This is a genomic window from Bacteroides zhangwenhongii, assembly GCF_009193325.2.
Lineage (GTDB): Bacteria > Bacteroidota > Bacteroidia > Bacteroidales > Bacteroidaceae > Bacteroides > Bacteroides zhangwenhongii.
This window is the reverse complement of sequence record NZ_CP059856.1, coordinates 3,628,940-4,551,685: the sequence shown is the minus strand read 5'-3', so window position 1 is coordinate 4,551,685 and position 922,746 is coordinate 3,628,940. Positions and strand designations below refer to the sequence as shown.

Sequence of the window (922,746 nt, the reverse complement as noted above, 5' to 3'; positions counted from 1 at the left end):
GGTGCGTTTCGACAATGCATCTACTGTAGTATATTATTGCTTAATCCAAATGAATATTATAAATTTAGGAATTCTTGCTCACATTGATGCAGGAAAAACTTCCGTAACCGAGAATCTGCTGTTTGCCAGTGGAGCAACGGAAAAGTGCGGCCGTGTGGATAATGGTGACACCATAACGGACTCTATGGATATAGAGAAACGTAGAGGAATTACTGTCCGGGCTTCTACGACATCTATTATCTGGAATGGAGTGAAATGCAATATCATTGACACTCCGGGACACATGGATTTTATTGCGGAAGTGGAGCGGACATTCAAAATGCTTGATGGAGCAGTCCTCATCTTATCCGCAAAGGAAGGCATACAAGCGCAGACAAAGTTGCTGTTCAGTACTTTACAAAAGCTGCAAATCCCGACAATTATATTTATCAATAAGATTGACCGTGCCGGTGTGAATTTGGAGCGTTTGTATATGGATATAAAAACAAATCTGTCGCAAGATGTCCTGTTTATGCAAACTGTTGTCGATGGATCGGTTTATCCGGTTTGCTCCCAAACATATATAAAGGAAGAATACAAAGAATTTGTATGCAACCATGACGACGATATATTAGAACGATATTTGGCGGATAGCGAAATTTCACCGGCTGATTATTGGAATACGATAATCGCTCTTGTGGCAAAAGCCAAAGTCTATCCGGTGCTACATGGATCAGCAATGTTCAATATCGGTATCAATGAGTTGTTGGACGCCATTTCTTCTTTTATACTTCCTCCGGCATCAGTCTCAAACAGACTTTCAGCTTATCTCTATAAGATAGAGCATGACCCCAAAGGGCATAAAAGAAGTTTTCTTAAAATAATTGACGGAAGTCTGAGACTTCGAGACGTTGTAAGAATCAACGATTCGGAAAAATTCATCAAGATTAAAAATCTAAAGACTATTTATCAGGGCAGAGAGATAAATGTTGATGAAGTGGGTGCCAATGATATCGCGATTGTAGAAGATATAGAAGATTTTCGAATCGGAGATTATTTAGGTGCTAAACCTTGTTTGATTCAAGGATTATCTCATCAGCATCCCGCTCTCAAATCCTCCGTCCGGCCAAATAAGCCCGAAGAGAGAAGCAAGGTGATATCCGCTCTGAATACATTGTGGATTGAAGACCCGTCTTTGTCCTTTTCCATAAACTCATATAGTGATGAATTGGAAATCTCGTTATATGGTTTGACCCAAAAGGAAATCATACAGACATTGCTGGAAGAACGATTTTCCGTAAAGGTCCATTTTGATGAGATCAAGACTATCTACAAAGAACGACCTATAAAAAAGGTCAATAAGATTATTCAGATCGAAGTACCACCCAACCCTTACTGGGCCACAATAGGGCTGACTCTTGAACCCTTACCGTTAGGGGCAGGGTTGCAAATCGAAAGTGACATCTCCTATGGTTATCTGAACCATTCTTTTCAAAATGCCGTTTTTGAAGGGATTCGTATGTCTTGCCAATCTGGTTTACATGGATGGGAAGTGACAGATCTGAAAGTAACTTTTACTCAAGCCGAGTATTATAGCCCGGTAAGTACACCTGCTGATTTCAGACAGCTGACCCCTTATGTCTTCAGGCTGGCTTTGCAACAGTCAGGTGTGGACATTCTCGAACCGATGCTCTGTTTTGAGTTGCAGATACCCCAAGTAGCGAGTTCCAAAGCTATTACAGATTTGCAAAAACTGATGTCTGAGATTGAAGACATCAGTTGTAATAATGAGTGGTGTCATATTAAAGGGAAAGTTCCATTAAATACAAGTAAAGACTATGCCTCAGAAGTAAGTTCGTACACTAAGGGCTTAGGCATTTTTATGGTTAAGCCATGTGGGTATCAAATAACAAAAGACGGTTATTCTGATAATATCCGCATGAACGAAAAAGATAAACTTTTATTCATGTTCCAAAAATCAATGTCATTAAAATAATGGAGCGGTCAGGAAATTTCTATAAGGCAATACGGTTGGGATATATACTTATCTCCATTCTTGTCGGATGTATCGCATATACCAGTTTCTATGAATGGCAGAAACTGGAAGGACTTGAAGAAGAAAACCGACAGATAGATAGGTTCCGCCTTCAGTTACATTCTGCATATGTTCAAATGATAGAGTTTTCTCTGCTTGGGGAAACCATATTGGAATGGGATGCCAATGATTTGGAGAACTACCACTCCCAACGTATGGTGATGGACAGCATATTGTGCGGTTTTAAGAAGACCTACCCGTCTGAACGGATAGACAGTCTGCGCTTTCTACTGGAAGATAAAGAAGTGCAGATGCGGAAAATCGTGCAAGTTCTTGAAAAGCAAGATTCCATTAACAAGAAGATTGCCGGACAGGTTCCGGTCATTGCAAAAAAGAGTGCGCAGGAGCAGCCTGTCAAGCCAAAACGCAAGGGATTTCTTGGCATTTTCGGCAAAAAAGAAAAGCCGAAGCAGACAACAGCCACGACTATGCTCTATACGCTCCACCGCGATGCAATAGCACAACAGCGTACACAAAGCCGCCGCCTGTCGGAACACGCCGACAGCCTTGCCGCCCGCAACGGAGAATTGAATTACCGGTTACAAGAACTTATCTCCCATATGGACACAAAAGTATATCAAGACCTGCAAAATCGTGAGGCCGAGATAATGACCATGCGGGAGAACTCGTATATGCTTGTCGGGAGCATGACCGCCATTGCCTTGGTATTGCTGCTCATATCCTACATCATAATACACCGCAATAACAGAAGAATCAACCGTTATGAAAAGGAAACGGAAGAACTGATAGGGCGATTGCAACAGTCTGTCCGTGCAAATGAGGAACTGATAGCTTCCCGTAAGAAAGCCGTGCATACCATTACCCATGAGCTGCGCACACCATTGACAGCGATAAACGGCTACGCAGAGCTTATACATGAAAACGATGCAGAATGTGCCGGTCGTTATTCAGTGAATATGTTACAGGCATCCCGGCATATGACAACCATGCTGAACTCGTTGCTTGAATTTTTCAGGCTGGAAAACGGGAAGGAGCAACCAAAAGTATCTCCGTTTCGCCTGCAAAGCGTGTCCGAGATGCTTAATGCGGAATTCCTTCCACAAGCAGAGAAGAAAGACCTTAAACTGACAATCGAATGTGATTCGGACGTTATTTTGGCAGGTGATAAAGAACGTGTCATTCATATCGGCAACAACCTGTTGTCCAATGCTGTCAAGTTTACACAATCCGGAAGCGTATCATTCCGTCTTTGCCATACAGAAGGCTACCTTGTGTTAAGCGTGGAAGACACCGGCAGCGGGATGAACAAAGAAGAGCAACAACGGATATTCGATCCATTTGAACGCCTGTCCAATGCAGCCACACAAGACGGATTCGGTCTGGGTTTAAGTATCGTGAAACGGATTGTTGATATGCTTGGCGGAACAATACGGGTTGAAAGCGAGAAAGGGAAAGGTAGCCGTTTTACAGTACGAATACCTATGTTGGTTGCGGATGCCATTGCCGAAAAGCCGGAATTACGGTCAGAACAACGCCTTGAAAAGACGTATTCGGTTGTCGCACTTGATGACAACGAGATAGTGCTGGGCATGGTAAAAGAGATGTATGCCAGTGTCGGAGTGCATTGCGACACCTTCAGCAATGTCGGTGATATGATGGAGGCGTTGCGCACACGGCATTATGATTTAGCAATCGTGGATTTGAAGATGCCGGAGATGAACGGCTTTGAGGTATTGGAACTGATGCGTTCATCAAGCGTCGGCAACTCAAAAGAGATACCCGTCATTGTGGCAACTGCATCCGGCAGTTGCGAAGCTGAGGAACTGACAGCGCAAGGTTTTACAGCCTGCCTGTTCAAACCATTCTCACTGTCAGAACTGATTGAGGCATCGGAAAAATGCCTTTCAGCCAACACCAGCAAAGAGGAAATACCTGATCTGGCCTCCCTTCTTGCTTACGGTGACAAGGCGGCAATGCTTGACCGCCTGATAACCGAAACTGAGAAGGACGTGCAGGACGTAAGGAATGCCGGAGCAAGAGGCGACCGCATGGCTTTGGGCGAATGGATACACCGCCTGCGCAGCTCTTGGGCTGTAATTCATGCTGATAAACCGCTGTGGGAACTATACGAATTGTTGCATCGGGAAAATGAATGTTCGGAAGCGGAGTTGCAACGTGCGGTATCATCCATATTGGAGAAAGGTAATATGATCATCAATGTCGCCAAAAACGAAAGGAGGAAGCTCAATGAAAATCTATGTGATTGAGGACAATACCGTCTATAACGAATATGTCTGCAACCTTCTGAAAAAAGGCGGCTTCAAGACCGAGCAGGCATACCATCTCAATACAGCCAAGAAGTTGTTGACCAAGATTGGGGATGATGACATCGTGCTTGCCGACCTGCGTTTACCCGAGGGTGACAGTATAGAACTGTTAAGATGGATGCGCAAAAATGAAATGCGTCATCCGTTCATCGTAATGACAAACTACGGTGAAGTCGGTTCGGCAGTAGAGAGTATGAAACTCGGGTCAAAAGATTATATACAGAAACCTCTGCTGGAAGACAAACTGCTACCGCTAATCCGTTCCATACAGGAAGAACGGGACAGACTGGCGCAACGCCAAGTGCCGATATTTATTCGACAAGGCGCAGCATATCAGAATATAAAGAAGCGGGTACGCCTTGTCGCTGCCACACGTATGAGTGTGCTGATACTTGGAGAAAACGGGACAGGGAAAGAGCATATCGCGCAACACATCCATGCCCAAAGCAAACTGTCTGACAAACCTTTCGTTGCGGTGGATTGCGGGGCGTTATCTCCGTCATTGGCGCAATCCGCTTTCTTCGGGCATCTCAAGGGGTCATTTACCGGAGCTGATACCAATAAAACCGGGTATTTCCAAGAAGCCGAAGGCGGAACGTTATTCCTTGACGAAGTCGGTAACCTGACGCCGGAGATGCAGCAGATGTTGCTCCGTGCCATACAGGAACGACGTTACCGACCGATAGGGGCCAAAGAGGACAAGGCAGCCAACGTGCGTATAGTTGCTGCAACCAACGAGGACTTGCATAAAGCCGTTGCCGAGAAACGCTTCAGACCGGATTTGCTATATCGTTTGCAGGAATATGTGATAACAGTACCTCCTCTGCGCGATTGTCCGGAGGACATAATCCCGTTGGCTGAGTTTTTCCGCGAAATAGCCAATCAGGAACTGGAACGGAACATACAAGGCTTCAGCACATCCGCCTGTAAAACCTTGCTCGCCTATCCGTGGCCGGGCAATGTACGTGAGCTGAAACAGAAGATTCTGTCAGCCGTACTGCACACAGAAGGCGATATCATAACGGAGAATAGTCTGGAACTTGACAATGAACAAACAGCTTCATCCATCGGTTTTACGCTAAAGAGTGATGAAGAAGAGAAAGACCGCATACTGCGGGCTCTGAAACAAACTGACGGGAACAAAAAGCTGGCGGCGATACTATTGGGCATTGGCAGGACAACGCTGTACAACAAAATCGAAGAATACGGAATTGACGACGCAAAAGAATGAACAAGCCTTATGTGTGTACATTTTCTGAACAATAACCGTGTTCAGAAAATGTACACGTGTTCAGATTGTGAACACATTTTGTCCTTCAGAAAAATCAGTCTAAAAATATTTTCGCTGTTTATGTCGCTATAAATCAGTGTAAAACATATCTAGCTTCACGATTTCCTATTTGAGGGAGCGCATTTTGCATTGTATATCAGTGTGCGCACAACGACAAGCAACTATAAACCCTCAAATGGAAAAAGAACATGAACTACCTCATATTGGCGGAAACAGAATTTTTCGCCATGATTAACGAAGCCGACAGCGGCTGTCTGAAGACCGCATACGGTGGTTTCATAAGCTCAGTCATATCGTTATGCCATGAATGTGCTGACCGCAACCAAGCTGCCATTACACTGGCATATACCGAGAACGAATTGCAGTATCATAACACGCTGTATACAGCTGCCGGAAAAAGCATGACCGACTTATATGTACGCAAAGCCCTTGCCTTTGTGCGCAAGATGCAGAAGTTCCTTGCAGCTCCCCAAGTGCCACCACTCACATCCAACATCCATCCCACCGTTATCCCCACAGCAAAAAGCAAAACACAGAAGTCCCTGCAATGGACGGGCAACACCCTCGACCTTGTGGAGCTGGTTTACGGGCTGAGCGAGATGGGCTGTATAGACAACGGCGAGACTCCCTTGAAGGTGCTCGCCCCTGCCCTCTACGAGTTCTTCGGACTCGACACCAAGGAGTGTTACCGCTACTACTCCGCCATCAAACTGCGCAAGAATCCCAGCCGCACCTATTTCATCGACAAGATGCAGAAGAAACTCAATGAGAAGATTCGACGGGATGAGGAATTGGAGCGGATGAGGCGGTAAAAGGATGTGATTTAGCCAAAAAAGCATAAATTATCACCTATTTTTGAATAACACTATCTGTTATTTGAAAATAAAGTTGTAACTTTGCAGCAGAAAAGTATAATAGAATATGTAAGTCAAATATAGACAGCCAATGGATATATTCTTTCAGAGCAAGAAACTGGAGAAGATAGCATCTGACCCACGAAAATGCTTAAAGGAACTTGGTCAGACAAGAGCTGAATTGTTCCAGAAGCGTCTTCGAGATCTCTATCGAGCCGACACCTTGGAAGATGTGCGTTACCTGCCAGGACGCTATCATGAACTGAGCGAAAACAGGAAAGGACAATGGGCTTGTGACCTCGACCAGCCGTATCGGCTGATATTTGAGCCTCATGAAGACCCTATTCCGACCGACGAAAACGGCAAGTATGTCTGGATAGAGATAAAAGGAGTAGAAATTGTAGAAATAGTGAATTATCACGGTAAATAGTATAGTATTATGGCAACTTTAAAGAAATTCGTTCCGCCGGTGGAGTTTCATCCCGGTATCACCCTTTCAGACAAACTGAAAGAGATGGGGATGAGCGTAAAGGAGTTTGCTGTGCGCACTTCAAAACCGGAGAAGACCATCTTTGCCGTCATTGGCGGCAAGAGTAGTGTGACCTCTGATATGGCTGTGGCGTTCGAGAGTGTCACAAAGATTCCCGCACATTTCTGGCTGAACATACAGCGCGGGTATGATGAGTATGTTGCTCGACAGAAAAGAGAAGAGCAACTGGCCCTGGCATACGAATGGGCATGTTCGTTCCCCTTGGCAAAAATGATGGAACTGGGCTGGATTCCCATGGTAAAGACGGTTGAGGAGAAAGTCAAGGCATTGCTCTCGTTCTTTCAGGTCAGCACGGAAAGGGCATGGGAAGACTACTACCTGAACCAACAGTTGAAAGTGGCATTCCGTATATCCCTCAATAACACCAAAGAGCCGCACGCCATATCCGCATGGCTGCGTCAGGGAGAAGTGCAGGCAGCAGAAACGGAAGTCTGCGAGTTTTCCGAGAAGGCACTGCGTGAAGCTATCCCTGCCATGAAAAGCCTCTGTGCTGAGCATCCTGCTGATTTTGCCGTGGCATTGCAGGAACTGTGTGCCAAGGTGGGCGTCAAGCTGGTTTATACACCTTGTCTGCCCAAGGCTCCCATCAACGGCTCCACAAGATGGATCAATGATGCGCCCTGCATTCAGATGACGGGAAGACATAAGAGAAACGACATATTCTGGTTCACATTCTTCCACGAATTGGGACACATCCTGCTACATGGCAAGAAAGACATATTCTTGGAAGACATTGAATATGCGGACAAACAGAAGGAAAAGGAGGAAGAGGCCGATGCTTTCTCTTCACGCACCTTACTGTCTCAGGCAGAGGAAAACGAGATAATCAGGCAGGGAGATTTTTCTGCTGATACGATTCGATATTATGCAGAAAAGTTCAATGTACATCCCGCAATCATTGTCGGAAGATTGCAGCACAAGAAGGTAATTCCATTTACCGCACATTCAACTCTGATAGAAAAGATAGAGCTTTTCAATTAGCACGATATAATAAGCCCTCCAGGCGAGCCGCAAGGCAGCATACTTGGAGGGCGTTCTTCATTTTAGGCGGTAGCGGAATCATTGTCCACTACTGCCTTTTTCTTACTTATTCTGCAACAGATGCTTCAGGCTTTCATCGCTGGCAATGCGCTCCAGCTCGTCCTTGACTATCTGCTTCACCTCGTCCTTGATGCGGTTGTAGTTTTCCTGCACCTTCTCCTTCATGCAGTCGTTGCCATGCTCGTCCGTGAAGTCCGTGATGACGGGAATGGGCTTGTAGGCTTTCGTCTCGGCGGCGACCTTCGCATTGTCCACCACAATCTCCGCATGGAAAATCTTCTGCTCGATGCGCTCGTCGAAGTTGTCGGAGACAGCACCCACGAACATGCCCTGCGTGAGGCCGGAAATCTTGCTGGGCGGGATGAGTGAATCCATCTGCGTGTTGATGGAGGTGGAAACGTCCTGACGGTTGATGGAGATGGACTGCCGCTTCTGCAACACCTTACCGAAACGCTCCGAAAGCGTCTTGGCCGTCTCGCCCACCACCTGCCCGGAGAAGATGTTGCCTACGGTGTTCATCACCACCTTCGCCTCCTTGTCGCCATAGTCGCGCACCAGCTGCGAGAAGTCCTGAAATCCCAGACACACCGCCACCTTGTTGCTTCGTGCCGTGGCGATGAGGTTGTCCAGTCCCTTGAAATAGATGGTGGGCAGCTCGTCGATGATGACCGACGATTTCAGCATCCCCTTCTTGTTGATGAGTTTCACGATGCGGGAGTTATACAATCCGAGTGCCGCGCCATAAATGTTCTGTCGGTCGGGATTGTTGCCCACGCAGAGAATCTTCGGTTCTTCGGGGTTGTTGATGTCGAGCGTGAACTCGCTGTCCGACATCACCCAGTAGAGCTGTGGCGAAATCATGCGTGAGAGCGGAATCTTCGCGCTGGCAATCTGTCCCTGCAGCTGTTCCATCGCTCCTCCCTGCCAAGCGTCCATGAAGGGGGAAAGGTAGTTCTCCAGTTCGGGATAGCTCGTCAGAATGGGAAACACATCCTCGTAGCGGCGGTTGAGCAGTTCGATGGCATGGGGAAAAGTGCAATACCTGCCGCCCTCGTAGATGCGCAGGAACCAGATGATGGCAGCGAAGAGGATGATGGGCGATTCCACGAAGAAGTCGCCCTGCTTCTGCACATCGGGTAAGTCAAGGGCATTGCTGCCCCCTTCTCCCCTAAGAACCGTACATGAGAGTTTCCCCTCATACGGCTCAAGCAACTCAATATTTCTATTTGTTGTTAGAAATCGGCTCATACTTTCAACATTTTCGTTTATTTCGCTTGTAGCAGTTGTTGTGGACAAGTTGCCGTACAATCGAACCACCAACAGATATTTCGTTGACGTTCCATGCTTTTGTACAATCTATTTCCTTGCCACATAACGGACAAATCCGGTTCTGCTTGTTCCATAAATATAAGAGAGACTTATATGGGGCATAGAACGAAGCGGTTTTTTCAATGGTCGGGAAAAATGGGCGAAAGGTTTTGAAAACCAAAGGGTTTAGGCATGATCGGGAAAATGGGCTGAATATTTCGAAGCGGTTTTTCTCTTTACATGGCTTACATCTGCTTTACGTTTGAGGGGCTTTTCTTCGGATATTCGGGGGATTGCTTTACATCGGGCTTGCAGATGGGGCTAAAACGGCCTGGAAGGGTTTTATTTTCGGCTGTGTGGCCGTTTTATGGCTGGGTTGATGGATTTTGTTATATGATGGTGTGAACGGCTGTGTGGCCGTTTTTTTGTGCCTATTTTTAAAGATGTTGCCTTAAAATTCTTCCAAATAAGTATTATTTGGTATATTTGCAGCATAATAGAAACGAATATGGCAAAAGTGATTCATGTGCATTTGCTGCATAAAATAGACGGGACGAAGCAGAAAGATTGGTATTTCAGCAGTATATCGGCTGTTTATACGGTTCTGACGGCAGATCAGGTGGGGGCAACCAAGAATTACCTGCTTCATGCCGGGCTGTCTGGTAACGGCACAATATGCACGAAAAAGGCTATAATTAAGCAATCTACGCTCATCTCGGGTGGTAGTAAGGGAATGGTTAGAACGATATAATAGCGCCGTTAGAAAGGCTTGTAGGCGTTATTTCTTTGAATGCTGATTGGGGAGCTTATGGCTCCCTTTTTTTATGCCCCTACGGTTGGTTTTATTTGGTTAGGGGTTACTATTGGGGTTACTGTTAGGGGTTACTACTTCTTTAAGTTAGGGGTTACTTTAGGGGTTACTTTTTCAGTTCTCAGAGGGTACGCCCGAAATAGGAAACTATGTTATAAATGAAAGCAAGTGCCGTTTTTCTCTGTTTTCAGAGAGGAAAAACGACACTTGTTTGTGTGATATACCTTATTATAATAAAATAAATCCTTTGATTTACAGTGTATTTACGAGTTTGCTTCAGGTAAATTCCTTCAAAAGTGTGTGCGTGCGTCCTTTTTTAGCCTTCTGTAGGAGGCATGCGTGTACCACTTAGAAGAACTTGCTGATACTTCCGATTACTTCAAAGACATTGATGATGCGTGATTTGTCGAATTCCTGTTCATCGTAGTCATTGGTGTTGATGGGGATGAAGCGCAGCTTGTCCGGATCCGGCGACCTGCGGAGGATTTTAATGGTGCGGATGGTATCCAACACCACTGCATAGATTTCGCCATATTGGATGTCGTTGAGTGTGCATTGGTGCAGGGCAATGATGTCGCCATGGTTTATTTTGGGTTCCATGGAGTGCCCGGTGACATTGCACCAAAGGCTGGTTTTTTCGAATCCCCTTATTACAATGTTGGTGGCAGGTATGTTTACCTGTGAATTAAACACTTCATCAAAGCCCCCGATAAAGTCCACATCGTAGTATGGTGTACCGATGGATGGGTTCATAGATGTGGTAGGCAGAGTCGAAGAATTTGCTTCGTCTATTGTTTTAATGCCGTTCAAATCATCTTTCAACATGCTTCCTGCACCAGTAAGTAACCAATCGGCAGATAATTCCGGATAGGCTAATAGAATTTTTTCAATATTCATTGAGCTCATGCCTTTGCCAGACACCTTTGCTTTCCCAATAAGTCCAACAGAAAGACCGGCATTAACAGTCATTTGATTGTCATTTATGCCCTTTTTCTCCATGAAATATTGAAGTCTTTCTATAAAATTCATATCCTTATATTGATTTTCTTCCATATTTAGTTTGATGTATTGAAATAATTCTATATATTTGCAGCGTGTTTAAGATGTAAACAGCGCGCCAAATATACAAAAAAGGCGTGTGATTAGCGAATTTTAAGGATTAAAGAAAATGAAAGCAAAAGTAATTATAGCTCAAGCAACAGCCGAGACCGCCGAAGCTCTTTACGGACTGGTCAAGAAGATGGTAGATACAACAGCAATCAAGGCTTATCCCAGTGTAGATTATCAGGCAGTTTTCTTTTCAGCTGATAGATACGACTTAGACTTTGTAAAAAGAGTATTGGCGGATAAGTGCTTTTCTTTCAAAATTGAAGATGCAGAATAATACAATAAAATAAGTGAGTTTATGACACAGCAAGAATTTATGGAACGGACGGGGATAACCCCTACAGCAGAGGATTTTGATTACATCCATGCGGTTTATCTGAACACTTCGATGAACAAGGATGAGTTCTGCAAAGATTTCAAGAAACATGGGGACAGCCGGATTATCCGCGATGTTCATGTGCGAGTGCTGAACTATGAAATGAAATGTGAACGTCAAAAGGAAGTTATCGACAACCTGACCGATTTTCTGATTGGCAAGGCACATGCGTATGACGATACCGATTTCCGCAAAGAAGCGGTAGGGCTGGTCGGTGAGATGGAAGTGGTGAAACGGACCATTGAATTGGGGCTTCCGCTTTGGGATGAAGACAGGATGGTTGTCCTTTCGATGATAGAAGAACAAGGCAAATAGATTGCCGGATAACTGGCAGCCCGGAAAGACGGGCAGGGGCGGCAGGCACGGCCGGAGAGTTGGTAAATCGAAATAAGAAAGCGTAGAAAGCCGTCGGGGTTCGATTCCCCGCGCCCCACGATATAAACTTTTAAAATTTAGAGTTATGGCAAAGAATTTCAATCCGAGAACAGCAGAGAGTCTGTTCAAACAGAAGTTGCGCACGATGATAGGCAGTACGGCACATACGCAGAATATTGCCGACCAGGCGATGGAGCTGGCTGGACAATTCATGACGGAGGATGAGATAAGCAACTCGGATGCCTACCGGGTGATAGAGAATGTGAGCTGTGTGTGTGAGGAAGCGATGCAGGTGCTGGTCGAAGAACTGCAGAAAGGGACACGCCTTCATGAAATACTGACGGGTGATTAGGAAATAGCGGAAGCCGTTGAAAACCTTTGAACGAACGATAACGATTAAAAAGTATGACGATATGAGAAAGCAGATTTTGACAGATAACGAGACCAAGACCTTCTTGATGAAGACATTCGGATGCAGCCGTCAGGCTGTGTGGCAAGCACTGAATTTTGTCCGTGACAGCGATCAGGCGCGCCGGATACGCACTCTTGCCCTGAAGCGAGGCGGCAAACTGACTGACGGGAACTTCATCCCGAACTGCGAAACCACCTTCGAGGAGTGCGAGAAGACCATGACCTGCACTTTCGGTCCCCGTGTAAAACTCGTGGTCCACAGAAAGACCAATGATGTGGATGTGTACGTGGACGGAAAACGGACTGAAACCTACCAATGTGAATTTGTATCGGATTTCATGCAGCTGCAGCACGAGACCCAACAGATGGCATCTGCCTTATAAATAGAAATGAAATGGAGTATTATGGAAAGATATTGTGCATATCCTACAATGACCTGACTTACGATGACCGACCGGTGATGGTGAACGGAAAGGCAGACTACAGCAGAAGCCGCACGCTGAAAGGAGTTCATCCTTCCACTCTTTCCGAAGAAGAACTTGCTCCCATCATGTCGATACCCAATTACAAGAAGTTAGCGGCAAAGGAGAAAATCAATGTAGTTCGATCCGGAAGAGGTCTGGGAGGTTACGTTTTGGTAGAAATAGCCACCATGCCCCTACGGTTTCAGGAAAGGATAAAACTAAAATACGGAGATATGAAAGAAGACGTAATAAGAAACTGGCTCGGCAGCCATTACCACATCGATGCGAAAGCCCGGGAATTTTACACCCGGTTCCGTTTTGACAACGGAGATACACTGCCACCGGAACACATCCAAGAATATACGGTAAACGCTTCGGTAATTGAGGCAGTGATGCGTGCCATGGAGGATGCCACGTTTATGCGAAAGGCCATGAAGGCCGGGCCGGTGAACTGGGGCGAACTGGCAGGAGCCATCAGTTACTACCAAGCAGAGTTCGGACATACCTTGCCTGTCAGTTCCAACCGCTTCAAGAAGCGTGTGAATGACTTCAAGGCCAACGGCTATGAAAGCCTTATCAGCCGCAAGTTCATGAACCAGAACCGCCGGAAAGTGACCTATGACATTGAACGCCTGCTGCTGAGCATCGATGCCCAACCGGAGCAGCCCTTCAATACCACCGTGTGGGAACAGTACAATCTATTTGTGCAAGGAGAACTGGAGCTATATGACCCCGAAACCGGCGAGGTGTTGAATCCGGCAGACTTTACCGACAAGGATGGAAATCCGCTGGTATTGAGCCCGGCCACAGTAGCCAACTACCTGAACAACCCCAAGAACAAGGCCCTTCGCGGTAAGCTGCACATGAGCCAATGGGATTTCAACAATGCCTACCGTCCTTATCATCTGCGCAGCATCGGTGAATATTCCTTGAGTAAGGTTTCTCTTGACGACCGCGACCTGCCGCGCCCAATGAAGGATGGCAACCGAGTGAAAGCCTATTATGCCTACGATGTGGTGAGCGGTGCTGTGGTGGGATATGCCTACAACCGGTACAAGACTACCGAGTTATTTTTAGACTGCATGCGAAACATGTTCCAGACCCTGGACCGGAACGGCATGTATATCCCCGCCGAGTTAGAAGTGGAACACCACCTGGTAAGCGACTTTGCCGACGGATTGATGCAAGCCGGTACCGTCTTCCCCCTGATCCGCTGGTGTAACCCCGGGAACTCGCGTGAAAAACGTGCCGAGCACAAGAACCGCGAAAAGAAATACGGTGTGGAGAAACGCACGCAGGTAGGTATCGGCCGATGGTATGCCAAGCTGGAGGCCAACCGCCCGAAGGAAGAAAAGGTGTATGACGAAAAGAACAACACCTACAAGGTGAAGACCTATAGTTATGAAGAATTGGTAGCCGATGATATACGCGCCATTGAGACCTTCAACGCACAGCCTCACCCCAACCAAAAGCGCTATCCGGGCATGAGCCGTTGGGATGTGCTTTGCGCCCATCAGAACCCGAACCTTGCACCTTGGGACAAGGCCGTTCTTTACCGGTTCATCGGACAGCACACCGAAACAACCATCCGGCAGAACACCTACTGCACGGTGATGTACAACCAATACGGACTGCCCAGCCCGGAAATCATCGAAAAGCTGGAGCCGAGGAACTACAAGGTAGATGCCTATTATCTGCCCGATGCCGACGGAACCATCAACGAGGTATATATCTACCAGAACGGACGATATATCGCCACCTGCAAGCCCGTAGCCCGTTACAATGAGAATACAGCCGAGCAGACCGAGTACGACAAGGCAGCCTATACCGAACAGTCCAAGTATGTAGCTCAATTCGACAAGATGATGAAGGACGGCAAGATCAAGCGTGTGGGCATCCTTGCCAAAGAGGAAGCAAAGCTGATAACAGAGGTACAGGCGGAAGCCGTTCCCCTTCCTGCACAAGCCGAGGAAGAAGATTACTCAGCCTATATGGACATCAGTGCCTTCGAGCATGATGCAGTAGCCAAGATATAATTAACGACGTTAGAACGAATTTAAAACAGCATTCAAATGGAAATAACAAATGAAGTAAAGCAACGTATTGTGGCAGCGATAGCCACCGACCGTGAAAATTATCCCAGTGACAACCGCCATGCCACGGCACTGGGCATAGCCCCCAGCGTTTACAATGCCATCAAGCGGGGCAATTATGAAAAGCAGGTCAGTGATGCCAACTGGGTAGGTATAGCCCGAAGATTAGGCGTGCAACTGCGTACAGAAATACCTTGGCTGGCAGCACAGACCCCGACCTACGTGTTTGTGAGCAAGCAGCTGGAAGTGTGCCAGGGAAGCGGGCTGAGTGCCATCCTGTGCGATATGCCCAATATCGGCAAGACCTTTACAGCGAAAGCTTACGTGAAGCAGCACAAGCACGCCGTATATGTGGACTGCAGCCAGGTGAAGACCAAACTGAAGCTGATACGCTACATTGCCAAGGAATTCGGTGTGACCAGCAACGGACGCTATAGCGACGTGTATGAGGATCTGGTGGCCTACCTGCGCACGATTGATACGCCCCTGGTTATCCTGGATGAAGCCGGGGACCTGCAGTATGAAGCCTTCCTGGAGTTAAAGGCGCTTTGGAACGCTACGGAACGCTGCTGTGCCTGGTATATGATGGGTGCCGACGGATTAAAGGAGAAGATCAACCGCGCCATCGAAGGCAAGAAGGTGGGCTATACCGAAATGTTGAGCCGCTACGGTGACTCCTACAGCAAGGTGACCCCGGACGATGCGCAGGAACGCGAAAAGTTTCTGAAGGCACAGGCTGCCATCGTCGCAAAAATCAATGCCCCGGACGGTGCCGACATTGCCAAGATTGTTCATAGCACCGGAGGCGGCTTGCGGCGCGTATATACCGAAATCGAAAAATTAAGGAGGATGCAGGCATGATAAGCAAGATAGAAATGCAAGCGATGGATGCTGTTATCGGTATCCATCGCGAGATGAGAAAAGCGAATGAGATAGACTGGGAACAGCGCAGATATGAAATTGCCAAAAGCATGCTTCCGGTAGTAAGAAGCAATTCATCAGGTATAATGTCTATAAAACAAGTTGCCAGACTTGCTGTGGACTATGCTGATGCTCTTATTGAAGAATTGAAAGGAGGTAACCGTGAAACTGAAGAGAGCCTACAGTCCCGGTGAGGTGCTGAACATGAAGATTCCCCGGTTCGAGTTTTCCGGGGACTGGCAAACCTCGATAGGCAACCCGGCCAAGAGCGGCGTGTGGATTATTTGGGGAGCCAGCGGAAACGGTAAGAGCAGCTTTGTGATGCAGCTGGCCAAGTACCTGTGTAGCTTCGGACGCGTAATTTATGACAGTTTGGAAGAAAGTACCGGTTTGTCGTTCCAGATGAGCCTGAAACGGCACAAGATGGGTGAAGTGAAAAAGAAGCTGATTATCCTTGACCAGGAACCGATGGAGCAATTGGAGGAACGGTTACGGCGCAGAGGCAGTCCCGGAATCGTGATTATCGACAGCTTCCAATACAGCGGCTTGAACTACAAAACCTACAAGGAGTTCAAGGAACGTCATCCCAAGAAACTGTTTATCTTCATCAGCCATGCCGAGGGGCTTCATCCGGCAGGTAGAAGCGCCCGCAAGGTGGAATATGATGCCGATGTGAAAATCATGGTAAGCTGTTTCAAAGCCTGGTGCAAAAGCCGCTTTATGGAGCGGCCCGGTGAGCCCTACGTGATATGGGAAGAAGGTGCTGCCAAAACATTGAAGGACGATAATATGGAGGATTATTTGAATGATGGAATGGGAGAATAAGCTGTACCAGATACTCCTGAAAGAACAGGAAGCGGAGGCCGTGGTGGACGATTGGGTAGAACGTAACATACAAAGCGACCTCCGTCTGCGCAGGGCCAAGACAAAGGGACACGTAGTGATAGAAACCAGGGATGTGATGTTTGCTCGGAATATTCAGGTATGGCATCCGTCCTGCCAAATAAACATTAAAGATTTGAAGTGATGGAAAAGAAAGAAGAAAAGAAAGTGTGCTGCATCTGCGGCAAAGAGTATGAGGGCTACGGATACAATCCGTTCCCGGTGAAAGAAGAAGGCTGCTGCTGCCAATCGTGCAACTACAGTGTGGTGGTTCCGGAACGGTGGGAACGACACAAGGCTTTTCAACGTGGTGAAGCGACCGGTGCCGGGAAAGTGTACATCAGCGGAGCCATCGCGCACTATGATATGAATGAGCGCAAGGAAGCCTTCAGCCGTGCCGAGGAGAAACTGATGGCACAAGGCTATGATCCTGTAAACCCTTTCAGGAACGGATTGCCGGATGAAGCTCATTGGAGAGCCCACATGCGGGCCGACATTGCCCTGTTGCTGGCTTGTGACTATATCTACATGCTGAAGGACTGGGAACTGAGCAAGGGAGCCAAACTGGAGCTTGACGTAGCCAGTTCGTGTGGCATTAAAGTATTGTTTGAATAACCTTTTAATAGTGAATGTATGGAAGAAAAACAGAAAGTTCAGGTCGTATTTGAATTTGACCGTTCCGAGTATGACGCGTATCTCTTTTTGATGAATCAAAAGAAGACGAAAGAGGTAGAGCAAATATGGAACACCATGAGCGGTGAGCCTGTGGTTGCGGATATTGATTTGTTTGAAGAGGACAGCCAGTCTGTAAAACTTATGATGATAAGTTTGGCAATTCTTTCAGTGGAGAAAAAAGTGAAAGGATGATATGGCACAGGAAGTAACCAATTTCGCCCGGTTCTATGCATTGTTCAACAAACTGCCTTATCAGGGCGATCGGGAGGAATTCAAAAAACAAATCGTGCTGCAGTACACGTGGAACCGGACAGACAGTCTGAAGGAAATGACGGCCAAGGAGTATGAAGTTTGTTGTACTGCTCTGGAGAAACTGAGCGGACAAGACGAATGGCGGCAGAAACTTCGCGAGGAACTGCGACGGAAACGCAGCGTCTGCCTGAAGCTGATGCAACAGTTGGGTATAGACACCACCGACTGGAACCGGGTGAACGAATTCTGCAACAACCCCCGGATAGCCGGCAAGCCCTTTGTTCAGGTTAGTACAGCCGAGCTGGAACAACTGGCCATCAAACTGCGGGCTATCCAACGAAAAGGAGGTTTAACCGATAAATAGAGCAATATGGATAAAAAAGCACATGAAGCGCTTGAGCGCATAAGAAAAGACGTGACCCTTACGACATCCGATATGGAGAACCAGGATGCAGCGGAGTTTTTCAACGAACTGGCCGACTGGGCGTATGCCAATGGGGAGGCCATGCTGATAGACGATGAACCGGAAAAGCAGGATGATTATGAGGATAGATGACCAAGACAAGCTGATAAAAGCGGGGTTCTGTATAATACGAAAGGATGATTATCCAGGCCCGAGGATAAAGATGTGTACCGGCATAAACGGTGGCTGGAAGACATACAAGAAGTTTGAAACCAAAGCAGAAAGAGACAGGACATTCGCTTTGCTGCTGAAGGATGACAAAGTAATAGCTGATTAACAACTAAAATGATTTAAAATGGAAAAGAACAATCAAAGTGTGGACATCAAGTCCCTGAGTAAAGAACAGCGAGCAGCCCTCATGGCCCAGCTGCAGCAAGAAGAGAAAGAAGACCGCATCGCCCGTCGTGAAACTTACGAGGCATTACGCGGTGAGTTTATGCACGAAGTAAAGACCAACGTTCTTGAGATGGTGAATGCCGTGACCGGGTTCCGCGGATGGCTGGAAAAAGAAGCCGATGCCTTTACCAAGGTGATGAAGGAATACGGCCAGGTGAAAAGCGACGAACAGCGCAGCTATACCATTACGGACGGAGACTTCCGTCTGGAAGTGAAAAGCAACAAGGTGAAAGGCTTCGATGAACGAGCCGACATGGCAGCCGACCGTCTGATTGACTATTTGAAGCGCTACATGCAGAACAGCGAGAAAGGTTCTGATGATCCGATGTATCAGATGGCCATGACCCTGCTGGAGCGCAACAAGATGGGCGACCTGGACTACAAGAGCATTTCAAAGCTGTATGAACTGGAAGATAAGTTCGATGAAGAGTATGCAGACATCATGCGCCTGTTCAAGGAAGCTAATGTAGTGCAGCGCAATGCCACCAACTACTACTTCAGCCGCCGCAACCCTGAAAACGGCGTATGGACCCGCATTGAACCCAGTTTCTGCCGTTTGTAGCCGAAACCCGTTAACCCTATAAACAGAAAGCGCCGCAGTTGTTATAATTGCGGCGCTTTTGTTCTTAAAATAGATGGAAATCAGTTATTTTTGTAAGAGAAATAAAATGTATGGGCAAAGGACGGGATAAAGAACTGATCAAGCTGCGTGACGAGGCACTATGCCGTCGTTACTACTATTGGACAGAAATACAGCGGTTGCGGTTCGACGATGCTTTAAAAGTGTTGTCGGAGCGCGAATTCTTTATATCCGAGGAACGTATCATGACCATCATCCGCCGGAAATCACGTGAGGGAACAGACTACAATCTGAAGCCTGTTCCCAAGGTGAAAGCCCCCCGTCTGACTGCCGCCCAGCTGGAACTATTCCCCATAAGATGACGGCATGGCCGATTCATCGTGCAGTGTGAATGAGAACGTCATTTCATAGACCTTGATGTAATGCGGCATGGCATACGAACGGCTTTTCTCGCGTACCAGCGGCGAAGCGTTGTCCGTGCATTGCAGACACTGCAGCGACTTGTATAATTTCTTGGCCAGCTGCTGCCTTTCCCTCACCTTGTCATACGTGCCGGATGCGTAGCTTGTATCGTCGTAACAATCGATGGCCAGCCGGACGGTCAGTGCGGATTCGCTTTTCTGTGCCCCGTATCCGAGGTCGTGCCAGTCGGAGTTTGTATTTCCGATTAATACACAAGGGAAAGTGACCGGGTACTGGTCTTCTTCTGCTCCCATTTCCAATTGTCCGTAGTCCTCGTCGATGAGAGAGAGTTCCGGCATTTCCTGTGCAATCTGTTCCATGATTGCGATAAAAATTTCGTCCATATCGTTATTGGTTTAAAATGTTGGTAATTTCCTGGTCCACCTTTTCCCGGATACGCCGGTTCAATTCTTCGCTTTCGCCCATGAACTGGCGCTGCGGGATGCGGATGTGCAGTTTCTTTTTTTGGGTAAGCGCCATGTTCCTCCAGAACTGTGCCTGCGGATTCAGTTCCTTCGGCTTGGAACGTCGTTTGACGCGTTTCTTTTGCCCTGTGCCGGTTTTTTTTCTTTTTCCCGAAGCCTTGTAGAACTTGGCCCATGCAAAGCGCCTCATGCGGTCTGTGACGGTGACATCGATTTCCCCGCCCCAGTTGTTGATGGGTGCATAGACCACCTCGTTGAATACCCTTACCCGGTAGTCTGCAGGTGTATATCCGACCGATTTGAACAGATGTTTCCTGCCGGAGAGCAGCGTTCCATAATTGCTGGCGGCATCGAAACCTCCCGAGGACAGCCGTTTGGCTTTGGGCCAAGGGTGAAGACCGCCATTGACAAATCCACCCTGCCGGAAGTTATCCTGAAAATGGTCTTTGGCCATTCGTCCTACCATGACTGGCATTTTGCGGCGCATCATACTGTCCAGCCTGTCACGTTTCCGCTTTATCATTTCCGTAAAATCTTTTATGTCCATAATCATCAGTAATTCAAGAATAATTTATAACTTTGCAACCGAGGCTTCCAATATGCCTTTTATGCGTTATGAATATACCGGAACAAGTAAAGAACGAGGCCCGTGTACTTATTGAGCAATACGGTGACACCTTCGAATACCTTGGTATTTATGAAGGCCAGGAAGCCTATGTGTTCAAGTTTCCGGGGGACTCCTGTACCGGTTATCCTTTCGTCTATCTGTATGACGGTAAAGACGCAACCGAAATAACCGGTCCGTTATCCCTTGACGTTATCGATTCATGTATCGAAAATATCGAGGAAGGAGACATCGAATAGCTTATTGTCAATTCTCAGGACTCCCCTGCAGTTGTGGGAAGTCGCAGCTCCTATTTCACATAAATATTTTACGTCTTTCCATTCCATTCCTGAACCGGCAGAATTATCGCTTTGGGGTTCGATATACCTTAGTTCACCATCCGCAAACCGTTGCAGGATTGTAGCATGACCTCCTCCACTTTTCCAGCCGATGCACAATTCATACACGCCTTCTTCCTTACATACCTCATTGAAATACTCCATGTACCTTTTAGGGGTCATTTTCAGGTATCCTTTGTGCGCAAGCCAGCTGTTTATACTTATATGTTGCGCCGGAGTACCGTCGGTGTTTTTCCAGACTTCAAAAGCACGTCCATTACTCAGATATTCAAGTTTAGACCCTGCGACATTGCCTTTGGCGGTAATATCCCATCCACGTAATCGTAAAGCGTATGCCGGTGCGCAAGTCTGGCAGTTGATACTGTATGGAGTATCCCGTTTTTTATCGTAATCGCTGTTCTTCCGGTATCTGTTTCCCCTTTTATCGCGGTATATTCCTTTGGAATCCAAAATATACTCTTCCACATGTTTGGGATTTGCATTCTGTTTGTCCGCCTTATCCACATCCATAGGTTTTCCTTTTTTGATTTTAAGAGCCTTTTCCATTTCGAGGTTGTTCCGGGCAATGGCCATTTTTTCCTCCCCGGTAAGGTAGTCCGGCATTTCCGCAATCATCTCGTCAATACGGGCCATAAGTTTATCCACCGCTTTTTGGGCACCCTTGTGGGCTTCTGCCTGATATGGATGATTGTCGGAAAACAGTTTGCCGTCCGTTCCCGGATTGTTATCCAGTCCGGGCTGGGGCTTGTTCTTGTCGTCTTCGTCCGGAAGTGGTGTCGGCTCCTCGTCGGTGGCAGTGAGGTCGCACTTGCAGTTCCACCGGTCGCCCGGTCGGTGGATGTTCCAGAACGTGTCATCAATCGGCCGGATGGTATTCCAGAACGGGCGGTGGTCAGCCCCCGGATGAATGGAGGTGGACGGTAGCCATTTGAGGTTGGGCAGAATATCGCGTTCGCGCAGGAACTGTTGCCAGTCAGCCGCCTGATGCGCCCGGATGACCGCCGTATCATACTCCGTCCGCAGCCAGTGACGAACCTGATGGGAAGCAATGGGCAAGACTTCCTGTACCCATTTGTCGAACGGTTTTAAAATGCCGTTTGAATCCAATAAAAGTCGTGCCATGTCATTCTGCATACGATGTACCTTGAATGCCGAGAATACGGCATTGTTCCGGAGTATGGCATTTCTGAAATCCTCGTCCGGAGTAATGGCCTTGGATTTGCTGAACCCTTCCTTTGCCGCCTTGTCCATCTTTGCCCATATTTCATTGAACAGGTTGATTTCGATTTCGGTTGCCGGATGAAAGTCCCTGCTGTATATGTTCAGCAAGGCACGCCGCAGCACCTCTTCGGAGAAGTCAAACTCCATGGAGATGCTGCCATTATCAGCCGCATACAGTCTGTCGACTACCAGTCTAAAGCTGCCCCGTCTGCCGGGGCTTTCACGAAAAAACCTTTGAGCCAGTTCCGGAAGTTTCTTTTCTGTTTCGGTGTCGGTTCATCATCCCGTCCCTTATTCGCTGGCTCCGGCTCCTTCTTCGGGCTTGGAATCTGGTCGGCTTGTTCAGCCGTCTTTTGTTCCGCCTTCAGCTGCTCGTAATTGGCCGGTTTGTCGATACCGAATTCCTCATAGAGATAGTCGTCGTCGATGGGGATGTTGAAGTTCTTCTTCAGCTGCGTGAGGATGGATATTTTGGTACCGGCATCCGTTTCCTTCGGTTCGGGGAAACAGAACGTACCCCCTTCGGTGTTGATGCCCATGCGCAGCAGAATGTCCGTCATGTCGTAATTCAGCACGTTGAGCACGTACTTCCGGTCGGCCTCCAGTACCTTGTCCTCTACTTTCTTATGAACCGTACCCAAAGCCTGCGTGCCTTTTTCGGACGATTCGGTGGTCAGCGTATTGCCCAGTATCAGTTTGGAAATTTCGTTGTTGCACCGCTCGCAGAGGCGTTCATAGACATCGGCAGACCCTGTTTTGTTTCCGGCTTCCGTGAGTTTGAGTTCCGTGTCCTTGGCATGGAAGAACTGCGCCAGACTTCCGGCATTGGCCGCATCCTCCATGGCCCGCTGGCGTGACTCGTCGTCGTCGGAATCATAGATATATTCCTGGATAGGCATGCCGAATACCTCGGAGAACTGTGCCCAGTCGCCCGTAGTGTTACGTTTGTAGATGACCCAAGGTGCAGCCTTGGCCAACAGCCCCAAATCGGACGGTGAACCCACAAACAGCAGGTCGGTATATTCATTCCAGGAATGGCCGGTAATGTCCGTCTGGTGGCGCAGGATGAGTTCCCTGACCGGATCCACATGCTTGCGTGGTACCAGGTCATAATCCACCCACTCCTGCAGCTTGTAGAACTGGCAGAGCGAGAAGCCCCAGAATTTCGCATCAAGGATGTCACCCACCAGCCGGTTGAACCAGGGCGACTGTATCTGTTCGTTGATTTTATCGTCGGGCTTCCCGTCCACCCGGAATTCCATGTTGGAGCACAGCACGGCATTCTTTCGCTTTTCGAGCACACAGGAAAGGTGGGTATCCATCAGAATGTCCTCGTAGAGGTCATAAAGTTTGTAACGTCGCGAGAAATCGACATTCTCGGCCACCCTTACGGCTGCCATGTAGTCGGAAATGTCCAGCCCGAAGCGTTTGGGCTGTGTGAGCACAATCACATTCGGTCTCTTTTGTCCCGGCAACGTGAAGTTTCCCCCTACGGTGATGATGCCGGCTTTGCCAGTTTTTCTGTTTTTCTTTTTCATGATGCTTGCTTTTTACCAGTGGTTCGTTCGTTTGCGGTTGCTTTGAATGCGGAAATCCGACCTGCCCGCCCTTTGTTCCTCGGGCAGCAGCGGAGCCCCTTCGATTGAAATGTCCTCGTCGGCCACCGCCTTCATCCATTCCACCGCCCGTTCGTAACGATCCTTGCGTACCTGGGAAAGTTTCTGCGGGTTGTGGATGCAGAAGATGTGATAGACCGCCATGTCGATGACCATCATCAGCACGAGCTGGTTACGGTTCTCGCCGGTGGCTGCAAAAATCTTGTTGCAGTCGTAGCGTTTGCCCAGATAACACCGCATTTCGGCAATGGCCCTGTCCTCGCAAACCTCAATGACCGTTTCGTCTTCGCGAACCAGTGCGTCGAGGATGTCTCGGTGGATGCTCGCATCGTAATCGGTAAGTTCAACAAATTTGCTCATAGTCCTATTGTTTTAGAGTTGTCATAATCTTTTCTTATTCCGTTTTCTTACATCCTTCCGTGATCGGAATACGGGCGGTTCAATGCGCCTGATCAGTTCGTCAATGATACGGTTCGCCCCTTCGACCGCATCCGGTCCGTCGGCCGGATAGCGCATGGTCAGGGTGAACAACTTGAATTGATCCTCCAGTTCCTTCATGTGCGGATTGTCCCGTTCAGCCTCGTTGAGGATGAGGTTCCCCTCGCGGTTGAGCGGTTCAAGGTTGGCCTCGATGCGCGTAGCCTTGTCCGTCTTCTTCTCCTCGTCGCCCCGGATGAACAGCGCAATCTTCTGTTCGCGGCGTACTTTTGCCACCAGCGGTTTGAACACCTGTTGGAAGAAAGGGTCCTGCAGCTTGTTGTTCTCCATGTAGCAATAGACATTGGTCTTGCCCCCGACAAATTCAAGCATCCGGACATACCAGTCAATGAACTCCGCATTGAGCGCCTGTGCCAGGAAAGTCTTGATGACGTAAAGCCTGCCACCCAATTTGCCACAGAGCGAAACCGTCTTGAAGGATTTGCCTTTCTTACCCTTGCTTTCGCCCGGTGGGGTCGCCATACACCACGAGGAACTTGAATTTGGAGAGTGCCGGAACCTTGCCGTATGCAATGTTTTCGAATACCTCTCCCACGGAAATCGGGTTGTTGAAATATTCTCCCTGTGCCGCCTTTTTGGATATTTTGGACAGTGTGCGGTCGATGTCCTCTTCCGAGTTCTTTTCCGGCCATGTGGAAAAACCGTTTTTGTCGCGGATGTTCACGATGTCCCAGGAGTCGGCCATTTCGCCCGCCCTCACCACGCAGCAGTCCTTGGCGATGATGTTTCCGCAGAAGATGACCAGTGTAGGTTCGGAAATGGACCTTGTGGGATACAGCGCATTTTCCCACCAGTCCCAGCGCTTCTGGATGATGTCCGGGTTCTTGGTATCCTCGTCCGTATCAAAGTCATCGACCAGCAGTACGTCGGGACGTATGGCCTCGTTTCGCGAACCACGCGGAGATTGTCCGGCACCCAGTGCGCGGAAAGAGACCTTCCCTTTGGTGGTGAATTCATCCTCGGTCCATGAGCCCGGCAGTTCCTGTTTGCCGTAGTATGCCATGATGCGTCCGTTGGCTTCGAGATTGGCCCGGTAGGGATCGAGCAGGCGCACCGCATTGTCCTTGCTGTTGGAGGTCAGAATCACATTCTTTTTGCGTCCGGTAAGCGTGAGATTCATGACGATGAACATGGTGACGGTGGATTTGGCCAGCTCACGGCTCCAAGAAAGCACCTCAAACCATTCATCGTGTGCAATGATCCGCCGGATAGCCTTTTTCTGGAAGTCGGCAAATTCATATTTGACATAATTCGGAAAAAAGAACTTGATCCATTCTATGGGATGTTTCTCAAGATATTCCCGGTGTTTTTCCCGTTCGGCTGCCGTCATGTTCCTATCGACCGGTGTAGCCCTTGCGATGTCTTCTTTGTACTTCTCCCAATCGAGGAGAGCGAGTCTGTCAGTCTGTTTCATTGTCTATCCCTTTATAATTTGTCTTTAATGTACGCATCGGCCAGGCGTGTAATTTCCTTTGCCTTTTCGAGGTCGGCCGCCCGTACCCAGTCGATGAGCCCGGTGAGGACACTGATGATGTCGGCAATGCCCACTTCCTGCTCCATGTTGCGTATGGTCGCCGACAGTTTCCCGAGGATGTCAGCCTCCTTGGATGAGGGGAACCGTTCCCCTTCGGGCCGTTCGGCGATGGCCTTGTTTATTTCGGCCACCTGCCGGTAGAGGTTAGCCACCTGTTCCTGCCTTGTGAGCGTAAGCCCCACCTTCTGTTCCTCCCACTTCCCGGCCCGTACCCAGTTGGACACGGACACCCGTGACACGCCCACCCGGTCGGCGATTTCCTGCTGTGTGAGGTTTTCCTTGAGGTACAAAGTTTTTGCCCATTCCTTTTTCTGGGCATTCGTCAAATCTGCCATAAATCGTCCTTTTTAGTTGTAAATCACGTTACAAAATTGCATGAAAAAGCGGGGTTTGTAAAAGCGCGTACGCATGATGACGGGTTACAGCGTTATGATAACGCCAGAAAACGTTATGATGCGGACGCGGTTTCTTGGTGCCATGGGAATGTTCTATTTTCGCACCATCGAAAGGCGGGGAAACCGCTGGTAAAGACATGACGATGAGCAGATTTTTCAATATTACAACGAGTGACGACGGCACCAGTACGATATTCCTGTACGGGGACATCGGAGACTATACGGAGGTGCAAAGCGGGCGCATAGCCCAGGAACTGATGGAAGCCGAACGCGTGAGCCGACGCATCCATGTGCGTATCAACAGCAACGGCGGGGAAGTGTACAGCGGCATTGCGATATTCAACGCCCTGCGCCATAGCCAGGCCGACATCCGCATTTATGTGGATGGCATAGCCGCCAGCATGGCCAGTGTGATAGCCCTTTGCGGCAAGCCCGTAGAAATGAGCAAATATGCCCGTCTGATGCTGCACAGTGTGAGCGGCGGGTGTTACGGCAACAAGCAGGACCTGCAGCGTTGCATGGAAGAGATAGAAAGCCTGGAAGGCAGCTTGAGTGAAATCTATGCCGAGCGGCTGGGCATGAGCAAGGAAGAAGTGAAACAGACCTATTTTGACGGCGAGGACCATTGGCTGACCGCCAAGGAAGCCCTGGACCTTGGTTTCATAGACGACATCTATGATGCAGACCCCGTGCCGGCAGACAGTACACCGGCGCAGATATATACTTTATTCAATAACCGGCTCGTTGAGCCACAAAAAAACAGAGAAGACATGAATCTGGAAGACGTAAAGAAACGCCCGCGCTTCAAGGACTGCGCGAGTGATGCGGATGTGTTCCGCCTGATGGACCAACTGGAGGAAGAGGCAGGCAAGGTACCTATCCTTACGAAAGAGAACACCGACCTGAAGGCCAAGGTGAAGACCTACGAAGACAAGGCTGAAGCCGAAGACCTTGCCGCCCGCAAGCAGCTGCTTGACGCAGCCGAGCAGGACGGTCGCATTGATGCGACTACCCGCCCCATCTACGAAAACCTTTTGGCCAATGACCGCGAGAACGGCGAAAAGGCCCTGGCCCAACTGCCGGTAAAGCGCCGTGTGATGGAAGACCTGCATCTGGAACCGAATGGTGAAGAAAGCCCCTGGAACAGGCGTATGCGAGAAATTAAGGACAAACGTAAAAAGTGATTGAACTATGGCAATAATTGTAAGAAACACGAATTACAGCGGCGAGGTACTGGAACAGTTGCTGACGCTTGCCGCTACGAGCAATGAGATTGTGGAAAAGGGGCTGATCATGGTGATTCCCGGTGTGGAGAAGAAAATCAGCCTGCCGCGCCTGAAGACCGGCAAGATGCTCCAGAAGCGCAAGGAGAACCCCGGCGTGGAGGATTCGAAGGGCAACTTCAACTACGACGAAAAGAGTCTTGACCCGGTGGACTTCATGGCCTTTACGGTGTTTAACCCCCGCACGTTCGAGAACATCTGGCGCAAATGGCAGCCGAAGGGCAACCTGGTATTCTCGGAACTTCCGCCCGAAGCGCAGAACGCCCTGCTTGCCGAGTTGGCCAAGCGGGTACAGTTTGAACTGGGTGACCACTATGTGAACGGTGAATATGGGGATGATGACGACCACTTGTTTAACGGCATCCTGACCCAGATGGCCAAGGATACTGAGGTGATTGTGGTGGACAGCGCAGAATCGACCATGCTGGGCAGACTGAAAGCCATGCGTGCGAAGATTCCCGTGGCCATCCGCAACAACCCGGACCTCCGCATTCTGATGAGCGTGAACGACTTTGACAAGTATGATGACGAGCTGACCCAGCGCGAGTCCAAGAACACGAGCGAAACCGATGTGAATGCCCGTCGCTACAAGGGCATTACCATTGAGACGCTTGCGGCCTGGCCCGATCTGATTGTGTGCACCCTCTGTTCGCCCCGGCGGCAACCTGTTTGCGGCTGTGAACCTGCAGGACGATGAAGACGTGATTCAGATTGACAAGATCTCGAACGCGAGCGAACTGTACTTCTTCAAGATGCTGATGAAGGCTGACACGAACATTGCCTTCGGTGAAGAAGTGGTGGTGCTGGACAAGCGAAGCAACCCCGTGTTCAAGGCGAGCGAGAAGAAGATTTCAGTTGACCCTGCCAGTGTGACCCTTGAGGCAACCGGTGGCAGTGAAGAAGTGACCGTGACCGCCAGCGGAGAATATGAGATAGGCAGTGCCCCTGCCGGCTTCAAGGTGGAAGCGACGGATAAAGGCGTGAAGATTTCGGCCGGTGCAAACAGTGGCAGTCAGAAAACCGGTACACTGACCCTTACGCTCAATGCCGACCGCAGCAAGACGGCCAAGATTACCATTACCCAAAACCAGAAAGAATAAGATGGTATGGCAAAATTGAAGTATCTGGTAATTCACTGTACGGCAACCCCGGAGGGGCGTGAGGTATCATCGGCGGACATCCGGAAGTGGCACACTTCGCCCGTAAGCCAGGGTGGCAGAGGTTGGAAACAGGTGGGCTACACCGACCTGTTCCACCTGCAGGGCGGTGTGGAACGCTTGGTGAACAACAACGAGGATGCGCAGGTGGATCCCTGGGAAGTGACCAACGGAGCCAAGGGGTACAACAGCGTGAGCCGCCACATTGTGTATGCCGGCGGTGTGGCCAAGGACGGCAAGACCCCGAAGGACACCCGCACCGGCTGCCAGAAAAAGGCACTGGAGAAGTATGTGAAGGACTTCCATCGCAGATTCCCGGATGTGCGCATTGTGGGACACAACGAGCTGGCGGCCAAAGCCTGCCCCAGTTTCGATGTACAGAAATGGCTGAAAGAAATAGGTATTAACCAATAATAAAAGAAGCAATCAATGAAACGAATTATGCTGTTTATGATGCTGATGCTGGGAACAGTATCGGCTGTGATGGCCCAAGGGGCCGATGTTCCGGCAACGGACTATGACGCAATGATTGGCACCTTTGCCGGTTTCGTCGGCGGTGTGGTGGTGCTTACTGAAGGGTTGAAAGGTTTGTTCCCCAACATGAAAGGCTGGGTGACGCAGCTGGTGAGCTGGTGTGTGGGCTTGGTGTGCGCGATGCTACTGTGGTGGCTTGATGCCGGATTTGTGAGTGATGTGAGCTGGGACATTGCCTTGCTCTATGGTTTTGGTGCCTCACTTGTAGCCAATGGGGTAGCCGACACGGGACTGGTGCAATGGGTTATCGGACTATTCCGAAAGAAACGCGAGGAAGCAGAATAAAAGGTTGACTGACTAAAAAACGGGTGGTATGGACTTTAGCGAGATCATGAACATTATTCTTAGCGGCGGCCTTGTGGGCACTGCAGCAGCCATCGGTTCCCTGCGTGCTACGGTGAGGAAAGCGAAAGCGGAAGCGATGAAAGCCGAAGCCGACGCAGAGGGTGTGCGTGTGGATAACGCAGAACATGCCACCCGCGTTTTGGTGAGCAATATTGTGGTACCCTTAAAAGAAGAACTGAATGCAACAAGAAAAGACCTGCAGGCCAACAAGCGCGAAATGGCGCGACTGCGCAAGGCCATTGACACTGCCAACAGTTGCCGCCATCATGATGACTGTCCTGTGCTTGGCGGGCTGCGCAAGCAGCAGGAAGAGCACGACGGTGGAGAAGATACAGACGGAATCGGCAAGCACCGACAGCGCGAGCGGAAGCCGACGGGCGGGACTGGTGATGGCGGGTATACCGGCGAGTTCGGTGAAGCTGTCTATACCTGCGGACAGCCTCCGTAAACTTCCTGAAGGTGCCGTGTACCGTGGCAAGAGCGGACAGGCGAATCTGACCGTAGGCAGCGACGACAGCGGGAACATCGTGGCCGAAGCCTCGTGTGACAGTCTGCAGCAGCTGGTGCTATGGTATGAAGAAGAGCTGGCGCGCATCCGTAGCGAAACCAAGAGCGAAATTTCAAATGACGTTCAAACAGTAGAAAAACGCCCTCCGAACCGGATGCGGACGTTTATCACAGGTGTATTGGCCGGCTTATTGGCCGGTGTGTTATTAACCATCAAACTTTATAAACGATGAACAAGAATTTCATGTACGGCATAGGAGCCGTAAAGTATAAGGATTTCACAATCGGGTATATTGAAAAGAACTCGTTTGACCTGGGCGGCAAGAAACCCGAGGCCGCGAAGATCGAGGCCGAACAGGTGCAGGGTGCCCCGGTGCTGGTCATCCCACAGAGTAACGGCGGCATCGCCCCGACGTTCAATGTGATCCAGATGAACTATTCGAACCTGCACAAACTGCTTGGCGGCAGCCTGCATTATAAGAAAGAAGACTCGGAAAAGAAAACTCCGATCGGCTGGACAGCCCCGTCGGAGGTGCTTGTCATGCAGGGACCATGGGAACTCTCCCTCGTGTCCGGACAGAGTGTACTGATTCCCAACGCCACGCTGCTTTCCAATCCTGCAGGCAAGCTGACCCTTACAGAAACCTCCAAGATAGAGGTTACGCTCGAAGTGGCGATGCCGGAGGACGGTTCGCAGCCTTACGGCGTGTTCGATACGGAAGCAATACCGGACGAGTGGGGGCAGTACAAGCTGCCGCCGGCGGAAGCCGCGGCTGCAGCATCGCTCCAAAGTGAGGAGGGCTAACGTATGGCTGACCGTTTGGAACAACTGATAGAGATGGAGTGTGCGGACGCGCTGCTTGACAGCGGCGTGTCCGTACCTCTTAAAAGGTGGAAGCTTCCGTGGCTGAAACGCCCGGTGGAGGTGCGTGTGACGATGAAGCGTCCGAGGCTGCGGGGTCAGATTCTGCTGGCGCGGGAATACCTGAAGACGGGTGTCAAACCCGATTGGCAACCGAAGGACAAGACCGAGGAACTGGCCTTTGTGGCGGAGCATGGTAAGGCTGTGAGCCGCCTGCTGGCCTATACGGTATGCCGGGGATACGTGTCGCGGCACGTGGGCATCGGGGTGACAGCGTGGGTACTGCGGAACTTTGTGGAGTGGCGTTATCTGACGGCCATGTTCCGAACATTCGAGCGTCTGATGGGCACGAAGGATTTTATGCGTATTATCAGCTCGACAGCGCGGGCGAACCCGATGACTCCGAGACTGAGCCAGGCAAGGAAGGGGAGTTAAGAACCCGGTATGAAGGTTCCCATAGCCCTTTCGGCTTCGTGTGGCAGATTGCATCGGCGACCGGCTGGAGCGTGGATTACATCCTTGATGGGGTGAATTACCAGACGCTGATCATGATGCTGAGCGACGCGCCGCGGTATGTGCGGAAAAAGCAAGGCGGCGGAAACGGTGCTCCCAGACCGGAACACAGCGCCGAGGATGAAGCGAACGATATAGTAGGATTTTTTCAAAGCAAACTGGAATGAGCAAACCTGTAGAAGTTGAATTTTTGATGAAGGACAAACTCACGCCCGGCATGAACAAGGCCGAACGTGAGGCGCTGGAACTGCGTAATACCGTCAGGCTGCTGGAGGCTGAACTGGAAAGGCTGCGCCTTGCCGGGGAGACGGCTGCCCCCAATCTGGACCAGAGTGCCAATATCGCGCAGATCCATGCACTGGAGAAGCAGCTTGAGGAATTGCGCGGCAAACTGAAACTGCTGCAGGAGGAATCGGAATCCGTGCAGGTCACCCCTGCAGACATGCCCAATGCACAGCGCCAGTTCAACGGGCTTCACAACAGCATCCAGCAGATGGCCCGTGAAATGCCTTCCTTGGCCATGGGACCGCAGATGTTCTTTCTGGCCATATCCAACAACCTGCCGATTTTTACGGACGAACTGGCCCGTGCCCGTAAGGAATATGATGAGCTGCAGAAGTCAGGCAAGAAAGGCACACCGGTATGGAAACAGGTCCTGTCCTCGCTCTTTTCCTGGCAGACGGCCATGACCACCGGCATCATGCTGCTGGTAATGTACGGTGATGAAATCTGGGATTGGACGAAAAACCTGTTCAGTGCCAAAAAAGGCGTGGATGAATTCAACGTATCAGTCAAGGAAATGACCGAGATAGAGAAGGACGGCCGTGCCCAGATGGTGCGTACCCGCTTCGAACTGAAATCGGTCATCGATGAAATAAAGAACTTCACCGGCAGCAAGGAACAGGAAAAGGCGAAGGTAGAGGAACTGAACCGCAAGTACGGGGAATCTTTCGGGTATTATAAAACACTTTCCGAATGGTATGATACCCTTATCCAAAAGAGCGAGGACTATGTACAGGTCCTGCTGCACCAGGCCAATGTCCAGAACCTTGTAAAAAAAGCTGCAGAAGCCGATGAAGAGGTGAATAAAATCAAGGCGCAGAAACCGGAAGAGGCGGAAAGCGCCATGGGTTTTTTCGGGAAATGGGGACAATATATCATGCAGTCAAGCATGGCAGAATCCGGGCAGTTCTATGATGCACAGGCTGCCATTAAGAAACATGATCAGGAAGCTTATGACATACTGTTGAAAAATGCCGAAAACAAACGCGACGGTTATCTGAAAAAAGCGGAGGAAGAGGTAAAGAAAGCGGCAGAAGCAGCCAAAAAAGGAAATATCGGCGGACATACCGACCCCGAACAGTCCGGGAAGAATCCGGAAGCGGAAGCCAAGCAACGGCTTGCCACAGAGCGCAGGCTGGCGCAGGATCTTGCCGCCCTGCAGGCCGAGAACCGGAAGGAAGAGATAGACCGTATGCAAGCCGGTACCGAAAAGAAACTGGCACAAATCGAATATGACTATAACGCCCGGAAAGAAGAAATAAACCGGCAGGAAGCCGACTGGAAGCGTGAGAACAAGGAAGCCGGTCTTTCCACCGGAGATAACGGACTTACCGGGAGCAACAGGATGAACTTGAAAAAGCCCGTGCCTCAAACACCGAGTCAAGGAAAAAAGCGGAGGCGGACGTGTACAGGGAAGAGGCGGAAGCCATGCGTGACTATCTGAAGGAATACGGGACCTTCCAGCAGCAGAAACTGGCCATCGCTGAAGAATATGCCGAGAAAATCCGCAAGGCACAGTCCCAGGGCGAAAGGCTGACTTTGGAGAAGCAGCGTGATGCGGCTGTGCACAAAGTGGACATGGAAGCCCTTACCCAGAAGATAGACTGGGGAGCAGCGTTCGGGGATTTGACCGGTCTGCTTGCAGACCAGATGAAGAACCTGCTTGGCGAGCTTAAACAGTATGTCAAGACGGATGAGTTCAAAAAAACGGGAGCCGCAGACCAGCAGGTCGTTTACGATGCCATCGAACGGATTCAAAGCATGCTCCCCGGTGGCAACGGGACATTGGATTTTGCCCGGCTGCAAACGCAGATGCACGCTTTGGGGGATGCCGTAACACGCGTGCAAAATGCGGAACTGCAGCAGGAAGCGGCATTCATTCGGTTAAAAGCAGCGCAGACCGATTACAACAAGGCTCTTGAAAGCGGTAACCAGGCAGAAATAGAACGTACTAAAATCGCTCTTCAAATGGCCCAATCGTCCAGCATTTCAGCTGACGAAGAATACCTGAACGCCACCTCTGAAATGAAGGCGCTTGCCGGGAGGTGAAAAGTGCCTCCCGGGACACGGTTGACGGGTTGAACATGGTATCCGACGGGTTGCACGGCTTTGCGAGCGGAACCTTGCAGGGATCATTTGAAGGAATCCAGAACATGCTTACCGGTCTTTCAAAACTGAATATCGGAGGCAAGGTCGGCGATGCCATCAGCCGGATGTCCGAAACCCTGTCAAGTGCCGGAGTCATCGGACAAATCATATCGGCCATTCTCTCCATACTGGATTTGCTGAAAGACGGTATTGGCCCGATTATCTCATCATTGATAGATACCATTTTCAATGCGATAACCGGAATACTCGACAATATCCTCAGCGGAGACCTGTTCAAACAGATAGGCGGTTCCCTTGTGAATGGTATCGGAGGACTGCTGAACACGGTGTCTTTCGGAGGTTTCAACAAACTGTTCGGCATCGGCGGGAACGCCAGGGAAGTGCAGGCGGCTATAGACCGTCTTACGGACCGGAACGAGAAACTGCAGACTTCCATCGAAGACCTGACCGATACCATTAAGGCAAGCAAGGGGACAAAATCGGTGGAAGCTTACCGGGATGCTTACAAATACCAAAAAGAAACGAATGCAAACTATCTGCAGATAGCAAAGGAACAGGCACGCTACAGCGGAAGTCACCACAGCTGGAACTACTACTGGGGCGGTTTCAACCAGGCACAGATAGACAAACTGAGCGGACAGATCGGCCGCCAGTGGGACGGGAACCTGTGGAGCCTGAGCCCGGAGGAAATGAAGGCACTGCGCAGCAACGTGGATATGTGGACGCAAATCCAGAATACCGGTAAGGGAGGCTATGGCGGGCGACTGACCGAGAAACTGGATGACTACATAGACCAGGCCGGCAAGCTGGAGGAACTGACCGACCAGCTGTATGAAGGGCTGACGGGCATTTCGTTCGACGGTATGTACAGCAGCTTCATCGACAACCTGATGAACATGAAGTACGGTGCCAAGGATGCGGCGGAGGATATATCCGAGTACTTCATGCGGGCGATGCTGAGCAACAAGATCGGTGAGATGTACAGCGACAAACTGAAAGGCTGGTGGGAGAAGTTCGGCAAGGCCATGGAGGACAACGAACTGACCGAGGCGGAACGGAAACGCGCTGATGGAAGAGTACATGCAGTATATGGATGAAGCCCTTGCCCTGCGTGACAACCTGGCGGCAGCCACCGGTTATGACAAGCGCAGCAGGGCGGTACGAGCCAAAGTGCGAAAGCGGGCGGCTTTACGGCCATGACGCAGGACCAGGGCACGAAACTGGAGGGCATGTTCACCGGCGGGCTGCAGCACTGGAGCAGCATGGACGACCGGCTGGAAAGCGTGGTGGAGAAGATGGACGGCTGAAGGGCATCTGGCCCGGATAGCCGAGAACACCGGTGTGAGCGCCGGACACCTGGGCGAACTGAAGGAAGTGATAAAGAAAATGATACGTGACGGACTAAAAGTGAAGTGATATGGGCAATATACTGAGCGGACTGGTGCTGGTGAACGGCACGGACATCTGGACGGAATACGGCGTGTTCCTGGTGGAAGACCGGCGCGGGGGCATGGAGAACCTGACGGCCATCCTGACCCCGAGCAAGGCCAAGAAGGATACGGCTGTGGACATACGGGAAGAGCACGGGGAAAAATACAGCCCCGTGCTGACCCCACGGAATGAAGCGCGTGACGTGACGCTGCATTTTGCGCTTTACAACAAGACCCAGGCAGGCTGGATGAAGCAGTACTTTGCCTTTGTGAATTTCCTGAAGCAAGGGAAGGACGGCTGGCTGGAGATCCGTTTCCCCCAGCTGGATCTGCAGCTGCGGGTGAAGTATGCCGACTGTACGAAGTTCACCCCGCTGACCTATCTGTGGACGGAAGGTGTGCATGCCGGAAAGTTCCGGGTAAAGTTCCGGGAACCGAAACCGATTATATACCATTCAAACGCTATTGGAATATGCTTATAACGATATATGATAAAGCCGGAACCAAGCGTGCGGATGTGGCCGTGAACGACAGCTCGACGCAAAGCAAGGAAGTGCAGGGAGACAATGTGCTTTCCCTGTCGTTCAGCTATTATGCCTTCCTGCCCCTGGACGTGAACGACTACACGGACTATCTGGGCGAACGGTACTGGCTGACAGAACGCTACACGCCGAAGCAGGTGAGCGATGGTGAATGGGAGTATAACCTGAAGCTGTACGGTATCGAGAGCCTAATCAAGCGGTTCCTGGTGCTGGAGACGACGGACGGGGACACCAACCCCCTGTTTACCCTGACGGCCACGCCCCGCGAGCATGTGGCGATGGTGGTGAAGGCTATCAATAACGGCATGGGCCACATTACTGACTGGAAGACGGGTACGGTGGAAGGTACGGAGCTGATCACGATAGACTACGAGGGGATGTACTGCGACGAAGCGCTGAAAGCCATCGCGGAAAAGGCAGGCGGCAAGGTGGAATGGTGGGTTGAGGGGCAGACTGTGAACGTGTGCCGCTGCGAACACGGGGAAGAAATCACCCTTGGCTATGGCAAGGGGCTGACCTCCCTGGAAAGAGATACGAGCAACACGGCCAAATTCTATACGCGCCTGTTCCCGGTAGGCTCGACCCGCAACATCGATGCGGAGAAATACGGCAGCCCGCGTCTGATGCTTCCCGGCGGCAGGAAGTACATCGAGCAGGGCGTGGAGGAATATGGCATCTATGACCATTACGAGCAGGATGCTTTCAGCGGCATCTTCCCCCGTCGGGTCGGTACGGTGAGCTCGGTTCGCAGCGAGGAGGTGGCAGACGATGAAGGAAACAAATTCACCGTCTATTATTTCCGGGACGGGGAACTGGACTTTGACCCTAACCTGTACGAGCTGGCCGGAGAAACCAAACGTGTGTCGTTCCAGACGGGCGACCTTGCCGGACTGGGAGAAAGCGATGACCACTACTTTGAGGTGAACTACGACAGCGCGGCACGTGAATTCGAACTGATCACCATCTGGCCCTACGATGACGACACCCAGCTGCCGGGCGGCAAGCTGGTGCCCCGAGCAGGCGACACCTATATCCTGTGGAATATCCGGATGCCGGATGAGTATTACCGGCTGGCCGAAGAGAAGAGGAGTTTGCGTGCGGTGGACGAGTACAACCGGGACCCTGGCTGGACATTGCCGCCTACAAAGCCCCGACAGACCCGGTATACATCGAGGAGCACGGCATAGACCTGTTTGTGGGCAGACGGGTGAAGCTGGAGAGCCGGAAGTATTTCCCGGAAAAAGGCTACCGTCAGAGCCGTATCACCAAGATCAGCCGCAAGGTGAACGAACCCGGGCAGATGGACATCGAGATAAGCGATGCGCTGCAGGTGGGCAAGTTCGACAAGGTGACGGACAGCATCGGTGCGCTGAAAAGCTATACGAAATCAAAGACGGAAGGCGCTGCCCTTCCGGACATCATACGAAGCTGGGACAAGACGCTGCCCACGGACAACAACCTGTTTTCCGCCCGGCGCAGCCAGAAAGAGTTCCTGAGCAAGAACCAGCCGGACACAGCCAAAGAGTCCATCCGCTTCCTGAAGGGTGTGAGCTTTGGCGAGGCTGCTGGCGGCAAGCCCTGCGGCATCGTGGATGGTGAGGGCAATGCCGAATACTTGACTGCCGTGATCCGCGAACTGCTGCGCAGCACGGAGTTTGTGGACGGGCTGACCGGTGAGGGCTGGCAGCTGTGGATTGACCAGCTGACCGGACTGACAAACCTGACGGTGGACAAAGTGACTGCCCGGCAAAGCCTGGTGGCGCTGGAACTGCTGATCGAGAAGGTGCGCAGTGTGTGCGGCCAGCTGGTGGTGTCCGCTGCCAACGGCAAGATCAAGGACGTGGTGAAGCAGGGCGACAACTACCGCATCGTGTTTGAGCAGGATCGGGCTTTGTGGCCCATGACCTGATGCGCTGTGCGGTTACGGGTGGTAAGAAACTAAAAGCATACTGGGTGGAGGTGGCTTCGGTGATAGCCGGCGGTGTACTGGTCCCGGTAAGCGAGTTTGGCGGGGTGAAGCCGGAGGCAGGCGATTGAGTGCGTGCTGATGGGCAACACCGAAACCCCGCTCGGCAGAACCTTATATCCATTGCGGCCACGGAGGACGGACAGCCCCGTATCGACATTCTGGACGGTGTGAAGGCCAAGAACTTCAACGGCTGCCTTCGTTGCCGGCTGGGTAGCTGGACGGCATCAGGAGCAGCGCTCTTTCCCGGCAGACAAACAGCGAAAGGAAACGGCCTGTATGCCGACAACGTGTGGCTGAAGGGTACGTTCGTGTTGATGACGGGCGAGGACATCCTGACGCGGTTTGAGATAACCGAGGGGAAAATCCATTCAGCCGTGGAAAGCTTGCGCAAGGAAATACGCGAAGAACAGAGTTATCTGGACAACAGCAGTTTTGCCGACGGCATGGACAAATGGAAGACGGGCAGCAAGGCTACGCTGTTCACCCTGGGCGGACGCTGGATCTGGGCGAACGGCGGTCCTTACGGTACGAAGCCGGACGGCCATGCCGAGATACGGACCGACGGCAAGGTGCCTTATGCCTATATCCGGAACAGCTATATCATGCAGAAACTGGAGGACTTCCGGCTGGTACCGGAGTACCGGCAGACGAACAGCCAGGGCGAACGGGTGCCCGGCGTGGTGTATCTGTCGTTCAGCTACCGGGTTATCAAGGCCGGAAGGTTGAAAATAGAATTTGTGAACGCTGATAAGACCGGGTTTGAGAACTTCAACATGTTCGGCCATGAAGAGGACCTGCCCGTTGGCGGTGAGAAGATGTTCACGTTGGACGGACTTTGGAACGGCACTGGCGACTTCAAGCTGTCGTTTACGGGCGTGATTTACATTTCGCTGCTGGTGTTCAGCACCAACAAGGCGGACGCACTGGCCTATAAGTACCGTACACTGTTCGAACAGAGCGACCGGCTGGTAAAGATTTCAGCGGCGGTCTTCGACAAGGACGGTAATGCGCTGAAAGAGACCGGGCTTGTCATAAAGCCTGAAGGTTCCGGTCTGTATGCGCAGGACAATACAGGAAAGATTGCCCTTATCGGGGTGAGCGTGGAGGAAGAGGACGAGTACGGAAATACCGTGAGCAAAATCAAGCTGACAGCCGACCATATACAGCTGGAGGGACTGGTAACGGCCAACGGCAACTTCAAGATACTGGAAGACGGCAGCATTGAAACGACCAACGGTAAGTTTACCGGAGAGATAGACAGCAGCAAAGGGAAAATCGGCGGCTTTGAGATAGGGAACGGCCGTATCGGTTCTGTGGCCGACTCTCACGGGAGCGGTGGCGGTCTTGCCATTTATGATGATTTTTTCCGTGTCGGCGGCAGCAAAGGATATGTGATGTTCGGTGATGATGTGATACCGTCTTCTGCAGGAGGAGCTTTTACCGCTGTCGGTCGTATCGTGAACTCAGCCCCCAATATATACGGGAATTACGGCTTCGACCAAGCGAACTATGGATTGTTTATAGATGTTACCGGCGGTACGAAGAACTACGGTATCAGCAGCAATGCGGCATTACTTGCCCCGGCGTTTATCAATACGAAAGCCAAGCTGCTTACCTTCGGAAGTGGAAACTACACGGTGGATTTCTCACAACACAATATCATTTTGATGTATTACAATGAACCCAACTACAGTAAGGTAGAGGTTACGCTGCCGTCGGAAAGTTCTGTGGCATACATACAAGTTCGGCATGAGTTACTTGCCTACCGATTTTGCAGCCATTGTCACGTTCAGGGTCAGACCCGGTTCAAAGAATATCATACTAAAAGGTATCTATAACCACAATGAAGATTTGCAAAACTACGAGATGGCATCCGGGGACTCCGTAACGGTACTTATTACAAAAGCGGACGGATTCCGTTACCAGATATTGAATCATTCATCCTAAAAAACAGATATATATGAAAAAGTTAGATTTCAGGAATTTCAGCGTTCCCACCGGAATAACCCGTCAGACGAGGGAGGTTTTCGATGCACGTGAGCAGATAGCCGATTTGCTGTATACGCGTGTCAGTGGCATCAAGGCCCATCGGCTTGCGTTCAAGATTTTCGAGAGTACCGGCGAGACCGAGTTCAGCGATGAGGAAACCGGGATGATACACATGGCGGTGGAACGCTATTGTCTTCCCAATGTGATAGATGCCCTGAACGAAATCCTGGGCGGGTCAGAAACCGATAAAAACGAATGAGTATGGCAGAAATGACACAAGAAGAACTGGTTCAGGAAGTGCTGGACCGTGTACTCCAGAGTTCTACCGGCGTGGAGGACTTGGAGACCGTCACCTCGCTGAGCGGTGTGAAATCACTGCCCGGGGAGAAGGACGGCAAGATGGTGAACGTCCCCCTGGAACTGATAGGGAAGCCTGCGAGCGATGCCGCCGCCCGTGCCGAGGCTGCCGCCAAGAAAGCGGAAGGAGCCGTAGCCGGACTGGAGGAAAAGACCCAGGCCGCCACGGAAGCGGCCACCAAGGCCAACGAAGCGGCAGCCAAGGCAGAAAACGCCGCTGCCAAGGTGGAACAGACTACGGCAGCAGCCATCGGCGGGGCTACCGCACGCTTTTCCTCATGGATGGAAACAGGCAACGTTTTACCTGACAAGAGTACCAAACCGGGCGGCAGCGTAGTGTATGTAGCGGATGCCGGGAAGTTCGCCTACCACATGGACTCCACCCTGTACGGGGACTGGGATGTGGCGGGTGTGCCTCCTGCCGGCATATTCATGAATGCGGACCGGACAGCCATCCTGCCGGACAAGCTCTACCTGCTGGGTGATGCCGTATATACCGGAACAGGCGGCAGCCTGAGACTGCTGGCCTACCGGCATGAGGTGATGAGCGGGGAAGCTTACGAGGCGCTGCAGGACAAGGATGCGAATACGCTGTATCTGATTTATGAGGAGGATTGACGATGATAACCATAGGCGGTAAGGAAATAACGGCTGCGTATGTGGGGAAACGTGCCCTGTCGGCAGTCTATGCCGGGGCAAGACTGGTGTGGTCTGCGATAAGCAGCTGTTTCGGACTTGGATACTGGAAAGGCGACGAGCCGTGGAACGGATCGGACGCATGGAACGGTAGCAGTAAAACTGATAAATGAATGATTATTATAAAAGGACAGTATTATGGCAAAAAGGAAAATAAGCGGAATCATCAACGCGACTGAACATCCGATGAATCTTGAAACACCATGGAATCAGAAACAGCCGGACGGCACCTATCATGCCTATGCAGGCGATGACATCGAAGCGTTCCTGAAGAAGGAACTGTCAAACCGTACCCCTACCGAGGAACTGGTGAGCGGCGAGACGAAACCTCCTACATCCGGAACGGTGTTCGATGCGATGGTGGGTACGGTGACGGACGTGGATGTGCAGGACAGCGAGGACGGCACCCAGTACGTGATGACCGTCAAGCAGAAGGACAACCAGGGCGGCGAGAGCTCGAAGGAAGTGCGCTTTTCCAAGTACACGGACGATGACAAGGTGGTGGTGAACATCGACCTGACGGACAGCGGCGGTGCGGGACTTCCCGCCTCGCAGTATCTGGCACTGGGCAGCGGCTTTGTGGTGAAATACTCCGTAGGTGTGGGCACTGCCGGTGGCGGTACGGTGGACGGCTACAGCGACCTGAAAGCCCGCGTGATCGTGAAACGCGGTTCGACCGTCATCAGTGAGTTCCGGGATGCGGAGTTTGTGGGTGTTACAGCCGGACAGAGCTATACCTTTGACGCTTCGCCCTACCTGAAGGATGCCACTGCCTATACCGTACAGGTGGAAGCGCAGGCAACTTACCAGGACGGCACGCTGATGAAGACGGCCACGGCCAAGGTGACCATGGTGGCCATGGAGCTGGAGACCACCTACTCGGCGGGCAACGGGCTGGCCGACGGGGGATATAAAAATGACGTGAACATCCCCTTTACTGCCAAGGGCACGAGCGGTGAGAAGAACATCTACTACCGCGTGAACGGCGGACAGGCCTTTACCCTCGGTCTTTCGGCCGGCAGCGGTGTGCAGCAGAAGAACGTGACCATCCCCCTGACACAGATGCAGGAGGGTACGAACGTGGTGGAAGCCTACGCGCAGCATGAGAACTCCGGTGTGGTGAGCCGGGTGCATTACATTACGCTGCTGAAGGCAGGCGGAGGTGTGACAGCGTATGCCGGCCTGATGTTCAGCCACCGGGCAGCGGGGTTCCAGCGTGACTGGAAACACCCGGTGCTGGAGGCAGAGCAGTTCACGGCATGGAACTTCACGTATGCCGGCTATGACCGCGATGCGTATACGGCCCGTGTGAAAGTGACCGACCGGGGCAGCGTGGTGAAGGAAGACCTGCTGCAACGCGGTGAGACCGGCAGCTACGGACGGACGAACGTGAACGTGGAACCGTTGGACTACCGTGTGTCATGCGGCGATGCCGTGCTTGAGGTGCAGGTGAACACCACATCGCACCCGGACATTGAAGCCACGCTGGCACCGGATGCCGTGTGTACGTTTGACGCCTTCGGGCGAAGCAACACGGAAAACAACCCGGCAAGCTGGGTGAGCGGTGACAAGCGTATGGAGTTCCGGGACGTGCTGTGGAGCGTGAACGAATATGGTGCCGGTAGCGGCTGGCACAAGGACCGCCTGCTGCTGGCCGGTGGTGCAGGTATGACCCTGACCGCTGACGGCGGTTACCGCCCCTTCAACGAGGCGGACAAGCCCGAGGGATTTGCCATCCGTGACGTGGGCATGACGCTGGAGATAGAATACAGCACGGCCAACGTGACGGATACGGATGCCGAGCTGATCACCTGCCTGGGGCAGCTGGACAACGGCAACCGGTACGGGCTGATTGTGACTCCGGAAGAGGCCAAGTTCCTGACCGGTGTGGTGACCGAGGCGATGGATGCCGGACAGGTGCTGCGCTATGAAGACTCGGTGGGTACCAAGTTCCAGCCGGGTACGAATATCCGCATTACCTACGTGTTCTATCCGAACGTGCAGACCAACGAACAGCGCACGCTGATCGGTTTCTATGTGAACGGTGAAGAGTCGGCTGCTTCCAAGTGGCTCGACAAGGTGAATTTTGACATTCAGAGCCAGTTGGAATTTAAGTCGGCAGGTGCCGACTTGAACGTGAAGAGCGTGCGTATCTATAACAAGGCGCTGACCTCGGACGAGGTGCTGAACAACTACATCGTGGACCGCAACCACCTGGAGGATGCCGACGGGGAACCGGGCGTGCGCTCACTGGATGAGGACAACCGCGTGCTGAATGAAGGAGATACGGTGAGCATGGAGAAGCTGATGGGGCTGATGAAGAAGCGCCGGAACTCGATCCTGGTACTGATAGGCACGGGCAGCGTGGGCAGTGAGGTTCCGAGCGAGAGCGACACGCTGAACGTGGTGGATGCACTGGCCCAGCTGAACGACAAGAAGGCCAATAAACTGGTAAGGGAGGTCCGTTTCTATAACGGAGAGGACAGGACGCTTGACTTTATCCTTACCAACGTATATGTCCGTATTCAGGGTACTTCTTCCGTGAACTATGCCAGAAAGAACTTCCGTTTCTACTTCCAGAAGACGGCAAGCGGCTGGACGGTTACATTGAGCTACGGGGAGATTGACGGAAACGGCAGGCAGAAGAATCCGGTGGTAACTACCGGCAAAAAAAATCTCTTCAAGTTACGCAGGAACTCGGTAGGCGCGAAGCTGGCATGTTCCAAATGCGACTTCTCGGACTCGTCCATGACCACCAATACCGGAGGTGCGAAGCTTATCAATGACGGACTGAAAGAGATGGGGCTGCTTACGCCTGCCCAGCGTTACGCCAAAGACCATGGGCTGGAGGATGATTACCGTTCGGCCATCGACGGCCTGCCGTGCGACCTGTTCGTAGCGAAGAGTGCCGACGAAGACCTGACCTATTACGGCCAGTACAACATGAACAACGAGAAGAGCGACAGCTACCCCATCTTCGGGCAGGATGAGACCATCGGCGGCGAGAAATGGGGCGAGGGCGACACGCTGAACTACCTGGAAGCCGACGAGGAAGGACACAAGCAGTACCTGCCCGTCTGCTTCGAGACGCTGAACAACTCCAATCCGCTGTGCCTGTTCCACTGGTTGCCGAGTACCGAACCGGAGCATAAGGATTTCATGGACTACAACTTTGACGGAGGACTGGAATTTAATCATCCGAAAGATACCTTCTGGTCGGACGGAGGCGGTGACGCGGAGGAAGAACCGAACCTGAAAGACCACCTCGGTACCGGTGACAAGTACGACAAGATGTACAAGGCCACCGACCGCATGATGAGTTTCGTCTACCGGTGCGTAAAGGAAACGCCTGCGGGCAGGAACATGGTTTACAGCACGGAATCCCATTCGTTCGAGGGGGTGGACTATGAGGACGACGGCGACAAGTTCCCTACCGCCAAGTGGCAGAGCGATACGTTCAGGAAAGAGGCCGGGAAGTATTTCGACCTTCCCCACCTGATTGCCTACTATCTGTACGTGCAGTTCAACCTCGGCGTGGACCAGCTTGCGAAGAACATGCTTATCCGCACATGGGACGGTGTGAAATGGTCGATTGACTATTATGACGGCGACTGCCAGCTCGGTTCTGACAACAAGTCGTTCCTGACCGGGAAGTATGACGACAACCGCCAGACGAAGCGCGACGGGGCTTATGTGATGCAGGGTCATAACTCGTGGCTGTGGAACCTCATCGTGGCCAATTGCTGGGACATGATTGTGGAGATTATGGTGAGCGGATGGAACGGGGGCGCAAGCTTCATGAGTGCCTTCAGTATCCAGAAAGCCATTGACCATTTCGATACCGAACAGATGAAGAAGTGGTGCTCGCGCCTCTATAACAAGTCCGGCATCTTCAAATACATCTACCCGTTCCTGAACGAAATGCCGGTGGGTGCTGACGGTGCCAAACAGACCTATCCGCAAATCTACGGTCTGAAGGGTTCGTTGAAAGCACACCGGAACTACTTCATCCAACGCCGGTATGACCTGAAGCAGGTGGAGTACGGCTATGTATCCACGCTGGGTGCCCAGTTCTACCAGAGTACGGCATCGCTGGACAAGGCTTATAAACTGAAACCGATGCAGTACCGGCTGACCATCCCGTACCGTGTGCAGCTCTCCACCAGCAACGGCGTGCAGGCCGACAGCGGCGTGGTGGATGCGGACGTGCTCCATTCCCTGCAGCTGACCCGTGCCTTCGGTGAGAACGACCCGCTGAAGATTATCGGTGCAGCCAAAATCAAGGAGCTGGTATGGCACGAGGATGCGTTCGCAATCGGCTTCAACTTCGGTCTGCTGACCTCACTGGTAAAACTCGACATGAGCGTGGAGAAAGCCAGCGGTTACCGGAACGGCTCGTTCATGGCTTCGACCAATGGTATGCTGCTTCTGGAAGAAGTGAACATGCGGAACAACCGGCTGGCCCGGAACGGGGACAACGGGAATGTGGCCACTTTGGACTTGAGCTGGCAGGGCCGCCTGAAGAAACTGGACGTGAGGGGTACGGGGCTGACCCGTGTGAAACTGGCCACCGGTGCGCCCGTTGTGCAGTTATGCCTGCCGGACACGATTGAGGAACTGTTCCTGGAATATCTGACCAAGCTGTCCGATAGTGGCCTGATACTGGAAGGGATCAATAATGTGCGGGGCTACCGCTACACCAACTGCCCCGGCATCGACGGGTTCGCTATGCTGGAACGCCTGCACCAGGCCAGACTGAACGGCAGCGGCAAGCTGGAGCGCTTCGTGCTGGAGATAGACCGGGAAGACGACGGAACCCTGCTGAAGAAGTATTACGACTACGGAACGTATACACAGACGGGTGCCGTGGATGACCGGCATTCGGGACTGAGGGGCAAGCTGACCCTGACGAAGTATCTGGCCGATGAGGAACTGGAGAAGTATGCCGCCCGTTATCCGGAACTGACCATCAAGCAGCCGCCCTATACGATGATCGAGTTTGACGACAGCGTGGCCGACGATGCCAATGTTTCGAACCTGGACAACAAGACGGGGTACAAATTCGGCAATACGTACAAAATGAGCGGGCATGTGAATGCCATCCTGTCCAAGCGCCACCGCGTATTGGCCAAGGTGACGAAGATGCCCACGAGCCGGAAGGTGGAGATAGCCGGGCAGCAGGTGGAAGTGAACAACCCGGACGGGGAGATGACCTATTTCCCCCTGCATGACGAAAGCTCGAACTTCTATGCCGATGCGGAGGATATGAACGACTGTACGGTGGCGAAGCTGGACGGCAGCGAGGGAGACTGGATGATGTATGAGCCGTTTTACTGGAGCAAAGGCATCAACGATTATTTGAACAACAAGAAGTACGCCTGCTACAGCAGTTATCCGGAGGACGAAATGCCCCCGGTGCCTGAGGCGACGGTACTGACACTGGATGCCATCAAGGAGACACAGGGCGGCTGGCTGGGTGAACGCAAGATCATGAGCGGCAAGCCCACGCTGATGGAATCCTATACGACGGACAAGGCTTATTCCGTGTGCAAAGTGGACGTGTCGGGTTACAGACGTGTCCGCTTCCCGAGCGTTCCAGGAACAGGGCTTATCGGCAGTGTGTTTGCTGATGCGGAGGGAAACATCCTGAAGAGTATTGTGGTGCCGACCATCGGCTTGAAATTTGAAGCCGGCATGTATCTGATAGCAGACGTTCCGGAACGTGCTACAGCCCTGCATTTCTCCATTCTGAACACGGCAGAGTTTGACTGCGTGGTACTGAGCCACAGCGACAAGATAGAGGACATGGAACCGGATTGGGTGGCCAATGAGGAGCATCTGTGTGCCGTTGTGGGCAGTTCGGTGGTGGGCAGTAAACTGCGTGCCTGCATCACCGGAGCTTCGACCACGGCAAGTATGACCTGGACGGACTTCCACTACTACAGCCAGCAGCGGGGTATGCAGCAGATAGATGCGCTGATGCACAGCCGCATCGCGAACCTGAGCTATGCAAAGTACGGGCGCAGGGATATGCAGGAACAATGCGGTGCCGGTCAGCATAACAATAACCGCACAACAGGCGGAACGGCCGAACACGGGATGACAGACACCATCGGCTACGATGAAGCGTATGTCATTAACAACAAAATCACGAATTCGCTGATTGACGGCCTGGTGCACCAGTATGCCTGGTATAAGAGTCGGGACGAATACGGACAGGCGACTGTGGTGCAGGTGAACAATATCTGCTGCCTGGGCTATGAGGACATCTACGGCAACAAGTATGACATGATGGACGGCGTGGATCTGCCGAACGACAGCGGTAACGTGGGCAAATGGCGCATCTGGATGCCTGACGGCAGTATCCGTATGGTACAGGGCAAGAAGGACAGCGGTCAGTGGATTACAGGCGTGGCGCACGGCAAGTATATGGACATGATTCCGGTAGGTAATCTGAACGGATCATCTTCTACTTACTATACCGACATGTACTGGATAAGCACCGCTACGGTCCGTGTGGTCTATCGCGGGTACTACTATGCGTATGCGGGTGGCGGTGTGTCGAATGCGAGTGCGAATAGCGATGCTTCGAATACGGTGCGAGTGTCGGCTCGCGTCTGGCCTTCCGCGGCAAAATCGTCCGGGCGCAAAGCGTGGCAGCGTACAAGGCGATACGCGAGGTGGCGTAAGCGCAAAGCGCCAAAGCGTGGAGCGAAGCGACTAAAACGAAAGAACGGGATTCGGATGGTTTCCGAATTCCATTTAAAAGGTATTCAAATACCGGCGAAGCCGGTCGAAAAAATAGAATTTTGAGGTATATGAAAAAGATTATCGCATTTTTAAAAATGAGTAACCGTTACAAGCATCTTATCGGTGGTTTGATGGTAGGTCTATTGGGATTTACTCCTTGGACGGCCTTTTATGCTGCGGCCATTGCAGCTTCCTGTCTGGAACTGAAAGATACTCTTCGGGGAAGTCCTTGGGACTGGATTGATTGGGGGCTCACCGTCGCGGGTGGCAGTATATCCGTTTTATTTTGGATGATAGTGTAATTCGTTTATCTGTTTTGCCTGTTAAATCAGTAACTTTGCAAGCGGTAGAGTTCCCCAATAGTCCGTGTGGTCTATCGCGGGTACAACAATGCGAATGCGAATGGCGGTGTGTCGAATGCGAATGCGAATAACGATGCTTCGAATACGAATGCGAATGTCGGCTCGCGTCTGGAAATCTAACAAATCGGCGTACAGCAGCGGGGACGTGTCCCCGAAGCGGTGCCGAGGGGAGCAAGCCACAGCAACAGCACCAGAAAAGGTGGAAAGCTGAAAAATCACGCGTCGGGTGGAGTTTGGTAGGCTGTTATCAGTTCGAAGAAGTCAGACCCGGGGAAAGGAAGGCCCTCATCTTCCATGTTTATTAACCAATAGCTTATGCGCAGGGAAGGATATATTATCGAGGAAATCATCGAATACTCCAATATGTCGGAGGCATTCGATTCGGTACTTCGCGGAACCGATCGTAAGAGGTCAAGGCAGGGACGATTCCTGCTTGCCCATAGGGAGAAGATTATCACCGAACTGACGGCTTCCATTGCGGACGGCTCATTCCGGCTGGGCGGCTACCATGAGAGGGAAATTGAAGAATACGGTAAAAAACGTATTTTGCAGATCCTGTCCATGAAAGACCGCATCGCTGTGTTTGCCATCATGAATGTGGTGGACCGCCACCTGCAAAAACGTTATATCCGGACAACCGGTGCAAGCATCAAAAGGCGCGGTACTCATGACCTGATGAACTGCATACGTACCGATTTGCAAAAAAATCCGGAAGGCACGCTTTACGCATACAAATTTGACATCCGGAGGTTTTATGACAATGCGCGGCAGGACTTTGTTATGTGGTGCTTCCGGAGGGTGTTCAAGGACAAAAGGCTGTTGGTCTTGTTGGAGCGGTTTGTTAAGCTGCTGCCGGAAGGTATCAGTTTCGGACTGCGCAGTTCACAAGGGGCAGGAAATCTGCTTCTGTCTGTATTTTTAGACCACTATCTGAAGGATAAGTACGGGGTTCGTTATTACTATCGCTATTGCGATGACGGACTGGTACTCGGTAAAACGAAAGCGGAATTGTGGAAGATTCGTGATGCTGTTCACGGGCAAATGGGAAAAATAGACTTGGAAATAAAGCCGAATGAACGGGTGTTCCCTGTGGAAGAAGGCATTGATTTCCTTGGCTATGTTATCCGTCCCGACTATGTAAGATTGCGGAAACGCATCAAACAGAAGTTTGCCCGGAAAATGCACGAGGTAAAATCGAGAAAAAGACGGCGGGAACTGATTGCCAGTTTCTACGGCATGACGAAGCACGCCGACTGTAATAAGTTGTTTAAAAAATTAACAGGCAAAGAAATGAGAAGTTTTAAAGACTTGAATGTCGCTTACAAGCCGGAAGACGGTAAAAAGCGATTCCCCGGAGTGGTGGTAAGCATCCGGGAACTGGTAAACTTACCCATTGTAGTGAAGGACTTTGAGACCGGTATCAAAACCGAGCAGGGAGAAGACCGCTGTATTGTGGCCATCGAAGTGAACGGCGAGGCAAAGAAGTTCTTCACCAACAGCGAGGAAATGAAGAATATTCTCGCACAAGTAAAGGAAATGCCGGATGGTTTCCCGTTTGAAACGACCATCAAGACAGAGACATTCGGCAAAGGTAGAACCAAATACGTGTTTACATGAGAAGAGTTGAAGGAAGTTCCGGGGTTTCGCTGATGGAATGCACGAACCCGGTTAAAGACAAATGGCGCATCCGATGGGATGTGCAGGAAAAAGAGAACGGCTCTGCCTCCTACATGGAAGAGGAGTTCGGGCATAAGCCTACTGATGAGGAAATCCACACATTGGTTATGTCCTGGTATAACAGCCAGACTGATGCGGCTATCCTATCCGGATTCGCCTATAATGGTGCCCATGTATGGCTTTCTGTGGAGAACCAGTACAACTATAAGGCAGCATACGATTTGGCCGTTCAGACGGGCGGAGAAACCCTGCCAGTGACGTTTAAGTTTGGTTCGGATGAACAACCGGAATACCATACTTTTACTCAGTTAGAAGAACTGAAAGATTTCTATACAAAAGCAGTAGGATTCATTCAGACAGTTCTGGCTGAAGGCTGGGAAAAAAAGGACAAGTTCAATTTGGAATTATATCGGATTGAGTGATTGACAATCCCTTCGGGGGAGGGATAAAAAAAGCCCCCGGCCTGTTAATATAGACGCCAATCATTTATTAACACAAAACGCCACGAGAGTGCGCGACCGGGGGCAATGCCCTCTGCCGCACTCTCGTGGCGTTTTTACGCATTAAATAAATGATTGGCATTGCAAAAGTACAAAAATGATTGGATATGACATTGTTTGAAGCACTTAAATTTAACAGAGAACCGCTTGAAATGCTTATAAGTTTGGGCGGCAAGCAGGATGACCTTCGATTCATAGACTTATATACGGAGTATGAGGTCATGAAAAAACAAGGTGAAAAGACCACTTATGCAGTGGCGTTTTTGGCAAATAAATATTCGGTAAGCGAACGTAAGGTGTATGATGTTATCAAACGGTTTGGAAAGCACTGCACGCTCGGTGCAGTGTGATTGATGTGCCGGGGATGCCTTGTGTTGTCCGGTAGAGCTACCTTTGTACAACCAAAAATAAAGCTCATGAATAAGTATTACCAGACATTAGACAAGATACTCCAAACGGGCAAAATCCAGACCAATAGGAAAGGGCGTATCAAGTATCTATTAAACGAAAGGCTCATGCTAACCCCCGCTGATTTACTTGACATATTTGAAAGCCACGGGATAGCCAGGAAAAAGCTGAAAGAGGAATTGAAACTGTTTATGCAAGGAGTCCGGGATGTGGAAAAATACAAAGAGGCAGGGATTACCTGGTGGGATTATTGCGGCCATACCCTTGTAAACAGCTATCCAACTTACTTTGAAAAGCTTCCACCCCTCATAACCAGGATTAACCGGGAAAAGCGCAACAGCAAGAATTATGTCCTGTTTCTTGGAGAAACCGGGGTGGAAAGCAACCAGGCACCCTGCCTGAGTCTTGTGCAGTTCCAAATTGATGAGGGAGAATTGGTGCTATCTGCATATCAGCGTAGTTCTGATGCGAACCTTGGGCTTCCGGCTGATATTTATCATCTTTATCTGATGGCAAGGCAGGTGGAGCTTCCCCTGAAGTCCATAACCCTTGACCTTGGAAATGTGCATATATATGAAAATAACATTGACCGGACTCTGGAACTGTTATCCGGAGTTGAAAACATTAAATTTGACTTGAACGTATGAAGAATATGAATTTATCTGCACCACTGCCATTTGTAGGCCAAAAAAGAATGTTTGCTAAAGAGTTTATTAAAGTTTTGGAACAGTTCCCTGAAGATACCGTGTTTGTGGACTTGTTTGGCGGTTCCGGACTTCTTTCGCATATAGCCAAAAGAAGCAAGCCCGATGCTACTGTTGTCTACAATGACTTCGACAACTACCGGTTCAGACTGAAAAATATCCCACAGACAAATAAACTGCTTGCCGATATTAGGGAGCTGGTGGGTAATTCGATACCCAAACATAAACCAATTAAAGGGGAACTTAGAGAACGCATTTTTAAACGTATCGAGGAAGAAGAACTAAATGTTGGGTACGTGGATTTTATAACCTTATCATCCTCACTTATGTTCTCCATGAAGTATAAATTGTCTGTAGCCGAAATGCGCAAGGAAGTCCTTTATAACAACATTCGCAAGACCGGTTATCCGGAGTCTTCTGACTACTTAAAAGGGCTTGAAATTGTATCATGCGACTACAAAGCAGTATTCAACCAATATAAGGATGTTCCCGGAGTCGTCTTTTTAATTGATCCGCCTTATCTTTCCACTGATGTTGGTACGTACAATATGTATTGGCGCTTGTCTGATTATTTGGATGTTTTAAAGATACTCGAAAAGCATTCCTTCGTTTATTTCACATCCAATAAATCCTCCATACTTGAACTGTGTGAATGGATTGGAGCAAACAAAACCATTGGCAATCCTTTTGAGGGTTGTACAAAAAAGGAATTCAATGCCCACATGAATTATTCTGCCGAATATACAGACATGATGCTGTATAAGAAACAGGAAAAATTAGTTCATAAAACAGCTGCTTAGCACTGAACAAAGATACAATTTTTCAAGTAGAAGGCCAAACTTTTGAGCCTTATTTTAATGCCGTTATAAAGCCATTTTTTATGAAATTATAAAGCCGAAACAGAGGTCATTACAAAACTTTTGTTTCGGCTTTTTGAGTGTTGCGCGCTTTCCTTTTTTGAACGCTTCGTTTTGTCCTTTTCCCTGAAAATCGAACGCTTCGTTTCGGATTCTGCGGAAATTTGGATTTGCGGATTATACATTAGCGATCTTCTTTCACGTAGGAACACAAGTAATAGCCATTGACACTATCATTAATTATGCCAATTCTATGGGTATGGATTTACTGGAAGCAAAAGCATTTCCCTCATATACTCTGGCATGTACAATGATCGGCTACATATTGGGAATCATCGTAATCCCCAAATATATCTCACAAAAGAACGCACTGATTGTGTGTACAGTACTAGGATTATTCCTCTCATTTGGAGTTGTATTGGCTGACTTTAATGTAACTCTTTTCGGCCATCAAGCCAATGCCTCCATCTTTTTTCTCAATGCACTAGGCTTTCCCAATGCACTAATTTATGCAGGTATCTGGCCATTATCCATTCATGGATTAGGAAAGTTTACGAAAACAGGTTCCTCACTGCTAATCATGGGACTTTGTGGAAATGCGATCCTACCGTTAGTTTACGGTCATTTTGCTGAAATATACGATTTGCGTATCGGCTACTGGGTATTAATCCCTTGCTTCCTTTATCTTGTATTCTTTGCTGTTAAAGGGCACAAGATCACTTCATGGAGATAAAAAACAAATGATGAATAAACCTCAAACAACATAAAATGAAGAGACTAATCATTATAAATGGACAACTCATCTTTCCGGACCATATTGATACCGGTAAAGCATTGATATGCAACAACGGAAAGATTGAACAAATCGTCACCAATGAAATGCTTGAAATAAACCCGGACGACCAAATAATAGATGCGAAACAGCAGTATGTATCTCCCGGTTTTATTGATATGCATGTTCATGGTGGTGGCGGGCACGACTTTATGGACGGAACAGTGGAAGCATTTCTAGGAATCGCAGAAGTCCATGCGAAGTACGGAACAACAGCTATGGTACCTACAACGCTAACCTGTACTGATGAAGAGTTAATGAATACTTTTACCACTTACAAAAAAGCGAAATGCCTCAACAATAAAGGTGCTAAATTCATAGGGTTACATCTTGAAGGTCCTTATTTCTCACCCTCCCAGTGTGGAGCGCAAGACCCTAATTATCTTAAAAAGCCATATCCAAAGGAATATAACCATTTTATCAATGTCTCACAGGATATTGTGCGCTGGAGCGTTGCTCCAGAACTGGAAGGAGCTATCGAAATGGGTAAAGAGTTGCAAAGGCAGCATATCCTCGCTTCCATTGCACATACCGATGCAATCTATGAAGAAGTGGAAAAAGCATACAAAGCCGGGTATACCCATGTTACCCACTTATATTCGGCCATGTCATCCGTAACACGCAGAAATGCTTTTCGATATGCAGGAGTAGTAGAAGCGGCCTATTTGATTGACGACATAACAGTGGAAATCATTGCTGACGGTATACATCTCCCAAAACCGCTTCTTCAGTTTGTCTATAAATTCAAAGGACCCGATAAAACTGCACTTTGCACCGACGCAATGCGAGGAGCAGGAATGCCGGACGGAGAATCCATTCTGGGAAGTCTGACCAATGGTCAGAAAGTAATTATCGAAGACGGAGTTGCAAAAATGCCGGACCGTTCAGCTTTTGCAGGCAGTGTAGCCACTACCGACCGCTTAGTCAGAACTATGATACAAGTAGCCGATGTCCCTCTCACCGACGCTGTACGCATGATGACGCTTACCCCCGCCCGCATCTTACATATAGATTCATCTAAAGGTTCTCTTGAAATAGGCAAAGATGCTGACATCGTCATTTTCGACAATCAAATCCATGTTATTAACACAATATCAGAAGGCCATGTTATCTATAGTAAATGAATCAGAAACCAAAGTATTTCAACAAGAGCTGTTGACCGTTAAAATTTATCCCACTCTCCAACAGATGGGCAACGAAGCAGCAAAAGAAGTAGCTGACAGAATCTGCAAACTCTTGGAAGAAAAGGCTGAAATCAATATGATCTTTGCCGCCGCTCCCTCACAAAACGAATTCTTAAATCATCTAATTCACGATAAGCGAATTGACTGGACCAGAATTAATGCCTTCCATATGGATGAATACATCGGTATTCATCCGGACGCGCCACAAAGTTTCGGTCATTTCCTCCGCATCCGTATTTTCGATAAAGTTCCTTTCAAAAAAGTGAACTACCTGAATGGACGTGCAGAGAGCCTTGAAGAAGAATGCAAACGATATGCCAATCTACTTACTAAGTATCCGGTAGACATTGTCTGTCTGGGTATCGGAGAAAACGGGCACATTGCTTTCAATGATCCGGATGTGGCTGATTTCAATGATCCCAAACTGGTGAAGATCGTAAAACTTGATCCGGTATGCCGCCAGCAGCAAGTCAACGAGAAATGCTTCGAGAGACTGGATTTAGTACCCAAAGAAGCATTGACACTAACAATTCCCGCCTTGCTAAAAGCAGAATGGATGTTTTGTATTGTACCTTTCAAAAATAAGGCCCATGCAGTATATCGAGCTATTTACGGTGAAATTTCAGAAAAATGTCCGGCTAGTATATTGCGAAGAAAAGAAAAATCTTCGTTATATTTGGACGCAGAAAGTGCAGAACAGATAAATCTATAACCAATCATGAAAAACAGAATCGCTTTTTTCTTTATATTACTGATGATCAGCACCAGTATATACGCACAAAAAATAATGAGAATAGGAATCATCGGTTTGGACACTTCCCATTCTACCGCTTTTACAGAATTGATCAATGGCGGTTCCGATGAAACTTTTTCTAAAGGGTTCCGGATAGTAGCCGCTTATCCGTATGGTTCTAAAACAATTCAATCCAGCTACGAACGTATTCCCGGATATATTGAAAAAGTAAAAGCACAAGGAGTAGAAATCGTTTCTTCCATAGCAGAGTTATTGGATAAAGTAGATTGTGTACTTCTGGAAACAAATGACGGACGACTTCATTTGGAGCAGGCAATGGAGGTATTCAAAGCCGGTAAGATTTGCTACATAGACAAACCTATCGGAGCTACATTAGGAGATGCTATTGCTATCTACGAGATGGCGGAAAGATACAACATACCGATCTTTTCATCCTCTGCCTTGCGGTTTACTCCCCAAAATCAGAAACTGCGGAATGGGGAATTAGGCAAAATTTTAGGAGCAGACTGCTATTCTCCACATAAAGTGGAACCTACCCATCCGGATTTCGGTTTTTATGGGATTCACGGAGTTGAGACTCTGTACACTGTTATGGGTACAGGATGTGAGTCTGTCAACCGTATGTCTTCTGACAGAGGGGATATTGTAGTGGGGCGCTGGAAAGACGGAAGAATCGGCACATTCCGAGGAATCACCAAAGGACCGCAGATTTATGGAGGTACAGCCTTTACACCCAAAGGCGCAGTAACCGTCGGAGGATATCAGGGATATAAAGTACTCCTCAAACAAATCCTAACATTCTTCCAAACAGGAGTTGCACCTATTTCAAAAGAAGAAACAATTGAAATATTCACTTTTATGAAAGCTTCTAATATGAGTAAAGAGCAAAATGGAAGAATCGTCACATTGGAAGAAGCTTATCAAAAAGGTAGAAAAGATGCACAGAAATTAATTAAGGCTTATAAGTAAGAATAAAGGATGAAACGCATATACAACAATATCGGTTTTTTAATACTTTCATTGGCGATTGCCTCATGCTCCTTATCTAAAAGACAGGCTGACAATGAAGCAGACACGAACGAATCTCGTAAAATAGAGCTGATCGTTTTAGATCCGGGACATTTCCATGCCAGTTTACTCCAAAAAGACACGCTGACAGATGTCAACGATACAATCCACATATATGCTCCCGAAGGGACAGGACTCAACCAATATATGGAAAGTATCAACTCTTATAACCAGCGTGCAGAGGCCCCCACCTCATGGGTAAGCCAAGTATATACAGGAGATGATTATCTCTCCCGGATGCTCACCGAACAGAGAGGAGATGTTGTTGTTTTAGCAGGAAACAATCAAAAAAAGACACAATATATAATAGAATCCATCAAGGCTGGATACAACGTTCTTTCGGATAAGCCTTTAGCTATCACCCAACAAGATTTCGACTTACTGGTTGAAGCTTATCAGTTGGCGAAAGAAAAAGACCTTCTTTTATATGATTTGATGACAGAGCGATATGATATTCTCAACATCATAGAAAAAGAATTATTACAAAAGAAGGAACTGTTCGGCGAACTACAGCAAGGTTCACCGGAGAATCCTTCTATCACTATGGAAAGTGTTCACCATTTTTTCAAAAACGTATCCGGCAAACCATTGATCAGGCCTGCCTGGTATTACGATACAGCGCAACAAGGTGAAGGTATTGCTGATGTAACCACTCATCTTATTGATCTGGTGCAATGGCAGTGTTTTCCGGACAAAACGATCCATTATCTGTCGGATGTGAAAGTAACCAAAGCTACACACTGGCCCACTCCAATCACATTGCCAGAGTTCTGCCAATCAACTCAAATGGATTCTTTTCCTCCTTATCTTCATAAATACGTAAAGAATAACGTATTGGAAGTACTGGCAAATGGAACATTAAATTTTACGATTAAAGGAATCCATATAGGAATGAAAGTCATTTGGAACTATACTCCTCCAACTAATGGTGGAGACACCTTCACCTCTATCAAAAAAGGTAGCAAAGCCACATTAAAAATAGTCCAGAATAAAGAGAACGGATTTATAAAAGAGCTCTACATCCAAAAAGCCCAAAATACCGAAAATGCCACATTCAAGACTCAGCTGGAGAAAACCATTAAAGAATTGCAAGATACTTATCCGTTCTTATCTATAAAAGAAAGAAATAACGGACTTTATCTGATTGATATTCCACAAGCATGCAGATCAGGACATGAAGCTCATTTCAGCAAAGTTGCCAAAACATTCTTGCATTATCTTCAATACAAGGATATGCCGGAATGGGAGAATGAAAACACAATCTCTAAATACTATATTACTACCACTGCAGTAGAAATGGCTAAGTCAAGAGATAAATAAATGAATCAATAGAATGTCAGCAACAAGATACCAATATTATGATAATGAATCCATGTTTCATGGATTCATTCCTCATATCATGGGGACACGATTTGATATCTTGATCATTCATCCTGATGTTACTTTATTACACCGGATATGGGTAACTATCACAAATGAACTGGAATACCTGGATAGAATATTAAATCGCTTTGACCCGAAAAGTGAAGTTAGCAAAATCAACGCCTTACATTCTCAGAACCCCATTCCTATCAGCGCTGAATTAGGTAATATTCTTCAACTCTGCCAGTACTACTATGAACACACGTTCCATCTCTTCGACATTACGTTGAAGGATTTCTCGGAAATACAATTCTGCAACCGACACATTTCTTTGCCTGCCTCCGAACTCACACTCGATTTCGGAGGATTCGCGAAAGGTTATGCACTACAAAAAATCAGGAATATCCTCCAACAAGAAAATTTGCAGAATGCTTTTATAGATTTTGGCAACAGTTCGATACTAGGCATGGGACATCATCCTTACGGCAATTGTTGGAAAGTAAGTTTTCTGAACCCATACAATCAAAGCATTTTAAAAGAATTCAACCTGAAAGACTGCGCATTATCAACTTCAGGCAACACGTTACAATACAATCGGCACATCATCAATCCACTTACCGGGATATATAACGGTGAACGGAAAGCGAGTACCATATTATCCCCCGATCCTTTGAAAGCGGAAATACTCAGTACAGTCTGGATGATTGCCGACCACAGGCAACGGGAGCATATTGCAAAGAACTTTAAAGATATACAAGCAACTCTATACGATTTATAATATGAAAGATAAAAACAAAAAGGGAGTAGATCTAGGCCTCAGACAATTCATAAAGAATCTGGGATACGTAGCCGGAGGGACCGCTTTGTTAGCAACGACTCCATGGCTTACCTCTTGCACTCCGGAAAAACTAAAAGAGATCAAACATGAGAAAGCACGGGTAGCCCTAATCGGTACCGGCTCCAGAGGGCAATATCATATTCATAACCTAAAAGAGATACCTCATGCGCAAATCGTCGCTTTATGTGACAATTATGCTCCAAACCTTCAACAGGCGTTGAAACTTTGTCCCACTGCCAAGCCATATACGGATTATCGTAAACTATTAGAATCCAAAGACATTGACGGAGTCATTATCTCCACTCCATTGAATTGGCACGCTCCTATGGTACTAGACGCACTAGCCGCCGGGAAACACGTCTTTTGTGAAAAAGCAATGGCACGCACATTAGATGAATGCAAAGAAATCTACGACACTTACATACATACCAACCAGGCACTTTATTTTTGCATGCAACGTATGTATGATGAAAAATACATCAAGGGAATGCAAATGATTCATTCCGGCCTTATCGGAGATGTGGTAGGCCTGCGCTGCCACTGGTTCCGTAATGCGGATTGGCGTCGTCCGGTTCCCTCTCCCGAACTGGAACGGAAGATCAATTGGAGACTATACAAGGAAAGCTCCGGAGGATTAATGACCGAACTAGCCTGCCATCAATTGGAAGTTTGTAATTGGGCAGCCGGAAGGATTCCAGAATCCATTATGGGTATGGGGGATATCGTATATTGGAAAGACGGACGGGAAGTATATGACAGCGTCAATGTAACCTACAGATACTCCGACGGAATCAAAATAGCATACGAATCACTAATAGCCAACAAATTCAACGGTATGGAGGACCAGATACTCGGAAGTAAGGGGACAATGGAAATGGCAAAAGGTATTTATTATCTGGAGGAGGATCATTCAACATCGGGTATCCGACAGTTGATCGGGCAGGTAAAAGATAAAGTTTTTGCAGCCATACCAACCGCAGGACCGAGTTGGAGACCGGAAACAAAAATGGAATATACACCACATTTTATCATCGACGGAGATATTCATGTAAACAGTGGGCTAAGTATGATCGGAGCAGATAAAGACGGTTCGGATATTATCCTGTCTTCTTTTTGCCAATCCTGCATAACCGGAGAAAAAGCACAAAATGTAGTGGAAGAAGCATATTGCTCAACTGTTCTATGCTTGCTTGGCAATCAAGCCATGGATGAGCAACGCAGCATTCTCTTCCCCGACGAATATAAAATACCTTATATGAAATTCTAAATCATGAAAGATATTATCATCACATCAAAAAAACTGAAACGAGAAAGAAATATCTATCTTTTAAGTTTCATACTGGCATTTATCATCAATATCATTGCCGTCATTGTCTACACCCGGCCATGGATTGAATTAATATCCCAAATCGGATATGTGATTGTCATCAGCTTTCTCATTTACTTCCTACTATGGATTCCTCGAGGAATTTACAATGCTTTTTTCTACCTTTTCCGAAGGAGAAAATAAAAGAATTACGTTTTTTGAAGGAAAAATGACGGAAAAGCCCATTCATATATCCCAATAACCACCTAATTTTGAGAAAAAATAAATACTATGACTACAAGAAGAGATTTCATCAAAAAAACAGTGGCAGGCACAGCTGCCCTTTCTTTAGGAAGTATTCTTCCGGGATTCGGTTCCAACAGGTATCAAGATATTCTGGGAGCTAACGAAAAAATACGTATCGGAGTTATTGGTGTAAATTCCAGAGGCAATGCTCTCGCTCAAGGATTTGCCAAACAACCCGATTGTGAAGTTACATACATTTGCGATGTTGACTCCCGAGCACTTGAAAAATGCCAGGCCGCTATCCGCAAACTGACCGGCCGAACTCCCAAAGGAGAAAAAGATATACGCAAGATGTTGGAATCCAATGAATTTGAAGCGGTAGTAATTGCCACTCCGGACCATTGGCATGCCAAAGCCGCCATCATGGCAATGCAAGCAGGCAAACATGTCTACCTGGAAAAACCTACCAGCCATAATCCGGCAGAAAATGAAATGTTGGTACGGGCAACATTAAAGTATAATCGGGTTGTTCAAGTAGGCAACCAACGCAGATCGTTCCCGAATGTAATCAAAGCGATGGAAGAAATCAAATCGGGCACTATCGGCAAAGTGAGATATGCCAAATCATGGTATGTCAACAACCGCCCATCTATCGGAACCGGCAAAGTAATTCCCGTACCGGATTATCTGGACTGGGATTTGTGGCAGGGCCCCGCTCCTCGTGTACCCGATTTCAAAGACAACTTTATTCATTACAACTGGCATTGGTTCTGGAACTGGGGAACCGGAGAAGCTTTAAACAACGGAACGCACTTTGTAGATATGCTACGCTGGGGATTGGGAGTAGACTACCCCACAAAAGTAGACTCTATCGGTGGACGTTACCGCTATCAGGATGATTGGCAAACACCGGATACCCAACTCATCACTTTCCAATTTGGCGACGAAGCGTCTTTCTCATGGGAGGGACGTAGTTGCAACACAATGCCGGTAGACGGATATGGAGTAGGAACAGCATTCTATGGAGATACGGGAACCATCTTTATCGGTGGCGGCAACGAATATAAAATAACAGATATCAAAGGTAAGACAATCAAAGAAGTAAAGAGTGATTTAAAGTTTGAAACCGGCAACCTGCTAAATCCTTCGGAGAAATTAGATTCTTTTCATTTCCGGAACTGGTTTGACGCTATCCGCAAAGGTACTAAGTTAAACTCCGGAATTGTAGATGCCTGTATCAGTACCCAGCTAGTACAATTGGGTAATATTGCTCAGCGCGTCGGCCATTCATTACAAATCGATCCGGGAAGCGGCCGTATTCTCAACGACCTTGAAGCCAATAAGCTTTGGGGAAGAGAGTATGAGAAAGGTTGGGAAATACGTGTTTAAACCATATCTACATTTCCCGTTTTCATTAGGTCTATAATTTCACATAAAGGTATATCTAGTCCAAGATATGCCTTTATTCTTTTCTTTCATAAGCTGATTTATACCCTTTTAACATTCGGAATATCCCCCTTTCTTTTCCGAAATCTCTTTTATTTTTGTATTTTTGCCTGCGTATGCGTTAAAATAATAGTATATACAAATTTATGAGTGACGAAATCAACGAGATACCGGAAGGACATTCAGATTACAAACCGGCGGACGCACGGGACGAAAGCGTAAAACATCAGCTCACAGGCATGTACCAGAATTGGTTTCTGGACTATGCTTCGTACGTTATTCTGGAACGTGCCGTGCCTCATATCAACGATGGTTTGAAGCCGGTACAACGCCGTATCCTACATTCCATGAAGCGTCTGGACGACGGACGATATAACAAAGTAGCTAACATTGTGGGACACACCATGCAGTTCCACCCTCACGGTGATGCTTCTATCGGAGATGCCCTGGTACAGTTGGGACAGAAAGACCTGTTGATTGATTGTCAAGGTAACTGGGGTAATATCCTTACCGGAGACGGCGCCGCTGCTCCCCGTTATATAGAAGCACGCTTATCCAAGTTTGCGCTGGATGTTGTCTTCAATCCTAAAACAACTGAATGGAAACTTTCTTATGACGGACGAAACAAAGAACCGGTCACTCTTCCCGTGAAATTCCCGTTATTGTTGGCACAAGGCGTGGAAGGTATCGCCGTGGGACTTTCTTCCAAAATTCTACCGCATAACTTCAACGAACTTTGCGACGCCTCCATCAGCTACCTGCGTGGAGAGGAATTCCAGTTGTATCCTGATTTCCAGACAGGAGGTTCTATCGACGTAGCCAAATACAACGACGGAGAACGCGGCGGAGCGGTGAAAGTACGTGCCAAGATCACTAAGATTGATAATAAAACACTTGCTATCACAGAAATTCCATACGGAAAGACGACTTCAACAGTAATCGACTCTATCTTGAAAGCTGTTGATAAAGGAAAGATCAAAATCCGTAAGGTAGACGACAACACGGCTGCCAACGTAGAGATACTGGTACATCTTGCGCCCGGCACTTCTTCGGACAAGACTATCGATGCACTGTATGCATTCACTGATTGCGAAGTAAGCATTTCCCCCAACTGTTGTGTCATTGATGACAGCAAGCCACATTTCCTAACCATCAGTAAAGTACTGAAAAAGTCGGCAGACAACACGTTGGATTTACTGAAGCAGGAACTGGAAATTAAGAAAAGTGAAATACTGGAAGCATTGCATTTCGCCTCCCTCGAAAAGATATTTATCGAAGAACGCATCTATAAAGATAGAGAGTTCGAGCAGTCCAAAGACATGGATGCAGCCTGCGAACATATCGACAAGCGTCTGACACCTTATTATCCGCAGTTTATCCGTGAAGTGACCAAAGAGGATATCCTCAAGCTGATGGAAATCAAAATGGGACGTATCCTGAAATTCAATTCAGACAAGGCGGATGAACTGATCGCCAAGATGAAAGAGGAAATTGCCGAGATTGATAACCATCTGGCTCACATCGTAGATTATACCGTCAACTGGTATCAAATGCTGAAGAACAAATACGGCAAGAATTTCCCGCGCCGCACGGAACTCCGGAACTTTGACACCATCGAAGCTGCCAAAGTAGTGGAAGCGAACGAAAAACTTTATATCAACCGTGAAGAAGGATTCATCGGAACAAGTTTGAAGAAAGATGAGTTCGTGGCATGCTGTTCGGATATTGACGACGTTATCATCTTCTTCCGCGACGGTAAATATATTGTTACTCCCGTCGCCGATAAGAAGTTTGTCGGTAAAAACGTACTCTATGTCAATGTATTCAAGAAGAACGACAAGCGCACAATTTACAACGTGGCATACCGTGACGGAAAAGAAGGGACAACGTATGTCAAACGCTTCGCTGTAACCTCCGTTGTCCGCGACCGTGAATACGATGTCACTCAAGGAACTCCGGACTCACGTATCACTTATTTCAGTGCCAATCCGAACGGGGAGGCCGAAATCATCAAAGTGACACTGAAACCGAACCCGCGTGTCCGCCGTATTATCTTTGAACAGGACTTTAGCGAAGTAGGTATCAAAGGAAGACAGGCACGAGGCATTATCCTCACCCGGCTCCCGGTACATAAGATCGCCTTGAAACAGAAAGGCGGTTCTACTCTCGGAGGACGTAAAGTCTGGTTTGATCGGGATATACTCCGCCTCAACTACGACGGAAGAGGAGAATATCTCGGAGAATTCCAAAGTGAGGACACCATATTGGTTGTCTTGAACAACGGTGATTTTTATACCAGCAACTTCGACCTGAGCAACCATTACGAAGATAATGTAAGTATTGTCGAGAAGTTCGATCCCAACAAGGTATGGACTGCCGCACTATATGATGCAGACCAACAGAATTATCCATATTTGAAACGTTTCTGCTTTGAAGGTTCCAACCGCAAGCAGAACTATCTGGGAGAGAATAAGAACAATCGCCTTATTCTGCTGACGGACGAGTACTATCCGCGCCTGGAAGTTATATTCGGAGGACACGATAGCTTCCGTGATCCGCTGGAGATTGAAGCCGAAGAATTTATCGCAGTCAAAGGTTTCAAAGCGAAAGGCAAACGTATCACCACCTACGCAGTGGAAACTATTAACGAGCTGGAGCCTACCCGCTTCCCCGAGCCTGTACAAGAGAGTCAGGAGGAGCCGGAAGAAGAACCGGAGAATCTGGATCCGGACAGCGACAAGAGCGAAGGCGATATTATTGATGAAATCACGGGGCAGATGAAGTTATTCTGATGAAGAAACAAACACTATATCTAGGGCTGGCAGGATGCATCCTGTTCGCCCTTTGCACAAGATTACAAGCGCAGACAACAGACAGTCTGCAAATCCACCGTTATGTAACACGTGCAACGATGTACGGTGTCGGATTTACGAACGTGTTCGATACTTATCTTTCGCCTCAGGAATACAAAGGAATCGACTTCCGTGTTTCCCGCGAAACAATCCGTATGACTAAACTTTTCGACGGGAATGTGTCTGTACAGAATTTCTTCCAAGCGGATATCGGCTATACACATAACCGTGTCGACAATAACAATACATTTTCCGGATTGGTGAACTGGAACTACGGGCTCCATTACCAGTTCCGCCTGACAGAGAACTTCAAGCTGTTGGCAGGAGGATTGATAGACGCCAACGGAGGTTTTGTCTATAATCTTCGGAACACAAACAACCCGGCTTCGGCACGGGCATATATCAATCTGGATGCATCGGGAATGGCTATCTGGCACTTGAAAATCAAACGTTACCCGATGGTATTGCGCTATCAAGTGAATTTGCCGGTAATGGGAGTCATGTTTTCCCCTCATTACGGACAATCTTATTATGAGATATTCTCGCTGGGAAATGCAGGAGGAGTCATCAAGTTTACTTCTTTACATAACCAACCTTCACTCCGGCAAATGCTCTCCGTCGATTTCCCGATAGGATATACTAAAATGCGTTTCAGTTATCTGGCTGATTTGCAGCAATCCAATGTAAACAATATCAAGACACACACCTACTCGCATGTGTTTATGGTAGGATTTGTGAAGGAATTATACCGTATCCGAAACAAAAAAGGAGCTAGTGTTTTACCGTCATCGGTAAGAGCTTATTAAGTTGAGAGTTGAAAATTGAGAGTTGAGAGTTAATACAAGATTAAGAATGAGAAATAATATTAGACAAATACTTTGGCTGCTCTGTTGTCTTCCGGTAGTGACCGGATGTATCAGGGAAGAGGAATACGCCAATGATCCTGTAGGAAACTTCGAGCAACTATGGAAGATTATTGATGAACGGTATTGTTTTCTGGAAGAGAAAGGCATTGATTGGGACGCTGTTCACGACAAGTATGGAAAACTGGTGAAACCCGGAATTTCGGATGACGACCTGTTTGATATACTAAGTCAAATGCTATATGAGTTGAAAGACGGGCACGTCAACCTCTCCTCCTCCAGTCGTATTTCATATTACGATGCCTGGTATCAAGGATATCCTTGGAACTATAGAGAGGATATCTTATACAATTACTATTTGGGAAGTGCCAGTTCCGGTTATCGTACATCCGCCGGTTTGAAATATAAGATATTCGATAATAATATAGGTTATATCCGCTACGAAAGTTTTAGTGCCGGAGTTGGAGACGGTAATTTAGACCATGTACTCGATTATTTGAAGCTCTGCAACGGATTAATCATTGATGTACGCGACAACGGAGGAGGAAACCTGACTAATTCCACCCGTATTGCCGCCCGTTTCACCAACGAAAAGACATTGACCGGATATATCCGGCACAAAACCGGTCCGGGACATAATGACTTTTCTGAAATGGAGCCGATCTACCTGGAACCCTCTAATAGCATCCGTTGGCAGAAAAAAGTAGTTTTACTTACCAATCGCCGTTGCTACAGTGCCACGAACGATTTTGTGAATGCCATGCACAGCCTAAACAACGATAACGAAGAGCAAAGAATTTTTCAGGTAGGCGACCAAACCGGAGGCGGTTCCGGGCTACCTTTCTCTTCAGAATTACCCAATGGTTGGAGTGTTCGCTTCTCAGCCAGTCCTCACTTTAACAAGTATAAAAAGCCTCTGGAAAATGGAATAGAGCCAGATGTATACGTAAATATGGATAAGATTCTGGAAGAGGGAATAGAGCATGGAGATGCAGAATCACAAAAGAAGGATGCACTGATTGAAAGGGCATTTGAAATATTAAGTGAATAACTTTATTACCGAATTATTTGTCAAATCAGAAAATCTTCCTATCTTTGCACCGCTAAACAAAAGCGACGCATGCGGATGTGGCGTAATTGGTAGCCGCGCCAGACTTAGGATCTGGTGCCGTGAGGCGTGTAGGTTCGAGTCCTATCATCCGCACACTAAAAGATAGAAGCCTTCAAGAATTCTTCTTGAGGGCTTTTTTGTTAAAAACAAGTATTCTTCCCTTTTTCATAATCTTTTTTGAATTTGGTTTGTTTCCTTTGTTACTTTCGCCGACAGGCGACAGAATAGATACTTCAACCTAAATAGTAACAAATGGAAAAATTTAATGCAATGAGGACTAGACTTTCACAACATCTTCAGACAAAAGCCATCAGGCTAAAGGGCTTCATTATGCTCACTTGCCTGTTACTAGGTTCTATCTCTGCCTTTGCACAAACAAAGACGGTGACAGGAACGGTAACAGATGCCGCCAATGAGCCGTTGATCGGTGCATCGGTACTCGTACAAGGGACTTCTACCGGAACCATTACGGATATGGACGGTAAATATTCAATCTCCGTCACTCCGGAGGATGTATTGGTATTTTCATACGTGGGAATGACCACACAGAGTATCAAAGTAGGAGCACAAAGCATAATTAACGTCACCCTAAAAGAAGACTCGCAAGTACTAGCCGAAACAGTCGTTATCGGATACGGTAGTGCAAAGAAAAGAGATCTGACAGGTTCCATCACCAACGTCAAAGGAGAAGAAATAGCCAATAAACCGGCTATGAACCCACTTTCTTCCTTACAGGGAAAAGTGGCAGGTGTGCAGATTGTAAACTCAGGACGAGCCGGGGCCGATCCGGAAATCCGTATCCGTGGTACCAACTCCATCAATGGATATAAACCGCTGTACATTGTCGACGGTTTATTCAATGATAATATCAACTTCCTTAATCCGGAAGATATCGAGTCGATGGAGATTCTGAAAGACCCGTCGTCTCTAGCCATCTTTGGTGTTCGCGGCGCAAACGGTGTTATCATCATCACCACCAAGAAAGCAAAAGAAGGACAGACCTTGGTCAATATAAATACCTCTTTCGGTTTCAAGAAAGTGGTAGACAAAGTAAAATTAGTCAATGGCGCGCAATTCAAAGAACTGTATAGCGAACAGCTTGCCAACCAGAAGGATGACCCGTTCGATTACACCGGCTGGGACGCCAACACCGATTGGCAGGATGAAATCTTCCAGACTGCCTTTATCACGAACAATAATATCAGTATCACAGGAGCTTCTCCCAAACATAGTTTCTATCTGGGTGTCGGCTACTCTTACGAACAAGGCAACATCGAGCATGAGAAATTCAGCAAGGTGACCATCAATGCCAGCAATGATTATAAAATCACCGACTTCCTGAAAGTAGGCTTCCAGTTCAACGGCGCACGCCTTCTCCCTGCCGATTCGAAACAAGTGTTAGGCGCCCTCCGCTCCACCCCTATCGCTCCTGTATATAACGACGAGTATGGATTATACAGCGCTTTGCCCGATTTTCAGAAAGCACAGATCAACAACCCTATGGTAGATGTCGATTTAAAAGCGAACACCACGAAAGCTGAAAACTATCGTGCGTCGGGTAATGTCTATGGCGAAGTGGACTTCTTGAAGCATTTTACCTTCAAAGCGACATTCTCTATGGACTACGCTTCCAACAACGGACGTACCTATACTCCTATCATAAAAGTATACGACTCCACCGTCAAAGGAGATGTTTCCACTTTGGGAACAGGTAAAACAGAAGTCAGCCAGTTCAAGGAAAACGAGACGAAAGTGCAGAGTGACTATGTGCTGACCTATACCAACAGTTTCGACAACGGCAATCATAACCTGACAGCCACTGCCGGCTTTACCACTTATTATAACTCACTAAGCCGCCTGGACGGAGCGCGCAAACAAGGAGTAGGCCTTGTGATTCCGGACGATCCGGATAAATGGTTCGTCAGTATCGGAGATGCCGCTACGGCAACCAATGGAAGTACCCAATGGGAACGCAGTACCGTGTCTATGCTTGCACGTGTCATCTACAACTATAAAGGAAAATATCTGTTCAACGGGTCATTCCGTCGGGACGGTTCTTCCGCATTCTCTTATACAGGCAATGAGTGGCAGAATTTCTTCTCGCTAGGCGGCGGTTGGCTGATGACCGAAGAAGAATTCATGAAGGACATCAAGTGGCTGGATATGTTGAAGATTAAGGCCTCTTACGGAACATTGGGAAATCAGAATCTGGACAAGGCCTATCCTGCCGAACCGCTATTGACCAATGCCTATTCGGCTGTATTCGGTAAGCCGTCCATCATTTATCCGGGATATCAACTTGCCTATTTGCCTAATCCTACCCTCCGCTGGGAAAAAGTAGAGGCATGGGAAGCCGGATTTGAAACGAATATGCTTCGCAACCGCTTGCATTTCGAAGGTGTGTATTATATGAAGAACACTAAAGATTTGCTTGCTGAAGTTCCCGGAATCTCCGGAACAATGCCCGGTATCGGTAACTTGGGACAGATTCAGAATAAAGGTGTGGAAATGGCGATCACCTGGCGCGACCAGATCGGCGAATGGGGATATTCCGTCAGTGCCAACCTTACCACAATCAAGAATAAAGTAAAAAGCCTTGTTCAGGACGGTTATTCCATCATTGCCGGAGATAAACAGCAAAGTTACACAATGGCAGGTTATCCTATCGGATACTTCTATGGCTATAAGGTAGCGGGAGTCTATCAATCGGAAAACGATATCAAATCGTCCCCTGAGAATACACTTGCTACAGTTACTCCCGGTGACTTGAAATTCGCCGATGTCAATAACGACGGAAAGATCACTCCCGCAGACCGTACCATGATAGGTGATCCGACACCGAATGTCACTTACGGTTTCTCGCTCGGCGTGGACTACAAGAACTGGTCTTTTGGTATCGATATGATGGGACAAGGCGGAAACCAGATCTTCCGTACATGGGACAACTATAACTTTGCCCAGTTCAACTATCTGGCACAACGCATGGACCGCTGGCACGGAGAAGGAACATCCAACAGCCAACCGTTATTGAACTCCAAACATTCCATCAATACGTTGAATTCCGAATACTACATCGAAGACGGCAAGTTCTTCCGTATCCGTAACGTACAGTTAGCATATTCTTTCGACAAGAGCCTGCTCGCAAAGATACGTCTGCAAGCCCTGAAAGTCTATGTCAACATTCAGAACCTAAAGACATGGAAACATAACACCGGCTATACTCCCGAACTGGGTGGTACCGCTACCGCATTCGGAGTGGACAACGGCAGTTATCCCGTACCGGCAGTCTACACCTTCGGAATCAACTTAACCTTTTAAAACGATAATTGTATGAAACTGGATAAATATATATTTTCAACCTTTATTGCCGCTACCACACTGCTTCTGAGCAGTTGCAGCGACTTTCTGGACCGTAGTCCGCAAGGACAGTTCACAGAAGATGACAATCCGAACGCACTAGTGAACGGTAAGATCTATAATGTATACACCATGATGCGTAGTTTCGACGTAACCTCCGGTACACCCGCCTTCGCCATCCATAGTTTCCGCTCCGAAGATGCGGAGAAAGGAAGTCTTGCCAGCGACGGTTCCGATGTGGCCGAAATGTACGACGACTTCATCTACACTCCTTCCAATGGTCAGTTAGGTGCTTATTGGGGCAAAAATTACGCCATCATCTATCAATGCAATGACATTCTCGACGCTATCGCCGAAAAGGAAACAACGGGACAGACGGAAAGTGAAGACATCATCAATAAAGGAGAAGCCTCCTTCTTCCGTGCTTATTGTTACTTCAATCTAGTAAGAGCCTTCGGTGAAGTGCCTTTGGTGACTTATAAAATCAACGACGCTTCGGAGGCCAATATTCCGAAAACGACCGCTGATAAGATATACGAGCAAATAGACCGCGACCTGAAAACAGCGGAAGAGTCATTGCCTGAAACATGGAGTTCCGATTATACAGGACGGCTGACTTGGGGAGCCGCACGTTCTTTACACGCGCGTACCTATATGATGCGTAACGATTGGGACAATATGTACACCGCCTCCACCGACGTAATCAAGAAAGGCCTTTATAACCTGAACACCCCGTACAATAAGATATTCACAGACGAAGGTGAAAACAACAGCGGTTCCATATTCGAACTACAATGTACCGCTACTGCCGCCCTGCCGCAAAGCGATATTATCGGTAGCCAGTTCTGCGAAGTACAAGGTGTCCGTGGAGCCGATCAGTGGGATTTAGGCTGGGGATGGAACATGGCAACCGAACACATGGCGGAGGCATACGAACCGGGCGATCCGCGTAAGAATGCCACTCTGCTTTATTTCCGCCATTCGGACAGCGACCCTATCACTCCGGAGAATACGAACGAGCCTTACGGCGAATCTCCTGTTTCTCCGGCGATAGGCGCCTACTTCAACAAGAAAGCATACACCGATCCGGCTTTGCGTAAAGAATATACCAATAAGGGCTTTTGGGTAAACATTCGTCTGATCCGTTATGCGGATGTATTATTGATGGGAGCCGAATCAGCCAACGAAAAAGGAATTCCGGGAGAAGCTATCGACTACCTGGAGCAAGTTCGTGCACGTGCCAGGGGTTCTAATGCCAATATACTGCCCAAAGTGACAACTACCGATCAAGGAGAGTTGCGCGAGGCCATCCGTCACGAACGCCGCGTGGAACTAGGAATGGAATTCGACCGTTTCTACGACCTTGTCCGTTGGGGGATTGCCAAAGATGTGTTGCATGCGGCAGGAAAATTAAATTACCAGGACAAGAACGCCTTGCTTCCACTTCCGCAGACGGAAATTGATAAGTCAAAAGGAGTATTGGTACAAAATCCGGATTATCTATAAATAAATATAATAACATGATATACAAAAAGTTAAGTTTACTCATCCTATTGTTTGCCACAGGTCTTCTGACTGTATCGGCACAAAAGTCTCCACAGGATATGGATCGCTTCATCGACGTACTGATGAACAAAATGACTTTGGAAGAAAAAATTGGGCAGTTGAATCTTCCCGTCACCGGGGAGATTACCACCGGTCAAGCCAAAAGCAGTGATATTGCCGCCAAAATCAAAAAAGGCGAAGTGGGAGGACTGTTCAATCTAAAAGGAGTAGAGAAAATACGCGATGTACAGAAACAGGCAGTGGAAGGTTCCCGCTTGGGTATCCCATTGTTGTTCGGCATGGACGTTATTCATGGTTATGAAACCATGTTTCCCATCCCGCTCGGTCTATCCTGCACTTGGGATATGTCCGCTATTGAAGAATCCGCCCGTATTGCAGCTGTAGAAGCCAGTGCCGACGGCATTTCATGGACGTTTAGTCCGATGGTGGACGTCTCACGCGACCCTCGTTGGGGACGTGTATCCGAAGGTAGCGGTGAAGACCCGTTTCTGGGAGCCATGATTGCCGAAGCGATGGTACGCGGTTATCAAGGAAAGAATATGCAACGGAACGATGAAATCATGGCTTGTGTGAAACACTTTGCCTTATATGGCGCAGGAGAAGCCGGTCGTGATTATAACACCGTAGACATGAGTCGCCAGCGAATGTTCAACGACTATATGTTGCCTTACGAAGCTGCCGTCGAAGCAGGTGTAGGCAGTGTGATGGCGTCATTTAACGAAGTAGACGGAATACCCGCCACCGCCAATAAATGGCTGATGACCGATATTTTGCGCGGGCAATGGGGCTTCAACGGTTTTGTTGTAACCGACTACACGGGGATTTCCGAAATGATCGATCACGGAATCGGTGACCTTCAGACAGTATCGGCACGTGCCATCAATGCCGGAGTCGATATGGATATGGTAAGCGAGGGCTTTGTGGGAACACTGAAAAAGTCCGTTCAAGAAGGTAAAGTTTCGATGGAGACACTGAATACAGCCTGCCGTCGTATTCTGGAAGCCAAATATAAACTCGGATTATTTGATAATCCTTATAAATATTGCGACCCAAAACGTCCGGCACGTGACATCTTTACCAAAGCCCACCGTGAAGCCGCCCGCAGGATTGCAGCAGAAAGCTTTGTCTTATTAAAGAACGACAGCCCCGACGGGAACCCTAACGGAAATCCGCTATTGCCTTTCAATCCCAAAGGCAATATTGCCGTAATCGGTCCGCTCGCCAACAGTCGGACGAATATGCCCGGCACATGGAGTGTGGCTGCCGTGCTCGACCGCTCTCCTTCATTGGTGGAAGGTCTGAAAGAGATGACAGCAGGAAAAGCGAATATCATGTACGCCAAAGGGAGCAACCTGATCAGTGACGCCGCATACGAAGAACGGGCAACGATGTTCGGCCGTTCGTTGAACCGTGATGGTCGCACAGACCAACAGCTGTTGGACGAGGCACTCAATGTAGCACGCCGTTCGGATATTATCATTGCCGCTTTAGGAGAGTCTTCGGAAATGAGTGGCGAGAGCAGCAGCCGTACGGATCTGAATATCCCCGATGTACAACAGAACTTATTGAAGGAACTGCTAAAGACAGGAAAGCCTGTGGTACTGGTATTATTTACCGGCCGACCGCTTACGTTGACTTGGGAACAGGAACATGTACCCGCTATTCTGAACGTGTGGTTCGGAGGCAGTGAAGCTGCATACGCCATTGGCGACGCACTCTTCGGTTATGTCAATCCGGGTGGTAAACTCACTATGACTTTCCCTAAGAATGTCGGACAGATTCCTCTTTATTACGCACATAAGAATACCGGACGCCCGTTAAAAGAAGGCAAATGGTTTGAGAAGTTCCGCAGTAATTATCTGGATGTGGACAATGATCCGCTTTACCCATTCGGCTACGGACTGTCCTACACTACCTTCTCTTACAGCGACATCGACCTGAGTCATTCATCAATGGACATCACCGGCTCACTGACCGCAGCAGTAGAAGTTACCAATACCGGCACATGGCCCGGCACAGAAGTGGTACAGCTCTACATCCGTGATCTCGTAGGCAGCAGTACCCGCCCTGTGAAAGAGCTGAAAGGTTTCCAGAAGATATTCCTGCAACCGGGTGAGATGAAGATTGTCCGTTTCAAGATTGCTCCGGAAATGCTGAGATATTATAACTATGACTTGCAACTGGTAGCCGAGCCGGGTGATTTTGAGGTGATGATCGGCACAAATAGCCGGGATGTAAAATCTGCGAAATTTACTTTAAACTAAAGCGAAATCATTATGAAAGATAAATATCGAAGAATGTCAGAAATGGGTGCATTACCTCTCACACTTGTGTTTCTTGCGGCCATCATCCTGACTTTCGGAAATTGCAAAAACAAGGGTAACCAATCGGATGCGTCCGCTGCCGACACACTGACAGATGATGCCTTAATGGACACTGTCCAACGGAGAACTTTCCTTTATTTCTGGGAAGGTGCGGAACCGAATAGCGGCCTGGCTCCCGAACGTTACCATGTAGACGGGGTATATCCCCAAAATGACTCCAATGTAGTCACGTCCGGTGGCAGCGGTTTTGGTATCATGGCTATCCTTGCGGGGATAGATCGTGGCTATGTCACCCGCGAAGAGGGATTGGCCCGGATGGAACGTATCGTTTCCTTCCTTGAGAAAGCCGACCGTTTTCACGGCGCATACCCTCATTGGTGGTATGGTGACACCGGAAAAGTAAAGCCTTTCGGTCAAAAGGACAATGGAGGCGACCTGGTGGAAACCGCTTTCCTCATTCAAGGTCTCCTTGCCGTACACCAATATTATGTAAACGGAAATGAGAAAGAAAAAGCGATCGCCCAACGCATCGACCGTATCTGGCGCGACGTAGACTGGGACTGGTATCGGAAAGGCGGGCAAAATGTGCTCTACTGGCATTGGAGTCCGACGTACGGCTGGGAAATGGATTTCCCCGTACATGGCTATAACGAATGTATGATTATGTATATCCTTGCCGCTGCTTCGCCCACGCATGGAGTACCTGCCGCCGTTTATCATGACGGATGGGCACAGAACGGCGCCATCGTTTCTCCGCATAAGGTAGAAGGAATCGAACTGCATCTCCGCTATCAGGGAACGGAAGCCGGACCGCTCTTTTGGGCTCAGTACTCTTTTCTGGGACTCGATCCCGTAGGACTGAAAGATGAGTATTGTCCCAGTTATTTCCACGAAATGCGCAATCTGACATTGGTTAACCGGGCTTATTGCATCCGCAACCCCAAACATTACAAAGGGTTCGAGGCAGACTGCTGGGGACTGACAGCCAGTTATTCCGTAGACGGATATGCCGCTCATTCTCCCAACGAGCAGGACGATAAAGGCGTCATTTCTCCTACCGCCGCACTGTCATCCATCGTATATACTCCGGAATATTCGATGCAAGTGATGCGTCATCTCTATAATATGGGAGATAAGGTATTCGGTCCCTTCGGGTTCTACGACGCTTTCAGCGAAACGGACAACTGGTATCCGAAACGTTACCTCGCTATCGATCAAGGTCCTATCGCAGTCATGATCGAGAACTACCGGACAGGATTGCTTTGGAAACTCTTCATGAGCCATCCTGACGTGCAAGCAGGACTCACCAAGCTCGGTTTCAACACCAACAAGCAGGATGTGAGACAACAATAAAAAGGAATTACGGTTGGCGGGAGCGGGCTATTGAGCCCCTCCCCCACCGGTATTTCCATTTCCACCTCCTCCACCTTTGACATCGTTGTTGTCAATGCTTCGGGCAGCTTTCTTCACGCTCGCCTTCAGTTCTCCAATCCGATAGCTGATACTGAATCCATAATACCGGCTCGGATATTTACTGGAGCTCTTCGACATAAAGTTTTGTCCCTCAGTATGATTATTGTATGTCCTGTATTTCTCCACAAAGTTGTTACAATAGACATTCAATGACAGACGGTCTTCTTTCAAGAAAGAACGGCTCAAACCTAAACCATAGTAATTATAACCCGAACCTTTTCCTTGCAGACTAATATATGGTGTACTCCCTCCTCCATTCAGGCTCAGACGGATTTTCCAAGGCAAAGTATGCTGTATTCCTCCATAAGCGGAACCGCTCCACCCATAATTATGCAAATTCTGTGAAGGACTTCGCAAATCCCTGTAGTTTCCACGCCCGTTAATATAGATCCGCGTCTTGGAAGAAGCATTCCAGTTCACATAAAAGCTCAAACCGGTTTCCCTACTCTTCCCGATATTATCATAAGTACTGTACAGAGCACCTTGAGGAGCTTTATGGTCTCCATCAAAGATTTCTCCATTCGGGTCGGTAACCAAATGGCTGACCCTTTCGATACCATTATTATTGAAAGAATGGCGCAACGAAAGGTTGACATTGAATTTCGCCGTGAAATTGCTATAAGACAAATCGAACGAATGGCTTTTCTCACTCTTCAGGTTCGGATTACCCTGATTAATAAACATCGGATTCTGATTGTCAAAGTAAGGATTCAAGTTCCAGATTCCCGGTCGCCAAATACGCATATTATATCCTCCACGCAGATTCTGCGTCTTTCCAAGCTTGATACCTAACGAAACGGAAGGTACCAGATCGCTGAAATTCGTATTGAAATCCTCTCCCTGACCTACAATATACTTCACCCGTTGCACGGTCTGTTCATAGCGAAGTCCCGGTTTGAAAGTAAGCCCCTTATATTTCAGCGTATATCCGGCATAAGCCGAAATAATATGGTTCAGATGTCGATACTCGCTACTACGATCCTCGGTATATACATAATTTTCACTTCCTCCTTCGGCTTCATAAAACTTATTGTCGCTGGAATTACGGCGGACAATATACTTGGCACCCGTTTCAATCGTATGCAATTTCCCAATCGGAGTCGTGAAGTCCACTTGGAAAGTCTGTTCCATCGTATTCGTTTTTCCATCCGAATGGAAGTTCTTTAACAGGAGATTATCTACGATTTCCTGTCTGTCCGCCTCCGGTTCGATGTCCAAGTAGGTGTTATATGAATCATTTGTTTGAGGCTGTGAGTTTATTTTATAAGAGAGGGTAATCATCCGTTCCTTATTCTTCTTCGAGGTACGTTGGTAATCTACATTACCATTGATGGAATACCAAGAGCCTTTTCCATGATTATCCGTATTATACCGATAGGCAAAACTCTGATGGTCGGCTCCATACATGATGGAACTTCCGTCACTATTACTCTTATTATTACTGCCGTACATTCCGAAAGCCACCGTCAGCAGCCGTAACGTATCTATTTCGTAACTAGCCTCCAGATTTCCATATTGAAAGTTCCCTTTCGACTTGGAGCTGCTTCCCGATTCCAGATACTTCTCTTTGTCCGATTCATAATTTTCCCGGTAACTGTCGGAATAGCTACGCGGACTGTTGTTATAATTATAGTTGTAATTGGCGGAGAGGGTCAGTTTTCCTTGTTTTATCATGGCATAGCTACCCGCACCCACCCCGTTATTATTGGCATTTCCTCTAAAAGTAGCCGTATATCCTTCAAATCCGCTACCCACCGTAACAATATTCAGAATACCTCCGATCCCCTCCGCATCATATTTAGCGCCCGGTGAAGTAATGACCTCAATATACTTGATTGTATTTGCCGGCATACTTTTCAACACCTCTTTCGGATTGTTGCTCATCATATTGTTAGGTTTCCCATTCACGTGTATCTTGAAACTGCTGCTACCGTTTACCTGCACATTATCCTCTCCGTCCACCGTTACCAGAGGAACTTTCCGAAGCATTTCCAATATACTGTTCGATTTTGAATCCGGATCATCTTCAATGTTGTATTCAATCTTATCCACATCCACTTTAACCAAAGGCTTTTGTGCGACGATTTCCACACCTTTCAACACATTGTTAGCCTCCGAAGAGTATAAAGTCCCCAAATCAACCACCCTCACCGACGGTTTTAAAGCAAATTCTTTCACGATAGGAGATTTGCCAATAGAGGAAATCGTAATAACATACTCACCCGAAGCCACATTCAGTTTTTCCTGAAAGTGTCCGTTCGCTCCGGTCACCGCCATTTTCACGGCCTTATTCGGAGCATTCTTCTTTGTAATCCTGATTGTTGCATACGGTTCTCCTTCCTGAGTTAAGGAATCCAATAGTATCCCTTTAACAGTAAAAGAAAGAGGAGCAGATTTCTGGGCCCATCCCAACGCAGATGTAACGAACATGAATAGTAATAGTAGCAATAGTCTGTGTTTCATGACTAGAATTATTTAGTTTTTTATTAATCTTCCCTTTACTGTTTATTTGTTTTAAAGCCTCTTCCGGAGTACCGTCCACCTTAAATTCAAAAACATAAATGGCATCTTACATCTTTAATTCCGTCTTATCTACATAGACGTTATTATTATTGCGTAACTGCTCAAAGTTTTGTATTCCTATCGGATATATTCTAAAAGTATTATCCATGTCTGTCTTTATTAAAGTGAATCACAGGCAAATATAGGTATTTACAGACAGACCGCAAACAGTAGATAAAAAAATAAATGCACAGATTCGAAATAACATCAAGTTATTCAAATCTATGCATTTACATTGCAATATACGACAATAAAATTAACGTATCTCTTTCAAAAAATAAATCAATACGGGGAAGTGATCACTATATCCATTAATAAAAGTATTACTGGAGAACGTACGCCACGGATATCCTTTACGTTTTCCTTCCTGTGTTGTCAGGAAATCACGATTAAATATTTCCGCTTTCCAAAATTTTAGAGTCGATCGGTCTTTACCCAAAAGATTACCTGAAATAATCAACTGGTCAAACAGATTCCATTTGTCCTGATAACATAAGGAACCAATACCACGGTCAAACAAAGGCCATGTGGCATTAAAATACCCGTCCAGTTCTGTATCTTTTGCTTTCCGACGAGCTTGCAATACATCTTTTGTGCTTTTATTATTCGGATCATCGTTCATATCTCCCACGATTACCACTTTAGCATTAGGATCAGCAGCATGAATGGAGTCTGCTATATGTTTAGTTATAGCAGCAGCGGCCTCTCTATAAATTGAAGAGCGGTCACCACCATAACGAGAAGGCCAATGATTCACAATCATGTGAAAAGACTCTCCCGCCAATAATCCACTGACCAACAACTGATCGCGTGAACGGAAATTCGGTTGTGAAGGCATTACAAAAGGATACGTCTTTGACGAAAGCAAAGTGAATAATTTAGGATTATAAAGACATCCCACATCTATCCCACGACGGTCAGGAGAATCATAATGCACAATCTCCCATCCCATTGAAGCAAGCGGCTCAGTCTTCACCAAGTCTTCCAGCACTCGACGGTTCTCTATTTCGGAAACACCAAGAATAGCCGGTCCACCCGGACATTTCTCACGGGCCAACTTAGCTATGACCTTTGCCATATTCTTCAGTTTCTGCTGATATTTCTCCGGTGTCCATGCATAAGGACCATCCGGCAGAAACTCATCATCACCCGGATTGTTGGGATCATCTTCCGTATCAAACAGGTTCTCCAAATTATAAAAGCCTGCGGAATACACACCCAAACGAGTTTGCCCCATCAGTCCTACCGATAGAGCAAACAATAAAACATTCAATAATACAAGTTTCTTCATTAGCTATTGTAATTATTGGAATCTAAACTCTTTGTTTCCAACTTTACTTAGTTGGCTCCGGCTTGATAGTATCACCGCCTCCACCACTTCCGGGAACTACTAATTTCACATCAAACAGACGTAAACCTACTGTATTCTGTACTGATGAAGAGAACTCTAGTTCTGTCGAAGCGCTAACAGACACATTCTCTATTTTCAGTTCAAACGGTTTGTTCGCCTCTCCATTAGATTGCGACACAACTTTGGAGGGAACAGACAATTCCACCCCATTGCATTTCACTTTCAAAGCAGCTAGGTCCTGAGTAGTACCCGCATCATACACATTCGCTCCCACATTATAGATCAAAGTAGCCGTTGTAGCTCCACTTATCACAATATTCTTGATGATAAGTTTTACAGTACTACCTTGAAACCATATATTGCCATCACCGCTATTAGAACGTGCACTCAACTCATCCAAATCACCATCGAACATGGAATTAGGATTATCAAATGTATTGGAAGCCGCAGCGTTCCACCATTCGGTTACTGATACCCATTTACCATTAATTTTATCAGGTGACTTAAACGTTTCCTTGAACAATATCGTTTCACCGGTTTCTCCACCTTCGCCACCGCCTTCCTCCGGATCAATTCCATCAAAGCCGAACACGTCTGAACGGGCAGGAATGGAAATCTGCCACGTGCCTTTAAAACGTCCGAGAATACCCACCACAGTTCCTGTTCCAACCGGCAGTTTTTCTGCCGCAAAAGAAGCATAACTACTTGTACGCACCATAATCACGTTACCATGAGCATCTTTCAGATTTTCCTCTCCATACTCTTTTGTTTCTACTTTGGCAAATGTATTCTTGCCACCATTTTCGAAATGAACACCTTCCAATTGCACCAAGCGGTACGTCATGCGGTCCACATCTAGATTCACCGTACTAATATCCGTTATCACTTCCGGTTTCACATTATCTGCAGACGGCCACCCGTTCTTCTGTACACGTTCCTTAAAATCGGTCATAGTCAAACGATACGCGCTACCACCATTCGGATCGCCCAATTGCTGCTGCTCGCCATACACAGACACACACAATCCTTTCAGATTAACAAATACTTCCTGCCCACGACGATAGAAATTGCTGACATTACTTTCGTCCACTTGTATTGGTATAGCTCCTGTTTCATCCTGTACGATAACCTGTTTGTAAATATTGCCAGACTCATCGTTTCCAGATATATACGCACGTAATATCCAATCGTTATTAATTGTTTCCGGCTTATCTTGCGTAGCGTTTTTGCTGTTCGCTTTCAGATCAGCAATTGTAATGTTCGCCGGTGCTCCGGTATAAACGGGCTCATCCAATGGAGGAGCATCATAATCGCGTTCACAACCGGTCAACACTGCGGCAGCCAACACTAAAAAGGAGAATATTTTCTGAGTCATTTTCATATTTGTTTCTATTTAAATCGTTATACTCTTTTTGCTCCGTTTAGTTTAAAAACGGTAGCTGATGTTCGCAAAACAGTTGATACCCTGCATATAATAATATTTATTAGGGAACAACAACGGGTTCACCAAAGTTCCATCGGAACCAAACACACGTGCCTGTTCGTATCCTCCCGTACGAATATCACGCTTATTGAGCACGTTATTGACCGAGAGGTTGAAGTTAATAGACTGCCGATTACGCAGATAGAAGATCTTACCTACTGAAAGGTCAAGCGTGCAAGCACTCCCGATGCGTTCCTGTGTGGTCATTGTCTGATAAGTATTCCATTGCTCCGGAATCGTAGGATCCACCGAGTCATACACACCTTCCATGCGACGAGCTGGTGCCACATCAATATAGTTACGTCCAAAAGCATTAAGATTAGCGCCCAAGAACCAGTAGTCAATGAAATAGCGCACTCCAAACGTACCGGCAAACTGTGGCGTGCCGGATACATATAAGTTCTTCATATATACTCTCGAAGTCTTATCACCCTGTGTAGCCTCGTAGTTTTCCACAGCCATTGGATTGTTGTTATAATAGTATTCCGAAATAGTACCTGCTAAATCAAAGCTCCAGTGATCATCCAACTTATAAGTGGCCCCCAATTCAATACCACGATGTATACGGTCCACACCATAAAGCACGTGATTGAAAAAGTTGGTTCCGTTAAAATAACTACTACGCTCCATTTGATCATAGAAGTTGGTCTGATAGAGAGAAACACGTCCCGTGAATGACGGCAATGAGAAAATATAATTGACATCGGCAGAAAATACTCTTCCGCTCTTTAATTCCTGCCCATTTTCCACATCTTCGGAAGTAAAATCAGAAATACGAGGAGAAAGGTAAGCGTTGTTAGCCAACGGAGCTTCCGTACCATAACTTACATTGGCGGTCAAGAAATGACGACCGTTGAACTTATACGTCAATCCGGCTTTCATTGCCATATCTACAAACGAATGTGTTCGTCCCTTGCCGTAAGAATTCTCCGGGTAGCGCCCGTTCTTCATCTTACCATCACGATAGAAGCTTGTATAGCTGACTTTCGCTCCATAATAGAAGTCTACTTTAGCATACTTGTGCTGATTCATTATCCACGCATTCGCTTTGAAGATGTTCAAGTTGAAGTTATAGCCGAAGATACCTCCTTCATACACTTTACGATCGGGGCGGTTCAAGTCGTTCTGCTTACTGTCAAGATTGTCGTAAATGTCTCGCTCGGCATACTTGTCATAGTCCATCACATACGATGCACCCAATAAGTCGTCTACCGTCTTGAACTGGCGTGAGAGAGTGTGGCGCAGTTCTGCACCTGCTGTCAGCCAATTATGTTCACCCAATTTCGTATTGAAAGTGGAGTTTAAGGTTGTCTCAAACAAGTCGCTGCGACGTTCTTCCACCATATATTGCGCTCTTCCATCAGGCTGTGCGTAATTAGCAAGGTACATTTCATCCCAATTGACCTGTGTGACACTTGTATTATTACGTCGCCATAACAGTTCTACATCTTCTGCTGCTTCGGTAGATACCATAATTTCTTTAGCAAACGGAAGTTTACGGTAATAATCCGGACGAGGGTCAGAAGCATTGTACCAGTTCAACGCCGTGTTACCATAGCGTCCGTAGTGTACCCCCAATCCCGTGACGAGTGAAGACTCGTCATCAATCTTCCATACGTGCGAAAGCACCAGTGTAGGGTCGAAAGCCATTACGACTTTCGCATTTCTTTTCTTTCCGTTCTGGTAACCCCAGTTCGGATTGTATTGGTAGTTGTCCACCAACTCACACGCCTGTTGGTAGGTGGCACTCTGCTGACCACGTTGCACGGGAGAGCCGAAAGTAACGATAGAGAAACTATGTTCCCCATCTTTCCATTGTTTTTCAGCAGAGAGGGCATAAGAAAAATTGCGATAAAACGTTCCGTCTACGGCTCCTTCATGCGAGTATCGTCCGCCCACAGAAGCGGCAAAAGCCCACCCGTTGTCAAGCAAGCCCGTAGAGTGAGTTACCATTGCCCGCAAATAATAATTTCGGTTGGCATAGGAAAGTGTAGCCTTCGTGCCGGGAGAGATTGAAGAAGCACGCATATTAATATTTTCCGTACCTCCGATAGAACCATAGGTGAAAGCGGAAGGACGATTATAATTCACCACATCGCCATTGCGAGTCATATCGTTCAACGCTCCTATGGATGAATAGTTGAAAACACCTCTCAACTGGTCGTTGAAATTAACTCCATTGATATATCTTTGCTCGTAGATGTTCTCGTATCCTCTGACACGAAAACGCATAGGGGATAACTGATAAGAAGCCTTATTCAGATAGACATCATTAGAAAGTATGACTTTCGAACTAATTTCCTGCGAACCGCTCTCTACATCATCGTCCACCGATGCCTCGTCGAGCACTCCAATCAATGAAAGATTATCAGTGATGGTCAGTTCCACCACCTCAATGTTGCCAAGATCGGTCACCATGCCTTCGGTCACTTCCGCCAATATGTTTTTTGGAGTGATGCCTACAGAATTGAAGATTAGCACATCTTTCCCTGGTGACACTTCATCAAAGAAAAAAGCTCCTTTCACATCAGTTCGTGTTTGACGATTCTCCCCGTTTAGAGTGACAATAACTCCGGGAACGGGACGCTTACTATCCGCACCAATCACGCAACCTTTTATCCCTGTGCCTGTTCGCTGGGCAAAAAGAAAGGAGGGGAAAAGAAGTGCCAGTAAAAGCACTAAAGTTTGTTTCATATATGAACTATTAATTTGTTTGCAGAGAGATAAAGCCGCTATTTTCATTCAGAGCCATTTACGCTTATATCATCACTCTCTTTATGTATGAATAAAAGAGGGTGTACCGACAGGATTTAAAACACATCCATTAGCACGCCCTCCGATAAATTTAAGATTTATTTACCTGTACCTAGCAGTTTTATACTGTCAATACGGAAGCCCACCGTATTAGCTGCATCCGAAATAAATTCAATATAAGAAATTCCATCGGGTACATTCAATTCTACTGTCTGATATTTGTTTCCGGTAGTTATGGCTACATCGGGCACTGTCATCATCGTACCGCCACAATCCACTTTAATGATATTCTGATTAGAAGTATTATTTGCAGCAATAGAATAGCTTAACTTAAGATTGGTATAATTAGTCACGTTGAAACCGGAGATTCTCAACGCAGCTGGTTTTTCTATGGTAGTGGTATAAGCCGGGAACCATACATTATTGGTTGTAGTAGCAGTTGCTCTGACATCTCCGTTTTGATATTGACCGGCAAAACGGTCATTAAAAGTCAAGTTCGGATTATCCCAACCAGTATAATCATTAATTTTGGACTTAGTTGAGCCTAAAGGTTTAGCGTCTCCGCATGTCTCCAAAAAGATTACCTCTTCTTTTCCTGGTTCCGGAGTCGGATCAGGATTCGGGTCTACATTACCACCTTCGCCACCATCGGCCACCACTTTCACATTCTGAATCTGCCAAGTTGCAGAAAATGTTCCATTACAAACATACTTAAAAGCAAACTTAATTGACTTTCCTGCATATTTAGATAAATCAATATCACCAGAAGCTACATAATTATAATCAGCACCAGTTCCATAAGCAGGAATTGTCAACTGCTCCCATTGTTCAGCAGCAGCTTCTGTAGCCCATAAAGTAAGTACCCCTTGACGCTGTGTCAAATCAACCTTGCTATAATTATCACAATGCATAAATGTCAAAGTAGCTTTAGTAGCTTTACTCAAATCAACAACAGGTGAAATCAACCAACTTTCGCAAGCATTACTTGTATTATTATAAAAACCGGAAGCTTTCATATAGCCTACATTTTGATATGCATTATGTGCCCAAACAAAATTCATTCCGCCCAAAGCCTTATTGTTAATAGTAAATGCTCCCTGACCTGCATTGAACGATTCATCAAGTAGTACTACCTCTGACGGTTCCGGAGTATCCGAACCCTCACCAAAGTCCACATTGATGTCACCGCCAGTCACTTCATTCCAAGGTGAAATAGTAGCCGCATCCATCGTAATGACCGGCTGACCATTTTGGTCACTCAGCTTCACATTGTGCGTATATTTGCTACCACCCACCAATTCAGTCTGTGGATAGTCAGCTTCAAACGTCTTGCCATTCAGTACAAACACCACCTTCACGCCTGTCAACGCAGCAGCAGGAATCATAATTGCGCTGGCTTCTGCTCCGTTCACCAAAGCCCTGATATCAGTAGGAGCTGCTTCATTTGTCAATGTTCCGTCTGCCAAAGCAAAATCGGCAGTCGTATTCAACCCCTTGAAAGTAATAGTTAGTCCGTCAAGCGAAGGAACCGTAGCGTCTTTTGTGATGTTAAATACAATTTGACTCAACTTGTGTGCAAACTGCAATTGCGGATTATTAGTCGTACCTTTGGCAAAGCCCGTAGCATTGTTAGAGTAAAGCAGGTCGATATCCGCCGGTTTGGTCTGGTCCGTCACGTTCACCTTATATAGATTACCAGTCAGCGAAGCAGCATACGGATAGTAAGCCACAAAATCCACTGTACTTCCATCGGAAGGGTAATACAACGCACTTTCCGCATTACCAGCAGTCAATATTCCATTCGCATCAGTAGTATGCAATTTGTTGGCAGCCAACGCCGCATTCAAGTCACCTCCGGCAGCCTTCATGAAAATTCCCACTTTGTCGCCTACCGTCCATTTGTTTTCCACGGCCCTCGTCATCCCCTGAATAGAGGCATTAAAACTAATAGGCTGACTTCCGTCATTCCATACACTTTTATCATCATTGTCCACACAGGCTGTGAAAACAAGGGCTGATAATGCGCCCATACATAAAAGATTAGTTAGCTTCATAATCATCAATAATTAGTTAAACGTATATAGGTCTAAACTTTTGTTGTTATCTCCATTGGCTCGTATTCAGTGTAGCCTTAATGTCTGCCGAAATAGACGGAAAGAAGGTAAAACCTGTTTCTTTTTCTAAAGTGCTCACAGACCTTGCATAATTCATATAATTTTCTTTGGATACAGTTCCATCATTTGGTATTTTAAACGCAATAGTATAAAAAACGCCACCTAATTTACGTGCTATCGCTTTGTAATAGTATTTGGGGACAGCCACATCATTTCCAGCAGCATCCACTTCATATTCAACAGCTTCACTTTCTGTATTTCTAGCCATAGCCCCCGTCACCACAAAAACAGTGTCTACATTGCTTCCCCACCCGCGAACGGCAGCTTCCAAATCTCCCCAAATATCTCCATTCATATCTTTATTTTGTGGGGTAGCATTGGTATAATAGAAAGTTGTCGCATTCATCGCTCCATTGCCGGTTCTATCTTTGCTCGGAATCTGATGTCCTCTATTATAGTCTCTACTATACATATCTCCAGCCTTCTTAAAATTAGCTTGCAATGAAGACGAAAGTTCCGGATCGGGTATCCAATTATCCTGTCTTTGGAAAGTCCCTACACATCCGTTATAGATTGGATATGCTACCCAATAAGCCATTCGCAAATCTGAATCATAAAGCAAAGAATAATTTCTGGCTGTGGGCTTATCGGGCATATAATGATTAAGATAATGAACATTCGCCTTATCCATCATAGTCTTCGTAATGACTGGCGTTTCTCTCCACTTAGCATAACCGGTCGCTTCATCAGGAACGATTGGCGAACCTCCCCCCTTCACTGTAACAGCAAAGACATATTTTTTTCCGCTATCCAGCGACTTAATAGTAGTAGGCAATGCAAATTTATGCGTTTTACCGCCTAGTCTCAGTGTTATTTCAATGCCGGAAGTTGTGGCAACCGGTAACAGTATAGCTTCCGCTGCATTTCCTGCACGACGCATAGCTATTGTACCGACAGAAGCTTCATCTACAGTCAGCTGCCCATTGGTCAGATTAAAATCAGCCTTTGTTTTCACACCCGATATGGAGGCAGTGAGTCCCGAGAAGTCCGTACCATCCGAGCTGCTGATGTTCATCACCAAACTCGACAATTTATGATAGAATTGGAGATTACCCGTAGGAGAATCAGCCGTACGTCCCGTCAAGTTGTCTGCATAAAGTAAGTCAATGTTCTCCGGCTTGGCCTGATTAGTCACGTCTACCTTATATATATAGGAATTTATTGTACTTTGATAGGGATAATAAGCAATAAAATCCACAGCACTCCCGTCTGTCGGATATTCTAACGTTCCACTAGCAGGGCGAAAATAGCCATCATTCTTGGCAGTTACAAAAGAGATATTGTCAGCTCCATTCACTATCGCATCGGGATTCAAATCCATACTTTCCTTTTTCATATAAATACCGATATGATCTCCCGCTGCCCATGAAGAACCTCCAGCACGGGTTAATGCTTCATCTTCCACCACCGAGAAGAAACGTACCTGTTGCGATTTCACGCTTTCCGCCTGTGGCAAACTTTCTTTCTCACAAGAGCCTAAAACCATTAGTAGCACTAAGCCCCACAAAACATTACTCTTTTTCATCTGTCTTTATTTAAGTTATCTTTATTCAAACTTAACCCAAAAGGGAAAACGCCATATTACATTAAGATTACAACTACGGAGCATATACGCCTTATTTATCCGTTATTTCCCTCTTTTCTAAGCTCCTGTCCAAATGCAGAAGAATCGAAAACAAATATAACAAACACTAACGAAAGAAACAACATAAAAAGCAAAAAAATCACATAAATATAAGAATTGATAGAAACCACTCATTATATAACAGTAAGATCCACATCAGATTCATCGGCTATCATCCTATCGGGAGAACTTAAAGTGGGCAGATCAGCAACGTTTATAAATCATTGCATATTTATGACGAGACTTCTCAGCCAGGTTAGGTATCGAACTAAAGTTAATGGTTAGCAGCAATGTATATTAATGTAAATCTCAGCAGCCTTCACCTTTTCGCTACAACGCCCTACCCATAGGCTATAACGGGTGAAGGGCAACTCTTTCACCCACTTCTTCAATGTTCCGCCCATGCTTCCTCTTAACAATATGGATATAACACGATTATATTTTACAGATACTTGCCCTTCCTCTTCGCATTTTATATTTATCACAGCTATGATAAGTACTTATCATAATAATGACACTTACTTATCACATACATGATGAAATATTATCATATATGTGATAAGTAAAAGATACGGGTAGCGAATACAAAGCTTGCCCAAGAGACAAACAAAACTTAGCTAATAAAAGTAGATAAAATGCTTTTAATAATTTCAAAAGAAAGAGAACGCAGCAATTTGCAACAGGAACCGTTGAAAAGTAGGTGAAGATACCACCCTTCACCCGCTAACACCGATAAATAAAGCGTTGCAGCGAAAAGGTGAAGGGGAAAACAAACTTGCAATATCGTCCTGACTTTATCAATACGCCAATCACTGCCGGGTCACTCTGTTTTCCATGTTCATCATCAGTACACTAAATTCAATGGTGGTCTGCCAGCCATTATAATAACACAATCCAAATCGCCAAACAAATGTACGTTAGAACTAACAGCAATACGGATTTTGTTTTTTGAGTGGAAAAGTGGTAAAGTCTGGAAAAAAATCGTAGCTTTGCAATAACTAAATAAACAGATAGATATGGAACAGCAGGACAGATATATACGGTTTGACTGGGCGGTGAAGCGCCTTCTCCGTCAAAAAGCGAATTTCGACGTACTCGAGGGATTCTTAACGGTCCTTTTGGGTGAAGAAGTGAAAATCATTGAACTGCTGGAAAGCGAAAGTAATCAGCAAAGCGTAGATGACAAGTTCAATCGCGTGGATATCAAAGCCAAAAACAGCAAAGGCGAAATCATCATAGTAGAGATTCAAAATACGCGTGAGTTGTATTACTTGGAACGTATCCTTTACGGTGTCGCCAAAGCAATCACAGAACACATTTCTCTTGGCGAACGCTACTACGAAGTGAAAAAGATTTATTCCATTAGCATTCTGTACTTCGACATCGGAAAAGGAAATGATTATTTATATCATGGACAGAATAGTTTCACCGGAGTACACACCGGAGATCGGCTTGAAGTAACAACAAAAGAAAAGGACGCTCTCGTCCATAAACTTCCTGCTGAGATTTTCCCAGAGTACTTCCTTATCCGCGTAAACGAGTTCAATAAAGTAGCAGTCACTCCTTTAGAGGAATGGATTGAGTACCTAAAAACCGGCTGTATCCGTTCAGACACCCAAGCTCCCGGTTTGGCGGAAGCTCGCAAAAAGCTGATTTATTATAATATGTCTCCTGCAGAACGCCATGCTTATGACGAACACCTGAGTGCCATCATGATACAAAATGACGTGTTGGATGGAGCTAAATTGGAAGGGCGTATGGAAGGGCGCATGGAAGGAAAAATGGAAGGGTGTATAGAAATAGCCCGAAATCTGAAATCAATGGGATTGGACACAGAGACAATCCAAAAAGCGACAGGATTATTACCGGAAGAAATTCAGAAGTTATAAATGACCTCTAAGCATATAATTAAAGTAAGACTGTCTTCTTTTTACCTATTAGAAGACAGTCTCTTTTTATATCTAAGAAAAGTGAAATTATTCATTCTTCATTTAAATAATCTCTATCCCCTTCTCCTTGCAAAGTTTCAAGCCAAGATCTTTCAGTCTGAATTTCTGAATCTTGCCACTGCCCGTCATCGGGAATTCATCCACAAAGAAAATATATTTGGGGATTTTATAACGAGAGATTTTATTTCTGCAGAAGTCACGCACATCTTCTTCCTGCATTGTCACACCTTCTTTCAGAATGATAAATGCACCGACAGCCTCTCCGTATTTCTTTGACGGAACACCGGCTACCTGCACATCTTTCACTCCATCAAGTTTATAAAGAAACTCTTCGATTTCACGTGGATAAATGTTCTCTCCACCACGAATAATCATATCCTTGATACGCCCGGTAATCCGATAATTTCCATCTTCATCCTTAATGCCCAAGTCGCCCGAATGAAGGAAATTATTCTCATCAATGACTTCCGCCGTAGCTTCCGGATTCTTATAATATCCCTTCATGGTGTTATATCCACGATTACACATCTCACCCTGTACACCAACCGGACATTCCTCACCCGTCTCCGGATCAATCACCTTCACTTCCGTAAACTCAAAATCACGCCCTACCGTATTACAGCGCACATCAAATGAATCATCTATACGGGTAGCCGTCATACCGGGAGCCGCTTCCGTCAATCCATATACACTGGTCACCTTCATATACATCTTTTCTTCTACCTGCTTCATCAATTCGACAGGACACAACGAACCCGCCATAATACCGGTACGAAGACAGGACATATCAAAGAGGTCAAACATCGGGTGATGTAGTTCGGCAATAAACATAGTAGGTACTCCATAAAGAGCCGTACAGCGTTCCTTGTGAATGGAAGCCAGTACAACCAACGGATCGAAACGCTCCACCATTACTTGCGTACAACCATGAGTCAGACAGTTCATGGTAGCCAGCACAACTCCGAAACAATGGAACAACGGCACACAACAACAAAGCTTGTCATTTGCCGTGAACTTCATGTGTTCACCGGTCAGGAATCCGTTATTTGCAATATTATAATGTGTCAACATCACTCCTTTCGGGAATCCGGTAGTACCTGACGTATATTGCATATTGACCACATCGTGGCAGTCAACCTTGCTTTTGAGCTCATTCAAACGGTCATCTTCCACATTCTCTCCCAACAAAAGAATCTCCGCCGTATTATACATTCCGCGATGTTTCTCCTGACCGACATATACTACATTCTTCATATACGGAAAACGCTCGCTCTTCAAATGACCACGTTCGCAAGTCTTCAATTCCGGAAGCATGGTATAAGTCATCTGTACGAAGTCGCTATCCTTCTCGCCATTTACAATACAAAGGGTATGCATATCCGAGTTCTGGCAAAGATATTCCAACTCGGATTGCTTATAGTTCGTATTTACCGTAACATATACCGCACCAATTTTGGCACAAGCATAAAGCAACGTCAGCCAATCCGGAACATTAGCCGCCCAAATGCCAACATGGGTTCCCCGTTCCACGCCGATAGAAATAAGTCCTTTCGCCATATCATCCACACGGTGATTGAACTGGCTCCAGGTGAAACGGAGGTTGCGGTCGGAATATACGATATATTCCTTATCAGGGGTCTCTTCAGCCCAGTGTTCCAGCCACTGGCCCAAAGTACGATCAAATAATTGCATGTAATTAGTGATTAATTGATTAGTAATTAATGATTAACCGTATTTCGCTAAATCGGAGTGTAAATCACTGCCAGAATCTTAGCGGCCTGCCCCTCGTAAGCATGCACATGATGAGGAACAATGGAATCGTAATAAATGCTATCTCCCTCTTCCAGCAGATAGGTATTTTTACCATAACTGATTTCCATGATACCTTCCATCACCATAATAAACTCCTCTCCCTCATGAGAAGACAGCACAAAGTCGGTATCCTCAGTCGGCATTACGTCGATAATAAACGGCTCCATGTGGCGATCCGCTTTCGACTTCGACAGAGAATGATATTCCATGTGCTTGCGGGAATGAATCGCATTATTAGAGAAACTAATCGCATCTTTAGCTTCTTTCTTACGGCATACCACCGGACCGACTTCATCTTGGTCGTCAAGGAAAGTACCCAAACGCACTCCCAGCACGCGCGCAATCTTAATTAGCGGTGCAAGAGAAGGAATATCGATATTATTCTCGATACGTTCAATCTGTTCAATGGCCAGACCGGAACGTTGCGCCAGTTCTTCTATGGTTATTGTTTTATCTTCTCGCAGAGCTTTAATTTTTTCGCCGACAATTTTACTTGTATCCATATTGAAAGCATTTTAGTTATCAAAGGTGATAATTTATAATAATTAAACTGCAAAAATAGCAAATTCTTTAGATGGACACAATTATAAGTGAGAAAATATGCTCATCAGCCCAAAAGAAGAAATAAAAAAGCCGTTCCCCCTAACAAGGAACGGCTTTTCAATCTTTTCGCAGCAAGTAAATTACTTACGCAAACCGAGTTCTTTAACGATTGCACGATATCTTTCGATATCTTTTGCTTTCAGGTAGTCAAGCAAACGACGACGTTTACCTACCAACATTGTCAAAGCTCTCTCTGTACTATAATCTTTTCTGTTGAGCTTCATGTGCTCAGTCAGATGAGAAATACGGTAGGAAAACAAAGCTATCTGCGCCTCAGATGAGCCAGTATCAGTGTTAGACTTTCCGTACTTTCCGAAGATTTCTTGCTTTTTAGCAGCGTCTAAATACATAACTTTTAGAATTTTAATATAGTAAATTATTCTTTTGAGCGTGCAAAGATAGGTATTATCTTTATATCCCACAACGTTTTACAAGAAAAAATTGCTATCATTGCACATATTTCTAATCCTATTTTCGTACCTTTGCAGCCAAATAATAGGTATTATATGCAAAATATTCGAAACATTGCAATCATTGCCCATGTAGACCATGGGAAAACAACGCTGGTTGACAAGATGCTATTGGCGGGAAACTTGTTCCGCAACAACCAAAATAGTGGTGAACTTATACTGGACAACAACGATCTGGAACGTGAACGTGGTATAACGATTCTTTCTAAAAACGTTTCCATCAACTACAACGGTACCAAAATTAATATTATTGATACTCCGGGACATAGTGACTTCGGTGGTGAAGTAGAACGTGTGTTGAATATGGCCGATGGCTGTATTCTGTTGGTAGACGCCTTTGAAGGTCCCATGCCTCAAACCCGTTTCGTACTGCAAAAAGCATTGGAAATCGGTTTGAAACCCATTGTCGTAGTCAATAAGGTGGATAAACCGAATTGTCGTCCGGAAGAGGTTTACGAAATGGTATTCGACTTGATGTTCAGTCTTAATGCGACGGAAGACCAGTTGGATTTCCCCGTTATCTACGGTTCTGCCAAAAACAACTGGATGAGTACCGACTGGCAAAAGCCAACCGATACAATCACTCCACTGCTGGATTGTATCATCGAAAACATTCCGGCTCCACAACAGTTGGAAGGTACTCCGCAGATGTTGATTACTTCTTTGGATTATTCTTCCTATACCGGCCGTATTGCCGTAGGCCGTGTACATCGCGGTACTTTAAAAGAAGGTATGAACGTAACGCTTGTAAAACGCAACGGCGATATGTTCAAGACTAAAATTAAGGAGCTTCATGTTTTCGAAGGTCTGGGCCGTGTGAAAACGACAGAAGTCTCATCGGGAGATATTTGCGCATTGGTAGGTATCGACGGATTTGAGATCGGAGATACTGTTTGCGACTTCGAAAATCCGGAAGCTTTGCCGCCAATCGCTATTGATGAACCGACCATGAGTATGCTGTTCACCATTAACGATTCTCCGTTCTTCGGCAAAGACGGTAAGTTTGTGACTTCACGTCATATCCACGACCGCCTGATGAAAGAGCTAGATAAAAACTTGGCTCTTCGCGTAAAGAAAAGTGAGGAAGATGGTAAATGGATCGTTTCCGGACGTGGTGTACTTCACCTTTCCGTACTGATCGAGACGATGCGCCGCGAGGGATATGAACTCCAAGTGGGACAGCCGCAAGTTATTTTCAAAGAGATTGACGGTGTCAAATGTGAACCGATTGAAGAATTGACTATCAACGTACCGGAAGAGTATTCAAGCAAGATCATTGATATGGTGACACGCCGTAAGGGTGAGATGGTCAAGATGGAAAATACCGGTGAACGTATCAATCTTGAGTTTGACATGCCCTCACGCGGTATTATCGGCTTACGAACGAATGTATTGACTGCTTCTGCCGGTGAAGCGATTATGGCTCACCGTTTCAAAGAATATCAGCCATTCAAAGGTGAGATAGAACGCCGTACCAACGGTTCCATGATCGCTATGGAAAGCGGAACAGCTTTTGCTTATGCAATCGACAAATTGCAGGATCGCGGCAAGTTCTTTGTATTCCCGCAAGACGAAGTGTATGCCGGACAAGTGGTAGGCGAACATTCTCACGACAATGACTTGGTTATCAACGTTACCAAATCGAAGAAGTTGACGAATATGCGTGCTTCCGGTTCCGATGAAAAGGCACGTTTGATTCCTCCCGTTCAATTCTCTCTTGAAGAAGCGTTGGAATATATCAAGGAGGATGAATATGTAGAAGTTACTCCGAAAGCAATGCGTATGCGTAAAGTAATTCTAGACGAGATAGAACGCAAACGTGCAAATAAGAACTAATTAACAGTATCTCAATATAGTAATCCCGACGAAACGATCAAAGTTCCGCCGGGATTTCATTTTCCGTACACTCAGAAAAGACTATACTCTCATTTCTCTTTCATCAATCCTTTAGCCACATCATATTTTAGCTGATAACTTTGCCCTTTTATGGTTTTAAAGGACAACATTTTATCCCCATACTTTATCACACAATTTCCTCCCGCACCGGAATGTACCGTGGCTTCTTTCAACTGATTATTCTCCCATATCATATCAACCTCAAAATTTCCTTTTGCACAGATACCACTGACAGAACCGTCTTTCCAGGCATTCGGCAAAGCCGGTAATAACTGGATAAAGCCCATGTGACTTTGAAGCAGCATTTCAGTAACTCCTGCTGTACCTCCGAAATTTCCGTCAATCTGGAAAGGCGGATGTGTATCCCATAGATTATCCATCGTTCCATTTTTCAGCAAATTGCCAAACAATGTATAGGCATGATTGCCATCCTGCAAACGTGCCCATTGATTTAACTTCCACCCCATGCTCCAACCGGTAGCCCCGTCTCCCCGATGTAACAAGACGACTTTAGCGGCTGTCGCAAGTTCAGGAGTGGTGACCGGAGATACTGTATGTCCCGGATGCAGCCCAAACAAATGATTCAAATGACGGTGTTCATCCTTCGGGTCGTCAATATCCGTCGACCATTCCATCAGCTGACCATAACGCCCTATTTTATAGGGGACAAGCTTAGATAATACATCGTTCCACTGCTTACGTTTCTTTTTATCAACACCCAACACTTTACTGGCCTCAATGGCATCCAATAATATTTCACGGACCACAGCATGGACAAAAGTAGCCCCTTGGTCAACAGGACCATGCTCGGGAGAAGTAGAAGGCGCCGCCATATAAGTACCGTCCGGCTTATGCCATAAATAATCAACCGCAAAATCCGCACTACTCTTGATCAGTTCATATCCCGTCTCTTTCAAAAAATTCAAATCCCTTGTATAGTCATAATATTCCCAGATATGAGTAGCCAACCAAGGTCCTGCCATCGGGTTGAAGTTCCAAGACATATCCTGACTTTCCAATGGCGTAGTGAAACCGAATATATTGCTGGAAATAGATGCCGTCCAACCTCGTGCACCGAAATAAGATTGTGCAGTCTTTTCTCCCGGTTTCACCAAAGTACGGATAAAATCGACCAAAGGCAACATACATTCGCTCAGATTAGTGGGGCAGGCAGGCCAGTAGTTCATCTGAACATTAATGTTATTATGATAATCTACACGCCAGGGACCATCCACATCATTATGCCAGATACCTTGCAAGTTAGCCGGCATATTACCAGCACGAGAACTGGCAATCAACAGATAACGTCCAAACTGATAATACAGCTCTTCCAAATAATAATCCGGTTGTCCGTTCCGGTAGTTTTTCAAACGTTGCGGAGCCGGTATATCAGATGTCTTTACAGTGGGATTCAGATTCAACCGGACTCGATTAAAAAGAGCGGCATAATCGCTATAATGTTGCTGGAACAAGGCGGTATATCCTTGCATCACCGCATTATTTATCCACTGGCAGGTTGTCTCAGCCGGATCGACACCGACATAAGTCTTAGGGTCCTTAAAATCCGGATTGAAGTTCATCTTGTAATCAGTATCCGCCGTAACATAAAACACGACCTCGTCAGCCCCCTTTACGGTCAGCCTGCAACCCGTATTCGATAAAGTCCCACCTTTTGTCTCCGCCTGAATACGGACTACATATTTCATACCATTATTATTCAAAGAGGCGGAAAAGACCAATCCTTTATCCCCGTCACCGGACAGACTCCCTTGAGATATCGAGTTAGGCGCATAGCTAAAGACAAGATTCTGCATCCCTGCTCGGTCTGCACTAAAACGCATCACCATTACATTGGCAGGATAAGAAATGAAATAACTACGTTGATAAGCCACATTGTCCTTCTTGAACTGCACGACGGCCAATGCTGAATCCAACGAAAGAATACGCTTATAATCACTTATTCCCAACGTATCAAGTCCGGTTTCCACATAAAATTCACCCATGATGGTAAAATTGCCGAAACGGAACGGCTTCTCTCGATTCGCCTCATAAGGTACTTCACTATTGAAGTTCTGACGTGTCAGCATTTCCGCCTTCTGCTGGTCCCCTTCCGTAAACGCCTTACGTATCTCATCCAAAACATGAGCGGATTGTTTATTAACATTCCAATAATACTCCGCTCCTTTCGCCGTATTAGGACCACCCCGCCAAAGCGTCTTTTCATTGAAAGTGATACGTTCGGTGTCCACTGACCCTATAATGTTAGCACCCAGACTACCATTTCCAATGGGCAATGACTGCGATTCCCAAGCTGTGTGTTCTTCCACCACATTCGGAGTATCAAACCAGATTGAAAGCCCTTTGGTATACTCTGTTTCGCCCGCAAAAATACCAGAGACTAGAAATAAAGAATTGATAAACAAGAAACAGAACTTTTTCATGATTGTCGCATTATTATTCAAGGATTAATCAAATGCCTATATACTTTATACAAAAGTAATGAAAAAAACTCTATGTACAATCAGACTATCTGATAAGTTTCCCTCCACAACCAATTACCTTCAAGATCAAAAAAAGGAGCAACTACCTCATCAGGCAATCGCTCCTCCTTTATCTAGTCAATTGAATTGTATTATTCTACTTCATTGTAGTCGAGTACTGTTTTCTTATTAGCCAAGATACGGTCATACTCTTCTTTTGAACCAACAATAAGTTTTTCAAATTCACGCTGGCCTGTACCTGCCGGAATCAAGTGACCGCAAATAACGTTCTCTTTCATACCCTCCAGTTTATCAACCTTGCCGTTAATAGCAGCCTCATTCAATACCTTCGTTGTTTCCTGGAAGGAAGCAGCCGACATAAAGCTTGAAGTCTGCAAAGCAGCACGTGTAATACCTTGAAGAATCTGAGTAGAAGTTGCGGCTACCGCATCACGAACCTCAACAGGTTTCAAGTCACGACGTTTCAGCATACTATTCTCATCACGCAACTTACGGGCAGTCACAATCTGACCGGCTTGCATATTTTGAGAATCACCTGCATCAACCACGACTTTCTTACCCCAGATACGATCGTTTTCCTCCATGAACTCAAGCTTATCTACAACCTGTTGTTCCAAGAAACGAGTATCACCCGGTTCGTCAATCTGTACCTTACGCATCATCTGACGCACGATAATCTCAAAATGCTTATCATTGATCTTCACACCCTGCAGACGGTATACATCCTGAACTTCATTCACGATATATTCCTGTACAGCCGTAGGACCTTTGATAGCCAAGATATCCGCCGGAGTAATAGCACCGTCAGACAACGGAGTACCTGCACGTACATAGTCATTTTCCTGTACAAGGATCTGCTTAGACAATGCTACCAAATATTTCTTAACCTCACCAGTCTTAGAAGTTACGATAATCTCACGGTTACCACGCTTGATCTTACCCATTGTCACCTCACCGTCGATTTCAGAAACGACAGCAGGATTGGACGGGTTACGAGCTTCAAACAATTCAGTAACACGAGGAAGACCACCCGTGATATCACCCGCCTTACCTACGGCACGCGGAATCTTCACGATAACCTCACCAGCCTTCACTTTCTGACCATTTTCGATGATCACGTGACCACCTACCGGCAAGTTATAAGTACGAATCAGATCACCGTCTTCTGTCAAGATATGAGCCGAAGGTACTTTTGTCTTATCTTTGGATTCAATAATAATAATTTCACGAAGACCTGTAGCTTCATCCGATTCAACCTTATAAGTAACGTTTTCTATTACGCCCTCAAATTCAATCTTACCGGTTGCTTCAGTAATGATTACAGCGTTGAACGGGTCCCACTTAGCAATCATCTTGCCTTTTTCTACCAATTCACCATCGCCTACATACAGCGTTGAACCGTAAGGAACGTTATGAGTAGAAAGAACGATACCGGTATTTACGTCTACAAAACGAACTTCAGCCAAACGACCTACTACCACTTTTGCAGATTCACCCATCTCGTCTACAATATCTACCGTACGCAACTCTTCAAATTCAAGACGTGCATTGTTTTTAGCAACGATACTTGCATTGGCAGCGATATTGGCGGCAGTACCACCGGCGTGGAATGTACGCAATGTCAACTGTGTACCCGGCTCACCGATAGACTGAGCAGCGATTACACCGACAGCCTCACCCTTCTGAACCATGCGGCTCGTAGCCAGGTTACGTCCGTAACATTTAGCACAAACACCCTTCTTAGCCTCACAAGTCAGTACCGAGCGGATTTCAACACTCTCGATCGGAGAATCCTGAATCTTCTTGGCAATCTCTTCTGTGATTTCCTCACCACCGGCAACAAGCAGTTCTCCTGTTGTAGGATGAATAATATCATGTACGGAAACACGTCCCAAGATACGTTCGTACAGAGTAGCAATAACTTCATCGTTATTCTTAAGGTCTGTACAAACCAATCCGCGAAGTGTACCGCAGTCTTCTTCTGTAATAATCACATCGTGTGATACGTCCACCAGACGACGAGTCAGATAACCGGCATCGGCAGTCTTCAAAGCTGTATCCGCCAAACCTTTACGAGCACCGTGGGTAGAGATAAAGTACTCCAACACCGAAAGTCCTTCTTTAAAGTTCGACAAGATTGGGTTCTCGATGATCTGACCACCTTCTGCACCTGCTTTCTGGGGTTTTGCCATCAAACCACGCATACCTGACAACTGACGAATCTGTTCTTTAGAACCACGGGCACCGGAATCAAGCATCATATATACAGAGTTGAATCCCTGGTCATCCGAAGAAATAGTCTTCATCAGGATATTAGACAACTCGGAGTTTACATGTGTCCAGATATCGATCACCTGGTTGTAACGTTCGTTGTTGGTAATGAAACCCATGTTATAGTTGTTTACGACTTGTTCCACTTCGTCGTAACCTTTCTGTACCAAGGTTTCTTTTTCCTCCGGAATGATAATATCACCCAAGTTGAATGACAAACCACCCTTGAACGCCATCTGATAACCCAAGTTCTTGATTCCATCCAGGAAGTCGGCAGCCTTAGCCACACCACATACCTTGATTACATCACTAATAATATCACGAAGAGATTTCTTAGAGATGATTGTATTGATATAACCGGCTTCAGGCGGAACGATTTCATTAACAATCACACGTCCTACCGAAGTTTCGCGCATTACGTCTACAATGTTACCATTTTCATCAACGTCTTTCACGATAACTTTCACCGGAGCATGAATATCTACCTTACCTTCATTGTAAGCGATCAACGCCTCTTCCGGTCCGTAGAATGTCAAACCTTCACCTTTCGCACCGGCACGCAACTTAGTAATATAGTACAAACCAAGAACCATATCCTGCGCAGGCACAGTAATAGGCGCACCGTTTGCCGGGTTCAATATATTGTGTGATTGAAGCATCAACATTTGCGCTTCCAGAATTGCTTCGTTACTCAAAGGCAAGTGAACTGCCATCTGGTCACCGTCAAAGTCGGCGTTGAATGCCGTACATGCCAACGGGTGCAACTGGATAGCTTTACCTTCGATCATCTTAGGCTGGAAAGCCTGAATACCCAGACGGTGCAATGTCGGAGCACGGTTCAACAGTACCGGATGTCCCTTCATTACGTGTTCCAGAATATCCCAGATCACCGGTTCCTTGCGGTCAACGATCTTCTTGGCAGACTTCACAGTCTTAACGATACCGCGCTCGATAAGTTTACGGATAATAAACGGCTTGTACAATTCGGCAGCCATCAATTTAGGGATACCGCATTCACCCATCTTCAATTCCGGACCAACGACGATTACCGAACGGGCAGAGTAGTCAACACGCTTACCCAGCAAGTTCTGACGGAAACGTCCTTGTTTACCTTTCAAGCTGTCAGACAATGACTTCAACGGACGGTTGGCGTCTGTCTTCACAGCACTTGACTTACGTGAATTATCGAACAAAGAATCTACAGATTCCTGAAGCATACGTTTTTCATTACGCAAGATCACTTCCGGAGCCTTGATTTCGATCAGTCGTTTCAGACGGTTATTACGGATAATCACACGACGATAAAGGTCGTTCAAGTCAGAGGTAGCAAAACGGCCACCATCCAACGGAACCAACGGACGAAGTTCGGGCGGGATAACCGGTACGATACGTACAATCATCCATTCCGGTTTGTTGCGTCCACGTGATGCACGGAACGATTCTACTACCTGAAGACGTTTCAAAGCTTCATTCTTGCGTTGCTGTGAAGCATCGTTACCTGCACGGTGACGCAATTCGTAAGACAAAGCATCCAGATCCAAACGGGCCAGCAAATCATAGATAGCTTCAGCACCCATCTTTGCAACGAATTTGTTCGGATCATTGTCTTCAAGATATTGATTGTCTTTTGGAAGTGTATCCAGGATATCCAGATATTCTTCTTCAGAAAGCAAATCATATTCAGCTACACCGTCTTCAGCTTTTACACCCGGCTGAATAACAACGTAACGTTCGTAGTATATAATCGAATCCAGTTTCTTTGTCGGCAATCCGAGCAAATAACCGATTTTATTAGGGAGCGAACGGAAATACCAGATATGAGCCACCGGCACAACCAACTGGATATGTCCCATACGTTCACGGCGTACTTTCTTTTCAGTAACTTCCACACCACAACGGTCGCAGACGATACCTTTATAACGGATACGCTTGTATTTACCGCAATGACATTCATAATCCTTGATAGGACCGAAAATGCGCTCGCAGAACAAGCCATCACGTTCGGGTTTGTACGTACGGTAATTAATGGTTTCAGGCTTCAAAACTTCACCACTCGAATTCTCAAGGATTTCTTCCGGAGAAGCCAGACCAATTGAGATCTTCGAGAAATTACTTTTCGTCTTATTTTCTTTTCTAAAAGCCATACTCTATATTTAATTGAAAATGGAAAATTAAAAATTAAAAATTAAGAAACCGAAGAATGAAAACTGAAAACTAAAAACTCTCCATTTCCAGTTCTCAATTTTCAATTCCCAATTTATTAATTATTCCAAGTTGATACTCAAACCTAATCCTCTCAACTCGTGCAACAATACGTTCAAGGATTCCGGAATACCAGGTTGCGGCATCGGTTCACCTTTCACAATTGCTTCATAAGCTTTCGAACGTCCTACCACGTCATCAGACTTGATAGTAAGGATTTCCTGCAGGATATGAGCAGCGCCAAAACCTTCGAGTGCCCAAACCTCCATTTCTCCGAAACGCTGACCACCGAACTGTGCTTTACCACCAAGAGGTTGCTGAGTAATCAATGAGTACGGACCGATAGAACGAGCATGCATCTTGTCTTCAACCATGTGGCCCAACTTCAACATATAAGTTACACCTACAGTTGCCGGCTGGTCAAATTGCTCACCTGTACCACCGTCACAAAGATACGTTTTACAGTAACGCGGCAGTCCTGCTTTGTCTGTCCATTCGTTCAGATCCTCCATTGTAGCACCGTCGAAGATAGGAGTAGCAAATTTCACACCTAATGTCTTTCCGGCACGTCCAAGTACAGCTTCAAAAATCTGACCGATATTCATACGAGAAGGCACACCCAACGGATTCAATACAATGTCGACCGGAGTACCATCTGCCAAGAACGGCATATCTTCCTGACGAACGACACGAGATACAATACCCTTGTTACCGTGACGACCTGCCATCTTATCACCCACGCCGATCTTACGTTTCTTAGCAATATATACTTTTGCCATCTGGATAATACCGGCAGGAAGCTCATCACCAATGGTAATAGCAAACTTCTTACGCTTCAGTTCCGCATCCAGTTCTTTATATTTCTTGATGAAATTCATCACCAGGTCACGAATCATACCGTTAGCATGCTCATCACTGGTCCAGTTACTCAACTGGATAGAAGTAAAGTCAAGTGAATCAAAATCAGATGCACTGAACTTCGCTCCCTTAGCAATCACTTCCGCACCCAAGTAGTCTTTCACGCCCTGAGAAACCTTGCCTTCTGTCAAAGTCATCAGTTTCTTAACTAGAATACGTTTCAAGTCTGCAACCTTAGATTCAAACTCATCATCAATCTTAGGCAACAGTGCCTTGTCCGCCAACTTAGAGCTACGGTTCTTGATCACACGTGAGAACAATTTCTTATCGATAACAACACCTTTCAGAGAAGGAGATGCCTTCAAAGAAGCGTCCTTCACATCACCGGCCTTATCACCAAAGATCGCACGAAGCAGTTTTTCTTCAGGAGAAGGATCAGATTCACCTTTCGGAGTAATCTTACCGATCATGATATCACCCGGCTCGATACGGGCACCGATTCTTACGATACCGTTTTCGTCCAAGTCCTTAGTTGCCTCTTCACTGACGTTCGGGATATCGGAAGTCAATTCTTCCATACCACGTTTCGTTTCACGAACTTCGAGAGAATATTCTTCTACGTGAACTGAAGTCAATAGGTCTTCACGTACAACGCGCTCGTTCAATACGATAGCATCCTCATAGTTATATCCCTTCCAAGGCATATAAGCCACCAACAGGTTCTTACCCAATGCCAGTTCACCCTTTTCTGTAGAATAACCTTCGGTCAAGATATCACCCTTCTTCACCCGTTGTCCCTTGTCGCAGATCGGACGCAAGTCAATCGTCATATTCTGGTTAGTCTTGCGGAACTTAGGTATTCTATATTCCTTCAAAGCAGGTTCGAAGCTTACGAACTCTTCGTCTTCCGTACGGTCATACAAAATACGAATAGTAGTAGCATCCACGTAGTCAACAACACCATCTCCTTCTGCAGTAATCTGCGTACGGGAGTCTCTTACCAACTGACGTTCGATACCTGTACCTACAATCGGCGCTTCACTTCTCAACAAAGGAACTGCCTGGCGCATCATGTTAGATCCCATCAATGCACGGTTAGCATCATCATGTTCCAAGAACGGAATCAATGAAGCGGCAATAGAGGCAATCTGCTGAGGAGATACATCCATCAGGTTAACTTCAGACGGTTCAACAACCGGGAAGTCAGCATCCTGACGAGATTTAACTTTATTACGCACAAATGTACCGTCGTCATTCAACGGAGCATTACCTTGTGCAATAATCTTTTCTTCTTCTTCTTCGGCCGTCAGATAAACCAGACCGTTTTCAGAAAGATCCACTTTTCCATTTTCTACCTTACGGTAAGGAGTCTCAATGAATCCAAGATCATTAATCTTAGCGAATACACACAATGAAGATATCAGACCGATGTTCGGACCTTCAGGAGTCTCGATCGGACAAAGACGACCATAATGTGTGTAGTGAACGTCACGAACCTCAAATCCGGCACGTTCACGGGAAAGACCACCGGGACCTAACGCAGACATACGGCGTTTATTCGTAATTTCAGCCAATGGGTTTGTCTGGTCCATAAACTGAGACAGTGCGTTCGTTCCGAAGAATGAATTGATTACAGAAGAAATAGTCTTCGCGTTAATCAAATCAATCGGAGTAAACACCTCATTATCACGAACGTTCATACGTTCACGAATCGTACGGGACATACGAGCCAAACCAACGGCAAACTGGTTGGAAAGCTGTTCGCCTACTGTACGCACACGACGGTTACTCAAGTGGTCAATATCATCTACATCTGCCTTTGAGTTAATCAACTCAATCAGATACTTAATGATTTCAATAATATCTTCCTTAGTGAGGACACGCACATCCATATCAGTCGTCAGATTCAATTTCTTATTGATTCTGTAACGACCTACATCACCAAGGTCATATCGTTTTTCCGAGAAGAACAGGTTGTTGATAACTTCACGTGCACTTGCATCATCAGCCGGATCGGCATTACGCAACTGACGGTAGATATACAACACAGCCTCTTTTTCCGAGTTACTCGGGTCCTTCTGCAATGTATTATATATGATAGAATAATCGGACTGGTTCGGCTCATCCTTATGCAACAGAATGTTCTGAACTCCCGATTCAAGAATTTCATCAATATGCTCCTCTTCCAGTACGGTTTCACGGTCGATAATAACTTCGTTACGTTCGATAGAAACCACTTCACCGGTATCTTCATCAACGAAATCTTCAATCCATGTTTTCAAGACACGTGCAGCCAGTTTACGGCCCAGCACTTTCTTCAGATTTGTCTTGTTAACCTTCACGTCCTCCGCAAGGTTGAAAATCTCAAGGATATCTTTGTCATTCTCGAAGCCAATCGCACGTAACAAAGTAGTTACCGGCAATTTCTTCTTACGGTCGATGTATGCGTACATCACATTATTGATGTCAGTAGCAAACTCGATCCACGAACCCTTAAACGGAATAATACGAGCCGAATAAAGTTTCGTACCATTGGCATGTACGCTCTGACCGAAGAACACACCCGGAGAACGGTGAAGCTGCGATACAACTACTCGTTCGGCGCCGTTGATAACGAAAGTAGCCTTATCAGTCATATAAGGAATAGGGCCGAGGAATACGTCCTGAATCACTGTATCAAAATCCTCGTGATCAGGATCGGTACAGTAAAGTTTAAGTTTCGCTTTCAAAGGAACACTATAAGTGAGCCCACGCTCTATACAATCATCGATGGTATAACGCGGCGGATCAATATAATAATCCAGAAACTCAAGAACAAAATTGTTTCTAGTATCGGCAATAGGGAAGTTTTCAGCAAATACTTTATACAATCCCTCATTCTTACGTTTTTCGGGCGGGGTATCTAATTGTAGAAAGTCTTGGAATGACTTCAATTGTACTTCCAGGAAATCCGGATATTCGAGCGGATTCTTAGTCGAAGCAAAATTAACTCTTTGATTTACAGTATTTGAAGACATCTATTAATGAATTTGGAGAACTTAATTTGAAATATATACACAAAAAGGTTAAGAATCCTCTTGCGAAGGATTCCTAACCGAATTACCTGATTACCAGGCCAATGTTATTTAAGTTCAACTTCAGCTCCAGCTTCTTCCAATGTTTTCTTCAATGATTCTGCTTCGTCTTTAGCCAAACCTTCTTTAACTGTGCTAGGAGCACCGTCTACCAAGTCTTTAGCTTCTTTCAAACCAAGACCACAAGCTTCCTTAACGGCCTTAACTACTTGAAGTTTAGCTGCACCAGCGCTCTTCAATACTACGTCGAAAGAAGTTTTTTCTTCTGCGGCAGCAGCACCAGCTGCAGGACCAGCAGCAACAGCTACAGCTGCAGCAGCAGGTTCAATACCGTATTCTTCTTTAAGGATAGTTGCAAGTTCATTAACTTCTTTTACTGTCAAGTTAACTAATTGTTCTGCAAAAGCTTTCAAATCTGCCATTTTTTGTATGATTTTAATTGTTTAAATACTTTGTTGTTTTTGAAAATTATTCGGGTCTCTCACCAAGAGTCTTGAGAACTCCGTGAAGGGTGTTACCACCTGATTGAAGAGCAGAAATAACATTCTTGGCCGGAGATTGCAACAGTGCAACGATATCGGCGATAACTTCATTCTTACTCTTGATTGCAACGAGAGCATCCAATTGATCTGCACCAATGTAGAAGCTTTCTTCTGCATATGCAGCTTTCAGTCCGGGAATACCGTCTTTCGCTTTATCCTTGATAAGTTTTGCAGGAACGTTTGCAGTGTTGCAAAACATAACAGCAGTAGTACCCTTCAAAGAATCGTAAAGAGGTGAAAAGTCTTCTTCCAGGCTTTCAAGTGCTTTGTGAAGCAAGGTGTTTTTAACCACCATCAATTTGATGTCTGATTTAAAACAATCTCTTCTCAGTGCGCTTGTAGCAGTAGCGTCCATCGCTGTAACGTCTACCAAATAGAAGTGACCATATTCCTTTACTGTAGCAGCAATTTGCTCTATAATCGTACTTTTATCTTCCTTTCTCATTATTTCTCTGTTTTATTAGATTTCATCCACTGATTTCGGGTCGATTTTGATACCCGCACTCATTGTACTAGAAAGATAAATACTCTTAATATATGTACCCTTTGCTGCGGTCGGTTTCAGCTTGTTCAGTGTAGAGATGAACTCCTTCGCATTGTCGCGAATCTGATCAGGACTGAATGATACCTTACCGATAGAAGTATGAACGATACCGCTCTTATCAACTTTAAAGTCAATCTTACCTTGTTTTACTTCTTTTACAGCTTTAGCAACATCCATAGTTACAGTACCACTCTTCGGGTTCGGCATCAATCCACGAGGACCAAGTACACGACCGAGTGCACCAATTTTACCCATGATAGATGGCATAGTGATAATCACATCAATATCAGTCCATCCACCTTTGATCTTTTCAATATATTCGTCAAGACCAACATAGTCAGCACCAGCTTCTTTTGCAGCAGCTTCAGCATCCGGTGTACAAAGTACCAACACACGTACTTGTTTACCAGTACCATGAGGAAGTGAAACAACACCTCTCACCATCTGGTTAGCTTTACGTGGATCAACACCTAAACGTACATCAATATCCAATGAAGCATCAAATTTGGAAAAAGTGATTTCCTTTACCAAAGATGCAGCCTCTTTCAGTGAGTATGCTTTCCCTGCTTCAATCTTTTCTGCAGCTAACTTTTGATTTTTTGTCAGTTTACCCATTACAATTGAAGTTTATTAGTTATTAACCGGGAACTCCCCTTTTACAGCGATACCCATACTTCTAGCTGTACCTGCAACCATTCTCATGGCAGCTTCCACAGTAAAACAGTTCAAGTCAACCATTTTGTCCTGAGCAATCGTACGAACCTGTTCCCAAGTAAGCTCGGCAACTTTCTTACGGTTAGGCTCAGCAGAACCACTCTTTACCTTAGCCATTTCAAGCAACTGAATGGCAACGGGAGGAGTCTTGATTACAAAATCGAAAGACTTATCTGCGTAGTAAGTAATGATAACAGGTAAAATCTTACCTGCCTTGTCTTGGGTTCTGGCATTGAATTGCTTGCAAAATTCCATGATATTGATACCCTTAGAACCCAAAGCAGGTCCAACGGGAGGTGATGGATTTGCAGCGCCTCCTTTAATCTGTAATTTGATTAGTCCAGCAACTTCTTTAGCCATTTTTTTATTGATTTATATATAAACATTAAACGAAGAACAACAACAGCGTAACAATTCCGTGTTATTCCTTTTCCACTTGCATAAAGCCCAATTCAAGCGGTGTTTTACGCCCGAATATCTTTACCATGACCTTTAGTTTCTTTTTTTCGCTATTCACCTCTTCAATGATACCACTGAATCCGCTGAAAGGACCAAAAGTAACTTTAACAGTTTCACCAACCACGTACGGAATATTGAGTTCTTCACCCGTTTCCTGCAATTCGTCCACTGTACCAAGTATACGATTCACTTCTGATTGTCTGAGAGGCACCGGTTTCTCGGAGCCGCCTAAAAAGCCTATCACATTCGGAGTATTGCGCAAGTGATGAGAAACCTCACCAACCAAAGCAGCCTCCACCAAAACGTAGCCAGGAAGATAACTTCTTTCCTTCACAATTTTCTTACCATTGCGAACCTGGTAAACTTTTTCAGTCGGAATCAATACCTGAGATACATATTCACCAAGGTCGCTGTTTTTAATGTCAGCTTCAAGGTATTCCTTAACCTTAGCTTCTTTTCCGCTAATAGCACGCAGAACGTACCATTTCTTCTCAATCTCAGCCATTTTCAATTCCTAATTTTTAATGTGGATAAACAATTTTTTCCATGAAGTTCTGGAAACAGACATCCATACCCCATACTACCAATGCAATAAGCAGGGAAGCATATAAAACAACTACTGCACTGTTAGCAAGTTCAGAATACGTAGGCCACGAAACTTTATGAACAAGTTCGTCGTAAGATTCTTTAATATAAGCTATTACCTTTTTCATTTCAATAATATTAGCACGGGAGGAGAGGCTCGAACTCCCGACACCCGGTTTTGGAGACCGGTGCTCTACCAACTGAGCTACTCCCGTGTGTACATAATCAGTTCCCGATAAAGAACCGGGAACTGATTAATTATTGTGTATTAGTCAAGAATTTCTGTAATCTGACCAGCACCTACCGTACGTCCACCTTCGCGGATAGCGAAACGAAGACCCGGATTCAATGCTACAGGGTAGATCAACTCAACTGTGATAGTTACGTTATCACCCGGCATTACCATTTCAGTTCCTTCCGGCAAAGTGATTTCACCTGTACAGTCCATAGTACGCAAGTAGAACTGAGGACGGTATTTGTTGTGGAACGGAGTGTGACGACCACCTTCTTCTTTCTTCAAGATATAAACCTCAGCTTTGAATTTAGAGTGCGGTTTAATCTGACCCGGTTTACAAAGAACCATACCACGTTTGATTTCGTTCTTGTCGATACCACGAAGCAACAAACCTACGTTATCACCAGCTTCACCCTGATCCAACAGTTTACGGAACATTTCAACACCAGTTACAACTGATTTCTTATCTTCACCCAAACCAAGGATTTCGATTTCGTCACCTACGTGGATAACACCTGTTTCGATACGACCTGTTGCTACAGTACCACGACCTGTGATAGAGAACACGTCTTCAACCGGCATCAAGAATGGTTTATCAACATCACGCGGAGGCAGTGGAATCCAAGTATCAACAGCTTCCATCAATTCCATCACTTTATCTTCCCACTTTTCAACGCCATTCAATGCGCCAAGAGCAGAACCACGGATGATAGGAGTATTGTCACCATCGAAATCATAGAAAGAAAGAAGTTCTCTCATTTCCATTTCAACGAGTTCCAACATTTCTTCATCATCAACCATATCGCACTTGTTCAAGAATACAACCAGACGAGGTACGTTTACCTGACGAGCCAACAAGATATGTTCGCGAGTCTGAGGCATCGGACCATCAGTTGCAGCACAAACGATGATAGCACCGTCCATCTGAGCAGCACCAGTAACCATGTTCTTTACATAGTCGGCGTGTCCCGGACAGTCAACGTGTGCGTAGTGACGGTTAGCTGTTTCGTACTCAACGTGTGAAGTATTGATAGTAATACCTCTTTCCTTTTCTTCAGGAGCGTTGTCGATAGAATCGAAAGAACGCAACTCAGAAAGACCTTTCTTTGCCAACACTGTAGTGATAGCAGCTGTCAACGTTGTCTTACCGTGGTCTACGTGACCGATTGTACCAATGTTTACGTGCGGTTTGGTACGTTCAAATTTCTCTTTAGCCATAGCTTTACTTGTTATTTATTTGATTAATAATCAGCATTTACATCTTTATGAGCTGTTACCGGGATTTGAACCCGGGACCTCTTCCTTACCAAGGAAGTGCTCTACCACTGAGCTATAACAGCAAGAAAAAGAGCGGAAGACGGGGCTCAAACCCGCGACCCTCAGCTTGGAAGGCTAATGCTCTATCAACTGAGCTACTTCCGCATTCTTGCCAAAGTTGTCACTCTGATCGTGGGCAAAGATGGATTCGAACCACCGAAGGCGTAAGCCAGCAGATTTACAGTCTGCCCCATTTGGCCACTCTGGTATTTGCCCTTAAACAAGTGGAGAATGTAGAGTTGAAAGTTGAGAGTGAATTCTTTCCGTCTCAGTTCTCCTTATTATTTTCAATTGAAGTTTCAAATTTCGCATGGAACTCTCAATTTTCCATTCTCAACTTTCCACTTCTTTGAGCCTCTTGTCGGATTCGAACCAACGACCCCGAGATTACAAATCACGTGCTCTGGCCAACTGAGCTAAAGAGGCGTTCTAGCTAAAAAATGCAACCGTCACGTTCTAACGCGAGCGAAACGGCTGCAAATTTAGTTATTTATTTCTTTCCCGCAAAATATTTGGGATTTTTTTATTTGCTACGCTGTTTTTCCTTGTACTTAACCAGTTGTTTTTCGAGTGCTTCCACATCCAAATCAATCGCTTCTTCAAACGTATCACACACTTTGCTGGCATAAAACTCCCCGTTAGGGACAAGTATTTTAATACCTGCTTCTTTATTTGCAGCAACTTCCGGTTTAACTACCTTTAATGACACCTCTACTTTCTTTATATCTTCGTAATATTTTTCCAACTTAGACACTTTTTTCTGAATAAATGCCTGCAATTGCTCTGACGCATCAAAGTGAATTGATTGAATTCTAATATCCATACTTACCTCCTTTTTTTAGGCTCTTGGATGAGCCTGTTTATACACTTTTTTAAGTTCTTCAAATGTGGCATGCGTATAGATCTCGGTTGTTGTTATACTCTCGTGACCCAAAAGTTCCTTTACTGCGCCCAACTCCGCATTATTATTCAGCATTGTGGTTGCAAAAGTATGCCTCAACACGTGAGGACTCTTTTTTTTCAGCGTCGCCACCTTTGACAGGTTCCGTTTCACTAAATTATAGACCAGATTCTTATAAAGCCGTTCGCCGTTCTCTCTTACAAAAAAGGCCTCCGACCTTTCCGGAATCATTTCGTTTCTTACATCAATATACCCAAGCATCCAATCCCGCAGTTCATCACCAAACGGAATCAACCGCTGCTTGTTTCTTTTCCCGGTCACTTTCAGGCAAGATCCTGAGAAATCCACATCTTTATCATCCAAATCTATCAATTCCGAAAGTCTCATGCCGGTAGCATAAAACATTTCAATAATCAATCGATCCCGACAACCTTTAAACCCCTCGCCAAAGTCCGTCTCATCCAGCAATTTATTCATTTCATTTTCTTTCAGGAATACCGGCAACGGTTTTTTATTTTTAGGTCCCACTATTTTTCGTAATGGATCTACCGTCACCTCTCCTTTCTTCAAAAGAAACTTATAAAATGTCCGAAGCGTACTTAGCTTGCGATTTACAGAAGTTGAGGTATATCCCTTATCCATCAATGAAACAATCCATTCACGAATCAGTTCAGCCTCGACCTCCAACGGATCAAATTTCCCATACTCTTCCTGAGCAAACTCCTGTAATTGCCTTATATCCTCACCATACGCAAGAACGGTTTTATCAGAATAATTCCGCTCATACCGGAGATAATCAAGAAAAGATTCTATCAACATAATCGCTACATCTAAATCGTGCAACGAATGTATGAAAAGAATTCAATAATTCAAAGGAAATTACGAATTATTAATCTTCTATTTGCTGAAGTTGTTGTACGTAAACTGCACGTTCCTTCTTAAGTCTTTTAGTTACAGACGGTTTGTCAAACTGCTGTCTGCTTCTCAATTCTTTCACAATGCCAGTTTTCTCAAATTTTCTTTTGAACTTCTTCAGCGCTTTTTCAATGTTTTCGCCTTCTTTTACAGGTACTACAATCATTTTGTTACTATTAATATGTTATGATTAAAAAAATTCCGCAGTCAAATTGCGCCGCAAAATTACACATACTTTCTTTATTCACAAAACTTTCGGCAAATATTTCTCAAAAACTATTCATAAACAGGTCATTAAATACAGAAAGTTAGTACCTTTGAAACATTTATATGTCTATAATAATATAATAAGGTATGAAACAGAATATAAAAGAACGAGTACATGCTCTGCGCATGACATTCCATCCCAATTACATCAAAGCATTCATTATCCCCAGCACCGACCCTCACCTTAGTGAGTATGTGGCTCCCCACTGGATGTCACGCGAATGGATTTCCGGTTTTACGGGTTCTGCAGGAACAGCGGTCATCCTGATGGACGAAGCGGGATTATGGACCGACTCACGTTACTTCCTTCAGGCAGAGAAAGAGCTGGAAGGTAGCGGCATCACACTCTACAAAGAGATGCTGCCGGAAACTCCAAGCATAACAGAGTTTCTCTGCCGGCACTTAAAACCCGGAGAATCCGTAAGCATCGACGGGAAAATGTTCTCTGTGCAACAGGTAGAACAAATGAAAGAAGAACTAGCGGCACATCAGTTACAGGTAGATATATTTGGAGATCCATTAAAAAACATCTGGAAAGACCGTCCCTCCATACCTGACTCTCCAGCCTTTATTTATGATATCAAATATGCAGGAAAAAGCAGCGAAGAAAAAATATCCGCCATCCGTGAGGAGTTGAAGAAAAAAGGCGTCTACGCTTTATTCATATCTGCACTGGACGAAATAGCATGGACTCTCAATCTACGAGGAAACGATGTACATTGCAATCCAGTCATAGTGAGCTACCTGTTAATTACACAGGATGAGGTGACTTACTTTATTTCACCGGAAAAAGTGACGCCGGAGGTCGAGACTTATCTAAAGAAACAACAAATAGGAATACAGAAATATGATGAGGTAGAGACATTCCTGAATTCCTTCCACGGAGAAAATATTCTTATTGATCCACGGAAAACGAATTATGCGATTTACTCGGCCATCCATCCGAAATGTTCCATTATTCGTGGCGAGTCTCCCGTCACATTATTGAAAGCCATTCGCAATGAGCAGGAAATAGTCGGCATCCATGCTGCCATGCAACGGGATGGAGTGGCACTTGTCAGATTCCTCAAGTGGCTGGAAGAATCTGTATCTGCCGGAAAAGAAACTGAATTAAGTATAGATAAAAAATTGCATGAGTTCAGGGCAGCACAACCTCTCTACATGGGAGAAAGTTTCGACACCATTGCAGGATATAAAGAGCACGGAGCAATCGTGCATTATTCGGCAACACCGGAAAGCGATGTAACTCTTCAACCTAAAGGATTCCTACTCTTAGATTCAGGAGCACAATACTTGGACGGAACCACTGACATCACTCGTACCATCGCATTAGGCGAACTGACGGAAGAGGAAAAGACGGATTATACCTTAATATTAAAGGGACACATAGCATTGGCTATGGCCAAATTCCCAGCCGGAACCCGCGGTGCGCAACTCGATGTACTGGCTCGTATGCCTATCTGGAATCACAGAATGAACTTCCTCCATGGCACAGGGCACGGTGTCGGGCATTTCTTGAGTGTACACGAAGGGCCACAAAGCATTCGCATGAATGAAAACCCTGTAATTCTCCAGCCCGGCATGGTTACATCCAACGAACCCGGTGTTTATAAGGCAGGCAGTCATGGGATACGTACGGAAAATCTGACGTTAGTCTGCAAAGATGGAGAGGGAATGTTTGGAGAATATCTTAAATTTGAGACTATCACTTTATGTCCTATCTGCAAAAAGGGGATCATCAAGGAGATGTTGACAAAGGAGGAAATCGAATGGCTGAATAATTATCATCAGACTGTTTACGAAAAGCTATCTCCGGATCTTAACGAAGAAGAAAAAGCTTGGTTACAGGAAGCCACTACTTCTATTTAAAGATAAGATGTCTGACACCCGGGTGTCGGACAACATAACATAGTATCAACTAAAAACATTATTAAATCAAACAAATCCCATGGCTTTAATAAAATCAGTACGCGGATTCACTCCCGAAATCGGAGAAAACTGTTTTCTCGCAGACAATGCAACTATTATAGGAGATGTAAAGATAGGAAATGACTGTAGCGTCTGGTTCAGTACCGTGCTACGGGGAGATGTCAACTCTATACGAATCGGTAATGGCGTTAACATCCAAGACGGAAGTGTCTTGCATACATTATACCAGAAATCGACTATTGAAATTGGCGACCATGTTTCTGTGGGACATAATGTTACCATTCACGGAGCGACCATCAAAGATTATGCATTAATCGGCATGGGCTCTACTATTTTAGATCATGCCGTAGTGGGTGAAGGAGCAATCGTAGCAGCCGGATCGCTGGTATTAAGCAATACCGTGATTGAACCCGGAAGCATCTGGGGCGGCGTACCTGCCAAGTTCATCAAGAAAGTAGACCCGGAGCAGGCAAAGGAATTGAACGAGAAGATTGCCCACAATTATTTGATGTATTCGCAATGGTATAAAGAAGAATAAGTCAGTTTCACAGATGACTTATAAAAAGATAGCGGGAGACTCTTTTCGGAAAGAGTTTCCCGCTATCTTTTTATAGAAACATCAAAAATTAATCATATTCATGATTTTTTCCGTCGCACCGGACTTACTGGTCACATAATATCCGGCATTCTTTCCCGTCTCGTCTAAAAAGTCCTTGTCTGTCTGGAAACGGTCTAACAGGCTTTTCAGTTCTTCGTAATCCTTGATGGAGTAAGCACCTTTCGCTTCCAGCAGTTGCACGGCTTCCATAAATTTCTGATACTTCGGTCCGAAAATGACAGGGATACCATACACGGCAGCTTCCAGCGTATTATGAATACCAACACCAAAACCGCCACCAATATAAGCAATCTCTCCGTAGCGGTAGATGGAAGACAGTAAGCCGAAGCAATCGATAATCAGACAATCCGCTTTCAATACATTTTTTTCATCGGCACGAGTATAGCGCACATACGGACGTTTCAACTTACCAATAATCTCCACCAGATGATTCTCGTCAATCACATGCGGAGCGATAATCAGTTTCATTTCCGGATGATTATTGAAATATTCGAGAAACAGATCTTCATCCGGTCCCCACGAACTGCCGGCAACAAAAGTGAAAGCATTGTTTCCTTTGAACTTCTCCACCAGCGGAAGGTCTTTCGCCTCCTCACGTATTTGCAGTACCCTGTCGAAACGGGTATCTCCCACCACTGTTACACGGAGAATGCCAATCTTCGACAAATAACGTTTGGAAGCCTCGTTTTGCACAAACAGATGGTCGAAATCTTTCAGGACATTGCGATAGGTACCGCCATACCATTTAAAAAACACTTGGTCACGACGGAAAATAGACGACACACTATATACCGGAATCCGGCGCTTGTGAAGCTCATCCAGATAATTCTTCCAAAACTCATATTTGATAAAGAACGCCATACACGGATTAGTGATATCAAGGAACTTCCTCACATTCCGGGGTTTATCAAACGGCAGGTAGCAGACAATATCCGCTCCCCGATAATGCTTGCGCACCTCATAGCCCGAAGGAGAAAAGAAAGTCAGCAATATCTTATAAGCAGGATATTTTGCCCGAATCATTTCTATCAACGGACGCCCCTGCTCAAATTCTCCCAATGAAGCGGCGTGGAACCAGATATACTGTTCCCCCTTTTCCACCTGCTGGCGCAAAAGTTCGTACACCACCCAATGCCCCTTCATCATCTTACGGGGCTTGCGACTGAACGGTGCGGCCAAATGAACGATAAAGTCATAAATGACTATTGCCAGGTTGTAAAGCATAGCACTATGTCGATTACTTCAAAACCTCAACCGCACGTTTGATACGAGCTATTGTTTCTTCTTTACCCAATACCCAGGAAATATCGAACATATGCGGGCCTTTTCCTTCGCCCACCAATGTCAGACGGAAGGCATTCATGATATTACCTGTATGGTAACCTTTCTCTGCAATCCAGTCCATAACGACTTTCTCCTGTCCTTCGATACTGAAGTCCTCGATACCGGCAATGACTTCCGCCAGTTCAGTCATACATTTTGCAGAATCCTCTTTCCAGCGTTTCTTCACCGTCTTTTCATCATATTCGGTAGGGGCTACGAAGAAGAAGCTACATACACCCCATAATTCTTTAATGAAACTGACACGGTCTTTCATCATGCCAACCACTGTCACCACCTTTTCGAAAGGAACTTCCACGCCTTGTTCTTTCAAAAATGGCAAGAACAGTCCCGCAATTTCTTCATTAGGTTTCTGCTGTATATATTGATGGTTGAACCATATACCTTTTTTATAATCAAATTTGGCTCCCGACTTGCTGCAACGATGAAGATCAAACAGCTTTATCAGTTCCTCCATCGACATTACTTCCTGATCGTTACCCGGATTCCAACCCAACAAGGCAAGGAAGTTGATTACCGCTTCCGGCAAATAACCGGACTCACGGTAGCCCGAAGATATTTCTCCGGATTTCGGATCGTGCCATTCTAACGGGAACACAGGGAATCCCAAACGGTCACCGTCACGTTTGCTCAATTTTCCATTTCCTTCCGGTTTCAACAACAAAGGCAGGTGAGCAAATTCCGGCATTGTATCTTCCCAGCCGAAAGCACGATACAACAACACATGCAATGGTGCGGAAGGCAGCCATTCCTCACCACGGATCACATGAGAAACTTCCATCAAATGGTCGTCAACGATATTCGCCAAATGATAAGTAGGCAGTTCATCAGCCGATTTGTAAAGGACCTTATCATCAAGAATGGATGAATTGATGATAACTTCTCCACGAATCAAGTCGTTCACACGAATATCTTCATTCGGCTCTATCTTGAAACGGACAACATACTGCTTGCCTTCTGCAATCAGCGCATCTACTTCTTCTTTCAACATTGTCAATGAATTGCGCATCATGCCGCGCGTAGACGCATCGTACTGGAAGTTCGCAATTTCCGCACGTTTGGCATCCAATTCCTCCGGAGTATCAAAAGCAATGTATGCTTTTCCGTTCTCCAACAGAACCTGCACATATTTTTTATAGATATCGCGACGCTCCGACTGACGGTAAGGACCGTGTTCGCCACCGAAACTCACTCCTTCATCAAAGTGGATACCCAGCCATTTGAAAGATTCGAGGATATACTCTTCCGCTCCCGGAACAAACCGGTGAGAATCAGTATCCTCAATACGAAATATTAAGTCTCCGCCGTGTTGACGCGCAAATAGATAATTATACAAAGCTGTACGCACACCACCAATGTGCAATGCTCCCGTAGGACTCGGAGCAAAACGAACTCTTACTTTTCTTTCTGCCATAATTTGGGTTAGTATAGGTAAATCGCGGCAAAATTAAACCTTTTTTTCCACACTATTGTTTTTTTTTGTACTTTTCGCAAAAATTTCAGTGGATATGGAACATTTGAAGAAAAAAAAGAGCTTTTCATGGAAAGATTTGTTATATAAATCGCTGCTATTCATAGGTACTGTGGCATTGATTGTCTATTTCCTACCGCGCGACGGCAAGTTCAACTATCAGTTTGATATAAACAAGCCTTGGAAATACGGACAGTTAATCGCAACTTTCGATTTTCCTATTTATAAAGATGAAGCGATAGTGAAACGAGAGCAAGACAGCCTGATGGCTCTCTTCCAGCCCTATTATGAACTCGACAAGAAAGTCGAGAAGGAGGCGATAGCCAAACTGAAAGAGAACTATCATACGAACCTGAAAGGGATTCTTCCTTCTACAGATTATTTACGCTACATCGAACGTACGCTGAAAGAGATTTATCAGGCGGGCATTGTATCTACCGAAGCTATACAGCAACTTTACAAAGATAGCACATCCGCCATCATGGTAATAGATGACAAGTTGGCCAATTCGCACCCCATCGAAGGAATTTACACGGTAAAGAAGGCATACGAATATTTACTTACGGCAGACTCCGTTCACTTCAACAGGGAAATTCTACGGCAGTGTTCGCTGAATGAATATATCAGCCCGAACCTCACTTTTGACGAACAACGGACTCAGACAGCCAAAGAGGAGGTACTGAACAACTATTCTTGGGCAAACGGCTTGGTTGTAAGTGGTCAGAAAATTATCGATCGGGGCGAGATCATCAGTCCGGAAACTTATAATATTTTGGAATCCCTGCGCAAAGAGTCCATCAAGCGAAACGAATCCATGGGACAAAGCCGTCTGATTCTTGGAGGACAAATTCTGTTTGTCGGCATGTTAATGCTTTGCTTTATGCTCTATCTTGATTTGTTCCGAAAAGATTATTATCAGCGAAAGGGCAGTCTGTCACTACTCTTTACATTGATTGTATTTTATAGTATTGTTACGGCTTTTATGATGACACATAACCTATTCAATGTGTATATCATTCCGTATGCAATGCTACCTATTATTATCCGTGTGTTCCTTGATTCGAGAACTGCGTTTCTGACTCATGTCATCACAATATTAATCTGTTCCATATCACTACGCTTTCCACATGAATTCATTCTCACTCAGCTAGCTGCCGGTATGGTTGCGATATTCAGTTTGAGAGAACTGTCACAGAGATCACAGCTTTTCCGAACGGCATTATTAGTCATACTGACCTACGCCGCTGTTTATTTCTCTTTTGAACTGATGACAGAAAACGGACTTGCCAACGATTTCTCGAAGTTGAATATACGGATGTATACCTATTTCTTTATCAACGGAATTTTATTGCTGTTCGCCTATCCATTATTATTCCTATTGGAAAAGACGTTCGGATTTACTTCCAACGTTACTTTGGTAGAGCTTTCAAACATTAATAACGACTTACTGCGTCAAATGTCCGAGACTGTGCCCGGAACATTCCAACACTCCATGCAGGTAGCCAATCTAGCAGCGGAAGCAGCTATCCGTATCGGCGCCAAAAGTCAGTTGGTGCGTACCGGAGCTTTGTATCATGATATCGGGAAAATGGAGAATCCGGCTTTCTTCACCGAAAATCAATCAGGAGGAGTCAACCCGCATAAAAATCTAGGTTATGAACAAAGTGCACAAGTAGTCATCAGTCACGTGACAGATGGATTGAAACTTGCCGACAAACATAATCTGCCTAAGGTTATTAAGGACTTTATCAGTACTCACCATGGACGGGGAAAAACAAAATATTTCTATATTTCCTGGAAGAACGAGCACCCGGACGAAGAACCGAATGAAGAACTGTTCACCTATCCCGGTCCGAATCCGTTCACCAAAGAGCAAGCCATCCTGATGATGGCAGACGCTGTAGAAGCCGCATCACGTAGTCTTCCGGAATATACAGAGGAGACAATCAGTAACCTGGTCGACAAGATTATCGATTCCCAAGTCACTGAAGGTTACTTTAAAGAATGTCCTATCACTTTCAAGGATATAGCCACTGTGAAAGCTGTATTCAAAGAAAAACTAAAGATTGCTTATCACACCCGGATCAGTTATCCTGAGTTAAAGAAGTAAGCAGCCCCGCACAAGCGTCTTCAAGTATGTCAAGCACATATTCAAAGCCCTCAGCCCCTCCATAATAGGGGTCGGGGACATGATCTGCCGGGATACGAGTACAGTACTCCGTCATACGATGAATCTTCTTCCATTCTTCCGGAGAAGGAGCTTTGTCTTTCAGATCATCTATGTTCCGGTCGTCCATACCGATTATCAGATCAAAATTATAAAAATCTTCCGTACGGACAGGACGCGAACGATGTACCAATTGATAACCGCGACGAGCCGCGTGAGCACGCATCCGACTATCCGGTAATTCACCCTGATGATAAGACAAGATTCCGGCAGAATCTATCACAAACTCTTTCTCCAGTCCTGCTTCTTTTATCAAATGAAGCATTACACCTTCAGCCGTAGAACTACGGCAAATATTTCCTAAACAGACAAATAATATTTTCTTCATTTTCATTACATAGGGTCTACATCATAATACACAATCAAAGATTTATAGCGTTCGTCCGCCAACATCTCGCGCTGGATACGTAACAACAATTCCCGTGCACGTCCCATCGGGGCATTCTGCTCAATCTTGACGACGATCTTCTTGATAAATAAAGTCTGGATACGGGCAACAGGAGGTTTATCCGGGCCTAATACCCGATTGCCAAATACAGCCCGCAACTTATCCGCCATCACTGCCGCCATCTGATCCAGCAACGCTTCATTATGATTTTTCAGATAAACATATACCAGCCGGTAATAAGGAGGATAATGGAACATCTGACGTTCCACCAATTGTCCGCCTACCATATCTTCATAATCATTGGCAATGACCTGATGAATGATAGGATGATCGATACTCTTGGTTTGCAATACCACCCGTCCGCGTTTGTTCTTACGTCCGGCACGTCCCGCTACTTGTGCCATCAACTGAAAAGCACGTTCATAGGAACGGAAATCGGGATAATTCAACATGGTATCGGCATTCAATATACCTACTATACTTACATGATCGAAATCCAATCCTTTTGATACCATTTGCGTACCAATCAATATGTCCGTCTTTCCCTGCTCAAAGTCTGCAATAATCTTCTCATAAGCTGAGCGGGTACGTGTAGTATCCAAGTCCATCCGGGCTACGGCAGCTTCCGGGAAAAGGATTTTGATGTCATCTTCAATCTTTTCCGTACCGAAACCACGGTTCACCAGTTCTGTTCCCTCGCAGGCAGGACAGGATTTCGGCAGTTGATACGTATAACCGCAGTAGTGACAGGTTAATTGATTAATTCCTTTATGATAGGTAAGGCTTACGTCGCAATTCTTACACTTAGGCACCCAACCGCAGGTACGACACTCCACCATCGGAGCAAACCCACGACGGTTCTGAAAAAGAATCACTTGTTCCTTCTGTTCCAAAGCCTCTTTCATATATTGTATCAGGAGTGGCGAGAATTGTCCGACCATCCGCTTTTTACGATGCAGTTCCTTGATATCCACCGGAATAATCTCCGGCAACTGGATTTCTTTATATCGTTCTTTCAGTTGTACGAAACCATATTTTCCCTCTCTTGCATTCTGCCATGACTCGATAGAGGGAGTAGCCGTACCCAACAAAGTTTTAGCTCCGTACATGGCAGCCAATACAATAGCCGCGCTACGCGCATGATAGCGGGGAGCGGGATCTTGTTGCTTATACGTATTTTCGTGCTCTTCGTCCACAATCACCAATCCCAGATTTCGGAAAGGCAGGAAAATAGAAGAACGAACACCCAGAATAATATCATACCCGTTCTCTCCCAGTTGCTTCCGCCATATTTCAACCCGTTCGGCATCGGGGAACTTAGAATGATAGATACCCAGACGAGCACCGAAGACCCGTTGCAAACGCTCCGTAATTTGAGTGGTCAATGCAATTTCCGGCAACAAATATAACACCTGCTTTCCCTGACGAATCACTTCTTCTATCAGATGGATATAAATTTCAGTCTTACCACTGGACGTTACCCCATGAAGCAGACAGACATTTTTCTCCTGAAAAGACTGCACGACTTCATCAAATGCACGCTGTTGAAACTCATTCAAAGGATTTAATTCGACAATCTCCTTCTCCTGCTTATCCAACCGCCCGATTTCATGGTAGTAGATTTCAAAAATCTTCTTATCCACCAATCCATTCAATACAGAAGGGGCCACATTAGCCCGTTGCAACAGTTCTTTCTTGGAGACTTCTTTCGGAGTTCCCGCTCCTAAAACACCGGAACACTCCACATACTTCATGAGTAATGCCAACTGCTTCGGAGCACGAGACAGAATATCAAACAGGATATGAAGCCGCTTTTCATCCGCTGTACCCGCAAGCCGAACCCGTGCCTCTGTTTTAGGTTTATAAGTACGCCTCAACTCCTCCTTTACGAAAATCGCTTCTTTATCGAGCAGAGACTTGATGACCGTAAGAATATTTTTGATACCACTGTCCTTCTCCAGTTTAGTGACGCACTGTTGCGAATCTACGGCAAGTAAATCCAAAATGCGTTGCTCACGTTCCGGCAATGGCGCATCCGCTTCAAAATCAGGATTATATTCAACAATAGTTTCACTCTCCAGTTTCAGACCGGAGGGAAGTGCCGCTTTATAGACATCGCCTTGTGTACAGAGATAATAATCAGCTATCCACTCCCAAAATTTGAATTGAGCGGGTAACAGAATGGGAGAAGCATCTAGCAATGCAGATATATCTTTCACTTCGTACTCCGTTGGAGCACAATAATGAACGTTAAGGACGATAGCCGTATAAAACTTCTTCCGCCCGAAAGGAACTACCACACGGCAGCCTATCTTCACATCTTCCGCACATTCATCCGGCAAAGAGTAAGTAAAACTCTTCGGAAGCGGAAGCGGTAATATGACATCTACATACTTTTTCATTGCAGCTACAAAAATACAATAAAAAAACGGGGATTTAAAAGAAGGGAGAGAGAACACTTAAAAAGAAAACTCTACTTCATACAAGAATTGGAAGAAATATATTCGAGAGCGCAACAGGACAATCCCAAACAAAAAAGAGTTTCCGGTTATCGGAAACTCTTTTTCATATACTATGTAAAGTGATAGACTACTTAAAAAATATAGGCCACAGATACTTGCCAAGTCTTAGTTTTATAAGAACCGCCAGTGTCAATATCAGCTGTATCGCCCAATGGGATATTGTAATTAGCACCCACCTGCAAATGGTTCAGCAACTTCAAACCAGCGCCCACATTGATACCTACTTCAGCTTTCTTCTTATCAATTCCCGATTTCTTTTCAAAATCGAAATAAAAGTCAGGACCTGCAGCCAGATAAATACCAGCCAGGCTTCCCAAACCAATGGTATATTTCAGGTTTACAGGAATATCAATACCGTTTTGTTTAACAGTAATATCTTCATTTCCTTCTGAAACTTTGATACCTCTTTGAGCAAAAAGCAAAGAAGCATCTACCCCCAATCCTACGATTGGAATATTAAACTCGGCCATCGGACCGATAAAGAAACCTGTGAAATTATCCTTTTTAAAGTTTTCGCTCACATTAGAGAAACTCGCCTTTGACAAGTTCAAACCTCCCTTTACACCAAAGTGTATCTGCGCCTGAGCAGGCATTGCCATAGCTATACATATAGCAATCATTAAAGCACCAAAAATCTTTTTCATAAATTTACGTGTTTATAATTCGGGACAAAGATATATATTTAGATTAAATAAACACAATTTATCGGTTGTTTGTTCATTTAAAGACGTCGTTGCCCTTCCTGACGAACTAACAAGCATTTCTTATTAATTCGATTTTACTTCCTGATTTTCATACAGATTCTTTTCAGCCAACAGGTACAGCAAGTAGTCTGCCCCAAGACGAGTTCTTTTTCCAACTTCTGTACTCGGTCACATTGTTTCAGCCATTTGATTTGTAAGGTATCATAGAGGATTCCGGCTGCTTTATATCTTGTGATTTCTTTATCTTGTTTTCCCAAGAGTGATAGGTATATTGAACAAAGTTTTGATTTATCTATGCAATATCGTTCCAGTTTTTCGATATACATCAAGGTAGCCCCTTTTTCATTTCGACTCATAAACTCCTGAACACTGTCATCACTGATGATGTCGATGCCCGACCTTTCGTAGTCCACGGTGATTTCTCGCATTTCTATCAAGACCCAGATATATTCTGTCTCGAATCCATACTTTGCGGCTGCCTCTTCTATACTAATCCATTGTGCCATAGCGTTTGTTTTTTCATGTGTGATACAAATAAGGGATGAATAATATTTTATTCATGTATATTAGTACAACGAGCATCCACGCTTTTTGCAATCCGTCGGGTGGGGATGGCTAGGTTAAAATTGGGGCAATTTATTACCGGCCGAATACAAGAAAGACGCAGATGCTGCTGTACCATTATCCGATTTCAAGGCTAGCTACACCCTCCAGAGAACAATGATGACAGCAGACACCCACGTCAATCGTTTATATATAACACATCTCTTACGAATATGTTGATATACATCCGTTCACGTGGAGTATCTACCGTATCATCTCCCTCTGTTTGAATTAGCTATTTCGAAATCGAGAGATAATACGCTTTTACTCCATATAGGAAATAAAAACCGCTTTCTGCCTATTCCATCACGCTGATGGGCTGAAAGCGTACCGCAAAGATATATGTTTTTTCTGAAACGCAGTCGAAATATGGAAATAAATACTGGAAGTTATGTATTAAAATGAATCTGACAAAAGACGACTCTACTTCTCGTTCTTGATTATCGAAATATTTCTCACAAATAAAAGTTATAGCAGTTTTTACCCTCACACTCTCACACCTTCGCTCAATTCCTTTATTCATCGTGGTTACAACGTGTGAGGGTAAGTGCGGTAGTAGGGTGAGGGTAACTTTCTACCCTCACTACCGTCACGTAAACGCTTCCACTAATCGGCACCTACGGAGAGGCGTTATCATCTGATATACAGAGCATTAATTGTTTTCACAAGAAGTATTAACAGCTATCACCCCAAGTATTAACACTTTAGACTTCAGCCATTAATAATTGAAAAATCAGGTATTAACACATGAAAAATGGTGTGATAATACCTGATCAATGGTTTAATGTCATCTGAAACAACAGGTGAAACGAGCGTATAGATACAGATGAAAGAATCATGCCATATAAGTTTGCAAATGGCTTATCCATTAGGAAAGTTACAGTTTCCAATAGGACGAATTAAAGTTTCATGTAATGATACTAACTGTTTCCCGGTGAGAGACTATAGTTTCCCCGTAAGGAAACTACATTTTCCCCGTAGGGAAACCATTGTTCCCCCATAGGGGAAACTTCAGTTTCAAGCCGGCAAACAAATTGTTTCAAGCCTCTAAACAGATTGTTTCATGCCGGTAAACAAATTCAAGCTGCCGCTGACCGGAAATTAACCAACCAGTAATCACGAGAAAAACACAACTTACCTGACAGCTGAAATCAGGATGGCCCACACACAGCGCATACGACTAGAAAGACGTATTCTTACTACTCTATGAGAACAAATCATTCAACGCTTCGCTCATGCTGGGATGAGTAAAGATGAAATCACGCAGGAAAGTATAATCCTGACCTGTTTTCATTGCCATGGCAACTATATTGATGACTTCGCTGGCATCAGGCGCAAACAGCATACAACCTACTATTTTTCCCGTATTCTTATCAATGACAGCTTTCAGCAAACCGTCCGTCTCTCCCAATGTCTTCGCTCTCGGTATCGCCATAACAGGCAACTTCTTGATAATCACATCCAAATTCTGTTTACGAGCCTCATCCTCATTCAATCCGATACGCGCCAACGGAGGATCAATAAATACGGAGTAAGCAACCGGATTACGGTCACTTGTTTTCCGCTCCTTATCTCCAAACAAATCTTCACGAATAATCCGATAATCATCCAATGAAATATAGGTGAACTGCAAACCACCTTTCACATCACCCACGGCACGTATATTCGGATTAGTTGTCTTCAGATATTCATCCACAATGATCGCTCCACGTGCATCCGTCTCCACTCCGGCAACTTCCAGATTCAGATCTTTCGTATTGGGTCTGCGCCCCGTAGCCAACAAAACCGCATCAGCTTCAAGTTCGAACACTTCACCTGTTTGTGAATCAGAAAAAACAACGACAGCTCTATTTTCAACATGCTTCACAGATTGTACCTTCGCGTTCATCCGAAAAACAACGCCTTTTTTCTCTAATGTCCCCTTTACACTTGCAGCAATATCACGGTCTTCACGAGCAATCAGTTCCGGATAACTCTCAAGCACTGTCACCTGCGAACCGAACGAAGCATACATAGACGCAAACTCTAAACCAATATAACCGCCGCCAACAATAACCAACCGACGGGGAAGATCGGCCAATTCCATGATTGAAGTACTGGTATAAACCAAAGAATTGTCCGCAACTCCTTCAATAGGCGGAATAATTGTTTCCGCTCCGGTGTTGATAATTATTTGCTTTGATGTCAACCATATTTCTTCAGTAGATGTACGGACGGAAACCACATCGGCAGATACAAAAGAACCTACACCTGTATAAACTGTTACATTAGGATGATCTGCCAGATTATGGTAATTCTTGTCTCTCAACGCACTTGTCACAGACTCCTTCACAGCAATAGCATTGCGATAAAACGCACTTCTTTCTTCAAATGTGGAGTCTTTCATACCGGAAGCAATTTTAGCCTGATGAACCAGCGTCTTTGTCGGAATACAGCCGATATTGATACACGTTCCTCCATACATTTTATCAGAACGTTCAACAATGGCGACTTTCCGCCCACGTTTTGCAAACTCTGCCGCAAGGGTCTTTCCTCCCTTACCGAAACCGATAATAATAACATCAAATGTATTCATATCTATATAACTTTTAATGGGTTCAAGACTTGCTTATTAGGTTAACAATGAATGATATTGCAAAGTTCGTTGCTTTCGAAGTAATAAACAATAACCATTTCGCCGGATAAATTAGCAATTATTCCCGTATAAGGTCAAAGTAATAAATAATCAAAAATCGCCGGAACAGATCAATGATCTGCCCGGCGATTTCTCATCTTAAACCAATCTCCACTTACTATATATCAATCAACGATTCGGGTGAATGTCCAACTTCACCGGCTTAATCATATTTTCCGGCTTTAAGATAGTATCCAAGTCTTCTTTGGAAAGAATGTTATGTTCCAAAACAAGTTCATAAACTCCCTTCCCGGTTTCCAATGCTTCTTTGGCTATTTTAGTAGAGTTCTTATATCCGATCACCGGATTGAGGGCTGTCACTACTCCAATGCTGTTATGCACATCTCTCCGGCATTTTTCTTCATTAGCCGTAATGCCGTCGATGCATAAGGTGCGCAAAGTGTCAAAACCATTCATCAGTAAATCGGCAGACTCGAAACAGCATTGTGCCATCACCGGCTCCATTGCATTCAGTTCCATTTGAGCTGCTTCACCGCTCATGGCCACACAAAGGTCATTTCCTATTACCTTGTAGGCCACCTGATTCATCACTTCAGGGATCACCGGATTCACTTTTCCGGGCATGATGGATGAGCCCGGCTGCATTGCCGGCAGATTGATTTCTCCCAATCCGCAACGCGGACCGGAAGCCAGCAACCGCAAATCGTTACATATCTTATTCATTTTAACAGCAATACGCCTCATCGCTCCCGAATAACCTACCATGCAGGAAGTGTCCGAAGTGGCTCCCACCAAATCGTCTGCTAGTTTGATATCCAATCCCGTAATCTTGCGCAAAGCGGCGATGCACTTCTCCGCATATTCCGGTTCGGCGGTGATTCCTGTTCCGATGGCCGTTGCTCCCATATTGACTGCCAGAAAATCCTGTGCAGCAAAATCGAGATTCTTTACTTCATGTGACAAAATACTTGCAAAACCATTAAAGGTTTGCCCAAGAGTCATCGGTACGGCATCTTCCAGTTGGGTACGCCCCATTTTGATGACATGTGCAAACTCATTCGCTTTCTTCCGGAAAGACTCGATCAGAACCTCCAAATGCTTAACCAATTTCAAATGAGTATAATACAGTCCAATGTGGATGGCTGTAGGATAAGCATCGTTGGTAGATTGCGAACGGTTGACGTGATCGTTAGGCGAACAGAATTGATATTCTCCCCGCTGATGCCCCATCAGTTCCAATGCCCGGTTGGCAATCACTTCATTGGCATTCATGTTGGTGGTCGTACCGGCTCCTCCCTGAATCATATCTACGGGGAACTGCTCGTGATGCTTTCCTTCAAGTATTTCTTTACAGGCTCTCAAGATAGCATCCGCTTGTTCTTCAGTTAATAAGTCCAGTTCACGGTTGGCAACGGTGGCTCCCATCTTGGTAATAGCCAATGCCTGAATGAACAAAGGATATTCATTCAAATGAAACTTGCTGATGCGAAAGTTTTCAATGCCACGGAGTGTCTGTACTCCATAGAGTGCACTTTCCGGCACTTCACGACTACCTATCAGGTCACTCTCTGTACGAGTTTTTTTTGATAAATTTTGTTCCATATCGGTTGTTTTATAGTAATAACGTTTTCGTTAGCTCTTATAATAACCAACCAGCGATGTTATTGTTTTAATAAATATGCAAAAACTATTCAAAGACTTTTTTGTTGTAAATAGAAGAAAAAGAAAATACAAAGACAAGAATCGCTTATCTTTGTTTTTGAACTTAAAACAGCAATCTATGATATTACAATTAGCATTTGTTCTGACAGCCATTATTATTGGCGCACGCCTGGGAGGTATCGGACTTGGCGTAATGGGAGGCGTAGGGTTGGCAATACTCACGTTCGTTTTTGGTTTACAACCCACTGCGCCTCCCATCGACGTTATGTTAATGATTGCCGCCGTAATCTCTGCCGCTTCCTGTATGCAGGCAGCCGGAGGTTTGGACTATATGGTGAAACTGGCAGAACATTTGCTTCGTAAAAATCCTTCACACGTCACTCTGCTTAGTCCGCTGGTGACTTACCTCTTTACTTTTGTAGCCGGAACCGGACACGTGGCTTATTCCGTGCTGCCGGTGATTGCAGAGGTTGCCACCGAAACAAAAATCCGTCCGGAACGTCCGTTGGGTATTGCCGTCATCGCTTCCCAGCAGGCCATTACGGCAAGTCCGATCTCTGCCGCTACCGTGGCACTTCTCGGACTTTTAGCCGGATTCGACATTACCCTGTTCGACATTCTCAAAATTACGATTCCCGCCACCATCATCGGAGTGTTGGTAGGTGCTTTGTTTTCCATGAGAATCGGTAAGGAACTGGTGGAAGATCCCGAATATCAGAAAAGATTGAAAGAAGGTTTATTCAACAATAAAAAGGTGGAGATTAAAAATGTCAAGAACAAACGTTCGGCAATGATTTCCGTTATCATCTTTATACTGGCAACTGCTTTTATCGTGCTTTTCGGTTCTTTTGAAGGAATGCGCCCCAGTTTCCTGATTGATGGGGAAATTGTCACCTTGGGAATGTCTTCCATCATCGAAATCGTGATGTTGTCGGCTGCCGCAATTATCCTGTTAGTAACGAAGACGGACGGAATCAAGGCAACGCAAGGTTCTGTATTTCCGGCAGGTATGCAGGCGGTGATTGCCATCTTCGGTATTGCCTGGATGGGAGATACCTTTCTTCAGGGAAATATGGGACAGTTGACTCTCTCTATTCAGGGAATTGTGCAACAAATGCCGTGGCTGTTCGGTGTCGCCCTGTTTGTGATGTCTATCCTGCTATATAGTCAAGCTGCCACTGTACGGGCACTCGTCCCTCTGGGCATTGCGTTGGGGATTTCTCCTTATATGCTGATCGCTTTATTCCCGGCCGTGAACGGATATTTCTTTATTCCGAATTATCCTACCGTGGTGGCTGCGATTAATTTCGACCGTACCGGGACAACAAAAATCGGCAAATATGTGTTGAATCATTCGTTCATGATGCCCGGTCTGGTATCGACCGTTGTGGCTATTGCACTGGGTTTGCTTTTTATACAAATATTCTAATAGATTCATATTATTAACCTAAACATCATTCAGTTATGAAACAATTCAAAAGCTTTGGACTGGTAGTAGTCACACTACTGTTTTCCGTAACTATGGCATTCGCCGCAAAACCGAATATTCATATTCTTGCTACGGGAGGAACCATCGCGGGTACGGGAAGCTCGGCTACCGGAACCAGTTATACGGCAGGACAAGTTGCCATCGGCGCACTGCTCGATGCTGTACCCGAAATTAAAGACATCGCCAACGTAACCGGAGAACAGATTGTAAAAATCGGTTCGCAGGACATGAACGACCAGGTTTGGTTGACGCTTGCCAAGAAAATCAATGAACTACTGAAACGCCCGGACATTGACGGCATCGTGATTACTCACGGAACAGACACCATGGAGGAAACTGCTTACTTTCTGAATCTGACTGTCAAGAGTGACAAACCGGTGGTATTAGTAGGCGCCATGCGTCCGTCTACCGCTCTAAGCGCCGACGGCCCGTTGAACCTTTACAATGCCGTTGTTACCGCAGCCGCAAAAGAATCGAAAGACAAAGGGGTATTGGTTGCCATGAACGGCCTTATCCTCGGAGCGCAAAGCACGGTTAAAATGAATACGGTCGATGTACAAACTTTCCAGGCTCCCAACTCCGGCGCACTGGGTTATGTACTGAACGGAAAAGTGTTCTACAACCAAGTAACGCTAAAGAAACATACTACCCAGTCCGTTTTTGATGTCACTCATCTGAACGCGCTTCCGAAAGTAGGTATCGTGTACAGCTATTCCAATATTGAGGCCGATATGGTAACTCCGATGCTTAGCAACGGATACAAAGGAATTATCCACGCAGGAGTAGGAAACGGAAATATTCACCAGAACATCTTCCCGGTACTGACGGATGCCCGTCAAAAAGGTATTCTTGTCGTTCGTTCTTCCCGTGTCCCGACCGGACCCACCACACTGGATGCAGAGGTGGACGACGCCAAATATCAGTTTGTGGCTTCGCAGGAACTGAACCCGCAGAAATCTCGTGTTTTGTTAATGCTTGCACTAACAAAAACTACAGACTGGAAACAGATTCAGCAATATTTCAACGAATACTAAAAACCTGACTTACTTATGAAAAAATGGATATTCATGCTGCTCCTCGCGGGTAGCATACAGGGAATATATGCTCAAAAAACAGAGAAAAAGGAGAAATTCAATCCGAACACTCCCCTGTTTGAAGAGCTGACAGACGTGAAAAAGAAAACAGATAAATTCAATCTTTATCTGAATATGCAAGGGAGCTTTGACGCTCATTTCCAGAATGGTTTTCAGGAGGGTGACTTTAATATGCACCAGCTTCGTATCGAAGCCAAAGGAAATATCAACAACTGGCTGTCTTACCGCTATCGTCAGCGCCTCAACCGCTCGAACGATGCAAACGGCATGATTGATAATCTCCCGACTTCTATCGACTATGCCGGAATCGGTATCAAGCTGAATGACCAGTTTAGTCTTTTTGCAGGAAAGCAATGTGCCGCATACGGTGGTATCGAGTTCGACCTGAATCCGATTGACATCTATCAATACAGTGATATGATTGATTACATGAGTAATTTCATGACCGGATTGAATGTGGGTTATAACATTACTCCCGAACAGCAACTTAACCTGCAAATATTGAACAGCCGTAACAGTTCTTTCGATAATACTTACGGAATCACAGAGGATGCCGAAGGCAATCTCCCCGATCTGAAATCGGGCAAAATGCCACTGGTTTATACATTGAACTGGAACGGTAATTTCAATAATGTATTTAAAACCCGTTGGTCGGCTTCGGTCATGAACAAGGCTAAAAGTCACAATATGTATTATTATGCTTTAGGTAACGAGTTGAATCTTGGAAAATGGAATGCTTTTGTCGATTTCATGTATTCAAAAGAGGATATTGACCGCAAAGGAATTATTACCAGTATCGTAGGTCGTCCGGGCGGACATAATGCTTTTGATGCGAACTATCTTTCGGTTGTTGCCAAATGTAATTACCGCTTTCTTCCGAAATGGAATGTTTTTGTGAAGGGTATGTATGAGACGGCTTCCGTAGGCAAGGCGTCCGAGGGAATAGAGAAGGGAAATTACCGTACTTCCTGGGGATATCTGGGCGGTATCGAATATTACCCGATGGAAACCAATCTGCACTTCTTTATTACCTACGTAGGACGTTGCTATGACTTTACTTCCCGAGCCAAAGCATTGGGACAAACGGATTACACTACAAACCGGGTATCTGTAGGTTTCATCTGGCAAATGCCCGTATTCTAAATACTGTAAGATATAAAAAATACCCGATAGCTTTTTTGTATAGTTATCGGGCATTTTATATGTTCAGTTCTCAGTTAAAACTAATACTCTTCCTCGTTGAAGAAAAAATCCTCCTTACTAGGATAATCCGGCCAAATATCTTCGATACTTTCATAGATTTCGCCCTCATCTTCCATCTCTTGGAGATTCTCAATAACTTCAAGAGGAGCACCCGAACGCATGGCATAATCAATCAATTCATCCTTGGTTGCCGGCCAGGGAGCATCTTCAAGTTTTGATGCTAGTTCCAATGTCCAATACATAATTTTGAGTATTTAAAGTGAATACTAAATTTGTCTTGCTTTCTATTTTTCGGCAAAAGTATAATAAAATCTATCATTTCCAACTATTATCCCAAAATATTTCGTTATTTTGTTCATCAAAATTAATTTTCCGGGATAATACAAACAAATAATCTGACAATCTGTTGACAAAAGCTAATACTTCGGGCGAAATTGTACAAGTTTCGGATAAAGCCAAAATACGTCTTTCGGCCCGTCGGCAGACTGTCCGGCAGATGTGGCAAACAGATGCGCCCCGACTTCCACCCGGAATAATAAAGGAACAAAGCTCCGGCAATTGTTCGTCCAATTTATCAATTTCATGTTCAATACTTTCTATGTCTCCGGAAGTTATAATACTCGCAGGTTTCAACTGCATTTTCTCCTGATCGGTAGCGAGATGGGAGCCGATAGCAAACAACTTATGCTGAACTCCTAAAATAAAGTGACGGTCCGCCTCATCCAACAGATAGGTGTACAACCAGCCCAAATTCGAATTCAGTTCGTCCACTGTCCCATAGGCTTCCAGGCGGATATGCGTTTTCGGCACACGACTGCCGCCAACCAGGCTGGTAGTCCCCTTGTCACCGGTTTTTGTATATACAAGGCTCTTTTTCATAATTTTCTTTTTTAATCATCTATATAAGGTTAACGTACAAAGGTTCTCAGAAGTTGACGATATAGTGCTGTTTTATCTTTGTTTTATCAAAAAAGAGTAAACCCAAGTCATACAAATCAAAAGTAACCCCAACCCGCTCGTCCTCCTTCAATTGATTCCAAAGCGTTTTCATCTTCTTTGAATAGCAAATTCCCTGCACCACAAACACACTTTTCAAAGTAACCCGCTGCGCACAAATATGAAAAACTTCTTCTATCAGTTCAGGATTCTGATAATTATTCATATATAAAAAATCGACCGGAGTATCTGCATCCAAAAACAGTTCCGAGAGGTCGGAAGCAAATAGATAAGAAGCGGAGGGTTTAGCCGATTGCAAATAAAGTGAAGCCGTCGAAGGCTGTCCCACTTCTATAACAGTGGCAGGTTGTACTTTATTCACCAACCGGAACAAAAAGCGGTTTATTTTTCCTCTACTCTTACTCCACCCACATTCTCTCACTTTCTTTCTCTGCTCTTCTTGCAAAGCATGATATGCATAATAGGGTGTATTCTCATAAATCACATCCGTTATCAGACTGAAAGCAAAAGGGGAATGCACACCATATCCGCAACGATAGCGAAAACGGGAAAGCCAAATAAAAGGTCTTTTTATAGAAAGTAGAAGATTCATAAAACAAACGTTCGTTTTTTATTCTCGGATACAAAGATATGTTTTTTATCGCAAAGACAGAATAGTGGCGCGAGAAGAATTCAACAACTGAATATACCCCGATTGTCTAAAATTTATCTACTTTTGTAACGTCTAAAAATATTCGAAGAATATGGAAAACAAGAATATGCTACAAAAGTTGTTTGGATTCAATTCGCATTCCATGCAGGTAAGAACTGAGATTCTTGCAGGTATTACTACATTTCTGACTATGTCATACATTCTTGCCGTGAATCCTAGCATACTGGGTGTCACAGGCATGGATAAGGGGGCGGTATTCACCGCTACCGCCACAGCTTCCTTAATAGCCACTCTTATTATGGCGGTATGGGCCAAACTTCCGTTCGCGCTTGCTCCCGGCATGGGACTAAATGCTTTTTTCGCTTTCACAGTCTGTCTGGGTATGGGCAATACTTGGGAATTTGCATTAACAGCAGTGCTTATCGAAGGCCTCCTGTTTATCCTGCTGACCCTTTCCAACTTACGTGAAGCCATCCTCAATGCCATACCAGACTCCCTAAAGAACGCCATTGGGGCAGGTATCGGACTTTTTATCGCCTTCATCGGATTGCAGAATGCCGGAGTTATCACCAAGAACGATGCAACCTTAGTGACACTCGGCAATATCACTTCCGGCTCTCCGCTTTTGGCGCTTATCGGACTTGCCATCACTTCCGTGTTACTTATAAAAAAGGTAAAAGGGTCTATGCTATGGGGAATCCTTTTGACAATGTTGATCGGCATTCCGATGGGAATTACCGAATTTAACGGAATCGTCAGTATACCTCCCTCATTGGAACCGGTATTTTTCAAGTTCGACTTCTCAAAAGTGCTCACCACTCAAATGGCTTTTACTGTGTTTACATTGTTATTTATTGATATGTTCGATACCATCGGCACATTGGTCGGCGTATCCAACAAAGCCGGAATGTTGGTTAATGGGAAAGTGCCCCGTGCCAAACAGGCATTTATGGCCGATGCTATCGGGACTACCGTAGGGGCAATGTTAGGAACCAATACGGTAAGCACATTTGTAGAGAGCGCATCAGGCATCGCTCAAGGAGGCCGTTCCGGAATCACTTCTTTTGTAACTGCTATCTGCTTCGGAATAGCCTTACTTTTCGCACCGCTTTTCCTCTCCATCCCAAGTGCGGCAACCTGCCCTATCCTGGTATTGGTCGGTTTATTCATGATGTCACCTATCAAAGACATTGATCTGGATGATTTCACGGAATCAGTTCCGGCATTCATCTGTATCATTATGATTCCAATGGCTTATAGCATTTCAGACGGTATTGTTCTCGGGCTTATCAGTTATGTACTGACCAATCTGCTATCGGGTAAGTTCAAGAAAATATCACTCACCATGTATATTCTCGCAGCCCTCTTTACTCTCAAATATCTGGTATGACCGAAAAAGATAAAAAACAAATATAGAAAAAGAGGGTATGTCAATGGCTCATTCGATTCCGAATCTTGACATACCCTCTTTACACTCATCCATTTCAAGCAATTACCGAAGTCTGAACATTACAGGCACAGTATATTTTACTCGAACTTTCTTACCGTTCTGCACTCCGGGTTTCCACTTCGGCATAGAACTGATCACACGAACAGCCTCTTTATCCAAATACGGATCAACCCCTCGTACCACTTCAGGATTCGTTATCGTCCCGTCCTTGTCTACAACAAACTGAACAATAACCTTTCCTTGTGAGCCGGTTTCCTGTGAAATCGTCGGATACTTGATATTACCGCTTAAATATTTCATTAAAGCAGCCGTACCACCCGGAAACTCCGGCATAATCTCAACGCTGACATGAATAACGTCTTCAACTACCGTTTCGGTTTCCACCACAGGCGGTATCCATACAATTTCATGAACTGCATTCATATCCTCTGATACTGTAGAAACCTCGTCCGTCACCTCTATATCGTTCTTTACTATTTCTAATATGTCTACGACCTTATTTTCGGGAGGTGGAGGCGGTTCCAGTTTCTCCTCAGGGAATGTGATTGGAACTAGCTCTGTCACAAAGATGGATTCATCATCTGATGATAGTGCCGCAACCCTGACATCATGTTGTGTCCATTCGAACGAAACGAACATGAAAGCGAGCGCAACAACCAAACCCATCAACAACCAAGAACCCCGTTGATTCTCAATTGCAGCCTTTTTTGATTTCTTGGCTTCCATAAAAAAATGTGTTTAAGTAATTAATAATAGAAAATATATAGTATATATACTACTTCTCATTTTTCCTCTTAAGCATTACTTAAAGTGCTCTCTAGCTGCAATAAATATAGTATTTTTATTGACAGGGTGTTACGCTTCCGCTTGTTTATTCTATTCTTTTGCCTTCTTTTGGATAAAATTTATGAATTCAACTTACAGCTTTTACCTCAAAAACAGAATAAACAGGAAATTTCAGTCAGTCTTGCGAATTGCCCATCGCCTTTTAACAAACAGCATTTGCATATCTATTTTTCAGAATGCAACAGTTCCTCAGAATACATCTTTATCTATTCTTCTTACCTATATTAGTTTTTCGATTGCCTAATTGGTTTTCGTTCAACAGTTGTTGAACGAGCGCTTGACAATTGTTGAACTATCGTTCGACAGTTGTTGAACGAAAACTGATTAGGTAACGAAATACATATCCATAGGAAAGGATACCCTTGCAGATACCACACTCCTAACAACATACAGAGAAATACACCCGTGTAGTGGATAAATTAAAAGAGGAAGCAACAAACAACTTGACCGAACTAAAGTTTTAATCCTAAAATACTTATTTTGTAACTATGAATTTTGAAACATTAGTAAAACATATCAGCACGATACAGAACACGTTGCAGACACAAGCCGCACACGCTGTAAACCTTGCCCTTACTTCCCGTAACTGGCTTATGGGTTGCTATATCGTGGAATTTGAGCAGAACGGAGAAGACCGTGCCGCATACGGTGAACAATTGTTGAAGAAACTGGAACAACGGCTGAAAACAAAAGGTCTGAATGAACGTAGATTCCGTGAATTTAGGCGGCTGTACCTTATTTATCCACAGCTAAAAGAACAAATATTGCACTACATAATATCAGGAAATGAAATTCGGAACACACTGTCCGCCGAATTCACAGAACCAATTCGGCACACGATGTGTGCCAGATTAAATACAGCAGACAATCAGATTAATAACTGGAATATACCTGCCGAAAAGCTATTTAACAGGCTGCCATATTCTCACTTAAAATTTATATCCAAAATTGAAAACCCAGTCAAACGTGCTTTTTATGAAATGGAAGCAATGAGAGACTGTCGGTCTGCAAGAGAATTGGAACGACAAATAGTGTCTTTATTGAAATACAGGAGAACCCCAACCGTAGTAATATCGAACCAAAGTTAGATTACTCTATCAACCTGATTAACAATATAGATAGCTATATAAGAGATGCACCTGTAGGAATTAAAATCAAGCTAATTAGTTCGATGTTTCCCGAAAAAATCGAATTTGACGGAAAAACATATCGAACCAATTCTTATAACAAAGTGCTTGATTTAATCTATCAGCAAACCAACGAGTTACGGGGAGTAGAAAAGAAAAGCGGAGAGAGTTTTTCAACTTTCTCCGCTTCAGTACCCAGACCCGGTACAAGCCATAGAAATCATAGGAAAATAAAAGAACATATCTTCTTTATTATCAATCACTTGTATATTTCCTATTTTCTCTATTTTTGCCATATTTTGCCCATTTTCCGTTATTCAGTACACTTTTAGTACACTTTGAAATATCATTTTCTTTTGTACCTTTGCAATATCGGAAAACAAAAGAAAATCAACTATTTAGCGTAATCACCCGGTTATGGTACCTAAATCGGGATAAAACCTCTAAACAATGGCAAAGTTAGAAAATAAAACGAAAGAAAACCCCAAGTTAGAACAAAATAAGCTCTCGGATGGTAGAATTAGCCTTTACTTAGAGTATTATTTAGGTAGAGAGGAAAAGCCCGTATTAGATAAAAACGGCAATCAAGTGTACTATGATAGTGGAAAGATGCAAGGTAAGCCCAAGTTTGCAGTAAAGCACAACAGGCGAAAAGAAAACCTTAGTCTGTATCTGATAGATAAGCCCCGTACCCCTGCAGAACGTCAGCAGAACAAAGAAACGTTGGAGCTTGCTACAAAGATACGTGCGGAGCGTGAACAGGAGTTTAAAGAAAGTATGTTGGGCTATCGGTTAAAAAAAGATAGAACGGTCAATTTCTTAGACTATTTCCAAGCCTATATCAACAGTTATACCAAGAAAGATATTCGCATGGTACAAATTGCACTTAGCCGTTTTAAGGACTTCTTAAAAGAGCAATACCCCATGAATGAGTTTAGTATCAAACCGGAACTTATCACCAAAGAAATGATGGAGCAGTTTGTAGCCTACCTGCAATCCCGAAGTGTAGGTGAAGGGGCTAAAAGCATTTACCAGCGTTTCAAGAAAGTTATTCGATATGCGATTGACCACGATGTAATGTTGAAAGACCCATGCAAAAGTGTTACCTGCAAAGTGGATAGCCAAATGCTTCGGAAAGATGTTCTTTCTCCCGAAGAAATACAAAAGTTGGCGGCTTGCCATTATGACAACGAGAACCCGAATGTCAGACGTGCTTTTATCTTCTGCTTATACTGCGGTCTGCGTTTCTGTGATGTAAAAGACCTTACCTATAAGAATGTGGATTACGCTAATCGGTTATTGAAATTTGAGCAAAGTAAGACAAAGGGACATTCTGCCAGTAGTGGTGTAGTTATTCCCCTGAATGATGGTCTATTGTCTATCATTGGTGAAGCCCCGGCAGATAAAAACTGCTTGATATTCGATTTACCTACTTACGAAAGCTGCTGTAAATCAGTAAAACGTTGGGTAAAGAGAGCCGGAATAGACAAACATATAAGCTGGCATTGTGCCCGACATTCGTTTGCCGTGAACATTCTGAACAATGGGGCAAATATCAAAACCGTAGCCAGCCTTTTAGGGCATAGCGGATTGAAGCATACGGAGAAATACACCCGTGCGGTGGATAAATTGAAAGAGGAAGCAATAAACAGCTTGCCCGAACTAAAGTTTTAACCATAAAAGACTTATCTTTGTAACTATGAACTTTGAAGCATTAGTAAAACATATCAGCACGATACAGAACACGTTGCAGGCACAAGCCGCACACGCTGTAAACCTTGCCCTTACTTCCCGTAACTGGCTTATGGGGTGCTATATCGTGGAGTTTGAGCAGAACGGAGAAGACCGTGCCGCCTACGGTGAACAATTGTTGAAAAAACTGGAACAACGACTGAAAACAAAAGGTCTGAACGAACGTAGATTCCGTGAATTTAGGCGGCTGTACCTCGTTTATCCACAACTAAAAGAACCTGTTACACAATACATTGCATCACAAATTCAAATTCGGCAGTCATTGACCGCCGAATTCACTGAACCAATTCGGCGGTTGGTGACCGCCGAATCTGAAAATGGCGTTTGGAAACTATCAACAGAATACCCACAAACCGAAACGTGGATGATTCCGGCTGATAGATTATTCAACAGATTATCTTCCACCCATTTAAATACCATATCGGGAATTGAGAACCCGGTAAAACGTGCTTTCTATGAAATGGAAACCATGCGTGGCTGCTGGTCTGTAAAGGAGTTAGAGCGACAAATCGCATCTTTATATTACGAACGTAGCGGACTATCCAAAAACAAAGAAGCCCTCTCCGCTTTAGTCCAGCAACAAGCAACCTTATTACAACCTAAAGATGTTATCAATACCCCTGTTACTTTGGAGTTCTTAGGGTTGAATGAACGTGCATTAGTGACGGAAAACGATTTGGAACAATCCATTCTTGACAACTTGCAACGCTTCCTATTGGAAATGGGACATGGCTTCTGCTTTGAAGCCCGGCAAAAACGCATCTTGATTGATGAAGATTATTTCTTTGCCGACCTTGTGTTCTATCATCGTATTTTGAAATGTCATGTTATTGTAGAATTGAAGATAGACAAGTTCCACCATGAGTATGCTTCGCAACTAAATATGTATCTGAACTATTTCAAAGCGGAAGTGATGCAGCCGGATGATAATCCACCTATCGGTATTCTGCTTTGCACTGAAAAGGGAGATACATTAGTAAAGTATGCCACTGCCGGATTAGACCCAAATATCTTTGTACAGAAGTATAGGATAGAACTTCCAACAGAAGAAGAAATAAAAGAGTTCATTTCTTCCTCAAACTATGAGAGTTACAAACTTTAAAATTGGCGAAAAGAAAAGGTTATTTCTTCTTTCGAAACTCTGCCTTGCGAAGTTTCACGGAAACACGGGTGTGGGATAGAGATTTCTTCATAAGGATGCTTATTTATAGAGATTGTCTATTCCCTTTTTGGGCACATATACGAAATTGCCGATTTGCCGAGTAGGAATTGAAAACTTTCTGATTTGAAGATAGAGTGTACTGTCATTCATGTGATATTTCTCACACGCTTGCTGTATCGTGTAGCAATCCTTTGGTTCCAAACTATACAGCTTGGGAATGGGCTTGGACTGCTTTTTAAGCAGACTCTTCCTTAGAGGGTACATCTCCATAAGCGTTTCTTTGCTTACCCGTGTTTGGCGTTGCCCTACATTAACACTTGGAATAACGCCCTTTCGGATTTGGCGATAAAGGGTTTCCTTACTGATGCCAAACAAAGAATAGGCTTCGGGAACTGTTATGTACTCCTGGTCATTGGGAATAGCTTTGGCTATAGCATCCAAACGTTCATTTCTTTTCTCTTCATCTTTCCTGCGCTTAAATGCAACTTTAGAACATCTTGGTGAGCAATACCAAGACGTGATAGTCTTTGCGACGAATGGCTCACCGCAAATCTTGCATTTCCTTGTTATCTCAAACTTTGCTGCACCCATACAATTCTACTTTATTATTACTTATGCTTGTTAAGTGTCACATTATCTACCAATAAGTGTTGGTACAATTATGGCACAATAATACAGCTAATATCCGAATATAACAAAAGAAATACAAAGTTTAACTAAAAAGAAAATCCGCATAACTCATTGAGCTATGCGGATTTATCTATCTATACCTTTCGGTAGTTATCTATACCTACTTAACTTTGTATCATTTAATTCGTAGAAGTATAGTCCTACGAATTAAATGATACAAAGTCGCTATTTTATTCGAAAGAATGATAACCTATACTTCCCAAAGAGAGTATAGCGTACAAAATTAAACAGGACCTAAGAAGCTTTCGGTACAAGTGAAATAGCAAAACCTCCACCAGATGCAGTGCTAATTTTCAACGTTGTTTTATTAGTGACAGTCTTTGTCTCAATCACATAATCTGTGGGATTATTACGATAATGAGCCTTCTTACCATCACGATAAATCGTAGCAATATACTTTTGCCCTGTAGGAAGAAATGAAAAATCAATTGTCGCAATACGAGGAACTTCACCGTTAGTACCACCTACAAACCAATTGTCAGTATTCTTTGCACATCGAGCTACAGTTATATATTCCATTGGTTCAGCTTCAAGGTAATAACTTTTATCCCAATCAAGGGCCACATCTTTAATAAACTGAAAAGCGTCGAGATATTTCTCATAAGTTTCCGGAAGATCGGCAGCCATCTGAAGCGGACTTGACATTGTGACATATAACGAGAGCTGGTGGGCAAGTGTAGTATTCACCCACGATTTTTTATCAGAATTATATTTTGTTATATCATTCTCAAACAACCCCGGAGTATAATCCATCGGACCACCAATAAGACGGGTAAATGGTAGTATCGTTGTATGGCTCGGCTTACTTCCTCCAAAAGCCTGATACTCAGATCCACGTGCAGACTCATTACTAATAAGGTTGGGCCATGTTCGGCAAAGACCAGTAGGACGTACTGCCTCATGAGCATTTACCATAATCTTGTAATCAGCAGCCTTTTCAACAGCATACTGATAATGATTAACCATTCGCTGAGTATAATGATGTTCACCTTTGGGTATTATATCACCAACATAACCACTTTTAACAGCCTTATATCCATTATCCACCATAAACTGATATGCTTGATCCATACGACGTTCATAATTGCGTACAGCACCAGATGTTTCGTGATGCATAATCATCTTTATGCCTCTGGACTTGGCATAATCCCGTATTTCAGGCAAATTAAAATCAGGATAGGGGGTAACAAAATCAAATACATCTTCCTTAAAATTACCAAACCAATCTTCCCAACCGATATTCCATCCCTCAACTAGCACGGCGTCAAAACCATGTTCCGCTGCAAAATCTATATATCGTTTCACTTTCTTTGTAGTAGCCCCATGACGTCCATGAGGCTTAGCATGGGTATAATCTGTTTTTCCAAGATGAATATTAGGAAAATCCCATGTATAGCTCCAATCGCTTTTCCCAGTAATCATCTCCCACCAAACACCAATATACTTGGTAGGAAATATCCATGAAGTGTCCTTGAGTTTACATGGTTCATTAAGATTGAGCGTGATACGGGAGGCGAGAATGTCACGGGCATCATCGGAGACAATGATGGTGCGCCAAGGTGTATAGCAGGCACTTTGCATATATGCCATCTCCCCATTGACATCGGGCGTAAGCCATGACTTAAATACATAATTTTTATCATCAAGATTGAGGTGCATAGCCGGATAATTAACTAAAGCAGCTTCATGAAGATTAATATATAAACCATCATCGGTCTTTAACATCAATGAAGTTTGTACTCCAGTAGGCGAAAAAGACGTCTGTGACAAGTTGTCAGAAATCGATTTTTCCATTAATCCACGTATTTCCGAAAGCCGACTACGTGTGTAATCATATTCCTGTGTATCATAATCTCCTGGAATCCAATAGGCCGTCATATCACCCGACATAGCAAACTCCGTGCACTCGTCTGTGATAACAAAATAACTTAATTCGCGCTGCTGTGGGAACTCATATCGAAAACCGAGTCCATCATTAAAAAGTCTAAAACGTATAGACATTAGACGATTGGTATCCGCTTGCCTGAGATCTACTAGCACTTCATTGTAATGATTACGTATGACCGATTCTTCTCCCCATACAGGTTGCCACGTTTCATTCAACGAATCATTTGTTACAGCAGTCATTTTAAACTTTTCAAATAATTGGTCTGAGTTTTTTAGCATAAATCCAAGTCCACTTGGCTTTATAACAGTTTTCCCCTTATAATACAACGCATAAGTCGGACGCCCTTCTGAAGATAAAGAAAAATTCATTTTCAGATTGCCGTCAGGCGATGAAAATAGCTGTTCGGCAAAAGCTGAGGTTGTACATGCCAAGCAAAATGCCAAACTTAAAGATTTAAATAGTTGAGTTATCATAAATGTCAAAATAATACAAAGATTATATTTTAAATAATTTTGCAACAGCACCACCGCCACGAGCAACAGGAATTGAAAGCGTCGTATTAGCAGTTACTTCACGAGTTTCAATCTCTACCGGATAAGGATTCCTTTCCCAATCAGCATCACATCCATCGCGATAAATAATAGCCTTATATTTACTGTTAGCATCTAGAAAAGAAAGACTGATATTAGCTATACGGGCTTCTGCACCAGTAGCAGTAGCCAAATACCAAGAATCATGACCTTTACTTTTACGGGCAACAGTTATATATTTCCCAATCTCAGCTTCCGGATAAGTCGTTTTATCCCAATCGGTAGGACAATCACAAACAAATTGAAATGGACCAGGATTATTCTCGTAATTTTCAATCATATCAGCAGCCATTTGAAGCGGCGAATAGAGAATCACAAACAGTGCCAGTTGCTTGGCAAGTGTTGTATTGGGATGTGTCTGTGGCATTGCGTCATTCTCAAAATTGAATATAACCGGAGTAAAATCCATAGGGCCAGCCAATCCCCGGGTGAATGGTAAAGTCACTGTATGTTCCGGCGGATTACCACCTTCTTCATTCCATGCATTCCATTCTTGTCCGCGTACTCCTTCTTGAGTCATTAAGTTCGGCCAAGTACGTTGTAACCCTGTGGGAATGACAGGCTCATGATTGTCGATGGCAATCTGATATTTGGCGGCAGTCTCAATCACCTTACGGTAATGTCTCACCCCAAACTGACTACTATGGTATTCTTTATTATCTAGCAAATCTCCAACATAACCGGTTTTGACATAGTGCATTCCATTTTGCCGATAAAGTTTAAATGCATCTTCCATCTGCCTTTCATAATTAGCAATTCGCCCACCCGTTTCATGATGGCCAATAAGTGCAACTCCTTTACTACGTCCATAATTATTAATATGTGTAATGTCAAAATCCTTATACGGATGTACATAATCAAAATTCCATGACTTCCAATCTGGATTCCAACCTTCCACCAATACTCCACCAAAATTATTTTTAGCAGCGAAATCCATATAACGAATAGTATTTTCTGTTGTAGCTCCATGCTGTGGTCCATCATACCATGTGTGAGTTTTCATGTGGTAACACCACCAAACACCAAGATAGCGTTGCGGCTTTATCCACGAAGTATCCATTATCCGACAAGGTTCATTCAAATTAAGCATGAGACGTGAAAGCATCATGTTACTGGCATTGTCAGCGATTATCAGTGTACGCCATGGACTTACCCGTACACCAGTAACAAATACCTTTTCACCACTACTCCATGGTGTAAGCGCAGCACGAAGTACATTACTTCCCGGTGTAGCTCGTACATTCATAGCAGCGAAATCTGTCAAATTAGCTTCATGAAGTGCTATATGCAATCCTTTGTCAGTACGTATGGTGACCGGAGTACTCGCCCATCCTATCTTATCTATAGGGAGTTCACGAAATAGACCTTCGTAAAAACGTATCCCTTCTACTGGAAGTGACCAACTCGTATGGTTATCTGCAAAAGTAAATTCGGTAAGTTCATCCATGATTACAAAGTCACCCAATTGTGCTTGACGCGGAAATTCATAACGAAATCCGACACCATCATTAAATACGCGAAATACAACACTAATCTCACGACCTGGAGCTATTTTCTTCTGCACGAGATCAAGCGCCATCTCATTATAGTTATTTTCAATTACCGATTCTTCACCCCATACCGGATTCCACGATTCCGAAACAGTATTACGCCGAATACTAGCAACTGAAAATCCGGTAATCATGTCAGGAACGTCTTTTAGCTTCAAGCCCAATCTCGATTGCGACAACACTACTTCTCCGCCACGAACAATCCGATAAAAGATCTCCCCTTTTTTAGAAACCTCGAACGTCACTATTATATGCCCATCCGGGGATGCTATATGATGGGTATTACTACCCATCATCAACATGCTCGAACATAATACAAAGAAGCAACTAATAAAAATTTTATGTATCATTTCAATTCAATATAATCAATAAAGAACATACCATTACCACTACCCTTACAGATATCAACATCATTCACGCCTTGGTTAAGTCTTACAGTTACAGTCTGATCTTTCCAAACATATTGTTCATCAAAAGAAATCTGCTTCTCATCTCCGTTTACCTTAAAAACACCAGCACCCGGAATATCAGAGGAAGCACGTCCTCGCACAATAACTGTATAATCGCCAGTCACAGGTACCTCAACAGCAAAGAGCACAGAAGCGCCTTCACCCGTAAAATTACCCACATAACCAAACCCGTCAGAGTTCTCCGCTATCGGCGGTAAATCCGCATCGTCTATTGTCCAATCGTTTTTGCAAGACATCAGTCCTACTGTTATCGCTATAAAAAAGGAAAATATAATCTTTTTCATTTCAGTCATTTCTTACAAATTAATAATCGGTTGTTACTTTTGAACTTTTACACTGCCACGTAGAGCAGCAACTTCAGCCTGATAACGTTTGCATGAAGATGTGATACGAAGAATACGACATCCATGTGCAGGTATGTTAACTTTATAAGCACCTTCAAAAGCACCTAAATCAGAATGAGTCCAAAGATCACGTATATTACTAACTTTTCCTTCTTTAATACCTAAATCACGCAAAAAGTTAATAGACATATTTGAAGCTTCTTCCTCTCTGTTGAACAATCCAACAATCCACTCACCATTAGGCAATTGCCCCACCCATTTCGAGCTTGCAATTTCTGATGGATTACCCGACATTGGACGTGCACTAAATCCCATTTTATTAAGTGCCAGAATTTCCTCGTTTTGATAAAAACGCTCACACCCATTAGCTGTATCATACTGATCGGCAATAGCTATGGGCGAACCGGTTATAGCCATTAGTGATACCCAAAACTGACGTTCTGTATCACTTTCACAAGTATTTAACCTAATAAAGTCGCCATCCATCATGATTTGCCCACGGGCGGCTACATCACTAAATCCAACAAAACCATCAAAAGCATTGCCCCACTGTGCCCAACGGTCTTGTTGAATGCCACGACGACGATTACTGATAAAATCCCATCCCCCACCGAAAACATCCTCACTAATACGAAAAAGATCACCGTATGGAATTTCGTTAGCGGCATGATCGAAACAATTGGGCATTACCAAAGAGATAAAAATTTCATCACCCGCTTCTTCCTTAATCCAACGAAGAGCCTTCACATAACGTTCTGTACCATAAGCATCTTCGTAATAGTTCAGAAAATCTATTCTAAGAAATGAGAATCCAAGATCAATAAAATAACGTACATACCCTTTAATCCACTGTTCAGCACCCTCCTTATCTGTATCTACCCAATAAAGATAATCATTAAAATTAACATTTCCCTTGATATCACGAGTGGTCTTTGTAGAGCCTTTCACTGGTAAATTGTTCTCATAAGCTTTTCTCGACATCCACAACGGATCGTAATAAATCCCTGTTTTCAAACCTTTCTTCTTGTTATAATCGATCCAATAGGCAAAATCATGACTCCAAGCGTCATTATACTTCGTTATATATCCATTTTCATTTACAGTTTGTGCTCTTTCAATCCAACCATCAGTGCATACCATATCATAACCGTAAGAGAGAAAATTCTTGGCTACCCAATCTACCGATTTTTGATAACGATCCTCGGCCAATGGGCTATCAGTTACAAAACACTGTTCGTAGGCCATCCAATAAAGAGGACCAGCGCCATGTCTCGTAAATCTACTATCACGAGCACTGACTACTACTGAAACAAAAACAAGTCCACACAAAAATATACTTCTAATATTCATATCATTTTGATTTAATAGTTTATTACTATAATTACAAATTTACTCTATCTTGAACACGTAAAGTGTCATTCCCTCGACATCGACTTCGATTCGATATTTTCCACTGTTTTCTAGAGAAATACCCCATGACGCAGCCAACGGATTACCAGGTCCCTGAACTTTCTTCATCCTATAAATGCCACTGTCTTCTACTAACTCACGATATCCATCACTATCGCCTTTTTCTGGTATAAGGAAAACCACTTGATCCCAATTTCCTTTAGATGTAATGAAATTGAATTGACGATTTCCTTCTGCCTCAGTATAATAAAGTTCACCTTCCCAACTAAAACGTTTGGATGCCTCATCATATATCAATTGTACTCCCGGATCATTTGAATCAGTACCAGAATTACCCGCAACCCCCTGTATATACAATTCGTTAATCTCTGGTTTGTCAAGATCGCGAACCTTTTCTAACGTAACTGTTAAGGATTCAACATCCACTATAATTTTGTATACGGCACTACCTTCTTCCGGTATTCCGAAAAATGCATCTTTTAGTGTACCTTCACCTTGTGAGCAACGTTGCAACCTATAGGTTCCAGGCTGTATGACTTCGATATACCCGTCAGCAGTAGCATTTTCCGGAACAAGAAAATCAACTTGGTCCCATTCACCTTTTTCTGTACAAAATTTGAACTGCTTATTTTCTGTATTATAATGGATTTCTCCCTCCCAAGTGAAGATATTCCCATCGGACGAATCCATATATAGCCCATCAGGTGAATTCCATTTGCCAGATGCATTTCCAAGCATATAAAGTTCTGGTCCTAATTCAATTTCACTAAGCCAAGTCGCAGTAATAGTAATGTTCTTTTTACCCTTCGAAGCGTCTACTATAATTCTATAATTGCCGGGGGTCTCAATGTTCCATTTGCTATCAGGATTACCGGTAGGCACATACTCCACAGCTACGTCAGCAACACCCGATTTATTTATGACTGTTCCCGCTACAACAGGCATAAGAAACTCATCTTCATATTTTCCATTATTATTAATAGGGCATTTCATCTCCCCCTGTCTAAGCGCTCCTTCATACTGAAACACATTTGGTGAAATATTTTCCATTGGATAGGGATTATTAATATCCCAACCAGCCGGGGTAGCATCTCCAATAATAAAAAGTTGATTTAGTTCAAACTCTTTTTCATCAAGTTTCTTTACTAATACAACAGTTACCGTCATATCTTTCACATTAATAGTGATATCGTAAATACCATCTTCTCCTTCATGAATACCCCAAAAATGGTCTTCAAGATCTCCGGTCAGTTCTGAACAAAGACGTGCATTATTAGGTGCATTCTCTCCAAATGTAGTATAAGCATAAGATTTTCCACCCACCACGCCTGAGGAAGGGATGATATAATAAATTTTATCCCAATCACCTCGTGCAGTACAAAATTTAAATTGTTTATTGTCACCGTAATAACGCAATTCTATTTGACAAGTAAATATATTCGGATTAGATGTTTTTTCCATCGGAACAGCCAAATTAGAATCAAAATTGTTTTCTGCCCCATAACCAAGAATATAAATCTGTTCATAGAGTGAAGCATCACCCGTTTCAACAACCTTTAGTTCCTTTTCTGCATCACAGCTATTCAGCAACACTGTGAAGAAGAATCCCACTATCAATAATAGGTAATTATATATTGTCTTCATCTTTTGTTTCATTGTTTAAAAGTTCAAATAAGTTTGCGGCATCAATAGCCAGGATTTTGTTTAAGATTATGGTTTGTATCCAATGATTTACGCGGAATGGGGAAAATCTTTGTATGATCATCTTCATCGGGCGTCTTATCCCACCATGAACCTGTATTGAATTTCCCGAAACGAATCAAATCGACACGACGACGTCCTTCACCAAGAAACTCGCGTCCCCACTCATCCAAGAGTTCCTGTTCATCAAGTGCAACACCTCCTTCCGGAACATAAAGATAATCACTCCATCTCTCTTGTGGATAATTGCGTTTACGCACGGAATTGAGTAAAATTCCAGCTTTCGACAATTCCCCCAAACGAAAACGACACTCTGCTAAAGCATATATGATTTCCGGAAGGCGTATTTCCACAAAATCCGATTCCATTTGACCGGATTCATCATCACTATAGAATGGATACTTTACATAATGCCATCCGGACTGATGGTCTCCTGAACGGAGATTACTAGTTTTGTTTATAGGCCATTGATTAGGACGTAGTCCCTTAAATTGTCCGACAGCATCACGAATATACAATTCATAACTACCATCAGGGGAGGTCATATTCCCCCTCACCCCATCTTTTACAACAGGAATAGAACCAAACAGGAACAACCCCTCACGTTTGTTGTTACCAAGATTTTTGTAAAGTTTCAATCTGACATCTTCAGGATAATTACGAAATTTCTGAGCAGTATTACCGAGTGTATAACTGTAAAGTTTACCATTCAGATCATAGCTTGGAGTAAGGGCATATTTGCAGTTATGATCACCACCTTCGCTTTTGGAATCATTAACGTAATATTCCATCTGTTGTGGGACGCTCCACCAAAACGTATCACCTTTGTAAAGCCAAAAAGTATAATTCTGACTACTGGGAAAAGCGAAGAGAACCTCATCAGAAATATCATTATTCCAGTCAAATACTTCATCCCAACGGTCTGCTACCTGATAGGGTCCATATTCTCCATCAACTATTTTCTGGGCATACGTAATGCACTCTGTCCAACGTGCTTCTCCAATATATACTTCAGCATTCAGATATAAGCGTACCAATAATGCCGCAACTCCAGCTTGGGTCCATTGCCCTTGTTCGTTACCGTTGCCACCAAGCCCCGATTTAGCATTGATTAGATGGAGGATTTCTTTTAGTTCATCTTCTATAAAAGTAAACAGCTTTTGGGAAGAGACTTGTTCGCCAGATCCACTTTTAGGATCAGAAGAAGTATAGAGAGGAACATTTCGGAACTTATCAAGTAAACGCAGATACAGCCAAGCTCGAAGAGCACGATTCTGAGCTTTCAGATTACTGAATTCCTGCTCGGAAAAGCCAAAATCAGCAGGATCCAATCTACTAAGATCATCTATTATGTAATTACTTTGCATAATACCTGTGTAGCAACCATCCCATTCCATATCAAGATATTTACTTTCAGGAGTTAACTCATGGTATTGAAGAGCCCGCCATTGTCCAGCATCATCCCACCACCCATCACGTGTACAGGTCATTATTTGGTCTGCCGTTAGTTCGTTAAGAGGAATATTTGATTGAATAGACCAATAAGCATGTTCAAAGGGGCGAAGAGCTGCTCGTATAACATCTGTCTTAGTGTTATAGTAATTATCACTCATAACATCACTATATACAGTCTCACTCAAATCCGTGCATCCAGTTGTAATGACAGTGAAAACGAATCCGCCTATAATGGCCAATATTTTAGATTTCATGATTTTAAAATTTTATAAGTTTAGAAATCAAGTTGTACGCCAAGAATAAACTGACGGCAACTCGGATAATATGTACGTGAACCAGTAGCTCCCGGTGTCAATCCATTAGTTTGTATAGAAGAAGGGTCTACCCCACTGTAACGGGTAAAAGTTGCAAGATTCTTTGCTGTAAACGAAAATTTGACAGATTCTAGAAAATGAGATTTAACGGGCCATGTATACCCTAACGAAAGCATATCAAGTTTCACATAATCTCCTTTTTCCAAATAATAATCAGTCACCACATTTTTACCTTTTATTTCTGCATTTTTTGTATATGCTTTTTGCAAGACATTTCCTGTAAAACTCTGAGTACCATAGTAGAAATCATGTACATTGAAAATATCATAACCAAATGCACCACGAAAGAAAATGGAAAGATCCCAATTGCGCCAATGAAAATTGTGTGTCATCGATGCGGTAAACTTTGGAAGTCCATTACCAACAATTTGCTTGTCATCATTTGTTCCGTTAGCAGCAGGTTTTATATTACCTTCCCGGTCATAAATCATAAAATTACCGTTTTTATCAATACCAGCATATTTCCACATATAAAAATTACCGATACGTTCACCAGCAGAAATACGTTGTAAGGTATAGAGCGGATATGGATCAGAAGTTTCAACCATATCATAATAATCCTGTCCCACATAATCGGAATTACTGAAATTAACAAACTTGTTGTCCATAGTAGCCCCAACAAAATCGATAGAGTAGTCAAAATCTTTCAACTGTATCGCAGTAAAATGAAGGTCAAACTCAAATCCCGAATTTTTCATCGTTCCAACATTGACAAAAGTTGTAGAATGCAAATAGGGTGGAACAGGAACATTATAGTCTCCCAAAAGATCCTGCTGTTTACGATTATAATAATTGAAAGAACCGGAAATACGATTGTTTAATAGCGAAAAATCGATGCCAATATTCCAGTTTTTTGCCTTTTCCCAATGCAAGTCATTATTCACATTTTTACCTGGCCCCCACACTTGTAACCACTGTCCGTTATAATAGTAATAACCAAACCCTGACATAGTACTGAGTGACCTGTAGTTGCCGAAATCCTGATTACCGGTTTCACCGTAATCACCACGAATTTTCAAATCATTAATCCAACTAATATCCTGCATAAATGACTCCTCCGATATACGCCATCCGGCAGAAACAGCAGGGAAGTTCCCCCACTTATGATCTTTACCAAATTTTGAAGAACCTTCATGCCGTAGTGAAGCAGTTAGCAAGTAGCGGCTTTTCCAGTCATAGCTGACACGACCAAAGAAAGCTATCAACTTGGAATCTTCAGCCCATGAACCCACTCCCACATGGCCTTCTTCCTTATCCCAATCGCCAGTACCGAGATTATTAGAACCAATACCGTCATTTATAAAATCTTTGTTCTCACCAGAGAGATTCTGATCTTTTGTATACTGATAAGAATAACCAACCATGGCTTTTACATTATGCCCGCAAAATGAACCATTGTAATTAGTAAGCCATTCCAGAATACGTTGAGACTGCTTTGCATATTTGCGCGATCCTTCACCAGAATATCCTTGGGCGATAGCTAGTGTAGAAGTAGAAGGACGAAACCAAGAATCGAAATTCGATGATTCGTGTCCAGCAAACGTAATCTGTGTATTTAAAATCTGCCCATTCTCAGAATCTTTCCATAATAAAGGTAATAAGTTAAGTTTGGCAGTAGCATCATAGTCTAAAAGTTTCGTTTCCGAAGTATTATCTTCAAGGTTAATCAACTCAACAGGATTGTATCCAGCAGCCTGACCAGTAATTGCAGTATATTGACCTGGATTGTCTACATCCATAATAGGAGTCGTGGGATTAATCTCCAACGTATTGCGAAATACATCCCAAGATGAGTTTTTACGTTTAATAAGCCTTGGAGCTACATTAGCTGTAAAAGTGAATAGTCCGTTTCGTGTCGTCTGCTGTATGCCTGCTCTTCCACCATATTCCTCCCGTGACGAGTACAAATCCACTCCCTCAGCTTTACGATAATCTATCGATACACGGTAATTGTTTTTATTGTTTCCGCCACTAAGCGATAATGTATGCTGATGCATCCAACCCGTTCTCGTCACAGCATCTAACCAATCATCATTTCCACCAAGATCATTACCATAACCACCCGGAATACGCAATGCGCGATATTGTTTGGCAGTAAGCATATCCAATTCATGATTTGCAACACTTGCTGAAACCGTTCCCATATAAGAAGTATGTATCTGCCCGTCACGCGTTCCTTTTTTGGTTGTCACAAGAATCACCCCGTTAGAACCACGTGTTCCATAAATAGCTGCTGCTGCACCATCTTTAAGTATGTCAAAACTGGCAATATCGTTGGGATTGATGTTCGTTAGATTTCCACCGGGAATCCCATCAATCACAATTAACGGACCGGTTCCCGCACTTCTCGACGATACGCCACGAATCTGGATACTAGCCTGATTATTAGGATCGGCTGCACCGGTATTAGTAATTGATACACTGGGTACTTTACCTTGAATCATCATAGATACATCAAGAGAGGTAGACTTCAAAAAATCTTTCTCATTGATATGAGAAATTGAAGAAGTCAATTCTTTCTTATCCATGGTACCATAACCGATTACCACAACTTCATTAAGCTGTTCACTATTCTGTAATAACTTGATAGTGAGCCTCTTCATTCCATTAACTGAGATAGTCTGATTTTTATAACCGAGATAACTGACTTCCAATACTGCTTCAGGCAAAATCCCAGTAAAAGAAAAGTTGCCATCGACATCCGTAGTGCAACCTTTTGAGGCTACCCCTTTTAGTCTGACAGTTGCTCCAATGAGCGGCTCATCGGTTTCCGCATCCACAACTGTCCCCGAAACATTGATTGCCTGAGCAAACAACATAGTTGTCCAACCAGACATAACTAACAATGTTAATAACACAAATCTTGATAGTAAGTTTTTCATGGATATGATATTAAATTAATTGAGATTAAAATTCTATCACAAAAATAGAATGCAATTATACAAGATAAAAATACAAAACTGATAATTAAGAAAAACAAAATGGATAATAAGATGATAATCAACTTATTACCCATTTTACAGATATGAAATAATTAAGGTCAAATAAAGATTTTCTCAAATGCTATAATCTGATTTTATCCCTTATACTTTGGGAATTGCCATAATGTAATCATCAAATTCCTCTTTAGGGACAAGTGCTTTAGCTTTGGTTTTGGCTTTATATACATATATCGTATTGGTAGACAGATTTAAATATTTAGCCACATCCGTCGGATTACTAATGCCAACACGCATCAGGGCAAAAATTCTTATTTCAGTGGACAATTCTCCAGAACTATCGATGCTGACCTGATATTCTTTTGGAAATAACTTGTTGTATTCATCAACGAAGTTAGGAAACAATTTCATAAAAGCTTTATCAAAAGCTGAAAACAGCCGCTGCCATTCCTTTTTAACCCCCATATCATACAACAAATATTTTACTTCATCATATTTCTTATCATTCAACTTACGTATGGCGGTATTACTCATCTCAGCAACCTCGTTTACATATTGATTGGCTTTGATAGATTCAATAATGTAACGGTCCTTGATTTCATTCACTTCTTTCAGTTTCAAGTTCAGCTCAGAAAGCTGTTCATTTGATTTATCGAGTTCTTCAGTTTTACTACGAATAGCTGCATTCGACTCACACAAACTTCTATTACGTCTTCTAATTTTAGCATACATTAAAAACAGAAGAAGAAGCAACAGCCCAAATAATGAAATGGCATATATTAACATGGTCTTTGTATTACGAAGCCATACATAACGTGCATTTTCTATTGATGGAAGTACAGAATTAACCTCAATCTGACGAATTCGTGAATTATAGGTTTTGGCATCATCAAGAGCTAAATGAATATATCGACTTGCTCGACTAAGGTCACCGCGTTGCTGCATTAATATAGCAAGGTCTTTAGCAGCTGTATTTTCTCTAGTTAACGAGCGAATATCATAAATTACTGCAAGGGCAGCAAAATATATTGCAGAATCTACTTGCTCCACACCTTTATATGTATTACTCAATATAGAATAGTTGATTGCTTTTTCATGATCGTTCAAATGGTGAACCCTAAGTAGTCGGATGCGCTCATCAATAGATTCTCTCGGTAGATACTTCCACATCACCTTTTTCTCAATAGCTGCATAATCATGCTCATAGCTGCCAACAGGAGTCAGGGACAAGATACTATCATAACACGTTTCCCTTGAATGAGCATAACGAAGCCCCAATTTAGATTCACGACCTACATACGACTCCAAATTTTGAAACATACGTGCTTTTAAGGTATAATAGTGTGGCAGAACCGCTTTGGGAATAGCAGTAACTTTAATCAACTTATCCACTTCAGCGGCTTCCTTAAAGAAACCCACCGAAGTGTAACAGTCGAGGAGAGCCACATGCGCTAGAACGAGCTCTGACTGATTGTTGTTTTCAATAGCGATATCATACATCTTGTCAGCATAGGCATACACTGAATCAAATTGATAATTTCGATATTCGCTATACAGAATACTACATAAATCAAAACGGGATTCTCCAGTAGGTAGGTTAGCCAATTTGTTTTTAAGCAGAATCAACTGCTTTTCCTTTGCCACAATGTAACTGTGACGATTGTCTATTTCAGTATCAAGTGCAGATAATACCGAATCTATTTGCATGGACGTTACTGCGGCAACCGGCATAATAACAAAGCTAAACACCATACTCAGTAAAACAGACCTGATAACTTGACAATACAGTGAATATAAAATTGAATATGCATCCATATAGATAGTTTTTTCGTGGAAATGGTTAACACATTAATAAAAGAATACTGCAAAATTATACAATTTCGGATATATACACCAATTATAGAACAGCATTTTGTAAAAAACGCCAAGCATTGTTTTGGAACATAACAAGCATTGTTACGCCTTATAAGGATATATTCTCAAATAGGTAGGTATCTTCTCAATCGCATAGCGTAAAGTTGTTTGTGACATAGCATTCTTATAGTGTACGACGAAATCAAAAACTTCATCCCAATGTGATTCACTCACTACTTTAAGCATCCAACCGCAATCTTTTCACACCATCTCATCTTGATCGCACAGCATAGCTGTAGTAATCTCAAGTATATCTTCAAAACACAAACCCTTTCGAGCAGGGATAATCAGAGTTACTGCAACATCTTGATGTACCCAACAATTATCCGATTTTATCCATGCTTCCAGATAAAATACATACCGAGAAATCTTTCGGTTCATAACACTTTTTTAATGAATAGGCACACGCCACTACAACTTCTCAGTTATCCAACTGCCATAACTGTTCACACTGTTCGAATATCTCTGTTTTCGATTTAACACAAACCTTCTTATAAAATTCGAGACTATCCAATAAATTGTATAAATAAAAAAAACTAAATCTTGGAGTTTTCTATCACACAAAATTGTGGACAATGACGTATATAAAAAGAGAATAGCTATAAATCATTGATTTATAGCTATTCTCTTTTTATATACGTTTACTTATCGATTTTACTTCACTTCCTCAAAATCAACAACATTAGAGGCATCAATCAATTTATTCATTAAATTTACCCATGTAATATTAGCATTACTGTGCGCAAACTTTCCTTGCACATACGCATTTTGAAATTCTTTCAACAGCGTGTCATAATAAGATAAACTAATATAAAATGTACAACTATTATCATCCGAGTAATTGGATTTTGAATAAATATCTCCCTTTTGAGGTCTGGAAAATATTCTTTTTGAAAAAGCTTGAAACAACATAGCCAATTCTTGTCCATTAAAAACTTGTTTTTTCTTCGTTTCCATAATATTATTTTTTAAGATGAAAAAAGCGTGGAACATCCCCTACGCTTCTGAGACTTTGGCGAGCCTGTACTGCAAATAAGGAAAGCCCACGCTATAGCGCAGGCGTTCACTTAAATTCATTGCAGTACTTAAAATCGCCAAATTTCAGAAGCAAGAATAAAAGCTAACGCTTTAATATATACATTTATAGACTTCAATAAATCAAAGTCCATGCAAAAATAACAATTTTCAGATTTAAATTCGCAAAAAATATTTTTTTGTTCTTTTCAACATCAATATTTTATCTAAGTCAAACTAATTTAGATAAGCCGAAGTTATGAATACGGTTCATAACTTCAGCTTTACTCCGCTTATAGTTTACCCAGTTTATCGGCTTCTTTTCTCAATTGTTCGGCTTGCTCGTTCAACAGCCTTGCACGTTCCAGTGCTTCCGCCTGCTTTTGGATGCGGTATTCAAAATCCATCACTGAATCGGTCAGCCTTCGGATAAAACCATTATCCCGTTGCCACTTGAACTTGTTTTCCAGCATATCAAAAGTTTCTCCGTCTGCCTGTCCTTGCATCAACAAATAGCGGTATTTCATATCGTTGTCCTGCAACTGCTGCATACGTTCAGCCAAACGAACATTCAAGAATATGGAAACGAAACAGATAACCAGCACTGCCGAAAAAAGAAACAATCCCGGACAAATCCAAGAAGCTACCTTGTTGTAAATCCGTTGATAGAGCGGTAAGGGCGTAGCTTCCTCTTTATCCGTCTTGCAAGAGCCCAAAACATCAATCATTACCTTGAAACAACGGTAGGTTTCCAATACTATTTTCTTGGTGTCCTCGATATGTTTCTGCTGACCTTGCATCCTGTTCCTTATCTCGTCAAGCTGGCTTTGGATAGCCTGCAAATCCTTTTCGGGAACAGCCGGGTTACTGTGCAGTTCCGACAATGCCTGTTCGATTGCGTTCAGTCTTTCGAGAGTTTCCCCCCGACTGGCTGGCGTTACCTGTGCTTCCTGCTTCTCTTTCAGTTCTGTAACCATTGAGAGAAGCCCCTCTAAAATCAAATTTTCCTCCATACGCTTATAACTTTAGTTGTTTTTTCTTTTTTTTCTTCTTCTTTCTCAAAAAGGAATCATCGGGCATTTCATCAGCCGGGGCTGACAAACCGGAAAACAGACCGCCTAAACCTGTTATAAAAGAATTATCCGCTTTGTCGGGTGCTGATACTGATTTCTGAACAGGTGCGGTAACCGTCTGCTTATTGCTTCCGACTGTCATCTGCCCTACATCCCCAAAACATTTATCCAGTTTGGAGAAACTGAAACTACGGTCTATCTCCGAACCCTTGAACGTGTATTCACCTTTGGAAAAGGAAACGCCTTGTATCTCGCCTGTCTGTCCCTTGTACTTGAACCGGATAGTAATACCCTTTTCCGCTAACCGCTCCTGTAACTGCTGCCAGTTTCGGGATTTCCCGATTTCATTCTTTACAGCGTTGTAAATCTCGTATTTCGATTTGTCCAGCTCTTTCAAGCGGTGCTGCTTCACCTGTTCTTTTCCACCAGCGAAATAAAGCCCGTGCTTGGCTTTCAGCTTCTTGCATACCTGCTCGTTACGGTACATATCGTTCCTGTCCGAAATGGTCTTGCCGTTGTTGTCAATACGGTTGAATACGATATGCACATGTGGGTGTTCCCGGTCTTGATGGCGCACGATGATATACTGCGTATCGGTGATTTTCATTTCACGCATATACTCCTGCGCAAGCTGTATCATCTTCCCGTCTGTCAATTTGGGCGCATCCACTGCCGAATAGCTTAGCGCAATATGTCCGACTGGCTTTTTTAAGTCGGGATTCATCCCGGTCTGCATACAGAAGCTGCGGATTATATCTCCCCGGCTTTCTGTTAGTACCCCCTCCGCATGGAGCAAAGCCGCCTGTTCCTTGCCAAGCACATAGTTCACGCAGCCCTTAAACCCGCTTCCCTTTTTTATTTTTCCAATCATCCGACAACTGGTTTATAATTTCGACAATCCTGTTTTTCAGTTTCACTAGTTCCACCGCCACCAGTGCGAAACCTCCGGCATTCGCCCGGTGCGCCAACTGGTTGATGTTGTTGGCTTCCCCTGCCAGTTTGCGAATGGTGTCCGCATCCTTCCTGTTCAGCCGGGGTATGACCTCTGCCGAAACAACTGCCTGCCGTACATACTCACTGACACGCAACCCGGCTTCTCCGGCTCGCTTTCTGATGGCGTAATACTGCAACTCGGTCAGTTTCGTACTGACAACCCGTTGCTGCTTCTCTATCCGTTTCTTTGCCGGACGTCCCCCCGGCTTATCCTTTATATTCGTCATAAGTTTTTACGTTTAAATAGTGTCTTAAAAATTGCGACCAACGGGAGAAATTTTCTTTGCGATGAGCAAAGCAAGGTAGTTTCGGTTTACCGAAACATAACCTTGCTCTCCAAATTAAACCGCCTGCCGTTGGTAATCCTGCCGGACTAAATCCCCCTGCCCCTTTTCTGTCTTGGGGCGGCACGTTGTCCGGTTTCCTGCTTTATCTCCTGCACTTGGCTGGTGCTGTTCTTCTGTTCCTGCTTCTTGCCGCACAGGTAATCGTTCAAGTCCGAATAGCCCCTATAATTGCCCGAGAAGTCACGCACATGGAAGGAGTATTCCAATGCAATAGCCTGTGTCGCCTTATACCCCGTCTCGTCATTGTCAAGCATACAGTGGATGCGTTCATACGGGTACAGCACGTCAATGGCTTTCGGCACGTTGACAGTAGAGTTGAGTATGACATAATCCTGTCTGTCAAGGTCGGGCATGGTCGGACAGTTCTTCATCCGGAACGTGAGGAAAGAAAGATAGTCCATAAAACCCTCGAATACCAAACATTTCTCTCTCGGCTCTCCCTGCTGCCGTATATGGGTGATGTCTTTCGGGGCGATGCAACCCTTAAAAAAGGAATTGCGAACCTCGTAACCTCCTGCCATGTTCGGGAAACCGATAGCAAAGAATGGTCTGCCGTTATTGATAAAATGGAGTTCCTTGCATTCTCTTTTTGCCAGTTCGACATTGATACCTCGTCCCTGCAAGTAACGGAGCAATGCCAGATGGGTCAAGTCACGGACTTCCAAATGTTGGAAACTCGGTTCTGTCCTACGCTGGGGAAAAGAAAAACTGACCGGACGGATGTGCGGTGTCTGTTCTGCTATCTGGTTTAAAAGGTATGGCACGCTGCCGGAGCAATAAAGTTCCTTTGCCAGTGCAATGATGTTGCCGCCCTTACCTGCGCCAAAGTCATACCAAAGGTTGCGGTCAGTGTTCACCTTGAAAGACGGTTCGTGTTCCTCCCTTAACGGTGATTTGTACCATAAGCCGTTGCCCTGCTGCTTGACAGGAGAGTAGCCTAAACTGTGCAGATAGTCTGCGATGGGTATTTGTTTCACATCTTCGATATTCATAACATTTTCTTTTTGGGGGATTAAAAAATAGTTGAAAAGTGCGCCAGTCCTGTTTAGTCCGTTATATATATACCCGTACCATACTAAACCTGCTTGTTCCGATACAGGGAAATAGTAAGTCCGTTCCTCTTATATATACACCCGGACTAAACCAAACGGACTTTTAATAATGGAAATCGGGATTATAGCGGTAGCCCTTGCCCTCTTTCACAATCATGCGCTTGTTCACAAGAAACTTGTTAAGTGACACAAGGACATTGCGTCCACGCTCGTAGCCGATACTCGCATAACCCTGCTTCAATGCCGCTATGACATTGGAATAGCCTTGTACCACCTGCTTGCCGAAACCGTTCTCCAACGCTTCCCGGTGTTGCTGTTCAGTCAGTTCCGTAAGCGGAAAATTCCTGTCCTGCTTAGGTTGTTGGAATACATAATCATCCACGATTTCGGGTAAAGCGTTGTCATTGATACGGAATGCGAACGGGTCAAACTCCCGGTCACGTATGTGCATTGCCTTTACCTCGCTTATGTTGCCGTCCTGCCGGCTTTTCGTGATTTGCAGGACGGTTTCAGCCTTGTTGTTCAGTTCCGTGCCGATATGCCCCCTTGTGTTGTCATCCCCCTTATTCAAATGTAGAACAGTATGGATATGCAGGTTATATCCGCTTGACCAGCGCATCAAAAGGTTGATTAGGTCGGTTGATTCGCTGGGACTGTTGATGTCGTACATCAAGTCACGGATTCCGTCAATGATGAGCAACCCCACATCGGGCATATTTTCAAGCATATAGCCGATAATCTGTTTCCGCTTGTCGGGGGTCTGCTCTCTTAGCACGATGAAAACAAAATCGTCCCTGTCCTTGTCGGTAGGTAGTCCGGCAAGCCGTAAAATACGCTCCATGACCTTATGGCAATGGTATTTGCTCTGCTCGGTATCTACATAGAGGATTTTCCGCTTGTTCGGTGGCAGGTATGCCGAATACTTCAGTACCTCGTCATTCTTCAACGCTGCCGCAACGATAGCGGAGATGTTGAATGTCTTTTTGCTCTTGGCTTTACCCGTGGATGCGCTGAAATTACCCAGCGTGCCAATGGTAGAGCCGTTCACCCAGAGTATTTCGGGCGGCACTTCGTAAGTGTCCGTTACCTTTAAATGAATGGTTTTCCAAAGGGCTGCGAAATCCTCTTTCTGTATGGTAACACCCTGCCCGGCTTCTGTCGCTTTTCTATTTTCCATAGCCGTTATTTCTTTAGAGGACGGTTAAGGATATACTTCTGCGCTTCCTGCTCTATCTGCGCCTGCGTCTTGACCGGGTTCTGACGTAACCATGCTTCCAACTCCGCTTTCTCAAAATAAAGCATTTTGCCCTGCGGCTTGTAATGGGGTATCAAGTTACCCGAAGTCAACTTGTACAGGTAACTTTTAGAAAGGTTCAAGAACTTGCTCGCTTCATCGAAGCTAAGCACACTCTTTGAAAGGAACAACATCTTTTCGAGTTCGGAAACTCTTAACTCTAAATCTCTTTCCATATTGTTTAGGAATTTAGGTGAAACAATATGAAGGTGCGCACCCTCGTTTTTTTGTTAACGGGGGCAAAGTTAAGAGGTTGAAAATGAAGTCTAATTGACCTTTGTTTGAGCGTTCAATCTATGCTCAACCTTTTTTCAGTTGTTTGATGTATTTGTCTATGATTTCATATCCTTTCGGATAGATGTTTTTTGCTTGGTCTGTCGCACTCGACAGGTCAGTACGTGTAAGCGGTTCTCCTTTTATCTTCTTCAATATCAGCTTATTGTTTGCTATGACAGACTGCCATTCATAAACGATGTAATTATAACAGCTAAGTTGCATCATAAGATAGGCTAACAGACGAGTATTATTAACTTTCAATACCCCATTCAGTTTGCAGTTGAAAAAATCGGTAAGTATTTTGGCACTGACGGTAGTAGTAAACATATTCGCTTCATTCACACAGTCGGTCAGAAGTTTGATTTCATTGGCTTTCAACGTGGACTTGAAAGGATTGCTTTTGCCCACAATCTTGGTTGGATTAGTATCTGCACTTTCCTCTTTCTCTTTTGGCAAGACTTGCTCTTGGATGGCAACCGCATCTGTATGGTAATTGCTTTCCTGTTCTTGCAGATAGCGCAAATACTTGGAAAGCACGACAAGATTAACGATAATAGACAAATAGGGAAGCCGCCCATCATAACAGGACGGTTCATGCAAATATGCGTCCATATCAAAATCAGAGCAGCGGAAACCGATATACTTTTTTCTTTCATCAGAATTCAAGTCCTCAAAATAACCGCTTTCCCACAAAAAATCGGGAATATCCATATCCAATACAATGTTACGCACGACACGGTATTTTTGTTGGATGGCTACAATATTTTCAGTCACACGGAAAATTTCTTGCCGCAAATAATCCTTTAGCTGAGCTTGCGTCAAATATTCACGTTTTAAAAATAGTGCATCTACTTTAGTTTTATAGTCATGAGCTATACAACTATCTAATATCTTCTGTATTTCTCTGAAATTGTTTTCCATATGATTTTCCATAATCGTGCGCCTTTAAACGTTCTTACTACAAATATAAGGTAAGAATCTCACTTTTCCCGAAAACATCGGCAATAATAAGGTAGATAAAGATAGGATAAGCGTTAAGAAATTATAAAGATATGGGGAAGAAAACTATTAAAGTACACCTTTTCTTTGTATTCGTCATTCAGTACACGTTTAGTACGCCCTATAAAAGCAGAAAACCCTAATAATCAAGTGATTATCAGGGTTTATTCGTACCCAGACCCGGGGTCGAACCGGGATGGAAGTGAATCCACTGGTGTTTGAGACCAGCGCGTCTACCGATTCCGCCATCTGGGCATACTTGATTTCTCAATTGCGGTGCAAAGATACGACATTATTTTGAATCTGCAATAGTTTGGTAGAAAAAAGGAGAAAAAAATAATAAAACATATCTCAAACACTTCTATATTCAGAGAATAAACCGTACATTAGCAGAAACTTTTAAATAGAGTCTCTATTATGACAAACAAGGATAATTATTGCGTGATTATGGGTGGCGGTATTGGAAGCCGCTTCTGGCCGTTTAGCCGCAAAACATTGCCTAAACAATTCTTAGATTTCTTCGGAACCGGTCGTTCACTCTTACAACAAACGTTTGATCGTTTCCAAAAGGTAATACCAACAGAAAATATTTTTATCGTTACCAATGCAATGTATGCAGACTTAGTTAAAAAGCAGCTACCCGAAGTAAACGAAAAACAAATACTGCTAGAACCTGCACGAAGAAATACCGCTCCATGCATAGCTTGGGCCTCCTATCACATCAGGGCACTGAATCCAAATGCCAATATAGTAGTGGCCCCCTCAGACCACCTTATTTTAAAGGAAGATGAATTTCTTGCCGCTATCGAAAAAGGACTGGATTTTGTCTCACACTCTGAAAAGCTACTGACACTAGGAATTAAGCCTAATCGACCGGAAACCGGATACGGATATATACAAATCGCCGAGCCTGCCGGAGATAACTTCTACAAAGTAAAAACATTCACCGAGAAACCGGAACTGGAATTAGCTAAGGTATTTGTAGAAAGTGGAGAATTTTATTGGAATTCCGGACTGTTCATGTGGAATGTAAATAGCATTATCAAAGCGAGTGAATCCTTATTGCCCGAGCTGACTTCTAAACTGGCGCCCGGAAAGGAAATTTATGCCACTGATGGAGAAAAAGCATTTATTGAAGAAAATTTCCCGGCATGCCCTAATGTATCCATCGATTTCGGCATTATGGAGAAAGCAGATAATGTATATGTATCATTAGGAGATTTTGGCTGGTCTGATCTTGGAACCTGGGGATCACTTTATGATTTATCAGACAGAGACCAAGAAGGTAACGTCAGTTTAAAATGTCATTCACTTTTATATAACAGCAAAGACAATATGGTAGTATTACCGAAAGGAAAACTCGCTGTAATTGACGGATTGGAAGGATACCTGATAGCGGAATCCGAAAACGTCCTACTTATTTGCCGTAAAGACGAAGAACATTCCATCCGCAAATATGTCAATGACGCCCAAATTCAACTGGGCGATGACTATATTTAATAAATAAGGCAACTTCTTCATTACGAATCAGTTGCCTTATATTTTATTATTTTAGGAATATCCCTAAAAAAGCTTGCAATACTTTGAGTACACGTTATACTCTCATAAATCAAAATCTGTAAGAGGTTCCCACCGAGAATGATGCATGAACAGGAGTCAAATCTCCACCCGACCATATATCTTTAGTGTATAGTCGCAAACGAGGTTCGGCAAAAACACCGAATCCCTTAAGCAGTTTATAATAAAAATGTACACCGCCCTCCGCACCGATATTCGTTTTATTAGGCTCTTTTCCGAATGAAAAAACAGGACCTGCAAGCAACTCAACACCAAATTTACGGTTCGGATTATAACCTCCCATAAAATGAGTCACATCAAAGAGATAATCTGCCGATAAACTAATCAGCTTACGGGCATCCGATCCGTTCTTTCCCGGCAAAGCAACATAATCCAAGCCTACCCGTGCACCGGAACAAGGGAAGAACTGCCGTCCCCCAGACACTCCTATTAAAACTCCAAGACCGGAACCGTCATCTAGTTTCACCCGATGAATAGGCATATTTCCACCTACATTCCATGAGGCAAAATAGTAAGGTTCGAATTCACTTCTGCGAGCAGCCAGCTCTTTCAACGTCTTACCACCTGCACGACGGAATTCCAGTCCGACCTGCACACTCATCACATTATCTGTCGTAGAGATGCGAGGACCCACATAATTATCAATAACGTTGACATCTCTGTAAGAATAAGGAATACGAGAGAAACGAGGTTCTATAAATAATGCCGTATGATCGGAGAAGTAATATTTACATTGCAGCCCTGCCGTCACACCGGCATATGCAGCACCTGCCGCACTAACCTTTATATTTTCATTTTGCCTCCGTACCTTACCTAGTTCCAGACCTAACATCGGAACAATTCCCCAACGTTGTTCATTATCATGCTGCCAGAAAGAAAGAAGATTCAACATACTCTCTATCCGGACTCCTCCTTGCATCGTTCGCTTGTCAGCAAGAGTTCCATCTTCACGCGCAGCCTGTCCCCAACTACTTATGCCTGCAAAACCGGAGAAACGTAATCCCCAGAAAGGTAGAAACCATTTACCGGCAGATACACTCATAGTAGGCCCTACCGAAGCTAAAGCTCCCATAGAACGTCCCGAACCACTTAGGAACTGAAAGCCGACACCTCCACTGATGAAAGTATTTCCCCAGAATGTTCCATCACCAAAACCGCTTTCTAACAATCTCTTACGATAAGAAGGGCTGAACCGATACGAAGTACCCACCGCAAAAGAGAGCTGTAAAGGAGTTCCCTTACCCTCACGCGAATTGATATAACGTTGCGTATACAGTCGCAATTTAGACTCAGCAAAAACATCAAATTGCTCACCTAGCCTCCAATAAGGACGTACACCGCCTTCTCCTCCCAAATAGGTCTTTCCCGGTTCAAAGCGATGGGTAATGACCGGACCGGCAAAAACTTCCGTACCAAACTTACGTTCCAGATCATAACCGATTACCCAATTGGATATATCAAACATATAATCCAAAGAAAGGCTCGTAAAAGTGTAACGGTCAATCTTAGCATCCGCCAAACGGGTAGCCGCATTGTTGAAGTCAAGTCCTAAACGGAATCCGGAAAGCGGACTAAACTGCCGTCCGACCGCAGCTCCGGTAATGAAACCCGGGCGGCGTGAAGTAGGGCGGTTCAACTGTTGCGGCATTGTCATGCCGACAGCATAAGAAGTATAATAATAAGGAGTAAAATCTTCCCTAAGTTTGGCTAACTGCTGCCATTGCGGACGAGTAGGACGACGCAATTCGACCCCTACACTAATATTCATCAGCTTATCCATAAAAGAATACTCATTCACTTTTCCGGAAATCGTCTTCTCTGTAAAGGTATAAGGTACGAACGACATACGTGGTTCTACGAAGAAAGCCAAGTTCTCTATCGGATAATACTTAAACTGTACTCCGCCTGTCCATCCCGTATATGTTTTAGAAATAACCTCCTGCTCATCCTGTTTCTTCATCATCCCCAACTCGACACCGAACATCGGGACAACTCCCCACCGCATAGAACGCGCTTCTTTCTTGAACAACGCAAAAGGATTCAACATCACTTCTGCCCGTCCGCCTCCATACAGAGTCATTCTGTCCATACCTGCCTTTTGATTCTCTTTCCACGCATCATACGATCCAAATGCAGATAAGCGGAAACCAAACAGATCCAAGAACCATTTACCTATGGACACATTAAAAACAGGTCCTGTAGAGCCTAGCAGTCCTTGTTCCCTGGCCAATGAGGAATTCTGCGCTTGAAGTCCCATAGCCGCACTGATGAAAGTATTATCCAAGAAATTCTCCTCTCCTGCTTCCGTACTTCCACGCTGCTTGAAGGTTCCTAAACGATAATTCATCCCCACACGGGCATTAAATCCCATATCATATCCGTGCCAGTTATTTTCTCCGGAGATATCGATATTATCGGTATAAAAGGAGATTGCCGGTTCTACAAACACGTCCAGACGCGTCCCGGTAGCCAACTTCATCTGTAAGCCCAGATGGAAATCGCCCGCTCTTTTTTTCTCTCCAGCCAAAGAAGCGAGATGTACACCCAGCCCTTCAACCGTAGAAATCTCGAACATACGATAAGGATTATATCCGGCAAAAGCCGTACTAAGATTGAATATATGATCTATACCGAACGAATAATTGCTCCATTTTTCATTATCACTCTGGCGACTGGCGCTTTGCCATGTTCCATAGAGTCGCATTCCGTTTTTAGAAGAAAAGAATTTAGTGGCAGACAGTCCGATTTCCGGTCCGCCGGAAAGATTCATATCCCCTTGTGGAATAATACGGTTGTAACCACCCCAAAAACCGAAGAAGAAGTTATCAAGGAACTTTTTATTGTTGAACTCCATCCCTTTAGGCTGATAACGTTTCTGCATTGAATACTTCATTGCATTGAACTTCACACGATAGGCTGTATCGGCCTGGCTTCTTCGTTGCATTGCGGAATCCTGAGCAGCTGCTGCATCTCGCATCTTTGCAATGGAATCTTGCTGCTGGGCAAGTACGCCGCCCGCAAATATTCCACAACAAATACACGTCAATATATATCTTTTCATCACCATTATTTATCTATTTAAGCTATTCATTTCCTCCCGTAGTCATTGCATCTTCATACCCCATCTTAGCATATTTGAAACAGTCTTCACTGATATCTCCATCCCATTCGGCTATTGAGATATAACTGCTGTCCTTCTTGAAACAGTTTGTCAACGCCTCTTCTGCCTGCATGGCATAAAAGTCTCCTTTACGACAATATAACACCGCTTTCAAGTACATCGTCTTCGGATCGTCTGCGGGTAAATCCTCCAATGCTTTCTCCGCTTTTTCATTCCATGCGTGTGTCTTCATCGCCAGACACATCACGACATTATTAAGAGGCGAACTATTCTTGACCAATTCAAATGTTTCCAAACGACGGGCTATTTCCGTATCATTCAATCCGCTGGTCACTTTATAATATCCTCCCAAGCAGAACGCAAATGCCTTTATCTTCTTGTTCTTCTCATTGTCGGGCAGTAATTGTGCCAGACGACTGGCCTCCGAGAAATCTCCCTTCTTCAAATACATGGCAAGTTGATTGGCTACCACCTCCTCAACATTATCAATACCAATCACACGTCCGTCAAACGTACGCTCCACATTACAGCCTCTCACTGAGAAATCAATTAATGGCTTCAATACTTCCGTATCCACCGTATCGCGTTTCAAGTAAGCCACCGCTAAATTATTAGCAGCCAGCACCCACGGCTTTCCTCCCGTCAATTCTTGAGAATAGTGATATGCACGGCGATACAGCTCCTCCAATTCCTTAGGATCTTTCACCATATTGAATAAGTGCCAGTATTCATACAAAGCAAAATTCTTTTTTCCCGAATGATAATCAGGATCATTCCGGTAACGATTCAATATTTCCTCCTTCGTCAAGGCACGATAAATTTCTGCGGTATATTCGCACTTCATTGAACGCAATTTGGGAAGATGGCTTTTTATAATGGTGCTATAATAAGGTAAAGCAGCTACTTGCCGAAATTGCTGGTCTTGGTTCTTCGGGTATTTCTCTACAATTTCGCGAATAGCGGCAGCCTCCGCAGGCAGCGTATCTTGCTCCAGCAAATCCGCTACCTCCAACCAAGTAGCAACTCGCGAATCATTAGGTGTATAAGTATACAAACGTTGCATCGTATGAGCCGGAATAACAGAGTACACCAACGAACGTGCATACGCCAGACGACGTTGCGACAAAGCCATATTAGACGCATAAGAACCTTCCGGTGACGAAACGCTATACAAATGAAGTTCTTTCAAAGTAGAACTTTCGCCATTTACCACCTCCAACAGCTTCGCTTTCAGTTTATTCAACTGTACTTCATTATTAGGATCTTCAGGATCCAATTCCGCCTTCCCCAGTAAGAAGCTCAAAGAAATGTCTTCCACACCGGTACGGCGTTCAACTTTCGGTTTTTCCTCATATTTCTTAGGGTCCAGTTCATACTGGTCGAGCGAATATTCGAGGAAACGTAACGGACGTCTGGGGCTACGGGTGGAGAGCTCCAACAAGCGTTCGTAATAAGGACGCGTATAATCTTCCATCTGCATAAGAGCCAGCACTTGGAAGTTATCTTGCGCATTGGATAGTTTGATTGTATCATTCCACATATAGGAAGCCTTCTCCGCCGAGAGGGGTTCGTTTTCAATGATAAAAGCGTCCAGCGAATCCCGGGTTATATCATATCCCATACGACGGTCCTGAGTCAGATAATATTGCGAACCATCGTATACACGAGGCAGACGATACATTTCAACTTTCTTTCCTTTACTATTATTTATCACGTATGGCTGTACGATCATTCGGGCATTGTCCTTTCCAATACGTGGAGGAACTGCAACTTTTGCCCCGTTCAAAATAATCATATCTCCATACTGGTCGGGTGTTTCGGGCATGGACGTTACCTCTGTACGTTGCCCCACAACGGTTACCTGACTAATCATGTGTCCCATATCTACATACGTAGTAATCTCCCGTCGACCACTGATTGCTTCAAATACGGCGGGCGCCGTACTTACTTTGATAACCAATGAACCGGTCTCCGGTAAAGTAATCTGATAAGCTCCCGTCGCATCGGGTACTTCGTACATGGCTGAAAGGGTCAAACTGATATTGTCTTTGTTCAGTGCCGCTTCCATATCCTTTCCTTCTTGAACGGTATTGAAATAATAAATCTTTATGTCACCAATAGAAGAAATATCAAACGGGACAGGTTTTCGTTTCTTCTCGGATGCTTCTTTGTCCAGAATACGTCCCATCACTAATTTGGGAGCTTGCGCATTCAACTGAACACAAGTAGCTAAATAACATATCAATAGAAAAGCTATTCTCATAGCTCCGTTCACCCTTATCAAATTTACTTTCATATCTACAATCTCACTTTCTAACTATCTAATAATATAAGAAATAGAAACCGCTAACTTGGCTGGAAACAATTTATATCCATGCGCATTCGTCTTTCCCGGATTATTGATCAGATAATCCTCAAAATTATCATTCTCATAGTATTGTTGGTGCCAGAAACAAACGGCTCCGAAACCTGCCGAAAATTCAAGGTTCAGACGTTTTCCCAATACCATCGAATATCCCATCGTTATACCAATGCCTATGGCATCTCCATCGTAAATATGTTTTCCCAGATGCATATCATAGCTCGCCCCCAAAGCGGATATACCGATGTATTCACGCACCATAGGACGTCCGTTAAACCAATATCGATACTCCGGCTGTACTCCGATAAGCTTGATATCTGTCCCCCAAGGTTTGTATCCTCCATAGAAACTTAAATCAACACTGGAGCGTTCTCCCACTACAAGTTCACATCCTAAGTTAGGCACTCCTGCCAAAAGTGACAAGCCATTGGTTTTCACTGCTATTTGCTGGGCGCACACCTCTTGTGCTCCAGCCCCAAGCAGCAAAATAAAGAAGAACAGATATTTTACGATTCGTGTCATGCTTTCAATTACTGTAACTTAACATCCTTATCTATTGTCGTACCGTTAGTCCAAGAATCCACATTTGCCGGTCCTGAGAATGTAGCATCCTTTGGCAAGAAATTTATACGCATCAATGTAGTCTTTCCCTTTTTTATCGGTATCTTATACCCATAACTAGAAGTATAAATAGTATATTCACGTTCATTATTTCCCCCATCTTTAACCAGACAAGTGATTTTTTTTATCAATGTTTGCTCAGGTGGAAACATGAACTTCGCAACAGATTCTCCTGGCATATTATAAGCTATCCCTACGTTATCTACAGGATGGAAACAAGACAATAATTTGGGAGAAGAAAAAGATAATGTTCCGTCCGTTAAAGACATCCAGCCAGTTTCAGGAGTATCACACTGTACTGTCACAGATTGAACCCGATAATTAGCCTCACAGACCTCTGCACTTGTCGAATAAAAACAAAAATCCAGTCGTCCAAACGCATGTTTAAAATTCAGAACAATAGGACTAGTTCCTACTTCTGAATACCATGTTGGTGTTTGAGATGTATACATATAATCTTTAGTAAGAGACATATCAGCAGTATTCAGCTTCCATGGTATAGCCCACTGAGCCACACTCTTTATCTCGCGCCACTCCACATCTTCAGTAAAAGGATAATAACCGTATAACATTAATCCAGCATTACTCGTATTAGGAAAAGTTGCCAAATTTTCTGTTTGCAAAGTCTCATATCCAGGCACATAAGTATAGCAAGCATTAAACAGATTCTGCTGAAAATCACTTTCACGTTTTTTATTAAACAAGTCACAATCTGAATTCGAAGCACCCTGAATTGCGGGAATACCAAAAATGCCTACCTGAGCATTCGGTTCAAGGGTCGTTAATGGCGCACGAGTTCCAGGTCCTATCACATCTACAACAATAGAAGCAGAAATGCTGGAGCTGAAAGATAACACAGCTCCACCATTCATATTATTGTTATTATTACCCGATTGAGACGTACCATCATCATCCTTACTACATGCTGTAAAAAATAATAATGATACGCCTACTATCATCCATCTATTCATATAAATTAGTTTACTTCTTGATCAATAGCACCTTCACTTGTCCACGGTTCTAATGACGCATCCAAATCAACTAAACGTAAGCCATATATTGTCAAATTAACGGTATAAATTTTACCAGCTTCAAACGGAGCTACAGCACCATCTTTCTTATATGTTATAGTAATTATATTTTCTTGCGTTTTATCTTTACCATTAACATTAGCAACCAATGTTACTTTAACCTTATAAGTACCAGTTGTTGAAGGCAACACCATTGTAGTTCCAGCATTTGCTCCTGTATTTTCCACTGGAGATACATCCGTAGCCGTAGAATTACTATATGGTATATCTCCTTCAAAATACACAGGAATATCATCATCAGCAGCGGCAGCAGTTAAAGTTCCTTTATTAGCACCAGCCACAACCAAGCTAGCTTTTGGAGCTGAAATAACCTCTATATTCCTAATACTTACAGGCCAAACTACACCATCACCTGTGGTATATCCTCCTTCGTCACCTTTAATACCCTTAAATTGTAATTGAGTTAATAAGTGTTTGAACTTCAGCACAGGAGTTTTACCTCCCTTACGAAAATAACGAGCATTATACCCATTATACTTTATACCATCTACTATTACCTCTCCTTTTTCAGCTTCAGCATCAGCAGCAATTGCTTCTCCCCAAAGAATATCTTGGGCACCCGTAATATCATATGTGGCCAAAACAGCATTTTGCGTAATTGTAGACTGCGGCTGAGGGCTACATGAATAAAAAGAAAAGTCTACATCACTATTCAAGGGATAAAAATAAACTTCTGAACCATCAAAAACAACATTACCGTTTGAATCAACTACGCCATTTGCATAATGGTTTGGTCCCGGAAATAAACAAGAATCATCAGTGTCCCAACCAGTACCGGTATTATTTAACCCCCATACACGAATAGGAGTATCAGTCCATCCAGTTACAGCCGCTCTCGTCTCAGTAACAGAAATTTCAGGACTTGCACTTAAAGCTATTCTTCCATCAAAAGGTATATCTATAATAGAACTATCCTGTCCCTTCTGATCACCCATTTCTCCATTGGAACAACTCGCCATCATCGCTATTATTCCAAACACAAATAAATTATTTTTTTTCATATATAAATTAGTCATTATTGTACATCTGTAAATTCATCCGGATTCATACTAGCAGAACCACCTTCTCCCCACGCACCAAGTACAGCCTCAATTTCAACTTTCTCTACACCATAAACACTTATAGTAATATTGTAAGAATTAGAGGCCTTAAATTTATCAAGTTTAGTACCATCTTTTGTTGTTACATCAGAGGCTTTCAATATTCTAGTAAATGTATCTTCGGGCTTATCTATAGGATTACCATTCGCATCCTCTTCTTGACGAATTGTTACTGTAATTTCATAAGATTCCACTTCTGGCTCCACCAATAATGCTTCACCAATCGTTTTGGCAGGATCATCTTTTCGAGGAGCATAAGAATTAGCTGGCACTAGATCTATCATTTGACCATCATCACCTCTTTCTTTAAGAGCCAAAGGTACCCTATCGGCATCATTAGTTGTCCAAACAATCCCCTTATCATCTTCATCAGAATAAACAACAGCTAACTCACCTGTCGTTTTTGACTTTACTGTAACAGACTTTACATAAGCTTTCTCCGGTGCCGCATTACCTTCTCCATCTACAAAAAAGACTAAACGAGTTAATAAATGTTCAAATGTCATAGAAGGTTGAACGCCTCTACGAGCGGTATATGAACTAAATGCTTTATTATAATCAATTTGATCAAGATTAGGCTTTTGTTCATCAGTCAATTTAGCTTTAGCAACCATCAAATCTTCCGCACCAGTAATCGTAAACTCTTTAAATAGAACTTTGTTTCCATTGCCACTTTTTCCATCTTTCACTTGTGCAACTGTACCATCCGATATTGCATTATCAGCATAATAGCCAAAAAAGTCATAGGCTCCATTACGAGGAAAATAACGAGAAGGAGTTCCTTCCAGCCAAGTTATATCTCCCCTATCAGATCCACCAGTTGCTTTCGCTTTTTCATCAAATAACACATAAGTATCCTGAGTTGTAGTAATTTTGTCAGCACGAGTTATTCCCGTCTCTGGATCTTTTTGGCAGGCATAAATATGAAGTATTTCATTATTCCATTTGCCGTGTAAATCATCTTTATCAGCTCCAATAGAGCCAGAACTTCGAGTGGGAGTTGCATCTATTTTAGCAATTGGAGCAGATGCAGAAATCAGGATTTTGTCTGCACTCGGAAGCATATCTGTTTCATCTCCAGATAAGCCTTCGTTTTCACTTTGCGAGCAAGAAGCCAGTATCCCGGCTGTCATCATTGCATAAAGAAAAAATCGTTTCATAAATCACATAATTTTTAGATTAATAATATATTTAATTTCACATTTCATCTTCAAATTTATCATTCGGGTTTATAGTTCCACTTCCACCATCTTCCCACATCCCCATTGTTACCTTCGGCGTAATATCAGACAGACTATTAACCGTCAGATAAATAGTATAAGCTTTTCCTGCACTGAATACTTCATCATTTTCTAGTTTAACATCTACTTCTGTATATAATGACCCTTGCAATCCATTTTCTGCACTCAAACTAATTTTAGCCTCATAAAAATCAGCAGGTGCCACTAATAAACTTGTACCAGTATCACGATCATTATCTATATCTTTGTCAAGGACATAAAGATGATCCCGTTCATCCCCATATACAGGACATTTAGCTACTACGCACCAACCATCACTCCCTATCAATTCTCCATTCTTCTTTCTGAGTTCGATATACTTATATTCTTCATTATTAAATGAGATTCCTCTTTGAGGTTTCGTTTGATCAGTAGGATCATTCACCGCCACTATAAAACATCCTTTATATTTTGAATTTACCTCAATCTTTTTTACAGTTAAACTAGGATCCAAAGGGGGAATGTTCTTTTTTTCATCTTTGTCCTCATTGGGACTATTATCCGGTTTACAAACCACAAAGCGAAGAAGTACTAAATGATGTTCAAACTGAAATACCGGATTTAGTCCATGATTAGCAGAATATGCACTATATGCGCGTCCCAAGATCTTATCTTTATATGGATTACCCTCGTATTTATCTTCCTGTTTGTCAATATTTGCCATAGATGACATAAAGTCTCTGCGCCCATCCAGTTCGATGTCGTAATAGATATAATCTTTCTCACGGTGACACTCACTAACATAATCATCTAAATAGTAAGCAAAGAAATTGTATGGCCAATCGGTATGTCTCATATTATAATAGATACTCTGCGACTCTTCATCTGGATAGAAAAGCATTAAATTGGAATCTTCCTTCTTCACTCCTACTTCTTTCCCGTGGTTAGAAACCTGTGCATTCACTCCTCCTGTTCTAGAACCATCCAACAAACAGAAATCTTCGTTCGTCGCACTCCAAGGTTTGGACAAGTCTGTCTGCGGATCCTTATTGAACGCATACACATAGAATCTTACTTGATTCCAAAAATCGGCATCATTGCCATTATTGACTTCACCACTACCACGTGTCAGTATATCAAAATCAGACATTCCTAAACTCAACACAATAGGAACTGGCTCCACTAAAGGCGCATCATCGTCTGTCGGCAATTCCCCAACATACGTATCTCTGGAACAATTAAACAACAGTATCGAACAAAACCCGATTAATAAGTATTGTTTAATCCTCTTATATGTTATCTGTCCTTTTTTCATCATCCCATTATATTTCTACATGAATATCATCATCTACCGGTATCCATCCACAGATGCCATCACTTCCCATTTCAGGATTCAAACCAACAATACGAAAAGGTGTCTCAATTTTCAATACAGCCTGATCTTTCGCCTTCTTTCTTTCATTGACTTGCCCTGTTTCTACCGTAATTGCCTGTTCCTTGATCTGCTTCGACAAATTTGATTTCGCATGAATAGCACGAGTATCCGTACCTGTCTTCACATATAAAACTATACAACAAACACCGGGACCTGTAATCGTATAACTATCTACACTCCCTACTAAACCAAATACCTCCAAAGATGCTTTACACGAAAGAGTCACAGTAGGCTTCTCTTCTTCTACAGACCGAGAAACCTCCGGGTCAGTAACTTCTACAATTGTTCTCTTCAACTCTGCGATATTTAAAATGCCGGTAGATAGGGAAACCTCAGGAGCGATACCCGCCATTTCTATATAGATATCTCGAATATCTTCCTCTGTCAACTGATTTCCATCTTCATCCGCTACTAGTTGAACAGTAAAGTTTATATCAATATGTTGAGTTAAAGAAACAAAATCGAAAGGTTGCGTATAATTCTTCCCTGCATCCAATTCTAAATAGTCACAACGGGCAACCAACAACTTTCGTCCCGCTTCCCGCACATAACCGATACCGGGATTTAGATCCGCCCATTTCCAATTATTTACAAATTCTTTGCTAACATCTTTGTGTTCCACTTCCTTATGGCGCATTTTAACTTCTTTCACCGGAATCGCCTCATTAGTCTTAAATTCATCCAGATTAACTAATTCAACTCTTGTATCCTCTTTTTCAACCTGTACGTCTCCATTTGCTTCATCCTTCTGCGTCACTGTCACCATCGGATATGCAGGATTAGTAAAAGCCATCATAAAATATTCACCTCCAGGCAGCTTAATATCAGGCTGATACTCACTCTGAGGTTCGGACTGGTCATCGGGAGGCGTGGTGTCAGTATTATCACGAGTGGTTGAACCGTCACCCGAAGTTTCAGTATTTCCGTCATCAGGAGTTATTGCCGTTTCTTCTTTGCTCTTCTCCACTTTAAAGTTTCCATTTTTATCTGTCTGATAAACTATATGGCGTGTATTCAAGATACGAGTAGCCACAAAATATAATTTCTCAGGCGTTTCATCGGCAGATAAGCCCAGTTCATTCCAATTATATGTAACCGAGAACCCATCCACCACGTGCGGATGTGTAGTTTCATCACACAGATCTACCTTTGTACAACCGACCAAAAGCAAGGAAGCCAATAGAATTTGATATATAACAGTCACTTTCATTACGCTTCACCTCCCTCATTAGTCGTTAGTGGCACGATTCCCTGATCTTTCAAAGATTGTGGTTCGACGGCCTGCGGTTCAGGCGAATCAGACTTAGCAGGCTGTTTCTCCTGAGCAGGTTGCTGTTCCTCCGTTGATTGTTGTATCTCAGGTGTTTCCACTACTTTTCCAGCTTGCTTCTTCTCTTCTTTTGAATTTTTCTTCTCCAACTTTTTCACTTGTTCCAAAGAATCTTTCATCAACTTATCTTGTCTCTTAAGCGAGTCCTTTATCTGGTCCAAAGCTTCTTTTGCCAATCGTATAGAGTCTTTCTGCAACTCTTTCAGATGTTTCGCCTTATCCCGTGCTTCACTAATAGAATCACGCCTCAATTGCTTTTGACGCTTAGCTTCCGCACGCGCATTTATCTTATCATAATCAATTAGCTTATACTTGTTCTTGACAGAAGTAGAGAAACGATAAACAAAAGCTACCCGCAAATCACTGACAACCGGGAAAGGAACTAAATGGCCTCCCTTACTTTTTTCAGGTAAGCGAGGATAACAATTACTTTCAGCATCATGCTTATACGCATCATATTTAGTGTATACAAATCCGACACTGGCACCTAACTCCAAATCAATGAAGTTCTGGCGATAACCATATAAAGGAATGCTGAATCCACCGGATACACCCAAACCGTAAGCAGAACCCTGCATTCCTGTCGAACCAAATTTAAAATTATAGTTAGCAACGTCAGCATACACCCCCCAATAATAGGCACGCCAATAACGAGGATGGAAACGTTTAATAGTGAACACTTCCTCTTTCATCCGTTGAAAGAAAGAAGCAGAATCCAGATGATGGAAGTTACGTTGAGTAGTACGGAAATATTTCCGGAACTCCATACGGGCATCAACCAGATTATATACAATGCTAGGTTTGTAATTTTGAGAAGTATTCCAGTTGCCTTTGATACCGAGACTTAATGTGTAGTGTTTGTAAGGAGAGCCGAACAAATCGAATTCGGCAGTAACATTAGGTAACAATACAAGCCACTCGACAGCATTTGTTTTAAATGCCCATCGAGATTTAAAAGGCATGATAGAATCTTTGTTTTCTACTGCCTTCTTACGCATAGAAGATTGAGCATAGCATTCTACCCCTAAAAAGGAAAAGAATAAAAACAATACACAAAATAGTAGTTTTATTCTAGAAATATGCCAAATCTTTTTGCGTTTACATATAAACGACACCGGCTTTCCTTGTACAAGGAAAGCACTATGCCCTTCGCCCTCATTTCCCATAACCTGCGTCTTACGCGTTTATTTTTGCTTATTTGTCTACATTGTTCCCTAATACAATGCTAATCAGGCACAAAAATAGATTAAATATTATGAGATAACAAATATAAATCTAACTTTTTAATAAAACACAAAAAGAAAAAAGAAAAACAAAGTTTTTCAATCTTTTTATTAGCAGAAAGCAAACGAAAAAGAAGATGTTTGTATGACAAATAGAAAAAAGGAGACTTTCTTAAAGATAAAAGAATAATAGCAAAACAAGGTTGCAGGCAATCACTGCTCCGAAGCCTCCCAAAATCCAAGGACGAAGTTTACTTCTTTTCCCGGCAAAGAATAAGGCATAAAACATATTCACCAGTATATTACTTACAATCGCCTGCATACTGCAAGCTGTAATAATCAGTACGGCAACGCTCCCCGTGTTTTGCAATAAGTTCAAAATAAAAGGGGTTATATCGCTGAAACCGGATACAAAAGAGAGCAAATTCAATCCGCTTGTACCGGCGTAAACCAAAGTATAATGTGTCAAAACCGTAAATACGACAAATAATACGGCAAAGATCAACGCAACCTTAAATTCCAATGGATTGCTACTATCATCCTCTTCCGACTCGACAGAAGTATCTTTAGGAAGTTTCTGCCGTGAATGAATAAACCAGCCTACTATCGCAGATACCACTGACATTATCAACAGGTACGGATAAATAGAAAGAAAGATCTCCCTGCTAAAAATAAGTATCAGTATCATAAAACGCAGAAACATCATACTGACCGCCAATAACATGGCTGCGACGTACTCCGTAGCCTCTTGCTCCGAAGCTTTCCGACTTTTACGTGCAAGTACCGAAATAGTGGCTGTACTACTATACAACCCACCTATAATACCGGACACCAAAGTGCCGGATTCATGAAACACATACCGCTTCAGCAAATAAGAAAGGTAGGAAATACCTGAGACGACCACTGTTGCCAACCAAATAGAATAAGGAGTCAGATTTATATCCGGAATCAGGTTTTTATGTGGAAGCATAGGTAATATAATACCACTAATAGCCAAAAACTTTGCCAACGTAATCATTTCATCATTTTTCATCCGCTGGGCAAATTCCGTAAAGGTATGCTTTAGTTCTGTAAGCAGAAGTACCGTCACAATCACCATGACATAGAACCAGGAAGGTTGGGTGGACACAATGGGAGCCAGACAATAGGTGATTAAGGCGATAATAATAGTCGTCACGCCAAAAACATGAAATTGAGCCTGCTTCACATAATAGTTCAGTCCCAGCAACAGTCCCAAAACGGCGCCTCCTCCCATAAACAAACGCATACTCGTAGGGTCCAATATATAAAGAAGATAGCCTAATATACCGATGAAAGTAAATGTGCGGTCAGTACCGAAAAGAGTCGTCTCCCCTTCACGCTTCAGACTGATACGGCGCTGTGAGAGTCCGATTAACAAGGAGAATAAAGTCACCAGAATAAAGGTTACCAATTCGCGTGGCACATAACCATATAACTGTTCCATATCCATATACTACCCTTTTTATTATAAGAACAAATATACGGTTTATTTGTTAACGTTCACCACATCTTATACGGTTTTTTCATTAGCCGGGAATTGTAATAACGTATATCGCCCGTCACTTCTTCACCGATAAAGTCCGGCTTCACAAAGGCCTCATCTTCAGAAGCCAGCTCGACTTCCGCCACCACAAGCCCCTCATTCTCACCATAAAACTCGTCAACTTCAAATATATGCCTGCCGCTACGCACCAGATAACGGGTCTTGTCAATAATTCCCGGTTCACACAACTTCATCAATTCTTCCGCCTCCGGCAAAGACAGTTCCTTTTCCCATTCATAACGGCTTGTACCAGAAGCGTTGGAAGCCCCCTTGATAGTCAGGTATCCCTTATCATCCCGGATACGTATCCGGACAGTCCTTCCACGAGCACTGCTGATATATCCCTGCACAATACGACTTTTCGCAAATGCCAACGACTTATACTCTCCGATAACTAAAAATTTACGTTCTATTTCTTGTGCCATGCCGCAAAAGTAATCATAAAAATCAGAACCTTGTCATAAATTCAATTACGATTTTATCCTGCTCCGATTCTTTCGGGATACCGGTTTTCTTATAGAAATACTTTTCGAAGTTCAAACGAAGGTCGGCAATGAAAGCTTTTGAAAGGCTAAGTGTGATCCCACCCGTGACACGATGGCGTGCATAATCGTTTATAACCAAAGCATTTGTCGTCTTATCTATTTTGCCGTCACTATGATCCGTCATCATGTCATAACGTGCAAGAAAAGAAATTTTATTGAATACTTTCTTCAAAGGTAAGTCGTAATTGACAAAGCTATTCACAGCGTGCACATCTTTAAACGTCTCATGCCCGTACATTTTATATAGATATTCCGCTTCAATATGAAAACGATTATTTTGATAGTAAATACCGGCATCATACATATTAATCCGTACGGATTCCGGCTTTATCATCTGGGTGCTGAGTGTTATATTCCAATTTTTGCCGGGTAATAACTGAGCTTTAACCGAGTAGTTCAATGTTTTATGCCATTCTTTCTGATTGGTAAGCCCCGAACCGTTAAATAATCCGGCCTCAAGAATAAACGGAAAGCCACTCGTATGTTTATAAGCAGTAGTGAACCCAACATCACGGACATTTCCTACTTGCTTGGCTATGAATGAACGATTGGCAAAATACTGTTGGTGAGGAGAACGATGAGCATCAATCGTAAAAGGTACCCGCATTTGCCCAATCGTGAAATTAAGATCTTTCATCGGAAAGACACGTACATACGCATCCAGCATTTTAATAGAGCCCTCGTCAGAAAGGTCGATTTCCGCTTTATAAGCAACCAAAGGATGCACATTTCCCGAAACACTAAAGCGCGCATTACGTACTTCAAAACGACTTTCCTCTGTTTCTGTCTGGAATTCGTATTTTCCCCGAATCGTTCCATGAATCTCGGGCAAATAGTCTTTCCATTCCATCGTCTGCTTATCTAATTTTTTGCCATCTCCGGCGTCTTCTTTAGCCTGTCCGAAAGCTGTTGCCGCCAACAATAATGTTACGACTGTTGTTGTAATTCTACTCATTTCAGTTGTTTGCTACTTAATCCGCAGCAAAAGTACAACTGCAAGGATACACAAGAATGACAATCCGGTTACAGTAGTATTACAAAAAAACTCACCACAGATTACATAAACCTGTGGTGAGATTATCAGCCGAAAAAGGAAAAGGCAATCAGCATAATCAGTGCCAAAATAATTAATGAGACAAACACTATTTTGACAACCTTCTGGGCCTGCTCTTCTTCCTTCTTACTAATCGCTACTTTTTTCTTACCCTTGCCCATAATAGTTAGCTTTAAAGTTCAACGCTAACAAAGTAAGGACAAATCTTTTAACTTTCCAAAAATAACAGTTGCTAATTTTGTATTTTATGATTCCTGTGAAGAGAATTCCATCAGATAAGCCTTAATAAAATCCTCTATCTTGCCATCCATCACTCCGTTTACATCCGAAGTCTGATAGTTGGTACGATGATCTTTCACACGGCGGTCGTCAAATACATAACTTCGGATCTGCGAGCCCCATTCGATCTTCTTCTTTCCCGCTTCCACCTTCGCCTGTTCTGCCATACGGTGCTGCAACTCTTTATCATATAAGATAGAACGTAACTGGCGCATTGCATTTTCACGGTTCTTAGGCTGGTCGCGGGTTTCCGTATTTTCAATCAGAATCTCCTCTTCCTCACCTGTATAAGGATCTTTATATTGGTAACGCAGACGAACTCCGGATTCTACCTTGTTCACATTCTGACCACCGGCGCCACCGCTTCGGAAGGTATCCCAAGAGATACGTGCCGTCTCAATATTCACCTCAATACTGTCGTCTACCAACGGGGTGACAAAGACAGAAGCAAAAGATGTCATACGTTTACCCTGCGCATTGTAAGGAGAGACACGTACCAAACGGTGCACCCCATTTTCTCCTTTCAGATAACCGTAGGCAAAATCCCCTTCAATATTGATCGTACAGGTTTTGATTCCGGCCTCATCACCTTCCTGAAGGTTGGCAATAGTAGCCTTATAGCCATTTGTCTCAGCATAACGCAAATACATACGCATCAACATAGAAGCCCAATCCTGACTCTCCGTACCACCGGCACCGGAATTGATCTTCAACACACAATCCATTTGGTCGGCCTCATCACGAAGCATATTCTTGAGTTCGAGCGCTTCTACCGCCTCACGCGCTTTCGCATAAGCAGTATCCACATCTTCCTCTGTCACCAATTCCTCTTTATAGAAATCAAATGCCAGCTCAAGTTCATCTGCCAGCGTTTTGACCTCATTATAGCCGTCAATCCACTTTTGCAGGTCTTTCACCAACTTCATTTGGGCTTCAGCTTTCTTCTGGTCATCCCAAAATCCCGGAGCCTGCGTTCTTAACTGTTCTTCTTCGACTTGAATTTTCTTCCCGTCAACGTCAAAGATACCTCCTCAGCGCATCCGTGCGCTCTTTCACGTCTTTAAGTTGTTCAATAGTAATCATCTTCTTAAATTAGAAATTAAAAGTTATAAATTATAATCGTACACTTATCTCACATCGAATCTCAAGCCTGGCTCTCAACTCTCCTCGTACATCTTCTCAATCAAGTCTTTATAATTTTCAGAAACGACCGAACGTTTCAGTTTCAATGTATTGGTAAGCTCTCCACGCTCCATACTAAATGGTTCGGGAAGCAAGGTGAAACGTTTGATTTGCTCATAATGCGCAAACTGTTGTTGCAAGGTTTCTATCCGCGCACGGAACAACCCTACAATCTTAGGATGTTGCAACAATTCACTCATATCCTTATACTCAATACCTTTTTCTTTCGCATACTCTTTCACATATCCATATACGGGGACAATCAAAGCAGAGACGAACTTACGCTGATCGGCAATAATAGCAATCTGGTCAATATAACGGTCGATAACCAACTTTGTTTCCAAAGCCTGCGGAGCGATATATTTTCCATTCGAAGTTTTGAATAGATCTTTAATACGCTCTGTCAAGAACAACTGACCATTCTTAAAATAGCCTGCATCGCCCGTATGGAACCATCCGTCCGGATCAATAGCAGCAGCCGTAGCTTCCGCTTTCTTATAATATCCTTTTGTAATGGTTTTACCTCGAAGAAGAATTTCATTATCCTCACCGATCTTCACTTCAACTCCCGGCAACACAACACCTACCGAACCGATATCATATCCCACCGGCAATGTGCAAGACACAGTAGCCGTAGACTCTGTCAGTCCATAACCGACAACCATATTAATGCCTACCGAATGGACAAACTCATTGATTTCATCAGGCACGGCAGCACCGGCAGTCGGAAAGAAATTCCCGTTTTCAATACCGATGGTCTTCTTCAGTAAAGAATAAATTGTCTTTTCGTAGAACTTATATTTCAATTGATTCATCACAGGAGGCGTCTTCCCTTTCCGCAGATAATCAAGATTGTGAATCTTACCAACCCGAATAGCATCCAACATCAATGCCTTCTTCATTCCTGTGGTCTCATTGATCTTCTCTTGTACTCCGGCATACACTTTTTCCCAGAAACGAGGAACGCTACACATCAATGTCGGACGAATTTCCTTAATGGTTGTCTGTATATCCGCCGGACGGAGATTGATACAGATCTGTACCCCTTTATGAATACAGAGATAGCACCAAGCTTTTTCAAATACATGCGTCAATGGAAGGAAGTTCATAGAAACATCCTTATCCGACATCGTGGTCAGGCGGTCGTCATGAGTGCGAAACTGTTCCAAATAACAGGAATGATGAAGCATGACCCCTTTCGGTTCACCTGTCGTTCCGGATGTATAAAGAATATTAGCCAAATCGTCATAAGAGGCACGTCCCGTACGCTCTTCCACCACATCATTGTGCGGAAGTCCTTCTCCCATCGCCATAAACTCATCAAAATAGATGGACGACACATCACGGGGGTCTTTTACGACCGAACGGTCAAAGATAATCAGTTGTTGCAGTGAGGTGCAAAAGCCAAAGATACTGAATGCAGCGTCGTATTGAAATTGCTCACCTACAAAAAGATAGCGTATTTGTGCGTCGTTGATAATGTATTGTGCTTGTGCCGGTGAACTGGTCGCATAAAATGGAATGGTCACAGCACGATTGGCGAATGCACCAAAATCTACATAAAACCATTCAGGCTTGTTTTGCGAAAAGATACCGATATTCTCTTGTTCTCCCACTCCCAACGCAACGAGTGCATTGGCAGCCTGCCTCACAGTTCCGGAGAATTGATTCCAGGTGATCGGAATCCATTGAGCTGTCTCATAGTCACGGTACCTTAAGGCTACCTTGTCGCCATACTTTTCAGCCTGACGATGGACTAAGACAGATAAATGATGATAAGTCATACTCTTTGTATTAGTAAATATGGTACAAAGGTATTAGTTTTATTTGAAACAATTGCTCAAAACGACTATCTTTGTGCAAATATTAAGTAATAGACAAAATATTTGCAGTATGAAATATGATATTCCGACTATGGCAGCAGAGGCTACAAGCCTTCTTAAGTCGTTAATCAGTATCCCTTCTCTTAGCCGGGAAGAGACTCAGGCCGCAGACTTCCTGCAAAATTATATTGAAATGGAAGGTATGCAGACCGGACGCAAGGGTAATAATGTATGGTGTTTTAGCCCTATGTTTGACCTGAAGAAGCCGACTATCCTGCTCAATTCCCACATAGATACCGTCAAACCTGTCAACGGCTGGCGGAAAGACCCGTTCACGCCACGTGAAGAGAACGGAAAATTGTATGGACTGGGAAGCAACGATGCAGGCGCAAGTGTTGTATCTCTATTACAGGTGTTTCTGCAACTATGTCGTACTTCACAGAGATATAATTTGATTTATCTTGCTTCCTGTGAAGAAGAAGTATCGGGCAAAGACGGAATTGAAAGTGTATTATCTGGACTCCCCCCCATTTCATTCGCCATCGTAGGCGAACCGACGGAGATGCAACCTGCCATTGCCGAAAAAGGGCTGATGGTATTAGACGTTACCGCCACAGGCAAGGCAGGACACGCCGCCCGCAACGAGGGAGACAATGCCATTTATAAGGTATTGAATGATATTGCCTGGTTCCGCGACTATCGCTTTGATAAAGAATCGCAGTTACTAGGACCGGTAAAAATGAGTGTAACTGTAATTAATGCAGGTACTCAACACAACGTAATTCCCGATAAGTGCACTTTCGTTGTTGATATCCGTAGCAACGAGCTTTACTCGAATGAAGATTTATTTGCTGAAATCAAGAAACATATCTCTTGCGAAGCCAAAGCCCGCTCGTTCCGTCTCAACTCCTCACGGATCGACGAGAAACATCCGTTTGTCCAAAAAGCAATAAAAATGGGGCGTGTCCCTTTCGGTTCCCCTACTCTATCCGACCAGGCATTGATGTCTTTTCCATCGGTAAAAATAGGACCGGGACGTTCTTCACGTTCACATACGGCAGAAGAGTATATTATGCTGAAAGAGATAGAAGAAGCTATCGGACTATATCTGGAATTATTAGACGGACTTCTGCTTTAATACAGAAGTCCGCTCGCTATACTCTAGTATCTTCAACTATCACTTTATCGATTGAGCCAAGGCTCCGGATTCAGTTTCTCCTTTTCACGACGCAGTTGGAAATGCAACACCGTCCGCCCATTATCCGTCCCATCCGAAAAGACCTGTCCGATGTGCTGTTTAGTTTTCACCGTATCACCGGACTTCACAGAAGCGGAAGACAGATTACAATAAACAGAAATATAATTCCCATGCCGGATAAGAACATTAAATAATCCGTTCAGTTGGAATACGGCCGCCACTTTTCCGTCAAAGATGGCACGTGCTTGAGCACCCGGCTTTCCTTGTATATCTATTCCTTTATTATCAAGTTTCACATTGCGTAGCCCCTCTACCGCATATTGCCCATAATGACTGGTGATGATATAAGCACCGGATATAGGCATAGGAAGCTTTCCACGATTGGCGGCAAAATTGCCGGATAGCTCCCGATCCGCCTTACTCATTGTATACACCTCCAAAGGCTTCGACTTCGTTTTCGCTCCGGTTCCAGCCGATTGCCCTTCCTTGCCTTGCGCCTTCCTGCGAGCCGCCTCCTCACGACGGGCTTCCTCCTGTGCACGCTTGCGGGCACGTTCAATCTCTTCCGCAATCAGCTTGTCAATACGGGCATTCAGTTGATTAGCCTCTCTCCGTTTCTTATTAATCTCATTCTGCAATCCTCTTTGTTTCTTTTGCAGATTGGCAACCAAAGTCCGTTTTTCTTTCTCCTGTGCTTCCAACTTCACTTTTTCGCCTTCACGTTCTTTCAGCAAATTCTCTTTGGCAGCCTTTACCTGCTGCCGTTCCGCCTTCTTCTTACGTATCTGTTCCTGTTTTTTCAGGATTTCTTCTCCTTGCAAACGCTGATAGGTAGCATATTCGCGAACATAACGCATACGGCGATAAGTTTGCCCCAAGTTCTTGGCAGAAAAAATAAACATCAGTTTTTCCTCTATCGATTTGTTCTTATACAGGTATTGGACAGAAGCTTCATATTTCTTTTTCTTATCTCTCAAATCTCTTTCCAAGCTCCTCAATTGCCGTTGAAGAGAAGCCAACTCACGCTCGATAGCCTCTACATCATTGTTAATAGCCATGATATAACGTTTCCTCTCTTCAATCTGCCCGGTCAATGCCGCCAGACTATTCAACTGGCTACCTACATCTTTCTTTGTATTCTTCAATATCGTTTCCGACTCGGCAATCTGTTTTTGCAGCGCACCACGTTTGCCCTCCAACTCACGAATCAGTTTGTTCGATTGAGCGAAAAGCGGAACTGCCAGCCAAAGGCAACCGATAAGAATAACAAAAAAACGTTTCATCATAACAAAGCTACCAACATTTTTATTAATTCTTCCAAAGGAACCTGTCTGTACTTAGAACTCAACTCAGTCGGAGTCATTGAAAACTCTTTCGTAGAAAACTCATAAAGTTGCACCTTTGCTTTTTCCAACGAAGAAATTCCTATATCCTTTCCTGTCAGTTCTGTCTTACCACCGGGTAAAGACGCATCTGTCAGTATCTTCTCCAAACGAGAGAACTCCGCATTCTTAGGTAATATACCTTTCAGTTCTTCTTTACTTGCACGAACAAATCTTCTGTTCATCCTGTCCACTAACAATACCTCTTCAGGAGTCACTTCGATACGTGCTACCTCTGTACGTAGAATAGGCATCAGCAAAGAGATTTGCACCCGTTCATGAGTTTTCATCTTCATGGTTCCTCCTACCGACAGGCTTCCTCCTTTTTTATCGGGAATAGTCAGTTGGAGCTTGGAAGCCAGATAACTGGATACAGGCGCCTTTGTCTCCGAAGTCACCAAGCGCTTCGAACTCTTACAACCAGCCAACACAACCACAACCAACAATAGATAAACTATTCTTTTCATTCTGCTATAAATTTCTTCTTTTCTATTTTCTGCTTCAATGTTTTCGACTCACTACCCATCTCCAATGCCTTCTTCCAATATCCCAGTGCGCCTTCCACATCACCCGTCATAAAATAAATATCCCCGCAATGCTCCACTATCACATCACTTTTCCCTCCATCACTCTTCATTGCATTATCAATATAAATACGAGCCTCAGCATAGTTGCCTTTCTCAAAAAGAATCCAGGCATACGTATCGAGATAAGTCGAATTATTAGGTTCTGCCTTTACGGTCTTATAACTCATTTCTTCCGCTTTATCCAAATCACGCCGTTCCACAGACAGATAATAGGCATAATTATTCAACGCACCGATGTTGGAAGGGTTATACACCAAAGCTGAATCGTAGGCAGCATAAGCTTCCTTCATTTGCTTTTTGGTATGATAGATATCCCCCATAATTGAATAGAAATCCGAAATGACCTCTTTTCGGGTATCGGGTGTAATATGCTCTAATGCCCTACTACAAATACTCAACACACTGTCTGTCTGCTCTGCCTGATGATAGGCAATAGCCAGATAATAATAAAGTTCCAATGCATCCGGAGTAGCTTCAATGCCCGGCTCGCAGACTTTTATAATCTGCTTGTAGTCTTCCTTTTTCACGGCAGCGCTGACCAACATCAAGCGGGCAGCCTTATTCGTGGGATCTAAATCAACCACCTGTTCCAATACAGGCACTGCTTCCGGTTCCATATTCTTCGACAATAGATACTGTGCATAAAGCATGGGAATCTGCGGATCATCCTGGTCCAGTTCCATAATCCGATCAAACAGGGCTATCACTTGAGTACTGTCTTTAGCGGTCGATTGCTCATTCTCCACAATAATCTGACGCATCACATTAATTTTAGTATCAGGCGCCACTTTCTTATTCAGCAATAATGTGTCCAATTGTTGCTGATACAATTCTTTCTGTCCGGTCTGCTCATAATAGGAAGCCATCGAGAAAAGCGCCATCGGATTATCCGGTTCCACAGCCAATACCTTCTGGTATGCTTCGTATGCCTCCTGCTTCTTTCCGTTTTGCAGATATACATCCCCCAGTATCACTTGATAGCGCATATCCATCGGATATTCCTGCACCAGACTTTCTATCTCCCTGAATGCTTTTTTATCATCTTTCATCTGAAGATAAATACGGAATTTCTCCATAGACAACTGTTCGTTCTTTCCCAAACGTTTCTCCAAACGGTTCAATGTGGAAATCACATCATTATATTTCTCCTGACGGCTGTAAATATCAAGCAAATTGAACAAAGGGTCTTGCTTCGCCGGAAAACGAGTAACCATTGTTTCAAGCAAAGTCACAGCCTTATCCAGTTCATTCTGCTGCTGATACAGGCTGACTAATCCCTGACTATACCAATAATTGTCCGGAGCATAAGCTACCGCTTTCTCTAAAGCAGCCTGTCCCTGAGGCACCTGACGGAGAAACATATAATATTGAGAAATTTCATAAAGGGCGGACGGAGCGTTCGGATTGATTTCCAAGCAATGTTGTAACAGACCAAAAGCCGTAGCATATTCTTTCTTTTCCTTCATCCGTATAGCTTCAAGAAAGAAATAGTCATATTTACGTTGCTGCTCTTCCGTCAGTTGCAATACAACAGTTTTGTCCTCCTTCCTCACCTTTTTCTTTTTACCTTGCACAGTCGTGCAAAGAGGAAACAGTAAGGCATTTATCAGCAAGAATAGTATTATCTTTTTCATTTTTCCCCTGTATGACCGAAGCCTCCGGCTCCACGTTCTGTTTCATCAAGCACCTCCACTTCCTGCCACACGGCTTGTTCATGCTTGGCTATCACCATTTGGGCGATACGTTCTCCATCTTCAATCACAAACGCTTCGGACGATAGATTGACTAAAATAATGCAAATTTCTCCCCGATAATCCGCATCAATCGTTCCGGGAGAATTGAGAACGGAGATTCCTTTCTTGATAGCCAGCCCGCTACGGGGACGTATTTGCGCTTCGAATCCTTTCGGAAGAGCTATATATAATCCGGTAGGTACCAGACAACGCTGTAACGGTTCCAATATAATAGGTTCGGAAAGATTAGCACGGATATCCATTCCTGCAGATAATTCTGTGGCGTAAGCCGGAAGCGGATGCTTCGATTTATTGATAACTTGAATATTCATAAAATACACGTTTACTATATTAACAGGCGAAAATACACATTTTGAACTGAAAAATAGTTAAGTTTGCAGTTAAATAATAAATAATGCACACATTTGCCATGAATTGGAACCAATTAATATCAGCTAAACGCTTCGGAATGGAAGAATTCCACGAAGTACGACAGGAGAACCGCTCGGAATTTCAACGGGACTATGACCGTCTGATCTTCTCCGCTCCTTTCCGCAGGTTACAGAATAAGACGCAGGTATTTCCCCTGCCGGGCAGTGTCTTTGTACACAACCGGCTCACACACAGTCTCGAAGTTTCTTGTGTCGGCCGTTCTCTAGGCAATGATGTAGCCAAAGCCATCCTGCAACGCCAACCGGAGCTTCAAGAATCCTTTTTACCGGAGATCGGTTCTATTGTCTCCGCCGCTTGTCTGGCGCATGACTTGGGAAATCCTCCCTTCGGACATTCCGGTGAGCGGGCTATATCCACATTCTTCTCTGAAGGGAAAGGACTCCGCTTGAAAGAAATACAGCCGAACGGAGAGCAACTTTCTGCGATGGAATGGGAAGATCTGACACATTTTGAAGGAAACGCAAACGCATTCCGACTCCTGACCCATCAATTTGAAGGCAGGCGGAAAGGAGGATTTGCAATGACATACACGACATTGGCTTCCATTGTGAAATACCCCTTTTCATCGAGTCTTGCCGGCACAAAATCCAAATTCGGATTCTTCGTCAGCGAAGAAGAAAGTTTCCATAAGATAGCAACCGAGTTGGGATTAACCTTATTTAATGAACATCCGTTGAAATATGCACGTCACCCATTGGTCTACTTGGTAGAGGCCGCAGATGACATCTGCTATCAAATGATGGATATTGAAGATGCGCATAAACTGAAAATCCTCACTACCGAAGAGACAAAGGAACTGTTAATGGCCTATTTCAGCGAAGAACGCCGGGAACGCATCCGACAAACCTTCCTCATTGTCAGCGACACGAATGAGCAAATCGCTTATCTGCGTTCTTCCGTCATCGGATTACTGATTCGCGAATGTACCCGTGTATTTCTGGAGCACGAAGCGGAAATTCTATCCGGCACTTTTGAAGGAGCGCTTATCAAACATATATCCGAGCGTCCGGCAAACGCATACAAGCACTGCGCCGAAGTATCCCTGAAAAAGATCTACCGGTCAAGGGATGTACTGGACATCGAGTTAGCCGGTTTCCGCGTCATCAGTACCTTGCTGGAACTGATGATAGATGCGGTAACCTCTCCCGGAAAGGCCTATTCCGAGTTGCTCATCAACCGGGTTTCAAGCCAGTATAATATAAAAGCGCCTGCACTCTATGAAAGAATACAGGCGGTACTTGACTATATATCGGGTATGACCGATGTCTTCGCTCTTGATCTTTATCGTAAAATTAACGGCAACAGTCTGCCTGCGGTGTAACAACTTTCGGAGCGAATGCTTCATCATTATCACAAGGCATTTTCATCGCATCCGGATGGCTTTCTATAAACGTCTGGATGTGTCTCATCCGCTTATCCTCCAATATCTCATCTACCGCAATCAGGATTCCGGTTTCTTCCACATCGCCAAATTCATAGTTGATGGCGGTTCCGAACATCCGCATCGTAGGACTCAAACTCATATAAGCATTCACCAACGGCGGGATGTTATATCCCAATTTGCGAATCTCACAATTCAATATCTTATAGTCCTCCTTGAAAGTATCCTTACAGAACAAAGCCTTTAACTCTTCTTCGGAAGTCTCCGACTTCAAAGGCTCCATTGGAGTAACCAGTTCATCTTTATCATAGAAGTGCTTTTTGAGGAAATAAAGAATCATATCACGTCCCCGACGATGATAACTAGGATACATGGTCACTTTTCCAAAGAAATACTTCACATTCGGCATGACCACCGTTAACGCGCCCAACCCATCCCACAAATTATCCAAAGCAAACAATCCTTTGCTACCGGCACGTGTAGACTGATATTCGAGCGTAACGAACGAACGCCCCAGTTCAATGGTCTGAGGAAGATATTCTTTAATAAAAGTTTCCGAGAAATGAAACATATGAGAAGTAGCCAGAATCGGAGCGCCTTTCTCATCGAAACGCACATCCGTTCCAAGCAAATACCGATAGCCGCCCAATATTTCTTCTGCTTCCGGATTCCATACGATCAACTGTTTATATGGATGTTCCATAGTGTCATATTCATCTATATCCATCGACAGCCCCGTTCCTCCACCGGCAGCACGAAAAGCAATTTCACGCAAACGACCGATTTCCCTCATTACATTGGGGGCATTCTGATAAGTAATAATATAAATCTGATTATTACTTTTATTCGTCATTCGCAAGCGTTTGTCTTCCGTCAACTCCGCCTTCAGCAGCTCTTTGCTTACCGGTTTAATAATCTCTTCCATATTTCTTGTTATAGTTGTTCTATCAGTTACAGTTTATATACAATGTCTTTCACGTACTCCGCCCACTGTGCCGGAGTTTTCGATTTATCGAAAGTCTTCCAGGGTATCGGCTTACCGAAAGTTACAGTAAAAGTCTGGTGTCGGTTCTTGAACATTTCATCCGCAAGGTACAACATGGCGATATTGAACTTAATGCCTAATGCTTTGCAGAAGTTTGCCAGATTATAAAAGAAATCGGAGTTCCGACCTCCAAAATGCACGGGGATTACATCACGTTCCGCCTGTATACTCTTTACTACAAATGTCTTCTTCCATTCCAGATCGCGAATCACTCCATTACGCCGACGCGAGCAGAGACCGGCAGGAAACATGATCAGCTGATCGTCGGACTTAAATCCGGCCTCCACCATCTTGGGGAAGTCCTTTGCCTGTTTACCGGTTTTATTGATAGGTATGCAAAGCGGAGCTAATCCGTGAAGATTCATCAACAAGTCGTTCACCAGATATTTCACCTTCCCGTCATAATGCCGCCCCAGCACATAACCAAGCGCGACACCGTCCTGTCCTCCCAGCGGATGATTGGACACAAAGGTGTACAATCCGTCTTTAGGCAGGTTTTCGATACCTTTCACATCCACCTTCGCATCCAGAAAGTCCATACATGCCTCCAAGAAGTCTACCCCTACTTTATCTTTCGATTCATTCAGGAATACATTGATCTCATCCTGATGAACTATTTTCTTCAAATAAGAAATCACGAACTTAGGGATGTACTTATATTGCTTCGGAGCTTTTGTCCGAAGAATCTTATCGACATCAATCAAAAATAAAGAGTCATCAGTCATTCTTTTCAAATAAAAATGATGGCACAAAATTAACGGTTCTTTTTTATTAATCGCAATAATTTGGTAGAAAATGCAGGATTAAAGTTCATAACACAAAAAAATAGCACCCAAAAACTATCAAATACCACCTAAAAACTATCAGCTGACAATTTTTAGGTCAAATTCAGTCTGATTTTCCCCCATCGGATTCCTGAAAATACCGTAAAATTGCAACATCGAAATTTACGAACGAATATTCACAATTTAAAAGCAACACAGTATGAAAAGTTTAAGCTTCAGAAAAGATTTAGTAGGAGTACAAGAAGAATTATTCCGCTTCGCCTACAAACTGACAACTGATCGTGAAGAAGCAAACGATTTGTTGCAGGAGACATCATTAAAAGCATTAGATAACGAAGATAAATATATGCCTGATACTAATTTTAAAGGATGGATGTACACCATCATGCGCAATATATTCATCAACAACTACCGCAAGGTAGTCCGCGATCAAACATTTGTTGACCAAACCGACAACTTATACCACCTGAACTTGCCGCAAGATGCAAGTTATGAAAGTACAGAGAGAGCATACGACCTGAAAGAGATGCACCGGGTAGTCAACAAACTCCCTAAAGAATACAGAGTTCCGTTTGCAATGCACGTTTCAGGATTCAAATACCGAGAAATTGCGGAAAAACTGAACCTCCCTTTGGGTACAGTAAAAAGCCGCATCTTCTTCACACGCCAGAAATTGCAGGAAGACCTGAAAGACTTTCGCTAGACCTTAACTAAAAAGATACTAAACTGTACGAGCCCCGAGTGTTGAGCATACTGACACTCGGGGCTCTTTTTTTCAAGTAAATCAACATTTAACACTCTGTTGAAAACTTCTCTAAAAGTTTTTGTGGAAAATCGTGGGGAATTGTGGGGAATTTCATACTTTTACGGTCTCTTATTATAATAAGGTAATGATACGTTTTTTAGGTAATATTGAAGCCAAAGCAGACACTAAAGGAAGAGTGTTCATTCCCGCTATCTTCAGGAAGCAATTACAAGCTGCTTCTGAAGAAAGGCTTATTATGCGTAAAGACGTATTTCAAGACTGCCTGACTCTATACCCAGAAAGCGTGTGGAACGAGGAGTTGAACGAACTTCGCAGCAGACTTAACAAGTGGAACAATAAACATCAACTCATTTTCAGACAGTTTGTGAGCGACGTTGAGGTGGTGACACCGGACAGCAACGGACGCATATTAATCCCCAAGCGGTATTTACAGATCTGCAATATACATGGGGATATACGCTTCATCGGCATCGACAACAAGATAGAGATCTGGTCGAAGGAGCGGGCAGAACAGCCGTTTATGTCACCCGAAGAGTTTGGAGCGGCATTAGAAGAAATTATGAACGATGAAAATAAACAAGATGGAGAAAGATGAACTGACATATCATGTGCCTGTACTGCTGAAAGAAAGCGTTGACGGGATGAACATCCGCCCTGACGGAACGTATGTAGACGTTACCTTCGGCGGAGCGGGACATTCACGAGAGATTCTTTCACGGCTCGGGGAAGGCGGACGACTTTTGGGATTTGACCAAGATGAAGACGCCGAACGGAATATCGTTGATGATCCCCACTTTATTTTCGTACGCAGCAACTTCCGTTACCTGCACAATTTCCTGCGTTATCACGATATCGAGCAGGTAGATGCGATTTTAGCCGATCTAGGTGTGTCTTCCCATCATTTTGATGACAGTGAACGCGGTTTCTCTTTCCGTTTCGACGGAGATCTGGATATGCGCATGAATAAACGTGCAGGACTTACGGCAGCCGATATCGTAAACACTTACGAAGAGGAACGCCTCGCCAACATTTTCTATCTCTATGGAGAATTAAAGAATAGCCGTAAACTCGCTTCTGTGATTGTCAAAGCACGGAACGGGCAGGCTATCCGTACCATCGGAGAGTTTTTGGAAGTCATCAAGCCACTTTTTGGCCGCGAAAGGGAAAAGAAGGAATTGGCAAAGGTATTCCAAGCACTGCGGATTGAAGTAAACCAAGAGATGGAAGCCTTGAAAGAAATGTTACTGGCAGCAACAGAGGCATTGAAACCGGGTGGCAGACTAGTAGTGATCACCTATCACTCATTGGAGGACCGCATGGTGAAGAACATTATGAAAACCGGAAATGTAGAGGGAAAAGCAGAAAGCGATTTCTTCGGGAATCTGAATACCCCCTTCCGCCTTGTCAACAACAAAGTGATTATTCCTGACGAAGCGGAAATAGAAAGGAATCCGCGTTCAAGAAGTGCTAAATTACGAATTGCAGAAAAGAAATAAAGAGAAATGGAAGAGGAAGTAGTAAATAAGAAAACAGAAGAGGGAAAGAAGAAAAAACGCACCTCACTAAAAAGTATTCTGGGTGGAGACATTCTGGCTACCGACTTTTTCCGCCGTCAGACGAAGTTGCTGGTACTGATCATGGTATTCATCATCTTCTACATCCATAACCGCTATGCCAGTCAGCAACAGCAGATCGAGATAGACCGGTTGAAAAAGGAACTGATAGATATAAAATACGATGCGCTGACACGTAGCTCGGAACTGATGGAGAAGAGCCGCCAGTCACGTATAGAAGACTATATTTTTAGTAAGGAGAGTGATTTGCAGACATCCACCAACCCTCCTTACCTTATTAAATAGGTGGAGATCTGGGAGTTTTAAAAGAGAAGCACTGTGGCAGTTAATAAAAAGAATATAATGACCCGCTATTTCTTCGTCATCCTCGTGATGGCGTTGATAGGTGTAGCAATTGTCGTAAAGGCAGGAATCACTATGTTCGCCGAGCGTCAGTATTGGCAGGACGTAGCCGATCGCTTCGTGAAAGAGAACGTAACGGTGAAGCCTAATCGTGGAAACATTATTTCCTCCGACGGTAAACTAATGGCCAGTTCCTTACCCGAATACAGGATATATATGGACTTTATGTCCGGTGAGAAGGACGAAAAACGAAGAAAGAAAGATCAGGCCAGACGCGATTCCATTCTTAACGCCAACATGGATTCAATCTGTATCGGACTGAACAAGATTTTCCCGGATAAGAGTGTCGCTCAATTCAAGGCACATCTTAAAAAAGGACGCCAAGCTAAGAGCCGTAACTATCTGATTTATCCGAAACGCATCTCCTATATACAATATAAAGAGGTAAAGAGATTGCCTGTGTTCTGCCTGAACCGATACAAAGGAGGATTCAAAGAATTAGCCTACAATCAGAGGAAAAAACCGTTTGGCTCGTTGGCCGCACGTACGTTGGGAGATGTTTATGCCGATACGGCAAAAGGAGCCAGAAATGGTATAGAGTTAGCTTTTGACACCATCTTGAAAGGACGGGACGGACTGACACATCGCCAGAAAGTGATGAATAAATACTTGAATATAGTAGACGTACCACCGGTTGACGGTTGCGACCTCCTCACTACTATTGATGTGGGTATGCAGGATATTTGCGAAAAGGCATTGGTAGACAAGTTAAAAGAGTTGAATGCAAGTGTTGGTGTAGTCGTTCTGATGGAAGTGGCTACGGGAGAAGTAAGAGCAATCGTCAATATGATGCAGGGCAAGGACGGAGAATATTACGAAATGCGCAATAACGCCATCAGTGATATGCTTGAACCCGGTTCTACCTTCAAGACGGCCTCCATTATGGTAGCTCTTGAAGATGGGAAAATCACTCCTGATTACGTAGTGGATACAGGCAACGGGCAAATGCCGATGCATGGTCGCGTGATGAAGGACCACAACTGGCATCGCGGAGGATACGGCAAACTAACTGTCACCGAAATATTAGGGGTGTCTTCCAACGTGGGCACATCGTATATCATAGACCACTTCTACGGAAGCAATCCGCAAAAATTTGTCGACGGACTAAAACGGATGAGTATTGACCAACCTCTCCATCTGCAAATAGCCGGAGAAGGGAAGCCGAACATTCGGGGACCCAAAGAAAGAAGTTATTTTTCAAAGACCGCCTTGCCATGGATGAGTATCGGTTACGAGACACAAGTACCACCGATGAACATCGTTACTTTTTACAATGCAATAGCCAACAAAGGCGTAATGGTGCGTCCCAAGTTCGTAAAAGCAGCGATAAAAGACGGAGAGGTAGTAAAAGAATATCCGACCGAAGTTATCAATCCGAAGATATGTTCGGACAAGACATTGGCAGACATACAGATGATATTGCGTAAAGTAGTAGGCGAAGGACTTGCCAAACCGGCAGGAAGCAAACAGTTCCATGTTTCGGGAAAAACGGGAACAGCGCAAATCTCACAGGGAGCAGCCGGATACAAGACGGGGAGAACGAATTATCTAGTCAGTTTCTGCGGGTATTTCCCATCAGAAGATCCTAAATATAGTATGATTGTTTCCATTCAGAAACCGGGACTACCGGCCTCAGGAGGTTTGATGGCAGGTAGCGTATTCAGCAGGATTGCCGAAAGAGTATACGCCAAAGACTTACGTTTGCCGCTCACCAATGCGATTGATACGAGTTCCGTAGTCATTCCGAACGTAAAAGCCGGAGAGATGAGGGAAGCTCAGCGGGTATTGGAAGAACTGAATATTCAGGTGCAAGGTAAAATAGCCAACGCAGGAAAAGAAGTGTGGGGAAATACCCACCTGGCTCCACAAGCCGTAGTGCTGGAGAGTCGGAGCAATATGCAGAATTTTGTACCGAGTGTCATAGGTATGGGAGCTAAAGACGCTGTATACCTGCTGGAAAGTAAAGGGTTGAAAGTGCATCTTGTCGGAGTGGGCAAGGTAAAAAGTCAGTCGATAGCCAACGGAAGCATTGTTAGAAAAGGACAGACAGTGACGCTTACGCTAAAATAGTGAATGATTAAAAAATAAATAGAGTAATGTTATTAAATGAGCTACTGAAAGCAATCCAACCGGTACAGATAGCCGGAGATTCAAATATAGAAATTGCCGGAATCAACATAGATTCCCGTTTGGTAGAAGCCGGACAACTGTTCATGGCTATGCGCGGTACGCAAGCCGACGGTCATGCCTATATACCCGCCGCCATCAGTAAAGGCGCCACCGCTATCCTCTGCGAGGATATGCCCGAAAAACCGGTGGCGGGAATTACCTATATACAAGTAAAAGACAGCGAGGACGCGGTAGGCAAGATTGCCACCACCTTCTATGGAGATCCGACTTCCAAACTGGAGTTGGTCGGTGTCACCGGAACGAATGGAAAAACAACCATCGCTACCTTATTATATAATACCTTCCGCTATTTCGGATATAAAGTAGGACTTATCTCTACAGTCTGCAATTATATCGATGACGAGCCGATTCCAACGGAGCACACCACACCTGACCCTATCACGCTGAACCGTTTATTGGGACGGATGGCAGACGAAGGATGTAAATACGCCTTTATGGAAGTCAGTTCCCATTCGATCGCACAGAAGCGTATCAGCGGATTAAAATTCACCGGAGGTATCTTCACCAATCTCACCCGTGACCATCTGGACTATCATAAGACGGTAGAGAATTATCTGAAAGCTAAGAAAAAATTCTTCGATGACCTACCGAAGAATGCGTTCAGTCTGACCAATCTCGATGACAAGAACGGACTAGTAATGACGCAAAACACACGTTCCAAAGTCTATACTTATTCGCTGAGAAGTCTCAGTGACTTCAAAGGACGGGTGTTGGAATCCCATTTTGAAGGAATGCTACTTGATTTCAACAATCACGAGCTGGCAGTTCAGTTTATCGGCAAGTTCAACGCTTCCAACTTATTAGCGGTATTCGGTGCCGCTGTCCTGCTTGGGAAAAAAGAAGAAGATGTGTTGGTTGCCCTTAGCACACTGCATCCGGTTGCAGGACGTTTCGACGCTGTGCGTTCAAAAGACGGAGTTACCGCAATTGTCGACTACGCCCATACTCCGGACGCCCTTACTAATGTGCTGAATGCCATACACGGGGTATTGGAAGGGAAAGGAAAAGTAATCACCGTAGTAGGTGCGGGCGGCAACCGTGACAAAGGCAAGCGCCCCATCATGGCAAAGGAAGCCGCCAAAGCCAGCGACCGTGTTATCATCACTTCGGACAATCCCCGTTTTGAAGAGCCGCAAGACATCATCAACGATATGTTGGCCGGACTGGATGCGGAAGACATGAGAAAAACATTAAGCATCGCCGACCGCAAGGAAGCCATCCGTACGGCCTGTATGCTGGCTGAGAAAGGAGACGTAATACTCATTGCCGGAAAAGGGCACGAGAATTACCAAGAGATAAAAGGAGTAAAACATCACTTCGACGACAAAGAAGAAGTGAAGAGAATGTTGAACGATTAGACACCAACCACTGAAGAAATGTTATATTATTTGTTTGAATGGCTGCATAAGCTCAATTTTCCCGGAGCGGGAATGTTTGGATATACCTCATTCCGTGCACTGATGGCAGTTATCCTCGCCCTACTTATTTCGAGTATCTGGGGAGATAAGTTTATCAACCTGCTTAAGAAAAAACAAATCACGGAGACACAACGGGATGCGAAAATCGACCCGTTCGGCGTCAACAAAGTAGGCGTACCAAGTATGGGAGGCGTCATCATCATTACAGCCATCCTGATTCCTTGCCTGCTTTTAGGCAAGTTGCATAATATATATATGATACTTATGTTGATCACCACCGTATGGCTGGGATCACTCGGTTTTGCCGACGACTACATCAAGATTTTCAAGAAAGATAAAGAAGGACTGCATGGCAAGTTCAAGATCATCGGGCAAGTAGGTCTGGGACTGATTGTCGGACTTACTTTATATTTAAGTCCGGACGTGGTCATTCGCGAAAACATCGAGATACACAATCCGGGACAGGAGATGGAAGTGGTACACGGAACAAATGACTTGAAATCTACCCAGACAACCATCCCTTTCTTTAAGAGCAACAACCTCGACTATGCAGATCTGGTAGCTTTCATGGGCGATCACGCACAAACGGCCGGATGGGTACTGTTCGTTATCATCACCATCTTTGTCGTTACCGCCGTATCCAACGGAGCCAACCTGAATGACGGAATGGATGGAATGGCGGCGGGCAACTCCGCCATCATCGGAGCTACGCTAGGGATATTGGCTTACGTATCATCACACATCGAGTTTGCCGGCTATCTGAACATTATGTACATTCCGGGATCGGAAGAACTCGTAATTTACATCTGCGCCTTTATCGGTGCATTGATCGGCTTCCTCTGGTACAATGCCTATCCGGCACAAGTATTCATGGGAGATACCGGCAGTCTGACGATTGGCGGAATCATTGCCGTATTCGCCATCATCATTCATAAAGAATTGCTGATACCGATTCTCTGCGGTGTATTCCTCGTAGAAAATCTGTCGGTCATTCTTCAACGGGCTTACTATAAAGCCGGGAAACGAAAAGGAGTGAAACAACGGCTGTTCAAACGGACGCCGATTCACGACCATTTCCGCACTTCCATGAGTTTGATAGAACCGGGATGTACGGTGAAGTTCACCAAGCCCGACCAACTGTTCCACGAATCAAAAATTACTGTCCGTTTTTGGATTGTGACCATCGTGCTGGCAGCCATAACGATTATAACGCTGAAAATAAGGTAAACGCTGAAGATAACTGAGGCGTGAATTAACAATAAAGATTCAGAGAGTATTAACCCGATTATTAACTTTTAAAGGATGTGCACAACTAATAGGCAATTCAGCATATTGGAGACAAGAGCACATTAGTGTAAATGAAAAGAATAGTAATTTTAGGAGCTGGCGAAAGCGGTGCAGGTGCAGCCGTACTCGCTAAAGTCAAAGGATTTGAGACGTTTGTTTCGGATATGTCCGCCATCAAGGACAAGTATAAGGAACTTCTCGACAGCCACCACATTGACTGGGAAGAAGGCCGCCATACCGAAGAACTCATTCTGAATGCCGACGAAGTAATCAAAAGTCCGGGTATTCCGAATGACGCTCCCCTCATTCTGAAACTGAAAGCTCAAGGAACGCCGGTTATATCAGAGATTGAGTTTGCCGGACGTTACACGGACGCCAAAATGATCTGTATCACCGGTTCGAACGGAAAGACGACTACGACTTCCCTCATCTACCATATCTTCAAGAGTGCAGGTCTGAATGTAGGTTTGGCAGGTAATATCGGCAAGAGCCTGGCTTTGCAGGTAGCCGAAGACCACCATGATTATTATATTATCGAACTGAGTTCTTTCCAATTGGATAATATGTATAACTTCCGTGCGAATATAGCCGTATTGATGAATATTACTCCGGACCATCTGGACCGCTACGATCATTGTATGCAGAATTACATCGATGCCAAATTCCGTATCACCCAGAATCAAACTCCGGACGACGCTTTTATCTTCTGGAACGACGACCCTATCATTAAACGCGAATTGGCAAAGCATGGTCTGAAAGCACACCTCTACCCTTTCGCAGCCGTAAAGGAAGACGGAGCGATTGCATACGTAGAAGATCACGAAGTGAAAATCAATGAGCCGATTGCTTTCAATATGGAACAGGAGGAATTGGCTTTGACAGGACAGCATAATCTGTACAATTCTTTGGCTGCCGGTATCTCAGCCAATCTGGCAGGTATCACCAAAGAAAACATACGCAGGGCCCTCTCCGACTTCAAGGGCGTGGAACACCGGTTGGAGAAAGTGGCACGTGTCCGTGGAATTGATTTCATCAACGACTCCAAAGCGACGAACGTCAATTCGTGTTGGTATGCCCTGCAAAGCATGACTACCAAAACAGTATTGATTCTCGGTGGAAAAGATAAAGGAAACGATTATACGGAAATTGAAGACCTGGTACGCGAAAAGTGCTCGGCTCTTGTATATATGGGACTTCACAACGAGAAGCTGCATGATTTCTTCGACCGTTTCGGTTTGCCCGTAGCAGACGTGCAAACCGGCATGAAAGACGCTGTAGAAGCCGCCTATAAATTGGCGAAGAAAGGTGAAACCGTATTATTGAGTCCTTGCTGCGCTTCTTTCGACCTCTTCAAGAGTTACGAGGATCGTGGCGAGCAATTTAAAGAATGCGTCCGCGCCCTTTAATTTTTAATTTATAATTTTTAATTTCTGCAAGATTGGATTTATTAAAGAACATATTCAAAGGCGACAAGGTAATCTGGATTATTTTCCTTTGTCTCTGCCTCATCTCGATAGTCGAGGTGTTCTCGGCAGCGTCGACACTGACTTATAAAAGTGGCGACCATTGGGGACCGATTACACAGCACTCTGTTATTCTGATGGTGGGTGCAGTAGTGGTGGTAATTCTACACAACATACCCTACAAATGGTTTCAGGTATTTCCGGTCTTCCTGTATCCGATTTCTCTGGTACTGTTGGCATTTGTCACCCTGATGGGTATCATTACAGGCGACCGTGTCAACGGAGCTGCGCGTTGGATGACCTTTATGGGATTACAGTTTCAACCGTCGGAGTTGGCAAAAATGGCGGTTATCATTGCCGTCTCATTTATCTTGTCCAAGAAACAGGACGAATACGGAGCCAACCCGAAAGCCTTCAAATACATCATGATTCTTACCGGACTGGTCTTTCTGCTTATTGCACCGGAAAACCTTTCAACAGCCATGCTGCTATTCGGAGTTGTATGTATGATGATGTTCATCGGGCGGGTATCTTCCAAGAAACTGTTCGGTATGCTGGGGCTAATGGCACTTGTAGGCATAGTGGCTGTGGGAATACTAATGGCCATTCCCGGAAAGACACTGCACAATACACCGGGACTTCACCGTTTCGAGACCTGGCAGAACCGTGTTTCCGGCTTCTTCGAGAATGAAGAAGTACCTGCCGCCAAGTTCGATATTGATAAAGACGCGCAGATAGCACACGCCCGGATCGCCATTGCTACCAGCAATGTAGTCGGCAAAGGTCCGGGCAACTCAATACAACGCGATTTCCTCAGTCAAGCCTTCTCCGACTTTATCTTCGCCATTGTGATCGAAGAGATGGGATTGATAGGGGGGATATTCGTGGTATTCCTCTATCTATGCTTGCTGATGCGGGCCGGACGAATCGCCCAGAAATGCGAAAGGACTTTTCCCGCCTTCCTTGTGATGGGGATTGCCTTGTTGTTGGTATCGCAGGCAATACTGAACATGATGGTTGCCGTCGGACTATTCCCCGTCACAGGACAACCGCTACCTCTAGTCAGCAAAGGAGGAACAAGTACATTGATTAATTGCGCTTACATCGGAATGATATTAAGCGTCAGCCGATATACCGCTCATCTGGAAGAACAGAAAGCGCACGATGCGCAGATTCAGTTGCAGATCGCGACAGATGCGGCCGCCAATTCGGAAGCTCAGACTGCTGCCGAGCCAACTGCACAGATTTTGAACAGCGATGCAAAATTCGAGGATGAGAGTGACAAGCGATGAACGGTCAGTAGCACGAAACGGTCAACTGAACGAAACGGATAGGAGAAAAGAACTATGATGGAAAAAGAACTTAGAATTATTATTAGTGGTGGAGGTACGGGAGGGCACATCTTTCCCGCCGTCTCTATTGCAAACGCGATAATGGAGTTACGCCCTGACGCCAAAATCCTCTTTGTAGGAGCGGAAGGCCGTATGGAAATGCAACGGGTTCCCGATGCGGGCTATCAGATCATCGGTCTTCCGATAGCCGGTTTCGACCGCAAGCATTTATGGAAGAATGTATCGGTAATCATCAAACTGATACGCAGCCAATGGAAGGCGCGCAGTATCATCAAGAACTTCCGTCCGCAAGTAGCGGTAGGCGTAGGCGGTTACGCCAGCGGTCCCACGTTGAAGACTGCCGGAATGATGGGAGTGCCTACCTTGATACAGGAACAGAACTCGTATGCCGGAGTCACCAATAAACTATTGGCACAGAAAGCCCGGAGAATCTGTGTAGCTTATGACGGTATGGAGAAATTTTTCCCAGCCGATAAGATTATCATGACGGGAAATCCGGTACGTCAGAACCTGACAAAAGATATGCCGTCCAAAGAGGACGCACTACGTTCTTTCCATCTGCAACCGGACAAGAAAACGATTCTTATCGTAGGTGGCAGCTTGGGAGCGCGCACCATCAATAACACGCTGACTGCCGGATTAGCGACAATCAAAGAAAACGGAAACATACAATTTATCTGGCAAACCGGTAAATATTACTATCCGCAAGTGACAGAAGCCGTGAAAGCGGCAGGCGCACTTCCCAATCTATATGTAACGGATTTTATCAAGGATATGGCAGCTGCCTATTCAGCGGCCGACCTTGTTATCTCCCGTGCAGGAGCAGGCTCCATCTCCGAGTTCTGCCTATTGCATAAACCTGTCATTCTGGTACCTTCCCCCAATGTGGCCGAAGACCATCAGACTAAGAATGCCCTAGCACTGGTAGACAAACAGGCAGCTATCTACGTCAAAGACAGCGAAGCGGAAAAGACATTGATAGATGTGGCTTTAGCCACCGTCAATGATGAGCGGAGATTAAAAGAATTAAGCGAGAATATAGCCAAGCTGGCTTTACCCGATTCTGCGAAAATCATCGCGCAGGAAGTGATAAAACTGGCGGAAGCAAAGAACTAATCGATTCATACAAATACTAAAGATAGAAGAAATGAATATCGAAACTATAAAATCAGTCTATTTCGTAGGTGCCGGCGGTATCGGTATGAGTGCCCTTGTACGCTACTTCCTCTTCAAAGGCAAGGTAGTAGCCGGATATGACCGTACTCCCACTCCATTGACTGACGCTCTGATTGCCGAAGGCGCACAGATACATTACGAAGAAAATGTGGATTTGATTCCGGATGCTTGTAAAGACAAAGAAAGTACGCTCGTCGTATTCACCCCCGCCGTCCCACAGGAACACGAAGAACTGGTTTACTTCCGCAACAACGGATTCGAGATACAAAAACGCGCTCAAGTATTGGGAACGATTACACATTCGAGCAAAGGCTTGTGTGTAGCCGGTACTCATGGCAAGACCACTACATCCACCATGACGGCACACCTGCTCCATCAGTCACACGTAGAATGTACCGCCTTTCTCGGAGGAATCTCGAAAAACTACGGAACAAACCTCTTGCTTTCACAGAAAAGCCCTTACACGGTAATCGAAGCCGACGAATTCGACCGTTCCTTCCATTGGCTGTCCCCGTTTATGTCTGTCATTACAGCTACCGATCCGGATCACTTGGATATTTACGGAACAGAAGCAGCTTATCTGGAAAGTTTCGAACATTACACAACCCTCATCCAGCCGGGCGGCGCATTGATCATCCGCAAAGGCATCTCACTACAGCCCAAAGTGCAACCCGGTGTACGCGTCTACACCTATTCACGTGACGAGGGCGATTTCCATGCAGAGAATATCCGCATCGGAAACGGAGAGATATTTATAGACTTTGTGGCGCCGGATACCCGTATCAATGATATCCAACTCGGAGTGCCGGTGAGTATCAATATAGAAAATGGCGTAGCCGCTATGGCATTGGCACACCTGAACGGAGTAACTGATGAAGAGATTAAAAGAGGCATGGCTAGTTTTCGGGGAGTAGACCGCCGGTTCGACTTTAAGATCAAGAACGACCGGATAGTCTTCCTGAGCGACTATGCCCATCACCCCTCAGAAATCAAGCAGAGTGTACTGTCTATGCGGGAGCTTTACAAAGACAAGAAAATCACAGCTATCTTCCAGCCACACCTTTATACCCGTACGCGCGATTTCTATCAAGACTTTGCCGACAGCCTGTCGCTGCTTGACGAAGTGATTCTGGTAGATATCTATCCGGCACGCGAAGCCCCGATTCCGGGAGTTACCAGCCGGCTGATTTACGACAATCTCCGTCCCGGTATCGAAAAAAGTATGTGCAAAAAGGAAGATATACTGAACATTCTGAAAGATAAAAACATTGAAGTATTAATAACTTTGGGAGCAGGAGATATAGACAACTATGTCCCCGAGATAAAGAAAATACTGGAAAGGAAGAATGATTAATAATTTATGGTAAAGAGAATCCTTCTGTCCATCGTCATGTTGGTGCTCATAGCCTACCTGGTCGTAGCTGTCAGCGCCTTCAACCGCAAGCCTGCCGACCAGACCTGCCGTGACATGGAATTAGTTATTAAGGATACCGCTTATGCCGGTTTCATCACCAAAGACGAACTGAAAGGTATCCTTCAGAAAAAAGGCATCTACCCCATCGGGAAAAAGATGGAACGCATCTCTACCAAGTCATTGGAACGGGAACTGAGTAAACACCCGTTGATTGACGAAGCGGAATGCTACAAGACTCCTAGCGGCAAAGTCTGCGTGGAAGTGACACAACGCATTCCCATCTTACGGGTAATGAGCGCCAATGGTGAGAATTACTACCTTGACAACAAAGGAACCGTCATGCCTCCCGATGCAAAATGCGTCGCTCACCGGGTAATTGTCACCGGAAACGTAGAAAAGTCGTTTGCAATGAAGGATTTATATAAGTTTGGTGTATTTTTGCATAACAATAAGTTCTGGGATGCGCAGATAGAACAGATTCATGTATTGCCCGACCGCAATATCGAATTAGTGCCACGTGTGGGAGACCACCTTGTCTATCTCGGCAAACTGGATGACTTTGAAGACAAACTGGCACGCCTGAAAGAATTCTATAAGAAAGGGCTCAATAAGGTAGGCTGGAACAAATATTCACGCATCAACCTTGAATTCAGCAATCAGATTATCTGTACGAAAAGAGAACGATGAGTGATAAGTGATGAGATATAAGTGACAGATCTCTCCAAATAGTAAATTGTAAACAATTAAATAGTAAATAAAGAGATGGCAACAACAGAATTTATCGCCGCTATTGAACTTGGTTCATCGAAGATAACCGGTGTGGCCGGAAGAAAGAACAGTGACGGAAGTATGCAGATACTGGCGTATGCACAGGAAGACTCTTCTACGTTCATCCGTAAAGGAGTTATCTTTAACCTGGACAAGACGGCACAAAGTCTGACTTCTATCATCAACAGACTGGAAGGTGAGTTGAAAAACTCAATTGCTAAAGTATATGTAGGTATTGGCGGTCAATCACTTCGCACAGTACGCAACGTGGTAAGCCGCGATCTGGAAGAAGAAGCCATCATATCGGAGGAACTTGTCAGCGCTATCGGCGACGAGAACATCGCCATCCCGGTGGTAGACATGGACATACTGGACGTAGCGCCACAGGAATATAAGGTGGGAAATAACCTGCAAGCCAATCCGGTGGGTCTGGTAGGAAGCCATATCGAAGGCCGTTTCCTCAATATTGTCGCCCGTGCTTCCGTGCGGAAGAATTTGGAGCATTGCTTCCAACAGGCAAAAATAGATATAGCCGAACAACTGATTGCCCCGCTCGTGACAGCCAACGCGGTATTGACAGAAAGCGAACGCCGTTCGGGCTGCGCTTTGGTCGACTTCGGTGCAGATACGACTACCATCTCCGTTTACAAAAACAATATCCTCCGCTTCCTGACTGTGCTGCCGCTAGGAGGTAACAGTATCACACGAGATATCACCACCTTGCAGATGGAAGAGGAAGAAGCAGAACGTTTGAAGAAAACCTACGGTGACGCTCTTTATGAAGAAGAGCCCGAACAAGAAGAGGCTACTTGCAAACTGGACGATGACAGTCGTACCATTAAAGTAGCCGACCTCAACAATATCATCGAAGCCCGTGCCGAAGAAATCATTGCCAATGTATGGAATCAGATACAACTCTCCGGCTTTGACGACAAACTGCTGGCAGGAATTATCATGACAGGAGGAGCTGCCAACCTAAAGAACCTGGAAGAGATGTTGCGCAAACGTAGCAAAATAGAGAAAATCAGAATGGCAAGACTTCCACGTAATACCGTTCATGCCCCTAGCGATATCCTGAAAAAAGACGGCTCGCAGAATACGTTATTCGGGCTTCTGTTTGAAGGGAACCAGAATTGCTGCCTGATAGAAACAGTTTCTCAACCTGCTCCGGCCACTCCTAAACCGGAAGCGGAAGTTCTCAAGACAGGCGATATATTCGAAAACGACCAGGAACTGAAAGAACAAGCCCGCATCGCCCGACTCAAGAAAGAGGAAGAGGAACGAGAAGCCAAACTGGCTGCCAAAGAAGCCGAGAAACTTCGCAAGCAGAAAGAAAAGGAGGAGAAAGAAAGGCGGAAAAGAGAAGCTAAGCCCGGTTGGTTCACAACAAAAATGAAGAAAACGATTGAGGAAATGACCAACATCTTCAATGAAGATGATGAAATGAAATAACTTCCGGAGACATAGCTTGTAATTTGTAAATAGTAACTAGTAATTAGCATAAGATTATGGACGAGATAGTACAATTCGATTTCCCGACAGATTCACCGAAGATCATCAAAGTGATTGGCGTAGGTGGTGGTGGTGGCAACGCTGTAAACCACATGTACCGGGAAGGTATTCATGATGTAACGTTCGTTCTTTGCAACACGGACAACCAGGCATTGGCCGAATCACCGGTTCCGGTGAAACTGCAACTGGGCCGTAGCATCACACAAGGTCTTGGAGCCGGCAACCGTCCCGAACGGGCACGCGATGCCGCCGAAGAAAGTATAGAAGACATTAGAAACCAACTGAACGACGGCACCAAGATGGTATTCATCACTGCCGGAATGGGTGGTGGAACAGGAACCGGCGCAGCCCCTGTCATTGCCCGCATCGCAAAGGAGATGGATATTCTGACAGTCGGTATCGTTACCATCCCCTTTATCTTCGAAGGGGAAAAGAAAATTATCCAAGCGTTGGACGGTGTGGAACGTATCGCTCAACACGTTGACGCTTTATTGGTTATCAACAACGAACGCTTGCGCGAAATATATGCCGACCTTACCTTTATGAATGCATTCGGCAAGGCCGATGATACACTCTCCATCGCTGCCAAAAGTATTGCCGAGATTATCACCATGCGCGGTACGGTCAATCTGGACTTTGCCGATGTGAAGACTATCTTGAAAGATGGTGGAGTAGCCATCATGAGTACCGGATTCGGTGAAGGAGAAAATCGGGTAACCAAAGCAATCGATGATGCGCTGCATTCTCCGCTACTCAACAACAACGATATCTTCAACGCCAAAAAGGTGATGTTGAACGTTTCCTTCTGTCCGTCATCCGAATTGATGATGGAAGAGATGAACGAGATACATGAATTCATGAGTAAGTTCCGCGAAGGTGTGGAGGTTATCTGGGGTGTCGCCATCGACAACTCTTTGGAAACAAAAGTGAAGATTACCGTACTTGCAACCGGATTCGGAGTAGAGGATGTTCCCGGCATGGACAGCCTGCACGCTGCGCGCAGCCAGGAAGAAGAGGAACGCCAACTGCAACTGGAAGAAGAGAAAGAGAAAAACAAAGAACGCATCCGCAAAGCATACGGAGAAAGCGCCAGCAATATCGGAAGCAAGAGCCTGCGCAAACGTCGTCACATCTACCTCTTCAATATGGAAGACCTGGACAACGACGACATCATCGCTATGGTAGAGGATTCTCCCACATATATGCGCGATAAGACAACCCTCACCAAGATACGGACCAAAGCCGCTCTGGAGGAGGAAGTCGCAACGGAAGAAGCAACAGACGAGAATGGCGTGATTACGTTCTAAACAAAGAACTAAGAACGAAGATTATAAACTCGCAGAATCAGGCTTCGGTTATAATTCTTAATCTTTAATTTTTAAATATAATAGTATGGATTTATTTGATAAAGTCAGCGAAGACATAAAAAACGCAATGAAGGCAAAGGACAAAGTAGCCTTAGAGACTTTGAGAAACGTTAAGAAGTTTTTCCTTGAAGCAAAGACTGCTCCGGGAGCTAACGATACACTGACAGATGATGCGGCACTTAAAATCATCCAGAAACTCGTAAAACAAGGAAAGGACTCTGCCGAGATCTATATCGGACAAGGCCGTCAGGACTTGGCTGACGCAGAGCTAGGACAGGTAGCCGTTATGGAGAAGTATCTGCCGAAACAAATGTCTGCCGAAGAACTGGAAGCGGCATTAAAGGAAATCATTGCCGAAGTGGGTGCCACCAGCGGAAAAGACATGGGTAAAGTAATGGGAGTAGCTTCCAAGAAATTGGCAGGACTTGCCGAAGGCCGTGCCATATCAGCAAAAGTAAAAGAGCTTTTGGGATAATTCATCCACTCTCTACTGAGAAGTTTTTACTTTCGATCTCTCATCTCTCATAAGTCAGAGATAAAAGATTAAATATCAGCAACATACTTTATGAGAGATAACTCACGATGAGTTATCTCTCATCATTTCTCCCAGTATCTCTCATCATTTCCTCAAAACATCTCTCATCATCCTTCAAGTACCGGCATTCATCTATCAAAGTACCGGCATCCATCTATCAAAGCACTGGCATAAGTTTACAAAACTACCGACATTGTTCTGTTAAAACACCGACATAATTAATTCGTCACGGCCGTGACGAGATCTCTTCATGGCTGTGGTAGGATCTCGTCACATCCGTGAGAAGAAGTCACCACAGCCGTGACGAATCATCTATATCGGCATCCGATATGAACAATGCAGGGAATAAACACATTGTATCCCTACTTCTTTCATCTACTAAATCAGTGCCTATCAGCCGAAAAGAGCTAATCAAACAGTTCTTTCAACACTTCTAATGATTTCAATACCGGGAAGTCCGGCAAATGCAGACTATAATAATCATTGATAGTCGTCAGACAGCGAGTACGTTCGGCACGACTCATACCGAAAAGATGCATAGTCTCATAATTCATACGCATCAATTGCCGAAGACGTCCCGCATCTTCAGGATTGATATAGGATGAATGCAGCTGGGGACGAGTAGAAGTAAAACAAGCATTCAGCAAATCGAAGTAATCACCGGCATGATAGTCTTCCAGATTGGGATAAAGGCCCAAAAAACGGGAAAGACGCATTAGAAAAACAAGATGGAAATTAGAGAATCCTTCCCTGCACTCATCCAACCAAATGATGGAATGCTGCAAATAAGCAAACAGCGGACGGTTCTCAGCCTCCTCCCGAATAGCCCGATAAAGGAATTCCGATAGAAAAAGCGCCATCGCAGATTTATAAGGATCATAGGGAATGGAAGAAAAAGGATAAAAGGATTTCGCCTCTTTCACCCGATAAAGAGTCGCATTCGGTCTGTAATCCGCCTCAAATTCAATAAAAGACAACGGCTGGAAAAGAACGGATTTCACCGCTGCTTTTCGTGAACGGGGAACCGCCACAAGAAAAGAAGCCCTGCCGGAAAGCTCCGTGTATATATCTACAATGATAGAAGTATCATTGTACTTTAATGTATGAAGAACGATTCCTTTCGTTTTTTGCAGCATAACCAATCACAAATTTCCATTCCGGAACAAAACTACAAAAAATCTTCTAAATAAGAATCCCGTTGACTGCCGAATAAAAGAAAATAAGCGATTCCGTTCGCAGAGAGAAAGAAGACGAAAAGAGCACCCTTTATATATAATAAGGTATAGGCAAAAGTACATCCGATATTGGCAAAAGGAAAAATGAAGTTTTCTCACGAGAAACAGAGAAGTATAATCACCTGAATATCAGGAAGAAAAGAAAGCTAAAAGAAGGCAACCGGAAAATTTATACTATTTTTTTCAGCAAATTGTTTGTCAGTTTCAAAAAAGTTCCTACCTTTGCATCCGCAATCGAGAAACAAACACAGATTCGAGAAAGCAAAAGCAGAAATGCAACACAGGATGGCCCGTTCGTCTATCGGTTAGGACGCAAGATTTTCATTCTTGAAAGGGGGGTTCGATTCCCCCACGGGCTACAAGTTAAAAGAATAAACGAACTAAAAAAACAGATTAGTCGAGATGGCAAATCATAAATCATCACTGAAAAGAATCAGACAAGAAGAGACTAGAAGACTTCACAACAGATATTATGGCAAGACCATGAGAAACGCTGTTAGAAAGCTTCGTGCAACTACTGATAAAGCAGAAGCAGTTGCAATGTATCCGGGCATTACAAAGATGTTGGATAAGTTGGCTAAAACAAATGTGATTCACAAAAACAAAGCTAACAATCTGAAATCTAAGTTGGCTATTTACATCAACAAGCTCGCTTAATAAGAAGAATTCAATAATTCTATATAGCATCAGGCTGAACTTTTAAGTTCGGCCTTTCTTGTTTATAATTATCTGTATACCAGTTCACCCAAGAAAACGGAGAATCCTCTTCCATTCTTAATTTTTCACGGTTTATTCTTCGTCAAGTCGACAAATTTCACTATATTTGCTCTGTTATTAAAGTTAGAAAGGCAATTATGAGCGAAGAACAAATCACTCCCAATAACGGGTCTTATTCTGCGGATAGTATCCAGGTATTGGAAGGTCTCGAAGCAGTAAGAAAACGCCCTGCGATGTACATCGGTGACATCAGCGTAAAGGGACTTCACCACTTAGTATACGAAATTGTTGATAACTCCATCGACGAAGCGTTGGCAGGATACTGTACGCACATAGAGGTGACAATCAACGAAGACAACTCAATCACAGTACAGGACAACGGACGCGGTATTCCGGTAGACTATCACGAGAAAGAAAAGAAGTCGGCATTGGAAGTAGCCATGACCGTACTGCATGCTGGAGGTAAGTTCGATAAAGGATCCTACAAGGTATCCGGAGGTCTGCACGGTGTAGGTATGTCTTGTGTGAACGCATTGTCCACGCACATGACTACTCAAGTATTCCGGGGTGGTAAGATTTACCAACAGGAGTATGAAATAGGTAAACCACTTTATTCTGTAAAAGAAGTCGGTACTTCCGACATTACCGGTACCCGCCAACAATTCTGGCCGGATGGCAGCATTTTCACGGAAACGGTGTATGACTACAAAATATTGGCTTCACGTCTGCGCGAATTGGCCTACTTGAATGCAGGACTACGTATCTCACTGACCGACCGCCGCGTGGTAAATGAAGACGGCAGTTTCAAAAGCGAGCAATTCTATTCGGAAGAAGGTCTGAGAGAATTTGTACGCTTCATCGAGTCTTCTCGCGAACACTTGATAAACGATGTTATTTATCTCAATTCAGAGAAGCAGGGAATTCCTATTGAAGTGGCTATTATGTACAATACCGGATTCTCCGAAAACGTTCACTCATACGTTAATAATATCAACACCATCGAAGGTGGTACGCACCTGGCCGGATTCCGTCGTGCATTAACCCGTACATTGAAGAAATATGCCGAAGACAGCAAAATGCTGGAAAAGGTGAAGGTGGAAATCTCGGGAGATGACTTCCGCGAAGGTTTGACTGCTGTTATTTCTGTAAAAGTAGCCGAACCTCAATTTGAGGGACAGACTAAAACGAAGTTGGGTAACAACGAAGTAATGGGTGCCGTAGACCAAGCGGTAGGTGAAGTGTTATCCTACTATTTGGAAGAACATCCGAAAGAGGCCAAAACAATTGTTGACAAGGTGATTTTAGCCGCTACCGCCCGTCACGCTGCAAGAAAAGCCCGTGAAATGGTACAACGCAAGTCTCCGATGTCCGGAGGCGGTCTACCGGGTAAACTAGCCGACTGTTCGGACAAAGATCCGTCTAAATGCGAACTGTTCCTTGTCGAGGGAGATTCGGCAGGCGGTACTGCAAAACAAGGCCGTAACCGTATGTTCCAAGCCATCCTCCCGCTACGCGGTAAGATTCTGAATGTGGAGAAAGCCATGTACCACAAAGCTTTGGAAAGCGAGGAAATCCGTAATATATATACCGCATTAGGGGTAACAATCGGAACGGAAGATGACAGCAAAGAAGCAAATATCGAAAAGCTGCGTTATCACAAGATTATCATCATGACCGATGCCGACGTCGATGGTTCTCACATCGACACATTGATTATGACTTTCTTCTTCCGCTATATGCCTCAAATCATTCAGAACGGATACCTGTACATTGCTACTCCTCCGCTCTACCTTTGTACGAAAGGCAAGGTAAAAGAATATTGCTGGACAGACGCGCAGCTTCAGAATTTCATCGACACTTACGGCGGTGGTTCCGAAAGCGCCGTACACATCCAACGATACAAAGGTTTGGGTGAGATGAATGCGGAACAGCTATGGAGTACGACTATGGACCCCGAAAACCGTATGCTGAAACAAGTAAATATAGATAATGCAGCGGAAGCCGATTATATCTTCTCCATGCTAATGGGTGAAGACGTAGGTCCGCGCCGCGAATTTATTGAAGAGAACGCAACGTATGCAAATATCGATGCATAGTTGTCATATTACGTTTTTATAAACCAACCTCACATCTTACAACGAGGAAACGCCTGCCGGAGAGTAATCTCACAGCAGGCGTTTTTCTTTTCATCTTACTATCCCGTGGAACCGGGAATCAGAGAAGATGTTGTTTTTTCAGTTCCTCAACCGCTATTTCCAGTTCTTTATACCATTCCTCACCGAACTTACGGATCAAAGGTTCTTTCAGGAACCGATAAACCGGGAGATTTTCCTTTTTACCCAGCAATACTGCCGCCTTGCATACATCCCAACGATGATAATTGACAGCCTTGTAAGGTCCGTAATCTCCGATACGGATAGGATAAAGATGGCAGGATACCGGTTTATAGAAATCTGTTTTCCCTTCACGATAGGCTTTTTCAATAGCACAGTAGCAACATCCCTTCTCATCATAACAAGTAAAGACACAGTCTTTATTATTAACAATAGAGGTCACCAGATCTCCTTCCTCATCCGTATATACCACTCCTTGCTTTTCTATTATCGCGCGGGCTTCGGGTGCCAGCTCATCCCAAATAACCGGCAACACTTCTTCCAGTTTCTCCACTTCCTCCAACTCTACAGGCGCCCCTGCATCTCCCTCAATGCAACATTCACCTTTACAAGCGTCCAGATTACAAAGGAACTTTTCCCGAAGCACATCCAGCGATACAACTACATCATCAATCTGTATCATTTGCAATATTTATATCAGACAAAAAAGGCGGAGTTCTACCCCCGCCCTCCCAATTATAAGAATCTAAATTACTTAATCAACACGCTACCGTCCATTTCAGCCGGAACTTCCAATCCCATAATCTTCAGGATAGTCGGAGCGACATCAGCCAGACGGCCGTTCTCTACTTTCGCAGCCTTATTTTCTGTCACGTAAACACAAGGAACGGGATTCAGAGAGTGAGCCGTGTTCGGAGTACCGTCCTCATTCAAAGCGTGGTCAGCATTACCATGATCGGCAATGATGATTGCTTCGTAATCCTGTGCTTTAGCAGCTTCGATCACATCTTTCACACAAGCATCTACAGCAACAACAGCTTTCTCGATAGCTTCGTAAATACCCGTATGGCCTACCATATCACCGTTGGCGAAGTTCACTACGATGAAATCATATTTGTTTTCGTTGATAGCAGCCACCAGTTTATCTTTCACTTCGTAAGCGCTCATTTCCGGTTTCAGGTCGTAAGTAGCTACTTTTGGAGACGGAACGAGGATACGGTCTTCCTTGTCAAACGGAGTTTCACGTCCACCGTTGAAAAAGAACGTCACGTGAGCATACTTCTCCGTTTCAGCGATATGAAGCTGGCTCATACCCCTAGCAGAAAGATACTCGCCCAAAGTGTTAGCCACATTTTCTTTGTCGAACAGGATATGTACACCTTTGAAAGAAGCGTCATACGGAGTCATACAGTAATATTGCAATCCCGGAATGGTGTGCATGCCTGCTTCCGGCATATCCTGCTGGGTCAACACAACGGTCAGCTCTTTGGCACGGTCGTTACGATAGTTGAAGAAGATTACCACGTCACCTTCTTTGATTGTTCCGTCGACATTGGCATTTACAATCGGCTTGATAAATTCGTCCGTCACACCTTCATCGTAAGATTCCTGCATTGCCAGAACCATATCGGTTGCCTTCTTTCCTTCACCGTTCACCAACAGGTCGTATGCTTCTTTTACACGTTCCCAACGTTTGTCACGGTCCATTGCGTAATAACGGCCGATGATGGAAGCGATCTTTCCTGCCGATTTCTCACAGTGAGCAGACAGTTCCTCAATAAATCCCTTACCGCTCTTCGGGTCTGTATCACGACCGTCCATGAAGCAATGGATGAATGTATTGTCGATATTATATTCCTTAGCGATATCGCAAAGTTTGAAAAGATGAACAAGTGAGCTATGTACGCCACCGTTGGAAGTCAGTCCCATGAAATGCACATTCTTTCCGTTTTCCTTTGCATAAGAGAAAGCCGAAATGATTTCCGGATTTTTCAGAATACTATTGTCAGCGCACGCACGGTTGATTTTCACCAAGTCCTGATAAACTACGCGTCCCGCACCGATATTCAAGTGTCCTACCTCAGAGTTACCCATCTGTCCGTCGGGCAAACCTACATTTTCACCGCTTGCCTGGAGCTGAGAGTGAGGATAAGTGTTCATCAGATAATCCCAATAAGGAGTGGGAGTGTTGAAGATTACGTCGTCTTTCTTTTGGTCACCTAGTCCCCAACCGTCGAGGATCATTAAAAGGGCTTTCTTACTCATAATATTTCAATATTTAAATTATCACTCTGATTTTCGGGCGCAAAGGTACAAAAAAGATGGTTACGACGACGCTTAATCTATGTTAAGCCAGTTGATTATCAACGGGCAATCCAACTATTTTCTTTACCTTTGCAACGCTTTTAAATTAAAATCATAGAAATATGGACGATTCAAACCCGCGAACGTGCACAACTAGTATTAATTAAAGCGAACAGAGTCATTAATATCCGATGTCTCTGCTCGTACTAAACAACGAAAGGAGACAATAAGATGAGAACGTATCTTTATTGTGAGGCCGGCTTTGTGGAAAAAGCACAATGGCTGCCGAATAGCTGGGTCAACGTAGTATGCCCGAACAATGATGACTTTGAATTTCTGACTAAAACACTAAATGTTCCCGAATCATTTCTTGACGACATAGCTGATACCGACGAACGTCCGCGTACAGACACGGAGGGGAATTGGCTGCTCACCATTTTACGTATTCCAGTGCAGAACAAGCAAAACGAGAATCTGCCTTTCGGCACTGTCCCCATCGGCATTATCACCAATAATGAAATCATTGTATCCGTCTGTTATTACAACACTGATTTGCTGCCGGACTTTATCGAGCATACTCGCCGGAAAGGTATCATCGTCCGCAATAAGTTGGATTTGATTTTACGGCTTATCTATTCTTCTGCCGTATGGTTTCTGAAATATCTGAAACAGATAAATCTGGACATCAGTGCTGCGGAAAAGGAATTGGAACGCAGTATCCGTAATGAGGACCTGCTTCGCTTGATGCGATTGCAGAAAACACTGGTTTATTTCAATACTTCCATACGGGGCAATGAAGTGATGATCGGCAAACTGAAAACTATTTTCCAAGACACGGACTACCTGGACAAGGAATTGGTAGAGGATGTTATTATTGAATTGAAACAGGCACTCAATACCGTCAATATTTACAGTGATATCCTTACAGGCACAATGGACGCTTTCGCGTCCATCATCTCGAACAATGTGAATACAATCATGAAACGCATGACCAGTTTATCCATTGTATTAATGCTCCCGACATTAATTGCCAGCTTCTATGGTATGAATGTGGATATCCACCTAGAAGAAGTACCTTTCGCTTTCTCGTTGATTGTGCTCTTCTCCATCGGATTGTCAACATTGGCGTTCGTGATATTCAGGAAGATCAAATGGTTCTAAATTCCTGTTTCAAAAACGTATACTAGTTTAAGGAAGCACTTCCAAATATAACGGATCGGTATGTACCGATTCGTTTCTTTTTTCTAAACGCACAGGAGATGTTGACACAACAGTCACTGCAGCTCCTATTACACCCAATAAACCATGCGCATTCCCTATGCCATTTGCAAACTTTGGATTAGCTCCCCATCTGCTAAGCGTACAATCATACCAGAAATGGGGAATCTCGACTTTACCGGCTTTCATTGGAGTCAGTTGAAACTTTTTATATTCGCCTACATGATACGTCACATCCTCAAAAGAAACCGGTTTCCATATTATGCTGTCAACAGGAATCTCCATAACTGTACACGAAGACACCTTTGGTTGAGATAACCGGACAGAAGTTACTTTCGTATAGGTAGTACATAGCTTTAAAGATAAAAAAGCACTTTCCCCCATACGGACTGTATCTTTATTCAATGTCGCTACAAGTCTTACCACCGGATTATAATCCTTCTTTGCAAGCACACTCTGCGCATTCACCACTACAATATTCAAAGGGGCTGATATATTCAGTTTCCCTCCGAACCTTGCTTTCAAAGAAGGTAGTTCCAAATTTCCCTTTTGTTTAGCCTTTAACTTAAACAGCAATTGATATTGCGTTACTGTATCCCCTGCAACCAACAATGTATTCGTACGAAATTCGTAGCTTTGGGAACCATAGTTCAGCGGTTCAAACTGTTCCGTAATGTTGACTCCCACGTCTTTAGGTCGCCGTTTCATATCAAACACTATTTCAAACTCTTCTCCTACCTCTACTTTTTTCGGGGCCGATAACTCAATATTTTCTTTTCCACGATCATAGGCCGCTTGCTTGTCTTGCTTATTAATATTGAGTCGATCCGGGTCGTAACTGCCAAATTTCACTTCTCCTTTCACGGAAGCGATAAGATTAACCGGAGCGAGATCATACTTCAATCTACGAGTTTCCACATACATACGATTGATTGATATATCCTTTCCACCAGACACTTTCACTGACCGTTGCAACCAATTACCAGCCTCATCCGTCTCCAAATAAATATAGTAATAAGTCAATGCACCCGACGGGATTGTATCACAATGAAATATCTCCTTACAAGGCCATTTTTCCGTACCCTGATAAAAGTATTGATGTTTACAAAACGGATAAGAATGAACAAGATATTCTTGTAAACGCCCTTCCGCATCAAAAATATATTCTTCAGTATTACTCCCCGTATCACAAGAGATTTCTCGACGCATAGTTTCCGAACATTCCAACTTGGCTGCTGTTACAATACCTTGTTCCAGCATATATTTACAACTATCCTGATAAGCAAACTTCTTACCATTTAGCCGAATAAGCTTCCCCGTTTTGTCAAACTTCATCAATGTTCCATCAGAATATCTAGCCTCAACCACTTTGCCTGTCAGACCATACATCTTCCTATCGTCTATCTTATCAAAGATATTTGTCCGGGAAGCATTTGCACTTTGCATACAAAGACTCAACAACAAACCGGAAAGAAAGCACACTAATCTTAGTGCTGTAAATATCTGCCGTTTCATAAAATATCAATTATCAATAATAAGAAAAACTTATCTGAGTATCATAATCCTCTCCGGTTGAACCATCGCTGTTATAACTGCTATGTTCATATATACGAGCCAAACGATTATTACTCCACTCATAATTAAAACTAAAGATATTTTGCCCATCATCATTCTCATTCTTTAGTACACTCATCAGCTGATGAGGTGCTTTCCCTAATATATTCAAGAGAGAAGCATAACATAAAATGACATTATCCCCACCGCAAGAAACCATATCGTCATCATTTCTAAACATCATAAAATATGGAAGATTAATAGAAGATTCAGGTAGTTTGTCTGTCTGATAACTTATATCAGCCTGATAATCATCCCCCGCTCCTTTCATTGTCGTCATCAAATTATTTGACCATGTCATCTCAACACGTCCCGATTGAGTTCCACTCGATGTAGACGAATAAGAGTAAGAAATACTTTTCAAATGTTCATTTGTATCATAAGTAAAGTTCAACGTACCGGTTCCTGAATAATCATTCTCTGCATGTCGATAAGTGCAAACCGCTTTCTCAGCCCAGCCTTTGTAATTTAAAGAAAAATCCACAGTATATAAGGTGTGATCGGACAAAAGAGCATTCTCCACATGAATCGTTTTGGAAGTATAAGATACGGCTACAGTACCTTGTGCATCATCTTCCTCTCCATCTGTATCTATCAATTTATAATCAATCGCCTGAATGCGCAACTGGTCATCATAATAAGGTAAAAAACTTTCAACATATCCTTCTGTTGCGGACACTGTTATATCATGAAGCGAGTCTGCACGTTTTAAATGCATAGTCACACTATTTCCACAACTAGCACAGGTTTCTACAAAAGTCAGTCGGTCATTCGTTAATTCATCATACTTCAATTTTCCATATCTACCATCTCCAAACACAAAAGCCACAATTTTAGTTTCTACTATTACCTCATAATTAAAAGTAGCCGGTTCTTCTCCAGTCTCAACAAATACTCCCGTACCATCTCCTGCAAACGAAATCGTACCTTTCTCTCCTTGATGTTCTCCGTTGGAACAAGTATAGCCTATTTCCCCTGACCAAAGTCCCACTAGCATAGATGCCATACCCTCGTCATCTTTTTCATCATTATTGTCTGAACATGAACTTGTCCACAAGGCCAATAAAAAGAAAAGTAATCCACTAATAATTCTTTTGTACATAATATATTATTCAATTCGTTTATAATGTTCCAAAGCTACATCTTTTTTATTAGCCTAAAAAACATATAATTACGCAAACATATCTAAAGCCCACTTTACTATGACTATCTTATCTAAAAATGCGACTATATGACCAAAATTATATTTAGAACAGAAGACATAAGCCTAGCCCATTGCCTTTTAAGCAAAATCCTAATTGACAGGAATTATTATAAGAATGTCGCTGCTGCAAATTATATTGCCACACAGCCTTCTTTATTTTATTCCTACCGGCAATTCTCATATAAATTCCACTGCCGACTCCTGTAGCCATAATCAGACCACCTACCCCTATCAGTGTTTCATCCTCCCAAGAGCCTAACTGTCCCATAACTACAGCTCCCATGATTATCCCACCTACCATCGGCAACCAAGCCCTGGCAACTTGTTTCTTTCCTCTCTTATACTGAAAATATAAATCAGGATTTTCAACAAAAGCCAATTGTATACCATCCTTATCTAGTTTCTCAGTTCCCATATAAAGTTTACCCTTTCACAGACATTTCTTGCCCATAATTACTAAATCCGCTCGCACTTCCAACCACTTTTTTATCTGTATTCCCATTAAAAAAGCTATTTAAGTTATTACCTATCGTTATAAAAGCTTTTTGTATAGCTTTTCCCGTAATCGTTTGCTTAAAACCTTCCGCACCGCCATTCAATTCCGCCCCACCTAAGGCGCCATATTCTAACGAGAGTTGTGATTTACCCTGTGATTTACCAGTTCCGCTACACATGAAAACAACTTCACTCGTTTGTAAATCAATTACACGAGTCGTTATGCTAACCGCTGCTTTTAATGTCCCCACTTGGGCATTAGAAGCATATTGCGCTCCTACATTCTTACCCATGATTCCTTGAACAGCCCCCATGATAGAAGCTAAAGGAATCCCAGTACGAATATTAACTACATCCGGTTTCTGCATTGTTACCTGAATAATATATTGAGCACCTTCGATCTTACCTTTTTGAATAGCTGTCGCAGGATTAATATATTCTCTCGACAAATTCAGTTCATCCATTTGGGCATTCAATACAGAACGGTCCAATAAACGCACCTTATCACATAACATCAACTGTTCCATTAATACATCTGCAACATATCCGCCGAAATGACCGATTCCAACAACATCATTAACTTCTGCAGGAGAAACTATAACCCTTATTTTATCAGAAAGGTTATCCTTATGAGTTGTAGTGAGCGACATCTTTTCTTCTGACCTCACGACAGATTTATCCAAATCTTTCTCCGGGCGAACTTCCATACGACTACCTAAAGTACCCTCTTTTACAATCATTCCCACTTTTATGTCCTCTATTTGCCCAGAAATAAATTTAGCAACAGAATAACCATCATAGACTCCAGTAACTTGGATCTCAGCACAGGCTTCTGCCTCTTTCCTTATTTTTTGTTTTGTCACAGGATGGATCATATATCCACTGCTACCATACACCAAAAGTTTCGTTCCATTCTTCACTTTAGGAGTTGACAGATCAATATAGATGTTAGTCTTCTCAACATTAATCACATAACCATTTTTTGTAACTTGTCCCCAAAGCCCGATAGGCAAGAGTAACAAAAATAATCGTAAAAAGATTTTCATATAAGTTCTACTTTGTTTTCCAAATACAATCTAGCATAAATCTCGCATCGCAAAGATACAACGCCATATACAACAATGTATACACAATTATTATTTAGGCATATCTGTTATTTGATGACTATTCTCCATATTTCTACATTTAATTCTCAAGATAAATAGCCACAATTTAGATTATATCTATCATATTTATTACATTTGCCATAATAATCAATCATAACCCTACTTCATATGACAACAGAAGCCGACTTAAAAAAAATTGTAGGCCAACGTCTACAAATGCTCCGTTTAGAAAAATGCTTAACGCAAGAACAAATGGGAGAAAAACTGAATTTATCTACAAGTGCCTATTGCAAGATTGAATATGGAGAAACGGATCTAACATTGACCAGATTAAATAAGATTGCAGAAGTCCTCAATATGTCAGCCGTAGAATTATTCAGTAAGATTGATGGAAATACTTATTTCAATCAGCCTAAAGACTGCGGTTTTGTTGGCATTGCCCGAGACAGCAGTACTATTAAAGTAGAATCAAATGAGAGCCTACGAGAACTCGTGAACGCTAATACGCAGCTAATTAAAATGCTATGCAAGCGTATCGAGATTCTTGAGAATAAAAACCTATGAAGACTTAATAAACGCGAGGTGTTGTATTAAAACTCGTTTTAAACACAACACCTCACACAAAATACAGTATCTACTGATATTATTATTCTACTGACAGGAACGGAACTGTGACTTTTGTAGTCATAACATAATAAAAGTTCAATTCACCAGCATCCTGGTCTCCTAACAAAGTAGTATAGATAGAGCAGGATAAAAAACTCTCTACAGTTTCCCCAAGATCACCGGCAAAAAAACTGGCATTAAATGACCAGACTTTAGTATCCGGATCCTGAAAAAGATTTCTCTTCTGATAGCTTACACCTCTACGCGCTAACTTTCCTACCTTATCTTCATCTATTCCCAACATTTTGCGCTCATCCTCGATAGATATAGTATAATATGATCCATCCGGCATATTATCCACTTCAGTGAGAGACACTTCCTTTGCTTCCGCCGTATAACTACTTATCCTATAATAACGCATTGATAATGGTTTCTCGATAATTAATTCTTCATTCTTGCCAAACAACTGTAAAGTGAAATTAAAGTCAATGTATTCTCTATCTGAATTCTTAAAATCCGCCCACTTAGTATCAAGCATATTAGGTTCCAAGAACACTCCTCCCCTATTAAGCCTATTTTTAACAAGAACGAACAATGCTCCTTCTCCATTTTCAAAGACAACTTTCGCATCTGTAAATTGGTTATAGTCATAGCTCCAATATTTTCCATCCTTGTTTTGATAATAATAATGGTCGATCAAAACAACATAAGGCAGAGTAGAAGTTTCTTCAGCTCCCAAGAAATCTAACGTCTGCGCTTGCGGACAATAGATGTGCAGACACTCTTCTACCGTAGGCCGGATATTCAACACGCAAGCTGATGTAGCGGTAATCAATTGTTGCTTCCCATTAACATCCCGATAACTAATCACCGGCGCTACATGATCAAAAGATACCATATCCACGTCAACCGACGCCTTCATATGAGCCACCCATTGTCCGTCCAAGACTTCGCCCGAAGCATTCTTATCGGGTTCCACCGACAGACATTCATAATACAAAGGATTAATATAGGAAGCACGTGTCTCCGCTTTCCCCTCATCCTCTTTCTGACGGATGTACACGTCACTTTTCAACACATCCAATGCAAAGTTTCCTTTAGATACCTGAAAGCCGGACGGATTCACCCGAAAACGGATCTTAAACTCCTCACCCTTCAGAATTTCCATCGTATCGGTATCCAGCATTACAATACCGGTTAATACGGTTTTCTGCAAATCCTGTATATCATCTTTCAAGTCCTTCGTACACGAGAAGAATGAAAGACACATTCCCGTCAGAAAGCCCAACCAACTGACAATCAAAAGTTTTCTTTTCATAAGCATTCTATTTTAATTTAGTGTATCCCCCCGAGACACTTCTACGAATCGGGACTTTTTACTTCTAATATCAAGGCATTACATCGCAGCTTTTCGAATTCTTTTGTTTCAGATTTCCATACTACCGGCCTCCAATCATTTATCTTCAAGAAATTATGCCACCCTGCTGCCTGTGCAAATACATAAAGCAGCCAAAACTCAATTCATACTGACTACTCACTTCTTCTTTCCAGACATAAATGCAACATAACAGAAAACGCTCCCAGCACCACTCCTTTGCTTTTTTAAGTTCTATTAATACAAATATAAGCATATTAATCAACAATAAAGCAGCACTACGACTATTTATTGCAACTAAACAATAAAATACGTCAATTACCCATATAATAATTAAGACTATGGAATGTTATTGCAAAAAAGAGTGTACCAATTAGAATTAGGCACACTCCTTCCACTTTCCTCATTATATATAATGTACAACTAAAATCTGAATCCGATACCGAATTGAACGGATGAATATCTGATTTTAGGCTGAACGCCCAGCGCATCTTTCATTTTAACCGAAGTTTCCCCGCTGATAGTCCCCTCCATTCCTTCGAAACCGTTCACATAATCCGTAAAGGCGGAGTAATCCAGGTCTTTCTTTAGTTTGTTGATAAAACTTATATTATAGCGCGCATCAATGAATAAGCCGTTCTTAAATGCGTACTCAATACCCAATGTCGCACCAACATCAAACTTCTTCAGGTTATCACCCATCAAATCGGAACATACATCCTTAATATCATCATACTTAATCGCTCCCGGCAAATTATTCTCTTCCATCGCACCTTTAATAAGCGTCTCTACATTGTCATTCGGTTTCAATTTACCACCCATACGGAAGGCAAAATACGGTCCGGCTAATACGCTTAGTCCACCTACCGGCTGAAACTTCGCCAAAATGGGCAGACGGAGTGTATGCGTATTGTACGAAATCTTCATATCACCCGTATTCACCGGCTCCGCAGCCGGGTCTTGAGAAGCGTTCATCGCATTGATGAAATCTTCACCCATACCAATCTTGGCTCCGGCATAGTTATAAAGAAGTTCGGTTTGTATTCCCCATTGTTCGGCAAACTTAAAGTTGTTCACTACTCCCAAATAGAAACCGGTTTTGTTACCCGGATTGATTTTAAGACTTACATCCTCGACACCCAACTTATAGAAAGTCATATCAATACCTCCCTTAATACCCCATGTACATTCCTGCGCATCCGCCATCATCGCAGATGATACTACCGCTAAAACCAAAAGAATCTTCTTCATACGCTTTTCTTTTTTAAATTTAACATAAGCTAGTTTAGTGGCAGTAAAGATATGATTATTTATTAAATATATCAAAGAATAGTTGTACATTTGTGACCAATGTACGTTAAACGAAACATAGTGAAACCATTCTATCTTATTATTCTCCTTTTGTACAGTTGTATTCATATAAATGCACAAATCAGCCAAGATACCTGCCGCCAGCATACGGCAAAGAATCTAGCCGACTCGATATGGAAACTGGAGGAAGTTGAAGTCACCGCCGGACGAACACGCAAAGCGATAACCGGCACCATGTCCGGCCGGTTGGTTCTGCAAGCCGACGCACTCAAGAACTTACCGCAGTTTCTGGGTACTGCCGACATTATCCGGACAATGCGGCTAATGCCCGGAGTACAAACAACCGGTGAGGGCAACTCCGGACTATACATTCGCGGAGCAGAGCCCAGCCACAATCTTCTCCTCCTTAATGATGCGCCGATATACAACCCTATGCACTTGATGGGATTCTTTTCCATCTTCAACGGCAGCCATCTCAACCGGGCTACGCTTCTGAAATCATATATCAGCCCCCAATACGGAGGACGGCTGGGCAGCACACTCTCCATCGGAACCAGAGACTCCCTCACACGGCGAATAGGCGCAGAGGGGAATATCGGGCTGATTTCTTCACAAGGTACCCTGTCTATTCCCGTCAGCAGAAAGAGTTCGCTTTACTTATCCGCACGAGGTACTTACCTGAATCCGATACTTGGTCTTTTCAATTCAGCAGAAGACGGAAGTAAGCTACGCTACGGCTTTCAGGACTATAACCTGACTTATATCTATGCCCCTTCCGAGAAAAGCAAGATTATCATTAACGGATATTTCGGAAATGACAAACTTACCATCAAGCAAAATGACTACCAAGTGGATGCAGGTATTCAATGGAGTAACTTAGCGTCCTCTATTCAATGGCAACTGAATTTAAGGAAAAACAGAAGACTGGAACAGACTCTTTTCTTCTCTGAATATGAAAATAAAATAAATATAGACCAAAGCGGAGCCGTCATCAGACTACCGTCCGACATTAAAGACATGGGCTACAAAGGGAATTATTCATTCTATTGCCTGAAAAGCCATTGGACGATAGGCGCAGACTACACGTATCATCAGACACATCCCCAATATCCGGAGGTTGACAATTTATATGGAACGAGTCTCACTTCCACAGTAGAAAAATATAAAACACACGAGACAGGAGCATACCTGAACTGCGATGCTGCGCTTTTCGCTAATATGACTGCGCATATCGGTTTAAGATACAGCAGTCTTTTTCATGTTTCTCCCAACGGGCAGTTATCCAAATACTATGGAGGACTGGAACCTCGTTTTTCTTTGGAGTATGAACTACATACTAATCAAAAGGTGATCCTATCTTATGCGCTGCAACGCCAATACATGAATCAAGTTGCCGTATCCACACTAAGTTTTCCGATAGATTTCTGGGTTCCTGCCTCCCAAAATATCTTACCGCAACTAGCACACTCTTTTTCTGCCGGATATTTTCAATCCATATTCAATGACAGTTATGAAATATCTGTCGAAGGGTATTACAAACGGCTAACCAACCAGTTGGAATTTAAGGGGGGATTGTTCGACATGATTAATCAGCAATATATCATTGAAGACCGGTTGCTCTCCGGAGACGGCTATACGTATGGAGGAGAATGGATGATAAAAAAGAATAAAGGACGGCTCACTGGATGGATTAGCTATACTCTCGGTTGGTCAAGACGCAAGTTCCCGGCGATTAATAACGGAAGATTCTTTCCGGCCAAGCATGACAGGCGTCATGACTTATCGATTGTCACCAATTACCGGATTAATACGAAATGGGACTGTTCCGCAGTTTTTGTATACGCTACAGGAAGCGCGCTTACAGTTCCCATATCCGTATATATGATCGGAGAAAATGCAATCAGTGAATATGGTCCGCACAATGGTGCGAGAATGCCGGCATACCATCGCCTTGATCTTTCAGTCAACTATTGGTTTAACAGAGGCGCTACTCGTGAAAGCGGTTTGAACTTTTCACTTTATAACGCTTATGCGCGCAAGAATCCTATCTCCTTAGGGTATAGCATTCATACGGATAAAGAGAATAAAACTGCCGAGCTCGAAAAAAGAGGTCCGGGACTTTACCGGTTGATTCCTTCAATTAGTTATATGTTTAAATTCTAGGCCATGAAGATTCAATACTATATCATAAGTATGTTTTGCCTGTTATTAATTGGCTGTAATCCGAAATGGGATTTCGATTCCGAATTGTTTGAACCGCAAATTGTAGTGGAGGGGTGGATTGAGAACGGACAGTTCCCCTTAGTTTGCCTCACTCAAACTAAATCATTAAATAATTCCATTGGTGAAAATGACTTGAACGATCTTGCCATCCGATGGGCAAAAGTCAGCGTGAGCGATGGAACAAAGACGGAAATCCTGACCGGAAGAATAAACAAGAATTATATTCCTCCTTTCATCTATACCGGTTCCGAGATAAGAGGTGAAGTAGGGAAAACATATACACTGACCGTAGAATATTCCGGCAGAACCGTTACAGCGGAAACTTATATTCCTCAACCGGTCAACTTAGATCGCATTGAAGTGGATAAGTGCGAAGACAGCGATACCCTGTTCCAAATCAGAGGATATTTCCAAGATGACAAAACAGCCCATAATTATTATAAGGTTTTCACACGTACCCTCCCCGATGACACACGTTTCTTCGCTCCTTTTTTAGGGACATTCAATGATAATATTATTTCGGAAGATATGTCGGAAGCTTCGATTTCCATATATAGAGGTGTACATTTCATTACTACAGAAAAGCATACTCCTTTCTACAAAAGGGATGAAACCGTAATGATTAAGTTTGCTCAAATGTCCGAAGAGGGTTTCCTTTTTTGGAGTGATTACGAGAATGAAGTAACGAACAAGAAGAATCCCATTTTTCCCAATAGCAGTAATCTGAGAAGTAATGTGAAAGGAGGGTTGGGGGTCTGGTGCGGATACGGAGTAAGCAACTATACTGTCAATATTGCGGAGGAACTTACAAAAAAAGACAGCGCATCAAAAGAGAGGTAATGCCCTTTCTTCTTGATGCACTGTCTTTTTAAAACTTATATCATCATTTTCTTACTTCAACAACTTAACGTATTTGTTGACCAAAGCCTCACACTGTTCAAGCAAAGACTGGAATTTCACCTCGCTGAAGTAATCGTCGAAACTATATTTAGAACCGTCTTGAGAGAATACAATAAGCGGTTCTATATTCCAATCGTCATTATCATTAATAATTCCATCCCCATTATCATCCTCAGCATACGCTTGGAAAGCAATATTTGCTACTACGTATTCACTCTCGGCATAACGCAATTCTCCGTGAATATATTGATTATAGACATCTGCCATACGCTTATGATATGCTTCATACGTCGGATCATTCTTTCTATCTTCTTCTATAATCTTCTGTAAGTCCGAACAAGACAGATTTACCCGCAGATCATCCATGATCCGTAACTCGCCTGCCGCACTCTTCAATGGAGGGTCGAATCGCAAATTCGAATCAAAGATTCCATTGGCGTCTAATGAGACTAATACTTCTCCATCCTTAGAGAAAGTAACAACGGCCATTGATTCACTGTTATTATTATTTATATCGGCAACAACTCCAAAAAGATATCCGCTAGCAGACAAAGAACTATTAACACTAATCTGAGTTTCAGCTTCATTCATGTTAATACTGGAATTCAATTCTGCCAATGTATCCGTTCCTAAAGTTACCTTCATACTTACCCCTACCGGTACAGTCCGACCTTCAAAACGAATCGTTTTATCTGAATAAGTAGCATGTATAGTGGCGGCAGTGCCATCAACTTTAAACTTATAAATTACTTCTCCCTTCTGTCCGGTCTCCTTATTATCCCACTGACTAGTAGATTCATTATATTCCCATGTTCCATAACTCATATCAACTACAGCAAATCTGGTAGAAGCCAAAGAGACCATTTCACTTAAATCCGTATCTGCACAGACCTTACCAACGCTTTTCAAGACGCTATATATTTCAGGAGATGGTATAATTTCATCAAACCGAGCAATTGTCTTCAACAGTACAGCATGATCATCCGGATTAATTTTCGATAAGAGATTCATTCCAATGTTCTCGAGTTCTTTTTTGTTTTCATCCGGAGTTAGCTCCGTGATAGGTTTTCCCTGACGTTCCGGAGTTCCCTCTCCATCACTATCGCTACAACCGGTAGCTAATGTAACCAAGCAAATGCACGGCAATAACCATTTCATAAGTCTTTTCATAATTTGTTCCTCCATGAGTTCCTGGTTTTTATTATATTAGCCAACTAAGACGAAACTCTTGCTTCTTAGCCATCCATCATTAATTTATAATACAGATCACAAAAACATTAAAAAAGAATAAAAGCAGCTGTCGCCTTATATCACTTTGAACAGATTATAAGCGACAAGCTGCATATTATACGTTTTTTCTTCTAGAGAAATTAATTAAAAGAGAATGTTTAGAGAGAGAAATTATTTTTTATCCTTGTTTACAGCAGGCTTTTCTTTTATTCAATGGAATAGAAACTCCCAAGAATGCATTACAGCATTTTGTATTATTTCCAAAGAACATATAGTCAGTACCTACAAAGAGAGGTCCTAATTTCAAAGCCAATCCTAATGACTTACCTGCACTCTGAATCATTGAATAACTAACCGCTACATTGAAGTAGTTCTTCGGACGAATATTAGCAGAGAAAGTCAATTCAGACATTGTTTTAGGTTTTGTAAAACGTGTAGTGGAAAGAGCACCTACAACCAACCAATTATTCAACAATGCGTATTCTGCACCAAATACTAGCGTAGAGTTCAACCATGTCTTACGAGATTTTGCACCTGTTTCGTCCATCTCCATATGCAACATATCATAATTCAAGACTTCACCACTACTCACAATATTTGCAAACTTTTCCATATCACCCGGAACATTACTGTCAAAACTAAGTCCATCTGTATTAGCTCTTGCAATGCTAGTACTCCCTTTTGACCAAGAAATGAATCCTAAATCCAATATTGCCGCCGATACTGTCAAATTATCAAGTAATTTATAGGAAGCTCCTAAATCGATAGCAGCACCGTAACCGGCAATTCCCATATCACCTGCTTCAAAATCAAAGTCATCAATATATCCTTCCTCGCCTTTCTGTAGATTCAGCCCTTTAAAAGAACTTTCCAAAGAAGCTTCCACATCAATATTAGCTGAGCCATGAATTTGATTTGCCAATTCCGGATTATCAACGATAGCACCAATATTAGGCTTGCCGTCACTATCTAAAGGTATTCCTTGCAACTGTGCATCTACACCAATGCTCTTTACGTCCAATTTCAAATTACCAATACCAAGCAATGCTTTAACCTTACCACCTACCGTCAAACGGTCATTAACCTGACGGGCATACCCTAAACCGATTTCTGTATAGGCGTTAATCTCCAGACTCTCCTTTCCTACATTACGACTAAAGTCTGACCAATCAAGAGATTCAAAATCAATACCATTCATCTCACGCATAAAAGTGAACATTGATTTTGGAATAGAAGCTCCCATATCCATACGTACACCTACATTAAACGACCAGAAATTTTTTCCTTTATACCAACCGGCAGACAATATATCTGTGCTTAAATTAAGATTAAGTTGATTGTCACTCTTCAATCTATTCATAAACTTATCACTTGTGAAGAAGTCACTATCAGAACTACTATCCACAATATCCATAATATCCTGATAACCTAATGATTTAGAAGAGACTGAAGCATTAAAAGCACCAATCACAGGAATATTAATATAACCACGTCCCGGTGATAAAGCAGGATTTAATTGTTGACGATAATGCACTCCTTCCATAAAATAAGAAGTACGTAAGAACTGCGCATTCGCAGGAAGAGTAATAATTGTCATAATGAAGGTCATCCCAATGAACTTCATAAAAGAAAGTAGCTTGTTCGTTGCCATGATTTTATACTTTTTAATTCTTGTTATTGTTTGCAAATATATAGTATTTCAGTAACAAAAAAAAGCATTAACCAACAGTTTTTCAGCCTAAACAGAACATTTTTGCGGTTATACATAACAAAAACGTGTCTATTCTGCAAAAAAATGTAGAACGGATAAGAATAGAAGAAGCCCAAACTGATTTAAAAACCTAAAGTCAGTTGTCCATCTCCCAACAAATTGAAGGTCATTCGATGGTAAGGAGTTGTTCCCCGTTCGGCAATAGCCGCACGGTGCTTTTTAGTCGGGTAGCCTTTATTGTGATCCCAATCATAATAGGGGAACTCCTCATGAAGACGATTCATATAATCATCTCTGTATGTCTTTGCCAATATAGATGCGGCCGCTATTGAAAGATACTTTCCATCCCCTTTCACAATCGTTGTATGAGGAATGCCGGGATATTTATTAAAACGGTTTCCATCGATTAGCAAATGTTGGGGACGAACAGCCAATTGATCAACGGCACGATGCATGGCCAGAAAAGAAGCGCGCAAAATATTTATCTCATCAATTTCTTCCGGTGAGACAACACCAACCGCCCAAGCCACCGCTTCCCGTTGTATGACCTCACGCAATGCATAACGCTGTTTTTCCGTCAGTTGTTTGGAATCATTCAACAACTCATTCTTAAAATCTCCCGGAAGAATAACCGCAGCAGCATATACCGCTCCCGCCAGGCAGCCACGACCGGCCTCATCGCATCCTGCTTCAATCAGATTCTCATTTAAATAAGGTAATAACATCTTTATCGTTTTTATTTAGCTGCAAAATTAAACGAAATAAAAAAGGAGACCGTATTTCGCCTCCTTTTTCTTCCTTATTTCTCACTTTTTAGAATAAACTCCAAGCAACAGTAAGCCCTGCCATCACAATAGCTACCATACTCATAAGCTTTATCAAAATATTCAAGCTCGGACCGGACGTATCCTTAAAGGGGTCACCCACCGTGTCACCCACTACCGTCGCCTTGTGAACCTCACTTCCCTTTCCACCGAAGTTACCTTCTTCCACATATTTCTTTGCGTTATCCCATGCTCCTCCGGCATTAGCCATAAAAATAGCCAATACAAAACCACTACTTAAACCGCCAATCAACAACCCAAGCACACCGGGAACGCCAAAGATGAGCCCGGTAAAGATAGGAGCGATAATGGCAATCAAGGAGGGAACAACCATTTCCCGTTGAGCGCCTTTCGTAGAGATGGCAACACAACGTTCGTAATCCGGCTCCGCCTCTCCTGTCAGAATACCTTTAATCTCACGGAACTGCCGACGTACCTCATCTACCATGTGTCCCGCCGCACGCCCAACAGCATTCATTGTCAGTCCACAGAACAGGAAAGCCATCATCGAGCCAAGGAACATACCTGAAAGAACTTTCGGGTTCATCAGGTTTACTTCATAATAATTCATGAAATCTACAAATGTGGCATTTGCCACACTGACAGTTCCACCATCCGGGAAAGTAAGCTCCACGCTTCCAAGACGTGTCAAGCCGATTCGTATTTCTTCAATATAAGAAGCCAGCAAAGCCAAGCCGGTCAGTGCCGCCGAACCTATCGCAAAACCTTTACCGGTAGCCGCAGTCGTATTTCCCAACGAGTCGAGCGCATCAGTACGCTTACGGACTTCAGCACCCAGCCCGGACATCTCGGCATTACCACCTGCATTATCCGCAATCGGACCGTAAGCATCGGTCGCCAGCGTAATGCCCAACGTAGAAAGCATGCCGACAGCCGCAATGCCGATTCCGTACAATCCCATTCCGACATTAGTGAAATCACCACCGGAAGCCAGCAGATAGGAAGCAATGATACCAACCACCACAGCAATTACAGGAATTGCCGTAGAAAGCATACCCAACCCTATACCGGAAATAATGACAGTTGCCGGTCCCGTCTTACCGCTCTCGCTCAACTTTTGTGTAGGACGATAGGATTGGGAGGTGTAATATTCCGTAGAGCGTCCGATGACAATACCGACCAGCAAGCCGACTACTACGGCACAGGAAATCAAAATCCAATTATCCAACTGCAAAAGCCATAGTATCAAGAAAGTGGCAACAACAATAAGTACCGAACTAAGATTTGTCCCAAACGCCAATGAGCCAAGCAAATCTTTCATCGTCGCATTCTCCTTAGTACGGACAGCGAATATACCTATAATAGAAAGAATGATTCCGACAGCCGCAATCAGCATCGGCGCAATCACTGCCTTAAACTGCATTGCCGTATCCGCCGAATGGATAAAGGCGGCAGCACCCAGCGCAGCCGTTGCCAGAATAGAGCCGCAATAGGATTCGTATAAATCAGCTCCCATACCTGCCACGTCACCGACATTGTCACCGACATTATCGGCAATAGTAGCCGGATTACGAGGATCATCCTCCGGGATTCCGGCTTCTACCTTACCTACCAGGTCAGCCCCGACATCGGCAGCCTTCGTATAGATACCTCCGCCTACACGGGCAAAAAGCGCTTGCGTCGAAGCTCCCATCCCAAAAGTAAGCATGGTAGTGGTAATCACACAGAGTTTATGAGTAGGTGTCAGTGCATCAGCAGGAATCACCGCATTCAGCAACAGATACCAAAAGGAAATATCAAGTAAACCGAGACCGACAACCACGAGTCCCATCACCGCACCACTCCGGAAAGCGATTCTTAACCCCGCATTCAGTGAATTGCGAGCTGCATTAGCGGTACGTGCCGAAGCGTAAGTAGCCGTTTTCATTCCAAGAAAACCGGAAAGACCGGAGAAGAAACCACCTGTCAGGAAAGCAATGGGAACCCATGCGTTTTGTACGTGGAAACCGTATGCCATAATCGAAAACAAAATCACCAATCCCAAAAATACGCAACCTACTATTTTGTACTGTTGTTTCAAATAAGACATAGCTCCCTTGCGCACAGCAGCAGCTATCTTTATCATTTGAGGTGTACCCTCACTCTCTTTCATCATTTGCTTATGAAAGTAATAAGCAAAACAGAGGGCCAACACGGAAGCGACCGGAACCAGCCAGAAAAGAATGTCATCCATAGATCCAAAATTATTAAAGGGTTTACAATCGCTAAAAATATGGAAATCAATCGAAAAAAGCAAGTAAAAAAGAAAGAAAATCAAAAAGGGATGAATAGCAGTATCCATGAAAAAGTTGCAGCTATACCGCATGTATTTTACGATATAGCTGCCATTAATGTTAAAGAGAGAGAATTTATAATATAAGCATAGTCTCACGACCCTCCAAATATTCGTTTTATATATTAGACGCATCAAACTCCAAATAACTGCACTCGGAGGGAACTTTTTTTAGTTAAAGAATAAAAAAAACGCCATTCCTTCAAGGAACAGCGATTTAATATATGAGACTACTTTGTTTTTATGGACTAAAACATATGGCTGACACGTTCGATTCCTGCCACCAATGCATCTACTTCAGCTTTCGTATTGTACATAGCAAACGAAGCTCTGACGGTACCTTCAATACCAAGTCGCTGCATCAAAGGTTGTGCACAATGATGTCCTGTGCGGACAGCGATACCCAAACGGTCTAATAATGTCCCTAAGTCAAAGTGATGAATATTACCTACCAGGAAAGAAATTACAGCTCCCCTGTCGGAAGCTTCACCGAATATACGCATATCGGGAATTTCCTTCAATCGTTGCAAAGCGTAAGTAGTCAGTTCATGTTCGTGATCCGCAATCCGTTCCATGCCGATACCGTTCACATAATCAAGGGCTTTCGCCAATCCGGTCGTACCGATATAATCCGGTGTGCCGGCTTCAAATTTGAAAGGAAGTTCATTGAACGTCGTTTTCTCGAAAGAGACATATTGAATCATCTCTCCTCCTCCTTGATAAGGCGGCAGACGGTCCAACCACTCTTCTTTTCCATACAGCACGCCGACTCCTGTCGGTCCGTATATCTTATGGGCAGAGAACACTAGAAAATCGGCTTCCAAATCCTGCACGTCCACCTTCATGTGAGGAATGGACTGGGCAGCATCTACCAGAAAAGGCACACCATGGGTATGTGCTGTCGCAATCATCTCCTTGACCGGATTCACAGTGCCCAAGACATTGGAAACCTGAACTACACTGACAATTTTAGTACGTTCGGAGAAGAGTTTCTCATATTCATCCAACAATAGCTCACCTTTATCGTTCATCGGGATTACTTTGATGGCAATACCTTTGCGGGCTGCCAACAACTGCCAGGGAACGATATTGCTGTGATGTTCCATCACCGAAAGGATAACCTCATCTCCTTCTTCCATAAATTCATCACCGAAACTGGAGACAAGCAGATTAATGCTTTCCGTTGTTCCCCGAGTGAAAATCACTTCGTTAGTAGTACGGGCATTAATAAACTGACGTACCGTCTCACGGGAAGCTTCATGCAGTTCCGTAGCCTGTTGAGAGAGATAATGTACGCCGCGATGCACATTTGCATTCACGGAGTAATATTCATCTACCAACGAATCGACCACCAGACGAGGCTTCTGCGTCGTCGCACCGTTGTCGAAATAAACCAAAGGCTTACCATAAACCGTACGGCTCAAGATCGGAAAATCCTCACGTATCTTTTGAATATCCATTTTTATGTTCATTTACAGATTGCACATCCCTGACATCTGTTCAACTCACCACGAAAGCGTTTTTCCACCAACAGATGAAGGCGGTCCTTCAACGCATCCAGACGAATCGTATCAATCACTTCATTGACAAATGCAAACATCAACAGCAACCGCGCTTCTTTCTCCGCAATTCCACGTGCACGCATATAGAACAATGCATTTTCATCAAGCTGCCCCACTGTCGCTCCGTGCGAACACTTCACGTCGTCCGCATAAATCTCCAACTGGGGTTGTGTATACATCCGCGCATCACGGGTGGCGCAAAGATTACGGTTGGTTTGCTGGGAACTTGTATGCTGCGCATCAGGACGCACCAGTACCAATCCGGCAAAAGCACCTACCGATTGATCATCGAGCACGTATTTAAACAGCTCATTACTCGTACAGTTGGGCACTGCATGGTCAATACTCGTGTTGTTATCCACATGCTGGTTCTTATCAGCGATAGCCATGCCGCAAAGATTTATTTCAGCTCCCTCACCTGCCAACAACACTTCGGTTGTATTACGGGTTGTACCGTTATGCAACGTCATGCCATTCAGAAGTACATTGCTGTTTGCTTCCTGCTTCACATACAGGTTGCTGAAACGCACCGTGCTGGTATGTGTCTCTTCCAACTCATACATATCGAATACCACATTCTCTCCGGCAAAAATCTCAATCACCTGCGTTGCCAGAAAATTCACGTTATCCATTGCATGGTCGCAAAGCAATAAACGTGCCTGTGCACCGTCTTCCAGAATAATCAGCACACGGCGGTTGACCATAAAGTTGACATCCGCACGCAGGATGTTCACCAACTGAATAGGTTTTTCCACAACCACATTCTTCGGTACATAGAAGATAACACCATCCTGTGCAAAAGTCGTATTAAAAGCTGTCACACCATCTTTGGAGGTATCCGCCAACTTACCATAATACTTCTTCACCAACTCGGGATACTGTTCGGCCACCTCTTTCAGACTGCCGAAAATAACGCCCTCCGGTAAATGGGTTTTAGGGAGTGCCTTATTATAGAATGCGTCATTGACCACAAAATAAAGAGCTGTGCTCATGTTCGGAACATCGCACTTAAACACCTCATACGGATTGACCGGAATAGCAAGACGGTTCAGATTCAGACCGAAATCCGGTTCAAAATACTTGCTTACATCCGTATATTTGTACTTCTCCATCTTACGGGTCGGAAATCCGATTCGCTCAAAATCGGCAAAAGCAGCAGCACGAGGGGCATTTAACACCTCAGCGCTATGTTTGCAGATCATGGCTTCCGTTTGTGAGAAGAGATCTATGTATTGTTGTTCAGCATTCATCGTCATTCTCCTACTTCTTTCTTAATCCAGTCATAACCTTTATCCTCCAATTCCAGAGCAAGTTCCGGTCCGGCAGTTTTCACGATACGACCTTTGTAAAGCACATGCACAATATCCGGTTTGATATAATCGAGCAGACGTTGGTAGTGGGTAATGACAATCGTACTGGTTTCGGGAGTCTTCAGTTTATTTACCCCTTCGGCCACAATACGGAGCGCATCGATATCCAAACCGGAATCCGTTTCATCGAGAATACTCAAACGCGGTTCCAGCATTGCCATCTGGAAAATCTCGTTCCGTTTCTTCTCTCCACCGGAGAAACCTTCGTTCACCGAACGGTTAGCGAGCTTATTGTCCAGTTCAACAACCGCACGTTTCTCGCGCATCAGTTTCAAGAATTCACTGGCGGTCAGTGCAGGCAGACCTTTATATTTGCGTTGTTCATTCACAGCAGCACGCATAAAGTTTACCATGCTCACACCCGGAATCTCTACCGGATACTGGAAACTAAGGAAAATACCCTCATGGCTACGGTCTTCCGGACTCAGTTCCAACAGATTCTTTCCATAAAAAGTAACCGAACCTTTCGTTACCTCAAAAGCAGGATTACCCACCAATACGGAGGAAAGCGTACTTTTACCGGAACCGTTCGGTCCCATAATCGCGTGTACTTCGCCCGGCTTTACCGTCAGGTTAATGCCTTTCAATATCTCTTTGCCATTAATGCTGGCATGCAGGTCTTTTATCTCTAACATAATCTTGATTAAAATTCATTTATCCTACGCTTCCTTCCAACGAAATAGTAAGCAACTTCTGTGCTTCTACCGCAAATTCCATCGGAAGCTTATTCAATACTTCTTTTGCATATCCGTTCACAATCAGCCCGATAGCGTCTTCTGTCGGGATACCACGCTGATTGCAATAGAAAATCTGATCTTCACTGATCTTGCTCGTCGTAGCTTCATGCTCCACTACCGCCGTCTCATTGTGAATGTCCATATACGGGAACGTATGCGCACCGCATTTATCCCCCAGCAACAGCGAGTCACACTGACTGTAGTTACGGGCATTATCCGCTTTTTCCGCCACACGCACCAACCCGCGATAGGAGTTCTCGCTATGTCCGGCAGAGATACCTTTACTTACAATCGTACTACGGGTATTCTTCCCTAAATGAATCATCTTCGTACCGGTGTCCGCCTGCTGAAAATTGTTTGTCACAGCTACGGAATAAAACTCGGCCGTCGAATTATCACCAGTCAGAATACAGGAAGGATATTTCCAGGTAATTGCCGAACCGGTCTCCACCTGCGTCCAAGAGAGTTTGCTGTCCACCCCTTTGCAGTTACCACGCTTCGTCACAAAGTTATATACACCGCCCTTACCTTCGGAATCTCCCGGATACCAGTTCTGAACGGTACTGTATTTCACCTCCGCACGGTCGTGTACAACAATTTCTACAATAGCGGCGTGCAACTGGTTCTCATCCCGCATCGGAGCCGTACATCCTTCCAGATAGGAAACATACGAATCATCATCCGCTACTATCAATGTGCGTTCAAACTGTCCCGTGTTGCGGGCATTGATACGGAAATAGGTGGAAAGTTCCATCGGACAACGTACTCCCTTCGGTATATAGACGAATGAGCCGTCCGAGAACACTGCCGAATTCAATGCGGCAAAGAAATTGTCACGGTAACCCACTACCGACCCCATATATTTCTTTACCAAATCCGGATGTTCGCGCACTGCCTCACTGAACGAGCAGAAAATAATTCCCTTTTCCATCAGTGTTTCCTTGAATGTCGTCTTTACGGATACGGAATCCATTACCGCATCCACCGCCATCCCGCTAAGAGCCATCTGTTCTTCCAAAGGAATTCCCAGTTTATTAAACGTCTTTATAAGTTCAGGATCTACTTCTTCCATACTTTTCGGTCCTTCTTTCTTCTTCGTCGGGTCAGCATAGTATGAAATAGCCTGATAATCAATCTCCGGAATACGGAGATGTGCCCATGTAGGCATTTCCAGCGTCAGCCAATGGCGGTACGCTTTCAGCCGGAACTCCAGCAACCATTCAGGTTCGTTCTTTTTCGATGAAATCAAACGAATCACATCCTCATTGAGTCCACGCTCAATGATATCGGTATGCACTTCCGTGGTGAAGCCATATTTATACTTCTCCTGCGTCAGTTCCTTTACATATTTATTGGGTTCTTCTTGTTGCATCTTTATTCTCTAATATATATTGTTGAGTCATATTCTTTGCAGCAGGGAAAAAAATTCCCGCAAACGTCTCCATCGGATAATATAACAAGGATTCTTCCTTTTTTGTTGCACTAATTAACTTATTATCGCCATCCACAAACTCTATCGCTCCAATCACCACACTTGTCAATAACAAAAATTTAAGCGCTCCCAACCCGCTTCCCAGCCAACGGTTCAACCAGTTCAGCGAAATGGCTTTCATCGCTTTTGTCAACAAGGAGGCAATCAGCACAAAAATCAACGGAATGGCAATCCATATCATTATGAAAGCCAATACCTGCGCAACGGTCATCGAATCTGTCACTGCCGGACAGAGCTTCTCCGCCAAAGAAGCATACAAAGCCTTTGCCGCCAGCAAACCGACTATCAATCCCAAGATAGAGGCCAACTGACGGATAAAGCCCTTTATAAAGCCTACAATCGCCCCTGCACCCACTACTATAAGGATTATTATATCAATCGTTGTCATATTCCTTTCTATAAAGAAAAAAGAGGCACGGAGTTATAATTCACTCTGTGCCTCCGTTTATTCTCAATACAGTACAGTTTATAATGTCTGTTTCACTTCTATTTCCTCGAATGTCTCGATCATATCGCCCACCTTCATGTCATTGCAATTCACCAGACTGATACCACACTCGAAGTTTGTACCCACTTCCTTCACATCGTCCTTGAAGCGTTTCAAAGCGTTGATGTTTCCGGTAAAGATAACGATACCATCGCGGATCAAACGAGCCTTGTCGCTGCGTTTCACCTTTCCGGTCTTCACCATCGCACCTGCTACAAGTCCCACCTTCGTGATGTTGAATACTTCACGCACTTCGATCGTAGCTGTCACCTGTTCTTTCAGTTCCGGTGCCAACATACCTTCCATAGCGGCTTTCACCTCCTCGATTGCATCATAGATGACAGAGTATTTGCGGATATCGACACCTTCCTGTTCCGCCATCTTAGCGGCAGCACCCGAAGGACGTACCTGGAATCCGACGATAATCGCATCTGAAGCGGCAGCCAGAGAAACATCCGACTCGGAGATTGCTCCCACACCCTTATGGATTACATTAACCTGGATCTGTTCGGTAGACAACTTAATCAAGGAGTCGCTCAATGCTTCGACAGAACCGTCCACGTCACCCTTCACAATGATGTTCAATTCCTGGAAGTTACCCAAAGCGATACGACGACCCAGCTCATCCAATGTAAGGATCTTCTGCGTACGCAAGCCCTGTTCGCGAGCCAGCTGCTCACGTTTGTTGGTAATTTCACGGGCTTCCTGATCGCTTTCTACCACGTGGAATGTGTCACCTGCGGCAGGAGCGCCATTCAATCCCAGAATCAATGCCGGTTCGGCAGGTCCTGCTTCCTTGATACGCTGATTACGTTCGTTGAACATAGCCTTCACACGTCCGTAGCTTGTTCCTGCCAATACGATGTCTCCCACTTTCAAAGTACCGTTAGATACCAGCACAGTAGCTACATATCCACGTCCCTTGTCCAATGAAGACTCGATAATGGAACCTGTAGCATTACGGTTCGGATTTGCTTTCAGATCAAGCATTTCCGCTTCCAGCAATACCTTTTCCAACAAATCTTCCACACCTATACCTTTCTTGGCAGAGATATCTTGTGACTGATATTTACCACCCCATTCTTCAACAAGATAGTTCATGGCAGCCAGTTCTTCCTTAATCTTATCCGGATTTGCCGTCGGCTTATCAACCTTATTAATAGCAAAGACAATAGGTACACCTGCCGCCATCGCATGGTTGATTGCTTCCTTTGTTTGCGGCATGACGTTATCATCGGCAGCTACAATAATAATGGCGATATCCGTAACTTTCGCACCACGGGCACGCATAGCGGTAAACGCCTCATGACCCGGAGTATCGAGGAATGTGATACGGCGTCCGTCCTCCAACTTCACATTATATGCACCGATATGCTGTGTGATACCTCCGGCCTCACCGGCAATCACATTCGCCTTACGGATATAGTCAAGCAATGAAGTCTTACCGTGGTCAACATGTCCCATCACCGTAACAATCGGAGCGCGCGGTTCCAGATCTTCCGGAGCGTCTTCCTCTTCCACAATAGCCTGAGCAACTTCCGCACTTACATATTCGGTCTTGAATCCGAATTCTTCAGCCACCAGATTAATTGTTTCAGCATCCAGACGCTGATTGATGGAAACCATGATACCGATACTCATACAAGTGGCGATTACCTGGTTGACAGAAACATCCATCATCGTTGCCAGTTCATTAGCCGTAACGAATTCGGTCAGCTTCAATACCTTGCTGTCCGCCATTTCCTGATCTTCCAATTCCTGCATACGGTTGGAAGCCATCTCGCGTTTCTCTTTACGATATTTGGAAGTCTTATTCTTACCTTTGGTTGTCAGACGAGCTAGAGTTTCTTTTACCTGCTTTGCTACATCTTCCTCGCTTACCTCCTGTTTGATAACCGGTTTCTTGAAGCGATCCTTATTATTATTTTTACGGTTATTATTGCCACCCTGGTTGTTGCCGCCACCATTGTTACCGCCTTTGCCTTGCACATTCGGTCTCGGAGCAGCAAAGCCCGAAGTAGCCACGTTGTTCACGTCCACCTTCTCTTTGTTGATACGGTTCCGCTTTTTCTTGTTTCCGGCCGCGTCAACATTATCTTTCACTCCACCCTTCTGCAGTTTCGAGTCATCCTTGCGAATCTCTTTAATGATAGCTTCTTTCATCAACTTCTTCTGATCCTGACGGATTTTCTCTTTCTCTTCACGTTCGCGGCGTTTCTCTTCCTTCGATTTTTTCTTAGGACGGGTAGACTGGTTCAATGCAGCCAGGTCAATCTGACCGATTACATTGATTTTCGCACCCAATTCCGGTTGACGGATCTTGAATATCTCTTCTTCTTTAGAAGTTTCTTTCTCTACCTCTACCGTTGTCTCCGGAGCTATTTCCGCCGATACTGCTTTCACAGGTTGTTCCATGCTGTTATGTTCTTCCGCCTTCACAGGTGCAACTTCTACCTTCGGCTCTTCTTTAATCACTTCCTCCACTACTTTTTCAACTTCTGCCGGTTGCTTTTCCACTATAGGTTCCGGTTCTTTCACCGGTTCCGGTTTTACAGCCTCCGGTTGCTTCACCGGTTCTGCCTGTTTGACCGGTTCAACTTGTTTAGCCACAGGTTCCGCCTGAACAGGCGCTACCACCTCTTCTACCTTCACCTCAGGTTCCTTCTTCACTTCCGGTTGAGCTACTGGACGTTCTTCAACAGTTTCTTTCTTCTGTTCCGGTTCTTTCTCAACTTTCTCAGTTCTACGACCGTTCAATTTATCCAAGTCAATTTTCCCGACAGGTTTAAACTTCGGGCGTGCATCCTCCGGTACGACTGTTTTGATCACATCTTCCGACTTCGGTTTTTCCGGCTGCTTTTCAAAGCCTTCAATCGATACCGACGCCTTATTACGATCCTTATTCTGACGTTCCTGAATGAAACGCTCCGACTCAAGTCTAAGGTTCTTATCTGTACTAAACTCTTTTACGAGTATAGCGTATTGCTCCTCGCTAATTTTTGTATTAGGATTAGCCTCAACGGTATACCCCTTCTTTTGCAGGAACTCAACTACCGTCGCGATTCCTACGTTCAAATCTCTTGTAACTTTGTTTAACCTTATCGTCATATTTTAAATTTAATGAATAAATGGAGCTTTAAGAAGTGGAGAGTGGAGAATTGAGAGTGGAGAGTGGAAGAAAATCCACATTCACTCTCAACTCTCAATTCTCAATTCTCACTTTCTTCAAACTCCGATTTCAAAATGCGTATTACCTCGTCCACCGTCTCTTCTTCCAAGTCCGTCTTTTCAATCAACATCTCACGAGGAGCATTCAACACAGCCTTCGCCGTATCGATGCCGATAGCTTTGATAGCGTCGATCACCCATCCGTCGATTTCGTCTCTGAATTCATCGAGATAGATATCCTCATCAGCTACACTCTCATCCAACTCACGGAACACGTCGATAGTGTACTCAGTTAACATACTGGCCAGTTTGATATTCAAACCGCCTTTACCGATAGCCAACGAAACTTCTTCCGGTTTGAGGAATACCTCCGCTTTTTTCTCCTCCTCGTTCAGACGGATAGAAGAAATCTTAGCCGGGCTCAAAGCACGCTGTATAAACAATGAAATGTTCGATGTATAATTGATTACATCAATATTCTCATTGCGCAATTCACGAACAATGCCATGAATACGACTACCCTTTACACCTACGCAGGCTCCTACGGGGTCGATTCTGTCATCGTATGATTCCACCGCAATCTTGGCACGTTCGCCGGGAATACGGGCAATCTTCTTAATGGTAATCAAACCATCATTAATTTCGGGTACTTCCATCTCGAACAGACGTTGCAGGAAAACGGGAGAAGTACGTGACAAGATAATCTTAGGATTATTATTCTTGTTGTCCACGCGGGCAACCACCGCACGGGCCGTTTCACCTTTACGATAGAAATCGCTTGGGATTTGCTCCGTCTTCGGCAACAGCAACTCGTTTCCTTCATCGTCCAGAAGCAACATTTCCTTTTTCCAGATTTGATAAACTTCTGCATTGATGATTGTACCTACCTTATCTATATATTTATTATAAATACTGTCTTTTTCCAATTCCAGAATCTTGGAAGCCAATGTCTGGCGGAGATTCAGGATAGCACGACGACCGAATTTGGCAAAGATCACTTCGTCAGTCACCTCTTCACCCACCTCATAGGAAGCATCGATTTTCTGCGCTTCACTCAATGAGATCTGCATATTCGGGTTCGTCAGGTCTTCATCGGCCACAACTTCACGGTTACGCCATATCTCGAAGTCCCCCTTGTCCGGGTTCACGATCACGTCGTAATTCTCATCGGTGCCAAACATTTTCGCGATAACACTACGAAACGACTCTTCCAGTACGCTAACCATCGTCGTTCTATCGATATTTTTCAGTTCCTTAAATTCCGAAAATGTATCAATCAAGCTGATTGTTTCTTCTTTTTTGGCCATAACTATTTAAAGCTAATTAAGTATTTAGTATATTTTATTTGCTCGTAAGTGAAGGTTTCGTCCTCTTCCACCAGTTTCGGACGCTTAGCACCTTCCATTTTCACTTTCTTCTGTACAGACACTGTAAATTTCTCTTCATCCGCATCTTTCAGAACACCGGTCAGTTTCTGTCCACCCTTAGTCATCACTTCCACTTCCTGTCCGATGTGGATGTAATACTGTTGCAGCACCTTAAAGGGCTGTCCGATACCGGCCGAACCCACTTCCAGTTCATAATCCTCCTCTTCACGGTTCAGTTTCGACTCTATGTAGCGGCTAAGCTCCACACAATCTTCAATCCAAACACCTTCCGCATGGTCTATCTCAACCACGATCTTGTCATCCGGGCTCACGGTCACTTCTACTAGAAAGTAGTCTTTTCCTTCCAGCCACTCTTCTACAATCTGACAAACAGTTTTCTTTTCTATCATTTATTAACTATATAAGAACAAAAAAAGGAGCTTAATCGCCCCTCCACCTTTCATCCGTTTTCGGTTGCAAAGATATAAATAATCTGTTCGACTACAAAACATTAAAGAAAAAAAGTATGAATTAACAGCCTTATCTTTGTATCTTTACACCGCAATTAAAAAAATAAGCACTATGGCACATCGTCTAAACACCAATAAACAGTTCATGGTAGGCAACGGAATCCTGGCTTTTGCCGTCATCTTTGTCGTTGTTATTTTTATTTATATGAGTATGCGCCTGCAACGGGAAAAGCAGGAAGAACGACATTTCATCGAAACCTATACCATCAGCCTGGTCAAAGGATTTGCCGGAGATTCCATTTCCTTATTTGTCAACGACAGTCTGATTTCCAACCGAACCATGCCCGAAGAGCCGTACACGGTGGAAGTCGGTCGTTTTGCCGAACAGAGCGCATTACTGATTGTAGACAATCAAACGGAACTGGTATCCACTTTTGACCTTAGCGAGAAGGGAGAAACTTACCGGTTTGAGAAAGAGGCGGATGGCATCAAGCAACTGGCACGATAGGATTAAGCCTTATATTTCTGTACGATATTTCTTCAGTTCTCCTCGAAGCGCCAATGCCTTGCCTTCCGTAAATTGATTCAGAAGCGCCCAGAAACGTTCGCCGTGATTCATCTCGCGGGTATGGCACAGTTCATGCAGAAGTACGTAGTCTATCAGATGAGAGGGTAGTAACACTAGATAATAGGACAAATTAATAGTTTTCCGACCCGAGCAACTCCCCCATCTGCCTTGGCTGGAATTTATTTTCACGCTTGTGTAAGACAGCCCATGTTGCCTGGCCAAGCGTTCCAAACGTGGTGGAAGAATACTTTTCGCATTCCTCCTCATTGATTCTTCAATCACCTTACGCAGCCAATCCTGCAGATTTTCGTCCGCAAAGTCCGCATCAGGCGGACAAACGATTTGCATAAAGCCCAATCGTGAATTTGCCAGAAAGCGGTCTTTCTCTCCGGATACCAGAGACAGTTTGAAAAACTCAGCTTCAATCTTATAATTCAAATCAATCAACGGCCGACCCATCTTTTGACGGGAAGCCAGAAGTTTTCCACGAAGATTCTCGATCGCCTGCTTTACTTCTTTCAATGTAGTGCCCGGAGGAACCGAGACATAGACAGCTTCTCTCTTTGTACGGAACACCAGACTTCGCGCACGCGGATTAACACGCACGATCAAACATCCCAATTCACTATCTTCTATAATTGTTTCCTTCATCATAATTGAGACACAAAATTAATAAAAAAAGTAAGGTGATACATAAAAGGGCTACTGCATCACGCGGTAGCCCATTTATTTAGTTAGTTTTAATCTAAAAAATTGAGAGAATTGAAAACTTCACAGTTTCGCCTTCGTTGTTGTTTTAATTAAGCACACTAACTATATTATATGTTTAAAGCAAATGAAAATGTCTATTCGTTCATAACGTGCGCCTTATGATCAATCCTCGCCAAACTGTCGACGAGTGCCTGATCCGCTTTCACGTCATTCGAGATTGCGACCGACGGTGCGGTTACCTGTTTACCAATGGTATCTGCCGCCAATACACTTCCGTCATCTCCGGAAAAAGAATGTTGCGCCACATTCCCCAACGACAGGATAATTGCAATTACGGCAGCCGCCTTGAACAGAGGAACGAAGCGACCGACCAGCGTCAAGCGTTTTGCTTTTACCACCACCGGCTCTACCTCTGCCAGAATACGCGCGTCAAAGTCTTCGCCCAGCCCTACCTCTTGCTGAACCTGTTGATAAACGAACAAGTTCTTATAACGGAGCAGATGAGCCGGAACCTCTTCTTTTAAGAAGAAGTCACGCAATGCCGCTTCCTCCTCAACAGAAGTCTCGCATTGCCAATATCGCTCCAAGAGCTGTTCTATATCTTTATAATCCATATTCGTCAATTTCTAAATACCTTTGTTTTACCTTTTGTCTGGCTCTGAACAGATTTACTTTTACCTGTTCCTCGGTCAGATTCAGAAGGGCTGCAATTTTTTTATAGCTTTCACCTTCAATGTCCCTCAGTTGCATGATAAGCCGCTGTTTTTCGGGAAGTTCATCGACCAGTCTGTTAATGATCCTCATTTTTTCATCATGAACCATCCGGTCATACGGACTATTGGCATCAGGCTCCTCCTCCATTTCCGGAGTGAGTTCCACATTCTGAGCTTCTTTCTTCTGACTCCGGTCTATCGCCAGATTCTTTGCCACAATCAGGCAATAGGCTTCGACCGATTCGAATTGCGACCACTCATCACGCTTGTTCCACACTCTTATCATGGTATCCTGAACGACATCCTCGGCTTCGGCTCTATCCAGAGTAATTCTGAGAGCCAATCGAAAGAGTTTATCTTTCAACGGCAAAATATCGTTTCGGAAGCTGATTTCTTGCATCTCTATAATAATGACGGGCTAGGATACGAAAAGTTACAGGCGCCCACTACTTTTTTTTGAATTATTTTTTTATCCTTGTTCCTCCATTGTCGTTAATCGCTGACGCTAAGGTGATTATCACTTCCGACACCCCCGCATTTATTGCTTCAAAAGAGTTCTCCAACTTCGGAATCATACCGCCTTGAATAACGCCGTTGGCTACGTATTGTTCGAATTCGGCACGGGTAATCTGCGGAATCACACTATCGTCATCGTTCTCGTCACGCAGCACTCCTTTCTTTTCGAAACAATATACCAACGTCACATCAAACAGTGCCGACAAAGCCTTAGCCGTCTCTCCGGCAATCGTATCCGCATTGGTATTCAGCATATTTCCCTGTCCGTCATGTGTCAATGGAGCCATCACCGGAACAACTCCTTTGTGTATCAAATCCGACAGTAAAGTTGCATCTACCTTTTCCACATCCCCAACAAATCCATAATCCACATCCTTGACCGGACGTTTCACCGACCGGATCACATTCATATCCGCTCCGGTCAATCCGAGTGCATTCACTCCGCGTGCCTGCAGTCCGGCAACAATACTCTTATTGACCAAACCGCCATACACCATAGTTACCACTTTCAATGTCTCCGCATCAGTAATACGGCGACCATTCACCATTTTGCTTTCAATGCCCAGTTGTGCGGCAATCTTTGTAGCCGAACGACCGCCGCCGTGAACCAGCACTTTGTGTCCTTCAATGGCAGCAAAGTCATTTAACAACTGACGAAGGGTGGCTTCCTCTTCTACGATTTTGCCACCCACCTTAATTACTGTTAGTTTTTCTCTCATTATTATTCCAAATACGTATATCCATAAAGTCCCGAACGGTAGTTGGAAAGAAATTCTTTTCCTTCTTCCAAAGAGATCTTACCCTCTTTCACCGATTTCGTCACCCAAGTTTCGAGTGTACGTACCAGTTTCTTCGGACTGTATTGCACATAGTCCAGTACTTCCGCTACCGTTTCTCCATCAATAATCTGTTCGATACTGTATCCCTTCTCATTCACCGAAACGTGTACGGCATTCGTGTCACCGAATAAGTTATGCATATCTCCCAAAATCTCCTGATAAGCCCCCACAAGGAAAACAGCGACATAATAAGGCTCCGTTTTCTTCAAAGCATGTACAGGCAGATAATGAGCTACATTACGCGTAGAAATAAAGTTGGCAATCTTACCGTCCGAATCACAGGTTATATCCTGCAAAGTAGCCGAACGTTCGGGCTTTTCATCCAACCGCTGTATAGGCATAATCGGGAATATCTGGTCAATCGCCCAAGAGTCCGGCAATGACTGGAACAATGAGAAGTTACAGAAGTATTTATCCGCCAACAACTTAGACAATCCCCGGAATTCATCAGGCGCATGTTTCAAACCACCGGCAATCTGATTGATCTCACGAGTGATCGACCAATACAGACGCTCGATCTGCGCACGGGTCTTCAAGTCCACGATTCCATGACTAAACAAATCCAACGCCTCTTCCCTGATCTGCTGCGCATCATGCCAAGCCTCCAACATCTTATTCTGGTTCAGTGTATCCCAAATGGCATACAATTCCTGCACCAGTTCATGTGCATCCGGAGCAATCTCCTCTTCATCGTCCCATTCGGGCAAGGTAGCCGTTTCGAGCACCTCAAAGATAAGTACCGAATGATGCGCCGTCAAGGCACGGCCACTCTCTGTTATGATGTTCGGATGCGGGATACCGTTCTTGTCACTCACGTCCACCAAAGTGGAAATCGAGTCGTTCACATATTCCTGGATCGAATAATTGACACTCCCCTCACTGCTGGATGAACGTGTTCCGTCATAATCGACTCCCAATCCGCCGCCGATATCGACAAACTCGACCTTGAATCCCATCGAATGAAGTTGCACATAGAACTGTGAAGCCTCGCGCAAAGCGGTCTTGATGCGGCGGATCTTCGTCACCTGACTTCCGATATGGAAATGAATCAACTTCAGACAATCCTTCATGCCCTTACTTTCCAGAAAATCGAGTGCTTCGAGCAACTCACTGGAAGTCAAGCCGAACTTGCTGGCATCTCCTCCCGACTCTTCCCACTTTCCGCTACCGGAAGAAGCGAGTTTGATACGGATACCGATGTTGGGTTCCACATTCAGCTGTTTTGCCATCTTCGCTATCAGCTTAAGCTCGTTCATCTTCTCCACAACGAGGAAGATACGTTTACCCATTTTCTGGGCAAGCAAAGCCAGCTCTATATAACTTTCGTCTTTATAACCATTGCAGACAATCAATGAGTCGGAATCCGTATTGACGGCAATCACCGCATGGAGCTCAGGCTTGGAACCGGCTTCCAGTCCAAGATTGAACTTCTTTCCGTGACTGATAATTTCCTCCACTACAGGGCGCATCTGGTTGACCTTGATCGGATAGATAATAAAGTTCTGCGCTTTATACCCGTATTCCTCAGCCGCCTGTTTGAAACAAGACGACATCTTTTCAATACGGTTGTCCAGAATATCCGGGAAACGTACCAGCATAGGGGCTGCCACATCCCGCAACTGCAACTCGTCAACCAATTCTTTCAGATCGACAGTCACTCCGTCTCTACGCGGTGTAACAACGACATGTCCTTTGTCATTAATACCAAAGTACGAGGTCCCCCAACCCGTGATGTTGTAGAGTTCCTCAGAATCTTCAATACGCCACTTTCTCATTTTTCTGTAATTCAGTGTTTTTAGTAAATAATTGGAGGGCAAAAATACAGATTTATCTACATCTTGCCAATTAATTGCCTATTAATTCGTTCAATTATGTTATAATCCGAGAAGTTGTTGCAAACGTTGCACCGATGTTTCAATCTGCCATCGGTCTTCCAATTCGTCCGCATTAAAGATATAATGTGCCTGATGATAAAAAGGCGCGCGTTTTTCAAGTGCCTGTATGATAAAAGTCTTCAACTCGTCATCTTCTTTTCCCTGAAGGATGGGACGCTGCTGCTTGGCCACACGCAAGCGTCTGAACAGCACATCGGGATGCACATCCAGAAAAACCGTCTTACCTGCCCGATTCATAAACTCCATATTATCAAAAAAACAAGGCGCTCCCCCACCCGTAGAGATTACCACATTTTCGAACTCGGCTACCTCATGAAGCATATTCCTCTCCAGCTCCCTGAATCCGGCCTCACCCCGTTCTGTGAATAACTCTCCCACCGTTTTGTGGAAACGCTCTTCGATATACCAATCCAGATCAATGAACGGTATATTCAACTTGCGGGCAAAAGCCTTGCCCAATGTCGTTTTTCCGGCGCCCATATAGCCGGTAAGGAAGATACGAATCATAAATGACTAATTTTACCTGCAAAATTAGTCATTTATTTCATTATTTAAAGATTTTCACTCTTTCTTCGAGCGGTTGGAATTCTTTTTCTCCCGGTTTTCCGGCAGGAAGCCCGAACGGCATTTCGGCAATCAAGTGCCAATGCTCCGGCAAGTTCCATGTCCGACGCACTTCCTCGTCAATCAACGGGTTATAATGTTGCAATGACGCTCCGAAGCCCACATCTTCCAGCATTGTCCACATAGCCAGTTGGTGCATGGCGGAAGTTTGCAGCGACCATCCCGGAAAGTTTTCCTGATAGGAGGGGAAAGCTTCCTGAAGCCCTTTGACTACTTTCTGATCTTCAAAGAACAACACAGTGCCATATCCACAGGCAAACGAGTGGTCTATCTTCTCCTCTGTTTTCACAAAGGCGTCTGCCGGCACAATCTTCTTCAAAGCGTCTTTCACGATTTTCCACAATTTTTTGTGAGACTCACCCAGCAGTAACACCACGCGTGTGGACTGGGAATTAAATGCCGAAGGCACATGACGAACAACCGTACTCACGATACACTCGATTTCCTGATCGGATATAGGTGACTGATTAGTAATTGAATAGTAAGTCCGACGATGTTTTAATGCTTCACTAAAAGATCTTTCCATAATATTTCCTTTCTTATATATGATATTTCTTAAACTCTCTTTTTTTTATAACAAGTAACTCTACTAACTTGTTCAGTTAGAGAATATATTCGTACCTTCGCAGCCGAATAAACCATTATCTTTTATGGCTAAACAGAAATTCTACGTAGTATGGGAAGGCGTCACTCCCGGAGTTTATACCTCCTGGACGGATTGCCAGCTCCAAATCAAAGGGTATGAAGGCGCCAAATATAAATCTTTCGACACCCGTGAAGAAGCCGAACGCGCACTCTCAGCCTCACCATACGCTTATATAGGAAAAAACGCAAAAAAGAAAAATGAAAAGATATCCTCCGATCTGTTGCCTCCTTCCGTGATAGACAATAGTCTGGCGGTAGACGCGGCTTGCAGTGGAAATCCCGGCCCTATGGAATATCGCGGCGTACACATAGCCAGCCGACAAGAGATCTTCCATTTCGGTCCGATGAAAGGAACGAATAATATCGGAGAATTTCTGGCTATCGTGCACGGACTGGCGATATTGAAACAGAAAGGATTCGATATGCCCATTTATAGCGACAGTGTCAATGCCATCAGTTGGGTACGACAAAAGAAGTGCAAGACCAAACTCCCCCGAAATGAGGAAACAGAAGCACTGTTCCAATTGATAGAACGGGCGGAAAAGTGGCTGAACACGAATACCTACACTACCCGTATCCTCAAATGGGAAACGAAAGAATGGGGAGAAATCCCGGCGGACTTCGGAAGAAAATAAATATGATATAAAATTCAAAACAAGTAAATATGAAAACATTGACTTCTAACAAAGCTTTCTGGCTACTATTAGTCATTTGCGTAGTAACGATCCTTCCTTTTCTCGGGCTGCCGGAGTATCACACCAAAGGCGAGCCCCGCGAATCGATTGTATCCTATTCTATGTTGGAAAGCGACAACTGGATTTTGCCGAGAAATAATGGAGGAGAGATACCCTACAAACCACCTTTCTTCCATTGGACTATTGCAGCCGTTTCAACATTGAACGGCGGTCAGGTTACGGAGATGACTTCCCGTTTGCCATCGGCCATCGCGCTAATCTCCATGACTCTTTTCGGCTTTCTTTTCTTCGCCAAAAGAAAAGGAACGGAAGTGGCGCTGCTCACCGCATTCATCACCTTGACCAACTTCGAGTTACATCGTGCCGGAGCCAACTGCCGGGTGGATATGGTGCTGACAGCCCTCACCGTCTGTGCGTTATATTGTTTTTACAGATGGTACGAGAAAGGGCTTAAAGGCATTCCCTGGCTAGCCATCCTTCTTATGAGTTTGGGAACGTTGACCAAAGGTCCGGTAGGTACGATCATTCCCTGTCTGGTTACAGGTGTATTCCTTCTGCTCAGAGGAGTAAACTTCTTCAGGGCTTTCCTTCTCCTTTCCGCATGGGCCATCCTTTCACTCATCTTGCCGTTCTGTTGGTACATAGCCGCTTACCAACAAGGGGGAGAAGAATTCCTTGCATTAGTCATGGAAGAGAACTTCGGACGTATGACCAACACAATGAGTTACGACTCCTGCGTGAATCCCTGGCATTACAACTTCGTAACCCTGTTTGCCGGTTATGTACCTTGGACGTTATTGGCAGTGCTTTCTCTTTTCAGTCTCACCTATCATAAATTCAGTATCCAGCCGGCTGCCTGGTGGAAACGCTTTACCGCATGGATCAAGAATATGGATCCGGTGGATTTGTTCGCTCTTACCAGCATAGTTGCCACATTCATATTCTACTGCATACCGCAAAGTAAACGTAGCGTATACCTAATGCCTATTTATCCTTTCATCGCATACTTCCTGGCCAAATATTTATTCTATCTGGTGAAGAAACGCTCTAAAGTGATAAAAGTATACGGTAGTATCCTCGCCGTACTGAGTTTACTATTATTTGCCTGTTTCATTGCCGTGAAATGCGGTCTTATCCCGGAAACAATCTTTCAAGGCCGTCATGCGCAGAACAACATCAATTTCCTGCGTGCCATACAGAACATTAACGGAATCGGCTCTTTCATATTAATTGCCATTCCTACGTTGCTTGGCATCTGCTGGTGGTTCTATCAACGCAAATATACACTCAGCAACCGATTCCTCTATGCCATCGTTGCCCTGACTATGGGAATGTATATCGCACTGGACGGAGCTTACCAGCCACCTATTCTCAATTCAAAATCGGTAAAATCCGTTGCTGCGGAAATAGACCGGGTAGTACCGGCAAGTGCAGGCACGCTTTACGAATTTATCGAAGCCGGTGTACGTTCCATAGGTGACCCTGTACACTATTTTGAGATCAACTTCTATCTGGGAAACCGGATCGGAAACTTCTACAAAGACCGTCCTTCGGAAGGGTTCTTGCTAATAGGAATGCAGGATGCAGAACGGAATCTTCCCGAGTTCGAAAAGGAAGGCTACCAATTCGAACGGGTCTATCAATCACCCAAACCCGTTCTTCGCCAGACTGCCGAGATATACAAATTCATCAAAAAGTAGTCTCGGATGAATTCACTGTTTTTCCATGCTTCACCAGATATTCCGCTGACTGGAGCATGGAAAAACTATATTCTTTCAAGGGCAGAAAACTATCATCCATCGGAACGTGAACCAGCTTTCCATTATCGGTATGATAGGCAAATTCCTGATTCGTCTCATAATTGTACATATACAACTGAGTCGCATTACGGCCTACAATCATATTATCGGCTGTATAAAACATACACGGACGTTCTTCTTTCAACAAGTCCACTCCGAAATTATTCTGCAAATAATCAATACCCAACAGTCCCAATACCGTAGGCTGTATGTCTATTTGTCCGCCAAAAGCCGTATGTTCCGCAGGAGTTATACTGTTGGAATAAATCATCAACGGGATATGATTATACGATTGCGGAAGCTCACACTCCGCATCCCCAACCAATTTGCCATGATCTCCCTCCAACACGAATATCGTATTCTCAAACCACGGCTGCTTGCGCGCTTCTTCGAAAAATTTACGCAAAGCCCAGTCCGCATATTCCACAATCTGAGTTTCCGGTTTGTCCGTTCGGGGATGGAAATAAGGAGGTATTACATAAGGCGGATGATTGCTGATTGACAATAAGGTAGCGAAAAACGGTTGCCCTTCGTCTGCCGTCCGATTCAAAACCGGAATAGCATAGTCGTATAAGAAATCATCCTGTACTCCAAAACTATTCACAACCTTCTCAGACGGATAATCTTCCTGAGCAAAGACCTCATCAAAACCGTTCGTCCTGAAAAAGGCATTCATATTATCGTACTGCCCTTCATGTGTCATAAAAAACAGATTATGATATCCATTCTCCTTCAATACCGTAGGCAATCCCGAATAATGGGGAATCACCGAACCTTTCATCAAGTTCCGTTTCATCATGGCAGGAAAAGAATATAAAGTAGCGTACAAACCATGATTGGTGTGAATCCCCGCCGAATAAAAGTTGGGGAAACTAAGGGAACAGGCATACAGGCTATCCAAAAAAGGAGTCAGATTCTGTGACTGCCCGAAACGTTTCATAAAATTGGACGACATCGACTCCATCATAATCAATACCACATTGGGACGGCGTTGCGATACACTATCCTGTGAATTATGCCGATAAACCGCCAACGGAGAGACATCCGGTTCACCCGGCCGTGCTAACAAAGCTTTTACTTTTTCCAACGCTTCCTGTTCATCCATCAGATGCAGATATCTGTTTTCCGGCCGTCGGTCGTCCAGCACGCTCGTCAACAAATTAAAAGTCGGACTGACTCCCAACTGATTCAAAAAGGCATCCTGACAGAAATAAGCGGCACTTACCTTGATCGGATTATAGCCTGTACGTCCCCTAATGCCAAATACACAGAGCCCGATCAAGCCAAGCCCTACCAAACCCGCAACACTTCGTTCCAAGCAAGGGAATGAACCGGGAGCAAACAGGCAACGGTGACGGAAATACCGGCCAAGAAAGGCAATCCACACAATAAAGCCAATCAAAAAGAGCAGGAATAAGGCAATGGACAAATAATAGGAAGTCTCTCCCAATATCATCCCCGCAGTAGTACCCGCATAACCGAACCATTCGAAAATGGAAGAATTGATATGCTTGAAAAAGTAGGCGAAATAAGGAATATCGGCCGCACTGATCAGATAAACCAACCCATAAAAGACACTGAAGAAGATAGTGAAGAAACGGAATAAAGCCTTCCCGTAACAGTTGCAAAGCCCACAGACTACAGCTACCGTCAGCGGAAGCAGTAATATGTAACAACCTATCACGTTATCGAACCATACTCCATGTATAAATGCTATCAATGACAGACTTTTATCAGACAGTGCTTCGGCAGTCAGTTGATGGTGAGAAGAAATGAACAATACCCCTCTGAACAATCCGGTGATTATCAGAGCGGAAAGATGCACGGAAAGTATATATACAATAAGATTTAGAAAACGTTTCATAATAGCTTTTTCTTTTTATGAATAGTTCTGAAAGCAGCCCTACTGTTTATTTTTATAAGTATATACGAAGTGAAGAATCAGGAAATTGATGGGAACGACTACGATAAGCACCAATATAGGAGCGAGAAACTCACCGAATCCGATCCACAGGAAAAGGTTCAGCAAACCTACCTCAAGCAGATAATTGAGTAAATGACTAAAACCAAACCCGACGGCGTTGCGCGATGAGGGTTTGGAACGGAATGTAAAGAATGTAGTTAGAAAATAGTTACAGACAAATCCGACTGCATAACCTGCCGTAAAAGAAAGCGTCGGATTGGCTGCCAACAGCACCAGACAATATACGCCATAGTGAATCGCCGAAGATATCGTACCGACGATGCCAAAACGCATAAACTGCCAGAATTTCTCCTGCCAGTCCGGGTGTTGTTCCCATGTCTCTTTAATGACTTTGTTTATCCTCATCGCATAACACCTCTTCTACATTATAAAGCGGACGATGTTTCACCTCTTTATATATCTTTCCGATGTACAGCCCTACCGCACCGATTGACATCAGGACGACACCGCCTACAAACCATACGGATAACATCAGAGAGGCCCAGCCATGTTCCGCCGTTCCCGCAATCAACGAATAAAGGACATAAAAACCGATCAGAATGCTGATAAAGACAAAGATAATACCCAAATAGACAATGCCATAAATCGGCTTCACCGAGAAGGAGGTTATTCCGTCGAGAGCCAGTCCCAGCATTTTCCGCAGAGTATATTTAGAGCTTCCGGCTGTGCGTTCCCGAATCACGTCGTCCACCGTAGTAGAAGGAAAGCCCAACAGAGGAATAATGCCGCGCAGGTATAGATTACGCTCTTGATAATGTGACAACTGTTCCAGTACCCTCCGGCTCAGAAAGCGGAAATCGGCATGGTTATAAATGGATTCCACTCCCATCCTGCGCTGCAGTTTGTAGAAAGCCGTAGCGGAGAGACGTTTCAACAACGGGTCGGCCTGGCGGGAGACCTTCACTCCGTACACCACATCGTAACCGGCTGTATAAGCATCAATCATTTCCTCTATCGCATTCAGGTCATCCTGCAAATCCGCATCAATGGTAACAACGGCGTCACTCCAGTCTTTGGCAGTCATCATCCCTGCCATGATAGCGCTCTGGTGACCTACGTTCCGCGCCAGATTCATTCCTTTCACGTAAGGATTCTCCTTATGCAGCTTCTTGATAATGTTCCACGTACGGTCCTTGCTACCATCATTTACAAAAAGCACGAAGCTGTCCGCACTGATCTTTTCCTTCCCAACCAGCTCATCAAACAAGGCTGTCAAACGGGCGGCTGACTGTTCCAACACTTCTTCCTCATTATAGCAGGGAGACACAATTGCCAATTTAATCATTTCTCGTTCTATTTAGTTAGTTCTGTCCGTTTCATTTTCGCAAATTCCGAGTACGTCAGGAAATTGGCTTTCTTCTCCTTGAAGTTACGGATCAGCAGATCCAGCCGTTCTTCCATCCCTTTGCCGGAATGATTACGGATAATAAACGGCATTTTAAATTCGGGATGTTCATTCAATGGATAAAACTCCCACGGGTGAAAATAGGTCACAAAATAGCCGTCGTGCTTCAGCACCCTGTTTGCCATCCATTGGTACAACTTCACCGGGAGATTATGGCAAGACAACCAGAATAGCGGAAAACGTATCCACGGAGTCACCGACGCAGGAATTTGAAGAACCTTACCCGTCATAAAGCAAGTACGCGGCTCGGAAAGATGCATATATCTGCCGGGAATAAACGCCGGATTCAATGAAGAATTATACAGATATCCCATCCGCTCTATCTCTTCATCGGACACCGGAAACATACGAGGCTGGCGATACCCCTCTATCTTCCTCCCCGTCAACCGTTCGAGTATCTCTTTGGAACGACTGACATCCGAAACCTGAGGCTGCCAATGGTCACACCCATGAGCCGCCACTTCATGCCCTTCATCCATAATACGGCGCATCACCTCCGGAGCATTCTCCGCAAAGTTGCTTGTACAGAAAAAAGTAGCCCGCACCCCATTCTTTTTCAGACAGTCCAGTATCTTGTTCGTACCATAAACCGATACTTCCATTGCCTTATCCAGCGGAAAGTCCACTCCATGTTCACGGGGTACATCAAACTCCTCTGTGTCAAAACTTAATAATATCATTGTCAATTAGCTTTCTAATCAGATTTGAATAACATTCAATAAAAATTGTTTTAGAGGAAGTAAATACTCAGCCTCTAAATTCCAATACTTAGGATTATCGAAAAAAAACTCTTTTTTGTTCTTAAAACGTTCAAGTTCTTTTTTTGATTTCTTTATAGACTCTAAATAAGCATATATTTTGGCTTTTCTATTTGGAGTAATATATTGAGAATTACCTTCGTTATCTACATGTCCAGCAACACACTTTTCATAACCCTCAAAGCATTTTAGAAGGCATGTATGCTCTTCATTAACAATATGTTCTAATAATAATTCAAAATCGCCATCTTCTTTGTCATTTGGAAATAAAAATAATTCAGCAGATATAGATAGTTCTTCCAATCTCTCTTGAAGATAGCTTTTCCTGACAATATATCCTCCCCCATTATCAGCAGAATCCGCATCAAAGATTATCAAATTAACACCCCCTCGTTCTGTATTTTCTTTAAACTGCTGATCTAATAAGTGCAGCTTGCTATACCCTCCAGCTTGAATAATTTCCCACATTCCTTTGTTTTCCCCCAAAAGGAAAAGGAGGTACTTGTCTAAAAACTCTGAATCTCTCCCCTCTACAAAAATTCTAATCATCGTATTTCAATTTCTTGATTAATAACATACTGAAACTTTTCATAGGGATATTGATAAGCTTTCAATTCGTCTGTTGGCATATGCCTCAATGAATAACACATTATATCATTTTGAGATTCAATACATTCACTATCAGATAATACTTTATTTAAGGACTGCAAAGATTCAATATTATGTGTAGTTGCAAAAACCTGAACATCCAATAAGTTCGCAGTTTTTATAATAGCTTTCCATAAAGAAGATAAAGAAGAAAAATGCATCCCATTATCTATTTCATCGATAAGAACAAGTCCTTTCTTACATTCATAGAGAGATGTTATTATCGCTAATAATTTCCTTATTCCATCCCCTAACATATTAATAGGAACCAATCTATTCAACCCTATGTCAACATTAACGCCTGATTTTAACACTGCAATAGACTTTATTCTAGGTTCTATATGTTGCAATATTTCCACTATTACTTGCTCCTGTTTTTCTTCTATTATACGTGTCAAGTTATCAACGGCAATATTGAATGCAAATTTAGAATTAATATATACCCCGGATAGCGTCTCTTTGTATTCCTTAGAGGACCTTACTTTTATATTGCCATCAACTCCTTTCGAGGTAATGATAATTGCCGCGCTATCACTTTTCTTTTCATTATCAGCTTTGGTATAGCTAAAATTCATTGTCAAGCCGGTACTTATATTAGCTTCTTTATTTGAAAGAGCCTGAGTAGAAATATCCTCTTTAGATATAACGATTTGAGATTCGGAAACGATAGGAGTGATTTTCAATTCTCTAATAGTTCCATCCATCATATTACCAGATATTTGAATATGATTGTCAGAAATCATATTATAAAAGTTCAAAGCAAGATCTTCTTCATTGAACCTATTATAATCTCTAAATTGATTGATTCTTAAGTTAAGAAGAGGATTTGAAAATCCAGACAATAAAAATATACCATCAAGCACTGTCGATTTACCGCAATTATTTTTACCTACCAGCAAATTTATTTGCCTTAAATCAGAAAGAACAAGATGTTTTATTCCTCTAAAATTATTTATTTCAACCTCATTAAAAACCATATTATTCTGTTATTTAGCGGGTAAAGTTACAATAAATCTGTTATATCTTGATGCTTTTATATATTATTTTAATAATGCAGCAAAGATAGAAATTTCAAATTTAAGTCCCTAATCATTAACATTAGCCAAATACCTGCTTCTACAATAGGAAATAATAAATGTTTTACGCGCAAAACAAATCACTCCAAAGCCACTACATGATAATAAACCCCATGTGTTTTCCTGAACGACTCTACTCCCAACCGTCGCAGGATACGCCCGAAATGAGTGGCTTGTCCGAAGGAGAATTTCATTTTGGCGGCTTTCTGTATACGTTGCAATATATCCGCAGCAAGCAACCATTCGCCTTCTTCCTCCTTTCCTGCCGCCCGATAATACACCTGAAACAACTGTTCAATAGCGGGCGACTGCTCAAATTCCTGATTGGCTTCCGTCATGATGGCCTCATCCCGCTCGTCAAACCAATACCGTTCATTCTTATATAATGCCGCCATCGCTTGCGCGTAAAGCTGTTCGTAATCAATAGGACGGACGACATCTATCACTCCCGTCACCTCGACAGCGATATAGCGGCGGCTGCCGGAAGTGTCCGTCAACAAGTCCTTATGATTACTCGTACCGATAAAAGAAGCATAGCGCCGAAGTTCCTCCACCGCCGAAGCATTGGGACGCCTTGTGTTCACAACCGGTTTTTGAAGAATATGCTTTAGGAAAGGCTGTTGAGTAATGCTGATCTGGTCGAATTCATCCATATTAATCAACAGGAAACGATTCAGATACAGTTCCGCATCCCGCTTCCGGCTGAAATCAATGCTATCCGTATAATAAGCCTGCAGACACGGTTGCAGAATCAAACGGCAGAACGTAGATTTTCTGTATGCCTGCGGGCCAACCAATATCGGCGAAGTGCTATTCGCATAATTCTTCCTCATCATTCCACGCCAATGCGCTACCATGCTGAGAAACCAACGGCGAAACAAATGCGGCCAATGAGGATTGTCGCAAGGCACCCGTTTTGCCAGATCCCCAATATGATCCTTTCCATCCCAATGGGGAAGGTCATAAAGAAATTCCTCAGCTGGTTGATACACAGGAACATGATCGGAATTCAGATAACGCACCACATCCTTGTCCCAAAGCTTAAGCCCCTCGTACTGCGCATTCATCGTAATGCTTGCCATCTGCCGTTTGTCCACCGGATGAAAATAGAAATTAAAGGTATTCCGCTCCCGACATTCCACCTGTGTAGTCAACTGGTTGAAACGAAACTCATAGCGGCGTTTCATAAACTCATCCATCTGCATAACGAATATCTGCTCGGGAAGCAGACTGCTCTTATCGGCAAACCCACGTCCGGAACGATAGACATTCTTCACCGTCTCCCGAATCAGAAAATCATCCTTCGGCAAGTGATAATGAGCGCGCGACCACCGTACCGTATCCTCTTCGGGAATACCTGCACGGAAACAATGTCCCGCAAGGGCAACCAGCAACGAATGTATATCTCCGTCCGGCTGAAATTCCTCCTGTTCCTCCAGCGCCCGCGCAAAAGCCGCTTCGAACAGAACGGAAAGCGCTTCATGACTTTCATATCCGGGCGCAAGCCGTTGTAAAGGGGAAGTCTCCGTCTGTACCTGTTCACGATAAGTCGTTTCACCGGGCATAGATGCGGGCTGCTTCATGTAAATCGGCATTGATTCGGGATTGAAATACAGCTCCGGATCGAAAGTCAGGCGACAATACTGTTCCAACGAAGGCTCTTTCAGTTCAATATGAAAAGGAAGTTGAGGTTGGTAGAACTTCACCGCCAACCGATAAGCGTGCGCATGAAACAATTCCGCTTGTTCGCGGGTGACCGGCAAAAGATCGTCAGGATAAGTAAAACGTACCCAGATCTTGACAGACTTCCCGGAAGAACCGACAAATGCCAGATACGTTTGCGGGAGTTCCTTCACCCACTTCTTCACTTCATCGGCCTCCATAGGCCCCGACAGATTATTCACCTGAATCATTACAATACCATTGTATTCCGCCATAACCATCACCCCGTTTCTACGGACAAAGGCGGCAGCAGGAAGCAGTTTCGGCACTTTCTGAACATAGTCGTTTTTATCACCGGGAAGCATATAGGGCAGGACTTCTCTCATTTTTGAGACGGGCTGTGCTTTGGTTTCCACTTTCATCAGCTCCACGAGCTGCTCAATTCTCAACGTACGCAGTGTATTCACCTTGCCATCGTCTCTTACTTGTGTTATTCTCATTATTTTATTTATTTGTCCTGCATGTGTGGTGTAGGGCTGTTGTTTACAGACACAAATGTACTGCAAATATTTCACAGAAGCAAATGTATCGTCTCGACACCTTGTATGCAATATTTTAGCGGCAGGAAGTTTTTTATGTATTCAATTTGTGGCATTGTCCCATTAAATTATTAGCCAATAAATTTACTTCCTAAATTTAATATCTAAAATTTCAGCCAAGGCAGGCTTGATCTTCTCCAACATTCGTTCAAACCCTAAATCGCTAGGATGAACACCATCAACAGTACCCTCATGATCTGTTCCTAGAAAATGATTTTCTTTTATTAAGTATAAGTTTTTAAAACCGAGTTCGTGAAGGATGTGTATTTGATCTTCTATTGCTCTATTTTGTTCTTTTACCATCTTACATATTTTCATGTTAAAATTCCCTTTCTCACGAATAACGGACTGAATGACAATTATGGGAGCATCGGTATGTTTGTCACGGATCGTTTTTATGAAATTGATAGTTCTATCACATATCTCATCGACTGAAGGATTGGGAATACAATCCAAAATAAAAGCATCAACATCATTTATTTGAGATAACATTTTTGCAACAGGTAATTCCATCTTGCCATTTCCACTTAACCCCATATTAATAAACTGATATCCACTACTACGTGATAGTTGAGACGGGTAAGCCAGTCCAGGTCTACTGGCAGATGCTCCTTGGGTAATACTCGACCCATAAACAATGATTTTTCCTTTAAATGGATTATCCATCTTTTTCAAATAGGATTTTTTTGATACTCCTATCTCTAAATGTGTAATTTCATCATATAAAGGTAAATATATCAAACATTCTTTTTCTGATTCATCCATATTTTCTGCTAATATAGAAGATGAATCTATGCCTTGGGGAATACCGACCCCTGCATACTGCCATATTCCATCTTTTCTAATGTATAAATCAAGTCCTTTTTGCATAATGGGAGTCATATTGGCATTTTGTTTTTTATTAGGCACTCTCCATTTCACCTTTATCACTGAACTATTTGTTTTAAAAGCAATGGCAAGTCCCGCCGAATAAGTATACAGTTGTTTTACAGTCAATGGCAGATTTTGATAATGAGCCGTGTCAATGCGATGAAAAAAATCTCCTTCCACAGTAGCTTTACCAATTAATTGTAAATTGCTGGCATTTGTATAAACTATGTTTTCTTCATTGGCTGCTTGTAGCCATAAACCAGCATAAAAAGCAAATAGAATCAAAATATGTCTTTTCATATATAAAATATGATTACCTAATTAAATTGGGGATTCAGACTCACCGTTACACTCTTTTTGTTTCCTACAAAAAGCTTGGCTTTAACTTCATTTGTCCTGCATTTCACTGGCTTATTCCAAATCTTGGAATTTTTAGTAGGCTCTTTCCCGTCAGTGGTATAGTGGATTTCTCCACCCAAAATAGGAGTGTTTGCAAATAAGAAACCATCTTTGTCAATATATAAACCTGGAAAAGGTAGCCTATAGTTTATATTCATTTTATCCCAATAAGGGATTTCTTTTTGGGATATACGCTTGTAATAAAATGCCAGATCCTTTTCAAAAGCAAGCTGCTCGTCTATGCCTGTCATAGGTTCCCATATGGGAGAAGAGTGCCATCCACGTTCGGCAAGCCCCATAATTTTAGGAAATAAATAATATTCAACTCCTTTGTAATTGCGAATAGTTTCACTCCACAAGGCAGATTCTACTCCTTTAATGTTTTTACGTCCTTCGGCTGTCAAGGATGTTTTTTCCTCTTGTATTTGATTAGCGAGGAGGTGAGTACGTATTGAGCGGTAGATGCAATAAGGAAGTAGAGCGAAGGATTTTGATTCATCAACGTATCCATTCCAATTATGTCCTGGTTCATCTGGATGTGCATCATACGCCAGATCGAGATAAAAATTAGTGGCATTACTCAAAATAACAGGATACCCTTTATTGGCAAACTTATAGATTAATTCATCCGAATGATTATTGGCAGAGGTTCGCCAACAAGAAATGCCAAAAGCATTATCAGTTAAATACTGCTCGGAGATTTCATCATGTCCTAGAACAACCTCTTGCCAACCTGAAAAAGGTATTTTTTGTTCTTTTAAAAAATCGACCATCCTCATTATAAAATAATCAGATAGTTCTTGTACATCGGTCATACTATATTCCAGCATGAAATCTTTGCAAATTGGAGATCCTTGCCAAGCACCTTCGGCAACTTCATCTCCACCTATATGGATAGATTTTAATGGTACACCAGCTTCTTCATACATAAGTTGAAGTTCTTGTATCACTTTCTTCATAAAACGATAAGTAGAAGGCATCGCTACATTCATTACATTGTCCGAATACCCTTGTGCCGACACATAATGGGAAGCATCGTGAATGTCGTTCAATAGGTATTCATGTGCTTTAATAGGATCTGTCTCAAGATATCTCTCATAACGGGCCTTCATGGCAACAATGGCAGCACGGGCATGTCCTGGAGATTCAATCTCCGGGATTATTGACACATGCCGATCAGCTGCATATCGAAGCAAGTCAATAAATTCATCACGAGAATAAAAGCCATTACCTGATGTCTCTGACTGATAATCGAAATTCCCATTATATGCAGGATACAAACATTCGGATTCATCATAAGTATGTCCCCTGTGAGAGGCTATTTCCGTCAATTCCTCTAACCCTGGAATTTGTAGGCGCCATCCTTCATCATCTGAAAAATGAAAACGAAAAACATTTAGTTTATAAGAAGACAATATATCTATTAATTTCTTTAAATCAGTTATCCCTATGAAGTTACGTGCTACATCTTGCATATGTCCTCTATAGGAAAAATCCGGATAGTCCTTGATGAAAACAGATTTTATGGAATAAGGGACCTCCTGCCCTTTCAATAAGGACAAGAAAGTTTGTATTCCATTGAAGATACCGTGCGGAGTTATTGCTGAAATATGTATTTTATCGTTTGTCACATTCAATTCATAATATTCTTCGTTGACGGCATTTTCTTTCTGCTGCAAGTAGTCTAGTGTCAATTGGACTTCTGATAGAGAGTCTTCTACAATCGCATATAGGGAAGCTAATTTGTCTTTCATTATGGCTACTTCCGTATGAAAATCCGGATGGGCAACAATATGTATTACATTCTTTAGTTTCAGATATGACTGAGAATATGATACGTGTTTCACTGCAGGTATCACTTCTATACCATTTGCATGCTTCATTGCACTCTCTATACGTTTATTGTCTTTATACACTTGGATAGCTTTTTCATTTTTTGAGTATATAAATGGTAGCGAACGAGTGACTAATTCTATAGGTAATGGAGTCGAGCTATGAGACTCATCTACCCAATAAACTCCTTCTGGTTTCATTGAGTATCCCGGCATTTCTCCGCGTCCACTTATAATTAGTATAATAGAATCACCTGGATTTAAAGGTTTGTAATTTTCTTTAGGAGAGATACGGTGAAATGTTCCTTTCACATTCTCTACCTTTACCATATTTGATTGTTGCTTGCAACTTTTCATTGGAAACTGGGAATAAAAAAGGCTCCAATTGCGACCAAGAGGAGTGTTGGATATGTTTTTAATAACAAATCTATGTTCATTGTTATTACTCTTGTTTATATCTGGTACACTCACTTGCCACGACACAGAAACTGGAGCTTTCCTATTTGACAGCTCACAACCTATTACAACCATGAATGTACATAATATTAATGATATATTAATTACCTTACTCATAATTCTCTTTTATTTCATCTCACTATTAATAAATCAAATCAACGCCCATTACTTATGTAATTTTCTTTTTCGAAGATATTGTAATAAATAGGCTGGGCGGTCGGTTTGGATGATGCGTGCTCCTAATTTATCTATCAAATATCCATAACCTGCATCTGGATTTGATAGTGAAAGGTCGTCATCATGTCCACCTGCCATCGTGTCCCATAGTGTATTATACCAAATCAAAGATTTTCCTTTCAACATAGCAGGAATTCTTTTAGGCAATTCGTTGTTGTCTTTTATAAACAATAGTTCGAAAGCAACAGGATTAATATCCTTACAAAACTGTTCTATTTGTTGTTCCGCATTAAGTTTATCCAAGCTCACAATAGGCATATAGATGATTTCACAGAGATATTTCTCATATTGTCCTTTGACTTGTTCAACAGATTTACCTCCTTTCATTATAACCTGATTGACGGTTCCCGTCTTTTTTAATAAAGCGTAAACTTCATCAAAGTAACGATCAGCCTTGTCGAGATTTATCATAATTTTCCCCTTGGTTAACAGTAATGCTTCCTCCAAAGTTGGAACTTTGTGTTTTGTTCGAATTGCACAGCCATTTCGAAGGTATAAGTTTGATATGTAATCCATTGTAACCTCTGACACCTTCCCCTTTCCGGTTGTCGTACGATTCAAAGTTTCATCGTGCATTAAAATAAGGACTCCATCTTGGGTTCGTTGCACATCTAATTCTACGATATCTACTCCCATTTTTATTGCATTTTCAATTCCTTCAAGAGAATTCTCAGGAAAATTGCGCCAATCGCCTCTGTGAGCAACAACCAATACACTGTTAGTAGAACGAGACATTAATTGCTCGCGAATTTGGCTCACTCGATTTTGTGCATAAAATTGAGTCGATAATAAGGTAATTATGAATGATAAAATAATTCTTTGCATGATTTTTGTTGATTATATGATGGAAAGGGCGTATTTAGAATTATACGCCCTAATTTGGTTTAACTATAGCCCGGCATCGTATGCGCCTGCCTGCATTTTCTCTACATTACGGGATTTGCCACGCCCATCAATGCTGAACGCTGATTCACCGCACCATTCCAAAAAACTAACTCCTATTGCCTTATCATCTACTTTGAAATCTCTTACAACGTCTATTACTTCTCGTGTAGTGGCAAAATTTTTAATTTTTTCTTCTGATACATTCCATTGGTAAACGCCATCTGTAAGTTCTGGCTCCGGCATTTGGACATCGCTATAATCAGTGTCTTTCTCTGTAGCTCCCCAGCCTTGATCAGCTGCTTGGTAGACATTGTAGCCTTTGGAAAGATAGGAAGACTTATCGAGGTAAATTGTTCGAGTTCCTTTCCCTTTGCTAAATAGAGAATTTACTAAAACTGCAGAATAACTAGGACTTCTAAGTACACCATAATTATTTTTTTCGTTACCTATAATAGTTGTATTCGCAAATAAAAAATAACCGTCCCCATTAACAACAATGTTTCTGTCGTCATTACCAGCCGCTCCCCAGATGGTTGTATTATTCATACACATAATAGCCTTGCCGCCTGTATGAATCGCTGTACTCCATTGTCCTGTGACATAGTTCTCATATAAGGTACATGTATTCATAAATAATTGACAGTTACCATTTGCTACTATCAAGGCACCACCACGATCTCCTGCAATGTTATCATGTATTTCTACATTATTCATAAACACATTACCTTGATTGATAAAGATGGCACCACCACGAGGGGGCGTTGCCTTTTTTACATTAAAATTTTTAATTACACAATCTGTTAGGTATAATGAGCTGATTCCATTAGAGTAAAATGCTCTCACAGCTCCATCTGTTTCCTTGTCATATTTTCCATCGAACACACAACCATTGAAGTATAAGTTCATTTGATTGCCCAATTGAAAAACTGAATTGGTAGTTTTGCCTGCATTGCTATCCGTATTTCGTATCAATGATGTGATAAAACGTTTGGTATCCCTTTTGCTTAAATCGCCACCAGTGCTCTCTGGATCATAGCCGCCTTCTATATAAATATCTACAGAGCTGTTGTAACTAGTGTAATCCATTCTTATTCCAGCATCGTTTTTTACTAACTTATATTCACCTGCAGCCAAATAGATGTTCTTTCCATCCAGTCTTTCTGCATTTTCAATTGTGATATCTGCGTCGCTGTTTGCACTTAGCAAGTTACAGAAATAATCTGCACTCATTGCATTGTCCCATGAACTGCCATCAAGACTCCCTTTTCCTGTTGGAGAAACATAATAGCACTCCAGATCTTCTGGCATAATCACTTCCTCATCCAAATCATCTGTTCCTGTTACCAATGGAGGGTCTACCATTTCATAGTTCTCTTGGCAAGCCTGATTCATAAACAAGGCACAAGCTATCATTGTCAAATATGAGAGTATAAATAATATTTTTTTCATTGCATCTTCTTTTTTAAAGTTCAACTGTTTATTTTCTTTTGTCAACGAATGATATCTGGATAGCCCGGATTTTGTTTCAAATATTTATTCTGCTCCAAAACTTTCTGAGGAATGGGAAATAATTCATAATGGTCATCTTTATCTTTAGGCTTATCCCACCATTCTTCTTGAAAACGTCCAAAACGTATGAGATCTGTGCGACGACGAGTTTCATTTAAGAATTCACGCCCCCATTCATCCAACATTTCTTTTAGGTCAATTTTTACATTGCCTTCAGGCTTATAAGCAATGTCTGCACTGAAAACTTCATAATTACGTTTACGAACACTGTTCAACAATTTTCCTGCTTCATCTACCCTGTTTAAACGAATTAAACATTCTGCTTGGGAATATATGATTTCGGGCAAACGCATAATGGTATAATCCGACTCAGCAAAATATCCACCAGTAAATGAATAAAATGGATATTTCACACAATAGAGTCCTGAGTTAAAGTCTCCATTCTCATATTTGGACTCTGCATAATTGAGATTGGATATAATTCCCTCCGGAGCTTTTCCTTCAAAACGCCCTACTTGATCTCTTAAATAAATAACGTATTGATTGAAGGGATCATAGGCATATCCGCCATTCATTCGTGCATTGGGCACTCTGCCTTCCAAAAAAAACATTCCTTCGCGTGATTTATTGCTTGTATTTTTGTATTGTTTGTAACGTACATCTCCTGGATATTTCAAGAATTTTTGCGTTACCATACCTAACTCATAAGTAAATAATTGAGGTGGATTTTGATTGTCATAACTTGGAGAAAGAGCAAACTGTGGATTTCGCTCACCATCTCCTTCAATATCCAAATAGTTGGCAGATCCATAGGGCATACTACGTCCATATACTGTACGGTGGTTCTGAAGCATATGCCAATGATTCATTCCATACGAAGAGGGAAATGCAAATATTACTTCATTGGATGTATCATTGTTCCAATCGAAAGCTTCATACCAATTTTGAGCAACTGCATAATATCCAAAATCTCCTTTTGTAATGCGAGCACACATCTCTTCACAAGCATTCCACTTTGCTTCACCAATCCATTTTTCTGCATTTAAGTACAAACGTACCAACAGTCCTGCAGCAAATGCTTTAGTACATTGTCCCTGTTGTATCCCATTGCCTGATTGACCATTTTTGGTAGGTAAACTAGACAAACAATCAGTCAATTCCTTTTCTATAAAATTGAACAAAATTTTCGGTTCAACCTGTTTCTGATTTTCAGGTAATTTATTTATGGCTTGATCGGAAGATGTACAAAGTACGGCATAACGATAGACATTGAGCAAACGTAAGTATTGATAAGCACGGATACAACGCAATTGCCCTTTGAAGCCGTCCCATTCTTCACCCGTGAATCCAAAGTGGTCTGGAGATAAACGATTTAAGTCATCTAAAATAACATTGGCTTGAGCAATCGTTAAATAAATACTATTCCATTCTTGATTCCAGCGTTCTTCAACTAAATCATCATACTGATGACGATGAAACTTAGCCCACACACCACCATCAACCCACCATGTTCCACGGCTAGGAGTTATTAATTGGTCAGCACAGCACTCTTCACTCCAATTCGCCTGATTTACAGTGGAATAAATTCCTTCAAATGGGCGAAATACAGCATTGATAATATCTTGTTTTGTTCTATAATAATTATCAGACATTACAGAACTATATACTGCTTCATCCAAATCCGTACACGATGAGAAACTGTATACTGCAATAGCTATAAGTCCTAATTTAATGATATCTTTTATTTTTCTCATACTATTCTTATCTTAAAAGTTAACTTGTAAACCTAAAATGAATTGAAAAGCGGATGGATAATAGTTTGCGTTACCCCCAAATGTTCCAGGGGTTAAACCATTTATCTGATAGGTTGAGGGATCTACACCAGAGAATTTTGTAAATGTGTACAGATTGTTAGCAGTACCAAAGATACGAATTCTATCTATGTACTTTTTCTTTATGTCGAGCGTGTATCCTAATGTAATATTATCAATTTTTAGATAATCTCCCGGCTCAATAAAATAGTCGCTCAATATATTAATTCCTTTTTTAATATGTGCATTTTTTGAAAAAGCTGTAGTCAGCAAATTGGTTGTTCCACTTTGCAATCCATAATAAAAATCATGTACATTAAAAATGTCAAACCCACATGCTCCGCGCAAAGCAATGGTCAAATCAAAGTTTTTATAAACGAAGTTGTGAGTCATTGAACCTGTAAATTTAGGTAGGCCATTACCTGTGATACTTTTATCATCTTCAGTTGCCTCTGCAATTGAAATAGCTTTGCCATCCTTGTTGTACACCATCCAATCTCCTTCTTTATCTACGCCAGCATAACGGTAAGTAAAATAGTTGCCTATCCGTTGCCCTTCTTCAATTCGCTGCAGATATCCTGGATTATTGGGGTTTGCCATCTCACAGGTTGAATAATAGCTCTGCCCTTTGTAAATATCATTGGAGAAACTAACAAACTTGTTATTGTTCGTTGCACCAACCACAGTCATATTCCATGTAAAGTCCTTCATTCTAATAAGATTGGCTGTGATATCGAATTCAAACCCTGTATTGCGCAATGTTCCTACATTAGCATAAATAGTACTATACAAGTTAGGAGGTGTAGGAACATTGTAGTTCCCTAGCAAATCTTCTTGCTTACGAATATAATAGTTCAGTGAACCACTGATTCTGTTCTTAAACAATGAAAAATCTAATCCTATATTTTGATTGCGTCCCTGCTCCCATCTAAGTTCAGAATTAACGTTCTTACTTGGTCCCCATACGTGGAAACTATTTCCATTATATTGATACCAGCCAAAAGCTTGATAGGTTGCTAATGATTTGTAATTGCCTATTTCCTGATTGCCGGTCATACCATAGTCATAGCGTATTTTTAGATCGTCAATCCAAGAGATTGAGTCCATGAACTTTTCATCTGAAATACGCCAACCTAGCGAGAATGCCGGAAAATTTCCCCATTTATGATTTTTCCCAAAACGGGAAGAGCCCTCATGACGTAAAGAAAAAGTTAGCATATATCGTTCTTTCCAATCGTAGTTGACACGTCCGAAAAAAGATATTAGCTTATGGTCACTTTTAGATGATCCCATCATTGTTTTCCCTTCTATAGAGGCGTATAAACCCGCTCCTAAATTATTGTATCCTAAAGCATCCGAATCAAAGTTCCAATTTTCAGCATCAAACCCTTGACTGACACCGTACATATAGCTATATCCTAACATCGCACGAATCTGATGATTTTTTATCCGAGTTGAGAAATTCGTTATCCATTCAAGGTTTGTGTCTGAACTTTTAGCAAAAGAACGTTTCGCCTTGCCATCTATTCCTGCATTCACATTTGGACCATAAGTAGAAGGTGTAAATGTACCAATTAATTTGTCTACCTTATATTGCGATACTGTTATTTGAGACTTCAGTACCATATTAGGGTTTTGCGGATTAAATAGCGGAAGTAAATTGACACCTGCAGAAGCATTCCATTCTAGAATGTCAATTTCTGTATCATCCTGTTCTTCTGTGAGTCGCTCGACAATGTTATATAACCCACTACCTGAAGGAAAGCGATAATACCCATTTTTTTCTTTTGGATCGTAAACAGGTACTGTTGGATTATTTTGGATAGCACCTGTAAAAACATTAGCTGCGACTTGACGTTTGATATCACGAGGACTAATATTGGCTGAAAATGTAAAAAGTCCATCTTTCGTTGTATGATTTATGCTTGCACGTGCCCCATATTCTCGGCGGTCAGAACGAAGGTCCACTCCTTCCGCATTCCGGTAATCGACCGTCAAACGGTAGTTTGTACGGGCAGTACCTCCAGATAATGTTAATGTATGCATGTGTGTGACTCCTAGACGAGTGATTTCATCGAACCAGTCTGTACTAGAACCTAAATCATTCAGAGGGTTGGATGGTATACAATATGCCCGATATTGTTCTGCATTCATGATATCTAACTCATTTTTCACTTTATTGAAGGTAACAGATGTACTATATGTAGTATGAATTTGTCCATCTTTACTACCTTTCTTAAGATTGACCAAAATAACCCCATTGCTACCACGAGTACCATAGATAGCTGATGCTGCTCCATCTTTCAGCACATCAATCGATTCAATATCTGCAGGATTAATATTGGTTAGGTCACCTCCAGGTATGCCATCAATAACAATGAGTGGACTGAGACTTGCATTGCGTGATGATATACCACGTATTTGAATACTGCCCGTACTGTTAGGGTTTGCTAAGGCTGTGTTGGATACAGATACACTGGAGACTTTTCCTTGTAATAGCATTGATGCATCTAAGCTTGAAATTTGATTTAAATCTTTGGCACTGACGTGTGAAATAGCAGAAGTCATTTCTTTGCGCTTCATTGTTCCATAACCGACAACTACTACTTCGTTTAAGAGTGTGTTTTCTTCCTTTAGGACAATACGTAACAGCTTTTGTTTTCCTATTGCTATTTTTTGAGTCTCATAACCAATGTATGAAACTGTAAGGTAACTATTCTGTGGTACTGCAATAGTGAACTCACCATCCATATTTGTTACGGTTCTTTCGTGTGAATCAATTACTTGAATTGTGGCACCTATTATGACCTCGCCTTTTTCATCTACAATAATTCCTTTTACTTTCTGGTCTTGTTGCATTTTTATGGTTGTTGCATAAATATCTGTTCCACTCCAAAATGTAATCATTAGAGCTAATATGCAACAATATAGGTTGTGTAATTTATTGATCATAAATGTTATTATTTAGTATAAGACATAGGGTTAACGTTTTCCTCGTTGTTTCAAAGCTTTAATAAGTTCCTTGGGAACATCTGTCATAATCATTTTTACGTCTGGGAAAATGGTGAGCAAATCATCTAAATATTCTTCATTCAGTTCATATTCAGAAACATCGCTACCTGTCCAGGCAAGCATACCAATGGAAACAATCATACCATCTGCTATGCCCTTGGACATATCAGTACTCTTGCCATTTGTCATATAACTGCCTTGAATAAAGTAGGCCCCCGGTAAACCAACCAAGGCTTTGTGTGCACCGACCCATGGATATGCATGTGCATCCTTATCCAGATCCAACACTTCTTTTACTTTCTGTTCACTATTGCAGTAAAAGAATACAGATTCCATCATTTCCATTTTTTTGACGATATCAAAAACTTGTTTAGTAGATGCAGTACGGGGTGAATAATCCAGATTGAAATATATTTTCCCTCGACCGGCTTTCAAGAAGGCTTCTAGAGTTGGAATTTTTTCATCTGTCAAATTTCCATTTCTATCTTTTAGGTAATATTTCTGAATTTCTTCGAAAGTCATCTTTGTAATATCACCACTGCCATTAGTGGTCGCATTAATTGTCTGATCATGGCATACAACAACCACGCCATCTTTAGTTACATGAGTATCACATTCTATGATTTCCGCACCTGACTTGATAGCCGCTGATACAGAAGAAATCGAGTTCTCGGGAATAGTTAAATCGGTTGTATGTGCCCGATGAGTCATAGCCCATACTTTTTTATAATTAGGATCTTTAAACTGTTTCATCGCTTCGGTTAAAGCCAACAAGTTATAAATCCTTATCCGCTTTTGGATTTTATGCTCTCCAGCCGTAATATTCATCGTATAATCTCCGCTCTGGGTATATTTATGTGTTATCACATCAGTAGACATACCTTCTTTTATAGTTCCATCTCCGAAATCAATATGAATATTGATCTTCTTATCAAGATTCAGAAACCTTACTTCTACTACTTCCTTCAACATGGCTCTCGTACATGTGGAAAGATACGGATTCTTTTTTACTGAGTCTTCGTCTGAACATGCTGTAAAGATACTACCTATATATAATAGCAATATCCAACAACAGTTCATCGCCAACATTTTAATAGTTATCCCTTTGCTATGGGACAAGGAAAGCAAATAATTTTTCTTCATTAGCGTTATATTTTATGATTAACAATTACAATACAAATGATATTTTCATTTGCGGTGATAAAATTAATAATAAAGAGAAAGCGTTAAATCGGTGAAATTGAAAGAAGTAGATTTCAAAACATCACCTTACACATAAAACACTGATTATCTACTAATTAGTACACATCACATAGACTAAGAAAGTAGAATATATAACCGTAGATGGTAGAGTATTTTTCTAGCAGAAAATCTCTATGATACTTCTTGTAATTACTTTGTAATGCTATTGTTATTGTATTTGCATCACTTTTTCTTCGAAGACATCACGTGATAGTGCTTTTTCACGTAGACGTGTTCGGTAATTGTAGATGGTAGTTGGAGAATAATGTAATAATTCAGCAATCTGAGCGCTCTTTACAAAACCCAAGCGAATTAAAGCACAGATACGAAGTTCTGTATTTAGTAGTTCTCCTTCTTTCAGTATAAATTGTTCATCGGGAAGAAGTAAATCATTTACAGAGGTTACAAAATTGGGAAATATATGTAGAAATGCTGAGTCAAAATGCTCGTATAGTTCTTGCTGCTCCGTGACAAGTAGATCGCTGGCACATGAGGTCATTTTCATCAAGTCAGAATACTCTTTCTTAAGCAACTTTTTATTGACTTGTTTACGAAAATTGTGCATACGGTCTACATAAGTAGAACATAACTTAAAAAATCGGGAGATATATACTTCTTTAATATTATTGCTGTCTAAAAGTTCCAAATTGGCTTTTTTAAAATTGTTATTGGCAACTGTTAGGTCCTTGTTTAAACTTTGTTGTTTTTCTTTAGCCACCTTCAGGTTCATCATTTGACGATAAACATACATCAATGTTACTCCCAACAGGAATGACAATAACGTAATTAGTAATAAATAAAACTGAAGTTTCTCATTCTGCTTGCTTATTATACCTTGAAAACGACTATTAATCATAGAATAGGGTATAATATGTCTCCAATTTCGCATACGAGTTTTATATGCCTCAGTCACACTCCATGAAAAATTGATATAAGTATTTGCCCGAGTGATATCCCCCCTTTCATACATTATTTGTGCTAAATTCATAATTGAAGACTGTTCCTTTATGGCTGAACGTACGTCTGAAATAGCTGAAAGAATAAGATAATATAAAGATTCATCGTCTTTGCCCATTGTTCTCAAAATGCCGGATCGGTCATAAGTAACTAAGGCATAAAAAGATGTGCCAAATGTGGCTGATTCCATACGTTTGTCATTCCAGTATAAAGCTTTTTGATAATCTCTTATTTCTTTAGCTTGAAACATTTTTTCTGACAAATAGGCATCATCAGCAGGAGATAATACCTGTAGTATGGAATCACGGTATGTTAAACCTATATTTCGATAATGCATCGAGGTGTGCTTGTTTCTAGGCAAACTTACTCCTGTTTCAAAGTACAAACGTTTACAATACATATAGTATCGTCCTAAGAGAGAAAAGGGAAGCGTGGAACGGTCTATCTTTGATAACATATCTTTAGCCTCCAGATACATTCCTACACATGTCAGCAAATATACTTCTTCCAATAAAGTCTCAACTTCACAAGTAAAATTATGTAAGTGTTTTGCTAAAGCCAAGTTTTTGTATAGATAATGAAATGCAGAATCTGAACTATATGTCTTATATTCATTATAAATTGAAAAGTTCAAAGCATAACGATCTATTGAATTAGGGGCAACAGTCATAGATTTTAAATTTTCTATGCGTTCCTTCTTATTTTTTTCATATATGCTGTAATTATTAATATCATGATCCAAAACATTGAGTAATGAATCTATTTCTTTATTAGCATATATCCAAGTGGATAATAAAAAAAATGTGATTGATAAGATATAACGCAAAGAATTCATTTTCTTCAACTATAATTGATTGTTTAGTACAAAGATAACGATTATTTAATAATAATCAACTTTCTAAGAATATTGTACCAAGAGACATACTAGCAAGAATATTCGTATCCTCTTTCAAACTTCCTCTTCCCCCTCTCCCAACAAGCTGTATTCCACAAAACAACTTACAGTATTTTATATGAAAACAACTGTCTAATCTCTTGTTTTCCAGCTCCAAATGTCGTATCTTTGATGAAGCATTGCAACCGTTCCACTCCAGTGATCAGATCCGTCTACTCTAGTGAACAGTACCGTTCACAGTAGTGCACAGAACCATTCACTAGAGTGGAACGGTTGCAATGCCGGTAAATTATCCGAAAACAAAGGCAAGATATGCCAACAACATAAGTAGCCTGACATATAAATCACCATTAAATCAAAACAGAAATGGCAATACAATTCGAGTTTTACAAGAATCCCCAACCGGAAAAAGAAGAGGAAGAACCAAGTTACCACCCAAGAGTGGTTAATTTTCAACACGTCACTTCTCAAAGGTTGGCAATGGAAATTCATCAGGCAACTACTTTCGGAAAATCAGAAGTAGAAGCTATGTTGATGGAATTGAGCAGATGCATGGGAAATCATCTCCGCGAAGGAGAAAGAGTACATTTGGACGGAATCGGTTATTTTCAAATCACTTTGCAAACAACCGAACCGGTACATTCACTCAGCACACGTGCTGATAAAGTGAAATTTAAATCCATCCGCTTCCAAGCCGATAGAGATCTAAGAAGTGCATGTATAGCTACTCATGTGCGACGCTCAAAATACAAACCACACTCCGCTTCCCTTTCCCAAGAAGAAATAGATAATAAATTGACGGAATATTTTGTAACCAATGTCGCCCTGACACGTTCCAGAATGCAATCGCTTTGTGAATTCACCCAAAGCATGGCGGCACGGCAACTCCGCCGGTTGAAAGCGGAAGGCAAGTTGAAAAATATCGGAAAACCGACACAGCCCATCTACGTTCCGGCTACAGGATATTATGAGAGATAAATCGGAAATCTATGAGAGATGAAGGAGAAAAGTATGAGAGATACTTTGGATTTCTGCATCTCTCATAATATAACCATCTAGTAATTAACGGTTTATATTAATTTATGAGAGATATGAGAGATGAAGAATCAAAATGCATCTAGTATGAATCAATAATTCTCTCTTAACAAATGAATATTTTATATCCAGTTCAGGCAAAGTTTCCGTTTAAGCCACATAGCTAAAAAGCGATCGCTAATGGAATAAAAGTTATTGTTTTCTGTCGTAATTAAATCACTATCCAACAACCTTTTTGCCGCTGACTGTACAGAACTGGCAGAAGACAAATTATACTTCTTGATAAATGCTCCAGACTGAATCCTTTCTGCCTTTCCCTCGCAAGCCAAAGCCTTAAGTAATCCACGTTGTTTTTCAGGAATACCATAAAGAATTGACTCATAGATCTCTCCGCTATCATCCAGTTTCTTTTCAATGGCGTTGCGAATAATTTCAGCAGTACAAATATCCGTAGTCATATAATAAGCCAGATAAAAAACACTCTGTATATACCATGTATGCCCTTCAAATAATTCATAAACATACGCTACTTCCTCCGCACTAATCCGTTTACCCGATTCACGAAAATGCCGGATAATAAAATCGCTGTATTTCTCCAGTGGAATAGGCTTCAAACTCAATACGGAAGCACTATGATAGAATGGCTTCGAAGCACTGAAAAACATATTTTGCAGCATATGTCTCTGACTACCGGCAAAGATAAAAGATGCATTAGGACAATGCTGAACATACGTACGAAGCAGAGCTTCCGTGTGAGCCTCCGGATACTTACTAATTTGTTGAAACTCATCAATCGCTACGACACATCGTTTACTTGCAGTATTGATATAAGAGAATATTTCATCTAATGTCCGCTGAGGATCTTTGATATCTCCAATTCCGAAGGAGGCTTCCAGTAACCCTTGAGAATCAAAGCTAATGCGGAATTCCAAAGAACGGACAATTCGGCAGAATGCTTCTACGGCATTCTTTCCTTTGGGTTTCAACACCTCACAGATTTTATTACCCAGTAGTACAATAAAATCAGAAAGATTCAGCGTAGAATAAATATCAATAAAGAAGCAATAATAGTTCTCGCTAAGTTCAGGCTTATGAAAACAATGAAGTATCAACCCAGTCTTCCCCATTCGTCGGGGAGAAATCATGACTTTATTATTCCTACCCTCTATATCCATTATAATCTCGGCACTCTCTTGTTCTCTATCGCAAAAATATTCTGGTGATACATACCCAGAAGTAATAAAAGGATTCTGATTCATAATGATACAACAATTATTCTTTGCACCAAAGATAACAATTCTTAGCCATCATGCAAAAAGAATGATGCAAAAAGAATGATTATATAACAATAAATATATTCGTCTATAAAAAAGATTCATAATCACCGGAATAGGATTAGCAGATTCAGAATCTATGCTGTTCAGTACTTGTGAATCAATTTCTCCATTTACCATCCGATGAAGAGCAGGATGACCCTAGCAAGTAGTAATTCCCCATCTTTACCAATTGATAAATAAACGCCGTTTTATCAATATAAAAAGCCATCGCTACGAATCTTCTCAAAGTTCTATATACTGGAAATTCCATTTCCATTAAAAAAAATCCCAAAAACAATCGTTGTAAGTAAAATAATATTATATATGTTCCTAATCACAAACAGCCTAGACAAATATCTACTAAACGTTGACTTCTTCCGAAAAATCGGAGATATATTATATTACAAGAACAAACACTTTTATCGTTGCAAGAATAGTATTGAGGACTTATTTGCCAGTTGGGGATATGACATAAAAGATGTAATTTTCAGTTACTGCTATAACCTAGGAATGACAAAAGAACAGACGAGTAATATCCTTTACTTTTTCTGTAAGAGTTCTCTTAGTATGCCCACAGTCGGGATCTCCACTTTTGAACAATTTACAACCCATATCGAAGCTAGCTGTAAGGATAGTAACATCAAGACACACATCCGTACAATATTAGAGAATACTCCTAATACTATACAAATACGGATATCATCAGTCATCAATTGTGCTCATCGCCGTAGCACAGAAAAATCGAATAATATTCCATGTTTCTCATGTAGATATTACAACCGTAGTCTCACCATACTTAAAGCAAACCTAATAGACCACGAAAGTACGCCTTCTGATATGCCTAAAGCTATTAAATTTCTTCGTGCTATCCGTAATAAAGAATTAAAATCATACCGTCACAGCGAACTAACGCAAGCAGCATTAACATTGGATGCTATGGGAAACGTGCAACTAAGTTGTTCGCAAAAAGAAGATTCTATCACGGAGGATTTAATAATGTTTATCCTCACTAATGACGAATCACAACTAAGGTATTATTCCTTCAGCCGAATAGAAAAAGCTATATTATACTATATGGCAGCAATGGAGTATCATTATAAAGCAGCAAACAATAAGGAAGGGACGCAATGTATAGTAAAAATATTCAATATCATTTCAGCATATATACGCACTCACCCAAATTCACTGCCCTCTTTTAGAAATATTATAGGTTTTGACATCGAACTTCAAAGGAGATTTGTATGTACAGCTATCGAAGAAACATATTCAAACCGAGACTATGACAATATAGTTAAAATAAATGAATTTAGGAGAAATATCCAGACTACAGAAAACATAAAACCCAAGTTCAACCTTGGGCTGACATCTATCATGCCCGACATAGAAGAGGTACTACTAGCATATTACGAAATAAAACTCAAGCTTAACCTAATACAACCCGATGAATTCTTTGATTTATATAATAGTCCATCACTCACTTATTTGCGATGTGATTCACTTACTTATAATCGAGTAATATCTCTACTTTTTAAGGTGAACCTGAATGAGTGCATGATGAATATTTTATTACAAAATGATTATATATGCAAGGATCACGCCATATCAATCAACAAAAGTCTCTACGAACAATACTTATTAAGCAAAGATGGAATAGACCCAGATAAAATTGAAAAAGTGCAGAGTTATCTTTCCAAATCAAAAGTATCCGACCACAAAGAATTAGTTGAGTTTTTCATTTCCGATTCTATTCTAGCTCTAACCTATATCACCGATTTCTTATCTCCGACAATCCGCTCCACCCTATTCACGAACAGCTTCTGTGGAGGAATATACCGTAATCTTTATATATGGACTTTACGAAAAGAAGCCGTGGAGAATATTTATAGAGAAAAAGTCATAAACGATTATAAAAGATTCAGAGATTTGCTTTTACAGAAACTCGAAAGTCATGCATGGAATATGTTACGAACCACATACCTTAGCGAGACAGCAAATATGTTTTACAATAATGCAATCGAGACGCACACTGAAGGCCAGACATACCAGAACTTTATAAAAGGATTTTATATCCTGGATGACGACCTACAAAATAATACATGCCAGTTCTATCTTGCTCTCGAAAGATATAAAATGAATATAGGTGATCTTATAAATGACCGTATTGAGAAACCAGCAGCTGAGAATAAATATTATCAACCGATAGAATACTTTAAATGGCCCAAACAAGGATAAAAGTAAGCAATCAGTAAACCCCGTATTGCATAAACTTTAAAGATATTTGGATGTCTCTTAAAAATTTCGACTTTTCTCTGCAAAAGTCCCAGTTTCTAAGAGACATCTCTTATTTTTTGAAGATTCTTAAATGATAGTTCTTGCGTCCCAAAGCTACGGGAGGGACACTATTTTCGATGAGATTGTTGTCGAGCATATATCGGCCATCCATGGTATAGCGCACCAGCTGACGTGAGTAATTTAAGAAGTAGCCGATGGCTTTGCCGATTGGACTCTTGGGAAGCACCTTGCTCTGCTCACATATACACCACTTCTCAAAAGCACGGATAAGATACGGGGGGGACTGATTGCTTACATCCAGACTTGGTAACTCCTGTCAACAAAGCAAACTTTTGCCAAAACAACGAGGACGACTCAGGAAATAGTAACTTCAATCTGTTTAAGTCCACATCGTACAAACATACATATACCATCTCAATATAAAAAACCAAATGCCCAGAGAGGAACCACATTACGCATTCCGTACTCAATATCATCTTTCACAACATACGCATTCTCCACATCATGCACCTGCTTCTGCGATTTATTCTTTCCACCTACTTCAAAAGTATAACCACCTACCGTAAAATCAGAAACATTCGATGTAGTTACCGGACAAACAACTCGCAGAGCAGAAAAGAAAAACGTTTCGCGCACGTTACCAATATCCGGTGTATTGTCAGAAAGTGCATAAGCCAAATTCGTATTATTCAGATACACCTTGTCCACTTTGCCTAAAAGTCTGACACCTTCCGTCTCTGCCCGAAGCTGATTAATTATTCCAGCCTTTTCCAGATAACACATCAAATCGGAAACCGTATTTCTATTCATATCAAGCAAAGTCGCCAACTTGGTAAGATTTGGTTTAAACGGAACACTTTTCGCTATGATATATAACAGTCTTTTCAACTTTAATGCTGTCGCTATATTCATATTCGCAAAAGTCGGTATATCATTTTCCAAAGTCTGCTTAATGATACTTTGCAAACGGAGCAAATATCCCTTTTCTTGAAAGAAAGGGTAATAACCATGCTGTAAATACTCCTTAAACAATAAAATAGGGCGCACCTCGGCATAAGGAAAATCTACTTTATGTTTCAGTATATCTTCCAAAGAATAAACTGGTAAATGATAACCATACGAAATGGCAAGGTATTCGCGGAAAGACAATCCTACCATACGATATTCCAACTTTCTACGACTCAAATCAGCCTCTCCGACTTCCAAATCCAATATAGAGGAACCACTATACACGACTTGCAGTTTTGGAATCAGATCATATATATTCTTTATCTCCCGAGCCCAACCAGCATACTTATGTATTTCGTCAATATAGAGTTTTTTTCCCCCATGCTGATAGAAGTCCATTGCCAGATCAAACAGTTTATGTTCCGCAAAATACAAATCATCAGCTGTCACAAACAAGGTCTCGTCAATATTATCATACAGCTTGATATGTTGCAAAAGCATAGTTGTTTTACCAACACCGCATGGGCCTAAAATAGCAATAAGCCTACTACTCCACTCTATCTCATCATGGAGATAACGGATAAAATCAGTGGATATGTTGTCAAGCAACATTCGGTATGACCTATAAAGCGTATCCATCATTTCTTGTTTTGGGGTTATACAGACAAATATAGAGTAAATCGCTGAATAAAACTAGCACTTTTTAGAAAAACTGCAGTTTTTATTCTGCAATCTACTCTATATTTACAACATTTTTTACAGAACTAAATGATAACATCTAATGAATTGTTCTATATAGGATGCAGAGAATAATATAAAAAGCCAAATAGTTTGCATATCAACATTTAAAGCCCTGCATTTGTTAGTATGAAGATATAAGTTTAATCGTGTAGAAATGCTTGCAGAAGACACGAATGGAGAACTACTAATTAGGGATATTCAGTAAATGTTCCTCTTTCTCATAAATCAAGAGAAGAGTTTTACCTTACGTGAGCTTTTCTCTTAATTTTTTCTGTCAACTCCCCATTCCTTCATCCTTTTTTATAGAATATTATTTACATATTCTTATGTTTTCTCTTCCAACCTTGCATTATGTACATGTCTTTTTTAGGGGAAGTTAAAACCTCTCCTGTTTACCTCTCATTTTAGTCAGATTATGCTGCCTTTCTTATTTTCTTTTCAACCTTTTCTATCATACATACCGCATTGACCGTATGTATTCCAAAGAAAATCCAAAGCATTTCCGTTTTCCTGTTTCTGGCTTTTATCCTGGCCAGTGAGTAATGTTGTTTCTGTGTTCCAAAGCTTCCTTCCAGGCGGGTGGCTCTTTCACGGCCGAGTTCCGACCGTAAGATCTTACGAAGCGGCTCGTCTTTGGCAGCTCTGCCCTTACGCTTAAAGGAAGTACTGATGTGATATCTTGTACAAAATTTCCGGTTGGCATTATTAGCATAGATTGAATCCGCTGCAAGCGCCTTCACTCTAACCCCGGTCAGTTGTTGTTGCAGACGAATACAGTCCTTCAAACGTATTCCTTCGTTGAAAGCCTTAAAGGAGATATGTTCTATGAAGGAGATCCCATCTATCTGTATATTGTTGACTTTGGCGCCGAATTCAACGGATTTGGTTTCCTTGCCTCTGATAATGGGACGAAGGTAATGACGGTCGATACTTACAATACGGTCGGACACTTTTTCACCTGCAAATAAATACTTTCCTTGCTCAAGGACCCTCTGTATGACCGAGAAACGTCTTTGGTAATCGGAGGATAGTGTAAGCCTGTCCCTGTAGGAGGAATGAAGCAGCTTCAGCTGCTCAAGTAACTTTTCCAACAACTGAAGTAACCTGCGTTTAATCATACGGGTCTGTGATTTCCTGCGTTTACGAAGTTTGCTATAAGTAAGGTAGGCGCGGCTTACATCAAGATACTTGTTACGGGGACGTTGTATGTGCAATGTACGGCAATGTTTGCACAGATGACGGTGAAGCCATACAATACCTTCCCATAAGAGTTTGACATCGGTAGGAAAGCGCAGATGACTTTCATAACAGGTGGCATCGGTCATACAGACATGAAGGTTTTCAAGGTAAGGTTTCCAGTGCTCAGCCAGAATAAGCTGGAGGGACTCAATATCAAGATGGGCCGCCAGTTCCTGACGGATTGCACTGACGATTTTTGAATTGGTCAGTGGATGAAGAGGATCAATCTGAACACCACAGAATATCTGGTAATGAATATTACCGTTTAAATGTTCGATCAGTTGTGAATCGGAGAAGTTGGTATAGGACTTCAAGACCATCAAGGCTATTTTACCTTCAGGAGAAAAATAACTTTTACGACCCAAAGCGGAAGACTTCAAATGCATTTGGCGGGCCAGTGCCGAGAAAGGAAACAGAGAATGGAGCCGACCTAATTCACTCGTTGCAAAACTTTGACGATATTTTTTTAGTATATCGAACTCGGTAAAACCTAAACTAGGTTCGATTTCTGAAATTTTTTGTATCTTTACCATGTGTTTTTATATTTAATTACCCCCGTTTTGGCCGTCAAACCGTTTTTTGGGGGGGGAGTGCTTAAAGATACAAAAAAGGCAACTAATTCGCAATGAAGTAGTTGCCTTTAATTTTATTATTTTAGGAATATCCCTAATTACATCGAGTTTTTATCGGGAGCTAAAATAGTATTAGTCTTAAAGTAATTCATTCGAAGAATAATATCCGACAGTCTCCAACATTCTTCCCGATGTCTCTTCACCGAATCCGAGACATTCACTCCTCCTGCGGAAATTCCTGTTCTATAAGTTGCAAAATCGCTTATTTCATCACTAAAGACACTTTCACCCAAACCAGTAAATGAATAATCAGTACACCCCATCAGGTCTAATAAGGAAGGATATATATCCACTTGCCCAATAACTTTATCAGTATGTTCCGAAGAAAGTGGAGAATTCAGAATAATAAAAGGAACAAAACAATCCTCTCCTTTCAACTCTTCACGGTCCTCATACTCATTAAAAGGAAGAGCATCATGATCACCCGTTATCACAATAACACTATTATCATATATTCCCTCTTCTTTTAACTGTGTCACAAACTTCCATATACACTGATCAACATACTGCAATATCACCATATAATTCCTTACATCCTCATTCTTTATTTCTATACTATCAAGAAGAGTTTTCATATGTGGTGGTCTAATCCATGGATCATGAGAAGACATAGTAACAATCTGTGCATAAAACGGTTGCGGAAGTTTTAGTAAGAGAGGAAGTGCCTTTGCGAATAACTGTTCATCAGCTTCTTCAAATCTCTCCGAATCTCTAAGTCGGTCATATAAACATTCAAACTGATAAGCTCGAGACATCGCTTCTTGATTCCAATAGTTTTTATCATCCCACAGAAAAGAAGCAGTTGTATACCCTTTTTCCTTCAAAGCAGCAGGAAGAGAAGGAAAGGTATTAGCGGCATAACAAGCTGATACAGCTCCAGTAGCCAAAGGCAATATTCCTGTATTAATAATCAATTGTGCATCACTAGATCTACCATCTTTTACCTGAGGCATTTCTTTTGAAAAGTAAATTGTCTTATCTTGCTTTAACAATTGATTGATATGGGGAGTAATTTCAATACCATCAATATTCATTCCAATCGGCCAAGAATGCAAAGACTCTACCAATATCAAAATCAAGTTCTTACCACCCTCAACCTTTTTCTTTGCACAATTACTACCATTTTCTATACTACACATAAAATTTTTCGCATACTGCTCTTCCTTTTCAGAAATACCTTGAAAGATTCCAATCTGATAGATCCAATAATGAACGATACCAAATTCCTTAAAAGCTCGTACGGGCTCTATAGTATAAAGTCCATTTAACGTTGCATAACCAGGAGTAGGATTTCTCTTACAAGCATAATATACAACAATACCACCAAACAACAACAAACAAAGAAGTGCAATTTTGATTCTTGACAAAAAGAAACATTTTAATTTTCTATATACACAACAATAATATATACACCCAAAAACAGAAGGAAGGACGACCAATATATCCCTAAATTTAATGAGTCGGAAAACACTAAGCGATAATCCATCCAAATTATAAACCATCAAATAAGATGACAGAGGCATTATTGTAGAATAAACACGATAATACCAGATTATAGATAGAAAATACACATTGACCAACAATAAATAAGGAAAAACTAGAATTTTCTTTCGCATAAATAACAAAGGAAAAGCTATCAACATTGCATCTCCCCATCTTCGAAATAGTGCGTAATCTTTGATATAATGTATCTGAATATTATGGAACATTTCTCCCATACTCAAATAAAGTAACATTGTCAATATCAAATAGATAATAGCTCTATCATACAAAAGAAACATTAAATTCTTTTTTGGAATATTATTCATTATCGCCCGATTTATAATATCAACCTATATCATAACAAAACTTTTACTAAGATAATAGCTCTTCTATAAAAACAAAAATAACCAAAACAGTTTATAACCTGCCCCTCATTCCCCCATTATTAATGCTTTAATATTCTTCTCAAAAATTTCCATTGTAAAATTATCATCATATATTTTTCTAGCAGCCTTACCCAACATCGGCAGTTTATCCTTATATAATACCATTCTTTCTATAACTTCGGCCAGTGCTAAAGGATCACCAGCAGGAACCTTATACCCATTTTTTCCATTTTCAATGAAACTTGCCGTACCTGTATTCTCACTCACAATCACTCCTTTTTCCAAAGCCATTGCTTCAGTACAAACAATAGGCATAGGATCATCTAATGAAGGAGATAACGCTATATCCACATTAGTAAACAATTGCAATAGCTGCTCATGTTCCAGTTCGCCAATATACTTCACACAAGAATAATGACAATGTTTGACTGCCCTTTCAACTTTCTTCTCTATCGCAGCCCCCACAATATATATATCTATCTGTTCACGAACCTTCTTGGACAACATATCCAAAGCCTGCAATAGAATAAGCTGTCCCTTCCTGTCAGAAAGTGTTCCTGGCAACAAAAGCTTAATCTTATTATCCAAAGTTTTATTCGCCAATTTGATTTCAATATCAGGTATGCCATATAATAAAACACCTAGTTTATTTTTGTCTAGAATATAAGGATCTGCAAATGACTTAGAATACTCTCCCACAGCATAAACTTTATCAAACAAAGAGAATAATACTGACAGATCCTTAAATCTCGTCCACCCAGCATAAGAATAGCGCCCTTCATGTAACCAACAGATTTTCCTTGCCTTTATTTCTGAGAAGTGCTCAATAAGCCATACAGTTTCCAATGTATTAAAGACAACAACATCAAAGTTTGACAAAAAACCAGAAAGGGACCAATGTCTCAAATTATAATTCATTAATAAAAATGGCTCTACTAACAACTTGATACCCAATTCAGAAATTTCCTTTTCCATAGGTCCGTGTTTCAAAGATAGAATCACTGGTGTTGCTCCTATTTTTTTTAGCATTATAGCCATATTCAACAAAGCGCGTGGAGCTCCTGTCAAAGATAATTCATGACTTATAAGCAAAACAGTTTTAGTCTTTTCTCTCCATTTCCCGACCATCTCAATATCTGTTTCTTGAATTTCCAGAAGTTCTTCCGTTCCCACAGGAAATACTTTCAGCCTTTGTTTCTTTCCATAGCGTTCATAATGAATCAAAGGATTAACATTATTCAACCATACATCCACATAATTGCTTAAATAAGCATTATTATTAAAATAAGGCGACGGATTACACCCTTTTTTCCAGCCCACTAATAAATAATGCATTGTTGGATCAGCTCCATCTAGCAAATCAGCATACTTCTCACTATAATAAGAAAGTTCAAACAGGTGTGATTCTTTTAATATTTTTACATTTTTCAAAATCCGCCGCGAAATTTTAAAACCATTCAAACGATCACTCATGTAAATAAACCAATCACGTTCAGCAGTATACTTTTCTGCATTATTTATATTATTAAACGAGCTATGCTGCCTCCAATACGTAAGTTTGTCCGTCGTATAAAACAGAAGCTCATTTTTTAGTATCTGCCTATATAGCCAAAAATCAATCCAAGCGGGAATCGGTGTATTATAATCTAAATTTTGGAAAACGTCCTTTCTAATCATGACAGCAGAAAATGTAGGAATATAATTCATTCCTTTATGCCCGTTAATATCCAGATTATTTCCTCCTACAGATAAAAAGGCATCTAAATCCTCCACATATTTTTTGCGAGCATTCACCATCTTTTCTTCACCAAACAGTTCTACGTTATTAGATATAATCTTTACTTCTTGATAACGATTGATTATATCTACTTTCTTCGATAAATGCTGAGAGTCCCAAAAGTCATCACTTTCACAAAATGCAACAAATTCTCCCTGAGATTTTATTACCCCCAAACGTACCGTTTCAGGTAGTCCCCTATTTGCATTTCCTGGATGTCTATAAAGCTTAATATTATCATTTTTAGATAAATATCGATTGATAATATCCATAGAATTATCTGTCGAGCCATCATCAACAATTACAATCTCATAATTAGTATACGTCTGCGACAGTATAGAGTCAAGAGTTTGAGGTAGCAAATCCGCATAGTTGTAACTTGCCACAATTACACTAACCAAAGGTCTATTATTTGTTTTTTTAGCTTTCTCAATTCCAACCTGACCTACATTAAAACACAACCGTCCTCTTTTCTTTCCATGGAATAAATAATGTTCAAGAGGATTCATATTCCTGTCTTGTACATCTGGATATGCATACAGATATTTATTTGTAGAGAACTTCTCTGACGGATTTTTACCTTCGCGCCATCCTTTTTCCAAATAATGTTTAACAGGATTAACTTTACCTATTTCTGGATATTGACTTAAATACCACTTTTTATCAAAAAGACTAGAATTAGATATACCATAGTACATCATTCTATTAACAAAAGACTTTTTTATTTCTCGAAATATTTTCATATATAGTTTAGGAATAAAATTATTTTTTCTTACAAGCTCTGCATATCATTCAATTTTTTATAATATCCGTTTAGAGCTATGAGTTCTGCATGCTTTCCCCGTTCCACAATTTCTCCTTCATAAAGCACGCATATTTCATCTGCGTTCTTAATAGTACTAAGACGATGAGCAATAGCAATAGTTGTACGTGATTTCATTAAACGCTCCAAAGCTTCTTGAACTAAACGTTCTGATTCAGTATCCAATGCAGAAGTTGCTTCGTCAAGAATTAATATCGGAGGATTTTTCAAGATCGCACGAGCTATACTGACACGCTGGCGTTGACCACCAGATAAACGACCGCCACGATCACCAATCATTGTATCATATCCCTTCTCTGTCTCCATGATGAAGTCGTGAGCGTTAGCAATTTTCGCAGCCTCAATAACCTGATCCATAGTAGCATTCTCCACCCCAAATGTAATATTGTTATAAAAAGAGTCATTGAAAAGAATTGCTTCTTGGTTCACATTTCCAATTAACGAACGCAAACTATGTATAGACACAGCATTTACATTTTTCCCATCAATCAGCAATTCACCTTCCTCTACATTGTGATAACGAGGTATTAAATCAACCAATGTTGATTTTCCAGATCCTGATTGTCCCACCAAAGCTATAGTTTTACCTTTCGCTACTTCTAAGTTTATATGCTTCAATACAGGTCTACCCTCAACATAACTAAAGCTAACATTCTTAAAACTCAACTTATCCTCAAAGCTATCCAAAGGTAAAGGATTAACAGGATCTTTTATATGGCTCTCGGCTTTGAGTATCATATCAATACGATCCATACTAGCAAGTCCCAAAGGTATATTGTAAAAAGCCTTAGAAAACTCTTTTAGAGGATTGATTATACTATAAAGGATGACTAAATAAAAAATAAAAGTTGCAGCATCCATAGGAGCATAAGAACTATTCAAGATCAATGCACCACCAAACCATAACACAATGATAATTACACACGTTCCCAAAAACTCACTCATAGGATGAGCCGAACTTTGACGTATCACCATTTCATTCATCGCATCTCTAAAATCATTATTAGTTTTAGTAAAACGAGCCAACATTTTACTTTCAGCGATAAAAGCTTTTATAACTCGCAGACCTCCCAATGTTTCATCCAATTGAGACATAATATCACCCCACTGCGACTGAGCTGTAGCCGATTGTCGCTTCAGTTTACGACTGACAACTCCCATAACCCATCCTGCTAAAGGTAAAATGACAATTACAAATAAAGTCATTTGCCAACTCACCGAAAACAAAGTAATGAAACATACGACTAACGCTATAGGATTACGAATAAGCATATCAATAGAGCTCGTCAAAGAATTCTCAACAGCTGTAACATCAGCACTCATACGAGCAATAATATCTCCTTTCCGTTCTTCCGAGAAGAAACTAAGAGGTAAATTCAACACCTTCGCATATACCTGAATACGAATATCACGTACAATACCAGTACGAAGCGGAACCATTATAGCAGAAGATGCAAAATAGCCAACTGTTTTCAAAAGAGTCGCCAATATTAATATACATCCCATAACAATAAGTACGACGAATGCACCATGCGATTCTACTATTTGGTTTATCCAATAGGAAGCGTTGTTCATCAATACATCCTTGTTTAAATGTGCCAAATCCATCGGCTGATATTCATAAACCTTCGTGTCAATCTTGAATAATATATTCAAAATAGGGATTATAGCTAAAAAAGAAAACACATTAAGCCATTGAGACAAGAAGTTCAATATCAAAGAACCCACAAGATACTTGCGATACGGTTCAATATATCGCTTCATTAAAGTAAAGAACTGTTTCAGCATAAATTTAGTTATTATATATAAAATGCAAAATTAATCATTTCTAATTACTCAGCAAAAAAGAATGACACAAAAAAACAAACCATTGACGGTTATACCGAATATAAGCCTACCTACTTGCAATATTTAATTTTCAGGATAGGAATAATACCCAATAATTTATATTCCCATTTCCCATTCAAACACGTAACATTCAAAATGTTGAATATTCCGAACAAATAATAGCTATAAATACTATTCTGAAACGATATTTGAAGAGCAGGAATAAAGCCAAACAGATAGTACTTCTTTTTCTCCGGCTGCTTTCCACCAAGCGGATTACGTTTTTTCAGTTCAGCATATATGTAGTCGCGTCCAAACTCTTCTGGCACTTTATGAACAAGCACCAGCTGTTCCTTATACGTTTGCTCAGCAATAAAATTCAGTTGCCAAAGTTGAAAACAATCCTCCTCGCTTAAACCAATATGACAACCTATATGATGAAAGAAAGAAGTAGAATGATCCTTACGAGACTGAGCATCATAGTGAAAAGAATATCCACCATATCTATATGTTACAAAACAGTGTGGAACATATTGGTGTTTATACCCCTGAGCATAAAGACGAATCATCAGATCCGAGTCTGCAGAAACACGATAAGACAAATCGAAGCCACCCATATCTCTTAAAACTTTCGTTTTAACCAACATGGTCTGATGGCAATAATGCTCTCCAACAAGCAACTTTGACAAATCTCCTTTCCACTGAAATTTTCTACCCGACTTCTTAAGAACACGAGCATCCGCATAGGAATAATCAGCTTCATTATCTTCCAACAACTTAACACTAATTGCGATTCCTTCTGGATTGTGAAAAAAATCATCTGAATTTAGAATACTAACATACTTACCGTTAGCCTTTAAAATTCCTTTATTCATCGCATCATATATGCCTGTATCTGGTTCAGAAAACAGTTTTATCCAACCTAGACTCTCATATTTTTTAAGTAACGGTAAAGTGCCATCATCAGATGCCCCATCAATAACGATATGCTCAATATTCGAATAACGTTGATTATGTACACTCTCCAAACATTGAATAATAAATTTCTCCCTCTTACCTTTAATTAAATTATAAGTTACAGTAATCACTGTGACCAAGGGGATACTACTTCCATTTTTCTGTTCCACAAATTTACGCATATCTCATATATTTTATAATGCCGGAAATACTATTCTTCAAATGCTTCCATGAGAAAGGACGCCATAAGAACATTTTAAGAACTTTTCTCTTAAGTAAAATATCACAACTAGACATTAATATCCGTTTTAAAAAATCATAAGATGCCAATTCTTCGCATTTATGAATCTTTTTGTCTGAAATATTAAGGTCGGAAGTTTTCATCGGCAATAGATGTTTCCATTTCTCATGTAAACGCAAAGTTGTGGAGAACCAACTTGCATCACTAAAGTTTCCCTGCGAAAAATGTTCGATCAACATTTGATTAGAGCAACACACATAATTCTTATAATTTGCAGACGCTATCTGCAATGAGAAGTCAATATCATAACAATGAAATCCGGTTAATAAATTCTCATCAAATGGATATTTTTTCCAAATTTCCGTTCTCACAAAGAATCCCAAACCATCTAATGTTATGACCTCTTGAAAAGGCTGGTTCAGATCAGCATTCTCTACCAAAAACAGGGTCTTTCCTTCTTTTATTCTCTGATAGAAATAGCTAATTTTACTCATATCACAATACTGATACCAACCACTACAACACGAAAATCTTGCTTTGTCCCCGACAAAACCCACAACCCCACAATCCGGTTCTGCCAGTTTAGAAATTATAAGCTCTCCCCACTTATCAGACAGTAGCCTAATATCTTCATGCACAAAAAACAAATATGGATACTTTGCTTGCTGTGCTCCATAATTATACACTTTTGCTATAGGCCAATGTTTTTCACGATTATCAATTGCAATAATTTCATATTCCACGCCTATGGTTTGTGCTATATTTTGTTGCAAATCTTTTAAAAGATGAGGAGAAACAGAACAAATAATAATTGATACCATATCTTTAATACTTTTCTATCAAACGAGACCAAAACGGATAATACTCTTCATGATACCAAGCATGACAGCCGAAAGGCAGTCGCCGTTTATTATAATCAAATGCCCATTCTGCACCTACTTCCATTGAGAATTGCAGTGCTTTATCATAACGGGGAGTCCTCAAACGATATTGTTTCTCCCTAATTTCAACAAAAAGCAAAACATCCTCCGGATAAAAAGGCTTTGCATCGTCCAGCCATTGAGTTATTTTATCTTTATATTTATGAGTAATCGCTATCATCTTGGTTATATTCCTTAATGAAAAGCCACCATTTCCCACTTCGTATGTAAAATATTTCCATCGCCTCAACTTTGGACTATTTATCAACCTATAAAAGAAACGCTTTAACAAAAGATATTTACTATTTCCTATCTTACCTTCCATTTGTTCTGGCAACCACGGAGCACCGATATAATCATATCCTTGTCTCGCCCAATCCAATAGCTCATCGCGAAATACATATGCATCTAACTGAAAAATAAGCATATACTGATAGTTGGCAAATCTCTGATAAAAGTCCTCCTTGAGAACCAACTTGTTATATGCCCTCAAATCAGAGAAGCAATCGTCTGAAAAGTTTTCAACTTTCAGCAACGAATACCGTGACAACAACTCATTTATATCCAAGCTTACCGGTTTAACTACTACAAGGGAATAATCAGCCAAGACCTTTACACATTGATTTAGCGACATTTCCTCATATTTCGTCAAAGTAGTTTTATAAACAGGAATAACTACAACTATATCCTTTTTCTCCATCATTTCAATGTATTTCAACAGTCCATTCACACTGATTCAATTGCCTTTTTTAATCGTTCCATTATCACACTCCACGAATAATATGTTTCCACATATACCTTCCCCTTTCTCCCCATCTCCATACGAAGTTCGCTTGAAGTCTCCAAACTTGCCAATTTAGATATAAAATCATTCTTATTCCAATAGGCAAGAGCCGCCTTTCCACTCTTACTACAATGCTCTTTTAAAACTTCGCATTTTCCATTCACCAACATCGGCTTACCAAGATACATTCCTTCTAAAAGAATTAACGACAAGCTTTCAAATTTTGAAGGATTTACCATAATCTTTGCATGGCGAATGATTGCATATTTCTCATTTTCGCTAACAAACCCTGTATAAATCAAGTCTGAATGTGAAACAGGTGCTGAAAATAATCCACCTACTAATACAAATTTAAGTTTAGAGTTCGTGTATTTAGCTTTATAACGAAGGAAATATTGAACAATATGGTTCAATTTGCCTTTATCTATCCTACCAACATAAAGCAAATATTCTTCGGGTAAATTATACTTTTTCTTAACATCAACCCAATCAGCATCTGCAACTGCGTTAATGCCAACACTTATAATTCCATGAGGGGACATTCTCCTACCAAAGATATTTTCTGCAAGGCGTTGTTCTGAAACTGTATTAAAGCCAATATAAGCCACACTCGTAAATACTTCAGTATAGATAGCTCGAAATGTAGAACTTTCATAATGCATAGTAGGAATCAGAATCGTTTTATCCGGAGCACACAATGACGTATAATAAGCAAGAGGATAAGATATATTTATCGGAATAATCGCTTTATACTCATTTTTATACTTTTGTATATGAGCTATCAAACGAGGGGAATAAAACATATAACTTTGCATCACTCGTTGCTCCATCTCACTCACTTGTCGCCAGATAGGATATACATCAGCTATAAAATGCAAAACATTCAATTGATAAAGTATCTTTCTAAGTTTTCGGATCCATTTGGACTTACGTACATAAAAACGATGTAACTCCGAGTGAACCGGTTCCGCCATAAATCGCCTCACAAGCACTCCATTTATCCATTCATCTCCAGCAGGTGCATCATTATCCCCTTTGACGTAATTCTGCACACATGTCGACAATACTTCAACATCATAGTTCACAACAAGTCGTTCTGCCAGCATTTTACAGTGCTGTTCAACGCCCCCATTTACTTTTTCTCCATATCCTGTGACAACAAATACGACTTTCGCCTTCATGACAGCTTAGTACTTTGCTTATCTTTCACTATTCCATTTTCACACCATACTGTTTTTTCCTCGATAACCTTTTTCAGAACTTGTTCATGATATTCTAAATTTTCTCTAGAAGCAAAATTATGATAAAGGTGAAATTGCACCCCTCCCATCTTCAATTGTTTCTTTTGAATGCCAGCATGAATCAACCGATAAGAAATTTCCACATCTTCCTGTCCCCACATTTCCAAAGATTCATTGTAGCCGTTTACACGAAATAAATCTTCTTTCCAAAATGCCATATTACAACCTCTTATCCGCAACATAGTATGTTTTGCATACCGATTAGACAAATAACGTCGAAGTATTCGAGAACGAAAAGCATTTAACACAAACCTAAGATTCTGTTTTAGAAGGGCCGGATATTTTTCAATTCCTTTTAAAAGACGAGTCGTAGACATCTTTCCCAAGAGCACACGACTACCACAAACAAAATATCCTTTCTCGGCCAACTCTAAATGGTCCGCAATAAAATGCCTGTCTAAGATTATATCTCCATCAATCTGGATAATATAATCCCCCTTCGCCTTTTCTATAGAACGATTACGAATCGCTGAAAGACGAAAGCCCTTATCCTCATGCCACACATGCACAATAGGAATATCTGTTTTCGCACGCATTTCATCAATCAACTGTCGTGTGTCCTCACGTGAGCCATCGTCTGCAATCAGGATCTCAGCAGGCTTCACTGTTTGCACAAAAGCACTATAAAGACAAAGAGACAGGGCCTCTTTCCAATTATATGTGGATATTAATAATGAGACTAACATTTCATTAAGATTTAAATTCTACTTTCGTTACTTTTTCTCATCTTCCGGCCAATTATAATCCAACTCAACCTCCCGTTGCAACGCAGCCGCAATAATCTCATTTGTACTCTCTATAATTCTCTTCTTAATACCCGTCGTACTAACACCGGGGGTATACGGAAAATATACCACTCTCTTCCCGGGTTGCTGCTTTATCCATTCCAATCCTTCCAAATATTTGTCTTTCCAATCATCTCCTATAGTTACAATATCAATATTTTCTCTCTCTAATTGAGCAATCTCTGTCAATTTCACCTGCTTCACCACTTTCGTCACGCATTTGATAGACGAAACAATCCGTATACGTTGCTCAAAAGGAATAATCGGCGGCATTCCTTTATAGTGCTGTATCAGTTCATCCGTACTTACCCCTACTATCAATTCATCACCCAATAAGGCTGACTTCTCCAAAATATTCAAATGGCCAATATGGAACAAGTCAAAACTGCCGGATGTAAATACTCTAACTTTCTTTTCTTTCATAACTATATAGATTTATCGGTTTTCTATTTCTTTAATTCTCCTTGCCAAATCATCCAGATCTTCATTAGTCTGAACACCCAGATGGGACACACGGAAATAGTTCGGAGTTCCTCCAGGCATAATAAAAATCTCCTGTTTCAGCAATTCCTTAAAAAGAATATCACCATTTTTCCGAACAAAGAAACCTGTTATGCAATTTGAAGGTACTTCAGCCGGTACTTCCCAATTATTCTGTTTACATAGTTCACGGAAATAAAGAGCTTTCGCCCGTACGGATGCAATGATATTGTCCACACCTATCTTCATATCACTCTGCAAACGTGCATGTAACTGAAGGAATAAGGTAGTAGCAGGACTATAAGGAGTTTGACCGCGTTCTAAATTCTTCAGATTCTCTTCAAAATCAAAATAATAAGATTTATGCGAAAAAACTGTCTGAAGCACTCGGGGAGAAAGAAACAAGAATGACAATCCCGGAGCTATGTTCAAACCTTTCTGGCTACTTGTGATACAGATATCAATGCCCCAGCCAGACATATCCAATGTATCAGATAAGAAAGAACTGATGGCATCTACCACCAAAGATACCTCATACTTCTTACAGATAGCAGAAATCTTCTCCATATCATAAAGTTGTCCGGTAGAGGTCTCGTGATGTTGACATAAAAAGACATCAGGACGAGAAGTACGTACCCGTTCTTCCAGTTGCGCATAGTCTATGTCACGAGCAAAAGGAACCTCAAATATTTCGTTCGGACAGTGATAATAATCACAAAGACTCTTCCAACGGTGTCCGAACGATCCGCCTACCAGAATAAAAGCTTTCTCACATTGAGAGACATAATTAGTCACCACCGCATCCATCGCTCCTGTTCCTGAGGCCGTATAGAATATCACACGTCCCTCCGGACAGTTTATCAGATGCAATAACATTCTCTCCGAGTCTTTCACAAGCTCAGAGAATTGCGCTGTGCGCATATAAGGAAAAGGCTTCCCTCCTATTTGGAGGATCGAGTCTTCTATATTTCCAGGAAAAACATACGACTTCATATTTCACTCAATTAAAAATTTAACATTTATTCTCTCACCTCTTCTTTATTCTCCCAAATTTCTTTATGCTTGTATATTTCCGCCACAAGTTAAGCTTACGCTTTTCGGGTACTCCGTGACGATGAATATAATCGGCTACTGCATCCAGCATTCGCCTGCAAACTTTCCCATCCAAGTAAGGATCGTAATTATCTACAATCCAACGACGTTTGGCGATGTCTTCTTCATTATATTGCGCTCTTTCAAACGCTTCCATCAACTGAGCGACATCGGTTATATTAGTCCAATAAACATCTTTTGCAATAGTACGATAGGTAATGACCGGTCGTCCTAAAAGAAGAAATTCATAAACGGTGGAAGAGGTGTCACTTATCATCACATCCGACATCAACTGATATTTCGTGACGTTAAAACCATCTACCCATACAATATGTTCTTCTTGTTCCGCTAGTTGCTTGTATTCATCAATCCATTCCTTCCGTGTCAACGGATGAAATTTCAGAAGCAATACAATGTCCCTCATCTTTACTAAATGCAACAAAGCTTCTTTTAATGCAGGAAGAGATGTTAAAGATGGTGAAAACGTCGGCGCATACAGCACTATCTGCTTTTTACCATGCTCTCTCAATAACTTCTCCCGTTCCTGATCAAAATCATGCCAATGGGTTTTAATCCAATCCTGTTTGGGCCATCCTGTCTCCACCACTTCAAAATCACCATACTTTACCGCCAGTTCTTTAAACTTCTTAGTAAAGAAAGGGCCTTGCGTAAAATAGGTATCAAAATACCGGCGGATCACCCAATGATCTTTCTTCTCTGCAGCATATCCGTGAAAAACCTGCACCTTTACTCCTGGCAGATAATATGGAACAATATTGCCCGGAACAAATATTGCTTCCGGAGAGAAATCATAAACTTCCTGTATAGAATGCGTATAGGTAACTTCTTTCTGTAAAGGGAATACCGGAATCTTCGGAAGATGAATATACCACAACAGTTGGTTATCTTCCGACTTCAATGCTTCCTGATAAATGGGATACAATATATCAATAGCATATTTGTTTTCGCAAAACAGAACAATACGCATAATTCTATAGTTCCAATTTATATTTTACTATATGTTTCTTCGCAAAATAAGTCCAGAATTTCTTCCGACATGCCAAAACACGTTCTACACAATGGGCTTCATTAGCATGACGGGCTTTCGCATATTCTTTAGCCAACATTTCGAAAAAAGCTTTCTGTCCCCACAACCGGGCAAAATTAGCGCAACCCATATCGACACTGATCTCTCCAAAAGTCATTCTATTAATATCGACCAACATGAAATGGTATTCTCCGTCGATCTGATCAAACAGGATGTTGCCCGGTGAGTAATCACGATGCATAATACCCGCCTGATGCAGATTGGCCGTATATTGTGCAAATGCGATAATGACATCTTTACAACGTTCGACATCTGCATTTCCAAATTCATAGAAATTCCGTTGATAGGGTGACTGCATACTAATAAAGTAAGAGTAATTTATCAACCCGCATTTCCGTTCTTCAATATAAGCAATTGGAACCGGTGTTTCAACACCTTTCTGAAGCAGCATCTGGGGATACTCAAAGGCACGCTTCCCCTTCGGAGTACGGAAAAAAGAATAGACGATACGGTTAGCCAAAGCCGGAATTCCATAGCGTTTCACATTTATCTCTATCCCGTCGACTTCCATCACTTTTATCAGATTCCTGCCGGAGTAGATGATTCGCCCTTCCCGCTCAAAAGTATCAGGAACACTCTCTATAAACTTGCGCAAATGCTCGTATGTAGGATTCACTACTATTTTCATATTTCATCTTTTATCTGTCCTGTTACCCTAAAATACTTGTCCAATACAAGAAGAGAAATCAATTCCTCTCGATTTCTATCCTTAAACTGAGCAACATATTCATGAGCATGATTTATAATTTCCTGTGCCTTATCTATATGTTTTATATAATAATTAGCTTTCTCTTCTAAATCAGAGAAATCAGGTTTGATTTCAATATAATGATAATCAGGAATTAACATTCCTTCCATGAACCAAGTCTCACAAGTTGGTCGAGGCATTATCGCAATAGAATTAGAAGACATCACCCACTTCAAATTACTAGCAACATCATTCCCTTCAAGTGCCATAATAAATTTGTAGTTCAAATGTTCGCGAATTGTTTTTTTCTCAGTTTGCCACGCTACGGGATCAGGCGTATTCTTACTCACATCCCCCAAATCACACATCGGATTCCCGAAATACATCTCCATAAATTTCTTTCGGGAAGGCTTTCCCTTCACTTTTCCACGGAAAATAATCATATCCTTCTTTTCTGCAAACTTTTTCTTATCATTGACAAAAATAAAGTGCCGTACCTTGTCTAATTTCAGAATAACAGAATTTTCATTATCGCTCATCAATGGACGGCTTTTTACAATTGAAGGATACTTTGGGACATAAGTTACATCACCTGGACAAAATTCCCACTGAAAAGAGTTCGGGAACCAACGAGTGTATTGATAAGTATCAAAAAAATACACTTTTTGTTTACCCATTTTATGTTCTGCAAGACGGGGTGCAGAAAAAGGTAGTTTCACTCCCGCTGATAACTTAATATAATAATCTACACGCTGCTTTATGTATTCATAATCTTTCCGACGAGAAACGGACAGTAACTTAGAACGTAATCTCATTTTAAAGAAGCATGTGGGCACTAATAATCGTAGCATGTTCACCGAATAATAAACAAACTTAGGATTTTTACCGCTACACAACTTATATAAAAACTTATTCTTCATATCATCTAAGTACTAAATACATAACTGTAAAAAACGACACACCATTATAATCGGCAAAGTTAGTTTTTTTTAGGGATTTATCCTTAAAAAAAGATATCTAAATCTGCACAAGCTCGTTTTATTGCCTCAAATGTATAAAATCCCCGGCTAAGCCTATCATCGATTTTTTTTACGTTTCGTTTCATTTCCTGATATTCTTCCACCGTCATCCGAGTAAAAACATCTTCCAATTCTTCTAAAGAAGAAATACATATTCCTATCTTATTATCCCTTACAAAAGATGATAGTCCTGCTTTTTCCCATATTATAACAGGAAGCCCACAACGTATATAAAGAGACATTTTATGAGGGGCATTATATTGCAAATACTCTCCCAAAGGACCTTTTCCTCCCTCCAAAGCCGGTCCGTACCATACGATTCCAAAATCACCTTCCGCTGTTGCAATCAAATCATCAGAGGATACAAACCCTTTAAAATTCACTTCTGCGTGTAATCTGTCCGGTTCAAAGCCACTTCCATAGAATATCAACTCATAAGAACGAGGCGCATTAGCCATCTGATATAAAAAATCATTATGGCAGGAGGCCAAGACACCCGCAAACATCACACGATACGGACGACCAGGCCCAAGACCAAGAGATTTTATTTCTGTTCCTTGACGATTTGCCGATAAATAATCAAAGATTTCCAGTATCTGCAATTTCGCCTTAATCCCCTTTTTTTCTAACCACTCTTTCATCGCTTCACTATGCACAATGATGCTATCCGAATGATTCAATCTTGATATTTCCTGTGAGACAGTCAGTCTCTTACTTCGGAAACAGCCCAGATCATGAATCAATGTAACCACTTTGCATCCACGCCAATGAGCCACATTACATACGAAAGTATAATACTTCTTCAATGGGTACTGTAAAATTAGAACATCTCCCTTTCTCAAACAAAAAGCGCTCTTTACAACACTAAATAAAGTATAACAAAAAGCTACAACTGTATGAGTATAGCGTGCCTGCTTCAATCCGACATTGTGAAAGCCATGCAGTTCCATAATCTGTTCAATGTCCGTTTTCGCTTTATTACCGGCGCCACTTACACCTTTATAATTTCTTGACAAATAGCAAATCATAATTTATTTTCTTAATTCATTGTTAACCAAAGCCAATACAGCCTCCACCGTGTCATCCATATCAAAATAAGCATATTGAGCCAAACGCCCGCCAAACAAAACATTCGCCGTAGTATTCGCCAAATCTTTATATTTCTTTAAAAGCGTCATATTAGTATCATCATTCACTGGATAATAGGGTTCGTTTTCAGCAGTAAAAGCCGCAGGATATTCACGGGTAATCACCGTACAAGATTGCGTACCAAACTCAAAATGTTTGTGCTCAATAATACGAGTATAAGGAATCTCTCTTTCACAATAATTTACGACAGCATTACCCTGATAATTATCAATTTCAAGACGTTCATGTTCAAAACGAAGACTACGATACTCTAAACGCCCAAAACGATAATCGTAAAATTCATCTATACAGCCGGTAAATAAGATTTTATCAGCCAATTTATCCAATTCTTTACGGGCAGAAAAATAATTCGTATTTAAACGTATCTCAACATTTTCAAGCAACCTATTTATCAATTCATTATATCCTCCTTTGGGAATTCCCTGATATTCATCATTGAAGTAATTATTATCATAAGTAAAACGGAAAGGAAGCCTCCTGATAATAAAGGCAGGAAGTTCCGTTGCCGGACGTCCCCATTGTTTTTCTGTATAACCTTTTATCAATTTCTGATAAATATCTTTTCCACAAAGCGTCAAAGCCTGTTCTTCCAAATTGGCCGGAGATTTTATATATGCATACTCTTTACGTTGCTCTTCAATCTTGGCTTTCGCCTCTTGAGGAGTATTAACGCTCCATAACTTATTAAAAGTATTCATATTAAAAGGCAGATTATATAATTCACCTTTATAATTTGCTAATGGAGAGTTAGTATAGCGATTAAAGACAACAAAACGGTTTACATAATCCCAAACTTGCTTATTGCCCGTATGAAATATATGAGCTCCATATTGATGCACATGAATGCCATCCACATTCTCGCAATAAATATTTCCACCTATATGACTACGTTTATCAATTACCAAACAACGTTTACCAGCATTCGTCATCTGATGTGCAAATACAGAGCCAAACAGTCCTGCGCCTACCACCAAGTAATCATATTTCTTATTCATCCATGTCCTGTTTTAAAAATTCAGTACTTCTTTATAACTCCGTTTAGTATCAAAATGTAATTTTCCATGCAATGTCGGTTGATGAACAGGAGTCATATAATCACCAAAATCAATTTTCAGAATCTGATCATATCCACTTGGTACGGGTATTTTTAGATTCTCAAAATCCATATATTCAGTTCTATCATAGCATGAACGATTTTTTATCCTCGTTTTATAATTTAATGACAATGTAGACACTAATTCCGTTTCAGACACAGGGGCACTTCGTAAGACCTCTTCATATCTAGCGTAAAGCATCTTATCCCAACGACATTTTCGATATAAAGTTTTCGGGAAATGAGATATTAATTTAGACACAGACTTCAACAGTTGCTTGTATACTTTCACTTTACGTAGATGTTTCTGTAAAGTCCGGGGCACATCGGGGACTCCATCCAATACAAATATGTCAATAAATACACCTTGATTAAAACGAGATTTAGGATTCGCAATAGCAGCTGTCTCACTATTTCGTATTTGAGCATGACGATTGCCATAATATTCATCTGAATAAATCGTCTGAAAGAAATAAGGATATGTAAATTCTTTATCGGCAACTTTTACAAGCTTATCATAATCATCCCTAAACATTACCATATCAATATCATCATCCCAAGGGATAAACCCTTTATGCCGAACAGCACCAATCAGAGTTCCGGAGTCGGCCCAACACTTCAAATCATATTTCAGGCAAACAGCAAGTAAACGTTCCAACATATCCAGTTCACAAGCCCAAACCTCCTTCATTTCTTTCGACACCAAATATCCGGAGATATTTTCTTCTTTTAAAAAGTTTTCATTCAACATATCATACTTTTATTGCCTCTAGTTTTATTTTTATTCAAGAAAAGCAATTAACCTACAATCGCCTCTATTTTCTCTATCACCTGTTCAGGAGTAATATTTTTCAGACAAGCATAATCTCCCCTCCAACAAGGCTTTTGCCCGTAAACCGAACAAGGTCGGCAAGGCAAATCCAGCTGTACCGTATTAATGGGTAATTGTTTCCACCCCATAAACCCGGCGTATGGATGGGTAGCCCCCCAAATAGAGACGACAGGTATATTGACCAGCGACGCCAGATGCATATTGGCAGAGTCCATTGAAAGCATTACATCCAAATGGCTCATCAGATTTAACTCGGTACGCATATTCAACTTACCGATCATAGATACGATGGAGGGATATTTGGCTATCCAAGCATCAAACACTTCCTGCTCTTTCTTGCCTCCTCCGAACAGAAAGACCTTCACCGTAGGATCTGCCGCAAAATGGGCAACGACCTGCTCCTGCAGTTCCAACGGATAAATCTTGCCGGTATGTTTGGCAAAAGGAGCAATGCCAATCCATTTCTGTCTCCCTTTTGGACCGGTTACAAGCTCTATCTCTGCAAAATTTCCTTTTCCTTCACCATAAATAGAAGAAAAGTTTAGCAGAACCGGAAGTCCCAGCTTTTCCAACACATCCGCATAACGGCGAAAAGAACTTTTCTGGTTCTCCATCACCTTATGGTGGCGGCGAACCAGTTTCTGTTTACCTGCCCGCCCTTTACAGATAGAAGCCACCGGTACATTAGCAAGCCGAAACCGCAAACATAAATATCTGGAACGGAGCACATGATGAAAGTCCGCCACATAGTCAAACCGCATTGCTTTCAACTCCGAGTAAAGGCTGTTCAATCCCCAAAAGCCTTTATGCTTGCCTGTCAGATCTGCTCCTACAAAACTTACATTCTCCGGCAATTCCTGAAAAAGCGGTTGCCACACGGAACGGCTCAGTACAGTTATCTCATGCTGGGGATATTGCACTGCCAGCGAATGTATTACGGGCACTGTCATTGCGACATCACCAAGAGCCGAAAAACGGATAATGAGAATACGCGCCATTCGTTATTTCTTTGCATAAAGCACCGGATTCAATGCCGGGTCGTTATACATCTTCATCTGTTTATATACTTTCATATATTTCTTTCCGGCTTCGATGTCAGCCAATAACTGATCAATAGCCGACGAAAGATCCCTGCGTTGCTCTAACAAAACATTCAGTTTGGTCTGGCATTGTGTACGATGTTCTTCGCTAGTATCCGTACGTTCCACCTCTTGCTGCATGTGGTAGATTTTCAAAGCAAGGATAGACAAGCGGTCTATAGCCCATGCCGGGCTTTCCGTATTGATTGTCGCATTGTCAAGGGGGATTACCTCTTTGTATTTGTCAAGGAAGTAACTATCAATCAACTCTACCAGGTCCGTACGATCCTGATTGGACTTATCGATTCTTCTCTTCAAAGTCAAAGCAGCCGCCGGATCAATCTGGGGATCACGGATGATATCTTCGAAATGCCACTGAACGGCATCTATCCAATTTTTCAAATATAAATAATACTCAATCGACTTCAACTCGTAAGGATTGTTCATCTGAGCGTCTACACTATCCGTTACATGGTAATCATTAGTCGATTTCCAAAAAATCTCGTTGCAAAGGTTACTAAATGTCATAATCTTAACTAGCTATTAGATATATAATAGGGCAAATCTATGTAATATTTCTCAGACAAGCAACCCTTTCTTACTTTTTTATTTAGTACCTTTGTGGATACCAAAGATAAATTGTATATGAAAATCATTATAGACAACAAGATACCTTATATAAAAGAAGCCGTCCAGAGTATAGCAGATGAAGTAGTTTACGCTCCCGGAAAGGATTTTACACCGGAACTGGTACGGGATGCGGATGCGCTTATTGTCCGTACCCGTACACATTGCAACCGTGAATTATTAGAAGGAAGCCGGGTAAAGTTCATAGCGACAGCTACGATTGGCTTCGACCATATCGACACGGAATATTGCAAACAAGCAGGCATAGAATGGACTAATGCACCGGGATGCAACTCAGCTTCCGTCGCGCAATACGTACAAGCTTCGCTTCTGGTATGGAAATCTATGAGAAACAAAAAGCTGGAGGGACTGACTATCGGTATCATAGGTGTTGGAAATGTAGGAAGTAAGGTAGCAAAAGTAGCAAAAGACTTTGGGATGCGGGTCCTATTGAACGACCTGCCTCGGGAAGAGAAAGAAGGGAATCGTTTCTTTACCTCTTTAAATGAAATAGCTGAAGAGTGCGACATCATCACCTTTCACGTACCTTTATATAAAGAAGGGAAATACAGAACCTTTCATCTGGCAGATACAAATTTCTTCCGCTCACTAAAACGCAAGCCCGTCATCATCAACACCTCTCGGGGAGAAGTCATTGAAACGGGAGCTCTTCTGGAAGCATTGGACAATAAATCGATTTCGGATGCCATCATTGATGTATGGGAACACGAACCGGAAATCAATCTCGAACTGCTCAAGAAGGTCATCATAGGCACTCCACACATTGCCGGATATTCTGCTGACGGGAAAGCAAACGCAACACGTATGTCTTTAGATGCTATCTGCAGATTCTTCCGGATAGAGGGGGATTATGAAATTCATGCACCGATACCGGATTCTCCTGTCATCCATGCAGAAAACTACGAAAATGCACTTCTCCAAATATATAATCCGGCTGAAGACAGCGACCGGTTAAAAAATCAACCAGAGCTATTCGAAACCTTACGTGGAGACTATCCATTAAGAAGAGAAGAGCAAGCTTATATAATTAAATATAAAGAATAAGGCGTACCATCTCCTACGTCTTATTCTCCACACAATACTCTCTCTATAATACGGGGGAAATGTTCATACTCCAAAGCATGTACTTTCTTGGCTACATCCTCAGGAGAGTCGGTCGGAAGCACCGGGCAAGCAGTTTGAAAAACAGTGTTTCCTTCATCATAATGTTCATTTATATAATGTATAGTAATGCCGCTTTCTTTCTCGCCCGCAGCCACCACCGCTTCATGAACACGGTCGCCATACATCCCCTTTCCTCCAAACTTGGGCAAAAGAGCCGGATGTATATTTATAATTTTATTGGGATAAGCATGCAAAAGTAAATCCGGAACCCGGACCAAGAAACCCGCCAACACCACAAAATCAATGTGATATTCCTGCAAAACAGCCAGAATCTCATCTCCAGCCATCCAATCTTCCTTTGGAAACACGTTACAAGGTACTCCCAGACGGTGTGCACGTTCCAAAACGTATGCATCACTTCTGTTTGAAAGTACCAACGAAACCTGAATGGCTTCGCTTTTTCGGAAATACCGGATAATGTTCTCTGTATTAGAGCCGGAACCGGAGGCAAAAATTGCGATGTTTTTCTTCATAACTCTCAAATTCAATGCACAAAACAGTGAAAAATGTGCAAAACTTTGCATTTATTTAGTCAAATATTTGCGCAAAACGATAAATATTCATTCCTTTGCACCGCAAATTTAAAGAAATAAAACTAATTATTAATTAAAAACTTAAAGTTATGTCTGAAATTGCATCAAGAGTAAAAGCGATTATCGTTGATAAATTAGGCGTAGAAGAATCAGAAGTTACAACCGAAGCAAGCTTCACTAACGACCTGGGAGCAGATTCTCTTGACACTGTAGAACTTATCATGGAATTCGAAAAAGAATTCGGTATCTCTATTCCTGATGACCAAGCAGAAAAAATTGGTACTGTAGGTGATGCTGTATCTTATATCGAAGAACACGCTAAGTAATCCGATTTCATCAATATGGAATTAAAAAGAGTGGTAGTAACAGGTCTTGGCGCCATTACTCCCGTTGGCAACAGCGTTCCTGAATTTTGGGAAAACATCGTGAACGGGGTTAGTGGAGCAGGACCTATTACTCATTTTGATGCGTCGCTATTCAAGACCCAATTCGCATGTGAGGTGAAAAACTTCGATGCAACAAAATACATCGACCGCAAGGAAGCAAGAAAGATGGATTTGTATACTCAATATGCCATCGTTGTAGCCAAGGAAGCGGTAGAAGATTCTGGTCTTGACATAGAAAAAGAAGACTTAAACAAAATCGGCGTTATCTTTGGTGCCGGTATTGGTGGTATACATACATTTGAAGAGGAAGTGGGCAACTACTATACCCGTCAGGAAATGGGTCCGAAATTCAATCCGTTCTTCATTCCCAAGATGATCTCGGATATTGCTGCCGGACAGATTTCCATCATGTATGGTTTCCACGGTCCTAACTATGCGACTTGTTCAGCATGCGCTACTTCTACCAATGCCATTGCAGATGCTTTCAATCTGATTCGTTTGGGCAAAGCAAATGTAATTGTATCCGGTGGTTCGGAAGCAGCTATCTTCCCGGCAGGCGTAGGCGGTTTTAACGCTATGCATGCATTGTCAACCCGCAACGACGAAGCTTCTAAAGCTTCACGTCCGTTTAGCGCAAGCCGTGACGGCTTCATCATGGGCGAAGGTGGCGGTTGCCTGATTCTGGAAGAACTGGAACACGCTAAAGCTCGCGGTGCAAAAATTTATGCAGAAGTTGCCGGTGTAGGTATGTCTGCAGATGCACATCACTTGACTGCTTCTCATCCGGAGGGTCTTGGAGCTAAACTGGTGATGAAGAATGCATTGGAAGATGCAGGAATGGATCCGAAAGAAGTAGACTACATTAATGTGCATGGTACATCTACTCCGGTAGGTGATATTTCAGAAGCAAAAGCAATCAAGGAAGTATTCGGCGATCATGCCTTTGAATTGAACATCAGTTCAACGAAATCAATGACAGGTCACTTGTTGGGTGCTGCCGGTGCGGTAGAATCTATTGCAAGTATTCTTGCCATCAAGAACGGCATTGTTCCTCCGACTATCAACCACGAAGAAGGTGACAACGACGAGAATATTGACTATAACCTTAATTTCACGTTCAATAAAGCACAAAAACGCGAAGTTAATGTTGCCTTGTCCAATACATTCGGATTTGGCGGTCATAATGCGTGCGTTATCTTCAAGAAATACGCTGAGTAATATCGTGTTACGTAACAAAATAGATAAGATAAGGCTCCTATTCCGCAAGGATAGAGAGTCTTATCTTTGTTTTTACCGGATACTCGGGTTCTATCCACGCAATATTCAGCTTTATGAGCAGGCTCTCCTGCATAAATCAACCTCCCTCCGTTCGGAAAAAGGGCGTCCGTTGAATAATGAGCGACTGGAGTTTTTGGGGGATGCCATCCTTGACGCTATCGTAGGCGACATCGTCTACAAGCATTTTGAAGGAAAGCGGGAAGGATTTCTTACAAACACGCGTTCCAAGATCGTACAACGGGAAACCTTGAACAAGTTAGCCGTAGAAATCGGACTGGATAAACTCATAAAGTATTCCACCCGTTCGTCTTCTCACAACAGTTATATGTACGGAAATGCTTTCGAAGCATTTATCGGGGCTATCTATCTGGATCAAGGATATGAACGCTGCAAGCAGTTTATGGAGGAACGAATCATCAACCGTTACATTGATCTGGACATTTTATCCCGTAAAGAAGTAAACTTCAAATCCAAATTGATTGAGTGGAGCCAAAAGAACAAGATGGAAGTCTCTTTTGAACTAATCGAACAATTCCTCGACCGGGACAGTAATCCTGTATTTCAGACTGAGGTACGGATCGAAGGATTTCCTGCCGGAACCGGAATCGGATATTCCAAAAAAGAGTCTCAACAAAACGCCGCCCAAATGGCAATCAAAAAGGTAAAAGATCCTGTATTCATGGCAACAGTCGATGAAGCTATCCAAAGCAAATTCCCATGCGACGACCTTGAATCACCAGATCATGATCTTCTGTAACTAATTTTAATTTCCCGGCTACTTCAGAGAGAGGAATAGACGATATACCATCTCCTTTCAAAGCTACCATACGTCCGAATTCTCCATTGGCAATCAATTCTGTTGCATGACCACCCATCCGCGTAGAGAGATTACGGTCGAAAGGAGTAGGTGAACCACCACGCTGAATATACCCCAGTACCGTTTCACGGGTTTCGATACCGGTCTCATACTCAATCTCTTGAGCGATATATTCTGCGGCACGCTTACGGCCGTCTGTCTGAATCCCTTCGGCCACCACCACGATAGAATAAGGTTTTCCTTTTTTCAGTCTCTCCAAAATCGTATTGCCGATATTCTTAATACTATAAGGAATTTCGGGAACAAGAATCACATCTCCTCCACCTGCCATGCCGGAATATAAAGCAATCCAACCTGCCTTATGCCCCATTACTTCAATAACCATCACTCTTTTGTGGGAACTGGCAGTAGAATGCAGGCGGTCAATAGCATCGGTAGCAATGCTTACGGCCGAATCGAACCCGAAAGAAATATCCGTTCCCCAAATGTCATTGTCAATCGTTTTAGGAACAGAAACAATATTCACCCCCATCGCAGCAAATTTGGCAGCGGTCTTTTGCGTTCCGTTTCCTCCAATACAGACAACACAATCCAGTCCCATTTCACGAATATTCTGAAGAATCAGGGCAGGCTTGTCCACATCGGATACAACACCTCCTTTTTTGAATGGCTTTTCGCGGGAAGTACCCAACATGGTTCCTCCAAGATTCAGTAACCCGGAGAGAGATTTATCCGTAAAAGATTCCACATCTTTAGTCAACAACCCTTGAAAACCACTATGAATACCTATCACTTCCATCCCATAATAATTGATGGCAGTCTTGCACACGCCACGAATGGTGGCATTAATACCGGGACAGTCCCCACCGGAGGTTAAGATTCCAATTCTCATTGTCTTATTTATTAGTCAAAAACTCGGAGATTTAGTGAAACTCGAAGATTTTAACGATTATTTCCGTCGTAAAGATAGAAAAAAAAGATAAATAAGGTTACTTTTGCACGAATAAACATTATCATGTTAAAGCAGAAATGAATATTACAAAAATTATCAGCAAGACTTTCGACTCCCGTTTAAAACAAATAGATTTATATGCCAGTGAAGCCAGCGAGATACAACACCGTGTATTAAATCGTTTAGTGCAACAGGCTTCCCAGACTGAATGGGGGAAAAAGTACGACTACTCCTCCATCCGCAGCTATGAAGATTTCAGAAAACGTCTCCCCATTCAGACATACGAAGAAATAAAACCATACGTGGAGCGTTTACGGGCGGGAGAACAGAATCTGCTTTGGCCATCAGAGATACGCTGGTTTGCCAAATCATCCGGAACGACGAATGACAAAAGTAAATTTCTTCCTGTCAGCAAGGAAGCATTGGAGGATATTCATTACAGGGGAGGAAAAGATGCGGTAGCCCTTTATTTCCGTATCAATCCGGACAGTCATTTTTTCTCCGGGAAAGGACTGATACTGGGAGGCAGCCACAGCCCGAATCTGAATTCCAACCACAGTCTGGTCGGAGATTTGTCGGCCATCTTGATTCAAAATGTAAATCCGCTTGTTAATTTCATTCGTGTTCCAAGCAAAAAGATTGCATTGATGAGCGAATGGGAAACAAAGATAGAAGCAATTGCCAACAGTACGATTCCGGCAAATGTAACTAACCTTTCCGGTGTTCCGTCTTGGATGCTGGTGCTTATCAAACGAATTCTTGAAAAAACCGGGAAACAGACTTTAGAAGAGGTATGGCCGAATTTGGAAGTATTTTTCCATGGCGGAGTAGCCTTCACACCTTACCGTGAACAATACAAGCAGGTGATACATTCACCGAATATGCATTATGTAGAGACGTATAACGCTTCCGAAGGATACTTCGGCACTCAAAACGATCTTTCTGATCCTGCCATGCTGCTGATGATTGATTACGGAATCTTTTATGAGTTTGTTCCATTGGAAGAAGTGGGAAAAGAAAATCCGCAGGCGTATTGTCTTGAGGAAGTAGAATTAGGCAAAAATTATGCTATGGTGATTTCTACTTCTTGCGGTTTATGGAGATATATGATTGGCGACACGGTGAAATTCACCAGCAAAAATCCTTATAAATTTGTTATCACAGGAAGAACGAAGCATTTTATTAATGCATTCGGTGAAGAACTTATTGTCGATAATGCCGAGAAAGGACTGGCTAAGGCTTGTGCGGAAACCGGAGCACAGGTCAGCGAATATTCTGCCGCACCGGTATTTATGGACCAAAACGCCAAATGCCGTCACCAGTGGCTGATTGAGTTTGCCAAAATGCCTGATTCGGTTGAGAAATTCGCAGCGATATTAGATGCGACTCTGAAGGAGGTTAATTCCGATTATGAAGCAAAACGCTGGAAAGATATTGCATTGCAACCGTTGGAGGTGATCGTTGCCCGTCAGGGATTGTTCCATGACTGGTTAGCCCAAAAAGGAAAATTGGGGGGACAACATAAAATTCCCAGATTAAGTAATACCCGGGAATACATAGAAACAATGCTATTGCTAAATCAATAATAAATCACTCGCCTGAGACCCGGGTATTGTACATCCCGACACCCGGATCTCAGGCATACCGACACCCGGATCTCAAGATGCCTGACACCCGGGTGTCATACACATCATCTTTCCTCCGAAATTAGCGGGCATTCACTATTATCCCTCCTCCCAACAATAAACCATCTCTATAAAACGCAGCAGCTTGTCCTGCCGCAATTGCAGTTAAGGGCTCATGAAGTTGTACATGAAGTAAATTATCCGGTGTAACAGTGACCGTGCAATGGTTTTCTTGCTTACGATATCGTATTTTCACGATGACATCATTGTAGCCCAGAATCTTTTGGGGATTTACAAGATTCCAATCTTTCAGCTGCATTTCTGTTTTTTCCAAAGCAGAAAGAGAAGACAACACAACTTCGTTCTTTTCGGGATATATCTCTTTTACAAAAACAGGGCGATTCAGATGAATGCCTAAACCACGTCTCTGACCGATGGTGTAGAAAGGGTACCCTTCATGCCAACCCATAAAATTCCCCTTTTCATCGACGAATTTTCCCCGTCGGACCATTTCGGACCAACAGCTGACATTTTCAGACCAATGGCTGACATTTTCGGACCGCAACTGACCATTTCGGACTAACCATTCTTTTAGGAAGCTCCGATAGTCCATCGGACAGAAACAGACTCCTATACTATCTTTTTTTGTCGCAACTTTTTGGAAACCACGTTCGGCAGCCCAAATACGAGCCTCAACTTTTGTAATATTCCCCATCGGCAACAGTATCCGCCGAAGTATATCTTGCTTCAGCCCCCATAGAAAAAAAGACTGGTCCTTATCCGGATCAGCGGCATAGGTTATATAATAGGTATCTTCCAACTTTACTTTCTGAACATAATGTCCGGTCGCTATATAAAAAACACCCATTTCATCGGCAACTTTAGCAAGCAAAGGCCACTTCAGATAGTTATTACAGAGTGTACAAGGGACCGGAGTACGACCTTCCATATATTCCTGTACAAAGTATTCTATGATTTGCTTACGAAAAACATCACGGGCATCATACGTGATATGACGAATACCCAAACGCTCCGCCAAACTACGTGCATCCTCCAGATATTCTGTCGAGTCGTTCAACTCATAGAAACGGAAAGTAATTCCGGTTACTTCATAACCGGCCTCCAGTAGTCGCATGGCAGCAACAGAACTATCCGTGCCACCGCTCATACCCAACAATACTCGTCTATTTTCTTCTATCATACTGCAAAATTAAGGATTTTCCCGTATCTTTGTCAGTTAAAGCCTAAAGAGAATGAAAGAGAAAACATCTGATGGACAAATTATAATTGTATTGACAGAGCATCCCGTACTCGGCATATTGCTCATCCCTTATATAGCTGAAAGATTAAGTGACAACACATTACAATTAGTAGAACAAGCATTTCACGCCTCTGCCGAAGCTATGAGCCGGATGAGTGAAGCGGAAAGGCAGGCTATTGACATCGCGTCACACTATACGGAAAAGTATTTGATGGGAGTATACTCCCGAGAGAAAACAGTCTCCCGCTTCCTACATAAATTATCCGAAGACCCCGAACGGATAAAAAACAACGTCCGTCCATTTATTGAAAAAAAATTGCAGGAAATGCTGACTCTGATACGTGAAAAGAAGTTAGCGCTTTATCAGAAACAAGGGGGAAGTAAACTGCTGTATGCCCATCACGCCTACCACGTACATCCACATGACGCTGAGGTTCGTTTCATGTTTCAGGTAGATGAAAAAACTTTCCGCTATCAACTGCAATGTTATTACAAAGGCGAGCCATTCTCTCTCAGTGAGCAAAAGCCTGTCAATGTGTTAACATCCATGTCGGCCACCTTATCATTGGGAATGGAGTTGTATTTTTTTCCAAACATTGAAAGTAGTCGGCTTTTGCCTTTTACAAAAAAAGAAGTCATCAGCGTAACGACTTCCGAAACCGAAAAGTATATTGACAACATTCTCATTCCCATAGCCCGTTATCATAAAATCAAGACTGAGGGACTGAACCTGACCGAGAAGAAACAAAATTGTGAGGCAATGTTAATCATCGAAAATACAATTTACGACAAACAGTTGCTACAGCTTAGTTTTCGTTATGGCGACCAGACCTTTACTCCGGACAGCAATACCGGTATGAAAAGAATCATTTACCGAAACGAATCCGGAAAGATATGCTGTTTCCGGCGAAATGCCAATGCAGAGAAAAGAGTGATACACTTCTTGACAAATGCCGGACTACAACGTATCAGCGATGCCCACTTTCAGTTATCGCCCGATATTCCCGAAAGAACACTCTCCGAATGGATCAGCAACCACCGGGAAATATTACAACAATCTTTTATATTATCCGGTAATATGGGGAGCACACCTTATTGTTTGGACGAAATACGTATCGAACAAAGTTGCGATGATAATCCCGACTGGTTTGAATTACATATTACCGTCGTCATCGGTGGCCTACGTATTCCCTTCACACGTTTCCGGAAACATATCCTTGAAGAGAAAAGGGAGTTCCTGCTACCGGACGGGCGAATGATTTTATTACCGGAAGAATGGTTCAGCAAATACACGAATATGCTGGAAATGGGAGTCCAGACAGAAAAAGGATTCCGCTTAAAGCATACATTCATAGGCGTAGTAGAGACTATCTTGAATACACCTGCATCCAAGACTCCTACATTCAAGAAAGAAATACGTAGCATTCATCCGCCCAAAGGACTAAAAGCACAGCTACGTCCCTATCAGGAAAAAGGATTCTCGTGGATGGTACATCTCAACAAAGAAGGATTCGGCGGATGCCTGGCAGACGACATGGGATTGGGAAAGACACTTCAGACACTTACCCTGCTACAATATATCTATAAGCCAATATCCCCAACCGCCCGTCAGACTGCGGATATTACCGTCTCTTCTCCCGCCATCCGGGAAGCAAAAGCGGATACCGACGGACAGTTCTCTTTATTCTCTTTCGACTCCGAAGATGAGTTACTGCCCCAGCCACACGAGATTCGTGGAAAAGAAATGAATCCGGAAAATGTATCACAACCACAAGCACGAAAGCCACGAAAACCCGCTACACTTATTGTGGTCCCCACGTCGTTACTTCATAATTGGCGTCGGGAAGCAAAACGTTTTACCACGCTTTCAATGGTAGAATACACGAGTACCAGTATTCTCAGCAAGACACATCCGGAGAAGTTTTTCGGACGTTTTCATTTAGTGTTCACAACTTACGGGACAATGAGAAAGAATATTGACATACTCCGCTCCTACTGTTTTGAATACATCGTACTCGATGAGAGCCAGAATATCAAGAATAGCGAATCGCTCACCTTCCATTCGGCTATCCAACTGCAAAGCAAGTACAAACTAGTACTTACCGGTACTCCGATTGAGAATTCCCTTAAAGACCTGTGGGCGCAATTCCACTTCATACAACCGGACCTGCTAGGTTCGGAAAGCAGTTTTCAAAAGCGATTTATGTTACCAATCCGTCAAGGGAATACCCGCATAGAAGCACAACTGCAACAGTTGATCGCTCCATTCATTCTCCGCAGAAGTAAAAGAGAGGTTGCTCCGGAACTTCCTCCGCTTACGGAAGAGACAATCTATTGTGATATGACGGAAGAACAAAACACCTGGTATGAGCAAGAGAAAAACAGCCTGCGCAATATTCTGCTTCAACATCCTCAAAGTACGGACAAACTGCACTCATTCAGTGTCTTGAACGGAATTCTACGCTTACGCCAATTGGCGTGTCATCCTCAACTAATCTTTCCTGATTTCACGGGATCTTCCGGGAAAACCTCACAAATCATTGAGACTTTCGACACCCTACGGAGTGAAGGACACAAAGTATTAATATTCTCTTCATTCGTCAAACATCTGGAAGTACTGGCAGAGGCCTTTCAGGAACGTGGCTGGAAGTACGCCTTACTGACAGGAGCTACCAACGACCGACCTTCCGAAATAGCCCATTTCACCGAACAAAAAGATGTGCAGGCTTTCCTTATTTCTTTGAAAGCGGGAGGAGTAGGACTTAATCTGACACAGGCCGACTACGTATTTATCATCGACCCCTGGTGGAATCCTGCCGCCGAATCACAAGCTATAGCCCGTGCCCATCGCATCGGGCAGGATAAACAAGTGATTGCCTATCGTTTCATTACTCAAGGCAGTATAGAGGAAAAAATCCTTCAACTTCAAGACGAAAAACGAAAACTGGCAGAGACATTCGTTACTGATAGCGAAACATTGCCAGCATTGAGTAGTGAACAATGGGTGGACTTGCTAAAATAAAACGCTCAAAAACTATCAATAATAAAAAGTATTATTATCTTTGTTATCATATAATAGAAATGTTATGAAAACTACGAATGAATACCTCCAAATACTACGCAATTATATGCATAGCCGCGCTGCTGAATATGGTATCACACACATGGGGATTTTCGGCAGTGTAGCAAGAGGAGAACAGCATGAAGGTAGCGACGTAGACATCTGTTTCGAAGGTACCGCCCCCACTTTGTTTACTTTAGCTCGTATAAAAAACGAATTAGAGGCATTATTTGGTTGTCCGGTAGATCTTGTTCGTCTCCGTGAACACATGGACGAGTTCTTAAAACATGAAATACAGCAGGAGGCACTCTATGTGTAATGATAATGCCAAAGTAAAACACTTAATTGGCAAAATAGCCGAATCACTTGAAATTATTCTTCAACGTTGTGAAAATATTCATACGGTAAATGATTTCTTAGATACTCCCGGAGGTACCTCTCTACTTGATGGAATTTGTATGAAACTTATAGCTGTAGGCGAAAGTATCAAGAATTTAGATAAACTGACTAATAAGCAATTATTTCCTAAATATCCACAAATTCCATGGAGAGAAGTAATGGGTATGAGAGATATCATTGTCCATCATTATTTTGAAATAGATGCAGAAGTAATCTTTGCGACGGTTAAAGAAAGCATTCCTGAGTTATTAACAATAATACAAAAGATCGGAAAAGAGTTGTAATTTTCCCAACCATACAGCATGAAATACAAACTTATCGTGCTCGACCTTGACGGCACACTGACCAACTCCAAGAAAGAAATCACCCTCCACAACAAAGAGGCATTGATACGTGTACAAGAACAAGGTGTACGACTTGTCTTAGCCTCCGGACGACCAACCTATGGTATCGTACCTCTAGCCAATGAATTGCGGATGAACGAGTTCGGCGGATTCATCTTGTCCTATAACGGAGGAGAAATCATCAACTGGGAAACGAATGAAATGATATACGAGAACGTGTTGCCTAATGATATCATTCCCCGACTTTATGAAGCTGCCCGCACATACCATCTGACTATATTGACTTACGACGGAGCAGAGATTGTGACTGAGAATTCCCATGACCCATACGTAGAAAAAGAAGCGTTTCTGAATAAAATGGCGATTCGTGAAACCAACGATTTTCTTACTGATATCACCCTGCCGGTAGCTAAATGTCTGATTGTGGGAGATCCGGACCGACTCATTCCTTTGGAATCGGAACTATGTCTTCAGCTACAAGGACGTATCAATGTCTTCCGTTCAGAACCTTATTTTCTTGAATTAGTCCCACAAGGTATTGACAAAGCACTGTCTCTTGGTGTTTTATTAGAAGAGACAGGTGTAAAACGTGAAGAAATAATAGCAATGGGGGATGGCTACAATGACCTTTCCATGATAAAATTCGCAGGACTGGGTATTGCTATGGGGAACGCTCAGGAACCGGTGAAAAAAGCGGCTGACTACATTACCTTAAGCAATGAGGAAGATGGCGTTGCCGAAGCCATTGAGAAGTTTATCTATCAACAATAGCCTACATATCCGGATTTTATACTAACTTTGCGATTCCAATAAAACAAATATAAAAGGTTATGGAACATCAACTTACAATTTACAACACTTTAAATAGAAAGAAAGAGTTGTTCGTACCGCTTCACGCTCCTCATGTAGGAATGTACGTATGCGGGCCGACGGTCTACGGTGATGCCCATCTCGGACACGCGCGACCCTCTATTACATTCGACGTTCTTTTCCGATATCTCACTCATCTAGGATACAAAGTGCGTTATGTACGCAATATTACCGACGTAGGTCATTTGGAGCATGATGCCGACGACGGCGAGGACAAGATCGAAAAGAAAGCGCGTTTGGAAGAGCTGGAGCCAATGGAAGTTGTACAGTATTATCTGAACCGCTACCACAAAGCAATGGAAGCACTCAACGTACTTTCGCCAAGTATCGAGCCGCACGCTTCAGGGCATATCATCGAACAAATCGAACTGGTACAGAAGATTCTCGATGCCGGTTACGCTTATGAGAGCGAAGGTTCCGTATATTTCGATGTAGCCAAATACAACAAAGACCACCATTACGGAAGGCTTTCCGGCCGCAATCTGGACGATGTACTGAATACGACCCGTGAACTGGACGGACAAAGTGAAAAGCGTAATCCCGCCGACTTTGCCCTTTGGAAGAAAGCGCAACCCGAGCATATCATGCGTTGGCCGTCTCCGTGGAGTGACGGTTTTCCCGGATGGCATGCCGAATGTACCGCTATGGGACGCAAATATTTGGGCGAACACTTCGATATTCACGGTGGAGGAATGGATTTGGTTTTCCCTCACCACGAATGTGAAATTGCACAGTCGGTCGCTTCTCAGGGGGACGATATGGTTCACTATTGGATGCACAATAACATGATTACCATCAACGGAACAAAGATGGGCAAATCACTCGGCAACTTTATCACGTTGGATGAGTTTTTCAACGGTACCCATAAGTTGTTGGCGCAAGCCTATACGCCCATGACTATCCGTTTCTTTATTCTGCAAGCGCACTACCGCAGTACGGTGGACTTCAGCAACGAAGCATTGCAAGCATCGGAGAAAGGATTACAACGCCTGATGGAAGCCATCGATGCATTGGAGAAAATAACTCCAGCCGCCGCTACTTCAGAAGGAATCAACGTTAAAGAGCTACGTGCCAAATGCTACGAAGCAATGAATGACGATTTGAACACTCCTATCGTCATCGCACAACTTTTCGAAGGTGCCCGTATCATAAATAATATCATTGCCGGCAATGCCACAATCTCTGCCGAAGACTTGAAAGATCTGAAAGAGACTTTCCATCTGTTCAGTTTTGACATTATGGGATTGAAAGAGGAAAAGGGTTCTTCCGATGGCCGTGAGGCGGCATACGGGAAAGTAGTAGATATGCTGCTGGAACAACGTATGAAAGCAAAAGCCAATAAAGACTGGGCGACATCCGACGAGATTCGCAACACGCTGACAGCACTCGGGTTCGAAATCAAAGATACAAAAGATGGTTTCGAATGGAAATTGAATAAATAAAAAATACAGAAGACCGGTTCACCACGAACCGGTCTTCTCTTCTTTCATAGAAACTAAAGCAACTAATACCCTTTCTTAATATTCACTAATCACTTATTTTCCATGAGCATCTCAACAGGTTGCCCATGTTGGCAAATCACTGTCAATACGGTATTTTCTCCCTGTTGCCTCAATGTTACATTTTCCATCGGACTCTTTAGCGTCCAACGCCCTTTAAGGCATATCTCTTTACGAATGGGGCGGCTAGGCTCTTTCGTTGTATATGTTTTCTCTTCTATGTTTAAGTTAGGATCACATACGCTCAGGCGAATGCTCTTGTCCGACTCTTGTGCAACCATCACCATCGTTTCGGCCGGAATGGAAGCAACCACTTTGTCATTTGCAGATTGATAGGTTTCAAAAGCAGCATAACCCGTAATACCCGTTTCCTTATCATAAACGACGTGAGCTGTTTGATCACGTTGCAAGACTTTATATGGCAGGGTCTTACGAAGTTCCTCCAAATCGGAAGAAGAAGGTTGTATAAGAATCATATATTCGTATGTTCCATCTTTCGGAGCCTTACCATGTGCTATCCAGGCAGAAGAGAATTTTCCTTTCGTCACCGCTCGGGTCTTCTCATGGCGCGACTCCTGTTCCGCCACTTGCGAACGGACTGCCCCATCTACTACATGATAATAATTATCATAACCATCATGCAGCCAATAGCCATCATCTCCCACCTTACTGTCTTTACCATTATATTTCGTCTGAAAAAGGGTAGTTTCCGTTGGGTACTCAGTATTACTGTTCGTGATACCCGTTCCCAGACAAACCATTCTGTTATCGAAACAGAAAACAGACTTACGGGCTACAAAGTCGGGCGTAAAGTTCTCATAATCACGTTCCATCAACTTCATAGCGAACATTCCGTTTTTACCGTCCAAAGAAGTACTTCCGGAAAAGTTCTCTTTGGAACGCGCCATAGTAGTTCCCTTCAACGGACTATCAAGCAACTCAAAGGGTAAATGAATGGTAGTCGTACCCGGTAAACGATTCCAGTCCCATCCTTCCTGCACAAAACCACTTCCGGCACGGGAAACAGGATTTCCTTTACCCATAATCTGCACAGAGCCATAACTCTGATAACGCCCGTAGCGATTATCTTTCGCATAAATCTCGACTCCCCAGACATCAGTTGTATATCCTTTCAATGTCACCATCCAATCCGCACGACGGAATATTCCCGCTGAACCATAGTTGTAAACAAAGAATCCTTGTGGAGCTTGGGCTGCCTTGACACCCTCTTTCTTAAAAAAACGTGCATTCGGAGTATCTTTGCCACGTACCAAGCGCAAATAATCAGCAGCCAGATTACGGTCGAACGCATTCCCTTGACCGGACAAGTCACCTGACAGAGCAATATTGGCAAACGCTTCAATATCATCACTACCCATCTTTCCACCGAAAGGATGACGTCCACTGATACCGATTCCCCATTCATAAAGATTACAATAATTACGCATGGCCATAAAAGCAGACTTTATATGCTGGCGGGCTTCTTCCGTCAACTCGAAACTCGTTCCATTCGTGAAAGCGATGAATTCTCCTACTGTTGCCAATACTCCGGTGGTATAGCCGGGATAAAAACCTCCGTGATGGAAAGTAGTCCCATCCACTTTTATACCGCCAATTGTTCCGGAGGTATAGCGTAACGAAGAAGACAGCCAACGGGACAAGCCGCTCAACGCCTGTTCCTGTTCTCTTGCATCCGGAAACATCATGGCCGAAACGAATTTCGCCATCAGCAGTGTATGCCAGGAGTCTAATAGTTCGTCCCGCGTGGGCGAACATGGCTGGCGGGTTTCCTGCAAAGCAGCCCAAAAACGCAATGTAGAGAGATATGCATCCCGATGAGGATGTTTATAAATCGCATCACGCATCAGCCAGGCAGTCGTATATATCTTACGAATCTGATAACCATAATGATGATTGGTTCCCATACCGCTACCAAAGGCAAATCCCTGGTCAATAGCATAATCGAATACCGTAAAGTAATTCTTCTTTGAAGCCTCGTTCTGATTACAGAGATAATCGTATGCAAAACCTGCAAGCATGGTCTCAATATCATTCCATGACATTTCCCCTTTCTTCTTATTCTGCTCGTCGGGAGCGACAATAGGAGTTCCCACAAATCCCGTTCCGGCAGCAGAAGGTGTGATAGCTGCTTTTTCAAATGTCTTATAAGCTGCATTAATCTGCCCTTGCGGAGCTTTTTTCACTTCCAGAAAATCCGTTAAACGCTGTTCTATCGTTTTCAATTCTTTCTTTCGCTTATCGGTCAACTTAGTTGCCAACGGGATATCATACGACTGCTGTTCCCATTTCCACACAAGGCACCAATGCCAAAGGTCACGATTGGACAAACCGTTATTAGCCGGTAACTGTTGGTCGGGAGTCGTCCTCAGGTTCATTTTCTTCTCCGGGAAAATCAAACGGTCAAGAAAGACACGTCCTTTCCGTCCGGGAGCAACGAGCCGATACCCAACAATATTCTTATCCTTCTTATTACCTTGCATATATGCGAAAGAAATCCAGCAAGCACGCCAACCGACTGCTTTCAAGTGATACGAAAACCAATAGGAGACCTCACCCGCTTTATTCAGGAACTCGAAACGAATAGAATCCTGCTGCGGCTTTTCATTATAAATCCACAACGTAATACCAAACTGCTGTTCTTTTTTCGCATTCAGAGACAACGGATTGATTTGGACATCCAATGTAGAACCGGGATGAAAATCCCATTCCAGGCTATTCTCCCCTTCTTTGTAGAAAAGAGAAGAAACCTTGACATCTCCCTTCCCTGAAACCTTAAACGTTTCGGGAACTCCGTCTTCGAAACCGATAAGTTGAGCAAAAGCAGAAGAAATTCCTCCGAAAAGGAAGAATAATATCAGAGTTATATTTTTCATTGCTATTCTTAATTTAAACGCAGATTAACGCAAATTATCGTAAACTTAAGGATTCAATCTCTGCGATAATCTGTGTTAATCTGCGTTTTATAATTACTAGTCATTTAATAAGGAATCCGATCCGACAAAATTTTCTCTGTGTACCAAGGATCATTTATTTCTTTCAGCATGGCTCCCATTTCGCGATAGAGTTGCTCCACCACTTCCTTATTTTCTTCCAAAGGCAAATTGTGCAATTGATAAGGGTCTTTTACATCATCAAACAAAAGGCTCTTTTTCAACTGTTTCGTATTACGGTCGATATATAAAGCTAGTGTATACTGCGCAGTTTTAATACCTCTTGAAGAAGGGAAGTAGGTTTGCACCAATCCGTTCTCATCTTTTTCGCCATCCAAGTTCTGAATATAGAGTGCACCGGTGGGACGTACGATCTCCGCTTTCTCATCAAAGAAAAGAGGAGCGAAATTACGGCCTTGTACTTCGGCAGGGATTGAATCCCCCAATCCGCACAGTCCAAGAACAGTAGGCATAATATCCGGTGACGATAACAGCAGATCATCCACTCTCGGCTGAATTTTACCGGGGAAACGTACCAAGAAAGGTATATTCATAGATTCCGAGTAAGGCGAATTCTTCGGATCTTCCGTACGTTGGCTACACATGGTCTCGCCATGATCGGAAGCAAAGATAACAACCGTATTCTTATCCAATCCCAAGTCTTTCAAAGTCTCCAAGATCTGGCCGAAAGCACGGTCTACTCCCGTCACAGACGCAAAATAATAACGGACAGACTCTGCCTTCTTCATTTTCAGATCCACGTTCGGACGAACCAGCAGGCTATCCAACGGTTGGCTACGGTAAAGGTTGAAATCCTCTTCCTCGCAATCATCCAAAGAACGATACGGACTGTGAGGCGGATTCATTCCTACCATAATGAAGAACGGTTTCTTTGTATCGCGTACATTCCCTTCATTTCTCAGATAAGAAACGACCTTGCCCGATTCATGCAAAGGCGACCACTCCTTCGGATCATGTCTTTTACCATCCGTATCCCAATAATGCGGATTCTTATGTTCATCGAAAGTTCCATAAGAATACCAGTAATTAAAACCATGACGACGGTCTTTCGGTGTATAGGCGTCCCATACCGGACGCTTAGTCTCTACATATTGTCCCGGATGTTCGGGATCGTTCGGAGTCGGGAAGTCAGCATGGAGCTTGCCGAAATACGCACAATCATAACCAGCTTTGCTGAATACGTCACCAATACATTCCGCATCTTCACGCAAAGAACTGATAGGCCGTGTAGAATTACAATTCAAAGGTACACCGCTACGGTTCGGATACATACCTGTCAGCAGCATTCCACGATGCGGACTACTTAACGGACAGTTACTTTGTGCCGAAGTCAACACTATTGATTCACGTGCAAAGGCATCCAGATTGGGAGTATGCACGGGATCACCCTTAAAGTTTACCTTATCCTGAAACCCGTTCTGACTCCAGATGCCCAATGCCTGGTTACGGTATTGATCAGGGAATACATAGATAATATTCGGATGTTCGACTTGCTCTGCTACCTGTTTCGGAGCTTTGCATCCTTGTGCGGCAAACAGCGTCAAGCCGCCGACCAGAAGGTTGATAGGTTTATTCATATTCATTTCTCCAAATCTCTTTTACGCATCAATGCTTCCAAGAAATAATAGTCGGCATAGTTCAGGGGAACATCTATTTCCTGACCGTGAGGAATACTACCTACCGAGTGCATCAGGATAAAGTTCCCGTTTGTACCCACTTCGGCACGATAAGCAGGAGAGCCCAAACTTTCCATGATCTTATCAGCAATTTCTTTATAATGATTACCCGGTCGATAACCATCCAATTCGTAGAGTGCAGAAGCTGTACATGCAGCAGCGGAGGCATCACGAGGTTCGTTCGGAATATTCGGAGCATCGTAATCCCAATAAGGAACGAGATCTTCCGGCATATTCTTATTATTAAAGATGAAATTATATACTTTTTGTGCTTGGTCGAGGTACTTTTCGTCTTTCGTATAGCGGTAGCAAGTAGTATATCCATAGAGAGCCCAAGCTTGTCCGCGAGCCCACGATGATTCGTCCGCATATCCCTGTGCTGTCTGTCTCTTGCGTACTTCACCGGTTTCCGGGTCATAGTCTACTACATGATAGCAACTGTTATCCGGACGGAAATGGTGTGCCATTGTCGTATTGGCGTGTTTCACAGCGATATCATAGAAAGTGGAATCTCCGGAAAAGGCTGTTGCCTCAAACAGCAGTTCAAGGTTCATCATATTGTCTATAATTACCGGACACTTCCATCCACGCGTTCCTTGCCAACCTCTATCAGCATCCCATGACTGGATCACACCTGCTCCGGGACGGAAACGGGTAGATAAGGATTTGGCAGCCTCCACCACTACATCTTTATATTCTTTCTTATCTGCCAGGCGATATCCGTTCAGATAACTACAACCAATCATGAAACCTACATCATGATGCCATTTCAAATGTTTCACAGAGTCTAATGCTTCTGTATATTTTTCAGCCAATGGTAACCATTTTTTGTCTCCGGTCAGATTATAAGTCAACCACATACTACCGGGGAAGAAACCGGAACACCAGTCATCAATAGGGATATAAGAAATACTACCATCTTTGTTAATTGTTCTCGGATTCAGAATCTTACCGGATTTCTCGATAATATCTGTTTGAATAGTGTTTTGTGCTACCGCGTTGTCAATGTTGTCCTGAATAAAGTCTACTTCAGCTTTTTTTTGTCCACCGCAACTCGTAAAAACCAAAAGGGAAAGTCCTAATGCGCTAAGAATTGTTTTCATAATACACGGGTTATTTGTTAAGTGATTAATTTTCTTGATGGCAAAAGTAGTGCATTTGAATAGAATTGACCGGCCTAAATAATCCAAATGAAGGACAAATTTGGTACATTTGCAGAAGAAATATACATATCAAATTAAAAAAACAAATATTATGACGCCACAAGAGTTTTTCAAGAATGACATATTCGCCACAAAGGCAGGTATAGTACTACTGGAAGTACGAAATGGATACAGCAAAGCCAAATTAGATATCAAACCGGAACATCTGAATGCGGGAGCACGCACACAAGGAGGAGCTATCTTTACTTTGGCAGATCTGGCACTTGCCGCAGCCGCCAATTCACACGGCACACTCGCTTTCTCTCTTTCATCTACCATTACTTTCGTTCGTGCAAGCGGCCCGGGAGATACTCTTTATGCTGAAGCACACGAACGTTACATCGGTCGGAGTACAGGTTGCTATCAAGTAGATATTACCAATCAAAATGGAGACTTAATTGCGACCTTCGAATCCAGTGTGTTCCGAAAAGAGCAAAAAGTTCCTTTTGAGATAGAAAAAGAAAAATAAAATCCCTTTGAGAGTTATTATTCCCCCCACCTATCTCATTTTACAATAGAAGTCAGCGGATGACGGTTACCTCTAACGTCGTTTAGGAATGCTTTGGCAGAACCGAAGTTTAAATACAAATCCAAACGTACGGGAAGATGATTCAGGTCATCTGTTATAAAAAAGGTAATCACCTCTTTTTCCTTACCTTTCTTATCATATTCCACTAATGAGAAGATCAGACAGCGATAGGTTGTTCCATTCTCCGCCTTTACATTCTCCTTTCCACGATAAATAAGCGTCTGTTCTTCTACCTTTCTTCCGGTAGCCATCGGAAACTTGATTTTATCCCCTATCTTATAATCCGCAGGATCGTAAGAACGCGCCTGTGCCAGAATACTCAACATATCATATATACAACGGCTATCACTTGCAACTGCCTCATCAAAATTTCCATCTCGATATGTGCGCTTCTGATTGACAAAACAAAGACCATCCTTATAAGAGAACCAAGCCTCATCTACCGTATACCGTTTCCCTTCTTCAGCACCTTTGCGAAAATAACGAGGTTCCAACTTCTCCCCGATCACGCAAGTCAGCGTGTCACGCATCTTGAAAAAGAAGTCCGCCCGTTTACTGCCTAGAGCAAGCAGATTGATCCGGAACGCAGGTTCCGAATGATAAGTTGTCGCATTTGTTGTCAAACTGGCAAGCCCGGCTTTCACCCAAACAAATTTCCAGTTAAAATACAAATCATACATTACATGTTCACCGGTCTGAAACGCATCATTTTTCGCCTCACATTGGGCACTTGCAGGAAGGGCAAAAGCACCCGTCATTAATGCCACTAATCCAATAATGAGTTTACGTCGGACGTTAACGACGCCGGTTCTGATTATTTCGTTCTTTTTTCTTCTTGTCTTCATCTGGTTTTTGTTTTTTAAGTTCATCCGGTTTCTGCTTATCAACAGGAGTCGCATGAATATCCCATGGTTGTGTCACATCCCACAATGCTTTATATTCCAAGATAGTAGGGTAATAGAAAACTTCTTCCGGTTGTATGCCCTTTTCAAAGTCTCCCGTATCCCACTCGCCATTTCCATTCCTATCATTAATCAACCGAGCAGCATACTTTCCAGGATTCAAGAAATAGAAATCAACCATTCCATCCTCCTCTACTCTCCGTTTACGAACGACTTTATCTTGGGCATCAAGTAATTCTACAAAAGCCAACGAATCCGCTCCACTAACATTAAAATGAAGTGTGAAATACTCATCTTCGCTGCGAACCTTGAACCCTTGTTTTATTTTATCAGTAAACAATCCGTATATACCATGAAAAGCAGTCGAATCTACCGAAAACTCGTACTCCAGAGTCGGCTCCCAATCATAATAGAAATTGAACTTTTTCAGATTTATCGAATCCTGCTCAAACTCGAACGGTATATCCTTCCAAAGCGTATCGACTTTCTGCCGCAAATGAATTGCCGCACTATCAAAGCTGGCTATCGGCTCTTCAAAATCCAAAGAAATGTACCCATACACATCCATTGATGAAGGGACATTGACTTTTACAGGTAAGAACTTTGTAGGTTCCGGTTCTTCTTCCTCATCTTTCTTTTTCTTCTTTTTCTTTTTGGGCTTTTCCGGTTCTTCTTTCTTATATTTCTGCTTCGACACCAAATTCAAAGTATCCGTACGAGGCACCAATTGATTCAACGTATCTGTATAAAGATAAGTCAGACTCATAGCAAGAGTATCCTGCTTGAAGAGCAGAGAATCTTTCACCCAATAATGAATCGTATCGTTCCGTTGATTCTTCTCGATAACAAAAGCATCCTTTTCATCGAAGTTCAACCCTTTCAGCACAGGCAAAGTGTCCGCCTTACCGGCAAAATAGAACGTAAACTTGTGTGGGATAAGCCGCTCGGACTTAATCAGATACTGTGAATAATTAAATTCCTTAAAAGCACGGAGAATTACATCATCCGGCAAATAATGCATATATTTCTTTTCAACAATCGTATCATACGTCAGAGAATCCACCCAAGCTGTGTCCATACGGGTACGTTCTTCCATACGAGGAATAATCAGAGAATCATGAAAAGCGATCATTTCACTCTTCTGATTAAAAGTAAAGTTCTGGTCTGCATCCATCAATCCGTAAATACGGTATTTGCCGGGAGCCACACCACGAATAGAAAAACGTCCCCGACTGTCAGTACGTGCCACACGGTCGAAAGGTAATTTGTTGAAAGCCGAATCGTTCAAATTGGAATGTAACCCGACAAGCATACCTTTGATCGGCTCCAAGTTAGAAGCATCAAGCAAAGTTCCTGCAACTTCCATCGTATCGATTTCCGTACCCGTAGAAAAGGTAAAAGCGAAATTACCCAACGGATTACCTTCATTATTGTCGACAATAGCATCCGAAAAGTCGATTGTATAAGTAGTATTAGGCTTCAAAGAGTCAAGCAGATTCACTTGTATCCTCTTGCCGGAAGCCTTTATTTCAGGCTGCTGTATCTGAGGAGGGGAAACAACCACCTTTTCAGTCGCCTTTTCCAGTTTTATAAATTCGTCAAACACCAAAGAGACTTTAGTCCTCTTATTATTTAAAGCACCTGCAACAGGAGTGCTACCTATAAAACGGGGTGGTGTCTCGTCAATAGGACCACCGTCCGGTCGTCCGATACTGGCGCAGGAATATAGCATGACTACCAGCGTTATTACCGGAAGTACCTTGCGTACTATTTGTTTTATCTTTTGATTCTCAAACTGTAACATGGTGCAAAAATAAGTGTTCTTTACCAATAAATACCATACTTCTAGCTAATTTATTGAAAAACGAAGCGATGGATTCCTGTAGAAATCATTATCTATGCTGTTTTTATTTCTTTTTCTCACTAATCTTACTACCTTTGTTAGCTGATATTATTTCGTATGACTATAGTTATGCGTAAAGTAGACTATAGTTATCCTTACGCATAACTATAGTCATACGCAAAGGAAACTATAGTCAAACGAAATAAAAACAGTAAACGAAACACATCCGAACAGGCAAACGGATATTAAATATGCCTACATAATATAATTACGCAAATGAGCATACGTTACGACCTTTACGAAACTCCAGATATTCAACAGACAGGCGAACAACAACCACTTCACCCCCGTGTAGTTATCAATGGAACCGTCGACCAGAACGAATTTCTGGATCGCGTACACAAATTCACCGGAATAAGCCGCAGTTTATTGTCAGGTGCCATGCAGTCTTTCCAAAACGAGTTAAGAGATTTACTCGCTAACGGATGGAATGTGGAACTAGGGGATATCGGTTACTTTTCCGTTTCTCTGCAAGGCCCTCCCATCATGAAGAAAGAAGAGGTACGTGCACAATCTATCAAACTGAAGAATATCAATTTCCGCCCAAGCGCTCAATTCAAAAAGGAAGTAGGCTGGCAAATGAGATTGGAACGCGGAGAGTCTTTCACCCGTCCGCATGGAAAAGGACACAGTGAAGAGGAATGTCTGGCTATAGTCAATGACCATCTTGGGAAATATCCCTGCCTTACGCGTGCCGATTATTGCCGGTTGACAGGACATGACAAGCAGCGGGCGCTCAATGAACTGAATGCTTTTATCGAACAGGGGGTGTTGATGCGTTACGGGGCGGGGAAACAGGTGGTTTATGCGAAGAAGTATCCATGTTCGGTATGATTCCCGGGAATGATGGTATTTCGTTAGGTAAAAAAGCTTATAATACAATCAATTTATTAAAAACCAGCCCTAATTGAATGATTTTTTGCCCTTCATTGAATAAAATAATCCTTATCTTTGGCTCCCGAAATTCAAACCTAATACAAAAAACCCATGAAGAAACAACTACTTTCCTGCTGCCTGGCGGCATTGGGACTGACGGCAATTCAAGCGCAAAGCTTCAATGAGTGGAAAGACCCGGAAGTGAATTCCGTAAACCGCTCTGTCATGCACACTAATTATTTTGCTTACGCATCGGCTGATGAAGCTAAAGCCGGTATCAAAGAAAACTCAGCGAATTTTATGACTTTAAACGGTCTTTGGAAATTCAACTGGGTGAGACACGCAGAAGCACGTCCGACAGATTTTTACCAGACTAATTTCAACGACAAGAGCTGGGATGACCTTCAGGTTCCCGGTGTATGGGAATTGAACGGCTACGGCGACCCTATCTACGTAAATGTAGGATATGCATGGAGAAGCCAGTTCAAGAACAACCCACCGTACGTTCCGACAGAAAACAATCACGTAGGTTCTTACCGGAAAGAAATCATCGTTCCTGCCAACTGGAAAGGAAAAGAGATTTTCGCCCATTTCGGTTCGGTAACTTCCAATATGTATCTTTGGGTGAACGGACGCTACGTAGGATATAGCGAAGACAGCAAACTGGAAGCTGAATTCAATCTGACCAACTATCTGAAACCGGGTAAAAATGTGATTGCTTTCCAAGTATTCCGCTGGTGTGACGGCAGTTACCTGGAAGATCAGGACTTCTTCCGCTACTCCGGTGTAGGACGCGACTGCTATCTCTACGCACGCGACAAGAAATACATTCAGGATATTCGCGTCACTCCTGATCTGGACAGCCAGTATAAAGACGGTACGCTGAATATCGCCGTTGACCTGAGAGGAAGCGGTACAGTTGCCTTAGACCTGACAGATGCTCTAGGCAACAGTGTGGCTACTGCTGATTTAAAAGGTTCAGGTAAGTTAAACACCACTTTAAACATTTCCAATCCTGCTAAATGGACGGCTGAAACACCTAATCTTTATACACTGACCGCTACATTGAAAAACGGCAACAATACAATAGAAGTAATCCCCGTTAAAGTAGGTTTCCGCAAAATTGAACTGAAAGGCGGACAGATACTCGTCAACGGACAACCGGTACTCTTCAAGGGAGCCGACCGTCACGAAATGGATCCGGACGGCGGTTATGTAGTTTCTATCGAGCGTATGTTGCAGGACATCAAAGTGATGAAAGAACTTAATATCAATGCCGTACGTACCTGTCACTATCCGGACGACAACCGTTGGTATGATCTCTGCGACCAATATGGCATCTACGTGGTAGCTGAAGCGAATGTAGAGTCTCACGGAATGGGATACGGTGACAAAACATTGGCCAAGAACCCGATCTATGCCAAAGCGCATTTGGAACGCAACCAACGCAATGTACAACGTAGCTACAACCATCCGTCCATCATTTTCTGGTCATTAGGCAATGAGGCCGGTATGGGACCTAATTTCGAAAAATGTTATACATGGATTAAAAATGAAGACAAGACCCGTGCCGTACAATATGAGCAGGCACGTACCAGTGAATTCACAGATATTTTCTGCCCGATGTACTATGGTTATCAGGACTGTATCAAATATTGTGAAGGAGATATCCAAAAGCCTCTGATCCAGTGTGAATACGCACATGCGATGGGAAATTCGCAAGGAGGATTCAAGGAATATTGGGACATCATCCGCAAATATCCGAAATATCAAGGTGGCTTCATCTGGGACTTCGTAGACCAGTCTTGCCATTGGAAAAATAAAGACGGAGTGGCCATCTACGGTTATGGAGGTGACTTCAACAAATATGACGCTTCGGACAATAACTTTAATGATAATGGTTTAATCAGCCCGGATCGCATACCGAATCCACATGCTTACGAAGTGGCTTATTTCTATCAGGATATATGGACAACTCCCGCCGATCTCGCCAAAAGTGAAATCAATATTTTCAATGAGAATTTCTTCCGTGACCTGTCTTCATATTATCTGGAATGGCAATTGCTGGCAGACGGGGAAGTTGTGCAAACAGGCATTGTGCCGGATCTGAAAGTGGCACCCCAGCAAACCGTCAAAGTGCAGATTCCGTTTGACACAAAAAACATCTGTCCGTGTAAAGAGTTACTGCTCAATGTCAACTATAAACTGAAAGCAGCCGAAACATTGTTACCCGCAGGAACAACCATCGCATACGAGCAACTGAGCATTCGTGACTATAAAGCTCCGGAGCTCAAGCTGGAAAACCGGCAGGCTTCCAATCTGGCAATCACCGTGCCCGGTATTTTGGATAACGACCAAAATTACCTGATCGTCAAAGGCGAAAACTTCTCTATGGACTTCAACAGGCACAACGGCTATCTCTGCCGCTACGATGTGAACGGAATGCAAATGATGGAAGACGGTAGCGAATTGACTCCCAACTTCTGGCGTGCACCGACCGATAATGATTTCGGAGCAGGCTTGCAACGCAAATATGCAGTTTGGAAGAACCCGACATTGAAGCTTACTTCCCTGAAACATGCTATTGAGAATGATCAGGCCGTGATTCGTGCAGAATATGACATGAAGTCGATAGGAGGAAAATTATTCCTGACTTATATCGTCAACAACAAGGGAGCAGTAAAAGTTACTCAGAAGATGGTAGCGGACAAGAGCAAGAAAGTGTCTGAAATGTTCCGTTTCGGCATGCAGATGCGTACGCCTGCCAACTTCAACGAAATAGAGTATTACGGACGCGGACCGATAGAGAATTATGCCGACCGCAACAATGCAGCCAAACTTGGCAAATACCGTCAAACGGTAGAGGAACAATTCTATCCATATATCCGCCCACAGGAAACCGGAACGAAGACGGACATCCGTTGGTGGAGACTCTTGAATATCAGCGGAAACGGTTTGCAGTTTGTTTCCGAAGCTCCGTTCTCTGCTTCCGCACTGAACTATACCATTGAATCATTGGATGACGGTGAGGGCAAAGACCAGCGCCATTCCCCCGAAGTGGAAAAAGCAAACTTTACAAACTTCTGTATTGACAAGGCACAAACGGGACTGGCATGCGTCAATAGTTGGGGAGCTATACCATTAGAAAAATATCGTCTTCCATATCAAGATTATGAGTTCAGTTTCATAATGTCTCCCGTATCTCATAAACTAAAGTAAAAAACATAGTTAAAAAACACGGTATCAAAGAACAAGAATAGCGAAATTACTGTACTTTTGCAGCCGGAAACTGATTATTAATAATTAGTTTCCGGCTTTTTTGGCCTTTAAATCACTTATCTACATGAATGATGACACACCGGTAACAAACGCATTACATTAAAAACAGATAATTATTAAGTATGAAAAGTAGAATTGTTTTATTTGCATTTTGCGTAGCCCTTTTGTCTAGTTGTGGCAATAAGGGCAACGGAACGGGACAAGTCCCAGAATATGCAGTACAAGAGTTACAAAAGACCACTGCTAATTTAACGACTGCCTATCCGGCGACAATCAAAGGTAAACAAGACGTAGAAATCCGTCCACAGGTATCAGGCTTCATCACGAAACTATGTGTAGACGAAGGAGCAACTGTACGCAAAGGTCAAGTTCTATTCATCGTTGATCCGACACAATATGAAGCAGCAGTACGTACGGCTGAAGCAGCAGTCGCAACAGCAGAAGCGGCAGTGCGTACCCAACAGATAACAGTGGATAACAAACGTGAACTGAACAAAAAGCAAATTATCAGTGACTACGATCTGTCAATGGCTGAAAACACATTGGCACAGTCTCAGGCACAATTGGCACAAGCGAAAGCACAGCTTACCACAGCCAGACAAAACCTCTCTTTCACACAAGTGAAGAGTCCTTCCGATGGTGTAATCAATGATATCCCCTATCGTTTAGGAGCACTGGTGAGCCCTTCTATCGCTACTCCGATGACTACAGTTTCTGAGATAGAAGAAGTATATGTATATTTCTCCATGACAGAAAAAGAATTGTTGGCGATGACTAAAACAGGCGGTACCATCAAAGAAGAAATCGAAAAAATACCGTCTATCAGACTTCAGTTGATTGATGGTACAGAGTACAGCATCGAAGGTAAAGTGGACGCAATCACAGGAGTGATCGACCAGTCAACCGGTTCTGTAAGTATGCGTGCCCTCTTCCCGAACAAAGAACACATCCTACGTAGTGGTGGAACAGCAAACGTACTGATTCCTTACACAATGGAGAATGTAATTACTATACCGCAATCAGCAACAGTAGAAATCCAGGATAAGAAGTTCGTTTATGTCCTGCAGCCGGATAACACGGTGAAATATACAGAAATCACCATCTTCAATCTGGACAACGGAAAAGAATATCTCGTTACTTCCGGTTTGAACTCCGGAGATAAAATCGTCATCGAAGGCGTGCAGAATCTGAAAGATGGTGAAACCATACAACCAATCACACCAGCTCAAAAAGAAGCAAACTATCAACAGCATTTGAAAGACCAGCACGATGGTAATTTAGCTACTGCTTTCAATTAATAACTTAGATAATCGTATGAAGTTAGATAATTTTATTAACCGTCCGGTACTATCAACAGTTATTTCTATTTTGATAGTCATTCTGGGTGCTATCGGATTGGCAACATTGCCTATCACCCAATATCCGGACATTGCTCCCCCTACCGTGTCGGTAAGGGCTACATATACGGGTGCCAGCGCGTCAACCGTATTGAACTCCGTCATCGCTCCGTTGGAGGAACAGATCAATGGTGTAGAAAACATGATGTATATGACATCAACTGCATCCAATACGGGTTCCGGTGATATTTCCATCTATTTTAAACAAGGAACAGACCCGGACATGGCTGCCGTCAATGTACAAAACCGTGTCTCCATGGCACAAGGTCTGTTGCCTGCCGAAGTAACCAAAGTCGGTGTAACCACACAGAAACGCCAGACTTCCATGTTGGTAGTATTCTCTCTCTATGACGAGACAGATACATATAGCGAATCATTTATTGAAAACTACGCTAAGATCAACTTGATTCCTCAGGTTCAACGTGTACAGGGTGTAGGTGATGCAAACGTTTTGGGGCAGGACTATTCTATGCGTATCTGGTTGAGACCGGATGTCATGGCACAGTACAAACTTGTTCCCGGTGATGTCTCTGCAGCCTTAGCGGAACAGAATGTCGAAGCTGCTCCCGGACAATTCGGTGAACGCAGTAATCAGACATTCCAATATACCATCCGCTACAAAGGACGTCTGCAACAACCGGAAGAGTTTGAAAACATCGTTATCAAATCTCTGCCTGACGGTGAGGTACTCCGCTTGAAAGATATAGCAGAAATTCAATTGGATCGTTTGGGTTATAACTTTACAAACCGTGTAGACGGCCACAAGTCAGTAACCTGTATCGTATACCAGATGGCAGGAACCAATGCAACACAGACCATCAGTGATATTGAGCAACTGCTGGATGAAGCATCAAAAACCTTGCCTACCGGATTGAAGCTTAACATTTCCATGAATGCCAATGACTTCTTGTTCGCTTCTATTCACGAGGTGTTGAAGACATTGATCGAGGCATTTATCCTGGTGTTTATTGTGGTATATATCTTCTTGCAGGATTTACGTTCTACGTTGATTCCAACCATTGCCATTCCGGTAGCTCTTATCGGTACTTTCTTTATCCTGTCTTTGGTAGGATTCAGTTTGAACTTGCTGACATTATGTGCGCTCGTCCTAGCCATTGCGATTGTGGTCGACGATGCCATTGTGGTCGTCGAGGGTGTGCATGCCAAGCTTGACCAAGGTTATACTTCCGCCCGTCTGGCTTCTATCGACGCCATGAATGAACTGGGTGGTGCTATCGTATCTATTACGTTAGTCATGATGGCCGTGTTCGTCCCGGTAAGTTTCATGGGAGGTACGGCAGGAACATTCTATCGCCAGTTCGGTATGACTATGGCTATCGCTATCGGTTTGTCTGCATTGAACGCTTTGACATTGAGTCCGGCTTTGTGTGCTGTTCTTCTAAAACCGCATAAAAAGGAAGATGGAACGGAAGATTCGACATTGAAGGAACGTATGAAAGTAGCTTATACGGCAGCTCATACGACCATGATCAACAGATACACCGAAGCTATCGGAAAAATGCTACATCCGGGAATCACACTTACTTTCACGATTATTGCTATTCTCGGTATGATTTTCGGTTTCTTCAGTCTCAATCCGGTGGTTACCGCAATTTTTGTACTTCTTAGTATCCTGGCACTGATCGGTATGAGTACGAAGAAGTTCAAGAACAGATTCAACGATACATACGAGTCTATCCTGAAACGTTACAAAAAACGTGTATTGTTCTTTATTCAGAAGAAATGGCTGTCTATGGGATTAGTTACCGCCTCTATCGTACTGCTTATATTCTTCATGAACACCACGCCGACAGGTATGGTACCGAACGAAGATACCGGAACCTTGATGGGAGCAGTAACATTGCCGCCGGGTACATCACAAGACCGTTCTGAGAAAATCTTGGCACGCGTAGACAGTCTGATCGCTTCTGACCCTGCTGTATTATCACGAACCATGATTTCCGGATTTAGCTTCATCGGTGGTCAGGGACCTTCTTACGGTTCTTTCATCATCAAGCTAAAGGACTGGGATGAACGTTCTATGATACAGAACTCGGACGTTGTAGTCGGCTCCTTATATATGCGCGCACAGAAGATTATCAAAGAAGCACAGGTATTGTTCTTCGCTCCTCCTATGATCCCGGGATATTCGGCATCTACAGATATCGAGGTGAATATGCAGGATAAGACCGGTGGTGACTTGAACAAGTTCTTTGATGTAGTAAATGATTACACGGCAGCCTTGGAAGCACGTCCGGAAATCAACTCGGCAAAAACATCTTTCAACCCGAACTTCCCGCAATATATGATCGACATCGATGCGGCGGCTTGTAAGAAAGCTGGTATCAGTCCGAGCGATATCCTTACAACTATGCAAGGATATTATGGAGGTCTGTATGCATCTAACTTCAACCGTTTTGGTAAGATGTATCGTGTTATGATTCAGTCTGATCCATTGTCACGTAAGAATCTGGAATCTCTGAAGAATATCAAGGTACGCAACAGTGCAGGTGAAATGGCTCCGATCGCCCAGTTCATCTCTGTAGAGAAGGTATATGGTCCGGATATTATCAGCCGTTTCAACCTTTATACTTCCATGAAGGTGATGGTAGCTCCTGCCAGTGGTTATACCTCCGGTCAGGCACTGGCTGCTCTTGCAGAGGTTGCTCAAGAAAACCTGCCTACCGGTTATACCTATGAATTAGGAGGTATGGCACGTGAAGAGGCTCAGAGTAGCGGAAGTGCTACCGGGCTGATATTTGTGCTCTGTTTCGTATTCGTTTACTTATTATTGAGTGCGCAGTACGAAAGTTACATACTTCCATTGGCCGTATTGCTATCCGTTCCGTTCGGTCTGTTAGGTAGCTTCCTGTTTGTCAACGGTGTAAGTGCACTCGGTAATATCTCAGCGTTGAAGATGATTCTCGGTACGATGTCCAACAATATCTATATGCAGATTGCATTGATCATGTTGATGGGTCTGTTGGCAAAGAATGCCATCTTGATTGTAGAGTTTGCCCTCGACCGCCGTAAAATGGGTATGAGTATCACTTGGGCAGCCGTATTGGGTGCCGGTGCCCGTCTCCGCCCGATTTTGATGACATCCTTGGCTATGGTAGTCGGTTTGCTTCCGTTGATGTTTGCTTTCGGTGTAGGTGCTCACGGTAACCGTACACTGGGTACTGCTTCTATCGGAGGTATGTTAATCGGTATGATCTGCCAGATCTTTATCGTTCCTGTTTTATTCGTTATCTTCCAGTATCTGCAAGAGAAAGTTAAACCGATGGAATGGGAAGATATTGACAATACAGATGCTGTAACAGAGATTGAACAATACGCTAAATAATGAAATTCGATATGAAGAAACAGATTCTATATATGTTGTGTGCAACTGCTCTCTTGAGCAGCTGCCACATCTATAAGTCGTATGACAGACCCGAAGATATCACAACTTCCGGCCTGTATCGCGATCCGGTAGCGGATAACGATACACTGGTTTCGGATACGACCAACTTCGGTAATCTGCCGTGGAGAGAAGTCTTCACCGACCCGCAACTACAGTCTCTCATCGAAGCGGGACTGAACCAAAATACTGACCTCTTGTCTGCCGCGCAGAATGTGAAAGCCGCACAAGCCTCCCTGATGTCTGCACGTCTGGCTTATGCCCCATCTTTGGGATTGTCTCCACAAGGAACAATCAGCAGCTTTAACAAGAATGCAGCTACAAAAACTTATTCATTACCGGTTACAGCCAGTTGGCAAGTCGATTTGTTCGGTCAGTTACTGAACTCAAAACGGAATGCACAGGTTACTTTGAAACAGGTTAAGGCATACCGTCAGGCTGTACAAACTCAAGTAATCTCAAATGTAGCCAATATGTACTACACGTTGTTAATGCTTGACCGCCAACTGGAAATAACTAAAGAGACGGCCGAAATTCTGAAGCGCAATGCCGAAACAATGGAAGCGATGAAAGATGCAGCAATGTACAACATCAATTCAGCCGGTGTTGAACAAAGTAAAGCTGCTTATGCACAAGTACTTGCTACCATTCCTGATATCGAACAAAGTATCCGTGAAACGGAGAACGCCCTGTCTACTTTTTTAGGAGAAGCTCCTCATGCCATCAAGCGTGGCGTATTGGAAGCACAAGTACTTCCGACCGAGCTTTCTGCAGGCATACCTATTCAATTGTTATCCAACCGTCCGGATGTAAAAGCAGCCGAAATGTCACTGGCAAGTTGCTACTATGACACCAACTCCGCACGTGCCGCTTTCTATCCGCAAATCACACTCAGCGGTTCGGCAGGATGGACAAACAATTCAGGAGCAGGGATCGTTAATCCCGGTAAATTATTGGCTTCCGTTGTTGGTTCACTGACACAGCCTTTGTTCTATCGGGGACAGAACATCGCTCGCTTGAAAGCTGCCAAAGCGCAGGAGGAACAGGCTAAATTATCTTTCCAACAGGCCTTATTGAATGCCGGTAGTGAGGTTAGCAACGCGTTAAGTCTATACCAAAAGACCAGCGAAAAGGTAGAATCCAGAAAAATGCAGGTAGAATCTGCACAGAAAGCTTCGGAAGATACAAAAGAATTGTTTAACTTAGGAACCTCAACCTATCTGGAAGTACTGTCTGCACAACAATCCTATTTGAGTGCACAGCTCTCTCAGGTGTCCGACTGCTTTGATCAGATGCAAGCTGTAGTAAGCCTCTATCAGGCATTGGGTGGTGGAAGATAAGAATAACTTTAAATATATAATACTATTATGATTAGTCCGTTAGCTTACGTAGACCCCGAAGCAAAATTAGGTAAGAATGTAACAGTTCTGCCTTTTGCCTACATTGAAAAGAATGTAGAGATCGGAGATGATTGCATCATCATGTCTTACGCTAGTATCCTGAAAGGTACTAAAATGGGAAAAGGGAACAAGGTACATCAGAATGCCGTTCTCGGAGCGGAACCGCAAGATTTCCACTTTACGGGAGAAGAGAGCAGCCTGATTATCGGTGACAACAATGATATTCGCGAGAACGTAGTTATCAGCCGTGCTACATTTGCCGGCAATGCTACTAAAATAGGAAATGGCAATTATCTGATGGATAAAGTACATCTTTGCCATGACGTACAGATCAACAACAACTGTGTAGTTGGTATTGGTAGTACCATTGCCGGAGAGTGTACATTGGACGATTGCGTTATCCTAAGTGGTAATGTTACGTTACATCAATATTGTCATATCGGTAGCTGGACGCTCGTACAGAGTGGTTGCCGCATATCCAAGGATGTACCTCCATACGTTATCATGTCGGGAAATCCGGTGGCATATCACGGAGTAAATGCCGTAGTTCTGTCACAACACCGCAATACTTCGGAAAGAGTCCTCCGGCACATTGCCAATGCATATCGCCTGATTTACCAAGGTAACTTCAGTGTGCAGGATGCAGTGCAGAAAATTATCGATCAAGTGCCAATGAGTGAGGAGATCGAGAATATCGTAAACTTCGTGAAGAACTCGGAAAGAGGTATCGTGAAATAATACTCACCACAGAGGACGCAGAGGACACAGAGGTTTTAAAATAAAGATAGTAAAACCTAAGACACCAAAAAGCAGATTCATGTAGATTGCATAAGTATTAATCATTGCAATATCTACATGAATCTGCTTTTATTATATCCGGATTATGTACTTTTATCTTCCTTTCTCCGTGTCCTCTGCGTCCTCTGTGGTGAGAAGCTATTCAAACTCCAGTGTTCCGAAAAAGTCGGGACGATGGAAATCCGGTTTCTCTATTTCTATCGGATTCCATGACAGGAAATGGGGAGTCTGCAACTCATCACCACATTTATAGAAGTTAGCTTTTATCTCTTTTCCATCAAGGGAATCAATCTGATGTTTGAAGAACACTTTATAAGGAATGATCAAGGCTACTTCCCAACCGGATTCGTCAGCCTGTTCTTCAAAAGGCACATTACCCAAACTGGACCAGCGTTGCACAAGGGCGGTTATTTCTTTCGGAGCATGTTCACGGCCATTGCGTGCAGGACCTGCACCAATCAGAATCGTTCCGATACAATTACATTCAATATTATAATACACCCCATCATCTGCCGGTATAGAAAAGAATTCTACACAGGAGTCGGTCCATACAGAACCATTATCTTCTCCATATCTGGCACGTATACTCTCTTCCTTTACCTTAAAATGCAACAAAATAGAGTCCTGCGTGTGAGCTATGCGAAAATTTACTTTAGGCTTGTAGGGATACTCAGCCCAATTAACACATTGAATGGGTTGGAAATCAATCTTTTCTTCATCGAACAATTTCGGAAGCGAACAAGCCTCTACGTTAGCCGCACTAATTTTCTTTACTTTCATATTTCTTTCGTTTGGATGATACAAATATAGTTACTTTCTTCTAATAAGGTTCACAGAAATCAAATAAAAACAATATATTTGCCAATAGTAATACCTTAAAAGAACGAATTAGTGAAAAAAGTAACCCTTTTATTTCTGCTGTTTTTAAGCATCTCTGCAGTCCATACACAAGGTCAAAACATCACTTTCAGTCATTTGACCACGGATGACGGCCTTTCACAGTTCTCTGTCAATAGCATGTATATTGACGAAAGAGGAATTATATGGATCGGCACACGCGAGGGACTGAACCGGTATAACGGTAACGATATCAAAAGTTTTAAACTCAAAAAAAATGACCCGAACAGCCTGTTCAGCAATACAGTATTGCGTATCACCGGAAATAAGAAGGGGAAAGTGTACCTGCTTTGTACCGACGGTATCGCAGAATTTGACCTGACTACTCAGCGGTTTAAAACACTACTGCAAGGGAATGTAGACGCCATCTACTATAATGAGAAACTATATATAGGTAAAAGAGAGGAAGTTTTCGTGTATAACGAAAGTACGGGCAACTTCGACCTTTATTATCATTTGGCGGGAAAGGATATCACTTTATCCTGCCTGCATCTGGACGATAAAAAGAACCTCTGGATGGGGACAACCGGCAATGGAGTTTACTGCCTGTCGGAGAACAAAACAGTATCCCAACCTATCACAAAAGGCAATATCACAAGTATCTACGAAGACTCCTCTAAAGAGTTATGGATAGGTAGCTGGGAGGAAGGACTATACCACATAACGACAGACGGTAACATCGAAAATCTTCGGCATGACCCCAAAAAACCGAACAGTCTATGTTCCGACTTTGTCAGAAGTTGTTGCGAAGATAATGCCGGTAATTTATGGATAGGGACATTCTACGGTTTGAACCGTTATGACAAAAGTAGCGGTCAGTTCCAGGTTTACACAGCCGATGACAGAAGACCGGACGGACTCACTCACTCTTCTATCTGGTGTATCGTAAAAGACGGTCAGGGAACCATCTGGCTGGGAACTTATTTCGGAGGTGTCAATTACTTTAACCCGGAGTACGAAATATACACCCGCTACAAAGTAGGAGACACGGAAAAAGAAGGTTTAAGCAGTCCGATTGTAGGAAGAATGACAGAAGACAAAGACGGTAATCTGTGGATTTGCACCGAAGGGGGAGGTGTCAATGTCTACAACCGGAAAAGCAATACCTACCGTTGGTATCGACATGAAGAAGGGAAAAATAGTATTTCGCACAATAACGTAAAAGCGATCTATTACGACCGGAACAACGACATCATGTGGATTGGTACCCATCTGGGAGGATTAAATAAACTCGACTTGCGAACCAATCGCTTTACCATATATCGGATGAAAGCAGGAGATCCTGCTTCACTGCCATCGGATATTGTACGCGATATCGTACCCTACAAAGACAAGCTGGTCATCGCCACACAGAACGGAGTCTGCCTTTTCAACCCGTCCACAGGTAGTTGTCGGCAACTTTTTAAAGAGACCAAAGAAGGAAGAAATATCGGCATGGTGGCCAGCCTTTGCTTCGATAAAAATGGTACTTTATGGATTGCGGCCACCGGAGAAGGAGTTTACTCTTATCGCTTTGACAGCGGGGAGCTGACCAATTATTCACATAATCCGGCTACTCCGAATAGCCTCAGCAATAATAACATCAACAATATTACGCTGGATAGTAGTGGCAACCTGTGGTTCTCCACTTCCGGAAGCGGTCTTGACCGTTATCGTGAAGAGAGCAATGACTTCGAGAATTTCGATGTACAAAAAGATGGTTTATCCAGCGATTGCATCTATGAAGTATTCGAATCATCTATCCAAAAAGGAAGTTTATTATTAATCACCAATCAAGGATTCTCGCAGTTCGACTATCCGCACAAGAAGTTCTACAATTATGGTACGGAAAACGGATTCCCGTTAACAGCCGTCAATGAGAATGCCCTATTCGTAACCCACGATGGAGAAGTATTTTTGGGAGGTATTCAGGGAATGATTTCTTTCTGGGAGAAGAAGTTGCATTTCACACCGAAATCATATAGTATTATTCTTTCACGCCTGTTAGTCAACGGCAAAGAAGTACTTCCCGGAGATGAGACGGGAATTCTCGAACAATCCATCTGTCATACTCCCAAAATCAGCCTGAAATCAGACCAATCCATGTTCAGTCTGGAGTATGCAACATCCAATTTCATTCCCGCCAATAGAGACGAGATAGTCTACCGCCTGGAAGGTTTCTCCGACGAGTGGAACCATACATACCGCCAACAGACGCTTATCACATATACCAACCTGAATCCGGGCAAGTATACATTAATCATCAAATCGCAACGGGACGGTATCGAAGAGGCACGGCTCCAGATTCTGGTACTTCCTTCCTGGTACGAGACATGGTGGGCTTATCTGATCTATACAGTCATTACAATCAGCCTGTTCTGGTTCCTTATCCAGAACTACAATTCACGTATCAAGCTGCGGGAATCATTGAAATACGAAAAGAAGCATATCGAAGATCTGGAAGCACTGAACCAGTCCAAACTTCGTTTCTTTACCAATATCTCCCATGAGTTCCGTACCCCGCTTACCCTGATTGTAGGACAAGTGGAAACGTTGTTGCAAGTACAGACATTTACTCCTAATATATATAATAAGGTATTAGGAATCTATAAGAACAGTCTACAGTTGCGGGAACTGATTACAGAATTACTTGATTTCCGTAAACAGGAACAGGGACACATGAAGATAAAGACGAGCAAGCATAATCTGGTGGAGTTCCTCTACGAGAATTATCTGCTCTTCTTAGAGTATGCAAGCAGTAAGCAGATAAACTTCAACTTCATCAAGCAAACAGATGACATTGAAGTATGGTATGACCAGAAACAGATGCAGAAAGTAATCAATAACCTTCTATCCAATGCTCTGAAACATACCAAAGCAGAAGATACGATAACAATCAAGGTGTCGCAGGAGCAAGACCATGCCATCATAGAAATAAAAGATACCGGTTCGGGTATTGCTGCTGCCGAAATCGATAAGATATTCGACCGTTTCTACCAGACCGAACATCTGAACTCATTGAACACCGGAGCCGGAACAGGCATTGGTCTGGCGCTGACAAAGGGAATCGTAGAACTGCATCACGGCACTATCCGTGTGGAAAGTGAACCCGGCAAGGGAAGCAGCTTCATCATCACCCTCAAGCTTGGGAACCAACACTTTACGGAAGAGCAGATCGTCAAGGAAGATGTAGAATCCACCATTCAGCAACAAACGGACGTGTTCGTTCCTTCAGTTGAGGTATTGCCCGATGCCGAATGGAAAGAAGAAGAGAGCAACAAGCGTATTGAGGATGCCAAGATGTTGATTGTGGAAGACAATGAATCTATCAAACAAATGCTAGTCAGCATTTTCGAAACATTCTATCAGGTCACAACCGCATCCGACGGAGAAGAGGCTTTGGAAAAAGTGAAGGAAGAGATGCCTAGCATTATATTAAGTGATGTCGTCATGCCCCGTATGTCCGGAACAGAACTTTGCAAACGAATCAAGACAGACTTTAATACCTGTCATATTCCGGTGGTACTGTTGACAGCCCGTACTGCGATAGAACATAATATTGAGGGACTGAAAATCGGTGCGGACGACTATATCACCAAGCCGTTCAATACGAACCTGCTGATTTCCCGTTGCAACAACTTGGTTAATTCCCGCAGACTGTTACAGGAGAAATTCAGCAAGCAACCGCAGGCTTTCGCACAAATGCTTGCTACCAACCCGATGGATAAGGAAATGCTGGACCGCGCTATGGCTATTATTGAACGCCATTTGGACAACCCGGATTTCAACGTCAACATTTTCGCCCGCGAAATGGGTATGGCACGTACTAATCTGTTTACCAAGTTGAAAGCCGTTACCGGACAGACTCCGAACGACTTCATCCTAAGTATACGTCTCAAGAAAGGAGCCGTCATGCTCCGGAACAATCCGGAACTGAATATCACGGAAATCTCCGACCGAATCGGCTTCTCTTCTTCGCGCTATTTCAGTAAGTGCTTCAAAGAGATTTATCACGTCAGTCCGTTGGCCTACCGTAAAGGGGAAGAGAAAGAAGAAGGGGAAGAAGAAACAGCGTAATATCCGGTATTATCAGGAGTGTACTATTTTGTACTTCAGTTGTACATTACTAGTCATCCTTGTTTTCTCAATTGTTTATCTTTGTATCAGTAACATTACCCCTAAAAGATAAACATTATGAGAAACGTTTCACGCCTATTCCCGTTATTGCCCGGCATTGCCATGCTAACCGGCTGCAATCACGCATCTCAAAAGAACAACGGACAAAACGTTCAGAAGCCGAACATCATTTATATATTTGCGGATGATCTTGGTATCGGTGACTTGAGCTGTTACGGAGCGAGTAAAGTTAGTACTCCCAATATTGACCGCCTGGCAGGACAAGGAGTACAATTTACCAATGCTTACGCCACTTCGGCTACCAGTACCCCTTCCCGTTTCGGGCTCTTGACGGGTATGTATCCCTGGCGGCAGGAAAACACGGGTATTGCTCCCGGAAACTCGGAACTTATCATCGACACTGCCTGCGTTACAATGGCCGATATGCTGAAAGACGCCGGATACGCTACCGGTGCTGTCGGCAAATGGCATCTGGGACTGGGGCCGAAAGGCGGAACAGACTTCAACAGCCAAATCAGTCCGAATGCACAAAGTATCGGTTTCGATTATGAATTCATCATTCCGGCAACCGTAGATCGTGTTCCTTGTGTATTCGTTGAAAACGGACGTGTAGTGAATCTTGATCCGAACGATCCTATCACCGTCAGCTACGACCACAAAGTAGGTGACTGGCCTACGGGAGAAGAAAATCCGGAACTTGTGAAATTAAAGCCCAGTCAAGGACACAACAATACCATTATTAACGGTATTCCCCGTATCGGCTGGATGACCGGAGGAAAATCCGCTCTTTGGCAAGATGAAGACATAGCCGACATTATCACTGACAAGGCTAAGAACTTCATTGCCTCACATCAGGAAGAGCCCTTCTTCTTATATATGGGTACGCAAGACGTGCATGTGCCCCGTATCCCCCACCCTCGTTTTGCAGGAAAAAGCGGACTTGGAACACGTGGCGATGTCATTCTTCAGTTAGACTGGACTATCGGTGAAATCATGCACATATTGGATAGCCTCAACATGGCCGACAACACCATTCTGATCTTCACCAGTGACAACGGCCCCGTGATTGACGACGGCTATCAGGACTATGCCTACGAGAATCTTAATGGTCATACTCCAATGGGAATCTATCGCGGTGGCAAATACAGTGCTTACGAAGCCGGTACCCGCATTCCTTTTATCATTCGCTGGCCTGCTAAGATACAGCCTTCCAAACAACAGGCACTTTTCTCGCAGATCGACACTTACGCATCACTTGCTTCGCTTCTGAATCAGCCCTTGCGCAAAGGTGCAGCCCCCGACAGCCAGGAACATCTGGATGTACTTTTAGGCAAAAACAATACAGGTCGTGAGTATGTAGTCCAACAAAATCTGAATAACACACTTGCCATTGTTAAGGGACAATGGAAATATATTGAACCAAGCGATGGTCCTGCTATCGAGTTTTGGACAAAGATGGAACTGGGTAATGACAAACAGCCTCAGCTATATGATCTCTCATCCGACCCATCGGAGAAAACGAATGTAGCGAAGTCACATCCCGAGATTGTAAAAGAGTTATCCGCATTATTAGAAAGTGTAAAAGAAGAATAGAAATATGAGAATAATAGATTTGTATGATTTTGCACCTATCTTGAATAATTCTACCCATACAAGAAAAGTCAATCTGTATATCTTTGCAGACGTAGATTCAATAAAATCACTTAATTTTTAATATATGGAAAAACATTTATCCACTCAAACTAGGAAAAGGATTCTCTCCTCACTTGGACTGATCTTATTTTCTGTTTCTTTTGTACTTGCACAGGTACTTGTAAAGGGTACAGTGAAAGATAACTTAGGTGAAGGAGTGCCGGGTGCCAGCGTTCAGGTAAAAGGAACTTCACAAGGAACAATCACTGACCTTGATGGTAAATTTGCTCTTAATGTACCTAATAAGAATGCAATACTAGTTATTTCCTTTATCGGTTACACTACTATCGAGCAGAAAGTTGACACACAAAAGCCAATGCTCATCACACTGAAAGAAGACACCAAAACGTTGGACGAGGTTGTCGTTGTCGGTTATCAAGAAGTACGTAAACGAGACTTGACAGGTTCTGTTGCTAAAGCGAATCTGAATGACGTACTGAGTGCTCCGGTTGCTTCTATTGATCAAGCTTTAGGAGGACGTATTGCGGGAGTTAATGTAACTTCAAGTGAAGGTACACCCGGTAGTTCTATGAACATCGTTATTCGTGGTAATAACTCGTTGACTCAAGAAAACTCTCCCCTGTTTGTTATCGATGGTTTTCCAATTGAAGATTCATCTGCAGCAAGCACTTTGAACCCATCGGATATAGAATCAATGGAATTCTTAAAAGATGCGTCAGCCACAGCTATTTATGGTGCACGCGGTGCCAATGGTGTAGTTATCATTACAACAAAGAAAGGTAAAGTAGGTAAGCCTCAATTATCTTATGATGGCAGTTTTGGCGTACAACACATCACTCGTACCATTCCGATGATGGATGCTTACGAATTCGTAAAACTGCAAAATGAAACTTATCCTGAAATTACGGCTAGAACCTATCTCATGAATTATCAAGGAAAGCAGTGGTCACTAGAAGATTATCGCAATATCCCTCAATATAACTGGCAAGACGAAATATTCCAAACAGCTTGGCAACATAACCATACTGTCAGATTGATGGGAGGTACAGAAGGGATTCGATACAATGCTTCTCTCTCTTACTTCGATCAAAATGGAACCGTGTTAAAGACCGGGTATGAACGTATGCAGGGACGTATGAATACAGTTGTACGTCGCAATAAACTGAATATGAGTCTCACTACCAACTATTCACGTTCAATCCAAACAGGTAGTACTCCTTCCGCAACGTCTTATAGTGGCATGAATAACCTCTTCTACAGTGTATGGGGATATCGTCCGGTTACAGCTCCTGACAAACCATTAAGCTCACTAATGGAAACTGTTATTGACGAAACAATCGATAGTAGTAGTGACTACCGCTTCAACCCAATCATGTCTTTAAAAAATGAATACCGAAAATACTATATCAATAACCTGCAAATAAACGGATTTGCGGAATATGAAATCATCAAAGGCCTAAAGCTGAAAGTATCAGGTGGTTATACTTATGATTCACGCAATCAGGATCAATTCAACAACTCAAAAACACGTTACGGAGGTCCAACTTCCACAGATAAAGTCAATGCACAAGTTGTCCGTCAACAACGTTTAACTTGGCTGAATGAAAACACATTGACCTATCAGACTAATATCAAAAAGAAACATTTCTTTAATGCATTGGCCGGTATTACATTCCAAAACTCAGATTATGAATATTATTCGTTCCGGACAACTCATATCCCTAACGAATCACTCGGTATGGCAGGGATGAGCGAAGGACAAGTAGGAGCCACAAGTTCTGCTAAATCTTCTTGGTCAATGCTTTCTTATCTAGGACGTTTGAACTATAATTATCAATCCAAATACTATGCAACGGCTTCTTTCCGTGTAGATGGATCTTCCAAATTTAACAAAGATAACCGTTACGGCTATTTCCCGTCAGCTTCTTTAGCATGGACTTTCACAGAAGAAAACTTCATGGCCCCCCTAAAGAAGATAATCTCCAGTGGTAAACTCCGTGCAAGCTGGGGTCTTACGGGAAACAACCGCATCGGTGAATACGATTATTACGCACTATTGGCAGTACTTAAATCAAGAGTTGGTGCTTACACATCCAACAACTCTATACCAAGCGGCGTATATCCTTTTGATAATGATGCAACTAATGCTGGTGTTGTTCCAACATCTTTACCTAATAAAGATTTGAAATGGGAAACCACAGAACAATGGAATCTTGGACTTGACTTAGGATTCTTTGACGAACGGATCGGAATTACAATGGATATCTATCGCAAAACGACGCGTGATCTATTACTAGACGCCACATTACCCTATTCCTCCGGCTATTATAGTGCAATCAAAAATGTAGGTAAAGTACGTAACGATGGATTGGAACTGAGTTTAAATACTACTAACATCAAAAACCGTGATTTTAAATGGACGAGTAACTTCAACATCTCCTTTAATAAGAATAAGGTTCTGGAATTAGCCGAAAATCAGACATCGTTATTAAGTTTTGCACAGTTTGATCAGAAATACAATAGCCAGTCAAGCTACATAGCCAAAGTAGGCTACTCCATGGGAATGATGTACGGATACGTCTATGAAGGAACTTACAAATATGATGATTTCAACAAATCAGGTAGTTCTTATAGTTTGAAACCGGGAGTTCCTCACTTCTCAACAGAAAACAATACTCAACCGGGTATGCCTAAATATGCTGACTTGAATGGTGATGGTGTGATCGACTCCAATGACCGTACTATCATTGGACGTGGTCTTCCAATACATACTGGAGGTTTCACTAATAACTTCGAGTATAAAGGAATAGATTTAAGTATATTCTTCCAATGGTCTTACGGCAACGATATCATGAATGCCAACCGTTTATTCTTTGAGAGTGGAAACAACAAATCGCGTGAACTGAACCAGTATGCAAGCTACGCCAACCGTTGGACTCCGGAGAATCCGACCAGTGATATCCCCTCCGCTACCGACTCTAGTTCGAACCGTGTATTCTCTTCACGTATCATAGAGGATGGCTCATTCTTACGTTTGAAAAACGTAACTCTCGGATACACATTCCCGGCACAGATGACTCGGAAATGGAAAATCGATAAAGCACGTGTTTATGTTGCCGCCCAAAATCTTTGGACATGGACTAGTTATTCCGGCTACGATCCTGAGGTATCTGTACGTAGCAGCAGCGCTTTAACTCCGGGACTGGACTATTCTTCTTATCCTAGAGCCTATTCAATTAGCTTCGGTGTAAGCTTAGGATTCTAAACCGATGATTAATCAGTAATTCAAAACAAGATTCAGATTATGAAAACATTAAAAATAGCAATCATATCTTTACTGGTTGGCTTCACATTCGCATCCTGCGAATTTCTAGAGAAAGAGCCAACAAAGTTAACTCCGGAGAACTATTTCAATACGGAGGAAGAAGCTGCTTCCTTCTTGACTGGTATATATGCCACTATCTCTCAGCAAGCTTTTTACGGTGCAGATTATATGTACTTAGTTGCAGGAGATGATATGTCACATTATGGGGGTAGCCGTGGTCCTGCTGATAGAGGACTTATCTGTAACAATGCAACAACCAGTGATGCAACTGTAACTGCACTTTGGTACGTATTATACGCAGGTATCAACCGTGCTAATATGTTTTTAGAAAACATCGACCACGTAACCGGAATGTCAGATGCTGTAAAAGCACAATATATAGCAGAAGCCCGTTTTCTGCGCGCTTTCTACTATTTCACTTTGGTTCAATGTTGGGGAGATGTTCCGTTTAAGACTTCTTCTACTCAAAGTGTTGTCGGTCTTGATATCCCTCGTACCGATAGACAAACTATCTACAACTTTATTGTCACTGAAATGGCTGACGCAGTAGAAACCGGTCTGAAATCGGCAGCAGAACTATCTTACAAGCCGGGACGTATCTCGCAATCGACCGCATGGGGAATATTGGCTCGCGTTTACCTATTCCGTGCTGGAGAATATCATCGTGAAAAAAGAAATGCGACGCAGGCAGAAACAAAAGACTATTATGAGCAAGCCAGTTTTTACGCACAAAAAGTGATAGGAGCTGGTCATGGACTCGCTGAAAACTATTGGGACTTTTTCATCGACTTATGCGCCAACCGTTACAACACCACTGCCAACGAAAGTATTTGGGAAGCAGAATTTGCAGGAAACAACACTTCAGACACACAAGCGGAAGGTCGTATCGGTAACTTCTTCGGAGTGCCAGCCAAAGACTTTTCCTCAAATAGTAGCATTGTAGGGAAAGCTGATCCGGGCTATTGTTATGGCTTCATTTACAGTACCCCTAAACTGTATAATCTATATATAAACAATCATGACATTGAACGTTTTAATTGGAATATAGTTCCGTTCACCTATGTGTTTACCGACAATGGTGTAACCGGCCGTACCTTTGAATTGGGTAAAAAAGCAGAAGTGATGGCCCAGTATGGCCCGATATCTTATCAATACGGTGATAAAGATACAGAGAATACTTCAAAAACGACTAATTACAGTCGCCCATGTGGAAAATTCCGCCGTGAATATGAAGCCGATAAGAAAGATAAGAATTATACTTCTATCAACTTTCCGATCTTACGGTATTCCGACGTACTATTGATGATTGCAGAAGCAGAAAATGAAGCTAACGACGCACCTACCAAACTAGCCTATACTTATTTGAACGATGTTAGAAGACGTGCCGGTATCACAGAGTATCCGGAAACCTTATCAAAGGAAGAATTCCGTCAAGCTGTAAAAGACGAGCGCGCTATGGAGCTTTGTTTTGAATATACTCGTCGTTTTGATCTGATCCGTTGGGGGGAGTTTGTAGACAATATGCAAGCATTGGTATCTCAAGCTCAATCAGGAAATGCTGCAAACTGGCCTCAAGGACAAACCAATGTATATGCATATTTTAATATTACAGATACATACAATTATTTCCCTATTCCCGATGCGGAGATGAGTGTAAATAAAGCTATTACACAAAATAATCCGGGATGGTAATAACAAGTTTCAACTAATAAAAGCAGATTAAAGTATGAAAACATATAAATTAATAGCTCTATGTTTGGCGAGCCTATTCTTTGGTGCGTGTGAGGATGGCTTAGATGAAGAGGTAGGTCTCCAAGTATCTGTAGCTACAAACGAAAATACCAGTTACGATGGTCAGATAGTGACAGTGAAAAAAGGTACTCCCGTACAATTCCTATTATCCGGCGATCCAGACTTTATATCTTTCTTCAGTGGCGAAGAAGGATATAAATATCAGTATCGCGAACGATCCAGTATTGATCCCTCTCAATTAGAAAAAGTCAGTCTTGACTTCTCTATAAATCTACAATACGGTAATATAAATGGAACAGAAAGACACGTTTATATATCGGATGAGTTCCCTGGATTATCTAAAGACAATTTTGAGAATGATTCTATATTAGTAGAACAGTTCGAAACTGATGGCCGGTGGAAAGAGATTGTCAATGAATATCCGGCTATCAGCAAAACTCAATCATATAGTATTGACGTATCCGAATATATAGGGAAAAAGGTCACTTTAGCTATTTGTTATAGAGGACTAAAAAATAATGCAGCTCAATCCACTTTCCGTTTTGACCAGATGTGTTTTACTGATGTAATGAAAAATGGCCAAACCACCCAATATTCTGCAGGGTCCTTTGGTTTTGTTCCTTTGAATATGAAAAACAAATGGAACCTTTCTGACCAAGCTAAGATGAAAGGAGATCCTGAATACGGTTCAGAAGCTGGTATAAGTGGTATATGGAATCTAGATAATGTGGGTACCGGAACTCTCATATTACAAAGCAGTTCTATAGGATCTGGTTTGAAATACAGTTGGCTAGTATCAGATCCAATAGCTGTAAATTCGTGTACTCCAGATCAAGGAACAAAGATAAAAGACATTACCCAATCTTTGGATTCTTACACTCATACTTATAACGAAATTGGTATTTACAACGCAACATTCTTGGCTAGAAATGCAAATATAGATCATGCATCTACAGTGACGCGCAATTTAGTCATTAATGTAGTCGAATAAAAATAACTAATAAATAAAATAACTAATACACATATATCTATGAATTACTTTAAATCAATCCTGTTAACCGCATTCGCGCTATTTGCACTAGCATCATGCGATACTGACGATTTGAGAGACGATGTTGATAACCTGAAAGATCGCGTTAGTTCTCTAGAAGCACAAGTCAACTTGTTGAATGATAATATGACAGCCATCAAGCGCTTGCTTGAAGGTGGTCAGAGCATTACGAATGTAAACGAAGTAAGTGGAACATATACATTGACCTTAAGCGATGGTTCTACTATTAAATTAACTCAAGGTTCTGAAGGAACAGTGAAAATTCCAGAGATAACCGTAAATACTGACGGTCAATGGGAAGTAGAAGGTGTTGTACTCACACAAAACGGTACACCTGTACAGGCTGTAGGAACTCCGGGTACAGATGGTATTACTCCTAAATTCCAAATTACCAAAGATGGTAGTTTCTGGCAAGTTAGCTATGATAATGGTACAACATGGGAAGATGTAAAAAACGAAAAGGGTGAGAAAGTATCTGCCGTAAGTTCCGGTGAAGGAGGAAGTACTGATACTTTCTTTGAATCAGCTAAGGTAGAAGGAGACTTCTTTGTAATCAAGCTAACTTCAGAAAGTGAACCTATCTCCATCCCTATCGTGAAAGATGTTATCTGTAAAATAGTAGAACCTACAGAAGGCTTTAAAAATGGAGTATGGGAAATTGGTTACGGTAAGACTGCCACAACTGAAATTGAAATTAAAGGAGAAAATATTATAGCAAATGGACCTGCTGGTTGGACAGTAAGTGTTAGTGATATTGACGAAAGTACTAACAAAGCGACATTGAGTGTAACGGCTCCGGCAAATGCTGCGACCCTCACACGTGCTACGGCTGATAACAGTTGTGAGGTTACAGTACAAGCTAATACAAATGCAAGCTGGGCAGTTGCTAAGATTCAAGTAAAAGCAATAGAAATTATTGATAGCTATTATGAACTTTATAAAGCAGGAGGAACAATTACAATAGGTGGAATAGAGATAAATAAAGAGACCTTTAAAGATGCTGTTTATATTTCAGACAATTCTCCTATAGAAAAAGAAGGTATTTATTTCATTAAGGAAGGGATAACAACCAGTTATAATGGAACAGGAACGATTACAAATCTAATTATTATCGGAGATAATTCCCAAGTTAAAAGTTCACTAAATGTTAACAAACAAATAAAACTAATACAGCCCACAGCAAGTCAAGGTCATTTTATATGCAAAAATATAAATATAGTAGGGACCACAGAGCTAAATAATCAAATATTTACATATAACACGGACAATAATCCTTTCAAATATGTAATATTTGACCAATGCCAAATAGTTCCAGCCCCAGGAAAACATCTATTGTATCTAAGTACAAATACACGTTCCATTAAGAACTTCTATATAGAGAATTCTATTTTTAAATCAGAGGAAACAAATGAAAAAAATGTTATTTCTTTAGGAGGTAGTACTAGTCAAGAATATCAGAATGTTGTATTTAAGAATAACATATTCTATTGCATTTCTGGAAAAGTAAGCAAATTTTCTTTATTTAAAGGACAAAATGCAGGTATTACCAAATGTACTATAGAAAATAATACATTCATCAATATGGAAACTGCTACTACGGCAATGGTATATACGTCTAAATTACCAACTATTTCTATAAAGAACAATATATTTTGGACAAATACAACTGGAGCAAACGATTGCTATATTCTGCGTATTGGTAATCCCTCTACAGGAGATATATGTGTAAATAACATAGTATATAAAAGTATGTCATATACATGGCAGATGTGCTATGGAGGTAAGCTCCCCTTTGCTGGAGCAGAAGAACTAAAATCCGTAACTTCTAATCCTTTTGACGGCGGCACCTTCGACCTCGACAAAGGTATCTTCATTCCTAGTGCAGAATATGCCCAATATGGTGCATCCATCAACTAATACCGATGACAGATATGAAAAAAGTAATATCATTAATATGTATCAGCCTACTCGTCGCACTTTACTCGTGCGACGAACGGGATGACTTGCGCTCCGACATTGATGACCTGAAAGACAGAGTCGCCAACTTGGAAGCCAGCATAGAACAGATGAACTCAGACATCAGTAACTATCAACAGATGGTTCAAGGTAAAATACTTATCGTCGGCTACAATAAAGACGAACAAGGAAACTATACAGTGGAACTAAGTAATGGCGAAACTATTACTGTATACAGTGGAGAAGTCGATATGGCCGATATGCCTCTATTCAGTGTAAATACAGACGGGAATTGGACTTATACAATCAATGGTATAACAACAGAACTAAAAGATAAAGAGGAAAATCCTATCAGTGCCTATCCTGAAACCGGAGACGCAGGGGTAACTCCCCAAATGCGAGTAAGTGCAAAAGGTTTTTGGGAAATTTCAGTTGATGGCGGAACAACTTGGGAACTATTAGGAAATGATCAGATTGCTGATGGAACAGTGGCAGCATCCAGTGCAAGTTCTATATTCAGCAACGTAGAAATTGACGAAGCTACAGGAGAAGCAACTTTTACTATACGTGCTGACGAAAGTCAAGTCACGGTACCCATTTACGGTAAGGACTTCTATCTAACCATTGAACACAGTGGTACCGTTACTTTCGGGCTGAAACAAGAACAACGTTTTAATGTGCAACAGGCCAACGTAGAAACTGCTGTCATTGAAAACAATACATGGGGTATCAAACTGACTGAAACGGAATTGATTGTAACAGCTCCTGCAACAAACGTGCAAAATAAAGAATATGAAGAGCTAATATACATCAAAATATTTTCGAAAGAAGGCTATTGCCGAGTTGTCAAACTACCGGTAAAATTGCTCACAACAGAAATAGATGCCAATTCGGCAACTGCCTGGCAAAGGTTTAAAACAGGAAATGAAAATGTATTGCTCGACTACTCGTATGCTGGATATAATCATGGAGAAAGTGCGCCGCAAGGCGCATTTTCTTTAGGATACAAAGTGTTCAACGTAAAAGAACGGATGACGGATAAAAAGATGAATGCCCGGCAAGCACTGATTGATATTCTAGAAGAGAACGATATGACAAGAACCAAGAATACATCAGCCATCAAACCAAACGCAAGAGTCGTTATCTATTTTCCCGCTGGTGACTATGTATTGCATAATGACGATGACAATAAGAAAGATCCTGATAAACAACAGGACGCTCTCGACTCTAAAAATAATAACGTCAGCACAGGTATTGAAATCTATGCCGGAAACTTTGTCATTAAAGGAGACGGACCGAGCAAAACACGTCTGATTATGGAAACCCCAAACTTACCAACCAGCGTCACCAATACAGGTTCATCTCCTGCATTATTGACTATAAAGCATACCAACAGCCCCAACCATCCGAATAATTCAAAGAAACTAGCATCAGTTACCGAGAACGCAACACGAGGAACATTTACTATAAAAGTAGATGGAACAACGAATATCAAAAGTGGTAGTTGGGTACAACTACGTTTACGTAGTGGCAATAGAGATCTCGTACAAAGTGAAATCGGTCCAATGACGATCAATAACAGTTGGGCTATTGCAAAGAATCCAACCTATATGGATACAAACGACAGCTATGGCGTAAAAATCACCGAGTTTCATCAAGTAAAAAGTGTGAGTGGAACTTCTCTGACTTTCTACGAACCTATCATGCATGATATTGATATAGCATACAATGACGTAGAAGGATGGGAGATCCGTGAATACAAATATATGGAAAATGTTGGAGTGGAAGATCTCTCATTTATTGGCAATGCTTTAGATGGATTTTCACATCATGGTGACGACTATAATGTAGATAAAAACCAATTTGGCTGGCAATATGACGGTGCATATAAACCACTGGTGTTAAATCGTGTAGTCAACTCATGGGTTCGTAATGTTAACTTCGAAAGTGTCAGCGAAGCATTATCGTTGGCAGAATCAGCCAACTGCTCCGCTTATAATATCCGCATCAGCGGTTATCGTGGCCATTCCGCTGTACGTGCTCAAGGTTCTTCACGCATTTTTATCGGTAAAGTTCGTGATGAAAGTGCCGGAAAGGACAGCAAAGGCAAGCAGTGTCAAGGGCAGTTCCACGGATGTGGCGTATCAAAACCAAGTATCGGCACTGTTCTTTGGAACGTCACTTGGGGCAGTGACGCCTGTTTTGAAGCTCACGCTACTCAACCAAGAGCCACTTTGATTGATAATTGCAGTGGAGGACTTGTATATTATCGGGCTGGAGGAGATGAAAATGAAGTACCCAACCATTTAAGCGATCTTACTCTATGGAATCTGAATGTGACAGGTACTGACGAACATTCAGGAAGCTTCTCGTGGTGGTTGCCTAATGACAAATGGTGGAAGATTTACCCGCCTATTGTAATCGGTCTCTATGGAGGGACTATTACATTCAAAGATAAGAGCCAGCTTTCTTATGAAGAAAGTATCGGAGCAAAAGTAACTCCAGAATCATTATATGAAGCACAACTTCAAAGTCGTTTGGGATATGTACCCGGATGGCTAAACGCTATAAAATAGACTTTGTGTCTACACAATTTTTCTAACCGATAAAAAACGTATATGAAAATCAGACTTTAATCAATTTAACACCGGAAGAGAGGGGCCGCGAGGTTCTTCTCTTCTCTTTTTCATTCTCAACGCCCCTCCGTATCTACAAGAGAAAGATTTCTGAATTCTAACCCTAAATTATTCTTTTACAATAACACTAACCGAACCATAAATACAGTACTTTTGCAAGTGCAACAAGGAGATAGTAATAGAGAAAATAATATCAGATCGATGGAACTGCAACAGCTACCCATTCATTTCGCCCCATTACAAGGCTATACAGAAGCATTTTACCGCAATGCGCATGCTACCGTTTTCGGTGGTATAGACACTTATTATACCCCGTTTGTACGAATTGAGAAGGAAAGTTTCAGGAATAAAGACGTCAGAGAGATTGATTTCGCAAACAATCATGTGCCGCATTTAGTTCCTCAACTGATTGCTCCGTCCGCAGAAAAAGCGGAGACCATTCTTTCCCTTTTCATTGAAAAAGGATATGGCGAAGCAGACATCAATCTGGGATGTCCTTTCCCTCTTTTAGCCAAACGGCATAACGGCTCGGGAATACTTCCTTATCCAGAAGAGGTCAAGACATTATTAGGTATAGTCGTGAAGTACCCGCAAATCCGCTTTTCCGTAAAAATGAGATTAGGCTGGGAAAATCCGGAGGAGTGTCTCGCCATCGCTCCCCTATTAAACGACCTTCCTCTAAGACAGGTAACAATGCATCCCCGCTTGGGCAAACAGCAATATAAAGGAGACGTAGACCTCAAAGGCTTTGCCGCTTTTCAAAGCGTTTGCAAACATCCGCTTATTTATAACGGTGATATAAAAAGACGGGAAGATATCCTGCGAATCCAAGAGCAATTTCCCATGCTGGCGGGAATAATGATCGGACGGGGATTACTAGCCAATCCGGCATTGGCACTGGAATACAAAGAGAACCGCACACTATCCGCCGATGAAATGAGGAACAAACTACACTCCATGCACACATCCGTATACAGCCAATATGCCGCACAATTGGAAGGAGGGGAAGGGCAACTGCTCAATAAAATGAAAACCTTCTGGGAATACCTGGCGCCTGAAGCAGACCGGAAATTGCTAAAAGCAATCCATAAAAGCGGCACACTCCAGAAGTACAACCAAGCCGTTCTTAGCTTTTTTGGTCAACGATAAGTTAATTGACGGTTATTTTTTGTAATTTTGTGCCCGTCTATAAACAAACACATGATGAAAAAATACATTCTAATCTTTCTTTGCCTGATGATGGTATCGGGCAGTTTTGCTCAAATAAAGGACTTCAAGTTCAAATTTTACGGACAGATTCGCACCGACCTCTACTACAACAGTCGCGCCAATGAAGAAACCGTAGACGGATTATTTTATATGTATCCGAAAGATAAAGTACGTGACGAAGACGGAAATGACTTGAATGGAACGCCAAGCAGCAACTTCTATACTTTATATTCACGTCTGGGAGTAGACGTGGCTGGTCCTAAACTGGGGACAGCCAAGACTTCCGCCAAAATAGAAGCTGACTTTCGGGGTACCGGTACTTCTTATTCGGTAGTCCGCCTGCGCCATGCTTATCTCAATCTGGATTGGGGGAAATCGGCCTTATTGCTCGGTCAAACTTGGCATCCACTATTTGGAGATGTTTCTCCGCAGATTCTGAATCTTTCTGTCGGAGCACCCTTCCAGCCATTCAGCCGTGCACCGCAAATTCGTTACCGCTATACTAATAAGAACTTCCAACTGACAGGAGCTGCCGTATGGCAATCCCAATATACCTCGCAAGGTATCAATCCCGATGAACCCACTAAAAGTAAAAAGAGCCACGAATACTTGAAAAACGGCTGTATTCCGGAAATTTACGTAGGAGCCGATTATAAAAACGGAGGATTCCTGATTGGTGCGGGAATCGAAATGCTGTCAATGAAACCACGAAAGGAAGCTATCGGTGGAAATGGGAAGAGATTCAAGGTAGACGAACGAATCACTACTTTATCCTATGAGGCTCACATGAAATATACCAATAAAGATTGGTTTATCGGAGCCAAAAGCGTTTTGGGCTCCAACCTTACACAAGCTTCTGGACTCGGTGGATTCAGTATTGAATCTATCGATGAACGTACAGGAGAACAGAAGTACACTCCAATTCGTGTTTCCAGCTCGTGGTTCAACCTTGTCTATGGAAAAAAGTGGAAACCGGGAATTTTCGTCGGATACGCCAAGAACTTGGGAACAAGCGACGAATTATATGCTCCGAATGGAAAGGCACAACTTTACGGAACAGGTACAAATCTCGACCAATTGGTAACGGCGGGTGCAGAACTGACTTATAATGTTCCTCACTGGAAGTTCGGACTGGAGTATACGTTAAGCACAGCATGGTATGGTTCTCTCAACCCAATGAACGGGAAAATTAAAGATGCGCATGCTGTATGCAATAACCGTATCGTAGCGGTTGCCATGTTCATGTTCTAACCTCTCTCATAAAGTTAAACTCATCCATCTGCTGTCATCCGTCACATAAAAGGGGATAAAGCATTGATAGTAAACCTGTAAGACTGTGACAGCAGTGTGTGATGGCAATGTGACAGAAGGAACTGCTGTCACACGTTGCCAGCTTATTACTGTCAATCTTATGCGGAAGGAGCTATACAGTTTCAGCCGTTAGAAACTTTAGTTTCCATACGCGGAAACTTTGGTTTCATCGGTGAGAAACTTCAGTTTCATGCGCTTGAAACTAAAGTTACAAGGCAGGAAACCAAAGTTTTCAACGTAGGGAACTACCGCTTCTCCAGCATGACTTCAAGACTTGCACCATCTTTGCAAGTGAAGCGGAGTACTGTTTGCTTCTTGTCAACGGAGAGTACTTTACAGAACGGAGTTTCCTTTATATTCCACTGTCCTTTCAACGTTACAGTTACCGGAATCTCACCACTTTCGTTATCAATCCACGGGCGGGAATAGATACTGCGCTCTACCCGCTTTCCGTCTTTATCAAAAGCCTCGTCGCTTGCACCGCGATACAATGCCAAATCCGGTTGCGATACGGTCAACAACATCTTTTCCGGAGATTCTTTGCGAATCATAACCAGGCACGAAGTATCCGTCCGCTGCAATAATCCACCGGGAAGCAACGCTTGTGGAGTTTCAAACAGTACATAAGAATAGATATTGTCCGATAAAGACTGTACGATGTGGGCATTACGGTCTTGTTGGAGAACTTTATATGCAGGCTTCTTGGCGAACGCTTGTAAGGTAACCGTACTTGTCTGCGGAAGAACAGCATACTCATAACTTCCACCTTTAGGTGCTTTTCCATGATCGACAACCAATGATACCCAATCCCCTTTCGTCTCCTTACCGGTATCCTGCATACGGGAATGTTGCGGGAACTTCTTCTCAAAACGAGCCGTAACGGGTACATAATATCCGGTTCCGAGATGATCCATCCATATTTTACCTTCACCTTGATAACCTTTCCAATAATCATGTCCCGCTTTGTCGGTTACCGCCAATTGGAATATAGTGGTTTCAGTAGGATATTCCGCATTGGCATTTTCAATATCCGAACCTAGACAAACGATTGTTTCACCGATGAAATGGAAAGATTTGCGTGCTCGGTGGGTTCCGTTATACTTATCATGTTCATGCAGCTTCATACCGAAGTTCCCATTCTCTTTCTGTTGTGACAGTCCGCCGGCAAAAGCTTCATCGGAATAAAGCATTTCTTCCATACCGGAGAATGTATCCACATTCATCACTTTCGCTTTCAACTGTTCGAGTGGAAGATGAATGGAAGTCACACCCGGCATACGGTTCCAATCGAAACCTTCCTGTTGCCATCCGCTGGTAGCAGGCGTCACAGTCTGTCCCGGAGCTGCGGTAAGAATCTGTAAACTTCCATGTGCCAGATAACGACCATAAAGATTATGTCCCAGATAATGTTCAGCCGCCCAAAGATAGCGGGAATGTCCGCGCGCCACTGCCGACCAGTTACCGCGACGTTGTACAGAGACACAGCCATAACCCATCGCCAGATTTCCTTGAGGATCGGGTTCAGGGCGGAAACCTTCCTCTACAAGCTGCCTTGCAATCTTTTTCTCTTGCGCATTGGATACTTTCGGCATATACTCCGGTTCTTGATCATCGGAAGAAGCGCCGGACACCAAGCGCAGATAAGCGGCTGCCACTTCTTTGTCAAATTCCTCCTTTCCATCGGGGGTTCCCGCCATAGCCATCATTGCATAATGCATCGGCACTAATTTTCCTTTTCCATCGGGATGACGACCGGACAAGGCCAATGGGAAGTTTAGTTTATTGCAATAAAAACGCATGGCAAGCAACACATTCTTAACTGTTTCATGTGCCAGTTCAGAGATAGCAAATTCTGTCCGGTTGAAAAGATAAATCATATTAGTCGCTCCATCCAAACCACCGACGGCATAAGCCGGATAAAGGTTACGATGATGGAAAGCCCCCCCATCCGCCTTAAACGAACCGGCCAATCCCGGAGCCGGACGACACCCGTAATCTATCCAACGGGAAAAGGACCGCAAGTATTGTAACTTTTCAGGAGTATCTTCCATCATCAGAATGCTTGCTATACGACCGGTAGTCTGTGTATTGAATGAATCCATATCGATACCGTTACCTTCCGGCTTCGGATATACTTCATTAGTGATGGCATACCAACGCAAGGTACGTTCGGCTTCCTGCAATTTACCGGCCTCACGCAACACATCTTTCATCAGGAAATAAGCCAGATACAGACCACGGACACTATACCCGTAATGATGAATATTTCCCCAACAACTACCGTACGTCACCCCCTGATCGGTAATATGGTCATACATTGCCAGGAACTTCTTCTTCATTTCATTCTGAACTTCCGGCTTCGCCGTACTATTATTATAGGCAACGGCAATTTTCTTCATCAAGTCGAAATAAGCACGCATCTCCACACCCATCTTGGTCAGCATATCTTTGTCCCAATTCGGTATAATGCGTTCATAAGCCTCTGAAGCACGTACCATAAAAATAGGTACCCCCGAAACCTTGCCATTCTTATAGGTAATCTGATAGAAATCATATTTCTTGCGGATAGTCTGTATCTCTTTATCCGATACTTTACCTTTTGTATAATTCATGTCACGGAAACGCTTCTCCAGCAACTTCATCTCTTTTTTTTGCGCATCGTTCACCGGAGTCAGTTCGATATCCAGCTGCAACAATGAATGTTTATAGACAACCAACCAATGATTATTAGTTCCGGCATTGACAAAAGGGACTTGCAAGTCGGCTGTTTGCTGACGGGCATCTACCTTCGTAGCAGTGATCAAATGATCGATGAAAAGGCTTCCTTTTGCATTCGGAGCAACAATACGAAGCTCATTCATTCCTTCTTCCGGAGTACCCTGCATATCCCGTTCGTAGCAAACCCATGCGGCACGCCAACCGCTGAAATTGATTCCGAAAGGAAACGAAGTACATTTCTTGCCATCTTTCAAAAACTCAAACTCAATTGTTGCATCCTGAGGCTCCTCATTGTACACCCATACTATAAAAGCGGAAAGATATAAATCTTTACCCGTCGGGTCTTTCTTTTCAAACTTTAAATCCTTCTTCAATTCCAATACCCCTCCGGGCTCAAAGCCCCATTTCAACGAATGTTTTCCGTCTTTATAATGTGTATCGGAAATAGAGAGTTGCGAATTGACACCTGTTATGTAATCCGGAATCTTCGATTCCTCGAAAGAGAACATCCGCTCGTCGGTCACGACTTGCGCATGAAGAAATGCTGAACACAAAAATGAAAATAGGGTAATCACCCGTAATCTGGTAAAGAGTTGTTTCATCATGGGTATTTATATCTTATTTAGGTTTCTATATGCGGTATAAACAGTCTCAAAAAGAAGTCACTTTAAAGCCGGTAAACAACACGTGGTTTTGCAAAAGGCGCAGACCGAAATGTCCGTCTCCTTCGTTTCCGGTGAGGGTATAGCGGAATAATTCTTCACCATTCACTGCGTAAGTAGTCATTCCTTTTTCTACCCGAATCCGGATTTCATACCATTTATTGGGTACAAGCAAATGCGGCGCATCGGTATACTCCTTCAATAACGGTTTGACTTTATCAACTGCAATACCATAATATTCTCCTCTGTAACGTCGGAAACGGGTGGTGGAATTATCATTTCCCCCGTATCCAACGTAAAAAAGGTTCAATGTATTATAGTTCTTAAAGACACCGTTGCGCCACTGACTGCGAGCAAAAAGATCGTCGGGATGTTTAGGATCATTGGCAGCCCAAAAGCAATTCAAATCACTCAGACGGTCGTGCCTTCCCCCTTTCATCACCATACAGATATGGTAACTGATTTCATAATCACCCGTCAGACGCTGTGAGGACCATAGAGTCAACCCACCCGGTACAATCAGTTCCAATGTATCGGTATGTTCTATTATCTGTAAAGCATGGGATTCATCTTCTATTTTCCACTGTTTCGCAAAGACGCTAGTATGTTGAGCAAAAAGCGCCACACTATTCAAAAGAAGAAAAGTAATCAGACTGTAGCTAATAAAAAATCGCTTCATTATTTACGGTATTAGTTTAAAGATCATTCTTTCGGATACAAAGAAACCCCTCTTTTCGAAAAAAGAGGGGTTCAAATTGTACAAAATACCTCAAATAACGTATCGGGTATGCATTTGTATTACCAAGCTTTTACTATTTTCTCGTCATCCGGATGGAGATACCAATCTTTATAAGCAGCACCCTTTGAATCTAACCATTTGTAAAAATCCGGATAAGCTTCTTGAAATTTCAGCGACTTACCTTCTTTGACTTCATAGATATGACAGGTCCCGACCGGAACTTTAATTCCCCAAGTAGCACCCCTTTCATTAGAATACAAATCAGCGCCCTGCAATGAAGGAGTTTTCTGAACCAAATCATTATATGTACCCTCGTAAGCAGAAGTCGGCTCATACCCTCTCATGTGGATTTCAAAATCGTTGTTATCATGAGATGCAACGATAAAGAAGTTTTGTCGCTTCGTGTCAAGAATCAACTTTTCAAACGCTTCAAGCTGAGCCTTTCTTTCATCTCCTGTCAAACCTTCTTTACCAATCAATCGAATTTCAGCACGTAGCATAGGCAACCCTTCCCTGATATGACCAGGTGTTACCTGGAAATAATTTTTCGGTTCATCGGCTTTATCATTGTCCAATGTAGACAAACCGTTCAATGTAATGACCGTACCTTTAGTTTGGGCTTTATCTACTGTCAATTTTGCAAATCGATTGGGACCTTCCGTATCATTATTCCAACACCAATTCGGCACATCCACAATTACTTTATCAGCTGCAGAAAGCTCTTCTTTTTTCAGCTCTCTCATAGTCCCTTGTCCGCCTTTCAAAAGAAGTTTTGCCGTAATCCGATCTACATACTTACTATCCAAATCGCTCAGCACAACACCTAATGTAGTAGGATACATTCCACCGACAGCACGGACATCCAAAGTAAGCAACAGTTCCTCTTTACTCCCTTGAATAGCCATCCGTTCCTCATCTTGACACTCAGTTACTTTCAAGTCGTACTCAAAAACAACATCGTTAAAATCTTCATCATACCAGATTTCCCGATCGGTAGGCCATCCGTCCTCAAACATAACTACACCTGTGTTATGATAGAAAAGATAACCCGCATCCGTCTCACTGGTCGGTTGTACCGCATCTTCAGGAAGCGCAAGTGTAACCGATGCTATGCGGTTGGTTTCATAAAGGAAATCACTCTCATCCGCGCTACGAGTAAGAGGAGAGGATAACGCAAACTCCTTCATAGCAGTTGTTCCCGACACCGTATTATATTTCATATACACCGTCTCGCAAGCAGCAGGAACATTCAACTTAAGTGTACGGGTATTTTCCACCAGCACATCTCCGACAAGCAGACTCGCTTCCGAACCGCTTTTATCAGAATACACACTCACAAGCGCAGAAGAGTTTTTCGGGGCAGCAGTCCCTGCATCCTCATTCCCATTCTTAAACTCTGTATCGGAGCAAGAAGTCGCCATCAACATAGCCCCCATAAGGGCAAACATCCAACCTTTAATCTTCGTCATAATTCTCAAATTTAATAACCGTTTATCTTCCTTTTCTCAATTGAATGCACGCTTTATGCCATCCATAAGCAAGCCCATTCTGTTAACTAATCACAAAAATATTTAACCTACAATCATATATCAGCCCCGTCTATTTTTAATTTCTTCCCTTTCCATCGAAAATAACAAGTAGCTATAAAACTTATCGCAAAAGCCTTGCTCATCGGTGATGGATAATATATACAAGTTATTTCTTATATTTGCATAAGAACAAGACATCTCATACAACAAATGTAAGGAATTCGTTTTGAATATACAAGTTTTTGGCTAAATATATCAAAAGAAATGGAACAAGTATTATATGGAATAGATTACATAGAATATTATTTCTACTGGATATATTACAAGTTTATTGGCTATCCTTTAATAATAAGAATATGTTCGATTGCTGTAATGTTCTGCATCATTGCGTACCTATTTCTCCTATTCCATATTATATACGGTATATTTAAGAGACGTAAAGAAAAAAAGAGATACCTTCAGGCTCACGACAAATATTATGAAGAGATGAAATCCATCTCACTGGATACCAATACGATAAGCGAGCAAGAAATTGCCGATAGACTGAAGTATGATACCAAAAAACGTCCCAAAACCAACGAACTGCGTATCATCACCCAATTACTGACCGAAATCAAGAGCGCACATGAAAATGAGCTCAATGAATTGAACTATCAATCCATACAAACCGTATTTCAGATAACCCGTTTCCTCGAACATGAGCTGCAATTCGGGACTAAGAGAGCCAAGATACAAGCTCTGAAAATCATTCAATCCATTAATGGATACGCTTCTGAGGCTGTATTGGTGCGTTTCCTTTATCACCGCAAAATAGAGTTAAGGAATTCGGCACGCTATACATATATGTGGTTAAGTCAGGGAAACCCGTTCCGTTTCTTCGATGAAGACATCAGCATGAAGCTAAGGCAATGGGATATGATGGAGTTACACGCTATCCTCGAACACCGCCGGAAAGTAGGCTACAATACACCGAGTTTCATTAAATGGGTGAATACTTCGGCTGAAGAAAATGTGAAGATATTCTTCATCAATGAGATCAGACTCTATAATGAAACAGAAAGCGCCCCGACTCTCGCCAAGCAAATCAATGCCCGTTCTGTAGAAATACGAAGCGAGGCAATAAAGACGTTAGGCAAACTTAAGTACAAAGAGGTGGAGCCGAAGCTAATAGAGATGTATCATGTGCAGCCCGAAGAAGTCAAAAGGCAGATTATCACAGCTATTGCAGAACTGAAAACTGACAAGGCCTTAGGATTCCTGTACAATGCTTACGACGACGCCGACAATTGGGGAACAAAGCGAGTGATTCTGAAAGCCCTCTACGATTACAGCGCTATGGGCAGGAAAACATTCGATCAATTGGAGAGAAAAGCCGATTCTCATACAGCGATCTTATTCGCTCATACAAAACACCCGCTCATTAACCAGTTAATATAAAAAGAATATGAAAGATATACTATTTACCTTCTTCAATTATTTCGTATTCTTTTATACGAGTATGCTGGCGATATCCTTTGTCGTGTTCGCTTTCCTCTCCTTCATTTCCTTGAAACGGAGAAAAGACTACTATGTGGAAAGTTATGTGCGGAAAATTATCAAAGAATCTCCCTATACACCGGGTATTTCGGTCATTGCCCCCGCCTACAACGAAGAAAAGACCATTATCGACAATATTAATTCGATGCTTGCCCTCGAGTACCCGGCTTTCGAAGTTATTATCGTGAATGACGGTAGCACGGACAAGACTTTGGAGAAAATCACCGAACATTATGAGCTGGTAGAAGTACCATACGCATACATCGAACGAATCAAGACCAAACCGTTCAAAAGACTTCTAAAGTCTACGAATCCGAAGTACAGCCGTCTCATCGTTGTCGATAAAGAGAACGGAGGAACGAAAGCGGACGCTTCCAACGCAGGTATCAACGCCTCTTCCTATCCTTATTTTATCTGTACAGATGTGGACTGTATTCTGGAGAAATATGCATTGTACCGTTGCATTTCACCGATTATATCTTCTGACAAACAAGTGATTGCCGTGAGCGGAACCATGCTGATGGCTAACGGTTGCGTAGTGAAGGACGGACAGATTGTTGATGTCAAGACTCCGCGTACCCCTATTCCGCTTTTCCAGAACCTGGAATATATGCGTTCCTATCTGATAGGTAAGATGGGATGGTCGGCCATCAACGGGATGCCGAATGTATCCGGTGGATTCGGGCTTTTTGACCGTTCCGTAGCCATTGCGGCAGGAGGTTATGACGGTACTTCCTTTGCGGAAGACATGGACATGATTACCCGCATGGTGGGATATATGTGCGACTTCTCCCGGCCTTACAAGATAGTGCAGATACCGGACACTTGCTGTTGGACGGAAGGGCCTCCCAACCTGGCAATGCTTTACCGCCAACGCACTCGTTGGGCACGGGGATTGTTCCAGACATTGAGCGTCCATCACAAGATGATTTTCAAGAAAACCTATAAACAGATGGGATTGTTAACCCTGCCTTATATGTTTATCTTTGAATTCTTGGCACCCATCATTGAGGTTACGGGATTCGGCGTTTTCATTTATATGGCTTTTACAGGGGCTGTCAACTGGAATACGGCATGGATGATTTACCTGACCATTTACGTATTCTGCCAATTCCTGTCCATCGTGGTCATCACTTACGATTACTACGTCGGAATGCTTTATAAAAGAGGGTACGAATATTTATGGATTATCATTGCCTCCATATTGGAACCGATTTTCTACCATCCCATCATCACGTTCTGTTCTCTAAGGGGATATCTCAGTTATCTGACCAAAAGGGACTTCAAGTGGAAGAAGATGGAACGGACAGGATTCAAACAGAAGAAAGAAAACGCCAATGAGAAAGATGCCAATATCAATCCTGAGCCCGCAACAATATAAGAATGTATAAACAATAAGATAAGATGAACAGAGTATTCCTCCATAAAATTACCATATTAGGTTGTTTGCTCCTGCTGATAACCTCTTCCATCGGAAGCGACAAAGGTTTCCAGACGCCGGAGCAATATGCCCAGATCATACAGGAGCATTTTGCCAATGAAGAGTGGGAAGCGGGGAAAGCACTGTTGGATGAAGGACTTCAGAAATACCCGAAAGTCTCCGATCTTCAATGGCTCATGGGTAAATACTGGTTCCATGAGAAAGACTACGATCAGTCTCGTTACCATCTTGTCAAAGCGGTGGAGGACAATTATAATAATGTCAATGCCAAACATTTGCTGGTGGATGTCGAGGACATCACAGAAAATTACTCCAGTGCGATTTGCTATGTAAATGAGTTGCTGGAAGTAAATCCGTATTGGCGCGGATTGTGGCGCCGAAAGATTGAGCTGTACCGCAAACAGAACAACGATGTGGAAGCCGACCGTTTGCTGAGACGTATCAATCAGATTTATCCGAACGATACCATTTTACGGAAGGATTATGTATATAGCCTGGAAATGGGATATCGCCAGATGAAAAAAGGCGGTAACCGGAAGGAAGCAATCGAAAGACTGACCGAGCTCATCAAGATATCTCCCGACAATGAAGAGTTTTATCTGGACATTATCAATCTGCATTTGCAGGAAGGTAACCGGGAAGCCGCTTTAGGATGGTCGTCCAATGGATTGGCCGCTATTCCCGGAAGTTCCGCGCTTATCATCAAAAGAGCCGGAATTCTCGGTGAATTGGCACGTTTTCCGGAAGCATTGGTATTTGTACGGGAACAGATGAGAAGAAATAACAGCCCGGCAATACGACGTATGTATAACAATCTGTTGCTGGAAGCCGCCCGCTCCGAAAAGCAACGGGATCCTTATGTACTCTACGGAATGGCTTATGAAGGTGGAAACAAGGATAAGGAAGCATTGGACTATCTGCTGAATACCTCCGTGACAAGGGGATACACCGATGATGCGCTCTTCTATATCAGAGAGGCGAAGAAACAATACGGTAACACAGACAAGGGAATCTTGTATAAGGAATATATGCTTTATCGTCAAATGAATGAGGACGATCTCGCTTACTCGGCTTTAAAGAAGCTGTATGATATGTATCCCGACGATTACGACATTACTTTGGCTATGTCTTCCCTTCACATGAAGAAAGCCGAAAGACTTATGGAACTCGGCCTGTATTCGGAGGCATTGCCTCATGTATTATTCGTTTCACAAAGGCATATAGACAACGAAGTCAACGGTGCCGCATGGGAAAAAGCACTGAGTTGCTATATCAATATGAAGCGTTACAACGAAGCGCTCGCCACATTGGATACCATCACACTTCATTTCCCCGATTATGAAAACGGCACGTTGAAAAGGGCATTTATCCTCGATAAAATGGATAAAACAGAAGAAGCCTTGCAACTTTATCTGTCTGCCATCGAACAGAGTGATGAGGATATGCGCATCTTCTACGTGATAGGATACGAGGAACTGGCAATTCCTTACATCAAGAAATGTATGGAAGCGGGGGCTACGCGGAAAGCATACGATGAATCCGTCAAGCTCGTCAGTCTGAATCCATCGAGTGATTTAGGGTTACGCTATGCCATCAACTCGTCCGGATTATTGGGGAAATACGATGAATTCGAGAAATATACGGCACAAGGCATCAATTTCTATCCGGAAGAGCCATTCTATCAAGCCAAAAGGGCTACCGTATTGGACCGTGACAAGAAATACGAAGCTTCGCTGGAATTCTTGAAGCCGATACTCAACAAATATCCGAGTAATAAGGAGATTATAGGCGCTTTCTCGCAAAGCAGTGAATACCGCGCTTTGCAACTGACAAAAGCGAAAGAACCGGAGCAAGCCCTTGCGGTGCTTGACACAGCTTTACTTTTCGACAGTCAGAACAAATCTCTGAAATACACAAAGGGAGTGGTGTATGAGGCTAACAGACAAGCTGATTCCGCATACTATTATCAGAAATTCTACGAGCCTTCAATCATGGAATATCGCTCTTTCCAACGGCATTTATCGGGCTTACGAAGCATGATGCTTAAAAATGAGATAGCCCTGACTTATCTGCGTGCCCGCTATGGTGAAGAGGATATTATCACCTCTGTCGCCACAGCCGAATATACCCGGAAGAACCGGAAAAACACTTATACCGGACGCATCAACTATGCCGGAAGAAGCGGATCGGCAAGCGATAATATGGAGGCGGAGGAACAGACACCGGGAGGAGTCGGCATTCAGGTACAAGGTGAATGGACGCATCACTTCTCACCGAAATGGAGCACTACGATCAATGCCGCTTTTGCCACCAAATACTTCCCGGACATTACTGCCGATGTAGCATTGCGCCATTATCTCAAGAATGACTGGGAAATAGCGGGACACGTCGGCTACAGACGGGTAGCTGCCTACAACAAGCATTATGAGTGGAATAACGAATTCTTTGCCGGAAGCAACGGAGAAAACGGTTACATATTCACCGGATGGGATGAGTCGAAAACAAACCTGCTCACCGTTGGCGGAGAGGTAGCCAAGACCATCGAAGAGGTCCGGCTTAACGCCAAACTCGACCTTCATTTCTTTAACTCCAAATTCTATTACAATGCGCAGGTCGGTGCGAAATATTTCCCTGCCAGCGATGGAAAGACAAATATCAATGCCATGGCAAGTATCGGTTCGGCACCGGAAACGGCCGTATTAGACTATGCGTTGCCCGGTTCCTTCTCACATACCAACACAATGGTAGGTTTGGGAGGTCAATATATGGTCAGTCCCAACATTACCATCGGCCTGATGGGGACTTGGAATACCTATTATAACCAGACGAATACAGTGCGGGGAACAGATCCGCTCCATCGAATAGAAACGGTATCGACACGCTATAAAAACCTATATAATATCTATGCACAGATCTATATTTCATTCTGATAAGCTATGCCCCCTACTGGCAGGAATGATATGCGTTTGCTGCCTTTTATCCGGCTGCCGTATGCAGGCGCGCACCGAGATATTTGCCTCCAAGGAAGGCTACCTCGTCACAATCGGCGAAGACCCGACGGACAAAGATACCCGATGGGCCAAATATCTGTACGAGCACCTCAAAAAGCGTGCAAATGACGATGAAATGGTCGCTTTCGGGGTATCGGAGAAGGAAATGTGGCGTGTTATCATACACATAGATCCGACCTTGCAGGAAGGGTTCAGGATCGCTATCAAAGGATCGGATATAGAACTCACAGCTACCGATGACAGACAAATGTTATGGCTGCAATACCAATTGATAAAAAAGATAAGCAAGGAAGACCCGCGTATCGACGGCTCCGACCTTCCTCCCGCCATCATCAACCTGACAGATACCTGCGGTACGTTTGCTTTTGATTATCAAAGTATCTATTCCCCTTCCGGTTTGAATCCCGATTATACGGGAGTAATGGGACTCAACAACTTTGACGACAGTTGGGGTATATGGGGACACAACCTGAGAAAAGTATTGGGAGACAATGTAGATAAGGTATATGCTACCATCCACGGCAAGACAGACGACTCACAACTTTGTTTCTCTTCCGAAGAGATGTATCGGCAAATTGAGAGCTATATCGCAGATAATATCGGTGAAAAGGGAAGTTCTCGTTTTGTCATTGCTCCGGATGATACTCCGTACGCCTGTACTTGCGCCAGTTGCACAGCGATGGGGAATACGGAGAAGAACGCAACACCCGCCGTCACAGAACTGTTACTCCGGCTGTCGCAGCGTTTTCCCAAACATTCCTTTTTTACCATATCCTATCTGAGCACCAAACAGGTTACGGACAAACAGTTGCCGTCCAATGCAGGTATCATTGTCAGTGCCATAGACTTTCCACTCCGCCGGATAGACGGCAAGAATGCACAGGAAAAAAAGTTTATGCAACAGCTGAACCAATGGAAGAAAGTTACGAAGAACATTTATATATGGGATTACATCAACAACTTCGATGACTATCTGACACCTTTCCCCATATTGAAGATAGCCCAGCAGAGACTCCGGTTCTTCAAGCAGAACGGAGCCAGTGGCATTTTCTTCAACGGAAGCGGATACAGCTATTCTTCTTTCGATGAAATGAGGACTTTTGTACTGTCGGTACTTCTCATCAACCCGGAACTTCCCGTTGAGGAACTGGTCAGAGACTATTTCAATCAAGAGTACCCCCTATCAAAGAAATGGCTGTACGACTATTACATTAACTTGGAAAACAGCGTCCAATCCGGTAAGAAGTTAGGTATCTATGCCGGTATTGCAGAATTGGAACAGTCATTCCTCAATCCGGAGAAGTTTATCAAATTCTATGATGAAATGGGCGATTATGTTTCCGATGCGAAAGGAAAAGAGCGTAAAAAGCTCCATGAACTCCAGACAGCCTTGTCTTATACACGTCTGGAGATGGGACGCAACCACAGTTATGATCCTTACGGATATGCCCAACGAAACGGAAAACAAATCCAACCGACTCCGCAAGCGCGGAAATGGCTTACCCAACTCAAAGAACATCATGCTTTCACAGGAATGGAGTACTATAATGAATCGGCCGATGAAATCGACTACTATATAAAAGAATGGGAACAGTATATACTTGCTTCCGACATTAAAAAGAACTTATTTCTCGGAATCATGCCTTCTTCGACTCCTCCAACGGACAAAGATGGGTTGAAGAGACTCACAGACAGCACACACGGTTTACCCGGCAATTATCATTGCGGCTGGACAACTCTTCCGAAAGAAGAATATGAAATCAGTCTGCCTGTAAAAGGTATCAATAAGACAGGAAACATTTATATCAGTTTCTTAAATCTTCCCAGACATCGTTTCTACCCTCCCCGGCAAATCGAAATATCGAAGGACGGAGCAATCTATAAGACAATCAATCTGGAGACGGATGATTCCGTTGAAAAGGGCGAATTAGTTAAAACAACCACTCCGATAGATTTGAACGGGGCAGAACAGGTAAATATAAAGGTCATGGTAGCTAAAAAGCCAAGAGCCCAGATCGGTATAGATGAAATCGTATTCGTTCCATAAAAAGTAAAAATAAGGTAACCCCTAACATAAAACATCCACTATGAACAAATCGATACTTTATATCCTCTTATTAACAGTATTTCCCTTCTTCCTCTCAGGGTGTAAGAAGAAAGTACGTCCTACAACTATGGTCATAAAAGACTCGGTAAGGCATTATTATCCTATCAAACAAGGACAACAACTAGATATCATGTTCACAATCACCAACACCGGTGACGCTCCTCTGGTCATTTCGGATATCCAGCCTTCTTGTGGCTGTATCATTCTGGATAAAAGTTCACATATCATCATTCCGGAAGAGGGCATCAGACAATTCAAGGCAACCTACAACAGTATTAAGAATATAGGCGAGGTTGTTCACCGCATCCGGATTTTCGGAAATATGCTTCCCAACGGGAAAGCGGAATTGACCTTTGATGTCAATGTAGTACCGGACGCCGACTATACACGTGACTATGAGGAACTCTTCCAAGAGTTCAATGCCAAAAACGGTATTGTCAAAGAGATGGTGGACGGAAAAGAGTCCGAACTGGGATATTATGTAGGGACACCATAAACAAAGTCCCTACCGGCTATTCGCTAGGGATGTATTTCCTTGAAAGCTGCATTCTCTTCCTTTACCTGTTGTATCGTCTGTTTCAATTCAGCAATAGGCAGGTCGTAGCCGTACCATCCTGTATAGCAATCTACTACATACCATTTTCCATCAGGCAAGAGCTGGAATTCGACACGCAAGTCGACTTCCGATTCCTCATAACCGGCTTCAAACACTTTGCGATCAGGCTCGTTCAATGTGAATTTGGAAACATAAATTCCCCCCTCTTCTTGCGCGATACGTTCTTCTTTCATCGTCTCGCTATCCAATAAAGGCCATTTTTCCTTAGTAAAAGGGAATGTCTTCTCTGTTTCACCATCATCTGCCAATAAGGTAATCGGAGTTTTCAACGGGAACTTAATGCGAGTGTACTGGAATGCTGCACTGGAAGTAAACTTATCCAAAAACGGTTTGAAGTCCTCACCGGATTGCGCCACCGCCTTACCGGTGGGAATACCAGCAAACAACACTATCATCAGCAAGCAGTATACAAACTTTTTAGCTCTCATAACACGATATAAATTAAGAGTTTGATTGATGCTGCAAAGATAATGACTAGTTTGATATCTTGATTATTTGTGCCGCAAATATTCATAACCAAAACGGCAATACAGGCATTTTCTCCGGTCGCAATACTCTTTCTGCAACTGTATCAACGCCTGACTGTCCGCCGCACTGACCACCGGAAGGCCCGCCGCACTCCACGAACGGATAATATGATTGTCTTCCGCTTTCAATTCTTCCAGAAAGCGCCCGGCACGTTCGCACATTCCCTCGTCTGCCTTATGCAGTCCGTAGGTATAAAGAAAAGGAACTACCGTATTGATAATAATCAGGTCTTTTGACCGCTCTCCCATCGTTTTCTTCTTTTGCGAGGAAGTCCGGCCGAACAGATAATGACTTTCCCAATAAGAAGAAGTGCCGACCTCAAGAAGTGTCCTCACCTCCGCCAGTGTCCCTGCTTCCAGCAACCGCGAGAACAGCTTATCCCCTCTTTGATAAAGGTAGGCCAACTGAGCCAGACGAACAGTAGGAAAGTTTTCGGGACGAAGCCGGAGAAAACGCCAAAGAGTAGCATTCATCACTTGGGTGAATTCAAACTTCCGCTGCAAGTAACGGAACTCCTTGATAAGACGTAGACTATACTCATCCTCCTGCCCTTTTTTAAGAAACGAATCTTCCAACAATCCTGCCAAGCCGTAAAAGAAAGCCTCTATCTGGAACAAATCATTGCGATGTTTATCTATCGCACGGAAAGGCAACATTCCCGCCCACGTTTCAAAAGCGTCTCCATTCAAGCCGAAACCGAAATTGCGGGCAAGAGTGACAAAGAAGGCATCCTCCCAATTATGATTGCAATGCTTCAAGCGCTCCGTTATCAAACAGGCTTTTTCTTCCAAACGTTCCGTTTGCAAAGCTGTCAGCCAAGAATGGACGGTAAGTTTGGGAAGAGAGGCGAGGATAGGATAACAAGCCGGATACTGATCGGCTACACAGAGCTCATGATAGTGAGACTGCACATTTTCAGGACAAGTCAATATTAATTGCGGAATTCGCCCGCCGTCCGTGCGGGTTACCTCCATATCCGCCTCACCGACCACATGAAGAATGACCGAATCGTATGCTTTATCCTTATCGTGACCGTGACGGAGCCAATCCGAAGAGTGTATATGTATTTCTATATTTCCCACCCATAGCGTACCGTCAATCTTTAGTTTCGCATTAAAAAAGTCAGGACCGGCATTGGGATTTTGCAGACCGGAATCAATCACTTCTACCGGTAAGCCTTCAGTGGTTTGCAGTACTTTCAGAGGAAATAATTTATGTTTCCACACGTAGTGGAGAAGATGTTCCATGTTAACAAGACGTTAATGTGCACTGCAAATGTAATAAAAATCCTATCTTTGCAACTATTATTTTGAATATAAGTCAGAAAACAATGAAAATAGCACTGATCGGTTACGGAAAGATGGGCAAGGAGATAGAAAAGGTAGCCCGTAGTCGCGGACATGAAATTGTCTGCATCATCGACATCAATAATCAGGAAGACTTCGAATCGGAAGCATTCAAATCGGCTGACGTAGCCATTGAGTTTACCAATCCGATGGTAGCTTACAGTAATTATATGAAAGCCTTCAAAGCCGGTGTGAAGCTGGTATCAGGCAGCACCGGATGGATGGCCGAACATGGCGAAGAAATCAAAAAGCTCTGTACGGAAGGTGGAAAGACCCTTTTCTGGTCGTCCAACTTCAGTCTGGGAGTTACCATCTTCTCAGCTGTCAATAAGTATCTGGCTAAGATCATGAATCAGTTCCCCAATTATGACGTGACGATGAGCGAGACGCATCATATTCACAAACTGGACGCTCCGAGCGGAACAGCCATCACTCTGGCGGAAGGTATCTTACAGAATATAGACCGCAAGGACAAATGGGTGAAAGGAACATTCGCCGCACCGGACGGAAGCATTAGCGGAACCAACGACTGCGCTCCGAACGAACTTCCCATCGCTTCCATCCGTGAAGGAGAGGTGTTCGGTCTGCACACCATCCGGTACGAATCGGATGTGGACAGCATTACCCTCACACACGATGCAAAAAGTCGTGGAGGTTTTGTACTCGGAGCTGTATTGGCAGCCGAATATACAGCCCAGCACGAAGGATTCTTGGGCATGAGTGATTTATTTCCATTCTTGAACGATTAAGATTTCAGAACCTAGTTCAAATATATACCATTATGAGACAAGCCACACGCGCACAATGGATTAAATGCGCCATTGCTATTCTTCTTTATCTTGCCTTCCTTATCTGGGTACGGAGTTGGTGGGGATTGATTGTTGTTCCTTTCATTTTCGATATTTATATCACAAAGAAAGTACCTTGGTCTTTCTGGAAAAAGTCGAAGAATCCGGTTGTCCGCAGCGTGATGAGCTGGATAGACGCCATTGTTTTCGCACTGGTCGCCGTTTACTTCGTCAATATCTACATCTTCCAGAACTACCAGATTCCTTCCTCTTCGTTGGAGAAATCATTGCTGGTAGGCGATTTTCTGTACGTAAGCAAGATGAGCTACGGTCCTCGTGTGCCGAATACACCGCTTTCTATGCCGTTGGCACAACACACACTGCCCGTCTTCAACTCTAAATCATACATAGAATGGCCGCAGTGGAAATATAAACGAGTGCCGGGATTCGGCAAAGTGAAGTTGAACGATATTGTCGTATTCAATTTTCCGGCAGGTGACACGGTAGCAGTCAACTACCAACAGACAACAGATTTTTACACGCTGGCTTACGGTGAAGGACAACGTATCTATTCCAAACGAATCGATATGGACAGCTTAACCCGTGCACAGCAGCGTGCCGTATACGACCTGTACTACGCTGCCGGACGGAAACAGATTTTAAATAATCCACGTACTTACGGAGAAGTCCTCTGGCGTCCCGTAGACCGCAGAGAGAATTACGTAAAACGTTGTGTGGGTCTTCCCGGTGATACTCTCCAGATTGTCAACGGACAAGTGATGATTGACGGTAAGGCTATCGAAAACCCCGAAAACCTGCAATTCAACTATTTCGTGCAGACTACCGGTCCGTATATCCCGGAAGATATGCTCCGTGAATTGGGTATCAGCAAAGACGACCAAATGCTGATAGAAGACTCCGGCTGGGAAAACGGATTATTGGAGATGGGACTCGACAGCCGGAATGCACAAGGCAGACTGAATCCGGTATATCATTTCCCGCTCACTAAGAAGATGTATGACACGCTGTCCGGCAACAAGAAACTGATCAGCAAGATTGTGATGGAACCGGAAGATTACGCAGGCCAGATGTATCCGTTGAATCTTTACACGAAATGGGACCGCAACAACTATGGTCCTATCTGGATTCCCGCCAAAGGAGCTACCATCACGCTGACAGAAGATAATCTGCCTATCTATGAGCGTTGTATCGTAGCCTACGAAGGCAACAAACTGGAAGTGAAACCGGACGGTATCTACATCAACGGTGAAAAGACCGATCAATATACCTTCAAGATGGACTATTATTGGATGATGGGTGACAACCGTCATAATTCCGCCGATTCCCGTTATTGGGGATTCGTGCCCGAAGACCATGTGGTAGGCAAACCGATTGTCGTATGGCTGTCGCTTGATAAAGACCGCGGATGGTTTGACGGTAAGATCCGTTGGAACCGACTCTTCAAGTGGGTAGGATGATAAGTGTACGGATAGAATAGCGTGATAAGGTGATAAATATTGATGAACATTCATAAATTCAAATGGATACTGGCATTTGCCGGAGCAGTAGTCGTAGTGCTTCTGCTCCGGGGATTTGCTTTTACATCCTACCTTATCCCTTCCACCGGTATGGAAAACTCCATTTTCCAAGGTGAACGCATCTTAGTCAACAAATGGAGTTACGGGTTACGAGTTCCTTTCATGTCGCTCTTCTCCTATCATCGTTGGTGCGAAAGTCCTGTACAGCGACAAGATATCGTAGTGTTCAATAATCCGGCCGGAATCCGGGAACCTATCATCGACCGCCGGGAAATCTATATCAGCCGTTGTCTCGGAGTGCCGGGTGACACCTTATTTGTTGATTCCCTTTTCTCAGTTATTTCACCCGAAGCACAGTTCAACCCGGATAAGAAAAGGCTTTATTCGTACCCTGCCTCAAAAGAAAATCTGATAACTTCACTGATGCATACGCTTTCCATCACCAACGACGGATTGATGGGAAGCAATGATAGTACCCACGTGCGCAGTTTCAGCCGTTATGAATACTATCTGCTGGAACAGACGATGAATGGAAAAGAGTGCTTCATTCAACCTCTGTCGAACAAGGGAAACACTGATCCGAATCCACTGATTGTTCCCCAAAAGGGACAATTTATACGTGTCTGTCCCTGGAACATAACCCTGCTACGAAATACACTCGTGATGCACGAAGGCAAACAGGCAGAGATAAAAAACGATACCCTCTACGTGGACGGAAAGCCCACGAAACACTGTTATTTCACAAAAGATTATTATTGGATGGGGTCTAACAATACCATCAACTTCTCCGACTCGCGTCTTTTCGGATTTGTCCCGCAAGACCATGTCATCGGAAAAGCCTCCGTCATATGGTTCTCCAAAGAAAAAGATACAGGGCTGTTTGACGGATACCGATGGAACCGTTTTTTCAGAACAGTGAAATAATCTCCGGATCATAAAAGAAACTACTCCTGAATAATATCCTTCATTATAGAGTCCCCTAAACGAATTAAAATGAAAGAAATGAAAATAGCTTATTTATCTTCAGCTTATCTCGCTCCCGTCGAATATTATACCAAGTTGCTGGCTTATGACAAGGTGTTTGTAGAACAACACGACCACTATATCAAACAAACGTATCGTAACCGATGTACCATTGCCGGCCCATCCGGCGAATTAGCTCTTTCCATCCCAACCGTAAAGCCCGACACATTGAAGTGTCCAATGAAGGATATCCGCATTTCCGACCACGGCAACTGGAGACATCTGCACTGGAACGCCATCGAATCAGCCTACAACAGTACTCCTTTCTTTGAATATTACAAGGACGACTTCCGTCCCTTCTACGAAAAGAAATACGAGTTTTTAATCGATTTCAACGAAGAACTATGCCGGATGGTCTGTGAATTGATAGATATTCACCCCACTATGGAGCGTACTAGCGAATATAAGATGGAGTTCGCTCCCGGAGAATTCGATTTTCGGGAAGTCATCCATCCCAAAAAGGATTTCCGGGAAGTAGATACAGAGTTTGTTCCACAACCTTACTATCAGGTTTTCGAGTCCAAACTGGGTTTTCTACCTAATTTGAGTATCATAGACCTGTTGTTCAATATGGGACCGGAAAGTCTGTTGGTACTAGGCAAACAATAACATCACTCTTCTATCCGTATGTAGACAACAAAGGTGAACCATGTCGTCACATTATTTATACTCGTACAGCTTTACGTGTAAAATACTGAATTCTCCGACAGGAATACGTACATGCCTTCCCTGATGGTCCTGATCGCCATTCAGGCGCCGGATATATTTCAGTGAACCATCTTCATTCACGCTGACCTCATCCACAGAGCCGATACCGGCTCTCATACCACCTTGCCATGTATTGTCCGTTTTTTGCGCCTTTCCGCCCACACTGACAAAGCCATCCTCACCCAATGCAACCGAACTTTTCACCTTATTTTCTCCCTGTTTCTTGAATTCAATTACCATGCCACTACCAGCCACTATATACTCATTCGAAGCCAGACGCAACAATACACCTCCTCCTTCGGGCCATACACTTCCATCCCGGGCACGAGGGTCCCACGGTAAAGTGAAGTAATGACGGCAGGTAATCTCCAAATCATCGTATGAAAGTATTCGTTCTTTATTCTCCCCATCAAACAGAAGACCGTTCATCACTCCTATCCCCTGATATTTGGTTAATAAAGGCATCAGTTCTTTCAATTTACCATAGCTTTGCACCAAAGGCGAATCTGCTCTATCCGAACCACTTTCAATGGAGAAAGGACAAAAGCCAATCGCATCATGCTCTCCGAACACATAGAAAGCACGTACTCCATCATTATTTTCCAGGCGAATTTCCGGTATAAAGAGAGGATTATTGTGCAGTTTATACTTTGCCACCCAATCAACGAAACCTTTATCATATAAGTCCGGAGCCAGAAAATCAATGTTGGGTGCTGCATAATGCCATACATCTATCAAATGAGCCAATGGACCTGCCGACGGGTATTCTCCCGGTTTCCTTCCCCTGCTGTTCATTGCTGCATTGACATACAACGGAATATCATAAATAGAACGTGCTAACTTTGCCATTCGTTCTACGTACTGCGCATACGACCAGGCCATAAAAATTTCATCCGTATACACGTCTGCCCCAAACACTTCCTGCCACGTACCTTTCTTCTTGAATCCCTGGCTCTCCCATTTTGCCAGCATTTCGGGATGCAGAGATCTCTTGTTCTTCTGTAAATAGTCGATGAAAAGGGGCGGAACTGGTGCATAAAACAGTTTATCCGCTTCTTTGGAATAATCGCGGGCATCTTCCAACATTCCGATTTCATTCTCTATCTGAACCATGACGACCGTTCTCTCTTCCTCATCCACAGAAGCAATGTGTTTCATCCATTGGGAAAAAGCACGGCTATCCGCCTGAAACACATTCTCCGAAAAGGAACTGGCTATTTCAAGGGGCTTCCCTGTTTTCGTATAGGCACGCGGGTATTTCTTATAATCTTCCTTAAACCAAATTGGAGCGTAACAACTCATTGAGTTTTTCCACGCACCGAACCAAAGGAAAACCACCTTCAAATCATTCGCACGGGCCTGTTGAATCACTTTATCCGTCAGGGTAAAATCAAATTTACCTTCCTGTGGTTCTGTTAAATCCCAATATGTAGGAACCAGTACTGTATTCAGCCCCATACGTTGCAATTTCGGGAATATACGTTCAATATCTTCGATGGAGGAAGCTGAAGAATTTCCCAATTCACCGCCAATCACTAAGAATGGCTTTCCATCTACCATAAGTTGTGTGGTACTTCCCTGTTTCTGCAAATACGGAAGTTTCTGCTGTGCTTGAAGAGGCAGAATAAAAAGGAATAGAACCCCAAAAAGTGTGTTTCTCATAACAATCAGCTTTATCATATTATCTGAAAGCAAAGTTACAACAATATAAAAAAAGGAGCACAACCTCTTGTGTTCCTTTTCTATCGGACAGGTTACAGATGCTTTATGTTACGTTACATCTGCCTTTATCTATACATTATCTCCGGTTCTTATACCCTCTATTTGCGTTTCCTAAGCAATTTTTAGAGAAAACTGTTTATATCGCTACTTCTTCACAATTCTTCTCTTCATTAGATTCTGCCGCATCCAGCCGATTCAACAAATAGCGTACATTTTGAAGATGTATATCGTTATTCCGATCCATCTTCTTAAACTGCCAACTGTTTTCAGTGGCATCAATATACAATTCATTAACGTTCTCACTGCATCGGCACTTTGGAAACGATTGAGGGTCAGATAAAAAGCCATCATTTCATCATCGGATGAAAAGATAACGTGCATGAGTTGCGTCGCGTCCCCCGGACGAGCCTGCTGGTTGCTTAAAACTTCTTCCATAAGAATCTTAATTAAATGGTGAATAAATTAAGTTCAATGGGGCGATACAGAAGGGTAGTTTTAAGAAATAAAAGAAGCGGTTCCGCCTGTCCCATTGCTCTTCACCATCCATGACAGCAGTAGGTGCACTAACATCCTACATGGGGGTACGAAACCGCCATATAGAATGATGGGACAAGCATAAAAAAGCCTGTCACACTGATACAGCAGGTTCCCCTGCCATGGATTTTGATAAAGAGCATTGCAATGCTAGAATATAAAATCAGAAAAGAGAAAAGAAAATCAGTATAAATAGAAGTTTACAGTAATAAATTAAAGCAGAAGGATAAATGAGAAGATAGCACCGTGAAGATGCTTATATCGTATAGATTAAGGGTCTATACATTCTATTTGTTGGGTATATAGATCCAACAACTCAAGTGTTAATAGCTTAAATATAAAGTATTAATAAATGCAACCGCCGTTACTGTAACGGCAATTCCGCTAATGAAAAACAACACAATATACAATAGGTGGAAGTCTTATCAAAAGAATTCCTACAAGATTAAAACATAAAGCTAAATCCTTTATTGTGAGAAGCTTTATATTTTTGAATTTCCAAAGACAGTGATTTTTTCAATTGCACCGCCATGAAATCCAAAAAAGGCCGGTTGGTTTCATCATCTTGCGCCTGTTGTAAAGAAAGGATATAATCTGCCCTATCCTCCTTAAAAATCTTAGCGGGGAAAAGATGATAGCAGAATTGAATATAGTTCATCAATAAGCGAGCTGCTCTCCCGTTACCATCCACCCAAGGATGAATAGTCACTAAATTGAGGTGAGCATTAAAACTTAATTCGTATTGTTCACGGAACGTTTCCACATTCTTTTGCCGTTCCTGCAATAGGAAGCAAAATTCTTCTACTTTAGCAGGTACTTTTTGATAATCCATATAGGAACGCCCACCTACGCCAGCCGTAACGCCACACAAACGGAACTCACCTCTGGAAGAATCGAAAGAGCCGCCTATTGTATTATGCCTTCCCCCTGTTGTCCGCATCAAAGTAGCGTTTAACTTCTGCAAGAAAGCAGGAGTTATAGCAGTATTGTATTGCGCTTCCTCCTTAGCAAGCTCGTATGCTTTCTTCAGGTCCTCATTCATCAGATGATATACCAAAGGCTTCCCTTTAGCTGTTACACCTTCATCGAAAAGAAGCTGTGCATCCATTTCGGTTAGTGTAGAACCTTCAATGGCTGTAGAATGGGTAATAAGAGAATAGAGGTAGTACTTCTCATAGTCCACCGACTGACTGATACCGAGTTGCTGAAACTCCTTATACAGTTCCTCTATTTCCTGCCAAATACCTTTTTCCATAATAGGTTACCTTAATTGTTATTTTTCCCAAAATTACTTCTGATACAACACTTTACCAAGCGAAACGACTACTTTCTTACTATTTTTTTGCAAACGCAGGGAAAATTAGGCAATAAAAAACGCTAAGTCAATTTGTTGCAATCACTTAGCGTTTTCCGAGTACCCAGACTCTCTGTCATCTCCTTAAAAAATCTCTAACCAAACATCTACCTATTTCAACTCAAATGGTACAATACCTTTAATATCCCTGGATGAACTACCGATAATTGCTTCAAACTTGCCCGGTTCGGCCACCCATTCGTGTTTAGCATCATCAAAGAAACTCAATGCTTTCTTATCAATCGTCAGCGTTACCGCTTTCTCTTCTCCCGGAGCCAGTTTCACTTTCTGGAAACCTTTCAACTCTTTGATCGGACGAGGGAGAGAGGATTTCTTATCGCTGATATAAAACTGAACAACTTCTTGCCCCTCACGCATTCCTGTATTCTTCACATTGACCGTGAAAGAGATAGTATCATCTGCTGTCATTGTTTTCTTGTCAGCCGAAGGCTTTCCATAGGCGAAAGTAGTGTAGCTCAATCCGTGTCCGAACGGGAACAACGGTTTGATTTTTTCTTTATCCGCCCAACGATAACCTACAAAGATATCCTCACGATAGATTTCATTAATAGTATCTCCCTTATGTTTAGACTGTGCCAATTCTTCTTTATTGCCCGGATATTCTCCTAATTTATGAGCCCCCACATCTTCCAGTTTTGCCGGGAAGGTGAAAGGAAGTTTTCCCGAAGGATTGGCGTCTCCTACTAATACGGAGGCAAGAGCCGTTCCGGCTTCCGAACCCAGAAACCATCCCTGAACAATAGCAGGCACTTCATTCACCCAGGGCATGGCTACCGCATTACCGGAAATATTAACCACAATCAGGTTTTTATTTACCTTTGCAAGTTCACTAATCACTCTATCCTGTGCGTATGGCAAACCTAAAGAAGCACGGTCCGAATCTTCACAGTCCTGATGGCTACTCTTATTCAGACCACCGAAAAAGATTACATAATCAGCATCTTTAGCCACCTGCAGAGCCTCAGCAAGGAGTTCATCTTCCGAACGATCATCTTTCAAGTTCTGTCCGGTCTTCACTCCATTATATTCTCCTGTCGGATCACCGACATACCCACGGGCATATACAACCTCTGCCTGCGATCCCACTCGATTTTTCAATCCATCCAACGGAGAAACCTCATATTTGACTTTCAAAGAAGAACTACCACCGCCTACTGTCATCATCTTAATCGCATTCTCACCGATAACGGCAATCTTCTTCGCTTTGTTCAGATCGATAGGCAACACGTTATTATTATTCTGCAAAAGAACAATTCCCTCCTCGCCTATCTTTCGTCCGGCTTGCCCGTGTTCGGGAGAGCCTAAAGAACCGAACGGTTTATTCGGATCCATTGAGGTGCGGAAAATCAGACGAAGGACATTACTTACCTTTTCATCCAACTCTTTTGTACCGACTTTCCCTTCCTTTATCAACCGCAGATAAGGGAAAGCCAAATAGTAATTATCGTAAGCGTTTCTCGTTCCGGCAGATAATCCGTTTGTCCACGAACCAAACTCCAGATCCATACCGTTATAGATGGCCTGTTCGGTATGATGCACACCTCCCCAGTCAGACACCACTACTCCGTCGAAGCCCCATTCATCCCGAAGAATATCTTTGAGCAAACGTTTATTGTGGCAACCATGTTGTCCTTGATAAAGGTTATAGGAACCCATTATCGACCAAGTTCCCCCTTCCTGAACAGCAGCCTTAAAAGTCGGCAGATATATCTCATAAAGCGCACGGTCGCTTACTTCAACATTAGTTGTATGCCGGTTGAACTCCTGATTATTCAACGCATAATGTTTCACACAGGCAGCCACTCCGTTTTCCTGTACCCCCTTGATGTAAGGAACTACCATAATGGAAGACAAATAAGGATCTTCGCCCATATATTCAAAATTACGTCCGTTCAAAGGGGTACGATAAATATTCACACCGGGACCTAACAGAATGTCTTTCTTCCGGTAGCGTGCTTCTTCACCGATACTTTTTCCATAAAGGTAGGACATTTCGGGATTCCACGTCGCGGCAAGGCAAGTGAGTGCGGGATAAGCAATACAAGAATCGTTTGTCCATCCTGCCTGATTCCATTCATCCCATAATACTTCCGGACGGATACCGTGAGGACCATCGGTAGCCCATACTTCCGGAATGCCGAGACGGGGTACACCTGCCGAACTAAATTTAGACTGTGCATGAATCATCTTGACCTTTTCTTCAAGAGTCATCCGGTTCAACGCATCTTTCACTCGCTCTTCGATTGGCTTGTTTGTATCCAAATATACCGGTTTCTGCGCACAGACAGGCAATGCGGTCATTATGGATAGGCCAAGTAACATTGCTTTGAGTTTCATATTCATATAATTTCTATTCTTATTCAGACTTTACTATCACAGTATTCATACTTTGAGCCAGATTCTCAATTGTTGATTTCGAACCATCCAACGGAGCATAGATTTCCAAACTGGACTTCAACATACTTCCATCACAAAGTTTGTTTATTTCTTCCTCATTCATTGCCGAACGGTAGAAGAACAGTTCACTGTACTCTCTGCCCTCTGTAGAACTATTATCACCGATAATAAACTTACCTACAGTCAGTTTCTCGTTCAATTCTCCTGCTAAACTCTTATCGGTGTATAGCAATGTACGTCCTTGTGCATAATAATGTGTCAAAGATACTACATGCCATTGATTATCCGTAACATCTCCACCTACTATTTTACCTTGCGATGGAGAGTTATATACTACCTTTCCCTCCTGAATCTTCAAAGTTCCCATAGTATTGCCACCATTTGTAAAAGTGGCAATCGTTCCATCTGTAGCACCTTTCACTTTAAAGGAGATTGTAAACGGATGTACTGTTTCTTCCGGAGTAAATTCCAAAACCTTTCCCGCCAAAGTGTATGAAGTTCCGGAGACACGTGCAGGAAGAATCTTACCAGCTTCTATTGCATCAAACAACGAAGGAACCATGGCATAAAGGAATTCACGATGTCCTTCTGTATTCGGATGATAAAGATCCGTACCATTCTGATAACCGTCTGCCCATTTACCACTACCGTTATCTATTGCACCTAACATATTGACAGAAGGAAGATCCCACTCATGAATCAGCAGATTCATCTGTTTTACATACCTATAATCGCTCTCCTCAAAATCTCCACGAGTATAATTATTCATCATCACAGGATATTTACCGTCTTCACGCGCTTTCCTAATCAAGGTCTGCATATTGTCTTTGAATTGATTATAGATAGCCTGCTGATCGGCAGCCCCATGTATTCCCTCATTACCCAAAGAAAGTCCGAAGATAACATACTTGCCACAGTCATACAACAAATCATTGTAACGAGCCAACAAATTCAATGTACTGTTTCCACCAATAGAAATACCAGATGTATACCATGGCAGACGGGTCTCCTGATTCTTGAAACGCTCGTCCTGCAATTCACCGAACATATAGGCATAACCATGATTACTGTCTGCCCCCTGTCCGTTAGCGACAGAAGATCCCATTACAGAAATCTTAAAAGGATCTATACCTTCTTCACCACAATCAATATAGAAAGCGAAACGACGGAGATCTAAAGTGATATTATACGTACCATGATTCAAATTTATATCACTGGAAGAATAGCCGGAATTGGAGAAAACCACTTCATTAGGAGTATCAGAAATACGTTTCATTGTATAATCCCAACTTTTGTTCATAATAAAGTTGAAACGGGCACGGTCACTTGCCGTACCAAGTCCGGTCAGTTTTACCCGTCCGCCCCATACACCTTTACCTTGATAGGCAAGCGGTACACCAGCTCCGGCATTCCAACCTCCTTCCGTAACACTCCCAACAATACTCCATTCTTCTACCGGAGTAATGGTATAACTCTTTTTTGACATATCCACTACAATATATACCGGACCTGTCACCTCTGCCGAAATACCGTAACTATTCATCGCCACAACACCAGGTTCATGTCCCTTTCCAATATCAGTAGATACGCCCTCCGGTGTTACCCCCTTGAAAGAAAACTTACCCGATTGAAGTGACAAAAAAGCTTCAAACTTATTACTTACCTTGTCCGTCGGAGAAATCACGTGCATAGGCACTTCTCCTTCTTCTACCGCACTACCGGTTATTGTCAATGAAGTAAATGTTTGGGGACGTTTTACATCGGTATATTCTTCTAGCTTCAAAGCATTTATTGCCATATATGCTCCCGTACTACGAGAAACAGCAAAGGTCAGAGTGCCTTCTTCATCCGGATAGACTAATCCGGACTCACAGATATTTCCAATATTCTGGTTAACCCCTTCCCCGCCTAAGTTTGTTCCGGCAATCTGCAACTCACCTTGATAACTGTTCAACCCGGACATCGTATAATAAGCAACACGTTTCTCTGTGGCACTTCGGCTACCGAACGCATAGAACTTATATGCCTTCTCCTTATCCAAGCCGGAAATGGTAAAGTTATTGCCATTCTCCCCACTCTCTATATAGAAATAATCTTCTGTAGCTGTAGATACGGCAAAATCTTTCAACAACTCTGCGTCAGGAGTTAACAAACCACCTCCACCAGAACCTCCATTAGTAGAAAAACGGGTATTCAACGTAAGTTTATAGTCTACGGAAGTACCTTCCGAGTTAACAAAGTCCTTAAATACAGAGTTAATAGCAGCATGAGTCCCATCATTGTTATAAATATTATTCCAATAGTGTCCGTTCTCATCCGGACTTTTAGTTTGAGAACCTCTATTTTCACCTCCTACCGAACCGAAATCAAAATAAAGGGTTTGTACCAATACAGGATTGATAGGCTCCGGCGCAGGTATCACTACCTCTTCGTCTTCCCCCGGTATGGAAGAGACAACAGGATCATCATCATTGCAAGAACCAACTGACAGCATTCCAAATAATGCAAATACTAAGCATATATATTTTTTCATATCTTACTAATCTTATGATTTATGATTCTTCTATTATTTAACATTGGTATATTCCTCTATTTTCAAGGCATTAAGTGCCGCATAATTACCGACCTTTTTTTCCAGAGTGAACTTTATTTTACCATTTCCATCAGGATAAATAATATCTGATTCACAGATATTTTTTATGTTCTGATTAATACCGTCTCCTCCACAATTAGTTCCTGAAGTTTGCAATTCACCTGTATAATCATTGGATCCCGACATAATATAATTTACTATACGTGTATCAGCGGTTCCCCTACTACCAAAGATGTAAAACTTATATCCTTTTTCCTTATCCAAACCAGAGAAAGTAAAACTCCTATCCTTATTTTCACCATTTTCGGTATAGAAATAATCTTCAGTAACTGATTTTATAGCAAAATCTCCCAATAGTTCTTCCTGAGGACTCATTAAGCCACCTGCACCATCCATTCCATTAGTCGAGAAACGAACGTCTAAAGTTAATTTATATTCCGTTGGAACATTATCCGAATTAATCAAAGGCGAGTAAACAGTACCGGCGTCAGCATATTTAGCCGCATCACCCGTTCCTACATTATTATTACAGATATTATTCCAATAATGATTATTCTTATCAATGCCTTCTGTTAATTCTCCCCTGCCGGAAGTCTTCGAACCGAAATCAAAATACAACGTCTGTACCAGCGTCGGTTGCGGTTTCACCTCTCCATCCGAAATTTTTTCCAGAGAAACTGTCCCCTTATCGTTTCCGGCTGTCAAATCAACAGTTAATACATAAGTAGCTCCTTCCTCAAGGGTTACACCATCTGCTAATACAATATTTCCATCATCATTCCCTTCGTCTATTACTTTGATCAATGCTTTTGAACTTTCAACGACTGTCAATCTTTTATTTTTAGATAACTCTTCTCCCCAATTATTTTGATAGAAAAACTTACAACCTATATAATCATATCTGAAACGCTGTCCTATTGATGAACCATGTTCAGGACCTGCCACTCCGGTAAACTGATATTTCTTAGGCACAATCTCTGATACACTGTAATTATTTCCTGCATTCCATCCGAATTGATAATCCAATGAAGGAGAACCGACTCCCCAACCCATTAGCCAAATAGCACCATGTCCGTCATCAGAAAGAGTAGCCTCCTCATCACCGTTCATGCGGGTCACACTAAAATATTTCTGCTTCATATTAGCTACTACACGATACTTGCCATCCACCGGTAAGAAAGTCAATGTGCCATTGGATTCTTTCCTGAAATAATCCGGATTAATCCACCAGCCATCCAGATCTATACCCACAACTACTATGGCCTGTCCCTGAGTAAATGATTTCTGTATCAGATAAGTATTCGCATCCTGTGCTATCATCTTCTCTCCGTCAAACAATACATTGACCAATGGAGAAACTGCGTATGTAAGCACATTGAAAGTTACCTCATAAGGTTCTGCCTCCGTACCGGAGAAAGTGATGGGATCCACATTCTTCCCTTCCGCAAGCTGATTCTCATTATCCCAGCCGAAAGTCAGTTCGTTACCGTTTTCACCTACTTTCGGGGTTTTAAAATAAGCCTTCATATCCTGAGGAAATCTACCGGTCACACTATAATTATACAGAGACTGCCTCTTCATCAGATATTCTTCACCCATTTCGTCAACCAAAGTGACATAAGGGAAGTCCGGTCGGGACAAAACAACCTCCCGCTCCATTTCCGTAGTAGTGAAATGGATATTCTGAAGAACAAACTTCAAAGTAGCCCTACCATCAATCACGTTGGGATAATAAGGCACAAAGACTTTGCCCGTATAATCGCTACCACTTGTCTTGGTACGAATCACAGTTTCCGACACCAACTCCTCTCCATAAAAAAGTTTCGCTTTCAAAGTAGAAAGAGGTACATCCACATCCGAAGCCTTAATGGTGAACGGGAGACTATCGCCATAAAGCGCACTTACTTTCCCAGCTCCGAGTTCCATATCCGGATTACCCGAAAGGAATTCATCGTCACTACAGGAATTCATGGCCAGTATTCCTACCAATGCCAATATTATATAGATACTTTTATTCATGTCTTTATACTTTTAAGGTTCTTATTTCGACTTCGCCCAACGGTAAGAGGTCACAGACTTGCCAGGAACATCATAAGCAAAATGACGTTTACCATCACTGATAGTTATCTTCTTTGTCTTCTCATTGTTGTTCATCAAAACAAAGGCGTATGTACCATCCGTATTCTCGAAAGCAGAATACATAATATTGCTGTCGGAATAGCCGGATGCACCGATACGTACTGCGCCCGGTTTCACTACACATGAAAGATGGGCAATGATATAATAATGTGAGTTACGAATGATTGTCTTATAGTCACTATTGCTGATATCCACCGCTCCATAGCAAGTCTGGCAACCGCCTTCACGATTGGGAGCACGGTCATTATCAAGCATCAGATTCCATACGATCACCCCTTTACACCAATTGTTCACTGTTCCCAATGCAACTTCTTTCATATCTTCCAGCAATCGCTTTGACAAGTCACGTCCGCTATTCCATGTACCGATAGAAGTTTCCGTAAACAGTAGTTCTTTCTCGGGATAAGCTTTATGGATTTCCAGCAGTTCCTCACGATCGCCGCCATAATTGTGATATGCTGCACCGGCTATATATTGGGATGCATCGCTATCACCGTAAATCTTGACCGGATACTGTTTCTCTGCCTCAAGATTGCTGTAATCATAATTATGATCATAGGCATAAATCTTTGTATCCAATCCCGCAGCCTTGAACTGAGGTCCGAGCGCAGTCTTCACAAAGTCTCTCTGTTCTTCCCAACTCATGTACATCGAAGCCGAATTGCCATGATTCAATGGTTCATTTTGAGGAGTCACAGCATAAATATCAATACCTTCGGCCTTAAATGCCTGTATCCATTTTACGAAATAGGTAGCATAGTCTTGATAATAAGCAGGATTCAGCTGTCCGCTTGTCCATGTCGTCAGCGGGGTAAGATCTTCCAAACTCTTTACCTTCATCCACAAAGGGCAAGTCCAGGGGGCTGCAATAATCTTAATAGAAGGATTAATGGACAGAATCTCTTTCAGAATCGGCAAGATATAGTTTTTCTCTTCACTCTGCAAAGCAAAGTTCTCTATTCCTTTCGTATCGCAACAAGTATACTCGCTCAACGAAAAGTCCGAACAACCAATCGAAATACGAATATAACTAAACCCGAAACCACTATTATCAGAGAATGTTTCGGTCAGGAAATCATGGCGGTCCGCCGGCTGCATCTTTAAAAGATTAAAGCAGGTAGCTCCCGTTATGGCTGCCCCGAAACCATCCATTGTCTGATATTGTTCTGTAGGATCCAGCGTGATAGAAGTAGGTGCCAGGTTATCCTTCGAGCTGAAGTTAACCGCATCACGGGTTAAATCACGTGTCAGGCTGTTGGTCGTTGCATAAATCGTCACATCCCCGGTTGGAACAGGTGCTACCGGTTTTTCTGCGTCGTCACTGTTGCTGCATGCAGCTAATATGGTGAAGCATCCTAAAAAAGTCAATGCTATATTTCTCATGTTTATCATAATCTTAAGTTTCTAATATATTAATAACCCGGATTCTGTTGAATCTTATCATTCGCATCAATTACTGACTGTGGGATAGGCAAGCGATAGGAGTTCTTATCGAAAGCATAAACCTGCGCCTTGCGTCCTGAATCTTTCGCATACACAGCATTCATCACTTCTTCTACCTTGTCCAGACGTACTAAGTCAAACCACCGTTGTCCTTCAAAAGCCAGCTCCAACCGACGTTCTTTAAGCAAAGCGTCAATCATGGAATTCTTGTTTTCACGAATAGATGAAGGAAGTTTCCCCAAACCGGCACGTTCCCGTATTTCATCAATAATACCGGCAGCCGCTTCCAAATCAGGTGTATCCTGCATTATCAATGCCTCTGCCTTCAGCAACAGCACATCAGCATAACGATATTTTATGATACTGCTATTGGCCGAACGGCATTTGTACATGAACGGATAATTATCCGACGGATAATAATTGCTCCATGAGCAGTCATAATAAACAACCGACTCTTTAAAACGAACCTCATCACCTTCTTTCTTGAAAGCATTAATCAAGTCACGTGACGGAGTTACCCATTTCGCCCATGTGAAGTTAGTATTCCAGTTCACCAAATCGCGTCCGAACATCCACGAACACCAATTGCCCGCTCCGGGAGTAAACTGTGCTTCAAGAATAGCCTCCTTTGTGTTACGTACCTTCGCATCCGTATTAGCGTCGTTCATGCCAAACAAATCGCTGAAGTCTTCTACCAAATCGAAGCCATCCGCTTTCACCTCATCACAATATTGGATTACCTTCGTATAGTCACGCAACGGCTTTTCCGCATAAATCTTAGCTAATAATGTACGTGCCACCGATTTGGTGAATAACGTCTTATTGCCCGGTGTATTGTCCGGTGCATACTTCACAGCGTCCAACAAGTCTCTCTCAATCTGCTGGTAAGCTTCAAGCTCCGTATTCTGCTCAGGGAAATACTGGGAATATACATCTTCAATATTATCCGAAGTAATATCATCCGCCACAGTTGTAATCACCGGGAAGTCTCCCCAAAGACGCACCATATCAAACATAATCATAGCACGGAATATCTCCGCTTCCGCTTTATACTGTGCCCGTTCGTCGGCAGTCAATGAATTATCTTTCACCTGGTCGATGTTGCAAATCAGCTTATTGGCACGGGCAATATCCTCCAAATAACGGTTCCAGTCACGCTCCAATACAGAATTCGATCCTTCAATAGAATTATTTTCAAACGGAACGACTTCCGCTCCTGTAGTGCCTGCATAGGCATTATCCGCATGAGAATCCGCAATCAGCAACAAATCCACATACCAATGTTCCTGACGGTCACGCATCTGATTGTAAAGCGTAGTCAGATGGCTTTCAACAGCTGCCTTATCTTTGAACACAATCTTCGTTCCGTTATCCGTTATTCCTTCTGTCACATCCGAATAGGTGTCTAATGGCTCATAATCCAGTGAACAGGAAGAAATCCCCAATAACAGACCGGACGTCAATCCACAAAATATAGCTCTTAGTTTCATAATCTTTCCTTTCATTAGAATTCAACATTAATACCAAACACGTATGATCTGCAATGCGGGTAAGTTCCCCAGTCGATACCCTGCACTGTACCACTATTGCCCCATTGGTTCACTTCCGGATCCATACCGGAGTAACTGGTCCACGTCAGCAGGTTGGTAGCTGTAAAATAAGGTTGCAGACGGGTGATTCCCCATTTCTTCAAGAGTTTACCTTTCACGTTGTATGACAAGGAGACGTCTTTCAACCGCAGATAACTGCCATCCTCCACGAAATAAGTAGAATTCAACAGTTTAAAATTAGCTTTCGGCACATCCGTTATCTGTCCGGGTATCTTCCAACGTCCCAACACGCGGGTCGACTGATTCTTACCGTCATACATACCTTCTGTTTCGATACGTGAGGCGTTATAAATATCATTTCCGTATGAACCTTGTATAAAGATACTTAGATTAAATCCTTTCCAGGAGAATGTATTGGTCATACCGTAAGTGAAATCCGGATTCGGGTCACCGATATAAGTACGGTCGGAAGATGAGATCTTACCGTCATGATTCAAGTCACGATACATCAGCTCACCGGTTTCCGGGTCCACACCGTCGCTGATATAGCCATAGAAACCTCCCAAGGCACGTCCCGGCTCATTACGTACAACATAATCATTGACTACATCCGCTGTCTTCGCATCATAATACACTTTTTGCAATTCCAGCTTCGTCAGTTTATTCCGGTTGAAAGAAATATTGAAATCCGTATCCCAAGTAAATGCTCCGCCACGAAAGTTCTTCGAACTGATAGAAAGTTCAAAACCCTTGTTCACCATTTCACCTTCGTTTCTGGCTATCGAAGTGGCTGCGGCAGCACCGGCAGGCAGAGATACATTCATCAGCATATTCTTTGTTTTCTTATAGTAGTAGTCCGCATTGAACGTTAACCGTCCATTCAAGACTGTCAGATCCAAACCGATATTTGTCTGTGTGGTTGTCTCCCAAGTTAAATCGGATGTACGTAAGTTCGCCTGACTGATGGTCGGTACGGCATTGGCATAATCCGTCTTATCCCCTTCCTCACCTTTCTTAAACCATTCGATACGACCGATGTTATAACGTTGCAGATAAGCATAGTCTCCGATACCCGATTGGTTACCCGTTTGTCCCCAACCTCCACGCAGCTTCAAGTCATCAATCCAGGTCAGATCTTCCATAAACTTCTCTGAAGAGATACGCCAAGCGGCAGAGAATGATGGGAATACCCCCCAGCGATGGTCAGGATGCAGTTTAGAGGAACCATCAGCACGGATATTGGCAGTCAGCAGATACTTACTGTCGAAATTATAGGCTACACGTCCGAAGAATGACATGATACCCCATTGGGAAGCCCCTGTTCCGGTATTATCCCAAGAAATCTTATTGGCCGCATTCAAGGTCTGGATCTGGTCATCACGATAATGAGAACCGTTAATCCAACTGTTTGAATAGTCGGAATCCGTCCACGACGAACCGGCCATGACTTCCAGTCCATGCTTTTTGAAGTTCTTATTATAAGTCAAGACATTATCAAATGTCAGGACCGTATTCATGTTCCGATTATCCGAAGCCTCTCCATATTGGTTGCGTCCCCAAGTAGTGGAAATAGGATCAAGGAAAGTAGTATTGACAGCATTACGGCGGTCAAGAGTAAGTGTCGATTTGAATTTCAACTCAGGAAGAATCGTCAGCAACACGTTACCGGAAGCCAATAAACGATTTTCTTTATCTTTATTGTTCTTTGCACGTGCCATATTCTCCAGCGGATTGGTGATATTGCCCACTCCATAAAAATTATTATAATACTGGTTAGGGTTCAAAGCGTCCCAAACCGGAGCATACGTCGGAGTATTGATAACCGCCAGAATAACACCTCCCCGATTCGCTCCTGTTCCCATAGCGCCTCCTCCATTGCTTGTATAGTCGGAATAAGAGATATTAGCACTAACGGTCAACCATTTACGAACCTGATTTTCGAGATTCACACGGAAGTTATAACGTTTGTAATAAGAGATGTCCAACACACCTTGTTCATTCAGATATCCGGCAGAAAGGTAGTATTTCATCTTCTCGTTGCCATTGGATACAGCAATCTGATAATTCTGGGTCTTCCCTGTCTGGTATGTCTCGTCAAACCAATCGGTGCGGTCGGGCAATCCGTCAGGCAGAGACACCAGTCCGATCTCGTCCTGCAATTCTTTGTACTGTGCCGCATTCAAGGACTCCACTTTATCGGCCACTTTATTCAGTCCGAACTGGGCAGTCAGAGAAACTTTCGCATTTCCCGTCGCACCTGCTTTTGTCGTAATAAGGATCACACCGTTAGCGGCACGCGAACCGTATATAGATGCGGAAGAAGCATCTTTCAAGATCTGCATACTCTCAATATCATTCGGAGAAAGGAACTTGATATTGTCTACCGGCACTCCGTCTACTACATATAGCGGATCGTTACTCCCATTCATTGAAGTAGTACCACGCACACGGATAGACATCTCGCCTCCCGGCGTACCATTGGGCTGGATGACCGATACACCTGCCGCCTTACCCTGAATGGCCTGTCCGGCAGATACAATGGGACGCATATCCAGATCTTTGGTGGATACGGAAGAAATGGCTGTCGTCACATCTTTCCGTTTCACCGAGCCATAACCGATTACCACCACTTCATCGAGCACTTCATTATCTTCCTGAAGTGTGACCTTCATTTGACGGGCAGCCTTCATCTCCTGCGACTTATAGCCCACATAAGAGAATACCAGAATGGCATTTTGTTGAACATTTAATGAGAAGTTACCGTCCAGATCGGTAATCGCACCGTTAGTCGTTCCTTTTTCCTGTACACTAACACCGATAAGCGGTTCGTTCTGCGCATCCAGCACCTGACCGGAGGCAGTAATTTGTTGTGCGGATGCACTCAATGATAGAAACATTGCCAGAATAGCAAAGAGAATCTTGCGACTCCCCGAAAGGATTTTTCGCCTGTTCTTTTTCATGCGTACTAATTTTAAAGTTAATAATAAAGTCCGTCCGCAATGGAGTTCCTCTCATTGCTTCCGAAGCACAGGTCAAAATTATAAAGAAATGAGAACGGATTCATAAGAGGGGGGCAATAAGTGGATACCATTAAAAGGCAAACATCTCATTTCCAAACGCTTAATTTCTTTTCTTCAGTCTAAAAAAGTGGATAGTTTACAGCCTTGATTAGCGGATTTTCCGTACTAAATCCTCAAAATCCTCTCTCGAGCCACGAGTTTTGTTCTTCACTTTTGCACGGTAATTATAGATTGTGTTCACCGAATAACGAAGGAACTCGGCGATCTGTGAACTGTCTTCAATGCCTAGACGTATCAAAGCGAAAATACGTAATTCGGTATTCAACAGTTCGTCTTTCTTCAATACAATCCGTTCATTATCCTGCAGCAGGTCATTAAACTTCTTCACGAAATCGGGGAACAGATGTAGAAAGGCTGTATCGAAGTTGGCATACAGCTCTTCCAACTCTTCGTCAAGAGCGTCCTGCGAACGGGTTATCTTTAAAAGTTCCGCTATCTGTCCGGCGGATACTTTCTTATTCACCATACGCCGATAAGCATCCAAACGGTTAATATAGGTGGAGCACAGCTTGATAAACCGTGCGATATATTCCTCCTTAATCTGATTGGACTCCGAAAGTTCCATGTTGGTGGAGGACAGGCAACTGTTCATCTGCCTCAACTCCTCATTCAGTCCGTTTAACTGCTCGTTAGCCTGTTGAAGATGGTTTCGTGCATCCGCAAGTTTCTTCATCTGACGATAGATATAGCCCAAAGCCACTATCAACAGTACCAACAATGTAGTGATAAGCAACAGATATTGCTGGAGACGACCGTTCTGCTTTTCAATCATTGCCTGATAAGTCTTGTCAATCAGCGAAAGTACATCAGCACTTTGCCAGCTACGCAAACGGGCATTGTAGAACTTGGTCGCATTCCATGAAAAACGCATATACTGATAGGCACGCTCCATATCTCCGTCCTCATAAAGAAGTTGGGCAAGCATCCACAGCGACGCATGATCTTTAATAGCCGAACGGATATCTGAAATAGCGGAGAGGCAGAGATTCTTCTCCTCCCCTAGATGATCCCCACTGTACTTGTAGATGAGGGAACGATGATAAGTGGCCATCGCATATTGGGGTGTATACGGCTCCATCTCCGCCAATCGGAGGGCATTTATTTTCAAGGCTTCCTCATATTGATGTTGGTCACGAAGCAACGCTTCACGCATCAACAGACGTTCTTCCGATGCAGGCGGCAATATGGCGTACAAAGAATCCCTATATGCCTGCGAGATACTCCAATAATGTCCCGAAAGGGCTTTATCCTGTGTATAAACGCTCAATTCGCCATACACATGGTCAAAGCAAGTGTAATAATCCGGGATTAAGCGAGCGGCTACTTCCTGACGATCTACCGACTCCAAGACGTCGATAGACTCTGTATACATCCCCGTCGAAGATAATAGTAATGAGAGCTGCAGCTTGCTTTCTATCTTCCGGTCTGTATCATGCAGATACTCTGCAATCCGTATATTCTCATTCAAATAATGAATGGCGGAATCGCAGATAAAAGCTCTGTATTCTTTGTATATCTGATTATTCAAGTTGTAATGTTCCGCTGACTTGACCTCTGTTCCATTTACCAATGACTTAAGATGTCCGATACGCGACTCACGCTGGGCAACGTATGTCTCATGCTCTTGAATCGTCCGGTCAAGCACGTTCAAGAGTGAATCTAAAGTCTTATCGGCCCAAGTATATAACGGCAAAGAAAGAAATACAAGGAATAACAGACTATTCTTTTTCATTGGAGTATCAAGCTTTAAAGTACAAAGGTTAGTTATTCAGTCATTTTTCTTCTTCCACCATCCAGCGCTCCACATTCCGCTTTTCCGCACTGAACTCTACACCGACTTTTATCACTTGCCGACCCTCTGCCACATAAGGAAGCGTATAGCCTTTCTCTTCAATCTGTTGCAGGGCCTGTCCGGCAGTTCCTTTCAACTTAAACTCGAATACATAAACAAACTTAGGAGTCTTTACAACAGCGTCTGCACGACCCCGTGAACTATGGACCTCCGCTTGGGTGAACTGCCCCATCAATTTAAATATCAAATAAATGACTACCTGATAGTGACGCTCTGTACGGTCATTCAGTTCGTATGGGAAATCAGCGAAGAAGGCTTCAAAGCGGCGCATGAAAGCATCGACATCGCCACTCTCCAATTCGTGAATGAACTTACCAATATAAAAACTACGCTCCTCATCCGTAACCGATGTATAAAATGGTACCAGAAAATTGAGAAAACCATAGCGAACTTCATCGTTAGGAAAACCTAGACGATACATCTGAAAACGCTTATCATAATCCTTTATAGTCAGATAACCACTCTGATAAATCAACGGGATAGGATTCTTTCTATCCGCACGGTATTCGGTAAAAGCGGAAGCGGCTGTCTCTATACCGTCCATCAACAAACGAAGATCGTAATCGCTCTCTTTCAACAGTTCTACAAGAAAAGTAGGTGTACCGGTCTGGAACCAGTAATTGCCGAACTCTTTACTGAAGAACGCATTCAAAACACTGAACGGATTAAATACACCTTCGCCATTGGGATGAAAATGATAACCGTCATATTGACGAGTCATCGCATCCACAACTTCCTCCACATTCATGCCATTGGCACGCGACAAAGCCATAAGTTCAGGCTCAAAATTGGAAAGAAGCTCTTCATGCGTGATACCGCAAAGAGTAGAGAAATCATAATTCATACTGATGTCATTCAACTGATTCAAGTCACTGAACACACTAACTTGAGAAAACTTTGTGACACCGGTCAGAAACGCAAAACGGAGGTAACGGTCCGCACTCTTCAATACCCCGTAAAAAGCCTTTAAGGTAGAACGGTAAGACTCAAGGAGAGGTTCATTCTGAATGGCCTGCAACAGTGGCTTATCATACTCATCTACCAATACCACAACACCCTTGCCCGTCTGTTCGGAAGCACGGCGGATGACATAAGCAAAACGTTCTTCCGAAGCACGGTCACGCTTTTCTTCTCCATACACCGCTTCCCATCGTTCTAAGTGCTGATTTAAAATAGCATCCAAATCCGCCGGAGTGGTGTACTTACGGGCATTCAAGTCGAGATGAAGTACTGGATGCTCTTCCCACTTCTTCTCCAACTCTTCCACAGCAAGTCCCGTAAAAAGCTCACGCCTCCCCTTGAAGTAGGCTTCGAACGTAGATATCAACAGACTTTTCCCGAACCGGCGCGGACGACTTAAGAAGAAAGGCTTGCCAATGTTCGCTATAGTCCACATCAATGCCGTTTTATCCACATACAGATACCCGTCATTGCGAATATCCTCGAAAGTCTGAATCCCGATGGGAAGTTTTCTACCCGTTACCAACATACTGCTTCTGTTTTTAGATTGTTATCACACACGTATCTGCTACAAAAATACGAATTATACAGACGAAAACAAGTAGCATTCCTCTTTTTTAATTAGAATCACTCTTCATCCGTTCCGCAAATGCGCACACAAGCTACAGATCGTCAACGGGCGGCACAATAAAATGCATCTGATTGCCACGTCCCACTCTCTTGATAATCCCTTCGGCCGCAAAAGACTTGAGGTCAGCAAGCGCGGAGTTCTTCAAGCGACCTGTGATTTCAGTATAAGTAGTCCTTGTGATGAACCCATGCTTCCGGATATGCTGCAATACAATTTGTTCCAGTTGCTCCCTGTCCCACTCTTTCGAAGTACGGAAACCGATACATCTCCTACGTTCCAAATCTCCCCTGATACCGGTACGGAAAGACTTGGACGCACGGAAATTCACTCCATCAAAGGAAACGGAATTTGAACGCAAGTCATTCTTGTTCTCCACCAGGCGGGACTTTACTTTGGCAGAGAAGAATCCGAACTCTCCCAACTCCACCCGATATCCTTCACTCAGGTACTCCAACGTCTCGTTCTGTAACTCGGAAAGGATTCCTTCTATCATCCCCTCCTTGAAACCGGTTCTTTGGGCCACTGTCCGGATAAGACGCTCTGCCGTAATCGTTCCGCTATACACAATGTCAGCATACATTGTTTCCTTCTCACCCTCTTTCGTGGTAAGGGACGGTTTTTTCTTCAAATTGTAATAAGCCATAATTCTTTTCTTACTATGTTTAGGACTCTTCAGTGCAGAGAATAAGAATGTTCAGTGCAGAAAACAGTGCGGTTTTATGTAGCCGGGAAGTCGTCACCTTGCAAGGTGACCATCGGCACCTTACAAAGGGACAAAAGGCACTTTATAGGGTGACAAACGGCACCTTATAGAGTGACATCTCTTTAGAGAAAAGAATAAAACCTGTAAAGATACGAATTTAATCAGCGAAAAGCAAGACCGCCTACTAATTATTTGTAAATCAACGTAGACAAATATTCCTCTGCAAACATTTCATTGGACACCTCCAACAACTGTTCCGCCGTCAAAGCTTCTATGCGTTTAAAGACAAGCTCGGACGACTCGTATTTGTGATAATGCAAATAGGTCTTCGCCATTCCCAAAGCATTATTCTCAAAATTGTCCGAAGCCACTCCTATTTGCCCTATCAGTTGCTTCTTGGCCGCCGCCAACTGGGACGAAGTCATCTTCGTATCCCGCATCCGCTTCAACTCTTTATAAGTCAGTTTCAAACAGGTATCCATATCTTCAACATCAGTGCCAAAGTAGATACAGAAAGCTCCCGTATCGGTGTAAGAAGTCAGATTGGACTCGACATTATATACCAGTCCCCTACGTTCGCGCAGAGATACATTCAGCTTGCTGTTCATACCGGGACCGCCAAGAATATTGTTCAGCAAATAAAGCGCCGTACGCTTATCGTCATACGCATTGTATCCACGACTGCCAATCATCACATGAGCCTGATGCGTATCCTTAGCGACTGTCAAATGCTCGGGAACATAAAGCGGAGGAGGCACACGTCGGCTGTTTACCTCTCCGGCAGGGACATCCGACAGATACTTCTCCGCCAGACGGATTATTTTTCTGAAGTCATATTGCCCTTGAACGAAGAATACCATATTTCCCGGCTGATAGAACCGGCGCGTAAACGAAAGGACATCTTCGGTGCGAAAGCTACGCAACAGCTCCGGCTTACCCAGGATGTTCCTCCCCAACGGGTGGTTACGGAAAATCATATCCTCGAAATCATCGAATATCAATTCCGACGGAGTGTCTTCGTATGATTGGATTTCATCAATGATAACCTCCGTTTCCTTCTCAATCTCGTGTTGGGGAAAAGTGGAATGAAACACAATATCCCCCAGCAATTCGAGCGCCCGTTCCAGATGTTCGGTCAGGAAAGCGGAATAGACTACCGTTTCTTCTTTATTGGTGTAGGCATTCAAGTCGCCGCCTACATTCTCCATCCGGTTAAGGATGTGCCAGGCTTTCCGCTTCTCCGTCCCCTTAAAGATGAGATGCTCCACAAAATGAGCCATCCCCTGTTCGCGCTCCGCCTCATCGCGTGTTCCGGCGTCGATGGCAAAACCACAATAAGCTACTTTCGAGAGAGTCGGTTCATGGATAATACGAAGGCCATTCGGTAGTGTATATTCGTTATAATGCATTGTTTTCTACTTCCTTATTGAATTATGCCGCAAAAATACAATAAAACTTATTGCTGTTTATAGAAAATTGCAGATATTTGTGGACTATAACAGTAACAACGTATATGGAAAAGATAGGAATATTCTGTTCTGCCGCCGCAAACATTGACAAAATGTACTTTGAAAGTGCCCGCCAAATCGGCGAGTGGATGGGTAAAACAGGTAAAACGTTGATTTATGGAGGAGCCGATCTCGGACTTATGGAATGCGTAGCGCGTGCCGTGAAGGAAAACGGCGGCAAAGTAATCGGGGTAGTTCCTACCAAACTGGAAGAGAAAGGACGTGTCTGCACGTTCCTTGATGAAGTGATCCACACCCACAACCTTAGTGACCGGAAAGATATCATGACAGAGAAATCGGATATCCTGGTAGCATTGCCGGGAGGCATAGGCACATTGGACGAGATATTCCATGTAATGGCTGCCGCTTCCATCGGATACCACCGGAAAAAAGTCATCTTCTACAACGAATACGGTTTCTATGACGAACTGTTGAAAACACTCAAGACATTAGAGGATAAAGGATTTGCCCGGCAGCCTTTCTCCACCTATTATGAAATAGCAAACACGCCGGAAGAATTAAAAGAAAAAATAAACTGATTATATGATAGACTCCATCAAACAACTATTGCAACAGGAAGCACAAGCCGTGCTCAACATCCCTGTAACAGACGCATACGAGAAAGCTGTACAACTGATTGTAGAACAAGTACATCAGAAAAACGGAAAACTGGTTACCTCCGGCATGGGAAAGGCTGGACAAATTGCGATGAACATTGCTACTACTTTCTGTTCCACCGGTATTCCGTCCGTTTTCCTGCACCCCAGCGAAGCGCAACACGGCGACTTGGGAATCCTGCAGAAGAACGACTTGCTTTTATTAATCTCCAATTCCGGCAAGACACGTGAGATTGTCGAACTGACCCGGCTGGCACATAACCTCGACCCGGACTTGAAGTTCATCGTGATCACCGGAAATCCGGACAGTCCGTTGGCACAAGAATCGGATGTCTGCCTGAGCACCGGAAAACCGGCTGAAGTCTGTACATTAGGAATGACTCCTACCACCTCGACAACCGCGATGACCGTCATCGGGGATATCTTAGTGGTACAGACCATGAAAAAGACCCAATTCACCATAGAAGAATATTCGAAACGCCACCACGGCGGTTATCTGGGAGAAAAATCAAGGTCACTATGCGAAAAGTAATCGGTATCGGAGAGACCATCCTCGATATCATCTTTCGAGGAGAACAGCCTTCCGCAGCCGTGCCGGGAGGCTCCGTGTTCAACGGCATCGTGTCCTTAGGAAGAATGGGAGTCAACGTCGGTTTCATCAGTGAGACCGGCAATGACCGTGTAGGGAATATCATCCTGCAATTCATGCGTGAAAACAACATCCCAACCGATCATGTGAATGTATTTCCCGACGGCAAATCACCTGTATCGCTCGCTTTTCTCAATGAGCAAAGTGACGCTGAATATATCTTTTACAAGGACTACCCGAAGCAACGTCTGGATGTGCTGTTTCCCAAGTTGGAGGAGGATGATATTGTCATGGTAGGCTCATATTATGCCTTGAATCCGGTATTGCGGGATAAGATTCTCGAGTTATTGGATCAGGCGCGTGAGAAGAGAGCCATTATCTACTATGATCCGAACTTCCGTTCTTCACACAAGAATGAAGCGATGAAACTGGCCCCTACCATTATCGAGAATCTGGAATATGCAGATATTGTGCGCGGTTCTTTGGAGGACTTCCTCTACATGTATAATATGCAGGACGTAGACAAGATATACAAAGATAAGATAAAGTTCTATTGTCCCCGTTTTGTCTGCACCGCCGGTGGCGACCAAGTGTCTTTGCGTACCAACCTGGTCAGCAAAGAATACCCGATAGAGCCGTTGGAAGCCGTCAGCACCATCGGAGCCGGTGATAACTTTAACGCAGGCCTGATCTACGGACTGCTTAAATATGATGTCCGTTACCGCGACCTGAATAATTTGAATGAAGAGATCTGGGATAAAATCATTCAGTGCGGAAAAGACTTTGCCGCCGAAGTTTGCCGCAGTTTCAGCAATTCGGTATCGGTGGAATTCGCAAAGGGATACCGATAACGGGAACACACGTAAATTACTATTAACTTTGGCTAATTATCGCAAAGGAATTACCACATCTGCCGGTAATTCCTAACTTTGCGTATATGATTCACCCAGACAAAGAAACTATGTACAAGAACCTGTTAAGCTGGCTTACCATTCTATTGGTGCTTCCATCCTGTTCCGACACCCCGCCGACCATATCAGTGGTATGCGAAGAAAACAATGTAGGAAACTGCGTCATCAAATGGGAGACCACTCCTTTACTGAAAGGGCGGGTACAAGTATACGCTTCCACTTCTCCTACATCGATTCCGGAAGATTCTCCGGTGGCAATGAGCAATATCTCCAGCGGTAAGATGACAATTATAACGGAGGATCCGTCCCAGCGTTATTACTATCTGATGGTGTTCAACAACAAATACCGGGTCAGAGTGGCTACCCGTAATGTCAATATTCCCGGCATACAGAACTTCCGTGACTTGGGAGGATATAAATCTACTGATACGGGGAAAATCATCAGTTGGGGTATGCTTTATCGTTCCGCACAGATAGACAGCATTTCCCCCTGCTCACGACGGGAACTCAAAAACATGGGTGTACGAACCATCATCGACCTCCGTTCGGAAGAAGAACGCCATAACTACCCGCAATTGAGTGATAACGAATTCAAGATTGTGCATATACCTATTCCGACAGGCAATATGGAAAGTATCTTGCAAGGAATCCAGAAAGAGAAAATAAAGAGTGACACCATTTACCGTCTGGTAGAACGGATGAACCGTGAACTGGTAGCAAATTATCAAAAAGAGTTCAAGGAGGTGTTCAACGTACTTCTCAATCCGGACTGTTATCCTGCCGTGATTCACTGTACCTCCGGAAAAGGACGGACAGGAGTAGTGTCGGCCTTACTGCTTGCCGCATTAGGGGTGAATGAAGACGTGATTATGTCCGATTACCGTCTAAGCAACGACTATTTCAATATACCCAAAGCCTCAAAATACGCCTACGAGCTACCGGTAAATTCACAGGAGGCGATTACCACCATCTACTCGGCCAAAGAGGACTTCTTGAATGCCGCCAAAGAACAAATTGAGTCGGAATATGGAAGCGTTCAAGCCTACCTGAAAAAAGGAATCGGACTTTCGGCAGAAGAAATAGAGCAGTTACGCAGTATATTGTTAATAAATTGACTATCTTTGCAGCCGAAATAAAAGATATACAGAGATTTAATGAAGACATTTGAAGAGCTTGGCGTTTCTCCGGAGATACGTAGAGCAATTGAAGAGATGGGATATGAGAATCCCATGCCGGTACAAGAAGAAGTGATTCCGTACCTTTTAGGAGAAAATAATGATGTAGTAGCTCTTGCACAGACAGGAACAGGTAAAACAGCCGCATTCGGTTTGCCCTTGCTCCAACAGATTGACGTAAAAAACAGAATTCCACAATCACTTATCCTCTGCCCTACCCGTGAGCTTTGCCTCCAGATAGCAGGTGATCTGAATGATTATTCCAAATACATTGACGGACTGAAAGTGCTGCCTGTATATGGCGGTTCTTCTATCGACAGTCAGATACGCAGCTTGAAAAGGGGGGTACATATCATTGTCGCCACTCCCGGACGTTTGCTGGATTTGATGGAACGCAAAACCGTATCTCTATCGACTATCCGCAACGTTGTGATGGACGAAGCGGACGAGATGCTGAACATGGGATTTACGGAAAGTATCAACGCTATTCTTGCCGATGTTCCGAAGGAGCGTAACACATTGCTTTTCTCGGCAACGATGAGCCCGGAAATCGCGCGTATTTCAAAAAATTACCTGCAGAACGCAAAGGAAATCACGATTGGTCGTAAAAACGAAAGCACCAGTAACGTAAAGCACGTTGCCTATACGGTGCACGCCAAAGATAAATACGAAGCGCTGAAACGCATCGTTGACTTTTATCCGCAGATCTACGGTATCATCTTCTGCCGCACACGTAAGGAAACTCAAGAGATTGCAGACAAACTGATGCAGGAGGGTTATAACGCCGATTCACTGCACGGTGAACTTTCGCAGGCGCAACGCGATGCTGTAATGCAAAAATTCCGTATCCGCAACTTGCAACTGCTTGTCGCTACGGACGTAGCTGCCCGTGGTCTGGACGTGGACGACCTGACTCATGTCATCAATTATGGATTGCCGGATGACACGGAAAGTTATACCCACCGTAGCGGTCGTACGGGACGTGCCGGAAAGACTGGTACTTCTATCGCTATCATCAACCTCCGCGAGAAAGGAAAGATGCGCGAGATAGAGCGCATTATCGGCAAAAAGTTCATTCCGGGCGAAATGCCAACGGCAGCCGGAATCTGTCAGAAGCAGTTGCTGAAAGTGATTGACGAGCTTGAAAAGGTGAAAGTCAATGAGGAAGAGATTGCCGAGTTCATGCCGGACATTTACCGCAAACTGGAGTGGTTAAGCAAGGAAGACTTGATTAAACGCATGGTGTCGCATGAGTTCAACCGTTTCGCTGAATATTACCGTAACCGTGCCGAAATAGAGATCCCGACCGACAGTCGCGGAGAACGTGCCGGACGGGGTGATCGCAAAGAAGGTGGTTTCGAGAAAAGAAGCAGGAAAGCCGCTCCGGGCTTCAACCGTCTGTTCATCAACTTGGGTAAGACGGACAGTTTCTTCCCTAGCGATCTTATCGGTCTGCTCAACAGCAATACACGCGGACGTATTGAGCTCGGACGTATCGACCTGATGCAGAACTTCTCTTTCTTCGAAGTTCCGGAAAAGGAGACGATCAATGTAGTAAAAGCTTTAAGTCGCAGTAAATGGAACGGACGCAAAGTGGTAGTGGAAGTATCCAACGAAGAAGGAGGCAAAGAACGTGCCCCACGCCGCGAGAATAAGGATAGAAAGCCCAAAGAGGTCTCGGTAAAAGGCTCCAAAGCGAGCAAGAAAGAGAAACCAAGCCGTGCCGAACGGGGATATGCAAACGCACGTGGTCCTAAAAAGAAGGATGATTGGCAGGCGTTCTTCAAAGACAAAGAGCCTGACTTCAGCGAAGAAGGATGGGCACGCAGAAAACCGAAGAAATAGATTCACCACAGATTACACGGATTAACACAGATTAAGAGAGGAGAAACGTTTTATTCTTTTCTTTCTTCAATTCACGTTTAATCTTCGTCCTAATCTGTGTTAATCCGTGTAATCTGTGGTGAAAAAGACTTCGGTATACATATAAACTGTTTTATTTGGCTATTTTCAACTCCTTGATAAGATTCCCTGCTTTTCCGTACTTTTCTATAATAAAAAGTACATAACGGATGTCTACACCTATACAACGTTGAAGCTCGGGTTCAAAGACAATATCACTGCTCATTGCTTCCCAATTACCATCGAATGCCAGTCCCAACAATTCACCCTTACCATTAAACATGGCACTGCCGGAATTTCCTCCCGTAATATCATTGTTAGAGATAAAGCAAACACTCATATCCCCCTTTTCATTAGCATATCTACCGAAATCACCGGAAGAAAACAGACTCAGCAGTTCCGGTTGGACAGCAAAGTCAATATCTCCGGCGTGCTCTTTCACCTTTTCAAAGATTCCTTTTACAGTCGTATAATAATCATAAACAGCCCCGTCAAAAGGTGAGTAACCGTTCACCGTCCCAAAGCTCAAACGCATGGTAGAATTAGCGTCGGGGTAGAAGTTACGGTCGGCATACATACGACGCATGGCAGCATTGAACACACGCTCCCCCTGTTCTATCTGCTCGGAAGCCTCAGAGATACTTTGATTCATCTCATAATACTTCACTATCAGATCGAGACTTAAAGCTACAGCCGGATCCTCAAATAAGTTATAGGTAGTATCCCGCTCCAAGAAACGTTTCAGACCTTTGGAAGAGGTTATTTGGGACGTGGCATACAGAGAATCCACATAGGCCTGAATGTTCCCGTTGTAAAGCGTATCAATCTTCTCATACATGGCAGGCAGATACTTCTTGTCTACTTTTGCCTGATATTCTTTGAGCATGGAAACAAAGACTTCTTTGTCAATGGCAAGATCCAGGTTGTCATATTTCTCCAATAGTTTCTTGATACGTGTAACTACCTGCTTCTCTTCCGCCTCAAAATCGAAATTCAAGATTTCCAAGGCAAGCTGAACCAGTTCAGGACCATTAATAAATGCTTCACCGAAATAGGCTAAGGCATGATTTGTCTCCCGACGACCGCTGTAACTCAATTCCAAAGAAGAAAAAAGACGAAGCAACTTTTCTCTTTCCGCCGGATGAGATTGAATCCATTCGCGAAGTGCAGCCTCAGCCGCCCGTTTCTTTTCCAGAACTTTCAAATGCTTGATAGCCTTGTTTGTTCCAATGCTGTTTTTCCAGTAGTTAGAGCTCTCGTCGTACTTTGAAGCATACTTGATACGAATATCCGGACGATGGTCCATCTCCCGCTTCCAGATAGCCTGTTTCACTCCACGCACATCAATCATAGCCTGATTAATGCCGTTCATCATTTCTTCGATACCGTACGAAGAAAGATAGCGTTCCGTACTTCCCGGATAACCAAGCGTCATACAGAACGAGCCTTCCCTATAGCCGTCCAAAGAGATAGGAGCTACATATTCGGGGTGATAGGGAACGTTTTCGGGGGAATAGTCCGCCGGACCGTTCTGGGCATTGGCGTAAATACGGAATACGCTAAAATCACCAGTATGACGCGGCCACATCCAATTATCCGTATCCCACCCGAATTTACCGACAGAAGAAGGAGGAGCAAAAACCAGGCGTACATCATTATAATCCCGATAGACGGAAAGCCAAAATTCATTTCCCGCATAATAAGCGTCTACAACACCGGTCAAGGTAGAATCCTTCTCGGAAACTTCCATTCCGATTACATTCATGATAGAGTCGACGGCTACCCTGCGTTCCGCTTCTGTTCTGGCATATTTGGCAGCAGACAGTACCCGCTTGGTAACATCTTCCGTGCGAAGCAGAAAACGGACATACAACTCCGGATTCGGCAGTTCTTCTTGAAGGCTACGCGCCACGAAGCCATCTTTCAGATAATCGTGCTCCACCGAAGAGTGTTGCTGAATACTGCTGAACCCGCAGTGATGGTTAGTAAAAACCAGCCCGTCGTCCGAGACCACCACTCCCGAGCAAAAACCTCCAAAGCTAACCACAGCATCCGCAAGACACGGTTTCTTCGGATTATAGAGTTTGCTTACAGGCATCTGCAAACCAAGATCTTTCATCACCCGTTCTGTCTGCTTGTTCTTTTTAAGGTTTCCCAACAACCACATTCCCTCATCGGCAAAAGCATTCGAGAGACAGATAGAAAGAAGCACGACGGCGGTTAGTCTGAATTTCATGTTCTTATTTTTAGATTCATTATTCTGTAATCAGTCGCAACTGCTTGGCTCCCACCCTAGCTTTCAACCATTCGCTGATTTTCTCTTTCTCGGCAACGGAGGGGCGTTTGGAGAACTTCAGTACAGCCAATGTGACTGTATCCGTTTTCAACGAATCAACCCGTACCTCAAGTGAATGAGCAATGGAAAGAGTGGTGATGGAAGGATAAAGGACCTTCAACTCAGGAACCAGTTTACGGCTCATTGCATCATATGTCTTGTATTCTTCCAAAGTTTTCTCCAGTTGGGAGATCTTCACTTTCTGTTCCTGAAGCCGCTGCTCGCTGTTCTTGTAGAAGTCTTCCATCACCATAGCACGAATGGAAGACACATCTACCGCTTCATTGTTCATACCCTGCAATACAATTAACTTTGTATCGTCCAGCTTATATTCTTTCAATTTGCTGCGAGCGATGGAGATGGACGCATCCGGCACCTCAGAACCGATCAGAACAACGCGGACTTCTTTATGTTCATAACTGATCTTTTTGTCGAGTACTTGCGTATTGTCAAATCCCAGCTGTTCGTTAATAAAACGATTGGCTGCCGCTTCGTAGAAAGTACTTTTTATAATGCCGTAGGTCAGGTAAACAGCCGGACACATCGTCAGGATGACGATCAGAACAATGTACTTGCGTACGGTCTTCTCACGGGTTTTATCTACAAACTCTTTCCGTTGGAAGTGCATCACACGGACACCGAGAAAAGTAGCCAGACTGATAAATACGGAGTTGATGAAATAGAGATAGAAGGCTCCCAGAAAATAAATGAGATTACCAGATGCCAATCCGTATCCTGCCGTACAAAGCGGCGGCATTAATGCAGTAGCGATAGCAACTCCCGGAATCACATTTCCTTTTTCTTTGGTGGAAAGAGCTACAACACCCGCCAGACCACCGAAGAGTGCGATAAATACATCGTAGATTGTAGGTGAAGTACGCGCCAAGAGCTCTGATTGCGAACCGGCGATAGGAGCGAAAAGAAAAAAGATCGTTGCGGTCGTCACACTGAAAGCTGTCGTAATAAGGAAACTCTTCAAAGAGCGTTTCATCAGTTCAAAATCGTTCAAACCGACAGACAGTCCTACTCCCATGATAGGTCCCATCAATGGAGAAATCAGCATGGCACCGATGATTACAGCAGTAGAATTGACGTTCAAACCAAGTGACGCCATAAAAATGGCAAAGATTAGAATCCATAAGTTAGCTCCTTTGAACTCTACTCCCTTACGGATAGAATCAACTGTTTCCAGTTCGTTATCCTTATCCTTTCTCAAGTCCAGATATTCGCCTAGAAAGGATTTGATGGCAAATTTATTGCGTTCATCTGTCTTCATGATTATTTCTTCTTTATGAATCGGTTAATAACAGGGATCTGACTTAACGGTAGATCGCGTTTGATAATATAAGCAACAAACAGTAATAAGAGTATCGTACGGAAAGCAAGACGGAGCGCAAGATTAGAGATAGGCACTTGTTCCCCGAGAATGTACAAAACGGCAGCTAACGCCACATAGCAACCGATTCCCCGCAGATCATACCCGATAGGGTATTTCTTCTGACCGACAAAGTAGGACAGCAGCATAGCTACAGCATAACCGGTGAAACCGGCCCAGGCACAAGCCATATACCCATATATAGGAATCAAGAAAATATTCATCAGTACAACAATGAGACAAGCAATCAGCGAGAAGTAAGCTCCCCATTTGGTCTCATCCGTCAACTTATACCAGAAAGAAAGGTTGAAATAAATACCCATAAACATCTCGGCAATCATCACAATAGGAACTACACGAAGTCCCTCCCAATAATCACGGCCTATGACATACCGCAAAATATCCAAGTAGAACATCACCGCCAGGAAAGCAAGCACGGTGAAAATGATAAAGAACTTCATAGCCTGTGCATACATCTGTTTGTTATCCTTATCCTTGCTCTTGCCAAACACAAAGGGCTCATAAGCAAAACGGAAGGCTTGGGTAAACATTGCCATAATCATGGCTATCTTACTGGTTGCCCCGTAAATGCCAAGCTGCACGGCTGCTTCAGCCTCATCCGGATAGACAAACGGAAAAATAATCTTATCGGCTACCTGATTCAAGATTCCGGCAATACCGAGAATCAACATCGGGAACGAATAATAGAGCATTCGTTTCATCAAAGAACGGTCAATGCAATAACGGAAAGCACGAAATTCCGGTATTAGTCCCATCATCACCGTAAACGAACAAATCAAATTTATCAAGAAAGCAGCTCCTACATCCGTACCTTTCAGAACCACGAAATAAGTGATATTCAAAGAAATACTGATAAATATAAAGAGTAGCTTCAGCCCCGCAAACTTGATGGGACGTTTCTTATAACGCAGATATGCAAAAGGAATGGCTTGTATGGCGTCCATCGCAATCACGATGAGCATCATCCCTAAATACCAAGGATGTTCTCCATAACCGAATAAATCGGCAATAGGAGACAAAAACAGAAGGCAGAGAAGCAAAAAAGTAAGAGAGACACTGCTCACCATCAACAAAGAGGTAGAATATACCCGGTTCGGATCATCATCTCCCTTATTTGCAAAACGGAAAAAACCGGTTTCCATACCAAAAGTCAGCAATACGAGTAATAAAGCTACAATGGCATACATATTAGTGATTACCCCATAGCCACCGCTCGAAGCCGGAAGGGAGATCGTATAGATAGGCACCAACAGATAATTAAGGAATTTCCCTATAATACTGCTTGCACCATAAATTGCAGTGTCTTTTGCCAATGATTTTAATTCTGCCATTTTTATTAGTGATTAGTTGTTTGGTGGTCAATGATTAAACGATCATTAATCACCAAACAACGTTTTCTGGTTTCCGCTATAAAGACTTCTTCCCAAATGCTTATAAGCAAGCTCCGTCACTTCACGCCCACGAGGAGTACGTTTCATGAATCCTTCTTTTATGAGGAAAGGCTCATATACCTCTTCAATGGTTCCCGCATCTTCTCCTAAAGCGGTTGCAATAGTCGTCAGTCCCACAGGACCACCCTTGAACTTGTCTATAATCGTGCAGAGAATCTTGTTATCTATTTCATCCAAGCCGTATTTGTCGATGTTCAGTGCTTCCAATGCAAACTGAGCTATCTCCGTATCAATAGAGCCGGAGCCTTTCACCTGCGCAAAGTCACGTACCCGACGGAGCAACGCATTGGCTATACGAGGGGTTCCACGACTGCGGGAAGCGATCTCAGCCGCCGCACGTATCGAACAAGGCACATCCAATATAGATGCGGAACGACGAATTATGCTACTCAAGATATCATCATCGTAATACTCCAGATGCAGGTTAATACCGAAACGGGCACGAAGCGGAGCTGTCAGCAAACCACTACGTGTTGTCGCTCCAACCAACGTAAAAGGATTCAAATCAATTTGAATGCTGCGCGCAGAAGGACCTTTATCAATCATAATATCGATACGATAGTCTTCCATAGCAGAGTAAAGATACTCTTCTACTACCGGAGACAACCGATGAATCTCATCAATAAAAAGCACATCATTCGGCTCAAGACTAGTTAATACACCTGCCAAATCTCCCGGCTTATCAAGTACAGGACCGGAAGTTACTTTAAATCCAACTCCCAATTCGTTGGCGATAATATTCGAAAGAGTTGTTTTTCCTAATCCGGGAGGGCCGTGAAGCAGCACATGATCGAGTGCTTCTCCACGCAGGCGCGCCGCCTTCACAAAAATGCGAAGGTTTTCCACCACCTTGTCCTGTCCGCTGAAGTCCTCAAAGCTTAACGGACGGAGTGCATTCTCGAAATCCCGTTCTTTTGAAGTAAGCTGATGTTCGCGTATGTTAAAATCTTCCTGTTCCATTTATTTCTTGAAAGTAGGAGACAAAGATAGAGATTTACATTCATTTTCAGTATAAGAAAGCTGAATAAAAAAGCCTGATAGCATGAAAAGCAACGATAAAATATTACTTTTGCATTATCTATATACATACAATCAACTATGGTTCTAAATTACATTTGGATAGGATTCTTTGTTATTGCCTTCATCATCGCCCTCCTGAAAGTTATTTTTCTTGGAGACACAGAGATATTCACTGCTATCATGAACTCTACATTCGACTCTTCAAAGACAGCTTTTGAAATCTCGCTAGGTCTTACAGGAGTATTGGCGCTTTGGTTGGGCATCATGAAGATTGGCGAGAACAGCGGATTGATTAATGCATTGGCCCGCTTTCTAAGTCCGGTGCTTTGCCGCTTATTTCCGGACATTCCTAAAGGGCATCCGGTGCTAGGCTCCATCTTTATGAATATGTCTGCCAATATGCTCGGTTTGGACAATGCCGCCACCCCGTTGGGACTGAAAGCCATGAAAGAACTGCAAGAACTGAATCCGAAAAAGGATACCGCTTCCAATCCAATGATTATGTTCTTGGTGATTAATACCTCCGGCCTCATCATTATTCCGATCAGCATCATGGTATATCGTGCACAAATGGGAGCTGCACAACCTACGGATGTATTTATTCCTATCCTGATAAGTACTTTCATTTCAACTTTAGTCGGAGTTATAGCAGTCAGCATCGCTCAAAAGATAAACTTAATCAATAAACCAATTCTCATTTTAATGGGTGTTATCTGCCTTTTCTTTTCGGGATTGATCTATCTGTTTCTAAGTGTATCGCGAGAGGATATGGGCACTTATTCTACACTGATAGCGAATATTCTGTTGTTCAGTGTCATCATCCTGTTTATTTTAACGGGAATCAGAAAGAAAATCAATGTATACGATTCTTTTGTAGAAGGAGCCAAAGAAGGATTTACGACGGCTGTACGCATCATTCCTTATCTGGTTGCTTTTCTGGTAGGAATTGCAGTGTTCCGCACTTCGGGAGCAATGGATTTTCTGGTGGGAGGTATCGGCTATATAGTAGGTCTATGTGGGGTTGATACGAGCTTTGTCGGGGCCCTACCTACTGCACTGATGAAATCACTTAGTGGCAGCGGTGCAAACGGCCTGATGATCGATACGATGAAAGAACTAGGACCGGATTCTTTTGTTGGGCATATGAGCTGTGTTGTACGCGGAGCTTCAGATACTACATTCTACATTCTGGCCGTTTATTTCGGCAGTGTGGGAATTACCAAAACTCGTAATGCGGTGACCTGTGGTCTGATTGCAGACTTTTCGGGTATCATAGCCGCTATCTTAATCAGTTATTTATTTTTCTTTTAAATCATAACATTCAATTATGGCTGTAACTTATCAAACTGAAGGCGTAAAAATGCCTGATATCAAGAAACGTGAGACTACGGAATGGATAAAAGCTGTAGCAGCTTCTTATGGAAAAAGACTCGGTGAAATCGCTTATATCTTCTGCTCGGACGAAAAGATTCTGGAGGTTAACCGTCAATATCTGCAACACGACTACTACACCGATATCATTACTTTCGATTATTGTGAAGGTGATCGTTTATCAGGCGACTTATTCATTAGCCTGGACACAATACGCACTAACGCGGAGCAATTTGGCGCTTCTTATGACGACGAACTGCACCGTGTCATTATCCACGGGATTCTTCATCTTTGCGGTATTAACGATAAAGGACCCGGAGAACGGGAAATTATGGAAGCTGCGGAGAATAAGGCATTAGCTATGCGACAAGTGTAAGCAAGCCTCAACAGCAAACGGTTTCAAAAAGTAATCAGTTTACTAAAACATACTATACTGTAACATACACTAACTATAATGAAGACGCCCCATCGTAATCACTACGACGGGGCGTTTTCATTAGCAACGGAATTGCTAACACTATTTATTCAAGAGAGAGAAATTTATTATTTGATCTCTACCGCTTTATTTATGCGATAAATTAAAAGTTCATAATGTGAACGATCAGCCTCAGGCATAACCGCAATACTCTTTTCCAACATCTCTTTCGTACGCATCAACATATCAAAATAATATGCAGCGACTTTGGTCTGATTCGTATAAATAGGCGGAATGGATGAGAAACCACTTACTTCTTCAGGAGTCTGCAAAGAATGCAGATAGTGCTCTACATTTTCTCCTTCACGCAAAGTAGCCAGACTGATCTCCGATTTCCGGGTATCTGCAAATGACGTCTTTGAGGCCTTAAAGCTACCAATAGGTGCAGTCACTGTAGAGGTAGCAATAATACTTTCCAGAAAAGCAGTCTGCAGAGCCTTCTCAACATTATCCAACGTACGACGTTTCAAAGTTCCTTCCCATACTACATTATAAATGTCATCCAAATATTCAGAAGCCGTATAAGCCGTTTCCGGGAAACGTTCCGTACACACTTCGATATAAGGCAAACGATTAAAGATATTCTTGAAAATTTCCAAACGCATCATATCTGCCTTCTTATCAGCAATTGTGAAATCTGTAGCACGAGCTGCACTCTCTATCCAGTCCAGATCTTTTGCCAGGCTCAGCACCCTGTCCAATGCAGCCTTTTGCTTCTCGCGGTCTACCATCGAGTAACTCGGAAGCACATCTTTCTCACGAATATCGTTCAGATAAATACCACCGACATACGAAAGAATCGCATATACACGACTATTCAGTCGATCACAAAGTGCTGAATATACCCGCTTGCGCATTGTCATATCCTTGTCCCCTTTTGAGAACCAAGTATAATAATTCTCACAACCGGTACGGATATTGGAAAGCATGTAATCAAATGACTTCAAATGATCGTCTCCCAAGCCCCCACGAGCATTACGCGGATCTGAATCAAAACGAGACTGATTACGGATATAAGCATAATGAGAATCTCCTGTGTGTTGACGAATCCAGCTATCCAACGTTGCTTTTTCTTCCTGTAATGAAGAGGCATAGATAGGCTGATACAGATATTTGATAACCAATTCATCATACGGTCCAGGGTTCGTATTGACCAAACGCACTCCTTTCCGGACATCATCAGCCGTAGCCACATCATTAATCACTACCCCACCCATCACAGAAGAGGCTAAACCATACTTTTGCGTAAAGCTGGCAGAGCGCAAAGAGTCTACCGGATAAGCAACAGAAGCTCCCCAGTTCGCTGCAAGTCCTAATCCTGTTCCTACTGCCTGAGCAATAGCGGCTTGAATCAGTTCACCTTGCACCTCTTGCGGGAAAATAACAGTACGTACACGAGGATCGGTTGCCACAGTTGCCGCAATACGGTCTACATACTGTACACTGATCAAGTTCGCATTAATCAATATAGAAGCATTCAAAATCTCACCGGTACGAGCATCAGAGTGAAGAGTGGTTTGTGCAGTATTCATCCATGAAGCAGAGTAACGGATGGTCATGCAATCCAAACTGTGTGCATTAAACAAAGTATCATTCTTAGGAAACTCTTTCACACAAATCACATTCTTAAAACCAATTTTTTCAAAAGCCTTATTCCAGGATTCCGCTCCGGCTTTAATGTAAGGATGCCACTTGACGGGTAGTAAGCTATCAATATAGAATACTAATTGTTTCTTCGGTTCCACCAGTTCACCCCGACGGTAAGCAGCGGAATCCGAAGGCTCAATCCGCCAACGTTTTGCATAACGTATATTCTTCACCTCTTGCCCCGCCCCGGCGAAGTCACTTTTTAACTGTGTAGTCAATCCAAGACGTGAATCTGCCAAACGGGGAGTCATAGGCTCTTCCGGCAAAACACATAACATCTTATTTACCACAGCCGTCAACGGAACATTCTCATACATACTATAAGCTCCCATCAAAGTGTGATTCACCTTATATGCCAATTCTTCACGAACGGTAATATTATCTCCGGAAGCGGAAACGCCCAAAACAGACGATTTATCAGATTCCAAAGAGTGGTCGCGAGATACAAAACCATAATAGCCGTTAGCAGAAGTCGATGGGAAAGGTTTGGTAAAAGCCGAACCTTCCAAGAATAAACCTTTCATATTCACTACAAGAGCGGAACTATCCGGCGTACATGCCAACACTTTAAAGCTCTTGAAGATACCCGGATTATGTGAATGATTCAGTGCACGGGTAATATCAGAGTCACCACTCGTATTGACAGGTTTGCTCAACAAAGGCATACGCGCCACGATTGTCGAATCGATCATCTCAAAACGCAGACGTACATCTGTTCCGCCCAGTTGTCCCGGTGCACCTTCCCCACCGTCACTCGTGTTTTCTATAGAAGAAGTCAGCAACAGTTCCCGTCCTAACATAGCAACCGGAAACTCAACATACACTTTATCTTCCACCTTATGAATAGTCATCAGCCCATGAGCTGTCTGCACTTTCTTGTTCTTGAAAAGCTTCTGATAAGGTGTCAGCACTTCTTTCTTTTCCTCTTTTTTCTTCTTTTTAAAAGGCCAGATCGCATTTCCGTCTTGTGGCAGGCAACACATAAAAAGAAGCAATAAACAAAGTATCTTACTATATCTATTTCTCATACTTCCTATCATTTTAATGCCTGATCAATTTTGTACAACAATAAGCGATAATGGCGTTGCGTATCAGCAGAGCCGGTAGAAGCACTTGCTGCAACCAAGCTACGGATTTTCTTCAATTCGCCGAAATAAACATGTTCCATCGGTTCCAACGGAGCCTTCAAATCAACATCATCCTCAAAACCGCTAATTTCTTCCAAACGGGCTGCCTGCATTTCAGCATGCTTATTATTAAAGCATCCCATAAATTCTTCCGAGACGATGCCAAAACGCTCACGAGAAGCAGCCTTCAACCATTCAGGAATCTCAATAATACCATACATATCCGTAATACCTTTACGAGTCGCATTTTTAGCAACTCCGGTTACAGATCCTTCTATCAGTTTTGTCAGATAATTCATCTGCAGACGCATCTCCGTATCTGTCAAAGTTTTACCAGCACGTGTCGGTGCCCATACAAAACGTTCGATATCTGCCAGATATTCTTTTTGAGTGTAAGGAGCGGATGTCGCCTTATCCGAACAGATAGAAACAGCACCACAACGAGATAAGATACCATCAATAATCGCGTTCTCCATTTGCATAGCTACAGAAGTACGGATAGGAAACTCTTTCAAAGTCTCATTCGCATCCAACCAAGAAAGATCTTTCAACTCATTCAACAAGAAATTCAACGCTTTCTTCTGTTGCTCTTTCGACACAGTCTGGTAACTCGGACGCTGATCTCCGTCATAACGTTCATTCAGATAAATACCTCCGATATCAGCTAACACGAAGCTTAAATAGCGTACATATCCATAGACAACTTCATCATATAAAGCAGTACGGAACTCAAAATCCTTATCTTTGTCTGCTACCCATTCATTAATATGTTTCAGGATATATTGCAGATTACGACGTCCATATTCTGAAGCTTTCACAGGATCATCTCCCAAATCTTCTTCTACGGAACTCGGATCGAAGCGACGTTTAAACTGCTGCTTACCATAACGATACTTGGGATCACCCGATTTCTCACTGATCCATTTGTCCAGTATAGGAATTTCTTCTTCAGATGTTTTCGCCTCAAATATTGGTTTATACAACCAAGAGATCGCATAATAATCATAAGCGCCAAGTTCAGGAGGTGTCATGCGTACCCCTTTCTCCTTATCGCCCGGCTGTGCTATATAGTTATTACGTGCATAATCCATGATAGAATAAGTCGTTCCATACTCCTGAGTAAATTTCGGATCACGCAATGACTCTACAGGAATGGAAGAAGAACCCGCCATATTATGCATTAGAGACAGAGTGTGTCCTACCTCATGAGAAAGCACGTAAGCGATACAGTCTCCCAATAAGTCTTCACGCAACACTACATCACGAACTTCTTTATCTGCCGGGGCAGTCTGCAGAAAACGCCAGTACTGAACCAACTGCACAATATTATGATATACCGTTACTGATGCATTTATGATCTCTCCCGAACGAGGATCAATCCAAGAAGGTCCCATTGCGTTGGCTACAGTAGAAGGGGCATAACGGATACAAGAATATTTGATGTTTTCCGGATCAAAGTTAGGATCGTTTTTAGGAAAATCCTTTGCTATAATCGCATTCTTAAAGCCAATCTTCTCAAATGCTTTCTGCCATACCTCAACTCCTTTATGAATGTATTTATTCCAACTCAACGGGAATGCATCATCAATATAGAAAACAATAGGCTTTTTAGGTTCTACTAACTCTCCACGCAGATATGCGGCAGAATCCGACGGCTCCAGATTCCAACGATGAGCAATATGGCGAGTACGCAATCCGCGTCCTTCGGAAGCAAACTCAACAATAGAGTGTTCGAAAATACCAATACGCGGATCGGCATAACGATGACGCATCGGCTTTTCCGGCAACAAGATAAAGCTACGGTTCATCACAGCCGAGAAAGGCATATTTTTTACCGCATAACCTCCTTTAGCCCCTACACTTACTTTATAAGTCAACAAGGAACGGACACTGACATTGTCTTCAAAACCTTTGATGCCCTGTATAAAGGAGCTTTCCTTCTCAAAATTCTTATCAATGTTCGCTCCCATCATTTCTATCAATGAATAAGGAGAGAAAGGAGAGAGCATCTTCTTATCGCTCAACAGATAGCTGGTCATATCAAATACAACCGCAGTACTGTCATTATTGTAAGCCTTTATCTCAAAAGTTTCGGCAATAGCCGGCATTGTACTACTCTGCAAACGTTTTTTTATTTCCCGATCATCCGAAAACTGTCCTGCCTGCACACGACGCAATGTGATCGTTGAATCACGCTGCACAAAACGAATCAAAAAAGGATCACTAGACTTCTCACCTACACATCCAAACTGATTATCCGTTGTTTCTGCAATTGTAGATCCCAACAGGATATCACGGTTGAGCACTTTGAGCGGCAACTCAAAATAAACTTTATTATCAAACTGATGAAGAGTAATGAAACCTTTTGCTGTCGTGACTTTCTTGCCTTTGAACAGTTTGTCATACTTAGTTTCTTTCTTCTCTTTCTTTTTTGTCGTAGCTTCCGTAGAAGCTTTCTTCTTGTTTTTCTTCTTGGCTACGGCGGGGTTGATCATAGCCCCGCATAATGCGACCAAGAGAAATAAATAGATTTTTCTCCGCATATAAATATTTTAATTTTTAATAATTGATTTATATCCAGTTGGCGGCTTGCTTCCACTTATAGATGACTTCTATAACTTTACCCAACCCGTCTTGCTTGAAACGAATTTTTTCTTTCGAATCGCCAGTATTCATAACATCCCGAATAACGGAAGTAGAGAAATCCAAGACATAAAATTCACCATTTTCTAACCCGACACCGGCATCACCCTGGAAAGAAGAATTATTTACATCAATACTTTTTATCGGAGCATCAAATTGATGGTATTTATACACTTTACTTCCATTAAAATAGTAGAAATATAAGGAGTTTCCACTGGAAATCAACAAATAAGGGCGATAATCTTGTGCATAATACAAAGCAAATTGAGAATCTTCTTTCATTATAGCACCCAATTCTGACGTTACATCTGTCTGCGAGTTAATCTCAGCATCAATACTTCCTCCCCCATAATAATCACTTACGGTGAAATCTTGCAAAAAATAACGGTTACTTTTACGAAGCACTGCCGCATATTTCAATCCCATCCAAGAATCATCACTATGAGCGTCCACATAAAGCACTTCATAATCAGACATATCGTCCAATTTACCCCAATCTGGATTTCTCTCATAAATTGACTCATTAGTAACAGAAGGTACAATCAGCTGTCCACAATACTTCCTGCCATTCCATGACTGACAATCTGTAATATGAAAGTATCGTTTCGAGTTCTTATCATAGAGTAGCGTTCCTCCATGATCGCAAAAACGCGGAGCACGTACTATCATCGTACCGTCTACCGGTTGTTGCCGGTATGACAATGGAAGTTCGTCCATAAAAAAACTGTTGTTAAACAGTTTATAAGAATCCTTAATACGAGTATATACCTTTCCATCCATGCCTATTGCCATAGAAAGATACAGCATATCATATACCCTCCAAGGTTCGAACCCTTGCGGATAGGCTCCATGAATGAACATAGACGGCAATGTACCTTCGGTCTTATAGGTACTTCCGGAAACATCTATTGTTCCTTGTCCCCCTTGTTGCACCAGCCAAAGCCAACTGGTAAAGTCCTGCGGTTTGTCTTCTGCCCAGAAGGAGACAAAGTGCTGACTGATAGAGACCGGCTTGCCTCCCAGAGAACTACCGGCATTAGAAATACCATACACATCTTTAGTCACAGCACAATCATACACAGACTCGTCTTCTTTGCCGTTTTCGCCTGGTACAATCTTTGTAGTCGGACGTAGGTAGGTCAACATTGCCGTTCTGTCCTCTTTTTCAGACAAGACTACCCAAGCACTGTTTACATAAGGAGAAGTTATAGTAATACTCGAAGCATAAAAATAAGATACACCAGTTTCCGTATCTGTCACGGTCAGTCGCAAATCCATATATTTTCCTTCTTCATCCGCCATCCAATTCAGATTACGATCGGTAGAGATTTGCCGTCTGTTCAACGACCATGAATATGCTAGTTTGTTGGTCTCTTCTCCCAAAGAGAATGCAAGTTGAGGTTCAATCTTCAGCACATCGCCCATTACAAACTCAGTAGCCTCCATCGTAAAATTGACAGTTACATCATTCATCAACTTATAGTCATAGTTTCCTTTGTCCTCATAGCAAGAAGACAAGCAACAAACTACGACAGCCACTGTCATCCAATATATCTTTCTCATATACATTTCTTTCAAACTAAATTAATAAATAGGCACTGTCATCGGCTTGCCATTTGCTTCCTTCAAACCATATTTTTCAATAGCATCTTTCAGGCGCAATGCACACTGACGCTGTTCTGCCGAATTCAACTCTCCAAAACGAAGCACTTCCTCGCCACCATATTCTACCAATGCCAAATACTTTTCACGAGTATATGCTCCCAAATAAACGGTTTCTACATCTTTCGTCCACCATAAAGGTTTGCTTTGTACGTTATTGAATACGATTTTTATAGTCTCGTAGTTCTTTACACTTCCGGCAAAATGTTCATTCGGCTCTATCCTTAACAGCAATTCTACATCCTCTTTCAGTGATTCGGTTTTCTTCAATTTCAATTCCAAAACATCTTCCGCCACATTAGCTCCAAAAGTCGGATTGATGGGTAACTCATAGTTTTCACTTTGTGCCGTTGTCTTGTCTGCTACTACTCCAACTTTATAAACAGTAGGCGTTTCAAACGGACTTCCTACCAATCGCATACCAATTTTCACTGTCAGTTCATCATCAAGTGGATAGTTGTTAAACGATAGTTCGATTGCTTCATCTCCACTTTCCATCAGTTCACTGAAAAACAAATAGTGCTCCCCATGATAGGGCTTTATTTCATCTTCAGAACAAGCGACCAAGCACAAAGCAAATAACGATAATAATATGTATTGTTTCATCTTTCTACTGTATTAATCTTATTAAATATCTTCGTTTTCAGGATGCTCAAACACAAAATTCACGTTCTTTTCATCCATATCAAAAGGCTCTTTCATATTCAGACGCTTATACAGAAAGTACAACTGTCCTTCTCCAATCAATTCTTTACGCATCTCTTTGATCATCTCCTTGTAAAAAGCATCTAAAGATGAAGGTTCGGGAAGAGCCAACATCAGCCCCCTGGCATGACGAACAACATCTAATGCCGCACCAGCTTTATCCAACTGATTGTTACGTGCATAATACTCGCCAACTATATAATACAATTCACTCAATCTCAGCATTGGTATCATGTCATAACCAATAGTACCCTCCTCTATCAGATATTTCCGGGAACAATAAGAAGCTCCTGTGACCAATGTCAACATCTCATCTTTTCCACGCACATCTTCTTTCTTCTCCAGTTCTTCATCATAAATATCATCTTTACTGAACAAGAACAGATTTTCACTACCATTATTAGTGAATGGCTTGTACTCATCGGTCAATACATTGTTATGAGAAATCGTAAAAATCAAGCTCTTGCTGTCTTTCTTGTCTTTCGATAACTCTGCCGAATTAATGAAATCGAAATAAGCTCTGTCTTTATAAGTAGAGTTAATAACCTCTTCCGAGCAACTGAAAGCGGCATCGTAATCTTTTGCCCACATATACATGCGTGCCATCCAAGCTGTAATGGCATAATAATTCATGCGATAGCCGCGAAAAGCATAAAACACATCATCAGGCAAGTCTGTGGTTACTCCATCCCCTCTCATACGTACATCATATTGCATCCATTCCGGGTGTTGCTCTACATCGCACATAGCTACCAAACGTCGGGCTTCTTTAAAATCCGCTTCTATCTTCTTCAAGATTTCCGCGTTTGTGTAATAGGTTGTATTGATAACAGGATACTCGTCCACATAAGGAATGTATGCTTTTCCATCATCGACCTCCATAGAAGGAGCAAACATACGCAGAAGCTCGAAGTGCATCAATGCACGCAATGCTAACGCTTCGCCCCAGATCATATTCTTCTCCATCTCTACTCCATCAAAAAGCATTGCGTCTGCCTCACTGATATTGTGAATTAGGTTATTGCAGCTGGCAATCACATTATATCCTTTCGACCACATCGCCGAAATAAAAGACTTCACATCGGTATCATCGTAAAGAAACTGGTAAGTTTTATAATAAGAGCCAGTATTCTTAAGGTGTTCCGGCAGGTACTGATGTCCCAGTACTTCAATAAATCCATAACTCAGGTTTCGTCCATAAAGGGAGTTGTCCGACATATTCAAGTAGATGCCGTTAAGTGCATTACGGTAACCGCTCCCTTTGGCGAACAGATCTTCTTCATTCACTTCGTTGGAAGGAGACACTTCCAGCCAATCGCAACTGCCCGCCAACAGCATCACTAAGAATAAATATAGTGTATTTTTAATTCTGATTTTCATTGTGTAAATTGTAAGGGGTTATAGACTCATTTTCACAGACAGAGCGAAAGAACGGGAATAAGGATAGTCCAATCCGCGTTCTGCACGCACGGTCGAAGTACGTAGGAAATCGTTGCCCGAGAGTTCGAAACGGAGCATTCCCAAATGAAACTTCTTCAATCGTTCGGCAGGAACATCATAGCCTATGGTGAGCGAGTTGAATGACAACACGTTGTAGTCTTGAATAAAACGGCTTGTAGGACGCGTAGTGGCTATCATACCTGTCTGCAATCGGCCAAACGGTGCCATATCACCTACATTCTGCCAACGTCCGCTCAACACACGACGGTCTACATTCTGCGAAGAGATAAGTGCATTCTCCACTTTATCGATCAACGTCCGGTTGTAACGCTGACCACCAAACTCATACATAAACGTAGAGAAGAGCGTAAAATTCTTCCAGCGCAGATTCAGACCAAACGTACCTTGCGCTTTCGGTTCAGTATTTCCGATGACCACCTGATCGGAAGCAGCCCAGTCATAAGTAATCGAACCGTCTTTTTTCACAAAAATCTCTTTACCGTCTGCCGGGTTAATACCCAAAGAACGAACTCCGAAAATAGAAGTCAACGATCCACCTTCCACATATTGCAAATAGGTTTGTGCATATTTCCCATCCGCTCTTTCGTAAGCTTTATCATAATCATCGTATTTCGCCAAGACTTTGTTATTGTAATCTTTCAAGCTGTCCGAGATCTTCAGAATTTCATTTTTATTGTGTCCTAAGTTGGCAAACAGAGCTACTAACCAATCTTTGTTCTGGAAAAGGTTACTGCGCAACTGGATTTCTACTCCTTTGTTCATCACTTCACCAATATTATCCTTGTATGAAGTAAAGCCCGTAGAACTGGGCAAAGTCACGCTGTTGACCAAATCGACCGTCTTCTTGCGGTAATAAGAGAAGTCCAACTGAATCAATCCGTTCAATATGTTCAAATCCAAGCCCAAATCCCAGTTTCTGGTTTTTTCCCAGCCTAAATTGCGGTTACCCAACGCTATCAATGAAGCTCCCAAACCAGTCTTATACCAGTTGTCGTTGATAATCCGATACATAGTCTGTGCATCATAGGGTGAAAAATTCACTTTACCGGTAACACCGTAAGTGGTACGTATTTTCAGACGTTCCAGCCATTCCATATCCTTCATGAACGAATAATTGTGGATATTCAGCCCCAAACCGCCCGAGAAAAAAGGTGCAAAACGCTTATCGGCTCCAAACTCGGAGTTTCCGTCGAGACGTATGGACACATCGGCTAAGTAGATGTTGTCGTACGAATAATTGAAAGTGCCCAACGCACCAAACAAGCGACTCTTGGAATCGGATGCTGAGGGCATGCCATATATAGAGTTTGCATAGCCTACCGACGAGAGAGTACCGGAAGGAAAGCCTCGGTAATCAATAGAAAGCCCGGTGCCTGTGCTTGATGTGGCATTCATACCGACAAGGAAATTCAAGCTGTTCTTTTTGATGTTACGGTTGTAAGACAAGGTCAACGTAGCGTCCCACGACAAACTGTTGGCAGTAACGATATTCAACTGACCGGAAACAACATTATTCAATGACAGTCTATCGCTGTTTTTCTTTGAAAGCGGATCCAAGAAATCATTGGCTTCCGAATTGGATTTGGTCACACTAAACTGACCTTTGAGCAACCAATGCGGAGTAATGTTCCACAACAACTCCGTATTGTTTATCAATTCCCACGACTTATCACGGCTGTAGCTTCCCAATGTAGCCTCGTACAAAGGATTCTCGCCTCCGCTGGTTCCGTTCCATCCATACGTCATCTCCAAATACTTACCATTCTCATCCAAATATACGTCGTAGGGCAGTTTGGAGGTATAATCCGCAAAGCTGCCGTAGGGTGAATCTGAAGAGTTAGTATAGGTGTAAGAGAAGCTGTTGCGCAACTGGAAGTTTCCCAAGGTGTATGACAAAGAGAGACCTCCTGACATACGGTCACGATACGAATCTTTCATCACACCGGCATCGTTGTTGTACGACAAGTCGACCCCCCAACGCAGGTTCTCTGTTCCACCGTCAAGATACAAACTGTGTTTGTGATTGAACACTGTACGGAGAGGTTTCGACAGCCAGTAAGTATTCACACCACGAACCACATTATTCAGTTTCTTATGATAAATCTGGTCCAGCCTGTTCTGCTCGCTAATGAATGTTGCACTTTCCGGATCGGCCTTAAACAGTCCTGCCGCAACCTCTGTCTGCAACTTCTCCTTAGCGTCCATCAGATTGTAATCTGTTAGATCCGGATATTCCAATGTACCGGTAAAATTATAATTTACATTAATTTTCCCCGGCTTCGGAATCACAGTTGTAATAATCACCACCCCGTTGGCAGCACGCGAACCATACATTGCCGTAGCAGCGGCATCTTTCAGAATCGTAATACTCTCGATGCGACTCGGATCCATATCGTACAGTTTCTGTACACTGATTTCGAATCCGTCCATAATAAACGTAGGAAGGTTCGGATTATTCTTCAACGCTGATTTAGAGAGGTCTTCGGCAGCTAGTTCGGTAGTTCCGATTCCGGAACGCCCACGGATATACAACTCGGGGACGTTGTTTGGGTTGGACCCCATCAGGTTGTTTTCTGCAATACGAAATGAAGGGTCGAACACCTGCAAAGCACCCAGTACGTTTGTCTTTGAGACGGACATCAGTTGGTCGGCAGATACCGTTACAGACGTACCTGTAAAACTATTCTTGCTGATTTTCGCATAGCCGGTCACCACCACCTCATCCAATTGCTTTGAGTCCGGTTTCAACCGAAATGTATGTGTCTTGTCCAAATTCAACTTTGCGGTATGGATCTCTATCGGTTGCATCCCAACGAAAGAGATACGCACAATAACATTTTTGTCAGGCAGTCCCAAAGAAAAAGCCCCTTCCGCATCCGTCATCGTGCCGATGTTCCTCTCTTTCCCCATAATCAGAACAGTGACACCCGGCAAGGGTTCTCCTCCCTCATCTACTACCACTCCGGTTATAATTTTTTTCTTCTCTTTGGACTGTTTGTATACAATAGTCACAATATTGCCTTCAATCTCGTAAGTATAGCCTGTGTTAGCCAATACTTTATCCAAAACTTCAGTGATAGGTTGTCCCTTACTTTGGATCGTGATACGAGACATACTCTTTACTTGCTCAGTGTTATAGATAAAGTTCAAACCTGTCTGAGCTTTCACTGCATCAAAAAACTCTTTAACTGATGCAGACTTTAAATTAAGGGATACTTTCATTGAATTAGACTGTGCTGTAGCCGATGTCGGTGCGAACAACAGAAAAATAATACAGAGAGACATCACAATACGCTCTCTGGCCCTTTTAATTTGCATGGCCTCCTCCTTTTTTAGTAAATGTGGTTAATAATTGTTTTATTCTCTTCTAATAATAATAGCTTCTCCTTCAACATCCATTTCCAGATGAGTAACTCTTTGAATTGCTTTTAATATAGGGATTATAGAACCGTAACGATCAAGGTCGCCGGTAAAACGTATCGTCTTTATATCTTCATCTTCAAACATTATTTTCTTATCATACCAACGGGATATCACCTCCATAAGGGTTTCCAAAGAACAATTATCAAATACAAAACGTCCGCTATTCCAAGCTATATAAGGTTCTATATCTACCTTGCTGATTTGAACATCCTGTGTTGCTCCATTTAGGACGGCCAGTTCCCCCGGATGTATCTTATGCTCATCCCCCTGATTAGGAAGAACACTGATAGCTCCTTCCACCAATACCACTTTCGTGACTCCGGCTACATGTGTATTGACATTAAAAGAGGTACCATATTGCTTGACAATCCCATTTGCTGTTATAACCCGGAACGGACGGTCGTCTTTAGCTATTTGAAAATAGGCCTCTCCATCCAAATAAACAGTACGACTAGCTGCACTAAAATGCGACGGATACTTTAAAGTCGTATTATAGTTCAAATGCACTTTTGTTCCATCCTCAAAAGTGAGCCAAAATTCACTATCATCATAAGTGACCAATTTATTATTGTCAGTAGCAGTAACGTCTCCATTTTCTGATTGTGTTTCTTCCATAACTTCTGGAGATAATATCGGCAAGATAGTCGAGTCCTGCAACGATTGATGGGAAGCCGATTTCAATTCAATTTCCTGCCCGCCGGCCAATACAAGAGTAGCTTTCTGCTTTCCCATCTTTTCCGAACGTATCATTGCTAATTGATCATCCTGTACTCTTACAGGTACGGTATCAGCGTTTCGCCACATTCCCACCCAAATAGCAGCACCAATAATTATAGGGATCATAAAGATAGCAGCATATCTCCAAAGCATCCTGCGATGGATTCCACGAACTTGAAAATGTTTTTCCTGAAACTTTTTCCAGGCCTGTTCCTCGTCCACTGTTGCAAATTGACGGTATCTTTCAGACAAATCAGTATCTTGCATTAGACTTTCATAGTTCTTTTTATTTTCTAAAGAACTTTCAATCCAAACTTGCAATCGTTTCTCTTCTTCTTCCGAAAGCTGTCCTAGTAGCTGGTCATGAATTATAGAATTTATATTTCTTTTGCGTTCCATTATATGTTTTTGCATCATTTATATAAAGACGACTAAACAAATAAAATGAGGGACAAGTTAAAACAACTTTTTTTCAAAAAATATCTTTTTTATGGAAGAATAGACAAAAGCAATGCAAAATGATATGGACTTAACTTTTTCCGGAGCAAAGACATCGCCCGTTTCTTTTGCGTTTTAACGGTCTCAAGAGAAACATAAAGCGCAGCTGCTATTTCTTCATTCTTCTTACCCTCCATATGCAACAAAAAGACCTGTTTGCAACGTTCCGGCAAAGAATCAATAGTCATAAAAAGTTGCCGAAAAATCTCCTCTGTAAAGAAATCATCTTCTTCCTCATCTCCTACTCTGTATTCCTGATGTGATTCTATTATCTTCTGCAAATAATCAAATTCAACATCTTTATGTTTGAGATAATCAATTGAAGCATTCCGAACGGAATTATATAGATAGGCCTTCAATGACACCAATGACTTAAATGATAATTGCTTTTCCCAAAGAGTAGAAAACAGTTCCTGTACAATATCCTCTGCAGCTCCAGACTCCCCTGTTATCTGTATTGCATAACAAACCAATGCCTTATAATAAGTCTTATAAAGCATACGGAAAGCTGTAGCATCCAGTTTATTTATCTGTTCTATGGAAATCTCTCTGCTATCCATTTTGGGCATTTTGTGCCAAAAATACAATTAAATAGCGATATTCCATGCTAAATATAATATTAAATTGTTCAGAACATATCGTAATAATTTGATAAATATTTACGTAATGAGCTACAATTCTGATATAAAAAAGTAAAAGACACCCCATCGTAATCCCTACGACAAGGTGCTTCTATTAGCAACATAATGCTAAATTAACACTAAATTATTAAGAGAGAGATTTATTACTTTTCTTTTGGTGCAACTTCCGGAGTCACCAACTTCTTTATCGACTTCATATTCAGATACAGAAAAGCCAACCGCGGCTGTGCTTCCTGAACAACCAGTTCCAATGAATCAGATGTTACATAACCAATACGTTCACGTGTTTTATACACTTCCGTCTTCCCATCTTCCCCTTTGCTAAATCCTTCAACGATTAAATAACCATTATCAATCTTCCAAGTTTTTAAATCTAAAGAAGGAATATTGATAGCAGAACATTTACCACCTTTCTCAAACTCAAATCCTTTGAGTTCACCAGTAGATTCATAGGTATAAGGATTACACCATTTACCAATAATTTGTTTTTCCACCTTGTCTTGTCCGTAGCTGCTGAATGCAAAGCAAGACAGAGCTATTACTGTAATTAATAGTTTCTTCATTTTTTTATTTTTCTAGTAAGTCATATTTCTGATCAATTCCGCGCTCTCTTAGATGAATACCCTCTTTCATCCAACGCGGTTCTTTCGTTCCTTTCAGGTAATAATCAAAGAACTGTTTCATTCGGATAGTCCAGTCTTTTTGTGCTGCCTGACTACCAAGAAAATGTCCTTCACCTTTGTAATTAAGATGCCATGCCGGACGTTGCAAACGACGCATTGCTAAATAAAGTGCACGACCTTGTTCGTAGGCAACAGCCTCATCCTTATCATTATGCCAAATTAATAATGGGGTATGTATTTTATCCGCTTCCACAATAGCAGAACTTGCCAAATATTTATCCTTGGCTTCCCACAAACTCTTTCCCATACGGCTTTGCCATTCTTCATACATGAAATAACGCGGCAAACCGCTTCCACCACGAATACCCAAATAACCGGTTACCATATCAGTAATAGGAGCCCCAATATTAGCACAAGTAAATATATCCGTCTTTGTCACCAGATAACTAGCCTGGAAACCTGACCAACTATGTCCCTGAAGACCTATTTTCCCCGGATGTGCTATTCCCTGCTCTATCAGGTATTTCGTTCCGCTTACTACGGCATCATAGCAGCTCTGTCCCGGCGTTCCTACAGTAAAATGTACATCCGGCATAAATACAATGTACCCATTACTCACAAAGTACATCACATCCGCCATTGCACTGCTCAAACCTGGAGCATTATAAGTATTCAATCCGCCAGAGTGAGTCTCATAAAATTGTACCAATACTGGATATTCTTTCTTAGGATCATAATCTTCGGGAAGATAAAGCAGCCCTTTGTTCGGCTTATTCTCGTAATTCGTCCACTCCAGAAGCTTAACCGTTCCCCATTTATATTCATTTTGTTGGGGATTAGCAGTTGTTATTCTGATTGGATTGGAGAAATCCGATTTACTCCACCATAAATCACGAAATTCCGATATGTTCTGACGATTCCAGATACAATACTTCTGGTTATCAGAGAAGCGGTGAATTGCATAGATATAAGGACCTCCCATCAGTTTTTTCAGATTACCTTTCATATCAAGCAAGCATATTTCTTCATCCATAGTATCAGTATCCCAGACACTCACCATAATCTTTTCATCCGAATCAAAAACTTCCTTATCAATATTGCTAGTCATTTTACGGATAAATTTCCGGTTTTTACGTCCATATCCCTTCGTAAGGCACTCCGACTGACGTTCTCCTGTCAAATCTATCTTCCACCAGTCATAAGCGTCATAAATCAATACATTATTGCCTTCAGCAGTCCAACCTGCAATACCATAAGCAGGTGCAGGATTCGGTTTGTCATAGTCTTCTTCAAATATAGGATAACCGATAGCAGTCGATATATCGGTTAGCTTGCCTGTAGCTCCATCAAATTTATTCCAGACTTTCGCCATAGGATCATACATCACCGCCCATTTACCGTTTGGCGACCACCGCGGCCTTGTCCTGTAGTTACGTCCTACTAATTGTTTTTCTCCCGTATGCACATTCACAGAATAGATGTCAAACGGCATTTCATTAAGCCATTCTTTCTGCATACGATAAGGAGTTTCGTCCGTATAAAGTACATAATGAATTTCTTCCGCACGGTCCGGCTCCAACAAATTGGCATAACTGGGAGCCACTTCCATCATTTTTTTAGAAGCAATATCATAGATATATTTCGAATACTGGGGATGGAAATAACGATCGCGCGTCTGCAAAGTAGGAACTTCATATTCATCCCAAGTCCATAATTCCAGCTCGAAGCTCTCATCAGGCTTTACCTTCTCTTCTTTTTTATCTTTACTCACTTTTCCCTGATAGGGTCTGAGCTCAATTGTCAGAAATTTCTGGCTATGTGATAGAGTTGCCCGGGCAAGTTCCATTCCTGTAGGGAGAATAATCTCTTTACGGTCAAAGACCAAATCACAGGTATTCTTCTTTAAAGAGAAATTATACCATAAAGAATCGTTCACTGTAAACTCTCCAGTCATCTGTTTGGCATCAAGGCTGAAAGAAGAAGGTTCTTTCTTGACGGAGCTTTGATAAATAGTTTGGTAAGGACCAGCCAGTGGACCATAACACAAAGCATTTCCTTTGGCCTGTTTACGAATAAAAAGAATTGAACGATTCTGATTATACAGCGTATAGTAGCCTATACTGTCAATCTGAAATGCAGTTCCAGTTTTAAGATGACGTACTACCAAGCGGTCGAAAGCCGGAATATGGCTAACCGTATCTTCCGGTACATTGGTTACAGATACCGAATAAGGAACTCCTTCTACAGGATGGAAAGATTCTTTATACACCCACTCCGTTTTCACTCCGGACGGTAACGACATTAATATTGTCTTCATATTTCCAGCAGTATCCGCCTGCTGATAATAAATAGCCTGGTCTGCATCATAATATTGAATCTGCTCGACATCAGACAATGCTATTTCTTTCCGTGTACGCGAATCAAACAGATGTAATATCTTAGACTCCTTATCATCGGGATTATATTCCATCGGAGCAATGCGATAAGTTACCCATCGCCCTGTCGGAGAAATATCGGGTGATTCGACGCGCTTCCACGACATACAAGCTGCTATATCCAATGGTTTCAATAAGTGAGACTGTCGTTCGGCAGGTTGATCTTTCACTTTTTGTTCTGCTCCGGCAGAGTTGTATGACAGCAGCGCAGCTACCAAACACAAATATCTAAAGAAAGAGTTCTTCATATAGTTTAATCTATTGCCTTATTTACTACGGTTTATATCTTCCCAACAGTCTGCACGAGCATCACCCAGTAAATGCTTGGCAAAAAAGCGATACATTTTCCTTTCAAAATATTTATCTGCAGAACCATATCCATGACCAGCTCCCGGAATCACCAACATATCAAAATCTTTACCAGCTTCAATCAGTGCTTTAGCCATGCGATAAGTGTGTGCAGGATTAACATTCTTATCCATATCTCCTGTCACAAGCATCAGATGGCCTTTCAGGTTCTTAGCAATTTCTGCATTCGACTTTACACTGAACTTATATTCATATTCTTTCGTCTCGTTGCCTAAACTGTCCTTCACCACCTTTTCCACTTCTTTCACACCATTATAACACTCTCCCCATCCACGATTATAAATACTGTTATCATGGTTACCGGAACAAGACACAGCGGCCGTATAAAAGTCCGGATAGGTACAAATAGCAGCCGCAGCCATAAATCCACCACCGGAATGGCCGTAAATACCCACTTTCTTTCCATCAATAAATGAATGACGTTGCGCTAGCTGTTCAATCGCATATTTATCATCCGCCAGTGGGTAATCGCGCATATTACCATAACCATAACGATGGTAAGCCTTACCGCGCATCGGTGTATCACCTCGATGCCCTACTGTAATTACAATAAAGCCGAGTTGCGCCATGCGAGTACAATAACTATCATCTAGTGTAAAGTTAGTAGGTACAAATCCGAAATAAGGTCCGGGATAAACAACCGAAATAATCGGATATTTCTTCTCCGGATCAAAGTCAGACGGTTTCCACATCACTCCATACAAATCTGTAACATTATCGGCTGCCTTCACGACAAAACGTTCCGGTTTTTTCCAGCCTGATGCATAAACTAAATCCAGATCTGGTTTTGCCAACTCCATAATCACCTTGCCTTTTCTATCTTTCAGCATAATTTTAGGCTCCATATCCACTCTTGAATAGGTGTCTACATAGTAATTATGGGATTTCAAGAAATTCACATTATGCTGTCCGTCTTCCGTGCTCAAAGGAGTTACTCCTTCTTTGTCAATATCAACCTCATAAAGCATGTAATAGAAAGGATTCACTTTTTTATCTTTTCCATATCCATACAGATAAACTTTGCGTTTCAGCGTATCAATAGAATTAATATAACCTGTTACCCATTCACCGGAAGTCATCACATTCTTAAGGTTTCCATCTCCATCATAATGATAATAATGCCCCCAACCAGTACGCTCTGAACGGAATAGAATATCTTTTCCATCATTTAAGATTGCAACATTACGGGCATGTGGATCACGATATGGTTTATCTTCTTCGTGAATAACTTCCTTTACTTCCATAGTTGAGAGGTTAACAGAACACACATCTACCTCATCCCAAGTACGCTTAGTACGTTCAAAGAACAAGTATTTGCTATCTGAAGTAACATGAAGAGGCATTATGTATTGGTCTTTCCATTTGTCTATCTTCGCCTTTTTTGCCGTTTTCTCTACAATATCAATAATCGTCAATTCATTTTGAGTAACATACTTATCACCAGGAAACTCATATTTATACTTTATCAACGAAGGAGAATCTTCCAATGAATTGATTACCCAGAAGTCTCGCAACAAACGGTTATCATCACGTACAACATAGATATGGCGATTATCGGGACACCAAAGCGCCGTTGTCGGTACTTCTCCATTCTCCCCAGCTTCCTCTTCACGAGCATAAGAAAAGTTTTCTACCCCATCAGTAGTCAACTGCACCTCGGTTGTATCCACTCCCAATGCTTTATTCCCCTTTACATACAAGTTGTGGTTCTTAGCATACAAAATATACTTTTTATCAGGCGAAAAAGTCATCCAACTATAAATTGGTTCTTCCGGTTCCTTCTTTTCTTCTTTCTTCTCTACTAATGTCAACTTACCCGTCAAACGATTATAGCTATATCGTTTACTCTTATAATCAAATTCAAACGAGCCTTGGTCTTTGGCAAAAGTTACAGATGAGATATCCAGTTTATTTCTATCTACTACACCTTTGGTAAATTCACTCAACTGCATAGCCATCTTCCCTTTATCAAAAAGAGGTTCACGTTTTCCTGCAGCAGGCATCACATAATAATAGTCCTTACCTACTGTCGTCTGAAACTCAAACCAGAAATTATCTGTATCGTTTATCTCCCGAGGGTAAACCGATAAACTAATATTAGATAATTTACCTCCTAAAGTAAAATCCTGAAATTTATCTGCCAATTCATAATTGGCAAATATATTGCTTGATTTACCAATAGATACCTGAGCAAGCATCTGCACCATAGTGCAAGATGTTAGTATAGTAGCTACAAAAAAAACTTTAATACTCATTATAATAATTCTTTCGAAAAAACATTCATATATTAATTAAAACTCAAACCAGAAATAATCAAACCCACGACCAAGTTTATAAAGTGCATCAACAACATTACCAAAGTGGTTATCTTCTATAACTTCATTAGGAAACAGCTTACCCAAAGTTACTTCTTCACAAACCCCAGTAGCCTGATTCTTAGTTTCTTTAACTTCATAAATACTGAATGTTCCATCCGCTAACGCAACTCCCAATTGCCCATTATAACTTGGCATATATGGAGAAGCAGACAAGTCATTAACTGCTAACGATACTATATCACTAGTCATTTCTCCTAACAAAAGCATTGCTTCATTATGGTTAGTACCAGTCTCCGGATCTTGACCATATTGACAATACCATAGTCTATTTCCATCTGCAATTACAACAAACATTTTATTATTAAAAACTGCAATGTCTTTATAATTTGGTATTACACCTAATCCTTTCTCAAAATATTCAGCTTCCGAGATAGTTGCAACACCTCCTCCATCTTTTCCTTCCAATGCGAAATATCTCAATCCATACGAATTACTACCAGGCTCTTTCATCAGTGCAACCCAAGCAGGAACAGCTGCCGAAACATCATAATCATTTTTCCTTGCACTAGCAGCAGGAATCATATCCACAACTTCTTGAGACATTTTCTGAAAATGTTTCTGATCATTCATTTCTGTAATTTCATAAACATTTCCAGTCAGTTTAGTAGAATTCTCACTGATGGTTGTACTATAATCACTAACAGTAATACCACCGTCATAAATTCCAACTAATGTATTATCTTCCTTCAGCGCTGGAATAACGGAACAATAAAGGTCATTAATTTTAAGACTCTGAAACAGTCTACGAAACTTCATTCCATTATTTAACGGAACAGATGTATAAAATCCCGCATGAAAGTCACCCGCATCAATTTTATTATTTAAGAAAACATGCCCATTCTCATTACGAAGTAATTTTGCCGAATATGTCATAGCAGCTTCTACGGGAGAAAAATTATCAGGTAAATCTTTATTAAATTCTTCAAAAGTATACAATTCATGTTCCAAAGTATTACCATTCAATTCAGCCCATTTATCTTGCTTTACAAGCAGTTCATCATATACTTCAAGCCCCAATGAACTATAGTAATCCATATTACCCAGATTTTCCATTAAACCAATAGGATTCATTCCTAGATTAGGAGTTACATCCATCTTCACTCTATGATACACTAATGAATCACGTGCTTCCTCATTCCCATCTATAGTTGTAAAATAGGTTACAGTGGAAGGGATTATAAAGTTCAAAATAGACCTGTTATCATTTCCTTTAGAAAGAATAGCCCATCCGCGTTGAAACTCTGTCCGAATCTTAACAGTTGTTGATCTCGCAAACTTTACCCCCGACTTATTATCTATCACAGCAAAAGTAATTCGAGCAGTACCACTTTTAGAAGAAGAGAAAGTATAGGACGGACCTTGTTCATCCGCTAACAATTGGCCATCCAAATACCACTCATAACTCACATCCGGTGCAATACTATCAATTGTAAACTTAAAAGTCGGTGTTAAAGTTAACTTTTCATCTACAGCAATGCTATAATCATCTTTAAGTCCTCCAATAGATTGATATCCTCCTTGAAGCTCATTTAGCTTATCATAATTATAATTATTGTCATCATCCAGACAAGCTGACATAGCTACACATAAGATTGCTATGACTATATATACAAACGATTTATTCATAAACTAACTTCCTTTCTATTACCCTGCAACAGGAACTGTAATCTCTAATTGTGTTTTCTCATCAACCAATGGTCCCAAACCTTGTGCTGCTCTTTCCGCATTAATATCTTTCAAAGTATTTTTCAGCTTCAATGCATATTTACGTAGCACTTGTTTGTTCTTACCATCAAATACCATATCATCCTTTTTCAACTCATCCAAGAACATCTTATATTTATCTTCTAAATATATCCCTAAATAATACTCTTCAACCGAGTTGAGAGGAGTATCAGCACCACCTGCATCAGCTACCGACCACCAACTGGGTTTAAACAAACGATCTGTTACAGTAACAATTGCCCTTGAGTATTGTCTTGCCCCCTCTCTTACTTCTTCCTTCTCATCTATCTTTAATGCTAAAATCAACGTGTTAGTACTCAATATCTCTGAATTCTTAAATTTTATATAAACATTTCCCGTCAGTTGCCCTTTCTCAATCAGACACTCTGTTGGTAATTCATATAAATCGGCAGGTAAAGTTGTACGGTCTTCATCTACACTTACAGAAAACTTCAAATCTTTATCCTGAACTTTACCATATACTGAAACCTCTAATGGAATCTCCGGAACTTCGCCCTCATTATAAACTTTAAAAGAAACAGTTGTAGTGTCTTTAGTCATATCGTTGGCAAAAATAATATACGAGACGTCATTATCATTGACCATCAAGCCTTGCTCTTCACAAGAGATAAAAAAGCTAGAGCAGCAAAAGCATGCTATAGCAGGAATTATAAAATTCTTAACATTCATTTTCTTACTCCCAATTTAGTTATTTGATATTACTTTCCGAATCGGGCAACGGTAATACGACGTATTCTTCCGTCATCGGAATCTCACCACTATCACAGGTCAAAACTTTATTTAGACGTTTAAACATGTATAATGTTTGTCCCTCACCAAAAAACTCCCGACGTGCATCATTTACAATCATATTCACAAAATCATTCTTAGAAGAAACAGATGAATAATCTACAGTCTTAATACCGCGTCCTTTTTTCACTTTTTCTAAGTAACTTTTTGCTTCAGCTATTTTAAGCAAATCACCTTCTGTATAAATTGCTTCAGCCGCAATATAATATACTTCAGACATGCGAATCATTGGAATAATCTGATTATTTGCCTTACCGTATTCTGTACTTTCCACTTGTTTATAATATTTCAATGTACGATAATTATATCCATAGTATTTTGATTCCAACTGATACTTAAAGCGAAAATCATCCTCTTTCTCTACACCATATACAGCATCAAGCATTTTACTACTCCAAGACAAATAATTCTGATCAGATTCTGATTTACCATCAGTCAGATGATTGATCTCACTATCCCAGTCTACTAATTCTGTAGGAGAATACAATGCAAAAATTATATTATCATACATCTTCATATTACCGTTCTTAAAGTTATCAGAAGCATAATAAGATTCATCGGCTGCAAAATATTTTGTTTTCCCCTCTTCATCTATCAACTTTTTCGCTTCCGCGTATGCTTCGTCGTTCATTCCTGCATATAAATATACTCTTGCTAATATGGCTGTTACAGCATAGTAATTCAAGCGGTACCCTCTTAGCGCAGCAAAAGCACCTTCACCAGCCACTTTTTGCACAAAGCGCCTATCAGGATTAAAATTTGTACTTTCTGTATCTATATCAAATAAAATACGTTGTGATTCTTTTAGATCAGCAATAGCATGTTCCAGACAATAGCTAACCGTTTGTTTATCATTTACATAACTAGGATATTTATCTACATACGGAATAAAAGTACGTGTATTAGGATTCGCAGCAGGAGCAGGAGCATACATACGAAGTAAATCAAAATGCATATATGCACGTAACCCTATTGCTTCTCCCAAAATCATACGGCGTTCAGTATCGTGATCATAAAATAATGCAGGATCAGCAACCTCTGCCTGCTGTATCAAGTTATTACAGTTGGCAATAATATTCCAGGCAGCATTCCACATAGCATCTGTTGTTGGTGTCAACTCTGAATGCTTATAATTAAAATTACAGATTTTACTCATTGCCTGTCCACTACCGCTCGTTGGAGCTCTATTCTTATCATACACTTGTCCCCAAGCATCTACAATCCCCCACGTCAAATTACTTCCATACAAATCAAATGTTGATAATTTACGATAAATACCATTCAATGCTGTCCGGAATCCATCACCTGAAGAAAAAAGATACTCTTCCTTGATTTCATCAGAAGGATATAAATCAAGCCAATCTTGGCAGGATGAAAACGTTAGTGCTAAACAAGCTAATGATATGATTGTTCTATATATTCTTTTCATACGAAAATTATTTGTGCCGTTTTAGTTTATAACGGCTGTTTTTACTTTGTTTTTATGTATTCTCTGAGCCAATGACACAAAAATAGAGAGCACTCACTGTTGGGCAAGTGCGCGGCTGGCATGTTCGGCAATTTATATTTATACTGCTGAGTTGATGTTGAATTTTCATACACGTGCTCATAATGTCACAAACTTTGCCTCTCAGCAGTTGGGACCAGTTTCATTTTCGGACTCGGGATGTTCCAGTAAAATTCGGCCTTGGATTAACTCAGTCCCCAGTTTTATATTGTGTAGGCTAATCTTTTTTCTTCGTCAGGACTACATGGTAGCCAAGTTTCTTTAACTCACCTTTCAGGTATTCCTTGCGTTGCTTCTCTTTCTTCTCAGGCACATAACTGTCTCCAAGCTCCTTGTATCTTCCGTCTGTTGACAACACATAGTGTATGCACTTGAGAAGGGAGTGCCCAACGGCAATCAACGCCTTTTTGTTGCCCTTGCGTGGGGCAAGTCGGTTGAAGCGTTCCATGAAGAACGTCCCTTTTGTTCGTGAGGCAGCCCATGCGGCTTCAACGAGTGTAGCCCTTACATGCTTGTCTCCGTGGCTCGTCCTTCCGCTCTTCTTCTTGCCAGCACTTTCGTTGTTGCCTGGACACATTCCTGCCCAGGAACAAAGATGCGCCGCAGTAGGAAAGTTGCCCATGTCAAGACCAATCTCGGCTATCAGTTCCTCGCAGGTGCGGTTTTGCACTCCGGGTATCTCGCTCAGCCTTGCAATGACATCTTCGTAGGGAGAGAGGATTTCCTTGATATGCCTGTCCATCTCCGTGATTTCCTCCGTGAGCCGTCTGTTGCATGAACGTATCTTCTGAAGCATGTATATCTTGTGGCTGTTCATATAACCCGTGCATGCCTCAAGCATTTCCTCCGCGGAATGCAGACAACGCTTGTGTCGTACAGACTCTATGTCTGCCAATGTCGGAATCCTGCCATCGCAAAGCATTTCTATCAGTTTGGTCGCAGTTGAGCCGCTCGTGTCGCTCAGAACGCTGGACAACTTGACATTGCCGTCCTCAAGCGTACGGATGATGCGGTTCTTGTTGGCCGACACCGTTTCTATCAGCTTGCGGCGGTAACGAGTAAGATCCCTAAGCTCGCGCTGCTCACGAGGGGGAATAAAACTGGGCTTGAGCAATCCTGCCATTAGCAACTGGCATATCCACTCACTGTCGTTCTTGTCTGTCTTGTGACCCGGAACATTCTTGATGTGACGGGCATTGACAATCCAGATGTTGCGGATGTAATCCTCGAACACGTTGTATATCGGTTTCCAATACACTCCAGTGCTCTCCATCGCAACGTGAGTGATTCCTAATGATACCAACCATTCTCTCAATTGTGTCAAAGAACTCGTGAAGGTGTCAAAAGACTTGGTCTCCTTACAGATCCCTTCGCCTTGGACCGTCGCTACCACCACCTTCTTGTGGATGTCCATACCGCAACCGCGCGATACAACCTGATCGAAATGAATCCCTGCCATAATCGTCATTATTAGTGATATGCTAAGATATACTAATAAGACGTGCGACAGAACATTTTCATTTACTTTGGCGACTTCTAAATTGTCATGAGGGTTTCATTATAGTAAGTCTTAAAATTGTGCTTTAATTGAAAAATTCACTTTCCATGATTTTGGATAACTTAATCCACGTTCTTGACGGATGGAGTTCCAATTTATAAAGTCACTTGAACTGGCCTCAAGACGAAGCATATTCATACCTAAATACTTCCTTATCCATTCACGTTTAAAATCATAACTCAATGTCAATGCACTCAAACGGATATAAGATTTATCCTGTACAAAACGCGATGTAGGCAAGGTAGTCAATTTACTATCCTTAATATTTTTAAACTGGGCAACATCTCCAGGTTTTTGCCAGCGATCTGTCAATACTCGTAAATCCACGTTTCCTCGCTCTATCGCTGCATTCTCCACTCGATCTACCAAAGTCTGATTGTACTCTTGCCCTCCCCATTCATATAAGAAAGAAGCAAACAGACTCCATTCCCTATAAGTAAGATTTACACCAAATGCTCCATTAAACTTCGGTTCTGTATTACCCACAACAACTTCTTGCGTAGCATCCCATTTATCGGACACTGTACCATCTCTATTCAAATAGATCTCTTTACCAGTAGTTGGGTCGATACCTAATGATTTAACTGCCCAAATGGATGTCAATGATTGTCCTTCTTCATATTGTGCAATAGGTACAGAATAGTTAGCATCTTTCAATGAATAATTTATATTCTGTGCATCCTGCTCCTTTTTATAAAATTCAGCTACACGTTGATTATATGCTTTCTGTGAATCAGATATTTTCAATATTTTATTTGTATTGTGTGCCATATTTCCCCACAAAGCTACTATCCAATCACGATTCCGATACACATCAGCACGTACAGTCAACTCAAATCCCTTATTCATAACTTCACCCATATTGCTTTTATAAGTAGAGAAACCTGAAGTATTAGAAAGACTGACATCATTAACTAAATCTATCGTTTTCTCATAATAATAGTCAGCTTCTACTGTTAAACGCCTGTCAAAGAACTGAGTTTCTACACCAATATTAAACTTATCGGTTTTTTCCCATGTTAAATCCTTATTACCCAAAGCTTTTAATACCGCTCCGTAACCAGTTGCATACCATTCATCGAAAAGAGTTTCATACATTGTAGTAGCTGCATAGGAAGGGAAATTTACTTTTCCCGTACGCCCATAAGAACCACGTACTTTCAATTTATTCACCCAACTATTTCCTTTTAAGAAATCATAATTATGCAAGTTTATTCCCAAACCTCCTGAGAAAAAGGGTGCCCACCTTTGATTAGAACCAAATGCAGAAGAACCATCAAAACGTACCGAAACATCCGCTAAGTAAATATCATTCCATGTATAGTTGGCTGTAGCCAATACACTCACCATGCGAGAAGTTCCTTCTGTACGTGTTGGTTTTTTATAGATTTCTGAAGCATAATTTAAAGAGTGAAATTGTCCTGATGAAAACCCACGATAATGGGCACTCGTATTATCCTGCGAACCTGCTGAAGCTTCCCATCCTATAGATACATTCAAATTATGTTTTTTCTCAAATGTACGTGTATAATACAAAAAAGCATTTGCATTCCAGTCTAAATTATTCCCATTAGTTGTGTATAGATCCCCTACCTTATCTTCATTCCCACTTGAAGATTCCCCCAGCACACTAGTTTTAGACGATAACGGATCTATAAATTTCTCACTATTAGCGTACTTTCTAGTCACACTAAATTGTCCTCTTACAGTCCAATAGTCAGTCAAATACCAATTTAAACTTAAATTATTTGTAATCTCATCATATGCATTCCAATCATAATTCGCCAAAGTTGCTTCGTATAAAGGATTATTTGCCGCACTATTCCTATCCGTTTTCGAGAAGGCTAGTTGCTCTACTAATATTCCATCTTCATAAGGAGTGTCATAGGGTTGCATACTCGTGTAATTGCTGAATGAGCCATAAGGTGATTCAGTTGATTTCGTATGGGTAAAAGACACCGTATTTTTTACTTGAAGGCTTTTCATTCTATAATCCAAAGAGAAACCGACACTATAACGATCGCGAGAGGACCCTTTCATAACTCCCTTTGTTCCATTATAAGAAGCATCCACACCATACCTCAAGTTTTGTGTTCCTCCTTCTACATACACACTATGTTTATGATCAAAAGAATTTCTTAATGGCAATACTAACCAATTTGTATCTACTCCTTTTCGTATCTGCGCATACTTTTTACTATATGAATTTATAATATTTCCCATATTATCTCCTGCCGACACATCAAATAACCCGGCAAGTCTCTCTATTTCCAACTTCTCGGATGCATTAGCCAAATTATAGTCTCTTAAATCAGGCATTTCCAAAGTCCCAGTAAAGTTATAAGACACACGTACTTCGCCCGGTTTGGGAGCCACTGTAGTAATAACAACAACTCCGTTTGCTGCACGTGAACCATAAATTGCAGTTGCAGCAGCATCCTTCAAAATTGTCATACTTTCAATTCGGGTAGGATCAAGGTCATACACCTTCTCTATACTCACTTCAAAACCATCCATAATAAAAGTAGGCAAGTTAGGATTATTCTCTAAATTTGATTTAGAGAGTTGATCTTTATCCAAATCCCTCACTCCAACTCCTGAACGTCCACGAATATACATCTCTGGTAATGCATTCGGATCTGAACCAAATTGCGTATTTGTCATAAGACGGAAAGAAGGATCAAAAGACTGCATGGCATCAATTACATTAGTTTGAGATACTTTTCGTAAATCATCACCTGTAATCTGCGTAGAGCTACCTGTAAAACTAGTTTTACGAACATTACTATATCCGGTCACAACCACATCATCCAATGTTTTTACATCATCAGCCAATATAATCTCCAACGCCTTTCTACGAGTGGCATCCACCTGGACCGTCTGTTTCTTCATGCCGATAAAAGAAACTTCCAAGGTCACTTTATCGTTTTTCACATCCAGTGTAAACTCACCTTCAATATTGGTAGAAGTACCCGTACGAGTACCTTTCACAATAATACTAGCTCCCGGTATCGGCTCTCTATTCGCATCAACAACCATACCACGGATACGATTTTCACGCTTCTCCGTCTGCATCTTACGAATAACAACAATACCATCCTTCACAGCATAATCAAACCCTTGCGGATTCAAAATCAACTTAAGAGCCACTTCCCATCTCTCGTTTTTTACATTAACAGATACCGGAGAAACTCCCTTGAACATTTGTGAATTGTACAACATATTCACTCCTGTCTGCTTCTTCACTGCATCCAAAGCCGTCTCAACTGAGACATTACGCAGATTCAAAGTCACCGTCTTGTCTTGTGACGGTAAAGCCCATGTGCTAAGCGTACAGCACATCGCCACTAAAAAACATAGCAGCCATCGTCTTTCTCTCATAAATTAACAATTAAACTTATCTAATATTCTATTTTGCTTCTAATCTTCCATTTTGCCATAAATCAAAATATTCCGACCACTGATCTTATAAGTCAGATCACCGGTCAGTTCCAATGCCTCAAGGAATGAGTTGATTGTCCCGTAGCGCTTCAAACTACCACTATAAGTTATGTTGCGTAAATCTTCGGTTTCATAATATACTTGTATGTCGTACCAGCGCTCGAACGTTTCCATGATTTCTCCTAAAGAACGATTATTAAAGACATACAGGCCTTCTACCCAACCTACATATTCTTCCAGATCCACCATACGTTTCTCCGAGCCATTAGCCGAAACGACTGCCTGTTCACCCGGCAAGAGAGTGATAGCTTCCACATTCGGTGCAGAGAATTGCACTTTACCACGAACCAGTGTCGTGTAGCAGACGGAGGCGTTGATGTAAGCATTTACATTAAAAGCAGTACCCAACACAATCACATCTCCAAGATGGGTCTGCACAACAAACGGATGATTTTCATCCTCAGCGACATCAAAATAGGCCTCACCTTCCAAAGCTACAAGCCTACGCTTGCCAACGAAGCGTACAGGATAGGTCAACTTAGAGCCAGCATTCAAATGAACCGTAGTTCCATCCGCAAGGATTACCGTATTTTCTCCTCCACGCGGTATAACCAGTTCATTTGATTTTGCCGATTGCTCTTCAACGTTTTTTTCTTCGTGTTGTGTTGTAACGGTTGATTGATAAGACAGTACTCCTTCTTTATATTTTACCTGAATACCATCCACTACCACATTTACTTCTTTCTTATCCACATCAATGACACTACCATCGGGTAAGGTCAACTGTGCTTGTTGCGTACCCGGCTGAATCAAAGGTCTGCTTTCTTCTTTCGGAGAAGAGCTATTCAACATATAGAAAGAAAGCCCCACTGCGAAAATAACGACAGCGGCAGCAATATACCACCCGATGCGAAGAGACCGACGTCTTTGTCTTTCCGGTTCGACTTGTCCTATTTTTTGAAGGAAAGATTGATAAGCTTTCTTCGATGAATAATTTTGACGTTCCTTAAAGGCAGCTTTCAACGTCTCACTATTCTGCAATTGCTCATATATCTTCCGCAAGTCCGAACATTCCTCCAATCGCTTTTCAAGCTCCTGTTGTTCCGCTTCATCCGCTTCTCCTAGAAGAACTCTTCTCATCAAAGCAGCATCTTGATATACATTTTCGAACTTCTTCATCTTATTGACCATTCTTTAATTAAACGACTGTTTAATTTCTCTTTATTATAGATATACATAACTTATAGAAAAGGGTGACAAAAAGATTCTATTTTTTTAGTAGAATAATATAGAGAGGTCGATTTTTGCGACAAAAATATATCATTTTGTCACATCAGAAAAGAAATAGCGGTGATTTTAACAAAAGAAACAAAACTTAATCAATCTATAAAAAGGCAAATATGTATCAGAATGTTTTTTCTTATTTTTAGAGAAATAAACAAAGAATTATGGAATTCATGGAATCCCCCAGCTTCTCACGGAGAAATCTATAGCTGCGCGTCTTTTGAGTTTTGACGGTGTTAATACTAATTCCCAGACGTTCCGCAATCTCTTCCCAAGTATACCCTTCAATTCTCAGCAAGATGATTCGGCGTTGTTCGGCTGGAAGTTCTTCAATATGGTGATACAACTGGCGGATAATTTCCTCCTTTACCGTTAAAGCATAAATCATATCCTCATCTTCCACACCTTCTCCCTCAGCAAGAGAACTTAAAATAGTATCATGGATCTGATTATTGCGTATATATAATAAGGTGTTATTATAGCAGGCACGATAAAGATAATTGGCGAGTTCCTTGATATCAGAGAAAGTACGCTTACCTTCCCAGATAGAAATAAAAACCTCCTGAACCAAATCTTCCACCGCATCGGGCACCGGCAATATCTTGGAAACATACACACATAGAGCGGCATAAAAACGATCATAGAAATCGCCCCATATCTTTTCATCCTTTCGGTTGACTCCCGCTACTATGGCGTCAATTTTATCCTTCATACTGTCACATTACCTGCGAAAAAAGAAAACAGAATTCATCAAAAACGCTGTAACTACTTACTTTTGCGATATTTACGAATGCAAATATATTGTTTTTTTCAGAAACGCAGGCTTAACCAAGCTACAAAATAGAAAATAAAAGCAGCGCCATCCTAAAACTAATTTTTCATTTTCATCTCTCATATCTCTCATAAAAGGAAGGTAAACAACCTATGATCAGACGATTATATAATGAGAGATGATTTTAAAGTTCCGCATCTCTCATACTTTTCACGAGATCTCTCATATCTTTTACAGGATCTCTCATACTCTTTCCTCTCATGACAAACGCAAGCTTCTTTTCTTCTTTATCCAACAGTACTTCAGCCCACAACCAACAGACATTTATATGCAAGGAAGCATTCAAGAGCGCTTTATCAAGCCATATTCCCCGCATTATCTATTGCGCATCCAAACCGTTGCACTCCAGTGAACAGATCATTGTACTCTAGTGAACAGTTCCGTCTACTCCAGTGAACGGTTCTATCCACTAGAGTGGAACGAATGGAATGTCGCTTTTATAATCTGAAAAGAGCGCCAATCCAGGATAAGACTACAGAGTATTCATCTATGAAATAGTACTGCTAATGACACAAACGGGCATAAAAAAAGAGCGAATCATTCCGCTCCACCTTAAAGAATCCCCATTAATGGGATTCTTCTTTTCTTCATCTTTCATTTACTTGTTACCTAAAAACTACTCTTTTACCAATACCTAATCAAAACAAACTTTTTCCTAAAAAACAATCTAAAAAATCTAATACCTTAAATTTATAAACTAATACCTTCTAATTTTTTACCTTTTAATTTTTCTTTTTCTAATACCTAAAAATTTAAGTAGTTTCACAACTACGATGCAAAGGTATAGCTGTTTTGGAAAATGACAAGAGACATTTTATTAAAAAATATATTTGAACTTATTTTTTTGACTTATGTCAAGAGTTCGGGTGAAAAACGGTCTAGTTTCTTCAAAATTCTGGCAATTCCCGAAGTAGCAAAAAGAAAGCATACGAAAACATATAGAGGCAAAATTCTTACTTTTTAGTAGAAAGTAAACCACCAAAGCAGCAAGAACAACTTTATTTTTTGAACAAACTGTATGTTCATAACCCGAAATCACGGCGTTTTTTTCAATCCGCCCGTCCCTCTCCCCGATTTTTCGGAAGCAAAAACAGCTTAAAGATACAACTCTCGCAACTTTTCTGTAACTTTGCAGCGTTAGATAATAAATAAGATAGGAATGGATTTTAAGTACGACGTAATTGTAATTGGTGCCGGACATGCCGGTTGCGAAGCGGCAGCCGCTGCCGCTAATTTAGGTTCAAAGACTTGTCTCATCACAATGGACATGAACAAGATTGGACAGATGAGTTGCAACCCGGCAGTAGGAGGAATCGCCAAAGGACAAATTGTACGTGAAATAGATGCACTGGGTGGACAGATGGGATTGGTTACGGACGAGACGGCCATCCAATTCCGAATCTTAAACCGGTCAAAAGGTCCTGCCATGTGGAGTCCGCGCGCTCAATGTGACCGCGCCAAGTTTATCTGGTCCTGGCGGGAAAAACTGGAGAACACACCCAATCTTCATATCTGGCAAGATACCGTCTGCGAACTTCTGGTGGAGAACGGAGAGGTGACCGGCCTTGTTACAGTTTGGGGAGTTACCTTCAAAGCGAAGTGTGTCGTACTAACCGCAGGAACTTTCCTCAACGGACTTATGCACGTCGGACGTCATAAGTTGCCGGGAGGAAGAATGGCCGAACCGGCTTCTTACCAACTGACCGAATCCATCGCCCGTCACGGGATCACATACGGTAGAATGAAAACCGGAACTCCGGTACGAATAGATGCACGCAGCGTTCATTTTGATCAGATGGAAACACAGGATGGAGAATGTGACTTCCATAAGTTTTCATTTATGAACACAAGCGTGCGGCATTTAAAACAACTTCAATGCTGGACCTGCTATACGAATGAGGAAGTACATCGCATTCTACGCGAAGGTCTGCCGGATTCCCCTCTATTCAACGGACAGATTCAGAGTATCGGTCCACGTTATTGTCCGAGTATCGAAACCAAGATCGTTACTTTCCCCGACAAGAACCAGCATCAGTTGTTCCTGGAACCGGAAGGTGAAACCACCCAAGAATTATACTTGAACGGATTTTCTTCCTCGCTTCCGATGGACATACAGATCGCAGCGCTAAAACAAATTCCGGCATTCAAAGATTTGGTGATCTACCGCCCGGGATATGCCATCGAATATGACTACTTCGACCCGACACAATTGAAACATACGTTGGAATCGAAGATTATCAAAAATTTATTCTTTGCCGGACAGGTGAATGGTACTACCGGATATGAAGAAGCCGGAGGACAAGGATTAATAGCCGGAATCAACGCACATATCAATTGTCATGGTGGCGAAGCATTCACATTAGCACGTGACGAAGCATATATAGGCGTATTGATCGATGATCTGGTAACAAAAGGTGTAGATGAACCTTATCGGATGTTCACCTCACGGGCAGAATATCGGATCTTGCTCCGAATGGATGACGCAGATATGCGACTCACCGAAAGAGCCTATCAGCTTGGCCTGGCCAAAGAAGATCGTTATCAATTAATGAAAAGCAAAAAGGAAGCAGTGGAGCAAATCGTTTCCTTCGCACAAAACTATTCGATGAAACCTGCATTAATCAATGATGCACTCGAAAAGATAGGAACCACTCCTCTGCGTCAAGGATGCAAGTTGATAGAAATACTGAATCGTCCGCAAGTGACGATTGAAAACATATCAGAGCATATTCCGGCATTCCAACGGGAATTGGAAAAAGCGACAAGTTCCGATGAAGGCCGAAAAGAAGAAATTCTCGAAGCTGCTGAAATCTTAATCAAGTATCAAGGATACATTGACAGAGAACGGATGATAGCAGAAAAGCTGGCACGATTGGAAAGTATAAAAATTAAAGGGAAGTTTGATTATGCTTCCATTCAGTCGCTATCTACCGAAGCCCGCCAAAAGCTGGTAAAGATAGATCCGGAAACAATTGCCCAAGCAAGCAGAATACCGGGAGTATCTCCAAGCGACATCAATGTATTACTGGTGCTTTCGGGACGATGATAATGCGCAACGTTTCACGTGAAACAAAACATTTAAAGAAACGATATAAATCAATGATTATGAGCAAAGAAACGCTAATCAAAAGTATTCGGGAAATACCAGATTTCCCCATTCCCGGAATCTTGTTTTATGATGTTACGACATTATTCAAAGACCCGTGGTGTTTGCAGGAATTGTCGGATGTCATGTTCGATATGTATAAGGACAAAGGTATCACAAAAGTTATAGGCATAGAATCAAGAGGTTTCATCATGGGGCCTATTCTGGCAACCCGTCTGAATGCCGGCTTTGTCCCTATCCGCAAGCCAGGCAAGCTTCCGGCCGAAACACTTGAGGCAAGTTATGACAAGGAATACGGAAAAGATACCGTGCAGATTCATAAAGATGCGCTGGACGAGAACGATGTAGTTCTGATACACGACGATCTGCTGGCAACAGGAGGAACAATGAAAGCTGCTTGTGAACTTGTGAAAATGCTAAAGCCTAAAAAAGTATATGTAAACTTCATCATCGAGTTGAAAGACCTGAACGGGAAAGCCGTATTCGGCGATGATGTAGAGGTAGAATCCGTACTGACGCTATAATACTCCGCGTCCTCTGTGTGATGAAACCCAAAGAATGAGAATAAGCATACGTATGGAAGCGAAGTTCAATGAATATCTGAAAGGAATCGTAGCCAATCTTCCCGAAAAGCCGGGTATTTATCAATACCTGAATTCGGAAGGAACGATTATATACGTTGGAAAGGCTAAAAATTTAAAGAAAAGGGTCTACTCCTATTTCAGTAAAGAACACGAACCCGGAAAGACACGGGTGTTGGTCAGCAAAATCGTGGATATTCGCTACATTGTAGTCAACACGGAAGAGGACGCTCTCCTTCTGGAAAATAATCTGATAAAGAAATACAAACCCCGTTACAACGTTTTATTGAAGGATGACAAGACTTATCCTTCTATTTGCGTACAAAACGAGTATTTTCCCCGAGTTTTCAAAACGAGAAAGATAATAAGAAACGGTTCTTCCTATTATGGTCCGTATAGTCATATCCCCTCGATGTATGCGGTATTGGACTTAATAAAGCATCTATATCCTTTGCGGACTTGCAATTTAAACTTAAGCCCGGAGAACATTCGGGCAGGCAAATTCAATGTTTGCCTGGAATATCATATCAAGAAATGCGCCGGACCATGCATCGGGCTGCAATCACAGGAAGACTACCTCAAGAATATCGATGAAATCAAAGAGATTCTCAAGGGAAATACGCAAGAAGTAAGCCGTATGCTGCTGGAGAAAATGCAGACATTGGCAGGCGAGATGAAGTTTGAGGAGGCACAGAAAATAAAAGAGAAGTATCTTTTAATAGAAAACTATCGTTCGAAGTCGGAAGTGGTCAGCTCTGTCCTTCATAATATAGATGTCTTTTCTATCGAAGAAGATGAAACCAATTCGGCCTTCATCAATTACCTCCATATCACCAACGGAGCTATCAACCAGGCTTTCACTTTCGAATATAAGAAGAAGCTGAATGAATCAAAAGAAGAACTTCTGACGCTGGGCATTATCGAGATGCGAGAGCGTTACAAGAGTCAGTCGAGAGAGATTATCGTTCCTTTTGAGCTTGATATGGAGCTGAATAATGTCGTTTTCACCGTTCCCCAACGGGGAGATAAGAAGAAGCTATTGGAACTTTCCATCTTAAACGTGAAGCAATACAAGGCCGACCGCCTGAAACAGGCGGAAAAGCTGAATCCGGAGCAGAGGAGCATGCGTTTGATGAAAGAGATACAACAAGAATTGCATCTGGAAAGACCTCCATTGCAGATTGAATGTTTCGATAACTCGAACATACAAGGTTCTGACGCAGTGGCAGCCTGCGTCGTATTTAAAAAAGCCAAACCATCGAAAAAGGATTACCGGAAATATAATATAAAGACCGTCGTAGGCCCGGATGACTACGCTTCGATGAAAGAAGTCGTCAGAAGGCGTTATCAGCGTGCTATTGAAGAAAACGCTCCTCTACCCGACCTGATCATCACTGATGGTGGAAAAGGGCAAATGGAGGTCGTCAGAGAAGTTATTGAGGATGAATTACGCCTCAATATTCCTATTGCCGGACTGGCAAAAGACAACCGCCACCGTACATCGGAACTCCTATTCGGCTTTCCACCGCAAACAATCGGTATCAAGCAGCATAGCCCGCTTTTCCGCCTACTGACACAGATTCAGGATGAAGTACACCGCTTTGCAATCAGTTTCCATCGCGATAAACGCAGCAAACGGCAAGTGGCATCTGCGCTGGATACCATCAAAGGGGTTGGAGAAAAGACCAAAACGGCTCTTCTAAAAGAGTTCAAGAGCGTAAAACGAATCAAAGAGGCCTCATTAGAGGATATTGCTGTCGTTGTCGGAGAAGCCAAAGCAAAAATAGTCAAAGAAGGATTATAATATTTTCTTCCCAATACACCGTTTTCTCTTCTTAATTTTGTAAATTTGCCTTTCATAATCATGAAATAAAAGAAGAGTAATGCGAATTGTTATACAACGGGTAAGCCATGCATCAGTCACTATTGACGGAAACTGCAAGTCTGCCATCGGAAAAGGAATGCTGATTTTAGTCGGTATCGAGGAAGCCGACGGTCAGGAGGACATTGACTGGCTCTGCAAAAAGATAGTAAATCTGCGTATTTTCGACGATGAAAATGGAGTAATGAATAAGTCCATTCTGGAAGACGGAGGCGAGATTCTGGTCATCAGCCAGTTCACTTTACACGCTTCCACCAAGAAAGGGAACCGCCCCTCCTACATCAAAGCTGCAAAGCCGGATGTATCCATTCCGCTTTACGAGCAGTTCTGCAAAGATCTGAGCAGCGCATTGGGCAAGGCAATCGGTACAGGTACTTTCGGGGCGGATATGAAAGTCGAACTTTTAAACGACGGCCCTGTTACTATATGTATAGATACCAAGAACAAAGAATAACAGACTGACTAACCATCAGTAACAACCCTATTAATCACAATTATTAACCCCTAAGCACTAAAGAAATGACTCTGGAAGAAGCTCAAAAACAAGTAGACCAATGGGTGAAGACATACGGCGTCCGCTACTTTAGCGAGTTGACCAACATGGCAGTCCTGACCGAAGAAGTCGGAGAACTGGCACGGGTTATGGCTCGAAAATATGGCGATCAATCCTTCAAAGAGGGAGAAAAAGACAACCTTGATGAAGAAATAGCAGACGTATTATGGGTGCTTCTCTGCATTGCCAACCAAACGGGTGTAGATATCACCGACGCGTTGCAAAAGAGTATAGACAAGAAAACGAAACGAGATAATAAAAGACATATCAACAACCCAAAACTGAAAGATCATGGAAGAGAATAACTCACAGCCTAGCAAGTATGATGCCGCACTGGCAAAGTATAACACCAATCTGAACGATGCGGACATCCAAGCTCGCGTAGCCGAACTGATCGAGAAGAAAGTTCCGGAAAACAATACGGAAGACGTTAAGAAGTTCCTGTTCAACTGTATCGACCTGACTACACTGAACAGCACAGATAGCGATGAGAGCGTAATGCATTTCACCGAAAAAGTCAATCAGTTTGACGATGAATACCCTGATCTGAAGAATGTAGCGGCAATCTGCGTATATCCTAATTTTGCCGCTATCGTCAAGAATACGTTGGAGGTAGACGGAGTCAATATCGCCTGTGTATCAGGAGGTTTCCCTTCATCTCAGACTTTCATCGAAGTAAAAGTAGCAGAAACTGCATTGGCAATCACAGACGGTGCTGATGAAATAGACATCGTCATCTCCATAGGCAAGTTCTTGAGCGGAGACTACGAAGGAATGTGCGAAGAAATAGTGGAGTTGAAGGAAGTGTGCAAAGAACATCATCTGAAAGTAATCCTCGAAACAGGAGCCTTGAAGAGTGCTTCCAACATCAAAAAAGCCTCTATCCTATCCATGTATTCGGGTGCGGATTTCATCAAAACGTCCACCGGCAAGCAACAGCCTGCCGCCACTCCAGAAGCTGCGTATGTGATGTGTGAAGCCATCAAGGAATACTATCAGAAAACAGGAAATAAAGTCGGCTTCAAACCGGCAGGGGGCATCAATACGGTCAACGACGCAGTTGTTTATTACACCATCGTCAAGGAAGTACTGGGCGAGGAATGGCTCAACAACCAGCTGTTCCGCTTGGGTACCAGCCGTCTGGCCAATCTCCTCCTTTCGGATATCAAAGGCGAAGAAATCAAATTCTTCTAACCCCCTAAGGCTACATTAGCAATCAAATATGCCCCGCCGCGCTGGCTCCCGCCTTTACGGAAGCCGACGCGGCACTTTTTATATTAAGAAAAACTAAAGTTCGTTATCCTACAATTCAAAAATTCCTTATCTTTGTAAACGATTTAGCGATGAAAATATAGCTAACCAGTTATATTAGAGAACGTTTCATTTATTACCAACTTCCTGGAATTCGGCAAAATTCAAAGTTATGAAGGTAATAAGCAAACGGGTCTCACGCACCTTCATGTATATACTTTTGTTATATATCGAACGGAGCGTGGGACTGTTGCTTGTATTATCATAACGGCTTGCCGAAGCCTCAGGAGGATACATTGCAACAGTTCTCACGCTTTTCATAAATCTGAATGAAAGTATAGGATGGATGTATACACGAGAACCTTACGATTCAATCATAACCCTCTAAACCTGTTCCTCAAAACCGAGAGGAAAAAGGGATTACGCATCGGCTATATGGAAGCCGCATTGGAAGGATTTTATCTTAATTCCATAGAAACCGGAATGCACCCGCAAAAATTATCCGATTTGTTGTTAGAGAAATTTTATTGTAACGATACCGAAGCCGTCACCGGATTATTCCAATTTCTGATCAATGAGGGCGATAGGGTCTCCTATCAAATCATGCTTCCTTACCTGCTTTCAGCAAGCAATATACATGAGTTCGAAGAAATCATTCGCAAACGCTTTTTCGGAATAGACCGCTTTGTCCGGCAAGGAAAGAATCTATACAATTTCGTGAAGTACACAGAGGAAAGAAGAGACCCTATTATATGGATAAATGATTTGGAAAGAGGAATTGTCGGATGGGATATGGGGCTGCTCGTAGGATTGGTTCGCAGTGCTTTAGGAAGCGGATATATTACAAAAGAAGAAGCCTGGAGATACATAGAACAGGCCAATACATTATGCGCTGATGTACTCCATACACCGGAAGAAATAGATAAAAGCTTCCTAATAGGCAAAGCTATGAAATCAGAAAAGATAGAAGATTGGGATCGATTTTTGTCTTGTTATTCCCGATTGGATAAATATCGAAAGTAATCATTTTTCGCGGTCCACCACGTAATTCAGATAGGCCCGGAGAGCTGTACATACATCCGAATCCGGCAAAGAGGCCAATAATCCTAGAGCTTTCTCTTTATACAAATTCATGGTTTGAATTGCATATTCGATACCTCCGCTTTCTTTGATAAACGCGATCAAACGGGCTATTTCGTCAGGGGTAGCCGTACCGTCTTTCACCTTGATCGCAATCTCCCGGGCAGCATCGTCCTTCGTATTGTTCAGCACATAGAGAGCCGGTAAGGTCAACTTGCCTTCGAGCATATCATTACCTGTCGGCTTACCAATCTCCTTACTATCAAAGTAGTCAAAAATATCATCTTTAATCTGGAAGCAAATACCAATATACTCCCCTAGTAAACGGGCGAATTCGGCTTCTTCCTCATTTGCATCTACCGAGAGGGCGGCAGCCTTCGTGCAGGCAGCAAAAAGAGCAGCGGTTTTCTTACGGATTACATCAAAATAAACGGATTCCGAGAAACTATGATTACTTACATTCGAAAGTTGAAGCAATTCACCGTCGGCAAGATCCTGCCCCAGCAAAGAAACCAGTCGAATGATAGGATGGCTTTTCGTTTGCTCGGCGTGAACCAGACTAGTGGCAAGCAAATAATCTCCCGTCAACACGGCTACCTTATTATTAAAGATGGCATTCACTGAAAGCTGACCACGACGTTCGGTACTCTCATCCACCACATCGTCATGCACCAAACTGGCTGTATGAAGCAGTTCCAGCGAAACAGCCGCATGAAGGGTAGAAGGACGGACGGCATCGTAAAGACGTGCCACCAACAAGACAAGAATAGGACGCATCATCTTACCATTCCTCTGCCGTATATGGGATACGACACTGTCGAGCAATGCATTCGAACTGGAAAGAGAACTATCAAAAAGTTTCTTGAAAGCCTCCAGTTCCGCTTCAATCGGAGTTCTGATAAGTGATATACTGTCCATTTACTACACAATTTGAGCACAAAAGTAATAATAAAACGCTTAATACGGTATTTTTTTGTATTTTTACCATGAAAAATTAATTAAATCTATGGATTCAGATAATAAATTATTTCTTTTAGACGCTTATGCACTGATATACCGTGCATACTACGCCTTTATCAAAAACCCCAGAATCAACTCCAAAGGATTCAATACTTCAGCCATACTAGGCTTTGTGAATACCCTAGAAGAGGTGCTGAAAAAAGAGAACCCGACGCATATAGGAGTGGCTTTCGACCCTTCGGGGCCTACCTTCCGCCACGAAGCTTTCGAACAATATAAAGCACAACGCGAAGAAACTCCGGAAGCAATCCGATTATCCGTACCTATTATAAAGGATATTATCCGTGCTTATCGCATTCCTATTCTGGAGGTTGCCGGTTACGAAGCCGATGACGTGATAGGAACACTTGCTACCGAAGCCGGTCGTCAAGGCATCACTACTTATATGATGACACCTGATAAGGATTACGGACAATTGGTAAGTGACAAGGTATTCATGTACCGTCCCAAACATACGGGAGGCTTTGAGGTAATGGGAGTGGAAGAAGTGAAAGCCAAGTTCGATATTAAGTCTCCGGCACAAGTGATTGATATGCTCGGTCTGATGGGCGACTCTTCGGATAATATCCCCGGCTGTCCCGGCGTAGGCGAAAAGACCGCTCAGAAACTGATTGCCGAATTCGGAAGTATCGAGAACCTATTGAAGCATACCGACCAACTGAAAGGAGCATTAAAGACAAAAGTGGAAACGAACCGGGAGATGATAACATTCTCTAAATTCCTGGCAACTATCAAAATCGATGTACCTATCCAACTTGAGATGGATGCGCTCGTTCGCGAGCAACCGGACGAAGAGGCGCTTCGCTCCATCTTTGAGGAACTGGAATTTAGAACACTTATCGACCGGGTACTTAAAAAAGAGACTTCCGCTCCTCTCCCACTCTTTCCCGAAAAAAGTGAAGGGATACAAGGCGATTTATTTGCAAATTTCACGGGCAACGAGCCGAGTGAAGCCAAAAAATCGAATCTAGAGACGTTAGAATCGCTCTGTTGTGACTATCAACTCATTGATACAGAAGAGAAAAGAAAGGAAATTATTCAAAAGTTACTTACATCTAAAATTCTCTCGTTAGATACGGAAACCACCGGAACGGAACCGATGGATGCAGAATTGGTCGGAATGAGTTTCTCCATTGCCGAAAATGAAGCATTTTATGTCCCGGTTCCCGCAAACCAAGAAGAAGCGTTAAAAATCGTCAATGAGTTTCGACCGGTATTCGAAAACGAAAGTTCGCTGAAAGTGGGGCAAAATATCAAGTACGATATGATTGTTCTCCAAAATTATGGAGTGGAAGTAAAAGGCCCGCTCTTCGACACAATGATTGCTCACTATGTTCTTCAACCGGAACTTCGTCACGGGATGGATTATCTGGCAGAAATCTATTTGCATTATCAGACGATTCATATCGATGAGTTGATAGGGCCGAAAGGTAAAAACCAGAAGAATATGCGCGACCTTGCTCCGAAGGATGTTTACCGCTACGCTTGCGAAGATGCAGACGTAACGCTGAAATTGAAAAACGTACTGGAGAAGGAATTGAAAGAGAATGGCGCCGAACGTTTGTTCTATGATATCGAAATGCCTCTCGTCCCGGTATTGGTCAATATAGAAAGAAACGGAGTGTTATTGGATACGGAAGCATTGAAACAGTCGTCCGCTCATTTTACAGAACAGATGGAACGCATCGAAAAAGAGATTTATGATCTGGCAGGCGAGACTTTCAATATCGCTTCGCCGAAACAGGTCGGTGAAGTTCTGTTCGATAAGCTGAAGATTGTAGAAAAAGCCAAAAAGACAAAGACAGGGCAATATGTCACTTCGGAAGAGGTTCTCGAAAGTCTTCGCCACAAACATCCGGTGGTGGAGAAAATTCTGGAACACCGCGGACTGAAGAAGTTACTGGGAACGTATATCGACGCACTCCCCCAACTTATCAATCCACGTACGGGAAGGGTACATACCTCTTTCAATCAGACTGTCACCGCTACAGGACGTCTCAGCTCAAGCAATCCGAACTTACAGAATATCCCCATACGCGACGAGAACGGAAAAGAGATCCGTAAAGCATTTATTCCGGATGAAGGTTGTCTTTTCTTTTCCGCCGACTATTCACAGATCGAGCTACGGATTATGGCACATCTCAGTGAGGATAAGAATATGATCGACGCCTTCCTCAGTAATCATGACATCCACGCTGCAACAGCCGCTAAGATTTATAAGACTGATCTGAAGGATGTGGATTCTGATATGCGCCGCAAAGCAAAAACCGCCAATTTCGGTATTATATATGGTATATCCGTTTTCGGACTTGCCGAACGGATGAATGTAGAACGAAAAGAAGCCAAAGAATTAATCGACGGTTACTTTGAAACCTATCCCGGAGTAAAGGCCTACATGGATCAGAGTATCCGGGTGGCTCAAGAGAAAGGATATGTGGAAACGATTTTCCACCGGAAACGTTTCTTACCGGATATCAACTCCCGGAATGCAGTCGTACGCGGATATGCGGAACGAAACGCTATCAATGCTCCTATTCAGGGAAGCGCGGCCGATATTATCAAGGTGGCTATGGCACGTATTTACCAACGGTTCCGGGCAGAAGGGATAAAAGCCAAAATGATTCTGCAAGTACACGACGAATTAAATTTCAGTGTCCCCATTGATGAGAAAGAACGGGTAGAAGAAATCGTTATCGAAGAAATGGAAAAAGCATACCGTATGCACGTTCCCTTAAAAGCGGATTGCGGATGGGGAAAGAACTGGCTCGAAGCACATTAAAACCGATAATGCATCTTGCACCGCCACAGCGCATACCGGCAAAATTGCAACAGGATTAAGTAATAACATTATTTAACCTGACAACCAGAAAGCAAGAAAAAGGAACACTTTTTCAACGAAGTGATTCATTCTATATCCGGCAGATTGACTGCCGGATATTTTTTTGTCACCAATATTGCCAAAAAGCAAGTCAATACTAGCGCACAAATCTGACATTTTGATAATATTTCATCTTCGATATTGCATAAATACCAAATTAATATGTAATTTCGCAGTGTAAAACAGATATAGTTATAGAAAAATGAAAGAATAACTCAAAAACTTAAATAGCCATGAAAGCCAAAGTATTTTTAAAGATGTTCGTTGTATCAGCAGTTCTTCTGGTTGCATCACTTGCCACTTCTGCGCGCAGCAATGATGGTCAACTGATCTACAATCCGATAGAAGAAAATGGTATGACAATAGGACAAACTGTTTACAAAATGGACGGAAGTACCCTTGCTAACTACATGAAGTACAATTATAAGTACGATGATAGCAAACGGATGGTTGAAAGTGAAGCTTTGAGATGGGACAGTGACAAGGATGAATGGCAAAAAGATTTACGAATCAACTATATTTACGAAGGTAAAACCGTCACTACCAATTACTATAAATGGAACACTAAAAAACAAGCCTACGTATTGGTTCCCGAAATGACCGTTACGATGGATAATACAAATATGTAACAAAACTCTCTCTCATTCTAATATTCTAATAGCAAGGAATGCCGCTTCTGGTGAAGAAGTGGCATTTCACATTATATAATCGGATGTTCCACGTGAAAATACATTATTTATCCTGAATCCCAATCAATCTTATTATTTTTTTAATACCTTTGTACCCATATAAATATGAGTAACTGACCTAATGAGTCCACTGAACTTCACCCACATTCTGACACAGGCAGTCGATGAGCTATCGGAAAGCGAATCTTACAAAGGACTGTTTCATCAACACAAAGATGGCGAACCACTGCCTTCTGCTAAGGTTTTGTATGAAATTATCGAGCTCTCACGCTCTATTCTATTTCCCGGTTATTACGGAAATTCGACCATTAACAGCCGGACTATCAATTATCACATTGGTGTAAACGTTGAAAAACTATTTGATCTGCTTGCAGAGCAAATTCTGGCCGGATTGTGTTTTAGTACTTCCATAGAGGGAAAATGCAACGTCTGCTCCGATTCCAAACGGGAAGAAGCAGCCCGCCTTGCCGCTAAGTTTATCAGCAAACTGCCCACCATGAGGAAAATACTGGCAACAGATGTGGAAGCTGCCTATAACGGTGACCCTGCCGCCGAAAGCTATGGAGAGGTAATCTTCTGCTATCCGGCTATTAAAGCTATCAGCAATTATCGGATAGCACACGAATTGCTGGAACTCGGAGTGCCTTTAATTCCCCGTATCATCACAGAAATGGCGCATAGCGAAACAGGGATTGATATCCATCCGGCAGCTAAAATAGGCAGTTACTTCACTATCGACCATGGTACGGGTGTCGTAATCGGTGCAACCAGTATTATCGGTAATAATGTCAAACTATACCAAGGTGTTACTTTGGGGGCCAAAAGTTTCCCGTTGGATGCTGACGGAAAGCCTATCAAAGGGATTCCCCGCCACCCTATTCTGGAGGACAATGTTATTGTTTATTCCAACGCCACTATCTTGGGAAGAATCACTATCGGGCACGATGCAACTGTAGGAGGTAACATCTGGGTAACGGAGAACGTGCCTGCCGGAGCAAGAATCGTACAAACCAAAGCAAAAAAATAATATCAAATAACTATATATGAGCGAACAATTCGAGATGATAGCCAAGACCTTCCAAGGACTGGAAGAGATACTTGCAGAGGAACTGACAACACTAGGAGCCAACGACATTCAAATAGGCCGTCGAATGGTTTCATTCAGTGGAGATAAACGTATGATGTATAAAGCAAATTTCTGCCTTCGTACTGCTATCCGCATTCTGAAACCAATTAAAAACTTCACTGCTAAAGATGCAGACGAGGTTTATAATCAGATACAAACCATTCCATGGGAAGAATATCTTGATGTAAACAAGACATTTGCTATTGATGCGGTAGTGTTCAGCGAAGAATTCCGCCATTCAAAGTTCGTTTCATATAAGGTAAAGGATGCGATTGTGGATTACTTCCGCGAGAAAACCGGGAAACGCCCGTCTGTCCGCATCAACAATCCGGACGTACTGCTGAATATTCACATTGCACAGACTACTTGCACTTTGTCTTTGGACTCTTCAGGAGAATCACTGCACCGTCGCGGTTATCGCCAGGAAGCGGTAGAGGCTCCGTTGAATGAGGTGTTGGCTGCCGGCATGATTCTGATGACCGGATGGCGTGGAGAATGCGACCTGATTGACCCGATGTGCGGTTCGGGCACTATTCCTATCGAAGCGGCACTGATTGCAAAGAATATTGCACCGGGAGTATTCCGTAAAGGATTTGCTTTCGAGAAATGGGTGGATTTCGATGCGGATATGTTCGATGAGATTTACAATGACGACAGCCAGGAGCGTGAATTTACTCATAAGATTTATGGATACGATAACAATCCGAAAGCGAATGAGATTGCAACTCACAATATAAAAGCTGCCGGTGTGTCGAAAGACGTCGTGCTGAAACTCCAACCATTCCAACAGTTTGAACAGCCAAAAGAGAAATCAATCATCATTACCAATCCTCCTTATGGAGAACGTATTTCTACAAACGATTTGCTCGGTCTCTATCAAATGATCGGCGAACGTCTGAAACATGCGTTTGTAGGAAACGAAGCATGGGTGCTTTCTTATCGGGAAGAGTGTTTCGACCAGATTGGTTTGAAGGCAAGCCAGAAGGTTCCTTTGTTCAATGGACCATTAGAGTGTGAGTTCCGCAAATATGAGATTTTTGACGGAAAATACAAAGAGTTCAAGAGCCAGGAAGAGGGTGAAGAAAAGAAAGAAAGTGTAACTGAACAGACTCCAAGATTCAGAGAAAGAAAAGAATTCAAGCCACGCAGAGAAGGTGAGTCCAGACCTCGCAGAGAGGGAGAATACAAGCCACGTAAAGAAGGTGGTGATTTCAAAGGTGGTGACAGAGATAGAAAACCACGCGGAGAATTCCGTGAAGGAAGAGATTCGAGAGGACCAAGAGAATTTAGGGGGAACCGGGAGCCGAGAATTCCGAAAAAGGAAGAGGAATAAGCTGTTTCAACCTTGGGCACTTATTCGCTCCGTAATTCACTAGTTAATAATTAATTAAAAACTTGAAGTTCCAAATTGGAATTTCAAGTTTACATCATAGTTCTAATGTTCAACCGAAAATCGGAACCAGTCAAAAATGGATGATATAGCCATTATAGAAAACAAAATATACGAAATCAGAGGGCAAAAGGTTATGCTTGACTTTGATTTAGCAGAAATGTATGGAGTTGAGACTAAACGTCTCAAGGAACAAGTGCGTCGTAATATCGAGCGCTTTCCTGCTGAGTTTATGTTCGAGCTAACAAAAGAAGAAGTCCAGTTTTCAAGGTCGCAAATTGCGACCTTGAAAACTGGACAAGGACATAACATCAAATATCTTCCATTTGCATTTACTGAATATGGTATAGTCATGTTATCTAGCGTCCTCAAATCCAAGGCCGCTGTGGAAGTGAATATCAATATTATTCGCGCTTTTGTACGTATGCGCCAATATCTTCTATCTAATGTTCCTCAAAAAGAATTGGAAGAATTAAAACAACGCATCGAATATCTCGAAGAAGATATTACTTCTGATAGAGAAAGTTACGAAAAACAATTTGACGACCTATTTAATGCCTTTGCAAAAATAAGTGCAATTATCCAATCAAAGCAGACTCCTTTGGACAGAGTAAAAATAGAAGGATTTAAAACAAATAATAAAGAAAAGAGCAATGAGTAAAATTGGAAAAAGAGCTATTCTGTTATTGTTGGCACTACCAATCGGATTCAATGTTATGGCACAAGAAACCAAAAAGCCGACGCTGGAAGAACTGATTCCGGGCGGCGAGAGTTGCCTCTATGCAGAAAACCTGTACGGACTGCAATGGTGGGGTGACGAATGCATCAAACCGGGCATCGACACTCTTTATTCGATTCAACCCCAAACAGGAAAAGAAGAAATCCTGTTCACCCGTGAACAAGTAAACAAAGCACTGGCATCTGCCGGATACCCAAAGTTATCTCATCTTTACGACCTCCGGTTCCTCTGGGATGACAAAACGGAAGTATTACTGCCTAGAAACGTCCGCTATGCTGTTTACAATTGGAAGAAGGGAGAAGTTATCGGCAGAGATGACCTGCCCAAAGAACCATCTGCCAACTATGACTATGCTATCAATAAGAATCTCGCCTATACCGTAAAAAACAATCTGTATGTCAACGGACGACGAATCACCAACGAACCCGAAGGTATCGTTTGCGGGCAATCTGTGCACCGCAATGAATTCGGTATCAACAAAGGAACCTTTTGGAGTCCGAAAGGCAATTTGCTCGCTTTCTACCGCATGGACGAAAGTATGGTGACTCAATATCCTCTTGTAGACATCACAGCACGTGTAGGAGAAGTAAATAACATACGTTATCCGATGGCCGGAATGACCAGCCACAAGGTACAAGTCGGTATTTATAACCCTTCTACCGATAAAAGCATTTACTTGAATACAGGCGATCCCACCAATCGTTATTTCACCAATATCAGTTGGGCGCCGGACGAAAAAAGTATTTATCTCATAGAGGTAAACCGCGATCAGAACCATGCCAAACTCTGCCAATATAATGCAGAGACAGGTGAGCTGATGCAGACTTTATATGAAGAGACACATCCCAAATACGTCGAACCGCAAAATCCAATCGTATTCTTGCCATGGGATGACACCAAGTTCATCTACCAAAGTCAGCGGGATGGCTACAACCACCTTTATCTCTTCGATACACGCACCAAGATATATCCCGAAACACATACTTCTGTCAACGGTGGCACATACCGTCAATACTGTAAGGTAAAACAACTAACTAAAGGAGATTGGTTGGTAAGTGAGATTCTGGGGTTCAATACCAAACGCAAAGATATCATCTTCACTGCCATAGAGGGGTTGAAGAGCGGACATTTCGCCGTTAACACCGGCAACGGAAAGATGAGCCAGCCGTTCAGCACCTCTCAAGAAAGCGAACATAACGGACTGCTCAATGCGTCCGGCACATATCTTATCGACCGTTATTCGACCAAAGACCAACCCCGCATTATCAATCTGGTAGACACAAAGAAGTTCAAAGAAACCGTCAATCTGCTAACCGCCAAAAGTCCTTACGAAGGCTACCAAATGCCAAGTATCGAAACCGGAACAATCAAAGCAGCCGATGGTACTACCGACCTTCATTTCCGAATCATGAAACCGGCAGACTTCGATTCAAGCAAGAAATACCCGGTTATCGTCTATGTCTACGGAGGTCCTCATGCACAATGTGTCACCGGAGGATGGCAGAACGGTGCACGCGGATGGGATACTTATATGGCAAATAAAGGTTATATCATGTTCACCATCGACAATCGTGGCAGCAGTAACCGTGGACTGGCATTTGAGAACGCCACTTTCCGTCGTCTCGGTGTGGAAGAAGGCAAAGACCAAGTAAAAGGTATAGAATATCTGAAATCCCTGCCTTACGTGGACAGTGAGCGTATCGGCGTACATGGATGGAGTTTCGGAGGGCACATGACTACTGCCCTGCTTCTCCGCTATCCGGAAATATTCAAAGTAGGTGTTGCCGGAGGTCCTGTGATAGACTGGGGGTACTACGAAATAATGTACGGCGAACGCTATATGGATACGCCCGAAACGAATCCGGAAGGCTACAAGGAGTGTAATTTGAAGAACTTAGCCGGACAGTTGAAAGGCCATCTGTTGATCATTCACGATGATCATGATGACACCTGTGTGCCGCAGCACACCCTATCGTTCATGAAAGCCTGCGTAGACGCACGCACTTATCCCGACCTGTTCATTTACCCGTGCCATAAACACAACGTAATGGGCCGTGACCGCGTACATCTGCACGAGAAAATTACCCGATATTTTGAAGAACATCTATAATACCAACTCATTATGAAGATATTATTACTAGGCTCGGGCGGCCGCGAACATGCACTTGCATGGAAAATAGCCCAAAGTCCGAAAGTTGAAAAACTATACATTGCACCGGGTAATGCCGGAACAACTGCCGTAGGCGAGAATGTCAATATCAAAGCAACTGATTTTGACGCTATCAGTACTTTCGCCTTGAAAGAAAACATCGAAATGGTAGTAGTAGGTCCCGAAGATCCGTTGGTAGAAGGAATCTATGACTATTTCCAGAATCGTCCGGAGTTAAAACATATTGCTGTTATCGGCCCTTCCGCACAGGGAGCACAGCTGGAAGGAAGCAAGGAATTTGCAAAAGGCTTCATGATGCGTCATCATATCCCGACAGCCCGTTATAAGAGCATTACTTCCGCCAACATCGAAGAAGGTCTGGCCTTCCTCGAAACACTGGAAGCTCCTTACGTACTGAAAGCTGACGGACTTTGTGCCGGAAAAGGCGTTCTTATCCTTCCTACTCTGGATGAAGCGAAGAAAGAACTGAAAGAAATGCTCGGCGGTATGTTCGGCTCTGCATCTGCAACTGTTGTCATCGAAGAATTCCTAAGTGGTATCGAGTGCTCCGTGTTCGTACTGACAGATGGAGAAAACTATAAAGTCCTCCCCGTTGCCAAAGACTACAAACGTATCGGCGAAGGCGATAAAGGACTGAATACAGGCGGTATGGGTAGTGTAACCCCCGTTCCGTTCGCCGATGAAGTGTTCATGGAGAAAGTACGCACACGTATTATCGAACCGACAATCAACGGACTGAAAGAAGAAAACATCACCTACAAAGGTTTCATCTTCCTCGGACTTATCAACGTAAAAGGCGAGCCGATGGTTATCGAATACAACGTCCGTATGGGCGATCCGGAAACAGAAAGCGTCATGCTCCGTATCCAAAGTGATCTCGTCGAACTGCTTGAAGGCACTGCCGCAGGCAATCTGAACGAAAAGACATTGGTTATGGATCCACGTTCAGCCGGTTGTGTCATTCTCGTCAGTGGCGGATACCCGGAAGCCTACGAAAAAGGATTCCCCATCAGCGGACTGGAACAAGCTGCCGCTACGGACAGTATCATCTTCCATGCCGGAACAGCAATGAAAGACGGACAGGTAGTGACAAACGGAGGACGTGTCATCGCCGTTTGCTCTTACGGTGCAACCAAAGAAGAAGCATTGGCGCAGAGCTATAAGGTGGCGGATATGATCAACTTCGACAAGAAGTATTTCCGCCGCGATATCGGATTCGATTTATAACAGACGAATGAGAAATAAAAGGTTACAGAATCAAGTAACGGCAGGACGGTTCACCCTGCCTGCCGTTACCCTTATCTGCACTCTTTGCTGGGTGTCGACCTCCTTTTTATTTCCCCAACTCGCATCCATCCCCACACAGGGCAACCAGCCTTTCTTCTGGCAATCCATACAGAGCTTCCTGCTTCCGGGCTGGGCGGAACGGATCGTCAGCTTTCTAATCTACGCCATTATCGGCTATTTCTTAATAGAACTGAACAATCAGTTCGGCATTATCCGTATGAGGGCTTCCATGCAGACAGCCATTTACTTCCTGTTTGTCACCGTCTGTCCGGAGATGCATCTGCTATATGCGGGAGATATTGCCGCTTTGGCTTCTCTGATATCCATCTATTTCCTGTTCAGAAGCTACCAACAATCACACGCGGCGGGTTACCTTTTTTATTCCTTCCTCTTTATCGGAATGGGAAGTATCATTTTTCCCCAACTTACTGTTTTCTCGGTACTCTGGATACTTGAGGCTTATCGTTTCCAATCTCTCACCCTACGCAGTTTCTGCGGGGCACTGCTCGGCTGGATGTTGCCTTACTGGTTTCTGTTCGGACACGCATTCTTCTACAATGAGATGGACCTGTTCTACCGTCCTTTTATCGAGCTGTCAACTTTCGGAGAAGCTTTCCACCTACAGATCCTTCAGTCTTGGGAACTGGCGATATTAGGATATCTGCTTGTGCTGTTTATTGTCAGTGCGGTTCATTGCATCGCTGCGGGATTTGAAGATAAGATACGCACACGCGCCTATCTGCAATTCCTGATAGATCTGACCATCTTCCTCTTCCTGCTGATAGCCATCCAACCGAATTATTGCAATGACCTGTTGCCATTGCTTATGATTAGCAACAGTATTCTGATAGGACACTTTTTTGTACTGACCAATAGCAAAAGTTCGAATGTATTTTTCATCATTTCCTTAGTCAGTCTCACCCTTTTATTCGCATTCAATATATGGACGCTTTTATAGACTCAGCGATACAACTCCTCATAGAATGGGGACTTCCGGGATTATTTATCTCGGCTTTATTGGCGGGAAGCATCGTGCCTTTCAGTTCCGAACTGGTATTGGTAGCCTTAATCAAGCTTGGCTTGCCTCCTATCGCCTGTCTGTTGTCCGCCACTTTGGGGAACACCGCCGGAGGAATGACATGTTATTACATGGGACGTTTAGGCAAAATCGCCTGGATTGAAAAATATTTCAAGGTAAAGAAAGAAAAAGTAGACAAGATGGTAAACTTCCTGCAAGGGAAAGGAGCCATGATGGCATTCTTCGCCTTTCTCCCCGCCATAGGGGAAGTGATTGCCATCGCACTGGGATTTATGCGGAGCAACACATGGATTACGGTAAGTTCTATGTTTCTCGGCAAACTAATACGTTATATCCTTCTCCTATATGTGCTCGAAAGCGCATGGGATGCAGTGGCAACATAAGAATGTAAGAATATTAGATAACAAAGCATTAGAGTGAGTGATGAAAAGAATTATTGAGAAAACCGATGATGGGAGCGCTACCCTGTTTGTTCCGGAATTGAATGAACATTATCATTCGACGAAAGGAGCACGCACGGAATCTCAACATATCTTTATTGAGATGGGACTGAAGGCTTCCGCTTCCACCGCCCCACGTATTCTTGAGGTAGGTTTCGGCACCGGATTAAACGCATGGCTCACCCTCAAAGAGGCCGAACAGAGCGGCCGGCATATACATTACACCGGATTGGAACTATATCCTTTGGAATGGCAGACGATAGAGCAACTAGGATATATCTCCAATGATGAACAATTAACAACGAGCGACCGGCAGCAACCGGCTATCGAATTGTTTAAGCAGCTTCATACATCACCTTGGGGGAAAGACGTGCAACTCACTCCACACTTCACACTACAGAAAGTAGAAACGGACGTGAATAAGTTGAGAGTGGAGAATGGAGAGTTGAGAGTGGACAATGCCAATGACAGCGTAGTCAACTCTCCATTCTCAACTCTCCATTCTCCATTTAACCTAGTTTACTTCGACGCTTTCGCCCCCGAAAAGCAACCGGAAATGTGGTCGCAAGAACTATTCAACTGTCTTTTCGTTTTATTAGACGAAGGCGGAATCCTGACTACCTATTGTGCCAAAGGGGCTGTCCGGAGAATGTTACAAACAGCCGGATTCACAGTAGAACGCCTTCCGGGACCTCCGGGAGGAAAACGGGAGATATTGCGCGCCCGAAAAACAAGAAATGAGAAATAAGATAGAAAATCACGAAATAGAAAGACCAATGAAGAAACAACTAAAAGATATAAGAAACCTATTCTTGGGAAGTGTCTGCCTATTATTGGCAGCCTGTGCCGGACGTCCCTCCCAAACCAACAGTAATGAAGAGAAACCTGTAATTACGGTTACGTTGGAGCCTCAACGTTACTTCACCGAAGCCATTGCGGGAGATAAGTTCAAAGTAGTCAGCATGGTTCCCAAAGGTTCCAGCCCGGAAACATACGATCCGGTTCCCCAGCAACTTGTTTCTTTAGGGGATAGCAAAGCCTACTTCCGCATCGGATATATCGGCTTCGAACAAACCTGGATGGACCGCTTGATGAACAATACGCCCCATATTCAGGTATTCGATACTTCCAAAGGAATCGACCTTATCTTGAACAATAACGACCACGGACATGGAAACGGACATAGCCCCCACGACGGCCATATCCATGCTGTAGAACCGCATATATGGAATTCTACCGCCAATGCATTAATTATTGCGGGAAATACCTATAAAGCCCTCAGCCAATTGGATAAGGGCAATGACGCCTATTATATGGCCCGCTACGACTCTCTCTGCCAACGTATACAACATACCGACAGCCTGATTCGCCAACAACTTTTTTCACCGGAGGCAGCCAAAGCCTTTATGATCTATCATCCGGCTCTCTCCTACTTCGCCCGCGACTACGGACTGCACCAGATTTCTATCGAAGAAGGAGGAAAAGAACCCTCTCCTGCCCATTTGAAGGAATTAATAGATCTATGTCGGGCAGAAAACGTACAGGTCATCTTTGTACAACCGGAGTTTGACAAACGCAATGCGGAAACCATCGCGCAGCAAACCGGAACGAAAGTTGTCCCCATCAATCCGTTAAGCTATGATTGGGAAGAAGAAATGCTGAACGTAGCCCGAGCACTTGCTACGCAAGCTGAAGCGAAATAGAAGAATCAAGAACCCGCCTAGCCATTTCAAGCAATGAAACCAATCATCGAAATAAAAAACCTATCCGCCGGATATGACGGCCGCACTGTTCTCCATGACGTCAATCTGAACGTCTACGAACGTGATTTCTTAGGTATTATCGGTCCCAACGGAGGTGGTAAGACAACACTTATCAAGTGTATCCTCGGTCTGCTGAAACCGACAGGAGGAGAGATTATTCTACATATTCCTGCGACAAAAGGACCTGATATTCAGCCCTCACTCGGCTATCTTCCCCAGTACAGCACCATAGACAAGAAATTTCCTATTTCGGTGGAAGAAGTGATCCTGTCAGGATTGAGCATACAAAAGTCTCTCACCTCCCGATTCACTTCCGAACAGAAAGAGAAAGGCAAACAGATTATCTCCCGTATGGGACTGGAAGGGCTCGAACACCGTTCTATCGGACAATTAAGCGGCGGACAGCTGCAACGTGCCCTGTTGGGGCGCGCCATCATCTCCGACCCTGCGGTATTGATTCTCGATGAACCCAGCACGTATATCGACAAGCGTTTCGAAGCGCGTCTTTATGAGTTATTGGCTGAAATCAATAAAGAGTGTGCCATCATTCTTGTCAGCCATGATATCGGCACTGTGCTGCAACAGGTAAAATCCATCGCTTGTGTCAATGAAACGCTGGATTACCATCCGGATACAGGCGTCACTACCGAATGGCTGGAAAGAAACTTCAACTGCCCTATCGAGCTATTGGGACACGGTACATTGCCTCACCGGGTTTTAGGAGAGCATCATCACCATCATTAAAAATACTGCCATGCAAAAAGCGATTTAGAGTGTAAAGATATTCCTCTTGCAGAACAAGATAATCCAAGCAGACCTGCTTAATTTTCCTGCTTTATCATCGACAGACATAAGCTTTTATTTATTAGGTAAGGCAAAAATAACTCTTCTTTTTTGCATCCAAAAATAAATCAGCCAAATTACCAAAGGCCAACCTTACCAAGAGAGCCAAGTTCCAAGCTTGCAGTTTTCACTCCCATTGCCTTGAATGCCCTTACAATCGTAGAAAAGGATATACTTTTCCCACTTTCTATTTTCGATATTTGTGCTCTTTTAACCCCCATAAGCTCACCTAATTGTTCTTGGGTAAGATTTTTAGCCTCTCTTGCCCGCTTAATAGCTTCACCAATAAGGAAGTTATTAATATCAGTATCGTATTTTTTGCGTGCTGGAGTATCTTTTGTACCTACTACTCTATCCAGCATTTCTTCATGAGTATAAACTTTCATTTCTTCCATATCATTACTTTTTAGAGTTGAAATATATTTTTCTTAGTTCTTCTGCTTTCGCAATTTCCTTTGATGGTGTCTTTTGGGTTTTCTTCACAAAGCCGTTAGTAGCAATAACCAATGTCTCATTATCAGTATCCCAAAATGAAAGCAAACGGTATGACATTCCACCATACAAAGTTCTAAACTCCCAAATATCAGAATCACCCATTTTCTTGAATAACTCCTTGTCTATCACTAGCATGGCTTTTCCTATATTATAAGCAATTTTACCTCTTACTTTTTCATCCAAGGATTCCAAGAACTTAATCGCCTCCTCCATATATATCACATTGAATCTTGCCTTTTCCTCCATGACTTTGCATTTACGAAGCAAAGATACAAAAAACGTTCCTATTTTGGAAACAAAGACTAATGTATTTTAGTTCAAATGCCCCGCCAAATCATTTCTGCTTGGCGGGGCATTTTATCATTCTACTTTCTTATCCCAAAAGCTATTCCTTGTTCTTCTGCGTCACTTCGATACCCTCCGGCCAAATAGCAGGCGATGTATGTGCATGAGCATCATTTCCATGCCCTGTGTAATCCTCAGCAATGTCGTCATGTCCTTCGTTAAACTTCCAATAGGCACAAAGTCCGGAAGTAGTAGGATCTACATTATACATATTATCAAAGATCTCCTGTTGTGTTCGTACCACGTTCCAAACACGTACCTCACAGATTTCACCATCAAGTTGACGGGAAAAATCGGTAGGTTCTCCATAGGAATGACCTATCTTGAACATGAAGTCCTTGCCACGATTCTGCATACCCAGATTAATAGGTTCTCCTTTCCCATAATCCTCAATGCGACTCTGTTCACGACCATCTACGTACATGACTGCCACTTTCTTTTCTGTATCGAAAGTGACTGCCACATGATACCATTCACCTTCCTGCAACAACTTGCTATTGTCAGCGTTGGGGAATTTAATCTCATTACAAGAGAATTGCAACTGCTGTGCCGGGAAACCCGCATCACCCAAACGGAACAAACAATACTGCTCGATACCCATAATGGTAGATATTTCCCTCGCGTCTACCCCATTTTTGAAGTCATTCACACGAATGATAGCCTCGTAAGTGAGTTGTTTCATATTGTTCACTACAGCAGCCGTAGGACTTCCTTTATCAAAGCCTGGCACCTCAAAGAAATTGTTTTTCAAGCTGACAGCCGTAGTGATGGCACTGGAACGACGTACCACATAACAAATAGTCTTTGAACCACCCAATGTACCCATACCACCCGAGACTTGGTCAATAGTGATGGGAAGCAAATAACCTGCATCAATTTCAAGATCAATAAGACCGGAGAAGTCAATAGTGACAGGTTTGGAACTGATTTCACCCCGTGGAATTACAGTCTGACCTGCCGACAATTTATAATGTTTGGCATCAAGCATTGTATAGTTAGCGCCAAGACGGGCATTATAAATATCAACCAGCGAAGCATCTACTTTGATACCGACATTGATATCCTCACTTGCGGGACGTGCCAACAAAGCGGAAATCTCCTTTTTCCCTGTCTTTATGGTACGGTTGAATGTGAAATTGGATACATCCTTCAGTTGGGCGGCATCCAGATATACTACGTTATCAAAAGGTGAGGCATTGCTATAGTCCTTATTGTCGCAACCTACGACACATAGTAACATTGTCATGGTTACAATAATCAGTAAACTTACAGTAGTAAGTACACCTCGAAATATTCTTTTTATATTCATACTTATTATTATTTTAAGTTTAATCAAAGACAAACAATATATGTTCGACTTTTAGGTAACTGTCTGAGCACAGAAAAACAATAAGTTTATTGTTTTACCAATCTTTATGGTATCCATTGTCTATAGGATTACCTACTTGAGCATCCAGCAAATAATTGACATACATATATAGTCCATATTCAAAATCGTCTATATCAAAATCCCAACTATCACCATCATCCATAAAAGGAGCAAAACTACTATCAAAAATTGACATAACAGCCCCCTCCATTTCAGCATATTCTTGTCCTATTAAGTCAAATCCAAAAACCAAAATATCACTATTTTTCTTCCTTTCCGTTTTCCATTGAGCTATCATCTCATACATAAGTTCTCTATGCTGTGAATCATTATTAAGATAAAGAGGTATATTCACGCTTCCATAACATTTTTCATCCAATCCTGCAATAGGCTTGCGTGTATATTTACTATAAGCTTGGGTATTTTCTTTTAAATCAGGATTGATAATCTGTAAGTCATCCTTCGATGACGCATAGCCATGCCATGCATAATCAATGTATTCCCCCACTTTAATACCAGCACATTTTCCTGAATCATAGAAGTATTTAGTAGCATTTCCTTTATCTACCAATGTCAATAACTTATCAGGCAATGCATTGCGCAATGCCTTTATCAGTTTTGGATAAGAAACAGTATTCAAAGCAGGCATACCTTCTTTGCCATACTTACTATCTTCATCCCAAAGATTTACACCATCTAGCTGATAACGATTTACCACCTCTTTTACTTGACCGACAAAATCTACAATTTGGGCATCTGTCATATTACAGAAACCTACCCCCTTACCACCATTCTCAATGCAAATACACACTTTACGACCATATTCCAAGAGATGACGAATATATTTATCCCTATGTTCTAATACATAACACAAATCACTTCCCAATTTAAGCGAAGTACGTTGATTGACAACATTATAATCTATTGTCGCCTTTTTCAAATTTACAATATTTCCCAAACTATATACAGGAGGGGTAGAGCCGAAATCATCCGCCTTAATGCCCCATGCTGCTACAATCAGAGGTTGGTAAGTTTCCGTATTTACATAAAATACCGAAGTTATGTTAGGCAATAGTGGTGGTATATCAATTAAATAGCCACCTTCATCCTTAGTAGTTGTAACCTTTTCCCGGAAACCTATCCTATAATAAAGTACTTGTTTTTCAGTTTGTAGCTCTATCCCCATAGGAACCTGTTCCAAAGTAATTGCCAACAGATAAAGCGTACCAGACTTTAGTCCTTCAGAAGAAATGGCAAGCTTAATGGGAGCTGATATTTTTTTTCCTTTAGCTATGGTAAGCACACCATCGTCATCAATACGCACATTGGTAGTCGGCAATGGTTCCATTTGTGTTTGATGATTATCATTGTAAGTATTCACCAATAACTCATTAGCAACTACTTTTAACGTAGTAGTACCTAAAGCAGGTTTAGTCAATGAATAGCTTATTTTTTCAATATGCTCTTCATCGCCTTCATACAAATTGACAGTTAGCATCCTTGATAAAGTTCTCTCACTGCACAACTGTCCCCCGACAATACTCATTGGAGCCTCATCAGGCAACTGTCCAGCAGGCATAGAGATATCATCCCCAGTACAACTCGCTACTGCCATAAACAACAGTGGAAATACAAGATATTTAAATAGATTATTTTTCATATCATTATTCTGTTTTATAGGTTTTATCATATAGATTATTCATCTTTCTTACCCATTCTCTCTTATCTTGATGAGTTCATCATTTGAATAGCCTTTCGGGTGACTTCATAATTCATCCCGGTATGAAAATAGTCATCACTCAGATTATAAATAGCAAGTCCGCCCAAAGGACCGACCGAAATCACACGGTCAGTCATGTTAGCCACAGCGTCTAGTTTATCACCTTCTTCACTGACTAACTTACTCCCTACTTTAGCAGAAAGTAACAATTTATCTTTAGCCAATGCTAAATTATTTATCACATTCGTTACATAAAGTTTTAAATCTACAGCATTTGCAATAGTAGCGGTATTCAACACCACATAATCCAGTTTATCCAAATCGTCAGTATCAACAAATGCAGGATCACCTTCAAATATCAGCAAATCATCATCCCTTAATCCCGCAGATAATTTAGACACGATTAACTTAGCCGCCTCACGACGAGCAGCCTGTTCAGCCTCTGTTCCGCCATAAAGAGGTGTACCTTTAATGGCAAACCCATTCATGCCCAATTGAGAAGCAGTAGCAATAGCCTTGTCTAACCACGCACCCAGTTTGGCGGCATCGGTCAGAGTAGACATTTGGGCTGTATAATCCACCAAATAGAGTACTTTAATGCTCTTTTCCTGTAATAGGAGAATATCCTCGCAGTCATAAGAAGTGAGACTTTCGGGATGTGTCGGGGTTACAATATCCAGTGAATCGGGCAATGAACGAAGGTAAGCACCTTCATTCTTAGGTTTTTCGGTGCCATTATCGAAACTGCCGTAGGTAATAAAATGCTCGCTTTGCCTATAAGTACGTAGTGCTTCCATGTAACGAGCCCAAAGTTCAGGGTTCTGTTCTTTGGCATGCTGCGGGTCAATGTCAACGGTTTTCTGATCCGTCAAGTCGCTGCATGAAGCGGTAGCAAACAATGCCAGTAGCAGGAACAGATAAGTGAAGATGTTAGGAATGGAAATTTTCATATTCATATCTTCTTGTTTTAGTTTCTATATCTTCTTGTTTTTTAGTTTTCACATTTCTTGTGTGATGTTTCTATTGTCTCGGTTTTTTGTCCCACCAAAGGCGGGTAGCACCATTATCGGAACCACCCAGCAAGCCGACGGCCTCTAGAATATACTGACGGTTACCGGAATATTCGCTAGGTGGATACCACAAGCGACGTATCTTAGCTTTAGTATCGTCAATAGTACCACCACTGTTATTCACCACAACAGGCAGTAAATGAGGATAATCTGTGCGACGATATTCGCTCCATGCTTCTACTGTGCAAGGGAACATGGCAATCCATTTCTGGGTAATGATACGCTCCAGATTCCTTTCAGTATATTCGTCACCCTCCTGCCAAGCAATTGTAATGTCGCTGACAGCTCCGGCAGAATAGGTTCCATCCACGGGGTCAGTATAGGCTTGCGGCGTATTGGAAGCATTGGCAGCATAAGCAATAGCATCCGTGGCAGGAAGCCCATACTGCTCGAAGGAAAGAGTGATCGCTTCCTCATACAAGCTCTTGGCATCACCACCCATCGCCCAACCGCGCAATGCGCCTTCGGCACGCAGGAAAGTAACTTCTGCCGCATTCATCCACGGATAAGGGCTTGTGGTCGAGATGATTGGCTTGCTGTAACGATCAATCACGCTTTCCTTATTCACCACGTTGATACCGATGCGAATACCTGCAAAACCGGATACATTCACAGACTTGCCATCAACAGTTTCCGGCACTTCCACTTTGGTGAACATCTTGTCCCGGCGAGGATCTTTATATCCGTTCATATAACTGATAAGATCGGCACCCATCCGGTGGTCGGACCAGCCGTTGAAAACCATAGAAGCACGGTTCTCTTCTACTTTCATCTCGGCATTGTCTGTATTTTCAGTGAGAACACCTGCCGCTACTGCCTCCTGTGCTACTCGTTGTGCCGTAGTAGGATCGACATAAGACATACGGATAGCCATACGTAGCTTCAGAGAATTGGTAAACTTGTACCACTTACTGATGTCACCATAATAAACATCATCAAATTTGCGGAATGCTTCAGGATTCATCGTGATATTCTCTTTCAGCACCGCAGTCACCTCGTCCAGTTCCTTCAACATCTGCTTATAGACGGCTTCCTGTGAGTCATAGGGAACATTGAGCGAAATGCCGCCCTGCTGATCCACGACCTTGCTGTAAGGGATAGGACCATACATATCCGTCATGCGATGCATGATGGTTACCCGCAGCAGTTTGGCAAGCGCTAGTGCTACAGGATCATCACTCAATTTTAACAAGTCACGGTAAAGCGGATAAGCCTCGATGAAAGTATCCCCATACGTCTTGTCCTGCCAGTCGACAGACGGATTATAAGTTTCAAATTTATCGGTGCGCACGAGGGTGGTTCCATAATATCCGGCAAACGGACCTGCCGCCAAGGCTTCGATAAACTGATAAAGGTGTTCTTTGGTGGGCACCACCAGTCCCTGCAAACCTCGCAGGGTAGAGCCTATATTATAGTTCTCGCGTCCCTGTTCTTCCTTGGTCACTTCGTAACCCTTGCGGTTGATCTCATCGAAGTTGCCCGTACAGGCAGCTTCACCCGCCAGAAGAAGAGTCAGAGAAAATATCTTTAAGAAAGATTTCACTTGTTTCATACGATTCGATTTAATGGGTTAAAAGTTTATTCTCACATTCACACCAATATTGCGGGTACTCGGCAACATGAAGTTATCGATGCCCTGATAGTAACTACCGGTATTGGCCACAGCTTCAGGATCGAAAGGTGCACGGCAATAAATCATCCACAGATTACGACCTACCAAAGAGACGTCGATGTCGCACACACCTCCTAGCCATTTGCGGGGAATGGTATAGCCTACACTGGCTTCTTGTAGACGTACATTGGTGGCGCTATAAGTGTAATACTGCGGCAACCCGCTACTATTTCCGATGAGACTGTAATACGTTTGCGCATCTACCAGAGTACGTCCATTGAGCAATACACCACCATTATCACGAGCCTGCGCCGAACGTTCGGACACTCCGTACTGGTCCATTGCCGCCTGGGTAGCAGAATAAGCAATACCTCCGATACGTGCCGTAAAGAGTGCGCTTAGACTGATTCCACGCCATGTGAAGCGGTTATTCCACGCCAAATTGGCTTTTGGAAATACACTGCCCAGCTTAATGTCCAGCAAATTATCTTCGGTGGTCAGTGCACCGGAAGGATCAATTTCCACCATACCATTATTATCCCGTTTCAGGTCACTTTGTGTGTAAAGGTCACCTAGTGTGCCCCCTTTCTTTAAGATGAAGCGCGCTTTACCCATTCCGCCTACATCGAGACGATCCAGAATGATGGGCAATCCCGTTTCAGGATGGATATAGCCATTCGCAAGTTCTTTTATCGTATTCTTGTTGTGAGAAAGAGTGAAGTTGCTTTCCCAATGCAAATGGTTGTTCCAAGTATGTCCGTAGCCCAATGAGAGTTCCACACCGGAGTTGCGCACATATCCTGTCTGGAGATAAATCTTGCTGTAACCGGAAGATACGGAAACTTTAGGATCGAAAGTCTGGTTGAAAGTATTCGCTAGATACCATGAGAAAGCGAAGCTGAAATCCTTGAAGAGGCGCATATCCAGTCCCAATTCCCATGAATTGGTACGTTCAGGCTTCAGGTCCTTGATAGGATAATGCGCCTTGGGCTTCCATTGTTGATTGGGCTCATCGTATCCGCGAGTAGGAGACGTCAGGTTACGAGGATAAGGCATACCAACGGAACTGAAAGAGCCACGCACCTTCATATAATCAATAAATTCCGGCAAGGTCAGCATCTCGGAGATAACACCAGAAAGACCTACGGACGGATAGAAGAAACAGGGCGTAGAGGAATTGGCGAGTTGCGAAGCCCAGTCGTTACGTCCGGTCAGTGTAAGGTAGAGCATGCTTTTCCAGCCCACTTCCACACTGGCAAAGACAGATTGAGTCTGTTCCTGCCATTCATCCTGACGGGCTTTCTTCTTCGTGTTATCGAGGTCGAACACATTAAACACGTTCGGTATCCCCTTTTCATGAATCGGCCCCCGGTAACTGAAATCCTCGTATCTGTTGTTCACAATGCTAGCACCCACGTTTGCCACTAGTGAGAAGTCGGCAAAACGCTTGTTGATGTTAGCAAGCACGTCGGCATACGTCTGTGTTTCATCGGGCTTGGAAATGGTATAGTGTCCCTGCGTACTCTCTTCGGTAATGGTAAGGTTAGAACTGGCGTAAAGCTTCTGCTCATACTTGGTGTGGGTGTTATCCACACGTACACGTCCCGATATATTCAGCCAGTCGGTAATGTCATAGCTTAATTGAGCAGACAGCATATAGCGCTTCTTCTGATTCAGGCGCAGATTACGGTAGGCAATCCAGTAAGGATTCTGCATACGGTAGTCACCTTCCCCCTGCGGCCAGAACATAGTGTTGATCTTACGTGCCGGATCCCACCGCTCGAACACCTTGACAAGCTCGAAGTCATCTCCCCGCGGGAAAAGATATACAGGCACAATGGGATTGGAATAAATACCCTGATTGGTCATGTTACGGTCATTCTGAATGATATAACTGGCTCCTACGTCAAGCTTCATCCGGTCGTTAAGGAAGTTCGTCGTATTACGGAAAGTAAAATTAAAACGGTTATAACGATTGTTGGGTACAATGCCCTGGGAATTTACCGATGCCACCGAAAAGAAAGTCTGATTCTTCTCCGTACCGGTAGAAAGGGTGACAGAATTGGTGAAGATAAGTCCCGTATCAAAGAAATCCTTCGGTTCATAATTGGTGCGTGAAGCGTCATTCAACTTCGCTCCCCAACTTAGGATCGTAGAGCCTCCGTCTTTTCCCCGGCTTCCCGTTCCGTAACGGTTCTGAAATTCAGGGAGCACGAAAGGACGGGCAAACTCGGTATTACTGTTCACCGTCACCTGCAACTTACCCACTTGTCCGCGCTTGGTAGTGATAACGATTGCACCATTGGCAGCATTACTACCGTATAGGGCGGCAGCGGCAGCACCTGTCAGTACGGAGATACTCTCAATATCGTCCGGATTGATGTCGGCGATACTTTCCGTAACACCTCGCGAGTCAAATTCCATTCCACCTCCACCGCCAAAGTTGTACATCGGTATACCGTCGATGACATAAAGCGCATTACTGCTCTGTTCGATAGACTTTGCACCACGCATCACCACCTTGCTGGCTCCACCCACACCGGAAGAACTACTGTTGATAGTGACACCTGCCACTTTACCATTCAGGCTGTTGATGAAATTAGCATCTTTAATGCCGGAGATTTCGTCCGCTTTCACCTGTTGCACATTATAGCTCAATGCTTTCTGTTCGCGTTTGATTCCAAGGGCAGTCACGACTACTTCGTTGAGTTGTTCCACAGCAGTGGCAAGCGTCACATTATACACGCTTTTATCTGTCACTTTCACGTTTTGAGAAGTATAACCTATATAGGTGAAATTGAGTATGCTACCCACCGGAGCTTCGATGGAATAGCCTCCATCTATATCCGTAATGACTCCACCGGCAGAACCTTGTACCTGGATATTGACACCGATAAGCGGTTCGCCCGCTTCATCCGTCACTTTTCCTTTGATTTGTTTGCCGGAAGACGTCTTTTCCTGTACCGGTTGGGGAATAATTTTAATGTATTTACCTTTCAATTCGTAGGTGAAGCCTGTACCTTTCAAGATGGTAGAGAGAGAATAATCCAGTCCGGCTTTGTCCAGATTGAGATTGAGGGCAGGTTTGTCACGCAGCAGTGAGTTGTTGTATCCAATGGACAATCCCGACTGCTTTTCCACTTTCTTCAATGCTTCAATGATTGTGATATTGTTCTCACGGATGGTGATCCGCACATCATTTTGAGCAAAAGCTGTTACTTGTAGCAAAAATAAGCTGAAAAAGAGTAGAAAACTTCTTCTTACACCTCGCTTATCCGCTATAAATGTGTAATTTTGTAGCATTAACTTTTAAGTATTAGTTTGTTAACTAGGTTGTTATTCACATAGATCAGATCAACAGAGTGTAACACTCTGATGCGGAAAAGTTGATTATTTCATATCCGGGATGGAGTGGCGCTCCGTTCCGGATACTTTTTTCTCATGGGCGGTTATTGTGTTTTTTAAGTTATTGATTTAGTTATTTTGACTTCTTATTCCTTTTCTGTGTAATGTAACACTTATCTCCTTCTATCTTGAATTTCAGATTGCCCGCCACGTCGACAATGATATCCATGACTTCGGCTAAAGGTGCCTTATCCTTAAAACGGAAACTCAAACGGTCTTTTTTCAGATTGCTCAAGCTGTAGACAAACGTATAATCATATTTCCGTTCCAATACGCGTATAATATCCTCCACCGTCATTTCGTTGAATACCAGTTCGTCCCGCTGCCAGGCGGTGACATCTGCCATGTCAGGGCGCAATACCCGGAACCGGCGGCTCTCTTTGTCATACGCCAACTGTTCGTTAGGCTGCAATATAGTCTGCCGGGTCAGATTTTCCCATTCCACCAATACACTGCCCGACAGCAGTGCCGTACTGATTTCCACATTCTCGGGATAAGCACTGACATTGAATTCCGTTCCTAAAGCAGTCACCTGAAAATCATCCGACTTCACAATAAAAGGGTGCTTCTTGTCAGGCTTCACTTTAAAATTAGCTTCACCAACCAAATAAACGCAGCGTTCTTTTCCTGTGAATTGTTTTGGATATAACAAGGTACTTTTCGAGTTCAACTGAACCTGACTGCCATCCGGAAGGGAAAGATGCCGCATCCCGGCTACAGGAACAAATTCCTGTATAAGATCATTCTCTGTTCTCTCCGCCTGCATCACCAAATAACCCAAGGATGCAACCACCAATAAGAGAACAGCTGCAATGGATTGCCAAACACGTAATACACGGATTTTATGATTAGGAGCGGCAGGAACTGAAGAAGCTGTGTAAAGTCCATTATTCCGTTTCCAACGTTGGAGCTCTTTCTCCACGTGAGGCACTTCACCCATAGCGTGCGCTGCCGTCCAGATTTCTTTTAAAGCTTTGTCTTTTTCTACGGCATGCTCCCTGTCCGTCAGCCATCCGTAGAAATTCTGCCGGATAGTTTCCGAATAAGTATTCTTAGTGAACGAGGTCAGTATCTGCCGAAAATAATTCTTCATATAGTTGTGCTATTAGTAGTGAATACATATATAGCACGACACAACTATGAAGACTACTCAAATGAAATGAAGAAAAAATAAAATATATACGATTTTTTTTAGTTCGAGCAGGGAAAGATAGATTTGACGCTCTACAGTACGCACCGAAATATCGAGCTTTTCCGCAATTTCCAGATTACTCATTCCCTGGATGCGGCTCATCTCGAAAATCAAGCGGCGACGCTCGGGAAACTGTTCGATGGCCATTTGCAAGGCTAATTGCACTTCTTTATAATAAATCGCGTCCAGCGTACCATCCGACGGAGACAAATCCTTGAAAAGACTTTCTTCCATCTGTTCCTGTTGGTAAGACCGCTCTATCCGCTTATGTTTGAGAAAATCAAAAATGGCATGTTTGGTCATAGCATAGATATACTTGTCTATCCCGGGGTTGTCCTGCCAAATCTGAGGTTTGGTCCACAGCCGCGTGAAGACATCCTGAGCTATGTCATCCGCATCTTGTCCCGATTTAAGGAGCATTAAGGCAAAATTCTTCACCAGCGAATAATGTGCCTTGAAGACCAGATCGAATTCTTGTTCCAGCTTTATATTGTTGTCCATGACATCACAAGTGTTTGTTGCTAGCGAACAAAAGTAGAAAAATAAATCAAGAACTGAAGTGGATTAGGTAGAAGAAAAACAAAAAACAGCATATTTGACTACAGAAAAAATGTTCCCCACCGAGAGCCCTTATACTTAATAAATCTTACTTTCTTCTGCATTATGCAGTTAAATCACTATCTTTGCGACCGCATAACCTGTTTTTAACGAATAAACTACCATAGTGCTAATGAAACAGTACAGAACCGTAAACAACCTCATGGGTTGGCTTACATTCATCATTGCGGCAACAGTCTACTGCATGACGATAGAACCGACCGCAAGTTTCTGGGATTGCCCTGAGTTTATAACTACCGGCTATAAATTGGAAGTCGGACACCCGCCCGGCGCACCTTTCTTCATGCTGATGGCGAACCTTTTTACACAGTTCGCTTCTGACGTAACGACAGTTGCGAAAATGGTGAACTACATGAGCGCCCTGATGAGCGGTGCCTGTATCCTGTTCCTTTTCTGGAGTATTACCCATCTGGTTCGCAAGCTTATCATCACCGACGAGAACAACATTACCAAAGGGCAGCTTATCACCATTATGGGCAGCGGGCTGGTCGGTGCCCTGGTATATACATTCAGCGACACATTCTGGTTCTCCGCTGTAGAAGGTGAAGTATACGCTTTCTCCTCCCTGTTCACCGCAGTCGTTTTCTGGCTGATTTTGAAATGGGAAGACGTGGCCGACCAACCGCACAGCGACCGCTGGATTATCCTGATCGCTTATCTGACCGGCTTAAGTATCGGCGTACACTTGCTGAACCTGCTCTGTCTGCCTGCCATCGTACTGGTATACTACTACAAGAAAACTCCGAACGCTACTGCGAAAGGCTCTTTGATAGCCCTACTCGGTTCAGGCGTATTGGTAGCCGCCGTACTCTACGGCATTGTGCCGGGTATTGTGAAAGTAGGCGGATGGTTCGAACTGCTGTTTGTCAACGGACTCGGAATGTCGTTCAATTCCGGCGTTGTAGTTTATATCGTCCTGCTTGCAGCCGCCTTGATCTGGGGAGTGTACGAAAGCTACACCGAAAAGAACAAGACACGCATGGCTATTTCATTCATCTTGACGATTGCCTTGCTGGGTATCCCGTTCTACGGTCATGGCCCAAGCAGTATCGTTATCGGTATTCTGGTCATTGCCGCTTTGGGCATTTATCTTGCTCCGAACGTACAGGCTAAAATCAAAGAGAAATGGCGTATTTCCGCACGTACCATGAACACAGCCATGCTGTGCACCATGATGATCGTAATCGGATATTCTTCATACGCGCTGATTGTCATCCGTTCCACCGCCAACACTCCGATGGATCAGAACTCGCCGGAAGACATCTTCACGCTAGGCGAATATCTCGGCCGTGAGCAATACGGGACACGTCCGCTTTTCTACGGTCCCGCTTTCTCTTCAAAAGTAGCGCTTGACGTAAAAGACGGCTATTGCATCCCCCGCCAGTCGGAAACGGGCAGCAAGTATGTCCGCAAAGAGAAGACTTCTCCCGACGAAAAAGACTCTTACATCGAACTTCCGGGACGTATCGAGTACGAATATGCGCAGAATATGCTTTTCCCGCGTATGTACAGTTCCTCACACGCCCAACTTTACAAGCAATGGGTGGACGTGAAAGGCCATGATGTGCCATACGACCAATGCGGGGAAATGGTAATGGTAAATATACCTACCCAGTGGGAAAATATCAAATTCTTCTTCACCTACCAGTTGAACTTCATGTACTGGCGTTATTTCATGTGGAACTTTGCCGGACGGCAGAATGACATACAGGGTAGCGGGGAGATAGAACACGGCAACTGGATCACCGGTATCCCGTTCATAGATAACATACTTGTAGGCAACCAGGAATTGCTTCCGCAAGATCTCAAGGACAACAAAGGACACAATGTATTCTATTGTCTGCCGTTGATTCTCGGATTGATCGGACTCTTCTGGCAGGCTTATCGCAACCAGCGTGGTATCCAGCAATTCTGGGTAGTATTCTTCCTGTTCTTCATGACAGGCATCGCCATCGTGCTCTATCTCAACCAGACACCCGCACAGCCTCGTGAACGTGACTATGCGTATGCCGGTTCGTTCTATGCTTTCGCTATCTGGGTCGGTATGGGAGTGGCAGGACTGATTCAGTGGTGCTCAAGAATGAAACCCGAACAACGCCTCATCGCAGGAGCTACGGAAGAAGAAGCCGAGAAGATTAGAAAAACGCTGGAAGAGAAAAGAGCGAAGTTTATCACGGAAGAAGAAGAGGCCGAGCTGCAATATAAACTCGACTCGCTATACGAAACTTACGTCCCGTACAAACCGTCTGCGGCAATGGCGTGCATCCTTTCCATCATCTGTTTGCTTGTCCCCATACAAATGGCAAGCCAGACGTGGGATGATCACGACCGTAGCGGCCGTTTCGTGGCACGTGACTTCGGGCAGAACTACCTGATGACCCTGCAGGAAAAAGGCAACCCGATCATCTACACGAACGGTGATAACGATACCTTCCCCTTGTGGTACAATCAGGAAACAGAAGGCTTCCGCACAGATGCCCGTACCTGCAACCTAAGCTACCTGCAAACGGATTGGTACATCGACCAGATGAAGCGTCCGGCATACGATTCTCCATCGCTCCCTATCACTTGGGACCGTGTGGAGTATGTGGAAGGACAAAATGAATATATCCCGGTACGTCCGGAAATGAAAGCCTTCATCGACAGTTACTTCAAGCAAGCTAACGAATTGGCAGCCAAAGGAGATACGACCATATTATCGCTCGTACACTCCATCTTCGGTGAGAACCCTTACGAACTGAAAGAAATCATCAACCGCTGGATGCTCGGCAAGAACGACCAGCTGAAGGAGCTTCTCAAAAAGACCGGAAAGGATATACAGCTCCCGCTGATTCCAACAGACAGTATCGTGATGAAGATAGACGAAGAAGCTGTACGCCGCTCCGGCATGAAGATACCGGAAGCTTTGGGCGACTCTATCCCCGAATATATGACGATCACCCTCAGAGACGCCAATGGAAGCCCGAAACGTGCGCTCTACAAGAGTGAGCTGATGATGCTCGAAATGCTCGCTAACGCCAACTGGGAACGTCCTATCTATATGGCAATCACCGTAGGCGGAGAGAACCATTTGGGCATGGGCAATCACTTCACGCAGGAAGGTCTCGCCTACCGCTTCACTCCGTTCGATACGGAAAAGCTGGACAGCAAGATTGACAGCGAAAAGATGTACGACAACCTGATGAAAAAGTTCAAGTTCGGCGGCATCGACCAGCCGGGCATATACATCGACGAGAACGTGATGCGTATGTGCTACACACATCGTCGCATCTTCACGCAACTCGTAGGGCAGCTCATCAAAGAGGGCAAGAAAGATAAGGCACTCGCTGCGCTCGACTATGCAGAGAAGGTGATTCCGGCTTACAACGTGCCGTATGACTGGGCAAACGGTGCTTTCCAAATGGCAGAATCTTACTATCAATTAGGTCAGAACGAGAAGGCCAACAAGATCATTGACGACCTTGCCAACAAGTCACTCGAATATATGATCTGGTATCTCAGTCTGAACGATAGCCAGCTTGCCATTGCCGGAGAGAATTTCGTATATAACGCAAGCTTGCTTGACGCGGAAATTCGCTTAATGGAGAAATACAAATCAGAAGAACTCGCAAAACATTACTCCGAGCAACTCGACCAATTATACAACGAGTACGTGACGAGAATGAAAGGGAAATAGTAATTTAGTACAATGTTTATAGAACAACCACCTTGGTTTTTCCGGGCGTTGTATCCACAAGCAATCTTCCGGATGGATCCGAACGTACGGGCAGTCTATCTGACTTTCGACGACGGACCCATCCCGGAGGTTACTCCTTGGGTATTGGATTTATTGGAAAAACACCACATCAAAGCTACCTTTTTCATGGTAGGCGACAATATACGCAAACACCCGGATGAATATCGAATGGTAGTAGAGCGCGGACACCGCATCGGCAACCACACATTCAACCATATTCGCGGATTTGAGTATTCCAATCCGGACTATCTGGCAAATGCCAAGAAAGTAGACGAGATTATCCATTCAGACCTATTCCGTCCGCCACACGGGCACATGGGTTTCCGGCAGTACTATACGCTCCGCCACCACTATCGCATCATTATGTGGGACCTCGTAACCCGCGATTACAGTAAATGTATGCGTCCCGAGCAGGTATTGGACAACGTGAAACGCTATGTACGTAACGGCTCTATCATTACCTTCCACGACTCACTGAAATCTTGGAACAACGGGAATTTGCAATATGCCCTACCCCGTGCCATCGAATTCCTAAAGGCAGAAGGGTACGAGTTTAAAGTATTCTAGGATATCGCATAAATGACTCTGATTATATGCTTTGAATTACATAAATCGTATAATTCAAAGCATATATTCCCTCCTATCCTATCATAATCTCATTTTTTTATTTACATTTGCAACGGACTCTTCCGCAGAAAGCCTTCGGGTGGTGAGGGGGAGCCGTTTTTATATTGAGAAGACGTTTACAAGCGTTTGTCATTGGTGTTCAAAACTTCGCAAATTTCGTTCTACCGGAATGACGAGCTGCAACGAAGACGTCCTCCTGATGTGTGCTTATATACATCCGTGCCTCGCTTTGAGAAACAAAGAGAGGCTGCGGGTGTTGTACATATCGGCGTGGGCTTTCTGCGTTGTTCGTTCCCGGTAGCTGGCATTGCGAAGGCCTTGAACACGGAACGGACGAAGGTAAGATTCCCGCGCCTTTTCCATATATATTCTTCCAAAGTTACATTTACTAAAATTAGTTCACCTACGGGAATCTGGGCGAAACACACAGCGTTGTATGGATATGATTCATGCAGGACAGCTTATCGAACGTATTCTTCACGACCAAGGACGTAGCGTCACTTGGTTCGCTGCCCAATTGTGTTGTACCCGTCCCAATGTCTATAAAATATTCCACAAAGAAAATATTGATATCCAACTGCTTTGGCGTATATCCTGCATCCTCAATCACGACTTCTTCAGAGACTTGTCCGATACGATCAACCTCATCCCTCCTACGAACACTGTCTCCAAATAGGCGACATATTTGTCACCATTTAGGAACTACCCGTTTCCCCTTTGTTATGTTCCTTTCACATACCTTTGCGACATATTAACAAAACTCACAGAATGATGAAGATGAAAAAGCTAATTCTATTAATTGCATTGATTCTCGGTTGTACATTGGAGAGCTATGCTCAAAAGTCAACATTTCAGTTTCGTGACGCACAATCGCGTGCAGGTGATGCAGTAAGTGAAGTATGTGTAAAACCCGTAGTGGCGGAAGTCAGGCTGCTGGGAGGAGAGACTCCCAAACGACAAGTATTCACCTATAAGTTCACACGTGAAGAAGTAGAAATCGGATTGAAAGGAGAGTTGGGCAATGTCCGTTCATGGGCTACTTATAAGGCTAACGAAGATGCCGGTAGCGACGTTATCATGGCAGCCACCTATAAAGTGGAAACTAACGATGAAGGAGGCTACACAGTAACGGTGGTGGGCTTCCCTGCCGTTTTTAGTAAATGGTACACCGCCACTAAGGACGATTATGAATGGATAAGGATAAAAAAACTCGCTCCTACCGATGAGAAAGGGGTAATAGCACCGGTCGTAAAAACCAATAATTAACTATTAAAACATAAGAAACAATGAAAAAAGTATTATCAATCGTAGCCGCACTTCTCGTATGTGTAGGCACACAGGCACAGATCGTATCATCCAGAAGTTCCATTGTAAGAACAGAAAAACAACAGTCCAACAAACAGTGGTTCTTACGCGGTGGCTTAAACGTTATGAAAATGACAGGAGACGATGATGAAAGCGGTAGCAAACTTGGTTACAACTTCATATATGGCTTTCAGAAACCGATGGGAAGCATAGGAACCTATTGGGGGATGGAATTCGGCCTTGGCTCTCGTGGTTGGGGATACTCTGAAGATGATTACGAAATCAGCCAAATAGCACACAACGTACAAATTTCTCCGTTTACATTCGGATATAAGTACAACATCACAAATAATATTGCACTGGACGCACATCTCGGAGCCTATGTAAGTTGTGACTATTTAGGAAAAATCACCGAAAAAGAAGACTACAATGGTAAAACAGAAGAAACTACCGTGAAAATTGGAGATTGGGATGACTGGAAACGTTTTGACGCAGGCATGAATATCGGCGTAGGCATATGGTACGACCGTTTCAATTTCGACATTACCTATCAACGCGGATTTATCAAAACTTGGGAATCAAATACAAGCAATGTACTGATTCGTTTAGGTGTAGCATTCTAAACTCTGCCAACAAGATTATAAAAAAAAGTAAAATCAAACCTTTCAATATCATTTTTCATTCAGCATTCATGTTCTCCTCTCTCCGTAAGAAGAGACTTGAATGCTGTTTTTTCAAATCACTCAAAACAAATTAATATGAAAACATTATGGAAACTGGCTACTTGCGCAGCCGTAGTATTATTATCATTCAGTATGTATTCCTGTGGCGATGATGACGAAGACTCCATCGGATCAGTAGACGAATTAGTAGGAATGTGGGAAGTCGTCGAACATAGCGGATATGAAATAGAAGATGGCGAACGCGAAGAGGACAATCCATCATACTATGTCGGCAGACGATATGAACTGAAATCTGATATGACCTTCAATAGTTACTCCAAAGGAAGCAGTAACCCTAGTGAAACCGGTAAATGGGAGTTAAAAAACGGCTCTGTCCATCTTATCTTCTATTATCCGAATGACGGTGGATACGATTATGAGGATCCGGATATTATGAAAATTGTAGAGATATCCGCTGACAAACTTGTATGGGAATATCATTGGAAAGAAACCGGATGGGAATTATACGAAAAAGAGACTCTGAAGAAAATCGCTCAATAAGCAACGTATCCATTCCAGGCGGATACCACATGAATAGACATATCTTGTTCTTTCCATTCGGCTTCTGTCTATACTGGAACGGTAGTATCTTATATTTTCTTTCACAAGTGAATTCCGTAATCTGTTTTTAGTCTTTCTTTCTTAGAAAGAAATAAGCAAAAGTTTCTTTCCTGCAAAGAAACGAGGGCAAAAAGTAAATCAGCAAATGGAATATTAGCAAACAATATATCAGGAAGTTCTCTTGGCATACAAGCAGCTATTAGCTATCATACAGGCTATTAAAATATGCCGCATAGAGTATTAACACCTGTCGTCTCAGGTATTAACACTTAATATATAGGCTGTTAATACCTGAGACGACAAGTATTAACAGCCTAAAAACAAGGTATTTTATACCAAAAAACAAGTTTAATAAGCCACCGTCAACGGTGTGCGTACTTTCTGTGCATATTGGGACATATATTCATTCCAGGCTTCTGCCGTCTTGATAGCAGCTTTATCCCACGCAGATCCCCAGTAATAAGTATATTCCGAACCCGGTTCATATTCGCTGACAGCCAGCACGTGACCATCGGCCCCACCACGTTCTTTCTTTTCCTTCTCTTGGAAAAGAACTACCTTAGCATCCTTCACCTGTGCAGGGAACGCAGCACCAACAAAGATTTTGCCGTTTCCACCACTACGGTCGGTTGTAGGATCGACATAAGTGATATAGCCATTCGCAGCATCCGCCATCGTTACTCCATCCGGTTCGCGCAAAACCAATCCTGTAGCCACAGGCATTGTTTCTTTCAGATTGGTGTACGAAATCACCGCTTTGTTCAAATACGAGCCTGCATCCAGCGAAATTACACGCGTTTCCACCACACCGGAATCTCCACGAACCACCAGGGGATTAAATTCCAGCTTCACAGTAAAACGCAACGGACCATTATCAAGGATTTCCTGTGTACGATAGCAGTAAGGATAGACAATCGTATCACCCTCCATCAAAGCCGATGTACCGCAGCCCAACGTAGGACCTACCGCATAGCAATCCATTCCGTAACCATGATCAACGTGATAAGAGATGGCACGTTGAAGTTCGGCAGCCGCCTTGGGATCCGTTTTCTTCAGTTCGGCAATCTTCGCACGCTTCTCCGGATTGAGCTCTTCGGCATAAAGAGCTTCCAAGATCGGTTCGGTAGTATTATACTTCGTGAAAAGGTCATAACCGAATCCACGCTCGTTTCTTGCCTGCAAAGCAGGACCATACGCACGAAAACCTACCAAGTCATTCTCCCAAGCAAGGTCATCAAGACGCTCGGGGTAATATTTACCGCAAGCAATCACATTAAAGGCTTCCGGAGCACCCGGCTGAATGGTATAAGTAGCCGTACCATTAGCTTTCACCGTAGCCGGGAAAATAACCTTTTCATCGTATGTCACCTGATAGGGAACCTGCTGTCCGTCCGCATCAAGCACTACAATCTGTGCCGTGTCCGCCAGTTTCAACTTCGCAACCACATCACTCATCGGTACTTCCACCATCTCCCCTGTACGCTCTAAAGCCAAAGGATTGGTCACTGTAACCGTCATTGCCTGTTTGCTGTTAGTACAGGAAGCAACTCCCATCAAGACTGCAGCAACCAGAATTAATATCTTCTTCATGATTAATCTACATTGAATGAATAATAAAAAGATAAGGTGACAGACGAAAAGAGGAAGCTCTTTACCATTCTATCACCTTATCGGAATATCTCGTTATCTCACTATTATTTCGGTTGTTTTCCGATATAAGCAAGGATACCACCGTCTACGTAAAGGATATGACCGTTGACAGCGTTAGAAGCTTCAGAAGCAAGGAATACGGCAGGACCTGTCAGTTCTTCCGGATTCAGCCAACGACCGGCCGGAGTCTTAGCGCAGATGAACGAATCGAACGGGTGACGGCTTCCGTCTGCTTGCGGCTCACGCAGAGGAGCAGTTTGCGGAGTAGCGATGTAACCCGGGCCGATACCGTTACATTGGATGTTGTATTCACCATATTCAGAGCAGATATTGCGAGTCAGCATTTTCAGACCACCCTTAGCGGCAGCGTATGCAGATACAGTCTCACGTCCCAATTCAGACATCATAGAGCAGATGTTGATGATCTTACCTGCACGTTTCTCCATCATTGCGGGCAAAACAGCCTTAGAAACGATGAACGGGGCGTTCAGGTCGATGTCAATCACCTTACGGAAATCAGCGGCTTCCATTTCGTGCATAGGCACACGACGGATGATACCTGCATTATTAACAAGGATATCAACTGTACCTACTTCTTTCGCGATAGTGGCAACCATAGCCTGTACAGCCGGTTCGTCTGTTACATCACATACATAACCGTGAGCTTTGATACCTTTTGCAGCGTATGCAGCCATACCTTTGTCCACCAACTCCTGATTGATGTCGTTGAAACAAATAGTAGCACCTTGTTCTGCGAATGCAGAAGCGATTGCAAATCCGATACCGTAAGAAGCACCTGTAACGAGAGCTACTTTACCTTCCAAAGAAAAATTCAAAAACTGATTCATAATTTTTTGTTATTAAATTAGGAAAATTATTGTAGTTGTTTATTTCAAGTCTGTTATCAATGAGAAATCCTGATCTCCGTAGTCGAGGTTCTCGCCGCCCATGCCCCAGATAAAGGTATAATTGTGGGTAGCGGCAGCCGAGTGGATAGACCATTCGGGTGAAAGAACCGCCTGATCGCCTTTCATCCATACATGGCGCGTTTCGTCCACTTCGCCCATAAAGTGACAGATAGCATGGTCTTCGGGAATTTCAAAGTAGAAATAAGCCTCCATACGACGACTGTGTACGTGAGCAGGCATGGTATTCCATACACTTCCCGGAGCAAGTTCCGTCATACCCATCTGCAATTGGCAGGTAGGAAGCACCTGATTCACCAGCATTTTATTGATGTTACGATGATTGGACCCTTCCAGAGAACCCATCTCGGCAACGACTGCATCGGCTTTCGTCACTTTGCGGTCAGGATAGTTGCGGTGTGCAGTCAGCGAGTTGAAGTAGAACTTAGCCGGATGGGCAGCGTCCTTACTTTCAAAGGTCACCTCACGATCACCCGAACCCAGATAAAGGGCTTCTTTATAATCAAGTTCAAATACCGCATCGCCTGCTTTTACAATACCGGGACCTCCCACATTGAAGATACCCATTTCACGGCGGGTCAGGAAGAACGGAGCTTTCAATGGATCAATCGCTTCAAGCTTCAGCACCTCACCAACAGGAAGCGCGCCACCTACCACCATACGGTCGTACATGGAATACACCATATTTACTTCATTGGGGACAAATATCTTTTCGATTAAAAAATCTCTACGGATTCTTGCGGTATCATAACTTTTTGCATCTTCGGGATGCGCAGCATAGCGAATTTCATAGTTCGTTTTCATACTTTATTTATTTATAGTTATTGAATAAGCCTCTCTGCTAAATGCACGTCGTTTACGTACACGATGCAAAAATAGCAAAAGAAAACGGGTTAACATTACAATTTTGTTCCAATTATCCATCAAAAATGTCCAGAAACGTTGCAATGTACACTTTTTTAACGAACTATAATACGTTTCGGAGATTTTTTTTACTTAAAGCGAACTACAAAAAACCCCGCAAAACATTTACTTTTGCGGGGCTTTGTATCTTCTAAACTGTTACTTTGTTGGACTACCAAGATTCGAACTTGGACAAACAGAACCAAAACCTGTTGTGCTACCATTACACCATAGTCCAAACTTATGCGCTTTCTGTTAAAAAGCGGTGCAAAGATAGAGGTTTGCAAGCAAACCTCCAAATATTTCATTCATTTTTTTACTTTGCTACCTAATAAATAATGAGCTATTACTTTGCAATCAGCAAATAATAGTTCTTTTTACCGCGCTGAACAAGCAGATATTTCTCATCAAGCAGGTCGGCTGTCGTAATTACCTGGTCAAAAGCCGCCAGCTTTTCTTTATTCAACGAAACGCCTCCGCCTTGAACCAACTTACGCATTTCACCTTTCGAAGCAAATACAGCCGCATTATCAACGAATAAGTCAACAGCTTTCACACCTTCCGCCAATGCATCACGGGAAATCTCAAATTGAGGCACTCCTTCGAATACAGCAAGCAGCGTATCCTCATCCAATTTACGCAACGCTTCCGAAGTTGCATTACCAAACAAAATGTTTGATGCATCCACTGCCGCGTTATAATCTTCTTCGGAATGAACCATTACGGTAACTTCCTTAGCTAGACGTTTCTGAAGGATACGCAAGTGCGGAGCTGCCTGATGTTCTGCAATCAGAGCTTCTATTTCTTCCTTCTCGATGGAAGTGAAAATCTTGATATAACGTTCTGCGTCAGAGTCGCTTACATTCAGCCAAAATTGGTAGAACTTGTAAGGAGACGTATAACGGGGATCCAACCAGATATTCCCGGATTCCGTCTTACCGAACTTACCACCGTCAGCTTTTGTAATCAACGGACAAGTCAGCGCAAAAACCTCTCCTCCATTCGTACGACGAATCAATTCGGCACCGGTAGTGATATTACCCCATTGGTCGGAACCGCCCATTTGCAGCTTACATCCCTTTGTCTCATATAAGTGGAGGAAATCATATCCTTGAAGTAGCTGATAAGTAAACTCGGTAAATGACAGTCCGTCACGTGCCTCACCGTTCAGACGACGCTTTACAGAGTCTTTTGCCATCATATAGTTCACTGTGATATGCTTACCTACCTCGCGAACAAAATCAAGGAAGCTGAAATCTTTCATCCAGTCATAGTTGTTCACCAGTTCGGCACGGTTAGGCACCTCCGACTCGAAGTCGAGGAACTTGGCAAGCTGTTTCTTAATACATGCCTGATTGTGACGCAATGTCTCTTCATCCAGCAGGTTACGTTCCGCTGATTTTCCCGAAGGGTCACCAATCATACCTGTAGCGCCACCGATCAATGCCAACGGTTTATGACCGCAGCGTTGGAAATGACGAAGAATCATCACTCCACAAAGGTGACCAATGTGTAGCGAATCGGCAGTCGGGTCGATACCCAAATAGGCAGTCACCTGCTCTTTGCTTAACAACTCTTCCGTTCCCGGCATGATGTCCTGCAACATGCCACGCCATCTCAATTCTTCTACAAAATTCATCGTATTACTCTTTAATTATTAGGTTTTTATTCTATTTCAATTCCGTGAGGGGCAAAAGTACGACTCTTTCTCGGAAGATACAACTCTTATGCCCTAAAAAAGATATTTTGAATGTTCCGTCGGATTGTTTCGCGCAGCGTTTCCACTTCTACCCCACGCACTTGAGCCGCCCGATACAGAATATCCTCAATATCAAGCTCACTATCGTCCGTCTCCAGAAACAGACGGTCATCGGGTACCACTCTCATCGCTTCATCCGAATAAAATTCTCCGAAAGACAGATACAATCCTTTGTCCAGCATTTGTTTCGCCTGTTCGGGCTTTCCCCTGAAACCATGCCATATCCAAGCCTGCTTGGGTTGAAATTCTTTTTTCACAGCCAGTATCTTATCCGCCATTCTCACATTGTGAAGAATCAGCGGCAAATCATATTCCAGCGACATAAATATCTCAAATTGCAATGCTACCATTTGCTCATTTATGGAAGCCCCTTTCAATTTGTCCAGGCCACATTCCCCTATGGCAACAATATGCTCATCAGGCAAGTGATCAATAACAAAATCCGAGTGCCGTTTCAAGTTACCCGGCTTCAGTTCCCAGGGATGAATGCCGACAGAATAGTAATACCCGTCCTGAAGAGGTGTCCCCGCTGACTGCCGATAATTGATAATAGCTTTACCACCGGACTGGATCTCTCCCTTATGGGTATGAATATCCAAAATGGCATTGGCAACGTTTATATTGTTCTCTCTCATTATTGTTTTTTTATTTATATGATTAAGGCACGGGGTCATAACCGGAGCCACCCCACGGGTGACATCTCAGAATACGCCGCACAGTCAGATACAGCCCTTTTACAGGTCCATGTTTCTTAATCGCCTCGACCGCATAGGCCGAACAAGTCGGTGTAAACCGGCAAGAAGGAGGAGTTAACGGTGAAATACAAGCCCGATAAAAATAGATAGGGATAAGCAGCAAGAATGAAAACACTCTCTGCAGCATGTCTTTTACGAATATCCAGCTGACAGATATTCGGGAGCCATGAAATTTCATGAGGATAGTTTTTCAGAGATGCGCGAAAGCGCTATTTTCATCTTCTCTTCCAATTCGGCAGTCGCTGTAAGCTCGTCCGACAGATAGATAAAGGCGATTGCCAAATGCTGTTCCCGGCCTTGCAGACATTCCAACAGGATGGATTTATTCTTCCGGTAAGCCTCGCGTATCTGACGTTTCACCCGATTGCGCTTTACCGCCCGCTTGAAACGTCGTTTCGACACGCTGATCAGTATGGAAGCCGAAGCCTCGCCTTGTTCGACAGGCATATATACAACGCGTATCGGAAAGATGGAAAACGACTTTGAAACACCGCCTTCAAACATCTTTCCGATCAAAATCTTACTATTCAGCCTTTCGGCCTTACACAAAGTATATATACCCACTCTGTTTATTTATTGTTTTCTTTGATAAACATATCAAGTGCGGCAGTCATTGACGGAGCCTGCACCGTAGGAGCTTCAAGATCCAAACGAAGACCGGCGTCACGTACAGCCTGTGCGGTAGTGGAACCGAAAGTTCCGATCTTAATCTCTTTCTGATTAAAATCAGGGAAGTTCTTCTTCAACGAAGTCACTCCCGCAGGACTGAAGAACACTAACATATCATAATCAAACTCTTCATCCGGTGTAAAATCATTGCTGACCGTACGATACATCACAGCTTCCGTATGCTGTATACCATTCTTGTCGAGCAAATTCTTCACATCGTCATTATGCACGTCCGACATAGGGACGAAATATTTCTCCGTTTTATGCTTCACAATCGAAGGAATCAAGTCTTCAATCTTTCCCGTAGCTCCGAAGAATATTTTACGTTTGCGATATTGCACATATTTCTGGATGTACAACGCAACGGCTTCCGTCACACAGAAATACTTCATCGTTTCGGGAATCGTCACACGTAACTCGGTACATAAATTAAAGAAATGGTCAATAGCATGACGAGAAGTGAATATAACGGCAGTGTGGTCGAGAATCGAAATTTTCTGTTGCCGAAATTCTTTCGCCGAAAGACTTTCAACCTTGATAAACGGCCGGAAATCTATTTTTACGCCATACTTCTCTGCTATGTCGTAATAGGGAGATTTCTCTGACGCAGGCTTAGGCTGCGAAACTAGTACTTTTTTAATTTTCAACGTCCTAAAATTTTATTAGCAATACATCATTAATTTGAACCATACCTTGATAGAGTAGCAGACAAGGTACTATTTCAAGAGCGCAAAAGTACAAAATTAATAGGAAAAGGTCGCCAAATTGATGAAAAAAAAGCTTTATCCACTTATAAAACATCAATATTTTAGTGAAAATTAGAATAATTGAACCGATTATAATCAAATTGATAAAACTCAAGTCAAAATAAACGAGAAAAAGTACGAATGGGAAAAGGGCAAATCCTACATAATATATGAGTGCAGAATAAGATTCCAGCCACATATTTGTCCTGTTTTTATCAAAGAAAGTCCACCCCAGAAACATATAGAGCAACCATTTCAGTAAGAAATAAACAAGGCAAAAGCCGACATAGATTCCCAACAATAGGAGAGAGGATACATGCTCCATCAAGGCAGGGCACATATCATGAAAATAATTGAAGAAAGTGATGCCTGCCAACACACAGGTTTGCAACACAAGCACAAGCAGATAACGTACATCAGCCGCCGTAGAGCTATCGAAAATACTTGTCCGTTCGCGATGCAACACAAAATCTTTCACTTGCTGAGAAAGAAATTTCTTTCCTTTAGCCAGAGCAATGGACGAAAGGAAAAAGCAAGCCAACAGAGTCAGAGCAATAGCATCATCCGTACGGGGAGAATAGGAGATAGGAATGCCTTCAATGCCCGAAGTAAATAGTTCCACAATCATATAGCCGCAAATTTACGAATGGAAATATCCCATACAGGAGTCTCATAGAGCAATCTCAACGCTTCTTCGGGTGTCTGTGCCACTTTCCATATATCTCCATGCTGTTGACGCATAAAATTCTCGTCAATCGCCTTCCCAAGCATTTCCAGCAATGGATCAAAGAAACCGTTTACATTGAGAATAATAATAGGATTGAGATACAGTCCCAATTGCTTCCAGGTAATAATCTCCAGCAGTTCTTCCAGCGTACCGCAACCACCGGGCAGCGCAATAATGCCGTCACTCAGATTTGCCATCTTCTGTTTCCGTTCATGCATGGACTCCACTTCAATCAGCTCCGTCAATCCCGTGTGCTGCCAGTTCTGCTCTACCATAAAACGAGGAATCACTCCCGTCACTTCCCCACCATTCTTCAATACCGCATCCGCAACGGCACGCATCAAGCCGATACTACCTGCCCCGTTAATCAATCGGATATGATGTTCAGCAAGCAAACCGCCCAATTCTTCGGCTGCTTTAAAATACACAGGATTTATCTTGGTGCTGGAAGCGCTATATACGCATACGGAATGTATCTGGTTCATTGCTACGATTTATTGTATCACCCTGCAAAATTACGAAAAAAAACAAAGGCCGCAACCTCAATTCCCGGAAAAGGAAAATGAAATCGCGGCTCTTATCAAACAAGTCAAGCTCGGTTTCAGACTATTTACAGACCGAAAGCGGCTTTAATTTTATCTACATAGTCGAGTTTCTCCCATGTAAAGAGTTCAACGTCTACCGTCTTGTCTCCTTCATAGCGGGAGAAGAACTTCTTCGTTACCACCTGCGGTTCGCGCCCCATGTGACCGTATGCAGCCGTTTCCTGATAAATAGGATTACGAAGTTTCAGGCGCTCCTCGATAGCCTTCGGGCGAAGGTCGAACAGTTGGTCGATCACACGGGCAATCTCACCGTCGGTCATGTTCACGTGAGAACGGCCGTAAGTATCTACAAAAATATTGATCGGACGAGCCACGCCGATAGCATAACTCACCTGTACGAGCATTTCATCCGCTACCCCTGCCGCAACCATATTCTTAGCGATATGACGCGCCGCATAAGCTGCGCTGCGGTCCACCTTGCTAGGGTCTTTTCCTGAGAAAGCGCCACCACCGTGAGCACCTTTACCGCCATACGTATCAACGATAATCTTACGTCCTGTCAAACCGGTATCTCCGTGAGGACCACCGATTACAAACTTTCCGGTAGGATTGACATGATAGATAATTTTATCATTGAACAGCGCCAACACCTTATCATGATGAATGGAAGCAATCACACGAGGCATCAGAATCTCGATCACATCACGACGGATGATAGACAACATCTCTTCGTCAGCCTTCAGCTGGGCAGCCTGCGAATCATCTTCCGGCTGGATAAAGTCATCGTGCTGCGTAGAAACAACAATTGTATCAATACGAACAGGAGTTCCGTTGTCGTCATATTCGATAGTCACCTGGCTTTTTGCATCGGGACGAAGGTAAGTCATCACCTTTCCTTCACGACGGATATCAGCCAGCACTTGCAGAATGCGGTGTGCCAGATCAAGAGAAAGCGGCATATAGTTTTCCGTTTCATTGGTAGCATAACCGAACATCATACCCTGGTCGCCCGCACCCTGTTCCATCGGATCCTGACGTTCCACACCACGGTTGATATCGGGGCTCTGCTCATGAATGGCGGAAAGCACACCGCAAGAGTTACTTTCGAACATGTACTCTCCTTTGGTATAGCCGATTTTCTTAATTACCTCACGTGCGATGAGCTGGAGATCAACGTACGCTTTTGTTTTCACTTCACCCGCTAGCACCACTTGTCCGGTAGTCACTAGTGTTTCGCAAGCTACTTTCGAACTGGGGTCGTAAGCCAACAGTTTGTCAAGCACGGCATCCGATATCTGATCGGCTACCTTGTCGGGGTGTCCTTCTGACACCGATTCGGATGTAAATAAGTATCCCATCTTTTTAAATTAAGAATTAAAAATTGAAAATTAAAAAATGAGAGAGAGCAGGAGAGGTGAGTGCTGCAAGGATTAAACCGCAAAGCGTCGGTAAGACGTGTTTTAGCATTTTTTTCCGTGGTTGCAAGCTACTCAAATCTGTCCACACTTTCATTTCGGGTGCAAAGATAAAGAGATTTCGGAGATAATGAGTATCTTTGACCCGTATTTAACACATAAATAGATTTAAAATGATTCTAAATAAGAAATTAAAAACGCTCTTAGTCCTGGCGCTTTATATAGGCTTTACGATTGCCATCTATGCCATTGTCTGCCATTTCATTGACAGACCGTTCCAGGAGATTCATCTGCTGTATGCAATATTGATAGGCTGCATTGCCTATTTGCCGGTATTTATTGCGGAGAAAAAGAAGAAATAAGTTCCCGCATCGTCTTCCCCAATACCGGATGTACCAGTTCCGGAGCTATTTCCACCAACGGTTTCATCACGAAGTCACGTTCCGTCATCAGCGGGTGGGGGAGATTCAATTCCGCCCCGGACGGAGTGACTGCAGAGAGAATCAGATCCTCATAAAGCAACAGGTCAATATCAATCAGGCGGTCGCTATAAGCGCCATTGACCGACTTCTTCGTGCGTCCCAATTCGCGTTCAATCGACTGCGTTTTCTGCAACACATCCAAAGGAGACAGTTCCGTTTCCACACAAGCCGCCGCATTCAGGAAACTATTCTCAGAGGTAAAGCCCCAAGGGGCAGTTATGTAAAAAGCAGACAGGGAAACGACTTTCCCTATCTGCTCTTCTATTTTTTGCACGGCAACCTTAAGATTCTGTTCTTTATCTCCCAAGTTAGTGCCGAGTCCTACATACACTTTCGCCATTATTTATCCAGAATCAGCATTGCATCTCCATACGTACCGAAGCGGTAACCTTCTTTCAGCGCTACATGATAAGCATCCATCACCTGTTCATAACCGCCAAAGGCAGCTACAATCATCAGCAAGGTAGAAAGCGGCATATGGAAGTTGGAAATCATTGAATTGGCTACGGTGAATTCATACGGAGGGAAGATAAACTTATTAGTCCAACCCTCAAATTCCTTCAGATGTCCGTCCGTGCTGACCGCACTTTCAATCGCGCGCATCACTGTCGTACCTACCGCACACACATTCTTTCCATTATCTTTCGCACGGTTGACAGTCTTCACAGCCGCTTCATCCACAAACATCTGTTCCGAATCCATCTTATGCTTTGTTAGGTCTTCCACATCGATATCGCGGAAGTTGCCCAAACCGGCGTGCAGAGTGATGTAAGCAAAGTCCACTCCTTTGATCTCCAAACGCTTCATCAACTCACGGCTGAAATGCAGGCTGGCAGTCGGGGCAGTCACCGCACCTTCGTTCTTCGCAAAGATAGACTGGAAACGCTCCGCATCTTCCGGCTCTACCGGACGGTTGATAATCGTATGGGGCAGGGGAGTCTCGCCCAATTCATATAAAGCTTTCTTGAACTCGTCATGAGGTCCGTCATAAAGGAAACGGAGCGTACGGCCACGCGAAGTAGTATTGTCAATCACCTCAGCCACCATCGAATCGTCCGGTCCGAAATACAGCTTATTACCGATACGGATTTTACGGGCCGGATCCACCAACACGTCCCACAGGCGTAGTTCCTCATTCAACTCACGCAACAAGAACACTTCGATACGGGCACCAGTCTTCTCCTTGTTACCATACAAACGAGCCGGAAATACCTTTGTATCGTTGAATATAAACACATCCTTATCATCAAAATACTCCAGAACTTCCTTGAACATCTTGTGCTCAATCTTACCTGTATTACGATGCAATACCATCAAACGCGATTCATCCCTATACTTCGTCGGGTGCAACGCGATCTTGTCTTCGGGTAACTTAAATTTGAATTGTGATAATTTCATATCTATTCCTTATTACGTTAATTATTTTCTTCCTCATTTTCTATTTCCTGCCGGTCTATCCACTCTTTAAAGTGTTCAGGGTCCAGACAGTCTTCCAGACGGACATCGCCCACACGTGTACGAATCAATCCCGTCAGATGCGCTCCGCTGTGGAGTGCTTCGCCAATGTCGCGTGCCAACGCACGGATATACGTTCCCTTGCTGCATACCACACGAATCCGAATCATCGGCTCCGGTGTCTCCAGACAGCATTCCAGCAATTCAATCTCGTCGATAACAAGCTGCTTCGCCTTTAGTTCGACTTCCTCGCCTTTCCGTGCCAACTCATAAGCACGTTTTCCATCCACCATGCAGGCGGAGAAGGCAGGGGGAACCTGTTCTATCGTACCTATAAAATGTGTCAACACTTCTTCCACCATCTCCCGCGTGATATGTCCGGTAGGGTAGGTGGCATCTATCTCGTGTTCCAGATCGTACGACGGCGTAGTAGCCCCCAGCCGGAGCGTGGCGATATACTCCTTCGTATGATATTGAAACTCTTCTATCCTCTTCGTGGCCTTACCCGTACATACTATCATCACCCCCGTTGCAAGAGGATCCAGCGTACCGGCGTGCCCGACTTTCAGTTTTTTCACTCCTATCCGGCGACAGATATGATAGCGGGCATGTCCCACTACTTTAAATGAAGTCCACCCGAGAGGTTTATTAAAAAACAGTACTTCTCCTTTTTTAAAATTCATCAGCCTTTATTTATAACTCATCCGCTTCTGTTACAACTCATCCAAAGCCCATCAGCCTATTTGCAGATTATATCCCATCAACAACATCACCAGAATAGCTCCACCCACGATAATCCGGTACCAGCCGAATGCCTTAAAGCCATATTTGGTCACGAAGTTTATAAAGAACTTTATAGCAAGCAAAGCGACGATAAAAGCCACTACATTACCAATGATAAGTGCCGGCATATTATTCATCAGTACTTCAGTCCCTCCATCCAGAAAGAGTTTCAGCACCTTATATCCGGTTGCCGCAAACATCGTCGGCACCGCCAGGAAAAACGAAAACTCGGCTGCTTCCTTACGTGTCAGTTTCTGCGCCATACCGCCCACAATGGTAGCCATCGAACGCGAAACGCCCGGTATCATGGCAATACACTGAAACAAGCCGATATTGAATGCTTTCTTCTCTGTCAGCACCGTATCTTCACTTCCTTTCGTGAATATTCTGTCGCAAAACAACATGAACACTCCGCCAATCACCAGCATAACGGCCACCACCGTCACACTCTCCAACAATTCATCTATCTTATCACTGAATAAGAAGCCCAATATAGCCGCAGGGATAAAAGCGACCAACAGCTTCCAATAGAAATCGAACCGATGCAGCAAACGCTTCAGCCAGGAAGTACCGGCAGGCACCGGAGTGTTGTTCAACCGGAAGAACCGTTTCCAATAAAGGCAGACAACCGAAAGAATCGCGCCAAACTGAATAATAACTGTGAAAGCCTTCACGAATTCCGTACTCTCTACTCCCAGTATGTTTTGTGTTATAATCATGTGTCCCGTAGAAGAAACCGGAAGAAACTCCGTCAATCCCTCCACAATAGCGATGATAATTGTTTCAAATGTAGTCAGATCCCCCATCTTTATTTCTCTGTCTTTTGAGTTTTAGGTTTGCGTAACACAGCGTATATCATAGACAAGAAGCCAAACAGGCAAACAGCAGGCGCTATTTTTATTCTACGTACACTGAAAATATCCGGTTCAAAGGCTGTTTCGGACGACGAAGGTCCCGCCATCAGCAGGAACCCGATGATAACAATCGCCATTCCTATTGCTAGCAAGATAAAGTTCACTTTATCAAAGGCAAATTTCTGCTTGTCAGACATAGTTTCAATTAAAAATTATAAATTAAAAATTATAAATTAAAGTCGCAAACGACGTGTCTCACTACCTCAACTTATTACTTATCACTCATTATCCGCTAAATATAGTACAGGCTGTTCGCCCTCATTCTCAGATATTTATTGATTGACACATAGGCGCAGAGCCATGTAATCACAATTCCAAACACCAATACGCTTGCACATACAATCAACATCACCTCGGGCGTGATGACCTGGAGCAGCTCCGGCTCGTATGTCACCGCCCAATAAGCAGTTCCCATCAATACCGTATCTGCCACAACCGCCGCCAACACTCCGCTCCACACATTCTTCCGGAGGAATGGGCCACGAATAAATCCCCAACTCGCACCTACCAGTTTCATGGTGTGAATGAGGAACCGCTTGGAGTAAATGGCCAGCCTTATCGTATTGTTTATCAATGCAAAAGAAATAAAGGTGAGCACTACTGCCAACGCCAGCAGCACCAGGCTGATATTCCGTATATTGTCATTCACTGCGTCAATCAGCTCCTTCCGATAGAGCACATCCTGTATGTTGGTATTCCTCTTGATTTTCTTCTCTATCTTCGCGATACTGTCGGAATTCGCATACTCGGAATGGAGCTTGATTTCGATAGAAGCGGTGAAAGGATTATAACCCAGAAACTCTTCGGGGTCAGTACCCATCGCCTCCGTCTGCTCTTTCAAAGCCTGCTTCTTAGAGATGTATTCGGACTCTTTCACGAAAGATTCGCCGTTCAGCTTCTTCTGAAGTTTCAGTATGTCGGCCTCCTTCATATCGTCACTGATAAGAATAGAGAAACTGATATTCTCACGAACATAGACGGAAAGATTGTGTGCCGTCAACACGAAAAAGACGACCAGTCCCAGCAACAGCAACACCAGTGTCGTACTGATACTCGACGTAATGAACTGCATGTCGAAAATCGAACCTGACTTATACTTGTTTTTATTTCCCATGCGTTATCTCTTTTTTCGGAATACGTAAATCATAGAACTGCTTCGTTCCTTTCGTCCCAAAGCGTTGAACCAAGCCAGCGCGCCTGCATACATCCCTTTCAGGAAACTACACGAACTGCCACGATGTTTCTCGCTCAGCATAGATACGTAAAACGCATCGAACGGCATCGGATGGCGTGCTGCCATAATAAAACCGTGACGGGAAGCCAACTGCTGTATAGTGCCCGGAGTAAAATGCCAAAGGTGACGGGGAACGTCGTATGCCGCCCAATATTCGCCATAACGCTTGGCGTCGTACGAAGAACAGTTGGGCACTGCCACAATCAATACTCCTTTTTCCGTCAGCATCTCACGGAGTCGTTCCCACACCTCACTGAGATGTTCCAAATGCTCCATCACGTGCCAAAGGGTAATGACATCAAAGCTATCGGGAGCAAACTCTTTCAGTGCCGGCTCCGGCTTTACGTCCAGATTGAAATGCGCTTTTGCAAATTCACGTGCCTGCGGACTTTTCTCTATCGCCTCCACTTTCCAACCACGACGTACCATCGTATCGGCAAAGTAACCGGTTCCCGTACCTATATCGAGCAAACGTCCCGTCTTGCGATGCGCTTCTCTGGCTACCAGACGCGCTTTGCGGCCCAGCATATAGGAACGTACGTAATGATAGATATTATTCATCGCGCCCTTGCGCGTATCAGTGTGGGAGATGTAATCGGGAGTCTCATAATACTTGCCTATCTCTGCTTCTACCGGAACTCCTTGCGTGAACGTAAAGCTGCAATCGTCACACGAATACAGCTCAAACTGTTCGCCCGAAGCATAAAAATCCGTACAAGTCATGACGCGTTTCAAGTGCGTACAGCCACACACCGGACAAGCATTTATACTGAGTTTCTCCATTAATCCTAAAACAAAATTAAGTGCTGCCTCAATGCAAGAAGCAACACTATACCCTAATTTGGTGCAAAGAAACAAATAAAATGTGATGGATTGGGCTTTCGTTAAGGACTTTTAATAGAAATCAGAAATATAAACCCTGCATGATTTTGCTAAATCTTGAGAGATAAAATGATAAAGCAGCCTGTTGGGAGAAAGAAGTATACCAGTAAATACTAATCCTCCTGCGGTTGTTTATCGGTTGACATACTTTCCTAGTCAGATATAAGCCGCATTATTAAATTGTTTATGCGGCTTACTTAATATAATCATGCGCCTTGTTTAATGTATTTTTCCGGCAATTAGTATTCGTTTGACGTACATGAACCATTCGGTTCACCTGCGAGAACCGGAAAGTCTACGTACGTCATCCGAATGCTTCACATACGTGAAACGGGAACGTAGTGCCTACAAAACATATTAGTAGTGCCTTGTTGTATGTTAAGCCTACCGGGTTTTGTTTTAATTCCCACACCATATGCAGAGAACATAGCCGTCCAACAACAACTTTACCGGAAGGAAAACACTGCGAAAACGCAATCTTACGGTCAAAAAGGGCATTCTTAATATAAAGAAATTAATGGTCAGATTATAAACCAAGCTATTAGTAATCAGATATATAAATTGCATAGTAGTAATAAATAAGGTGATAATAGGAAAGACGAAGCTTTCTATTATCACCTTATTATCACTGGCTATTGTCACTAAATTGCATTTGATTATCAGAGAATTAAGTCTGAAAAGTGACAAGTGATAATAAAAAGAGAATTTTAAAACTCTATGAGAGGTCAGCGTTGCAACACACTCCTTTCAGTGTAGCCGAACTAGCTTCCGTGATACGTACGTTCACGAAGTCGCCGACACGATGTGTGCCCCGATCGAACACTACGACACGGTTCTGTTCCGTACGGCCGAACAACTGGTCACGCGAGCGCTTGGAGACTCCTTCCACAAGGACTTCGTACGTCTTTCCGATACAACGCTGGTTGGACTCGGCGGACAGACGGTTCTGCAAGGCGATAATCTCGTTGAGGCGACGCACTTTCACCTCTTCGGGCACATTGTCTTCAAGATGTTTCGAGGCATACGTCCCCGGACGTTCAGAATATTTAAACATGAAAGCCGCATCGTATCCGCACTCTTCCATCAAAGAGAGCGACATGGCGTGATCTTCCTCCGTCTCGGAATGAAAACCGGAGAAAATATCCGTTGTCAGTCCACAGTCGGGGATGATACGTTTGATAGCCGCCACCCGGTCCAGATACCATTCGCGGGTATACTTGCGGTTCATCAGCTTCAGAATGCGGGAACTACCGCTCTGCACAGGCAAGTGGATATGCTTGCACACATTGGGAACCTGTGCGATTACTTCAAGCGTTTCGTCGCTCATATCCTTCGGATGGGAGGTCGTGAAACGGATACGTACACCCGGAGCCGCCTCCGCCACAGTACGCAGCAACATCGGGAAAGTGACTGTCTCGCCCGTCGGTTTCTCAAAACGGTAGGAGTTGACGTTCTGCCCCAGCAATGTCACCTCCTTATAACCTTTCGCCACCAGGTCAGCCACTTCGTTCAGGATACTCTCTACATCACGGCTACGCTCGCGCCCGCGAGTATAGGGCACGATACAGTAGGTACAGAAGTTGTTGCAACCGCGCATGATGGACACGAATCCGGAAATATGGTTGCCGCAGATACGCGACGGAATCACATCCCGATAAGTCTCGGTAGTGGAAAGTTCCACATTGATCGCCTTCTCTCCGGCTTCTACGGCGGCAATCAGATCGGGCAATGTCAGATAAGCGTCCGGCCCCACCACGAGGTCTACGTGATGATTCGTTATCAGATCGTCCTTCACCCGCTCGGCCATACATCCCAGTACGCCCACAATCAAGTGTTTTTTCTTTTTCTTCAACGAATGGAAGAACTCCAGACGGTTCAGGATTTTCTGCTCCGCATTGTCACGGATAGAACAAGTGTTCATAAACACGGCATCGGCCTCCTCAAGCGTTTCCGCCACAGAGTAACCGGCCATTTGCATCACTGAGGCAATCACCTCGCTGTCGGCCACATTCATCTGGCAGCCGTAAGTCTCGATAAACAGCTTTTTGCTGTCATCAGCAGTTGCGGATTTAAAGTCCGCTCCCGTTAATTCGTTCATACTCAAATCTAAATTAAAAATTCGGCTGCAAAGATACGGCTTCGCTTTTAATAAGATACAAATCAGCGCGAAAATAACACCAAAACTTACGATTAAGTCACATAACTTGTAATTAATGTTAATGGAATAAACATTTTCCGGCAGTATTCTTGGCAATTTTAATTTTATTTTTCACATTTGTGCAATGAAAGAAACATTAGATTTTTTCATAGTTAAGGTTTAGGTTAAAAAAATTAAGGGGAGCTGTGAAGCTGCCCTTTTTTCATACTGAAAAGTTATCCTGAATCAGATTTAATACGTAACTTTGGCAGATAACTAAATAGCAGTGAAACACAATGGAAGATTTCTTAAAATTTCTCTTGATAGCAGGCGTCATTCTTGTGGGAATATTTAAAGAGGTGAATAAGAATAAAAAGCCCGGCAAACGCCCCGTTTCCCCTATGCCATCGTCCGACGAAATAAAACCGGACGCAGTTCCTATGCCCGAAGCGTGGAGTAACCCCAAACGGAAAAAGAAACGGGAAGAAATATCCGTAGCCGCCTCCATAGCGAACAGCGCCGCACAAGACAAACGCAATATCCGGCAAAACTCCCAATACAACGCTCCCGACGAGTCGTCGCCCGGCAACGAACAGGATTTCGCAATCCGCTCGGCGGAAGAAGCCCGACGCGCCATTATTTGGGGAGAAATTCTTCAACGAAAATATTAAGCGATAATTAACCCTGAAATATCAACTGTATTTTAACACGAAATTGTACTATTTATGCCACTAAATCGTATCTCGGCAGCGGAAGCTGCAAGCCTGATCAAACATGGCTACAACATCGGCCTTAGCGGATTTACTCCCGCCGGAACGGCCAAGGCTGTCACAGCCGAACTCGCAAAAATCGCTGAAGCGGAACACGCGAAAGGAAACCCGTTTCAAGTAGGAATTTTTACAGGTGCATCTACCGGAGAATCTTGTGACGGCATACTATCACGTGCCAAAGCCATCCGTTACCGCGCTCCTTACACTACCAACGCCGATTTCCGCAAGGCTGTGAACAACGGAGAAATTGCCTACAACGACATACATCTTTCACAGATGGCGCAGGAGGTGCGCTACGGATTCATGGGCAAAGTGAACGTTGCCATCATCGAAGCTTGCGAGGTGACTCCGGACGGAAAGATCTACCTGACTGCCGCCGGCGGTATCGCCCCGACCATCTGTCGCCTGGCAGACCGGATTATTATCGAGCTGAACAGTGCGCACAGTAAATCCGGTATGGGACTGCACGACGTATACGAACCTCTGGATCCTCCTTATCGTCGCGAGATTCCGATCTACAAGCCGAGTGACCGCATCGGACTGCCGTACGTGCAGGTAGATCCGAAAAAGATTGTCGGTGTGGTGGAAACCAACTGGCCGGACGAAGCCCGTTCTTTCGCCGCTGCCGATCCGCTGACCGACAAAATCGGGCAGAACGTGGCCGACTTCCTTGCTGCGGATATGAAACGCGGTATCATTCCGGCTACATTCCTTCCGTTGCAGTCGGGCGTGGGAAACATCGCTAACGCCGTACTCGGCGCATTGGGACGCGACAAAACAATTCCCCCTTTCGAAATGTACACTGAGGTGATTCAGAACTCCGTGATCGGTCTGATCCGCGAAGGACGTATCAAGTTCGGCAGCGCCTGCTCACTGACTGTCACTAACGACTGCCTTGAAGGTATTTACAACGATATGGATTTCTTCCGCGACAAGCTGGTGCTCCGTCCGTCGGAAATATCAAACAGCCCCGAAGTGGTTCGCCGTCTCGGTGTAATTTCCATCAATACGGCTATCGAGGCGGATATTTACGGTAACGTGAACTCTACCCACATCGGTGGCACGAAGATGATGAACGGTATCGGCGGCTCGGGCGACTTTACCCGCAACGCTTATATCTCTATCTTCACTTGTCCGTCTGTGGCTAAGGAAGGCAAGATCAGCGCTATCGTCCCGATGGTGTCTCACCTCGACCACAGCGAGCATTCTGTAAATATCATCATCACCGAACAGGGTGTTGCCGACCTTCGTGGCAAGAGTCCGAAAGAACGTGCGCAGGCTATCATCGAGAATTGTGCGCATCCCGACTACAAACAGTTGCTTTGGGATTATCTCAAACTGGCCGGCGGCAAAGCCCAGACTCCACACGCCATCCAAGCTGCACTCGGAATGCACACGGAACTGGCTAAGAGCGGTGATATGAAGAATACGAACTGGGCTGAATACGCAAAATAAATAGAATATAGGATTTACAGTATTCTGGGCCAAATAGATATAATTGTATTCTCTGGTAAACAAAATCCGGTTATTTTTGTTTATTAGAGAATACAATTGTACTTCGGACGAAGTACATAAATATCCAACTCAGCGAAAAGATATATCAACGCTTAGCAAGGAAACCTTCAGCCAAATACATCCGTACAGGATCGCCATACAGTTTCAAACACCTCATTCCATAGACCTTATAAAGAGAGGAAAGCGCAGACTTTATCCTGAAAAGCTCTTGCCTTAGCAGCCGAAAGTACATTCTGGTTCATGATGGCGAATGCCACTTCGTGCCCGTTCTTCATACGCAGATAGCCCGCAAGCGTATTTATCGCTGTAAACGATCCTGTCTTGGCATGAACGTTCCGAAATACAGGCGCACTCTTCATTCTGTTTTTTAACGTACCGTCTACCCCGCCAACGGGAAGAGACTTGTATAACTTCTGAAAAATATCCGTCCGCGAATAGGCATATTTCAAGAAATCGACCAATAGGGCGGGAGAGAGGTAGTTATAATTGGACAGTCCACAGCCATCCGCAATCTTATAGTCTTTCGGGTCGTGCCCCAGCCGACGGATGAGTTTCATAATCTCGACAATCCCGTCTTCGGCCGCCACCTGTTTCTTTCCCGTAGCCTGCGCGCCCAAACGGCAAAGCAAGGCTTCCGCATTCAGGTTATCACTCTCTTTCATCAACTGGTTCAACACTTTCTGCACGGAAGTATTCCAGCACGCCATCTGCTCCACTTTCACGCTGTCACGGGGCAACTCGGCGAAATCATACGACGGAGGAACGGCGATTCCTTCTCCCCGAAGACGTTCAAGAAAGGTGTGCATGAAAAAACGGGGAGAGTCATAAATATTGATATCATCTTTTCTGATCGAAGCGACATTGCCCGAAACAGTTAGATTATTCCCGCTCGTCAGCCAATCTCTGGTAAAAGAGAACTTTCCGGCGGAGGAAGCGCGTGTTCTCGTCCGGTTTGTCAAAGTATAATAAGAAGACACGGGCTGGCAGGAGACGCTTGCCGTATCCCCCTGCACGGTAGAGGGAACTACCGATATCCGCACCGTTCCCTTGCAGAACATCAACGGAGAGAGATAGGGCTGATAACCTGCCGGAGTATCATCCCATGCCCATCCATGCCCCCAGTAAAGGGAATCTTTCATCGAAATATCCCCATACACTTGCCCGTTAATCACAGAAAACGGGTAACTGATCACTTTCTTAACCAACGAATCCATTGCCTGGCTGTCAAACTCCGGATCGAACCCACCCACCACATACAGGTTTCCCTGCAATGTATCATGTTCTATCACTCCGTCGTGCCACACTTCCGTACGGAAAGGCTCATCGGCTTCGGGACGGGAGAGGGCGGTAATGGCAGTCAGCAGTTTCATGGTAGAGGCGGGACGAGACAGCTTCTCCGCACGATAGTCATAAAGTGGTTTCTTAGCCGTCAGGTCGTAGACGGATATGCCGACTTCGGATGATTCGGGAAGCAGTTGCTTGATAAGCGAATCTATTTGGGAGAAGTCCTTTTGTCCCCATAGGGGAAGAAAACAGAAAGAAAAAAGAACTGATAAAATAATATTCTTCATACTACACTGTCTATACTGTCTTACATTTATCACATATCCTTTACCTGTCCAGTCACGCACTCCAATCTTATTAATTCGTACTACAACGTTTCCCGGAAGATTTCTCCTACCGTGGGATGTGGGAAAACAATCTTTTTCCATTGTGCTGCCGTCAGTCCGAGTTCAATGGCAGTCCCCGCAAGAGTGATAATCTCCGAAGCGGGATTTCCCAATACGTGAGCGCCAATCACCCGCTGCTGTTCATCCAACAATACTTTGCAAACTCCGTTCACTCCTTCATTTTCCGCAACAAAACGACCGGAATAGGCCATAGGAAGTTTTACTACTTTATACTGAATGCCTTTTGCAGAAGCCGATTCTTCCGTTTCGCCCACTCCGGCAATCTCCGGATTGGTATAGACAACTCCCGGAATAGCGCGGTAGCTCATAGTATCTTCTTTTCCCAAGATGGAATGTACGGCAACTTCCGCTTCGCGGACAGCCGTATGCGCCAGCAAAGAGAATCCGGTCAAATCACCGCAAACGTAGACATTAGAAAGGGATGTCTGCATTCTCTCATTTACTTTGACGGCACCACGCTCTGTCTTTTCCAAAGTCAGGTTTTCAAGTCCGAAACCTTTCGTCACAGGACGACGGCCGACACTCATCAGTAATTTCTCCGCAACAACTGTTCCGCTCCCCTCCACATTCTCGTATGAGACAACGGCGCCTTCCTCTGTCTGTGACAAAGCAACGACCTTCGTACTAAGCAAAAACTTAATTCCCCGTTTCATATAGTCAGCACGCAACAAAGCGGAGAGTTCTTTATCCATACCGCCCAAAATCTCATCCATCATCTCTATAACCGTCACCTGTACTCCAAGACTGTTGAAAAACGAGGCAAATTCCATTCCGATCACTCCACCGCCAACGATGACAAGTGAAGCGGGCAGCTCCTTATTGTCCAATGCTTCCCTATGCGTCCAATAATCTACGGAATCGACTCCCGGAATAGGAGGGATAAAGGTTTCAGATCCTGTACAAAGTATCAGATTATCCCCTTCATAGGTTTCTTCACCACAACGAACCGTATTTTTATCAATGATCTGTGCTTCTCCCGCCACTATCGTAACATTGTTGGAAGTCAGTTTGGATTTTACTCCCAATACCAGTTTACGCACTACTTTACTTTTACGGGCAATGATTTTTGCCAAGTCGAAAGATACCTCGGAGACATTCACCGCATACTTTGACGCATGGCGGGCACCGTCATACGTCTTTGCCGAATACAATAATGTCTTGGTCGGAATGCATCCTTCATTCAGACAAACACCACCCAGATTATTTTTCTCGATAAGCAATACGCTCAAACCGGCCTTACCGGCAGCTTCGGCGGCTGTATATCCGGCAGGACCGCCACCAATAATAATTAGTTGATACTTCATAGTATATAATCAGTTAATCTTTTTTCAAGCAATTCGACAAATTCCCGTTCCTTGACAGGCATCACAGAGACGAACTTACCCTTTCCATATTCTATCAGCACATACTCCGTCACCGAAAAACGCCCGAACTTCATAGAGTGGCATTTCCTTATAGCGGTAATCTCAGAGATAGGAATTACTTTTTTACGAATAAAACGCCCGGTAGATATCTCCAGAATCCCGTTAGGAGTAACCGTATAAACAGTATGGATAATCTGCTCGATCACAACAATCAGCATAAGTATCAGCAACACCGCCGGCAAGATATACTTACACCACAATGCACCGACAACGTTCACAGTAAGTACTACCAACAGGAAATATTGGTACCAAGCAATACGTGCATGGAAAATTCGATTCATTTTGTCAGATTTTTGCCCGCAAGGTAGCAATTTTATGAATTAGTGACAACGAAAAGTACAACGAAGTAACTTATTTTGTAGCTTTGCGGTGAGAAATAACAAAACTATGGTAAGAAAATTCGATTTCCTCGTCATCGGCTCCGGAATTGCCGGTATGAGTTTTGCACTGAAAGTAGCGCACAAAGGTAAAGTTGCACTTATCTGTAAAGCCGGATTGGAAGAGGCCAACACTTTTTTTGCACAAGGCGGTATAGCTTCCGTAACCAATCTTGCAGTAGATAATTTCGAGAAGCACATTGAAGACACAATGATTGCCGGAGATTGGATCAGCGACCGAAATGCTGTGGAGAAAGTAGTCCGCAATGCTCCCGAACAGATCAACGAACTTATTCATTGGGGAGTAAATTTCGATAAGAAAGAAGACGGAGAGTTTGATTTACATAAAGAAGGCGGACACTCGGAATTCCGTATTCTTCATCACAAAGATAATACAGGCGCCGAGATTCAGGAGAGTCTGATAGAAACAGTAAAAAAGCACCCTAATATCACAGTATTCGAGAACTTCTTTGCCGTAGAGATCATCACGCAACACCATTTGGGAATTATCGTCACCCGTTATACACCGGGTATCAAATGCTACGGCGCATACGTGCTGAATGAAGCAACAGGCGAAGTGGATACTTTCCTTTCCAAAGTAACCGTGATGGCAACAGGTGGTTGTGAAGCTGTTTACCGTAATACGACCAATCCTTTGGTAGCTACGGGAGACGGTATTGCTATGGTTTATCGTGCCAAAGGTGCAGTGAAAGACATGGAGTTTATCCAATTCCATCCTACAGCCCTCTTCAATCCGGGGGACCGCCCCGCTTTTCTTATCACGGAAGCGATGCGTGGATATGGTGCCGTACTGCGTACACAAGACGGCAAAGAGTTCATGCAAAAATATGACTCACGGCTTTCACTGGCTCCACGTGATATCGTGGCCCGCGCCATTGACAATGAAATGAAACAACGTGGGGAAGACCATGTATTCCTCGACGTGACACACAAAGACCCGGAAGAGACGAAGAAGCACTTCCCCAATATCTATAAGAAATGTCTCAGTCTCGGCATTGATATTACCAAAGATTACATCCCTGTGGCACCCGCAGCACACTATCTCTGTGGCGGTATCACGGTCGATCTGGACGGACAATCCAATATCCGCCGCCTGTATGCGTTAGGAGAATGCTCCTGCACAGGTCTGCACGGAGGCAACCGTCTGGCTTCCAACTCGCTGATAGAAGCGATTGTCTATGCCGACGCTGCCGCCAAACATGCGCTCAGTGTATTGGAACGTTATGACTTTAACGAAGATATCCCCGAATGGAACGACGAAGGAACCATCTCCAATGAAGAACGTGTACTGATTACCCAAAGTATGAAGGAAGTTAACCAGATCATGGAAGCATACGTTGGCATTGTCCGCAGTAATACCCGGTTGATACGTGCATGGAACCGACTGGACATCCTCTATGAAGAAGCCGAACGGCTGTTCAAGAGTAGCAAGGCTACCCGCGAATTGTGCGAATTGCGCAACATGATCAATGTGGGGTATCTCATCACAAAACAGGCTATGGAACGTAAAGAGAGTCGAGGCTTGCATTACACGATTGATTATCCGCATAAGAAAGATTAACAGGAACATTCCACAACTTACAAAGTGTAAGTAGAATATTAAAAAACGCGTAAAAAGAACGATTACCTTGTTCTTTTTACGCGTTTTTAGTCTTTTATACCTATCTCATATCACATTCCTAACATGCAAGTCTATAAACACAGGATTTCACAGCTATTCCCGAATATTTATTCTTTTTATTAAATTACAGGCTGGATTTATTGTCTTTTAATTATTATATTGTATTTTTGTGCCATCATCCTATTTGCCACAGATATGGCAAATATAAAAACATGAAAGCATGGGAAAATTCAAACTACCAATCTTTTTGCTCATCCTTATAGGGATATCCGTAAACAATCTCAAAGGACAAACAACAGCGTATTCAAACTGGTACAAAGTGTATAATGATACATTGCAGGGCATAAATATGGAAAAAGCCCTACACTTTCTACAAGAAAAAAAGCTAAAACCCCACCGGCAAGTCATCGTGGGTATCATCGATTCGGGTATAGATACGACCTCTATCGATCTAGCACCCGCACTTTGGCGTAATCCAAAAGAAAAAATCGACGGAAAAGACAATGATAAAAACGGATACGCGGACGATTTGCACGGATGGAACTTTCTCGGAACTAAAGACGGGACATTCAACATGACCAGTGCCGGAACTGAAGAGTACCGCGAATTCAAACGGTTATATCCCAAATATAAAAATATCGATCCGGCAGATATACAAGATACTACTGAATATGCCTACTACGAAAAGATGAAAAAGAAGGCGGGTATCATGAGTTATATAAAATATGTGGGTTATACGGCCGCAAAAGACCAAGCATATCAGCTGATAGATTCTGTGCTGACTACTATTCCCGGAATAAATATAGACACACTTACAGTCAATGGATTAACTCATCTTCCTATTGAAGATCCGGCATGGGGCAACGCCTGCCAAACACTTTTTGTCGATATGTTCAAGAGTGGAAAAAAATCATTATGGAAAGATGTTCATAAGCAACACCGCAACACATTTGCCTTGATGCAGAAAAGATTATATGGTATCGAGCATGATGCTGACAAAAGGTTATTAATGGGCGACGACTTAAAAAATCCTTCAGACCGTTTTTACGGAAATTCGTTATTACAAGCAGAAGGATGCGACCATGGCACTTTCGTTGCAGGAGTGATTGCCGGACAAGGAATCAATAATGCTGCCATTACCGGTGTCTGGCCCCAAGCGCGGTTGATGATCATACGTGCCGTTCCTGACGGTGACGAATACGACAAAGACATTTCAACCGCTATCCGTTATGCAGTAGATAATGGCGCTAAGGTTATAAACATGAGTTTAGGAAAATACACCTCACCCGATGCCGACATGGTAAATGAGGCTATTGAATATGCTCTCAAAAAAGACGTACTTATCATCCAAGCGGCAGGCAATAACAAACGGAATATCGATCTCATCACCTATTTTCCTTCAGCAAAGGATGCGCAAGGAAAAATATTCCCTAATTACTTGAGAGTCGGTTCTTCTGACAAGAAAGGGCAACTAAGTCAGTTTTCCAACTATGGAGCAAAAGAAGTAGATGTATTCGCTCCTGGAGAAGAAATCACCTCGGTAACGGTAGGCAACAAATACATGGTATCACAAGGAACCAGTATAGCCACCCCCATAGTAAGTGGTGTAGCGGCAATGTTACGTGCCCATTTCCCAAAGCTGACGGCCACACAAATCAAAGAGATATTAATAAAGAGCGTTCGTCCGGCTGACAATTTAAAAGATCGTTGTACAAGCGGAGGAATCATTGACGCACTACAAGCAGTCAAATTAGCAACCGAATATAAAAAGAGATGAGAAAAAACACTGTCATAGGTTTTATAGGCCTGCTGTTTTGCTTATGCATACAAGCACAAGGAACATCCACATCGGTAAACAGTACTGTAAACGATGTGGACTGGGCACGTGCTGAAAAATTTTCCTCTGATGCACTGGAGCAATATATAAAAGGCAAAAGACCTTATCCCAACTGGATTGAAGGTAGTTCTTATTTTTACTATAATGTAAAAGAAGATAATGGAGTTTCTTACTATCTGGTTAATGCCAAGAATGGTAAAAAACGCAATATGATAAAGGATAACCTGCAATTCGTGCAACAATATGCAAGAATCACGGGTGACACACTTGACGCAAGGAATATACAGCTTTACGGGTATCGATTTAAGAAGAATGACTTCAACCGCTTTTATCTTGATAAGAAAGGAAAGTCTATGGTGTATGACATGCGCACCGGAATACTGACACAGATAAAGGCAGAAAACAAAAAGAAGGAACGCCCTGTTCTCAAACCATCGTACCATAGTTCTGACTCACTCTTCACTATGTTGGGATGCGGATATGACCTCTATATACGTAACAACCGTACAAGAATCATACACCGTCTGACAAAAGACGGTAAAGAGGATGCGTCCTATACTTACCGTTGCTCTAAAGACACAATAGAGTCTAACACCAAAGGATTCTGGCTGGGACACCGTTATGTCTGCCTAATGCAGGATATGAGTGAAGTAAAAGAAATCAGCCTTATCAACTCCCTTGCACGGCAACGTCCGACGACAAATACCTTCAAGATGCCTATGCCCGGTGATGCCGGAGTGCGTCAATACCGTATGTTTTGGTATGATGCCGACCATGAACAAGGGAAGATGCTACCGATTGGGAAATATCCTGACCAAGTAGTAACTTTGGACTATTTCCGTTCTCCCGAAGCTCTTTTTTTCACGCGCAGAAGCCGTAAGGGTGATAAAATAGACCTTTGCCGTATCAACGTGACAGATGGCACAGTCACTGAGCTTATCTCGGAAGAATGTGCTCCGCACATCAACTTGACCCTATCGGGCTATCGCATTATAGAAAAAGGAAAATATTTCATTTGGTGGTCGGAACGTACAGGAAAAGGTAACTATTATCTGTACAATAGTGACGGACGATTACTAAACCGCATTACACATGGTGATAACCTCGTAGCAGGCAGTATCGTACATATAGATACCTTACGAAGAAATATCATTTTTGCCGGATATGGTAACGAACCTGATACTAACCCTTATTATACCTTTTATTATAAGGCCGATTTTGACGGAAAAAAACAAACGCTACTCACTCCGGGAAACGGTAACCACGAATTAACCCTGTCCGACGACCAACGATATGCCATCGATACATATTCACGTATGGACTTGGCGCCTGTAATGAATGTATTGTCTCTCGACCGTCCCACACAATATTTTGAGGTAAATCGCATGGACGACAGCCTGTTGCGAAAAGCAGGATGGCAACCGCCTTTACTGTTAAAGTTGAAAGCGGCCGATGGGAAAACAGATCTTTACGGGCTCATGTATCTACCGTCTCAACTGGATAAGAACAAAAAATATCCTATTATCAGCAATGTGTATCCCGGTCCCCAAGATGATCAGATTCCGCAATCATTCACACTTGACGATAATGGTAACCAATCACTGGCTGAGCTTGGGTTTATAGTCATCAATGTGGCTCCACGTGGAAGTTCTCCTTTGCGTGGACACGATTTCTATAACTTCGGCTACGGTAATCTGCGTGATTATCCGTTGGCTGATGATAAAAGCGTAATTGAGCAGTTAGCAAAGAAATACCCGTTCATCGATCTTAACCGTGTGGGTATTTACGGACACTCCGGAGGAGCATTCCAAACAGTAGCCGCCATCCTCACTTATCCCGACTTTTATAAAGTAGCGGTAGCTGCTTCGGGCAACCATGACAACAATATCTATATCCAATGGTGGGGAGAAGCATTTCACGGACTGACCGAGAAGACTGATCCAAAGACCGGAAAAACGGTATTTTCCACCAAGATTCCGACCAATATGGAACTGGCTAAGAACTTAAAAGGCCATCTGATGCTTATCACCGGCGATGTAGATAAGAATGTTCCTCCTTCATCTACCTATCGCCTGGCAGACGCTCTGATAAAAGCCAACAAACGTTTCGATATGTTTATCCTGCCGGGAAAAGACCATGGAGTAATGTGTCCCTATTATCAGAATTTGATCCGCTACTATTTTGTAGAGAATCTCATTCAACCGGTAAAGCAACATATTGATATCATCAATCATAATTAACCCTAACTCAAAAAGCTTATGAAGTATCAGAAAACATTCAAAGCATTCGTGTTTGTCTGTCTCTGTTGCATGGCTACAATCCTGTTCGCTCAAAAGCCGCAAGGCGATGCGACCATTCTAGTGAAAGTAACCATTGTAGACGTAGACAAGAATCCCTTGCCCGGTGCAACAGTAAAAGTTACCGGTAAGGCACAGGGAGTAGTGGCTAACGACCAAGGAGAAGTTTCTCTGTGGGTAGACCGGAACACCCAGATTGAATTTAAGTATGTGGGTATGAAACCGCTATTCATGCGAGTAACCAAGCCACTGTCCGGCTATATCACATTAGAAGATGAAACCTCCGAACTGGATCAGGTAGTAGTCACCGGATACCAACGTACGACCAAACGCCGTACTACCGGTTCACTGGCAACACTGACAGCCAAAGACCTGAAAGGAGCCCCTACAGCCAATTTGGATATGTTGATGCAAGGAAAAGTTGCCGGAATGGACGTGAAAGCTGTTTCCGGTCGCCCGGGAGAATCGGCCAAAATACGTATTCGTGGTACAAACACAATTACAGGTAATGCAGAACCATTGTGGGTGGTAGACGGGGTACCTTTGCAGAAAGATATTCCAAGCATATCAAGCAGCCAAATCCGTGCAGGTGATTTCAATGAAATCTTTGCAAATGGTATCTCCGGAATTAACCCAAACGACATTGAATCTATCACAGTATTGAAGGATGCTTCAGCAACAGCCATTTATGGCTCTCGTGCAGCAGGAGGCGTTATTGTAGTAACAACCAAACGAGGAAAAGAAGGGAAAATGAGTATTAATTATTCAGCCAATGTTTCTATCGTCACAAGACCTCCAGGCAACGCTAATCTAATGAACTCCAGTGAGAAACTGGCTTGGGAGCAAGAGTTATGGAATGAATTCTCTGCCAAAGGTTTTGCCGATGGTACTCACTATCCGGTTATTGGCGCGGTCGGCATGATTCGATCCGGGTACGGGAAATACGCCAATATGACTTTAGAACAGCAAAATGCGGAAATAGCCCGTCTTGGCGAACAAACAACTGATTGGTTTGACGAATTATTTCAAAATTCAGTTTCAAACAGCCATTATCTTTCTCTCTCCGGAGGATCGGAAAAAAACTCTTATTACGTTTCCTTAGGATATTCGAAAAACAATGGACTAGTAAAAAAGACCGATTACGAACGCTACAATGTAAGTGCCAAACTTGATATGAAGCCCAACAAACGGGTGAAACTAGGTATCTCTGCTGATATGGCTATACAGGAATCCACTTCACCATCACTGAATGTTGACCCTTTCAAGTATGCCTATTTTGCCAATCCATACGAAAGAATATACAACGAAGACGGATCATATGCAGCAGACAATACATATTACAGTATAACTCATGCTAATGGTGCTTATGACAAATTATTACCGGATGGTGGATACAATATTTTCCGGGAAATCAATGAAACATCCAACGAGACCAAGAATATGTCCGCATCATTAATCGCTAATCTAAGTGTTAACATCTTAGACAATTTAAGTTTCGAAGGATTGGCCTCTTACGGATATGTGACAAATGCCTCCGATAATATCAATGGCAAAAACACATACGCCGCTTGGCAGGACCGCCCATTTGAAGGTAGTGCTAGTAGTATATCTAAGCGTACATACGGTTCTATTACTCAGACCAATGCTTATAACACCAATTACAATTTACGCGGCCAGCTCCATTATTTCAACACCTTCGGTCGCGACCATTATATAAGCGCATTGTTAGGCTCGGAGATACGAGGACAATATTCCAAAAGCATCTACGAAAAACGATATGGATATGATCCCATATCCGGTAATTCTTCTATCCCTATATATCCGGAAAGTATGGATATAGGCTATAACAACCTGATTTCGTATGCAGCCATCGTTGATCAGCTATCCGGTCAAAGTATTGTAGAAGACGCCTTCGCTTCTTTTTACCTTTCATTAGACTATGTATTCAAGCAACGTTATATTCTCAGTTTGACAGGACGTACCGATGGCTCGAATAATTTCGGTAGCAATGAACAATTCAACCCTACCGGCTCTGTCGGTCTATCTTGGAATGTTGATCAGGAAGAGTTCATGAAACCTTTAAAACCTATTATCAGCACTTTATCTTTACGAGCTGCATTCGGATATACAGGAAACATTAATAAGTCTGTTTATCCACAATTGGTAATGGATTATGAAAACTCATTCCGCAAAGCCGACAATGATTATTACCGCATGGGAACATTACGGAATGCCCCGAACGCCAAATTACGCTGGGAAAAAACACGCGATATGAAAATCTCTATGGATATAGGTTTTCTGAATGACCGTCTGCGCCTGCAAGGTGAACTTTATGACAGACGTACACGAGATGCCGTGACCAATGTACCGGTGGTTTACACTACAGGATTTTCATCTCAAAGTTATAACACCTCAGAGCTGCTGAATCAAGGAGCGGAAGTGACAATAAGCGCAAATGTATTGAAAACTAAAGATTGGAATCTTTCATTAACTGCCAATATTGCTTACAACCGTAATAAGTTGCTAAAATATTCCTCGCCTAATGGAAGCATTTTCAATTCTAACTACGTAGGCTACCCATTAAGTTCTATTGTCAGTGGAAAAGTAATAGGCATTGATGAGAAATTAGGAATTTATGCTTATGCCACCCGTCCGGACGTTACAATGTCTACGGAAGCAGACCGTGGTGAAGCTAAAAACTATGCTTTCTATTTGGGAACCAGTAACGCACCTACCAACGGAGGATATTCCATCTCTTTATCATACAAGAAAATAAACCTGAGTTTAGGAGGTTCTTATTCTTTAGGAGGAAAAATACTGAACAATATCACTTGTCCGGTATCCTACACTATGCTGAATGAATCATCCTCACCCATTGAAAGTATTCCTACACAAGAAAATGACCTGTATACCAATTTCCTGAACGTAACAAAAGACCGTGTGAATCGTTGGACAAAAGACAACCCGATAACCAATGGATACCCACGTATCATTGATGCGTATGGAGAATATCTCGGACTGGATAATTACATGACAATCAGTAGCCAGATCACTCGTGCCTCGATGTTGGAGAAAGTATCTTATTTCAAACTCGGATCATTATTATTAAGCTATAACTTTGAAAACGAATGGCTTAAAAGAGCACGTATCAGTTCATTGGCATTGTCATTCAGTGTTAGCAACTTATTTATAATAACCAACTATTCCGGTATTGACCCCGAAACCCCAGGAGCAGTTTATCCTACTCCACGTACCTTCTCTATGGGAGTTTCTATCGGATTTTAAGAACAGAGCACTATGAAGAAAAGAAATATAATAAGTATTGCGATACTAGCATTATTATGCGTATCGTGTAGCAACTATTTAGATATAAAGCCTTACGGACGTACCATCCCTAAGACGGCAGAAGAGTTCTCAGCACTTATTCACACACGCCTTAACAGTATTGACGCCGGTTCAGACAGCTATTTGGTAGGTAATGCCAATCAATGGATGACATGGGATGCCGTATGCGGTGATAATTTTGAAACTTGTCTAACCGGATCGGGCGCACGTGCTTTAGCAACATACGTAGGTGATATTATCCGCCAAAATCAATACACCAATTACTACCAATCTCTTTATGAATTTATTCGCGACTGTAATATCGTATTGAATGAAATGGAAGAAAACGATACGGAAGAAGCTAATAAAATTCGGGGGACAGCCTACGCCATAAGAGGTGCGGCATATTATCAATTATTACGGATATTCTGCGAAGTACCCCGTACGGGAGAATTTGACACACAGCTCGGGCTTCCACTTGTGACAACATTTGATATGGAAGAAAAGCCACTCCGCAGTACCATGCAAGCCACTATCAATCAGATAGAATCTGATCTGCAAAAGGCTGCCGGATATCATATCAATGATAAGATCTACCGTTTCACGGAAGATGTCGTAAAAGGATATCAGGCTCGTATGTATTTCTGGACACGGCAATGGAGCAAAGCACTTCCGATAGCCCAAGACTTATTGAATAAATATCCCTTATTGGAAGGTGAGGCATACAAAGCCATGATGACTAACGCGTACGAATTGACGGGCAACCAGCTTTTAAAATCATATCTTGCTGTCACAGCCACCGGCAGCGACGATCTGTCCGGAGTAAATACCACCCTTAAATATCGCCCCGTCAGCCTGCGTTTTTTAAGTACTTTCTCCGAAGAAGAAAAAACAAGCGATATCCGCTATGCACTTTGGGTAAATACCGAACGGCAAGCAAAAAAGATTTTCTTTTGTGGTATGAGAGCAGCCGAATTCAAGCTGATGGAAGCGGAATGTTATTATCACATGAAGCAAGAAGACAAAGCCCTGAAATCCATCAACGAACTGCGGGCGCATCGCATCAATAATTATACCGACCTGACAGTTGACAAACTACCAGCTCTCTCAGACAAAGAAGTCATAAAAACGGATGTAGAGGGTAATGCTCTAACCCCACTAATGGGATTCATTCTGCAAGAACGCAGAAAAGAGTTATTTCTGGAAGGAGACCGTTTCTTTGAGCAAAAACGGAATGGCTCACCGGAATATTGGACAGCACTCAATGGCCTAAAGTATGTGACAGAGAAATATATGTATACTTTTCCAATTCCTTTGCACGATTTGGATTTAGAGAACGGATTGATACAAAATCCTGGATATAAAGAGATACAAAATAAATAAAATGGAGGATTTAAATATGAAAAAGAAAATATATAGCGGGATATTTATGATCTCCCTCGCATTATCCGGAGCAATTTACGCAGCTTGCGAAGATATAGATGAATTGCCACCGCAATCAGATACTAATTTCATAAATAAAACCTATAAATTACCCAATCCTACTGTGTTGACTACTGAAGAAGTAGCGGAATATAATGCGATAAAAGCAGAATATGAAAGCAGTATAAATCAATAGCAATAACCACAAAAAACCAAGAAATGTTATGAAGAAATTAGGGCATTATCTATATATATTGATGAGCATGACATTTATTCTTGCTTCCTGTTCATCTGATGATAACCAGCGCCTGCCTCAAATCTATATCGACCAGCCATTCTATACATTGGCCAAAGGGAGTATAGAATTGAAAATAAAGGCTGACCAAGCTCCTCCTACGGATGTCTCTATTCCTATTCTGTTTGCTGGAACGGCTGTTGAAGGTGTAGATTTCACTGCATCGGAATCATCCATCCTACTGAAAGCAGGTGAGACAGAAGCTACTTTTACATTAACCCGTATTGAAGAAAATATCGGTGATGAAAATAAAGAATTATATGTTAATCTACAAAAAGCTCCGGAAGGTTTCTCGTTGGGATTGATGAATTATGCTTCTGTAAACTTATTAAATAATAATGGAATCATAATGTCCTTTGAGAACAGTACAGGAAAAATTGGATTCAGTGCTGACTTCTCTATCAAACTGACTAATATGAAAGGAGGAGTATATAAGGTAAAAGTAGAGACAACCTTCGATATTGAAGTAGATGAAAGTTCTACCGCAATAGAAGGGGTACATTATGAATTCGTAAACGGAGCCAAGGCTGTTGTTCCTATCAACAAATATATAGGAAGTTTCTCTATCAGATACCTGAAGAAAGAAGAAGGGAAAGATAAACTTATCCTCCGTTTAGCTAATAAAGACGGATATGCTATAGGTAGTAACGGCACACTTACTGTCACTATAAGCGGACCGGATATATTTACCGGAACTTGGGCGTTTGATAAAATAACAAATCTCAGTTTGTTCACAGACTATATGGAAGATATCGACAAAGCACCGAAAGGGACACCTTCAGACCGAATAACATTTAAAGGTAATTCTTACTTGGAATATACATTCACTCCCGATCTATCGGGAGATCTGAAGAATTATTTTGGGACATCTCCCCGTAAAATAACTTTCAAAGAAGAAGGAAATAAGGTGTTCCAAGAAGAAAGAGGTGCAAAGGTAAAAGTATCCATACTGGAAATACCTGATGTAAACGTCAATTTCTCTACTACCTACAAAGACATCCGTCCGGCCCTTGTCGGTTTCCGACTAATCACAGTAGATAGTAAAGAAGTATTGGAATGCACATTGGATGATTATGAACCGCAAGGAGAAGATTTTGGAGCCATGATTTATGAATTTATGGGCTCTATGGAAGATGCTCCACTTCGTATTCACTTTAGCAAAGTAGAATAAAACTAGGAGCGCACAATAAAGCAGCTTTTCCTAATTTATTATTAATCCCTTTGTTCCGTTGATTTGATACGGGACAAAGGGATTAATAATTTCTTCCTGTTTCTTATAGAGAGATTTTCAAACGTAGCTTATTAATACCCTACATTAATTCCCATATCTTACACACCTTTCCTGCTGCCAGATAAACGACATACGTACGTATCCTGTAGTTGGGAAATTGGTGATTAATATCAGCAACATAACTGTCCACCTGCTTCACATCTTCCATGCGTGGAGCATTCAAGCTTTCAACCATACTTGCATCTTTAGCCTTGAAATATTTGAACTCAACGACACGGCAATCATTATGGAAAGTAGAGCCGGGAATACCGGTCAACACAAGGTCTGCACGCCCATTGGGCAAATTTTGTTCCAAAGCAAAGGTATAGCAATTGCTTAGATATCGACTCATCACCTCATAGCAAGAACAACGGACGAAATTCTCATTGATCTTATCAAATACCTGAGCAGGAAATTGTCCGAGATACTCCTTGAAATAGTTCTCAATAACAGGTTCCAACTGACGGTCGTCAATAAAACGCCGATAGACCGGAACAAAAAGTTCCACGTCCGGAAACGAAAAGCTTCCCGACGTGGAACCAACTATCTTCTAATCAGAAATCCTCTTTTAATAGTTTTCCTTCTTCACTTCGAAGTAAGCCTGCGGGTGCAAACAAGCCGGGCAAACTTCCGGAGCTTCCTTACCTACAGTGATATAACCGCAGTTACGGCATTGCCATACTACTTCACCTTCTTTAGCGAATACAGTCATATTCTCGATATTGTTCACGAAAGCAAGATATCTTTCTTCGTGACCTTTCTCAGCAATAGAAATATTACGATACATAGCGGCAATCATCGGGAAACCTTCCTGTTCTGCCACATCTGCGAAATGAGGATAATCCAGCGACCATTCTTCGTGTTCACCAGCAGCGGCAGCGCGAAGATTTTCGAGTGTAGTACCGATTACACCTGCCGGATAGCTGGCAGTGATTTCTACCATACCACCTTCCAGGAACTTAAACATACGTTTCGCATGTTCCTTTTCCTGATCGGCCGTTTCAGTAAAAATAGCCGAAATCTGTTCGTAACCTTCTTTTTTAGCCACACTTGCAAAATAAGTGTAACGCATTCTTGCCTGTGATTCTCCAGCGAATGAAGTCAGCAGATTCTTCTCTGTCTGAGTTCCTTTAATACTCTTAGCCATAATTCTTATTATATTTTAAATTGGTTGATTACCACACGTAACTTGTCGTATTATCTATAACGCAAATATAAGCTATTTGTTCATAAAACGCCCTACTTTTCTCATTAATAAAATCTATGCCCTCATTGATAAAACCTATCAAAAATCAAATAGTATGTCGAGAAACATACTTCTTTCGATTATTTTATATAATTTTGCAACCTCTACTTTACAAAAGACAAACGATCACGTAACAACTCATAGAAAATGAAACTATTTGAATTCAAACCTAAATTGGTTTCTTGCCTAAAAAATTATTCAAAAGAAACATTCATGGCAGACTTGATGGCAGGTATCATCGTTGGTATCGTTGCGTTGCCGTTAGCCATTGCCTTTGGTATTGCTTCGGGCGTATCACCCGAAAAGGGTATCATTACCGCTATTATTGCCGGATTTATCGTCTCATTGCTGGGCGGAAGCAAAGTCCAGATCGGCGGACCGACAGGTGCTTTTATCGTCATCATCTACGGAATCATCCAACAATATGGAGAGGCCGGACTGATTGTAGCAACGCTCATGGCAGGTGTTCTCCTTATATTATTAGGAGTATTCAAGCTAGGAGCCGTTATCAAGTTCATTCCTTACCCGATTATCGTAGGTTTCACCAGTGGTATCGCTGTGACCATCTTCACCACACAGATAGCCGATATCTTCGGCCTGTCGTTTGGAGACGAGAAAGTTCCGGGTGACTTTATTGGAAAATGGTTGATTTATTTCCGCCATTTCGACACGGTGAACTGGTGGAATACCATCGTAAGCATTATCAGTATCATCATCATCGCCATCTCACCCAAGTTTTCCAAGAAAATTCCCGGCTCACTGATTGCTATCATCGTGGTGACAGTTGTCGTTTACCTGATGAAGATGTACGGCGGAATTGACTGCATCCCAACCATTGGCGACCGCTTTACAATCAATTCCGAGCTACCCGATGCCGTTGTACCCACATTGAATTGGGAAGCCATTAAAAACTTATTCCCGGTTGCCGTCACGATTGCCGTGTTGGGAGCTATCGAATCACTGTTGTCCGCCACCGTTGCCGATGGTGTGATAGGCGACCGCCACGATTCCAACACAGAACTGATTGCACAAGGTGCAGCGAATATCGTAGCTCCTTTGTTTGGCGGTATCCCCGCTACCGGAGCCATTGCCCGTACTATGACAAATATCAACAACGGAGGTAAGACACCGATAGCCGGAATCATCCATGCAGTCGTCCTGCTGCTGATTCTTCTCTTCCTAATGCCGCTTGCGCAATATATCCCGATGGCATGCCTTGCCGGAGTATTGGTCATCGTTTCCTATAATATGAGCGGATGGCGCGTATTCAAGGCTTTACTGAAAAATCCAAAATCGGATGTAACGGTACTTCTGATCACATTCTTCCTTACTGTTATCTTCGACTTGACAGTTGCCATCGAAATCGGACTTATCATCGCTTGTGTACTCTTTATGAAGCGTGTTATGGAGACTACCGAGATTTCTGTTATCACGGACGAGATTGATCCGAACTCGGAGCTCGATATCGCTGTACACGAAGAGAATCTGATAATCCCCAAAGGAGTGGAAGTATATGAAATCAACGGTCCTTACTTCTTTGGCATCGCCACGAAGTTCGAAGAAACGATGGCGCAATTGGGTGACCGTCCGAAAGTACGTATCATCCGTATGCGTAAAGTTCCGTTTATCGACTCTACGGGTATCCATAACCTGACCACTCTTTGTGAAATGTCGCAGAAGGAGAAGATTACCGTTATCCTTTCCGGAGTCAACGAGAAAGTTCATAAAGTATTGGAGAAATCCGGGTTCTATGAACTATTGGGAGAGGAAAATATCTGTCCGAATATCAATGTAGCATTGGACAGAGCGAAAGAAATTGTAGAGTAATAATCTTATCTAATAATAACATGAAAAGACAGCTTTTAATTCCCGCCTTACTACTGTTATTTCTCCCTTTTGCACAAGGTAAAGTTAAACTTCCTGCAATGATGGGAGACCACATGGTACTCCAACAAAATAGTTCCGTAAAACTATGGGGTCGGGCAGACGGTAAAAAGGTAACTATCACCACTTCATGGAATAACCGGACTTATCGGACATCTACCGATAAAGACGGAAACTGGCTGGTAAAAGTAGACACTCCTGCCGGAGGATATACTCCTTATTCCATAACAATCAGTGATGGAACTCCAGTCACTCTTTCGGATATACTGATTGGAGAAGTGTGGATCTGCTCCGGCCAGTCGAATATGGAAATGCGCATGATGGGAAATTCAGCACAACCTGTTGACAACTCGCTCGAAACGATTCTGAATGCAGGCAACTATCGTGATCGTATCCGCTTTATCACCGTACCAAGAATCAAAGACATTCAAAAGCGGACAGATTTCGAAGGAAAAAAATGGGAAGTATCTTCACCGGAAACAACTATTGATTGCAGTGCCACAGGCTATTTCTTTGCCAAGCAGCTAACCCAAAGTCTCAATCTTCCGGTAGGATTGGTTATCAACAGTTGGGGAGGTTCGGCAATCGAAGCATGGATGGACGAACAAACATTAAGTACCATCGAAGGCATGAATATAGAAGCTGCCAAAAGTCCGAAACGGGATGTACGCCAACGCTTGGAATGTTTATACAACTTGATGTTATGGCCTGTCAAGAATTTCACTGCACGTGGATTCCTTTGGTATCAAGGAGAATCGAACATATCCAACTATCAGTTCTATGCTCCGATGATGACAGCTATGGTACAGCTTTGGCGTAATGTATGGGAAGCACCGGATATGCCCTTCTATTACGTTCAGATTGCCCCTTATAAATATAAGAACAGTCGTGATATAGAAGCTGCCTTACTGCGCGAAGCTCAAGTGAACGCATTGAAAACAATCCCAAACTCCGGTATTGTTCCTACCACAGATATCGGCAATGAGTTCTGTATCCATCCTTCCCAAAAAGAACCGGTAGGTCTCCGCCTTGCAACTCTTGCATTAACTCAAACTTACGGAGTACGCAAACTGCCATCCACCGGACCTATGATGACTAACGTGGAATATACTGACGGCAAAGCAATAGTAGCATTCGACAATGCTCGTGCCGGACTATTCCCCACGTTCGAACAATTGGAAGGATTCGAAATAGCAGGAGCTGACAAAAAATTCTATCCGGCAAAAGCTAAGGTTGTAGGACGTAGCAACAAGGTAGAAGTACAAAGCGAACAGGTCTCTCAACCGATAGCCGTACGATATGCTTTCCGCAATTATGTAGGCAATATTACCTTACGGAATACTTTCGGATTGAGTGCTTTCCCATTCAGAACAGATACATGGGATGATGTGAAATAAAGAACAGAAAAGTTATGTGAAACAAGGAGGAAAAACCATCCGCCACATTTTTGCTCTTATTTTAAGTATTATAGGGGGAAAAACAAAAATGTCACAGAACTAATAATCAATTACTTAACCCTAAAAAGGCCCTTATTTTAAGAAAAGTTCACAGAAAACAATAGGTTGTTTTTGCTTTTTTCCGTGAGAAAACTGCATTTTTTGCAATATGTTATTTACTGGCATATTGCTCCCCATATTTATATCTTTGTTTGCACTTGTGCATTCTCCCGAACAGACTTGAGCAGCCGCCTTGTTGCACTTATGTAACAAGACAGCTGCTCAAGTGCATTCAACGAATACATATAGAAGAATTGATTAACTGATGGGGAGAAGTTATTAATCTATGCAGAAGAAACTACGAATGCTACCTTATGAATAAATGAAAATATAGAAATGTTCTTTATAAAACACACTCTCATACGGAAAATGATTTTATAAAGAACATTTCAAAGTTCTATCTATTAGAGCGCTAAAAGAGATTTAGCTTTTAAAATCGGTACGTCCTCAGTTGTTTATCCACTAACATTCCGTCCTTCAAAGTTAATTCAAACTTCACTTTACGTTTTGCCTTCAGTTTTAGGATAAAGAGATCTTCCGAACCTTTCAATACCTCTTGTTTACCGATATTGACAAAGGTAGGATAGAGAGCTTTCACCCCACTGGTATGGAGACGGTCGTTAGTCAAATTTTCCATCGCTTTCATGTTCAATGGTTCTACACCTACAAATTCGTAATCATTCTGGTCGTAGGGCAATGCAAAGCTAAGTGCATTCACCGCTTGGAGTCCATCACCTTTCACACGGACTTCCACGATTTCATCTTTCTGATACAAACGCTTCGGAGTACTGATGGATAGAGAACCGGATACTTTCACCGTATCTCTCTCGCCAATACCACCATCAAGCTGGGTAGCTACCACAGAAATATCATAAGCATCTATCAAATCATTCATGTTAATATCTCCTTTACTAATATAACCTTCGTAATCTGAATCCCCACGACGCAAACCCGTATAGTTCATATAAGAAGTAAGGTCGTTACGGTCGATCTTACCGTCATTATTGATATCTCCTTGCAGATAGCTGGCTGTTCCGGGTACTCTGAATACATAAAGTTCACGACCGGAAGCATAATTGCCCACACCTGCCGTTACATTGATTTTGATATAACGTGCGGTAGGATGAGTACTAAATTCAAATACTTTCACTTCACCATTCCGCTTCCAATCGAACGCTCCGGCTTCCGTCCAATGTTCCTTATCCATACTGTAAGAGACAGAGCCCTTCAGTAGTGTACCGTTTCCGGCATCCGTACGAGGCAGATAATGAAACTTATCAAGCTGATTAACAGTTTTGAGATCAATTATCAAATCCAAAGGAATAGCGTTGGCACTGTACTTCGTATGCCAGTTATCACCAGATTCGGCAAAGTCGAACAAGCGGTTAACACCGAATCCCTCCTGTTCCGGGAAAGTACATTCACCTTCAATACCATGGATGGCAAATTCCAGAGGATTTGACTTCGTTGTAGTATTAAATTCAGCCCAATCGGAAACACCGTCCTTGTTGACTGCACGTACTTTGAAAGAATAAGGAGTTTCGGCTTCCAGCCCTTCAAACAGCAGGTAAGTGTTGCGGATAGTCGTATAAAGCATCCCGTTAAACTCTATTTCATAGAAGTCGGCATTAGCTACTTTATCCCATGTAGGCTTCAATGTGTAAGCTTCTCGGTTTTCCTCCGTTACCTGTGCATTTTGCGGGACAGCTAAGGTTCCCATGCTTACACGATAGCGGTCAATAGGTTCATAACAGAAGCCGCTCACATTCACTACAAGCTGATTGGCAGTGATGTCCGCAGCAGCCAATCTTACACGTAGCTGCGGATTCTTGGTAATAACCACTTTCTCAAATTCACTGCCTTTTGTGGCAAACTTATTCAGATTCGGAGTTTCCTCATACCAAAAGACGTTTTCACCCTTCAGAAAATCACCGGCAGTGCTTACCTCTTTTAATTTAATCGTCTTACCGTTCAGCTTGGCGGACAATTTCTTCGGTTTCCCGGTAACGTTGATACGCAACTCCGTCCTTTTATCTTTCACAAAACCGTCAAAACTTCCGGATGACGGATGGATGGTAATCGTAAGATTGCCTTTCTTGGCGTTTACATTAGACTCGATTAGGGTAGATACCGATTTTCCTTGCCGATACGCCTCTGTCACACCGTCATCATCATACTCCACAGTTGCGGTATGACGGTTCGGGTAGAACTCATAGATGCGGAGAGACGGATCTATCTCGCTGACATTATTATGAGGATGAGTCATCGGAATGATAGAACCATGCTTCACAAACACGGGAAGTTTCCAAATGGGAGTATCGAAGTTGTTGAGAATACAGTTACCTTCATACTTCTCGCCGGTGAAGTAATCAATCCAAATGCCTTCGGGCAGGTAGATACCGTCACGGATATCATTGCCTTTCCCATCCGCCTTAGTGTTCCGGTAGACGGGAGCCACGAGGAAGTCCGTGCCATACATGAATTGATACTGCGTGGCAGGCCCGTATGTATACGCATTCGGATAATCAAGGAACATGGCGCGGATAAGCGGCATTCCATCTACCGCTTCTTTGGCGAAGCTATATGTGTAGGGGATTAATTCGGATTTCAGCTTCAAGTACATTCGGTTGATGGAAGTGGCCGGTTCGCCTAAAGCATGGGGGTACTTTTCATTGGCTCCCCAGCCATCCATATTCAACTGCATGGGGGTAAATGTCTTCCATTGGAAATCACGAATATTGACTGTTTCATTTTTGCCGCCAAAGATACCGTCCATATCCGAACAAATATTGGGTTGCCCGGAAAGGCCGGAACCGATGTAAGTCGGTATATGGAAACGGATATATTCCCATACACCACCGGTCTGGTCGCCGGACCAGATGCCTGCGTAACGTTGCGTTCCTGCCCAGCCGTCGAGTGAAATAATGAAAGGACGGGCATCGTTGCCATAATAAGGCATGATGTGTCCTACATCGGCTACACCGTTCAGTCCGAAGGAGTATCCGGCCCCTACCCAAGCCACGTCGGTCTTGAGTACGCGTACGCCTGCATCACGGACTTCCTTCACGATGTCACGTTGCAACAGAGCACTCACGCCTTCTTTGGGATGCAGGTCGGACTGTGTCCAAAGTCCGATTTCCACTCCGTTCCTACGGGCATATTCACCCAGGCTTTTCAGGTTGGCGATATTGCCGTCCAGCGTCTCCGTCTGTCCGTAACCGGCTCCGTAACCATCATTCGGCAACAGCCAGCCGAGCGGCATATCATGATTCCTGTAACGGTCAATAACGGCACGTGCCGAAAACTGGTAATTGTTTTTTTCACCGTTCAAAGATTCCTTGACGCCACCATTGTCTTTCTGACTTTCCTTATAACGTTTTCCGTCCTCAAAAAGAATTCCTTTCTCATCCTCTTTCCAATAGTCGCGGTTATAGGCGTTGAGATGTCCTTCATAAAAACCGAATTTGGGCAACAGCACGGGATTTCCCGTCAATTGGTAAAAATCATTCAGCAAGGCAGCGGCTCCGTCGTTGACCATATAAAATAAATCAAGGTAAGAAGAATTGTGAGATAGTTTCACTACGTTTTTTTCTGCCGCTCCAAAATCATATTGTCCTTTTTTGAAGGTGTGCCACATCATTCCGTAGCCTTTTGTCGACCAATAGAAAGGACAAGGGGAAGCGACTCCTCCGTCTGTCCAGCTGTTTTGGTTTTCAATAGCTATCACTTTGCCTTTGTGGGAGAAGCGTCCGTTTTGCACACCGCCACCATAAAAATACTCGTCCGGTTGTCCTTTCAAAGTTACGGTCACTTCTTTCGAACTGAATACCACTGGGGCAGTTTGCTCAATGACACATACGTTCGTTTCAAGATTAAAAACTTTCATCAGAGCCGTCTGTTTGTCCAGTTCAACCCTTACTTTTCCTGTAGTAAGAATGATACGGCCTTCTTTCTCGTCTACCGTCAAACCGGAAACTTTACGGCGGGGGTGGTCGACAAGTATCCGTGCTTCCGGTTTGGCTTCGGGATCACGAATGACGCCTCCGGAGTTATCCTGAAAAACACGGAAGATATTCTCTCCATAAAAATCGATTATCATCCGCTGATTATTGGCAAACAACACATCTACCGTTGTGGGATTCATCTTTTCCGCACGAAGGATTCCCGAAGTCTGCCGAACACTTGCAAGAGAAATATTATTTCTGTCTGACTTTCCGAATACTTGTATAGAAAGACTGGAAATGGGATATAAGACTGATAGCAATACGATAAATCTAAGATACCGCGAACAGAGAGAATGGCTGTTTTTCATATTTACTCATTTAGAATTAGACATAAGATTACTTACCGCTATACAATGATAAATACCCACTTCTGCTTTGCAACCCTAACTTTACACCGTTTTTTTTAAATATTCTTCATTCTTATTACTTTTTTTCACTATTCCCCCCCAAAAAAGCCTACGTACTACGGATGAATGCAATAAATAGTTATAAGCATTATCCGTAGTACGTAGGCTGTAAACGTCTGAAAAAACACTAATAAGAAGCTGTTGCCGGAATCCCTTCTTTCTCCAGTAAAGCCACAATACGGTCTAATTCCTCATGTGTAGCCTTCTGCAGATCATGGTCGGGTGTTTCCCGATCAATCGTATAAGTCATCACTTGACGGGGAGCGATTTCTTTCACCGCTTCTATCCAGGGAAGCACATATTTATCAGATGTATTATTCATGTCCTTTCCCTGATAACCTCCTTTCAGAAACATCGTTTGTACGATACAGTTTCCTTTGAACTCTTTCATCTTTTCGATGATTTTTCTCACAGAGTATTTTCCATTAGGACGGTCCAACAGATGGATATATTCTTCATCCACTGTATCCAGTTTCAGAATATTATTATCTACCTTATTCAATGCTTCGAACACGGCAGGACGATCAATAAATGTAGAATTACTCAATACACTGACTTTCGCATTTGGGAAATACTTGTCGCGAAGTGCGAGTGTATCTTCTATGATCTCCGGAAAATGAGGATGCGCAGTAGGTTCTCCGTTTCCGGCAAAAGTCAATACATCGGGCGCAGGACCATTTGCCTGCATATCCCTCAACTTCTCTTCAAGAACCGCACGGACTTCTTCACGGGTTGGAAGATGTTTCTTTGTACGGTGTTCGGCATTGAAGCCGCATTCACAATAGATGCAGTCGAACGAACAAACTTTACCGTCATCCGGCAATAAATTGATTCCCAAAGAAACACCCAAGCGGCGGGAATGTATAGGACCGAAGATGGGTGAAGGAAAAATAATAGTCATCTTTCTGTTATAATTTACTTCTTTCAGTTACTACTCACTTCATTAAGTACGACAAAGATAACTCAAAACTTACAAAACATTTACGAAACGGAACGAAAATACTGCTCTATCCTTTGCAAAAAGAGTAAATATAGTTCACGGACTTCCATCTGTGAATGAGTAACGCTAAGTTCTTTTAACTTGCCATACAAGCCGTGTAGCTCATTCTCCAAACAGCCAGTCGCATACTTATGTTCACCGGAAGCCCCACGCACAACATCTAACCACGCTTCCAAACACAGCAACTGAATATCCAACTGTGCATAACTGATCGTTAACTCCGAATTGAATCCATTAAATAATCCTTTATACAGGTCTTGGAAAAACTCCGGATAGCCACATCGGATATAATTCTTTTGCAGTAACCGTTTGAATAGTTTCCTCACCTCAGGATATAGCAAATCATTTCTGTTTTCCAACAAATTCGCCTTCACATAATCACACTCCATTTCAAGGGTCGGATGGAACAAATATTTGTCTAAATTCATCATTGCCTGATGTTGTACTTCAGCAGGTTGTCCCTCACGGATATTTTCAGCAATCCCCGCCAAATAAGAAGCATACAACTGAATGGCTTTTCTATAAAGCTCGCGTAACGAGCTACTTTTCCGAGCTACTTTTTCTTTGTACACAATCTTATCCAACTGACTAAGTATCGTCTGTAGATGAACGATCTTCACTGCATAATCTTCCGGCCTCTCAACAGCATGGAAATCTCCCAGCCAACGACGAAGTTTCTCACGCTCATCATAGCAATTCCCGGTACCTTTCAAAGGAACATAACCGAAATAAATAGCCCGTTCATCTTCTTCTCCAACTTTCAAAGGTCCATTACACACTGCTTTTGAACGTACTTCACTCAATCCCAACAAGTGCCCGACCTCTTTGGCCACTTCGTTCTGCAACAACTCTTTTGCAACTTCCTTTGAGTAGCGGTCTGTCCGAATACGTGAATCAGTTGCACCGCACGTCAATAGGTAATTATCCAGCAGCCCCTTCATAAAACCATGCCCTATGTTCAGTCGACATGAGAGAATCTCTCCTGTTCGGGGATGATGAGTCAAGCTACTTTTCACTCCCGGCATTCGTAAGTCATAAGAGATAAAGGCAGATTGCTCCGCCGACACAACTCTACGGTCAGCGTATTTTACCTGCAAAACCGGATGACGTAACCCCGCTTTGCGGAATGCTCCGTTCCACGCTTCTACTCCCGACTTCACCGCCTTGAAATATTCTTGCGGGAAAAGCGTGTCCACATAAAAGGTTAGCGGCTTTGCCAAATCCCAACGAAGAATCAACGAGTCTTCCACCATACAATAAGGATCTTGCGAATAATCTTTAAAATGTAAGGTACGGTAAGGTATTCTGTTATCCGCCAAACGAATCCTGTCCTTCTTCTGCGGAAGCAGACGGAGCACACAAGTCACTTCCAGAGGCATACTGCCATCAGGCAGTACTATTGCCGAACTAGAATACATATATCTTTCCGCCTCCACTCCATGATAGCGCTTTACAGTGAATGATACTCCCTCATCAAAAGGATGTATTCTCACCACTTCGGACAAGGCGGGAACGAGCGAACGAATAAAACTATACTGATAACTGAACCATTCGTCTCCATTCAGCAGATATTCCGTGATCCGAATGATAGCTCCCCGCTCTCCGGAATAGGACACTACCGAATGGCTGATTCCCTCCGGCTGTACATTGGACAATGAAAAAGCCTGCTGATAAACACTTTCCGTATCTAGTATACGTTCCATATAAAACGGCTGCTGGAAGCAGACAGTTCCTTCAGTAGGAGAGGTGATACGCACCACTCCCAAACCATTGGCGGGACGACAGAGCAAATCAAAACCTCTGTCGATCTGCGCACTGATTTGCATTTCACGGCCGATATATTCGGAAGGTATCTCCAAGTATACTTCTCCGTCCGCCACATAGACGGGGAATACTCCATCTATCTTTTTCATTCCTTCAACGAAGAACTCCTCAAACGGTCTGACTGTCTCCTGTGCTTGCACAAATGCACCGACACACAGTAATATAAAGAATAGTACTCTTTTGTTTTTCATAAATCTCTTTCTATCCCTTTCTCATTATTAATTTTCTTCAATGCCTGCCTCGCGGCTATCAATAACCGGGACGAAGGCACCTTCTCCGGGTTTTCCGTCAGTTTCAGCAAACTACTTACATACAGTGTCTGTATCTTATGCTTTGCAGCATCCACTAAAGCGGAATCCACTGATGTACTGTCCGTCCTTTCCGTAAACAATCCCTCATGTACACCCTGCAAAAATTCATCTACCGAAAGCATACCCTCACACGCATTCTCCGATTCCTCCACTTTCCGAAGGGAACGTATCAAATCCGGCATCAGTCCCTCATAAAAGTGTTCCAATTCTTTAGCGGCATTCAATTCCAAAGGAGTAGTGAGCGATTCGTTAAACAGCCACACTGGCGGTTGTAAGAAGTAGGTTTGCACGAACTTCAAAGCCTTCCGGTTATAATCCGCTTTCTCCGGCAGGTAGATATTATCATTCTCCAAACCGGCAAGGCGCTTTCCGCCAAAATGCGACAAGACATGCCGAACCCAATCTGTATAATGCTGGACGATAGACTGATAACGTCCTTGCAGCACGTGTAAAGAGACTTTATCCGCCACTCTCCAAGCCTCCGGCTGCGCACAGATATACTTCAGATTCTCTATTCCCTGCGCATTAATGGCGACATGATCATTGCCTAAATCCTCCATCTGCGACTCCACATCTACTCCTGCCGAAAAATGTAGCAAAGGATTCTGTTGCTGTTTCTCATTCCATGACCTTCTGTTCTTTTCCCTTTCCCTAGCGTCCTTTCCCTGAAATATCCGATAGCCCCATTCGATAGCCCATCTGTCATATTTACCAATACGGACACGCCTGTTCTTCAGGTCGACTTTATCGCCGGGCCGCAACGCATAGTTGCAACGCACATAATCCATGATGGAAGTTCCTATCCCATTGCGGTTCAGAAATTCATTATCCCGCAATTGTTCTATGGAATAATGAGAACTACCCAGAAAGTTGTGTTCCAGTCCCAATGTGTGACCTACTTCATGAGTCAGCACCAGCTTGATAAGTTCATATTGCAAAGAATCCGGCAATACGATGTCCCATGCTTGAGGATCATTGGCACCGCATTGGGCAAAGTACCATTTCTGTACCAAATTCAAGACACTACTGAAAATGCCGATGTGGCAGGCGATAATCTCACCCGAACGGGATTCGCAAGGAGTAGGGCCGTACGCATTGTTCAGACCGGATATCTTCCATGAAATGAACGGATAGCTGCTGTCATAGATACTAAACTCCGGATTTTCTTCTGCCGTAGGTGCCAGACACGCATCTATCGCATTCTTAAAACCCGCCTGTTCAAAAGCCGGTTGCCAGTCGCGTACGGCTTCAACGATACAGTTAATATACTTTTCAGGCGTATTGCGGTCTATATAGAAAATGATGGGTTGTACAGGCTCCACCAATTCCCCTTTCATATACCTCTCTCTGTCTTCGGGACGTACTTCCAGCCGCCACCGTTTAATAAATGCTTTCCGACGGGAAGGGTTATCTCCCTCGAAGACCTCTTTTCCAATAGCAAAATAAGAACCGCCATCAGCCGTGACTGCCTCCAAAGGTTGCTCGGACAGTAAACGGATACACAATCCCGCATCCCAATCACCTATATAAGAAGGAGTTTCCGGCTGTCCCGGCAGTCTTAACGATGAGCTTCCGTACTTACGGGATATATGGAACAACAGACGATCTCGATAACCGGTGATTTCTTTTATGTGGTCTTTATCCCTCTGACGCGAACCGATCGACAAATCGAAAGATACGATATCAAGCGTAAACAAAGGAAAGTCTTTCAATATTGAACCTACTTCCACCAATGAACTTCTTTCACTTTTTGCCCGAATAGGCAACGCTTTATAGAGCCTGTCATTTCCTCGCTGGGCAGCGATACGAGCGTATGTTCCCGCAGTACCTTCTACTATTCTTTCATTCAATGGGTCTACCATCCACAATTCATTTCCCTGCTTGCGGAGACTGAAGAAAACAGGACCTATCATATCGCCTGCATAACCGAACTTCTTCTCCATATCCCGATAGGGACGGGCAGGAGCCGCCAAGATAGTGGTAGTAACAGCAAACTCACGTCCCAGCAATGAATCGGGTACTTCCCAATAAAGGCGATCGCCATTGCGATAAGTGGTGAACATACCGGGAATGACTTCCACAGAAGATTTCTCTCCCGTTGATAAGTCATCTTTTGCAGATGACTCTCTTTCAAGAAAAGCAGCAATGTCCGGCTGCTGCCCGTACATACAGGTACAAACAAAGACGGACATTGCTATATTGATTATTCTTTTCAGCATAAGAAGTAATACATATCATTATTCATAATTGTAAGTGATATCCACTATCTTACCAATAGGCTGATTAGGATCTTCGTAAACACAAATACTTCTCTCTTCACGAGAAATATCACCTGCCATTGTCAACTGTATTTCCACAACTACCCCCTTCTCACCTGTATTGATACCAAGCCCAAGACACATTCCTAATTTTTCCTTATATTCTCCCTCCGCTTCCCCATCATTTTCTTCTCTCACACTTTCGGGATCCTTAAATTTAAGACTAGCAATTTGTGCCGATGAATCGACTTCATAAGCATAAAGTTCTGTCACTTGCCCACGGTCAAGGTTGATACGATACAATTTATTACCGGAAGCCATAAATATGATATTTGCCGTATAGGCATAAGAAGCAGCAAATTTAGCTGTTTCTACATCCACCTCCGAAGGGACAGCTATTGTATATTTAGCAGCGCAAGTAGGATCCTCATTTTCCCAATCCGCACTAAACTTAAAGACCGTGAGTTCTTTTCCGTTGAAAGGAGCAGTGATAGCATAGGCATAATTGCCATAGCTTCCTCCGGTAATTATATCTTTCACTTGTAACGACGGGTCTATGGCATCCGGATCAAAAACATTAGCATCATCTTCCATTGAATAAATGCTCACCGGCTTTTGGTCGCTCCAAGGAGTTCCAAACTTACGTATATTTTGTGTAGCCTGATTCCCCATATAATCAAAAGTACCAGGAAGAGAAGCATTAAGAAAACAATGGTTTACTTTATCGAAAAACAACAACCCACCTTTATAAGAACCAAAAGCGGAAATAGCAGGATACTCGTTACCGCTTTTCACTGAGTATGGAACGCAGAAAGCATCCATAAAAGCACAATATGCCTTTCCATTATTCACAAATAATTCGCCATGAGTACTCATTTTATAAAATTCAATCTTTAAAGATTCTCCCTCATTGACCGGTTCAAAAAGTATTTTATCAGATCGGTATATTGGTTTCAACGTACTCGGAGTAAATAATGACAAATCACAATCTGTGACTAACATCAATGCCGGAATTACCTTAAAGCCCAAAAAAGATAACATATCTTTCAACTTCGAATTTCCATAATTTTTTCTTGCACTAACAGCCAAAGGTTTTCCACTAAGTGGAAAAGCCTGATTCAATTCCGACTTAAATACATCAGAATAAACATAATACCCCTCTGGAGTACCTTCGATAGCTCCTAATATACCACTTTCTTCCTTTTCTTGTAATATAAACCAACAAGGATTTAAAGGTCGAATAATAGCAACTTCCCCAGTCTGATACCAAGTTGTTCCGTTCTTCCTATCTGTAACCACTACCATTAAACCTATATTTTCTGATTCATAGGGTTCAACCGTTATCTTACATTCTTTTCCTACAGAATAATCTTCATAATCGATCATTCTTTCCGAACCGGCCTTTACTCCTTTCTTGGTCTTTTTCCATTGAAATACAAGATTGGCTTCATTCTGCTCTAACGTTTGAGAAATCTCCGGTACAATAGATACTTCCACCGCTTCGTCTTTCGGCATACGTAACTTTGTTTCAGGTATTTTGACTTCCATTGAATTCACTTCATGATAATCATAATCCCCTTTATCATCATAGCAGCTTATCTGCAACAAAGCTACTACAACAAAACTTATTATATAGATGATATACTTTTTCATAATAGTTTCTTTTAATCTTATTCAAAACTTATTTCATTTCCATCTTCATCCAAAATAGGAGGGTTACCTTCTGCTTTATAATTTGCATAAGCATCTACAACTTTAGCCTTATCAGCATCAATATCTTCTACATCTTCCGATGTATGTCCCAATATATCCATCATAAACATATATTTGGCATCACTATAGTCTCCCCATTCCCAATCCCACTCATCAGGTTCAATTTCCCATCTCACAGAAAAAATTATCTGATTCTTTTCTACCAACCCTTTATCAAACTTATGTGCAGAATTATCTAAATCAAATTCGAGATTACAACCATATAAATTCTTACCTTTCTTCATTTCCGGACGAGTAAATCTAAAATAAAAGACCTGATGGATAGTATCCAAAGAAGTATATGTATACTTATCGTTCAATAACACATCTACAGAATTTTTATAATTACTGTTCGGAGTTACTTTTACACAAAAATCACGGCTTTCTTTCAAAAGATCCCCTTGAATCTGTACGGTAAAACTATCTACTGAATAAGGTTCTTTCTTCACATAATCCGTATCAATAAGAATACGTAAATGTGTATTTCCATAAAAATTAATACGAGGTGTCTGATTGTACAGCTCTATTTCATTTTCACTGCACCCCATATATACACCACTGATAAGAATCAGTAAAGCAAAATATATAATTCTTTTCATAATGCTTTATCATTTAGAGTTATTTCCAAAAATATACTCATTATCCGGCAGAGTCACCTGATAATGTGCATCGGTCATAGCTTCTACTCCACAACCATAATAAGTACTATAATCATGCGCTTTCAAGAAATAGAAAAGTTGCCCCTCGGCAAAATACTCTTTTCTATATTCTTTCATAATTTCATTGACGCGCTTAGTCTGTTGCTTATTCTCTTCCGAAGCAGCATCAACATTATCATAGCCATCGGTTAGAATCTCGTCATTATAAGAAATGCCCCGCGCAAAACGGACTGTATTCAATGCTTCGGCGCTCTCCGAAGGAATAGTGGCACATTCCGCTACGATATAATACATTTCCGGCAGACGAATCAAAGGTACCGCATTAGCTCCAGAATAGTTATAAGACACTGTCAGCGGCTTTTGATTATACTTTCTACTAAAAACGACTCCGCTTCCGTCTGAAGAATTTACGACAGTGAACATCACAGCCAAACGTCTCCAATCCGTATTACCGGCTCCTTCAGTTTCATAAAATAATTCATAATTTTCTTTTGAAGTCATGAAGTGATATTCCGTATTGACACTTTCCATATCCATACCATTATCCGAAAGTAAATTAGAAAATTCATTTACTGTTATTCCGAAAATCTGCTCTGCATATCGTATGGAATTATAATTAGCAGCCGTTTGTGATTTATATAAAGTAAAATATTTAGAAGCTCCAATTACCTCTCTGGCATATTCCACAGCCAATTTCCGGCTTTCCACATCCCCTTTATAACAATATACACGAGCTAACATTGCTTTCACAGCATACAGATTCATCCTGAACTCACGATTCACAAGAAAATGATTCTTATCTTTGTATGCTTCATTTTCATGATCTGTAAAAAAGTCACACGGGTCATTCTCTTTCAGAAGTTTTTCAGCCTCATTCAAGTCTTTCAAAATAGCGTTTACCACTTCATCTGCTGATAGAATAGGAGTAGCATCTTTATTGAAAGCTGTACGATAAGGAATAGCCTCAGACGCAGGATTCTTTTTATAAACCGGACCAAACAAACGTAATAAGTCAAAATGAAGAAAAGCCCGGAGTCCGAGAGCTTCTCCTTTCATAGTTTCATAAAATCGTTCCGTTACCAATACGTCTTTATTCTTATCTACATATTCCAGAAAATTATTAATATTGGCGATGATAGTATACATATCTGCATAAATCCCGTTCTTTTTACTTAAGAACTGATTTTCATAATCAAACACAATACTTTGATTAAAAACGGTATTCGTATTATAACCGGGATAATTTGTATATAAACCTGCCAATTCATCCAAATATCCATAAGTCAAATCTCCGGCATATAACTCTCTTGTTCCTAATTTTAAGTAAATACCCGTAAGAGCATCCTTGAACCCGGATTCCGATTCAAATTGCTTATCGGCAGGAATAGAAGTTTTCGGAGAGACATCCAACCAATCACTGCAGGACACAATCCCCAGCACCATTGTCGTTAATAGTATATATATAATATGTTTCATACAAATATGTTTTTAATTAGAAACCTACATTCAAAGAAAATGTGAACTGACGTGAATAAGGATAATATAAACCTCTTTCACGTTTTACAGTAGACAAGTAGAAGAAATCTTCCATATTGAAGGATACTTTAGCCGAACTCAATCCCCAATGGCCGATAAACTTGGTATTCGTACGGTCCATACGATAATAGACCGATAAAGAACTTCCCTGAAATACATTTTCATCCATAATAAAACGGGAAGTAGCCTTCGTTTCCCATCCCGTAGAATTAATAGCACGGAACTGTGCCTTATCACCCGGGTTCATCCAACGGAGTTGAGATACCCTGCGGTCAGCATTATATTTCAAATTCGCATTTTCCACTTTATCAAGTAAAGTCTGATTGTATACCTGACCACCAAACTGATATCTGAAACTTACATCGGCTCCCCATCCCATATAAGTAAAAGAGGAATTAATATATCCTTGCCATTTAGGTTCCGTATTACCAATTGGTACTACATCATTCGCATTCCAATTGACAGCACTTGTCATTTCTCCATTGCGTTTCAACAAAATTTCATCTCCAGAAGCCGGATCAATACCCAACGAACGCACTACCCAAATACGGGAAAGAGATTCTCCTTCTTCATAGCGGGGTAATGGCATATCTTTTAGCTTTAATGAATTCTGATCATTCATGTGTTTCATCGCTTCTGATATTTTTAATAATTTGTCAGCATTATGCGAACCGTTCACCATAATGGTCCAATAAGCTTGTTTGGCAGTATTCTTATAAGGAATAGCAGAAAGACTGATCTCCCAACCTTTATTCTCTATCTTACCGATGTTCTCGGGATATTTGGGAAAACCAACGGAAGGTGCAAGACTAACCTGAGTAATCATATTATCGGTTATTTTACGGTAATATTCTATACGAGCGGTAAAACGCTGGTCAAATAGTCCCAGTTCCAACGCTAAATTGGTACTTTTGGTAGTTTGCCATTTTAAACTTTCATTGTGCATTGCCAGAATCTCCGAACCGGTAGCATCTGATGAATAATAAGGCAGCAGCAGGTTAGCATATGTATAATACCCATGTGCCTGATAAGGGTCAAACCCTTGTGAACCGGTAGTACCATAAGTACCTCTCAATATCAAGTCGGAAATAAAAGAGACGTTTTTCAAGAAGTTTTCTTTCTTTAAATCCCAGCGCAATCCAGTCGACCAGAAAGGAGCCCATCGATTATCTTTTCCAAATTGAGAAGAACCGTCCAAACGTATATTGAAATCAAACGAATACTTATATTTATATGAATATCCTCCGGCTGCTACCCAACCGATAGACCGACTGGTGCTTTCCAAACCGGTTACTTTTTCATTATACTTTTTACCAAATAATAAATTATCCATATTATCATTCGGGAAACCTGTAACATAGTTACCAAAAGTTTCCGAAGTATTCTCTAATACACTCATACGGGCATTAGCTGTCAGATAATGATCTCTCAGTTGTTTATTCCAACTTCCTGTTAAATCTACTCCCCAACTAACCGATTCACTTTGGCTTCTGCGATAATCACCTCTCAGAGTAGGATCAGTCACATCATCAAACGCAGTATGTTGTGCAGGACGGAAAATATCGCGATGTCCTACACTTTTCGATAACGAAAACGCACCTTCCAAACGAAGTTCTTCAGTAGGATTGTATTCTACTTTAAAAAGCTCGCGTACAGCAAAATTCTTACTTTGATCCTTACTGTTGAATGTAGTGTTATACATCGGATTCAAGTAATTCGAATCACCTCCTATTCCTTCAAAGTTATCCAAACGTTTCTGAATTTCTCCATCTTCTCCATAAGGACGTAAATAAGGGTTCAAACGGGTATATTCACTGAAACTTCCCCACGGAGACTCATTAGCAACCGAATTATCAAGAGTTATACTATTCTTCAACAATACTTTCTTCAAACGATACTGAAAATCCAATGAACCTGTCAATACATCACGCTTACTGTCTTTCATTACACCCGGAGAATTATTATATCCGACATACATCCGATAGCGTAATGCCTCATCACCTCCTTCCAAAGTGACAGTGTGGCGTTGTTGAATAGAAGTCTGTAAAGGCTTATCCAACCAATATGTATTTACTCCCGCCAATACTTCACGCAATTTATACTGATAAAGTCTCCATTTTTCCAGTGTTTCCCCGCCATACGTATAAACCCCTCCTTTCAATTCCGCATCCAGTTTCTCTCTTGCATCCATCAAATTATATCCTGTCAAATCCGGAGTTTCAATACGAAGTTCACCTCCGTATGTAACCCAGATACGTCCGGGTTTGGGAGTTTTACTTTCAATTACGATTACTCCATTCGCAGCACGCGAACCATATATTGCTGTAGCGGCAGCATCCTTCAACAGAACAATAGAAGAAACGCGGTCGGGATCCAAATCGGCTAGTGTCTGTATACCAATTTCAAAACCATCCATGATCAGCAACGGTTGATTTGCGTAAGTTTCATACTCACCTTGAACGGCAATAACATCATTATTGGCCGAATTAAAATCAACCGCACCTCTTGATTCCAAATCCATATTGGCACCGCCGCGCATACGCATATCAGGCAAATTGTTCGGATTGGAACCCATGTTTATATTATCAACGATACGCAGTCCGGGAGCAACGGCGGCCAATGCTTTAGCCACATTATTTGTACTGTATTTCTTCAAATCCTCTCCTTTGATAGTGACAGACGAACCGGTAAAACCTTCTTTCTTGCGGCTGAACATACCGGTCACCACTACTTCGTTCAATGCTTTCGTGTCTGTTTTCATCACTACCGACATATAAGAAGTGGGATTCAATAACTGAGTCTGCATACCCACATACGATACTCTGACCTGATTATCTTGTGGAACATCGGAGAGTTTAAAATTTCCGTTATTATCCGTAATGGTACTGATATTCGCATCCTCCACCATAACGGTCGCTCCAATCACCGGAAAGCCATCTTCTTCGGAAAGCACTTTTCCTTTTACTTCCCGTATCACTTTAGCGGTCTTTTTCGTAATATTGATAAACTGGCCGTCGATGTGATATTTCAACGGGTGCTTTCCTATAATCACCTTCAATGCTCCGTCGATTGTAGCTTTTTCCACTTTGCCTGTGACTGTGTAAGAACTGATTTCATCGTAGATAAAAAGTACTTTATATCCCGATATTTTCTCCAAACGTTTAAAAACAGAAGGCAGCCCTTCGTTTCTAAACTCCATCGTGATCTGCTTCCCTTTTTCTTCCTGCGCCTGCGTATGCAGCGAATATGCAAAAAGAGAAAGCAAGAACAAAACAATGAACTTCTGTGCCCGATTCTTTTTCATAAGCCTGAATAATAGTTAAGTAATATTTCATTTTTTAAATTGTATACGAAGTTTAAAAAAGAATGGTTACCCTTAAAAGGAGTTATTTTTCAGAAATATACTCTTTTATTCAGATTTATGTCTTTTTGCTCGTCTTTTATTCAATAATAAGCTTTCCTGTTTCCAAAGAAGCGGTAAAGCTCTCCATACGATTCAATAATTCGATCAGATGATAAATGTCTTGGTGACGATTTGCAAAGAAATGCATCCGATAATCCATAATTTTGCTATTACGGAACTCTATATCTATATTATACCACCGCCCTATCTCTTTCATCATGTCAACTAAGGCAACATCGTCGAAATAGAAAAATCCTTCCTTCCAATACAAGAATGACTCTATATCAACTTCATTCACAACGTATGCTCCATCAGAAGACAATTGCGCACTCTGTCCCGGTTTCATTTCTACGGCATGTACTCCACAAGTATCGCTAACTGCTACTTTTCCTTTTATCAGCGTGACACAAATTTCGGCAGGGGAATAGCTTCTGACATTAAATTCGGTCCCAAGCACACGAACCTGTGTATTACCGCTCTTTACGATAAAAGGATGTCCGGTATCTTTAACCACTTTAAAATAAGCTTCACCTTCCAACGTAACCACTCTTTCTTTTCCCTTGAAAACCGTAGGATAGCACAAACGGCTGTCCGAGTTCATCAGTACTTCGGTGCCGTCAGACAAAACAACCGTAAATGTTTGCCCCCTAGGAATACTCAATCTGTGTATTTGAACTTTAGTCTTTCTTGTTTCCTTGTTTTCAGTCTGCACAGGGCGATAACCCACTCCTTTTGAAGAAACTTGGGCAATGGTAGAAGGAAATGTTTGCACAATTTCTTCCAGAGGCTTGGCTTCTTTTTCATCGTCTACCTGCAAAGTGACTTCCTGAGCGGAAGCTTTTGCCTGAAAGACTTGAATATGTTCCGGTTCCGATGAAAATAACATCCCACGCAAAACCAATACAACAATAACCGTTGCCGCCACTCCGGCAAAACTTATCCAAAAGAGAGAAGTATTTTTTCTGTGCTTATTATCTTCAGAATGTTTACGATGAAAATCAGCCAGCTCTTTCTGTATATCAATTACCAGTGTATTTTTCGCTTTCTGCATCTCTATGGTAAGCTCCGCCATATCACTGCATATCTGCATACATTCTTCATCTTCCTTTAAACTTTGTATCTGTCCGGAAGTGACACTGGAAGTATCCTCCATTATTTTCAGAGCTTCTTCTTCCGACTTACTTATATTTATATCTTTAGTGTCCATAAATCATTTATTCGATATATATATTTACGATTTAAAGTTCATCTTGGTTACCTTTTTGCCCTAATTCTTCACGGAGAATACGCAAAGCTTTCACTATATTCTTATGAATAGCAGCTACACTGACATTCAGTTCTTCCGCCACTTCTTTATATTTCTTGTTCTGAATGTAACACGCTTCCAGAATCCGACAATTATAAGGTGTCAGCTTTTCCATCGCTTTGCGAATAAGTAAAATACGATTGTCCGACTCATGAGAATGGGATTCTACGATCCGACTTGCCAACTGCGAAGCAAATTCCACATATTCTTCATGGATGTTTTGCTTACGAAGGTAATCGATACAACGGGTACGGATAATTGTATAAAGATAAGTCTTTGCCGTAATTTCTTCTATCTTATCATAATTGCGCCACAAATACTCAAAGGCATCACTTACGATATCACGACAGACTTCAGCATCATTGATGAAATAGTATGCAAAATATACAAATTGCGCATACCATTCATTAAACATTTTGTCAAAAGTGGCTTTATCTTCCATGAATATCGTAGTCTCTTATTGTTTTTCCGATTGACAAAGATAGTTTAAAACTTAATACGGAGTTGCATTTGCACATCTGCTTTTTTATTTCCGCGTATCAAATCATTACCGGAACCTATCTCGTTACGATCCAGGTAGACCGTCTCTCCGAACTTGGTTATGAACAACCAGTGTTTGTTCGGTTCATATCTCAGCCGGATACTATATCGAAATCCACATCCTTGAAATGAAGGAGTATAAAATGTATAGAGCAGCCCTTTCTCGGATGCATATACGCGCGAATCATAACTGTCGGTATAAAAGTAACTGCCTTGAACGTCAGCAAACAGCCTGGCCCAAGGCAGTTGGGAGGATATCATCTGTGTAACCTGATATCCGATGTTAGCAGCTCTGTCCTGAAAATGAAAATGATTATAATCTAAAGTTGTACGACTGCTAAACACTTCTTTCAAAGAATAGTTCAAACGATAACGAAGTCGGTGGTGAAAGACAGGAAGTGTCAATGCTCCTTTACTACCCGTCCAGTCACGCTCTTTTCGTTTATAACGGTACTTCAAATCCATCGAAATATTATTTTGCGGAGTAAAAGTAGATTGAAGCAGTACATCCGCTCCACGAGAAGCTTTATTGACTCTGTATTTTTTCCACGGAAAGGAAAACAAGTCGAATGAAGCAAAAAACCTCCAACGGGCAAAAGGAGAGGTTTCCAACCCGAAATAATATCCCTGCTCATTCTGGGTCGTACTTCCTTCCTCAAAAGAATGAGCGAACATTGCCCAATAATTATAGGAATAGAACCGGTGTATCAACATAAGTATCGTGTTCTGAACCGGTGAATATTGCAAACGGTTCAAAGAAGCCCAACCTTGTTTTCCCATCGCCGTCTCTCCCTGAAAAGAAAAACGATGCCAGCGATAAGCATAATCTACTCCCAAGTTATAAAAGTTATTCCCATGAAGATTGTATTTGGAATAGCCTGTTAATTCCGGTTCATACGGTCGGTTGAAAACATAGTAAATACCGGTGATACCCAACTTGATACGGTTCTGTTGATAAGTTATATTTCCACCTGCCGACTGTAATGTGAACAAGTTCCGCTTATCCGCTTCTTTCCGGCTCCGATGCAGTCCGGTTTTATAAATAGATGTAATCTCTCCGTCGGTTAGCACTCCATCCTTTTTCCGATGTGAATAAAATGCGGAAACATCCCAATGATTATCTACACTCACCGTAGCCGCCACTCCCCGAAAGTAATTGTATTCGTCCGTAGAAGAGTGTTTCTTTATTCCACCACTACGATTATTGAAAGAAGAAGCATAGATCGTTTTCCCCATCAGATAATCCGTACTAACCACTAGCCCTTGACCGAAACTTAACCGATAGTTACCAACAGCTAATGTTTTCAACCGACCACAGTTTTTCAACAGCAGATAAAAAGAATAATAATCATAGCCGTACCGATTATGCAAAGCTCCGAAAGGCTCTCCCGCATCTTTCTCGCCAACCACTCCCGCATAAAGCCGATCACTATATCGAAAACCATATTTCACAGAGTTATAAACAGAAGGTCCCAGATAGGTATGTTCATAACCTTTACGCTTATAAAACGGTATATCCATGCGGGTTAGCACTTCATGCTTACCATATTTAGCTGCACTTTTCAACATGGTTTTCCACTGAAAAGCAGGTTCATTGTTAATAGCTTCTACATAAACAAAAGGCAATAGATACTGGATAGTCTGCCTGTCTATATCCTCTACCAACTGAAGTTCATAAATGGTTTTCATCTGTCCGTGAATATAGATATATGCCAACAAATGTTCGATCTGAATATCGCTCAGAAAAGGAAATTGTTCAAGTTGTTCACGAGTGGCGATATTCAAATTAACCGGTTCTTTCAAACGGCTGGAAAGTTCTTCCAATTCATTTTCCAAATTCAAGGTATTCACAGAGTTATCAATATCATTATTAACAGATAAATCTTCGAGAATATCCTCTAAAAGACTTTCAGTGGGGTTTTGAGCACTACAAGCAGGAATTATGAACAAGCTGTTTATAATACTTATCAACCGGATTAGTTGAGTAGTTTTCATCAATAAAAAGTATTTTATTCCTTGCTTTCTTTGCAGACAAGGGCGCAAAGATACTTTAAATAGGTTAACATCTTTGTGAAAAGACTAAATAATAAAATTTTAGTTCTATTTTTGTACCGTGAAAAGAAGGCTTAACATAGTAGTAATGACACTGTTTGCCATCGTTTGCTATTCGCTGAAAACGCAGGCGCAGGAAAAGCAAAGCATCAATGGATACTTGGTTCCCATGTGTATCTACAATGGAGATACGATTCCATGTGTCCAGTTAAGAACTGTGTATATCTTCCGTCCGCTGAAATTCAAGAATGAAAAAGAACGTAGAGAGTACTATCGCCTCATACGCAACGTGAAAAAGGTATATCCTATCTCTAAAGAAATCAACCAGGCTATCATCGAAACTTACGAATATCTTCAAACTCTGCCCAATGAAAAAGCACGCCAAAAACACATCAAACGAGTAGAAAAAGGGTTGAAAGAGCAATATACCGCCCGAATGAAAAAACTCTCTTTCGCACAAGGGAAATTGTTGATAAAGCTAATAGACCGCCAAAGTAACCAAACCAGTTATGAACTGGTGAAAGCATTTATGGGACCTTTCAAAGCAGGATTCTATCAGGCATTTGCCGCATTGTTCGGTGCTAGCCTGAAAAAGGAATATGATCCGCAAGGAGAGGACAAGCTAACAGAACGTGTGGTGTTGATGGTGGAGAACGGACAAATCTGATACATTATCCACTAATTCACAGAAGCTATTAACTCAACTGTTGATAACCGAATTGCCGGCTATTAATAATTGAGTTTTCAAGTATTAATAACTGACCTGTCAAGTATTAACAGTTGAAAACTCAGCTATTAACAACTGACAAGCAACTTATTAATAACTGTTCTAACAGCTATTCACATTAAAGTTACCGGATAGTTATTAACAAAATAAAAACCTTTAATAATCAGAGAATTAACTAAATAATAAACCAGTTATCAACCATTTATTAACCAATACGGAATTGTGTTCTTAACGTAGTTTCTTGAACAAATCCCAAATGACAATCCCGGTGGTTACCGAAACATTCAAGGAGTGTTTGGTTCCGTATTGGGGAATTTCTATACAGCCATCCGAATGGTTGATAACCTCCTGCTGCACTCCTTTCACTTCATTTCCCATCACAATGGCGTATTTTTTGGTCTTATCCAATTCGAGCTTATCCAACATAATGCTTCCTTCCGCCTGTTCTACGGAATAGACAACATACCCCTCTTTCCGGAGGTTATCAACCGCATCAACAGCGTTATTAACATACTTCCAATCGACAGTGAACTCAGCCCCCAAAGCCGTCTTATGCATTTCGGGGTGTGGAGGAGTGGCCGTTATGCCACAAAGGTAGATACATTCAATACGGAATGCATCCGATGTACGAAATACGGAACCTATATTATGCAGACTACGAATATCGTCCAGCACCACTACCAAAGGCAGTTTTTCGGCTTGTTTGAACTCTTCGGCACTAATACGGTTCAACTCTGTTATTTTTAGTTTACGCATACGTCTTTTCTTTATATGATGTTCTTGTTTCCTTTATATTGCGTTCTTGTCGCAAAGGTAACTCTTTTCTGTTAACAGAGATGTTGATAACGGTTTAAAACCTGTCAAAACTATCGGCAAAGATTTTGAAAAATAATTCTTGCATTATTCAAAAGAAGATATAAGGAGGCTTCTTTATGAACATTCCAAAAAATAAACTCTAAACTTTCTACACAGACATAAACATATTTTTCAGCACTTATCTGCCTGTTTATATCCATAAAGTTTTTAACTTTGCACTTTATCAACAGGGAGTTAATATATAACTTCAATTTGGGGATATTTCCATTGATAATAAAGCAAGTAGGATAAGATATCTTCTTATTTATTCAGTTTATAACGGACTCATAAAGCAGAAGTATGAACTAATAACTTATCAGGCAAGGAAAATCGTATTTATTTGCTAACATTATTAACAGGCTATCATCACTAACAAAGGATTTTTTTTAAAAGAAGGAAAAAAGAATATAATAATGAATGAACTAATAAAAGCTATAAACGAGCTGAAGAAAGAGAAGAATGCAATCATTCTGGGGCACTACTACCAGAAGGGTGAGATACAAGATATCGCCGATTACGTTGGTGACAGTTTGGCATTGGCCCAATGGGCGGCGAAAACGAAAGCAGACATCATCGTGATGTGCGGTGTTCACTTTATGGGTGAAACGGCAAAGGTTCTTTGTCCGGAGAAAAAAGTATTGGTTCCCGATATGGCGGCAGGCTGTTCGTTGGCAGACAGTTGTCCGGCGGATAAGTTTGCGCAGTTTGTCAAAGAGCATCCCGGATACACCGTTATTTCGTACGTCAATACGACAGCTGCCGTGAAAGCGGTAACGGATGTAGTGGTGACTTCCACTAATGCGAAGCAGATCGTGGAAAGCTTCCCCAAAGATGAGAAAATAATTTTTGGTCCGGATAGGAATTTGGGAAATTATATCAACTCAGTTACGAACCGCAATATGTTACTTTGGGACGGAGCCTGCCATGTGCACGAACAGTTCTCTGTTGAAAAGATTGTGGAGCTGAAAGCACAACATCCCGAAGCATTGGTGCTGGCACATCCCGAATGTAAGAGTACGGTACTGAAACTGGCGGATGTAGTAGGTTCTACGGCTGCCCTGTTGAAATACGCCGTGAATCATCCCGAAAATACATATATTGTGGCTACCGAATCAGGTATCTTGCATGAGATGCAGAAGAAGTGTCCGCAAACAGTGTTTATTCCCGCTCCTCCGAATGATAGTACGTGCGGCTGTAATGAATGTAGCTTTATGCGGTTGAATACGTTAGAGAAGCTGTATGAGTGTCTGAAGAATGAATCACCGGAAATTACGGTGGATCCGGAGGTAGCGAAGAAAGCTGTGAAGCCGATTCAACGGATGTTGGAGATTTCGGCTAAGCTGGGATTATAAAATTTAGAATCTAATATACTATGAAACTAAAATCATTCTTATTTTTTTTGTTATTGGGTTCTGTTTCTATTTTACAGGCTTCCGATAGGCCTCTAATTAAGATAGAAACAGAACGGACCAGCCTGATCTATCAGGTGGGGGATAACGGGCGTTTGTATCAGAAGTATCTTGGTAAAAGACTGAACCATGACTCTGATATACAATTTCTTCCGCAGGGAACCGAAGCTTATCTGACTCATGGTATGGAAGATTACTTTGAACCGGCTATCCACATGCGGCATAATGATAACAACTCTTCATTGCTTCTTAAGTATGTGGAGCATTCGAACGAACCGAAAGGTGACGGAGTCAACGAGACGGTGATTACACTCAAGGATGATAAATACCCCGTTACGGTGAAGCTTCATTATATAGCTTACGGCAAAGAGAATGTCATCCGTACTTTCAGTGAAATCAACCATCAGGAGAAGAAACCTGTTATCCTCAGCAAATACGCTTCTTCCATGCTGCACCTGAATAGTAGCAGATATTTTCTGACTGAATTTTCCGGTGACTGGGCACATGAAGCCAATATAACTGAAAGGGAACTGGATTTTGGTAAGAAAGTGGTGGATACAAAATTGGGCACACGTGCCAATTTGTTTGTTTCTCCTTTCTTCCAACTGTCTTTAGGTAATCCTTCACAGGAGAATGCAGGTGAAGTGCTTGTAGGTACTTTGGGATGGACAGGCAATTTCCGTTTTATTTTCGAGGTGGACAATAAAAACGAGTTGCGCATCATCAGTGGTATTAACCCGTATGCTTCTGAATATAAACTTCCCGCCAACGAAGTTTTCCGTACTCCGGATTTCTATTTCACTTATAGTTGTCAGGGTAAGGGTGAGGCCAGCCGTAGTTTTCATGATTGGGCACGCAATCATCAGGTAAAGAAGGGTGGTGAAACACGCATGACTTTATTAAATAATTGGGAAGCGACTTATTTTAATTTCGATGAAAATAAACTGATCGGTCTGATAGATGAGGCTACCAAATTGGGAGTGGATATGTTTCTGTTGGATGACGGCTGGTTTGCTAATAAGTATCCTCGTAGCAGTGACCGTCAGGGATTGGGTGACTGGGAAGAAACGGCAGACAAACTTCCGAACGGAATCGGACGTCTTGTCGAAGAATCACAAAAGAAAGGCATTAAATTCGGTTTGTGGATAGAGCCGGAGATGGTGAATCCCAAGAGCGAGCTTTATGAAAACCATAAAGATTGGGTGATTCATCTGCCTAACCGTGATGAATATTATTTCCGTAACCAAATGGTGCTTGATCTTAGTAATCCGAAAGTGCAGGATCATGTATTCGGCGTGGTAGATAAGTTGATGACCAAGTATCCGGGTATTGCTTTCTTCAAATGGGATTGCAATAGTCCTATTACAAACATTTATTCAATGTATCTGAAAGAAAACCAGTCTCATTTGTATATTGATTATGTGCGTGGACTCTATAAAGTGTTGGACAGAATCAAGGCGAAGTACCCTGATCTTCCTATGATGTTGTGTTCCGGTGGTGGCGGACGTTCTGATTATGAAGCCTTGAAATATTTTACAGAGTTTTGGCCAAGCGACAATACTGATCCTATCGAACGTCTTTTTATTCAATGGGGATTTTCGCAGGTATTTCCCAGTAAAACACTGTGTGCTCATGTTACCACTTGGAATCGTGGAACCAGCATTAAGTTCCGTACGGATGTTGCTATGATGTGTAAATTGGGATTTGATATTAAGTTGGATGATATGAGTCAGAGCGATCACTTGTATTGTGTTCAGGCAGTCAAGAACTATAATCGCTTGAAGCCTGTTATTCTTGATGGTGATTTGTATCGTCTTGTTTCTCCTTATGGCAGCAACCATACTTCTTCCATGTATGTGGGGAAAGATAAGAAAACAGCCGTGGTTTTTGCTTTTGATATTCATCCTCGTTATGGAGAAAAAACATTACCTGTCCGTTTACAAGGACTGAATTCGGATCAGATGTATCGTGTGAAGGAAATTAACATGATGTCTGGTAGTAGTTCTTCTTTGAAAGATAATGGTCAGCTTTTCTCCGGTGAATATCTGATGAATGTCGGTTTGAACGTTTTCACTACACGACAGTTGAATAGTCGTGTTATTGAAATCAAAGCAGAATAAAATATAGGAGAATATTAAAAGTAAAGATAAAATAGTCTTTGCAGGTTATTTTATCTTTACTGGCTGTACTACCAACTCCGCATTTATAAACTTCTTTTTCGTGATGTATGAAGTATATAATTAATGAGCAAGCAGAGTGAATTACTGTGCTTTATATATTGTTGGAATATGGATTATTAGCGTTGTAAGAACTCACAGAGCTTTTGTATGGCTAATGCACGGTGACTTATTTTGTTTTTTATATCATTTCCTAGTTCGGCAAAAGTCTTGTCATAACCTTCCGGTTGAAAGACAGGATCATATCCAAAGCCTGATTCACCCCGTTTCTCTTTGATTATCTCGCCTTTTATTATTCCTTCGAAAAGATAATTCTTACCGTCCAATATCAATGAGATAGCAGTACGGAACTGTGCTTTGCGATTTTCCTTTCCTTCTAACTCGTGGAGCAGTTTAAGCATATTGGCTTGCGCGTCATGTCCTTCTCCACCTGCATAACGTGCGGAATAGACTCCGGGAGCTCCACCTAATGCTTCCACTTCCAGACCGGTGTCGTCCGCAAAGCAGTTCAAACCGTAGTTGTTGTAGATAAAGGAAGATTTCAGCAACGCATTTCCTTCCAATGTATCGGCTGTTTCGGGAATATCTGTGTGGCAATCGATATCATTCAGGCTTAACAATTCTATTTGATCTCCCAAAATGGCTGCTACCTCTTCCAGTTTATGGGCATTGTTAGTGGCAAATACAAGTTTGCGTTTCATCATTCTTTTTTATTTCAATAGAGTTATTCAATAACAATCAACTGATTATTTCAACTTGTCGAATCCTTCTCCATATACTCCGATAACGGAACTTTGTGAGATAAATGCATTCGGGTCGATACGTTTTACCATGCGGAAGATGTCTAATGACTGGCGTTTCTTGGCGAGTACCACCAATACTTTTACATCGCCTTTACTATACCATCCGGTGCCGTCGAGTACCGTTACCCCACGATTGGTATCTTTTATGATATGGTCGGCTATTTCATCGTATTTTTTTGAGAAGATAAGAAATTGAACCGATTGACGGGCACTGTTGATAATCCAGTCTAATACGACACCAATAATGAACAGTGTGACAAAACCAAAGATAACACGGCGCCAGTCATGGAATATAAAGTAGCAGGAACTGATGATAACTACGTCACAGATCATGATCATTCTTCCGAGTGATACATCTTTGTATTTGTTGACGATGGCTGCAATGATATCCGTTCCACCGGTACTTCCGTTATAATTGAAAGTGATGCCCAAACCTACACCGCACATGGCTGCTCCGATAATACAAGCCATGAAATCTTGTCCGGGTCCAAGCAATAACGGTTTGCCGTCCAGTGTCATATCCGGTGCCACTACATAATTGTTGACTATCAACTGAAAAAGCCAAAGCAGGAATGTCAGCATAAAGATGGCGTATGTAGTCTTTATACTGAATCGGGGACCTAGCATACGGATGGCAAATGTCATCAGAACTGCATTGATAATAAAATATGACCATTGGATCGGAAATCCGGTTGCATAATAAATAATAGCTCCGATACCGGTAGTTCCACCGGTCGTTATCTGGTAGGGTAGTAAGAATGCCGCCCATCCCAAAGAATAACTTATCAATCCGAGAGTAATGTAGATATAATCTTTCACTTCTCTCATTAATTCCGCCTTTTCCAGTTTATACATAAAAGTAGATTTATATGATAGTTTCACCACAGATTACCGCAGATTATCACAGATTTATTAATTCGTGATTTATCTGTGTAAATCCGTGTAATCTGTGGTGAGACAAATTAAAGTACGACGTTTACAATCTTCTTCGGGACAACGATAATCTTTTTCGGTGTCTTGCCTTCGATCCATTTTTGCGAACGTTCGTCAGCCAATACAGCCGCTTGAATAGCGTCCGATGTTTCATCTGCTGCAAATTCCATATTGAAACGTGCCTTTCCGTTGAAAGAGATGGTATAGTTGATTGTGTCTTCTTTCAGATATTCTTCGTTGTATGCAGGCCATTCGGCATCACATACGGAAGTTTTGTGTCCGAGTACATCCCACAACTCCTCGCAAACGTGGGGAGCAAAAGGAGCAAGAACGACAACAAGCTGTTCCAATATCTCTTTCTTGCTGCATTTCAGATTGAAAAGCTCATTTACACAAATCATGAATGCACTGATAGAAGTATTGTAAGAGAACTGTTCGATGTCTCCCGTTACTTTCTTAATCAGTTTGTGCAAACTCTTCAGTTCCTCTTTCGTTGCAGGTTCATCCTTTACCAGATATTCGTCTGTACGACTGTAGAACAATGACCAGAATTTACGGATAAAGCGATGTACCCCGTCTATTCCGTTGGTATCCCAAGGTTTGGATTGTTCCACCGGACCTAAGAACATTTCATACATACGAAGTGTATCCGCACCGTATTTGTCTACAATCATATCCGGATTTACTACGTTGAACATGGATTTGCTCATCTTTTCAACTGCCCATCCGCAAACGTATTTTCCGTCTTCCAGAATAAACTCTGCCGTTGCATATTCAGGACGCCATGCCTTGAATGCATCCAGATCGAGAATGTCGTTGGATACGATATTCACATCGACATGGATCGGAGTGACGTCATATTGATCTTTCAGATTCAGAGAAACGAATGTATTGGTATCTTTGATACGATATACAAAATTGCTGCGTCCTTGAATCATGCCTTGATTTACCAATTTCAGGAACGGTTCTTCTACAGCGGAAATGTTTATATCATGCAGGAATTTATTCCAGAAACGAGAGTAAATCAAGTGTCCGGTAGCATGTTCGGTACCACCTACGTAGAGATCTACGTTCTTCCAGTACTGGTCTATTTTCGGGTCAACCAATGCTTTGTGGTTACGTGGATCCATATAACGGAGATAGTAAGCGGAAGAACCGGCAAATCCGGGCATTGTATTCAATTCTAACGGGAAAATGGTAACATTGTCGATCTTCTCGTTTTCTGTGATACATTTGTTTACAGTATCCCACGCCCATTTGGTAGCGTGACCCAATGGAGGTTCGCCTGTTTCGGTAGGCAGGAACTTAGCTACTTCCGGAAGCTCCAATGGCAGACAGCTTTCGTCAATCATATAGGGCATTCCGTCTTTATAATAGACAGGGAACGGTTCTCCCCAATAACGCTGGCGTGAGAAGATAGCGTCACGCAAACGATAGTTTACTTTCACACGTCCCAAGTTATGGTTTTTCACATATTTCTTGGTTGTTGCAATGGCTTCTTTGATAGTCAATCCGTTCAAAGAAAGGTCACAGTAAGGAGTTACGTCCGGGCGCGGAGAGTTGCAGACGATACCTTCTTTTGCATCGAAACTTTCTTCGCTAACGTCACACCCTTCTACCAACGGACGGATTTCCAATCCGAAATGTTTGGCAAAAGCATAGTCGCGGCTATCGTGAGCGGGTACAGCCATGATGGCTCCTGTTCCATATCCTGCCAATACGTAATCACTGATCCAAATAGGTACTGCTTCACCGGTAAACGGATTGATGGCATACGCTCCACTGAATACACCGGTAACGCTACGGTCGGCGATACGTTCGCGCTCCGTACGTTTCTTGGTGCGGTCGAGGTAAGCATCTACTTCCGCTTTCTGTTCGGGAGTAGTGACTTGTGCTACCAGTTCGCTTTCCGGAGCCAATACCATAAAGGTAACGCCGAACATCGTATCTGCACGGGTAGTAAAGATAGTAAATTCAAGATCGCTGTCTTTTACTTTGAATTGTATTTCGGCACCTTCCGAACGGCCTATCCAGTTCTTTTGAGTTTCTTTCAGTGAATCAGTCCAGTCGATAGTGTCCAATCCGTCCAGCAGGCGTTGTGCGTATGCGGATACACGCAGACACCATTGGCGCATCTTTTTCTGAACGACAGGATAGCCGCCACGTTCGCTGACCCCGTCCACTACTTCATCGTTTGCCAATACAGTTCCTAGCTCGGCACACCAGTTTACCATCGTTTCACCCAAATAGGCAATGCGATAGTTCATCAGGATTTCCTGCTGTTCCTTTTCACTCTTGGCATTCCATTCTTCAGCGGTAAAGCTAAGTTCTTCGCTGCAAGCAGCGTTCAATCCTGCAGTTCCTTGACTTGCAAAAGCTTTCTCCAGTTCTTCGATTGGACGTGCTTTTTGTTCATCGTTGCAATAGTAGCTATTAAACATTTTTTGGAAAGCCCATTGTGTCCAATGATAATATTCCGGATCGCAGGTACGGATTTCACGGCTCCAGTCAAAAGAGAAACCGATCTTGTCCAACTGTTCGCGGTAGCGATTGATATTGTTGACAGTAGTGATAGCGGGGTGTTGTCCGGTCTGGATGGCATATTGTTCTGCGGGCAGACCGTATGCGTCATATCCCATCGGGTTGAGTACATTGAAGCCTTGCAGTCGTTTGTAACGGGCATAAATATCCGAAGCAATGTATCCCAACGGATGTCCTACGTGTAGTCCGGCTCCTGACGGGTAAGGGAACATGTTTAGTACATAAAATTTTTGCTTTGAATCGTCTTCCTTAACTTGGTAGGTTTTCTCTTCCACCCACCTTTTCTGCCACTTCTTTTCAATTTCTCTGAAATTGTACTCCATAGTGATAAAGTTTTTATTTATAGTGATTTATATTGTTATTTCAATTTGAGGCACAAATTTACGTGATTTGTACCAAACTACCTAATATTTATATGGGTATTCCTGGAAGGCTTGTTTTAATAATTTTAAGAGGTTTAATTTATGGTACATATAAGCTAGAAACATGAAATTTGGCAATGCTACCTTGAAAAAGAATGATTTAACATTTAATATAAAAATAATTCTATATTTTTGTTTCTCTTATAATGAAAATCTATGAATAATAAAAGTACAATTGTTTGTATATTACTGTTATTTTTTTTATGTAATGTCCTGTATGTTAGGGCAAATACAGGGCTCTTTTTCCAGGCTCACAGAGTGATTCCGGAAAAGCGGACGGAGCTAAATTTAACTCCGAATACTCCACTTTCTTTTCATGATGGTTTTTCATTGGGTTTTGATGTTCATTTGCGCAATGAAGAGCATAATTATGGGTATATTGTTCGTGTTATTTTAAATGATACATTAAATATTGACTTGTTGTCCAATAAAGGATGGAGCCACAGCCAATTATTTTTGATGAAAGGAAATCAAAGTCTGGTAGATATATCACACTTAGATTCGATTCCTAAATTCAATAGTTCGGATTGGTTTCAAGTAGAACTTAAGTTAAACTATAAAAAGCAATTAATTGTCTGTATTCTAAATGAAAAAGAATGGAGTATTCCCGTGAAGTTGCCGCAATTGAATAATGTTCGTATAGCTTTTGGGTTACATACCGGGCAATCTTTTCCAAGTACAGATGTGGCTCCGATGAGTTTGCGTAATGTAAGGATTTTAGATCTGAAAGGAGAACTCTTGAGAAAATGGACTTTATTACAACATGGAGATAATGAAGTTTATGATGAGGTTAAATCTTCCCGGGCTACAGTACGAAATGGGATTTGGGAAATAGATCATCATATTCGGTGGAGAAAAAAAGCTTCGTTTATTATACCGGGGACTTCTCTTCAATTTGCTCCATATCAACGTCCGACAGATGGGGGGGTGTTTATAGCCTTAAAGGATACTATTTACCAATATTCCATAGAACGGGAACGATTGGATACTGTTATTGTAAATACTGGGCATCCTTATTTTACAGCTGCTTCCAGTTTAGTATATGATTCGGTTCATGATGAGTTGATTTCCTATAGTGCAGAACAAGAACGACTGAATCGTTATAGTTTTGAAAAAAATGAATGGGAAAGAGCTATTCCTGATATACTTCTTTCGTATCTGCATCATAGTAGCTGCTATATTCCTGATTTGGCAAAAGTTATACTTTTTGGTGGCTATGGATTTTATCGTTATAGTTCGGTCTTGTTCATGCATTCCATTGATTCAATATCTTGGCAGCAAAAGGATCTTGCTCATTTGATTGAACCTCGTTATTTAGCGGCAATGGGATATTTGGGAAATAATAAGGTTTTATTGTTAGGAGGGTATGGTAGCAAATCTGGTAAACAAGAAGGGAACCCAGAGAATTATTATGATCTTCATTGCATAGATGTTGAGAAGATGAGCAGTCAAAAATTGTGGACTTTTTCTAATGCAAAGGTGGAAGCATTTGGAAATGCAATGGTAGTAGATCTTGATAAAGAGCATATTTATGCACTTTCTTTTGCTAATGATCGAGCATTTTCTCAAATCAGATTGAACTGTTTTGGAATTGAAAAACCAGATCGAACATATATGGCAGATTCTATACCATATCAGTTTCATGATACCAGTTCTTATTGTACTTTATTTTATAATCAAGGTACCACTGAATTAGTTACTGTTTTAGCATATCAGGATGGCATCGGAAAAACTTGTGTCGAGGTATATACATTAGGGTATCCTGTTTTGCACTTATCAGACGTACTTCAATCTGTTCCTGAAAAGCATTCAACAGGTTGGATATGGTTGATTTTGATTATTGGAATTGGGGGAACATTGGCAGTGTTAGTTATATTATGGAAGAGAAAGCAGAAAAATGTTGTAAGAAGAGATGAAAACTCATTTTATACTGTAGAAGTGAAGGAAAAAGAATTAATTCAGCCCTCTTTTATTCGTTTATTGGGAGGTTTTCAGGTAAATGATTCGGAAGGGCATGATATAACTTCTCGATTTACTCTTATATTACGTAGTTTGTTTGTATATATGTTGTTATATTCCTATAAAAATGCTAATGGCATAACCTCGGAACAACTAAATGAAATATTTTGGTCGGATATGGACAAGAGTAATGCTACTAATAACAGAAATGTGAATATAAGTAAACTCCGATTGTTATTAAAGGAAATTGGCGGAATCAATATTGCCTATAAGAACAGTTATTGGTATATGACAATAGATTCATCAGTGAATTGTGATTATATTGAGATTTGCGACTTACTGAGAATGGTAAAGGAAGGCAGTGAAATAAATGTAGGACTATTAAATAAAATTGCCGAATTAGGGAGTAGAGGAGAGTTATTACCTGATATTACAGAAGAATGGGCAGATAAATTTAAGTCTGAATATCTGATTTTATTATCAGATGTGTTATTGGATGCTTATGAGTTTGTAAAAAAGAGCAAAGACTTGATGCTTTTACTGAAGTTATCAGAAACAATGTTAAGTTGTGATTCGACAGACGAAACTGCTATACAAAATAAGTGTTACGCTCTTTATCATTTAGGTAAAAAAGGTCTGGCAAAACAATGTTATGAAAATTTCTGTGCAGAATATATTCGAGTGCTTGGGGTAAGACCAGATTTTAATTATACTGACATAATAGGCAATTAACAGAAATAAATTATAGTTAGAAAGAAAGGTAGGATCTTTGTGTATAGGAAGTATCTTCTTTTCTTTTTAAAAATAAATATTATGAATTAAAAAGTTGTTTTTCAAATGTTTATATAACCTATTATAGCTTTTTATTTAGTCGATTAAGTCGTGATTAATACCTGATTAAGACGCTGATATTACTTTTGCTTATCAATTTTATAAATTATAATAGAATGAAAAGCATACGAAAGACAGCGTTGATTATTGGAGTATTCTCTTTCTTTGTTTTGGGATCCATTTCTTACGCAAAGGAGAAGACGGAACCGGTAGATTATGTAAATCCTTATATGGGAAATATCAGTCATTTATTGTTTCCCACTTATCCGACAGTTCACTTGCCTAATGGAATGTTGCGTGTATATCCTGAACGGAAAGATTTCACTTCCGATTTGTGTCATGGACTTCCAATTGCAGTGACAAGTCATCGTGGAGCTTCGGCATTCAACTTGAGTCCTGTTTGCGGACTGAATGAAGGAATTTCTTCCGTGCAGGACTATTCTTACGACAGAGAGAAAATATCTCCCTATCATTATCAGGTTTACCTCGATGAAAATAATATTTTGGTTGATTTTGCTCCTTCTTATCAGTCCGGTATTTATACTTTTACTTATGAAGGAGCAGCCAATAGCCAGATTATACTGAACACACGGAACGGTTATTTATTCGTAGATAATGAAGGAATAGGTGGTTGTCAGTATTTGGATGATAAAACAACAATCTATCTTTTTATGGAGTCAGACTGTGAAGCGATTTCCAAAGGTGGTTTGCAAAATGGAATAATGAATTCTGCTTGCCAACGGGTAGACGGAGAAAATGCAGCTATAGTCTTTGATTACGGTTCTTGTAAAAAGATCACTCTTCGATACGGAATTTCATTTATCAGTATAGAACAAGCAAAGAAAAATCTGCGCCGTGAAATCCACACGTACGATATAGATAAGGTGGCAGAAACCGGACGGAAGATATGGAACGAAACTTTGGGAAAAATAGAAATAAAAGGTGGGACAGATGATCAAAAAGTAATATTCTACACTTCGCTGTATCGAACTTACGAACGAATGATTAACATATCCGAAGACGGATCTTATTACAGCGCTTTTGACAATCAAATACATATGGATGGTGGAATTCCTTTTTATACAGATGACTGGATTTGGGATACATATCGTGCTGTACATCCTTTACGGATTCTGATCGAACCGGAAAAAGAACGTGCGATGGTCAGTTCTTTTATCCGTATGGCACAGCAATCGCCCAACGGATGGATGCCCACCTTCCCCGAAATAACGGGTGACAGCCATCGTATGAATGGAAATCATGCAGTAGCTACTATATGGGATGCTTACTGCAAGGGAATCACAGACATTGATTTAGAACAAGCATACAAAGCATGTAAGGGTGCTATTACAGAGAAAACCCTGTTACCTTGGCAGAAAGGGCCGTTAACAGAGCTCGATTCTTTCTATCAGCAATACGGATATTTTCCTGCACTCCACCCGGGTGAAGAAGAAACATGTTTAGGTGTACATGGCTTCGAACGTCGCCAAGCTATCTCTGTTATGCTTGGTAATTGTTACGATAATTGGTGTCTGGCACAAATAGCACATACATTCGGATACAATGGCGAATACGAACAATTTATGAAAATTGCCTATTCCTACCGCAATGTATATAATGCCGAAACTGGATTTTTCCACCCTCGCGACAACAAAGGAGACTTTATTTACCCTTTTGACTACCGTTTTTCCGGTGGTATGGGAGCACGTGACTATTATGGAGAAAATAATGGCTGGATCTATCGTTGGGATGTACAGCACAACCCGGCAGATTTGATCGCGCTGATGGGTGGACGCGAGAAATTTATAGATAACCTGAATCAGACTTTTAGAGAACCAATAGGCGAAGCTAAATTTTCTTTCTATTCTCATCTTCCGGATCATACGGGAAACGTAGGGCAATTCTCAATGGCAAACGAACCTTGTCTGCATATTCCCTATCTTTATAATTATGCTGGTCAACCTTGGATGACTCAAAAAAGAATCCGTTCTTTAATGAGGCAATGGTTCCGTAACGACTTGATGGGAGTACCAGGTGATGAAGATGGTGGTGGAATGAGTGCATTTGTCGTATTTTCAGCAATGGGTTTTTATCCAGTCACTCCAGGCTCTCCAACCTATAATATAGGTTCTCCATTATTTAATCATGTAAGGATAGCATTAGGTAATGGGAAAACCTTTGAAATCATAGCTGAAAACTGTTCGGACGAGAACAAATACATTCAGTCTGCAATGCTTAACGGTAAACCATGGAATAAACCGTGGTTCGAACATAAAGATATAATGAAAGGTGGAAAGTTAGAATTAGTAATGGGTAACAAGGCAAACAGGTTATGGGGAGCTGCATTGGAGGCAGCCCCACCTTCTGCCGAACCTCTGGCTTCCACTTCTCACTGATTTAAAAAATAGATATGTTTAACTTTAATAGAATGAATAATGAAGAAAATCACATTGTGGGCTTTAAGTGCCATGACTATGTTGGCCGGATGCTCAGCTAGCGAAGTATCTTCTCTGGTAGAGGAAGCGCAGGCGTCGGATCTTATTTCAGGAGCTGTTTATAAAATATCTCCTTATTCCGATGAAACTAGAAGTATGTTCGTTCGGAACGCTTCTTTTGATGAGGGAACAGAAATTGTGGCTTGGACTGATACAAAAGTGAATGCCCAACGTTGGCGTCTAACCAAAGATCCTACTGGAGTGTATTTTTATTTGACGAACGTATACACGGGTAAGTCTGTACACATACAATCACCTGTTTCCTTGGGTGCACGCTTGCGCCAATATGGGAAAGAAAATGATTATACTTATAAATGGACAATAACCAAAGCGGAGCAAGTCGGACCGGATTGCTATTACATAAGTCCTTCTTCCCTTGCTAGTGGTGAAAGGCTCTATTTGGAAATAGGAGGCGGTGAGGATGGTACAAATATACAGTCCTATATCAAAAGAACCGGTGACCAAGCCGATAAGCAGATATGGAAATTGGAAAGAGTGCAGGAAGCGCCCAATAAATTTACTTCGGTGATGCGTGACGAAATAGTTCGTTCCTGGAAAGCACAATACTATAAAAAGTCGCAAAATAATGCGGGCTATACCTTGAGTGATGCTGAACGGTTGAACAACGCCAGCCACCAATGGCAGGACGCCGAAATGTTTGAAATTGTGTTGGATGCCTACGAAACTACTCAAGATCCTTCATATAAAGAAATGTTTCACCAACTGTACATCAATTTTGTAGACGAGAACCAGAAGAACTGGTTATATAATCCCTTCAATGATGATATTACTTGGATGGTAATTGCTTGTGTACGGGCTTATCTGTTGTTTGGAACACAAGAATATCTTGATGTAGCCAAGGAAAATTTCGATCAAATGTATGCAAGAGCCTTAATGCTGCCCGAAGGTGTACTGCGTTGGTGTGAAAAAGAAGCCGAACGTGATAAAACCAATTCTTGCATTAATTGTCCGGCAATGGTTGCATCTTGTTATCTCGCACAGGCTACGGGAGATGCAACCTATTATGAAAAAGCGAAAAACTTGTATGAAAAACAGTCAATCTATCTTTATGAATCTTCTACTGGTATGGTGTACGACTGTGTAACGCTCACTAGTCTTTCTCCTTGGAAATGGGCTTCAACCTACAATCAGGGAACTTTTCTAGGTGCTTCCCTCATGCTGTATCAACACTATAAAGATGCATTGTACAAAACTAATGCACAGATGACGGCCCGTTATACTATAGAACATTTCAGCGATGATAATGGAATATTGAATGCACCGGACGAACGTTCGGACAATGACCGTCGTGGATTTAAAGGAATATTGATGAGATATCTACGTTCGTACATTAACATAATGAACGATACTCAATATCTTCCGTGGATGGAAGCAAGTGCTCTGCAAGCCTATAATAACCGAAATTCAAAAGGTATCATATGGACAGTGTGGGAAGAAAAGTCTGCCGAAAACTTTGTGTATAAAGCAAGCGATAAGGATGTGCGCTACAGTAATGATCCTTGGGGAACTTCTACAGCGGTATCCATTGCGGTCAATCTTCCGCTTATTCAGAAATAGAGAGTGTAGAACTATTGTAATTAAAGAAAATATGAAAAATACAAGATTAGCGTTTGCATTCATACTTATTCACCTGTGTATCATGACATTTGCACAATCTTCCAAAAAGATAACAGGTCGTGTAGTCGATGAAAAAGGAGAGCTTTTGGTAGGAGTTAATATTATGGAAGTGGGGACACAGAACGGTACATTGACTGGAATCGAAGGAACCTACTCATTAACAGTAAAGAATAGTCGCTCGACACTGAAATTTTCTTATATTGGTTTTGATAGCCAGGAGGTAATTGTTGGTTCTAACACAGTAATAGACGTAACACTGAAAGAATCAAAATCGGAACTTGAAGAAGTGGTAGTAGTGGGTTACGGTAGCCAGCGTCGTATCAGTACTATTGGTTCGCAATCCAATCTGAAACTAGGTGATATTAAGCAGCCTACTGCTAGCTTGAGCACTTCATTGGCAGGACGTCTTGCCGGAGTAGTAGCCGTACAACGTTCAGGTGAACCAGGTAAAGATAATGCCGATATTTGGATACGTGGTATTTCTACGATGGGAAGTTCTTCTCCCTTAGTCTTGGTTGATGGGGTAGAACGTTCTTTTAATAATATAGACCCGGAAGATATTGAATCTTTCACTATTCTGAAAGATGCTTCAGCCACTGCTGTCTACGGAGTACGGGGAGCTAACGGAGTAATCCTAATCAAGACAAAACCTGGTATTGCTGGAAAACCTTCTGTCAGCGTAGACTATTATGAAAGTGTCACACGCCTTACTAAAATTCCAAAATTGGCTGATGGAGCCTCTTACATGGAAGCCGTGAACGAAGCTCGCAGAAATCGTGGATCCGAGCCCATTTACTCTGAAGCTGAGGTTATAAATACTCGTTTGGGAACTGATCCTGTGCTTTATCCTAATGTAGATTGGATGAACGAAGTCTTTGATGATTTTGGACACAACCGCCGTGCCAACATTAACGTAAGAGGTGGTGGACAAAATGTGAACTACTATGCATCAGCAAGCTACTATAACGAAAAAGGGTTGATAAAGACAGATCCAAATGAATCTTATGATTCTAAGATTGGATATACTCGTTATAACTTCACTACTAACCTGAATATTAATGTTACTCCGACTACTAAATTGGATATAGGTGCGTCAGGTTATTTGGGCGAAGGTAGGAAACCTTACGAATCTACTTCTGATATATTCCGCGTAGCTATGACTACTTCACCTGTAGATTATCCAGTCATGTTCTATGTTAACGGAAAGGATTATATCCCTTACAATCAGCCTAATAGTGGATTTAACAACCCCTATGTCGGTGCTACGAAAAGAGGATTTCGAACTGTTACCGATAGTCAAATTTACTCTAATCTCCGTTTAACCCAAGACTTGGGATTTATCACGAAAGGATTGAGTTTGACAGGTATGTTTGCTTTTGATACTTATAATTCACGTACTGTGAAACAAAAGAAGGCAGAATCTACCTATTATTGGGTGGATAAAAATAATCCTTACGACAAATACGGGTTTCCCATTTTGTCGCAAACTTATGAAGGATCAAAGACGTTGGATTTTGCTGTTGAAAGTTCTGGTAACAGAAAATATTACTTAGAAGCATCACTGAATTACTCCCGTACATTTGGAAGACATCGCGTAGGCGGGCTGTTTTTGTTTAATCAGGAAGACAAAGTTATAACAACCGAGGGTATTGATCTGATAGCCGGACTTCCTTACCGTTCCCGTGGTTTTGCCGGACGTGCCACTTATTCATGGGATGATCGCTACTTCGCGGAATTTAATATCGGTATCAACGGCTCCGAAAACTTTGATCCGTCTAACCGTTACGGAGTTTTCCCTGCCTTCGGAGTGGGGTGGGTACTCTCCAATGAGAAATTTTGGAAACCTTTGCAATCCGTTATTTCTTTCTTTAAGGTCCGTTACACCAATGGTATGATTGGTAATCAAGCAACACCTAACCGTTTTTTGTATATGGAAGCACTTCAATACAATAGTAGCTACGGCTATACTTTTGGTACTGACCGACGTAAAGTGGATGGTTATAAGGTGAAAAACGAAGCTGTAAAAGTGACTTGGGAAAAATCACACAAGCAGGACTTAGGTTTTGACCTTAAATTCTTGAATGATGACCTTTCATTGGTTCTTGATTTGTACAAAGAACATCGTACCGGTATTTTTCTTGACCGTGGAGCAGTACCCGGTTTTATCGGAATCACTTCTACCCCTGTTGGTAATCTCGGGATTGTAGATAATAAAGGTATAGAAATTGATCTCGAATATAATAAACAGTTCAATAAGAACTGGGCACTCTCTCTTCGTGGTAACTTTACTTATGCCAAGAATGAAGTGATAGAGAATGATCAGCCTACCCAGCAATATCCGTGGATGGATAAAAGAGGGCACAGTACTTTGTCACGTTGGGGATTGATAGCTGATGGACTTTATACACAAGAAGAAGTTGACCGAATCAACGCATGGGAAGCATTGCCTGCTGTGGAAAAAGAGAATACAGCTCGACCTTTTCCGAAACAATTTGGTACAATCTATGCAGGAGACATCAAATACCGTGATTTGAATGGAGACGGACAAATTGATGTTTATGACGAAACAAAGATAGGACGTGGTGACGTACCTTCTATTGTCTATGGATTTGGTTTTAATCTTCAATATAAAAACTTTGCCATTAGTACCCTTTTTCAGGGAGTAGCGCAAGCAGACAGATGTTTGAATGGACTTGGAATACAGCCTTTCTCCGGTTCGGGTGGTGAAGGTAACCTTTATGCTAATATCAAAGATCGTTGGACGGAGAACAACCCGCGACAGGATGTTTTCTATCCTCGTCTTGCCTATGGTTCGGATAAAAATGAAAATAATTTTAAGACAAGTACTTGGTGGCAAAGAGATGTTAGCTTCTTACGTCTGAAATCCTTGCAGATCACTTGGCATCTCCCAAAAAGATGGACAAACGCTGTCTTATTGAAAGGTGCTTCTATCTATGCGATGGGTACAAATCTGTTTACGATTAGTAAGTTTAAGTTATGGGACCCGGAATTGAATACCAATAATGGTACTTCCTATCCTAATATTTCTACTTATTCCATTGGTATCAACTTTAATTTCTAAGAATATGAAAAGGAAATATATTACTTTATTAAGTTTGTCAATCATGTTGGTGTGTCAGACCTCATGTTCGGATTTTTTTGATCAAATGCCGACAGACCGTTTGACTTATAATGACTTGTTTGAGTCAAAAGCCTCTACAGAGAAGGCTTTAGCTACTGTATATGTCTATCTGCCAGATGAATTTGCCCAACGTTTGGCGGCGGATGGAAGGCATACTACTCCTGGCATATGGACTGCCGGGTGTGATGAGGCTGAATACTATTGGGATTTTGTGCCATCACATTTAGTCAATAACAATACCATTACTCCGAAATCGTCTATAGTTTCATCCTATTGGGAAAAATATTATGCAGGAATTAGTGCTGCAGGACGTTTTATACAGGGTGCTCCCCAATGTAAGGATATGGAACAAAATCTGTTGGCGCAATGGATTGAAGAAGCCCGTGCGTTGCGTGCTATGTATTACTTCTACTTACTACGTATCTATGGACCGATACCAATCTTGTCTGATGATCCAATCAGTATGGATGCTCCTTTAGAAAAAGTACAGTTACCTAGAAACAGCGTAGAGGAATGTGTGGAATATATTGTTTCTGAATTTGATAAAGTATTAGATAGTGGTTGTCTGCCAGAGAAATCGCTTACTTACAATTGTGGAAGAATAGACAACAGCATTGTGATGGCTTTTAAAGCAGAAGTGTTACAATATGCTGCAAGTGACCTATATAACGGAAAAAATTCCTTTGTTGCCCAGCTACGGAATAAAGATGGAAAGAAACTTTTTCCTGAAGACATCTCGGATGAAGCGGTGAAAGCGAAATGGAGAAGGGCTGCTACAGCTTCCAAAGCATTCATTGATAGGTTCGTTCCGGGAAATTATGATTTAACCAAAGTTTATACAAACGGTGTATTAAATGCCTATTTGTCTTGTCGTGATGCTGTGAGAGGAGAAGATTTCACTAATACGGAAATGATATTCTACCGTATTAACACTGATTATTCATTGATGCAATATGACCGTACTCCGAGACATACCGGTGCCGTAGGCAGTGGTTACCGAGCATCTGGCGGATTGGGCGCTTCCCAACAGATGGTGGATGCTTTTTTCATGGCGAATGGTAAATTACCTATTAGTGGATATACAGACAATGGTAAAACGCCTGTTCTCAATCCTAATACAGGTTATGAGGATAGTGGTTTCTCTTCTGAAAGCTATGTAGATGAAACAGGAACCATATTGGCTCCCAATGGAGTACTGAAAGCTTGGGTGGGACGTGAACCTCGTTTTTATGTAAATATAACTTTCTCCGGTCAGAAATGGCTAAATACAGAAGAAGGCGCTTTCTATTCCGACTTTAGTTACGACGGAAATTCGGGATTACATGGTGGAGAATGCCCGCCGACAGGTTATTGTGTAAGGAAGAATGCGCCTTTGGGGGCTTGGAATACGGGGAAACAGATTTGTATTATGTTGCGTTTAGCTCAGGTCTATCTTAATTATGTAGAGGCACTTAATGAATGTGAACCTACCCATGCTGATATTCTGACTTATTTGAATCTGATTCGTGAAAGAGCAGGAATTCCTACTTACGGGTCTAAAGTCGGGCAGTTACCTGTTCCATCTACCCAAAATGAAATGCGGGAGGCAATTAGAGCGGAGAGGAGAGTGGAACTAGCTTTCGAAAGCAGTCGTTATTTTGATGTTCGTCGTTGGGGTATTGCCGAAGAAACAGAGAATATGCCACTTTATGGTATGTATGTGAATGGAAACGGTAATGACTTTTATAAACGTACCTGGTTTGAAAATAGAATATTTGAGAAGAAAATGTATTTTTTCCCAATTCCGCAAGGTGACATTGATATTGATAAAGAACTGGTTCAGAATCCAGGTTGGAGTGCTAATGTTTAACCTTTTAAATGAAAAATAAAATGAGAAAAGTATTGAATCAAATCGGAATGAGTGGATGGGTAATTTTGTTGGGTTGTCTATGTATGGTTTCTTGCATACTGTTTTCAGGATGTTCGGACGATGATGAAAATAACAATCGCGAGCGGTATATCACCCAACTGACTGAAGAACGGAATGTCGTGGATTATCTATTAAAAAACTCTACTTACGGCACAGAACCGGGTACTTATCCTGAAAAGAGTAAAGCGATTCTTGAAACGACCATAGCCGAAATTGATGATTTCGTCAGTCGCCTGAACAACGGGGAAACTACCGACCAGCAAACTGTAGACACCCTTGTCGAAAAAGCGGAAGAAGCCATGAAGAAGTTTAAAGACTCCGTTATCCTCGATGTTTCCGAGGAACAGAGAAATTTGCAGCAACTGAAGAACAAACTCTCCGAATTGCAGAATATACTGGAAACTTCCACCTACGGCACGGAACCGGGCACGTATCCCGAAAGCAGCAAATCTATATTGAACGCTGCCATCCGGGAACTCACGGAACTGATCGACAAAGCATTTTCGGGAAGCATCCCCCTGACGAACGCCTTGGTAGAAGAAGCCATTCAACAGGCGGATGCGGAGATTGACTCGTTCCGCGAGACGCAGATTGAAACCGAAACATTCTACAACTTGGTGGTAGACGGCAACAACGGCGGATATATTGATTTCGGTTATCATAAGGAATTTGCCGACTTCGGTGAAACACAACATACGGCTCTGACCATTGAATTGTGGGTGAAAATCGACGAATATTGCACCAAGCAGCATGAGGATAACAGTACTTATCTGTCAGCGTGCAACGATGAGCCCTGGGGCGGATGGCGCATCTATTCCCGTTTCCATACGGGCGAAAGTGACGACTTGATCCGGGCGTCGATTCCTATTGACGAAGACGGTAAAATCGTACTCGAGGAACCGTATTACAGAGCTCCTTTACTGGGGTATAAGACATGGATGCATTATGCCATCGTATATGCTGAAGACGGAGTGCCGGGCGAAGATCAGGACGAACGTTTTAGAATGTTTTACAATGGCGAGAAGAAGGGAAAATCCATCCGTATCGGACAGAATGAACGCCGCTGGGTATATACAGCTGACTCTTACCATCAGGCTCAAATACCTATGACTGCTTTCTGCCGTCTGAAAGCGGACGGAACCCGTATGGAATATTTTAAAGGTTCTATTAAATATATGCGTATCTGGAAAAAAGCGCGTACTGCGGACGAAATAAAAGCATCAGCGGAAGGAAACTGTACAGTCGATCCTGCTGACCCGAATTTGGTCTGCGCCTGGGATTTCGTAATCTCCGAGACAGATCGGGATATGACAAAAACAGAATTCAAAGACCTGACAGGCAGATATACGGCTGTTCTGAAAGGTGGTGCGGAAAACTTTACCTGGAAACCTATTAATAAATGATAATGAAGAAATATATGAAATGTTTGCTGTTCGCCATGGTATCCATGGCGGCAGCTTCTTGCTCGGACCATGCAACGAAGGAGATGGAGGACGATGCCACTCTCTCCGGTGAAGTCACTTTTTCAGCCACTTTGAACGGTATCGAAACAGGTAATGATCTTTCAAGAACCGTATTGACAGGCGGCACAAAGGTAGAATGGGTGGCAGGCGACCGAATCAGTGTATTATACGGAAATGAAAACAAGGAATATATGACCGCTTCGGGCGGTGAAGCGGTGACCTTCACAGGAAAAGCGGACGAAGTTGCCGAATATTACTCGCTGTATCCATATAACGCAGATGTCGCTCTGAATGGAAAGAATATCACAACCGTGCTCCCGGATATTCAAAAACCGGTAGCGGATGGATTTGATACAGACCTTAGTGTCATGGTATCCCGAACGACTTTGGAGAAGAAATCTTTTATTTTCAGGAATGTATGCGCATTGTTGAGATTTGAGTTGAAAGAAGCTGGGATAAAGTCTGTCACATTGAAAGGTAACAATAATGAAGTACTGGCAGGTAAATTTACTGTCGGGTGGAATGATGGCGATGAATCGTTGGTGCAGAATGTTACTGATGGCAAAAGCACGGTTACGCTTGAGAACAACGGTGCTGTATTGGAAAAAGGAGTATACTATTTTGTAACCCTTCCTGTCACCTTTTCACAAGGTGTGACTTTGATATTAAAAATGAGTAATGGTACGGAGCTGACGAAAAATTTGTCTGATTTCAAGGAAACGACACTCTCTAATCATATCTATGACTTGGGGCAAGTAAAAGTCCTGTGGGAACTATCTATCGAACAGGATGATTGCTACACTGATGTTACAGTGTCCGATGAGGCGGGAAATGTCTTATCTCTTGACGAAGGGTGCTATCGGGTAGGGACTGCGTGCACTGTAAAATATAAAATTGCAGCTGATAAGAAACCTTGTAGTCGAGGAGCATTCGTTGTGGAAGGGGCTGTTTCCGAAGATTTGAAAGTGACAGAGAAAAAAGGCTATTTTTGCTGCTCCTTGACAGGCATTGATTCGGATACTAATTTGAAACTGAAAAATAAGGCTCCTAATGTCCTTGATTTTTATTTTAAAGATAATACCTATTCCGAATATCTGACCGGAGATAAGAATGACTGTTCGGGAATTATTTTCCATGTGGGGGCAGGACAAGGTGACAATATCAGTGACTATGATGGTAAATTGACAGAGATTCATGGATATGTATTTGCTGCCGATCCTTCTGGTATTCAATTCGGCTCTATCAAAGAATGGTGTACGGAGAACTATCGGAAAGAATTGGTTGGCACGCACGAACACCCTGACGATTGGTGTGGTTATGCAAATACTAAAATGATTTTGAATCATGCGAAATTAAAAGGTATCACCTTGTCTGATGATAACTATACACATATCTACCGGGCTACAAACTATACTATCCGGACGGCCCCCGAAGGAACTAGTGGCTGGTATCTGGGTTCTAAAGTGCAGATGGAAGCAGTTGCCGAAGCGCATGACATAGGTATAAAAGAGCGTCTTCAGGAATGTTCCGATGCAGAATTATGGAGAAGGGATAGCCATCATTGGCGACACTTGGGAACAAGCACGGAAAGAAACGTGACCAATAGCAAAGGTTATTACGGAATATACGATATCGAAGATGCATCAGCGGCCCGCAAAGGTTACAAGGACTATGGAGAAGATCCCACCCCTGTATTAACTTTCTAAAGAGAAATTTGATAAAAATGGAAAGATTGAAAACATATAAGATAATAATGGCCGCCATTCTGACGTTTGCTGCGTGTTCGGACTCGAAGTCGGTAGAAGAACTGACTATACTGCCGGATACAGGGGTTGAAATGAACCATTTGGCAGAATGTGAAGCATGGAAAGCAATCCCCGGTGGAGTGACACAATACGTTGATCCGAAAATCGGTAGTGGAGGACATGGTCATGTTTTTGTTGGAGCTAATGTTCCTTTCAGTATGGTGCAACTAGGCCCTACAAGTATACCGACGGACTGGGATTGGTGTTCTGGCTATCATGACTCTGACAATACAGTGATAGGTTTTTCACATACTCATTTGAGCGGAACGGGAGCCGGGGATTTGGGAGACATCACTGTCATGCCGGTGATTGGTGACGTGACATACGCCCGTGGTAAGGCGAGCGACCAGACGTCAGGGCTTTGGTCGTATGCCGACCGTAGTAAGGAAATTACTCATCCGGGTTATTACTCTGTCCCTTTACTCCGTTATAATGTATTGGCAGAGCTTACTGCCACAAAGCGTGTAGGCTTTCATCGCTATACTTTCCCCGATTCACAGGAAGCAGCTATCGTAATTGATTTGGAAAACGGTATCGGTTCAGACCAAGTGCGTGAGGTATCTATGACAGTGGAAGGAACAGATATGGTGGTGGGTTATCGTAGATCAACAGGTTGGGCAAGCGACCAGTATGTCTATTTCGCTGCTCAATTTTCTAAACCTTTCACTAGTTTTGATTTACATGGAAACAGTGGCAGATATGGTCGTGCTTCGTTCTCTACGGAAAAAGGAGAGCAGATTCTTCTGAAAATAGCTTTATCTTCGGTATCAGTGGAAGGAGCAAAGAAAAATTTGTTGGCGGAACTTGCGGAATGGGACTTTGACAAGACTGTGGCAGCTGCTAATCTTGCATGGAATGAGGAGCTTGGTAAAGTACGTATTCATACGGCAAGCAAAAGTTATCTACGGATATTTTATACAGCTTTGTATCATACGATGGTAGCTCCTTCCATTTACAGTGATGTTAATTCTTCAAATACTGCATATACCACATTTTCACTATGGGATACATATCGTGCGGCAATGCCATTGATGACTATTCTTCATCCTGACAGAATGCCGGATATTATCAATTCCATGCTGGATATTTATGATAAGCAAGGACGTCTACCCGTGTGGCACTTATGGGGGAATGAGACGGACTGTATGGTAGGGAATCCTGCTATACCTGTAGTGGCAGATGCCATTGTAAAGGGATTTAAAGACATTGATATGGAACGTGCTTTCACTGCTATAAAGATGACGGCAAATCATGATGGACGTGGTGGTTCGCTTAGAAAGCAGTATGGCTATATTCCTTGTGATTTATTTCAAGAAGCTATTGCCTACGATATGGAATATGCCATAGCGGATGCTGCTGTCGCTGCTGCAGCCAATCATTTGGGAAAGGATGATGACTATCGTCTTTTCACCGAACGTTCTCATTCGTACCGTAATTATTTTGATGAATCAACTGGATTTGTCCGTGGAAAAGACAGTAATGGAAATTGGCGGACACCTTTTGATCCATTCGCATCCCAACACAGAGCGGATGATTATTGTGAGGGGAATGCTTGGCAATATACGTGGTTAGTTCCCCATGACATAAGTGGACTGTCAGAATGTTTTGGAGGTCGTGATAAATGCATTGAAAAACTGGATTCATTGTTTGTGTTAAGCGAAATAGTGGGAGCGGGGGGCTCTCCCGATATTTCGGGATTGATAGGGCAATATGCTCATGGCAATGAACCGGGGCATCATATTCTTTATCTTTACTCTATGCTTGGTCAGCCTTGGAAAACTGCAGCCCGTGTCCGAGAAGTACTTACTTCACTTTATCACGCAGCTCCGGATGGTTTATGTGGTAATGAAGACGTCGGTCAAATGTCTGCATGGTATGTACTTTCTGCATTGGGATTCTATCAGGTAGAACCAGCGAGTGCCCGTTACTGGTTCGGAACTCCATTGTTCGATAGAGTTGAAATAACTGTACCTGGAGGAAAACTGGTTCTTATAGCGAAAAATAATTCTATCCTGAATAAATATATAAGGAAAATTACATTGAATGGCTGTGAATATACCAAACCTTATATCTTGTACACTGATATAATGGCTGGTGGTGAATTAGTTTTTGAAATGGGGGCCACTCCGAAGCAATGATGGTAGAAAAGAAGAATATATGATGAGAAGAAAATATTTGTTGCTATTGGGTTTATGCTTTGTATATCTTGTTAATGTTAGTGCATTGATTACCGGCCCAGTGGACTATGTTAGTCCGCTGGTTGGTACGCAGTCGAAGCACGCACTATCTACCGGAAATACTTACCCCGCCATTGCGTTACCCTGGGGAATGAACTTTTGGGTTCCGCAGACTGGTAAAATGGGCGATGGATGGGCCTATACGTATGACGCTGACAAGATCAGAGGATTCAAACAAACCCATCAGCCAAGTCCCTGGATCAATGATTACGGTCAATTTGCTATCATGCCGGTCACCGGTGAAGCAGTATTCAATCAGGACCAGCGTGCCAGTTGGTTCTCTCACAAAGCTGAAACGGCTACCCCTTATTACTATAAGGTATATCTTGCCGACCATGATGTAGTGACGGAGATTGCTCCGACAGAGAGATCCGCTGCTTTCCGTTTCACTTTCCCCGAAAACGACCACTCTTATGTAGTGGTAGACGCCTTCGATAAAGGCTCGTTTGTGAAAGTAATCCCTTCGGAGAACAAGATCATCGGCTATACTACTAAAAATAGCGGTGGTGTTCCTGCCAACTTTAAAAACTACTTTGTACTGGTATTCGACAAACCGTTTACTTATACGGCTGCCGTAGCCAGTGGTGTGATTGACACAAACAAACTGGAAGTGACGGACAACCATGCCGGCGCACTGATCGGTTTCAAAACCCGCAAGGGCGAACAGGTAAATGTGCGTGTAGCTTCTTCTTTCATCAGCCCCGAACAGGCTGAACTGAACCTGAAAGAGCTGGGTACGGACAACATTGAACAGATTGCAGCGAAAGGTCGCAAGGTATGGAACGACGTTCTGGGACGTATCGAAGTGAAAGACGATGATATCGACCATTTGCGTACATTCTACTCCTGCCTGTATCGTTCGGTATTGTTCCCCAGAAGCTTCTATGAGATAGATGCCAAAGGAGACGTTATGCACTACAGCCCTTATAACGGTGAAGTACTTCCGGGCTATATGTTTACCGACACCGGTTTCTGGGATACATTCCGTTGTCTTTTCCCATTCCTCAACCTGATGTATCCATCCATGAATACAAAGATGCAGGAAGGATTGGTGAACACCTACAAGGAAAGCGGATTCCTGCCGGAATGGGCGAGCCCCGGTCATAGAGGTTGTATGGTTGGAAACAACTCTGCTTCCATAGTTGCCGACGCTTACCTGAAAGGATTGAAAGGATACGATATTGAGACGTTGTGGGAAGCCGTGAAACACGGAGCGAATGCTGTGCATCCGAAAGTGGGTTCTACCGGACGATTAGGACATGAGTATTATAATAAGTTGGGCTACGTTCCTTATAATGTAGGTATTAATGAAAATGCAGCCCGCACACTGGAGTATGCTTATGATGACTGGTGTATCTACCAACTTGGCAAAGCCTTGAAGAAACCGAAAAAAGAGATTGAAATCTTTGCCAAGCGTGCAATGAATTATAGGAACCTGTATGACCCCGAACACAAACTGATGCGTGGCAAGAATGAAGACGGCACCTTCCAGTCTCCGTTCAACCCGTTGAAATGGGGAGATGCTTTCACAGAAGGTAACAGCTGGCATTACACCTGGTCGGTATTCCACGATCCTCAAGGTCTGATCGACCTGATGGGTGGTAAAGACGGCTTCAACCAGATGATGGATTCCGTATTTATTCTGCCTCCGATATTCGATGAGAGCTATTACAGAGCCGTTATCCATGAAATCCGTGAAATGCAGATCATGAACATGGGCAACTATGCACATGGCAACCAGCCGATCCAGCACATGCTTTATATGTACAACTATTCCGGTCAACCCTGGAAAGCGCAGCACTGGATTCGTGAAGTAATGGATAAACTCTATACTCCTGCTCCCGACGGTTATTGCGGTGATGAGGACAACGGCCAGACTTCTGCCTGGTATGTATTCTCGGCAATGGGATTCTATCCGGTATGCCCGGGTACAGATGAGTATGTCCTGGGTACTCCTTACTTCAAAGAGATGAAACTGCATCTGGAAAACGGAAAGACAGTAACCATCTCCGCCCCGAATAACGGAGACGACAAGCGTTACATTTCATCAATGACACTGAACGGCAAGGAATACACCAAAAACTACCTGACTCATCAGGACCTGATGAATGGCGCCACCATTTCTTTCAAGATGGATGCCAAACCCAATCAGCAACGTGGTACGAAAGAAAGCGATTTCCCTTACTCTTTCTCTAATGAATTCAAAAAGAAGAAGTAATCATGAAAAAACAAATCAAATATATCAGTGCAGGTATGCTGGCGGGTATGCTTCTCTGCGGTGGCCAACTGCAAGCTTCCAACCGTATGACGGAAATGCATGTATGTCCGGCAGATGCCATTCAGAAAGATAACCGCCCGGAAATATCCAACCGCCTGTTCCGTTCGAATGCAGTGGAAAAGGAGATTCTTCGTGTACAGAAGCTTCTGAAGAATGCGAAGCTGGCATGGATGTTTACCAACTGTTTCCCGAATACCCTGGACACTACCGTACATTTCCGTAAGGGAAGCGATGGCAAACCGGATACATTCGTATACACGGGAGATATTCATGCCATGTGGCTGCGCGACTCCGGTGCGCAGGTATGGCCTTATGTGCAACTGGCTAATTCGGACCCCGAACTGAAAGAAATGCTGGCAGGAGTGATCCTCCGCCAGTTCAAATGTATCAATATCGACCCGTATGCAAATGCGTTTAATGACGGCGCCATTCCTAACGGCCATTGGATGAGCGACCTTACGGATATGAAACCGGAATTGCACGAACGCAAATGGGAGATCGACTCCCTGTGTTATCCGTTGCGTCTGGCTTACCACTACTGGAAGACTACCGGAGATGCAAGCATATTCACCGAAGAATGGATTCAGGCAATCACTAACGTACTGAAAACCTTCAAGGAACAGCAACGCAAAGAAGGAGTAGGCCCTTATAAATTCCAGCGTAAAACAGAACGTGCACTGGATACTGTGAGCAATGACGGCCTTGGAGCACCGGTGAAACCTGTCGGTTTGATTGTTTCCAGCTTCCGTCCTTCGGACGATGCCACTACTCTTCAATTCCTGGTTCCTTCCAATTTCTTTGCCGTGTCTTCTTTGCGTAAGGCTGCGGAGATTCTGGAGAAAGTAAATAAGAAAACCGCCTTGTCTAAAGAATGTAAAGACCTGGCGCAGGAAGTAGAAACAGCTTTGAAGAAATACGCGGTATATAATCATCCTGAATATGGTAAAATCTATGCCTTCGAGGTGGATGGCTTTGGAAATCATCATCTGATGGACGATGCCAACGTGCCGAGCCTGCTTGCGATGCCTTATCTGGGCGATGTGAATGTGAACGATCCGATTTATCAGAACACCCGTCGCTTTGTATGGAGCGAAGACAATCCTTACTTCTTTAAAGGCAAGGCAGGTGAAGGAATCGGCGGACCGCACATCGGTTATGATATGGTATGGCCGATGAGTATTATGATGAAAGCCTTTACCAGTCAGAATGATGCCGAAATCAAGACCTGTATCAAGATGCTGATGGATACGGATGCCGACACGGGCTTTATGCACGAATCTTTCCATAAGGATAATCCGAAGAAATTTACCCGTGCATGGTTCGCTTGGCAGAATACTCTTTTTGGTGAACTGATTTTGAAGTTGGTTAATGAAGGAAAGGTAGATTTATTGAATAGTATACAATAATATTCTTCCAATTTTTCTCCTAAATACAAGTCAATACCAATATTGAAGATCAAAATATGACATAAATAAGCTTTTGCTATTGACTTTTTCATTTTTATTCTTATATTTGGGGAAATAAAAATGGAAATAGAGAATATGATTATATAATTTCAATAGGTGGGATGTGCAAAATGCACAACAAAGGATAACGAATGGGCAAGAAACTTCTCAGTTTCTTGCCCATTTTTGTGATTGAATCAGATAGGGATATTCATAATTTGAAATGCATTACCTAAGTAGCTTTAACCGATTTTCATCTAACGTAATTTCATACTTTCTCCCTTTTACAGTATTGAGAGTATATTATCTTTATACCTCAAATACCATATATCTGGTGTGGTATGCATAGACATAAGCTATCTTGTTTGATGACGAACGGTTGTTTATGTGTGAATTGGTATATAATAATCTGTTATTCAATAGTATATCTGTATGATTGAATAAGCATTATAACCGTTCCACTAGAGTGCAATGAACCGTTCACTAGAGTGAACAGATCTCTCTACTGGAGTGCACTGTTCTGTTTACTTTAGTGGAACGATTATTATGTAGGTAAGATTATCTGTAAATGATAGGCGTTTATACTAAAGATATAAGTACATTGATACATCAATAACCGTTCGGTGAGAATGGAAATAGCAATATTTGTTGAGTTGTATAAGGCTATTTGAAGGGAGAAAATATGAGAGATGAGTGAAAAAACTATGAGAGATAACGGGAAAAGAATGAGAGATGCAGGCTTATGGAAATATCTCTCATAAACTATCTGTCTGATAATATGTGCTTTATCTATGTTTTATGAGAGATATGAGAGATGAAATGAAAATATTCACTCGTGTAGCATATTGAGGGACAACCTTGCGCATAACTTCCATACAGGATAATCATACGCACGTTCGAAAGATTCTTTTGCATGATGCGCTTGTAATGCGAGTTCCTTTTTTGTATTAAACCTCTTCGCATATCGGCATATCCATTCCTTTGTATACAACCACAATCTTATGAAGTTGTGTAGTGCCGACTGCTCTCTTCACCGTATCGGTGTCAGCATAGCGATTGGCTTGAGCAATAGCTTCCAGTCGCAGTTCTTCTACGCGGCTTTCGGGGTCTTTATACTTGGCATATTTCAGTTCCACAATGTAACTATGCTTCATGTCGGAATAGATATCCAGTAGCGGACAAAGGAAAATGTCGACATAGCCTGCCTGTGTGTCCTGTTCGGAAATGGGACGGTAGAAACGGTTTTGTGCTGTCATGGCAAGTGTGAAGCCATGGACAAAAAATTCACCTTTCTGCTTGTCGCGCTGGGAAGTGTAGCGTTTTAGACAGTTGGCAATATAGTCGAAGTAAGCTTTCCAAGAGCCATCGTAGGCAAGGGCACTGGCAAGTTCGTTCTTCTCGTAACTACTGAAATTAAGTTCGGCTTCGTTATAGGTACTTAGCAGATAGGTGTAGATTTGTTCGCGGACTACCTGATTGGGGATGGTGAGTTTGGTTTTTCCTTTATACGTGCCGCTAATGGTGAGCATACCGAAATAGTAAAGCAGACTCACAAAGTTGTCAGGATTGGTGATATTGATGGCAGGAAAACCTTTTTTCAGTTCTCCGGTGACGTAGCCTTCGCTCACCAATGTTTGTATGATGGAGGCATCGTGTGCAAACTCTTTGTCCTTCCGAATGAGCATACGTAATTTTTCGTAGTCGATACGGATATTGTCTTCTACCATATCCCGGGGGGCTTTGCCTCGTTGAATATAATTCTTGACGAAGTAGAGTACCATGTTGGAGTTGTACATAGTGGTTTCACCGTAACATTCTTCTGCAAAGCAGTAGTTGTCATACCAAGGTTTCATTATTTCTATCAGTTCGTTTACACTGTGACTGAATGGACTGGTGGTGGAATAATAGGTAAGCATTTGGCGGACTTCTTCTTCCGTGAAACCTATCATCTCGTTAAATTCCGGTGTGAGCGAGTAGTTGGTTCCGATGTTGAAACCGCTTGTAAGGTCGTCCATTGTCACGGGACTTACGCCGGTAATGAAACAACGTTCGATGCTGGAATAGGTTCCGGCTTTAATTTTATTGAAGAAGGCACGCAGATAACCTTCGCCATGCGTTTCGTCCGTATAACGGTGCAGGCTCTCTATATCAGAGAGAATGGCATTGGTGAAATGATCGTATTCGTCAATAAAGAGGTAAATACGTTGGTTGGTCTTATTACATTCTGTGAACAGGTATTCAAATTGTTCGACAGCTCCTTCTTTTTTGTCGAGTTCTTCCTTGATGCCTTTGGGAAGATAGTCGGCGTAAATGTCACAGAAGTAGTCGAACATTGTTTGGCAATGCGCGTCCAGTCCCTTGCGGTAGTTGTGCAGTTCGCCTACTATTCCGGAGAAGTTGAGGTATAGTACCAGATAGCTGTTCCGGTCGCGCGTAGGATGCTTTCCGATGTAAAGGTCGCCAAACAGCACTTCGAATTTATCCTTGGCAAGTATATCATAATAGTGCTGCAACATACTTACTGTGAGACTTTTGCCGAAACGGCGCGGGCGAATAAAGAAGAAAAACTTGTCCGCCTCTTCTATCATGGGTATAAACCGGGTTTTGTCTACATAATAACAGTCGTCGCGGCGGATTACTGCAAAGTTCATCATGCCATAGGGGATACGTTTTCTGTCCGGTGCTGTATATTTTTCCATAACTTATTCCTTATTTTAGGAGCTTTCTTTGAACATAAACAAAGGTACGGGCTTTTTGTTACTTCTCCAAACAAACATTCCATAACTTCTCGCTATCTTTGCACTCTATTAAAAAAACATTACCATCACTATGGAATTGAAGCATGGGTATTATCATTTGATTGCAATATTGACTGTATCAATTTGGGGATTGACTTTTATAGCGACCAAAGTATTGATTGGTTATGGGCTGACTCCGCAGGAAATCTTTTTCTATCGCTTTTTGATTGCTTACGCAGGTATTTGGATAATTTCTCCCAAGCGTTTGTTTGCCAATCGTTGGAAAGATGAATTTTGGCTGATGGCAGGTGGTATTTTTGGCGGGTCACTTTATTTCTTTACTGAAAATACGGCATTAGGAATCACGCAGGCTTCCAATGTGTCTTTCCTTATCTGCACGGCTCCTTTGTTGACGACTATTCTTTCTTTACTCTTTTATAAAAGTGAAAAAGCTACGAAAGGGCTGATTGGCGGCTCACTATTAGCTTTGGCAGGAGTAGGATTAGTGGTCTTTAATGGGAGTGTAATACTGAAAATCTCTCCTGTAGGTGATTTGCTTACTTTACTTGCCGCTCTTTCGTGGGCATTTTATAGCTTGATTATACGGAAAATGACGGGGCGTTACCCCACTGTATTTATCACCCGCAAGATATTTTTTTATGGAGTATTGACCATACTTCCCGCCTTTCTTCTTCATCCGTTACAACCGGATCTTGATATACTTTTAAAACCGATTGTATTATCCAATCTTTTGTTTCTGGCTGTTCTGGCTTCCTTGATATGTTATGTCCTCTGGAATGTGGTCTTAAAACAGTTGGGAACTGTTAGAGCTTCCAATTATATCTATCTCAATCCGTTGGTGACAATGGTAGCTTCCATGATGATTTTGCAGGAACAAATCACTCTGTTTGCATTAATAGGTGCAGGCTGTATTGTCTGTGGGGTGTATTTGGCGGAAAGAAAAGGGCGTTAATGAGCCGTACGGACATAAAAAAAGGGTCAACGCCTTGACCCAACCTTTGTTAACCTTAAATCTAATACTATGAAAAACACATTGCAAAGGTACGGACTTCTGTGATATTAGCAAATTATCCAAGAAAAATAGTATGTTTTATAACACGTTTTAATATTATCTTCCTGTTTGTTAAGAAAAACATCCTCTCTTTTTAAAAGTATGCAACACTTATTTTGAAAATTGAAACGGGGGATACCGTTGATTCTCTGCCGGAAAACCGTTATCTTTGCAAAGATATTGCAATTGTTTACCCTAAATAAAAAAGAAAAGGAGAGAACCGTGAACGAAGAAGAGATCGTCCTTACCCCGATGATGAAACAGTTTCTGGATTTGAAGGCACAACATCCGGATGCAGTGATGCTGTTTCGTTGCGGCGACTTTTATGAAACATATTCCACAGATGCCATTGTTGCCTCCGAGATTCTGGGAATCACATTGACAAAACGTGCAAACGGAAAAGGTAAAACCATTGAGATGGCGGGTTTTCCCCATCATGCTCTCGATACGTATCTTCCTAAACTGGTTCGTGCCGGAAAGCGGGTCGCTATCTGTGATCAGTTGGAAGATCCGAAAATGACAAAAAAGTTGGTGAAGCGAGGTATAACCGAATTGGTGACTCCCGGCGTTTCTATCAATGATAATGTACTGAATTATAAAGAGAACAACTTTCTGGCTGCCGTTCATTTCGGCAAGGCTTCCTGTGGGGTTGCCTTTCTTGATATTTCTACCGGTGAATTCCTAACTGCAGAGGGACCTTTTGATTATGTAGATAAACTGTTGAATAACTTCGGTCCGAAAGAGATTCTTTTTGAAAGGGGCAAGCGGCTGATGTTTGAGGGTAATTTTGGCAGTAAGTTCTTTACATTCGAACTGGATGATTGGGTATTTACGGAAACAACGGCCCGCGAAAAACTTCTGAAACATTTTGAAACGAAGAACCTGAAAGGGTTCGGAGTGGAGCATCTGAAGAACGGTATCATTGCTTCCGGTGCTATCCTGCAATATCTGACGATGACGCAACATACGCAAATCGGGCATATTACTTCATTGTCTCGTATTGAAGAAGATAAATATGTCCGCCTGGATAAGTTTACGGTACGTAGTCTGGAGCTGATCGGCAATATGAATGATGGCGGAAGCAGTCTGCTCAATGTGATTGACAGAACGATCAGCCCGATGGGAGCACGTTTGCTGAAACGTTGGATGGTCTTCCCGTTGAAGGATAAGAAACCGATTGATGAACGATTGAATGTGGTGGAATATTTTTTCCGCCAACCGGATTTTAAAGCTGTCATCGAAGAACAGTTACATCTGATAGGGGATTTGGAACGTATTATTTCCAAAGTGGCTGTAGGGCGTGTGTCACCGCGCGAAGTTGTTCAACTGAAAGTGGCATTGCAGGCCATCGAACCCATTAAACTGGCATGTATTCAAGCGGATAATGCAAGTCTGAATCAGATAGGGGAACAGTTGAATCTTTGTGTCACTATTCGTGACCGGATTGCCAAAGAGATAAAGAATGATCCGCCATTGGCTGTCAATAAAGGTGGGGTGATTCAAGACGGTGTGAATGCGGACTTGGATGAATTGCGCCGGATTTCGTATTCGGGGAAGGATTATTTACTCCAGATACAACAGCGTGAAAGTGAGCTGACGGGTATTCCAAGCTTGAAAGTGGCTTATAATAATGTATTCGGATATTATATCGAGGTTCGTAATGTCCATAAAGATAAAGTTCCGGCAGAATGGATTCGTAAACAGACATTGGTTAATGCGGAGCGTTATATCACACAGGAGCTGAAGGAATATGAGGAAAAGATTCTGGGGGCGGAAGATAAGATTCTGGTTTTGGAGACGCGGCTATATACGGATCTGGTGCAGGCATTGATGGAGTTTATTCCTCAGATACAGATTAACGCGAATCAGATAGCTCGCTTGGACTGTCTGTTGTCATTTGCTAATGTAGCTCGGGAGAATCATTATATTCGTCCTATTATTGAAGATAGTGATGTCTTGGATATCCGTCAGGGACGTCACCCTGTGATTGAGAAACAGCTCCCTATCGGTGAGAAGTATATTGCGAATGATGTAATGCTGGACAGTACTACTCAGCAGATTATTATTATCACAGGTCCTAATATGGCCGGTAAGTCCGCTCTTTTGCGTCAGACGGCGTTGATTACTCTCCTTGCACAGATCGGTTCGTTCGTTCCTGCGGAAAGTGCTCATATCGGATTGGTGGATAAGATATTTACCCGTGTGGGGGCAAGCGATAATATTTCTGTCGGTGAGTCTACCTTTATGGTGGAGATGAATGAAGCGGCGGATATCTTGAATAATGTTTCTTCCCGAAGTCTTGTGTTGTTTGATGAATTAGGGCGCGGTACTTCTACATACGATGGTATTTCTATCGCTTGGGCGATTGTGGAATATATCCATGAACACCCGAAGGCGAAAGCGCGCACATTATTTGCCACTCACTATCATGAGTTGAATGAAATGGAGAAATCTTTCAATCGTATCAAGAATTATAATGTATCGGTGAAAGAGGTGGATAATAAGGTCATCTTCCTTCGTAAACTGGAGCGCGGTGGTAGTGAGCATTCTTTCGGTATTCATGTAGCGAAGATGGCAGGTATGCCGAAGAGCATTGTGAAGCGTGCAAATGAGATCTTGAAACAGCTTGAATCTGATAATCGCCAACAGGGTATCTCCGGTAAGCCATTGGCAGAGGTGAGCGAGAATCGTGGAGGGATGCAATTGAGTTTCTTTCAGTTGGATGATCCTATCCTTTGCCAGATTCGTGATGAAATATTGAATTTGGATGTAAACAATCTCACTCCGATCGAGGCACTGAATAAGTTGAATGATATCAAGAAGATAGTCAGAGGGAAATAAGCAATCGATTGATAATGTAAAAAGACGTGTTAAAACGCAGATTAACGCAAATTATTACAGATTATTAAAGCATATACATAGGGATATTCAGTAAATGTTCCTCTTTCTCATAAATCAAGAGAAAAGTTTTACTTTACGTGAGCTTTTCTCTTAATTTTTTCGGTCAACTCCCCATTCCTTTATCCTTTTTTATAGAATATTATTTACATATTCTTATGTTTTCTCTTCCAACCTTGCATTATGTACATGTCTTTTTTAGGGGAAGTTAAAACCTCTCCTGTTTACCTCTCATTTTAGTCAGATTATGCTGCCTTTCTTATTTTCTTTTCAACCTTTTCTATCATACATACCGCATTGGCCGTATGTATTCCAAAGAAAATCCAAAGCATTTCCGTTTTCCTGTTTCTGGCTTTTATCCTGGCCAGTGAGTAATGTTGTTTCTGTGTTCCAAAGCTTCCTTCCAGGCGGGTGGCTCTTTCACGGCCGAGTTCCGACCGTAAGATCTTACGAAGCGGCTCGTCTTTGGCAGCTCTGCCCTTACGCTTAAAGGAAGTACTGATGTGATATCTTGTACAAAATTTCCGGTTGGCATTATTAGCATAGATTGAATCCGCTGCAAGCGCCTTCACTCTAACCCCGGTCAGTTGTTGTTGCAGACGAATACAGTCCTTCAAACGTATTCCTTCGTTGAAAGCCTTAAAGGAGATATGTTCTATGAAGGAGATCCCATCTATCTGTATATTGTTGACTTTGGCGCCGAATTCAACGGATTTGTTTTCCTTGCCTCTGATAATGGGACGAAGGTAATGACGGTCGATACTTACAATACGGTCGGACACTTTTTTACCTGCAAATAAATACTTCCCTTGCTCAAGGACCCTCTGTATGACCGAGAAACGTCTTTGGTAATCGGAGGATAGTGTAAGCCTGTCCCTGTAGGAGGAATGAAGCAGCCTCAGCTGCTCAAGTAACTTTTCCAACAACTGAAGTAACCTGCGTTTAATCATACGGGTCTGTGATTTCCTGCGTTTACGAAGTTTGCTATAAGCAAGGTAGGCGCGGCTTACATCAAGATACTTGTTACGGGGACGTTGTATGTGCAATGTACGGCAATGTTTGCACAGATGACGGTGAAGCCATGCAATACCTTCCCATAAAAGTTTGACATCGGTAGGAAAGCGCAGATGACTTTCATAACAGGTGGCATCGGTCATACAGACATGAAGGTTTTCAAGGTAAGGTTTCCAGTGCTCAGCCAGAATAAGCTGGAGGGACTCAATATCAAGATGGTCCGCCAGTTCCTGACGGATTGCACTGACGATTTTTGAATTGGTCAGTGGATGAAGAGGATCAATCTGAACACCACAGAATATCTGGTAATGAATATTACCGTTTAAATGTTCGATCAGTTGTGAATCGGAGAAGTTGGTATAGGACTTCAAGACCATCAAGGCTATTTTACCTTCAGGAGAAAAATAACTTTTACGCCCCAAAGCGGAAGACTTCAAATGCATTTGGCGGGCCAGTGCCGAGAAAGGAAACAGAGAATGGAGCCGACCTAATTCACTCGTTGCAAAACTTTGACGATATTTTTTTAGTATATCGAACTCGGTAAAACCTAAACTAGGTTCGATTTCTGAAATTTTTTGTATCTTTACCATGTGTTTTTATATTTAATTACCCCCGTTTTGGCCGTCAAACCGTTTTTTGGGGGGAGTGCTTAAAGATACAAAAAAGGCAACTAATTCGCAATGAAGTAGTTGCCTTTAATTTTATTATTTTAGGAATATCCCTACATATGGTTATAAAACAAACACATATTTGCGATAATTTGCGTTAATCCTGCGTTTTAACATCAAGCTACTTTCTTCTTTTTATCATAGAAGAACATGAAATAAACGCCTATTATGACAAATGGAATACTTAGCCATTGTCCCATATTAAACATCATTTGGTCCTCGAACGCTTCCTGGTTCTCTTTCAGGAACTCGATGAAGAAGCGGAAGGTGAAGATATACGTCAGGCAGAGTCCGAAGAAGAATCCGCGATGCAGTTTCTTGCTGTAATTCTTATACAGATAAATCATGATGAAGAACAGGATGAGGTAGGCGATGGCCTCATAAAGCTGTCCCGGATGGCGAGGCTGCATATCTACACGTTCAAAAACGAATGCCCAAGGTACATCGGTCGGTTTACCGATGATTTCAGAGTTCATCAAGTTGGCAAGGCGGATGAAACAGGCTGTGATCGGTGTAGCTACGGCAATCATATCCAATACATCCATATAGTGGAGTTTTGTCTTACGGCAATACAGCCATAGTGCCACTATCAGTCCCAGTGTGCCTCCGTGACTGGCCAGCCCTTCGTATCCGGTAAATTTCCAGTTTCCATCCGGCATAAACTTGATGGGAAGAATCATTTCCCAAAAATGGGACAGATAGTATCCCGGATCATAGAATAAACAGTGTCCCAGACGGGCACCGATAAGAATACCAAAGAAACAGTAAAAGAAAAGCGGATCAAACTTCTTCTCTTCTATCTTCTTATCCCGGTACTGGTAGTGAACAATAACGTATGCAAAGAATATTCCTACTGCCCACAATAATCCGTAATAACGGATAGAAATGCCGAACAGGTTGAATAGTTCGGGATTGGGATTCCAGTTGATGGATAATAGCATGGTATTCATGTTATATAGTTATTAATGGGTTAATGATTAGTGTTTGGTAAATTTTTCCGCAACCATTCGGTACGTCGGTATGTCGATACCTTGTTCTTCTGCCGCTGTGATCATATCGAAAAGCAGTCCTTGTATTTCGGATTCGTGTCCGCGTGCCAAGTCTTTTTGCATGGAAGCAGTGCTTTCGGGATCAAGTTTATCAATGACTTTCAGATTGTAGGCAACGGGATCTTCCGGAAATTCAACACCCAGTTTCTTTCCTAAAGCAGCGCTTTCTGTGGAAAGCCCGATAAAGGTGTCCCGCACTTTTCCCGGTTTCTGAACCTCACCCATCGGGACATCGTAGTAAGCGCCCGTTACAGCCATTGCGGAGATGAACGACCACTTAATGAATGTATCCCGATTGATATCGGATGACAAATCTACTTTGATACCCGCTTCTTGCAAATCCTGTTGGATGGCTTCCAATAAGCCGGGTTTTACAGTTGTTCCACGATGAGCGCCATATACCAGCCGGAAGATTTTCCCCATTTGGGTGATCTCTCCTGTGCCGGATACGAAGCCTACAATGTAGATACAACCATCCAGAACCTTAACTTCCGGAACAAGTTTCTGTATGCGCGGCCCTGTACCGTACACATTCAGTATAGGAATGACAACCGTATCTTTGTGGGCGGCTCTTTTAATGAGTTCTACGATGGAATCGACCGAATAACCCTTTACGCATACGAATATCACATCTGCTTTTCCATCGAACTCTTCTGCGGTGGTTGCCGGAATATGGAGTGTATGTTCTCCTTTAAGATCCGACTTCAGTTTCAGTCCGTTCGTCTGTATTGCCTGTAAATGGGCTCCACGTGCAATACAAGTAACATCCTTGCCTGCCAGCGACAAAAATCCTGCGATACTGCCGCCTACCCCTCCGGTTCCTGCAATGAGATATTTCATTTTAATGAAGAATTAAGAATTTAGAATGAAGACTGGGAAAAGTTCTTCATTCTTGATTTATTGTTATACGTTGAAACGGAAATGCATGATGTCACCGTCCTGTACGATATATTCTTTGCCTTCCACACCTAGTTTGCCTGCCTCTTTCACAGCCGCTTCCGAACCGTACTGGATATAATCATCGTATTTGATGACTTCTGCACGGATAAATCCTTTTTCAAAATCGGTGTGGATAACACCAGCACATTGAGGAGCTTTCCATCCTTTGTGATAAGTCCAGGCTTTCACTTCCATTTCTCCGGCTGTGAAGAAAGTTTCCAGATTCAACAGCTTGTAGGCTGATTTGATGAGGCGTGCCACACCCGATTCTTCCAGTCCTACTTCGGCAAGGAACATCTGCCGGTCTTCATACGTTTCCAGTTCAGCGATATCTGCTTCCGTTTTGGCTGCAACAACCAAAATCTCGGCATTCTCGTCTTTTACGGCTTCGCGCACCATATCTACGTATTTATTGCCGTTTACGGCACTGGCCTCGTCTACGTTGCAGACGTACATCACCGGCTTGCTGGTCAATAGGAATAGCTCATGAGCAATTTTCTGCTCATCTTTTGTTTCAAAAGTCACTGTACGTGCGGATTTGCCTTGCTCCAATGCCTCTTTGTATTGGACTAACACATCGTAAGCTTGTTTGGCTGCTTTGTCTCCACCGGTCTGTGCCTGTTTCTGTACTTTCTGGATACGGCTTTCGATGGTTTCGAGATCCTTCAGCTGCAATTCGTAGTCGATAATTTCTTTGTCGCGGACAGGATTCACACTTCCATCTACGTGCGTTACGTTATCATCGTCGAAACAACGGAGTACATGGATGATCGCATCTGTCTCACGAATATTGGCGAGGAACTTATTTCCCAGTCCTTCACCTTTGCTTGCGCCTTTCACCAGTCCGGCGATGTCTACGATTTCTACCGTGGTAGGGACGATACGTCCCGGATGTACCAACTCTGCCAATGCGTTCAGACGTTCATCGGGAACGGTGATAACACCTACATTCGGTTCAATTGTACAGAAAGGAAAGTTTGCCGCCTGTGCTTTTGCGTTCGACAAACAGTTGAAAAGTGTCGACTTACCCACGTTCGGTAGTCCTACAATACCACATTGCAATGCCATTTATCTATTTCTTTTTTATTTAGTTATCGATAATCAGACTGCAAAGATAGGTATTTTGGTAGAGTTTTAGTATTTTGCTTGGTATTTCTTATAAAAAATCAAGAACAAAGTGAATCCGATCAGGGCAAACGGTACACCTGTCAGGGCAGGGTAGCGGTATCCTCCGCTGACGGCAAGTCCGCCTGCGTATGCGCCAATGGCGTTTCCCAGATTAAAAGCAACCTGTACGCAGGCTGCTCCCAACATCTCACCGCCTTTGGCTACACGGATGATTAATACCTGTTCCGGGCTGGATACGGCGAATAGTCCTGCCGTGCAAAGACACATCAACAGGGCTGCCGCCCATTTGTAGGGTGAGAGGAAGAATATGAGCAACAGCATGATGCAGATAAGTGCCTGTGCGGCAGTTCCTACTTTTCCGGGTGTGTAACGGTCGGAGAGTCGTCCGCTAATCAGATTGCCCATTACCATACCGAATCCGGCAAGAATCATCAAAGGGGTAATACTTTCGACTGAGAAACCGGAAATATTTGTCAGCATTGGGTTGATATAGCTGTACCAACAGAATACACCTCCGTTGCCTAATGCCGTAGCGCCGAGAATTAACCATGGAGCAGGAGTTTTCAGGAAACGGAATTGTCCTTTGAAACCTGTATCTTCCAGTCCTTCTACGTGGGGAACCCAGCGCCAGATATAATATAGGATAACGATTCCCCAGATTCCTACCAACAGGAAAGTGATACGCCAGGAGAGCATGGTACTTAGAGAAGTTCCCAAGGGTACACCGAAAAGATTGGCAATGGTCATTCCGGCAATCATGATCGAAACGGCTTCCGAACCTTTTCCTTTATCGGCCAGTCTTTCCGCGACGATAGAACCTACTCCGAAATAAGCACCATGAGGAAGCCCGGAGATGAAACGGGCAATTAGCAATACCCAATAATTGGGGGCCATTGCCGCGCAGATATTACCTATCATAATCAAGGTAACCAGTACTAACAGAATGTGTTTCAACGGGTATTTACGGGCCAATGTCAATACAGGTGCGCCAACACATACGCCCAAAGCGTATGCCGAAATGAAATGTCCCGCAGTCGGGATACTGATACCTAGATCTTTTGCCACGTCGGGCAATATTCCCATCATTACAAATTCGGCAATACCCAATCCCAGTGTGCCGAACGCCAATGCAATAAGACTCTTCTTCATACGAAACCCTACCTAATACCTGTTACTTTTTACCTTTATTTTTTTGCGGGTGCAAAGGTAAAACAAAATTGGTCAGGATGAGTTCGTGTGAAACGATTTTGATTTAAATCAATTCATACAGGAAGACATATAGTTGACGGTTATTCATTAATCACTATGTTACGGATGACGCATTCCGTACCTTTACTTTTAGGGTTTTTCTTTTTAGATACCCGTATCGTCAATGTATGTGTTTTCTTATTGTCCAATTCGGAGGCCAATACGTATAGCCATGGAAGATAAAGGCTTTTACTCCATTTGGTGAATGTATCTAACTCATGGAATTCTTTACCGTCAATGCTATATTCGATAATTCCCGAATATGGTCCGCAAGCCATGAACAAGCCTACAGCCTTTCCTTTGAAAGAATAGGTGAAAGTAGCTCCCGGAGAGTCTGCATAAAGCATTGGAACATTTACGAACCCTTTTCGTGTGTTTGTCTTTTCTTTGGGTTGCCAAGAAGGGACAATAGTCCAATCGTTTTTAATCCGAGCTTCTTTCAGGTCGATGAATTTTCCATTAGCATAACTGTATTTATCTAGAGATCTTGCAGGTATCTCATGTTCTTTGCGTGTGATATTTTGGGGAAGTGACCACATTTTATCCCAGAGTGCCTGTATGTCGGCTGCATAGAATTTATGTCCAAACCATTTAGGATGTACGCCGCCAAAATCTTTCCAAGAGAACTCCTGCTTTTCTATTCTTTCCGAAATTTCTCGGGCACAATTAATAGAAGGAATCAGATAATGATTTGCTACCCGTTCATGGTTTAGGATAACATCCGGAACTTGTCCTTTGGGGAACATTTCTAAGAAGGGCTCATATACAAAATGCAACATGATAATATCTGTGTATGGATTGGCTGTCAAAGTGTGGCGTATTACTCCTTCCATGCCACGTACTTGTTCCAACGGAGGGAAACCGTTGGTATGGTCATTGACTGCTCCCTCAATAAATAACAAGTCGATATTTCCTTTTGCCAGTATATCATTGTCTAATCGGAAAGCGTGCGGGGTTGTTCCGGTAGAAGGAATACCGGCATCAATAAAGTCAAATTCGGTAAAAGGAAACCGTTGCTTCAGTTGTTCCTGAATCATATTTCTCCAACCGCGCATTTCGGTAATAGATCCTCCGAAAAAGGCAACACGTCCTTTCTTCTCTTTTTCAAAACGGATAAAAGAGTTCGTCAGGCTACCTCGAATATTATAATATTGCTTTTCCTTATATGCGGGTTGGTGTCGAAGAATAAAATCGACGATAGGTTCCGGATTCTCAAGACTGTGAGGATGATGCTCCGCTCCCGGTTTGATAATGACTTCTACCGGGCCTCCTAATTCAACATAGGTATCCCTTACCAATTTCATATTTTCGGCAAAAGGAACTACGGTATCACTGTCTCCGCATACGGCAAGGATGGGTACTTTGTGCTGGGCTAATGCTTGCAGATGGAATATCGGATTTTCTTTGAAAGTTTCGGGAGTGGCATCTGTCAGTTCCCAATGCTTCAAGAAGTCCTTCCAATGTTTTTCTCTTTTTTTCCCCGGCCAGCTGAACATATCACATACCGGATTGTCAAGATACATACAGGCTACTTTGTCCGGATGGGCGATTCCCCATTGCAGAGCATAGTATCCTCCCCGACTCAGTCCTTCCAGTACAACTTTGGGAGATAGTTCATATTGTGACACCATGTTGTTGTAGAAGTCCGTTCCTGTTTTGATAGATTTCGGACAGCCGTATTCATGAGTCAGATCGTAATAGACTACATGGAATCCTTCTTTCAACAACGCTTCGTCTGCGTAAGCGAATACACCGAAGAATGCCGGTCTCCATATCCAGGGATTACCCTCCAATGCCTTTTGGGGACAGACTACGGTAGCTGCTTTGTTCTTATAGGTGAAATCGTAACGTTCGTATCCTTTCCATTTTCCTTTCAAGCCCGGAAAAGGTTGTATCTCGTGGGTACTTTCTTTACCTGTCAGCGCCTTATAAATCGTTTTCGCGAGAATATGGGCGCCTTGTTCATTAGGATGCAGGTTATCCACAAAATTCTCCGGCATATTGGCAGTGACCGTGTGCAAGTCTATTACCTGAGCATTCACTTCTTTAGCCACCTCATTAATCATGGGAATCACTTCTGTCGTAATCACTTTGTCGCGCTCACTGAATTTTTTGCCATTGATGGTTACCGGATAGCAAAGATATATTTTCACGGCAGGAGACACTTGCTTGAAAGAGCGGATCATTGTCTGCATATCTTTAGGATATTCATTTTTATATTTCCAGAATATCGGATTAGTGTCGTTTGTCCCCAACTTTATAATAAGGATGTCCGGCCGGAAGTCGAGTGCCTGCTTATAAGCCTTCTCTTTCATGTATGAATTGCTTTTTTGAATCATTGTACGACCGCTGACACCGAAATTGCGTACCTCATATTCCTTGCCCAACATCTGTCCAAGTATCATGGGATAACTGTCTTTATCCCGGTTTTTAATGCCGGCTCCGGCAGTGATACTGTTTCCTACACAGGCTACTTTTATCTTAGGGGCCGTTTTAGGATCTGTCTTTGCCTCTGTGTGAACACAAAGAACTATACCTAGAATTATCAAGAGTAATTTGCTTTTCATACCGTTCAATATATTTATTCTAAGCTATATAATAAGTATCTTCTATCCGTTTTGGGAGTATTCATATACTTTTCGCTAATTGCCTCCCAGCCGGATTTTTTGTCATAGAAAGAAGCCCGACGCAGTATCCAGCAACTTGTCTGTTGCTCTTTGTCCCAACCTTTAATCTGTTGATACGGAAATTCACTTTGTGGTTTGCCTACGAAGGAAGCCATATACTCCAGGGCTTTTGTTATGTTTCGTCCGTCTTTGGAAGTACTGTTGTATATATCAATGTCCAAATTCCGGCAGACAGCACACATATCCATCATGTGAATCAAGTTGAAGTTGGTATAACCGAATCCTGTGGTACGTGCCAATTCACGGGGCTGCTTGCCGTCCGGTTCAATTTGCGGGAATAAACGTTTCTCTGCAAATTCGCTGATTGTTTTCCGTGCCAGTGCGGAATCTCCGGTAAAGAGCGCATATACTGTCTGCTGTACGTCGAAAGCCAATCCGTGGTTGTTTTTTGCAGTTCGTTCTTCGTTGGCTACGGAACTGGTCTGTATCCATTTCAGATATTCCTTGAACCAGTTTTTAAGTCCTTCGCGGTCTGCTTTTGTGAAGGAAGTGGAAGTACTCATCATCTCTACTACATCCAATACTTCAATGAACGCATAAGCATCAATCATGCCGAAACCTCTTCCTTTGCCTCCGTTGCGTCCCGGAATCATCTGTCCGTAGTTCATATTGGGGTTCATGCGGGTTGCGGGATTCAGAAACCAGACACGGGTGAATTCTGCAGCTTTGGCAGCGTATTTCTCGTTGCCGGAGAAATAGTAGGCAGTACCCAATGTAAGGATGTTACTTATCGTCTTGCCGATATTGGTGCGGTCGCTGGTTGCATTGGGATTCCGGACACCGTCTTTCCTGATATAGGGAAGGCCGTCGGGCTTAGTGGGATCAGGCCACCAGTAAGGCCCCATACTCATGTAGTCGTGTTTGTCTCCGCTACCGGGAACCATATCTTTATCCATTACAGAGACGGGTTTGTTTTTCAATGCCTTGTCTGCATCACTCATTAATCTTGCAATGGCAGGTGCGTACTCTTTTTCTTGCATACGTGCCTTTACTTTGGCCAGCTTCTCTCCGTCATAGACTCTGGTGGCAGGAACTTGTGCAGTCGTTTTTCCTGCTCCGGAGAGCAGGAAAAAGACAGCAATCAACAATCTTATAGAGTTTTTCATGGTTTTATCTGTTTATTTGATTGAAATAAATGTAGTTTTAATTTGTGGAATATCACAACGGACAGATACAATAGATTCTCCGTTCCGTTTATTTACCCGAATAGCGGCACGGCCATTATAAGCCTGTACTTTTCGCGAACCGATGGAAGTTCCTTGATTTTCGATCAGTTTTCCATCTCCCGTCAGTCCGAACTCTATGAAGTTTTTCGCGTTCAGGCAGGGGATTCCTTGTGTGTCTACGATTTGTACTTCCACCAAAGAAAGGTCGGTTCCGCAGGACGTTACTTTTGTTTGCAAGCGTGCCGGAGTGCCCCATGTGCGGGTCTCGTATACAAAGCGTAGGGTATCTGCCACTTCCTCTTTTCCTTTAGAGCGTGCGATAACCGTATTCTCTCCGGCTTGTAACCGACACTTCCAATGCAGTCCCGCTGCCGGATAATCCTGGCTGTTGCGTTTCTTCATACCTTGTGATACACCATTGACCAACAGTTCCACTTGAGGGCAGTTGGAGTATACCAGTATTTCTTTCTGTTCGTCTGCTTTTCCCCAGCGGACAGGCCATGTATGTCCATAGATGTGTATCATCGGTTTTTTGGTCCAATAAGACTGGAAGACGTAATACGTTTCTTTGGGAGTCAAGTCTCTTTCCACTACTCCTTTCTGGTTGACATAAGGAACGGGATTCTCGGGGCGTACCGGTGTAGAGAAATCTTTGAACGGCCAATAAGCGGAACCTGTCAGCCAATCCATTGTCTCCTGTTCTTTCAAATGCCAGTCGATGAGGCGTACCATATAGCTTTCCGACCAATCACCGTCTTTGGAGGCACGTGCGCTTCCACCGTATAAGGAAGCGTCTCCTGCCCGTTCGTCCGTACCCTTACCGGCTTCTATCTTATCCAGATTGATGAAGGGGTCTTCTGCATGGCGGCGTGCATGGCAGTCTCCTCCCCATTCGGCATGAAAGAAGTGTTTCACCTGCTGCATCTCATGGTATGAGGCGTTTTTATAATCAGTAAATATACCTCTGTACCATCCTGCCCAGATAGAAGGAGAATAGACATCTACGATATCTTTGCAGAAATCACATCGGCGGATGGCAGTTACACGGTTGTCATCCAGTTGATGCGCGAGGTCGTGAAGCTCTTTCATGAAAGTCCGTATCTTTCCCTTATCAAATTCCGGAAAGTCATTGGGCCAGTCATTTTCATTACCCAAGCCCCAGATGATGATTGCCGGATGATTATAATGCGTATGAATCATACTCTCCAACATTCGTTTGGCTTGCGCCTGATAGCGCTCACCACCCAATCCACCACGGCACCAGGGGATTTCTTCCCATACAAGAATACCCAATTCATCGCATAGAGAAAGGATAATGCCGGATTGCTGGTAATGTCCCAGACGGATGAAGTTGACACCCATCTGTTTCATTAGGGTCATTTCTTGTCGCATTTGGCTCTCCGTCATGGCGGCTCCTACGCCCGCATGGTCTTCGTGACGGTGAGTACCACGTAACAACAGTCGTGAACCATTGAGCATGAAAGGGCCTTTTTCAATAAACTCAAATCGGCGGAAACCGAAGCGTTCAACCGCTTTCTGTTCCTGATTATTGTGTTTCAGCCGTACTTCGCAAGTGTAAAGCTGCGGATGTTCGTCCGACCATAACTCCGGCTTCCGGACAGTGGTTGCCAGTAAAGCTGCTTTCCCAAGTGGCAATACTTCTTTTTCTTCGCTGAGTATCACTTTGCCGGAAGGGTCTTTGATAATAATGTTGGCGGTGGCTTTTCGCACGTCTGCCGGATTGTAAAAGAAAGCATGGACAGAAAGTGTTCCCTTTTTCAGTTCCTTATCCGGGTTCGCATCTATCTGTATCCGTTCTATGGAAACTTCCGGCACATATACCAGATTAAGGTAGCGGTATAATCCGCCGTACACATTGAAGTCTGATAGATCGGAGGGGATCATTTCCGCGTCACGGCTATTGTCGCATCGGATGGAAAGAGGAATCTTGCCATCGAATCTCTTGGCACATTCGGGAGTAGCGGCAAAAGCTTGTACGGCTTCCGTTATATCTGCTGTCCATTCATCGTAGCCACCTGTATGTGTGGCAACGAGAGTGGTGTAAATATATACTTCCGTCTTTTGCCCCGCACCTTCAAAATCAAGTAGAATTCGTCCGTTGGGATAAGGATTATTGATATCCAGCAATGTCTTATACCATCCGGGACCTTGATAATAGTTCAAGTCCGGGTCTACTGCATCTGTCGCGTTGAAGCAATGTGGCAATGTGACGGGTGTCCATAAAGGTACACTTTCCGAAGTTCCCGGACTGGCTGGGCGTACCGCTTCCCAAATATTTCCGATATCTCCCCGAAGATAGAGCCAGTTGTCGGTGAGACGGGTTTTATGTTCAGTGAGTACTTTAGCCCCTGCCGTTGACAGACAGGCTACCAATAAACATATTGTATAAATAAGTCGTTTCATCTTTCAGTTTCTCTTTTAGAATAATTTTCCGGTTTTCTCCAATCTGTCTTTTCTTAGCAAAGCTTCGATAAAGTAATAATCGGCATAGACGATAGGTACGTCCACTTCCACATTTGTCGGTTTGGTACCTGTACTGTGAAGTAACAGGAAACCATTGTCATGCCCCATAGTAGCCCGATAATTCTTGGACAGGTTCTCTAGTATTTTATCCGCCCGTTCTTTGTCACGTTCGGCATTTTCAGGATCATATAAGCTGAGTTCGTAGAGTGCTGAGGCAATTATCGCCGCTGCCGAAGCGTCACGAGGCTCGTTCGGAATCTCCGGAGCGTCAAAATCCCAGTAGGGGACATAGTCTGTCGGCATATGGGGGTGATTGAACAGAAATTCTTCCACCTTCTTTGCCTGTTGCAGGAACTCCGGTATTTTCGTTTCCCGATAACACATGGTATAGCCGTACAATGCCCATGCCTGTCCGCGCGACCAAGCCGATTCATGTGATAGTCCCTGATGCGTATTCTTTTTCAATACTTTTCCGGTGATGGTGTCATAATCGATCACATGATAGCAACTGTTGTCGGGGCGGAAATGATTCTTTAAAGTTGTCCGTGCATGGTTGACGGCGATATGGTAGAAGGTGGAATCATTGCTTTCACGGGTAGCCCAGAACAGGAGTTCAAGATTCATCATATTGTCGATAATGACCGGACACTGCCATTTCTTTTGATTGTGGTCCCACGAACGGATAATACCCGCCTGCGGCTTGTAGCGACCTGCCAATGTACGTGCTGACTGCAACAAGATTTCTTTATACCGTTCATCCTGAGTCAGCCGGTATCCGTTGCCATAACTGCAATACATTTTGAAACCCATATCATGTGTCTTTCCATTCATTTTTTCCTGTTCCAGCATATCGGTGTGTTGCTGCGCTTTCTTTTTCCAGAAATTGTTCTGAGTGTATTCGTAGACATACCACAGTTCTCCCGGAAAGAAGCCACTGGTCCAGTCTTTGGAAGGAACCAGATGTAAGGTACCGTCCGGTTCGGAATTGCGGGGATTGGTAAGTTCTCCCCAACCGTTCTTTTCCCGTTTCTTGCGGCTCTCGGGTGTTTCGTTGGTACGGGCATAGTCTATCTCGTCAAAAGCAACACGTAGTTGCAATTGTGCGAACATCATATTATCTTCTACCAGCGTGTTCCCGAGTTTGGGAGTGCAGGAAGAGGCTAATCCGATCCACAATCCCAAGGCGAGAGTATGTGATATGCGTTGTATTCTTCTTTTCATATATTTATGTATTTAGTCTGAGTATTTTCCGGTTTCATTTCTCCAGACGGACTGCAATAGGGTTCATGTATTGATTTCCTTGATATTGTTTGCCTTTCAGGTTGCATTCAAATGCTCCTTCGGGTAAGCTTATTTTGCCGATCCGGATACTGCTGCTTCCCTTCCTCTCGTGATAAGGAGGATAGTTTGCTTCAAATATTTTTCCGTTGATTTCCACAATCACTGTTCCCTTATCATCTTTTCCGGCTGTGTTATAATCCAGATAAAGAGTGTATTCCGCCGGCTCATTGAGACGGAGTCTCCATTTCATACTTTGACTCTCATTCTTCCAGTTTTTGACATAGTTGCGATTGGGCTTGCCATCGCCATAACCGAGCCCTCTTCCTTGTAACTCTGCATCGAACGTATAGAGTACATTTGTTTGTCCGGCGTCAAGCAGGCGGATCGGGTTGGGAAGTTTCTGTTTGCCCAATACCAAAGCAATGACTGAATTTATACTATCCGGGGCTTTGGCGGGAACTGTCAGTTCGTAGTCATCCGTATTCAGACGTTTGAACTGGACAGAAGCCTTTTTATCTGCGAGAAACCATCCTTTTCTAATGTCGGAACGTAATCCGCCGATAATCAGTTTGCTGTCAGCAGGCCAGCGATAGACGTGAACATATAGAGTATCTCCTTTTAAAGTCGTTACTCCCCAAGGTTGTATAGGCAGGTTAGTCCGCCGGGTGCCATAGATACTTTCTCCATTTACTTTCAACCACTTTCCGATTCCTTGAAATACCTCTATGTCTTTTGAATCCCATTGTCCGTTCCCCATCGGACCGACGTTCATCAGAATATTCCCACCTTTGGAAGCGGCGCTAGCTAACAACTGAACGAAGAAAGGTACGGATTTGCGAACAGTATCTACCCGGCTATATCCGTATGATTCGTTGGTAGTGGGAATGGATTCCCAAGCTCCTTTGGTGGGGAAGAAAAAGGCAGACCGGTCGCCCGTATTGCGATAATCACCCATATTCTGTGAGCCGAATCTCACTAATCGTCCGTTGACTACAATTTTATTTTCCCGGTCAACCTCCCGAATTGCTTCCAGAATACGGATATTCAGATAAAGCGGAAGTTTGCTAGGGGTATCGAACCAGAGGATATCCGGATCATACTTCTTGACAAGCTCCTGTATCTGAGGTATTGACTTTTCGTTCACGTATTTTTCTGCTCTAGGTAGAAAATTGCGGCGTTCCCCTTTCCACCAGTTAGCTCCGCCCAGCAACTTGTCTCCGCCCGGGTTATCATAATCCCAATCATTGCCCGGAGCGTCCGGATGTTCCCAATCGAAAGCGTGCGAATAATAGAAACCGAACTTGATTCCGTATTTCCGTGCCGCTTTCCGCAATGCTTCCATCGGATCTTTGCCATACCGTGTCATCCGCATATCGTAAGGATAGGCATCGGACAGATACATGGCGAAACCATCGTGATGTTTGGCTGTGATGATGAAATACTTCATTCCTGCTTCTACCGCATGACGTACCCATTCTTCCGCATCGAACTCGGTGGGATTAAAAGGAACAACCAGTTCTTTTTTGTATTGTTCCAGAGGAATGCGGCCTTTACGCATCAGGTGTTCGGTATATCCTCCCAGCTCTTTACCTTTCCAAATACCTGCCGGGACGGAATACACTCCCCAATGGATGAAGCAACCGAATTTTGCTTCATTGTACCATGCCATACGGTTGTCGTAATTCTTACGTGATTCTTTCCACCATCCGTTGCCTGCTTTTACAATCGCCTCTTTATCTTGGGGAAGCTGTGTATTGGCAGGCACCTCAAGTCCTTGTTCATCACCATTCTGTGCTTGAACGTTGAAAGTGATGTTGCTGATAGCGAGGCAACAAGCAAATGCGATGGATTTATGATAACTTTTCATAGCATACATTTTTTATTTCAATGAATAGGTTTCTCCTTTTTTAGTCTCTATCACCTGTTCTTCTTTGGAGAATCCCTCCCGGATACGGCAGGTGCCTCCCAGATTTGAAGTGACGGATAACCGGCTGATTTTTCCTTTTTTCCATTCCATGTCGATTGTAAAACCACCTCTGGCACGGATACCACGGATACTGCCTTCCTGCCAGTTGTCAGGTAATGCCGGCAATAGGTGGATGTATCCTGCGTGGCTTTGCAGGAGCATTTCTGTAATGCCGGCGGTAGCACCGAAATTACCGTCAATTTGGAAGGGTGGGTGAGCGTCGAATAAGTTGGCGTATGTGCCGCCTCCTTTGATACTGACTTGGGTGGCGTCTACATATTTAAGTCCGTTTTGTAGCATAAGCAATGCATGATTACCGTCATGCAAGCGTGCCCAAAAATTGATTTTCCATGCCATAGCCCATCCTGTTCCGCCGTCTCCGCGTAGTTGGAGTGTACGGCGGCAGGCATCAGCCAGTTCAATATCCTTTTCAGGGATAATCTGTTTTCCCGGATGGAGAGCGAACAGGTGGGATACGTGCCGATGTTGAGGATCTATTTCCTCAAACTCTTTTTCCCATTCCAATAACTGTCCTTTGGAACCGATATGTAACGGCTGGAGATCGGCACGTACTTCTTCCAATTGTTTCCGGAAAGCAATGTCCGTATTCAGAATGCGGGAAGCCTCAATACAGTTGGTCAGCAAATCCCAGGTAAGACCGAGATCCATGCCGGAAGAACGGCTTAGTTCGGCGTCTTGTGTTACTCCGTTCTTGTCTGTATAGCGGAATCGGTTTTCAGGAGAAGTGGAAGGATTGGTTATCCATTTTCCGGTTTGCGGGTCTTTTTGCAGCCATTGCAACAGAAACTCTGCCGCTCCTTTCATAATCGGATAAGCGGTTTGTGATAAATAAGTCCGGTCACCTCCGAAGGCATAATGCTCCCATAAATGTTGACAGAGCCATACACCTGCCATAGGCCAGCACGACCATCGCGGTGAACCTTTCGGGTCGGTTTCATATCCTCCGGTAGGGGCTGTCTGCGCCCATGCATCCGAATTGTGATGGGCCAACCAGCCACGTTCCATTCCGTAGTTGATTCTGGCAGTCCGGGCACCGTTCACGGCAAGCCGTTGGATGAAATCGGAAAGAGGCAGAAAACATTCCGGCAAGTTAGCTGTCTCCGTCAGCCAATAATTCATTTCGGTATTGATGTTCGTAGTATAGTTCGACCCCCAAGGCGGCTGTACAAGCGGATTCCAGATTCCTTGTAAGTTGGCGGGGAGTCCGCCGGGACGGGAAGAAGCAATCATCAGGTAACGTCCGTACTGATAATAAAGTTCCAGTAATCCGTTGTCGGAAGGGGCTGAACTGAATTGTTTTACTCGCAGGTTGGTAGGTAACTTTTCCTTTTTAGGCGTACCCTTGCCAAGCGATAGTTCTACGCGGTCAAAAAGTTGGCGGTAGTCTGCTGTATGCCGGTCCATCAGTTCCTCATAACTCCGTTTAGAGTCACTAAGTTCAATCTTCGGCTGATGAAAGTCGGTCGCTGCCGATAGGAGTAGTACTACCTCATCCGCATTTCGTATAGAGAGGATAGAATCATTGGATGCATAAGTACCTCCTTTCGGCAACAATTTGACTTGCACTTTAAACTTTAAACCTAATTGATTGTGATAAATGACTTGTCGGGGGTCGTAGTCACGGTTTGCTACATAACTGGGAGCCTTTCCGTCCAGCAAAAGTATATTCCGGTCGGTTGCTCTGACCTGGTAATGTAACAGGCTGTTCAGTTGCACGTCCAAAGAAACGGATTGCTTTTTGTCGGCTTCCAGTTTGACAACCATTACCTGGTCGGGGTATGAGATAAAGGAAGTGCGGCGGAATCTCACTCCGTCCACTTCATATTTCACCGTGGCGGTGGCATTTGAGATATTCAGATCTCTATATATGTTTTTTGGCTGTTTTTGTGCGGGTTGGGATAGCATTAAGTTCGCCATTGGCAAGTAACGAGCCGTATAAGGGCCCTGCGCATTTGCTTTCCAAAGCGCACTTGCCCGGACGTAATCACCCTGATTCACCGCTTCGCGAACCGAAGGCAAGACTTCCGCAGCTTTCGGGTTGTCGCAATCCTGAGGATATCCCGACCATAATGTTTCTTCGTTCAGTTGATATATCTCGTGTAGCGGGTTGCCGTAAACCATAGCTCCGATGCGACCGTTACCGAGAGGAAGTGCCTCTTCCCACACGGTAGCCGGTGCGTCATACCAGAGTTTGTAGTCTTTCCCGAAGCCAGCGACTGCGGAAAAGAACATCCATCCTGAAAACAATAGACTTTTTACCTTCATATTTTTCGTCTACAATTTCTTTACTTGTCCACTATTCACTATTTATTCATCTAAGATTTCGAAGGCTTTCGCTGTGTTTGAGATTAGTTGAACCGGAGGTAGTTTCACACCGAGTTCCAGTTTGATGATAGTAGCAATCTTGTCCGGAGCTTGAGAAGGCACGTTGATTGCGACACCCTTATCCGTCTTGCTGAATTTCAGTGTTGACTGGTCAGCAAGCAGTGTTGCTTTCTTCACTTTATACGGAGTCTCAAAAATCAGTTTGCCGTCCTTTGGCCATTTGAATACGGACAGATAATATACGGAATTCTTCTTCTCATCTTTGCGGATGCATTCTCCCCATTTAGGGAACACTTCGCTACGTTGTGTACCGTAAATAGCTTCACTGTTCACTTTCATCCAGTCACCTACTTGTTTCAGACAATTTAGAGCGGGAGCGGGAATGGTGCCGGTAGGGTCGGGACCTACATTAAGCAGATAGTTGCCTCCGCGAGCGGCGATTGTATTCAGGTTGCGGATAACGGTTTCTGCATCTTTCCATTTGTTCTCCCAACTTTTATATCCCCAGGAAGTACCGATATTCATGCAAGTCTCCCAGTCTACACGTTCAATGTCTTTGGCCTTCGGTATCCGTCCTTCCGGAGTTTTGTAATCACCCGGGAAATCAGGACGTTTCAGACGGTCGTTAGTGATGACCTGCGGATATTTTGCCAGCTCGTCGGTAATCTTTTGTGCGACTTCTTTGGAGATGCGGTGCGGAGTGTCCCACCACATAACGGCTACATCACCGTAATTGGTAAGTAACTCTTTGATTTGAGGCAAGGCTACATTTTTGAAATAATCCTCTATGGAAGCGGAACGTTGCAGGCAATCCCAGCCGCCGAGATTGGCTTTGGTAAACTGGTCGATGGCAACCGAATCCGGATTGGCCCATCCCTCTCTCATCTCTTTGCGGATAGTACCTCCACCGGGATTACACCAGTCTTGAGTTTGTGAGTAGTAGAATCCCAGTTTCAAACCATGCTTGCGGCAGGCTTTTGCCAATTCGTCTACAATGTCCCGTTTGAAAGGAGTGTAATCTACGATATTAAAGTTACTGGCCTTACTTTTGAACATGGCGAACCCATCGTGATGTTTCGTCGTGAAGATGATATATTTCATTCCCGTATTCTTGGCGGTGAGCACCATTTCTTCGGCATCGAACTTGGTCGGGTTGAAAGTACTTGCTTTGGCACGGTATTCGCGTACGGGTATCTTGCAGCGGTTCATAATCCATTCGGCTCCTCCGCGGCGCTGATTGAACCCGTTATAAACTCCGCCGTAAAGACAATAAGGTCCCCAATGTATGAACATTCCGAACTTGGCTTCGCGCCACCAAGCCATTTTCTCGTCATGGCTCAACTTCTTTTGTTGCGGTTGGGCGAATACGTTTACTGTTAATAGTAATAATAAAACTATTGATAAAACTTTTTTCATGGTGTGTGAATGTTATTCGTTGTTTAAATTTAGATTAATTTTCTGCGTCAAAACTACGACATCTTTACGAAAATGGATTATAAAGGTAAGTCTAATACTTATAAAAACTGCCATTTCATCGAAAATACTTTATTTTGCAAATAAATGGTGTAATTTTACAAGCCGGGTGGAAATAGAGCGGAAAAACACTCTTCGGTACAAGAAAATGATGTAATGATTATAAATATGTGTCAGTGTGCGGATGAGTTGTTTTTTATAAGAATCTGGCAGATATCTGCAATCTTGTTTGGAGAATGTGCCGTACTTTAGCTCCCAAAATAATAATTTGACCATGAGAACTACTGTAAGCAGTGCGGTACTGCCTATTTACCGCTATTTATTGGTTATCGGCCTTTTCTTCCTGAGCACGGCGTTCAAGAAAGAAGATACCGGTATCCGTGCCGTTTACGATTTGATAGAACGGGTAACTCCGGGCTATGGCAAACAGTTTGTGTTGGAGCAGATTCCTGCGGGTACGGACGGACAGGATGTGTACGAAATCGGTGGAAAAAAAGGAAAGGTTATCCTTCGCGGAAACAATCCTGTTTCTCTGGCTACAGCGTACAACCAGTATTTGAAATACACCTGTGGCGCGCATGTTTCTTGGTTTGGCGATCAGTTGAATCTGCCTAAAAAACTTCCCGCTCCTGTGGAATCTCAAAAAGGGATGCACGTGATTAATGGAAAGTACCGTGTTTACATGAACTACTGTACATTCAGTTACACCGCGCCTTGGTGGGATTGGAAACGTTGGGAACGCGAATTGGACTATATGGCGATGAACTCCATCAATATGCCGCTTGCGCCTATCGGACTGGAGGCTGTATGGTATAATACATTGATGAAATACGGATTTACAGACAAAGAAGCCCGTGCCTGTCTGGCAGGACCGGCCCATTCCGCATGGCAGTGGATGCAGAATATACAAAGCTATGGCGGTCCGCTTCCGTTGTCATGGATACAATCTCATGTCGAATTGGGACAAAAGGTAATTAAGCGCCAGTTAGAATTGGGCATGCAACCCATTCAGCAAGGTTTCTCCGGCTATGTTCCCCGCGAGATGCGACAGAAATTTCCGAAAGCGAAGATCAGTAAACGCGGAGGCTGGTGCGGTTTTCAGGGAGCTGCCCAACTCGATCCGACCGATCCTTTGTTCCAATCTTTCGGACGTGACTTCATGGAAGAGGAGAAAAAACTCTTCGGAGCACATGGTGTTTATGCAGCCGACCCTTTCCACGAAGGTAAACCACCTGTTGATACTCCTGAATATCTAGGTGCGGTTGGAAAAGCGATTCATCAGCTTTTCAAGTCATTCGACCCAAATGCTTTGTGGGCAATGCAGTCATGGAGTTTACGTGAGCCGATAGTGAAAGCTGTTCCCAAATCGGATTTGCTCATCTTGGACTTGAACGGCGGACGTTGTAATAAGACACATAAGGAGGAGAAGGATAACAAGAATGCTCCTGTCTGGGGATATCCGGTCGTGGCGGGCAATCTTCATAATTTTGGCGGACGTATCAATATGCACGGTGATTTGCGCTTGATAGCTTCCAATCAATATGCCACTTCCCGTAGCAAATGGGACAATGTATGTGGTTCGGGTTTGTTTATGGAGTCTATCATTCAGAATCCGGTTTTCTATGAGTTGGCGTTTGAAATGCCGCTTCATGCAGGGGAAGTCAATATTGAAGAGTGGTTGGCGGGATATGCGGCACGCCGTTACGGAGCGCCTTCCGAAAAGACGGCACAGGCATGGCGATACTTGCTCGAAGGCCCTTATAAGAAAGGAACGAATGGAACGGAGCGCAGTTCGATTATTGCAGCCCGTCCGGCATTGAATGTCAAGAAGTCGGGACCGAATAAAGGATTGGGCATTCCTTATTCACCACTATTGTTATGGAAAGCCCAGAAATTACTTCTGGAGGAAGCAGATAAAATGGGAGCTTCCAAACCTTACCGTTTCGATCTCGTCGATTTGCAACGCCAGATATTGACTAATCTGGGACAGGTGATGCACAAACGCGCTGCGGGTGCTTTCCGTAAGAAAGACCGTAAAGGCTTCCTGTTGCATAGTAACCGTTTCCTCGAACTGATGCACGATACGGATGTGTTGCTCCGTACCCGTGAAGAGTTCAATTTCGATAAATGGCTGACTGATGCCCGCAGTTGGGGAACTACGGAAGAAGAAAAGAATCTGTTTGAGAAGGACGCCACTTCATTGGTTACTATCTGGGGTGGTGACGGTGATCCCCGTATTTTCGACTACTCTTGGCGTGAATGGAGCGGGCTGATTGAGAACTTCTATCTGAAACGCTGGAAAATGTTCTACGATGAGATGTTGGGCTATCTTGACCGTGGCGAGGAATATAAGGAGGAAGGTTTGCCGTTAGCTTACGGTCGTGAAGCTTTCCGCGCAAATGAGCTCTACAATAAGATGGGAGACTGGGAGATGAGTTTCGTCTCTACATACAACAAAGCACGTACCCCGATTACTGAGGGCGATGAGATTGAAACGGTAAAACGTCTCTTTAAGAAATATTTGGAAATTTCTAAAGACTATTACTCTAAGGAAATGGCTGCCGATAAGATAAAAGATGGCAAGTCGTTTGAGAATCTGGGAGAAGACTGATTCAGGATACTTGAATCTATCGTTTTTGACATAAGAAAGTTGAAGTTGACTCTGCGCCATCTAAGTGAATGACATTCGCCCGATGGCGCAGGGCGTTTTATACCATGTTAGCAATTAAATATTTTTATCTATGAAGAATATATTATTTTTTATCAGCTTGCTGCTCATAGAGTGGCAGATAAGCTATGCCGGTGAATTGCCTGTACGTGAGCGTATTAATATAAATCGTGATTGGCGCTATCAGGAGCATGACCCTCAAGAAGTAGATTCCGCTTTGCATTATACTCGTCTGAAGCCTTACTTGCTTCCTTGTGCCAATGATTTCATTCTTTTCGGGAAGAAGCATATACGTCCGAAAGGAAATCCGGGCAATGAGATAGCATACGTGAAACCGGATTTTGATGACAGCAATTGGAGACAATTGAATTTACCGCATGACTGGGCTATCGAAGGACCTTTTAATATTGATTATGACGGAGCGACCGGGAAACTTCCTTATTGGGGAATACGTTGGTATCGCAAAACGATTGATTTGCCGCAGGAAGATAAGGGAAAACAGATTTATCTGGACATAGATGGAGCCATGTCCTATGCATCTGTCTGGTGTAATGGTAATTATGTAGGTGGGTGGCCTTACGGATATACCTCATTCCGTTTGGATTTGACTCCTTATCTGAAAGCCGGTCAACGGAATGTATTAGCTATTCGTCTGGATAATCCGAATGATGCCTCCCGCTGGTATCCCGGTGGGGGAATTTATCGGAATGTATGGTTGGTAAAGACTTCTCCGGTACATGTGTCACAATGGGGAACTTTTGTGCGCAATGTGAATGTAACTAAGGAAAAGGCTACAATGGAAATGTCGGTTCGCATGGAGAATCATACAAATAAGGATGTTCGTGTTGCAGTGCAAACCAGTGTATATTTGCAGGATAAGGATGGAATACCTGTCGGAAAAGAAGTCGCTGATTTTCGGAATGAAGAGATAATTGTCAGGAAAAAGAGTAAGATAACGACTGCTGCACGCTTCTGTGTGAAGAACCCACAATTATGGGATATTGATGCACCGGATTGTTATGTGGCAGTCAGTCGTATTATGGTCGGTGGAAAAGAGATCGACAGGTATGAGACTTCTTTTGGGATTCGGAATGCGGAGTTTACTTTAGAAAACGGGTTTATGTTGAATGGCAGAAAAGTTCCCATAAAAGGAGTATGTATGCACCATGACTTAGGGGCTTTGGGGGCTGCGTTCAATATCGTTGCGGCTGAGCGGCAGTTGCGGATTATGAAAGAAATGGGGGCGAACGCTATCCGTACATCCCACAATCCGCCTGCACCGGAACTTGTCGCTTTGTGTGACCGCATGGGATTCCTTATGCAGTTGGAATTGGCAGATGCCTGGCGGAAAGGCAAGCGTAAAAATGATTATAGTGTATTGTTTGATGATTGGAGTGAAGCGGATATGCGTTCTCTGGTAAGGCATTACCGTAATCATCCTTCCGTTATTATGTGGAGTTTGGGAAATGAGGTTCCTGACCAATCGACTGACACGGGAGTGGAAATAGCTCATAAGCTTACTGCATATAGCCATGACGAAGATCCTACACGTCCTACTTCCTATGGCTGCAACCGAGGAGATATTGCGTATCGTGAAATTGTGAATCATGTGGATGTTTTCGGACAGAACTATCATCAGAAAGTGTATGGCGATTTTTTGAAACAAAATCCGACACGTCGTTACCATGCCAGCGAGACTTCTTCCGCCACCAGCTCGCGTGGAGAGTATTTCTTTCCTGTGAATACACGGGCCAGTGATAACCGTGCGAATTTCCAGCTTTCTTCTTATGATATGAAAACCGTAGGGTGGGGATGTATGCCCGAAGATGAATTTGTCATGCTTGAAAAATATCCTTCAATGAGCGGAGAGTTTGTGTGGACAGGATTCGACTATCTGGGAGAGCCTACGCCCTACAATAAAGATCTGACTAATCTTTTGAACTTCAGCGATCCGAAAGACCGGGAGAAAGCTAAAAAGGAATTGGAGGCATTAGGCAAAATCAAGTCACCTTCCCGTAGTTCTTATTTTGGTATTGTCGACTTGTGTGGTTTCCCGAAGGACCGTTACTACTGTTATAAAAGTTATTGGCGTCCGGATGTGCCTACGGTACATATCCTGCCCCATTGGAATTGGGAGAATCGTATCGGTGAAATAACTCCTGTATATGTTTATACTTCTGGAGATACTGTGGAACTTTTCCTGAATGGAAAGTCTTTGGGACGGAAAGAGAAATCGCATGCTTACGATCGTTTGAGATGGATGGATGTGCGCTATGAGCCCGGTGTACTGAAAGCGGTGGCCTATAAAAACGGGAAAAGGTGGGCGGAGGAAACGGTGGAAACAACCGGGAAACCGGCAAGAATACAAGTCACTCCGGAAAAAAACGCATTGAAAGCGGACGGTTCCGACTTATCATTTATTCGTGTGACAGTTGTAGACGCTAAAGGCCGTATGGTTCCCCGTGCAAATAACCATTTGAAGTTTTCTGTCTCCGGTCCGGCAGAAATTGTCGCTACGGATAATGGTGACGCTACGGACCTGACTTCTTTCCAATCATTGGAACGGAATGCTTATAACGGAATGGCATTAGTGGTTCTTCGCAGTGCTTATCAGGGCACAGGTAAAGTGGTGCTGACAGTAAAAGCGAAAGGACTGCCGAAACAGAAAGTTGTATTGTCTTTGTATTAAATAATGTCTATAAAAAAGGATAATGAAGAGATTGATTGTATTCATAAGCATATTCTTTATGAATTATGCAGGTGTCACTCTATATGCGCAGAACTCTTCGAAAAGAGTTGCCGATGTGGAGACTAACCAAAGTAAGAAAAGTGTATTATGGTATAATGAACCTGCGCCTAACAGTGGTTCTGTGAGTCGTGTTAAGAGCAGGGGCTTTCCTTACGATGAAGATTGGGAGCGTTGGAGTCTACCTATCGGAAACGGATATATGGGAGCGTCGGTTTTCGGACGTACGGATACTGAACGCATCCAACTGACCGAGAAAACACTTGGAAACAAAGGGCCTTATAACAGGGGAGGCCTTACCAGTTTTGCGGATATTTACCTGGATATCCATCATCAGGTTCCCATGAACTATCGTCGTGTGCTGTCTCTTGACGATGCTATCTCTACGGTCAGTTACGAGTACGATGGTGTAAATTATATGCGGGAGTATTTCGCCAATTATCCCAGTAATGTCATTGTTGTCAAACTGAAAGCGGACAAACCAGGAAAGGTGACTTTTCTTCTTCGGCCGGTTCTTCCCTATTTGCGTGAATATAATGACGAGAAGAACGGGCGGACGGGACGTGTGTCTGCGCAAGGCGATTTGATTACCATGACTGGGGAAGTCCAGTTCTTCCGTCTTCCGTACGAAGCCCAAATCAAGGTGTTGCCAAGTGGTGGTATGATGAGTGCTTTTAATGATGCAGACGGAGACCACGGGATGATTCAGGTGAACAATGCGGATAGTGTCGTTCTGCTGATTGCTGCCGGGACTTCTTACCAGTTGAACGAGACCTTGTTCACGCTTGCACCGGAAAATAAGTTTACTGGCAATGAACATCCTCATGCAGCTGTGACCCGGCGCATCGCACAAGCTATACAAAAGGGAGAAGCTGCGTTAAGGATGGAGCATCTGAAGGATTATAGAGAGTTGTATGGCCGCGTCGAGCTGTCTCTGACAAATAAACAGTCGAATATTCCCACCGACCGGTTGTTGCTGGATTATAAGAATGGCAAGGAGAAAAGGTATCTGGAAGAGTTGCTTTTCCAGTATGGACGCTATCTGCTGATTGCTTCCTCGCGGAAGGGGGCGTTACCACCTAATTTGCAAGGAGTATGGAGTCAGTACGATTATTCGCCATGGTCAGGAGGGTATTGGCATAATATCAACATTCAGATGAACTATTGGCCGGTATTCAATACAAACCTTGCGGAACTGTTCGAGTCATATGTGGATTATAACGAGGCGTTCCGCAAGGAGGCGAATCAAAAGGCCATTGCCTATCTTAAGAAGTATAACCCTTCTGCTTTGGCTGCCGATCCGGAAGAGAACGGATGGACTATCGGTACGGGAGCCAATGCGTTCGCCATCCCCGGTCCCGGCGGACACTCCGGACCGGGAACGGGCGGATTCACCACGAAACTGTTTTGGGATTATTATGACTTTACGCGCGACGAGAAAATCCTGCGTGAACATACTTATCCCGCCATTTTGGGGATGTCGAAATTCTTGAGCAAGACGTTGAGGCTTTCACCCGACGGCTTTTTACTGGCAGAGCCGTCCGCTTCGCCCGAACAGCGTCATCAGGGAGAATATTATCAGACTAAAGGATGCACGTTCGACCAAAGCATGATTTACGAGAATCATAATGATGTGTTGAAGGCTGCACATATCTTGAAAATCAAAGACCCGTTTCTCCGGCTTGTCAAGGAGCAAATCGGCAAATTGGATGCTATCCATATTGGAGAATCCGGACAAATCAAGGAATATCGGGAAGAAAAGAAGTACAGTGATATCGGCGACCCACATCATCGTCATATCTCCCACTTATGTGCACTCTATCCGGGAACTCTTATCAATGGTACTACTCTTGAATGGATGAAGGCTTCCATTGTCACGTTGGACAATCGTGGAGATAAATCGACAGGTTGGGCAATGGCACACCGGTTGAACCTATGGGCTCGTACGAAGGATGGAAACAGGGCTTTTAAATTGTATCAGCAATTGTTGAAAACCGGCATACTGGAGAATTTATGGGATGTGCATCCGCCTTTCCAGATAGATGGTAATTTCGGGGCAACAGCCGGAGTGGCGGAAATGCTTCTTCAAAGTCACGAAGGATATATCGAACCTCTTCCGGCCTTGCCGGATGCATGGTCAAGCGGCTCTTATAAGGGGCTGGTGGCTCGTGGGAACTTTGTTTGTTCCGTGAAGTGGAGCAACAAGCAAATCACCCGTATGCAGATTTTATCAAGAAGTGGCGGCGAATGTATTTTGAAATGTAACCATGCAGGAACGGTAGCAGTCAATGCGGAAGACGGACGGAAAGTGAAAGTAAAGGTTCTGGGAGAACATCTCATCAGTTTTGCCACAAAAGCGGGCGGGACTTATGACATTCGGAATTTATAGAAATGTAGGCAGTATTGTTTGATGTGTAAAAGGCTGCAAACTTGATAGAGTTTGCAGCCTTTTACTTATATCTATTATCTATGCTTTATCTTTCAATGTAGATTGTAAAGTTCATTTAAAGATATGACATCCTTTAATTGTAAAATTCAATCAAAACATATTTTTACAATTATCTGGCTTATATCTGTAATTCATTGTTCTATAAGTCACATACTTTCGTGCAATCAACAATTAGAACCTTGTATTTAATACTTGAAAGCATGAAACAGACACTCTTTTTGGCGGGTATACTGATAATTGTCATGTCCTGCCGTCCCTATCCGAGAGAAGTAGAAGAAGTATTGGCGTTGTCCGGTGATAATCGTAATGAGTTGGAACGCGTACTCAATCATTTCAGGCAGAAGGATATGCAGGAATTTGAGGCGGCATGTTTCCTGATTGCCAATATGCAGTATCATCAAAGTAAAGAAGAAATCATTCCGAATGCTGCCTATTACGACCATTTCCGGAAAACAGATTCACTTTATGAAGTTGTTTTTTCTCATCTTCCCATTTCTGAAATGCGTTTTGTCAGATATGGGAAATATGATTCGGTGATACATGCTATGTCCGAAAACTTCGATCGGCTTCCCGAGGTTACTAAGAAAACTATTATAAAAAGTGACCTTGAATGTATAAAGGCGGACTATCTGTAATGTTTCGTCCCATGCAAGATGAACATATTGATAATAATTTCGAGAACTGGATTGCCAAAGATTTGAATGAGAACAATGAATTGATTGATAAAGACTGTAAATAAATGTATTATGAAAACAATAAAAATTATTTTATTACTGTTAGTTGTTACGACTGGTAGCCTTATGGGACAAAAAAGCGTATCTCCAACAAAGAATCTGGATGCTTATGTCGGTACTTGGGTTTATCAAAATAGCGATACTATTTTTAAGATAAGATTACAAAAAGGGCAGAAAATCGGGAGGTCTGACATATATAACGGACTTTATGGCGGCTATTATCTTTCCGTAAAAGGAAAAATAATAGAAAATTATTGGGGTGAACTTCCTGTGTACTGGGATTCTTCGAAAGAACCTCGTCCTGATAATCTGTATATATGGGCTTCTAATCATTCGTATACTTTAAATGAGATTGATCCCAATTATGTAAGTGTCTGGTTTTATGACCAACGTAAAAAACATTTTGGCGGCAAGGGTATTAGTGGCGGGTATATCCATCTATTATCTCCTACAAAGATCCATTGGAAGCTGAATGAGGCACTTGGTATTTGGTATGAGACTGAAGGTGACGAATCTATCACTGATGCTGAGCGTCAACCTATTGGCTTTTCTGTTCCGGATAATGTAATCATGATGAAAGAATAGAGAGTATCAATATCATAAAAATCCTTCGAAGTACCTTGGCTCTTCGCTATAGTATTGATATCTTGTTGCATTATTGTGCAATTGGATATTATTTGTGGCGGAGAGCCTAAAATCTTAAAGTAGTATGAAAATTGCTAAACTATTAATCTTGTGTATATTATCAACTATAGGGTTGATTGTTTTTTGTATTTTTATGGTAGAATTGATTATTCCAAGTATTGGTCGTAATATTTTAAAGAATTCTATTCTGTCAGAGTTTATTTTAATGAATTTATTGTGTCTGTCATACATTATATTTTGTATATGGTACTTTCTTGTAAGAAAGATGCTATCATTACGTACTAAATGTTTTAGATGGGCAGTCAGTATATTGTCAGGGATTGCCGTTTGGTTTATAGCTATTTGTTTGTTGTCGGAAATAATAATATCATTAAGGAAATAATTATGAATTCTCTTTTTTTGTTTATCATCTTTTTGGTATCTATAAACATAGATTCTTTTTCACAAGATACAAAATCTTGTAAGTGCCAAATAATAAACGAGTTTATGGATAATATGGAGATAAAATATCTTGTTGGAAATCGTTTTACCAAGGACCTTTCTTGTTTGGAATCTCGTATTTTGGATAAGGCAGATATAGTTACAACGTATTGTTGTTTTATTTTAGAGATTCATGAAATGAATATAAGGAAAAGAACAGCTAAGTTGGTCGCCAAGAATTTTTCCTCCAATCGGTATTCTACTGTTTATGTTAGGGCATTTTTCAAGAAAAAGAGAAGTAAATGGCGACTGAAATCAGTCTATATGGATTTTGTGAAAAGATAAACGCTAATGTTTAAGAGGATGTTCCCAAAGAAGCTGGACTAATATTAAGTCTTTGCAACATCCTTTTTTAGAGTAATTATTCAAGAAAGAAATAATTGTTTTACTAAAAAATCAAATGCTTATGAGAAAAAGTAAGCGCAAACATTTACTGTTTGCATTATTGGCGTTGCTAAGCATTGGCTTCTATGCCTGCTATGACGGAGAGGACTGGGCGCATGATTGTTGACGAGGAGACCCGTCTTCATTTTGACGAGTTGCGTGCGCAGAAGAAACTTCGCAACTCTACTCATTTGGTCATCATGAAGGACTTGAAGACCGGTCATGTGCGTAGTTTCATTTCTGTTTTTGTGGGTTCCTATGATTATCTGAAGAAGACGAAGCGTATGAGCCGTAATACTTATCTTTATCGTGAGAAGGATTTCGATGGCAAAGTCTTGTTCTTCAAGCTGAACGGTAGTATGATAAACGGCTGGAAGTATCGTGACGGTAAGATTGTGGGCAAAATAATGCCAATTGACGAGGATGCGAAGATTCTGATGACTCGTAGTGGTGGTTATTGGGAAGAGCAGTGCTATACGGAAACCTACTATGAAGAGGTAGAGGAATGTGAGGAAGAGGCACAGCCTTACTACGATGAGGAGTTCGGGCTTTGGGGAGTTGAGACGGTGGTTACTTGTCAAAAGGTAGATAAACCTATTTACACACAGGTTTGTGAGGATGTTTGGGTAGAGGATGAGGAATTCGGAGGCGGAGTTGAGCCGGATGTAACATGTCCTATTTGTGGTAAAATCAATTGTTCAGGTCATAATGATTCTATTCCCAAACCTTGTGATAGAGCTCAAGAATTATCTTTAGATACCGGATTAGTATCTCGAATCAATGAAATTTATAAGAAAACGTATCCGCATAAAGCAGGTAACACGGAACAAGGTTTTATTTATACATCTAAAGGTGTAATAATACATCCCACATTCACTGATATGGGAAGTGTGAAATATACCAATGCTCAGGTGGCAGGTCATGAATTTAAAGAATGGTATCATTCTCATCCTGGAGGAGGGGCAACGATTCCTTCTTTGGGTGACCTGAAAGCCTTATCTCTTCGTTATCAACAGGGGCATATCAAATCAGATGATTTTACTTATGGAGTAGTTTCTTATTATGGCTGTTTGAGTATCATGATTTCTTCTCCTAAAGATTTCACTACTTTTGCAGAAAAAGTTCGTAATAAGGAGTTTGATGATGAGTGGAATACTAGAATTGATAATGGAGAAATAGTCTCTGGATTTGAGATTAAAATACAGCAAGTTATGTCTTTCTTTACGAAGCATAAGGCAGGGCTATCTGTAATGTTTCGTCCCATGCAAGATGAACATATTGATGATAATTTCGAGAACTGGATTGCCAAAGATTTGGATGAGAACAATAAATTGATTGATAAAGACTGTAAATAAATGTATTATGAAAACAATAAAAATTATTTTATTACTGTTAGTTGTTACGACTGGTAGCCTTATGGGACAAAAAAGCGTACTTCCAACAAAGAATCTGGATGCTTATGTCGGTACTTGGGTTTATCAAAATAACGATACTATTTTTAAGGTAAGATTACAAAAAGGACAAGAAGTCGGTAGGTCTGCAATATACAACGGACTTCATGGTGGCTATTATCTTTCCGTAAAAGGAAAAATAATAGAAAATTATTGGGGTGAACTTCCTGTGTACTGGGATTTTTCGAAAGAACCTCGTCCTGATAATCTGTATATATGGGCTTCTAATCATTCGTATACTTTAAATGAGATTGATCCCAATTATGTAAGTGTCTGGTTTTATGACCAACGTAAAAAACATTTTGGCGGCAAGGGTATTAGTGGCGGGTATATCCATCTATTATCTCCTACAAAGATTCATTGGAAGCTGAATGAGGCACTTGGTATTTGGTATGAGACTGAAGGTGACGAATCTATCACTGATGCTGAGCGTCAGCCTATTGGCTTTTCTGTTCCGGATGATGTAATCATGATGAAAGAATAGAGAGTATCAATATCATAAAAATCCTTCGAAGTACCTTGGCTCTTCGCTATAGTATTGATATCTTGTTGCATTATTGTGCGATCAGTTATCATTCTTAGCGGAGAGCCAATCTAAAGTTTAATTTATAAATTTGGTAACTTATGAAAGTAAGTAAGCGCAAATATTTATTGTTTGCATCATTGGCATTGTTGGGCATCGGCAGCTTGTCTGTCTGCTATGGTGGAGAGAAGTGGGGAGTTCGGTCGGTAGATCATCGTGAATCCCGTAAACATAACAAGCAGTTGACCGTTTCCGTAGCCCGGCAATGGTATGAGTCGCATTATGATTCGGTGGTTTGTTTCAATACACGTTTCGGCGGCAATGATGATATGCCTGCATTCATTAAACCCAAGTGGTCGCATGCCACCGAGAGTAACCGTGGACGTTATGAGGTAGTTCAGATGCCTATCCTGACTCAGGCCCGGCATATGATTGTTGATGAGGAGACCCGCCTTCATTTTGACGAATTGCATGCGAAGAATAAACTTCGCAACTCGACTCATCTGGTTATCTTGAAGAACTTGGAGACCGGACAGGTGCGCAGCTTTGTTTCGATATTTGTCGGTTCCTACAAGTATCTGAAAAAGAAGCGGATAAATCGTAATACTTACCTTTATCGCGACAAGAAATTTGACGGCAGAGTGATGTTCTTTAAGTTGAACGGTAGTATGATAAACGGCTGGAAGTATCGGGACGGTAAGATTGTGGGCAAGATAACCCCCATTGATGAGAATACGAAAGAACTGATGGCTCGTAGTGGTAGTAAGAGAGACCATTGCTATGAGGAAACTTATTACGAAATGATGGAAAAATGCGAGGAGAAGTCGCAACCACAAAAAAGCGTATCTCCAACAAAGAATCTGGATGCTTATGTCGGTACTTGGGTTTATTAAAATAGCGATACTATTTTTAAGATAAGATTACAAAAAGGGCAGAAAATCGGGAGGTCTGACATATATAACGGACTTTATGGCGGCTATTATCTTTCCGTAAAAGGAAAAATAATAGAAAATTATTGGGGTGAACTTCCTGTGTACTGGGATTCTTCGAAAGAACCTCGTCCTGATAATCTGTATATATGGGCTTCTAATCATTCGTATACTTTAAATGAGATTGATCCCAATTATGTAAGTGTCTGGTTTTATGACCAACGTAAAAAACATTTTGGCGGCAAGGGTATTAGTGGCGGGTATATCCATCTATTATCTCCTACAAAGATCCATTGGAAGCTGAATGAGGCACTTGGTATTTGGTATGAGACTGAAGGTGACGAATCTATCACTGATGCTGAGCGTCAACCTATTGGCTTTTCTGTTCCGGATAATGTAATCATGATGAAAGAATAGAGAGTAGTAATGTTATAAGATTATTTTTAATGCTTCATGAATTTATGGTTGATGATGCATGATTTTATTCGTCTGACAACGGTTTCTTTTTCGTCTGACTATAGTTAGACGAAAGAATAACCGTTGTCAGACGAAAGTTCAACTATAGTCAGACGAATAAAGTTATGTATAACGAGTATTAAATCATTGCATACTACCAATTAGGTTTTAGGAAAACTAAGATTAGTTCATTTCCATACCGGTTATGAATTTATTTCCCTTCCTGCTTATTCTTGAACTCAGTAGGTGACATTCCGTACAACGCCTTGAAACAATTCGAGAAATACGCCAAGCTATTATAGCCAACGGCGCAATATACTTCCGTAATCGTCATATCGGTCTCTTTTAGCATTTTCGCGGCAGTTTCCAGTCGGAAATTGCGGATGAACTCATTTGGTGAGTAACCGGTGATCTGCTTGATTTTGCGATAAAGGTTTGATTTACTCAGTCCAAGCTCTTTACAGAACGCATCAAGATTCAGATCGGAATTGGAAATGTTCTGTTGCAGAGTGGCATATAACTTTTGCATGAATTTCTCGTCGACGGAAGTTACATCTACGCCCAGCGATTCGAGGGAGAAGTTCTTGCTGTAAAGGTCTTTCAACTTCTCGCGACTTTGAATAAGATTATCCACTCTTATTTTCAGAATAGAGGCATCAAAAGGCTTTGTGATGTACTCATCAGCTCCTGCGGCATACCCTTCCTTGATATCATCCGTACCGGTTTTGGCAGTTACCATAATAATAGGAATATGACTGGTATTCATATCTTTCTTCAGTCTTTGGATAAGTTCGATGCCATTCATCTTGGGCATCATCAAGTCGGTGATGATCAGGTTAGGAAGCAGGTTGACGGCTTTGGAAAGGGCGTCCTCACCGTTGGTGACACCCACTACATTGTATTTATCCGCGAGGCAGGAACAGATGTAATTGTTCAGGTCGCGATTATCTTCTACCACAAGAATAGTCGATTGCTTCTTTCCCGAATTCTCTGGTTCGAAAGCTGTGTCAGGAAGTTCCACATTGAATGATACAGACGCATTATCAGTGGATTCTACAATTGCTTCGGGAGCAAAACAGCTCTTATCAATGGGTAGAACAAACCTGAAAATCGCTCCTGAACCGATTGCGTTTTCCGCCCATACTATTCCATGATGCATTTCTATGATCGCTTTGCTCAAGCTCAGTCCGATGCCTGTTCCCGATTTGGAATGTTCGTTCTGCGCTACTTGGTAGAAAGGACGGAAAATCTTTTCCAATTCATCGGGAGCGATGCCTACACCGTTATCTTGAATAGATACGGTGAGATATCTTATTTCATCATTCTTATATCTATTCAACTTGGCGGGTACAAAAATACTCAGTTCGGAAAGAGGTTTTATGTCCATCTCTACCAGTACGGAGCCGCCGTCCGGCACATTCTTGAAAGCGTTGGAGAGGAAGTTGAAATACACTTTCTCCAACATATTCCAGTCGAACCACAGCGGTTGCCGGTCAACGGAATGCTTGAATTTCAGATGGATGTTCCGATATAATGCCAGATCCTGGAAGGAAGCTACTGCTTCATGGGTGAACTTAACGATGTCATTCTCCGAAACTTGCAGTTTCATTGTTCCGCTTTCATTCTTCTGCAAGTCCATCAGATTATTGACAATGCGCAACAGGCGTTGGGCATTGCGTAGCATCAACTGAATCTTATAATGGATATCTTCAGCCAGATCCGTACGTTTGACAAATTCTTCCAGAGGAGCGATAATCAATGTCAGCGGTGTGCGAAGCTCATGAGAAAAGTTGGTGAAAAGACGATTACGTTCCTGGTAATATTCCTCGTGTACTTCCGCTTCCATTTGTTTCAATCGGATATTATTCTGTAAACGTCTTTTCTCGGTAAAGTAGCGGATGATAAAGGCAATCAAGGCGATGGCAATAGTGCTGTAAAACAAATAAGCCCACCAAGTTTTCCATAATGGCGGCAGGACGATAATCTCCAGAGCTGTTCCTTGTTCATTCCAGATACCGTCATTATTGGAGCCTTTCACCACGAAATGATAAGTGCCTGCCGGAATGTTGGTGTAATAGGCAGTACGGCGGCTTCCTACTTCATTCCAATCGGAATCGAATCCATCCAGCTTATAAGCATATTGGTTTTTATTGTTAAAGATATAATTCAGCGCACAATATTCAATCATTATATTCGTCTGATTATATTTCAGTACAATCTTTTTCTGGGTGGAAATACTTTCTTTGAGAATACCCGCCTTATCGTTCGGTTGTATCAAAGTGTTGTTGATGTACAGTTTATCCAGAATGATGGGGGGAATATTAGGGTTAGTGATTATATCACTTGGATTGAAGAGCGTAAAACCATTGTTGCCTGCAAAGAATATCCGGTTGTCCGAAAGGCGGATACCTGCGCAAGGTGAGAATTCCTGTACCTGTATGCCGCTTTCCTGTCCGTAATTGATGATGTTCCGCGTACGGAGATCAAGGTTAGAAATCCCATTCAAGGTAGTGAGCCACAATGTATTGTCATTTCCTTCCACCACTTTGCACACCTGGTTGTTCAACAGGCCGTTATTTTCGTTGTAGGTAGTGAATTTCCCGGTGGAAAGAGAGAGCTCGCTTAGTCCTCCGTCGACGCTGCTAATCCAAATCCTTCCCGAACGGTCTTTCAGAATGCTGCTGATAGATGTTGCTGCCAGTCCGTTTGTGCGGTCGTAAGCAATGAGCGTACGGTTGATTTTGTCATAGCAGAATAGCCCGTCGCTTTTCGTTCCGATAAGGTAAACATCGTTATCCACTTCGCAGACGCAGATCACGTGTGAAAAATGGACGTTGCCCTTACCTTTGACCGGAAACTCGGTTTGTATGGTATGTGTTCCGTCATTGGAGAGAAATACAAGCCCCTCGCCCATGCTGATACCACCGATAATAATATGTCCCGACCGGCTTCGGCTGATGTGATAGATAGGCCTGCGGTCTGTTGTCTGATAAAATAAGGAGAATTGCTGGGAATGCAGGTTGAATTCGTACACTTCTCCCTGACCGGTTCCACATAAGATACGGTTTCCGTCCAAATAGATGGTTTTGAATATACTTTGGGGGGAAGTTCCGGTATGTTGTGGTAACTTATATTGCTGGAAAGTCTGTTGTTCCAGATCGAAAGCAATTAAACCGCCACCTTCGGAGCTGATATACAGTGTTCCGTTGTATTCAATGGATGGACCTAAGATACCAGGATTGGTATTTAAGGCAACTCCCGGATTATAAAAGTCAAACAGATGTCCGTAAGGATTGTAATAGTCGGCTCCTCCGGCATAAGTCCCGATCCAGATGGTCTGCATTCTGTCGAAAAGGATACTATACACAGAGTGATGGGTCAGTGTTCCCTGTTCGCCATATTTGTATGTCAAGATTCGGCTTGTCACCGGATTGACGATGTTGAGTCCGTCGAAAGTCCCTATCCACATTTCGCCCGAAGGAGATTCTTTGATACAACGGATATTATTGTTGGATAATCCGTTTGAGGTATTATAATGCACTATTTCCGACAAATCGTGTTTAATGACGCATACACCGTCCTTATAAGTCCCCAGCCATATATTATCTTTCTTGTCGATATAGATATCCTTGAGGTAATTGGAACTGATGGGCAGGATTTTGGAATCCGTCCGGAAAGAACGGGCTACCCGTTTTTTCTGTTTATCGTAAATCAGGAGTCCGTTTCTGCTGGAAGCGAGATACAGTTCGTTGTCCTTTTCCAGAATGGCACTGATGGAATTATCAACCAACTCTTTAATGGGAACCGCTTTCAGATTGTCCGATTCGGGTTCGTATATGAAGAGACCTGAAAGAGTTCCTACCCATAATATATTCTCTTTATCAAGGTAAAGCGATAGGATTTTATTGTTCATTGAACCGGCCTTGTGCGTAAGGTAGTACCGTTTGAAACTATTCCTGCTTTTATCGAGTTTGTTTAAGCCGTTTTCCGTACCGATCCATAAGTTGGCTTCTGCATCTTCGGTGATGCAGGCAATAGTGTTACTGCTGATACTATGAGGGTCGTCGGCGTGATTCCAGAAGATCTCGAAAGAGTTCCCATTGAATTTATTCAGCCCGTTGCGTGTGCCGAACCACATATATCCCTGTTTGTCTTGGTATATGCAGGTGACGTTCAACTGCGATAGCCCGTCTTTGACGGATAAATTGGAGAAATGATATCTTGGAGCCGCAAAAATGACTTGCGAAAGTATAGAAACGACTAAAATACATAGTAGCTTTTTCATAAATGAATTATATTTGGGGTGCCTAATTACGATGAAGCAAAAATAATAAAAAAATGGGGAATAGTCTTTGCTAATAGGCTTATTTTACGCTGTATACCCATCTCTGGGCTATTTTTACAAGAATTGGGAGGAATATTGCAAGCGTGGAACCTTCTCTACAACTCTTTGGAAGATTCTATAAATCACGTCAATGGACTATTCCCTATTTTTGTAACTGGAAGAATGAAGCAAAACTTTCTCTGGCCAAGAAGGGATTGATTTGATTCTCCGCAAACATTTATATGAAAAACATTGTAATATGAAAAGAATTCCTATCTTTCTAATAAGTACTATATTAATGGTATTTATATTTGGAACTTCCGCCTTAGCTTCTTCGCCGGGAAGTGAAGGTGTTCAGCAATCGGTGACGGTGAAGGGTACGGTTGTCGATAGCAATAACGATCCGTTAGTCGGCGTATCGGTTTTTGTGGTCGGTGCTTCTTCCGGTGCTGTCACCGACATAGATGGTCATTTTTCCATCAGTATGCCTGCTAATAAGACTACTTTGAAGTTTTCTTATGTTGGGTTTTCAACACAAACGGTTTCTGTGAAGAATAAAAAGAATATTCGCGTGGTGTTGCATGAGGACTTGCAACAACTCGACGAGGTAGTCGTTGTGGGTTATGGCGTACAACAAAAATCCCATTTGACCGGAGGTATTACTAAAGTAAATACGGAAGGCATTGAAGATATGCCCGTCTCCCGTTTGGACCAGGCGCTGATGGGTAAAGCTGCCGGTGTTCAGATTCTGAATCTTACTTCAGAAGTAGGAGCGGAACCGGATATTATGGTGCGTGGTACTTCTTCATTTAGTGCAAGCAGTGCTCCGTTGGTTGTCGTAGACGGTTTCCCGATGGATGACGGCATTGACGCTATCAATCCGAGTGATGTAAGGAGTATTGAGATTCTGAAGGATGCAGCTTCTGCTGCTATCTATGGTTCGCGTGCGGCAAATGGCGTTATTATGATTACTACTAAGAGCGGTACGGCAAACAAACCCAAATACTCCTTGAAATTGAAATGGGGTATGAGGGAAGAATACAAACGTTATCCGATGTTGGATGCAAAAGAGTATATACAGCAACGGATAGCAGATTATGAGTTGACCGGACAATCTCTTTCTTCCGGTGACATTGCTCAGTATATTATTGCGGAGAACAGTGATGTAAACTGGCAGGATGAAGCATTCCGCAGTAATCCGTTCTTTTTCAGTGCCGATTTTTCCGTTAGTGGCGGAGCTAAAGGGTTGCGATATTTCGTGTCCGGAGCTTATACGGATGATAAAGGTATGTTGAAAAAGAACTACTTTCAACGTTATAACTTCAGGGCGCGTATTGATGCTGATCTTTCCAAGCGAGTAACGGTAGGAGTGAATATAGCCCCTACTTACACGGAGTCGGAACGTCCGGGAGCTAATTATATGGGATTTGTGCGTACTCCATCGTGGATGCCTGCACGCCACAACGAATACACGGCGGCACTTACCGGTAGAAAGGTAGGCGAGTATACTAAAGGTGCGCATTTTAGCAATATGCTTTATTCCGGCATCAATCCGCAGACAGGAGAAGAGGTTACGGATTTGAGGGCTACTCCTTGGAACTCGAACAACAATAATCCCCTTGGCACATTGGAAAGTATCTCACAACCGTCCGAGCAATATCGTATGCAGTTGCAGGGATATATTGAGATTAAGTTGCTGAAAGGATTAAAATTCCGTTCTTCCAATAGTTACAATTTGAATTATTCTGAGTCGACTGTTTACCGGAAAGAAGGTGCGGTGAATGATTCGGATCCTAGTCGTGGATATTATTCCAATAATAAGACTGTTCGTTTATCTTCGGAAAATACGTTGAATTATAGCACAAAAATTAAGAAGATACATTCTATTGATGCTTTGTTGGGTGCTTCTGTCTATCTGAATACGACCACAAAGGCAGGTATTCTCGGGTTTGATTTTATGACGGATGATATCTATTCATTGAGTGCTGCCGGACGAATAGATCAGTATGAAGGTACTTCTTTACGTACCGGAACATGGAAAAGTGATGATGCGATGGTATCTTATTTCGGCCGTATAAACTATGCGTTGAAAGACCGTTATCTGTTCTCGGCTACTATTCGTACGGATGGTAGTTCAAAGTTCGGTAAAGATAATCGCTGGGGATGGTTCCCTTCCGTATCAGGTGGCTGGCGGGTTTCAGAAGAGCCTTTCATCAAGGCAAACGTTCCTTGGCTGAATCAGTTGAAGATTAGAGGTAGTTACGGTATCACAGGAACGAATGCCATCGTTAATTATGCGAATACCAATCTGCTCGATCCTGCTCCTTATGTGCTGGGTGCCGGAAGTGGTTCCGTCATAGTGGGCTTTGCCAATAATTCTAAAACATTAGGTAATTCAGCATTGCAATGGGAGCAGACCGGAGAATACAATCTCGGATTGGATATTGCGCTTTTCAAAAATCGTATTGGTATTACATTCGATTATTATTATGCGATTACTAAAAGTTTGCTTTACGAGAAAACGGTTAACAGTGTTTCCGGATACAATAAGGCATGGACTAATGAAGGAAAATTGAGAAACAAGGGTTTTGAAGTGGAGCTGACTACATATAATTTCAACGGTCGTAAATTCAAATGGAATACTTCATTTAATGTATCTGTGACGCGCAACCGTTTACTCGATTTAGGCGGACCGGCAGAACAGATTACTGCGGGGAACTACAAACAGTATTATATTGCGAGAGTGGGTGAACCGTTGATTCAGTTTTATGGATACAAAACGGTTGGTGTATGGAAGACGCAGGAAGAAATAAACAACAACCCGCATCATGTGTCTGACCGTCCGGGAGGATTGCGCGTAGCCAATACTAATGGAGATGGTGTAATCAATGATGACGATCGCGTGCCTTTAGGCTCTCCTTATCCTGATTTTATTTGGGGGATGACTAACTCTTTGAAATATAAAGATTTTGATTTGTCATTTGTCATTCAAGGACAAGTGGGCGGAAAGGTGTTCAACGCCAACGGAAATTATAATGAATTTAATGACCGTTCACCAAAGTATATGTCCGGAAGATGGTTGAGTGAGGAACATCCGGGAAATGGGAAAGTGCCGTACCGTGATTTCGGTATCTCTCACTTCCTTACTGATTATCTGATTGAAGATGCCGGGTTTATGGCATTGCGTGATGTGACTGTCGGATATACTTTTCCGAAAAAGATGTTGCGCAAAATGGGACTTTCTGGGTTGCGTGTGTATGCTACGGGGCAGAATCTGCTTTATCTGATGTCAAGCAACTATCGGGGGGTAAACCCGGAAGCACGTTCCGGAAGTCGTGCCGCAATGGTGAAGAATAGTGCACAGGCAGGAGCGTTCCCAATTATGAGAACGTATAATGTAGGACTTAACATTAACTTTTAAAATGGCAAGCGATGAAAAGAGTATTTAGATATTTACCAATTCTGTTGGTCTTTTGGGGATGTGACAGCTTTCTGGATAGGGAGTCGTATGATAAAATGGATAGCGATGGTTTCTATAATAGCACCACAGCATTGAACTCGGCTGTAATTGCTTGTTACAATGGTATTCAAGATGCGTTGGATAGGGAGTTTTTTGTAACAGAGGTGCGTTCGGACAACTCGCGCAACCGTAATCAGGCTCCTACGGGTAGTACGGATTTGGAGATTACTCACCTGGATATTTATAAGGTGGAAACGTCCAATGCGTTGAACAACGCTTATTGGGAAGCGGTGTATCACAATATAGCCAATTGCAATGCTGTGTTGCAGCATTTGGACGGTGCGGACGATCCTCAGATGAGAATACAGTTTGAAGCGGAAGCACGTTTCATCCGGGCTTATCACTACTTCAATTTGGTCCGTCTTTATGGTCCTGTATTTTTGGTGAGTGAGCGGATTTCTCCGGAGGTTGCCAAGCAGGCGGAACGTAGTTCGAGAGATGAGATATATGCTTTTATTGAGGAAGACTTGAAGTTTGCAGCTAAAGAGCTACCGGAAAAGTATGATGATGAAAATTTGGGACGTGCCGACCAGTGGGCAGCGAAAACGTTGCTGGCTAAGGTATATCTGACACTTTCCAATAATGGGAAAATCACAAAGATGCTCGAACAGGCAAAGACATTGTTGGAAGATGTGAAGGAGAATAGCGGATATGGACTGTTGCTTGATAGCGGACTGACGGGCAGTGCTTATGCAAATCTGTTCAGTACGGCCAATGAGATGAATAAAGAGATGATATTCGTATGCCGTTATCTTGCCGGTGGTAAGGGCTTGGGATCTCCGTTTGCCAATTATTTCGCTCCATCGTCTAGTGAAGACGCGGTAATCTATGGGAGTGGAAGTAGTTATAATTGTCCGACAGAAGATTTGATTGATGCGTATAAATCGGAGACAGGTGACCAACGTATGGAAGTGGTTTTGAGTGAAACCTGGACGAGCAAACTGGGAGTTCTTCAGCATGTAGGCTGGGTAAGGAAATATTATTCTCAGGTGACTGTACGTTATGATGCGGAAAATGACTGGCCGATTCTTCGTTTTGCCGATGTGTTGTTGATGTTGGGAGAGATTGAGAATGAACTGAACGGACCGACGGATATAGCGAACGGGTATTTGAATGATATCCGTGAGCGTGCCGGACTGGATGCGATAACCCCTGCCAACCGTGTGGAGTATCGTGCGGCGATGGCGAGAGAAAGAAGACTGGAATTTGCTATGGAGAACCAAAGATTTTTTGATTTGGTGCGTACGAACCAGTTTATCGAAGTAATGGAAAACCATTTACGTACGGAAAAGGTAAGAAATCAAAGTAGTGGTAGTAAGAGCGACTATTATGGCAATGAAAAATATAATACGTATGTACCGAATCCTAAATTGGAGAACTGGCAGTTGCTGTTGCCCATTCCTTATAATGTGATGATTTCGGCTCCGAATGCGACACAGAATGTCGGTTATTAAAGCAGTTGTGTAAATTAAAAGACTTGAAAGACATGATGAATATAAATAAAATAATAATAGGGTGGCTTTCTGTTATAGCGAGCGTATTAGTGCTTGTTACGGCTTGCCATGAAACCTTGAACGTAGATCCTTTGGATACCACCCCACCCGAAATTACAGGGTTTACTCCTAAAATCGGACAAATTGGAACGATGGTCAGCATTACGGGTACTCATTTGAGAGATGTTACTTCCATTAAAATCGGTGGAGTTGAAGCAAATGTCACTCGTGTGAACCGCACATTGGTAATGGCGGAGATTACTAAAGATAATCTTTCTGGTAAGATAGAAGTAACCAGTCCTTATGGAACAGCTATCGCTGAAGAAGATTTTGTGATTGAGTATCTTAGACCGGAAGTGACGGAATGGTCTAAGGAAACGGGAGTCTTCGCTGCAATGGTGATTAAAGGTAAGAATCTGGAGTTGGTAAATGAAATCAGCTTTGGGACAAAGGCGTCTGTTTTGAAAAGTGATTTTGAGCTACAGTCGGATGAAAAGATAGAGATTATTGTTCCTTATTATGAGTCTGATGGAGCGGTAGATCTTGTGCTGAAGTATAATTATGGCGTAGATCCGACGGAATTGGTGATTGAAAATGCATTCACATTGGATGCAACTGCTCCGTCTGTTACTTCAATTTCCGAAAAGGCATTTATTGGAGCTACATTTGATATTATAGGTAGTAATTTGAATGTGGTTGAGAAAGTTTTGTTGGAAGGTCGTGAATTGGCTGTTGAGCTAGCTACATCGGAAAAATTAACTTGTTTGGTACCGACTGATTTTGAAGTAAATGATAATGCCAAGATTGAATTTGTTTATTTTGGTGGAAAGATGCAGACATCAGTTGGTAATATCGCTCTGAAAGAATCTCCTTGTTATGTATGGAAGAGGATAACGTTGTATGGACCTACACACCCGAATGTGAATTTCTTTAGTGGAATTACAGGTTTGTCATATACACCTTGTGAATTTGAAGCGAATGCAGGCAAGATTCATCTAGCATTATATCCTGGTGCTAACGGCTTGAACTTTGGTTCACTTTATCCGAAAGATGGTGGTTTGTTGGATAAACGATGGACTTGTAATGGAAATCAGATTTCGGGAGCAAACGGGGTGCCACTGCGATTCCGTAAGCTCAAAGAGAGCAATGAAGCAGATGCCAAATTCATTAAAATGATCAATGAGGGTACGTTGGAGTATTTTGATGCAGAGAAGGCAGCTGAAGCAGGTTTGTTATATAGCCCAATGAAACAGGTTATTCGTTATAAGCTGGAAGATGATATGAGTGGTGGAACTGGTGGTTTGCCATATAACGAAAGTAATGATGAAGGTATTACGATTGGTGGTATTAATTTGTTGATGGTTACGGACAAGAACTATAAGGAAGTTCTTCAGATAGGTTTTGTGAAGTTGATAAGTGTGAGCAGGACTTCCGCTGCCGATGCAAATGGTACGATGACAATTGACTTCTATTTCGAGAAAAAATAATGATTTCTGGAAGGATGGGATCTGAAAAATGAGTTTTTAAAGATAAGAAAATGACAACAATGAAAGATATAATAAAAGAAATAAGCAAATGGACTTCAATTATTATCAGTGTATTGATGTTCGCAGTGTCATGTAGTGATGACAAGGAAGACGGAGCACCGGAAGAACCGGTTCCAGTTGCACCTACTATAACTAACTTTGTTCCACCTCATGGGGTGCCTGGTGTAACAATTACAATAACCGGTACCGATTTGAAAGAAGTGAGTGAAGTAACAATAGGCGGAAAGGAGGTAACGCTTGTCGGTGAGGCTACGGATACAGAGATAAAAGTGATGACTACGGAAGAGGTGACAGGGGGCAAGATTAAAGTAACTACTCCGTATGGGACTGCCGAAACGGTCAGTGAATTTGTGGTGGATGAAGTATTTCAAGCACCTTCTTTGATTACAGTGCCACAGGATAATGTTAGTTATTTGGATATTATTACGCTGGAAGGTGAAAATCTGGATATAGTGGAAAAGGTTTTCTTCGGTAATGTTGAAGCAAAAATTATAGGAGAGGATGAGGCTACCAGAGCTGTTGAAGGCGCTTCGGGAACAGAGCTGAAAGTAGAAGTTCCTTATTATGAGGTAGCAATAGGAGAGTCTGTAAATTTGTTTTTGGAGTATACAGATGGGGATGGTCAACTAGTAAAAAAGGATACAGAGAAAAATTTCACGGTAACTCCGCGTGCTCCTCAGTTGGAAAACGTGTCCTCCCTTGAGGCAGATTTCTTTGAGTCAGTCTCATTAGAGGGAACAGATCTGAATTTGGTAGAAAAGGTGCTTTTTGGTACGACTGAAGCCACTATTGATAAAGAAAGCTCAAACAACACAGTATTAAAAGTTACTGTTCCTTATTATGAGGAAGAAGAAGCTGTGAAGATCACTTTGATATATCGCTATGGAGAGAAAGATAATATACTAGAAGGGAGAAAAAGCGATTCTGCTGATGAGTTTGCTGCAAAAAAAGTTAAACCGGAAAATGTAGAGTGCCCAGCTAGTGTAATGCTTGGAACTTCTACATTTGAAATAACAGGAGATAATTTGGATAAGGTAGAGAAAGTCCTGTTTAATGAAACAGAAATCACTAGTACTTTATCTGATGATAAAATGAAGTTGATTTGTTCACTTCCAAGTACGGTTGAAGCAAGTAGCAATAATACAATTACTATTGTGTACTGGCAGGAGAACAAAAAGGAAGTGATTAGGAGTGATTTTGGAATCAAAGAACTCGTTAATTATATCTGGAAGAATGTAAAATTGTATTCGAATGAAACGGAAAGAAATTATTTTAGTGTAACAACAGGAAAAGAATATACGATAGAAAATTATAAAGAAGTACAGAATGAGCAACTTCTTTTATCATTGACGAATAAATGGAAAGAATCTAGCAAAGAGGCTTATATACAAATGTCATCGTTATATTCTTCCGATCGATCAGGTTTACCTATTAAATTTCGTAGAATAGGTTTTAATACTTCGATAGATGGTTTGGAACAGGGTGTTATTGATTTTATTAAAGGAAATAGTGAAGAAAATGTGGAGAATACTCTTATTAGTTGGAATAAAATGAAAGAGATAGGCTACGATTCTAATTCTAGGGAGTCTTCCGTTATTCGTTATAAATTGAATGATGATGCTTATAATGAGGGTACTTCTGGGAATGGTAAATATGAAGGTACGAAATTAGGGCAAATTAGTGCAATAATACTTAGAACTGGAACATTAAGTGGTGATGTGAGTGAAGTATTAGGTATTGGATTTGTAGAGTTGGTTTCAGTGGATGCTGACTACACACAAGAAGGTGTACAAAATTCATCTTGGACGGTCAATGTCTATTTCCCCAAAAATATTCTTGAGAATATAGATAAAGTGATACGATAATTTTAAATTATAACAACCATGAAAAAAGTAGTATTATTAGCCGCATTCGCTGTGGCAGCATTGGCAGCCAATGCACAAGTATTGAGAAATGAGTTTTTAAAGGACTACAAGCCGGGCGATAAACTGGAAAAGGGCATTTATCAGGAAGCAACGGAAGCGATCCGTATCAATACGTGGAACGGGGCGTTCGACCAGAAAAGAGTACCGGAAATACCAAGTCCGGTAATTGTGAACGGACTTACTTATGATGGTTATCCCGAAGGAGGAGCTGCCATTAGTCTGGGAGGTTTTCCTAACGATATCAAAGGTAGTTGTGTCAGTGTTTATTCATTGTCGGACAACAAGAATGAATTCCGTAAAGGAGCTTATTACCTGGCTTTCCTTGTCAACTTGAAGAAAACAGGTGGTGGTTTCGCTGAACTGGTCGGAATGAATGTCAGCCATACTGGTAATGCAACGCGTGGTAAGGTATATGTGAAGCGTGGTGAAGATCGTAAACTTATATTTGGTGTAGGTGCACGCAAGCTTGGTGCAGAATCTAAATCGTACGATTTTAACAAAACTCATCTGTTGGTGTTGAAGATGGATATTGCCAAACAAGAGATGTCTTTGTTTATTGATCCTCAGTTGACAGCGGAAGAGCCTACTCCGGAACTGGTAGCGAAAGGTGAACCGGGAGAAATTAAGAATGCTATCAAGGGTATCTATTACCGCTATCGTAGAGGTTGTGATGGAGCTGTCGGAAGTTTCCGCTTCTCAAATAATTGGGCAACAGCTATCGGTAAATAAGTAGTATGAGGAAAGGAATATTTGTAAAAGGATTCTTGCTGGCAATTTTTCTCTCTGTGGGGTTTGTTCATGCCGTTGAGAAAGTGTATGTATTGGAGAATCCTTATATGTCGCGGACACTTGCCGTCAAGGATGGAGTTCTGTCGACTCAACAAATAGTCAACAAGCAAGCCGGGACCAATTTGGTTCCGGTTTCTTGTCAGGAGTTTGCTCTGCGCATCTCTGAAGGGACTGATAAGGAGGGAACAGACAGAATACTGACTGCAAAGGATTTTGTGGTGGAGTCGGTGGATAAGAAGTTTTCTTCTTCTATCAAAAGCTATCGTTTTCGTTTGAAGAATAAGACACATAAGCTCACTGTTGATGTTTGTTACGAACTGGCAGAAGACAATTTCTACGGACACAAGTATTTGGAAATAACTTCCGGAAAGAAAGTGACGCTGGAAAAGATAGATGTGGAGTCCATTGCTTTTGAGGACGCATTTCAGAACTATAAGTTGAAATTGATAACAGCGCGGAAATCCGGTGGATGGAAACCGGGGCTGGGACAGCCGGTATATACAACGGCAACGGCTACATTCTGGGGAATGGAATTTCCAGGTGCTTTCAATACGGTGGAAGAAGGTAACACGATTACTTGTGGTTATCTCCGTGGCAGGGAACTGTTGCCTAATGAGCGCTACACCACTTACCGGAGCGTGGTAGGGATGGCGGATGATAAGAACTTTATTGATGATACGTTCTTTTGCTACATTGACCGTATTCGTCGTCGTCCTGCCCGCTTGCAGGTACAATATAACAGTTGGTTCGACTATGGGGGGCGGGTATCTAAAGAGACATTTGCCAAGAGCCTTCGAAAAGTACATGACGAATTGGTAGTTCGTCGGGGATGTCGTCCGCTCAATGCATACGTGATTGATGACGGATGGCAAGACAAAGGTAAGAGTGTGACGTGGGCGGATACGGTTTGGAAGATTAATAATAAGTTTGCTCCTTACTTTAAGGACAGCCGGAAGGAGGTGCTGAAAGCAGGTTCCACATTAGGAATCTGGTTGAGTCCGGCGTCTATTTTCGGTGCGCGTCCGATGGTGGACAGGATGAGGGGATATGGTTTTGAAGCTCTTTCCTATGGTATGTCCATGACCGGAGAGAAATATATGGGCAAGTTGGAAGACCGTGTGATTGACTTGGCACGGCATGGAGTCTCTTATTTCAAGTTCGACGGTTTGTTCGGTCACTTGAATATCCGTGATTTTGAACTGCAGGGACGGGGCACACCGGCAATGCCGCAGCTTGGTCTGGATGGCTTTTCTACTAGTGATGAACGTCTTAATGACCCGAAATATGATGAGCTGAAAAGCTATTATTTAGTGGCCGGAACAGAACGCCTGATGAAAATTTTTGATGGTCTGCACAAAGTGAATCCTGATATTTTTATCGCTATCACCAATGCAGCCTATTTAAGTCCGTGGTGGCTGTCCTATGTGGATGTAGTATGGCTGATTAATGCTGGAGACGCAGCGAAAGGAAAAGACCGTACGGGAGAGTTGGTGTATCGTGATCATGTGTATCATCAGATTTGGGAACAGGAGAACACCAAATTCCCGATGAACTCTATCTTCAACCATGAACCGAAAAAGGTGACTGCCAATGAGGACCGCAAGAGCTTTAAAGATTATCTCTTTATGAACCTGAGCCGTGGTACGGGATTCGTCGAACTTTACCTCAAAACGGACAGTCTGTCGGCTACCGATTGGGATGTATTGGCGGAAGGATTGAAATGGACTTATCAGGCATTCCCTACATTCAAAAGAGTGCGGATGCACGGAGGAAATCCGAAGAGGAATGAAGTTTACGGTTATACAGCCTGGAATGATAAACAAGGATATATCTCCATTCATAATCCTTCGGCTGAACAACGTGAATATAAGATAACTTTGGATCGTAAGATGGGCTTGATACCGGATTCGAAGAAAGTGTATCGGGTTACTTCCGTATTGGAGAATAAGTCGGAGGGTGTTCAGAAACAGTATCATTATGGTGATGTCCTTTCGTTGACACTCCGCCCGAAAGAAATATTATTGCTGGATTTCACTGTACGTTGACAGTTGGAGAACAGAATAATAGCAGTTGAGAAATGGAGTAATTTAATCTTGGAAATAGAATGAAAATAAAAAGACTAATAAGTATTGTGGCCTGTTGGCTGGCTTTATATACGGCAAGTGGACAGATTCAGTGGAAGCAGGTGGAGCCGGGCGTATGGAAAGGAATGGTCGGCAAGCCGGAAGCGTATTCATTGTTGGGAGTTTCGGGGGCCGCTCCTTTGAAAGAAGGTTTCAAGCTACTTCCGGAGGTTGGATTACCTGCTATGGCGAGCGGGGTTGTCAGCCGGATTGAAGCCGGTAAGACGATGTTACGGTTACCGCTTCGTAAGGAAGAGCAATTGTATGGTTTCGGGCTGAATTTTCAGACGGTGCACCAAAGAGGGAAGATTCTGAATTTGCACGTCGACCACTATGGTGGAAAAGATACGGGACGGACTCATGCACCTGTGCCTTTCTATGTGTCTAGTGCGGGGTATGGTGTATTTATTAATTCCGCTCGCTATCTGACGGTCTATGCCGGTTCGGCTGCTCGCAAGGACAGTCCGGAAAAACCGGTTGCCAAAGACCGTAATACGGATAAAAGCTGGAGTTCGCAACAATATTCCGATGCGGTTGAGATTCTGATACCGGCAGAGGGGGTAGAGGTTTACCTGTTTGCCGGACCTACTCCGCTGGATGTGATACGTCGCTATAATCTGTTATGTGGCGGTGGAACATTACCTCCCCGTTGGGGACTGGGATTTACGCAACGGACGCAGAAACTGTATGACGCGGTACAGGTGGAAAAAGAGGCGGAAGAGTTTGAAGAAAAGGGATATCCGTTGGATTTCATCGGGTTGGAACCCGGTTGGCAGAGTAAGGCTTACCCTTGTTCGTTTGAATGGGACAAAGGGCGTTTTCCGGATGCGGAAGCATTCGTCGGACGAATGCGGAAGAAAGGGGTACGCATCAATCTGTGGACAAATCCGTACGTGTCTCCCGCTTCGGGAATTTATGAGGATATGTATCCATATAGCGGTTCGCATACAGTGTGGTGTGGAATTGTACCTGATTGGGGAATGGAACAGGCACGACGTATTTGGACGGACAAGCTGGAAAAGGAGCATATTACCATTGGGGTCAGTGGATATAAAATAGATGAGGTGGACGGATACGACCGTTATATATGGCCGGATGTAGCTACGTTCCCTTCCGGTTTGTCTGCCGAACAACTGCGTCAGACCTATGGTTTATGGGTACAACGGATTACTGCCGATATCTACAAGAAGCATAATCAACGCACTTTCGGTCTGGTACGCGCCTCTAATGGTGGCGGAAACTCATTCCCGTATGTACTTTACAACGATTATTACAGTCATCGAGATTTTATCACGGCGTTGGTCAACTCCGGCTTTTGCGGAGTACTTTGGACACCGGAGGTCCGTAGTTCGAAAAGTGCTGAGGATTGGTTACGCCGTTTTCAGTCAGTGGTTTTTTCACCGATGGCAATGATAAACGCTTGGGCAAGCGGGACGAAGCCATGGACCTTTCCTGAGGTGGCGGAACAAGTCAGAGAATATGCCTTGTTGCGTATGCAGATGATACCTTATTGGTACAGCGAGTTTGCCAAATACCATTTTGAAGGGACGCCGCCTTTCCGGGCGATGAACTTGGAACCCGGATTTGAGTCCGGCAGAGCGACTTATAAGGAGGAGGTAAAGAACAAGAATCTGGAGGATAATCCTTATTTGGAGGCTGTGGGCAAGGAAGTGAAAGACCAGTATATGGCGGGAGAATATTTGCTGGTAGCCCCGATGTTTGAGAGGGAGACGCAGCGTACGGTGGTGTTGCCGAAAGGTAATTGGTATGATTTTTACACAGGCGAATATGCCGGTAATGGAGAAGTGATAACAGTGAAGCCGGGTTTGGACCGTATTCCGGTTTATGTAAAAGATGGGGCGATCATTCCTATGATGGAACCGAAGCTACATGCTCCTAAGGCAGGTGAGAAAATAAATCTGGAGATTCGTCATTATGGTATGGCGGAAAGCAGCTATCGCCTGTATGATGACGATGGAGAGACTTTTAATTATGAAAATGGGGCGTACTCTTGGCGTTCTGTTACCGTCAGCCGTACTCCGGAAGGTAAATTGAAAGGAAATATTGGCAGGGCGAAAAAGGGATATCCCGATAATATAGGGAAAGTAACCTGGAGATTTATGACAAACTGAATGAAGACATTTTGATTATGAAAATATTTTCGATTTCTCTTTTTGATAGAGTGAACTGTAAGACTATGTGTTTCAATCTTGGAGCTATATTGCTGGGCGGATTCTTATTATGTTCGTGTAGCGATGATGAGAAGATGGAAGAACCACCGTTGTTTGTCAAACCGGTGGCTCCTGCTGTGAATCCGGTGGATGGTATATGGATAGAAGAAGATACTGATGACCTGGAAAACGGACAAGAACGTCATTTGACCTTTAACAGCGACTTCACCTATCGGCAGGATATATATTCGGCCGGAGGCGACCGTTTGCAAATAGAGCATACGGGTAGTTACGAGACAAAAGGTGATCTGCTTTATTATAATAATGATGATGTGCGGAAGTTCAAGATAGAGAATGACCGGCTTCAAATTGCAGCGTCTTCGAATGGGAAAGACAAAGAACGGTTTTATAAACGCTATAATTATGATGATGGTATCAAGGCGGCAAGCAGATTGGTACTGTCGGCGAAAGGGATGTTGACTAAGGAAGAACTTGATGCCTTCAAGGGGTATATGATATATAATTCTGCCTTGCAAGTACCGGTTACTCCCCAATATGATAATACGTGGGTATTCCGTACTTTAGGCAAGAGTATGGGAGCTTGCACACGATTGTTTGAACTGACTTATGACCTGACATTCCTGAACCGGGTGATTGAGTATGCCGATGCTGCGCTTTATACCCGTAACGGACAACCCGGTGGAGATTTTCGTATAGTGGGGTGGACGGGTGAGCCGAATGATATCTGGCCGTCTACCGGAGCGGATGAAGAGAAAATTGACGGGGCAGTGGAACAGGGGGCCGTGTTGGCACGTATTGCCTATTGTGCACGACTTATTCTGCAAACTCCTTCTATCTGGGATCAGAGAGTGGCCGCCAACGATCGTTATTATTATGGTACAACTTACAAAAAACGTGCGGAAACATATCTGCGTATGTGTGATGAGATTTATGATACTTGGCTGACAAGATTTGTTCATCCGGGAGACCAGGTTTTCTATCGCAGGAGCAGTACTGCTTTAATTGAACCTATTGCCTGGAATCAGGCTCTGATGGCTTGTGACGGATTAACGTATATGGCGCAATGTCATGAGATACTGGGAAATACTTCAAGGGCTGACTTATATGACCGGGTGGTACGTGATAATCTGGAATTTTTTATCAAGGATTCCTGGACTAAGACTTCTGAATCCGGTACTACCTGTCTGCAATGGCGTTATTCTAAAGTAGCCGATAAGGTGAAACATGCAGAAGACTTGAATCATGCTTCGCTGGTGGCTAATGTAATTTATAATATCTATTTGAGTGGTCGTCACCCGTATATTGATGAAATAATAGAGCAACTGGCTAATACAATGTTTGATATCGTATTTTGCACGAGGGATGGACAGGGACGTTTCCCGGGACGTATTAATGGCGTTTACGAAGGTAAATATATGGATAATTATGTACGCGATGACCATATGCAACTGACTGATATCCGAAAAGACTGGTATGAAAAGGTACTGGAAATCAATAAAGGGAGACTGTCGGGGAATTTGCCAATGATAGGTCGTGCCTTGTGGTGTAAGGCCCGTCGAATATCTGCTCCGGAGGACATTACTGCCCGTTTTGAGACACGGGGACAGGAAGTAAGCATATCATGGAGAAGTACAGTATCAGGGGGAAATGTACGGATTCTGCACTCTACGGATTTATGGAATTGGAAGGAGATTGCAGTGGTATCTGCTTCGGCAAACAATTATAAAGATACAGGCAGAGACGATACAAAGACACAATATTATCGTTTGGTGTCTGTAGAGGGAGATGAGGCCGGTTATTCTCCATTGATCTGCGTCTCGAAATAAGATTATGTAATTATAAAGGTTAGTTTATGTTGAAATGCACTCTGGAAGTTCTTATACTTAACGATTTGTGCTCTTTTTATTGTCAATCTGTCAGGATGATATTTAAGTGGTTGAATACCAATTTTATACCGCATGACAATAGATGCTGATAATAGGTTGAAAGTAAAAGATATGCATTTTTATTGTCAGCCTTGATTTCTTGTCAAATGCCTTGTTTTAAGATTAATCAAGTGGGACTTTATGGGGAGAGTAGCTGGTATACTTATGTTGGGATGCCGGTATAATTCCACTAAAGTACCGGTATCTTTAGTTCGTCACGGCCGTGACAAGATCTTCCCACGGCTGTGGTAGGAACTCGTCACGGCTGTGGGAAGAAGTCACCACGGCCGTAGGAAGTTAACAATATCGGCACGTTAATGTACAAATGGTTATGGGACAATGGAAGTATAACAGTTGTACAACGGTTGTTTAATGGGTGCTTGTCATAAATTTCTATATGACTTCTTCCATAATTTGTTCCTTTCTTTAGTTCTCATATTCATGAGATAATGTAAAAGTAGCATATTCCCGCAGAAAGAACAAAGAAAGGGAAAGAAAGTTGGAGTGTTGACGCACCAGAGTGATGAATATAAACCTTCGTACTTTTTTATGTCATTAGCCGAATAATGTTTATAATAAATCTGTTTTTGTTCCCTCTTTTTAATAAAGATTGTTCTTCCCGCCTGCAATAATTTTCTCCTGAAAGCCGGAAGTTTCTGAAAGACTTTTATCTTTGCAACTATAATACATACGGCACTATGAAAAAAGTAATTTTGATTCTTCTGGCAATCGCCTTTCCCGGCCTGCTTTGTGCAAAAGATAACAAGAGTACGGATGCGTTACTCCGTGAGATTGACGGTCTCGTCAAAAACCGTCGGACTTATGGAGTGGAAAAGGAAACGCGTATCACCGATCTAAAGAGATTATTGGCTGAGGCTGCTTCCGATGAACAGCGGTATGGATTCTGCGGACGTCTTTTCGATGAATACCGGGCTTATAACTTGGATTCGTCCTTTGTATATGCTCAGAGGAAAGAGGAATTGGCACACCGCCTGAATAAACAGGATTATCTGGATGATTCCGCTATGAATATGGCGGAAGTGATGGGAACTACCGGAATGTATAAAGAAGCCCTTGAGTTACTGGGGAAAATCGATAGGAAAACACTCCCTGATTATCTTTATGGCTATTATTACCATTTATACCGTACTATTTATGGATTGATGGGTGATTATGCCGTTACGGAAAAAGCAAAGAAAGAGTATTATCGGATGACGGATTTATATCGGGATTCTCTTTTGCAAGTGAATGCTTCCGACTCTTTGGGGCACGCATTGGTTATGGCCGATAAATGTATTGTTCATGCCCGATACGATGAAGCGATTGATATGCTGATGGAATATTACAGAAAGCCTTCTTTAGATGACCATGCACAGGCAATGATTGCCTATACCGTTTCCGAAGGTTATCGGTTGAAAGGAGATAAGCAGGGGCAAAAACACTATCTGGCTCTTTCGGCCATTGCCGATTTGAAATCAGCAGTAAAAGAATATGTATCTTTACGTAAACTTGCTTCGCTCGTCTACGAGGAGGGAGATATTGACCGTGCCTATAATTATCTGAAATGCTCTTTAGAAGATGCTACCCTGTGTAATGCCCGTCTTCGTACTTTGGAAATTTCGCAAGTCTTTCCCATTATAGACAAGGCTTATCAATTAAAGACGGAACGTCAGCAACGGGAAATGAAGATCTCGTTGATATGTATCAGTCTGCTTTCCGTTTTCTTGTTGGCTGCCATTTTCTTTGTCTATAAACAGATGAAAAAGGTAGCTGCTGCGCGCCGCGAAGTGGTCGATACCAATACGCTCCTGCAAGAACTGAACGAAGAACTTCACGATTCCAATTCGCAACTGAAAGAAATGAATCATACGCTTTCGGAAGCCAACTATATCAAGGAGGAATATATCGGGAGATACATGGACCAATGCTCCACTTATCTCGATAAGATGGATTTATACCGCCGTTCCCTGAATAAGATTGCTGCTGCCGGAAGGGTGGAAGAACTATATAAGGCTATTAAATCTTCCCAGTTCCTTGATGAAGAACTGAAAGAGTTTTATGCGAACTTCGACGTGACTTTCCTGCAACTCTTCCCCAATTTTGTGGATGAATTTAATGCCTTGCTTACCGAACCGATGCAACCCAAACCGGGAGAACAACTGAACACCGAGCTGCGTATCTTCGCTCTCATCCGTCTGGGAATTACGGACAGCACTAAAATAGCGCAATTCCTTCGTTACTCTGTCACTACCATCTATAATTACCGGACACGTGTCCGTAACAAAGCTTTGGGGGAAAGAGAGGAATTTGAGGCTAAAGTAATGAAAATAGGGAAGGTGGAAGAGTAAGAAAACCACTACTTTTTTAGTTAGTGTGCTATTTTTTAATAATCTGATTATTAGTGATTTATATAGTTGTTTACTATGCAAATCACTATATTTTTGCTATCTGCTTTAAGGAACAGTATAAAATGTAGATACTTTTGTTTCGTAGTCATTTCAGCAATGACACAGAGAGTAAAAACAAAAGTAACCCTAATATTAACTTTAAATTAATGTACATGAAACAGAGTATGAAGTCGAAAGGCTTTGAACGCCGCCTCTTATTAATAATGTGGGGCTTGTTCCTATCTCTTAGTGCATTCGCACAACAGATTTCAATAAAAGGACATGTAGTGGATACTGCGGGTGAGCCGGTGATCGGTGCCAGTGTAGTAGAAGAAAGTACGACGAACGGTACGATTACCGATATAGACGGTAACTTCTCCCTGAAAGTGTCCCCTAAAAGTATGCTAACCGTTTCTTTTATCGGATATGCCACTCAGACGGTTCCGGTGAATGGCAAAACGTCCCTGACTATTACTTTGAAAGAAGATGCCGAAGTGCTCGATGAAGTCGTTGTCATCGGTTACGGTACGATGAAGAAGAGTGACTTGACTGGGGCTATCTCTTCCGTTTCTTCCAAAGATCTGATGAAACAACCCTCTCCTAGTTTGGGAGCAGCTTTACAAGGACGTGCAACCGGGCTTCAGGTAATTTCCAGTGGTGCGCCGGGCGATAATGTGTCAATGAAGATACGTGGTATCGGCTCCATCAACAATAGTGATCCGTTGCTTGTCATCGACGGGGTACCGACGGATGTTCCTTTGAACATGATTAATATGGATGATGTGGAGACGGTAGACGTGTTGAAAGACGCTTCCGCTACTGCTATTTACGGTTCGCGAGGAGCTTACGGGGTCATTATTATTACCACAAAGAAAGGGAAATCGGACGCCGCTCACTTTAACTTTAAGGCTTCTTACGGTATCGAAAAGGCTATCCGTACACTTGATTTGCTGGATGCTACTCAATTTGCTTCCCTCCATAATGAAATGATGACAGCTAACGGTCAACCGCAGAATCCTCTGTTTGAAGATCCTGCTTCATTGGGCAGAGGGACAAACTGGACAGATGAATTGTTTCAGACTGCCGCTACCCAGAACTATTCACTGAACTATTCCGGTGGAAATGATAAAACGACTTATTATGTATCTGCCGCTTATTTCAACCAGGAAGGTATCGTACGTACCACTCAATATGAGCGCTATACGGTGCAATTCAATATGGATACGCAGATGAACAATTGGTTGAAGATGGGAAACAAACTTTCGCTGAATCATGATATTAAAAAGAAGGGCGAGTATAGTATTAAAAATACCATGTTGGCACTGCCCACACAGGCTATCAAGAATGACGATGGTTCTTGGGCAGGTCCTGTAGGGCTTCCGATGTATGTAGGAGATATTGCTAATCCTATCGGCAAGATGATGACCAACTCTACTGCTACTAAAGGTTTCAATATATTGGGTAATATCTACGCCGAAGTAAAACCGTGGGAATGGCTGACTTTCAAAACTATTGTTGGAGTACAGGCACTCTTTTGGGATGATAAAGGCTGGTCGCCCAAGTATGACTGGCAGCCGATTTCCCAACCGGAATCGTATGCTTCCCGGAAGTATAACAAAAGCCTTACTTTATTGTGGGACAATACTCTGACTTTTAATAAGACGTTTGCAGAGAAACATCAACTGACTGTGATGGTAGGTTCTTCTGCACAGAGTAACACGTATGAGTATTTGGGCGGTTCCATTATGGGATTCATCAGTCCTACTGCGCAGCAATTGGATAATGGTACGCTCGAACCGACTGTGAACGGAAATGGAAGTGACTGGGCATTGCTCTCTTATTTAGGGCGTATCAATTATACATACGATAATAAATACCTGTTGACAGCTACGATCCGGCGTGACGGTTCTTCCCGTTTCAGCAAAAAGAACCGATGGTCTAATTTCCCGTCCGTATCTCTTGCCTGGAGACTTTCTGAGGAACCTTTCTTTAAAAAGAGTTTCTGGTTGAGCGATGTGAAACTCCGTGCGGGATATGGATTGACCGGTAATCAGGCGAGTGTGGGCAATTATGCGTATGCTTCCACCATTCAGACTATTCAGTATAACTTCAATGGTACGCAAGTAAATGCCATTGCCCCGTCGGTAATGCCAAACCCGAATGTTCGCTGGGAAGAGGTGGAGCAATATAATGTCGGTGCCGACCTGACAATGATTGACGGCCGGATCAATCTTAGTCTGGATGCTTATATCAAGAATACGAACGATATGCTGGTAGATATGGTAGTACCTATCTCTACCGGGTATTCGGATATCAATGTTCCTAAGATCAATGCGGGTAAGATGCGGAATAAGGGATTTGAGGTTTCTGTCAGTTCCCGTAATCTGGTGGGTGAATTTTCGTGGAATACGTCTCTCAATGCTTCTTACAACAAGAATGAAATTATCCGCTTGAATGGGGATGTCCCGATGTATTTCGATAATAATATTCATGCAGTCGGCCATCCGGTCAGTTCTTTCTACGGGTATGTGACGAACGGTATTTTCCAGACACAGGAGGAAGTAGACCGCTACGCCATTCAGACGCAAGGCAATGACCCTTACAACCGTACTTCTGCCGGTGATATTAAGTTTAAGGACCTGAATAACGACGGAATCATCAATGATAAAGACCGTACTTATCTCGGCAGTCCCACTCCGACATGGATTTTCTCAATGAACAATTCATTTGCCTGGAAAGGTTTCGATCTGGAAATCTTCCTGCAAGGGGCGGCGGGAAACAAGATATACAATGCAAACCGGGCCTCTTTGGAAGCCATGTCCGTAGCACAGAACCAGATGACGACCGTTCTCGATCGTTGGCGTGGCGAAGGAACAAGCAACAGTATGCCGCGTGCTGTATTCGGTGACCCGAATAAGAACGGGCGTGTTTCAAATCGTTTTATAGAAGACGGTAAATACTTGCGTCTGAAGAATGTGACATTGGGCTACACCTTACCGGCCGCATGGAGCAAGAAGGCGGCGATGTCTTCTGTGCGCTTCTTCGTTTCGGGGCAGAATCTACTGACATTAACCCGTTATACGGGGCTTGATCCGGAAATTTCCGGATCGGGAAATGACAATAACGTGTATCCCGTATCCCGTAACATCACGTTCGGCGCATCTGTTTCTTTCTAACTACTTTTATATAGAACCTTTAATTGATTGACAAATATGAAAAAGTTCAGATATATACTTCCTTGCTTCCTGTTGGGCTTGACATTGAGCAGCTGTAATGGTTTCCTTGATAAAGAACCGTGGGACTCTATCGATACTTCCAAGAGTTTTCAGGCAGCGGAAGATGCGATAGCTGCCGTAAATGGTGCTTATCAACCGCTTCAATGGCCCAAATTATATAATATGCGTATGTGGACACTGGATATCGTGGCCGGTAACAGTATTGTCGGTGCAGGTGGAGGTACAGATGGCATAGAGACTACCGATATGGCTAACTTCATAACCACCACCGATAATGCCGGTGTGCTTGATGTATGGCGCGGTCCGTCTCCGGGTATTCTCCGTTGCAACTTCGTTATTAAGAACGTTCCGGGTATGAATATTGATCAAAGTTTGAAAAACCGTTGTTTGGGAGAAGCTAAATTCTTGCGTGCTCATTATTATTTTATTCTGGTTCGTCTTTTTGGAGGAGTACCTTTACTGACGGAACCGCAGACTTCGGAAGATGATTTGAAACCTTTCCGTGCTTCGAAAGAAGAGATTTATAAGTTGATAGAAGATGATTTGAAAGAAGCGATCAACTTACTACCGGATAAATCTTCTTATTCCGCTTCCGATTTGGGACGTGCTTCTAAAGGCGCAGCGATGGGGTTGCTAGCCAAAGTGTATCTGACCCAAAGAAAGGAGTATGCGGAGATTGTACGTCTTTGTGAGGAAATACAGAAATTGGGTTATCGTTTGAATGATGATTATAGTGATAACTTTAATCCGAATAAGAAAAACGGACCTGAATCACTGTTTGAGGTACAGTATTATGGTAAGACCAATTATGATTTCTGGAGTAATGAAAACCAATCTTCTTGGTTGAGTGCGTTTACCGGCCCTCGTAATTCGGATATGGTGGCGGGTGGCTACGGATGGAACCAGCCGACTGCCGAGTTCGTCAGCCAGTATGAAGAAGGGGATAATCGTAAAGATAAGACTATTCTTTATTTGGGATGTCCTGACTTTGACGGAAAGCAATATCAGTCTTCTTATTCTACAACGGGATACAATTTGCGTAAGTTTCTGGTTCCGAAATCCATCTCTATGGATTACAATACCAGTCCGGCCAACTTTGTGGTACTCCGTTATGCGGATGTGCTACTGATGAAAGCGGAAGCGTTGAATGAACAAGCTTTGACAACTGATGCGGAAGCCCCTTTGTACGAGGTTAGAAAACGGGCAGGACTGACTAATCGGGCGGATATCGAAGGATTGACACAGGATCAGATGCGGGAGAAAATTATTCAGGAACGTCGTATAGAGTTGGCGTTTGAAGGAGACCGTTGGTTTGATTTGGTTCGCCTGAAAGACAACTATGCTCTGAAATTCCTTCACTCTATCGGAAAAACCAATGCGGCGGAAAAACATTTGTTAATGCCTATACCGTTGAAAGAGATTGAGGCGAATGGAAACTTGAAACAGAATCCGGGATATTAATAGTAAAAAAGAAAGATTATGAAAACAAAGATATATATTGCTCTGACGGCTTTATTGGCGGGCTTTGTATTTAATTCGTGTATTTCTGATGAGATGGAGACAGATAAAGGAAGTGAGTCTTTGGTATTGTCTGTATCGTCCGAAGTAGTGGAACTGGACCAGTTGATGAGTGATAGGGAAGCTTTTCATTTTGCTTGGACTGCTGGTAGTAACTATGGAACAGGTTCCCGTATCAGCTATGTTCTTGAAATGGATTTGAAAGGTAACAATTTCGCAGGAGGACTGAAAAAGGATATGGGTGCAACGGATTCCCGTATTCTGGCATTTAACCATAAAGAGATGAATGACTTGTTGGCAGAAGTGTGGAATAGTTCTTTGGATGAAACATTGGAGTTTGAAGCTCGTGTGACTGCTGCTGTGTTGGGGCACGAAGAGTTTACTCAGGTTTCTCCTGTCGTTACATTCAAACTGACACCTTATATAGAACGTTATCTGAATCTGTGGATGATTGGTGGAGCAACTGTAGGCGGGTGGAGTCTGGATAATGCTACTCCGATGGAATCAATTGAGGATGAACCGAACGGATTTGTTTGGGAAGGTGTGCTTCTTTCAGGAGAACTGAAATTCGTCTTACAGAAAACTTCTTTTGTCCCTTCTTTTAATAAGGATGGTGAAGATGAGAATAAACTTGTATATAGGGAAAGTGATGACGAACCGGATGAGAAGTTTATGATAAGCACTCCGGGTAACTATCGGATAAAACTGAATCTAAGCACATTGGATATTGAGATTACGGATTTGGGCGGAGAGATGGTTTATCCTAATCTTTGGATGATTGGTTCGGCTACTACAGGCGGTTGGTCATTGGACGATGCAACGAAGATGACTCCGATAGCTGATGAACGGAATGGCTTTGTTTGGGAAGGAGAACTTAAAACAGGACAACTTAAATTTGTGACCCAACAGAGTAATTTTTATCCTTCGTTTGGTAAAGACGGAAATGCTGAAAATAAATTGATTCTTATAAATGAAGGAGAACATGATGGGGATGAAAATAAGTTCAATATCAAGCGTGGAGCTAATTACCGGATAAAACTAAATCTAAGTACATTGGATATTGAATTTACTAATTTAGACGGTGAAGAACCGGATAATAGCGAGTTCTGGATGATTGGAACTGCAGCGGGAGATACACCGATAGCCATGTCGAAAGATGTTTCAAATCCTGATGTTTTTACTTATAATGGAGAATTGCAGGACGGTACTTTCCGGATTTCGAGAGACAAAGAGGGGATTGAAGCAGTGACGGAAGAGAAACAAACGTATCAGAGTAAATATGCTATAACATTTGATGCCGGTAGCCAGGATTTGGCTATGGAACAAATTGTAGTTTACGAAAAAGTCTGGGCAATGGGACAAGCTATATCTGGTGACTTTGCTTGGGATAAAGTGAAAGAGCTGACTCAAAGCAGTTCTAATAAGAATGAGTTTGTATATGAAGGAGAATTGGGAACGGGACAAATAAAGTTCCCACTCCAATTCGGTGATTATAATGGCTTATTTTTCGTCCCAGAAGTAGATAACAAAGGAGTGTATGATGAATTTATGGATTCATGTTATCTTCGTTCCGAGAAAGGTGATAATAAATGGTATATGAATAATCCCGGAATCTTTAAGATTACCATCAACACCTACAAAAAGGAAATTCATTTTCAAAAGCAATAACGATTAATACAGATTGAATTATGAAATTAACGAAATATATAATGGTTTGTGTTCTGACTTTTTCATTGGCCGGTTGTATTGACGATGAGCCTTCGCACAATCCTATTACTTATGGTGACGGGTATATCACCGTATTGTTGTCTACTGACAAAGCCGCCTATCAGCCGGGAGAACCGGTACAACTTTCTTTGAACAATCTTCCCGAAGGGCAGGTGACCATTCGCTATAAGCATCTCAATAAGGTGCTTTCCGAAACTCCCCTCACCGGAAAGTCATGGAGTTGGAATCCGCCGGCAGATGACTTTAAAGGTTATATGGTCGACTTATATACAGTAGAGAATGGTGAAGAGGTCATTTTGAGCAGTGTTGCCGTTGATGTGTCTTCCGACCCTGCACGTTTTCCGCGCAACGGATTTCTCTCCGAATATGGCAAAATGAGCGAAAAGGAGATTAACAAGGTAATGGATAACCTGAATCGTCATCATATCAACTATGTGCAGTATCAGGACTGGCATTACAAACACCATAAGCCATTAGCAGGTTCGCCTTCTGCTCCGATGGATGTATGGAAAGATATTATCAACCGTGATTGTTACCGTTCTACCGTACAGGGATATATTGACGCTGGTCATAAGCGGGGGATGAAATCTCTTTTCTACAATCTTGCTTATGGAGCTTTGAGCGATGCGGCCGATGATGGCGTGAAAGAAACTTGGTATCTGTTTAAGGATAAGAAGCATGGAAACAAGGATTATCATCCGCTAGGTTCTCCTTTCAAAAGTAATATCTATCTGACGAATCCGGCATTGCAGGAATGGAGAGATTATATGGCTCAGCAGAATAACGACGTATATGAAGTTTTTGATTTTGACGGCTATCAGATTGACCAGTTAGGTGGTCGGGGAGAATTATATGATTATAATGGAAACTCTGTTGATCTCGCAGCTACTTTCCCGGTATTTATAAAGGCGATGAAAGAGGCTCAACCGGAAAAGTCGTTGGTGATGAATGCTGTGGGACAATATGGTCAAGAAAACTTGATTGCGAACTCTCCGGTAGATTTCCTTTATACTGAAGTGTGGGAAAAGCCGACCGATAACGGCTTTAGCGTCCTTTCAAATATTATCACAAACAATGACCGATGGTCGAACGGAAAGAAAACTGTATTGGCTGCTTATATGAATTATAAGCTTGGCGGTGAAGGGCGTGGCTATTTCAATACCCCTGGTGTATTAATGGCAAATGCCGCTATTCATGCATGGGGTGGTGCGCATCTGGAATTAGGAGAACATATGTTGACTACCGAGTATTTCCCTAACAGCAACTTGGCAATGAAAGGGGAACTGAAGAAAGCAATGGTGACTTATTATGATTTTATCACCGGGTATGAGAATCTCTTACGTGATGGTGGAGAGTTTTATGGAGTTACAGCTTCTTCTACAGATGGGAAGATGACCGTCAATCAATGGCCCCCTGTCCGTAATCAGATTGCCACTATCGGGAAACGCTTTGATTGTAGGGACGTGATTCACTTCCTTAATTATACCAATGCTGTACATTTGGATTGGTGTGACTCTAATGGGACGCAGGCCGAGCCCTCTTTGATTGAATCGGCCCAAACAAAGGTAAGCGTAAAGGGGATGGTAAGAACAGTCTGGGTAGCCTCTCCGGATGCACGTTTCGGAGTCTCTCAAGAGCTTGATTTCGTTCAGGAAGGGAATGAGATAAAGGTAACACTTCCGTCATTGAAATATTGGACAATGTTGGTAGTAGAGTATGAATGAGGCTGATAGATACGGAATAAATAAGAGGATAGTGCGAATATGAATAGAATAATAGGATGGATGATAGCTTGTTTGTTACCTATCTCTGTGCTTTGTGCTACAGATAACGCAAAGGTATGCACTTCTTTTACACAGCAAGGGCGTCAGGTGACTTTTCACCTGACGGACAGTGCTGCGTTACAACTACAGCTTTGTAGTCCTTCGGTAGTCAAAGTTTGGTTTTCGCCCGATGGACAGCTGCAACGGAAGAATGCCTCTTTCGCAGTGATTAATGAAGAGTTGGAAGATGTAGGAACCGTTCATGTAGACGAACAGGCAGCCTGTTATGAGATCTTTACTCCGAAATTGCGTATTCGGGTAAATAAATCTCCGTTGAGTCTTCAGATATTTGATAAGTATCAGAAACTCCTGTTTAGTGATTATGCCGACAAGGGGCATGTGAGTGAAGGAACAAAGAAGACGGAATATAAAGTGCTCCGTCGTGACGAGCATTTTTTCGGACTGGGAGAAAAGACAGGAAAGATGGACCGTCGTGGCGAATCTTATAAGATGTGGAATAGTGACAAACCCTGTTACAGTATAGTGGAAGATCCGCTCTACAAGAGTATTCCTTTCTTTATGAGCAGTTATCGGTATGGTATTTTTCTTGATAATACGTACAAAACGGAATTCAAGTTCGGTACGGAAAGTCGCGACTATTACAGCTTTGAAGCTCCGAACGGTGAAATGATCTACTATTTTATCTTCGGCAAAGACTATAAGGAAATTATCGGCCAATACGTCGGACTGACGGGCAAACCTATCATGCCGCCGAGATGGGCGCTGGGTTTTGCTCAATGCCGTGGTCTGCTGACAAGCGAAAAGCTAAGTCGCGAAATAGCCGAGGGTTACCGGAAACGTGGAATCCCTTGTGATATTATCTATCAGGATATCGGCTGGACGGAATACTTGCAGGATTTCGAATGGCGCAAAGGAAACTATGAGAATCCAAAGAAGATGCTTTCGGATTTGAAAGGGATGGGTTTTAAGGTAGTCGTATCTCAAGATCCGGTAATTGCACAAGCCAACAAAAAGCAATGGGAAGAAGCAGATCGTTTAGGTTATTTTGTAAAGGACAGCACGAACGGTAAAAGCTACGATATGCCCTGGCCTTGGGGTGGTAACTGTGGAGTGGTGGATTTCACCCTGCCTGCCGTAGCCGACTGGTGGGGAACCTATCAGCAGAAACCGATTGACGACGGTATCTCCGGCTTCTGGACGGACATGGGTGAACCTGCCTGGAGTAACGAAGAGCAGACGGAACGTCTCGTCATGAAACACTATCTGGGTATGCACGATGAAATCCATAATGTCTATGGATTGACTTGGGATAAAGTGGTGAAAGAACAATTTGAAAAGAGGAATCCGGACCGTCGTGTGTTCCAAATGACTCGTGCTGCTTATGCCGGATTGCAACGTTATACGTTCGGTTGGACAGGTGATAGCGGGAACGGAGATGATGTGTTGCAAGGCTGGGGACAGTTAGCCAATCAGATTCCCGTAATGCTTTCCGCCGGTTTAGGACTGATACCGTTTTCTTCCTGTGACATTACCGGTTACTGTGGAGATATTGAAGATTATCCGGCTATGGCCGAACTCTATACCCGTTGGATACAGTTCGGAGCATTTAATCCTTTGAGCCGTATTCACCACGAGGGAGATAATCCGGTGGAACCGTGGCTTTTCGGTCCCGAAGCAGAAAAGAACGCAAAGGCGGCTATCGAGTTGAAATATCGTTTATTGCCCTATATCTATACTTATGCCCGCGAAGCTTATGATACAGGATTGCCTATCATGCGCCCTCTGTTTCTCGAATACCCAATGGATATGGAAACATTTTCTACGGATGCCCAATTTATGTTCGGCCGTGAATTACTGGTAGCCCCTGTGGTGAAGAAAGGCGCTCGTACCAAAAATGTCTATCTGCCCGAAGGTACATGGATTGACTATAATAGCAAGAAGACGGTTTACACCGGAGAGCAATGGACTACGGTTGATGCTCCCTTGTCCTCCGTTCCTATGTTTGTGAAGCAAGGTTCTATCATCCCCACCATGCCGGTGATGAACTACACCCATGAGAAACTGGTATATCCACTAACTTTTGAAGTTTTCCCTGCACAAGAGGGTGCACAGGCTACCTTTACTCTCTACGAAGATGAAGGAGAAGACTTAGGATATCAGCGCAATGAATTTGTCAAAACGCCGATTGTTTGTAATACTTTGGCAAATGGATATGAATTGACTGTCTCTGCCCGTGAAGGAAAAGGTTACACTGTCCCCGGTCCGAGAAATCTATTATTCCGTATTTATTCTGCGAAAGCTCCGAAAGAGGTAACTGCCAAAGGAAAGAAGATAAAGAAAGCTAAGACGGAACGATTGGAAGAAGATTTAGAGAATGACACGGAATCTGTATTATGGAGTTGGGATAAAGAAACCGGTGTATGTAGTGTGCGAATGCCTGATAAGGGTATTGATGAGCAGATTATGATTATTTTCAAATAGTTATTCTTATCTTTACCCCGTATTTAATGTGGCAAATCAACATAGAAAAACATGAGAAAACTAAATTTACTGATTCTGGTATTGATAAGCTCTTTTACGGCCATGCGTGCCGTTACTTCCGAGAAAGACTTGTGGCAACTTCATACTTCAGATATTCATGCTGATTACGTAGGAGCTCCTGTGGCTAATGGCGGTATTGGCCTTCTCCCCTGGAAAGAGCCTTTTTCCATTCAACATGTTATTCTCAATCATGTATTTGATACAGACGGTCCTAAAGGCGTGAGCCGGGTACTGAAAGGAATCAATCCTTTTCTGTTGACATTGGAGCTGGACGGAAAGAAGATTGATGCAAATAGTCTGTCTGACTGGAAGCAAACGATTGATATGAAAGAAGCTACCCACAATACTTCTTTTCTGGCAGATAAAAAAGCGAAAGTCACCTATAGTATCTGTGCCTTGCGTAATATGCCTTATGCAGGATTGATCCGCGTGGAGGTAAAAGCCCTCTCATCACTGACTATGAAAGTCATGAACCGGATGGATGTTCCCGATGAATATATCAATCCCGAATCCCGTTTTCGCACTCTATTTGAATCGAACCTCCGTATGGATGTGTTTCAAACCAGTGCCCTTTCCAGACACCGGCAAGTAGAAGTCGCTGCTTCTTCCGCTTTCTTATTTCAAGACCGTAAGAATTTTGCTCCGACATACGATGAAACTTCCAAGCAATTATCTTTTACCGTATCTCTGAAAAAAGGAGAAACCTATTCTTTTGCATTGGCAGGTGCCATCTGTTCCAAGCGTGACTTCATAGATCCTTACAATGAGTCTGAACGTCAAATCACTTACGCTATCCACGAGGGTGCCGACCGTCTGATGGCTTTCCATTGCCAACTATGGAATGAACTCTGGCAAGGTGATATTCGTATTGAGGGTGATGATGATGCTCAACGTGCAGTGCGTTTCGCCCTGTTCAACCTCTATTCTTTCGGAAGAGAGGGTACCGGATTGAGTATTTCTCCCATGGGGTTATCTTCACAGGGGTACAACGGGCATATCTTTTGGGATACGGAACTTTGGATGTATCCTCCTATATTATTGCTCAATCAAGGCATTGCCGAATCTATGGTGAATTACCGTACCAACCGTCTTGCAGCTGCTTGCAAACGTGCTATCACCCATGGTTATCGGGGTGCCATGTTTCCTTGGGAAAGTGACGATGCTGGTGAAGAATCTACTCCGACTTTTGCCTTGACCGGACCTCTCGAACATCACATTACAGCAGATATTGCCATTGCCTGTTGGAACTATTATTGTGTCACTCATGACCTGCATTGGCTGCGTTCTCACGGTTATCCACTGATGAAAGCAGTTGCCGATTTTTGGGTAAGTCGTGCCGAACGGAATGAGGATGGTTCTTATTCCATTCGCAGCGTGGTGGGAGCCGATGAGTACGCTATTGGGGTCGATGATAATGCTTTCACCAATGGTGCTGCCATTCGTGCTTTGGAATATGCTTGTAAGGCAGCTGAGACTTGTGGATACCTGATACCCGACCAATGGAGAGAAGTCGGGAAGAATATCCGTATTCTTTCTTTTGCCAACGGAGTGACACGTGAACATGCCACTTATAACGGAGAGATGATAAAACAATCCGATGCTAACCTGTTAGCCTATCCGCTGGGAATCATCACAGACCCGAAAATCTGGGAAAAGGATATGGAATATTATACCGACCGGATTGATCCGAAAGATGGTCCTGCCATGTCCTACTCCGTATTTTGTGTGCAATATGCCCGAATGGGAGATGCGAAGAAGGCTTATGAGATGTTTCGTCGTTGCTATGAGCCCAACTTACGCGCACCTTTTGGTGTGATAGCCGAAACAGCAACCAGCAATAACCCCTATTTTGCTACCGGTGCAGGCGGGCTGCTTCAAGCGGTAATCAATGGATTCTGCGGCTTACAGATTACGGATGAGGGTATTGTACAGGTTCCTTCCGTATTGCCCAAACATTGGAAAAAGGTGACAGTGATGGGAGTAGGACCGGAGAAAAAAACGTTTGAGAGGGGCGGGTAAAACACTTCTACCATTCACGATTTTTTCTAATTAGTGTTTTTTCTGAAATTTCAGAACTGCCTTTACCGGGAAATGATCCGAAGGAATATGAGATTCATACTTTCCAGTAGTTTTGTTCTTGGTGCGATAAGTATCTGTTAATACACCGTATTTCTCTACAGTAAAATTGGGGGTTACGAAGATATGGTCAATACGGTTCGGAGTATATGTATTCGGATTCCAGCCTGTACATGTCCCATTAGTCGCATATCTCATTTGAGCTACCTCGTAAGAATCTGATAATATTCCGGATTCATGAAGAACCTGATAACTTTCACTGGTTTGGTCTACATTGAAATCACCTGTCAGTATAACGGGATCTTTGCCGCACATTTCCTTAATTTTGCTAATAACCAGTTTGGCACTTTCTCGGCGGGCTACCACTCCGATATGATCCATGTGCAGATTAAAGAACCAGAATTTGAACTTACCGGTTTTGTCTTTGAATTCTCCCCACGTGCAGATGCGGGTATAAGCAGCATCCCATCCTTTATTTGGCTTTGTAGTGTCTTCCGACAACCAGAAGTTACCGGACTTGAGTAGCTTGAATTTATCTTTCCGATAGAAAATAGGAGCATATTCTCCTTTTGTCTTGCCGTCATCCCGTCCTACACCTATGTAGTTGTACGCAGGCAGAGCGTTGAGCATGTCTTCCAGTTGATTATGTTTCACTTCCTGTGCTCCAAAAATATCGAAGTCATGGAAAGTGATTAACTGGGTAAGTACCGGGCAGCGTTGTTCCCAGCCATTTCCCGCTTTGGCATCGTTGGGATTACTGTTTCGTACGTTGTAGGAGGCTACATTTAGTTGCTGCGCATTCAGTATTGACACACCACAGAGCGCCAATACAATCAAAAGTTTTCTCATTGTCTTTTTATTGTTAAATGGTTATTTAGTATCTTTTTCTTCTGTTTGTTCGCTTCTGTATTCTTTGGGAGATGTATTGTACAATTTCGCAAACTCCCGGTAGAAATAAGACTTGTTCGAGAAGCCTGATTTATACATAATTTCGGTGACGGTGAGCTTAGTTGTTTTTAGCAGGCTAGCGGCATACTCCAAACGAATGGTACGGACAAACTCGCTTGGTGTTTTTTCAGTCAATTCTTTGAGTTTGCGGTACAATCCTGCTTTACTTACTCCTATAAAGTCTGCAAGAGAATCCGGATTCATGGATTCATCGTCGATATTATCTTCAATGAACTTGATAATCTTGTTCAGTAATAATTCATCCTCTTTGTGCATGGTGATCCCATCCCTTACAATAAGAGAGGAACGGCCGGATTTGAAATACTCTTTCATCAGAGAGTATTTATTAATCATATTCTCTACCGCACTCAACACATGTCTTGGATGGAAAGGTTTAGGGATATACAAATCTGTCCCGTGATTATAGGCATTGATCTGGTCTTCAATAGAGTTTTTGGCAGAAATATGAATAACCGGAATATGCGCTGTCCGTTCATTAGACTTCAATATATCTGTCAGTGTAATGCCATCTAGTTTGGGCATTAATACATCACTGATAATGATGTCCGGTTGCTTTTGTTCTACTTCTTTCAGCGCCTCTTCTCCATCGGCAGCTTCGCGAACCTGATAGTAGGGAAGCAGAATATCTTTCAACAGTTCCCGGATATTCTTTTCGTCTTCTACAATCAGTATGGTAATTTCTTTCTGCTTAGGAATGAAAAGCATTTCACTGATCTCTGTCTCTTCTTCTGTAGGCTGACTTTCTTTTTCGGAATTCACGTGCATAGGAGGCAGGGATACATTGAATTCTACATATTCTCCCAAAGTACTTTCTATAGTGATTTCTCCACCTAATAATTCAGTCAGGCTTTTGGTTAGGTTCAGACCCACTCCGGTACTTCCGGCGTGCTTCAGGTTACTGCTCTCGAAAATCTTAAAGCGACTGAATATTTCGCTCGTTTGCTTTTCAGTCAATCCCTTACCAGAGTTGCGTATACGGAAATGTAATGTTCCGGTAGTGGCATTCTGTCTTATTTCAGCCCGGATATATCCTCCGGACGGTGTATACTTGAAGGCGTTAGATAATAAGTTGAATATAATTTTCTCCAGTGCATTCCGGTCTGTAGTAAAAGACGACACTTCTTTACTTTTGAAACTAAAGTCTATTTTATTCTCTTCAGCAATTTCAGTATAGTTGTCTGACACATAATCAACGAGTAGCTGGATATCTACTTTCTCTGCATAGATAGCCGTATGTCCCGATTCTGCTTTCCGAAACTCCATTAGTTCGTTGATGAGTTTCTGCATCCGGTCGGCATTGTTCTTGATGATGTAGATATACCTTTTCGTATAACTGTCAAGGTCTGCTTTTTCCAGCAGATGCTGTGCCGGACCATATATCAGTGTTAGCGGAGTGAAGAACTCATGTGCCACGTTCGTAAAGAAGTTCAACTTCGATTCATGAATACGTTGTTGATTTTGCTTTTCAATATGTTCTAGTAAAATCTGGCGATTCAGTCGGATACGATTCTTGATGACAGACTGTGTTATATAAATAGCAATAGCAATTAAAATAAAATAGATAATAAAGGCAGTAGTACTTAGCCACCAAGGATAGGCGACATCCAGATGAAGAGAGTAGATCTGATTGCTCCATACACGGTCACCATTAGTACATTTTACTTCCAGTTTATATTTCCCCGGAGGAAGTTTGGTGATGACGATATTGGGGTTGTTTTCGTTGTAAATCCATTCATCGGCGAAGTCAATAATCCGATAACTAAATTCGCAGTTCTCGTTGTTGATAAAGTCGTGTGCTGTGAACCCTAATGTAATGTAAGGTTCGTCATAGTCGAGCCGGAGCGTATGATTAAGAATCCGTTCGTAAATGTTCTGGCTGGTATTATTAATTTTTAGACTATTCAAACTTAGAGTAGCAATATGGTCCCGTAAACGTATTTTGTTCTCATCGAAATAATTCAGCCCACTGACTCCTCCGAAATACAACCATCCTGCTTTATCCTTAAAAATCGCTCCATCGGAAAATTCATCATTTTGTAATCCGTTTCTGGAAGAATAGTTAGTAATCTTTCCCGAAGATAGATTGATAAAAGAGATACCTTGATTGGTACTTGCCCAGATATTACCGTTTTCATCTTTCAGAATACCGTGAATCGTATTGTTGGGTAGTCCGTTATGATCCGTATATTCCATAATAGATGGCGGAATGTCTGCCGGAAACAATCGATTGAGGCCGTAACTGGTGCCTATCCAAATGCTGGCAGAATCTCCTTTGGTCAGATAGAGTATATCATTGTTGGTTAGGGATAAAGTAGAGTCTATCTCATGAATTTGTAGGAAGCATTCGGATGCGATATCGAACTTATTGATTCCGCCGCCTCGTGTGCCTAGCCAAAGTTCATTTTCATTATACCCGGCAATGACCGAATAAATGATGTTATTACTTGGTGAGGAAGGTCCGGGAGATTTATATTGTTTCATTTCTGTCACTTTATAACTTTTTCCTTCCCTTTGCAAGCTTAGTTTGATAAGTCCATAGCCGGAAGTGCCCAACCATAATAGTGAGTCGTTATGAGTGAACAGAATGCTGTATACAGCTTTGAAAGTCGGATATTCAGCAGGAATACTTAACTTCTTTACCTGACTGCTATTCAGTGGAATATAATTGATGCCCGTTCCCTCGGTTCCGATAAATATGTCTCCGGACATATTTTTTCGGATAGTATAGACAGAATTGGAAATCAATCCGTTGCCGATTGACAGATAAGGTTCGACCTGCCGTTCCTGTTTGTCAAGCAGCAGAATTCCTTCTCCTTTGGTCCCCACGAGTATATTACCATTATCTTCTTCGCAAAAACAACGTACGGGATAATCAGTTTTTACGGTGTGGAATGGGGAACTGTGTTCATAGACTTCCAATACTCCTTGCCCGTCGGTGCCTACCCAGAGTATATTTTGCGAACCGATGTAGATGGTGAAAATGGATGCTTTCGCTGGTAATTGAGGTAATTCCGTTGAAGTATTATCTTCCAGATTATACCTGATACATCCCCCTTCGATAAAGCTGATGAGAAGATACTCTTTGTGACAGATAACTTGCGAAACCGTTTTATTTTCCGGAATATCTATGCTATTCAGTATGCGGTTGTCTAAAGAAACAGTTAATGTCCGGTCATCGTTAATGATAAGATAATCTTGAGAAAGATAAATGCCGGAAATGGAAGCAGGTTGTTTGATTTCTTTTTTGAACGAGAGTTCGGGATTAGAGCTATGGACAGATAGTTGATAATGTAATAATTGTCCATGTCCTGTGAGGAAGAATACTTGGTCTTTGGAATCAATAACGAAGTTTTTGATGTCATCAGGAAGATTATTCTTCAATGGAACAAAGTCTTGTTTCCGGTCGTCAAAATAGAATAAACCTTGTTCCTTCACATAGCAGATAATGTATTTGCCGGAAGTGATACCCAGCAGGAATGATTTCTCTTGTTTGGGCGGATTGTTCTGCGTACCTAAATAATAAGGAGTAAATTGCTGTGAGGAACGTTCCCACCGGTTGACACCATAGTCGGTAGATACCCACAAGACAGAGTCATTTTGCTCGATAATTTGCCAGATTACATTATTACTGATAGATCCTGCATTTTTTTTATTATAAGAATAGGTTTTAAAGCTACGTCCGTTGTAGGCATTCAGCCCGTCCCATGTTCCTACCCAGAGAGTATGTTCCGAATCTTCCAGAAAACAATTCACTGAATTATTGGATAACCCGTCTGCATTCGAAATCTGTTTCACTACATTCTGGGAATGTAATAAAACAGGCATCAGGCATGAATAAATAAGGATGCAGATGTAGCGGAAATATGAGTGTTTTCGTAGAATCATGTCGCAAAGATAGAGAGGAAAAATAAGAAAACAAAGATAAAAATATGCTGTACAACACCTGTATACCCTTTTGAGAATATAGTACACCTTTTACGTTGTTGTGCAGGGTAGCTTTGTCACCAGAAATAAAAAAACACATATTTAATAATCTGAAAATGGATATTGCAAAACGATTTCATCAAAACCCATTGTTGAAACCCTCCGACTTACAACCGGGAATAGAAGGTATGGAAATTACCTGTTTCCTGAATCCCGGCGTGTTCCGTTTCGACGGAAAAATCTGGTTATTACTGCGAGTGGCCGAACGGCCTGTGCAGAAACAGGGAGTTATTAGTTTTCCCGTATATAATAAAGATGGAAAAATAGAAGTGCTCTCTTTCGATGAGAATGACCCGAAACTGGATGCTTCCGATCCTCGTGTGATAGGATATGCAGGGCAGAATTATCTGACTACCATGTCTTATCTCCGACTGGTATCGAGTGAAGACGGAATTCACTTCAAGGAAGAGCCGGATTATCCTCCTATTTTTGGTAAAGGAGCATTAGAGGCTTTTGGCATTGAAGATTGCCGGGTGGCCACTACTGCCGATGGTTATTATCTTACGTTTACGGAAGTCTCTTCTGTAGCTGTTGGTGTAGGGCTGATTCATACTTATGACTGGAAAAACTATACTCGTTATGGCATGATTTTCCCTCCTCATAATAAAGATTGCGCGCTGTTTGAAGAGAAAGTGAACGGAAAATATCTTGCACTGCATCGTCCGAGTAGCCCAGAGTTGGGTGGCAACTATATTTGGCTTGCCGAATCACCCGACCGACTGCATTGGGGCAACCACTGTTGCATTGCAACTACCCGTCCTGATAGTTGGGACTGTGCCCGCGTGGGTGCAGGAGCGGCACCTATTCGTACAGAGGAAGGGTGGTTGGAAATTTATCATGGTGCGGACTATCAAAACCGTTATTGTCTGGGAGCTCTTCTACTTGATTTAAATGATCCTTCAAAGGTAATTGCCCGAAGTAAAGAACCTATCATGGAGCCTGTTGCTCCTTACGAACAAACCGGATTTTTCGGGAATGTAGTTTTCACCAACGGACATTTGGTAGAGGGAGATAAGATAAGGCTTTATTATGGTGCCAGTGATGAAGTAATCTGTGGGGCGGAGTTGTCTATTGCAGAGATTCTCCGTTCATTAAAGTCGTAATATAAATAAGATAGATAATGAATAAACTAAAAAGAGAGTATCAGTTCTTCAAACAGCAAACTTCTAATGTACGGGTCTTGCTGATGACTAATCTTCTTTATGCGCTGGTGCTTCCTGTAGTTGAGATTTTCGTGGGCGCTTATGTGATGCGCCATACCAGTGAACCGGTTTCGGTGGCTTTTTATCAGCTTTTCATGTACATTGGCATCATCACTACCTCATTTGTGAATGGTTTCTTGTTGCGACATGTGAGTGTGAAGATGCTGTATGCAGGAGGGATATTAGTTAGTGGATTGTCGATGTTTGCCATGATGCTGGTAAAGTCATTAGGCTTTGTGGAATTGGGTATAGCAGGATTTGTACTTGGAGCTGCATCGGGCTTCTTCTGGACCAATCGCTATTTACTGACTCTGAATAACACGACAGATGATAGTCGTAACTACTTCTTCGGGCTGGAGTCTTTTTTCTTTTCCATTACTTCGATTACTGTACCTTTATTGATTGGAGCATTTATCAGTCAGATAGATGGCAGGGAAATAATGGGATGCCTGATTGATATTAATGGAGCCTATCGGTTGGTGACGGTTGGAGTAATCATAGTGACTTTGTTTGCTGTAGCCGTTTTATGGCGTGGTAAGTTTGCCAATCCGGTGCAGAAGAATTTTCTGTATTTCCGGTTTTGCACACTTTGGAAAAAAATGTTGTTGCTGGCTTCCCTGAAAGGAATGGTACAGGGATTTTTGGTGACCGCTCCTGCTATTCTGGTTCTGAAGTTAGTAGGTGATGAAGGCGTACTGGGTTTAATACAGGGAATCAGTGGTACACTGACAGCTGTTTTGGTTTATGTATTGGGACGAATAACCAAACCTGAAGACCGGTCGAAGGTATTTATAGCCGGGCTACTTGTCTTTTTTATCGGTACTCTGTTCAACGGAATCTTGTTTTCAGCCACCGGAGTGATTATCTTTGTCCTCTGTAAGGTGATCTTTCAGCCATTGTTTGACTTGCCTTATTACCCTATTATGATGCAAACCATCGATGCAGTAGTAAAAATCGAAAAAAGAAATGAATATACCTATATTTTAAGCCATGAGTTCGGACTATTTCTGGGACGTGCTTTCGGACTAATACTTTTTATGGTACTCGCATTTGTCATATCACAGGATTTTGCATTGAAGTACGCATTGATCCTGGTGGGAGCTTTGCAGTTGATTGCCTATCCATTAGCCCGGAACATCATCAGACAGAATCAAGCTATTCGCTAATATTTCAAAATCGTTAAATCGTCGTTGCAAACGAATGAATTATTATGTTGTACAGCACCTATATACCCTTTTGAGAATATAGTACACTCAATTTTTGTGGAGTGAGGGTAGTTTTGCTGACAGAAAAACAAGGAACGACTGATTCGGAAAAACTAAAAAATGACGTATGATAAAACTAAAAGCTGTAATCTATTTAATTAGTATGATGACACTTGCCGGATGCTCGGGTCAGAAGCAAACATCTGCTGTTGTTGAAGAGCAGAACGAACATTGGATAATAGGTCCTTTCGTTCGTCCGGAAGGAGTGAATCCGGTGATTTCTCCACAACCGACTACTTTTCAATGCCCGATGCGCAAGCAGTTGGTAAAATGGGAGGAGAGTGATACTTTCAATCCGGCAGCCACCGTTAAAGATGGAAAGATTGTAGTACTCTATCGGGCAGAAGATAATTCTGCGCAAGGTATAGGAAAGAGAACATCCCGCATTGGCTATGCAGAAAGTACGGATGGAGTGACGATGAAACAATCGGATGCCCCTGTATTATTCCCTTCCGAAGACGATTATAAAGAAATAGAATGGGAAGGAGGTTGCGAAGACCCGCGTGTGGCAATGACGGAGGATGGATTATATGTAATGCTCTATACAGCTTGGAATCGTCATCTCCCCCGTCTGGCAGTTGCTACTTCCACCGACCTGAAGAACTGGACAAAGCATGGACTTGCTTTTGCAAAAGCGTATAACGGACGTTTTGCCAATATAGCGAGCAAATCTGCTTCTATTGTTACCGGGGTGAAGGATGGAAAACTTGTCATTGAGAAAGTGAATGGCAAATATTTTATGTATTGGGGGGAAAATGCCGTATGTGCAGCAACTTCCGACAACCTGACAGATTGGGCACCGGTATTGAACGAGAATAATGAATTGAGAGAAATTGCCAAACCTCGCAGCGGCTATTTTGATAGTCGTTTGACTGAGTGTGGTCCTCCTGCCATAAAAACAACAGATGGTATTGTCCTACTGTATAATGGTAAGAACGGATATAAAGAAGAAAGAGATCCGGAATATCCGGCTGGAGCTTATTGTGCAGGGCAGTTTTTGTTCGATGCCGATGATCCTTATCAAGTACTGGGTCGTTTGGATAAACCATTCTTTGTGCCTGAGGCTGCTTTTGAGAAGAGTGGTCAATATAAAGACGGAACAGTATTTATAGAAGGATTGGCTTACTTCAAAAATAAACTATATCTCTATTATGGCTGCGCTGATTCGCAGGTTGCAGTAGCGATATGTGATAATAATATGGATTTAAAACTCAAAACACATAACTAATTTAATCTATGAAACATGGTTGTAAAATGAACACGGTTGTCTCAAAGTCGTTCAATGACCGGCTGAAGATAGCTACTGTTTCAGCTTTAATGGCAGGGACGTTCTTGTGTCTACCTTTCACGGTATATGCAGAAAATCCTTTGATATCAGATGTTGAACAGACGGTACGGAATATCTCGGTAAAGGGTGTGGTGGTTGATGCCAATGGAGAACCTGTTATCGGAGCTTCGGTACAGTTGAAAGGGAGTGCCGGTATAGGAACGATTACTGATTTGGATGGTAAGTTCACTTTGTCAGTTCCGGCTAACGGAGTGTTGCAAATATCCTATATCGGATATAAAACGGCTGAAGTGAAAGTAAACGGACAAGCCGGATTGAAAGTAACTTTGCAGGAAGATACGGAAACGTTGGATGAAGTGGTAGTAGTAGGTTATGGTATTCAGAAGAAAGCTTCTGTGACTGGATCGGTAGCTGCCATCTCTTCGGATAAGTTGATGGAGGTAAAAGCTCCTAGTGTGACAAATATGCTTGCCGGACGTTTGCCGGGGCTGCGTGCCGTGCAACGTAGTGGTAGTCCTGGCGATGACGGAGCTTCTGTTGATATTCGCGGATATGGAAGTATGTTGGTGATTGTGGATGGTATCGAGCGTGATTATGCCCAACTAGACCCGAATGACATCGAATCAATTTCCATACTGAAGGATGCCGCCGCAGCTGTTTACGGTTTTAAAGGTTCTAATGGAGTTTTATTGGTGACTACTAAAAAAGGAACGGAGCAAAAGGCAAAGATAGAATATAATGGTTACGTAGGTTTTCAGAAAGTGACCCGCTATCCGGAAATGATGAATGCCTATGAGTATGCTTCACTTTACAATGAAGCGATTCATAATGCGAATCCGTGGCGCGGAGCTTCTGCTTACTCGCAGGAGCAGCTGGAAGCTTACCGGAATGGTACGGCAGGTACGGATTGGTGGAATGAAACCATGCGTAGCTCAGCTCCTCAAACTTCACACAACTTGAGCATGACGGGAGGTACGGAGAAGGTGAAATATTATATGTCTATCGGATATATGGATCAGGGCGGCATCATCCGTTCGGGCGACTGGAACTACCAACGTTACAATGTCCGTTCAAACCTAAGTGTAGAAGTTGCTAAAGGGGTGAACGTAGAGTTGCGTTTGAGCGGACGGTTTGATAACCGCAAGAAGCCTTATAACGGCGATAATCTGTTCCGTTCGGCACAAATGGCAATCCCGACTTATTCCATGTATGCCAATGATAATCCGGATTATTGGGGAGCGGTAGGTGATATGGCTAATCCTGTACATGTATCCAGTTCGGATGACAGCGGATATGAAGATCGTCTGCGTCGTGAATTTAACAGCTCATTGGCTATTACCTGGAAACTTCCCTGGGTGAAAGGACTGATGGCAAAAGCATTGGTTGCTTATGATTATACAAATAAGGAATGGAAAACGTGGAGGAAAGATTTGTCGGAATATACTTATGATTATGCCAATGAAGAGTATATAGAGAAAGTGATTAATACCGCACATTTGGAATCGAAACTGGAAAATTATGATAAACCGACTTATCAGTTCTCAATGAACTATAATAATACGTTTGCCAAGAAGCACAATATTGGTGCTATGCTGGTATGGGAAATGTATAATGACAAAAGAAGTTGGGTGACCGGAACACGTGATTTTGCTATCGGACTCATTCCTGACTTGGATTATGGAGATAAAACCAATCAGGAAGCCTCCGGTAAAACACAGGAAACGGCACATGCCGGTCTGGTGGGGCGTTTGAATTATGATTTTTCCAATCGCTATCTTGTTGAGTTCAATTTCCGCTACGATGGAACCTATAAATTCCGTGAAGGTAATCGTTGGGGATTTTTTCCAGGTGTGTCTTTAGGGTGGCGTGTTTCCGAAGAGGCCTTTTTCAAGAAACTGTTGCCTGATATGGACAACCTGAAAATCCGTGCTTCGTATGCCAAAGTGGGAGATGAAGGAGACTTCGACGCTTTTCAATATCTGGATGGATATACATCTCATGGGAGCTATATTATGGGCAGCAACGGAGTGACTTCCGGTATGACTACGGTAGGTATGGCCAATCCGTGGCTGACCTGGTATGAATCAAAGATTATGAATATTGGCTTTGAAGCCTCTTATCATAGAGGATTGATTTCCGTAGAATTCGATTGGTTCCGTAGAAACCGTTCGGGACTTCCTGCTACTCGTGTAGGATCATTACCTACTATTTTCGGAGAATCAATGCCGCAGGAGAATCTGAATTCTGATATTAATACGGGATTTGAGATCGTAGTTGGACATAAGAACCGGATTGGTAACTTCAATTATAATGTGTCGGCTAATTTCTCTACTACCCGGATTAAGTATGATTATGTAGAGAGAGCTGCTTCTACCAATATGTATGATGATTGGCGTAATAACACGAACGGTCGTTATAAAGATATTCGTTGGGGAAAGAAAGTTATCGGACAGTTCTCCAGTTTCGAGGAAATCTTGAATTCACCGGTTCAGGATAAAGACGGTAACCGTTCATTAATGCCAGGTGATCTGAAATTTGAAGACTATAATGGGGATGGCATTATTGATGATAACGATACGCAGCCACTCGGACATGGTGCTACTCCACGTATGTATTATGGATTGAATATGTCTGGAGAATATAAAGGATTCGACCTGACGGTATTCTTTCAGGGGGCGGCAGGTCATGATATTTATGTCAGTGGGGATATTCTGGACCCATTTATCCAGCAGGGTTTGGGTAATGGACTGGCCATCATGACCGACCGTTGGCATCGGGAAGACCCGACCGATCCTTATAGTAAGTGGATTTCCGGGTATATGCCTGCCGCTCGTGTAGCGGGTGTTGCGGATAATCGTTCCGGTAATTCATGGTCACTGCACAATGCAAGTTATCTGCGTCTGAAAACATTGGAGCTAGGGTACACACTACCTAAAGCATTGACGAAGAAAGCAGCTATCGACCGTGTGCGTTTTTACATCAACTGCAACAATCTGCTGACTTTCACTAATCGTGATGGATTGATGAAGAATGTTGACCCGGAAAGCAACTCTAGCGGAGTGCGCTATTACCCGCAAATGAAGACATATAACTTTGGTGTGAATGTAACCTTCTAAAATCTATAAAGACAATGAATAGAAATTATTTGAAATATATATGGATAGCCGGAGTATCTATCCTCGGATTGACGGGATGTGATGATTACCTGAATCGTGAAAGTACCAGTGGGGTTAACACTCCGGATCTAATTTGGCAGAATCCGAAAGCAATTACAGCCGTTTTGGCGGATATGTATGATTCCGGATTAAAGCTGGATGAGTTTGATGATTGGTATGGAAGCAAGAAAGCGAATTTGGCGAATCAGACCAGTCTTTCGGATGAGGCTACGGCCAGTTATCAGAAAGAGAGTGCATTTGATAAATCAAATTCTACTTATTCTTATGGCGATTATGTATTTAATGACGATATGGTGACTCGTTATAAACAGATCCGTATCGTAAATAACTTCCTGCTGAATATCGAAAAGACTTCAGTGCTGAGTGAGGATGAAAAAGAAGAGATTGGAGCAGAAGCCCGTTTTATCCGTGCAATGCAGTATTTTGGGTTGGTGAAACGTTACGGAGGTGTGCCTTTGCAAACTATTCCTCAAGAATACACCACCGGAAATACGCAAGCGCTGTATCAGGCTCGTGATACGGAAGCAGCTACGTATGATTTTATAATCAATGAGTGTAAAGCCATCTATGGATCATTGCCGGAAGTGCGCAACAGCGATGCCAAATATCGGGCCAATCGTGGGGCGGTATTGGCTTTGTGGTCTCGTGCAGCATTGTATGCCGGCACTATTGCCAAATACTCTAAAGCACTTACCTTGACGGGGGAAGCCGTTTCCAAAGGCTATGTTTATATTCCGGAGACAGAAGCGGAGCGTTACTTTGACGAATGTTATACAGCTTCATCAAAGATTTTGGATGAGATGGTTCCTCGTGTATATAGCTTGTACAAGTCGACAAGTACGGATCCGGAAGAGCTGGCACAGAACTTTTATAATCTTTTTTCTAAGACAGTGAACGGGGATAATGGAGAGTATATTTTTCAGAAACAGTATAATGTAGCTGCCGGAAAAGGGCATATGTGGGATAAACTGAACGTTCCTTTCTCATATCGTGGTGATGGTTGGGGATGTGGTATGTCTCCGGTTCTGGAAATGGTTGAGGAATTTGAATATATCGACGGCACAGAAGGTAAACTAAAAATGAAGGATAGCGGTGGAAAGGCGATTAGCTACGACAGTCCGTATGACATCTTTAAAAATAAAGATCCTCGTTTATTAGGTTCCGTTTACTTGCCTGGCGCTGATTATAAAGGATATGGCGGTGGTAAAATAGAGTGGATGCGTGGAGTAATCAACGGACAGGATGGAATAGGAACCAAATATGAAGCTTCCGCTCAACCGGATAAGGAGAATAAGGTAGTTATCGACGGACAGACTTACAATACTTCCGGGAAAGACGGTGGTTCATTAAGTGTAGGTGACGCCAGCAAAACAGGTTTCTATCAGCGAAAGTTTTTGGACGAAAGTCTGACGGATTATACGGATATTGATGCAAAACGTTCTTCTACCCCTTGGGTTGTGTTCCGTCTGGCAGAAATCTACCTGAATCGTGCAGAGGCTTGTATGGAGTTGAATCAGCATTTGGATGTGGCTTTGAAAGATATCAATGAGATCCGTGGCAGGGCAGGTATCAAGCTGTTGACTGCCGGTGATCTGACTCTTGACAAGGTTCGCCATGAACGAAAAGTGGAACTTGCTTTTGAGAAGCATCGTTACTGGGATTTGAAACGTTGGCGTCTGGCCCATTTGGATGTCAGCAAAGGTGGCTTGACTAATTTCCGTGGTACAGCTCTTTGTCCATATTACAATGTCAAGAGTGGAAAATACACATTTGAAACTGGGGTACCTGAAAAGAGAAAACGTCTTTTCCTCGAAAAGAACTATTATACGGTTTTCCGTGCGGAAGATTTGAGTACAAATCCGTTGATGACGCAGAATCCGGGTTACGGCAACTGATATGTTCAATTATAAGTTAAAGAAAAACCGATATGAATAAAATAATAAATATAGGATTGACTGCATTATTCGCCTGTTTCATGGTAGCATGCGAAAATGACATCGACAATTATGATGCACCGAATGGCGGTGTGCATGGCACCATTTATGACAAGGAAACGAATGAGCCGATTCCCATGCCTGTGCCGGGAAGTAGTGGGGTGATGATGAGTTTGTATGAGCAGAACACCGGAGCTACTGCTTCGGTCGATTTCCGGGCCCGGCAGGATGGGACATTTGAGCATACCAAAGTATTTAATGGTAATTACCGCATTCAGGCAAAGGACGGCCCTTTTGTTGGAGTGTGTGAGGGATATGTCACCGTGAACGGACAAACGCAGGTTGACTTATATACCATTCCATTTTCGCGTATTAGTCTTGATGTTACTGTATCCGCAGATAATAAACTGACACTTACCTACGATGCAAAGACATCGAACGAAACATTGCAACTGACAGATGTTTCCGTTATCTGGAATTATGCTCCGGGAGTAGACGTGAACAATGCTAATCATGCTACTCTTTCTTCATTGGGAACAAAGGCCAGTGGTACGCATGTCATTGACTTGATGAGTGATACCGAATTTATTGAGAATCACTATAAGATTGTTTCCAATAAGAATCGGGTATACGTGCGTGTTGCGGCTACGGTAACGGCGGAAAGCAAACCGTATGTGAACTATAGCCGGGTGGTGGAAGTAACTGTGAATGATATCAGATAAGGTAAACGATAAAAAAGAATGTAACAATGAAACATAAATTCTATTTATTACTGGTACTGTTGATAAACGGTTTGTTTATCGGCTGCAGTTCGGATGATGATGGTGTAACTCCTCCTGACGATAAGGATGGAGTACTGGTAAAAGTCATGTCCTACAATATATACAGCGGGCAGAAAGTTTATTCCGGAAAGAAAGGAATGGAGGCTATTGCTCAAGTGATTAAAAAGGTAAATCCGGATCTGGCCGGTTTACAGGAGTTTGAAACGAAAACCAATAAGGTCGAGAAAGCGGATATTATTGCTTTGATGAAAGAGGTGACGGGAATGCAATATGCTTTCTTCGTTAAAACCCGTGATGTGGATGGTGGAGAATACGGTAATCTGATTCTCTCAAAATATCCGATAAGCGACGAGGTGAATTATGATTTACCGAGAATAGAGACCGTGGAAGATGTTTACCCACGCTCTATGGGAGTTGTGAAAACAGAAAAAGAGGGGAAGAACTTCTATTTTGGAGTAACTCATTTGTCTCATGTCGGTAATGAAACCAACCGTATCAATCAGACCTCAACTATTCTGGAAAAAACGAAGGGGATGGATGCCCCGATGATATTGACCGGCGACTTTAATGCGTTGGCTGATTCGGGTCCGATGAAGATATTGTATGAGCGTTTTGATATTGGTTGCCTGAACGGGAACTATGGATTGACGACCGGAACTCCCGTTCCGGTAAAGGCTATTGACTTCGTGTTGTATACCCCGGATAAAGGAATGGCTCCGAAGGCTTATGATGTGTATTATGATGCTTATGTAGAATCAGACCATTTTCCGGTAGTAGCTACATTCAGTATAAACGATTAATCTAAAAAGATAGAAACATGAAAACATTGATTCATCATTTGAAACGATTTTCGATATATACACTATTGCTTGGGGCAGTAGGTTTTGCTGGTTGCGAAGATGAGAATCGGCAGGATATGACGCCTGAAATCGGAGAAGGTGAAGTTACTCCTAAGATTACGATGTATACTCCGACGACAGGTGGAAAGTCTACTAGCCTGACTTTATATGGTACTCATTTTGGTACGGACTTGGATAATATCCGAGTGACGGTCAACGGAGTAGATGCAGAGGTGACAGGTGCTTTGGGGAATATTATTACTGCCAATGTGCAGAGAGGTTCTGGTTCCGGTCCGGTGAAAATATATATCGGTCAGGGGGAAAATATTCAGGAACTGACTTATAAAACAGAATTTGAATATTCTCAGTCTCCTATTGTAAGCTCGTATATCGGCAGCTATGTTCCTAAAGACAAAACAGAGAAAAAAGAGGGTTCCTTGATGGAAGCAGTCCTTTGGAAACCGGGTTCTATAGCCTTTGATAAGGAAGGCACTTTATATATTGTGGAAGACGATGACCGTGATATTCGTATTGCAAAAGATAATCAAGTAGCTACTTTTCTTCGTGGGGACGTAACGGGTGGAGTTGCATTTAGAATGATGAATATCGCTTTCTCACTGGATGGCAACACTTTGTTCTTGTCTAATGATGCGAATGGTTCCGGAAGCGCACATATCGCCACTATGTCATGGAGTAATGATGCGCATCAGTATGATACTGGAAGTCTTGCTACAATATGGTCGATAACTTCGTCTTTAGGTAACGGTGTTACCAATGTAGGCGTACATCCTGTTACGGGAGAAGTTTTTTCCGTAGCTCATGGAAATGCCATGATTTACAAATATGATCCGGAGCAGAATACGATGGTGACTACCGGACAACAACTTCCCGATGCGGACGGAAAGAATGCATCGAAAGTGAAGATCCGTTGCATCCTTTTCGATAAGGCAGGAACTACAGTGTATATGAGTTCACAGGAGAAGGATGTGATTTATAAAGGGGATTATGATATGGTGACCGGATTATTTTCTAATCTTCATATTTGGATTGGACAGTATGATAAAACAGGCTTTGTAGAAGGGCAAGGAAACGATGCCAGACTCCAAGAACCTTGTCAGATGGATTTGGATGAAGAAGGCAATATTTATGTAGCAGTCCGTAAAAAGCATCGTATCGCGAAAATTACACCTGATGGAGTAGTGACAAGTTATACAGGTACAGGTACTTCCGGTACTACGGATGGGCCATTGGATAAGGCACAGTTCAATCATCCGGAAGGAGTGCAATTCGGGCCCGACGGTGCATTGTATGTTTCAGATTATTGGAATCATAAGATTCGCAAGATAGAAAAGGATTAATAGGGTATTAGGTAAAAAAGATTGTTTTGAAGGATAACATTCACTCACTAATTGACGATATATGAATTTCAGAATATGCATTTCGTTATTTCTGGTATGCTGTCTGTTGTCCCCTGTGATGGCGCAGAGAGACAAAAATAAGCAGAAAGAAGTTACAGTAAAAGCGATGACTTACAATACTTACAGTGGGCGCAAACAAGGTATTGATAAAATAGCCGAGGTTATAAAACAGGAAGATCCGGACATTGTTTCACTTCAGGAAATAGAAAGAAATACAGAGATTAATCCCTGGAATACTCCTGAAAGATTATCGGTACTGACAGGCATGAAGTATTATTATTTTGCCCATGCACTTGATATTCCTACCGGAGGAGACTATGGAAATGTAATTCTTTCCAAGTTTCCGATTTCGGAAGAGAAAAGCTTTAAATTGAGTGTATTGAAGGAAAACGACTACGTTCGTTCGTTTGGTTATGTAAAAGTGATGAAAGAGGGCAAAGAATTTTATTTTGCTACGACACATCTGGACCATAAGTACGAAGATGCTGCCCGTCTGAAACAGATTGATGAGATTCTTGCTTGTATGGAACAACTGGACAAACCAATCATCCTCGGTGGGGATTTGAACTCCCGTCGTGGTTCTGTTACCATGACTGCTTTTCAGAAGTATTTCACAGTAAACTGTTTGAGCGACGCTGCTCCGTGGACAGTGCCCGTTCCAAGTCCGACTTATACCTGCGACTGGCTGATTTATGCTCCGAATGAAGCCTTTACAGTAAAGGCGTACAATGTTTGTTATTGGGCAGATAAAGAATCGGATCATTATCCGGTAGTGGCTACCTATCTTATCAAATAAGACGATACTTGCCTAAAAATATATCTGCGTTTAGGAGGATGGATATCTTTTTTTAGGCAAAAGCGAATATTTTTTTAGGCAGGTGTTCAAAGGAGTGTTTTTAGATTAGCGAGTAGTTAAGGACCATTAAAGCACTTCGGTGGTTTTCCCTTGCTGTATCTTTGCATCGTGATCACAAAACAACATTTTTATCAAACAATTTAAAAACTTAAAATTATGGGATTACAGTATGCAGTAAAAGAAAGAGTCTTTAATTTCGATGAAACCAAAACTAAGAAGTATGTCGCTGCTCCGGTGAGCGATGGAGTAATTGATTTCTCGAAATTGTGTAAAAATGTATCATTGATTTGTGGCACTCATCGTGGTCAGGTCAAATTAGTCTTAGACGGTCTGCTTGATTCATTGGAAGGATATATGGATGAGGGAAAAACGGTGAAGCTAGGTGAGTTCGGTACACTTCGTCCTACGTTTAACGCTAAAAGTGGTATAGAAGCCAAGGATGTCGATAGTAGTAATATTATAGTGAGAAAAATAGTTTTTACCCCGGGAAGTCAGTTAAAAACGATGTTGAATAAGATGAGTATCTCAAAATATGTACCATTGGACGTTGTGGCAACAAATGGAGGTAATGGTGGCTCTGATTCTGGCGATGGCGGAAATTCGGACGGTAATCACGGAGAAGCTCCCGATCCGGCAGCTTAATTGAGAGACTAGCTGTTAACTTGAAAAATAATAGAGGAGGACATTTGTTCTCCTCTATTATTTTTTATTGCTTTCTTTTGCTTTTTAGATATGCCCGTATTCGAACTCCGGAATCTCTCCTTTGGTCGATAATTTGGCAAAATCAATCAGGTTGGACAAGTGGCGGAGTACCAGCTCTTTCATTCCATCCTTATCTTTATTTTTTATCTTTTGTAACATCTCTCTGTGTTCTGCATGGACTGTTTTTTGAGGAACGGCGCAGACTTTATATTTTTGATAATATTTTAATATATCAGGAGTAATGATAAGCAAGAGTGAACTAATTACCGGGTTGTGTCCACCTTGTGCAATTGCTTGATGAAATGCAAAATCTTTCTCAACGCGTAGCTCTGTGTCAAACTTTTCCTCCAATTCGACAAGTGTTTTTTCGATATTCTCCAAATCTTCTTCTGTACGGTTAATTGCACACAATTTGCAAACTTCGATCTCCAACAGAACACGTACATATACCAAACTGGAAAAGTCATATTTGCTTATTTTCAAAGCATCGGTAATCATGGTATCCAATTGATCTTTGGAGAACTCGGAAACTACTGTTCCGCTCTGAGGATATATTTTTACAATTCCATATAACTCCATCTTTTGTAAAGCTTCACGAACATGCGAGCGGCTGACCTGCAGAAGTTCAGATAATTTCCGTTCAGACGGTAGACGTTCACCAGGCAGAATCCGGCGCTCTGCGATTTGTTTTTTTATGTGTTCAATGACAAGCTTAACTGGTTGCGAATTTACTTCGTCTTTCATAAGATATAAATATTTTAAAAGGTTTTCCTTCCTGTTTGCGGCTGTAAAAGTACGAATATTATATTTCAAAGTAAAGCTTTACAGTAAAAATATTCTTTTTCTTCTTTATAAAGATGTACGCGTAATATTCTATTTATAAGCTGATTATATGATATTGTTAATAAATAATAATTGGTAAACCAAAATTTTGGTTTACCAATTTTAATCACTACGTTTGTCATAGAAATTAAAACACTAATCTATGAACAACTCCTGTATTGTAAAAAAGGTCGTATTGATGTTCCTGTTGTTGGTAGGGACATTGAACATTTATTCCCAGCATGTAGTTACTGGTAGAGTGATAGATGAACAGGGCCCGTTGATTGGAGCTTCGGTTACAGTTAAAGATGCTGCTGTTCCTACGGGAACCGTGACGGATGCTGAAGGTAAGTACTCCATTAAAGTTCCTAATTCCAAGACAATTTTAGTCTATTCGTATATCGGATACGTTGATAAGGCGGAGGTAATAGGTAAACGTACAGTGGTGAATGTGACGTTGGAAGAAGATTCGAAAATGTTGGATGATGTCGTGGTAATCGGTTACGGTACGCAGGCAAAGTCCCATTTAACAGGTTCGATTTCAAAGTTAGAAGGTGAGAAACTGATTAATGCTCCGGTGAGTGATATGACATCTGCTTTGCAAGGTGCAATGACAGGTCTGACGGTTTCCAATGAGACATCGGAGGTGGGAGTAACTCCTTCTATCCGAGTACGTGGCACAGGATCTATTTCGGCAGATAGTGAGCCATTGGTTATCATAGATGGCTTTCCTGTATCCGGTGGTTTATCATCCATTAATGCTGCGGATGTAAAATCAATTGAAATTTTAAAAGATGCCGCTTCGGCTGCTATTTATGGGTCACGTGCCGCTAATGGCGTAATTATGGTGACTACTAAAAGTGGTACGCCGGACAAACCGAAATATTCTTTCAAATTTTATCAAGGATTTAAGTATGCATATCAGTTGCATGATATGATGACTTCTTCCGAATGGTTGGATTTATTGGAAGAAGAAGCTGCTTTAGGTGGTCCGAAAGTTCCGAGCGCTGCACGTGGAGCCGCTTATTTGGAGAGCCAGATGGGAACTACCGATTGGCAGAAAGAAGGTTTACGTGATATGGCAGGTATCACTAATGTACAGATGAGTGTTTCCGGTGGACGTAAGGAGACGAAGTATTTTATTTCGGCAGCTTATACCAAAGATCAAGGGGTAATGCTGAACAATTCATTGGATAAATTGAATTTCCGTACCAAAGTGGATACCAAACTTTCAAAGATAGCCACAGTAGGTGTTAATATCTCCGGTACATATAGTAAGACGGAACGTCCGAAGAATAATTTTATTGATTTTTACCGTACTCCTTCTTTTTTACCGGTCTATCACAATGCATATAGTACTGAATTAACCGGTTATGAAGGATTTGCAAGAGGTAGCCATTTTAACAATATCATGACACCGACTGCTGTAGATGCAGATGGGAATCCGTTGTTGGATGCCGATGGTAACCGGGTGTTGGAGAAATCGTCTCCGTTTAGCTCTGCCAATAATAATCCGAAAAGTGTAATGACTAATACTTTCCGTTGGAGCGAGACTATGCAAGGATTGGCTAGTATGTACCTTACGCTTGACCTTTGTAAGGGATTACAGTTTAAAACCTCCAATGGATTAAATGTTCGCTTTGCTCCTTCTTACTATTATGGTAATAAAGATGCTACAAAAGATAAAGAAGCAAGTCGTGCTACATATTCCAGTGCGCTTTATATCGATTTGTTGAGTGAGAATATTTTGAGCTATCATTTGGATTTTGGAAAGAATAAAGTTCACACTATTGACGCTTTGTTAGGATATACTGTAGAAAAGACACGGAATCAACGTGTAGCTATGGCTGCGACAGGATTTGCAACTGATGATATTCAGACGTTGAATGCTGCTACCGTTTACGAACTGGCGAGCGAAGGTAATGGCAATACGGCTGGTACAGGAACTTTCCGGTATCCGGATGTCGTATTGGAATCTTATCTGGGACGTATTAATTATAGCTATTTGGGATGCTATCTGTTGTCTACTTCTTTGCGACTGGATCGTTCATCGCTCTTTTCCAAAGGCAATCGTAATGCTTGGTTTCCTTCCGTATCACTTGGCTGGCGTGTGAATGAAGAGAAATTTATGAAGAATATCAAAGCTATCTCTAACTTGAAACTTCGTGCATCGTATGGTGTGACAGGAAATAATCGTATCAGCTATAATGCAGCTCTTGAGGTATTGAACAGTGCAAATTATGTGACGGGTAAAGGTACAGGCGCTTTGGTTAATGGCTCTGCAAACATCTCTTCCTCATTAGCTAATTCTAATATCACGTGGGAACAGACTGACGAGTTTAACTATGGCTTGGATTTGGGACTTTTCAACAACCGAATTAATCTGGCAATAGATGCCTACTATTCGGTGACACGTGCACTATTATTTGAACAACCTACACAGTCGTTTACCGGTTATACTCATTATTGGAATAATATAGGAAAAGTTCGGAACTCAGGCTTGGAGATTCAACTTGATACACATAATATGAAAAGCCGTAAGTTTTCATGGGATACTAATATAAATTTTTCATTGTCACGTAATAAACTGTTAGAGTTAGGTGGCGAACAGCAAATGATTTCTTTGGGAGAAAGAAATGAAGGCTATCTTGCTAAGGTAGGTGAACCGTTGATTCAATTTTATGGATATAAGACGTGTGGGGTATGGAATAGCGCGGAAGAAATTGCTGCTAATCCTCATTTCTCAGATGATGCACCGGGAGGAATACGTATCGTAGATACTAATAATGATGGTTCTTTGACTCCTGAAGACCGTGTTGCATTGGGAACTCCTTACCCTGATTTCACATGGGGTATTACTAATACTTTCCAAATCAAAGATTTCGACATCTCATTCCTGATTCAGGGTGTACAGGGAATTACAGTACTTAATGGAGATGTTTACTATAATGAAACAAAAAAATGGAATAAGAAGTATACAAAGAACCGTTGGGTGAGTGCAGAACATCCGGGTGACGGAAAAACTCCTTATCAGAATGTGAAAACGGGACATGACCTCATGCTTACCGATTATCCTTTGCAAAACGCTTCGTATGCTTGTTTACGTAACTTTACGGTAGGATATACTTTACCGGCAACGGCTGCCCGTAAGATTAAATTGTCCGGTGTACGTTTTTATGTGTCGGGTAGTAACCTGTTTTATATTTGGGGAAGCGGTTACAAAGGCATTAATCCGGAGTCACGTATGACATCCGGTGACTATTCCAGTGCTATGATTTCTGGATACCAGCGTGGTGGATTCCCATTGACTTCTACTATTTCTGCCGGTTTTGATATTAATTTTTAATGGAGGAAAACGATGAAAAAAGTAAATTATATAGGATTATTGTTAATCGTTATGCTATTTTCTGCTTGTGATCTGGACCAATATCCTTATTCGGAAGTGGCAGCAGATGAATATGTGAAGGATGCTTCATCAGTGAATAATCTAGTGTTGGGTTGTTATAATTCTCTGCATGATGTGATGTATTACGAGTGGGCTGTGACCGAGTTACGTTCAGATAACGGACGTATGTATGCGGCCGGATCCTCTTCCAATACTACCCGGTTGGTGGAACAGCTTGACCAGGGAACTATTGTACCGGAAAATGAATGGGTAGAAACGTATTGGAATGCCTGCTATGCCACAATTGCTCGGGTAAATAATGTTATCTCTTACCTTGATGTAGTGACAGATGAGACACTACGGAATCAATATGAGGGAGAAGTACTTTTTCTTCGCTCATTGGAATATTTCAATTTAGTTCGTTTGTGGGGACCGGTGTTCATCGTTACTTCTAAGGTTCCTTCTGAAGTGGCTCGTGATATGCAGCGCTCTACAGTAGATGAGGTATATGCACTTATTGAAGAGGATTTGGAAAATATTGTCAATAATGAATTACTTCCCGGCAAGATGGCGGATAGTGACTTGGGACGCGCAGACCTGAATGCAGCGAAAGCATTACTTGCGAAGGTATATGCTACACACTATCGGGTAGGTGATGAGAAGTATGCTCGTGCGGCGCAGTTGTGTAAGGAAGTTCTTGAAAGTGAATCTGTGGGAAATCCGCAATCGGGTAGCAATCTTGTTGCTTATGATAAAATTTTTGATATTAGTAATGAGATGAATAAAGAAATCATCTTTGCGGTTCGTTATCTTTCCGGTAATGTAGGTCTTGGTTCGCCATTCGGCAATATGTTTGCTCCGGTCAATAATGGCGCGAATGTGATTATCGGTACTTCTTCCGGTTATAATACTCCCACTGATAATATTATTGCGGCTTACGAGCTAAGAGGAGAGGGAGCTGATAAACGTCTGGATGTGAATGTCGCTCAGAAATATTTTAATACAACTACTCAAACGTGGGTGACAGAAGGTAATTGTCGTTATTGTAAGAAATATGTTAACCCTGTGTCTACGCAATATGATGGTGAGAGTGATTGGCCTGTGATTCGTGTTGCCGACATTGCTTTGCTTTATGCAGAACTGACTAATGAGATCTCAGGACCCTCGGCTGATAATCTGAAATATCTGAACATGGTTTGTGAACGTGCTGGTGTTTCTACCTATACATTAGCTGATTTGCCAAGCCTTTACGATTTTAGAGAGGCTGTACGTAATGAACGTAGGCTGGAGTTAGCTTTTGAAAATCAGCGCTGGTTTGATCTTCTTCGTTGGGGCATTGCTACTCAGACGGTAAATAATTATTTGAACAGCGAGCTTCTTTATACGGAATATTCTTATACGGTGAATGATATAGAAGATTGGCAAACATTTTTGCCTATTCCGGTGAGTGTGATTGACATTAATCCTGAGATAGCGCAGAATACGGGTTATTAATCTTTTAAATGCTTACAAATATGAAACAATATAGAAAATGGACTTTGGCAGCATTATTTGCCTGTTTATTCTTTTTGTGTGGTTGTGATTCTACGTCGATGAAAGATGTGGCGATTAGTTCACCGGAGGTTCTTTCTTTCTCGCCTGAGAGTGGAAGTATAGGTAGTGAAGTGATTGTTACCGGAGAATATTTGGATGATGTGGTAAGTGCTACTATTGGTGGTGGAAAAGTTACTATTTTGCAGAAAGTATCCAATCAGCGTTTATCTCTAAAGGTAACGGATCAGGCACGAAGTGGTAAAATTGTATTGACCAACTCAATCGGTGAGGGTGTATCAGAAGCAGAGTTTACTCTCGAATATCCGGCACCTGTTGTTTCGCAGACCGGAGTACCTTCGGAAGTTGAAATGGGGAATAATTTGTTGCTTTCTGGTAGTCACATGAACGTGGTAAGTGCCGTTCTCTTTACTGCTGCTGAAGGAGGAACGGCTGGAAATGAGGCTGAGATCGTCTCACAAAATGAGAATGAGATAGTAGTGAAGGTTCCTTATGTGGAGAGTGACAGGGCTATGGTGACATTCAAATACTTTAATGGTACGGAGAATGTGGAGACATCAAGTTTTTCTGCACCGCAGTTGACAGTGAAACGTTATGAACCGAAGGTTACAACTAATGTATTTGAACCGGCTAATGTAGGAGATGTGGTAGTATTGGAGGGAACTTATCTTAATAAGATTGATAAAGTGCTGTTAGGTGATATTGAGTGTACCATTCCGTTGCAGACTGAAACTGTATTGAATTTTGTGGTACCTTCGTCGGAGAACTATGAAGATGGGGATAATACGAAGGCACTGAAAATTTCTTATTTTGACGGACGTGAAGTGCGTACCTTGACGGATGCATTCGTGGTGAAAGTGCCTTTCGTCTATTTCTGGGAGAATAATAAAGTATATGGTCAGGGACGTATTGAGGGACAGCTATCTTCTTTCTTCTCTCCAAAAACGGGATTGGTCTATGCAAATAGTGATTGGAGTACTGTAGTAGATCCAGTTTCTATGAAATATAAAGCTGCTACTTGTTCTGCTAATAATAAACCGGCGGTTTCAGAGAGCGAATATAATTCAGTAAACCCCTATTTTTTCTTCTCAGGAGCTTCTGCAGGGCAATTACAGATTAATAGTCCGGCAAACTCAAAAACACAATTGAAAAACTTCTATTCTACAACAAATTCCAGTTCGCAAGTGACAGGAGGAAAAATAGATTGTTATGGTACACCAGCATTGACTTTCTTATGGCTTGACCCATCTAAATCAGGCTATAAAACTCTGATTGATGAAGTGAAGAATGGTACATTATCAAAGATTGATGAGACTACTTTCCCTATAGATGTGGAAGCTAAAACTTGTCGTGGTTTTAGTATTGCAAGTGCGAAGGCCTCGCCTAATACAGATGTTTGGGCACCGGATATATTTAAGGTAGGTGAAGAAAAGATTGCCAATGTAGATGCTGTTTTGCTTGTATTCTATTATAATGTAAAAGGCTCGGTCGATAATGTTGCTGATAATATAAAACGTATCGGGGTTTTACACATAAAAACAGTTGACTTTAAGTTGTATAATAACACGAATGCACCTTCGTCCAGTTCGATTGAATTTGATATGTACTGGCAGAAACATGATTATGATTACTCAAAAGTTCCAGTTCAATAATTTAAAATGATGATACGAGATATACATAAGGCGATTATAGCTTCCCTGTTCATTGGGTTACCGTTACTCTCTTTTGCAAAAAGATATGACGTAACACTTCCTGAAGTAGCTTCCTGCTTAAAAACTGCACAGCCGGGTGATCAAATTTATATTAAAGATGGTCAGTATAAAGATATGCAGTTGAAGTGGATGGGTAAAGGGACTGAAAAGTCTCCTATTTCCATAAAAGCTTTGAATCCGGGAAAGGTAAAGATAGAAGGTGGGTCTAATCTACGAATAGCGGGAGAATGGATATCTGTCGACGGATTATATTTCACAGATGGATATGCTCCTAAAGGTTCTGTAATAGAGTTTCGTAATGGACAAGAGTTGGCTAATCACTGTCGTCTGACGAATTGTGTGATAGATAAATTTAATCCATCCCGTCGGGATCAGGCTTATAGCTATATATTGCTTTATGGTCGTCATAATAGAGTAGATCATTGTTCATTGACAGGAAAATTAAATTTGGGGGTGACATTAATTGTCATCCTCAACGACAAACGTTGCCTGGAGAATTATCATTTGATTGATCACAACTACTTTGGAGAAAGGCCGGTATATGGTTCGAATGGAGCTGAAACAATGCGTGTGGGAACCTCTCAGCAGGCTTATAGCTCCTCAAACACAATCATTGAAAATAATCTGTTCGAACGTTGTTCCGGAGAAGTGGAAGTAATTTCTATCAAATCCAGTGATAACATCATCCGAAACAATACTTTGTTGGAATGTGAAGGAGTAGTTGCTTTGCGCCATGGCGATCGTAATACGGTGAATAACAATCTGTTTATCGGCAACGGACGTCGTAATACAGGCGGTATCCGTGTAGTTAATGCCGGACATCGGATTTATGATAATCTATTAGTCGGTTTGGCGGGTACCCGTTTCTTCTCGGCTTTAGGAGTTATGGATGCAGTACCCAATTCGTTGCCAAACAGATATTGTCAGGTTGTTGATGTCGAAATGTTCCGCAATACATTTGTTGATTGCACAAATATAGAATTTGGTACAGGCAAAGATATGGAACGTACCCTTGCACCGGAAAAGGTTGCTTTTACGGACAATATTATTATCAATAAGAAATTGGCTCAGCCTTATATAGCTGTTGACGATGTATCGGGTATCCGGTTTAAAGGTAATAAGGTACAACTGAGCAAGAACTATTCGGCGCCGGGATTCATTACGGAAAAAGTGAAAGTTCCTCAGTTGCCTGATAATACTGTGATACGTAAGGATAAAGGTGCTTCGTGGTTTACAAATCAAGTGGCACAGTCCACAACTAATGTTCATAAAGAATGCAATGTATCTCCGGGTACGAATCTGTCCGAAATCGTTCATTCGTTAGAACCGGGCAGTATCATTATTCTGTCAAAAGGTACGTATCCTATTCAACGTTCTATACTCATCGATAAGCCGTTGACAATTCGTGCCGCTGATCCGGGTAATAAACCGCTCATTCGTTTTAATGGAGACAAACCGGATAATATGGTGACAATAGCTGATGGTGGAGAACTGAAAATTGAAAATATTGCTTTCGATGGCGTATTAGAACCGGGAAAAGCATTGGCTAAAGCGGGAATATCTACAGCTTTTGATATGATTCAGCCTTATACATTGACAGTAGACGGTTGCGAGTTTCAAAACTTTGGAGAAGGCGGATTCTTTGCAATCAAAGGAACAAAGGCTACTTTTGCCAAAAGTGTTACTATTAGAAACTGTTTCTTCCGTGATCTTTCAGGAGATGCCATCAATTATGCAGCAGAGAAAGATGATATAGGTCGTTATAATGCTGATGATATGCTGATTGAAAACTGTTCTTTCTACCGTTTGCTAGGTTTGCCTATCAATATTTATCGCGGTGGAAGTGACGAAAGTACGGCAGGGCCTTATGTTACTATCAGACATTGTACTTTCGTAGACTGCTGTAACAAAGAGCGTGGGAGTGTCATGCGCTTGATTGGTCCGCAAGTATTGACCGTAGAAAACTGTAATTTTGATAATAGTGGACGTGGCGGAGCAACGATCCGTTTGGATGAGGCCACTTGGGAAAAGGTACGCATTGCGAACTGTAATTTGTGGAACTCCGGTAGAATGGTAACTACCACTGCTCAGGCTATACAAGGGAAGATGTACAATATCCGTCCTGCTTATACTAATGCTGAAGCATACGATTATGTACCTGTACGGGGGAGTGAATTGGAGAAACTTTCTATTGGTTTGCGGAAGAACTGAATAGCTGTGCGTAATATGAGTATCGAAAAAAAAAATGAGGTAAGATGAGAAAATTTGTTAGTTGTATATTTATGGTTTTAGGAGGGTGTCTTCTTTCATTTGCCCAACATCCGTCTCTTCTTTTCACGCAGGAGGAAGTGAGCGAGATTAGGGCAGGAAAGGGGATGGTGCCCGAGTTCGACAAATCGCTCTCGGAGGTATTGAGTGCGGCTGATGCAGCAGTAAACTCTTCTATATCCGTTCCGGTTCCTATAGATGGTGGCGGTGGTGCGGTACACGAACAGCATAAGTCCAATTATTATGTTATGTTTCATTGTGGAGTTGCCTATCAACTGACCGGTGATAAGAAATATGCTACCTATGTGGCCAATATGCTGCAAGCCTATGCGAAGTTATATCCCACTTTGGGCTTTCATCCTTTACAGCTTTCTCCTGTTCCGGGACGTTTGTTTTGGCAGACTTTGAATGAAAGCGTATGGTTAGTACATACAGCAGTGGCTTACGATTGTATTTATAATACACTTTCATCCAAACAGCGTGCCACTATCGAGGAGAATTTATTTGTTCCGATGGCAGACTTCATTATGGATGGAATGGGAGATAACCATGCCAATAAAAAGACCTTTAATAAGATGCATAACCATGCGACATGGGCTACGGCTGCTGTCGGTATGATCGGCTTTGCCATGAATCGCGAAGATTATGTAAAGAAGGCACTTTATGGCTCTGATGAAACAGGTAAGCGTGGTGGCTTTATCCGCCAAATGGATTATCTGTTCTCTCCCGACGGTTACTTCACAGAGGGCGCTTATTATCAACGTTATGCCATTTGGCCTTTCGTTATCTTTGCTCAATGTATTGATAACAAATTACCGGAACTGAAAATTTTTGACTATCGGGACCATATTCTTTCAAAAGCACTTTCCACATTGATACAGCTTTCCTATGAGGGAGAATTTTTCCATATCAATGATGCACTACTGAAAGGACTTTCCGCACAGGAACTGGTATATGCGGTAGATATATTGTATAATATGAATCCTTCGGATAAATCACTGTTATCCGTTGCTGATAAGTATCAGCATACTTATCTTCCTATTATCGGCGGTTTCAAGGTAGCTCGTGATATAGCCCGTGGAGAAGCAGCCCCGATTGTTTACCGTAGCAGTCTATTTCGTGACGGGCGCAAAGGAGATGAGGGTGGTATAGGTGTAATTCGTTCTACAGCTTCCGGCTTAAATAGTGCTTTGACGCTGAAGGCTACTTCACACGGTTTGAGCCATGGACATTTTGATAAACTGACAATGGCTTATTACGATAATGGAAACGAGATTCTTACTGATTACGGTGCCTCCCGTTTTCTGAATATTGAGGCCAAGTACAAAGGACATTATACGCGTGAAAACCAATCGTTTGCTAAGCAGACAATCGCACACAACACCTTGGTGGTCGATGAAACATCCAACTTTGGCGGAGATATAAAAGTATCTTCCCGTTATCATTCGGACATTATTTATCATGATTTCAACGGAGGACATTTTCAGGTAGTGGTAGCAAAAGATGCTAATGCTTATTCTGGCGTGGAGATGAAGCGTACATTGGCTTACGTGACTACTCCTTTCCTGCAATTTCCCTTAATTTTAGATGTACTGCAAGCAAATGCGGACAGAGAACATCAATACGACTATCCTTTATGGTATAACGGGCACTTCGTCTCTCTGAACTTCCCTTATACTAAAGCCGGTAATGAATTAAGAACTCTTGGAACGAAGAACGGTTATCAACATCTTTGGCTGGAAGCCTGGGGACAGAATGAGAGTAAGAATACATCTTGTTTTACCTTTGTTAATAAGAACCGTTTTTATACTGTCAGTACAGCGACAACTCCGCAGACCGAAATAAAAATGCTCCGTTTGGGAGCCAATGATCCAGACTTTAATCTGAGGAATGAAACAGCTTTTCTGATAAGGGAAAAAGCACGTAAGAACCACACATTCGCTACTTCTATCGAAACGCATGGAGATTATGATGTGGTGATGGAAACTTCCAACAATCTGGTTTCTTCTTGCGAAGAAGTGAAAGTACTGATGGATACGGCTTCCTATACAGTTGTAAAAGCCATATATAAAGGTGGGCATTTTGTACTGCTTTGTCTTAGCAATACGGATAATAGTAAAGAGAAAAAACATAATCTGACCATCGATGGACTTGATTATACATGGAATGGTTGTTGCGGAGTATTTATAAGATAAACAAACCATTAATAGACAAAAGTATGAAAACATGTAGTGAAACTTTTCAGTTTGAGAAAGATTTGAAGTGGGAAAATCCTGCTCCGGGTGTTAATCGTCAGATAATGGCCTATGACGGGCAACTGATGATGGTCAAAGTAAAATTTGATCAAGGTGCGATAGGAAGTATGCACGAGCATTATCACAGTCAGGCGACTTACGTAGTAAGCGGTAAGTTTGAACTAACTATCGGTGACAAGAAAGAAATTCTTTCTGCAGGAGATGGTTATTATGTAGCTCCTGATGAGTTACATGGATGTGTTTGCCTCGAAGCTGGTATTTTGATTGATACATTCAGTCCTGTGCGTGCAGACTTTTTAAATCTCTGAGCGTATGAAAGTGAAAGGACTCCGATGGATGGTTATCGGATTAATCATGTTGATAACCATTATCAATTACCTGGATAGAGGCACGCTCAACTATATGTGGGTGGCTAATATTGATTATCGCTTGGTTTCTCAAACGGATGCATTGGCAGATAAAGGCAATCATGCTGTTTTGGCAGGAGAGCAATATATCTTGACGGCTGCAAACGGAAATCGTGACTCGGTCAGTGTAGCCAACGTACAGATGAAGGAGAAAAATGGAGTTACGTTTGTGACCAATCGCGAAGGTATCGCTATCGATCTCGGCTTAATAGATCGTAATGATCCCGACGCTTCACAACAAGCGAAAGATATTCTCGGTCTGATTACTATTTTCTTTATGATAGCATACGGTATCAGCCAGCTTGTTTCCGGGAAACTGTACGATAAGATTGGATGCCGGAAAGGTTTTTTCTGGAGTGTGTTGATATGGGGTACGGCAGATGCCTTGGCTTCTCTTTCCAGGGGGATCTTCTCGCTGACTTTTTTCCGGATGATGCTCGGATTGGGTGAAGCAGGTCCGTGGCCTGGTACGACAAAAAGTAATGCTGAGTGGTTCCCACAGAAAGAACGTGCTTTTGCACAGGGATTGTTTGGAGCGGCAGCTTCCATAGGTTCTATTCTGGCACCGATTATTATCCTGATGCTGTTCATTGCCTTTGGATGGAAGCTGACATTTGTTGTAGTCGGTGGATTAGGGCTGATTTGGTTGGTCCCTTGGCTGATTATCAATAAAGAAGGACCGAAGAAGCATCCTTGGATTACGGAGGAAGAACGGACTTATATCTTGAGTGGTCAGCCTGAAAAGGAGTTGAAAACCGAAGAAAAAGGAAAGAGTTGGGGAGAACTGCTTCGGGTGAGAAAGAACTGGTCTGTTATTCTGGGACGATTCTTCCTTGACCCAATTTGGTGGATGTTTGTGACGTTCTTACCGCTTTATCTGGCAGATGTATTTCATCTGAATATTAAAGAAGTGGCATTTTCTGCTTGGGTACCTTATGTGGGTGCGGCATTGGGAAGTATTGCCGGTGGTTGGTATTCCGGTTGGTTGATAAACCGGGGACATACAGTGAATTATGCCCGTAAAGCGGCTATGTTGCTTGGCGGGTTTATCATAATTCCGTCTATTTTGGCGGCAATCATGTCTACTACGGCTCCTGTTGCTATCATCTTTATGGCTTTGGTATTAGGAGGTTTTCAGTTCTTCATGACGAATTTACAGACTATACCGAGCGATTTACATAGTGGTAAGTCTGTGGGCTCTTTGGCGGGACTAGGGGGTGCTTCGGCAGTATTAGGAACTATTCTGGCAATACTTTTTGCCAGTTATATTACGAATTGGATATTATTATTCAGCTTGTTGGGAGCTTTGGTGCCGCTGTCGTTGTGCTCCATTTTCCTAACAGTAGGAGAGATTAAACAAATAGAAAAATAAACGTATTTTAAAAACAAGACGATTATGAAATTAGAAGGTAAAGTCGCTATCGTGACAGGTGGTGCACGCGATCTTGGTCGCGCAATATCAGTGAAATTGGCAGCAGAAGGTGCTAAAGTTTGTTTGAATTATTTCGACAATGAAGCCGATGCACAGGAAACACTGGCGTTGATTAAGAATGTTGGTGGTGAAGCTATCGCAGTTCAGGGTGATATGACAAAAGCTGCAGCGGTAAAGAATCTTTTCGCAGAGTGTAATAAGGCTTTTGGTGACAAGGTAGATGTATTGGTAAATGTCGTAGGTGGAATTGTAGGCCGTAAAAAGATTACTGAGCAAGATGAAGCTTGGTATGATTTCCTGATGGATGTCAATATGCGTTCCGTATTCCTCTGTACTCGTGAAGTAGTTCCAATGATGTCGGCAGGTGGTTCCATCATTAACTTTTCTTCATTGGCTGCACGCGATGGTGGAGGTAACGGAGCTTCCATGTATGCAACAGCGAAGGGGGCGGTGATGACATTTACTCGTTCTATGGCAAAGGAACTTGGTCCACAAGGTATCCGTTGTAATGCGGTTTGCCCGGGTACGATTGCTACTTCTTTCCACGATCGTTTCAATACACCGGAGAATCGCGAACGTATGAAAGCTTCTTACGCATTGCGTCGTGAAGGAACTGCTGAAGAAGTTGCAGACTTGATTTGCTTCCTTGCTTGTTCTGAGTCTTCTTACCTGACAGGTACGAACATTGATATTAACGGTGGTTGTTTCTTCTCTTAAAGAAGAATGACTGATTCAAAAATTAATGGCAGTCGGGTGGCAATTAACTGCCCGACTACTTACCTACTTTAAAGATAATAGTTATGAGACGAATCTTTGCCATGTGGGCTGTATGCCTCTGTTGGGGAATACTGAATGCTGCTCCGTTGGGGCCGTTTAATGCGACATTACTTGAACAGCTAAAGAATGACTATCAGAAAGGCGACAAGGATGTTGTCCGGTACATCGAATTTCAGGAAAAGGTAGCGGAGAAATATATAAAGATGACTCCTTTATCGGTGACCGCCAAAAAGAAATTGCCTCCTAGCAAAGATCCACGGGATTATATGACCTTATCTCCCTATTGGTGGCCTGACTCTACAAAAACGGATGGACTTCCCTATATCCGAAAAGATGGGGAACGTAATCCCGAAGTTTATGAATATCCTGAACGTGAGAATGCCAATCGCTTCGGTGATGCCGCTTACTGTCTGGGAGTGCTCTATTATATAACAGGAAAAGAAGTCTACGCCAAAGCATGTGCTGTTCATTTAAAGATATGGTTCACAGACCCGAAACTGGGTATGAATCCCAATATGACTTATGCACAATCCGTGCCGGGTATGAAAAATATGCGGGGTTCAGGCTTTATCGACTCTCGTCGTTTTAGCCGTGCATTGGGTGTTGCCCGATTGATAGAGGGCTCTAAAAGTTGGACACTCTCAGATAAGAAAAAGCTTGATGACTGGGCCACCGCTTTTTGTTATTGGATGGAGAACAGTACGCAAGGGCAAAGAGAATCTCATGCAGCCAATAATCATGGCTTGTGGTACGAAGCTATTCATCTGATGGTATTGGCCTACTTAGACCGTACCGACCGTATTCGTGAGGTGGCTGAACAAAGTATTCTTCCCAAGATGGGTACACAGATTGCTGATGATGGCTCATTACCCCAAGAGTTGAAACGTACTCTCTCTTTACATTATTCAACTTTCGCTTTGGAAGCTTTGATGGAAGCTAATCAAATCACCAGTCAAATTGGTATTAATTTATGGAGTACGCCTGCTCCCAATGGAAAAGTGGCTTCACAGGCAGTGGATTATCTATATCCCTACTATCTGAATCCTGAAAGTTGGAAATTCAAACAAATTAAACCTTTCGACCAGTCTCGTGCAGCTATTCTTCTTTATGAAGCAGGAACAGCATTGGGCAATCAAAAGTATATTGATACGGCAAAGCGTATTGGCTTGAAATACAGTACATCTGATGTGGAAACGATACCGTATCTGATTTTGAAGAAGAAATAGAGTTAGAAGACATAATTTATCCTCACCTAATATTAAGTGATAACATGAAATTGAAATTGTTTTTTTATTTGTGTATGCTGCCGTTTCTTTGTCTTGCTCAGGAAACTCAACCACAACAGTTTTCCAATCGTTATGGTATGAAGATGAAGCAGAACGAAGATGGCTCTTATTCGTTGCTATATGCAAAGAAATATGCGAAACTTATTGATGTGAATACAATTCCTGATGTAATGACTCCTTATACTTACCAGGCAAACCGCTTGAAAAGCAAGGATTATAAAGGAGTAATTACAAAAGACATTGTTTACAAAAAGTATGAAGATTATGAGCTGATACTGACAGTTGATTTTGCAGAAACTGATAACCCTGCTCCTTTTGTAGTTTATCTCCACGGTGGTGGATGGGCACGGGGCAATAACGGTTCGTCTAGATCTTTATCCCAATATTTAGCAAAACAAAAGGGGATCACTGGTGTACGTGTATCTTATACATTGGCTCCGCAATCTGATGCAACCGTGAAAGTTTCTATCCAAGATGTTTGGGATGCTGTGAAATATATACGGGAACATGCTGCAGAGCTGAATATCAATCCTGAATGCTTTGGCTTTCTGGGAACTTCCGCCGGTGCTCATTTGGCTGCGGTAGCTGCAATGACTGTACCCGGAACGAAGGCCTTCGTTGGTTACTCCGGTATTTATGATTTGGAAAAGGCGGCTATCATTCAAAAGACGAAAGACCCTCAGCGTATTGGATATTTCTGTGGCAGGGATCCTAAAGTACTTCGGGAAGTATCTCCTGTCAACCTGATTCCCAAAAAGAATGTACCTGCTTCCATGTTGGTATGTGGTACATGTGATGTTACGGTAGAATGTGAGCAGAGCGAGATATTTGCATCGGCTTTAAAGAAAAGAGGGGGAGTCTGTGAACTGTTGAGATATGAATATTATGACCATAATGTCAGTTCAAAGACTTCTGATAAAATGGAAGAGATTTTCTTCAAATCGGTAGATTTCCTGACTGACCATGTTAAATAAGTCCAAATGAGAAAAGGAATCTTATTTTTAGCCCTTTTTGCTTTTATCGCCTGCTCCAACAGTTCATCGGAAGTGATAGACGAGAAAGAACAACCGAAACCTGAACAGCAGGTGGATGGTACATTGATTGCTGACGGCAATAGTATAAAAACATATGACTTGATTAAACGTTCGGGATATAACCATGAAGCGCCTGATTCTTCACGTGAACATAAGACCGCTCATTTTCAGCATATTCAGCAGGTTTATGATAATCAGTTGAATAAGTATGTATTTGCTTTCTTCATTCATGCTACGATCGATGATGATCGTGGGCTTACAAATATTACTGACCGTCAGCGCAATGAGATAAAGACGGATAACAAATCTCCGGAAAGTCTTATCGGACAAAAGGGAGAGGCTATGGTATTTCGTTGGAAATTCTGTTTGCCGATAGGGTTTCAAACGACGACTAAATTTTCTCATCTTCACCAGTTGAAAGGTATTGATAACTCGTCGGGCACAGCAGATGTCAGTTCTCCTCTTATCACTCTGACTGCCTATTCTAACAGCAAAGGGGGACAACAATTGCGGGTACGTTATGATAAACGTGGTGGAAGCACTACTACCCTTATTAGTACAGACCTTGTTGATTTTCTAGGCAACTGGGTAGAGGTAGAAGAAAAAGCCTGTTTCGGTGAGAACGGTTCTTATGAAGTGATCATCACACGTATCAAAGATGGAAAAGTTCTTTTAAAACTAGGTCCTGAAAAAATGGATATGTGGCGTACGGATTGTACCGGACTTCGTCCCAAATGGGGTATCTACCGTTATTTGGGTGAGAACCGGAGTTGGCAAGATCGGTTGCGTGACGAGGAAATCCGTTTTGCCGATTTCTCTATCAAAAAACTTTAGAGAGGGATTTTAAGAACAATATAAGAAAGGGACAGACTATTGTTTTGTCTATTATGGTGGTTCTCCTGTCTGAAATATATCTTCGGGTATATTTGGGGATAGGAGAACTTTATTTTTGGAGGGATAGTAAGTTAAGGACATTAAGAAATCTCTGACTGTTGGTAATGTTTGTTTATGGTTGATTATGTTTGCTTATAGCAAAAAAATATGTGAAATGTTCTCTAAATAATATATTTAAGTAACTTTGCTCCCATCACGGACTCATGTTGAACTTTAAGTCATTTACTGGAATGGGAAAAAGTGCGGATTGGATAAAGGAAGAGAAGTTTAAATCCTTTTTTACTCAATACTACAAAGAACTCTATTATTTTGCTTGTGGATATGTGCAAGACACATGCATTGTAGAAGATATCGTTAGCGAGTCTTTCGTCAAGTTGTGGGCGAATATGGAGAATATTCAGGAACTTGCGATGAGAAGATACCTGCTGCAAACGGTGAAAAATGCCTGTATTGATTATCTGCGGGTCCAGAAAGATTTTTTTCCGGTGGAAGAATGCCATACGCTGGCTGATTTGGATGAGAATCCATTAGAATATCTTATTTCTCAAGAAGATGAATCCCGCATTACTGCTGCAATAAGTGAACTTCCACAACGTTATCAGGAGACTTTAAAACTTAGAAGTTTCGAAAAACTCAAATATAGCGAGATTGCTCAAAAGATGGATATTTCTGTAAATACAGTAAAATCTAATCTGCGTGAAGCGATTCTTATTTTAAGAAAAAAACTGGGAATCTTACTAATCTTTATTTTTTTTCAGATTTAGAACCACCCTTTTTCTAACTTACATCGTCTTTAATATATATGCAAGAAAATAATAACATAGATAGAATAAATGAACTGGTATCTTCTTTTTTCGAGAAAGGATTATCAGAAGAGGAACGGACTGAACTGAAAAAACTGCTGGAAACTCCAGACAATAAACGTTATTTCAGAGAAGTCTACACAGTTGAATTGGTTGCCCGAAACATGAAACCTGATAATTATCTGGAGTCTGCCTACGATAGAGTCATGGGCACTATTAAGGAACAATCTCACAACCAGCCTGTGCAGAAGAAAAGATATCTGATGATGTGGAAAAATGTAGCAGCGATTGCTCTCCTTATTCTGTCCTGTTGGGCTGCTTATGAATGGGGAAGTCATAATGACAGTCTTGCTGTAGATGGGATTACAATGGTAAATGCTCCTTTAGGCTCTAAATCTGTCTTAAGTCTGCCGGACGGTTCTGTTGTAACATTAAATTCCGGGAGTAGTATTACATACACAAAATCTTTTGGGAACGAGGAGCGAAAGATTGAACTACACGGAGAAGCCTTTTTGGAAGTGCAGAAAGATAAGAAGCCATTTATTGTTTCTGCCAAGGGAACAGAAATAACAGTGTTGGGAACCAGTTTTAATGTGAAAGCCTACGATGATGAGGATATTGTGGAAACGACCTTAGTCAGAGGTTCCGTAAAAGTGAAACCCGATGCAGGGCAGGACATTCCCGAAGTTTATCTAAAACCAAATGAAACTGTTTTGATTTGTAAGAAAAATAAGGAAGATATACAGGTCGAATTCCGAAAGGATGTGAATACTCTTTTATATACATCATGGAAAGATCCTAAGTGGATTATCCAAAAAGAGACAATGGAGAGTATAGTAAAGAAACTTGAACGTAAATATAAAGTACAGATAAGTATCGAAGACGAACTGTTGAAACACTACAAGTTTACAGGAATCCTGATGGACGAAACGATACAACAAACGCTTGACTTAATGAGAGACACTGCACCTATTGACTATGCATGGGAACAGGGAATCATTAAAATCAGAGTGGACAAGAAACGAAGCAAAGACTTTGAAAAGATAATGAACGATTGACCTTAAAATGTTTAACTTTATAAATTAATATGACGCCTATGAGACACATCTGACTAGAAAAAATGTAAGGCCGAAGAAAAGGGCAATTCCTTCGACCTTAATTAAATTGTCCTAATCACTAATTATTAAAAACAATTTATTCACAAAGATATGAAGAACTCGCAAAAAAACGGCAAAATTTGGATAAATAAAGTAAGTGTTTGGTATTGAGGAGAGTTAAGCCAAATTCTTCTATACCTTTCCAAATCGCTAAAATGCAGGATAATGAAAGGTTAAGAGAAAGATTTGCTACTTATCCGTTGCCTTTTTTAGCCCCGGATAATCCGGCAAAATAACGCTTAACCACCTGCGGTTTTACCGTTCACCATGCAAAGAACCCTATATTTTGCCCGTAAAGATAACCGTTTTTTTCCGTTTTTCATGGAAATACAGGTTATGTTACCGGCATCCGGGGTTTTATTCTTTGTTCCGCTATAATTTTCATAACTGTAAATAACTCTATATCAAGTAATTTTGCAACATAAAAAAATAGAGTTATGAAACAGACGGATGTAACGGTTACGTTCTACCTCAAAAAGAGCGAAATGAATGACGAGGGACATTGCCCGGTCATGGCGAAACTTGCCGTCGGCAAATTTTCAGAAGCGGCTTTTAGTGCGAAAATGTCCGTACCCGTTGCACTGTGGGCATCCGGACGTGCCACGGGTAAAAGTAACGCCGCGCGGGAAATCAACCGGCAACTGGACGATTTGCGAGCTTCAGCCATTTCCATTTATGACGAACTGTCAGCCACCCGTGAGAATGTAACGGCTGAAGAAATAAGGAATCTGTTGTTGGGGACGGCTTTCGGGCAGGAAACCCTGTTGGGTTATTTCCGGACGTTCATCGAACATTTCGAAAAACGTGTCGGCGTGAACCGGGAAAAGGGAACAGCACAATCTTACCGCTATGCTTGTAACTGTGTGGCTGCTTTCATCCAGGAGAAATACAAGTTGTCGGATGTTCCTTTCACGGCCCTGAACCGTTCATTCATCGACAACTATGACCTCTACCTACGCACGGAGCGCCGCTTTGCCCTGGGAACTATCGTGTTGCTTGTCACACGGTTGAACACGATTGTCGGGGAAGCCATCGCGGAAGGGATTATCACTGCCGACCCGTTCGCGGGGTATGAAGCCGAACATCCCGAGCGGGAACAGAAATACCTTACCGCCGCAGAGTTACAACGGCTGATGACCACACCCCTGCACGACCCGAAACTCTACCATATCCGCGACCTGTTCCTCTTCTCCTGCTACACGGGTATCCCTTACGGGGACATGTGCCGCCTGACGACGGAGGATCTGGAAGTGGCCGAGGACGGTGAGGTATGGATCAAGACCGCCCGCAAGAAGACGAAAATCGACTATGAAGTGCCGTTGCTCGACATACCGTTGCTCATCCTCGACAAGTACCGGGATATGGCCCCGGAAGGAAAACTGCTGCCGATGTACAGCAACAACGAACTCAACCGGACACTGAAACGTATTGCCGCCATTTGCGGAATTGAACGGAAGCTCGTCTTTCACTGCGGACGCCATACCTACGCCACCGAGATCACGCTTTCGCATGGTGTCCCGCTTGAAACCGTCAGTAAAATGCTGGGGCATAGCCGCATTTCCACGACGCAGATTTACGCCAAAGTGACCGATGACAAGATCGACATGGATACCCGGTCTTTAGAGGAAAAGATTGCCGGCCGCTTCTCCGTAGCTATTTAATCTATCATTGACAATCAAATTCACAACGATTATGGAAACGAATAATAAAGAGATAAAACGCCGCAGCACGTTCTCCCTGCTGTTCTACATCAACCGCACGAAAGTCCGCAAGGACGGAACATGTAAATTGTTATGCAAGGTAAGCATCGACGCCAAGTCGGCCCCGATCAATATCAACGCGTTTGTCGATCCATCGCTTTGGAATCCGGAAACCAAAAGGGCGAACGGACGAAGCGAGAACGCCCGAACGGTAAACCAGGCAATAGAGAAACTGACCGAAAAAATCACCGGACATTACCGTCATATTCGTAAAAGCCTCGGTTTCGTGACGGCCGAGCTGGTCAAAAACGCCGTGGAAGGAATCGGGCAGAAACCGTTCACCCTCCTTGCCTTGTTCCGCGAGCATAACGAGGAGTTCCGCAAGCGTGTCGGCGTGGATCGCAAGGAAGAAACTTATGAAAGTTACGAGAACTCCTATAATATTTTAGCCTCCTTCGTGAAAAAAAGGAAGGAAAAGGAGGATGTAGCGTTGCGGAGCCTTGACCGGGAGTTCTACGATGATTTTGAAATATTCCTGCGTACAGATCGTGAAATGAAACCCAAGACAGTACACGAGCATCTTTACCGGTTGAAAAAAATGACCAAGCGGGCTGTCAGTCAGGGTACACTCCGGCGCGACCCTTACGGGAAGCTGCACCCGGAACTGCCCCGGCGCAAGAGCCGCCATTTGAAACTCGAAGACCTCAAAAAACTGATGGAAACTCCCGTCGGTAAACCCAACCTCCAGCGGGTGCGGGACTGGTTTCTCTTCGCTACCTTCACGGGGTTGTCCTACGCCGACCTGAAACGCTTGTCCGAAAAAGACATCACGCAGTCGGACGACGGAACGTACTGGATACACATCCGGCGCCAGAAGACCGAAACGCCCTCGGCCATCCGCCTGCTGAACGTGCCGTTGCAGATCATCGAGAAATACCGCCACGAGCGTAAAAGCGACAGGATTTTCAACCTCTATTGCCGGGGGTATCTCATCAAGCTCACCAGAGAACTGGGACGGACATACGGCTTCGACATGACCTTTCACAAGGCGAGGCACAATTTCGGGACACATATCACGCTCTCGCTGGGTGTGCCTATCGAAACTGTCAGCCGCATGATGGGACACAAGAGCATTTCCACCACGCAGATTTACGCCAAAGTGACCGACCGCAAGGTGGACGAGGACATGAAACGTCTGAAAGAACAGACCAAAGGCCGGAAAATAAATCTCTACGAGGAGGACGAACCGGAAACGGCAGATATTATAACGGTAAACGGTTGAACAGTATAACAAAAATTGATAAATTTGTATGACTATGACGACAAGAGAACCTATCAGCATTGAAAACGGGCGGGTGGAAATCCACACGCCGGAGAACCGTGTATGGCTCACGCGCCACCAGATTGCCGACCTGTTCGGAGTCTTCGTTCCTGCCGTGGGGAGCAACATCCGCTCCATACTCAAAAGCGGCATACTCCGTGAGGAGCGGGTTTACCGCCGGGAGCGCAACCGTGACGGCGGTATTGTCGAGCTGTATTCGCTCGAAATGATCGCCGCGCTGGCTTTCCGCTTAAAATCCGGGAATGCCGAAGCCTTCCGACGGTGGCTTGTCCGAAGGGCCACGACGACCGCCGTCGTCTGGCAGCTCCCCGGCATGAACACGATATTGAACTGAAAAAGAAGAACGGCCGTGATGGCCGTTCTTCTTTTATACCCATTCCTGTCCCCCGATACATTTCTTCCGGGAATCTTCCAGAAATTTCTGTATCTCGGATTCCATGTATAGTACCTTGCCCTGAATCAAATAATAGGGAATGATCCGCGCCGTGCGGTATTCCTGCAATGTACGCCTGCTGATTTTCAGCAGCCGGGACAATTCCTCGTCGGTGACGAACCGCTCTCCCTTGAGTGTCCGGCCTCCGGAGGATTCCAGTTTATCCAGTGCCTTGCCGGCCTTTTCCAAACGCCGGAAGAGATCCGCCACACGCGGATCGTGCTTGTCGATGAAATAATGGCTCATAACGCGGCGGTATTAGGATAGTGCGACGATTGCAGCAGTTTCCCGACATCTTCCGGTTTGTAGAAGATTTTGTGACGGATGCGGCTGAAAGGCAGCAACCCTTTCTCCCGGTAGGTTTGCAGGGTACGTTTCGATATCCCCAGCACGTCACAGACATCCTGGTTGTCCAGCCATTTTTTCAAACTCACGTCCTCCTGCCTGCGGCATAACGCCTCGGCTTTTCTTTCAATGGCTTCCACGTGCCCTGCCAGCGCGTCGAAAGCCTTCACGTCCATACTTATTATTTCCATGTTCTGTTTCATTTTTTGTTTCCCGGATGCCCAAAAGTACACAAATGAACAGTATCTTGTTATCAGCCAGTGGTATATGGACGTATCCGTCTTAAAAGTGGCAGCGAGTGGCGCCACGTCCGGCGGAAACGATCCTCCGCCGATACGGGATCGGCACGCTCCGATACGCCAATCGCCCGTGAAAGGAAATGTTCGCGGGCGATTTATCATTCCATGCAGGGTGAGCCGTGAACCGACTTTCGCGAGCGTTCACGGCATATCGTTTTCTCCCCGTTTCTCTCCCATAACCTTTTCCTCTCTTTTTTTCATGCCGCGGAGCGCGGTATGGAAATCTGTTGTCAGTAGCAAAGGTAGTTACGGGGCTCACGCTGCTGCAAGATCGGGCCGCGGGGCGGTTTGCCGCAAAATCTTCCTCTTTCCCTGCGGGCGAGCGTATTTTCCGACAAAATCTTGCAGCAGCTATCCCCGACACCTTTTGATGCTACCGAAACAGATTCCATCCATACCGGCTCCGCTACGGCATAAAAAAAAAGTCAAAGGTTATGAGAAACGAAGAGAAAAATAAATGGAAACAGAAATCCTCCAACCTTCCACTTGGCATAAAGGCAAAGGTCGGGTTGGCGGTAAAGGTCGGGGCGGTGGCTTTGGGCTTCCACGTGTGGGGTATCGACTTTATTTGGGTCGTTTTGGGCTTCACGTTCTGTTATGACATCCTGCGGGGCATTTTCTCCTGCCTTGTTTCTCTCGTGGCTCTAACCGGCTTTTTCTATTTCCTATTCACTCACATCTTCTAAATTATTACAGGTATGACAAAGTACATTTCATTATTCGGAGCGACTACCACGGACACACGGGTGCAGGTAGTCAAGGAAAACCAGGTAATCATCGGTATCGGTGCGGGTGCGAGCAGAAAGCGTTACGTCGTTTACAAGGTGGAACACACCGCCCGTGGCTACGTGTACCACATGGTCGATACCGAAACAAAGGAAATCAGCCAAACGGACATTCTGCGACCCCTCTCGCAAACATTCGGTATCGGCAGGTACTACGACGACGTGAACCCCGAGTTCATGGACGCTTTCGAGGTGGCTTTGCTCGTGGGGCAGGCGGAAGAGCAAGCCACGGCGCAGGCCATCGCCGCCGCCAAAGAGAAAGCCGAGCATGACCGCATAGCGGAAATAGGAGCGCAGAGGTTACGCCGCATCATGCCCGAAGGGGTGCAGGGCGTAATCATCGCCGAACTCAACGAAACGGAATACACTGACCCCTCTTACGAGTGTTCGACCACCCGAAGCGTGCGTACCGTCATTCTCGGCTTTTCGGCCACCTCCCGCAACGGCTTCGGGGAGTTGAGAAAGGCGGCGGCCAATTTCCCGCAAACGGCGCACCTCTCCGAATACGACCCCAAGAACGAACACCGCTATCCCGTTTTCACGCTCGGCAAAAGTCCGAAATACGGGTGGAGTGTCTGCAAACTGACCCACTACACACGTGAAGGGTACATCGACAGGCTGGCATATATCGCAGGAAACGAGGAGAATATATGTCTGCCCGAGCCGAAAGACGAAAAACGGGCGGAACGCACTGAAACGAGCGTGCAAGGCGGGTTTATCATCGTGGACTATTCCGAGAAGGCGATAGCCGTATTCGGGGACACCAAGCCCGTCAAGGACGCCCTTCACGCACTCGGGGGACGCTTCAACGCACGGCTGACGCATGACGGGCAGAAGAGAGCGGGATGGATTTTCCAAAAGACCAAAGAGGACGAGGTGCGGCGGCTTCTCGGAAAGGACGAATAAATGTTGAACACGGGGCGGCTCGCCGCCCCACAATACCAAAAAATCATGGCACAAGGAACAGATTATTTCAAACTGACGATACAGAACTATCTCGACGCACGGGCACGGGAGGACGAACTTTTCGCACCCCGATACGCCAACCCGAAAAAGAACATTGACGATTGCTGCACTTTCATCATCAACCAAGTACGGCAGAGCGGTTGCAACGGGTTTGCCGACGAGGAAATATACTCTATGGCACTCCACTATTACGACGAGGAGGACATCGACATCGGCAAACCCGTCAGTTGCAAGGTAGTGGTCAATCACACCGTTGAACTGACCGAGGAGGAAAAAGTCGAGGCACGGCGGAACGCCATACGGAAGGCCGAGAGCGAAGCCTACGCCAAGTTGGCGAAAGCCAAGTCCAAACCCAAGAAAATCGAAGATAACAAACTAATGCCCAGTCTATTTTAGTTATGAAACCGAGAACAAAATTCCAACAGAGCGTTGTGGCGGCAAGTAAACACCTGCCGCCGCTTACCCCCGCACAAATCGAATGGGGGTACAAGAACTGCATCGAGCATATCGGACGCCGCACGCCGAAAGGACTTATCACCTGCACCGAGTGCGGCCACACGTGGCAGAGCGAAAACGGAGAACTCACGGACAATCTGTTAGGGTGCGAGTGTCCGCACTGCCACACCCCGCTGAAAGTGGAAACCACCCTGCGCCGCAAGTTCAACGATTACGAGTATTTGTGCATCGTAACCCGCTGCAGGGGTTTTCAAGTCCTGCGCTTCGTCTATATCGAGTGTTGGGCGAAAGTGGGACAGACGCCCGTTTACACCCATATCGAAGCCGTACAGCGGTGGATTGCCCCCGACGGACGCTCCGCAACCTTCGCACGGCTGCGCCCGATGGGCTTCTTCGTTCACGGGTGGAGTTGGTCGAGCGCATTGGAACTGCGGGCGGAGAACGACGGGAAATACAACATCACGCCCACACGCATCTATCCCCGGCAACGGCTTATCCCCGAACTGCGCCGAAGCGGCTACGGTAAACAACTCCCCGATGTAACCCCTTTCGACCTTATCCACCTGCTGCTCTCGGAGAACAAGGCCGAAACGCTGCTTAAAGCGGGACAAACGGCACTCGTGCGATTTTTCGCCCGTTCCTCCCGCAATATCGCAGACTATTGGCCGGCCATCCGTATCGCCATCCGTAACGGGTACGCTATCGGGAAACCGACGGAATGGTGCGACTACATCGACCTGCTGCGATTTTTCGGGAAAGACCTGCATAACGCCCATTTCGTGTGTCCCGCAGACCTGCCCGCAGCGCATGACCTCTACATGGCTAAAAAACGGCGGCACATGCAAATGGAACGGCGGCAGGAGGAACGGCGCAAGGCGTTGGAACAGGAAGCCTCGTTTGTCAAAGCCAAAGGACGGTTTTTCGGAGTGGAGTTTTCCGACGGGGAAATCCGCATCAAGGTATTGGACAGCGTTGAAGCCATACGGCAGGAGGGCGAGGCCATGCACCACTGCGTGTTTACCAACGAATACTATCTGAAAGCCGACTCGCTCATACTCTCGGCCACAATCGACGGCAAACGTATCGAAACGATAGAGGTGTCCCTAAAACGCATGGAGGTCGTGCAGAGCCGTGGCGTGTGTAACAAGAATACCCCATACCACGGGCAAATACTGAAACTGATGAAGGGGAACATGTCCCTTATACGGAAACGAATGACAGCATAAAAATCGGGGCGGCGAAAGCCGCCCGCAAAAACAAAATAGAATGAACCAAATAGCATATAAATTCGTGTCGTGGGACGTTCCCGCACTCGAAAGCCTTGCAGGCTCAAAAGCGTACATATTACGCAAACGGCTCAATGACGGGGGAACGCTCACCCGTGAGGAGAAAGACTGGATTACCCGTGAGGTAAACCATAACACCTATTTCAAGGACTCCATTCCGCTTTTAGGGTATCGTTTCAACTTTGTCGATGTACTGAAAACATTCGTGGTAAAGCAGTACGGGCATTACACGGAATACAAGGGCGTGGACAAGACGAGCATACGCTCCATGTTGTACGGCAGAGTGGAAAGGATTGTCGAATTATAAAATCGGGGCGGCGAAAGCCGCCCTACAAAAAAACATAACAATGAAAATCATCTATAAAAGCTACATGGCACGCCCGCTCAAACCCTTCGGGGAGTGGGATTGGGAAGTTCGGGAAGCAGTCAAGACGGCCCTTGCGCTCGTCGAGGGGAAAAACGGGTTCAAAACCCATTCCGAGATATGGCGAAGGTGCAACCTCGTCATTACCGTGGGACACAACATCTACACCACGAGTATCGAGATACGACCACCCGAGCAGGACGTGATACGCCGCAGGAGCAACTGGCATAACGGCTACGCCTACTACTGCAACGGCGTGTTCTGGGCGAACATGAGCAGGGTTAGAGTGGAACTTGTCTGATTAAAAAATTTCGGGGCGGCAAAAGCCGCCCGTAAAAAGCGAGAATATGAAAACGAATGAAGTAAACAAGGAAATCTCCTATGAAACGCTGCTCGTAACCTTCGGCGAGGGTATCGGGCGGCTCGACACCATGTTCGACGACCCGCAGGTGTGGGGCGTTGCCACGCTGAAGCAGTGGATCGACGGGTATGAAACTACGCGCTTCACCGAAATCGACGACCGAACGGCGGTTATCACATCCGAATACAACATGGACAGCGTGAAGGAATGGCTGCAAAAGAACACACCGATTATCAACCTGGAAAAACGATAAAATCATGCGCAAGTACAAATTATTCATCGGCTACCGGCTGCTGGGAGAGTTTTCCGGTATATGGGAAGCCAAAAATTTCGCCGCTGAAAGCGGCATGAGCGGAATTTTCTCGCTCGTGGGAGAAAATTACCGGGACAGTTGGTACGAACCAAAAAAACAGGACAAGAATGGAAACAAAGATTAAAGACATCACGGGAGCGGAAATAACCGTTACCGACTTAAAAGAGGCGGTACGCCAATGCCGGGAGTGCCTCGCAAGTCCCTACCTGATGCCCTCGGGGCATACCGTGGGGGAAAACCATGCCTACATGTTGCGGCAACTGCTCGCCCTGCAAAGGCGGAAACGGGAACACGGCAGGCAACGGCCGTGAAAATACGACGCGAAAAAAATCGGACGATAACAACCGTCCGATTTTTTTGTTTCCCGTCAATCGACCGCCGTATGGTCGCCCAGCTTCCCGTGCAGTTCACGCCCGATATGTCCGGCAATGCCACGGGGAGAAATTTCAGAGATTGAACCCCACCCGCCATGCGTGTATATGCACGTCTTGAGCGGTTCGGTACGGGAAAGGTAGAACAGATAGCCGTTGCGGAGCAGGATGCCCACGAACACCGAGCCGACCTCGATGTCGGCGATCTCGTCAAAACGTATCTTCCCGTCATTGTATAATACTGCCGTGCCATCCGCATCGGGAATGACGAACAGATCGTCTTCCATGACAATCCCGTGCAACTCGATTAGCGACCCCAGGCATTCACTCGCCGATACCCGGTCGTAATCACCCTTTACCTCATTTGTCGATTTCGTTTCCATATCGCTTTTCTTTAGGTTCAGACAAATACCATACGAAAAAGGCGTGAGAATACGTTAAATACCGGCATTGAGGTACAGCCAAGCACCCATCCACTCGATAGATAATTTCTCCCCACGCCGCTATCGCATACGCTTGACGCATATAGACACGACGATGAAGAAGAGAACTACCCATTATTTTGCGAGCGGATTAAAATTTGGCTGTTTTCAATGCCCCACCATAATGTGTTCCTTCCGTATGTAAATCGCCCGGCGGCACGCCGCCGGAGGATTCGATTGCAAATATAACGATTTCATTCGGGTATCGGCGACAATACGTGCGATTTTTAACAACCTTCCTGCCAAAGAACTACCCGCCGTCCTACAATTTCGGCCCCCGGGCGGGTTTGCGGGGCGCGACCTTCGGCTGCGCCTTCTTCTCCCTGGGCGGTTCGACGATCCGCAGTTTGAGTTTCTCCGTCTTACGGTCGTAACGCACCTCGCAGCAGTCAATCTCACCCGCAACCGACGTCCACACGTTGTTCACACGCACCGCGCCGCCCGAGTAGAGGGTCTTGTATTGTTCGTATTCGAGCGGCTGCCGCAATTTCGCGTCCACCTGACGGTGGAACGAATAGATATTACGTCCCTTTGCTATCTCGTCGGGAACGTAAACCCGCAACTCGGGATGGGTGGCCTCGGCATAGAGGCACAGATCCGCCGTGCGAAGCTCCCTCGGAACCCACTGGATCATCCTCGGGTCGCCCCGCACGGCCGTATCGGCCACGAGCGGCGTGATGGCCGTCTGGGGAATGTCGTACAGCACCCCCGCATCCTTGCGAACGGCCTCCAACGCCACCTCCTCCGTTACAAGCCGGCGGTTCAGGTGCAGGACACTCATCAACCGGTGTATCTTTTGCGGGTCGTTCTGCTCGCGGAACACCTGCAAGACCAGGGCGGGGTCGCTCAACGCGCTGATAACCGAGAAATCGGTTTTGTCCTTCCCGTAGGTACGCTCGAAAGCCTCCCGGCTCATCTCCGGCGTCCGGGCTTCGCGGGGGACGCCTTTCAGGTTTTGCGGGTTCTCCCGCACCAGGCTCATGTATAGATCCGGGCTTTTCATGCTCTCGGGCAGGTGGGCGATGGCATAGGGACTGCGCCGTATGGCCTCCATGCACAACTCCGGCGTTTTCCACTTCTCGGGGACATATTGCAGGTAGCTCCCGTCGTGCCCGACGGCCCGGCGGCACATCTCCTCGTTCTTGGCGTGGTCGGGAAGGTTGTAGAACAGCTCCGGCTCCAGGGCGAAAATTTCCCGGGCCACCCTCGGCGTGAGGAACCAGGGGTTCATGTTCTCCAAAAAATCGAAGGTCTTATCGTAATTCGTGCAATAGAACCCCAACACTTTCAGGTGTATCTCCTCGAAGGGGATATAGCGGAGGACACGCAGGTCGTCGGTACGGGCCAACGCCCGGTTGCAGACCTCCGGCGTGAGCTGTTCGGGGTTGAAAAAGCGGATGGCCAGGGGATCGCGCTCCAGCGCCATCCCGCACAGACGGTCGGTTTTCAGATGTTTCGGAACGTACTCCAGTGCCAGGTAGTTCGAGGACACGGCGGCCTCGCAGACCCGTTCCGTGCGTAATTCCTCCGGCACTTCATGGAGCAGGATGCCGTCCCCGCTGACGGCACGCAGGCAGACTGCCTCCGTGCGCAGTTCCACCGGCACGAGCGAAAGGCAGGACGCGTCCATCCCCACGCCGTGAAGGGCCAGTTCCCCGGTCATGACCTCCGGGGCAATGGAGGCGAAAATCTCGAACTTGTCCACGAACGACATCCCGAATTTTTTCAGCCCTTCCAGGCATATATCGGGATACGGAATGTAAGGGAGTATCTTGTAATCGGCACTGTCCACCGCTTTCAACGCCGCACGGCATATTTGCGGCGTCCTCAATTCCCCGGGGACGGCCTCCAGCACCAGACCGTTGCGCTTCACGGCCGTCATGCACAGTTCGGGGGTCTTCAACCCCTCCGGAACGTAATACAGCGCGTAGCTGTTGCTATCGACGGCGGCACGGCACATTTTCGGTGTCTTCAGACGGTCAGGGACGAATTTCAGTGTTTCGCCCCGGTGGCCGGCCGCGGCAAGACAAAGTTCCGGCGTTTTCATCGCTTCGGGAACGAACTCGATGTTGAAAGCCGATTTCTTGATGGCGAAACGGCAGACTTCCGCCGTTTTCCGATCCTCGGGCAGCGTCTCGAAAAGGTTCTCGCGCCACGGGTTCTCGTACACCCCCGTATCGAGATAGGCTATATCTATTCTCTCTTGCTCTGTCATGGTTTTCAGTATTTATGGAAAGCGCCCGGGTGACGGGCGCTTCTCTTGGTTAGACATATTCCGTTATCGTTCCGTTTCCTCCGTCCCGTTCTCGCTCTGGAACGTGAAGGAGGTCTTCACGACCTGACCCGTGTTGTCCTCGACATAGACGTCGATGGTCTGCTGGTCATCGCTGCGCGATGTGTAATAGAGGCGGAACACCTCACGGTCGAGCGGATAGCGGTCGTTGGGCAGGAACACCGTACCGTCGTCCATCCTCAACTCACCGCGCCCGTCGGGCTGGAAATAGCGGATCGTGTAACGCGCGCCGTCATATCTCCCCTCCCGCACGAGCGTGCAGCGGATTTCAGCGGTTTCACCAACGGAGATTCGCTTCTGAACGGGCATCGTTTCCAGAGAGAACGTGTACGCCTGCTGTATATCCAGCCCGTTGTCGCAGGATGCGCATAAAAGACCCAGGGCGGCGATCCAGACCGCCAGGGCCAATATCTTTTTCATCTTTTTCATGTCGCTTGCAAGTTTAATGGATTATGAATTTCACGCCCAGGCCGAACTGCGCGTGGAAATGTCCCGTTGTAGTGCCCCATAGGATACGCTCACGCCCCGTCAGCGAGAGGATAATCCTGTCGGTCAGGTACGCATCGACCTCCAGCGTGACGGCCCCGCCATAGAGGAAACGGTCGCGGTGGCGGAGCGTAGAGCCGTCATAGAGCCGCCTTTCGCCCCGGTTCACACTCTCGTAACCGGCCAGCGCCGAGCCGCCGAGGTAGAAGAAAAAAGTCCTGGACGGGTCGGCGAGGAACTTGTAATAGTAACCGCCCTCGGCAGTGAACTGCGCCACAGGGATACGTTCCGACTTGTAGGGGTAATAACGGTTCAGGAACTCCGCGCCGAACACCCACTTGTCGGCATTCTTCGCGTAGCGGCTCATGGCCAGCCCGAACCAGTAGCCCGTTTCGCTGCGGCTGTCCCGGGTATAGAAGCCGTCGGCCATGCCTCCCCGTATTTCCAGCCCGCGCATGGCGGGCAGGGCACGCTGGGCGTGCGCCCCGTCCGAAAGGAGGAGGCATAACCCCAGCGTGAGAATGAATATCGCCCGTTTCATATCACTTTACCTTTAACTCGTTGATAACACGTGCGCGCACCAGGTCGGCATTCTCCACCGTGAAAGTCTGGTGTCGCCCGCCTTGCTGCTCGTGCAGTTCCACGACCAGCTGCTTGTCGTCGGCCAGCGTGAACTTCGGGAGCGTGAAGACCATGCGCTCGGTACGCTTGCCGCCGATGACCTGCACGTTGTTGTACGCCCGCACGGGCCATACGACCTGCTCCTGGATGGCCGTGCGTTTGGCCACCTTCTTGTCCGTAATCTTGAACGTCAGGTAGTCCACGTTGAAAGGCACGTTGGAGGAGTTTTTCAGTTGGAGGTGGAAATAAAGCAGGTCGTTATGCACGTAGATACCTTTGAGGAGGTATTGTACCCCGAAACGCTTGCAACCGATATGCTTGATCTCGCGGCGGTCATTCTTGTAAATGGACTGCATGATCAGTTTGACCAGCAGCGGAGATTCGCATCCCAACTCCTGCAAATAGATGTCCAGCGCGTTATTGGGGCGGTTTACCGCCTCCCCGCCATGCAGGAAGTCCGCCATCTCGACCGACAGTTTCACCGGCTCGTCGGCATACTTGACATTGAAGCTGTAATAGGCCCCGTCCTCGGTAATGACCGAAAGGTTGCTCTCGCGCGAGAAATCACGCAGGGCCGCCTTTACACGCAGCACGTTTTCCGTGCCGTCGGCTTTCGCCGCCAGAAGATCCGAAGACCCCAGATCGACGTAACGGATGGCCGAGGGGAAAATCACATGAACGGTCTTGCTGAACGTCACCTCCAGCGCGTAGGGCGGGATAACCCGGTTGAAGGTCAGCGGACGGGTAAGACCGTCGTACAAATCGCCCGTGGAGGGCTTTTCCTGCGCGTGGGCAGCGAACATGCACCCGATAAAAGCGAGTGCCAGAAGAATCTTTTTCATACTCGATAATTTTTTGATTGTTGATAAAAATGGATTTTTTCAGTGGTGTACGGAAGTACGTCGTTTGTACCCTTATTGAAGGGGCGGGAGCAGCAGGACGCTGTAACCGGCCTTGAGCGTGACCTTGACCGAGCGCATCTTCTTGCTCACGTATTGCGACACGCCCTGGATGGCGCTGCGCCCCAGGTCGGAGAGCAGTTGCGAACCGGCATCGTCCGTGATCGTGATACTGCTGCCCATGCCCGCACCCATATTGGCGGCGATCTCCTTCACGGCATTGAGTTCTTCCGACCCCGGCACGGGAATACCCTCGTTGCCGTTCGTGTCATAGACCGACAGATCGACCGGAACGACCGCCCCGCCGTGCTGGACAGCGCTGACCTTGACCGTCAGCCGTTCGCCGTTGATCCTCGCCGCCCCCGTTACGGGCGTACCCGAGGGGATGAGCAGATCTCCCGCCATCATCGGTTCCAGCAGCCGGAAAGTAACCTCCCCGCCATCGGTGAGCGTCACGGTTTGCTGCACGGCGGCACGGATACTGTTGCGCTCGGGCTCGCGAAGGTCGCTCCCCACCGTGTTGAACCCCCAGTTCCGGGGCTTGACGAACTCACGGGCGAAGACCGAATCGGGCAGCGGGGCGGCGAGCAGCGACACGATGTTACGGCGCACCTGGCGCACGGGCTGCACGGAAGCCTTGCCGGAAACGGAGGTCTTCTGACGCGGGGCTTCAGGGGCCTGACCGCCATTCATATAGCGGGCGGCGATCTCGTAGGACTTCTCCAGCAGCGCCACCTGCTCCTCCTGGGCCGTTTTCTGCGCCTGCTGTTCTTCCAGGCGGCGTTCCAGTTCCTCGATGCGGGCCTGCATCTCGCGCTCTTCCCCCGTTTCACCGGCGGTCTCCTCGTAGAAACTGCCTAACTGGCGGTTGATGTCGGCATAGGCGGCACGGGAAGTCCGGAAAGCTCCCGACGAACCGCCGGCAGGGCCGGAAGACTTATCCGGCACGGCAGCGGGCATGACGGGCTCTTCCTCCTCGTCCTCCATCCCGAACGCGAAATCCTGCAAGGAGCGCATCTTTTCCCGCTCCCTGCGCCGCATCTCCTCCTGCACGTAGGCATCACGCTTGTCCGAGAGGATACCCTCCGATTCCGGGGTCGGCAGCTCCGTGTTGAAACCCGCCGAAGGCTCCTCCCGTTCTTTTTCGCCGGGGGAGAAGATCAGCCACATGCACCCGGCAAAGGCCAGGAAAAAGAGCGGGAAGACCACCATCTTCTTCCGCATCTGTATCTGCCGGGGCGTGAGTTCCTTTTTCCCCGCCTCCGGCTGTTTATTCTGTTTTTCGTTCGTCGTCATAATTGAAATCTTTTAGATGTTTTACACTGTCGGCCTCCTGCCGTTGTCTTAATTCCAGTTCCAGCCGCTCGATATGCCGTATCTGCATCCGTTCCCCGGCTCCCTTGCCGAAGCGGTAGATGGAAGACACGGTAAAGTAGAGCGACAAGACGGAAAAGAACAAGAGCAGCGTGAGGATCACGATAATCCGCTTATCGGGCGAGAGCGCCCCGCAAGCGCGGCGCAGGTGGTCTTCGACCCACTCCCCGAAAGCCTTTATTCTCTTCTTTGCCATAACCTTATCTTTTTAATGTACGTAAATCGCGGTTCTCCAGAATCTCGAATTTCTCCATGATGAAACCCTGCGGGTTATTGTCCGAACGCCCCGAGTTGATCAGCTCGCAGCGCGTGACCAGCGAACGCTCGGTGATGTTGCTCTCGCGGACAATCATTTGCCGGGCATAGGTCATGGCCCGGTAGGGATAGGCGTTGAAGTCGCACACCACGGAGTCCACCTCGATACGCTGGCTGATGTTCCCCGACACCACACGGTTGTAGTAACCTTTCTCCTGCATGTCCTGGTAATAGGCGAAGGCGCTCTTATCGACCAGGAACAGCGCGCGGTTGATGTTGCTCTCGATGGCCGCACGGTCGGGCGAGAGGGTGAAGAACAACTCGTGAAAACGCCGGATATGTTCGCGCGCCTCCACGGGGCGGTTCTGGCTCAAATCCTGCGAGAGCGCCAGCATCAGCGACTTGCCCCCGTCCAGGACGTAGATCTTCTCGCGCTGCTTTTCGGCGAAACGAAAGCTCGCGACCACGCTGAACACGGATACCAGCGCGCACAGGCAGAGGAACACGATACCGAAAAGCCGAATCTGCCTGAAACTTGTTTCGATGTTTTTTAATGACTTGAATTCCATTGTCCAAATTGTTATGAATGATTATTGTTACCTTGTGTTGCCAGGTTGCGCCCGTTGGGGGCACTGCCCGAAGCCGGGCCACCGCCGCTGTTACCGGAGGAGGAACCGCCACCGCCGCGACGCCCGAACGTGCGGCCGATCATGTTGCCGGCGATACCGCCCGCGACACCCGTGGCGAATGCCCCGGCCTTGTTGATACCGCCCATAGCCCCGCCGGCTCCGCCCGACTGGATCACCCACTCGGCAACGGTGGGGATCGTGAAATAGCCTATGATACCTATAATCAAAAAGATAATATAGACACCGCTGCCACTGTCGGGAATGTAGTTGGGGTCTTGCAGGGCCAGGACGTCCGCCTGGAGCATCAACGTCTGGATCTTGGCCAGCACCGCGGAGAACAGGTCGGCGATGGGAAGCCAAAGGTACACGCTGATATAGCGGGAAATCCAGCTCGCGAGCGTCGAGTGGAAGCCGTCGTAAATGGAGAGGGCGAACGACAAGGGCCCCAGAATCGACAGCACGACTAAAAAGAATGTCCGCAGCGTGTCGATGGTAAGCCCCGCGGCGTTGAACAACAACTCGAAGAAGTCCCGGACAAGCTGCCGGAAACCGGCCTTGATGTCGTACCACGTGCGTTCGGCCCACATGCTGATAATCTCGCCCAAGTCCGTGATACCCATATCCGCAAGCCGTTGTTCATACACCTCGTCGTCCACTAACCAAGCCTTGCCCTCGCGCCTGCGGGCCTCGGCTTCCAAATCGTCCTTCTGTTGCTGGTATGCCTGCAAATCCAATGTCTGCCCCTCCAGTATGGCGTGCGTGCCCTGCACCACGGGCGACATCACGGCGTTGATCGTCCCCAGAACCACGGTGGGAAAGAACATCACGCACAAGCCGATGGCGAAAGGCCGCAGGAGCGGGAACACGTCGATAGGCTCCGCATTGGCCAGTGCCTTCCATACCCGGTAAGCCACGTAAAAGAGCGCACCCAGGCCGGCGATACCTTTCGCCACCCCGATCATGTCGCCGCATAGCGGCATCATCTCCTGATACAGGTTCCGGAGAACCTGGTGTAAATTGTCGAAATCCACGACTGCCTCCGTTTTCAGGTTACCAATATCTGTCGTTCGGGTTCCCGTAAAGTGCCAGCACCCGGTGCGCGTCGCCCTTTTCGCGGCTGCGGATGAAGGACACGGAGATGGTCTTGCGCGTGTAATAGCGCGTGAGGTTGCGGTACTCCAGCATCTTCGTGTAAACCTGATCCACCACGTCCATCCGCTCCTTGTCCGAGAGCGAGAGGCCGTTGCCGCCGGTTATGACCGTCTTGAGTTCCGCCACCAGCGCGCCACCCTCCTCCAGCAACCGGGCGTAACCCGCCGAGATCGCCGCCAGCTCGTCCACCGTGAAGTTCGGGTCTGAAACCATACGGTTGAATCCCGAGGTGTAGATTTCCGTGATCTCGCTGACCATTTCGAGCGTCAGCTTCACCTTCCGGGCATCCTTGATGATGTTATGCACCGATTTGAGGGCGTCGTAGTAAGCCTTGCTCTGGTTATAAATCTTGATACTCTCTTGCAGCGACTTGACCATGTTGGTCGCCGTGGTCGAGCTTTGAACCGCGCTCTTGATGTTCTGAACGAGGTTCGACGGGTCGATGACCGTCCACTGCGCTTTTGCCTGGTACGTGAAGCAAAGAAGCCCCACGAACAGCGTTAAAATCAATCGTTTCATCCTTTTCATTATTTAATTCGTGAATACTTGGGCGGTCATTCCGACGCCCGGTAATAATCCCCGTAGGCGGAGAGCTGGAGCACCTCGCGCCCCGCATCGTAGGCCAGGGCGACATACCCGTAGAGGTCGAAGTAACGGATACCTCCCCAATACTTCCTTACGGGACGGGAGAAGCGTGTCCCGTCCTTGTAGGACACCTCCACGTAAAAACCGCCGCCCCGGCGTCCCGGGTTGCGGTAGATGCGAACCCGGGGAGAACCCGAGCGGCTTTCCCACTCGCCCGCCACCTCGTACAGCGCGAAGTCCAAACGCGCCGCCGTGGGGTCTGATCCGATACACTTGCGATACATGGCCTGCCCTCCCTTTAACGTTTGCCCTCGGCGAGCTGCCTGATCGCCAGTTCCATATCACCGCCCAGCTCCCCGGCAAGCCGCTGTACCTCCACTTTCTCCGTTTCCTCGGTCGTGTAGGCCAGGTACTCCGGGACGCTGACCTCCGTGGCATAGACCGCCGACTGAACGCCGCCCAGACCGATCCAGACCTCCTTGTATTTACGGGAAGGGTCGTTGGACTGGTTAATCGAGAGAATCTGCGCCTTCTCCTTGTCGGTCAGCCCCAACAAGGACTGAATCGCGTCGAAACGGTTCATGAACTTGCGCTGGTCGAGCAGGATCTTGCAGTCCGAGTTGTTGATGATCGCCTCCTTGACCACCGGGCTGGAAATGATGTCCTCGACCTCCTGCGTCACAACGATGGCCTCACCGTAGTATTTGCGGACTGTTTTATACATATAACGCAGATATTCAGCCATATTGGCCGTAGAGAGCGCCTTCCAGGCCTCCTCGACGATGAGCTGTTTGCGTACCCCCTTGAGCCGTCTCATCTTGTTTATGAAAGCCTCCATGATGATAATGGTGACCACGGGAAAAAGCTCCTTGTTTTCCTTGATGGAATCCACCTCGAAGACCACGAAGCGCTTCGAGAGCAGGTCGATGTTGGCCCGGGAGTTCAGAAGGAAGTCGTAGCGTCCGCCCTTATAATACTGCCGCAGGGTGATGAGCATGTTGTCGATGTTGAAATCCTCGCGGCTGACCCGGATCTCCCGCTCCTCCAGCTCACGGCGGTAGTCGTCTCGCAGGTACTCGTAGAAACTGTCGAAACACGGCACGATATTCCGGTCGGCGCGGATACGCTCGATATAGGCGTTCACGGCACTGCCCAGCTCGCCGCTCTCGGTCTTCGTGATCTTGTCGTCCTCGGTTTTCCAGAGTGTCAGCAGCAGCGTCTTGATGCTGTCCTTCTTCTCCACGTCGAAATAGTAATCGTCGGTGTAGAACGGGTTGAAACTGATGGGATGTTCCTCGGTATAGGTAAAATACACGCCGTCCTCACCTTTGGTCTTACGCCGGATCAGCTCGCAAAGGCCCTGGTAGCTGTTACCGGTATCCACCAGCACGACATGCGTGCCCTGCTCCCAGTATTGGCGGACTAAATGATTCATAAAGAATGACTTGCCTGACCCCGAGCCGCCTAACACGAATTTATTCCTATTCGTAATGATCCCTTTTTTCATCGGTTCGTCCGAGATGTCCAGGTGCAGGGGCCTGCCGCTTACGCGGTCGCACAGCTTGATGCCGAAAGGGCTGGACGAGGATTTATAGTTGGTTTCCTCCGTGAAGAAACAGACTGCGGGCTCGATGAACGTGTAGAACGATTCCTCGGCGGGGAAATCCCCCGCGTTGCCCGGCATACCCGCCCAGTAGAGCGTGGCGGCGTCCACGGTGTTGTGGCGCGGGCGGCACTCCATCAGAGCGAGCTGGCTGCCCACATCATTGCGGATATGCCGGAGCTCCTGCACGTCGTCCGACCAGGCCAGCACGTTGAAATGGGCCCGGACGGATTGAAGACCGAACGAGTGCGCCTCGTTGAGATACTGGTCGATGTCGAGTAGGTCAGCCCCCTTACGGGAGCTTTCCCCTCTAAGAACCGTACGTGAGAGTTTCCCCTCATACGGCTCAAGCAATTCAAAACTTTTATTTGTAACTAAAAGCCGGCTCATAGTAACTTCCATTTATTTCTGTTAGTAATTCGGCTGCAATGATCATGTATTAGGACTTTCGCCTTTCTACTGCTCCCTGTCATTTCAGTAATTTTCCAGGGAGTTTCCCGTGTGATGTGCTTGCCACACACAGGGCAACATTGCATTTGCTGATTCCACAGGCGATAGATATATTGCTTGCCGTCTAAGTGTGCAAGCATTCTTCGGGTCTTGTATTGATCGAAGAAATCTTTCCAATCGGCATCATATGGGTTGGCCTCACTGCGGATTTTGATATGTCGCTTTATTTTCGTATCCGACAATCTCACAAGAGTGTGGTATTTATCCACTTTCCTGTTTTCAAGCGGTACGGCAAAAGTCCAGCTTCTACCTCTTACAGTGTGATAATACTTGTTGGCAATCCATCGTTTACCTTTTTTGGGATGTCTTCTGCGAGACCATCGCCATAGTTTGTTGAAAATTTGTGCATCTGTTTTACGGAAAGTTTCCGATGCAGAACACCCCTTGTAGTAGTTCGCCCATCCTCTAATGACTGGGTTTAGCAATCGTATCAAAGATTGTTGCTTAGAAGACTTGTTCTTGTCCACTATTTCACGAACCTTATCTAAAAATCTCTTTCGACTCTTCTTGGATGGTTTTGTGATAAACTTGCCTTTATATTTTCTGATATTGAACCCAAGAAAATCAAACCCTTCTTCTATATGAGTTATCTTAGTCTTTTCTTCTGATAAGGTAAGCCCTCTTACTTGAAGAAACTCAATGACTAATGGTTTAACATGGTTCTCCAACAACTCCTTACTCTCTCCTGTGATAATAAAATCATCCGCGTAGCGAACAAGATTTATCATAGGAGTATAGTAATTTTTCTTCGAGCGGTTTATCGGAAAGCTATCGGCAAGCAGTTTTTCCAGTCCGTCCAAAGTCATATTTGCAAGAGTTGGGGAGATGATGCCGCCTTGAGGAGTTCCCTCCTCTGTCGGAAAAAGTTGCTTGTTGAAAATAAATCCACTTTTCAACCATTTACGGAGCAAAACTTTATCCATAGGGATATTGTCAAGCAACCATTCATGACTGATATGGTCGAAACAACCTTTGATATCACCTTCTAAGATCCATTGTGGGGATGTCGTCCTTGCCAGGTCATTGAAGCATTGTTGAACGGCATCTGCCGTGCTCCTTTCTTTTCTGAAACCATAAGAATTGGCATCAGCCGTTGTTTCAGCTACGGGAGCCAGTGCCATCAGATACAATGCCTGCATAGCCCGGTCTTTCATAGTTGGTATACCCAATGGTCTTAATTTCCCGTTACTCTTTCTGATATGTACTCGTCTCAGAGGTTGGGGTGTATAACCTCTCCTTTTCAGTTCGGTTATTGCACACACTTTAGCATCTGGCGTTTTCCATGTTACCATATCGACGCCAGCCGTTTTACTCCCATTATTGGAAGTTACACGTCTTACCGCTAATGCTTTAGCGTAAAACGAGTGGGTCAGTGTCCACTGCAAGGCTTTGACCTTGTTGTGGCGACCCTCTTTTTGAGCCTTTACAATGCGCGCTTGTAGCTTTTGAACCGCAGCTTCGCATTTGAGCCAATTTATACTGTCCCATTTGCTCTGCGTTTGGTCAGTCGATGCACACGATTTTTTAATTTCGTTCATTTGCTTTTCTCCTTTTAAAAGTTCTAAAAGTTTCTTGTAAAGAATCACCTACCGCAGAAGTCAGCCTGCTTTCGCAGCGGGATGATGTTTCAATCCCTATTCACCCCATTACAGGGTGGCATTCGCTTTTTCTGCAATCCTATACCCGCACTCCATTCGGCATTCCTTACGGTCTGCTTACCTGTCATTGGCAGGAGAAATACGGGCTTACTACGTTCCGTGCAAGTAACTTATAAGTGGGTTAGGTTCTGTCTATTACACCGGCAGTACTCTGTTCGTGTATTCCCAGAATGGAGAGGAATAACCGACTGCTTCCCTTTTGGGCTGAAGCCTATCAGTATCTTTGGCTTCTTCAACCTTACGACGTTTAGACGACAGTTCGCTTACGCTAACCATACCACCCAAGCCAAGCTCCCTGACTGTATGATACTAACAGCCATTGTCTTTCCCTCACGGTTCTGACTGCTCCTTTCGGAAGGGCTACCTTGTCTGGACAGCTTTGATACAGTATATTACTATTGGTGCATCTGTCCATAGGCTACCGTTGACGAAACAACGGGTTAAATCTAAGTTTAACAATTACTTACACAGCGACGTATCGCACCCACTCCTTGTTTATCTGGTTCCCGCGGGAGTAGCGGGAAAGGGACTGCATGTTACGCGCACGTTTCTCGAACATACGCAGGTTTTCGTCGCTGTCTTCCAGGAACACGTACTGGTTGTAAAGGTGGTCGCAGGAAAGCAGAAGCCCCACGGGGGCCGCGAACGAGAGCAGGCAGTCCGAACGGTCGGTGGAAAGACGCTCGTAACGGGTGTCCGTACCCACGCGCCCCGGCAGGTCTTCCGTGTCCGAGAGCGTGTGCAGGCACACCCGTTTGTTACCCACGCGCAGAACCTCGGCCCCCAGCTCGATGTCCTGAAGAGAAGTCGTCTCCGAGAGCGAGAGGGAAAAGTACCGCTCCAGCAGGCCCGGACAATCCGCCGTACCCGTGATCTCGTCCCCCGTGAGGCGGACAAGGGTCAGGAAACCCGAATCGTTCAGAATACGCTCGAACTGTTCCGCCGCCTCCAGGAATTTTGTCGCCGATTCCCGGTTTACCTCTTTGGGAATGATGTTGCCCCGGCAGAGGGTCGAGAAGTCTGAACGCATGTGCATACGCTCCCTCGTCGTTTTCGTCAGGTAGAGGAAGCAGGCGTGGGTCAGGAACGGACGCTCGTTGAAATGCCGCTCGTAACTGCGGGAGAGGAAACTCATGTCCCCCTCGCCCGTGGCCGGGCGGTAACGCTCGCGGATGAACCAGTCCTGCTTGTGTACCACGCTGTATTCGGGCAAGACCTTCAGGGCCTTGCACCAGGCGGCGTGGATCGCCTCGTACTCGGCGGACGTGACGGTGAACAGCTCCGGGAGTTCGACCCGATAGGCGACCGTTATGTCCGCATCCTTGCTGATGATACAACCGCCTTCCACGGCCAGGAGCGGGAACTTGCTTTCCAGCGTGGTGGCTTTCAAGATGTTTCTCATACGCGGCCCCCCTTTCTTTTCAGCAACCGGCGCAGGGACTTGCGGTTGAGCAGGTAGCGGGGATGCCGGCGCGCGGCGAGCAGCTTCATCAGCCCGTGTTCCCCGTAACGGGCGTTCAGGCGGAAGGTAAGCCAGACCAGCACCGAAGCCGCCGCAACGCCGAAAGCGATACATACCCACTGATCGACCCCTGCCATGTAGAGGATGACGAACACCACGAAGACGGCCAGCAGGCCGCCCGCGAAGATGAAGAGGTACTGCGCCTTCAGGCCCCGGAACTCCACGCTCTTGCCGATTCCCTTGTTGATTCCATATTCCATAATTATTTGCATGACAGGTTGGACTACAAGAAGAAAGAGCGTAGGATCGTCGCGGCGACAATCAGGAAAATACACGCGCCGAACCAGCTCGCGGCGGTCTTCGACGTGTCGGGGTCGCCGCTCGAAAACTTGTTATAGACCTTGATGCCCCCGATAAGGCCGACCACAGCCCCAATCGCGTAGATGAGCTTCGTTCCGGGATCGAAGTAGCTGGTTACCATGTTGGTAGCCTCCGTAATGCCGGCGATGCCGTTGCCCTGCGCGAAAGCGGAGGAGATGGCGGCAAAGAGAAATGCCGCCGGAAGAAGAATCTTGTTCTTTCTCATAACTCGATAATGTTTGAATTGTGGCGCGGGGATGGATAGGCCCCGCACCGGGTTAAACTTCTTGATTCGTTTTTTTTCAGTGGTTCGAGGATAGCCTCACGCGCTACCCGTAGTCTTTTTCTTTCATCGTGATGTCATTATGGGGTTAAACAAACTCACGGACGTCGAAACCCGTGGGAACCGAACCCTGCGGAGATGGGCTTTCCGCAGACCTCTCGGACATACGCCGGTGAAAAGCCGAGAGGTAGGTGTCGATCAGGGATTTTACCCTGTCGTTCCCGTCGGGGCAGCCCGAAACGATGACCTCGAACATGTCGGTCTGTTTCAGGCCCAGGAGGACACGTCCCGTTTCCTCCCTTTGCTCGTCTGTTGAAGGTGGATCGTGTACCACGTGGCGGTAGGCTTCGCCCATCTGTTCAAAACTAACCCCCTGGGCAAGCGAGCGGCCCAAAAGGGGCAGCTCTTCGGTGTCGTCTTCATCCTCGTCATAATCCGGCTCCTCCGCGTCCGCATCCGGGAAAGATTCATCGTACAGCGGAAAGTCGATTTCCAGAGGTTCGTTAGGCTCCCCCTCGGGAGCGACACCGAACACTTCATCCAGGTCTTCCGGCGGAATCTGCCGGGGGTGTTCGGGTACATTCGTGGGCACAAATATATCGGCTTTTTCCGTAACTTTTTCAGTTTCAGATTCTACGGCAGCTTGTGGCCGGGAGTGGCGCAAGTCGAGGACAAAGCGGCTCCTGCCGATGATCTCCTGCCGGCAGGGCGTGTCTTCGGCAACGATCCCGTCTGCCGGTTCGTTACGTTCCATCCGCCGCAGGCGGAAAAACGCCCACAAGGCATACCCCACGGCAAAGAGGGGCAGCAGCCACAACGCCCCGTTCATCGCTCCTCCGCTTTGGGTTGCCGGGAGGCCACGGCCTCACGCTCCTCGAAAAGCCGCTCGATGGTTTCCCGGTTATCGTCCAGGTGCGCCTTGAGAACCTTGTCCACGTAGGCCGTGATCGTCACGTCGCCACGACCGATGACACGGGTGATCTCGCGGATACGCTCGTGATACGACGGACGTATCTTCACGTGCTTGTTACCGGCGAAAGGCAGCCGCAGCAGGCAGATGTAACGGGCCAGGTACTCGGCCTCGGGGGTGGGGACAGTCCCCACGGCGACCTCCCCCGAAGGGCCGTCGGGGACGATAAGGGTTTTCATCCTGCGCCGGTAGCGGCACACGCGGAAGATGAAGGGCACGGCGACGCAAAGGACGGCCGCCAGGATAACAGATAAAATAATTGCTTTGTCTGACATGATGGATTGTTTTTAATGGGTTGTAAATATTGGGTTCATAACTAAAAAATATCGGAGTTCCGTTTCTTGTAGAGTTCCGAAATTTCCTCCTGATAGGTCGCGAAATGCTGCTCCAGCACATTGTCCAGGTAGCTATACAGCGAGAGTTCGTTCTTACCGATAACCTGCACTATCCGGGTTATACGCTCGTGAAACTCCTTGCGGATATACACCGTTTTGCCGCTTCGGGTATTGGAGGGGGCGTTCCGGATAAAAAGACGCTCGTAATCCTGGCCTTTCCCTCTTCGGCGGCGTCCCTCCTCTTTCGTAGCCGACGAGGAGGCGGCCTCGCCGGACGGTTCCGATAGAGCCGATGCCTCCTCCTCTTTTTCCGGCGTGTAAGGATGCAATGGCCGGTTTCGACTTTTGGCCTGGCTGATGATGAAGGAAGCGTCCAAACCGTCGTCATGTTCTTTTCCGCTCATGAGATCCTACTTTAACAGTTCGATCAATTCATCCACGAGTTTATCCAGGTTGCTGCCCCGGATCAAAGAACGGTCTGCCGGGAAGAGCGTGGAGCGGAAGACAGAGCGACGGCTGGCGTTCTGCTCACGACGAAAACGCTTGGTGTCAGGCAAGAAGGTCTTCAGGACAGGAAGATCCAGCTCTTTCATTACCGCCTCGTAAACCTGATATAATTCTGTCTTTTCACGTCCGTCCACCATGTTCCATAGCATATACAGCCCTTTCATCCGGGACTTCTCGCGGCCCATGATATGCTCCTTTACCACAACCGCGTAATTCAGGGTGCTTTCCATGACAACCCGGTCGGCACTGATCGGGGCGACGAGATAATCCATTCCGGCCAGGGAATGAATCAGATCCTCGTTATTGATCGTACCGGGAAGGTCGAAGAACACATAATCGAAATCACCTTGCGGCAGGAGGTAGTCGGCATCGGCCAACGCCTCTTTCGTGTTGCTTTCCACGACAGGATAGGCTTTCTTTTGAAGCCGGGTGAATTGTTCGTAAGCTAACCTCTTGTAATGTTCGTCTTCGAGGGCAAGCTTCAGGTCACGTTCCCGCATCTCCACGATGGAGTGTTGGGGATAATCGCAGTCGATGACCGCGACATTGAAACCCTTTACATAGTGCAGGTAAGAGGCTGCCAGCACCGTGAGGGTGGTTTTGCCCGCTCCGCCTTTTTGGGTGGAGAAGGCCACGAATTTCGTTTTCTCTTTCATTGTTCCATGCGTTTTTAGTTATACAATCGGGTAATCGTTCATCTCTTCACGTATCCGGGCAAGTGACGGCATGAGATTTTATGCAGGTATGCCGGCACGCATATATGCTGGTGCGCTGGCAGGCTGTTACGCCGGTATGCCGGTGCATGGGCGCGTGTCCGATTTTATACTCATGCGCAACCGCATTTGCTTATCCGGACAAAGACCCGCTTTTTCCTCTGCACACGGTGTTTTCTGCATCCGTCCGCACGTGTGCGGACAGGAGGATGTGTCATTGCCCGTATCCGTTCTCACGTGCAAAGTAAACCCTTAAAAACACGGGTTGTATGCTCTTTTTCCGCTATGGCCGCGTGTGGCGTCAAAGTGGATGCAAGTGGCATAATCGCTTATGGCACAAGCGATTGAATAGGTCGGTATCTTTGCCTCGTGAACGATCCCGACGCTAATGAAGCCGTCCTTGCCCCGTTTTACGGCGGCTCTTTCAATGTTCTGTCCGCGAGCGGGCAGAAGGTATTTGCAAAGGGCAAATAGCAAGCTGTGTTTTCTGCTGCACGATTCTCGTTTTGCAGCAGAAAACAGCTTGCCCGCAAGGGGGAGAAAGCACCTCCGGAGTCGGTGCTTTTCAGAAAGGCGGCAAGCCGCGAAGGGATCGGAATTTTCAGGAACCGGTGGGGCCCTGGCCTCTCCTTAAAATTTCGATGCGATGGAAAAGAACAGAAAGCCCCGAGGGGGCAAAGGGGGACGACCCGCGAAAAACGACCCGGCCGTTTACCGCTTTTCGGTAAACTTTTCAGCCGTGGAACATGCCCGTTTCCTCGACCTTTACGAGCAGTCCGGGCTATTGTCCAAAGCCGCTTTTATCAAAGCGAGAGTGTTCAACGAGGCGTTCCGGGTGGTAAAGACCGACCGGGGAACGCTCGAATACGTGGCGAAGCTGACCGCTTTCCACGCCCAATTCCGTGCCATAGGAACGAATTATAACCAGGTGGTGAAGGAGCTGCACGCGCATTTTTCCGAGAAGAAAACACTCGCGCTGCTCTATAAACTGGAGAGAGCGACACGTGAACTGGCGGCCGTCGGGCAGCAGGTCGTGTCGCTCTCCGAAGAGTTCAAACAACGATGGTAGCCAATATCACCACCGGAAAAGACGTGTACGGCGCGCTGGCGTACAACCAGGAGAAAGTCGATCGGGGCGACGGGAAGGTACTGCTGACCCACATCGTGAGGGAGCCGGTGGATGGGCGCTTCAACGTGGCCGCGACGGCAGAAGACCTCCTGCGCTGGATGCCCTCGCACTACCGGACGGAAAAACCCGTCGTGCACGTGTCGCTCAACCCGGCTCCCGAAGACCGCCTCGACGACGGGCAACTCGCGGAGATAGCCGGGGCCTACATGGAGCGCATGGGCTGGGGAGGACAACCTTATATCGTATTCAAGCATACCGACATCGGACGGGAGCATATCCATATCGTGTCGGTGCAGGTGGCCCAGGACGGGCGCAAGATAAACGACAGCAGGCGCAACGAACGCAGCGTGGCCGTTACCGAGGAACTGGAACGGGAGTACGGACTGCATCCCGCCAAAGGGAGAAAGCGGGAGAAAGGGCAAGGGATCGTCCCCGCCGATTACACGCGGGGCGACCTGAAACGCCAGGTGGCAGCGGTAATAAAACCGGCCGTGGCGACATACCGCTTCCAGACCCTCGGCGAGTTCCGGGCATTGCTGTCCCTATATAATATAGGTATAGAGGAAGTCCGGGGAGAGCGGAACGGAACCCCCTACCGGGGATTGCTCTACACGCTGCTGGACGAGAACGGGGACAAGGCAGTGGCCGCGCCGCTCAAATCCTCACTGTTCGGTAAAGAGGTCGGGTATGACGGGCTGGAACGGCACATGGAGCGCAGCGCCGAACGGTTCGGGAAGGACGACACGAGGAGGCAAATCCGTGGCCGGGTCGATAAAGCGCTTCGGGGAGAACCCACGGAGGAAGAACTGCGCGAACGCCTGCGGGGAGCCCGGGTGGATCTCTACATACGACGCAACGAAAACGGCCGCATCGTGGGTGTGACCTTCATTGACCACGAAACACGGACGGTCGTGAACGGATCACGGCTGGGAAAGGCATACTCGGCCAACGCCTTCGAGCTGCGCTTCGGCGGAAAACGGAATCCCGGGGAAAACACGAGGGGCTTGTCCCCGAAACAAGCGCCTGCCGGACGGGACGGGCAACGGAAGCGGAATACCTCACGACGGAGGAAAGTATAACATCTCAATTATCATTCATTTATTAAATCTTACGGTTATGCAACAGGAAGACGACCTTCGGGGTCTTGCAAAAACAATGGATTTCATGCGGGCATTGAGTATCTTGTTCGTGGTTATCAACATCTACTGGTTCTGCTACGGGCAGATACGGGAATGGGGAATCAATATCGGCGTGGTCGATAGGATTCTGCTGAACTTCGACCGCACCGCGGGGCTGTTCCGGAATATACTATGGACGAAACTTTTCGCCGTCGTGTTCCTCGCCCTTTCATGCCTCGGGACAAAAGGAGTAAAAGAGGAGAAAATTACCTGGCGGAAAATCACGGCATCGCTGGCCACGGGAGGCGTGCTGTTCTTCTTCAACTGGTGGCTGCTGGACTTGCCGCTGACGGCAACGGCGAACGCGGCTTTCTACATACTGACCCTATCGGCCGGGTATATCTGCCTCTTGATGGGCGGCGTGTGGATGTCCCGCCTGCTGAAGAACAATCTCATGGATGACCCTTTCAACAACGAGAACGAATCATTCCAGCAGGAAACACGCCTGATCGAGAACGAGTACTCCATAAATCTGCCGACGAAATTTTACTATAACAAACAGTGGAACAACGGGTTCGCCAACGTCGTAAACCCGCAAAGGGCTTGCATCTGCATGGGAAGCCCGGGCAGCGGGAAGAGTTATTGTGTTGTAAACCAGTTTATTAAACAGCAAATCGAAAAGGGCTATACCCAATACATCTATGACTACAAGTTTCCCGATCTTTCGGAAATCGCCTACAACCACCTGCTGAATCACCAGAAAGGTTACAAGAAAATCCCGACTTTCTACGTCATAAATTTCGACGACCCGCGCCGCTCGCACCGCTGTAACCCCATTCACCCGGACTTCATGACCGATATTTCGGACGCCTACGAGAGCGCCTATACCATCATGCTCAACCTGAACCGAAGTTGGGTGCAGAAGCAGGGCGATTTTTTTGTGGAAAGCCCCATTATCCTTTTCGCGGCCGTGATCTGGTTCCTGCGCATCTACGACAACGGGCGGTATTGTACCTTCCCGCACGCCATCGAGTTCCTGAACAAGCGGTACGAGGATATTTTCCCGATTCTGACATCCTACCCGGAACTCGAAAACTACCTCAGCCCCTTTATGGATGCCTGGCTCGGAGGCGCTCAAGACCAGCTCCAGGGCCAGATAGCATCGGCCAAAATTCCGCTTTCCCGCATGATTTCGCCCCAGCTATATTGGGTCATGTCGGGCGATGACTTCACGCTCGACATCAATAACCCGGACGATCCCAAGATACTCTGCGTGGGGAACAATCCCGACAGGCAAAACATTTACGGAGCGGCTTTGGGATTGTATAATTCCCGGATTGTCAAGCTCATAAATAAGAAAGGCCAGCTCAAATCGGGCATCATCATCGACGAGCTGCCGACAATCTACTTCAAGGGACTCGACAACCTGATCGCCACGGCCAGAAGCAACAAGGTCGCCGTGCTGCTGTGCTTCCAGGATTTTTCACAGTTGAAGAGGGACTACGGGGACAAGGAGGCCGCCGTCGTGATGAACACGGTGGGCAACATCTTCTCCGGGCAGGTCGTAGGTGAAACGGCCAAAACACTCTCGGAACGGTTCGGTAAGGTATTGCAGAAGCGGCAGAGCATGACGTTGAGCCGCAGCGACAAATCGACATCCATATCCACGCAGCTGGACAGCCTGATCCCGGCCTCGAAGATCTCGACGCTCACGCAGGGAATGTTCGTCGGGGCCGTGGCGGACAATTTCGACGAACGTATCGAGCAGAAGATTTTCCACTGCGAGATTGTCGTGGACAACGAAAAAGTGAAAGCGGAAACGGCCCGGTACAAGAAGATACCACAAATTACCGACTTCACGGATGAGAATGGGACGGATCACATGAAACAGGTCGTGCAGGAAAACTACGAACGTATCAAGGCAGAGGCCGGCCGCATCGTCGCCGAGGAGCTGGAACGTATCAAGAACGACCCGGTGCTTTGCAAGCTCCTGCCGGAACAGAACTAAATGAACACAAACACCCCGCAAACACCCTCCGTTACCTTAACGGGGGCTGTTTCCTGGTTTTATAACCGCACAGCTGGTGTTTTGGAGCATAAAGTAGTGATTATGTGAACGGAAAACATTATTTTTGTGTTCGGAATCCTTTTAATTATAAGTATGACAGTTACCGATATATACGAAGCAATGAACAGCAAGGCGGAAACGTTTTTCGAGTGGTTGCAGGCTCACCCGCAATACGGGTTGCTGTTTGGTGTCGGGTTGCTTGCCCTATGGCTTGCAGGGTTGCTGTTCCGTTGGAAATGGGCGTGTCATTGGCAGTTTAACAGCAAACTGTGGTTATTTGACGATTGCAAGCCTGAAACACGCCGCAGGGTTCAGATTGTGTTGGTCAGCGTTCTGATTATACTTATATTGGTTGGTTTCTTTGTATGGAGATAACGGTATGGAAAAGGACAATCGCAAATACCGGATCTGCTTCATCGACTATATGTGGTATGTAGCCGAGATATGGCACGAAAGGGAGCGTACCAATCTCAACGGACGTATGCTACTGTTTTGGTGCTGGCTCTTCGTCCTACTCATACCGCTTGGGTTTCCGCCGATATTGCGCCTTTTCGGCTGGATGATTGGTTTGGCCATAGTGATTCCTCTCTGCTTTCTTCCCGATTTATTCTGCAAGCTACGCTATACAGCCGGACGGCGTGAAGCACTCCGTGAACATTACGGGAAGATGAAACATCCCGGCAGGAAGCTCGCCAAAATAGTTCTTATCGCTATCGCCCTGATCGTGGCAAATGTAGCGCTGATGTTCCACCTCGGATTTATACATTGGGCATGATGAAACGGCAGGAGAATAAGCAACGGTTTTATCTCTGGGACTACCTCTGGTGGATGGGGGAGAAATGGAAGCAGGCAAGACGAACAGGCAGGGTCGATGGCGAAATGATGCTCTCGATTTATATCTTCGCTCTTTTGATATTCCCTATGATGACTGTTACTATCCGGCTTTTTCCAGGTGTGTCGGCATTGTTGCCATGTGTCGTTTTTAGCATTGTCACATTTGCCGTTATGTCGCTCGTCAGCAGGATTTACAAATGGCGAGGCAAAGCAGTGATGTCTCACTATGCCAAGTGCAGGTTTAACGAACTCCTTGCGGTTCTGTTATTTTTCCTTGCGATGGCCATTATCTGCTTTATGATGTATCTTCTTGACAAAAAATGATACATACTTTGATACGGACTCCGGGCCGTTATATCGAATGGTCTAACTCGATGTACCAGTTTCCCTTGATGGGCTTGTAAAGCGTGGTGTCGTTGTACGTCCTGCGGTAGATCTCGTTCAGGTCGCCATGTTCGGTGATACGGATATTCCGACGGCTTCTCAATCCGGGATCGTAAACGAAACTCTTGGACGTTCCGGCATCCACGATGCCGTGGGAGTAGTACGGCATAACGAGGCTCACATATACCGAATCTGCCGTTCCCCATTCCCTGCGATCAACAAGGATAAAACCGCATCCAATTTCTGATAACAGGGAGTCGAGTAGGATTCGCTCCGGCTTCAACAGTCCATATACCGGGATGTCTTGTTCATCATTCGTTTCATGGGATGTATCGCTTTGCTCCATTGAATCAAGTATAATAACCTCTTCCGGAGAAAGCGGCGGGTAGTGAAAACTACCTTCTGAACTCTCTGCCATGATTTCGTACACCTTACGGAACGCCACCTCGTGCGTGGTGAAATGGCGTATCATTTCCTCGTCGCTCGGTGGCATGGGCGGCTCTCCGCAACTTGCGGCAAACAGGCTTGCTAAAAGCAGGATTGTGATGGGTATTTTCATTTTTGCTCCCAATGTTTTTCAAATTACTGATATATATCTGACAGCAATGCCTTTGAGTTCTTCTACACTGACTTTTCGGCATGCTTCTAAATTCAATCTCTCTAAATTATACAAACTTGCGATTGTTGGTTTTAGGTTTGTGAGAGCCGTACACCTTTGTAGAAAAAGAGTTTTTAGATTGACACACTTTTCCAAACCTTCGATCGAAGTAAATGAACCTCCGATAATACGCAAATACTGTAAACTAATGGTCTTTTCTAAAAATGAAAGGTTGTCTGTCCTAACTTTGCTTAGCTGAAGCCAATTTAATTGATGCAGCATTTCCCAACCACTGATTTTTGCATCATAACTGATATTGACTTTCTCTAATACTGGAAAAAGAGATAAATCCAAGTCAAAATTATTATCTACTCCCCAACGGAAATCTTTCAGTTTTGAAAGATGATATAATCCAGTAATGTTCGACCTTTTAGAAAGAGAAACGATCCAATGAAATGTTTGTATAAAATCCCGCCCATTTAGAAAATCAAAGTTTACAACTCTTTTTATATCATTCTTTTCAGAGCGGACTAAAACATCTTTGATATTATGTCTTTGGGCATAATCAAGACCTTCTTCTAAAGAATCAAAATCTATCGTTATGCCTTTAAAATAAGAAAACTCACTATAATCTACTTTGTATTTTTCCATAAATGCAATTCTTTTCAAAAATAGGTAGTGATTTGCTTTTTCGCTGTAATCTTCGCTTCAAGCCTTGATATGCAGCTATTTTTTCCGTTCAATTACAAATATATACCATAAGGACGAAACTTCGGAATATTCGGTCTTCCTTTTTTCAAGGTATGCTCAAAAGCAGTTTTTGCGGGCGGTTGTTTGGGCGTTCCCCTTCGGGTCGGGCTTTCCGCTGCAAGTCCTCGCTATGCTGTGGGCTTTCCCCTGCAATCCCTAACGTGGGTGAAAGGGCTTTCACTATCTTGCGCTTACACCTTGGCGCACGGCGACATGGGTGGATCTCCGGATACAACCGCTAAAAACAATGTTATGACAGATTTCTTCATTCTATTTATTGGGTATGTTGCTGATTATTCAAAATTCCGTATCTTCTGTCCATTCCAGAGAGTCCACCGGACAAAGTCCGGCGTTATTCACTTCGTACCACCCGGTCAGCAGTACCCTTATGCTGTCCGGCGTATATCCCTTGACCCATGTGCATTCGACAAACTTCCGTCTGCCGTCTTGGATTTCCTCAAAGGTGGCGTGGTTCAGCAACCCTGCACGAAACTCTCCGCCCATATCTCCCTCTGTTGCCCTTACCTGCATGACATAGACCGGTTGCCCGTAGCGGGAGGTGCGACCGTCCTGATTGATCAGATATAGCAAGGCTTCGCTGGGTACTTCCTGACGGGCTCCTACCGTGATATGCAGCGCAAGGTAATCCCTCCACCTTTGTGGAACTTCCGTCCGTGTGTTCTCCACCGGCTCCGCCTTGCGCCCGTCTATCCGCATCAGTGTGCTTGGCAACAGGTTAATTTCGGCAATAATCAGAAAGACGAGGGAGAACAGGAAGAAGTAACATCTGAAGGGGCTGAACCTGCGTCCTTCATAGTGCTGCATGACCGCTTGCCTTCGTGAAAACGGGTATATCCAGCCGCGCGAAACACAGTGATGGACTACGACGATTCCAACTATCATGGCGACTGTAAACCACCCAAATGCCGGGGAACCGTAAAGAAAATGAGCGGTTGTAAGGAATATCGGCTCATAGATAAATATCATGATGCAAAGCATCAGCATGGACTCCCCGTCGGGGCGTCTTGGCTCACCCTTATAATGCCATTGTGCCATTTCTCCCAACCAGAACAGATAGTCGAAGAAATAATAATGCCGTTGTCGTTCTTGCTCCTTATATTCCCGTTTCTTCATTCTAAATATATTGCATGGGTAATGTTTGATAGTGCTCCGCTTATTCAGCCAGTTTGCTATTAAACCGCCTACTATTTACTTTTATTTATTGTAAATACCTTGTTTTCCTCATTTATATCATAAAGCCCATCAAGATGAATGTGATAATCATCTTCATTTTCATATCCAATCATATCGTACATCCTACTTTTCTCTATTGCATAGATTTAATAAATTCTTAGCCCATTTGATTTTTGCATTAAACCCCTCCCAAGATGCAGACTGCTCTTTCCAATAATCAGGGATATCAGTATTGGCACCATGCTCCAAAAGGAGTGTGAATACTTCTTTGAATCTTTGATAAGCTATATTTACATCAAATTCCGGATTCCAAATTAGAGTATCAGGCAGATCGGATTCAAACATATCCGATGTCGAATGTATCATTGAGTGAGAGAGATTTACTCCATGAAAGAAACTATTAACCCCCTTGTTATCTGTAAGGTTGATGTCCATCCGATGTTCAATAAGATACTTCAATATTTTTAAAGAATCTTCGTATGTACCGCATTGTAACCCATATTTGGGTATGCAATGTGTAACAGCGGTATAGACAGCTTGGTGACTTATATACATATCATCTTTGGGAGTATAGTCATTTACATTCGCACCCGCATCTATTAAGAAACAGACAATATCATAGTGACAATTCTTGATTGCTATGCGTAAAGGGCACAAACCTTCATCCCTTTTGCGCCATCCTTTTTCTATGCTATTGATAAGAACAGGATTTTTTTCTATCACTTGCTTAACTGTATCGAAATCTCCTTTATTTATCGCATCAAATAACTTCTTCATTACTTTCCTTTATTATTGTTCCGCTTTAAGCGGTAGTGCTGTTTGCTATCTGTTTTTTCGAGTTATTACAATATCATCAAAACTTAATGGCAAAGACTGACCGTTTGGTCTATATTCTTTCCAATCTTCAATGTTGGGACTTTCATAATCCATCATTATATGATAAAAGGAGTATAGACCGGAATTTTCTTGAGGTAAATCCGGCAGACTATGTATGTCATAACATCCAACATCTTCCAATCCTTTTTCTTCAATCCGTTTCAACCATCCTAAAGCCTTATCTATTTGTTGAAGATAGGAAAGTTCCTGCTGATTGCCATGCTTCAGGGCATCAACAGTTTTTATTCGTTCTTTTTGTAATAACTCAATTATATCTTTCATTTTATTTCTTATCGGTAATGCTTGGCAGCGTTTCGCTTTAAGCGGCAGTGCTGTTTGTTATCTAAATCTTAATGTCTTTATTGGCAAAATCAAGGCACTATTTCGTAAACGGTTCGTTCGTTGTTCCTGAAAATGGTCTGCTCAATCTGTTTTCCGACCTTTACGATGCTGTCTATGTCAGCATTGACTTTCAGGCTAAGGACGGGAGCGTATTTCAGATGTTCGTAATCGACCGGAGTATTGTTATAGGTTGTTTCGACAATAGGATAATTATGTTCCTTTGCGAACTGTTTCAAGGTATCTATGTAGGGAAGCTGCTCTTTACCCATAGCTTCAAAATCTATGTAAAACTTTCCGTTCTCCAGCACAAAGTAGATGCAGTCCACACCATTGGAACAAATACCTATAAAATCATAATCAGTATTTCCTGCCTGCACGTTTCTCAATACATCCGGCAGTTTGTCTATCGTAATCCGGGCAGCAACCGGGATATTGGAGTTTATACCGTCGTTTTGCGTCACTCGTTTATTCCCATGCCCGCAACTCAATAAACTTAAGATAGAAGTAAATCATAGTTTTATGCTTATTATTAAATAGATAATGTTTGGCAGCGTTCCGCTTATTCAGTCGGTTTGCTGTTTGTTAGCATCATCAGAAATCCATAAACGTATCATTTTCCATATAATAGTTCAACGCATCAATATAGTCATTAATTGATGCAGTTTCTTTTTGATCAAATACGGACATCAATACATCTTCAAATTGTTGCCCGTAATAAAATAAATCCAAAGACTTATCTCTTACAAAATCTGGATATACTTCCTCATCATTATCATCTATCGTAGGATATAGTTCCAAATAGCATAATTGATTCAATTGGGCTGTACCCTCATTGGAGTATAAGCAATAGTTAGAGTCAGTGAAGCCATTATTAGCTATATTTTTAGAAACTATTTCGATAATTTCTTGTAAACGATATGGTTTTCTTAATTCTAATTCTTTCATAATTTCAATTTTATATGATGCTAATGTTCGGCGGATAAACCACCTTAAAAGTTTCATCTGTTTGTTATCGACCTATTTTATTTTTAGTTTTTGACTATATGCAAGTATTACGAAACGATTATCTAATCCACAATCAATTACATCATTCTTTTCTAATTGAGAATAGGCTTTTACAAATCTATTTCGACATTTACTTGAATGTATGTAATGATTGAAGTAGTTCTCGGCTTGTTCCTTTTCACCATATCTCAACATATATGGCAGGGCAAGGAGAGAGTCTTTCGTGTATTGATTGAAACAACAGCCATGTTGCGTAATGAAGTCAATAGCCATTTGTCTATTCTCAAATAAATCAAATATCGGACAAGCATATTTTTCAAGTAAATCAATTATTGTTTTTATTGATGGAGCATAGCTTAGTCCGGCAAGATCCCAAGATTGATATTGATTTATTGGCGATAGGTATCCAATATGATTATGATATACTAAGCCATCATCATTGACATTGAGATTCTCTTCTTGCACCCACTTTTTCAAGTTTTTACAGGTAATCGTAATCAGTGGATATATAGCCACATTACAAGATGAATTATATACACTTGAACGAAACCATATTTCAAAAGTCAAATTTTTGTCTTTTGAAATCTTTTTCAAACATTGTCCATTTTTAGACGGCTTAAATCCCATTGCGATAAAAGGAATAGCTATCTCATTGCAGGCTTTAATAAATATATCTCTTGGTTTCATTTCTTGTTCTTTTCAGGTCGATAATGTTTGGCAGCGTTCCACTTATTCAGTCGGTTTGCTGTTTGTTATCAAATTCTCATTTATCCATTTCTTTACTTTTTTCGTTACAAATGACATTGGAGAAACACCTGAATTATTATTCACTGTTATATCTGCACCATTTTCCAATAATGTAATCGCAGATTTGTCATTTCTATCAAAAATGGCAATGAATAGCGGGGTACGACCATTTTCTTCTTGGATATTTAAGTTTGCCTTTGACCCTGCAAGAAGTTCTATAATTTCCGGGCTATTCTCTTGAGCAGCGAAATGCAACGCCGTCCACCCAGAGTCATCTTGCAAATCCAAATTCAAACCATTCATTTTGTATTGCTTTATTAGTTCAATGGCAAACGTACTCTTTCCTTCGACAATGAAATTCATTAATAGATTTCTTCCATCTCTATCCACAAAATCACATCCATACTTATCCACAAATGATATGACTTTTGTAAAATCATCTTCGTCGAATAATTCAAACATCAGATCTTCTGCTTCTTCGTTATATTTTGTACTCATAACTGCTTTATTTTAGAATTTGATAATGTCTGGTGGATAATCATCATTAAATGAGATTGATCCGCTTGTTATCCGTCTCATTCCTTTTTTAATGATGAAATAAACGATTCAAAATCACTCGCCAATAAGGAAAGAGCTACTTCTTCCATTTCCAAGAAATAGATTTTACCTTCAGCTTTGTCAAAAACGAAATAATTGCCGAATGGATCTATAGCAAATGGTATTACAGTATTCGGGATTATATCACTCAAATCAGTTATTGTCGCCGAATACGTCAAGTCTTCAAATTCTGTGGACTTTATGGGCAGAAAGAAATCCACCACATAATCCTGACTATTTTGAGTGTATATCGTTTTATTTGGTTGACCTCCGTTATTGGCAAGAAGGAACGATTTGATTTCCTGCGGGAAAATAAATTTGTTTTTCCGCTCAACATCAGCTATATCCTTAGCTGTAATTGATTCTGATTTATTGTTAAATTCAAGTTCCATTTTATTTTTTATTTTGACGGATAATGTTTGGTGGATAACCGACCATTTCGAGAGCAATTAATCCGCTTTTATCTGCCCATTCTATTCTTCTCATTGTTCAAAATGGATATTATTCTCTGCGACATATTTCTTAATCGGCTCAACTATATCGGTAACGTAGTTTGTGCACTTAAAAAATTCTCTAAATATCCAACCTCCTTCACTTGCTTTGGCTAATGGAACCAAAGTTTCTTCAATGAACTCTTCATGGTTGCACAAGAGAGAACAGATTACTCCTAAGCTAAACTGTTTATCTGCATATATATGTTGAATATGACCCGAATTTGAGTAAAAATCTATAATTTTTGTATATTGTTTGACAAAAGGTATGATATACGGAAAAAAATCCTTTTTCAAATCGTTTAAGAATCTCTCAACGTTAGGAGTCTTGTCACTCTTATTCCCGAAAAAATAATCCATATCCATTAGATGCTGCTTAAACCAATCAATATTATTATCAAAGCAAACTATGATGTTACCACCAGCGTCTTTTTTATTTAATGGTTCTAATACAAGACTACATAAATATGGATTCTTTATTTTAGCTGATACACCCATACAAAAAGTGTTTTTACCGGCATATCCACCTTGGGTTGTTTGAAAGTAAAACTCAATACTACAATCGTTTTCCACTATGTAAGTAAAGTAGTCTTTATTCTTTTTTGCTTTGACCACATTTACAGGAAGCATCTCTTGTATTCTTGTAAACATGTATTTTAGGACTTCCGCTTTAGTTTCCATATCACTTTTTTTAGTTCATATTATTGGGCAGATAATGTTTGGCAGCTAACCGACCTTTAAGGGGAGGTTGAGCCGCTTGTTATTCTTTCAATTTGGATATGGAGTGTAATATTACAGCTCTTCTATTGGTTATACCGGTTTCTTCACATATACAAGCAATTCCATCAGACAATATTATGGCAAAGCCAAAATTCGACTGTATTCCTGCATTTATAGCCTCTGATATATCTGCCCATTTTTGATCCAGCTCAAAAAAACCGATGCAATATCCTTCTTTCTCTTTAGATAATTCACGAAGTCTATCTGTCAAATGGATTAAATCCGTAGAATTATAGACCTCGACAATCTTATTCTCATTTATAATATCCATCATATTATGACAAATTCGACTAATAGCTTTTACTCTTTTTTTGTTTGATGACAGTTCAAAAAAGAAACGGTCTTGATAACCAGACTTAATGAATTGCTTACAAAAAAAATCTTCTATGGTATTTCCTTTATTCATATCCAATTCTTTTGAAGAATAATGTCCGGCAGATAATCGACCGTTAGGGAGATTCATCCGCTTGTTATCGTCATAAATTGTACTTCATTAATAATGATTTAAATTCTTCATTTAACCTCTTTCCTCCAAATTGAGCAGCAACTTTTTGAATACTGTCTTTTTGCATTACAAATTCCAATTCAGTAGGCTTTAATTGAGAACAACACCAATCAAATACACGCAAATTGGGAATATTGGCTATGCTTTTTATATCAACTAAATTTTTACATTCAAAAATAAATAATTTATATAAACTATGTAAGTTCGATAAATTGGGGAATTTGATAAACGGTTGTATGTAACCAATGATTAGTTCTTCTAAAGAAGAAAGATTGGCTATATAATCAAAAGTTTGCTCTTCCTTTGTGGCAATACCATTAATACATAATTTCCTTAGATGTGTCAATTTGCTTAATGCTGTATAGTCATTGAATTTACACGCATACATCCTAATATCTTGCAATTCGGGCATATCCAAAATAAAATCCATTGAGTCGCCTTTGATATGCCACAACGATAACATAGTTGCATCTTTATACTTATTCAATTTGATTTGAGGACAAGTAAGATATGCAACGTGAACACCATTCTGCTCAATTTTTCTAATGCCTTTCTCCATATTCTTTTGACGATAATGGTTTGCAGCTTGCCGCCGTTAGGCGGAACAGGTGCATGTTATTCGCATATTATTCGGGTCGCCAATATGGATGTAATGCCGTTCCAATATTAAACATTGGAACATTAAACTCATTTATCCATTCAAGGCGAGTCCAAATGCCAGAGTTTTCACCGACCATAAGCATCTTTTCATTACAAAAAACAGCTTCCATTTCATAAGGGCGACGACCAATTTCAAAGTTCATTACAATAAATCTAACTGGAGCTTTATCTTGTAACGGTACAACAACCGAATTGCATTTTAAGGTGGATTTTGCCACTTTACCTAATGTCTTTCTACTATGTCTTACAGCTTCAATAGAGCGTTTGGCATTTCTCGAAATCGCCATAGGTCTATATATCGGACCAAATTCCGGCTCTACATCATTTGGCAAGACATCCATTTTATCTACTAACTTTGTAAGACCGTCAATCATCATTTCTTTTATTTCATTTGAATTAATATTGCAAAATCCCGCCCATGCAACAAGCTGTTTGTCGGTAGGAAAACTCTCGCCGTCCACATCAAACCACACATTAAAATCGCTGCCCAAAGAATTGATATAGATAGGAGATTTGGCTGTATATAGTCCCCAATCATCAATTTGCCAAAGCGAGCAATCAAAGTTTGATATATAGTTTTTTTCTTCCATTTGTTTTTGCGAATAATGCCCGGTGGATAATCGCCATTAAAGGAGATTGATCCGCTTGTTATCTTTTTTGCTACATTCCTTTTAAGTTCTCTTTTATTTCCTCTACTCTTGCCTCAATCTTCTCAAGGGGATATTTTTCACTTCCACCGAGAGCATATATCAATACTAACTCTCTCATTTCAGCGTAAAGAGCCTCTCTTATATCTGTTTTATTCCCAAGTTGGATACTTTCTTGAACATTTTGCTCTCGTCCTTCTAATAGCGAACCGTTGCATCGACTCTTTATATTTTCAACATCCGTCTCTGCCTGCATGATTCCCGCCAATGCCTTAGATTCATGCAGAACATCTTTACTTTTTCTTGAAGCATAATAGACTAAAGCCAACACCAGTTCGACTTGTGTCCATGTATTCCAGTTGCCAGTAAACGATACAGAAAGAAGTATTGAATACAGTTGAGTAAACTGATTAGTATAACCATAAATATACAGCCAAAAACACAGGTCTTTCAGATTTTCCAAATCTTTTGAAGACTTGAAGTTCATCTTTTTCAGAACCTTCTTGCTCAAACTCTCGATACGTTTATTCCCGAGAGAAGATAGGCTCAATACAATATTTGTTAGTTCTTCGTTCATCGCTTATTATTTATTCAAAAAGATAATGTTTGGTGGCTAACTTACCTTTAAGATGTTAAGCCTCTTGTTATCGACCATATTATATCACAAATTTATTCTTCACCCACTTTTCTATTTGTTTTCTGTTTATGCCTTTGCTTACTGATAAGTAGGCTATTTTTTCAAAATTAAATTGAATACCAAAATAATTCTCTACCTCACTAACAAAATTATTCAGATCTAATATATTAGGAGTGCTAAATACTGTCTTATCAACGCTAATTGCCCGAATATTACTATCTGAAAAAATAATTTGTTTTTTTCGAGAGGATAGTTCATTTTCGATTATTATTTCATAGGTATCTCCCATTGTTCGCGGGTTACTCAGCCGCATTTCAAATGAAAATCTTTGCTCTTTTTCTTCATCGGTAAGTTGACTGGATGTGAGCCATTCTCCATCTGTTGTAATTATAAGAGATACAGACCAATTATATTTATCCGAAGGCACTATATTGAGATTTTTCAATAATATATATGCTGGTAAATCATCGGAAATTTTATCATAATACTTTCGTATCTTATCGAATAAAGGGTGCTGAATTTCCGAATAGCCAAATAATTCAAATAAAAAATGTAAGTAAAACGGTTTACCGTGAATATATTTGTCTATAAGTTCGTCGAAATACTTTAAGACATTCTCTTCTTTGGAGAAGGCTAAAACCGCCCATACACCTCGTAAGCCAACAATATCATGATGTTCACAAAATAGTCTTTCTGTTTTATCATACTCCGCCAAACATTCTAATAGAAAATTATTTATTTCTACGGTTGAGAACTCTTTAAGTTTTATTACATTCTTATTGTCAGGATAATAACTATCAAGTTTAATTTTGTTATATAGTCGATTAACCAACTTCCCGGTTTGTTTTGGCAAATGGTCTTTCTTCTCCAATATGATATTTCTTAAATCCATCATCTTTCAGTCATTTAATTATTTATCAGTTAGTTAATCTTTTTTATGGTCGATAATGTCCGGTGGATAATCAATTTTCGGAGAGATTTATCCGCTTGTTAGTCGCCTTATCTCTCATATTGGAAGTGTTTTCTCATGTGGTACAAGAATTTCACCCCTATCATTATGAAGACTTAGAAGCCTTCTTGTTTCAGATAAAATCATTTCTTCAAAAGAGTTCCATTTTAATAACGAGGTAGCATCCCAGCGTTTGCAAAAATGAACTGTGCCATCTTCTGAATTTATATAGAGCTTGGATAAGTCATTATCATATCCCCCAATGAAAAAGTAGGACTCTTTTGCATTTTTAGGTCTTTCGAATTTGTTAAGTTCGGATAAAGAAAATGGTTCAGGGGTAGCTTCCAAACTCCTGCAATACGATTTTCTCAACCCATCAAAACATAGAGTAGTATTAAAAAGATTCAAACCATTAGCATTTTTTATTAGAAACGAACGATATGCAATAGGGATTTCCCGATGCATATCTTGTTCTAACTTTACGATTTCTTGTTCACTCAATGGCGAAAAAACACGAAAATTATATGCTTTGGGAGCGATAAAAGGCGCATGACCATATAATTTTGTTCCGTTTTCGTATTCCTTACATCCATACTTTCCAAAAGTCTGAATGTATTTCATTATTTCCGTAAACACTTCCATATTTTCTTTTTATTTTTTCAAGCGACTAATGCCCGGCAGATAAACTGCCTTCAATGTTTCATCTGTTTGTTAGCAACCGCTTTTACCATTCAGGAAAATTATCTTCTATATATTGTTCTAATGACGAAGCGATGATTTCTATTTCTGCATCACTATCATGATAATATATTTCGACCTCTCCCTTAGAATTAATCATTATGGGATTGCCAGAACCATCATCTGAAATCACATAAGTATCTGTAACATCGGGATGAACTTCTCTGAATGATTTAGTTTCATCGACCACATTTTCATTGCCGTCTAAAGCATTAATCATCATTCCTGCGTATGCAGCTCCGAAATTCTTGATAAAGTCTATATAGTCAGAACTAAATTTTACTCCTAATTCTTGTTCCGCACATAATACCTGCTCATCAGATGCAGGTGTCCCAATCATATCATGTGCCGTTAGAAATCTTCTCAATCGTTCTATAAGATCCTTTTTCATATTTACTTCTCGGTTGCTAATGTTCGGCAGCTAATCACCGTTTAGGCAATTGCGGTGCGTGTTATCGGCATATTGATTATTTAATGATAATCAAATCACCATCTACAAATCCAACTGCGATATGTTCTACTCTAAAAATATTTAAGTCAGCAAGTTCATTGAGTAAGTCTTTAAGAATAGCTACAACTATTTCTAACACTTCTTCCCATTTTAGTTTGTCTGAAATTTCAAAATTAGGACAACTTCTTTGAGCTGGTTCAAAACTTTCATCACATGCCCAATCTTCATCCTTTTCATCAAACCAAATAGAACCAACCATTTCTAAACCATAAGGTTCATAAAGATTAAAGCTCAAAGCCACAATATCAGAAGGCAATTCTTCTGTTTTATCAATATTGATGATCCAACTTTTGATAACTTCTTTTAAATCATTTGTTTTAGTATTCATTTTCTTCTAATTAAAAATTGAACATTTTATTGAGCCGATAATGTTCGGCAGCGTTCCACTTATTCAGTCGGTTTGCTGTTTGTTATTGACCTTCTTTTCTAAATATTCAATTTTCCATTCTCTTGCTTTTTCGTTAGGTACATTGCATAATTCATATATTTCATACCATCCATCTTTACCCATTTCAACAAAACTGCAATCATAACCGGTATAGAGTTCCTTTGCATAATCTTCAGTTGAATTGAAATGTTCAAAAGAAAGAAAATTAAACGTTTCTTTTCGCCACTGATTATGATTGTATTCATCAATAATAAAATTCAATGGCTTATTCCCATAATTCATTTCTACATATTTATCAAGTGATACGAAGTATAACAAGATATGTAGTGAACCATTTATTCTAATGACATCAATACCATTATTGCCTAAATATTGATTATGGACTTTTCTTATACACTTATGCAAGTCATTGATTAAAATATTAGATTCAATCAATAACTCAAAAGTTATATTATTATTTATGTCCTTTATTTTAATAATCATTTTGCTTTTTAGGTCGATAATGTTCGGCAGCTAATCGCCATTTTGGGCGATTAAGGTGTATGTTAGCATCACTTCTAATAAAAGAATCACATATCAGCTAATTTCCACTTTACTTCAGAAGCTGATACATCATCATCAATATATGCTTGCAAATAAGCAGCTAAATCTTTATATCGACTTTCACCGTTGCAATCATATACCCATAATTCCGGTTCTTCTGTACCGTCAAACCATATTAGGCAAATCATTTCATAGCCATTATCGCTTGCTGCAAAAATGGAAATTCTGTTTGGCGCAAATAGTCCAGTAGCATGGTCTTCCCAATAATCCTTTGAAGCTTTTATGTCGCGAACAATTCCTATCAACCGTTCATCCTTTTCATCTTCATTCCATGGACTTTCCATTTCTTTTGTATCAAGCCAATCTCCATGTGTCGCATTAATCCATTTACCAAATGCCCCATACCTGATTTTCAACATAGGAGAGACATTTCTATAAACTCCTTTTTCAAGGGTAGGCACTCCCTTATGAAAGTCGATAGCTTGGCTTATTTGAACCTTACCTTCTAAATCAATGACTTCATCAAGCAATTCTTTTATTGTTTTCATTCTTTTTTATTTGATGCTAATGGTTTGCAGCTTGCCGCCGTTAGGCGGAACAGGTGCATGTTACCGATATATTTTTTACGAACATTGCCAAAATCCTGCGATTATTTCATTGGTTGTACAGCGCTTATACAAATACAAAGCTCCATATCCGAAAGGATAACTGCCAATAGTAACATCTTCACTATATCCGTCCTCGTCTATTGATAAGAAAAAAGAAAAACCATGTTTCTCTAATTCTTTATAATAGCTTTCTTCATCTTGGATAAGGGAAGGTTCACCACCTATTTTTACAAGTATATTTTCACTATCCTTATCTTCTGAATATTCACTGATAGAACACATGTCTAAGCTGGCGTTTCGCTTTTCTGCACAATTGCCAATTTCGGAAAATTCATGTTCTATTACTTTGACTGCTATTGAGGGATATATGTTGTTGTCAATAAGAGTGTCATAATCTTGGTGAATGATGATAGAAAGCATGATGTTCTCCTTTTCAGGATGTACCAGTGTTGCATAGAATTTATAATCGCAAGGGATTTGTCCTTCTATACATTTAGGAGGATTGCCACCAATCCTGCCTTTTACATTCTTATCGAATGGAATACATTTGGCATATCGTTCGTTCATATTTTCTTTGTTTTTATTATTATCGGTAATGTTTGGTGGCTAACCGACCTTTTTCAGGGGAGGTTAAGCCGCTTGTTAGTCGCACAATTTGTTCTTTTTTCAACTCAACTATTAGCTGCTCATATTTTTATCATCTTTACCATAAAAGGTTATGGCAGATAGACGACCTAATCTATACCATTATAATTATCCTTCGGCTTTAAACCATTCAAGATATTTAATGCCGTTGTAATCTACTAATTCCTCAATATGTTTTTTGGGAACATCAGAATCATCGTAACTTTTTTTCTTTATATAGATGTTCTGATTTTTCTTTTTATCTTTAAATCCATTAGGAATATAGCAGACTATACAATTCGATGCTGATACATGTTCTTCCTTGACGTAGAGTTCAATTACCCAATCAGGCACAAATTGATTGTTTATCATCCTTTTTACCATTTCAAATGGATTCTCAAGATGATCCAAAATTTCCACTTTCAAAAATTCTGGGTAATAGAACTTAATTCCTATGTCCTTGCAGAACTGACAGCGATGGTCGGGATTTGGGCGTTTCTTTGTACGACCTTCTTCGTAATCTCGTATTTCTTTCATGTATTCATCTTGATTGAAATACTCCATAAATTCTTCCCTACTTTTATCGGTTGTGCCAATCCAAATCATATATTCTAATCCAGCATTAGACCCTTGCATTCCTTCAGGCGACAGTTCAAACTCAAACGTACCAAGATAAGTCATGGTTGTGGTATTCTCTGCCTTCTTAGGAGATATACCCTCACGACAATTATAGCAGATAACAGCATTTGCCATTGTAATATTTTTATCAGCTATCGACAGACTTATCTTTTGGGTATCAGCAGGAATAAGGTTAAGTAATCCTGCCAAGCCGTCAGATGTGAATTTCATAATAAGAAAATCCTCATCATAGCTCATTACACCAAGCTCCTTACAGAACTGGCAACGAAGTTCCTTATTGTCTTCATCATAATCTTTCCACCATTGACGGAAAGCCGATTGATCCATATATTTCTCAAAGTCAGCTTCGGAATCGAATTGACCGACCCATATCATTATCTTACTCATTTTCTTTTTTTTATTTTTCAAGCGACTAATGTTCGGCGGATAAACCACCTTAAAAGTTTCATCTGTTTGTTATCGACCTATTTTATTTTTAGTTTTTGACTATATGCAAGTATTACGAAACGATTATCTAATCCACAATCAATTACATCATTCTTTTCTAATTGAGAATAGGCTTTTACAAATCTATTTCGACATTTACTTGAATGTATGTAATGATTGAAGTAGTTCTCGGCTTGTTCCTTTTCACCATATCTCAACATATATGGCAGGGCAAGGAGAGAGTCTTTCGTGTATTGATTGAAACAACAGCCATGTTGCGTAATGAAGTCAATAGCCATTTGTCTATTCTCAAATAAATCAAATATCGGACAAGCATATTTTTCAAGTAAATCAATTATTGTTTTTATTGATGGAGCATAGCTTAGTCCGGCAAGATCCCAAGATTGATATTGATTTATTGGCGATAGGTATCCAATATGATTATGATATACTAAGCCATCATCATTGACATTGAGATTCTCTTCTTGCACCCACTTTTTCAAGTTTTTACAGGTAATCGTAATCAGTGGATATATAGCCACATTACAAGATGAATTATATACACTTGAACGAAACCATATTTCAAAAGTCAAATTTTTGTCTTTTGAAATCTTTTTCAAACATTGTCCATTTTTAGACGGCTTAAATCCCATTGCGATAAAAGGAATAGCTATCTCATTGCAGGCTTTAATAAATATATCTCTTGGTTTCATTTCTTGTTCTTTTCAGGTCGATAATGTTGGGTGGCTAACCGACCTTTCAGGGGAGGTTGAGCCGCTTGTTAGTGTCATTTTTTATCTTATTCTCAACCAATTAATGAACATATCTGTAAATGATTGGGATAAAAATCTATTCTCAGATAAGTCTAAATCTCCTAATGGTTGTAAAAAAATAAAAGTAGGTTCTCCAAAATAAAAACCGATACAATTATCGCCTCCATCAGTGCCAATAACCAAAGATTTTTTCGACAAATACTTTTGTATTTGGTATTCTTTGTTCAGTTGCATCAAATCTTCAATCTTCCATAATGATAAATATTGACTACCAATATTACCTTCTCCACCATTACTCCATAACATAAATTCCTTATAATCATCGGGTAATGGAAACAACTTTCCCACACTCAACATTATTTGTTGATCACATGGAGGATTGGAGTGCCAACTTTTATTGATTTTTTCTATTATCTGTTTCATTATAATTTTATATGACACTAATGGTTTGCAGCTTGCCGCCATTAGGCGGCACAGGTGTTTGTTAGCATCGTTTCTTAATCAAGTTCAGCACGAGAAAACAAATCCATAATCAATACATGGTTTTCACACGCTTCCTTGAATTGTAGAATAAAGCTTTTCAATGCCTCTTTATCTTTTGAGTAGGCACAAAACATACTACCTTCAGAATCAAAATCAATTTTATCCGATAATTCTGGTACTTGTTCTTCCACAAAGACACGAGCTAAGGACTCCCAGTCATAGCCGTTCCCCTCAAAGCCCTCGTCCTCTCTTGCTTCGAAGATTTCAGCTTTGTATTCTCCAACATTCAGACATACTGAATATGTCGATCCATGCTCGACCCAAAAGAAAGGTTGAATTATTTTTTGTTCAAAATTATTAGTGTCCATATTGTTCTAATTCTTTAAAAAGTTCATCTCCATTTGCTTTAATACCCTCTCTGAATTTGACAGGAATTTTATTGCCGCAGCGTTCAAACCAATCGTTGAAAACTTTCTTCCATTCCTGAACTTTCTCTTTTTTGATACTCAAATTTGCATCAATTGGAAATCTTTTTGCAAGCATAATTAGTATTTCAATATGTGCTAAAAGAGCTTGTGTTGGTTTGTTGGCTGTTTTCAACCATTCTGCATTTTCTTCAATTTGTTTTATAGCCAAATTAAAGTAGCGTGCATTTGCCATATCAGCCATTTCATTACCATCGGGTGCAGTACTAAATATTTTCATTTTTTATTTGTTTTAAGTTTTACATCCAGATTATACTTTCTAAAATCATTAGTACCCATATTGTTCTAACTCTTTAAATAGTTCATCACCATTGGCTTTTATACCGTTCCTGAATTTGGCAGGAATTTTATTACCAACACGCTCAAACCAATCGTTGAAAACTTTTTTTCATTCTTTTACTTTGTCTTTCTCGATTAATAGATTTGCATCTACGGAATATTTTCTCGTTATAGTTAATAACAAATCTATATTTGCTAATAATGGTTGAGCGATTTCATCGTTTTTCCTCATCCAATCACAAACATCTTCAATCTGAGAAATAGAGAATTTTATATATTCTACTCCTACAAATTGTGCATTATCATTGCCATCTGGTGCTGTACTAAATATCTTTTTCATTACATTTCAATTTATTCTTCGATGCTAATGGGTTGTAAATAGCAACTGTTAGGGTTGCTTATTTATTTGTTATCCGCACATTAATTCTCTTCATCATTGCCATAGGCTAATTCTATATCAATAAACTGAATTACCAACTGACATATTTCGCCGCCTTCGTCTATGCCCCAATAAACCGGATACGTACCATCTCCGAACCCTGATTGAAAAATGGGAATATGATACTCCGTCCCCGGCACTTGCCAATTTAACCAGTCTCCGCCTGCACGTTGATATTCTGGATGGAGATAATAGTTTTCTTTGAATAATGCAGCAAAATATCCATCATAAGGATTATCATCGGGATTATCTTTGCGCCATTGTTCATCCCAGTCGCAATAAATACGGTGGATAATTTCATCACATACACATCCTAAACCAGCATCTACACAAAATCCAAAGTAATCACCCTCTTCCAATGTTTCAAGGTTTTCATTCCCAACTAATGCTTCATAGAATCGAACAGCCCGCTTTTCATTGAAGCGCAAACGTACTGCGGCATAACGGTCGCAATCCTCGTCGTCAGATTTGATTACACAAATTTCCGTTTCATATTTACCCGCAGGAGCGTTCTGAAAATATGGACGTTCGTTTCTGTTTGGGAGATATACCAATGGATCTCGTACCAAAAGATTTCCACTCGGCAAATCGCAAGAACCGATATTAATCGTCGTTAACGATTTTCCTGCAATTTCTTCTTGCTCAAAATAAGTATTGAGGTCAACAGGGCAGACGGTTTTTTCTTTTACCGATTCCCATTTTTTCATCCAGTTGTTTTCTAATTCTTTCATATTCCTTTTTGATTTTTAGTTGCGGATAATGTCCGGCAGATAATCGACCGTTAGGGAGATTCATCCGCTTGTTATCGTCATAAATTGTACTTCATTAATAATGATTTAAATTCTTCATTTAACCTCTTTCCTCCAAATTGAGCAGCAACTTTTTGAATACTGTCTTTTTGCATTACAAATTCCAATTCAGTAGGCTTTAATTGAGAACAACACCAATCAAATACACGCAAATTGGGAATATTGGCTATGCTTTTTATATCAACTAAATTTTTACATTCAAAAATAAATAATTTATATAAACTATGTAAGTTCGATAAATTGGGGAATTTGATAAACGGTTGTATGTAACCAATGATTAGTTCTTCTAAAGAAGAAAGATTGGCTATATAATCAAAAGTTTGCTCTTCCTTTGTGGCAATACCATTAATACATAATTTCCTTAGATGTGTCAATTTGCTTAATGCTGTATAGTCATTGAATTTACACGCATACATCCTAATATCTTGCAATTCGGGCATATCCAAAATAAAATCCATTGAGTCGCCTTTGATATGCCACAACGATAACATAGTTGCATCTTTATACTTATTCAATTTGATTTGAGGACAAGTAAGATATGCAACGTGAACACCATTCTGCTCAATTTTTCTAATGCCTTTCTCCATATTCTTTTGACGATAATGGTTTGCAGCTTGCCGCCGTTAGGCGGAACAGGTGCATGTTATTCGCATATTATTCGGGTCGCCAATATGGATGTAATGCCGTTCCAATATTAAACATTGGAACATTAAACTCATTTATCCATTCAAGGCGAGTCCAAATGCCAGAGTTTTCACCGACCATAAGCATCTTTTCATTACAAAAAACAGCTTCCATTTCATAAGGGCGACGACCAATTTCAAAGTTCATTACAATAAATCTAACTGGAGCTTTATCTTGTAACGGTACAACAACCGAATTGCATTTTAAGGTGGATTTTGCCACTTTACCTAATGTCTTTCTACTATGTCTTACAGCTTCAATAGAGCGTTTGGCATTTCTCGAAATCGCCATAGGTCTATATATCGGACCAAATTCCGGCTCTACATCATTTGGCAAGACATCCATTTTATCTACTAACTTTGTAAGACCGTCAATCATCATTTCTTTTATTTCATTTGAATTAATATTGCAAAATCCCGCCCATGCAACAAGCTGTTTGTCGGTAGGAAAACTCTCGCCGTCCACATCAAACCACACATTAAAATCGCTGCCCAAAGAATTGATATAGATAGGAGATTTGGCTGTATATAGTCCCCAATCATCAATTTGCCAAAGCGAGCAATCAAAGTTTGATATATAGTTTTTTTCTTCCATTTGTTTTTGCGAATAATGTTCGGTGGATAATCGACCATTAAGGAAGATTGATCCACTTGTTAGCTGCACTTATTCCAATTTATAAATAAGCCCTTTTATTGTACTTGCAATCAATATTTCTTTATCATCAGGAGAGAATGAAATATTACCATAGCCGATATTTGATAATTCAGCCAATATTTCCATATTAGGGAACGTACAAAGTTTTAGATTATCTTCTTGATATAAGGCAATCATCTTGTTGTTATGCGAAAGTTGTATATCCAAACAGCCTTGTTGGTGTTTAATTGGCAGTTCTATATTTAAGGGCAAAATGCGAAAAGCAAGATTGCCTTCTTTCGCAAAGTATAACACTTGCTCTAAATATTCACTATACAGAAAATTTGCATCGTCCAAATCGCAGAATGTTTGTTCAAATGTTCTGTTGTTCATATCAAACCAAAGATAGAAGTACCGATTCTTTTCACTTGTCCCTTCTTCCGGTCTGCGAAACCCGTCAATGAAGTATAATTGGCGTGAAGGGATATAACATATATGTTCATACACTTCTCTCATATCTTCACGGAATCTCGTTTCCTTTCCGTTTTCAATATCATAAACTGATATATAGCCGTATGGAAAATCATACCCCAAATTAATGACATACTTGTTATCATGTGAAATACAAGCGTCACCATCACCATTTGAACTGCCTATTTTCGGTTTAAGTTTGCAACGGATTGACATGGTTGCTAAATCATACACAACAAGTTTGCGGTCATTATTTTTAGCCAAGAGCAAGTTGCTGTCGTCTGAAAAGAAAACAGATGCATCGCCTACTTCTTTGAACTGTGCTAAATGCCGATATGTTTCATTTTCAAAGATGTTTATCTGACTACTATTAACTTGTGCAATCAAATGTTTGTCGTCTGACATCTTTAGAAAATATGACTTCTTAAAAGTTTGTATCAGTTCCATGCTCATTATTTTTTTATTTGCAGCTAATGGGTTGTAAATAGCAACTGTTAGGGTTGCTTATTTATTTGTTATCCGCACATTAATTCTCTTCATCATTGCCATAGGCTAATTCTATATCAATAAACTGAATTACCAACTGACATATTTCGCCGCCTTCGTCTATGCCCCAATAAACCGGATACGTACCATCTCCGAACCCTGATTGAAAAATGGGAATATGATACTCCGTCCCCGGCACTTGCCAATTTAACCAGTCTCCGCCTGCACGTTGATATTCTGGATGGAGATAATAGTTTTCTTTGAATAATGCAGCAAAATATCCATCATAAGGATTATCATCGGGATTATCTTTGCGCCATTGTTCATCCCAGTCGCAATAAATACGGTGGATAATTTCATCACATACACATCCTAAACCAGCATCTACACAAAATCCAAAGTAATCACCCTCTTCCAATGTTTCAAGGTTTTCATTCCCAACTAATGCTTCATAGAATCGAACAGCCCGCTTTTCATTGAAGCGCAAACGTACTGCGGCATAACGGTCGCAATCCTCGTCGTCAGATTTGATTACACAAATTTCCGTTTCATATTTACCCGCAGGAGCGTTCTGAAAATATGGACGTTCGTTTCTGTTTGGGAGATATACCAATGGATCTCGTACCAAAAGATTTCCACTCGGCAAATCGCAAGAACCGATATTAATCGTCGTTAACGATTTTCCTGCAATTTCTTCTTGCTCAAAATAAGTATTGAGGTCAACAGGGCAGACGGTTTTTTCTTTTACCGATTCCCATTTTTTCATCCAGTTGTTTTCTAATTCTTTCATATTCCTTTTTGATTTTTAGTTGCGGATAACGTTATACTATCAGCCGATTTGGCTGTTATTTTCTTTAAGTATCAGACCTCGTCTTCCTCCATCAACAGATCGTCCAACGGGCTTTTGATATTGCTTTTGAAAGTGTCGGCTATGTGGACATACCTTTCCGTTGTCTTGATGTTGTTATGTCCCATAAGCTCTTTCACAATCTTGATGTCGGTTCCTTGCTCCAGCAAGTGGGTGGCGAAAGAATGGCGCAGCAGGTGCGGATAAATCCGTTTCGTGATTCCCGCTTCCCGGGCCGCTGCCTTCAGCCGTTTCGACACGATACTCTCGGTGAAAGGTTCGCCCGGTCTGTGTTCAAAAAGCCACACTTTCGGTTTGTATAGTCTGTTATATTCCGTCAGCTTTTTCATCAACGGTTTTGATAGCAGGGTGTAGCGGTCTTTTTTTCCTTTACCCTGCCGCACCCGTATCAGGGAGCGGGATTCGTTGATGTCGCCGGGTTTCAGTTCCAGCAGTTCGCTGATGCGCAATCCTGCGGAATAGAGTATGGAGAACATGCAGAAGAAGCGCAGGTCTGTCACCGTCGCGTCGAGTATCTTCTTTATTTCCTCCTTGCTCAACACGTCGGGCAGCGTCTTCTCCCGTTTGGCACGGTTCACCTTGTAACACCGCCGTTCCTGACCGAGAACTTTCTCGTAATAGAACTTGATGGCGTTGATACGCTGGTTTTGCTGGCAGGAGGATATGTTTTTCTCGTGGATGAGATACAGCAGGTAGTCGTTTATCTCGCCGGGGGTAACCGTTTCAATCTTACGCCCCTCGAAATGCTGTTGGAAATCGCGGAAATAGGAGGTATATACCCTTACGGTATGGTCACTGTAACGCACTTGCTGAAGTTTTTCCAGATAGCCTTCCGGCAGTGGCGGCCGTTTGTCTTCCTCTTTACGGGGGGCGGTTTCCTTGATGGCAGAATAGTCTATAAACGCCATTTTCACATAGCGGTCGAAGAACTCGGCAAGCACGAAATCTTCTGCCGGCAGATAAGCCCTGCCGCCGACAAGCAGTACGTTTTCTTCCTTCGACAGCGACAAGCGGATGTCATTGTCATTACCGAAAGTCACTTCGACAAATTCTCTCCCGTTTCTTATCACCGGAGAAAGTTTGATCTTGGTTTTTGGGGTATATATTTCCATGCCTCACGTTTTGTCGGATATTGAAACCCGTTTTCGCAAATTTATAAAAAAACACGGGTTATCCATGCGCTTTATTGACATTTAACAATAGATCCCGACTACCTGACAATAAGGTGAGGAGCCACGAAAATACCCTCTGCCAAATCCGTCCTTCCCGGCACTCCGTTTCTCCGATTTCCTCTGCCCTGCGCCACAAGCGGCCACTTCTGTGCCCGATGCTTCCATAGCCTTTCCAACTCTTTTACGTTCAGCCGGTTCCCCTTACTTTCGTTCCCGCATCGCTATTGGTGCTAACTAAAAACACTCGTAATTATGGACGAAAACGTAAAGAACGACGCTAAACAAGTCATGCTCGTTCAGAATGCCGACGACGGACGACTGCAAGCCGTTACCGGCGTGGATCGGGACGGCAATATCCAGACCGCCGACCCCACGGATCAGAATGTGGCGAGCCTGCTGAACGTGAACACGCAGGATTCAGCCCTCGAAGCCTTCTTCAAAAAGTTCATGGAACAGGCCCAGAACCCCGTCCACACGGGTATCTTCGTCATGACGGAGAATGCCCTGAACAAACTTATCCGCATCGACTTCGACCCGGAGATTCTGGAAAATTACCGTATCGACCCCTCCGAACGGCTTCAGACGCAGGAGCAGCGGCAGTTCGAGCCGCTGGACGTCACGAAGATAGACCTGGCGGATATGGAGAAGAAAGGTATCCGCATGGAGGACATCGAGCCGCACCTGAAAGCCATGTCTTACGGACATAAATCCAACGGGCTGGTGGAGATGAACCCCGAACTGGAGAACGGGATGCGTGTTTCCACCAAAGGGCGCGTGTCGCTCGAAGAGCAGGCGGACGGCTCGCTGCGCGTCGTGCCGCATTACTGGCAGGAACGGCCCGACCTCGACGCCCCCTTCCACGGGGTGCTGCTCGACGAGGAGGCGAAAACGAACCTGATGAACACCCGCCACGCCGGGAAAGTGATCGACCTGGAGCTGGAGCCGGGCAAGCTCACGCCCTGCTACGTGTCGATAGACAAATGGACGAACACGCTGGAACCCATGCCCGTTTCGTTACTCGAAAAACGTGCCCGCATCAAGGAGGCCGACCTCTCGGAAGGCAAGCAGATGGATTTCTACGGCGGCGGCAAGGTGTTGCTCGAAGGATATACCACCCGCGCGGGTTATAAGCGGGATGCCTATATCCAAATCGACGCGGCCGAACGTAACTATTCCTTTACCTACGACGGTTTGGATCGCAACCGCTACGCCCAGGAGAACAAGGAGATTTACCGTCAGAAGGCCGCCGAGAAAAACGGACGGCAGGAAACTACGGCCTCCGAACGACAGCCCACGCTCACGATTCACCGGACAATCCTCAAAGCCTCCGTGCCCAAAGAGGCTTATGACCAGTGGACGGAAGCGGTGAATGATCCCTCCAAGCGGGCGGATGTCAAGGCTTTCTACATCAAGGGCATGGTCAAGGACGGGCAGGGTGAGCCGTTCAACGCCTGGGTCAAGCCCAACTTCGAGCGTAACAAGATGGACTTCTTCCGCTGGAATCCCGACCGTGCGAAACGGCAGGGAGCGGAGGTCAAACCCGCCGTTGAAAGCCGTACCCAGGTCGCCGTCAATTCCGAGGGCAAGACCGTCGAAGCGGTCAAAGGTGTGAAAGAGCCGCTCAAGCAGGGACAGCAGGAAGCCACCCCGACGCAGAAGAAAAATTACCGCAGCAGCAAAAAGAGCAACTCCAAAGGTGTCAAGGTATAACGTATGAAATGGTTCTACATGCAGGCCGGAGCCATGCCGCTCCTGATCGCGGCGCTGGCCGCCTTGTACCTCCGGCCGGGTAAACGCAGCCCCCCGGAGGAGGCGGACGACGGACGGCAGTATTACGACGGGAACGGCAACCATGTCTATTACGACCGCCGGCTGATCGCCCGTCCGGAAAAAGAGAAAGAAGAAGAACTACAAGAAAACAACCACTGAAAAATCCGAATCATCATGCAAGTAATTATCGCAGAGAAGCCCTCGGTGGCGCGTGAGATCGCCGCCATCGTGGGAGCCACGAACCGTAAAGACGGTTTTATCGAGGGAAACGGCTACGCCGTAACCTGGGCCTTCGGCCACCTGGTCGGGCTGGCAATGCCCCAACAGTACGGCATCGCGGGTTTCCGCCGGGAAAACCTGCCTATCCTGCCATCATCGTTCATCCTCCTGCCCCGGCAGGTTCGGGAGGGTAAAGAGTATAAGGCCGACCCGGGTGTCGTGAAGCAGCTCGGTATTCTCCGGGAATTGTTCGGCATGGCCGAGCGCATCATCGTCGCGACCGACGCGGGGCGTGAAGGGGAGCTGATCTTCCGCTACATCTACTCTTACCTGGAATGCCGCACCCCTTTCGTGCGGTTATGGATCAGCAGCCTGACCGACCGGGCCATCCGCGAGGGGTTACAACACCTCCGCCCCGGCAACGAATACGACAACCTTTACCTCTCGGCCAAAGCCCGCAGCGAAGCCGACTGGATCGTCGGTATCAACGCCTCGCAAGCGCTTGCCGTGGCTGCCGGGCGGGGCGTCTGGTCGCTCGGACGGGTGCAGACCCCCACGCTGGCGATCATCTGCTCCCGTTACCTGGAGAACAAGGCGTTCAAGCCCGCCACCTATTTCCGGCTGAAGCTCTCCACGGCAAAGGAGGGCACGGAGTTCACCGTCCTCTCCACGGAGAAATTCGACGGCAGGGAAAAGGCGGAAGCAGCCCGCGCCGAGGTTATCGGCGTCCGAACGGTACGCGTCGTGAACGTGGAGCGCAAGGAGGCCAGGGAACAGCCGCCTCTCTTGTACGACCTGACGACACTCCAAAAAGAGGCCAACAGCCGGTATGGTTTTTCGGCAGAAAAAACGCTCGACATCGCCCAGTCGCTTTACGAGAAGAAGTTCATCACTTATCCCCGTACCGGCTCACGCTATATATCGGAAGATGTGGCCGAGGAGATTCCGGCACTCATCGGGAACATGACACGCTATCCCCGTTTCGCGGAATACGCGGGCAGGATGGATACCGCATCTCTCTCCCGCCGAAGCGTGGACAACGAAAAGATCGCCGACCACCACGCGCTGCTTCCCACCGAGAACCTCCCCTCCGAACTGGATGCCGACCACCGCATCGTCTATGAGATGGTCGCGGGGCGGATGCTCGAAACCTTTTCCGGGGCCTGCGTGAAAGAAAACACTTTCCTTACCCTGCAAAGCGCGGGACATGATTTCACGGCCCGCGGCAGTATCATGGTCGAGACGGGCTGGCGGGCCGTCCTGAATGAACCTGTCGAAGAGAAAGAGGAGGACATGACCCTCCTTCCCGACATCGTGCAAGGCGACGAGCTGCCCGTCAAAGGATGCGGCACGGAACAGAAACAGACCCGGCCGCGCCCCCTTCACACGGAATCGAGCCTGCTGGCGGCGATGGAAACCGCCGGACGCGAACTGTCCGACGAGGCCGAACGCGAGGCGATGAAAGATGCCGGCATCGGCACGCCCGCCACCCGTGCCGCCATCATCGAAACGCTCTTTGCCCGCGAGTATGTCAGGCGAGAGAAAAAGTCGCTTGTACCCACGGACAAGGGACTGGCCGTGTATGCCGTGGTCAGGGACAAGAAGATTGCCGATGTCGCCATGACGGGCGGCTGGGAACTGGCCCTCTCGAAGATCGCCACCGGGGAGATGGACGCCCCGACGTTCCATCGCGGTATCGAGGTCTTCACCTCGCAAATCGCCAAAGAACTGCTGGAAGCAAGAATCGACGGCGCGGAGAGTGACACAGCCTGCCCGCGTTGCGGCAGGCCCGTGGTGTTCTATCCCAAACTCGCCAAGTGTCAGAATCCCGATTGCGGCCTGACCGTATGGAGAACCGTGGGCCGCAAGGAGCTGACCGACAAGCAGCTCGCGGAACTGCTGACCAAAGGCAAAACCGGCACGATCCGGGGATTCGTCAAAAACGGCGGCGGAACGTTCGACGCGGCCCTCACGCTCGATGACCAGTTCAAGACCTCGTTCGTTTTCGAACCGCGCGATACTCCCAGGCAGGGAAAGAGGAACAAACGGAAATAATCGTTACCTTTGCCACTGGAAAAGACCTGTCATAACGAGATACGCTTGTTTGATAAGGATTTTTTCAGTGGTCGGCGCTTCGGGTGGGAACCCGGGGCGCCTTTCTCTTCCCCGATTATCAACGACCACTAAAAATTCTTATCATGCCAGACAAGCAACACCATACCCCCACGGGGGAATTGTCCTATTACGGACTTTCGTTACTATCCTACCTCAAGGACAGCCACCCGGAACTCATCGCCGAAAGTGAGTTCATCGCCGAGCGGGCCGACAGCGCCGCCCAAGCGTACAGCGAGGCGATCCGTTCGGGCTGCAACCACATCGAGGCCGAAGAAATTGCCCGCGAGGAACTCTGCCGCGGACTGCACTTTTCACCCTACAACACGCTGGTAAACATCCTCTGGAGGGAATTCGAGGCGGAGATTCCCGAGGATACCGCCCGGCAGGCGGCTCTACGCCTGCTGCCCCTCTGCCGCGGGGTGCTGGAGAAGTACGACCTCACGGACGACTTCGCCGACACGCCCGACTACGAACTGTTCTATACCGAACTGACGGGAACCGTCCAAATACTTCTCGAAGATGGCATTCAATAAGAAAACCCACCTCCGCCAGAATATCGACGCGCTGAAGACGGCCTTCACGCTCGACAGGGAACGGCGGGCGCCGACTCCCGAAGAAGAAAGGACACTCGGCGCATACAGCGGCTTCGGCGCCATCAAGGAAGTGCTGGAAAACCCCACCGGGAAACCGGACAAGGACGGCATGGCAACGCTCGTGGCCGAGTTGCACGAGGTCATCAGGGCGAACACCCCCGACGAACGGGAATACAAGCGCTACATGGACGGGATCAAGAACTCCGTCCTGACGGCTTTTTACACGCCCCCGAAAGTGGCAGACGCCATCGTGGAGGCGATATGGGACACGCGGATCGTCCCCAAACGTATTCTTGACCCCAGTGCGGGAACGGGGGTTTTCGTCAGTGCCGTGGATTTCCACGCCCCCTATGCGGAGATCACCTGCTTCGAGAAAGACCCCGCCACGGGGTTGATCCTGAAGCACCTGCACCCCGAAAAACGGGTGCGGGTACAGGGATTCGAGCGCATCGAACCCAAATACGCCGGTTACTACGACGTGGCCGTGAGCAACATCCCTTTCGGGGACGTGGCGCTCTTCGACCCGTTCTTCTCCACCCATACCGACCCCGTGCGGCGGCAAGGCACACGGGCGCTGCACAACTATTTTTTCATGAAGTCCGTCGATATGGTACGCGAGGGCGGCCTGGTGGCATTCATCACCTCGCAGGGAGTATTGAACGCCGAGCAGGGACGCCCCGTGCGCGAGTGGCTGATGAACCGCTGCGAGCCCGTATCGGCCATCCGGCTGCCGAACAACCTCTTTACAGAACACGCGGGGACGGAGGTCGGCAGCGACCTGGTTATCCTGCAAAAGAAAGCCGCCACGGGGGAACTGTCCGAACGGCAGCGGGATTTCATCGAATCCCGCAAGCTGTCGAACGGCATCCGGATAAACAACCTTTTCCAGTCGTTCGACAGGGTGATCCATACCGAGGCCAAAGTAGGCAAAGACCCCTACGGCAAACCGGCGATGGAGTTCACCCACGCGGAGGGCGTGGACGGCATCGACCGGGAGATGCGGCGTATGCTCTCGGAGGATTTCAACCGGCATTTCAACGAGAGTTATTGCCTGGAACATGCTCCGGAACAGACACCCGGTACACCGGAGCGGGAATTGTCCCGTCCCCGTCAGGCGGAACGCCAGCGTGCCGAAAGACACGAGCCCCGCCTTGCCGGAGAAATCGTCAAGGAGATTATCGCCGATGCCCGTAACCTTCAGCAGCAGCGGGAAGAGGAGGAAAAACGCCGCGTCGTCGCCGAAATGGCGGCACAGGGCTACCATGTCGATACCGAAACCGGGGAGATTACCCGAATCGAAAACAAACCCGGACAAGTGTTACCGGATTCTGCTGCCACACCCGCCGGAGAACCGACCGGGGAGGATCTGGCCGACTTCGGGGCCTGGTCGAAAGAGCGGGAGAATCGCTTGTGGGAGCAGCACCCGCCGAAACCCGAAGATTTCGGCATGGCAGATACTCCCGTGCAGCACGTGGGCGGAATAACGGAACCGAAACCGCGGGAGGGCTTCGCCGGGTCGCTTTTCGACACGGTGGAAACGGCGGCTCCCGCACCTGCCACCCAAGCTGCCGAACCGGTAAACGTGCAGCAGGAACCGTTGCTGACGCTCTACGATCTGTTCGGCTTCAGCGCCGAGGAGCGGCGGCAGGCAGAACTCGGTATATCCAAGAAAAGGAACAGCCGCCGGGGAGCAAAGCGGAAGACGCCCCGACAACCCTCATTATTCGCCCCGGCCTCCTCTCCGGAGGAACAGAAGAGCGAAATGCCGAAAACGACGCCACCGGAGCGTGATCCCGAAGACTTGTATGCCTCCCTGAACTGGGAGGACAACCCGCCGATCAACGGCTTTTACGAGATGATGATGTCGCTTACCCCGGAACGGAGGGCGGAACTACGCCGACAAAGCGCCCGGCAGCAGGAAACCCCGGAACAGCGGGAACGGCAGGCGGTACGCCCCCCGACGGAAGCCCCGAAAGACAGACGAAAACAAGCCGCCGGTACGCCGAGAACGGGCAGCTTGTTCGACACGCCGGAAAATCCGGAGGAGGAAGAACCCGGTAAAGAAACGCCGCAGATACGGGAGGCGGATATGAAACCCCGCCCGTTCGAGGGGGAGGTCGCCCCCTATTTCCGCGAGGGGACACTCGTCACGGACGGACAAAACCGGGTCGGCTACCTGCGGGAGACTGAATCCCTGCAACCCATGTTCCACCCGCTGGAACTCACGCCTGCACAACGGACGAAAGCCTCCATGTATATCGAGATACGCGATGCCTATTACCACCTTTATAACAACGAGGCGGAAACGCTGACGGCGAACCCCGCCCTGCGGGAGATGCTCAACCGGCTTTACGACAATTTCACCGAACGCTTCGGACGGCTCAATGACAAACGCAACCTCGACCTGATCAAGATGGACGCGCGGGGGACGGAGATTCTGTCGCTGGAGCGTTACATCGACGGCAAGGCACGCAAAGCCGACATCTTCGAGCGTCCCGTGGCCTTCAATCCCGATGAGATCACGCACGCCGACGACGCTTCGGAGGCCCTTGTGGCCAGCCTGAACAAGTACGGCCGGGTGGAACCGCACTACATGGCCTCGCTCACGGGAACTACCGTGGAGGGAATACTCGGGGAACTGAAAGGACGTATCTATTACAACCCGGAAACGGACGGCTACGAGGTTGCCGACAAGTTCATCGCCGGCAATGTCATCGGGAAAGCCGAACGGATCGAGGCGTTCCTGCGGGAGAATCCCGACCACGCCCCGGCCCGGGAATCGCTGGAGGCTCTGCGCGAGGCGACGCCCAAACCCATCGCTTTCGACGACCTGGATTTCAACCTGGGCGAACGGTGGATTCCAAAAGGTGTTTACGAGCGTTTCGCCTCCTCGCTCTTCGATACGGAGGTGAAGATCACCTTCGCCTCCAACCTGGACGAGTACGGCGTGAAGGCGGAAGCGACGAACGTGAAGATCACGGAGCAGTATGCCGTCAGCGCGCAGACCCGTAAGTACAACGGCCTGCACCTTTTGAAACACGCCCTGCAAAACACTTCGCCCGACATCACCAAGACCGTCCTCAAATGGGTGGACGGAGAACGGCGGGAGGTCAAAGTGCGTGACGGGGAGGCCATACAGCTCGCCAACAGCAAGATAGATGAGATCCGGGGTGCTTTCCCCGAATGGCTGCGCGAGCAGTCGTCCGACTTCAAAGACCGCCTGACAGACCTCTATAACCGTACTTTCAACTGTTACGTGCGCCCGAAGTACGACGGGACGCACCAGGAATTCCCCGACCTCGACCTCAAGGGGCTGGGAATCGACAAACTGTATGACAGCCAGAAGGACGCGATATGGATGGACAAACTGCTCGGCGGCGGGATAATCGACCACGAGGTGGGCGGCGGAAAGACCCTTATCATGTGCTGCGGGGCCTACGAGAAGAAACGCCTCGGGCTGGCCAATAAACCCATGATTATCGGGCTGAAAGCCAACATCCATGAAATAGCCCGGACGTTCTGCACCGCTTACCCGATGGCCAAAGTCCTCTACCCGGGCAAGGAGGATTTCACGCCCCGGAAGCGTGAGCGCATCTTCCGGGAGATACGCAACAACGACTGGGACGCCGTGATCCTCTCGCACGAACAGTTCGGCATGATACCCCAGTCCCCGGAGATACAGCAGGAGATATTGCAGGCCGAGCTGGACTGTGTGGAGGAGAACCTCGAAGTGCTCAAAGCACAAGGCAGGGACGTTTCCCGCGCCATGATGAAAGGGTGTCAGAAACGCAAGGCCAACCTGGAAGCCAAGTTGCAGAAGGTGGCGCACGCGCTGGAAACACGCAAGGACGACGCCGTGGACTTCCGCCTCATGGGTATCGACCACCTCTACGTGGACGAGAGCCACAAATTCAAGAACCTGACTTTCACGACCCGGCATGACCGGGTGGCGGGCCTCGGAAATCCCGAGGGGTCGCAGCGGGCGCTCAACATGCTTTTCGCGCTGCGTACCATACAGCAGCGCACGGGCCGCGACCTGGGGGCGACGTTCCTCTCGGGAACGACCATCTCCAACTCGCTCACGGAACTGTACCTGCTTTTCAAGTACCTGCGCCCGAAGGAACTGGAGCGTCAGAATATCCGCACCTTCGATGCCTGGGCGGCCATATTTGCCAAGAAAACCATCGACTACGAGTTTTCCGTGACCAACGAGGTCGTGCAGAAAGAACGGTTCCGATATTTCATCAAGGTTCCCGAACTGGCCATGTTCTACTCCGAGATTACAGATTACCGCTCGGCGGAGGATATAGGGATCGACCGACCGCAAAAGAACGAGATATTGCACAATATCCCGCCGACACCCCAGCAGACGGAGTTCATAGAACGGCTGGTGCAATTCGCCAAATCGGGCGATGCCACGCTCCTGGGCCGCCTGCCGCTCTCGGAGCGGGAGGAAAAGGCGAAAATGCTCATTGCCACAGACTACGCCCGCAAGATGTCGCTCGATATGCGTATGATAGACCCCGAACTATACAGCGACCACGTGGACAACAAGGCGAGCCACTGCGCCCGTATGATTGCCGGTTACTACCGCCGTTTCGAGGCGTACAAAGGTACGCAGTTCGTATTCTCCGACCTGGGAACCTACAAACCCGGAGCGGGGTGGAACGTCTATTCCGAGATACGGCGTAAACTCGCGGAGGATTACGGCATACCCCAAAGCGAGGTGCGGTTCATCCAGGAGGCGACCTCGGAAAAAGCGCGCAAGGAGATGATCGCCGGTATGAACGCCGGAAAAATCCGCGTACTCTTCGGATCGACCGAGATGCTCGGGACGGGAGTGAACGCGCAGAAACGCTGCGTGGCGATACACCACCTGGACTGCCCCTGGCGTCCCAGCGACCTGGAGCAGCGCGACGGGCGGGGAATACGCACCGGGAACGAGATCGCCAAACTCCATGCCGACAACAAGGTGGACGTGATATTATACGCCGTCGAGAAGTCGCTCGACGCCTACAAGTTCGGGCTGTTGCACAACAAGCAACTGTTCATCCGCCAGCTCAAGACCAACAACATGGGAAGCCGTACCATCGACGAGGGGGCCATCGACGAGAAAAGCGGCATGAATTTTTCCGAGTATGTAGCCGTCCTCTCGGGAAATACAGACCTGCTGGACAAGGCCCGCCTGGAGAAGAAGATCGCCACGCTCGAAAGCGAACGCCAGGCATTCGTGCGCGGCAAATCATCGAGCCGCTACAAGCTGGAGCAGATCACGGAGAAGATAGAGAAGAACAACGACCTGATACGGCGTATCGGCAAGGATCTGGAACACTTCAAGGCCCGCGTCGAGTTCAACGAGGACGGCTCGTACCGCAATCCCGTGAAACTGAACGGGCTGGAAACCTCCGACCCCAAGCTCATCGGGAAACAGCTCAACCGTATCGCCGAAACGGCACGCACGCTCGACAGGCTCGAACCCATCGGGAGCCTCTACGGGTTCGAACTGCTCGTCCAGAGCGAAACGACCGGGAAAGACGGGCTCGACCTGGTGCAGAACCGTTTTTATGTCCGGGGTGAAGGGGATTATCTATACCAGTATAACTACGGGAATATCGCCTCCGACCCGCGACTGGCGGCGATGAACTTCATCCACGCGCTCGCGACCATCGAGCCGACACTGGAAAAATTCCGGAAAAAGAACGAGGAACTGGAGAAAGATATTCCCGTCCTGCGGGAAGTGGTGGAAAGTTCCTGGCGCAAGGAGCCCGAACTGACGGCCCTGAAAACTGACCTGACGGAAATAGACCGCAGGATACAGCAAAGCCTCAAACCGATAGAAGAGAGCGAGGGAAAGGAGGCGGAGGAGGATAACGACGTGTGCCGGGAACGGCATGACACGGCGGAAGAGCTCCCGAAGGAAGACAACACGGCGGCCCGTATTCCTTCCCGGCTGCGGCAGATTGCCGACGCCTCCGGGGGGCGCATCGTGATCGCGGGCGTGGGCAGCCCGCCGGAGAACGGCCCCGCAAAGAAAGGGATTAAGATGTAAGCGAAAAGCCGACGGAAGTACAGATTTCCGTCGGCTTTTTTCATATGCCCATGAGCGTTGTTGTCACACTTCCTGCAAGAGTGTTTGCAGCTCCTCCTGCGTGGGAAGATAGGTCATGTACTGGGCGGCGAAGACCTGCTTTTCATCTTCGGGCAGCGTATAACGGACGACCGCGTCGTTTTTCTCCGCGCAGAGGACGATACCCACCGGAGGGTTATCCCCGGGATTCATCAACTCACGGGTGTAGTAATTGACATACATCTGCATCTGCCCCAAATCCTGATGGGTCAGCTCCCCGGATTTAAGGTCTATTAAAACGAAACAGCGGGCCAGGTAATTGTAAAAGACCAGGTCGATGTAGAAATGCTTGTCGTCGAAGGAGATACGCTTCTGTCGCGCGACGAAGGCGAAGCCTTTCCCGAGTTCGAGCATCAAGCGCTGCAAGCGGCTGATGAGCAGTTGCTCCAGATCGGTTTCCAGAAAATGCTCTCCCTGGGGGATACCGAGAAACTCCAGGATATACGGGTCGCGGATGATCTCTTTGGGTTCGACACGCCCGGGTTCGGTACGGGAAATCTCCTCTTTCACGGCTTTCTTGTCTCGGCTGGCCAGCAAGCGGTCATAGAAAAGCGTGTTGATTTGGCGGTCGAGCTGCCGGACACTCCAGTTTTCCTTGACGCACTCGTGCAGGTAAAAATCACGGGCGGCATCGCCCGACACCTTGAGAAGCGTGCGGCAATGCGACCAGCTCAATTTATCACACAGCGTGTGATATTTCGGGTAGCACTGGTAAAACTGCCTCATGTACCGCAGGTTGGTGGCCGTGAACCCGTTTCCGAACTCCGCCACGAGCCGCCTGGAAAGGGTGTTGATGACAGCCTTGCCATATCCGGCACGGCCGGTTCCCTGCTGCTCGTACTCCACTATGTATTTCCCTACCTGCCAGTAAGCCCTCACGAGGGTCGAATTGACATGATGTATCACCTTCGCGCGCGCTTCCTGCAAGATATGGCGCACGTTATGCAGTAGCTCTTCCTCCCCTTTGTCGGCAGGATATATTTTATCTGTTTCTTTCATTGTTCATTATTATATAGGCTTCCAAGTGCAAACATACTGATTTTACGGCAAATATCGAACGGTTGTACCGCCTTGTCGTGCCTTATTCCATGTATCTCCGCGTTTTTCCATGACGCCGGACTCTCGGGACAGGGCCTAACCGGAACCGGCAGGACGATCCTTTTTCAGCTTGCGGAAATTACTGAAGTTACGCTCGATGAACCGCAGGACGTCCGATTCCCGGTAGAAGGTCTTGTGATAGATCATCTCGTAAGGCAGCTCTCCCGAGGTGCGGTAACGCTGGAGTGTGCGCTTGCTGATATTGAGCATACGGCACAGGTCGTAATTGTCCAGAAGACGCTCCCCGTCAGGCAGGATGGAAAGCGGTTGCTCCACGTCCCCCGCGCACAGCTTCTCAATACGTTCCAGCCGTTCCGAGAGCCGCTGCATCCATCCGTCGAAATATTCCTTATCCAGAAACATGGCCTACTCCTTTGGTCGGTTTTTGCGCCGCACGGAACGCTCCTTCAGCACACGGCGGATTTCCGTGAGGGAATAATACAGCTTCCGGTTGATGGCCGAATAGGTGATCACGTGATCCGAGCGGAGGCGTTGAAGGGTACGCCCGCTGATGCCCAGGTAACGGCAGACCTGCTCGCCGTCCATCCATTCGTCGTTTATATACTCCTTATTCCATGCACGCCCCTTTTCAGGGAGAGAGGCGATTGCAGCCTCTATTTTCTCTATACGCCCGACAAGCTCGTTATAGGCTCGCGAACTGATCACTATGATTTTCATACTCCTTTGTTTTTTAGTCTGTTACAAAGGTCGGGCTTATATGGACAGCTTAAAACGAGGTCGGTACGACTTTTTTTTGATAATTTGCAGTGAACTGATTCTCAACGGTTCATGCGGTGAAGAAGGCAGTGTTTTTTACCGAAATCCGCGGCCCGTACTCGGTATTTTTATTGGCAGAAATGCGATAGCATACTGTGATTCAACGCTTAACGGTGTTCTAATCCGGACGGGGCTACAACGGAACACCCGTATCGGCTCCTTATACGGGTGCAAATACGGGCGTTCGGGAAAGTTCCTTTCGAGAGTTACGGGGGAAAACCGACCTCGGTTCTTTTGTTATATACAACGCTGATTATCAGTGCTTCTATAAGAAATAGAGTGCTTTACCGGTTCATGTTCTACTCGGAATTGCCGTTTTTCTTGTTTCGCTTCCACGTCTGCATACGTTTAAGCAGGGCCTCTTTCGCCTTGTCAAGCCACGGTGTCGGGTTGTTTCGGATTTTCATATCGCAGAATGTCCTCGAAAGGTTCATGTCGAGGTGTACGTTGAAAGCGTTGGAAATGTAGCTGGCAAGTTGCGTGAGTGGCACATTGCCGAAACAGCCTTTACTGTCGAGCAGGTAAATAAGTTCCGTCAGATCCGTCTTCGAGTCCTGCCATGTCGGACGCACGTCAGACAATGGCAGAACCATGTTCCGGAGGTTCGTGCTCTCCAGTGATTCCAATTCGCCCATAAGATAAACCGACAACATATCGTTGGCCAGGATTTTCGCCACCTTGAAATCCGCGTTTGTCGAAAACTGCGGGTCGAGTTCATAGTAGAAGGTTTCCAGGTATTGCTCCGTGTCGGTCTGCCCGCGCAGGAAATAGAGGCTGTCCAGGTGTGTAGCGCCGCTGCGGAAATAGCGGATAAAGTCGAGGCGTTTCTGCGTGTACGCGTTGATGGCCCGAACATGGGCGTCCAGGTACTCCCGTTGTGCCTCGATACTTCCTACCGGACGGTTCATCTCGATATTGTAGAGCTTGCGGTAATAGATCAGACGGCAAAAAAGACGAGGTTTGATTTCTTTGAAGAACTTTATTTCCTCGTCATCGTTTTGAAAACGGTAGCCGATGATATATTGTTTCAAACGGTCGAACGCTTCTCCCAGGACACGTGACGCTTCAAGCGACTTTTTCAACACGTCGGTATCCCGCGATTCGATACGTTCGATACTCCGCAGGACTTCGCTGTTTAATTTTTCTATAAATGCAATCATAATCCGTCTTGTTACTTTCGCGTATAAAGTTAGCGAATCGAAAAACCGGCGGATTACGATTTTTATCTTTCTCTTCGTTTTTTTATCACGGAGCCGATTTTAATGTCAGATCCGACCTTCCTGGCGGATGGAAGTGGGATTGCTCCCCATATTCCGCTTGCAAAAGTCCGTAAAGTGGGATTGGGCGGAGAAACCGCACATGTAGGCTATTTCCTGCAACGTGTAGTGTGTCGTCCGCAACAACTCCCCGATACGTTCGATACGGCGCTGACGTAACCACGAGGAGGCCGAGCAGCCGAAAACCCGCTGGAAACGCCGGCGGAAGGTAATCGTGCTGGAATACCCGCAAACCCCGGCGAGTTCCGTGACGTTATCCGAGGCAAGATAATTCGATTTGACACGGGAGATGAACTCGTAATCGTCCCCCAGGTGCAACAGCTCCTCGAACTCCCCGACATCGGCGGGAGTGAGATGTTCATAAGAGGCGTCGAGCATTTTCAGCATGACAGCAGCGTTACATTCAACGGGCATACCCAATGTCTTACGGGCTTCACGCAGGTAATTCTTGAACCGCAGCCGCAGCGTGTCGTGATGCGGGTAGGAACACTCGGACAGAATGGTGCAAACCGTCCGCAGTTCATCGACACAACAGTAGCCGAAATACCACGTTACAAGACGCTCGACGTAATGGACGACATGAAATTCCTCCGAAAGCATCAGAAGAAGCAGGAACGGGGTGAAATCCTGGTATTCCCTCGTTATGGGACGGGGTGCTTCGTCAAGCAAGGAGGCGATGTCCCGCATCAGCAGAGAATCTCCCGAGTACGCTTTTATTTGTTCGGAACTGCGGGCATAATCCCGGTAACGCAATATGACCGCCGACAAAGCATTGAACTTCACGGCGTGAACGCCTTCTATAAAGGAAGGGCGAAGACTGTTGTAAATGGATAAGTCGGTTTGCATAAGTCATTTCTATAAAACGGAGCCGCATCCCCTTGTTGCCAAAACTCCGCAAGTCGTTACTTATGAACCGCTTGGAACACGGTACGAATCCTAATTACAAATATATCGCATCTGATAATCCGGAACAAATATCAGCAGGTAAAAATGAAAATAAACCTCGTTATTTTTGATTATTACCTGCAATAATATTATATTTGCAAACAAATAAGAGTTGTTTGACAGCATGAGAAATATAGTGTATCAAAGCACTTTACCAATTTCTTATCCGTTGCCCATTCTCATGCGAGTTTCTTTTAATCTATTTGTAGTCAATTAAATACCTTCAGACTACATCAAATATAACAAAAAATATCTGAAAGTAAAATTCTTGGGTTCAAGAATTACAGGCTTCCTATGTCTATTTTGTTGCCTTATAATGTTCGCTTTTGAATGTTATGGACAACAGACAAAACGGGAAAAAATTACCTTGAGTGTTGTTAACCTCCCTGTTAGAGAAGTAATCAGAAACATCGAAAAGCAGACTGATTATCGTTTCTTCTATTCGGAGAATCTGAAAGATCTGGATAAACCGGTTTCTATCAAATGTGAGAATGTAGGAATAGAATCCGCCATGCAGAAGATTTTATCCGGCACCTCTTTAGATTATAAGATAAATGAAAACCGGGTTGTTTCAATTGTTCCTAAAACTCAATCGAAAGAAAGACCAGAACGATTGACCGGTTCTATCGTTGACGAAAAAGGAATTCCTTTGATTGGTGTGTCTGTACTAATAAAAGGCTCTTCACAAGGCACTATCACTGATATTGACGGAAAATTTCATCTTGACAATGTAGATCCTTCTTCAACGGTTGTCTTTTCGTATATAGGTTATGAAACAATTGAAAAACCTGTAAACGGGAAAAGAGAATTAGCCGTTATCCTGAAGGAAAATTCTCATTTACTGAAAGAAGTAGTAGTTGTTGGTTATGGTGCACAGCGAAAAGTAAACTTATCGGGAGCGGTATCAATGGTATCCGTTGATGAGCAACTATCCGGCAGGTCTATTTCAAGCACTTCTACTGCATTAAGTGGATTGGTACCGGGATTGATGGTGCAGCAGTCCAGCGGTATGGCAGGGAAGGATGGGGCTACTTTGAGAGTACGCGGACTGGGAACTGTCAACAATTCTGTTCCTCTGATTGTAGTTGACGGTATCCCTGACATAGAGATAGATCGGATTGATATGAATGACATAGAAAGTATTTCTGTATTGAAAGACGCTTCCTCGTCAGCAGTATATGGTTCCAGAGCAGCCAATGGCGTTATTTTGATTACAACCAAAAAAGGGAAATCAGGGCGGGTAAACGTGAATTATTCAGGTAATTTCTCCGTTGGAAAAGCGACCGGTTTCTATGATTTTTTAGCAGACTATCCAAGGGCACTGACGTTGCATAACCAAGCAGCGACAAATGGTAATAGTGGAGCTATTTATAAAGATGGAACAATTGATGAATGGATGGCGAAGGGAATGGTCGATCCGCTGTTGTATCCTAATACTGATTGGTGGGATGTCATCTTCCGCTCTCCTTTTACACAGAATCACAGTTTGTCTGCTACGGGTGGAAATGATAAGGGAACTTATTATCTGTCTATCGGTTTATTAGATCAGGAAGGATTGATGATTAATAACGATTACAGACGCTATTCTTTCCGTGTTAATGTAGATCAGAAAATTGGCAACCATTTTAAAGTAGGTCTGAATGCCGCAGGGCAATGGTCGGATCAGGTATATCCCCTAGATGAAGGATTACTTTCTTACGGGAATGCTTCAACATGGGAAATGGTCAGAACAGTGGCAGGTATCTTACCGCAACATCCGGTGACAGGGGAGTATGGTGGGGCTATGGCCTATGGTGAAGATATTTTGGCCAGTAACCTTTTGGCAAAATATAGTATAAACAACAATAAGCTGGAACGCAAAGACTTTAATGGTATGGCTTTTTTGGAGTGGAAACCTGTATCGTTTCTCCAGTTTAGGGCAGATTATGGTTTGACTTACCGGAATGACTTTACAAAATCATGGAGTATGCCTACTATCTTACAGAACTTTCAAACAGGCTTAGCTGGTTATGAAACTGTAACTAAGAGTACCGGCATCACAGATTACACGCGCGAACGTACGAAGACAATCCTGAACCTGCATGCTATCTACAATCAGGAAATTTTCAGCGGGCATAATCTGCGCTTCCAGTTTATATATTCTGAAGAATATTGGCATGAAAGATCACAAAGTAGTTCCCGTAATGACAGGTTTCACCCGAATCTGACTGAAATAGACGGTGCGGGAGTGACCACTCAATCTACAGGCGGTTCGTCTAGCAAAGAGGGGTTACGTTCTATTGTGACTAAATTGAACTACGATATACTTGATAAGTATATGCTACAGGCATTGATACGTTGGGATGCATCGTCCAAGTTCTCCAAAGGTCACCAATGGGGAACATTCCCTTCTGTATCTGCTGCGTGGCGTTTCTCGGAAGAAGGATTTTTTGAACCTTTAAAGGATATTGTATCTAACGGAAAAATCAGAATGTCTTGGGGGAAAGTCGGAAATAATTCAGGGGTAGACCGTTATTATCAGAAAGATACATATAGTTCTTACCCATATACGTTCGGAAATAATGTATTGGTGGAAGGTTATGCTCCTTATAAATTGATTGACCCCAATTTTACCTGGGAATCTACTGCTATGACAAATCTGGGATTGGAACTTTCTTTCTTCAACAATCGCTTGAAGATGGAACTGGACTTATATAATAAACTGACTACAAGTATGATTCGTCCGGGACAAGTATCCAGGTTATTGTCGGGGCTGGAAGCACCCGACAGGAATATCGGAGAGATGAGAAACAGGGGAGCGGAGATTTCTCTTTCCTGGCAAGATCAGATTGCTGATTTCTCTTATGGTGTTGGTATCAACTATTCATATAATAAGAATAAACTGCTTAAATGGAATGAACGATTGGGACGCGGAGATAAGTTCCTGGGTTATCCTTACGAGATGGTCTATACCTACAAGGCGATCGGAATTGTACAAACGTGGGAAGAGGTGGCCAATGCTCCTTACCAAAGTGATAACTTAGCTCCGGGAGATCTTTTGATGGAAGACATCAATGGTGACGGAATGATTGACAGTAATGATAAAGTGGCTATGCCCAATAGTATGCGCTACATTCCGACAAGTGACTTTAGTATAAGTTTCAATGCAGATTGGAAAGGATTCGATTTGAGTATGCTTTTCCAGGGAAATGCGGGACGAAAGAATTTCTGGCTGGATAATTTCAATAATGTAAATGTATATACTTCTCGTTATGCTTTTCAGGAGCATCATTTGGATACTTGGTCACCTGATAACCGGGGAGCGAAATTTCCACGTCTGACATCGGGGAGTAATGGTGGATTTAATCAGGAACAATCTACGTTCTGGTTATACTCATGTGACTATATCCGATTGAAGAATATCCAGTTAGGATATAGAATACCGTCAAAGATTCTCAAAAATATAGGTGTAAACTCCGTGCGCATACATGTATCAGCAGAGAATCTGTTTACGATAACCAAATGGCCGGGATTGGATCCGGAGAAACTTCCTAAAAGTGGTTCGGAGATTCCTTACCCGCTTATGAAAAACTATTCTTTAGGTATAAATATAACGCTTTAAAACGATATAGTATGAAAAGAGCTATGAGAGATATATTATTGCTGGTTGTCTTGTTGGTACAGACAAGCTGCATTGATAATCTGCTGGATTATCCGGCTACTACCAAGATCAGTGCAGATACATTTTGGGAGACTACCGAGGATGCGGAGAAAGGGGTAAATGCCGTTTATAATGCCATGCGTAATGCATTTGGATTATTTTATAGACTGGATTGTTATCCGAATGCTGACCTGGTTTATTTTCAAAATGCAAATAGCCAGTCAATCACTTCTGATTATTGGAATAAATGCTATGCTTCTGTCAACCGGGCTAATAATGCTATCATGCAATTACGCAGAATGCAGGGAGAAGCTGTGACTGATAAAGAACTTAATCTTTTGAGACGTTATGAAGGAGAAGTCCGCTTTATCCGTGCCCTTCATTATGCATTGATGATTGATTTGTATGGTGATATACAATATTTGGACCATGTGCCTACACAAGAAGAAGCCTATTCTATTGCTAGAACGCCTATTGCGCAGGTGAAAGATTTGATTTTCGCAGACTATGACTATGCTATATCGGTACTTCCGGTTTCGTATGAATCGAGTGAAGACCAGGGGCGGGCAACCAAAATAGCTGCTTATGCTTTCAAGGGGAAGTTAGAACTGTTTTGGGCTAGCTGGAAAAAGAACGGGCGTCCGGAAGTCGACAATTTCCAGCAAAGTGAGTCGGAAGCCAAAGAATATTATGAAAAGGCTATCGGTAATTTCAAGGAGGTAATGAAACCTGCCTACAATCTTCAATTATTTAAGGATGGTGCTCCCGGAGAGTATGTGAATCCCAACTATCTTCAACTCTTTACACTGGAAAATGAAAAATGCTCGGAAGTCATCTTCTCTCTTCAGTACGGAGGACCCAATATCGGGCAGGGAGAAGAGTTTGTCAAAATCTTCGGAAACCGCAGTGTACTCAATGGATGGGCAAACATGCAGCCGACAAATTATTTGGTAAATTTATATCAGAGTACCAAAACAGGTGATTATGTTGACCCTATAATTCTGAACAAAAACCAGAATCTGGCAAATGGATCAGCTAACCCTAAAACATATGAAGGACGTGATTACCGGATGCGCAGTACTATTGTATGGAACGGGCAGAAGATGCGTACAATCACTCCTGACGGAATGACTATTGGAGACAGCCTGGCTTTTATGTTTGGTAATAAGAATGGGTATCTGGATTATAATGATAGTAGGACGGGATATATGTTCCGCAAGTTTGTCAGACAGTATGCGGGCTATTCAAGATCTAACGGACCGCAGGATTTTTATCTGATGCGTTTGCCGGATGTCTGGTTGATGTATTGTGAAGCAATGAATGAACTTCATGGCCCGTCGGATGAATTGTACAACCTGATTGACAAGATCAGGGGACGGGGAAAACTCCCTGCACTGGATCGTAATAAATTTAAGACGAAGGATACTTTTTTTGATGCGATCAAACAGGAAAGAGCTATCGAATTTGTGGCAGAGGGGCAACGGTTCTTTGACCTTAGGAGGTGGCGCCTTGCAGAAACAGTTTGGGATTACCCCAATGGCCGGGAACTACGCAGCACTTTGAATGACTTTATCCAAGATCAGTATAAGAATGCAACAGACCGTACTTTCCCAAGATATTACATTTACAATATACCGGAGGATGAGCGGGTACTGAATCCTAATCTGACTCAAAATAAACCATGGTTGTAATTAAAACATAGATAAATGAAAACACATATCATATTAATGGTAAAAGTATTATTCCTTGCCATCGTTATGGGAGCTTGTGATACCGATGAAGAAGTGTATCAGGTAACGGACCGGACGGATGCTTATATAAGTTCTGTGCAATTATATACGGCAGATAATCGCAATGTTGCTACACAAGTGACGATTGATGATGTAAATGGGATTATTAATGTGGAAGTCAAGAATGGAGTGAATTTAGCCCATCTAAAACCTCGTTGTTCTTTGGCTCCCGAGGCAACTATCACTCCTAAAATGGGAGTATGGACTAACTTTAGCGCACCTGTGAAGTATACCGTTATTTCTGGAAGTGGAGAGGTATATAAGGAATATGAGATTATTGTTGTTGAAAAGGAATAAGGAAAGATATGAAAAAGATAATTTGGTTTTCGCTGTATTTACTGCTGTATACTGTTACAGTGGTGTTCTATTCGTCTTGTTCTGACGATGAAAGCCCTTTGAGAAATGATCTCTTACGGAAAGATGCAGGCCCGGTTCTGGTGGGAAATACATTAGAGTTTGCCTATGCGATAGGGTCTACTGACGGTACTTCGATAAAGGCTGTAGAGATAACAGCATCCTTTCCGGGTGCCGAAGGAACGGGAATTGCCATGAATAGCAGATATACCAATCCTAATAACGGAGAAGAAGAGGAAGTGCGTATTGCTACAGAAACAAGTACCGAAGGAACAGTCTCCAAGGCTTATATTGTTGATACGATTGCTGCAACTATACGCTATTTTTATGTAGTGCCTAAAGAAGCCAGAGGAAATAAGATAAGGTTTCATTTTCGTAGTATAACCGAAGGTGGTGAGGCTACTATTCAGTCTCCTGAATATACAGTGAGTAGTGTGGAAATCTTTAAGAATCTGTCATTGTCGTCCGGTGAGAGGAACTGTTTTTCTTTGGAGACAATGCAATCTTATTCCGTGGCTCAAGTAGAGGAATTGGGTATTGCCGACAAGATTGATTTTATATATACGTTTAAATCGACGATGGGTTCCGGATGGTCATTTGCTCATGGACTGGTGGCCCCGTCCAATGAGAAAGGATATTTATATCCTGTTGAAATCCCGTCGGGAGCAACCAACCGCACTTTGATGGAGAAAAGGTATTGGCCTGATGGTCAACTAAAGACTAGTGGCGTGCCTACGATATACGTCGATGAGATTGATCTGCGCCAGGCGGCGTTGGATGGAGTTACTACACATGCTTATGAGTTAGGACAAGATCAGGGAGTGCTGATAAAGAGTCATGATCAGAAGTATATCGCCTATTTGTATATCAACGAGACAAGCAGTAACCTGCAACGTATGAATTTTGCGATAAAGCGTTTAACTTTAAAATAGTCTGATATGAAAAACTATATAAAAGATATATATCTGTTAATCATCTTTCTTTTTGCTGCGATGGCTTGTAGTGACAATGAAGAGTTGATAAAGAAAGATGAACCGGGAGAAGTGATACCGCCGGTCGTGGTAGAGCCCGTAACCGTACTGGATGAGCATTTTGATGATAAAAATAAGTATTTGACATCCGGTGGACAGCCGTTTCCTTCTTTTTTCTCTAATGGTTATTTTGAGAGAGTCGTATCCGATGAGGTTATTCAGGATTTGAGTTTGAAGGTGTTTTTGACACAATGTCAGTTGGAACCGGATGCCCCTGGTGTTTCAGTGAATGGCACTACGACCTCGGACGGACGTATTTTGCTGGATGCCAATACCGGAGCTATAGAGACAGGATTGCTAGGCAGTGTTTCAAAAGTATCATTGGTAGCGGCTAACGCTTCGGCTAATAATACGGGAACTAAAGTCGTATTAATGATTAAGGCCAAAGGAGGAAATTGGGAAGTTTATGCTAAAAGCCCGGTTCTTTCAGGCACCAATGCTTATGAATGGGTATTGGATAGGAAAATAATGAAATATCCTATTTATGTGAAGGTTGTTGCAGATGAGGCAGCTTCTTCAACTGCCTTGGCAATCTATGATTTTAGTCTGGAAGGAACTTTGTGTGAATCTCCTGTTGACCCGGGGCCATCTCCGGAAAACACATTGTTCAACGAAGGATTTTATAATGATGGTGAAGGTATAAAAATCTTTAAGGCTAGTGACGGCTCGGCTTTCCCCGGAGGAACTTGGAATACTAAAGACGGGCACTTTGAGAGAACGATAGGAGAACAAACATTGAAAGTACAACTGCATGGATGTCGTATTGACTATACAGAGAACAGAATTTCAATCTATGGAGAGAGTACCTCTAAAGGACGTTTGCAGATAGGAACAGGGGGCGGATATATTGAATTTCCTGTACTGGGTTCCATTAGTAAAATCTCTTTGGCCCTTTCTGCCGGAACTGCCGGAGATGTTGCTACCCGTGCTTTGATACAATACCGGGATAAGGGAACTACTGACTGGAAAGACCTTGCCATGAGTGAAGATATTACAGCAAATTCGCCTATGAAGTGGGTACTGAACGATGTTTCTGCCAATCCGGTAGCTATTCGCATCATGCAAGATCCGGCTATTACTAAGGGAAATTCGTTGGCTATTTATGATTTGGTGATAGAGGGTGTGACGGACTTGTTGCCGGAAGAAGCGGTTGACATCACTTTAATGGATGAAAGGTTTAGAGATTTGGCTATCTATGTGGTAACGGAGACAGGACAGGCACCGGATCGATACACTTTCTATGAAAAGTTACATTATGATCGCGTAGTGGAAGGAAGGACTTTACGTACTAAGATTTATCAGGGACGTGTCCAGAATACAACCCAACCACCAGCGAATGCGAATGGTGCGACACAAGGGCGTCTGTTATTAAAGAATTTTGCTGATGGTGGTGCTTTGGAAACTCCTATTTTCGGTAGAGTTAAGTCGATAGTCGTGAAGATAATTGCAGCAGATACCGGGCAGAAAAGTAAAGCCATACTTCAGACAAAAGGCGTAGGCGATGAAGAATGGACGGATTATGCCGTTACTGATGAGGTAGATGAAACAACAGTTTTGTCATGGGAGTTAGAGAATGTTTCGGATGAACCTGTTGCATTGCGGATTATACAGCATCCTGATTACACTCATAATATGGGTATTTATAATCTCACAATAGAAGGTACACTTTATTAATCAGATACAATATGAGAACAATTAAATTTCTATTATTATACATACTTCTATCCCTCGTTGGAGGGATAGAAGCAAATGCCCAGTTGAAGCATTTGGATAAAACAGCGAATTTTGGAGAGCATCCCCGATTACTGTTATTTGATAGTGATATTCAACAAATAAAAAGTAATATTGAAAAGAATGAACTATGGCGGAAGATAGATGATGTCATTCAGTCGGAAGCTCGTAAACTCTTTGAAGTGGATGCTTTGAAGAGAGTACAGAAAGGACGTAGAATTCTGGAGGTTTCACGTGAGGCCTTGCGGAGGATCTTTTATCTGTCTTATTCCTATCGCATGACTTCGGATGAACGATTTAAAGCGAGGGCAGAGAAAGAAATGCTGGCCATTGCTGGTTTTGAAGACTGGAATCCTTCTCACTTCCTGGATGTGGCAGAAATGACCTTGGCTATGGCAATCGGTTATGACTGGTTATATCGTGATTTGCCGGAGTCTTCAAAAAGTGAAATCAAAGAAGCCATTATCAAGAAAGGAATAGACACCTCATTCAGTACAGATAACAATAGTTGGCTTTCTTCCGGTCATAACTGGAATCAAGTGTGCAACACCGGAATGGCCTATGGAGCCATAGCAGTTTATGAAGATATACCGGAAATAGCAAAAGTAGTCGTAGATAGAGCTATCTCTTCTATCGCTTTACCAATGAAGGGATATGCTCCGGATGGTGCTTATCCCGAAGGGTTTACCTATTGGTCTTATGGTACCAGTTTCAATGTGCTGTTCCTGTCTGCTATTGAAAAACTCTTTCATACTGATTTCGGGCTGTCTTCAATGGAAGGTTTTCTGCCTTCTGCCTATTTCATCGAGAATATGATAACTCCTTCGAAAGAAAGTTTTAATTATGGCGACAGTGGTGATGCCACTTCTTTGAATCCTACTCTTTTTTGGTTTGCAGATAAGATGCATGATTCGACTGTGTTGTGGAGTCAATATTATTACCTGACTAAAAAGAAAAGCAGTTCATTTACAAAAAACAGAATCCTCCCAGCATTGATGATATGGGGAAAGAACATCGACCTGGACCGTATTCTTCCACCATCCCGGAATTTATGGGTTGGACAGGGTGTAACTCCGGTAGGTTCTATGAGAACTTCCTGGACAGATTCCAATGCCATCTTTGTCGGACTTAAAACCGGACGTGCCGGAGCCAACCATTCCCATATGGATATAGGGTCATTTATCATGGAAGCAGATGGAGTGCGCTGGGCAATCGATCTTGGACCACAGGATTATACTTCTTTAGAAACGATAGGAATTGATTTGTGGAACAGAAAGCAGAATTCACAGCGATGGGATGTTTATCGATATAATAACTTCTCCCATAATACATTGGCATTTGATAAGAAAAAACAAGATGTAGGCGGATATACCCGTATTAATAGCTATGGCGATTCTCCCGGATTCATGCATCTTATTTCGGACTTGACGAATGCGTATAAAGGGCAGGTGAAATCTTGCTGGAGAGGGATTGCCATTGTTGATAATCGCTTTGTGGTAGTGCAGGATGAAATCGAGTCATTGGATAAAGCGACAGAATTGACTTGGTCAATGGTTACCAAAGCCACTGTCAGAAAACTGGATGATTACAGTCTGGAACTGACTGAAGGGACAAAGAAAATGATTTTCAGAGTAGAGACTAATCAGAAAATCAAACTGAAAACTGCTCCTGCTAAATCTTCCAATTCTTACGATGCTCCTAATGATGGTGTAACCATAATTGGTTTTGAAACTCTAATACCTGCCTCTACGCAGGTGAACTATTGTGTGAAACTGATCCCACAGAAAGCAAAGGCGAAGTATAAAACAACTCCGTTGAAAGAGTGGAAGTAAAATATTAAAATATACTTGAGTATGAATAAGATTATTAGATATTTGGCATTTTTATTATTATCCTTCACAGTGATGAGTTGTGATTCATCCGATGAAATGAAAGATATTACTATTTCTCCGAAGGAGGAAGTAAAGCCGCAAGTGGTCAAGGTATTCTCACATCCGGGTATCCTTTTTACTTACGAAGATATGGCCAGGATAAAGGAGCAGGCTTTTTATTATGCAAAACCTTGGAAACTGGGTTATGAAATGTTGAAAGGTCACGCTAATGTGAATTATGTAGTACAGGGTCCTTATGCGGAAGTAGAAAGAACAGAAGGAGTGAATAGTCCCGCAGCGGGAGCAATGAGTAGTGACTCCCAGATGGCATATCATTGTGCCTTAATGTGGGTTATAACAGGTGAACAGCGTTATGCTGATAAAGCTATTGAGATATTGAATGCCTGGTCGGGTACATTGACGGCTTTGATCGGGGGAGATGATATGCTGATGTCAGCATGGTATGGTTTCAATCTGATAAATGCTGCTGAAATATTACGTTATACAGATGCGGGATGGAAAGAAGCGGATATCATTCAGGCTGAAAAAATGTTTAAAGAGGTCTTTTATGACTTGATAAAAGACTGGAAACGTGGGCGCGCGGGAAACTGGGATACTGCGATAACCAAAATGCATTTAGCGGTTGGGGTATTTTTGGATGATAAAGAGATTTTTGACAGAGCTATCGCTTTTTATAATTCAACGACCGAGGGTAGTAACGGAACGTTGTCGAAGAACATCTATGATACCGGACAGAATTTTGAAAGTGGGAGAGATCAGACCCATGCGCAATATGGAATAGGGGGATTGGCAGAATCTTGTGAGGTGGCGTGGAAACAGGGAATTGATCTATATAAAAGTATGGACAATCGTTTGTTGAAAGGCTTTGAATATATGGCAAAATATAATCTGGGTAATGACGATGTTCCCTTTCAGGGGAATGTGTATGGAAATTCTATTTCAACGATCGACAGAGGAAATCTTCAACCTATCTATGAAATGGTGTACAATCATTATTATAATAGGAAAGGACTTTCGGAAGCAGAAGTGGAATATACTAAGAAAGCGGTAGATAAAGTGCGTGGACAGGGTGGTGAGAGCTGGAATGCGCAATGCCTGGGATTGGGAACGCTTTTATTTAATGAAAGTAAGTAGGAATATTATTTTATAAGAATCAAAATGAGAAATAGTAGATTCATTTTTGGTAGTTTTATCTTTATTCTGCTGGTGGGGTGTACTTCTGTAGACAGTAGAAAGCAGTTTGTAGAAGAGAATATTATCTATGCGTGTGAACAGACTCATTGTATGCTGACATCTTTAGGTGAAACGCAAGGGCGATATCCAAGAAGTACGAAAAAAGATGGCAGTTTATCTACGACAGATATCTATGGATGGACAAGCGGTTTTTTTCCGGGTACATTGTGGATGCTATATGAGCTTACAAACGATAGTTGCTGGAAGGAGAAAGCAGTGGAATGGACATTACCACTTGAGCCGAATAAGTATAATACAAAAGATCATGATGTCGGTTTTATGATGTACAATAGCTTTGGCAGAGGTTTTGCTTTGACGAAAGATAAAAGTTATAGAGACATTTTGGTACAAACGGCGAATTCATTAATGACGAGATTTAATCCGAATGTTCATTCAATCAAATCATGGGAAGGAGGGAAAGCACCCCATGACACAATAGTGTGGCAATTTCCTGTAATCATAGATAATATGATGAACCTTGAATTGCTTTTTTGGGCATCCAAAGAGACGGGGGATAAAAAGTATTATGATGTGGCTGTTACACATGCAAACACTACTATCAAGAATCATCTCCGGGAAGATTTCAGTTGCTATCATGTAGTCGATTATGATTCCATAACGGGAGAAATCAGGGATAAGGCCACTGCTCAAGGGTATGCCGATAATTCTGCCTGGGCGAGAGGACAGGCTTGGGGGATTTATGGATTTACAATGGTGTATAGAGAAACCGGAGATCCGAAGTATTTGTCTGTAGCACAAAAAATGGCTGATTTCTTTTTGAATAACCCGTCTTTGCCGGAAGATAAAATACCTTTATGGGACTTTAATGTTGGGCAGGATGGATATACAAAGGGATGGAAATTTGATGATACAAAGCTAGGTTATATTCCAAGAGATGCTTCTGCCGCTGCCATAGCTGCTTCTGCTCTTTTAGAACTATATCAGTATACAAAGAGTCCGGAATACTATGATTCGGCTGCCACGATGATTCACAGTTTGGCATCTGATCTGTATAGAGCAAAACTGGGCGATAATGCTGGATTTCTTTTGAAACATTCGACGGGCAGTCTGCCACATGGAAAAGAGATTGATGTGCCCTTGGTTTATGCCGACTATTACTTCCTGGAAGCCCTATCACGTTATTTGAATACTGATAAAGCGTCCTAGATACTAAAGAGTCGGTAGAGAATGAGCTTTTTAATCAGACAGATGTGGTATGAAATTACCACATCTGTGGTATTTCCCCTGAACAGAATCTGCACTATCTTTGTCATATCTTAAAACAAGAAAATTTAAAAACAGATATATATGGAAAAGATTGCAAAGAAATTGACGGATCTAGTAGGTAATACTCCGTTATTGGAACTTAGTAACTATAATAAAAACAATGATTTGAAAGCCCGTCTGATTGTAAAGATTGAATCTTTCAATCCTGCGGGAAGTGTTAAGGACCGTATCGCATTGGCTATGATTGAGGATGCCGAAACGAAAGGTGTCTTACAACCCGGAGCAACGATCATTGAACCGACTAGCGGAAATACCGGTGTAGGATTGGCTTTTGTTTCAGCAGCGAAAGGCTATAAACTGATTCTGACGATGCCTGATACAATGAGTATTGAGCGACGTAATCTTTTGAAAGCCTTGGGAGCGGAATTAGTGCTGACTCCTGGTGCGGATGGTATGAAAGGGGCAATTGCCAAAGCGGAAGAATTAAAAGCTGTAACTCCGGGAGCTGTCATCTTACAACAATTTGAGAATCCTGCTAACCCCGCCATGCATTTACGAACTACCGGTCTGGAAATATGGAGAGATACCGAGGGGAAAGTCGATATCTTTGTAGCCGGTGTAGGTACTGGCGGGACAGTTAGCGGTGTAGGTGAAGCGTTGAAGATGCGTGATCCGAGTATAAAGATAGTGGCAGTGGAACCATCTGATTCTCCTGTACTGTCGGGAGGAAAACCTGGTCCTCATAAGATTCAGGGAATCGGTGCAGGATTTATTCCTAAAACGTACAAAGCCTCTGTTGTAGATGAAATTATTCAGGTGCAGAATGACGATGCTATTCGTACGAGTCGTGAACTGGCCAAGCAAGAAGGGTTGTTGGTCGGCATATCTTCGGGGGCAGCTGTATATGCTGCTACGGAGCTGGCGAAGCGACCGGAAAATGCGGGTAAGATGATCGTTGCGTTATTGCCTGATACAGGTGAACGTTATCTGTCTACCATTTTGTATGCTTTTGAGGAATATCCTTTGTAAAATACAATTGGTAGAATAAAAATGTGAGGTAACTTCCAAAGATTTAGATTACCTCACATTTTTTTTATATAGATATTATTCTGGATTCTTTATTGAACCTCGAAACTTCCCTTCAACCGAATATCCTCCGAAGAAGCCCCTACCATCACCGAGAAACTTCCCGGTTCTACTGTAAAATGATTATTCTTATCCCATAACCCCAAGTCTTGAGGAGTAAGGGTAAAGCTAATCGTTTGTTCTTCTCCTGGTTGCAAATGAATACGTTCGAAACCGCGTAATACTTTATCGTAGGTTGTTACACTACTAAAATCATCACGGATATAAAGCTGGATCACTTCATCTCCTGCTTTCTTTCCTGTATTCTTTACAGTGCATGAAAGAGTGATATTCTCTTGTGCCCCGATAACCGGTTTGGAGACTTTCAAGTCTGAATATCCGAAAGTCGTATAGCTTAAACCATATCCGAAAGGATAAAGCACACCGGCAACACGAACTTTTCCTTTAGAATCCGAACCTGGTTTGAATGGGAAAGCGAAAGGTATCTGTCCCACAGATTTCGGGAAAGTAACAGCCAGACGTCCGCCCGGGTTATAGTCTCCGAAAAGGACTTTTGCGATGGCATCTCCCATGAATTCGCCGGGGAACCAGGCATGAATGATGGCAGGAACATATTTGTTTGCCCAGTTGATTGTGGCTGCTCTTCCGTCTACCATTACCAGAACGACAGGTTTTCCTGTGGCATAAACAGCTTCCAATAGTTGCTGTTGGCGCCCGCAGAGATCGAGGTTGGTACGTGAGAATTCTTCCCGAACCGTCTTCTCATTTCCACCTAATACAAGGATAGCGACATCCGAAGCCTTTGCTAATTCTACGGCTTCATTAATCATCGCTTGCTCCTGTGTATCCAATGGAACATTGTATAGTTCACTCTCCGGGAAATACTTATCAATAATGTCACAACCTTTTGCATAGCGAACTTCTGCATTGGGCAGATATTCTTTGATTCCCTGATAGACAGTCTTTATAGATGCATTGGCGGGACCGTATCTGCAAGTCAGTTCTTTCACTTCTTCCGCATTCGGACCGATAACAGCTATTTTGCTAAAACTCTTGGATAGCGGAAGCATCTCTTTTTCATTCTTCAAAAGTACGATGGACTCTAAAGCTGCTCTCATAGATACATCCTGATGGGCGGCATTATGCACTACCACTTCCGGGCGACGGTCATCACCGGGATACGGATTATCAAAAAGCCCCATCATAAACTTGACACGGAGAATCTCACCAACACGTTGATCGAGCGTATGCAGAGAGACTTTGCCCTCACTAATAGCACGACGCAATGGAAGAATAAAATCCTGTGGCGGAGTGAAGTTCGTGCGGATATTCAATCCGGCATTTACCACTTGTGCAGCCATTTCTTCTTCAGTCGGAGTGATACGATGTTTAGTGTGTAGAAATTCCACCGCTTCACTATCCGAAACTACATATCCCTTAAATCCCCATTGCTGACGCAGAATTTCCGTGAGGAAATGATAACTTCCGGAAACAGGCTCCCCGTCATAGTCATTGTAAGAACTCATGACGCCCAATGCACCCGCCTCCTGAATACCTTTACGGAATGGTTCCAGATACAGAGTTTTCATCTCACGCGGAGCCACGTGCGGATCGGTACGTGTACCTCCATCGCGTCCACCGACCGGAATACTATAAACGGCAAAATGCTTCGGAGTGGCAACGATTCCTTCACTTTGCAGACCAAGAATCATTTGCTTACCCAATTCGCCTACCAGATAAGGATCTTCTCCGTAACTTTCAACTACACGTCCCCAGCGAGGATCTTGTGCGATGTCCAGAATCGGAGCATAAATATTGGTATATCCGAGTGCTTTCGCCTCATCTGCAGTGACTTTCGCAATTTCCCGGATTAGTTTTTTGTTCCACGTGGCACCTTGCCCGCATTGAGCGGGAAACATGGTAGCCCGGTCGTGGCACAATCCGCGTATTCCCTCATTGGTAAAATCGACCGGAATACCCAGTCGTGTCTGTTCCACAAACCAGCGCTGAACGGTGTGGCGATTCTTCACACTGTTAGCATACGGATAGGAGATTTCAGAACCGAACTTACCCAGTCCGTTGGCCTGCTCGTCGATATTTCCGATACCGTCTTTCCAGATTTCTGTCGACCATCCGTCGGTAGGCCATGCATCTTTCAGTACCCGTCCCGAACCGTAGAGAGTAGCCATCTGACAGGTCTTCTCCTCCAGTGTCATTTGCGAAAGCAAATCCGCAATACGGGCTTCGATAGGCGCGGAAGGATCTTCATATACATCCTTTACACCGTTCTTGTTGAAGTCGATCCAGGTCTTTTTGTATATGTCCTTTGAGTTGCTCACGATTTGATTACCAGCGAGGCTACTATTGGTAAAGAGGCCACCGGTAGACAAGATTAAAGTGAGTCCACATAGTATTTTCTTCATATTCATGGCTTTTCGTTGGCTCGCAAACCGAAGACTTTTCCCGTCATCTGCTCGATGGGCACTTGCCATACTTTGACATTGCGCACGGCAGGTTCGGAATAGTTGAACTCACTATCCGTGTAATGACGCATGATAATATCCAATACCCGACGTTTTTCATCCATATCTTCTATGAATGTCACCTTTCCACGACACATGGCGCTTTCGGAACGCATACTGTAACTGCACGCTACTTTTTCGTGCTGATATACGAGTTTATGACCTATGCTGAAAGTGATGCATACATTATTATTATGTTCCAACATCTCCAACTTGCTGCCTTCGGGACCCGAATGAAGGTATAGGATGCCATTCTCATAACCGAAGTTCATCGGAACTACGTAGGGATTGCCTTCTAAATCTGTGATGCCTACAAAGCAGGCATCGCAGTGGAGGATAATGGACTCGATTCGTTGTTTGTCTTCAATAATAAAAGTTTTCATAATTTATTTCTCAATTAATTCGAAGTCGAGCTGTTTCTTTTCCAGATTGGCACGTGCTACACGAACAGTAATAGCATCTCCCAAACTATATGTTCTGTTCTTGCGGCGTCCACGAAGGCAATAGTTCTTTTCGTCAAACTCATAATAATCGTCATCCAAGTCACGGACAGGGACGAGACCTTCGCATTTATTCTCGTTAAGTTCGACATACAGTCCCCACTCGGTTACTCCGGAGATGACACCATCGTAAATCTGTCCCAGACGTTCGCTCATGAATTCCACTTGTTTGTATTTGATGGAAGCCCGTTCGGCGTTGGCTGCAATTTGTTCCATATTTGAACTGTGATCACAAAGATCCTCGTATTTGGCCTCGGATACACTGCGTCCTCCATCCATATACTTCGTTACCAGACGGTGAACCATCATGTCCGGGAAACGGCGGATGGGTGAGGTGAAATGAGTATAATAATCGAATGCCAGTCCGTAGTGACCGATGTTATGTGTAGAATAACGGGCTTTTTGCATAGCACGGATAGACACGGTCTCAATCAGATTCTCTTCCTTCTTTCCATGTATATCATCCAACAAATGGTTGATGGATTTTGAAATATCTGTTTTTGTTCCGCTTGTACGTACCTTGTAGCCGAAGCGAGCGATGAATTGTGACAGATTCTCCAGTTTCTCCGGATCCGGCAGATCGTGGATACGGTAGGGCAGTACTTTAGGCTTTTTGTTTTTGGGTACACGTCCTATCTTCTCTGCTACGGTTTTGTTGGCAAGAAGCATAAATTCTTCTACCAGTTTATTGGCGTCTTTCGACTCTTTGAAATACACACTGATAGGTTTCCCTTTCTCGTCAATTTCGAATTTCACCTCGTAGCGGTCAAAATTGATTGCTCCCGCTGCGAACCGTTTTTCGCGGAGTGCTTTCGCGATGGTGTCCAGCATAAGTACTTCTTCTTTGTAGTCACCTTCTTTAGTTTCAATAATCTGCTGCGCCTCTTCGTAAGTGAAACGGCGGTCGGAATTGATGACTGTATGCGCAATGCGTGAGTCTTTGATTTCTCCTTTCTCGGTAATATCGAAAATCACGGAGAAAGCGAGTTTCTCTTCATTCGGACGGAGCGAACAGATGAAGTTGCACAGCCGTTCGGGGAGCATTGGGATGGTGCGGTCTACCAGATAAACGGAAGTGGCACGCTTTTCAGCTTCTTTGTCGATGATTCCTCCTTCTTTTACATAGTGTGTCACATCGGCAATGTGTACGCCTACTTCCCACAATCCGTTTTTGATGGAGCGGATGGAAAGCGCATCGTCGAAATCCTTAGCATCTTTCGGGTCGATAGTGAAAGTTGTCACCTTGCGGAAGTCTTCACGCTTGGCTATCTCTTCGGGAGTGATTTCTGCCGGAATCTTATCGGCTGCTGTCTCTACTGCTTTCGGGTATACGTATGGTAAGCCGAATTCTGCGAGAATGGCGTGCATCTCAGTGGTATTGTCGCCTGCTTTGCCTAATATGTCTATCACTTGTCCGATGGGATTCTTTGCCTTGTCAGGCCACTCTGTTATTTTCACGATCGCTTTATCTCCGGTTTTTCCGCCTTTCAGTTTATCTTTCGGAATAAATATGTCATTGGCAAGTGTACGGTTTTCCGTTACTAGAAATGCGTATGACTTGGCTACTTCCAATGTACCGACAAAAGTGTCGTTGGCACGTTCCAGTATTTCGATTACTTCCCCTTCTGCCTCCCTGTTCTTTCGTTTGGCATAAAATGTAATTTTTACCTTGTCATTGTTCATGGCATGGGCGGAATTGCGTTCTGCTACGAATACCGGTTCGCCTCCTTCTTCGGGAATAAAGGAATTCTTTCCATTGCTTTTGCGTTGGAAGGTACCTATCATTTCTGTGCCGTGATTATTCAGACGGAACTTGCCCTTCTCAATTTCGGAGATATAATCGTCATCCAAAAGGTCATGTAATATATCGACGCATAGCATTTTCTGCGGATGGGTGGTAAGACGCAATTCCGAGAAAATGTATTTCATACTTAGAATTTCACTGGATTTGGCGTGGAAAAAGTCTATTAACAACGCTGCCAGCTCTTTTTTACTCATTCTCTTACCGGCCTTTTTCTCTTTCTTTTCTTTCTTTTTCGCCATAATATGTATTTTTATTGGTCATCATCTGTTGATATGGCTACAAAGTAAATAAAAAAACCGGTAATAATACTATTATATTTATCGTATCTTTGTAACCGAAATTTTAATTGTATTTATATAGAGCCGAAAAGTAGGAATGGAGAGTATTTTAATTACGGGTGCAAGCGGTTTTATCGGGAGTTTCATTGTAGAGGAAGCGTTGAAACGAAGGTTTAGTGTGTGGGCGGGAGTTCGTCCTACTAGTAGCAGACAATATTTGAAGAATCGGAAAATTCACTTTCTGGAACTGGACTTTGCACATCCTAATGAACTTCGTGCCCAACTCTCCGGTCATAAAGGGACATATAATAAGTTTGATTATATCGTTCATTGTGCCGGTGTTACGAAATGTTTCGACAAAAAAACTTTCGACTACGTGAACTATCTTCAGACAAAGTATTTTATTGATACGTTGAGGGAGTTGAATATGGTCCCGAAGCAATTCATATATATAAGTACGCTTAGTGTGTTCGGTCCTGTGCACGAGACAGATTACACTCCGATAAAAGAGGACGATTCTCCCATGCCCAACACAGCTTATGGTTTCAGTAAGTTGAAGGCTGAATTATATATTCAAAGTATCCCCGGTTTTCCTTATGTCATTTATCGCCCTACGGGAGTGTATGGACCTCGTGAATCAGATTATTTCCTAATGGCTAAGTCCATTCAGAAGCATTTTGATTTTTCGGTTGGTTTCAAGCGGCAAGATCTGACTTTTGTCTATGTGAAAGACATTGTGCAGGCTATTTTCTTGGGTATAGAGAAAAGAGTCATCCGAAAGGCGTATTTTCTGACAGATGGGAAAGTCTATAAAAGCCGCGCGTTTTCGGACTTGATACAAAAAGAATTAGGGAATCCGTTTGTTCTTCATCTGAAATGTCCGTTAATTGTGCTAAAAGTTATATCTTTGCTCGCTGAATTTGTTGCTACGCGTTCCAAGAAGTGCAGTACATTGAATTCTGATAAATATAAGATAATGAAACAACGCAACTGGCAGTGTGATATAACCCCGACAATTAACGAATTGGGATATACACCCGAATACGATTTGGAGAGGGGGGTACGTGAAACCATTGCCTGGTATAAAAACGAAGGATGGCTTTAGACTTATTTAAGCGTGTAGAGACCCGGAAAGGGTTGTTTGCTGTGGAGAAGATTACATTGATTTATAATCTGCTGACTTCCATATTGATTCTATTCCTGTTTCAGAGGATGGACCATCCATGGCATATGTTATTGGATAGAGCCATGATTGCTGCAATGACTTTCCTGTTGATGTATCTTTATCGGCTTGCCCCTTGTAAGTTCTCGGCGTTTGTGCGTATCGTCATTCAGATGAGCCTGCTTTCATATTGGTATCCGGATACTTTTGAATTCAATCGCTTTTTTCCGAACCTGGACCATGTCTTTGCTACCATCGAACAGTTTATCTTCAGTGGACAACCTGCTATCTGGTTCTGCCATACGTTTCCTCATATTCTGGTCAGCGAAGCGTTTAATATGGGATATTTCTTCTATTATCCGATGATGCTGATTGTGGCGTTGTTTTATTTCATTTATAGGTTCGAATGGTTCGAAAAGATGTCCTTTGTACTGGTTACTTCTTTCTTTATATATTATTTGCTTTATATCTTTATCCCAGTGGCAGGCCCTCAGTTCTATTTTCCGGCTATCGGATTTGATAACGTGGCTAAGGGAGTTTTTCCTGCTATCGGTGACTATTTCAATTATCATCAGGAGTTGTTGCCCGGACCGGGATACCAGCACGGATTCTTTTATAGCCTGGTAGAAAGTTCCCAGCAAGTGGGTGAACGTCCCACAGCGGCATTTCCGAGTTCGCACGTCGGCATTTCTACTATCTTGATGATTATGGCTTGGCGCGGCAGTAAGAAGCTGTTCGCCTGTTTACTGCCTTTCTATTTGTTGCTCTGTGGGGCTACCGTATATATTCAAGCACATTACGTCATCGACGCTGTGGTAGGATTCTTCTCCGCATTTTTATTGTATGTAGTGGCAACCTGGATGTTTAAGAGGTGGTTTGCACAGCCGATGTTTAAATAGAATTTGTGTAGTGTGAACCGTTTGTTTGTAAGTATTCTCTTTTTCTTTCTCTTTTCTCAAAATCTTTTTATACATTTGTGTCATTAATGATTGTTTCGGAATGGGATCAATCGTTAATGGAGCAATTATATAAATGTGATAATTATTATTTCTAGATAGTGAAAGTCTGGTAAATTTTCTACTGAATACGGGAATAATAAGTATTATAGATGTTTACACCCTTGTTAAGCCATAGGGCGTGGACTGTCTTTTTACTTATTCGTATTCGGGTTTACCAGAGCCTCACTATCTGATAAGGAAAAGCAGTATCACGCCTTTTTCGTTTTTTTCGATGAACTATGAAAAAAAGTTTGTTGCTGCTGTCACATTTTTAATGTTTCGTTCAATAGTTATGTAGATAGACCGATTTACCGGATAGGAAAGAGTTATAAAAGTTAAAGTGGTATAAACAGGCTTTTCCTTTGTAGTGTGATCTGGTAGATTTTGGTTAGGAATACGGGGGAGAACCGCTCGTTTTATACCACTTTATTTGGAACAAACGATTAAAATATGGATAAGAAGATTATGAAAAACAAACATTTATTCGTTACTACCGCCTTGACGTGCTTTGTCATTACTGTGCTAACTTCTTGTGGCAGTTCTAAGCCGACAGTCTACACACGTGCCGATGAACAGAATGAAAGATTGCAGGAACTGGTTCAGGTCGGTTGGCAGATTCATGGAACAACACGAACCCTGCGGGGAAAACTCAGCGAACATTATGCTAAGATGGATGCCAACCCGGATCTTTATGAAGTGATTGGCACATCTACCGGTTGCCGTTCTGCCACAGTATGCAGGTCGGCAGCTTTCAATGCGGCATGCGTGGAGATGGCGGTCAAGATGGGACAAGACTTGAAGGGAAAGACGATGCGTGACATGGGAATAGACGAAGGCGTAGAGTTGCCGACCGAGTACAATCGTTTTCAGGAGGCTTGTATCAGTAAATTTCAAGGAGCTGTGAAGGGGGATTTGGAAGAAAGTTTTGCATTAATGCGCAAGGGTTCGGATGGATTGAACAGTTATGAGATTTATTTTCTGGTGGATAGGCAGTCGGCTAGGAAGAGGCGTACACAGGCCATTAAAGATGCATTGGAAGAGTCTAATCTCCATAAAGATTATGCAAAGTCAGTTGAAAAGTTTATCAATGATGAAGTCGAGTAGGTAAAAGTAAGGCTTATGAAACTAACTTTTATAAGAAAGATACACTCTCTGTCTTTTATGATATGGATAGCGTTGGGAACTTCGGTCCCTTTACATGTTTGTGCGCAGAAGGTTTTGGAACGTTCGGAAAAGTTCCGTCCTGCATGGTTGGCAAACAGAACTCCGACTCCTGGCAATGGTACTTTCCATTATCAGATAACGGAAGGGGAACATCGTAACTTGGAGGATGCGCGGCACAGTTGCCTGCTGAATCTTTCTACCTATATTAAAAGGACGCGTCACATTAGCGAACAGGCTGTGGCACAGATTGCACTTCAGCAGGACAATGGCATTGCTTCCGAAAGTGAGAATTATCATTTCTCATACGATATACAGGGAGAGCGGGTTACCGTAACTTCTTGCAAATATGATGAATACTGGGAATATCTTGTTTATCCGGATGGAAAACGGGTCTATCGTTGTTATGCGCTTTATGGAGTTGCGGATAAGGCGAATCCGGCTTTCGACCGTTTGTCATTCAGTAGGAAATATGGAATGAGAGGTTTTGCCCGGTCGCTGATTGTACCCGGATGGGGACAACTTCATAAAGGAAATACTACGAAAGGAGTCTGTATCTTGGGAGGAGAAGTCGCATTAGTCGCCGGGATATTGGTAGCGGAGAATTTGCGCAGCTCGTATGTGAAGAAGATGCGTGAGCAGCCTAAGCACCTGGAAACTTATAATACCAAGGCTGATAATTGGGAGAATGTACGTAATGTATGTATCGGTGGTGCGGCAGCGCTGTATGTGTATAATTTGATAGACGCTTTGGTGGTTAATGGGCGTAAGCGGTCTATCAGACAAAAACAGAAGTCGGTCAACCTGGCTGTCTATCCTTCTATGGGGGATTGTAACGGAATGACATTAGGCTTTCGATTTTAATAAACAACAAACTATATACTATGATGGCAAAGGTATTTATCAGATTGTTTTCGGGGCTCTCCTTCTTGTGTATATGCGGGCTGTTTTGCAGCTGTGCTAAAGACGAAGTAGAGACGATGGGGACAATATATGGCATAGTCAATGATGCCGATAATGGAGAGCCTATTCAAGATGCTCATGTTTCGCTTTCCCCTTACGGGAAAACAATAAATACGGGGAGTGACGGCAGTTATGAATTTCCGGAGATGGAGCCGGGACAATATACCATACAGATTGCGAAGTTCGGTTATAAGACGAATACTAAACGGATATCGGTAGTTGCCGGTGAGAAAGCTTCTGGAGATATGGTACTGCAATGGGGTACTTCCCGCATCAAACTGAATATCGCTTCGTTGAATTTCGGCGGGCAGTCTACAAGCAAGACATTTACCATTCGCAATATCAGTACGTCCGGTACGTCTGTGCCGTGGTCGGTCACGAAATCCTCTCCTGCGTCTTGGCTGTCGGTGAGCCCCTCAAGTGGCAGCACGGCATACGGAAAAGAGAGTGCGGTGGTAGTGAATATCGACCGCCAGCGAATCACGAAAGATGAGACGGTCATTTTGCTTGTAGAAGCGGAGGGCGAAGCACTCTCTGTTGAGGTGTCAGTCGCTAAAAATGGAAGCGATGGCGGTGAATTGGATGGCGGCGGCAGTTGCGGTACGATTACTCCATATGATTCAAGATTGAAAACGGAATTTGTGCAATGTATCAAGATAGGAACTATGGTTGAATTTAGTTTTAAGATACTGAATACGGGAGATGATGTGACTTTGACTTTTGATACGTCCTTGCTAAAAGGATATGATGATAGTGGTAAAACGTACGATTTTAACAGTAGTGAATTTTATGTAGGCGAACAGCGGATTTATTCCGGTGGAACGGCTTCCGCGTCCTTCCCTGAAAATGTTTCTGCAGCTTGTCGGGTGGTAGTGAAGAATGTGGCTTCGGGGGCAGGTAAACTTACACGCTATGAAGTGGTGACTACGAATTCTACTCCGTGGAAGGTATTGAATTCAAAGATGCAGCTTGAGGATATAAGGTGGTAATATAAACTTACTCGTCGGCGGAATTAAATTGATAAAAGATTTAATTCCGCCAACGAGTATATAATATAAAGAAATCAGAACTAACAAAATGAAATATATTATGAATATGAAACAGTTATTGAAACTAATACCGATTACTGGTTTGCTGACAAGCATGATAGGATGTAATATAGCATCTAAGATAACAGAGAAAGCAGTGGAAAGGAAGCAAAATTCGTTGTGGCTCTATTATGCGGTTACTCCTTTGATTGAGAATATGACAGGATTTGATGGTGAAACTGCCACCTTTGTCCCTGATTTTGTGAATTATCCTACTGATTGGGCAAAATTTGGTTTGAAAAGTGCGGTTTCTAAAATAAGTTGGGGACGTAAGACACGGACTGAAATGAAATTTAATGAAAGTGGAAAACTGACGTATGTGGGGAACTGGTTTGACGAACAACGAAGATATGGTGATCCTATTGGCTTTAATTATGATGAATCAGGCAAATTGCGTTATATGTACAATAAACGTGGAATAGTCGATGGTTCAGACCTTTCCCGTCATTCGCAGCATTATGGATATGATTCATCGGGAAGACTCATTAGTCGTGACTATGGAACCTATAGTAAATCTTATCATTATTACGATAATGGCAAATTGAAAAGTGTTGATTTTGTTCCTAGAAAAGAACATTTTGGGCATTACTATGGAGAAGGTGATGTCTATTTTGCATGTGATGATAAAGGGGATATTACAACCATGAAACGTAGAATAAGTGGTCATCTCTTATTTGGCAGTGCGAGGGGAGAGTTATGTTCTTCATATATTCATGGGGATGATGGCTTATGTATGGGAAGAAAAGATACTTATATTCTTGAAAATAATAAAATTGATTCAATTTGCAGTATCGAAAGTTATACTTATAATGAATATGGAGATTTGGCGTCATGGACACATGAAAGTATTGTATATCCATCGAAGAAAACTGCTGATGCATTTACTTTAGATTTTGATTATGCGTATGATGAGGCTAGAAATTGGATAAAGAAGGTTGTCAAGGGTGATATGATTGAAAGTCTTAAAAGTGATTTGAAGTGGTATGGAAATATCGTAAAAGGAGATGATGGCTCTTTGCAACTTGAGTGCTATCGCACTATCAAATATTATACAGATACAAACTGCAAGTCGCATGAACAAGAATAAATAAATTAACGAATTTAAATAAGGTACAATGAAAAATCTGTTACTATTAAGTGCAATCGTGTTGTTTACCGCTTGTGCATCTTCTCCACTTAATAAATCGGTCACGGAATCGATGTCTGTAGAGGAGGTAAATGCATTGAGTAAAATAGCTGGGTATGAAAAATTTCCTCAAACATACGAAATAATAGAAAAAACAATGAAGCACAGCACTACTGCGGAGAAAGCTCCTTTTGTTGATCTATCGTATGGACGATTTTATCGTTGGGGAAAAGCAACTCTAAATATGGATAATAAAGAAGCAAAAAAAATGGATGAGTTATCGTGGGCGTTTATGGGCTATCTATCAAAAAATTGGTTTAAATATTAATCTTAAAAGTAATGCAATTATGAAACAATTATTTTCTATTTTCTTGTTGTCAGCCATCATTTTTGGATTGGTAGGCTGTGGTGGTAATCAGCAAGAGAGAACTTCGGATTTGATTAATTATGAGTTAAAGGGAAACGTGAAGCTGTGCAATAAGGCTACTTACATTGTGAGTATTAATGATAAGGATACAATAAGGGAAGGAGACATTCAAGAAGAGACTTTTATCTTTTCTAAAAATGGCATCTTGAGTAAATTGGGTGAACAAGAACTTATGTACGATAAACAAGGAAATCTTGTTCCCAATGAGTTGTTGGATAGTATTGTCAGAAATGACAAACAGCAGATAGTGAGAATGGTTTATGCTCGAAAAGGTGAAGACGGAAAGCCTATCTCATTTACATGTTATACATATAATGACAACGGTTATCCTGCTACTATCACAGGTTATTATAAGGGTACTATTGTAGATGAACTCAAATTGGCTTACGATGATAGTGGAAAGCGAATAAAAAGCGATATCAAGTCTGTTTATGACGAAAAGTGTTGTGTCTATTCAGAAACATTTGATTATTTGGAATTTGATGCACATGGCAATTGGGTAAAGCGTTTGTGTAGGCGGGAAAGTAATTGTAGAGGAAATTTGTTAGCCATGCAGAGGCGTGCGATTACTTATTATGGTGAAGACAGTGAATCCCTATCCGAAGAGGATATGCTTTTGGGGGAGATACTCACAGAATCTGATAGAATAACTGATGAGCCTTTTTCTGAGGAGGAAATTACTCCTATCATAGCACCTGAGGCAGAAGAGAGTGAACTGGAATCGGATATAGCTTTTGACGTAGTAGAGCAAATGCCTGAATTTCCTGGAGGAATGTCAGCTTTGATGAAATATATCACCACAAACCTTCAATATCCTGCGGCGGCAAAAAAAGCGGGAACACAAGGGCGTGTGATTGTGCAATTTGTGGTAGAGCGGGACGGTACGATAACCAATGCCAAAGCGGTGCGAAGTGTGGAGTCTTCTATGGACGAGGAAGCTGTCCGCATCATCAATACCATGCCAAAATGGAAGCCGGGAATGCAAAGAGGTAAAACGGTGCGTGTGAAATTTACAGTTCCTGTCATGTTCAGATTGGAGTGATCGGACGACGATGAGACAAAATTTTTTGCCATGAAACGATTTCTTGTATATCTTGTTTGGGCACTGTTTCCAATCTATGCAATCGCCACAAATTATGTGGTGCAGGTTAATACGGAGCTGAATGTACGAAGCGAACCAAATGCCGATGCTATGTGTGTAGGAAAACTCCGCAATGGCACGCAAGTGGACGTTACTGCTATAAGCGATGGATGGGCTGTCATCGATTACAATGGCAACACTTGTTATGTGACAGCTAAATATCTTGTTTCTTCCGGTCAAGGAGCACCGATCCCACCATCTGCAGAGAAAAGCGGTACTTCGACTTGGAAAATCATCATGTGGATTGTGTTGGGTATATTGGGTATTGTCATCTTCAAATATGCTTTCGCCATACTTATTCGAGCGATTTCGATGGGATTAGCCTTTGGGGGTATAATGCTCCTGATTTGTCTCCTGCTTGACTATTTAGATATCATAGAATCGGGCAGTGTGCCTAAAGTGTCTGAGTGGGGAGCTTATATCGGTGTAGGTATCGGATTGATAACCGGACTGCTCAATCCCAAGCAGGCGGTAAAAGACATGCAATCTTCCCCAAAGAAAAAGAGGAGCCAGCCCGACTTGGAATCGTATGTAGGGTATGATGAATATGGCCACCGCATAGAGCTGAACCAAACACACGAAAACAGTCTGAGCAACTTTCACGATAATGACGGCAACGAGTGGTGTCATGATTCTACCGGATTCCATAGAAAGTGATAAATCAAGCAACAACCAGACATTCCTAAATATTAATCTTAAAAATAATTTGAATATGAAACAATTTTTCTCTATTTTCCTGTTGTCGGGAATGATGATCTGCTCCGTGGTAGGATGTGATGGTAATAAGCCAATGTCAAGTTTGATTCTGGGCGAATTACAAGGTAATGTAAAAACTTGCAAAATAAGCACGTATATATTATATATTGGTGTGGATACATTAAAACAGTATTCAGGAAAAACAATAATTAATTATTTGCCTGACGGAATGGAAAGCAAGTGCGAGGTATTTGATAAACAAGGAAATTTGGTTAATAGTTATCAATCTAATTCATATGATATTATACGAAATGAAAAGCAACAGATTGCTGAAGTATTATCTGTGGATAAAGATGATAGTGGGAAGCCTGTGATGAGAATTTATTGGACTTATGACGAAAAGGGAAATCCTATTGTTTGCGAACGTTATAGTCCCAATGATAAAGGAATAAGCAAGTTTACTTATAATAATAAGGGATTCCGGGAAAAATTCAATACAGAGATTGATAATGGGAAACATTTGATGGTTTTTGGAACTTATAAGTATTTGCAGTTCGATGAAAAGGGTAATTGGACAGAACGTTTGATTGAACAAAAAGGAGAGGGACAAGATAATCTCCCTTATATAGAAGAGCGGGAGATTGACTATTATGATGAGAAATAAATACCGCCACAACTCAAGAGAACGAAGAAGAAGGATATCAATCTACAGATAGATACTAAACACATTTTAATAAGATGAAAGCGAATTATTTACTTTTAGTTGTTTTATTGTTTGCCATTGTCGGCTGCAAAAACAGATCCGGTAATGCGGATAATCAAGAATCAAAAGCCTACTTGTTTGAGTCGCTGGCAGATACGGTGACTGCTAGTACTGTTCATGCGGAAAGCGTGATTGAAGAAAACGCTCAACCTTTCAAGGGAGTATGGGTGTTCGAGCTGGAAGCGGAAACGGACGAAGAGGGCGGACTGCCATACGGTCGTTATGAAGTGACGTTGGCTATCAATCTCTATGAGAAATCCATTTACAATGGTTTCGGATGGAATAATGGCGGTTTCTTTGTGGCGAATGACCGTCACGAGGGAAACTGTAACATCGTGGCGTGCAAGGTGAATGGTAATGAGGCGGATATTCAGTATGAATCTTTGAGCGGTGCCATTATAAGTGCGAAACTGGTGTACGACCCGAAGAGTAAGTCAATGACACTGACGGATGGTGAGGTGGTAGATGCCGCCGATGTGGAACAAGGGATGATTAATGATTATCAAATATTGTGGGATGAAACGAAGTTGGCATTTAAGAGCAGTGTTGTTTCCGGACAAGGTCATGTACACTTGGAAGGGACGCTTTCGAAAGCTAAAATTAAGATGGCGTTGAACAATCCGGATCCCGATGCGAAGGTAAGGGGACACTATTGCTATACAAAGTACAACACTCCCATCCTTTTAGAAGGTATGGTGGAAAACGGTGTCTATATGCTAAAGGAATACAACAACGGTACCGTGACTGGTACATTCACGCTCACTACTGACGGACAAGGTGGATGGAGCGGTAGTTGGAGCAACGGAGAGAAAACATTGCCTGTGAAACTTAATGAGATATTATTATGAGGGGAAAACAAAACTAAGTAATCATCATAAAGTTATAATAGTATGATAAACAAACAAAAAGTTCATGGAAAATCCGCTTTTATAGAAATGGTTGGTTCGGTCGTTCTATTGATTTCTTTGTTTCTGCCGTGGATAACGTTATCCATTGGCGGTTCGGGAACATTCGGATTTGTTACTCATCAGTCTTATTCTTTTTTTGAGGGAATAACACAATTATCCCGTTTGGGTCGGGGAATCTCTGACCTCTCAAGTATATTTTCTTCGGATGGCACAGAAATAGTCAATTATGCAAATATTCTTTATCTGATTCCGTTACTTTGCATTGTGAATCCGATAGTTCAATATTTTATACGTCTCCCATGGCTTTCTTTTTATACAGCAGTGATTCCTACTGTTTTATCTTTTACGGTGGGGGTCGGATATGGCTATGTGACAAATGAACTGGGTGTTTATAGCAGTCTGGGTGGGGTGGAACTTGGAGCAGGGGCCGCTCTTACTATTTTCGTAGGTTCATTGATGATTATTGCTTCATGGAGTAGTATGGGATGGTATTATAAAGAGCATTGGAAGTTTCTGGTGACAGCGACTGTCTGGACTATTTTTGCTTTTATGTGTAAGGACTCGTTGAGGGGAATGGAACCCGGAACCTTGATGGCTTTGGCCGTTTTTTTTGTTCTCATAGGATTTACCCATATTCCTTTTATTATTTATACGGTTGTGGTGTTGCTTGTATCTGTAGCTACGGAGCCGGGGGAGATAGGCAAGGGAGAACGGTCGATTGAAGAGCATACTCCTGCGCATCCAAAGGTAGAGACAGACGGATATATGGATAGCATACGTATGCGGTCGGATGAAAATCTGAAAGAAATCTTACGGAATAGGGAGGATTATAGCGAACGATTAGTGAAAGCGGCTGAAAAGGTATTATTGGAACGATTGGTCGCTACTACCGAGCAATTAACTCCAGTCGAACCAGAACAAGCCCTGTCGGATGATGAAAAATATAAGGCCTATCAGCCTAAGAAATAGGAAACTTCTCTGAAGTCTCATACGACACTGATTGTTTCCGTTGCAGTAACTAAAAATAAGTACAATGAACGATGTCTTTTCTTTCAGTATGAATAGACGTATATTATTCTGCGCATTCCTATTCATTGCCTTCTCGGTTCAGTTGTCCGCCCAAGATGACAACTCGTTTGGAAGCAATGGGTTCACCGGTTTTCGGGAAGAACTGTTGGAAGACTACAATGATTTCCGACGGGAGATTAATGCGGAATATATTGATTTTCTGACAAAAGCATGGAAAGAATATCGCTTGTTTCAGGGAAAAGTTCCTGATGAAACACCGAAACCTTTGTCCCCTGTCTTGTTTCAAGAAGAGAAAAATATGCGGGATGAAGCAGTGAAGGTTGACGGGATACTGGAAAAGATACCGGACAGTATGCCTGTCCGTAGAGGAGGACAGAAAGAGGAGGATTCGGACAACCGTTGGTTAGGACAAACGAATGATTCGTTGCGATTAGATTTCTTCGGGGCGGAATTGGCTATACACTATCAACGTCGGCAGTTCTCGTTGTCCGGTATAACGGAGCGTTCGGTGGGGAATCTTTGGAAAGACATTACAGATAGTCGTTTTACGACATTATTAAAGGATATGCTTCACCACAAACAGAAGATGCAGATGAACGATTGGGCTTATTTTTTACTGGCGAAAAAAGTGGCTGCCCGCCTTTCAAGCTTACAGAGTAAAGACTGCCGGATGGTATTCCAGCACTTCTTGCTGGTACAGTCCGGTTATGATGTACGTTTGGGCAGGGTAGACAACTTTCTGGTATTGTTGCTCCCTGTTCGTGAAGAGGTATATGCCTGCCCTTATTTGGAGTTGGATGGAAAATTATTTTATGTGATTTCCGATGAAGATAAAAAGATGAAGGGTCATTCGAGTATATTTACCTATCGGTTGCCGGATAAATTGGTTCAGGCTCCTTATCTGTCATTGATGATGCACAAAGAATTGCTACTGCCTGTATTACCGAAATCTTTTTGTGTCAAGGCTGCGGAGATGGAAATAAAAGGAGAGGTGAATCAGAATGAGATACGGTTTTACAAGGAATATCCTTCGTGCGAGTTAGCGGTATATGCTCGTGCGGCTGTTACGGACAGACTTGGTAAACAGTTGAAAGCCGCTTTGTCTGCGCACTTATCGGGAAAGCCTTTTGCTGAGGCGCTCAACCGATTACTATTGTGGGTACAGGCCGGATTTCGTTATCAGACTGACGGAGAACAGTTTGGATATGAAAAGCCTTTCTTTATGGCAGAGAATTTTTATTATCCGGCTTCCGATTGCGAAGATCGTTCCATACTTTTTGCCTGGCTTGTCCGCCATCTTTTGGGTAGGGAAGTGGTGTTGCTTGATTATCCGGGACACATGGCAACCGCCGTTTCCGTGGGTAAGGATCAGATAAGGGGAGCTTATGTCGAATTGAATGGTAAAAGATATGTCGTATGTGATCCTACTTACGTGAATGCGAAAGCGGGGCAAATGATGCCTTCTTATAGAACGAAACGGGCTAAAGTCATTAGATTATGATTACTAATCAAGCGATAGAGGAACTCGTAGCGAAAGAGTGCGAACGCTATGAACTGGAAAGGAGTGGATTTATTGCGGACAGACAGGCGGCGATAAGGGAACTTGTCGCTCAAACCGGTATTTTACCGGAGAGCTGTTCCTTGATAGAATTCGCCGAATGGAAAGAGCGATTATTGAATGATTGGTATACCCGTCGGAGATTTGCCGGATTTTTCCATCGGAAGTCAGAGAAACGTTGTATGTTTCGCATGGTGAAACGGTTGCTACAAAATGCAGTGTTCCGCCTTCGGAAGAAACAGACGGAATTGACGTTGGATGATGAGTTGAAAATGGAGGAAGGGCGTACTGTTGCGTTCAAATTATCTTCAGCCTTTTTTGAAGGGTTTTATAAGAAAACCTGTTGCAACGGGACGTTGTTCGTCTCACCCGGACACCTGGAGACTGTTTGCATAGATGAATTGTCTTTGTTGTTTCCCTTAAAATATCCATTGCTTTATGCACGCCTGACAGCGAAAGATAATGAGTTCTGGGAGGAGATATGGAGATTGATCCGCCGTTTTGTACGTTTTCTGGTAGTGGATATGGGAGGAAAGGAAGACACGGAAATGATACAGGAAGTCAGTATGGAAACGGTGCTTTCCGTTCAGGAACAGATGGAACGGGGGAAGTTGGAGCAAATTACGTCGGCACGTCATCTGTTGAATTCACTGCAGATGACCGGAAGGAATAAGTTTCGTGAATGGCTTAGGACGGAAAGCAGGAAAAGGGAGGAGATTCTGCTGAGTGAAGAAGATTGGGGGAAAGTGGAACAGGCGAAAGAAGATAGGAGAGAAGTGGATACGTGCGGAGCAAACAGACGTTTTGATTATTTGCTTGATATAGATGAGAAGGATGAGTACGAGGTATGCTGTGCGCTGGTGGATGTATTAAGTTATGGAAGTGGCAAGGTGTATGGAGAATTGGTGGAGGGAAGAGAAGAGTTGGCACGGGCTATGTTACTGCTTTATGTAGAAAACAAGCCATATGAAGAGGTAGTACGGATATTGTATAATACATCGGATACGTCTAAATTAGTGAATCTGAGAAAGTCTGTCAGCCGTGGAAAGGAATATTTGAAGAAACGGATGGCGGATTTGATAAAACTTTATAAAAGAAAGGGGGAAGTCCCTTTTGCAACGGAATGAACCGGAGGAATATAAAAATGGAAAAGAAGTGTGGATACAAACGTGCGGATGTTTGGTTATATATACAGAACCGTATGGGTAGGGAAGAAGAAACCGAGTTCCAGCATCATCTCCTGACTTGTGATGATTGCAAAGAGGAATTAGTACGACTGCGTTCGGTTATATCGTCCATTCAGCGGAAAGAAAAAAGAAAAGGAACTTTTCGTAATTGGATGATAGCCGCTTCGGTAGCTTGTGTCGTATTGGGAGGTGGCGGATATTGGTATTATTACTCTTCGATACGGAAAGACGGTCATCTATTGCCGGAGGATGTACATCAACTGAAAGTCAATCCCCCCATCATACGGGGGGATATGGATAGTATTGCTCCGCAGGATTCTGTACGGATGGATTGGTAAGTATCTCATCAAATATCCGAAAGAGCTCCTCCTTAGTTTCTGCCCGTAGCATGGCAATGCGTGTGTTGCGGAAATTGGGAATTCCTTTGAATAGGGGGCTGGCGGCCAGATGACGGCGTACGTGCAGGATACCTCTGCGTTCGTCCAGCAGATTGACGCTGTCGACCACCTCCTGGCGTAGTACATCCATGCACCAGTCGAAACTGAGTGGTGGCAGTTCTTCACTGGTTTCCAGATAGTGTTTCACTTCCTTGAATATCCACGGACGTCCGAAGCTGGCACGCCCGATCATTACTGCATCTACTCCATAGCGGTCAAAGCACTCTTTGCAGCGTTGAGGCGTAGTCACGTCACCATTGCCGATAATAGGAATATGCATCCGTGGATTCTTCTTCACTTCACCTATCAGTGTCCAGTCGGCTTCTCCGGTATACATTTGTGCACGGGTACGGCCATGAATAGTCAATGCGGCAATTCCGCAATCTTGTAACTGTTCCGCTAAATCTACGATAATCTTATTATTGGCGTCCCATCCCAAACGGGTTTTCACAGTTACGGGAATCTTTACTGCATCTACTACGGCACGGGTAATCTCCAGCATTTTCGGAATATTCTGCAACATTCCTGCTCCTGCCCCTTTTCCGGCCACTCTTTTCACCGGACATCCGAAATTGATATCCAGAATGTCGGGCTGCGCTTCTTCCACAATTTTGGCTGCTTCTACCATTGTCTCCGTATCTTTTCCGTAGATCTGAATGGCGACAGGGCGTTCTTCATCACTGATACTGAGCTTTTGTGCGGTCTTGCTGACTGCACGTATCAGTGCGTCGCTTGATACAAACTCGGTGTATACCATGTCTGCTCCGAACTTCTTGCACATCAGGCGGAAAGCCGGATCAGTCACGTCTTCCATAGGAGCGAGCAGAATAGGGTGTTTACCCAAATCTATAGGACCAATTTTCATATATGATTTTGTTATTTACTGTTTATGATTGAAGTAACTTCTTGTTTTCGCTGCAAAAATACGGAAAAAAGCCTACCTTTGTACGCATTCATTTGCTTAACTGATACAAATAAGTATATATTCTATGAGTCTTAGTTTGAAAGATTTTGAAATAATGGCTCCTGTCGGTTCGCACGAATCTCTTGCTGCGGCCATTCAGGCAGGTGCCGATTCTATCTATTTCGGTATAGAAAACCTGAATATGCGTGCCCGTTCGGCCAATACATTCACGATTGATGATTTGCGGGAAATTGCCCGTACGTGTGATGAACACGGGATGAAAAGTTATCTGACGGTCAACACGATTATCTATGATAAAGATATTCCTTTGATGCGTACGATTGTCGATGCGGCAAAAGAGGCGGGCATTTCTGCTGTGATTGCCGCCGATGTAGCGGTAATGAATTATGCCCGTCAGATAGGGCTGGAGGTACATCTTTCCACTCAGTTGAATATCTCCAATGCGGAAGCCTTGAAGTTCTATGCACAATTTGCGGATGTAGTTGTACTGGCCCGTGAGTTGAATCTGGAACAGGTGGCGGAGATTTATCGACAGATTCGGGAAGAGAATATTTGCGGACCGAGCGGTGAGCTGATTCGTATTGAAATGTTCTGTCACGGTGCGCTTTGTATGGCTGTATCGGGTAAGTGTTATCTCTCTCTGCATGAAATGAATAACTCCGCCAATCGTGGCGCTTGTATGCAGGTGTGCCGTCGTTCATATACCGTCCGTGATAAGGAAACAGATGTGGAACTCGATATTGATAACGAATATATCATGTCACCGAAGGACCTGAAAACCATCCACTTTATGAATAAAATGATGGATGCGGGCGTACGTGTGTTCAAGATTGAAGGGCGTGCCCGTGGTCCTGAATATGTGCGTACAGTGGTCGAATGCTATAAGGAAGCCATCAAGGCTTATCTGGAAGATACATTTACCGACGAAAAAATCGCGGCTTGGGATGAACGTTTGAAAACGGTCTTCAACCGTGGTTTCTGGAATGGTTATTACTTGGGACAGCGTTTGGGAGAATGGACCCGTAACTATGGTTCTGCCGCAACGGAACGTAAGATATATGTAGGTAAGGGTATCAAATATTATTCCAATATCGGTGTGTCTGAATTCCTGGTGGAGGCTGCTGAAGTAAGTGTAGGCGATAAACTGCTGATTACAGGGCCGACTACCGGTGCGGTATTTATGACCTTGGAAGAAGCCCGTGTCGATTTGAAACCGGTGCAGACAGTGAAGAAAGGTGAGCATTTCTCCATGAAATCGGATAAGATACGTCCTAGTGACAAGCTATATAAACTGGTATCTACCGAAGAATTGAAGAAATTCAAAGGTCTTGATATCGAACAGAAAAGAGGTTAACTCCCTCGTTCCTGCTTTCAATTTTAATTCTTAACTTTTAATCCTTAATTTTCAATAGATGAACTATATCTATGAGTTGGAGATGAAGGTACGCGATTACGAATGCGATCTTCAGGGAATTGTGAACAATGCCAATTACCAGCATTATCTGGAGCATACTCGCCATGAGTTTCTGACTTCGGCAGGCGTAAGTTTTGCCGGGCTCCATGAACAGGGAGTAGATCCGGTGGTGGCACGTATTAATATGGCCTTCAAGACCCCGTTGAAGAGCGGAGATGAGTTTGTATCCAAGTTATACATGAAGAAAGAAGGGGTCAAATACGTATTCTATCAGGACATCTTCCGTAAAAGTGATAATAAAGTAGTAGTGAAATCCACTGTTGAAACGGTATGTGTAGTAAATGGACGTTTGAGTGACAGCGAATTGTTTGACAACGTCTTTGCTCCCTACCTGAAATGATATCCGACGAAGAAGAACAGCTTTACAGTATCGCTCTGACAATGGTGCCCGGCATAGGGCATATCGGAGCGAAACGGTTGGTTTCCGAGGCGGGTAGCGCCCGTTATGTATTCCGGAACCGAAAAGAACTTCCCGAACTGATTCCAGATATAAATCAGCGTGTAGTGGATGCGTTGGACTGTCCGCAAGCCGTCGTTCGTGCCGGGCGTGAACTAGACTTTATCCGTAAGAAGAATATCCGTTGCCTGACGTTCATTGACGAGGATTATCCTTCCCGTTTGCGGGAGTGTGATGACGCTCCCATTGTTCTTTTCTTCAAAGGAAATGCCGATTTGAATTCCCTTCATATTCTTAATATGGTAGGCACTCGCCATGCTACCGGTTATGGGACTCAGCTTTGCGCGTCTTTTCTGCATCAACTCAAGGCTCTTTGTCCGGATGTACTGGTCGTCAGCGGCCTCGCCTATGGCATTGATATCCATGCCCACCGTGAAGCATTGGCCAATGACCTTCCTACAGTAGGAGTTCTAGCGCATGGCTTGGATCGTATCTATCCATACGTCCATCGCAAAACTGCTATTGATATGTTGGATAATGGCGGGCTATTGACGGAATTTCTCACTGAAACCAATCCCGATCGTCACAATTTTGTCAGCCGTAATCGTATTGTTGCGGGTATGTGTGACGCTACTATCGTTGTAGAGTCTGCCGAGAAAGGAGGTTCTTTGATTACTGCCGAACTGGCCGAAGGTTATCAGCGTGATTGTTTTGCTTTTCCCGGCCGTGTGGCTGACGAGTATTCCAAAGGATGTAATCAGTTGATCCGGGATAACAAAGCCTCTATGATTCTCTCTGCAGAAGATTTTGTTTCAGCGATGGGGTGGAACACGGGTTCTCATCCTGTAAAAACAGAGAATGTGCAACGTAGTCTTTTCCTCGACTTATCGGAAGAAGAACAAAAGATTGTCAGTATTCTGGCAAAGCAAGGAAGCCTTCAGATTAATACATTGGTAGTGGAAGCGGATATTCCGGTTCAGAAAATGAGCGCCCTTCTTTTTGAATTGGAGATGAAAGGGGTGGTTCGTGTATTGGCGGGTGGAATGTATCAGCTATTAAACTAACGGGTGAATTGGTATATGTAGGATATTTGAAAGAGAATTTCATTTCCGTAGTTTACTTTCTTCTTTATTGATGATTCTTATGCAGCCTTTTCGATAATTAATTGTAATTTTGCATTGGAAAAATCATCAAAATTTCAAAGGTTATATGACTAATGAGTATTCTTTAGATGGTACGACTCTTAAGCAACGCATAGTAGCGATGCCTGAAGATAGTATTCTGTTTCGCTCCGACTTTCCTGAATATCACATTGAGTTTGTAGGGAGTATCTTGTCCGAATTGACAACAGAAGGTGTTCTTGTAAGAATTGCCCAAGGTATATATGCAAAGCCAAGAAAAAGTCGGTTTGGCATGGTACTTCCTTCTGTTGATAAAATTGTGCAGGCTATTGCTGCTCGTGACAATGCTGAGATTTTACCCTCTGGCATGACTGCTTTAAATGCGTTAGGATTGTCTACTCAAGTACCGATGAACTATACATATCTAACTACAGGTAGTGATAGAACGGTAAAATTGTTGAATCGCGATGTGATATTGAAACGTGGGGTTCCTAAGAACTTCTGTTACGAGACTCGTCTTATTTCTTTACTTGTGCAGGCTCTAAGGGCCTTAAGGAAAGAAAATATTGGACAAGAAGAATTGCAGACAATTAGACAGTTAGTGTCAAAAGAGCCAGATAAAGAGGCTTTAATGAAAGATGTGGACTTGATGCCTGTATGGATGAAAAAAATTGTTAAACCTATGCTTAATGTTTAAAAAGGAAGGATTTATGGGGAACCTATGGCTTAATAATGAACTGGTTGATCGCTTGGCAATGTTGCAACAGACGGAGATAGAACATTTTGGCATCAATCAAGTAGCGATAGAAAAAGACTGGTGGGTAACAGTTACTTTAAAAGCATTATTCCAAACCGATTGTCATGAGGCATTGATATTCAAGGGAGGTACATCTCTATCTAAAGGATTCAACATCATTGAACGTTTTTCTGAGGATATTGACTTGGCTATTGGCCATTCATTCTTTGGTATAAATAAGACAAGTAAGAACCAGCGTGACAAGTTGCGTAAAAAAGCCCGAGAGTACATTCATGGGACACTTTCATCTCAACTGGATGCACGGTTGAAAGATATGGGTATTACGGGGTATAGAATTGAAAATATTACCCAAGTTCAAGATAAAAACGGTGAATGGAAAGTGATTGACTCAGACAAAGACCCTACGGTCATATTACTACACTATCCTTCCATTGTGGAAGATACTATCAGCTATATACCTCCACGTGTAAAGATTGAAATTAGTTGCCTTTCTATGGACGAGCCAACAGAGGAACGTCAAATCCGTTCGTTAATTGGTGAGACTTTTGAGGATGAAGATTCAGATGCCAATAGCAATATAAGAACAGTAGTGCCAACTCGCACATTTCTTGAAAAACTTTTTCTGCTTGCTGAGGAATTCCAGAAAGAAAAACCAAGAAGCGTGCGAATGTCTCGCCATTTGTATGACTTAGAGAAACTGATGGATACAGAATATGGGCGTGAGGCATTGGCAGACCGCTCACTTTATGATGCTATCGTGGAGCATCGTAAGGCGTATTATGCCCTAAAGTATGCCAATTATGATCTCCATAATCCTGAAACAATCAATTTTATGATTCCAAAGAAAGAAATGGAGGTATGGAAAGCAGATTATGCAGACATGCAGCGTTTCTTCATTTATGGAGAGTCTCTGGAATTTGATACACTGATGCAGAGAATGAAAGAGTTGCAGAAAAAAGTAAGAAATTAGTATGCAATCAGACCAAAAACAACATATACTAAAGGCTGTAGAGCAGATACAAAGAACAAATGAGGCTCACATTATTGTCAGATATAAAAAAAGGAGCAACGCCTTGCTCCAACCTTTGTTAACCTTAAATCTAATACTATGAAAAAAATCACATGACAAATGTATGCCTTCCTGAACTAACTTCCAAATAAATCTGTCATATTTGTTTCTCTTTTGAATTCTTTTACTGATTTTTACTGTTGTCATGTAGGTCAGTGGCGGTAACGCCGCTTTTCTCATTAAAAACTATACGTGCGCCTTTCACCGTAGCTCCTTTGTGTTTCTTTATGCTTTAAGTTTTACAATTCATTTGACAAAGAATAATTGCCCAGTGGCAGTCTGCCGGCTTTCGCCTGAAGTGACGTTATGTTTCACATCATACTTGCTGCTTTTATCCTTTGAGACTTCTTTTTGTCTTGTGTGGGTTTGCCTGTCAGGCACTCGTATATAGCTTCCTGAATTTGCTGGCCGCGTACGTTCTTACGGTAAAGATAGCCGTTTTGGTCAATTACCAGAATAAAAGGAATACCGCTGAATTGATATGTATCCATCACCTGTCTTCCGCCATTGGGAGCCTGCGCTTGGGGCCAAGGCATATTCTCCTCTTTCAAAGCTCTTATCCAATCTTCCTTTTTGGCATCCACGCTGACGCTTAGGAACTCTACATTCTTATTTTTGAACTCTTCGTATGCTTTCTTCAAGTTAGGTACTTCTTGACGGCAGGGACCGCACCAGCTTGCCCAGAAATCTAGCACTAGTACTTTTCCCTTAAAATTTTGTACATTCATCTTTTTGCCTTTGGGAGTATAAGCCTCGAATTCGGGAATTGACTGTCCGATTTGCATACGCAATTCGCAGTCTCTCTTTTTTTTCGCTGTGGCACGGTAATTTGCCACTACTTTAGGATTGCTTTTTTCTAATGTATTGAGCGTCTTTTCTATTAGTGCGGCGTCTTTCTCTTCATCCAAATCGTTTATGGCAGCTATCACGCTAGTGCGATCGGCATAGTGTTCGCAGATGTAGCGCATATGAGCGCGGTAGTTCTCTTGGTCGGAATAGCCGATAGCACTCGCCACTCTTATCTCCTCTTTCTCGTCTTCGTGAATTTTCGAGTTGTAGAGCTCACGATATAGCTCAATCATCTGTTGGTAGTTACGGTATCTTTCGAAGTTAATCCAGTTCATTACCTCGTTGTTTTTGCCTCCTCTGATGTAGACATAGGGTGGATTTTTTATCACAATTTTAGCGGTGTCTCGTCCGTGAAAGTCTACTTCTAGGTTCTCGTCTTCTACCCAAATGTTCACGCTTTGCCACCATGGGTATGATAAGCTTAGCGATTGTGGTTTGTCTACATTAATGGTGAGCTTGTATGTTCCGTCTTTGTTTACAGGAGTTTCGGCAACGACTATTTTCTGTGTACCCTCGTGGCGTGTCGCTTCGATCTTGTTCATTTTCGGTTCAATAAACTTGATTTTGCCTTTCACTTCGATGGTATGCTGAGCCATGATGTTACCTGTACTGAAGCAAATTAAAGAAATCAAAATCAGTGTTTGTTTCATGGAATAAATTCAATTATTTTGTTTATAGGTATAGTACCTGAAAGCGTACTATACCTATATAATTAGTTCTCACAAGGATAACCATGGATCCTTGTGAAGTCTTATATTATTTGAAAATGGATTCAGGGACCTCTCCTGTCCATGATAATGGTTGTTTTATCTTGAATAAGCGTAGAATTACCGATGCCGTGTTGACTGTATTATTCGGTTCTTCTATTTTAAATCCCTTTTTGATTTTGGGACCTGTGATTCCCCATGGTACAATCATTTCGTTGGTTGTTACTCCGCCGTGTCCGTTGTTAATACCTCCATGGTCCGATAAAAACATAAAATGAGTGTCCTTGTACAATCCTTTTTCTTTCATTTCATTGATGAATTTGCCAATTTGAACGTCGGCTTCTTCAATGGAGTGAATATATTCAGGTGACATCCATTTATGTCTATGTCCGGCATGGTCTGTATGAACGGAGTATAGAAATACGACTGTCGGTTTATCCTGATTCCGGACAATAAAATTGATGGCTTTCTGATAGTTAGGTATGTACTCGTCTTTTTCAAGATAAGAGACTTCATCAAAATACTTCTTATTATAAGGATAGAATAAATTAATCCAGTTATAGTAGAAAGCAGTTTTTATTTCCGACATTTCTTCTTTAAGGATTGTGAATACAGACGGATAATATCCATCTGTATCAGTTTCTACGGCAGGAAGCACAAACTTGTCGATTTTCCATCCGTTGTTTACCACTCCATGTTGTTCGGGACCACTTCCTGTGAGGTGACTGGTCCAATTGGGCAGGGTGACCGAAGGCATTGCTACGCGCGTGGTCAGAGAAAATGCTCCTTCGGCCATTAATGCATCCAAATTGGGAGTGTTGGCCTTTTGATAACCCTCTACCGATATGCCATCAAGAGCGATCATAATTACTCGTTTGGGCTTGGCAGAGATTGTCAGGGAAGTTAATAATAACATTCCCATAACGAATATTGTTATTTGATTTTTTTTCATTTTCTATTGAATATCTATACAGTGTTGTATCGGAGATAAAATGAACGTAAATTCATAATCTTGGTAAGGAACCTGATACTCAGGCAGTGCAATGCTTCCCCAGCTATTTACACATCCGAGCCCTGCTTGTATCTTGTCAATACATAGGTTCGTTAAATTAGCTTCTTCTACTTCCGGAGAATGTCCTTGCTGCTTGCTCCAGCCCTCATCCAGTGATTCAATGGTATAATGCAAGGCTGATGCTGAGAATGGGGAGGCCGCAACAACTTCAATACCATTTCCGGCCTTATTTATCATTCTCCACCAACGGATATCGGTTTTCGTACCGTTTTCTTGCGGGCGGATATAAGAATAGAATTGTTCTGTGACGCTTTGACGATAGATACCTAAGTTAGTACAATGATTACGGTCAATGTAGTTTTCGATAGGACCGCGTCCGTAATACTCGATAGTCTCGAAGCTACGCGGCATTTGCATTTGCATACCGAAACGAAACATATTGGAGACTTTGGCCTTTTTGTCCGTTGTCATTTTTTGAGTAACCTTAATGGCACCTTCGTTATTGATGACGTATGTCAGATTGAGTTTCGCAGACACTCCCGGCATCTCATAAGCGGTTTCTACGATAACTTGCTTGTTTTCCGTACGTTGTTTTAACGACTTTAACCTTATTTCCGGATTTTTCCAGGCTACATACTTGCGATGGATGTGTGCACCGAAATCATTGTCGGTAGGAGCACGCCAGAAATTAGGTTTCAGGATAGCTCCTTCTTTAATCATATCCAGTCCTTTTATCTGATATTTGGTGAGATATCCGTTTGACCTGCTGAACTCGATCCGGAAAGCATCGTTGCTTATAATCAGATAGTGTCTGTCGTTATCCTGCACTTCCGGAGCTACGGTTTCAGTATTGCTTAGTTCACAATTTCCCAGTTGCATGGATGGTGCTTTATACGGGTTTAGGGTGAGTTGCTCTTTGGCTACTGTATATCCGGCAGGAAGCAAGTCTTCATTATTTTTCAGTTTGTAGGAAATGTTCAATAACCATTCGGCTTCCGTATCTGTCTCACCTAGGTTTAGCTTGACTTTCGCAGTCTGTTGAGGTTGTACGTTCAGATTGTCAATTCGTCCGCAGCGTACACTTTTTCCATCTTTCAACATTTCCCATTCCAGATAATAAGCTGACAAGTCACGGAAGAAATATTCATTAAAGATATTGATTTCTCCATTTTTAAGGTTGGCAGGGGTAGTCCAGATGTTCTGATAGAAATGGCGAACCTCGTACGCATGGGGATTAGGTACACGGTCCGGACTAATAAGACCATTGTTGCAGAAGTTGATGTCGCTGGCGTCAAAACGGTTGAAATCACCGCCGTAAGCATATATCATCTTACCGTTTTTCCCTGGCCAGCGTACCGATTGGTCAACGAAATCCCAGATAAAACCTCCTTGAAATTTCGGATATTTGCGTACCAAGTCCCAATATTCCTTGAATCCTCCTTGTGAATTTCCCATAGCGTGGGCATATTCGCATTGAATCAATGGTTTTTGGTATTTATTGTCTTTGCTATAATTCTCGCACCATTGATAACCGGCATACATCGGGCAGTAAATATCCGTTTTCCCTTTTGTTCCGGCTTGTTCATATTGTACGGCACGGCTGGGATCTTCCGCTTTTACCCAATCGTATGCAGCTTCAAAGTTCGGGCCATATCCTGCCTCATTTCCTAACGACCAGATAATAACACTTGGGTGGTTGAAACAACGTTGTACGTTACGTTGGTTACGCTCCAGATGCGCTTTCTTATAGTCTTCACGTTTGGCAAGTGTGTTTTTACCGTATCCCATTCCGTGAGACTCGATATTGGCTTCGGCCACTACATACAAACCGTATTGGTCGCAAAGCTCATACCATAAGTTGTTGTCGGGGTAGTGGCAGGTACGTACGGCATTCAAATTGAACATCTTCATCATCTGAATATCCTGAATCATACGTTCGCGTGATACGACATAACCGCCATCGGGATCCATCTCATGACGGTTGGCTCCCTTGATTAAAATCGGTTGCCCATTGACCAGAATTTGTGCATTCTTCAATTCTACTTTGCGGAAACCGACTTTGACTGGGATTACTTCCAGTACTTTGTTTCCTTCTTTTAGTGTTGCGCGCAGGGTGTAGAGATAAGGAGTTTCAGCCGTCCATTTATTAGGAGATGTAACTTCCATCGTTGTACTTATATTACCTGAAGCATTTAGTGATTTGGTAACTACGGGTTGATTATCTGCATCAAATAGTCCTAGCTCTACTTCACCGCGTCCTTTTGTGGTGAGATTGATAGCTAATGAACCGTTCTGGTATTGTGCATCCAAGTCGGGGGTGATACGGATATCGGCTATTTGTTTTTTACCGCGGGCATATAGATAGCAATCACGACCTACGCCACTGTAGCGGAAGAAATCCTGATCTTCGAGGTATGTTCCGTCACACCAACGAAACACTTGAAAAGCTATCAGATTCTTTTGTCCCGGTTTCAGATAAGGAGTAAGATTAAATTCGGCTTCCATTTTACTGTCTTCACTATAACCTACATATTTACCGTTTACCCAAAGATACATATTGGAAGTCACAGAACCGAAATGAGCTATGATTTCTTTTCCTTTCCAATGAGCAGGTACAGTGATTTCCCGACGGTAGGAACCTACGTGGTTATTAACGGTAGGCACTTGTGGAGGATTGTTCCTGAATTGTTCACGCCAGGCATAACCTACATTCACGTAGATAGGATCTCCGAATCCGTTCAGTTCCCATACACCGGGAACAGGCATTGTATTCCACCCTTTGTCATTAAACTCCGGTTGCCAGAAATCAGTAGGGCGGGCATCGGCATTGGGCACCCAATTAAATTTCCAAGTTCCATTCAAAGTCATGAAATTGGATGATTTCTCTTTGATTCCCTTTATAGCCGCTTCCGTTGATTCATAAGCGAAATAATTGGCGTGCATTGGCGCACGGTTTACAGCGTTTATTTCCGGGTCTTGCCATTCTTTGAAAGACTGGGCGTTTGCCGTCATGGCTAATACGGCAAACAGTCCGGTAACGAAATGTTTCTTCATGATAAAATTAGTGATTATTCAATGTTTACTTTTACTTCCATTTTAGGGGTGACACTAACTTCGATATATGAAATTATATTTCCCATTAAGTCGGTGCGTGATTTGGTCTTTTGTTTTTTTCCATTAACGGTTAGCTCATCCACTTTTCCCATATAGGCAGCTTCCCAAGTTAGTGTGTCGGTGGTATTGTTGGTAAACCGGGTAGCCTTGTTGCCATCGTGCCGAACAGAAATTAGTCCGCCTAGTAGAGGGAGATTGTCTATTTGAAGATAATGTTCACCTATGATTTTAGGTAAGGTGGTCACCCGTTTCCGTGATGCCTCAGGTACTATTCCCATAGCTCCACTGACAATGCCTTCTATCATTCCGTAGGATACCTCCGGGTATTCAAAACGGTGCATGGTAGTAATGGTTGTCAGAATGTCATAAGCTTTTTGTGTATAGTTGTAACGGTACCATAATAATGGGAAATGTGAGATGTTCTCGATGTTCCAGTTTTTGCGTTCCATCATTTTTTTTATTGTTCCCTGAATGCGTTCTTTTTCTTGGGCTGCATTGAACCATAGCATATATGTAAGTCCTTCTCCGTCGGCAAATTGGTTGTCCTTTGTCCAGAAAGTGTGGTATGTTTTGTTTTCATCATTCCACCAGTCTTCCTCAAGATGTCGGCGATATTCCTCAGCCTGAAAATGAAACTTTTCGCTTTCTGCTTTTTGACCCAATGTTGCCAGTATTTTACTATATGCTTCGAACCCTCCGTAGAGACTTGCTACCAAGTCGGAACTATTAGTTAGTCCGGGATAGTTTTCCACATACGAAGGAAGCCCGCGTACTTCACGCCAGCGGCCTTTAGAAGTTGGTTTTATGTTCATTTCTTGTGTACGAAGCAATATATTCTCCGGTTCCAATTTCCAGCGTTCCACATATTCGTTAACAGATAGTTGGAAGAATTTTGCCAATGTTTCATCTTTCAGGTAACGTTCGTCTCCCGTCCATTCATACAGTCGTTGGCAAGCGAATATAACGTCGAAGTTGGCATTCAGATTGTACCAGAAATTAGCATCGTCCAAATAATCGGCGCTGCACGGATTATTATCTTTATCTATTTCCCAAAACGTACACCAATCTTTTGAATCGCTGATGTTTTTAGCGAATTTCTTCATCATGTTGAAATTATGCTTGGATAATCCTAACATTTCGGCTGCGATACTTTGGTGGGAAGCGTCACGCATACAAAAAGCATTACGCCCTGGTAAAGCTGCTTCGTACCAATGACCAACGGGATCGTTGCCATTGTGGGAGTAGGAGAGTGCCATTTTTTGAGAACGCTCAAAGGTCTCCACCAATTTGATATCGGACGAGGAGAAAGTCACTTCTTTGGTTCCTTGATATGTTTTCCTATTACTGGGATAACTCCAGCATAATGTGGTACATATTAATAGAAGTGGTGTAATTGTCGATTTTAAAGTCATGGTTAGCTTATCAATAATGTGTTATGCAAAAGTTTCGTAGGAGACTGTTGGCTTCACCTACGAAACTTTTATATTAGTTAGTCTATATTGATGGAATACTTGAAAGTTGATTCACCGTCAATAGGCTTTTCTGATTTGTCAATTAGCCCTTGTTTATGGAGATCATAATAAGGTAGCATTTTATATGCTTTTTTTCCGGTCTTTTTATTAATAGCTTCTACCAAGAAGAGTTTATAGAAGGAACCGGCATATGGACGGTTGTTCCACCCGCCCTCTTTTTCCCAGAAGAGTTTTCTAGCGTCAATTTGTATCACTCCTCCAGTCCCTTTAAATTCATGTTTAACGGATTTAATGATACTGCCCTCTTTAGGATAGAATTTCAATGTGAAATCATCGCACGGTTTCCCTTGTTCAGTAACTGTCACCTCCATATTTTCGGGAAAATATGCCGCAACTGTGCCACTACCGGCGCAATGTTTTGCACCTGTGACGTTGATTACATAAGCTTCATAATCACTCCACCATACCTCACCAATTGGCCGGTTATAAGCTCCCATCATATTTCCCCATTCGGCAGTGAAAGACTGCCCATTGATTTTATTATTGGATGAGCTTAGGTCGCATAAATACGTATCAAGTAATCCGCGAAAGTGTCCTAACTCATGTGCCAAAGCTTCTTCAAAACCTGATGTTTCCGGATTGAGTACTCTGTCGAACTCTTCAGCGTTCTTGCAATGGGCGCCCATACCAATGAGATCAATGCCTGCGTTCATATCGCCACTGTAGCTTCCTCCCCCCATATTGATATTGTCATCTTTATAAAAGTCGTAGCAGACTATTAATTGAAATTTGTCATAAGGTATCCTAGGGTTATCTTTTCTACTGAAGTAATTCTCATCATACACGATGATGTCTTTCACATCGGGTACAAAGATATAGTTTCGTTTCAATAATCCATTCTTGTCGAGTGCATTAAAGCGTTCGGTAATAGCTTCCCATTGAATGGCGATTTTTTCTTGGAAGTATTTCATGTCTCTACCTGACATCTCGTAGCCCGGTTTATCAATGGCTATTTTTACATGGAATATGCAATTTTTTCCGTCGTCATGTTCTCTTTTCACATCATTATATTCATTTGTATTGATGACTTTTATTATATGAATATCATGATTCACCGCAACCTTGTTATCGATTCCTGTTAATTTTATTGGTACAATATAGTTGCCATATCCCAACGGTTCTCCTGACGAGAGTGTACGTTTTACTTTGATTGAAGCGCTACATTGCTCTTCTCCTTCTGTTCCGGTCATTTTGTCAAGTTCGTATGCGGTTGAGGGCAATAATTGATATTCGGTACTGTTTTTTGTATTGTACTCTTTCAACCATTCTTCTGCATTGTTTGGAATGGTAAGATCTAAACTGATATTTCCTTTATTTGGAATAGGTTCGGTTGCTTCTTGTTCTTCGTATGTACATGCTGTTATTGATCTCTCTTCTTCTTCATTCACCATTCTTAGAGTTATTTCTTCTTCTGATAATTTAAGAACGGGATAATCCATATTTACCACGTAAATGGCGCCGGAGTTGCTCCGGTTCCCCACTTTCAACGGTAAGGCGTATTGTTTGCTTTCCGTATCTTTCCGTATCACTTCGAATAATTTGTTCGGATACATCGTTACAAGAATGTCTTTAGCCTTCTCGCTGTCGGTAAATGAGAGATTGGTTTCGCTCAACTTGTAAGTGCCTTCCGGCATCACATGATAGTTGGTGCCATTTTTCTGGTTGTAAGCAGCCATTTCTGCTTGTGTATAGGGAGTTATTTGCGTATTAAACGTTCCCATACCTCTGTTCAGCACGGTCATTGTTTGCTCGAAATTATCGTCTTGATAAGAGAACTCAGCGGCAACGTATCCGCTTTCTTGGAAGCAGGCAAGATTGCCTGCTTCTTCATTGTCATCGTTGCAGGCGCTTGAGAATGCTACAACGGTGTTTAATAGGAAACAAAATAGAAAATTGTTATATTTCATATTCACAGTTTTAATTGTATTTTACCACTGAATTTGATCTCGTTCAGGTTTCAATGTATCTAACTTGCGTTCCATGCTCATACTTCCTTTCACCCGGTTAGGAATCTCATAGTCTTCATACGTACTCACGTCGTTGTAACGGTATTCCATATTGATGGTGGTGTAATGGTGTTCGATGTAAGGGTAAGTGGCATCCTCCATTACTCTCGTTGTGTAAGTTGGTTGTCCGATTACTTCGAAGTCTATCTGATTTTCCGAATCAACCGCTTTCGCGCCAATTGTTCCGTCCTCGTTGAAAGTCAAGGCGATTTTATACTTCTCACGATCTATCAATTCCTCGCTGATATTTCCTGCATAGAAGAAGCATTGGTTTTCGCTCATGACAAAAAGGTTACGTTCTTCTACTACCATCGAATATTGGTCGTCATCGATATATATTTTCATATTAGTGGCTGAGTACGTACCAGAATAGTCATTATAAGGCATTACGCGTAACAACGCTTTCCGATAGTTCTGTCGTGGATTGGGATCGTAAGCGTCTGTGTCGACAATAGTCAACGGCAATACCCATTTGTGTCTTAGATCCAATCCTGAAAACTTGAATTTAATATCATACAGTCCTTGCCATTCTCCGGCTGGAATGTGGCAAGTGCCCGAAGGCAATTCGTAGTTCACCTGCGGAAGTTCCTGATAATACAAGTCTTCTCTCAGTTTGTATCGTTCAGTATTCAGATCCTTCAACGTATCCTTGTCTACTTCAATCTGTATGTCTAGATCGGATTCGTTGATTTGTGAGCCTCCTATGATGACCGGTAGCTGATAGACAAACTCTCCATTCCCTTCGTAGGGTATATAGATATTTGTCACTCCTTCGCTATTGATTACGGCTTTCAGAGCGATATTCTGATAGTAGATTTCATCTTCCCATTCGTCGTTGCAGGCCGCATTTGTTAGCAGCAATCCTGACATTAAAAAATATGCGATATAATTTTTCATTTCTGTCTTCGTTTTTAGAGATTATTGGTCATAGCTTTCCCATCCCGGATTTTGTGTCATCCGCATGTTTTTATTCAACTCGTTTTTGGAAATTGGCCAGAAATACATCTTACGGTTGAAAGTGGTCGGAATATCGGACAGCGTCACTTGCGTGTGAAAATAATCTTTTGCCGTCTCACTCATATAGATATTACACCCTGTTATCGGCATGGACTCTTCTTTCTGTGCATCCTTCCATCTCCGAAGGTCGAAATAGCGGCTGTTCTCAGCAAAGAATTCAATCTGGCGTTCGTGCTTCAGTGCCTTCCGGAAAGCTCCTTGGTTTTGATACACATCGGTTTCATCATAATCGGGGAGACCAGCACGCAGACGTACTCTTTTGATGGCATAGTGCATCTCTTCCTTATCACGGGTGATGGTATAAGACTGACTGCCGTCCCACGAAGGAATGGTGTATTGTGCGCCCGGATTCAGTTCGTTCAAAGCTTCGGCATACCACAGAAGCACGTCGGCATAGCGGATACCGACAATGGGCTTGGCTATGATAGTTCCGGCTTTGGCATTATCACGTGTGCTGATGTATTTCATCACTCCGATTCCTGTACGCAACACATTATCCTTAATTCCCCATCCACTGTCCATTCCGCGATAGTAGAACACCTGTTTGTTGCGGTCCTCAGGCAGTTCTGCACTAGTGGCAGGCCAGAATGTTCCGTTATAGGCGCAAGAAGCGTAGAAGCGTGGTTCACGATGTGCATAGCGCTTGTTTACTCCTTCAAGGAGAGGTGCATAAGTCCCGCTTGCTGCCTCTGAAGCACTAATATACATATCGTCACCGGTATATTTCTTTGTTTTATCGAATGGAGTACCGTCGTTCATTTCGTAGGCATCACATTGTTTACCAGTCATGGCATAGCAATTCCATCCGCCTATTTCTCTAGGCATACCTCGTTGGGATAAGGTACTGGCATTAATGTTTTGTCCTACGGTGAATATCATTTCCGGATTGTCGGACGGGTGAAGGTTGCCGTTGAACATATTCTGATAGGATTGCAAAGGATCAATATCCGCCCATCCGTCCGGATAGTTTTGGTCTGAAAAAGGTTTATGAGGTGGAGGTGTAATAGTGGCCGGATAGTCAATTGTTCCTTCCGAACGCGCTTTCACGGTATAGAGTCTGTATACTCCTCTTTTCCCCATTTCTACTACGTCTTTCGCTGCTGCTGCGGCTTTTGCCCATTTTTCCTCATTATATTCCTGTCCCATCAATAGGCGGCCTTGATCGTCTACCATATCTGTGAAGCGTTCCGATGGTATCGGGTCGCCCGGTCCTCCGGGATTGTTGATGGGGCTGGCAGCGTAAAGCAATGCTTTTGCCCGGGCAGCCAGTGCGGCACCACGTGTAGGACGGGCAATGTTACGGCTGTCGCGGTCTTCCGGCAGATCATAAGCTGCCAACACCATTTCTTGAGCAATAAAGTTCGCACACTCATCGTACGTGCTGCGCGGAGTGGCAATTTCGTCATAACTAAGCGAGTAGTCCATTCCTTTGTCCGGCATCAATGGTATAGGGCCGAACTTTTGCAACAATTTCCAATAAAGATAGGCGCGGACAAAGCGTGCTTGCGCTTTGTAGTCTTTTCTTTCTTCCGGTGTAAATTCCGGATTGCGGTCAATGTTATGAATAAAGATGGAAGCTTGGCGGATACCGTTGTATGCCTCATACCAGGCACTACGGTGAAACTCTTCATCGTATTCGGCATATTTGAACCTGCGAAGTTCAGACATGGCATCGCCAAAGATATAATCATCCGCAAAATTGGTAAGGCAATACTCTCTGTTGTTAATATCCGAATTATAAAGTGTCAGATAAGCATAGGCTTGTGCCAGCCATTGTTCGGAGAGTTCTTTACTCATGAAAATCTTTTCCAAATTTTGAGTCGTTTCTTCCAGTTTATCCGATACATTCAAATAATCAGAGCATGAGCTTGCGGCCATTCCCAGGCTCAGCATGGCTACATATAATATATGTTTCTTTTTCATTGTATATCAGTTTTATGCGTTATGTACTTACAGGGTGACGGTCAGTCCCAATGTATATGATTTGCTCAGCGGATACTGTTGTCCCGTGCTGCTTCCCATTTCCGGATCCCACATCTTGAATTTGCTGAAAGTTAACAGATTCGTTCCGATGAAGAATACCCTGATATTGTTCATGTATAATACACGTGAAATATTCTTAGGCAATGTGTAGCCTACTTCCAAGGTTTTTAGGCGGAGGTAAGAACCGTCACGCAGCCAGAAAGTGGAGGCACGATTATTATTGGCATTGCCGTTCCAGCTCAGACGGGGGTATTTGGCATTGGGGTCGGGGTTATCCAGGCTCCAGTAGTTACCAACGTAGTCATCAAACACATTTCCCCATTCACCCTCACTGAATGCATAGATACTTTGCCCTTTGATGAAGAACGATGATTTGCCTGCTCCTTGAAAATGTACATTGACATCAAGTCCCTTCCATTGTGCGGAGACTCCGAAACCATAAATCAAATTCGGACGGGTTGTCGCTCCGATGGGGACGACATCGCTATCACCGATTCTTCCGTCGCCATTGACGTCCTTGTATTTGATGTCACCGGGCATAATCGAAGAACCGCCTACCGGGCTTTGGTCAGGGCTGTTACGGATATCTTCATAGTCTTTGAATAATCCTACGGCTACCAAACCCAATGCTTGACCGACACGCTGACCGGCCTTCATTTTATACGGATAGAGTGAGTTTACTTCATCGTATTCTTGAATCTCATTCTTGCTATAAGTAAAGTTGCCGCGTAAAGTAAAGTCTACTTTTCCGAACTTGTCGTGGTAGGCTATATTGCCGTCGAAACCTTTTGAAAGTACCTTACCCACATTGGCATTGGCTTTCAGTCCGTTCATGCCGACAATCCACGGTAGATTGGTACGATTCATGAAAATTCCGTCGCGTGTCTCGTGAAAATAGTCAATCGTACCCGATATTTTGTCATTGAGAACAGATATGTCCAATCCCACATCATGCTTTGTGGCAATCTCCCAAGTGATTTCTTCGGAGGTAATCATTGAATAGGTCAGTGCATTGTACTTGTTGCTATTGTTTCCTCCTGCCCAAGAAGTATCTACGTAGTCTCCCCATGTGTATGAATACTCATTTAGGTTGCTGAATCCGGGTAAGTAGGGAAAGCGTCTGCCTACGTTATCGCTACCGACCTTACCGTAAGAGTAGCGGAGCTTGAACATACTGAGCCAAGGCAAGTTCTTTTTCACGAAAGATTCCTCTGCGATGTTCCAGGCCAAAGAGTAGGCGGGGAAAAATCCGAACTGGCGTCCGGGTGCAAAATTCTCGGAACCGTTGTAGCCGAAGTTGAAGTCGAAGAAGTAGCGGTATTTCCATCCGTATGTGAATCGCCCGGCAAGCCCTTGATGTTTGCGGTCGAGCCATTCATAATCACTGACGCTTTGTGTATTGGTATTGGCATCTTGAGTGTATTTCAACGTTCCTCCCACCCGGTGGTCGCCGAAAGTGCGGCTATAGTTCAGAATGGCCTCGAAAAACTCTTTACGTGTGCCTTTGGCGGAGGAACTGTGCTTCATCACCTGTTCATCAGCAAGTTTATGGAAAACCATGTTCCCATTACTGTCCCGTTCCCGTTCAGCCTTCCAAAGTTCGGGCCATTGTTCGTGAAGCTTTGTGTTCTCGTTGAAGGTGTCGAATCCGAAGCGTCCCGTGAACTTCAGTCCTTTGGTGATGAACTTCAGGTCTTGTTCCAATGTGATGTTGGTTTGTATGGTGTTATTCCATTTTTCTTTGTATCCGTTTTGCGTGGAAAGCATCCAAGGGTTAGCTTTATTGCCCGTACCGGAACTTCCTAATTTCCCGTCGGAGTAGTATATTGGTGTAGAGATTGGATTATGGCCTACGATAGATGCCCACAATTGTGATTCTCCCCCTCCGCATCCCGGTTCATTCTGTTTGGATAACCATCCGGATATGCCCATTTTCAGTAAAGTGGTCTTGGTAACGTCGACGTCCACGTTCATACGATAGTTCCAGCGTTGGTAATTGGGGTTGGAGTCATATTTGTCTCTTATTGAACTGTCCACTTTATACATACCGTCTTCGTTCAGGTAACTCATGGAGACGAAATAACGGGCTGTGGTACCACCACCGCTGATGTCTACATTGGCGCGTTGAGTCATGGCACCGTCTTTCAACAATGCATCCATCCAGTTGACATTTGGATAAAGGTCGGGGTCCATTCCGCTGCGGAACAAATACATGTCTGCTTCGTCATAAAGAGGCTCCAGTCCGCGTGTCACTCGTGATTCGTTCAGCATGGAGGCATACGTAGGCCCGTCAACGAACGAGGGTGTGTAGGTACGGGTGTTGTAAGAAGATTGTACTTTTGCATTGATATTTACTTTGCCTGCCTTACCGTGTCTGGTGGTAATCAATACCACTCCGTTTGCACCTCGTGAACCGTAGATAGCTGTGGCCGAGGCGTCTTTGAGTACGGAGAAAGATTCGATATCTTCCACGTTAATCTCGTCAAGGCTACGCTCGAAACCGTCTACCAGCACCAAAGCGCTGTTGCTTGCTCCGAATGTGGAAATACCGCGGATCCAGAAATCGGAAATGTTTTTTCCGGGCTGACCGCTGTTCTGCATGGCCATAATGCCCGGTACATTTCCGGCCAAAGCGTTGGTAACGCTCGAAGTTGGTGTTTTCAGCAAATCCACATTTACTGTGGAGACAGCTCCTGTCACGGTTACTTTCTTTTGTACACCGGTACCGGTTACCACTACCTCATCAATGACGTTTTTGGTCGACTCTTTCAGCACCACATTGACCTTTTTCATGTTCTCTTTAATCAATATTTCCTGTGTTACCATACCGATATACGAGTAGATCAGAGTACTGTATGGAGCTATTTTGATAGTGTAGTTTCCATCAATGTCGGTAATCACCCCCAAACCACTTGTGTTTTTCACGGAGATATTGACACCGATGAGCGGCATCCCGGTCTCGTCTTTCACGTTTCCGGAGACTTCTATGCTTTTGTTTTGAGCATACGTTCCCCAGACGCAACCCGTTAGCAGACAGATTGCAATGAATAATATTCTTTTCATATTTACTTATAATTGTGTGTTAATCATTCGTTTACTGAACAGAAATGGTACGGATGCGTCTGTTGTTCTTGTCACAGACGTAGAATGTGGCGGTCGATTTCTCATAACAGAGTCCCATTGGAGTGGAGAAACGGGCATCGGTTCGTATCGGTCCGTCGATATATCCCCAAGTTCTGCCGTCGGAAGAGGCGCTACCCCGTCCTGCATAAGTCGTGACAACTCCTTCGGGAGATACGATACGTACACAATGGTTGCCGGCATCCATTACGTAAAAGTCATAAATATCATCTTTTCCCTCCTTTATGTATTGTTCATTTTTTACAAATACGCCTTGCATCGGGATGTCGAAGCGGGCATTCGTTCCTACTCCGTCCATATATCCTCCCGAACCGGAATAACCGACGAATACGTCAGGCTTCTCCAGTTGGTTGGTTTCGGGGTGGTAGATCACTTTCTGAATGCAGTGTTGTCCGCGCGCCAGACAGTAAAGGTATTTGCCCTCAGGATGAAAAACCGCATTCTCATACCATTGTCCGCCACTTCCGAAGGTGTGAAGTTCTTGAGGATCCCATAATCCGGTTTCAGGATTGAATATACCTTTATAAAGCATCGACTTGTCTTTGGTGATAAAATAGATTCCCCAGTCGTCCGGATCCGCATCGTTGATGAAAATACAGTTCACGTTTTTCATGATCACGCAGTTGTGTGGAATTTGGAAGTTCTCTTTTCTTAAGAAGTAATATATACCGGGAGCATCCTTCACTGTGGTTACGTTGTTAACAAACAAGGTGTCTTTTTCCTTGCTCCAACACATCGTATTGATGGACTTCCAATCTACGGAACCGGATTTTAATATCGTAGTTACTTCTTGAGTGTCGAGGTTCATCTTACGGATGGTTTTGTTACCTTCGCAAAAATAGATTTCCCTTCTTCCGTCTTTGTCGTCAAACAAAGCCAATCGCGGTTCAACAGTCTCTGCCTCTTCAAAACTTCCGTTTTTCACGGAACTGTTTCCGTTTTCATCTACTTTACCCCAAAGTGTTCCTACCATTTCGTTAAAATGATACGTGAACCTTTGATCGAACGTGTGTTTCACATACTCGTTTCCATCGGGATTCTTGATGGTCACTTCTACGTATCCGCCGCTGGCACGTGCCGGTACCATGCAATAAATCTGTTTGTCGGACGAGTGAATGACCTTTGCCTTCTGTCCACCTATAAATACTTCGATAAGGGAAATGTCCGTTCCGAAGTTTTCACCGTTGATATACATGCGTGTACGTACAGGACCCTCGTTGGGGGTAAAATCGGTGAAAGTCACCGGTTGATCAGGATTGGAGGGAGAACCCTGAGGTGCCCCGTATGTGGTTCCCCCATCTTGACATCCTCCTAATCCGCTCAAGCAAATTGATGAAAAAAATACCAAAGTGGCTTGTTTCCATACAGTTGAAATTGTTGTTTTTCTTTTCATAGCTTGAAAATACTAAAGATTAATGTTTGGTTGAAAATTCATATAACGACAGAACTATTCTATATTAGTTTTTTTCTGTGTACGAAAAGCATGTCTCTGACATTGCTTGCTACCAAAGTGGCGGTTGATAAATTCTAAGTTTTCATGGTATTTGAATTAAAGTTTATTAGAAGATTTTTCATGAATGCAAAGTTATAATAGAATTGTTTCTTTCATTTTGTTTTCCATCTCTAAAACTTTGTTTTCCGTTTCGTGGGGTGTTCTTTCCGTCTATTTAACACTTCCCCTTTCCTAGACTACCTAAGAAACCAGATTTTATCATAACAAGAATTCTGAACGTTAAAAACTCCATGTTACGTTGAGAATATGTCGTAGTGTGTGACAGACTCTTTGCGGACTCATGCTATTTCAGCATATATCCTTTTTCCTTTTCCTGTTCCAACACTCTTTTTAATTCTTTCAACTTTTCCGGATACTTTTTAGCCAGATTGTGTTTTTCACCTATATCTTTATGTAGATTATAAAGTTGTTCTTCAAGAGAGTTACCCGTTTCTGTATGAGTGATTTTATAATAGGGAGTACGGTCGCAAGGAGTGATATATTTCCATTCTCCGTCAGAAATAGAAATAGACTGAGCGGCTTCTATGATGTAATCCCGTCCTTTTTTATCTGTTCCCAATAATGCGCTTAGTTGCTTACGGCTATCAATAGCAACACCTTCTTTTAGTTCTGTTCCTACTAGTTCGGCCATCGATGCAAATAAGTCGATGTGTGAGACTAAGGCGTTTGAGATGCTTGGAGTTACTCTTGCTGGCCAACTCACAATAAAAGGAATTCGTGTTCCTGCCTCAAAATTACTGTATTTTCCCCCTCTCATATCTCCCCAAGGACGATGTTCTCCAAGTAGTTCTATAGCTTGGTCCAAATATCCATCGTTGACAACCGGACCGTTATCACTGGTAAGAACAATCAATGTATTTTCTGCGATTCCCTGTTTTTGCAGTGCTTTCATGATTTCACCGACTGTCCAGTCAAATTGTAGAATAGCGTCTCCCCGATATCCCATACCACTTTTGCCTGTAAAGCGAGAATGTGGATAGCGAGGCACATGAATATCATTGGTGCCTACATAGAGGAAGAAAGTGGTATCTTTATGCTCTTCTATGTAGCGAACGGCTTTGGCAGTAAGAGTATCGGCGATATTTTCATCTTTCCATAATGCTTTTCCTCCTCCTTTCATATAACCAATACGTGAAATGCCATTTACAATAGCTTGGTTATGCCCATGATTGGGGTAGGGCTTTAGCTTTGTCAGTAATTCGGGATGATCTTTACCCAGAGGTTCTCCGGGAAAAGGCTTGGTATAGCTAACATGAATAGGAGCATTGACATCATAATTGGCTACCCGTTGGTTCTCAATCCAGACGCAAGGTACCCGGTCACCTGTAGCTGCCATAAGATATGAATAGTCAAAACCGATATCTTGAGGACCGGGGGTGATAACTCCATTCCAATCTTGAGTTCCGGTCTTATCTCCCATCCCTAAATGCCATTTGCCGATAGCTCCGGTTGTATATCCTGCCGATTTAAACATATCCGCAATGGTTGTTTGTTCCGGTTTGATTATCATTCCCGCATTACCCGCAGCGATACCTGTGTCGTTCCGTCGCCAACTATAATGACCGGTGAAGAGAGAATATCGTGACGGGGTACTGGTAGCTGCTACTGAATGAGCATCCGTAAAGCGAATACCATTTGCGGCAAGGCTATCCACATGAGGAGTGGAGATTGTTTTTTCTCCGTAGCAACTGATATCTCCGTAACCTAAGTCATCGGCTACTATAAAGATGACATTCGGTTTTTGCTGTGTGGCAGTATTGACCGCTTTGTTTACGTCGATACATCCTCCTGTTAGCAGAGAACTGCCAAAACTACATCCTAGTAATAGTTTTGTTTTCATGATTATATTGAGTTTATAGTTATATTTACCAGTTAAATTTCGGGCTGTTTGTATGGGCCTTGTTTGCAAGCTTTTTCAACTCTTCCGCTTTGCTGCGGTTGTTTTTGATGAGATTATGTTTTTCACCGATATCATGGGGAAGGTAATACAACTCTTCCACCAACTTATCGGGTTTAGAAAGATTCAAGCGAACTAACTTCCAACCATCTTTCAGAATGGATTGTTTTCCTCCTGCTTCATAGAATTCGAAATAGATATACTCATGTTGTGGTTGTTTGTCTTCTTTATTTAGAAGAACCGGTAAATAAGAAATTCCATTTACGCCTTTGGGAACTTCTGTATTTATAATATCGCATACGGTAGGTAAGAAATCCCAAAAAGCGGAGATATGCGGAGTTTTCCTATGTTCTTTTATATGTTTGGGCCAAGAAAAAATGAATGGGGTACGAATTCCTCCTTCATATAAATCCCGTTTGTATCCTCGGAACGGACCGTTACTGTCAAAGAATTTAGGATCGTGGCCACCGACGCAATGCACGCCATTATCGGAAGAGAATATAAAAATAGTATTGTCCCATTCTCCTCTTTCTTTAATAAGAGAGATTATTTTTTCTACACTCCGGTCTATTTCGGTTATCATAGAAGCATAAGCGGCTTTTGGGGCTATTTGTGTTTTAAATCCTCCTTTTCCATTTTTATTGATATAAGGAGTTTCAGGGAACTTTCCTTGATATTGGCTGATATCCGGATAATCTAAGTCAGCATGAGGGGGAGTAATGGCGAAATAGGCAAAATAAGGCTCTTCTTTTTTACGGGATTTGATGAAATTCAAGCCTTTTTCCAGTATTAACCAATGGCTATATACTTTTCCACCGAGTTGGATCTTATTCTCATTCTCATATAAGTATTCGGGATAATATCGATGGGCATCTCCTTGAGACAAATAGCCAAAGAAATAGTCAAAGCCTTTATTGATCGGGCTGCCACTTGTTTTTGGTCCTCCAAGTCCCCATTTGCCTACACACATGGTGGAATAACCTTTTTGTTTCAGCACTTCAGCTACTGTTGTTTCATTGGCGGGGAGGTGCAAGTCGAAGATTCCTTCTTCACTTTTGACACCTTTATTTCCGCGTATATAAGAATTACCGGTATGTTTTCCTGTCAATAGGCAGCAACGGGAGGGAGCACTTACTGTAGAGCCACTGTAATGTTGCATGAATTGTAAGCTTTTTGAGGCTAGTTTGTCTATATTCGGAGTCTGAATTTTCGGTTGGTTGTAATAGCAATTGATATCTCCTATTCCCATGTCATCTACCAATACGAAAACAATATTAGGACAATTTTCAGCATTGATTGCGGCTGGTGACAGGAAAAAAGGGATTAATAAATTCTGTTTTTTCATGGTATATATCATATATAGTATTCTATATACAAAATTATGATAAATACCTTATTTCTGCTTTGTTTCCCGTCTATAACACTTTGTTATCCGTCCCATTGATTGTTCTTTCCGTCTATTTAACATTTTTCGGTCCGGTTTATTTTATGAAAATTATTTGTAAGTATTTGAATTACAGTATAATAGTGGGTTGATTCATTATTTCTGCTTTCTTCGTGAAAAATGAAGGTTATTATTTTCTATTTAATATCTTTGCACCAAGATACTAACATATACTACTATGAGAACCTTTCTATCCATACTACTGTGCTTGATTTTATCAAGTTTAAATAGTTCGTCCGGAAATGAAATATTTAAGCATTTGACTATTAATGACGGACTAGCCCATACGGATGCCAATTGTGTTGCCCAAGATAGTACGGGTTTGATGTGGATTGGTACTTTTGCAGGATTACAAAGTTATGACGGATACTCGTTGCAGACCTTCAATTATTATCAGGAAGGGCATAAGATCTTCAAGTCCCATAATCGGATACAGGCTATGGTTTGCACGAAAGATAAACTTTGGGTGGGGACAGAAAGCGGATTGACTTGTTTTGACTTGAATACCCATCGTTATGTACCGTTTTATGTGAGAGAGGGGGAGCAGAAATATGATTCAGATTTAGCTGTGTACAAACTATATGTTGATCCTGCCGGTTGCCACTTATGGACCGGTTCTTCTCAGGGAATGATAGTCATGCGGATTGATAATGACACGATACGTCCATTGAAATGGAATAGTGAGGAAGAACGTCTTTTTGGAAAAAATATAGGTGATATACAGTTCCAGGGGGAAATAATATGGGCAAACACAGGCAGGCATATCGCCCAATTGGGCATACGCGATGGTAAGGTTTCTGTTCTCAAAAGATATCCGACAAAAAACTTGTTACAAAAAGATGAGACAGTACAAAGCATTTATTGTATCGATGACTTTCTATATATGCGTACCGGAAGCGGGTGCTATCGGGTATCGCTCGCTGGTGGAGAGCTTCACGAGCCGACGTTGGTATATGCGGATTTTCATCATATTAATTCCAAGATTCCCACATATACGAATGGTAAGTTTATTGTTGGCAAGGATGGTAGCTTATGGTGCGGTTATCTGGAAGGAATTTTTGAAGTGCGCTATCCTTTTTCGGAAACTCCTTCTATTCAAGAGTATCTTAAGAATGCCAGAGATGATAAACAATCCATGCAAAAGATCAGGGATTTGCTAATTGATAAATATAACAATTTGTGGATAGCGACAAGTAGTTGGGGGATATACTATCGCACTTTGTCGAATCCTCTTTTTAAGAATCTTTCGAATGTGGATTTTAGGGAAATGGGGCTTTCGCAAAATGAGATTATATCAGTGACGGGACAAGAAGACGGAACAATCTGGATGGTCGTTGAATATGCCAATCTGTTTCGTTATGTGCCGCAGACGGGACAACTAGACTTGGTTCCCTTGCCCAAAGACCGGCTTCATGATATCTATTTGCAGAATCTGGAGATGAGTCACGACCAGAGACATCTTTATATAGGCTCCAGTCATGGCGTTTTCATTTATGATATTCTTACGGGGAAGTTGGAACGAATGTCGGTGACGAATGATCCGAATGCTTATAGAATACATATGAGTATAGCTGATCTGCGGGAAGATGAGTCCGGTAGGTTGTGGATCGGTACATGGGGAGATGGGCTTCTCTGTATAGACAATCCACTGACTTCTCCTGCTGTAGCGCTTTATCTGAACACACAAACAGATCCGTGCATTCTTTCCAACCAAATATCAGATATGCTTATCAGAGATCGGTCGGTATTTTTATGTACTACGAACGGCTTGAACCGTTTGACATTGACAGAAGACGGAAAGATAAAAACGCTTGCTGCTTATCAGACTAATGAAACCTCTCCGGAGACCTCCATGTCCACTAATTACTTGGCCGGCATTGATTGCTACAATGATTCGGTCTGTTGGATAGGTACCATTGGTGGTGGGTTGAATAAGCTTGTATTGCATTCTGAGCGTAAGAATGATTATACGGCCACTTGTTATACGATGCAGGATGGACTGGCTAATAATGACTGTGAAATTGTTTTAGTAGACAACTCCGGCAATGTGTGGATAGGGGGCAATGGGATGGTTCAGTTGGATATCCAAAAGAATAAGATGTATACATACGGCTTTGCCAACGGGTTGCAGAATAATGCGTTTAAAGTCAATGTCTCTTATAAGGCTAAAGACGGTACATTTTATATGGGAGGCTTGTATGGAATCAGTTCTTTCCGTCCCGATCAGTTTACGCATGATGCCGGTCTGTATTCATTAATGTTTACCAATTTGTCTGTGAATAACCAACGGATTATTCCAAATACAATTTATGATGGACGTGTTGTGCTGAATCGTATTCTGAATGAGACTTCCAAGCTGACATTGAACTATAAGCAGAATAACTTTACAGTCTCTTTTGCCGCCTTGGGGTATGAACTGTCTGATCAGATTATGTACCGTTATCGGTTGAAAGGCTTTCAGAATGATTGGCGTATATTACGTTATATCAATAATGAAGTCTATTTCTCCAATCTGCCGTACGATTCTTATCAATTGGAGGTAGAGCTTTCGACGGACAAGGGATATACTTGGCAAACACCGGGAAAGGAACTGGAGATTATAGTATTGCCTCCCTGGTGGTTGTCTGCTTGGGCTAAAATGGTATATATAATCATTGTAGTATTAATTGTTGTTATAGCTTTCCGCCAATATAACAAAGAGCAGAATCTGAAGAAGGAGAACGAGATACAAAAAATACTGATAGCGCAGGACGAAGAGAAATACCAGGCAAAGATGCAGTTTTTCATGAATGCTTCACATGAACTGAAGACTCCGCTGACTCTTATTCTGTTGGCTGCCGAGAAACTTACTGACGCGAACCAGCCGGGTAAGGAATGCAGGACTATCTTGTACAATGTAAAACGGATGTTAGCTCTTATTTCCGAATTGGTTGATATCAGGAAACAGGATTTGGGACTCTCTACATTGCATTTGGATTGGATAAATATGTCGCAAATGATTCGTCAGTTGTTTGACGATATGAGTTCTTGGGCCGAAAACAAGCATATCACCATAACATATAATGCTGATGACAATGATATTGAGATGGACGCCGATAAGGAAAAGATCGGTAAGATGATACTTAATCTGTTCTCGAACGCCATCAAATATACCGATGAAGGGGGGAGGATAGATATCTCTTTCAAACAGGGAACGCAGAAAGATGTATCTCCGTGCTATGATACAGTTCATACGGAAGGTGCTGTTCCGGCTGATGTCCCTCTTTGTATCCTTACCGTGAAAGATACCGGGATTGGTATTTCTTCCGAATCCATTCACCTTATTTATGAACGTTTCTTTCAGGTGAATGGAAATTCACAGTCACATTTAGGTTCGGGAATAGGACTTGCTATCGTAAAGAGTGTGGTTCTCCAGCACAAGGGAATGATTGTGGTGAGTAGTGAACGGATGAGGGGAAGTGAATTTATAATTGCATTGCCTGTTTACGAAAATTGCAGGAGCAATGAACCGGCTGTCGGGAACCAGCTTCTTGATGTCAGGAGTTTTATAGACGAACAGTATAATGAGTTTGAGCCGGTGAAAGCTAGCAGTGTGGGTGGGGATGAACCGGTGATTGACAATCCGGACTTGCCGACATTATTGATTGTGGAAGACAATCAGGAATTGCAGTCGGCGTTGAAAGAACGCTTGTCCGCCTTTTACAATATTCATATTGCGGATAATGGGCGTATGGGGTTGGAGAAATGTATGTCAGTCTTTCCCGATATCATTGTCAGTGATGTCATGATGCCCGAAATGGACGGGATAGAGATGTGCAGGCGGATAAAGAACAATCTTTCCGTAGCTTCTATTCCTTTGGTATTGTTGACTGCCAAAGATACGGTAGAGAGTCAGATAGAAGGATATGAGTCGGGAGCTGACTTATATATAGCCAAGCCTTTCTCTATGAAACTGTTGGAAGTGAATATACATCGGTTGCTTGTACAGCGGGAACAATGGATGCGAGGCAAAGCCGATCGGGGAATCTCCGAATCTGGCGTGGAGGAGGTTGAGGTATCCGAAGTGAAATCCGGTGACATGGAGAATGGAGAGGAAAAAACGCTATACGATACGGAAGAGCAGAGGATATTGACAGAGCGGCTTAAGAGCGTGATAGATGAAAATATCAGTGATCCGAATCTTTCGCCGGAACAACTATCAAGTGCGTTGGGAGTCAGCCGCTCCAAGTTATACAGGGAAATAAAAAGAATTGATGGCTATTCTTTGTCCGATTATGTCCGCAACGTCCGTCTTGAAAAGGCGGCTTATCTGCTGGTTAACTCTCATCTCAATATTCAGGAGATAATGAATGAGGTCGGATTTATCAACAGTTCGCATTTCACTAAGGTGTTTAAATTGAAGTATGATATGACTCCGAGTGAGTATAAGCGTAATACTTAATGTTTTTAGTAGATTGCACAAGCCCTTCACCTTTTGGCTGTATCCACTTGTTCATAAGCATTAGAGGGTGAAGGCGCTGCCTTTCACCTGTATATTCACCATAACCGGCTGTATCAGCGGTCGGTTTTCTTTATATCTAAATTCCTTTTCTGTTATAGCACAACTTCTTTAGAACTATATCTAAACTTCTTTTGAACTGTAGATAAACTATAAACGGAGGCTTTGTTTTTATAAACGCAACCTTCATTTATATAAACGAAGCCTTTGTTTTTATAATCAAAGCTTTCGTTTATAGGATACTTATGGTTGAAAGCAACTTTACCTGCGTCGAAAATAAGTTTTGCTGAACTGATGTGAGGTTAAGGTCGGGTGAATTTGTTGCCTTTCACCCGTTAATGCCGATGAACAAGTGGATACAGCCAAAAGGTGAAGGGCATTTTTATTTTAAATATTTCCTCGAATAAACGTTAAATGGACGGAAAAAATAGTTGTTGGGACGGATAACAAAGTGTTATGGACGGGAAGCAAAGTAAAATACGGGGCTTTGACCTAACTTTGTGCACAGAGATAAACTTCAATTTTTTTTAATATGGATATAAAACTCTTATCTGTTGTTTCTTGTACGTTGTGGAGCACCGGCAGTGCGACAGCGATGTCGGATACGGCACAGGTACAGGAAAGACAGAAACCTACCAATATATTATTCTGCATTGCTGATGATGCGGGGCACATGAGTGCATACGGTACTCCGTGGGTTCATACTCCCGCTTTCGACCGGGTGGCGCGTGAGGGGGTTCTTTTTGAGAATGCATATACTTGCAACGCCAAATCGGCTCCTTCACGCGCCGCTATTATTACCGGTCGGAATTCGTGGCAACTGAAAGAGGCGTGTAACCATTGGGCGGATTTTCCGGCTGAATTCAAATCCTACCCTGAAGCATTGGCAGAGAACGGATTTTATGTAGGTTGTACAGGCAAAGGATGGGGACCCGGAATAGCCAATGATATTCATGGAAAAAAGAGAGAGATTACCGGGAAGATGTGGAATGAAAAGAAATTGGTACCACCTACTTCGTGTATATCTAAGGTAGATTATGCGGCGAACTTCGAAGAGTTTATGAAAGCGCGGCCGGAAGGAAAACCTTTTTGTTTCTGGTATGGAGCGTTGGAACCGCATCGGGACTATGAATACGGCTCATCATTGAAAGTTGGAAAACGACCGGAACGGATAGACTCTGTGCCGGGTTATTGGCCGGACAATGAGACGGTACGCACGGATATGTTGGATTATGCTTTGGAAGTGGAGCATTTTGATACGCATCTGGGACGTATTCTCAATATATTGGAAGAATCCGGCGAATTGGAAAATACGATTGTCATTGTCACTTCGGATCACGGAATGCCTTTTCCCCGTTGTAAAGGACAGGAATACAATAATTCCAATCATATCCCGATGAGTGTGATGTGGAAGAACGGGCTGGTGAAGCCGGGACGTAAAGTGGATGATTATATCAGTGTGATAGATATTGCGCCTACTCTGCTCGAAGTTGTTGGCATCAGTCAGGAAAAGGCAGGTATGCGTCCTATCACCGGACGTAGTTTTGTGGATATTCTGAAGAATGAGAAGTCGGATATAGACCGTAATTTTGTTATGATTGGCAAAGAACGGCACGATGTAGGGCGTCCGGATGACCGGGGATATCCTATCAGAGGTATGATTCGGGGCAATTATCTGTATTTGAAGAATTTTGAAACGGATCGTTGGCCGGCAGGAAATCCGGAGACCGGTTATATGAATGTGGACGGAGGACCGACAAAAACGGAGATTCTGAAGGCTCGGAGAAATCCTAAGACTGCCCATTATTGGCAGTTGGCCTTTGGCAAACGGGATACGGAGGAACTGTATGATATAAAGAAAGATCCGGATTGTATGGTTGATCTGGCCAAGAAGCCGGAATATGAATTGCTGAAACGAAGGATGGAAAAGGAAATGACTGCCCGGTTGGTAGAGCAGGAAGATCCCCGTATGTTCGGACGTGGAGAACAATTTGATCGTTATCCCGATATGAGTGGAGCCTACCAGTTCTGGAACCGTACGAAAGCCGGAGAAAAAGTCCCTTCCGGATGGATCAGTGAGACGGATTTTGAACCGGTTGCCAGCGGATTGAAATCCGGATGGAACAGTGAAAATGAAGCAGAATTCCGTATTCAGGATTTTGAACAACAGCAACACCCCGATGTAATGGCTAAGGTAAATAAGACCAATGGGTATAGTTTATTGGATAACGCGACTGGGATAGTCGCACGTAAGGATAGGGTTTTGTTAATAAAGGTAGGAGAAACCGGAGGAGATACGCTCCGGATCAAGATTCAGAACTTGGATTGTCCGAACGGAGATGGTTACGAGAACGGTTCTTCCTACTATTTGTTACACGAAGGTATGAACCGGATTATTCCGGAAAATGATGGACTGGTGTATGTGTTGTTTCATACACGAGGAGAAACGACCGGTAAGAAGGTAAGGATACACTTTCTGACCGGTGAAGTCAATGGGTATTTTGATATAAAGAAGCATAAGGCTTCACAGTGGCGGACATTGTTGGATAAAGCCACTTACAAGTATTTTGATGTATTGGGTGAGTATACCCACCTTACCTTTCCGGTGGAGAGCTTCAGGCAATATACACCGGATGGTAAGGCGTTGGTGGAAGTATTCGACCGCATTGTGACGCTGGAACATGAGTTTATGGGATTGGACAAGTATACAGACAAGCGGTTTAAGAACCGGCAATATTGCCATGTAGTAAATAAGGGATATATGTATGCGCCCAATTATCGTACGGCTTATGGTATCGGCACGATGGAGAAAGTTTGTGATATTGACAAACTGACCGGCATTGCCCTTTGGGGACCGGCACATGAGATAGGGCATATCAATCAGATACGTCCGGGAGCCAAATGGCATGGCATGACGGAGGTGACGAATAATATTTATTGCCTGTACGTGCAGGATGCATTTGGTATGACAACGCGTCTTCAGAAAGAAGTGGAACGGCCTACGAAAACCTATGATGACTGTTGGTATGAACGTGCGATGACGGAATACTTTACCCGTAATCTTGCACACAATGAGAATCGTATCAACCATTGTCGGCTGGTTCCTTTTTGGCAATTGTATCTTTATTGCGCTAAGGTGAAAGGTAATGATGATTTTTATAAGGATTTGTATGAGGCTGTCAGAACTACTCCTAATCCGGTTACAGCCGGGAAATGTCAATTGGAGTTTGTGAAAAAGGCTTGTGCGGCGGCAAAGATGGATTTAACTCCTTTCTTCGAGAAATTCGGTTTTCTGAAACCTTTCAGACAGGAAGTGAACGACTACGGAAAAAGAATGTTTGAAGTGACGGCGGAAGATATCGAACAGACACGAAAGGAAATAAAAGCGAAGAAGTATCCGAAACAGCAATTGCCTTTCTGGTATATTACGGATAATACGGTCGATTTATTCAAGAATCCCCAGCCTGTAGAAACGGGTACGGCTGTATGCAAGGGAAATACATTTACCATGAAGGACTGGAAAGGTGTAGTGGCATACGAAGTCTTTCAGAAAGGAAAACTTGTATTTGTCGCTCCTTTGCAACAGTTTACAGTGGAAGGTGTGGCAGTAGATGAGAAAACGAAAGTCTATGCTATTGCGGCCGACGGAAAAAAAACAAAAGTAGACTTCCAATGGACGGAGGATTTGGAGCAGCAGAAGAGGATGAAAGAAAGAGATTCGAAATATGGGAATATGTATAATCGATAATTGATAAAGAAATAACTGATATGAATAGAATGTATTTGTTAACATTGCTGGTGATATGGTTCCTGTCGGGAGAGATTGCACAAGCAAAATCTGCTAAAAAAGAGATATTTATTCCGGCAAAATCTTTAAAGGAGAACAAGTTTAACCAGCCTGACGGACAATTCAGTTATGATTATATGACGGAGTCAGAGAATCTGGTGTTGTTTTGGGCAAAGTCTTTTGGTAAGGAACCGACGAAATACGCTGATAAAGGCAAACGCTTCTGTCCGGAAGAGATATTAAGAGAAGGCGAACGCTTTTATAATTATTATGTGGATAAATTGAAGTTTGTTGATAAGAAGAAGTCATTCTCAAGTCGTTATAAGATGATAATCTGGATGTACAATGATGATCAGACATCCGCTTTCGGTTGGGGAGACGAGGGAGTAGGCATGATGTGGATGCGTCCTTGCCGTGCTCAATCTTATCCTTATTGTGCACTGGCCCATGAGATGGGGCATTCTTTCCAGTATATGGTAGGAGCTGACGGTGCCCGTAGCTTTCCGGTGAGCAGCCCATTGGTGGAATATACATCGCAATGGATGTTATGGCAGGTATATTCGGATTGGACTACCATAGAGCAGTATCATTTGGATGCCTATATGGATCAGACACATTATTCATTGCTGAGTGTGCACAATATGTATCACGCTCCGCAGTTTATGGAATATTGGGCAAATAAGCACGGGCAAGATATCATATCCCGGATATGGCGGCAGGCAGAGGGCAAGGAAGATCCGGCTGCTACCTATAAGCGGCTGACCGGACTTAATCAGCAACAGTTCAATGATGAAATTTATGAAGCGGCATCCCGCTTTGTTGCTTGGGATATTCCACGTATAAAAAGTATATGTAGCAGCTATGCCAATCAGCATCGTTGCAAATTGGATAAGGTGGCCGACGGGTGGTATCAGATAGCTTCGACGCGTTGTCCGCAAAATTATGGGTATAATGCCATTCGGCTGAATGTGCCGGAAAGTGGAAAAATTGTGTCTTTGGATTTCAAAGGTATTGCCGGTAGTGAGGGATTCCGTTCGGAACGGGTGGATAAGGCCGGTTGGCGATATGGATTTGTTGTTGTTAATAAAGCAGGAAAGTGCCTTTATGGTGATATGTATAGAGGTAAGAACGGAGAAAACGGCACTGTTCGTTTTGAGATTCCCAAAGATACTCAGTTCCTGTGGTTGGTGGTTACGGGTGCTCCGACCGAACATTGGGACTTTGTGAAGCCTTGGAGCACTCCGAAAGAAGAGTTGGAGAAAGAGGCGCAATGGCCTTATCAAATCCGTTTGGAGGGTACTTCGATCCATTCGTCAGTGTTGAAAGCGAAAAAATAACTAATTGTTCTAATATGAATATCATGAAAATAAAAGCTCTCTTGATGTTGGGATTAGGAGTCCTTTCCGGTAATTTATATGCGAAGGATTACTTGATTTCGACTCCTAATACCTCTTTATTAATCGCTGCGGTTCCCGGTGAGAAATCGAAGTTTCAATATTACGGTTGTCGTATTTTTGAGAAAGATATACAAGGCATTTATGACAGCGGACTGGCTTTCGGACTGGAAAGTTATCCGGTGTTCGGACTGAATACTCCGGGAGAAAGAGCGATGGCAGTGACACACGCCGATGGCAATATGTCGTTGGACTTGGCTGTAGAGGAGGTGAAACAATATACCTCGAATGAGGCGGAAGTCACGGAGATCCGGATGAAGGATAAAGTTTATCCTTTTGTGTTGAAGCAGATTTATAAAGCTTATAAAGGAACTGATATCATTTCTACTTGGGTGGAAGTGGAAAATCATGGGAAGAAGCCCATTACCTTGTATCGGTTCGCTTCAGCTTTTATGCCTGTACCGCGCGGTGACAACTGGATGACACATTTTCATGGTTTCTGGGGGGCTGAATGTACACAGGATGAAGAAAAACTGACGAACGGACAGAAAGTGATTTCCAATAAGGATGGATTGGCAAATACCGAAACGGATAATCCTTCATTTATGCTGACAATGGATGGCAGGCCTCAGGAAGAAAACGGGCATGTATTGGGAGGTACATTGGCGTGGACCGGTACCTACCTTATTAAAATGGATGTGCATAATACAAAATTCAACGTGTCGGCAGGTATCAATGAAGAAACGTCACATTATATATTAGAGCCTGACGAGGTGTTTACTACTCCGGAATTTGCCATGACTTACAGCACGAATGGCAAAGGGGGAGTGAGCCGCGCTTTTCATCGCTGGGCGCGCGAATATAAACTGAATCAGGGCAAACGTCCTCACGATATCTTGTTGAATAGTTGGGAAGGGGTTTATTTCAAAGTGAACCAAAAAGAAATGGACCAAATGATGGAAGCTTTTTCTGCTATGGGAGGTGAGTTGTTTGTAATGGATGACGGTTGGTTCGGAAACAAATATCCGAGGGACGGTGCAAACAGTAGTTTGGGTGATTGGGAAGTGTGCAAGAAAAAGTTACCTGACGGAATAGAGGGTTTATTACGGTCTGCCCGAAAGCACAATATCAAATTCGGCATTTGGATTGAGCCGGAGATGGCCAATACCAAAAGTGAATTGTTTGAAAAACACCCCGATTGGGTGATGAGGATTAAGAACCGTCCGCTTTCTACAGGGCGTGGCAAGACGCAAGTGGTATTGGACTTGACGAATCCGGAAGTACAGGACTTTGTGTTTGGTGTAGTTGATAATCTGATGACTAAGTATCCGGAAATAGCTTATATGAAATGGGATGATAACAGCAGTTTGATGGACTACGGTTCTTCTTACTTGCCAAAGAATAAACAGTCTCATCTTTATATTGAGTATCATAGAGGGTTGAACAAAGTTCTGAAACGCATTCGTTCCAAATATCCGAAGTTGGTAATGCAGGCATGTGCCGGAGGTGGCGGTCGTGTGAATTATGGAATATTACCTTATTTCGATGAATTTTGGACTAGCGATGATACGGATGCTTTGCAACGTATCTACCTTCAGTGGGGAGTGTCGGGCTTTTATCCGGCTATAGCGATGGCTTCTCATGTCAGTGCGGACAAGAATCACCAGACAGGACGTCGTATTCCGTTGAAATTCCGTTTTGATGTGGCTATGTCCGGGCGATTGGGTATGGAAATTCAGCCGAAAGAAATGAGTGAGGAAGATAAGGCATTTGCTAAACGTGCCATTGCCGCTTATAAGAATATTCGTCCGGTGGTGCAGCTCGGAGATTTATATCGGTTGGTCTCTCCTTATGACAATAAGGGTGTTTCTTCTTTAATGTATGTAACGCCTGAGAAAGACAGAGCGGTTTTCTATGTATACAAGATTTCCCATCTTCTGAATATGGTGATTCCGAATGTGCGTATGAACGGATTGGATGCAGGGAAGATGTATCGTTTGGTTGATCTGACGGCAGTAAAGGAAGATAAGCCCTGTTCGCTGCACGACAAGGTGATTAGCGGAAGAATCTTGATGGAAGAAGGAATTTCTCTGAAAAATCTATTGAAGAGTGAATATTCCAGTTTAGCTTTGGAGCTTCAGGAGGTAAAATAAGAAAAACAAAATAGTGATGAAACGGAAAATAGTTTTGATAGCAGCCGTATTGGTCTGGTCTTTTTCCCAGGTTTTTGGAAAAGGAAAGTTTAAGCAGGAACAGTTTGTGAATCTGCTGAATATTGAAGTAGGATATAGTGTATCTCCTAACGGATATTTCTTTTCTGACTTGGGTGATTGGCACGGTTATGGCTTTAATAATCCTTCTAATCTGTCGTTGACCGGCGGATTCAGAGGGCCGGCATTTGCAGGAGAGCGTTCGCTGAAACTCCAATGGTTGTCGGATTGCTTTGAGAAGTTGACGGTAGTGGAGAAAGTCGGTCAGGATATGAAGAAGATTCCTTTTACCGGAAAGGCGACCCACGAATATCTGCCCGGTAGGTTGTGTCAACAATTACAAGCCGGTGATATCCTTATCCAACTCAAAGAGATTGCAGTGTCCGATAGAAGTACGATGATTGAATATACACTGATCAATCAGGGGACAGAGGAGAAAACAATCGGTGCGTTATTGAGTGGAAAAGCGACCTATAAAGACGCTCAATGCAAGGCTCTTTCTAAAAATTCTTTAGGAATAGGCGTTGCGGATAACAAGCATCATTTTGTGGTATCGTTTCCTGAAAATAGTGTCTTGACGATGAAAGCTAAGAATACATACGAAACGACAATGGAAAGTAAACAGTTGCGCCCGGGAAAGTCGTATGTCTTTTATACTTTTACTACCTATTGTCCGGCAGCCTCTCAAGAGGAAGCGATCTCTGTTCACCGGACATTGGAGGTAAAGAAAGCCAAGAAGTATCTAAAAGAAAATCAAAAACGTTGGGAAGGTTATATCAACAGTATTTTGGAACGTCCGACTCCTTATTTGCAAAGTGACCGTAACCGGAAATGGGCTGTAAAAGCTTTGATGACATTGCATACCAATTGGCGCAGTGCTGCCGGAGACTTGAAACATGCCGGTGTACAACCTGCTACCGGTCATTTTGATGCTTTTTGGGCATGGGACAGTTGGGAACACGCAACCGCCTTGTCTATTTTCAATCCGGAATTGGCAAAAGACCAGATGCGTACCATGTTTGATTTTCAGACTCCGGAAGGGATGATTATTGATTTGGTCTCTTTGTATCAGAAAGATAATAATAAGGCTTGTTCCAAACCGCCTATTGCCGGATGGGCTACCTATATGGTGTATCAACGTACAGGAGATAAAGCATTTATCAAAGAAATGTTACCCAAATTATTGAAATATCATAAGTGGAGATACACATACAGAGACCATGATCAGAACGGTTTGTGCGAATATGGAGGTATAGGACCGAAAGTATATATGGGACAATGGGAAAGCGGTATGGACGTGGCGGTAAAATTTCATGGAGTGAAGATGTTGAAGAATGCGGAAGACGCTTACTCTTTTGACCAGGAATCTATAGAATTGAACAGTTATCTGTGCGCTGAGAAATTTTATTTGGCTTATATGCTGGAAGAGATAGGAGATAAAGAACAAGCCGCTACTTTGAAAGCGGAAGGAAAGAAATTGAGGAAAATGATTCAAGACAAATTCTTTGATAAGGAAACCGGATTTTTCTATGACCGTAAACTCGGTACGGGAGAGTTGGTGAAAGTAATTGATATTTCAGGATGGATTCCTTTGTTTACGAAAGTGGCTACTCCTGAGCAGGCTGCCGCTGTCAAGAAGAACATGCTGGACCCTGAGTTGTTTGGTACTTATTTTCCTTTCTCCAGCTTGAATCATAAACACCCGTTATACCGACCGGACAGGGGGTATTTCCGTGGACAGACTTGGATGAACTATACTTATTTTGGCATTCGCGGCTGGAAGAATTATGGTTTTGCAGAAGATGCGGAGAAGTATACACGTTTGTTGCCTGACAGGTTGAAAGGTCTTGCAGATCCGGGATATCCTATTCGTGAAAATTGGAATTCCGCTACCGGAGAGGGGATGACCGCCATGCATTTTGGATGGTCAAGCGCTTTCTCTATTCTGCTACTGTCGGAGGACTCGGATACTTTCCCTTATGTGCCATAAAAAACAACATTTAATATTTAATAGCTATGAATCGAATTTTAACAGGCTGCTATAGCTTGGCAGGACTTATACTGATGGCGGTTTGTACCGGTAGCCAACAAGTTCCTTTTAGACCGGACAAAGATAGTGTGAATATTGCGGAAATATCCGGAGAACGTTGTATCAGTGGAGTGTATCCGCATCTCACAACATACGCTCATGCTCGTATCAATGGGAAGTATGGATTTGGAAATGAGTGTGGAATTGGTGCGATTGTTCCTTGGCAGGGTAAACTGTATATGGTGAACTATGCGGCCCATGAGCCGAAGGGTAGTGAACATAAATTGTACATTGTCGATAAGAATAAGAATATGAAGATTTATGAGGGTAGTGTGGGAGGAACTCCTGCTGCCCGTATGATTCATGCGGAGTCCAATCAGTTGTTGATAGGTCACTATCTGATAGATACTGAAGGGAATATTCGGACAATTCCTATTAAACAAATGCCGGGACGTATTACTGCGATTGCCCGTCATCTGACCGACCCCCAAAATAAAGTGTATTACTATGATATGGAAGGTATGCTTTATGAGGCGAACGTGCATACGCTGGAGACCAAGAAATTGTATCATAACCCGTTGCCCGGATGGCACGGTAAAGGTGGATATACAGCGCAAGGCAAGCTGGTGCTTGCAAACAATGGAGAAGCCGGTGAGAATCCGAAAGATTGGCAAGTTCCCGTAGAAGGGCAAAAAGGACCGGAGAAATATGGTGTATTGGCAGAGTATGATGGTAAGAAATTTACGGTTGTTGAACGCAGGCAATTTACGGATGTTACTACGCGTAATGGTATTAAGGCGGTTCCTGACGAACAGGCCCCATTGTGGACAATGGGATGGGACAAGCGCTCTATCCGCTTGAAAGTGATGGAAAATGGTCGGTGGAGTACCTATCTGCTTCCAAAAGCCGCCTACAATAATGATCCTTCTCATGGCTGGTTTACCGAATGGCCCCGTATCCGCGAGATTGGCGGGAATGAGATGATGATGGATATGCATGGGATGTTTTTCGATTTTCCCGCAACTTTCTCAAAGGACAACTCATCCGGTATTCGTCCGATAGCCTCCCATTTGCGCTATATCCCGGATTTCTGTTCATGGAACGGGCAGATTGTATTGGCAACCGATGAGTCGAGTATTCAGGGAAATATCCTCACCGGTCAGCCACAATCCAATTTGTGGTTCGGAAAGAAAAAAGATTTCCTGAATTGGGGACCGGCTACCGGATATGGAGCTATTTGGCTGAAGGACGTTGTCTCTTCGACGAAAGTAAGCGAGCCTTATCTGTTTGCCGGATTCGACAGACGTATGGCACATATTATTAACCATTCCAAATCTCCTCTGTCTTTTGTTGTTCAGATAGACAAGAAAGGGAATAATGAATGGACAGACTATAAAACTTTCCAACTGAAAGGGGAGGAATACCGGGATTTTATCTTTCCGGAGAATGTGAAAGGTGAATGGATACGTTTGAAAGCGTTGACAGACGGACAGGTTAGCTTTGTTTTGCATTATACTACAGAACGGTTTGTTTCAGGTGAGAAGTTTGCAAAGTTGTTTACCGGACTTGCCGAAGTGGGTACGGCGGATGAGATTCTTACAGCTAAACTGTATAGCAACCGTTGTAATTATAATATGTCCTGCTATGCTTCCGTCATGAAAAATGGAAGAGTGGTGGATAAAGGAGAATTTGAGTTCCGTAAGTTTACTTTTGATTTTGCACCGGGCATTGTAGAACCGCAGGCTTCCCGAGCATTGGAAACTAAGGTGCATTATTTCAAGCAAGCACAGTTTGATGCGAAAGTGGTGGACAAGAAACTGATGAAAGACTTGTGGAGTGTGGATGAGGCTTCTGTCATTTTACACACCTCCGAAGGTGATTTACGTTTGCCTAAGGGGAATCCGGCTTTTGATACAATGAAAAGTGCTCGTTGTGTACGCGAGGTAGAGTCCGAGCGCGAATTAGCCAATATTCATGGAACATTCTATGAGTTGCCATTAATCCATGTAGGGAAAGAACCTTTGTTCAAGATGATGCGGCCTGTTTCTTCACATAATTATTATATTGATGACTATAATACATGGAATGGATTGTTGGCTTTGTCGGGCGTTAGAAGAGACGCGAGAACGTCTAACTCTGTATATATAAATAAGGAGAAGACAGCCGGATTATGGTTTGGAAGTATTGATGATTTGTGGAAATTGGGGAAACCGGTAGGGCATGGTGGTCCGTGGATGAATACTTCGGTGAAAAGCGGAGTAATGAGTGACCCGTATCTGATGACCGGCTATGATAAAAAGACACTGACGCTGAAAGCCGACCGTGACGTGACCGTGACGCTTTGGTTGTCTGTATCTCATTATTTGAAAGAAAAGGTAAAGTCCAAAGAGTTTGTATTGAAAGCGGGAGAAGAGATGACGTATGTGTTCCCCGAAGGGTTTAGCGCACATTGGGCTTGTCTTTCTGCCGATAAGGATTGTAGGGCTACTGCACAATTCCTCTACGAGTAATTTGAAAATAATGAATATAATGAAGCACATAGTACTATATTTTATTTTTGGACTATTGGGATGTGTCTGCTGCCTGTCGTCTGCTTGGGCGGCAGACCGCCCTTTGGTTTTAAAGTCACCGGGTGGAAACCTGGAAGTGGAAATCATTACGGAGGGGCAATTGGCTTATGCTTTGAAGCATAAGGGTAAAATATTGTTGGATAAGAGTCCGATCGGATTGGTGCTTGAAGACAGGACATTGGGCGAGAATGTAAAGGTGAGACGTGTGAACAGACGCTCTATGGTTAAGGAGGATATTGTGTCTCCACATTATCGTTTCCCAGCGTTTGTTGTGACTTACAATGAACTGGATTTGAAGTTGAGAGATAATTACGGAGTTGTTTTCCGTGCATACGACGAGGGAATCGCCTATCGTTTTTACACCTCTGCCAAATCTCCTTTAGTGATTAAGGATGAAGTGGTCCGGATGAATTTTCCACAGGACTATGAGACATACATGGCTTATTCTACCGTGAAACCGGGAAAAGACCAATATGTGATGGCTTTCCAGAATATCTATACAAAGGCAACGGTAAAGGGTGTCAATACAAAAAACATTGCTTTTCTGCCGGTTACAGTCGATTGCGGAGAGGGCCTGAAGATGACACTCTTGGAATCTGATTTGGAGAATTATCCGGGTATGTTTGTAAAAGGCGACGGAAAAAGTTGCTCTTTGCAAGGCACGTTTGCCAAGTATCCTTCCGAAATGAAAAGCTTTCCGCCACGTGCGATGAAACGTGTGGTCGGCCGTACTGATTATATTGCCAAGACAGAGGGAACACGCAATTATCCGTGGCGTATATGGGCGGTGACGGAACAGGATATTGAAATGCCTGTCAATAATCTGGTGTATGCTTTGGCTTCCCCCAACCGTATTGGTGACTGCTCTTGGATAAAGACTGGAAAGGTCGCATGGGACTGGTGGAATGATTGGGGAATCTATAACGTTGACTTTAAAGCCGGTATCAATATGGAGACTTATAAGTATTATATTGATTTCGCGGCGGATAACCGGATAGAGTTCGTTGTACTCGATGAGGGTTGGTATAATCCGGGTAAAGGGGATATGCTGACTGTCGTTCCGGAGCTGGACTTGGAAGAGCTGGTTCGTTATGGCAAGAGCAAAGGAGTGGATTTGATACTGTGGACGGTGTTCAATGTATTGGATGACCAGTTGGAAGAAGCCTGCAAGAAGTATTCGGAGATGGGTATCAGTGGATTTAAGGTAGATTTTCTGGACAGAGACGATCAGACAGCCGTTGAAATGGCATACCGTATTGCAGAAATGACAGCCAAGTATAAATTGACTTTGGACTTGCATGGATTCTACAAACCTACCGGCATGAATCGTACTTATCCGAATATTATCAATTTTGAAGCGGTATTTGGTATGGAGGAGATGAAATGGAGCAAGATAGAGAAAGATATGATGGAGTACGATGTGATAATGCCGTATATACGTATGATGGCAGGGCCGGTCGATTATACACCGGGAGCTATGCGCAATGCGACAAAGAAGGATTTCAAGGATATTTATTATAATCCGATGAGTCAGGGAACCCGCTGTCATCAGTTGGCTGCCTATATCGTACATGATTCTCCTCTGACGATGCTTGCTGATAATCCTACTATTTACAAAGAGGAACAGGAATGTACGGATTTCATTGTGAGTGTTCCGAATAAGAATATAGAAGAGACACGTGTATTACAAGGCAAACTAGGTGAATTTATTGTGATGGCACGTAAGGTAGATGGTAACTGGTATGTAGGCGGAATGACCGACTGGAATCAACGTGAAATCACATTAGACTTCGGTTTCCTGAGTGAGGGCACTTATGAAGTGACTCTGTTTAGTGATGGAGTCAATGCGAATAAACAGGCGGAAGATTATAAAAAAGAGACTTTTAAGGTAACTTCCGCTTCGATAAGGAAAATCAATGTGGCTTCCGGCGGTGGTTTTGCTATGACCATTGTGAAAAAGTAAGTTTAATAAATCAGAATAAATTTAGTAACATGAGAAAACTAGTACTACTGGTGACAGTTCTGTTGTGTACAAGCGTGGCTGATGCACAGCAATACTGGAAAATAGATGAGGGAGGCAATAGCATTACATGGCAGGTAAAGAAAGGAGACGTTCATCATGACCACATCGAAATGGCAGGTAAGCGGGTAGCTACTGTACTGAGGTATGGCGTGGATAAGAATGGTGCTTTTGAACTGAACAAGAGTATGGTATGGCCTATGCTTCGTACTATTCCTAATAATACTCATGGTAGCCTGATGCGTCGGTTTGACTGGAACCCTTTGAAAGATGTGTTTGTTAATGGCAGGCCTATGCGTGAAGAGGTTAAAGAAATAACATTCAATGGCACATTGGAAGTAATTAGTAATATTGTTTTAGGCAAGGGCAATTCTTTACGTTTGAAACGTGTTTATTGCCCGTCGGTCGATCTGCCTTCTTTAGTGGAAAGTTACACGTTCACTAATCAGGGGAAAGCTAAAGCAAGCATAGAACTGCCTTCCTGCACGAATGTGCTGACTACCGATGCAGCTAAAGGAGTGGATGGTCGATATCGTATTGAAATGGTTCTTCACAACTCTGATGCGGTGGTGCTGAATCCGGGTGATTCGCATACGTTCTTTGCTACCCTTTCCGGATGGAAGTCATCCGAGAAGACTTTGAAGATAGATGTCGGGGAAGAATTGGAGAAGCGTAAGTCTATTGTTGCCGGATGGATAGATAATCTAGTGTTGGAAACTCCTGAGCCGGTAATTAACGAGATGTTTGCCTTATCAAAAATCCGGGCTTGTGAGAGTATCTATGAAACCAAATCCGGTCCGATGCATGGTCCTGGAGGAGAAAGTTACTATGCGGCTATCTGGGCGAACGACCAGGCGGAATATATCAATCCTTATTTTCCGTTTATCGGTTATCAGTATGGCAATGCGTCCGCAGTGAATTCATTCAAACATTTTGCACGTTATATGAACGATGAGTGGAAACCGATTCCCAGTTCCATTGTTGCAGAAGGTGACAGCTATTGGAATGGTGCCGGTGACCGTGGTGATGCTGCCATGATTGCTTACGGTGCGGCCCGTTATGCGCTGGCAAGTGGTAATAGGGAGGAAGCAAAGCAGCTGTGGCCTTTGATTGAATGGTGTTTGGAGTTCAACCGTCGGAAAATCAACGAGGGTGGAGTAGTGGCTTCTGATTCAGATGAACTTGAAGGACGTTTTCCGGCAGGAAAAGCCAACTTATGTACTTCTTCTTTATATTATGATGCTCTTCTTTCGGCGGCTTATCTGGCGGAAGAGTTGGGTAAGGGAAGTGCGGTATCCAAAAAATATCGTAAACAAGCAGCCCAATTGAGGCAAAATATGGATAGTTATTTTGCCGCAGAAGTGGAAGGCTTTGATACATACGCCTATTATAAAGGAAATGATGTGTTGCGTGCATGGATTTGCATCCCGTTGACGGTGGGAATCAATGAACGTGCGAAAGGAACGATTGATGCGCTTTTCTCTCCCCGTCTGTGGACGGATAATGGATTGTTGACAGCGGCCGGCAGTAAGACTTTTTGGGATCGTTCCACTCTGTATGCGCTTCGCGGTGTCTTTATGGCAGGGGAAGTGGAGAAAGCCGTGAAATTTATGAAGCATTATTCTTCTACCCGTCTGTTGGGAGCACATGTGCCATACGCTGTTGAGGCATGGCCGGAGGGCGGACAACGCCATCTTTCTACTGAAAGCGCTTTGTATGGACGTATTATCACTGAGGGAATGTTAGGTATCCGTCCTACCGGATTACATTCATTCTCTATGACCCCCAGACTTCCACAGGAGTGGGATCGGATGGCGCTTCGCCATATCAAAGCGTTTGCTTCCGATTTTGACATTGAACTGGAACGTGTGAAAGCGCAGACTATCCGGGTAGTAGTGAAGAAAGCCGGAAAAGTTATCTTGAACAAGAAGGTGAAAGATGGAACTACGCTAAATTGTAAAATTTAAGTTTGCATATATGAATCTGCTATCTAGGAAATGGACGGCTATCTTATTGATGGCCGTTCCTTTTTGGGCGAACGCTCAGAAAGGTATTGAACTGAAAGACCCTTCGGGTAAAATTCAGTTGAATGTGATGTTGGGAAATACGGTTACATATTCCGTATCTCATGGGGAAGATGTCATCATTGAAACGTCTCCTATCTCCATGACACTTACCGATGGAACGGTTTTTGGAAAAGAACCTCGCTTGAAGAAGAAAAAATATAGAACGGAGAATCAGATGATTTATCCCCCTATCTACAGAAAGCAATCTATAAAAGATCATTTTAATGAATTGACTTTAGATTTTAAAGGCGGATACAGTTTGGTATTCAGGGCTTATGAGGATGGTGTAGCCTATCGTTTTATATCTGATTTGAAGAAGCCGTTTATGGTAGAAAGTGAACAGGCTGTATTCAATCTGCCGAACAATCCGAAGGTTTTCGCGGCTACTCCAAAAGGTAGAAAGATAGACGGAGTGGAAAATCAATATCACAGTTCGTTTCAGAACACATATAGACATGTGGAACTGTCTAAATGGGATAAGTCCCGATTGGCGTTCCTGCCTGTTCTGTCGGAAAGTGAGAATGGGAAGAAAGTTTGTATCACGGAAGCCGATTTGTTGAACTATCCGGGTATGTTTCTGAAGGTATCTTCCGATAGCAAAGGATTTTACGGGGAGTTTGCTGCTTATCCTAAAGATATTTCCGTAGAAGTAAGAGGACTAAAAGGTATGGTAAAAACACGTGAACCTTACATTGCTAAAGTGGAAGGTAGAACTGCATTCCCATGGCGTGTAATGGTCATTTCGGAGAAAGATACGGATTTGTTGTGCAGTGATATGGTGTATAAACTTGCCACTCCTGCAGCAGAAGCTGATTATTCCTGGATAAAGCCCGGAAAAGTGGCTTGGGACTGGTGGAATGATTGGAATCTGTATGGCGTGGACTTCCGTGCAGGTGTGAATACGGAAACCTATAAATATTATATTGACTTCGCCTCTAAATTCGGAATTGAATATGTGATATTGGATGAGGGATGGGCGGTTGCCGGACCGGCGGATCTCTTTCAGATAGTGCCTGAAATAGACATGGAGGAATTGATACGTTATGCTGACAGTAAGAAAGTAGGGTTAATCCTATGGGCAGGCTATCGTGCCTTTGATTTGGATATGGAACGTGTCTGCAAACATTATTCCGCTATGGGAATCAAAGGTTTTAAGATTGACTTTATGGATCGGGATGACCAGTATATGGTAGACTTCAACCGCCGTTGTGCGGAAACGGGAGCTAAATATAAGTTGCTTATTGACTTGCATGGAACACACAAGCCGACAGGATTGCAGCGTACATATCCAAACGCTATCAACTTTGAAGGTGTTCACGGATTGGAAGAAATGAAATGGGCTCAACCGGGTACAGACCAAGTGACGTATGATGTAACGATGCCGTTTATCCGTATGGTGGCGGGCCCGTTGGATTATACACAGGGAGCGATGAATAATGCCAATAAAGAGAACTTTAAGGCCGTTTATTCGGAACCGATGAGTCAGGGTACACGTTGTCGTCAGTTGGCACAATATATCATATTTGACTCCCCGTTGAATATGTTGTGTGATGCGCCTACCAATTATTTGAAGGAAGAGGAATGTACTAAATTTATAGCGGCCATACCGACTGTTTGGGAGGAGACTAAAGCATTGTGCGGAGAAGTTGGCAAATATTTGGCTATGGCCCGTCAAAAGAATGATGTATGGTATGTAGGAGCATTGACTAACTGGGATTCTCGTGATATGGAATTGGATCTTTCTTTCTTGGGAGAGGGCGAGTATAAGGCTGAGATCTTTGAGGATGGTATCAACGCAGATAGAGTAGGCAAGGATTATAAACAAAAGGTGATTCCTGTTCCTGCTGATCGCAGACTAAAGATACACATGGCATCCGGTGGTGGACATGTGATGCGGATATGGAAGTAGGGGTGTATATTATTAATCATTATCTATATTATGAGTATTAACAGAAGGTCTTTTTTAAAAGCAATGGGTGGAGTTGCTTTATTTAGCATTGTTCCGCGCCAGGTATTAGGAGGTGAGAAATTTATTGCTCCAAGTGATCAACTAACTAAAGGTATTATTGGTGTCGGAGGTATTGGTAAGAGCAATTTGCATTTTACCAGCGATGAACGCTGTCGGTTAGTAGCAGTCTGTGATGTTGATAAAAAACATCTGGAGCAAGCTGTGAATCTTGGTAAACGGAAGTTTGACCAAACTTTACAAACCTATCAGGATTACCGGGATATGATTGCGGACCCTAATATTGATATTATACATATTGCAACCCCTCCTCATTGGCATGGCATAATGGCGGTAGAAGCGGCCAAAGCCGGTAAGGATATTTGGTGTGAAAAGCCGATGACACGCACTATCGGTGAAGGAAAACGCGTAGTGGAGGCTGTTAAACAAAATAATCGTATTTTCCGACTGAATACATGGTTTCGCTTCAAGGATACATTTTATGGGCTAGGCACTACGGTAGAACCACTGAAAAAGCTAGTGTCTAACGGAATGCTGGGATGGCCGCTGAAAGTACGGATTTCAGGCGCAACAGGATTCGCATGGAAATTCTTCTGGGTAGGAAAAGAAAATCTCAAGCCGGAAACGGTTCCTGCAGAGTTGGATTATGACATGTGGTTGGGACCGGCTCCTTATAAACCTTATAATTCCCATCGTGTACATCAAACCTTCCGTGGCTATTGGGACTATGACGGAGGTGGCTTGGCGGATATGGGACAGCATTATCTTGACCCGGTGCAGTATATTTTAGGGAAAGACGACACATTGCCTATCAAGGTAGAGGTGGATGCTCCGCAGCAACATCCGGATGCCGCCGGTATTTGGCGTAAGATTACTTATACATACGAAGACGGTTGCCAGATAATTCTTGAGGGAGAAGGTTTTGAAAGTAAAGGAGACGTTCCTTATATCGAAGGTCCGTTGGGAAAGGTTTATCAGGGATTTCGTTGTACAATACCCAATGTCATGGACAAGTTGGCTGAACTTCCCGATCCGGAGCCGCAAAACACCGATTTTATCGAATGTGTGAAAACACGGCAGAAATTTGCCCTTAACGAAGAAAGCGGGCACAACAGTTGTACATTGGTCAATATGGCTGTAGATGCGCTACGTTTGAACCGGTCGGTCTTGTATTTTGATCCGAGAAAACAACTCTTCCTCAATGACGATGCAGCCAACCGTCTGATAGATCAGCCTATGCGCGGGCCGTGGAGTATTTAACCCTATTTTAGTCATATATACTATTAAGAATAATGGAAACATTGAAACAAATCTGCTTAGTATGGGTATTCATGCTTTTGTTGCCTATATACATCAGTGCACAAGACGGTCGCCAAAGAGATTACCGGACAATTGTGGCCGACGGGTTGGCGCAACTTCCTATATCTGAAACCGAAAAACGAAATAAAGTAATGTCGGAGCTGGCAAATACCGGTGACAAAGGTATGGAAATGATGGCTGGTATGTTACTCCCTGCCGACAAGGGAAGAAATGCTACTGTAGAATATGCCATCAGTGGTGTGGTCGGTTATGCGACGATTGCCGGAAACAAAGAACAGCGCGAGGCTGTCCGAAAAGGATTGGTCTCGTCTATTGACATCTGTAAGGATAATGCCAACCGCGCTTTTCTCCTGTCACAGTTGCAACTATGTTCGACTCCCGATAATATCCCTGTGTTCATCAAATATATGGGGGATTCTTATTTGGCGGATTATGCTATCCGCGGCTTGGTAGCGACTCCCGGCAGTGAGGCTACTCTCCTCGAACTGATAAAGAAAAAGGAAATATCGCCAAAAATACTTGCACATGCCGCTTATGAGAGCAAATTAAAAGAGGCTGAACCGTTTTTGTTGGAATGGTTGGAAGAGGCGGACGCTGATACCCGAAAAGCTATCTTTAAAGCACTGTCGGTCTGTGGCTCTTCTGCTTCGTTGAAGACGCTGTCTGCCGCGGCAAAGGAAGAAGGATACGAATGGAGCAAAGATAAGGAAGCTACTGCCGCTTACTTGAACTTATTGGATAACCTGATAGAAAACGGTGAGAGGGAAAGGGCGGTAAAAGCTGGCAAGAAACTATTGAAAAATGATAAGGCTTATCTCCGTGGTGCTGCATTAGATATTATTCTGCTTGCCCAAGGTGCTGAAGGTATGCCTTACGTTCGTTCCGCTTTGAGAGACAAGGATATTGAGGTTCGTAACGGGGCGCTTCATTCAGTGTCTGCATTTGCCGATGACAAGGTGTATGCTACTATTGCCGGATGGATTCCGACTTTATCGGACGAGGCACGTATAGACGTAATCAATTGGTTGGGAAGTCGTCATGCGGCTTCGCAGGTAAGTGCGATAATTGACGCCGTACGGTCAAGTAACGATATGGTGGCTGCCGCAGGTATTGCTGCTGCAGGACGTATCGGTGGTCAAGAGGCTTTGAATGAACTGACGGCACAGTTGGGAGGACGTCATGCGGAGCTTGCGGCAAAAGCAATGCTGACTTTCAACGGAGACATAAAAGAGGGCGTCAAGGTAGCTCTCAATGGCAATGCGGACACTCGGATACAAGCGCTCGGATTATGTTCCAAACGTAGGATAAACGAGGTATCCGGACAGGTATTTGCTATGCTTCAGTCGGAAACCCCGGATATAAGGGAAGCGGCTTACAAGGCACTGCCCAATGTTGTCACTTCCGGTGATGCTGACCGTTTGTCCGATTTGCTTGAAAAGTCAGATAAACGTCACATCTCTCACTTGCAGCATGCATTGAAAAACGCAATTAATGGACAAACTCCCCAAGAACAATGTAAAATAGTAGAGTCTTATATGGCAAAATCGGCTTCCCCGGCTCTTTATTATCCCATTTTGGCTCAGACGAATACGGACGAAGCTGTTAAGGTACTGAACAAAGAATTTACTGTAAAAGGTGACAATGCCGCTTTCCAGTCTTTGCTGACAATAAATAACCCTAAAATGATGGATGCGCTGTTTCGAATTGCCAGCCAGAAACCGACTTTGAAAAACCAAGCGTTGGAACGCTATATTCCACTCGTGTCAAAGTCTTCTTTGCAAAGCGGACGAAAACTTCAGCTTTACCAACAAGCTCTGAATCTGAATCCTTCGGTAAAGGTTCAGAAGCAAACGTTGAAAGCTTTGGCGGGCATCCGGAAATATCCGTCACTGATGCTTGTTTCCAAATACCTGAATCGGTCGGGAACCGCAGCTGAAGCAGCCGCTGCTGTGAAAACAATCGTAGCGAAAAGCGATGAACGACTTGGTGGTGATTCCGTAAAGATTATTCTGGAAAAGACACGTGAAGTATACAGGACGTTGCCGGGAGCTGATGCCGGATATGCAGTGGATGAAATAACCAATTTGTTGTCTAAATTACTTTCTGCTCCTGTCTTCGCTCTACCGGAAGAAGAAAAGAAACAAGGTTTCGAAGTCTTGTTTGATGGTACTTCACTCCACAAATGGACAGGTAACAAGAACAGTTATGTCATAGAGAACGGAAATATATATGTATCGGCTGGTTATGGTAGTGGTGGAAACCTCTATACTCAAAAAGAATACAGTGACTTTGTGCTACGTTTTGAGTTCTGCTTCGATCGCGAGGGTGTAAACAACGGTATCGGTATACGCACCCCGATGGGCGTGGACGCTGCCTATCACGGTATGGAAATTCAGATACTCGACCATGACGCCCCCATCTACAAAGGTCTGCATGAATACCAACAGCATGGGTCTGTCTATGGAATCATTCCTGCCAAACGGGTGAAGTTCGGACCGAACGGTACATGGAATGTGGAAGAGATACGTGCTGTGGGTGATCATATCACGGTTACTGTAAACGGTGAGGTTATTCTTGACGGTAATATCCGTACAGCCTGCAAAGGACACAATGTATCCAAAGACGGTTCAAGAAGGAACCCGTACACTGTAGATCATCTGAATCACCCCGGGTTGTTTAATAAAAAAGGACATATCGGACTTTGCGGCCACGGGGCCGGAATCCGCTTCCGCAATATGCGCGTGCTTGACCTCAGCAAATAGTAACTTCTATAATTAAAAGATACAAATAGTACCATGAAGCAAGATGTTTTTTTAGGAGATAGTCCTGTTAGAATTGTTGCTATCGGAGCAGGGAACCGAACTAATAAATACTTGGAATATGTACGTATGCACCCCGATCGGCTACAACTGGTCGGGGTTGTTGAAGTAAATGCCAATCGAATGCAACGCATAGTTGAAGAGTTTAAATTGGATAGTAACCATTGCTTTGCTGACTATAATGATTTTTTTGCCCATCCTTTTCCTGCTGATGCTATATTGATAGCTACTCCTGAAAATCTCCATTATGATCCTTGTATTAAAGCCATTGAGGCTGGTTATCATGTGTTATTAGAGAAACCGATTGCACAGACTCTTGAGGAGTGTAATGATATAGCTGCACGTGCCAAACGCAAAGGTGTACTTGTTGGAGTGTGCCATGTGCTTCGGTACCATCCTTATTTCATGAAGATCAAGGAAATTGTTGATTCGGGCGAACTGGGGACTGTTATTTCTATTAACCATACTGCTTCTGTGGGATTGGATCGTTCTTTGCATGGATTTGTCAGAGGTTTATGGAGTAAGGAAGAAAACACTAATCCGATGCTGATAGCTAAATGCTGCCATGATATTGATTTATTGTTGTGGTTGACTAGGACACCTTGCAAAAGGCTTACTTCGTTTGGCTCCCTGCGTTGGTTTCGTTCGGAAAATGCACCCATGAATAGTTCTGACCGCTGTATCAATTGCCATATTGAGGCAAAGTGCCCGTATTCTGCAGTTGATCTTTATTACAATCGCCGAGATTGGATCTCGAATTTCGATACTCCGGAAGGAAAGACCTTGAACGAGGTATTATTGGAGGAACTGCGTCACGGTAAATACGGGCGTTGTGTTTTCCATTGTGATAATGATGTAGTTGATCACCAGATTCTTTCTATGGAAATGGAAAGTGGAGTAACTGTCAACTTCTCAATGGATATATTTACAAGTGATGACTGCCGGGAGACCCATGTAAAACTGACTCATGGAGAGATAGATGGAAATGAGCTTCGTTTACGTGTTCGTAAGTTCCGGGACAATGAAGAACGGGTATTCGATTTTTCTCATATTTCCAAGAAGCCGTTCCATGCTGGTGCTGATTTGAAATTGGTGGATGATTTTGTGAAAGCGTTATCTTGTAAAGAACAGAAACTACGGACTTCCATCGAAAACTCGGTCGAGAGCCATCGTATTTGTTATGAGGCGGAACGAAGCCGTTTGACGGGAAAGACAATAGAATTGGGATCTTATTCTTAGGTTATATAAAAATACAGCAATGAAGTTTTATCAAAGAAAAACATTATACTTTCCTAAAACAATTTGATCTATTATTCGTTGTTATTAAAGATAAATAGGATCATATCTGGCATTATGATATAAAACATATCTTTATATCCTTATAAAATATGGATTTTGTTGACTATATGTCAGGATAATATCTTATATTTGTCTATGTGAAGTTAACCGAAGAAAAAAATCATTTTATTACTAATTGCGATGAAAAAGGAAATCAAATTCAGTCTTGTTTATCGGGATATGTGGCAGTCTTCCGGTAAGTATCAACCTCGCGTTGACCAGCTTGTACGTATAGCTCCATTGATTGTTGAAATGGGTTGTTTTGCAAGAGTTGAAACGAATGGAGGTGCTTTTGAGCAAGTGAATCTGTTGTACGGTGAAAATCCTAATAAAGCCGTCCGTGCTTTTACCGCACCTTTTAGAGAAGCGGGCATTCAAACGCACATGCTCGATCGCGGATTGAATGCGTTGCGTATGTATCCGGTTCCGGCAGATGTGCGTAAATTGATGTATAAAGTCAAGCATGCGCAAGGAGTAGATATCACACGTATCTTCTGCGGACTGAATGAGACGAGAAACATAATTCCTTCCATCAAGTATGCTCTGGAAGCGGGCATGATTCCGCAGGCAACCCTTTGCATTACATATTCTCCGGTACATACTGTTGAGTATTATACACGAATAGCCGATCAGCTGATTGAAGCCGGTGCACCTGAGATTTGTTTGAAAGACATGGCGGGTATCGGTCGTCCCGGTATGTTGGGCCAACTGGTCAGGACCATTAAGGAAAGACATCCGGATGTACTGATACAATATCATGGTCATAGCGGACCGGGATTGTCTATGGCATCTATCCTCGAAGTTTGTGAGAATGGTGCGGATATCATTGATGTGGCTATGGAGCCCATGTCTTGGGGTAAAGTGCATCCGGACATCATTTCGGTACAGGCGATGTTGAAAGACTTAGGTTTCCGAGTTCCCGATATTAATATGAAAGCGTATATGAAGGCCCGTGCCATGACACAGGAATTTATAGATGATTTTCTGGGCTACTTCATGGATCCTACCAACAAATATATGTCTTCCCTCCTTTTGAAATGCGGTTTGCCGGGTGGCATGATGGGTTCTATGATGGCAGACCTGAAAGGGGTACATTCCGGAATCAATATGATATTGAGGAGTAAGAACGAACCGGAACTTAGTCTTGACGACCTGCTCGTAATGCTTTTCGATGAGGTGGAATATGTATGGCCCAAGTTGGGCTATCCTCCTTTGGTGACTCCTTTCAGCCAGTATGTGAAGAATGTTGCACTGATGAATCTTATGCAGTTGGTAAAAGGAGAAGAACGCTGGACAATGATAGATAACCATACTTGGGATATGATTCTAGGTAAGAGTGGACGTCTGCCGGGCACGCTTGCTCCGGAGATTGTAGAACTGGCTAAATCGAAAGGATATGAGTTTGTCGATACTGATCCTCAGTTGAACTATCCGGATGCTTTGGATGACTACCGCAAGGAAATGAATGAGAATGGCTGGGAGTATGGAGAAGATGATGAAGAACTTTTCGAGCTGGCCATGCACGACCGACAGTATCGTGATTATAAATCGGGTGTTGCCAAAAAACGTTTTGAAGAAGACCTGCAACGTGCCAAAGATGCGGCGATGGTGAAGACCGGTTATTCAGAGGAAGAAATAAAGAAATTGAAGCGTGCCAAAGCAGACCCGGTTATCGCTCCCGACAACGGACAGGTGCTTTGGGAAGTTTCCGTAGAAGGACCGTCCATTGCCCCGTTCATCGGACGTAAATATCAGCACGATGAAGTATTCTGTTACCTATCCACTCCGTGGGGAGAATACGAGAAGATTCTGACCGGATTTACCGGACGTGTGGTGGAAATATGCGCACAGCAGGGCGCTACTGTACGTAAGGGAGATGTTATCGGCTATATTCTACGGAGCGATATCTTTGCGTGAGATTTTGATGAGAGTTAGACTATAGGTCTATAAATAAGTCAGGCTACAATCTGTGATGAGGTTGTAGCCTGACTTGTTTGTAGGTACTCAATGTAATAGCTACAAAAAAGCTTTTGGCAGTTAGAATCTCGATGGCTATTCATTGGTAAATTGGAGTGCTGAATATGGGAAATACATACTTTATAAAATTCACTCTTGCTATTCTGTGTGTGTGATAAGCCATATTTAAACACCGAGTTATTGGCATTGATAAAAGAATATCGTATTTTTGCATCTGAAACTTATAAACTTGAATGATCCTTATATGTATAATTCCATAGAAATATGTGCAGGTGCAGGCGGTCAAGCATTAGGACTTGAGATGGCGGGATTCTCTCATGTTGCATTGGTCGAATATGAAAAAGACTATTGCGAATGTCTGAAACGCAATCGGCAGGAATGGAATATTTTCTGTAAGGATGTGCATCATTTTGATGGTAAGCCTTACTACGGGCAGATAGATTTGCTAGCAGGAGGCGTACCTTGCCCTCCGTTTAGTGTTGCAGGCAAACAACTGGGAGCTGATGATGAGCGTGACCTTTTTCCTCAGATGCTCCGACTTGTGCAGGAAATTAATCCACGTATCGTTATGATAGAAAATGTCCGTGGAATTTTAAGCTCTAAGTTTAATGCTTATCGGGAACAGGTACTTCAAACGTTGAAAAAATTAGGCTACAGTACACATCTTCAATTATTAAATGCTTCTGATTATGGTGTTCCTCAGCTACGGCCACGAGTAATCATTATTGGAATACGAAGAGATCTGACAGATGTCTTCATGTTTCCCGAAAAGATACCAGAGAAAACACTGTCTGTAGGTGAGACTTTATATGACTTGATGTCAGCCAATGGTTGGAGAGCTGCCGAAGAATGGAGGCGGACAGCTAATAAAATAGCTCCCACTCTGGTAGGCGGAAGTAAAAAACACGGAGGTCCAGACTTGGGTCCGACAAGAGCACGTAAGGCGTGGGCAGAGCTTGGTGTAGACGGTCGGGGAGTAGCTAATGACGTTCCTGACGCAGACTTCGTGGGAATGCCACGATTGACTCCGGAAATGCTTGCAAGACTTCAGGGATTCCCCGATAGTTGGGATTTTGGCAAGCGTAAGACGATTGCCTGTCGGATGATCGGCAATGCTTTCCCTCCTCCTGTTGCTATGAAAATAGGATTGCAAATCAAAAAAGTATTGGATTATGAACGCACTTATTGCAGAAGCGAGAAAAAAATATCACAAAGAGCTGTTATCTAGCGGTGTAATGACTATTGATAGCAAAGGAATTCCAAGTAATGCTGACAGTTCCTCCAAACTATCAATAAATATTGCCCGTGGCATTGCTGACCAATTAATGGCTGAAGTCCACGAAAAAGCAGTAGGACAGACTTCAGGTGCCAAATTTGAGCAAATGAATATGAATTTCTTGATGAATACATTTCCCTACCTACAGAATTTACGTCCGGGAAAATGGCATATCTCCAAACTGGGTAATCGTAACTCCGTCAAAACAAGTAGTTTCGCTCAATACGAACATCTGGAATATCTCAGCCTGCTGACCAAAAGCGATGCTCGACTTGCCGCTAGCATGGGTAACGATTATATGGTAGCACCGGATGTGGTTATTTATCGAGAGACAGAGACGGATGATATAATAAATGAGAAAACTGATATTATTGATGATTCCGTGTGTAATCTTGCCGATATACGAAAAAGTAATGGTGGGTTACCCATTCTTCATGCTTCTATTTCAGCCAAATGGACGATGCGTAGTGATCGTGCACAAAACAGCCGGACAGAAGCTCTCGGATTGATAAGGAACAGAAAAGGGCACTTACCGCACATTGTTGTGGTAACAGGAGAACCAATGCCCGCACGACTGGCATCATTAGCTTTAGGCACAGGAGATATTGACTGTATTTATCATTTTGCTTTGTATGAGCTCATCAAAGCGGTTCATGATACCCAAGCAGAGGATTCTATTGAATTATTGAACATTTTGATTCAGGGAAAACGGTTGAAAGATATCAGTGACTTGCCTTTGGATTTAGCTGTATAAATAACTTTAATATTACCAATATATCTGTTCATGATAATTGATTATTAATAATCATGAGAGCCATTCATACATAAAGAGAATCCCCTGTCGGACAGTCGGCAGGGGATTCTTTTATTAATCAAATTAAGCTCTTACTATTAGAAAATAGGAACTTAGTCTTTCAGTTTTGCTCTGATAAAATCACGGTTCAAGCGAGCGATGTTGCTGATAGAGATGTTCTTCGGACATTCGGCCTCGCAAGCACGAGTGTTTGTACAGTTACCGAATCCCAGTTCATCCATCTTTGACAACATAGCTTTTGCACGGCGCAAAGCTTCCGGTTTACCTTGCGGCAGCAAGTTCAACTGGCTGACTTTTGCAGAAACGAACAACATGGCAGAACCATTCTTACATGCAGCTACACAAGCACCACAACCGATACAGGAAGCAGCATCCATAGCTTCGTCAGCGATAGGCTTTGGAATCAGGATAGAGTTAGCATCCTGAGGAGCACCTGTGCGTACGCTCACGTAACCACCAGCTTGCATAATCTTGTCGTATGCAGTACGGTCTACCATCAAGTCCTTGATTACAGGGAAACCGGCCGAACGCCAAGGTTCAACAGTAATCGTATCACCATCCTGGAAACGACGCATATAGATCTGACAAGTAGTAGCACCTGTTGCAGGACCGTGCGGGTGTCCGTTGATGTAAAGAGAACACATACCGCAGATACCTTCGCGGCAGTCGTGGTCGAATACTACCGGTTCTTTTCTTTCGCTGATGAGCTGTTCGTTCAGAATATCCAGCATTTCGAGGAAGGAAGTATCGCCGGGGATATCTTTCATTTGGTAGGTTTCAAAAGCACCTTTAGCCTTCGGACCAGCTTGGCGCCATACCTTCAGTGTAAATGATATATTTTTATCCATTTTCTTCTAATTCTTTTAAATGTTTAACTTCACCGATTAGCTCTTGTAGTTACGGGTTTGAACCTTGATAGCTTCGTATACCAGCGGTTCTTTGTACAACACCGGAGCTTTTTCATCGTCACCTTGATATTCCCAGCATGCTACATAGAAGAAGTTTTCGTCATCACGTTTAGCTTCTCCTTCTTCAGTCTGGTATTCTTCACGGAAGTGACCACCACAGCTTTCGTTACGGTTCAATGCATCGTAAGCAACAAGCTCACCCATTGTGATGAAGTCGTACAGACGGATTGCTTTGTCAAGCTCTACGTTCATACCTTCTTTAGAACCGGGGATAAACAGATTCGTTTCGAATTCCTTGCGGATTTCTTTCAGTTCGGCAATACCTTTCTTCAAGCCTTCTGCCGTACGTCCCATACCTACATATTCCCACATGACATGACCCAGTTTCTTGTGGATAGAATCAACAGATTCTTTACCCTGGATGCTCATGAACTTGTCGATCTTAGCTTGAACTGCCTTTTCTGCTTCTGCAAATTCAGGAAGATCAGTAGAGAAACGAGGAACAGTGATTTGATCTGCCAGATAATTCTGGATTGTATAAGGCAATACGAAGTAACCGTCAGCCAAACCTTGCATCAATGCAGAAGCACCGAGACGGTTTGCACCGTGGTCGGAGAAGTTACATTCACCGATAGCGAACAGACCCTTGATAGTGGTTTGCAGTTCGTAGTCTACCCAGATACCACCCATTGTATAGTGGATAGCCGGATAAATCATCATCGGATTATAATATTTTACGCCATTAATTTCTTTTGCCAGTTCTCCCGGATTAACGTCAGTGATTTCTTCATACATATCGAAGAGGTTGCCGTAACGTTGGAGAACGATGTCGATACCCAAGCGGTTGATAGCTTCAGAGAAGTCAAGGAATACGGCTAAACCAGTGTTGTTTACACCGAAACCTGCGTCGCAACGTTCTTTAGCAGCACGGCTGGCAACGTCACGCGGAACCAAGTTACCGAATGCCGGATAGCGGCGTTCCAAGTAATAGTCGCGGTCTTCTTCAGGAATGTCACTTCCTTTGATTTCGCCTTTCTGAAGTTTCACAGCATCTTCTTTTTTCTTCGGAACCCAGATGCGACCGTCGTTACGGAGAGATTCAGACATCAAAGTCAGTTTGGACTGCTTGTCACCGTGTACCGGGATACAAGTCGGGTGAATCTGAACGTAAGCAGGGTTAGCGAATACAGCACCCTTGCGGTAGCAAGAGATAGCAGCTGTACAGTTACATCCCATAGCGTTGGTAGACAGGAAGTAAGCATTACCATAACCACCGGTAGCGATAACTACAGCGTGAGCGGCAAAGCGTTCCAGTTTACCTGTTACAAGATTTTTAGCGATGATACCGCGGGCACGTCCGTCAACGATAACCACGTCTTGCATTTCATAACGGGTATACAGTTTTACAGTACCTGCGTTTACCTGACGGCTCAGTGCGGAGTAAGCACCCAGCAACAGCTGCTGACCGGTCTGACCTTTAGCGTAGAAAGTACGGGATACCTGTGCACCACCGAAAGAACGGTTGTCCAGTGTACCGCCATATTCGCGGGCGAAAGGAACACCTTGTGCCACGCATTGGTCGATGATAGCGTTAGACACTTCAGCCAGACGGTATACGTTAGCTTCACGTGCACGATAGTCACCACCTTTTACAGTATCGTAGAACAGACGGTAAACGGAGTCACCGTCATTCTGATAATTCTTTGCAGCATTGATACCACCCTGTGCAGCGATAGAGTGCGCACGGCGCGGAGAGTCCTGAATACAGAAGTTGAATACTCTGAAACCCATTTCACCAAGTGAAGCAGCTGCAGAAGCACCTGCCAGACCTGTACCCACAACGATGATATCCAAACGACGCTTGTTAGCGGGGTTCACCAATTTCTGGTGAGCTTTATAGTTGGTCCATTTCTCAGCCACCGGGCCTTCTGGAATTTTTGAATCTATCTTGATCATAATATTATTTACAATTTAATCATTTACTATTTACTATTTAGCAAGCACCGTTGCAAATCAGTGTTTTCACAAAGAATACTACGACTACCAGTGCGAAACCGAGTACTACAATCGTAGAGTAGATGTTAGAAATGCATTTCCAACGATTGATCCATACTTTGTTGTTCCATCCCAGTGATTGCATTGAACTCCAGAAACCGTGAGTCAGGTGGAACCACAGAGCAAACAGCCAAACAAGGTAAAGAACCACATAAGTCGGGCAAGAGAATGTCTGCTGGATGTGATAAGCACCGTTAGCGGCGTAAGCCAGCGTCAGGGTGTCAGCGTGCATACCCATGTTGTGCATCAGTTCCGGCAACTGCATTTTTGCCCAGAAGTTGAAGAGGTGTAAGCCAAGACCTACAATTACGATAATACCTAACACCAACATGTTTTGAGAAGCCCACTCTACGGTTTTAGGCTTGTCGGTCACTGCATAGCGTTCGCTACCACGCGCTTTGCGGTTCTGCATGGTCAGCCAGAATGCATAGATGATGTGAATGATGAACAGAGCAGCCAATCCTGCGGTAGCCACTAACGCATACCAGTTTGCTCCCAGGAATTCACAAATCATGTTGTAACCATCAGCCGAGATGATCGCAACCAAGTTCATCGCCATGTGAAATGTTAGAAACAGGACAAGGGCGATACCGGTAACGCTCATCACCACTTTCCTTCCTACAGATGAATTACTTAACCACATAAATGATTGAATTTAAATTATTTAATTGTTAGAACTAAAATTTCGACGTTTTACACCTCTTACGGACTGCAAAAATAGGGGAAATAGATTGATTGAGCAAGGAATTAAAGAAATAATTCTTTAATCGCTAATCTTTCCGATTTTTTCACCGTTGGCTGCTTTCTTGCGTAAGGCGCGTGGAGTGTCACCAAAAGAGTCTTTGCAGAAGTGCGCAAAGTGGGACAGAGAGTCGAATCCGTATCGGTTACATATCTCTGTGATTCGCATATTAGTGTGTTGGAGGTCATCCAGAATGCCTTCCCGTTTTTTCTCCAGTATCCATTCGTATACGGGGATTCCGTACATATTTTTGAAGAGTCGGCGGAAGGTCGTGGTTGTGTAACCTCCCAGATGTGCAAATTCTTCCACACTTTTCACCTTGCTGTAATTTTGTATCACGAAGTATTGGAAGCTCTCCGTATAAGTACTGATCGGGTAGAAGAAAGTCTTTAATTGAGGTAGCGGATAGAAATTGGTAATCAGGAATACCAATTCCTTACATTTCAGTTCGATATATTTGCTGCAGGGAGATTCTTCATTGAGGAAGTCGGGCATACTGCTGATAAGGGAATGAATTTTTTCGCTCATCACCAGAGGGGTGTAGGTCAAGGGTGCTTCCGCTTGATCTTTTATTTCATTGTAACGGTCTTCGCAGAGTAGAGGGAGTTCGTTGAACCAGAATATGATGTATTCAACGTCCGTAAGAGCCAGTATTTCTATTTTAGACCCGATGGCCTGTAGGATAAACTGCTTTTCGTGTAGGGTATTTCCCGGGTACTCTTCACTATTGATAAGTAATTCGCCTTTAAGCATGAAAAGCATACAATTTTGCGTACACTTATCCTTAGGAATGTGTTCTCCTTTGGGTAAGCTCTTATATACAAGAGTGTTTTCTGTAGCTCTGGGACACCCTGTACAATTCTTATATTGTATGCAAAATGAATCTTCTGGCATCAGTCTTATTCGTGAATTATTATCATCAGGGAACAAAGATAGGATTTTTTGTGTAAACTTGTGCTCTTTCTGTTGATTATTGGAAGTTATATAGTAATTTTTGAACATCATTTTATGCTGAGAGTGCATACTTTTGTGGTTGAAACTCATAAAATATTAATCGTTATGCTAATACCTAGAAAGATTATCTTTTCTCTGTTTCTGTTGGTCGGTGTATGTCTTTATGCACAACAGAAATCTTTTGTAAGTTCTTATGTGCGTGGAAATTTCTACAACCGGGGACGTGTCGCTACTGAAAGTCTGCGGGCAAGCGACGACCTTATTCTATTAAATGTCCATCCCAATAAGGACGGATCGCTCTCTTTTGAGAACCCTCGTGCATTTCAAGGTAAAGGAGTCACTACTTGGGAGGGATTGATAAAATCCATTCGTGCTGAGGTGAAAGGGACGAAGGCGAAAGTACGGATTGGAGCTTCCGGTGGTCAGTGGAAGGCGATGGTGGCTGATGAAACCGCCCGTACGGCATTTGCAAAAAATATAAAGAAAGTGCTCCGACAAAATAAGCTTGATGGTATTGACCTGGACTTTGAATGGGCGGAGAATGCGAAAGAATATGAGGATTACAGTTTGGCTATTCTCAAGATGAGGGAAGTGCTGGGCAATAAATACATTCTCAGCGTATCTCTGCATCCGGTTTCTTATAAGATAAGTAAGGAGGCGATTGCTGCCGTTGATTTTATTTCACTTCAATGTTATGGCCCTTCACCGGTTCGTTTTCCGGTAGAGAAATATTGTTCGGATATACAGATGGTATTGAAATATGGTATTCCGAAAGAGAAGCTGGTGGCAGGAGTTCCTTTTTATGGAGTGACAAAGGATAACTCGAAAAAGACAGAAGCTTATTTTAGTTTTGTGCAGAATGGGCTGATTACGAGTCCGGCAGAGAATGAAGTAAATTATAAAGGAGAAGTGTATGTGTTCGACGGGCAAGATAATATCCGTGTCAAGACACGTTATGCGAAAGAGCAGGGCTTGAAAGGAATGATGAGTTGGGACTTGGCTACAGATTTGCCGTTGGATAACAGCCAATCATTGCTTAAAGCCATGATTGAAGAATTGAATAAAGAGTAGAGTCGTAGACTGTAATTGTCATTTAAACGCAGATTCTCGCAGATTTGATTATCAGTTCTTTGCGAGAATCTGCATTTAGTTTTTTATACCTGCTTTATCTGTTTCAAATAATCTGAGGGTGAGACACCGAATTCTTCTTTAAAGCATTGGCGGAAATAGCCTGTACTGTTCATTCCTACTTTATAGGCAATTTCAGATATATTAAACTTCCCTTCGAGCAACAGCCGTTCCGCATTCTGCATTTTCACCTTCCGGATGTATTCGTTGGTTGAAAGTCCGGTAAGTGCTTTCATTTTCCGGTAAAGAGTGGAACCGCTCATACACATCTTGTCGGAAAGATAAGTGATGTCAATCTTCTCTGAAGAGAGGTTTTCTTCGATTAAAAGAGTTATTTTCTCAATAAACTCATTATCCAGCTTGCTTAGAGCCTCGGCTATTATGATACGTTTCTCGTTCAAATCCGTCTGATTGCCCGGAACAGGCTGTGCTTGGAATTGGGTAATCAGTTTCTTTCTCGATTCGAGTAGATTATTGATTCGGCTGCGCAAAAGAGAAGCGCTGAACGGTTTTGTCAGGTAAGAGTCGGCGCCTACTTCATAACCTTCTTCTTTGTCCTGTAGCGAATCTTTGGCTGTCAGCAGAATAATAGGAATATGGCTGGTACGTACATCCTCCTTTAACTGCCGGCATAGGGTAATACCATCCATTACAGGCATCATAATATCGCTGACAATGATATCCGGGATGTGGCTGAGCGCCTGTTGTTTTCCTTCTTCTCCATTATCGGCTGTGATTACCTCAAAAGAATCGGAGAAGGATTCGGCAATGTATTTCTGTATTTCTTCATTATCTTCTACAATCAGCAAGATCGGTTTGCCATTGTCTACTGTATGTTCTGAAGTGTTTTCGGAGGTCGTTGCTTGAGCAGTATCCTCTTTTGCCGCAGGTTCGGTAGAGTCGGCGTGCAAGGCGTTGGGATAGATATTATCCGTCAAGAGGCTGATGTAGAAAGTGCTGCCTTCGTTTTGCACACTTTCTGCACGGATTTCTCCTTCATGCAGCTCTACGAGATTCTTTACCAGAGCCAGACCGATACCGGTTCCCGATGCCTGATGTTTGCCGCTTTCCTGATAGTAACGGTCGAAAATATGTGGCAGTGCTTCGGCGGAAATTCCGTATCCTGTGTCGCTTACTTTAATTTCCGTATATGCCACCTCATTGCGCACGGTCTGATACAGGCTTAGGGTAATACATCCTTGTTCCGTATATTTGATGGCATTGGAAATCAGATTGTCCAATACGATGGTGACAATTTCCTTGTCAAAGAAAAGAAGCATTTCTTCTTTTTCTATCTGAATTCGGAAATCAATCTTTGTCTTTTGATTCAGTTCTTTGTATTTGAGACCTATTTCATAGATCAAAGGGGCGATGTTGCCTTTGCAGACACATAGCCTTTTGTTTTGTGTCTCTGTCTTTCTGAACTCCAATATCTGATTGATGAGGTTGAGCAGGCGTAATGCACTTTGGTGGATGACCGACAATTTCTGAGCTTGTTTTACCGGGAGTGAGGTATCCTTTTGCATATCCTCCAGCGGACCGAGAATCAAGGTTAGCGGTGTACGCAGTTCGTGTGTGATGTTGGTATAGAAACGCAGGCGTTCCTGATTTAATTCCTGTTCTTGTTCGTGGTTCTTCTTTTCCAATGTGTAAAGGCTTTCCAAATCCAGCTTTTTCTTATATGCGTGAAGGATTAGATATACAATGCCGGCAGATATCAGGACATAGATAAGCTTTGCCCACCAGGTGAGCCAGAGGGGCGGGTTAATCCGGATAGTCAGGGAGGTGGCTTCTTCCGGCCATTCCTGGTTGTGAATGCGCGCTTTGATAAGAAACTCATATTTTCCGGGAGGAATGTTACGGAATGTCACGCTATTGTTTTCATTGACTGTGTACCACGAATTTTCTAGTCCTTTCAGCATATACACATATTCCACTTGATTGACCAGAGAGTAGTTTTGTACGTTGAATGTCAGCCCGAAGCTGTTTTGTGCATGGGTCAGTTCAACCTGTTCTCCTTTGGATACATTGATGAACAGGTCATTATTTTCGGGATTGCTCAACCGTCCCAGTACTTTCATTTCGGTGATGATAGCCGACGGATTGGCTTGGTCGTTCATTGTGATATCCGGATCGAAACAACATACTCCGTTGATTGAGCCGAAATAAATCAGTCCGTTCTTGTTTTGCGTTACGCAGCCGCTTGAGAAACTGCCTGCCGGGACATCGTCCGAATGACCGTAATTGTAGAAGCAGTTTTTATCCGTGACGTAGCAACTGATTCCTTTATTATTACTGAACCAGATATTACCTTTCTTATCTTCCGTTATGGCACAAATATTGGTATTGAGTAAGCCATCTTTCCGTTGGTAAGTTTTATAGGTCAGTGCGTCGGTTGACGGGAAGCATACCAGTCCTTCTCCTGTCCCCACCCACATTCTTTTCAGTCTGTCTTGTATGATCTGGTTGATGGTGTTGGAGCAGAAACCTTCCCTTTGTACGAAGGTTTGAATCAATTGCAGGTCCGGACTGTATACTCCAAGTCCGTCTCCGAAAGTACCGATCCAGAACCGGCCTTTCTCATCCTGTGCGATGGCACGTACAAAGTTACTGTGCAATTCGCTGTTTCCCGTATGATAATGCCGGATGATTTCCATGTTCAGAGGATTCAGTACGATGATTCCTCCACTGTATCCTACCCAGATATTATGTCGGGAGTCTTCGTAGATTGTACGGACATCCTGATTGGATTGTCCCATCAGAGAGATGGAACGGAAAGTTCTGTTGCGGCTGTCATAGTAACTGATTCCTCCTTGGAAAGAACCGAACCATAAGTTGCCTTTCGAGTCTTGCAGGGAAGTGAGTATAAAGTTTGAAGGAATTTCTCCGGTTTCTTTTTTATAGATAGCGGTGCGCTTGTCCCCTTCAAATACATTGATTCCTCCTCCGTCCGTACCGATCCACACCCGTCCTTGTCTGTCTGTGCAAAGACTGCTTGCCACTTTGTTGTTCAGGCTGTTCTCATTGCCGGGAATGGGAGAGTAGCTCAATGTTGTGAATAAAGGAGGGGTACTGCTGATGAAATTGATTCCTCCTCCCCACGTCCCTATCCAGATATTGTCAAAAGAATCTTGGAATATGCATCGGGCACTTGCATTGGAAAGACTTCGGTTATCATCTCCTTCTTGTATATATTCGAGGGAGATCTGGTCCGGTGAAAGAAACATACTTTGCTTTAGATCCAGTATGGTAATGCCATTCAGCTCGGAGGCTATCCATAGTTTGCTGTCATTTAGTTGTTTGATGGCGAGTATGCGGTTACATAAGGCTTCGTGCTTGTCGTTTTTGTTATTCTTGAAGGTGATAAAGTTGCTATCGGCAGCGTTGAAGAGAGCCAGTCCTTTGTCTGTTCCCAGCCAGATATTTCCGTTTGTGTCTTTGGTGAGACATCGTACATCATTTCCGGGCAGGCTCATCGGATTATCCGGCTCGTGTCGGAAGTTTTTCACACTTTTGTCTTTCAGCGAGAGAATGCTGAAACCCCCGCTAACATGGCCGATATATAAATTCCCGTCTCCTCCGTCCAATACGGTCCATGTTTGTTCGTCGGGCAATCCGGGAATCGTGTTTTTATTGTAATGGGTAAATTGTCCGCTGTTGATGTCGAGATATTCTATACCTCTATAATAGGTACTGATCCACAGACCGTCTGCACTTTGGGTAGAAGGGGCGATATCCGTTACATCATTGGTAATCAGACTATGCGGATCCTCCGGATTGTGCAGATAGGGGATGAATTCCTGTTTGTCATAGTTATAGGCATTTAATCCGTCACGCTGGGTAGCTATCCATATCACAGGACGTTTAGTGTCGGCATACACCCGGTTAAGCTCATTGCCGGTGATTCCCTGACTGTTTTGTGACGGGTCATTTTTATAATAGGTGATGAAACGGGTTCCATCGAACTTGTTAAGCCCTTCTTCCGTAGCAAACCATAGAAAACCTTGTTTATCTTGTGTAATGCTGACTACATAATTATTAGACAGTCCTTGTTCAATTCCCAACCGCTTTACGGAATAAGTTTGTGCTGCCGACTGGAAGATGGATAGCAAGGACAAGAATAAAATGGAAGCAATGTGTTTTTTCATAACTCGTGCCTATTCGTTTCATTTACAGGCTCAAAAATAGAAATAAATATTTTATTTAGAGTATGTAAATCGTGCATTGCATGATTTATGTAGCTTCTCTGCATGATTTTTATCGGTTGTATGTATCTTATTCACTTATATTTGCATTGTGAAAGCAGACGATTGGTTCTGTCTTTCACGATAAACCGATAAGTTTTAATCATTAAATACTATTATTATGAGAGCAAAATTCTTGCATGGTGCAGCGTTATGGACTTTTCTTTTTGCTGCAACGTTGACTACCGGGTGTAGTGACGATAATGACTACAAAGATGTAGACGGGCAGAAGCCAGTTGTAGAGTTGATTGCCGATCATATCCATGTTGATCCGGGCAGTGAGTTAACGTTGACTGCTACCATTACTGATGCAGATGGTATTCGTTCTATCAGATTACAAAATGCTGAACTTTATTTAGATAAAACTATTGATTTACTTAGCATTTATGGTGAACCATTATATTCTTATGAATTAGAATATGCTATTACTCTTTCTGAAAAACTGCCGAGAATGGCTGATTATCCGATTATAGTTACTATTACAGACGTAGGAGGGCGTTCAGTTGAACATACCATTATGGTTTCAACGGATAATGATTCGGAAAAACCGACAATCAAATTTGCAGCAGAGGGTGAGTTCACAACTTTGACAGCGGAGGATGGAACCGTTCCGTTCCACTTTATAGTAGAGGATGAACAGGCCTTAGATTATGTAGAAGTAAGTATTCCGTCCTTGGAGTTGGTTGAGAAAGTAGATGCGGAGGGAAAAACTAAATTTGATGGTGTGGTGAGACTTCCAATTGCGCAATCGGGAACTTATGATGTAAAACTAAGGGTCGTTGATAAATTTGCTAATGAAGAAACTACTACTACATCTTATACAGTCAAAGTGGTGGCGGAAATGCCGGATTTTCAGAAAATGTATCTTAGTGATGTTGAGGATGCCAGCCAGTTGACTTCTGATGTGTTTGGTGTTCCGATGAGAATTGAACGTACGGGAGCATATACTTATAAGGCGAATTATTATTCGCAGAAAGCAGGGACGGAGATTTATTTTATTCCTCAAAAGGCAGATATTTATCCGATTTGTTTTGGTAGAGACCCCAATAATCTTAATAAATTAGTCTCTGATCCGAGTATTGCTGAACCGATAGTCCTTGAACAGGCTAATGTATATTATGAAATAACTTTCAATATATCAGATAACTCATATTCAATGAGTACTTATTCGATTGAACAGGCGATTGATCCTGCGCCGCATGAATTTGGCTCAATTTCTTTAGATACGTGGAATAATGGTGGTTCATGGCTCCAAGAGTTTTATTTTGGTTATATGACAGATGCTCCTAAGAATATCCAGAGATTTGAGCAAGATAACATTAATCCTCATTTATTTTATCTTAAATCATTGTCACTTAAGGCAAATACGCAGATGAATTTTATAATTCATAATTGGCACCATGATAACTGGTGGGATTATTGTGCATGGTATGTTGATAAATCGGAAGGAGCAGATGCCGTTTATGACCCTGAAGTTTTCGGATATTTTAGTGATGAAAAGGCGGTACATATAAATCCGGCTTGGCAAGGGACTATGTTGACCAGACAAAATAAAGACTGGGCAAAGCCAACGGTAAAGACAGCCGGAGATTATAAACTTATATTTGACGCTCATCTCGGAAGGGTTAAGTTGATTCCTGTTGATAACAAGTAACATTAAATTTAATATGAAAAAGCAGATATTATTATTGTGTCTCGCATTAATAAGCTTATGTGGCTATGCGCAGAACATTACTGTAAAAGGCGTTGTGACTTCGGCTGCGGATAAGGAGCCGATGATCGGTTTGACAGCCTTGATAAAGGGTACGACAAACGGTACCGTGACCGATTTGGACGGTAACTATACATTGAATAATGTGCCTAAGGACGCAATTGTGGTTTTCTCCATGATTGGATATAAAACACAGGAAATTAAAGTGAACGGACGTACTACAATTAATGTAGTGATGCAAGATGATACGCAAGCATTGGATGAAGTTGTAGTCATCGGTTATGGTGCAGTGAAGAAGGGCGATTTAACCAGCTCCATTGCAGCTATCAAAGGTGACGAACTAAAAACGTTGAGTTCCGGTAATGCAATGAACTCTTTACAGGGGAAAATCAATGGCGTACAAATATCAAGTGCAGGTGGTCCCGGTACAGTTCCCCGCGTCATCATTCGCGGTGTGTCTACAGTCAATGGATCCAATCCGTTGTATGTAGTTGATGGAATGCCGGTAGGAGATAATATAAACTTCCTTGATCAGAATGATATTGAATCGATGCAGGTTTTGAAGGATGCTTCTGCTTCTGCTATTTATGGTACCCGTGGTTCGAATGGTGTTGTTTTGATTACCACCAAGAAAGGAACAAAGGGGGCAACCAAATTCACTTTCACAGCTTCAGCAGGTTTTCAAACATTAGAGAAACCTGATATGGCAAAAGCTTCCGAGTATGAATATGTATTGAAGTCAAGATACATTAATGATGGTAATGTGCCTATGTATGTGGGGTATAATGGCATTACTGATGCTGAAGGAACCGATTGGTGGGATGAGACGATGAGGAAAACGGCATTGATTCACAATTATAATTTAAGTTTCTCCGGTGGAACGGATAAACTTCTTTATTCGGCAAGTATTGGTTATTTCGGACAGGATTCTCAATATAAAATAGGAAATTGGCAAAAGTTTACAGCTCGTTTTAGTATGGAATATACTTTTAACAATATTGTAAAGGCCGGTATTGATTTTACTCCCAAGTATGAAAACTGGAAAGACACTCCCGACTTGATAGGATCTATCATGGCTATGGACCCTACTACTCCGGTGATGCGCCCGGAAAGTGAATGGACGGATAATGAATATGATAATTATTCCCGTTCTCATAACAGCCAAGTCTGGAATCCGGTAGCTAATATGGCACGTATGGCGAAGAATACGGATGAATATGGCTTGTTGGCTACTCCGTTTATCAATATAGAACCGATTAAAGGGTTGATCTTTCGTTCACAATTGGGATTGAATGCTCGTTTCCGTTTATATGATGAATTTACTCCGACATTTGATATTGATAATTTGGAGCGTGCGGAAACCAGCGTGGCAAAAAGGGAAATGAAGAATTGGATAGACTGGAACTGGACAAATACGTTGACATGGATAAAGTCGTTCAATCAGAAACATAATCTGAATATAATGGCAGGTTATACTATGGAGCGTTTCCAACACTATTGGCTGACAGGCTCACGTGACGGAATTCCTACGAATCACGAACTTCTGCAATATGTCAGTGCAGGTACAAAGAATCAGCAGGCTTCCGGAACTAATTCCTACTCTTCATTGATTTCCTATCTGGGACGTGTGATGTACAATTACAACGATCGTTATTACCTTACTGCCTCTGTACGTGTGGATGGTTCTTCTAAATTCGTAAAAGGGAATAAGTATGCAACTTTCCCGGCTGTATCCGGAGCGTGGCGTGTTACTGGTGAAGAGTTTATGAAAGACCAGCATATTTTTGACAATCTGAAAATCCGTGCTGGTTGGGGACGGGTAGGTAATCAGTCTATTGATGATTCGGCTTATGCTTCTACAGTCGGTACAACTGATTATGTGTTCGGTCAGGAAGGTAATCGCGAGATAGGTACAAGTGTAACTGCTATCGGAAATACGAAAGTACAATGGGAAACAGTAGAAGACTTCGGAATCGGAGTGGATATGGGCTTTCTGAATAATCGCTTGACGGTAACGGCAGACTGGTTTCAAAAGAAGTCACATGATATGTTGATGAAGCGTGATAACCTGTTGATATTGGGTTATCCGATGTGGAACGGACAGATGTGGGAGAATATTGGCAGTATGAAAGCTACCGGTTGGGAATTGTCTATCGGTTGGGAAGATCGTCAAGGAGATTTTACTTATGGTGTCGGTTTGAATTTATCTTCTGTAAAGAACAAGGCCGAAAAACTGATGGGACAACCTCTTTATACGGGTGGATTTAATGGTGATTATATTATTCGTAACGAAGAAGGCGGAGAAATCAGCCGCTTCTATGGATATGTTGTAGATGGGATCTTTCAGAATCAGACGGAGGTCAATGCGCATACCGATGAACATGGAAAAATAATTCAGCCTAATGCCGTACCGGGTGATTTCCGTTTCAGGGATCTTAACCATGACGGTGAGCTGGATGATAAAGATAAAACTTATATTGGTTCTGCTTTCCCTGATCTGATGGTAGGTCTGAATGCTCATCTTTCTTACAAGAACATTGATTTCCTGGCTAATTTTTATGGTACTTTTGGAAATGATGTATTCAACACTACGTTGGGACGTTATTCCGGTGCCGGAGGAGAGAATGTATATGCGGGAACTTATAATAAAGTTTGGCACGGAGAGGGAACGAGTAATTTCTTACCTCGTTTGTCTGTGAATGATTCGAATATGAACTACAAGCGTCCGTCTAGTTTCTTTGTTGAAGATGGTTCTTATATGCGTTGTAAACTTTTGCAGATAGGCTACACCCTGCCCAAGAATTGGACGAAGGGATTCAGCTTGAGGCTATCATTCTCCGCACAGAATCCGTTTACAATTACAAAATACTCCGGTATGGATCCAGAAACCGCCTCATTAGGAACGAAAGGTAATGTGACGGAATCCGGTATCGACTGGGCAGGCTATCCGAATCCTCGTACTTATCTGTTCGGACTGAATCTAAATTTCTAATTTAATATATAAACTAGTAAAGACCATGAAGAAATATATATTAGGGCTTTCCATAGCCGCTTTTACAATCTCACTTTCCGGCTGTGCCGATTTTCTGGAAGAACCGGTTAGGGCACAACAGAACCTGGATGACTACTTCAAAAGTGAAGATGAATGTAAACAGCAGATTACAGGATGTTATCAGTCTGTCTTTTTTGATGACTGGTGGCAGATACAGAAATTTTATATAGCAAGTGATATGTGTACGGATGATATGTGGATGGGAAACACAACGCAGGATCCCGGAGAATACCGTGACCTTGCCCATTACACCGGAAATACATATAATGCGGGAAATGCTTGTCAGAACTTTTGGCAATATCGTTATAAAGGTATTCTAAGAAGTAATGTTGCGATAGAGCAGATTCCAAAAGTCGTTTTCGAGAATGAAAGTTTGAAAAAAAGATATATTGCGGAGGCTAAATTCCTGAGAGCATTTCATTACTTCGAATTGGTAAGAAACTTTGGAGGTGTACCTTTGGTACTGGGATTGAAATTGCCGAGTGAAATAACGGGTATCAAACGTGCAACTGTGGAAGATACTTATGCGCAGATAGAAAAAGATCTGTTGGAAGCTATTCCTGACTTGCCGAAACGGAGTGAATACGACGCTATGGATTTAGGCCGTGCTACAAAAGGGGCAGCGCAAGGGTATTTGGCGAAAGCTTATCTGTATCAGGGAAAATATACGGAAGCAGAGCCATTATTACAGGAGATTACTTGCAGAGGTGAGTTTGCTGGTGGCAGAGAAGAATATGAATTGTTGAGTGATTTTGGACAAGTATGGGATATAAACCAAAGAAATAGTACCGAATCATTGTTTGAGGTCCAGACTAATAGTGATGTCTCTTATAATTTGGGTATACGTATTCCTATTGTTTGTGGCTCGCGTGATGATAGTGGTTGGGCGTGGGGACTTCCGACAAGCAATTTAGAGAGAGCTTTTCAAGAGGAAAAACCTGTGCGAGAGACACCGGAGGAACAACTTAATGAAGATTACCGTTTGAGATGGACGATTATTAAGAATGGAGCGACAAAGGTTTATGGCGATGCGAATGCTAAAAATCCTTATGTAATATCTCCGAATGATCATAAGTCTCCCCGTGTTTCACGTAAATTATATATACCTGTGGAAAAACGGCCTACTCCCTATGATGCACCTCATATTCCTTTGAATTATCGCTTGTTGCGTTATGCCGATGTATTGTTGATGTATGCGGAAGTGGAGAACGAACTGGGACATGATGATGAGGCTAAATGGGCTTTGAATAAAGTTAGGGATCGTGTATATTTAGCTCCGTCGACGGCTACCGGCACTGAACTTCGCAACGCTATTCGTAAAGAGCGCCGCTTGGAACTGGCGTTGGAAAATAACCGTTTGTATGATTTGCGCCGTTGGAAAGATGATAATGGTAAATCGGCTATTTGTAATGTTATGGGACCGAATGGTACATTTGTTGCCTATAATAAGATTGGTTATGATTCGGATGAAAGCAGTAACCAAAAAGAGAATAGTAATAAAGGTGTCAATTTCAAGGAGGGCAGAGATGAACTTTTCCCCTTGCCTCCAACGGAAATAACCTTGTCGGGTGGAAGTATTGAGCAAAATCCCGGATACTAAATCAATTCAATTTCAGTATAATAAAGACACAATGTTATGAAAAATAAATATATCCTTTTAGGACTTTCGTACTTGGCTGCTCTGTGTTCATGCAGTGACGACAAGGCTTTTGAACCAGATTATCTTCCGAAGATAACTTCGGACCATGCGATGACATCAACGGTAAATGTTGCCAACAAACATCAGGTTATTGATGGATTTGCTTCTTCTGACGCTTGGACGATGGATTATATCGGTAAATATTGGAGTAATAATGCTAAGGAAGGCATTGCTAAACTTCTTTTCTCTCAAAAGGTAGAAAGGGGAAACCCGGAAGGTATTGGTCTTTCCATGTGGCGCGTAAATTTAGGTGGTGGTACTGCCGAGCAGGGCGAAGCTAGCGGAATTACGGATAAGACTCGAAGAGTGGAATGTTTCCTGACGCAGAATGGTACGTATGATTGGAATAAATCTAGTGGGCAGCAGTACTTTATGCAGAAAGCAAAAGAATATGGTTGTAATAATTTCGTATTGTTTAGTAATACTCCTCCCGTACAGTTTACTGTCAACGGTAAAGGGTCGGGTGATTGGTGGAACAATAATTTAAGAGAAGATTGTTTTGATGATTTTGCTGATTTCTTGGCCACTGTGGCTAAACATTTCTCTGATAATGGATACAATATCTCATATATAAGTCCATTGAACGAACCACAGTATTCATGGGGAGGAGATGGTCAGGAGGGATGTTCTTGGCAACATGTACATGTGGCAAAGATGGCTAGAGCGTTGAATGAGAGTCTGAAGACAAAAGGGCCTGAAAATACGATGATGTTATTGGCGGAAGCTGCCAAGGTTCCTTATCTTTATACTACTGATGACAGTTGGGCAGATCGCGCGAATGTTATTCCAACTTATTTTAAGTCAGATTCAGAACATTATCTTGGCGACTTGGAACGTATGCCTAAGTTGATTTGCGCTCATAGTTATTGGTGGGATAAAACATGGGATGTGTTGTTTGATTCACGCACGAAAGCCCGTGCTGAGGCGGATAAATATGGGTTGAAACTTTATCAGACGGAATGGAGTATGTTGGGCGAAGGATATGAAGATTACGAAAATTATGATCAAGCAACTTATATGGATTTGGCTTTGAGTATGGCTAAAGTGCTGCACCATGATTTGGTAACGGCAAGTATGAATTCTTGGGCATATTGGACAACAGCCTCACAGGAAGTTTATAGCCAGAAAAGCCGTTTTTACATGATTCGTTTGATTCCGACCGGAGGAGATTATGGTAATATTGCTGATGGTGGAACTTATGAGTCTAGCAAGAACCTGTGGGTGTTGGGTAATTATAGTCTCTTCGTTCGTCCGGGGTATTATCGGGTAGATTTGAATATCCCTGAAGGAGATAAAAAATTCTTTGGTTCTGCTTATATCTCTCCTGAGGAAGATAAGTTGGTAGTGGTATATACTAACATAAATGATGAATCTATACAAATGGAAACATCTATCGAAGGATTGAATAAACAAGTGGTTTCCATGAGACAATATGTAACATCAAGTACGAGTGATTTGAATGAGGTAGATGAATATTTGAAAGGATATATTCCGGCTAAATCGGTTGTCACAATGGTTTACGATTTGAAATAGAACGGATAATATTTTCAATAGGTATATTGTAAAAAATGAAAAGTAAAGTGTTCTTGGCCTCTTTAGGCTTCTTCTACATGAGTATGGCAGGCGGGTGTTCCCAGTCTGCCACTGATGTTAGCTATCAGATAGAAACAGACCGTCCTTGTCAGACAATGACTTATTTCGGCGCTTCCGACGCCTGGAGTATGCAGTTCATCGGACTTTGGCCGGAGGAAAAGCAGAATCAGATAGCCGACTGGCTGTTCAGTACGGAGAATGATGCGAATGGACAGCCCAAAGGTATCGGTTTGTCTCTTTGGCGTTTTAATGTCGGTGCAGGCAGTGCGGAACAAGGTGACGACAGTCAGATTGCTTCTCCTTGGATGCGTGCCGAATGTTTCTTGCAACCGGACGGGACCTACAATTGGAGCAAGCAACAGGGGCAACGTAACTTCCTGAAGTTGGCGAAGGAGCGTGGAGTCGATAAATTTCTGGCTTTCCTCAATTCTCCTCCCGTCTATTATACGCAGAACGGCTTGGCTACAAACACGGGGCGCGGTGGTACGGCAAATCTGAAACCGGACTGTTATGAAAAGTACGTCCGTTTTCTGGCCGATGTAGTGCAGGGGGTAGAGCAACACGATGGTATCAAGTTCAACTACATCTGTCCTTTCAACGAACCGGACGGACACTGGAACTGGGTAGGACCGAAACAGGAAGGTTGTCCGGCAACGAACAGGGAAATAGCCCGTACTGTCCGTCTGTTGAGCCGGGAATTTGTGAACCGGAATATGGATACGCAGATTTTGGTAAGTGAATCTTCCGATTACCGTTGTATGTTCCGTACGCACGAGACAGATTGGCAACGTGGTTATCAGATTCAGGCTTTCTTCTGTCCGGACAGTGTGGACACATATTTGGGTGATACTCCGAACGTTCCCCGACTAATGCTGGGACATAGCTATTGGACAACGACTCCTTTGAGTGAGTTACGCAATATCCGCAGTCAGTTGCGGGATACATTAGACAAACACGATGTTGACTTCTGGCAGACGGAGACTTGCATCATGGGCAATGATGAAGAAATCGGAGGAGGAAATGGATTCGACCGTACGATGAAGACAGCTCTTTATGTCGCCCGTATCATTCACCATGATATTGTATATGCCGGTGCAAAGAGCTGGCAATGGTGGCGTGCCATTGGCGGTGATTACAAAGACGGACTGATTCGTGAATATACTACGGACGATAATTTCTTGGATGGCAGAGTGGAAGATTCCAAACTGATGTGGGCTCTAGGCAATTACAGCCGTTTTATCCGTCCGGGAGCAGTCCGGTTATCCGTTTCAGCTTTCGATCAAACAAACACTTTCATTCCCGATGGCGACACTGACCAGCAAGGATTGATGTGTTCTGCTTACAAAAACGTGGATGGAACGTATGTGATAGTCGTTATAAACTATGCCAATGAAGAGAAAGAGTTTTCTATTCATAAAGAAAAAGTCGGGAATGCACAATGGCAGGTTTATCGTACTTCGGATAAAGAAGGAGAGAATTTGCTACCGGTAGGAAAAGTGAAGAGTGGAAAGATCGTTCATATTCCGGCACGTTCTATAATAACACTTCAGAGCAACTAATAAAAGCAGCTTTATATTCTTTATTTCTTTTTGAAAGCTGTACATTTGTGTGTCCGTCCATTGCTACGAAGGTAATGGACGGACACAATGCGTAAATAAGGAGGCATTTTATGGACAATAGAGGAAAAATTGTCATTTATCAGACAAAGGATGGGAAAACTTCCATTGATGTGAAGTTGGAGAATGAGACGGTGTGGCTGACACAGGCGCAAATGGCAGACTTATTCCAGAAGGATAGGACTGTCATCGGTAGACATATAAATAATGTATATCGGGAAGGAGAGTTGGAGCGTGATATCACGTGTGCAAAATTTGCACATATGGGTAGCGATAATGACCAGCAATATGAGACAGCCGTTTATAATCTGGATGTAATCATCTCTGTCGGCTACCGTGTAAAGTCGCAACGCGGCACCCAATTCCGTATCTGGGCGAACAAAATCCTGAAGGACTATCTGATTAAGGGTTACGCCATTAATCAGCAGGTCAAAGCTGCCCAACTGGAAGACTTGAAGAGTACCGTACGTCTTCTTTCTAACGTCATCGAACACAAACAATTGACGCTGGATGAGGCCAATGGACTCTTGCGTGTGATTACCGATTACACTTACGGTCTGGACACGCTTGATAAATACGATTACCAGCAATTGGAAGTAGACTCCACGACTCCTACTGAAGAATTTCGTGCCACCTATGAAGAAGCAATGGAAGCCATTCACCTTTTGCAGAAAAAGTTCGGAAGTAGTGACTTGTTTGGAAATGAAAAGGATCAGTCGTTCAAAAGCTCTATCAACACCATTTATCAGACATTCGGTGGAGAGGAACTTTATCCAAGCATTGAAGAAAAAGCCGCAATGCTTTTCTATCTTGTCGTGAAGAATCACTCGTTTAGTGACGGTAACAAGCGTATTGCCGCTTTTCTGTTCCTTTGGTTTCTGGAGAAGAACGGTATACTGTATAAATCTGATGGTTCGAAGTTAATCGGTAACAATACGCTCGTAGCACTTACGTTAATGATTGCTGAAAGCCGGACGGAAGAAAAGGACGTGATGGTGAAGGTAGTAATCAATTTGATTAATAAGAATAATTGAATGTAGGTCTTATGAATGGGGGGGATATAAATAATTGGGCACTATAAAATATTTTGTGTAAATGTAAAATACGGGATTCAGTACGAGTTTCGTATTTTTTTATTTAATAGATTTGCAAAATGAAACCCTCATGACAATTTAGAAGTCGCCAAAGTAAATGAAAATGTTCTGTCGCACGTCTTATTAGTATATCTTAGCATATCACTAATAATGACGATTATGGCAGGGATTCATTTCGATCAGGTTGTATCGCGCGGTTGCGGTATGGACATCCACAAGAAGGTGGTGGTAGCGACGGTCCAAGGCGAAGGGATCTGTAAGGAGACCAAGTCTTTTGACACCTTCACGAGTTCTTTGACACAATTGAGAGAATGGTTGGTATCATTAGGAATCACTCACGTTGCGATGGAGAGCACTGGAGTGTATTGGAAACCGATATACAACGTGTTCGAGGATTACATCCGCAACATCTGGATTGTCAATGCCCGTCACATCAAGAATGTTCCGGGTCACAAGACAGACAAGAACGACAGTGAGTGGATATGCCAGTTGCTAATGGCAGGATTGCTCAAGCCCAGTTTTATTCCCCCTCGTGAGCAGCGCGAGCTTAGGGATCTTACTCGTTACCGCCGCAAGCTGATAGAAACGGTGTCGGCCAACAAGAACCGCATCATCCGTACGCTTGAGGACGGCAATGTCAAGTTGTCCAGCGTTCTGAGCGACACGAGCGGCTCAACTGCGACCAAACTGATAGAAATGCTTTGCGATGGCAGGATTCCGACATTGGCAGACATAGAGTCTGTACGACACAAGCGTTGTCTGCATTCCGCGGAGGAAATGCTTGAGGCATGCACGGGTTATATGAACAGCCACAAGATATACATGCTTCAGAAGATACGTTCATGCAACAGACGGCTCACGGAGGAAATCACGGAGATGGACAGGCATATCAAGGAAATCCTCTCTCCCTACGAAGATGTCATTGCAAGGCTGAGCGAGATACCCGGAGTGCAAAACCGCACCTGCGAGGAACTGATAGCCGAGATTGGTCTTGACATGGGCAACTTTCCTACTGCGGCGCATCTTTGTTCCTGGGCAGGAATGTGTCCAGGCAACAACGAAAGTGCTGGCAAGAAGAAGAGCGGAAGGACGAGCCACGGAGACAAGCATGTAAGGGCTACACTCGTTGAAGCCGCATGGGCTGCCTCACGAACAAAAGGGACGTTCTTCATGGAACGCTTCAACCGACTTGCCCCACGCAAGGGCAACAAAAAGGCGTTGATTGCCGTTGGGCACTCCCTTCTCAAGTGCATACACTATGTGTTGTCAACAGACGGAAGATACAAGGAGCTTGGAGACAGTTATGTGCCTGAGAAGAAAGAGAAGCAACGCAAGGAATACCTGAAAGGTGAGTTAAAGAAACTTGGCTACCATGTAGTCCTGACGAAGAAAAAAGATTAGCCTACACAATATAAAACTGGGGACTGAGTTAATCCAAGGCCGAATTTTACTGGAACATCCCGAGTCCGAAAATGAAACTGGTCCCAACTGCTGAGAGGCAAAGTTTGTGACATTATGAGCACGTGTATGAAAATTCAACATCAACTCAGCAGTATAAATATAAATTGCCGAACATGCCAGCCGCGCACTTGCCCAACAGTGAGTGCTCTCTATTTTTGTGTCATTGGCTCAGAGAATACATAAAAACAAAGTAAAAACAGCCGTTATAAACTAAAACGGCACAAATAATTTTCGTATGAAAAAGATTATGAAAGAGAATCATGTAGTGCCTGATGAGGTTTTAACCAAGGAGTTCCTCAGCCATTTCAAAACTGAGGCAGACGTAAGCAAGTTCCTAAAGCAGCTCCACGCCCAAGTGCTGGAGAAGATGCTTGAAGGTGAGATGGATGCTCATTTGGGTTATGAGAAACATTCTGTTTCCGGCAATAACAGTGGTAATTCCCGTAACGGCAGTTACCCCAAGAAAATCCAGACCGAGCACGGCGAGGCTGTCATACCCATCCCTCGTGACCGCAACGGTCAGTTTGAACCCATAGTAGTCCCCAAGCATGAAAGCCGCGGGCTTTCCATAGAAAAGCTTGTTATCTCCTTATATGCCAAAGGAATGAGTGTGTCCGATATAGAAGAAGAGATGCGCGAGATCTATGAGATAGAACTCTCCACCTCTGCCATCTCCATCATCACAAACAAAGTAAACCAGGCTGCTCAAGAATGGCAGAACCGTCCTTTGGACCCGGTCTATCTCATCGTTTGGATGGACGGTATTGTCTTCAAGGTCCGTGACAACGGGAAGATTATCAACAAGACTGTCTATCTCTGTGTCGGCCTGAAACAAAACGGCTTGAAGGAAGTTCTTGGCATGTGGGTGGGTAAATCAGAGAGTTCCGCCTTCTGGATGGGTGTTCTCACTGACTTGAAGGCCCGTGGGGTACAAGATATACTGATAACCTGTACCGATAACCTGAACGGATTTACGGACACTATACGTACCGTATTCCCTCAGTCATCAACTCAGATTTGTGTTGTACATCAGATAAGAAACTCATGTAAATATGTCGTTTACAAGGACAAAAAAGAGTTCACGGCAGATATGAAGAATATCTATAATGCGCCAAACAAGGAAGTTGCTGCCGCGGAGCTTGATAATCTGGAAAAGAAATGGGGAGGGAAGTACCCTTATGCCATTCTTTCATGGAGGAACAACTGGGATGATCTGACTGTTTTCTTTCAGTTCCCATTGGAAATCAGAAAAATAATCTATACCACAAATCTCATTGAAAATCTGAATGGAAAAATCAGAAAGTACACTAAATCAAAGCTTTCATTCCCGTCGGATGACGCAGTGAAGAAGATGGTATACCTTTCCTTGATGGAGATTGAGAAGAAATGGACAATGCCGATTACTAACTGGGGATTGATTATGAACCAGTTTATGCTTATTTTTGAAAACAGAATCCAGATATAAGAGAACTTATAACTGAATCCCGTTTACATTTACACAATATTATGGACACTGCCAATAATTGAGAGACACCTCGCCGCAAGGTATCTCTCATTCTATTATAGTCTTTACTTTATGGCATTTGTTTCATCCTCTTTTATTTCCGCCTTGCCGTAATATCCCGGCATTGGTACATAAATCGGATTATAATACGTATGAATATTATTCAATTTCTTTTCTTCTTTCAGTCGTTTGATATGGCGGGCGGCTGTGGTGGAGGTAAATCCGCATAACCTTTGAAAATCGATGCGGGTTAACATAGGTTTATCGTTGAAGTAATTCGTCAGCAACTTGTCTATCTTTTCATTTGAAAGGGAAGCGGAATGGTTCCTTAATCTGCTACGCTCCACATGGACGACACTGACAGACCTTTTCAACTTGGCGTCTGCCTTGAAACAGATGTTGGCCTTTAGCTTTATCTGATTCGCTTTCAGCTTGGGCGAAGTGATCGGCTCCTGGCTGTTCAGCTTAACCTGGAAATAACCGATACCATCCAGATGAACGCTTTCTCCTTCGCGGAGACGATAGCCCATGAAGTGACTCAGTGATTCGAGTACCGACTTTACATCCCCTTCGGTCAGAGAAGTGGCCATTTGGATTTCCTTTGCCAGATAATCCGTGTCGATGTGTTGGAAGTTGACCACACGTGCGTGGTATGTTTCCTTGTTTTCCTCATCCTTCGGGTGGGGCGTTTTGTACAATTCAAATTGTATTGCCATTGTATCTTTGTTTTTATTATTATATAGCTGTCGCTTGCTTGGTGTAGAGCTACTGCTTACTTCCGGTCAAGCTACTGCCTGTTTGTCGCCAAGTGGCTTTATATATACATTGTCCTGCCTTTGTTGTTGGATTAAGGTATAAGGATAGTTGTCTTCCGGAGCCTTTATCATTAGTTTGTCACGGCCGTGACGAGATCTCTTCATGGGCGTGGTAGGATCTTCTCACGGCTGTGGTAGGAATTTGTCATGGCCGTGAAGAATAGACTATATCGGCCTCAAAGGTAAACTATATAAGGGAGAAAAGCAAATGATTTCCGCTTGTTTGAGTAATTCGTCCCGTATGTTTCTTGTGATATGCCGGTGATTTCATAGTCGGATGGGCTTTTCTTAGAAAAAAGTCCTATCTTTGTACAAGTGTCATACGCTAATGAATGGAAAGGAGAAACAGATAATGAAGCAGAGGATTTACCCTATCGGCATACAGAGCTTTGAGAAGTTGCGTAGGGATGGCTATATTTACGTAGATAAGACAGCGTTGATTTATAAATTAGTGACTACCGGAAGCTATTATTTTCTCAGTCGTCCGCGTCGTTTCGGCAAAAGCCTGCTGCTTTCTACATTAGAAGCTTACTTTCGTGGAAAGCGGGAATTGTTTGAAGGGCTGGCGATAGAACAACTGGAACAGAATTGGACGGTACGTCCCGTTTTGCATCTGGACTTGAATATCGGGAAATATGATGCACCGGACAGTCTGGACAAAATATTGGATAATGCTTTGACTGCTTGGGAGGAACAGTATGGTACGGGACCTAGTGAAACGACTCTTGCCCTCCGCTTTAAAGGAATCGTACAGCGTGCGGTGGAGCAGACCGGTCACCGTGTCGCCATCCTTGTGGATGAATACGACAAACCTATGTTGCAGGCTATCGGCAACGAAGAGTTGCAGAAGGAGTACCGTAATACGCTGAAACCTTTCTATGGCGTACTGAAAACGATGGACGGATATATCAAGCTTGGTTTCCTGACAGGCGTGACCAAGTTTGGAAAGGTGAGTGTGTTCAGCGACCTGAACAATCTGAAGGATATCTCCATGCGGCGCGATTATATTGATATTTGCGGCATTACAGACAAGGAACTGCATCGTTATTTTGACAAAGACCTGCATACCCTTGCCGATGTACAAGGATTGGATTATGAGACCGTTTGTCTTGAAGTGCAGAAACGCTACGACGGATATCATTTCAATTTCAACACGCCCGGCAGTTACAATCCTTTCAGCCTGCTCAATACTTTTGATGCAATGGCGTTCGGCAGTTATTGGTTTGCCACAGGCACTCCTTCTTATCTTGTCTACTTATTGAAGAAACATCATTACCGCCTTGAAGAGATTGAAAAGGTGGAAGTTACGGAAGATGTGTTGGACAGTATTGATTCCGAAGGCACGAATCCCATACCTGCCATTTATCAGAGTGGCTATTTGACTATCAAAGACTACGACCCGGAATTCGGTCTTTATACGTTGGATTATCCCAACCGTGAGGTGGAAGAGGGATTCGTGAAATATCTGATGCCTTTCTATATCGATAAGAGCGAGGCAGAAGCACCGTTCGAAATTCGTAGATTTGTGGGAGAAGTACGTAATGGTAATATTGAACGGTGGTTGGTGGAGTGACTGAACGGTGATAGGTGACAGATGTGGTGATAGGTTAAAAAACAACCTATCACCGCCGGAAACCCCGATGAATAAGGTGTTTGATTGCCGTCGGTGATAGGTGATAGAGAAAAGTGATTTTTTTATATAGGAGAGAAGAAGTCCTTGTTTATTTCAACTTCTTCCCGTATTCGTCCGAATTCAGTATTTCCAAAGCCTTTTGTACACTTTCATTCGTTGTGTTCATTACCCGGAAATATTCGGTCATATCCCAAAGGTCGCGGGCAATCAGTGCTTTGAGCTGCGTTTTGATAAGTGGGAGTGCTTTCTGATATTGTTCTTCATTGAACTTCACACCCTCTTTCTCGCCCATCTCCCGCAAAGTAGCCAACATATTATCGTCAATGACAAACTTCTCGTTGAATGATTCGAACTTCTTATACTTGTTAGCTAATTCTTTTCGGTGTCCCTCAATAAACTGCATGGTAAATTTGATGATAACCCCTTTGCCTACCAGGTTCCGGTGATAATCCGTATACAATGTCGTATCGATTGGTACGAAATAATCGGGCATGATACCACCACCTCCATACACAGTACGTCCTAGTTTCTTAGTCTGTACCTTTAATGAATCCGGGAAGTGAATGCTGTCGGCATTCATCAGTTCACCATGATTGAAACGGTCGATGAGGTCTTTGTTGTAATCGACCGTACTGCCATACGGCTTTTGGATAGAACGTCCCGATGGAGTATAGTAACGGGCGATGGTCAGACGAATCATGGAACCATCCGGCAAATCGATAGGACGTTGCACCAAGCCTTTGCCGAAAGAACGGCGGCCTACAATAATTCCTCTGTCCCAATCCTGTACCGCACCGCTGACAATTTCGCTGGCGGAAGCTGTATACTCGTCTACCAATATGATGAGGCGGCCATTACGGAAGTCCCCGTTACCTTTGGCATAGAAATCACTACGCTTGGCAGTCCGGCCTTCGGTATATACGATGAGCTCCTTTTGTCCCAAGAATTCGTTGGCAAGGTCAATGGCTGCATTGAGATAACCACCTCCGTTTCCTTGCAGGTCAAGAATCATATCTTTCATTCCTTTCTTCTGGAGATCCTTCATTGCTTTCTTGAACTCTTCAGCAGTTGTTGCTCCGAAGCGGTTGATGCGGATATAACCCGTTTTAGGTTGAATCATATAAGAGGCGTCGAGGCTAAGGATAGGTATCTTATCTCTCTTTACTGTAAACAATAAAGGGTCTTGCACGCCACGACGAACGATTGTCAGATTGACTTTCGAACCTTTCGGGCCACGAAGACGCTTCATGATATCTTCCGTACTCATTTTCACCCCGGCAATAGCGCTGTCGTTCACGGCAATGATACGGTCACCGGCAAGGATACCGACTTTCTCGGAAGGTCCGTTGCTGACAGGCTGTACCACCAACAGGGTGTCTTCTATCATCTGGAATTGCACTCCGATACCCTCGAAGTTACCTTGGAGCGGTTCGTTCATCTTCTTCACTTCCTCTGCATCCGAGTAAGTAGAGTGCGGATCAAGTTGTGCCAGCATCTTGATGATGGCTTCTTCTACTAACTTGTCTTCATCTACTTTGTCCACATAGAAATTGGAGATTGCAAACTCTGCCATTTGCAACTTACGCATAGCAGCCGAACCGAAGTTCTGAGCTTGTACTGTAAGTATTGTCCCCAGACAAACCAAGAGGACGTATATTTTCATTCTATTCATAATCTTACTTTATATTATATAATTGCCGGATACGTCTGCGTCATTCTCAACTTTCCATTCTCAACTCTCAACTTATCACCATTCCTTCGGGAATAAACTGGCTGATATCTTTGTTGTAAGTTAATAATTCGCGTACAATCGTGGAACTGACACAAGTCTGTTCGGGTTCAGTGAAAAGTAAGATGGTTTCAATGCCTGCCAGCTTACGGTTGATGTCGGCAATTGTCTCTTCGTACTCGAAGTCTTTCACCGTACGAATGCCACGAACGATAAACTTAGCGCCTACTTCCTGTGCAAAATCAATAGTCAGACAGTCGTACGACATTACTTGTATACGAGGCTCGTCTTTGTAAAGTTCCCGGATCATCTGTTCCCTTTTTTCAATGGGAAAGTACGTATTTTTGTTCTCATTGATACCGATTCCTATCACGATTTCGTCCATAAAGGTAAGTGCACGTTTCACTACCGAATAATGTCCGATGGTGAAGGGGTCGAATGTACCCGGAAATATTGCTTTTCTCATGATGCCAAGTCTTCTTCTATAACCAGATTGTCTATAATAAAGTTTTGTCGTTCCATAGTATTCTTACCCATGTAGAATTCAAGCAGTTCTTTCACTGCGTCCGTCTTGCGCAAAGTTACCTGTTCCAAACGCATATCCTTACCGATAAAGTGCTTGAATTCGTCCGGCGAAATCTCTCCCAGACCTTTGAATCGGGTGATTTCCGGATTCGGGCTTAGCTCTTCGATGGCGTTGATACGTTCTTCGTCAGAATAACAATAAATGGTCTTCTTCTTGTTGCGTACGCGGAACAAAGGAGTTTGCAGGATATATACATGCCCTTTCTTGATGAGATCGGGGAAGAATTGCAGGAAGAAAGTAATCATCAGCAGGCGGATGTGCATACCGTCCACATCGGCATCGGTTGCTACGATTACCTTATTGTAACGCAGACCGTCCAAACCATCCTCTATATTAAGGGCAGCTTGGAGGAGGTTGAACTCCTCATTTTCGTAAACTACCTTCTTGGTCAGTCCGAACGAGTTCAACGGTTTACCGCGAAGGCTGAATACAGCTTGGGTAGTCACGTCACGGCTTTTGGTGATGGAGCCGCTTGCTGAGTCTCCCTCAGTGATAAAGATGCAAGATTCTTCTTCCAGTCCTTTTCCTTTCGGGTCGTTCAGATGAATGCGGCAATCGCGCAACTTGCGGTTGTGAAGATTGGCTTTCTTCGCACGTTCGCGGGCAAGTTTCGTCACGCCTGCGATGGCTTTACGTTCCTTTTCCGACTCCTGTATCTTTTGTTGTATCGTCTCGGCTATGTCCGCATTCTTGTGCAGGAAGTTATCGACTTCCAGCTTGATGAAATCACCTACATACTTGTTGACCGTGATACCACCGGGAGCCATATTGGTAGAACCTAGTTTGGTCTTGGTCTGACTCTCGAAGATCGGTTCTTCCACATTAACGGCAATGGCGGCAACCAATCCGTTGCGGATATCGGTATAGTCCATGTTCTTGTTGAAGAACTCTTTAATGGTACGGGCGATATGCTCCTTGAAAGCACTCTGATGCGTACCTCCTTGAGTAGTATGCTGACCGTTGACGAAAGAGTAGTATTCTTCTCCGTATTGTCCGGTATGAGTGAAGGCGATTTCGATATCTTCCCCTTTCAGATGGATGATCGGGTAAAGTCCGGTTGCCGTCATGTTGTCGTTCAAAAGGTCTACCAGACCGTTGCGCGACAGAATGCGGTGCCCGTTATAAATGATGGCAAGTCCCGTATTGAGATACGTGTAGTTGCGCAGCATTGTCTCGATAAATTCGGATTTGAAGCTGTAATTCAGGAATAATGTATTGTCCGGTTCGAAGAAGATATAAGTTCCGTTGTCCTCTTCGGTGCTCTGTGTCTCGTCCGTCAGCAATTCTCCTTTGGAGAAAGTGGCGATACGTACCTTGCCGTCGCGGTAGCTGCGTACCTCGAAACGGGAACTGAGGGCGTTGACAGCTTTTACACCGACTCCATTCAGTCCGACACTCTTTTTGAAAGCCTTGCTGTCGTATTTACCGCCTGTATTCAGCATACTGACAGCTTCAATCAGTTTTCCTTGCGGAATGCCTCGTCCGTAGTCGCGAACGCTGACACGAAGATTCTCCTCGACAATGATTTCGATTTTCTTACCGGCCTGCATTTTGAACTCGTCAATACTGTTGTCAATTACTTCTTTCAGGAGGACATAGATTCCGTCTTCGGCATGCGCGCCGTCGCCCAGTCTACCGATATACATACCGGGACGTGTGCGGACATGTTCCATGTCGCTCAGGTGGCGGATGTTGTCGTCAGTGTACTCTACTGCATTGTTGTTGTCTACAGGTATCAATTCGTTCTCTTCCATAGCTTTTATTTTATCTCTTTAATGAACGCACGGCGGCGCTTATGTTGTTGAGTCTCAAAGTAATCCCATTGTGCCTGGACTTTTCCGTTCAGTTCCAGTTCGGGGTTGCTTTCTGCAAAGATAAAACCTAATTTTTGATAAACCGGAATTAAATCGGAAAATAACAAAGCGTTAACACCTTTATTCTGATATTCGGGTTTCACGGCAACGAGTAGTAAATCAAGCATTTTGGCACGGCGTTTCATGAATAATGCTTTCAGCAGATAGAACCATCCTAAAGGCAACAACCGCCCGTGCGACTTTTGCAGGGCTTCGGCAAGGGATGGCATGGAGATTCCTACGCAGACCAGTTCGTCGTTGGCGTCGGTGATGAGGGTTACCATGCGTAAATCGAGAATAGGCAGGTACATTCTTACATACTGATCGATTTGCTTTTGGGTCAGAGGTGAATATCCGTAGAGGGGACTATAAGCTTCGTTCATCAGTTCGAATATCTTCTGTCCGTAGTCTTTGGCTATTTTCTTTCCGGAGGTATATTTCTTTATCTTGAGGTTATATTTGCGTTGAATCAGTTCGGAGATGCGCTTATGTTTGTCGGGGATGGCCTCCGGTATGTAGATTTTGTATTCTACCCAGTCGGCATCTTTCTCGAAACCGAGTTTCTCCATGTGTACCGGATAGTAGGGATGGTTGTAGATGGTGGCCATCGTGCTGAGTTGGTCGAAACCTTCCACCAGCATACCTTCCGCGTCGAAGTCGGTAAATCCGAGAGGTCCGACAATGTGAGTCATGCCCCGTTCCTTCCCCCAATCTTCTACGGTTCTTATCAGTGCGGAGGATACTTCTGGGTCGTCGATGAAATCGATCCATCCGAAACGGACGTTCTTGGAATCCCATTTTTCGTTAGCGCGGTTGTTGATGATAGCGGCTACACGCCCTACTATCTTATCGTCTTGGTAGGCGAGGAAGTAATCGGCTTCACAGAACTCGAACGCTGCGTTTTTCTTCTTGTTGAATGTGTTAAGCATATCGTCATACAGGTCGGGCACGGAATAGGGGTTATCCTTATACATCCTGTAATTGAAACGAATAAATTTCTTAAGTTCTCTCTTCGTAGAGACTTTCTTGATTGTAATAGCCATATCTCGTATTTATGATTCAGGAAGCAAAGATACGTGATAATCTTTAAATTACAACGCGCCTGAAAGAGAAAATATAGTGTCGGGAGGATTAAGCAGTGGGTTATAAATAGGAAAAATACCGGAAATGATGACCATACATTCATTACCGGTATTTTCTGTCTGCTTTTTGTATATCGTTTATTGGCTGATGTGTCCTTCGAACGGGGAAGCCGGTAGATTTGCAGAATTGTATAAATTTGCATCATCGGGGTTATCTCCCCAAGCATAGCGTACGGAAACCGGTTGTTGTATTTCTGTATTCCATACTATTACTTTGTTGTTTTCTATTTTAGCCTGTGCCCATTGGTATTTTCCATCTGTACCGGCAATAGCGAATCCTGATAAATAGCCATACTTATTATGAGCCACTAGCTTCTCTTCACAAGTGTCGAAAGTGATCTCCAATGTATTTCCGATTCTTTTTACCGACTGGAATACCGGACCGGTGCAAACAATAGAGTTATATCCGTAATCATTGTGAAGAGCGTGCAAGGCAAGCCGTTTACCTACATCCTGTTTGTTACGGGGATGGATGTCATTTTCTTCACCGATGTCTATAATGACAGCCTGTCCTGTATGTGGTAAGGCCAGTGTCTTTGACTGTGCATCCCTCAGGTTTGCCCAATGACTCTCGGAAGGCTGTTTGGCCGGAGACATGAAGTTTGCCAATTGAACCCAATAAAATGGGAATTCGCTATTCCATCTGCTTCTCCAGTCTTTAATTAAAGCCGGAAATAGATCAATGTATTCGTTGGCGCGGGCAGCATTGTTTTCTCCCTGATACCAGATAACGCCTTTCATCCCCAAACCTACCAACGGGTGAATCATTGCGTTGAACAGTAAAGAAGGAAAAGCATTAGGACCGTATTCTACATAATCATATTGCGCACTCGATACTGCTACTTTATACTTCCAATTATCACACAAAGGGAAAATCCGGTTGTTGACTTTCAGATATACTTCATCTTTAGGACCATATAGTCCGCCTCCTCCACGATAGTCGGATATTTTAATAGTGATGGTATTCTGTTCCTTTAATACTTTTGCCGGGATCTTGTATAGACGTTTCAGGTCATATCCTACCGTTCGTCCTACTTCGTGTCCGTTAACCCAGGTAATGTCATCGTCATCGATGGTACCGAGACTCAATTCTGCATCCTGTCCTAAACAGTTGGCCGGTATGGAAAACTGATAAGTAAACCATACAACTCCATCTATACCGGATAACTCTTCATTTGACCATAATGACGGAACAATATGTTCCTTCCAGTTTTCTGTAGAGGTGTTTCCCGAATACCATTTCTCTTTTTCTCCCGGCTCGTTTATGATGGCTTGTTCGAATTCCTTTTTGACTTTGTCGCTGTGTTTGATGTATTCTTCGAATTCAGAAGAGCGCATACGGGACAATGGCTTCTCGTATTTTGGGAAATGGTCCATAACTTCCATGCTAATCCAAGTTTCAATATCTGTGCCACCCCATGAGGAGTTGATGAATCCGATAGGAATATTGAGCTTTTGGTATAGTTCACGCGCAAAGAAATAGCCGACGGCTGAAAAATCAGAAGCGGAGGCGGGTGAACATACTTCCCATTTACCTTTTAAGTCGGTTTTAGGAGTGTGTCCCATTTCTTGAATTACGTTGAATGAACGGATTTGAGGGTAATTGGCAGCTGCAATTTCTTCGGTGGCGTGATTAGCGCTACGAAGGCGAAACTCCATATTTGACTGTCCGCTACAGATCCATACTTCACCGATTAGGATATCAGCAAATGATAAAGTCTGTTTGGGACTTCTCACGTTTAGAGTATACGGTCCACCGGCTTGCATAGGGGGGAAGCTGACTGACCATTTCCCATTTTTATCGGTTCGGGTACTCTTTTGGGCATTTCCTAATGTTACGCTAATTCGCTCGCCGACATTGGCAGTTCCCCATATATTGATCGGCTTCTCACGTTGCAGCACCATGTGGTCTGAAAAGAAAGAAGGTACGGAAAGCTGTGCCATCATTTGTGATAGGGCAAGTAGCAAGCAGACTGTTAATGATAGAAGTTTTTTCATCCTGTGAGTATCTGATGATTATTTATTAATGTATTCTTTGGGGAGCAGAATCTTACGAAGCGTATCGGCAAAGATTGCAGCCATGCGTTGTTGGATAAATGAATGTTCTCCGTGAGGTGGATGCCATCCGAATACTTCTCCATGAGTCTCTTGTGAATCACCTGTGTAGATTAGGCTATATTGTTTGCCTGTAACCGGGTGTTTCCGGTTTTTGGAAAATCCGATGTATCTGTCGAACTCCACTACCGGAAATCCCCATTTCTCTGCCAGTTTCCGGACCGAAGTGTTGAATATCGGACGGCTGTCATGCCAATGAGTACATAAGACAATGGAGGCCGGTTTTCCGTAAGGAGTATTGTAGTATTTGGATTTGGGATTGTATTTCTGGTTATAGCAGTCTGATATGTAACGCTTGATGACATAATCGTAGCAAACGGCATAGTCGGAAGCGTCAAAAGGAGTTTTATAATCTTTGTAGTTCTCTTTTAAGTTTGCTTCGTTATATACGTCTTTTTCATGTACTTGCATTAGGACGAAGACATCAATGTCGTCAAACTCTTCCGGAGTATAGAGGGTGCCGTCCAGCATTTTATTGGCTGTGTGGGCTATAGATTCTGCACTTATGGCACGATTGATAGGAATGGCGTGAAGGGCACGACATCCCATTTCAAACCACTTATTGTTAGGTTCGGCAAAAGATGCTCCGGATAATAAAATGGTATAAGTATCTTTATTTTGAGCTACTCCTGCTAAAGCAAGCAGGCAAATGAATGTAAATAAGATGATTCTTTTGTACATAATTATTGCTGATTGATTAATAGTTGTGTGAAATCAAGTTCAAGTGAATGTTTTCCGGCTTGTAAAGTTATCGATTTTTGGGATTCCTGCATTGTAAAAGGAACAAATGTTGCAGAAGTTCCTGCCGGGATATCGATTGTATAACGGATGCAGTCATTAGTTTGACGAATCCAGTTGATATTTAACCACCCATAAGGAGTATTATAGCGTATGGTAAGTTCATTCATATCTGCCGGAAAGAAAGGTTTTAGCAGGATATATCTGAATCCGGGATGCTTTTCATCGATTTGAATCCCTCCCAGTCCTTTGTATAGCCATGCTCCTATTTCTCCGAACATAATATGGTTATATGAGTTGTCGATAACGACATCTGTCCGCCAATTCTCATGTAGGGTGGTAGCTCCTTGTTTAATCCAATATCCCCACGAAGGATAAGTGTCTTGTGAGGCGACTTTATAGGCAGTTTCCGGATATCCGTTATCTGACAGGGCGGAAAGTAGAGCTTTGCTTCCTAATAAGCCGACATCCAGATGATAATCGTCTTTTTCTACCAATTCATGTAATTTGGCGGCAACTTTCTTTTTATCTTCTTCCGGAACGATTCCCCAATATAATGGCATGGCCAGTTCGGTTTGTGTTCCTTCTGCGTATATTCCAGTTTCCGGATTGAGAAAACGAGTGTTGATGGCATTCTTTATGTTCTGGGCTAATGTGTTATAATAGGATGCATCTTCTGGATATCCGAAAAGTAGTGCTGCTTTTGCCAAAATATGGACATCCGTATAGTAATAGATGGAAGAGGTCAGGGTGATATTGCTTTTTGAGCGTACAGGCACCCAATCTCCCAATCCCCAATCTGTAAGATATTCTGGTGATATGGATTCTATATACGAAACATATTTCTTGATTGGTTCATACATACGGCGGAGTAGTGTGGTGTCTCCGTAGAAGCGATAAATCTCCCAAGGGATAATGGCGACGGCACTTGTCCAGTCAACCCCGTTGGCCCAGTCATATCCCCATACAGAAGTTGGAATGATACACGGGAGCACTCCGTTGTCTTTTTGCTCATCGCAGAAATCGTTCATCCATTTTTCATATACGGAAATGCCGTCAAAATTGTATAATCCTGTTTCAATGGTGATATGCGCATCTCCTGTCCAACCATTCTTTTCCCGTTGAGGGCAGTCGGTCGGATAACCGAACAGGTTGGCTAAGTAGGAACTGTTGGTAGCTTCCCATATTTTATTTAGCAGGTCGGATGATGAAGACCAGTAGCCGGTTGCCGGAACATCACTGTGCATTTCGACAGCAATGAGATTCTCACCGGATAGTTCGATGGGAGCGGATGACGAAATTTCTACAAACTGAAAACCTTTGTAGTTGAACTTGGGCATGAAGCTGTCTTCTTTTCCGCTAAGGATGACGATGTCTGTCTGAAAAGGATCGCTGTCGTCTGTCGGCCGGTAGTGATAATCTATATTTGCCATGTTTACCCTGCCGTTTTTGTCTAAAAGTTCTCCATGTTTCAGGCGCAATATTGTTCCTTTTTTCCCTTTCACATTTAGTTTGGTGACACCTGCAATGTTTTTGGGGAAATGGTAGACGTAGCAGCTGTCATTTATTTTTTTACATTGAGTTGCTGTATAGCGGGCTGTTTCACGAATCGGATGCATAACTTGTGATTTGATTGTTTCCGTAGGTGATTCGGTTTCTTGTGCATGATGCCATTCGGTAGCGTTGAATCCGGGTGAGTCCCAACCTGTTAATTCTTTTTGTGCATCATAATGTTCGGCTGTATAGATACTGTTGAAAATAATTGGGCTGTCAGTTGTTTGCCAGGTTGAGTCAGTACCCAGATATTCTGTCGTGCCGTCTGTGTAACGCAGACGCAGTTGTGCAGTGAATCTAGGACAGTTTCTCCATGAAGCCTTGTCGAAAAACCATACTGCTATGGATTGATGATTATACCATCCGTTCCCTAGCTGTACTCCCATAACATTCTCACCCATAGACAGTGATGATGTAACATCATGAGTGACTGATAATATACGTTTGTCGAAATGTGTATACATAGGGTCTAGGAAATGATTTCCTGTCCTTTTTCCGTTGATAGAAAGTTCATGCAGGCCTGCCGATGCAATAGTAAGTAAGGCCTGTTCGACTGTTTTGTTTAATTGGAAACTCTTTCTATAATAGGGTGCCGGGCGGTATGTGATGTCATGTCCGTCAGTAATCCATTTCCCTTTCCAGTCATTGGTTGATAAACATCCTGTTGTGAAGGAGGATATGGGGGAAAATGTAGTTTTCTGTTTGGAGGAGGTTTGATAGCCTATTTTCCAATAATAAGTCGTATATGAATCTAATGGTTGTCCATCATAGGAGGCTCTTATAGGAGCTCCTATGATGGATTTGTTCCAATAAACGGACTGACAGTCTGATAATTGGGCACTGTCTGTTGATAGCCATATTTCAACTTTGTTAATACTATCTTCCTCTAGCAGCGGAAGTTTCCAGGAAAGTCTGGGAGTTTGAGTATCCACTCCTATAGGAACGGGTATATTCTCACATTTTAATTCAAATGGCGTTTTTAGCTCTTGAGGCGTACATGAGAATAGGGCTGTACCAAGTAGTAAATACAAATAGGACCGAATTGGAATATGAGCCATATTGATTCGTTGATTAGTGATGAATTTATTTTTTTCTTCTTCTTTCTTCGAGTTCCGTTGATATCTCATATAATCTTTTTTCATTTAGCGGATAACGTGAAATGAAGATTGCAGATAACATGGTAGCAATGGCCGGGAAAATACTCATCATCATACAAATACCGGTTTGGGCAAAATCAGATTGAATCACGTTTGCTTTGAAACCGAAATAAGCCAGTAACCATCCGGTCAAAGCACCTCCGATAGTCCATCCGAACTTTTGAGACATGGATGAAGAAGAAAATATCAGGCCGGTTGCCCGTCTTCCGGTTTTCCATTCGGAGTAGTCCGATATATCTGCATACATAGACCATAACAAGGGGGAGATAATACCGGCACAGATACTTATTAAAATCTGTAAGCATAAAATTCCCCAAATAAAATCTTTGGGAAGAAAGTAGAATAACACACTTAAAATGGTGGCGCAAACCATAGCCATGAAGTACGTTTTCTTTTTACCGATTCTCTTGGTGAGGGATGGTACGAACATGATTCCGAGAATATTGGCTGCTTGTCCTAATACCAGGTAAATAGTAATGAGTGTGATGGCACTGTTCATGAATGAGAAGGAGAATGTGTCGGAACCATCTACATAATATTTAAAATAGAATACAGCGGAACCGTCACGGAGAGAATTGAAAACTAATGCCATGATTCCTGCGCATAAAAGTATCCACCAAGGTTTGTTTTTTCCTAAATCTTTCAGGTCTTCTTTGAGTGATCCTTTTTCTTCCTTTATAGGCTGCACTCTTTCTTTGGTCCATAGAAACGTTAACAGGAACATGCCGCTGGCCATAATGGCGAATACGACTGCGGCCATCTGCCAGCCGAAAGCAATGTCGGGTAGGCTCTCTGTTATTTTCATCTTACTGAATATATCGACCAGCGGCTCAATGAGGAATAATACCAGAATACTTCCCCCAAACGCAAATGTCATACGGTAGGAGGAAAACTCTGTGCGTACTTGAGGATTGGCAGACATTACTCCTAATAGAGATGCGTATGGCACATTGATTAAGGAATATACCATCATCATAAGAGTGTATGTGGCGTAGGCAAATATTATTTTGGTGGTCATGTTATCTCCGAAAGAAGAGAAGGTTAGTATGCCACAGATACCGAATGGTATTGCCACCCATAATAGGTAAGGACGGAATTTTCCCCATCGGGAACTGGTCCGGTCACCTAATATTCCGACAAACGGGTCAAGGAAAGTATCCCAGATACGTGTGATGAGAAACATTGTTCCTACAACGGCCGAGGAGATACCTACCACGTCTGTATAGAAGAATAATAGATACATGGTGAATAACTTCCAGAACATGGAAGAAGCTGCATCTCCTAATCCATACCCGATTTTTTCTTTTAGTTTTATGTTTTCCATGGTGGTGCGTTTATTGTTTCAGGTATTGCTTATTATGATTTACCATAGTAATGATCTGTTTCACGGATTCTATGGAACGAAAACCGTCTGCCGGCGTGTGCAGACAATAATCTACAAGCTGGCTTACTGTTGATTCGGCTACATGAAGACGGGTGTCGGAAGACGCATAATAGATATAAACTTTTCCGTTGTCATCTTCAATCCATCCATTTGAGAATAATACATTCGATACATCACCGATTCTTTCTTCTCCTATGGGAGCCATGAAATAACCTGCAGGTTCGGCTATAATCTGTGTCGGATCTTCTAAGGAAGTCATATATAGGTATAATACATAGCGTAGTCCGGCTGCGCATCCTCTTACTCCATGTGCCAAATGTAACCATCCCTGTGGGGTTTTTATGGGGTGTGGCCCTTCTCCGTTTTTTACCTCCTTGATCGTATGATAAAACCGTTTATTGATGATCTTTTCTTCTTTTATTTCGGCATGACAGATGTCGTCTATGAGTGCCCAGCCAATGCCTCCTCCATTACCAGCGTCGATAAAGCCATCCTGGGGGCGGGTATATAAAGCGTATTTCCCGTTAACGAATTCCGGATGAAGCACAACGTTTCGTTGCTGGCTTGGAGATTTCAGGTCCGGTAAACGTTGCCATGTTTTCAGGTCCTTTGTTCGTGCAATACCTGCTACGGCCACTGCTGACGATAAATCACCTGCCGGAGCGTTCGTATCTTTACGTTCCGCACAGAAAATGCCGTAGATCCATCCGTCTTCATGTGCGGTCAGGCGCATGTCGTACATATTGGTGTCGGGAACATCTGTTTCCGGCATTTCTATCGGATAATCCCAAAAGCGGAACCCGTCTACCGGGCTGTCGCTTTCCGCTACTGCGAAGAATGACTTTCGGTCTGCTCCCTCGACACGTGCCACAAGGTAATATTTATGATTGATTTTGATTGCTCCTGTATTCATTACCGCGTTGATGCCAATCCGCTCTTCCATGAATGGATTCTGTTTCTCATCAAAATCATACTTCCAGATTAATGGTGCATGTTCTGCTGTTAACACAGGATAGTGATAACGTCTGTATATACCGTTATTGTTATTGCATATCTCATTTTTCCGGGTGATAAGAGCTTCATAGTGCTGTGTCAGCTCTTCTAATCTGTTACTTTTCATATTCTATAGTTATTTTTTATCAGTTGGTTATTCGATTATTAAAACCCAGTCATTTCCTTTTCCTTCTGTAGGCGAGGATATGGAAATCGTATCTGTTGTCGTATACTGGTAGAATGTGGTTTGTCCGTTACGGGGATTCATCCATTTTAAAGTCCGTTTGGGACTACTCATGGAAGGCAGATAGATGGTTCTTTTCCCACCTTGCGGAAGATATACCAGTATATAGTCTTTGTTGCCGAAGGCTACGGGGTAGTTTGTCTTTTCTAAAGAGGCATTGCCAAAAATGCTTTGTTGGCTCTTCCCTTGAGTAAAATCAAATTTCTCCCATAATCTGCGAAAGTGAATTAAATCCCATGCTCCTTGTTTGTCCATAGCCTGATGCCATGGAGTATCGGCATCACATTTAGATTCGCGTCCGGTGTCAAACATTTGCCATATATCATTACAACCATATGTATAGCCACAGGCTCCACTGAACATGCTTTGGTAGAGTGTATGGCGGACGTCATCCTCTCCGAATCTTCCGTTCTCTTTTTTAAAATTGATCGGAATATTCTCATATCGGGGTTCTCCATCCATACATGGTTTGTGTGGCTTCCTATTTAAGTCGGGTAGAAGTATGCGTTGATAGATGGCGAAATCCTGTTGAGCATGTCCGGACTGACACATATTGAAGTCCAACCATGGAGCGTCGTGAAACCAGTATGAGGATGAGTGTTCACCCTGCGGATGATAGGTCATCAAATGATTTTGGTCTATACTTTTAATGCCGGTTGCCAATGCGTTCCAGATGGATCGGTTTTTTCCGCCTCCACTCCGGTCACCTCCTATTATCCATATCAGGTTGGGCATATTCATATAGCGTTCTCCCAACCACTTGCCATATCTATACGCATTCTCCGGGGTGAAGATTTCCGGTCCTTTTCCCCATTGTTTGTCTACTTTATCGCCCCAGGTTGGCAGCAATGCTATATATAAACCTTTGGTCGCAGCCAGAGAAATTACTTTGTCTACACGGGCGAAATACTCGGGGGAAGGTTGGTCGATATTACCGTCGATTAATTGGGGGACTCCGTTGGAGGAGGTGTTAATGCCGTCTAATTCATCCAGAATTACAGTTTGTATGACGGTAAATCCCTTTTCTCTGCGATTCTCCAAATATCGTTCTGTCTCTTTGTCGTTTAAACGGCTGATGAGTTCCCAAGCTGTATCTCCCAGATAAAGAAAAGGAGTTCCATCCGTGTATTCCAGGTAGCGACCGGACGAATTTACCCGTAAGTTGCCTTTTGATAGATTCGTGGCACTTCCTGTCCACCGGTCTTCTTGAGCAGAAACACAGGTCGTACAAAGAATGAATAAAACGTAGCAGATGGAGAGTCGTTTGAGCATGATTCTATTTCTTTAAAGTATGCGTATATTTCTCAACTATGGGCATTTGCGGCCTGTCTTTTCCCTCTTTAGGGGTGATTGCCATGAAATAGGTATCCCACCACGGACCTGCTGCCCAATAGGTGCCGTTGATTCCGTTCTCTTGTAAATAGTGCAGGAACAAATCAAGAGTTTCATTCCAACGGGGATCATTGTCGGGAATTCCATATTCTCCGATAAAGCCATGGAAATTATTTTGTTTGATCCATTCGACAAAAGGTTTTACCCGGTCGATACCTTTTTCCGGATAACATCCCTCTTCTTCATAGGAATATTTATAAGTACCGGATGCATCTTTGTCAAAATATACATGCGCTTCAAAAGCGAGATTATTAGCAGGGTCTTTTAAGAATTTGAGTGTATCGCTTTGTTCAATCCAGCGTTCTGCCGATGACCAGTCATTGCCGCCTACCATGATAAGGGTGTTGGTATCGACCTGTCGAATGGCATTGATGGATGCTTGCGCCATGTCGAACCAATTAGTTCCGGGAGCCAGATCGTGTGGTTCATTCATCAGCCCGTAGCCGTATATATTTTTGAAAGTCGAGAATTCTTTAGCGATAGCTTGCCAGAAAGAGGCCAGATCTTCTATTGTTAATCCGTTACTTCCGATAAGGGTGTGTTCGTTATTCATGTAACGGCGACAATAATTATGCAAATCAAGAAGTACGACCATATCCCGCTTTTCTGCAGCTCTGACCAGTTCTTTCATTTTATTGAGGTCATGTTGGTTCAGCGGGCCTTTCAGATCCAGTTGCAACCGTTCCCATTTAAATGGTAACCTGACAAGTTTCAGACCTTTTTTGTGCCAATATTCGAGGTCCTGATCTGTCGGATAAGTATAGTCTTTATTATATTCTCCGGGAAAAGATGAACCGAAGTCGGCACATGCGAGGTTGACACCATAAGGTTCACCAGTCTCTTTTACTGGAGGTTGATTGCTTTTACATCCATTTAGAGTAAGTAAGCTTAGTAGTAGAAAAGCCGAAATAAAAACTTTTTTCATAATGTTCTGTTTAATAGGGTTATTGGAGGTTCCAGCCTTTTACAATCACTGGAGATTCCAAGTTTATTTTTAATTTTTTTGATTCCTGTGGATTAAGCCATATATAGTTCTCCGAAACGATGAGTTGATCCATCTTCTCCGGTACTTCTATGTGTACTCCGATGGCAGGATATTTTCCTGTATTTGTCAGAATCACTGCATTGCCCCTACGTTCCGTCTTTATGGTTGTCTGGGGCATTGATAAGATGGAGCCCGGGCGCACTTCATAATTGGTGAAGTAGTAATTCCGGTAGATACTCCGGTTATTTTTCACTATATCCAATACAAAGAACAACATGGTAGATTTGGTTTGCTCTCTGTTTAAATAGATTTCTCCTAGTTTTTTTACAACATTCTCATCTCCGGTGCCATTAAACGTATGGTTGGCGACAGTGTCTAGTTGATCATTGTATATAGATACCTTCACTTGATAAGGTTTTTTGTCCAGTTCTTGGCAATCATCGAGCAGATAAACAGGAAGGCTGACTTCCTGGCTGGAGAGATTGCTACGGTCAAATAACATAACTGCCGCTAGCGGAGCAAAAGATTTTTGCACAAAATAATGAATGGGTTTAATGATGCCGTAATAATCTACGCACGACCACGAGACGCCGGGATAATTGTCGTTCATCTTATAATAAAGTGCTCCCGTAGTATGAGGCCATAATGTACGTGCCCGTTCTAGTGTATGTCTCACTCCCACTACTTGTGCTAATTGTGATCCGAGAATGAAAGAAGCCAGCGAATCTTTCGGCATAAAATAACCGGAGTATTGAACGAGCTTTCCCATTTCTCCCATTGTTCCGAAGATAGGAGTGTGGTGTGTGAAGTTACCGCTCCTTCGGGGAGGCCACACCTCTTTCTCCCCATCTAAATATTTGTGTACTGTCTCAATGTGAGGCAATGATGCTATCCCAAATTCTCCCCAAAAAGGAGCGGTCATATTCAAATTATGATTGAGGTGGGCATTATCCCACCAGCAGTTATAATTGTGTTGGCTGCCTCCCCAAGCTTCCCCGCGATGGAAAGGACGAGTTCCGTCGAGTTCGATGCTTAGTCGTCCCATCATGTCAATGGCAGGGCCGAATGGCTTGTCCGATTCATTTCCTGCTCCCCACATCACAAGAGAAGGGTGGTTTCTGAGTCGTTTGGTATTTCTTTCTACCGTCTCTTTTAAAAGAGAGTACGGCTGCGTGTTATGGCTATTCCAGGCTGTTGGCCATTCTTGCATAACCAGTATTCCGTATCTGTCGCATAATTCGTAGAAGTCATCCGTCTCGGGCATTCCTCCTCCCCAAGCTCTTAGCATTTGTATGTGCTGGCTTTTGGCTATCTGAAGTAAATGCTCATATTTATTTCTTGAAAAGTCCATTAATGCATCCATGGTACACCAACCTGTTCCTTTTATAAACATCGGTTTCCCGTTGATGACAAATGTCCAGTTATAATAATCTTCTTTAGCACCATCGGTTAATGGCCTCATCTCAATCGTCCGGATGCCGAATGATGTTTTTACATGAGCTGTTTTTCCTTTTTGTGGAATGAAACGGAGATTAAGATCATATAGAGCTTGTTCTCCTCTGTCATTAGGCCACCAAAGGTGTGGATCCTTGATTTGAAAGTCCAAAGACAAGGTTTCTTGTTTACGTCGGCTGTTAATGTCAAAACGATAATATTGTTTTATTCCTTTGAAGTTTTTGGGAGATACTTCAGCATATAATACTCCTTTTAATGGAGATGATTGTTCGTGTAAATCAAACGTCAGACGCATTTGACCATCGAGTGAACGAGTGGCGACGAAAGGTGAGTCTATATCTACGGCGGCTTGTTCTTTTAGTTGGACACTTCGCCAGATTCCCAATGACGGAATTTGTGCATAATGCCATCCGTAAACGCAATTGAACACGACTGTATATTTCCAACTTTCATTTGCGTTGGGCGGCCAGTTCCCTAAAAACATTTGAGGAATGGCTTCAAGTTTTACTATGAGCGTATTTTTGTTCTTTAAATATTTACCTATTGAGAAATCAGGTCCTCCGAACATTCCTTCGTGTGTTCCTAGGAGTTTTCCGTTGAGCCATATAGTACATTTATTGGCAATTCCGCCAAAAGATAATATGCTGTGAGATAAAGGGGAGTTTAGTTCGAACTCCCGCTTCATCCACCATGTTTTATAAGATTGTTTTTCCGCTATAGAATCATTTTGACCGATGTATGGATCGGGTATGATTTTATTTTCTACCAGTGCGGTATGAATACTTCCCGGTACACGGGCAGGTATTTGATCTGTCCAGGAGGTATGCAAGCGTTCTTTTTCTGTTCCTCCTTCCGCCAGTTGCCAGATTCCGTCCAAAGAGAACTCCGCAGGTATATTTCCAACTGGAGGAATATTACCTGTTTCAGTCATCTGTGTACCTTTTACCTCTATGGGAGAAGGCTTTGCTGCAAAGCTTTTCCTGTCTATCTCATCCATGGATTTCTGTGCGATAACCATTGGTGTAGATAGAAGTAAAGTGATGATAGTGATGAATCGGGTTCTCATGGACAGTATTTAAATCTGGTTATTGTTGCGTACTTTTATATTTCAGGAGCGTATTCAGTTGCGGACGATCCTGAGTGTAATTGTTGGTCGGTTGGACAGATAAGGGATAATCGCCCCATCGCGGACCGGCGGACCAATAAGTTCCGTTCACTCCATTTTCTTGTAGATATTTGAGGGCTGAGTCAAGAATATCTAACCATCGGCCATCGGTATCAGGTACTCCATATTCTCCGACAAATCCGCGTTTGTTGTTTTCTTTCAACCAGTCAACGAAAGGTTTCAAACGTGCTACTCCTGTTTGAATGGTTGCTCCATCTTCATCATATCCTTTATCATAGTTTCCGGAAGAATCCGAATCGAAATAGATATGAGCCTGGAATATCAGGTTGTTACTTGGGTCTGTCAGAGTTTTCAGGTTGTCGCTACATTCCTTCCATCGTCTGGCGGAGCTGAATTCATCTCCACTGACAATGATGGTTGTTTTAGTATCTACTGTACGGATAGCGTTAATGCAGGCTTGGGCTATGTTCACCCATGGAGTTGATGCGAGCATCTCATAAGGTTCATTCATTATATCATATCCCCAGATATTCTTGTAATCCTTAAACTCTTTTGCCAGTTTTTCCCATACGTCGCAGAAATTATCAACAGTGCACCGTGCATTACCGATGATTGCATACTGATTGTTTTGCGAACTTTGTCCGTCGCAATATACGCAATATCTTCCAAAGTTATGCATATCCAAGAGTATCTGCATGTTTCTATCTTCAGCAGCTTTGACGAATTTTTTCATTTTTGCCAACTCTGTTGCATTTAGTTCTCCATTCATTGTGGGTTGTATGCGTTCCCAACGGAATGGAAAACGTACCAAATAGAGGCCTTTGGCTTTGAAATAGTCCAGGTCTTTTTCTGTTGGATAACCATAGTGTGTACCATCTACCCCCGGATATACATTTCCAAATTCAGCTCCTGACAGATTCACTCCGAAATAAGCCGTCTGTTTGGTGGGTTGGGGGTCATCACCATTTTCTTCTTCTTCTGATTTAGAACAGGATGAAAATAGAAGTGCTACAATTGTAACTAATGAAAATAAATCTTTTAGCATAAATCGAATCATTTTTGTTGGTGAGGGAACGCCGAAACAAAGGCGTTCCCTTTTTATTTTTACTTATGAACAAATCTGAAATTACACATACTTAAGTCGAAATCTTGAGCAGATTCGGGTGAAAATACGATTTTGAAAGCAGTATTGGTACTAGGATCGATAGGGTTAGGTAATAATGCTTCCGTATCGGCACTGATTCGTACTGTTTGCCATCCACCATAGGTGTTGACTGGAAGTCCGCCTTTGGAAGGATACCATATATACTCTCCTAAGATGATACGTGCCTGGGCTGATATTGGGAATTTAGCTCCAGTACAAATTTCAAATCTTAAATCGTAAGAGGAGGGATCTGCAGCTACTTCTGCTGGTACAGTAATAGTTCCGGCCCACATGACCATCCATCCCCAAGCGTTCACGGAATAATTGAAGCGGATATATTTTCCTCCTTCTACTAACGGTTCCGGTTGTCCTTCTAATGTGCCGTCGCATAGAAAATTTTTCGGGGCATCAGGGAAGTGGCTGGAATGCGTAAAAGCACCGAGTCCCGGCCAATTGTTGAAGTCGAAAAGCTGAGATACTCCCGGATCCATGTATGTGAGTTTGTATGCTTCATCCATGTTTGCTCCTTTTATGGTAAGGGTTGATTTGGGAGTGGCATTTGCCGGGATTTCTATTGTCAGTTCTGTACGGGTTGCATCGATTACATTAACCGGTAGGTTACCCAGATTGACAATCGCTTCTTCAATGGTAATGCCGTAAAGGTCGAAATTGTCGCCTGTAATAACTGTTGTATCTCCCGGTTGGGTGAATTCATTCTTGAGTCCGTTGATGGTTAAATCAGGGATGGAAACAACAAAAGGAATACTAAGTTCTCCATGTTTGGTTGTGATATAAATCGTGTTTGACACTTCTTTAGGAAGTGCACGGGGAATAGGTGCAAGAAGCATATCGTAGGTAGAATAGATCTCCTTGCTGTCCACTTCAATGTCATTGAATTTCAGTGAAGTGATGTCTCCGAGATTTGTTCCTTCAATTCGTACTACTTGTTCGAAATTTGCCCCGTCAATAGGAAATTCGGCGTCTGTTGCCAAAACGACTTTGTCTACACTCGGAGCACCTGTTGACGGTTTGTTTTCTTTGGCCTTCAGATCGTCCACTTCAACAATATCCGTACAGGATGTTAAAGCGAATATGGATGCTGCGATTATTGCAAAATATTTTATTTTCTTCATAATCTGTTTTTTTACATGGTTATAAGTGATTAATCCCATCCTGGATTATTTTCATTAATTCCTTGGTTGGTCAGGATTTCGAGAGTCGGAATCGGGAACAGTAAATGCTTGCTGGAACGTTGTTTTACGTTGTTTGCCTCATCCATTCCGCCTAAAGCATTCATGGCTTGCAAATAAATTCCCCAGCGTATTAAGTCCCAACGACGATCACCTTCTAAGGCTAATTCCATTGCACGTTCTTCAAGGATAGCGGAACGCAGGCTGGCTTTGTCGGTGAAATTTGCTAATTCTTTGCCTGTTGCGTTACTGCGTGTGCGGACATCGTTTAAAGCATCTACCGATTCTTTTGTCGGACCGTTTAATTCATTGGCTGCTTCTGCAAAGATTAAAACAACATCGGCATAGCGGAGGAATGGGTAATTAGCATCCGTACGGGGCTGTGTCTGATCAGCTATCTGTTGCGAGTATTTAGTCGTGAAAGCAAAGAACTGTTCTGATCCTCCCTCGTCACATCTCCATCCGGAAGTTACTTTAGGATTATCGAATGGAGGTTCTTTAGCTTCAACCATACGTTGCCATTTTCCGAAATTCGGATAATATGAGCCGCCTCCCCAGCTGGTATCGGAGTTCTGGCGTATCCAGCAATGTAACACTCCTTTGTCTACACGGTAGTCTTTTTCTTCAAATAATAGATACCAGTGTTTTCTGCATCCTACTGTCAAGCTGTTGTCTATGTTGCCTGCTGCATTGAGTCTGCCACAGTAGTGAGAGCTGAATAATGTACCATATAGTTCGTCTCCGGATTTAGTTTGCAAGCTGAATAAATGCTCGCTGCAAGTCTTGCCGGAAGGAGACCAGATCAAATCATAGTCCTCAAGTTGGTGTGCTCCATATTCTCCTCCGATAATATCTCCCGCAATTTCATAGGCCAGTCTGTAATATTCTTGGGAAGAAAAGCTCTCGTAACCGGCAACTTGATCCTTGGAGAATGTTGTCGGAACAGGTTCTGTATACACTTTGGTCATAGTACCATTTACATTCTGCATGACAAACGGTGCACCGGTCTTTACTGTTATCTGTTCTCCGGTAGCCGTGGAAGCAGAGCCGATAGTTGCATATACTTTGGCTAACAAACCTGCTGCAGTTGCAGCACAGACTCTTCCGGGTTTAAAACCATTATCTGTGTTTTTATAAATCATATCTTTAGCGTCTTTAAGCAAAGGTATGATTGTTTCCGTGTATACTTGTGCAATCGGAATACGCGGATTGTTGGTATATTGTCCGGATTCGTTTACACTGACAGAATAAATAGGGATAGCTCCATAAGCGCGTACCAGATAGAAATATGCCCATGCTTTAAGAAAATAGCATTCTCCTAATGCATTCTTTTTAAATGCTTCTGATACATTTTGCATCTTATTGATTTCAGAGACTGCAATGTTTGCCCGATTAATCAAAGAGTACATTCCGGTCCAAAGTATATCGGCCTGCCCGTCACCTCCTTGGAAGTTACCGCTTCCGAACTGGCTGAACTGCCATACAGCGCCGGAGATATAGTCACAGTCATAATCCAATGGACGTGGAAAACTACCGTATCTGAACATGGCTTCGTGTAATGTATTATATACTCCTGTTACCCACATGTCGGCACCATTATCAGAATCTTCAACATCTTCAGGGGCAATGAAGTCGAAAGGTTTTTCCTCGATCATACTTTCGCATGATGTCATTACTGCTCCGGATAATAGGAGAGTGGATGCCATCAGATATATGAATATATTTTTCTTTTTCATCATTTCTTGAGATTATAACGTTAATTTAAAACCTATTGAATATGTTCTGCTGCTCGGGTATGAGAAGATATCGACTCCTCTTCTGGAAGCGTCAGAACCAAAGGCGTTTACATCCGGATCAAACCAGCTATAACCTGTAATCGTGAATACGTTTGTGACTGTTCCGAAAACAGATAGGTTGCTGATACCTTTTATGACTGAACCGAAATTATAGTTTAAGTTGATCGTTTTTAGTCTGAAGTAAGATCCGTCCTCTACATAGCGGTCAGAGAGCTTCATATCACGAGTCATTGCAGTAGTGACGCGAGGCCATTTGGCGTTAGCTGCATTCTCTGGTGTCCAGCGTGAGTCATAAGCATCTTGAGTGATGTTGGCAATACTGCTCATTCCGATATTTGTCAGGTTACCGTTGAAAATATCATTACCATGAGTCCCTTGGAAGAACAATCCCAAAGTCAGATTTTTCCATCGTAAATTGGCATTCAAACCGTAAATAAAGTCAGGATTGGTATCACCGATGATAGCACGGTCTTCTGATGTTATCTTTCCGTCATTGTTTTTATCCAGATATTTGATCTCACCGATCATTCTGCGGGCTTCGTCATCAGAAGCTTTGGCATATATCGGATCTGCACGGACTTCTGCTATATTATCGTAGAAGCCGTCTTCTATATAGCCGAAAATTGTTCCGATAGGCAATCCGTTTCTTTGCAAAAATACTTCTTTGGCGCTATACCATAATTGGTTGGCATATTGATCTGCTGTTAAACCTCCAATTTCGTTTTTATTAAAGGAGATGTTACCGTCGAATTCTAAAGTCCAGTCTTTTTTATCCAATGCAACGATTTTACCGGTTAGCTCAAGTCCTTTGTTTTTGACATGGCCGAAATTCGTCCACATGGTAGTATAGCCGGTACTGTTCGGTATAGATACATTTTGTAACAGGTCATTGGTTTTCTTGTAATAATAGTTAGCAGATAAACTAATTCTATTATTCCAGAATCCCATGTCAAGTCCGATATTATATTGGTCGGTTGTTTCCCATTTGAGTTTGTCATTCAAAGGACCTTTGTAAGTTTGTCCTGCAAATCCACTGCTTAATGTCCCGTCCAGAGGGTAATTGGATGGTGCAAGTGAAGCGATAGTCTGGTAACTGCTGATAGCTTGATTACCTGTTTGACCGTAGCTGAGGCGCAATTTTAAATTGCTGAATATATTCAGGTTCTTGATAAATTCTTCTTCGGATAGAGTCCATGCTACCGCTCCTGAAGCGAAGTTTGCAAATTTGTTTCCCGGAGCAAAACGGCTTGAACCATCGCGGCGGAATGACGCTGTGAAGATATAACGGTCTTTGAATGTGTAGTTGGCACGTCCTAATAAAGAGACTAAAACTGCTTGCCCTCGATAGCTGGCCGGTGCCTCGATATTTAATGCCTGACTCATGTCGAAGTCTTGTGTGATGTCAGTCGGGAAGTTGGATGCGTTCATTGTTTTTCCACCCCAATCAGATTTTTCGTAAGTGAAACCGGCTACTACATTGAGATGATGTAATTTGTTGAATGTCTTATCGAAAGTAATCAATGATTCTGCTGTTAAGTTCTGCCAGAAATTGTCACTCTTACCAGCACGTCCATTAGAGGCTTTACCTTCTCCTGTTTCACGATTGTAGTAACTTGCACGATCGTTTACTGAATAACTGATACCTAGATTCTGACGGAATTTCAAGCAATCGAGGATTTTAATCTCGGCAAACGAGGAAGTAAATACATTGATTGATTTCAGCTCATCTTTAGCTGTATTAACGTATGTACGTGGATTGGCTGACAACCATGCATAAGAATCATCTTCTGTCTTGTCTCCTACATATAATGTCGGTAAATAAAGCATGGCAGAACGGATAATACTATAATCATAAGAATTTGACTTGGCAAACTTAGTTAACGAACGGGTGAAGTTGATATTTAATCCCGTATTTAACCAGGGTTTCACGTGGCTTCCGATGTTGGCACGAACAGCAAAACGTTCATAACCGGAATTCTTGATGATACCCGATTGATCTGTGTAATTACCGGAGAATGCATAATTGCTTTTCTCATTTCCTCCCGATACACTAAGGTTGTATTCCTGTGTTAATGCATCTTGTAGGATCTCGTCCATCCAGTTGGTGCCCTCTACCCATTCTTTATTACCATATTCGTCTTCGCGATAACCCGGATTGAGATAATCTTCCGGTGAAGCATAGTATTTACCGGAGTTAGGAACGATTTTGTCGTTCTCATCGCGACGGTAGTTCCATTTTCCACGATAAGGAAGGTATGAATAGGGAAGATTGTCATAAGCAGCTCCGTTGATTACACCTTCATTTACATAATTAGCGTAAGTGTAAGCATCCAGCATTTTTACCATTTTGGCTATTTTAGAAAGGCCGAAGTTGGCAGAGAACTCAACCTTAGCGTCTCCGGCACGACCTCTTTTAGTGGTGATCAATACAACACCATTAGCTCCGCGAGAACCGTAAATGGCTGTTGCAGAAGCATCTTTTAAAATATCAATTGATTCGATATCATTAGGATTGATTAATGAAAGAGGATTGGTTGTGGAGTTATTGCCTTCATTTGCCTTACTGCTTGGAGTATCTCCTACCTCAAACGGAATACCGTCGACAATGTAAAGTGGCTGTGAATTTGTAGAGAATGAGTTGGCACCACGGATAGTGATACTTACACCTGAACCGGGAGCACCGTCACTCTGGTTCACTTGTACACCGGCTAACTTACCTTGTAAAGCTTGGGAAATACTAGTCGGATTACCAAGCATCAGGTCATCACTTTTAATAGAGGAAACGGCTCCGGATAAATCTTTTTTCCTCATTGTACCATAACCGATAACGACTACTTCATCCAAAGACTTAGTATCATCTTTGAGTGAAACGTTGATTGTTTTACGGTTCCCTACAGTGACCTCTGTTGTTCTATAACCGATAAAAGTGTACTGAAGAACAGATCTCGGGCTTTCTACTGTTATAGTATATTTACCGTTTAAATCAGTGATGGTACCATTGTTCTTTTTAACTCCTAGCTCAACAATATTAACTCCGGGAAGGGGGTCACCTTTGCTGTCTGTAACAGTACCTTTAATCTCAATACCTGCTGCTGTGGCAGCTGTATTTATCATCCAAAACATAATCAAGAAGAGCCAGACTCCTTTTGATTCTTTTAGCATCCGCACTTTTGAGCGGGGAAAAGAAAAGAGATTCTTTTTCATTTTTATCAAATTTAAAATTAACTTTAGTATAAAATCTCGTATATTAATTTATTAATGCAAAGCTAGTAAATAAGGAATGTAAATTATTGACGTTATTTGCCTAAAACTGATATTATTTTATCATTCTTTATTTTTATAAATATGTGAGTTGTATTGTTGGATAAACTTACGGCTTTGACGTCCTGCGGGTTTTATTAAAGATTCGTCCCATCCTCCGTTTTTGCTTGCTCGCGGAAGAATCATGGAGCAAGTTTCGTTCTTGTCTGAAATGGACCAGTTAACCCAGCTGATCTTTTTGCTTTCCAGCCATTCTACCCAGCGGGTCCATTCCGGTATGTCTAATGGGCCGTCGCCAGTACATTCCATGCCTGCGCATTCTGAAACAAAGATGGGAATACCTTTTTTCCATGCCGCTTCAGCTCTATCCCGTAGCCCTTGTTTATGGGTAGCGGCATAGAAATGCAGAGTATACATTATATTATCGAATCCTTTTAAAGGACTTTCTGCTACCAAGTGTAAGTCCTGGTCCCAGTGTGGACTGCCTACGAGAATAATATTATCAGGATCATATTTACGTATTTCAGAGATAATATCAGTTGCATATTCTTTCACGCTTTCCCAACTGTCTTCCATGGGCTCGTTATATATTTCATAAATAATATGAGGATATTTCCCATATTTCTGTGCCATCATTGAGAAAAATGCTTTCGCTTCTTCTTTTTGTGGATAATAAGTATGCCAGTCGATTATTACATAAATATCATTTTTGATGGCTGCTTTAATTACTTTATTCATACATTTTAGAGCAAATTCCGGATTCTCGATGTAATTATCTTCAATAACTGTTCCCATTGCTGCACGTAAGACGGTACATTTCCAATCTTTTTTCAACCATTTTACAGATTGCTTATTGTAAAATCTGGGCCATAGATTATGCCAGCCATAACTGACTCCTCTTAATACGATAGGTTCTCCGGCTTGGCTACATAGTTGATTGCCTTTTACTTGTAGTTGTCCCCATTGTTTTACAGGGTCTTTGCTGTAACCGAATAATGATATCATGGAAAATAAGGTGGTAAACAAAATGACTTTCTTCATTCTCATAATAAATTAGGTATAACATATAAGATGGACGTTGCAAAGTAAGCACAAAAAAAATATGTAAAAAAGTGCTTTGTTATCATATACTGATACTTTTCTTACTATTTATTTAGAACAGGGGTGCATTACCTTATTATATATATAAAAAAGGATTAAGTCGGAAAATAAATATGATAACAGATAACTTGAAGGTTGAAATAGTATATTGATTTGATAATAAAGTAGTTGTATGCCTGTATAAGTTGCCGTACTTTTATGAATTAAATTTTATAGATAGAATTAATGTTTTACTTTATGTTTATTACCTTATGAAAAGAAGTATTTTTTTTATTTGTTTTGTTGTTTTCGGAGCTGTGTCACTGTTGGCAACTGGTTCAATAGTCTCTACAGTGCAGCCGGGTTGGCAGGTCGATAGTATATCTTATGGTATATCCCGAATGGTAGATATTGCATCTTTACCCCTGTTAGATCGTGGAACCTCGGTCCACTATGAAGGTAGCATTGATAAAAGAGGAAAGAATGCCGACTGGGATTGGAGCCTTTATCAGGATCAACGTGGAGAATGGGTAATATTTGATGCCGAGGGTCCGGGATGTATTTATAACCTTGTACAACATCGCTATATGAGTTCAAGTGATCCGCTTTTTCGCTTTTATTTTGATGGAGAAGAAACACCTCGTTTTAGTTTACGTTTATCTGAATTCGGAGAGAAGGAGCCCTTTATTAAGCCTTTGGCTGAAAGCTATATTGGTCCGTTTGATAATGGAAGAGGACCCATACGTGTGGCACGAAGCTTTGTGCCGATGCCGTTTAACAAGGGTTGTCGTGTAACCACTGATGTGAAACTGGAAGGTTATGACAGAACAAAAGGTGAAGGAGGTTGGGGACATATTGTATACCACACTTATACGGACAATGGAATCAATACATTTACCGGGAAGGAAAATTATGATACTTTGATACAATTATGGAAAAAACAGGGAAGCGGTTTTTTGTGTGATGATCAATTGGTATATCATCGAAAGTCGGAACAAAAGGTCAATGCTGGCGAATGTATTACTTTATTGGATGAAAAAGGAGAGGGAGTTATCGGGTCTTTAAAATTTTATCTTCCGGCGATTAATGAGCAGCACTTGCAGGATGTGTGGATTCATATGTTTTGGGATGCTCATCAACAACCCGACATTTCTTGTCCTTTGGCTTGTCTGGGAGGTAACTCTTTGGGTTTTCACGATACTAACTATTTACTGTCCGGATATAACACGGACGGTTGGTTCTATAATTATTTTCCAATGCCATATTGGAAGCATGTGAAGATAATGATTGAAAATCGTAGTGGCGTTCCTGTTTCTTTGGGATTTTCAGAAATAGCAGTTTCCCGCTCGGTTTATCCTACATCTAATACCGGATACTTTCGTAATACACCATATTATACACGAAAACATGTGGCAGGAACAGATAGTCCGATAGCTGCTATTCAAGGAAGAGGAAAAATGGTTGCCGCTCATATCACATGTCATGCCGAACGCTCGCATATTATTTCTTGCGAAGGGGATGTTCGTGTATATATTGACGGCAAACGGACACCGCAAGTTGAGAGTGACGGTTCTGAAAGTTATGTTTGTTATGGCTGGGGATTCCCGACTCCACCTGAAGTACATCCGATGGGTGGGTATGACGGTCTTCCGGATAATCCTTGGTCTATGACTCGTTTTTGTATTGGTGATAGTTATCCTTTCTATTCGGAGTTAAAGTTTGGAATAGAGTCGGGAGAATATAACAATCAGTATTTGGAACATTCGGGTACTATCTTTTATTATGGTCAGGATAAAAGTGTGTTGGTGAAAACCGATAGTTTGAATTTGAGTTCTCCGCATGCTATTAAACAGCATTCTTATAAGGCTATGGGCAATGTGCGGAAAACAAAACTGGAAAGTTTTTTTGAAGGGAAAGAGGACAGTGTTTTATGCATGGGAGAAGTTGTCCGGTTCAAGAACTGTAGTAGCTTCAGAGTGAATATCCTTTCTCAAAATGAAGGAGTGCGCTTGCGTAGATTGAGTGATCAAAACGATACCCGGCAAGCTGCACGTGTTTTTGTTGATGGTGAAGAGGTTATAGAACGTTTATGGTATGTAGCTGATAGCAATCCTTATAAACGCTGGCTGGAAGATGATTTTGAAATTCCAGCCAGATATACTAAGGGAAAGAAATCTTTAAATATTCGTATTGTTCCTGTTTCTATGTCTAAGGAGGGGAGGATTGCTTGGAATGAGGCAGAGTATCAGGTCTTTTGTTATATTATTTAAGTATTATAAATCAATACTAATGTATAAGCTATATAACAAGCCACCATGATACTTCCCTCTATCCGTGTAATCGTTCGTTTGGCGAAGAATAGCCCGAAGAACCAGAGCAGGATACCGGAACCTACTAATGTGAATAAGTCGAAGTTGGTAATTCCGTTAAGATGGAGCGGGGTGATACTTGCACTGCATCCCAATACGAAGAAGATATTGAAAAGATTGCTTCCTATTACATTACCGATGGCAATCTCCGGATTTTTCTTCAATGCGGCAACGATGGAAGTGGCAAGTTCGGGCAGAGAAGTGCCTCCCGCTACCAAAGTCAGGCCGATAATCGATTCACTGACTCCCAGACTGCGGGCAATACCAGTGGCTCCATCGACAAATAACTGTCCTCCATATATAAGTGCAGCCAGACCGCCGATGATATATAGAGTGGATTTCCACCAGGGGAGCGATTTGATTTCCTCTTCTTCGGTGGAGTGCTTGGCTGGCTGTGCATTGTCCGCTATAGGCTTGGAAGGACCAGAGGAAGCGATAGCAAATGTATATCCCATAAAGATGGCGAAAAAGCAAAGCAATAACAGACCGTCTACTCTATTTAGAATATTCTCTGATGCCTTATCCAGAAAGACATCGTTGGCACAAACCAATAAAATGATTGAAGAGAGTATGCAGAGCGGTATTTCTTTTCTGAGCGTATTACGGGTGATGACAATCGGGGCAAATAGGGCGGTGCAGCCTACGATCATCAATGTATTGAAAATATTGCTTCCCACTACATTACCGATAGCGATGTCCGCACTGCCTTTGAGAGCGGAAGAAACGCTGACCGTCAGTTCTGGGGCAGAAGTTCCGAATGCGACAATAGTAAGCCCGATAACGATAGGCGGAATGCGAAAGCGTTTGGCTACTGAGGCGGAACCGTCTGTTAATCCGTTGGCACCTAGCAGAATGAGGATAAGTCCCCCTATAAGAAATAATATATTCATAGCTTTTTCCGTTTGAATTGCAAAGATAATCAATTTAGGAATTGTAATGTCAAAAACAATCCGTATGTTTGCTCTGTTTTAGTAAAGAAGTGGATTGACCTTAATTTGTAATCATTTGAATAGTAGAATATGGAAATAAATAAAATAAAGCGGTTGGTGCTGATATTGTTGATGTCTTTTGCAACAATTGGGGTACAAGCGCAGTTGGAGCAGGCTGTCAAAAAGATATTTGCAGGGGATAGTATAACCGGTGTACATGCTTCTATGAAACAGGAATCGGACTCTGCCTATGTGGCAAATTTGCAAAAGACATTGGAGACTGCCCGGCTTAATGAGGCGAATATGCGGATGGAGATGGAACAGATGAAGCTTCAGATGGCCGCAGCCGATTCGGTGAAGTATGCCCAGCAACGACAACGCATCGATTCTTTGCGTCAGTTTACCAAAGGCATCCCTGTAGTGGCGGATGGCGATACTTTATTTTATCTTTATACAAAACGGGGTGGGTATACTCCTCAACAACGGGCGCAAATGACCGGTAGCGCCATTGAAGAATTGGGAAGGCGCTTCAATCTCCGTCCCGATTCGGTTTCTGTAGACCATTCGGATATTGTTTCCGATTTGATGTATGGCAATAAGGTGTTGCTATCCCTTACGGATCAGGACGCTTTATGGGAGGGCGTTTCCCGTGATTCTCTGGCGAATGAGAGACGGCAGAACGTTGTTGACAAACTGCACGAGATGAAAGCGGAACACGGGATTTGGCGAATGGCAAAACGTATTCTCTATTTTGTATTGGTGATTGTAGGCCAGTATTTTTTATTCCGTCTTACCAATTGGTTGTTCCGTAAGTTGAAAGTACGCATTCTGCGCTTGAAAGATACGAAGATAAAACCGGTGTCGATTCAAGGATATGAATTGTTGGATGCACAGAAGCAGGCGAATCTGTTAGTCTTTCTAGCCAGTGTAGGGCGGTATATCCTTATGGGATTGCAATTACTGTTTACCGTACCGCTGATTTTTATTATTTTCCCACAGACGGAAGGGTTGGCTTATCGTCTGCTCGGTTATATCTGGAATCCGATTCGTGGAATCTTTGTCGGTATCATTGACTACATTCCTAAACTGTTTACCATTATTGTGATCTGGTATGCAGTGAAATATCTGGTGCGTTTCGTGTTGTATCTGGCACGTGAAGTAGAGGGAGGGCGTCTTAAGATCAACGGCTTTTATCCGGATTGGGCAATGCCGACGTTCCATATTATCCGTTTTCTGCTCTATGCCTTTATGATTGCGATGATTTATCCCTACTTGCCGGGTTCCAACTCCGGAGTATTTCAGGGAATATCGGTGTTTGTCGGCTTGATTGTCTCACTCGGTTCGAGTACGGTTATCGGCAACATCATTGCCGGATTGGTGATTACTTATATGCGTCCGTTCAAGATAGGAGATCGGATTCAGTTGAATGATACTACAGGGAACATTATTGAGAAAACTCCGCTTGTCACCCGTATCCGTACGCCTAAGAATGAGGTGGTCACTGTACCCAACTCTTTCGTCATGTCGTCTCATACCGTGAACTATAGCACGTCAGCACGTGAATACGGGCTGATTATTCATTCTGAGGTGTCCATTGGTTATGATATCCCTTGGCGGAAAGTAAATGAATTGTTGATTGATGCGGCATTGAATACTCCCGGTGTAGTGGACGACCCGCGTCCGTTTGTTCTGGAAACTTCTTTAAGTGACTGGTATCCGGTATATCAGGTGAATGCTTATATCAAGGAAGCTGATAAAATGCCTCAGATTTATTCAAACCTGCATCAGAATATTCAGGATAAATTTAATGAGGCGGGTATTGAGATCATGTCACCGCATTATATGGCTATGCGAGATGGTAATGAAACGACGATTCCGAAAGATGATTTGAGAAATACAAGTCCTACAGATAAGGCTGCTCAAGAAAGTAAGCCGAAATGACTGTGACCGATAGATATATAGTTAGAGTGTCCCTTTCATCACGAAAGAGACACCCTATGTCGTGTGTTTTTTCTGAGAGTAGAATTTATCTTTTTAAGAGAACTTATTTCTTTCGGGTGATTGTATAAAGCACATTTCCTTTCTTGTCTATCATGCGTAGATTAAGTTCTTTCTTGTTGATAGAGCAGATGGAGAAACCCGGTTCAGGACTACAGAATTTTGTTCCTTCGATGGGCTTTACTTTGCGTGCCAGTGATGCAGAGGAATTGACAATATAGTCGATGTCACTTTCCGGAACGCGGATATGCTGGAAGTTGTGGATATGTCCGCAGATATACATATCTACTTTATATTTGCGCAAGAGAGGGTCTATACGTTTCTGCATGTCCATCCGTTCGCTTTCTTCTTTCGGGGTGTATGCATAGATAGGATGGTGTCCGGCTACGATAATCCAGTCTTCTTTGGCATTAGCCAGCACAGAATCCAACCATGCCAGTTGTTTGTTGATATCCTGTTGGCAGGCATCGGGGTATTTATCATTCTCTTTGCGGTATTTGTCGATCAGAGGAGTCGTGTCAATCCAAATGATACGGATGGTTGCACCTTCTTCTTCGAATCTCTTTGTATAGTAACGGTCGGGCATTGTCCAACGGCGGCTAATATTGGTGTAGTCCAATACAGCTTGTGTGTTACCGCGATATTCGTGATTTCCCAAAATCGGAAACCAATCAATCATCAATTCCGGATGAGAATAGATAAGTTCGTAGTTGGTCATCCATAAGGGGTCGTTCACGCTGCGCACTCCTTCGAAATGATGGATATCCCCGGTAGCTAGGACGAATTCGGGACCGACCTCTTCTCCCATCGTACCCATCAGTTCGGCAATCGGTTTTTGGTCATAATATCCGTTACGTCCCAAGTCGTTCGCTATGTAGAAGTTGAACTTCTGATCAAATATAGAATAATCCGTCAATTGTGCCTGAGCGAATGTACAGACGGAAATCAGTGCTAGAATCAATAAACCTTTAATCTTTATATTCATATTCTGTTGTATATTAGATGTTTGTAAATATATGCAATTATTTTATTTTTGAGGGACTGTTGGTTTAAAAGGAACAAATCAGCCTGTATCAGAAGTTGACTTTTACTCCGGCGTTAATCTTCACTCCATAGTGTTCCGACTGCATTGTACGGTCTTTGACGCCTTGATAATAACGCAACGGCTGGTTCAGCAAATTGGTGGCATCCGCATAGAACGTAGTCTTTATTTTCTTCCCAAACGTATAGCTGGCGTTCAAGTCCATGTAATTGACTGCATCGTAATAGCGGTCTAGTGCGGCAACTTCTCCCATTTCATCGATAAAACTGGAGGCGTAGTTATAAGAGAGACGTACGTTGAATCCTTTCTTCTCAAAATAGAGAGAGGCGTTGGCAGTGTGTTCCGGAGAACCGGGTAGAGACAAGTCTTTTTCATTTTCACGTCCTTCGAAGTTAAAGTTGTTCACTTTAGTGTGGGTATAGGTGTATGTGCCGTAGAATCCGATACATTTCAGTGCGGGAGCAATGAAACTGAAATCACGTTGGTAAGCAAGTTCTACGCCTAATAGATCTGCATCACCTGCATTTTGGGGCTGAGTGAATTTTTTGTATTCGTTATTCTGGTAGGTATAATCTCCTATTACCTGGTCTACAATGAAATCGTTGATTTTCTTGTAGAAAATGCCTGCACTGACCAAACCTACACTTTTGAAGTAATAATCTGCACTTAAATCGAAGTTGTAGGATATAGTCGGAGTTAAATCAGGATTACCCATCACCAGCTCGTTGTCGCTACGGTTGATATTCACGCACGGGATCAATGCCGAATATTTGGGACGGCTTAATGTTTCTGTAAAAGATGCGCGTACTTTGAAATTGTCGTTTACATCGTATTTGAATAAGACGCTGGGAAGCCAGTTGACATAGTCATTTTTATGATCACCGGTCGGTTCGAGGCTTTCATCTTCGTTTTCATCTACGTTCCAATTCCAGCCGTTGTATTTAATATGAGTGGCTTCCATACGGAGTCCTAACATCATCTTTATTTTCTTTCCGAGATTCTGGTCGAAACGGAAGAAAGCGGAAGTGACGTTCTCTTTGGCGTGGTAATTGCCGGAAGACTCTTCAAGAACCTGCTCGCCTTCCATATTGGCCAGATTGAGTGATCCTAAGTATTCTTTGGAGACGAAATCCGTAGCTTTGTATTGGCTGCCGGGCATGAAGCCGCCTCGGATCTGACTGGTAAGATTGTTCATGTATTCTGTATCGTAGGTGTCTTTATATGCATCTGCGTAGTCGTAGCAGATTACGTCACGGTCTTTTGTCTTGGAAACATATTTGGCTCCGAACTTCAGACTGTTGCCGTAGATACCGTTGGTTAAAGGCAGTTCGAAATTGACTTTGAATTTCAGGTCATTTTCATAGATTTCCTGATTGCTTTCGGTCAGTTCCTTTACTTTCCATTTTCCTCTTTCACCGTCTACTTTTCCATTGTGGAGGCTTACATCTGTTGTCACGTATGGAAAACGGTCGCCTGCATCTACGACGTCGAATCCGAGAAAGTCCTGTTTCAGGTTAAAATATCTTTCGTTCGGACGATCTTCGGTGGCACGTGCGTAAGAAGCTCCCCAATCCATAGATAGTTTGCCGAATTGGTGCTCTCCACTCAGACTGAAATCCATAGTCTGCTGTAATTCCAAACGGGCATTTTTATTGTTGGGTGTGCCTCCTTTAGTTTCTATCTGTGCGGATTGTTGCATTTCACCTTCGTCATCCAGTCCTGTCTTGTCCAGGTCCTTATAAGTGACGCGGTAACGGTTTTCCCAGTCATGGCGGCGGTTATAGATACCCTGCAATATCAGTCTGTGGTTCGGGTTTATATCGTAGTCGAAGGCCAATGAGTAGCTTTGGCGTTCACGGGTTACGTAGTATTGGCGTTTTTGTGCTTCTACCATGACTACTTCCCCTTTCTTGTTGACATCATATTCGAACTCCACATCATCCGATCCTACCGGAGCGTTTTGGTAGGAGATAGCAGCCATTACTCCTAATTTATTATTGAAGAATCGATCGCCGTAGGTAAGCCCCAGATTCAATTGGGCTTTTTCACTGACCCAGTTGTATCCGGTTCCGGCAGTAGCACTGAAAGTACGTTTGTACGGAGTGCTTTTCGTGACGAGATTGATGGAGCCTCCGATAGCGTCTCCGTCCATATCGGAAGTAACTACTTTATTCACTTCAATGGTCTGTATCATATCGGCGGGAATCAGATCGAGCTGAACGTTTCGCGTATCACCTTCAGCGGAAGGAAGGCGGTTGCCGTTGATGGTTACGGAACTAAGGTCGGCGGAAGTTCCGCGTACTTGTCCGAAGCGGGCTTCTCCCTGGTCATATTGTACGTTGATACCATTGATACGTTTCAACGCATCTCCGATATTAGAGTCGGGGAATTTACCGACTTGGTCGGCTGAAACGACATTAGTGATTCCCAAATTGTTTTTCTGTGCATTGATAGCACGGCGTTGTCCCTGGAAAGCACCGCCTACCACTATTTCCTGCAGTTCCAATCCTTCGTTGAGCACTACATCTTTTTCGAGTGTCTTTCCGGCAGGAATGGTTATCTTCATTTCGACAGGAGAGTAACCTACATAACTTACTTTTACGGTGTATGTGCCGGGAGTAAGATTGGCAAATGTGTAGTAACCGTTGATATCACTTGTTACTCCGGTGTGTAATTTCTCAATATAGATGGAGGCTCCCGGAAGAATTTGTTTGGAAGTATCCACAATACGTCCGCGGATAGTACCTTGTTTGACTACGTTCACTTTTTCTTCTGCAAAAGTGTTACCGCTTGTACTCATAATTAAAAGAACTAATGAGACTAATCTGATAAATCGTTTCATAAATGTTAGCGTGCGTTAATTATTTGCTGCAAAAGTAGAGGGGTGACGTTTCTTGCTTTTTACAGTTGGTTGAAGAACGCATAACAAATATGTTACGTTTATATTACGGCATTTGAGATGTCTACTTGATTTTCTCGCAGCGGATCAGGACTTTCTGTTCGTTATTTAATGTGCTGGCAAATAGATAAGTATCTCCTCCTTCCGATAGCTTGAACCGTTTACGGAGTTCGGCTACCGTAGCCGGGAAGTTGCGGATGGTGATGTTTGCTTTCTTGAGGTCGGCCAGACATTCTTTGCTTTCTTTTTTATTGAAGCTGCATTGATTGACAATCCGGAATATTCTTCCGGGAAAGTTATCAATCAAGGTGTCGGAGGTGTAAAGATGACTGTTGGGGTGTAATTTCCTTATAGGAAAAGCGGATGACAGGCTTTTGAAAGCTCCGGCTTTCAGAAGGGAGGCATTAGGCTCATACAGATATTCATCTAAAGAATCTGTGTAGTTACATTGGCTGCATTGCTCCTGTTCACGGGTGAATGTAAAGTGTTGTCCTTCTTGCTCTCCTTTGGTGGAGAGGTTGACACAATGGATTATGATTTCTTGCGGTACTGTCTGACCGAGAATCAGCAGCAACTCCTTACATTCGTTATTGACGGATATAATATGGACTTCCTGTGTCTGTTGCAGTTCTCGTAGTGCCAATGAAAGGTCGAGCATAGGGGAGAGCTTTACCATTACCTGCTTGGCCTTGTTTAGTAAGAGTCCTTCGAGTTCGGCTACGTCGGGCTCGCAGTCGGAGATAGCGACAGCTTTACCTCCGTGCTCATTGCGGCGGGCGGGATCGAGAAAAATACAGTCTACCGGAGACATTGCTTTCAAGTGAGCTATTCCGTCTTCGTTCTTTACATTAATGTGGTTTAGACCCAATATGGGGAAATTGTGTGCGGCTATTCCGCACAATTCTTCTTGTCGTTCTACATAAGTGACGGATTTGAATCTTTCGGCAAGGAATGAACAATCTACCCCGAATCCTCCAGTCAGATCAGTTAAGGAATCTCCTTGTAGGAGACTGGCTTTGTAATAGGCGGTGATCTCCGAAGAACATTGTTCTAAGGACAGGTGCTTGGGATATCTTATATCTTCTATCTTTTTCCACGACGGAATCTTTTCTGCGGCAATTTGCCGTCCTGCAATCTGAGTGATAGCGACCGGCATATCTACATCCGGATATTTTTTGCTTTGTAAAGCAAGAGTACGTACATCGTCTGTTGAATGTTCGCGGATAAAAAGTCGGGTTTCAGAGGAGATATACATAAAGATATGGTTATATGGTACGATAATGTGATTAATGATGGGGTGCCGGTCATGGAATTAATTTATATTTCTGTTTAGCTACATCCCGGCTGCAATAATTGAAATGCCACCATTCACTGGGGAGTGCACGAAATCCGGCTTTTTTCATTACTGTCCGTAGCAGTAACCGATTCTGATGTTCCGTCTCGCTTATTTTTCCATTGTGTACCAGCTCGTTTTCTTGTGTGATATGGGCTTCTACACCCAGATGGTCTACTTTCGTTCCCATAGGCAATGGTTGTCCAAATGAATCCAGAATACTGAGATCCACGGCTAAGCCATAATTATGTAGTCCACCACCCCGATTCGGATTGGAGACGTATTTGTATTTGGAGGTTCCTTTCACTACATTCCACATTTTCTTCTGTACAGACATTGGACGGGCAGCATCGTAAATGATGAGGCTATAAGACGGGTGTAATTCCTTTAAAGCTCTTTGCGCCTTCACGAGAGCATATGCGGCGTCCGGGTGCAAATAAGCTTCTGTCAGATTATCGTAAAGGACTTTCCCGGTGAAGTTATCATCCTGTGTGTACATTAGCTGTACAGCAAGACTATTGTCTAGCTCAGTAACGTTTATCAATCCTAAAGAATCCATGTATAGAGTCATCGGACTTTTTTTAGGTTGAGGGGTTCTTGGGGGTACTCCGGAAATGTACGGGCACCATGTTAGTAGTAGGTAGAGAATAGGCAAACAGCATTTCATCATCATCATTATACTTTTTATTTTGTATGCCAAAGATACTCTTTTTGCTTTTAGCTTGCAAATGAGGCTATATCTAAAATATAATTTATTCCCGTTTTCTTCCGATGAAATGGGCAATTTTTTAATATTCATTCTCTGGTGATAGTTGTATATTGTATATAATTATTTGTATATATGCATTATTCTTTATATGTGGATAGATTTTTTTTTATAACTATTTCTACTTCCTACCTGTAATGTGCCGATAAAGTAATACATTTGTATCCATAATAAAAATGTTCTAGTAACATGATCTAAATCAGTCTTATGAATTTTAGAATATAAAAAAGACAGCTGTTTGTGAAAATCGCTAATATTGTTTGTTTGTGTTATCCCATTTTGAGTCAAGTGTGACTTCAAAATGGGATTTTTTGTTGTGTGACATACCGGGACACCACCCAAAAACTATCAAAAATGACCTAAAAATAGTCGGTGGATAGATTTTCCCCTAAAAAATGTTTATTCTCGGTCCATTGCTTCCATCGAATTCTCGTAAACTTGCACCATCGAATTGAAACAAGTATTCACAAATTAAAAGTAACGCATATGAAAAGTTTAAGCTTCAAGAAAGACCTGGTAGGAGTACAGGAAGAATTGCTCCGTTTCGCTTATAAATTAACAACCGATCGCGAAGAAGCAAACGATTTGTTACAGGAAACTTCATTAAAAGCCTTGGATAACGAAGATAAATATACCCCCGATACAAACTTCAAAGGATGGATGTACACTATAATGCGCAACATCTTTATTAATAACTATCGTAAAGTGGTACGCGACCAAACGTTCGTCGATCAGACCGATAACCTCTACCATATAAACCTGCCACAAGATTCAGGATTTGAAAGCACGGAGAGCGCTTATGATTTAAAAGAGATGCGCCGTGTGGTTAATGCTCTTCCAAAAGAATATAGAGTTCCGTTTGCTATGCACGTATCCGGGTTTAAGTATCGTGAGATTGCTGAAAAATTGAATCTTCCTTTAGGAACAGTAAAAAGCCGTATCTTCTTTACCCGTCAGAGATTACAGGAAGAATTGAAGGACTTCCGCTAAGCGTTCACTATTAATTTTCAGTTGGTATCAATAGGTATAGGGCAAAAGGATCTCGTTTCCTTTTGCCTTTTTTATTTTATGTGTCGGAGGCCTGTATCTGTTATGGGAATTTTTTCAGTAACTTTGTCACTGTTTAATTGACTGCTCTGACTTATCAGTCGAGGATAGTCGATTTGCTTCTCTAAATTATCGAAGAATAAATAAAGATATAAATGTTATGATAAAAGCGATCATGCTCGATGTGGATGGAACATTGGTAAGTTTTGAAACTCATAAAGTTTTGCCATCCTCTGTTGATGCCCTTAGGAAGATTCATGACGATGGAATTCGAATAGTCATTGCTACCGGTAGAGCGGCAGGCGACCTTCATGAAATAGCCGATGTTCCGTATGACGGAATTATAGCATTGAATGGTGCCGACTGTGTTTTGCGGGATGGCACTGTAATAAGAAAGTACCCTATTCCCAAAAATGATTTTAAGAAAGTCATGGAAATAGCAAAAGCCTTTGATTTTGCAGTTGCTATTGAATTGGATGAAGGTGTGTTTGTCAATCGTCTGACTCCGACTGTTGAACAGATTGCAAAAATCGTGGAACACCCTATCCCGGCCGTTGTAGACATTGAAGACCTGTTTGAAAAGAAAGAGTGCTGTCAGCTTTGTTTTTATATCGATGATGAGATGGAACAAAAGGTGATGCCGTTTCTGCCTAATCTTTCTTTGTCGCGCTGGCATCCTTTATTTGCTGACGTGAATGTGGCAGGGATAAGTAAGGCAACCGGGCTTTCGGTATTTGCCGATTATTATGGGATCGGAATGACGGAAATAATGGCTTGCGGCGATGGTGGTAATGATATTCCTATGTTGAAAGCTGCCGGAATCGGAGTGGCGATGAGAAATGCATCGGAGATAGTCAAGGCTTCAGCCAATTTTGTTACTGATACGGTGGAGAATGACGGGCTTTGTAAGGCGCTGAAACATTTGGGAATTATTTAATATTAGGTGCTCTGAAGCTTAATATTATAGGCTTGTTTCCCTATTCCTTATTCTTCGCTATTCCTGCTTTGTCCGTTGCTGTTGTTTTTACCTGTTTGGGAACAATTAAAGAACAACAATGCGGGGACATTGGGTAGATATTTGATGTTAGGAGCTATCCAACGAAGTGGATAGCGTGCAGGAAAATGAAGAAATATTGCCGGGACAAGATATAGGAAATTGGGACAAAGACACTACCATTTGCCATACAGCAGCACAACCTAACTGAATAAAACATTTTTTCTATTAAAACTAAACCTATAAGTTTCATTTTTCGTTTAATATTCGTATCTTTGTTCTACAGTAAATCAAAGAAGATATGACATTTGACGATATTACTGAAAATGGAAAGTTGTGGGCGGTACGCTTCAATGGAGAACCGGAAAATGAGCTTTCTAAATTATTTGCGAAATGGAATGATACGGATTGGTTACGTTCTTTTTTCAGAAAAAATATAGACGACCTTAGCAGCTATTTCAAAATAATGGATATTACACAAGCCGTGAAAGACACCATTGAGGATAGTGATGAACTGGAATGTGTTTTCTTGGATTTATCGCCGGAAGCTGATTTAAGTATGTTTTTTCGGCCGTTGAGTAACAGTGAGACGTCAGATGTGATGTTACAGAAGGAAAAAGCTCGCCTGAAACGTAGATTGAGACATTCGTCATGGCTGCGCTTGTATGCTATCAAATTAGTTTCTGGTGTATACATCATCACGGGGGGAGCTATCAAGCTGACAGCGACTATGCAAGAAAGAGAGCACACCCGCAACGAACTGACAAAATTGGAAAAGGTACGCCGCTACTTACTTGAAGAAAACATTACGGATGATATCGGATTTATGGAGTATCTGAATGATTAATATAATAATGGTAATGGAAGGAGAAACGATATGGAAGAAAAGATGAAAACAGTTGTTGAAAAGCTGAAGGAACGTGCTTCTACAACGCCTTCAAAATGGCGTGAAGAAGCTGAATACCGCCGTGCTAACAAAACGTGGTTGCGCTATTCACAACACATAGCATTACTAATGCTGGATAAAATGGATATGCTCGGAATGAACAGAAAGCAACTTGCAGAAAAGATGAATTGTAGTCCGCAGTATATCTCTAAGGTACTAAAAGGACGTGAGAACTTATCGCTGGAAACGCTTTCTAAAATAGAAATGGCGCTGGGGATTTCTATTATTAAGGAAGAGCCCATAACGGTATGATATTCATGTAAATGACAAACTGGAGGAAAGGTTTGCTATCAGATCTCTCGGGATCTCGTGCTCAAACTGCGGTAGGCTGCTGGCAGATAGTTTTTCTAGGAACGGCAGCTGGTACTCAAATTGCTAGCAGGTTAACGGGTGGTACCGGGTTACCCCCGCCCGCCTATATTGTTGAACGTAAAAAAGCCGCTAAAACTGCAATTTTAGCGGCTTTTTGTACTTAAATAACTGTTAGGTGTGGACCAGCCTGGGCTTGAACCAGGGACCTCCAGATTATGAGGCTCTAATACTAACCTTATATTAGGTTGATTGTTAACACGTTAATTAT

General features: G+C 43.2%; 686 protein-coding genes, 9 tRNA genes and 20 pseudogenes. 333 read left to right on the top strand and 382 right to left on the bottom strand.

The window, feature by feature from the left end; translation table 11 throughout:
• Positions 1 to 49: 49 nt before the first annotated feature.
• The 6 genes from tet(Q) (at position 50) to GD630_RS18075 (ending at position 8,038) form a co-directional block, all read left to right on the top strand.
• Positions 50 to 1,975 (top strand): tetracycline resistance ribosomal protection protein Tet(Q), encoded by a 1,926-nt coding sequence (gene tet(Q), locus GD630_RS18100; protein WP_004291466.1) that lies wholly within the window; start codon positions 50 to 52, stop codon positions 1,973 to 1,975.
• Positions 1,975 to 4,302 (top strand): hybrid sensor histidine kinase/response regulator, encoded by a 2,328-nt coding sequence (locus GD630_RS18095; protein ID WP_117795394.1) that lies wholly within the window; start codon positions 1,975 to 1,977, stop codon positions 4,300 to 4,302. The genes tet(Q) and GD630_RS18095 overlap by 1 nt, the downstream gene beginning before the upstream one ends.
• Entirely contained in the window at positions 4,283 to 5,593 is a 1,311-nt protein-coding gene (locus GD630_RS18090; RefSeq protein ID WP_117795396.1) for a sigma-54-dependent transcriptional regulator, read from the top strand. The genes GD630_RS18095 and GD630_RS18090 overlap by 20 nt, the downstream gene beginning before the upstream one ends.
• A 248-nt stretch (positions 5,594 to 5,841) precedes the next feature.
• The gene (locus GD630_RS18085) at positions 5,842 to 6,465 is read left to right on the top strand and encodes an RteC domain-containing protein (RefSeq protein ID WP_103004149.1); all 624 of its coding nucleotides are present in this window, start codon (positions 5,842 to 5,844) and stop codon (positions 6,463 to 6,465) included.
• A 133-nt stretch (positions 6,466 to 6,598) separates the two neighbouring features.
• A complete protein-coding gene (locus GD630_RS18080) occupies positions 6,599 to 6,937 on the top strand; it encodes a type II toxin-antitoxin system RelE/ParE family toxin (protein WP_103004148.1) in 339 nt (112 codons plus the stop codon).
• 9 nt (positions 6,938 to 6,946) lie between these two features.
• Positions 6,947 to 8,038 carry a HigA family addiction module antitoxin gene (locus tag GD630_RS18075; protein ID WP_103004147.1) on the top strand — a complete coding sequence of 364 codons (1,092 nt, stop codon included), beginning with the start codon at positions 6,947 to 6,949 and terminating at the stop codon, positions 8,036 to 8,038.
• 102 nt (positions 8,039 to 8,140) lie between these two features.
• Here GD630_RS18075 and GD630_RS18070 read toward each other — a convergent pair.
• Both GD630_RS18070 and GD630_RS21615 read right to left on the bottom strand, forming a co-directional pair.
• Positions 8,141 to 9,229 (bottom strand): annotated as a pseudogene (locus tag GD630_RS18070) (TraM recognition domain-containing protein); the annotation flags it as partial.
• A gap of 121 nt (positions 9,230 to 9,350) precedes the next feature.
• Positions 9,351 to 9,518, bottom strand: a pseudogene (locus GD630_RS21615) (group II intron reverse transcriptase/maturase); the annotation flags it as partial.
• A gap of 396 nt (positions 9,519 to 9,914) precedes the next feature.
• Between GD630_RS21615 and GD630_RS18065 the strand changes: the two are divergent.
• Positions 9,915 to 10,157, top strand: a complete 243-nt coding sequence (locus GD630_RS18065; protein WP_007751495.1) for a hypothetical protein — start codon at positions 9,915 to 9,917, stop codon at positions 10,155 to 10,157.
• Positions 10,158 to 10,565: 408 nt separating this feature from the next.
• Here GD630_RS18065 and GD630_RS18060 read toward each other — a convergent pair whose 3' ends face one another.
• Positions 10,566 to 11,246 carry a S24 family peptidase gene (locus GD630_RS18060; RefSeq protein ID WP_394368239.1) on the bottom strand — a complete coding sequence of 227 codons (681 nt, stop codon included), beginning with the start codon at positions 11,244 to 11,246 and terminating at the stop codon, positions 10,566 to 10,568.
• A gap of 139 nt (positions 11,247 to 11,385) precedes the next feature.
• On the opposite strand from GD630_RS18060, the gene GD630_RS18055 reads away from it, so the two are divergent.
• The 16 genes from GD630_RS18055 to GD630_RS17980 all read left to right on the top strand — a co-directional run bounded on the left by GD630_RS18055 (position 11,386) and on the right by GD630_RS17980 (position 19,574).
• On the top strand, positions 11,386 to 11,601 hold the full coding sequence (locus GD630_RS18055; protein WP_007751500.1) for a hypothetical protein: 216 nt from the start codon (positions 11,386 to 11,388) through the stop codon (positions 11,599 to 11,601).
• Positions 11,602 to 11,622: 21 nt separating this feature from the next.
• A complete protein-coding gene (locus GD630_RS18050; protein WP_007758936.1) occupies positions 11,623 to 12,015 on the top strand; it encodes a hypothetical protein in 393 nt (130 codons plus the stop codon).
• A gap of 145 nt (positions 12,016 to 12,160) precedes the next feature.
• Positions 12,161 to 12,427: a hypothetical protein gene (locus GD630_RS18045; RefSeq protein WP_007751507.1), complete on the top strand. Its 267-nt coding sequence runs from the start codon at positions 12,161 to 12,163 to the stop codon at positions 12,425 to 12,427.
• A 61-nt stretch (positions 12,428 to 12,488) separates the two neighbouring features.
• A complete protein-coding gene (locus GD630_RS18040; protein ID WP_007758937.1) occupies positions 12,489 to 12,869 on the top strand; it encodes a hypothetical protein in 381 nt (126 codons plus the stop codon).
• 11 nt (positions 12,870 to 12,880) lie between these two features.
• Entirely contained in the window at positions 12,881 to 14,986 is a 2,106-nt protein-coding gene (locus GD630_RS18035; RefSeq protein WP_032558185.1) for a hypothetical protein, read from the top strand.
• 36 nt (positions 14,987 to 15,022) lie between these two features.
• Positions 15,023 to 15,904, top strand: a complete 882-nt coding sequence (locus GD630_RS18030; protein ID WP_143865085.1) for an AAA family ATPase — start codon at positions 15,023 to 15,025, stop codon at positions 15,902 to 15,904.
• Positions 15,901 to 16,158, top strand: a complete 258-nt coding sequence (locus GD630_RS18025) for a hypothetical protein (protein ID WP_007751518.1) — start codon at positions 15,901 to 15,903, stop codon at positions 16,156 to 16,158. The genes GD630_RS18030 and GD630_RS18025 overlap by 4 nt, the downstream gene beginning before the upstream one ends.
• A complete protein-coding gene (locus tag GD630_RS18020) occupies positions 16,127 to 16,789 on the top strand; it encodes an AAA family ATPase (RefSeq protein WP_143865086.1) in 663 nt (220 codons plus the stop codon). The genes GD630_RS18025 and GD630_RS18020 overlap by 32 nt, the downstream gene beginning before the upstream one ends.
• Positions 16,770 to 16,991, top strand: coding sequence for a hypothetical protein (locus GD630_RS18015; protein WP_007751522.1), 222 nt, complete (start codon positions 16,770 to 16,772; stop codon positions 16,989 to 16,991). The genes GD630_RS18020 and GD630_RS18015 overlap by 20 nt, the downstream gene beginning before the upstream one ends.
• Positions 16,991 to 17,461 (top strand): DUF4406 domain-containing protein, encoded by a 471-nt coding sequence (locus GD630_RS21610; RefSeq protein ID WP_007562536.1) that lies wholly within the window; start codon positions 16,991 to 16,993, stop codon positions 17,459 to 17,461. Before GD630_RS18015 ends, GD630_RS21610 begins: the two co-directional genes overlap by 1 nt.
• An 18-nt stretch (positions 17,462 to 17,479) precedes the next feature.
• Positions 17,480 to 17,713 (top strand): hypothetical protein, encoded by a 234-nt coding sequence (locus tag GD630_RS18005; protein ID WP_007562534.1) that lies wholly within the window; start codon positions 17,480 to 17,482, stop codon positions 17,711 to 17,713.
• 1 nt (position 17,714) lies between these two features.
• Positions 17,715 to 18,137, top strand: a complete 423-nt coding sequence (locus tag GD630_RS18000; protein ID WP_007562532.1) for a hypothetical protein — start codon at positions 17,715 to 17,717, stop codon at positions 18,135 to 18,137.
• Between the two features lie 6 nt (positions 18,138 to 18,143).
• Entirely contained in the window at positions 18,144 to 18,329 is a 186-nt protein-coding gene (locus GD630_RS17995) for a hypothetical protein (protein ID WP_007562531.1), read from the top strand.
• Positions 18,316 to 18,513: a hypothetical protein gene (locus GD630_RS17990; RefSeq protein WP_007562529.1), complete on the top strand. Its 198-nt coding sequence runs from the start codon at positions 18,316 to 18,318 to the stop codon at positions 18,511 to 18,513. The genes GD630_RS17995 and GD630_RS17990 overlap by 14 nt, the downstream gene beginning before the upstream one ends.
• 18 nt (positions 18,514 to 18,531) lie before the next feature.
• A complete protein-coding gene (locus GD630_RS17985) occupies positions 18,532 to 19,194 on the top strand; it encodes a DUF3164 family protein (protein ID WP_007751532.1) in 663 nt (220 codons plus the stop codon).
• A 110-nt stretch (positions 19,195 to 19,304) separates the two neighbouring features.
• Positions 19,305 to 19,574 carry a hypothetical protein gene (locus tag GD630_RS17980; protein ID WP_007562525.1) on the top strand — a complete coding sequence of 90 codons (270 nt, stop codon included), beginning with the start codon at positions 19,305 to 19,307 and terminating at the stop codon, positions 19,572 to 19,574.
• Here the strand turns inward: GD630_RS17980 and GD630_RS17975 are convergent.
• Both GD630_RS17975 and GD630_RS17970 read right to left on the bottom strand, forming a co-directional pair.
• Positions 19,557 to 20,018: a hypothetical protein gene (locus GD630_RS17975; RefSeq protein ID WP_007562523.1), complete on the bottom strand. Its 462-nt coding sequence runs from the start codon at positions 20,016 to 20,018 to the stop codon at positions 19,557 to 19,559. The two genes, GD630_RS17980 and GD630_RS17975, sit on opposite strands and share 18 nt — an antisense overlap.
• Before the next feature lie 4 nt (positions 20,019 to 20,022).
• Entirely contained in the window at positions 20,023 to 20,646 is a 624-nt protein-coding gene (locus GD630_RS17970) for a hypothetical protein (protein ID WP_182505654.1), read from the bottom strand.
• A 68-nt stretch (positions 20,647 to 20,714) separates the two neighbouring features.
• Between GD630_RS17970 and GD630_RS17965 the strand changes: the two genes are divergently transcribed.
• Positions 20,715 to 20,963 (top strand): hypothetical protein, encoded by a 249-nt coding sequence (locus GD630_RS17965; RefSeq protein WP_007562519.1) that lies wholly within the window; start codon positions 20,715 to 20,717, stop codon positions 20,961 to 20,963.
• On the opposite strand, the gene GD630_RS17960 is transcribed toward GD630_RS17965, so the two are convergent.
• The 5 genes and pseudogenes from GD630_RS17960 to GD630_RS17940 form a co-directional block, all read right to left on the bottom strand.
• Positions 20,925 to 22,430 carry a toxin glutamine deamidase domain-containing protein gene (locus tag GD630_RS17960; RefSeq protein WP_007562518.1) on the bottom strand — a complete coding sequence of 502 codons (1,506 nt, stop codon included), beginning with the start codon at positions 22,428 to 22,430 and terminating at the stop codon, positions 20,925 to 20,927. The two genes, GD630_RS17965 and GD630_RS17960, sit on opposite strands and share 39 nt — an antisense overlap.
• A 38-nt stretch (positions 22,431 to 22,468) precedes the next feature.
• The gene (locus GD630_RS17955; RefSeq protein WP_143865088.1) at positions 22,469 to 23,821 is read right to left on the bottom strand and encodes a phage portal protein family protein; all 1,353 of its coding nucleotides are present in this window, start codon (positions 23,819 to 23,821) and stop codon (positions 22,469 to 22,471) included.
• Positions 23,822 to 23,833: 12 nt separating this feature from the next.
• Positions 23,834 to 24,259: a phage protein Gp36 family protein gene (locus tag GD630_RS17950; protein WP_007562516.1), complete on the bottom strand. Its 426-nt coding sequence runs from the start codon at positions 24,257 to 24,259 to the stop codon at positions 23,834 to 23,836.
• 21 nt (positions 24,260 to 24,280) lie between these two features.
• Positions 24,281 to 25,811: pseudogene (locus tag GD630_RS17945) on the bottom strand (hypothetical protein).
• Positions 25,812 to 25,822: 11 nt separating this feature from the next.
• Positions 25,823 to 26,266: a helix-turn-helix domain-containing protein gene (locus tag GD630_RS17940; protein WP_117833822.1), complete on the bottom strand. Its 444-nt coding sequence runs from the start codon at positions 26,264 to 26,266 to the stop codon at positions 25,823 to 25,825.
• A gap of 203 nt (positions 26,267 to 26,469) precedes the next feature.
• Between GD630_RS17940 and GD630_RS17935 the strand changes: the two genes are divergently transcribed.
• The 38 genes and pseudogenes from GD630_RS17935 (at position 26,470) to GD630_RS17750 (ending at position 74,621) form a co-directional block, all read left to right on the top strand.
• Entirely contained in the window at positions 26,470 to 27,510 is a 1,041-nt protein-coding gene (locus tag GD630_RS17935) for a head maturation protease, ClpP-related (protein ID WP_022199168.1), read from the top strand.
• A 7-nt stretch (positions 27,511 to 27,517) separates the two neighbouring features.
• A pseudogene (locus GD630_RS17930) lies at positions 27,518 to 28,709 on the top strand (BACON domain-containing protein).
• A 6-nt stretch (positions 28,710 to 28,715) separates the two neighbouring features.
• A complete protein-coding gene (locus GD630_RS17925; protein ID WP_007562507.1) occupies positions 28,716 to 29,180 on the top strand; it encodes an N-acetylmuramoyl-L-alanine amidase in 465 nt (154 codons plus the stop codon).
• A 15-nt stretch (positions 29,181 to 29,195) separates the two neighbouring features.
• Positions 29,196 to 29,585: a hypothetical protein gene (locus tag GD630_RS17920; RefSeq protein ID WP_007562505.1), complete on the top strand. Its 390-nt coding sequence runs from the start codon at positions 29,196 to 29,198 to the stop codon at positions 29,583 to 29,585.
• 28 nt (positions 29,586 to 29,613) lie between these two features.
• Positions 29,614 to 30,093: a hypothetical protein gene (locus GD630_RS17915; RefSeq protein ID WP_007562503.1), complete on the top strand. Its 480-nt coding sequence runs from the start codon at positions 29,614 to 29,616 to the stop codon at positions 30,091 to 30,093.
• Positions 30,059 to 30,385, top strand: coding sequence for a hypothetical protein (locus GD630_RS17910; protein WP_224205180.1), 327 nt, complete (start codon positions 30,059 to 30,061; stop codon positions 30,383 to 30,385). Before GD630_RS17915 ends, GD630_RS17910 begins: the two co-directional genes overlap by 35 nt.
• On the top strand, positions 30,382 to 30,957 hold the full coding sequence (locus tag GD630_RS17905; protein ID WP_005798256.1) for a hypothetical protein: 576 nt from the start codon (positions 30,382 to 30,384) through the stop codon (positions 30,955 to 30,957). Before GD630_RS17910 ends, GD630_RS17905 begins: the two co-directional genes overlap by 4 nt.
• Before the next feature lie 3 nt (positions 30,958 to 30,960).
• Complete coding sequence (locus GD630_RS17900) at positions 30,961 to 31,449, top strand: hypothetical protein (RefSeq protein ID WP_005798252.1); 489 nt, start codon at positions 30,961 to 30,963, stop codon at positions 31,447 to 31,449.
• A gap of 38 nt (positions 31,450 to 31,487) precedes the next feature.
• Positions 31,488 to 31,694, top strand: a complete 207-nt coding sequence (locus tag GD630_RS17895; protein WP_007562496.1) for a hypothetical protein — start codon at positions 31,488 to 31,490, stop codon at positions 31,692 to 31,694.
• Positions 31,691 to 35,334, top strand: a pseudogene (locus tag GD630_RS17890) (viral A-type inclusion protein). The gene GD630_RS17895 and the pseudogene GD630_RS17890 overlap by 4 nt, the downstream one beginning before the upstream one ends.
• Position 35,335: 1 nt before the next feature.
• Positions 35,336 to 35,830, top strand: a complete 495-nt coding sequence (locus GD630_RS17885) for a hypothetical protein (protein WP_182505653.1) — start codon at positions 35,336 to 35,338, stop codon at positions 35,828 to 35,830.
• A pseudogene (locus GD630_RS17880) lies at positions 35,821 to 39,806 on the top strand (hypothetical protein). The gene GD630_RS17885 and the pseudogene GD630_RS17880 overlap by 10 nt, the downstream one beginning before the upstream one ends.
• Before the next feature lie 13 nt (positions 39,807 to 39,819).
• Complete coding sequence (locus GD630_RS17875; RefSeq protein ID WP_005798244.1) at positions 39,820 to 40,107, top strand: hypothetical protein; 288 nt, start codon at positions 39,820 to 39,822, stop codon at positions 40,105 to 40,107.
• Positions 40,104 to 40,823, top strand: a complete 720-nt coding sequence (locus GD630_RS17870) for a hypothetical protein (RefSeq protein WP_007571287.1) — start codon at positions 40,104 to 40,106, stop codon at positions 40,821 to 40,823. The genes GD630_RS17875 and GD630_RS17870 overlap by 4 nt, the downstream gene beginning before the upstream one ends.
• Positions 40,824 to 40,825: 2 nt before the next feature.
• The gene (locus GD630_RS17865) at positions 40,826 to 41,014 is read left to right on the top strand and encodes a hypothetical protein (protein WP_007562482.1); all 189 of its coding nucleotides are present in this window, start codon (positions 40,826 to 40,828) and stop codon (positions 41,012 to 41,014) included.
• Positions 41,015 to 41,039: 25 nt separating this feature from the next.
• Positions 41,040 to 47,590, top strand: a pseudogene (locus GD630_RS17860) (hypothetical protein).
• A gap of 129 nt (positions 47,591 to 47,719) precedes the next feature.
• Positions 47,720 to 47,953, top strand: coding sequence for a hypothetical protein (locus GD630_RS17855; RefSeq protein WP_007562474.1), 234 nt, complete (start codon positions 47,720 to 47,722; stop codon positions 47,951 to 47,953).
• Positions 47,954 to 48,328: 375 nt separating this feature from the next.
• Complete coding sequence (locus tag GD630_RS17850) at positions 48,329 to 49,630, top strand: reverse transcriptase domain-containing protein (protein ID WP_007562471.1); 1,302 nt, start codon at positions 48,329 to 48,331, stop codon at positions 49,628 to 49,630.
• On the top strand, positions 49,627 to 50,112 hold the full coding sequence (locus GD630_RS17845) for a DUF4376 domain-containing protein (protein ID WP_007562469.1): 486 nt from the start codon (positions 49,627 to 49,629) through the stop codon (positions 50,110 to 50,112). The genes GD630_RS17850 and GD630_RS17845 overlap by 4 nt, the downstream gene beginning before the upstream one ends.
• Positions 50,113 to 50,297: 185 nt before the next feature.
• A complete protein-coding gene (locus GD630_RS17840; RefSeq protein ID WP_007562467.1) occupies positions 50,298 to 50,540 on the top strand; it encodes a hypothetical protein in 243 nt (80 codons plus the stop codon).
• Between the two features lie 66 nt (positions 50,541 to 50,606).
• Positions 50,607 to 51,245, top strand: coding sequence for a thymidylate synthase (locus GD630_RS17835; RefSeq protein ID WP_007562465.1), 639 nt, complete (start codon positions 50,607 to 50,609; stop codon positions 51,243 to 51,245).
• Entirely contained in the window at positions 51,242 to 52,102 is an 861-nt protein-coding gene (locus GD630_RS17830; RefSeq protein ID WP_007562461.1) for a DNA adenine methylase, read from the top strand. Before GD630_RS17835 ends, GD630_RS17830 begins: the two co-directional genes overlap by 4 nt.
• Positions 52,103 to 52,343: 241 nt before the next feature.
• Positions 52,344 to 52,892, top strand: a pseudogene (locus tag GD630_RS17825) (glucose/galactose MFS transporter); the annotation flags it as partial.
• A 35-nt stretch (positions 52,893 to 52,927) separates the two neighbouring features.
• Entirely contained in the window at positions 52,928 to 54,115 is a 1,188-nt protein-coding gene (gene nagA / locus GD630_RS17820) for an N-acetylglucosamine-6-phosphate deacetylase (protein ID WP_143865091.1), read from the top strand.
• Complete coding sequence (locus GD630_RS17815) at positions 54,096 to 54,887, top strand: glucosamine-6-phosphate deaminase (RefSeq protein WP_029425922.1); 792 nt, start codon at positions 54,096 to 54,098, stop codon at positions 54,885 to 54,887. Before nagA ends, GD630_RS17815 begins: the two co-directional genes overlap by 20 nt.
• A 6-nt stretch (positions 54,888 to 54,893) precedes the next feature.
• A complete protein-coding gene (locus tag GD630_RS17810) occupies positions 54,894 to 55,898 on the top strand; it encodes a Gfo/Idh/MocA family protein (protein ID WP_143865092.1) in 1,005 nt (334 codons plus the stop codon).
• A gap of 9 nt (positions 55,899 to 55,907) precedes the next feature.
• On the top strand, positions 55,908 to 57,317 hold the full coding sequence (locus GD630_RS17805) for a putative oxidoreductase C-terminal domain-containing protein (protein WP_143865093.1): 1,410 nt from the start codon (positions 55,908 to 55,910) through the stop codon (positions 57,315 to 57,317).
• Between the two features lie 52 nt (positions 57,318 to 57,369).
• Positions 57,370 to 58,137, top strand: a complete 768-nt coding sequence (locus tag GD630_RS17800; RefSeq protein WP_143865195.1) for an FAD:protein FMN transferase — start codon at positions 57,370 to 57,372, stop codon at positions 58,135 to 58,137.
• 1 nt (position 58,138) lies between these two features.
• A complete protein-coding gene (locus GD630_RS17795) occupies positions 58,139 to 59,464 on the top strand; it encodes a Gfo/Idh/MocA family protein (protein WP_143865094.1) in 1,326 nt (441 codons plus the stop codon).
• A 330-nt stretch (positions 59,465 to 59,794) separates the two neighbouring features.
• Complete coding sequence (locus GD630_RS17790; RefSeq protein ID WP_007763650.1) at positions 59,795 to 61,138, top strand: Gfo/Idh/MocA family oxidoreductase; 1,344 nt, start codon at positions 59,795 to 59,797, stop codon at positions 61,136 to 61,138.
• Between the two features lie 203 nt (positions 61,139 to 61,341).
• Complete coding sequence (locus tag GD630_RS17785; RefSeq protein ID WP_143865096.1) at positions 61,342 to 63,987, top strand: DNA gyrase/topoisomerase IV subunit A; 2,646 nt, start codon at positions 61,342 to 61,344, stop codon at positions 63,985 to 63,987.
• A complete protein-coding gene (locus tag GD630_RS17780) occupies positions 63,987 to 64,853 on the top strand; it encodes a DUF3316 domain-containing protein (protein ID WP_007763645.1) in 867 nt (288 codons plus the stop codon). The genes GD630_RS17785 and GD630_RS17780 overlap by 1 nt, the downstream gene beginning before the upstream one ends.
• A gap of 46 nt (positions 64,854 to 64,899) precedes the next feature.
• Positions 64,900 to 65,961, top strand: coding sequence for a S41 family peptidase (locus tag GD630_RS17775; protein ID WP_143865097.1), 1,062 nt, complete (start codon positions 64,900 to 64,902; stop codon positions 65,959 to 65,961).
• A gap of 71 nt (positions 65,962 to 66,032) precedes the next feature.
• Positions 66,033 to 66,114: transfer RNA gene (locus GD630_RS17770), tRNA-Leu, on the top strand.
• Between the two features lie 159 nt (positions 66,115 to 66,273).
• Positions 66,274 to 69,339, top strand: coding sequence for a SusC/RagA family TonB-linked outer membrane protein (locus tag GD630_RS17765; protein WP_143865098.1), 3,066 nt, complete (start codon positions 66,274 to 66,276; stop codon positions 69,337 to 69,339).
• Positions 69,340 to 69,351: 12 nt separating this feature from the next.
• Complete coding sequence (locus GD630_RS17760) at positions 69,352 to 70,884, top strand: RagB/SusD family nutrient uptake outer membrane protein (RefSeq protein WP_143865099.1); 1,533 nt, start codon at positions 69,352 to 69,354, stop codon at positions 70,882 to 70,884.
• 14 nt (positions 70,885 to 70,898) lie between these two features.
• Entirely contained in the window at positions 70,899 to 73,208 is a 2,310-nt protein-coding gene (bglX, locus tag GD630_RS17755; RefSeq protein ID WP_143865100.1) for a beta-glucosidase BglX, read from the top strand.
• Positions 73,209 to 73,250: 42 nt separating this feature from the next.
• On the top strand, positions 73,251 to 74,621 hold the full coding sequence (locus tag GD630_RS17750) for a glucoamylase family protein (RefSeq protein WP_143865196.1): 1,371 nt from the start codon (positions 73,251 to 73,253) through the stop codon (positions 74,619 to 74,621).
• Positions 74,622 to 74,648: 27 nt separating this feature from the next.
• On the opposite strand, the gene GD630_RS17745 is transcribed toward GD630_RS17750, so the two are convergent.
• The 9 genes and pseudogenes from GD630_RS17745 to GD630_RS17710 all read right to left on the bottom strand — a co-directional run bounded on the left by GD630_RS17745 (position 74,649) and on the right by GD630_RS17710 (position 87,174).
• Positions 74,649 to 77,204 (bottom strand): outer membrane beta-barrel family protein, encoded by a 2,556-nt coding sequence (locus GD630_RS17745; RefSeq protein ID WP_143865101.1) that lies wholly within the window; start codon positions 77,202 to 77,204, stop codon positions 74,649 to 74,651.
• Positions 77,110 to 77,310, bottom strand: a pseudogene (locus GD630_RS21605) (hypothetical protein); the annotation flags it as partial. The gene GD630_RS17745 and the pseudogene GD630_RS21605, both read right to left, overlap by 95 nt.
• A 9-nt stretch (positions 77,311 to 77,319) precedes the next feature.
• Positions 77,320 to 77,412, bottom strand: a pseudogene (locus tag GD630_RS17740) (AAA family ATPase); the annotation flags it as partial.
• A gap of 147 nt (positions 77,413 to 77,559) precedes the next feature.
• Positions 77,560 to 78,594 (bottom strand): endonuclease/exonuclease/phosphatase family protein, encoded by a 1,035-nt coding sequence (locus tag GD630_RS17735; RefSeq protein ID WP_143865102.1) that lies wholly within the window; start codon positions 78,592 to 78,594, stop codon positions 77,560 to 77,562.
• 43 nt (positions 78,595 to 78,637) lie between these two features.
• A complete protein-coding gene (locus GD630_RS17730) occupies positions 78,638 to 80,029 on the bottom strand; it encodes a DUF5689 domain-containing protein (protein WP_182505652.1) in 1,392 nt (463 codons plus the stop codon).
• Positions 80,030 to 80,080: 51 nt separating this feature from the next.
• Positions 80,081 to 82,831 carry a TonB-dependent receptor gene (locus tag GD630_RS17725; RefSeq protein ID WP_143865104.1) on the bottom strand — a complete coding sequence of 917 codons (2,751 nt, stop codon included), beginning with the start codon at positions 82,829 to 82,831 and terminating at the stop codon, positions 80,081 to 80,083.
• Between the two features lie 158 nt (positions 82,832 to 82,989).
• Entirely contained in the window at positions 82,990 to 84,945 is a 1,956-nt protein-coding gene (locus GD630_RS17720; protein WP_182505651.1) for a fimbrillin family protein, read from the bottom strand.
• Positions 84,946 to 84,991: 46 nt separating this feature from the next.
• Positions 84,992 to 86,590 (bottom strand): fimbrillin family protein, encoded by a 1,599-nt coding sequence (locus tag GD630_RS17715; RefSeq protein ID WP_143865106.1) that lies wholly within the window; start codon positions 86,588 to 86,590, stop codon positions 84,992 to 84,994.
• 380 nt (positions 86,591 to 86,970) lie between these two features.
• Positions 86,971 to 87,174, bottom strand: coding sequence for a hypothetical protein (locus tag GD630_RS17710; RefSeq protein ID WP_143865107.1), 204 nt, complete (start codon positions 87,172 to 87,174; stop codon positions 86,971 to 86,973).
• Positions 87,175 to 87,705: 531 nt separating this feature from the next.
• On the opposite strand from GD630_RS17710, the gene GD630_RS17705 reads away from it, so the two are divergent.
• Positions 87,706 to 88,578 carry an Rpn family recombination-promoting nuclease/putative transposase gene (locus GD630_RS17705; RefSeq protein WP_007763614.1) on the top strand — a complete coding sequence of 291 codons (873 nt, stop codon included), beginning with the start codon at positions 87,706 to 87,708 and terminating at the stop codon, positions 88,576 to 88,578.
• Positions 88,579 to 88,680: 102 nt separating this feature from the next.
• Here the strand turns inward: GD630_RS17705 and GD630_RS17700 are convergent, their stop codons facing one another.
• The 3 genes from GD630_RS17700 to rpsO form a co-directional block, all read right to left on the bottom strand.
• Positions 88,681 to 90,330, bottom strand: a complete 1,650-nt coding sequence (locus GD630_RS17700; protein ID WP_143865108.1) for an AMP-binding protein — start codon at positions 90,328 to 90,330, stop codon at positions 88,681 to 88,683.
• 47 nt (positions 90,331 to 90,377) lie between these two features.
• Positions 90,378 to 90,953, bottom strand: a complete 576-nt coding sequence (locus GD630_RS17695; protein ID WP_007755644.1) for a helix-turn-helix domain-containing protein — start codon at positions 90,951 to 90,953, stop codon at positions 90,378 to 90,380.
• A 180-nt stretch (positions 90,954 to 91,133) separates the two neighbouring features.
• The gene (gene rpsO, locus GD630_RS17690) at positions 91,134 to 91,403 is read right to left on the bottom strand and encodes a 30S ribosomal protein S15 (RefSeq protein ID WP_007763600.1); all 270 of its coding nucleotides are present in this window, start codon (positions 91,401 to 91,403) and stop codon (positions 91,134 to 91,136) included.
• A gap of 156 nt (positions 91,404 to 91,559) precedes the next feature.
• On the opposite strand from rpsO, the gene typA reads away from it, so the two are divergent.
• Entirely contained in the window at positions 91,560 to 93,359 is a 1,800-nt protein-coding gene (gene typA, locus GD630_RS17685) for a translational GTPase TypA (protein ID WP_143865109.1), read from the top strand.
• A gap of 89 nt (positions 93,360 to 93,448) precedes the next feature.
• On the opposite strand, the gene GD630_RS17680 is transcribed toward typA, so the two are convergent.
• The 18 genes from GD630_RS17680 to rpsU form a co-directional block, all read right to left on the bottom strand.
• Entirely contained in the window at positions 93,449 to 95,860 is a 2,412-nt protein-coding gene (locus GD630_RS17680; RefSeq protein ID WP_143865110.1) for a glycosyl hydrolase family 95 catalytic domain-containing protein, read from the bottom strand.
• A 191-nt stretch (positions 95,861 to 96,051) separates the two neighbouring features.
• Positions 96,052 to 100,335, bottom strand: coding sequence for a DNA-directed RNA polymerase subunit beta' (rpoC, locus tag GD630_RS17675; RefSeq protein ID WP_143865111.1), 4,284 nt, complete (start codon positions 100,333 to 100,335; stop codon positions 96,052 to 96,054).
• A 120-nt stretch (positions 100,336 to 100,455) separates the two neighbouring features.
• Positions 100,456 to 104,268 carry a DNA-directed RNA polymerase subunit beta gene (gene rpoB / locus GD630_RS17670; RefSeq protein ID WP_143865112.1) on the bottom strand — a complete coding sequence of 1,271 codons (3,813 nt, stop codon included), beginning with the start codon at positions 104,266 to 104,268 and terminating at the stop codon, positions 100,456 to 100,458.
• A 104-nt stretch (positions 104,269 to 104,372) separates the two neighbouring features.
• Entirely contained in the window at positions 104,373 to 104,747 is a 375-nt protein-coding gene (gene rplL, locus GD630_RS17665; RefSeq protein ID WP_004296358.1) for a 50S ribosomal protein L7/L12, read from the bottom strand.
• A 46-nt stretch (positions 104,748 to 104,793) separates the two neighbouring features.
• Complete coding sequence (gene rplJ / locus GD630_RS17660) at positions 104,794 to 105,312, bottom strand: 50S ribosomal protein L10 (RefSeq protein WP_007763557.1); 519 nt, start codon at positions 105,310 to 105,312, stop codon at positions 104,794 to 104,796.
• 15 nt (positions 105,313 to 105,327) lie between these two features.
• Positions 105,328 to 106,026 carry a 50S ribosomal protein L1 gene (gene rplA, locus GD630_RS17655; protein WP_007755659.1) on the bottom strand — a complete coding sequence of 233 codons (699 nt, stop codon included), beginning with the start codon at positions 106,024 to 106,026 and terminating at the stop codon, positions 105,328 to 105,330.
• Positions 106,027 to 106,041: 15 nt separating this feature from the next.
• Entirely contained in the window at positions 106,042 to 106,485 is a 444-nt protein-coding gene (gene rplK, locus GD630_RS17650) for a 50S ribosomal protein L11 (RefSeq protein ID WP_007755660.1), read from the bottom strand.
• A 61-nt stretch (positions 106,486 to 106,546) separates the two neighbouring features.
• Positions 106,547 to 107,089, bottom strand: coding sequence for a transcription termination/antitermination protein NusG (nusG, locus tag GD630_RS17645; protein WP_007755661.1), 543 nt, complete (start codon positions 107,087 to 107,089; stop codon positions 106,547 to 106,549).
• A gap of 16 nt (positions 107,090 to 107,105) precedes the next feature.
• The gene (gene secE, locus GD630_RS17640) at positions 107,106 to 107,297 is read right to left on the bottom strand and encodes a preprotein translocase subunit SecE (RefSeq protein ID WP_004296363.1); all 192 of its coding nucleotides are present in this window, start codon (positions 107,295 to 107,297) and stop codon (positions 107,106 to 107,108) included.
• Between the two features lie 14 nt (positions 107,298 to 107,311).
• Positions 107,312 to 107,384 (bottom strand) — tRNA-Trp (locus tag GD630_RS17635).
• A 53-nt stretch (positions 107,385 to 107,437) separates the two neighbouring features.
• Positions 107,438 to 108,622 (bottom strand): elongation factor Tu, encoded by a 1,185-nt coding sequence (tuf, locus tag GD630_RS17630; RefSeq protein WP_055279243.1) that lies wholly within the window; start codon positions 108,620 to 108,622, stop codon positions 107,438 to 107,440.
• A gap of 50 nt (positions 108,623 to 108,672) precedes the next feature.
• Positions 108,673 to 108,744: transfer RNA gene (locus tag GD630_RS17625), tRNA-Thr, on the bottom strand.
• Between the two features lie 9 nt (positions 108,745 to 108,753).
• Positions 108,754 to 108,826, bottom strand: a tRNA-Gly gene (locus GD630_RS17620).
• A 28-nt stretch (positions 108,827 to 108,854) separates the two neighbouring features.
• Positions 108,855 to 108,937, bottom strand: a tRNA-Tyr gene (locus tag GD630_RS17615).
• A gap of 136 nt (positions 108,938 to 109,073) precedes the next feature.
• A tRNA-Thr gene (locus GD630_RS17610) sits at positions 109,074 to 109,147 on the bottom strand.
• Positions 109,148 to 109,244: 97 nt separating this feature from the next.
• The gene (gene hpf / locus GD630_RS17605) at positions 109,245 to 109,544 is read right to left on the bottom strand and encodes a ribosome hibernation-promoting factor, HPF/YfiA family (protein ID WP_143865113.1); all 300 of its coding nucleotides are present in this window, start codon (positions 109,542 to 109,544) and stop codon (positions 109,245 to 109,247) included.
• Positions 109,545 to 109,559: 15 nt separating this feature from the next.
• A complete protein-coding gene (gene xerC / locus GD630_RS17600) occupies positions 109,560 to 110,441 on the bottom strand; it encodes a tyrosine recombinase XerC (protein ID WP_143865114.1) in 882 nt (293 codons plus the stop codon).
• 70 nt (positions 110,442 to 110,511) lie between these two features.
• Entirely contained in the window at positions 110,512 to 110,703 is a 192-nt protein-coding gene (gene rpsU, locus GD630_RS17595; RefSeq protein ID WP_007755673.1) for a 30S ribosomal protein S21, read from the bottom strand.
• Between the two features lie 188 nt (positions 110,704 to 110,891).
• On the opposite strand from rpsU, the gene GD630_RS17590 reads away from it, so the two are divergent.
• Both GD630_RS17590 and GD630_RS17585 read left to right on the top strand, forming a co-directional pair.
• Positions 110,892 to 112,673, top strand: coding sequence for an aminopeptidase P family protein (locus tag GD630_RS17590; RefSeq protein ID WP_143865115.1), 1,782 nt, complete (start codon positions 110,892 to 110,894; stop codon positions 112,671 to 112,673).
• A gap of 79 nt (positions 112,674 to 112,752) precedes the next feature.
• On the top strand, positions 112,753 to 113,271 hold the full coding sequence (locus tag GD630_RS17585) for a gamma carbonic anhydrase family protein (RefSeq protein ID WP_143865116.1): 519 nt from the start codon (positions 112,753 to 112,755) through the stop codon (positions 113,269 to 113,271).
• Positions 113,272 to 113,352: 81 nt separating this feature from the next.
• Here GD630_RS17585 and GD630_RS17580 read toward each other — a convergent pair whose 3' ends face one another.
• Positions 113,353 to 114,576 (bottom strand): 3-deoxy-D-manno-octulosonic acid transferase, encoded by a 1,224-nt coding sequence (locus GD630_RS17580; RefSeq protein WP_143865117.1) that lies wholly within the window; start codon positions 114,574 to 114,576, stop codon positions 113,353 to 113,355.
• A gap of 13 nt (positions 114,577 to 114,589) precedes the next feature.
• Positions 114,590 to 116,107, bottom strand: coding sequence for a glutamate--tRNA ligase (gene gltX, locus GD630_RS17575; protein WP_143865118.1), 1,518 nt, complete (start codon positions 116,105 to 116,107; stop codon positions 114,590 to 114,592).
• A 94-nt stretch (positions 116,108 to 116,201) separates the two neighbouring features.
• Here gltX and GD630_RS17570 point away from each other — a divergent pair, with 94 nt between their 5' ends.
• Positions 116,202 to 118,274: an HD family phosphohydrolase gene (locus GD630_RS17570; RefSeq protein WP_143865119.1), complete on the top strand. Its 2,073-nt coding sequence runs from the start codon at positions 116,202 to 116,204 to the stop codon at positions 118,272 to 118,274.
• On the opposite strand, the gene GD630_RS17565 is transcribed toward GD630_RS17570, so the two are convergent.
• From GD630_RS17565 to aspA, 6 genes are all read right to left on the bottom strand, one after another.
• Complete coding sequence (locus GD630_RS17565) at positions 118,249 to 118,719, bottom strand: low molecular weight protein-tyrosine-phosphatase (RefSeq protein WP_055279277.1); 471 nt, start codon at positions 118,717 to 118,719, stop codon at positions 118,249 to 118,251. The genes GD630_RS17570 and GD630_RS17565 overlap by 26 nt on opposite strands.
• A gap of 5 nt (positions 118,720 to 118,724) precedes the next feature.
• Complete coding sequence (priA, locus tag GD630_RS17560; protein ID WP_143865121.1) at positions 118,725 to 121,181, bottom strand: replication restart helicase PriA; 2,457 nt, start codon at positions 121,179 to 121,181, stop codon at positions 118,725 to 118,727.
• Positions 121,182 to 121,372: 191 nt separating this feature from the next.
• Positions 121,373 to 121,945, bottom strand: a complete 573-nt coding sequence (locus tag GD630_RS17555; protein ID WP_143865122.1) for a porin family protein — start codon at positions 121,943 to 121,945, stop codon at positions 121,373 to 121,375.
• 134 nt (positions 121,946 to 122,079) lie between these two features.
• A complete protein-coding gene (locus tag GD630_RS17550; protein ID WP_122137470.1) occupies positions 122,080 to 122,511 on the bottom strand; it encodes a hypothetical protein in 432 nt (143 codons plus the stop codon).
• Between the two features lie 1,301 nt (positions 122,512 to 123,812).
• Entirely contained in the window at positions 123,813 to 125,183 is a 1,371-nt protein-coding gene (locus GD630_RS17545; protein ID WP_143865123.1) for an FAD-dependent oxidoreductase, read from the bottom strand.
• A 228-nt stretch (positions 125,184 to 125,411) separates the two neighbouring features.
• The gene (aspA, locus tag GD630_RS17540; protein ID WP_143865124.1) at positions 125,412 to 126,845 is read right to left on the bottom strand and encodes an aspartate ammonia-lyase; all 1,434 of its coding nucleotides are present in this window, start codon (positions 126,843 to 126,845) and stop codon (positions 125,412 to 125,414) included.
• A gap of 178 nt (positions 126,846 to 127,023) precedes the next feature.
• Between aspA and GD630_RS17535 the strand changes: the two genes are divergently transcribed.
• From GD630_RS17535 to GD630_RS17525, 3 genes are read left to right on the top strand one after another with little or no spacing between them, the layout of a single operon-like run.
• Positions 127,024 to 128,334 carry an anaerobic C4-dicarboxylate transporter family protein gene (locus GD630_RS17535; RefSeq protein ID WP_004323663.1) on the top strand — a complete coding sequence of 437 codons (1,311 nt, stop codon included), beginning with the start codon at positions 127,024 to 127,026 and terminating at the stop codon, positions 128,332 to 128,334.
• A 35-nt stretch (positions 128,335 to 128,369) separates the two neighbouring features.
• Positions 128,370 to 129,428, top strand: coding sequence for an L-asparaginase 2 (gene ansB / locus GD630_RS17530; protein ID WP_004296386.1), 1,059 nt, complete (start codon positions 128,370 to 128,372; stop codon positions 129,426 to 129,428).
• A gap of 15 nt (positions 129,429 to 129,443) precedes the next feature.
• Positions 129,444 to 130,631: a porin gene (locus tag GD630_RS17525; RefSeq protein ID WP_143865125.1), complete on the top strand. Its 1,188-nt coding sequence runs from the start codon at positions 129,444 to 129,446 to the stop codon at positions 130,629 to 130,631.
• Positions 130,632 to 130,711: 80 nt separating this feature from the next.
• Here GD630_RS17525 and GD630_RS17520 read toward each other — a convergent pair whose 3' ends face one another.
• From GD630_RS17520 to GD630_RS17510, 3 genes are all read right to left on the bottom strand, one after another.
• Positions 130,712 to 130,933, bottom strand: coding sequence for a DUF2795 domain-containing protein (locus GD630_RS17520; RefSeq protein ID WP_002558131.1), 222 nt, complete (start codon positions 130,931 to 130,933; stop codon positions 130,712 to 130,714).
• A gap of 73 nt (positions 130,934 to 131,006) precedes the next feature.
• The gene (locus GD630_RS17515) at positions 131,007 to 131,570 is read right to left on the bottom strand and encodes a cob(I)yrinic acid a,c-diamide adenosyltransferase (RefSeq protein ID WP_143865126.1); all 564 of its coding nucleotides are present in this window, start codon (positions 131,568 to 131,570) and stop codon (positions 131,007 to 131,009) included.
• A gap of 46 nt (positions 131,571 to 131,616) precedes the next feature.
• Positions 131,617 to 132,240 carry a hypothetical protein gene (locus GD630_RS17510; protein ID WP_143865127.1) on the bottom strand — a complete coding sequence of 208 codons (624 nt, stop codon included), beginning with the start codon at positions 132,238 to 132,240 and terminating at the stop codon, positions 131,617 to 131,619.
• Positions 132,241 to 132,406: 166 nt separating this feature from the next.
• On the opposite strand from GD630_RS17510, the gene GD630_RS17505 reads away from it, so the two are divergent.
• A complete protein-coding gene (locus GD630_RS17505; protein ID WP_029425926.1) occupies positions 132,407 to 133,690 on the top strand; it encodes an NCS2 family permease in 1,284 nt (427 codons plus the stop codon).
• Positions 133,691 to 133,792: 102 nt separating this feature from the next.
• On the opposite strand, the gene GD630_RS17500 is transcribed toward GD630_RS17505, so the two are convergent.
• Positions 133,793 to 134,476, bottom strand: a complete 684-nt coding sequence (locus tag GD630_RS17500; protein WP_007763474.1) for an energy transducer TonB — start codon at positions 134,474 to 134,476, stop codon at positions 133,793 to 133,795.
• Between the two features lie 503 nt (positions 134,477 to 134,979).
• On the opposite strand from GD630_RS17500, the pseudogene GD630_RS21600 reads away from it, so the two are divergent.
• The 5 genes and pseudogenes from GD630_RS21600 to GD630_RS17485 form a co-directional block, all read left to right on the top strand.
• Positions 134,980 to 135,060: pseudogene (locus GD630_RS21600) on the top strand (site-specific integrase); the annotation flags it as partial.
• 24 nt (positions 135,061 to 135,084) lie between these two features.
• Positions 135,085 to 135,636, top strand: a pseudogene (locus GD630_RS17495) (DUF1016 N-terminal domain-containing protein); the annotation flags it as partial.
• Positions 135,636 to 135,929 (top strand): annotated as a pseudogene (locus GD630_RS21415) (recombinase family protein); the annotation flags it as partial. The pseudogenes GD630_RS17495 and GD630_RS21415, both read left to right, overlap by 1 nt.
• A 244-nt stretch (positions 135,930 to 136,173) precedes the next feature.
• A complete protein-coding gene (locus GD630_RS17490) occupies positions 136,174 to 137,397 on the top strand; it encodes a site-specific integrase (RefSeq protein WP_008776926.1) in 1,224 nt (407 codons plus the stop codon).
• Between the two features lie 25 nt (positions 137,398 to 137,422).
• Entirely contained in the window at positions 137,423 to 138,577 is a 1,155-nt protein-coding gene (locus tag GD630_RS17485; RefSeq protein ID WP_025867454.1) for a PDDEXK nuclease domain-containing protein, read from the top strand.
• Between the two features lie 99 nt (positions 138,578 to 138,676).
• On the opposite strand, the gene GD630_RS17480 is transcribed toward GD630_RS17485, so the two are convergent.
• The 19 genes from GD630_RS17480 to GD630_RS17390 form a co-directional block, all read right to left on the bottom strand.
• Entirely contained in the window at positions 138,677 to 139,228 is a 552-nt protein-coding gene (locus GD630_RS17480; RefSeq protein ID WP_143865128.1) for a helix-turn-helix domain-containing protein, read from the bottom strand.
• Between the two features lie 333 nt (positions 139,229 to 139,561).
• Positions 139,562 to 141,688, bottom strand: coding sequence for a glycoside hydrolase family 97 protein (locus GD630_RS17475; protein WP_025868206.1), 2,127 nt, complete (start codon positions 141,686 to 141,688; stop codon positions 139,562 to 139,564).
• A 22-nt stretch (positions 141,689 to 141,710) separates the two neighbouring features.
• Positions 141,711 to 143,705 carry a glycoside hydrolase family 97 protein gene (locus tag GD630_RS17470; protein ID WP_032579563.1) on the bottom strand — a complete coding sequence of 665 codons (1,995 nt, stop codon included), beginning with the start codon at positions 143,703 to 143,705 and terminating at the stop codon, positions 141,711 to 141,713.
• A complete protein-coding gene (locus GD630_RS17465) occupies positions 143,702 to 144,109 on the bottom strand; it encodes a CBM35 domain-containing protein (protein WP_162173726.1) in 408 nt (135 codons plus the stop codon). Before GD630_RS17465 ends, GD630_RS17470 begins: the two co-directional genes overlap by 4 nt.
• A gap of 33 nt (positions 144,110 to 144,142) precedes the next feature.
• Positions 144,143 to 145,519: an alpha-galactosidase gene (locus tag GD630_RS17460; protein ID WP_025868204.1), complete on the bottom strand. Its 1,377-nt coding sequence runs from the start codon at positions 145,517 to 145,519 to the stop codon at positions 144,143 to 144,145.
• Between the two features lie 39 nt (positions 145,520 to 145,558).
• Entirely contained in the window at positions 145,559 to 147,223 is a 1,665-nt protein-coding gene (locus GD630_RS17455; protein ID WP_172681606.1) for a SusF/SusE family outer membrane protein, read from the bottom strand.
• A 41-nt stretch (positions 147,224 to 147,264) separates the two neighbouring features.
• A complete protein-coding gene (locus GD630_RS17450; RefSeq protein WP_050444320.1) occupies positions 147,265 to 148,989 on the bottom strand; it encodes a RagB/SusD family nutrient uptake outer membrane protein in 1,725 nt (574 codons plus the stop codon).
• Positions 148,990 to 149,009: 20 nt separating this feature from the next.
• Positions 149,010 to 151,991: a SusC/RagA family TonB-linked outer membrane protein gene (locus GD630_RS17445; RefSeq protein WP_032579569.1), complete on the bottom strand. Its 2,982-nt coding sequence runs from the start codon at positions 151,989 to 151,991 to the stop codon at positions 149,010 to 149,012.
• A gap of 201 nt (positions 151,992 to 152,192) precedes the next feature.
• Positions 152,193 to 153,863 carry a DUF6377 domain-containing protein gene (locus GD630_RS17440; RefSeq protein ID WP_025868201.1) on the bottom strand — a complete coding sequence of 557 codons (1,671 nt, stop codon included), beginning with the start codon at positions 153,861 to 153,863 and terminating at the stop codon, positions 152,193 to 152,195.
• 141 nt (positions 153,864 to 154,004) lie between these two features.
• Complete coding sequence (locus GD630_RS17435; protein WP_081030034.1) at positions 154,005 to 154,148, bottom strand: DNA alkylation repair protein; 144 nt, start codon at positions 154,146 to 154,148, stop codon at positions 154,005 to 154,007.
• Positions 154,149 to 154,616: 468 nt separating this feature from the next.
• On the bottom strand, positions 154,617 to 154,919 hold the full coding sequence (locus GD630_RS17430; RefSeq protein WP_032579587.1) for a hypothetical protein: 303 nt from the start codon (positions 154,917 to 154,919) through the stop codon (positions 154,617 to 154,619).
• Positions 154,920 to 155,269: 350 nt separating this feature from the next.
• Positions 155,270 to 155,989 carry a hypothetical protein gene (locus tag GD630_RS17425; RefSeq protein ID WP_025868197.1) on the bottom strand — a complete coding sequence of 240 codons (720 nt, stop codon included), beginning with the start codon at positions 155,987 to 155,989 and terminating at the stop codon, positions 155,270 to 155,272.
• A gap of 4 nt (positions 155,990 to 155,993) precedes the next feature.
• The gene (locus GD630_RS17420; protein WP_143865129.1) at positions 155,994 to 156,920 is read right to left on the bottom strand and encodes a relaxase/mobilization nuclease domain-containing protein; all 927 of its coding nucleotides are present in this window, start codon (positions 156,918 to 156,920) and stop codon (positions 155,994 to 155,996) included.
• Positions 156,886 to 157,269 carry a MobC family plasmid mobilization relaxosome protein gene (locus GD630_RS17415; RefSeq protein WP_032579573.1) on the bottom strand — a complete coding sequence of 128 codons (384 nt, stop codon included), beginning with the start codon at positions 157,267 to 157,269 and terminating at the stop codon, positions 156,886 to 156,888. Before GD630_RS17415 ends, GD630_RS17420 begins: the two co-directional genes overlap by 35 nt.
• 146 nt (positions 157,270 to 157,415) lie before the next feature.
• Positions 157,416 to 158,381, bottom strand: a complete 966-nt coding sequence (locus GD630_RS17410) for a toprim domain-containing protein (RefSeq protein ID WP_032579575.1) — start codon at positions 158,379 to 158,381, stop codon at positions 157,416 to 157,418.
• Positions 158,382 to 158,544: 163 nt separating this feature from the next.
• Positions 158,545 to 159,618 (bottom strand): AAA family ATPase, encoded by a 1,074-nt coding sequence (locus tag GD630_RS17405; RefSeq protein WP_032579577.1) that lies wholly within the window; start codon positions 159,616 to 159,618, stop codon positions 158,545 to 158,547.
• Positions 159,619 to 159,623: 5 nt separating this feature from the next.
• Positions 159,624 to 159,911: a helix-turn-helix domain-containing protein gene (locus GD630_RS17400; protein WP_025868291.1), complete on the bottom strand. Its 288-nt coding sequence runs from the start codon at positions 159,909 to 159,911 to the stop codon at positions 159,624 to 159,626.
• A gap of 124 nt (positions 159,912 to 160,035) precedes the next feature.
• The gene (locus tag GD630_RS17395; RefSeq protein WP_032579580.1) at positions 160,036 to 160,944 is read right to left on the bottom strand and encodes a hypothetical protein; all 909 of its coding nucleotides are present in this window, start codon (positions 160,942 to 160,944) and stop codon (positions 160,036 to 160,038) included.
• 237 nt (positions 160,945 to 161,181) lie between these two features.
• Positions 161,182 to 161,265, bottom strand: a tRNA-Leu gene (locus GD630_RS17390).
• A 162-nt stretch (positions 161,266 to 161,427) separates the two neighbouring features.
• On the opposite strand from GD630_RS17390, the gene GD630_RS17385 reads away from it, so the two are divergent.
• Positions 161,428 to 162,510, top strand: coding sequence for a mannose-1-phosphate guanylyltransferase (locus GD630_RS17385; RefSeq protein WP_143865130.1), 1,083 nt, complete (start codon positions 161,428 to 161,430; stop codon positions 162,508 to 162,510).
• Between the two features lie 109 nt (positions 162,511 to 162,619).
• Here GD630_RS17385 and GD630_RS17380 read toward each other — a convergent pair whose 3' ends face one another.
• From GD630_RS17380 to GD630_RS17315, 15 genes are all read right to left on the bottom strand, one after another.
• Positions 162,620 to 165,649, bottom strand: a complete 3,030-nt coding sequence (locus GD630_RS17380) for a hypothetical protein (protein ID WP_238482937.1) — start codon at positions 165,647 to 165,649, stop codon at positions 162,620 to 162,622.
• Between the two features lie 22 nt (positions 165,650 to 165,671).
• Complete coding sequence (locus GD630_RS17375) at positions 165,672 to 168,005, bottom strand: OmpA family protein (protein WP_143865132.1); 2,334 nt, start codon at positions 168,003 to 168,005, stop codon at positions 165,672 to 165,674.
• Between the two features lie 21 nt (positions 168,006 to 168,026).
• Entirely contained in the window at positions 168,027 to 168,593 is a 567-nt protein-coding gene (locus tag GD630_RS17370) for a DUF3575 domain-containing protein (protein WP_143865133.1), read from the bottom strand.
• Between the two features lie 8 nt (positions 168,594 to 168,601).
• Positions 168,602 to 169,663 (bottom strand): fimbrillin family protein, encoded by a 1,062-nt coding sequence (locus tag GD630_RS17365; protein WP_143865134.1) that lies wholly within the window; start codon positions 169,661 to 169,663, stop codon positions 168,602 to 168,604.
• A gap of 5 nt (positions 169,664 to 169,668) precedes the next feature.
• Positions 169,669 to 170,784 (bottom strand): fimbrillin family protein, encoded by a 1,116-nt coding sequence (locus GD630_RS17360; RefSeq protein WP_182505650.1) that lies wholly within the window; start codon positions 170,782 to 170,784, stop codon positions 169,669 to 169,671.
• 14 nt (positions 170,785 to 170,798) lie between these two features.
• On the bottom strand, positions 170,799 to 172,043 hold the full coding sequence (locus GD630_RS17355) for a fimbrillin family protein (RefSeq protein WP_143865136.1): 1,245 nt from the start codon (positions 172,041 to 172,043) through the stop codon (positions 170,799 to 170,801).
• A gap of 37 nt (positions 172,044 to 172,080) precedes the next feature.
• Positions 172,081 to 173,421, bottom strand: a complete 1,341-nt coding sequence (locus GD630_RS17350; RefSeq protein ID WP_238482936.1) for a fimbrillin family protein — start codon at positions 173,419 to 173,421, stop codon at positions 172,081 to 172,083.
• Between the two features lie 4 nt (positions 173,422 to 173,425).
• Positions 173,426 to 174,748 carry a hypothetical protein gene (locus GD630_RS17345; RefSeq protein ID WP_143865137.1) on the bottom strand — a complete coding sequence of 441 codons (1,323 nt, stop codon included), beginning with the start codon at positions 174,746 to 174,748 and terminating at the stop codon, positions 173,426 to 173,428.
• Positions 174,748 to 175,866 carry a DUF3575 domain-containing protein gene (locus tag GD630_RS17340; protein ID WP_017143016.1) on the bottom strand — a complete coding sequence of 373 codons (1,119 nt, stop codon included), beginning with the start codon at positions 175,864 to 175,866 and terminating at the stop codon, positions 174,748 to 174,750. The genes GD630_RS17345 and GD630_RS17340 overlap by 1 nt, the downstream gene beginning before the upstream one ends.
• Before the next feature lie 397 nt (positions 175,867 to 176,263).
• Positions 176,264 to 177,556: an MgtC/SapB family protein gene (locus GD630_RS17335; RefSeq protein WP_143865198.1), complete on the bottom strand. Its 1,293-nt coding sequence runs from the start codon at positions 177,554 to 177,556 to the stop codon at positions 176,264 to 176,266.
• 56 nt (positions 177,557 to 177,612) lie between these two features.
• The gene (locus tag GD630_RS17330) at positions 177,613 to 178,080 is read right to left on the bottom strand and encodes a CYTH domain-containing protein (RefSeq protein WP_007763350.1); all 468 of its coding nucleotides are present in this window, start codon (positions 178,078 to 178,080) and stop codon (positions 177,613 to 177,615) included.
• Positions 178,081 to 178,102: 22 nt separating this feature from the next.
• Complete coding sequence (locus tag GD630_RS17325; protein ID WP_143865139.1) at positions 178,103 to 179,155, bottom strand: porin; 1,053 nt, start codon at positions 179,153 to 179,155, stop codon at positions 178,103 to 178,105.
• 125 nt (positions 179,156 to 179,280) lie between these two features.
• Positions 179,281 to 179,415, bottom strand: a complete 135-nt coding sequence (locus tag GD630_RS21455; protein ID WP_007756564.1) for a hypothetical protein — start codon at positions 179,413 to 179,415, stop codon at positions 179,281 to 179,283.
• An 84-nt stretch (positions 179,416 to 179,499) separates the two neighbouring features.
• Positions 179,500 to 180,616 (bottom strand): peptide chain release factor 2 gene (gene prfB, locus GD630_RS17320; RefSeq protein ID WP_143865140.1). Its coding sequence is split into 2 segments (ribosomal slippage): positions 179,500 to 180,552 and positions 180,554 to 180,616, totalling 1,116 coding nucleotides; the frame shifts between segments, so codons are not numbered across the junction.
• 74 nt (positions 180,617 to 180,690) lie between these two features.
• Complete coding sequence (locus GD630_RS17315; RefSeq protein ID WP_007763343.1) at positions 180,691 to 182,499, bottom strand: AMP-dependent synthetase/ligase; 1,809 nt, start codon at positions 182,497 to 182,499, stop codon at positions 180,691 to 180,693.
• A gap of 109 nt (positions 182,500 to 182,608) precedes the next feature.
• Here GD630_RS17315 and GD630_RS17310 point away from each other — a divergent pair, with 109 nt between their 5' ends.
• Entirely contained in the window at positions 182,609 to 183,676 is a 1,068-nt protein-coding gene (locus GD630_RS17310) for a M20 family metallo-hydrolase (protein WP_143865141.1), read from the top strand.
• Between the two features lie 44 nt (positions 183,677 to 183,720).
• Here the strand turns inward: GD630_RS17310 and GD630_RS17305 are convergent, their stop codons facing one another.
• The 4 genes from GD630_RS17305 to dut are packed head-to-tail and all read right to left on the bottom strand — an operon-like array spanning position 183,721 to position 187,770.
• The gene (locus GD630_RS17305; protein ID WP_143865142.1) at positions 183,721 to 185,022 is read right to left on the bottom strand and encodes a murein hydrolase activator EnvC family protein; all 1,302 of its coding nucleotides are present in this window, start codon (positions 185,020 to 185,022) and stop codon (positions 183,721 to 183,723) included.
• Positions 185,019 to 185,585 carry a DUF4292 domain-containing protein gene (locus tag GD630_RS17300; protein ID WP_143865143.1) on the bottom strand — a complete coding sequence of 189 codons (567 nt, stop codon included), beginning with the start codon at positions 185,583 to 185,585 and terminating at the stop codon, positions 185,019 to 185,021. The genes GD630_RS17305 and GD630_RS17300 overlap by 4 nt, the downstream gene beginning before the upstream one ends.
• Positions 185,582 to 187,339: a tetratricopeptide repeat protein gene (locus GD630_RS17295; protein ID WP_143865144.1), complete on the bottom strand. Its 1,758-nt coding sequence runs from the start codon at positions 187,337 to 187,339 to the stop codon at positions 185,582 to 185,584. Before GD630_RS17295 ends, GD630_RS17300 begins: the two co-directional genes overlap by 4 nt.
• Complete coding sequence (dut, locus tag GD630_RS17290; RefSeq protein WP_143865145.1) at positions 187,336 to 187,770, bottom strand: dUTP diphosphatase; 435 nt, start codon at positions 187,768 to 187,770, stop codon at positions 187,336 to 187,338. The genes GD630_RS17295 and dut overlap by 4 nt, the downstream gene beginning before the upstream one ends.
• Positions 187,771 to 187,868: 98 nt before the next feature.
• Here dut and GD630_RS17285 point away from each other — a divergent pair, with 98 nt between their 5' ends.
• On the top strand, positions 187,869 to 189,212 hold the full coding sequence (locus GD630_RS17285) for a deoxyguanosinetriphosphate triphosphohydrolase (protein WP_143865146.1): 1,344 nt from the start codon (positions 187,869 to 187,871) through the stop codon (positions 189,210 to 189,212).
• On the opposite strand, the gene GD630_RS17280 is transcribed toward GD630_RS17285, so the two are convergent.
• Complete coding sequence (locus GD630_RS17280) at positions 189,184 to 190,197, bottom strand: GNAT family N-acetyltransferase (RefSeq protein ID WP_007763324.1); 1,014 nt, start codon at positions 190,195 to 190,197, stop codon at positions 189,184 to 189,186. The genes GD630_RS17285 and GD630_RS17280 overlap by 29 nt on opposite strands.
• 26 nt (positions 190,198 to 190,223) lie before the next feature.
• Entirely contained in the window at positions 190,224 to 191,042 is an 819-nt protein-coding gene (locus GD630_RS17275) for a 1-acyl-sn-glycerol-3-phosphate acyltransferase (protein ID WP_143865147.1), read from the bottom strand.
• Positions 191,043 to 191,301: 259 nt separating this feature from the next.
• Here GD630_RS17275 and GD630_RS17270 point away from each other — a divergent pair, with 259 nt between their 5' ends.
• From GD630_RS17270 to GD630_RS17200, 15 genes are all read left to right on the top strand, one after another.
• The gene (locus GD630_RS17270) at positions 191,302 to 191,805 is read left to right on the top strand and encodes an RNA polymerase sigma factor (RefSeq protein ID WP_007763320.1); all 504 of its coding nucleotides are present in this window, start codon (positions 191,302 to 191,304) and stop codon (positions 191,803 to 191,805) included.
• 187 nt (positions 191,806 to 191,992) lie between these two features.
• Entirely contained in the window at positions 191,993 to 192,463 is a 471-nt protein-coding gene (gene mraZ, locus GD630_RS17265; protein ID WP_143865148.1) for a division/cell wall cluster transcriptional repressor MraZ, read from the top strand.
• Positions 192,450 to 193,364, top strand: coding sequence for a 16S rRNA (cytosine(1402)-N(4))-methyltransferase RsmH (gene rsmH / locus GD630_RS17260; RefSeq protein WP_143865199.1), 915 nt, complete (start codon positions 192,450 to 192,452; stop codon positions 193,362 to 193,364). The genes mraZ and rsmH overlap by 14 nt, the downstream gene beginning before the upstream one ends.
• Before the next feature lie 6 nt (positions 193,365 to 193,370).
• Positions 193,371 to 193,727 (top strand): FtsL-like putative cell division protein, encoded by a 357-nt coding sequence (locus tag GD630_RS17255; RefSeq protein ID WP_143865149.1) that lies wholly within the window; start codon positions 193,371 to 193,373, stop codon positions 193,725 to 193,727.
• Between the two features lie 57 nt (positions 193,728 to 193,784).
• Positions 193,785 to 195,914 (top strand): penicillin-binding protein, encoded by a 2,130-nt coding sequence (locus GD630_RS17250; protein ID WP_143865200.1) that lies wholly within the window; start codon positions 193,785 to 193,787, stop codon positions 195,912 to 195,914.
• A gap of 26 nt (positions 195,915 to 195,940) precedes the next feature.
• A complete protein-coding gene (locus GD630_RS17245; protein WP_143865150.1) occupies positions 195,941 to 197,392 on the top strand; it encodes a UDP-N-acetylmuramoyl-L-alanyl-D-glutamate--2,6-diaminopimelate ligase in 1,452 nt (483 codons plus the stop codon).
• 18 nt (positions 197,393 to 197,410) lie between these two features.
• Complete coding sequence (gene mraY, locus GD630_RS17240) at positions 197,411 to 198,679, top strand: phospho-N-acetylmuramoyl-pentapeptide-transferase (protein ID WP_022276265.1); 1,269 nt, start codon at positions 197,411 to 197,413, stop codon at positions 198,677 to 198,679.
• Between the two features lie 131 nt (positions 198,680 to 198,810).
• Positions 198,811 to 200,145, top strand: coding sequence for a UDP-N-acetylmuramoyl-L-alanine--D-glutamate ligase (murD, locus tag GD630_RS17235; RefSeq protein ID WP_143865151.1), 1,335 nt, complete (start codon positions 198,811 to 198,813; stop codon positions 200,143 to 200,145).
• A gap of 32 nt (positions 200,146 to 200,177) precedes the next feature.
• Positions 200,178 to 201,494 carry an FtsW/RodA/SpoVE family cell cycle protein gene (locus GD630_RS17230; RefSeq protein WP_143865152.1) on the top strand — a complete coding sequence of 439 codons (1,317 nt, stop codon included), beginning with the start codon at positions 200,178 to 200,180 and terminating at the stop codon, positions 201,492 to 201,494.
• Between the two features lie 57 nt (positions 201,495 to 201,551).
• Positions 201,552 to 202,670 carry an undecaprenyldiphospho-muramoylpentapeptide beta-N-acetylglucosaminyltransferase gene (gene murG / locus GD630_RS17225; protein WP_029425928.1) on the top strand — a complete coding sequence of 373 codons (1,119 nt, stop codon included), beginning with the start codon at positions 201,552 to 201,554 and terminating at the stop codon, positions 202,668 to 202,670.
• Positions 202,671 to 202,701: 31 nt separating this feature from the next.
• A complete protein-coding gene (murC, locus tag GD630_RS17220) occupies positions 202,702 to 204,084 on the top strand; it encodes a UDP-N-acetylmuramate--L-alanine ligase (protein ID WP_143865153.1) in 1,383 nt (460 codons plus the stop codon).
• A gap of 6 nt (positions 204,085 to 204,090) precedes the next feature.
• Positions 204,091 to 204,831 carry a cell division protein FtsQ/DivIB gene (locus GD630_RS17215; RefSeq protein ID WP_143865154.1) on the top strand — a complete coding sequence of 247 codons (741 nt, stop codon included), beginning with the start codon at positions 204,091 to 204,093 and terminating at the stop codon, positions 204,829 to 204,831.
• 75 nt (positions 204,832 to 204,906) lie between these two features.
• On the top strand, positions 204,907 to 206,364 hold the full coding sequence (gene ftsA, locus GD630_RS17210; RefSeq protein WP_143865155.1) for a cell division protein FtsA: 1,458 nt from the start codon (positions 204,907 to 204,909) through the stop codon (positions 206,362 to 206,364).
• A 56-nt stretch (positions 206,365 to 206,420) separates the two neighbouring features.
• Positions 206,421 to 207,731 carry a cell division protein FtsZ gene (gene ftsZ, locus GD630_RS17205; RefSeq protein WP_007763286.1) on the top strand — a complete coding sequence of 437 codons (1,311 nt, stop codon included), beginning with the start codon at positions 206,421 to 206,423 and terminating at the stop codon, positions 207,729 to 207,731.
• Positions 207,732 to 207,816: 85 nt separating this feature from the next.
• A complete protein-coding gene (locus tag GD630_RS17200; protein ID WP_007756512.1) occupies positions 207,817 to 208,266 on the top strand; it encodes a GatB/YqeY domain-containing protein in 450 nt (149 codons plus the stop codon).
• A gap of 467 nt (positions 208,267 to 208,733) precedes the next feature.
• Here GD630_RS17200 and recO read toward each other — a convergent pair whose 3' ends face one another.
• Positions 208,734 to 209,462, bottom strand: a complete 729-nt coding sequence (gene recO, locus GD630_RS17195) for a DNA repair protein RecO (protein WP_007763269.1) — start codon at positions 209,460 to 209,462, stop codon at positions 208,734 to 208,736.
• A 386-nt stretch (positions 209,463 to 209,848) separates the two neighbouring features.
• Here recO and GD630_RS17190 point away from each other — a divergent pair.
• From GD630_RS17190 to gyrB, 3 genes are all read left to right on the top strand, one after another.
• Positions 209,849 to 209,920 (top strand) — tRNA-Glu (locus GD630_RS17190).
• 43 nt (positions 209,921 to 209,963) lie between these two features.
• Positions 209,964 to 210,218 carry a 30S ribosomal protein S20 gene (gene rpsT / locus GD630_RS17185; RefSeq protein WP_007756504.1) on the top strand — a complete coding sequence of 85 codons (255 nt, stop codon included), beginning with the start codon at positions 209,964 to 209,966 and terminating at the stop codon, positions 210,216 to 210,218.
• 197 nt (positions 210,219 to 210,415) lie between these two features.
• Entirely contained in the window at positions 210,416 to 212,374 is a 1,959-nt protein-coding gene (gyrB, locus tag GD630_RS17180; protein WP_007756494.1) for a DNA topoisomerase (ATP-hydrolyzing) subunit B, read from the top strand.
• 118 nt (positions 212,375 to 212,492) lie between these two features.
• Here gyrB and GD630_RS17175 read toward each other — a convergent pair whose 3' ends face one another.
• The gene (locus tag GD630_RS17175) at positions 212,493 to 213,074 is read right to left on the bottom strand and encodes a DUF3109 family protein (RefSeq protein ID WP_007756492.1); all 582 of its coding nucleotides are present in this window, start codon (positions 213,072 to 213,074) and stop codon (positions 212,493 to 212,495) included.
• A gap of 68 nt (positions 213,075 to 213,142) precedes the next feature.
• Complete coding sequence (gene gpmI / locus GD630_RS17170) at positions 213,143 to 214,657, bottom strand: 2,3-bisphosphoglycerate-independent phosphoglycerate mutase (RefSeq protein WP_143865156.1); 1,515 nt, start codon at positions 214,655 to 214,657, stop codon at positions 213,143 to 213,145.
• A gap of 270 nt (positions 214,658 to 214,927) precedes the next feature.
• Between gpmI and GD630_RS17165 the strand changes: the two genes are divergently transcribed.
• The gene (locus GD630_RS17165; RefSeq protein ID WP_007763262.1) at positions 214,928 to 215,857 is read left to right on the top strand and encodes a magnesium transporter CorA family protein; all 930 of its coding nucleotides are present in this window, start codon (positions 214,928 to 214,930) and stop codon (positions 215,855 to 215,857) included.
• Between the two features lie 27 nt (positions 215,858 to 215,884).
• On the opposite strand, the gene GD630_RS17160 is transcribed toward GD630_RS17165, so the two are convergent.
• From GD630_RS17160 to GD630_RS17145, 4 genes are all read right to left on the bottom strand, one after another.
• Positions 215,885 to 217,429: a BatD family protein gene (locus GD630_RS17160; protein ID WP_143865157.1), complete on the bottom strand. Its 1,545-nt coding sequence runs from the start codon at positions 217,427 to 217,429 to the stop codon at positions 215,885 to 215,887.
• A 13-nt stretch (positions 217,430 to 217,442) separates the two neighbouring features.
• The gene (locus GD630_RS17155; protein ID WP_143865158.1) at positions 217,443 to 218,630 is read right to left on the bottom strand and encodes a DUF4595 domain-containing protein; all 1,188 of its coding nucleotides are present in this window, start codon (positions 218,628 to 218,630) and stop codon (positions 217,443 to 217,445) included.
• Positions 218,631 to 218,775: 145 nt separating this feature from the next.
• Positions 218,776 to 219,147 carry a hypothetical protein gene (locus tag GD630_RS17150; protein ID WP_143865159.1) on the bottom strand — a complete coding sequence of 124 codons (372 nt, stop codon included), beginning with the start codon at positions 219,145 to 219,147 and terminating at the stop codon, positions 218,776 to 218,778.
• A 7-nt stretch (positions 219,148 to 219,154) separates the two neighbouring features.
• Complete coding sequence (locus GD630_RS17145; RefSeq protein WP_143865160.1) at positions 219,155 to 220,273, bottom strand: CsgG/HfaB family protein; 1,119 nt, start codon at positions 220,271 to 220,273, stop codon at positions 219,155 to 219,157.
• A 228-nt stretch (positions 220,274 to 220,501) separates the two neighbouring features.
• On the opposite strand from GD630_RS17145, the gene GD630_RS17140 reads away from it, so the two are divergent.
• Entirely contained in the window at positions 220,502 to 220,897 is a 396-nt protein-coding gene (locus GD630_RS17140; RefSeq protein WP_143865161.1) for a helix-turn-helix domain-containing protein, read from the top strand.
• A gap of 82 nt (positions 220,898 to 220,979) precedes the next feature.
• Here the strand turns inward: GD630_RS17140 and GD630_RS17135 are convergent, their stop codons facing one another.
• Together GD630_RS17135 and GD630_RS17130 are read right to left on the bottom strand one after the other, a co-directional pair.
• Positions 220,980 to 222,257 (bottom strand): hypothetical protein, encoded by a 1,278-nt coding sequence (locus tag GD630_RS17135; RefSeq protein WP_143865162.1) that lies wholly within the window; start codon positions 222,255 to 222,257, stop codon positions 220,980 to 220,982.
• 480 nt (positions 222,258 to 222,737) lie between these two features.
• Positions 222,738 to 223,565, bottom strand: a complete 828-nt coding sequence (locus GD630_RS17130) for a porin family protein (protein WP_182505649.1) — start codon at positions 223,563 to 223,565, stop codon at positions 222,738 to 222,740.
• Positions 223,566 to 223,685: 120 nt separating this feature from the next.
• Here GD630_RS17130 and GD630_RS17125 point away from each other — a divergent pair, with 120 nt between their 5' ends.
• Both GD630_RS17125 and GD630_RS17120 read left to right on the top strand, forming a co-directional pair.
• A complete protein-coding gene (locus GD630_RS17125) occupies positions 223,686 to 225,788 on the top strand; it encodes a TonB-dependent receptor plug domain-containing protein (protein WP_182505648.1) in 2,103 nt (700 codons plus the stop codon).
• A gap of 3 nt (positions 225,789 to 225,791) precedes the next feature.
• Positions 225,792 to 226,688, top strand: a complete 897-nt coding sequence (locus GD630_RS17120; RefSeq protein WP_143865165.1) for a DUF4249 domain-containing protein — start codon at positions 225,792 to 225,794, stop codon at positions 226,686 to 226,688.
• A 51-nt stretch (positions 226,689 to 226,739) separates the two neighbouring features.
• On the opposite strand, the gene GD630_RS17115 is transcribed toward GD630_RS17120, so the two are convergent.
• The 4 genes from GD630_RS17115 to GD630_RS17100 all read right to left on the bottom strand — a co-directional run bounded on the left by GD630_RS17115 (position 226,740) and on the right by GD630_RS17100 (position 232,707).
• Complete coding sequence (locus GD630_RS17115; RefSeq protein ID WP_143865166.1) at positions 226,740 to 227,933, bottom strand: hypothetical protein; 1,194 nt, start codon at positions 227,931 to 227,933, stop codon at positions 226,740 to 226,742.
• Between the two features lie 223 nt (positions 227,934 to 228,156).
• Entirely contained in the window at positions 228,157 to 229,629 is a 1,473-nt protein-coding gene (locus GD630_RS17110; protein WP_143865167.1) for a DUF5723 family protein, read from the bottom strand.
• A 182-nt stretch (positions 229,630 to 229,811) separates the two neighbouring features.
• Complete coding sequence (locus GD630_RS17105) at positions 229,812 to 230,414, bottom strand: ribonuclease HII (RefSeq protein WP_007763257.1); 603 nt, start codon at positions 230,412 to 230,414, stop codon at positions 229,812 to 229,814.
• 88 nt (positions 230,415 to 230,502) lie between these two features.
• On the bottom strand, positions 230,503 to 232,707 hold the full coding sequence (locus tag GD630_RS17100; RefSeq protein ID WP_007763251.1) for a sodium-translocating pyrophosphatase: 2,205 nt from the start codon (positions 232,705 to 232,707) through the stop codon (positions 230,503 to 230,505).
• A gap of 39 nt (positions 232,708 to 232,746) precedes the next feature.
• On the opposite strand from GD630_RS17100, the gene GD630_RS21410 reads away from it, so the two are divergent.
• Entirely contained in the window at positions 232,747 to 232,893 is a 147-nt protein-coding gene (locus GD630_RS21410; protein WP_229092410.1) for a hypothetical protein, read from the top strand.
• Positions 232,894 to 233,054: 161 nt separating this feature from the next.
• Here the strand turns inward: GD630_RS21410 and GD630_RS17090 are convergent, their stop codons facing one another.
• The 8 genes from GD630_RS17090 to rimP form a co-directional block, all read right to left on the bottom strand.
• A complete protein-coding gene (locus GD630_RS17090; RefSeq protein WP_143865169.1) occupies positions 233,055 to 234,266 on the bottom strand; it encodes a cysteine desulfurase in 1,212 nt (403 codons plus the stop codon).
• Positions 234,267 to 234,274: 8 nt separating this feature from the next.
• Positions 234,275 to 235,618, bottom strand: a complete 1,344-nt coding sequence (gene sufD, locus GD630_RS17085; protein ID WP_143865201.1) for a Fe-S cluster assembly protein SufD — start codon at positions 235,616 to 235,618, stop codon at positions 234,275 to 234,277.
• 2 nt (positions 235,619 to 235,620) lie between these two features.
• On the bottom strand, positions 235,621 to 236,373 hold the full coding sequence (gene sufC, locus GD630_RS17080; protein ID WP_007756466.1) for a Fe-S cluster assembly ATPase SufC: 753 nt from the start codon (positions 236,371 to 236,373) through the stop codon (positions 235,621 to 235,623).
• Between the two features lie 19 nt (positions 236,374 to 236,392).
• A complete protein-coding gene (sufB, locus tag GD630_RS17075) occupies positions 236,393 to 237,847 on the bottom strand; it encodes a Fe-S cluster assembly protein SufB (protein WP_007763231.1) in 1,455 nt (484 codons plus the stop codon).
• Positions 237,825 to 238,355, bottom strand: coding sequence for a CvpA family protein (locus tag GD630_RS17070; RefSeq protein ID WP_143865170.1), 531 nt, complete (start codon positions 238,353 to 238,355; stop codon positions 237,825 to 237,827). Before GD630_RS17070 ends, sufB begins: the two co-directional genes overlap by 23 nt.
• Before the next feature lie 78 nt (positions 238,356 to 238,433).
• Positions 238,434 to 241,562, bottom strand: a complete 3,129-nt coding sequence (infB, locus tag GD630_RS17065) for a translation initiation factor IF-2 (protein WP_143865171.1) — start codon at positions 241,560 to 241,562, stop codon at positions 238,434 to 238,436.
• Between the two features lie 101 nt (positions 241,563 to 241,663).
• The gene (gene nusA / locus GD630_RS17060; RefSeq protein WP_007756462.1) at positions 241,664 to 242,929 is read right to left on the bottom strand and encodes a transcription termination factor NusA; all 1,266 of its coding nucleotides are present in this window, start codon (positions 242,927 to 242,929) and stop codon (positions 241,664 to 241,666) included.
• Positions 242,930 to 242,931: 2 nt separating this feature from the next.
• Positions 242,932 to 243,399, bottom strand: coding sequence for a ribosome assembly cofactor RimP (rimP, locus tag GD630_RS17055; protein ID WP_007763224.1), 468 nt, complete (start codon positions 243,397 to 243,399; stop codon positions 242,932 to 242,934).
• A gap of 172 nt (positions 243,400 to 243,571) precedes the next feature.
• On the opposite strand from rimP, the gene GD630_RS17050 reads away from it, so the two are divergent.
• On the top strand, positions 243,572 to 243,967 hold the full coding sequence (locus GD630_RS17050) for a hypothetical protein (RefSeq protein ID WP_143865172.1): 396 nt from the start codon (positions 243,572 to 243,574) through the stop codon (positions 243,965 to 243,967).
• Positions 243,968 to 243,976: 9 nt separating this feature from the next.
• On the opposite strand, the gene GD630_RS17045 is transcribed toward GD630_RS17050, so the two are convergent.
• From GD630_RS17045 to GD630_RS17015, 7 genes are all read right to left on the bottom strand, one after another.
• On the bottom strand, positions 243,977 to 244,681 hold the full coding sequence (locus GD630_RS17045) for a YgjP family zinc-dependent metalloprotease (RefSeq protein ID WP_143865173.1): 705 nt from the start codon (positions 244,679 to 244,681) through the stop codon (positions 243,977 to 243,979).
• Positions 244,682 to 244,872: 191 nt separating this feature from the next.
• Entirely contained in the window at positions 244,873 to 245,352 is a 480-nt protein-coding gene (locus GD630_RS17040; protein WP_143865174.1) for a hypothetical protein, read from the bottom strand.
• Positions 245,342 to 245,851 (bottom strand): RNA polymerase sigma factor, encoded by a 510-nt coding sequence (locus tag GD630_RS17035; RefSeq protein WP_143865175.1) that lies wholly within the window; start codon positions 245,849 to 245,851, stop codon positions 245,342 to 245,344. Before GD630_RS17035 ends, GD630_RS17040 begins: the two co-directional genes overlap by 11 nt.
• A 61-nt stretch (positions 245,852 to 245,912) precedes the next feature.
• Complete coding sequence (gene argB / locus GD630_RS17030) at positions 245,913 to 246,686, bottom strand: acetylglutamate kinase (protein WP_143865176.1); 774 nt, start codon at positions 246,684 to 246,686, stop codon at positions 245,913 to 245,915.
• A 2-nt stretch (positions 246,687 to 246,688) separates the two neighbouring features.
• Positions 246,689 to 248,581: a biosynthetic arginine decarboxylase gene (speA, locus tag GD630_RS17025; RefSeq protein WP_007763179.1), complete on the bottom strand. Its 1,893-nt coding sequence runs from the start codon at positions 248,579 to 248,581 to the stop codon at positions 246,689 to 246,691.
• Between the two features lie 99 nt (positions 248,582 to 248,680).
• A complete protein-coding gene (locus tag GD630_RS17020; RefSeq protein ID WP_143865177.1) occupies positions 248,681 to 249,208 on the bottom strand; it encodes a shikimate kinase in 528 nt (175 codons plus the stop codon).
• 40 nt (positions 249,209 to 249,248) lie between these two features.
• Entirely contained in the window at positions 249,249 to 249,851 is a 603-nt protein-coding gene (locus tag GD630_RS17015; RefSeq protein WP_143865178.1) for a nitroreductase family protein, read from the bottom strand.
• Positions 249,852 to 249,975: 124 nt separating this feature from the next.
• Here GD630_RS17015 and GD630_RS17010 point away from each other — a divergent pair, with 124 nt between their 5' ends.
• The gene (locus GD630_RS17010; protein WP_143865179.1) at positions 249,976 to 250,605 is read left to right on the top strand and encodes a ribonuclease H1 domain-containing protein; all 630 of its coding nucleotides are present in this window, start codon (positions 249,976 to 249,978) and stop codon (positions 250,603 to 250,605) included.
• 29 nt (positions 250,606 to 250,634) lie between these two features.
• On the top strand, positions 250,635 to 252,365 hold the full coding sequence (locus GD630_RS17005; protein WP_143865180.1) for an ArnT family glycosyltransferase: 1,731 nt from the start codon (positions 250,635 to 250,637) through the stop codon (positions 252,363 to 252,365).
• Here the strand turns inward: GD630_RS17005 and GD630_RS17000 are convergent.
• The 15 genes from GD630_RS17000 to GD630_RS16930 form a co-directional block, all read right to left on the bottom strand.
• Positions 252,355 to 254,328: an LTA synthase family protein gene (locus GD630_RS17000; protein WP_143865181.1), complete on the bottom strand. Its 1,974-nt coding sequence runs from the start codon at positions 254,326 to 254,328 to the stop codon at positions 252,355 to 252,357. The genes GD630_RS17005 and GD630_RS17000 overlap by 11 nt on opposite strands.
• 39 nt (positions 254,329 to 254,367) lie before the next feature.
• Positions 254,368 to 254,793, bottom strand: coding sequence for a GtrA family protein (locus GD630_RS16995; protein WP_007763172.1), 426 nt, complete (start codon positions 254,791 to 254,793; stop codon positions 254,368 to 254,370).
• Positions 254,771 to 255,733 carry a glycosyltransferase family 2 protein gene (locus GD630_RS16990; RefSeq protein ID WP_022274917.1) on the bottom strand — a complete coding sequence of 321 codons (963 nt, stop codon included), beginning with the start codon at positions 255,731 to 255,733 and terminating at the stop codon, positions 254,771 to 254,773. Before GD630_RS16990 ends, GD630_RS16995 begins: the two co-directional genes overlap by 23 nt.
• Positions 255,734 to 255,741: 8 nt before the next feature.
• The gene (locus GD630_RS16985) at positions 255,742 to 256,533 is read right to left on the bottom strand and encodes a polysaccharide deacetylase family protein (RefSeq protein ID WP_143865182.1); all 792 of its coding nucleotides are present in this window, start codon (positions 256,531 to 256,533) and stop codon (positions 255,742 to 255,744) included.
• Positions 256,534 to 256,551: 18 nt separating this feature from the next.
• Entirely contained in the window at positions 256,552 to 257,160 is a 609-nt protein-coding gene (locus GD630_RS16980) for a DUF3226 domain-containing protein (protein WP_143865183.1), read from the bottom strand.
• Positions 257,157 to 258,236 (bottom strand): AAA family ATPase, encoded by a 1,080-nt coding sequence (locus GD630_RS16975; RefSeq protein WP_143865184.1) that lies wholly within the window; start codon positions 258,234 to 258,236, stop codon positions 257,157 to 257,159. The genes GD630_RS16980 and GD630_RS16975 overlap by 4 nt, the downstream gene beginning before the upstream one ends.
• 179 nt (positions 258,237 to 258,415) lie before the next feature.
• A complete protein-coding gene (locus GD630_RS16970; RefSeq protein WP_143865185.1) occupies positions 258,416 to 260,497 on the bottom strand; it encodes a BT4734/BF3469 family protein in 2,082 nt (693 codons plus the stop codon).
• 183 nt (positions 260,498 to 260,680) lie between these two features.
• Complete coding sequence (locus GD630_RS16965) at positions 260,681 to 261,766, bottom strand: SGNH/GDSL hydrolase family protein (RefSeq protein ID WP_143865186.1); 1,086 nt, start codon at positions 261,764 to 261,766, stop codon at positions 260,681 to 260,683.
• Between the two features lie 17 nt (positions 261,767 to 261,783).
• Entirely contained in the window at positions 261,784 to 264,270 is a 2,487-nt protein-coding gene (locus GD630_RS16960) for a family 20 glycosylhydrolase (protein WP_143865187.1), read from the bottom strand.
• A gap of 48 nt (positions 264,271 to 264,318) precedes the next feature.
• On the bottom strand, positions 264,319 to 265,215 hold the full coding sequence (locus tag GD630_RS16955) for a glycerophosphodiester phosphodiesterase family protein (RefSeq protein ID WP_143865188.1): 897 nt from the start codon (positions 265,213 to 265,215) through the stop codon (positions 264,319 to 264,321).
• Between the two features lie 63 nt (positions 265,216 to 265,278).
• On the bottom strand, positions 265,279 to 266,724 hold the full coding sequence (locus GD630_RS16950) for a hypothetical protein (RefSeq protein WP_143865189.1): 1,446 nt from the start codon (positions 266,722 to 266,724) through the stop codon (positions 265,279 to 265,281).
• Between the two features lie 41 nt (positions 266,725 to 266,765).
• Positions 266,766 to 268,538, bottom strand: coding sequence for a RagB/SusD family nutrient uptake outer membrane protein (locus GD630_RS16945; RefSeq protein ID WP_143865190.1), 1,773 nt, complete (start codon positions 268,536 to 268,538; stop codon positions 266,766 to 266,768).
• 12 nt (positions 268,539 to 268,550) lie between these two features.
• The gene (locus GD630_RS16940) at positions 268,551 to 271,454 is read right to left on the bottom strand and encodes a SusC/RagA family TonB-linked outer membrane protein (RefSeq protein WP_394368265.1); all 2,904 of its coding nucleotides are present in this window, start codon (positions 271,452 to 271,454) and stop codon (positions 268,551 to 268,553) included.
• 123 nt (positions 271,455 to 271,577) lie between these two features.
• Positions 271,578 to 272,750, bottom strand: coding sequence for a glycerophosphodiester phosphodiesterase family protein (locus tag GD630_RS16935; RefSeq protein WP_143865192.1), 1,173 nt, complete (start codon positions 272,748 to 272,750; stop codon positions 271,578 to 271,580).
• 268 nt (positions 272,751 to 273,018) lie between these two features.
• Positions 273,019 to 274,641, bottom strand: a complete 1,623-nt coding sequence (locus GD630_RS16930) for a DUF6377 domain-containing protein (RefSeq protein WP_143865202.1) — start codon at positions 274,639 to 274,641, stop codon at positions 273,019 to 273,021.
• A gap of 426 nt (positions 274,642 to 275,067) precedes the next feature.
• On the opposite strand from GD630_RS16930, the gene GD630_RS16925 reads away from it, so the two are divergent.
• Positions 275,068 to 275,679 carry an HU family DNA-binding protein gene (locus tag GD630_RS16925; RefSeq protein WP_143865193.1) on the top strand — a complete coding sequence of 204 codons (612 nt, stop codon included), beginning with the start codon at positions 275,068 to 275,070 and terminating at the stop codon, positions 275,677 to 275,679.
• A gap of 179 nt (positions 275,680 to 275,858) precedes the next feature.
• Here the strand turns inward: GD630_RS16925 and GD630_RS16920 are convergent, their stop codons facing one another.
• Positions 275,859 to 276,995 (bottom strand): AAA family ATPase, encoded by a 1,137-nt coding sequence (locus GD630_RS16920; RefSeq protein ID WP_007763158.1) that lies wholly within the window; start codon positions 276,993 to 276,995, stop codon positions 275,859 to 275,861.
• A 96-nt stretch (positions 276,996 to 277,091) separates the two neighbouring features.
• Positions 277,092 to 277,208, bottom strand: a pseudogene (locus GD630_RS21670) (AAA family ATPase); the annotation flags it as partial.
• A 681-nt stretch (positions 277,209 to 277,889) separates the two neighbouring features.
• On the opposite strand from GD630_RS21670, the gene GD630_RS16915 reads away from it, so the two are divergent.
• Positions 277,890 to 279,284 (top strand): hypothetical protein, encoded by a 1,395-nt coding sequence (locus GD630_RS16915; RefSeq protein ID WP_143865194.1) that lies wholly within the window; start codon positions 277,890 to 277,892, stop codon positions 279,282 to 279,284.
• A gap of 109 nt (positions 279,285 to 279,393) precedes the next feature.
• Here the strand turns inward: GD630_RS16915 and GD630_RS16910 are convergent, their stop codons facing one another.
• The 21 genes from GD630_RS16910 to GD630_RS16810 all read right to left on the bottom strand — a co-directional run bounded on the left by GD630_RS16910 (position 279,394) and on the right by GD630_RS16810 (position 303,255).
• The gene (locus GD630_RS16910) at positions 279,394 to 279,612 is read right to left on the bottom strand and encodes an IS66 family transposase (protein ID WP_262890836.1); all 219 of its coding nucleotides are present in this window, start codon (positions 279,610 to 279,612) and stop codon (positions 279,394 to 279,396) included.
• A gap of 146 nt (positions 279,613 to 279,758) precedes the next feature.
• Positions 279,759 to 280,931: an ATP-binding protein gene (locus GD630_RS16905; protein ID WP_143865203.1), complete on the bottom strand. Its 1,173-nt coding sequence runs from the start codon at positions 280,929 to 280,931 to the stop codon at positions 279,759 to 279,761.
• Between the two features lie 515 nt (positions 280,932 to 281,446).
• On the bottom strand, positions 281,447 to 282,805 hold the full coding sequence (locus tag GD630_RS16900) for a transposase (RefSeq protein ID WP_182505647.1): 1,359 nt from the start codon (positions 282,803 to 282,805) through the stop codon (positions 281,447 to 281,449).
• A gap of 137 nt (positions 282,806 to 282,942) precedes the next feature.
• Entirely contained in the window at positions 282,943 to 284,712 is a 1,770-nt protein-coding gene (locus GD630_RS16895) for an LTA synthase family protein (protein ID WP_143866991.1), read from the bottom strand.
• Positions 284,713 to 284,817: 105 nt separating this feature from the next.
• Positions 284,818 to 287,292 carry a glycosyltransferase gene (locus GD630_RS16890; RefSeq protein WP_143866993.1) on the bottom strand — a complete coding sequence of 825 codons (2,475 nt, stop codon included), beginning with the start codon at positions 287,290 to 287,292 and terminating at the stop codon, positions 284,818 to 284,820.
• 29 nt (positions 287,293 to 287,321) lie between these two features.
• Positions 287,322 to 289,160 (bottom strand): ABC transporter ATP-binding protein, encoded by a 1,839-nt coding sequence (locus GD630_RS16885; RefSeq protein ID WP_143866995.1) that lies wholly within the window; start codon positions 289,158 to 289,160, stop codon positions 287,322 to 287,324.
• Between the two features lie 110 nt (positions 289,161 to 289,270).
• On the bottom strand, positions 289,271 to 290,338 hold the full coding sequence (locus GD630_RS16880) for a glycosyltransferase family 2 protein (protein ID WP_143866997.1): 1,068 nt from the start codon (positions 290,336 to 290,338) through the stop codon (positions 289,271 to 289,273).
• On the bottom strand, positions 290,331 to 291,218 hold the full coding sequence (locus GD630_RS16875; protein WP_143866999.1) for a glycosyltransferase: 888 nt from the start codon (positions 291,216 to 291,218) through the stop codon (positions 290,331 to 290,333). The genes GD630_RS16880 and GD630_RS16875 overlap by 8 nt, the downstream gene beginning before the upstream one ends.
• 4 nt (positions 291,219 to 291,222) lie before the next feature.
• The gene (locus GD630_RS16870; protein WP_229118699.1) at positions 291,223 to 292,020 is read right to left on the bottom strand and encodes a DUF5672 family protein; all 798 of its coding nucleotides are present in this window, start codon (positions 292,018 to 292,020) and stop codon (positions 291,223 to 291,225) included.
• 23 nt (positions 292,021 to 292,043) lie between these two features.
• Complete coding sequence (locus GD630_RS16865; RefSeq protein WP_143867003.1) at positions 292,044 to 293,282, bottom strand: glycosyltransferase family 4 protein; 1,239 nt, start codon at positions 293,280 to 293,282, stop codon at positions 292,044 to 292,046.
• The gene (locus tag GD630_RS16860; protein ID WP_143867005.1) at positions 293,279 to 294,088 is read right to left on the bottom strand and encodes a glycosyltransferase family 2 protein; all 810 of its coding nucleotides are present in this window, start codon (positions 294,086 to 294,088) and stop codon (positions 293,279 to 293,281) included. Before GD630_RS16860 ends, GD630_RS16865 begins: the two co-directional genes overlap by 4 nt.
• Before the next feature lie 27 nt (positions 294,089 to 294,115).
• The gene (locus tag GD630_RS16855) at positions 294,116 to 294,610 is read right to left on the bottom strand and encodes an adenylyltransferase/cytidyltransferase family protein (protein ID WP_143867007.1); all 495 of its coding nucleotides are present in this window, start codon (positions 294,608 to 294,610) and stop codon (positions 294,116 to 294,118) included.
• Between the two features lie 12 nt (positions 294,611 to 294,622).
• Complete coding sequence (locus GD630_RS16850) at positions 294,623 to 295,660, bottom strand: pyridoxal-phosphate-dependent aminotransferase family protein (protein WP_143867009.1); 1,038 nt, start codon at positions 295,658 to 295,660, stop codon at positions 294,623 to 294,625.
• 34 nt (positions 295,661 to 295,694) lie between these two features.
• Positions 295,695 to 296,747 carry a CDP-glycerol glycerophosphotransferase family protein gene (locus GD630_RS16845; protein ID WP_143867011.1) on the bottom strand — a complete coding sequence of 351 codons (1,053 nt, stop codon included), beginning with the start codon at positions 296,745 to 296,747 and terminating at the stop codon, positions 295,695 to 295,697.
• A gap of 4 nt (positions 296,748 to 296,751) precedes the next feature.
• Positions 296,752 to 297,495 carry a lipopolysaccharide kinase InaA family protein gene (locus GD630_RS16840; protein ID WP_143867013.1) on the bottom strand — a complete coding sequence of 248 codons (744 nt, stop codon included), beginning with the start codon at positions 297,493 to 297,495 and terminating at the stop codon, positions 296,752 to 296,754.
• On the bottom strand, positions 297,492 to 298,475 hold the full coding sequence (locus GD630_RS16835) for a glycosyl transferase family 90 (RefSeq protein ID WP_143867015.1): 984 nt from the start codon (positions 298,473 to 298,475) through the stop codon (positions 297,492 to 297,494). Before GD630_RS16835 ends, GD630_RS16840 begins: the two co-directional genes overlap by 4 nt.
• A gap of 83 nt (positions 298,476 to 298,558) precedes the next feature.
• A complete protein-coding gene (locus GD630_RS21405) occupies positions 298,559 to 299,215 on the bottom strand; it encodes a hypothetical protein (RefSeq protein ID WP_238482933.1) in 657 nt (218 codons plus the stop codon).
• A 390-nt stretch (positions 299,216 to 299,605) separates the two neighbouring features.
• A complete protein-coding gene (gene glf, locus GD630_RS16825; protein WP_143867019.1) occupies positions 299,606 to 300,718 on the bottom strand; it encodes a UDP-galactopyranose mutase in 1,113 nt (370 codons plus the stop codon).
• 12 nt (positions 300,719 to 300,730) lie between these two features.
• On the bottom strand, positions 300,731 to 301,567 hold the full coding sequence (locus tag GD630_RS16820; protein WP_143867021.1) for a LicD family protein: 837 nt from the start codon (positions 301,565 to 301,567) through the stop codon (positions 300,731 to 300,733).
• Between the two features lie 47 nt (positions 301,568 to 301,614).
• The gene (locus tag GD630_RS16815; protein WP_143867023.1) at positions 301,615 to 302,646 is read right to left on the bottom strand and encodes a glycosyltransferase family 9 protein; all 1,032 of its coding nucleotides are present in this window, start codon (positions 302,644 to 302,646) and stop codon (positions 301,615 to 301,617) included.
• 3 nt (positions 302,647 to 302,649) lie between these two features.
• The gene (locus GD630_RS16810; RefSeq protein WP_143867024.1) at positions 302,650 to 303,255 is read right to left on the bottom strand and encodes a DUF4254 domain-containing protein; all 606 of its coding nucleotides are present in this window, start codon (positions 303,253 to 303,255) and stop codon (positions 302,650 to 302,652) included.
• Positions 303,256 to 303,372: 117 nt separating this feature from the next.
• Here GD630_RS16810 and pdxB point away from each other — a divergent pair, with 117 nt between their 5' ends.
• Entirely contained in the window at positions 303,373 to 304,419 is a 1,047-nt protein-coding gene (pdxB, locus tag GD630_RS16805; RefSeq protein WP_143867026.1) for a 4-phosphoerythronate dehydrogenase PdxB, read from the top strand.
• A 20-nt stretch (positions 304,420 to 304,439) separates the two neighbouring features.
• Here pdxB and purN read toward each other — a convergent pair whose 3' ends face one another.
• Complete coding sequence (gene purN, locus GD630_RS16800) at positions 304,440 to 305,063, bottom strand: phosphoribosylglycinamide formyltransferase (RefSeq protein ID WP_143867028.1); 624 nt, start codon at positions 305,061 to 305,063, stop codon at positions 304,440 to 304,442.
• Positions 305,064 to 305,161: 98 nt separating this feature from the next.
• Between purN and GD630_RS16795 the strand changes: the two genes are divergently transcribed.
• Genes GD630_RS16795 through rnc form a run of 3 tightly spaced genes read left to right on the top strand, consistent with a single transcriptional unit; the run spans position 305,162 to position 307,493 of the window.
• The gene (locus GD630_RS16795) at positions 305,162 to 305,398 is read left to right on the top strand and encodes an acyl carrier protein (RefSeq protein WP_002558672.1); all 237 of its coding nucleotides are present in this window, start codon (positions 305,162 to 305,164) and stop codon (positions 305,396 to 305,398) included.
• A 15-nt stretch (positions 305,399 to 305,413) separates the two neighbouring features.
• A complete protein-coding gene (gene fabF / locus GD630_RS16790; protein WP_007756352.1) occupies positions 305,414 to 306,676 on the top strand; it encodes a beta-ketoacyl-ACP synthase II in 1,263 nt (420 codons plus the stop codon).
• Positions 306,642 to 307,493 carry a ribonuclease III gene (rnc, locus tag GD630_RS16785; RefSeq protein WP_143867144.1) on the top strand — a complete coding sequence of 284 codons (852 nt, stop codon included), beginning with the start codon at positions 306,642 to 306,644 and terminating at the stop codon, positions 307,491 to 307,493. Before fabF ends, rnc begins: the two co-directional genes overlap by 35 nt.
• Here rnc and GD630_RS16780 read toward each other — a convergent pair.
• The gene (locus GD630_RS16780; RefSeq protein WP_143867030.1) at positions 307,435 to 308,445 is read right to left on the bottom strand and encodes an ATP-dependent 6-phosphofructokinase; all 1,011 of its coding nucleotides are present in this window, start codon (positions 308,443 to 308,445) and stop codon (positions 307,435 to 307,437) included. The two genes, rnc and GD630_RS16780, sit on opposite strands and share 59 nt — an antisense overlap.
• Positions 308,446 to 308,582: 137 nt before the next feature.
• On the opposite strand from GD630_RS16780, the gene GD630_RS16775 reads away from it, so the two are divergent.
• A complete protein-coding gene (locus tag GD630_RS16775; RefSeq protein WP_143867032.1) occupies positions 308,583 to 310,091 on the top strand; it encodes a GH3 auxin-responsive promoter family protein in 1,509 nt (502 codons plus the stop codon).
• Positions 310,092 to 310,212: 121 nt separating this feature from the next.
• On the opposite strand, the gene mnmA is transcribed toward GD630_RS16775, so the two are convergent.
• Positions 310,213 to 311,331 carry a tRNA 2-thiouridine(34) synthase MnmA gene (gene mnmA / locus GD630_RS16770; protein ID WP_143867034.1) on the bottom strand — a complete coding sequence of 373 codons (1,119 nt, stop codon included), beginning with the start codon at positions 311,329 to 311,331 and terminating at the stop codon, positions 310,213 to 310,215.
• A 52-nt stretch (positions 311,332 to 311,383) separates the two neighbouring features.
• Between mnmA and GD630_RS16765 the strand changes: the two genes are divergently transcribed.
• The 5 genes from GD630_RS16765 (at position 311,384) to cysS (ending at position 317,507) form a co-directional block, all read left to right on the top strand.
• A complete protein-coding gene (locus GD630_RS16765) occupies positions 311,384 to 314,413 on the top strand; it encodes a DEAD/DEAH box helicase (RefSeq protein ID WP_143867035.1) in 3,030 nt (1,009 codons plus the stop codon).
• 64 nt (positions 314,414 to 314,477) lie between these two features.
• A complete protein-coding gene (locus tag GD630_RS16760) occupies positions 314,478 to 314,771 on the top strand; it encodes a nucleotidyltransferase family protein (protein ID WP_143867037.1) in 294 nt (97 codons plus the stop codon).
• Positions 314,740 to 315,135 carry a HepT-like ribonuclease domain-containing protein gene (locus tag GD630_RS16755; RefSeq protein ID WP_238482932.1) on the top strand — a complete coding sequence of 132 codons (396 nt, stop codon included), beginning with the start codon at positions 314,740 to 314,742 and terminating at the stop codon, positions 315,133 to 315,135. The genes GD630_RS16760 and GD630_RS16755 overlap by 32 nt, the downstream gene beginning before the upstream one ends.
• A gap of 18 nt (positions 315,136 to 315,153) precedes the next feature.
• Positions 315,154 to 315,966 carry a Cof-type HAD-IIB family hydrolase gene (locus GD630_RS16750; RefSeq protein ID WP_143867041.1) on the top strand — a complete coding sequence of 271 codons (813 nt, stop codon included), beginning with the start codon at positions 315,154 to 315,156 and terminating at the stop codon, positions 315,964 to 315,966.
• Positions 315,967 to 316,025: 59 nt separating this feature from the next.
• A complete protein-coding gene (cysS, locus tag GD630_RS16745; RefSeq protein WP_143867043.1) occupies positions 316,026 to 317,507 on the top strand; it encodes a cysteine--tRNA ligase in 1,482 nt (493 codons plus the stop codon).
• 89 nt (positions 317,508 to 317,596) lie between these two features.
• Here cysS and GD630_RS16740 read toward each other — a convergent pair whose 3' ends face one another.
• The 3 genes from GD630_RS16740 to GD630_RS16730 form a co-directional block, all read right to left on the bottom strand.
• Positions 317,597 to 320,458, bottom strand: a complete 2,862-nt coding sequence (locus GD630_RS16740; protein ID WP_143867045.1) for a chondroitinase family polysaccharide lyase — start codon at positions 320,456 to 320,458, stop codon at positions 317,597 to 317,599.
• Between the two features lie 104 nt (positions 320,459 to 320,562).
• Positions 320,563 to 322,113, bottom strand: coding sequence for a sulfatase family protein (locus GD630_RS16735; protein WP_143867146.1), 1,551 nt, complete (start codon positions 322,111 to 322,113; stop codon positions 320,563 to 320,565).
• Positions 322,114 to 322,115: 2 nt separating this feature from the next.
• Positions 322,116 to 323,315 (bottom strand): glycoside hydrolase family 88 protein, encoded by a 1,200-nt coding sequence (locus tag GD630_RS16730; protein ID WP_143867047.1) that lies wholly within the window; start codon positions 323,313 to 323,315, stop codon positions 322,116 to 322,118.
• Between the two features lie 151 nt (positions 323,316 to 323,466).
• Between GD630_RS16730 and GD630_RS16725 the strand changes: the two genes are divergently transcribed.
• Positions 323,467 to 323,883 (top strand): PaaI family thioesterase, encoded by a 417-nt coding sequence (locus GD630_RS16725; RefSeq protein WP_143867049.1) that lies wholly within the window; start codon positions 323,467 to 323,469, stop codon positions 323,881 to 323,883.
• 35 nt (positions 323,884 to 323,918) lie between these two features.
• Here GD630_RS16725 and GD630_RS16720 read toward each other — a convergent pair whose 3' ends face one another.
• Both GD630_RS16720 and GD630_RS16715 read right to left on the bottom strand, forming a co-directional pair.
• A complete protein-coding gene (locus tag GD630_RS16720; protein WP_143867051.1) occupies positions 323,919 to 324,788 on the bottom strand; it encodes a DUF3108 domain-containing protein in 870 nt (289 codons plus the stop codon).
• Positions 324,739 to 326,649: an Ig-like domain-containing protein gene (locus tag GD630_RS16715; protein ID WP_143867053.1), complete on the bottom strand. Its 1,911-nt coding sequence runs from the start codon at positions 326,647 to 326,649 to the stop codon at positions 324,739 to 324,741. Before GD630_RS16715 ends, GD630_RS16720 begins: the two co-directional genes overlap by 50 nt.
• 315 nt (positions 326,650 to 326,964) lie before the next feature.
• Between GD630_RS16715 and GD630_RS16710 the strand changes: the two genes are divergently transcribed.
• The 6 genes from GD630_RS16710 to lpxA all read left to right on the top strand — a co-directional run bounded on the left by GD630_RS16710 (position 326,965) and on the right by lpxA (position 337,841).
• Positions 326,965 to 327,582 carry an HU family DNA-binding protein gene (locus GD630_RS16710; protein ID WP_007763026.1) on the top strand — a complete coding sequence of 206 codons (618 nt, stop codon included), beginning with the start codon at positions 326,965 to 326,967 and terminating at the stop codon, positions 327,580 to 327,582.
• A gap of 153 nt (positions 327,583 to 327,735) precedes the next feature.
• Positions 327,736 to 330,843, top strand: a complete 3,108-nt coding sequence (locus GD630_RS16705) for a glycoside hydrolase family 2 TIM barrel-domain containing protein (protein ID WP_143867055.1) — start codon at positions 327,736 to 327,738, stop codon at positions 330,841 to 330,843.
• A gap of 182 nt (positions 330,844 to 331,025) precedes the next feature.
• Positions 331,026 to 332,201 carry an efflux RND transporter periplasmic adaptor subunit gene (locus GD630_RS16700; protein ID WP_007763015.1) on the top strand — a complete coding sequence of 392 codons (1,176 nt, stop codon included), beginning with the start codon at positions 331,026 to 331,028 and terminating at the stop codon, positions 332,199 to 332,201.
• 16 nt (positions 332,202 to 332,217) lie between these two features.
• Positions 332,218 to 335,646, top strand: a complete 3,429-nt coding sequence (locus GD630_RS16695) for an efflux RND transporter permease subunit (RefSeq protein WP_007762991.1) — start codon at positions 332,218 to 332,220, stop codon at positions 335,644 to 335,646.
• A gap of 11 nt (positions 335,647 to 335,657) precedes the next feature.
• Complete coding sequence (locus tag GD630_RS16690; protein ID WP_007762988.1) at positions 335,658 to 337,043, top strand: TolC family protein; 1,386 nt, start codon at positions 335,658 to 335,660, stop codon at positions 337,041 to 337,043.
• Between the two features lie 27 nt (positions 337,044 to 337,070).
• Entirely contained in the window at positions 337,071 to 337,841 is a 771-nt protein-coding gene (gene lpxA / locus GD630_RS16685; protein ID WP_007762985.1) for an acyl-ACP--UDP-N-acetylglucosamine O-acyltransferase, read from the top strand.
• Between the two features lie 198 nt (positions 337,842 to 338,039).
• Here the strand turns inward: lpxA and GD630_RS16680 are convergent, their stop codons facing one another.
• On the bottom strand, positions 338,040 to 338,681 hold the full coding sequence (locus tag GD630_RS16680; RefSeq protein ID WP_007749764.1) for a carbohydrate-binding family 9-like protein: 642 nt from the start codon (positions 338,679 to 338,681) through the stop codon (positions 338,040 to 338,042).
• A gap of 111 nt (positions 338,682 to 338,792) precedes the next feature.
• On the opposite strand from GD630_RS16680, the gene GD630_RS16675 reads away from it, so the two are divergent.
• The 9 genes from GD630_RS16675 to GD630_RS16635 all read left to right on the top strand — a co-directional run bounded on the left by GD630_RS16675 (position 338,793) and on the right by GD630_RS16635 (position 357,747).
• Positions 338,793 to 342,854, top strand: a complete 4,062-nt coding sequence (locus GD630_RS16675) for a hybrid sensor histidine kinase/response regulator transcription factor (protein ID WP_143867057.1) — start codon at positions 338,793 to 338,795, stop codon at positions 342,852 to 342,854.
• Between the two features lie 117 nt (positions 342,855 to 342,971).
• Positions 342,972 to 344,507: a sulfatase-like hydrolase/transferase gene (locus GD630_RS16670; protein WP_143867059.1), complete on the top strand. Its 1,536-nt coding sequence runs from the start codon at positions 342,972 to 342,974 to the stop codon at positions 344,505 to 344,507.
• A 124-nt stretch (positions 344,508 to 344,631) separates the two neighbouring features.
• Entirely contained in the window at positions 344,632 to 347,832 is a 3,201-nt protein-coding gene (locus GD630_RS16665) for a SusC/RagA family TonB-linked outer membrane protein (protein WP_238482931.1), read from the top strand.
• Positions 347,833 to 347,871: 39 nt separating this feature from the next.
• Positions 347,872 to 349,584 (top strand): RagB/SusD family nutrient uptake outer membrane protein, encoded by a 1,713-nt coding sequence (locus tag GD630_RS16660; protein WP_143867061.1) that lies wholly within the window; start codon positions 347,872 to 347,874, stop codon positions 349,582 to 349,584.
• Between the two features lie 34 nt (positions 349,585 to 349,618).
• The gene (locus GD630_RS16655; protein ID WP_143867063.1) at positions 349,619 to 350,635 is read left to right on the top strand and encodes a DUF5017 domain-containing protein; all 1,017 of its coding nucleotides are present in this window, start codon (positions 349,619 to 349,621) and stop codon (positions 350,633 to 350,635) included.
• Between the two features lie 39 nt (positions 350,636 to 350,674).
• Positions 350,675 to 352,612, top strand: a complete 1,938-nt coding sequence (locus GD630_RS16650; protein WP_143867064.1) for a PL29 family lyase N-terminal domain-containing protein — start codon at positions 350,675 to 350,677, stop codon at positions 352,610 to 352,612.
• Positions 352,613 to 352,626: 14 nt separating this feature from the next.
• A complete protein-coding gene (locus GD630_RS16645) occupies positions 352,627 to 355,227 on the top strand; it encodes a DUF4955 domain-containing protein (protein WP_143867066.1) in 2,601 nt (866 codons plus the stop codon).
• A gap of 261 nt (positions 355,228 to 355,488) precedes the next feature.
• On the top strand, positions 355,489 to 356,436 hold the full coding sequence (locus GD630_RS16640; protein WP_394368238.1) for a tRNA-dihydrouridine synthase family protein: 948 nt from the start codon (positions 355,489 to 355,491) through the stop codon (positions 356,434 to 356,436).
• A gap of 54 nt (positions 356,437 to 356,490) precedes the next feature.
• Complete coding sequence (locus GD630_RS16635) at positions 356,491 to 357,747, top strand: DcaP family trimeric outer membrane transporter (RefSeq protein ID WP_143867068.1); 1,257 nt, start codon at positions 356,491 to 356,493, stop codon at positions 357,745 to 357,747.
• A 305-nt stretch (positions 357,748 to 358,052) separates the two neighbouring features.
• Here the strand turns inward: GD630_RS16635 and GD630_RS16630 are convergent, their stop codons facing one another.
• From GD630_RS16630 to GD630_RS16620, 3 genes are all read right to left on the bottom strand, one after another.
• Entirely contained in the window at positions 358,053 to 361,130 is a 3,078-nt protein-coding gene (locus tag GD630_RS16630) for a chondroitinase family polysaccharide lyase (RefSeq protein WP_182505646.1), read from the bottom strand.
• A 46-nt stretch (positions 361,131 to 361,176) separates the two neighbouring features.
• A complete protein-coding gene (locus tag GD630_RS16625) occupies positions 361,177 to 361,869 on the bottom strand; it encodes a DUF6250 domain-containing protein (protein ID WP_182505776.1) in 693 nt (230 codons plus the stop codon).
• A gap of 116 nt (positions 361,870 to 361,985) precedes the next feature.
• Complete coding sequence (locus GD630_RS16620; RefSeq protein ID WP_143867072.1) at positions 361,986 to 363,395, bottom strand: LruC domain-containing protein; 1,410 nt, start codon at positions 363,393 to 363,395, stop codon at positions 361,986 to 361,988.
• 324 nt (positions 363,396 to 363,719) lie between these two features.
• Here GD630_RS16620 and GD630_RS16615 point away from each other — a divergent pair, with 324 nt between their 5' ends.
• The 5 genes from GD630_RS16615 to GD630_RS16595 are packed head-to-tail and all read left to right on the top strand — an operon-like array spanning position 363,720 to position 372,046.
• On the top strand, positions 363,720 to 364,892 hold the full coding sequence (locus tag GD630_RS16615; RefSeq protein ID WP_143867074.1) for a HEAT repeat domain-containing protein: 1,173 nt from the start codon (positions 363,720 to 363,722) through the stop codon (positions 364,890 to 364,892).
• Positions 364,893 to 364,899: 7 nt separating this feature from the next.
• Positions 364,900 to 366,372: a glycosyltransferase family 2 protein gene (locus tag GD630_RS16610; RefSeq protein WP_143867076.1), complete on the top strand. Its 1,473-nt coding sequence runs from the start codon at positions 364,900 to 364,902 to the stop codon at positions 366,370 to 366,372.
• Between the two features lie 23 nt (positions 366,373 to 366,395).
• A complete protein-coding gene (locus tag GD630_RS16605; RefSeq protein ID WP_143867078.1) occupies positions 366,396 to 369,362 on the top strand; it encodes a hypothetical protein in 2,967 nt (988 codons plus the stop codon).
• Positions 369,337 to 371,490, top strand: a complete 2,154-nt coding sequence (locus GD630_RS16600) for a DUF4838 domain-containing protein (RefSeq protein ID WP_143867080.1) — start codon at positions 369,337 to 369,339, stop codon at positions 371,488 to 371,490. Before GD630_RS16605 ends, GD630_RS16600 begins: the two co-directional genes overlap by 26 nt.
• 40 nt (positions 371,491 to 371,530) lie before the next feature.
• Positions 371,531 to 372,046 (top strand): DUF1573 domain-containing protein, encoded by a 516-nt coding sequence (locus GD630_RS16595; RefSeq protein WP_143867082.1) that lies wholly within the window; start codon positions 371,531 to 371,533, stop codon positions 372,044 to 372,046.
• Between the two features lie 23 nt (positions 372,047 to 372,069).
• Here the strand turns inward: GD630_RS16595 and GD630_RS16590 are convergent, their stop codons facing one another.
• Together GD630_RS16590 and GD630_RS16585 are read right to left on the bottom strand one after the other, a co-directional pair.
• Positions 372,070 to 372,594 carry a hypothetical protein gene (locus tag GD630_RS16590; RefSeq protein ID WP_007762910.1) on the bottom strand — a complete coding sequence of 175 codons (525 nt, stop codon included), beginning with the start codon at positions 372,592 to 372,594 and terminating at the stop codon, positions 372,070 to 372,072.
• A gap of 63 nt (positions 372,595 to 372,657) precedes the next feature.
• The gene (locus tag GD630_RS16585; protein ID WP_143867084.1) at positions 372,658 to 373,941 is read right to left on the bottom strand and encodes a DUF2851 family protein; all 1,284 of its coding nucleotides are present in this window, start codon (positions 373,939 to 373,941) and stop codon (positions 372,658 to 372,660) included.
• A gap of 83 nt (positions 373,942 to 374,024) precedes the next feature.
• On the opposite strand from GD630_RS16585, the gene dapB reads away from it, so the two are divergent.
• From dapB to GD630_RS16565, 4 genes are all read left to right on the top strand, one after another.
• Positions 374,025 to 374,789, top strand: a complete 765-nt coding sequence (gene dapB, locus GD630_RS16580) for a 4-hydroxy-tetrahydrodipicolinate reductase (protein ID WP_007762906.1) — start codon at positions 374,025 to 374,027, stop codon at positions 374,787 to 374,789.
• 32 nt (positions 374,790 to 374,821) lie between these two features.
• A complete protein-coding gene (locus tag GD630_RS16575; RefSeq protein ID WP_007762904.1) occupies positions 374,822 to 376,306 on the top strand; it encodes a S26 family signal peptidase in 1,485 nt (494 codons plus the stop codon).
• 42 nt (positions 376,307 to 376,348) lie between these two features.
• Positions 376,349 to 377,290: a signal peptidase I gene (lepB, locus tag GD630_RS16570; protein WP_143867085.1), complete on the top strand. Its 942-nt coding sequence runs from the start codon at positions 376,349 to 376,351 to the stop codon at positions 377,288 to 377,290.
• Positions 377,291 to 377,359: 69 nt separating this feature from the next.
• On the top strand, positions 377,360 to 377,998 hold the full coding sequence (locus GD630_RS16565) for a WbqC family protein (protein ID WP_118419408.1): 639 nt from the start codon (positions 377,360 to 377,362) through the stop codon (positions 377,996 to 377,998).
• A 51-nt stretch (positions 377,999 to 378,049) separates the two neighbouring features.
• Here the strand turns inward: GD630_RS16565 and GD630_RS16560 are convergent, their stop codons facing one another.
• The 13 genes and pseudogenes from GD630_RS16560 to GD630_RS16500 all read right to left on the bottom strand — a co-directional run bounded on the left by GD630_RS16560 (position 378,050) and on the right by GD630_RS16500 (position 400,485).
• A complete protein-coding gene (locus tag GD630_RS16560) occupies positions 378,050 to 379,759 on the bottom strand; it encodes a GH35 family beta-galactosidase (RefSeq protein ID WP_143867087.1) in 1,710 nt (569 codons plus the stop codon).
• Positions 379,760 to 379,955: 196 nt separating this feature from the next.
• Positions 379,956 to 380,254 (bottom strand): annotated as a pseudogene (locus GD630_RS16555) (hypothetical protein).
• 544 nt (positions 380,255 to 380,798) lie between these two features.
• The gene (locus GD630_RS16550) at positions 380,799 to 381,608 is read right to left on the bottom strand and encodes a Fic family protein (protein ID WP_143867089.1); all 810 of its coding nucleotides are present in this window, start codon (positions 381,606 to 381,608) and stop codon (positions 380,799 to 380,801) included.
• 210 nt (positions 381,609 to 381,818) lie between these two features.
• Positions 381,819 to 384,071 carry a glycoside hydrolase family 3 C-terminal domain-containing protein gene (locus tag GD630_RS16545; RefSeq protein WP_143867091.1) on the bottom strand — a complete coding sequence of 751 codons (2,253 nt, stop codon included), beginning with the start codon at positions 384,069 to 384,071 and terminating at the stop codon, positions 381,819 to 381,821.
• Positions 384,072 to 384,084: 13 nt separating this feature from the next.
• Entirely contained in the window at positions 384,085 to 386,658 is a 2,574-nt protein-coding gene (locus tag GD630_RS16540; RefSeq protein WP_143867094.1) for a GDSL-type esterase/lipase family protein, read from the bottom strand.
• Positions 386,659 to 386,691: 33 nt separating this feature from the next.
• The gene (locus GD630_RS16535) at positions 386,692 to 388,737 is read right to left on the bottom strand and encodes a DUF5016 domain-containing protein (protein ID WP_143867096.1); all 2,046 of its coding nucleotides are present in this window, start codon (positions 388,735 to 388,737) and stop codon (positions 386,692 to 386,694) included.
• 21 nt (positions 388,738 to 388,758) lie between these two features.
• Positions 388,759 to 390,249, bottom strand: coding sequence for a glycoside hydrolase family 30 protein (locus GD630_RS16530; protein WP_143867098.1), 1,491 nt, complete (start codon positions 390,247 to 390,249; stop codon positions 388,759 to 388,761).
• 20 nt (positions 390,250 to 390,269) lie between these two features.
• Positions 390,270 to 391,805 (bottom strand): RagB/SusD family nutrient uptake outer membrane protein, encoded by a 1,536-nt coding sequence (locus tag GD630_RS16525; protein ID WP_182505645.1) that lies wholly within the window; start codon positions 391,803 to 391,805, stop codon positions 390,270 to 390,272.
• Positions 391,805 to 394,810, bottom strand: a complete 3,006-nt coding sequence (locus GD630_RS16520; protein ID WP_007762894.1) for a SusC/RagA family TonB-linked outer membrane protein — start codon at positions 394,808 to 394,810, stop codon at positions 391,805 to 391,807. The genes GD630_RS16525 and GD630_RS16520 overlap by 1 nt, the downstream gene beginning before the upstream one ends.
• A 208-nt stretch (positions 394,811 to 395,018) precedes the next feature.
• Positions 395,019 to 396,662, bottom strand: a complete 1,644-nt coding sequence (locus tag GD630_RS16515) for a DUF6377 domain-containing protein (RefSeq protein ID WP_143867100.1) — start codon at positions 396,660 to 396,662, stop codon at positions 395,019 to 395,021.
• Between the two features lie 40 nt (positions 396,663 to 396,702).
• Positions 396,703 to 398,271: an ATP-binding protein gene (locus tag GD630_RS16510; protein ID WP_143867102.1), complete on the bottom strand. Its 1,569-nt coding sequence runs from the start codon at positions 398,269 to 398,271 to the stop codon at positions 396,703 to 396,705.
• 133 nt (positions 398,272 to 398,404) lie between these two features.
• Positions 398,405 to 399,016: an HU family DNA-binding protein gene (locus GD630_RS16505; protein WP_007762888.1), complete on the bottom strand. Its 612-nt coding sequence runs from the start codon at positions 399,014 to 399,016 to the stop codon at positions 398,405 to 398,407.
• A 248-nt stretch (positions 399,017 to 399,264) separates the two neighbouring features.
• Positions 399,265 to 400,485 (bottom strand): M16 family metallopeptidase, encoded by a 1,221-nt coding sequence (locus GD630_RS16500; protein WP_143867104.1) that lies wholly within the window; start codon positions 400,483 to 400,485, stop codon positions 399,265 to 399,267.
• 104 nt (positions 400,486 to 400,589) lie between these two features.
• Between GD630_RS16500 and GD630_RS16495 the strand changes: the two genes are divergently transcribed.
• From GD630_RS16495 to GD630_RS16475, 5 genes are all read left to right on the top strand, one after another.
• The gene (locus tag GD630_RS16495; protein WP_143867106.1) at positions 400,590 to 401,123 is read left to right on the top strand and encodes an LOG family protein; all 534 of its coding nucleotides are present in this window, start codon (positions 400,590 to 400,592) and stop codon (positions 401,121 to 401,123) included.
• Between the two features lie 4 nt (positions 401,124 to 401,127).
• Positions 401,128 to 401,733, top strand: a complete 606-nt coding sequence (locus GD630_RS16490; RefSeq protein ID WP_007762879.1) for an SIS domain-containing protein — start codon at positions 401,128 to 401,130, stop codon at positions 401,731 to 401,733.
• Positions 401,721 to 402,641, top strand: coding sequence for a carbohydrate kinase family protein (locus GD630_RS16485; RefSeq protein ID WP_143867108.1), 921 nt, complete (start codon positions 401,721 to 401,723; stop codon positions 402,639 to 402,641). Before GD630_RS16490 ends, GD630_RS16485 begins: the two co-directional genes overlap by 13 nt.
• A gap of 110 nt (positions 402,642 to 402,751) precedes the next feature.
• Positions 402,752 to 403,816, top strand: coding sequence for a tyrosine-protein phosphatase (locus GD630_RS16480; protein WP_143867156.1), 1,065 nt, complete (start codon positions 402,752 to 402,754; stop codon positions 403,814 to 403,816).
• Positions 403,817 to 403,855: 39 nt separating this feature from the next.
• The gene (locus tag GD630_RS16475; protein ID WP_143867110.1) at positions 403,856 to 405,721 is read left to right on the top strand and encodes a DEAD/DEAH box helicase; all 1,866 of its coding nucleotides are present in this window, start codon (positions 403,856 to 403,858) and stop codon (positions 405,719 to 405,721) included.
• A gap of 151 nt (positions 405,722 to 405,872) precedes the next feature.
• On the opposite strand, the gene GD630_RS16470 is transcribed toward GD630_RS16475, so the two are convergent.
• Genes GD630_RS16470 through ruvB form a run of 4 tightly spaced genes read right to left on the bottom strand, consistent with a single transcriptional unit; the run spans position 405,873 to position 411,920 of the window.
• Entirely contained in the window at positions 405,873 to 408,014 is a 2,142-nt protein-coding gene (locus GD630_RS16470) for a S46 family peptidase (RefSeq protein ID WP_143867112.1), read from the bottom strand.
• Positions 408,015 to 408,033: 19 nt separating this feature from the next.
• Complete coding sequence (locus tag GD630_RS16465) at positions 408,034 to 409,389, bottom strand: TIGR00341 family protein (protein WP_143867114.1); 1,356 nt, start codon at positions 409,387 to 409,389, stop codon at positions 408,034 to 408,036.
• Positions 409,390 to 409,391: 2 nt separating this feature from the next.
• Entirely contained in the window at positions 409,392 to 410,840 is a 1,449-nt protein-coding gene (locus tag GD630_RS16460) for a lipopolysaccharide biosynthesis protein (RefSeq protein ID WP_143867116.1), read from the bottom strand.
• A gap of 45 nt (positions 410,841 to 410,885) precedes the next feature.
• Positions 410,886 to 411,920, bottom strand: coding sequence for a Holliday junction branch migration DNA helicase RuvB (ruvB, locus tag GD630_RS16455; protein ID WP_143867118.1), 1,035 nt, complete (start codon positions 411,918 to 411,920; stop codon positions 410,886 to 410,888).
• Between the two features lie 138 nt (positions 411,921 to 412,058).
• Between ruvB and GD630_RS16450 the strand changes: the two genes are divergently transcribed.
• Together GD630_RS16450 and ybeY are read left to right on the top strand one after the other, a co-directional pair.
• Positions 412,059 to 413,291 carry a nucleoside recognition domain-containing protein gene (locus tag GD630_RS16450; RefSeq protein ID WP_143867120.1) on the top strand — a complete coding sequence of 411 codons (1,233 nt, stop codon included), beginning with the start codon at positions 412,059 to 412,061 and terminating at the stop codon, positions 413,289 to 413,291.
• A 16-nt stretch (positions 413,292 to 413,307) separates the two neighbouring features.
• Complete coding sequence (gene ybeY, locus GD630_RS16445) at positions 413,308 to 413,727, top strand: rRNA maturation RNase YbeY (RefSeq protein ID WP_007762844.1); 420 nt, start codon at positions 413,308 to 413,310, stop codon at positions 413,725 to 413,727.
• A gap of 167 nt (positions 413,728 to 413,894) precedes the next feature.
• Here ybeY and GD630_RS16440 read toward each other — a convergent pair whose 3' ends face one another.
• The 18 genes from GD630_RS16440 to GD630_RS16355 form a co-directional block, all read right to left on the bottom strand.
• A complete protein-coding gene (locus GD630_RS16440) occupies positions 413,895 to 416,501 on the bottom strand; it encodes a zinc-dependent metalloprotease (RefSeq protein ID WP_143867122.1) in 2,607 nt (868 codons plus the stop codon).
• Between the two features lie 8 nt (positions 416,502 to 416,509).
• The gene (locus GD630_RS16435) at positions 416,510 to 419,095 is read right to left on the bottom strand and encodes a zinc-dependent metalloprotease (RefSeq protein ID WP_143867157.1); all 2,586 of its coding nucleotides are present in this window, start codon (positions 419,093 to 419,095) and stop codon (positions 416,510 to 416,512) included.
• 76 nt (positions 419,096 to 419,171) lie between these two features.
• Positions 419,172 to 420,806, bottom strand: a complete 1,635-nt coding sequence (locus GD630_RS16430) for a PKD-like family lipoprotein (protein WP_182505644.1) — start codon at positions 420,804 to 420,806, stop codon at positions 419,172 to 419,174.
• A gap of 21 nt (positions 420,807 to 420,827) precedes the next feature.
• Positions 420,828 to 421,511 carry a DUF4843 domain-containing protein gene (locus GD630_RS16425; protein WP_143867126.1) on the bottom strand — a complete coding sequence of 228 codons (684 nt, stop codon included), beginning with the start codon at positions 421,509 to 421,511 and terminating at the stop codon, positions 420,828 to 420,830.
• A 21-nt stretch (positions 421,512 to 421,532) separates the two neighbouring features.
• On the bottom strand, positions 421,533 to 422,990 hold the full coding sequence (locus tag GD630_RS16420) for a RagB/SusD family nutrient uptake outer membrane protein (protein ID WP_238482930.1): 1,458 nt from the start codon (positions 422,988 to 422,990) through the stop codon (positions 421,533 to 421,535).
• Between the two features lie 18 nt (positions 422,991 to 423,008).
• Positions 423,009 to 426,389 carry a SusC/RagA family TonB-linked outer membrane protein gene (locus GD630_RS16415; RefSeq protein ID WP_182505643.1) on the bottom strand — a complete coding sequence of 1,127 codons (3,381 nt, stop codon included), beginning with the start codon at positions 426,387 to 426,389 and terminating at the stop codon, positions 423,009 to 423,011.
• Positions 426,390 to 426,428: 39 nt separating this feature from the next.
• Positions 426,429 to 427,610 carry a FecR family protein gene (locus tag GD630_RS16410; protein WP_229099072.1) on the bottom strand — a complete coding sequence of 394 codons (1,182 nt, stop codon included), beginning with the start codon at positions 427,608 to 427,610 and terminating at the stop codon, positions 426,429 to 426,431.
• Between the two features lie 89 nt (positions 427,611 to 427,699).
• Positions 427,700 to 428,269 (bottom strand): RNA polymerase sigma-70 factor, encoded by a 570-nt coding sequence (locus GD630_RS16405; RefSeq protein ID WP_143867131.1) that lies wholly within the window; start codon positions 428,267 to 428,269, stop codon positions 427,700 to 427,702.
• A gap of 224 nt (positions 428,270 to 428,493) precedes the next feature.
• On the bottom strand, positions 428,494 to 428,913 hold the full coding sequence (locus tag GD630_RS16400; RefSeq protein ID WP_143867133.1) for a lipocalin-like domain-containing protein: 420 nt from the start codon (positions 428,911 to 428,913) through the stop codon (positions 428,494 to 428,496).
• A gap of 4 nt (positions 428,914 to 428,917) precedes the next feature.
• Positions 428,918 to 431,656, bottom strand: coding sequence for a S9 family peptidase (locus GD630_RS16395; protein WP_143867135.1), 2,739 nt, complete (start codon positions 431,654 to 431,656; stop codon positions 428,918 to 428,920).
• Positions 431,657 to 431,674: 18 nt separating this feature from the next.
• Entirely contained in the window at positions 431,675 to 433,984 is a 2,310-nt protein-coding gene (locus tag GD630_RS16390) for a S9 family peptidase (protein WP_302029696.1), read from the bottom strand.
• A gap of 84 nt (positions 433,985 to 434,068) precedes the next feature.
• Positions 434,069 to 435,781, bottom strand: coding sequence for a PKD-like family lipoprotein (locus GD630_RS16385; protein ID WP_143867139.1), 1,713 nt, complete (start codon positions 435,779 to 435,781; stop codon positions 434,069 to 434,071).
• A gap of 18 nt (positions 435,782 to 435,799) precedes the next feature.
• Entirely contained in the window at positions 435,800 to 436,570 is a 771-nt protein-coding gene (locus GD630_RS16380; protein WP_143867141.1) for a DUF4843 domain-containing protein, read from the bottom strand.
• Between the two features lie 19 nt (positions 436,571 to 436,589).
• Positions 436,590 to 438,119 (bottom strand): RagB/SusD family nutrient uptake outer membrane protein, encoded by a 1,530-nt coding sequence (locus tag GD630_RS16375; RefSeq protein WP_143867143.1) that lies wholly within the window; start codon positions 438,117 to 438,119, stop codon positions 436,590 to 436,592.
• 295 nt (positions 438,120 to 438,414) lie between these two features.
• Positions 438,415 to 439,656 carry an IS110 family RNA-guided transposase gene (locus tag GD630_RS16370; RefSeq protein WP_238482909.1) on the bottom strand — a complete coding sequence of 414 codons (1,242 nt, stop codon included), beginning with the start codon at positions 439,654 to 439,656 and terminating at the stop codon, positions 438,415 to 438,417.
• A gap of 111 nt (positions 439,657 to 439,767) precedes the next feature.
• Positions 439,768 to 443,136 carry a SusC/RagA family TonB-linked outer membrane protein gene (locus tag GD630_RS16365; protein ID WP_143867164.1) on the bottom strand — a complete coding sequence of 1,123 codons (3,369 nt, stop codon included), beginning with the start codon at positions 443,134 to 443,136 and terminating at the stop codon, positions 439,768 to 439,770.
• Positions 443,137 to 443,175: 39 nt separating this feature from the next.
• On the bottom strand, positions 443,176 to 444,375 hold the full coding sequence (locus GD630_RS16360) for a FecR domain-containing protein (RefSeq protein WP_143867166.1): 1,200 nt from the start codon (positions 444,373 to 444,375) through the stop codon (positions 443,176 to 443,178).
• A gap of 247 nt (positions 444,376 to 444,622) precedes the next feature.
• Positions 444,623 to 445,192: an RNA polymerase sigma-70 factor gene (locus GD630_RS16355; protein ID WP_022274753.1), complete on the bottom strand. Its 570-nt coding sequence runs from the start codon at positions 445,190 to 445,192 to the stop codon at positions 444,623 to 444,625.
• Positions 445,193 to 446,471: 1,279 nt separating this feature from the next.
• On the opposite strand from GD630_RS16355, the gene mnmG reads away from it, so the two are divergent.
• The 6 genes from mnmG (at position 446,472) to deoC (ending at position 452,628) form a co-directional block, all read left to right on the top strand.
• Positions 446,472 to 448,358 carry a tRNA uridine-5-carboxymethylaminomethyl(34) synthesis enzyme MnmG gene (gene mnmG / locus GD630_RS16350; protein ID WP_143867168.1) on the top strand — a complete coding sequence of 629 codons (1,887 nt, stop codon included), beginning with the start codon at positions 446,472 to 446,474 and terminating at the stop codon, positions 448,356 to 448,358.
• A 53-nt stretch (positions 448,359 to 448,411) separates the two neighbouring features.
• Complete coding sequence (locus GD630_RS16345) at positions 448,412 to 448,942, top strand: adenine phosphoribosyltransferase (protein WP_007757107.1); 531 nt, start codon at positions 448,412 to 448,414, stop codon at positions 448,940 to 448,942.
• Positions 448,943 to 448,994: 52 nt separating this feature from the next.
• A complete protein-coding gene (gene uvrC / locus GD630_RS16340) occupies positions 448,995 to 450,803 on the top strand; it encodes an excinuclease ABC subunit UvrC (protein WP_394368264.1) in 1,809 nt (602 codons plus the stop codon).
• A gap of 79 nt (positions 450,804 to 450,882) precedes the next feature.
• Positions 450,883 to 451,335, top strand: coding sequence for a D-aminoacyl-tRNA deacylase (dtd, locus tag GD630_RS16335; RefSeq protein ID WP_022275847.1), 453 nt, complete (start codon positions 450,883 to 450,885; stop codon positions 451,333 to 451,335).
• Positions 451,336 to 451,400: 65 nt separating this feature from the next.
• A complete protein-coding gene (locus GD630_RS16330) occupies positions 451,401 to 451,739 on the top strand; it encodes a nucleotide pyrophosphohydrolase (RefSeq protein ID WP_007757101.1) in 339 nt (112 codons plus the stop codon).
• Positions 451,726 to 452,628 carry a deoxyribose-phosphate aldolase gene (gene deoC, locus GD630_RS16325; RefSeq protein WP_143867170.1) on the top strand — a complete coding sequence of 301 codons (903 nt, stop codon included), beginning with the start codon at positions 451,726 to 451,728 and terminating at the stop codon, positions 452,626 to 452,628. Before GD630_RS16330 ends, deoC begins: the two co-directional genes overlap by 14 nt.
• Before the next feature lie 186 nt (positions 452,629 to 452,814).
• On the opposite strand, the gene GD630_RS16320 is transcribed toward deoC, so the two are convergent.
• Positions 452,815 to 453,006 carry a hypothetical protein gene (locus tag GD630_RS16320; protein ID WP_182505786.1) on the bottom strand — a complete coding sequence of 64 codons (192 nt, stop codon included), beginning with the start codon at positions 453,004 to 453,006 and terminating at the stop codon, positions 452,815 to 452,817.
• Positions 453,007 to 453,027: 21 nt separating this feature from the next.
• Here GD630_RS16320 and GD630_RS16315 point away from each other — a divergent pair, with 21 nt between their 5' ends.
• Positions 453,028 to 453,708, top strand: coding sequence for a DUF1266 domain-containing protein (locus GD630_RS16315; protein ID WP_022275845.1), 681 nt, complete (start codon positions 453,028 to 453,030; stop codon positions 453,706 to 453,708).
• Here the strand turns inward: GD630_RS16315 and GD630_RS16310 are convergent, their stop codons facing one another.
• The gene (locus tag GD630_RS16310; RefSeq protein WP_022275844.1) at positions 453,709 to 454,683 is read right to left on the bottom strand and encodes a polyprenyl synthetase family protein; all 975 of its coding nucleotides are present in this window, start codon (positions 454,681 to 454,683) and stop codon (positions 453,709 to 453,711) included.
• 88 nt (positions 454,684 to 454,771) lie between these two features.
• On the opposite strand from GD630_RS16310, the gene polA reads away from it, so the two are divergent.
• From polA to GD630_RS16250, 12 genes are all read left to right on the top strand, one after another.
• A complete protein-coding gene (gene polA / locus GD630_RS16305) occupies positions 454,772 to 457,564 on the top strand; it encodes a DNA polymerase I (protein ID WP_143867171.1) in 2,793 nt (930 codons plus the stop codon).
• 332 nt (positions 457,565 to 457,896) lie between these two features.
• Positions 457,897 to 458,292, top strand: coding sequence for a DUF3836 domain-containing protein (locus GD630_RS16300; RefSeq protein ID WP_022275840.1), 396 nt, complete (start codon positions 457,897 to 457,899; stop codon positions 458,290 to 458,292).
• 181 nt (positions 458,293 to 458,473) lie between these two features.
• A complete protein-coding gene (locus tag GD630_RS16295) occupies positions 458,474 to 459,379 on the top strand; it encodes a serine O-acetyltransferase (RefSeq protein WP_007757087.1) in 906 nt (301 codons plus the stop codon).
• A 16-nt stretch (positions 459,380 to 459,395) separates the two neighbouring features.
• Entirely contained in the window at positions 459,396 to 460,811 is a 1,416-nt protein-coding gene (locus GD630_RS16290) for a THUMP domain-containing class I SAM-dependent RNA methyltransferase (RefSeq protein WP_143867175.1), read from the top strand.
• Positions 460,812 to 460,947: 136 nt separating this feature from the next.
• A complete protein-coding gene (locus GD630_RS16285) occupies positions 460,948 to 461,529 on the top strand; it encodes an ORF6N domain-containing protein (protein WP_143867177.1) in 582 nt (193 codons plus the stop codon).
• Complete coding sequence (locus GD630_RS16280) at positions 461,522 to 463,717, top strand: S9 family peptidase (protein WP_143867179.1); 2,196 nt, start codon at positions 461,522 to 461,524, stop codon at positions 463,715 to 463,717. The genes GD630_RS16285 and GD630_RS16280 overlap by 8 nt, the downstream gene beginning before the upstream one ends.
• A gap of 12 nt (positions 463,718 to 463,729) precedes the next feature.
• A complete protein-coding gene (gene purD / locus GD630_RS16275) occupies positions 463,730 to 465,004 on the top strand; it encodes a phosphoribosylamine--glycine ligase (protein ID WP_143867180.1) in 1,275 nt (424 codons plus the stop codon).
• Positions 465,005 to 465,011: 7 nt separating this feature from the next.
• Entirely contained in the window at positions 465,012 to 466,022 is a 1,011-nt protein-coding gene (locus GD630_RS16270) for a hypothetical protein (RefSeq protein WP_143867182.1), read from the top strand.
• Positions 466,007 to 466,486, top strand: coding sequence for a YqaA family protein (locus GD630_RS16265; RefSeq protein ID WP_143867184.1), 480 nt, complete (start codon positions 466,007 to 466,009; stop codon positions 466,484 to 466,486). The genes GD630_RS16270 and GD630_RS16265 overlap by 16 nt, the downstream gene beginning before the upstream one ends.
• Before the next feature lie 40 nt (positions 466,487 to 466,526).
• Positions 466,527 to 467,291: a tRNA (5-methylaminomethyl-2-thiouridine)(34)-methyltransferase MnmD gene (mnmD, locus tag GD630_RS16260; protein ID WP_143867186.1), complete on the top strand. Its 765-nt coding sequence runs from the start codon at positions 466,527 to 466,529 to the stop codon at positions 467,289 to 467,291.
• Positions 467,292 to 467,319: 28 nt separating this feature from the next.
• Entirely contained in the window at positions 467,320 to 468,246 is a 927-nt protein-coding gene (locus tag GD630_RS16255) for a metal ABC transporter solute-binding protein, Zn/Mn family (RefSeq protein WP_143867188.1), read from the top strand.
• Between the two features lie 33 nt (positions 468,247 to 468,279).
• The gene (locus GD630_RS16250; protein ID WP_143867190.1) at positions 468,280 to 469,050 is read left to right on the top strand and encodes a metal ABC transporter ATP-binding protein; all 771 of its coding nucleotides are present in this window, start codon (positions 468,280 to 468,282) and stop codon (positions 469,048 to 469,050) included.
• Positions 469,051 to 469,226: 176 nt separating this feature from the next.
• On the opposite strand, the gene GD630_RS16245 is transcribed toward GD630_RS16250, so the two are convergent.
• From GD630_RS16245 to GD630_RS16205, 9 genes are all read right to left on the bottom strand, one after another.
• Positions 469,227 to 469,544 carry a helix-turn-helix domain-containing protein gene (locus GD630_RS16245; RefSeq protein WP_143867193.1) on the bottom strand — a complete coding sequence of 106 codons (318 nt, stop codon included), beginning with the start codon at positions 469,542 to 469,544 and terminating at the stop codon, positions 469,227 to 469,229.
• A gap of 4 nt (positions 469,545 to 469,548) precedes the next feature.
• Positions 469,549 to 469,890, bottom strand: a complete 342-nt coding sequence (locus GD630_RS16240; RefSeq protein WP_143867196.1) for a type II toxin-antitoxin system RelE/ParE family toxin — start codon at positions 469,888 to 469,890, stop codon at positions 469,549 to 469,551.
• A 139-nt stretch (positions 469,891 to 470,029) separates the two neighbouring features.
• On the bottom strand, positions 470,030 to 471,298 hold the full coding sequence (locus tag GD630_RS16235; protein ID WP_143867199.1) for a DUF1735 and LamG domain-containing protein: 1,269 nt from the start codon (positions 471,296 to 471,298) through the stop codon (positions 470,030 to 470,032).
• A 94-nt stretch (positions 471,299 to 471,392) separates the two neighbouring features.
• Complete coding sequence (locus tag GD630_RS16230; protein WP_143867201.1) at positions 471,393 to 473,018, bottom strand: BT_3987 domain-containing protein; 1,626 nt, start codon at positions 473,016 to 473,018, stop codon at positions 471,393 to 471,395.
• 62 nt (positions 473,019 to 473,080) lie between these two features.
• Entirely contained in the window at positions 473,081 to 474,034 is a 954-nt protein-coding gene (locus GD630_RS16225; RefSeq protein WP_143867203.1) for a glycoside hydrolase family 18, read from the bottom strand.
• 64 nt (positions 474,035 to 474,098) lie between these two features.
• Positions 474,099 to 475,700, bottom strand: a complete 1,602-nt coding sequence (locus tag GD630_RS16220) for a RagB/SusD family nutrient uptake outer membrane protein (protein ID WP_143867206.1) — start codon at positions 475,698 to 475,700, stop codon at positions 474,099 to 474,101.
• An 18-nt stretch (positions 475,701 to 475,718) separates the two neighbouring features.
• Positions 475,719 to 479,063 carry a TonB-dependent receptor gene (locus tag GD630_RS16215; protein WP_143867208.1) on the bottom strand — a complete coding sequence of 1,115 codons (3,345 nt, stop codon included), beginning with the start codon at positions 479,061 to 479,063 and terminating at the stop codon, positions 475,719 to 475,721.
• A 175-nt stretch (positions 479,064 to 479,238) separates the two neighbouring features.
• Entirely contained in the window at positions 479,239 to 480,258 is a 1,020-nt protein-coding gene (locus tag GD630_RS16210; protein ID WP_143867209.1) for a FecR family protein, read from the bottom strand.
• A gap of 57 nt (positions 480,259 to 480,315) precedes the next feature.
• On the bottom strand, positions 480,316 to 480,858 hold the full coding sequence (locus GD630_RS16205) for an RNA polymerase sigma-70 factor (protein ID WP_143867212.1): 543 nt from the start codon (positions 480,856 to 480,858) through the stop codon (positions 480,316 to 480,318).
• Positions 480,859 to 481,087: 229 nt separating this feature from the next.
• Between GD630_RS16205 and GD630_RS21510 the strand changes: the two are divergent.
• The 7 genes and pseudogenes from GD630_RS21510 to GD630_RS16175 all read left to right on the top strand — a co-directional run.
• A pseudogene (locus GD630_RS21510) lies at positions 481,088 to 483,043 on the top strand (glycosyltransferase family 117 protein); the annotation flags it as partial.
• A gap of 201 nt (positions 483,044 to 483,244) precedes the next feature.
• Positions 483,245 to 484,651: pseudogene (locus tag GD630_RS21505) on the top strand (hypothetical protein); the annotation flags it as partial.
• Between the two features lie 12 nt (positions 484,652 to 484,663).
• A complete protein-coding gene (locus GD630_RS16195) occupies positions 484,664 to 485,278 on the top strand; it encodes a polysaccharide deacetylase family protein (RefSeq protein ID WP_143867216.1) in 615 nt (204 codons plus the stop codon).
• 502 nt (positions 485,279 to 485,780) lie between these two features.
• Entirely contained in the window at positions 485,781 to 486,014 is a 234-nt protein-coding gene (locus GD630_RS16190) for a hypothetical protein (RefSeq protein ID WP_032839901.1), read from the top strand.
• A 92-nt stretch (positions 486,015 to 486,106) separates the two neighbouring features.
• Positions 486,107 to 486,604, top strand: coding sequence for a hypothetical protein (locus GD630_RS16185; RefSeq protein WP_229092487.1), 498 nt, complete (start codon positions 486,107 to 486,109; stop codon positions 486,602 to 486,604).
• Positions 486,605 to 486,624: 20 nt separating this feature from the next.
• Positions 486,625 to 487,266 (top strand): outer membrane beta-barrel protein, encoded by a 642-nt coding sequence (locus tag GD630_RS16180; RefSeq protein WP_143867218.1) that lies wholly within the window; start codon positions 486,625 to 486,627, stop codon positions 487,264 to 487,266.
• 135 nt (positions 487,267 to 487,401) lie between these two features.
• Positions 487,402 to 487,866 (top strand): lipocalin-like domain-containing protein, encoded by a 465-nt coding sequence (locus GD630_RS16175; protein WP_143867221.1) that lies wholly within the window; start codon positions 487,402 to 487,404, stop codon positions 487,864 to 487,866.
• Positions 487,867 to 487,967: 101 nt separating this feature from the next.
• Here GD630_RS16175 and GD630_RS16170 read toward each other — a convergent pair whose 3' ends face one another.
• The 13 genes from GD630_RS16170 to metK form a co-directional block, all read right to left on the bottom strand.
• A complete protein-coding gene (locus GD630_RS16170; RefSeq protein WP_153260237.1) occupies positions 487,968 to 488,114 on the bottom strand; it encodes a hypothetical protein in 147 nt (48 codons plus the stop codon).
• 160 nt (positions 488,115 to 488,274) lie between these two features.
• Complete coding sequence (locus GD630_RS16165) at positions 488,275 to 489,516, bottom strand: DUF4861 domain-containing protein (RefSeq protein ID WP_143867222.1); 1,242 nt, start codon at positions 489,514 to 489,516, stop codon at positions 488,275 to 488,277.
• 104 nt (positions 489,517 to 489,620) lie between these two features.
• Positions 489,621 to 490,424: a gluconate 5-dehydrogenase gene (locus GD630_RS16160; protein WP_007757062.1), complete on the bottom strand. Its 804-nt coding sequence runs from the start codon at positions 490,422 to 490,424 to the stop codon at positions 489,621 to 489,623.
• 39 nt (positions 490,425 to 490,463) lie between these two features.
• On the bottom strand, positions 490,464 to 491,306 hold the full coding sequence (gene kduI / locus GD630_RS16155) for a 5-dehydro-4-deoxy-D-glucuronate isomerase (protein ID WP_143867225.1): 843 nt from the start codon (positions 491,304 to 491,306) through the stop codon (positions 490,464 to 490,466).
• 266 nt (positions 491,307 to 491,572) lie between these two features.
• Positions 491,573 to 491,643, bottom strand: a tRNA-Gln gene (locus tag GD630_RS16150).
• 108 nt (positions 491,644 to 491,751) lie between these two features.
• Positions 491,752 to 493,044, bottom strand: a complete 1,293-nt coding sequence (tyrS, locus tag GD630_RS16145; protein ID WP_143867229.1) for a tyrosine--tRNA ligase — start codon at positions 493,042 to 493,044, stop codon at positions 491,752 to 491,754.
• 86 nt (positions 493,045 to 493,130) lie between these two features.
• Positions 493,131 to 493,799, bottom strand: a complete 669-nt coding sequence (locus GD630_RS16140; RefSeq protein WP_143867231.1) for a TatD family hydrolase — start codon at positions 493,797 to 493,799, stop codon at positions 493,131 to 493,133.
• Positions 493,800 to 493,821: 22 nt separating this feature from the next.
• Positions 493,822 to 494,046 (bottom strand): membrane protein insertion efficiency factor YidD, encoded by a 225-nt coding sequence (gene yidD / locus GD630_RS16135; RefSeq protein WP_373139083.1) that lies wholly within the window; start codon positions 494,044 to 494,046, stop codon positions 493,822 to 493,824.
• A 47-nt stretch (positions 494,047 to 494,093) separates the two neighbouring features.
• Complete coding sequence (rnpA, locus tag GD630_RS16130; RefSeq protein ID WP_143867234.1) at positions 494,094 to 494,483, bottom strand: ribonuclease P protein component; 390 nt, start codon at positions 494,481 to 494,483, stop codon at positions 494,094 to 494,096.
• Positions 494,484 to 494,488: 5 nt separating this feature from the next.
• Positions 494,489 to 495,235: a uroporphyrinogen-III synthase gene (locus tag GD630_RS16125; protein WP_143867236.1), complete on the bottom strand. Its 747-nt coding sequence runs from the start codon at positions 495,233 to 495,235 to the stop codon at positions 494,489 to 494,491.
• A 4-nt stretch (positions 495,236 to 495,239) separates the two neighbouring features.
• On the bottom strand, positions 495,240 to 495,962 hold the full coding sequence (locus GD630_RS16120; RefSeq protein WP_143867239.1) for a DUF4271 domain-containing protein: 723 nt from the start codon (positions 495,960 to 495,962) through the stop codon (positions 495,240 to 495,242).
• On the bottom strand, positions 495,959 to 496,546 hold the full coding sequence (locus GD630_RS16115; RefSeq protein ID WP_143867241.1) for an LOG family protein: 588 nt from the start codon (positions 496,544 to 496,546) through the stop codon (positions 495,959 to 495,961). The genes GD630_RS16120 and GD630_RS16115 overlap by 4 nt, the downstream gene beginning before the upstream one ends.
• Positions 496,547 to 496,671: 125 nt before the next feature.
• Entirely contained in the window at positions 496,672 to 497,964 is a 1,293-nt protein-coding gene (gene metK, locus GD630_RS16110; protein WP_007762720.1) for a methionine adenosyltransferase, read from the bottom strand.
• A gap of 230 nt (positions 497,965 to 498,194) precedes the next feature.
• On the opposite strand from metK, the gene GD630_RS16105 reads away from it, so the two are divergent.
• Positions 498,195 to 498,383 carry a hypothetical protein gene (locus GD630_RS16105; RefSeq protein ID WP_007757207.1) on the top strand — a complete coding sequence of 63 codons (189 nt, stop codon included), beginning with the start codon at positions 498,195 to 498,197 and terminating at the stop codon, positions 498,381 to 498,383.
• Here the strand turns inward: GD630_RS16105 and folK are convergent.
• The 8 genes from folK to miaB form a co-directional block, all read right to left on the bottom strand.
• The gene (folK, locus tag GD630_RS16100) at positions 498,358 to 498,843 is read right to left on the bottom strand and encodes a 2-amino-4-hydroxy-6-hydroxymethyldihydropteridine diphosphokinase (protein ID WP_143867243.1); all 486 of its coding nucleotides are present in this window, start codon (positions 498,841 to 498,843) and stop codon (positions 498,358 to 498,360) included. The genes GD630_RS16105 and folK overlap by 26 nt on opposite strands.
• Complete coding sequence (gene queA, locus GD630_RS16095) at positions 498,843 to 499,901, bottom strand: tRNA preQ1(34) S-adenosylmethionine ribosyltransferase-isomerase QueA (RefSeq protein ID WP_007762712.1); 1,059 nt, start codon at positions 499,899 to 499,901, stop codon at positions 498,843 to 498,845. Before queA ends, folK begins: the two co-directional genes overlap by 1 nt.
• 17 nt (positions 499,902 to 499,918) lie before the next feature.
• Positions 499,919 to 500,641 (bottom strand): tRNA pseudouridine(55) synthase TruB, encoded by a 723-nt coding sequence (gene truB / locus GD630_RS16090; protein WP_143867246.1) that lies wholly within the window; start codon positions 500,639 to 500,641, stop codon positions 499,919 to 499,921.
• A gap of 51 nt (positions 500,642 to 500,692) precedes the next feature.
• The gene (locus tag GD630_RS16085; RefSeq protein WP_143867248.1) at positions 500,693 to 501,547 is read right to left on the bottom strand and encodes an undecaprenyl-diphosphate phosphatase; all 855 of its coding nucleotides are present in this window, start codon (positions 501,545 to 501,547) and stop codon (positions 500,693 to 500,695) included.
• Positions 501,548 to 501,549: 2 nt separating this feature from the next.
• Positions 501,550 to 501,792 carry a DUF3098 domain-containing protein gene (locus GD630_RS16080; protein WP_007757194.1) on the bottom strand — a complete coding sequence of 81 codons (243 nt, stop codon included), beginning with the start codon at positions 501,790 to 501,792 and terminating at the stop codon, positions 501,550 to 501,552.
• Between the two features lie 95 nt (positions 501,793 to 501,887).
• A complete protein-coding gene (locus tag GD630_RS16075) occupies positions 501,888 to 502,769 on the bottom strand; it encodes a cell division protein FtsX (protein WP_143867252.1) in 882 nt (293 codons plus the stop codon).
• A gap of 3 nt (positions 502,770 to 502,772) precedes the next feature.
• Entirely contained in the window at positions 502,773 to 503,672 is a 900-nt protein-coding gene (locus GD630_RS16070) for a class I SAM-dependent methyltransferase (protein ID WP_143867256.1), read from the bottom strand.
• An 814-nt stretch (positions 503,673 to 504,486) separates the two neighbouring features.
• Positions 504,487 to 505,869 (bottom strand): tRNA (N6-isopentenyl adenosine(37)-C2)-methylthiotransferase MiaB, encoded by a 1,383-nt coding sequence (gene miaB / locus GD630_RS16065; protein WP_017142689.1) that lies wholly within the window; start codon positions 505,867 to 505,869, stop codon positions 504,487 to 504,489.
• A gap of 335 nt (positions 505,870 to 506,204) precedes the next feature.
• Here miaB and GD630_RS16060 point away from each other — a divergent pair, with 335 nt between their 5' ends.
• Positions 506,205 to 506,579 carry a ferrichrome ABC transporter substrate-binding protein gene (locus GD630_RS16060; protein ID WP_143867259.1) on the top strand — a complete coding sequence of 125 codons (375 nt, stop codon included), beginning with the start codon at positions 506,205 to 506,207 and terminating at the stop codon, positions 506,577 to 506,579.
• Positions 506,580 to 506,633: 54 nt separating this feature from the next.
• On the top strand, positions 506,634 to 508,133 hold the full coding sequence (locus tag GD630_RS16055) for an acetyl-CoA hydrolase/transferase family protein (RefSeq protein WP_143867262.1): 1,500 nt from the start codon (positions 506,634 to 506,636) through the stop codon (positions 508,131 to 508,133).
• 227 nt (positions 508,134 to 508,360) lie between these two features.
• Here the strand turns inward: GD630_RS16055 and dacB are convergent, their stop codons facing one another.
• The 3 genes from dacB to GD630_RS16040 all read right to left on the bottom strand — a co-directional run bounded on the left by dacB (position 508,361) and on the right by GD630_RS16040 (position 511,589).
• Complete coding sequence (gene dacB / locus GD630_RS16050; RefSeq protein WP_143867264.1) at positions 508,361 to 509,764, bottom strand: D-alanyl-D-alanine carboxypeptidase/D-alanyl-D-alanine endopeptidase; 1,404 nt, start codon at positions 509,762 to 509,764, stop codon at positions 508,361 to 508,363.
• Positions 509,765 to 509,844: 80 nt separating this feature from the next.
• Complete coding sequence (lpdA, locus tag GD630_RS16045; RefSeq protein WP_143867266.1) at positions 509,845 to 511,188, bottom strand: dihydrolipoyl dehydrogenase; 1,344 nt, start codon at positions 511,186 to 511,188, stop codon at positions 509,845 to 509,847.
• Positions 511,185 to 511,589, bottom strand: a complete 405-nt coding sequence (locus tag GD630_RS16040) for a PH domain-containing protein (protein WP_143867269.1) — start codon at positions 511,587 to 511,589, stop codon at positions 511,185 to 511,187. Before GD630_RS16040 ends, lpdA begins: the two co-directional genes overlap by 4 nt.
• Before the next feature lie 106 nt (positions 511,590 to 511,695).
• Here GD630_RS16040 and nadB point away from each other — a divergent pair, with 106 nt between their 5' ends.
• From nadB to GD630_RS16005, 7 genes are all read left to right on the top strand, one after another.
• The gene (gene nadB, locus GD630_RS16035) at positions 511,696 to 513,267 is read left to right on the top strand and encodes an L-aspartate oxidase (protein WP_143867271.1); all 1,572 of its coding nucleotides are present in this window, start codon (positions 511,696 to 511,698) and stop codon (positions 513,265 to 513,267) included.
• Between the two features lie 280 nt (positions 513,268 to 513,547).
• On the top strand, positions 513,548 to 515,104 hold the full coding sequence (locus GD630_RS16030) for a S8 family serine peptidase (protein WP_143867272.1): 1,557 nt from the start codon (positions 513,548 to 513,550) through the stop codon (positions 515,102 to 515,104).
• Positions 515,101 to 517,404, top strand: a complete 2,304-nt coding sequence (locus tag GD630_RS16025) for a S9 family peptidase (protein WP_143867274.1) — start codon at positions 515,101 to 515,103, stop codon at positions 517,402 to 517,404. The genes GD630_RS16030 and GD630_RS16025 overlap by 4 nt, the downstream gene beginning before the upstream one ends.
• A gap of 18 nt (positions 517,405 to 517,422) precedes the next feature.
• On the top strand, positions 517,423 to 520,746 hold the full coding sequence (locus GD630_RS16020) for a SusC/RagA family TonB-linked outer membrane protein (protein ID WP_143867278.1): 3,324 nt from the start codon (positions 517,423 to 517,425) through the stop codon (positions 520,744 to 520,746).
• A gap of 12 nt (positions 520,747 to 520,758) precedes the next feature.
• A complete protein-coding gene (locus GD630_RS16015; RefSeq protein WP_143867281.1) occupies positions 520,759 to 522,168 on the top strand; it encodes a RagB/SusD family nutrient uptake outer membrane protein in 1,410 nt (469 codons plus the stop codon).
• 16 nt (positions 522,169 to 522,184) lie between these two features.
• A complete protein-coding gene (locus tag GD630_RS16010; protein ID WP_143867284.1) occupies positions 522,185 to 522,403 on the top strand; it encodes a hypothetical protein in 219 nt (72 codons plus the stop codon).
• 28 nt (positions 522,404 to 522,431) lie between these two features.
• Entirely contained in the window at positions 522,432 to 523,673 is a 1,242-nt protein-coding gene (locus GD630_RS16005) for a Calx-beta domain-containing protein (RefSeq protein WP_143867286.1), read from the top strand.
• Positions 523,674 to 523,812: 139 nt separating this feature from the next.
• Here GD630_RS16005 and GD630_RS16000 read toward each other — a convergent pair whose 3' ends face one another.
• A complete protein-coding gene (locus tag GD630_RS16000) occupies positions 523,813 to 524,280 on the bottom strand; it encodes a PD-(D/E)XK nuclease domain-containing protein (RefSeq protein ID WP_238482929.1) in 468 nt (155 codons plus the stop codon).
• Positions 524,281 to 524,340: 60 nt separating this feature from the next.
• A complete protein-coding gene (gene rbr / locus GD630_RS15995) occupies positions 524,341 to 524,919 on the bottom strand; it encodes a rubrerythrin (RefSeq protein ID WP_005676804.1) in 579 nt (192 codons plus the stop codon).
• A 246-nt stretch (positions 524,920 to 525,165) separates the two neighbouring features.
• Between rbr and GD630_RS15990 the strand changes: the two genes are divergently transcribed.
• Positions 525,166 to 526,845 carry a SulP family inorganic anion transporter gene (locus GD630_RS15990; RefSeq protein WP_143867288.1) on the top strand — a complete coding sequence of 560 codons (1,680 nt, stop codon included), beginning with the start codon at positions 525,166 to 525,168 and terminating at the stop codon, positions 526,843 to 526,845.
• Positions 526,846 to 526,865: 20 nt separating this feature from the next.
• Positions 526,866 to 528,299 (top strand): sialate O-acetylesterase, encoded by a 1,434-nt coding sequence (locus tag GD630_RS15985; RefSeq protein WP_143867290.1) that lies wholly within the window; start codon positions 526,866 to 526,868, stop codon positions 528,297 to 528,299.
• Positions 528,300 to 528,828: 529 nt separating this feature from the next.
• Here the strand turns inward: GD630_RS15985 and GD630_RS15980 are convergent.
• The 11 genes from GD630_RS15980 to GD630_RS15930 form a co-directional block, all read right to left on the bottom strand.
• A complete protein-coding gene (locus tag GD630_RS15980; protein WP_143867292.1) occupies positions 528,829 to 532,710 on the bottom strand; it encodes a TIM-barrel domain-containing protein in 3,882 nt (1,293 codons plus the stop codon).
• Positions 532,711 to 532,936: 226 nt separating this feature from the next.
• The gene (locus tag GD630_RS15975; protein WP_143867295.1) at positions 532,937 to 533,710 is read right to left on the bottom strand and encodes a radical SAM protein; all 774 of its coding nucleotides are present in this window, start codon (positions 533,708 to 533,710) and stop codon (positions 532,937 to 532,939) included.
• A gap of 80 nt (positions 533,711 to 533,790) precedes the next feature.
• Positions 533,791 to 535,824, bottom strand: coding sequence for a DUF5117 and DUF5118 domain-containing protein (locus GD630_RS15970; protein WP_143867297.1), 2,034 nt, complete (start codon positions 535,822 to 535,824; stop codon positions 533,791 to 533,793).
• Positions 535,821 to 538,163: a zinc-dependent metalloprotease gene (locus tag GD630_RS15965; protein ID WP_143867300.1), complete on the bottom strand. Its 2,343-nt coding sequence runs from the start codon at positions 538,161 to 538,163 to the stop codon at positions 535,821 to 535,823. The genes GD630_RS15970 and GD630_RS15965 overlap by 4 nt, the downstream gene beginning before the upstream one ends.
• 18 nt (positions 538,164 to 538,181) lie before the next feature.
• Positions 538,182 to 539,855 carry a PKD-like family lipoprotein gene (locus GD630_RS15960; protein ID WP_143867303.1) on the bottom strand — a complete coding sequence of 558 codons (1,674 nt, stop codon included), beginning with the start codon at positions 539,853 to 539,855 and terminating at the stop codon, positions 538,182 to 538,184.
• A 17-nt stretch (positions 539,856 to 539,872) separates the two neighbouring features.
• Positions 539,873 to 540,553, bottom strand: a complete 681-nt coding sequence (locus GD630_RS15955; RefSeq protein ID WP_143867304.1) for a DUF4843 domain-containing protein — start codon at positions 540,551 to 540,553, stop codon at positions 539,873 to 539,875.
• A gap of 9 nt (positions 540,554 to 540,562) precedes the next feature.
• Positions 540,563 to 542,089 carry a RagB/SusD family nutrient uptake outer membrane protein gene (locus GD630_RS15950; protein WP_143867307.1) on the bottom strand — a complete coding sequence of 509 codons (1,527 nt, stop codon included), beginning with the start codon at positions 542,087 to 542,089 and terminating at the stop codon, positions 540,563 to 540,565.
• A gap of 16 nt (positions 542,090 to 542,105) precedes the next feature.
• Positions 542,106 to 545,453, bottom strand: coding sequence for a SusC/RagA family TonB-linked outer membrane protein (locus GD630_RS15945; RefSeq protein WP_143867309.1), 3,348 nt, complete (start codon positions 545,451 to 545,453; stop codon positions 542,106 to 542,108).
• Positions 545,454 to 545,589: 136 nt separating this feature from the next.
• Complete coding sequence (locus GD630_RS15940; protein WP_143867312.1) at positions 545,590 to 546,759, bottom strand: FecR family protein; 1,170 nt, start codon at positions 546,757 to 546,759, stop codon at positions 545,590 to 545,592.
• 31 nt (positions 546,760 to 546,790) lie between these two features.
• Positions 546,791 to 547,300, bottom strand: a complete 510-nt coding sequence (locus GD630_RS15935) for a sigma-70 family RNA polymerase sigma factor (RefSeq protein WP_143867314.1) — start codon at positions 547,298 to 547,300, stop codon at positions 546,791 to 546,793.
• A gap of 44 nt (positions 547,301 to 547,344) precedes the next feature.
• Positions 547,345 to 549,393, bottom strand: coding sequence for a helix-hairpin-helix domain-containing protein (locus GD630_RS15930; protein ID WP_143867317.1), 2,049 nt, complete (start codon positions 549,391 to 549,393; stop codon positions 547,345 to 547,347).
• A 145-nt stretch (positions 549,394 to 549,538) separates the two neighbouring features.
• Between GD630_RS15930 and GD630_RS15925 the strand changes: the two genes are divergently transcribed.
• Positions 549,539 to 550,117: a DUF4294 domain-containing protein gene (locus GD630_RS15925; RefSeq protein WP_143867319.1), complete on the top strand. Its 579-nt coding sequence runs from the start codon at positions 549,539 to 549,541 to the stop codon at positions 550,115 to 550,117.
• Positions 550,118 to 550,405: 288 nt separating this feature from the next.
• Here the strand turns inward: GD630_RS15925 and GD630_RS15920 are convergent, their stop codons facing one another.
• Positions 550,406 to 550,933 carry an RNA methyltransferase gene (locus tag GD630_RS15920; protein ID WP_007762613.1) on the bottom strand — a complete coding sequence of 176 codons (528 nt, stop codon included), beginning with the start codon at positions 550,931 to 550,933 and terminating at the stop codon, positions 550,406 to 550,408.
• Positions 550,934 to 551,445: 512 nt separating this feature from the next.
• Between GD630_RS15920 and nadA the strand changes: the two genes are divergently transcribed.
• Positions 551,446 to 552,384, top strand: a complete 939-nt coding sequence (nadA, locus tag GD630_RS15915) for a quinolinate synthase NadA (RefSeq protein ID WP_143867321.1) — start codon at positions 551,446 to 551,448, stop codon at positions 552,382 to 552,384.
• 20 nt (positions 552,385 to 552,404) lie between these two features.
• Positions 552,405 to 554,561 (top strand): alpha-galactosidase, encoded by a 2,157-nt coding sequence (locus GD630_RS15910; RefSeq protein ID WP_143867324.1) that lies wholly within the window; start codon positions 552,405 to 552,407, stop codon positions 554,559 to 554,561.
• 176 nt (positions 554,562 to 554,737) lie between these two features.
• On the opposite strand, the gene GD630_RS15905 is transcribed toward GD630_RS15910, so the two are convergent.
• From GD630_RS15905 to leuS, 3 genes are all read right to left on the bottom strand, one after another.
• Positions 554,738 to 555,319, bottom strand: a complete 582-nt coding sequence (locus GD630_RS15905) for a non-canonical purine NTP diphosphatase (protein WP_143867367.1) — start codon at positions 555,317 to 555,319, stop codon at positions 554,738 to 554,740.
• A gap of 45 nt (positions 555,320 to 555,364) precedes the next feature.
• Positions 555,365 to 556,276: a YitT family protein gene (locus GD630_RS15900; RefSeq protein ID WP_143867327.1), complete on the bottom strand. Its 912-nt coding sequence runs from the start codon at positions 556,274 to 556,276 to the stop codon at positions 555,365 to 555,367.
• Between the two features lie 107 nt (positions 556,277 to 556,383).
• Entirely contained in the window at positions 556,384 to 559,218 is a 2,835-nt protein-coding gene (gene leuS / locus GD630_RS15895) for a leucine--tRNA ligase (RefSeq protein WP_143867330.1), read from the bottom strand.
• A gap of 255 nt (positions 559,219 to 559,473) precedes the next feature.
• Here leuS and GD630_RS15890 point away from each other — a divergent pair, with 255 nt between their 5' ends.
• The 10 genes from GD630_RS15890 to GD630_RS15845 all read left to right on the top strand — a co-directional run bounded on the left by GD630_RS15890 (position 559,474) and on the right by GD630_RS15845 (position 580,480).
• Positions 559,474 to 562,008 (top strand): hypothetical protein, encoded by a 2,535-nt coding sequence (locus GD630_RS15890; RefSeq protein WP_143867331.1) that lies wholly within the window; start codon positions 559,474 to 559,476, stop codon positions 562,006 to 562,008.
• Positions 562,009 to 562,223: 215 nt separating this feature from the next.
• Positions 562,224 to 564,503, top strand: a complete 2,280-nt coding sequence (locus GD630_RS15885; RefSeq protein ID WP_143867334.1) for a GH92 family glycosyl hydrolase — start codon at positions 562,224 to 562,226, stop codon at positions 564,501 to 564,503.
• Between the two features lie 39 nt (positions 564,504 to 564,542).
• Entirely contained in the window at positions 564,543 to 566,180 is a 1,638-nt protein-coding gene (locus GD630_RS15880) for a glycoside hydrolase family 76 protein (protein WP_143867336.1), read from the top strand.
• Between the two features lie 82 nt (positions 566,181 to 566,262).
• Entirely contained in the window at positions 566,263 to 569,322 is a 3,060-nt protein-coding gene (locus GD630_RS15875) for a SusC/RagA family TonB-linked outer membrane protein (RefSeq protein WP_317168858.1), read from the top strand.
• Positions 569,323 to 569,326: 4 nt separating this feature from the next.
• Entirely contained in the window at positions 569,327 to 571,231 is a 1,905-nt protein-coding gene (locus GD630_RS15870) for a RagB/SusD family nutrient uptake outer membrane protein (RefSeq protein WP_182505642.1), read from the top strand.
• Between the two features lie 20 nt (positions 571,232 to 571,251).
• The gene (locus GD630_RS15865) at positions 571,252 to 572,694 is read left to right on the top strand and encodes a DUF4972 domain-containing protein (RefSeq protein ID WP_182505641.1); all 1,443 of its coding nucleotides are present in this window, start codon (positions 571,252 to 571,254) and stop codon (positions 572,692 to 572,694) included.
• A gap of 2 nt (positions 572,695 to 572,696) precedes the next feature.
• Positions 572,697 to 574,460, top strand: a complete 1,764-nt coding sequence (locus GD630_RS15860; protein WP_143867347.1) for a fimbrillin family protein — start codon at positions 572,697 to 572,699, stop codon at positions 574,458 to 574,460.
• 131 nt (positions 574,461 to 574,591) lie between these two features.
• Positions 574,592 to 576,697 (top strand): GH92 family glycosyl hydrolase, encoded by a 2,106-nt coding sequence (locus GD630_RS15855; protein WP_143867369.1) that lies wholly within the window; start codon positions 574,592 to 574,594, stop codon positions 576,695 to 576,697.
• Positions 576,698 to 576,719: 22 nt separating this feature from the next.
• A complete protein-coding gene (locus GD630_RS15850) occupies positions 576,720 to 579,014 on the top strand; it encodes a GH92 family glycosyl hydrolase (RefSeq protein ID WP_143867372.1) in 2,295 nt (764 codons plus the stop codon).
• A gap of 47 nt (positions 579,015 to 579,061) precedes the next feature.
• Positions 579,062 to 580,480: a glycoside hydrolase family 125 protein gene (locus GD630_RS15845; RefSeq protein ID WP_394368263.1), complete on the top strand. Its 1,419-nt coding sequence runs from the start codon at positions 579,062 to 579,064 to the stop codon at positions 580,478 to 580,480.
• A 986-nt stretch (positions 580,481 to 581,466) separates the two neighbouring features.
• Here the strand turns inward: GD630_RS15845 and GD630_RS15840 are convergent.
• Positions 581,467 to 583,218, bottom strand: a complete 1,752-nt coding sequence (locus GD630_RS15840) for an AAA family ATPase (protein ID WP_143867352.1) — start codon at positions 583,216 to 583,218, stop codon at positions 581,467 to 581,469.
• 130 nt (positions 583,219 to 583,348) lie between these two features.
• Here GD630_RS15840 and GD630_RS15835 point away from each other — a divergent pair, with 130 nt between their 5' ends.
• Both GD630_RS15835 and mutS read left to right on the top strand, forming a co-directional pair.
• The gene (locus tag GD630_RS15835) at positions 583,349 to 584,230 is read left to right on the top strand and encodes a DMT family transporter (protein WP_143867355.1); all 882 of its coding nucleotides are present in this window, start codon (positions 583,349 to 583,351) and stop codon (positions 584,228 to 584,230) included.
• Positions 584,231 to 584,581: 351 nt separating this feature from the next.
• Positions 584,582 to 587,170 carry a DNA mismatch repair protein MutS gene (gene mutS, locus GD630_RS15830; RefSeq protein ID WP_032848043.1) on the top strand — a complete coding sequence of 863 codons (2,589 nt, stop codon included), beginning with the start codon at positions 584,582 to 584,584 and terminating at the stop codon, positions 587,168 to 587,170.
• Positions 587,171 to 587,472: 302 nt separating this feature from the next.
• Here the strand turns inward: mutS and GD630_RS15825 are convergent, their stop codons facing one another.
• The 12 genes from GD630_RS15825 to GD630_RS15770 form a co-directional block, all read right to left on the bottom strand.
• The gene (locus GD630_RS15825; protein WP_182505640.1) at positions 587,473 to 588,831 is read right to left on the bottom strand and encodes a transposase; all 1,359 of its coding nucleotides are present in this window, start codon (positions 588,829 to 588,831) and stop codon (positions 587,473 to 587,475) included.
• A 194-nt stretch (positions 588,832 to 589,025) separates the two neighbouring features.
• Positions 589,026 to 589,859, bottom strand: coding sequence for a prolipoprotein diacylglyceryl transferase (lgt, locus tag GD630_RS15820; protein WP_143869234.1), 834 nt, complete (start codon positions 589,857 to 589,859; stop codon positions 589,026 to 589,028).
• Positions 589,860 to 589,886: 27 nt separating this feature from the next.
• A complete protein-coding gene (locus tag GD630_RS15815) occupies positions 589,887 to 590,798 on the bottom strand; it encodes a ketopantoate reductase family protein (protein WP_143869236.1) in 912 nt (303 codons plus the stop codon).
• Between the two features lie 63 nt (positions 590,799 to 590,861).
• On the bottom strand, positions 590,862 to 591,965 hold the full coding sequence (gene ychF / locus GD630_RS15810) for a redox-regulated ATPase YchF (RefSeq protein ID WP_007762552.1): 1,104 nt from the start codon (positions 591,963 to 591,965) through the stop codon (positions 590,862 to 590,864).
• 66 nt (positions 591,966 to 592,031) lie between these two features.
• Entirely contained in the window at positions 592,032 to 593,174 is a 1,143-nt protein-coding gene (gene araJ / locus GD630_RS15805) for an MFS transporter AraJ (RefSeq protein WP_143869238.1), read from the bottom strand.
• Positions 593,175 to 593,314: 140 nt separating this feature from the next.
• Entirely contained in the window at positions 593,315 to 595,840 is a 2,526-nt protein-coding gene (locus GD630_RS15800; RefSeq protein WP_143869240.1) for an SGNH/GDSL hydrolase family protein, read from the bottom strand.
• A 14-nt stretch (positions 595,841 to 595,854) separates the two neighbouring features.
• On the bottom strand, positions 595,855 to 597,066 hold the full coding sequence (locus tag GD630_RS15795; protein ID WP_143869241.1) for an alginate lyase family protein: 1,212 nt from the start codon (positions 597,064 to 597,066) through the stop codon (positions 595,855 to 595,857).
• 12 nt (positions 597,067 to 597,078) lie between these two features.
• The gene (locus tag GD630_RS15790; protein WP_143869243.1) at positions 597,079 to 599,550 is read right to left on the bottom strand and encodes a glycoside hydrolase family 2 TIM barrel-domain containing protein; all 2,472 of its coding nucleotides are present in this window, start codon (positions 599,548 to 599,550) and stop codon (positions 597,079 to 597,081) included.
• A 15-nt stretch (positions 599,551 to 599,565) separates the two neighbouring features.
• On the bottom strand, positions 599,566 to 600,831 hold the full coding sequence (locus tag GD630_RS15785; RefSeq protein ID WP_143869245.1) for a glycoside hydrolase family 88 protein: 1,266 nt from the start codon (positions 600,829 to 600,831) through the stop codon (positions 599,566 to 599,568).
• Positions 600,832 to 600,865: 34 nt separating this feature from the next.
• Positions 600,866 to 602,758 (bottom strand): alpha-L-fucosidase, encoded by a 1,893-nt coding sequence (locus GD630_RS15780; RefSeq protein ID WP_143869247.1) that lies wholly within the window; start codon positions 602,756 to 602,758, stop codon positions 600,866 to 600,868.
• Between the two features lie 12 nt (positions 602,759 to 602,770).
• Positions 602,771 to 605,143 carry a glycosyl hydrolase family 95 catalytic domain-containing protein gene (locus GD630_RS15775; protein ID WP_143869250.1) on the bottom strand — a complete coding sequence of 791 codons (2,373 nt, stop codon included), beginning with the start codon at positions 605,141 to 605,143 and terminating at the stop codon, positions 602,771 to 602,773.
• A 42-nt stretch (positions 605,144 to 605,185) separates the two neighbouring features.
• A complete protein-coding gene (locus GD630_RS15770) occupies positions 605,186 to 606,619 on the bottom strand; it encodes an alpha-L-fucosidase (protein WP_143869252.1) in 1,434 nt (477 codons plus the stop codon).
• 331 nt (positions 606,620 to 606,950) lie between these two features.
• Here GD630_RS15770 and GD630_RS15765 point away from each other — a divergent pair, with 331 nt between their 5' ends.
• The 9 genes from GD630_RS15765 (at position 606,951) to GD630_RS21395 (ending at position 620,102) form a co-directional block, all read left to right on the top strand.
• Positions 606,951 to 609,287 carry an alpha-N-acetylglucosaminidase gene (locus tag GD630_RS15765; protein ID WP_143869254.1) on the top strand — a complete coding sequence of 779 codons (2,337 nt, stop codon included), beginning with the start codon at positions 606,951 to 606,953 and terminating at the stop codon, positions 609,285 to 609,287.
• Positions 609,288 to 609,417: 130 nt separating this feature from the next.
• Entirely contained in the window at positions 609,418 to 612,033 is a 2,616-nt protein-coding gene (gene galB, locus GD630_RS15760; protein ID WP_143869256.1) for a beta-galactosidase GalB, read from the top strand.
• Positions 612,034 to 612,055: 22 nt separating this feature from the next.
• Positions 612,056 to 614,479 (top strand): glycoside hydrolase family 95 protein, encoded by a 2,424-nt coding sequence (locus tag GD630_RS15755; RefSeq protein ID WP_143869258.1) that lies wholly within the window; start codon positions 612,056 to 612,058, stop codon positions 614,477 to 614,479.
• A 260-nt stretch (positions 614,480 to 614,739) separates the two neighbouring features.
• Positions 614,740 to 615,174: a hypothetical protein gene (locus tag GD630_RS15750; RefSeq protein WP_143869260.1), complete on the top strand. Its 435-nt coding sequence runs from the start codon at positions 614,740 to 614,742 to the stop codon at positions 615,172 to 615,174.
• 111 nt (positions 615,175 to 615,285) lie between these two features.
• A complete protein-coding gene (locus GD630_RS15745; protein ID WP_182505639.1) occupies positions 615,286 to 615,858 on the top strand; it encodes a DUF6705 family protein in 573 nt (190 codons plus the stop codon).
• A gap of 1,040 nt (positions 615,859 to 616,898) precedes the next feature.
• Positions 616,899 to 618,137 (top strand): hypothetical protein, encoded by a 1,239-nt coding sequence (locus tag GD630_RS15740; RefSeq protein WP_152276113.1) that lies wholly within the window; start codon positions 616,899 to 616,901, stop codon positions 618,135 to 618,137.
• A gap of 7 nt (positions 618,138 to 618,144) precedes the next feature.
• On the top strand, positions 618,145 to 618,717 hold the full coding sequence (locus GD630_RS15735) for a DUF6705 family protein (protein ID WP_143869344.1): 573 nt from the start codon (positions 618,145 to 618,147) through the stop codon (positions 618,715 to 618,717).
• A 140-nt stretch (positions 618,718 to 618,857) separates the two neighbouring features.
• Positions 618,858 to 619,649: a hypothetical protein gene (locus GD630_RS21400; RefSeq protein WP_143869346.1), complete on the top strand. Its 792-nt coding sequence runs from the start codon at positions 618,858 to 618,860 to the stop codon at positions 619,647 to 619,649.
• A 12-nt stretch (positions 619,650 to 619,661) separates the two neighbouring features.
• Positions 619,662 to 620,102 carry a DUF6705 family protein gene (locus GD630_RS21395; protein ID WP_317168857.1) on the top strand — a complete coding sequence of 147 codons (441 nt, stop codon included), beginning with the start codon at positions 619,662 to 619,664 and terminating at the stop codon, positions 620,100 to 620,102.
• Between the two features lie 250 nt (positions 620,103 to 620,352).
• On the opposite strand, the gene GD630_RS15725 is transcribed toward GD630_RS21395, so the two are convergent.
• A complete protein-coding gene (locus GD630_RS15725) occupies positions 620,353 to 624,426 on the bottom strand; it encodes a hybrid sensor histidine kinase/response regulator transcription factor (RefSeq protein WP_143868084.1) in 4,074 nt (1,357 codons plus the stop codon).
• A gap of 298 nt (positions 624,427 to 624,724) precedes the next feature.
• On the opposite strand from GD630_RS15725, the gene GD630_RS15720 reads away from it, so the two are divergent.
• The 15 genes from GD630_RS15720 to GD630_RS15650 all read left to right on the top strand — a co-directional run bounded on the left by GD630_RS15720 (position 624,725) and on the right by GD630_RS15650 (position 655,192).
• A complete protein-coding gene (locus tag GD630_RS15720; RefSeq protein ID WP_238482926.1) occupies positions 624,725 to 627,886 on the top strand; it encodes a SusC/RagA family TonB-linked outer membrane protein in 3,162 nt (1,053 codons plus the stop codon).
• 11 nt (positions 627,887 to 627,897) lie between these two features.
• Entirely contained in the window at positions 627,898 to 629,439 is a 1,542-nt protein-coding gene (locus GD630_RS15715) for a RagB/SusD family nutrient uptake outer membrane protein (protein ID WP_143868088.1), read from the top strand.
• 32 nt (positions 629,440 to 629,471) lie between these two features.
• Positions 629,472 to 630,965 (top strand): IPT/TIG domain-containing protein, encoded by a 1,494-nt coding sequence (locus tag GD630_RS15710; RefSeq protein WP_143868089.1) that lies wholly within the window; start codon positions 629,472 to 629,474, stop codon positions 630,963 to 630,965.
• A 50-nt stretch (positions 630,966 to 631,015) separates the two neighbouring features.
• Positions 631,016 to 632,890, top strand: a complete 1,875-nt coding sequence (locus GD630_RS15705) for an IPT/TIG domain-containing protein (RefSeq protein ID WP_143868091.1) — start codon at positions 631,016 to 631,018, stop codon at positions 632,888 to 632,890.
• Between the two features lie 18 nt (positions 632,891 to 632,908).
• Positions 632,909 to 633,679, top strand: coding sequence for a hypothetical protein (locus tag GD630_RS15700; protein WP_143868092.1), 771 nt, complete (start codon positions 632,909 to 632,911; stop codon positions 633,677 to 633,679).
• Positions 633,680 to 633,684: 5 nt separating this feature from the next.
• Positions 633,685 to 635,784 carry an alpha-amylase family protein gene (locus tag GD630_RS15695; RefSeq protein WP_143868094.1) on the top strand — a complete coding sequence of 700 codons (2,100 nt, stop codon included), beginning with the start codon at positions 633,685 to 633,687 and terminating at the stop codon, positions 635,782 to 635,784.
• Between the two features lie 59 nt (positions 635,785 to 635,843).
• The gene (locus GD630_RS15690; protein ID WP_143868095.1) at positions 635,844 to 637,994 is read left to right on the top strand and encodes a glycoside hydrolase family 31 protein; all 2,151 of its coding nucleotides are present in this window, start codon (positions 635,844 to 635,846) and stop codon (positions 637,992 to 637,994) included.
• Between the two features lie 17 nt (positions 637,995 to 638,011).
• Positions 638,012 to 639,880, top strand: a complete 1,869-nt coding sequence (locus GD630_RS15685) for a hypothetical protein (protein ID WP_143868096.1) — start codon at positions 638,012 to 638,014, stop codon at positions 639,878 to 639,880.
• A gap of 797 nt (positions 639,881 to 640,677) precedes the next feature.
• Positions 640,678 to 642,327 carry a DUF6377 domain-containing protein gene (locus tag GD630_RS15680; RefSeq protein ID WP_143868097.1) on the top strand — a complete coding sequence of 550 codons (1,650 nt, stop codon included), beginning with the start codon at positions 640,678 to 640,680 and terminating at the stop codon, positions 642,325 to 642,327.
• Between the two features lie 212 nt (positions 642,328 to 642,539).
• The gene (locus GD630_RS15675) at positions 642,540 to 645,542 is read left to right on the top strand and encodes a SusC/RagA family TonB-linked outer membrane protein (RefSeq protein ID WP_182505638.1); all 3,003 of its coding nucleotides are present in this window, start codon (positions 642,540 to 642,542) and stop codon (positions 645,540 to 645,542) included.
• Between the two features lie 36 nt (positions 645,543 to 645,578).
• Positions 645,579 to 647,063 carry a RagB/SusD family nutrient uptake outer membrane protein gene (locus tag GD630_RS15670; RefSeq protein WP_007757642.1) on the top strand — a complete coding sequence of 495 codons (1,485 nt, stop codon included), beginning with the start codon at positions 645,579 to 645,581 and terminating at the stop codon, positions 647,061 to 647,063.
• 18 nt (positions 647,064 to 647,081) lie between these two features.
• On the top strand, positions 647,082 to 648,788 hold the full coding sequence (locus GD630_RS15665; RefSeq protein ID WP_143868100.1) for a SusF/SusE family outer membrane protein: 1,707 nt from the start codon (positions 647,082 to 647,084) through the stop codon (positions 648,786 to 648,788).
• Positions 648,789 to 648,808: 20 nt separating this feature from the next.
• The gene (locus GD630_RS15660) at positions 648,809 to 650,572 is read left to right on the top strand and encodes an endo-dextranase (protein WP_143868101.1); all 1,764 of its coding nucleotides are present in this window, start codon (positions 648,809 to 648,811) and stop codon (positions 650,570 to 650,572) included.
• Between the two features lie 60 nt (positions 650,573 to 650,632).
• Positions 650,633 to 653,113 (top strand): glycoside hydrolase family 31 protein, encoded by a 2,481-nt coding sequence (locus GD630_RS15655; RefSeq protein ID WP_394368262.1) that lies wholly within the window; start codon positions 650,633 to 650,635, stop codon positions 653,111 to 653,113.
• Positions 653,114 to 653,164: 51 nt separating this feature from the next.
• Complete coding sequence (locus GD630_RS15650; protein WP_143868103.1) at positions 653,165 to 655,192, top strand: glycoside hydrolase family 65 protein; 2,028 nt, start codon at positions 653,165 to 653,167, stop codon at positions 655,190 to 655,192.
• A 30-nt stretch (positions 655,193 to 655,222) separates the two neighbouring features.
• Here the strand turns inward: GD630_RS15650 and GD630_RS15645 are convergent, their stop codons facing one another.
• The gene (locus GD630_RS15645) at positions 655,223 to 656,098 is read right to left on the bottom strand and encodes an endonuclease/exonuclease/phosphatase family protein (protein WP_143868105.1); all 876 of its coding nucleotides are present in this window, start codon (positions 656,096 to 656,098) and stop codon (positions 655,223 to 655,225) included.
• Positions 656,099 to 656,119: 21 nt separating this feature from the next.
• On the bottom strand, positions 656,120 to 660,103 hold the full coding sequence (locus GD630_RS15640; RefSeq protein ID WP_182505637.1) for a hybrid sensor histidine kinase/response regulator transcription factor: 3,984 nt from the start codon (positions 660,101 to 660,103) through the stop codon (positions 656,120 to 656,122).
• 155 nt (positions 660,104 to 660,258) lie between these two features.
• On the opposite strand from GD630_RS15640, the gene GD630_RS15635 reads away from it, so the two are divergent.
• The 10 genes from GD630_RS15635 to GD630_RS15590 all read left to right on the top strand — a co-directional run bounded on the left by GD630_RS15635 (position 660,259) and on the right by GD630_RS15590 (position 673,604).
• A complete protein-coding gene (locus tag GD630_RS15635; RefSeq protein WP_122136006.1) occupies positions 660,259 to 661,305 on the top strand; it encodes a glycoside hydrolase family 130 protein in 1,047 nt (348 codons plus the stop codon).
• A 17-nt stretch (positions 661,306 to 661,322) separates the two neighbouring features.
• Positions 661,323 to 662,570, top strand: coding sequence for an MFS transporter (locus GD630_RS15630; RefSeq protein ID WP_009001254.1), 1,248 nt, complete (start codon positions 661,323 to 661,325; stop codon positions 662,568 to 662,570).
• Positions 662,571 to 662,736: 166 nt separating this feature from the next.
• On the top strand, positions 662,737 to 663,897 hold the full coding sequence (locus tag GD630_RS15625) for a glycoside hydrolase family 130 protein (RefSeq protein WP_182505636.1): 1,161 nt from the start codon (positions 662,737 to 662,739) through the stop codon (positions 663,895 to 663,897).
• An 8-nt stretch (positions 663,898 to 663,905) separates the two neighbouring features.
• Positions 663,906 to 667,073: a SusC/RagA family TonB-linked outer membrane protein gene (locus tag GD630_RS15620; protein ID WP_143868106.1), complete on the top strand. Its 3,168-nt coding sequence runs from the start codon at positions 663,906 to 663,908 to the stop codon at positions 667,071 to 667,073.
• 14 nt (positions 667,074 to 667,087) lie between these two features.
• A complete protein-coding gene (locus tag GD630_RS15615) occupies positions 667,088 to 669,028 on the top strand; it encodes a RagB/SusD family nutrient uptake outer membrane protein (protein ID WP_143868107.1) in 1,941 nt (646 codons plus the stop codon).
• 32 nt (positions 669,029 to 669,060) lie between these two features.
• A complete protein-coding gene (locus GD630_RS15610; RefSeq protein ID WP_009001250.1) occupies positions 669,061 to 669,789 on the top strand; it encodes a DUF3823 domain-containing protein in 729 nt (242 codons plus the stop codon).
• A gap of 26 nt (positions 669,790 to 669,815) precedes the next feature.
• Positions 669,816 to 670,649: an endonuclease/exonuclease/phosphatase family protein gene (locus GD630_RS15605; RefSeq protein ID WP_117932572.1), complete on the top strand. Its 834-nt coding sequence runs from the start codon at positions 669,816 to 669,818 to the stop codon at positions 670,647 to 670,649.
• Between the two features lie 17 nt (positions 670,650 to 670,666).
• Positions 670,667 to 672,046 (top strand): SMP-30/gluconolactonase/LRE family protein, encoded by a 1,380-nt coding sequence (locus tag GD630_RS15600; protein ID WP_143868108.1) that lies wholly within the window; start codon positions 670,667 to 670,669, stop codon positions 672,044 to 672,046.
• 61 nt (positions 672,047 to 672,107) lie between these two features.
• Positions 672,108 to 672,902 carry an endonuclease/exonuclease/phosphatase family protein gene (locus tag GD630_RS15595; RefSeq protein WP_117932576.1) on the top strand — a complete coding sequence of 265 codons (795 nt, stop codon included), beginning with the start codon at positions 672,108 to 672,110 and terminating at the stop codon, positions 672,900 to 672,902.
• Between the two features lie 216 nt (positions 672,903 to 673,118).
• Positions 673,119 to 673,604 carry an HU family DNA-binding protein gene (locus GD630_RS15590; protein ID WP_007762485.1) on the top strand — a complete coding sequence of 162 codons (486 nt, stop codon included), beginning with the start codon at positions 673,119 to 673,121 and terminating at the stop codon, positions 673,602 to 673,604.
• Between the two features lie 84 nt (positions 673,605 to 673,688).
• Here the strand turns inward: GD630_RS15590 and GD630_RS15585 are convergent, their stop codons facing one another.
• Positions 673,689 to 674,408: a FadR/GntR family transcriptional regulator gene (locus GD630_RS15585; RefSeq protein ID WP_143868109.1), complete on the bottom strand. Its 720-nt coding sequence runs from the start codon at positions 674,406 to 674,408 to the stop codon at positions 673,689 to 673,691.
• Positions 674,409 to 674,649: 241 nt separating this feature from the next.
• On the opposite strand from GD630_RS15585, the gene GD630_RS15580 reads away from it, so the two are divergent.
• From GD630_RS15580 to GD630_RS15505, 16 genes are all read left to right on the top strand, one after another.
• Positions 674,650 to 677,832 carry a SusC/RagA family TonB-linked outer membrane protein gene (locus GD630_RS15580; RefSeq protein ID WP_143868111.1) on the top strand — a complete coding sequence of 1,061 codons (3,183 nt, stop codon included), beginning with the start codon at positions 674,650 to 674,652 and terminating at the stop codon, positions 677,830 to 677,832.
• A 12-nt stretch (positions 677,833 to 677,844) separates the two neighbouring features.
• Positions 677,845 to 679,365, top strand: a complete 1,521-nt coding sequence (locus tag GD630_RS15575) for a RagB/SusD family nutrient uptake outer membrane protein (RefSeq protein WP_143868113.1) — start codon at positions 677,845 to 677,847, stop codon at positions 679,363 to 679,365.
• Positions 679,366 to 679,385: 20 nt separating this feature from the next.
• Complete coding sequence (locus GD630_RS15570; protein WP_143868115.1) at positions 679,386 to 681,074, top strand: IPT/TIG domain-containing protein; 1,689 nt, start codon at positions 679,386 to 679,388, stop codon at positions 681,072 to 681,074.
• A gap of 6 nt (positions 681,075 to 681,080) precedes the next feature.
• Positions 681,081 to 683,345: a chondroitinase-B domain-containing protein gene (locus GD630_RS15565; protein ID WP_143868117.1), complete on the top strand. Its 2,265-nt coding sequence runs from the start codon at positions 681,081 to 681,083 to the stop codon at positions 683,343 to 683,345.
• Positions 683,346 to 683,389: 44 nt separating this feature from the next.
• On the top strand, positions 683,390 to 685,597 hold the full coding sequence (locus tag GD630_RS15560) for a heparinase II/III domain-containing protein (protein WP_143868119.1): 2,208 nt from the start codon (positions 683,390 to 683,392) through the stop codon (positions 685,595 to 685,597).
• A 23-nt stretch (positions 685,598 to 685,620) separates the two neighbouring features.
• Positions 685,621 to 685,965 carry a cupin domain-containing protein gene (locus GD630_RS15555; RefSeq protein WP_022274948.1) on the top strand — a complete coding sequence of 115 codons (345 nt, stop codon included), beginning with the start codon at positions 685,621 to 685,623 and terminating at the stop codon, positions 685,963 to 685,965.
• Positions 685,966 to 685,969: 4 nt separating this feature from the next.
• Complete coding sequence (locus GD630_RS15550; protein ID WP_143868121.1) at positions 685,970 to 687,436, top strand: MFS transporter; 1,467 nt, start codon at positions 685,970 to 685,972, stop codon at positions 687,434 to 687,436.
• Positions 687,437 to 687,460: 24 nt separating this feature from the next.
• Positions 687,461 to 688,213, top strand: a complete 753-nt coding sequence (locus GD630_RS15545) for an SDR family NAD(P)-dependent oxidoreductase (RefSeq protein ID WP_143868123.1) — start codon at positions 687,461 to 687,463, stop codon at positions 688,211 to 688,213.
• Positions 688,214 to 688,296: 83 nt separating this feature from the next.
• Positions 688,297 to 689,499 (top strand): alginate lyase family protein, encoded by a 1,203-nt coding sequence (locus GD630_RS15540; RefSeq protein ID WP_143868124.1) that lies wholly within the window; start codon positions 688,297 to 688,299, stop codon positions 689,497 to 689,499.
• 44 nt (positions 689,500 to 689,543) lie between these two features.
• Positions 689,544 to 690,533 carry an alpha/beta hydrolase gene (locus tag GD630_RS15535; RefSeq protein WP_143868125.1) on the top strand — a complete coding sequence of 330 codons (990 nt, stop codon included), beginning with the start codon at positions 689,544 to 689,546 and terminating at the stop codon, positions 690,531 to 690,533.
• 6 nt (positions 690,534 to 690,539) lie between these two features.
• Positions 690,540 to 691,427: a hypothetical protein gene (locus GD630_RS15530; RefSeq protein WP_143868126.1), complete on the top strand. Its 888-nt coding sequence runs from the start codon at positions 690,540 to 690,542 to the stop codon at positions 691,425 to 691,427.
• A gap of 290 nt (positions 691,428 to 691,717) precedes the next feature.
• A complete protein-coding gene (locus GD630_RS15525; RefSeq protein WP_182505635.1) occupies positions 691,718 to 692,251 on the top strand; it encodes an RNA polymerase sigma factor in 534 nt (177 codons plus the stop codon).
• Positions 692,252 to 692,289: 38 nt separating this feature from the next.
• Entirely contained in the window at positions 692,290 to 693,348 is a 1,059-nt protein-coding gene (locus GD630_RS15520; RefSeq protein WP_143868129.1) for a FecR family protein, read from the top strand.
• Between the two features lie 536 nt (positions 693,349 to 693,884).
• Positions 693,885 to 695,108 carry a site-specific integrase gene (locus GD630_RS15515; RefSeq protein WP_117507176.1) on the top strand — a complete coding sequence of 408 codons (1,224 nt, stop codon included), beginning with the start codon at positions 693,885 to 693,887 and terminating at the stop codon, positions 695,106 to 695,108.
• A gap of 31 nt (positions 695,109 to 695,139) precedes the next feature.
• A complete protein-coding gene (locus GD630_RS15510) occupies positions 695,140 to 696,429 on the top strand; it encodes a site-specific integrase (protein WP_007568639.1) in 1,290 nt (429 codons plus the stop codon).
• A gap of 28 nt (positions 696,430 to 696,457) precedes the next feature.
• Complete coding sequence (locus GD630_RS15505; RefSeq protein WP_007559043.1) at positions 696,458 to 696,823, top strand: hypothetical protein; 366 nt, start codon at positions 696,458 to 696,460, stop codon at positions 696,821 to 696,823.
• A gap of 33 nt (positions 696,824 to 696,856) precedes the next feature.
• Here GD630_RS15505 and GD630_RS15500 read toward each other — a convergent pair whose 3' ends face one another.
• Both GD630_RS15500 and GD630_RS15495 read right to left on the bottom strand, forming a co-directional pair.
• Entirely contained in the window at positions 696,857 to 697,168 is a 312-nt protein-coding gene (locus tag GD630_RS15500) for a helix-turn-helix domain-containing protein (RefSeq protein WP_004295430.1), read from the bottom strand.
• Entirely contained in the window at positions 697,165 to 697,458 is a 294-nt protein-coding gene (locus tag GD630_RS15495) for a helix-turn-helix domain-containing protein (protein ID WP_004319131.1), read from the bottom strand. Before GD630_RS15495 ends, GD630_RS15500 begins: the two co-directional genes overlap by 4 nt.
• Before the next feature lie 542 nt (positions 697,459 to 698,000).
• Here GD630_RS15495 and GD630_RS15490 point away from each other — a divergent pair.
• From GD630_RS15490 to GD630_RS15450, 9 genes are read left to right on the top strand one after another with little or no spacing between them, the layout of a single operon-like run.
• The gene (locus GD630_RS15490) at positions 698,001 to 698,252 is read left to right on the top strand and encodes a hypothetical protein (protein WP_004303766.1); all 252 of its coding nucleotides are present in this window, start codon (positions 698,001 to 698,003) and stop codon (positions 698,250 to 698,252) included.
• Positions 698,253 to 698,264: 12 nt separating this feature from the next.
• The gene (locus GD630_RS15485; protein WP_007559037.1) at positions 698,265 to 699,257 is read left to right on the top strand and encodes a hypothetical protein; all 993 of its coding nucleotides are present in this window, start codon (positions 698,265 to 698,267) and stop codon (positions 699,255 to 699,257) included.
• Between the two features lie 45 nt (positions 699,258 to 699,302).
• The gene (locus tag GD630_RS15480) at positions 699,303 to 699,713 is read left to right on the top strand and encodes a PcfK-like family protein (RefSeq protein WP_234258972.1); all 411 of its coding nucleotides are present in this window, start codon (positions 699,303 to 699,305) and stop codon (positions 699,711 to 699,713) included.
• Between the two features lie 2 nt (positions 699,714 to 699,715).
• Positions 699,716 to 700,999: a PcfJ domain-containing protein gene (locus GD630_RS15475; RefSeq protein ID WP_143868131.1), complete on the top strand. Its 1,284-nt coding sequence runs from the start codon at positions 699,716 to 699,718 to the stop codon at positions 700,997 to 700,999.
• 40 nt (positions 701,000 to 701,039) lie between these two features.
• On the top strand, positions 701,040 to 701,366 hold the full coding sequence (locus GD630_RS15470) for a hypothetical protein (RefSeq protein ID WP_004295437.1): 327 nt from the start codon (positions 701,040 to 701,042) through the stop codon (positions 701,364 to 701,366).
• A gap of 40 nt (positions 701,367 to 701,406) precedes the next feature.
• Entirely contained in the window at positions 701,407 to 701,724 is a 318-nt protein-coding gene (locus tag GD630_RS15465; RefSeq protein WP_004295436.1) for a hypothetical protein, read from the top strand.
• Between the two features lie 46 nt (positions 701,725 to 701,770).
• On the top strand, positions 701,771 to 702,037 hold the full coding sequence (locus GD630_RS15460) for a DUF6956 domain-containing protein (RefSeq protein WP_004303780.1): 267 nt from the start codon (positions 701,771 to 701,773) through the stop codon (positions 702,035 to 702,037).
• 4 nt (positions 702,038 to 702,041) lie between these two features.
• On the top strand, positions 702,042 to 702,221 hold the full coding sequence (locus GD630_RS15455; protein WP_004295439.1) for a hypothetical protein: 180 nt from the start codon (positions 702,042 to 702,044) through the stop codon (positions 702,219 to 702,221).
• The gene (locus GD630_RS15450) at positions 702,205 to 702,408 is read left to right on the top strand and encodes a hypothetical protein (protein WP_004295440.1); all 204 of its coding nucleotides are present in this window, start codon (positions 702,205 to 702,207) and stop codon (positions 702,406 to 702,408) included. Before GD630_RS15455 ends, GD630_RS15450 begins: the two co-directional genes overlap by 17 nt.
• A gap of 56 nt (positions 702,409 to 702,464) precedes the next feature.
• Here GD630_RS15450 and GD630_RS15445 read toward each other — a convergent pair whose 3' ends face one another.
• From GD630_RS15445 to GD630_RS15350, 20 genes and pseudogenes are all read right to left on the bottom strand, one after another.
• Positions 702,465 to 702,851, bottom strand: coding sequence for a hypothetical protein (locus tag GD630_RS15445; RefSeq protein WP_004295441.1), 387 nt, complete (start codon positions 702,849 to 702,851; stop codon positions 702,465 to 702,467).
• Positions 702,852 to 703,212: 361 nt separating this feature from the next.
• Positions 703,213 to 705,165 carry a DUF4116 domain-containing protein gene (locus GD630_RS15440; protein WP_143868132.1) on the bottom strand — a complete coding sequence of 651 codons (1,953 nt, stop codon included), beginning with the start codon at positions 705,163 to 705,165 and terminating at the stop codon, positions 703,213 to 703,215.
• Between the two features lie 63 nt (positions 705,166 to 705,228).
• Positions 705,229 to 705,672, bottom strand: coding sequence for a DUF3872 domain-containing protein (locus GD630_RS15435; protein WP_004295445.1), 444 nt, complete (start codon positions 705,670 to 705,672; stop codon positions 705,229 to 705,231).
• Between the two features lie 13 nt (positions 705,673 to 705,685).
• A complete protein-coding gene (locus GD630_RS15430; RefSeq protein ID WP_004319140.1) occupies positions 705,686 to 706,270 on the bottom strand; it encodes a conjugal transfer protein TraO in 585 nt (194 codons plus the stop codon).
• 1 nt (position 706,271) lies between these two features.
• Positions 706,272 to 707,192 carry a conjugative transposon protein TraN gene (traN, locus tag GD630_RS15425; protein ID WP_004295447.1) on the bottom strand — a complete coding sequence of 307 codons (921 nt, stop codon included), beginning with the start codon at positions 707,190 to 707,192 and terminating at the stop codon, positions 706,272 to 706,274.
• A 72-nt stretch (positions 707,193 to 707,264) separates the two neighbouring features.
• Positions 707,265 to 708,545 (bottom strand): conjugative transposon protein TraM, encoded by a 1,281-nt coding sequence (traM, locus tag GD630_RS15420; protein ID WP_007851773.1) that lies wholly within the window; start codon positions 708,543 to 708,545, stop codon positions 707,265 to 707,267.
• On the bottom strand, positions 708,520 to 708,819 hold the full coding sequence (locus GD630_RS15415) for a TraL conjugative transposon family protein (RefSeq protein ID WP_004295449.1): 300 nt from the start codon (positions 708,817 to 708,819) through the stop codon (positions 708,520 to 708,522). The genes traM and GD630_RS15415 overlap by 26 nt, the downstream gene beginning before the upstream one ends.
• A gap of 4 nt (positions 708,820 to 708,823) precedes the next feature.
• Positions 708,824 to 709,447 carry a conjugative transposon protein TraK gene (traK, locus tag GD630_RS15410; RefSeq protein ID WP_004295450.1) on the bottom strand — a complete coding sequence of 208 codons (624 nt, stop codon included), beginning with the start codon at positions 709,445 to 709,447 and terminating at the stop codon, positions 708,824 to 708,826.
• Between the two features lie 11 nt (positions 709,448 to 709,458).
• Positions 709,459 to 710,538, bottom strand: coding sequence for a conjugative transposon protein TraJ (gene traJ, locus GD630_RS15405; RefSeq protein ID WP_143868134.1), 1,080 nt, complete (start codon positions 710,536 to 710,538; stop codon positions 709,459 to 709,461).
• Positions 710,539 to 710,557: 19 nt separating this feature from the next.
• Complete coding sequence (locus GD630_RS15400; RefSeq protein ID WP_004295452.1) at positions 710,558 to 711,178, bottom strand: DUF4141 domain-containing protein; 621 nt, start codon at positions 711,176 to 711,178, stop codon at positions 710,558 to 710,560.
• A gap of 35 nt (positions 711,179 to 711,213) precedes the next feature.
• Positions 711,214 to 711,528, bottom strand: coding sequence for a DUF3876 domain-containing protein (locus GD630_RS15395; RefSeq protein ID WP_004303798.1), 315 nt, complete (start codon positions 711,526 to 711,528; stop codon positions 711,214 to 711,216).
• A gap of 14 nt (positions 711,529 to 711,542) precedes the next feature.
• A pseudogene (locus GD630_RS15390) lies at positions 711,543 to 713,120 on the bottom strand (TraG family conjugative transposon ATPase); the annotation flags it as partial.
• 113 nt (positions 713,121 to 713,233) lie between these two features.
• Entirely contained in the window at positions 713,234 to 714,895 is a 1,662-nt protein-coding gene (gene ltrA / locus GD630_RS15385; protein WP_182505634.1) for a group II intron reverse transcriptase/maturase, read from the bottom strand.
• A 601-nt stretch (positions 714,896 to 715,496) separates the two neighbouring features.
• Positions 715,497 to 716,417: pseudogene (locus GD630_RS15380) on the bottom strand (TraG family conjugative transposon ATPase); the annotation flags it as partial.
• On the bottom strand, positions 716,414 to 716,740 hold the full coding sequence (locus GD630_RS15375; RefSeq protein WP_032558190.1) for a DUF4133 domain-containing protein: 327 nt from the start codon (positions 716,738 to 716,740) through the stop codon (positions 716,414 to 716,416). The gene GD630_RS15375 and the pseudogene GD630_RS15380, both read right to left, overlap by 4 nt.
• A gap of 20 nt (positions 716,741 to 716,760) precedes the next feature.
• Positions 716,761 to 717,063 carry a DUF4134 domain-containing protein gene (locus tag GD630_RS15370; protein ID WP_004303800.1) on the bottom strand — a complete coding sequence of 101 codons (303 nt, stop codon included), beginning with the start codon at positions 717,061 to 717,063 and terminating at the stop codon, positions 716,761 to 716,763.
• Positions 717,064 to 717,208: 145 nt separating this feature from the next.
• On the bottom strand, positions 717,209 to 717,949 hold the full coding sequence (locus GD630_RS15365) for a hypothetical protein (RefSeq protein ID WP_007559012.1): 741 nt from the start codon (positions 717,947 to 717,949) through the stop codon (positions 717,209 to 717,211).
• Complete coding sequence (locus GD630_RS15360; RefSeq protein ID WP_004295458.1) at positions 717,946 to 718,365, bottom strand: DUF3408 domain-containing protein; 420 nt, start codon at positions 718,363 to 718,365, stop codon at positions 717,946 to 717,948. The genes GD630_RS15365 and GD630_RS15360 overlap by 4 nt, the downstream gene beginning before the upstream one ends.
• Before the next feature lie 41 nt (positions 718,366 to 718,406).
• Positions 718,407 to 718,829 carry a DUF3408 domain-containing protein gene (locus tag GD630_RS15355; RefSeq protein WP_004295459.1) on the bottom strand — a complete coding sequence of 141 codons (423 nt, stop codon included), beginning with the start codon at positions 718,827 to 718,829 and terminating at the stop codon, positions 718,407 to 718,409.
• 6 nt (positions 718,830 to 718,835) lie between these two features.
• On the bottom strand, positions 718,836 to 719,588 hold the full coding sequence (locus GD630_RS15350; protein ID WP_007559008.1) for a ParA family protein: 753 nt from the start codon (positions 719,586 to 719,588) through the stop codon (positions 718,836 to 718,838).
• A 70-nt stretch (positions 719,589 to 719,658) separates the two neighbouring features.
• Between GD630_RS15350 and GD630_RS15345 the strand changes: the two genes are divergently transcribed.
• From GD630_RS15345 to GD630_RS15315, 7 genes are all read left to right on the top strand, one after another.
• Positions 719,659 to 719,901 carry a hypothetical protein gene (locus tag GD630_RS15345; protein ID WP_008620133.1) on the top strand — a complete coding sequence of 81 codons (243 nt, stop codon included), beginning with the start codon at positions 719,659 to 719,661 and terminating at the stop codon, positions 719,899 to 719,901.
• A gap of 390 nt (positions 719,902 to 720,291) precedes the next feature.
• Positions 720,292 to 720,714 carry a conjugal transfer protein MobA gene (gene mobA / locus GD630_RS15340; RefSeq protein WP_007662666.1) on the top strand — a complete coding sequence of 141 codons (423 nt, stop codon included), beginning with the start codon at positions 720,292 to 720,294 and terminating at the stop codon, positions 720,712 to 720,714.
• Positions 720,708 to 721,853 carry a conjugal transfer protein MobB gene (gene mobB, locus GD630_RS15335; protein WP_119188037.1) on the top strand — a complete coding sequence of 382 codons (1,146 nt, stop codon included), beginning with the start codon at positions 720,708 to 720,710 and terminating at the stop codon, positions 721,851 to 721,853. The genes mobA and mobB overlap by 7 nt, the downstream gene beginning before the upstream one ends.
• Before the next feature lie 37 nt (positions 721,854 to 721,890).
• The gene (mobC, locus tag GD630_RS15330) at positions 721,891 to 723,900 is read left to right on the top strand and encodes a conjugal transfer protein MobC (RefSeq protein ID WP_007662663.1); all 2,010 of its coding nucleotides are present in this window, start codon (positions 721,891 to 721,893) and stop codon (positions 723,898 to 723,900) included.
• 153 nt (positions 723,901 to 724,053) lie between these two features.
• Positions 724,054 to 724,335, top strand: a complete 282-nt coding sequence (locus GD630_RS15325) for an Imm17 family immunity protein (RefSeq protein WP_009123648.1) — start codon at positions 724,054 to 724,056, stop codon at positions 724,333 to 724,335.
• Positions 724,336 to 724,339: 4 nt separating this feature from the next.
• On the top strand, positions 724,340 to 724,735 hold the full coding sequence (locus tag GD630_RS15320) for a hypothetical protein (RefSeq protein ID WP_004295258.1): 396 nt from the start codon (positions 724,340 to 724,342) through the stop codon (positions 724,733 to 724,735).
• Positions 724,732 to 725,118, top strand: a complete 387-nt coding sequence (locus GD630_RS15315; protein WP_004319173.1) for a hypothetical protein — start codon at positions 724,732 to 724,734, stop codon at positions 725,116 to 725,118. The genes GD630_RS15320 and GD630_RS15315 overlap by 4 nt, the downstream gene beginning before the upstream one ends.
• Before the next feature lie 28 nt (positions 725,119 to 725,146).
• Here GD630_RS15315 and GD630_RS15310 read toward each other — a convergent pair whose 3' ends face one another.
• From GD630_RS15310 to GD630_RS15140, 35 genes are all read right to left on the bottom strand, one after another.
• The gene (locus GD630_RS15310) at positions 725,147 to 725,737 is read right to left on the bottom strand and encodes a DUF4948 family protein (RefSeq protein WP_143868136.1); all 591 of its coding nucleotides are present in this window, start codon (positions 725,735 to 725,737) and stop codon (positions 725,147 to 725,149) included.
• A gap of 18 nt (positions 725,738 to 725,755) precedes the next feature.
• Positions 725,756 to 726,427: a leucine-rich repeat domain-containing protein gene (locus GD630_RS15305; protein WP_117899965.1), complete on the bottom strand. Its 672-nt coding sequence runs from the start codon at positions 726,425 to 726,427 to the stop codon at positions 725,756 to 725,758.
• A gap of 396 nt (positions 726,428 to 726,823) precedes the next feature.
• On the bottom strand, positions 726,824 to 727,660 hold the full coding sequence (locus GD630_RS15300; protein ID WP_117599385.1) for a hypothetical protein: 837 nt from the start codon (positions 727,658 to 727,660) through the stop codon (positions 726,824 to 726,826).
• A gap of 183 nt (positions 727,661 to 727,843) precedes the next feature.
• Positions 727,844 to 728,497: an ankyrin repeat domain-containing protein gene (locus GD630_RS15295; protein ID WP_118419681.1), complete on the bottom strand. Its 654-nt coding sequence runs from the start codon at positions 728,495 to 728,497 to the stop codon at positions 727,844 to 727,846.
• A gap of 45 nt (positions 728,498 to 728,542) precedes the next feature.
• Entirely contained in the window at positions 728,543 to 728,878 is a 336-nt protein-coding gene (locus tag GD630_RS15290; RefSeq protein ID WP_117599383.1) for a hypothetical protein, read from the bottom strand.
• A gap of 89 nt (positions 728,879 to 728,967) precedes the next feature.
• The gene (locus GD630_RS15285) at positions 728,968 to 729,399 is read right to left on the bottom strand and encodes a hypothetical protein (RefSeq protein ID WP_238482924.1); all 432 of its coding nucleotides are present in this window, start codon (positions 729,397 to 729,399) and stop codon (positions 728,968 to 728,970) included.
• Positions 729,400 to 729,529: 130 nt separating this feature from the next.
• Positions 729,530 to 729,883, bottom strand: a complete 354-nt coding sequence (locus GD630_RS15280; RefSeq protein ID WP_032581402.1) for a DUF7716 domain-containing protein — start codon at positions 729,881 to 729,883, stop codon at positions 729,530 to 729,532.
• Positions 729,884 to 729,955: 72 nt separating this feature from the next.
• Positions 729,956 to 730,630 (bottom strand): hypothetical protein, encoded by a 675-nt coding sequence (locus GD630_RS15275; protein ID WP_115649178.1) that lies wholly within the window; start codon positions 730,628 to 730,630, stop codon positions 729,956 to 729,958.
• A gap of 42 nt (positions 730,631 to 730,672) precedes the next feature.
• The gene (locus tag GD630_RS15270) at positions 730,673 to 731,188 is read right to left on the bottom strand and encodes an ankyrin repeat domain-containing protein (protein WP_007662657.1); all 516 of its coding nucleotides are present in this window, start codon (positions 731,186 to 731,188) and stop codon (positions 730,673 to 730,675) included.
• Between the two features lie 77 nt (positions 731,189 to 731,265).
• Positions 731,266 to 731,679, bottom strand: a complete 414-nt coding sequence (locus GD630_RS15265; RefSeq protein WP_005842523.1) for an SMI1/KNR4 family protein — start codon at positions 731,677 to 731,679, stop codon at positions 731,266 to 731,268.
• 90 nt (positions 731,680 to 731,769) lie between these two features.
• Positions 731,770 to 732,459, bottom strand: a complete 690-nt coding sequence (locus tag GD630_RS15260; RefSeq protein WP_008620113.1) for a hypothetical protein — start codon at positions 732,457 to 732,459, stop codon at positions 731,770 to 731,772.
• Between the two features lie 79 nt (positions 732,460 to 732,538).
• Positions 732,539 to 732,964, bottom strand: coding sequence for a hypothetical protein (locus GD630_RS15255; protein ID WP_005681360.1), 426 nt, complete (start codon positions 732,962 to 732,964; stop codon positions 732,539 to 732,541).
• A 70-nt stretch (positions 732,965 to 733,034) separates the two neighbouring features.
• The gene (locus GD630_RS15250; RefSeq protein ID WP_009132151.1) at positions 733,035 to 733,622 is read right to left on the bottom strand and encodes a leucine-rich repeat domain-containing protein; all 588 of its coding nucleotides are present in this window, start codon (positions 733,620 to 733,622) and stop codon (positions 733,035 to 733,037) included.
• A gap of 67 nt (positions 733,623 to 733,689) precedes the next feature.
• Entirely contained in the window at positions 733,690 to 734,313 is a 624-nt protein-coding gene (locus GD630_RS15245) for a hypothetical protein (RefSeq protein ID WP_009132149.1), read from the bottom strand.
• 70 nt (positions 734,314 to 734,383) lie between these two features.
• Positions 734,384 to 734,947 carry a DUF6707 family protein gene (locus GD630_RS15240; protein ID WP_008627649.1) on the bottom strand — a complete coding sequence of 188 codons (564 nt, stop codon included), beginning with the start codon at positions 734,945 to 734,947 and terminating at the stop codon, positions 734,384 to 734,386.
• Positions 734,948 to 735,026: 79 nt separating this feature from the next.
• Positions 735,027 to 735,902, bottom strand: a complete 876-nt coding sequence (locus tag GD630_RS15235) for a hypothetical protein (protein ID WP_117508532.1) — start codon at positions 735,900 to 735,902, stop codon at positions 735,027 to 735,029.
• Positions 735,903 to 736,013: 111 nt separating this feature from the next.
• Positions 736,014 to 736,598 (bottom strand): SMI1/KNR4 family protein, encoded by a 585-nt coding sequence (locus GD630_RS15230; protein ID WP_143869340.1) that lies wholly within the window; start codon positions 736,596 to 736,598, stop codon positions 736,014 to 736,016.
• A gap of 82 nt (positions 736,599 to 736,680) precedes the next feature.
• Positions 736,681 to 737,085, bottom strand: coding sequence for an SMI1/KNR4 family protein (locus GD630_RS15225; protein ID WP_032532247.1), 405 nt, complete (start codon positions 737,083 to 737,085; stop codon positions 736,681 to 736,683).
• Positions 737,086 to 737,161: 76 nt separating this feature from the next.
• Entirely contained in the window at positions 737,162 to 737,533 is a 372-nt protein-coding gene (locus GD630_RS15220) for a hypothetical protein (RefSeq protein WP_016213067.1), read from the bottom strand.
• Between the two features lie 63 nt (positions 737,534 to 737,596).
• Entirely contained in the window at positions 737,597 to 738,076 is a 480-nt protein-coding gene (locus tag GD630_RS15215; protein ID WP_122331681.1) for a hypothetical protein, read from the bottom strand.
• A gap of 86 nt (positions 738,077 to 738,162) precedes the next feature.
• Entirely contained in the window at positions 738,163 to 738,684 is a 522-nt protein-coding gene (locus GD630_RS15210; protein ID WP_048317453.1) for a hypothetical protein, read from the bottom strand.
• Positions 738,685 to 738,759: 75 nt separating this feature from the next.
• Positions 738,760 to 739,311 (bottom strand): hypothetical protein, encoded by a 552-nt coding sequence (locus tag GD630_RS15205; protein ID WP_044299313.1) that lies wholly within the window; start codon positions 739,309 to 739,311, stop codon positions 738,760 to 738,762.
• 186 nt (positions 739,312 to 739,497) lie between these two features.
• Positions 739,498 to 740,394, bottom strand: coding sequence for an immunity 22 family protein (locus tag GD630_RS15200; RefSeq protein ID WP_007558970.1), 897 nt, complete (start codon positions 740,392 to 740,394; stop codon positions 739,498 to 739,500).
• A 77-nt stretch (positions 740,395 to 740,471) separates the two neighbouring features.
• Positions 740,472 to 741,146, bottom strand: coding sequence for a hypothetical protein (locus GD630_RS15195; protein ID WP_115649178.1), 675 nt, complete (start codon positions 741,144 to 741,146; stop codon positions 740,472 to 740,474).
• Positions 741,147 to 741,227: 81 nt separating this feature from the next.
• Positions 741,228 to 741,629 (bottom strand): SMI1/KNR4 family protein, encoded by a 402-nt coding sequence (locus tag GD630_RS15190; protein WP_032581400.1) that lies wholly within the window; start codon positions 741,627 to 741,629, stop codon positions 741,228 to 741,230.
• A gap of 74 nt (positions 741,630 to 741,703) precedes the next feature.
• On the bottom strand, positions 741,704 to 742,057 hold the full coding sequence (locus GD630_RS15185; protein ID WP_143869359.1) for an immunity 51 family protein: 354 nt from the start codon (positions 742,055 to 742,057) through the stop codon (positions 741,704 to 741,706).
• Positions 742,047 to 742,394: a hypothetical protein gene (locus tag GD630_RS15180; RefSeq protein WP_143869358.1), complete on the bottom strand. Its 348-nt coding sequence runs from the start codon at positions 742,392 to 742,394 to the stop codon at positions 742,047 to 742,049. The genes GD630_RS15185 and GD630_RS15180 overlap by 11 nt, the downstream gene beginning before the upstream one ends.
• Positions 742,395 to 742,562: 168 nt before the next feature.
• Positions 742,563 to 742,793, bottom strand: coding sequence for a hypothetical protein (locus tag GD630_RS15175; protein ID WP_230317707.1), 231 nt, complete (start codon positions 742,791 to 742,793; stop codon positions 742,563 to 742,565).
• An 80-nt stretch (positions 742,794 to 742,873) separates the two neighbouring features.
• Entirely contained in the window at positions 742,874 to 743,623 is a 750-nt protein-coding gene (locus GD630_RS15170; RefSeq protein WP_004327342.1) for a DUF4241 domain-containing protein, read from the bottom strand.
• Between the two features lie 77 nt (positions 743,624 to 743,700).
• Complete coding sequence (locus GD630_RS15165) at positions 743,701 to 744,288, bottom strand: leucine-rich repeat domain-containing protein (RefSeq protein WP_009132151.1); 588 nt, start codon at positions 744,286 to 744,288, stop codon at positions 743,701 to 743,703.
• Positions 744,289 to 744,355: 67 nt separating this feature from the next.
• Positions 744,356 to 744,979 carry a hypothetical protein gene (locus GD630_RS15160; RefSeq protein ID WP_009132149.1) on the bottom strand — a complete coding sequence of 208 codons (624 nt, stop codon included), beginning with the start codon at positions 744,977 to 744,979 and terminating at the stop codon, positions 744,356 to 744,358.
• Between the two features lie 69 nt (positions 744,980 to 745,048).
• Positions 745,049 to 745,936 carry a WD40 repeat domain-containing protein gene (locus GD630_RS15155; protein ID WP_173023026.1) on the bottom strand — a complete coding sequence of 296 codons (888 nt, stop codon included), beginning with the start codon at positions 745,934 to 745,936 and terminating at the stop codon, positions 745,049 to 745,051.
• Between the two features lie 79 nt (positions 745,937 to 746,015).
• Positions 746,016 to 746,765, bottom strand: coding sequence for a DUF4241 domain-containing protein (locus tag GD630_RS15150; RefSeq protein ID WP_004327342.1), 750 nt, complete (start codon positions 746,763 to 746,765; stop codon positions 746,016 to 746,018).
• A gap of 71 nt (positions 746,766 to 746,836) precedes the next feature.
• A complete protein-coding gene (locus GD630_RS15145) occupies positions 746,837 to 747,955 on the bottom strand; it encodes a tyrosine-type recombinase/integrase (RefSeq protein ID WP_007565622.1) in 1,119 nt (372 codons plus the stop codon).
• A gap of 81 nt (positions 747,956 to 748,036) precedes the next feature.
• Positions 748,037 to 748,180 carry a hypothetical protein gene (locus tag GD630_RS15140; protein ID WP_007558962.1) on the bottom strand — a complete coding sequence of 48 codons (144 nt, stop codon included), beginning with the start codon at positions 748,178 to 748,180 and terminating at the stop codon, positions 748,037 to 748,039.
• An 87-nt stretch (positions 748,181 to 748,267) separates the two neighbouring features.
• On the opposite strand from GD630_RS15140, the gene GD630_RS15135 reads away from it, so the two are divergent.
• From GD630_RS15135 to GD630_RS15115, 5 genes are all read left to right on the top strand, one after another.
• Entirely contained in the window at positions 748,268 to 749,725 is a 1,458-nt protein-coding gene (locus GD630_RS15135) for a DUF3945 domain-containing protein (protein WP_007558960.1), read from the top strand.
• Positions 749,726 to 749,728: 3 nt separating this feature from the next.
• On the top strand, positions 749,729 to 749,944 hold the full coding sequence (locus tag GD630_RS15130) for a hypothetical protein (protein WP_004319199.1): 216 nt from the start codon (positions 749,729 to 749,731) through the stop codon (positions 749,942 to 749,944).
• Positions 749,945 to 749,959: 15 nt separating this feature from the next.
• Positions 749,960 to 752,059: a type IA DNA topoisomerase gene (locus GD630_RS15125; protein WP_004319201.1), complete on the top strand. Its 2,100-nt coding sequence runs from the start codon at positions 749,960 to 749,962 to the stop codon at positions 752,057 to 752,059.
• A gap of 143 nt (positions 752,060 to 752,202) precedes the next feature.
• A complete protein-coding gene (locus tag GD630_RS15120) occupies positions 752,203 to 752,652 on the top strand; it encodes a DUF1896 family protein (protein ID WP_004295482.1) in 450 nt (149 codons plus the stop codon).
• Positions 752,639 to 758,761 (top strand): helicase-related protein, encoded by a 6,123-nt coding sequence (locus tag GD630_RS15115; RefSeq protein ID WP_143867795.1) that lies wholly within the window; start codon positions 752,639 to 752,641, stop codon positions 758,759 to 758,761. Before GD630_RS15120 ends, GD630_RS15115 begins: the two co-directional genes overlap by 14 nt.
• Positions 758,762 to 758,824: 63 nt before the next feature.
• On the opposite strand, the gene GD630_RS15110 is transcribed toward GD630_RS15115, so the two are convergent.
• The 5 genes from GD630_RS15110 to GD630_RS21500 all read right to left on the bottom strand — a co-directional run bounded on the left by GD630_RS15110 (position 758,825) and on the right by GD630_RS21500 (position 762,837).
• Positions 758,825 to 759,838, bottom strand: a complete 1,014-nt coding sequence (locus GD630_RS15110) for a PDDEXK nuclease domain-containing protein (RefSeq protein ID WP_004319206.1) — start codon at positions 759,836 to 759,838, stop codon at positions 758,825 to 758,827.
• Between the two features lie 135 nt (positions 759,839 to 759,973).
• A complete protein-coding gene (locus tag GD630_RS15105) occupies positions 759,974 to 760,300 on the bottom strand; it encodes a helix-turn-helix domain-containing protein (RefSeq protein ID WP_004295487.1) in 327 nt (108 codons plus the stop codon).
• 3 nt (positions 760,301 to 760,303) lie between these two features.
• Positions 760,304 to 760,615: a helix-turn-helix domain-containing protein gene (locus tag GD630_RS15100; protein WP_117508529.1), complete on the bottom strand. Its 312-nt coding sequence runs from the start codon at positions 760,613 to 760,615 to the stop codon at positions 760,304 to 760,306.
• Between the two features lie 398 nt (positions 760,616 to 761,013).
• On the bottom strand, positions 761,014 to 761,874 hold the full coding sequence (locus tag GD630_RS15095) for an RteC domain-containing protein (RefSeq protein ID WP_004303821.1): 861 nt from the start codon (positions 761,872 to 761,874) through the stop codon (positions 761,014 to 761,016).
• Between the two features lie 105 nt (positions 761,875 to 761,979).
• The gene (locus GD630_RS21500; RefSeq protein ID WP_143867793.1) at positions 761,980 to 762,837 is read right to left on the bottom strand and encodes a helix-turn-helix transcriptional regulator; all 858 of its coding nucleotides are present in this window, start codon (positions 762,835 to 762,837) and stop codon (positions 761,980 to 761,982) included.
• Between the two features lie 466 nt (positions 762,838 to 763,303).
• Between GD630_RS21500 and GD630_RS15085 the strand changes: the two genes are divergently transcribed.
• From GD630_RS15085 to cysK, 9 genes are all read left to right on the top strand, one after another.
• Positions 763,304 to 766,537, top strand: a complete 3,234-nt coding sequence (locus GD630_RS15085) for a SusC/RagA family TonB-linked outer membrane protein (protein WP_182505633.1) — start codon at positions 763,304 to 763,306, stop codon at positions 766,535 to 766,537.
• A gap of 11 nt (positions 766,538 to 766,548) precedes the next feature.
• Positions 766,549 to 768,267 carry a RagB/SusD family nutrient uptake outer membrane protein gene (locus GD630_RS15080; RefSeq protein WP_143867790.1) on the top strand — a complete coding sequence of 573 codons (1,719 nt, stop codon included), beginning with the start codon at positions 766,549 to 766,551 and terminating at the stop codon, positions 768,265 to 768,267.
• 15 nt (positions 768,268 to 768,282) lie between these two features.
• Complete coding sequence (locus GD630_RS15075; RefSeq protein ID WP_143867788.1) at positions 768,283 to 768,663, top strand: hypothetical protein; 381 nt, start codon at positions 768,283 to 768,285, stop codon at positions 768,661 to 768,663.
• Between the two features lie 8 nt (positions 768,664 to 768,671).
• On the top strand, positions 768,672 to 769,652 hold the full coding sequence (locus tag GD630_RS15070) for a DUF4466 family protein (RefSeq protein ID WP_117932600.1): 981 nt from the start codon (positions 768,672 to 768,674) through the stop codon (positions 769,650 to 769,652).
• A 6-nt stretch (positions 769,653 to 769,658) separates the two neighbouring features.
• Entirely contained in the window at positions 769,659 to 771,425 is a 1,767-nt protein-coding gene (locus tag GD630_RS15065) for a hypothetical protein (protein ID WP_117932602.1), read from the top strand.
• Positions 771,426 to 771,436: 11 nt separating this feature from the next.
• Positions 771,437 to 773,314: a heparinase II/III domain-containing protein gene (locus GD630_RS15060; RefSeq protein ID WP_143867786.1), complete on the top strand. Its 1,878-nt coding sequence runs from the start codon at positions 771,437 to 771,439 to the stop codon at positions 773,312 to 773,314.
• 21 nt (positions 773,315 to 773,335) lie between these two features.
• Positions 773,336 to 774,508 (top strand): alginate lyase family protein, encoded by a 1,173-nt coding sequence (locus GD630_RS15055; protein WP_143867785.1) that lies wholly within the window; start codon positions 773,336 to 773,338, stop codon positions 774,506 to 774,508.
• Positions 774,509 to 774,532: 24 nt separating this feature from the next.
• Entirely contained in the window at positions 774,533 to 775,774 is a 1,242-nt protein-coding gene (locus tag GD630_RS15050; RefSeq protein ID WP_117932607.1) for a glycoside hydrolase family 88 protein, read from the top strand.
• A 141-nt stretch (positions 775,775 to 775,915) separates the two neighbouring features.
• A complete protein-coding gene (cysK, locus tag GD630_RS15045; RefSeq protein ID WP_143867783.1) occupies positions 775,916 to 776,863 on the top strand; it encodes a cysteine synthase A in 948 nt (315 codons plus the stop codon).
• Positions 776,864 to 776,952: 89 nt separating this feature from the next.
• Here cysK and GD630_RS15040 read toward each other — a convergent pair whose 3' ends face one another.
• From GD630_RS15040 to rnr, 3 genes are read right to left on the bottom strand one after another with little or no spacing between them, the layout of a single operon-like run.
• Entirely contained in the window at positions 776,953 to 779,343 is a 2,391-nt protein-coding gene (locus GD630_RS15040) for a glycoside hydrolase family 3 N-terminal domain-containing protein (protein ID WP_143867781.1), read from the bottom strand.
• A gap of 2 nt (positions 779,344 to 779,345) precedes the next feature.
• Complete coding sequence (locus tag GD630_RS15035) at positions 779,346 to 779,825, bottom strand: pyridoxamine 5'-phosphate oxidase family protein (protein WP_143867779.1); 480 nt, start codon at positions 779,823 to 779,825, stop codon at positions 779,346 to 779,348.
• Between the two features lie 3 nt (positions 779,826 to 779,828).
• A complete protein-coding gene (gene rnr, locus GD630_RS15030; protein ID WP_143867778.1) occupies positions 779,829 to 781,985 on the bottom strand; it encodes a ribonuclease R in 2,157 nt (718 codons plus the stop codon).
• A gap of 136 nt (positions 781,986 to 782,121) precedes the next feature.
• Here rnr and GD630_RS15025 point away from each other — a divergent pair, with 136 nt between their 5' ends.
• The 15 genes from GD630_RS15025 to GD630_RS14955 all read left to right on the top strand — a co-directional run bounded on the left by GD630_RS15025 (position 782,122) and on the right by GD630_RS14955 (position 796,569).
• On the top strand, positions 782,122 to 783,129 hold the full coding sequence (locus GD630_RS15025; protein ID WP_143867776.1) for an NAD-dependent epimerase/dehydratase family protein: 1,008 nt from the start codon (positions 782,122 to 782,124) through the stop codon (positions 783,127 to 783,129).
• Positions 783,120 to 784,085, top strand: coding sequence for a phosphatase PAP2 family protein (locus GD630_RS15020; RefSeq protein ID WP_143867774.1), 966 nt, complete (start codon positions 783,120 to 783,122; stop codon positions 784,083 to 784,085). Before GD630_RS15025 ends, GD630_RS15020 begins: the two co-directional genes overlap by 10 nt.
• A 549-nt stretch (positions 784,086 to 784,634) precedes the next feature.
• Positions 784,635 to 785,288 (top strand): hypothetical protein, encoded by a 654-nt coding sequence (locus tag GD630_RS15015; protein WP_143867773.1) that lies wholly within the window; start codon positions 784,635 to 784,637, stop codon positions 785,286 to 785,288.
• 15 nt (positions 785,289 to 785,303) lie between these two features.
• Complete coding sequence (locus tag GD630_RS15010; protein ID WP_143867771.1) at positions 785,304 to 786,209, top strand: DUF5683 domain-containing protein; 906 nt, start codon at positions 785,304 to 785,306, stop codon at positions 786,207 to 786,209.
• A gap of 20 nt (positions 786,210 to 786,229) precedes the next feature.
• Positions 786,230 to 787,297, top strand: coding sequence for a carboxypeptidase regulatory-like domain-containing protein (locus GD630_RS15005; RefSeq protein WP_143867769.1), 1,068 nt, complete (start codon positions 786,230 to 786,232; stop codon positions 787,295 to 787,297).
• 106 nt (positions 787,298 to 787,403) lie between these two features.
• Positions 787,404 to 788,483, top strand: coding sequence for a hypothetical protein (locus GD630_RS15000; RefSeq protein WP_182505632.1), 1,080 nt, complete (start codon positions 787,404 to 787,406; stop codon positions 788,481 to 788,483).
• Between the two features lie 28 nt (positions 788,484 to 788,511).
• On the top strand, positions 788,512 to 788,850 hold the full coding sequence (locus GD630_RS14995) for a hypothetical protein (protein WP_143867765.1): 339 nt from the start codon (positions 788,512 to 788,514) through the stop codon (positions 788,848 to 788,850).
• A gap of 19 nt (positions 788,851 to 788,869) precedes the next feature.
• Positions 788,870 to 789,991 (top strand): energy transducer TonB, encoded by a 1,122-nt coding sequence (locus GD630_RS21595; protein WP_394368237.1) that lies wholly within the window; start codon positions 788,870 to 788,872, stop codon positions 789,989 to 789,991.
• Positions 789,992 to 790,021: 30 nt separating this feature from the next.
• Complete coding sequence (locus GD630_RS14985) at positions 790,022 to 790,747, top strand: SH3 domain-containing protein (RefSeq protein WP_143867761.1); 726 nt, start codon at positions 790,022 to 790,024, stop codon at positions 790,745 to 790,747.
• Positions 790,748 to 790,802: 55 nt separating this feature from the next.
• Positions 790,803 to 791,450: a hypothetical protein gene (locus GD630_RS14980; RefSeq protein WP_143867759.1), complete on the top strand. Its 648-nt coding sequence runs from the start codon at positions 790,803 to 790,805 to the stop codon at positions 791,448 to 791,450.
• Between the two features lie 74 nt (positions 791,451 to 791,524).
• Positions 791,525 to 792,397, top strand: a complete 873-nt coding sequence (locus GD630_RS14975) for a hypothetical protein (RefSeq protein WP_143867757.1) — start codon at positions 791,525 to 791,527, stop codon at positions 792,395 to 792,397.
• A gap of 42 nt (positions 792,398 to 792,439) precedes the next feature.
• On the top strand, positions 792,440 to 793,426 hold the full coding sequence (locus tag GD630_RS14970) for a hypothetical protein (protein ID WP_143867755.1): 987 nt from the start codon (positions 792,440 to 792,442) through the stop codon (positions 793,424 to 793,426).
• A 64-nt stretch (positions 793,427 to 793,490) separates the two neighbouring features.
• Positions 793,491 to 794,987 carry a hypothetical protein gene (locus tag GD630_RS14965; protein ID WP_143867753.1) on the top strand — a complete coding sequence of 499 codons (1,497 nt, stop codon included), beginning with the start codon at positions 793,491 to 793,493 and terminating at the stop codon, positions 794,985 to 794,987.
• The gene (locus GD630_RS14960; protein WP_143867751.1) at positions 794,984 to 796,171 is read left to right on the top strand and encodes a hypothetical protein; all 1,188 of its coding nucleotides are present in this window, start codon (positions 794,984 to 794,986) and stop codon (positions 796,169 to 796,171) included. Before GD630_RS14965 ends, GD630_RS14960 begins: the two co-directional genes overlap by 4 nt.
• Before the next feature lie 17 nt (positions 796,172 to 796,188).
• Entirely contained in the window at positions 796,189 to 796,569 is a 381-nt protein-coding gene (locus tag GD630_RS14955; protein ID WP_143867749.1) for a zf-HC2 domain-containing protein, read from the top strand.
• Here the strand turns inward: GD630_RS14955 and dusB are convergent.
• Entirely contained in the window at positions 796,511 to 797,533 is a 1,023-nt protein-coding gene (gene dusB, locus GD630_RS14950; protein WP_143867748.1) for a tRNA dihydrouridine synthase DusB, read from the bottom strand. The genes GD630_RS14955 and dusB overlap by 59 nt on opposite strands.
• Positions 797,534 to 797,657: 124 nt before the next feature.
• Between dusB and GD630_RS14945 the strand changes: the two genes are divergently transcribed.
• From GD630_RS14945 to GD630_RS14925, 5 genes are all read left to right on the top strand, one after another.
• Positions 797,658 to 798,947: a peptidase U32 family protein gene (locus GD630_RS14945; protein WP_143867746.1), complete on the top strand. Its 1,290-nt coding sequence runs from the start codon at positions 797,658 to 797,660 to the stop codon at positions 798,945 to 798,947.
• A gap of 58 nt (positions 798,948 to 799,005) precedes the next feature.
• Positions 799,006 to 799,407, top strand: coding sequence for an acyl-CoA thioesterase (locus GD630_RS14940; RefSeq protein WP_143867744.1), 402 nt, complete (start codon positions 799,006 to 799,008; stop codon positions 799,405 to 799,407).
• Positions 799,404 to 800,528 (top strand): DNA-processing protein DprA, encoded by a 1,125-nt coding sequence (dprA, locus tag GD630_RS14935; RefSeq protein ID WP_182505631.1) that lies wholly within the window; start codon positions 799,404 to 799,406, stop codon positions 800,526 to 800,528. The genes GD630_RS14940 and dprA overlap by 4 nt, the downstream gene beginning before the upstream one ends.
• A gap of 145 nt (positions 800,529 to 800,673) precedes the next feature.
• A complete protein-coding gene (locus GD630_RS14930) occupies positions 800,674 to 801,282 on the top strand; it encodes a DUF6088 family protein (RefSeq protein WP_007762399.1) in 609 nt (202 codons plus the stop codon).
• Positions 801,275 to 802,312: a nucleotidyl transferase AbiEii/AbiGii toxin family protein gene (locus GD630_RS14925; protein WP_238482923.1), complete on the top strand. Its 1,038-nt coding sequence runs from the start codon at positions 801,275 to 801,277 to the stop codon at positions 802,310 to 802,312. The genes GD630_RS14930 and GD630_RS14925 overlap by 8 nt, the downstream gene beginning before the upstream one ends.
• Positions 802,313 to 802,722: 410 nt before the next feature.
• On the opposite strand, the gene GD630_RS14920 is transcribed toward GD630_RS14925, so the two are convergent.
• From GD630_RS14920 to GD630_RS14870, 11 genes are all read right to left on the bottom strand, one after another.
• The gene (locus GD630_RS14920) at positions 802,723 to 803,910 is read right to left on the bottom strand and encodes a TlpA family protein disulfide reductase (protein ID WP_143867741.1); all 1,188 of its coding nucleotides are present in this window, start codon (positions 803,908 to 803,910) and stop codon (positions 802,723 to 802,725) included.
• A gap of 106 nt (positions 803,911 to 804,016) precedes the next feature.
• Positions 804,017 to 804,889, bottom strand: a complete 873-nt coding sequence (locus GD630_RS14915; protein WP_238482922.1) for an alkaline phosphatase family protein — start codon at positions 804,887 to 804,889, stop codon at positions 804,017 to 804,019.
• A gap of 33 nt (positions 804,890 to 804,922) precedes the next feature.
• A complete protein-coding gene (locus GD630_RS14910; protein ID WP_143867736.1) occupies positions 804,923 to 808,033 on the bottom strand; it encodes a glycoside hydrolase family 2 TIM barrel-domain containing protein in 3,111 nt (1,036 codons plus the stop codon).
• A gap of 14 nt (positions 808,034 to 808,047) precedes the next feature.
• Positions 808,048 to 809,505 (bottom strand): hypothetical protein, encoded by a 1,458-nt coding sequence (locus tag GD630_RS14905; RefSeq protein WP_182505630.1) that lies wholly within the window; start codon positions 809,503 to 809,505, stop codon positions 808,048 to 808,050.
• Between the two features lie 77 nt (positions 809,506 to 809,582).
• Entirely contained in the window at positions 809,583 to 811,532 is a 1,950-nt protein-coding gene (locus GD630_RS14900) for a DUF1735 domain-containing protein (RefSeq protein ID WP_143867734.1), read from the bottom strand.
• Between the two features lie 21 nt (positions 811,533 to 811,553).
• Entirely contained in the window at positions 811,554 to 812,528 is a 975-nt protein-coding gene (locus GD630_RS14895; protein ID WP_143867732.1) for a DUF4973 domain-containing protein, read from the bottom strand.
• A gap of 21 nt (positions 812,529 to 812,549) precedes the next feature.
• Positions 812,550 to 814,571 carry a RagB/SusD family nutrient uptake outer membrane protein gene (locus tag GD630_RS14890; RefSeq protein ID WP_143867730.1) on the bottom strand — a complete coding sequence of 674 codons (2,022 nt, stop codon included), beginning with the start codon at positions 814,569 to 814,571 and terminating at the stop codon, positions 812,550 to 812,552.
• 27 nt (positions 814,572 to 814,598) lie between these two features.
• Positions 814,599 to 817,694: a SusC/RagA family TonB-linked outer membrane protein gene (locus tag GD630_RS14885; protein WP_143867728.1), complete on the bottom strand. Its 3,096-nt coding sequence runs from the start codon at positions 817,692 to 817,694 to the stop codon at positions 814,599 to 814,601.
• Positions 817,695 to 817,725: 31 nt separating this feature from the next.
• Positions 817,726 to 819,165 (bottom strand): IPT/TIG domain-containing protein, encoded by a 1,440-nt coding sequence (locus GD630_RS14880; protein ID WP_143867725.1) that lies wholly within the window; start codon positions 819,163 to 819,165, stop codon positions 817,726 to 817,728.
• A 403-nt stretch (positions 819,166 to 819,568) separates the two neighbouring features.
• Entirely contained in the window at positions 819,569 to 821,125 is a 1,557-nt protein-coding gene (locus tag GD630_RS14875; protein ID WP_143867723.1) for a sulfatase family protein, read from the bottom strand.
• A 25-nt stretch (positions 821,126 to 821,150) separates the two neighbouring features.
• A complete protein-coding gene (locus GD630_RS14870; RefSeq protein WP_229092499.1) occupies positions 821,151 to 822,527 on the bottom strand; it encodes an arylsulfatase in 1,377 nt (458 codons plus the stop codon).
• A gap of 277 nt (positions 822,528 to 822,804) precedes the next feature.
• Between GD630_RS14870 and GD630_RS14865 the strand changes: the two genes are divergently transcribed.
• From GD630_RS14865 to GD630_RS14795, 15 genes are all read left to right on the top strand, one after another.
• Positions 822,805 to 827,067, top strand: a complete 4,263-nt coding sequence (locus tag GD630_RS14865) for a hybrid sensor histidine kinase/response regulator transcription factor (protein ID WP_143867719.1) — start codon at positions 822,805 to 822,807, stop codon at positions 827,065 to 827,067.
• 589 nt (positions 827,068 to 827,656) lie between these two features.
• On the top strand, positions 827,657 to 830,872 hold the full coding sequence (locus tag GD630_RS14860) for a M60 family metallopeptidase (RefSeq protein ID WP_143867717.1): 3,216 nt from the start codon (positions 827,657 to 827,659) through the stop codon (positions 830,870 to 830,872).
• 20 nt (positions 830,873 to 830,892) lie between these two features.
• On the top strand, positions 830,893 to 832,248 hold the full coding sequence (locus GD630_RS14855; protein ID WP_143867715.1) for a DUF6055 domain-containing protein: 1,356 nt from the start codon (positions 830,893 to 830,895) through the stop codon (positions 832,246 to 832,248).
• A gap of 23 nt (positions 832,249 to 832,271) precedes the next feature.
• Positions 832,272 to 834,458, top strand: a complete 2,187-nt coding sequence (locus GD630_RS14850) for an alpha-galactosidase (protein WP_143867714.1) — start codon at positions 832,272 to 832,274, stop codon at positions 834,456 to 834,458.
• A gap of 16 nt (positions 834,459 to 834,474) precedes the next feature.
• The gene (locus GD630_RS14845; protein WP_143867712.1) at positions 834,475 to 836,505 is read left to right on the top strand and encodes an MGH1-like glycoside hydrolase domain-containing protein; all 2,031 of its coding nucleotides are present in this window, start codon (positions 834,475 to 834,477) and stop codon (positions 836,503 to 836,505) included.
• 26 nt (positions 836,506 to 836,531) lie between these two features.
• Positions 836,532 to 839,054 carry a hypothetical protein gene (locus GD630_RS14840; protein ID WP_143867710.1) on the top strand — a complete coding sequence of 841 codons (2,523 nt, stop codon included), beginning with the start codon at positions 836,532 to 836,534 and terminating at the stop codon, positions 839,052 to 839,054.
• A gap of 19 nt (positions 839,055 to 839,073) precedes the next feature.
• Positions 839,074 to 841,077: a glycoside hydrolase family 97 protein gene (locus GD630_RS14835; RefSeq protein ID WP_143867708.1), complete on the top strand. Its 2,004-nt coding sequence runs from the start codon at positions 839,074 to 839,076 to the stop codon at positions 841,075 to 841,077.
• 29 nt (positions 841,078 to 841,106) lie between these two features.
• Positions 841,107 to 843,101 carry a glucosidase family protein gene (locus GD630_RS14830; RefSeq protein ID WP_143867705.1) on the top strand — a complete coding sequence of 665 codons (1,995 nt, stop codon included), beginning with the start codon at positions 841,107 to 841,109 and terminating at the stop codon, positions 843,099 to 843,101.
• A gap of 10 nt (positions 843,102 to 843,111) precedes the next feature.
• A complete protein-coding gene (locus GD630_RS14825; RefSeq protein ID WP_143867703.1) occupies positions 843,112 to 845,109 on the top strand; it encodes a glycoside hydrolase family 97 protein in 1,998 nt (665 codons plus the stop codon).
• Between the two features lie 30 nt (positions 845,110 to 845,139).
• Positions 845,140 to 846,426, top strand: coding sequence for a Gfo/Idh/MocA family oxidoreductase (locus tag GD630_RS14820; protein ID WP_143867701.1), 1,287 nt, complete (start codon positions 845,140 to 845,142; stop codon positions 846,424 to 846,426).
• A gap of 32 nt (positions 846,427 to 846,458) precedes the next feature.
• Positions 846,459 to 849,248, top strand: a complete 2,790-nt coding sequence (locus GD630_RS14815) for a family 16 glycoside hydrolase (RefSeq protein WP_182505629.1) — start codon at positions 846,459 to 846,461, stop codon at positions 849,246 to 849,248.
• Between the two features lie 33 nt (positions 849,249 to 849,281).
• Positions 849,282 to 850,544 carry a Gfo/Idh/MocA family protein gene (locus GD630_RS14810; protein ID WP_143867699.1) on the top strand — a complete coding sequence of 421 codons (1,263 nt, stop codon included), beginning with the start codon at positions 849,282 to 849,284 and terminating at the stop codon, positions 850,542 to 850,544.
• Positions 850,545 to 850,784: 240 nt separating this feature from the next.
• Complete coding sequence (locus GD630_RS14805; RefSeq protein ID WP_143867697.1) at positions 850,785 to 852,560, top strand: oxaloacetate decarboxylase; 1,776 nt, start codon at positions 850,785 to 850,787, stop codon at positions 852,558 to 852,560.
• Between the two features lie 304 nt (positions 852,561 to 852,864).
• Positions 852,865 to 853,848, top strand: coding sequence for a DNA cytosine methyltransferase (locus GD630_RS14800; protein ID WP_143867695.1), 984 nt, complete (start codon positions 852,865 to 852,867; stop codon positions 853,846 to 853,848).
• A complete protein-coding gene (locus GD630_RS14795) occupies positions 853,793 to 854,650 on the top strand; it encodes an NgoMIV family type II restriction endonuclease (RefSeq protein WP_143867693.1) in 858 nt (285 codons plus the stop codon). Before GD630_RS14800 ends, GD630_RS14795 begins: the two co-directional genes overlap by 56 nt.
• Before the next feature lie 152 nt (positions 854,651 to 854,802).
• Here GD630_RS14795 and GD630_RS14790 read toward each other — a convergent pair whose 3' ends face one another.
• The 4 genes from GD630_RS14790 to GD630_RS14775 all read right to left on the bottom strand — a co-directional run bounded on the left by GD630_RS14790 (position 854,803) and on the right by GD630_RS14775 (position 859,309).
• A complete protein-coding gene (locus GD630_RS14790) occupies positions 854,803 to 855,558 on the bottom strand; it encodes a succinate dehydrogenase/fumarate reductase iron-sulfur subunit (RefSeq protein ID WP_007762383.1) in 756 nt (251 codons plus the stop codon).
• 36 nt (positions 855,559 to 855,594) lie between these two features.
• Positions 855,595 to 857,574 (bottom strand): fumarate reductase/succinate dehydrogenase flavoprotein subunit, encoded by a 1,980-nt coding sequence (locus GD630_RS14785; RefSeq protein WP_007762380.1) that lies wholly within the window; start codon positions 857,572 to 857,574, stop codon positions 855,595 to 855,597.
• A 37-nt stretch (positions 857,575 to 857,611) separates the two neighbouring features.
• A complete protein-coding gene (locus GD630_RS14780; protein ID WP_007762377.1) occupies positions 857,612 to 858,316 on the bottom strand; it encodes a succinate dehydrogenase/fumarate reductase cytochrome b subunit in 705 nt (234 codons plus the stop codon).
• A 120-nt stretch (positions 858,317 to 858,436) separates the two neighbouring features.
• On the bottom strand, positions 858,437 to 859,309 hold the full coding sequence (locus GD630_RS14775; RefSeq protein ID WP_182505628.1) for a helix-turn-helix domain-containing protein: 873 nt from the start codon (positions 859,307 to 859,309) through the stop codon (positions 858,437 to 858,439).
• A gap of 165 nt (positions 859,310 to 859,474) precedes the next feature.
• On the opposite strand from GD630_RS14775, the gene GD630_RS14770 reads away from it, so the two are divergent.
• Positions 859,475 to 860,440: a glycoside hydrolase family 18 protein gene (locus tag GD630_RS14770; protein WP_143867691.1), complete on the top strand. Its 966-nt coding sequence runs from the start codon at positions 859,475 to 859,477 to the stop codon at positions 860,438 to 860,440.
• Positions 860,441 to 860,523: 83 nt separating this feature from the next.
• On the opposite strand, the gene GD630_RS14765 is transcribed toward GD630_RS14770, so the two are convergent.
• A complete protein-coding gene (locus GD630_RS14765) occupies positions 860,524 to 864,645 on the bottom strand; it encodes a hybrid sensor histidine kinase/response regulator transcription factor (protein WP_143867689.1) in 4,122 nt (1,373 codons plus the stop codon).
• A 217-nt stretch (positions 864,646 to 864,862) separates the two neighbouring features.
• Between GD630_RS14765 and GD630_RS14760 the strand changes: the two genes are divergently transcribed.
• The 8 genes from GD630_RS14760 to GD630_RS14725 all read left to right on the top strand — a co-directional run bounded on the left by GD630_RS14760 (position 864,863) and on the right by GD630_RS14725 (position 878,432).
• Positions 864,863 to 866,395 carry a hypothetical protein gene (locus GD630_RS14760; RefSeq protein WP_143867687.1) on the top strand — a complete coding sequence of 511 codons (1,533 nt, stop codon included), beginning with the start codon at positions 864,863 to 864,865 and terminating at the stop codon, positions 866,393 to 866,395.
• 13 nt (positions 866,396 to 866,408) lie between these two features.
• The gene (locus tag GD630_RS14755; RefSeq protein ID WP_143867685.1) at positions 866,409 to 869,444 is read left to right on the top strand and encodes a SusC/RagA family TonB-linked outer membrane protein; all 3,036 of its coding nucleotides are present in this window, start codon (positions 866,409 to 866,411) and stop codon (positions 869,442 to 869,444) included.
• A 25-nt stretch (positions 869,445 to 869,469) separates the two neighbouring features.
• Positions 869,470 to 871,104, top strand: a complete 1,635-nt coding sequence (locus GD630_RS14750) for a RagB/SusD family nutrient uptake outer membrane protein (RefSeq protein WP_022275647.1) — start codon at positions 869,470 to 869,472, stop codon at positions 871,102 to 871,104.
• Between the two features lie 36 nt (positions 871,105 to 871,140).
• A complete protein-coding gene (locus tag GD630_RS14745; protein ID WP_143867683.1) occupies positions 871,141 to 872,736 on the top strand; it encodes a glycoside hydrolase in 1,596 nt (531 codons plus the stop codon).
• A 35-nt stretch (positions 872,737 to 872,771) separates the two neighbouring features.
• Complete coding sequence (locus GD630_RS14740) at positions 872,772 to 874,355, top strand: glycoside hydrolase family 30 protein (RefSeq protein WP_143867681.1); 1,584 nt, start codon at positions 872,772 to 872,774, stop codon at positions 874,353 to 874,355.
• Positions 874,356 to 874,465: 110 nt separating this feature from the next.
• On the top strand, positions 874,466 to 875,446 hold the full coding sequence (gene rhuM / locus GD630_RS14735) for a RhuM family protein (RefSeq protein ID WP_143867679.1): 981 nt from the start codon (positions 874,466 to 874,468) through the stop codon (positions 875,444 to 875,446).
• 219 nt (positions 875,447 to 875,665) lie between these two features.
• Positions 875,666 to 876,907: an IS110 family RNA-guided transposase gene (locus GD630_RS14730; RefSeq protein ID WP_238482909.1), complete on the top strand. Its 1,242-nt coding sequence runs from the start codon at positions 875,666 to 875,668 to the stop codon at positions 876,905 to 876,907.
• A 307-nt stretch (positions 876,908 to 877,214) separates the two neighbouring features.
• On the top strand, positions 877,215 to 878,432 hold the full coding sequence (locus tag GD630_RS14725; RefSeq protein WP_431834204.1) for an IS256 family transposase: 1,218 nt from the start codon (positions 877,215 to 877,217) through the stop codon (positions 878,430 to 878,432).
• Positions 878,433 to 878,536: 104 nt separating this feature from the next.
• On the opposite strand, the gene GD630_RS14720 is transcribed toward GD630_RS14725, so the two are convergent.
• Both GD630_RS14720 and GD630_RS14715 read right to left on the bottom strand, forming a co-directional pair.
• On the bottom strand, positions 878,537 to 879,187 hold the full coding sequence (locus GD630_RS14720) for an HU family DNA-binding protein (protein WP_143868828.1): 651 nt from the start codon (positions 879,185 to 879,187) through the stop codon (positions 878,537 to 878,539).
• A gap of 66 nt (positions 879,188 to 879,253) precedes the next feature.
• The gene (locus tag GD630_RS14715; protein ID WP_153260245.1) at positions 879,254 to 879,391 is read right to left on the bottom strand and encodes a hypothetical protein; all 138 of its coding nucleotides are present in this window, start codon (positions 879,389 to 879,391) and stop codon (positions 879,254 to 879,256) included.
• Between the two features lie 247 nt (positions 879,392 to 879,638).
• On the opposite strand from GD630_RS14715, the pseudogene GD630_RS14710 reads away from it, so the two are divergent.
• Positions 879,639 to 880,841: pseudogene (locus GD630_RS14710) on the top strand (ATP-binding protein); the annotation flags it as partial.
• 166 nt (positions 880,842 to 881,007) lie between these two features.
• On the opposite strand, the gene GD630_RS14705 reads toward GD630_RS14710, so the two are convergent.
• From GD630_RS14705 to GD630_RS14625, 17 genes are all read right to left on the bottom strand, one after another.
• Complete coding sequence (locus GD630_RS14705; protein WP_143868830.1) at positions 881,008 to 882,591, bottom strand: S41 family peptidase; 1,584 nt, start codon at positions 882,589 to 882,591, stop codon at positions 881,008 to 881,010.
• Between the two features lie 67 nt (positions 882,592 to 882,658).
• Positions 882,659 to 883,114 carry a pantetheine-phosphate adenylyltransferase gene (gene coaD / locus GD630_RS14700; RefSeq protein ID WP_007762342.1) on the bottom strand — a complete coding sequence of 152 codons (456 nt, stop codon included), beginning with the start codon at positions 883,112 to 883,114 and terminating at the stop codon, positions 882,659 to 882,661.
• Positions 883,111 to 884,988, bottom strand: coding sequence for a DNA topoisomerase IV subunit B (locus GD630_RS14695; protein ID WP_143868832.1), 1,878 nt, complete (start codon positions 884,986 to 884,988; stop codon positions 883,111 to 883,113). The genes coaD and GD630_RS14695 overlap by 4 nt, the downstream gene beginning before the upstream one ends.
• 5 nt (positions 884,989 to 884,993) lie before the next feature.
• Positions 884,994 to 886,130, bottom strand: coding sequence for a GNAT family N-acetyltransferase (locus tag GD630_RS14690; protein ID WP_007762337.1), 1,137 nt, complete (start codon positions 886,128 to 886,130; stop codon positions 884,994 to 884,996).
• A 177-nt stretch (positions 886,131 to 886,307) separates the two neighbouring features.
• A complete protein-coding gene (locus GD630_RS14685) occupies positions 886,308 to 888,227 on the bottom strand; it encodes a sialate O-acetylesterase (protein WP_143868834.1) in 1,920 nt (639 codons plus the stop codon).
• An 18-nt stretch (positions 888,228 to 888,245) separates the two neighbouring features.
• Positions 888,246 to 889,025 carry a DUF5040 domain-containing protein gene (locus tag GD630_RS14680; protein ID WP_143868836.1) on the bottom strand — a complete coding sequence of 260 codons (780 nt, stop codon included), beginning with the start codon at positions 889,023 to 889,025 and terminating at the stop codon, positions 888,246 to 888,248.
• Positions 889,026 to 889,027: 2 nt separating this feature from the next.
• Positions 889,028 to 891,763: an alpha-L-rhamnosidase gene (locus GD630_RS14675; protein ID WP_143868838.1), complete on the bottom strand. Its 2,736-nt coding sequence runs from the start codon at positions 891,761 to 891,763 to the stop codon at positions 889,028 to 889,030.
• Positions 891,720 to 893,117: an MFS transporter gene (locus tag GD630_RS14670; protein ID WP_143868840.1), complete on the bottom strand. Its 1,398-nt coding sequence runs from the start codon at positions 893,115 to 893,117 to the stop codon at positions 891,720 to 891,722. Before GD630_RS14670 ends, GD630_RS14675 begins: the two co-directional genes overlap by 44 nt.
• 10 nt (positions 893,118 to 893,127) lie before the next feature.
• Positions 893,128 to 894,297 (bottom strand): glycoside hydrolase family 130 protein, encoded by a 1,170-nt coding sequence (locus GD630_RS14665; RefSeq protein ID WP_009001139.1) that lies wholly within the window; start codon positions 894,295 to 894,297, stop codon positions 893,128 to 893,130.
• A 27-nt stretch (positions 894,298 to 894,324) separates the two neighbouring features.
• Complete coding sequence (locus tag GD630_RS14660; protein ID WP_143868842.1) at positions 894,325 to 895,686, bottom strand: apiosidase-like domain-containing protein; 1,362 nt, start codon at positions 895,684 to 895,686, stop codon at positions 894,325 to 894,327.
• 4 nt (positions 895,687 to 895,690) lie between these two features.
• On the bottom strand, positions 895,691 to 896,731 hold the full coding sequence (locus GD630_RS14655; protein WP_143868844.1) for a glycoside hydrolase family 5 protein: 1,041 nt from the start codon (positions 896,729 to 896,731) through the stop codon (positions 895,691 to 895,693).
• 19 nt (positions 896,732 to 896,750) lie between these two features.
• Positions 896,751 to 899,312, bottom strand: coding sequence for a glycoside hydrolase family 2 protein (locus tag GD630_RS14650; protein ID WP_143868846.1), 2,562 nt, complete (start codon positions 899,310 to 899,312; stop codon positions 896,751 to 896,753).
• 19 nt (positions 899,313 to 899,331) lie between these two features.
• Positions 899,332 to 900,417, bottom strand: coding sequence for a glycoside hydrolase family 5 protein (locus tag GD630_RS14645; RefSeq protein WP_143868848.1), 1,086 nt, complete (start codon positions 900,415 to 900,417; stop codon positions 899,332 to 899,334).
• A 59-nt stretch (positions 900,418 to 900,476) separates the two neighbouring features.
• Positions 900,477 to 901,649 (bottom strand): glycan-binding surface protein, encoded by a 1,173-nt coding sequence (locus GD630_RS14640; protein ID WP_143868850.1) that lies wholly within the window; start codon positions 901,647 to 901,649, stop codon positions 900,477 to 900,479.
• Between the two features lie 29 nt (positions 901,650 to 901,678).
• Positions 901,679 to 903,442 (bottom strand): RagB/SusD family nutrient uptake outer membrane protein, encoded by a 1,764-nt coding sequence (locus tag GD630_RS14635; RefSeq protein ID WP_143868891.1) that lies wholly within the window; start codon positions 903,440 to 903,442, stop codon positions 901,679 to 901,681.
• Between the two features lie 12 nt (positions 903,443 to 903,454).
• Positions 903,455 to 906,706: a SusC/RagA family TonB-linked outer membrane protein gene (locus GD630_RS14630; RefSeq protein WP_143868852.1), complete on the bottom strand. Its 3,252-nt coding sequence runs from the start codon at positions 906,704 to 906,706 to the stop codon at positions 903,455 to 903,457.
• A gap of 120 nt (positions 906,707 to 906,826) precedes the next feature.
• A complete protein-coding gene (locus tag GD630_RS14625; RefSeq protein ID WP_143868893.1) occupies positions 906,827 to 907,804 on the bottom strand; it encodes a glycoside hydrolase family 5 protein in 978 nt (325 codons plus the stop codon).
• A 311-nt stretch (positions 907,805 to 908,115) separates the two neighbouring features.
• Between GD630_RS14625 and GD630_RS14620 the strand changes: the two genes are divergently transcribed.
• Positions 908,116 to 910,113 carry a DUF2961 domain-containing protein gene (locus GD630_RS14620; RefSeq protein ID WP_143868854.1) on the top strand — a complete coding sequence of 666 codons (1,998 nt, stop codon included), beginning with the start codon at positions 908,116 to 908,118 and terminating at the stop codon, positions 910,111 to 910,113.
• Here GD630_RS14620 and GD630_RS14615 read toward each other — a convergent pair.
• Complete coding sequence (locus GD630_RS14615; RefSeq protein WP_143868856.1) at positions 910,110 to 911,102, bottom strand: calcium/sodium antiporter; 993 nt, start codon at positions 911,100 to 911,102, stop codon at positions 910,110 to 910,112. The two genes, GD630_RS14620 and GD630_RS14615, sit on opposite strands and share 4 nt — an antisense overlap.
• 129 nt (positions 911,103 to 911,231) lie before the next feature.
• On the opposite strand from GD630_RS14615, the gene GD630_RS14610 reads away from it, so the two are divergent.
• Positions 911,232 to 913,082, top strand: a complete 1,851-nt coding sequence (locus GD630_RS14610; protein ID WP_143868858.1) for a mechanosensitive ion channel family protein — start codon at positions 911,232 to 911,234, stop codon at positions 913,080 to 913,082.
• Between the two features lie 103 nt (positions 913,083 to 913,185).
• Here GD630_RS14610 and GD630_RS14605 read toward each other — a convergent pair whose 3' ends face one another.
• From GD630_RS14605 to GD630_RS14590, 4 genes are all read right to left on the bottom strand, one after another.
• Complete coding sequence (locus GD630_RS14605) at positions 913,186 to 914,118, bottom strand: metallophosphoesterase (protein WP_143868895.1); 933 nt, start codon at positions 914,116 to 914,118, stop codon at positions 913,186 to 913,188.
• 94 nt (positions 914,119 to 914,212) lie between these two features.
• Complete coding sequence (locus GD630_RS14600) at positions 914,213 to 917,023, bottom strand: TonB-dependent receptor (protein ID WP_143868860.1); 2,811 nt, start codon at positions 917,021 to 917,023, stop codon at positions 914,213 to 914,215.
• 121 nt (positions 917,024 to 917,144) lie between these two features.
• The gene (locus GD630_RS14595) at positions 917,145 to 918,335 is read right to left on the bottom strand and encodes a THUMP-like domain-containing protein (RefSeq protein WP_143868862.1); all 1,191 of its coding nucleotides are present in this window, start codon (positions 918,333 to 918,335) and stop codon (positions 917,145 to 917,147) included.
• A 49-nt stretch (positions 918,336 to 918,384) separates the two neighbouring features.
• Complete coding sequence (locus tag GD630_RS14590) at positions 918,385 to 919,080, bottom strand: M15 family metallopeptidase (RefSeq protein WP_394368261.1); 696 nt, start codon at positions 919,078 to 919,080, stop codon at positions 918,385 to 918,387.
• A gap of 585 nt (positions 919,081 to 919,665) precedes the next feature.
• Between GD630_RS14590 and GD630_RS14585 the strand changes: the two genes are divergently transcribed.
• The 4 genes from GD630_RS14585 to GD630_RS14570 all read left to right on the top strand — a co-directional run bounded on the left by GD630_RS14585 (position 919,666) and on the right by GD630_RS14570 (position 922,418).
• A complete protein-coding gene (locus GD630_RS14585; protein ID WP_143868866.1) occupies positions 919,666 to 920,169 on the top strand; it encodes an RNA polymerase sigma factor in 504 nt (167 codons plus the stop codon).
• 217 nt (positions 920,170 to 920,386) lie between these two features.
• Entirely contained in the window at positions 920,387 to 921,163 is a 777-nt protein-coding gene (locus tag GD630_RS14580; RefSeq protein WP_143868868.1) for a Cof-type HAD-IIB family hydrolase, read from the top strand.
• A 358-nt stretch (positions 921,164 to 921,521) separates the two neighbouring features.
• On the top strand, positions 921,522 to 922,067 hold the full coding sequence (locus tag GD630_RS14575) for a hypothetical protein (protein ID WP_143868870.1): 546 nt from the start codon (positions 921,522 to 921,524) through the stop codon (positions 922,065 to 922,067).
• A 30-nt stretch (positions 922,068 to 922,097) separates the two neighbouring features.
• The gene (locus tag GD630_RS14570; protein WP_143868872.1) at positions 922,098 to 922,418 is read left to right on the top strand and encodes a helix-turn-helix domain-containing protein; all 321 of its coding nucleotides are present in this window, start codon (positions 922,098 to 922,100) and stop codon (positions 922,416 to 922,418) included.
• Positions 922,419 to 922,746 lie beyond the last annotated feature (328 nt).

What these genes read in the sequence shown, in the direction of transcription:
- GD630_RS15740 (WP_152276113.1), top strand. Translation starts at nt 616,899, where the DNA reads ATGATTGTTGACGAGGAGACCCGTCTTCATTTTGACGAGTTGCGTGCG.
- GD630_RS17040 (WP_143865174.1), bottom strand. Translation starts at nt 245,352, where the DNA reads ATGGATTATAAAGATATAGAACAGCTCTTGGAGCGATATTGGCAATGC.
- kduI (WP_143867225.1), bottom strand. Translation starts at nt 491,306, where the DNA reads ATGAAAACGAACTATGAAATTCGCTATGCTGCGCATCCCGAAGATGCA.
- mraY (WP_022276265.1), top strand. Translation starts at nt 197,411, where the DNA reads ATGTTATATTATTTGTTTGAATGGCTGCATAAGCTCAATTTTCCCGGA.
- GD630_RS14630 (WP_143868852.1), bottom strand. Translation starts at nt 906,706, where the DNA reads ATGAAAAAGAATCTCTTTTCTTTTCCCCGCTCAAAAGTGCGGATGCTA.
- typA (WP_143865109.1), top strand. Translation starts at nt 91,560, where the DNA reads ATGCAAAATATTCGAAACATTGCAATCATTGCCCATGTAGACCATGGG.
- GD630_RS17315 (WP_007763343.1), bottom strand. Translation starts at nt 182,499, where the DNA reads ATGACTTATCATCATTTATCTGTCTTAGTCCATCGTCAGGCTGAAAAG.
- GD630_RS17255 (WP_143865149.1), top strand. Translation starts at nt 193,371, where the DNA reads ATGGAAGAGGAAGTAGTAAATAAGAAAACAGAAGAGGGAAAGAAGAAA.
- GD630_RS15615 (WP_143868107.1), top strand. Translation starts at nt 667,088, where the DNA reads ATGAATAGAAATTATTTGAAATATATATGGATAGCCGGAGTATCTATC.
- GD630_RS15970 (WP_143867297.1), bottom strand. Translation starts at nt 535,824, where the DNA reads ATGAAAAACAAAAGAGTACTATTCTTTATATTACTGTGTGTCGGTGCA.
- GD630_RS14855 (WP_143867715.1), top strand. Translation starts at nt 830,893, where the DNA reads ATGAATAGAATGTATTTGTTAACATTGCTGGTGATATGGTTCCTGTCG.
- rpsT (WP_007756504.1), top strand. Translation starts at nt 209,964, where the DNA reads ATGGCAAATCATAAATCATCACTGAAAAGAATCAGACAAGAAGAGACT.
- GD630_RS17865 (WP_007562482.1), top strand. Translation starts at nt 40,826, where the DNA reads ATGATAACCATAGGCGGTAAGGAAATAACGGCTGCGTATGTGGGGAAA.
- deoC (WP_143867170.1), top strand. Translation starts at nt 451,726, where the DNA reads ATGGAAGAGAATAACTCACAGCCTAGCAAGTATGATGCCGCACTGGCA.
- GD630_RS16545 (WP_143867091.1), bottom strand. Translation starts at nt 384,071, where the DNA reads ATGAATATGAAACTCAAAGCAATGTTACTTGGCCTATCCATAATGACC.
- GD630_RS15595 (WP_117932576.1), top strand. Translation starts at nt 672,108, where the DNA reads ATGAATTTCAGAATATGCATTTCGTTATTTCTGGTATGCTGTCTGTTG.
- GD630_RS17245 (WP_143865150.1), top strand. Translation starts at nt 195,941, where the DNA reads ATGTTATTAAATGAGCTACTGAAAGCAATCCAACCGGTACAGATAGCC.
- GD630_RS16430 (WP_182505644.1), bottom strand. Translation starts at nt 420,806, where the DNA reads ATGAGAAAGATATATTGGATGACAGTGGCTGTCGTAGTTTGTTGCTTG.
- GD630_RS17985 (WP_007751532.1), top strand. Translation starts at nt 18,532, where the DNA reads ATGGAAAAGAACAATCAAAGTGTGGACATCAAGTCCCTGAGTAAAGAA.
- GD630_RS17785 (WP_143865096.1), top strand. Translation starts at nt 61,342, where the DNA reads ATGAGTGACGAAATCAACGAGATACCGGAAGGACATTCAGATTACAAA.
- GD630_RS15365 (WP_007559012.1), bottom strand. Translation starts at nt 717,949, where the DNA reads ATGAACGGGGCGTTGTGGCTGCTGCCCCTCTTTGCCGTGGGGTATGCC.
- GD630_RS21410 (WP_229092410.1), top strand. Translation starts at nt 232,747, where the DNA reads ATGGAAATCAATCGAAAAAAGCAAGTAAAAAAGAAAGAAAATCAAAAA.
- GD630_RS21405 (WP_238482933.1), bottom strand. Translation starts at nt 299,215, where the DNA reads ATGAAAGAGTGGTTAGAAAAAAAGGGGATTAAGGCGAAATTGCAGATA.
- GD630_RS15640 (WP_182505637.1), bottom strand. Translation starts at nt 660,103, where the DNA reads ATGATTCTACGAAAACACTCATATTTCCGCTACATCTGCATCCTTATT.
- GD630_RS17720 (WP_182505651.1), bottom strand. Translation starts at nt 84,945, where the DNA reads ATGAAGCTAACTAATCTTTTATGTATGGGCGCATTATCAGCCCTTGTT.
- GD630_RS16970 (WP_143865185.1), bottom strand. Translation starts at nt 260,497, where the DNA reads ATGAGAATAACACAAGTAAGAGACGATGGCAAGGTGAATACACTGCGT.
- GD630_RS15880 (WP_143867336.1), top strand. Translation starts at nt 564,543, where the DNA reads ATGAAGAAAATCACATTGTGGGCTTTAAGTGCCATGACTATGTTGGCC.
- GD630_RS15770 (WP_143869252.1), bottom strand. Translation starts at nt 606,619, where the DNA reads ATGAAAAAAGTTTTATCAATAGTTTTATTATTACTATTAACAGTAAAC.
- GD630_RS14960 (WP_143867751.1), top strand. Translation starts at nt 794,984, where the DNA reads ATGATTACTAATCAAGCGATAGAGGAACTCGTAGCGAAAGAGTGCGAA.
- GD630_RS15965 (WP_143867300.1), bottom strand. Translation starts at nt 538,163, where the DNA reads ATGCTGAAAAGAATAATCAATATAGCAATGTCCGTCTTTGTTTGTACC.
- GD630_RS15750 (WP_143869260.1), top strand. Translation starts at nt 614,740, where the DNA reads ATGAAACAGACACTCTTTTTGGCGGGTATACTGATAATTGTCATGTCC.
- GD630_RS15350 (WP_007559008.1), bottom strand. Translation starts at nt 719,588, where the DNA reads ATGAAAGAGAAAACGAAATTCGTGGCCTTCTCCACCCAAAAAGGCGGA.
- GD630_RS16290 (WP_143867175.1), top strand. Translation starts at nt 459,396, where the DNA reads ATGAGCGAACAATTCGAGATGATAGCCAAGACCTTCCAAGGACTGGAA.
- GD630_RS16470 (WP_143867112.1), bottom strand. Translation starts at nt 408,014, where the DNA reads ATGAAATTCAGACTAACCGCCGTCGTGCTTCTTTCTATCTGTCTCTCG.
- GD630_RS14570 (WP_143868872.1), top strand. Translation starts at nt 922,098, where the DNA reads ATGGAAGAAAAGATGAAAACAGTTGTTGAAAAGCTGAAGGAACGTGCT.
- sufB (WP_007763231.1), bottom strand. Translation starts at nt 237,847, where the DNA reads ATGCAACAAGAAGAACCCAATAAATATGTAAAGGAACTGACGCAGGAG.
- GD630_RS15925 (WP_143867319.1), top strand. Translation starts at nt 549,539, where the DNA reads ATGACACTGTTTGCCATCGTTTGCTATTCGCTGAAAACGCAGGCGCAG.
- lpdA (WP_143867266.1), bottom strand. Translation starts at nt 511,188, where the DNA reads ATGAAGTATCAACTAATTATTATTGGTGGCGGTCCTGCCGGATATACA.
- GD630_RS15185 (WP_143869359.1), bottom strand. Translation starts at nt 742,057, where the DNA reads ATGGACACTAATAATTTTGAACAAAAAATAATTCAACCTTTCTTTTGG.
- GD630_RS18035 (WP_032558185.1), top strand. Translation starts at nt 12,881, where the DNA reads ATGGAGTATTATGGAAAGATATTGTGCATATCCTACAATGACCTGACT.
- GD630_RS15060 (WP_143867786.1), top strand. Translation starts at nt 771,437, where the DNA reads ATGAGAACAATTAAATTTCTATTATTATACATACTTCTATCCCTCGTT.
- secE (WP_004296363.1), bottom strand. Translation starts at nt 107,297, where the DNA reads ATGAAAAAGGTAATAGCTTATATTAAAGAATCTTACGACGAACTTGTT.
- GD630_RS16070 (WP_143867256.1), bottom strand. Translation starts at nt 503,672, where the DNA reads ATGGAGAAACTCAGTATAAATGCTTGTCCGGTGTGTGGCTGTACGCAC.
- GD630_RS15930 (WP_143867317.1), bottom strand. Translation starts at nt 549,393, where the DNA reads ATGAAAACTACTCAACTAATCCGGTTGATAAGTATTATAAACAGCTTG.
- GD630_RS15845 (WP_394368263.1), top strand. Translation starts at nt 579,062, where the DNA reads ATGCTTCTCTGCGGTGGCCAACTGCAAGCTTCCAACCGTATGACGGAA.
- GD630_RS17695 (WP_007755644.1), bottom strand. Translation starts at nt 90,953, where the DNA reads ATGGATACAAGTAAAATTGTCGGCGAAAAAATTAAAGCTCTGCGAGAA.
- GD630_RS16720 (WP_143867051.1), bottom strand. Translation starts at nt 324,788, where the DNA reads ATGAAGACAAGAAGAAAAAAGAACGAAATAATCAGAACCGGCGTCGTT.
- GD630_RS14720 (WP_143868828.1), bottom strand. Translation starts at nt 879,187, where the DNA reads ATGGCAATACAATTTGAATTGTACAAAACGCCCCACCCGAAGGATGAG.
- traN (WP_004295447.1), bottom strand. Translation starts at nt 707,192, where the DNA reads ATGAAAAAGATTCTTCTGGCACTCGCTTTTATCGGGTGCATGTTCGCT.
- mobC (WP_007662663.1), top strand. Translation starts at nt 721,891, where the DNA reads ATGCAACAGGAAGACGACCTTCGGGGTCTTGCAAAAACAATGGATTTC.
- GD630_RS16210 (WP_143867209.1), bottom strand. Translation starts at nt 480,258, where the DNA reads ATGAAGAATTATTTTCGGCAGATACTGACCTCGTTCACTAAGAATACT.
- GD630_RS17830 (WP_007562461.1), top strand. Translation starts at nt 51,242, where the DNA reads ATGAAGAATATGAATTTATCTGCACCACTGCCATTTGTAGGCCAAAAA.
- GD630_RS15395 (WP_004303798.1), bottom strand. Translation starts at nt 711,528, where the DNA reads ATGTATCGCAAGTGTATCGGATCAGACCCCACGGCGGCGCGTTTGGAC.
- GD630_RS16550 (WP_143867089.1), bottom strand. Translation starts at nt 381,608, where the DNA reads ATGGAAAAAGGTATTTGGCAGGAAATAGAGGAACTGTATAAGGAGTTT.
- GD630_RS14970 (WP_143867755.1), top strand. Translation starts at nt 792,440, where the DNA reads ATGATAAACAAACAAAAAGTTCATGGAAAATCCGCTTTTATAGAAATG.
- GD630_RS16895 (WP_143866991.1), bottom strand. Translation starts at nt 284,712, where the DNA reads ATGAATAATATTCCAAAAAAGAATTTAATGTTTCTTTTGTATGATAGA.
- GD630_RS16515 (WP_143867100.1), bottom strand. Translation starts at nt 396,662, where the DNA reads ATGAAAAAGAATAGTCTGTTATTCCTTGTATTTCTTTCTTTGCCGTTA.
- GD630_RS16510 (WP_143867102.1), bottom strand. Translation starts at nt 398,271, where the DNA reads ATGTTGGTAACGGGTAGAAAACTTCCCATCGGGATTCAGACTTTCGAG.
- GD630_RS17355 (WP_143865136.1), bottom strand. Translation starts at nt 172,043, where the DNA reads ATGAAACGATTTTTTCTTTATGCAATGATGACAGCCGGGATACTGGCT.
- GD630_RS17585 (WP_143865116.1), top strand. Translation starts at nt 112,753, where the DNA reads ATGGCTTTAATAAAATCAGTACGCGGATTCACTCCCGAAATCGGAGAA.
- GD630_RS16595 (WP_143867082.1), top strand. Translation starts at nt 371,531, where the DNA reads ATGAACAAATCGATACTTTATATCCTCTTATTAACAGTATTTCCCTTC.
- rpsO (WP_007763600.1), bottom strand. Translation starts at nt 91,403, where the DNA reads ATGTATTTAGACGCTGCTAAAAAGCAAGAAATCTTCGGAAAGTACGGA.
- GD630_RS15525 (WP_182505635.1), top strand. Translation starts at nt 691,718, where the DNA reads ATGGGAAAAAGTGCGGATTGGATAAAGGAAGAGAAGTTTAAATCCTTT.
- GD630_RS15625 (WP_182505636.1), top strand. Translation starts at nt 662,737, where the DNA reads ATGATAAAACTAAAAGCTGTAATCTATTTAATTAGTATGATGACACTT.
- GD630_RS15735 (WP_143869344.1), top strand. Translation starts at nt 618,145, where the DNA reads ATGAAAACAATAAAAATTATTTTATTACTGTTAGTTGTTACGACTGGT.
- GD630_RS15580 (WP_143868111.1), top strand. Translation starts at nt 674,650, where the DNA reads ATGAACAACTCCTGTATTGTAAAAAAGGTCGTATTGATGTTCCTGTTG.
- GD630_RS17110 (WP_143865167.1), bottom strand. Translation starts at nt 229,629, where the DNA reads ATGGCAACGAACAAGCTACTTTCTTTTATGAAGTTCATTGGGATGACC.
- murC (WP_143865153.1), top strand. Translation starts at nt 202,702, where the DNA reads ATGAATATCGAAACTATAAAATCAGTCTATTTCGTAGGTGCCGGCGGT.
- GD630_RS16940 (WP_394368265.1), bottom strand. Translation starts at nt 271,454, where the DNA reads ATGCAACAAGACCAGAAAGTAAAAGGAATTATTGTAGATGAAAAAGGC.
- argB (WP_143865176.1), bottom strand. Translation starts at nt 246,686, where the DNA reads ATGAGAGAAAAACTAACAGTAATTAAGGTGGGTGGCAAAATCGTAGAA.
- GD630_RS16255 (WP_143867188.1), top strand. Translation starts at nt 467,320, where the DNA reads ATGAAGAAACAACTAAAAGATATAAGAAACCTATTCTTGGGAAGTGTC.
- GD630_RS16180 (WP_143867218.1), top strand. Translation starts at nt 486,625, where the DNA reads ATGAAAAAAGTATTATCAATCGTAGCCGCACTTCTCGTATGTGTAGGC.
- GD630_RS17715 (WP_143865106.1), bottom strand. Translation starts at nt 86,590, where the DNA reads ATGAAAAAGAGTAATGTTTTGTGGGGCTTAGTGCTACTAATGGTTTTA.
- GD630_RS17360 (WP_182505650.1), bottom strand. Translation starts at nt 170,784, where the DNA reads ATGAAAAAAAATAATTTATTTGTGTTTGGAATAATAGCGATGATGGCG.
- GD630_RS15270 (WP_007662657.1), bottom strand. Translation starts at nt 731,188, where the DNA reads ATGAGTACAAAATATAACGAAGAAGCAGAAGATCTGATGTTTGAATTA.
- GD630_RS14765 (WP_143867689.1), bottom strand. Translation starts at nt 864,645, where the DNA reads ATGAAAAAACACATTGCTTCCATTTTATTCTTGTCCTTGCTATCCATC.
- GD630_RS14685 (WP_143868834.1), bottom strand. Translation starts at nt 888,227, where the DNA reads ATGAAAAAACTTCTATCATTAACAGTCTGCTTGCTACTTGCCCTATCA.
- GD630_RS15250 (WP_009132151.1), bottom strand. Translation starts at nt 733,622, where the DNA reads ATGGAGAAAGGCATTAGAAAAATTGAGCAGAATGGTGTTCACGTTGCA.
- rplL (WP_004296358.1), bottom strand. Translation starts at nt 104,747, where the DNA reads ATGGCAGATTTGAAAGCTTTTGCAGAACAATTAGTTAACTTGACAGTA.
- GD630_RS17465 (WP_162173726.1), bottom strand. Translation starts at nt 144,109, where the DNA reads ATGAAAAAGATTATATTTTCCTTTTTTATAGCGATAACAGTAGGACTG.
- GD630_RS15355 (WP_004295459.1), bottom strand. Translation starts at nt 718,829, where the DNA reads ATGAGCGGAAAAGAACATGACGACGGTTTGGACGCTTCCTTCATCATC.
- GD630_RS17385 (WP_143865130.1), top strand. Translation starts at nt 161,428, where the DNA reads ATGACAAACAAGGATAATTATTGCGTGATTATGGGTGGCGGTATTGGA.
- GD630_RS17280 (WP_007763324.1), bottom strand. Translation starts at nt 190,197, where the DNA reads ATGGAAGAGATTATTAAACCGGTAAGCAAAGAGCTGCTGAAGGCGGAG.
- glf (WP_143867019.1), bottom strand. Translation starts at nt 300,718, where the DNA reads ATGAATAAGAAATATGATTACTTGGTGGTAGGCGCAGGACTGTTTGGC.
- GD630_RS16400 (WP_143867133.1), bottom strand. Translation starts at nt 428,913, where the DNA reads ATGAAGAAACTATTAATTACAGTAATAGCTCTGTCTTGCTTTGCATTC.
- nusG (WP_007755661.1), bottom strand. Translation starts at nt 107,089, where the DNA reads ATGGCTGAGATTGAGAAGAAATGGTACGTTCTGCGTGCTATTAGCGGA.
- GD630_RS16585 (WP_143867084.1), bottom strand. Translation starts at nt 373,941, where the DNA reads ATGGAACATCTTCTCCACTACGTGTGGAAACATAAATTATTTCCTCTG.
- GD630_RS17455 (WP_172681606.1), bottom strand. Translation starts at nt 147,223, where the DNA reads ATGAAGACAATATATAATTACCTATTATTGATAGTGGGATTCTTCTTC.
- GD630_RS15940 (WP_143867312.1), bottom strand. Translation starts at nt 546,759, where the DNA reads ATGGACACTAAAGATATAAATATAAGTAAGTCGGAAGAAGAAGCTCTG.
- GD630_RS16850 (WP_143867009.1), bottom strand. Translation starts at nt 295,660, where the DNA reads ATGAAGTCGTATGTTTTTCCTGGAAATATAGAAGACTCGATCCTCCAA.
- GD630_RS14800 (WP_143867695.1), top strand. Translation starts at nt 852,865, where the DNA reads ATGTATAATTCCATAGAAATATGTGCAGGTGCAGGCGGTCAAGCATTA.
- GD630_RS14730 (WP_238482909.1), top strand. Translation starts at nt 875,666, where the DNA reads ATGGCAGGGATTCATTTCGATCAGGTTGTATCGCGCGGTTGCGGTATG.
- GD630_RS17765 (WP_143865098.1), top strand. Translation starts at nt 66,274, where the DNA reads ATGGAAAAATTTAATGCAATGAGGACTAGACTTTCACAACATCTTCAG.
- GD630_RS16140 (WP_143867231.1), bottom strand. Translation starts at nt 493,799, where the DNA reads ATGAGAGAGAACAATATAAACGTTGCCAATGCCATTTTGGATATTCAT.
- GD630_RS15175 (WP_230317707.1), bottom strand. Translation starts at nt 742,793, where the DNA reads ATGAAAAAGATATTTAGTACAGCACCAGATGGCAATGATAATGCACAA.
- GD630_RS14790 (WP_007762383.1), bottom strand. Translation starts at nt 855,558, where the DNA reads ATGGATAAAAATATATCATTTACACTGAAGGTATGGCGCCAAGCTGGT.
- GD630_RS17940 (WP_117833822.1), bottom strand. Translation starts at nt 26,266, where the DNA reads ATGGCAGATTTGACGAATGCCCAGAAAAAGGAATGGGCAAAAACTTTG.
- GD630_RS15725 (WP_143868084.1), bottom strand. Translation starts at nt 624,426, where the DNA reads ATGAAAAAGCTACTATGTATTTTAGTCGTTTCTATACTTTCGCAAGTC.
- GD630_RS16835 (WP_143867015.1), bottom strand. Translation starts at nt 298,475, where the DNA reads ATGAAGAATAAGTTTTTATATAAGTTGTGTAGCGGTAAAAATCCTAAG.
- GD630_RS17580 (WP_143865117.1), bottom strand. Translation starts at nt 114,576, where the DNA reads ATGCTTTACAACCTGGCAATAGTCATTTATGACTTTATCGTTCATTTG.
- GD630_RS18090 (WP_117795396.1), top strand. Translation starts at nt 4,283, where the DNA reads ATGAAAATCTATGTGATTGAGGACAATACCGTCTATAACGAATATGTC.
- GD630_RS17375 (WP_143865132.1), bottom strand. Translation starts at nt 168,005, where the DNA reads ATGAAAGTAAATTTGATAAGGGTGAACGGAGCTATGAGAATAGCTTTT.
- GD630_RS17200 (WP_007756512.1), top strand. Translation starts at nt 207,817, where the DNA reads ATGGATTTATTTGATAAAGTCAGCGAAGACATAAAAAACGCAATGAAG.
- rnr (WP_143867778.1), bottom strand. Translation starts at nt 781,985, where the DNA reads ATGGCGAAAAAGAAAGAAAAGAAAGAGAAAAAGGCCGGTAAGAGAATG.
- GD630_RS14905 (WP_182505630.1), bottom strand. Translation starts at nt 809,505, where the DNA reads ATGACTTTAAAATCGACAATTACACCACTTCTATTAATATGTACCACA.
- GD630_RS15780 (WP_143869247.1), bottom strand. Translation starts at nt 602,758, where the DNA reads ATGAAAAGTTATCATAAATCCATCGCATTTGCTTGTTGCCTCGCTATC.
- GD630_RS17425 (WP_025868197.1), bottom strand. Translation starts at nt 155,989, where the DNA reads ATGGAGGAAAATTTGATTTTAGAGGGGCTTCTCTCAATGGTTACAGAA.
- GD630_RS14910 (WP_143867736.1), bottom strand. Translation starts at nt 808,033, where the DNA reads ATGAAGAAACATTTCGTTACCGGACTGTTTGCCGTATTAGCCATGACG.
- sufD (WP_143865201.1), bottom strand. Translation starts at nt 235,618, where the DNA reads ATGAATGCTGAACAACAATACATAGATCTCTTCTCACAAACGGAAGCC.
- GD630_RS14900 (WP_143867734.1), bottom strand. Translation starts at nt 811,532, where the DNA reads ATGAAATATAACAATTTTCTATTTTGTTTCCTATTAAACACCGTTGTA.
- GD630_RS18050 (WP_007758936.1), top strand. Translation starts at nt 11,623, where the DNA reads ATGACACAGCAAGAATTTATGGAACGGACGGGGATAACCCCTACAGCA.
- GD630_RS14635 (WP_143868891.1), bottom strand. Translation starts at nt 903,442, where the DNA reads ATGAAAAAGAAAAATATATTCATATATCTGATGGCATCCACTCTCCTA.
- GD630_RS15690 (WP_143868095.1), top strand. Translation starts at nt 635,844, where the DNA reads ATGAAAATAAAAAGACTAATAAGTATTGTGGCCTGTTGGCTGGCTTTA.
- GD630_RS16635 (WP_143867068.1), top strand. Translation starts at nt 356,491, where the DNA reads ATGAAAAAATACATTCTAATCTTTCTTTGCCTGATGATGGTATCGGGC.
- GD630_RS15775 (WP_143869250.1), bottom strand. Translation starts at nt 605,143, where the DNA reads ATGAAGGTAAAAAGTCTATTGTTTTCAGGATGGATGTTCTTTTCCGCA.
- GD630_RS15850 (WP_143867372.1), top strand. Translation starts at nt 576,720, where the DNA reads ATGAGAAGAAAATATTTGTTGCTATTGGGTTTATGCTTTGTATATCTT.
- GD630_RS14875 (WP_143867723.1), bottom strand. Translation starts at nt 821,125, where the DNA reads ATGAAAACAAAACTATTACTAGGATGTAGTTTTGGCAGTTCTCTGCTA.
- GD630_RS14595 (WP_143868862.1), bottom strand. Translation starts at nt 918,335, where the DNA reads ATGTATATCTCCTCTGAAACCCGACTTTTTATCCGCGAACATTCAACA.
- GD630_RS14850 (WP_143867714.1), top strand. Translation starts at nt 832,272, where the DNA reads ATGAAAATAAAAGCTCTCTTGATGTTGGGATTAGGAGTCCTTTCCGGT.
- GD630_RS17760 (WP_143865099.1), top strand. Translation starts at nt 69,352, where the DNA reads ATGAAACTGGATAAATATATATTTTCAACCTTTATTGCCGCTACCACA.
- GD630_RS16490 (WP_007762879.1), top strand. Translation starts at nt 401,128, where the DNA reads ATGATAGACTCCATCAAACAACTATTGCAACAGGAAGCACAAGCCGTG.
- GD630_RS17370 (WP_143865133.1), bottom strand. Translation starts at nt 168,593, where the DNA reads ATGACACGAATCGTAAAATATCTGTTCTTCTTTATTTTGCTGCTTGGG.
- ltrA (WP_182505634.1), bottom strand. Translation starts at nt 714,895, where the DNA reads ATGAACGAAATTAAAAAATCGTGTGCATCGACTGACCAAACGCAGAGC.
- GD630_RS15505 (WP_007559043.1), top strand. Translation starts at nt 696,458, where the DNA reads ATGACTATGACGACAAGAGAACCTATCAGCATTGAAAACGGGCGGGTG.
- nadB (WP_143867271.1), top strand. Translation starts at nt 511,696, where the DNA reads ATGGTAAGAAAATTCGATTTCCTCGTCATCGGCTCCGGAATTGCCGGT.
- GD630_RS16300 (WP_022275840.1), top strand. Translation starts at nt 457,897, where the DNA reads ATGAAAGCCAAAGTATTTTTAAAGATGTTCGTTGTATCAGCAGTTCTT.
- GD630_RS15910 (WP_143867324.1), top strand. Translation starts at nt 552,405, where the DNA reads ATGAAACTAAAATCATTCTTATTTTTTTTGTTATTGGGTTCTGTTTCT.
- rpoC (WP_143865111.1), bottom strand. Translation starts at nt 100,335, where the DNA reads ATGGCTTTTAGAAAAGAAAATAAGACGAAAAGTAATTTCTCGAAGATC.
- infB (WP_143865171.1), bottom strand. Translation starts at nt 241,562, where the DNA reads ATGACGATAAGGTTAAACAAAGTTACAAGAGATTTGAACGTAGGAATC.
- GD630_RS16815 (WP_143867023.1), bottom strand. Translation starts at nt 302,646, where the DNA reads ATGGCGCGTATTCTCATTATCCGTTTTTCGGCTCTTGGTGATGTCGCA.
- GD630_RS14890 (WP_143867730.1), bottom strand. Translation starts at nt 814,571, where the DNA reads ATGAAAAAGAAACATATATTATATGTAGCCATGCTGAGCCTGGGAATG.
- GD630_RS16560 (WP_143867087.1), bottom strand. Translation starts at nt 379,759, where the DNA reads ATGAGAAACACACTTTTTGGGGTTCTATTCCTTTTTATTCTGCCTCTT.
- GD630_RS14690 (WP_007762337.1), bottom strand. Translation starts at nt 886,130, where the DNA reads ATGGCTATTACAATCAAGAAAGTCTCTACGAAGAGAGAACTTAAGAAA.
- GD630_RS17725 (WP_143865104.1), bottom strand. Translation starts at nt 82,831, where the DNA reads ATGAAACAAACTTTAGTGCTTTTACTGGCACTTCTTTTCCCCTCCTTT.
- GD630_RS17550 (WP_122137470.1), bottom strand. Translation starts at nt 122,511, where the DNA reads ATGGCACAATGGATTAGTATAGAAGAGGCAGCCGCAAAGTATGGATTC.
- GD630_RS15170 (WP_004327342.1), bottom strand. Translation starts at nt 743,623, where the DNA reads ATGAAAGAATTAGAAAACAACTGGATGAAAAAATGGGAATCGGTAAAA.
- GD630_RS16080 (WP_007757194.1), bottom strand. Translation starts at nt 501,792, where the DNA reads ATGTCTGACAAGCAGAAATTTGCCTTTGATAAAGTGAACTTTATCTTG.
- GD630_RS17285 (WP_143865146.1), top strand. Translation starts at nt 187,869, where the DNA reads ATGAATTGGAACCAATTAATATCAGCTAAACGCTTCGGAATGGAAGAA.
- GD630_RS17750 (WP_143865196.1), top strand. Translation starts at nt 73,251, where the DNA reads ATGGGTGCATTACCTCTCACACTTGTGTTTCTTGCGGCCATCATCCTG.
- GD630_RS16370 (WP_238482909.1), bottom strand. Translation starts at nt 439,656, where the DNA reads ATGGCAGGGATTCATTTCGATCAGGTTGTATCGCGCGGTTGCGGTATG.
- nadA (WP_143867321.1), top strand. Translation starts at nt 551,446, where the DNA reads ATGAATGAACTAATAAAAGCTATAAACGAGCTGAAGAAAGAGAAGAAT.
- GD630_RS14870 (WP_229092499.1), bottom strand. Translation starts at nt 822,527, where the DNA reads ATGAAAAAACAGAATTTATTAATCCCTTTTTTCCTGTCACCAGCCGCA.
- GD630_RS15015 (WP_143867773.1), top strand. Translation starts at nt 784,635, where the DNA reads ATGGATAAGAAGATTATGAAAAACAAACATTTATTCGTTACTACCGCC.
- GD630_RS15305 (WP_117899965.1), bottom strand. Translation starts at nt 726,427, where the DNA reads ATGGAAAAATACAAAGTAGATTATAGTGAGTTTTCTTATTTTAAAGGC.
- GD630_RS17035 (WP_143865175.1), bottom strand. Translation starts at nt 245,851, where the DNA reads ATGCAAGAAATCAGCTTCCGAAACGATATTTTGCCGTTGAAAGATAAA.
- GD630_RS17345 (WP_143865137.1), bottom strand. Translation starts at nt 174,748, where the DNA reads ATGAAAGTGACTGTTATATATCAAATTCTATTGGCTTCCTTGCTTTTG.
- GD630_RS17295 (WP_143865144.1), bottom strand. Translation starts at nt 187,339, where the DNA reads ATGAAAAAGATAATACTATTCTTGCTGATAAATGCCTTACTGTTTCCT.
- purN (WP_143867028.1), bottom strand. Translation starts at nt 305,063, where the DNA reads ATGCAAAGTTTTGCACATTTTTCACTGTTTTGTGCATTGAATTTGAGA.
- GD630_RS15985 (WP_143867290.1), top strand. Translation starts at nt 526,866, where the DNA reads ATGAAAAGACAGCTTTTAATTCCCGCCTTACTACTGTTATTTCTCCCT.
- GD630_RS16205 (WP_143867212.1), bottom strand. Translation starts at nt 480,858, where the DNA reads ATGGACAACAATATAAAGCTGGAACAAGAATTCGATCTGGTCTTCAAG.
- GD630_RS16730 (WP_143867047.1), bottom strand. Translation starts at nt 323,315, where the DNA reads ATGAAAACAATTCTTAGCGCATTAGGACTTTCCCTTTTGGTTTTTACG.
- GD630_RS17475 (WP_025868206.1), bottom strand. Translation starts at nt 141,688, where the DNA reads ATGATAACTCAACTATTTAAATCTTTAAGTTTGGCATTTTGCTTGGCA.
- GD630_RS16190 (WP_032839901.1), top strand. Translation starts at nt 485,781, where the DNA reads ATGATTCATGCAGGACAGCTTATCGAACGTATTCTTCACGACCAAGGA.
- GD630_RS15200 (WP_007558970.1), bottom strand. Translation starts at nt 740,394, where the DNA reads ATGAGTAAGATAATGATATGGGTCGGTCAATTCGATTCCGAAGCTGAC.
- GD630_RS17275 (WP_143865147.1), bottom strand. Translation starts at nt 191,042, where the DNA reads ATGACTGATGACTCTTTATTTTTGATTGATGTCGATAAGATTCTTCGG.
- GD630_RS16355 (WP_022274753.1), bottom strand. Translation starts at nt 445,192, where the DNA reads ATGAAGGATAAAATTGACGCCATAGTAGCGGGAGTCAACCGAAAGGAT.
- GD630_RS15430 (WP_004319140.1), bottom strand. Translation starts at nt 706,270, where the DNA reads ATGAAACGGGCGATATTCATTCTCACGCTGGGGTTATGCCTCCTCCTT.
- GD630_RS14590 (WP_394368261.1), bottom strand. Translation starts at nt 919,080, where the DNA reads ATGAAATGCTGTTTGCCTATTCTCTACCTACTACTAACATGGTGCCCG.
- GD630_RS18045 (WP_007751507.1), top strand. Translation starts at nt 12,161, where the DNA reads ATGGCAAAGAATTTCAATCCGAGAACAGCAGAGAGTCTGTTCAAACAG.
- tuf (WP_055279243.1), bottom strand. Translation starts at nt 108,622, where the DNA reads ATGGCTAAAGAGAAATTTGAACGTACCAAACCGCACGTAAACATTGGT.
- GD630_RS15675 (WP_182505638.1), top strand. Translation starts at nt 642,540, where the DNA reads ATGAAACAGAGTATGAAGTCGAAAGGCTTTGAACGCCGCCTCTTATTA.
- GD630_RS17835 (WP_007562465.1), top strand. Translation starts at nt 50,607, where the DNA reads ATGAATAAGTATTACCAGACATTAGACAAGATACTCCAAACGGGCAAA.
- GD630_RS15670 (WP_007757642.1), top strand. Translation starts at nt 645,579, where the DNA reads ATGAAAAAGTTCAGATATATACTTCCTTGCTTCCTGTTGGGCTTGACA.
- GD630_RS16245 (WP_143867193.1), bottom strand. Translation starts at nt 469,544, where the DNA reads ATGGAAGAAATGAAAGTTTATACTCATGAAGAAATGCTGGATAGAGTA.
- GD630_RS14780 (WP_007762377.1), bottom strand. Translation starts at nt 858,316, where the DNA reads ATGTGGTTAAGTAATTCATCTGTAGGAAGGAAAGTGGTGATGAGCGTT.
- GD630_RS15950 (WP_143867307.1), bottom strand. Translation starts at nt 542,089, where the DNA reads ATGAAACATATTATATATATACTATTAACGACAATGGTGCTGGGGATT.
- GD630_RS15510 (WP_007568639.1), top strand. Translation starts at nt 695,140, where the DNA reads ATGGAAACGAATAATAAAGAGATAAAACGCCGCAGCACGTTCTCCCTG.
- gyrB (WP_007756494.1), top strand. Translation starts at nt 210,416, where the DNA reads ATGAGCGAAGAACAAATCACTCCCAATAACGGGTCTTATTCTGCGGAT.
- GD630_RS14770 (WP_143867691.1), top strand. Translation starts at nt 859,475, where the DNA reads ATGCTAATACCTAGAAAGATTATCTTTTCTCTGTTTCTGTTGGTCGGT.
- GD630_RS14695 (WP_143868832.1), bottom strand. Translation starts at nt 884,988, where the DNA reads ATGGAAGAGAACGAATTGATACCTGTAGACAACAACAATGCAGTAGAG.
- GD630_RS15360 (WP_004295458.1), bottom strand. Translation starts at nt 718,365, where the DNA reads ATGTCAGACAAAGCAATTATTTTATCTGTTATCCTGGCGGCCGTCCTT.
- GD630_RS14575 (WP_143868870.1), top strand. Translation starts at nt 921,522, where the DNA reads ATGACATTTGACGATATTACTGAAAATGGAAAGTTGTGGGCGGTACGC.
- GD630_RS17045 (WP_143865173.1), bottom strand. Translation starts at nt 244,681, where the DNA reads ATGATGAAGGAAACAATTATAGAAGATAGTGAATTGGGATGTTTGATC.
- GD630_RS14680 (WP_143868836.1), bottom strand. Translation starts at nt 889,025, where the DNA reads ATGTACAAAAGAATCATCTTATTTACATTCATTTGCCTGCTTGCTTTA.
- GD630_RS14830 (WP_143867705.1), top strand. Translation starts at nt 841,107, where the DNA reads ATGAGAAAACTAGTACTACTGGTGACAGTTCTGTTGTGTACAAGCGTG.
- GD630_RS15645 (WP_143868105.1), bottom strand. Translation starts at nt 656,098, where the DNA reads ATGAGAAAACTTTTGATTGTATTGGCGCTCTGTGGTGTGTCAATACTG.
- GD630_RS14655 (WP_143868844.1), bottom strand. Translation starts at nt 896,731, where the DNA reads ATGAAAAAAGTTTTTATTTCGGCTTTTCTACTACTAAGCTTACTTACT.
- GD630_RS14665 (WP_009001139.1), bottom strand. Translation starts at nt 894,297, where the DNA reads ATGAAAAGTAACAGATTAGAAGAGCTGACACAGCACTATGAAGCTCTT.
- GD630_RS17470 (WP_032579563.1), bottom strand. Translation starts at nt 143,705, where the DNA reads ATGATACATAAAATTTTTATTAGTTGCTTCTTTGTATTATGTTCGAGC.
- GD630_RS17100 (WP_007763251.1), bottom strand. Translation starts at nt 232,707, where the DNA reads ATGGATGACATTCTTTTCTGGCTGGTTCCGGTCGCTTCCGTGTTGGCC.
- GD630_RS16975 (WP_143865184.1), bottom strand. Translation starts at nt 258,236, where the DNA reads ATGGTTTTTAATGAGGTTGAAATAAATAATTTTAGAGGAATAAAACAT.
- GD630_RS17775 (WP_143865097.1), top strand. Translation starts at nt 64,900, where the DNA reads ATGAGAAATAATATTAGACAAATACTTTGGCTGCTCTGTTGTCTTCCG.
- GD630_RS16075 (WP_143867252.1), bottom strand. Translation starts at nt 502,769, where the DNA reads ATGGGAAATAAAAACAAGTATAAGTCAGGTTCGATTTTCGACATGCAG.
- queA (WP_007762712.1), bottom strand. Translation starts at nt 499,901, where the DNA reads ATGAAATTATCACAATTCAAATTTAAGTTACCCGAAGACAAGATCGCG.
- GD630_RS15265 (WP_005842523.1), bottom strand. Translation starts at nt 731,679, where the DNA reads ATGGAACTTGAATTTAACAATAAATCAGAATCAATTACAGCTAAGGAT.
- GD630_RS16385 (WP_143867139.1), bottom strand. Translation starts at nt 435,781, where the DNA reads ATGAATAAATCGTTTGTATATATAGTCATAGCAATCTTATGTGTAGCT.
- GD630_RS16475 (WP_143867110.1), top strand. Translation starts at nt 403,856, where the DNA reads ATGAAGACATTTGAAGAGCTTGGCGTTTCTCCGGAGATACGTAGAGCA.
- GD630_RS15570 (WP_143868115.1), top strand. Translation starts at nt 679,386, where the DNA reads ATGAAACAATATAGAAAATGGACTTTGGCAGCATTATTTGCCTGTTTA.
- GD630_RS17815 (WP_029425922.1), top strand. Translation starts at nt 54,096, where the DNA reads ATGTTATCTATAGTAAATGAATCAGAAACCAAAGTATTTCAACAAGAG.
- GD630_RS15320 (WP_004295258.1), top strand. Translation starts at nt 724,340, where the DNA reads ATGGAAAAGGACAATCGCAAATACCGGATCTGCTTCATCGACTATATG.
- GD630_RS17175 (WP_007756492.1), bottom strand. Translation starts at nt 213,074, where the DNA reads ATGATACAGATTGATGATGTAGTTGTATCGCTGGATGTGCTTCGGGAA.
- GD630_RS15050 (WP_117932607.1), top strand. Translation starts at nt 774,533, where the DNA reads ATGAGAAATAGTAGATTCATTTTTGGTAGTTTTATCTTTATTCTGCTG.
- GD630_RS16020 (WP_143867278.1), top strand. Translation starts at nt 517,423, where the DNA reads ATGAAGTATCAGAAAACATTCAAAGCATTCGTGTTTGTCTGTCTCTGT.
- truB (WP_143867246.1), bottom strand. Translation starts at nt 500,641, where the DNA reads ATGAATTTTAAAAAAGGAGAAGTACTGTTTTTTAATAAACCTCTCGGG.
- GD630_RS15500 (WP_004295430.1), bottom strand. Translation starts at nt 697,168, where the DNA reads ATGAGCCATTATTTCATCGACAAGCACGATCCGCGTGTGGCGGATCTC.
- GD630_RS16615 (WP_143867074.1), top strand. Translation starts at nt 363,720, where the DNA reads ATGGAACAAGTATTATATGGAATAGATTACATAGAATATTATTTCTAC.
- rimP (WP_007763224.1), bottom strand. Translation starts at nt 243,399, where the DNA reads ATGATAGAAAAGAAAACTGTTTGTCAGATTGTAGAAGAGTGGCTGGAA.
- murD (WP_143865151.1), top strand. Translation starts at nt 198,811, where the DNA reads ATGAAAAGAATAGTAATTTTAGGAGCTGGCGAAAGCGGTGCAGGTGCA.
- speA (WP_007763179.1), bottom strand. Translation starts at nt 248,581, where the DNA reads ATGAGAAAGTGGCGTATTGAAGATTCTGAGGAACTCTACAACATCACG.
- GD630_RS15470 (WP_004295437.1), top strand. Translation starts at nt 701,040, where the DNA reads ATGAACCAAATAGCATATAAATTCGTGTCGTGGGACGTTCCCGCACTC.
- GD630_RS16425 (WP_143867126.1), bottom strand. Translation starts at nt 421,511, where the DNA reads ATGAAACAATACATATTATTATCGTTATTTGCTTTGTGCTTGGTCGCT.
- GD630_RS15715 (WP_143868088.1), top strand. Translation starts at nt 627,898, where the DNA reads ATGAAAAGAGTATTTAGATATTTACCAATTCTGTTGGTCTTTTGGGGA.
- GD630_RS15000 (WP_182505632.1), top strand. Translation starts at nt 787,404, where the DNA reads ATGAAACAGTTATTGAAACTAATACCGATTACTGGTTTGCTGACAAGC.
- GD630_RS15870 (WP_182505642.1), top strand. Translation starts at nt 569,327, where the DNA reads ATGAAAAGGAAATATATTACTTTATTAAGTTTGTCAATCATGTTGGTG.
- GD630_RS17335 (WP_143865198.1), bottom strand. Translation starts at nt 177,556, where the DNA reads ATGGAACAGTTATATGGTTATGTGCCACGCGAATTGGTAACCTTTATT.
- GD630_RS16485 (WP_143867108.1), top strand. Translation starts at nt 401,721, where the DNA reads ATGCGAAAAGTAATCGGTATCGGAGAGACCATCCTCGATATCATCTTT.
- GD630_RS16610 (WP_143867076.1), top strand. Translation starts at nt 364,900, where the DNA reads ATGAAAGATATACTATTTACCTTCTTCAATTATTTCGTATTCTTTTAT.
- dapB (WP_007762906.1), top strand. Translation starts at nt 374,025, where the DNA reads ATGAAAATAGCACTGATCGGTTACGGAAAGATGGGCAAGGAGATAGAA.
- GD630_RS14845 (WP_143867712.1), top strand. Translation starts at nt 834,475, where the DNA reads ATGAAACGGAAAATAGTTTTGATAGCAGCCGTATTGGTCTGGTCTTTT.
- GD630_RS15190 (WP_032581400.1), bottom strand. Translation starts at nt 741,629, where the DNA reads ATGAAACAGATAATAGAAAAAATCAATAAAAGTTGGCACTCCAATCCT.
- GD630_RS15720 (WP_238482926.1), top strand. Translation starts at nt 624,725, where the DNA reads ATGAAAAGAATTCCTATCTTTCTAATAAGTACTATATTAATGGTATTT.
- GD630_RS16885 (WP_143866995.1), bottom strand. Translation starts at nt 289,160, where the DNA reads ATGCTGAAACAGTTCTTTACTTTAATGAAGCGATATATTGAACCGTAT.
- GD630_RS15835 (WP_143867355.1), top strand. Translation starts at nt 583,349, where the DNA reads ATGGAATTGAAGCATGGGTATTATCATTTGATTGCAATATTGACTGTA.
- GD630_RS16360 (WP_143867166.1), bottom strand. Translation starts at nt 444,375, where the DNA reads ATGAAGAAGTTCGAAAATGTATATCAAGATGCTGCTTTGATGAGAAGA.
- GD630_RS17565 (WP_055279277.1), bottom strand. Translation starts at nt 118,719, where the DNA reads ATGAAGAAAATATTATTTGTCTGTTTAGGAAATATTTGCCGTAGTTCT.
- GD630_RS16330 (WP_007757101.1), top strand. Translation starts at nt 451,401, where the DNA reads ATGACTCTGGAAGAAGCTCAAAAACAAGTAGACCAATGGGTGAAGACA.
- GD630_RS18015 (WP_007751522.1), top strand. Translation starts at nt 16,770, where the DNA reads ATGATGGAATGGGAGAATAAGCTGTACCAGATACTCCTGAAAGAACAG.
- GD630_RS15205 (WP_044299313.1), bottom strand. Translation starts at nt 739,311, where the DNA reads ATGAACGAACGATATGCCAAATGTATTCCATTCGATAAGAATGTAAAA.
- GD630_RS15140 (WP_007558962.1), bottom strand. Translation starts at nt 748,180, where the DNA reads ATGGAAGCATCGGGCACAGAAGTGGCCGCTTGTGGCGCAGGGCAGAGG.
- GD630_RS15990 (WP_143867288.1), top strand. Translation starts at nt 525,166, where the DNA reads ATGAAACTATTTGAATTCAAACCTAAATTGGTTTCTTGCCTAAAAAAT.
- GD630_RS17570 (WP_143865119.1), top strand. Translation starts at nt 116,202, where the DNA reads ATGGAACATTTGAAGAAAAAAAAGAGCTTTTCATGGAAAGATTTGTTA.
- coaD (WP_007762342.1), bottom strand. Translation starts at nt 883,114, where the DNA reads ATGAGAAAAGCAATATTTCCGGGTACATTCGACCCCTTCACCATCGGA.
- GD630_RS16025 (WP_143867274.1), top strand. Translation starts at nt 515,101, where the DNA reads ATGAGAAAAAACACTGTCATAGGTTTTATAGGCCTGCTGTTTTGCTTA.
- GD630_RS17510 (WP_143865127.1), bottom strand. Translation starts at nt 132,240, where the DNA reads ATGAATCTTCTACTTTCTATAAAAAGACCTTTTATTTGGCTTTCCCGT.
- GD630_RS14955 (WP_143867749.1), top strand. Translation starts at nt 796,189, where the DNA reads ATGGAAAAGAAGTGTGGATACAAACGTGCGGATGTTTGGTTATATATA.
- hpf (WP_143865113.1), bottom strand. Translation starts at nt 109,544, where the DNA reads ATGGATATTAGAATTCAATCAATTCACTTTGATGCGTCAGAGCAATTG.
- rplJ (WP_007763557.1), bottom strand. Translation starts at nt 105,312, where the DNA reads ATGAGAAAGGAAGATAAAAGTACGATTATAGAGCAAATTGCTGCTACA.
- GD630_RS16220 (WP_143867206.1), bottom strand. Translation starts at nt 475,700, where the DNA reads ATGAAACAAGTGAAATCTTTCTTAAAGATATTTTCTCTGACTCTTCTT.
- GD630_RS17885 (WP_182505653.1), top strand. Translation starts at nt 35,336, where the DNA reads ATGGGCAATATACTGAGCGGACTGGTGCTGGTGAACGGCACGGACATC.
- GD630_RS15290 (WP_117599383.1), bottom strand. Translation starts at nt 728,878, where the DNA reads ATGAAAGATATAATTGAGTTATTACAAAAAGAACGAATAAAAACTGTT.
- GD630_RS15135 (WP_007558960.1), top strand. Translation starts at nt 748,268, where the DNA reads ATGGACGAAAACGTAAAGAACGACGCTAAACAAGTCATGCTCGTTCAG.
- GD630_RS15855 (WP_143867369.1), top strand. Translation starts at nt 574,592, where the DNA reads ATGAACCATTTGGCAGAATGTGAAGCATGGAAAGCAATCCCCGGTGGA.
- GD630_RS17020 (WP_143865177.1), bottom strand. Translation starts at nt 249,208, where the DNA reads ATGATTCGTATCTTCCTTACCGGCTATATGGGCGCCGGAAAAACGACA.
- GD630_RS15150 (WP_004327342.1), bottom strand. Translation starts at nt 746,765, where the DNA reads ATGAAAGAATTAGAAAACAACTGGATGAAAAAATGGGAATCGGTAAAA.
- GD630_RS17010 (WP_143865179.1), top strand. Translation starts at nt 249,976, where the DNA reads ATGGCTAAACAGAAATTCTACGTAGTATGGGAAGGCGTCACTCCCGGA.
- GD630_RS17805 (WP_143865093.1), top strand. Translation starts at nt 55,908, where the DNA reads ATGAAACGCATATACAACAATATCGGTTTTTTAATACTTTCATTGGCG.
- GD630_RS16855 (WP_143867007.1), bottom strand. Translation starts at nt 294,610, where the DNA reads ATGAAAGAAAAGAAAGTTAGAGTATTTACATCCGGCAGTTTTGACTTG.
- GD630_RS18080 (WP_103004148.1), top strand. Translation starts at nt 6,599, where the DNA reads ATGGATATATTCTTTCAGAGCAAGAAACTGGAGAAGATAGCATCTGAC.
- gltX (WP_143865118.1), bottom strand. Translation starts at nt 116,107, where the DNA reads ATGGCAGAAAGAAAAGTAAGAGTTCGTTTTGCTCCGAGTCCTACGGGA.
- GD630_RS16375 (WP_143867143.1), bottom strand. Translation starts at nt 438,119, where the DNA reads ATGAAAAGAATATATAGAACAATCATATCATTAGCTTGTTTAGCACTA.
- GD630_RS14705 (WP_143868830.1), bottom strand. Translation starts at nt 882,591, where the DNA reads ATGAATAGAATGAAAATATACGTCCTCTTGGTTTGTCTGGGGACAATA.
- GD630_RS16995 (WP_007763172.1), bottom strand. Translation starts at nt 254,793, where the DNA reads ATGAGGATAAACAAAGTCATTAAAGAGACATGGGAACAACACCCGGAC.
- GD630_RS17325 (WP_143865139.1), bottom strand. Translation starts at nt 179,155, where the DNA reads ATGAGTAGAATTACAACAACAGTCGTAACATTATTGTTGGCGGCAACA.
- GD630_RS16405 (WP_143867131.1), bottom strand. Translation starts at nt 428,269, where the DNA reads ATGGATAGCAGAGAGATTTCCATAGAACAGATAAATAAACTGGATGCT.
- GD630_RS17460 (WP_025868204.1), bottom strand. Translation starts at nt 145,519, where the DNA reads ATGAATATTAGAAGTATATTTTTGTGTGGACTTGTTTTTGTTTCAGTA.
- GD630_RS15785 (WP_143869245.1), bottom strand. Translation starts at nt 600,831, where the DNA reads ATGAAAAGAAGAATACAACGCATATCACATACTCTCGCCTTGGGATTG.
- GD630_RS15465 (WP_004295436.1), top strand. Translation starts at nt 701,407, where the DNA reads ATGAAAATCATCTATAAAAGCTACATGGCACGCCCGCTCAAACCCTTC.
- rpoB (WP_143865112.1), bottom strand. Translation starts at nt 104,268, where the DNA reads ATGTCTTCAAATACTGTAAATCAAAGAGTTAATTTTGCTTCGACTAAG.
- GD630_RS17745 (WP_143865101.1), bottom strand. Translation starts at nt 77,204, where the DNA reads ATGAAACACAGACTATTGCTACTATTACTATTCATGTTCGTTACATCT.
- GD630_RS15345 (WP_008620133.1), top strand. Translation starts at nt 719,659, where the DNA reads ATGAGATTTTATGCAGGTATGCCGGCACGCATATATGCTGGTGCGCTG.
- GD630_RS16755 (WP_238482932.1), top strand. Translation starts at nt 314,740, where the DNA reads ATGAAATACAGCAGGAGGCACTCTATGTGTAATGATAATGCCAAAGTA.
- GD630_RS16670 (WP_143867059.1), top strand. Translation starts at nt 342,972, where the DNA reads ATGAGAAACGTTTCACGCCTATTCCCGTTATTGCCCGGCATTGCCATG.
- sufC (WP_007756466.1), bottom strand. Translation starts at nt 236,373, where the DNA reads ATGTTAGAGATAAAAGACCTGCATGCCAGCATTAATGGCAAAGAGATA.
- GD630_RS15530 (WP_143868126.1), top strand. Translation starts at nt 690,540, where the DNA reads ATGAGAAAAGGAATCTTATTTTTAGCCCTTTTTGCTTTTATCGCCTGC.
- GD630_RS14835 (WP_143867708.1), top strand. Translation starts at nt 839,074, where the DNA reads ATGAAGCACATAGTACTATATTTTATTTTTGGACTATTGGGATGTGTC.
- GD630_RS15475 (WP_143868131.1), top strand. Translation starts at nt 699,716, where the DNA reads ATGAAACCGAGAACAAAATTCCAACAGAGCGTTGTGGCGGCAAGTAAA.
- GD630_RS15280 (WP_032581402.1), bottom strand. Translation starts at nt 729,883, where the DNA reads ATGAAAGAATTAGAATTAAGAAAACCATATCGTTTACAAGAAATTATC.
- GD630_RS15020 (WP_143867774.1), top strand. Translation starts at nt 783,120, where the DNA reads ATGGCTTTAGACTTATTTAAGCGTGTAGAGACCCGGAAAGGGTTGTTT.
- GD630_RS16630 (WP_182505646.1), bottom strand. Translation starts at nt 361,130, where the DNA reads ATGATGAAACAACTCTTTACCAGATTACGGGTGATTACCCTATTTTCA.
- GD630_RS15865 (WP_182505641.1), top strand. Translation starts at nt 571,252, where the DNA reads ATGAGAAAAGTATTGAATCAAATCGGAATGAGTGGATGGGTAATTTTG.
- GD630_RS15215 (WP_122331681.1), bottom strand. Translation starts at nt 738,076, where the DNA reads ATGATTATTAAAATAAAGGACATAAATAATAATATAACTTTTGAGTTA.
- GD630_RS14840 (WP_143867710.1), top strand. Translation starts at nt 836,532, where the DNA reads ATGAATCGAATTTTAACAGGCTGCTATAGCTTGGCAGGACTTATACTG.
- GD630_RS17165 (WP_007763262.1), top strand. Translation starts at nt 214,928, where the DNA reads ATGAGAACGTATCTTTATTGTGAGGCCGGCTTTGTGGAAAAAGCACAA.
- GD630_RS14610 (WP_143868858.1), top strand. Translation starts at nt 911,232, where the DNA reads ATGGAAATAAATAAAATAAAGCGGTTGGTGCTGATATTGTTGATGTCT.
- GD630_RS16750 (WP_143867041.1), top strand. Translation starts at nt 315,154, where the DNA reads ATGAAATACAAACTTATCGTGCTCGACCTTGACGGCACACTGACCAAC.
- rsmH (WP_143865199.1), top strand. Translation starts at nt 192,450, where the DNA reads ATGGAGAAAGATGAACTGACATATCATGTGCCTGTACTGCTGAAAGAA.
- GD630_RS16740 (WP_143867045.1), bottom strand. Translation starts at nt 320,458, where the DNA reads ATGAAAAATATAACTCTGATATTATTCTTCCTTTTCGGAGGAATTTCT.
- GD630_RS15260 (WP_008620113.1), bottom strand. Translation starts at nt 732,459, where the DNA reads ATGGAAACTAAAGCGGAAGTCCTAAAATACATGTTTACAAGAATACAA.
- GD630_RS16775 (WP_143867032.1), top strand. Translation starts at nt 308,583, where the DNA reads ATGAATATTACAAAAATTATCAGCAAGACTTTCGACTCCCGTTTAAAA.
- GD630_RS16655 (WP_143867063.1), top strand. Translation starts at nt 349,619, where the DNA reads ATGAAAACATATAAATTAATAGCTCTATGTTTGGCGAGCCTATTCTTT.
- GD630_RS16530 (WP_143867098.1), bottom strand. Translation starts at nt 390,249, where the DNA reads ATGATAAACATGAGAAATATAGCATTGACTTTTTTAGGATGCTTCACC.
- GD630_RS15180 (WP_143869358.1), bottom strand. Translation starts at nt 742,394, where the DNA reads ATGAAAATATTTAGTACTGCACCCGATGGTAATGAAATGGCTGATATG.
- GD630_RS14625 (WP_143868893.1), bottom strand. Translation starts at nt 907,804, where the DNA reads ATGAAGAAAGTCATTTTGTTTACCACCTTATTTTCCATGATATCATTA.
- GD630_RS14675 (WP_143868838.1), bottom strand. Translation starts at nt 891,763, where the DNA reads ATGAGATATCAACGGAACTCGAAGAAAGAAGAAGAAAAAAATAAATTC.
- GD630_RS15240 (WP_008627649.1), bottom strand. Translation starts at nt 734,947, where the DNA reads ATGAACGAAGAACTAACAAATATTGTATTGAGCCTATCTTCTCTCGGG.
- GD630_RS17915 (WP_007562503.1), top strand. Translation starts at nt 29,614, where the DNA reads ATGGACTTTAGCGAGATCATGAACATTATTCTTAGCGGCGGCCTTGTG.
- GD630_RS17420 (WP_143865129.1), bottom strand. Translation starts at nt 156,920, where the DNA reads ATGATTGGAAAAATAAAAAAGGGAAGCGGGTTTAAGGGCTGCGTGAAC.
- rplA (WP_007755659.1), bottom strand. Translation starts at nt 106,026, where the DNA reads ATGGGTAAACTGACAAAAAATCAAAAGTTAGCTGCAGAAAAGATTGAA.
- GD630_RS15540 (WP_143868124.1), top strand. Translation starts at nt 688,297, where the DNA reads ATGAGACGAATCTTTGCCATGTGGGCTGTATGCCTCTGTTGGGGAATA.
- GD630_RS16575 (WP_007762904.1), top strand. Translation starts at nt 374,822, where the DNA reads ATGAGACAAGCCACACGCGCACAATGGATTAAATGCGCCATTGCTATT.
- GD630_RS15815 (WP_143869236.1), bottom strand. Translation starts at nt 590,798, where the DNA reads ATGAAATATCTCATTGCAGGAACCGGAGGGGTAGGCGGCAGTATCGCA.
- GD630_RS17440 (WP_025868201.1), bottom strand. Translation starts at nt 153,863, where the DNA reads ATGGATGCATATTCAATTTTATATTCACTGTATTGTCAAGTTATCAGG.
- GD630_RS17730 (WP_182505652.1), bottom strand. Translation starts at nt 80,029, where the DNA reads ATGACTCAGAAAATATTCTCCTTTTTAGTGTTGGCTGCCGCAGTGTTG.
- GD630_RS16990 (WP_022274917.1), bottom strand. Translation starts at nt 255,733, where the DNA reads ATGATTAAATTGGCAATTGTGTCTCCCTGCTATAATGAGGAAGAAGTG.
- GD630_RS16665 (WP_238482931.1), top strand. Translation starts at nt 344,632, where the DNA reads ATGGAAAAACATTTATCCACTCAAACTAGGAAAAGGATTCTCTCCTCA.
- GD630_RS15210 (WP_048317453.1), bottom strand. Translation starts at nt 738,684, where the DNA reads ATGAAAACAATAAAAGAATTGCTTGATGAAGTCATTGATTTAGAAGGT.
- GD630_RS17305 (WP_143865142.1), bottom strand. Translation starts at nt 185,022, where the DNA reads ATGATGAAACGTTTTTTTGTTATTCTTATCGGTTGCCTTTGGCTGGCA.
- GD630_RS16060 (WP_143867259.1), top strand. Translation starts at nt 506,205, where the DNA reads ATGGAAGATTTCTTAAAATTTCTCTTGATAGCAGGCGTCATTCTTGTG.
- GD630_RS16605 (WP_143867078.1), top strand. Translation starts at nt 366,396, where the DNA reads ATGAACAGAGTATTCCTCCATAAAATTACCATATTAGGTTGTTTGCTC.
- GD630_RS15075 (WP_143867788.1), top strand. Translation starts at nt 768,283, where the DNA reads ATGAAAACACATATCATATTAATGGTAAAAGTATTATTCCTTGCCATC.
- GD630_RS15535 (WP_143868125.1), top strand. Translation starts at nt 689,544, where the DNA reads ATGAAATTGAAATTGTTTTTTTATTTGTGTATGCTGCCGTTTCTTTGT.
- GD630_RS14715 (WP_153260245.1), bottom strand. Translation starts at nt 879,391, where the DNA reads ATGAAGAGATCTCGTCACGGCCGTGACAAACTAATGATAAAGGCTCCG.
- GD630_RS16380 (WP_143867141.1), bottom strand. Translation starts at nt 436,570, where the DNA reads ATGAATGTTAAGAATTTTATAATTCCTGCTATAGCATGCTTTTGCTGC.
- GD630_RS17970 (WP_182505654.1), bottom strand. Translation starts at nt 20,646, where the DNA reads ATGGACATAAAAGATTTTACGGAAATGATAAAGCGGAAACGTGACAGG.
- mnmG (WP_143867168.1), top strand. Translation starts at nt 446,472, where the DNA reads ATGGATTTTAAGTACGACGTAATTGTAATTGGTGCCGGACATGCCGGT.
- GD630_RS17120 (WP_143865165.1), top strand. Translation starts at nt 225,792, where the DNA reads ATGAAGATTCAATACTATATCATAAGTATGTTTTGCCTGTTATTAATT.
- murG (WP_029425928.1), top strand. Translation starts at nt 201,552, where the DNA reads ATGGAAAAAGAACTTAGAATTATTATTAGTGGTGGAGGTACGGGAGGG.
- GD630_RS14650 (WP_143868846.1), bottom strand. Translation starts at nt 899,312, where the DNA reads ATGAGAACCCGATTCATCACTATCATCACTTTACTTCTATCTACACCA.
- GD630_RS15130 (WP_004319199.1), top strand. Translation starts at nt 749,729, where the DNA reads ATGAAATGGTTCTACATGCAGGCCGGAGCCATGCCGCTCCTGATCGCG.
- purD (WP_143867180.1), top strand. Translation starts at nt 463,730, where the DNA reads ATGAAGATATTATTACTAGGCTCGGGCGGCCGCGAACATGCACTTGCA.
- dusB (WP_143867748.1), bottom strand. Translation starts at nt 797,533, where the DNA reads ATGAAAATTGGTCCTATAGATTTGGGTAAACACCCTATTCTGCTCGCT.
- GD630_RS17780 (WP_007763645.1), top strand. Translation starts at nt 63,987, where the DNA reads ATGAAGAAACAAACACTATATCTAGGGCTGGCAGGATGCATCCTGTTC.
- GD630_RS16950 (WP_143865189.1), bottom strand. Translation starts at nt 266,724, where the DNA reads ATGAAAAAAATATTATTTATACTCTCATATTTGACAATGATAGCTTGT.
- GD630_RS14965 (WP_143867753.1), top strand. Translation starts at nt 793,491, where the DNA reads ATGAACGATGTCTTTTCTTTCAGTATGAATAGACGTATATTATTCTGC.
- GD630_RS15515 (WP_117507176.1), top strand. Translation starts at nt 693,885, where the DNA reads ATGAAACAGACGGATGTAACGGTTACGTTCTACCTCAAAAAGAGCGAA.
- GD630_RS16980 (WP_143865183.1), bottom strand. Translation starts at nt 257,160, where the DNA reads ATGATTAGAATTTTTGTAGAGGGGAGAGATTCAGAGTTTTTAGACAAG.
- GD630_RS16250 (WP_143867190.1), top strand. Translation starts at nt 468,280, where the DNA reads ATGAAACCAATCATCGAAATAAAAAACCTATCCGCCGGATATGACGGC.
- GD630_RS16695 (WP_007762991.1), top strand. Translation starts at nt 332,218, where the DNA reads ATGAAGTTAGATAATTTTATTAACCGTCCGGTACTATCAACAGTTATT.
- GD630_RS18085 (WP_103004149.1), top strand. Translation starts at nt 5,842, where the DNA reads ATGAACTACCTCATATTGGCGGAAACAGAATTTTTCGCCATGATTAAC.
- lgt (WP_143869234.1), bottom strand. Translation starts at nt 589,859, where the DNA reads ATGAATACCATGCTATTATCCATCAACTGGAATCCCAATCCCGAACTA.
- GD630_RS15520 (WP_143868129.1), top strand. Translation starts at nt 692,290, where the DNA reads ATGCAAGAAAATAATAACATAGATAGAATAAATGAACTGGTATCTTCT.
- GD630_RS14975 (WP_143867757.1), top strand. Translation starts at nt 791,525, where the DNA reads ATGAAAGCGAATTATTTACTTTTAGTTGTTTTATTGTTTGCCATTGTC.
- GD630_RS17340 (WP_017143016.1), bottom strand. Translation starts at nt 175,866, where the DNA reads ATGCGTAAGAAGGCAGTAGAAAACAAAGATTCTATCATGCCTTTTAAA.
- GD630_RS14755 (WP_143867685.1), top strand. Translation starts at nt 866,409, where the DNA reads ATGAAAAAGCAGATATTATTATTGTGTCTCGCATTAATAAGCTTATGT.
- GD630_RS16005 (WP_143867286.1), top strand. Translation starts at nt 522,432, where the DNA reads ATGAAGAAATTAGGGCATTATCTATATATATTGATGAGCATGACATTT.
- GD630_RS16495 (WP_143867106.1), top strand. Translation starts at nt 400,590, where the DNA reads ATGGAAAAGATAGGAATATTCTGTTCTGCCGCCGCAAACATTGACAAA.
- GD630_RS16395 (WP_143867135.1), bottom strand. Translation starts at nt 431,656, where the DNA reads ATGAAGAACTCTTTCTTTAGATATTTGTGTTTGGTAGCTGCGCTGCTG.
- GD630_RS16120 (WP_143867239.1), bottom strand. Translation starts at nt 495,962, where the DNA reads ATGATTGTGGAACTATTTACTTCGGGCATTGAAGGCATTCCTATCTCC.
- GD630_RS16435 (WP_143867157.1), bottom strand. Translation starts at nt 419,095, where the DNA reads ATGATCAACCCCGCCGTAGCCAAGAAGAAAAACAAGAAGAAAGCTTCT.
- GD630_RS14915 (WP_238482922.1), bottom strand. Translation starts at nt 804,889, where the DNA reads ATGGGAATGTTATTATTAACTTCCCTGACAATCTCTGCCAAGCCCAAA.
- GD630_RS15100 (WP_117508529.1), bottom strand. Translation starts at nt 760,615, where the DNA reads ATGAAAATCATAGTGATCAGTTCGCGAGCCTATAACGAGCTTGTCGGG.
- GD630_RS16040 (WP_143867269.1), bottom strand. Translation starts at nt 511,589, where the DNA reads ATGAATCGAATTTTCCATGCACGTATTGCTTGGTACCAATATTTCCTG.
- GD630_RS15920 (WP_007762613.1), bottom strand. Translation starts at nt 550,933, where the DNA reads ATGCGTAAACTAAAAATAACAGAGTTGAACCGTATTAGTGCCGAAGAG.
- GD630_RS15545 (WP_143868123.1), top strand. Translation starts at nt 687,461, where the DNA reads ATGAAATTAGAAGGTAAAGTCGCTATCGTGACAGGTGGTGCACGCGAT.
- GD630_RS16410 (WP_229099072.1), bottom strand. Translation starts at nt 427,610, where the DNA reads ATGGAACGCAAAAGAAATATAAATTCTATAATTCATGACCAGCTACTA.
- GD630_RS15840 (WP_143867352.1), bottom strand. Translation starts at nt 583,218, where the DNA reads ATGGAAAAATATACAGCACCGGACAGAAAACGTATCCCCTATGGCATG.
- GD630_RS17995 (WP_007562531.1), top strand. Translation starts at nt 18,144, where the DNA reads ATGGATAAAAAAGCACATGAAGCGCTTGAGCGCATAAGAAAAGACGTG.
- GD630_RS15960 (WP_143867303.1), bottom strand. Translation starts at nt 539,855, where the DNA reads ATGAAAAAGTATATCATCTATATAATAAGTTTTGTTGTAGTAGCTTTG.
- GD630_RS15980 (WP_143867292.1), bottom strand. Translation starts at nt 532,710, where the DNA reads ATGAAAAACAGCCATTCTCTCTGTTCGCGGTATCTTAGATTTATCGTA.
- metK (WP_007762720.1), bottom strand. Translation starts at nt 497,964, where the DNA reads ATGGGATACTTATTTACATCCGAATCGGTGTCAGAAGGACACCCCGAC.
- GD630_RS17990 (WP_007562529.1), top strand. Translation starts at nt 18,316, where the DNA reads ATGAGGATAGATGACCAAGACAAGCTGATAAAAGCGGGGTTCTGTATA.
- aspA (WP_143865124.1), bottom strand. Translation starts at nt 126,845, where the DNA reads ATGGAACAAAATTTATCAAAAAAAACTCGTACAGAGAGTGACCTGATA.
- GD630_RS16505 (WP_007762888.1), bottom strand. Translation starts at nt 399,016, where the DNA reads ATGGCTTATTACAATTTGAAGAAAAAACCGTCCCTTACCACGAAAGAG.
- GD630_RS17925 (WP_007562507.1), top strand. Translation starts at nt 28,716, where the DNA reads ATGGCAAAATTGAAGTATCTGGTAATTCACTGTACGGCAACCCCGGAG.
- GD630_RS15315 (WP_004319173.1), top strand. Translation starts at nt 724,732, where the DNA reads ATGATGAAACGGCAGGAGAATAAGCAACGGTTTTATCTCTGGGACTAC.
- GD630_RS17405 (WP_032579577.1), bottom strand. Translation starts at nt 159,618, where the DNA reads ATGGAAAATAGAAAAGCGACAGAAGCCGGGCAGGGTGTTACCATACAG.
- polA (WP_143867171.1), top strand. Translation starts at nt 454,772, where the DNA reads ATGGATTCAGATAATAAATTATTTCTTTTAGACGCTTATGCACTGATA.
- bglX (WP_143865100.1), top strand. Translation starts at nt 70,899, where the DNA reads ATGATATACAAAAAGTTAAGTTTACTCATCCTATTGTTTGCCACAGGT.
- dtd (WP_022275847.1), top strand. Translation starts at nt 450,883, where the DNA reads ATGCGAATTGTTATACAACGGGTAAGCCATGCATCAGTCACTATTGAC.
- GD630_RS17555 (WP_143865122.1), bottom strand. Translation starts at nt 121,945, where the DNA reads ATGAAAAAGATTTTTGGTGCTTTAATGATTGCTATATGTATAGCTATG.
- GD630_RS16520 (WP_007762894.1), bottom strand. Translation starts at nt 394,810, where the DNA reads ATGAAAAAGAACAGGCGAAAAATCCTTTCGGGGAGTCGCAAGATTCTC.
- folK (WP_143867243.1), bottom strand. Translation starts at nt 498,843, where the DNA reads ATGGCGAAAGTGTATGTAGGACTCGGCACTAACTTGGGAGATAAAGAA.
- cysK (WP_143867783.1), top strand. Translation starts at nt 775,916, where the DNA reads ATGGAAAAGATTGCAAAGAAATTGACGGATCTAGTAGGTAATACTCCG.
- GD630_RS17050 (WP_143865172.1), top strand. Translation starts at nt 243,572, where the DNA reads ATGGCACATCGTCTAAACACCAATAAACAGTTCATGGTAGGCAACGGA.
- GD630_RS17870 (WP_007571287.1), top strand. Translation starts at nt 40,104, where the DNA reads ATGAGTATGGCAGAAATGACACAAGAAGAACTGGTTCAGGAAGTGCTG.
- GD630_RS16880 (WP_143866997.1), bottom strand. Translation starts at nt 290,338, where the DNA reads ATGCGTAAATTTGTGGAACAGAAAAATGGAAGTAGTATCCCCTTGGTC.
- GD630_RS15635 (WP_122136006.1), top strand. Translation starts at nt 660,259, where the DNA reads ATGGATATTGCAAAACGATTTCATCAAAACCCATTGTTGAAACCCTCC.
- GD630_RS14930 (WP_007762399.1), top strand. Translation starts at nt 800,674, where the DNA reads ATGACTAATGAGTATTCTTTAGATGGTACGACTCTTAAGCAACGCATA.
- GD630_RS14920 (WP_143867741.1), bottom strand. Translation starts at nt 803,910, where the DNA reads ATGAAACAAACACTGATTTTGATTTCTTTAATTTGCTTCAGTACAGGT.
- GD630_RS16960 (WP_143865187.1), bottom strand. Translation starts at nt 264,270, where the DNA reads ATGAGTAAGGTAATTAATATATCATTAATATTATGTACATTCATGGTT.
- pdxB (WP_143867026.1), top strand. Translation starts at nt 303,373, where the DNA reads ATGAAAATCATTATAGACAACAAGATACCTTATATAAAAGAAGCCGTC.
- GD630_RS17935 (WP_022199168.1), top strand. Translation starts at nt 26,470, where the DNA reads ATGAGCAGATTTTTCAATATTACAACGAGTGACGACGGCACCAGTACG.
- GD630_RS15565 (WP_143868117.1), top strand. Translation starts at nt 681,081, where the DNA reads ATGATGATACGAGATATACATAAGGCGATTATAGCTTCCCTGTTCATT.
- GD630_RS17015 (WP_143865178.1), bottom strand. Translation starts at nt 249,851, where the DNA reads ATGGAAAGATCTTTTAGTGAAGCATTAAAACATCGTCGGACTTACTAT.
- GD630_RS15230 (WP_143869340.1), bottom strand. Translation starts at nt 736,598, where the DNA reads ATGGAAGTGTTTACGGAAATAATGAAATACATTCAGACTTTTGGAAAG.
- GD630_RS16500 (WP_143867104.1), bottom strand. Translation starts at nt 400,485, where the DNA reads ATGCATTATAACGAATATACACTACCGAATGGCCTTCGTATTATCCAT.
- GD630_RS16700 (WP_007763015.1), top strand. Translation starts at nt 331,026, where the DNA reads ATGAAAAGTAGAATTGTTTTATTTGCATTTTGCGTAGCCCTTTTGTCT.
- GD630_RS14795 (WP_143867693.1), top strand. Translation starts at nt 853,793, where the DNA reads ATGAACGCACTTATTGCAGAAGCGAGAAAAAAATATCACAAAGAGCTG.
- GD630_RS15055 (WP_143867785.1), top strand. Translation starts at nt 773,336, where the DNA reads ATGAATAAGATTATTAGATATTTGGCATTTTTATTATTATCCTTCACA.
- GD630_RS17955 (WP_143865088.1), bottom strand. Translation starts at nt 23,821, where the DNA reads ATGAAAAAGAAAAACAGAAAAACTGGCAAAGCCGGCATCATCACCGTA.
- GD630_RS21400 (WP_143869346.1), top strand. Translation starts at nt 618,858, where the DNA reads ATGAAAGTAAGTAAGCGCAAATATTTATTGTTTGCATCATTGGCATTG.
- GD630_RS16920 (WP_007763158.1), bottom strand. Translation starts at nt 276,995, where the DNA reads ATGAATCAGAATCCTTTTATTACTTCTGGGTATGTATCACCAGAATAT.
- GD630_RS14865 (WP_143867719.1), top strand. Translation starts at nt 822,805, where the DNA reads ATGAGAACCTTTCTATCCATACTACTGTGCTTGATTTTATCAAGTTTA.
- GD630_RS15435 (WP_004295445.1), bottom strand. Translation starts at nt 705,672, where the DNA reads ATGAAAAAGATGAAAAAGATATTGGCCCTGGCGGTCTGGATCGCCGCC.
- GD630_RS14880 (WP_143867725.1), bottom strand. Translation starts at nt 819,165, where the DNA reads ATGAAAAGAAAAACAACAATTTCAACTGTATGGAAACAAGCCACTTTG.
- GD630_RS16870 (WP_229118699.1), bottom strand. Translation starts at nt 292,020, where the DNA reads ATGATGGAGAAAAAGGATATAGTTGTAGTTATTCCTGTTTATAAAACT.
- GD630_RS15115 (WP_143867795.1), top strand. Translation starts at nt 752,639, where the DNA reads ATGGCATTCAATAAGAAAACCCACCTCCGCCAGAATATCGACGCGCTG.
- GD630_RS15620 (WP_143868106.1), top strand. Translation starts at nt 663,906, where the DNA reads ATGAAACATGGTTGTAAAATGAACACGGTTGTCTCAAAGTCGTTCAAT.
- GD630_RS15665 (WP_143868100.1), top strand. Translation starts at nt 647,082, where the DNA reads ATGAAAACAAAGATATATATTGCTCTGACGGCTTTATTGGCGGGCTTT.
- GD630_RS16955 (WP_143865188.1), bottom strand. Translation starts at nt 265,215, where the DNA reads ATGCAAAGAATTATTTTATCATTCATAATTACCTTATTATCGACTCAA.
- GD630_RS16780 (WP_143867030.1), bottom strand. Translation starts at nt 308,445, where the DNA reads ATGAGAATTGGAATCTTAACCTCCGGTGGGGACTGTCCCGGTATTAAT.
- GD630_RS17795 (WP_143865094.1), top strand. Translation starts at nt 58,139, where the DNA reads ATGAAAGATAAAAACAAAAAGGGAGTAGATCTAGGCCTCAGACAATTC.
- GD630_RS21610 (WP_007562536.1), top strand. Translation starts at nt 16,991, where the DNA reads ATGGAAAAGAAAGAAGAAAAGAAAGTGTGCTGCATCTGCGGCAAAGAG.
- recO (WP_007763269.1), bottom strand. Translation starts at nt 209,462, where the DNA reads ATGCTGCAAAAAACGAAAGGAATCGTTCTTCATACATTAAAGTACAAT.
- GD630_RS17160 (WP_143865157.1), bottom strand. Translation starts at nt 217,429, where the DNA reads ATGAAACGGCAGATATTTACAGCACTAAGATTAGTGTGCTTTCTTTCC.
- GD630_RS14815 (WP_182505629.1), top strand. Translation starts at nt 846,459, where the DNA reads ATGGAAACATTGAAACAAATCTGCTTAGTATGGGTATTCATGCTTTTG.
- GD630_RS17735 (WP_143865102.1), bottom strand. Translation starts at nt 78,594, where the DNA reads ATGAAGAAACTTGTATTATTGAATGTTTTATTGTTTGCTCTATCGGTA.
- GD630_RS15460 (WP_004303780.1), top strand. Translation starts at nt 701,771, where the DNA reads ATGAAAACGAATGAAGTAAACAAGGAAATCTCCTATGAAACGCTGCTC.
- GD630_RS16875 (WP_143866999.1), bottom strand. Translation starts at nt 291,218, where the DNA reads ATGGTATCAATTATTATTTGTTCTGTTTCTCCTCATCTTTTAAAAGAT.
- GD630_RS15165 (WP_009132151.1), bottom strand. Translation starts at nt 744,288, where the DNA reads ATGGAGAAAGGCATTAGAAAAATTGAGCAGAATGGTGTTCACGTTGCA.
- GD630_RS14810 (WP_143867699.1), top strand. Translation starts at nt 849,282, where the DNA reads ATGAAGCAAGATGTTTTTTTAGGAGATAGTCCTGTTAGAATTGTTGCT.
- GD630_RS17430 (WP_032579587.1), bottom strand. Translation starts at nt 154,919, where the DNA reads ATGGAAACGAAGAAAAAACAAGTTTTTAATGGACAAGAATTGGCTATG.
- GD630_RS15455 (WP_004295439.1), top strand. Translation starts at nt 702,042, where the DNA reads ATGCGCAAGTACAAATTATTCATCGGCTACCGGCTGCTGGGAGAGTTT.
- GD630_RS16640 (WP_394368238.1), top strand. Translation starts at nt 355,489, where the DNA reads ATGGAACTGCAACAGCTACCCATTCATTTCGCCCCATTACAAGGCTAT.
- ftsA (WP_143865155.1), top strand. Translation starts at nt 204,907, where the DNA reads ATGGCAACAACAGAATTTATCGCCGCTATTGAACTTGGTTCATCGAAG.
- GD630_RS17250 (WP_143865200.1), top strand. Translation starts at nt 193,785, where the DNA reads ATGACCCGCTATTTCTTCGTCATCCTCGTGATGGCGTTGATAGGTGTA.
- ansB (WP_004296386.1), top strand. Translation starts at nt 128,370, where the DNA reads ATGAAACAATTCAAAAGCTTTGGACTGGTAGTAGTCACACTACTGTTT.
- GD630_RS17140 (WP_143865161.1), top strand. Translation starts at nt 220,502, where the DNA reads ATGACAACAGAAGCCGACTTAAAAAAAATTGTAGGCCAACGTCTACAA.
- GD630_RS15295 (WP_118419681.1), bottom strand. Translation starts at nt 728,497, where the DNA reads ATGAAGAAGTTATTTGATGCGATAAATAAAGGAGATTTCGATACAGTT.
- GD630_RS16165 (WP_143867222.1), bottom strand. Translation starts at nt 489,516, where the DNA reads ATGAAGAAGATATTAATTCTGGTTGCTGCAGTCTTGATGGGAGTTGCT.
- traK (WP_004295450.1), bottom strand. Translation starts at nt 709,447, where the DNA reads ATGGAATTCAAGTCATTAAAAAACATCGAAACAAGTTTCAGGCAGATT.
- GD630_RS14745 (WP_143867683.1), top strand. Translation starts at nt 871,141, where the DNA reads ATGAAAAATAAATATATCCTTTTAGGACTTTCGTACTTGGCTGCTCTG.
- GD630_RS15660 (WP_143868101.1), top strand. Translation starts at nt 648,809, where the DNA reads ATGAAATTAACGAAATATATAATGGTTTGTGTTCTGACTTTTTCATTG.
- GD630_RS16480 (WP_143867156.1), top strand. Translation starts at nt 402,752, where the DNA reads ATGTACAAGAACCTGTTAAGCTGGCTTACCATTCTATTGGTGCTTCCA.
- lepB (WP_143867085.1), top strand. Translation starts at nt 376,349, where the DNA reads ATGAACATTCATAAATTCAAATGGATACTGGCATTTGCCGGAGCAGTA.
- GD630_RS16645 (WP_143867066.1), top strand. Translation starts at nt 352,627, where the DNA reads ATGAAAAAAGTAATATCATTAATATGTATCAGCCTACTCGTCGCACTT.
- GD630_RS15300 (WP_117599385.1), bottom strand. Translation starts at nt 727,660, where the DNA reads ATGAAGAAACGGGAATATAAGGAGCAAGAACGACAACGGCATTATTAT.
- GD630_RS17905 (WP_005798256.1), top strand. Translation starts at nt 30,382, where the DNA reads ATGAACAAGAATTTCATGTACGGCATAGGAGCCGTAAAGTATAAGGAT.
- GD630_RS17700 (WP_143865108.1), bottom strand. Translation starts at nt 90,330, where the DNA reads ATGCAATTATTTGATCGTACTTTGGGCCAGTGGCTGGAACACTGGGCT.
- GD630_RS17115 (WP_143865166.1), bottom strand. Translation starts at nt 227,933, where the DNA reads ATGGAGGAACAAATTATGAAAAGACTTATGAAATGGTTATTGCCGTGC.
- GD630_RS16055 (WP_143867262.1), top strand. Translation starts at nt 506,634, where the DNA reads ATGCCACTAAATCGTATCTCGGCAGCGGAAGCTGCAAGCCTGATCAAA.
- GD630_RS17850 (WP_007562471.1), top strand. Translation starts at nt 48,329, where the DNA reads ATGCGCAGGGAAGGATATATTATCGAGGAAATCATCGAATACTCCAAT.
- GD630_RS16460 (WP_143867116.1), bottom strand. Translation starts at nt 410,840, where the DNA reads ATGGCAGAATTAAAATCATTGGCAAAAGACACTGCAATTTATGGTGCA.
- rbr (WP_005676804.1), bottom strand. Translation starts at nt 524,919, where the DNA reads ATGGCTAAGAGTATTAAAGGAACTCAGACAGAGAAGAATCTGCTGACT.
- mutS (WP_032848043.1), top strand. Translation starts at nt 584,582, where the DNA reads ATGATGAAACAGTTTCTGGATTTGAAGGCACAACATCCGGATGCAGTG.
- GD630_RS15975 (WP_143867295.1), bottom strand. Translation starts at nt 533,710, where the DNA reads ATGACTATTATTTTTCCTTCACCCATCTTCGGTCCTATACATTCCCGC.
- GD630_RS16320 (WP_182505786.1), bottom strand. Translation starts at nt 453,006, where the DNA reads ATGAAAAGCGTGAGAACTGTTGCAATGTATCCTCCTGAGGCTTCGGCA.
- GD630_RS16945 (WP_143865190.1), bottom strand. Translation starts at nt 268,538, where the DNA reads ATGAGAAAAATAAAAGATATCATTAAATTAGGACTTATAGCTATTGCA.
- GD630_RS16420 (WP_238482930.1), bottom strand. Translation starts at nt 422,990, where the DNA reads ATGAAAATCAGAATTAAAAATACACTATATTTATTCTTAGTGATGCTG.
- GD630_RS14615 (WP_143868856.1), bottom strand. Translation starts at nt 911,102, where the DNA reads ATGAATATATTATTTCTTATAGGGGGACTTATCCTCATTCTGCTAGGT.
- GD630_RS17590 (WP_143865115.1), top strand. Translation starts at nt 110,892, where the DNA reads ATGAAACAGAATATAAAAGAACGAGTACATGCTCTGCGCATGACATTC.
- GD630_RS17395 (WP_032579580.1), bottom strand. Translation starts at nt 160,944, where the DNA reads ATGGAAAATCATATGGAAAACAATTTCAGAGAAATACAGAAGATATTA.
- GD630_RS16240 (WP_143867196.1), bottom strand. Translation starts at nt 469,890, where the DNA reads ATGGAGGAAAAGGCAAGATTCAATGTGATATATATGGAGGAGGCGATT.
- rplK (WP_007755660.1), bottom strand. Translation starts at nt 106,485, where the DNA reads ATGGCTAAAGAAGTTGCTGGACTAATCAAATTACAGATTAAAGGAGGC.
- GD630_RS18000 (WP_007562532.1), top strand. Translation starts at nt 17,715, where the DNA reads ATGGCACAGGAAGTAACCAATTTCGCCCGGTTCTATGCATTGTTCAAC.
- GD630_RS14820 (WP_143867701.1), top strand. Translation starts at nt 845,140, where the DNA reads ATGAGTATTAACAGAAGGTCTTTTTTAAAAGCAATGGGTGGAGTTGCT.
- GD630_RS16905 (WP_143865203.1), bottom strand. Translation starts at nt 280,931, where the DNA reads ATGGATACGCTTTATAGGTCATACCGAATGTTGCTTGACAACATATCC.
- GD630_RS15755 (WP_143869258.1), top strand. Translation starts at nt 612,056, where the DNA reads ATGAAGAGATTGATTGTATTCATAAGCATATTCTTTATGAATTATGCA.
- GD630_RS17450 (WP_050444320.1), bottom strand. Translation starts at nt 148,989, where the DNA reads ATGAAATCTAAAATATTGGCCATTATAGGCGGATTCGTTTTCACTGTC.
- GD630_RS15555 (WP_022274948.1), top strand. Translation starts at nt 685,621, where the DNA reads ATGAAAACATGTAGTGAAACTTTTCAGTTTGAGAAAGATTTGAAGTGG.
- GD630_RS16215 (WP_143867208.1), bottom strand. Translation starts at nt 479,063, where the DNA reads ATGCTACAAAATTACACATTTATAGCGGATAAGCGAGGTGTAAGAAGA.
- GD630_RS16845 (WP_143867011.1), bottom strand. Translation starts at nt 296,747, where the DNA reads ATGCGTATTGTTCTGTTTTGCGAAAACAAATATGCTATTGATATATTG.
- GD630_RS14940 (WP_143867744.1), top strand. Translation starts at nt 799,006, where the DNA reads ATGAACTATATCTATGAGTTGGAGATGAAGGTACGCGATTACGAATGC.
- GD630_RS14995 (WP_143867765.1), top strand. Translation starts at nt 788,512, where the DNA reads ATGAAAAATCTGTTACTATTAAGTGCAATCGTGTTGTTTACCGCTTGT.
- GD630_RS15325 (WP_009123648.1), top strand. Translation starts at nt 724,054, where the DNA reads ATGACAGTTACCGATATATACGAAGCAATGAACAGCAAGGCGGAAACG.
- GD630_RS16525 (WP_182505645.1), bottom strand. Translation starts at nt 391,805, where the DNA reads ATGAAAGGAAAGATTATGAAACTAAGAGCTATATTTTGTGGATTGACG.
- GD630_RS15255 (WP_005681360.1), bottom strand. Translation starts at nt 732,964, where the DNA reads ATGAATAAAGGAAATACCATAGAAGATTTTTTTTGTAAGCAATTCATT.
- GD630_RS17950 (WP_007562516.1), bottom strand. Translation starts at nt 24,259, where the DNA reads ATGAGCAAATTTGTTGAACTTACCGATTACGATGCGAGCATCCACCGA.
- GD630_RS16265 (WP_143867184.1), top strand. Translation starts at nt 466,007, where the DNA reads ATGGACGCTTTTATAGACTCAGCGATACAACTCCTCATAGAATGGGGA.
- GD630_RS15415 (WP_004295449.1), bottom strand. Translation starts at nt 708,819, where the DNA reads ATGGCAAAGAAGAGAATAAAGGCTTTCGGGGAGTGGGTCGAAGACCAC.
- GD630_RS17310 (WP_143865141.1), top strand. Translation starts at nt 182,609, where the DNA reads ATGAAATATGATATTCCGACTATGGCAGCAGAGGCTACAAGCCTTCTT.
- GD630_RS15685 (WP_143868096.1), top strand. Translation starts at nt 638,012, where the DNA reads ATGAAAATATTTTCGATTTCTCTTTTTGATAGAGTGAACTGTAAGACT.
- GD630_RS17135 (WP_143865162.1), bottom strand. Translation starts at nt 222,257, where the DNA reads ATGAAAAGAAAACTTTTGATTGTCAGTTGGTTGGGCTTTCTGACGGGA.
- GD630_RS16015 (WP_143867281.1), top strand. Translation starts at nt 520,759, where the DNA reads ATGAAGAAAAGAAATATAATAAGTATTGCGATACTAGCATTATTATGC.
- GD630_RS18005 (WP_007562534.1), top strand. Translation starts at nt 17,480, where the DNA reads ATGGAAGAAAAACAGAAAGTTCAGGTCGTATTTGAATTTGACCGTTCC.
- GD630_RS16315 (WP_022275845.1), top strand. Translation starts at nt 453,028, where the DNA reads ATGGATGTATACACGAGAACCTTACGATTCAATCATAACCCTCTAAAC.
- GD630_RS17300 (WP_143865143.1), bottom strand. Translation starts at nt 185,585, where the DNA reads ATGAAAAGAATAGTTTATCTATTGTTGGTTGTGGTTGTGTTGGCTGGT.
- galB (WP_143869256.1), top strand. Translation starts at nt 609,418, where the DNA reads ATGAAGAATATATTATTTTTTATCAGCTTGCTGCTCATAGAGTGGCAG.
- GD630_RS15220 (WP_016213067.1), bottom strand. Translation starts at nt 737,533, where the DNA reads ATGAATACTAAAACAAATGATTTAAAAGAAGTTATCAAAAGTTGGATC.
- GD630_RS16930 (WP_143865202.1), bottom strand. Translation starts at nt 274,641, where the DNA reads ATGAATTCTTTGCGTTATATCTTATCAATCACATTTTTTTTATTATCC.
- GD630_RS15485 (WP_007559037.1), top strand. Translation starts at nt 698,265, where the DNA reads ATGACAAAGTACATTTCATTATTCGGAGCGACTACCACGGACACACGG.
- ybeY (WP_007762844.1), top strand. Translation starts at nt 413,308, where the DNA reads ATGGCTGTAACTTATCAAACTGAAGGCGTAAAAATGCCTGATATCAAG.
- GD630_RS16160 (WP_007757062.1), bottom strand. Translation starts at nt 490,424, where the DNA reads ATGAATCAGTTTTTGAATTTTTCTTTGGAAGGTAAAGTAGCTCTCGTT.
- GD630_RS15605 (WP_117932572.1), top strand. Translation starts at nt 669,816, where the DNA reads ATGAAACATAAATTCTATTTATTACTGGTACTGTTGATAAACGGTTTG.
- GD630_RS15235 (WP_117508532.1), bottom strand. Translation starts at nt 735,902, where the DNA reads ATGATGGATTTAAGAAATATCATATTGGAGAAGAAAGACCATTTGCCA.
- GD630_RS16230 (WP_143867201.1), bottom strand. Translation starts at nt 473,018, where the DNA reads ATGAAAAATAATCTATTTAAATATCTTGTATTTCCACTGTTGTTTATG.
- GD630_RS17270 (WP_007763320.1), top strand. Translation starts at nt 191,302, where the DNA reads ATGAAAAGTTTAAGCTTCAGAAAAGATTTAGTAGGAGTACAAGAAGAA.
- GD630_RS17790 (WP_007763650.1), top strand. Translation starts at nt 59,795, where the DNA reads ATGACTACAAGAAGAGATTTCATCAAAAAAACAGTGGCAGGCACAGCT.
- GD630_RS17975 (WP_007562523.1), bottom strand. Translation starts at nt 20,018, where the DNA reads ATGGACGAAATTTTTATCGCAATCATGGAACAGATTGCACAGGAAATG.
- GD630_RS15575 (WP_143868113.1), top strand. Translation starts at nt 677,845, where the DNA reads ATGAAAAAAGTAAATTATATAGGATTATTGTTAATCGTTATGCTATTT.
- GD630_RS15025 (WP_143867776.1), top strand. Translation starts at nt 782,122, where the DNA reads ATGGAGAGTATTTTAATTACGGGTGCAAGCGGTTTTATCGGGAGTTTC.
- GD630_RS17525 (WP_143865125.1), top strand. Translation starts at nt 129,444, where the DNA reads ATGAAAAAATGGATATTCATGCTGCTCCTCGCGGGTAGCATACAGGGA.
- GD630_RS15070 (WP_117932600.1), top strand. Translation starts at nt 768,672, where the DNA reads ATGAAAAAGATAATTTGGTTTTCGCTGTATTTACTGCTGTATACTGTT.
- GD630_RS16295 (WP_007757087.1), top strand. Translation starts at nt 458,474, where the DNA reads ATGAGTCCACTGAACTTCACCCACATTCTGACACAGGCAGTCGATGAG.
- GD630_RS16225 (WP_143867203.1), bottom strand. Translation starts at nt 474,034, where the DNA reads ATGAATATGAAAATTTCCATTCCTAACATCTTCACTTATCTGTTCCTG.
- GD630_RS14825 (WP_143867703.1), top strand. Translation starts at nt 843,112, where the DNA reads ATGAATCTGCTATCTAGGAAATGGACGGCTATCTTATTGATGGCCGTT.
- GD630_RS16450 (WP_143867120.1), top strand. Translation starts at nt 412,059, where the DNA reads ATGGTTCTAAATTACATTTGGATAGGATTCTTTGTTATTGCCTTCATC.
- GD630_RS17350 (WP_238482936.1), bottom strand. Translation starts at nt 173,421, where the DNA reads ATGATGAAAAAAGGACAGATAACATATAAGAGGATTAAACAATACTTA.
- GD630_RS16820 (WP_143867021.1), bottom strand. Translation starts at nt 301,567, where the DNA reads ATGTTGAATGAAAACTTTTTAAAAGAAGAAAATATCTCCGGATATTTG.
- GD630_RS15655 (WP_394368262.1), top strand. Translation starts at nt 650,633, where the DNA reads ATGATAGCTTGTTTGTTACCTATCTCTGTGCTTTGTGCTACAGATAAC.
- xerC (WP_143865114.1), bottom strand. Translation starts at nt 110,441, where the DNA reads ATGTTGATAGAATCTTTTCTTGATTATCTCCGGTATGAGCGGAATTAT.
- GD630_RS15035 (WP_143867779.1), bottom strand. Translation starts at nt 779,825, where the DNA reads ATGAAAACTTTTATTATTGAAGACAAACAACGAATCGAGTCCATTATC.
- GD630_RS16735 (WP_143867146.1), bottom strand. Translation starts at nt 322,113, where the DNA reads ATGAATAAACCTATCAACCTTCTGGTCGGCGGCTTGACGCTGTTTGCC.
- GD630_RS16965 (WP_143865186.1), bottom strand. Translation starts at nt 261,766, where the DNA reads ATGAAAAGACATATTTTGATTCTATTTGCTTTTTATGCTGGTTTATGG.
- GD630_RS15700 (WP_143868092.1), top strand. Translation starts at nt 632,909, where the DNA reads ATGAAAAAAGTAGTATTATTAGCCGCATTCGCTGTGGCAGCATTGGCA.
- GD630_RS15905 (WP_143867367.1), bottom strand. Translation starts at nt 555,319, where the DNA reads ATGAAACGCAAACTTGTATTTGCCACTAACAATGCCCATAAACTGGAA.
- GD630_RS16185 (WP_229092487.1), top strand. Translation starts at nt 486,107, where the DNA reads ATGATGAAGATGAAAAAGCTAATTCTATTAATTGCATTGATTCTCGGT.
- GD630_RS15695 (WP_143868094.1), top strand. Translation starts at nt 633,685, where the DNA reads ATGAGGAAAGGAATATTTGTAAAAGGATTCTTGCTGGCAATTTTTCTC.
- GD630_RS17155 (WP_143865158.1), bottom strand. Translation starts at nt 218,630, where the DNA reads ATGTACAAAAGAATTATTAGTGGATTACTTTTCTTTTTATTGGCCTTG.
- dacB (WP_143867264.1), bottom strand. Translation starts at nt 509,764, where the DNA reads ATGAAGAATATTATTTTATCAGTTCTTTTTTCTTTCTGTTTTCTTCCC.
- GD630_RS16170 (WP_153260237.1), bottom strand. Translation starts at nt 488,114, where the DNA reads ATGCCAAGAGAACTTCCTGATATATTGTTTGCTAATATTCCATTTGCT.
- ychF (WP_007762552.1), bottom strand. Translation starts at nt 591,965, where the DNA reads ATGGCATTGCAATGTGGTATTGTAGGACTACCGAACGTGGGTAAGTCG.
- GD630_RS17005 (WP_143865180.1), top strand. Translation starts at nt 250,635, where the DNA reads ATGAAAACATTGACTTCTAACAAAGCTTTCTGGCTACTATTAGTCATT.
- GD630_RS15680 (WP_143868097.1), top strand. Translation starts at nt 640,678, where the DNA reads ATGAAAAAAGTAATTTTGATTCTTCTGGCAATCGCCTTTCCCGGCCTG.
- GD630_RS14645 (WP_143868848.1), bottom strand. Translation starts at nt 900,417, where the DNA reads ATGCTAAAAGATTTATTTTCATTAGTTACAATTGTAGCACTTCTATTT.
- GD630_RS14980 (WP_143867759.1), top strand. Translation starts at nt 790,803, where the DNA reads ATGAAACAATTTTTCTCTATTTTCCTGTTGTCGGGAATGATGATCTGC.
- GD630_RS16715 (WP_143867053.1), bottom strand. Translation starts at nt 326,649, where the DNA reads ATGTTACAGTTTGAGAATCAAAAGATAAAACAAATAGTACGCAAGGTA.
- GD630_RS16710 (WP_007763026.1), top strand. Translation starts at nt 326,965, where the DNA reads ATGAGCATACGTTACGACCTTTACGAAACTCCAGATATTCAACAGACA.
- GD630_RS17445 (WP_032579569.1), bottom strand. Translation starts at nt 151,991, where the DNA reads ATGAAAAACTTACTATCAAGATTTGTGTTATTAACATTGTTAGTTATG.
- GD630_RS15610 (WP_009001250.1), top strand. Translation starts at nt 669,061, where the DNA reads ATGAATAAAATAATAAATATAGGATTGACTGCATTATTCGCCTGTTTC.
- GD630_RS15480 (WP_234258972.1), top strand. Translation starts at nt 699,303, where the DNA reads ATGGCACAAGGAACAGATTATTTCAAACTGACGATACAGAACTATCTC.
- GD630_RS17920 (WP_007562505.1), top strand. Translation starts at nt 29,196, where the DNA reads ATGAAACGAATTATGCTGTTTATGATGCTGATGCTGGGAACAGTATCG.
- GD630_RS14585 (WP_143868866.1), top strand. Translation starts at nt 919,666, where the DNA reads ATGAAAAGTTTAAGCTTCAAGAAAGACCTGGTAGGAGTACAGGAAGAA.
- GD630_RS15890 (WP_143867331.1), top strand. Translation starts at nt 559,474, where the DNA reads ATGAATAATAAAAGTACAATTGTTTGTATATTACTGTTATTTTTTTTA.
- GD630_RS17410 (WP_032579575.1), bottom strand. Translation starts at nt 158,381, where the DNA reads ATGAATATCGAAGATGTGAAACAAATACCCATCGCAGACTATCTGCAC.
- GD630_RS15400 (WP_004295452.1), bottom strand. Translation starts at nt 711,178, where the DNA reads ATGAAACGATTGATTTTAACGCTGTTCGTGGGGCTTCTTTGCTTCACG.
- GD630_RS21595 (WP_394368237.1), top strand. Translation starts at nt 788,870, where the DNA reads ATGAAACAATTATTTTCTATTTTCTTGTTGTCAGCCATCATTTTTGGA.
- rpsU (WP_007755673.1), bottom strand. Translation starts at nt 110,703, where the DNA reads ATGATTGTAGTACCTGTAAAAGAAGGCGAAAACATTGAAAAAGCGCTG.
- lpxA (WP_007762985.1), top strand. Translation starts at nt 337,071, where the DNA reads ATGATTAGTCCGTTAGCTTACGTAGACCCCGAAGCAAAATTAGGTAAG.
- GD630_RS14640 (WP_143868850.1), bottom strand. Translation starts at nt 901,649, where the DNA reads ATGAAGAAAATAAAATATTTTGCAATAATCGCAGCATCCATATTCGCT.
- GD630_RS15550 (WP_143868121.1), top strand. Translation starts at nt 685,970, where the DNA reads ATGAAAGTGAAAGGACTCCGATGGATGGTTATCGGATTAATCATGTTG.
- GD630_RS15745 (WP_182505639.1), top strand. Translation starts at nt 615,286, where the DNA reads ATGAAAACAATAAAAATTATTTTATTACTGTTAGTTGTTACGACTGGT.
- GD630_RS14785 (WP_007762380.1), bottom strand. Translation starts at nt 857,574, where the DNA reads ATGATCAAGATAGATTCAAAAATTCCAGAAGGCCCGGTGGCTGAGAAA.
- GD630_RS16280 (WP_143867179.1), top strand. Translation starts at nt 461,522, where the DNA reads ATGAGTAAAATTGGAAAAAGAGCTATTCTGTTATTGTTGGCACTACCA.
- nusA (WP_007756462.1), bottom strand. Translation starts at nt 242,929, where the DNA reads ATGGCCAAAAAAGAAGAAACAATCAGCTTGATTGATACATTTTCGGAA.
- GD630_RS15080 (WP_143867790.1), top strand. Translation starts at nt 766,549, where the DNA reads ATGAAAAGAGCTATGAGAGATATATTATTGCTGGTTGTCTTGTTGGTA.
- GD630_RS14945 (WP_143867746.1), top strand. Translation starts at nt 797,658, where the DNA reads ATGAGTCTTAGTTTGAAAGATTTTGAAATAATGGCTCCTGTCGGTTCG.
- GD630_RS17855 (WP_007562474.1), top strand. Translation starts at nt 47,720, where the DNA reads ATGAAAAAGATTATCGCATTTTTAAAAATGAGTAACCGTTACAAGCAT.
- ftsZ (WP_007763286.1), top strand. Translation starts at nt 206,421, where the DNA reads ATGGACGAGATAGTACAATTCGATTTCCCGACAGATTCACCGAAGATC.
- GD630_RS17400 (WP_025868291.1), bottom strand. Translation starts at nt 159,911, where the DNA reads ATGGAAAGAGATTTAGAGTTAAGAGTTTCCGAACTCGAAAAGATGTTG.
- GD630_RS17680 (WP_143865110.1), bottom strand. Translation starts at nt 95,860, where the DNA reads ATGAAAAAGTTCTGTTTCTTGTTTATCAATTCTTTATTTCTAGTCTCT.
- GD630_RS14620 (WP_143868854.1), top strand. Translation starts at nt 908,116, where the DNA reads ATGAAAAGAAGTATTTTTTTTATTTGTTTTGTTGTTTTCGGAGCTGTG.
- GD630_RS17520 (WP_002558131.1), bottom strand. Translation starts at nt 130,933, where the DNA reads ATGTATTGGACATTGGAACTAGCATCAAAACTTGAAGATGCTCCCTGG.
- GD630_RS17845 (WP_007562469.1), top strand. Translation starts at nt 49,627, where the DNA reads ATGAGAAGAGTTGAAGGAAGTTCCGGGGTTTCGCTGATGGAATGCACG.
- GD630_RS14670 (WP_143868840.1), bottom strand. Translation starts at nt 893,117, where the DNA reads ATGGAAAACATAAAACTAAAAGAAAAAATCGGGTATGGATTAGGAGAT.
- GD630_RS16440 (WP_143867122.1), bottom strand. Translation starts at nt 416,501, where the DNA reads ATGAGAAATAGATATAGTAAGATACTTTGTTTATTGCTTCTTTTTATG.
- GD630_RS15585 (WP_143868109.1), bottom strand. Translation starts at nt 674,408, where the DNA reads ATGAAAGACGAAGTAAATTCGCAACCAGTTAAGCTTGTCATTGAACAC.
- araJ (WP_143869238.1), bottom strand. Translation starts at nt 593,174, where the DNA reads ATGAAGAAGAGTCTTATTGCATTGGCGTTCGGCACACTGGGATTGGGT.
- GD630_RS15790 (WP_143869243.1), bottom strand. Translation starts at nt 599,550, where the DNA reads ATGAAACGACTTATTTATACAATATGTTTATTGGTAGCCTGTCTGTCA.
- GD630_RS17505 (WP_029425926.1), top strand. Translation starts at nt 132,407, where the DNA reads ATGCTACAAAAGTTGTTTGGATTCAATTCGCATTCCATGCAGGTAAGA.
- GD630_RS17150 (WP_143865159.1), bottom strand. Translation starts at nt 219,147, where the DNA reads ATGGGAACTGAGAAACTAGATAAGGATGGTATACAATTGGCTTTTGTT.
- GD630_RS17705 (WP_007763614.1), top strand. Translation starts at nt 87,706, where the DNA reads ATGGAACAGCAGGACAGATATATACGGTTTGACTGGGCGGTGAAGCGC.
- GD630_RS16010 (WP_143867284.1), top strand. Translation starts at nt 522,185, where the DNA reads ATGAAAAAGAAAATATATAGCGGGATATTTATGATCTCCCTCGCATTA.
- GD630_RS16415 (WP_182505643.1), bottom strand. Translation starts at nt 426,389, where the DNA reads ATGCAAATTAAAAGGGCCAGAGAGCGTATTGTGATGTCTCTCTGTATT.
- GD630_RS17365 (WP_143865134.1), bottom strand. Translation starts at nt 169,663, where the DNA reads ATGAATAGATGGATGATAGTAGGCGTATCATTATTATTTTTTACAGCA.
- GD630_RS15705 (WP_143868091.1), top strand. Translation starts at nt 631,016, where the DNA reads ATGACAACAATGAAAGATATAATAAAAGAAATAAGCAAATGGACTTCA.
- GD630_RS18095 (WP_117795394.1), top strand. Translation starts at nt 1,975, where the DNA reads ATGGAGCGGTCAGGAAATTTCTATAAGGCAATACGGTTGGGATATATA.
- GD630_RS14925 (WP_238482923.1), top strand. Translation starts at nt 801,275, where the DNA reads ATGTTTAAAAAGGAAGGATTTATGGGGAACCTATGGCTTAATAATGAA.
- uvrC (WP_394368264.1), top strand. Translation starts at nt 448,995, where the DNA reads ATGGAAGCGAAGTTCAATGAATATCTGAAAGGAATCGTAGCCAATCTT.
- GD630_RS15195 (WP_115649178.1), bottom strand. Translation starts at nt 741,146, where the DNA reads ATGAAACCAAGAGATATATTTATTAAAGCCTGCAATGAGATAGCTATT.
- GD630_RS14895 (WP_143867732.1), bottom strand. Translation starts at nt 812,528, where the DNA reads ATGAAAAATTATATCGCATATTTTTTAATGTCAGGATTGCTGCTAACA.
- GD630_RS15885 (WP_143867334.1), top strand. Translation starts at nt 562,224, where the DNA reads ATGAAAAGCATACGAAAGACAGCGTTGATTATTGGAGTATTCTCTTTC.
- GD630_RS15600 (WP_143868108.1), top strand. Translation starts at nt 670,667, where the DNA reads ATGAAAACATTGATTCATCATTTGAAACGATTTTCGATATATACACTA.
- GD630_RS18040 (WP_007758937.1), top strand. Translation starts at nt 12,489, where the DNA reads ATGAGAAAGCAGATTTTGACAGATAACGAGACCAAGACCTTCTTGATG.
- GD630_RS15945 (WP_143867309.1), bottom strand. Translation starts at nt 545,453, where the DNA reads ATGAAAAAGAATCGGGCACAGAAGTTCATTGTTTTGTTCTTGCTTTCT.
- GD630_RS16760 (WP_143867037.1), top strand. Translation starts at nt 314,478, where the DNA reads ATGAAAACTACGAATGAATACCTCCAAATACTACGCAATTATATGCAT.
- GD630_RS15630 (WP_009001254.1), top strand. Translation starts at nt 661,323, where the DNA reads ATGAATAAACTAAAAAGAGAGTATCAGTTCTTCAAACAGCAAACTTCT.
- GD630_RS15145 (WP_007565622.1), bottom strand. Translation starts at nt 747,955, where the DNA reads ATGGAAATATATACCCCAAAAACCAAGATCAAACTTTCTCCGGTGATA.
- GD630_RS16860 (WP_143867005.1), bottom strand. Translation starts at nt 294,088, where the DNA reads ATGTTAGTCTCATTATTAATATCCACATATAATTGGAAAGAGGCCCTG.
- GD630_RS18025 (WP_007751518.1), top strand. Translation starts at nt 15,901, where the DNA reads ATGATAAGCAAGATAGAAATGCAAGCGATGGATGCTGTTATCGGTATC.
- GD630_RS16985 (WP_143865182.1), bottom strand. Translation starts at nt 256,533, where the DNA reads ATGATATTATTAAGTTTTGACACAGAGGAGTTTGATGTACCCCGTGAA.
- gpmI (WP_143865156.1), bottom strand. Translation starts at nt 214,657, where the DNA reads ATGAGTAAGAAAGCCCTTTTAATGATCCTCGACGGTTGGGGACTAGGT.
- GD630_RS16565 (WP_118419408.1), top strand. Translation starts at nt 377,360, where the DNA reads ATGAAAGAAATGAAAATAGCTTATTTATCTTCAGCTTATCTCGCTCCC.
- GD630_RS17875 (WP_005798244.1), top strand. Translation starts at nt 39,820, where the DNA reads ATGAAAAAGTTAGATTTCAGGAATTTCAGCGTTCCCACCGGAATAACC.
- GD630_RS15105 (WP_004295487.1), bottom strand. Translation starts at nt 760,300, where the DNA reads ATGTTTCTGGATAAGGAATATTTCGACGGATGGATGCAGCGGCTCTCG.
- dut (WP_143865145.1), bottom strand. Translation starts at nt 187,770, where the DNA reads ATGAATATTCAAGTTATCAATAAATCGAAGCATCCGCTTCCGGCTTAC.
- GD630_RS14740 (WP_143867681.1), top strand. Translation starts at nt 872,772, where the DNA reads ATGAAAAGTAAAGTGTTCTTGGCCTCTTTAGGCTTCTTCTACATGAGT.
- mnmD (WP_143867186.1), top strand. Translation starts at nt 466,527, where the DNA reads ATGAAAAGAATTATTGAGAAAACCGATGATGGGAGCGCTACCCTGTTT.
- rnc (WP_143867144.1), top strand. Translation starts at nt 306,642, where the DNA reads ATGCGTGCGTTATCTTCAAGAAATACGCTGAGTAATATCGTGTTACGT.
- GD630_RS15370 (WP_004303800.1), bottom strand. Translation starts at nt 717,063, where the DNA reads ATGAGAAAGAACAAGATTCTTCTTCCGGCGGCATTTCTCTTTGCCGCC.
- GD630_RS15560 (WP_143868119.1), top strand. Translation starts at nt 683,390, where the DNA reads ATGAGAAAATTTGTTAGTTGTATATTTATGGTTTTAGGAGGGTGTCTT.
- GD630_RS14885 (WP_143867728.1), bottom strand. Translation starts at nt 817,694, where the DNA reads ATGAAAAGAATATTATTCATTGCAATCTGTCTGCTAACGGGTTGCGTC.
- GD630_RS14725 (WP_431834204.1), top strand. Translation starts at nt 877,215, where the DNA reads ATGAAAGAGAATCATGTAGTGCCTGATGAGGTTTTAACCAAGGAGTTC.
- GD630_RS16935 (WP_143865192.1), bottom strand. Translation starts at nt 272,750, where the DNA reads ATGAAGAAAAATTATTTGCTTTCCTTGTCCCATAGCAAAGGGATAACT.
- GD630_RS15490 (WP_004303766.1), top strand. Translation starts at nt 698,001, where the DNA reads ATGAGAAACGAAGAGAAAAATAAATGGAAACAGAAATCCTCCAACCTT.
- GD630_RS21455 (WP_007756564.1), bottom strand. Translation starts at nt 179,415, where the DNA reads ATGGGCAAGGGTAAGAAAAAAGTAGCGATTAGTAAGAAGGAAGAAGAG.
- GD630_RS18075 (WP_103004147.1), top strand. Translation starts at nt 6,947, where the DNA reads ATGGCAACTTTAAAGAAATTCGTTCCGCCGGTGGAGTTTCATCCCGGT.
- GD630_RS15825 (WP_182505640.1), bottom strand. Translation starts at nt 588,831, where the DNA reads ATGGTAAAGATACAAAAAATTTCAGAAATCGAACCTAGTTTAGGTTTT.
- GD630_RS15005 (WP_143867769.1), top strand. Translation starts at nt 786,230, where the DNA reads ATGATGGCAAAGGTATTTATCAGATTGTTTTCGGGGCTCTCCTTCTTG.
- GD630_RS16620 (WP_143867072.1), bottom strand. Translation starts at nt 363,395, where the DNA reads ATGACGAAGATTAAAGGTTGGATGTTTGCCCTTATGGGGGCTATGTTG.
- GD630_RS15095 (WP_004303821.1), bottom strand. Translation starts at nt 761,874, where the DNA reads ATGATTGCATTTATAGAAAAATTAAACAGCGAAGTCCTGCGGAGTATC.
- GD630_RS15245 (WP_009132149.1), bottom strand. Translation starts at nt 734,313, where the DNA reads ATGGAAGAAAAAAACTATATATCAAACTTTGATTGCTCGCTTTGGCAA.
- GD630_RS16390 (WP_302029696.1), bottom strand. Translation starts at nt 433,984, where the DNA reads ATGGTGCAGATGCTTGCTCAGGTATCTATTGGTAAATCAAGCAATATA.
- GD630_RS18065 (WP_007751495.1), top strand. Translation starts at nt 9,915, where the DNA reads ATGGCAAAAGTGATTCATGTGCATTTGCTGCATAAAATAGACGGGACG.
- GD630_RS17070 (WP_143865170.1), bottom strand. Translation starts at nt 238,355, where the DNA reads ATGACAACGATTGATATAATAATCCTTATAGTAGTGGGTGCAGGGGCG.
- GD630_RS17145 (WP_143865160.1), bottom strand. Translation starts at nt 220,273, where the DNA reads ATGAAAATCTTTTTACGATTATTTTTGTTACTCTTGCCTATCGGGCTT.
- GD630_RS17000 (WP_143865181.1), bottom strand. Translation starts at nt 254,328, where the DNA reads ATGAAACGTTTTCTAAATCTTATTGTATATATACTTTCCGTGCATCTT.
- GD630_RS16915 (WP_143865194.1), top strand. Translation starts at nt 277,890, where the DNA reads ATGCCTAAAGCTATTAAATTTCTTCGTGCTATCCGTAATAAAGAATTA.
- GD630_RS15710 (WP_143868089.1), top strand. Translation starts at nt 629,472, where the DNA reads ATGATGAATATAAATAAAATAATAATAGGGTGGCTTTCTGTTATAGCG.
- GD630_RS16660 (WP_143867061.1), top strand. Translation starts at nt 347,872, where the DNA reads ATGAAAACATTAAAAATAGCAATCATATCTTTACTGGTTGGCTTCACA.
- GD630_RS15065 (WP_117932602.1), top strand. Translation starts at nt 769,659, where the DNA reads ATGAAAAACTATATAAAAGATATATATCTGTTAATCATCTTTCTTTTT.
- GD630_RS14775 (WP_182505628.1), bottom strand. Translation starts at nt 859,309, where the DNA reads ATGCCAGAAGATTCATTTTGCATACAATATAAGAATTGTACAGGGTGT.
- GD630_RS16795 (WP_002558672.1), top strand. Translation starts at nt 305,162, where the DNA reads ATGTCTGAAATTGCATCAAGAGTAAAAGCGATTATCGTTGATAAATTA.
- GD630_RS16105 (WP_007757207.1), top strand. Translation starts at nt 498,195, where the DNA reads ATGATTCTAAATAAGAAATTAAAAACGCTCTTAGTCCTGGCGCTTTAT.
- GD630_RS16085 (WP_143867248.1), bottom strand. Translation starts at nt 501,547, where the DNA reads ATGGGGGATCTGACTACATTTGAAACAATTATCATCGCTATTGTGGAG.
- GD630_RS16310 (WP_022275844.1), bottom strand. Translation starts at nt 454,683, where the DNA reads ATGGACAGTATATCACTTATCAGAACTCCGATTGAAGCGGAACTGGAG.
- GD630_RS16285 (WP_143867177.1), top strand. Translation starts at nt 460,948, where the DNA reads ATGGATGATATAGCCATTATAGAAAACAAAATATACGAAATCAGAGGG.
- GD630_RS21500 (WP_143867793.1), bottom strand. Translation starts at nt 762,837, where the DNA reads ATGCAAACCGACTTATCCATTTACAACAGTCTTCGCCCTTCCTTTATA.
- GD630_RS14600 (WP_143868860.1), bottom strand. Translation starts at nt 917,023, where the DNA reads ATGAAACGATTTATCAGATTAGTCTCATTAGTTCTTTTAATTATGAGT.
- GD630_RS17330 (WP_007763350.1), bottom strand. Translation starts at nt 178,080, where the DNA reads ATGGCACAAGAAATAGAACGTAAATTTTTAGTTATCGGAGAGTATAAG.
- GD630_RS16680 (WP_007749764.1), bottom strand. Translation starts at nt 338,681, where the DNA reads ATGAAAGTAAAGAAAATTAGTGCGGCTAACGTAGAGGCTTGTTCGCTT.
- GD630_RS15310 (WP_143868136.1), bottom strand. Translation starts at nt 725,737, where the DNA reads ATGAAAATACCCATCACAATCCTGCTTTTAGCAAGCCTGTTTGCCGCA.
- GD630_RS17480 (WP_143865128.1), bottom strand. Translation starts at nt 139,228, where the DNA reads ATGGGTGCAGCAAAGTTTGAGATAACAAGGAAATGCAAGATTTGCGGT.
- GD630_RS15800 (WP_143869240.1), bottom strand. Translation starts at nt 595,840, where the DNA reads ATGAAAAGCAAATTACTCTTGATAATTCTAGGTATAGTTCTTTGTGTT.
- GD630_RS18030 (WP_143865085.1), top strand. Translation starts at nt 15,023, where the DNA reads ATGGAAATAACAAATGAAGTAAAGCAACGTATTGTGGCAGCGATAGCC.
- GD630_RS17415 (WP_032579573.1), bottom strand. Translation starts at nt 157,269, where the DNA reads ATGACGAATATAAAGGATAAGCCGGGGGGACGTCCGGCAAAGAAACGG.
- GD630_RS16270 (WP_143867182.1), top strand. Translation starts at nt 465,012, where the DNA reads ATGAGAAATAAAAGGTTACAGAATCAAGTAACGGCAGGACGGTTCACC.
- GD630_RS17900 (WP_005798252.1), top strand. Translation starts at nt 30,961, where the DNA reads ATGGCTGACCGTTTGGAACAACTGATAGAGATGGAGTGTGCGGACGCG.
- GD630_RS17485 (WP_025867454.1), top strand. Translation starts at nt 137,423, where the DNA reads ATGAACTTTGAAGCATTAGTAAAACATATCAGCACGATACAGAACACG.
- mobB (WP_119188037.1), top strand. Translation starts at nt 720,708, where the DNA reads ATGGTAGCCAATATCACCACCGGAAAAGACGTGTACGGCGCGCTGGCG.
- GD630_RS15120 (WP_004295482.1), top strand. Translation starts at nt 752,203, where the DNA reads ATGCCAGACAAGCAACACCATACCCCCACGGGGGAATTGTCCTATTAC.
- GD630_RS17810 (WP_143865092.1), top strand. Translation starts at nt 54,894, where the DNA reads ATGAAAAACAGAATCGCTTTTTTCTTTATATTACTGATGATCAGCACC.
- GD630_RS18060 (WP_394368239.1), bottom strand. Translation starts at nt 11,246, where the DNA reads ATGAATTTTATAGAAAGACTTCAATATTTCATGGAGAAAAAGGGCATA.
- GD630_RS17215 (WP_143865154.1), top strand. Translation starts at nt 204,091, where the DNA reads ATGGTAAAGAGAATCCTTCTGTCCATCGTCATGTTGGTGCTCATAGCC.
- GD630_RS16925 (WP_143865193.1), top strand. Translation starts at nt 275,068, where the DNA reads ATGGCAATACAATTCGAGTTTTACAAGAATCCCCAACCGGAAAAAGAA.
- GD630_RS16900 (WP_182505647.1), bottom strand. Translation starts at nt 282,805, where the DNA reads ATGGTAAAGATACAAAAAATTTCAGAAATCGAACCTAGTTTAGGTTTT.
- priA (WP_143865121.1), bottom strand. Translation starts at nt 121,181, where the DNA reads ATGAAAAAGTATGTAGATGTCATATTACCGCTTCCGCTTCCGAAGAGT.
- GD630_RS17105 (WP_007763257.1), bottom strand. Translation starts at nt 230,414, where the DNA reads ATGTTATTACCTTATTTAAATGAGAATCTGATTGAAGCAGGATGCGAT.
- GD630_RS15110 (WP_004319206.1), bottom strand. Translation starts at nt 759,838, where the DNA reads ATGAAAGAAACAGATAAAATATATCCTGCCGACAAAGGGGAGGAAGAG.
- GD630_RS14580 (WP_143868868.1), top strand. Translation starts at nt 920,387, where the DNA reads ATGATAAAAGCGATCATGCTCGATGTGGATGGAACATTGGTAAGTTTT.
- GD630_RS15955 (WP_143867304.1), bottom strand. Translation starts at nt 540,553, where the DNA reads ATGAAAAGAATTATATATTTTGCTTTACTGATTCTTATCAGTGGTGTA.
- GD630_RS17535 (WP_004323663.1), top strand. Translation starts at nt 127,024, where the DNA reads ATGATATTACAATTAGCATTTGTTCTGACAGCCATTATTATTGGCGCA.
- GD630_RS14750 (WP_022275647.1), top strand. Translation starts at nt 869,470, where the DNA reads ATGAAGAAATATATATTAGGGCTTTCCATAGCCGCTTTTACAATCTCA.
- GD630_RS16175 (WP_143867221.1), top strand. Translation starts at nt 487,402, where the DNA reads ATGAAAACATTATGGAAACTGGCTACTTGCGCAGCCGTAGTATTATTA.
- GD630_RS15450 (WP_004295440.1), top strand. Translation starts at nt 702,205, where the DNA reads ATGGAAACAAAGATTAAAGACATCACGGGAGCGGAAATAACCGTTACC.
- GD630_RS14860 (WP_143867717.1), top strand. Translation starts at nt 827,657, where the DNA reads ATGGATATAAAACTCTTATCTGTTGTTTCTTGTACGTTGTGGAGCACC.
- GD630_RS17840 (WP_007562467.1), top strand. Translation starts at nt 50,298, where the DNA reads ATGACATTGTTTGAAGCACTTAAATTTAACAGAGAACCGCTTGAAATG.
- mnmA (WP_143867034.1), bottom strand. Translation starts at nt 311,331, where the DNA reads ATGATAGAAGAAAATAGACGAGTATTGTTGGGTATGAGCGGTGGCACG.
- GD630_RS16345 (WP_007757107.1), top strand. Translation starts at nt 448,412, where the DNA reads ATGATTATGAGCAAAGAAACGCTAATCAAAAGTATTCGGGAAATACCA.
- GD630_RS17500 (WP_007763474.1), bottom strand. Translation starts at nt 134,476, where the DNA reads ATGGAAGCCAAGAAATCAAAAAAGGCTGCAATTGAGAATCAACGGGGT.
- GD630_RS16540 (WP_143867094.1), bottom strand. Translation starts at nt 386,658, where the DNA reads ATGAAAAAATATATATGCTTAGTATTTGCATTATTTGGAATGCTGTCA.
- GD630_RS16365 (WP_143867164.1), bottom strand. Translation starts at nt 443,136, where the DNA reads ATGAGAGAAAGACGATGGCTGCTATGTTTTTTAGTGGCGATGTGCTGT.
- GD630_RS17965 (WP_007562519.1), top strand. Translation starts at nt 20,715, where the DNA reads ATGAATATACCGGAACAAGTAAAGAACGAGGCCCGTGTACTTATTGAG.
- GD630_RS16590 (WP_007762910.1), bottom strand. Translation starts at nt 372,594, where the DNA reads ATGAGAGCTAAAAAGTTTGTATACTGCTTGCTGATGATAGTGTTGTTT.
- GD630_RS14760 (WP_143867687.1), top strand. Translation starts at nt 864,863, where the DNA reads ATGAGAGCAAAATTCTTGCATGGTGCAGCGTTATGGACTTTTCTTTTT.
- GD630_RS17435 (WP_081030034.1), bottom strand. Translation starts at nt 154,148, where the DNA reads ATGCTTAAAGTAGTGAGTGAATCACATTGGGATGAAGTTTTTGATTTC.
- GD630_RS15275 (WP_115649178.1), bottom strand. Translation starts at nt 730,630, where the DNA reads ATGAAACCAAGAGATATATTTATTAAAGCCTGCAATGAGATAGCTATT.
- GD630_RS15875 (WP_317168858.1), top strand. Translation starts at nt 566,263, where the DNA reads ATGACATTTGCACAATCTTCCAAAAAGATAACAGGTCGTGTAGTCGAT.
- yidD (WP_373139083.1), bottom strand. Translation starts at nt 494,046, where the DNA reads ATGCTGCAGAGAGTGTTTTCATTCTTGCTGCTTATCCCTATCTATTTT.
- tyrS (WP_143867229.1), bottom strand. Translation starts at nt 493,044, where the DNA reads ATGAATTTTGTAGAAGAATTGAGATGGCGTGGCATGTTGCAGGACATC.
- GD630_RS16235 (WP_143867199.1), bottom strand. Translation starts at nt 471,298, where the DNA reads ATGAATATAAAAAGAATATTTCGAGGTGTACTTACTACTGTAAGTTTA.
- ruvB (WP_143867118.1), bottom strand. Translation starts at nt 411,920, where the DNA reads ATGGAACAGGAAGATTTTAACATACGCGAACATCAGCTTACTTCAAAA.
- traM (WP_007851773.1), bottom strand. Translation starts at nt 708,545, where the DNA reads ATGACGACGAACGAAAAACAGAATAAACAGCCGGAGGCGGGGAAAAAG.
- GD630_RS16535 (WP_143867096.1), bottom strand. Translation starts at nt 388,737, where the DNA reads ATGAATAAAAGTATCTATATAATATTGGCATTGGTAGGAATACTGGCC.
- GD630_RS16600 (WP_143867080.1), top strand. Translation starts at nt 369,337, where the DNA reads ATGCACAGATCTATATTTCATTCTGATAAGCTATGCCCCCTACTGGCA.
- GD630_RS16890 (WP_143866993.1), bottom strand. Translation starts at nt 287,292, where the DNA reads ATGAAAATATTTCGAGAAATAAAAAAGTCTTTTGTTAATAGAATGATG.
- GD630_RS15765 (WP_143869254.1), top strand. Translation starts at nt 606,951, where the DNA reads ATGAGAACTACTGTAAGCAGTGCGGTACTGCCTATTTACCGCTATTTA.
- GD630_RS15795 (WP_143869241.1), bottom strand. Translation starts at nt 597,066, where the DNA reads ATGAAAAACTCTATAAGATTGTTGATTGCTGTCTTTTTCCTGCTCTCC.
- GD630_RS17960 (WP_007562518.1), bottom strand. Translation starts at nt 22,430, where the DNA reads ATGGAGTTTGACTTCTCCGAAGAGGTGCTGCGGCGTGCCTTGCTGAAC.
- GD630_RS17490 (WP_008776926.1), top strand. Translation starts at nt 136,174, where the DNA reads ATGGCAAAGTTAGAAAATAAAACGAAAGAAAACCCCAAGTTAGAACAA.
- GD630_RS16115 (WP_143867241.1), bottom strand. Translation starts at nt 496,546, where the DNA reads ATGAACCAGATACATTCCGTATGCGTATATAGCGCTTCCAGCACCAAG.
- GD630_RS15935 (WP_143867314.1), bottom strand. Translation starts at nt 547,300, where the DNA reads ATGGAAGATAAAGCCACTTTTGACAAAATGTTTAATGAATGGTATGCG.
- GD630_RS17380 (WP_238482937.1), bottom strand. Translation starts at nt 165,649, where the DNA reads ATGAAAAGATATATATTGACGTGTATTTGTTGTGGAATATTTGCGGGC.
- dprA (WP_182505631.1), top strand. Translation starts at nt 799,404, where the DNA reads ATGATATCCGACGAAGAAGAACAGCTTTACAGTATCGCTCTGACAATG.
- GD630_RS16030 (WP_143867272.1), top strand. Translation starts at nt 513,548, where the DNA reads ATGGGAAAATTCAAACTACCAATCTTTTTGCTCATCCTTATAGGGATA.
- GD630_RS16690 (WP_007762988.1), top strand. Translation starts at nt 335,658, where the DNA reads ATGAAGAAACAGATTCTATATATGTTGTGTGCAACTGCTCTCTTGAGC.
- GD630_RS17545 (WP_143865123.1), bottom strand. Translation starts at nt 125,183, where the DNA reads ATGAATACATTTGATGTTATTATTATCGGTTTCGGTAAGGGAGGAAAG.
- GD630_RS15860 (WP_143867347.1), top strand. Translation starts at nt 572,697, where the DNA reads ATGAAGAAATATATGAAATGTTTGCTGTTCGCCATGGTATCCATGGCG.
- GD630_RS16465 (WP_143867114.1), bottom strand. Translation starts at nt 409,389, where the DNA reads ATGAAGACAGATGAACGCAATAAATTTGCCATCAAATCCTTTCTAGGC.
- GD630_RS14660 (WP_143868842.1), bottom strand. Translation starts at nt 895,686, where the DNA reads ATGCTCAAACGACTCTCCATCTGCTACGTTTTATTCATTCTTTGTACG.
- GD630_RS16810 (WP_143867024.1), bottom strand. Translation starts at nt 303,255, where the DNA reads ATGACATTTAGTAACCTTTGCAACGAGATTTTTTGGAAATCGACTAAT.
- GD630_RS15590 (WP_007762485.1), top strand. Translation starts at nt 673,119, where the DNA reads ATGGGATTACAGTATGCAGTAAAAGAAAGAGTCTTTAATTTCGATGAA.
- mobA (WP_007662666.1), top strand. Translation starts at nt 720,292, where the DNA reads ATGGAAAAGAACAGAAAGCCCCGAGGGGGCAAAGGGGGACGACCCGCG.
- fabF (WP_007756352.1), top strand. Translation starts at nt 305,414, where the DNA reads ATGGAATTAAAAAGAGTGGTAGTAACAGGTCTTGGCGCCATTACTCCC.
- GD630_RS15010 (WP_143867771.1), top strand. Translation starts at nt 785,304, where the DNA reads ATGAAACTAACTTTTATAAGAAAGATACACTCTCTGTCTTTTATGATA.
- GD630_RS15040 (WP_143867781.1), bottom strand. Translation starts at nt 779,343, where the DNA reads ATGAAGAAAATACTATGTGGACTCACTTTAATCTTGTCTACCGGTGGC.
- GD630_RS16705 (WP_143867055.1), top strand. Translation starts at nt 327,736, where the DNA reads ATGAAGAAACAACTACTTTCCTGCTGCCTGGCGGCATTGGGACTGACG.
- GD630_RS17130 (WP_182505649.1), bottom strand. Translation starts at nt 223,565, where the DNA reads ATGAAGAAGATTCTTTTGGTTTTAGCGGTAGTATCATCTGCGATGATG.
- GD630_RS16725 (WP_143867049.1), top strand. Translation starts at nt 323,467, where the DNA reads ATGACGCCACAAGAGTTTTTCAAGAATGACATATTCGCCACAAAGGCA.
- GD630_RS15155 (WP_173023026.1), bottom strand. Translation starts at nt 745,936, where the DNA reads ATGGAACTGATACAAACTTTTAAGAAGTCATATTTTCTAAAGATGTCA.
- GD630_RS15225 (WP_032532247.1), bottom strand. Translation starts at nt 737,085, where the DNA reads ATGAAAAAGGATCTTATAGAACGATTGAGAAGATTTCTAACGGCACAT.
- miaB (WP_017142689.1), bottom strand. Translation starts at nt 505,869, where the DNA reads ATGAACGAATTAACGGGAGCGGACTTTAAATCCGCAACTGCTGATGAC.
- nagA (WP_143865091.1), top strand. Translation starts at nt 52,928, where the DNA reads ATGAAGAGACTAATCATTATAAATGGACAACTCATCTTTCCGGACCAT.
- GD630_RS17800 (WP_143865195.1), top strand. Translation starts at nt 57,370, where the DNA reads ATGTTTCATGGATTCATTCCTCATATCATGGGGACACGATTTGATATC.
- GD630_RS16765 (WP_143867035.1), top strand. Translation starts at nt 311,384, where the DNA reads ATGAAAGAGAAAACATCTGATGGACAAATTATAATTGTATTGACAGAG.
- cysS (WP_143867043.1), top strand. Translation starts at nt 316,026, where the DNA reads ATGGAACATCAACTTACAATTTACAACACTTTAAATAGAAAGAAAGAG.
- GD630_RS17980 (WP_007562525.1), top strand. Translation starts at nt 19,305, where the DNA reads ATGGGCAAAGGACGGGATAAAGAACTGATCAAGCTGCGTGACGAGGCA.
- GD630_RS14985 (WP_143867761.1), top strand. Translation starts at nt 790,022, where the DNA reads ATGAAACGATTTCTTGTATATCTTGTTTGGGCACTGTTTCCAATCTAT.
- rhuM (WP_143867679.1), top strand. Translation starts at nt 874,466, where the DNA reads ATGGACAATAGAGGAAAAATTGTCATTTATCAGACAAAGGATGGGAAA.
- GD630_RS17515 (WP_143865126.1), bottom strand. Translation starts at nt 131,570, where the DNA reads ATGAAAAAGAGCCTTGTATATACAAAAACCGGTGACAAGGGGACTACC.
- GD630_RS16195 (WP_143867216.1), top strand. Translation starts at nt 484,664, where the DNA reads ATGTTTATAGAACAACCACCTTGGTTTTTCCGGGCGTTGTATCCACAA.
- GD630_RS15160 (WP_009132149.1), bottom strand. Translation starts at nt 744,979, where the DNA reads ATGGAAGAAAAAAACTATATATCAAACTTTGATTGCTCGCTTTGGCAA.
- GD630_RS15650 (WP_143868103.1), top strand. Translation starts at nt 653,165, where the DNA reads ATGAGAAAACTAAATTTACTGATTCTGGTATTGATAAGCTCTTTTACG.
- GD630_RS15125 (WP_004319201.1), top strand. Translation starts at nt 749,960, where the DNA reads ATGCAAGTAATTATCGCAGAGAAGCCCTCGGTGGCGCGTGAGATCGCC.
- GD630_RS16840 (WP_143867013.1), bottom strand. Translation starts at nt 297,495, where the DNA reads ATGAAAATAGTAGTGAATCCTACATACGAGCATTTGCGCAAGTTTATA.
- GD630_RS15445 (WP_004295441.1), bottom strand. Translation starts at nt 702,851, where the DNA reads ATGGAAACGAAATCGACAAATGAGGTAAAGGGTGATTACGACCGGGTA.
- GD630_RS14805 (WP_143867697.1), top strand. Translation starts at nt 850,785, where the DNA reads ATGAAAAAGGAAATCAAATTCAGTCTTGTTTATCGGGATATGTGGCAG.
- GD630_RS18055 (WP_007751500.1), top strand. Translation starts at nt 11,386, where the DNA reads ATGAAAGCAAAAGTAATTATAGCTCAAGCAACAGCCGAGACCGCCGAA.
- leuS (WP_143867330.1), bottom strand. Translation starts at nt 559,218, where the DNA reads ATGGAGTACAATTTCAGAGAAATTGAAAAGAAGTGGCAGAAAAGGTGG.
- GD630_RS16865 (WP_143867003.1), bottom strand. Translation starts at nt 293,282, where the DNA reads ATGAAGGCGAAAGTCGTATTTGTTGTCACAGGATATGGAGAAAAAGTA.
- GD630_RS17090 (WP_143865169.1), bottom strand. Translation starts at nt 234,266, where the DNA reads ATGGATATTCAAAAGATACGTGAGGATTTTCCGATCTTGAGCCGTACG.
- GD630_RS16650 (WP_143867064.1), top strand. Translation starts at nt 350,675, where the DNA reads ATGAATTACTTTAAATCAATCCTGTTAACCGCATTCGCGCTATTTGCA.
- GD630_RS15900 (WP_143867327.1), bottom strand. Translation starts at nt 556,276, where the DNA reads ATGTATAAACTGGAAAAGGCGGAATTAATGAGAGAAGTGAAAGATTAT.
- GD630_RS15440 (WP_143868132.1), bottom strand. Translation starts at nt 705,165, where the DNA reads ATGACAGAGCAAGAGAGAATAGATATAGCCTATCTCGATACGGGGGTG.
- mraZ (WP_143865148.1), top strand. Translation starts at nt 191,993, where the DNA reads ATGATACGTTTTTTAGGTAATATTGAAGCCAAAGCAGACACTAAAGGA.
- GD630_RS15495 (WP_004319131.1), bottom strand. Translation starts at nt 697,458, where the DNA reads ATGGAAATAATAAGTATGGACGTGAAGGCTTTCGACGCGCTGGCAGGG.